The following is a 922,746-nucleotide window of genomic DNA, read 5'->3' as shown; positions in this document are numbered from 1 at the left end:
TCTCCAGCAATTGGAGCCCCTGCAACATACCGGAGCAAAAATCGCCGCGAGATATTTTTTTTAAGGTCTATAGCAACAAACTTACTAATTTACCTCCCCGTGTCCATTGCAGATGATCGCTCCAACAACAAAGCGCCGCCGTTGCTGCGCACAGCGAAGTACGTCCACGTACTCACCTTGCCTTGGAGCTCGTCATGGTCACCACTGCAACATCCTCCGCCCCGCTTATCGAAAAACACACGATTGGATACGTGCCCCCGGAAGATCGCCATGGAAAGGTAAGAGACCTGTTCACCCTGTGGTTCGGCGGCAACATCGCGCCGCTGCCGATCGTCACCGGCGCCCTGGGTGTGCAGCTGTTCCACCTCAACCTGGTGTGGGGCATCGTCGCCATCCTCGTCGGCCACTTGGTCGGCGGCGTGTTGATGGCGCTGCACTCGGCCCAGGGCCCGCAGATGGGCATTCCGCAAATGATCCAGAGTCGTGCCCAGTTCGGCTCCCTTGGCGCGCTGTTGGTGGTGGTGATCGCCGGCGTGATGTACATCGGCTTCTTCGCCTCCAATATTGTGCTGGCCGGTAAGTCCCTGCACGGCGTGGTCGATGCGGTACCGGTGCCGGTCGGCATTGTGATTGGCGCCATTGGCTCCGGGATCATTGGCATCATCGGCTATCGCTTCATTCATGTACTCAATCGGATTGGCACCTGGGTGCTGGGCGCCGGCATCGTGCTGGGCTTCGGCTACATCTTTACCCATGTGCAGACCAGCGACTTTTTGACCCGTGGCAGCTTCAACATTTCCGGTTGGCTGGCCACCGTGTCCCTGGCCGCGCTGTGGCAGATCGCTTTTGCGCCGTACGTCTCGGATTACTCGCGCTACCTGCCGGCCGATGTGCCCGTCGCCGCAACCTTCTGGACCACTTACCTGGGATCGGCCCTGGGTTCGAGCCTGGCGTTCATCTTCGGCGCCGTCGCCGTGCTTGCGACGCCTGTCGGCATGGACACCATGGAGGCGGTCAAGCTCGCCACCGGTTCCATCGGCCCCTTGATGCTGGTGCTGTTTCTGCTCAGCGTAATCAGCCACAACGCTCTCAATCTGTACGGCGCGGTGCTGTCGATCATCACCCTGGTGCAGACCTTCGCCTACCGCTGGATCCCCACGGCGAAAAGCCGCGCGGTGATCTCGATTGTGGTGCTGGTGGCCTGCGCAATTGCGGCGGTATTCGCCTCCAAGGACTTCATCGGCCACTTCGTCGACATGGTGCTGGTGCTGCTCGTGGTGCTGGTGCCGTGGACCGCGATCAACCTGATCGACTTCTACGCGATCCACAAAGGTCAATACGACATCGCCTCGATCTTCCGCGTGGATGGCGGCATCTACGGCAAGTACAACCCCCAGGCGCTGCTGGCGTATGCGGTGGGGATCGCGGTGCAGATTCCGTTCATGAACACGCCGCTGTACGTGGGACCGATTTCCGAACACATCAACGGCGCGGACCTGTCGTGGGTGGTGGGATTGGTGGTGACGTCGCCGTTGTACTTCTGGTTGGCGAGTCGGGACAGTGCGTATAAGCGTCGGATGGAGGGAGGGAAGTTGGTGAGTGGGGTTTGATACAGAGTCTCGGTTTTCTGTTTTTGAAAGAACTGCATCCGACCAACCTGGCATGCCCAACTCGGTCAAAACTGTGGGAGGGGGCTTGCCCCCGATAGCGGTGTATCAGTCACTGTAGGTATTGACTGAACCACTGCTATCGGGGGCAAGCCCCCTCCCACATTTGGATCTGAGTGGCACCATGGGCATCATTACCAACTCCCCGAAGCCCCGCCGCCACCGCTGGAACCACCACCACCGGACGAGCCGCTGCTGGAACTGGAACTGCTGGAGCTTGAACCAGAGCCACCGCTCGACCCAGACCCCGAGCCCTCGCCGACCTTGCCGAAAAGAATCAATGCCACAAACGACGCGATAGGAAACGCCAGCAGCCAGCCGTCGCGGCCATGATCGATCACCAGCCCGGCCACGCCATACACCACGACCGCCGCCACCAGTCGCACGACAAAACCTGTGCGGCTGGCCCTCCAGGTCTGCCGCATGATCATCAGCAGCACCAGGTACAACCCCAGCACCACCAACACACACACCGGCCACAGCAGCCAATGGATAAAACTGACGTCCACGTAGCGGTCGGCCACCACCAGAGCGGCGATATAGACCAACAACCCGATCACGCCGTAGAACAGCGCCCGCACCTGCCACAATGCGCCAAACAGGGCACCGCCGATCAACAAGGTGAACGGTATGATAAACAGAAACATCGGCCATTCCCGCCCGCCGCCCAGCAGCGTCAGCAACAGCGCGGCCGCCACCGCGGCGATCAAGGCCTTGCGCCAATGTAACTTGCCGGCGGCGAGCAGCACACCCAGCGGGCCACCCAGAACGAACGCCGCCAGCAGCGCGATGAATTGCGGGTTGATCCCGCGCTCGGCCACTTCGGGCAGGTCGCCGCCCTCCACCAGCACCGTCAGCGCGTCCACGCCCTGTTGAACACCGCCGGCAAAGTCACCTTGGCGAAAAGCGGGGGTGATGCGCTCTTCGATGATGCGATGGGCCAGCAGGTCGGTGACCGTGCCTTCCAGCCCGTAGCCCACTTCGATGCGCAGGGTGTGGTCGTTCTTGGCCACTACCAGCAGGATGCCGTCATCGACGTCCTTGCGCCCCAGCTTCCAGGCGCGGAACAGTTGGTTGGCATAGTCTTCGATGCCGGTATCACCGGTGCTGGGCACCAGCAATACGGCGACTTGCGCGCCTTTGCGCTGCTCCAGGTCGGCCAGTTGCCGCTTGAGGCGCTGGACGCTGTCCGTGTCGAGGGTGTTGGTCAGGTCAATGACCCGCTGGTCAAGCGCAACGCCGATAGGCGAGGTGTCGGCCCTGGCGGTGATCGACAGGCTGGCGAGTACCAGGACCAACATGCTCAAGACCGATTGCCGCAGAATCACCATCATGTGTTGTTACCTGAAGTTTCTTCCTGAAGGCGGCGACTTTACCTTATCTGCACGCAAACGCGTGACCCAGGGCCTGCGACTCTCTAAACTGCCGCTGCGCTGCATAGCACTAAGCCATCTACGAGAACACCATGGACCTACGTCACCGCAACAATGTCAGAGTGATGGGCCACGGCTCTTCGACTTTGGTGTTTTCCCATGGCTTCGGCTGCAACCAGGCGATGTGGAACGCCCTGGCGCCGCATTTTCGCGAACGCTTCCGCGTGGTCCTGTATGACTTGGTCGGTGCTGGCCTGTCGGCCCTCAGCGCGTTCGATAAAGACAAATACAGCACGTTGAACGGCTATGCCCGCGATCTCAACGAAATTATCGACGCCTGCGCCGAAGGCCCGGTAATTCTGGTGGGGCACTCGGTCAGTGCAATGATCGGCACCCTGGCTGACCGCCTTGCGCCGGGGCGAGTCGCGGCGCATGTGATGATTGGCCCGTCGCCGCGCTATATCGACACCGACGACTATGTCGGCGGCTTCAAGCGCGACGACATCGACGACCTGCTCGACACCCTCGACAGCAACTACCTCGGCTGGTCCAGCAGCATGGCACCGGTGATCATGGGCGCCCCGGAACAACCGGAACTGAGCGCCGAACTGACCGCGAGTTTCTGCCGCACCGAGCCCGACATCGCCAAGCAATTTGCCCGGGTAACCTTTCTGTCGGACAACCGCCACGATGTGATCGGCCTGACCACGCCCGTACTGATCCTGCAGTCGAGCGACGACTTGATCGCGCCCGTGGCCGTTGGCGAATACCTGCACAGCGTGTTGCCCAACAGCACTTATCACCTGGTGGACAATATCGGCCATTGCCCGCACATGAGTGCGCCCCAGGCGTGCGCGGCGGCCATGGATCGGTTCCTGGCGCCGTGGGCAGCCGCCAGTGCCGGCTGAGTCGCTGTTCGACAATGCCGCCTGTGCCCTGGCGGTAACCCGGCAAGACGGCACGATTGTGCAGGCCAATCAGCGCTTGAGCGACTGGCTCGGCCTCGGCGCGGCCGAACTGATCGGGCAACGCTTTCAAGACCTGCTGACCATGGGCGGGCGGATTTTCTACCAGACCCATCTGGCGCCGATGCTGCGCATGCATGGCGGCGTCAACGAGGTAAAGCTCGACATTCGCCATCGAGACGGCCACAAAGTGACCGTGCTGCTCAACGCCCATAAACGTGAACAGAACGACGAGGTGGTGTACGACCTGGCGCTGTTCGGCACCACCGACCGCGACAAGTACGAGCGCGAGCTGCTCAATGCACGCAAGCTGGCCGAAGCGCTGCTTCAGGAAAAAACCGCCACCGAACAGGCGCTGCACCAGGCCCAGGCCGAATTGCGCGAGGCCTATGCCATTGCCCAGCAACGCGCGTTGTTCGCCGAACAGATGGTGGCGATTGTCAGCCACGACTTGAAGAACCCCCTGACCGCGATCCGCATGGCGTCCGATTTTCTCCGACGCGGCGAGCGCACACCCAAGGAGCAGCAGTTGCTTGGGCATATCGGTCAGTCGTCCGAACGTGCCCAGCGCATGATCGCCGACCTGCTGGACTTCACCCAGGCCAGGGTTGGTCACGGCATCACCATCCGCGCCCAACCGCTGGATTTGCACAGTGTGATTCATCGCGCCGTGGACGAACTGCGGGTGGCCTTCCCCAGGGCCACGCTGGTGCACCAAGCCGAGGGCCGTGGCGATGCGTGCCTGGATGCCGACCGTGTGCAGCAGGTGATCGGCAACCTGGTCGCCAATAGCGTGGCCTACGGTGACCTGCAACAGCCGATCACTGTCACCTCGCGCCTGGGTGCCAGGGGCGCCGAGGTGTCGGTGCACAACTACGGCGCGGCGATTCCCGAGGCGTTGCTGGCCGTACTGTTCGAGCCCATGACCCGCGGCACCCACCAGGGCAGTGATGTACGCAGCGTGGGCCTGGGCCTGTATATCGTGCGCGAACTGGCCAGGGTGCACGGCGGCGATGTGGCGGTGAACTCTTGCGCGACGCGCGGCACCACCTTCAGCGTGACGTTCCAGGCAGGTACGCCGCACCTTGCATGATCGGCTCGACGCTGCCCGTGAGCACCACCCCGCCCTGCCCGTCCCATTGCACCGTCAGCGTGCCGCCGTCGCATTCCACTTCCACTTTGTCATCGAGCAACCCGCGCCTGACGCCATTGACCACCGCCGCGCAGCAACACGACCCGGAGCCCAACGGCACGCCACCGCCGCGCTCCCAGATGCGCAGACGGATGCGGTTGCGGTCGAGCACCTGGACAAAATGCACATTGGTTTTGGCCGGGAACAGCGGGTGACGTTCCAGGGCCGGTCCCACGGCTTCGACATCGACGACGGCGATGTCGTCCACGAAAAACGTACAATGCGGATTGCCCATGCCGCAAGCGGCCGGCTCCCCGTCGATAGGCAGCACGCGGGTGTCCATCGCCCTGGCCAGCGGCACGCCGGCCCATTCCAATGAAGGCGCGCCCATGTCGATCGAGACCCGCTGGCCACTGACGCGCACGCACGTCAGCAACCCTCGGTCGGTACGCAGCACGATGGCGTGGGCGCCTGTTTCATGCATCAGCCGGTCAGCCACGCCGCGTGTCGCGCTGCCGCAGGTTTGCAGGGGTGTGCCGTCGGTGTTCCAGAACTGCACGCGGGCGGCGGCATCGTCGCAGTCGAGGATCACGGCGAGCTGATTGAAACCGATACCGGTGTGCCGATCACCCAGGCGCCGGGCGATCTCCGGGGTAATGGGGTTATGCTGGCCACGGCGGTCGATGATGATGAAGTCGTCGCCGTGGGCGTGCATCTTCACAAAGGGTAAAGTCATGGGCGATCCTGTGGTCGAACTGAGCGGCCCTACTCTAACACCCCTGTAGGAGCGAGCTTGCTCGCGAGAAGCGCAAGAACAACAGGTTTTACCTGGCGCTACACGTTATCGTTGACGCTTTTCGCGAGCAAGCTCGCTCCTACAAAAAGGTTGGTGGACGATGCTTATCGTATTCAGCGGCCTGCCCGGCACCGGCAAGACCACGATTGCCAGGGAGCTGGCACGCCGGATGGGCGCGGTTTATCTGCGCATCGATGTAATCGAACAAGCGCTGCGCGGGTCTGGCGTACTGGCGGGCGATGTGGGTGCCAGCGGCTATGGGGTGGCGAATGCGCTGGCCTTGAGTAATTTGCGTGTGGGCCAGCGAGTGATCGCCGACTGTGTGAACCCGGTAAGGGAAAGCCGCGAGGCTTGGCGGGCCGTGGCCCTGGCGGCTGGCATCGAACTGGTCGATATTCAGGTGGTGTGTTCCGATCAGCAGGAGCATCGGCGCCGAGTGGAAAGCCGTGAGGGCGATATCCCAGGCCTGCTGCCGCCGACTTGGCCATCGGTGCTGGCGCATGAGTATGAAGCTTGGGACACGCCGCCATTCACGCTTGATACGGCAGCGTTAACGTCCGAACAGGCCAGCACCGCAGCCCATGTCTATCTGTCGAGTATGGGAGCCGTTGAGCGTTAGCGCAGCCCCCACCCCCCGATAGGTATCAGCCAGGAAAATTGGCACGCAAGGCCTTCAGGCCATCACCGTAAACGCCGGTAAACAGTTCCTCCACCGCTTCATCGGTAGTGCCCGCAGCCGGTGTGAACACCCCGGACCAGGTCACTTTCGCCGACGTGTCAGTCAAGGCTTCCACCTGCACGGTCGCCAGATAGGCGCTCACCGGAAACGGCGACTGTTCAATGGTGTAGCTGTAGGTGCGCGCCACATTGTCGAAGGTCTGCAACCGCTCGACGATCTGGCCGCCATCCGCGGTATGCAGGTGGCGCACGCGGCCGCCTTCGCCCGGCTCGCTCTTGGCGATAAAGGGCAGCCAGTCGGGCAGGCTGTTGAAGCCGCCGATCAGTGCCCACACCTGGTCCGCCGACGCAGGGATTTCAATCACAGAAGACGCTGTTGCCACGATAAATACTCCAGAACATTAAAAATCAGATCGCCATGCTGTCGACCACGCCACCGTCGACCCGCAACGCGGCACCGGTGGTGGCAGACGACAGCGGTGAAGCAATGTACGCCACCAGGTTGGCCACTTCATCCACATTCGCCGCACGCTGGATGATCGAGGTCGGCCGTGCACTGCGCACGAACACATCGGCTTCATCCCGCGCAGTGCGCCCGGATTTTTGCGTGGCGTCCTTGAGCATGTGTTCCAGGCCGTCGGTAAAGGTCGGCCCCGGCAGGATCGCATTTACCGTCACACCGGTACCCGCCAGGCGCTTGGCCAGGCCATGGGACACCGCCAGGTTGGCGCTTTTGGTCACGCCATAATTGATCATGTCCGCCGGGGTCGCTACGCCGGATTCGGATGACACGAAGATCACCCGCCCCCAGCCCTGCTCGACCATAGCCGGCACATAATGCCGCGCCAGGCGCACGCCAGAGATCACATTGACCTCATAGAAGCGCGTCCATTCACTGTCCGGCGCCTCGAAGAAATCCACATCATTGAAGATGCCCAGGTTGTTGACCAGAATGTCGGCACGCGGTTCGGCAGCGAACAGTTTTTCAGCGCCTTCGGCCGTACCCAGGTCGGCCACCAGCCCGCGCAGGTTGGCGCCCGGCACCGCCTGGCAAATGCTCGCCAATGCAGCGTCAACCTTGCCGGAATCACGACCGATCACCACCACGGTGGCGCCGGATTGCGCCAGGGCCTGGCTGATGCCCAGGCCGATGCCGGCGGTGCTGCCGCTGACGATCGCCACTTTGCCGCTTACATCGATTTTCATGGTTGAACTCCTGAAGTTAAAGCGGCAGAGGCGCGCGAAGCGAAATCAACTGCGCCTCGCGCAGCGCCTGCCAAAAGGCTGCTGGAATCTGCTCTGACAACGCCGCCACGTCTTCGGCAATACGCCCCGGACGACTGGCACCGGGAATCACCGCCGCCACGGCCGGGTGCGCCAGGGAAAACTGTAGCGCAGCGGCCTTGACGCTTACGCCAAACGCCTGGGCAATCGCCTTGATCTGCTCGACTTTGGCGGTGATCGCCGGGCTGGCCGGCTGGTATTCGAAGTGCGCGCCGCCAGCGAGGATGCCGGAGCTGTAGGGACCACCGACCACGATCTCGACGTTCTGCGCGAGGGCTGAATCCATCAGGCGCTGCAAGGCACGGTCGTGGTCCAGCAACGTGTAGCGGCCGGCGAGCAGAAAGCCGTCGGGCTGGGCTTCGGTCAGGTCCAGGGTCAGTTCGCACGGTTCGACGCGGTTCACCCCCAGGCCCCAGGCCTTGATCACGCCTTCTTCGCGCAGGCGGGTCAGCACCTTGAAGGCGCCGGTACGGGCCTGGTTGAAGTATTCCAGCCACTGGTCGCCGTAGAAGTCCTGGGCGATATCGTGAACCCACACGATGTCCAGACGGTCGGTCTGCAGGCGCTGCAGGCTGTCTTCAATCGAGCGCAGGGTGGCGTCGGCGCTGTAGTCATTGAGCATTTTGTTCGGCCGGCCATGTTCGAATACACCGCTTTTCTCGCCCAGGTCACGGGTGCTGTCTTCGACTTCGTCGAGAATCACCCGGCCGACTTTGGTGCTGAGCACATAGTCGTCGCGGTTGTAGCTTGAGAGGGCCTGGCCCAGGCGGATTTCCGACAACCCCGAACCGTAGAACGGCGCGGTATCGAAATAACGCACGCCGTGATTCCAGGCGGCCTCGACCGTGGCCCGGGCTTCGTCTTCGGCAATAGCGCGGAACATATTGCCCAGCGGGGCGCTGCCAAAGCCCAGTACGCCGGGCAGTGTGTGTTTCAAGCTCATGGTGGTTCCTCAATCGGTTCAAGGTCGCATTGACCGTTGAGCAGATCCTAGATTGCCTTGATCAGACCGTCCAAGACATACTGCGACCAACTTGAGTCCCAGCAGGTCTGAAATGATTGATCTACGCCAACTGCGCTACTTCGAAGTGGTCGCCGAAGAGGAACACGTCGGCCGCGCCGCCGAGCGCCTGCACATCTCCCAGTCGCCCTTGAGCCGGCAGATCGCCCAGCTCGAAGAACGCCTGGGCCTGACGTTGTTCGAGCGCAGCCAGCAACGTATCCGCCTGACCCGCGATGGCCACACCTTCCTGGCTGAAACCAGGGCGCTGCTGACCCATGCCAACCGCCTGGAGTCCCTGGGCAAGCGCTTGGGCCGGGGTGAAGAAGGCGGCTTGTGCATCGGCTATATCGAGAACGCCATGCACGCCGGTGTACTGCCCAACGCCTTGCGCGTGCTGCGCGATGACCGGCCTGCCGTGCATATCAAATTGTATAACCTGCCCTCCCTCGAACAGCTCGAAGGCCTGCGCCAGCGCAGTCTGGACATTGCTCTGGTCGGCGAGCCGCCCGCGGCCGACGATCCGGACCTGACCGCCCGGCAGGTGCTCGATGACCCGATGCTGCTGGCCTTGCCGGAACATCACCCGTTGACACGCCAGCGTGAGTTGCTGCCCGAGCACCTGGCCGACCAGCAATGGATCGGCGTGCAACGCAAACCCGGCGCCAACCCGGCGGATGATTTCGTGGCGGCGTGCATCCGCGCAGGTTTCACCCCGCAGATCCCCATGGAAGCCGGCGAGCCCTTCACCGCACTGGGCCTGGTAGCCTCCGGACTGGGCGTGGCGATGGTGCAAAAAGGCCTTAGCCGTAACGCACCGCCCGGCGTGGTGCTGCGCGAACTGCCGTGGCTGAGCTACACCACACCGCTGTGGGCGGCATGGCACCGGATCAACTTGCGGCCGTTGGTGGAGACGTTTCGCAAGGTGCTGACTGAGCCTGAGGCTATCTAACGGATGCTCCACAGCGCTAATGTGGCAGCTCAAATGTGGGAGGGGGCTTGCCCCCGATTGCGGTATATCAGCTATAGATGAGCTGACTGACACACCGCTATCGGGAGCAAGCCCCCTCCCGCATTCAGGTTTCCGTCAGGGCTGGGACTTCAGAAAGGCCGAGATCAACCGGTTAACCTGCTCCGCCGCTTCCAGTTGCACCATATGCCCCTGATTCGCAAGGACATGCACCTGGGCCTGCACCCCTTCGGCGTGGCCTGCCGGGATAATCGCATCTTCGCTGCCCCAGATCACCAGGCTCGGCTGGCGGCCCACCACGCTGCGCAAATCCAGCCGCTGCCGCCCACCGTCGAACAGCCTCTGATTGAGCTCGCGCAAAGCCTGTTCGACCCCTTCCAGACGCTTGAACTTGAGCATGTCCTCCAGCATCTGGCGCGTTACCAGCGCCGGGTCGCTGAATAATTGTGTCAGTTGCGGTTTGAGCGCATTACGGCTATTGGCCTCGACAAAGCCTTGCAGATAGTCGCCATTGATCGTCGCGCCCAACCCCGCGCTGGCGATCAGCGTAAGCGACGCGACGCGTGCCGGCGCCTGGCTCGCAACCGTAAGACACACCAGCCCTCCCATGGAGTGTCCGGCCAGATGCACGCGGTCGAGCGCCAGGTGATCAAGCAGCGCCAGTAAGGCCTCGCCCAGTTCTGTGGCATCGGCGTTCTGCAGGGACTTGCCCGACTCCCCGTGCCCCGGCAGGTCCAGGGCAATCACCCGGCGCTCGGCGGACAGGGCCGGTTGATTGAACAGCCAGTTGTTCAGATCACCACCGAAACCGTGCACTAACACCAGCGGCGTACCGCCCTCGCCCATATCCAGATAACGCAACAGATTCCCGCCCACCTCGACTTTCTGTGCGCTCGGGCCGGCCTCTTCGGCTTCGGCGGCGCTGGAGACGAACCCGGCGTTGAAGCTTTCGATCACGGTATCGATCTCAGCCTCTGTCGCCGCGCCCTCCACCACTATCCCCAGTAGAGCCCCCACCGGCAGGGTCTCATCACTCAGCGCCAGCACCCGACGCAACACGCCGCTGAAGGGTGCCTCCACACTGCTGGAAATCTTGTCGGTTTCCACGTCCAGCACTTCCTCGCCCTTCTCCACCCGGTCGCCGGGTTGTTTGAGCCAGACGTCGATGCGGCCTTCGGTCATCGACAGCCCCCACTTGGGCATGGTCAAGGTATGAATCATGCGGCGGTCCTCTTGTCGGCGATTTTCAACACGGCGGCTTCGATCTTCGCGGCGTTGGGGATGTACAGGTCTTCCAGCGCATCGGAAAACGGCACGGGTGTGTGCGGGGCGGTGACCATTTCGATGGGGGCGCGCAGAAAAGCGAATCCCTGCTGGGCCACCAAGGCACTGATGTCGGTAGCGACAGAACAGCGTGGGTTGGATTCGTCGATCACTACCAGGCGCCCGGTTTTCTCGACACTTTCTAGAATGCTGTCTTCATCCAGCGGGCTGGTGGTGCGCAAGTCCAGCACTTCGCAGTCGATACCCTGGCGCGCCAGGTTGGTCGCGGCCTCAAGAGCGATATGCAGCATGCGCCCGTAGGTGACCAGCGTTACATCTTTGCCCTCACGCACAAAACTGGCTTCGCCGAATGGCACCGTGTACAGCTCTTGCGGCACATCGCCCTGCAAGCCGTAGAGCATTTTGTGCTCAAGGAAAATCACCGGGTCATTGTCGCGGATCGCCTGGATCAACATGCCCTTGGCGTCATAGGGCGTGGCCGGGCATACCACTTTCAGGCCGGGGATATGCGTCCACATAGAGGTGAGCATTTGCGAATGCTGGGCAGCCGCGCGCAAGCCGGCGCCGTACATCGCACGGATCACCAGCGGTGTGGTGGTTTTACCACCGAACATATAGCGGAATTTGGCAGCCTGGTTGAGCAATTGGTCCAGGCAGCAGCCGATGAAGTCGACGAACATCAATTCACAGACCGGGCGCATGCCTCGGGTGGCGGCGCCTACGGCCATACCGACGTAGCCGACTTCGGACAACGGCGCGTCCAGCACGCGCCCGGGAAATTGCGGGTGCAAGCCCTTGGTCACGCCGAGCACGCCGCCCCATGCGTCTTGCTCACCGGGGGAGCCGGTGCCACCGGCCACATCCTGACCGATGATAAATACGCTCTGGTCACGGCCCATCTCCTGGGCCAAGGCTTCATTGATCGCCTGCTGATAGCTGATTTTACGAGCCATGAGATTCTCTCCACGTCTTGTTTTTATAGGGTTGATGATCAGCGGTAAGCCACATAGACGTCACTGAGCAGGTCGGCGGGCTGAGGCTTGGGATCGGTTTTGGCCAGGCGTACCGCGTCTTCGATCAGTTGTGCCACTTCACCATCGATGCGCTCGAACTGTGCTGCATCGAGCCAGCCTTCGGCGTTGCAGCGCTGACGGAACAAGGCCAGGCAATCAGCGTTTTCGCGCAGGTTTTTCACTTCGTCGGCGCCGCGATAGGTTTGCGCATCACCCTCGAAGTGGCCGTAGAAACGGCTCAACTTGACCTCGACCAGCGTCGGCCCGTCGCCTTGGCGCGCCCGCTCCACGGCGACGCCCAATGCTGCATGCACGGCGAAAAAATCATTGCCGTCAACGATCACGCCCGGCATGCCAAACCCCGCGGCGCGCTCGGCTATGTCTTGGCATGCTACCGACCAGCCGGCGCCGGTGGCTTCGGCGTAACCATTGTTTTCAGCGACAAACAGACACGGCAGTTTCATGATCGACGCAAGGTTCATCGCTTCGAATACCGCCCCTTCGTTGGAGCCACCATCGCCAAAAAAAGCCACGGCCACGCCTTGGCTACCCTTGAGCTTGGCGGCCAGCGCCGCGCCGGCAGCCAAGGGCGCGCCAGCACCGACAATGCCGTTGGCACCGAGCATGCCCTTCTCCTGATCGGCGATGTGCATGGAGCCGCCCTTGCCGCCGCATACGCCGGTTTTTTTGCCATAGATCTCCGCCATCATGCCGAACACATCGACACCCTTGGCGATGCAATGGCCGTGGCCACGGTGGTTGGACGCGATGCAATCATCGTCGTTGAGGTGCGCCATGACCCCGGCGGCACAGGCTTCCTGGCCTGCGTACAAGTGAACGAAACCGGGAATTTCGCCAGTGGCGAACTCCACGTGCAGACGCTCTTCGAAGTCGCGGATGGTGCGCATCACGGTATAGGCATGCAGCAATTGATCGGTGCACAGGTGGGTGGACATCTTGTTGTTCTCCAGGTTGTCTCGACACACAAAGACTGGCTGCGGCCAGTGACAGGCTGTTCAGCACAGCCTGTGCCAACCGTCGAAAAAACCTGGCAAAGCCTTGATCCAGAGCAGTGCCGCGCGCCCGTGACCAGGCAGCCTGCAGGCACAATGTGAGACGCAATCATGCAGCCAGCCCCCTGAATCTCAAGCGACATGAGACGTTGCGTCTCACCGGCAGGCGTCGGTCAGGGTGCCCTTGTTCCCTGGCGCACATGCGCGCTTAATGGCGCACATAACAACAAAGCTCGAGAACCGGAGGCCTTATGTTCGCCGCGAACTCCAGGGAACATGTCGACTGTGTCAGTCGTGTGGTCCGCAACGCCGAGCGCCTGCCCCAGGCGCCGGTGCCGTCGCTGATTTTCGATTCATGGCGCCGCTCCATGGAGCTGCATCACCTGGACCCCGGTTCGCTGCAGGGACCGCGCATCCTCAGCGAACCCTTGCTCAAGGAATGCCGCGAGCGCGCCGAACTGTTCATGCGCATCGCCAGTGAAGAAGTCGGGCAACTGCATCATCGAGTGCGTCACGCCGACTACTGCGTGATGCTGACCGACGCCCAGGGCCACACCATCGATCACCGCGTGGATGCAGCCATTCGCACCGGCTGCCGCAAGGCCGGCCTGTACCTGGGCACCTGTTGGTCGGAAGCCGAGGAAGGTACGTGCGGCGTGGCCACGGTGCTGACCAGCAAAATGGCGGTGACGGTACACAAGGGCGATCATTTCCGTGCAGCGTTTATCGGCCTTACCTGTTCCGCTGCGCCGATTTTCGATCCTCAGGGGCAACTGCTGGGGGTGATGGATGCCTCGGCGCTCAAATCTCCGGACGACCGCCGCAGCCAGCACCTGATACGCGAAATGGTGGCCCAGAGCGCTCTGGCCATCGAAAACGCATTCTTCATGCACTGCGCCCGCCGGCACTGGGTGTTGCAGGCGCACAGCACGCCAGGTTTTGTCGATAGCCAGCCAGACCTGCTGCTGGCCTGGGACCAGGATGGACGCCTGCAGGCCTTGAACAGCAAGGCGCGCCAGGCCCTGCGCCTGCGCTTCGGCGCGATGCCCGAGCATATCGGCGAGGTGTTCGAGCTCGATGCCTTGCGTGCGGCCACGGACCAATCAACCCGGCAATTGCGCTGGCAGGGCAAACCTGAGGTGTTGCACGTGCGAGTCAATGCGCCAAGGCGCACACCCGCGCACGTTTCATCCAACAGCCAGGTTGACGCTCGTATGCAAGAGCACCTGCGCCTGGCCGTGCGGGTCAAGGACCGCCATCTGCCCGTGCTGGTGCAAGGGGAAACCGGTGCAGGCAAGGAAGTGTTCGCCCGCCAGTTGCATGAGCGCAGCGTGCGTCGTGATGGGCCCTTCGTGGCGCTGAACTGCGCGGCGATTCCGGAAAGCCTGATTGAAAGCGAGTTGTTCGGCTATGTGCCCGGCGCCTTTACCGGGGCTTCCAGCAAAGGCATGAGCGGATTGTTGCTACAGGCCGATGGCGGCACGTTGTTTCTCGACGAGATCGGCGATATGCCGCTGGCGCTGCAAACGCGTTTGCTGCGCGTGCTGGCCGAAGGCGAAGTCGCTCCGCTGGGCGCGGCGAAAACCCGCACGGTGGACATTCAAGTGATTTGCGCCAGCCACCGCGACCTGGCGTCACTGGTCAGCGCCGGCCGCTTCCGTGAAGACCTGTACTTTCGCCTCGGTTGCGCGCGCTTCTGCTTGCCGCCATTGCGTGAACGTACCGATAAGCTGGCCCTGATCAATCGCCTGTTGGAACAAGAGGCACGCAGCAGTGGCGTGTCGTTGGGTATTGGCCAGGCCGCGCTGCAATTGCTGCTGGGCTATGCGTGGCCGGGCAATGTGCGGCAACTGCGGCATGTGCTGGCTTACGCCTGTGCGGTCTGCGAAGACGATACGCTGCAGGTGGCGGATTTGCCGTTGGAGATTCGGGGTGAGCAGCCTCAAGCGCTGGCCGAACAAAGCGCCAGTCCGGAACGCCAAATGGTTCTGGATGCATTGATTCGACATCGCTGGAAGCCCTCGCCTGCGGCACAGGCCCTGGGTATTTCAAGGGCAACGCTGTACCGCCGCGTGAACCGGCTGGGTATCGATATGCCCGGCAAAACCAGCTGATGCAAGGGGTCGACTCCCATCCGAGCAAGTCGACCCACGCTGTCAGCGGTAGACCAGGCCGCCGTCGATCAACGGCGCCTGCCCGGTCATATAGTCCGCGTCCGGCCCTGCCAAAAAGGCCACGAACCCGGCCACATCCTCCGGCGTTTGCGCACGGCCCAAGGCAATACCCTCCACATACTGCTTGTACGTCGCGCCCACCGGCGCCCCGGTAATCCGAGCCATGCGTTTGTCGATCTCGACCCACATATCGGTGCCCACCACGCCGGGGCAATAGGCGTTTACCGTGATCCCGGCGCTTGCCAGCTCCTTGGCCGCCGCCTGGGTCAGGGCACGCACGGCGAACTTGCTGGCCGAGTACACCCCCAACAGCGCAAAGCCTTCATGCCCGGCGATGGAACAGGCATTGATGATTTTGCCCTTCTGCTTGAGCGCCTTGAACTTTTTGGCGGCCGCCTGGATGCCCCACAATACGCCCTTGACGTTGATATCAAGGGTGCGCTCGACCTCTTCCTCGCTGACCTCAAGCAATGAGTCGATCTGCGCCACGCCGGCGTTATTGACGATGATGTCGAAACCGCCCAGCGTCTGGTGCGCATGCTCGACCGCCGCCACCATGTGTTCGCGCCTGGACACATCTGCGATGAACACAGAGGCCTTGCGGCCGGCCGCGGCGATTTCGGCGGCCACCGCGTTGAGCTTGGCGCCGTCGATATCCACCAGCGCCAGATCGGCGCCGTCCCGCGCCAGACGCAAGGCAATGGCCCGGCCTATGCCCTGCCCGGCGCCGGTGACCAACGCGACTTTACCTGCGATACCCATGACAATCTCCTGAAACGATGAGGGAAGGGTTGTCTATCGCAAGCCCGTGCCGAGCTGTCGAGTCGCGGTGGAATTGGTGGTGAGCCTGAGACGGGTTGTCTCAACGCGCAAGCCCTGCTCGAAGGCTTGTAAAAGCTCGCACTTATGCCTAGCTTAGGCGCCCCTCGCCCCGCGCTCTAAGGCACCTGCCCATGGTTTTGCGTTTTCGCCCCGTCGTCACTTCACGTTTCGCCCTCGGCCTTTTGCTCAGTGGTGGCATCGGCAACAGCCTGGCAGCGCAGATCGAACTGCCGGCGGTGAAGGTCCAGGGCCAGGATGAGTCCGGTTATCGCAGTGAAACCGCCTCGGTGGGTGGCTTCGATGACGCGCCCTTGCTCGATACACCGGCCTCCATCAGCGTGATCAACGCCGCACTGATCAAGGACCAGCAAGCCCGCCTGCTCAGCGAGGTGCTGCGCAACGACGCCTCGGTGGGCGACAGCTACGCGCCCATCGGCTACTACGAAAACTTCGTGGTGCGCGGGTTTTCGCTGAACGCGGCGAGCAGCTACAAGATCAATGGGCGCACCATTACCGGCGAGCAGAATGTCGCCCTGGAAAACAAGCAGCAGGTCGAAGTGCTCAAGGGCCTGGCCGGGTTGCAAAGCGGCATTTCCGAACCCAGCGGCGTGATCAACTACGTGACCAAGCGCCCCGAGGACGTGCGTTCGGTGACGGTATCCAGCGACGATCGCGGCAGCGGTTATATCGCCACCGATGTGGGCGGCTGGTTCGGCAGCGAGCAGCAATTCGGCCTGCGCGCCAACGTCGCCCATGAGGACCTCAACTCATACGTGGAACACGCCAACGGCCAGCGCGACTTTGTGTCCATGGCCTTTGACTGGAACATCAGCCCCGACGCCGTGCTGCAACTGGATGCCGAATACCAGAACAAACAGCAGCGCTCGGTGCCGGGTTATCAATTGCTGGGCGGCACTGAAGTGCCTCACGACGCTTCACCGAAAAAACTGCTGGGGCATCAGACCGGAGGCAAGCAGGTAGGCATTGATTCGCTGAACCTCAACGGCAAATTCGAATACCGTTTCAGCGATCTGTGGAAAGGCAACATCAGCGCGGCGCGCAGCAAGGTGGTGATTGACGATTACAGCTCGTTTGCCTGGGGCTGCTATGGCTCGACCAGCTGCAGTTCGGCAAGCGTGCCGAACTACTTCAGCCCCGAAGGCAATTACGACGTCTACGACTACCGCAGCCCCGACGATACGCGTCGCGACGATGAAATCCAGGCGGCCATGACCGGCCTGTTCGACACCGCCGGTATCGGCCATGAACTGACCTTCGGCACCAGCGCCTTTCGCCGGGTGATTGACAAGCGCACGTCGGTCAACGAGATGATTGGCACCGCCAATATCGACGAACAGGTGCCGAGTTTTACCCCAGCCGACAAGCCGTTGAACGACCGTCACCGCAACCTCGACAGCCGCCAGTACGGGCTGTTCGTCACCGACCGCATCCGCTTCAACGAGCAATGGCAGACCATCCTCGGTGGCCGCGAAGTGCGCCTGGATGAAAAAGCCTTCGACGGCGCCACCGGCAACCCGACACGCCACACCCAAGAGTACGTGTTCCTGCCCCAGGCCTCTTTGATCTACAAGCCAGTGCAAAACGTTTCGCTGTACACCACCTACAGCAAGGGTCTGTCCCTGGGCGGCACCGCACCCTGGTTCGCTGAAAACGCCGACGAAACACTGGCGCCGACGGTATCGCGCCAGCTCGAAGCCGGAGTGAAATACGACTGGCGCCGTATCAGCTTCGCCGCCGCGGTGTTCCAGACACGCCAGGCTTATCAGTACGCCAAGCCCGAAGCTGCCGGCTTCACCTACGTGCAGCAAGGCCAGCAGAAGAACACCGGCCTGGAGCTGTCCGCCAATGGCTGGGTCACCGACCGCCTGCAGATCGCCACCAGCGTGGCAGCCATTCGAGCACGGGTGAGCGGCAGCGGCACACCGGACTATGAAGACCACCAGGCGATCAACGTGCCCAAACTGCGCGCCAGTGTGTACGCCGACTATGCGCTGCCCTGGGTCAATGGCCTGGCGGTGCTTGGCGGTGTGCAATACAGCGCCAAAAAATACGCCAACCGCACCGGCAATGTAGAGGTGGGCGATTATGCAGTGGTCAATATCGGCAGCCGCTACACCACCAAAGTCGATGGCTATGAAACGGTGTTTCGCCTGAGCGTCGACAACCTGTTCGACAAGCGCTACTGGCGCGACGCGGGCGAGTACATGGGCGATGACTACCTGTTCCAGGGCGCACCGTTGACGGCGCGCGTGAGTGCATCAGTGAATTTCTGATTACTTGGGCATCTTGCGAAAACCCACCGCCAGGCGGTTCCAGCTGTTGATGGTGGCAATCGCCACACTCAAGTCGACCTGTTCCTGCGCGCTGAACTCGGCCGCCAGTGCGTTGAAGTCTTCATCGGGGGCGTGGGTCTGGCTGAGCAGGGTCAGGCTTTCGGCCCAGGCCAGGGCGGCGCGTTCACGTGGGGTAAAGAACGGCGTTTCACGCCAGGCCGACAGGGTGTACAGGCGACGCTCGGTCTCACCACCCTTGCGTGCGTCAGCGGTGTGCATGTCGAGGCAGAAGGCGCAGCCGTTGATTTGGGAGACGCGCAGGCGCACCAGTTCCAGCAGCGGCAGTTCGATGGACAGTTTGCCGATCGCAGCTTCCAGGGCCAGCATGGCCTTCATGGCGTCTGGGGAGGCGGTGTAGAAATCGGTACGGGTTTGCATGGCGCAGCTCCAGAACGTTGGGGTTGGTGCGCAGGTTAGTCACCTGGGCGCTCTGGAGAAATAGCCAATCCGGACGAAGAACAGGTGACCAATCTACAGGCCACGGCTCCTCAACCACTGCAGGAAACCTTTCTTCACCGGCACCACCGGCGCGTCTTCGGTCAGCGCCTGGGCGGCGTGCACACGGAAGTCCAGCAGCGCCTTCATGGCTTCGCCGATGTCATGGCGCACGTCCAGGCAAGGCTTGAGGTATTCGTTTTCGATGCGATACAGCGTGCAGTAGGTCTTGGCGGTGAAATCCGCCAGTGTGGCCTGATCGGTCAGGATGCCCGATTCGCCAATCACCTCACCCGGGCCCATGCGACCGGCCTCGAATTGGTGGCCGCCCTTGACCAGCATCACCGAGATTACGCCGGATTCGATGATGAACAGGTGATCGCTGACCTCTCCCGCCGGCAGGATCATGTCGCCGGCGCGGTAGGTGTGCAGGGTCATGTTCTGGCTGAAGGTGTCTTTTTCTTCCTGGCGCAACGTGGAGAAAATCGACGACCGCTCAAGCAGTGCCCGCGCGCCGGAGACCGTGGCCGGCGTGCTGCCTTCGGTGGCGGACAATAGCCCGACGCCCGCCGCCTGCAAATGCCGGAAGGCCAGGTCGTAAAGCTGGTTGCGCACTTCGCGCTTGAGGCCCATGGCCGGCACGAAGCCACTGATTTCATATTCCACGCCGCCACTGGCCGAGGCCTTGAACGCCACGCTGGGCGCCGGCTTTGCCAACAGCGCGCGGCAGCCCTGCATCGCCCGCTCCAGGGCCTCGATCACGGTTTGCGGGCGCGCATGGGGGCTGACTTGCAGGCTGACCGCCAGGCCGAACATGTCCGCCGGGCGCGAGAAATTGATGATCTTGGCCTTGGCCGCCAGGGAGTTGGGGATCACCGCCAGGCTGCCTTGGGAGGTCTGCAGGCGTGTGGCGCGCCAGTCGATGTCGGTGACGCGGCCTTCGGTGCCGTCGATGGAGATCCAGTCGTCGATCTGGTAAGGCTTGGTGGTGTTGAGCACGATCCCGGAAAACACGTCGCTCAGGGTGCTTTGCAGCGCCAGGCCGACGATGATCGCCACGGCGCCGGAGGTGGCGAGCACGCCTTTGACCGGCAGGTCGAGCACGTAGGCCATGGCGGCGATGATCGCGATGAGGAAAATCACCGCGCCCATCAGGTCCTGCAACAAGCGTCCGGTGTGGCCGACTCGTTGCATCATCACCGCGCCGAGCAGGACCGTGAGGGTGCGTGCGGCGAACAGCCACCAGCCGATCTGCAAGGCCGTGGCCGCCAGGTGCCGGGCGGTGTCGTCGACATAGGGCGCCGCCTGCATGGGGTTCATGCCATCGTTGAACAGCACTGCGCTGAACACCGCGAAGATCACCAGCCGCGCGGCGAGTTTCCAGTTGGCCAGCGTGGGGGTGATGAGGCGCCATACGGCGATGTCGATCAGGATCAGCGCCAGGGCGCACAGCATCGGGTGATCAGCGATAAATGAGGGCATCCAGGCGACTCCAGGGCGAATGCCGAGAAGATCGCATGAAATGGGATTGGCGGGTATAGCGCAGGGCAAAATGTGGGAGGGGGCTTGCTGCCAGCCGACAGCTATTTAACTGACACGCGTCGGTCCAATGTGGGAGGGGGCTTGCCCCCGATGGCGGCCTCAGGGCCGACCGGGATGTTGGATTGGAACGAGTACATATCCGTTTCTGCGGTCACGGCCACTTAGGGTTCCGCTTTTACAGCGGCTCACTTTTGAAAAGCGCAAAAGTAAGCAAAACGCTCTTGCCCCACCACTCGGCACCTCGCTTGGGCTCGGTGTGCCCTCTCTCCGGCTTGAATCCGTGGGCCGCCGCAATGGGCCATCCATGGCCCAGTGCGGCTAACCCGGCGTCCTGCCGGGTTACCCACGGATTCAAGCCTGCGTTCGGCCAGCGTGGTTTAACGGGGCGCCTGAGATCAAAAGCAGATCAAGATCAAGATCAAAAGCGACTCGCTGCGCATCGTGGTTACGGGTGGGCGCGGCTGCGTTGTGTAGGAGCGAGCTTGCTCGCGAAAAACTCACAGGCACAGCGTTCATTCAGAAAACACGCGTTATCGTTGACGTTTTTCGCGAGCAAGAGCTAGGCGCCCCCTCGCTCCTACAGAAGGCGGTGTACGCTTAACAGACTGGCATTCAGGGCAAGCCCCCTCCCGCAGGGCCTGCACCAGGCTTCAGGCCTTCAGGCTTGCATCCGCCCGAACTTACCCGATTGGAAATCGGCAAACGCCTGGTGGATCTCCTGCTCGGTGTTCATCACGAACGGGCCATGGCCGACGATGGGTTCGTCAATCGGCTCGCCGCTGAGCAGCAGCACCTTGGCGTCGTCGTTGGACTCCAGGGTGATACGGTCGCCGTCACGCTCGAACAACGCCAACTGCCCCTGGCGCGCGACTTCATCGCCATTGACTTGCACGGTTCCGCTCAGGATCACCAGCGCGGTGTTACGCCCGGCGTGCAGGTCCAGCGTAACCGCCCTGCCGGGATTGAGGCGCAGGTCCCACACGTCAATTGGCGTGAAGGTACGGGCAGGCCCCTGGGTACCGGCGAACTCACCGGCGATCAGGCGCAGGTGCCCCGCGTCGCCCGCCAGCGGCAACACCGGGATGTCGCCATCAACAATGGTCTGGTAGCCGGCGTCGGCCATTTTGTCCTTGGCCGGCAGGTTGACCCACAGTTGCACCATCTCCAGCGCCCCGCCTTCGCGGGCGAAAGCCTCAGAGTGAAATTCTTCATGGAGAATGCCCTTGGCCGCCGTCATCCATTGCACATCGCCCGGGCCGATTTTGCCGCCGGCGCCGGTGGAGTCGCGGTGCTCGACTTCGCCGTCATAGACGATGGTCACCGTTTCAAAGCCGCGATGCGGATGCTGTCCGACGCCACGACGCTGTTCAGTCGGGGTGAAATCGGCCGGGCCGGCGTGGTCCAGCAACAGGAATGGACTGATGTGTTTGCCCATGGTGTCGTAGGAAAACAGCGTGCGCACCGGAAAGCCGTCGCCGACCCAATGGGCGCGGGGGCTGGTGTAGAGACCGATCAGTTTTTTCATGGTGTACCTCCAAAGTGCAGACACCATAAGTCTCCAGGCCGCTGAGCACTAGCCGGCAAAAGCGGCCTTGATCGTCCTATGTGCAGGACAGTGCTTTTGGCGCGCGTTGACGCAACAGGTGGAAGGCGACAAAAGCCGTGACGGCAAAGGCGGCCTGGATGACGATCATCGGCGTGGCGCTGCCATCGCGTAGCTGGCTCAACAGCACGCCGCTGCAGGTGGCGCCGAACATCTGCGCGAACCCCATCAACCCGGCCGCCAGTCCCGCACGATGGGCGTTGGGCATCACCCCGCCCGTGACCGCGCCGGGCAATACCAGCCCGCCGCCGAGCGTGGCCAGGGCTATGGGAATGTCCAGGCCCACCACGGAGAGCCCGAACAGCGCATAAATCAGCAGTGCCAACACCCCGCCTGCGGCCACCAGCGTCACGCCCATGGTCACAATCCGCTGCGGCCCGAGGCGCAGGATATTTCGCCGGGTATAGGTCGAACCGACGATCAGCATCGACACGATCAGGCCGAAGTTGAGGCCGTACTCCAGGCTGCTCAGGCCCAGCAGGTTGATAAACACCGCCGACGAACCGGCAATCACCGCAAACATGGCGCCGTAGGTGCAGGCCAGAGCCACCGCGTAGGCGCGATAAGGGCGGCTCTTGAGCAAGTCCAGGTACTGCCCGCCAAGGGTGCGCCAGTGCGCGGCCTTGGGGTCGAGGTAAGGGTTGCTCTCGCGAAAGAACAGCATCGCCAGCAGCAGCACCACGCTGCCGATGACCAGGGCGAGCATGATCGGCGCGTGCCAGCCGAACAGTTTGATCAGCAAGCCGCCCGCCATCGGCGCCACCACAATGGCATAGAGCATGCCGATCATGGTCAGCGCCAGGGCCGGGCCCGCCTCGGCTTTCCATACATCACGCACCACCGTGCGCGCCAGCACCAGCGCGGCGCACGCGCCCAGGCCTTGCAGCACGCGGGCGGCGATAAATTGCTGAATGTCAGTGACCAGCAGCATCGACAGCGTCGCCAGCACGTACAGCGTCAGGCCGGCGAGCAATACCGGGCGGCGGCCGATACGGTCCGACAGCGGTCCGAACACGAGTTGACCCAGGCCAAACGCAGCAACAAATGCCGACAGCGCTATCAGTGCCGAACCTTGCGGCGCCGCCAGCGCCTGCTCAATGGCGCCCAGGCCCGGGATGATCAATTGCGTCGAGACTTCACCCAGCGCCGTCAGGGCAACCAGTAAAAACAACAAGCGACGCGAGGGCGCCGGGGCGTTTGCCATGGGGAATATCCGGGGGCTGGATTAATTTATATTTCGACCATAATATGAGCAAAAAATTATGTCCATAATTTTTTACCCCGCGATCATCCAGGAGTCCGTCATGCCCCTTCTCCACCTGCGCCTTTTCACGCCCCTGGCGGTGTTGATGTTCCTCAGTGGCTGCAACAGCCAGGCCGACAGCGCCGGCCAGGTCTCGCCGCCGCGTCCGGTGCTGGCCGCCAAGGTCGAGGCTGGCGGTACCCAGCAAAGCGCCTATACCGGTGTGGTGGCGGCGCGCACTGAAAGCAACCTGGGCTTTCGGGTCAGCGGCAAGGTGATCGAACGCAAGGTCGATCCCGGCCAGCATGTCTCACGTGGCGACACGCTGCTGGTGCTGGATATCGGCGATTTTGAACTGGCGTTGCGCTCGGCGAAAAACCGCGTCAACGCGGCACAGGCGCAGTTGCGCCAGCGCCGTGACGATGAAAACCGCTACCAGCGCCTGGCCAGCACCGGCGCGGTGTCGCGGCAGATCTTCGACCAGTCGGCGACCAACCTGCGCGTTGCCGAAGCGGAACTGGCGGCGGCGCAATCGGATGCCAGCCAGATCGAGAACCGTCGTACCTATTCGATACTCAAGGCCGACGGCGACGGCATCATCACCGACGTGCTGGCTGATCGCGGCCAGGTGGTCGCCGAAGGGCAGATCGTGGCGCGCCTGGCCCATGACGGCGCCCGCGAAGCCATCGTCAACCTGCCGGAACAGCAACGCGCACGGGCCGCGCAAAACGCCCTGGCCTTTCCCTTCGGCGCCCCGGACCAGGCCGTTACCGCCACGCTGCGCGAGCTGTCCGCCAGCGCCGACCCCACCACCCGCACCTACCGCGCGCGCTATGTGCTGCACGGCGCGGTCGAGCGTTTCGCCCTCGGCTCCACCATTACCGTGCGCTTGCAGGGTGACGGCCAGGCCCAGCAAACCCGTGTGCCCATCGGCGCATTGCAGGATGCGGGACAAGGCACCGGCGTGTGGCTGATCGCTGACGACAACACGATCAGCTTCGCCCCGGTGAACGTCGCCAGTCTCGGCCAGGAAGAAGCCCTGCTCGACAGCGGCGTCACGCCTGGCCAAACCATCGTCGCCCTCGGCGCGCACCTGCTGCACAGCGGTGACCGGGTACGCCTGCTGCCCGCCCAGGCGCTGGCCCTCAACCGCAAACAGGACCAATGAGCATGCGTGCAATCAACCTCTCGGAACTGGCGGTCAAGCACCGCGCCGTCACGCTGTTCCTGATCATCGCGATCATCGCCGCCGGGATCTTTGCGTTCGGCAAACTGGGGCGCGCCGAAGACCCGTCGTTTACGGTCAAGGTCATGACCATCACCGCCGCCTGGCCCGGCGCCACCGCCGAGGAAATGCAGGAACAGGTGGCCGACCGCCTGGAAAAGCGTCTGCAGGAGCTCGATTACTACGACCGCGTCGAGACCATCGCCCAGCCGGGTTTCGTCTCGATGCGCATGACCTTCCTCGAGTCCACGCGGCCGAGCGAGATACAGGACCTGTTCTACCAGACCCGTAAAAAACTCAGCGACGAAGCCGCGAACCTGCCCAAGGGCGTGATCGGGCCGTTTTTCAACGATGAATATTCGGATGTGTACTTTGCGCTGTACGCCCTGGAGGCCGAACACCTGCCCCATCGCCAGCAGGTGCAAATGGCTGAAGCGCTGCGCCAGGGCCTGCTCAACCTGCCCGGGGTGAAGAAGGTCAATATCCTCGGCGAACAGGCCCAGCGTGTGTTTGTCGAGTTTTCCTATGAGCGCCTGGCGACCTTGGGCATCAAGCCCGAACAGATCTTCGCCGCCCTCGCCGCGCAGAATGCCGTGGCGCCATCGGGCTTCGTCGAAACCGCCGGTGCCCGCGCCTATATCCGTATCGATGGCGCCTTCGACAGTTTGGCGCTGATCGAGAACGTGCCCCTGCAAGTCAATGGCCGCGTGCTGCGCATCGCCGATGTGGCAACGGTTCGGCGCGGCTATGAAGACCCGCCCAGCTACCGTATCCGTCACCAGGGTGACCCGGCGCTGATGCTTGGGGTGATCATGGAGAAGCATTGGAACGGCCTGGAGCTGGACAAGCGCCTGCAGGCCCAGGAAGCGCGGATCCAGGCCGACCTGCCCCTGGGCGTGAATTTCGCCAAGGTGTCCGACCAGGCAAAAAACATCAGCCTGGCGGTGAACGAGTTCATGCTCAAGTTCTTCGTCGCCCTGGCCGTGGTGATGCTGATCAGCCTGCTGGCCCTGGGCTTTCGTGTGGGGCTGGTGGTGGCGGCGGCGGTGCCGCTGACACTGTCGATCGTGTTCGTGATCATGCTGGTCACCGGGCGCGAATTCGACCGCGTCACCCTCGGCGCCCTGATCATTTCCCTGGGCCTGCTGGTGGACGACGCGATCATCGCCATCGAGATGATGGTGGTGAAACTCGAAGAAGGCTTCGACCGCATCCATGCGGCCACCTACGCCTGGAGTTCCACGGCGGCGCCCATGCTGACCGGCACGCTGGTGACGATCATCGGCTTTTTGCCGGTGGGTTTCGCGCGCTCCGGTGCCGGCGAGTACGCCGGGAATATCTTCTGGATCGTGGGCTTTGCCCTGATTTCGTCCTGGCTGGTGGCGGTGGTGTTCACGCCGTATCTGGGCGTGAAGCTGTTGCCGCAGATCAAGCCGGTGCCCGGCGGGCATGATGCGATTTACGCCGGGCGCTACTACCAGAAACTGCGCAGCCTGGTGGAAGCCTGTGTGCGCGGGCGCTGGCTGGTGACCGCGCTGGTGGTGGCGGCGTTTGTGCTGAGCGGCCTGGGCATGGCGGTGGTGAAGAAACAGTTCTTCCCTGACTCCGACCGTTCCGAGCTGATTCTGGAGGTGTATATGCCACCCGGCAGCGCCTTCAAAAGCACTGAAACGGTGGCGGCGCAAGTGGAGAAGGCCCTGCTGCAGGAGCCGCAGACGAGCATGGTCGACACTTATGTAGGCGGCGGCGCTCCGCGCTTTTTCCTGTCGTTGAACCCGGAGATGCCGGACCCGGCGTTCGCCAAGTTGATCGTGCAGACCCCCGACTCCCACGCACGCGATGCGTTGAAAGTGCGCATGCGCGAGCGCATTGCCGCCGGTGAGTTTCCAGCGGCGCGGGTGCGCGTCACGCAATTGGTGTTCGGCCCGCCGGTGCCGTTCCCGGTGGTCTTCCGCGTGTCCGGGCCGGACCTGGACGTGCTGCGCGGGCTCTCCGAGCAGGTGCGTCAAGTGGTGGCCGACAACAGGCTGACCCGCGACGCCTTTCTCGAGTGGGGCGAGCGCGCCAGCGGTTATCGCCTGGTGCTGGACCAGGACCGTCTGCGCCTGCTCGGCTTCACGCCCGACGAGGTCAAGTCCCAGCTCAACGCCCTGCTCAGCGGCAACCCGATCACCGAAGTGCGTGAAGGCAACCGCACAGTGTCGGTGGTGGCCCGCGCCCAGGGCAGCCAACGCGAAGACCTCGGCAACCTCAACAACATGACCCTGACCAACAGCGCCGGCACCTCGGTGCCGCTGGCCCAGGTCGGGCATTTCCAGGCGGTGATGGAAGAACCGATCCTCAAGCGCCGCAACCGCGCCACCACCGTGGAAGTGCGCGCCGACATCATCGACGGCGTACAACCGCCCGATGTGGAAATGGCCGTGTACAAGGACCTGCAGCCGCTGATCGCCAAGCTGCCCGCCGGTTACCACATCGATATCGGCGGCCCGGTGGAAGAAAGCGCCAAGGCCAACGTCGCCCTGGCGGCGCTGTTCCCGATCATGATCCTGCTGACCCTCACGGTGATCATGTTCCAGGTGCGCTCCTTCGGCGTGATGCTGATGGTCTTCGCCACCGCGCCGCTGGGCCTGATTGGCGCGGTGCCGACCTTGCTGCTGTTCAACCAGCCGTTCGGCTTCAACGCGATTCTCGGGCTGATCGGCATCGGCGGGATTCTGATGCGCAACACGCTGATCTTCACCGACCAGATTCGCCAGAACCAGGACCACGGCATGCCCATACGCGAAGCCATTATCGAAGCCACCGTGCGCCGTGCGCGGCCGGTGATACTCACCGCACTGGCGGCGGCGCTCGCGTTCATTCCACTGACGCTGTCGGTATTCTGGTCGTCCCTGGCCTATGTGCTGATCGGCGGGGTGCTGGTGGGCACGGTGCTGACGCTGCTGTTCCTGCCGGCGCTGTGCAGCCTGGTGCTGCGCGACAGGGATGTTGAAACTTCCCACGTAACTGCCGGATAAGCTCTACTCCGCTGCCCCGCAAACCGCTGCAAAGTCCCTCGCCTGATCATTCAGTGCGAGGGATTGCAGATGGTGTTTTTCGTTAGAACCCCGGTTATCGGGGCTGTGTTTTGATTCCGGCGTTGGCCAGCTTCGTCCTGGCGCCCATGGACCCCGAAGCGCCGGATGTTGAACGCGTCCTCCAGGATTTGCGCAACTGCCTGAACACGTTCGACGCGTGGACCGACAGCCTTTTCAGCGGCTCGGCACTGGAAGTCGAGCAGGTGTTCAAGGTCGGCGACGAGGTCGCACTGGTGGCGCCAATCTCTTCCGACACGCCCAGTCGCACCGTCGCTCAATGCAAGGCTCAGGGCGGGCTGACCCTGGTGCATCTGTTCGAAAGCACGCGCTTCGTGCCGATCGGCAACACGCCGGTGACACTGCAAGCCATTGCACCGGACGGCACGCCCATGGGTGCGCCGCTGCACCGCACCATCGGCCCCGGCGGCAGGCTTGAAGTGCCCGAATGTACTCGCGACCAGCGGTACCAGATCACCTTCTACGCCAATGTTTCCAAAGATCACGTCAAGGCGCTGTATGCGTCCTATCAGTCGGTGATCGCCGGGCTGGAAGCGGATCTGCGCAAGCAGTGGCGCGAGCGCTTCGAGCCTCAATGGGCAGACTTTGCCAACGCCCCGCCCTTCAAGCGCAGCGCGAAACAGGGCGCGGCCTTGGCCACCGGGATTGGCAAGGCCTTTTACAACTTGTGGGACAACATCACCGAGCTGTACGACCTGCTGGCGAACCTCCAGTCCAACAGCGAGAAGTTGCTGCAGTACCTGTCCCAAACCGAACTCGATGAACTGCTGAAACTGGGCAAGGACAGCATCGCCCAGGGCTTGCTGGTGCTCAGTGATGAGCCGCTGTTGTTTATCTATTTGTCGGCGATGGTCAGCTGGATACGCCTGCTGCCGCCGCCCGAGATGTACGAATTGCTGGGTGAGATCACCGGCGAAGTCTTGATCAACCTGCTGCTGATATGGGCCACGCGGGGGATGGGGGTACAGCTTCGGCTGGGGGCTCAGGTGTTGAGTTCTATCAAGTCCGGGCGAGCGCGGGCGCTGTTGGAGTGGCTGGCCAAACAGGTGGTGGGACCCGGGTTGGGACCGCATGTGGAGACGGCCAAGCCGTTGTTGCTGAGCAGTGCGGCGACGCCGATCAAGGCAGTGCCGGTGGCGCCGTTGAAGGCTGGTGACACGCTGGTTTCGAACGCGGTGCCGATGGTGCGCAACAAGACGCAACGTACGGCGTTGGTGCGCCAGGAGTCGGTGGATGATGTGCCGGCCGTGGCGTCGAACCCGAAGGGCGATGCGGCGGCTTCTGCGGACAAGACCGTTACCCACGGTTGCCCGGTGTCGATGGTCACCGGCGAGGAACTGCTGACCCTGACCGACGGCACGCTGGATGGCATCTTGCCGTTCAAGTGGACGCGCTTGTACCGCACCAGTGCGGTGGACGTGGATTGCGGGTTGGGGTTTGGCTGGAGTCATGCGCTGGCACAGCGGCTTGTGGTTTCAGGCGATTTGGTGGTGTGGACCGACCATGAGAATCGCTCGACCACCCTGCCCTTGCCGACGGCGGCTCGGCCGGCGATTACCAACAGCCTGGCGGAAGCTGCGATTTATTTGGGGTCTGCGCCTGATGAACTGGTGCTGGCCCAGTCTTCTCGGTTTTATCACTTTTGCGACGGTGTGCTGACGGCGATCAGCGATGCGTATGACAACCGGCTGCGCATTTTCCGGGATCGGTTGGGGCGCATTGAGCGACTGGATAACGGTGCGGGCCGTGCGCTTTTGTTGCGGTATGAATTCGACCGCATCGTGGCGGTGGACTACCAGGTTCATCGCGCCAAAGGCCATGAACCCTTCGTTTGGATGACCGAGCAGAACGTCGTTGCCTACGCCTACGACGACGCCGGACGACTGGTATCGGCGACCAATGCCGTCGGTGAACGCGAGGTTTATCGGTACGACGAACAGCACGTCATTCTTGAGCGGCAATTGGCCGGTGGGGCGAGTTTCTTTTGGGAATGGGAACGCGCCGGCAAAGCGGCACGCTGCGTCCGGCACTGGGCCAGTTTTTCGCAGATGGACACGCGCTATGCCTGGGGCGATGACGGCAGCGTCAACGTGCACAACGCCGATGGCAGCCAGGAAGTGTATGTCCACGATGACCGGGCGCGGTTGGTGCAACGCATCGATCCGGACGGCGCGCAGCATTTCAAATCCTACGACGACAAGGGCCGACTGACCGTCGAGCAGGACCCGCTGGGCGCGGTGACGGCGTATCAATATGACGACGCCGGACGCTTGATCGCGCTGTTTCCGGGAGAGGACGAGCCGACGTCCTACGAGCATGACAATGGTTTCGTACGGGTTGTGCGCCGCGGTGAGGCGGTCTGGAAATACGAGCGTAATGAGCAAGGCGATGTCATCCGCAGGATTGATCCGGACGGCAACGCGACGGACTACAGCTACGACAAACGGGGGCAACTGACCGGGGTCTGGTATCCCGACAACAGTTGTCATCGGCTGGTGTGGAATGAGCGTGGGCAGTTGCTTGAGGAGCAGCTGCCGAACGGCGGGATCAAGCGTTATCGCTATGACGATCTAGGCCGGCAGGTTGCGCGTGAGAATGAGCATGGCGCGCTGACCCAGTATCAATGGGACGCTGTAGGACGCCTGCTGAAACTGACACACTCCGACGGTACTTATCGGGAGTTCAGCTACAACCCCTACGGAAAAATCATCGCCGAGCGCGACGAACTCGGCCACGTCACCCGCTACGAATACGCCGACGGCCTGCACCTGATCAGCCGCCGCATCAATGCCGACGGCACCCAGGTCAAGTACCGCTACGACAACGCCCGCCTTTTGTTGACCGAAATCGAAAACGAAGTCGGCGAAACCTATCAACTGGACTACCACCCGAACGGCCTGATCCGACAGGAAACCGGCTTCGACGGCCAACGCACCGCCTACGCCTACGACCTCAACGGCAACCTGCTGGAAAAGACCGAATACGGCGACGACGGCAGTCAGCTTGTTACCCGCTACGAACGCGATCACGCCGGTCGCCTTGTAAGAAAAACCCTGCCCGATGGCAACACGGTCGACTACACCTACGACCGCCAAGGCAACCTCCTCAGTGTCGAAGACGGTCACTGGACGTTGGCCTACGAGTATGACCGCCAAAACCGCCTCACCGCCGAGCACCAAGGCTGGGGCACCTTGCGCTATGGCTACGACGCCTGCGGGCAACTTCAGCATTTACGCCTGCCCGACAACAACCGCCTGACCTTCAACCACGACAAAGGCGGCCACCTGGCCACCGTCGAGCTGAATGGCTCGCTGCTGACCTCCCACCTCTTCCACGCCGGTCGCGAACACCAACGCCAACAAGGCCAACTGCTCAGCCACTACCACTACGACGAGCAAAACCGCCTGCACGCCCATGCCGTCACCCAGCAAGGAAACCACCTCTACCAACGCCAATACGACTACGACAAAGGCGGCAACCTCACCCGCCTGCTCGACACCCGCAAAGGCGAACACCGTTACCGCTACGACCCGCTCCACCGCCTGACCCGCGCCGATCATTCGCAGGATGTGCAGGAGCGTTTCGGCCACAACCCCGCCGGCAATTTACTCATGCAAGACAGGCCGGGCCCGGACATCGTGGCGGGTAATCGCCTGATGATTCAGGGCGATCAGCATTACGACTATGACGCCTTTGGAAATCTAATAAGAGAACGGCGCGGCAAGGGTCATGCACTCGTTACCGAGTACCGCTACGACTGCCAGCACCGGCTGATTGGCGTCACCAAGCCCAACGGCCAGACCGCCAGCTACCGTTATGACCCGTTTGGCCGACGCATCAGCAAAACCATCGAAGAACAAACCATAGAGTTCTTCTGGCAAGGCGACAAGCTGATCGCCGAACACCATGCCGATCACCATCACAGCTACCTCTACGAACCCGACAGCTTCCGCCCATTGGCGCTGCTGGAAGGCTTCGGTCCAGAAAACGTAAAGTCCTACTACTACCAACTTGACCACCTCGGAACCCCGCAGGAACTTACAACGCCCGAAGGCGAAATCGTCTGGTCCGCCCACTACCGCGCCTACGGCGAAATCAGCCGTCTCGACGTAGGCAAAATCGACAATCCGCTGCGTTTCCAAGGCCAGTACTACGACCAGGAAAGCGGTGTGCACTACAACCGCCATCGCTACTACCATCCAGATATTGGCCGCTACCTGACGCCGGATCCGGTGAAGCTGGCAGGTGGGATCAATGCGTACCGGCACGCGCCCAACCCAACGGGGTGGGTGGATCCGCTGGGATTAAGTTCTTGTCCGGAATCCGCTGAATGCAGACCAGCCTATAAAGCGCAAAGTCCTTTTGATTCCGCTAGAGTTGACTCCGGTGAGCCACAAACTCCCGAGCCGCGGCTGACAGCTAGACAGGCTAGGATTGAGGAACTTACCGAGGCCAATGCGAAGCGTCGAATCCTGGAGTATGAAGAAAAGTACGACATGCATATGGTCGGCAAGCACGGCCCGGAGGTAGAGCATCACAAGGTGGAAAGGCGATCGTTTGATGGAACAGACCCAATAACGGGTAGAACGCCAATAAATAGAAGGGGCGTCCCGAGTTCGCAATTTAACAGTTGGAAGTTTCAGCTTCAGGCATGGACAAAAGCCACCTCGAGGACAGAGCGGGGACTACCGCGCTATACCGGCGTTGATGACAACAGAAACGATATTGTACGTTTAGAACTACCAGGAGCTGGACGAGGCTACAGGCCAAACAGAAGAGACCCAACCAACCCAACCTTTAACTCATCCATGAATGGTGTAGAAATGAAATTTCGAGAAGACGGCACACCTTTCACCTTATTCCCCATTAAGGAATGACAGCAAATGTTATATCACCCCGGCTCCGACACCGTCCCATTCGACGCCAGCCTTTACTACTTTGTGGGAATTTTTGATATTTATGACAGGGAAGAAACGAAGGGAAAAGAACTCGCTCTCTACAACCCCAATAACAGTAAAGACAGAGAAAACCTCATACTAAAATACTGCTTAGACCCATACAAAAAACTTTCCTATCGACACAAATACAAATTAATGGAAAGTTTATCCTTCGCCTTAAACACCGTAAATTTCAATTTCCAATCTTACTTTGAGGACGATCCAGACAAATACATTACTATGGCCTGGAATAAAACAGAAATAGTCGACCTTCGAGGTTTCTTCGCCGACATCTACCGACTCGCCAACGAGGTCTGGAAAGACGATCTCGAAAAGGCTAGCCTCGAAGATCAATCAACTTGGTAAAATCAAAAACACTCCTGCAAGACAATACCTTTCCTTGTAGTAAATGTTCGCCCTGGGCTGCAAAGCAGCCCAAATCCGGAAATAGATTTTAAGGTGAGTTAAAATAGTCGGTCTTTAGAGGTATACGACCATCCTCGAAGATATCATAAAAAATACATCAAGCAAGCGTGCCCGCTATCTGCTGCGGGCGGCGATAGAAGGGTTAAAAAATTAATCTGAAGTGCTTGCAACCAACACACTTAGTGTCTGTTTCCTAGGATTCCAGACAGTCAGACACCAAATGCCCCACCATTCCAACCCCCATTCGAAAAATTCACCCCAAGGTCGCTCCACCGGCATACTGCCATCTCGTCGTCGCCCCCATTTTTCCTCGTATGCATCCACCCAATTTATGACCACGACGTCATCCTGAGCCTCGATACCAAGCAACTGCAGCCACTCACAATAGACAGACTGAGCCTCACTTTCGCCTTTTTTAAATCGCGCGCTATAAGGTGGGTGGCAGAAAGCCTCGTAAAGCGCAGTCGGACCTGGCTCATTTTTTTGCATACTTGTCAGGTTTTTAACTTCAGCCAAGGTTAGTGGCGTAGCCACCGCGCTCTCCACATCCCAATTCCAATTTTTTATCGGAGCATATTGAGAAGGAAGATAGTCGCCTGTTTTGGCCAATTCCGGAGTTTTGAATGCAGCGCCCTGATAGTATTCCATACCTAATAAAGCTTGCCGATGCATAAATTCATCCATGGTAGTATTAAGCTTTGGAGAAAACACCACAAACTCAAACACGCAACCTGCAGTCCGCATGCGTTCGCGTAGTGAGGTAGTTCGCTCGTGCTCAACAACTGTTAAAAGAAATGGAGTTTTCATTTTTACCCTTACAATTATTACGATCGTCAGTCCCGCATCAAAGTACGTATAGTCAGATTAAATTCGCGGATTCTTGCATATAGACCTGTAACACACACTGCCAGTGTGCACTAATGTTTTACAAAAAATGCGTACACCTGCAAATATCTATATCTAGTCCACTACCCAACCCCATACCGCATTACGCCATCGATAACAAGATCAAGTCAATAAAATTGAAAAATCTTACAACGTGCTGCTCAAGGAAAAATACTGAACAATTATGAGCAACCCTTACGAGCCTAACATCTTACATTAGGAGCGCTATCAACATAAACTTTATGAAAGATACGGAAAAATTGGTTTGTAACGAAACCAAAACAACCAATCTTCGAAGTTTCTTATTCGACATCTACTGACTCGTCAACGACTCTGTGAAGACGACCTCCAAAAAGCCAGCCGCAAAGACAATCAACTTAATAACCCCATGACGAGCGGGCTTGCTTGCGTCCGTCCGCGAAGCGGCCCCAAGCAGGGGCAATGCGCTGGTTCAGACAGGTTGGAAGTATTGGTTCCAGGGCTGCTACGCAGCCCAGCGGGAGCAAGCTCCCTCACCACAGGTGCATGAACTCAACGCTTGGCCAACTCCATAATCATCCGACTCAACAAATAAACCCGAGGCACCACACTCTCCACCTCGGCATATTCCTCGGGCGTATGAATATTCCCGCCCACGATCCCAAACCCGTCCAGCGTCGGCGTGCCTACCCCGGCCGACAAGCTTGCATCCGCCGCGCCGCCGCTGCCTTCGATGGTCAGGGTTTTGCCCAACTCCCCGTAGATGCCCTGGGCAATCGCGACGAGTTTGTCCGACTCCGCCGTTTGCGGCATCGGCGGCAGCCCGCGTTGCAGGCTGGTCTTCACTTCCGTTTCGGGAATCAGTTTGTCGGCTGAAACCCGCGCCAGGTCTTTCTCGATGCGGTCGAACTCTTCCGGTAACGCCGCGCGCACGTCGGCCTTGGCGGTGGCCTGGTCGGGGATGACGTTGGTGCGGTCGCCGGCCTTGAGCACGGTGAAGTTGATGGTAGTTTTCTTTTCTTCGTCCCCCAGCTTGCCCAATTGCAGGATTTGGTGCGCAACTTCCATGGCGGCGTTGCGCCCCAATTCGGGCGCGACGCCAGCGTGGGCGGCTTTGCCTTTGACTTCGACCACGGCGGTGGCACTGCCTTTGCGCCAGACCACCAGGCCGTCGGCTGGGCGGCCGGGTTCCAGGTTGAGGGTCACGTCATGGCCCTTGGCGGTGGTACGGATCAGTTCGGAAGCGGCATCGGAGCCGGTTTCTTCGCTGGCATCGAGCAGGAAAGTGATCTGCGCATAGTCCTTGAAACCCTGGTTTTTCAGGACTTTCAGCGCGTAGATGCCGGCGACGATGCCACCTTTGTCGTCCATCACGCCGGGGCCATAGGCGCGGCCGTCCTTGATGTGGAACGGGCGTTCGGCGGCCGAACCTTCCTTGAACACGGTGTCCATGTGCGCCATCAACAGGATTTTGGCTTTGCCGGTGCCCTTGAGGGTGGCGACCACATGGCTGTTGTTGGCGGCCTTGTCCGGCACCAACTGGATACTGAAACCCAGCTGTTTCAATTCATCCACGGCAATCTCGCGCACCTGGGTCAAGCCCGGCTCGTAACCGGAGCCGGAGTCGATATTCACCAGGCGTTCCAGCAGTTTCAGGGCCTCGGCCTTGTACTGTTCGGCGTCCGCCTGGATCTGTTTGTGGGGTTCGGCGCTGTAGGCCGGCAGGGCGAAGGACAAGGCCAGGGTGGCGGCCAGAAGGGTACGGGGGAAGGTGAAGAGCATGAACCGATCCTTGTTTTTGTTGAAGGGGTGCCGCCACACCCTACCCCACTAAACGGACCGCAACCAAGTTCCCCGCGTCAATGGGAAAACCCGCGTGCCAGCATCACCGCCACGCCGAGCAACATCACCGCCGTGATTCGTTGCAACAGCACGCGCCGCCGGGGGTTTTCCAGCACGTGCTTGATGCGCTGGCCGAAATAGCAGTACAGGCAGCCGCTGGCAAATTGCAGCAGCAGGAAGGTCAGGCCGAGGATGGCGATATCCGCCGCCGAGCTGTGCTCACCCGCCCCGGCAAACTGCGGGAACACGGCGCTGAACATGATGATGGTCTTGGGGTTGGAAAAGCCGGTCAGCAGGCCCTTGCCGAACAGACTGCGCGAGCCCTCCACGGCACCGGCCTTGTCGATCGACACGCCGCTGCTGGTCCACTGCTTGTAGGCCAGGTAAAGGATATAGGCCACGCCGACAAACTGGATGGCCTGGGTAATCGCGAGGTTGCCCTTGATCAGCTCCGAAAAGCCCACGGCAAAGATCAGGATCGAAATCAGATACGACACACTGGCGCCGATCTGCGCCGGGATCGAACTGCGCAGGCCGTCCTTCAAGCCCAGGCTCAACAGCAGCAGGGTCATGGGACCGGGGCTGAAGGTCATGGTGGCGCAGAACAACAGGAAGTAGAGAAACGAAGACAGCGTTAACGCACTTGTCATGGTCCGGGACCTTGAATGGATGGAACGGCAACGACGGAGCGTACGCCACAGGCGCACGCCCCTGGATGACATCAGGCGACCGCGATTTCGGTCGTCAGGGATTCTCGGTACATCAAGGCCAGGTCGGCCAGGGCAGCCTTGGCGGTCTGGTTGCGGGTTTCAAACGCCACCAGGCCTTTCCAGTTGGTTTCGACAATGGCCTGCATGACGTCGGCGTAATCACAGTTGCCGTCGTGAATGCCGAAATGCTGGTCTTGCACACCGTTGTTATTGCTGAAGGAGATGCCCTTGATCAGGTGGTGATACTTGCGCACCACTGCCGCCGGCAGGCCGTTTTCGATGTTGGCGTGGCCGGCATCAAGGAAGAAATACACGTTGTCGTGGGCCTGCAGGCGCTCAAACACAAACGCGTATTCCGCCTCATGGGTAAAGATGTAGTGGAAAGGGCGATAGTTGACGTAGTTGGACAGGTTTTCCAGGTAGATATCCGTGCCCTTGGTCGCGGCGTAAGCGGCCAGTTCCTGGACTGACTTGAGGTAATGCTCCAGCGCGACTTTCTTGGCCTTGAGCACCATTTTCGGCTCGACGATGCAGCCCCCGTGAATGATCAGCGGCGCGCCCAGGCGACTGGCGATATCGACCTCTTGCTTGACATAGGCCACCGCCGCCACGCGGAACGCCTCGACGTCACTGCCCAGCGGCGCCTTGAAGTTGCCATGGAACACTGGCTTGACGCCGCTGGCAGCGATCTGCGCCTGCAGGCTTTCGATGCGCGCATCGGTCCAGTCGTCGGCCATTTCGCCGAACAGGCTGCCGTCCACATACCAATGGGTGCACTGCCCTTCGATGGCGGCTTGCAGGCCCTGTTCCGCGGCCAGGTATTTCTGGTGGGCCACACCGGTACAGAACGGTACGGCGGGGTTGATCAGTTTGCTTTCCATGGAGCGATTCCTTTCGTTGATGGAGGTCAGGCGGGTAAAGATTCAGCGAGTTCGATGGCCATGAAATCGGCCTTGGTCACGCCGCAATCCGGACATGTCCAGTCTTCAGGCACCTCTTCCCAAGGGGTGCCGGCGGGAATTCCGTCCTCCGGAATGCCCAATTCTTCTACGTACATAAAACCGCAGGGTGCACACATATAAGTCTTCATGAGAATGCAAAATCCATTGCTCGCGTGTATGAAATTTCGCCATTTCCTGGCGAGATGGCGCGCAGTCTAGGGGAATGGCATTGCGCCAGGCAGGTAAAGTGATGCCTAATCCGGCCTGACTTAACCGGTAAAAGCACCGGCAAACATAAGGACGTTTCATGTTGGTATCGGCCATCGCCTTTGTGGAAGGCACACCCAAGGTCCAGCAGATCGTGGAGGCGTTCAGCCGGGCCATCGAGGCCGGTGAATGGGCGCCCGGCAGCAAGTTGCCGTCGGTGCGTGAGCTGACCGAAATGCTCGGTGTCAGCAAGTTCACCCTCAATGAAGCCCTGGACCGCCTGCGCGGGCGCAACCTGCTCACCTCCAGCCAGGGCCGTGGCTATTTCGTGGCGATGGACAGCGCACGCCCGGCGTCGGTGGCCTGGGTCGACCTGCTGCCCCAGGACCTGCTCAGCGTATTACGCCGGCCACTGGCCACTGCCAGTGGTGAACTGCGCCCCGGTGGCGGCCACTTGCCGGAGGACTGGCTGAACGGCGAAGCGATCCGCCAGGCCATGCGCAGCGTGGTGCGCGCGCCGTCGCTGCGCATCGCCGGGCTCGGCACGCCGGCCGGGCTGCTGCCGTTACGCCAGGCGCTGCAACAGAAACTCCACGGCGAGGGCCTGTCGGTGCCGGTTGAACAGATCATCACCACACCCAACACCGTGCAAGGCCTGGACATGCTCATGCGTCTGCTGGCGCGTCCCGGCGACACGGTGCTGCTGGACGCGCCGTGCTACTTCAACTTCCACGCCAACCTGGCCCTGCATGGCGTCAAGGTGGTGACACTCGAACGCCGCCCCGACGGCTTCGACTTCACCGCCCTAGAACGCCTGCTGGCCGAACATCGGCCCAGCCTGTACCTGACCACCAGCGTGTTGCATAACCCGACGGGCCATTCCTTCAGCCCCAGCCAGGCGTTTCGCCTGCTGCAACTGACCCAGCAATACCACTGCCATATCGTCGAGGATGACCTCTACGGCGACCTGCATCCCAACCCGCCGCCCCGCCTGGCCGCCGTCGCCGGGCTGGATCAAGTCACCTACCTGTCGGGGTTCTCGAAAATCCTCAGCGCCAACACCCGTGTCAGCTACGTGGTGGCCGCGCCGCAACTGGCCGCCAACCTGACCAATATGAAGTTGATGAGCGGCGGCGTGACCTCGGAGCTGTTCGAGCAGATCGTATACCGCATGCTCAGCGAAGGCAGCTACGCCAAACACCGCAAGCGCATGGTCCAGCGCCTGATGGAAGCCGGTGGGCGCGTCGAGCAATGGCTCAGGCGCTGCGGCTGCGAACTGCCGATGGCCTTCGAAGGCGGCATGTTTATCTGGGCGCGCCTGCCGCCGGGCGTCAATGGTGAACTGCTGGCCCAGCAAGCGCTGAAGCGCAGCATGGTACTGGCGCCCGGCATGCTGTTTGGCTACGACCCGGCTCACCGCGACTTGATGCGCTTCAATGTGGCCCACACGGATGAGCCACGGGCGCAGCGGGTGTTCGAAGCGCTGCTGCGGCATCGGGTTGCGCAGGCATGAAAAGCCTCAGCCGACGATGTCACTGCGCTGCAGTTGACCCTCTACGACAAGCACGAAGTTCGGCTCATTCGGCGCAGCGCCAATTTCCAGGGTGCTCATTTTCAACACAGGATTGTAAGTCAACACGGCTTCACCGATGGCGCCGGAAAATGCTTCGACGAAGGTCAGTCGCTCAATGCCCAGCGAGGCTCTGACCCCTGATACATCAACCCTGTCTTCGCCGCTGACAAAGTCCATGATCCGGTCGGGCGCGGCCTGGGTCGAATCGCTCATCCGTCCGTAGACAAACAGGTCCTTACCCCCGCCGCCCCACAGCGTGTCCGCCCCCTGCGCCCCATATAACCAGTCATCGCCCTCTCCCCCCCTGAGTTGGTTGGCCACCTCGTTACCCACCATCAAATCGTTGCCGCTGCCGCCGATGGCGTTTTCGATGGTCACCCCGTAAGCAATCGACACATTGCCCTTGAGGCCGCCGACATCCGAGAAAGTACCGTCCCGCAAGCTGATCCGCTGCACCTGCGTGTAGCCGGAAAAATCCAGGGTGTCGTTGCCGCCACCGTCCCAGATGGCCGCCACCATTTTATCCTTTGCGCTGTTGACGCTCAGAAAGTCCCGGCCCGAATTGGCGTTGAATCCGTAAGTGGTGTCGTCTTTGCGGGTGTCGTGGTTGGCGCCGTACTTGCGTTGATAGGCACTGATATCGTCAAGCTGCGGCGCTGAAGAACGCATGCCCGCATGATGCATATAGCCGGTACGCTCGCCCCGATAACTCATGCCGCTGTGACTCTGCGAGTCCTCGTGATAGCCCACCTGCTCTTGTTTGAGCGTCCTGTCATAGTCGCCGGAGTGAGCGAGCCCCAAGGCATGCCCCAGTTCGTGGACGATGGTGTGGCGGCCCGCATTTCCCAACGCGGCGTCAACCACAGACCTGTCGCCCTTGTTCACGCAAAACCAGATGTCACCGCTGCTGGCAACGCCTGGCGCGGGCAGCACGGCATAGCTTGTATCGTTGTAGAGCTGACCTTTGCCATTGATTCTCTGGCCGAAGTTGGCGAGGGTGATGTGGCCTTCGCTGCCTGCGGCTCGCGGCCCTTCGGTAAACCTGAGGTTGGCAACATCGGCAATGCTCTGCAGGCTGGCCCGCGTCTGTTGGCGCTGGTTTTCAAGAACGTGGGTGAAACCGGTCTTGTTGAACCGCCTCGCGTCCTTATCGGCGGGCGGGGTACGAAATTCGTAGGTCACGTCATAGTGACCGTCACCGTTCTTGTCCGGCCACCCCGGGCTCTTTCGCCAGAGGTGCAAGGCCGCGTCCTCGGCAGATTTGGACGGCAAGCCGTTATGGCGGATTTCACCGCCGCGATCATCTCGGTGCCGGAAGGCTTCGATAAGCCGCATCGCATCACTGGGGCGAGAGGCAACAGTTGTCATATGCACACTCCTATCGGGCTGGGGCTCCATCTTGAGCGCCCTCACCCCGACAAGCTGTCCGTTGCTTCCCGCTCTCGGATAGCCGCTTACGCAAGCTGCCTTGGGCATCGACCACCGAAGCTGTAGGCACCATCTCTGCGCTGGCGACGAAATCGCGCGCAATGGTCGTTATGCGCTTTTAATCTGTTTTTTTAACGATTGGATCCCCACCCTTTCGTCAGCCTGTACTAGCATACGTCTGGGCGGGCAGCACTATCACTGCAGGTTATTCGCATTGGCTAGCCTCTTAATCCCCGTCGCTATAAGGCCGAATACCCGCACTCGAAACTCATGGACGAATTGATGAACTCACACCTGTTCCCACATATAGGCAAGGTCATCGCCAGCACCGGCAGTCGCCACTTCCCACGCATGCTGCATGACCTGATCCTCACCCAACTGGCAGTGGACGCCACCCACATCACGCAATTACGAGTGAATGCCGCCGGCCACACCCGCCGCAGGATCAGCCCGGTCTTTACCGACTCGGCGGTGGCACTGGGCGAAGAGCAACCGGCCGCGCAACTGCACCTCACCCGCCGCAAAGACGATATGCGGTATGTGCTGTCGGTGTACCGCTCGCACCAGTCCGAGAGCTTCTCGGCGCAGGAGCGCAGCATGCTGCAGGACTTCTCCACGCTGCTGTTGCCCATGGTGGAAAGCCACATCAGCGCGATCCAGCCATGCCCCCCCGGCAATACACCGCAGGAACCGCAAAACCAGGGCATCGAGACCTTGCGCCGGCGCATTCAGGAGCGGCTGGTGCAATCGGGGTTGACCCTGTCCAACCGTGAACTGGAAGTGTGCGTGGGCCTGCTGGCCGGGCGCACCGCGCCGGAGTTGGCCGAACAGTTGGCGCTGAAGGTCAACACCATCGAAAGCTACCTCAAACGTGCCGCGATCAAGCTGGGCATCAGCGGGCGACACTCGTTGTTGCGGTGGATGTACGCCACCGACAACAACACCAGTCTCTAAGCCGACACAGGTCAAAATGTGGGTTGGGCTTGCCCCCGATGGCGGTGTATCAGCTTGCCTATGCATTGACTGACACGCTGCCATCGGGGGCAAGCCCCCTCCCACATTTGATCTCCAGCGACCGAAAGAGATCAATCCCGAGCCAATGCCTCGATCGGGTCCAGCCGCGCCGCATTGCGCGTCGGCACGAAGCCGCGCAAGCTGGGCATCAGCGGGCGACACTCGTTGTTGCGGTGGATGTATGCCACCGACGACAACACCAGTCTCTAAGCCGACACAGGTCAAAATGTGGGAGGGGGCTTGCCCCCGATAGCGGAGTATCAGCTTGCCTATGCATTGACTGACACGCTGCCATCGAGGGCAAGCCCCCCTCCCACATTTGATCTCCAGCGACCGAAAGAGATCAATCCCGGGCCAATGCCTCGATCGGGTCCAGCCGCGCCGCATTGCGCGCCGGCACGAAGCCGCGATCAAGCTGGGCATCAGCGGGCGGCATTCGTTGTTGCGGTGGATGTACGCCACCGACAACAACACCAGTCTCTAAGCCGACACAGGTCAAAATGTGGGGGGGCTTGCCCCCGATGGCGGTGTATCAGCTTGCCTATGCATTGACTGACACACTGCCATCGGGGGCAAGCCCCCTCCCACATTTGATCTCCAGCGACCGAAAGAGATCAATCCCGAGCCAATGCCTCGATCGGGTCCAGCCGCGCCGCATTGCGCGTCGGCACGAAGCCGCGATCAAGCTGGGCATCAGCGGGCGACATTCGTTGTTGCGGTGGATGTGCGCCACCGACAACAACACCAGTCTCTAAGCCGACACAGGTCAAAATGTGGGAGGGGGCTTGCCCCCGATAGCGGAGTATCAGCTTGCCTATGCATTGACTGACACGCTGCCATCGGGGGCAAGCCCCCTCCCACATTTGAACTCGATGCATCAGCAAGAGTGTATTCAGACCTGCCGGGCCAACAGTTCCAGGCCTTCATGCAACGCCGGGAACAGGCTGTTGTTGAAGTTGTTCCAGCGCAGTTCGAGGATGGTGTCTTGCGGCGAGATTTCGGTCTTCAATACGTCGTGGAACACTTCGCCGGAATCAATGCCGTTATCCACATAGTGGAACGATGCGCCAGTGAGGTAGAGCGGCTCTGAAGGCGTGGTGGCCCTGGTCGCCCAGTCCACCACGGTCTGCCCACGTGCGCCATACAGCGCATTCCAGGTGGCATAGGCACCACGGCGTTCGTAAGGCGATTCGATACGGGTGATACCCGGATGGATGTTCATGATGCGCCGCGCAAACGGCGCACCTGGGCGCACCAGTTCATCAAGGATCACCAGCAAGCCATCGAGCACCACGATGTCGGCTTTCAACTCCACCAGCACGTCCTGCAGGCGCCGTTCGAAATCCTGTTTGCCGGCGATATGTTCGGCGCTGCCCCGTGGCAGGCGACGATAGGTCGAGGGTACGCTCAGCAACAAGTCGTTGACCAACCTGCCCTGTACGCGCAGGTCGGCCGGGTACAACCACTGGCCGCCAGGCTTATAAGCGAAACCATAATCGGCGACCAGCGCCTGATCACGTGGATTCTGCTCATCATCGTCATATACCACCCCGACCAGGTTGTAGGCGTCGCCCAGCGCGGTGTCGTTGAGCGAGCCCACCAGAAATTCCAGTACCGACTTCATGTAGCGCTCATGGTCCTTGTAGGCCACCGACTGCCCGGCCTTGTCGGCGGCGGCATTTCTCAGGGACCACACATACACCAGGTTCTTTTTCGTCATTGTTTCGCTCTCGCAGAAGGAATACGTACGGCGTCAATACCCGTGCGCCTACACAACAAGAACGAACCAGCCCTCGCGCAATTTATCCAGCGCCGCCACCGCCCGGCACGCCGAGCTAAATAGTCGCGCCGACACTTCGTTTGTCATGGGTAAGGGTCTGTGTGCCCAGCCCCTCTTTTCACTCTCCGGGATGTATTTATGACCGAACCCAAACGCGGCGCCTTCAAAGGCTTGCTCGCCCTGCTCCGGCCCTTTCGCACCATTGTGACGGTCTCCGTCGCCCTCGGCATGGTGGGCGGCCTGGCCATTACGTTGCTGCTGGCGACCATCAATAACGCGCTGCATTCGGCGGCCGGCATGACCCAGGGCGTGGTCCTGACCTTTGCGGCGCTGTGCGTGGTGGCGCTGCTCAGCTCGATCATTTCCGACATCGGCACCAACTACGTCGGCCAACGGATCATCGCCGCCCTGCGCAAGGACCTCGGCGAGAAGGTATTGTCGGCACCCATCGGCCAGATCGAGCGCTATCGCTCCCACCGCCTGATCCCGGTGCTGACCCACGACGTCGACACCATCAGCGACTTTTCCTTCGCGTTCACGCCGCTGGCCATTGCGGCCACGGTCACCCTCGGATGCCTGGGCTACCTGGCCTACCTGTCGGTGCCGATGTTCCTGATGATGGTGGTGGCGATCATTATCGGCAGCGCCGTGCAGTTCATCGCCGGCGGCAAAGGCATCCAGGGCTTCGACCTGGCGCGCAGCCATGAAGATGAGTTGCAGCGTTACTACAACGCCATCGCGTCCGGCGCCAAGGAACTGCGCATGCACCGGCCACGGCGGTTTCGCATGAACACCCACCGTATCCAGGAAACCGCCGACCGCATCAGCGACATCCAGGTGCGTTCGGTCAACATCTACATCCTCGCCAAGACGTTCGGCTCGATGCTGTTCTTCGTGGTCATCGGCCTGGCGCTGGCGATGCAGGCATACAACCCCAACCCGGACCCGACGGTGATCACCGGCTTCGTGCTGGTGCTGCTGTACATGAAAGGCCCGTTGGAACACCTGCTGGGTTACCTGCCCGTAGTCGGCAAGGCCAAGATCGCGTTCGGCCGCATCAGTGAACTGTCGGAGCGTTTTTCGTCCCCGGAACCGCACTTGCTGATGGACGACAGCGAAGCGCCGAAACCGGTGGTCAACAGCCTCGAACTGCGCGACGTGAGCTACAGCCCACCCGCGGTCGAGGGCAGCGAGCCGTTCCACCTGGGGCCGATCAACCTGAGCATCCAGCAAGGCGACATCGTGTTTATCGTCGGCGAAAACGGCAGCGGCAAGACCACCCTGATCAAGCTGCTGCTGGGCTTGTACCCGCCCCAGGCCGGCGAGATTCGCCTGAACGGCGAAGCGGTCACCGACCCTGAGCGCGACGACTATCGCCAGCTGTTCACCACGGTGTTTTCCGACTACTACCTGTTCGACGACCTGGTCCAGGGCAGCGCCACCCAGTCCCTGGACAGCGCCACCAAATACCTGGAACGCCTGGAAATCGCGCACAAGGTCAGCGTCAAGGACGGCGTGTTCAGCACCACCGACCTCTCCACCGGCCAGCGCAAGCGCCTGGCCCTGGTCAACGCCTGGCTGGAAGAACGCCCGGTGCTGGTGTTCGACGAATGGGCCGCCGACCAGGACCCGGCCTTCCGCCGGATCTTCTACACCGAGCTGTTGCCGGACCTCAAGCGCCTGGGCAAGACCATCATCGTAATCAGCCACGACGACCGCTATTTCGATATCGCCGACCAGCTGGTGCGCCTGCGCGCCGGCCAGGTGGTACATGAAATGGAACCGGCGTGAATTTATTTTCCGGTTTTTCCAGGTAGGAACGTCTCACTAGTGGTAATGAGAATTAACCTCAATAGATACGATAACTGCCCACTTAAAACCTAGAAGAGAAAGCATCCATGCCAGCACGACTCGGTCTCAGCCCCCTGAGTAAAGCGTTATCCATGCGCAGGGCCCTGAACATGAACCTTCTTCCGAGTGCCCTGGCCCTGGCGGTGTCGCTGCCGGTTGCAGGCTATGTACAGGCCCAGGAGATCGAGTTGAACATTCCCGCGCAGCCGCTGGGGAGCGCGCTGCAGGAATTGGGTCGCCAGACCAATATGCAAGTGTTGTACAGCCCTGGCGACGTGCAGGGTAAGAACAGCCGTGCGATCAAGGGCAAGATGCAGCCGCAGCAGGCCATCGATGCGTTGCTGGCAGGCAGCCAGACCACCTACAGCCTCAACGGCAATACTTTGACCGTGGCCGCCGCCAGCACCGCCGGCGGGCTGGAACTGAGCCCCACTGAGGTCACCGCCAACTACCTGGGCAACATCACCGAAGGCTCGGGTTCCTACACCCCGGGCACTATCGCCACCGCCACGCGCCTGACCCTGACACCCCGGCAAACCCCGCAGTCGATCACCGTGGTCACTCGCCAGCACATCGAGGACTTCGGCCTCAACAACATGGACGACGTGATGCGCCACACGCCGGGCATCACTGTGTCGGCCTATGACAGCGACCGCACCAACTACTATTCCCGGGGCTTTTCGGTCAACAGCTTCCAGTACGACGGTATTCCTTCCACCGTGCGCAACGTCGGTTATTCGGCGGGCAACACCTTGAGCGACATGGCGATCTATGACCGTGTCGAAGTACTCAAGGGCGCTACCGGCCTGCTCAATGGCGCCGGCTCCCTGGGGGCGACCATCAACCTGATCCGCAAGAAACCGACTTCGGATTTCAAGGGTCATGTGCAACTGGGCGCTGGCTCCTGGGACAACTACCGCAGTGAAGTGGATGTCAGCGGGCCCCTGACCGACAGCGGCAATATCCGTGGGCGCGCGGTCGCTGCGTACCAGGACAAGAAGTCCTTCATGGACCACTATTCGCGCAAGACCGAAACCTACTACGGCATTACCGAATTCGATCTGTCCCCCGACACCCTGCTGACCGTGGGCTTTGACTACCAGGACAACGTTCCGCAGGGTTCGAGCTGGTCCGGCTCCTTCCCGCTGGTCAACTCCAACGGCAGCATCAACAAGATGCCGCGCTCCTACAACAACGGCACCACCTGGAGTTCCTGGGAGCAGAACACCCGTACCGCGTTCGCCATGCTCGAGCATGACCTGGGTGACGGCTGGGTGACCAAGTTCCAGCTCGACCACAAAATCAACGGCTACCACGCCGACCTGGGTTCGATTCAGTTCGTCCAGCCGGCAGCCGATGGCACCGCCGAAATCAACGGGCAGAAGTACACCGGCGAAACCAAAAGCACCTCCGCCGACCTCTACGCCACCGGACCTTTCAGCTTGTTCGGCCGCGAACATGAGTTGGTAGTGGGCGGCTCGATCGGCACCTCGCGCTGGCAGGGCAAGGGTTACTGGGCGCCGGAATGGCCGGGCGGCAACAAAGTCGATTTCTATAACTGGAACGGCCACCTCGCCAAGCCTATCTACGGCCCGGCCCAGCAGTACATCGACGACACCATCCGCCAGACGGGTTACTACGTGACCACGCGCTTGAACGTGATGGATGACCTGAACGTGATCCTCGGCGGGCGCGTGGCCAACTATCACGTCACCGGTAACAACCCTTCCTACAAGGAAACCGGGCGGTTCATTCCTTATGCCGGGGTGATCTACGACCTCAACGACAACTTCTCGGCCTACGCCAGCTACACCGATATTTTCCAGCCTCAGGAAAGCACCTATAAGGACCGCAACGAAAAACTGCTGGAACCCGACGAAGGCCAGAACTACGAGATTGGCCTCAAGGGCGAGTTCTTCAATGGCCGTCTGAACACCAGCATCGCTTACTTCGAAGTGCATGAGACCAACCGGGCGATCTCCGACGATGCGTACAACAACCAGACGCCGACCCCGCAGAACTATGCGTTCAAAGGCTCCAAGGCCGTGACCAAGGGCTACGAAGCGGAAATCTCCGGTGAGTTGAGCCCGGGCTGGCAAGTGCAAGGTGGCTACACCCACAAAATCGTGCGCGATGACGACGACAAGAAGATCTCCACCTTCGAGCCCGAGCATCAGGTCAACCTGAACACCACCTACAAGCTCAAGGGTGACCTGGACAAGTTCACCATCGGCGGCGGCGTGCGCTGGCAGACCAAGGGCTGGAACGAGATCTGGAACGGGCCGCTGGAAACCAACCAGGACATCACCCAGGAATCCTACTGGCTGGTGGACCTGATGACCCGCTATCAGGTCACCAAAAACCTGTCGGCAACGGTCAACTTCAACAACATCTTCGACAAGTCCTACTACACCAACGTCGGCTTCTATAACTCTGCCGCCTACGGCGAGCCGCGTAACGTGATGGTCAGTACGCGCTGGGACTTCTGACCGCACGGCCAATCGGCGGAGTAATGGGATCAAAATGTGGGAGGGGGCTTGCCCCCGATGGCAGTGTGTCAGTTAATACATCTGTTGACTGTGACACCGCAATCGGGGGCAAGCCCCCTCCCACATTGGATAATGCCGTCCTGATCCGCCTCGTAATGTTCAGCATCGCCGGGAATTCTGACCGCACGGCGGCAAGCTCTCCAATCGGCGGAGCAATGGGGATCAAAAGGTGGGAGGGGGCTTGCCCCCGATGGCAGTGTGTCAGTCAATACATCTGTTGACTGTGACACCGCAATCGGGAGCAAGCCCCCTCCCACATTGGATAATGCCGTCCTGATCCGCCTCGTAATGTTCAGCATCGCTGGGAATTCTGACCGCACGGCGGCAAGCTCTCCAATCGGCGGAGCAATGGGGATCAAAAGGTGGGAGGGGGCTTGCCCCGATGGCAGTGTGTCAGTCAATACGTCTGTTGACTGTGACACCGCCATCGGGGGCAAGCCCCCTCCCACATTGGATACGGGTTACCCCATCGCCTCCGCCAAGCTGCGGATGAACGCGGCGCTGTCGACAATGCCGTCGTGGTCCGTCTCGATCATCACCGAACGCTCGATGCGTCCCTGGCTGATCACTGTCGCCATCTGCTGTTCGATCAATTCCCTGAAGCGCCCTGCCCGGCTCATGGACGCCCACCAGCAACTGACTGGCGCCTTGATCGGCTTGAAGTCGGCCGCGACCATCCGTTCGCTCAACGCGCGGTCGACGTCCCAGGCAATCTGCGCTTCATTGCCCTGCAGCAATTGCTCCTTGATGGCGGTAAAGGGTTCGCCCAATGCCTGCTCAGCCCAGCTCACGAACCCTTGCCATTGACCCGCCTCATCGTCGGCATCGCGCTGGCATTGCTCCCAGGCACGCTGTATCGCCTCGGCAAACTCAGGAAACATCACGCCCAGTAAAGCGGCGCGGCGCTCGTTGGCCGACACCTCACGATCTTCTCCAACTTCCACCGCATCCCAGTAGGGCTTGACCCACTGCGGCGGCGCGGCGTCGATCCACCCGACAAACTCCACTTCACGCCCCGCCTGTTCCAGGCCGTGCGCCACTTCCATCGCCAGGTTGCCGCCCAACGACCAGCCTGCCAGGCGGAACGCTCCCTGAGGCTGGGCCATCAGCAATTGCGCGATGTAATCCTCGACCATCACTTGCCAGTGCGGCACCGCCGCGCCCTCCTCGGCCAATGCACGGCACATCACTCCGAATACAGGGCGCTGCTCGCGCAGTGCCAGGGCAATCGCGGTGTAGCAATGCACCGAGCCAAAGCTTGGGTGGAACAGGAACAACGGCGTGCCTTCGGTCTGCTGGTTGAGCCTGACGATCAACGACGTTCGGTGATCGCCCTGCAAGCAGCCGACCTGCCCCGCCACGGTCGGATTGAGCATTAACTGGCTGACCGACAAATTCACGCCGCTGACCTTGCGGATGCGCTCCTTGAGCATCAGTACCCGCAACGAATGGCCACCCAGCTCGAAGAAATTGTCGTGCAGCCCCACGCGTTCCACCCCCAGCACCTCGCTCCAGATCGCCGCGACCTGCTGCTCTATTTCGCTGCAAGGTGCCTGGTACTGCCCGGTGCCGTGGGCCTCTGGCTTGGGTAATGCCTTGCGATCCAGCTTGCCGTTCGGGCTCAGCGGCATCTGCGCCAAAACCACCCATTGCGCCGGCACCATGTAGTCCGGCAACTGCGCGGCCAGATGGGCAACCAACGCGACTTTCCAATCGTCCTGCGGCTGTTGCAGCACCACGTAACCCACCAGGTGGGTGCCGTCGACCGCGAGCACTGCCGCTTCACGGATGCTGCTGTGTTCCAGCAGGCGCGCTTCGATCTCACCCAGCTCGATGCGCAGCCCGCGCAGTTTGACCTGGTGGTCGATGCGCCCGGCGTATTCAATCACGCCATCGTCGCGATAGCGTGCCAGGTCACCGGTGCGATACAGGCGCGCGCCGCTGCCGAACGGGTCGGTGACAAAGCGCTCGGCGGTCAGCGCGGGGCGACGGTGATAACCCCTCGCCAGTCCGATCCCGCCCAGGTACAACTCACCCAACACGCCGACCGGCGCCGGTTCCAGATTGGCGTCCAGCACATAGCACGCCAGGTTGGCGATCGGCCGGCCAATCGGCACGGCGTCGCGGCCTTCTTCGACGCAGGTCCAGTGGGTCACGTCGATAGCCGCTTCGGTCGGGCCATACAAGTTATACAACTCGGCGCCAGGCAGCTTGGCGAAGACCTGCTGCTGGGCATCGGCGGGCAGCGCTTCACCACTGCACACAATGCGTTGCAGGCTGCGGCACGAGGCCACCTCTGCGTCTTGCAGGAAGGCTTGCAGCATGGACGGCACGAAATGCAGCGTGGTGATTTGGTGCGCGTTGATCAGGCTGACCAGCCGCGCCGGGTCACGATGATCGCCCGGTGCTGCCACCACCAGGCGTGCGCCGGTCATCAATGGCCAGAAGAACTCCCACACCGACACGTCAAAGCTGAACGGCGTTTTCTGCAGTACGCTGTCGCGGGCCTCGAGGCCATACGCCTGCTGCATCCAGCACAGCCGGTTGATCAGCGCACAATGGCGGTTGCCGGCGCCCTTGGGCTGGCCAGTGGAGCCGGAGGTGTAGATCACATAGGCGAGGTTTTCGCCCTGCACGGCGACGTTCGGGTTGTGGGCGCTGAAAGCGTCCAGCGAGGCCTCGTTGCTTTCCAGTACAAGGCTTTGCACGCCGGCAGGCACCGGCAATTGCGCCTGCAGGTGGGCTTGGGTCAACAGCAGTTGCACAGCGCTGTCCTGCAGCATGTAGGCCAGTCGCTCACGCGGGTATTCCGGGTCCAGCGGCACATACGCACCGCCCGCCTTGAGCACCGCCAACAAACCCACGACCATTTCGATCGAGCGTTCCAGCGCCAGCCCCACCAGTACGTCCGGGCCGACGCCGGCAGCGATCAGGCGATGGGCCAGGCGGTTGGCCCGGGCGTTCAACTGCGCGTAGCTCAAGGTCTGCCCGGCAAATACCAGCGCCGGAGCATGCGGCGTGCGCTGCACCTGTGCCTCGATCAACTGATGCACCGCTTGATCCAGCGGATATTCCACAGCAGTGGCGTTCCATGTCTGCACCAGCGTCGCGCGCTCGGCGGCGGCCAGGGTTGGCAATGCGCCGAGGCGTTGGGAAGCATCGTCTGCCAATGCCATGAGTAATTGCTGGAAGTGTTCGGCCAGGCGCTGGATATGCGCTGCGCTGAAGGCCTTGCGGTCGTAGTTGAACTCCACGCCCAGGCTGTCGCCTATCGCCAGCAGGACCGTCAGTGGGTAGTGGGTCTGCTCCAGGCTATGCACTGCGCCAAAGCGCAGCCCCGACGGCGCGCCCTGCTCCAGGGCCTCGGACACCGGGTAGTTTTCGAAGACGAGGATACTGTCGAACAGCGCTTCGCCGCCCAGCCCGGCCCACCGCTGGATCTCGAACAATGGCGTGTGTTCCTGCTCACGCAAGCTCAGGTTCTGCTGCTGGATCTGCTGCAGCCACTGGCTGACCGGCATCTGTGCATCCGGGGTCGCCACCACCGGCAAGGTGTTGATGAACAGGCCGACCTGCTGTTCAATCCCGCGCAATTGCGCCGGACGCCCTGCCACCGTGGCACCGAACGCCACGGTGGCGTGGCCGGTGTGGTGCTGCAGCAGCAACAGCCAGGCGCTTTGCACCAAGGTGTTGAGGGTGACTTTGTTACGCTGTGCGAACGCTTTGAGGCGCTCGGTCTGCGGCGCATCAAGACTCAGGCGATGCTCACCGTTAATCGCCAGGGCCGTGTCATCCTGCACCTGTGCGCCACGCGCCAGGCGCGTAGGTTCCTGCAAGTCGATCAACTGGTCTTTCCAGAACGCCTGGCTGAGCGCCTTGTCCTGGGCGTGCAGCCAGGCAATGTAATCGCGATAACGCCCGGTCGGCGCCGGCAACGGCTCACCCGCATAGTGTTGCAGGACTTCGCCAAACAACTGCGAACCACTCCAGCCGTCCATCAGGATGTGGTGATTGGTGTAGATCAAGTGATGGCTCGACGCACCGGTGCGCACCACCGTCAGGCTCAACAGCGGCGCCTGTTCCAGCACAAAGCCCTGGGCCCGTGTCGATTCGGCCAGGCTGTCGAGGCTTTGGATGGCATCGCTGCGGGCCTGCCAGTCCAGTTCGACAAACGGAATGCGCACCTGTTTGTAGACCACCTGCAATGGCTGCGCCAACTCAGCCTGCCAGACAAAACCGCTGCGCAGGATCTCGTGGCGCTCGACCGCCGCCTGCCACGCCTGGTGGAAGCGCGGTACATCCAGGCCCTGCACGTCGATGCGCATCTGGTTGATGTAGTCACCTGTGCCTTCGCCGTACAGCGACTGGAACAGCATGCCCTGCTGCATGGGCGACAGCGGGTACAGGTCTTCGACCTCGGATACGTTCAGCGCCAGGTCATCCAACTGCTGCTGGGTCAGGTTCGCCAGGGGGAAGTCGGAAGGCGTCACGCCGCGGTTGGCTGGCTCACAGCAGTGGTCGATCAGCGCCCTGAGTTCCTCGGCATACTCATCGGCCAATTGCTGGACAGTCGCTGGCGCGAACATCGCCTGGCTGAAACTCCAGTTCAACTTCAACTCGCCGCCATACACCTGGCCGTTGATTTCCAGCCAGTTACCCAAGGGCGCCTGCGGGCTTTGCTCGGCACCGCTGGCGTCGCCGGAAGGCACAAACAGCCCTGGCTGCTCGGCGCTGTCGAAGCTGGCGTCGAACTGCCCCAGGTAGTTGAACGTGATGCGCGGGCGTGGCAACGCGGCCAATGCCTGTTGAGCCTCGGCGTCGCCCAGGTAACGCAAGGCGCCAAAGCCCAGGCCTTTGTCGGGGACGGCGCGCAGTTGTTCCTTGATCTGCTTGAGTGAGCCGGCCAGGGTGGCGGCCGGCAGCAATTGCAACGGGTAGAGGCTGGTGAACCATCCGACGGTGCGGGTCAGGTCGATCTCGTCGAACAGGTCTTCGCGGCCGTGGCCCTCGAGCCTGATCAACATCGACGCATCAGCGGTCCAGCGTGTGATCACACGGGCCAGGGCGGTCAGCAACAGATCGTTGATCTGGGTGCGATAGGCGCTCGACGCGTCCTGCAGCAAGCGGCGGGTATAGGTTGGGTCCAGCTGCGTCGTCACACTCAGCGCCAGGTGGTTGCTCAAACTGGCCTGCGGGTCGGCGCCCGGCAAGCCGGAAGGGCTGCCCTGCAGTTGCGCCTGCCACCAGGCCAGTTCATGTTGCAGGGCTTCGCTGCGCGCATACGTCTGCAGGCGCTCGGCCCAGGCGCGGGTGGCGCTGGTCTTGGCCGGCAGTTGCACGGTGGCGCCCTGGGCCAGTTGCTGGTAGGTACTTTGCAAATCTTCGAGCAGGATGCGCCAGGACACGCCGTCGACCACCAGGTGATGGATGACCAGCAACAAACGCTGGGAGCCGTCGGCCAACTGCGCCAGCACCGCACGCAACAACGGCCCCGCCTCCAGGTCAAGGCTGCGCTGGGCTTCTTCGCCCAGGGCTTCAAGCTCCTCGAGCGTATTCAAGGTGGTCTGCCACAGCACCTGGTCGGCCTGGTGCAGGTGCGGCCCACGGTAGGCCGCGCTCCAGCCTGCCGGCCCCTGCACAAACGTGCTGCGCAAGGCGTCGTGGTGCACGATCAGCGCCTCGAGCGCCGCCACCAGCAGCGACGCCTGTAACGGCTGGTGCGGTTGCAGCACCACGGATTGGTTCCAGTGGTGGCGCTGGGGTATGTCATCGGCAAAAAATGCCTGTTGCACCGGCAACAGCAGCAGTTCACCGCTCAGCGCCGACTGATCCAGCAACACCGCGCCCCCGCCTTCCCGGGCGACCGCCGCCAGGCTCTGCACGGTCTGGTGCTGGAACAGGTCCTTGGGCGAAAAGTGCACCCCGACCTGACGCGCCCGGCTGACCACCTGGATCGACATGATCGAGTCGCCGCCCAGCTCGAAGAAGTTGTCATGCAAGCCCACGTGCGGCAGGCGCAGCACGTCGGACCAGATCGCAGCGATCTTGCGCTCCAGCTCACTCTGCGGCGCCACATACACCTGCTGCATCAGGCTCACATCCGGCAACGGCAGGCCCTTGCGGTCGAGCTTGCCGTTGGGGGTCAGCGGCATGCGTTCGAGGAACATCAGGTGCGTGGGCACCATGTAGTCCGGCAACCGGGTTTTCAGGGCGCGGCGCAGGGCTTCGCGGCCGTTGGCCTGGGCGACGGCATCGTCCAGCAGCGCCGGGTCCAGCGGTACCACGTAGGCCACCAGTTGCTTGCCGGTCGGGCCTTCCTGGGCCACCACCACGGTTTCGCCGACGCTGTCCTGTTCGCGCAGGCGCGCTTCGATTTCGCCCAGTTCGATACGGAAACCACGGATTTTCACCTGATGGTCGACACGCCCCAGGTAATCCACCACGCCATCCGCACGCCCACGGGTCAGGTCACCGCTGCGATACACACGGCTGCCGGGCTTGCCGAACGGGTCCGGCACGAAACGTTCGGCGGTCAGCGCCGGACGCTCAAGGTAACCCCGGGCCACGCCCTCGCCGCCCAGGTACAACTCGCCGGCCACGCCGATGGGTTGCAGGTTGAGCTGCGCGTCCAATACGTAACCGCTGCGGTTGCCGAGCAAAGTGCCGATGGGCGCATACACCGCGCCACACGGGTCGCCTTTGCGCGCCTTCCACAGCAGCGGCGTGACCACGGTTTCAGTCGGGCCGTAGCCGTTGAACAGGTAGGTCGGTTTCAGCGCGCGCCAGGCCAGGTCGTAGCTGGCCTGGGCCACGGCATCACCGCCGAAGCAGTACACCCGCACCGCCGGGGGGTTGCCGTCGCGCTCGGCGTGTTCGGCCAGTTGCTGCAGGTAAACGGGTGGGAACACCGCCATGGTCACGTTGTGCCGGTGCATCTGCGCATAGGTGTATTCCGGCAGCCACAGGCTGTCGTCGCGGATCAGCACGCTGGCGCCATTGATCAACGGGTGCATCCAGCCTTCATGGGAACCGTCGAAGGCGAACGACATGAAGTGCAGTTCGCAATCGGCCGGGCGGGTTTCATAGCGTTCGCCGGTGGCGATGATGTGCGCCACCAGGGGCCCGTGGGACACCGCCACGCCCTTGGGCATGCCGGTGGAGCCGGAGGTGTAGATCACGTAGGCGAGGTTGTCGCCGTCGAGGGCGACGTTCGGCGCCGCGTAATTGTCATCGGACCAGTCCTGCAGCTGATCCACCGCCAGGGCTTGCAGGCCTTGCGGAATCGGCAGGCGCTGTTGCACCGTCGAGTGGGTCAACAGCAACCGCGCGCGGCTGTCCTGCATCATGTACAGCAGGCGATCACGCGGGTATTCGATATCCAGCGGCACGTACACGCCGCCGGCCTTCATCACGGCGAGGAACGCCACCATGATCTCGGCGCTGCGCGGCATGGCGATGGCGACGCGCACTTCCGGGCCGATACCACGGGCGATCAGCGCGTGGGCCAGGCGGTTGGCCTGGCGATCCAGCTCGTCGTACGTGAGCTGCTCGTCGGCGAACTTCACCGCCACCGCATCCGGGGTTTCCCGCGCGCGATCGGCGACCAACTCATGCACCAGGCGCCGGGCCGAGAAGCCGGAGGCGCTGCGATCCCACAGATGCAAGATCTGTTGCTGCTCGGCGGCGTCCAGCAGGTTCAACTGACCGAGCGGTTGCCGAGGGTTGGCGACCATGCCCTGCAGCAGGTTCTGCCAGTGACGCGCCATGCGTTGCACGGTGTCGGCTTCGAACAGGTCCTGGGCATAACCGAGGGTGGCCCAGATGCCTTCGGTGGATTCCTGGATATCCAGGTCCAGGTCGAAATGCGCGGTCTTGCTTTGCCATTCCAGCCCCTGGACCAGCAGGTGCGGCAGGTGCTGCTGGACCTGGGCCTGGCCGACATCGGTCTGGTGGTTGAACATCACTTGGAACAGCGGGTTGTGGCTCAGGCTGCGTTCCGGTTGCAGGGCTTCCACCAACTGTTCGAACGGCAGGTCCTGATGGGCTTGGGCCTCCAGCGCGCGTTGCCTCGTTTGTTGCAGCAACTGCTCGACGCTCATCTGGCCGTGCAGGTCCGCCTTGAGCACCTGGGTATTGACGAAGAAGCCGATCAGCCGCTCGGTTTCGCTGCGGTTGCGGTTGGCGATGGGCACGCCGACGCGGATTTCTTCCTGGCCGCTGTAGCGGTGCAGCAGGGTCTGGAACGACGCCAGCAGCAACATGAACAGGGTCACGCCCTGTTGCCGGGCCAAGGCCTTGAGCTGCTGGCTCAGTTCGGGGTCCAGCTCGAAGGCCAGGCGTGCGCCGCGATGGCTTTGCACGGCGGGACGCGGGTGGTCGAACGGCAACTCCAGCACACTTTGCTCGCCGCCGAGCCTTTCGCGCCAGTACGCCAGCTGACGGTCTTTCTCACCCGCCTCCATCCAATTGCGCTGCCACACGGCATAGTCGGCGTACTGGATCGGCAATGCCGGCAGCTGCACTTCCTCGCCCTGGCTGTAACCCGCATAGAGCTGCACCAGTTCTTCGACCATCACCTGCATCGACCAGCCATCGGAGACGATGTGGTGTTGCACCAGCACCAGCACATGCTCATCAGCAGCCAGGCGCAGCAGCGACACACGCAGCAACGGGCCGTGTTCCAGGTCGAACGGCTGCGCGATCTGCGCCTCGACCTGCGCCTGGAGTTCAGCCTCGTCGACATCGGCGTGAGCGATCTGCAGCGACGCCGATGGCGCGACCACTTGAACCGCACGGTCATGCTCCTGGCGCAGACAAGTGCGCAGGCTTTCATGCCGGGCCAGCAACGCATCGAAACTGCGCTGCAATGCGCCCAGGTCCAGTTGTCCTTCCAGGCGCAATGCACTGGGGATGTGGTAGGCGGCGCTGTGCGGTTCCAATTGCCAGAGAAACCACTGACGCTCCTGGGCATAGGACAGCGGCAAGGCCTGCTCGCGTCCCACCGGTATCAACGGCGGTGCGCTCGGCGCCAGGCTGTCCTGGGCCTGCAATGCCGCGACAAACGCGTCCAGCCGCGGGTGTTCGAACAAGGCCTTGAGCGGCACCTCGCGCTGCAGCGTCTGGCGAATGCGCGACACCACTTGCATCGCCAGCAGGGAATGCCCGCCCAGTTCAAAGAAGTGCTGGTTCAAACCGACGTTGTCGGCACCGAGAATATCGGCCCAGATCGCAGCGATCTGCTGTTGCAACGCGGTGACCGGCGCCTGCCAGTCCTGTTGTGCCGCGTTGGCGTCAGGCTTGGGCAGTGCCTGGCGGTCCAGCTTGCCGTTGGGGTTGAGCGGCATGCGCTCGAGGTAGATCAAGTGCGCCGGCACCATGTAGTCCGGCAGCTGTTCGCGCAGGGTACTCATCAACCGCTCGGCTTCACTCGACGGTTGCGCGGGCACCAGGTAGGCCAGCAATTGGTTGTCAACGGCCAGCACCAGCGCTTCACGCACGCCGTCCTGCGCCAACAGCACCGTTTCGATCTCACCCAGTTCGATGCGAAAACCACGGATCTTCACTTGATGGTCGACCCGCCCGACGTACTCCACCACGCCATCGGCGCGATAACGCGCCAGGTCGCCGCTGCGATAAAGCCGCTCGCCGCACGCGCTGAACGGGTTGGCGACAAAGCGCTCGGCGGTCAGGCTCGGGCGCCGCAGATAAGCGCTGGCCAGGCCGCTGGCGCTGGCGATGTAGAGCTCGCCCACGGCACCGGCGGGCAGCAGGTTCAGGTCGCGATCCAGCACATACAGGCCGCGCCCGGGTAGTGCGCGGCCAATGGGGCTGGCGGTGACGCCGCTGATCACGTCGGGGTCGGTGCAGTCCAGCACGCTGGAGACCACCGTCGCCTCGGTCGGACCATAGGTGTTGAGCAGCCGCACATGGCCCAGGCCCGCGCGTTGCCACAACAACGGGCCGTCGAGGGGCATGGCTTCGCCACCGATATGAACCTGGCGCAAAGCGCCGTAAGACCGCGCGCCCGCCGCCAGGCAATCCTGCAGGAACAGCTTCCAGTAGGCGGTCGGCAAGTCGGCCAGGGTGATGCCCTGCTCGATGATCTGCCGATACAGCTCGGCACCGTCCCACAATTGCGGGCCGCGCAGCACCACCGTGGCGCCAAGGGTCAGGGCCGGGTACAACTGCTCGACGAAGCCGTCGAAATTCAAGGTTGCGAACTGCAATACCCGGTCTTGTGCGACCAGCTGCGAATAATCGGCGGCGATGCCGGCGAACTCACTCAACGCGCCATGGCTGACGGCAACCCCCTTGGGTTTGCCGGTAGAACCCGAGGTGTAGATCACATAGGCCAGGCTCAGCGGTTCGAAAACAGCGGCTGGATTGTGTTCATCACACAGCGCCAACTGTGCCTGGGCCAGGTCGATTTCCACAGCAGCCACGTGCGCAGGCAATGGCAGGCGATCACGCAGGTGCGACTGGGTCAACACCAGGCGCACGTCGCTGTCCTCGAGCATGTGCACCAGACGTTCGCGGGGGTACCCAGGGTCCAGCGGCACATAGGCAGCGCCGGTCTTGAGCACCGCCAACAGGCTGACCACCATGGCAAACGAGCGCTCCACGGCGATCCCGACCAAGGCCTGCGGGCCGATGCCTTGAGCGATCAAGTAATGCGCCAGGCGGTTGGCCTGGCGGTTCAGTTCGCCGTAGCTGAGGACCTGGTCGTCCAGGGCCAGGGCTTGGCGTTCGGGCTGCGCGGCGGCCCGGGCTTCGAACAGCCGGTGCACGCCTTGCAATTCACCGGCGCAGGCCGGGGCGTTCCAGTCCTGGAGCATGCGCTGCTGCTCGGCGACATCCAGCAGCGAAAGCTCGGCCAGAAGGCTGTGCGGGGCGCTGACGACCGCCTGCAGCAACTGCTGCCAATGCTGCGCCAGGCGCTCGATGGTCGCCGCATCGAACAAATCGGTGGCGTAGTTCAGCGCCGCCCAAAGCCCTTCGACCGACTCGTGGGTGTCCAGGCTCAGGTCGAAATGCGTGGTGCAACTGTCCCAGTCCAGCTCCGTCACGCGCAGGCGCGGCAGTTGCTGGCCGTCGCGCCCGCCCTGGGCGTCGGTCTGATGGTTGAACATCACCTGGAACAAGGGGTTGTGGCTCAGGCTGCGCTCAGGCGAAAGCGCCACCACCAGTTGCTCGAACGGCAGGTCCTGGTGGGCCTGGGCTTCCAGGGAACGTCGCTTGGCCTGTTGCAGCAACTCGACAAAGCTCATCTGCCCGTCCAGGTCCGCCTTGAGCACCTGGGTGTTGACGAAAAAGCCGATCAGCCCCTCGGTTTCGACGCGGTTGCGGTTGGCAATCGGCACGCCGATGCGAATATCCGACTGCCCGCTGTAGCGGTAAAGCAAGGTCTGGAAGGAAGCGAGCAGCAGCATGAATGGGGTGACGCCCTCTTGCTGCGCCAGACGCTTGAGGCCGGCGACCAGTTCGGGCTGCAGATGCAGCTCCAGGCTCGCGCCGCGATGGCTTTGCTGCGCCGGGCGCGGACGGTCCAGCGGCAGTTCCAGCACCGGCTGTTCACCGCCCAGCAGCGCCTGCCAATAGGCCAGTTGTCGCACCCGCTCCCCCGCTTCCATCCAGCCGCGCTGCCACAGGGCATAGTCGGCGTACTGGATCGGCAGCTGCGGCAATTGCAGCGTCTGGCCCTGGCTGTACGCGGCATACAATTGCACCAGCTCCCGGACCATCACCTGCATCGACCAACCGTCGGAGACAATGTGGTGCTGCACCATCACCAGTACATGCTCATCTTCAGCCAGTTGCAGCAAGGTTACGCGCAGCAGCGGAGCCTGGTGCAAATCGAACGGCCGCGCCACCTCCGCTTCCACTCGTGCCATCAACTGTGCTTCATCAATCTGCCCTTGTTGAATCTCAACCCGTGCCTGGGGCAGCACGGCCTGCCACACCTGCTCACCCTCTTCGACCAGATGCGTGCGCAGGCTCTCGTGTCGGGCCAGCAGGCTGTCGAAGCTACGCTGCAATGCCGCCAGGTCCAGCCGACCGTGCAAACGCAAGGCGCCGGGGATGTGGTAAGTGGCGCTACCGGGATCCAACTCCCACAGAAACCACTGACGCTCCTGGGCGTATGACAGCGGCAAACGTTGGCCGTCTTCACGGATGCAAGCAATCGGCAGTTGAGCGAAGCTCATGCCTCGGCCTTGCAGGCGCTGATAAAACTGCTGGCGTTGTTCCAGAGGCAGGCGAAGAAAGCGCGACACCAGGTCGATGTTAGGGTTGGAAAGCATGGTTCAAATCGCCTCTAGTTCGCTCAAAAAGTCACGAAGATCATCAAAATCTTCCACGCTGCCGGCGCGGAAGGTGGCTGCGGCCTGTACGTAGGCATGCAGCGATTCGGTCTGGAACAGTTCCATCAGCGGTACGTCCAGGCCCAGCTCGCCCTGCACCCGCGAGGTGATCTGGATGGCCAGCAGGGAGTGCCCGCCGACTTCGAAGAAGTTGTCGTTCAGGCCCACTTGCGCCAGGTGCAGTACGTCGGACCAGATCGCGGCGATCTGTTGTTCCAGTTCGGTTTGCGGCGCCACGTACCGTTGTTGCATCTGGCTGGCGTCCGGCAGCGGCAGGCCCTTGCGGTCGAGTTTGCCGTTGGGGGTCAGCGGCATGTGCGCGAGGAACACGAAGTGCGCCGGAACCATGTAGTCCGGCAGGCCGGTTTTCAGGGCGCGACGCAGGGTGTCGCGGAATTCGGCCTGGTCGGCCAGCGTGGCATCGGCCGGCACCACATAGGCCACCAACTGCTTGCCGGTGGGGCCGTCCTGGGCCACCACCACGGTTTCACCGACGCTGTCCTGTTCGCGCAGGCGCGCTTCGATTTCGCCCAACTCGATACGAAAGCCACGGATCTTGACCTGATGGTCGACACGCCCCAGGTAGTCCACCACGCCATCCGCACGCCCACGGGTCAGGTCGCCGCTGCGATACACACGGCTGCCGGGCTTGCCGAACGGGTCCGGCACGAAACGTTCGGCGGTCAGCGCCGGACGCTCCAGGTAGCCCCGCGCCACGCCCTCGCCGCCCAGGTACAACTCGCCGGCCACGCCGATGGGTTGCAGGTTGAGCTGCGCATCCAGCACGTAGCCGCTGCGGTTGCCGAGCAAGGTGCCGATGGGCGCATACACCGCGCCACACGGGTCGCCTTTGCGCGCCTTCCACAGCAGCGGCGTGACCACGGTTTCAGTCGGGCCATAACCGTTGAACAGGTAGGTCGGTTTCAGCGCGCGCCAGGCCAGGTCGTAGCTGGCCTGGGCCACGGCATCACCGCCGAAGCAGTACACCCGCACCGCCGGTGGATTGCCGTCGCGCTCGGCATGTTCGGCCAGTTGTTGCAGGTACACCGGCGGGAACACTGCCATGGTCACGTTGTGCCGGTGCATTTGCTCATAGGTGTATTCCGGCAGCCACAAGCTGTCGTCGCGGATCAGCACGCTGGCGCCGTTGATCAACGGGTGCATCCAACCTTCATGGGCGCCGTCGAAGGCGAACGACATGAAGTGCAGTTCGCAATCGGCCGGGCGGGTTTCATAGCGCTCGCCGGTGGCAATGATGTGCGCCACCAGTGGCCCGTGGGACACCGCCACGCCCTTGGGCATGCCGGTGGAACCGGAGGTGTAGATCACGTAAGCGAGGTTGTCGCCGTCGAGGGCGACGTTCGGCGCGCTGTCACTGCCGTGCGCCCATTGCTCGCTGCAGTCAATCGCCAGGGTCTCAAGCCCATCGGGCACCGGCAACTGCGCCAGGGCGTGGGTATGGCTGAGCAGCAATTGCGCGCGGCTGTCCTGCATCATGTACAGCAGGCGATCACGCGGGTATTCGATATCCAGCGGCACGTACACGCCACCGGCCTTCAGCACGGCGAGGAAGGCCACCATGATCTCGGCGCTGCGCGGCATGGCGATGGCCACGCGCACTTCCGGGCCGACACCACGGGCAATCAGCGCGTGGGCCAGGCGGTTGGCCCGAGTGTCAAGTTCAGCGTAACTGAGGGTTTGCGCATCGAACTTAACCGCCACCGCATCCGGGGTTTCCCGCGCACGGTCGGCCACGAGCTCATGCACCAGCCGCTGGGACGGGTAGCCGGCATCGGTGCAGTTCCACAGTTGCAGGATGTGCTGCTGCTCATCCTGATCCAACACGCGCAACTGGCCGATGGCTTGAGTCCGATCGGCAACCATCGCCTGCAACAGGTTCTGCCAATGCGCGGCCATGCGCGCGATGGTGGCAGGCGCGAACAGGTCGGTGGCATAGCTCAGGGAGGCATGCAGCGCCGTCGGGCTTTCTTCCACATCCAGCGCCAGGTCGAACTGGGCCACGCCGTCATCCCAGTTCAGGACTTCGATGTGCAGGTCAGCAAGCTGCTGCAACTGACGCTCGGCGGACGTTACGCGATGATTGAACAGCACCTGGAACAAGGGGCTCAGGCTGAGGCTGCGCTCCGGTTGCAAAGCTTGCACCAGTTGCTCGAATGGCAGGTCCTGATGGGACTGGGCGTCCAGTGAACGCTGGCGCACCTGGCGCAGCAGCTGCTCGACGCTCATCTGCCCGTCAAGGTCGGCCCTGAGCACCTGGGTGTTGACGAAGAAACCAATCAAACCTTCGGTTTCCAGGCGGTTGCGGTTGGCAACCGGCACGCCGACGCGTACGTCTTCCTGGCCACTGTAGCGATGCAACAGCGCCTGGTAGGACGCCAACAGCACCATCGGCAAGGTGACGCCGGCGTTGCGGGCCAGGGTGCGCAGGCCTTCGAGCAGACTGGGCGCCAACTCGATGCCCAGACGCGCACCGCGATGGCTTGGCAGCGCCGGGCGCGGGAAGTCGAACGGCAGCTCCAGCACTGGCTGCTCACCGCCCAACTGCTCACGCCAGTAGGCCAGTTGACGCGTTTGCTCGCCGGCCTCCATCCAGTTGCGCTGCCATACGGCATAGTCGGCATACTGGATCGGCAATGCCGGCAGGTCGGGGGTTTGATCCTGGCTGAACGCGGCATACAGCTGCACCAGTTCTTCGACCATCAGTTGCATCGACCAGCCATCGGAGACGATGTGGTGTTGCACCAGCACCAGCACATGGTCGTCCTCGGCCAGGCGCAACAACGTGACCCGCAACAGCGGCCCGCGCAGTAGGTCGAAGGGACGTGCGACCTCGGCAGCGACGGTGGCCTTGAGGTCGGCGTAGTCGCAGGCGCCCCGGCCGATCTCGATCCGGCCCAACGCTTCGATGACCTGCACCGCGCCCGTGGCCTCCTGGCGCAGGTGAGTGCGCAGGCTTTCATGGCGCGCCAGCAAGGCGTCAAAGCTGCGTTGCAGTGCGGCCTGGTCCAACGGGCCGTGCAGACGCAAGGCGCTGGGGATGTGGTACGCCGTGCTGTGCGGGTCCAGTTGCCACAGGAACCATTGGCGCTCCTGGGCATAGGACAACGGCAAGGGTTGCGTACGGTCGGCCTTGAGCAGCGCAGGGGCAGTGCTGCCCTCCTCGCCCAGAGCGCGCACGAAATCGCCCAGCAGGGGCTGCTCGAACAGGGTCTTGAGCGCGACCTCCAGCGCCAATGCCTGACGTACCCGCGACACCACCCGCGTCGCCAGCAGGGAATGCCCGCCCAGCTCGAAGAAGTGATCGTCGAGACCGACCTGCGGCACCTCCAGCACCTCGGCCCAGATCGCCGCGACCTGTTGTTCGCGTGCGGTGGCGGGCGCCAGGTGGCCCTTGTGCAACTGACCGGCATCCACCTTGGGCAAGGCCTTGCGGTCGAGCTTGCCGTTGGGGGTCAGCGGCAGGCGTTCGAGTACAAGCAGGTGCGTCGGCACCATGTAGTCCGGCAGCCGCTCGCGCAGCGCGGCTTTGCAGGCCTGTGAATCCACCGCAGTGGTGGTCACCAGGTAGGCGATCAAGCGATCGTTGTCCGCCAGCACTACCGCTTCACGCACGCCTGGATACTCACGCAGGCTGGCTTCGATTTCACCCAGCTCGATACGGAAGCCGCGCACCTTGACCTGATGGTCGACGCGGCCGATGTACTCGACCACGCCATCCTCGCGGTAACGCGCCAGATCGCCGGTGCGGTACAGGCGTGCGCCCGGCGCACCAAACGGGTCCGGTACAAAGCGCTCGGCAGTGAGCGCCGGCCGCGCGTGATAACCGCGCGCCAGGCCGACGCCGCCGATCAGCAGCTCACCGGCCGCGCCTTGCGGGCATGGGGTGAGCCCGGCATTGAGGATGAACAGCGAAGTATTGGCGATGGGCCGTCCGACAAAAGGCTGCGCCTCGTGCAAACGATGGGCCGCCGACCAGATGGTGGTTTCCGTCGGCCCGTAGAGGTTCCACACCGGGCCTTGCAGATCGAGCAGGCGCCGGGCCAGGTCAGCCGGCAGCGCTTCGCCGCCGCACAGGCACTGGATACCGCGCAGCAGGTGCGCGCGCGGGCTGTCGAGCAGCATGCGCCAGGTCGATGGCGTGGCCTGCAGCACACTGGCCACCTGGTTGTGAGCCAGGTCGAGGATGGCTTCCGGGTCCAGAGCCATGGCCTGTTCGCTCAGCAGCACCGTCGCGCCGACACTCAGCGGTACGTACAACTCCAGGGCGAAGATGTCGAATGAGAACGTGGTCAACGACAACAGGCGCGCATCGCCGTCGATGGACAACGTATCGGCCATGCCACAGGTAAAGCTGCACAACGCCTGGTGCCGCACCATCACGCCTTTGGGCGTGCCGGTGGAGCCGGAGGTGTAGATGGCGTAGGCCAGGTGCTCCGGCGTAACGTCCACCTGCGGAGTGTGTGAGTCACCGTCGCAGTCGTCGGTCAGCAGCACTTGCAGATCCTGAGGCTGTGCTAGACGACCGCGCAAATGCGCCTGGGTCAGCAGCACCCGGGCATTGCTGTCTTCGAGCATGAACGCCAGGCGCTCGGCCGGGAACTGCGGGTCGAGCGGCACGTAGGCGCCGCCGGCCTTGAGGGTCGCCAACAGGGCGACCACCATGTCCAGCGAGCGCTCCACATGCACCGCCACCAGCACGTCGGGCGCGACGCCCGCTGCGATCAAGCGGTGCGCCAGGCGATTGGCCCGGCGGTTGAGTTCGGCGTAGCTCAGGCTGTCGCCATTGAAGCGCAGTGCAACGGCGTCCGGCCGGGCGAGCGCCTGCGCCTCGAACAACTGATGCACGCAGTGCTCGTGCGGGTAGTCGGCGGGCGTGTGGTTCCAGTCTTCAATCATTTGCTGCCATTGCGGCGCACTGAGCATCGCCAGTTCGTCGAGGGGTTGTGACGCATCGCGCACCACCGCACGCAGCAGGTTATGCCAATGCCCGGCCAGGCGTTCCAGGGTCGCCGGCTCGAACAGGTCGGTGGCGTACGTCAGCGACGCCCAAAGGCCATCGGCGGACTCTTCGGTTTCCAGGTTCAGGTCGAACTGGGTGGTGTGAGCGGCCCAGTCCAGCGCCTGCAATGCCAGGCCCGGCACACGCATGGGGCCTGCGCGCAGGTTGTCCTGATGGTTGAACATCACCTGGAACAGTGGGTTATGGCTGAGGCTGCGCTCGGGCTGCAAGGCTTCCACCAATTGCTCAAACGGCAGGTCCTGATGCGCCTGGGCTTCGAGGGCGCGCTGCTTGACCTGGGCCAGCAACTGCTCGAAAGGCATTTGCCCGTGCAATTGGGCCTGCATGACCTCGGTGTTGACGAAGAAACCCACCAGCCGTTCGGTTTCCAGGCGCGTGCGGTTGGCGATCGGCACGCCGACACGGATCTCTGACTGACCGCTGTAGCGATGCAGCAAGGTCTGGAACGAGGCCAGCAACAGCATGAACAAGGTCACGTCCTGACGCCGGGCCAACGCCTTGAGTTCGCCCACCAGCGCGCTGTCCAGATGGATCTGCCGACGCGCGCCCCGATGGCTTTGCACTGCCGGGCGCGGATGGTCCAGTGGCAGTTCCAGCACCGGGTGTTCACTGCCCAGGCGCGCGCACCAGTAAGCGAGCTGGCGCTGTTTTTCCCCGGCCGCCATCCAGTCACGCTGCCATTGGGCATAGTCGGCGTACTGAACCGGCAAGGCCGGCAATGCGCCGTCGCCCTGATAGAGCGCCACCAGCTCATCGACCATCACCTGCATCGACCAACCGTCGGAGATGATGTGATGCTGGGTGATCACCAGCACATGATGCTGCGCCGACACTTCCAGTAATTTGACCCGCATCAGCGGGCCACTGCGCAGGTCGAAGGGGCGCTGGATTTCCTCGGCCACCGCCTGTTCGATCGCCGCCACATCGACGCGCTGGCGCTCGATGGTCACTGCCAGGGCTGGATGGATGACCTGCAGGGTCTGCTCGCCCTGCTCCACGAAAGTGGTGCGCAGCGGCTCATGGCGTTGTACCAGGGCTTGAAACGCGTGCTCCAGCGCGGCGATGTCCAGCTGACCGCGCAGGTGCAAGGCGGTGGGCACGTGATAGGCGGCGCTGGCGGGGGCCAGTTGCCAGAGGAACCATTGGCGTTCCTGAGCGAAGGACAACGCCAGCGGCTGGTCGCGTTCCAGCGCCACCAACGGCTGCTCTGTGCTCACTTGCAACGCTGCACAGACGTCAGCAAACGCGTGCAGGGTCGGCTGTTCGAACAGTGCGCGCAATGGCACTTCCAGGTTGAGCGCATGCCGTGCCCGGGAGATCACCTGGGTGGCCAGCAACGAGTGGCCGCCGCGCTCGAAGAAATGGTCCTCCAGGCCGACCTTTTCAACTTGCAACACCGCCTGCCAGATCGCCGCCAACTGGATCTGCAGCGGGGTTCGGGGCGCCACGTAAGCCTGGGCGTGCAGGTTAAGGTCCGGCGCCGGCAATGCGCGGCGGTCGAGCTTGCCGCTGTTGTTCAGTGGCAAGGCATCGAGCACCACCCACTGCCCGGGCACCATGTAGTCCGGCAGCGACTGACGCAAACGGGCCGCCAGCGCCTGTGTCTCGAGGGCGATGCCCTCAGCGGGCACCACGTACGCCACCAACTGCATGCCCGTGGCACTCGGCAGTGCGAGTACTGCCGCTTCACGCACCTGCTGCAAGGCTTGCAGGCCGGCCTCGATTTCGCCCATTTCAATACGCAAACCGCGAATCTTCACCTGATGGTCGATACGCCCGACGTACTCCAGCGCACCCGCCTCGTTGTAACGGGCCAGGTCGCCACTGCGATACAACCGCGCGCCGGGGACTGCGGAAAACGGGTCGGGCAGGAACCGCTCGGCGGTCAGCGCCGGGCGGTCGAAATAGCCCTGGGCCAGACCGGCCTCGGCGCCGATGCACAACTCACCCACGCCATCGGTCGCCAGCAGTTCGAAACCGCTGTCGAGCACATAGAGCGAGCGCCCCTCAATTGCACGCCCGATCGGCACACCGAACGCGTCGCCGGCATCCTCCAGTTGGCACGCATGCACGCTGGACACCACGGTCGCCTCGGTCGGCCCATACGTGTTGACCAGCCGCACACCGCCCAACCCGGCGGCATGCCAGGCGCGCAGGCCTTCTACGGACATTGCTTCACCGCCCACATGCACCTGGCGCAGTTGGCCCAGGGAGCGGCGGTCCATGGCGCATTCCTTGGCCAGCAGGTACCAGTAGGCGGCAGGCAAGTCGGCCAGGGTCACGCCCTGTTCAACGATCTCCCGCGCCAGTTGCCCGGCGTCCCACAGTTCATCGCCACGCATGATCAGCGCCGCACCCACGCACAGCGGTGGGTAGCACTGCTCGACAAAGCCATCGAAGCTGAAGGTCGCGAACTGCAGCACACGGTCCTCTGCGCTCAACTGGCTGTACACCACGGCGCTGTCGCAGAACTGGCCGAGGGCGGCATGGTCGATGGCCACGCCTTTGGGCTGCCCGGTGGAGCCAGAGGTGTAGATCACGTAGGCCAGGTCCGCCGCCGCCGCGTGAGTGGGCGGATTGGTTGCCGGATAGCCGGCCAGTTCGTCACCCGTGGTGCTGAAGTCGACACGGGTCAGCCCGGCCGGCAACGGCACATCGGTCAGCAAGCCGGTTTCGCTGAGCAGCAGGTCCAGGCGACTGTCCGCGAGCATGTAGGCCAGGCGTTCGGCCGGGTATTTCGGGTCCAGCGGCACATACGCCGCGCCGCTCTTGAGCACCGCCAGCAGGCTGACGATCAGTTGCGGACCGCGTCGCGACGCCAGGCCCACGCGCTGGCCGGGGCCGACGCCCAGTGCCAGCAGGCGATGGGCCAGGCGGTTGGCCCGAGCGTTGAGTTGGGCGTAGCTCAAGCGTTGGCTGCCGGCCTGCACCGCCAGTGCGTCCGGCGTGGCCTGGGCCTGGGCAGCGATGCGCTCATGGGCGTTTTCATTACGTCGGGCGATGGCGGGCAACTGGCTGAGGGCAAGCATGTCGCGCTGCGCGATGGCGTCGAGCAGGCGCAGATTGCCCAGGGGGATGTGCGCGTCTGCCAGCAGTTGCGTCAGCAGATGGTGCAGGTTGTCGCCCAGCCGCGTGACCTGAGTCTGGCTGAATTGCGCGCGGTCGTAGCTGAACTCCAGGCGCAGGCCGGTGCCCAGTTCGATGCCAAGGGTCAATGGGTAATGGGTGCGCTCATGGTTATGCATCGGCCCGAAGGTCAGGCTGGCCGGCGCGCCTTGTTTCAGGGCTTCGGCCACCGGGAAATTTTCAAACACCAGCAGCGTATCGAACAGCGCGGCGCCTTGCTGGCCGGCCCAGCTCTGGATGTCGTAGAGCGGCACATGCTCGTGATCGCGCAGGCTGAGGTTCAGCGCCTGCAACTGGCTGAGCCAGCTGACGGCGGATTGCGCCGGCGAAGCGGCGCTGATGATCGGCAAGGTATTGATGAACAGGCCCAACTGCTGCTCGATGCCCGGCAGTGGCGCCGAACGCCCGGCCACGGTGGCGCCGAAGGCCACGCAAGCCTGCCCGGTGTAGCGTTGCAGCAGCAGGCTCCAGGCGCCCTGAAACAGGGTGTTGAGGGTCACTTTATGCTGGCGGGCGAACTCGCCGAGGGTGTGGGTGAAGTCATTGCCCAACACGAGCTGATGCTCTGCAGTCCCCGCACCGTCAACCGGCGCGCGCAGCGCTTGAGCCAGCAGGGTCGGCGCCTGCAACGGCGCCAGCTCGGCTTTCCAGAAGGCTTCGCCGTTGCCTTGCTGTTGCAGCCAGCCCAGGTAATCACGAAATTGCCCGAGCGGTGCGGGCACGGCTTGGCCGGCATAATGGGCAAGCACTTCGCCGAGCAATTGAGCATTGCTCCAGCCATCCATGAGGATGTGGTGGCTGGTGAAAACCAGGTGCCAGGTGGCCCCTGCGCCACGCACCAGCATCAGGCGAAACAGCGGTGCGCTGCTGAGTTCGAAACCGCATTCACGCTCGGCATCGGCCAGGGCATCGAGATCGGCACTCGGGTCTTCAACTACTTGCAGCTGCAGGTCGACCTGGCGCTGAATCACTTGATGCGCGCTGTTCAGGCCCTGCCAATGGAAGCTGCTGCGCAGGATGTCGTGACGGTCCAGCGCGGCCTGCCAGGCGCGCCCGAACGCGAGCAGATCGAGGCCGTCGATGTCCAGGCGCAACTGGTTGATATAGGCCTGGGCCTCGGGCTCCAACAACGTGTGGAACAGCATGCCCTGCTGCATCGGCGACAGCGGATAAAAGTCCGCGATGGCCGGCCCGGCCACCGGCAATGCATCAAGCTGCGCCTGGGTGACGCGTGCCAGAGGGAAATCCGAGGGCGTGACCTGCCCGGCCGGTGTGGCACAGCAATGCTCGATCAGGGCCTTGAGTTCAGCGGCGTATTCATCCGCCAAGCGCTGGATGGTCGAGGTGTCGAACATTTCGCGACTGAAGCCCCACTGCAATGCCAGCTCACCGCCATACACCTGCCCTTCCACCGTCAGCCAGTTGGCCAGCGGCGCCTCGGGGTCCTGAGCCTGGCCACTGCCCTCGCCGGCCGGTACGAACAGCGCCGATTCATCGAACTGACGGTCAAACTGCCCCAGATAGTTGAAGGTGATGCGTGGCGCGGCCAGCCCGGCCAGGGACTCGCGGGCTTGCGGCGTGCCAAGGTAGCGCAGCAGGCCATAACCCAGGCCCTTGTCGGGAACGGCGCGCAGTTGCTCCTTGACCGCCTTGATCGCACCGGACAGCTCGCCATCGGCCTGCAGGCGCAACGGGAACAGGCTGGTAAACCAGCCGACGGTGCGGGTCAGGTCGATGCCATCGAACAGGTCTTCGCGGCCATGACCCTCCAGTTGGATCAGCGCGGCAGGTTGAGCGCTCCAACGGCTGACCACCCGCGCCAGGGCGGTCAGCAACAGGTCATTGACCTGGGTGCGATAGGCTGCCGGCGCCTCTTGCAGCAATCGGCGTGTGTACTCGGCATCCAGGCGCGTTTCAAGCTTGGCGCCCACGCGATTTTGCAGGCCTCCCTCGGGGTGATCACACGGCAACTCGGCATCGATGGATTGCGCCTGCCAGTACGGCAGTTGGTGATCGAGGGCCTGCGCGCGGTCTTGCAGGCGCTGCGCCCAGTGCTGGTAGGCGCTGGTCTTCGCCGGCAATGTCTGTTCGCGATAAGCCTGTTGCAGGTCTTCCAGCAGGATGCGCCAGGACATGCCGTCCACCACCAGATGGTGCACCACCAACAGCAAGCGCTGGGTACCGTCGGCCATGTCGACCAGGGCGGCGCGCAGCAGCGGGCCCTGCTCCAGGTCCAGGCTGCGCTGGGCCTCATCGCACAGCGCGGCCAATTCGGCGTCGCTGCCGGCACGGGCCTGCCACAACACCGATGCGCCGACCTGCGCGGCGTGATGCTGTTGCCAACCCTCGGCCTGCGCCACGAAGCGCAGGCGCAGGGCATCGTGATGCTGGACCAATTGCATCACGGCCGCGTCGAGCCGAGCGAACTCCAGCGTTTCACGCGGCGTCAGCAGCAATGACTGGTTCCAATGGTGACGCGCCGGGATCGCCTGGGCGAAAAAGTCCTGCTGCACCGGCGTGAGAATGACCTCGCCACTGACCGGGCCTTGATCAATAGCATTCAGCTCGTCGACGCTCGCCACCAGCGCCAGGCTGCGCAGGCTCTGGTACTGGAACAGGTCGCGCGGACTCAGGCGAATGCCGGCCTGACGGGCCCGGCTGACCACCTGGATGGAGATGATCGAATCGCCGCCCAGCTCGAAAAAGTTATCGTCCAGGCCCACAGCCTCGATGCCTAACACGTCGCTCCAGATCGCGGCCAAGGCGTGTTGCAGGGCGTTTTGCGGAGCGGCAAAAGCCTGCTGCGGCGCAGCGTCCGGCACTGGCAGCGCCTTGCGATCGAGCTTGCCGTTGGCGGTCACCGGCAGCTTGGCCAGGGTGATGAAATGGGTCGGGACCATGTATTCCGGCAGGCTGCCGAGCAGCCATGCCTTGAGGTCGCCGGGGGCGTCGCGTTCAAGGACCAGATAAGCCACCAGTTGCTTGCCGCCGTGCACCACGACCACCGCTTCGCGCACCTGCGGGTGCTGCATCAGGCGCGTTTCGATCTCGCCCAGTTCGATGCGCAAGCCACGCAGCTTGACCTGGTGGTCGAGGCGACCGAGGTATTCGATCACCCCATCGGCGCGCTGACGCACACGATCGCCGGTTCGGTACAGGCGCTCGCCGGCCACGAACGGGTTCGGCACAAAGCGCTCGGCGGTCAGCGCCGGACGACGATGGTAGCTGCGCGCCAGACCAGTGCCGCCCAGGTACAGCTCACCCGCAACACCCGCCGGTACCGGGTTGAGTTGGGCATCGAGCACGTAGGTGCCGAGGTTGGCGATCGGCCGGCCGATGGGCACGCTGTCGGCGCCTTCGTCGATGCAGGTCCAATGGGTGACGTCGATGGCGGCTTCGGTCGGGCCGTAGAGGTTGTACAAGGCCGCATTCGCCAGCTTGGCGAACACCTGAAGCTGCGCATCCAACGGCAAGGCTTCGCCGCTGCAGACAATCCGCTTGAGGCTGGCGCAGGCGTCCACGCCCGGCTCATGGATGAACGCCTGCAACATGGACGGCACGAAATGCACGGTGGTAATGGCGTGCCGGTTGATCGTCTCGATCAGGCGTGCCGGCTCACGGTGCTCGCCCGGGGCGGCGACCACCAGGCGCGCGCCGGTCATCAGCGGCCAGAAAAACTCCCACACCGAAACGTCGAAGCTGAACGGCGTTTTCTGCAGCACTGCATCGCTGGCATCGAGTGCGTAGGCCTGCTGCATCCAGCACAGACGGTTGACCAGCGCGCGATGGCTGTTACCGGCGCCCTTGGGCTTGCCGGTGGAGCCGGAGGTGTAGATCACATAGGCCAGGTTCAGCCCGTGGAGGGTGACGTTCGGGGACTCGGTGCTGTAGGCGTCGAGCCAGTTGGCCGGCTGATCCAGGGCAATCACCTGGATGCCTGCGGTCGGCAGTCGCGCCAACAGGTTTTGCTGGCTGAGCAGCAGCTCGATGCCGCTGTCTTCGATCATGTAGGCCAGGCGCTCCCCAGGGTATTCCGGGTCCAGCGGGACGTAGGCACCGCCGGCCTTGAGAATGGCCAACAGGCCCACGACCATGTCGATGGAACGCTCGGCACAGATCCCCACCAATACGTCCGGGGCGACGCCTCGCTCGCGTAATACATAGGCTAATTGGTTGGCGCGCGCGTCAAGCCGGGCATAGGTCAGGCTGACCTCACCGAATACCAGCGCCGGCGCATCCGGCGTGCGTTGGGCCTGATCTTCAATCAGATGATGGATCGCGCGCTCGGTCGGGTACGCCGTGGCCGTCTGGTTCCAGGCCTTGACCAGCTCCTGCTGCTCGTCAGCGTCCAGCATCGGCAACTCGCCGATGCGCTGTTCACCGTCCGCCACCATTGCGTGCAACAGGCTGATCCAGTGTCGGGCCATGCGCTGGATGGAAGGCGCATCGAACAGGTCGTTGGCGTACGTCAACGCGGCATGCAAGGTGCCTGACTTTTCATAGGTGTCGAGGGTAAGGTCGAACTGCGTGGTACGGCCTTGCCATTCCACCAGCGCCAATTCCAGACCGGAGGCGGTGCTGACGGAGGCGATATCCGCCACCACCGGTTGATGGTTGTACATCACCTGGAACAGCGGCGTATGGCTCAGGCTACGCTCGACTTTCAAGGCCTCGACCAGGCGCTCGAAAGGCAATTCCTGATGAGCCTGGGCACCCAGGGCATGTTCCTTGATGCCTTGCAGCAATTCGGCGACGCGGGTTTGTCCGGTCAGTTCGGTGCGCAGCACCTGGGTGTTGACGAAGAAACCGATCAGCCCTTCGACTTCAGTGCGGTTGCGGTTGGCGATAGGCACACCGACACGGATATCGCCCTGCCCGGTGTAACGGTGCAACAGCACATTGAACGCGCCGAGCAGCAGCATGAACAAGGTGACATTATGCTTTTGCGCGCACGTGCGCAGTTGCGTGGCCAGCGCCGGGTCGACCTCGAAGGTGTGGCGTGTGCCCTGGTAGCTGGGCATGGCCGGGCGTGGGCGGTCGGTCGGCAGCTCCAGCACCGGATGCTCATCGCCCAGGCGCGCCTGCCAGTACTCCAGCTGGCGCGCCTGCTCGCCGGCTTCCAGCCAGCGGCGCTGCCAGAGGGCATAGTCGCTGTACTGGATCGGCAGCGCAGGCAGTTGCGGCGCCGCGTTGCGCTCATGGGCGTCATAGAAACGGATGAATTCGTCAATCAACACATTCATCGACCAACCGTCGGAGACGATGTGGTGCAAGGTCAGCAGCAACACGTGCTCGTGTGCATCGAGCTTGAGCAGTTGCACGCGCAGCAGCGGACCGTGCTCCAGGTCGAACGGCAACAGCGACTGACGCGTTGCCGCCGCGTCGACTGCCTGCTCACGGTCAGCGGATGCCAAGGTACTGAGGTCCAGGCGCTCGATAAACCCTGACGGTTCAATTGGAACCTGAACCAGACGCTCATCCGCTTGCCGCTGAAACACCGTGCGCAAGGTTTCGTGGCGCGCCACCAGGCTGGCGAACGCCTGGTCCAGGGCGTCCAGGCTCAGCGCACCCTTCAAGCGTACAGCGCCGGGCAGGTTATAGGCGCCACTGGCCGGATCCAATTGCCACAGAAACCACATGCGTTGCTGCGCGTAGGACAGCGCCTGGCGATCCTCGGCCTCCACTCCTGCCGGAATCGGAAACCTTGAAAAATCCACGCCTTCTTTCTGCAGGGCCTGCAGGAACACTTGGCGTTTTTCCAGGGGCAACCCGATAAACCGGCGAGCAAGTTTCAAGGAGTCTTCAGCATTCATTTGTTGGAGTCCGGAGCAATAGGCAGGAAGCACAAAGGCACGTCGTCCCTATAAAACGAACCGGAGAGGGAAAAATTAGCGCGGAATGGGGGGCTGCAGGCGAGATGTCATCAAGGGTTACATCAATCTCGGGAAAGCCACACCAGGCCGAGCTAGCATTGACGTACACCACTTTTTGCAACTACATTTAGTTACACGCAGGGAACGCCGTGTCCAAAAATGAAAAGCTGCTCGCCAAACTGCTCAATGAGCACATGGCATTCACCTGGTCCGAGCTCGTAACGTTGTTGCGCCGACTGGGCTACACACAGATTGAAGGGGCTGGAAGCCGGGTCAAATTCGATATCGGCGACCCCAGTGCACTGATTACCCTGCACAAGCCTCACCCCGGCAACGAACTGAAACACTACATTCGGCGCCAAATCATCGAACAATTGAAATCAGGAGAACTGATTCAGTGAACAACCAGCTCAAACACAAAGGCTACATCGGCTCCATCGAAGCCAGCCTCGAAGACAACTGCCTGTTCGGCAAAATCCTGTTCATCAAGGCGTTGGTGAGCTACGAAGGCAAAACCGTCGCCGAGTTGGACGCGGCTTTCAAGGAGGCGGTGGACGATTACCTGGCAACCTGCCAAGCCCTCGGGCAAACGCCGGAAAAGCCTTGCAAGGGCTCCTTCAACGTACGCGTGGGCCATGATCTGCATTTGGCGGCAGCGCTGGCGGCGACCCGTAAGAAGGTGACGTTGAACGACCTGACCCGCCAGGCGCTGAATGAGTTTTTACAACATCATTGCCCTGCGATTGGCTGACTGCCCAACCGCCGATACCCCAGCACGGCCGAACCCAACACCACCAACCCCGCCGCCAGCGCCACCCAGAACCCGCTGGCGGCGCCGGAGTGGTCGATCATCCAGCCAGAGCTTGCGGCGCCGATGGCCACACCGATGCTCAGACCGGTGATCAGCCAGGTCATGCCTTCGGTGAGGCGGCTCGGCGGGACCACCTGCTCCACCAGCGCCATGGACACGATCAGGGTTGGGGCGAAGAACAGGCCGGAGATAAAGATCGCCACGGCCAGGCCCGGAATATCGGTCACCCACAGCAACGGCAACGTGGTCAATGCCGTGGCCACGCCGCAGAACAGAAACTGTCGGGGCAACGAAGCCTTGAGCTTGAGCGTGCCGAAAGCCAGGCCGGCCAGGCAGGAACCGATGGCGTACACCGACAGCACGATACTCGCCGCTGCCGGTTGGCCCTGATGCTGGGCAAAGGCGACGCTGACCACATCCACCACCCCGACGATGACACCCATGGCCAGCAACAGGGTCATCAGGATCAGCACCGACGGCGAGGCGATCAGCCAGAGCCCATGGTGGTCGTGGTGTGGATGCACCGGCGGTTCGGTCTCGCGTTGCAGCACAAAAGTAGTCACGCCCACCGCCAGCAACAGTGCAGCCACCAAAGGCCCGGCCTCGGCAAACAGCACCACGCTCAGACCGACCGAAATGGGCGGGCCGATGATGAAGCACACCTCATCGAGCACCGACTCCAGCGCGAACGCGGTTTGCAGCCTGGGCTGGCCGCGGTACAACTCGGTCCAGCGCGCCCGCACCATGGCGGACATGTTGGGCATGCAGCCAGCCAGGGCGGCGAACAGGAACAACGTCCAGTTCGGCGCCTGCAAACGCGTGCACAGCAGCACCATCAATAACGCGCCGCCACCGATCAGGGCGGCGATGGGCAGCACCCTGCCCTGGCCATAGCGGTCCACCAGACGCGACACCTGCGGTGCGCAAAACGCCGTGGCCAACGCGAATACCGCCGCCACCGAACCCGCCAAGCCGTAGCCGCCATGCACCTGCGAGAGCATGATGATCAGGCCGATACCCGTCATGGAGATCGGCATGCGTGCCAGCATGCCCGCCAGGACAAAAGCGCGAGCGCCGGGAACCTGGAACAACGCGGCGTAGGGATTTGCCATTGATCAAGCGCCTTCTGTCCTTAGGTGGGGCAACCTTGTATCACACCAGCCGCTTGATCTGCTTATGCCGCCACACCAACCGGTAATAGGCCGTCTGCAACACCAGCATCGCCAGGTAAGTCACCGGAAACGCCATCCACACCCCTTCCAGGCCAAAGTGCGCATTGAACAGGTACGCCACCGGCAATTCCACGCACAGCACACAGAAAATCGAAATGGCGACCGGCATCAACACCACGCCGCTGGCGCGCATGATCCCGCCAATCACGGCCTGGAAGCCAAACACCAGGATGCTCCACAGCATGATGTGCAACAGGTGCTCGGCGTTGACGCGCGCGGTGGCGTCGGTGATGAACAGCCCCAGCAACCAGTGCGACAACCCGTAGCCGAGCACGATCAGGCCACCGGTGAGACCGGTGTTGATCAGCAATCCGGTGCGCAGGATCGGCCCGATGCGTTCCAGGCGCCCGGCGCCAATCGCCTGCGCCCCCAGGATCGAGGCGGTGATGGCAATCGACAGCGCCGGAAACTGCACGTAATTGACGATCTGCGTCACCGCACCGTACGCCGCCGTTGCCTGGGAACCATGGCCGTTGACCAGCGCCAGGATGACCAGCTCCGACAGTGACAACACCACCATCTGCAGACCGGTGGGCAGGCCGATGCGCAGGACCTTGCCGAGTATCACCCGGTCCAGGCGCAAGGCGGCGAGCATGGCGCGATCCGGCGCCATCACATGATTCTTGTGGCGCAGGCGCAGAATCAGGAACAGCATCGCCAACGCATTACCCGCCAGCCCCGCGTACGCCGCACTCTGGATACCCATGGGCGGCAGGCCGATCCAACCGCGGATCAGCGCCGGCGTCAGCACCAAGCCCACCAGCGTCGACACCATCAGCGCCAGCAACGGCGAAACCGTGTCGCTGACGCCTCGCAGCAGCTGGGTATAGAGAATAAATACCAGCAGCAGCGGCATGATCAGCATCATTACCTGGGCGTAGCCCACCGCATCATCCAGCACATCAACAGGGGTTCCCAAGGCCTGCAACGCGGGGCGGGCAAACAGCCCCCCCAGTAAGGCTGCGAGCAAGCCAATCAGTGCGCCAAGGGTCAACGTGGCGCCAGTGATCGCCTTGACCAGCCCCGTCTCCCGCGCGCCCCAGGCCTGGCCGATCAACACCGAGGCGCCAGCACCCAGGCCAATCACCAGAGCAATGAAAAAAAACACGATGGGAAACATGCCCGACACCGCTGCCAGCGCGTGGGTGCCGAGCATCTGCCCGACGTAGATACCGTTGAGGGTGCCGGAAAAGCTCTGCAGGAAATTGGACAGCACCATCGGTGCCAGAAATAACAGGTAGATCTGCCACAGCGGCCGTTGTTGAGTAACTTGCATGGGGACTCGAATTTCCGGGATAAGAATCAGGCGGTAAAAGCATGCAAGACAGCCAGGCCAGGTAAGTTTGCATGTCCTGCGAACGATGCGCCATCTCGCTCGATGATCAACCACCGCGACAGAAGCCCATTCATGCCTGGCGTACGCCGCCGATCGCCCGCATGATTGATACTATCACCAACATACGCACCGCAGCCCATGAAGCTCCAATCGCCGCAGCTTAAAAAAACCGGTGCGCATACACCGTGACAGGTGCTGTAAAGCGCCGAACGCGGCATCATGCGAGGGTGATCCGGCGGCATCCAGCGGCCGCCGACCACGGTCAAGTCAGTTGATACCGACTGCAATCAGGCGTTCATTTTGTCTGGTCGAGCATGTATTCAAGGTTGTCCATATCAAAACGCTCATCCCGTTTACCATTGAACAGTCCCCAACAGGACACCCCAACATCCGTCTTATCCGCCAGATCGACACGTTTTAGAAACTCTTTTGCATATTCACGCGCTTCATCAGCGAAGGTGCGTGTCGACGGAATTTCGCCCGCAGCCTCTCGCAATTCATTGAAATTAACATAGGCATCATCCTTCCCTGCCGTGTACTCATGAAAATATTTCTTTATACCCTTCAATACATCGTGATCAGTTGAGCCGCTATAATCTGTTGCAAACCCACCCAGATCCGAACGAGAGATCAGGCCATCAAGTTTGCCGCTGGAGCCTCGGTCCAGTTTTTTAAAGAAACCACCTCGACTCATAAAGTTTTCAGCAATCTCTTGCTCTTCCAAAGTAGCCCTACTTCCGTCCGGTCGGAAACCCGATGCGACTGAACGAAGCGAGTTATCGGATATATAACCCGGTGTGGCGGGATCTTCCAGCACGCCGAAGTAGGGCAATACTTTTGTGGAAAAGTCCTCATCGCTATCGTAGGCATAACGATTATTCTTGATCGTCGTAACTTCCTGAAGGGGACCATTATTATAATATGGCTGCTGAGCCATGGTTTCTTCATACGACGGTGGCTGCTGTGGAAAAACCTGCCCATACGACTGAGGCGGAAAATCATTAAGCCCTGAATACATGGACGGTTGGTAAGCCCCTCGTCCAACAGGAAATTGTTGCCCAGTCGAGAAGTCGGGCGCACCATTGAAATGCTCAGCCACCCCCTGCGCATCAGAGAAACTGATAAGGCCATCCTGTTGACCGTTTTGTGTCTTCGAGTCCAACATGAATCTCATTAGCGGACTGCTCATGATTGCCTGGGCTAGCCAGATCATCTTGTCGGTAAAAGGATCATTTGTCATAGGGCAATAGGCGATAGCCGCAATGTTGTCCATTGACACGAACCCATCGGCGTTCTGAAAATAACTGAAGTTGTCTTTAAAATCAGAGGCCATTTTAAAATAAGGCAGCCCTGCAGGCTCAGGCTGACCGCTGAACCCTTGAGGTGCTATCGAAAGATTCTGCACAGGATTCATCAGGCCGCGGTTCGCGTTCCCCACCGCGTTATTGACGCTACGGGGTGCGCCTGCAAAGCGATTATCCGTGGGAGGCTTCTTATTCGAGTTGGAGGCGATCTCATGGTCAATACCTTTAAGACTAATCTTCCCATCAGCGGGCCCTTTGTACTCACCGTCTACTTTATCCAAACGATAGTTGAGTGAGCCGCGACTGGTAATCTCACGCGCTAACATTGTCATCGCGTCATCGACTGGATTACCGGTCGGTACCGGACGATTCGCTATTTCGCGTAATTTTGCCTGGGACACCAAGCCATCTTTAGGTTCAAAGTAGTCGAAGTTACTGGCAAAGAGCGCTGCGATCTCTGCATCTGACTTTGCCTTGTACTCGTTTTCTGGTGAAACGCTCGGTGCCTGCGAGTAAACCCCAACCTGCGAATAGAGTTGCCTGTTACTTATATCTGTCATATCACGATCCCAAGTCCGGAAACTGAAATACCCACGTGTCGGTCCTGGAAAAGCCATCCGCGACCCACGTGCCATATGTGGCCCGCTGGAATCGGGCAGTTCCAACCCACAGAGGCCATCAGGCATCCTCAAGGACTGAACGCCTGGCCGCGCAGCGCTGGACACGCAGTTCAAACAGCTTTTGGCGCATCTCGCGGTGGCGCTCGGTATTGAGCAGAAGCATTCCGCACAGCGGGCATACGACACCCAGCGAATAGACCAAGGTATGGGGGTGGTACTCAATGGTCGGTACCACCAGCATCAGACACAGCGCAAAATAGCCTGCCAGGACAACACCCGCCCAATGCCGACCGCACACCATCATGACATTGGAAAACACGGCAACAGTCGCCAATGCGACAAGACTCCACCCGGACATCTGCGCTTTGAGCGACGGGTCGAACCGGCGCAGATAGGTCGCATCATCCAATACCGTCACCAGGATGCCTGACAAAATCGCCATGGCCGTCGTGCCGAGAAGCACTGGCAGGTTGCGGCGCAACACCCTGGCAACTGAATCACTCGCTCTCAATACGCTGGAAGCCATTCCCATGATCCTGAACTCATTGATAGCCCAGAGCGTAAAGAATCCTCATCCTTCAATAATGTAGGAAAAATTCCATTTCATGGCGAGACACTTCCTGATATGGCTTGCAGCCCGCGCTTACTGCGGGGCAATCGGCAGCGCGCGTTTGTGCGCTGTCTTGCCATACGCCTCCTCGACAATCACCCTCACCCGCTCGCTCACCGGCTCGCCCATCAAGTACGCGTCGATCTCGTCGTAGGAGCAACCGTAGGCATCTTCATCGAGTTTCCCCGGCGCCAGTTCTTCAAGATCCGCGGTGGGCGGTTTTTGCGCCAGGTTCGCCGGGGCGCCGAGTGCGGTGGCGAGCAGGCGCACCTGGGTTTTGGTCAGGCCGGACAACGGCGCCAGGTCGCAGGCGCCGTCGCCGAATTTAGTGAAGAACCCCATCAGCGCTTCGGCCGCCTGGTCGGTGCCGACCACCAGGCCGTTATGCAGGTTGGCGACCGCATATTGCGCAATCATGCGCGCACGGGCCTTGACGTTGCCCTTGATGAAGTCGAGCTGCGCGGCACTGGCTTCGGCGGCGGCCAGGCTGGCCATCAGCCCGTCGACACTGGCGGCAATGTCGAGGGTGTCGATATGGTCCGGCAGGATAAAATCCAGCGAAGCCTGGGCATCGTGTTCGTCGCCCTGGGTTTTATAAGGCAGACGCATGGCGATAAAACGCGCGGCATAGTCTTCGTCGCGCAGTTGCTGCACCGCCAGCTGGCACAGGCGGCCCGCAAGCAGTGAGTCGACACCGCCGCTGATACCCAGCACCAGCGCCTTGCAGCCGGAGGCGCGCAACGTCGTCTTGATGAAATCGATGCGCCGTTGAATTTCCCGGGGCTCGCCGCCTGCGACCAGCGAGCGATCGACGTTCAGCTCACGGGCGATGCGTTCTTGAGTGTGCATGTCATACCTCCACGTTACCAACGTTGAATACCTGTGCCGCGTACTGCAAAAACGACGGGTCTTCGCAGACGTTCTTCACCGGGTCATCGGAGAATTTCACCACGGGCTCGCCGTGTACCCGCACCAGCTTCATCACGATGCTCAGTGGCTCCACGCCGTCCACATCGCAGGCAAGGCTGGTGCCCATGCCGAAGCCGAACCGGGCCTTGCCGCGGATGTGCCGCAGGATCGGCAGGCATTTTTCGAAATTCAGACCGTCGGAGAACATAAGGTCTTTGGTCATGGGGTCGATACCGAGTTCCTTATATTTGGCCAGTACCTTGTCGGCCCACACGATGGGGTCGCCGGAGTCTTGGCGCAGACCGTCGTAAAGCTTGGCAAAGTACAGGTCGAAATCCTTGAGGAAGAAATCGGTGCTGATGCAGTCGGTCAGGGCCATACCGAGACGGCCACGGTATTCACGCACCCAGTTTTCCAGTGCGGCGTTCTGGCTTTCGCGCAAGCGCCCCAGTTGCTGGTGCACCATCAACCATTGGTGAGCCATGGTGCCGATCAGCGGCAAATCGAATTCATAGGCCAGGTGCGCGTTGCTGGTACCGAGGAACTGGCCGGGGAAGTCGCGGCGCATGATGTCGACCACTTCGCGCTGGGCCTTGAATGACAGGCGCCGACGCGTGGAAAAATCGGAGACGCGCAGGTCGGCCAACTCGTCGCGGCTGAGGTTCTTCTCCAGCCAGTCGAACTTCTGGTAGAGCTTGCGGGTGACGTCCTCGAGGGTCACGTCGGGGTACTTGTCGCGGTTGCGCAATTCACTGACCAGCGCCAGTACCGGTTGCTCGAACATGATGCAGTGCAGCATCGGGCCGATCACGCGGATGTTCAGTTGCCCGTCCACTTCATGCAGGTGGATATAGCGCAGGTTGAAGCGAAACAGCCCGAGGAAGCGCTCGTAATCCGGCGTGAGGTATTCGCGAAAGCGCGGGTTGAACAGGAAGCGCAGCTCGCCTTCACGCATTTGCAGGCCGGCAAGCTTTTCCAGTTCGGTTCGCAACTGCGGGATCAGATGGCCGAGTTTTTCCCTGGAACGGACGATGAAGTTGTATTCCACATCCACATTCGGATGCTGGTGCAGCACCGCCTGCATCATGGTGAAGGTGTAGTAATCGGTGTCGAGCAAGCCCTGGATGACCGGGGACTCGTCGTCATAGGCGCTTTCCATGGTGGGTCTCCTTAACGCGTGGCCATCGCGGCCAGTTCTTCGCGGGTGCGGCTAATCGCAGCACCGGCCTTGAGCAACTCATTGACGGCCTGCACGCTGCCTTCTTCAGTGATTCCTCGGCATGCCGGCAGGTGAAGTACCACTTGCAGGCCGGCCTTGAGCAATTGCAAGGCGGTGGTCTTGACGCAATAGTCCAGGGCCAGGCCACCGACAAGCACGCGGACGATGCCCTGAGCCTTGAGGTATTCAATGACGCCGGTCGACAGCTTGTCGTGCAGGTCGTGGTAGCAGGCGCCGTAGGGGTGCAGATCAGGTTCCACGCCCTTCCAGACGAAGTAGTCGTAGTCATAGGTGCTGGGCAATTCATCCAGCAAGGTAAAGCCCTCGGTACCCGGCACGCAGTGGCTGACCCAGGTGACATCGGCGTGAGCCAGACCGGTGGGTAGCAGCATCTGGCTGCGCTGCGCGACCACCCAGGGCGCGTGCGGGGTGTGGGCGTCCTTGCTGCCGATGCGTCGCCCGGCAAGACTGGCCATGTGGTTGAGTTCAGCGCCGATCAGGTCTCCCCCGGCGACGGGCAATTCGTCGGGGCACAACGGCGTGAAACTCTTCTGGGCATCCACATCGAATGAAGCAAGGGTGGTTTTCGCAAGGGTCATGGTGATTCTCCGGTGGCCTGGAAACAAAAGTACACGTCGTGTACTTTCATGGCAACAAGTATTTTTCCGCATGCCCGCGCTCGAGTACATGACATATCTATTCGAAGCGTTAGACTGTGTGTCTACGTCGCTGGAAGGACTTCACATGCCATTGAGCCCCTATCTGCACACCGTCGACTTGTGCGTGCTGTATTACTGCCGTGCCTTCGGGGAATTGAAGCTGCTGCTCAACAAGCGCGAGGCCGAGCCCTTTGCCGGGCACTGGGCGTTGCCGGGTGTGGTGGTCAACGGCGATGTGCAGGACCTGAGTCTGCAGGATGCGGTGGAGCGGCTTCGCGCCAGTGACAAGGTTGGCCTCGAGCTGGTCTGGAGCGAACAGGTGGGCACCGTGGGCGATGCGTTTCGCGACCCGCGCTGCTGGTCCTCGTCTACTTACTACCTGGGGATCGTGGCTGATGAAGTTGCGCTGGGCAGCCATCAGGCCTGGTTTTCCCTGAATGCGGTGGCCGATGGCAGTATCAAGTTGCCGTTCGATCACAACAGCCTCGTGGCGGCCGTGCAGGAGCGATTGTTTTCCAAATCGTTGTACAGCAGCCTGCCCTTGATGTTCCTGGGGCATGAGTTCAGCGCACCGCAGGCGACCACGATTTTTTCATTGGTGCTCGCCCGGCCGGTGCTCAAGACCAGTATCCGCCAGCGTTTGTTGAAGCTGGCCGAGGCAGGTTATTTGCGTGAAACCGGGCGCAAAAAGCCGGGTGAAGGTGGCCGGCCCCAGGCGACGGTGGAAATACTGAAGCCAGGGCAGATCTACTTCTTTGATCGCAGCTTTGCCGAGTGAGCCGAACGACGAACATCAACGGTGGGACTGCTTGTCCGTCCCCGCCGTTCTGATCGGTGCAGGCCGCTAGCTCATCCAATTGCCGCCATCGACGTTGTAGGTCTGTGCGACGACGTAGTCAGCCTCTTTCGATGCCAAAAAGATTGCCATGCCCGTCAGGTCTTGCGCCGTGCCCATGCGTCCGTAAGGCACCTCGTCCCCTACCCGCTTCTTCTTTTCGCCAGGCGCCAGGCCCTCGTGCCGGGCAAACAGCGCATCCACCCCGTCCCAATGCTCACCGTCCACTACGCCCGGGGCGATGGCGTTGACGTTGATGCCCTGCCTGATCAGGTCCAGCCCCGCCGATTGCGTGAGGCTGATCACCGCCGCCTTGGTCGCGCAATACACCGCCACCAGCGCCTCGCCGCGTCGACCTGCCTGGCTGGCCATGTTGATGATCTTGCCGCCGTGGCCCTGGCCGATCATCTGCCGCGCGGCGGCCTGCAGGGTAAACAGCGTCCCGGCGACGTTGATCGAAAACAGCCGTTCATAGCTGTCGCGGGTGATGTCGACGATGGGTGCCAGATCGAACAGTGCCGCGTTATTGATCAGGATATCCAGCTTGCCGGCGCGGGCGACCACCGTGGCAATGGCCGCGTCAATGGAGGCCTGGTCGGTGACGTCCATTGTCACCGCGTAAGCCTGGGGGCCCAGTTCGACAGCGGTCTGCTCGGCGCGCTGCAGGTTGATATCGGCAATGGCGACGGTGGCGCCTTCGTCAATATAAGCCTGGGCAAACGCGCGGCCAATGCCGCGCGCCGATCCGGTGATCAGCGCACTTTTACCTTCGAGTCGTTTCATGACGATATCCTCTGCAATCCACTTCGGCTACTTAACAGAGTCGATTACAGCAGCTAAGGCCAGCTTCCAACAAACGCACCGCACACGTTCGACCGGTACTTTTTTAACCGGCCTCAAGGAGGCAAAAAAGTATCAGTGCCAAGTGGCACTGTGGGTAGCGCCGCACCTGACGAGGCGCGTATTTTGGCGGATATCCAAGCTACAAGAGGCAGCACCATGCCCATCCGCGCCACGCTGTTGGAGCAGCGCCCCGCCGAACGCGAAGTCATCCTGCCCGAGCCGCAGCACTGCTTTCGCTGGTTCGAACATGACTATCCGATTGAGCTGGCGCGCTGGAACCACCACCCCGAATTCGAAATCCACCTGATCCGCCACGGCAGCGGCAAGCTGGTGGCGGGCGACTATATCGGTGCATTCGCTGCCGGGCATGTCGCGTTGATCGGTCCCGGCCTGCCCCACGACTGGATTGGCGACCTGGCGCCCGGCGAGTACCAGCGCGGTCGTGACGTGGTGTTGCAATTCGACGGCGCCGCCCTCCTTGCCCTGCGCGAGGCCCTGCCGGAACTCGGCGACTTGCAACCGCTGTTTGAACAGGCGCGGCGCGGCCTTGAGTTTGCCGGCGAAACAGCGGCGCAGGCGGCCCGACTGATGGAAGCCACCGGCAATGCCCAGGGCCTGCAACGCCTGATCCTGTTCCTGCAACTGCTCGACACCCTGAAGAACGCCCCGCCCCGACAGCTCAAGTTGCTGGCCAGCCCGCGCTATGCGCCGACCCTGGACCCGCGCAGCGCCGAACGCATCAACAAGGCGTTCGACTACCTCATGCGCGAACTGAGCGGCGACGTGCGTCTGTCGGACATCGCCCGGCAACTGGACATGAGCGAACGGGGCTTCTCGCGTTTTTTCAAACGCAATACCGGCCATGGCTTTATCGAGCTTATGCGCAAATTCCGCGTACAACGCGCCTGCCGGCTACTGCTGCAAAGCGACAGGTCGGTAGCGGATATCTGTTTTGAAGTGGGCTACGCAAATCTGTCCAATTTCAATCGGCATTTTCGGATCGAGATGAACCAGACGCCGAGTGAATATCGGCGCGGGATCGGCGCCATTGGGTCAGCCAGCTCGAATAAATGACACCCGGTCATTTCTGATCGATAAGACGGTTATTTCAGACTTTCTCAAGCCGATTCAAGCTATTGATTAAAGTTGGTACAGCCTGTGCAAACGTTTGCGCAACGAACTTGGCCGCCAGGTTCACCTCACCCGAGGAATCGGGTTCAAACCGCGTACGAACAGGGACTTTCAATGCACCCCACCTCAACGCCCCGAGCTTGCTTTGGTGTTTCCTTGCTACTGGCCGCCGTTACGGGAGTACTCAGTGCACCCATTTTGGCGCACGACCAACCTTCGGATGACTCGGCACAGGGCGAAACCCTCAGCCCCGAGGCAAGCCCGCCGGCGAAAAAAGGCGCTTACCTGTCCGAATGGTTCAATCAGGACCTGACGTTGATTGGCAGCAAGGACATCAGCTTCGGCCCCAAGCCGCAGGATGACGTTTACCTGGAATACGAGTATTTCGGCCGCAAGGGGCCGTTCGAGCTGTACGGCTACATCGACGTGCCAAAGATCCTCGGCATCGGTAACAGTAATGACAAAGGCGTGTGGGACCATGGCTCGCCCGTGTTCATGGAACACGAGCCGCGCATCTCCATCGACTACCTGGCCGGCCGCAGCCTGGCGATCGGGCCGTTCAAGGAGTGGTATGTAGCGTTCGACTGGATCTACGACCACGGCAGCAACAAAGAGAATCGCGCCAACACCCTGTACAGCGGCCTTGGCACCGACATCGACACCCACTCGCGGGTCAATCTGTCGGCCAACTTCTACGGGCGCTACCAGTGGGAAAACTACGGCGCCAGCAATGAATACTCATGGGACGGCTACCGCGCGCAGATGAAATACATTGTGCCGATCGGCAAGTTCGACAACGGTGCCTCGCTGACCTACATCGGCTTTACCAACTACGATTTCGGCTCGGACCTGCACAAGGACAATCCCGCACGTACCGCCAACTCACTGGTGGCCACCAACGTGTTGCTGTACTCGTTCACCCACCTGCGCTTCACGCTGGTTGGCCGTTACTTTCATAACGGCGGCAACTGGGAGGATGGCAGCGAGTTGAATTTCGGCGAAGGCAACTTCCGCGCCCGCTCCGACGGCTGGGGTTACTACGCCGGCGTGGGCTACCAATTCTGATCAAGGAGCTGCAGATGAAGACTTTTACCCGCCTCTCGATGGCCGCAGGCCTGGCCCTGCTGCCCCACGTGGCGCTGGCGGACAGCGCGGCACCGATCAAACCCAAGGTGATGCTGATCACCATGTTCGCGCCTGAGGCGCAAACCTGGATCGATCGCCTGGAGCTCAAGCAGCAGGTGCGCGTACCGGGCCTGTCCGCCGAGTATCCGACGATTCGCTGCAACACTCAGGAGGTGTGCCTGCTGGTGACCGGCATGGGCCAGACCAACGCCGCCGCCTCCACCCTCGCACTGGCCTTGTCGCCCAAGTTCGACCTGCGCCAGAGTTATTTCCTGATCGCCGGGATCGCCGGTATCAGCCCCAAGCATGGCACGATCGGCACCGCCGCCTGGGCGCATTACCTGGTGGAATTCGGCACACAGTGGGAGTTGGACTCACGAGATGCGCCCAAGGATTGGCCGACGGGTTACATCGGCATCAACACCAAGGGGCCCAATGAAAAACCGCCGCTGGACTACAAGACCGAAGTGTTCGAACTCAACCCAAAGCTGCAGGCCAAGGCATTCGCCTTGTCGCACAAGGTGGAGCTGACTGAAAGCAAGGAGTCCGCCGCCTGGCGCAAGCACTACCCCGCCGCCCCGGCCAATCAGCCACCACAGGTCACACGCTGCGACACCCTGGCGGGCAACACCTGGTTCTCCGGCACCCGCTTGAGCGAACGCGCCGAGGTGTGGACCAAACTGCTCACGGACAACAAGGGCGAATACTGCACCACCCAGCAGGAAGACAACTCCACCTACGAAGCGCTGCTACGTGCCAGCCGCGAAGGGCTGGTGGATATCCAGCGCCTGGCGGTGGTGCGTGCCGGTTCGGATTTTGACCGCCCGTATCCGGGCTACAGCGAAGTGGACAATCTGCTCAAGTACGCCGATCAGGGTGGGTTTGTACCGGCGCTGGAGAACCTGTACCGCACGGGCAATCCGCTGGTACAGGCGATCCTGAACAACTGGTCAGCCTGGGAAAAAGGCGTCCCAGAAGCCTGATGCAGATCAAAAATGTGGGAGGGGGCTTGCTCCCGATTGCGGTGTTTCAGGCACAGATTCAGTGACTGACACTCCGCTATCGGAGCAAGCCCCCTCCCACATTGGATGGTTTAGTTCGCGTTGGCAGCCGACTTGGCGCATTCGCAGTCGTTTGCCGCAGCGCAGGGCTCACCGTGCAGGTGATGCTCGGCGCAGCCCTGGCAGCAGTAGCCCTTACCGTCCTTCATTACCGCGTCGACGCCCAGTACGCATTTACAGTGTGGGCAGGCACAGGTTTGATCCGGCATGGTCAGACTCCTTCTTCATGGTCGTCACGGCGCGGCGAATGCCACGCCTTAAGCAGTGACTCCAGGTGCGGCGCCAAGGTTCAGCGCCGTCAGTCAGCCTGGCGCGTATTGCTGCGATACATGAACACCAGCGCCAGGGCCAGGCACAGCATCGCCACGATCCGGCTGCCGGACAGTTCGATTGCCGGGTTGCCCAGCCAGCCGAAGTTGTCGATCAGCATGCCCATGCCCAATTGCCCCACGATTACCGCCACCGTGGCAACCGCCGTACCGACCACCGGCACCGCGCCGACCATCACGATCATGTACACCACGCCGAACAAAGCGCCGGTCAGTTGCCACTTGGGCACCTCCAACAAACTGACAACCTGGGCGGGCTCGAAGAAAAATATCAGCAGCGCGGTAGTGAGCGCCCCCACCGCAAACGTCAGCAGGCTGCTGCGCAATACCCCGACGGTCTGGCCCAGGCGGCCGTTGATGGCAGCCTGCACGCTCAAGACCGCACCTGCGGCGACCACTAAAACCAACAACAGAATCAGATTCATCGCCTTACCCTCGTGCAATCAGAACAAGTGCCGCCACAATCAACGCCAGGGCTATCCAACGCTCCACATTGACCCGCTTGCGCGCCGTGCCGAACCAGCCGAAATGGTCGATCAGCACACTCTTGCCCACCTGCCCGGACAGGATCGCAATCATCGTCATGGCCACTCCGATATGGGGCGTGGCCAGGGTCAGCACCACCACGTACATCGGCCCCAGGAAACCGCCGATCAACTGCCAGCGCGGCAGTTGCGTGAACGCGGGGCCCTTTTGCGGGCCGCTGAACAGTAACAGCAGAAACAGGATCGCCGAGCCAACGCCAAAGATGCTCAAGGTCGCCCACAAATGCCCGACCTGCACCCCCAAAGGCCCGAGCAAACCGGCCTCGACCGACAGGCCCATGCCCGCCAGGATCACCAGCGGCAGCAACAACAACCGCAGAAAATTTCGGTCCGGCCTGGCCTGCGCCGCGCCTTCGATAGAACGTGCCTGCATACATCACCCGCGCTTCAAGAAGAAAACAGGGGCGCATTATCCGGTGGCCGAGCTGTGCGATAAATGGCAGCATGCGGACAACACCTTTGCGCATAACGCACAGCCTGGAGCCACGATGCAGGGTTTGAAAGAGTTGAGTTTCAAGGCGCTGCGCCTGTTCGTCGCGGTGCTGGACCATGGCAGTTTTTCTGAAGTGGCGCGCCGCGAAGGCTTGGCGCCCTCGTCCATTTCCCGGCAGATCCAACTGATGGAGCAAGCCCTCGGTCAACAGCTGCTGTACCGCCACACCCGGGCCGTCAGCCCCACCGAAGCCGGGCGCCTGCTCGGGCGCCACGCCCGGCTGATGCTCGAACACCTGGAGACGGCGAGCCAGGCCCTGCAGGAGCAGGACAGGGAGCCCAGCGGCCTGGTGCGCATCAATGCGCCCATGGTGTTCGGCCAGCGCCACCTTTCGCCGTGGCTGGGGGAACTGTGCCGGCGCTATCCGAAGCTGCAACTGGATATCCAGCAAACCGACACCTTCGTCGACCCGCTGCAGGACGGCACCGACCTGCTGTTTCGTATTGGCGTACTCAACGATTCCAGCATGCAGGCGCGGATCTTCGCGCCGCAACGCTTTCGCCTCGCCGCCAGCCCCGCCTATCTGGCGCGGCACGGCACGCCGCGCCATCCCGACGAACTGGTCAATCACCAATGCCTGGCCTACAAGGGCATCAAAGGCCAGGAGCGCTGGTTCTTACGCCGCGACCAGGGCGACTGGAGCGCCTACAGCGTCAAAGGCCCGATCACCGGCAACCACGCCGACACGCTGACCCATGCCGCCGAACAGGGCCTGGGGCTGGTGGTGTTCCCGTCCTGGCTGATCGGCGAAAGTCTGCGCGCCGGCACTTTGCAGGCGGTGCTGACCGAATACGAGGTGGCAACCACCCTTGAGCCCCAGCAGATCGCGGCGCTGTGGCCGGGCAGCCGCAGGCTCTCGCTGAAGGTGCGCACGGTGATCGATTATTTCGTGGAGTGTTTTGGGACGGTGCCGTATTGGGATCGGTGAGTCAGAACAGCCACTGCCCGATCAACCACGCATTCGCCCCACTGATCACCGTAAATAAAAACCACGCCAGCATTCGCGTCGGCAGCCGGTTGACGAACGGGCCCATCAGTTGTTTGTCACCGGTCATGCGGATCAGCGGGTATAGCGCGAAGGGTAATTGCAGGCTCAGGACCACCTGGCTGAGGATCAGCAGCTTGCCGATGGCGTCGTCGCCCATCAGCCACACCCCGAGAAAGGCCGGGATCAGCGCCAGCCCTCGGGTGATCAGACGGCGCTGCCAGCACGGAATGCGCAGGTTCAGGTAACCCTCCATGATCACCTGCCCGGCGATGGTGCCCGTGAAGGTCGAACTCTGGCCCGAGGCCAGCAAGGCGATGCCGAACAGAATGCTGGCAAACGCGCCGCCGACCAGCGGGTCGAGCAGATGATAGGCATCCTGGATCTCCACCACATCGGTATGCCCGGTCTTGTAGAACGCGGCGGCGGCCAGTACCAGGATGGCCGCGTTGACCATCAGAGCCAGGGCCAGGGAACCAATGGTGTCGATGCGCGCCAGCTTGACCGCGTCCTGTTTGCTCGCCAGGTCCTTGCCGATCATGCGGGTCTGCACGATGGAGGTGTGCAGGTAAAGATTATGCGGCATCACGGTCGCACCGAGGATGCCGATGGCCAGGTACAGCGGCGCGGCGTCGCTGATGGCCGACAGGGAGGGGGTGAAACCGCTGAGCACGTCCGGCCAGTAGGGTTTGATCAACACCAGTTCGATAAAAAAGCACACGCCGATGGTCGCGACCAGCGCCAGCATGATTGCTTCCAACCGACGGAAACCACGGTTCTGCAAGGCCAGGATCAACAGCGTATCGAAGGCGGTGATAACAATGCCCGTGGTCAGCGACACACCGAGCAGCAGGTGAAACGCCAGGGCGCAGCCGAGCACTTCGGCAAGGTCGGTGGCGATGATGGAGACTTCCGCCAGCGCCCACTGGGTGCGCGCCGAGCGCTTGCTGTAACGCTCGCGGCACAGTTGCGCCAGATCCTTACCGGTAGCGATACCCAGCCGCGAACACAGGCACTGCACCGCCATCCCCGCCAGGCTGGCCAGCAACACCACAAATAACAGGCTGTAGCCATAGCGCGACCCGGCTTCGATGGCGGTCGCCCAGTTGCCGGGGTCCATGTAGCCGATGGAGATCAACAGGCCGGGGCCGGCGAACATCAGCACGCGCTTGAAAAACGTCGCCTTGGGGTCAACGGCAACGGAGCCGGCCACTTCCGGCGGGCAGAAGGGGGCGGTAGCAATTTTCGGCAGGCTGAATTTCACGCGGTATCCCAGGCAAACACACAAGTCAGGACGCCAGCTTAGCAGTCCGACGCGACCGTGCGCATCACCGTCTCCCGGGGCAGGTCGAACGCTTCTACTACTTGCACCACCAGGTCCAGCTCCTGATTCAGCGCCTCACGCTCCAGGCGCTGGCGAATCACGCCGACCACCAGCACCGCCAGGGTCGTGATCGAATAAGCCGGCCCGGAAAACGCCCGCACGCCGCTGACCAGCAACATCGCGGCCGCCACCGCCTGGCCCACCACCGGAATCGCCGTGGCGGCGCCGCGCCGCACAATAAAGCCGGTAAGCCCGGCCAATGCCGTGCCGCTCAAGGCGGTGGTGGCCGAACGACCAACGTTGAAACGCGTGAACACACTTTGCTCTTTTTGCATCGCGGCCTTGAGTTCGGCGTCGAACGCCTGGCGGTCGGCAGCGCTGAGTTTGTCCTGGTACTGCTCGATCAGTTTTTCCGCCACCTGCGCTTCGATATCCGCCAGGGCAACGCTGGCAACGGCCTCGTCGAACTTGATGCCCAGGCGTTGCGCCACCGCTTCGGCGATCTGGCGATAGGCTACGCCGTGACCACGGGCCAGGTTCATGAAACTGTCGCCACCCATGCGCTGCAACTCGATGGCGAGCTTGCGCGGTTCGCGCACACTGGCGTCAATTGAGGCGCTGCGCTTTTGGGCCATCAACTCGGCGAGAAACTTCAACTCATCCGGTCGCGCCTGCGCCAGGATCGGAAACAAGTCCGCGTCCTCTTCGGCAAAGCGCACTTCACTGCTGCGCAGGTCGGCGCGGATCAGGCCACGGCGCTCCTGCAGCAAGTCGGTGTACTGCACCACTGTTTTCAGCTGCGGCCAGTAGGCGGCATGGTCGAAGCTGGCCAGGTGAACATTGGTGACCTTGGCCTTCAGGGCCGGCGTCACCGCGATGGCATAGCGGCCAATGCACCGCTCGGTGTCCGGCTTCATTGCCAGCGCCCAGTCCTTGCTGGAGTGGCAATTGATCACCCGCCCCTGAAGCGGTGCAGTCACCGCTTCCCAAGGGCTCGACGTACAGATTGCCCCGCCCATCAACAACAGATTGTTCAACGGCAGTTCATGGGCGGCTTCAGGGCTGGCCAGCACACTCTTGACCAGGATCCGCGCACCCAGGGAGTGCCCGATAAGATTGATTTGCCGTACCTGCAGCGATTCGGCGTGCAGGTACCTCGCCAGCTCAGGCAGCAAGGTCCTGGCCACTTCATCGACCCGCGCCTCGACACTTTTGTAATGGTCGAGAAAGTAGGCAATCGCTTTGCCCACCCCGACCGTCGCCGCACCAAGGCCACCGCCGCCGAGCATCGAGGCGATCACCTCTTTGAAGGGTGCGAACAGGTTCTCCAGAAAGTGCCCTGCCGGCCAGAACAACATCAGGTTGGTCGAGCCTTCGATGCCCGCCAGTTGTTCCTTGAAGCCCGCCAACTGCTGCTGGCTGAAAAACGCCGAATAACCGTGAACATAGAGATTGAGCACGTCCCCCTGAGGCTCGCCGCACAGGACGAACGTGGGCTTGCGGGTGCGGTGCATTTCATCCCACTGGTGCTGCATGGGCCGGTGACTCCTGGTGGCAAGGGGCGGCCATGGTAACAAAGAGCCAATCAAGTCGAGATGAAAACGCTGGGCGTCGTCATGCGGGGACCGCTCAGCACGCGATGTTGTCAGCGCCCTGTAAAATCGGGGTTTCACCCGGTATACGTTGATCTGCGCATCAAAAATACAAGTTTCAAAATGTGAAAACACGTTCTAATAGCGCCCTCGCCCTTGAAAGCGTCAGCAGTTGATCCAAGTAAACAATGGAGTTTGCAATGCCCCATGAAGGCAACCTGTTACAAGCAGCCGTGGTGTTCCTGTTCGCCGCCGTGCTGGCCGTGCCCTTGGCCAAGCGTCTGCAACTGGGCGCGGTGCTGGGCTATCTGTTCGCCGGTGTGATCATCGGCCCCTCGGTGCTGGGCCTGATCGGCAACCCGCAAAGCGTGGCGCAGTTCTCCGAATTGGGCGTGGTGCTGTTGCTGTTCATCATTGGCCTGGAGCTCTCGCCCAAACGCTTATGGGTGATGCGCAAGGCGGTATTCGGCGTCGGCCTGGCCCAGGTGCTGCTCACCGGGCTGGTCATGGGCGTGGTGGCGCTGTGGCTGTTTGGCCAGTCATGGAATAGCGCGATAGTGCTGGGCCTGGGCCTGGCGCTGTCCTCCACCGCGTTCGGCCTGCAAAGCCTGGCCGAGCGCAAGGAACTCAACCAACCCCACGGGCGCCTGGCCTTTGCGATCCTGCTGTTCCAGGACATCGCGGCCATCCCCTTGATCGCCATGGTGCCGCTGCTGGCCGGCAGCGATCATCCGACCAGCGAAGCCCAGGGCGTGCAGCACGTCTTGCAGATCCTGGGCAGCATCGCCGTGGTGATCATCGGTGGGCGCTACCTGTTGCGCCCGGTGTTTCGCATCGTCGCCAAGACCGGCCTTCGCGAAGTGTCCACCGCCACCGCGCTGCTGGTGGTGATCGGCACCGCCTGGCTGATGGAGCTGGTGGGTGTGTCCATGGCCCTGGGCGCCTTCCTCGCCGGGCTGCTGCTGGCGGACTCCGAATACCGTCACGAACTGGAATCCCAGATCGAACCCTTCAAGGGCCTGCTGCTCGGTCTGTTCTTTATCAGCGTGGGCATGGGCGCCAACCTCAGCCTGCTGCTCAGCACGCCGCTGGTGGTGATCGGGCTGACCTTACTGCTGATCGGATTGAAACTGCCACTGCTGTACGCCGTGGGTCGTATGGCGGGTGAGCTCAATCGTGAAAGCGCCCTGCGCCTGGGTGTGGTGCTGGCGGCCGGTGGTGAATTCGCCTTCGTGGTGTTCAAGATCGGTCGCGACCAGGGCCTGTTCGAACCGCACCTGTACGACGTGCTGGTGCTGACCATCACCCTGTCCATGGCCGTGACCCCGCTGTTGCTGCTGATATGCCCGAAGCTGTTCAAGCCCAAGGTCAAGCCGGTGGACGTGCCCGAGGAGTACCGCGCCATCGAAGGCGATGCGCCGCGTGTGGTGATTGCCGGCATGGGCCGGATGGGCCAGATCGTCGCGCGCATCCTGCGCGCGCAGAATGTCTCGTTCATCGCCCTCGACACCTCGGTGGAAACCATCGAATTGACCCGCAGCTTCGGCGGTATGCCGGTGTTCTACGGCGACCCGCAACGCCCGGAAATCCTGCATGCGGCCAAGGTCGACCAGGCGGAGTTCTTCGTGATCGCCATGGATGATCCCGAGATCAACATCAAGACCGCCGAACTGGTGCGTAACCTCTACCCGCACATGAAGATCATCGCCCGCGCGCGTAACCGCCAGCACGTACACCGCCTGGTGGACCTGGACGCCTCACCGGTGCGTGAAACCTTCTATTCCAGCCTGGAGATGAGCCGCCGCACCCTGGTCGGCCTCGGTTTAAGCCAGGCCCAGGCCGATGCGCGCATCGACCGCTTCAGGGCCCATGACCAGCAGGTCCTCGCTGCCCAGCATGCGGTGTACGACGATGCGGCCAAAGTCATGCAGACCGCACAGGAAGCCCGTGCGGAACTGGCGCGCCTGTTTGAGATGGATCGGCTGCAAGAAGAGTCCGACAAGGTGTGAGGCTGCAGGTGAACGATCTTGCGAATTTTCTGACAGAATAACCCGCAATTTCGTTCATCTCTGGAGCGCTTCATGGCCACGTTCACCAAGACTGCACTGCTGCTGGCCCTCGCGCTTACCGCCGGCAGCGCATGGGCTGCCTCCAAGGCGACCACGCAAACCATCTCCACCCTGGGCGGCAAGTTCACCTTCAACCTGCCCAAGGGCTACACCGCCGACACCCTGCCCTCCGGTAAAGCCGACGACGGCACCGCCGACACCCAGGGCACCCTGTACGCCAACGCCACCACCAAAAGCGTGGTGATTGTCGCTGAGACCGTACGTAACGATGGGGTAGCCATCAAGGACAACGACCCGCAGTTCCTCGATGGCGCCGTAGCCGACTTCGTCAAGAACCAGAGCGCCGCCCTGCCCGACTTCAAGAAGCAAAACGAGAAGAAACTCACCTACAAGGGCCTCGGTCTGCGCCAGGTCGACAGCACCGCCACCCAGGGCGGTGGCAAGACCTTGAATTCCACCTTTCTCGGCGGGTCCGGCAATCAGTTACTGGTGATCCAGGCGATTTCGCGAGCGGATGATGTAAAGGGGCATGCTGCGCTGGTCAAGCAGATTACCGGCGGCAAGTAAGCCAATCTCCCAAGCGACACACAACCAATGTGGGAGGGGGCTTGCCCCCGATAGCGGTGTGTCAGTCTCAACATCTTTGACTGAAGGATCGCTATCGGGGGCAAGCCCCCTCCCACATTTTTAACCGTGTTTATCGCAGGCTCTTCTCCAGCCAAGCCTTCAGGTCCTGCACTTCCGCTTCGCTGATCGTATGATTCATTCCCGCATACCCATGAAATTCCGGCTTCAACCCAATTCCCGCCAGCACCTCATTCGCCCGCGTTCCCAAGGCATAAGGCAGCGCCTGGTCCAACGTGCCATGGCCGATAAAGATCGCCAGCTTGCCCAACGCGTCATTCGGCTTGAGCTCAGCCTTGAGCACCGGCAACACACTGCCGCTGAGAGCCGCTATGCCACGCAGCAGCTCGGGCCTGCGCAAGCCCACCTCATAGGACATGATCGCGCCCTGGCTGAACCCCACCAGAAACACCCGATCACTTTGGGTGTGGTATTTGGCGGTAGCCTTGACCACAAAGTCCTTGATCAGCCGGGCGCTGCTGGATAGTTCATCGGTCTTGCCGTTGTACTCAGGCTCATCGGTCTTGGTAAACCAACGATAACCGCGCGGCTCCACCGGCAGCGGCGCACGCACCGACAGGTAGGTCCAGGTGGACGGCAAGGCGTCCTTGATGCCAAACAAATCTTCCTCGTTGCTACCAAAACCATGCAGGAAAATCACCAACGGCTGGTTGCGCGCATCGCCCTGGGTCTGTTCCAGGTAGGACAACGGCAAGTCGGTGTGCAAGCCGTTATCGGCATGAGCGGCGCCGGCCACCAGGGCCAACGCGAGGGCAAGCTGTTTGAGCATTGGGTTTACCTCAGGGTTTGCGCAACAAATAGGTGTCCATGATCCAGCCGTTCTCCAGGCGCGCCGCCTTGCGTACCCGTTCGATTTCTTCTGCCACATGCGCCACTTTACCGCTGATCAGGATTTCGTCCGGCGTGCCCAGGTAGGCGCCCCAATAGATATCCAGGTCCTGATCCGTCACGCTACGGTAGGAATCTTCGGCATCGAGCATCACCACCAGCGTGTCGGCATCACTCGCCTGCCCCGCCGCCAGGCGCCGCCCGGTGGTAATTTCAATGGACTTGCCGATCCGGTTCAACGGCACTTTATGCCGGGCCGCCAGCGCCTGCACGCTGGTGATGCCGGGGATCACCTCGAACTCGAACTCACAGCGGCCCTCGGCCAGGATCGCCTGCAGGATGCGAATGGTGCTGTCGTACAATGCCGGGTCACCCCAGGCCAGAAAAGCACCCACTTCGCCGTCGGCCATTTCCTCGTTGATCATGCGTTCGAAGGTCTGCTGCTTGTCGCGGTTAAGGTCCCGCACGGCGGTGGTGTAATCGATGTCACCGCGCACGCGCTCGGGGCATTCAGCCTCGACGAAACGATAGCCGGGCTCGGTGATGTAGGTCTCGCAGATTTCACGCCGCAGGTCGATCAGCTTGTCCTTGCTCTGGCCCTTGTCCATCAGGAAGAACACGTCGGTGCGGTTCAGCGCCTTCACGGCCTGCATCGTGATGTAGTCGGGGTTGCCGGCGCCGATGCCGATAATCAGGATGCGTTTCATGGGTTGCTCTCATTGCGGGGCGTGAATTTTGCCATGATCCGGGCGTCAGGCGTGAGTTTCCAGACGCAGGCGCCAGACCGCGTTGAAGCGCAGCTCGGTGTGGGACAGAGGTTCAACGTCGATCCGGTAGAACATCGAGGCCGGGCACTGCATGACGTACAGCAGCGCGGCGCGAATAACGAAGGGGTGGGTCACCGCAAGCACATGGCCGGGCTGACTTTCCTGGGACTTGATCCAGTCCCCGACCCGCGTGAACAACTGCCCCACCGTCTCGCCGCCATGGGGTGCGGCAGCGCTGTCGGTGAGCCAGGCGTTCATCTCATCACTGTCGAGATCGCACAGAGCCTGGCCTTTCCAGCGCCCCAGGTCCAGGTCGCGCAACGCCGGTTCGATGCTGGGCTGCGCACCGAACAAGCTCGCCGTCTGCCGGGTTCGCGCCTCCGGCCCGCACACCAGGCGCGCAGCCTTGGGATAACGACCGGCCAAGGATGACTCCGCGCCTTGCCAGTCCATGAGCAGCGACTCGTCATCGGCAAAGCGTGCCTGCTTCTGCGCCGTCGTGGCCGCATGGCAGATCAGGGTCAATCGGGTAGCCTGCACGCCATTCGCTCCGCCGGGATCAGGCTGCCAAGCCTGGCGCAGTTAACGCGTCGATGCAACGCCCGACTGGCGCGCCATCAGGCCAACGCCGCCCCCGCAGGCGCTGCCACGGGACGGGTGGTGGCCACGAAGTCCTCCTTGCGCAGCAGCACCAACGCGATCAGCGACACCACCCCGGTCGCCACATAGAAGTACCAGGGCGAGGTGATGTCCCCGGTCACCTTGATCAGCCAGGTGGAGATCAGCGGCGCGCTGCCGCCGAACACCGCGACCGGTACGTTGTAGGCCACGGCGATCCCGGTGGAGCGGATGCGTGTGGGCAGCAGCTCGCTCATCAGCGCATAAGTGGACGAAGCGTACAGGCCGAACAGAATCGCCACCGCCATCAGGGGCGCGAAGAACGTCGTCGGGGTGGCGGTCGGTGCCATCTTGAACAGCCAGAACATCGCCAGGGTCGCCAGCGTGCCGACCACCATCAGGAACGGCTTGCGCCCGTACCTATCGGTAAAGGCACCGCCGAACGGCATGACGAAGGCGGCCGAGAAGCTGGCGACGAACACGTAGAGCAAGGTGGTACCGCTGTCGAACTTGAGGATCTTGGCCATGTAGGTCGAAGCGAAAGTCAGCACCAGGTAAAAGATCGAGCTGTGCAAGGTGATGATGAAGAACACCAGGGCAATCGCGCGCTTCCACTGCCAGACTTCGCGCAGGGGCGCGCGCGAGGTTTGCCCGGCGCGTTGCAGGGCCAGGAACTCGGGACTGTCTTCGAGCTTGAGGCGGATGTACATGGAAATGAAGCCCAGGGGCGCGGCGATCAGGAACGGCACGCGCCAGGCCAACTCCTGCATCATGTCGGCGCCCAGCACCCAGGTCATGCCGTTGGCCACGGCGCCGCCCAGCAGCAGGCCAAGCACGGCGGTGACCATCAACCAGCAGGTGGCAAAGCCGCGTCGGCCGGGGCCGGCGTATTCGGAAATAAAGCTGGTGACCGTACCGATTTCACCGCCCGCCGAGAAACCCTGCACGCAGCGCACCAGGATCAACAGGATCGGGGCGGCGATGCCCAGGGTCGCGTACGTCGGCAGCAAGCCGAGCATCACCGTGGAGCCGGTCATCATCACCAGCGCCATGATCAGGGTTTTACGCCGGCCGATCTTGTCCGCCAGCGGGCCGAAGAACAGCCCGCCCAGGGGCCGGATGAAGAAGCTCAGGGCGAACGCGGCAAAACTGGCCAGCAGGCTGGTGGTAGGGTCGTCGGAGACGAAGAACGCCTGGCCGATATAGACGGCAAGAAAGCCGTAGACGCCATAGTCGTACCACTCGATCAAGTGGCCGGAGGTGGCACCGAGAAACGCGCGGCGGCGTTTGCGGACAGTATCTTGCGCGTGATTGCCCATCGAGGGACTCCTTGTCTGTATGTCGATCCATGCTAAAGCGCGGCGATACTCGCCGCTTTGAGCCATTGCCGCAAGTCGGTCTTGAGGATTTTGCCGTAGCTGTTCTTGGGCAATTCGCTGCGCCACACGTACTTCTTCGGTTTTTTGAATGACGCCATGCGCGTCATGAACCATGCACTGAGTTCGCCTTCGTCGAGGGGCCGGCCGCTGCGCGTCACCACGAACGCCACCACCGACTCGCCCCATTGCGGGTCCGGCTCGCCCACCACGCACACTTCAAACACCTCGGGATGCTGGGCCAGCACTTCCTCGACTTCGCGCGGGTACACGTTGCTGCCGCCGCTGATGATCACGTCCTTGGAGCGATCCGTGAGGGTCAGGTAGCCGGCGGGGTCGAGAAAGCCGATATCACCGGTCAGCAACCAGCCGTCGACCAAGGCCTGGCGCGTGGCCTCGGGGTTGCGCCAGTAACCCTGCATCACCGTGGCGCCACGGACGGCAATTTCGCCGCGCGTTCCCGTGGGGAGCGGTTGGTGCCCGGTATCGAGAATGCGGATTTCCACGCAGGCTTGCGCATAACCAACGGAGGCGGCCAGAGTCGCCCAGTCGGGGCGTTGGCGGTCGGCAATCAGCCCACGGGGCAGCACACTGATGGTCATCGGGCTCTCGCCCTGGCCGTAGATCTGCACCAGGCGGGCGCCGAAGGTGTCGACGGCGTCGCGCAAGTCGGCCAGGTACATCGGGCCACCGCCGTAGACAATGGTCTTGATACCTTCGCCGCCGTAGCCCTGGCGCCGCGCCTGCTCGACCATGCGCTTGACCATGGTCGGCGCGGCAAACAGTGAAGCATTGTCCAGTTTTTCCGCCAGGCCAAACAGCTCGGCGGCGTCAAACGCGCTCGACGTCGGCACCACATGACGCGCGCCGCAGCGTACGTGAATGAAGTTATAGAGCCCGGCACCATGGGACATCGGCGCGGCATACAGCGCCGCATCGTCGGCGCTCACCGGGTCGACATCGGTGGTGTAGCACAACGACATGGCGATCAGATTGCCATGGGACAGCATCACGCCCTTGGAACGCCCGGTGGTGCCGGAGGTGTAGAACAGCCAGGCGAGGTCGTGATCCTGGCGCGGCACCGGTTGCTCCAGTGTCGGCCCGCCACGGTCAGGCGGCAGCGCGTGGCCATCGATCTCTGTGCAGCACAGGGGCAGATCGCGCGACGAAAACACCCGGCCGCCATCGGTAAAGATCAGCCGGGCCTGGGCGTTATCGGCGATCCACGCCGCCTCGGTCGGATGCAGCTTGGCGTTGATCGGCACCGCCACCGCCCCTATCCACCAGATGGCGTAGAGCAACTCCAGGTAGTCGCAGCTGTTTTTCATCAGCACTGCCACCGCATCCCCCGGCTGCAGGTCGTGCTGCGCCACCAACTGCGCGGCGCGCTGGCGCACACGGACGGTGAAGGTGGCGTAGTCGGCCACTTGCCGGGAGCCGTCGAACAATGCGGGGCGTTGCGGGTCGCGACGTTGGGTATCGTACAACCAGTTGGCGATGTTCATCGCTCAGTACCGGCGCGCATGCAGGACCGAGGCGTAGTTGGCGACCGCCATGCCACCCATGTTGAACACCAGCCCGAACTCGGCGTTGGGCACCGCCAGGCCAATCGGCTCGCCGGTCAATTGCCGGAACGCCAGGGCATGCATCGAGACGCCGGTCGCACCGACGGGGTGGCCCTTGGCCTTGAGCCCGCCGGAGAGGTTCACCGGCAAGCGCCCACCGGCGCGCACCACGCCGCTGTCGAGCACACGGTGCCCCTCGCCTTTGGGCGCCAGGCCCATGGCCTCGTAGATCAGCAGTTCGGCGATGGTGAAGCAATCATGCACCTCGGCGAAGCTCAGATCGGCCAGGGTCACATTCGCCCCGCGCAACGCTCCATGAATCGCCCGCTGGGGGCCTTCAAACGCGAGGATGTCGCGCTGGGCGATGGGCAAGGTGTCGTTGACCTGGGTCATCGCACGAATCTGCACATCGCGGCGAAACGCCCGCGCCCGCTTGGGTGAGGCCAGGATGATCGCCGCAGCACCATCACTGATCAGCGAGCAATCGGTGAGGCGCAGCGACTCGGCCACGAACGGGTTGCTCTGGGACACGTTGTTGCAGTGCTCGAAATTCATCTCCCGGTGCATCTGCGCCAACGGGTTGGCCATGGCATTGGAATGGTTCTTGGTGGCAATCGCCGCCATCGAGCCCAGGGGGCAATGGTAGCGCTCGGCATATTGGTGCGCGGCACGGCCGAACAGCTGCGGGAAACTCAGGCCGGCCTCGGCGGCGTCGTTCTGGTAACCGGCGCCGGCCAGCGCCTGGGTGACGGCGGCCGTGGAGGTGTGGGTCATTTTTTCAGCGCCCACCACCAGCACCAACTCGGCGCTGCCGGACAGGATCGCATTGACCCCGGCCTGGATCGCCGCTGACCCGGACGCACAGGCGTTCTCACAGCGCGTGGCCGGCTTGAAGCGCAGCCCGGGGGCGGCCTGCAACAGCAACGAAGCGGCAAACCCATCCGGCACCAGCCCGGCATTGAAGTGCCCCAGGAACAGCGCGTCGATCTGCGACGCCTCGAGGTCGGCATCGCTGAGGGCCTCACGCGTGACCTGAACAATCAGATCCTCCAGCGTGGTGCCTTCCAGGCGACCAAAACGCGAATGACCAGCGGCAACGATAGACACGCAATCAACAGGCATAATCAATTTCTTCTGTTCTTGAACCGGACTTTCCCTACAATGACCCACCTCAAGGCGCGGGCCAATTCGTGTAACTACTTACATGGATAAGTAGTCCGCCAGTGAGTTGAACAACGAGGCAGGATGCCCATGACCGTGTTTACCCAGCCATTGAAAGATCTCGAACGCCTGGCGTTCAAACTGTCCCCCGCTCCGCAGCTGGTCACCAGCAACCGCGTGATCCTCGACTGCAACGACGCGTTCCTGAAGCTGTTCGGCTATACCCGCCAAGCGCTGGTCAATCAATTGACCTTGCTGATCTACCCGTCCCAGGCCGACTACCAGGCCATTGGCAAGCGCAGCCATGATTGGCTGCTTGACAGCGACAACGGTTTTTATTCCGACGAGCGCTTCATGCAGCATCGCAACGGCGAGGTGTTCTGGGCCAAATCCCATGGCTACACCCTCACCCCCAGGGACCCGTTCAAGCTGATGATCTGGCACTTCGAGCGCCTGGACCGCAGTCACCAGGGTACAGGGGACCTTACGCCACGGGAGCGGGAGATTGCCATGCACATTGTCAACGGGCTCAAATCCAAGGAAATCGCGCTGCGCCTGGGGATCTCCCATCGCACGGTGGAAGTGCACCGGGCGCGGTTGATGAGGAAGTTGCAGGCCAAGACGGTGGTGGAGTTGGTGTCGAAGATTATTATGGTGGCGTGAGGGGGCAAGCCCCAATACCAGCCAGGGTAGGAGCGAGCTTGCTCGCGAAAAACTCACAGGCGCCGCGTTCATTCCGGAAGCACGCGTTATCGTTGACGTTTTTCGCGAGCAAGCTCGCTCCTACAGAGTGCATGCCCCTCCCACATTTGGACCGGGATCGACATACGTACCGGTCGGATTCAAGGCCGCTGCGCTTTGGCTTTTGATCCTGGACGCACGGTCAAGCCACACTGGCCGCACGACTCTCCTGCTTCAAACTCTCCATATCAATCACAAACCGATACTTCACATCGCCCTTGAGCATCCGCTCATACGCCTCATTGATACCCTGGATATCGATCATCTCAATGTCTGAAACAATCCCGTGTTGGGCACAGAAGTCGAGCATCTCCTGGGTTTCCTGAATCCCCCCGATCAACGAACCCGCCAGGCTGCGACGCTTGAAGATCAGGTTGAACACCGCAGGCGAAGGATGCGGGCTGTCAGGCGCACCCACCAGGGTCATGGTGCCGTCGCGCTTGAGCAGGCTGATAAAGGCATCCAGGTCATGGGGCGCCGCGACGGTGTTGAGAATGAAGTCCAGGCTGTTGGCAACCTTGGCCATTTCATCCGCGTTCTTCGACACCACCACTTGATCAGCGCCCAGGCGCAGGCCGTCTTCGCGCTTGTTCGGTGACGTGGTGAACAGCGTCACATGGGCGCCCATGGCGTGGGCAATCTTCACCGCCATATGCCCAAGCCCGCCGAGGCCGACCACTCCGACTTTCTTGCCCGGGCCGACCTTCCAGTGGTGCAGCGGCGAATAGGTGGTAATCCCGGCACACAGCAACGGTGCCACCGCCGCCAGGTTCGAATCATCGTGGGAGATGCGCAGCACGAACTGCTGCTTGACCACGATGTTGTCCGAATAACCGCCGTAAGTATTTTCGCCACCGAACAGCGGCCCGTTATAAGTCCCGGTGAAGCCATTCTCGCAATACTGCTCCTCACCCTCGGCACAGGAGGCGCACTGTTGGCAGCTGTCAACCATGCAACCGACACCCGCCAGGTCACCCACTTTGAATGTCTTCACATTGGCGCCGACCGCGGTCACACGGCCGACGATTTCATGGCCGGGCACCGAAGGATAAAGGGTGTTGTTCCACTCATTGCGGGCGGTGTGCAGGTCGGAATGGCACACCCCGCAATACAGAATCTCGATTTGGATGTCATCCGCCCCGGGGGGGCGGCGCTCGAAGGTAAAGGGCTTGAGCGAATCCTTCGAGTCCCGGGCGGCATAGCTGTAAGTCTTGGCCATTTCGTTCACCTGCGTGATCTGACGGAAGAGTTCGGTGGACACGCCGGGGCGCTGAAACGTTCAACCGAGCACGTCCATACAATTCGCGCTGCCCTGCGCGCCCTAACCTCACGGCTTTCGAACCTGCACAAGCGCTGGAGAATGGGCATGCGTAACAAAGCAATCAAGGTATCCGTGGCATTGACGCTGTTGGCAAGCGTAATGACGAACAGCGCTTTGGCGGCCACCCCGAGCGTCGCCGTGGCGCCGCAATATGACACCAGCCACGTGTATGTCGCGCCGGCCGATGTCGACCGTTTCGCCCAGAGTTTCCTGGCTACCTTCGGCGGCAAAAGCACGCCCCAGGTGGTGGTGAATGTGCTGCCGGTGCCGAGCAGTACCACCTCGCAATTGCTGCAGACCCCGGCGGGTACGGTGTCGTTGTTCGGCTTTACCACGCCCGTGCCGCACCCGTTCGGCCAGGAGCGCAACGGTTATCTGGTCAAGGACATGGACGTGGCGCTCAAGGCGGCGCGGGACAATGGCGCCGATGTGATCGTCAGCGACTTTCCCGACCCCATCGGCCGCGACGCCGTGGTGCAGTGGCCGGGCGGCGTCAACATGCAGCTTTACTGGCACACCAAGACCCCGGATTACGCGGCGTTCGAGACCGTTCCGGAAAACCGCGTATATGTTTCCAACGACAGCGCCGAGCGCTTTATCAAGGCGTTCCTCGGTTTCTCCCATGGCAAGGTCGTGAGCGACGACAAGCACGCGCCCGCCGTGGATGTCGGCCAGGCGGGTGGCACTTACCGTCGCGTGGAGATTGAGTCGCCCTTCGGGCGCATGGCCGTGCTGGTCACCAATGGCCAACTGCCCTACCCGTTCGGCCATGACACCACCGGCTATCAGGTCAACGACCTGGCCGCCACCCTTGGCAAGGCCACCGGGTCCGGGGCCAAGGTGCTGGTGCCCGCGTTCGACAGCAAGGGTCGACGCAGCGCACTGGTTGAATTCCCCGGCGGTTATGTCGCGGAAATTCACCAACTCACCGCGGCAAAATGATTCGCCACACAGGCTGGAGCCTGGCCGTGCTGTGGCCGCTGCTGATCGGCAGCGTCCATGCCGAGGATCAACCGAGCCGACCGGCGATCAAGGCCAATCGCTGGCAGGAAGACTGGTCGGTGCTCAAGGACCCGGCGCTGCGCACGCAGCCGCTGGACAACCTCAAGTACATCCCGCTGTCCGGCACCGACCCGTTCACCTACCTGTCCCTGGGCGCGACCTTGCGCGAGCGTTTCGAGATGAATGACGCCAGCGGTTTCGGCGTAAAGGGCGTGGCCCGTGACCGCTATTTGATCCAGCGCTTTCAGGTGCATGCCGACCTGCACTTGAATGAGCACTGGCGCGTGTTCACCCAGCTTGAAGACGTGCGCGCCTATGACAAGACCACGATCGGCGGCGCCGATCAGAACCGCGTGGATCTGCGCCTGGCCTTTGCCGAATACGTGAACACCTTCAGCAGCGGCACGTTCAAGAGCCGGATCGGCCGCCAGGATTTCGCCTTCGACTTGCAGCGTTTCATTTCGTCACGGGACGGCCCGAATGTGCGGCAGTCGTTCGATGCGGTGTGGGCCGACTGGGAAACCCCGAACTGGCGCTTTATCGGGATTGCCAGCCAACCGGTGCAGTACCAGGATGGCCGGCATTTCGACGATAAATCCAACAGCGATGCGCGCTTTCACCTGCTGCGGGTCGAGCGCCTGGTGGGCGGCACGAACGAGCTGTCGGCCTACTACGGCGTTTACGAACGCAGCGCGGCGCACTACCTGGACGTCGATGGCGACGAGACGCGCCAGTTGTTCGATGCGCGCCTGGGCGGCGCGGCGCAGGGGTTCGACTGGGACATCGAAGCCATGCTGCAAGGCGGTTCGGTGGGCAGCAAGGACATCCGCGCCTGGGCCGGCGGCAGCCGCACCGGCTACACCTTTGACAGCCTGGCGTGGAAACCGCGCCTGGGCCTGCAACTGGACATCGCTTCCGGCGACCGCAAAAACGGGGACGGTACGGTCGGCACCTTCAACCCGCTGTTCCCCAACGGCTACTATTTTTCCCTGGCAGGCTATACCGGCTACAGCAACCTGATCCACGTCAAGCCGTCGATTACCGTCAAGCCCATCGCCAGGCTCAGCGTGCAAGCCGCCGTCGGCCTGCTGTGGCGGCAAACCACTGCAGATGCGGTCTACACCCAGCCCAGCGTACCGGTCGCCGGCACCGCAGGCCAGGGTGAACGCTGGACTGGCGCCTATGGTCAGCTGAGAACCGACTACGCCTTCACGTCGAACCTGACCGGCGCGGTCGAAGCCGTGCATTACGCGATCGGCCAGACCCTGCGCGATGCCGGCGGACACGACAGCAACTACCTGGGCATGGAACTCAAGTTCAGCTGGTAACGCCGGCAAGCACACCGATACAAGCCGCGCGTCGGCTTTGGCGCAATAGTGGCGTGGTTTTCACCCACTCTTTTCATGCAGACAAAGGAGCTTCAGATGAGCACATTCGTTGCCAAAGACGGTACCCGGATCTATTTCAAGGACTGGGGCAGCGGCAAGCCCGTGCTGTTCAGCCACGGCTGGCCGCTGGATGCCGACATGTGGGAATACCAGATGGAATACCTGAGCAGCCGTGGCTTTCGCACCCTCGCGTTCGACCGCCGAGGCTTTGGCCGCTCGGACCAGCCGTGGACCGGCAACGACTACGACACCTTCGCCGACGATATCGCCCAGTTGATCGAACACCTGGACCTCAAGGACGTAACGCTGGTGGGCTTCTCCATGGGCGGCGGCGATGTAGCCCGCTACATTGCGCGCCATGGCAGCGCACGGGTCGCCGGGCTGGTGCTGCTCGGCGCCGTGACGCCGATCTTCGGCCAGAAAGACGACTACCCCCAGGGCGTGCCCAACGACGTATTCGATGGCATCAAGGCCGGCCTGCTGAAGGACCGTGCGCAGTTCATCAGCGATTTCAACACGCCGTTCTTCGGGCTCAACAAGGGCCAGAAGGTTTCGGAAGGTGTACTCACCCAAACCCTGCAGATCGCCCTGCAGGCCTCGCTCAAATCCACCGTGGATTGCGTGACCGCGTTCTCGCAGACCGACTTCCGCTCGGACATGGCCAGCATCGACGTGCCCACCCTGGTCATCCACGGTGACGGTGACCAGATCGTGCCGTTCGAAACCACCGGCAAAGTCGCGGCCCAGATGATCGAAGGCGCGCAACTGAAGGTGTACAAGGACGCACCCCACGGATTCGCCGCCACCCACACTCAACAGCTCAATGAAGATCTGCTGGCCTTCCTGAACCGCTGAAAATCCCCTGTGGGAGGGGGCTTGCTCCCGATGGCGGGTATCAGTCGATACATTCAGTGACTGACACACCCTCATCGGGAGCAAACCCCCTCCCACAGTTGAATCACCTTGACTATCAGGCAAACCGCTGCCCCAGCGTCAGTTGCCCCGGCCCGGCGATCAGGATGCTGGTAAAGATGATCATCAACAGCCAGCCAAACTGCCCTTCGAACAGCGTCCACTGCGGATGCACCACCAGCAGCGCGATCACCAGCACCGCCAGGATCGGCAGGCACGCCAGGCGCACCAGCACGCCCGCAACGATCAACACCGGGCAGAGCACTTCGGCAAAAATCGCCAGCCACAAGGTGACAGACGCGCCCAAGTGAAACGGATCTTCGATCAGCTTCAGCTGTTCGCTGTAGTTGAGCAGTTTCGGCAACCCGTGCACCCACAGCAAAAACAGCGCCCCGCTGACCCGCAGAAACAACAGCCCGATAGCCTGATTTCTTGTTTCGTTCATACGCCACCTGTGTCCGTCGAAATGACCGACCGCCAGTGTGGCCCTGACCGCGACGCCGGGCTTGCAGGGGTGTGCTGACTTCGCAACCGGCGCCATCGGGGTTGCACTGCTGCTGGAAGCGGGCATCATCTGGCTGAACCGTCGACCGCTCGCCACGGTCCCACACCATACGCTCATCGTTACAGGAACCCGTCCATGACCCTGCCCCAAGAAATGACCCTGATCGAAATCACCGCCCCCGGCGGCCCCGAGGTGCTGCAGCCGCGTCGCGCAGACGTACCGGTGGCCGGCCCCGGCGAGATCCTGATTCGCGTGCATGCCGCCGGGGTCAACCGTCCCGACGCCCTGCAACGCGCCGGCAAATACCCGATGAAGCCCGGCATGAGCCCGATCCCCGGCCTGGAAGTGGCCGGTGAAGTGGTGGCGCTGGGCGAAGGCGTGCACCAATACACGCTGGGCGACAAGGTCTGCGCCCTGACCAACGGCGGCGGCTATGCGCAATTCTGCACGGTGCCGGCCAGCCAGGCGTTGCCGATTCCCGAAGGCATGGACTGGATTCAAGCGGCGGCCGTGCCGGAGACTTTCTTCACCGTCTGGGCCAACCTGTTCGGTCTCGGCGGTGCCTGCAACGGCCAGCGCGCGCTGATCCACGGCGGCACCAGTGGCATCGGCACTACCGCCCTGATGCTCTGCCGGGAGTTCGGTATCGAGGCATTCGCCACCGCCGGCAGCGCCGAAAAATGCGAGGCCATCGCCAAGCTCGGGGCGCAGCCGATCAATTATCGCGAAGCGGATTTTGCCCAGGTCATCGCCGAGAAAACCGCAGGCCAAGGCGTCGATGTGATCCTCGATATCATGGGTGCCTCGTACCTCAACAACAACCTCAAGGCCCTGGGCATGGACGGCCACCTGGTGATACTGGGCTTTCTCGGTGGCGCCAAGGCCAATGATGTGGACCTGCTGACCATCCTCGGCAAACGCGCGGTGATCACAGGTTCCCTGCTGCGCGCCCGCACCCGCGAAGAAAAGGCCGCCATCGCCGAGCAGTTGCGTGAACACATTTGGCCGGTGCTGAGCGAGGGCCGTTGCCTGCCGATCATCGACAAGGTGTACGAATACACCGACGCCGCCCAGGCCCACGCCCGCATGGAAGGTGGCGACCATATCGGCAAAATTGTGCTGCGCGTCGAATAAACCAGTCACCCCTGTGGCGAGGGAGCTTGCTCCCGCTGGAGCGCTGGAGCATAGGTATCCACACAACTTCAGCAGCGCCCAACCGTAACCACGATGCGAAGCGAGTCGCCCTTGATCTTGATCTTGCTTTTGATCTTGATCTTAGGCGCCCCGTTAAACCACGCTGGCCGAACGCAGGCTTGAATCCGTGGGTAACCCGGCAGGACGCCGGGTTAGCCGCACTGGGCCAGGGATGGCCCATTGCGGCGGCCCACGGATTCAAGCCGGAGTGAGCAACCGTGTCGAAATTCAAGCCATTTCTGCGAAATGTTTTTGATCGCGGACCATGGCATTCAGGATCGTCAGTAGCTTTCTCATACACGCAACCAGCGCCACTTTCTTCGTCTTCCCTGTAGCAAGCAGATGGTTGTAGAACCTCTCGATCACCGGGTTGTGGCGCTTCGAGGACAAGACAGCCATGTAAAGCACACTTCTCACCTCAGCTCGACCACCCCATATCCTTCTACGGCCTTTGTACTGGCCGCTATCGCAGTTAAAAGGAGCCACACCAACCAATGCAGCCACTTGTTTACGATTAACCTTGCCAAGCTCCGGAACCATCGCCAGCAGCGATAGTGCGAGCACGTTGCCAACACCTGCGACTTCGCGCAGCAAATCATAATTGGCCTTCCAGACCGGGGAAGCCTTGATGGCCTCGTGCAAGTCATCGTCTGTGCTTTTAAGGCGCTTTTGAAGCCAGATGATATGTGCCTTGATGTCTCTTCGAAGTGCCTTGAATACCGCCTGCTTTAGCCGAGACTCCTCCGCCACGATCATGTCGATGAGTTGGCGGCGTCGAGTGAGTAGGTCTGCCAGCTCACGAGCGTGTTCATCTGGTATCTCTCGAATCTCGGGTTTGACCGCCTGAGCAAACTCCGCAATCACCTGGGCATCCAAAGCATCGGTTTTAGCCAACCGACCGGTAGCTTTGGCGAAATCACGCACCTGACGAGGGTTGACGACAACGACTGGTAGTCCTGCAGCGCAAAGCTCCGCAGCCGCAAGCCGCTCATATCCCCCAGTCGCCTCCAACACCACCAAAACCGGGTCCTGAGCCTTGAGATGTTTAGCTAAACGATGGATATCTTCTTGAGTATTGAAAAACTGTTCGACTTGGCCAGTCGTGCTGACAAATGAGTCGAGCTTGTTTTTGGAAACATCAATTCCGACGAACGCAGAGTTATGATCCATGGCGTTTTCCTCACGTCCAACCTTGCAGAATCGGGCTTTGCGCCCAGGCAACCGTTCGGACTAGTTTAGAAAAGAACCTGCTTCGACCCATGCTCACTCACGATCTCGAAATCTGAGGGCACAACGGTCTGAAGCAGGTGAAAATAATCTTACAAGGGCACACCGAGCATTAGCGAGGTGCCGAGTGGTGGGGCAAGAGCGTTTTGCTTACTTTTGCGCTTTTCAAAAGTGAGCCGCTGTAAAAGCGGAACCATTAGCAGCCATGACCGCAGAAACGGATATGTACTCGGTCCAATCCAACATCCTGGTCGGCCCGGCCGCCATCGGGGGCAAGCCCCCTCCCACATTTGGATTGTGGAGCATCAGTAAGATAGTCATAGGCTGACGAGTAGCCAAGGGGGGGCAAGTCGAATCGTCGCACCGCCCCTCCCACATTTGGATCTCGGAGCGTCAGGTAGATACCCGTTAGCTCCCTCGCCACAGGGTAGCTGTCGAGCTCAGCCTGGTTGAACATATTCCGGATAATCCACATACCCCGCCTCAGTCCCGCCATACAACCCCTCAGCCTGCAACGCATTCAACGGCCAGCCATTGAAGATCCGCTGCGGCAGGTCAGGGTTGGCAATGAATGGCCGGCCGAATGCAATCAGGTCCGCCAGCCCGGCTTCCACCAGTTTTGCGCCACGTTCGGCGGTGTAGCGGCCGGCATAGATGATGCGCCCACTGAAAGTGCTGCGCACGGCCTGGCGGAAGCTGTCGGGCAGGTCGGGGGCATTGTCCCAGTCGGCTTCGGCGATGGAGACATAAGCGATACCCGACTGTTCCAGCACCTTGATCGCTTCGATGTAGGTGTGGTGCGGGTCTTCTTCCACCAGGCCGATGTAGACACGTTCCTGATCGGTGCCGCTGAACAACGGCGAAAAGCGCACGCCTACGCGCTCCGGGCCCACCACCCGGCACACGGCTTCGACGATTTCACGCAAAAAGCGCAGGCGATTGTCCAGCGTGCCACCGTATTCATCATCGCGCTGGTTGGAATGGGCCGAGATAAACTGGTTGACCAGATAACCGTTGGCCGAATGAATCTCCACCCCGTCGAAGCCGGCGTCCAGTGCATTGCGCGCCGCTTGTGCGTAGTGGCCGACCAGTTCCTCGATCTCCAGCACCGTCAGGGCGCGGGGCACCGGCGGTTGTTTCAGCTCGCCCAGACCCGGCGCGGTTTCGATAAAGGCCTTGGCCTGCAGGGCCTGGATCGCCGAGGGTGCGACCGGCGCGGCGCCGTCGGGTTGCAAGGCGTTATGGGATACGCGGCCCACATGCCACAGCTGGGCGAAGATCACGCCGCCCTCGGCATGCACCGCCTCGGTGACCTTGCGCCAGCCGTCGATCTGCGCGGGCGTGTAGATCCCCGGCGTCCACGCGTAACCCTGGCCACGGGGCTCGATCTGGGTGCCCTCGCTGACCATGAAACCGGCACTGGCGCGCTGACGGTAGTACGTGGCCATCAAGTCGGTGGCGATATCGCCCGGTTGAGCGCTGCGCTGACGTGTCAGAGGCGGCAACACGATGCGGTTGTTCAGGGTGTGATGCCCCAGTTTTACGGGAGTGTTCAACGGATGAGCCATGGAAATCTTCCAAATTCAGGACGAGCGAAAACACTGGCGACTCTTGCGAGCCGCCACATGCATCAATCGGTGGGTTTAAGTCGGTGGGGTTAAGTTAAGCGGTAAGGTTCAACAGGGCCTTGGCCACTTCGCTGGAGCTGCCGGGGTTCTGTCCGGTCACCAACAGGCCATCAACCAGCACGAACGACTGCCAGTCGGCGCCTTTTTCATACTTGCCGCCGAGCTTCTTGAATTCATCTTCAATCAGGAACGGCACGACGTCAGTCAGCCCCACTGCGGCTTCTTCCGAGTTGGAAAATCCGGTGACGCGACGGCCCTTGATCAAAGGCTCGCCGTTGACCGACTTGACGTGACGCAAGGCGCCCGGGGCATGGCAGACCAGGCCGACAGGCTTGCCGGCACGCTCGAACGACTCGATCAGCGCGATGGACACCGGCGACTCGGCCAGGTCCCACAGCGGGCCGTGTCCACCTGGGTAGAACACGGTGTCGAAGTCATCGGCGTTGACCGAGTCCAGTTTCACCGTAGTGGCAAGGGCCTGCTGCGCAGCCGGGTCGGCGTTGAAACGGTGGGTCTGTTCGGTCTGGGCGTCCGGCTGGTCACTGACCGGGTCCAGCGGCGGCTGACCACCGGCAGGCGATGCCAGCACCACCTCGGCGCCGGCGTCCTTGAACGCGTAATAGGGAGCGGCAAACTCTTCGAGCCAGAAGCCGGTCTTGCGGCCGGTATCGCCCAGCTGGTCGTGAGAGGTCAGTACCATTAATACTTTCATTTTCCAGTGCCTCGATCGTGGTGAATAACAGGGTTTTCGGGGTGGCCCAACAACTGCCGGGTCAGGCCCAGCGCCTCATCGAACGGCGCGGTGGTACGGGTGATCTTGCCCATGACGCTGGTCCCCAGCCACAACGCGTACAGGCGTCTGGCCAGGCTTTCAGGGGATTGCCCAATCTTCAGCGAACCGTCTTGCACGCCGTGCTGCAACGCCATGGCGAGCAACTCGATGGTGCGTGAAGTACCGCGCTGCAACGCCAGGCGCATCGGCTCTGAAAGGTCTGACACCTCGGCGCCGAGTTTGACGGCAAGGCATTTGCCGGCGTCGGTGCAGCCGGTGTGGTTGTCGATCCAGCCCTGCCAGTAGCGCATCAGCCTGGCGTAGTGGGACACACCCGGTTGGCTGAACACCTGCTGCATGCCTTCGATGTAGTGATCGAAGTAGGTGTCGAGCAGCACCACACCGAACGCATCCTTGGAGGTGAAGTAGTGATAGAACGAGCCCTTGGGAACTTCCGCGGCTTGCAGGATTTCGTTCAACCCCACCGCGGAAAATCCCTTGGCGCCCACAATCGCTTGTGCACTGTCAAGAATGGTCTGCCGTGCGCTTCTGGTTTCGCTGCTCATGCGTGGCCCCTTGCGATTAGACCAGTCGTCTAGTTCGTTGGGGCAATCTTAGGGACCGGGGTGCAGGCTCACAATGTCATATCCGCAAGGATTCCGGACATCCGCCACCGGCAGTTGCCGTTTACCCGGCACGCGCCGACAATCCCCCCTCCCACGCCCCTTGGAGATTGACGATGCACAGCGTTGCGCTGATGGTTTACCCGAACTTCCAGTCCTTGAGCCTCAGCCTGGGCTCGGTGTTCGAGTGCGCCAACCTGCTGCGGGGCGAACCGGCCTATGCCTTTCATCTGGTGTCCGAAAGCGGCGGCGCCGTGATGACGTCCCAGGGATTTTCGGTGAACACCACGGCGATCCGTCCCGAGGGCTATGACACGCTGATCGTCAGTGGCTACCTGGAGTTTCGCCTGCCGGAAGCCAATCTGATGGAGATGGTCAAGGCAGCCTCTGCACAATCGCGCCGCGTGGCCTCGCTGTGCATGGGCATTTTCGTGCTGGCCGAAGCCGGATTGCTGGAAGGCAAGCGCACCACTACCCACTGGATCCATGCGCCTGCGTTTCGCAAGCGTTACCCGGATATCCATCTGGAAGACGACAAGTTATTCGTCGTGGACGGCCAAGTGTGGACCGGCGCCGGCATGAGCGCCGGGGTCGACCTGGCGCTGGCGATGGTGGAGAACGACCTGGGCAGCGACCTGGCCCGGCGCATCGCCCGCAAGCTGGTGATCGCCCAACGGCGCGGCAGTGAACAATCGCAACTGTCGGCCTTGCTCGAACTGGACCCCAAGTCCGATCGCGTACAACTGGCCCTGGCCTACGCCCGCGAAAACCTCACCCACGACCTGTCGGTGGACGCCCTGGCCGATGTCGCCCGCCTCAGCCCGCGCCAGTTCAGCCGGGTGTTTCGCGAGGAAACCGGGCAGACGCCGGCCAAGGCCATCGAAGCCCTGCGCGTGGAAGCGGCACGGGCCATGATGGAAACCAGTCGGCATCCGGTTGAAGTCGTGGCCCGCGAAACCGGGTTCGGCGATCGCGAGCGCATGCGCCAGGCGTTTCTGAGGGCGTTCGGGCAACCGCCAAAGGCGATGCAGCAACTGCTCTGCGGGCGAGGTCAATAATCGATCAATGCAGTGACGCGCGGGTAACCAGATAGCTCACCAGTTGCGGCTCATCATCCAGCTCCAGGGTCTGTACCGGACGCGGCAAGTTATCCAGCACCGTGCGCCAGAACGCCTGGGACACTTCGTCCTGATCATAAAAACGCACCAGCCAGTTGTCCTCGCCGCTGCACAGCACCTGGGTGGCGATCGCGCGGCCGATGCCTTTGCGGCGGTAGCGCTTGAGGATGAACAGGTCGGCCAGTTCCAGGGCATCGATACCCGGCAGTTCGCTGCCTTCGATCAGCAGGAAGCCGGCGATATAACCGTCCACCAGCAACAGATTGGCGCTCCACTGCGGGTCTTGCCAATAGCGGGTCAGGTGCTCGTCGTGGATGTAGAAACGGCCATCGGCCTCGACGTCTTCCTGTTCCCAGTCCGAAGACTCATAGGCGTAGTACTGGTAAAGATTGCGGATCAGCTCGGCGTGTTCAGGGCCGGTCTGGATCAATTCAACGGTGGTTTCAGGCATGGGGCTCTCGGTGAAAAAACGCAGGGCGCCATTGTTCACAAAAGCGCAGGCCAGGCCAATACATGGCCCAACCTTTCTATTGGCTGAACCGATTGCAGATAGCGATCACCCTGGCCGAAATCCTGAAACATTTAGAATAAACTTCGCCGGTTATCCCTTTTTTCAAGGACACCTATTTTGACTAACGTCTGCTCCGCCGGCCTGGATGTGGGGTTCGCCTCCCTGGATTACCTGCAGATTTTCATCCTGGGCGTGATCCAGGGCATCACGGAGCTGCTGCCGGTGTCGTCCACCGCCCACATGCGTGTGGTGCCCGCGCTGCTCGGCTGGCAAGACCCGGGCTCGGCGTTTTCCGCAGCGATGCAGTTGGCGGCGCTGGCGGCGGTGGTGAGCTATTTCTGGCGCGACGTGCAGCAAGTCACCACCGGCAGCATCAGTGCCGTACGCCGGGGCGACTACAACGACCGCTGGTTCAAGCTGGCGGTGGCGATTGTGCTGGCGACGATCCCGATCTGCATCGCCGGCCTGGTGCTGTCCTCGACCTTGAATACCTGCAACTCGCCGCTGCGCGGGCTGATGGTGATCGGCATTGCCTGTGTGGTGATGGCGGTATTGCTGGCAGCGGCTGAACTGCGCGCCCGCCACACCCGCGACGTAAGCCAGATGCGTCTGCGCGATGCGCTGATCGTCGGGATCGCGCAGATTGGCGCGTTGATCCCCGGCGTATCGCGCTCGGGTTCGACCCTGACCGCGGCGCTGTTCCTCAACTTCAAACGCGAAGAAGCCGCACGGTTCTCGTTCCTGCTGGGCCTGCCCGCCATTGCCCTGGCCGGCTTGAAGGAACTCTGGGTGCTGCTGCACGCCGACATGCCCGCCCACGCCTGGCCGCACTTGATCTTCGGCCTGGTGGTGGCGAGCATTTCGGCGTTCTTCGCGATCTGGGGCCTGATGAAGTTTCTGGAACGCTTCTCCACCTGGCCGTTCGTGATCTACCGCGCGCTGCTGGGGGTATTTTTGATCGTGGCGGTCAGCACCGGGTTGCTGGCCTGATGCTACGTTGTCGCCAGTGAGTGGTCCCACACCTGGCGAATCAGCGCTTTGAGCTTCAGCGCCTCGGCCCAGCGGTCACTGAGCTCTCGGCCGTCCGCGCCGGTGATCGCGTAAGGCGGAGGGCCGAGTTCGCAGGTGAACGACAGGCTTCGCGGCGTTTCGGGGCGGGCCAGCCAGTCTTCGATCCCGTAGCGCCACCAGCCGGTAAATCGTTCTACCCACGGCTGATGCTGCGGGAAATCCAGCGCCACCTGCACCTGTTCACTGCTGGCCACGCGGCCATGAAAGCCCCAGCTACGGCGCAGGATGGTACGTATCTGCTCATCGTCATCGGCGCCGCCGGGCTCGGGCAATTCGCGCCCGACCACGTAGTGGGACAAGTCCGCGAGCAGTTTCAAGTCAGGCATTTGCGCCAGCAGGTCGAGGGTGAACAGCAGATCACTGGTCAGGCGATAACGGTGGGTTTCCAGCAGGATCGGGAAATCCACCTGCTCGGCCAGGCGTTGCCAGCCCTCGATCAAACGGCCCGCCTCGGCCTGGGTACGCGCACGCACGTCGGCTTGCAGGGTAAGGTGATGACAGCCGTAACAGCTGATCACCTCCAGCGCGCGTGCCAGGTCGTCCACCGTCTGCGGAAACAGTTGGCCTTCGATCTGCAAGCCGCGCGCGGCGGTGGCCGCGTGCAGGCGTGCGACGTCGGCGGCCTGCCAGTAGTGATCGGTGACGCCATCGAAACCGGCGGCGGCGATGCGGTCCAACTGCGCCTCGAGCGGGCCGGGTTCGGTTTGCATCGCCCATAAGGATTGAAATACCAGCAATTGGCGCATATCAGCCTCGCAGCCATTGTTTGAGAGAAACAGCCGGATCAGCCAGGGCAGCCGATGACAACGGCACACGGGCGGCGATCAGGCGTTCGCACAGCTTGATGTCCCTGGCCACGCGGTTGCCCGGTGCCCAACCGCAAGCGCCCTGCAACAGTCCGTGGTCATCAAGGTAGAACAGCAGCAAGCCGCCATCGGGCAAGGGCCGGCTGGCCATGCTCGGCGTCATCACACCGACGGTCTGCAAGCCCCAGTCGTACTGGTCGGACCAGAAACCCGGCAAGGCCTCGAAAGGCAATGCGCGGCCGAGCAGATTCAAGGCCGCATGCCGCCCCTGGGCCTCGGCGTTGCGCCAGGTTTCCTGACGCTGGTACAGGCCGCCCAGACGGAACTCGCAGACGTCCCCTGCCGCGTAGATATCCGCCGCGCTGGTGCGCAACTGCGCGTCGACACGAATGCCCTGCCCCACTTCCAGCCCGGCCGCCGCCGCCAGTTCGAGATTGGGTTGCATGCCGATGCCGACCACCACCAGGTCGCACGGCAGCGTTTGCCCGTCCGCCAGGTGTACGTTTTGAGCCGCGATGGACGCCACGGCGACATTCAAGCGCACGTCCACCCCTTGCTCGCGGTGCAACGCCAGCAGCGCGTCACTGATGATCGCCGGCAATACCCTGCCCGCCAGGCGTGGCCCGGCTTCGAGCAGCGTCACCGCACAGCCCAGGCCACGCGCCGTCGCCGCCACCTCCAGGCCGATAAAGCCGCCGCCGATAACCACCAGACGAGTGCCGGGTCGTAACTGCTCGCGCAGGGCCAGGGCTTCGTCATGGGTACGCAGGTAAAGCACATTGCACTGCGCCTGCGGTAGACGCCGCGCACGGCCGCCGGTGGCCAGCAGCAATCCGCTGTAGGGCAGCCACCGGCCATCGGCCAACTGCAGCCGATGCTGCGGCGGCGCCAGCCGACTGACCGCGTTGCCCGCGACATGCTCGATACCCAGCTCGGCCAGCCGCGCGTTGTCGCACAGGCTGCACCCGGCCAGGTCCTGGCTGCCTTGCAACAGGCCCTTGGACAGGGGCGGCCGTTCGTAGGGCACGTGAGGTTCGTCGCCGATCAGGATCAGCCGACCGCTGTAACCCTCTTCGCGCAGGGTCAACGCCGCACGGCCACCGGCATGGCCGGCGCCGACGATAATCAGGGGTGCGTTCATCATCACGCCGTGACGGCGAGCAGCACCCGCCCCGCTTCGACCCGTACCGGGTAGGTTTTCAGATTGACGCACACCGGCGCGCCCAGGGCCTTGCCGGAGCGGTAATCGAAGCGTCCATTGTGCTTGGGACATTCGATTACATGGTCCATGACCAGACCGTCCGCCAAGTGGATTTTTTCGTGGGTGCACAGGCCGTCGGTGGCGAAAAATTCATTCTCGACCGAGCGAAACACCGCATAGGTGTGGGCCCCATGGTCGAAGCGCAGCACGTCCTCTTCGTCTATGTCGCCCACGGCGCAGACATCGATCCATTGATCGTTCATGGTTTTTATCTCTTATAAGGGGAAATGAACTCAGCCGGCAGAAACTTCTGCGTGCACGGAGGCAGGCGCTGATTCAGGCTGCCGTCGGATCGGACGCTGGGCGAAATAGGTCGGGTCGCTGCGCTGCTTCCAGACCGTCGGGAGGATCTCCTTGTAGGCCTCCCACAGATTGGCGTAAGGCGGCGGGCAGTCGCGACGGATCTCTTCGTGCAATTGCGCCAGTGCGTGGTATGGCACCATCGGGTACATGTGGTGCTCGAGGTGGTAGTTCATGTTCATGTAGATAAAGCGCAGCACGCGGTTCATGTAGATGGTGCGGCAGTTGCTGCGATGGTCGAGCACATCTTCGGCCAGGCCCACGTGCTGGGTAAGGCCGAACAGGTAGCCGAGCCAGGCGCCATAGATGCTCGGCAAGCCCACCAGCATCAGCGGCAGCCAGCTGTGCAGGTACAAGGCGCTGCCGATGATCAGCGCATAGAGGCCCACCCAGATGCGCGCGGCGCGAAATACCTTGGGCCATTCGGATTCGGGGATGAAATCCCGTTCCTGGGCGCTCATCCGGCCGATGGCATGGCGCGCCACGCCACTGAAGGTCTTCCACGCCAGGGGCAGATTGAACAGGCTCAGGAACATCATCAAAAAGCTCGGCGGACGCGGCTCGACGATTTCCGGGTCACGGCCGACGACGATGGTGTCGGTGTGATGCCGGGCATGGCTCCAGCGCCACACATGGGGTTCGAACAGGCACATGAAGCAGGCCACCTGGTACAGCGCGTCATTCATCCAGCGGGTCTTGAACGCCGTGCCATGACCGGTTTCGTGCCAGCGCGGGTTGGAGGCGGTGCCGTAGAGCACGCCATAGGCCAGGAAGAACGGCACGCAGGCCCAGGAGCCCCAGAACCAGTAGCCGCCAAAACCGCTGACGAACAACGCCGCGAACCAGATGGCCGTGTCGACCAGGGCCGGGCCGTCGCGGCGCTGCATCAGTTCCTTCATGCGTTTGCGCGGGACCGGCGACTGGTACCAGCGGGCCGAGACCAGGCCTTTTTCCGCGGCGCGGGCCGCCTCGGGGCCGGTCAGGCTGTAGTCGCGCCGGGCGCGGTGAGCGGTGTGTTCAGGCATTGTTATTATTCTCCGCAGCGAGTGGTTTCGGAAACTTTGCGAAACCAACCATAGAGCGCGGCTAAATCACCCTCAATACCTTGAATCCATTCCCTATCAAGCTATCATCCAGGCCCAGCGGGGCTTGATAGTTTTCTATCAAGACGCTCAAGGGGCTCGCCATGACCAACCATAAACGCCCGACCATCGCCACCGTTGCCGCCCAGGCGGGCCTCAGTGTGGCCACCGTCGACCGCGTGTTGAATGCGCGTGCGCCGGTCAATCCGGACACCGCCGAACAGGTGTTCCAGGCTGCCGAAGCCGTGGGTTATTTTGCCGCGCGGCTGATCGGCCAGCGCATTCGCGAACGGCGCCCGACCTACCGTTTCGGCATTCTCCTGCTGGGTACCGCCCAGGCGTTCTATGCCAACCTGGCGCAGTCCATCGGCGACGCGGCGCAGCATCACGCCACGGCCAACCTGAGCTGCCAGTTCGATTACATCAACGACCGCACACCCAGTGCCATCGTTACGCAAATAGAACAGTTGGCCGTGCAGTGCGACGCCCTGGCGGTGGTCAGCTTCGCCCATCCGCTGATCAATGCCTGCCTTGCGCAAATCCGCGAAGCCGGGGTGCCGGTGGTGGCATTGCTTTCGGATATTCATGAGCAAGCCCTGGAACCCTATGTGGGCCAGGACAATCACGTCGTCGGACGCACCATGGGCTGGCTGTTGGCACGGACATGCGGTGCGCGCAAGGGCAGCGTGGGCATTCTGCTCGGCGGCCATCGTTTCCTCGGGCACCAGGCACGGGTCGAAGGCCTGCACAGCTACCTGGCCGAACACGCGCCGGGGCTCAAGCCGCTGGAGCCGCTGATCAATCTGGACAACTGCGACATCACCGAGGAAGCCACCCTCGACCTGCTCAGCCGCCACACCGACCTGCGCGGGTTGTGCGTGGTGGGCGGTGGCGGTGACGGCGTGATCAACGCCCTGGCGCAACTGCCCAAGCGCCCGGCGTTGTGCTGCATCCTGCAGGAGTCCACTGCGTTGTCGCGCCAGGCGCTGAGCCGAGGGCTGATCGATGTGGTGATGGATTCGCAGCCGCGCCAGACGGCGGTGGCCCTGGTGGAGTTGCTGGTGCAATTGCAGAGCGCCGAGGGGTTCGATGCACTGCGGCATCGAGTGCATATCCCGCCGCACATCGTCACCTCGGAAAACATGGACAGCTGAGACATGGACAGCAAATGTGGGAGGGGGCTTGCCCCCGATGAGGGAGCGTCAGTGAGCACATCAGTGACTGACACATCGCCATCGGGGGCAAGCCCCCTCCCACATTTTTACCTCGGAACGTCAGGTAAATACGCATTGGCTGTCCGGCCGTCACGGGAGCAAGCGTCTTCCCACATGAGTAACCATTCAAAGCCCGCGAAAATCCCCGGCATTCAACCCGAACCGATTCATCTTGTTGTACAACCCGCCCCGGGACACGTTCAGCTGCCGGGCGGCCAGGCGGATATTGCCACCGGTGCTTTTCAGCGCGGCGGCGATGGCGTGCATTTCGTGGCTGCTCAGGTCCTGGGTGGGTTGCGGCGCATAGACATGGGCCAGTGCACGAGGCTTGCTGTCCAGCGGGAGGTCCCCCGGCTGGATCAACTCGCCCATGGCCAGGTTGGTCGCCCGTTCGATGGCGTTTTCCAGCTCGCGCACGTTGCCCGGCCAGGCATGCGCGCAAAGCAGGGCCAGTGCGTCCGGCGCGAAGCCCTGCACCGTTTTACGCAATGAGCGCGCGCAGCGCTTGAGAAAGTGCCGCGCCAGCAGCGGGATGTCGTCGCGGCGCATCCGCAGCGGCGGCACCGTCAGGTTCAGCACATTCAGTCGGTAGTAAAGGTCTTCGCGAAATGCGCCGTCGGCCACTGCCTGGCTGAGGTTGCGGTGGGTGGCGGCGATGATGCGCACATCCACCTGGCGTGCGCTTTTTGCGCCGACCCGCGCGACTTCACCTTCCTGCAACACCCGCAACAGGCTGACCTGGGCGTCGAAAGACATATCACCAATTTCATCCAGAAAGATGGTGCCGCCGTCGGCCAGCTCGAACTTGCCCGCCGAGCCGCCACGGGCCGAACCGGTGAACGCGCCCTCGACATGCCCGAACAGTTCACTCTGCACCAGGTCCCGTGGAATCGCGCCGCAGTTAACCGCCACGAACGGGCCATTGCAGCGCTCGCTCGCGTTATGAATGGCCTGAGCGAACAATTCCTTGCCGGTGCCGCTCTCACCAAGTATCAGTGTGGTGGAATCACTGCGGCTGGCGATGTGGCCCAGGCGCAAAGCGTCCTGGATTGCCTGCGACGTGCCCTGGATGGTATCGAAGGTATAACGCGCCTGGGTGCCGACAAGGCGTCGGGTGATTTCGCGGATGCGCCGGTTTTCGCGCAGCGACACAATGACCCCGCCCTGCTCCAGTGGGCACACCGAGACCAGGCAAGCCAGTTGGCTGCGATCCTGCAGCTGGAATGTGCAATCCAGGTCGCGTACAGCCTCGCCCAGCGCCTCGCTCAATTCACTGCGGCCCAGGTGCTGGAAAGGACTGCCAATCAGCTCCAGTCCCACCCCGAACAACTGCCGGGCATAGCGGTTGAGCGCCTTGATGCAGCCGCGTTCATCCACCACCACGAGGCCTTCGTTGAGCACCTCGAGCACGGTTTGCTGTTCTTCCAGCAACGCCTGCAGCGCCATCTGCCGCGACACGGCTTCAGCGGCCGCCTGCACGGTGCCCAGGGTATGAAAGTGAAACCAGCCGGGTTCGGCGGTGAGCGTCAGCACGGCCACGGTCTGGCCCTGGGCATTCTTGATCGGCGCGGCGGCGCAGTGCATACGGCGTTGACGCAGGCCGACCGCGAAGTTTTCTTCGGCCAGCACATACACCAGATGATCTTCAGCCAGCGCCAGGCCGGTGCAGTTGGTGCCCTGCACCGATTCGAGCAGGCGACTGCCCACGGGGGTGATGTCCAGCCCGCAGAAATACAAGGTGGTGCCGTGGGCGTCAGTGAGGTTGATATGCCCGCGCGGGTTGTACGCCAGCAAGCCCTGCATGACCTGCGCGGCGGCGTCGATCAGCACGCGGTGGCGGGCCAGCGTGACCGTGAGGCGGTCGGCGACAACGAAGCGATACGCGTTGTCGGCTGGATCAATGCCGGCCTCGGCGCTGCGCCGCCACGAATCCCAGATCGTTTGACGCACCTCGGGCGGGCGCTGCACCTGGCCGCGCAGGCAGGCCTGCCACGCCTGCTGCAATGCCGCGACCGGGCCATCGTTCAGCGCGGCGGGGCCCAGCGCCGTCAGGTAATCGAGGTCTTGCGCACTGATCGCCACGCTCATAAGCAGTTTCCATGTTCATATTTTCGACATGTCAGCATAGACATGTCTTTTAAATGAACACTATTTTTTTAAAATCCATTAAAAATCAGTAACCTGGATTTTGGCACAGCCCTTGCTCCTGCCCCTTTGCCCGACAGGATTGTCCTGAGGCCAACAATAAAAAGGGGTCATACATGAATACCAAACACATTCGCCTGGGCTTGATCGGCGCCGGTCGCATGGGCAGCTTCCACGGCCTCACGGCCGCCCGCCACATCCCCGGCGCCTGCCTGACCGCCATCGCCGACCCTAACCCAGGGCAAGCCGCACGTCTGGCGGCGGAGCTGGATGTGGACAAGGTCTACACCGATCCACAGCAACTGCTCGACGACCCGGACATCGACGGCATCCTCATCGCCGCTCCCGCCCGCAGCCATGCCGAACTGGTGATCAGCGCCGCCCGCGCCGGCAAGGGGATTTTCTGCGAGAAACCCATGGCCATCACCCTCGAGGAAGCCGACCGCGCTATCGCCGCCGCCGCCGATGCCCGTGTGACCCTGCAGGTCGGCTTCAACCGGCGTTTCGCCAAGAGCTTTCGCAGCGCCCACCTTGATGTTGCGGCAGGACGCATCGGCACCCCGCAGTTGCTGCGCTCGCTGACCCGCGACCCGGCGCTGAACAACCCTGGCGCCTCACCGCAATGGGTGATTTTTCTGGAAACCCTGATCCATGACTTCGACACCCTGCGCTACCTCAACCCCGGTGCCGAAGCGGTGCAGGTGCAGGTGATGGCCGACGCCCTGATCGCACCGGAATACAAAAGCCGAGGTTTGCTCGACACCGCCGTGGTCACGATTCGCTTCGATAACGGTGCGATTGCCACCGCCGAAGCCAGCTTCCAGGCGGTGTATGGCTACGACGTACGCGGTGAAGTGTTCGGCAGCGCCGGCATGCTGACCATGGGCGGCGTGCAGGCATCGGACCTGGTGCGCTACCAGGCCCAAGGCATCCAGGCCGACACCCAGCGCCTGGACACCGACCTGTTGCGCGATGCCTACATCGCCGAGCTCAACCACTTTGTCGACTGCCTGCGCAGCGGCGCCACCCCCCTGGCCAGCGGCGAAGATGCCCGCGCCGCCCTGGCGATTGCGCGCGCGTGTATCGAGTCCTACGAGCAAGGCACGGCGGTGAGCCTGTGATCCCGTTCAAGCTGGCGGTCAGTGCCGAGATGGTGTTCCTTGACCTGCCGTTCGTGGAGCGGGTCAAACGCATTCATGCGTTGGGTTTCAGCGCCGAAATCTGGAGCTGGGCAGACAAGGACATCAACGCCCTGGCCGCGACTGGCGCGGACTTCACCTCGATGACCGGCTATATCAGCGGCACGCTGACCGACCCTGACGGTGTCCGCCACTTGCTCGACAGCGCCCGCGAATCCTTGCGCGTTGCCGAGCGCCTCAACTGCCCCAGCCTCAATCTGCACGGTACCGGCCTGGGTGAAGGCGGCCTGCCGGTGCAGCCCGTCAGCCGGACCACCGGGCGCATGTGGCTGAGCGCCTGCAAGACCCTGGAAAAGATCGCGCGCCTGGGCGAGGACGCCGGCCGCGTGTTCCTGCTGGAAAACCTCAACACCGAGGTCGACCACCCCGGCACCCCGTTCGCCCGCGCCGACGACACCCTGGCGTTGATCGAAGCCGTGGGCAGCGCGCATTTGAAGATGAACCTGGACCTGTACCACGCGCAGATCGGCGAAGGCAACCTGATCGAGCTGATCCAGCGCGCAGGCCCCGCCATCGGCGAAATCCAGGTGGCCGACGTGCCCGGACGCCGAGAGCCCGGCACCGGCGAAATCCACTACCCGGCGATTGCCCGGGCGCTGCATGCCATGGGCTACAGCGGCGTGGTCGGCCTGGAAGGCTGGGCCAGCGGCGACAGCAACATGGCCCTGGAGCGTTTCCGCCAGGCGTTCACCCTATAACAACAAGAGGAACACCTCATGCATCGCTATTCATTGATCGTGGCCACATTGTTACTGCTGTTGAGCCAATCGAGCTTCGCCGCGTATCGCATCGGCGTGAGCATCGCGCGGGTCGACGATAACTTCATGACCTACGTGCGCACCGGCGTTGAAGCGGCCGCCACGCAACAGGACGTGCAAATCCAGTTCGAGGACGCTCAGGGTGACGTGGTGCGTCAGCTCAATCAGGTCGAGGGCTTCCTCAACCAGAACGTCGACGCGGTGATCGTACTGCCGGTGGACACCGCCGCCACCGCCAACATCACCCGCGCCGCCGTCGCCAGTAAAACCCCGCTGGTGTACGTCAACCGTCACCCGGATGAGCGCACATTGCCCAAGGGCGTGGTCACCGTAGCGTCCAACGACATTGAAGCCGGGCAATTGCAGATGCGCTACCTCGCGCAAAAGCTCGGCGGCAAGGGCAACGTGGCGATCATCATGGGCGACCTGGCGCAAAACGCCACACGCGACCGCACCGAAGGCGCCCGGCAGGTGCTCAAGGACTTTCCCGGCATCAGAATCGTTGAGCAGCAAAGTGCCGAATGGCAACGCAGCAAGGCCATGGACCTGACCAGCAACTGGCTGCTGGCCGGCACCCAGTTCGATGCGATCGTGGCCAACAACGATGAAATGGCGATTGGCGCGGCCATGGCTTTACAGCAGGCGGGCAAGGCCAAGGGTGAGGTAGCGATTGTGGGTATCGACGGTTTGCCCGATGGGCTGGCGGCAATCCGGCGCGGCGTGCTCAGCGCATCGGTGTTCCAGGACCCCAAAGCCCAGGCGACCCAGGCCGTGCAGGCAGCCGTGCGGATGATCAAAGATGAGCCGATCGAATCGGAAGTGTGGGTACCGTTCGAACTTATAAAGCCCGAACAGGTGGCCGTCTTCGAGCAACGCTACAAATAAATCAAAGCCAAGAAAATCCACATGTGGGAGGGGCGGTGCGACGATTCGACTTGCCCCCTCCCACACAAACAGCGTACCCACGATGCGAAGCGAGCCGCTCTTGATCTTGATCTGCTTTTGATCTCAGGCGCCCCGTTAAACCACGCTGGCCGAACGCAGGCTTGAATCCGTGGGTAACCCGGCAGGACGCCGGGTTAGCCGCACTGGGCCAGGGATGGCCCATTGCGGCGGCCCACGGATTCAAGCCGGAGAGAGGGCACACCGAGCCCAAGCGAGGTGCCGAGTGGTGGGGCAAGAGCGTTTTGCTTACTTTTGCGCTTTTCAAAAGTGAGCCGCTGTAAAAGCGGAACCCTAAGTGGCCGTTACCTAAATAATGGATATGTACTCGGTCTGATCCAAGATACTGGCCAGCCCAGAGACCGCCATCGGGGGCAAGCCCCCTCCCACATTTGGATTTCACTCAGTCCAGATCACGTGCATCATGGCGCTCGGCCAACTGATCGTCACCCGACACCCGATTCACCCGCCGCCCGCGCTGCACCGCCGGCCGCGCATCGATGGCATCGGCCCAGCGCAACACATGCTTGTACTCATGCACCGACAAAAACTCCGCCGCCCCATACAACCGCCCTTTCACCAAGCCGCCATACCAAGGCCAGATGGCGATATCGGCGATCGTGTATTCATCCCCGGCAATGTACTCGCTCACCGCCAGGCGCTTGTCCAGCACATCCAGCTGACGCTTGGCCTCCATGGCAAAGCGATTGATCGGGTACTCCATCTTGCTCGGCGCATACGCATAGAAATGCCCGAAGCCGCCGCCCAGATACGGCGCGCTGCCCATCTGCCAGAACAGCCACGACAAGCACTCGGCGCGCGCCGTGGGTTCGGTGGGGAAGAATGCACCGAATTTCTCGGCCAGGTACTGCAGGATCGCGCCCGACTCGAACACGCGGATCGGCGCTGCGCCGCTGTGATCCATCAACGCCGGAATCTTCGAGTTCGGGTTGACGCCCACGAAGCCGCTGCCGAACTGGTCGCCGTCGCCGATCTTGATCAGCCAGGCGTCGTATTCGGCGCCGGTGTGCCCGAGAGCCAGCAACTCTTCGAGCAGGATGGTGACCTTCTGCCCGTTGGGCGTGGCCAGGGAATACAGCTGCAAGGGGTGCTTGCCCACCGGCAACGCTTTTTCATGGGTGGCGCCGGCGACAGGCCGGTTGATGCTGGCGAAGGTGCCGCCGCTTTCGGCGTCCCAGGTCCAGACCTTGGGGGGTACGTAGTCAGCCATGCTCAATGCTCCTAGGGCGTTTGCGATCAACGAAGGGTTTCAGACTAAACCAAAGACTGATGGCGCGTCACACCCAGGTCCCCTTCTTGCCCTGGAACCTGCACACGCAGTGCGATGAGTAAGGCTGCGAGCAGCATCAACACACCCGCACCGGCAAACACGCCACCAATGCCGCTGACGCTGAACATCAACCCGCCACCGGCAGCGCCCGCGGCGATGGCCGACTGCACCGACGCGACCACCATGCCTCCGGCACTTTCGGCCTGGTCCGGCACCGCACGCGCAACCCAGTTCGACCACGCCACCGGCACACCGCCAAACGCCATGCCCCATAGCGCCAGGAGCAATGCCTGGGTCGGCAGTGACGCAGGCAGCAACACCAGCGCCAGTGCCGCAATACCCACCAGCACCGGCATCAACACCAGCGTTGCGCGTGGGTGGCGCACCAGCAACCAACCGGCGACCAGCGTGCCGGCAAAATTCGCTACGCCGAACCCCAGCAGCATCAGCGCCAGCCCTTGCGTACCGACCCCGGTGGTGCTTTCCAGGAACGGCCTAATATAGGTGAACAGCGCGAAATGCGCGGTGTGCACCAACACGCAGCCGAACATGCCCATGGCGATGCCGGGGCGCAGCAGCACTTGCAGCACGGTGCGCAGGCGCGCGGTGCCGTTCGGTGCCAGGCGCGGCAGCGTGAACGACTGGAACGCCAGGGTTACCAGGCCAACGGCGGCGGCCGCGATAAACGCACTGCGCCAGCCGTACAGGCCACCCAGGTAGCTGCCCAGCGGCACGGCGACCACGGTGCCCAGCGCGATACCGCTGAAAATGATCGACAGCGCACGGGGCAACGACGCTGCGGGCACCAGGCGCATCGCCACCGCCGCCGCCATGCTCCAGAAACCGCCGAGGGCAATGCCCAGCAGGATGCGCATCAACAACAGCACCGTCAGGCTGGAGGACAACGCCACCAGCAGGTTGGAGGCGATCATCAGCGTGGAAAAGCCCAGCAGCACAATGCGCCGGTCAATACCACGGGTCAGCCCCGGCACCAGCAAACCGGCAAACAGCGCCACTACCGCCGTCACCGTGACGGCTTGCCCGGCCAGCGCCTCTGTGACGCCCAGGTCCAGGGCCATCGGCGTCAACAGGCTGGCCGGCAAGTACTCCGCCGTGAGCAAGCCGAACACCCCCATCGCCAGGGAAAATACCGCCAGCCAGGCTGGCTCCGCCACAACGCCCGCAGACGCATGGGCTGCACAATCGGTCATAAAAAGTCTTCCTGCAGTCATTAACGTGGCCTTCAGTCTAGGTAGGCCGGTCAGGATGATCTATGATGCAGAACCTTGAATCCTTGACTGAAACCCCGAAAATGACTTCAGTGGATGCTTTCACCGCTTCTTCCGACTTGATCAATGAGTTGCTGCGCGGCATGCGCCTGCGGGGTGTGCAGTACCGGCGCATCCAGGCCGGGCCTACGTTCGGAATCGGTTTTGACGCCAAGCCGGGCCACGCCTATTTCCACTTTCTCGCGGCCGGCCGCGCCACGCTGCGTGCCGAGGACGGCAGCCTTTTCGCACTGTCGGCCGGCAATGCGGTGTTCGTCTCCCATGGTGGCGCGCACGCGTTGCTGTCCGCAGAGGATGCCGCTGTGCAGGACATCAGCCAGTTCGACAGCGCACCGCTGGGGGATACCGTCTGCGCCGTGGATGCATCACCCGATACCGTTCCCGACAGGCTGCTGTTCAGTGCATGCATGGAGTTTGAGCTCGGCAGCCTTCAGGGGCTGGGCAACCTGATGCCGGCCCTGATGCTGATTGATACCGCAGGCCAGCGTTATCCAGGGCTGATGCCGATCCTGGCGGTCATGGAACGCGAAGTGTCCACGGCGCGCGTGGGCTATCCCGGTATTCTCGCGCGCCTCGCCGATGTGGTGGCGGCGATGATTGTACGGGGCTGGGTCGAGTGCGCTTGTGGCAACGCCTCGGGCCTGGCGGCGGCGTTGCGCGACCCGCGCCTGGCCCGCGCCCTGCTCGCTTTGCACCAGCAACCGGGCCACGACTGGAGCGTGGCGGAGCTTGCCGACCAGTGTCATACCTCGCGCTCGGTGTTCGCCGATCGCTTCCAGGCCGTGCTCGGCGTACCGCCGCTGCGCTACGCCACGCAACTGCGCATGCGCCTGGCCAGCCAATGGCTGACCCTGGAGCGCATGCCCATCGAAACCGTGGCGCAGCGCCTCGGCTACACCTCCCAGGCGGCGTTCAGCCGTGCCTTCAAGCGCATTACCGGACAGCCGCCCGGCGCAGCCAGGCGTTCGATATGAACGACTGGATCGCTTGACCGAAGGCTATTCAAATGTGGGAGGGGGCTTGCCCCCTCCCACATTTGGACAGTTGCGTGGGCCTACACCCAGCCACCATCGACGATAAAGTTCTGCGCCGAACACATCGCCGAGGCGTCGGAAGCCAAAAACAGCGCCATATTGGCAATATGCTCCGGCATCACGCTGCCCGGCAGGCACTGGCTGCGGGCGATCAGCTCACGGGCTGCGTCGTCTACCCACATGGCCAATTGTTTTTCCGTCATCACCCAGCCCGGCACCAGCGTGTTGACGCGAATGTGGTGCGGCCCCAGCTCCCGGGCCAGGCCGCGGGTCATGCCATGGGCGGCAGCCTTGCTGGCGGCGTACACCGGGTAGCCGGCGGAGGCCATCATCCAGCCGACGGAGCCCAGGTTGATGATCGAGCCGCCACCGGCATGCTTCATCATCGGTACCACGGCCTTGGCGGCAAAGAACGCGTGCTTGAGGTTGACCGCAATCAGGCGGTCGAACATCTCCGAGTCGATTTCCTCCAGGGTATGACGCACATCGTTCGCGGCGTTGTTGACCAGCACCGTGATCGGGCCCAGGGAATGCTCGAAGCGCCCAATCGCGGCGCGGTAGCCAATCTCGTCGGTGATATCGCAGCATTCGAACTCGACGGTATGCCCCTTGGAATTGAGCAGCGCAGCCAGGCGTTCGCCCTGGCTTTGTGCGCGGTCCACAAACGCCACCTTGGCGCCTTGGGCCGCGAAGGCCCGCACCATGAATTCGCCGATGCCGGAAGCCCCGCCGGAGATCATTACGGTCTTGCCCTTGAGGTCGGGATACAGGGCGTGCTCAGTACTCATAACGTGATGCCTCGATCAATTAGTCTTATTTTATTTTACGAAATCGGCGTTAAAGGCTATAAATTCGCTGTCCAAGTGACGAAATATCGCACATTAGTAGAACTATTCAATCCTAAAACAACAAAAGGAAGTTCGACCATGAAGCACCCTCGATACCTGCTGTCCGGCCTGGCACTGTCCATGCTGATCGCCAGCGGCGGCGCTCAGGCCGCCGGCCTGAGCAGCGAACACAAACCCTTTGGCAAAACCAATGACGGTACTCCTGTCGAACAATACGTGTTGCGTAACAGCCATGGCATGCAAGCCACGGTGATTACCTACGGCGGTGTGCTGCAGTCGCTCAAGGTGCCGGACAAACACGGCAAGGTCGACGACGTGGTACTCGGCTTCGATGACGTGCAGGGCTACCAGGCCGGCACCGCGTTTTTCGGCGCGACCATCGGCCGCTTCGGCAATCGCCTGGCCGGCGGCGCCTTCGAACTCGATGGCAAACGCTACCAGGTACCGCTCAACGATGGCCCCAACTCGCTGCATGGCGGCGCCCAGGGCTTCGACAAGCAGGTGTGGAAAGCCGAGTCGGTCAAGGACAAGGACTCAGTCGGCGTGAAGCTCAGTTACCTGTCCAAGGACGGCGAGATGGGTTTCCCCGGCAACCTGAAAACCGAAGTCACCTACCGCCTCAACGACAAGAACGAACTGCACATCGACTACAAGGCCACCACCGACAAACCGACCGTGCTCAACCTCACCAACCACAGCTATTTCAACCTGGCCGGCGCCGGAAATGGCGACATCCTCAAGCAGGTCGCCACCCTGCACGCCAGCCATTACACCCCGGTGAACGCCACCCTGATCCCCACCGGCGAACTGGCGCCGGTCAAGGGCACGCCGATGGATTTCCTCAAGCCTACCGCCATCGGCCAGCACATTAAGGACGACCATCCGCAGCTCAAGTTTGCCGAACCGAAACAGGGCGGGTTCGACTTCAACTGGGCCTTGGATACCAAGGGTGACGTCAAGCAGCTGGCGGCCGATGTGCATGACCCTGAGTCGGGCCGGCGCCTGCAGCTCTACACCAGCGAGCCAGGCGTGCAGTTCTATACCAGCAACTTCCTGGACGGTTCGATGAAGGGCAAGGGCGGCAAGGCGTACCAGCATTGGAGCGGGTTCACCCTGGAGACCCAGCATTTTCCGGACGCGCCTAACCAGCCCACGTTTGCCTCGACCCGCTTGAACCCGGGGCAGACCTACACCCAGAACACCGTCTTCAAGTTCAGCGCCGATTAAAACTGTGGGAGGGGGCTTGCCCCCGATTGCGGTGGGTCAGCTACAGATGCATCAACTGACCCACTGCTATCGGGGGCAAGCCCCCTCCCACATTTTGATCCTCATATGGCTTGGGATCAGCGTTGTTTCATGCGGTCGATGACCACGGCCAGCAGCAGGATCGAGCCGCGGATCACGTACTGGTAGAAGGTATCGATGTTCTTGAGGTTCATCGCGTTCTCGATGATCGCCAGGATCAACACCCCGGCAATCACATGGCGGATCATGCCGATACCGCCACTCAATGACACCCCGCCCAGCACACAGGCCGAAATCACCGTCAGCTCGAAGCCCTGGCCGATCATCGGCTGGCCGGAGGTCATGCGCGAGGCCAGGATCACCCCGGCCAACGCGCCGATCAAACCGTGCACGGCGAAGATCAGGATCTTGGTGCGATCAACGTTCACGCCGGCCAGCAATGCCGCTTCCGGGTTACCGCCGATGGCCATGGTGTTGCGCCCGTAGGTGGTGTAATTGAGCAACCAGCCGAAGAACAGAAAGCACACGATGGTGATCAGGATCGGCACCGGCACGCCGAACAGCTGGCCGTTGCCGAACACGAAGAACTGATCCTGGGACACGCCCACCGCTTTGCCGTCGGCAAAGATATAAGCCAGGCCACGCACGATCTGCATGGTCGCCAAGGTGGTGATCAACGCGTTGACCCGCAGCTTGGCAATCACGATGCCGTTGATCAAGCCCACCATCAGGCCCATCAACAGCGCCGCGCCGATGCCCAGCATCACGCTGTCGGTGTCGCGCATCACAATCGCCGCCACCACACCGGCGCAGGCAATCACCGAGCCCACCGACAAGTCGAAATGCCCCGACGCCAGGCAGAACAGCATGGTGCACGCGGCAATGCCCACTGTGGAAATCGCCAGGCCCAGCCCGCGCATGTTCAGCGGCGAGAGGAAGTTGTCGATCAGCAAGGCGCACAGCACAAAGATGCCCACCGCCGCCAGCAGCATGGCCCAGTTGTCGAGCAATGCGCGTAGATCGAGGGGTTTGCGTGCCGGGGGTAATGCGTTCTCTTGAATGGTCATGGTCGTCTCTCAGTTCGCCAGGCTACGCGGCAAGGCCAGCTGCAGCAGGTTGGATTCAGTCGCGTGTGCGCGCAGTTGTTCACCGCGCATGGAGCCTTCGCACAGCACCAGGATGCGGTCGGAAATGCCCATCACCTCCATCAGGTCGCTGGACACCACGATCACCGCAATGCCTTGCGCCGCGAGGTTGTGGATGATCTGGTAGATCTCGGCCTTGGCGCCGATGTCGATGCCGCGCGTGGGCTCGTCCAGCAGCAGCACCTTCATCGGCATCGACAGCCAGCGGCCGAGAATAGCCTTTTGCTGGTTGCCGCCTGAGAGGTACATGATCTTCTGGGCCGCGTTCGGGGTCTTGACCTTCATCGCCTTGATCTGATGCTCGGCGTTGCCCTTCTCCCAGCCATCGCGCAACAGCCAGCCGAACGCCGAATGCGCGCCACGGGCACTGATGTTGATGTTCTCGGCGACGCTGGACAGTGGAATGATGCCCTCCTTCTTGCGGTCTTCCGGGCACAGCAACACACCGGCCGCGATGGCATCGCGCGGTGAGCGCAACTGCAGCGGCTCACCGCACAGTTCCAGGTTGCCGGCACTGGCACGCTCCAGGCCACTGAGCAGCCGGAACAGCTCCGTGCGCCCTGCCCCCACCAGCCCGAACAGGCCGAGGATTTCGCCTTTGCGCACGTTGAAACTGATCGGCTCGCGCAGGCCGGGGCCGAGCAGGCCGTCGACCTTGAGCGCCACTTCGCCGTGCTCGCGCGGGCGATAATCGTAGATGTCCTGGATATCGCGGCCGACCATGCAGGTCACCAACTGGTCATGAGTCAGCGCGCTCATGTCTTCGAAGGTGCGCACGAAGCGGCCATCCTTGAACACCGTCACCGCATTGCAGATACGGAACACTTCTTCCATGCGATGGGACACGTAGAGCACCACTTTGCCCTCATCGCGCAGGCGCGTGATGATCGCCATCAAGCGGTCGATTTCCCGCGCCGAAAGGCTGCTGGTCGGTTCATCGAAGGCGATCACATGGGCGCCACGGGACAGCGCCTTGGCGATTTCCACCAATTGACGCTGGCCCAGGGACAGGCGGCCGAGTTTCTCCTCGGGATCGATTTCATCGGCCAGGCCTTTGAGACAGGCCAGCGCCTGCTGGCGCAGCAGGCCCCGGTTGACCACGCCGAAGCGTGACGGCATATGCCCGAGGAACAGGTTCTCGGCCACGGTCATTTCCGGCACCAGGTGCAGCTCCTGGTGGATCACCGCCACGCCGCTGGCGATGCTGTCGGCGGCGTTCTTGAAGGCCATGACCTGCTCGCCGATCTGCACCGTGCCGCTGCTGGGGATATAGGCGCCGCCGAGGATCTTCAGCAGCGTCGATTTACCCGCGCCGTTCTCGCCCATCAAGGCATGCACCTGCCCTGGGTGGGCGGTGAAGCTGATGCCATCGAGCGCCTTGACCCCAGGGAAGGTTTTGCCGATACCGTCAAAACGCAGGGCCGCAGCGGTCATTTCCACAGCCCGATCTTGGTCAGTTCTTCCTGGAAGTTGGCGCGAGTGATCAGGGTTACTTCGTCCATGGCGGTGTACTTCGGCGGTTCAGTGCCCTTGGTGATCCACTCGTACATCATCTCGGCGGTTTTGTAGCCTTCGATATGCGGGCTGGGCAGCATCGAGCCAAAGAAGCCGCTGTTGGGTTTCTTCAATTCGCCGATGGCGTCGGTGCCATTGATGCCGATGCCGATCACGTTGGCCGCCGCAAAACCAGCGCTTTCGGTAGCGCGTACGCCGCCCAGCACGGTGTTGTCGTTCATGCCTCCGATGATCAGGTTTTTCGCGCCGCGCGGCAGCTTGACCAGGGCCGAGTTGGTGGCATCCATACTGCCCGGAACGTCGAGGGTTTTCAGCGCAGCGGTGAGGATGTGGTCCTTGGGAATGCCGGCTTCTTCCAGGGATTTGATCGAGCCGTCGGTGCGTTTCTTGCCGGTGTCGAGTTCGTTGAAGGTGTTGACTACCGCGTAGGTGTCCTTCCAATCCCAGCCGCGTTTTTTCGCTTCGGCGGCCATGGCCGCGCCCTGCTTCTGGCCGACTTCAAAAGCCGCCATGCCCAGGTAAGGCACGTCTTCCATGAAATTGCCCTTGGCATCGACGAAGCGGTCATCCACGGCCATGACTTTCATATCGTTGAGCTTGGCCTTGGCGACGATGGCCGGGCCCAGGGACACGTCCGGCGGGCAGATCACAAAACCCTTGGCGCCGTTGGCGGCCAGGCTGTCGATGGCCGAGAGGGTTTTCTCGCCGTCGGGTACGGCGATCTTGATCAGTTTGAAGCCTTTGTCCTGGGCGGCTTTCTCGGCAAAGGCCCATTCAGTCTGGAACCACGGTTCCTCGGCCTGCTTGACCAGGAAACCGATTTTCACTTCTTCAGCGGCCAGCAACAGCCCGCTCAAGCTCATGGCCGAGACCGCCACAGCGGCGCAGCACAGGGAACGCAAACCACGACGACGATTCATACGGGTGACTCCTTGTTGTTGTTTTGTGTTTTTATGTAGGAGCGAGCTTGCTAGCGAAGAACGTCAACGCTGACGCGGTCATTCAGGGCGAACGCAGCGCTCTCAGGTTTTTCGCGAGCAAGCTCGCTCCTACAGGGTTTATCCGGCAAAGCGAGTGCAAGGTTTTCCAGGTACATCAACTTCAACGGCCAGCACCGCACCGTCCAAGGGGTGACCCAAAGGGCTGGCGGCGCTGGTGATATAAAGAGTGGTGAGGTTGGGACCACCGAACACGCAACTGGTGGGGCGGCTGACCGGCAGTTCGATGATGCGGTCCACCTGACCGTCAGGCGTCAGGCGCAACAGGCAACTGCCGTCCCAGCGCGCATTCCAGATATAGCCTTCAGCATCCATGGCCGAGCCGTCCGGCCCGCCGCGTTCGTGCGGGCCGAACCACACCTGTGACGGTGCAAGCTGACCATCGGCGTGGATCAAGTGCTGATAGAGCGTGCCATCCATGCTGTCGCCGAAGTGCACCTGGCTACCGTCCTCGTTCCACAGCAAGGTATTGGGAATGCCCAAGCCGCTGAGCAACGGCGTGACTGTCGCATCGGCATCAATGCGAAACAGCCCGCCGGAGCGTCGCGTGATGGGCAGGTCTTCACCCTGCTCGCCGATATTGTTCTGCATGGTGCCCAGCCACAGTCGGCCCTGGGCATCGCAGCGCGCTTCATTGCCACGGTTGCCCGCTTGCGGGTCGGCCACGCACAGCAGCGTCAAGGCTTCGGTGGCCAGGTCGAGGCGATACACACCGCTGCTCAAGGTCACCAGTGCATCGCCGCTTTCACAGGGAATGAACGCCGAGACATGCTCGGGCAACTGCCACACCTGCAGCTGCCCGTCCATCAGGCGCAGCGCCTGTTTGCCGGCAATATTGACCCAGTACAGCGCCTGGGTGGGCGCGTCCCAGAACGGGCCCTCCCCCAGTTGCGCGCGGTGCGCGGTGACAGCGTGAAACGACATGGTGCCTCCTTGAGCGTGGTTGTTCCCGGGTGCGCGTTACAGCGATTCGCGTGACGGCGCGCCATCCACCAGCCGCTGGATACGCAGCGGGTTGGCGTTCTTCAGCGCGTCGGGCAGCAGGCTGTCAGGGTAGTTCTGGAAGCACACCGGGCGCAGGAAACGATCGATGGCCAAGGTGCCGACCGAGGTGCCACGGGCATCGGAGGTGGCCGGATAAGGCCCGCCGTGCACCATCGAATCGCAGACTTCCACACCGGTGGGGTAACCGTTGAGCAGGATGCGCCCGACTTTCTGCTCCAGCAGCGGCGTCAGCTCGGCGAACTGTTGCAGGTCGGCCGGCTCACCAATGATCGTGGCCGTCAACTGCCCGTGCAGGCCGTGCAAGGCGGCGCTGAGCTGGGCCTGATCGGCGACTTCGACAAACACCGTGGTGGGGCCGAAGACTTCTTCCTGCAGCACTTCGTCGCCATCGATCAACAGGCGTACATCGGCCTTGAACAGTTGCGGCTGCGCCTGGTTGCCCGATTGCGCGCTGCCTGCCAGGTGCTCGATCCCGGAGTGGGACAGCAGCTTTTCCAGGCCCTTGCCGTAGCTGCCCAGGGTGCCGGCGTTGAGCATGGTTTGCGCCGGTTGCTCGCCGATCAGTTGCGCCACCTGCTGGGTAAATGCGCTGAATTCGGGCGAAGCGATACCGATCACCAGGCCAGGGTTGGTGCAGAACTGGCCGCAGCCTTGCACCACCGAAGCGGTCAGGTCGCGGGCCACGCTTTCAGCCCGTGCGGTGAGGGCCTGGGGCAATACAATCACCGGGTTGATGCTCGACATCTCGGCAAACACCGGGATCGGTTGCGGGCGCGCTGCCGCCATGTCACACAGGGCACGACCGCCCTTGAGCGAGCCGGTAAAGCCCACCGCCTGGATCGCCGGGTGCTTGACCAGCGCTTCGCCGACGCCGCCGCCAAAGATCATGTTGAATACACCGGCGGGCATCTCGGTGGCTTCTGCTGCGCGGATGATCGCGTTGGAGACCTGTTCGGCCGTGGCCATGTGACCGCTGTGCGCCTTGAACACCACCGGGCAACCGGCCGCCAGCGCAGCGGCGGTGTCGCCACCGGCTGTGGAGAACGCCAAGGGGAAGTTGCTGGCTCCGAACACGGCGACCGGGCCCAGGCCGATGCGATATTGGCGCAGGTCCGGACGTGGCAGCGGCTGGCGATCCGGCAGCGCCTTATCGATACGCGCACCGTAGAAATCACCGCGACGCAGCACGGTGGCGAACAAACGCATCTGGCCGCTGGTGCGCCCGCGCTCGCCTTTGATACGGGCGGCGGGCAGCGCGGTTTCGCGGCATACCAGCTCGACGAAGTTGTCACTCAGCGCATCCAGCTCATCAGCAATGGCGTCCAGGAACTGCGCGCGGCGCGCGGCACTCAGGGCACGGTAGGCCGGATAAGCCTGCGCGGCGGCCTGGGCGGCGGCGTCGACTTCCTCCGGGGTGGCCTGATAGAAATCCTGAGGCAAGGCCTCGCCTGTGGTGGCGTCGACGCTCTGCAGCTTGACGCTGCCGTTGGCGCTGCGCTGGCCGCCGATGAAATTGTGACCGAGGAACTGAGTCATGGGGCTCTCCTTTAAAGGGTGATGACGTTGCCGGGTTCGAATGCCGCATCGCTGCTGCCGACACGGTTGACCAGCGGTGCACCGAACTCAGCCTGGCTGATCTCGAACACATCGCCGGCCTGGGTACGTATACCGTCGGCAAATGACAGCGTGGCGGTGCCGAAGAAGTGAATATGCACATCGCCGGGCTTGAGGAACTGGCGGTATTTGAAGTGGTGGTATTCGAGGTTTTCCAGGCTGTGGCACATATTGGCCTCGCCGCTGAGGAATTCGTTCCGCCAGATTTCCTCGCCGTTGCGCAGGATACGGCTGGTGCCCGACAAATGCTGGGGCAACTCGCCCACGCGCACTTCCGGGCCATAGCTGCAACTGCGCAGTTTGGAATGGGCCAGGTACAGGTAGTTCTTGCGTTCCATGATGTGGTCGGAGAATTCGTTGCCCACCGCAAAGCCCACACGATAGGGCTTGCTGTCCGGGCCGATGACGTAAAGGCCGCCGATTTCCGGCTCTTCACCGGCATCTTCGGCAAACGGCGGCACCGGGAAGGCTGCGCCCGGGCGCACGACGGTGCTGCCGTCGCCCTTGTAGAACCACTCCGGTTGCACGCCCGCCTGGCCGGCGGCCGGCTTGCCGCCCTCCACGCCCCATTTGAAGATGCGCATGGTGTCGGTCAAGGCGGTCTCATCGCCGGCCTGGTGCATCTTGTCGCGTGCCGAGGCGCTGCCCAGGTGGGTCAGGCCGGTGCCGCTGATCAGCATGTGCGCCGGGTCCGGGTGATCCAGCGGCGGCAGGACCTTCAGGTCGGCCAGCAGGCGTGCGTAGTCGTGGCCGTCGCCCAGGCCGAGGCTGTTCACCTGCTGTTCCAGGCCCACGCCCGCTTCGATGGCGGCCAGGGCCAACTCGCGCACACTGCGCGCCGTGCGCACCTCACGCAGTTGGCTGCCCTCGACGACGCCGACACGGCGTTCGCCATTGCTTGACTCGAACTGAACTAAACGCATGAATGTTCTCCCAGATTAAGGTCGTGTAGCGCCACGGGCACTGGCGGCGAATTGGTCGACAGGCAGTACATGCTTGCGCTCCAGCACGCGGTAGACCACGCCGGTCAACACCAGCCCGAACACCATCACCGCAGACAGAAAGTACAAGCCCGACGCCAGGTTGCCGGTGTATTCCTTGAGCGCACCGATCACAAACGGGCCGATATAGCCGCCCAGGTTGCCCACCGAATTGATCAACGCGATACCGGCCGCCGCACTGGCGCCGGCGAAGAAGCGTCCCGGCAAAGTCCAGAACACCGCCGTGCAGGAAAACAGCGCGAATGCCGCCAGGCACAGCGCGGCCATCTGCAGCACCGGCGCACTCAGCCAGGCGCTTGAGAACAGGCCGATGGCGCCCAGCACATAGAGCACGGCGAGGTGGCCATAACGGTCGTTCAAGCGGTCGGAACTGCGCGGGATGATCAACAAACCGATGATGCCGAACATGTAGGGCACGGCGGAGATGAAGCCGGTGGTGAGGTCGCTGCCGCCGAACTGCTTGATCAGCGTCGGCAGCCACAGGCCCAGGCCATAGATGCTCAAGGTCACCGGCAGGTAGAACAGCGCCAGCAGCAACACGCGCTTGTCTTTCAACGCATGCAGCGGGTTGCCGTGGCGGGTCTGGCCGTAGGCTTGCAGGTCTTTGTTCAACTCACCCGTGAGCCAGGCCTTTTCTTCCTCGCTCATCCACTTGACCTGTTTGGGGCCGTCCGGCAGGTAGCGCAGCACCGGCCACGTGAGCAGGATCGCCGGGGTGCCGATCACGATAAACAGCCACTGCCAGCCGTGCAGGCCGAGGATGCCATCCATACCCAGCAGCCCGCCGGACACCGGGCCGGTGATCATCATCGCAATGGGTTGGGAGAGGATGAACAGCCCGAGGATCTTGCCGCGATGGCGCACCGGGAACCACTGGGTGATGTAGTACAGCACGCCCGGAAAGAACCCAGCCTCGGCCGCGCCGAGCAGAAAGCGCATCACATAGAAGCTGTGGGGCCCCTGCACAAAGGCCATGCCGATGGTAATGGTGCCCCAGGTGATCATGATGCGCGCAAACCAGCGCCGCGCGCCGAAGCGGTCGAGCATCAGGTTGCTGGGAATCTCGAACAGGAAGTAGCCAATGAAGAACAACCCGGCGCCCAGGCCATAGGCCGCATCGCCGATGCCGACGTCGGCGCCCATGTGCAGCTTGGCGAAGCCCACGGCGGAGCGGTCCACGTAGGCAATCAGGTACAGCAGGATCAGGAAGGGAATCAGTTTCAGCGTGATGCGCCGAATAAGCCGCAGTTCCTGGCTCATGGGGTCGATCTCCGATTGTTGTTTTTATAGAAGCTCGGGGGACGCCTCTCGCGAAAATCCGCCAGGGTCATACCTCAGTTGAGAAAGACTATATAGTAGGACTATTTACAAAACAACTCTTCCAAAGCTTGGTTTTTGCGCTTATGTTTAGCTACGGTTAGAACATATAGTCATACAATAAGAGAATCGATCATGTCTGATAAAAAGCCCGGCCTACGCTCCGCCCAGTGGTTCGGTACTGCCGACAAGAACGGCTTCATGTACCGCAGCTGGATGAAGAACCAGGGCATTGCCGACCATCAGTTCCATGGCAAGCCGATCATCGGCATCTGCAACACCTGGTCGGAGCTGACCCCGTGCAACGCGCATTTCCGCCAGATCGCCGAGCACGTCAAACGCGGCGTGATCGAAGCCGGTGGCTTCCCGGTGGAATTCCCGGTGTTCTCCAATGGCGAATCCAACCTGCGCCCTACCGCCATGCTCACCCGCAACCTGGCGAGCATGGACGTGGAAGAAGCGATTCGCGGCAACCCGATTGACGGCGTGGTGCTGCTGACCGGCTGCGACAAAACCACCCCGGCGCTGCTGATGGGCGCCGCCAGCTGCGACGTGCCGGCCATCGTCGTCACCGGCGGGCCGATGCTCAACGGCAAGCACAAGGGCCAGGACATCGGCTCGGGCACGGTGGTGTGGCAGCTCAGCGAACAGGTCAAGGCCGGCACCATTACCCTGGATGATTTCCTTGCGGCCGAAGGCGGCATGTCGCGCTCGGCGGGGACCTGCAACACCATGGGCACCGCGTCGACCATGGCCTGCATGGCCGAGGCACTGGGTACGTCCCTGCCCCACAACGCGGCGATCCCGGCGGTGGATGCGCGGCGTTATGTCCTGGCGCACATGTCGGGCATGCGCGCAGTGGAGATGGTGCGCGAAGACTTGAAGCTGTCGAAGATTCTCACCAAGGAAGCCTTCGAAAATGCGATCCGCGTGAACGCGGCCATTGGCGGTTCGACCAACGCAGTGATTCACCTGAAAGCCATCGCCGGGCGCATCGGCGTCGAGCTCGACCTGGACGACTGGACCCGCATCGGGCGCGGCATGCCGACCATCGTCGACTTGCAGCCGTCGGGGCGCTTCCTGATGGAGGAGTTCTACTACGCCGGTGGCCTGCCCGCCGTGCTGCGTCGTCTCGGTGAAGCCAACCTGATCCCGCACCCGAATGCATTGACCGTCAACGGCAAGTCGTTGGGCGAGAACACCAAGGACTCGCCGATCTACGGCCAGGACGAAGTGATCCGCACCCTCGATAACCCGATCCGCGCCGACGGCGGCATCTGCGTGCTGCGCGGCAACCTGGCGCCGCTGGGTGCGGTGCTCAAGCCATCGGCCGCCAGCGCCGAGTTGATGCAGCACCGTGGCCGCGCGGTGGTGTTCGAAAACTTCGACATGTACAAGGCACGCATCAACGACCCGGAACTGGACGTGGACGCCAACTCGATCCTGGTCATGAAAAACTGCGGGCCCAAGGGTTACCCAGGCATGGCCGAAGTCGGCAACATGGGCCTGCCGGCCAAGCTGCTGGCCCAGGGCGTGACGGACATGGTGCGCATTTCCGATGCGCGCATGAGCGGCACCGCTTACGGCACGGTGGTGCTGCATGTGGCACCGGAAGCCGCTGCCGGCGGGCCGCTGGCAGCGGTGAAGGAAGGTGACTGGATCGAACTCGACTGCGCCAACGGCCGCCTGCACCTGGACATCCCCGACGCAGAGCTGGCGGCGCGCATGGCGGACCTGGCGCCCACCGAAAAACTCATCGTCGGCGGCTATCGCCAGCTGTACATCGACCATGTGCTGCAAGCCGACCAGGGCTGCGACTTTGACTTCCTGGTGGGCTGCCGTGGCGCCGAAGTCCCACGGCATTCCCACTAATTGGGATGCTATGATGCGGCGAATCTAAGCCAGAGCCTGCCCGTCGTTATGGATCACCAGCCGCCCAAGCCGCGCAAGAGCATGCATGCCCAGATCGTTCAGGACTTGGGCATGCACATCGTTTCCGGTCGCTTCAAGCCGGAAGAAAGACTGCCCATGGAAGCCACGCTGTGCGAGGAATACAAGGTCAGCCGTTCGGTGCTGCGCGAGGCGACGCGGGTGCTCAGCGCCAAGGGACTGGTGTATTCCAAGCCCAGGGTGGGCGCCGTGGTGCGGCCACGCCTGAAATGGCACCTGCTCGACCCAGACGTGCTGTCCTGGTTGATGCAGTCCACGCCCCACAGTGAATTCTTCAATACCCTGGCCGGGGTGCGGCGCATTCTCGAACCGGAAATCGCCGCCATGGCCGCGACCACCGCCACCGATGAAGACATCGCCACCATCGAACACGCCTACCAGGGCATGGAAACCGCCAAGACCCACGACGAGCTGTTGCAGGCCGACCTGGACTTTCACCGCGCGATTGCCGACGCCACCCGCAACGACCTGCTCGCCTACATGTGCAACATGCTCTCGCTGCCGTTGCGCGAATCGATCAACATCACCAACCGCCGCCCGGACATCCAGGGCCTGAGCCTGCCGCGGCACAAGGCGATTCTCACTGCGATAAAAAACCGTGATGCACTGGGCGCGCGGCATGCTTCGCTGGTGCAACTGGATGACACGCGGGTGGCGCTGGATACGGTGATGAATGTGTTGACGCCGTTGTAGCGTCCCCAGGATGTAAATGGGGTCCAATGTGGGAGGGGGCTTGCCCCCGATGGCGGTGCATCAGTACCCGATAATCTGACTGACCCACCGCTATCGGGGGCAAGCCCCCTCCCACATTTGCATTGTGTACAGCGTCAGAGGGTGTAGGCGATTCCGACCTGCACCGTGCGCGGCTCGCCCGGGTAGGCATAGAAGTTCTGGAACGAGCCCTCCTCGTATTCACGGTTGAACAGGTTCTTCACATCCAGGTTGAGCCGCACGTTCTCGTTGACCTTGTAGTAACCGAGCAGGTCGACCACCGTGTAAGCGTCCATGGTGAAGGTGGAGTTGGTGGTCTGCCCGGCACGATCAGCCACGTATTTGCCACCGGCGCCAAGGCCCAGGCCCTTGAGTGCGCCATCCTGGAACTCATACACGTTGAGCAGGCTGAAGCTATTGCGCGGGATGTTGGCCAGACGCGTTCCGGTACGGACCGTCGTGTCCTTGGTAACGGCGGCGTCCACGTAGGCATAGCCGCCGATCATCCGCCATTCAGGCGTGAGGTTACCGGCCACGTTCAGGTCGAAACCACGGCTGCGCACCTGACCGGTCGCCACATTGAAGGCAGAGTCGAGCGGGTCGACACCCTGGACGTTCTTCTTTTCGATCTGGTAGATCGCCGCGTCGACGCTCAGCTGTTTATCCAGCGCTTCCCATTTCACACCCATCTCGTAGGACTTGCCCTTCTCCGGTTCGAACCCGCCACCTTGACGGCTGGCACCGGTGTTCGGCTTGAAGGAGCGCGCGGCATCGGCGTAGATCGCGACGGTGTCGATCAGGTCATACATCACGCCGACGCGCGGGGTGACCGCATTGTCGGCCGCGTTCCACGGTTTAACGCCCGCCACGTAGGATTCGTACTGGTGCTCGAAACGCTCAAGGCGTGCGCCGGCGAGGACTTTCAATCGTTCGGTCAGCGCGACCTGGTCCTGGACGAAGACCGCATAGGTTTTGAGGTTCTCTTTATCGTGGGTCGGCGTGCGGGTCAGCGCCGGACGTGGCTGGCCGTAGACCGGGTTGAAGATATCGATCGGGAAAGCAGCGCTGGAACGTTGGATGATCGACTTGTAGTCGTAATCCTCGTATTCGATGCCAGTCAACAAGGTGTGCTCGAAACCGCCAGTGGCGAAGTGCCCGGTCAGGTTGAGCTGATAGTCCTTGTCGGTCCACTCCAGCTTGCGGTAGTTGAAGTTGCGCTGCAGGGTGCGGCCGTCAGCCCCCAGGCTGCTTGCGTTATTGGCCTCCACGCCATTGCCCTTCATCGTGCCGTCCAGCCACTGGAAACCACCGCCCAGGGTCCAGTTGTCGTTGAGCAGATGCTCAAAGCGCAACTGCGCCGTGTTGTTATCGTTGTGCAGATCACCGGCGTATTTTTCACCCCAGAAGGTGTCGCGCGACGGCGTGCCGCGCTGGTTGGCAAAGCGGGTCAGGCCGCGATCCAGCGGGTGGTTGTTGCGTATGAAGTCGCCTTCGAAGATCACCTTGGTCTCATCGGTGGCTTGCCAGGTCAGCACCGGGGCCACGCCGTAGCGTTCGGTGGAGACATGGTCGCGGAACGTATCGCCGCCCTCGCCCACCACATTCAGGCGATAGGCCAGGCGGCCGTCTTCATCCAGCGGGCCGGAAGCATCCAGAGTGCCGCGCTTCATGCCTTGATCATCCAGTTGGCTGCCCAGTGTGACCGTACGCTCGGCCAACGGCTGCTTGGACACCACGTTGAAGGTGCCGCCGGGATCGCCCCGGCCGTAGAGCATGGTCGCCGGGCCACGCAACACTTCAAGACGTTCGATCGTGTTGGCGTCGGGCATGGCCGGGTAGCCGCGGTTCACGGGGAAGCCATTGCGATAGAACTCTGCAGTGGTAAAGCCGCGCACGGTGAAACTGGTGAGGCCCTGGCCGCCGAAGTTATTCGCCCGACCCACCCCGCCCGCGTAATCGAGCGCATCTTGCAGACGCGTCGCACCAATGTCCTCGACCACGTCTTTGGAGACCACGGTGATGGACTGCGGTGTTTCATGGATGGATGTATCGGTACGCGTCGCACTGGCTGAACGTGTGGCGTGGTAGCCCTTGACCGGTCCCTGAGCCGTCTCGAAATCCGCCGTGCCGGTCACAGTGGTCGCTTGCAACTCAAGACTGGTTTTTTCAGTGGGGGCACTATCTGCCCAACTGAACGGCGAAAACGCCTGCAGCACACAGATGGAAATCAGGGTACGACGCATGGATGTTGAACCTAGTGAATGAGCCAGATGGGGCGGCAAACCTGCCAAGAATTCGCCGCGCATCATATATCAAACAGTTCTCGTTTGATATCGTTTCTCATTTGTTGTTTTTCGTGTATCAGCTTTGTACGGCGTGGCGCGGATTGTCTGATGGATGAAAAACAAAATGTGGGAGGGGGCTTGCCCCCGATGGCGGTGTATCAGTCAAAAATATTGAGACTGACCCACTGCTATCGGGGCAAGCCCCCTCCCACATTTGGATATGCGCAAAAACGCTCTCTGCTTGCCTCAGCGATAGCGTTCCAACCAGTGCGCGTAAGGCGCCGGCAGGGTCCAGGACGACTTTTCCACGCCCAGTTCCTTGGCCGCAAAGTACGCCCAATGCGGATCCGCCAGATGCGCGCGACCCACCGACACCAGGTCAAGGTGCCCGGCCTGCAGCGCGCCTTCGGCCAGTTGCGGCGTACCAAAGCCCCACGCCGACGTCACCGGGATGCCCGCCTCGCGGCGTACACGCTCGGCAATCGGGCCCATGAACGCCGGGCCCCACGGGATGTTGGTGTCGGGAATGGTGAACCCGACGCTGACACTCAGCAGGTCCAGGCCACCGGCCTTGAAGCGGCGGGCCAGTTCGATGGACTCGGTGAGGGTCTGCTCATCCCGGCCGTCGTATTCGATTACGCCGAAGCGTGCGGTAAGCGGCAGGTTTTCCGGCCAGACTTCACGCACGGCGGCCAGGGTTTCCAGCAGGAAGCGGCTGCGGTTGTCGAAGCTGCCACCGTAGGCGTCGGTACGCTGGTTGGAGTGTTCGGAGAAAAAGCTCTGGCCCAGGTAGCCGTGGGCGAAGTGCAGCTCAATCCACTCAAACCCGGCATCACGGGCGCGACGGGCGGCGTCGACGAAATCCTGCTGCACGCGGGCGATATCGTCCAGGGTCATGGCACGCGGCACGTTGGGCAGATTCGCGCCGAACGCGATTGCCGACGGCGCGATGGTTTCCCAGCTACGGGCATCGGACGCAGGAATGTGGTCGTCACCTTCCCATGGGCGGTTGGCGCTGGCTTTGCGACCGGCGTGGGCAATCTGGATACCCGGTACGGAGCCCGCTGCCTTGATGGCCTTGACCATCGGCACGAACGCCTGGGCATGGGCATCGCTCCAGATACCGGCGCAGCCTGGGGTGATACGCCCCTCAGGCGCGACGGCGGTGGCCTCGACCACCAGCAGGCCGGCCCCGCCACGGGCCATGCCGGCCAGGTGCACGTGGTGCCAGTCATTGACCATGCCGTCCTCGGCCATGTATTGGCACATCGGCGGAATGGCAATGCGATTGCGCAGGGTAACGTCTTTTAGTTTGAACGGTTCGAATAACGCGGACATCAGAGACTCCATGGGAAGGGTGTGTGATTCGATAGTTCGATGGTAATCGAACTATGGTATTCAGCGATACCCCCCTGTTATGATTCGCCCCATGCGCGCCTTCAAACACCCTACCCTGCAAGAACTCACGCTGGAGCGTCTGCTCTACGCCCTCAGCGATCCCGTGCGCCTGGACATCGTGCGCTGCCTGGCCGGCGTGCCCGAAGCCAGCTGTGGCGAACTGGACGGTGGGCGGCCCAAATCCAGCATGTCCCACCACTTCAGGGTCTTGCGCGACGCGGGCCTTGTGAACACACGCAACGTGGGCACTACCCATATGAACTCATTGCGGCGCGACGAGCTCGAGGAGCGCTTCCCCGGCTTGCTGGCCAGTGTGCTGGCCCAGCGCTGAACAACACGGGCTGCGCTTCAGGCCGCGACGGGCCGCAGCGGCGCGCCGTCCAGGTGCACACAGTCCTTGCCATTGCGCTTGGCGCCATACAGGTTCTTGTCCGCGATCTTGAGCACCGCCGACAGCTCGTCACCTGAAGCAAAGCGCGCCATGCCGGCACTGCACGTATAGTTGTGCGGCGCCGCGACGCTGCAACGGATCGCCTGCAGCAAATCCAGCACAAACTCGCAGGCAAGCGCCGGGTCATCGCCCTGCAACAGCACGCCGAACTCTTCGCCGCCGATCCTTCCAAAGCTGTAGCTGCCTTTGGCGTTTTTCAGGCAGAGCGCCATCGCGCGCAGAATTTTGTCGCCCACATCGTGGCCATACCGGTCGTTCATGGCCTTGAAGCTGTCGATGTCGAGCATGATGAAGTAGCCCCCCTGGCCGCTGGCGAGCAACCGTTCGAAGCTTTGCATGAACGCGCGCCGGTTGAGAATGGAGGTCAGATAATCGGTTTCGGCCAAGGCGCGAAACTCGCTTTCCACCAGCAACACCGAACGCAGGTTCTTCAAGTACGAGTAACTGAGGATAAAACCGATCGACACCGACGAGGCACAAAATATCAACAGATAACTCTGGGTTGCTGCATACAGCCCGGCCTGCATGGGCGACCACAGAATGAGCCACACCGACAGCGCGCCGACCAGATAATCCTGGACACTGATAAACAGAATCGCGCTGCCGACCACCAGGATAACGGCCAAGGGCAAGCCATAGATGCGCAATTGCGGATTCAAGTGAATGACATAGGCAAAGCCTACGGACAGCAGCACGATATAAGCCACCCCGAGCAACCGCCACAGCAGAAAGTTTGTCGTCAACGAATGAACACGGCAAACAAGCAACAGGCCGAGGGTGATACTCAACATGGACATGTCGAACAGCGTGGCCTGCATCCAACCGATACCTGTCCAGGCAATGATGCCTATCCATTCGGCTTGCGTGACCGCAGGCGACAGCAACCTGCGCATCCTGGGTCTTAACTTCAAGTGAGCCGGCATCCTTACGCTCCCATTTCAATAGCATGCAGGCCCACCGCAAATGAAAAGGCCATGAACCGCTTTACCAGACTGACGAAGGGCGGCAGCACTTCCAGGCGGGTCTTGGAGTGCGCTTTGAAATAGCCCTTTTCCACGCCCTCCTGGACCATTCGGATAATGTGGGTCTTGGACACCGAAAGTTGCTTGGCCAATGCCAGATAGGACGACGACCTGAACGTTGCCCGATCATTTTCCGGGGCAAAGGCATCGTTATAAATGGCCAGCATCAACAGGTGCCCGGCGTCTCTTTTCACCAGCCAATAACATTCGGGCAGCAATACATCGACCGTCAGATCGGCATCGAGAATGATGGCAAAGCCCTTGAAGTAGAGGGCCAGGAAGCCGCGATCATCCAACTCGCGCATTTGCCGGAAGATCGCCCGGTCAGGGTACAGCCGCGCCAACGATTCGGTGAGCGAGGTCAACATCAGGCGTGCTTCACGGCAGGCTTCATCCGAAGGCGCATAGACCCGGAAACGACTGTCTTCCGGGTGCGGCGCCACCTCCATGAAGCCCAGCGCGCGTAATAACAGAAACATTGACTCCAGGCTGTTTTTTGAACAGTACCTGCGCGTTACGCACAGGGTTTTAACTTCGGACAACAACGGTAACGGAGTGGCGAAGTACTCACTCAATAATGCAAACGACACCATCAAACGGCTGTATTTAAGTGCACTCTTATAGAAAAACGGTCGTCTGGAATAAGGCACGAGCAGCACGTGGTAATGCGCCCTCAAGCACGCTTCAAAATCCTTGTGACGTTCGAGCGCTTGCGCGGTATTACACATAGCCGACTTCAACGAACTGACATGCATGAAAGAGCCCTGATCATCCAACTTGATTCCTGATCTCAGCTACGAAATCCCTGCAGCCCGGCCCCAAAACAAATCACGTGGTAAACCCTGCGGTTAATGGCTTTTTGCCTCGAACGCAATGTACAGCGATTGCCGCGCAAGACGTCATCAGTACCAAAGTTGTTCCAGTTTCTCGGCAGCCCCTGGCATCGGCAGTTCAGGGACACTTCCTGTTACATCAACATTGGCGTTGCGCCTTGCATTGACTAAAACAGCCAACCGGGTCTCGACAGGCGAACCTTCACCCGTCACCGGCGTCGTAAGCTGGCAATGTCGCCAACCGCACGCCGCGAGGTTCTCGTTTGAAAGCTGCCCTTCTCAAGAAATATCGCCTGATCATCAAGACCATGGGCTATGTGGGCTGGGCCCTGTTCTGGCTATTGTTGTGGGATATCGCCGTCACGGTGGATTTCATGCTGTTCCTCAACACCAAGATCAACCTGCCGCTGATGCCGCTGACCTTGCTGGGTTCGGCGCTGGTGGTGCTGATCAGCTTTCGTAACAGCAGCGCCTATAACCGCTGGTGGGAAGCGCGCACCTTATGGGGCTCGATGGTCAACAACTCGCGCAGCTTCGCGCGCCAGGTGCTGACCCTGCTGGACGACCCTGACAGCGAAGTGAACCCGATCAAATCCACCCTGCTGCGCCGGCATGTGGCCTACGTGAACTGCCTGGCCGCGCACCTGAAGGGCGAGCCGTGCCCGGAGGAAGTGCGCGCGTTCATCCCTGATGAGGAATTCGCGCGCAATGGCGCCACCAACAACTTTGCCAACGATATTCTCACCGGCTCGGCCGCATTGCTCGCCCGGGAATACAAGGCCGGTCATCTGGACAGCATCCGCCTGGCGCGGCTGGAGTCGACGCTGGTGGACCTGTCCAATGCCCAGGGCGGCATGGAGCGCATCGCCAACACACCGCTGCCCTACCCCTACGTGTATTTCCCACGGCTGTTCATTTCGCTGTTCTGCCTGATCGTCCCCGTGGGCCTGGTGGAATCCCTCGGCTGGTTCACCCCGCTGGCCTCAACGGTGGTGGGCTTCATGCTGCTGGCCATCGAACGTATCGGCACCGACCTGCAAAGCCCGTTTCGCTCCAGCGAGCATCAGATCCAAATGGAAGCGATCTGCGAAACCATCGAGAAAAACCTGCAGTCGATGCGCCGCGACGCCCTGGCCGGCGATCAAATCGGCTGAGTCCCCGCCCGTCACCTCAAGTGCCGGCGCCCTCGGTCGATAAACCGAGGGTACGCATGGCCTCGGCCCCATAACAATGCATGCGACGCTTAGCACGACCGTTTCCCCTTGCCAAAACTATAAATACCCGCGGGTGAAGTCATGAATATCAAGCAGAAGCTGACATGGGCGTTTGCGGCCATCGCGTGCGTGCCGGTCATCCTGGTCGCCGTTATCGTGGTGCTGAACGTGCGCGAAGGTGCCCTCGCCAACTTTCTCGACAGCAGCGGTCGCGAGATCCGCCAGATCGACAATGGCATGAAGCAGTTTTTCGACGGTATCAGCCAGAACGTCGAGTACGTGGCCAAGGACCCGCGTGTTATCGCGGCCAAGGACCTGAAAAGCTACGCCGGCGCGGACGCGGCGCAAATCCCGCTCACACCGACCAATACCGAACTGCTGGCGATTTTCGACCAGTTCGCCAAAAGCCATCCCAGCACCGCCTACCTGTCCCTGGGCCTGCGCGATGGCGGCTACGCCAGTTGGCCGGACGACACCAAACTGAACAACTACGACCCGCGTGTGCGCCCCTGGTACCAGGCCGCCGTCGCCGCGCCGGGCAAGACCGTGCGCACCGGGGCCTACTACTGGGCCCCGGACGACGTGGTGCTGATCGGCACCGTGCGCACCGTCGCCGATGCCACCGGCAACATTCTCGGCGTGGTCGGGCTGGACGTGTCACTCAAGCAACTGACTGAGCTGGTGCGCACCATCAAGCTTGGCGACAGCGGCTACCTGATGCTGGTGGAAGGCAACGGCAACGTGCTGGTGGACCCCAGCGATGCCAAGCACAACTTCAAGCCCCTGGCCGACCTGGGCCCGAACTACGCCGAACTGGCCAAGGGCGGCGACGGCGTGACCCAGGTCGACATCGACGGCGTGGCCTATATGGCCAACGTGGTCAGCTCCAAAGACCTGGGCTGGCGCTTTATCGGGCTGATCAAGCGCGATGAAGTGATGGCCGGCGCCACCCGTCTGACCTGGTTGATCGCGGCCATCGCCGCCGTATTGGCCGTGGTGTTCGCCATTGTCGGCGCCAGTTTCGCCCGCGTGATTGTGCGCCCGATTCGCGGCGTGGCCGATGGCCTGCAGGAAATCGCCGAAGGTGAAGGCGACCTCACGCGTCAGCTCAAGGTGCAGGGCAAGGACGAAACCGCCATCCTCGCCGGCTGGTTCAACCAGTTCCTGGGCATGATTGCGCAATTGGTGCAGCGCATCGGCAACGCGTCCTCGGACCTGCAAACCGCCGCCGCCGACACCAGCGAAGTGGCCAGTAACATGAACCAGGCCGCCGGTCGCCAGCGCGAAGCCGTGGAGCTGGTGAGCACCGCCTTCAACGAGATGGTGGCTACCGCCAATGAAGTGGCCCGCTCCTGCAGCGCCGCGGCGGTGAGTGCCGACGAGGGCTATCGCGACGTACACAACGGCCAGCAGCACATCGGTGAAGCCACCGGCAGCGTGCTCAAGCTCAGCGAAGACCTGCAGAAGTCGACCCAGACCATGCAGTTGCTGGAGCAGGACAGCCAGAACATCAACACCATCCTCGACACCATCCGTTCGATTGCCGAACAGACCAACTTGCTGGCACTCAACGCCGCGATCGAAGCCGCCCGCGCCGGCGACCAGGGCCGCGGTTTCGCCGTGGTGGCCGACGAGGTCCGCGCGCTGGCCCGACGCACCGCCGACTCCACCGGCGAGATCGACAGCCTGCTGGGCAATCTTGCCCGCCGCACCCAGGAGGTCACCCAGCAGATGCAAGGCAGTTTGCTGGTGTCGCACACCAGCGTGGAGCGCATCCAGCAGGCCCGCGACAGCTTCGAAAAGATCCGTGGCTCGGTGGACTCGATCCGCGACCAGAACACTCAGATCGCCACGGCCGCCGAAGAACAGCACCAGGTGGCCGAAGAGATCAACCGGCACATCGCGCAGATCCATGCCGATGCGCAACTGGTCGAAGAGTTTGCCCATACGGCGCAAACCGGCTCAGGTCGGTTGACGGATATTTCCGGCCAGCTCAAGGGCCTGGTGGGCCGCTTCAAGTACTGACTATCCCTCCCCAAGCAGGCGGTGAGTTCTTCACCGCCTGATCGCTGTACCCCTTCCCCTCTCAAGCACTGCCAGCGATCAACTGTAGGAGCGAGCTTGCTCGCGAAAAACTTCAACGATCACGCGTGCTTCCTGAATGAACGCGGTGCCTGTGAGTTTTTCGCGAGCAAGCTCGCTCCTACAGCTATTGCGCTTCTCGTATTATGGTATACCATCATACGCAGACCCTCACTTAGACGGAGCAGCCCATGAGTTTCGAAATCCGCAAGATCGTCAGTTATGTAGAAGAGACCTTCATCGAGGGCGGCAAAGCTTCCGACACGCCGGTGAAAATGGTCGGCCTGGCGGTGGTGCTGAAAAACCCCTGGCTGGGCCGTGGTTTCGTCGAAGACCTGAAGCCGGAGATCCGCGCCAACTGCTCCGACCTCGGCGCACTCATGGTCGAGCGTCTGGTAGCCATCATCGGTGGCGCCGAAAACATCGAGGCCTACGGCAAAGCCGCTGTGGTGGGCGCCGATGGCGAGATCGAACACGCGAGCGCGATCATCCATACCCTGCGCTTCGGCAACCACTACCGTGAAGCGGTCAAGGCCAAGAGCTACCTGAGCTTCACCAACAAGCGCGGCGGCCCGGGCACCTCGATCCAGATTCCGATGATGCACAAGGACGACGAAGGCCTGCGCTCGCACTACATCACCCTGGAAATGCAGATCGAAGACGCGCCGCGCGCTGACGAAATCGTCGTCGTGCTGGGCTGCGCCGATGGCGGTCGCCTGCACCCACGGATCGGCAACCGTTACATCGACCTGGAAGAGCTGGCGGCTGAACAAGCCCAGTAAGCAACACCGGCCATGACAAAAAGCATGCAGGAGCGCTCCATGATTCGGCTCACCGCTGAACGCACCCCGGCCGGCACCAGTTATCTGGCGACCGGCCAAGGCCAGCCTGTGGTTTTGATCCACGGCGTGGGCCTGAACAAAGAAATGTGGGGCGGGCAAGTCGTTGGCCTGGCCACGAACTACCACGTGATCAGCTATGACATGCTCGGCCATGGCGCCAGCCCGCGCCCGGCCGCCGGCACGCCGTTGCTCGGCTATGCGGACCAGTTGCTCGAGCTGCTCGACCACCTGCAACTGCCCCAGGCCACGGTGATCGGGTTTTCCATGGGCGGCCTGGTTGCACGGGCGTTCGCCCTGCATTACCCCGACCGTCTCAAAAGCCTGGTGGTGCTCAACAGTGTGTTCAACCGCAGCCCCGAGCAGCGTGCCGGCGTCATCGCACGCACGGCCCAGGCCGCCGAGCACGGGCCGGATGCGAATGCGCAAGCGGCGCTGTCGCGCTGGTTCAGCCCTGAATACCAGGCGGCCAACCCGGCGCAGATCGCCGCGCTGCGCCAGACCCTGGCAGGCAATGACCCCCAGGGCTACCTCACCACCTACGAGCTGTTCGCGACCCAGGACATGTACCGCGCCGATGACCTCAAGGGGCTGCGCGTGCCCACCCTGGTCGCCACCGGCGAACTGGACCCAGGCTCAACACCGGAAATGGCCCGGCAACTGGCCGACCGCATTCCCGGCGCCACGGTTGCGGTGCTGGCCGAGCAACGGCATATGATGCCGGTGGAATCACCGCGCCTGGTCAATAGCCTGCTGCGGGAATTCCTGGCCAATGTGTACGCCCAAAACACTCCAATAAAGGGGATCGTTGCATGACACTCGCACGCTTCCAGATGTGCATCGGCGGTGAATGGGTCGATGCCCTGTCCGGCAAGACCTTCGACAGCCTCAACCCGGCCCTGGCCGAACCCTGGGCGCAGTTGCCCGATGCCGATGAAGCCGACGTGGACCGCGCCGTGCAGGCCGCGCAAACCGCTTTCGAAAGCCCGGCCTGGCGCGGCCTCAGCGCCACGGCGCGAGGCAAATTGCTGCGCCGCCTGGGCGATTTGATCGCCGAGAACACCGAACAACTGGCGCAGCTGGAAAGCCGCGACAACGGCAAGCTGATCCGCGAGACCCGCGGCCAGGTCAGCTACCTGCCGGAGTTCTTCCACTACACCGCAGGCCTGGCCGACAAGCTCGAAGGCGGTACCCTGCCGCTGGACAAGCCGGACCTGTTCGCCTACACCGTGCACGAAGCCATGGGCGTGGTGGCCGCAATCATTCCGTGGAACAGCCCACTGTACCTGACCGCGATCAAGCTCGCGCCAGCCCTCGCGGCGGGCAATACCATCGTGATCAAACCCTCGGAACACGCCTCGGCAACCATTCTGGAACTGGCGCGCCTGGCCCTCGAAGCCGGGATTCCGCCGGGCGTGGTCAACGTGGTGACCGGCTACGGCCCGAGCACCGGCGCCGCCCTCACCCGCCACCCGCTGGTGCGCAAGATCGCCTTCACCGGCGGCGCGGCCACCGCACGGCATGTGGTGCGCAGCAGCGCGGAGAACTTCGCCAAGCTGTCGCTGGAGCTGGGCGGCAAGTCACCGAATATCATTTTTGCCGACGCCGACCTCGACAGCGCCATCAACGGTGCGATTGCCGGGATCTATGCGGCGTCCGGCCAGAGCTGCGTGTCCGGTTCGCGCCTGCTGGTGCAGGATGAAATCTACGACGAGTTCGTCGAGCGCCTGGTGGCACGTGCCCAGCGCATCCGCATCGGCAACCCCCTGGAGGATGCCAGCGAAATGGGCCCCATGGCCACCGCCCAGCAACTGGCCGTGGTCGAAGGCCTGGTGGCGGATGCCATCGCCGAAGGCGCGCGCCTGCGCACCGGTGGCAAGCGCCCGCAGCACCTCGGTGCAGGCTGGTTCTACGAGCCAACCTTGTTCGAGTGCGACGCCAACTCGATGAAAATCATGCAGGAAGAAGTGTTCGGCCCGGTGGCTTCGGTGATCCGTTTCAAGGACGAAGCCCAAGCGCTGGCAATCGCCAACGACTCTCAGTTCGGCCTCGCCGCCGGCATCTGGACCCGCGACCTGGGCCGCGCCCATCGACTGGCCCGGGACGTGCGCTCGGGGATTATCTGGGTCAACACCTACCGCGCCGTCTCGGCCATGGCGCCCATCGGCGGCTTCAAGAACAGCGGCTACGGACGCGAAAGCGGTATCGATTCGGTGCTGGCCTACACCGAGCTGAAGACGGTGTGGATCAACCTGTCCCAGGCGCCCATGCCTGATCCCTTTGTGATGCGTTAAGAGGCCTCCCCCATGATCGAACCCGGCATTTACAAAGACGTCATGAGCTCGTTTCCTTCGGGCGTCACGGTGGTCACCACCCTCGACCCGGACGGCGGCATCGTCGGCATTACCGCCAGCGCATTCAGTGCGCTGTCGATCGACCCGGCTCTGGTGCTGTTCTGCCCCAACTACGCGTCGGACACCTACCCGATCCTGCGCGACAGCAAGCGCTTCGCCATCCACCTGCTGTCCGCCGGCCAGACCGCCGAGGCCTATGCCTTCGCCGGCAAAGGCAAGGAAAAGGCCAAGGGCATCGCGTGGCACCTGAGCGACTTGGGCAACCCGCTGCTGGCCAACGCCACGGCCATCATCGAGTGCGAGTTGTGGCGCGAATACGACGGCGGCGACCACGCGATCATTGTCGGCGCAGTGAAAAACCTGATCCTGCCCGCGCAGCCGGTCACGCCGATGATCTATCACAAAGGCAAGCTCGGCCCGCTGCCGACCCTGGCCTGAGGAGCGCTGAAGCATGAGCAACGAAAAATATGAACAGGGCCTGAAAATTCGTACGCAAGTCCTGGGTGAAGCCTACGTACAGCGTTCAATCGACAACGCCGACGACTTCACCCGGCCGCTGCAGGAGATGGTCACCGAGTACTGCTGGGGCCATGTATGGGGTCGGGAGGGTTTGTCGCTTAAAGAACGCAGCATGATAAACTTGGCAATGATTTCGGCCCTCAATCGGCCTCACGAACTCAAGCTGCACGTGCGTGGCGCCTTGCGCAACGGGCTGAGTCGTGAACAAATACGCGAAATTCTGCTTCAGGTCGGCATTTATTGCGGGGTTCCCGCTGCCGTGGACAGCTTTCGGCTGGCCCGTGAAGCCTTCGCCGAGGCCGATGCCGAGGCCTCCAGTTAACCGCTACATTCAGAGCAGATCCCCATGAAACGCGCGCCCCTCGACGACAGCTTCAAGGTCAATCACAACCCGGTCACCCTGCGCGAAATCGTGCTGGAGAAACTGCGCAGCGCCATCATGAATTTCCAGCTGCTGCCCGGTGACCGCCTGGTGGAGCGCGACCTGTGCGACCGCCTTGGCGTCAGCCGCACGTCGGTGCGCGAAGCGTTGCGTCACCTGGAGTCCGAAGGTCTGGTGGAATTTGCCGATGCCAAGGGCCCGCAGGTGGCGATCATCACCCTGGCCGATGCCGTCGATATCTATGAACTGCGCTGCGTGCTCGAAGGCTTGATCGTGCAACTGTTCACCCTGCGCGCCAAGGCCAAGGACATCAAGGCCCTGGAAAAAGCCCTCGAGGAAAACCGCAAGGCCCTCAAGGAAGGCGAACTGCAGCAAGTGATCGACTCCGTGCAGGGCTTCTACGATGTGTTGCTCGAAGGCTGCGGCAACCACGTGGCCGCCACCCAGTTGCGCCAGTTGCAGGCGCGCATCAGCTACCTGCGCGCAACCTCGGTGTCCCAGCAGAACCGCCGTGGCGCCAGCAACCAGGAAATGGAACGCATGGTCCAGGCGATCAAGAGCGGCGACCCCCTCGCCGCCCACCAGGCCTGCGTCGACCACGTGCGTGCAGCGGCCGCCGTTGCCCTGGATTACCTCAAGCGCAAACAGGAAGAAACCGGCAAACTCCCCGAGATCACCCTGCCCATCGCGCTCAAAGAACCGCGCATAGGTCACTGACCGTGCCCAGCCCCAGCTTCTGCCCGACCTGCGGCGGCCGTGACCTCGGTCACCAACTGCCACCGGGCGACACCCACGAGCGCCTGATGTGCCGGGGCTGCGGCTATATCCACTACATCAACCCCAAGATCATCGCCGGCTGCATCATCGAGCAGGACGGCAAGTACCTGCTGTGCCAGCGCGCAATCCCACCGCGCCCCGGCACCTGGACGCTGCCGGCCGGCTTCATGGAAGGTGGCGAAACCACCGAAGAAGCGGCGTTGCGCGAAGTCTGGGAAGAGAGCGGCGTGCGCGCCGAGATTGTGTCGCCCTACTCGATCTTCAGCGTGCCGAAGATCAGCGAGGTGTACATCATCTTCCGCGCCATCGCGCTGGAGATCACCGGCCAGTTCGGCCCGGAAACCCTGGCCTACACCTTCTTCGCCCCCGAGGACATCCCCTGGGACAGCATCTACTACCCGGCGATCCGGCAGATTCTGGAGCGCTATATCGAAGAGCGCCAGGCGGGGGTGTACGGGATTTACATGGGGAATGATGACAGCGGCAAGATTCACTTCATGCGCTGATCTTGAGCCTGAACACGGTTCAACATGTGGGAGGGGGCTTGCCCCCGATGGCGGCCTCTGGGCCGACCAGGATGTTGGATCAGATCGAGTACATATCCGTTTCTGCGGTAACGGCCACTTAGGGTTCCGCCCTGACGGCGGCTCACTTTTGAAAAGCGCAAAAGTAAGCAAAACGCTCTTGCCCCACCACTCGGCACCTCGCTTAGGCTCGGTGTGCCCTTGTAAGATTATTTTCACCTGCTTCAGACCGTTGTGCCCTCAGATTTCGAGATCGTGAGTGAGCATGGGTCGAAGCAGGTTCTTTTCTAAACTAGTCCGAACGGTTGCCTGGGCGCAAAGCCCGATTCTGCAAGGTTGGACGTGAGGAAAACGCCATGGATCATAACTCTGCGTTCGTCGGAATTGATGTTTCCAAAAACAAGCTCGACTCATTTGTCAGCACGACTGGCCAAGTCGAACAGTTTTTCAATACTCAAGAAGATATCCATCGTTTAGCTAAACATCTCAAGGCTCAGGACCCGGTTTTGGTGGTGTTGGAGGCGACTGGGGGATATGAGCGGCTTGCGGCTGCGGAGCTTTGCGCTGCAGGACTACCAGTCGTTGTCGTCAACCCTCGTCAGGTGCGTGATTTCGCCAAAGCTACCGGTCGGTTGGCTAAAACCGATGCTTTGGATGCCCAGGTGATTGCGGAGTTTGCTCAGGCGGTCAAACCCGAGATTCGAGAGATACCAGATGAACACGCTCGTGAGCTGGCAGACCTACTCACTCGACGCCGCCAACTCATCGACATGATCGTGGCGGAGGAGTCTCGGCTAAAGCAGGCGGTATTCAAGGCACTTCGAAGAGACATCAAGGCACATATCATCTGGCTTCAAAAGCGCCTTAAAAGCACAGACGATGACTTGCACGAGGCCATCAAGGCTTCCCCGGTCTGGAAGGCCAATTATGATTTGCTGCGCGAAGTCGCAGGTGTTGGCAACGTGCTCGCACTATCGCTGCTGGCGATGGTTCCGGAGCTTGGCAAGGTTAATCGTAAACAAGTGGCTGCATTGGTTGGTGTGGCTCCTTTTAACTGCGATAGCGGCCAGTACAAAGGCCGTAGAAGGATATGGGGTGGTCGAGCTGAGGTGAGAAGTGTGCTTTACATGGCTGTCTTGTCCTCGAAGCGCCACAACCCGGTGATCGAGAGGTTCTACAACCATCTGCTTGCTACAGGGAAGACGAAGAAAGTGGCGCTGGTTGCGTGTATGAGAAAGCTACTGACGATCCTGAATGCCATGGTCCGCGATCAAAAACATTTCGCAGAAATGGCTTGAATTTCGACACGGTTGCTCTCTCCGGCTTGAATCCGTGGGCCGCCGCAATGGGCCATCCATGGCCCAGTGCGGCTAACCCGGCGTCCTGCCGGGTTACCCACGGATTCAAGCCTGCGTTCGGCCAGCGTGGTTTAACGGGGCGCCTAGGATCAAAAGCAGATCAAGATCAAGAGCGACTCGCTTCGCATCGTGGTTACGGTTGGGCGCTACAGAGTTGTGTAGATACCTATGCCCCGATAGCGGTCTTTCAGCCAGCTTGTTTATAGCTGACCCACCGCCATCGGGGGCAAGCCCCCTCCCACATTTGGACCATACTCGGCCAGGTATACCTAGGGCGCCAGCCCTTCCACGATAATGATCTGCGCCTCACCCGCCCCCGCTCTGTGTCCCTTGGCCTCTTGATATTCGGCAGACTCATAGCACGCCAGCGCCTGCTCATAGCTATCAAACTCGATCACCACATTGCGCTGCCGTGCCGGCCCGCCTTCCAGCACCTCAGTGCGCCCGCCCCTGGCCAGGAAGCGCCCGCCGAACTTCGCAAAGGCCGCCGGGGCGCGCTGGGTGTACTGGGTGTATTGCTCTGCATCGGACACATCCACATGGGCAATCCAATAGGCTTTCATCGGGACATCCTCTTGTTTGAATTTATGGTATACCATAATACATACAACCAATAACTTGAGCATCCCCCATGCCCTTCAACAGCATCGCAGACATCATCGAAGACTACCGCCAGGGCAAGATGGTGCTGCTGGTGGACGACGAAGACCGGGAAAACGAAGGCGACCTGCTGCTGCCTGCAGCGTGCTGCACCGCCGAGACTATCAGCTTCATGGCCCGCGAAGCCCGTGGCCTGATCTGCCTGACCCTTACCGATGAACACTGCCAACGCCTGGGCCTGGAACAGATGGTGCCCAGCAACGGCAGCGTGTTCAGCACCGCGTTTACCGTGTCCATCGAAGCCGCCACCGGCGTGACCACCGGCATCTCCGCGGCCGACCGCGCACGCACCGTGGCAGCGGCCGTCGACAGCAACGCCGGCCCCGCCGACATCGTGCAGCCCGGGCATATCTTCCCTCTGCGCGCCAGGGATGGCGGCGTGCTGACCCGCGCCGGCCACACCGAAGCCGGTTGCGACCTGGCACGCCTGGCCGGGCACACACCGGCCTCGGTGATCGTCGAAGTGATGAACGACGACGGCACCATGGCGCGCCGCCCCGAGCTGGAAGCTTTTGCCCATAAGCACGGGATCAAGATCGGCACCATCGCCGACCTGATCCATTATCGCCTCAGCACCGAACGCACCGTGGTGCGCATCGGCGAACGCGACCTGCCCACGGTGCACGGCACCTTTCGCCTGATCACCTTTGAAGACCGCATCGACGGCGGCGTGCACATGGCCATGGTCATGGGCCAACTGCGCCGCGATGAGCCGGCGCTGGTGCGTGTGCATGTGATCGACCCGCTGCGCGACCTGGTCGGCGCCGACTACAGCGGGCCGTCCAACTGGACCTTGTGGGCCGCCCTGCAACGCGTGGCGGCTGAAGGCAGCGGCGTGGTGGTGGTGCTGGCCAACCATGAATCGTCCCAGGCATTGCTCGAACGCGTACCGCAGTTGACCCAGGCGCCGCGTCAGTTCAGCCGGTCGCAGTCGCGGATTTACTCGGAAGTGGGTACCGGCGCGCAGATATTGCAGGACCTGGGCGTGGGCAAACTGCGTCACCTCGGCCCACCGCTGAAATACGCAGGCTTGACCGGTTACGATCTGGAAGTCGTGGAAAGCATCCCCTTCATCTGACGGTAAAACCCAGCGTCAGCGGATAGCCGGTATGGCAAAGTGCTTGCGCAAAGTTTGGAATACCATAATATGATATTCCATAGTCCGGACAGCTCAGAAAAGGGTTCGGACCGATTGCTCCCGATAGGCGGGCACTCCAAAGCCCCGCTCATAAACACAACAATGAGGGCGTAAACATGGTGTTGAACAAAGGTGCAACCGCGGCGCTGTTCGCGGGTCTGTTGAGCGTGGCCAGCCACGCGGCCATGGCAGCCGAAAGCGTCAACTTCGTCAGCTGGGGCGGCAGCACCCAGGATGCGCAGAAGCAGGCGTGGGCCGATCCTTTCAGCAAGGCCAGCGGCATCACCGTGGTCCAGGACGGCCCCACCGACTACGGCAAACTCAAGGCCATGGTCGAAAGCGGCAACGTGCAGTGGGACGTGGTGGATGTCGAAGCCGACTTCGCCCTGCGCGCCGCCGCCGAAGGCCTGCTCGAGCCCCTCGACTTCTCGGTGATCCAGCGCGACAAGATCGACCCGCGCTTCGTCTCCGACCACGGCGTCGGTTCGTTCTTCTTCTCCTTCGTGCTCGGCTACAACGAAGGCAAGCTCGGCGCCGGCAAACCGCAGGACTGGAGCGCCTTGTTCGACACCAAGACCTACCCCGGCAAACGCGCCCTCTACAAATGGCCAAGCCCTGGCGTGCTGGAACTGGCGCTGCTGGCCGACGGCGTAGCCGCCGACAAGCTCTACCCCCTGGACCTGGATCGCGCCTTCAAAAAACTCGACACCCTCAAGAAAGACATCGTCTGGTGGGGCGGCGGCGCGCAGTCGCAACAGTTGCTGGCCTCCGGTGAAGTCAGCATGGGCCAGTTCTGGAACGGCCGCGTCCACGCCTTGCAGGAAGACGGTGCACCGGTGGGCGTGAGCTGGAAGCAGAACCTGGTGATGGCCGACATTCTCGTGGTGCCTAAAGGCTCGAAGAACAAAGCCGCCGCGATGAAGTTCCTGGCCAATGCCAGCAGCGCCAAGGGCCAGGCGGACTTCTCCAACCTGACCGCCTATGCCCCGGTGAACATCGACAGCGTGCAGCGCCTGGATTCGGTGCTGGCGCCCAACCTGCCGACGGCGTATGCCAAGGACCAGATCACCCTCGATTTCGCCTACTGGGCCAAGAACGGTCCGGCCATTGCGACACGGTGGAATGAATGGCTAGTCAAATGAAAATGACGGCAACCACGCCGGCCGGAGGCGCCCTCGGCGGTACCGTTGGCGCCAGGGCCGCAGCGCCGTCCCTGGCGCAGCGTTGGCGCGGGTCGAGCAACCTGATCCCAGCCCTGCTGTTTCTCGGCCTGTTCTTCCTGGCGCCGCTGATCGGCCTGCTGCTGCGCGGCGTGCTGGAGCCGGTGCCGGGCCTGGGCAACTACGAGCAACTGTTCGCCAACTCGGCGTATGCGCGGGTGTTGCTCAATACCTTTTCGGTGGCCGGCCTGGTGACCCTGTTCAGCCTGCTGCTGGGCTTTCCGCTGGCCTGGGCGATTACCCTGGTGCCGCGCGGCTGGGGCCGCTGGATGCTGAGTATCGTGCTGCTGTCGATGTGGACCAGCCTGCTCGCCCGCACCTATTCCTGGCTGGTATTGCTGCAAGCCTCGGGGGTGATCAACAAGGCGCTGATGGCCATGGGCATCATCGATCAACCGCTGGAAATGGTGCATAACCTCACCGGCGTGGTCATCGGCATGAGCTACATCATGATCCCGTTCATCGTGCTGCCGTTGCAGGCGACCATGCAGGCCATCGACCCGATGATCCTGCAGGCCGGCTCGATCTGCGGGGCCAGCCCGTGGACCAACTTCTTCCGCGTCTTCCTGCCGCTGTGCCGGCCGGGGTTGTTCTCCGGCGGGTTGATGGTGTTCGTGATGTCCCTTGGTTATTACGTCACCCCGGCGCTGCTCGGCGGTGCGCAGAACATGATGCTGCCCGAGTTCATCATTCAGCAGGTGCAATCGTTCCTCAATTGGGGCCTGGCCAGTGCCGGTGCGGCGTTGCTGATTTTCATCACGCTGGTGCTGTTCTACTTCTACCTGAAGCTCCAGCCGGAATCCCCGGTTGGCGCCAGCAACGCGAGGTAAGCCGTCATGCTCCTGACCCCCAACGCCATGAGTCGCAGGCTGCGCCTGGGCCTCTACACCACCACCGGTTTGATCGGCCTGTTCCTGCTGTTGCCGATCGTGTTTATCGTGCTGCTGTCGTTCGGCTCGTCGCAATGGCTGGTCTTCCCGCCACCGGGCTGGACGTTGAAATGGTACGGCCAATTCTTCTCCAACCCCGACTGGATGAACGCGGCGATGGCCAGCCTCAAGGTGGCGGTGCTGACCACGATTTTCGCCGTCGCGCTGGGGTTGCCGACAGCCTTTGCCCTGGTGCGCGGGCGCTTTCCCGGCCGCGAGTTGCTTTATGGCCTGTTCACCCTGCCGATGATCGTGCCGCTGGTGATCATCGCCGTGGCGGTGTACGCGCTCTTCCTCAAGCTCGGCTACACCGGCACGATGTTCGCCTTTGTGGTCAGCCATGTGATTGTCGCGCTGCCGTTCACCATCATCTCGATCATCAACTCGCTGAAGCTGTTCGATCAGTCGATTGAAGACGCGGCGGTGATCTGCGGCGCCTCGCGTGTGCAGGCGGTGTTCAAGGTGACCTTCCCGGCGATTCGCCCAGGCATGGTGGCCGGTGCGCTGTTCGCGTTTCTTGTCTCGTGGGACGAAGTGGTGCTCAGTGTGATGATGGCCAGCCCGACCCTGCAAACCCTTCCCGTCAAAATGTGGACCACCCTGCGCCAGGACCTGACGCCTGTGATCGCCGTCGCCTCGACGTTGCTGATCGGCCTCTCGGTGCTGGTCATGGTGATTGCCGCCGCCCTTCGTCGGCGCACTGAAACCAGCGCCTAAGCGCCCAGGAGCAGAACATGAGTGCAGTGATCCAAGATGTGCGCAACCCTGGCCAACCCCTGGTCAGCCTGCGCAACCTGAACAAGTACTACGGCGACTTTGCCGCCGTGGACAACATCTCCCTGGACATCCAGGACGGCGAGTTCCTCACCTTCCTCGGCTCCAGCGGCTCGGGCAAGAGCACCACCCTGTCGATGCTCGCCGGCTTCGAAACGCCGAGCAGCGGTGAGATCCTGGTGAGCGGGCAATCGCTGGTCAACGTGCCACCGCACAAGCGCGACATCGGCATGGTGTTCCAACGCTACTCGCTGTTTCCGCACTTGTCGGTGCGCGACAACATCGCCTTCCCCCTGGCCATCCGCAAACTGGCCAGCGCCGAACGCGAGAAACGCGTCGACGCCATGCTCAAGCTGGTGCAGCTTGAGCAATTTGCGCATCGCCGCCCTTCGCAACTCTCCGGCGGCCAGCAACAACGCGTCGCCATCGCCCGCGCGCTGGTGTACGAGCCGCGCATCCTACTGATGGACGAACCCCTCGGCGCCCTCGACAAGAAGCTGCGTGAAGACCTGCAGGACGAACTGCGCCAGTTGCACCGGCGCCTGGGCATCACCATCGTCTACGTGACCCACGATCAGGAAGAAGCCATGCGCCTGTCCCAGCGCATCGCGATTTTCAGCCACGGCAAGATCGTCGGCCTGGGCAGCGGTTTCGACCTGTACCAGAACCCGCCGAACGCGTTTGTCGCCTCATTCCTCGGCAACTCCAACTTCCTCAAGCTCAAGGCCCTGGGCAATGCGGCGGCGTCGTTCGAAGGGCAGTCGCTGTCGATCCGCCTGACCAGCGGGCTGCGCACCGAGCAGGACGTATTGCTGATGGTGCGCCCGGAAAAGGCCCTGGCGCTGAGCGTCGAACAGGCCGCCGAGCAACCGTTGGCGGCGGGCTGGAATGAAGTCTCGGCGATTGTCGGGGAGGTGCTGTTTCTGGGCGAGAGCCAGACGTGCGCGGTGAAGACCCTGGGCGGTACGTCGATGACGGTCAAGGCGCTCTCGGCAGCGGGCATGCCGCTCAAGGCCGGTGACCCGGTGCGGGTGCGCTGGGCCACGGCGGATGCGTGTGTGTATACGCAGTGGGCGGAGAGTGATTTGAACAAGGCGGCTGGGGCACACTGACACCTGACGAATGCATCACCTTCGGGTCGCCACGACGTCGGGTCGTGGCGGCCTTTTTTTGTTTTATCGAGGATACAAAAATGCCCGGCACTGGCCGTAATGCCGTTCAGTTAAGGCCTTTTGTAGGAGCGAGCTTGCTCGCGAAAAACGCACAGGCGCCGCGTTCATTCAGGAAGCACGCGTTAATGTTGACGTTTTTCGCGAGCAAGCTCGCTCCTACAGAGGGCGATATACGCTTAACTGAACAGCATTACGGCACTGGCCGGGCACTTGAGCCAATTGGGTGTCTAGTCGGTGTAACCCAGCTCCACCGCCCTGACCTTCTGCGCTTGCCCACGCGTCGCCAGGCAGTAATACAACGGGCACGTCACCGCCAACCCCACCAGCCATGACAGATCCGCGCCTTCCACCAGGTTCGCCCACGGCCCTACATACAACGACGTATTGGCAAACGGCAGTTGCACAATAATGCCGATGAAATACGCCACGATCGCATGCAGGTTGAACCGCCCATACACCCCGCCATCCGCCTGGAAGATCGAGGCAATGTCATACACCCCGCGCTTGATGAGGTAGAAATCGATCAGGTTGATCGACGCCCAAGGCACCAGCACCAGCAACAGCGCGAGGATCAGTCCGATGAATTGCGCGATGAAGTCCGCCGACGCACCCAGCGCCACCAAGCAGCAACCGGCGAGGATCACGCCTGACAGCACCACGCGCACCTTGATGCTGGGGGTCCAGCGGCTGGCGAAGGTCTGGATCGAGGTGATGATCGAAAGTACCGCGCCGTACAGGTTCAGGGCGTTGTGGCTGATGATATTGAGCAGGAACAGCACCATCAGGATCGGCCCCAGCGCGCCCGTGGCCTGCTTGACCGCGACCATGGCTTCGGTGCCTTCCGGTGTGGCCAGCGCCGCCACCAGGCCGAAGGCGAACGACAGGATGGTGCCCAGGGTTGCGCCCAGGTAGGTGGCGATAAACGGTCGGGTGATGCCGATGTCCGCCGGCAGGTAGCGCGAATAGTCACTGGTGTAGGGCGAGAAGCTGATCTGCCAGATCACCCCGAGCGACACCGTGGCCAGCCAGCCGGCGGCGTTGAAGCCGCCACGGGTGAGGAAGTCCGCTGGCAGGTCATGGGCAAAGATGTAGACAAAACCGGCGAGCAACGCGCTGCCCATCACCCAGGTGCCGATGCGGTTCAAGGTGTGGATAAAGCGGTAGCCGATCACGCCGATGGCCGTGGCGCTGAGGGCGCCGATCAGGATGCTCGCCGGCACCGGCACCGAGGGCACGATGCCGACGATGGACTTGCCGGCCAGCACGATGTTGGAAATGAAAAAGCCGATGTAGATCAGCGCCGCGAAAAACACGATCAGCAGCGCGCCGTAGCGCCCGAACTGGCCACGGCTCTGCACCATCTGCGGGATGCCCATGCGCGGGCCCTGGGCGGATGCGAGGGCAATCACGATGCCGCCAAGCAGATGCCCGAGGGCAATCGCCAGCAGCCCCCACAGCAGGTTGAGGTGAAACACCTGGGCCACCATCGCGCCGGTGACGATGGGCAACGGCGCGATATTGGTACTGAACCATAACGTGAACAGATCGCGGGCCTTCCCGTGGCGCTCTGCGAGGGGGACGTAATCGACCGTGTGATGCTCGATCAGGGGGTCTTGCCGGGACATCTGAGGCATAGGAATAACTCGCGTTTGTCTGATCTTATAGTTGTTTGACGCCATCCGAAGGAAGCTTCATGGCCGCCTATCAGACGAACACCATATTATGGTATTCCAACATTTTAACAAGGCTGATCCGCTGTTTTTACCCGCCTCTGATCCGGCAATCGCGCCCCGAGAAAAACCGCCATCACGGGATAAATCCCCGTAATAAAGGCCTTTGGCGGGTTTCTGACACGTTCATCGCCTGTCCAAAAAAGCCCTTGCAACTCCTGTATTACGGTATACCATCAGACCTATAAATTTAAAAAAACGCTTCATAGCAGAGGACCATCCCATGATTGATGCCACCATCTACAAACAAGTGATGGGCTCGTTTCCGTCCGGGGTCACCGTGATCACCACGCTCGATGACGACGGCCAAATTGTCGGCCTCACGGCGAGTGCGTTCAGCTCGCTGTCCATGGACCCGGCCCTGGTGCTCTTCTGCCCCAACTACAGCTCTGACTCCTACCCCGTACTGATCAAGAACAAGCGCTTCGCCATCCATGTGCTGTCCGGCGGGCAGCAAAGCGAAGCCTACGCCTTTGCGCGCAAAGGCAAGGACAAGGCCCAGGGCATCGAGTGGACCCTGAGTGCCTTGGGCAATCCGATCCTGGCCAATGCCACGGCCGTCATTGAATGCGAGTTGTGGCGCGAATACGAAGGCGGCGACCACGCCATCATGGTGGGCTCGGTCAAGAACCTGATCGTGCCGGCGCAGCCGAACGGGCCCCTGGTGTATTGCCACGGCAAGATGGGTACCCTGCCGGTGCCTGCCTGATACCCCGCTGAACCCGTTTTTTCGCGGAAAATAACAATAGATCCGAGGTATGCGTCATGAAATTTTCGCTGTTCGTACACATGGAACGCTGGGATGAAAGCGTCAGCCACCGTCAGTTGTTCGAAGACTTGACCGAACTGACCCTGATGGCCGAAGCCGGCGGTTTCAGCACCGTGTGGATTGGCGAACACCACGCGATGGAATACACCATATCGCCAAGCCCGATGCCGCTGCTGGCTTACCTCGCGGCCAAGACCACCACTATCCACCTGGGCGCCGGCACCATTATCGCGCCGTTCTGGCACCCGCTGCGGGTGGCGGGCGAATGCGCGTTGCTCGACGTGATCAGCAACGGGCGCATGGAAGTGGGCCTGGCCCGTGGCGCTTACCAGGTCGAATTCGACCGCATGGCCGGCGGCATGCCCGCCTCCAGCGGCGGCCAGGCCTTGCGTGAAATGGTGCCGGTGGTGCGCGCCCTGTGGAAAGGCGACTACGCCCACGACGGCGATATCTGGAAATTCCCCACCTCCACCAGCGTGCCCAAGCCAATCCAGCAGCCCAGCCCACCGATGTGGATCGCCGCCCGCGACCCCGACTCCCACAATTTCGCCGTGGCCAACGGCTGCAACGTGATGGTCACGCCGCTGATGAAGGGCGACGAAGAAGTCCTGGACCTCAAGAACAAGTTCCAGGCCGCGCTGGACAATAACCCTGGCGTGCCGCGCCCGCAATTGATGGTGCTGCGTCACACCCATGTGCACGCCGCCGATGATCCGCAAGGCTGGGAAGTCGGGGCCAGGGCGATCTCGAAGTTCTATCGCACCTTCGATGCCTGGTTCGGCAACAAGAACGTGCCGGTCAACGGCTTCCTTGAGCCAAGCCCGGAAGAGAAGTTCGCCGCACGCCCGGAGTTCGAACTGGAAAGCCTGCACAAAACCGCGATGATCGGCACCGCAGAAGAAATCATCCCGCGCATCCGCTACTACCAGGAACTGGGCGTGGATGAGTTCAGCTTCTGGTGCGACAACAGCCTGCCCCATGCCGAGAAGAAGAAGTCCCTGGCACTGTTTATCGAACAGGTGGTGCCGGCGTTTCGTTGATCGCCCGCAGGCGTCGCATCAAGCCGATGCGACGCCTGCACGACCGGTGATCAGTTGAACAGCTCGACGCCCAACTGGAACGCGACCCACAGCGCCAGCCCCGTGGCGAAGAGCAGCGCAATGTTTTCGAACAGGTTGTTGCGGTATTCCTTGCCGAGCAGCGACTTCTGGTTGGACATGATCAGCAAGCCGAGGGAAATCACCGGCAGGCCAATGATGTTCAACGCGCTGACACCGATGGTCAGCGTGACAAAGTCCGGCATGCCCGGCAGCGACCAGATCAGGGGTGTCACCAGGATGAACAGCATGAACCACTTGTGCATCGGGTCATGGTGGAACTCTTTGCCGTAGCGTTCCCGGCGTCCGGGGCGCACATGCTGGAACGCATCGGTGATCAGCATCGGAAAGGCCGTGGTCTTGCCCGAAATGCTGGCGAACAGCGTGGCGAACACACCGATAAAGAAGATGTACCAGCCGATCGGGCCGAAGAAGAGTTCCAGCGCCTTGCCCAGGTCGCCCAGGGTCTTCACTTCGATGCCGTTGGGGCGCAGGATCTCGGCGCCGACAATCCAGATCGCCAGATTGATCACGATACCGACGAACACCGCGAACAGCAGGTCGTTACGCTGGATACGCTTGTGCTGCGGGCCGATCCAGCCCTTCTGGCGCATCACGTAGGGGTGCACGAAGTTGGCGATCGAACCCGCCACCGCACCGATCACCGACACCGCCACCAGCAAGGCGCCATGTACACCCTCATCCGGCGGAATGCTGAAACCGATCGTGCCTTGGACAATGCCCGCCATATCCGGCCCGGACATCACCGCCAGGGCAATGAACGCCAGGGTCATGATTGCCAGCAGGCCCTTCATCACGCCTTCGATCATCGAATAGATATTGCGCCCCACCAGCAGCCACACCGCCAGCACCACGGCCACCGAACACAGCAGCGCGTAGTCGGTCTTGAACAGCATGGCCAGCGCTTCACCCGCGCCCTTGATCATGTAGGCATTCATCAAATGCCCCATCAGCAGCGCATACACCAGCAGGAACCAGGCGAAAAACGGGTTCAACTGGGCATAGCCCTGAAGGATGGTCATGCCCTGGTTATTGCACAGCTGGAAGCGCGCAATGATGTTGACGATCAGGTACCTGAGCAACAGCGATACCGCGAGCACCCACATCATCGCATAGCCATAGTTGGCGCCGGCAACGGAGGAGGTAATCAGATCGCCCGCGCCCAGCCAGGACAGTACCGCGATAACGCCGGGGCCGAGCAGCTTTAGAAGTCGTACGACATGGCCGGGCGCGGGCGCCGCAGCCTTGCCTTCGACGGAAGGAAAACCGGTCATAGGGGGGGAGTCTCCGTTATTTTTTTTGTGAGAGCGCTGATAGTCGAACACAGTTGATACGACGTCGTACAACTACAATAACCAGTTAATTATTAATAAATGTTTCGCGAAGCCCCGGGTGTCCGCGATGCGCTGGAATCATCGCCCTGCGACAAAATGTACTAACCAGTTACTTATATTGCTAAAATCGCGGCCTTGCCCTAATGCCAGTCAGTTAGCGCCGATCCCTGTGGGAGGGGCGGTGCGACGATTCGACTTGCCCCCGATAGCGGTGGGTCAACCAACATCAGTGTTTGCTGGGCCGACGTCATCGGGGGCAAGTCGAATCGTCGCACCGCCCCTCCCACAGGGGATCTTCGCTGCTTTAAGCATTTCGTTCGCTTAACCGACTGGCATTAGGCCTTGCCCTCTCTCACTCGAGTCCTTTCGACATGAAACGAGCATCGCGCGCCGCTGGCGTCTCTAAAATCCTACTCCTGGGCCTGGGCGTGATCATCGCCCTGCTCGGCCTTGCGCTCGCCGTCGGCGGCGCCAAACTGGTCAGCCTGGGAGGTTCCTGGTACTTCCTGATCGGTGGCGTGGCCATGGCCGTTGCCGGGCTGCTGATTGCCCGGCGCAACCCGGCGGGGGCCTGGCTGTTCGCCGCGTTCCTGGTCGGCACGGCCGTATGGGCCGTCGCGGACGTGGGCCTGGTGTACTGGCCGCTGTTCTCGCGCCTGTTCATGTTCGCGGTGATCGGTATCGTGGTCGCGCTGGTGTATCCGCTGCTGGTTGGCAAACCGGCGCGTGCTGCGTACGGCGTCGCCGCCGTGCTGGCGCTGGGCGTGGCGGTGGCGGCGGGCAATATGTTCGTCGCCCACCCTAGCGTCGCGCCGACCGGAGCCGGCCCCGGCATCACCCCGGTGGCCGCCGCCGATGCACAGAAAGACTGGGCGCACTACGGCAACACCGAAGGCGGCAGCCGCTTCGCCGCGCTGGACCAGATCAATCGCGACAACATCGACAAGCTCAAGGTCGCCTGGACCTACCGCACCGGTGACGTGGCGATCAGCGACGGCAACGGTGCCGAGGACCAACTGACGCCCCTGCAGATCGGCAACAAGGTCTTCATCTGCACCCCGCACAACAACCTCATCGCGCTCGACGCCGACACCGGCAAGGAACTGTGGAAGAACCAGGTCAACGCCCAATCGGCGGTCTGGCAGCGTTGCCGTGGCATGGCGTATTTCGACGCCACTGCGCCGATTGCCCAGCCGACCCAACAAGGCAGCTCGCCGATCCTTGCCGCCAGCGTGGCCGCCGGTGCGCAATGCCAGCGTCGCCTGCTGACCAATACCATCGATGCGCGTCTGATCGCCGTGGATGCCGACACCGGCCAATTCTGCGAAGACTTCGGCACCCACGGCCAGGTGGATTTGAAGGCCGGCCTGGGGAATGTCCCGGACAGCTACTACCAACTGTCCTCGGCGCCGCTGATTGCCGGTACCACCGTGGTGGTCGGCGGTCGCGTTGCGGACAACGTGCAAACCGATATGCCCGGCGGCGTGATCCGTGGTTTCGATGTGATCAGCGGCCAGATGCGCTGGGCCTTCGACCCCGGCAACCCTGAAGACAGACAAGCGCCGGCCGATGGCGGCACCTACGTGCGCAGCACCCCGAACAGCTGGGCGCCGATGTCCTACGACCCGCTGATGAACACGGTCTTCCTGCCGATGGGCAGCTCGTCCACCGACATCTATGGCGTGGAGCGCACCCAGCTCAATCATAAATACGGTGCTTCGATACTCGCGCTGGACGCCTCCACCGGTGCGGAGAAATGGGTGTACCAGACGGTCCACAATGACCTGTGGGACTTCGACCTGCCGATGCAGCCCAGCCTGATCGATTTCACCCCGCCGGGCAGCGACAAGGCGGTGCCCGCCGTGGTGATCGGCACCAAGGCCGGGCAGCTCTATGTGCTCGATCGCGCCACCGGCAAGCCGTTGACCGACGTGCAGGAAGTGCCGGTCAAAGCCGCGAACATTCCCAACGAGCCGTACTCCCCTACCCAGCCCAAATCCCTGGGCATGCCGCAGATCGGCGCGCAAACCCTGACCGAATCGGACATGTGGGGCGCCACGCCGTATGACCAGTTGCTGTGCCGCATCGACTTCAAGGGCATGCGCTACGACGGCCTGTACACCGCGCCGGGCACCGATAAATCCCTGAGCTTCCCGGGCTCCCTGGGCGGCATGAACTGGGGCAGCATTTCCACCGACCCGGTGCACGGTTTTATCTTCGTCAACGACATGCGCCTGGGCCTGTGGATCCAGATGGTGCCGTCGCAGAACAAGGCCCTGGCCGCCTCCGGTGGCGAAGCGCTGAACACCGGCATGGGCGCCGTGCCGCTCAAGGGCACGCCGTACGCGGTGAACAAGAACCGCTTCCTGTCGGTGGCCGGCATTCCGTGCCAGGCGCCGCCGTTCGGCACCTTGACCGCCATCGACATGAAGACGCAGAAAATCGCCTGGCAAGTACCGGTGGGCACCGTCGAAGACACCGGTCCCCTGGGCATCCGCATGCACCTGCCGATCAAGGTAGGCCTGCCGACCCTCGGCGGTACGCTGTCGACCCAGGGTGGCCTGATCTTTATCGCCGGCACCCAGGACTTCTACCTGCGCGCCCTCAACAGCGGCAACGGTGATGAAATCTGGAAAGCCCGCCTGCCAGTGGGCAGCCAGGGCGGCCCGATGACCTACGTATCACCGAAAACCGGCAAGCAGTACATCGTCGTCACCGCCGGCGGTGCACGCCAGTCCACCGACCGTGGCGATTACGTGATCGCCTACGCGCTGCCGTAACAATCCCTTGTCAGCGCGGTGCGCCCGCACCGCGCTTTTGTGCCTGGAAAATCCCGCACGAACCCTGCTGCTCATACGTCCCTTGGGCGCCTGCTCTAGGCCGCGCCCTGCTGGTACTGCCTGGGCGTACACCCGAACTCGCGGCGAAACACCGTGTGCAGGTATTGCGCCGAGGTGAACCCGCAGGTCTGCGCGATATCGGCAATCGCCAGGGCCTGGTTTTCCAGGCCCTTGGCGGCGGCGGCAAGTTTGAAGCGCAGGATCTCGTCATGCACGCTGCACCCGCGCACCTTGCGAAAGTGCGACTCCAACGATGAACGCGACACCCCGACATACGCCGCCACCTGGGCGGTCTTGATGCCCTGGCAGGCGTACTGGCGGATAAACAGCAGCGCCTGCATCACATAAGGGTTGCCCAACGGTTGGTGCAGACTGGAGGCCTGCACGTTGATCGCGTCCGGCGGCACCAGCACCTGCGTGCCCGCACAGGGTTTGCCATGCAGCATCTGGTGCAGCAGCGCGGCGGCGGTGCGGCCCATGGTTTCGGTGCCCTGGATCACCGAACTCAGCGGCACCCGCGTCAGCGTGCGGGTCAGCGGGTCGTTGTCGATACCGATCAGCGCCACTTCCTCGGGCACCGCAATCCCCGCCGTCAGGCAGGCCTGCAACAGCTGCCGGGCACGGGCGTCGGTCACCGCGATAATGCCGATGGGCTTGGGCAAACTGTGCAGCCAGGCAATCTGCTGCTCCACCGCGCTGTCCCACAACGGCGCGCTGGTCCCCAGCCCGCGATAGATCTCCACCTGCAAGCCATCGCGCTGCATCAATCCGCGAAAGGCTTTCTCACGCTCCTGAGCCCAGCGATTGGCCTGGGCTTCGGGCAGGCTGAAACAGGCAAACCGCGTCAACCCCGCCTCGATCAGGTGCTCGTAGGCCAGCTTCATCAGGGCATGGTTATCGGTCGCCACATAGGGAATGCCCTTGGGATACAGGCTGACATCCGCATACGACCCGCCCACCGCCACCACCGGTATTCGACTCCCCGCCAACGCCTCGCCGATCAACGGGTCGTCGAAGTCGGCAATGATCCCGTCACCCTGCCAACGCTCGATGCCGCGCAGGCGACAGAGAAAATCCTCCTCCAGGAACAAATCCCAGGACGCGCGGGTGCTGCTCAGGTAATTGCCGATACCGGCGATGATGCCACGGTCGTAGATTTTGCTGCCGTTGAAGAGCAAGGCGATGCGGTGCACGGGCGGTAGGGTTTTCATTGTTTTTGTCCTGGGGCCGGTCAGTGCAAACAGGTACGCAGAGGTCTGGCCAAGGATAGCGGACCTGGGGATGAGGCCCGCTTAACTTACCTAAATTCCACTAGCATGGCTGCAACTACTGACCAAAAGACGGAACCGATCAACATCATCATATTGATGGCCAACAGGCGTTTTAGGTGAGGAGGAAAATTTTTGAGATCGACAGGGTCCAGTTCTCCAATGCGAAGAGACGCCTTTGGCAACGTCACCATTCCGGCAATTTTTGATATTTCCCAAAGCGACCAGATTACCCCCCTCTTTCCCAGGCTTGTCCCCCATATATAAATAAAGTGACTGTTCCTCAGTGCCTCTTTCATAGACTCCAGGTGCCGACGACTCAGGTAAAAACTAAAGGTAACGCCAGCAACTGCGAGAAGAATTGGCCCACCTGTAACAATGATTGCAATCCAAGGAGGCCACGTATCAATACTGGTCATGGTTGTCCGGTCTCGTAAATTTTTTCACCTAAGTACTCACCCGTTTTACCACCGTAAGTCGTACCCACCCATGCGCCGGTACCTACAACAGCAGCAACGCAAATAACACCACCTACCCCTGTTGTGACGCCAAGCGCAATGCAGACCGCAGTACTGGCATAGCTGGCTGCCAATCCGGTTGCAGCACCTACAGCGGTTGACCCGACGAATTTTCCTCCTTCGGTAAACTTAACCTTCTCACATGCTGCACCGGAATCCCCATTACACACCTGCTGAACCGCCAACAACGAAGATACCCCGCCAAGACCAATGCCGATGTAACCACCCGCCTTCATGTACTCCGTAGCACGACTGACCGCCTCCACATGAGCGGCATACCCCGGAATCTGACCCGGCCCGCCCGCCTTGTCCCAGTGATGCACCAAGCTGCGGCTGGAAATACCCAGGGCCGTTTTCAGCTTCGGGTGATCGCCCAAAGTTGTCTGGCCGCGCAAGCGCGTCGAGTTGAGCAAATGGGCATCCAGCTGATGCATAAGTCGCTGACGATCAGCAAAGAACTGCGGGAATTTAAGGTGGCCGTGCTGCCGATAGCTTTCCTGATGCAGGCGCTCCATCGCCTGGAGAGTGTCGCGCAGATTGCTCAGATGCTTCTCCAACACCACCGCACTAACGCCGAGCCAGGTAGAGGTATGGCCGATGAACCCAGCGATTTCAGCGCCATGGCGATACAGAAAGTCGGCCTCGTCCGGCGTCAGCTCATCCAGTGATGCGCTGACGTGTTGTGCAGCCTGCATCAGTTGAGCTTCTTCATACGTGCAGGAGATGTTGTTCGGATCGCTGAGTACGATCATCGAGCCGGCTTTGACGTGGCTTGTATTGGGATTCAGTGATTGAAACTTGCGCATCACAGCCGGATCATGAATTGGAAACAGCGTGGCTTCCAACGCTTGGCGAGTCACGCTTTTGGGAACGATGTAAAAACCTGGCTCCTGGCCCGAGAGGCTGTTAAATACGGGCGGTGCCGAATGATTTGCCGGGGTATAAGCGTTTTGAAAAGCAGTTGGCCGGACCGGCCCGGCGGCTTGCCTGTTGGCACTCACAACCGAGCCACCTGTGCTGTGGTACTTGGCTGACGACACCGACGGCACCAACTCGGCTTTACAGGGACAGTCGCTGTAACTATCCAAAGTGCCGGCCATCAGCCGACCATGGCTGTTTATGTGGGACGTCCCGGCATGTTTTCAACAGGGCCATTGAGCCCCTGCTATATCTTCCTAAGGGGGATGTTGGCTGACGCTCCAAACTTTGAAGAGGCAGACCCTCACCGTAAAGTCAGACGTTTCCCTAACTCCTGTACTCCCTGAGCCGTTCCGAATCCGTCACTCAAAATCGCACCACCCCTTGGTGATTTTCATAATCAGCGGCCCCAGTGCCGTTGCTAGTATCCAGACACCGCCAAGAACAATAAGGAAAACGCCATGCCGTACTTCCCAGGTGTCGAGCAGGTTCGCTTCGAAGGCCCTGCCAGCGACGCTCCCCTCGCCTTTCGTCACTACGACGCCAACAAGCTGATCCTCGGCAAGCCCATGCGTGAGCACCTGCGCATGGCTGCCTGTTACTGGCACACCTTTGTGTGGCCGGGGGCGGATATGTTTGGGGTGGGCACTTTCAAGCGGCCGTGGCAGCGCAGCGGCGATCCGATGGAGTTGGCCATCGGCAAGGCGGAGGCGGCCTTTGAGTTTTTCTCCAAGCTGGGTATCGACTACTACAGTTTTCACGACACTGACGTGGCGCCCGAAGGCCGTTCGCTCAAGGAGTACCGCAACCACTTTGCGCAGATGGTCGATCACCTGGAGCGTCATCAGGAACAGACCGGCATCAAGCTGCTGTGGGGCACCGCCAATTGCTTCAGCAACCCGCGTTTTGCCGCCGGCGCCGCGAGCAACCCAGACCCTGAGGTGTTCGCCTACGCCGCTGCCCAGGTATTCAGCGCGATGAATGCCACGCTGCAGCTCAAGGGTTCCAACTATGTGCTGTGGGGTGGCCGCGAAGGCTATGAAACCCTGCTCAACACCGACCTCAAGCGCGAGCGCGAACAGCTCGGCCGGTTCATGCGCATGGTGGTGGAGCACAAGCACAAGATCGGCTTCACCGGCGACCTGCTGATCGAGCCCAAGCCCCAGGAGCCGACCAAGCACCAGTACGATTACGACAGCGCCACGGTATTCGGCTTCTTGCATGAATACGGCCTGGAGCACGAGATCAAGGTGAATATCGAGGCCAACCATGCGACGTTGGCCGGGCACAGCTTTCACCATGAAATTGCCACCGCCGTGTCCCTGGGGATTTTCGGCAGCATCGACGCCAACCGTGGCGACCCGCAGAACGGCTGGGATACCGACCAGTTCCCCAACAGCGTCGAGGAAATGACCCTGGCCACCTATGAAATCCTAAAGGCCGGTGGGTTCAGGAACGGCGGCTACAATTTCGATTCCAAGGTGCGCCGCCAGAGCCTGGACGATATCGACCTGTTCCACGGCCACGTAGCAGCGATGGATGTACTGGCCCTGGCCCTGGAACGCGCGGCCGCCATGGTGCAGAACGACCGGCTGCAACAGTTCAAGGACCAGCGCTACGCCGGCTGGCAGCAGCCGCTGGGCAAAGCCGTCCTGGCGGGCGAGTTCAGCCTGCAATCCCTGGCTGAGCATGCGTTTACCAACGAACTGAACCCGCACGCCGTGAGCGGTCGGCAGGAGATGCTGGAAGGAATCGTGAATCGGTTCATCTACACCTGACCCCCCTCTGTAGGCGCGAGCTTGCTCGCGAAGAACGCAAGAACGACACGGTTAACCCAGTGTCTCGCGTTATCGTTGACGTTCTTCGCGAGCAAGCTCGCTCCTACAAGGGCGGTGACATTTGCGCGACAAATCTTTGCACCGAGCGTCGAATGACGCTCTACAGTTGAACCCGCACCACGCTGTGTCTTTTCCAACAACAATAAAAGGACGCACCACCATGAAGTCATTCAAACGTACGCTGCTCGCCACTGCCCTGGCCCTGCTCGCCCTGCCGGTGATGGCCGATTCGGCTCACCCGAAAATCGGTTTCTCCATCGATGACCTGCGCCTGGAGCGCTGGTCCCGCGACCGTGACTACTTCGTTGCGGCGGCGGAAAAACTCGATGCCAAGGTGTTCGTGCAGTCCGCCGATGCCAACGAGCAGAAGCAAATCTCGCAGATCGAAAACCTGATCTCCCGGGGCGTCGATGTGATCGTGATCGTGCCGTTCAACGCCACGGTGCTCACCAACGCGGTGGCCGAAGCCAAGAAGGCCGGGATCAAGGTGGTGTCCTATGACCGCCTGATCCTCAATGCCGACATCGACGCCTACATCTCCTTCGATAACGAAAAAGTCGGCGAAATGCAGGCCGGCGGCGTGCTGCAAGCCGCGCCCAAGGGCAATTACTTCCTGCTCGGCGGCGCGCCCACCGACAACAACGCCAAGGTGCTGCGCGAAGGCCAGATGAAGGTGCTGCAACCGGCCATGGACAAGGGCGATATCAAGATTGTCGGCCAGCAATGGGTGAAAGAGTGGAACCCCACCGAAGCCCTGAGCATCGTCGAGAACGCCCTGACCCGTAACAACAACAAGATCGACGCCATCGTCGCCTCCAACGACGCCACCGCCGGCGGTGCGATCCAGGCCCTGGCCGCGCAGAAACTGGCGGGCAAGGTGCCGATTTCCGGCCAGGACGCGGACCTGGCGGCGATCAAGCGCGTGATCGACGGCACCCAGACCATGACCGTCTACAAGCCGCTCAAGTTGATCGCCACCGAGGCGGCCAAACTGTCGGTGCAGTTGGCGCGCAATGAAAAACCCACCTACAGCTCGCAGTACGACAACGGCAGCAAGCAGGTCGACACCATCCTGCTCACCCCGACACCGCTGACCAAGGCCAATATCGACGTGCTGGAGAAGGACGGGTTCTACACCAAAGAGCAGATCGCCGGGCAATGATGATTGCCTCGATAAAACCTCGCCGCCCGTAGGAGCGAGCTTGCTCGCGAAAAACCCGAGAGCGTCGCGTTTATCCAGGAAGCGCGCATTATCGTTGACGTTTTTCGCGAGCAAGCTCGCTCCTACAGGGGTGGGGGTCAGCCTTTTCGTGCGAGCCTTTCCCATGTCCGACTACCTGCTGCAAATGAACGGCATCGTCAAAAGCTTTGGCGGTGTCAACGCCCTCAACGGCATCGACATCAAGGTACGGCCCGGCGAGTGCGTCGGGTTGTGCGGCGAAAACGGCGCCGGCAAATCCACCTTGATGAAGGTGCTGTCGGCGGTCTATCCGTACGGCACCTGGGAGGGCGAAATCCTCTGGGACGGGCAGCCGCTCAAAGCCCAGTCCATCAGCGAAACCGAAGCCGCCGGCATTGTCATCATCCACCAGGAACTGACCCTGGTGCCCGACCTGTCGGTGGCCGAGAACATCTTCATGGGCCACGAGCTGACCCTGCCCGGTGGGCGCATGAACTACCCGGCGATGCTGCACCGCGCCGAGGCGTTGATGCGTGAACTCAAGGTGCCGGACATGAATGTGGCGCTGCCGGTGTCGCAGTACGGCGGCGGCTACCAGCAACTGGTGGAGATCGCCAAGGCCCTGAACAAACAGGCACGGCTGCTGATCCTGGACGAGCCCTCCTCGGCCCTGACCCGCTCGGAAATCGAGGTACTGCTCGACATCATCCGCGACCTCAAGGCCAAGGGCGTGGCCTGCGTGTACATCTCGCACAAGCTCGATGAAGTGGCGGCCGTGTGCGACACCATCGCCGTGATTCGTGACGGCAAGCACATCGCAACCACCGCCATGGCCGACATGGACATCGCGCAGATCATCACCCAGATGGTGGGCCGCGAGATGAGCAACCTCTACCCCACCGAACCCCATGAGGTGGGCGAGGTGATGTTCGAGGCGCGCAACGTCACCTGCTACGACGTCGACAACCCCAGGCGCAAACGCGTCGACGATGTTTCCTTCGTGCTCAGGCGTGGCGAAATCCTCGGCATTGCCGGGCTGGTCGGCGCCGGGCGCACGGAGTTGGTGTCGGCGCTGTTCGGCGCCTACCCCGGGCGCTACAGCGGCGAGGTGTGGCTGGAAGGCCAGGTGATCGACACGCGCACGCCGCTCAAGTCGATCCGCGCCGGGCTGTGCATGGTGCCCGAGGACCGCAAGCGCCAGGGCATCATCCCCGACCTGGGCGTGGGCCAGAACATCACCCTGGCGGTGCTCGACCGCTATGCCCGCCTGACCCGCATCGACGCCGAGGCCGAACTGGGCAGCATCGACCAGCAGATCGCGCGCATGCACCTGAAAACCGCCAGCCCGTTTCTGCCGATCACCAGCCTCTCAGGTGGCAACCAGCAAAAGGCCGTGCTGGCGAAAATGCTGATGGCCAAGCCCAAGGTGCTGATCCTGGATGAGCCCACGCGCGGGGTGGATGTGGGCGCCAAGTACGAGATCTACAAACTGATGGGCGCGCTGGCGGCCGAAGGCGTGGCGATCATCATGGTGTCGTCGGAACTCGCCGAAGTGCTCGGCGTGTCGAACCGCGTGCTGGTGATCGGCGACGGCCAGTTGCGTGGCGACTTCATCAACGAGGGCCTCACCCAGGAACAGGTGCTCGCCGCTGCGCTCAGCCAAAATAATAACGATCGGAAGACCGCGTAGATGAATCAGGTCAAACAGCTTTTCACCCGCTACAAAATGCTCGCGCTGGTGATCGCCGTCGCGTTCATCTGGCTGTTTTTCAGCTGGCAGACCGAGGGCGGCTTCCTCACGCCGCGCAACCTGTCCAACCTGCTGCGGCAGATGTCCATCACAGGGATACTCGCGTGCGGCATGGTGCTGGTGATCATCAGCGGTGAAATCGATCTGTCGGTGGGTTCATTGCTGGGCTTGCTGGGCGGGCTGGCGGCGATCCTGGACGTGGTGTATCACATCCCGTTGCTGGCCAACCTGAGCCTGGTCGCGTTGTGCGGCTTGATGATCGGCCTGGCCAACGGCTATATGACGGCGTACCTGCGCATCCCTTCGTTCATCGTCGGCCTGGGCGGGATGCTGGCGTTTCGCGGGATCCTGCTGGGCATCACCGGCGGCACCACCATCGCGCCGGTGTCGCCGTCGCTGGTGTACGTGGGCCAGGGGTATTTGCCGCATTCGGTGGGCATTGGCCTGGGCGTGTTGCTGTTTGCCCTGACCTTGTTCCTGACCTGGAGGCAACGGCGTAACCGGGCACTGCATGGTTTGACGGCGCATGCCCTGACGCGCGACTTACTGCGCGTAGTGCTGATCGGTGCAGTGCTGGCCGGGTTCGTCACTACCCTCAACAGCTACGACGGCATCCCGGTGCCGGTGTTACTGCTGCTGGTGCTGCTCGGCGTGTTCAGCTACGTCACCAGCCAGACCGTGTTCGGCCGCCGTGTGTACGCGGTGGGCAGCAACATGGAAGCCACGCGGCTGTCGGGTATCAACGTGCAGGCGGTGAAACTGTGGATCTTCGGCATCATGGGCGTGATGTGCGCGCTGGCCGGCCTGGTCAACACCGCACGCCTGGCGGCCGGTTCACCGTCGGCGGGGAACATGGGCGAACTGGACGCGATTGCCGCGTGCTTTATCGGCGGCACCTCGATGCGCGGCGGCTCGGGCACCGTGTATGGCGCGCTGCTTGGGGCACTGGTGATTACCAGCCTGGATAACGGCATGTCGATGCTGGACGTGGACAGTTACTGGCAGATGATCGTCAAGGGCAGCATCCTGGTGCTGGCGGTGTGGGTGGATGTGAGTACACGGGCGGGAAGGCGCTGAACTCAATTGCTACCAACACTGAATAACCCTGTGGGAGGGGGCTTGCCCCCGATGACGGAGTGTCAGTCACTATGTCTCTAGCTGACCCACCGCTATCGGGGGCAAGCTGATCTGGTCCAGTAATTTTGGACATTCTTATCGGTTTTCACGCCGCTAGCTTTTCCGCCGCTATCGGTGAGTGGTAACCGTTGTAACTGTGGCGCCTTACACTGTTGTAGCGCGCCACATATCGGTTGATATCTGCCCGAGCTTCGTACTCCGAGCTGTAGCCTTTCTCGGGCACCCACTCGGACTTCAAGCTGCCAAAGAAACGCTCCATCGGGGCATTATCCCAGCACTGCCCTTTTCGACTCATGCTCTGCTTGAGCTCATGGGCCTGCAATTCAGCCCTGAATTTATGACTGGTGTACTGGCAGCCTTGGTCGGAATGAAACAGCACACCTTTAGGCCTCCCTCTCAATTCAACAGCCATGCGCAGTGACTCAGTAGCCAACGTCGCATCAGCGACCAGTGAATACGACCACCCCACCACTCGGCGGGCAAACAGGTCCAAAACTACCGAGAAGTAGAGCCAGCGCTTACCGAGCTGGATATAGGTGATGTCCGCGCACCAGACCTTGTTGATGTCCGCTACGTAGAACTCGCGCTCCAGTTCATGCTCAGCCACCAGAGACTCCACGCCTGACGATTTGTATTTGTGGGGCCTGCGTTGGCGGCTGGCAATCCCGGCTTCCTTCATCAAGCTGCGAGCCATGTAACGCCCCACCTGATGGCCTGCACCTCGCAGGTCTTCAGAAAGGGTTCGCGCTCCAGCCGATCCTCTTGAGGCCTTGTGGTACTTAACGAGAACAACCTTGAGCGCTTCGCGCTCCAGGTTGATTTTTCCCTGGCGCTGGCGCCAGGCGTAGTAGCTGCTGCGGTTGACTTCAAAAACACGACAGCAATCTGTAATGCCGTACTGTTCGCCTAGCTCGCTGATCAGAGGGAATGATCTTTGGAGTCCAAAAGCAGGAGAACACTGGCCTTTTTTAGGATTTCGATATCTCGATCTTTCTGCCTGAGCAGGGCTTGGAGTTCCTGAATTTTCTTCTGATCGGTAGTAATTGCTTTTGTGCCCGTCATCGTGGATCCGGCGCGCTCTTTACGCACCTGCTCGACCCAGCGACGCAAAGCCGTAGGGCCAATATCCAAACTGGCGCAAACTTCGGGAACAGGCATGTTTTGATCAAGCACCATGCTTGCAGCGTTGAGTTTGACCTCACTGGAATAGGACTTTCGCATCATCTGTACACCTCAGGTTTGGGCGCCATCATAGCGCCCTATTGATGTGTCCAATTTCATTAGGCCAGATCAAGCCCCCTCCCACATTTGTCTGCATTTCAACAGTGGGAGGGGTGGCATTTGCTGAATTTCCAAGTCCATGGCTATCGAATGCATGAAGTCTTCGGCCTGAACGCAATCAAACTGTGGGAGGGGGCTTGCCCCCGATGACGTTGGGTCAGTCAACATTCATTTATCTGACCCACCGCTATCGGGAGCAAGCCCCCTCCCACATTTGCAGCATTTTATCTGCTGATAAATTGCCGTCAGACAGTCACTGGTTCAACACGACATCACGCATTGCGGGGATGTACCCATAGTCATAAGCCTCCTGCACAAACGAGCGGTCACCCTTCAATACAATCCTGACGGTGGGCGCTTCGGTGCCGCCGATGCGGTAGTCATCGCCGTTGGTGGGCACGCTGTCGATAAACGACGTTACCAGGCCGTTGGGCATCACGCAGTGCGAATACGTCTGGAACGGCTGCGAAGGCGGGTTGCCGAGCACCAGCCCGGAGGCATTCATGGGTGTGTAAGGGCCGAACAGATGATCGCTGACGAACCCATAGACGCCATCCGGCCCCGTCACGCCATCGGCGTAGGTGAATTTGTGACTGATGGTGAACAGGTAATACTTGCCGTCCTGGAACACATAGTGCGGCCGCTCGGTTTGATCGTTCACGCCGACGGCGGTCACCAGCGGCGGCAGGATCTCCCATTCGTCACCGTTAAGGTCCTTGGCGACGGCAATGCCGATGCAGCCGACCTGATAGCGCGCCCCGCCCACGTCCTCATGCCCCGGTGGCACCAACCCCAGCTCATTGGGGCCCACTTCATGTGTCCCGCGCTCGCCGGCGACGTTACCTTCAAACACCATGTACAACTTGCCATCCACAGGGTCGATAAACGGGCTGGGATCGCGGAAGTTCCAGGTCGCGTTCTGCGCTTCGGTTTGGTAATAGGTGCCGTCGGCGTCGAACAGCGACTTGACCTGGCTAAAGCCTTCCAGCTCCACACCGCTGTCGGAGGTGACAACCCGGCCGCGCACTTTGGCAATCGTCGCTCCGGGGGTGACGCAGGTGTAATACAGGTCGATATCACCGGCGTTATTGAGCAGGATCGGTGTACCGGCCCATTCACGGGTGGTCGGCGAGACCCCTTCGGCCATGACACGACCGCCGAAGATCCAGTCCTTGCCGGTGCGCGAGTACCAGTAGCAGATACGCGCATGGCCATGGCGATCTTCCCAGTCGCGCTTGATGTCGTAGCGGCCGTCGGCATTGATGAATTGCGGATCGTGGGGACGGCGGTCGGCGGTGAGTGTGAAGATCACCGACCAGCCATTGACGGATACCACGGTGCCATCAAGTTCACGCAATGGCATGGTGTCCCAGATAAATACCGTGTCACTCATGACAGGAAAGTCAGGACGCACTAACGGCTGCGTGGTCGTCGGGTCATTCTCATTAACTTTCAGCGCATCGGCCCGAGTCCAGCGAGTGGGTGTGTGATTCGCGTGTTTCATGATGATGTCCTTTTACTGACGCTTAAGTGACAAGCGAAGATTGAATAACACATGACAGCCAGCAACTTGCTGCTGACTGAAAAGAGCGAGCCAGAGTTGGCCTTAACGTGCGGAGCAAGGTTTAACATGGAAGCCTGGCTGTCGCAACGTGAAGAATTATTTAGATTACAAAGGCCATCACTGTATTTATATCCTTGATATAAAGACAGTGGCACTTACAATCAACGACCAGCAACTAGAAAGCTAGCTACTCAACTACCAGGCAACAGGGTTGCGGGCCGGAGCCGTTATTTTTCTGTGCTTAACGGTATTGCACGCCAAGTTAAATCAAGCGCTTAGTTGTCAGCTCAGTTGCTGTCGACATAAAAGTACTCGCAGCGCATCCCCTCTACGACCCACACTTACGAAGTATCAAAACGACTAGTGAAGACGCGGCGAACTGTCGAACACTTTATTGTTTAATATGGAGGGAGATTGTCAGCCTTTGAAAGTTGTGTAGATACCCAAGGCTATCGCAGGCAAGCCAGCTCCCACCTTGCCCGCATTCCACTGTTGGATCGGCGGGGTTAGTGGCATTTGGTCATGGTTTGTAAAGGGCCAGCAAGGCACATCCCTTTTAATTGCAGGACGTTTCCTAGACAATCCCTGCCGCCTTGTGCCTGCTGGAATCGCTGGCTAGTCTGCGCTCCGTCACTGCTCATCAGTGATCGGGTTTAGTCGCCCGGATTTGAACAGGCGCATGTCTCATGAAGCTTCATGGTGGCTGTGCGCAGGGCGCCCTCGGGCGCGCCGGGTTCCTGTTCTGACCGGTCGACTAACCTGCGTACAGCCGCCACCTTCGTTTAGTCGCGAAACGTGTCAGCTCCTTGATATTCAGACAGGAAAGACACCATGAACAAAGTCCTACCCGACCCACCCCACGATCCCGCAAAAGACCGCGCCGCGTTCAACCGCGCCATCGACCACTACCTGCCCACCCAGGGCTTCCACTCGGTCAACGATGACCTCAGCTTCGAAGACGCCCTGCTCTACACCGCCAGCTTGCTCGACAGCGCCTCCGCCACCGCCCTGGACTGCGGCGAACTGCTGCAAAGCCCCGAGCGGGCGAAAATCCTGGCGGTGTGGCACCTGTTGGAAATTGCCAAGACCACGGTAGATCGCTCCATCGAGTGCCTGACCTGTACAAAACCCACTGCCTGAACGCAGTAAAAACTGTGGAAGGGGGCGTGCTCCCTCCCACATTGAATAGCCATTAATGAACAAATAAGTTTAGTTCGAGGCCTTCATGTCCGATCCCGCCCTCATCATCAACCAGCCCCAGGCCCGCACCGCAGACTTCATCATCATCGGCGGTGGCATCGCGGGGGCTTGCACCGGGTTCTGGTTGTCGCAGCACGCCAACGTGCTGGTGCTGGAGCGCGAAAACCATCCGGCCTACCACTCCACCGGGCGTTCGGCGGCGCTCTATTCGGCCGCGTACGGCACCGCGCAAGTACGCGCGTTGACCCTGGCCAGCCGGGCATTCTTCGACCAGCCGCCCGCAGGCTTCTGTGAACATCCACTGCTCACCCCACGGGGCGAAATGACCGTCGACTTCACCGGCGACCCCGCTGAACTCGACCGCCAATACTTGAATGCCAAGGCCACTGTGGCGCAGGTGCAACGCCTGAGCGCCGACCAGGCCTGCGCACGTTTGCCGATCCTGCGCCGCGAAAAGGTCCACGGCGCTATTTATGACCCCACCGCCTGCGACATCGACACCGATGCGCTGCACCAGGGCTACCTGCGCGGTATCCGCCGCAACAATGGCGAAGTGCGCACCGACAGCCATGTGCTGAGCTTGAGCCGCGAGTCCGACGGCCTCTGGCATGTGCATACCCCGGATGCGAACTTCACCGCCCCGATCATCATCAACGCCGCCGGCGCCTGGGCCGAGCATATCGGCGGGTTGGCGGGCGCGGCGTCCATCGGCCTGCAACCCAAGCGCCGCTCGGCGTTCATCTTCGCCGGCCCCGACGGCCTGGACAGTCACGGCTGGCCGATGCTGGTCGCCCTCGACAATGCCTTCTACATGAAACCCGACGCCGGCATGTTCCTCGGCTCGCCGGCCAATGCCGACCCGGTAGAACCCCAGGATGTGCAGCCCGAAGAACTGGACATTGCCATGGGCATCTACCAGATCGAAGAAGCCACCACCCTGACCATCCGCCGCCCGACGCGCACCTGGGCCGGGCTGCGCAGTTTCGTGCACGACGGTGACTTGCTCTCAGGCTTTGATCCTCGGGTACCCGGGCTGTTCTGGGTGGCTGCCCAGGGTGGCTACGGCATCCAGACTTCACCGGCCATGGGCCAGGCCAGTGCCGCCCTGGTGCGCGGCGAGCCGCTGCCCGAGCACCTCACGCAGTTCGGCCTGGACGCAGGGATGCTCTCCCCCGCCCGCCTGGAGTGCCAGTGATGAACACCGCCGAACAAGACAAGGCCATGCAGAACTTTCGCGCGATCGCCAGCTTGGGGAACACAGACAAAAATGTGGGAGGGGGCTTGCCCCCGATAGCAGTGCTTCAGGCACATCGAGGGTGACTGACACTCCGCCATCGGGGGCAAGCCCCCTCCCACATTTGGATCTACAGGGCCTGTGAGACCTTACTTGGACACTGGCATCGCAAACTCCGCGCCCTGCTCGATGCTCTCCGACCAGCGTTGCATAATCGATTTCTGCTTGGTATAGAAGCGCACCCCCTCGGTGCCATAGGCATGCATGTCGCCGAACAGGCTCTTCTTCCAGCCACCAAACCCATGCCACGCCATCGGCACCGGGATCGGTACGTTGATGCCGACCATGCCCACTTCGATGCGCCGCGCAAATTCGCGGGCGATGTGGCCGTCGCGGGTGAAGCAGCTGACGCCGTTGCCGAACTCGTGGTCGTTGACCAACTTCACAGCTTCGGCAAAGTCGTTGACGCGCACACAGGCCAGTACCGGGCCGAAGATCTCTTCGCGGTAGATGCTCATGTCCCGAGTCACATGGTCGAACAGCGTGGCGCCGAGCCAGAAGCCGTTTTCCAGGCCGGGTTCGGTGGGTACGTAGTCACGGCCATCGAGCAGCAAGTGCGCACCGGCTTGTAAGCCCTGTTCGATATAGCCACGAATGCGTTCCAGCGCCACCTTCGACACAATCGGCCCCATTTCGGCTTTCAAATCGCGGCCATCGGTGATGCGCAGCGTCTTGGCGCGCTCGGTCAAGGCCGCAATCACTTTGTCACCCACATCCCCCACCAGCACCGCCACCGAGATCGCCATGCAGCGCTCGCCGGCACTGCCGTAGGCCGCTCCCATCAGTGCGTCGACGGTTTTTTCGATATCGGCGTCGGGCATCACCACCATGTGGTTTTTCGCGCCGCCCAGGCCTTGCACACGCTTGCCATTGCGCGCGCCGGTTTCGTAGATGTACTGGGCAATCGGCGTGGAGCCGACGAAGCTCACCGCCTTGACGTCCGGGTGTTCGATCAGCGCGTCCACCGCTTCCTTGTCACCCTGCACCACGTTGAACACACCTTTGGGCAGGCCGGCTTCACGCAGCAGCTCGGCCATGAACAACGAGGCGCTCGGGTCGGTCGGGCTTGGCTTGAGGATGAAAGTGTTGCCCGCCGCAATGGCGATCGGGTACATCCACATCGGTACCATCACCGGGAAGTTGAACGGCGTCACGCCGGCCACCACGCCCAGGGGCTGGCGCAGGGTCCAGTTGTCCATGCCACGGGAAACCTGGTCGGAATGTTCGCCCTTGAGCAGGTTGGGAATGCCGCAGGCAAATTCAAGGATGTCGATGCCACGGTCGACTTCGCCCTGGGCGTCGGTAAAGACCTTGCCGTGTTCAGCGACAATGATGCGCGCCAGGTCGTCCTTGCGTTCGCGCAGCAGGTGCAGGTATTGGAACAGCACACGGGCGCGGCGGATTGGCGGGGTGTCGGCCCAGCCGGCGAAGGCGGCCTGGGCGGCGGCGACGGCTTCGGCCACGGTCTGGCGGCTGGCCACGGCCACGCGCGCGGTGACTTCACCGGTGGCCGGGTTGTAGACGTCCTGATAGCGATCATCGCGGCTCACGCGCTGGTCGTTGATGTAGTGCTCAAGGGTAATGGACATGGCAGGCGCTCCAGGTAGTTGGCGTTGGCACCCACCTTAGGCTTTCGCTTTGTTCCGAACCAGAGCAGAATCCTGAACTTATTGTGCAACCTGGCGAACAATACACCCATGGAAAAAGCCGAGATCGAAGGGCTGTGGACCCACATCCACTGGCTGTCGGTGCTGGAAGAACAAGGCACCTACACCGCCGCCGCTACGCGCCTGGGCGTGAGCAAGTCGGCGGTGAGCCAGCGCATTTCCGACCTCGAAAAGGCCACCGGTACGCGGCTGGTCACGCGCACCACGCGCAGCGTTCGGCTGACCGACGCGGGGCTGTCGTTGACCCGCGAGGTGCGCAGCGCCTATGAACACATCGCCCGCAGCTTTTCTTCGGTGCGCGACCAGGCCGGGGAAGTCCGTGGCCTGGTGCGGCTGACCGCCCCGGTGGCGTTCGCCCGGCAACAACTGGTGCCGCACCTGCCGCAATTCTTGCAGCAATACCCGCAGGTGCGCATCCAGCTGGACGTGTCCGACGCCTTGAGTTCACTGGCCGCCGAAGGCTACGACCTGGCCGTGCGCCATGGCTTCCAGATCCCCGAGACCCACGTGGCCTGGAAACTCTGCGACACCGCCTCGGTGCTGGTCGCCACCCGCGAGTACCTGCAGCGCCATGGCGAACCCGATGAGCCGAGCGAGCTGTCGGCGCACAACTGTCTGTTTTACCCACGCGGCACCGACCAGCCGGCCTGGACCTTCGAACGCGGCAGCCAGCACATCGAACGCCTGACCATCCCCATCGCCGGCAGCTTCGCCACCAACAACAGCGAAGCCCTGCGCGACGCGGCACTCAACCACCTGGGCATCGCCCTGCTGCCGGACTTCAGCGCTCACGCGGCGCTGGCCGAGGGCAAGCTGGTGCAGGTATTGAAAGGTTGGACGCTCAAGGGCGCGTTTGCCGATGAGATCTACCTGATCCGGCCGTACTCGCCCCATGTGCCGAAGTCGGTGAGTGCGCTGGTGGGCTTTTTGAAGGCGCAGTTGGCCGGCGGTTTTCGATTCGTCGGCTGAGGCAAAAAAAGCCCGGCGACACACGCGGATGCGTCACCGGGCAAAGCAAGCGACCTGCTTCAGAAACGCGGCTTGAGCGTTTTCCAGTCCGGTTGATAGCGCTGCATCTGTTTCACGTCATCACGCTGACGGATACCGCAACTGAGGTATTGATCATGCAGCTTGCCCAACTGATCGTGGTCAAGCTCAAGGCCCAGCCCCGGCGCACGGGTGATGCTCACGCAGCCGTCGACGATGGGCAGCTTGCCGCCCTTGATCACTTCCTCGTCCGGCTCCTGCCACGGGTAGTGCGTGTCGCAGGCATAGTCGAGGTTGGGCACCGCGGCCGCTACATGGGCCATGGCCATCAGGCTGATGCCCAGGTGCGAGTTGGAGTGCATCGACACGCCCAGGCCAAAGGTGTGGCACATCTTCGCCAGCACCTGGGTATCACGCAGGCCGCCCCAGTAATGGTGGTCGGCGAGCACGATCTGCACGCTGTTCAACGCCACGCTGCGGCGAAACTCGTCAAAGTCGGTCACTACCATATTGGTCGCCAGGGGCAAGCCGGTGCGTGCGTGCAACTGGGCCATGCCGTCCAGGCCGGGTGTCGGGTCTTCGTAATATTGCAGGTCGTCGCCCAGCCGTTCGGCCATGTGAATCGAGGTCTGCAACGACCAGTTGCCGTTCGGGTCGATGCGCAGCGGCACCCCCGGAAACGCCTTTTTCAGCGCCTTGATGCAGCGCACTTCGTGCTCAGGCTCCAGCGCACCGGCCTTGAGCTTGATGCTTTTAAAGCCGTAGGTTTCAAGCATGCGCCGGGCCTGGGCGACGATCTGCACTTCAGTCAGGGCCTCGCCCCAACTGTCGGGCTTATAGGGCGAATCGATATGTTCGGCGTATTTGAAAAACAGGTAGGCGCTGAACGGGATCCGGTCGCGAATCGCCCCCCCGAGCAGGTCCACCAGCGGCACGTTCAGTGCGTGCGCCTGCAGGTCGAGGAACGCCACTTCGAACGCCGAATAGGCATTGCTCACGGCTTTGCTGGCATGGGAGCCCGGCGCCAGCTCCGCACCGGCAATGCTCTGCGGTCTGTACGCCGCCACAGTGGCCTGGACCACAGCACGCAGGCCATTGAGGTTGAACGGGTCGAGCCCGATCAGCTGTGGCTGGACCAGTTGCTGGATCGCCAGTGCCGGCGCATCGCCATAGCTTTCGCCCAGGCCGATGTAACCGGTGTCGCTTTCAATCTCGATGATCGAGCGCAGTGCGAAAGGTTCGTGGATGCCACTGGCGTTGAGCAGCGGCGGGTCACGAAAGGCAATCGGGGTGACGGTGACGCGGACAATTTTCAAGAGACGGCTCCTTGTGGACCTGGACGCAACGTGGGATGTGCCGTGGATGAAGTGGGCGGTGTACCGCCGCGCGGCGCGGTGCGGGCAAAAAACACCAGCACCGCCGCCACCAGAGAAGTGGCCGCCAGGCCGTAGAGGCCGCCCTCGATCGACCCCGTGGTCTGCTCCAGCAAACCGAACGTAGTGGGCGCCACGAAACCGCCCAGGTTGCCGACCGAATTGATCAAGGCAATCACCGCCGCCGCGACCCGCGCATCCAGGTACCCCTGGGGAATCGGCCAGAACAGCGCCGACGCGGCCTTGAAGCCGATGGCGGCAAAACAGATGGCGACGAACGCAAACACCGGCCCGCCGGTGGTGGACATGAACATGCCGAACGCGGCGATCGCCAGCATCAGTGACACCCACGCCTGCTGGTGCTTCCACTTGCTGGCCAGCGAGGCGAAGCCGTACATGGCGACGATGGAAATCAACCAGGGAATGGAATTGAACAGGCCCACCTGGAAGTCACCCAGGTCACCCATTTTCTTGATCATGCTCGGCAGCCAGAACGTGGCACCGTAAATGGTCAGGGCGATGGAAAAGTAGATAAAGCAGAACAGGGCGATCTGGGTGTCGGCGAGCAGTTTGAACATCGACGGCCGCACGCCCCGGCTCGCCTCGCGTGCCTGTTGCTCGAGCGCAATGGCACTGACCAGCGCGTCTTTTTCCGCGGCACTGAGCCACTTGGCCTGGTGCGGATGGGATTGCAGCCAGAACCACACGAAGCCGCACAGCACGATGGAGGCGAAGCCTTCGATCAGGAACATCCATTGCCAGCCATGCAGGCTCAACCCGCTGACATTAAGCAACGCGCCCGACACCGGCCCGGAAATCACCGAGGCAATCGCCGAACCACTGAGGAAAACCGCCATGGCCTTGCCGCGCTCGCTGGCCGGCAGCCACTGGGTAAAGTAATAGATGATGCCGGGAAAGAACCCGGCTTCGGCGGCGCCGAGAATGAAGCGCAACACGTAGAAGCTGGTTTCGCCCTGCACAAACGCCATGCCCATCGCGGCCGCGCCCCAGGTGAACATGATGCGCGTCAACCAGGCCCGCGCGCCGTAGCGTTGCAGCAGCAGGTTGGAGGGCACTTCGAAGATCGCATAACCGATGAAAAACAGCCCGGCGCCCAAGCCATAGGCCGCCGCGCCAATGCCCAAGTCGGCTTCCATGTGGCTGCGCACGAAGCCGATATTGACCCGGTCAATGTAGTTGACGATGAACATCACCACGAACAACGGCAGCACATGGCGCTTGACCTTGGCAGCGGCGCATGCAAGCACGCTCGGGTCTGGCGCATTCTGATGGGTATCCACGGGCAACTCCCACTGATTGTTTTTTTTGGGAAGGCCCGATGATGGACGCCGGCAATTGTTCCCGTCTAATCTAACCTGGCATTGGATTGATACCGGAATTAGATCAATGTTCGAACTGACGCAACTGCGCTGCTTCACCACCGTGGCCACCGAGCTGAACTTTCGCCGCGCCGCCGAACGCCTGAACATGACCCAGCCGCCGCTGAGCCGGCAGATCCAGTTGCTTGAGCATCATCTGGGCGTGGACCTGTTTGTGCGCACCACCCGCAGCGTCGCGCTGACCGCCGCCGGCCGGGCCTTTTTCATCGAGGCGCAGTACCTGCTGGAGCGCGCCCAGCAGGCGGCGGTCACCGCGCGGCGCTTTGCCGAGGGCGATATCGGTACGGTCAACATCAGTTTCGTCGGCAGCGCGGTGTATGAGTTTCTGCCCAAGGTGATCGCCGAGGCGCGGCTCAAGCAGCCCCACGTCAAGATCGACCTGTCCGAGATGAACACCTACCAGCAATACGAAGCCTTGCGCGCCCGGCGCATCGACCTGGGCATCGTGCGCGCGCCGCTGCTGGAGCCCGGCTACGCCACCGAATGCCTGGTGCGCGAGCCGTTTGTGCTGGCGGTGCCGAGCAGTCATCGGCTGGCCCAGGCAGAGACGGTCAGCGTGCACGATCTGGATGCGCAACCGTTCCTGATGTATGCCCATTCCGCCTACCCGCCGTTCAATGAGTTGCTCACCGGCCTGCTGCGCTCGGCCCGCGTCGCGCCGCAGTATGTGCAGTGGCTGGGCTCGTCGCTGACCATCCTCGCGCTGGTCAACGCCGGCATGGGCCTGGCCCTGGTGCCGCGTTGCGCCAGCAGTGTGGTGTTCAAGAACGTGATGTTCCGCGATATCGACCTGGGCGAAGGCGCACAGAGCGAACTGCACCTGATCTGGCGCGAGCACAACGACAACCCGGCGTTCACCATGCTGCTCGAGGGTATCCGCCAGGCGGTGGGCGAGAACCTCCCCGAGCATTGACCCAATCCTGTCGATTACTTGCCTGATCCTCTGAACTTGCAGGCGATTGCATAGATAGCCCTTGCGCGGTGGTCTAGAGTTCGACGATGGGCGACCTGCGGTCGCACAGCTCCTATAAGAACTTAAGCACCACCAACCGATGATCAGCAGGTGAGCCGCCATGCAATTACGTATCAACCAAAAGGCCTATGAGGTCGATGCCGACGCCGACACGCCGTTGCTGTGGGTGATCCGCGACGACCTGGGCCTGACCGGCACCAAGTACGGCTGCGGCCTGGCCCAGTGCGGCGCGTGTTCGGTGCTGGTGGACGGCAACGTGGTGCGTTCGTGCGTCACGCCGGTGGCGGCGCTGGTCGGGCGCGAGATCACTACCATCGAAGCCATCGAGGCCGATGACGTGGGCAAGCGCGTGGTCTCGGCCTGGGTCGAGCGCCAGGTGGCCCAATGTGGTTATTGCCAGTCCGGGCAAGTGATGGCGGCCACCGCGCTGCTCAAGCACACCCCGGCGCCCTCGAAGGCGCAAATCGAGGCGGCCATGGTCAATCTGTGCCGCTGCGGCACCTACAACGCCATCCATGCCGCCATGGCTGACCTGGCCGCCGGGAAGGAGACCGCCTGATGAGCACTGTCCTGCCTGACGTAACCCTCGACGCGCCGATCAACCTGTCGCGTCGGCGCTTCCTGGCGAGCACCGCCGTCGGCGCACTGGTGATCGGCTTTGGCCTGCCCCTGGGCGCGTCCCGGGTACAGGCCGCCACCGGCGCAATCGGCGAACGCGGCACTCAGGTGCCGGCGTTCCTGGAGATTCGCCCGGACGGCAGCGTGCGCCTGCTCAGTCCCTTCATGGAAGGCGGCCAAGGCACGCACACTGCCATGGCGCAGATCATCGGCGAAGAGCTGGATGCCGACCCGGCTACGTTCAGCGTTGAAGCCGCGCCGCCCGGCGAGGCCTATGTGGTGATGGAAAACGGTATGCGCATCACCGGCGGCAGCATGTCGGTGCGCATGAGCTACCCGACCATGCGGCGCCTCGGCGCCCTCGCCCGTGCCATGTTGCTGCAGGCCGCCGCCGAACAGCTCGGTGTACCGGTCGCCCAATTGACCACCCAGCCCGGCCGCGTAGTGCACGCCGCGTCGGGCCGCTCGCTGGGTTACGGCGAGTTGGCCGGGCGCGCCCTGGACATGCCGGTGCCCGACCCTGCCGGGATCACCCTGCGCGACCCGAGCCAGTTCCGCTGGATCGGCAAGCCGGTCAAACGCCTGGACGCCTATGACAAATCCACCGGCAAGGCGCAGTACTGCATCGACCTGAAGGTCGACGGCATGCTCCACGCCGCCGTGCAGCACGCACCGCGCCTGGGCATGACCGTGGGCAGCCTACGCAACCAGGCCCAGGTCGAGGCCATGAAGGGCGTGCATTCGGTGCACACCTTGCCCGGCGCCGTGGCAGTGGTGGCCGAACGCTGGTGGCACGCCAAGCGCGCCGTTGAAGCGATCCAGGTGGACTGGCTCGAAGCCGCCGCCGACTCCAGCGTGCGCGCAATGCCGGCGGACTTTTCCAGCGACAAATACCGTGACTTTCTCGCCACTCAAGAAGGCCCGGCCCGCGACGAAGAAAACGCAGGCGACGTAGCCGCCACGCTGGCCAGCGCCAAGACCCGCATCGACGCCACCTACCACAACCAATACCTCAACCACGCCCAGCTGGAACCGCCCTCGGCGCTGGCGCGCTACAACCCCGACGGCACGCTGGAGGTGTGGCTGCCCAACCAGGCGCCGGATATGTTCCGCGCCGACATCGCCAAGCGCACCGGCCTGGCCATCGAGCAAATCACCCTGCACTCCCCGCTGCTGGGCGGTTTCTTCGGTCGGCATTTCCTGTACGACTCGGCCAATCCGTATCCGCAGGCCATCGCACTGACCAAGGCCGTCGGCCGCCCGATCAAGCTGATCTGGAGCCGCGAGGAAGAGTTCGTGCGTGATGTGCTGCGCCCGGTCGCGGTGGTCAAGTTCCGCGCCGCGCTGGATGACAAAGGCCTGCCGCTGGCCATCGAAGCGGTCAGCGCCACCGAAGGCCCCACCGAAGCGATTGCCGGCAAACAGGGCGACAAGCTCGACCCCACGGCCCTTGAAGGCCTGTCGGGCAAGAGTTATGCGATCCCTAACAAGCGCATCGCGCAGATCTATGTCAAGGGCCCGGCGATGCTTGGCTACTGGCGTTCGGTGGGCAACTCTCTGAATGACTTCTTCTACGAAGCGTTCCTCGATGAACTGGCGGACAAAGGCGGCCATGACCCCTACGAACTGCGTCTGCACCTGCTGCGCGACAACGCGCGGCTGACGACGCTGCTGCAAGCGGTGGGCGAACTGTCCGGCGGTTGGAAGCGCGGGCCGTTCACCGCCGAAGACGGCAGCCGCCGCGCCCGTGGCGTGGCCATGGCTTCGCCCTTTGGCTCCCACGCGGCGGTGATTGCCGAGGTGTCGATCGAGAAGGGCCAGGTCAAGGTGCATGACATCTGGCAGGCCATCGACCCCGGCAGCATCGTCAACCCGGCGATCATTGAAGCCCAGGTCAACGGCGCCGTGGCCCTGGGCCTGTCGCAAACCTTGCTGGAGGAAGCGGTGTACGTGGACGGCATGCCACGTGCGCGCAACTACGACCTTTATCCGATCCTGCCGCCGTCGCGGATGGCGCGGGTACACGTGAAGATCGTCGAGAGCGGCGAAAAGATGGGGGGCATCGGCGAACCGCCGTTACCGGCCGTGGCACCGGCGGTCGCCAATGCAGTGGCCCAATTGACTGGCCAGCGCATCCGCAGCCTGCCGTTGAGCCGCTACACCTTCAGTTAACCCACAGGGAACGCCCATGAACAACCGCCGATTCGCAAGAACCGCAGGCTGGCTGGCGCTGCCCTGCCTGGTCGTCGCAGGCCTGCTGGCCTGGTACGTCACCCGCGAGCCCGCCTCGCCGTTTGAACGGGAACACGCCACAGGCTTGGACCCGGCACTGGTCAGTCGCGGCGAGTATGTCGCCCGCCTGAGCGACTGCGTGGCCTGCCACAGCCTGGCGGGCAAAGCGCCGTTTGCCGGTGGCCTGGAGATGGCCACGCCGCTGGGGGCCATCCATGCCACTAACATCACTCCCGACCGCGACCATGGCATCGGCCGCTACAGCCTCGCCGACTTCGACCGCGCCGTGCGTCACGGCGTGGCACCGGGCGGGCGCCGCCTGTACCCGGCGATGCCCTACCCGTCCTACGTGAAGCTCAGCGACGACGACGTGAAAGCGCTGTATGCGTTCTTCATGAAAGGCGTGCAACCGGCCAACCAGGCGAACATCCAAAGTGATATTCCCTGGCCGCTGAACATGCGCTGGCCCATCGCGCTGTGGAATGGCGTCTTTGCACCCACCGCGCCCTATGCGGCCAACCCCGGCCAGGACGCGCTGTGGAACCGTGGCGCTTATATCGTCCAGGGTCCCGGCCACTGCGGCAGTTGCCACACGCCGCGTGGCCTGGCCTTCAACGAAAAAGCCCTGGACCAGTCCGGCGCGCCTTTCCTTGCCGGCGCGCTGCTCGACGGCTGGTACGCGCCCAGCCTGCGCCAGGACCCCAACACCGGGCTTGGACGCTGGAGCGAGGCGCAGATCGTGCAGTTCCTCAAGACCGGGCGCAACCAGCATGCGGTGGTGTACGGATCGATGACCGAAGCGTTCAACAACTCCACGCAGTTCATGGCCGATGACGACCTGGCCGCCATCGCCCGCTACCTCAAGTCCCTGCCCGGCGACCCGCAGCGCGATGGCACGCCCTGGCAGTATCAGGTGGCCGATAGGCGCCAGGACCTCCCCGGGGCCCACACCTACGCGACCCGCTGCGCCTCCTGTCACGGCCTGGACGGCAAGGGCCAGCCAGAGTGGATGCCGCCGCTGGCCGGCGCCACCTCGGCGCTGGCCAGGGAAAGCGCCTCGGCGATCAATATCACCCTCAACGGCTCGCAACGGGTGGTGGCCGCCGGGTTGCCGGACGCCTACCGCATGCCGGCGTTCCGTGAGCAATTGTCCGATCAGGAGATCGCCGAGGTGCTCACTTATATGCGCAGCACCTGGGGCAATCACGGCGACGCGGTCGACGCCCAGGCGGTCAGTAAATTGCGCGGGCATACCGACCCGGCCAGCGCCAGCCCGATCATTCTGCATATGCGTTGAGACAAGGTTTCTTACAAGCAAACCCTCTGCTTGATGTATGAAAATCAAATGTGGGTGGGCTTGCTCCCGATAGCGGTGTGACAGTCGACCAAAATATTGACTGACATCCTGCCATCGGGGGCAAGCCCCCTCCCACAGGTTTCTCATGTATCAGTTAGAGCTGGCAGTCTGCATGATCCGCCAGGCATCAGCGTTCAAGGACAAGTAACCCAGACTTTCATCACACAACAGATCCAAATGTGGGAGGGGGCTTGCCCCCGATAGCGGTGGGTCAGTCACCTCTTCATTGACTGACACCCTGCCCTCGGGGGCAAGCCCCCTCCTACATTTTGCTCCAGGCACCTACTTGCTATCGTCGGCCTTGCCTTCCTGCATCTGCACCGACGACTTACTGCCGCTGGTGTTGTCCTTGGTGGCGTTATCGGAATTATCGAAACAGCCGTGCAGCAGAAACACGCTGCAGAGGCTCAATCCCATATAAAACTTTTTCATAAGATCACCTGTTGCATGAAGGAATATTCGTCAACCCTTGGTGCATCTGGCCAATGCTGCGGCGCAAACGTTCCACACAGGGTAATGAGACAGACGAACGGTTTGCCATTAACCTGCCAGCATTTACGCATGAAATATTTGAGCTACCCTTCATCCGCCAAGACCTGTTATCCGGTGATCCCATGGACACGTTGACCAAAGCGCAAATCCAGCGCGCGCTGTCACAGCGGCTGCGCAATTGCCGTGTCACTTGCACGATCAATCCAGACAGCAGCCTGTCCATCACGGTGCTCGCGCCCGACGCCAATCAATTCACCATCGCCAATATCAACCGCGCCCGCTACCACGGCGAGTCTGGCATCAACCGGCTGGTGCGGGAGATCCTGGAAGACATGGTGGTGTCCCGAAAAACATCCCGCCTCTCATCCGTGGGCTGAATGCGGCGACGAGAACAGAACGAGGCCTCCCATGCCGGATTCCACTGCTGCCCCCTCGCAACACTGCACCATTGATTTCCTTGAAGACACCCTGTTTGGCGTCAACCCGCTCTCCCATGACTGCACGGCGCAGATCACACAGGCAGGCGACAGCGTATCGCTACGGCTGCTATGGCCGTGGCCGAAAGCATTGACCGAAGCCCATAGCGTTTCGATCAAGACCGACGACCACACCTATCATGGCGTGCTGGTGGATGCCCAGGCGTTTGGCACCGACGAGTTGCTGTTAAAAGTGGACCTCAAACCTGAAGCGGCCGGGGCTCACTGAGCGCTAACCCCGCTCCCCCGCCAACGCACGTTGATGAAAAGGCGCCAACCACTTCAACGCGTGCAACGCCGCATCAAGCTGCACCTGCTCGCGCGACCCCATGAAGCGTTCCTTGCGACTGAAGATACTCAGCCGGTTGCCGATTCGATAAGCCCACGCAAAACAGATGGTCCCGGCCGGAATGCCGTCCATGTCATCCGGGCCAAGCAGCCCGGTGGTGGCGACGGCGACCGCTGCCGAGCTGTCACGCAACGCGCCTTCGGCCATCTCGCGGGCGACTTCGCAACTGGTGAGGTTGAAGGTGTCAATCGTATAGGCGCGCACGCCCAGCAAGCGCTGTTTGGCCTGCGGCGAGTAGACGACGTAACCACTTTCAATGCACGAGCCGCCGCCCGCCACCTCTGACAGCAGCGTGATGATTTTGCCCGCCGTGCACGACTCGGCGCTGGTGAGGGTCATCTGGTGTTGTTTCAGGTAGTCGATAGTAGAAGCCGCGATGTCCATGGTGATTCTCCTGCATTCAAAACGTGGCCAGGTAGTCGGCCAATGTCAGCGCACAGGCCTCGATCGCGCCATCCACAATCAGCTCATAGCCGTGGGTATTCTCGGTTGGAATCGCCAGGCAACCGCCGCGTGCCGAGGTGCCGTTACTCATGACGGCGCTGGCATCCGAGGCAAAATCCACCAACAATGCATATTGCGGCGTATAGCCGCTGCGTTGTGCGGCAGCCGCCAGGCCGGTGACCACCGAGCGGGTGTAATAGCCTTTGAGGTCACCGGTATTGATGATCGGATCGACGCTCAGGCGCGTGCCGTACTCGCTCATCACCGGGCCCACCTCCACCGCGAGGGTGGTATCGCCCGGCAGTGTCTGCGCCGCATACATGGCGCCCGCATTGCACTCTTCCTCCAGGGTGGTGAAGACAAAATACACATCGCATGCCAGTTCCTGCCGACGCTGATCCAGGCACTGCACGCTGTGGAGTACGGCGGCGATGGGCGCGCGGTCGTCGAGAAAATGCGCGGCTGTCGCATCCCCCACCCGAAACGGCGCACGCCAATGGCGGCTCAGCGTGACGCGGCTGCCGGGACGCACACCGTACTCACGCAAGGTATCCACTGAGCAGCGGGTGATCACATGCACGTCGTTCCAGTGCACATCCCCCGACTGCACATCGGCGCCCTGGGGCGCGTTGCCGGTCGCATGCATCGAACCAAAGGACAGCACCCCCGGAATGAATTGGTGATCGCCGAGTATGTCCACCGGGCACATGCCGAAGTTCACCGGATTGGCGCCGCCCAACGCGGTCACCCGCAAGGTGCCATCGGTGTCGACATGCTTGACCACCATGGCGATCTCATCCATGTGCGCCATGACTCTCACCGCACGCCGGGGCGCGCCATCGTCCTGCGCGCCCTTGACCAGGCCGATGACATTGCCGGCAGGGTCCACCCAGGTTTCGTCGCAGAGCGGCCGCAGGCGCTCCAGGCAGATGGCGCGCACCTCATCCTCCTGGCCACCGGGGCCACGGGCGAGCAACAACTGCTCAAGCAAGTGGGGAATGGCGTGGGCTTCGGTCAAGGCGGTGTGGTCAGGTCGGGCATCGTTTGGCATCCGGGATGGTCTCCATTCGTGCGATTGAGCAGTTATAAAAATGACCCGGCACGTCGAGCGGTTGTTCCACAAATTTTTCGTCGGGCACGCAAGCGCCTCAATCGGTTTGAACACCCACTTCGGCAGGCTTTCTAGATAGGTTCAACAACCGCTCATGGAGGGAGTCCCAATGAAACTCACCCGCCTGCAACCTACGCTGCATTCGCTGTGCCTGACGATGTCCATTGCCGCGCTGACCGCCTGCGCCGGCAACGACTCAGCCTCCAACGTCGTCGCGCCCGGCGCGGCCAAATCACCCACTACGCGCAGCCTCGACGCCGGCGCCGCCCTGCTGCAATCGCGCCCGCCCATCGACTCGCTGAATGCCTACCTGGACGGTTTTCACTTCTACAACGGCCATCCCGACGTGCAGATGGAAGCCCATCACTACTGCGCCATCCTTAACGAAGAGGTGATCCAGTGCGTGATTTACGACGGCAACCGCAAGGACGCCAAGTTGATGGGCGTGGAATACATCATCAGCGAACAGTTATTCAGCACGCTGCCCACAGCGGAAAAGGCGCTGTGGCACAGCCATGTGCATGAGGTGAAATCGGGCCAATTGGTCGCCCCCGGCATCCCTGAAGTGGCCGAACACGCACTGATGGAAAAACTGGTGCACACCTACGGCAAGACCTGGCACACCTGGCATACCGACCTGCACAAGCGCCTGCCGCTGGGTGTGCCGCAATTGATGATGGGGTTCACCGCCGACGGCCAGGCCGATGCGAAGATGGTCGCCGAGCGGGATCAGCGGCTGGGCATCGACAGTGCCGAGAAAAAGACGGATCGCGCCGACATTCCCGCCCCGCCGATTGCACCCGGTGCGGACGCCTGGCGCCAGGGCAACATTATCCAGATCGTCGACCCCACCCAGACCGACCACCAGCACTGACGGCCGCAGCCGGTCATTTTGATTGAACGATCATTTGCCGGCGCTTGCCTCACAAGAATCGGGGCGCATGTGTGCCCTTCGCACGAGGAGTCCGTATATGTCTTATGACCATCAAGGCACCGTCAGCCTCATCACTGCTTCGCGCCATCTGGGCACCGAAGATGATGAAGTGCTGAATGAGAACGTCGATATAAAAATGACCAGCAGCGGCAAGCCGACCATTGTTCGCGTGGATTTTCCCACCCCGTTGCAATGGCCCGGTCATCCCAATTTCGTCACGGTCAATTTGCCCGACGGCACGTCCGTTGGCGGTGTAATCGTGGCGCTGGAACGTCCGGCCGATGGACCAGGCTGGGTCACCTTCACGGTGGACGATTGAGGCTGTGCGCACGTCATCGCATTGTCCGACAAGTTCTTTGAATTTTTTTTGACGTCAAATATCTGTACTTCATGAGCATAGGGAGTCCTCATGAACAAGAGCGAATTATTCACGATCAACTATCAGCTTCACGGCAAGCCCAGGTCCTTTATCGTGCGCGCGGCGCGCATGAATAATGCTGAAGCATGGCACTGGGCCAGTTGCGATGCCGGCGTGGCGGTCATCCCCAGGTTCGGGCAAAACAACCTGAAGCGCGTCTCCAAGCCAATGGCGGAAAAATACGGCATTACGGACGTGCGCTGGTGCGGTGCGGCAGCCATTCAGTGGGCGGAGGGCGTTACATCATGAACAGTCAGGTGCTGGGCTTTACCAAGCGGCAGGCGGTGGACGACGAGGTGGCGCAAAACACGCAGATGTTTTTCGAAGCGGATCGACTTGATGCCCTGGCGTATAACATCATCGAATCCTACAGCGGCGATGCGGCCACCTGGGCACGCTTCACCGAGGCAAAGAAGATGGCAGACGCACAGCGTACCGCCGCTTATCGAGAGTGGATGCGCATTCACCGCGCGAGGAAAAAATAAACCAATAATCCGAAAGCACTGAGTACCCAATGTGGGAGGGGGCTTGCCCCCAATAGCGATCTGTCAGTTATAAAGCGTTGACTGATACACCGCTATCGGGGGCAAGCCCCCTCCCACATTGGATTTGCACAGTTCCCGACATCGTCAGCAGCCCCCGCCTGAGTCAAACGTACCGCCGATTATCGAGAGCGGACGCGCATTCGCCGTGCGAGGAAAAAATAAACCAATAATCCGAAAACACTGAGCACCCAATGTGGGAGGGGGCTTGCCCCCGATAGCGATATGTCAGTTATAAAGCGTTGACTGATACACCGCTATCGGGGGCAAGCTGATCTGGCCTAATGAAATTGGACACATCAATAGGGCGCTATGATGGCGCCCAAACCTGAGGTGTACAGATGATGCGAAAGTCCTATTCCAGTGAGGTCAAACTCAACGCTGCAAGCATGGTGCTTGATCAAAACATGCCTGTTCCCGAAGTTTGCGCCAGTTTGGATATTGGCCCTACGGCTTTGCGTCGCTGGGTCGAGCAGGTGCGTAAAGAGCGCGCCGGATCCACGATGACGGGCACAAAAGCAATTACTACCGATCAGAAGAAAATTCAGGAACTCCAAGCCCTGCTCAGGCAGAAAGATCGAGATATCGAAATCCTAAAAAAGGCCAGTGTTCTCCTGCTTTTGGACTCCAAAGATCATTCCCTCTGATCAGCGAGCTAGGCGAACAGTACGGCATTACAGATTGCTGTCGTGTTTTTGAAGTCAACCGCAGCAGCTACTACGCCTGGCGCCAGCGCCAGGGAAAAATCAACCTGGAGCGCGAAGCGCTCAAGGTTGTTCTCGTTAAGTACCACAAGGCCTCAAGAGGATCGGCTGGAGCGCGAACCCTTTCTGAAGACCTGCGAGGTGCAGGCCATCAGGTGGGGCGTTACATGGCTCGCAGCTTGATGAAGGAAGCCGGGATTGCCAGCCGCCAACGCAGGCCCCACAAATACAAATCGTCAGGCGTGGAGTCTCTGGTGGCTGAGCATGAACTGGAGCGCGAGTTCTACGTAGCGGACATCAACAAGGTCTGGTGCGCGGACATCACCTATATCCAGCTCGGTAAGCGCTGGCTCTACTTCTCGGTAGTTTTGGACCTGTTTGCCCGCCGAGTGGTGGGGTGGTCGTATTCACTGGTCGCCGATGCGACGTTGGCTACTGAGTCACTGCGCATGGCTGTTGAATTGAGAGGGAGGCCTAAAGGTGTGCTGTTTCATTCCGACCAAGGCTGCCAGTACACCAGTCATAAATTCAGGGCTGAATTGCAGGCCCATGAGCTCAAGCAGAGCATGAGTCGAAAAGGGCAGTGCTGGGATAATGCCCCGATGGAGCGTTTCTTTGGCAGCTTGAAGTCCGAGTGGGTGCCCGAGAAAGGTTACAGCTCGGAGTACGAAGCTCGGGCAGATATCAACCGATATGTGGCGCGCTACAACAGTGTAAGGCGCCACAGTTACAACGGTTACCACTCACCGATAGCGGCGGAAAAGCTAGCGGCGTGAAAACCGATAAGAATGTCCAAAATTACTGGACCAGATCAAGCCCCCTCCCACATTTTGGATTTGCACAGTTCCCGACATCTTCAGCAGCCTCCGCCTGAGTCAAACGTACCGCCGCTTATCGAAGTGGACGCGCATTCACCGCGCGAGGAAGAAGTAAACCAATAAGCCGAAAGCACTGAGTACCCTATGTGGGAGGGGGCTTGCCCCCGATAGCGATCTGTCAGTTATAAAGCGTTGACTGATACACCGCTATCGGGGGCAAGCCCCCTCCCACATTGGATTTGCACAGTTCCCGACATCGTCAGCAGCCCCCGCCTGAATCAGCGGGGGCGCACGTTCAGAGAATCGGCTTGCCCCCCGTCACGCCGTAGCGCTCGCCGGAGATATAGCTGCCCTCATCCGACGCCAGCAGCACATAGATCGGCGCCACTTCCACCGGTTGACCGGGACGACCCAGCGGCGTGTTGCCACCGAACTCCTTGACCATGTCGTCAGTCATGGTTGAAACAATCAACGGTGTCCAGATCGGCCCCGGTGCCACGCTGTTCACGCGGATCCCGCGCTCACCCAGCATCTGCGCCAGGCCTGCGGTGAAGTTGGCAATCGCGCCCTTGGTCGCCGCATAAGGCAGCAGCGACGGGTTGGGCATATCGGAATTGACCGAGGTGGTGTTGATGATCGAACTGCCCTCGGCCATGTGCGGCAGCGCCGCCTTGCAGATCCGAAACATCGCGGTAATGTTGACGTTGAAGGTTTTCACCCAGTCTTCGTCAGGAATGTCTTCCAGCGATTTATAGGTCATCTGGAACGCCGCGTTGTTGACCAGCACGTCGATGCGCCCGAACTGCTTGACCGTGTCATTGACGATGGCGCTGCACTGCGCCGCTTCGCCCAGGTCGCCGGGCAACAGCAGGCACTGACGCCCCGCCGCTTCGACCCAGCGCGCGGTCTCTTTTGCATCTTCATGCTCATCCAGGTACGACACCGCAACGTCGGCACCTTCGCGGGCAAAGGCAATCGCCACCGCACGCCCGATACCGCTGTCGGCACCGGTGATCAAGGCAATCTTGTTGGCCATACGGCCCGAACCTTTGTAGCTTTGCTCGCCGCAATCGGGCATCGGCTCCATCTTGCGCTGATCGCCGGGTACAGGCTGCTGCTGTGGCTTGAAGGGTGGTTTCGGGTAATGGGTCATCGGGTTTCCCTCCTGTGTGTGGATAGTGTTGCGAGGGCTCGAAGGGCGCGATAGTTCAGAGCGATTTTCAGAAAATCGGATGACCGTTCCCGTGCAGTGCGCCACTCGTCAGATTGAATAAACCTTTGCGACGAGCTCTCCCTCAACCGAAGGGTGAACGCCCGTTGAGGGTCTCGAATGAAGGGATAGCGTTCTGTTGCAGAGCGTTTTTCGGCTATATTCCGCTATTCGTTTATCTCTCACCCCCGTTTTGAATTCGTGCCCTTGATCACGTTGTTCTCGTGCGCAGTTAACCAAGGTTGGTATTTATGAAGTCTGCCCCCCCGCGGTCGCCCAACGTTCCGCAACGCAAGGATCTGATCCCCAGCATTTTGAACTTTCCAGTCGTGGGTATCGGCGCATCAGCGGGCGGGTTGCAGGCGGTGAAGGCGTTTTTCGAACACATGCCCCAGGACTGCGGCATGGCCTTTGTGGTGATCCTGCATCTGTCCCCCGATCATCAGAGCGTGGCGGACAAGATCATTCAGGAGTCGACCCGCATGCCGGTGCAGCAGGTCAACGAGGCGACACCCATCGAGAAGAACCGGGTGTATGTGATTTCGCCCGCGCAGCACTTGCTGATGAATGATGGCTATCTGGCCGTCGCGCCGTCGGCGCGCGAAGGCGGCTCGCATATCGCCATCGACCTGTTTTTTCGCGACCTGGCGGACACCCATAAGGAACATGCGTTTTGCCTGATCCTGTCGGGCACCGGCTCGGACGGTGCGGTGGGGCTTTCGCGTATCAAGGAACAAGGCGGCGTCACCCTGGTGCAATCGCCGGAAGACGCGGAATTCGACGGCATGCCACTGGCCGCCATCGAAACCCAGATGGCCGACCTGGTGCTGCCCGTGGTGGAGATGCCGCAAAAACTGCTGGAGCTGTGGCGCAACGCCCAGTCCATTATCCTGCCCACCGCCAATGATCCCGAAATCAAGACCACGCCCCCCGCCACTGAACGTGACGCAGCGGTCGCGGAACAGTTGCTGCTCGACATCCTGATTCAGCTGCGGCTCAGCACCGGTCACGATTTCAAGCACTACAAGCGGGCCACGGTATTGCGCCGCATCGAGCGTCGCCTGCAGGTCACCGCCCAGCCGGACCTGGCCAGCTATTACGAATATCTCCAGACGCACCCGGAAGAGACCAAGGCGCTGCTCGGCGACATGCTGATCGGCGTGACCAATTTTTTCCGCGACCGTGAGGCCTTCGAAGCGCTCGAACGCGATGTGATTCCCAACCTGGTGAAGTCACTGGAAGACAGCGTGCCCAAACGCGAAGAGGTGCGTATCTGGTCGGCCGGTTGCTCCACCGGCGAAGAAGCCTACAGCCTGGCGATGCTGGTTGCCGAACAGTTGGCGCTGGATGCCAGCGACGCAAAAATGCAGGTATTTGCCACCGATATCGACGAGCGGGCGATCAACCATGGACGTAACGGCGCTTACCCCGAAGCGATCATCACCGACGTACCGCCGTCACGCCTGCGCCAGTATTTCGCCAAGGAAAAAAATCAGCACTATCGGGTGCGCAAAGAAATTCGGGAAAAGGTGCTGTTCGCCAAGCACAGCCTGCTGAGTGACCCACCCTTTTCGCAGATCGACCTGATCGTGTGCCGCAACCTGCTGATCTACCTGGACCGCGAGGTGCAGCGCGACATCCTGCAGATGTTCCACTTCGCGCTGCGCCCCGGCGGTTACCTGTTCCTGGGTTCCTCGGAGTCCGCCGACGGTTGCCTGGACCTGTTCGTGCCGGTGGACAAGCGCAACCGCATCTTTCGCGTGCGTGCCGGTTCAGCGGCCATGCGCCGCGCGCCCACCATGCCGCGCGGTGGCTACCTGCGCTCGAATGCACCGGCCGCTGCCGCGCAGGTCAAGGTGGCGAACAAGATTTCGTTCGCCGACATTCACTTGCGCGCGCTGGAAAAGGCCGCGCCGCCCAGCGTCATCGTGGATATGCAGGCCGACATCCTGCACATGAGCGAAGGCGCGGGCCGCTTCCTGCGTCATGTGGCCGGTGAAATGACCCGCAACCTCCTGGCCCTGGTGCATCCTGATTTGCGCCTGGATATCCGCACCACGCTGTTCCAGGTCCAGCAATCGGCCCTGGCGGTGACGTCGCGCAAAGTGCGCATCGAGCGCGATCACGCGCAATATCTGGTGGATATCACTGCGCTGCCCTACCGGGACGAAGCCACCGAAAGTGATTATGTACTGGTGATTTTCCAGGAGACCGAAGTCGACCCGCAGCACGCCGAAGAAACCGCCATCGGCCACGCCGAAAACCAGATGATGAGCAACCTGGAGCGCGAGCTGCAACGGACCAAGCTGCATCTGCAGGACACCATCGAGCAGGCCGAAGTCTCAAGCGAAGAACTCAAGGCGTCCAACGAGGAAATGCAGGCGGTCAACGAAGAGCTGCGCTCGGCCACCGAAGAGCTGGAAACCAGCAAGGAAGAGTTGCAGTCGATCAACGAAGAACTGCTGACGGTCAATTTCGAACTCAAGACCAAGGTGGAAGAGACCGACAAGGTCAATGACTACCTGACCAACCTGATCGCCTCCACCGATATCGCTACCGTGTTCGTCGACCGCAACATGCGCATCCGCTGGTTCACGCCACGGGCCACGGACCTGTTCAACATGCTGCCGGTGGACACCGGGCGCTCGCTGATGGACATCACCCACCGCCTCACCTACCCGGAAATGACCGACGACGCCTCGACGGTATTCGAGTCGCTGAGCATCATCGAACGAGAAATCAGCAGCAAGGATGACCGCTGGTACATCGCGCGCCTGCTGCCCTACCGCTCCAGCGAAGACCATATCGACGGCACGGTGTTGACCTTTATCGACATCACCAAGCGACGCCAGGCCGAAGAAGAACTGCGCCTGGGTGAAGAGCGCATGCGCCTGGTCGCCGACAGCACCCATGACTTTGCCATCATCATTCTGGATGACCACGGCACCATTACCGATTGGAACACCGGGGCTGAATTGATCTTCGGCTACACTAAGCAGGAAGTGCTCGGCGCCTATTACGATCTGATCTTCTCGCCCGAGGACCGCACCGCCGGCATCCCCGAAAATGAGCTGCGTGCCGCTCGCGAACATGGACGTGGCGAAGACGAGCGCTGGCATGTGCGCAAGGACGGCAGCCGGTTCTATTGCAGCGGCGAAGTCACCCTGCTGACCGGCAACAGCCTGCAGGGCTACGTCAAGATCGCCCGCGATCTCACCGGCCACAAGCGCACTCAGGATGAGCAGAGTCAGCGGTTGATGGAAACCCAGACCAACAGCCATCTCAAGGACGAGTTCTTCGCGGTGATGTCCCACGAACTCAAGCACCCGCTGAACCTGATCCAGCTCAATGCCGAGCTGCTGCGGCGCCTGCCGGCCACCAAGGCTACAGGCCCGGCGATCAAGGCGGTGAACACCATCTGCGAGGCGGTCTCCAGCCAGGCGCGCATCATCGATGACCTGCTCGATGTGGCCAGGGTGCGCACCGGCAAGCTCAAGCTGAAAAAACAGCGCATCGACCTGATCCGCACACTGGAGGATATCCACGCTGTGGTGCTCGCTGATGGTCATCACTGCCAGGTCACCTTGCAAAAACCAACGGCGCCTGCGGCCTTGTTCGTCGACGCTGACCCGACGCGCCTCGAACAAGTGGTGTGGAACCTGGTCAATAACGCGCTCAAATTCACCCCGGAACACGGCCGCGTGCAACTGGTGGTCAGCCGGACCGAGGGCTTCGCGCGGCTGGACGTGATCGACAGTGGCGCCGGGCTCGCCGAGGACAGCCTGGAGAAGATCTTCGATCTGTTCGGGCAGGCGGAAAATCAACATCAGACCCATCAACGCGAAGGGCTTGGGATCGGCCTGTCCCTGGTGCGGCAACTGGTGGAGGCCCACGGTGGCACGGTCAGTGTGTACTCCAAGGGACTGGGTTTTGGCTGCACTTTCTCGGTATCGCTGCCGCTGTCCGCGCAGCAGGACCTGCCGTCATCCTCAGATGCCGCGCAGTCATCGGATGAGCGCCTGAGCGGCGTGAAGGTGTTGCTGGTCGACGATTCCGAAGACGTGCTGGAAGTGCTGAACATGCTGCTGGAAATGGAAGGCGCCGAAGTGAATGCGTTCGATGATCCGCTGAACGCGCTGGAAGTGGCTGCCGATACAACTTACGACCTGATTATTTCGGACATTGGCATGCCGAAAATGAACGGCCATGAGCTGATGCGCAAGCTGAGGAAGATGAGCCACCTCCAGCAAGTCCCCGCCGTTGCCCTGACGGGCTACGGGGCCAGCAGTGACCAGAAGAAAACCGCTGACTCAGGCTTCAGCGCCCATGTCAGCAAACCGGTCACCCATGATGCGTTGATCAGCCTGATCGAAACCTTGTGCCGTTCGCGGCGCTAGGTGGGGTCATTCGTAAGGAATCACCGAGATCTTGCCGTTGCGCTCAAGGATCGCAAAGCGGATCTGCCTGATCTCGAGAATGCCCTGGGCCGAGCGCGCCGCCTCGAGGATATCGTCCTCATCCAGGCGTGCGCGCTTGAGGCGTTCATGGAGCACTCGGCCCTGTTCGACCACGACGGTCGGCCCGCCGTCGAGCAGGCGTGAGAACCACAGCGAACGCTGCTTGACCAATGAAAAGCCGATGTCGATGGCGATCAGCGTGACGATGACGAGCACGGCATTGGTCAGGGAAAAATCATCGCCCAACAGCGCCTGCTGGGTGGCCTCACCGATCACCATCAACAACACCAGGTCGAAGGTAGTGAGTTCCGCGAGGGAGCGCCTGCCGGCGATTTTGAACAGGACCAGCAACACCAGGTAAATCGCCGCTGCGCGCAAGACGGAGTCCATGATTGCCCCCTAGGGATAAATGAACTGAGACAAGGCCACGGTTGCAGCGTTGCCCAGCGAGACCTGGGTGCCGAAGCGGCCGACGCCGTCACTGCGCAAGGTCAGGTACAGCGTCGCCCGCCCTTGATCGTCGCTCAGCGTCCAAAGCTTCACGCCCTCGCCCGCCGTGCTGGCCTTGAGGGGCTGGGGCTGGAGCATTTCCACGTTGAAGCCCTGCAACAGCTCGCCGTTGATCGCGACTTCCAGTGGGGTGCGTGCGGGGCCTTGCAGATGGATCACCAATGCGTCTGAGGAACCATTGCGCAGGAAGCGCTGGTATTCGACACGTACGTGGCCGTCGGCGCTGCGCACTTCGCTGGTGCTCAATGGCCCTTTGGAGAACAGCCCCGCCAGCGTCAACCCGATCAGTACGACCAGCCCATACCAGCCCAGCCGCTCGAAGCGCCAGACCTTGCGCTGCAACGCCATATCCTCGCGTACCGGATAGTCGCGGCTGTGCAGGTCGTCAGGCCCTGACTCGCTCATGTCCCGCCCTCTTTCAGCCCTTGCTGTGCTCCGGCGAAGACGGTCCCTTGGTCACGCCGCGCGGGCCGGACACGGCCCATATCACTGCTCCCAGGAACGGCAGCAGGACCACCACGGCGCTCCAGCCTGCCTTGCTCCCCGAAGAGTTTTCGCTACGCCATACGCTGTTGAGGACCCACAGGTCGAGCAACAGCAGGATGATCATCAGGCCAATCCAGAAATACATGGTTTCCATGGTGCACCTCCCGGTTATGAAACATTAGGTTTACCGGACGTCCCCAGGGTTCAGAATTTTTCGACAGGCAGGCGCTGAATCTAAAAAAACGATAGTTGCGACGGAACTGAATCGTTGAATTGATCAATATTTCAGAGGCAACCAAATTGATACCGTCGCTTTTCAGGCCGGTCACAGCCTTATCGGAACCTGTTGAAGAAGGATTTACGCCATGCACCACACCGACACCTACGCAAAACGGATGGCCTGCCGCCAACTGGCGATGGAGCAGAACCAGAAGCTGTTCGATGAGGCCAACGCCCTCAGCCGCAGCGCATTCGACCTGCTGGAGCGCGCCGATTTCGACAGCGAAAAGTTCGATCAATACCTGCGCCTGCGCGCCAAGGCCGAAGCGCTGTTTCGTGAAGCGATCGAGCATCTGGGTGTGCTCAACACGCATTTCCCGACGCCCGCATCCAGCGTGGCCAATAATGAGGGTGTGAAGGTTGTCATCCGTGAACGGGAGGTGGCGTGATGAACACCTCAAAGCAGGCCTGGGAGCTGGCGATGGTGCTGGTCGCCAACGGCAAGATCCCGTTCGACCCTGCCAACCCGAGCGGCTCGGTAAAGATCCTTTCGCGGCACCTGGAAGCGCTTGAGACCGCCCTGCATGAAGAAGCGATGGCAAACACACCGGTTGAGCACTTGCGCAAGCTCGGCAACCGCCGGTCTGCCCTGGCATGTGCCGATTGAGCTGGAGCAGAGCAAGGTCAATGTGGGGCTCGCCCTAATCCAGTCAGTCAATGCTTTTTGTAGGAGCGAGCTTGCTCGCGAAAAACTCACAGGCACCGCGTTCATTCAGGAAGCACGCGTTATCGTTGACGTTTTTCGCGAGCAAGCTCGCTCCTACAGAGGGCATGCCCATGGGTATCGACACAACGCTGCAGCGCCCAACGCTAACCACGATGCGCAGCGAGTCGCCCTTGATCTTGATCTTGCTTTTGATCTTAGGCGCCCCGTTAAACCACGCTGGCCGAACGCAGGCTTGAATCCGTGGGCAACCCGGCAGGACGCCGGGTTAGCCGCACTGGGCCATGGATGGCCCAGTGCGGCGGCCCACGGATTCAAGCCGGAGAGAGCAACCGTGTCGAAATTCAAGCCATTTCTGCGAAATGTTTTTGATCGCGGACCATGGCATTCAGGATCGTCAGTAGCTTTCTCATACACGCAACCAGCGCCACTTTCTTCGTCTTCCCTGTAGCAAGCAGATGGTTGTAGAACCTCTCGATCACCGGGTTGTGGCGCTTCGAGGACAAGACAGCCATGTAAAGCACACTTCTCACCTCAGCTCGACCACCCCATATCCTTCTACGGCCTTTGTACTGGCCGCTATCGCAGTTAAAAGGAGCCACACCAACCAATGCAGCCACTTGTTTACGATTAACCTTGCCAAGCTCCGGAACCATCGCCAGCAGCGATAGTGCGAGCACGTTGCCAACACCTGCGACTTCGCGCAGCAAATCATAATTGGCCTTCCAGACCGGGGAAGCCTTGATGGCCTCGTGCAAGTCATCGTCTGTGCTTTTAAGGCGCTTTTGAAGCCAGATGATATGTGCCTTGATGTCTCTTCGAAGTGCCTTGAATACCGCCTGCTTTAGCCGAGACTCCTCCGCCACGATCATGTCGATGAGTTGGCGGCGTCGAGTGAGTAGGTCTGCCAGCTCACGAGCGTGTTCATCTGGTATCTCTCGAATCTCGGGTTTGACCGCCTGAGCAAACTCCGCAATCACCTGGGCATCCAAAGCATCGGTTTTAGCCAACCGACCGGTAGCTTTGGCGAAATCACGCACCTGACGAGGGTTGACGACAACGACTGGTAGTCCTGCAGCGCAAAGCTCCGCAGCCGCAAGCCGCTCATATCCCCCAGTCGCCTCCAACACCACCAAAACCGGGTCCTGAGCCTTGAGATGTTTAGCTAAACGATGGATATCTTCTTGAGTATTGAAAAACTGTTCGACTTGGCCAGTCGTGCTGACAAATGAGTCGAGCTTGTTTTTGGAAACATCAATTCCGACGAACGCAGAGTTATGATCCATGGCGTTTTCCTCACGTCCAACCTTGCAGAATCGGGCTTTGCGCCCAGGCAACCGTTCGGACTAGTTTAGAAAAGAACCTGCTTCGACCCATGCTCACTCACGATCTCGAAATCTGAGGGCACAACGGTCTGAAGCAGGTGAAAATAATCTTACAAGGGCACACCGAGCATTAGCGAGGTGCCGAGTGGTGGGGCAAGAGCGTTTTGCTTACTTTTGCGCTTTTCAAAAGTGAGCCGCTGTAAAAGCGGAACCCTAAGTAGCCGTTACCGCAGAAAACGGATATGTACTCGATATGATCCAACATCCTGGTCGGCCCTGAGGCCGCCATCGGGGGCAAGCCCCTCCCACATTTGAACTTCGCTACCTTGAGCATTTCGTTCGCTTACTGACTGGCATTGGGGATTGCCCCCTCCCACCGTTGGATCGCGATCAACTCAGCGCAAATCCATTGCGCCCGGCCGACTTCGCCCCATAAAGCGCCCTGTCCGCCGCTTCGACCAAGCCAAGCACAGGTTCCAGTTGAATACCCGCCGCCGCCGCAACGCCGATACTCACACTCACACGCCCGAACGGGCTGCCCGGATGTTCGATGTTTTCCCGCAGCAACCGATCAATGATCAATTGCGCCACCACCGCCGCGCCTTCGCTGTCGGTCGCGGGCATGATGATGGCTATTTCCTCTCCGCCGTAACGCGCCACCAGGTCCGAAGGCCGGCGCACACAGGTTTCCAGCGATTGGCTGACCCTCTGCAGGCAGGCATCGCCAGCAACATGCCCCAGTGCATCGTTGTAGCGCTTGAAATAGTCGATATCGATCATCAACAACGCCAATGAAGTGCCATCGCGCTGAGCCCGGCGCGCTTCCAGGGCCAGGGTGTCATCGAAGCAGCGACGGTTGGCCAGGCCGGTCAGTGCGTCCTTCAGCGCCAGCAATTCAAGCTGCCGGTTGGAATCAAGCAACTGTTGCTGGGCGATACGCAGCGCCTCTTCAACCAGGGTCCGCCGGCGGATATCGAGGATCAGGAACCAGCCGATCAAGCCGGTCAGCCCCAGCAGCCCCGCCACCACCACCGCCGATAACGCCGCTTCCATGCGCCAGGCCGCCAGCGACTCTTGTTTGCCCAGGGCAACGGTAGTGATCAGCGGCAGGCTTTCGCTTTTGCGGAAGGCATACAGGCGCTCTACTCCATCCAGACTCGAGGTGTACGAAGCGGTGCCGACGGAGCGGTCGACCAGATACTGAGAATAGATGGGTGATTTGGAAAAGTTGCGCCCCATGTCCTGCTCGCGGAAGGGGTAGCGCACCAGCAAGGTGCCGTCGGTGTAAGACAAACCGATCGCACCGTCCTGGCCGACATCGAGTTTGCCGAACACCCGCAGAAAGTTTTCCACCCCCAGCGTCACGGCCACCACCCCGGCAAAGTTGCCGGCCGCGTCATCGAAACGACGGCTGATGGTCACCACCCACTCGCGGTTGGTATGGCTCTGAATCGGCGGGCCGATGAAGGGCTCACGGCTCGGATCGTCGCGATGATGGATGAAATAGGCGCGTGCGCTGCTGTTGGCACCCGCCGGAATCAAGCGGTTGGAGGACATCAGCCAACCGCCCTGGCGGTCGTAGATAGTGATACCGCTCAGTTGCGGCATCAACGGCTGTTGTCGACGGATCAACGTGCTGATGCGCTCGATCTGCGCCGGACCACTGCCATCGGTTTCCAGGCGCTCGACCAGCCCCAGCAAGATCAGCGCGCTTTGCCGCACGATGCCTTCGGTGTAGGTAGTGAGCCCCTGGGTCAGGTTCAAGCCGTGCACGTCCACTTCCGCCAGCGCCCGCTCGCGGGAAGACAGGACCTTCCAGATCGTCAATGACGTCAGGGAACAGCCGATCACCAACAGCAAAAGCATCACAAGACGGGTATCACGCTTCACGTCAGCACCTTAAGGAAGTCCGGTTTCCGCTCCAGCCATCATTCGAACGTCGGTACTCACAGGGGCCACCGGTTCCGGGGCGCAAGCATACAAGCAGTCCGGCGGGGCCGCAGCAACAGAGTGGGTATCGGCAGGCGCCGTTTCGAGAAGGCGCCAGGCCCAGATAACGCTGTTATCCCGTTTCGCACCGCATACGTGTAACTAAGCCCGTTGGCAGGCAACGCCATTATTTCAATATCAACTCAAGTTAAAAAGTTATACGAAGCGGCGCACAAACAGCCACCTTGTACAAGTTTCTCGCTGCGCACTACCGTTCATCGCCATTTTGAAAAAATTTCAAAACATCTGGCCGCTTGCTCTTATCGGAGTAGATGTCCGTTGCATTAATGGGCAACTAGCGAAACGACAACTGAACTTGGAGTATTGTTATGACCACTAGCAATAAAAACCCTGGCAACTTCGCTAACGATCGTGAGAAAGCGTCGGAGGCGGGTAAGAAAGGCGGCCAGGCATCGGGTGGCAATTTTGCCAATGACCGCGAAAAAGCGTCGGAAGCGGGCCGTAAAGGTGGCCAGAACAGCCACGGCGGTGGACGCAAGTCATAACGAAGGGCATTAATCATGCGAGCGTCAATTGATTATCAGCGTGGCGAGTTGCATCACAGATCAATGGTGGAAGTGCGCACCGAGGCAAAAGCCGGCGCAGGTTCTAATACAACGCCGTGTTACGAACGCCAACAAGCTGCTGAACTAGCTGAAGCAACTGTCGGCGCGCCAAAAACGCCACCATTGTGCGAGAGAAACTTATAGCCCGTGCGCCCGCACGATTGAGTGTAAGTTACGTGAAAGATCGGAATGAACGTTGTATAACCGACATAACGACGAGGTAACTGAACATGAGTACTCAAGACAAACAAGGCCAAATGAGCGTCAATGAAGCCGGTAAAAAAGGTGGCGAAGCCACGTCGGCCTCTCATGACAAAGAGTTCTATCAAGAGATCGGCAGCAAGGGCGGCCAAAACAGTGGAGGGAACTTCAAGAATGACCCTGAGCGCGCTGCCGAAGCCGGTAGCAAAGGCGGCCAGAACAGCGGCGGGAACTTCAAGAATGATCCCGAACGCGCCTCCGAGGCCGGCCGCAAAGGCGGCCAGAACAGTGGCGGCAACTTCGCCAACGACCGGGAGAAAGCCTCCGAAGCCGGACGTAAAGGCGGCGAACACAGCCATGGCGGCGGCCGCAACAGCTGATGTGCTTGATGCAGGGGAGCCTGGCTCCCCTGCTTTCATTGATGAGGGACACCATGCCTTTACACATTATTAATTTCACCGGCCCTGTCACTGCGTCAACCTGCAGCCAATTGATCGAAAAAGCCTCGCTTGCCGTGCAGCAGGATGCCTCGGGCCTGGTCTTGAACATCGCGACCATGGGCGGTGAATGCAGTTACGGGTTCACGATGTACAACTTCCTGCTGTCCCTGCCGATCCCTGTGCATACCCATAACCTGGGCACGGTGGAGTCGATGGGCAACATCATCTTTCTCGCTGGCGAGCGCCGGACTGCCTGCATTCACAGCAAGTTCCTGTTCCATCCGTTCCATTGGCATGTGCAAGGCGCAGTCGATCATTCACGCATGTCCGAATACGCGATGAGCCTTGATTATGATTTGCAGCTGTATGCCCGCATCGTGGCCGAACGTACTGCCGGTGCCAGCGAAACACTGGAAACGGAAAAGTACCTGATCGCCGCACCGCGCATTCTCGACCCCCACCAGGCAATGGCCGCCGGCCTGATCCACGCCATTGAGCTGCCCGTCATCAAGGCAGAGTTTGTGAGCAGCTTCATTCACTCCTGACGCACCCGAACCATGGAAAGCCCAGAATTGACGAACAACTGCTGGGCGCCCCCTGCTCGATTGCGATACTGGCACAGAAACATCAACTAAGCGCTTGTTTGAAATTCGCACGTTTATTGGTTGAAAACATCCGCCTGATCATGAATGGTGGCATTCCACTCAGGGAGGAACCGATGTGCCAGACTCAGAAGCGAACCGCCGTTGCGTTCAATGCAAACAGCCCTATGAACCGACCAGCGCAGAACCTGCATACCTGGTGTCGACCGCGTCGGAAATGCTCTGCCCGACGTGCAGGCACACATATTCAGCCGAGCTGATGAAAGAGGCACTTCAGCGCAGCGTCCTGAAGTTATACACACTTCAGGAGCGGCGTGGTAAACAGTAGAAATTTAAACCAATCTTTAACTGCTCGAATGCATGCATACAACTAAATAGGCATTCATTCGGGTGGCGGCGGCACATAAGGTTGTGCAACAAACGGAACACTGCCGGATGGACGCCATCTTACGTTTTCAAGCCCGTAGCGCTCAGCGAGAGGCTTGCTTATTCGCTTGATTCTTTCATTACGCGACCTTGGTATCACCCCGATTCCCGCATCGCAACATGCCCAATGCCAGGCTTCCGCATTATTCATGACTTCCGCCCTTATAATGAAAGACTTCGGCTCTTTGTGATAGTCGTATTCAATGATATATAAAGAATTTTTCATAACTGCTCCTTCTGATTTTTTGGTATTTGAGCAGAATGAAGGTTCAGAATTTTTCCAATCCAAATGACAGATTTTGCATTTTCAGCAGCAAACGACCACTCGTCGGCAGTCCCCTAAAAGAAAATAAACCGTCCGCGATTTTTTGATTCTCAATAGTGAGTCTGTTCACTCCAGGCTCTTGGTAAAAACTCCTGTCTTGCCCGTACTTAGTGCGGGCTTTTTTTCATGGCAACTTATATGGCTAGACGGTCTGTTCGGACTGGCCAACGCTATCGGCCAGATACCTGCGCTCATCCTTATATACGCAAGGGTTACTATTTGGGTTTGGACCCGACTGTCTATGTGTGCATGCGCTGCGGTGAACAACGTGAGCCCGAGCGGTGGGACGATTTCGCACGTCGGCGCATGCCGCCGCGGGGGCTTCTGAATGAATCCCCAACCACTGACAGCGATGATCGATATCCGCCCTGATACCTTTCATCTCCCCATCGTGAAATGCACTGGAACCTCAAACGGCGCAGGATTTTCTACCGAAAACACACCCGTAGGAGGACTGGAAAATGCCCGAGCAACCCCTGATAGCCAACCACACCCCTCAAGACACCCACCGACGCGGCACGCTGACCAAGGCTGAACGCGCGCTTTCGTTGACGGCCGGCGCTGCCCTGCTGCTGCAAGGCTGGCGCAAAGGCGGACTGGGCGGCGCATTGCACAGTGCGGCGGGCGCCTACGCCGTATTTCGCGGTTACGCCGGCCATTGCTCGCTCAAGCAAGCGCTGACGCCAACGCCGTTCGAACAACAGTTCAGTCGCGAACATCACTGGCCGATCAGCGAGGCGATCACACGCAGTATCACGATTGCACGCCCGCTTGAGGAAGTGTCTGCCTTCCTCGCCCGGCCCGAGCAGATCGGCCCGCTGCTGCGCTGGGTCGACAGTGTCGAACAGCTTGCACCGGACACCACGCTCTGGACGCTCCGCGCCCCGGCCGGAAAGCGCGTGCAGTGCACCTTGATCCAGACCCAATCGCAGGAACCCTCGGTGTTGCATTGGAAAACCCCGGGCGATGCGCGCTGGGCGCACGACATTACCGTCTCGCTCACCCCTGCCCCCGCTGGCCGTGGCACTCAAGTCAAAGCGGTGGTGGTGTGCAAGCCGGCCATGGGCAAATTGGGCTATGGCCTGGCGCGGGCAATCAGCCTGTTCAGCGACAAAGCCTTGCTCAATGCACTGCAGGCTGTGAAACAGCAGCTGGAAACCGGCGAGGTCAGCAACAACCGCCTCAGACCGGAACAGGATGACGACTTTTTTTACGTACACGCCGCCGCCGAAGAGGTGGCGACCGACCACCCGACCGTCAAAACCGGCGTCGCTCTTGAAGGAGGACCTCACTGATGCGCGCACTCACTTGGCAAGCACCAAACCTGCTGCAGGTCGATAACGTACCCGACCCGGCGATCCTTAACCCGCGCGATGCGATCATTCGCGTGACCCTGTCTTCTGTGTGCGGTTCAGACCTGCATCTGCTCGGCGGCTACGTACCGGCCATGAAACCGGGCGATATCATCGGTCACGAATTCATGGGCGAGGTGGTCGAGGTCGGCAAGGGCATCACCGACCTGCACCAGGGTGACAAGGTGGTGACCATTTCGATCATCGGCTGCGGCAACTGCGAACCGTGCCAGCGCAGCGATTTTTCCTGCTGCGATAACTCCAACCCCAATCCGTCGGCGACAGACCTGATGTACGGCCAACCGTGCTGCGGCATCCTCGGCTACAGCCATGCCTTCGGTGGCTACCCTGGCAGCCACGCGACCTACGTGCGGGTACCGTTTGCCGACGTCAACCTGTTCAAGGTGCCCGAAGGCGTCAGCGACGAGCAGGCGCTGTTTGTTTCGGATGCAGCCCCCACCGGTTACTTCGCCGCAGACAATGCCGGTATCCAGCCCGGCGATACCGTGGCGGTGTGGGGTTGCGGCGGCGTGGGCCAGATGGCCATTTGCAGCGCGTACCTTCTGGGCGCGGAACGGGTGATCGCCATCGACCGCTACCCTGACCGGCTGCGCCTGGCCGAGGAGCGCGGCAAGGCGATCCCTATCAACTACGAGAAAACCAATGTGCATGAGGCCTTGCTGGAACTGACCGGCGGGCGTGGGCCGGACCGTTGCATCGATTGCGTGGGGATGGAGGCCCATGGCACCGAAATCGATTATGCCTATGACAAGGCCAAGCAACTGCTCAGGTTGCACACCGAACGCGGCACAGTGCTCAGGCAGGCGATACGCGCGTGTCGCAAAGGCGGGACGGTATCGGTGGTGGGTGTCTATGGTGGGGTGCTCGACAAGTTTCCCATGGGGGCGATCGTCAACAAGGCCCTGACGTTGAAATCTGGGCAGCAGCCGGGTCAGCGTTATGCAGCGACCCTGTTTGAGCATATTCAGAAAGGTGAGTTGGACCCGGCTTATCTGCTGACCCATCCGATGAGCCTGGAGGACGGGGCGCAGGGGTATAAGTTGTTTAAGGAGAAATCGGATGAGTGTTTGCGGGCGGTGTTCAGGCCCTGATGTAGGGTACATATCCGTTATTTAGGTGGTGGCTGCTGGCGGTTCCGCTCTTACAGCGGGTCACTTTTGAAAAGCCCAAAAGTAGCCAAAAAGCTCTTGCCCCACCACTCGGCACCTCGCTAATGCTCGGTGTGCCCGTAATCCGACATTGATGTGGGGGGCCGCCGCCCCGCGCCATCCATGGCGCGGGGCGGCTAAACCGGCGTCCTGCCGGTTTACCCCCCACATCAATATCGGATTACGGCCAGCGTGGTTTAACGGGGCGCCCAAGATCAAAAGCAAGAGCGGCTCGCTCCGCATCGTGGATACATTGGGGGCTTGCCCCAATGAGGAGAGTCGGAGCGTGCATCAGTGGCTGACACACCGCGATCGGGGGCAAGAAGCCCTAATGCCAGTCAGTTAAGGCTTTTTGTAGGAGCGAGCTTGCTCGCGAAAAACTCACAGACGCCGCGTTCATTCAGGAAGCACGCGTTATCGTTGACGTTTTTCGCGAGCAAGCTCGCTCCTACAGACGGCGGTGTACGCTTAACTGACTGACATTAGGGCAAGCCCCCTTCCACATTGGACCCGTATCGACACAAGGTACGGTCGGCTCTAAGGCCGCCGCGCTTTTGCTTTTGATCTTGGGCGCCCCGTTAAACCACGCTGGCCGAACGCAGGCTTGAATTCGTGGGTAACACGGCAGGACGCCGGGTTAGCCGCACTGGGCCATGGATGGCCCATTGCGGCGGCCCACGGATTCAAGCCTGCGTTCGGGCACACCGAGCACTAGCGAGGTGCCGAGTGGTGGGGCAAGAGCCTTTTGGTTACTTTTGGGCTTTTCAAAAGTGACCCGCTGTAAGAGCGGAACCGCCAGCAGCCACAACCTAAATAACGGATATGTACTCGATCAACCTCACCCCGCCTGCACCGCCGGCGCCACCAACCGATTGCACCCATACAACACCATGCCCAGCACAATCAGCGCCCCACCCCGCAACCAGGTATCCAGGCTCTGCTGGCTGAGCAGAATCAGACACGAAACAATCGCCAGCACCGGCACCCAGCTCGGCACACGAAAATGCTCCTCCTCGATCCTGTCACGACGCAATACCAGTACCGCCAGGTTGGTACTGAGAAACACAAACAGCAGCAACAAAACCACCGTCTCGGCCAAGGCCGCCAGCGTGCCGGTCAAGGTCAAGGCAATGGCCACGGCGGTGCTGGCGATGATCGCCACCCAGGGCGTACGGCGTTTGGGCAGCACGCGTGACAACGGCTCCGGCAGCAGGCCCATGCGCGCCATGCCGTAGGTCAGGCGGCTGGCCATGACCATCGTCAGCAACGCACCATTGGCGACCGCCACCAAGGCAATGAAGGCAAACAGTTGCGGAGGTATATTCAGGCCCGAGGCGCGCACCACTTCAAGCAACGGTGCCGAAGTAGCGGTCAGTTTGTCCATCGGCAGCACCACGGAAGCGGCAACCCCTACCGCCATATACACAATGCCCGCCACGATCAACGCGGCGAACAGCGCGCGCGGATAGACCTTGCGCACCCCACGGATTTCTTCCGCCAGATTGGCCGACGTTTCAAAGCCGACGAACGAATAGAACGCCAGCAATGCGGCGCCGAGCACGGCGAGCATCGGGTTGATGCCGGGCTTGAATTCGAACGCCCGCCCCAGGTTGGCTTCGCCGGACTGGAAACACCAGGCCGCGGCGACCACCACCAACAGCAGCCCGGACAGCTCCACGCACGTCATCACCATATTGGCGCCCAGCGACTCCTTGATCCCGCGCGCATTCAACAGTGCAATCACCAGCAGAAAAACCAGCGCCGCCACATGGGGCGATACATCGATGAACGCGGCCAGGTAGTCGCCGGCAAACGCCAGGGATAACCCGGCGGCGCTGGTGACGGCGGCGGCAAGCATGCAAAAGCCCACCAGGAATGAGATCAGCGGTGACTTGAATGCCTTCTCGGCGAACACCGAAGCGGCGCCCGCATGCGGGTATTTGGTCACCAGCTCGGCGTACGAGCCGGCGGTGAGCATGGCGAAGAACAACGCCACCAGCAGCGGCACCCAGATCGCCCCGCCCACCTGACCGGCGATGGTTCCGGCCAGCGCATACACGCCCGCGCCGAGCACATCGCCGAGGATGAACAGGAACAACATCGGGCCGGTTACGGCGCGGCGCAAGGACGGCTTGGAGGGTGCGGCTTGGCTCAAACTGGATTCGGACATGGGCGGCTCTGACGGCGGGTTGTTATCAGCGATCAGTCGGCGCAGGCCGGCTGTGCGGGGCTATTTACAATGGAAAATACCCGCACCCCCAAAGTTCCGTTTTCCGCACACCCGGCGCAGGCGCACCGTCAATCGTCGTCATGCAGGTGCGCGTCAGCGCAGGGCAGTCGACCGGATTCGCCACCGGCAACTCGTTCCGCCTGGTCGATTCCGCGCTTGAGCGCATCGTGCACGGTCCATTCGGCGCCCGGTAATTGCCTGGTGCGCTCAACGACGCATTGACCGGTTGCGGTGTAGACGCAAAGCAGCACCTCGATATCGGCGTCCTCCCGCTCCCGCGCCCTGACTTCGATATGACAGCCGTTTTCCACTTCCTGGGTAAAGCACTCTTCTTCCAGTGCCTTCTCGGCCCAGGCCTTATAGGTATTGCCGCGAATGAACATAGCTGTTCTCCAAGACCGACTCTTGAACTAAGACATGAACTCTTTAGCAGGATTTTCGTAGTTTTTCCAAGATGATTTGCATCCTGCGCCAATAAAACCCTGACAGCGTTTCGCTTGTTAAACCGTTCGTCAGGCGGAGTAACATTTTGTTAAACCAACCTCTGAGGGCTCATTCAAATTGTTCGGGAGCGAGGTGAACCACGCTTCATAGAGCGGCCGCAAAGCCAAAGAAACCGGGCAGTCGATGCGTTTTATCGACTGACGCGGACGTATGGCCGGGCGTTAAACAATTAAGTGTGCCGAACATTAACAAGCGCAATGCCAGCGTTTCGCTTAATTAACTTGCGCGTACAAGCGCAGCGGTTTCGGCGCTGTAACAACGGAAGTTTTCAATACAGGAGCAAGGCATGAAACGAACGATTGCTTACTGCCTGGCATCTCTGGCCAGCCTCTTCTTGTTAACCGGCTGCAACCTGGTGGTGTTCAATCCCAAGGGGCAGGTGGCAACCGATGAACGCGACCTGATTATCCTCGCCACCGGGCTGATGTTGTTGATTGTAGTGCCGGTGATCGTGCTGATGTTCGTATTTGCCTACCGCTATCGTGCGACCAACAAGAACGCGCGTTATTCGCCGCGCTGGGCCAGCTCCCACAAAATCGAAGCGGTGGTGTGGGGCGTTCCGCTGCTGATCATCATCGCCCTGGGCTGGGTGACGTGGGAAACCACCCACGCCCTTGACCCCTATCGCCCGCTCGACTCGGACACGCCGCCGATCAACGTGCAGGTGGTGGCCACCGACTGGAAGTGGCTGTTCATCTACCCCGACCTGGGTATTGCCAGCGTCAACGAACTGGCCCTGCCGGTGCACACGCCGGTGAGTTTCACCATCACCTCCGATGCGGCCATGACGTCATTTTTCATCCCGGCACTGGGCGGACAGATCTACGCCATGGCCGGCATGCAGACCAAGCTGCACCTGATCGCCAACGAGACCGGCGAGTTCCGGGGAATTGCCGCCAACTACAACGGCCCCGGTTTTTCCGACATGCATTTCGCCGCGCTGTCATTGAGCCCCGCCGACTTTCAAACCTGGGTGACCAAGGTCAAAGGCGCCTCCAAGCCCCTTGACCACACGAGCTACGCGCAATTGGCCAAACCCACCATCAAGCACCCGGTGACCTATTACTCGGCGGTGCAGGAGCGGCTGTTCCTGGACATCGTCGATAAATACGAAGGCATGAACAAGGCCAATAAAACCAGGCGCGCGCCATCGAGCAGCGCTGAACAACGCGCCGATTCACACCCCAGTCTGCTGGCCGAGGAGCAATAACGATGTTCGGAAAACTGTCATGGGACGCGATTCCAACCACTGAACCCATTGTGATGTACACACTGGCCTTCATCGGCCTGATCGGCGTAGCGATGGTGGGCACGATCACCTGGAAGCGCAAATGGGGCTACCTGTGGCGCGAGTGGTTCACCTCGGTGGACCACAAGAAAATCGGCTGCATGTACATCATCGTCGCGCTGGTGATGCTGCTGCGCGGGTTTTCCGATGCCATCATGATGCGCACCCAGCAAGCCATGGCCGCCAGCGGCGGGCCGGGCTACCTGCCGCCCGAACACTACGACCAGATCTTCACCGCCCACGGCGTGATCATGATTTTTTTCGTGGCCATGCCCTTCGTGGTCGGCTTGATGAACGTCGTGGTGCCATTGCAGATCGGCGCACGCGACGTGGCCTACCCGTTTCTCAACGCGCTGAGCTTCTGGCTGTTCGTGGTCGGTGCCGCGCTGGTCAACGTCTCGCTGGGGATCGGTGAGTTTGCGCGCACCGGATGGGTCGCCTATCCGCCGTTATCCGGGTTGGCATATAGCCCCGGGGTCGGCGTGGACTACTACATCTGGTCATTGCAGATATCCGGCATCGGCACGCTGCTGACGGGGGTGAATTTCTTCGTCACGATTCTGAAGATGCGCACCGAAGGCATGACCCTGTTCAAGATGCCGGTATTCACCTGGAACGCGCTGTGCACCTCGGTGCTGATCCTCGCATCGTTTCCCATCCTCACCGCCACCCTGCTGATGCTGAGCCTGGACCGTTACCTGGGCATGCATTTTTTCACCAACGAAGCCGGCGGCAACCCGATGATGTACGTCAACCTCATCTGGGCCTGGGGGCATCCGGAGGTGTACATCCTGATCCTGCCGGCGTTCGGAGTGTTTTCCGAAATCGCCGCCACGTTCAGCAGCAAGCGGCTGTTCGGCTACGTGTCGCTGGTGTGGGCGACGATTGCGATCACCGTGTTGTCATTCATCGTGTGGCTGCACCATTTCTTCACCATGGGCGCAGGGGGCAACGTCAATGCATTCTTCGGCATCATGACGATGATTATCGCGGTGCCGACCGGGGTGAAGATCTTTACCTGGCTGTTCACCATGTACCGTGGCCGGGTGCGCTTCGAAACCCCGATGCTGTGGACCCTGGGCTTTATCGTGACCTTCAGCATCGGCGGCATGACCGGCGTACTGCTGGCCGTGCCGGGCGCTGACTTCCTGCTGCACAACAGCCTGTTTCTGATCGCGCACTTTCACAACGTGATCATCGGCGGCGCAGTGTTCGGCTATATGGCCGGTCTCACCTACTGGTTCCCCAAGGCCTTTGGTTTCCGCTTGAACGACAAGCTGGGGCGCATTGCCTTCTGGTGCTGGCTGGTCGGCTTCTACCTCGCGTTCATGCCGTCCTACGTGCTGGGCTTCATGGGCATGACCCGGCGCCTCAACCATTTCGACAATCCGGAATGGCGGCCCTGGCTGTTGGTGGAGCTGGTCGGCGTAGGCGTCATCCTCTGCGGCGTTGCGGCCCAGGCCCTGCAACTGTTCGTCAGCATCCGCAACCGTCATCAGTATCGCGACCTCACGGGCGATCCGTGGGACGGGCGCACCCTGGAGTGGGCCACCTCCTCGCCACCGCCACTGTACAACTTCGCCGAGCAACCCAAGGTCAACGACCTGGACGCCTACTGGGGCATGAAGGAGCGCGGCGTGAGCACCCTGAGCCACACCGACTACCGCAGCATCCACATGCCACGCAATACCGCTTCGGGGCTGGTGATCAGTCTGTTCGCGCTGATCTGCAGCTTTGCCCTGGTCTGGCATATCTGGTGGCTGGCGGCGTTCGGGCTGGTGGCCTCGGTGGTGGCGTTCGTGGTGCGCAGCTACGACGAAGACACCGATTACTTCGTGCCCGCGCAGGAAGTCGCGCGCATTGAAACGGCACGTCTCAAAGACCTGGAAGAGGCTTGATCCATGTCCAATATCGTTATCGACAAAGACATTGCCCACAACCACGAGCAAGGGCATGAAGACGCCGGTTCCCTGAGCCTGTTCGGGTTCTGGATCTACCTGATGACCGACTGCATCCTGTTCGCGACCTTGTTCGCCGGCTATGCGGTGTTGCGCGACAGCGTGGCGGGCGGTCCTTCGAGCGTGGACATTTTTGAACTGCCCTATGTGCTGGGTGAAACCATGCTGCTGCTGTTGAGCAGCATCACCTACGGCTACGCAATGCTGGCGATGAACCGTGGCCAGCAAAGCCAGGTCCTGCGCTGGCTGGGGCTTACGTTCGTGCTCGGCGCGGGCTTTATCGCCATGGAAATCAATGAGTTCCACCATTTGATCACAGAAGGTTACGGGCCGGACCGCAGCGCGTTCCTCACCGCTTTTTTCACCCTGGTGGGCACCCATGGCGCGCACGTACTGACGGGGTTGATCTGGATGGCGGTGCTGATGGTGCAGGTTCGGCAGAAAGGCCTGACCAACACCAACGCCACCCGGCTCAGTTGCCTGAGCCTGTTCTGGCACTTCCTGGACGTGGTGTGGATCTGCGTCTTTACCGTGGTCTATCTGTTGGGGGTGGTGTGACATGTACAAGCAAAGTTCGATTCACAGCAGCGCCGGTACCAGCCATGGCAGCAGCCGCTCCTACCTGGTCGGGTTCCTGGTGTCGGTGCTGCTGACCCTGATTCCGTTCGGCCTGGTGATGTTTCCGTCACTGCCGCGTGTCACCACCGCCTGGCTGGTGGTGGCACTGGGGGCGATACAAATCGTGGTCCATCTCAAGTTCTTCCTGCATCTGGACACCGCCGAGGAACAACGCTGGAACCTGATTGCGCTGATTTTCTCGGCGGTCATCATCCTTCTGCTGGTAGGACTCTCGCTATGGATCATGGACAGTATTCATCACAACATGCTGGCGCACTGAGACACTGGCTGGGGCTGTTCAATGCCGGGATCCAACTGACCAAGCCGGGGATTATTTTCGGCAACCTCGCGTCGGTGCTGGGGGGCTACTTCCTCGCGGGTCGCGGCCATCTGGCAGAGCCTGCGCACTTGCTGGCGACGCTGCTGGGCACCGCCCTGGTGATCGGGTGCGGCTGTGTCATCAATAACTGCGTCGACCGCGATATTGATCGGCGCATGGTGCGCACCTGTCACCGCGCGCTGGCACTGCGAACCGTCACAGTGCCCGCCGCCGCAACCTATGCCATCGCCCTGGGCGTGGCCGGTTTCGGGTTGCTGTGGGCAGGCAGCAATACGCTGGCCTGCTTCCTGGCCATGGCGGGTCTGGTGATCTATGCAGGTGTGTATACCTACTGGCTCAAGCGCCGCTCCCATTGGGCAACCCTGATCGGCAGCCTTTCCGGAGCGATGCCGCCGGTGATCGGCTACTGCGCGGTCACGGGCAGGTTCGACGCCACGGCGATGTTGCTGGTCGTGGTGTTCTGCTGTTGGCAAATGCCTCATTCCCACGCCATCAGTGTGATGCGTCGTGAGGATTTTCGCGCGGCGCGCCTGCCGCTTCTGAGCCTGCCCGAGGCGTACCGGCAGATACAGGCGTACATCCTGGCATTCCTCGCCAGCAGCCTGGTGCTGGGCGTGGTTGCGCAGATGCATGCCGTGTATTTTGCGCTGATGCTCGGACTCTGCGGTTACTGGATGACGCTCGCGGCCAGTGCCTCCCGCCTGACCGACCCGCCCGGCTGGGCGCGCAAGGTATTTGGTTTCTCGATTCTGCTGGTACTGGCACTCAACCTGTCGCTGGCAGTAATGGGCCAGGCCTGATGACCTGTGGGAGGGGGCTTGCCCTAATGCCTGTCACTCTGTAGCGCTCAACCGTAATCACGATGCGAAGCGAGCCGCTCTTGATCTTGATCTTGATCTTGATCCGCTTTTGATCTTAGGCGCCCCGTTAAACCACGCTGGCCGAACGCAGGCTTGAATCCGTGGGTAACCCGGCAGGACGCCGGGTTAGCCGCACTGGGCCAGGGATGGCCCATTGCGGCGGCCCACGGATTCAAGCCGGAGAGAGGGCACACCGAGCCCAAGCGAGGTGCCGAGTGGTGGGGCAAGAGCGTTTTGCTTACTTTTGCGCTTTTCAAAAGTGAGCCGCTGTAAAAGCGGAACCCTAAGTAGCCGTTACCGCAGAAACGGATATGTACTCGGCCCAATCCAACATCCTGGTCGGCCCAGAGGCCGCCATCGGGGGCAAGCCCCCTCCCACATTTGAGCCAGGATCGACACAAAATCCTGGTCGGTCCTTAGGCCGCCATCGAGGGCAAGTCGAATCGTCGCACCGCCGCTCCCACATTTTTGCAGATCAGGCATCGAGCACCGCGCGGATTTTTCGGGCCAGGTCGGCGGACTGGTATGGTTTTTGAATCAGCTCGAACTCATCCACCGATATGTCCGTACGCTCCAATGCATCTTTCGCGTAGCCGGTCGTGAGCAAGACCCTGGTACGCGGATACAAGCGCGATACTTCTCGAGCGAGCGCCGCCCCATCCATCTCGCCCGGCATGATCAAGTCGCTGAACACCAGATCGTATGCCGAACTCTCCAGCATGCCTAACGCCTCGCTGGCGTGATACGCGATGCCTGTCTGATAGCCGTAGTCAGCCAGTATCACTTGCGCCAATTCGGCCAATTCAGGCCGGTCCTCAACAATCAGAATTCTTTCCTGGCCTTGCAATGAGCTCGCGGCGGGGGTTCGCTCGACCCAAAGCTGGCTGTCATCGGCCGGGAAGTACAGGCGCACCGTGGTACCGATGCCTGGGTATGAATGGATGCGCGCCGTACCGCCCGATTGCTTGACGAAGCCATACACCATCGACAGGCCCAGACCCGAGCCCTGGCCTTCCTCTTTGGTGGTGAAAAACGGCTGCATGACTTTTTCCTGAATACCCTCGGCAATGCCGTTGCCATTGTCAGAGATCGAGATACACACATAACCGCCCTCGACCAGACCATCACGTTCGGCATCGGCGTCGCCCGGCACTCGAACGTTGCTGGTTTTAACCGTCACCATCGGGTCGCTACGCCCGTGCAACGCGTCCTGTGCATTCGACAGCAGGTGCCGCACCGCCAACTCCGCCTGGGCAGGGTCGATGCAGCAGTTCCACAGGTCGTCGGCAAGTTCTTTCTGCAGATTGACGTCTTGCAGCATGTCCATGAGTTCAGGGCGACTCAACAACGTGTTGACGCTGATCACTCTGCTTTCGAGCCGCTGCTTACGTGAAAATGCCAGCAATTGCTGAGTCAGGGTTTGCGCTTTCTCAGCGGCCGCCCGGGCCCGACTGGCACTGTTGAAGATGCGTTGCGGGTCGCAACCGGGGCGCTTGGCGCTCTGCTGAATCAGCTCCAGATAGCCGACCATCACTTGCAACAGGTTGTTGAAGTCATGGGCGATGCCACCCGTGAGTTGGCCCAATGCCTCCAGGTCTTGGGCCCGGCGCACGCGCGACTCTGCGTCGTGACGTCGGCTCACATCCAATTGAGAGGCAAACAAGTACACCAATTGACCGCGTTCGTTGAACAACGGAGAGATGAACAGTTCGTTCCAGAAGGTCGAGCCGTCCTTGCGGTAATTGAGGACCTCGACACAGACCTCGTGGCGCTGCTCAACCGCACGCTGCACCTGGCGTAGAGCGCTCTTGTCAGTCTGCGGCCCTTGCAGGAACCTGCAATTGCGTCCTATCACCTCGTCGTGCTCAAACCCGGTCAGGCTCAGGAACGCCGGGTTGGCGAAGATAATTGGATTGTCCGGCTGAACGGGATCCGTCACGATCATCGCGCTACGGCTGGTTTGCATGGCAGCGAAAAACAGATCTTTGCGGTCGGAAGAAAGCCCCGCCATCTCGACGTTGTCGACCACCGGCTTATTCTTGGTTGCCAAGGTTCACCTCCAGATAAGTGGCGCGCATTCCATGGACCATGAAAACGCGGCGGAGTGCGACCTTGCGCCAAATCAAGCGCGGCGCCGGTGCGGCGCCGCGCGCAGCGTCAGCGCTTGGCTTCTGTGTCAGGTGCGGCAGAGCGCTCCAGGAACGCTTGTGTGAGCTCTGGCAAATGCTCGAGCAGCCATTGCGCCATGGCAATTTCCTGGGGCAGGATCTTCTCGCACGCCGCTTGTGTCTCGGCGTCTCCCGCCGCCTGCGCGGCCGCTATGAGCACCGTGTAGCTGGCCACCTCCATATTTTCGAAGACGTAGCCGGCCATCGCGCCCTTGATCACTTCGTCACTCATCAGTGAGCCGCCAACCGCTTGCCCGAAGGCCATCAACTTGCCGCCGATGTCTTTGAGGGTCGAGGAGCTGCCGCCCAGGCGCGACAGGCACTCGTCAATAAGGGCCTGCTGGCCAAGGGTTTCCTGAATATGCTCGTCGATCCGCGCCTTCAGCTTGGGATAATGCTCCAGCCGCTCGGATTGCGCCTTGAGCATTTTCTCGGCTTGCTGCTCCATCGCATGGGCATCTCGCAGCCAGTCGAGCAGGTTTTCCTGTGGGGTCGCCATGTCGTTACTCCTGTTCAAGCCAGTGGAAAAAGCCGCACGCCCGTAAGCGTGCGGTTGCCGCGAATCAGAGATCAGGCTTGGGCTGCATGCCCGAGCCCAGATCGGCACCGGTGACGGGGTCGCTGGTAGGGTCGGAGAGCGTGCGGATTTTCATTGCGCTCAACAGTGCTTCATCGTCAGCATCCAGTTGCACACTGGCCGTGCCATCGCCGCCGTCGACCGCAGGTTGCGGGCTCTCGACAAATTCCCATTCGTCGCCCTGGTTCCAGGGACCGCGCATGTTTCCTTCGCCCTGGGACATGTTGTAGTACACCTGAGCGAACTCCGGCTTGCCCGGCAGCTTGCCTTGGGGGAAGTTCGGTTGAATCGAATGCAGAGCCTTTTCAAAGGAAATCTGGTGCGCGATTTCACGGGTCATCAGAAAACCCAAGGCGTCCCTCACGCCTGGATCATCGGTGACGTTCATCAGGCGCTCATAGACGATTTTGGCGCGTGCTTCGGCGGCGATATTGGAACGCATATCCGCCGTGGGCTCACCAATGGTGTCGATGTAAGCCGCTGTCCATGGAACACCTGCAGAGTTCACCAGAGGCGCGCCCGCACCGTACAACAGGCTGGTGATATGCGAGTCATTGCCGGCGCCATTGAGGGACCGATACAACTCGCCCTCCTCCTCCACGCCTTCGGCCATCCGCCCCTTGGCGCCCTTGTTGAGCATCACGATGATGGAACCGACAATCTCCAGATGGCTGAGCTCCTCGGTGGCGATGTCCATCAACAGGTCTTTTCGACCTGGGTCGTCTTCAGCCAGGGCCTGGGTGAAATAACGGGATGCGGCCGCCAACTCGCCTTGAGCGCCGCCAAATTGTTCAAGCAAAAGATTCGCCAGGCCCGGATTGGGTTCGGCAACACGTACGGTGTATTGAAGTCGCTTGTTATGTAGAAACATGAACAAATCTCCTCAGGCTTTTCTGAAAGTGGCGGCAACTTTGGAATGCGCGCCTACCTTTTATGTGAAGCGACCAGCGTTGGAAAAATTTCAAAAAAAACCGCGCATCACGACCAGCGGTAAACCGTTGCACAACAAGCGAAACGGCAATTAAAGTTGGCCGCTCAGTCGGCGTCAGCATCCTCCGCCTGCGCAACGACGTCGATCCCGGGCGTGCCGTTGGGCGGCGTCGCGGTGGCGTCGGCAGGCACCGCCTGGCGCTCGGGGTGATCCCAGTCAGTGGTCGCGTTGGGGTCTTCATCACGGCCGGCGGTACCGATCACGCAGCCGTCTTCGTTGGGCTTATCAAGCGATTCAAGGGGCCGGTTCTGTGGGTGGGATGGGTCATGTTTCATGGCAGGATCTCCCGTTGAGAAGCATAGGAACCTGGTTGGAGCAGCTATCGAACTTCAAGTGCAACGGAAAAGACGAATGGCATTAACGTAGTTGCTTTGCATAACTCATACAGCGCACGCGAGTTGCTATCAACTCAATATCATACCAGCAAAAACTTAGACGAAGCGGCGTCCCCCAGGGCATGCTTGTACAACTTTCCAAGGCAACTTACCGTTCGTCGCCAGATAGAAAATCCAATAAAACATTCCCTCCGACTTCGTTATCGGAATACATGTCCGGTGCCATAACGGGCAACTAACGAAGCGCTAACTTAGCGACTGGAGAATTGTCATGACTACAGGTAACAAAAACCCAGGCAACTTTGCCAACGATCGTGAAAAAGCATCCGAAGCCGGGAAAAAAGGTGGCCAGGCGTCAGGCGGAAACTTCGCCAATGACCGCGAAAAAGCTTCCGAGGCAGGCCGCAAAGGCGGTCAGCACAGCCATGGCGGTGGCCGGAAGTCGGGCTCTTGAGTGAGAGCGGAAGGGGCAGCCTCGCTGCCCCTTCAAACCAGTCGCTTGATTAACACGAAAACACACCGCGATCCGATTTAAGCCCCCTGCCCGCACCTACGTTGAACCTCCTGTCAAAACAGACAGCGTTATTCTTGCCAGCACCGCACGGGTTATTTCAACGGTGCCGTCGCCTCCTCGGTATCGATGCACAGGTCGATGGAAACAGTATCCACACGGTCGCGTTGCTGCGCCGCAAGGTGATGCAGTGTTTGCGCATGAACCCTGTCCGCCGCATCCTTGAGCCGCTGCCATTCCTCCAGACTGATAACTTCGCGCAGCACCAGTTCATCGGCACGGTTAATCAGCGTGCGATAGAAGTCGTCGGGCCAGTCCAGGCGGTAGGTGTCGTCCTCGAGCAATAAGTGCCAGGCCTGAATTTCCATCTCTTTCTCGCTTTTTTTCATCGTAGCCTCCTGCAAAAGTTAACCAGTCTGACCGGCTCAACGGTTGTCGAGAGACGGTGGGCCACCCCGGGTCGATACAGCCAAGGCTGCTCCGCTATTGAACGTTGGAAGCATGCCCGTCGTGGGGCGTTCACAAGAAAATTCTGCAAAGCCGATGAACTGCACAGGCTGGTGGGAAGGCGACATCGGGTGTGCCCTGATGCCAACATCGAGAAACGTTGCAGGCTGAAACGTATCAGCGCGGATAAAAACCCGCAATTATGCATAAATGCATTTTATCCTTGACCCCGAGAGCCAAGTCTTCTAAAGTCAAATCACTGTATATGAATACAGTGCTTATTTGACATTCAAGGACGAGGTTTCCCCATGAAAAGCAATACTGAAAAATTTGGCAAAGCACCCCACGTACCCAGCCTGTGGACCCGCGCCGATGCGCTGAAAGTCCATGCGGACGACCCCACCACCACTCAGCCGTTGGTCAGTGCCGACTTCCCGGTGCTGAGCGACAAGGTGTTCATCTGGGACACCATGCCGCTGCGTGACATTGATGGAAATATCACCTCCGTCGATGGCTGGTCGGTGATCTTCACCCTGACCGCAGACCGTCACCCCACCGACCCGCAATACCTCGATCAGAACGGTAACTACGACATCACGCGTGACTGGAACGATCGTCATGGTCGGGCAAAGATGTATTACTGGTACTCCCGCACCGGCAAGGACTGGAAACTCGGCGGCCGGGTCATGGCTGAAGGCGTTTCGCCAACCGTGCGCGAATGGGCTGGCACGCCGATCCTGTTGAACGAGCAAGGCGAGGTGGACCTCTACTACACCGCGGTCACACCCGGCGCGACCATCGTCAAGGTGCGTGGCCGCGTGGTGACCACCGAACATGGCGTCAGCCTGGTGGGCTTCGAGAAGGTCAAGCCGCTGTTCGAGGCCGATGGCAAGATGTACCAGACCGAAGCGCAGAACGCCTTCTGGGGTTTCCGCGACCCATGGCCGTTCCGCGACCCGAACGACGGCAAGCTGTACATGCTGTTTGAAGGCAACGTGGCCGGCGTGCGCGGCTCGCACACGGTGGGCAAGGCAGAAATCGGCGATGTGCCGCCAGGTTATGAAGACGTCGGCAACTCGCGTTTCCAGACCGCGTGCGTCGGTATCGCCGTGGCCCGTGACGAAGACGGAGACGACTGGGAAATGCTGCCGCCGCTGCTGACCGCAGTCGGCGTCAACGACCAGACCGAACGTCCGCACTTCGTGTTCCAGGATGGCAAGTATTACCTGTTCACCATCAGCCACACCTTCACCTACGGCGACGGTGTAACCGGGCCGGACGGGGTGTACGGTTTTGTCGCAGATTCGCTGTTCGGCCCTTACGTGCCCTTGAACGGTTCCGGCCTGGTCCTGGGAAATCCGTCTTCCCAGCCCTTCCAGACCTACTCGCACTGCGTGATGCCCAACGGCCTGGTGACCTCCTTCATCGACAGCGTACCCACCGGTGAAGGCGGAACACAGATGCGCATCGGCGGCACCGAGGCACCGACCGTGGGCATCAAGATCAAAGGCCAGCAGACGTTCGTGGTCGCCGAGTATGACTACGGTTACATCCCGCCCATGATTGACGTCACGCTCAAGTAAACGGCGCAAGCAAAACAGACACCTTGGCTTGATCGTTCCCACGCTCTGCATGGGAATGCCGCCCTGGACGCTCCGCGTCCTGCCTTCAGCGCAACATCCGGCGCCTGCAAGGGTGACGCGGAGCGTCACGGGATGCATTCCCACTCGGAGCGTGGGAACGATCGAAATTCACAGGAAAAAAAGCCACTCGATCGAGTGGCTTTTTTTATCCAAGTACGCACCGGCTACCCGTATAACTCACGCAAAGAATTGTCCTGGATACATCAACCAGGCCGCTATTGGCCCGCCAGAAGCGAGCTGGCGACAGGCCTGTTCGGCTCAAGCGATAGTCCGGCGTTGCGCGGCGCCTTGTGGCTGGCCAGCCGCGGCCAACCGAGCTGCGCGCGGACAACGACTACGGCATCCAGCACTTTCTGCGTCCAGCGGACGTCCTGCGGATCGACCACGACAACGCGGAATCCATGATCGGCGCCTTCACTCTGCACGCCCTCGGAATCATCGACGTGCAAGTCGATGTCGAATGCCGGCGGATACTTGGAAGGCGCATTCGACAGCCCATGCCCGGTCAGGGCGCGGTTGTGCAGCACACTGTTGACGACCCCGTCCACGCGGATGCCATAGAGCAACAGCCAGCGGCGGATGTAGGACGGTGTGCGGCCGGACGAGGTATAGACCCAGACACTGCAGCCCTGGCGGCGCAGATCGCGGATCAGCGAACGTGTGCCGATGCGCAGTGGCTCACCCAGCCAACGGTGCACACAGGCCGGCAGCCAGCTGGTTTCGACCGCGCAGTGGTGGAGCTGGCAGGCGAGCGTGTCATCGATATCAAAGGAAATACGCAGGCGCTGACGCTTGAATCCGCGCATCAATGACCTCCCTGTCGCAGGGGCCGCGGTGTGCCGCCCAGGAAAAATTTGCCTGGCAAAGGCGCCTGGTGTTCGAGGAAGGCTGCATACTTTTTCTTGATCTTGGGCAGTTCATACAAGGCCTTGACGCCATGTTTGGCAGAGTTGCGTATCACCGAAGACGGGTTGAAATAGCCCTCGGCATTTTCAAGCGTCAGCACGAACGGCGGCAAACCTGCACGCATGAGCAGATAACTGACGATAAGCGACCCGCTGCGGTTGTTGCCTTCGATGAACAACTGCGGCTTGCTGAGGATGCGCACGTAGACGCCGGCCGCCCGTTTCCAGACCGATTCGCTGCGATACGCGCAATACCAGTTGTACAAATCCTTGATACCGCCTTCGACGTTGTTGAAGAAATGCTCTTCGGTGGCAGCCAGGTGCTGCGCGTATTCCAGCCGCCGCGCCGGGTCTCGACCGCACAGCACGGTGGCGTTGATTTCCAGCATCAGGTTCAACTGATGAAGATCAAACAGGTCCACGCCGCGTGCGACATAGTCGTCAATCAATGCATAGCCTTCAAGCACATTGTCGAGCACTTCGTCGGTCAAGGGATCGCGCGGCTCGGTGAAGTGCCGGCTAAGCTCGGCGAAGCGGTGCTGCACTTCACGCAATGCGCGTTCAATGGCAGGTAAATCAAGGCGATGCGTTGCAGGCATTGAAACTCCTTGGAAACACGAGGTAAAAAATCTACCGGTTCACGCCACATCCATTTGGCGTTTGCACGTAGGCGGCCGAGGCCGGCGGTGTTGCTCAGCTGAACTTGCCGCTGATGTAGTCTTCGGTCATCTGTTCGCGTGGTTTGCTGAAGATCTGCGTGGTCGGGCCCATTTCGACCAGATACCCGGTGCGCGTGCCCTGGGAAATATCCACCGAGAAAAACGCTGTGGTATCGGCCACACGGATCGCCTGCTGCATGTTATGGGTCACCAGCGCGATGGTGTAATCCTTCTTCAGCTCGACCATCAGCTCCTCGACGCGACGGGTGGCAATCGGGTCGAGCGCCGAGCACGGTTCATCCAGCAGCAACACCTCCGGCTCGGTGGCGATAGCGCGCGCGATACACAGACGTTGCTGCTGGCCGCCGGAGAGCGACAAACCGCTGACCTTCAACTTGTCCTTGACCTCGTCCCACAGGGCGGCGCCTTGCAGTGCGTGTTTGACGCGGTCGCCGAGGTCGCCCTTGTAGCGGTTGAGGCGCAGACCAAAGGCGACGTTGTCGAAGATGCTCATCGAGAACGGGTTAGGCTGCTGGAACACCATGCCGATGTAACGACGCACCACCACCGGATCGACGCCCTTGCCGTACACGTCCTGGCCAAGAAAATGCACATGCCCTTCGAAACGAAAGCCTTTGACCAGGTCATTCATGCGATTGAGGCTGCGCAGCACGGTGCTTTTGCCGCAGCCGGAAGGCCCGATGAAACCGGTGATCTTGTTTTTCTCGATCGGCACGTGGCTGTCACGCACAGCCATGAAGTTGCCGTAGAAAATCTTGTCCAGCTTGCAGTCCATGACCACAGGCGACTCGGTCACAAACGGAGCGGCTATTTGCGCAGTGGATATGTTCAAAATTCAGGTGCTCCCGCTTTTAGTACTTGGGTTTGCCGAAAATACGGCTCACGACGTTCACGACCAGCACAATCATCACCAGCACCAGCGAGGCCGCCCACGCGAGTTCAAGCTGATTGTCGAAAGGCATGCCGGAGAAGTTGTAGATCAGTACGGCCAACGAGGCTGTCGGGTTCATGACAGCCAGGTTGCCGTCGTGGTAGATCCAGTAGTTGCTGAACAGCGCGGTGAACAGCAATGGCGCGGTTTCGCCAGCAGCGCGCGCCACGGCCAGCATGACGCCGGTCAGAATCGCCGGCAGGCCGGTGGGCAGGACGATTTTCCAGATCACCTGCGAACGGGTGCAGCCCATGCCGTAGGCAGCGTCCTTCATGACCTTGGGCACCATGCGCATCGACTCTTCGGCCGTCAGCACCACGATCGGCAGCATCAGCACGGCCAGCGCCACGCCACCTGCCGGCGCCGAGTAGGTCCCGGTGGTCATCACCACCAACGCGTAGGCAAACACCCCGGCCAGAATGGATGGCAAGCCAGTGAGCATTTTGGCGGCAAAGCGCGCAGCGTTCGCCAGTTTGCTGTCCGGGCCCAGTTCAGCCAGGAACACAGCAGCCAGGATGCCGACCGGTACCGCGATGGCAGCCGCGATACCAACCATGACAAACGTACCCGCCATGGCGTTGCCGAAGCCACCGCCGGTCTCGAACCCGGTCGGTGGCAACTCGGTGAACAGCTCCAGGCTCAGGCGAGCGCCGCCCCGAGTGATAAGCATGTAGAGCACCGAAATCAGCGGCACGGCGGCCAGCAGTGCGCCGAACCACACCAGGCTGGTCAGCACCAGGCTGCGCAGGGCACGGCCTTCGAACCGGCGCTGCAGGCTCGGCATCGCGGTGATTGGGGAAGAGAGGTCAGTCATTGTTTAGTCCCCCGTTGGGCGTAGACCATGATCATCGAACCGATGATATTCACCAGAAGCGTGATGAACATCAGGACCAGTGCGGCGTACATCAGCACCTCGATCTCGTTCGGACCGGCTTCGGGGAAGTTCAGCGCCAGCAAGGCCGCCAGGGTATTGGCCGGTGCAAACAGCGACAGGGAGATATTGTTCGCGTTGCCCACCAGCATGGCCAGGGCCATGGTTTCACCCAGGGCGCGGCCCAGGCCCAGCACCAGGGAACCGAAGATGCCGGTGGCGGCGGATGGCACCATCACCTTGAGAATCGCTTCCCAATGGGTGGTGCCCATGCCGTAGGCGGCTTGCTTGGTTTTCATCGGCACGCCGGTGAGGGCGTCCTGGGAAACCGCGGCGATGGTCGGCAGAATCATGATCGCCAATACCAACGCGGCCGGCAGCAGGCCCGGCCCACTCAGGGAGGTGCCAAAAAACGGGATCCAGCCAAGCTCGCTGTTGAGCCACGCCGTGAGCGGGCGAATCGCCGGAATCACCACATAGATCCCCCACAGGCCGTAAACGACGCTGGGGATGGCGGCGAGCAACTCGACGATGGTGCGAAACACTGCAGCCAGCTTGGCCGGCAAAAAATCCTGAGTCAGGAAAATCGCCATGCTGACGCCGAAAAAGCCTGCGATCAGCAACGCGATGAAAGCACTGTACAGCGTGCCCCAAATCGCCGGCAGAATGCCGTATTTGCCTTGGTTCACATCCCAGACACTGCCGAGCAGCACGTCAAAACCGTGCTTTTCCATGCCGGGAAGTGCCTTGCGTCCGACTTCGAACACCAGCGCGAAAACCAGCGCCAGTATCAGCACCACACCGATGCGTGCAAGGGCACGGAAGGTGCGGTCAACCACAAAGTCCTTCGTGGACGGTGGCCGGCACGCAGAGTCCGGGTTAACCGGTACGACAAAAGGTGAGTTCATTGGCTGATTCCGGAACAAGGGGGGAACGCGTCCGGCATGGCGGGCAAGCCTATGCCGGGCGCGGCCTGGCAAGCCTTACTGAATGTTGGCGGAAGCTTTGCGAACCTGCTCGACTACCGAAGGCGGCAGCGGGATGTAGCCCATGGAGTCAGCGATTTTCTGGCCTTCGGTCAGGCTGTATTCGACCATTTCACGCATGGCCTTGGCCTTGGCCGGGTTGCCGTTGTCCTTGCGGAAAATCATCCAGGTGTAGGAAGTGATCGGGTAGGACTTGGCACCGTCCGGGTCCGGCAGCCAGGCCACCAGGCTTTCCGGCATTTTCACTGCGGCCAGTGCTTCTGCACCGCTTTCGGCATTGGGTACGACGTACTGGCCGGCCTTGTTCTGCAACTGGGCGAAGTCGACCTTGGCCAGCTTGGCGAAACCGTATTCGATGTAGCCAATCGCACCTGGAGTCTGGCGTACAGTGGCGGTCACACCATCGTTCTTGGGTGACTTGATGAACTTGTCGGTGGCAGGCCAGTTGACGGTATTGCCTTCACCCAACGCCTCTTTGAAGCCAGGGTTGATCGCCGCCAGGTGTTTGGTGAATACCGCGGTGGTGCCGCTGGAGTCGGCACGCACCACGACGGTGATAGGCGTGGCCGGCAGTTTCAGATCCGGGTTGGCGGCGACGATCTTGGGATCGTTCCACTGGGTAATTTTGCCCAGGAAAATATCGGAGTACACATCGCGCGGCAGCTTCAGGCCCTTCGGGTTGCCCGGCAGGTTGTAGGCCAGCACGATTTCACCGGCGGTCATCGGCAGCAGTTGCACACCCTCGGCCACCTTGGCGATGTCTTCGTCTTTCATTGCGGAGTCACTGGCGGCGAAGTCAACGGTCTTGTTCAGGAAGTCCTGTACCCCCGCCCCGCTCCCCTTGGACTGGTAGTCAACCGTGACGCCCGCGCTTTTCTTGCTGAAATCCTTGAACCAGGTGAGGTAGATCGGGGCCGGGAAACTGGCGCCGGAACCGGTCAGGCGGATGCTTTCGGCAGCAAACACCGAAGTGGCGCTCAGAGAAACCGCGACGGCGAGTGCAGCAGACTTCATCAAGCTTTTCATTCAGGAACTCCGTGGTGTAATTTCGGGCTCCCGGGACTGTGCAGCAGGTTTGTTACGATTTTATGAAAAATCCATGGCAGGCGTGTTTTTGCCCCCTTTTTCCCGCGCAAACTGGCATTTTGCCGTGATTGCTTCGTAACAAATTGCTACTGACAGGCTTCATGACCTTCGGGCATGAAACGAGACGAACGCGCCCGCCGGCTCATTTGCCTCCCGTCACGTCAAGGAATGTGCCGGTCACGAACGATGCTTCGGCGCCGGCCAGCCAGAGAATGGCCCGTGCCACTTCCTCTGGTTGGCCGCCGCGCCCCATGGGAATCGAGTCCTTGACGCGATCCACCCGGCCCGGCTCGCCGCCGCTGGCATGCATATCGGTGTAGATGTGCCCGGGTCGAACACAGTTGACGCGTATCCCCTCGCGCGCCACTTCCTTGGCAAACCCGATGGTAAACGTCTCCAGGGCGCCTTTTGACGCGGCATAGTCGATGTATTCGTTGGGACTGCCCAGGCGTGCCGCGCCGGAAGAGACATTGATCACCGCCCCGCCCGGCCCGTTGTGCCGGTAGGCCATGCGCTTGACCGCTTGCTGGGCACAGAGCATCGGGCCGATGGCATTGACCGCAAAGATGCGCTGCATGCGTTCAAAGCCAAGGTCCTCCAGGCGCGACTGGGTCGCCAGCACCCCGGCGTTATTGACCAGTACATCGATGCGCCCGAACGTGCGGTCGATGGCCGCGAACAACTGCGCGACCTGTTCGGGGTCTGCGCTGTCGGCCTGCACGGCCAGGGCTCTGCGCCCCGCTGCCTGCACATCCGCCACCACCGCCAATGCCGCAGGTTCGTTGGCAACGTAACTGATAGCGACGTCATAGCCCTTGGCGGCGGCCAGCCGAGCGGTGGCTGCGCCCACGCCGCGACTGCCTCCGGTGATCAGGATCAGGGGTGCCTGTATGACCTTATCCATTTAGATGATCTCCTGCGTTAGTGGCTGTATCAACCGATGATGAGGGTGCCGGCGACGATCACCCCACACGCCAGAATCCGGCGTAGGGTGAGCGTCTCGCCAAGAAACAGGTAGCCGATCAACAGTGCAAACAGCACGCTGGTTTCGCGCAAGGCCGATACCGCGCCCAAGGGTGCTTCGTTCATGGCGTAGATAACGATTGCATAGGCCAGCAAGGAGACCAGCCCGCCGAGCGCAGCGGTCAACGTGCCGGGCCGCACGCAGAACAGGCTGCGGGCATCGCGCAGGCCGATGTACACCAGCGGCATCAGCACGCCCCACAAGGCACACATCCATGCGGTGTAAGCCAGCGGCGCGCCGGAGAGCCGGGCACCGATGCCGTCGACGACGCTGTAGGCCGCGATGAAGCAGCCGGTGCCCAGCGCATAGGGCAGGCTGGGAACCGACAGACTGCGGCCCTTGAACGCCAGCGAAATGATCCCGCCAGAGACCAGCGCGATACCCAGCAACTCGCCAGGGGCAATGCGCTCGCCGGCAAAGACGGCAGCACCGAGAGTGATAAGGGCCGGTGACGAACCACGGGAAATGGGATAGATCTGCCCCAGGTCACCGACTCGATAGCTGCGCACCAGGAACAGGTTGTAGCCGACATGCAGTAATGCCGAGAGCAGCGCATACGCCCAGCTCTCCGACGCGGGTACCGGCATGAACGCTGCGGCGACGCAACAGGTGATGGCAATGGCGATGCACATCACGGTCATCGACCACAGCCGGTCGGCACCGCCACGCAGCAGCGCGTTCCAACTGGCGTGCAGGAGCGCGGCGAAAAGAACCAGGCAAACAAGATGGATAGGCATGCGCCATCTTAGGCAGCCCCGCCTTGGAACGACAGCGAAGTCTGCTCATTGCAGCATGAACGGATACTCATACCCTACTGAGCTGCCTGTTGCACTCTCAGCGCCTCGCCCATCAACCAGTGCCGGAAATCGAGGATGTGCGGCTGCGCCTCGATGCCCTTGGGGCACACGAAGTAGTAAGCCAGCGGCGAAGGGAAATGCACATCGAACAGCCGCACCAGACGGCCATCGCTGATTTCGTTTTCCACGTGGCCGCTGCGCACCAACGCAACGCCCTGGCCGAGCAAGGCGGCCTCGACCGTCATGTTGCTGTCACCGAACCTGACGCTTTCCCTGAGCGGCGAAAACACCAGTCCGACGGCTTGAAACCAGGCCTCCCACTTCGGCACCAGTTCGGCACCGTCGCGGGTCAGCAGCGGCAAGCGCAACAAGTCAGCCGGATCGCGTGGTGTGCCGAGGCGTTGCAGCAGGTCGGGGCTGGCCACCGGAAATACCTGCTCGCCGAACAGAAACTCTGAATACAGCCCGGGATAACTGCCCTTGCCCAGCCGAATCGCGACATCCGCCTGGCCCCCAGAGAAGTGGATGATCTTGTCGGTGGTGTCCAGCGAGACCAGCAGCTCCGGGTGCTGGCGGGCCAGATTCGGCAAGCGCGGCAGCAGCCATTTCAGTGCGAACGAATAGGTGGTGCTGACACTGAGTCGCACCCGGCCTTTTTGCTCGCGCAGATCGCCCAGGGTCGCCGCCAGGCTGATGAAAAATTCGCGCACGATCGGCGCCAGCTTAGCCCCCGCTGCGGTGAGGCGCAGCGGCTGACCCCGTTCAAACAGTTCCAGCCCCCACAATGTTTCCAGGTGCTTGAGCTGGTGGCTGACCGCGCTCTGGCTCACATGCAGTTCCTGGGCGGCGGCCGTAAAGGTTGGATGCCGCGTGGCGGATTCAAATGCGCGCAAGGTGGCGGTCGGCGGCAGGTCTCTCATAGGCAGGGTCTCGGCGAGTGGGCAAGAGCAAGCAGGGCATGAACTCAGGCTCATGTTACGCCGAGTCTGCCCTACACCGGAAACTGCGCCCTGATCAGCGCGCCACCCTCGGCCAGGTTACTGGCCGTCATGGCGCCGCCGTGGGCCTGGCAGATCGCCCGGGCGATGGACAAGCCCAGCCCGCTGCCGCCCGAATAACGCGCCCTGGAGCGTTCCGCCCGCCAGAAGCGATCAAATACGCTGTCCAGGTGCTGGGCGTCGATACCCGGGCCGCGGTCACCGATTTCAATCACCACCAGGCCCTGGACCTGGCGCGCCATGATATTCAATTCACCGCCGCCAGCCGCATAACGCAGCAGGTTATCCACCAGGATGTTGATGATCTGGCCCAGGCGATCGCGATCGGCATGTACACGCAGTCCATCGTCCATACTGACCTGCGTGCGCACGCCGGCCTGATCCAATTGCGGTTCAAACCAGGCCAACCGTTCGGCCACCAGGGCCTTCAGGGAGAAATCGCTGCGCTCCAGCACCAACCGGCCGGCCCGGGCCATCGACAACAGGTGCAGGTCATCCACCAGTTTGCTCAGTTGATCGAGCTGGCGCTTGACCATGCCCAACTGCGCGGCATCGCTGGGGAACACCTCGTCAAGCATACCCTGCACGCGCCCCATGGCGGCATTCAACGGCGTGCGCAGTTCGTGGGCAATGACCGCGCTGGACTCACGCACGTCACGCTCATAGCGCTCCAGTTGCGTGCCCATGCTGTTGAAGTCGCTGACCAGCCGCTGCAGCTCGTCGGGTGCATTGCGGTGCACCGGCAGACGCGTCAGGAAGTCCCCGCCGGCGACCCGCCTGGCGCCCTGGGCAACCGCTGAAAACTGACTGGACAACGGCCGCGAAAACCACAGGCCGCAGGCAATGATGATGGGGATGGCGACCAGCACCAGGCCAGCCAGTACCAGCCAGTCGTGATTGGCGATGGCCGGCTGGAAATAGTCCAGCGGGTAGTACTGGGCCACCAATTGACGCAAGCGCGCCTCGTTGAGTCCTGGATCGGCACGCAGTTGATGCAGCTCTTCGCGCAGCCCCGGCGGCAGGTGCTGCACAAAATCCCGATCCGACAGCGTGATGTTGAGCCACATGCACACCGAGATCACCACCACGGCGCCGATCGCCAGCAGGCTCATGCGCATGCCGATCCAGCGCCACAGCGGTTTGTCGTTGATCTGCGATTTATCCGGCATGGGTTTACCTGAACCGATAGCCAATGGAACGCACCGTCACCAGTACCCCGGCGATGCCATGGGTTTCCAGTTTGCGGCGCAGGTTGTGCACATGGGTGTCGACGACCCGGGCCAGGGCTTCGCTTTCCGGCAGGCAGATTTCCAGCAACTCGTCACGGGTGAAGGCCTTAGTCGGGGTCTGGAGCAACGTCACCAGCAGCTTGAATTCGGTGGGCGTCAGGTCCAGCCATTGCGCTGGCGCATCGCCTTGCTCGATGGCTGCGGTAAAGGCAACCAGATCCACCCGCAGGTTTTCATGGCGCAACAGCTGCGCCACCGGCTGGTTGCCGGTGGTGCGGCGCAGCACCGCCTGCACCCTCGCCACCACTTCGCGCGGGCTGTAGGGCTTGACCACATAGTCGTCCGCGCCGTAGCGCAAGGCGCCGAGCTTTTCCGGTTCGTCGCCCATGGCCGTGACCATGATCACCGGCGTGTCACTGCTGCGGCGCACCGCCGACAACACCTCGGTGCCACTCAGGCGCGGCAGCATCACGTCGAGCAATATCAGGTCGGGCTGCCAGCTCTTGTGCAGGTCGAGACCGCGTTGGCCGTCTTCGGCCAGGGCCACCTCATAGCCATCGCGGCGCAGATAGGCTTCGAGAATGCTGGCGCTGTCGGCGTCGTCTTCGACAATGAGGATACGTTTTCCTGACACAAAGAAGCCTCTTGATGAAACCTTGATAATTTACGAACGGTTTATTGAAAGTCCGCTGCCAGTATTGCCCTGTGCCCGACTTTCGCGAGCCGATCCTATGCCCACCAGCACATCGCTGTCCAAGCCTATCAACTCGCCTGACAGGCTCCATTCAAGCGCCAGCTGTTTCATCCCGGGGGCCAAACCTGGCCCTGTCCGTATGGCTGTCTACGCCACATAAGGTTGGACACATCAGGTCGAACACACGATGATTTCTTTCAAACACCTCACCAGAATAGCCGTGCTGCTCGGCGCGCTGGCGATGAGTATCGACGGTCAAGCTTCCTCCGCCCTGCCTGCCGATGCATTCGTCCACCCTGGCCTGCTCCAGACCGAGACGGACTTCACGCGAATACGCGAAAAACTGGCCAACCAGAACCCGCCGTGGCTGGCCGGCTGGCAAAAGCTGATCGCCAATCCGCATGCATCATTGGCCTGGCAGCCTAATCCAGTGCCCGTGGTGTACCGCACTTCAGCAGGCATAAATAACGACAGCACGCTGTTCAACGACGCCGCCGCAGCCTACGCACTGGCCCTGCGCTGGCAGATCTCGCAAGACCCCGCCTATGCCGACAAGGCCGTGGGCATTTTGAACCAGTGGTCTTCCACGCTTACCGCCATCAGGGACGAACCCGACAAGTTCCTGAAGGCAGGCTTGTTTGGTTATCAACTGGCCAACGCCGCCGAGTTATTGCGCAGCTACCCGAAATGGCAGACGGCGGACTTTCATCGATTTCAAAGCATGCTGCTCAACGTGTTCTATCCCATCAGTCATGATTTCCTGCTGCACCACGATGGAAGCCCGGCTGATCGTCACGGCGCCCGCTGGGACCTGGCCAACATGAACGCTATCCTGGCCATCGGCGTACTGACGGATCGCCGCGACCTCTACAACGAGGCCGTCGACTACTTCAAGCACGGCAGCGGTAACGGCGCCATCGAACACGCGGTCTGGAAGCTTTACGGCAATGGCCTGGGCCAAGTCCAGGAAAGCGGGCGTGACCAGGCTCACGCCCTGCTCGACATCGCCCTGCTCGGCAGTTTCTGCCAGATGGCCTGGAACCAGGGCGACGACCTGTTCGGCTACCAGAACAACCGCGTACTGCAAGGCGCCGAGTATGTGGCCCAGTACAACCTGGGCCACGATGTTCCGTTTACCCCTGTGCTCAACGGCGCGCTCAAACAGAGGATCATCTCGGCCAACCATCGCGGCGAAATCCGTCCGATATGGGAGCTGCTATACAACCACTACGTCGTACGCAAAAGCCTTAGCGCGCCGAATATGAAAGCCATGGTGAATAAGGTCCAGGTTGAAGGAGGCGGCGGCGATTATGGCCCTGGCAGCGGCGGTTACGAGCAACTGGGGTACGGAACATTGCTGTATTCGTTGGACGAATACGGTGTGTCAGACGCTGAATTGGTGCCGTAAAAGACGCCGATGCCGAACGGCCCCAATTGCCGCTACGGTGCTATGGGCACAGGTATCGACAAAACCCTGTAGCGCCCAAACGTAACCACGATGCGAAGCGAGCCGCTCTTGATCTTGATCTGCTTTTGATCTCAGGCGCCCCGTTAAACCACGCTGGCCGAACGCAGGCTTGAATCCGTGGGCAACCCGGCAGGACGCCGGGTTAGCCGCACTGGGCCAGGGATGGCCCATTGCGGCGGCCCACGGATTCAAGCCTGCGTTCGGGCACACCGAGCCTAGGCGAGGTGCCGAGTGGTGGGGCAAGAGCGTTTTGCTTACTTTTGCGCTTTTCAAAAGTGAGCCGCCGTAAGGGCGGAACCCATAGCAGCCGTGACCGCAGAAACGGATATGTACTCGATCTGATCCAACATCCTAGTCGGCCCTGAGGCCGCCATCGGGGGCAAGCCCCCTCCCACATTGGACCAGGATCGGCACAAAATTCTGGTCGGCCCTGAGGCCGCCATCGGGGGCAAGGCCCCTCCCACATGTGGACCAGGATCGACACAAAATCCCGGTCGGCTCTGAGGCCGCCATCGGGGGCAAGCCCCCTCCCACATTGGACCAGGATCGGCACAAAATTCTGGTCGGCCCTGAGGCCCCCATCGGGGGCAAGCCCCCTCCCACATTTGGACCAGGATCGACACAAAATCCTGGTCGGCTCTGAGGCCGCCATCGGGGGCAAGCCCCCTCCCACATTGGACCAGGATCGGCATAAAATCCTGGTCGGCCCTGAGGCCGCCATCGGGGGCAAGGCCCCTCCCACATGTGGACCAGGATCGACACAAAATCCCGGTCGGCTCTGAGGCCGCCATCGGGGGCAAGCCCCTTCCCACTTTTGGGCCAGGATCGACACAAAATCCCGGTCGGCTCCAAGTCCGCCATCGGGAGCAAGCTCCCTCACCACAGATCCGGCATCGCACCAAAGTTGTGTAGATACCTAGAGTGCCATGGGCGACCAATGCAGCCTGGAACTCACATTCACTTATGCAAAATCGCCCGATGAATATCCCCCAGCGCCATGATGCGCTGGGCGGCGTTGAGCTTGATCGCCTCCTTGGGCATGCCGAACACCACACAACTGGCCTCGTCCTGCGCCACCGTGGCGGCACCGGCGTCAAGCATCTCCTTGAGCCCGCGCGCGCCATCGTCGCCCATGCCGGTCATGATGATGCCCGTGGCGTTCCTGCCGGCAAACTTGGCCACCGAGCGAAACAGCACATCCACTGAAGGCCGGTGCCGGTTGACCAGCGGCCCGTCAATGACCTGAGCGTGGTAATAGGCGCCGCTGCGGGTGACCATCAGGTGCTTGCCGCCGGGAGCGATCAGGGCCAGGCCGGGCAGAATGCGGTCATTGTTACGCGCTTCGCGCACCTCGATCTCGCAGACGCTGTTGAGACGCTCGGCAAACGAGGCGGTGAATTTTTCCGGCATGTGCTGCACGATCACCATGCCCGGGCATACCCGCGGCAGCGCCGTCAGCACCGCCTCCAGCGCTTGGGTGCCACCGGTGGAGGTGCCGATGGCGACAATGCGTTCGGTGGTGTGCGCCATGGCCTGGCCATTGGCGGCGGGCAAAATGGCATCCGCACTGAGCTTGCCGGCCGGTGCCGGTGAAGGTGACTGGGCCGGGCTGACGCTGCGCTTTCCCAGGTTCCTGACGTTGGAATTAGCCGCGGCACGGATCGCCGCCACCAACTCGGCCGCCGATTCGATCAGGAAATTCTTCAAGCCGGTCGTGGGCTTGGTAATGATCTCCACAGCGCCTGCTGCCAGCGCCTGCAGGGAGGTTTCCGCGCCTTTCTGGGTCAGCGACGAGCAGATCACCACCGGCGTCGGCCGCTCGCTCATGATTTTCCTGAGAAAGGTGATGCCGTCCATGCGCGGCATTTCCACATCCAGCACGATCACATCCGGCCATTCCCGGGCGAGTTTGTCCATGGCGAAAATCGGGTCGGAGGCGGCCCCCATCACATGGATATCCGGCGTGTCAGCGAGAATCGCCAGCAGTACCTGGCGCACGACGGCCGAGTCATCGACCAGCAGCACACTGATTTTTTTGGTAGGCATCTTGTTGAAGTGTTCCCATAGGTTGGTGCCGGACCCAGACGTTGCCGTTCCACAGGTCGAACATGATCGTGCGGTAACCGGTACTGCCCATATCCTGGGCCGTCAGGTGCAATTGATAGCGTTCGGCCAGGGCCAGCGCCGCGCGAATATTCAGGCTGGCGACGTCGTGAATCGGCAGGCGCCGCTGGTGATCGGGAAACATTTCACCGCCGCCGAACAACTTGACCTGGTAATCCTGCGCACGCGTGCCATTGGCCTGCGCGTGGCGCAGCAGCAGTTCCAGGGCTTCGTCGCCATAGCGGCCATCCAGCGGCTGATGAATGCGCAGGCGCCCCGGTAGCATGAAGTGGCACATGCCGCCGATCTGTCGTTGCGGGTGCCAGAAGGTGATCGCCACGCAGGAACCGAGCAAGGTGCGCAGGCGCGTCGGCCGCGTCGCAAAGCTGACCTGCCCAGGCGCCAACACCACTTCGCCTACACCGACTGGTTTTTTCATGGTTTGCGGTAAATCGACGGCGCCACCAGCTTCAAGGTGTCGTTGACACCGTTGAGGCTTTCGGAGTGGCTGATGATGAAATAACCGCCGGGTTTAAGCAGCGGCAACAGGCGCGCGACCACCTGGCTCTTGGTCTGCTGGTCAAAATAGATCATCACGTTGCGCAGGAAGATCACCTCGAACTCGCCAAGGGCCGGCAGCGCTTCGTTAAGATTGACCTGCACAAAATTGACGCGGTTACGCAAAGCCTTGTCGATCAGGAAGGTGCCCTCCTGGCGGCCAATACCCTTGAGGCAGTACTTGGTCAGCAGCGGCTGGGGCAGCGTCCCGGCGCGCTCCATGGCGTAGTGGCCGTTGCGCGCCTTGGCCAGCACTTGAGTGCTGATATCCGAGCCAACCGCCTCCCAAGGCGTGGTGCCCAGGCCCTCGGCCAGCGTCATTGCCAGGCTGTAGGGTTCTTCGCCCGAGGAACTGGCCGCGCTCCACACGCGAAATACCTTGCCCGGTGCGGCCCTGGGCAGCACCTGCTGGCGCAGGAAGTCGAAGTGCTTGGGCTCGCGAAAAAAATAGGTTTCGTTGGTGGTCAGCAAATCCAGCGCAACCTGCAGCTCGCCCTTGCGTTGGTCATTCATGATCAGCTTGAAGTACTCGCCGTAGCTGTGCAGCTCGTAGTGCTTGAGGCGCTTGTACAGGCGCCCAGCCACCAGGGCTTTCTTGGCCGGCGACAGGTTGATGCCGGCCGCGCGGTACAGCCAGCTCTGGAACTGGCCGAATTCACGATCGTCGATGGAGGCGGTATCTGGCATGGTCGGGACTCAACGCGGATCGAGGTCGAGGGCCGCCGCCTGGCCGCCCTCGGCGAGGCTCGACATCTCATCGATGGACAGCACCTTGTCCACCTCCAGCACAATCACGAACTTGCCGTCGACCTTGGCCATGCCGCCGATGAAATCCGCGCGAATCCGCGCGCCGAAACTGGGTGGCGGCTCGATCTGCGCGGCCGGAATCTCTTGCACGGCAGACACGGTGTCGACCAGCAACCCGATGTCCTGAGGCCGTCCATCGTCGGTATTTGCCTCAATGATGATCACGCAGGAGCGCCGGGTGATCGTCGAGTTGGCCCGCCCAAAACGCGCCGACAAATCCACCACCGGCACCACCGCGCCGCGCAGGTTGATGACCCCGCGCACGAACGCCGGCATCATCGGTACCACGGTCAGGCTGCCGTATTCGATAATTTCCTTGATGCCCAGAATGCCGATGGCGAACATTTCGCCGCCGAGCATGAAGGTCAGGTATTGCGCGTCCTCATCCACCGCAACCGCGGTATGCCGAGTCGTCATCACTGCGCCCATGTCACTCTCCTTGTAGGCCCGTATCGATCGAGGGATCAGAAACGGGTGAAGTCCGATTCGTCAGGTGCGCTGGCCATGTTGTAGGCGAAGGCCTTGCGCGGTGCCGGTGATTTCGGGCGCGGTGGCTGACGGCCGGGCTTGCTGCCGGGGCTGTCGACGCTGCTGTTTTGAATCGCGGCTTTTGGGGTTGAATCCAGTACGAAGAAGCTCATGGCTTGTTGCAATTGCTCGGCCTGGCTGCTCATTTCTTCGGCCGTGGCCGCCAGTTCTTCGCTGCTCGAAGCATTTTGCTGGGTCACTTGGTTGAGCTGGGTCATCGCCGTATTGATCTGCCCGACACCGGCGGCCTGCTCTTCGGAGGCGGCGCTGATCTCCTGCACAAGGTCGGAGGTTTTGTTGATGGACGGCACCATTTCGTCAAGCAGCTTGCCGGCCTTCTCGGCCATGTCCACGCTGCTGGACGACAGCTCGCCGATTTCCTGGGCCGCGACCTGGCTGCGCTCGGCCAGCTTGCGCACTTCAGCGGCCACCACGGCGAAGCCTTTACCGTGCTCACCGGCCCGAGCGGCCTCGATGGCGGCATTGAGGGCGAGCAGATTGGTCTGGTAGGCGATGTCATCGATGATGCTGATGCGTTGGGCGATTTTCTTCATCGCCACCACGGTCTGCTGTACCGATTCGCCGCCTTCGGTGGCTTCCTTGGCGGCCTTGCTCGCCATGCCATCGGTGACCTTGGCATTCTCGGTGTTCTGGTTGATGCTGGCGCTCATCTGTTCCACCGAGGCGCTGGTTTCCTCGACACTGGCGGCCTGCTCGCTAGTGGCCTGGCTCATCGACTGCGCGGTGGCGCTGACCTGTTCGGAGGCGCTGGCAAGGTTATCGGCGGCGTTGCGCACTTCGCCGATGATATGCGCGAGCTTACCGACCATGTTGCGCATGGCGTTGAGCACCATGCCGGTTTCATCCTTGGCACCCGGTTCGATGTGGGCGCTGAGGTTGCCTTCGGCCAATTGTTCGGCGGCGGTTGCGGCCTGCCTCAGTGGCCGGGAAATAATCCGGGCGATGAACACCGCCAGGCCCAGGCCGATCAACAAGGCCGCGACCAGTACCGCGATGATGGACAGGCGTGCGTTTTCGTACAGCGCCGCACCCTTGTCACCCGCCATCGTCGCGCCGGCGTCATTGAGCTCGACCATTTTTTGCAGGCGGCTGGTCACTTCATCGAAATGCCCCTTGGACTCGCCCCTGAGCAAGCCGCGCGCCTGGACTTCCTGGTTCTGCCGGGAAAACTCGAGCACTTGCTTGCTGCTCGCCAGGTACGCGTCCCACGCGCTTTTCACGCTGGCCAGCAGTTGGCGATCTTCATCGTTCGACAGCAACTGCTCATAGGTGCCCATGCGGGTTTCGAACTGTTGGCGCGCGTCGGCGGCTTCACGTTCGGCCTGGGCCTTTTCCTCGGCGATCTCGGTCGCGAGGTGGCGGTTTTCTTTCAAGCGATAGTTGGCGGCAAAAAAACGCATGCCTGCCGCTGCGCGCATGGAAGGCATCCAGTTGCCCTTGATGTCCTGGGCTGCATGGTTGACCGCACCGAGCTGGAGGATGGCAAAGCCGCCCATGGCCGCAGTGAGCGCCAGGACCACCAGGAACGAGCTGATCAACTTGGTGGAAATTTTAAGATCGTAGAACCATTTCATCGGGGAACCTCCATGGAATTGCTTATGCGTCAGCGAACAACGACCGGCGGCGATTGAGGCGCCTGGGGCGTGCGGGCTTCCAGTTGTACGAGTTGGTTGAGCAGTGCCGGTACATCCAGGATCAGGGCCACGGCGCCGCTGCCCAATATGGTCGAGCCGCTGATGCCGCGCAGCGCGCCGAACAGCTTGCCCAACGGTTTGATCACGGTCTGGAACTCACCGAGCAGGTCATCCACCACCAGCCCGGCCTTGTGCTCGGCGTAGCGCACCACCACCACGTTCTGGCGCCGTGCAGCTGCGCCTTCGTGGCTGAAGTGGTCGCGCAGGTCCACCAGCGGCAAGACCTCGCCACGCAGGTCCAGATAGCCGTTGTCGTGGCTGGACTGGCGCCGGGTTTCGTCCAGTTCGATACATTCCTGGACCATGTCCAGGGGAATCACGTAGGTGGACTGGTCGATGCCGACCAGAAACCCATTGATGATTGCCAGGGTCAGCGGCAAGCGGATGCGCACCACCGTGCCCTCGCCGGGGCGGCTGTCCAGGTCGACGGTGCCACGCAACAAGGTGATGTTGCGCTTGACCACGTCCATGCCGACGCCGCGCCCGGACAGGTTGGTCACCGCCTCGGCGGTGGAGAAACCCGCTTCGAAGATCAAGTTGTAGATCTCCTGGTCGGTCAGTACTGCGCCGCTGGCCACTAACCCGCGCTCCTGGGCCTTTTGCAGGATGCGTTCGCGGTTGAGCCCGGCGCCGTCGTCGGCGATTTCAATGACGATGCTCCCCGAGTCATGGTAGGCATTGAGGCTCAGGTGGCCCTTGGTCGGCTTGCCGGCCGCACGCCGTGCCTCGGCGCTTTCGATACCGTGGTCCATGGCGTTGCGCAGCAGGTGCATCAGCGGGTCGCCGATTTTCTCGACCACGGTTTTGTCCAGTTCGGTGTCCGCACCGCTGATGATCAGCTCGATGTCCTTGCCCAGCTCCTGGCTGATATCGCGCACCACACGGCGAAAACGGTTGAACGTGTCACCAATGGGGATCATGCGCAGGTGCAGAGCGCCATCGAGAATCTCTTCGACCAGCGCCGATACCGTCGAGGTCGCCTCTTGCAAGGGGTCGTTGTTACAGGAGCGGGCCAGCAGGCTTGAGCCGGCACTGGCGATCACCAGTTCGCCGACCAGATTGATCAGCTCGTCGAGCTTGTCGGCGTTGACCCGCACGTAATTGCCGTCGCGCGGTTTCGCCTCGCTGGCGGCGACAGAACGCTGCGGTGTCGTCGCCACAAGGCCCTGCTCTGCCTGGGTGACCCGTTCGCCAGCAACGACCGCAGTGCTCCCAGGCGCTTCGTCCACCGCACTGATGTGCACCTCGCAGTCGTCACGCACAAAGTCGAACACTTCGTTGAGGGTGGCGTGACTGGCTGTCGAGCGTAAGTCGATCTCGAAACCCAGATAGCAGCTTTCCGGGTCCCAGGTGTCCATTGGCGGGATGCTGTCGGTCAGGGTGGTGACCTGCACCATCTGCCCCATGGTTTCGAGGTAGCGCAAAAATGACAGCGGGTCCATGCCATTACGGAACACGTCCACGCCGAAGCGCAGGCAGATGTGCCAGAGCACTTCGGCCGCCGCGTCGTCGGCCACCTCAGCGGTTGCAACGCTGGCAGCAGCGGTTCGCACCGGCTGATAGGCACTCAGCGCCTCGCGCAATGCCTCACCGCGCTCCAGAGCGGCAGGCGTCGGCGCCTCACCGCGGTTGGCGACCACTTCGACCAGTTCGAGCATGTGATCGCCGCACTTGAGCAGCAACGCGATCAATGCGGCGTCCACCACCACATTGCCTTCGCGCAGGCGGTCAAGCACGTCTTCGACGTTATGCGTGAACCCCACGATCGACGCCAGCCCGAAAAGGCCCGCCGACCCCTTGATGGTGTGCGCGGCGCGGAAAATCGCGCCAATGGCGTCCTGGTCGTCGGGCTCGCTTTCCAATTGCAGCAGGGATTGCTCCATGGCCTGCAACAGCTCGCGTGCCTCAACGATGAATGTCTGCTGTGCCTGATCGAGATTGATGCTCACCGGGACCTTCCTTGTCGATCAAAAAACGTGGGAAGCGCTGACTATGAGGCCGCGCTGCGACACAGTTGGAGCGCCTGCATGACCACCTGGCTCTGGCCGGTCACGCTCAAGGCTGTACCGGCGATGCCGGCTTCACGCTGGATGACCGCGAGCAACTGCAAGCCGGCGCCATCCATTTCCGTGACCTCCGACAGGTCCAGCTCCAGGCGCGGTGCCGCGCCCATCTGCGGCAGCAGCGCACCCGCCAGTTCCGCTACGGTGTAGATCGTCAGCTCGCCGTCAATGCGCACGCGGGCAGTGTCGTCGACTGTTTCGGTGGTTATCGGCATGGGAACCTCCCTGGCGCCGGGAATCAGGGCAGGATGAGTTTAGACACGGCTGCCAACATCTGCGCAGGCTGGAACGGCTTGACCACCCACGCCTTGGCGCCGGCGGCCTGGCCCTCGGCCTTCTTCGACTCCTGGGACTCGGTGGTCAGCATGATGATCGGGGTGAACTTGTAATTGGCCAGCTTCTTGACCTCCTTGACGAAGGTGATGCCGTCCATGTTGGGCATGTTCACGTCGCTGATGATCAAGTGCACTTTCTGCCCGGTCAGCTTGCTCAGGGCATCCTTGCCGTCGCTGGCCTCGATGACGTCATAGCCGGCGCTTTTCAAGGCAATGCCGACCACTTGCCGCACGCTGCTAGAGTCGTCGACCACTAATACATTCTTTGCCATGGTGTGCTCCTAAAAGAAGGTGATGTCTTGAGAGTTCTGCTGCGCGGCCGCCGCTCCGTGATGGAGGCGCCGTTGCTCGTCGGTGGCGTAGGTGGCTTCCATCCGCGCGAGCCACTGCCGGGCATCGACGCCCACGGCCTGGTCCGGCGCCTGGCTGGCTTGCTGGAGGTGGTCATGCAAGGCGTGCATGTTGTCTCGCACGTGGCTGAGGATCTGGCTGACCCGGTCCTGGAATTGCAGGCTGACCAGCACTTCGGTCATCTCATCACGGATGCCGTAGCTCTCCTGTTTGAGCAGGTCGGCAGAGTCGGCCAGGCGCCCGGTGATGTTCTGGAAGCGCTCAAGCACGCGTTGAATGCTGTTTTCGGACTCGGCCACCGAGTGGCTGTCCTGGTCGGCACTGCTGGACGCGGCCTGCACCAACTGCGTGATGGCGTTATTGATGATGTCGACCTTGGCCGACATCTGCTGGCCGGTTTCACTGGATTTGTTCGACAGGCTGCGCACCGCATCGGCCACCACCGCAAAGCCGCGCCCTGCCTCGCCGGCACGGGCCGCCTCGATGGCGGCGTTGAGGGCCAGCAGGTTGGTCTGGGCGGCAATCGCCGCCACGTCGGCGGCCATGGCGCGCAGTTCCTTGGTATAGGCGGTGAGGCTGCGGACCTGGGCCAGGGTCTGGTCACGGCTGGTCTGAGTGGCCTTGAGCGAGTTGATCACCTGGCTCAGCTCGCTGTCACTGCGCGCCAGCACCTCAAGCGCGCCGTCGGCGGACTGCCCGTCCAGTTCGCCGGCAGCCTGCTGCGACGCCTGTACCGTTTCCTGCAATCGCGCGGCGATCCCGGTGAAACGGTTGGCCAGGCTTACAATCGCTTCTTCAGTCTGATGCCGCGAGCTTTCCACCTGCTTGGCCCAGATCGGCATGGCGCCCAGCAACACTTCATCAAGCTGTGCGCGAGAAGCCACGCCGTTGCGCGCTGCGTCCACCGTTGACTGATCCGCCTGCGCCCGCGACATCGCGCGCAACACAGCCTTGCCCTGCGAACCTGTGCTCCAGGCACAGGCACCCAAACCAATCAATACCAGTACCGCACACGCCACCAGATTGGCTGTGGAGGCTGACTGCACCAGCAACCACACGACGGCAGGCACTACCGGGATCAGAGCAAACCAGCAAAAACGCGGAGAACCAGGAAGGGAAATGCGGACGGATTGACGCTGGGTCATGGGTTCGATCCTTGAACAGTGTTGCGGATATAGACGACATAGGGGTTATCTGCCCAGTGCCTCGCAACTTTAGAATGCTGATATGCCTTCCGTCTGGTTTATGACCATTGGATGACCGGCCGGGTGTCCGAGCCCCACAAAAACGGAATATGGCGTGCGCGAAGAATCAGGGCGAATCGCTGGTCAGGCCAACAGGTCTCTCTTTTCGACGCCCCAGCTGTGCAACCAGGTAAGCGACGGAGTCGGCGTTGCTCAGTACCGTAAGGATGCGTTTAAGCGGATCGGTACGGAAAATCTGCCGGGCATCGGCAAGGGTTTGGGTGCCGGTGACAGTGAGCAGCCGGTCGAGCACAGACTGTGTCGACGAGCCCTTGGCGGGATCGGTTTTGAGGCCAGTTGCAATATCGACCACCTGAAACAGCTGCTGCGTCGGAGTGCTGAGCGACAAACTTGAAAGCTGGCGGTTTTCCAGGGCCGCTTTGGTTTTACTGCCCGCGGGGGTTTGAGGGTCAATCAGGTCATGGAAGGGATGGGTGGACTGCACGTAAGCCAAGTTCAACGTCGCACAGACATGATGCGTGATTTCGTGAATGAGGGTGGTCGCACGGGCGTGGACGTTGACATGGAAGGGTTTTATCAACAAATGATCGTATTGCAGACCCGGGTTGAAGAACGCTTCGGTCAAGTACACCAGTTGCAGGGGGTCGGGGACGATCGTAAAAGCCATCACCTTGTAGGCCCCCTGAAGTGCCGGTATCCGCGAGTGGCCAATGACAAATCGCGCTGAGTCCGCGCCGATCAACGAGGGCTCCATCAACGCGCTGCAGACCGTGTCGACGATCGCCTGAATTTTTTGAAGGTGTTCAGCCTCGATGGTCTGCAAGTCGAAAAACGTTTTGATTCGTTTGGCGACATCAGGTGCCGCCAGGGGTGTTTGTGCGAGCAGGCGCAGGTTTTCCTGGGCGTTCCTTGCATAAAACGTGGCCAGTGCCAGTGCCTCGGTAATCATCAACGACTCCTGAGCGTAAAGCGCGCGAATCTGGCGCATGCCGCTGGCCAATATATTCATGCTGGGACGCGCAAATGGCTCGGAATAGAAGCGATTGGTCAGTCGTGCAATGGCTCGTCGCCCCGTCAGCAATGGGTCAGTGCTGCTGAGCATCCACTGTTGTCGGGTGTTGCTGTGCACCTGTGGGCCGACCTCTCCATCACCCGTGATCCGCCAGCCCAGGTCGTGCTTGATGACTTGGAACACTTTGCCTGCCACTGCTGCGTAATAGTGGGTAGAGGCCGATTGGTAGAGGTTGAGTGAGGTATCGTTAATCAGGCTGGCCAAGCTCGGCTCAAGGACTTCGAAACGCTGGAGCCGAGTACGCGGCGCAGCGGTAATGTCCAGCGCGGGCCAGGACACCACAGAGCTCGCAGATGTGGAAGGCGGCGGGATCGGCTCGTGTGCCGGGGACATGCCGCCCTCTGATACGGGAGGCATGGAAGTGCGCAAACCGGCCAGCAAGGCGACACCGCCGATAAAATGACCAAGCGCCTCATGCCATTGATGGCTTTGCAGCTCTTCGGCAGACGCTTTGAATAGCTTGAAGCTCTGCCAGACCACCAAGGGGTAAGCCAGTTTCCCGGCAAAAAACACGATGGCCTGCTGCACACCCTCAGAGAACACGGCCTTGGCCGTATCCCAGGCAGTGCCTGCATTGGCCGTTTTCTGACAGCCCAGCAGCGTCGTCAGCAGCTCGACATTGTCGGTATACAACTGTTTGAACAAAGGCCTGTTGATAGGGTTGCGTGCCAACTGGAGGGCGGCGCTGGCTTGGGGTTGCTCCAGTGCGCTGGTGAGTGCAGTGAGGTCAGCAGCCGGGACCAGCAGCCGAACCCAGCGCTGTAAGGCGCCGCTGGCTGTCAGCTCAGCACGCAGTGCGGTCTCAACGGTATATTCCTTGAGGGTGTAGCCTGGGCTATAGGGGGCGTAAAGGACAAGAGGTCCCGTGTCACCTGAGGCGGGACCGATCAAATAAGCCCCGGGAATCCTGATGGTCTTCTTCCCGTCATCCACCAGCAGCCCCAAAGGGCGGATCATGGCGTTGGCGTTCACCACTGTCGCCCGGGCGATAGCATCGGGCATGTCCATGACCTGTTGAATGAGCCCGAAGGCCGCCGGTGAAAGCCGGCCTTGCAACATCATGCCATGAGCGTATTGCATCAGTTGCCACGGCAGTTGCTTGGCGAATCGCGTCGCGCGTTGCTCAAAATCCGGGCTGACAGGGCCCAGTAACCCTTTGATGTAAGTCTGATAAGCCCCATTGATGTTCAGCGCCTGTATCCGCGCTTTCAGCGTCTGTGCATCGAGGGCAGAGGGCAATGGCGTTTTACCGGTGCTGGCGAACAGCGGCACCTCATCGTTCCAAAACGATTGATGGCTCAAGGCGTAGTCCAGCAGTGACTGGTTGCGGGCAGGCGTACTGCCCGCAACCGGCAGCCCGACTTCGACGTCATCCGGTGTAATGCCGGCCTGATCGTCGATGTCCTTGAGCACACCGCTGAGTTTGTCGTGCGTGAACCGAGCCAGCGAGTCGATCCCGTGCAGGTAATCCTGATTGTCGATGACATTGTTTCGGTACTGCTCCAGCAACTCGGCATAGAGCTGTTGATCGACAGCGCTGGCGTTGCCCAACCATTGCAAACCATGTTGTACGATCATGGCCTGGACCATGTCCATGGCACGCTGCAGGTTGGTGGGCGCCAGGTCTTGTGTGGCTTGAACCTGCCAAAGCTTACGTAACTGTTCCAGCGAGAGTTCCATGGACAGGATTCGCGCCAGCTCACGGTCTTTGTGTTGCGCATAGGATCGTTGCAAGTATTCGACGAGGTTGTCTTCGACCAGCTCAAGGGAGCTGAGCGCGTAGGACGGATGAGCGTGCCAGTCCGGTTGCGCCAGGTTCTCCAGGAAAGCCTGTCGCTCGTCCGGGCTTGCCAGGCGTCGCTCCACCTCTGCTTTGAAGTGGCTCAGTGAACGGAAATTCTCCAGTCCCAACGCGGGCGTCCAGAGCAGCGCACGACCGCTATATTGAGGGTCAAGCCCGCCGCGCTCGGTCAGCATGAAACAGTGAGTGAGTACCTGCCGGGTAGTTTGCCCAGTGGGTGTGATCGCCAATGCAAACGCATCAGGGCGAAACCCGTTGACACTCGGGCGCAAGTCTCTGGCGTAAATACCCAGTAGGGTTGAGAGTACTTCATAGTCGAGGGGCAATAACGCGTTGCTCCACAGCCTGACTTGCATTTCCCCGGTCAAGCCCATCTCCATTGCTTTTCTCAGCAAGGGCTCCATGTTGGGGTACGCACTGTGGGTTCTGCGCAGATACGGCTTGAAACCATCGACTGCACTGTCGATCAGCGTATTGAAGTCGGTGATGTCCAAGCCTGAAATCCTGGTGGCGGTTTCGTCAGAAGTGATTGAATAAACGTGAGTGTTCAACGGGTCGTTCAGTGAACCGACATCGCCACATAACCGCGCCAGAAAATAGTCGACCATGCTGCTCGATGACAGCAGTCGAGGTGTGTCGGTGTTATTGGAGGGCGTGCTGTATCGACGCACGGAGAGGCATGCAGCCTGCATGTGTTGATGTTTAGCGTGCAGCCTGGTGTTGAGATAGGTGGTAGCGGAATTCTCCAGCGAGGGGCGCCACGCCAGGTGTCGTTCGATTTCAACGTTGACGTTTTCGAGCAATTGCACAGCGGTGCGCAGTGCAGAGAGCGTTGGCGGAACTCTGGGTTCTGTCGCCGCCGCTGTCCAGGTACTTGCCAACTGGGTACTCCAGCGGCCCATGGGGTCGAAGGTGAGTAATTTCGGATCGGTCATGCCACGCACATCCAGCACATGATCGACCAGCGCATCGAGGTCCATCGTGCCCTGGCTCAGGCGATATTGATCAAGAGCGTACTCAAGGTTGCTGCCTTGTTTTTCAATAATGCCCGCCATGATGCTGTCGAAAATAACCCCCGTGATCGGAGCTTTGGTGAGATCGCAGGCCGACAGATCGGCTTCGTTAAGGCGTTGCGACCTGGACAGATGATTTCTCCAGGCATCGGCGTGCTGCCGCGGGTTGAGGCTATCGAGAAGGTGGGTTTTCAGCGCATCCAGCGCAGTAAACGATTGCAAGCCCTGGTGGGGGGTGTAGAGCAGCCAGGGCGAGCCATCGTCACTTTCGTTATGGCTGATGATGAGTGTTGATGCCAGCTCGACAGGGGACTGTCCAGGCGCCTGCAACTGCGCCTTTTCAACAGCAACGGCGGGCGCCGGCGTGGTCGCGGCAAGCGCAGCCTTGAGCGGCAAGGCCTGTAGCTGCAAACGCTGGTCAACCGTAATCGCAGTTTGCTGCTGTTGATCCAGCACCACCGTGAAAAAGGCACTGGCCATGGCTTGAGTAAACAGTTGCAGCCGTGAGACCCCGGTGGAAGCAGGCTGCGCCCAAAATGTCCTGGGCTGTTGCTTCATATGGGCTTTCAAGCCCCGCGCCAATCCTTGCACGGAGACTTCCCAACGCAACTGATCGTCAGCCTCCTGGGCAGGCTGCTGATTGCCAGGCGCGCGTTGAGGATCAACGTAGCGCCGGGTTTCACCCTCAGGCCAGCCATTGTTGACGAAATACCGGAGGATGGTTTCGCTCAACGTGCGGGTGGTCGTGTGCCGCAACGTTGGCCTATCGGCATCGCCTGATTCGCTGGATGTGTCGATCACATAAGTTTGCACCTGGATTCGGTGCTGATCGACCCCCGCAAAGGACTGCGCCAGCTGCGTGGAAATGTAGTCATCCAGCAAAGAAGTGAAACTGGGCAGCTTGAGCAGTTCCTCGCGCATCAGACGGGCGTTATCCAGCAGGTTGCTGGCGAGAGTCGTTTGTTGTGCTTCGAAGACAGCGCCGCCCAGGGTATGCGCGGTAATCGTCGGGTTCGCAGTGGGCGTCAGGACGTGTTGCTGGGAGATGGAAAGGTAATCGAGCAACCCTTGGCGCTGCGACGAATCTTTGAGGCTCGCACCCAGTTGCGTCGTGAGTGCTTCATGGCTGGGCAATTTTTCCAGACCGCGAACTGGCGTATAGAGCACCACCCCGCCTTCCGGAGCGGGGCTCATGACGAAGGCGCCCGCCAGTTCAATAGCCTGTTGACCGGGTACATTCAGTCGCAGGGTTTGGACGTGCATCGGCACTGTTTGTGCCCGCCGCAACGCATCGGTGGCCAGATAGACCGCGTCGAACCAGTCAAGGTCCTTGAGGGTAAAGTTGCGTGCGCGTTGGCGCTTGCTGAGCTGCGTGCGATCGGTTTGAGTTTCGCTGAAAAAGTATGGCGGGTTATCCGTGACCATTGAATGCTCTCCATGCCGGATTGGCTGCTGAACTGAGCAGCGGTGAGTGATCGGAAAAGATCACTCTGGCGCTTCACGTTTCAGCCGAGGAGCTACATATGCCTATGCACCCGTGCTTCATGCCCGTTGGAAGGTTCGGCGCATCGCTTGCCTTCCCCTCGAAACAGCGCAAGTGAATTGAGCAGCGTCCGGGTATCCCCTTCAGTAATAAAAGCGTCCCGAAAGGCCTTCCCGGTCTCGGAGTTGAACAGGCCATCACGCTCGAACCGCTCAAAAGCCTGGCGGGCCAGTACACCGGACCACCTGTAGGAGTACATTTTGGCCCCATAGCGACCCATCGGTTGTTCGAAGCTGTTGATCGGGCGGGCGCCGTCAGGCCATTGCAAATGCCCGATTTCAACGTTGGCCTGGGTGAAAACTTGATGAGGTGTGCGCCCGTCGCCATAGGTACGGTGCAACTCGAAGTCGACGAGGCCCGTGAGCAAGATACTGGCGGTTTCCTGACTGGTCTGGGTGTGAACAAATCGGCTCATCTGAGTAGCCATTTTGTCAGGCAAGGGGTCTCCCGTCTGCGGATGGCCGGATAAACAGATCAAGAACGACGGACTAAAGCAGAACTGCTCCAGCACTTGGCCGAAAAATTCCGTGGTGTCATGGCTTAATTGGCCCATACCCGAAATCGCCCGGTACGGAGCGGCGGTCAACAAATGCTGCAGACAGTGGCCGAACTCATGCAATAAGACCCTCAATTGCAGATGATCCAGCAAGCAAGGCTGGGCCCCCGTAGGTTGCGGCAACTGGCTGCGAAGCACGGCTATCGGCCGTTGTGGACGCCCTTCGGCAGTCATTCGGTGATTGCGCAAACCCATGGCGGCGCCAATCTCGCCACCCGCCACACGGCGATAAGGGTCAATAAACAAATGTCCGATCGGCTCCGCGTACTCCCTGAGTTCAAATACCCGCACATCCGGGTGCCAGGTATCGACAGTGGTTTGTTCATTCAGCTCAACGCCGAACAGCGTTTTGGTGAACGTGCACAAGCGTTGCAGCACCGTTTCCAATGGGAAGTAGTTGCGCATTGCGTCCTGGGAGACCCCCGCCACGTCCTGGCGAATTTTTTCTGCGAAAAAGTCGTAATCCCACGGTTCCAGAGCATCGACTCCCCGTTGCGCCGCATAGCGTTGCAGTTGTTGTTTCTCATGGGCAAATGTCGTACGTGCCTGATCAATCTGTTGATGCAGAAATGCAGTGACCTCATCGGTCGTCTCCGCCATTTGCTCCACCAGCGCCAGCTCGGCGAAGTTGGCATAGCCCAGCAATTGTGCTTTCTGGTGACGGCTGTCGAGCAACACCGTCAGGACCCGTTCATTGTCGTTGGCAAGGGCGTCAGGACCGATATCCACGGCACGGCTGTAGTAGGCCACCATCATTTCCCGGCGCAAGGCTCGATGGTCGGCGTAACTCATCACGTCTAGAAAGGACTGCTCGCAAAGGGTTAATAACCAGCCATCCAGGCCTGCGTCCCGAGCCGTGACCGCCATGCGTGCCAACGCTGCGTCAGGCATTCCGCTCAGCAGCGCCTTGTCTTGAATGTGCTTGCGCCATGCATCGCGGGAGTCTCTTACACGGCGCAGGAACTCCTGACTGAACTCATCGATTTGCAGGTTCAACGCTTTGAGCCGTAGCTGCTTCTCAGGAGAAAGATCAAGACCGGCCAAGTGGTACTTGCGCAATATTTTACGCAGCGCGCTTTGGCGTTGTTCATTGAAAAGGGCCGCGATCGGGCTATTGGCAAGTTGTCGGTGGAGCTGATACAGATCGTTGTTCTCAGCCAACTCAACCCTGTACTGCATTGCCAGCTCATAACTGCGGTGTGATGCCAGCGCCCATGTCGCCCCTTGGGGGTGGGAGTCAAGCAGCTCAATGATGTTGACAATGCCATCCAGGCGAGCCTCCAACGCCTCCACTGCTTGCACCAGGTCGTCCCAGGTGGGAAATGGCGCCTGACTGGCAATGATCGTGGCGGTGGCGTTGCGGCTTTCAGTGATGATCTGCTCAACAGCGGGCACCAGGTGTTCTGCCCGGATGGCTGAGAACGGTGGCAAGTCGTAGGGCTGTAGCAGTGGGTTGTTTTCAGACATGAAGTCACTCTTCAAAGGTAGCTGTCGAAGCAGCCAGCCTAGGGAGTGAATCATCGCTGGAGGAATAGATAGATACGAGTAAAGCCGCAATAGCGTGGAGTATCGGATATATCGCGTGGTGTTCAAGCGTGAACGTCAGATGAACGCCCTCACCTCCTAACGTGGTGCCGTCATGGTTCAGCGAACAAGGAGATACCTGCGGGTTTGGCGCGCTCATTGAGTATAAACAGGGCGTCGATCAGGTCCAATCCTAGACTGCAAAGCCCAACCCCCCACGCGACGGCCCCCTGCTGTAGCCGATTTCCTTCAGCTCCAGAACACTCTGCCGTGGGTTCGGTCTCGATTTCATCCGGGTAATTGTGGGAGCAATTATGCGCCCCTAGACTCCGCAGCCGTAGGGTAAATCCCTGTCCCCTTTAAGACTCCAAAGTCGGCACGTAGCTCAAATCCCCGCTCCCTGTCGCCACCACTTGCAAGGAAACACCCAGTGATCAAAACCTCAACCGCGATTCTATTGCTTGCAGCGGCCGCCCTGCTGACAGGCTGCGCCACGAACCCCAACGTTCTGCAGATACACAAAGTCACCGCCGAAACGATCGGCCTGGCCTCCACGGATGAGCTGACCATGGGCCCGGTCACCAAAGGCAAGGAAGACTTCCTGGGCGGCGCTGAACTGACATTCAAAGCCACGACCGCGAAGGGACGTGTGTTCAACTGCTCAACGTTCATGACCCCGGGCATCCTGCTTGAGCCACCGACGTACTCGCGATTGACCTGCACGAAGTAAATCCACCATCCGGTGCGGGCAGCGCGCGCACCGGCTATTTAGGCATGAAGCGTTTCAATCGCAATCCGCATCCGGCTGATTGAGAAACACCAGCACACCCAAAATGGCTGCATAGAATTTGAATGCTGCGTTCTGGCCATTCCATTCCTGGGATTGCCACATCAAGAACCACTCCCCGCCAATCACCATAAAGCCGAAGAACCACACCAACAGACCTGCGATGAGGCCCGCGACAGCGCAGGCCTTGGCGCGGTTGAACTGCTGACCACTGCGGTGCCGGCCGCGCACAGCACACGACCAGTTGCTTTTCCCGCAAGAGAGGACAAGGCTCATGCCATCGACCAAAAATGTTTCACAACTGATTTTTGTGTTCTGGCCGAGGCGCCGGCTGCGCGTCCTCACAGATGAAGAAGCACGTTTGATTGAACACTTCCGCACGCTATCGGAAACCGACCGGGTGGCGATGCGCTATTTGACCTGCGCCTTCAAGGAGGTGTCCCGTTTTTGACAGACTCGTACCTCCCAACCGCCAATCTGACCAGGGATCCCAGTTTGACGGGCTCTTCGCTCAATCGCACCTTCATTCAACCGGGTTTGAAAGATCGCTCCTACATCGTTGCCAAGCCCTTCCGACAGCCCCTTCTGAAAAACTCAGCAGTCACGGAAAATGACGAGCTCTTTCTTACAATAAACGTTATGTATTCAGTTGTTCCGGGCAAGAAGCCCATGTCTCCATTCATCTCATAAAGAAATAGGGTCATGCTAAATACTTCGTTTTTTCCCTCATTACGCACCGCCCCCGGCACATCCCTGCGGCCCCGCCAAATCAATCGAGAAGAAGAGCGCTTGATCCACTACTACCGCTCATTGTCGGATGAGGATCGTGAAGCGGTACGCTGCCTGTTGTATGCGGTCAAGGAAACCAGCGGGGCCGAACGCCCTCACCCGTAACAAGTGACACCGTCATGGGTCAGCGAACGATGAAGTACCTGCGGGGCTGAACACGTTGCCAAGAGCCGGCCCCATGGAACTTTCCTACCCAGCCAAAGCACGCCTGCCGACCCCACAAGCAACGCCATCAGGTGCGTGATTGTGACCGCGACCTCGCCGTCGAAACGGTCTACCTTGCTAGAGTACGAAGCCCCATCGCCGTGGAGGAACTGCGCATCCCCATGTCCGCCTTCTTCACCCTTCAGCCACGATTTCCCTTCGGTGGCCTGACCATCTCTCGCTGTGTCGACACCTGATCCGACAGGATCTGCTCGACCCACTGCCCTACGTGCGCCGGCACATCTGCGGCGGCTGGGGCGATGCGCGCGCAGAGCATCGGCGCTACAACGACGCGGCTCTGGAACTTGGCGGTTACCTGCTGTCGTCCTATGTCATCAGTGACGGGTCGGACCTCTGTGTCTTCACGGAAGCGGACCGGAACCTTACGGCGGTTTTCCTGCTGGACGAGTACTGACTACCGGCCATAAAGCCGGCATGTGCCTGATGCGATTTGACAGACACCCGCCGCCAAGTCCTAGTCAAAGACCGCAGTGCGTCAACGGCGCATTGGCCACGTCATACCTTCATCACTTTCGTCATCCCAAGGGACGCCCACCCTGCGGTTGGGGAATCCTGCTGTTGCAGACCTTGAGCCCCCGCCTGTCGGGGGCTCTCTGCTATGTGCTCCCGCAGGGCTTCGCTACTCGCTTGTCGCCGGGAATTTTTCCCCAGCCCCTGTTTCCAGCCACTGTGCATTAACGCTCAACAGTCCTGCGATCCCATCGAGCTGCGAGTGTGGGATGCCGCGTGAAAACCAATTGGTCAGCCGCTGGGGGTTGATCTTAAGAAATAGCGCGAAATCCATTGGCGCGATCTTGCACTCCGACAACAATACCCACAGACGCACGCCGGAACATTCCGCGCTGGCAGCGCGAAGCGTCGTTGATCGTCGCCCTGTCCGCACTTCCTTCCCTTGGGCGTAGACCATTCCTTGCTCCTTGTGTAGCTCCATGTGTTTTTTGCCCTTTCACAATACAGGTTCACTGAGTATAAACATCGCGTTCACGGGGTCCAATTCCCATGTCGCATAGCTTCTTCGGGTGAGCATTGGGGGCGCATCACGCAGAGAGGCCTTTTCAAGCAGTTGCCAGGACAGGAAGGTTGTCGGGTTTGAGGCCGATGAAGGCGAACTGCTGCTGTCGCATGATGGGGCAAGTCCACTGCCTGGAAACCACCGTGACTCAGGATTATCGGTGCCAGAAGTGATGCATGACCAAAAGGTCGATGCACACCGGGAAGACGAACAAACAGTAGCTGGCTTGGCGACAGGTGAACTGCGCGAATCCAGTAACAATGCGAATTTGAGTCTTACCGGATCACCCTGAGCCCCCTGGTTTTGCACACAAAAAAAGACGCCCAGGCGTCTATTCCATAAATCACAGGCAAAAAAAAGCCACTCGTTAGAGTGGCTTTTTCTTCAATGCTTGGAGCGGGAAACGAGACTCGAACTCGCGACCCCGACCTTGGCAAGGTCGTGCTCTACCAACTGAGCTATTCCCGCTTGGTGATGCGCATTCTATAGAATCCTCGGCACCCGTCAACCCCTTGATTCAAAAAAGTTTTATTTCTTTTCAACGGTGGTGCGCAGGTGAGGCCAGGCGGCGCGCAGGTATTGCAGCATGGACCAGAGCGTCAGGCCCGCCGCGACCAGTAGCAAGGCGTAGCCGGTCAGCACCCAGAATGAGAAGTCCGACGGGTTGGCCAGCAGGATGACCAGCGCGAGCATTTGCGCGGCAGTTTTCCATTTGCCCATGTTGGAGACGGCGACATGGGCGCGGGCGCCGATTTCGGCCATCCATTCGCGCAGGGCCGAAACGACGATCTCGCGGCCAATGATGACGGCGGCCGGCAGGGTCAACCACAGGTTGCCGTGCTCCTGCACCAATAGCACCAGGGCCACGGCGACCATGAGTTTGTCGGCCACGGGGTCCAGGAACGCACCGAAGGGCGTGCTCTGTTCCAGGCGGCGGGCCAGGTAGCCGTCGAGCCAGTCGGTGGCGGCGGCAAAGGCGAATACCGAACTGGACGCGACGTAGCTCCATTCATAGGGCAAATAGAACAACAAAATGAAGATCGGGATAAGCAGAACGCGTAGAACGGTGATCAGATTAGGGATATTCATCGGCACAACTGGCTACGAGGTGAGAAGGCATTCTATTCGCTGTGCAGATTGGCATAAATCAATTCAGCGAGCTTTTTACTGATACCGGGTGCTTTGGCTATTTCGTCAATGCTGGCACGGGAGAGCTCCTGCAAGCCACCAAAATGTTTAAGCAAGTCGCGACGCCGCGTCGGCCCGACCCCTGCGACGCCTTCCAGGGTTGAGGTTCGTCGGGTTTTGCCGCGACGCGCACGGTGACCGGTAATGGCGAAGCGGTGGGCTTCATCACGGATCTGTTGAATCAGGTGCAGCGCTGGGGAGTCGCCCTTCAAGGTGAACTCATGGGCGGCATCATTCAAGTACAGCGTCTCGAAACCGGCCTTGCGCGTGGCGCCCTTGGCCACGCCAAGCAGGATCAGGTCGGGCACGGCCAGTTCGTTGAGGACGTCGCGGGCCATGGATAACTGGCCCTTGCCGCCGTCGACCAGGAGGATATCGGGCAACTTGCCCTCCCCGTCCTTCAACTTGCTGAAGCGCCGCATGAGCGCCTGGTGCATGGCGGCGTAGTCATCGCCGGCGGTGACGCCTTCGATGTTGTAGCGCCGATAATCGGCCTTGATCGGGCCTTCGGGGCCGAACACCACGCAGGAAGCGACGGTGGCCTCGCCGCTGGAGTGGCTGATGTCATAGCACTCCAGGCGCTGCGGTGGCTCGTCCAGGTTGAGCACCTCGGCCAGCGATTCAAAGCGTGCGGCAACGTGCTGTCGATTGGCCAGGCGTGCGCCCAGGGCCTGCTCGGCGTTGGTCACGGCCAATTGTTGCCAGCGGGCACGGGTGCCGCGAACGCGATGGCTGATGTCCAGCTCGCGACCGCGCAGTTCGTGGATCGCCTCGATCAGGGTCGGGAAATCTTCGTGGACCACGTTGACGATAAGCTCCGAAGGCAGGTCGCGCTCGGGGCTGCTCACATAGTACTGGCCGAGGAACGCCGCCATGACCTCGGAGACGTCTTCGTCGATCCCGGTCTGCGGGAAGAAGTTCTTGCTGCCCAGTACCCGCCCGCCTCGTACGCTGATCAGGTGCACACAGGCGCCGCCCGGGTTGACGAATGCGGCGATCACGTCGACGTCACCGGTGCCGCCTTCCATGCTTTGCTGGTCCTGAACACGGCGCAGCAGGGAGATCTGGTCACGAAGCTCGGCAGCCTTTTCGAAATCCAGGGTGCTGGCGGCCAGCTCCATGGCTCCAGAGAGCTCATCGGTGAGCGCGTTGCTGCGCCCTTCGAGGAACATCACCGAGTGGCGCACATCCTCGGCGTACTCCGCAGGTTCCACCAGGCCCACGCAGGGCGCCTTGCAGCGCTTGATCTGGTATTGCAGGCACGGCCGTGTGCGGTTCTTGTAGAAGCTGTCTTCGCACTGGCGCACAAAAAAGGTTTTTTGCAGCAGGCTCAGGCTTTCACGAATCGCCCCGGCGCTGGGGTAAGGACCGAAGTACTTGCCCTTCTGCTTTTTTGCCCCGCGGTGAATGCTCAGGCGCGGGAAGTTGCCGTCCGATAAAAATACGTAAGGGTAGGATTTATCGTCACGTAGCAGGATGTTGTAAGGCGGCCGCCATTCCTTGATCAGCGTCTGCTCAAGCAGCAACGCTTCGGTTTCATTGGCGGTGATGGTGGTTTCGACCTGGGCGATACGTGCAACCAGGGCGGCGGTTTTCGGCGCAAGACCGGTCTTGCGAAAGTAACTCGCCAGACGGTTTTTCAGGTTCTTGGCTTTGCCTACATACAGCAGGCGCGCCTCGCTGTCGAACATGCGATAAACGCCGGGGCGGCCGCTGCACGTCGAGAGAAAGGCACTTGAATCAAACGGTGTGGTCATGTCAGGCGCTGGCGTCCACCATGCCGTGGCGTACCGCGAGCAGGGTCAACTCAACATCACTGCTGATGGCGAGTTTCTCGAAGATACGGTAGCGGTAGGTGTTCACGGTCTTGGGCGACAGGCACAGCTTATCGGAAATCGACTGCACCTTCTGGCAACCGACGATCATCAAGGCGATCTGGATTTCCCGCTCCGATAGCGCGTCGAACGGAGAGTCGCTGGTAGGCTGGAAAGATTTGATGGCCAACTGCTGGGCAATCTGCGGGCTGATGTAGCGCTGACCCGCAAAAACCAGGCGAATCGCTTGCACCATCTCCGAAAGGCCGGCGCCTTTGGTGAGGTAACCAGCGGCCCCCGCCTGCAAGAGACGTGTAGGGAATGGGTCCTCCTCGCACACGGTCACCACCACAACCTTGATATCCGGATGGCTGCGCAATAATTTGGTCGTGGCGCCCAGACCGCCGATCCCCGGCATCTTGACGTCCATCAGCACCACATCGGGCTTCAACTCCCGGGCCTTGATCAGAGACTCCTCCCCCGACTCGGCCTGGCCGACTACTTGCAGGCCATCGATGTCAGCCAGCATTCGTGTAATGCCTGTACGAACGAGATCATGGTCATCGACTACTAGCACCCTAATCAAGCAGACACCTCGCGATATGGTCTTTATAGGTTGCTGAACACCTTAGCAAAAAACCTGGGTTTAGACCTAGCCGCTGACGTCATATATATGGAGTTTGACCGCTCGGCACGCGTCCCCCAGTCGGTGGACGGCCGAATTTGCTGGGCAAAAGGTCAGGAATCCTGCGGATGCGGCTTGGTTTTTCCATTGCGAGAAAGGGAATGCTCGGCCAGGGTCGACGTCAGGCGGCGAATTGCATCCTGGTCTTCCTTGAACATTGCCCGGTAATCCACCAGTACTTTTTCTTCAAGCTCGCTCAGATTTTCCAGTTGAATCGGCGTGGCAGTCCCGGTCAACACGTACAGGATATCCACGCCTCTTTCGGCCACACGAGACAAATAGTCGGCCTTGGGCGCACGCCCACCGCTTTCGTATTTGCCTTGCGCGTTAGCTTCAACGCCTCCAATTTCACCAAAAACTTTTTGCGACAGGCCAAGTCGCTCTCTTTCTTGCCTTAAACGCGAACCGATTCCACTCATTTGGATGTATGATCCTAGTTGGCACACCCCAAGAGGTGACACTCTCATCTCTTCGTTAAACGAACTTGAACGGTTTTGAACTATGCCCGGAATCCGTACTGCTGCACAAGCCAAGGCCTGGCTGGAACATCAAGGAAAGTCAGTTCAGGCGTTCGCCCGTGAACACGGCGTCGATCCGGCCACCACCTATCAAGTGCTCGCTGGGCGCAAAAAGGGACGGCGTGGGGAGGCCCATAAGGTAGCGGTCCTTTTGGGCATGAAAGAGGGGATTATCCTTGCTGAGGCTGAAGGCCGGAACAACGATCAGGAAATCGGCTCCTGATCCAGTATGCGCTTATCAGGATCCGGCGCATGCCTTTAGCTTAAGCGACAGACGCGCTCCATTCGCCAGAAGCTGTCTTCCTCACCGATAACGCTGAATCCCATGCGCTCATAAAGCTGTTTGGCCGGATTGGTCTTGAATACGGTCAGACGCAACAGCCCCAGCGTGCGGGCTTTCAACGCCATTTGTTGCAGCACCCAGCTGCCTGCGCCGAGCCCACGGTACTGCTCAAGCATATGCAATTCGCGGATATAGAGCGCGTTGCTGTCACAGCTCAGGCTGATGAACCCCAGCACACTGTCGTCCTGGCAGATCATCCAGTTTTCCCGACCGGCCCAGGCCGTATCGAAGCCATCGTTGGACCACAGCAACTGGTTTTGCAGGTAATAGGGGTTCATTGCCTGGTGGGTCAGGTTCCGTGCAAAGGGCAGGTCCTGGTCCGTTGCAGCGCGCAGGTGGAAGGTCATTTACAAGACCACCACTTGTCCAACCCAGCGCTCGTCATCGCGACAGGCGATCGCCAGCGCTTCGCCGCCGCCGGGCACCGCTGCAAGCAACCGGCCATCGGTGGCCCAGATCGCACTGCGTCCGGCACAGGTCCAGCCACCAGAGGGGCCGCCATGGTTAGCCATCAACACCAAGAGGCGGTGTTCCACTGCATAGCCTTGGAGAAGCGCGCTGTCCGTCGCGTAGCCGCTCTCGCTGATCAACACGCCTGCGGCGTATATATTGGCGCCCGCCAGCACCGCCTGGTGCGGATGACTAGCGTGGGAAAAGTCAGCGCAAACGGCCAGTGCGATACGATCATCCCCCCATTCCAGCGCAGCGCCGCCCTGCCCCGCAACAAACGCGATTTCCTCGCCCGTATGCAGATGCTGCTTGGTGTAGACCGCCAGGGAGCCATCAGCTCCCAGCACCAAAGCGCCAATCAGCACACCCGCCTCAGGCGCCAGGCGGATCGGCATTCCCACCACGGCCGTCAACCGCAGCTCCCGCGCCATCTCGCGCAATGGCGCGAGCAGTGGCGCTTCAGGCGCGATCGCCAAGTCGCCTGCAAGCGCAGGCTCATAGCCGGTCAATGACAGCTCTGGAAACACCAGCAGTTGCACACCCCGTGCGGCTGCAGCCTGCATGAACACCAGGTGTCGCGCGATATTGGCGTCTACATCGCCGGCGATTGAAACGGTTTGCGCGGCAGCGAGGGTCAAGGCAGTCATGGTCGGATTCCGGTAATCAGTGTGGGACGTCGTCATCATATCGACACTCACGCCATAGCCGTAAGTCCCGCTGCGCGATAGAAATTACTGATTGAATCCACCCGCGAAGCTCTAGTAAGCTGCCCAACATCATTTGGAGACTTACCATGTTGCCACTCACCCACACTCAGGTTTGCCCTGCCGCCAGCGCCTTGCGCTCGGTGTCGGCTACCCGTGTGAACGGTTCGAGCGCACTGGTCAGCTTTTATTTTGGGTATTGGTTTAGCCACTGGCGCGCCTGATACCTGAAATCGGCGCCCACTACTCAAGGGGTCGCCTGCCAGAGAAATCTAACCCCCGGTCGGCTTCCCGACCGGGGGTTTTGTTTTTTCAGGCCCTGCTAATTTGCTCAATCAAACACACTTGAAGGAATCACCACATGAACTACGCCACCTATTACCGCTACGACACTTGTGCTGCATGGCGATTTAGCCAGCTCCGTTCGGGACAGCCTGCCGCCTCCGACCGGTCACCTCTTGGTGGCAAGCCAACACACGTAGCCGATACGGCCAATTGTCGAACACCCCAGTAGGCCAAGCGTGCGGGAATTGCCCGCCGCTTGCCCAGGAAACCTTGAATATGAACGCCTCAGTCGCCGCTTTACCCGTCTCTACGCTGACCAGCGCCAATGAAGCCCTGACCCAGCGCCTGCCCAGTGCCCATGAGCTCAAGCATCAACTGCCCCTCAGCCCGTTCCTCAATGAACAGGTGCATGCCCACCGCCACGCCGTACGCGCCATCCTCGATGGCCAGGACTCGCGCTTGCTGGTGATTGTCGGCCCGTGCTCGATACACGACCCGCAGTCGGCCATGGAATACGCGCGCAACCTGAAGAAGCTGGCGCTTGAAGTCAGCGACCAGATGCTGCTGGTCATCCGCGCCTACGTCGAAAAACCCCGCACCACCATTGGCTGGAAAGGCCTGGCTTACGATCCGCACCTCGATGGCAGCGATGACATGGCCGCAGGCCTGGCCCTGTCCCGGGAATTGATGCGTGAGATGCTGCGCCTGGGCTTGCCGGTCGCCACCGAGCTGTTGCAACCCATGGCCGCCGGCTACTTCGACGACCTGCTCAGTTGGGTCGCGATTGGCGCGCGCACTACCGAATCGCAGATCCACCGCGAAATGGCCAGCGGCCTGGGCATGCCCGTGGGTTTCAAAAACGGTACCGACGGCGGCGTTGCGATTGCCTGCGACGCTATGCGTTCGGCCTCGCACCCGCACCGTCACTTTGGCGTCGACAGCCAGGGGCACCCGGCGATCATCCAGACTCCGGGCAACCCCGACACCCACCTGGTGCTGCGCGGCGGCCACCGCGGGCCAAACTACGATACGCAGAGCGTGTCCCAGGTAAAACACGACTTGGCCAAGTCCAAGGTCGCTGCACGCATCATGGTCGATTGCAGCCACGCCAACAGCGGTAAAGACCCATTGCGCCAGCCAGCGGTGTTCAACGACGTGCTGGAGCAACGTCTGCGGGGCGACACGTCGTTGATCGGCATGATGCTCGAAAGCCACCTGTTCGAAGGTTGCCAGCCCCTGAGCCCGTCCATGACCTATGGCGTGTCAGTGACCGATGGCTGCCTGGGTTGGGCGGGCACAGAGCAGTTGCTGCGCAGTGCCGCCGAGCGCCTTCGTGAACACAAAGATACAAAGTGACTGGCTAAGGCTACCGATTGATCAGCCCCACACACGTCAGCCCGGACTACGCTCCGACGGCCGGCGAGCGGGATAATGTCCTTAACCACGGCAAAACCCGCAAGCGGGTCATGGCGTGGGGCGGGTCGATGATTTCCATGAAATGTTCGAGGTTGACATTATCCGGCACGCCCGGCAGGCGCACCGACACGGTCGGCATGGCGTCGGCGGGTGCATTCAGGTCCAGGTGGTCGTATACCAGCACATGGCGTGCCTGCGGGTGAGGCCCACTCGCATGCGCGGCCAGCCCCGCATTGATGATCAGCACATCGAACGGTTCGGCCGGGATAGCGGTGAGGATCTGGACTTCTTCAAAAGTCTGCACCGGCACAATCCGGTGGTACCCCAACTGGTTCAGCATCTTTTCAATGTACAGCCGTTGCAAGTGCAGATCATCGGCGATCAGGATGGTCAGTGCTTTATTCGGCATGGCAAACCTCTGGGCAGGCAGCGCTCGTCAGTGAGCGTCGCCCATTGTCCGGACAAATTCTGAAGACAAAATCAGGCATATTCCCCCTTCACGTAGGACTTCTCCCAAAACCTCCGAATGGCCACTCATGGGATCAAAGCTGATTGCACTCAACGCTCAGCCCCACATGTAACGCGGTGATCGCCTCTTCCACACCGTCGATCACCGCCCCCAGCGCGTTGCGGTCTTGTCTTTCACAGGCGGCCTCCAACGCCTCACAGCGCAAGATCAACTCGCGTGCCTTGACCATTCGTGCACCGCCTTTGGCGCGATGAGCCAGGTCATGCAGCCTGGCGAAGTCAACCTTGCGCTGCAACGCCGGCAATAGCGCACGGTCCGCCGCCAGGCTGTCGAGCAAAGGTATCAACAGCTCGCTGAGCGCCTGGCGGTCCTCCCCTGTCAGCGTGATCAGGGTACTCAGATCGAAAGCCGCTGCTTCAGGGCTGGGGACATAGGTGGAGCGTGATGCCAGTGCCACGCGCAAGTCGTCGATACCGGTGGGTTTGAACAAGCAACCATCCATGCCGGCTTGTCGGCAGCGCTCGGCCTCTTCGGGCTGGGCATTGGCTGTGAAGCCCAAAAGTAGGCACGGCAACAGGCCTCGTTCACGCTCCTGGACACGGATATCCCGCGCCAATTGGTAGCCATTCTTAAATGGCATATTGCAATCGGTAATGACACCGTCGAACTGCCCCGCCCGCCAGCACTCTAGCCCTTGAATACCGTCCTCGGCCGTGGTGATGCGGTGTCCCAGGAAACTCAGTTGCCGAGCCAGCAGCAAACGGTTGGCCGGATAGTCGTCCACTACAAGAATACTCAAGCTATGAGGCGGCGATACCGGAGCGCTCGCCGCCTCTTCCTGCGGCACTGCAGCGGTCATGAGCAACGCCAACGTCACATCCAGTCGCGTGCCCTGCCCCAGCACACTGCTCAAATGCAACCGCCCTCCCATCATTTCGCACAAGTTACGACTGATCACCAGCCCCAGCCCGGAACCGCTACGTGCCGACTGTTCGCTATTGCTGCCCTGGATAAACGGGCTGAACAGGCGCAACTGGTCCTGGGCACTGATGCCGATCCCGCTGTCCGCCACCCACAGCTGCAATTTCAGGTGCTCGCCTTCGAACGTGGCATGAGCCCCCAGCTTGACTTGGCCATTGTGAGTAAACTTGATGGCATTGCTCAGCAGATTCGACACCACCTGCTTGAAGCGCAGCGGGTCAACCAGCACCACGCGGTCGATCAACGGATCAAGTTCAACCTGCAGCGCCAACCCCTTGGCCCGCGCCAAGCCTTCAAACACGCGCGCCACCGACGTCAGTAATTCGTGCAGATTGGCCGGTTCCAGGACCAACGACAGATGACCGGATTCGATCCGCGCGATATCGAGAATATCGCCGATCAACTCCAGCATGCCGCGCGAAGCCTCCGACGCCACCTCCAGGGCATCCCGGTCCGCCAAGCCCTGTTCGGCGCTCTTGAGGGCCAGTTCGATCATGCCGATCACCGCATTCATTGGGGTGCGGATCTCGTGGCTCATGGTCGCCAGAAAAGTCGTCTTCGCCCGGTTGGCGGCGTCGGCATCGTCCTTGGCTTCCTGCAGTTGCCCCAACAATTGCTGGCGCTCGCTGACGTCCACCCAACCGGCAATCATGCCCACCACTTTTTCGTCACCGTCGCGGTACGGCAACATCCATTGGTAGATGGTCAGGGCCTCGCCGCTGGGCAACTTGAGTATTCGGTCATGAATCTGCGGCTCGCCTTCGGCCATCAAACGCAGGTAATCCTGATGGAACGACTGAGCCTGGGGCAGGTTGCCGGCGTCGGTTTCGACCACGGTCTTACCAATCACATCTTCGAGCTTATAGCCAAATACGTCGAGGTAAGCGTTATTGCAGGCCATCAATCGGCCCTGCCGGTCACGCACATAAATCGGGTGTGGGGTGCCGTCGATCAGGACGCTCATAAAGCGCATCTGGTCGCTCAAGGCCCGTTCGGCCTGGACGCGCTTGCGAATCAGACCGCGCAGATAAATGGCCCAGCTCAGCGTGATGATCAATAACAGCGCGGCCAGCCCGAATCCCTGGATGATCACGTTGCGATGACGCAGCCAATAACTGTCTTCGATAATCACCTCGCTGCGCCATTGGGCGATCATCTCATCCATTTCCTGCGGGGTGATGCTCAGCAGCGCCTTGTCGAGGATCGAAAACAGCTCCAGCTGACTCCGGTTCACCCCGAACGTAATGCGCGCAGGCTCGGAGCCGACCGTGCTGGTAATGCGCAACCGATCGCGGTAATAGCGAGCGATCATGTAGCGTGCGCCGATCAGCGAATTGACCGCCGCATCCGCTTCGCCTTTCGCCACCATCGCCATCGCTTGTTCCGCGCTGTCTACATCGATAAACATGACACCGGGAAAGTCCCGCGTAATGATCTCGCGCAGCCCGTTGCCGCTGATCATCGCCAGGCGCTTGCCCACCATATCCTCCAACGTAATCGGACTGTGTTCATCTACCCGAGTGACCAGCACCAACGCGTTGGTCAGGTAGGGCCGGGTAAACCGCACCTTTTCGGCGCGTTCGACGCTGGGGGTCACCACCGCCAGCATATCCGCCGCGCCCGCGCTGACCTGGTCGATCTGGCCCGGTATCGAATTGCCCGGTACCACGTCAAACTTCAAGCCGGTGCGCAGGCTGATACGTGACAGCACCTCAGCGCTCAGGCCCTCGAACCGCCCCTCGTCATCGATGACTGACAGCGGCAGGAGTTTGTCGAGCACCGCGACCTTGACCCGCGGATGCTTGAGGAGCCAGCGTTGTTCACTGGCGCTCAGGTGCAGTCGGCCGGTGCCGACGATACCGAGGTTGCCACCGCTCCAGCGGCGCAATATTTCCATCTGCTCGCCTGCGGGGATTGCCTCCAGCGCCGCGTCGATGATCGGCGGCAGCCGCGTATTCTCCCGGGTGAACGCAAAGGCGAAAGGGTTGACTTCGAGGGTGGAAAAATCCGCCATGCGCACAATGTTGAGCTGGTTACGGTTGATCAGGTAATTGGTACTGATGGCATCGCCCAGATACACATCGGCACGCCCAAACGCCACTGCGCCGATCGCCTCGAAGGCCGACGAAAACAACTCCACCCTGGCACGCGGGTAAAATGCCCGTACCACCTCGGGCTGCAGATAGTGATAAAGCATCGCCACCCGCTTGCCTGCCAAGTCGTCAGTCAGCGCCTGGCTGTCGTTGGTGCGGGTCACCAGGGTGGGCTGGTCGTTGGCGTAGGAGCGAGACAGGGTCAGTTGCGGGTCGCCCGCCTCATAGCCATTGGCCGAACCGAGGAAGTCCACATCGCCTCGCTTGAGGGCTTCGATCACTTCATCGCGGGTTTCGTAACACCGGACCTCAATCGGAATATTCAGGGCCTGGCTGATCAACGCCGCAAAATCGGCGGTAATCCCTTCGAGCTCCTCACGGTTATTGGTCAGGTCGAAAGGCGCGTAATCGGGAGCGGACACCCCCATCAGCAATCTGCGCCGTTCGCGCAACCAGCGCCAGTCCGGCTCTGGCAGCGTGACGATGGGAGGGTCGATACGAGAGTGGCCCAACAGCCGCAGAACATTGGGCTCATCAAGAGCCATCGCGACCATGGGCAACAGGCTCAACCAGAGTAACGTGGCGAACCGCTTGAACGCGATGGCGATCATTTCAAATCAGATCAGATGATTGCGCTGGGCAAATTTGGACAGGTGCACGACTGAGGACATCCGCAGTTTCTCCTTGAGACGTGTCTTGTAAGTACTGATTGTCTTGTGGCTCAACAGCATGTCTTCGGCAATTTCCTTGTTGCCCAGCCCCAGGGCCAACTTCTGCAAGACGGTCAATTCGCGGTCCGACAGGCACTCGATCATCTGCCGCTCGGTTTCCTGCAGGTCGTCACGGCGAACCGAGCTGGTGGGCAGGCTCGGGAAACAGCTATAGCCTGACTGGATCGCTCGGATGGCCTTTTGCAGCTCATCCAGCTCGCCGGTCTTGGCCACGAACCCCATGGCCCCGGCGCGCATGCAGCGGGTGGAAAAAAATACGGCCAGGTAGGAGGTCAGCACCAGGATCCTGCACGGCAGGCCCAGGGCCTTGATCCGGCTGATCACCTCCAGCCCACCCAGCTTGGGCATCGCCAGGTCAAGGATGATCAGCTCGGGACGTTGCTCCCGCGCCAACTGCATTGCATCCGCACCGTCACCCGCCTGATAAATCTCATCGAATCCTTCCAGCTTCAGCAGATGCTTGACCGTCGCACGTATAAACGGATGGTCATCCACGATTAATGCTTTGCTCATACACACCCCTAGGCGATCAACATACCCTTACATATCAAATGGGACCTAGGTACCTGTGAGAAATGACAGTTCCGACAAACGGTACTGCACCCTCCTCAGGACGATAACCACTCGCAGCCTGGTCCCTTCCATTGAAACATCACGAGCAATCACGCCTGGACCAGAACGAGCGACCAGCCGCAAGTGCCCAACCTTAACAATGCAATGACGTTTTGATTGAAGGGATAGTCCTGACTACTTGTAGGATTTTTCTTCACGAAAAGCCTAGTCGATATTGGCACACAGGGCTGTGCATACAGGCGGATCAGTCGGTGGTACTGGGACTCCAGAACGCCTGCACCACCAGGCTGGAGGTGGAAATACGCGCCACCAAGGCGTCCAGCTCGTCGCCGTCGACCGATGTCGCGGCGAGGGTGGCCTCTATTTCGACCTCTTCGCTGCCAAAGGGTCGTACATCGACATCGCTGGCCGGGTAGTTGCACCGCGCCAGCTCGGCTTCCAACAGCACCATGACTGCCTGTTGCTGGCTGCGCCGCGCGATGACATAGAGAATGTTGGTCACCTCGGCCGAGACCACGTCCAGCGGTTGACGGTTGATGTTATTGACGATCGGCCGCAGCAAGGTATTGGCCGCCAGTACGAACAACGTGCCCAGTAAAGCTTCGAGGATCAGGTCAGCTCCTGCACAGGCGCCGACCGCGGCCGAAGCCCACAGGGTGGCGGCCGTATTGAGCCCGCGCACATTGCCCTCCTCGCGCATGATCACACCGGCCCCCAGAAAACCGATACCCGACACCACATACGCGACCACACGCACCGCGCCTTCAGCACCGCCCAGGCGATTGGCCATGTCGACAAAAATCGCCGCGCCGACCGCCACCAGCACATTCGTACGCAAACCGGCGGTGCGTTGGCGGTATTGGCGTTCGAAGCCGATCAGACCGCCGAGAACAAACGCGGCGGTGAGGCTGACGACGGTGTCGACCAGGGAGTCGAGGTTGATGTTGTTGATGGCCTGCATAAAAAAATCTCCATGACTGCTGTGGCAACTGGCCCCTGTTATTGCCAGCCAAACTTGCGGATGTAGTAGCCCTTCACTGCCTGGGTCAGTGCCATGTAGGCCAGCAGAATCACCGGCAGGAACACAAAGTACAGCGACGGCAGTGCCTGCAATTTGAAGTAGTGCGCCAACGGCCCCATCGGCAGAAAGATCCCGACGGCCATGATCACGCCCGTCATCACCATCAGCGGCATTGCCGCACGGCTTTGCAGGAACGGGATTTTCGGGGTGCGGATCATGTGCACGATCAACGTCTGAGTGAGCAGCCCTACCACGAACCAGCCCGACTGGAACAGGGTCTGGTGGTCCGGGGTATTGGCATCGAACACATACCACATGAGTGCGAAGGTGGTGATGTCAAAGATCGAACTGATCGGCCCGAAGAACAGCATGAAGCGCCCTACATCCGCCGGCTGCCAGCGTTGCGGCTTGGCGAGCATGTCTTCGTCGACGTTGTCGAACGGGATCGCGATCTGCGAGATGTCATACAGCAGGTTCTGCACCAGCAGGTGCATCGGCAGCATCGGCAGGAATGGAATAAACGCACTCGCCACCAGCACCGAGAACACATTGCCGAAGTTGGAACTGGCGGTCATCTTGATGTACTTGAGCATGTTGGCGAAGGTGCGCCGGCCTTCCAGCACGCCCTCTTCCAGGACCATCAGGCTCTTTTCCAGCAGGATGATGTCGGCGGCTTCCTTGGCGATGTCCACCGCGCTGTCCACCGAAATGCCGATATCGGCTGTGCGCAGCGCCGGCGCATCGTTGATGCCGTCACCCATGAACCCGACCACATGCCCGTTGGCCTTGAGCAGGCGCACGATGCGTTCCTTGTGGCTGGGCGTGAGCCTGGCGAATACGTTGGTGGTTTCCACCGCCTGCGCCAGTTCTGCGTCGGTCATGTCTTCGATAGCGTTGCCCATCAGCAGCCCTTGTTGCTCCAGGCCCACTTCACGGCAGATCTTCGCCGTGACCAGCTCGTTGTCGCCGGTCAGTACTTTTACCGCTATGCCATGGGCCTTCAGGGCCTTGAGGGCGGGCGCGGTGCTTTCCTTGGGCGGGTCGAGAAACGCCACATAGCCGATCAGGGTCAGGTTGTTTTCATCTGCCAGGGTGTAGGTATCACGCCCGGCCGCCATCGGCTGCGCCGCGACTGCCACTACGCGCAGGCCTTCTTCGTTGAAAGCCGCGGTGACCTGGCGAATGCGCGCCAGCAGTTCGTCTGTCAGCGCTTCATTGACGTCGCCATGGCGCACGCTGGTGCACACCGACAAAATCTCTTCCACCGCACCCTTGCAGATCAACAGGTGCGGCTGGTCCTGCTCAGCCACCACCACCGACATGCGACGACGATTGAAGTCGAATGGAATCTCGTCGACCTTCTGAAAGGCGGTACCGACTTTCAAGTCACGATGGATCTCGACGTGCTCAAGCACGGCCACATCCAGCAGGTTCTTCAAACCGGTCTGGTAATAGCTGTTGAGGTAGGCCATTTCCAGCACATCCTCAGACTCCTGGCCCCACACATCCACGTGGCGCGCCAGGAAAATCCTGTCCTGGGTGAGCGTACCGGTCTTGTCGGTGCACAACACATCCATGGCGCCGAAGTTCTGGATCGCGTCCAGGCGCTTGACGATGACCTTCTTGCGCGACAGGAACACCGCGCCCTTGGCCAATGTCGAGGTGACAATCATCGGCAGCATTTCGGGAGTCAGGCCCACGGCAATCGACAGCGCAAACAGCAGCGCTTCGGTCCAGTCACCCTTGGTGAACCCGTTGATGAACAGCACCAGCGGTGCCATCACGAACATGAAGCGGATCAGCAGCCAACTGACCTTGTTGACACCCTGCTGGAACGAGGTGGTGGCGCGGTCGGTCGCCGTGACGCGTTGCGCCAACGCACCGAAATAGGTGCTGTTGCCGGTGGCCAGAATCACCGCCGTGGCCGCACCGGACACCACGTTGGTGCCCATGAACAGGATGTTTTCCAACTCTAACGGGTTGCGCGTGTGGGGATCCTGGTGATGGGCGAACTTCTCCACCGGCATCGACTCACCGGTCATCGCTGCCTGGCTGACGAAGAGGTCCTTGGCACTGAGCACACGGCAATCGGCGGGAATCATGTCACCGGCCGATAACACAATCAGATCGCCCGGAACCAGTTGCCTGATCGGCAGTTCAAGGCGCTTGGCCGCGTCCCGGCGCAACACGGTCGCCGTGTTGCTGACCATCGCCTTCAAGGCGTCGGCGGCCTTGTTCGACTTGGCTTCCTGCCAGAAGCGCAACAGGGTCGACAGCACCACCATGGAAAAAATCACCGTGGCAGCCTTCATGTCCTCAGTCAGCCAGGAGATCACCGCCAGCAAGGTCAGCAGCAGGTTGAACGGGTTTTTATAGCAGTGCCACAGGTGCACCCCCCACGGCAGCGGCTGCTCGTGCTCGACCTCATTGAGCCCGTATTGTCCGCGCAGCGCGTCGGCCTCCTGGGTGTTCAGGCCCTCGGCGTGGCTGCCCAGCCTGCCCAGCTGTTGCACGGCACTGCCGTTGGCTGCGGCCACCAGGGTTTGCGCCAGGCTGGGCGGCACTTCGCGGCTGACACTGGCGTCGGTCACGGTCTCCAGCATCGCCAGACGGCGAAAATGCCGAGCGATATGCCGGGTCCGCAGGAAGCCGGCGAAGAACTCTTTAAGCAAAGTGAGGTTCATGGTGTAACTCCTGCGCGAGGAAAAACCGCCGTGCAGGTACTGCCCGTCCATGCCGGGCCCGTCAAAGACAGGCACAGCCGAACCTGGCCCGCCCGCCGTAAAAGGCAGGCGCGTCCGTAGCATCCCGAGGTTACCCAGGTGCTGGTCAGCGTCGATGAGAGGGATTCAGACAGGTGCCAGGACTGGCCACTGCCGGGATACCGCTTCTCGCTTTGTAAGGCGAGACAACGGCATCTGGAAAATGCGCGTTACCTTGCCAAGTATGTGCCGGTTACCGAAACCGGCCGACGACTGTCACTCGAACAAGTACCCACTGAGGGTCTCCGCTATTGATGAAAACGCGCGAAGCTTACGCCGCGATGTTGGCGGAGTAAACCGTAGGAAGGTGCCTGCATCGTGAATCAGAAATTTCTTCAGGATGGGTTCAGGAACGCCCTCCTCCACCACACCGCTGAGCAAATGTGGGAGGGGGCTTGCCCCCGAGGACGGTGCATCAGTTACGAATGCACTGCCTGACACACCGCATTCCCACGCAAGCTCTACCTATGAGCCAGGTGTCGTGCTTTCATTCATGAGCCTGCTGGCTATCTTGATCTCCCCACCAAGGCAGAACTGCGGGACACGGCCATTGAGGGAAGGCAAATAACGCCACCGATAAACACGAGCAGACGAGGCTGGCTGCCGCTGCAGAAATGCCGAAACCACCTCTGAGGCAATAGCCAATGCTAATTGCTGGCCTGGACATTGATGCCTTCCCGAGCCGAAGCTGAAGGTTCGTCGTTGCGTTCGCTTGAGCAAGAAGCTGTCGGGGTCCGGATTGGCGCAGGGATCTCGGTTGGCAGCAGCGAGCAACAATAAAATAGTATCGCCCGCCTCTAAAACACTGTCGCCAATCGTGCAGCGCCGTGCAACAAACCGCCGAGTGTTTTGTACCGGCGAATCATAGCGCGCTACCTCCGCCACCCAATCAGCGACGAGTTGGGGGGTGGCTGGTATACCTTCAAACAGGTCGGGGTGACGTTGGAACGCAATGAGGGAATTGCCGATCAGCCCCGCAGTGGCTTCACAGGTCTGTGACAACAGCCCGATCAGATTTGCTATCAACGCGTCATCATCTTTCCAGGCTGAGGCTTGGTATTCGCTATAAAGACGCTCCAGCAAGTCGCTACCCTTATCATCTTTACCCAGCAGCACCTGGAACATCTGCCTCAGTCGAGCCGCCCCGCAATGAGCGTCGCTGAGTTGAGATTCGTCGCTCAATGGCGATAGACAGGCGACAAAATCCCGTGTTAGTTGCGCGACTTCGTGCAGCTGGATGGGTATCAAACCTATCAAGGTCGCAATGACCGACACCGGTAACGTGAACATCCACTCATTCGGGTATCGCCCGATACATCAAGTGTTTCAACAACCTGCGCCACGATGCCTGCGATATTTTCCGTGCCCATCGAGGTCAAGGTGGGTTCGATGACTCTCCGGGGGCACTGGTGTTGCGTCCCCTCGTTCATGCGCATCAAACGACCGAAAATATCGCCTGCGACGCCTTGTACAATGGCCACTGGAATCGGCTCGTGCAGTGGGCGTACAAGGCAGTCAGGATGCTCCAGAATGGCCTCGACAACGCAGGCGCCACTGGCAATCCATAAACCAAGATCTGCATCGAAAACCAGTTCACTTTGTCGCCTGAGGCGTGCGTAATAATCGTAGGGGTCGGGATGGGTGGCGGCTTCAAACGGCGTCATGGTGGCAGTCCTTTTCGCAAAGAACGGCTACTATCGAACAACCGTCACACCGACAATTCGCCCAGGAACGAAATATGGATTCCCAACGCAATGAAACCGCCATTTCTCGTGTCGCAGGCGCCATTGCGGAACCCGCGAGGACAAAAATGCTGTGCTCGCTGATGGACGGTCACGCCCGTACCAGCACCGAAATGGCCGTCATCGCCGACGTCAGTGCCTCCACGGCAAGCGCGCACTTGGCAAGGCTTAAAGAGGATGGTTTGATCAAACTGCACACCCAAGGCAGGCATCGCTACTTCAGCCTGGCGGAGGCGCACGTGGCCCAAGCTATTGAAGCCCTGATGGTGATCAGCCGGAACGCGCAGACCGCATTTGTTTCGACGACCCCCACTCGATTGCAGCTGGCACGGACCTGTTATGACCACATGACAGGATCCCTGGCCGTACAACTGCACGACTGTTTCATCGACTTGGGCTGGTTGACCCTGGCGGATGCGGGTGACGGTATGTATCAGCTCACCGTGAAGGGCGAAAAAGGGATGACAGGGCTCGGTGTCGAGATAGAAACCGTAAGGGCACAGCGACGTCGTTTTGCTTGCTCATGCCTGGATTGGAGCATGCGCCGCCCCCACCTCGCCGGCGCACTGGGGGCCGCTGTTCTACAGGCCGTTAGAAGCCGCAAATGGGTTATCCAGGACCTCGATAGTCGGGCGTTGGCTTTGACGCCCAAGGGGCGAAAGGAGCTGTACGGCAGATTTGGGATCAAGGTTGAAGACAAGGTGCTGGATAAATCAGGCACCGCGCCCTTGTGAGACCTGTACATGCATCTCTTCAATCATCCCGAGTCAGCACTTCCAGCAATTCAATCTCGAAACGCAGGTTGCTGTTGGGCTTGATATGCGCGCCCATCGAGCGCTCGCCATAGGCCAGATGCGCCGGGACATACAATGTGCGTACACCGCCAACCTGCATGCCCATCAAGCCCTGGTCCCAGCCCTTGATCACGCGGCCGGTGCCGATCACGCATTGGAACGGCTTGCCCCGCTCCCAGGACGAATCGAACACCGTGCCATCTTCCAGGGTGCCGGTGTATTGGGTGGCGATCAGCGCGCCCTTGACCACGGTTTTGCCGGTGCCCAAGCGGATGTCGGTGATCTGCAGTTCGTCGTTGCTCATGGGGGTCTCGTTAAAAGGTGAAGGGCTGGGGGTTTTCCCAGAACCGGCGGAGATTGGCAAGTGTAGGAACAGCCGGAACAATGACATTTCCCTTTAACTTGAAGGACGTTTCCGAGAGAATCCCAACCGCTTGCGCCGTCCACATTGCGTGGCTAGTCTTCGTCGGTCACTGCCAATTCAGTGACTCGGGGTTTGGTAGACCGCGAATGATTAGGCGCTAAGCGCCCCCTTCTGCAAGGCGCTTTTTTTCGGCCCTGCGTTATGGCGGCCGTGCGCAGGGCACCTTCGGGTGCACCGGGTCCTAATCACCGGTCTACCAATCTGCGTACGGCCACCACCCTATAAGTCGTTTGGTAGCGATGGTGGTGGCCTTCTAACTTAGATTAGGAGTCAAACCATGGAAAAGCTCGTCCCCGCACCACCCGCCCCAGAACTGCAATTCTTTGCCACCACACCCGACCTCAGCTTCGAAGACGCCCTGGCCCATGCCAGCAGCGTGTTGCGTTGTGCAGCCGTTGCCGCGCAGACGGCGGGTGAGCAGTTGGATGGCACTTCGCGCACCTTGGTGATTTCGGTCATGCACCTGGTGGAAATGGCCAGCGTGATGGTGGATCGTTCGCTGGAATGCATACTGCCGCGATAACTCGATCTAATGTGTGAGGGGGCTTGCCCCCGATAGCGGTGCATCAGTCACACCATCATGGCTGACACTCCGCCATCGGGGGCAAGCCCCCTCCCACATTTGGATCGCAGGGCATCAGTCAGATAGCAGTCGGCTGTGAGGCTGTCAGTTGCCTCGCCCACAGGTCCAGCGCCGTACCGCAATTTACTGTGGGAGGAGGCTTGCCCCGATAACGGTCCATCAGTCACTCCATCATTGACTGACACCCTGCTATCGGGGGCAAGCCCCCTCCCACATTTGGACCGCAGGGCATCAGTCGGATAGCAGTTGGCTGTGAGGTTGTCAGTTGCCTCGCCCACAGGTCCAGCGCCGTACCGCAATTTACTGTGGGAGGGGGCTTGCTCCCGATGGCGGTGCATCAGTCACACCATCATGGCTGACACTCCGCCATCGGGGGCAAGCCCCCTCCCACATTTGGATCGCAGCGCATCAGTCAGATAGCAGTCGGCTGTGAGGCTGTCAGTTGCCTCGCCCACAGGTCCAGCGCCGTACCGCAATTTACGGTGGGAGGGGGCTTGCCCCCGATAACGGTCCATCAGTCACTCCATCATTGACTGACACCCTGCTATCGGGAGCAAGCCCCCTCCCACATTCTGATCTGCATGCATCCAGCGCCGGGCTTTACAACCAATGCCAGAACCGGCTCCAGAACCCACGGCCCAACTCATCCTTGCACCCGGCATACTGCCTCGCGTACAGCTGCGAACGCGCCTGCACCTTGCTTGCCACCGGTAGCAACCAGGCTTTGCTGGCGTAGGTGCGCTGGCGGTAGCCGCCCCAGCCTTCGTGGTAGTTCAGGTATTGGCCGTAGGCGTCGTATTTGTAGACGCCGTTGATGGTGGAGGTCTTGTCCATGTACCAACCGATAAAGTCGATGGCGTCATCGAAGTCCTCGCGATCGGCGCCGCTGCGGCCGGTGCTTTTGCGGTAGTCATCCCACACCTCATCCTTGGCCTGGGCATAGCCGGCAGCCGTGGACACGCGGCCCCAGGGGATGATCCACAGCAGGTATTTACGCGGAGTCTTGGCGTCGTAGCGAAAGCCCGACTCCTGATACATGATCGCAAAGGGTACCTGGATCGGCACGCCCCAGCGCTTTTGCGTGACCTTGGCGGCCTCGTACCAGTCGTCCTTTTCGCGGAAGATGCCGCAGAGGTCGTTGGGCGTGCGTGGCGGCGAGGTGCCGCACGCCGCCAGCAGAGAGGTGAGTAATAACAGTCCGACGGCTTTGCCTGCGCTCAAGGGGCACCTTTGCGTGATACGCGTAAAATATCGGGTATTTTACGCGTTCACCGAGGCGGCGTCCCTGCCGCAGACAGTTTTAAGCCAATGGCACGCGACGGCATTGAGCTGGCCCTGCAGGCTGTTCCAGCCCAGCTGGATGCCCTGCTCGTTCCACTCACCAGTGCAATTGCACTGCCCCACCTGGTGCATTCGCACTTCCATGAGGACAATTTCCCTGCACTATCCAGAACCTGGGATGTCGTAATTCAATGCGTCCAGCCCTCGGAGAATCTATGACACAGGATGTTCTTGCCAAAGAAACCAATCGCCGCCAACTGCAACAGATCATCTCCGGGTTATCCGACGGTGTGATCCTGGCGGAGATCGATCAGACCATCCTCTGGGCCAACGAAGCTGCACTGGCCATGCACGGTGTAGGCGATGTCATGGGGCTGGGCGCCAACACCAGGCAATACGCCGAGCGCTTCAATTTGCGCTATCGCAACAACCACCCCCTGCAACTCGATAGCTACCCGCTGGCCCGCGCGGCGGCGGGAGATGAGTTCAGCGACGTGATTGTGGAGGTTATTCCCACCGCCGACCCGGAAAAAACCTGGGTACATCGCCTGCGCAGCCTGGTCATCACCGATTCAAAAGGTGAACCGGAGCTGCTGGTGCTGATCCTCAGCGATGCCACCGAATGGGCCAGCGCCGAGCAGCGCTTTGAAAAAACCTTCAACGCCAACCCTGCCCCCGCTGTGATCTGCCGCCTGAGCGACCTGCGCTACATCAAGGTCAATCAGGGCTTCCTGGAAATGACCGGCTACAACCGCGATCAGGTCATCGGCAAATCCGTGTACGAACTGGACGTGCTTGAACACGCCGAGCGCAAGGACCTGGCTATCGAGCGCCTGGGGCAAGGCGCAACCATTCCGCAGATGCAGGCCGAATTGAGGTTGCCCGAAGGCGGCAGCAAGCTGGTTGTCGTGGCCGGCCAGCCCCTGGACATGAATGAAGAAGATTGCATGCTGTTCTCGTTCATGGACCTGGAGCCGCGTCGCAAGGCGGAAATCGCCCTGCGCCAGAGTGAAGAGCGATTCGCCAAATCGTTCCGCCTCACCCCAGTGCCGACGCTGGTGTGCAACGCCGCCAATCGCCAGGTTGTGGACGTCAACGAAGCATTCATGAGCATTACCGGTTACATCAGTGAAGAACTGATCGGCAAGTCCATCGAAGAAATCAACTTCATCGACAGCCTGCCCGCCAGCGCGCAATTGTTCGCCACGCTGGAAAAAGCCGGGAACCTCGACGGCCATGACCTGAAGGTACGCAAGAAAGGCAATGAAGTGATCGATTGCGTAGTGTCCGCCGACACGGTAGTAATCCAGGATGTGCCGTGCTACCTGCTGGTGTTCATGAACATTACCGAACGCAAGCGCTCGGAGCTGGAACTGGTGGCGGCCATCGAGGAAGTAATGCAGGACGCCTCCTGGTTCAGCCAGACCCTGATCGAGAAACTGGCCAACGCCAAAAGCGTCAACAGCCCTAACCTGCCGAACGTTTCCTTCACCGACCTCACGGCCCGTGAACGGGACGTGCTGGGCCTGATCTGCGAGGGCCTGGCCGACAAGGAGATCGCCTCGCGCTTGAAGCTGGCACCCAATACCGTGCGCAATCACGTGGCCACGGTGTACTCCAAACTGGGCGTTCACAGCCGCAGCGCGGCCATCGTCTGGGCCCGTGAACGCGGGCTTTTTGCGGGTGAACTGCGGGTGAAAAGCAGGCGCTGAGAGTGCAAATGCACTAGTAGCGCTAGTGCGAATTCGCCTTATGAGATGGCGTCTCGATCAATACCCTTAAAGGCATCGTATCTGTGTCTTGAAGGAACCTGCATGTTTACCCTCTCTCAACTGCGAAACTGCATCGAAGAAGGCCTGTCGCCGCTGACCTGCGAATTCACCCTGTGCCGGGATGCATCCTTGACCCTCAAGGTATTCGACGCAGAAACCGGCCGGGTCGACCTGGTGGTCACCGGGATCAGCACCAACCGGCTGCAGACCCCCGAGGAAGTAGCGAAGATGGTCGATGAATTGCGCTACGAACTGCAGAGCAATACGGTCGGCAAACTCACGCTGGATGATTTGCCTTCAGCTTCGCCCCAATAAAATAGAACATCCCCGCCGCCGACAATAAACGCATAAAGACCCGGCTCAAACCGAGCAGCAGGCCGCTTGAAGGTAACGCGACCATTGCGGCCGGTTACCTTAACGCAGGAAAGATGACACAAGCAGGTGGTCCGCCAGGATTATTTCTTGACCGGCGTGATCTCTAGGATGGTGCCATTGGTAGTTTTGAGCAGGACGTACTTGTCACCTACACGGGCCCATTGACTCTCGTCTTCGGGCTGCTTGAGGCCGTGTTTTTTCCAGTCTTTAACTGCTGATTCCTCGCGCATCAACATGTCCGGGGCGCGATCACCTTCTTTCAAGTCACGCGCATTGATGTTCGAAGGCTGCACAGTTTCCTGAGGCGTGTCGCCGGCCTGCACCACGAAACTGGCGGTAGACAGGCTTGCGGCAACGAGAACACAGGCAATTAGGGAGTTGGACTTCATGGGTGCTCCTTCAATTCAGGGGGACGTACCCAGAATCCGACCGCGGCGGTGCGCAATCATTCAGCTCAAAACACCAACCGGCGCTGTGGCGAGGGAGCTTGCTCCCGCTGGGCTGCGCAGCAGACCCAAAACGCCCAACCGAGATACCTCTGAACGAACACGGCGGATGAGGTGGGGCAGCTTCGCTGCCCGGCGGGCGCAAGCTCCCTCGCCACAAAAACCCACACCCATTGCCGCAATGAAATTTATCCTGTAATTTTTCATGAAATTATTCGAACTAAATTTCATGACACTCCAAGACGAACTCGCCACCCTCGCCGCCCTGATCCACGACCTGCGCAAGCACAAGAAACTCACCCTGGCCCAGCTCGCGCAAAAGATCGAGCGGTCGGTAGGTTTTCTGTCCCAGGTCGAGCGTGGCCTGTCGCGCCCGACCGTGGCTGACCTCACCGCCATCAGCCACGCCCTCGACGTCCCCACCACTTACTTCTACAGCCTGCCCAAACCCAAGGCGGTGGACTGGGTTACCCGCCCCAATGAGCGGCGCACGCTGTACTACGCCAATGGCATCACCGACATCCTCGTCTCGCCCAGCATGAACGGCGCGTTTTCGATGCTCGACAGCCTGCTGGCACCCGGCGCCAACAGTGGTGAACAGACCATGAGCGACCGTGCCGAACAGGCCGGTTTCGTGCTGGAGGGTGAGTTGACCCTGTGGGTTGAAGGTGAAGCCGATGCAGTCACCCTCGGCCCTGGCGACAGCTTCCATCTCGCCAGCTTCGCCCACTGCCGCTACGCCAACCTGACCGACCTGCCCGCCCGCGTGCTGTGGGTTTACAACTAGGAGCTGCACCCGTGAAAAGCCCATCTGCGACCCTGCTGGCCGAAGTCCGGACCTTCCGCCAGAACCACCCCGACGTGCGCTATGTCGACCTGATCGCCCTGGACATTGCGGGGCATTTCTACGGCAAGCGCTACCCGGTGGAGATGCTCGAGAAAGTCGCCGCCGGCGGCCCCTTGAAGCTGCCGCAGAACGCCGTATTGCTGGGGGCCCAGGGCGGGTTGTTCAAGATTGGCGACTACTGCTTCAACGACGGTGACCCGGACGCCAATCGGCGCCTGGTGCCGGGTACGCTCAAGCCGGTGAGCTGGGAGTCGCAGCCGCTGGGGCAGATGCTGATCACCTCCGACGGCACCGAAGCGCCGATCGAATTCGAACCCCGCGAAGTCCTGGCCAACGTGCTGGAGCGCCTGCATCTCAAAGGTATTCACCCGGTCGTGGCGTTTGAGCTGGAGTTCTATCTGTTCGACAAAAAGCTCGACAACGGCCTGCCGCAATTCCCCCGCGACCCGCTGAGCGATGATGCCGACGACCAGCCCACCCTGCATATCGAACGGCTGTCGCGCTTTGGCGACGTGCTGGACGACATGGCGCAAACCGCCAGGGCCCAGGGCATCGATATCACGGTGATCACCGCCGAAATCGGCCCGGGCCAGTTCGAAATCAACTTCGGCCATTGCGACGACGGCCTGCGCGCCGCCGACTGGGCCGCCCTGTTCTGCCGCAGCACGCGCGGGGTTGCACTCAAGCACGGCTACCGCGCCAGCTTCATGGCCAAGCCCTACCTGCAGTTTCCCGGCAGCGGCATGCATGTGCACGTGAGCCTGTATGACGGCGCGGGCAACAATCTGCTGGCAGCGCATCAGCAGCAGCCGTTGCGCCACGCCGTCGCCGGTTGCCTGGCGTTGCTGCCCCACTGCATGCCGATCTTCGCGCCGAACCACAACGCCTTGCGCCGCCTGGGCGGTACGGTCAACGCCGCCACCCGCGCCAGCTGGGGCTTCGAAGACCGCGATGCGTGCGTGCGCATTCCCGAGTCAGACCCGCGCAACCTGCGTATCGAGCATCGCCTGGCCAGCGCCGACGCCAATCCCTACCTGGTGTTGGCGGCGATCCTCGCCGGTTTGGAGCATGGCCTCGAAGCCAAGCAAGAACCTATCGCACCGCTGAATGAAGACCGCAGCAGTGGTACCGATTTCCCCGTGGAAATGCTCGACGCCGTGCGCGCCATGCGCCATCAGCCGGTGGTGCGCGACAAGCTGGGTGCGGAATTTGTCGAGGTGTATTGTGAGAACAAACGCCAGGACCACCTGGCGTTCCAGCAGGAGATTCATGCGCGGGAATATCGCTGGTTCCTCTGAACGATGCACCACCACCTACCACTACAATCAGGTAGTGAAGTTCCAAGCGCTGCCTGACACAACAGGGTTCAAATGTGGGAGGGGCTTGCCCCCGATAGCGGTGGTTCAGCCACAGTTGCATTGACTGATACAAAGCTATCGGGAGCAAGCCCCCTCCCACATTTTTGGCTCGGTTTCGTCAGTCAATGGTCGCCGAGTAACAAACCCTGCTCCCGCGCGCACAACTCCACCACATAGTCCCACAACACCCGCAACCGCACTGACTTGTGCAACTCCCGCCGCGAGCTGATCCAATAACTGCGCTGGATACTCTCCGCCGGCAACAATGGCACCAAATCCGCATCGCCCGCCGCCATGAAACAGGGCAATACCGCGATTCCCAAGCCGGACCGTGCGGCCTGGTGCTGGGCGATCACGCTGGTGCTGTGGAAGACCACCTTGGGAGTGCGACAAAAGCTGCTGAGGAATTTCAGTTCCTGGCTGAACAGCAGGTCGTCGACGTAATCGATCCACGAATGGGCCGCGAGGTCTTCGCGCTTTTCAATCGGCGCATGACGCGCAAGATATGCGCGGCTGGCGTACAGCGCCAGGCGGTAATCGGTGAGTTTGCGGGTGACCAGCTGATCGACGCTGGGGCGTTCCAGGTGAATGCTGATTTCCGCTTCGCGGTTGAGGATGCTGACAAAGCGCGGCACCGCGACCAATTCCACTTCCAGGCCGGGGTAACGTTCAAACAGCCCGCCCATGCGTCCGGCGAGGAACATCACCCCCAGGCCCTCCGCCACACCGAGACGAATCTTGCCCAGGGGCGCCGCCGAGTGGGTGAGTTCGTCCTCGGCCAGCAGCGCCACGTTTTCCATGGCTTCGGCATGTTTGAGCAGGGCTTCGCCGGACGGCGTCAGTTCGTAACCCTGGGCGTGCTGCACGAACAGCGCGGTACCGAGGCTTTTTTCGATGGCCTCGATATGTCGCGCCACCGTGGCATGCGTGGTTTTCAAACGTTGCGCGGCGGTGAGCAAGCGGCCGCTGCGCTGCAACTCGAGAAAAAACCGCAGGTCATTCCAGTCGAACATATCGCCTCCGTTGCGCAAGCGTGGGCAGCGCTGTTTAAAAACGCACAGCAGCTGGGCAAAAACTAACATTTTTAAGACGAAAACTAACAACTAGGATGGAGCCAATAAGAAAAACAAGCGAGACCCCAGATGCCCATTGCAACTGCTGAATACGATTACGTGATCGTCGGTGCCGGCCCCGCCGGCTGCTTGCTGGCCAATCGTCTGTCCGCCAACCCGGCCCACCGCGTCCTGCTGCTGGAAGCCGGTGGTCGCGATAACTACGCCTGGATTCATATTCCGGTCGGCTACCTGTTCTGCATCGGCAACCCACGCACCGACTGGTGCTTCAAGACCCAGGCCCAGGCCGGCCTGCAAGGTCGCGCCCTGAGCTACCCGCGCGGCAAGGTATTGGGCGGTTGCTCGTCCATCAACGGCATGATCTATATGCGCGGCCAGGCCCGGGACTATGACGGCTGGGCGGCGCAAGGCAACCCGGGCTGGGCCTGGAATGATGTATTGCCGCTGTTCAAGCACAGCGAAAACCATTTTGCCGGCGATTCGCCGTTCCACAGCGACGGCGGCGAATGGCGCGTCGAACAGCAGCGCCTGCACTGGCCCATTCTGGACGCGTTTCGCGACGCAGCCGAGCAAAGCGGCATCGCCAACATCAGCGATTTCAATCAGGGCGATAACGAAGGTTGCGGTTACTTCCAGGTCAACCAGAAGGCCGGAGTGCGCTGGAACGCGGCCAAGGCGTTTCTCAAACCGGTCCGTCAACGCCCGAACCTGACCGTATTGACCGACGTGGAGGTCGAGCGCGTGGTGCTGGAAAACGGCCGCGCGTCTCAGGTGATCGGGCGCCGGCACGGCCAGCAATTGAGCTGGAAAGCCTGCAGGGAAATCGTGCTGTGCGCCGGTGCGGTCGGCTCGCCAGGCATCCTGCAACGTTCGGGCATTGGTCCGGCCCATGTGCTCAAACCGCTGGGCATCGATGTGGTGCGTGAACTGCCGGGCGTCGGGGGCAACCTGCAGGACCACTTGCAACTGCGCCTGATCTACAAACTGGAAAACGCGCGCACCCTGAACCAGATCGCCGGCACCGTATGGGGCAAGATGGGCATGGGCCTGCGCTACCTGTATGACCGCAGCGGGCCGCTGTCGATGGCGCCCAGCCAGCTTGGCGCATTTGCCCGTTCCGGGCCGGAGCAGACCTCGGCCAACCTTCAATACCATGTGCAGCCGCTGTCGCTGGAGCGCTTTGGCGAACCGCTGCACGCGTTCCCTGCCTTCACCGCCTCGGTCTGTGACCTGCGCCCCCAGAGTCGCGGGCGAATCGATATCCGCTCGGCCAACCCGGCGGATGCACCGCTGATCCAGCCCAACTACCTCAGCCACCCGGAAGACCTGCGCGTGGCCGCCGACGCCATTCGCCTGACGCGGCGGATCGTGGCCGCGCCAGCCCTGAGCCAATTCAAGCCGGTTGAATACTTGCCCGGTGACGCGCTGCAAACCGAAGAACAGTTGCACGAAGCCGCAGCGCGTATCGGCACGACCATCTTCCATCCGGTGGGCACCTGCCGCATGGGCGATGACAAGGACGCGGTGGTCGACGCACAGCTGCGCGTGCATGGCGTGCCGGGCCTGCGCATCGCCGATGCCTCAATCATGCCGCGCATTACCTCGGGCAATACCTGCTCACCGACGCTGATGATCGCCGAGAAGGCCGCGCAGCTGATCCTTTCACCGCACACAAGGAGCCTCGCCCCGGAGAGAGAACTGGTTCACGCAATCTGAATAGCGGCGCCGCACACGGCGCCGACAGTGGAACAACAATAAATAATCACTGTGAGGGCTACCCGATGTCAGAACATGCTCAACCCCTGGGCTCGGCGATGGACGCGAGCACCGGCAACGACTCGAAGAAAGTCATTTTTGCTTCGTCCCTCGGGACGGTTTTCGAATGGTATGACTTCTTCCTCTACGGCGCCCTCGCGGCGGTGATCAGCAAGCAGTTCTTTGCCGGGGTCAACGACACCACGGCGTTTATCTTTGCGCTGATGGCATTCGCCGCAGGCTTCGTGGTGCGGCCGTTCGGCGCGCTGGTATTCGGCCGCCTGGGCGACATGATCGGGCGTAAATACACCTTCCTCGTCACCATCATTCTGATGGGCGTGGCCACCTTTTGCGTGGGCCTGCTGCCGACCTATGCCAGCATCGGCATCGCCGCACCGATCATTCTGATCGTGCTGCGCATGCTGCAAGGCCTGGCGCTGGGCGGTGAATACGGGGGCGCCGCCACGTATGTGGCCGAGCATGCGCCTGCCGGCAAACGTGGCTTGCACACCAGCTGGATTCAATCCACCGCCACCCTCGGCCTGTTGCTGTCATTGCTGGTAGTGCTGGCCTGCCGTTACTTCACCGGCGACCAGTTCGAGGTGTGGGGCTGGCGTATCCCGTTCCTGTTTTCCATTGTGTTGCTGGGCATCTCCACCTGGATCCGCATGAGCCTGCACGAATCGCCGGCATTCCTGAAAATGAAAGAGGAAGGCAAGGCCAGCAAGGCGCCGATCCGCGACTCGTTCGGTAAGTGGGAAAACCTCAAGGTCGTACTGATCGCACTGTTCAGCATCAACGGCGGGCAGGCGGTGACCTTTTATGCGGCGCAGTTTTATGTGCTGTTTTTCCTCACCCAGTTCCTGAAGATGGACCCGGCCCTGGCCAATATGTTGCTGATCATCAGCGTGGTGATTGGGGCGCCGTTCTTCATCCTGTTTGGCTGGCTGTCGGACAAGGTCGGGCGCAAGCCGGTGCTGATGCTTGGTCTGTTGCTGGCGACCGTGCTGTATTTTCCGATCTTCAAGGGCCTGGCGCACTACACCAACCCGGCGATGGACCAGGCCAGCCGCCAGGCACCGATTACCGTGCTGGCCGACCCGGCCACCTGCACTTTCCAATTCGACCCGGTGGGCAAGGCGCGCTTTGACAGCCCGTGCGACAAGGTCAAGACCTTCCTGGTCAAGCAAGGCCTGCCCTACAGCAGCGTCGCCGCCCCTGCCGGCGCGCCGGTGCAGGTCAGCGTGGGCGACGTGCGTATCGACGGCTTTGACGAAGCGGCACTGCGCGGCGCGGTGACCCTGGCCGGCTACCCGAGTTCGGCGGACATGGCCCAAGTCAACAAGGTGATGGTGGTGGTGCTGATCGTGGCACTGATCCTGATCGCAGCCATGTGCTACGGCCCCTTGGCGGCGCTGATGGTGGAGCTGTTTCCGACACGCATCCGCTACACCTCGATGTCGCTGCCCTACCATATCGGTAACGGCTGGTTCGGCGGGTTCCTGCCGACCGTGTCGTTCGCGCTGGTGGTGTATACCGGAGATATCTTCTATGGCTTGTGGTACCCGGTGGTGGTGACCGGGGTCAGTCTGATCGTCGGGCTGTTCTGCCTGAGGGAAACCCGAAATGTGGATATCGACAATAACTGAGTTGCCTTAAGCACCGCACATCCCCTGTGGGAGGGGGCTTGCCCCCGATAGCGGTGGTCCAGTCGATGTCATCAAGACTGATACACCGCTATCGGGGGCAAGCCCCCTCCCACATTCGTCTGTGGTGCCTGCATAATTAGCTGTACATCCATACAGATAATGGTTGCTCAAATCGCTTTGACTCAGCATCCTGCAAGGCATCAACCCGATCCGATGTGATGACCATGCAGCTGTACCTCTGTGAAAAACCCTCCCAGGCCAAGGACATCGCGGCCGTGCTCGGCGCCAGTCGCCGGGGCGATGGCTGCTGGCTGGGCAATGGAATCACAGTCACCTGGTGCATCGGCCACCTGCTGGAAACCGCCCCGCCTGACGCGTATGACGCCAAATACAAGCGCTGGGTGCTGGCCGACCTGCCGATCGTCCCGGAAAAATGGAAGATGCAGGTCAAGCCCAAAACCGCCAGCCAGTTCAAGGTGGTCAAGCGCCTGCTGGGGGAAGCCACGGAACTGGTGATCGCGACCGATGCCGACCGCGAGGGTGAAATGATCGCCCGTGAGCTGGTGGAACATTGCAGCTATCGCGGGCCGATCCAGCGGCTGTGGTTGTCGGCGCTCGATGATGCCTCCATCCGCAAGGCCCTGGCCGCACTCAAGCCCGGCGCACACACCTTCAACCTGTACCACTCGGCCCTGGGCCGTTCCCGCGCCGACTGGCTGATCGGCATGAACATGAGCCGCCTGTTTACATTGCTCGGGCGGCAATCCGGCTATCAGGGCGTATTGCCGGTAGGCCGCGTGCAAACGCCCACCCTGCGCCTGGTGGTCGACCGTGACCGCAGCATCGCCGATTTCATCCCCGTGGCGTATTGGGCCATCGATGTGGACCTGCGCCACGAAAGCATGACCTTCACCGCCCAATGGCGCGCCGCCGACGATGCCTGCGATGACCAGGGCCGTTGCCTCAACCCGCAACTGGCCCAGGCCGCTGCCGACGCCATGAGCCACGCGGCCGGCGCGCGACTGGTGAAGCTGCGCACCGAACGCATGCGCGAGGTCGCGCCCCTGCCCTTCGACCTCGGCACCCTGCAGGAAATATGCTCCAAAAAGCTCGGCCTCGGCGCCCAGGAAACCCTGGATATTGCCCAATCGCTCTACGAAACCCACAAGGTCATCACCTACCCGCGTAGCGATTGTGGCTACTTGCCGTTGAGTCAGCACAGCGAAGCGCCAAAGATTCTCGCCGCGCTGGGCCGAGCGGATGCAGCGGTGGGTGAGCTGATGCAGCATATCGATCCCCAGCGCCGCTCACGCGCCTGGAACGACGCCAAGGTCAGCGCCCACCACGGCATCATCCCCACCGGGGCCGGCAAGGACGTCGGGCAACTCACCGGAAAACACCGCGCGGTCTATACGCTGATACGCGCGCGTTACCTCGCGCAGTTCCTGCCCAACCATGAATACGACCGCACCCAGGCGGACTTCGACTGTGCAGGACAGGCGTTGCGTGCGGTAGGCAAAGTCGTCATCGAACCGGGCTGGAAACGCGCGCTGCCCGAAGCCCTTGCCCCCGCCAAGGGTCGGGAGGCCCCTGCTCCCCAAGCTTTGCCGATGCTGGTGCAAGGCCAGGACTGTGCGGTGGCCAAGGTCAACCTCAAGGACCTGTGGACCCAACCGCCCAAGCCATTTACCGAAGGCGACCTGATCAAGGCGATGAAAAACGTCGCCAAGCTGGTGCAAGACCCGCTGCTCAAGCAAAAGCTCAAGGACACCACCGGTATCGGCACCGAGGCCACCCGCGCCGGCATCATCCAGGGGTTGCTGGACCGTGGTTACCTGGTAAAAAACGGCAAGGCGCTGTCGGCCACCCCGGCCGCGTTCAGCCTGATCGATGCAGTACCCCGCGCCATCGCCGACCCCGGCACCACCGCCATCTGGGAGCAGGCGCTGGATATGGTGCAAAGCGGCGAAATGAGTCTGGAGGAGTTTGTCGCCAAACAAGCGGCGTGGATGAGCAAGCAGGTGGCTCGCTGCAATGGCATGCGCATGACCATTACCGCTTCCGCCAGCCCGGCAAGCAAAGGTGCGGCGGCGTGGAAAAACAAACGCAAGAGCGCGCCACGCAAGACGGCGGCCAGCCCCAAGCGGGCAAAAAAGCCGGCAAATGCCGGGTAAAACGCAAAAAAATCCGGCGAATGACGCTTTTCGACGGGTTTAACGCCGCTTTGGACCTTGCTGCAACCTGGTCCGTCTAGGATTCTGTAGGGGATAGCTGACTACCTAACAACAACATCGGAGTGCCCGCCATGAAAACCGTCGCAGAATTGCTCAAAGCCAAGGACCAGAAGAACCAGGACGTCCACACCATCCAGTGGGACCACACCGTGTTCGAGGCGCTGGTGCGCATGTCCGAGAAAAACGTCGGGGCTTTGCCAGTGGTCAGGGACGGCGCAGTGGTGGGGATCATCAGCGAGCGCGATTACGCACGTAAACTCATCCTCAAAGGGCTGTCGTCGGTGACCACCCGCGTTGATGACGTAATGAGCTCGCCGGTCATCACCGTGGATACCCATAAAACGGTCGAGGCGTGCATGAACATCATGACCGACAGTCACCTGCGCCACCTTCCTGTGGTCGAAGACGGCAAACTGCTCGGCCTGTTGTCCATCGGCGACCTGGTCAAGGAAGCCATTGCTGAACAAGCCGCCCTGATCAAACAGCTGGAGCAGTACATCCGCGGCGAATAGGAGATCCCATGCTCGACACCCTGGAACATCAAGCAGACCACCTTGACACGCTGCACCGGGCGATGGCCGAAAAGCGCTTCCTGGTGCTGACCGGTGCGGGCATCAGCACCTCCTCGGGCATCCCCGACTACCGTGACAGCGACGGAGTGCGCCGGGGCAGAGCGCCGATGATGTACCAAGAGTTCCTCGCCACGGCGCAAGCACGCCGTCGTTATTGGGCAAGGGCGATGCTGGGGTGGCCGCGGGTGCGCCTTGCCCGGCCCAACAAGGCACATCAAGCCCTGGCGACTTTGCAGCAACGCCAGCTCATCAGCGGCCTGATCACACAAAACGTCGACACACTGCACGACCAGGCCGGCAGCCATGATGTGATTGAGTTGCATGGCAGTTTGCACCGGGTGCTGTGCCTGGATTGCCAGCAGCGCAGCGAGCGCGACCTGATCCAGCGGCGGATGGAAATCGACAACCCGCACTTTGCGCACGTCCATGCGGTGCAGGCGCCTGACGGTGATACCTTGCTCGACCCTGTTTTCGAGGAGCACTTTCAAGTCCCATGCTGCCCCCATTGCGAGGGGCAACGGCTGAAACCGGACGTGGTGTTCTTTGGTGAAAACGTGGCGCCTGCTACCGCAGCCAAGGCCATGGCGGCCGTGCACGATGCCGATGGGCTACTGGTAGTGGGCTCATCGCTGATGGCCTATTCGGCGTTTCGCCTGTGCAAGGCAATGGTGGAACAAGGCAAGCCGGTGATTGCCATCAACCTGGGCAAGACCCGCGGGGATGAACTGCTGCAGGTAAAGATCGAAGCGCAGTGTGAGCAATTATTACCTCTGCTGGTCGAGCGGCTGTAGGAGCGAGCCTGCTCGCGAAAAACCCACAGGCGCCGCGTGCAACTTATCCCCTTTACTACATGCTATTACGCGACCCACCGCACGAAAAATGACGCCCAAGTCACGTTTTCCCCGCATCTTCCCGCCCCCGCAGCATTTTATGTAGTGCCTAAAAATAATCACTACATAACCGTTGACGTAAGCTTTCTGTCCTTGCATTATCGAGACGTCTCCCGGATCGGGAGCGTTGGTAACACGCGTTTTGAACAGGCTCGTCTGACCGCCGAGCTGTTTTTCCGGATGTGCACTGCCCACAAGGCAGATTGATGAAGCTGACTGGCCCCGAAGGGGACCGGTACAAGGAGCTAAAGCGCTGCTTGTCTTCGTTATGAAAGCGTTGCGTAGCGGTTCATCAGCAAAACTACATGCATCGGTTCACGACCCTGCCCGTATTCGGCAGACCGTCACTGACGCCCGGTTTTCTGAGCCGGAGACAACTTTGAAGTTTCAACGAATCAATTGATAGATCGCCAACTGGTCAAGGGGCTTACACATGAATCTGAACAACCAACCCACTATCGATGAATTGGCTGAGATGTTTGCGGCGCAGAAAGACACACTCGACGACCATATCCTGTGGATTGGCAAATCGGGCGAAGTTCAACTTGACTGCGTAGCGCCTCACACCGAAGAAGCCGAGTTCGACCGCAATCACCGTGAACTGGCGGCGCGCCTGAAGATGTACCGTCGCGGCCAGGGTTACGTCGGCAAGAAAGCGGCGGCCGATCGCAATTTTATCGAGCAAGTGTTCGACACACTTAACAATGCCTGGGCCTCTTTCAAAGACAGCTCGCAAGTTAAAGTGATTGATCGTTACTACTAAGTTGTTGTTCTAGTGCGGGGGCTGGCTTGCCAGCCCCCGCATGTGTTCGTGGTGAATTCAGAAAGTTGGAAACCGCCCCTTCCCCGCTTCGTCCTTAAATATATCGAACAGCACCTGCGCCGCTGCCGACAGTTCGTGCCCAGGCTTGGTCAGCACGCCAATGGGCCGCTCGATCACAGGGCCGGTCAAGGTGATGCACTGGGCGCCCGCCTCCTTCATCTGCCGCGCGCACAATGCAGGTACAGCACTGACCCCCAAGCCGCTGGCAACCATCTTGCCCACCGTAGCCAATTGATGGCTTTCCAACGCCACTGGCAGGCTCATCTGCAGCGCGCCCAAATGCTCTTCGAGCATCACCCGCACCGTCGATGGGCGTTGAAGGGTAATGAAGGGTTGCTCCAGCAGGCTTTTCCAGTCGATTTCAGCCCATTGCGCCAAAGGCGAATCGCCCGGTACCACGGCGATAAACCGGTCCAGGTACAACGGCGTGAACGCCAGTGACGAACCGTCGGATGGTTCGAACGCCACGCCCAGTTCCACCTGGCGGTCGCGCACCATCTCCAGCACTTGCTCATTGATCAGGTCATGCACCGTCACATTCACTTGAGGGTAACGTGCGCGGAATATCTTCAGGATCGGTGGCAGCAGGTTGCCAGCAAATGACGGCATCGCCGCCACCGTCACACGCCCGCGTTGCAGGGTGAAGCGTTGGCGCAGTTCGTCCTCGGTGTTGTCCCAATCGGCAATCAATCGGCGCGCCAGCGGCAGCAGGGATTCGCCTTCAGGCGTCAGCGCAACATTGCGGGTATTACGGCTGAACAGGCGCCCGCCCAACCCTTCTTCCAGGCCTTTGATCGTCAGGCTCAAGGCCGATTGGGACAGGTGCAGGCGCTCACACGCAGCGGCAAAACTCAGGCTCTGGGCCACGGCCAGGAAGGCACGCATCTGTTTAACGGTCATGAGGCTACTTCGCAGGGTGATCGACTATGCTGTTTTCTAAATCAATCAACCTAAAAAAACAACTTAACAAATCAATCTGTCAGCGCAACACTCGTTCCATTGGCAGGCCCACAAACAATAAGAGGTGCATATGGCAGGTTTCGATAAGCGCGTGGCGTCCTACGAAGAAGCGCTGGCAGGTCTGGAAGACGGCATGACCGTACTCTCCGGCGGTTTTGGCCTGTGTGGCATTCCGGAAAACCTCATCAATGAGATCAAGCGCAAAGGCACCCGTGACCTGACCGTGGTGTCCAACAACTGCGGCGTCGACGGTTTCGGCCTGGGTGTGCTGTTGGAAGAAAAGCAGATTCGCAAGGTGATCGCTTCCTACGTGGGCGAAAACGCCCTGTTCGAAAAGCAGTTGCTCAGCGGCGAAATCGAAGTGGTACTGACCCCCCAGGGCACCCTCGCGGAAAAAATGCGTGCAGGCGGCGCCGGCATCCCGGCCTTCTTCACCGCCACCGGGGTCGGTACTCCTGTCGCTGAAGGCAAGGAAACCCGCGAATTCAACGGCCGCCCCTACCTGATGGAAGAGTCCATCACCGGTGACTTCGCCATCGTCAAAGGCTGGAAAGCCGACCACTTCGGCAACGTCATCTATCGTCACACCGCCCAGAACTTCAACCCGCTGGCCGCCACCGCCGGCAAGATTACCGTGGTCGAAGTCGAGGAAATCGTCGAACCGGGCGAGCTGGACCCGGCGCAGATCCACACCCCTGGCATCTACGTCGACCGGATCATCTGCGGCACCTTCGAGAAGCGCATCGAACAGCGCACGGTCCGCAAATAATCCACGTCCAGAACAATAAGAGGAATCAACCATGGCGCTTACCCGCGAACAAATGGCTCAACGCGTCGCCCGCGAAATGCAGGACGGTTTCTACGTCAACCTCGGCATCGGTATTCCAACCCTGGTGGCCAACTACATTCCCGAAGGCATGGAAGTGATGCTGCAATCGGAAAATGGCCTGCTCGGCATGGGGCCGTTTCCGACTGAAGACACCATCGATGCCGACATGATCAACGCCGGCAAACAAACCGTCACCGCGCGCATCGGCGCCTCGATTTTCTCCTCCGCCGAGTCTTTCGCGATGATTCGCGGCGGCCATGTCGACCTCACCGTCCTCGGCGCCTTCGAAGTCGACGTACAGGGCAACATCGCCTCGTGGATGATCCCCGGCAAGCTGGTCAAGGGCATGGGCGGCGCCATGGACCTGGTGGCCGGCGCGGAAAACATCATCGTGATCATGACCCACGCATCCAAAGACGGTGAATCGAAATTGCTCAACCAGTGCAGCCTGCCCCTGACCGGCGCCCACTGCATCAAGCGCGTGCTGACGGACCTGGCCTACCTGGAAATCGAAAATGGCGCTTTTATCCTCAAGGAACGCGCACCTGGCGTCAGCGTTGAAGAGATTGTCAGCAAGACCGCCGGTAAACTGATCGTCCCGGACCATGTTCCAGAAATGCATTTCCAGTGAGGACAGATTCCATGCAAGACGTCGTGATTGTTGCTGCCACCCGCACCGCCGTGGGCAGTTTTCAAGGTTCGCTGGCCAGCATCCCGGCCCCTGAACTGGGCGCTGCGGTGATTCGTCGCCTGCTGGAGCAGACCGGCCTCGACCCGGCCGAAGTCGATGAAGTGATTCTCGGCCAGGTACTCACTGCAGGCAGCGGCCAGAACCCGGCGCGCCAGGCCTCTATTCTCGCCGGCCTGCCCCACGCCGTGCCGAGCCTGACCCTGAACAAGGTGTGCGGCTCGGGCCTCAAGGCCCTGCACCTGGGTGCACAGGCGATCCGTTGCGGCGACGCCGACGTGATCATCGCCGGCGGCATGGAAAACATGAGCCTGGCGCCTTACGTACTGCCCGCTGCGCGCACCGGTTTGCGCATGGGTCACGCCAAGGTGATCGACAGCATGATCACTGACGGCCTGTGGGATGCGTTCAACGATTACCACATGGGCATCACCGCGGAAAACCTGGTGGAAAAGTACGGTATCAGCCGCGAGGCGCAGGACGCCTTTGCCGCCGCCTCCCAGCAGAAAGCCGTCGCCGCCATCGAAGCCGGACGGTTTGCCGATGAGATCACACCCATCCTGATTCCCCAGCGCAAGGGCGACCCGGTGGCCTTTGCGATAGACGAACAACCGCGCGCCGGTACCACCGTCGAGTCTCTGGCCAAGCTCAAGCCCGCCTTCAAAAAGGACGGCAGCGTCACCGCCGGCAACGCCTCCAGCCTTAACGACGGCGCCGCAGCGGTGCTGTTGATGAGCGCCGCCAAAGCCAAGGCCCTCGGCCTGCCCGTGCTGGCACGAATCGCCAGGTATGCCAACGCCGGGGTCGACCCGGCAATCATGGGCATCGGCCCGGTGTCGGCCACCCGCCGCTGCCTGGACAAGGCCGGCTGGCAGTTGGCCGACCTGGACCTGATCGAGGCCAACGAAGCCTTCGCCGCGCAGTCCCTGGCGGTGGGCAAAGAGCTGGAATGGGACGCCGAAAAGGTCAACGTCAACGGCGGCGCCATCGCCATCGGCCACCCGATCGGTGCTTCAGGCTGCCGCGTGCTGGTGACTTTGCTGCATGAAATGATCAAGCGCGACGCCAAGAAAGGTTTGGCGACGCTGTGCATCGGTGGTGGTCAAGGCGTGGCCCTGGCCCTCGAACGCGGCTGATGGTCCAAGAGCAACACGGAAAAGGCCCGGTTCCACGAAAACCGGGCCTTTTCTTTATTGATCGTTCCCTCGCGTGGGAACGATCATTAAACCTGTGATCAGCGCTTCATACAGCGCTGATACCGCTCATCTACCCGCTTGGCAAACCACGCCGTGGTCAGATTGCGGGTGATCTTCGGGCTCTTGAGCACGATGCCCGGCAGGATCGCCCGTGGCAGCGGTTTGCCGGCGGACTTGTCGGCCAGGGCGAACACGCGCTTGTAGAGGGTGGTGTCCTCAAAGTCCAACGTATCACCTTGCTCCAGTTGGCTGCGAATACTGGGGTTGCGCATATCCAGTTTCGCCCCCAGCGAACGCACCGCCAGCTCAGTGGTACCGGGCAGCAACGAACCATAGCGAATCAAATCCCCATCCAGTGCCAGTTCGGTGCCTGAGGCACGGCTGACAGCAGCCTGGAACGCGGCATTGCGGCTGGCGTACCAACCCGCATTGAAATCGGCGAAGCGGTACAGCGGCTGGTCATAGCTGACCGGGTAGCCCAGCAGATGGGCGATACCAAAGTACATGCCGCCACGGCGAGTGAACACTTCGCGGCGAATCGTACCGTCCACCGTGTAGGGATAACCCCGCGCCTGTTTCTGCGCAAAGTCGATGCTGACCTGCATCGGGCCGGCGGTGTGCACCGGGTTGAAGCCGCCAAACAGCGTGTTGCCCAACGGCACGACGCTGATGAAATCGTCGAAGATCCCGCTCAGGTCCTTCTCGGTGCGCGCGGCATTCAAACGCTCGGCGTAGGTTTTGCCGGTGGGCGAGCGCAATTGAAGAGCGCTGCGCACGACAAACGCCGGCACATGAACCTTCCCGGCACGCCGCAGAATTTCGTCCTGGGCGATCTTGCCCATGCCCGGCACCGGAGGGTCGACCTGATAGGTGGACTCCTGCTCGGTCATCGCCAGTACGGCGCAGATGTTTTCAGTGCTGGGGTAGATCTTCTGGGTGTCGAACGCGGTGTAGATATCCTGGGCCCAACCCTCTCGGTCCGCGACCTTGGCCGGGAGCAGACGCACGATCTGCGTCTTCACCTCGGCCTCACTGCGCTCGGGTTGCTGCGGACCGCGTGAGGTGGAGCAACCGGCCAGCACCAGTAAGGTTGCGAGGCAGAAGATCAGGCGGCTTGAATACATAAGGCTTCCTTGGTTGACGGCGGTCCAGGCGATGGGGATATCGACACGCAAGTCTAACCGGGGTTCGTAGGTATGCCGAACTCGCTGCGACTCTGGCTGAAACTTCCCACGTAACTGCCGGATAAGCTCTACTCACCTGCCCCGCAAACCGCTGCAAAGTCCCTCGCCTGACCAAACAGTGCGAGGGATTGCAGATGGTTTTTCCGGTTAAAGCCCTGATCAACAGGGCTCACCCATGATCGACGCAACCAGCCAAGCCATTGGCTTCCTGGTGTTGGCCGCGATGGATGCAAAGACGCGGGACGTCGAATCCATCCTCAGCGATTTCCGGGGGTGCCTGCACCCATACGACACCTGGGCTCAAAGCTTTTTCAGCTTTTCGGCACTGAATGTCGAGCAAGTGTTCAAGGTGGGAGAAGAAGTAGCGCTCGTAGCGCCGATCAATCGGTCCCTCTTTCCCAGCAGCACGGTCGCCACGTGCACAGCCAACGGCACGTTGACCCTGGTGCATATGTTCCAGAGTTCGCGGTTCGTGCCGATCGGCAACACGCCGGTCGTGGTGCAGCGCATCGGTCCAGACGGCGGTCCGCTGGGGGGCCCCCGCCATAAAACCATCGGTCACAGCGGCATTCTGGAAATCACCGAGTGTGATCGCAACCAGAAGTACCGAGTCAGTTTCTACCCCGACGTTTCTTTGGAGCATTTCAAGGCGCTGTACGCCTCTTATCAGTCGGTCATTGCGTCACTGGAAGGCTGGTTGCGCAGTGAGTGGGGGCCACTTTCGAACCCCTGTGGAAGGGGTACTCCGAGGCAAACTTCCTTGAGCGCTATCTTTCGCTGTACGGCGCCTATGCCCGAGGTTTCAGCGACACCCTTTACTCACTCTGGGACGACATAGAACAGCTATTTCAGTGGCTTTCAGCTCCTCAGGTCAATGCTGAAAAACTGCTGCATTATTTTTCCCGGGACGAGTTTGAAAAATTACTGACGTTAAGTGCCGAGACGCTCGCCAAGGGCCTGCTGGTGCTGAGCGACGAGCCTTTGCTGTTCATTTACCTGGCGGCGTTGGTCAGCTGGATGCGCATGCTGCCGCCTCCCTACATGAACGAAATGCTGGGCGGGATTGGCGCCGAGGTCGTCATCAATCTGTTATTGGGCCTGGCGACGGGCGGCATGGGTATCGTGCTGCGCATGAGCACGAAAGTGCTGGCTGGCATCAAGTCGCGCCGGGTGCGCAGGTGGCTGGAGCAAATAGCCGAGCAGTTCGGGAAAGTTCGCTTGGCGGGTCACACTGAAGCGCTCAAGCCGGTGCTGCTGAGCAATGCGGCGACACCGATCAAGGCAGTGCCGGTGGTGCCGTTGAAGACTGGTGACACGCTGGTTTCGAACGCGGTGCCGATGGTGCGCAACAAGACGCAGCGTACGGCGTTGGTGCGCCAGGAGTCGGTGGATGATGTGCCGGCCGTGGCGTCGAACCCGAAGGGCGATGCGGCGGCTTCTGCGGATAAAACCGTTACGAACGGTTGCCCGGTGTCGATGGTCACTGGCGAGGAACTGCTGACCCTGACCGACGGCACGCTGGATGGCATCTTGCCGTTCGAGTGGAAGCGCTTGTACCGCACCAGTGCGGTGGACGTGGATTGCGGGTTGGGGTTTGGCTGGAGTCATGCGCTGGCGCACAGGCTTTCTGTGTCGGGCGATTCGGTGGTGTGGACCGACCATGAGAATCGCTCAACCACCCTGCCCTTGCCGACGGCGGCTCGGCCGGCGATTACCAACAGCCTGGCGGAAGCGGCGATCTACTTGGGGTCTGCGCCTGATGAACTGGTGCTGGCCCAGTCTTCTCGGTTTTATCACTTTTGCGACGGTGTGCTGACGGCGATCAGCGATGCGTATGACAACCGGCTGCGCATTTTCCGGGATCGGTTGGGGCGCATTGAGCGACTGGATAACGGCGCGGGCCGTGCGCTTTTGTTGCGGTATGAATTCGACCGCATCGTGGCGGTGGACTATCAGGTTCATCGCGCCAAAGGCCATGAACCCTTCGTTTGGATGACCGAGCAGAACGTCGTTGCCTACGCCTACGACGACGCCGGACGACTGGTTTCGGCGACCAATGCCGTCGGTGAACGCGAGGTTTATCGGTACGACGAACAGCACGTCATTCTTGAGCGGCAATTGGCCGGTGGGGCGAGTTTCTTTTGGGAATGGGAACGCGCCGGCAAAGCGGCACGCTGCGTCCGGCACTGGGCCAGTTTTTCGCAGATGGACACGCGCTATGCCTGGGGCGATGACGGCAGCGTCAACGTGCACAATGCCGATGGCAGCCAGGAAGTGTATGTCCATGACGACCGGGCGCGACTGGTACAGCGCATCGATCCCGACGGCGCCCGGCATTTCAAATCCTACGACGATAAGGGCCGACTGACCGTCGAGCAGGACCCGCTGGGCGCGGTGACGGCGTATCAATATGACGACGCCGGACGCTTGATCACGCTGTTTCCGGGGGAGGACGAGCCGACGTCCTACGAGCATGACAACGGCTTCGTACGGGTGGTGCGCCGCGGTGAGGCGGTCTGGAAATACGAGCGTAATGAGCAAGGCGATGTCATCCGCAAGCTTGATCCGGACGGCAACGCGACGGATTACAGCTACGACAAGCGGGGACAACTGACCGGGGTCTGGTATCCCGACAACAGTTGTCATCGGCTGGTGTGGAATGAGCGTGGGCAGCTTGTTGAAGAACAGCTGCCCAATGGCGGCATTAAGCGCTATCGCTATGACGACTTGGGCCGGCAGGTTGCGCGTGAGGATGAGCATGGCGCGCTGACTCAGTATCAATGGGACGCTGTAGGACGCCTGACTCGCTGGGTACTGCCGGACGGCGCTACGCGGGAATTCAGCTACAACCCCTACGGAAAAATCATCGCCGAGCGCGACGAACTCGGCCACGTCACCCGCTACGAATACGCCGACGGCCTGCACCTGATCAGCCGTCGCATCAATGCCGATGGCACCCAGGTCAAATACCGCTACGACAACGCCCGGCTTTTGCTGACCGAAATCGAAAACGAAGTCGGCGAAACCTATCAACTGGACTACCACCCCAACAGCCTGATCCGACAGGAAACCGGCTTCGACGGCCAACGCACCGCCTACGCCTACGACCTCAACGGCAACCTGCTGGAAAAGACCGAATACGGCGACGACGGCAGTCAGCTTGTTACCCGCTACGAACGCGATCACGCCGGTCGCCTTGTAAGAAAAACCCTACTCGATGGCAACACGGTCGACTACACCTACGACCGCCAAGGCAACCTCCTCAGTGTCGAAGACGGCCACTGGACGTTGGCCTACGAGTATGACCGCCAAAACCGCCTCACCGCCGAGCACCAAGGCTGGGGCACCTTGCGCTACGGCTACGACGCCTGCGGGCAATTTCAGCATTTACGCCTGCCGGATAATAACCGTCTGACCTTCAACCACGACAAAGGCGGACACCTGGCCACCGTCGAGCTGAATGGCTCGCTGCTGACCTCCCACCTGTTCAGTGCCGGTCGCGAACACCAACGCCAACAAGGCCAACTGCTCAGCCACTACCACTACGACGACCAAAACCGCCTGCACGCCCATGCCGTCACCCAGCAAGGAAACCACCTCTACCAACGCCAATACGACTACGACAAAGGCGGCAACCTCACCCGCCTGCTCGACACCCGCAAAGGCGAACACCGTTACCGCTACGACCCGCTCCACCGCCTGACCCGCGCCGATCATTCGCAGGATGTGCAGGAGCGTTTCGGCCACAACCCCGCCGGCAATTTACTCATGCAAGACAGGCCGGGCCCGGACATCGTGGCGGGTAATCGCCTGATGATTCAGGGCGATCATCATTACGACTACGACGCCTTCGGCAACCTGATCCGCGAGCGGCGCGGCAAAGGTCATTCACTCGTCACCGAGTACCGCTACGACTGCCAGCACCGGCTGATCGGCGTCACCCAACCTAACGGCCAGACCGCCAGCTATCGCTATGACCCGTTTGGCCGACGCATCAGCAAAACCATCGAAGAAAAAACCACAGAGTTCTTCTGGCAAGGCGACAAGCTGATCGCCGAACACCATGCCGATCACCATCACAGCTACCTCTACGAACCCGACAGCTTCCGCCCGCTGGCACTGCTGGAAGGCTTCGGTCCAGAAAACGTAAAGTCTTACTACTACCAACTCGACCACCTCGGCACACCGCAGGAACTCACCACCTCCGAAGGCGAAATCGTCTGGTCCGCTCACTACCGCGCCTACGGAGAAATCAGCCGCCTCGACGTAGGCAAAATCGACAACCCTCTACGTTTCCAAGGTCAATACTTCGACCAGGAAAGCGGCCTGCACTACAACCGCCATCGCTACTACCATCCGGATATTGGTCGTTACCTGACGCCGGATCCGGTGAAGCTGGCGGGTGGGATCAATGCGTACCAATATGTAACCAACCCTACGGGATGGTTAGATCCACTGGGACTTAGTCCATGTCCTGGTGAATGCGCGTCTATTAAAGGAGCCGAAGACCCGCCACACAATGCAAAATCCGAAGAAAACGAACCCACGCTGCCTTCACCTGAGAATGTCGAGTGGACAGCTCATGGCTATAAACACAGCCCTTCAAGAAAAATGCCTTGGAAAGAAATTTTGGCAGCAACAAAATCCGGCCCGGCCAAGTACAAGCCAGGGATAGACATTGAAAATTTGGAACGAGAAGCCTATAAAAATGGCAGAACGACCACCAACGGAAAACCGTGGAAGGTGATGGAGTATCCTGACAGCACCGGCGCCAGCGAGGGCCTACCCAGCCGCTGGGTACGCATTGAATTGAGTGCGAGAACGATTCATGGCCATCCTATCTCAGAGCAAGAGTTCCGGAGACTAACCAAATGATCTCGTTAGACTTCCTGCAAGGCAAAATTACTTACGATGAGTTATCTATGTTGCAGGACTACGGGATTGAGCATCAAGCTCACCATCTGAAGGAGGACATGTTGCAAGTGGAATATCCAGACGGTTTCCTCATAGATGTGGGCTGGTATCCTTCATTCGACGCAAATGGCCACTTTCAAATCAGGGTTGTCAGGGACTATGAGTGGGACCTTCCAGCGTTGACGCTGACTGCGCAATCAATTGACTCATTAAAAGAAGTACTGGCTCTTGCACAAGGTTCGATTAATACAGGACGTCAAAAAGAAGCCACTTCATTGATCGCCTGATAACACATTCATTTGATTGCCTTTCTGCATGCCTCTACCTGTGACGAGAAAGCTCGCTCGCCACAGGTAGGTTAAATGCAGCCCCCTTAAATCCCCGCCAACGCCAAATCCATCGCAAAATACGTAAAAATCAAATCCGCCCCCGCCCGCTTGATCGAGCCCAGGGTCTCGCGCACCACGCGATCCTCGTCAATCGCCCCGGCCTGTGCGCCAAACTTGATCATCGCGTACTCACCGCTGACCTGGTACGCCGCCACCGGCAGGCGTGAGGCTTCGCGGATGTCGCGGATGATGTCGAGGTAGGCGCCGGCCGGTTTGACCATCAGCGCATCGGCGCCTTCCTGCTCGTCGAGCAGCGATTCGCGCACGGCCTCGCGGCGGTTCATCGGGTTCATCTGGTAGCTTTTGCGGTCGCCCTTGAGGGCGCTGCCGCCGGCTTCGCGGAACGGGCCGTAGAGGGCCGAGGCGAATTTGGTGGAATAGGCCATGATCGGGATATGGGTAAAGCCGGCATCGTCCAGGGCGCGGCGGATGGCCTGGACCTGGCCGTCCATCGCCGCCGAGGGCGCGATGACGTCGGCACCGGCGCGGGCGGCGGCCACGGCCTGTTTGCCGAGGTTGACCAGGGTCGCGTCATTGTCGACGTGGGCGCCATGCATCACGCCGCAGTGGCCATGGTCGGTGTATTCGCAGAAGCAGGTGTCGGACATCACGATCATTTCCGGCACGGCGTCCTTGATGATCGACGACATGCGCGAGACCAGGCCGCGCTCCTTCCAGGTATCGCTGCCGCTGGCGTCCAGATGGTGGGAAACGCCAAAGGTCATCACCGACTTGATGCCGGCGCGGGCATAGCGCTCGATCTCGCCGGCCAGCTTTTTCTCAGGGATGCGCAACACACCCGGCATGCTGGTGATCGGCACGAAGTCGTCGATTTCTTCTTCGACGAAAATCGGCAACACCAGGTCGTTGAGCGTGAATTCGCTCTCCTGGAACAGGCCACGCAGCTCCGGAGAGCGGCGCAGGCGACGGGGGCGGGCTTGGGGGAACTGGCTGGTCATGGCTTTCCTGAAAAAGTGACTGGAATCTTTGGGGCCAAAGCTTATGCCCCTGGGCCCGACGGTACAAATGCCGAGGGGCCAACAGTGTATTGCGTGGCGCGTAACAATTGCATTGATCTAGAGCTGTAAACGCCCTTCGATGCAGACGGCAACGGCGCCGCCCACCCAGATTTCATCGCCCTGGCGCTCGATGCGAATACGCCCCGCTCGCCCCATGGCCGTACCTTGGCTGACCACGTAGCGCTCCGGCGCCAGACCCTCGCTGAACAACCACTGCGCAAGACCGGCGTTCAGGCTGCCGGTGGCCGGGTCTTCCGGAGCACCGTCGCCGGCAATGAAGGCGCGCACCTCAAACTGTGCGTCCTCCACATCGCTCGGCGCGATGACGCCGACCGCCAAGCCGAGCAACTGCGAGTAGTCAGGCTTCAACGCCAGCACCGCCTGGTGATCCGCCAGCATCACCGCCAGCCAACCGGCGCCGTTATCCACCCACTGGCTACGCAATATAGCGTCGGGCGCCAGGCCCAGCCCGAGGCGCACACGCTCCAGCAGCGACGCCTCGACAACGCCGGAACGCAACAGGGGTGGCGCTATAAACGCCAGTTCGTCGCCTTCGCGCCGGATGCGTACCAAACCGATTTCGCACTCCTGAATGATCTCTTGCCCACGCGCAACACCGCCTGCGTGCAACCACGCGTGGCAACTGCCCAAGGTCGGATGCCCGGCAAATGGCAGCTCCTGCGTGGTTGTGAAAATTCTCACCCGGTAGTCGGCGCGTGGGTCACGGGGCGTCAGCAAAAACGTGGTTTCGCTGAGGTTGGTCCACTTGGCGAAATCGGCCATCTGCTGGTCCGTCAGGCTGTCGGCCCCGAGCACCACAGCAAGCGGGTTGCCTTTGAGCGGCACACGGCTGAAGACATCCAGTTGTTTGAAATCGAAAGTCGGCATGCTCAGCTCGGAATATTCAGGCCACGAATCACCGCTGGACGTGCGACAAAGCCGTCCAACGCGCGCAGTACGTTGGGAAAATCGGCGATGCCCACCAGGTCGCCCGATTCGTAGAAGCCGATCAGGTTGCGAATCCAGGGGAAGGTGGCGATGTCAGCGATGCTGTAATCGTCACCCATGATCCAGGTGCGGCCCAACAGGCGTTTTTCCAGCACCTGGAGCAAGCGCCGCGATTCGGCGGCGTAACGATCGCGCGGGCGCTTGTCTTCATAGGCCTTGCCGGCGAACTTGTTGAAGAACCCCAACTGCCCGAACATCGGGCCGATCCCGCCCATCTGGAACATCAGCCACTGGAGGGTTTCGTAGCGAGTGGCCGGATCTTCGGCGAGCAGTTCGCTGGTCTTTTCCGCCAGGTAAATCAGGATCGCGCCGGACTCGAACAGCGCCAGCGGCTGGCCGCTGGGGCCATTGGGGTCGATGATTGCGGGGATCTTATTGTTCGGATTCAGGGACATGAACTCGGGGGACAACTGATCCTGGGTGTCGAAGCTGACCTTGTGTGCCTCATAAGGCAAGCCGAGTTCTTCGAGCATGATCGAGACTTTTACACCGTTGGGCGTAGGCAGCGAGTACAGTTGCAGGCGCTCCGGGTGCTGGGCGGGCCATTTGCTGTTGATCGGGAAAGCGGCGAGTGCGTTCATCGAGGAAATCCCTGAGCGGAAAATCCCATGATAGTCATCTACTCGGCGTCGTGCATGCGTCATCATCAAGCAACATTGCCCATTCAGAATCCCTCCTGAGCGAACCAAAACAGTCGAATGCACTCTTAACAGCGCCCGAACGGTGAATGGAGGCACCTTGCTACATCGACATGGATTACCGCAGGACGCTTGACGCGTCACTGGGGCCGGGCCTGTCCGCCTTAACCCGACGCAAGAAGACTCGAACCTAATGAAGATCAAGCCTCTGCGCCTAGTGCAACGATTCAAACGCTATTCATACATCATGTTACCGCTGCTGCTGGTCACGGCCGGTATTGTCACGGCACTGGATGCCCGTGAAAGCCGCGCGCAACCGGTGGACGGCGTGCAAACCCTGGTATTTCTGCGCCACGGCGAAAAACCTGCGGGAGGCCTGGGCCAACTCAATTGCCAGGGCCTGAACCGTGCAATGAACCTGGCCAGTGTATTGCCGGAAAAATTCGGCAAGGCCGATTTCGTGTTCGCCGCCAACCCGACGCGCAATGTCGAGGAAGGTGAACTGGACAATTCCTACAGCTACATTCGCCCGCTGATGACCATCAGTCCCAGCGCGATCAAGCTGGGCCTGCCGGTCAATATCAAATTCTCGGCCAATGACACCAGTGCCCTGGCCGACGAACTGGTCGAGGACAAATACCACAATGCGACGATCTACACCGCCTGGTCCCACGGTTATCTGCCGGAGTTGATCAACAAAGTCGCCAGTGAAGCGGTCGGCGAAAAGCACACCATTACCGACGATTGGTCCGGTAACGACTATGACTCGCTGTACGTGCTGACACTCACCTGGCACAACGGCAAGGCCTCGCTGCTCAGTCGCAACTATAAGCAGGGGCTCAATAACGGCGACGAAACCTGCCCGAATCCGACCCAGGTCAGCGCAGAGACCTGAAGGTTGGGCGTCAGGCGCGTATGATGCTGCGCTATTGACTCATCGGCGGATCCTCTCCATGTCCAACCTAGCTTCTACCCAGCCCAACCGGGGCTGGTCGTTCTGGTGCAAACCTGCGCTGTTTCTGCTGGTGGCCTGTATCGGCCTCTACTATGTGAAATGGTCGCCCTACTACCTCAAGGCGTTTGCAGCGGCGGACAACCACAGCATCGGCGCCTCGATTCTCAATGACCAGCAAAGCTCGCCTCTCGCGGCAGCACTGGCCTATGCCCAGGTGTATTTCCTGGCAATCTGGAAAGCCGCCGTGCTGGCGGTCATCCTCGGTTCGCTGCTGCAGGTGCTGATCCCTCGCGACTGGCTGCTGCGCCTGTTCGGCCGCGCCGGCCTGGGCTCGACCCTGCGCGGCGGGCTGTTCGCCTTGCCGGGGATGATGTGCAGTTGCTGCGCGGCACCCGTGGCGGCAGGCATGCGTCGTCAGCAGGTGTCGGTGGGCGCGGCGTTGGCGTTCTGGATCGCCAACCCGGTACTGAACCCGGCCACGCTGGTGTTCATGGGGTTTGTGCTGGGCTGGGGCTTTACCGCGCTGCGGCTGGTGGCGGGAATTGTTCTGGTAGTGGGTGTGTCAATGATCGCGCAGCGTATTGCACGTCCGGACCAGGTGCCCGAAGCGGCGCTGGAGGCGGTGGCTGATGTCAGCACGGTCGAGTCCGAACCCTTCCTGTCACGCTGGTTACGCACCTTGTGGCAGCTGTTCTGGAGCACCATCCCGGTGTATATCCTGGCGGTGCTGATCCTCGGCGCGGCAAGGGTCTGGCTGTTCCCCCATGTGGACGGGGCGATGGCCGACAGCCTGGTGTGGCTGGTTCCGCTGGCGATTGTCGGCACGCTGTTCGTGATTCCGACGGCGGCCGAGATTCCCATCGTACAAACCATGATAACCCTGGGCATGGGCACCGGCCCGGCCGTCGCCTTGCTGATGACCTTGCCGAGCGTGAGCCTGCCGTCACTGCTGATGCTGCGCAAGGATTTCGATGCGCGCGTGCTGGTGACGGTGGCCGGATTGACCATGCTGATGGGGGTGGTGTGCGGGTTGATCGGGGCGGTGATTCTTTAGATTTCAAATGGGCTGACGGCCTTTCGCGGGCTTGCCCATACACCGCCGTCTGTAGGAGCGAGCTTGCTCGCGAAAAACGTCAACGATAACGCGTGCTTTCTGAATGAACGCGGTGCCTGCGAGTTTTTCGCGAGCAAGCTCGCTCCTACAAAAAAGCCTCCGCGAAGGGGTCTTTCAAACCTGCCAATCAACTGCGCCGAACACCACGCTCACGCAAGTATTCCACCACCGCCCCCTGCTCCCCGGCGAACTCGATCCGCGCGCCTTTCTTTTCACGCTGAAACGCATACATCGGGTCGTAGTATTCGCGCAACAAGCCTTCGATCCAAACGCGGTGCAGGTCCACTGCTCCGCTGCGGGCCTGTTCCGCCAGGGCGTCCTGCAAAATCGCCTGCAGCCGCTGGAAGCGCTCGCCACCCAGGCGCTTATGGATATTGCCCAGGCTTTGGGTAAGACGTTCGGCAAACAAGGCCTGGCCATTCTCACCAAATACCGCAATGAACTCGGCGCACAGGTCGACCACGTAGTCCTTCAGGATGCGCTCGACACGCCCCTCGACGCTGTCCTCCAGCCACACCATCGGGAACGCCTGCATACCTTTGTGCAGCGGCAGCGGCAGCGCGCAGCTGCCGATCATGCGGCTCTCGTCCTCGATCACAAACTGTTCGATGCCCGCCGCGCGCTTCTTTAGCAGGTCGACCGCGAGACGGTTCTCGAAGTCGATCGTGGACGGCTGCGCCGTGGCGCGCTTGCCGAAGCTGGAGCCGCGATGATTGGCGTGCCCCTCAAGGTCCAGGGCGTTACGCAACTGCCCCAGCACTTCGGTCTTGCCGGTGCCGGTCATGCCGCCGAGCAAGACGAAATCACAGTCGGCAGTGGCCTGCTCAAGCGTGTCCAGCAGGAAGGTGCGCATGGCCTTGTAGCCACCACCGACACGCGAATAGTCGATACCCGCTTCGGTTTTCAACCATTGCTGCACAATCTGCGAGCGCAGCCCGCCGCGAAAGCAGTACAGGTAACCCTCCGGATTAGCCTGGGCAAACTGCGCCCACTGCTCGATACGTTCAGCCTTGATCGCGCCGGACACCAGCTGATGGCCCAGCACGATTGCAGCTTGCTGGCCCTGCTGCTTGTAGCACGTGCCCACCCGCTGGCGCTCGTCGTCAGTCATCAACGGCAGGTTGACCACGCCGGGAAACGCGCCCTTGGTGAATTCGACGGGCGCGCGGGTATCCATCATCGGCCGGTCGTTGAGGAAAATGTCGCGGTAATCGGTGATGTCGGTCGTCATCAAATCACCTCTACCGCGTTGGTCTGTCGCTCCAGCAGTTCGCCGATCGGCTCGAGGGCCAGGCCCAGTTCAGAGGCCACTGCGTGGAACTCGGCGTCGCCTTCGGGCGTGACGGCGATCAGCAGGCCACCGCTGGTTTGCGGGTCGCACAGCACGCGCTTGTGCAGCTCCTGTACACGCCCAAGCTTGCTGGCGTAGCTGTCAAAGTTGCGCAAGGTGCCACCGGGTACACAGCCCAGGTCCAGGTAGTACTCGACGCCAGGCAAGCGTGGGACTTTTGCATATTCGATGCGGGCCGTGAGGCCACTGCCGTCGGCCATTTCCACCAGGTGCCCGAGCAGGCCGAAACCGGTGACATCGGTCATCGCCGCGACACCGGCCAATTTGCCGAAGCGGCTGCCCGGCTTGTTCAGCGTGCACATCCAGTCGCGGGCCAGGCCGATATCCGCTTCGCGCAACTTGCCCTTCTTTTCCGCAGTGGTGAGGATGCCGATGCCCAAGGGCTTGGTCAGGTACAGCTTGCAGCCGGCGGTGGCGGTGTCGTTACGTTTCATATGGCGCTTTTGCACGATGCCGGTCACCGCCAGGCCGAAGATCGGCTCCGGCGCGTCGATGGAGTGCCCGCCCGCCAGCGGGATGCCGGCGGCGTCGCACACCGAACGGCCGCCACGAATGACTTCCCGGGCAACTTCCGGCGCCAGCACATTCACCGGCCAGCCAAGAATGGCGATGGCCATCAACGGGTCGCCACCCATGGCGTAGATGTCGCTGATGGCATTGGTGGCGGCAATGCGGCCGAAGTCGAAGGGGTCGTCGACGATCGGCATGAAAAAGTCCGTGGTGGAGACCACGCCGCGCTCCTCGTCGATGGCGTACACCGCCGCATCATCGCGCGAGGCGTTGCCCACCCACAGGTTGGGGTCGAGGTTCTGTGCGCCGCTGCCGGCAAGGATCACTTCCAGGACCTGGGGCGAAATCTTGCAGCCGCAACCCGCACCGTGGCTGTACTGGGTAAGGCGAATCGGCTCGTTCATGGGGGACCTCAAGCTATCAAGTGGGCCGATTCTAGCAGACAGCAAAAGGCCGGCTGGGCTCATATGAGCGCAGCCGGCCTGTTTGTGCCAGCGGTTACTCGCGGGCAGCGAGCAAACGCTTGTGGCGATTACGCCGTGCAATGTTCAGGCACTCGATAGCCGCCGAGAAAGCCATGGCCGCATACACGTAGCCTTTTGGCACATGGGCGCCGAAGCCTTCGGCGATCAGCGTCATGCCGATCATGATCAAGAAACCCAGGGCCAGCATCACCACAGTCGGGTTGTCGTTGATGAACTTGGCCAGGGGTTCGGCCGCCACCAGCATCACAATGACCGAGCTCACCACGGCGATGATCATGATCGGCAAGTGTTCGGTCATGCCCACGGCCGTGATGATGCTGTCGATGGAGAACACCAGGTCGAGCAGCAGGATCTGCCCGATGGCGGCAGCAAAGCCGATGGCAACCGTATTGCCGACGCTGGCTTTCTCTTCGGGCTCCGGGTCCATGCTGTGATGGATCTCGGTGGTTGCCTTCCACACCAGGAACAGGCCACCGGCGATCAGGATCATGTCCTTCCACGAAAAAGCCTGGCCGAGCACTTCGAACACCGGTGCCGTCAACTGCACGATAAAGGCGATGGTGCTCAGCAGGCCCAGGCGCAATATCAGCGCCATGCTGATGCCGATGCGGCGCGCCTTGGCCCGATGCTGCTCAGGCAGTTTGTTGGTGAGGATCGAGATGAAGATCAGGTTATCGATGCCCAGCACGATTTCCATGACGATCAAGGTGGCCAGTGCGACCCAGGCGGTGGGGCTGGCGGCCAGTTGTAAAAGGTAATCCATAGGTCAGTCCTGACGTTGTGCTGGGAAATTAGGTTTCTTGGGTGGATTCTGCATCTTTTTCTGGCTGATCATCCTTTTTCTGCGGACTGATCAAGCCTTGGGTCGCTTCACTCAATGCCTGTTCGGCGGCCTTCTGGGTGTCGTCGATGGCTTGCTTGGCCGATTCGCTGGCCTTGCCCAGCACCTGCTGCGCGCTTTTCTCGACCTGGTCACAACCGCTGATCACCACCAATGAAAGCGCAAGCAGCGACGCTGCGCCCAGGGAATTGAGTTTCATGATGTATTCCTCATTAGAACCATTGGGACCAAATAGTGGCCCCGCGATAGCGAGGCATTCTATGCAGCTGGACAGTTCAGTAAAATTCGTATTTTTCTCGCGTATACTTCGGTTTTTACGAAGTGTAGACGGCGATGCTCAATTATCGACAGTTGCATTACTTCTGGGTGGTGGCGAAGACGGGCAGCATTGTGCGCGCCTGCGAACAACTGAACCTCACACCCCAGACCATCAGCGGGCAAATCAGCTTGTTGGAGCACACCTACGGCATTGCGCTGTTTCAGCGTGTGGGGCGCCAGCTTGAGCTGACAGAAACCGGGCGCCAGGCGCTGCCCTACGCCGAGCAGATGTTCCAGACCGGCAATGAACTTGAGGCGCTGCTACGCGCGCAACCCAATGAACAGCAGATTGTTTTTCGCGTCGGTGTGGCGGACGTGGTGCCCAAGTCCATCGTGTACCGCCTGATCGCGCCCACCATGGAACTGAGCGAACCGATCCGCATCACTTGCCGTGAAGACAAACTCGAACGGTTATTGGCCGACCTGGCGATCCAGCGCCTGGACTTGGTGATCTCCGACAGTCCGATGCCGACTCACCTGGACATCAAGGGCTACAGCCAGAAGCTGGGGGAATGCGGCATCAGTTTTTTTGCCACCCACGCGCTGGCCGAGCAACATGGCGGCGCGTTCCCAGGGTGTTTGCACGGCGCACCGTTGTTGATCCCCGGCGCGGAAACAGTGGTGCGCAGCCGTTTGCAGCGCTGGTTTGTCGATCAGCAGATTCAACCCAGGATCATCGGCGAGTTCGACGACAGCGCCTTGATGCAGGCGTTCGGCCAGTCCGGCAGCGGCATCTTTATCGCCCCCAGCGTGATCGCCGACGAGGTGGTGCGCCAGTACGGCGTGGCGCTGATCGGCCAGACCGACGCGGTGACCGAATCGTTTTACGCCATCTCGGTGGAGCGCAAGGTCAAGCACCCCGGCATCGTGGCGATTACCGAAGGTGCCCGACGCGAACTGTTTACCGCCCTGCCCTGAACACACTGCGGGAGCTATTTGGTCAAATCCGACGGTACCGGTGACGGAGTGACGCAGCAAACGGGACTCGTCCTACAGCGTGCTAGACTTCGCGCCTGCTTCCCACAGTACTTATCCCTGCAATGCTGCGCCCTACTAAAAAAACTAGAGACAACTGTTTATGACTGCTGCCCCCTCCTTGTTGCAACGGCTAATGCGCGTCAGCCTCGTTACGCAAATTGTCATCGGCCTGATCGCCGGTATCCTGCTCGCCCTGTTGCTGCCTGAAGCCGCCAAGGCCGCCGGTTTTATTGGCAAAGTGTTCGTTACGGCGCTCAAGGCCGTCGCGCCGATTCTGGTGTTCGTGCTGGTAATGGCGTCCATCGCCAATCATAAACACGGCCAGGAAACCCATATCCGGCCAATCCTGTTCCTGTATCTGCTGGGTACCTTCGCCGCGGCCGTGGTCGCGGTGGTTGCCAGCATGATGTTCCCGTCGTCCCTGGTCCTGGCGACCCATGACGCCACCGTCAGCGCCCCCGGCGGTATCGGCGAGGTGCTGCAAAGCCTGCTGCTCAGCGTGGTGGATAACCCGGTCAGCGCGCTGATGAACGCTAACTTCATCGGTATCCTGGCCTGGGCCATCGGCATGGGTATTGCCATTCGCCATGCCGGCGAAACCACCCGCACAGTGCTTGATGACCTGTCCAACGGCGTAACGCTGATCGTACGTGTGGTGATCCGCTTCGCGCCGCTGGGGATCTTCGGCCTGGTCGCCTCGACCCTGGCCACCTCCGGCTTCGGCGCCCTGCTCGGCTATGCCCATCTGCTGATGGTATTGATCGGCTGCATGCTGTTCGTGGCGCTGGTGATCAACCCGGCCATCGTGTTCTGGAAACTGCGTCGCAACCCCTACCCATTGGTGCTGCTGTGCCTGCGCGAAAGCGGTATCACCGCGTTCTTCACCCGCAGCTCGGCGGCGAACATTCCGGTGAACCTGGCGTTGAGCAAACGCCTGGGCCTGCATGAAGACACGTATTCGGTGTCGATCCCGCTCGGGGCCACGATCAACATGGCCGGTGCGGCAATCACGATCACTGTACTGACCCTGGCGGCCGTGCATACGCTGGGAATCGCCGTAGACCTGCCCACCGCCGTGCTGCTCAGCGTGGTCGCGGCTATTTGCGCCTGCGGGGCTTCGGGCGTGGCCGGTGGCTCGCTGCTGCTGATTCCGCTGGCGTGCAGCCTGTTCGGCATTCCGAGCGAGATTGCCATGCAGGTGGTGGCTGTGGGCTTCATTATCGGCGTGTTGCAGGATTCGGCGGAAACCGCGCTCAACTCGTCCACCGATGTGTTGTTTACCGCAGCGGCGTGTCTGGACAAGGATGCACAGTCGGCTTGAACGTAAGCCACAAAAAAGCCCGGGACCGTTCATTGAAGAACGCTCCCGGGCTTTTTTGTGGGGGTTTAGAAAGCGCCCATGTAATCACGCTTGCCCACTTCCACGCCATTGTGACGCAGCAAGGCGTAAGCAGTGGTGACGTGGAAGAAGAACTGCGGCAGGCCGTAGGTCAGCAGGTAGGACTGGCCGCTGAAGCGCTTCTCTTTCGGAGTGCCCGGGCGGGTGACGATCTCGATGCCTTCCTTGCCGTCGATCTGCTCGGGCTTGATGGTGTCGACAAAGGCCAGCACCTTGGCGATCAAGGCTTGCAGGTCGGCGAAGGTGACTTCGCTGTCTTCGTACTTGGGCACTTCAATCTCGGCCAGGCGTGCGCTGACACCTTTGGCAAAGTCGACGGCGATCTGTACCTGACGCACCAGCTGGAACATGTCCGGGAACAGGCGCGCTTGCAGCAAGGCGTTCGGCTCGATGTTCTTGGCGCTGGCGTGGGCTTCGGCTTTGTTCAGCACATCGCTCAGGGCGTTGAGCATTTGCTTGAAGACTGGGATGGAAGCGGCATACAGGGAAATAGTCATGTCAGTCTCACGGTAATGGCAGGGTTGGAACCAGCGGCGATTATAGCCATGCCTGCCGCTTGTCTTTTATTTTTTCCGGCTTAGGCTAGTGGATTCACTGCATAGGGAACGCGCGATGACCGCCGAGCACGACACCGACACTCTTGAGCCGCGCCTGAACAGCACGGAAATCCGCGTCCTGGGCTGCCTGATCGAAAAACAGGCGACCAACCCGGAGACCTACCCCCTGACCCTTAACGCCCTGGTGCTGGCCTGTAACCAGAAGACCAGCCGCGAACCGGTGACCAACCTCAGCCAGGGCCAGGTTGGCCAGAGCTTGCGCGCACTGGAAGGCCAGGGTTATACCCGGCTGGTCATGGGCAGCCGCGCCGACCGCTGGGAACATCGTGTCGACAAGGCGCTGGAACTGGTACCGGCGCAGGTGATCCTGATCGGGCTGCTGTTCCTGCGAGGACCACAGACAGTCAACGAGTTGCTGACCCGCAGCGGGCGCATGCATGACTTTGAGGACGCCGAGCAAGTGGTGCATCAGCTGGAACGTCTGATTGCCCGGGGCCTGGCGGTGCTGGTGCCGCGTCAGGCAGGGCAGCGCGAGGATCGGTATACCCATGCGTTGGGCGACCCGGCGGATATCGAAGCGATTATTGCGGCGCGCGGGAACCCGGTGGAGCGTGGCGGCGCGACCGTCGGCGCCGAGCGCATCGAAGAGCTGGAAGCGCGGATCGCCGCCCTGGAAGAACGCCTGGCCCAGTTGGAACAGGCCTGACGAGATTCAACCTTGCGCTAATGCCAGTCAGGTAAGCGCACACCACCGTCTGTAGGAGCGAGGGGGGCGCCTAGCTCTTGCTCGCGAAAAACTCACTGGCACCGCGTTCATTCAGAAAATACGCATTATCGTTGACGTTTTTCGCGAGCAAGCTCGCTCCTACAGGGCGTCAGCTCCGGGCGAAGGCCACCGCCGCCTGGAACTGCTCCTGCGTAGGCCGCACCCCGGTATAAAGTACAAACTGCTCCAGCGCCTGGATCGCAATCACTTCAAGCCCGGTAATTACCCGCTTGCCGTTGGCACGTGCGCGCACGATCAACGGCGTTTCGGCGGGAATGGCGACTACATCGAACACCGTCTCGGCGTTATCCACAGCATCGGCCACAAACGCCAGCTGATCCGCCTCCGCCCCGCCGCTCATGCCAATCGGTGTCACATTCACCAGCATCTGCGGGCGTAACTCGCCCAGTTCAGCCTGCCATGCATATCCCAGGTTCTGCGCCAGAGCCCTTCCCGCCGCCTCGTTGCGCGCCACGATCACACCCTTGGCGTACCCGCCATCGCGCAAGGCACTGGCCACGGCCTTGGCCATGCCGCCGCTGCCGTGCAGGGCGAAGCTTGCGTCTTTCGGCACCTGATGCTTTTTCAGCAGTTGCTCGACGGCAATGTAATCGGTGTTGTAGGCCTTCAAACGGCCGTCGGTGTTGACGATGGTGTTCAGCGAATCAATGGCGTGAACCGAATCGTCAAGTTCGTCCACTAAGGCGATGGCAGCTTCCTTGAACGGCATGGATACGCCACAGCCGCGAATGCCCAGCGCCCGGATGCCACCGATCGCGCCGGGCAAGTCCTGGCTGCTGAAGGCCTTATAGTAGAAATTGAGGCCCAACTGCTCATACAGATGGTTATGGAAACGCAGGCCGAAATTTCCAGGACGCGCCGACAGTGACATGCACAGCTGGGTGTCCTTGTTGGGGTGCATCTGCATGGGTAGCTCCTTGAAGTAAGCGAATCGGTACAGACCTTACACAACCTTTACCTAGCGGCTGTGCTGTTTTTCAGAAATACGTTGTCTTAAAAGTATCCCCGCGACAATCCTTGAGTCTATTGATTGCAGACCACAAGCGCAGGGGCTAACCGAGGAATGACCATGATGCGTAAACTCCCCAGGATTGCCTTGCTTATTGGCGCACTCGCTATGGCAGGCCAAGCTTCCGCTCACGGTGGTGGGTGGGGCGGCCCGGCCGTGTTGGGTGCGCTTGTCGGTGCGGCCGTCGTCGGCTCCGTGGTTGCCAGCCAGCCTCGTGAGGTCTATGTACAGCAGCCGGTGTACGTGCAGCCGCAGCCGGTGTATGCCGCTCCGCCACCGGTGTACTACGCACCGCCACCACCGGTGTATGTGCAGCAACAGGTTTACTACCGTCCGGCGCCGGTCTATTACGGCCCGCCACGCGGCTATGGCTACTATGGCCCGCCCCATGGCTACTACCGCCACGGCTGGTAACCGTCTATCGGTGCGCAAACAGGCCTCGCCCACACGCGGGGCCTTTTTTTGCCCGCAAAGTCTGGATTTATCTCGCCAAGGTCGTTGTGAGGACAATGCCTGGGCGCCGATCCCACATCATCAGGTTGGGATAGCCTCTTGATCGACCAACAGGAACGCTGTCATGTTTGTGTCACCAAGCCATCTCACTATCGATTCTGTCCACTCAATAACAATTAAGGACGATGGACCATGCCCACGCAAAACCCGCACCGCACCGCTGGCCTCTGTACATCCAGCAAGGTCTACAGCGCCCTGACCGAACTCAAGCACCTGGAAGGCCACCGCAGCGCAAAGTTCCTGGCATTGCTGGCAGAAAACCTGGTGCGCAAAGGCCTGCTCAGCGAACAGGAAGTGGTGCACATGCTCGATCAGGTGGTGGATTGACGCCTGGCATTGATGTCGACTATCGAGCCAGGTGATTTTTCCTCGGCGCCGCCGCACCGTAAGGTGACCTCCATAACGTTTGGAGGTCCTTATGCCCACTGTTCAGATCATGTCCGTCATCGGCAGCGCCGTTCCCGCCCCTCTTCGCAAGCGGGGCCTGCTCGCCTGCTGGTACGTGGTAAGCGATGGCGAGCCCATCAGCGGCCCGCTCACCTCGTTATCCGACGCCCAGATGCAACGCCAACTGGCAGCCCGCTACAGGCTTGAAGCCTAGGGCAACGGCAGCTTGACGCGCGGCTTGGTTTCGACAAACAACGCCCAGCAGGACATGAACAGCGCCGCAACCAGCGGCCCGATCACGAAGCCATTGAGGCCAAACACCGACAGCCCGCCCAGGGTCGAGATCAGGATCAGGTAATCCGGCATCTTGGTGTCCTTGCCCACCAGGATCGGGCGCAGCACATTGTCCACCAGGCCGATCACGAACACGCCGAACAGCGCCAGTACCACGCCCTGCCAGATCGAACCGCTCAACAGGAAGTAAGCGGCCACCGGCCCCCATACAATCCCGGCGCCCACCGCAGGCAGCAGCGACAGAAACGCCATCAATACCGCCCAGAGCAGCGCGCTGGGAATATCCAGGAACCAGAAGATCAAGCCCCCCAGCGCACCCTGGGTGACAGCCACCAGCACATTGCCCTTGACCGTGGCCCGCACCACCCGGTTGAACTTGAGTTGCAGGCGACGCTTTTGCGGCTCGGCCAATGGCACCGCCGTGCGCACCTTGCGTACCAGGTCCGGGCCGTCGCGCAGCAGGAAAAACAGCAGGTACAGCATGATGAAGAAGCTCACCAGGAAATCAAACGTGCCCTGGCCGAAGCTGAACGCCTGGGAGGCGAAGAACTGGCTGCCCTGCATTGCGCCTTTGACCACCTTTTCCCGCAAGCCTTCCAGATTGCCCATGCCGAAGCGGTCGAGCAGGTGCTGGAAATATGGCGGCAGAAAATGCTTGAACTGCTCGATGTATCCGGCCACGTCCAACTTGCCGCTTTCGATGTTTTTATAAAGCGTGGCGCCCTCTTGCACCAGTAAGGCGCTGGTAATGATCACCGGCAAAATCGCGATCACCAGGCATACCATCAAGGTGGTCAGGGAGGTCAGGTTGCGGTTCCAGCCAAAGCGCTGCTGAAGGCGGCGCTGCATGGGCGCGAAGATGATGCCCAGGATCACCGCCCAGAACACCGCGCCGTAGAACGGCAGCAATATCCAGATAAAGGCGACGGTGACCAGGGCGAGCAGTAACAGCAGGGTCTTGAATTGCAGGTTGGTTTGATTCATGTCCGATCCATGTCAAAAAAGCACAGGGCCGGTGTCGGCCCTGATGCTTAGTCCGCGGCGAAACCTGGGAGTGCCCTGGTTTATCGAACAAGCATAGATCGGCTTATCTAGACGTGGATCAATGAACCACGCCCTGCCCTGCACTACCCTCGCGGCTTTTTGCGGCTCACACACCATGCCCCCGATGATCGCCCCCGAACTGCTCGCTCCCGCCGGCACCTTGAAGAACATGCGTTACGCCTTCGCCTATGGCGCCGATGCGGTGTACGCCGGCCAGCCGCGCTACAGCCTGCGCGTGCGCAACAATGAATTCGATCACGCCAACCTGGCCCTCGGGATCCAGGAAGCCCATGTACAGGGCAAGCGTTTCTATGTGGTGGTGAACATCGCGCCGCACAACGCCAAGTTGAAGACCTTCCTCAAGGACCTCGCGCCAGTGGTCGCCATGGGCCCGGATGCGCTGATCATGTCTGACCCAGGGCTGATCATGCTGGTGCGCCGGCATTTTCCGCAGATGCCGATTCACTTGTCGGTGCAGGCCAACACCGTCAACTGGGCCAGTGTGGAATTCTGGCAGCAGCAAGGCATCCGCCGGGTGATCCTGTCCCGGGAATTGTCTCTGGAAGAAATCGGCGAAATTGGCCAGCAGGTGCCGGCCATGGAGCTTGAGGTGTTTGTGCATGGCGCCCTGTGCATGGCCTATTCCGGGCGTTGCCTGCTGTCAGGCTATATGAACAGGCGCGACGCCAACCAGGGCAGTTGCACCAATGCATGCCGCTGGAAGTACCAGGCCAGCGCGGCGGTGGAAAATGCCACGGGCGAGATCGTCCAGGCCTATGAGCCGACGCTGGGCATCGGCACGCCCACCGACCAGGTATTCCTGCTGCAGGAAGCCAATCGCCCCGATGAGCAGATGCCCGCGTTCGAAGACGAGCACGGCACCTACATCATGAACGCCAAGGACCTGCGCGCCGTGCAGCATGTGGAGCGCCTGGCCCACATGGGCGTGCACTCGCTGAAGATTGAGGGCCGCACCAAGTCGCACTTCTATTGCGCGCGCACCACTCAGGTGTATCGCCGGGCAATCGATGATGCTGTCGCCGGTCGCGCTTTTGACCGCCGCTTGATGAGCGACCTCGAATCCCTGGCTCAACGCGGCTACACCGAAGGCTTCCTGCGCCGCCATGTGCACGATGAATACCAGAACTACCAGCACGGCAGCTCCGTCTCCGAGCGCCAGCAGTTTGTCGGTGAACTCACCGGCGAACGCCGGGGCGAGTTGGCCGAGGTCAAGGTGAAGAATCGCTTCGCCGTGGGTAATCACCTGGAATTGATGACGCCGGCCGGCAATTTCCACTTTGACCTGACCTCGTTGCATAACGTCAAGGGCGAAGCCATCGAGGTAGCGCCGGGGGATGGGCACACGGTGTATGTGCCCTTGCCGGCCGAGATGGGGCTGGATTTTGGCTTGCTGATGCGCGATCTATGAACGATCAAATCCTGAACTGACCCACCAATTGCCCCAGGCGCTGACCCAGATCCGCCAGGCTGCGGGACGTCTGGGCGCCACGCTGGGTTTCATCGGCCACGCTGTCCACCGCCACGGCTATCTGGTGGACGCTGCGGTTGATCTCTTCAGCCACGGCGGTTTGCTCTTCGGCGGCGCTGGCGATTTGCGCGTTCATCGAGTTGATGGTGCCGATCAACTGGGCCATGGTGTCCAGCGATGCCCCGGCCTGGTTGGCCTGGGCCGACGTACCGTCACCGGCATCGCTGGAGCGGCGCATGGCGTCCACCGCAGCTTCGGTGCCTTTTTGCAGGCGGTCGATCATGCCCTGGATTTCCTGGGTGCTGGTCTGGGTGCGGCTGGCCAACGCCCGCACCTCATCGGCAACCACCGCAAAGCCCCGCCCGGCCTCCCCGGCTCGGGCAGCTTCAATCGCCGCGTTGAGCGCCAGCAGGTTGGTCTGCTCGGCAATCGAGCGGATCACGCCGAGCACGCTGACAATCGATGACACGTCCTGTTGCAGGCTGTCGAGGGACACCCCGCTGCTGCGGATATCGTTCACCAGCGCATGGATCTGCGCGATGCTGCCATCCACCACCCGCTTGGCGGCCTGGCCCTCGGCATCGGTCTGCTGCGCGGCAACGGCAGCGCCCTGGGCACTGCGCGCCACTTCATGGGCGGCGGATGACATCTGATTGATCGCGGTGGCGACCTGGTCGGTTTCGTGACGCTGGCGTTCCATGGCGGTTTCCGACCGCTGGGCTTGCTCGGACACCTGGCTCACCAGGCCGGTGAGTTGCGCGGTCATTTCGGTGATCTGGCGCACCAGCCCGTGAATCTTGTCGACAAAGCGGTTGAACGCGCCGGCCAGGTCGCCGAGTTCATCCTGGCTGGTAATGGCCAGCCGGCGTGTCAGGTCACCCTCGCCCGCAGCGATATCGTCCAGGTTGGCCTTCATCAGGCTCAGTGGGCGCAGGATGGTGTTGGCCACCAGCACGCCGACGGCCGCAATCACCAGCAATACCACGGCGGCCAGGCCAAGAATGCTCAACAGCACGCCCTCCATGCGCTCGTGGACCTTGGCCTCGACCACCGCGACCTGGGCTTCGATGCCATCCAGGTTGACCGAGGTACCGATGACCATGTCCCACTTGGGCAGGTATTCGGTGTAGCCGAGCTTGGGCACCAGCTCGGTCTGGCCGGGCTGGGTCGAGCTGTATTGCAGGTAGTGGCTGCCGTCCTTGCCGACCTTGACCAGGTCGCGGTTGACGTAGACGCCGTTGGGATCGCGGTTGTCCTTGAAGCTCTTGCCCACGCCGTCCGGGCTGTTGCCCTTGAACAGGCGGATGGTCTCGGAGTCGTAGCCGAAGAAGTAGCCGTCCTTGCCGTAGCTGGTGTTGGACAGCAACTTGACCACCTGCGAGCGCGGCGCCGTATCGCCGGGGGCAGCGGCGTCGTAGAGCGGCTTGATGGTGGTCATGGCCACCTCGACATAACCTCGCAGGGTGGCCTTGGCGTCGTTGAGCAGGCGCTGGCGGGTTTCATCCACTTCGTTGCGCGCCTGGCCCTGCAGCATCCACACGGTGGTCAGGCTGATGACCAGAGCGAACAGCAACACCGGCACGACGGCAAGGGTCAGGACTTTGGCCTTGAGGCTCAGACGCATGGCTTTTCTCTCTTATTAGGGGCGACTTGAGAGGTTAGCGGCCAAATGCGTCATTTCTGTAGGAGCGAGCTTGCTCGCGAAGGTCGCCAACGAAAACGCGTGCATTCTGGATGAACGCGTTAACTGGGCGTTTTTCGCGAGCAAGCTCGCTCCTACAGTGAGGTGAGGGAGCTGATGTCAGAGCGTCATCGCCGCCAGCCAGCCAAACGCCAGCAACGGCAGGTTGTAGTGCAGGAAGGTCGGCACCACGGTGTCCCAGATATGATGATGCTGGCCGTCGATATTCAGGCCGGAGGTCGGGCCGAGGGTGGAATCGGAGGCCGGTGAACCGGCGTCGCCCAACGCCCCGGCGGTGCCGACGATGCATACGATCGCCACCGGGCTGAAACCCAGTTGCACACACAACGGCACAAAAATCGCGGCCAGGATCGGCACCGTGGAAAACGACGAACCGATGCCCATGGTCACCAACAGCCCTACCAGCAGCATCAACAGCGCCCCTACTCCACGGCTATGGCCGATGAACGCCGCCGAGGTTTCCACCAGTGAGCGCACATCACCGGTGGCTTTGAGCACTTCGGCAAAGCCCGACGAGGCGATCATGATGAAGCCGATCATCGCCATCATCTTCATGCCTTCGGTGAACAGATCATCGGTGTCGCGCCAGCGCACGATGCCCGACACCGAGAAAATCAGGAACCCGGCCAGCGCACCGATGATCATCGAGTCCAGCCACAGTTGAATAATGAACGCCGAGGCAATCGCCAGGCCGGCCACCAGCAGGGTCAACGGGTTGTACTGCACCGCCACCTGCTCGACCCGTTCGATTTTCTCCAGGTCATACACGCGTTTTTTGCGATAGCTGATAAACACCGCCACCAGCAGCCCGACCACCATGCCCAGCGCGGGCAGGCTCATGGCGTGGGTCACGTTGACCTGGCTGATGTCCACGCCGCTCTTGGCCACGTTGGCCAGCAGGATCTGGTTGAGGAAGATATTGCCAAAGCCCACCGGCAGGAACATGTAAGGCGTGATCAAGCCGAACGTCATGACGCAAGCGATCAGGCGGCGATCCAATTGCAGCTTGGTCAGCACATACAACAGAGGCGGCACCAGCAGCGGGATAAACGCGATGTGGATGGGCAGGATGTTCTGCGAAGCGATCGCCACCGCCCACAGCAGGCCGATCAACAGCCATTTGACATGGTTGCGGCCGCTGGCTTCCTGGCGATCGACCAGCAACAGCGCTTTGTCCGCCAGGGCATGGGCCAGGCCGGACTTGGCAATCGCCACAGCGAAAGCGCCGAGCAACGCGTAGGACAACGCCACGGTCGCACCGCCACCCAAACCGCTGTTAAACGCTTTGAGCGTGGCGTCGATCCCCAGCCCCCCGGTCAAGCCGCCCACCAGGGCGCCAACGATGATGGCGATGACCACATGCACACGGGACAGGCTGAGCACCAGCATGGTACCGACCGCGGCGATAACAGCGTTAATCATGGTTACCTCAAGACAGAAACATAAAAGACAGGCATGCCCGCGCCTCAGCGGCCATTGAAGGTGCTGCCGGCGTACGGGCTCAAAGAGGTCTTATTAGAGGGCGCGCACTGTGCAGCAGCCAGCCGGCCATGTCAAAAAACTGTGACCCCGGACAGGTTTAAATTGACTGTTTGAATAAAGAAAAAGCGCGCGCAGCCGATAACGGTTTTTCTATGTGTATTCAGGTAAGGATGTCCCGATGTCGCTCAGACAGCTCTCCATTCAATGGAAAATCACCCTGCTCGCGGGCCTGTGCCTGCTGGGAATCGTGACCCTGCTGGTGGGTCTGTCGCTGTATCGCATGGCGCAGAGTTCCGAACAGGTCAAAGCGTCGAGCATGCAGATGCTTGATGAAGCCGCTCAGGCGCGCATCGAGGCTCAAGGTGAAGTGCAGGCGCTGGGCATCCGTCGGCAGTTCATGGATGCCTACCAGTACGGACACGGGTTTTCGCGCCAGGTGCTGTTTTTGCGCGAGCAGGCGGAAAAACGCTTTCTGGATGCCTTCGACACCCGCGAAGACCTGACCCGCCAAGTGCGCGCCGCGCTCCAGGCCAACCCCGACCTGCTGGGTTTGTCCCTGGTGTTCGAAGCCAATGCGCTGGATGGCAAGGATGAGCTGTTCGCCAACCAGGCGGAGCTGGGCAGTAACGACAAAGGCCGCTTCGCCCTGTACTGGTCGCAGCCGACACCCGGCAACATCACGTCCATGGCGCTGCCCGAAAGCGACATGACCGACGCGTCCGTCGGCCCCAGCGGCGAACAAGCCAACGCCTGGTTCACCTGTCCGCGCACCACGCTCAAGCCCTGCGTGATCGAGCCTTACTTTTATGTGATCGACGGGCAGAACGTGCTGATGACCAGTATCGTCTTCCCGCTGATGGCCAACGGCAAGGTCATTGCCTCGTTATCCGTGGACATCAACCTCAACAGCTTGCAGGCCGTGAGCCAACAGGCCAGCCAGAAGCTCTACGACGGCCAGACCCAAGTCAGCATCCTCAGCCCCACCGGCTTGCTCGCCGGCTACAGCCCGGACGCCAGCAAGCTCAGCCAGCGCCTGGACCAGGTCGACCCCGCCAGCGGTGCACAGCTGATCACTGCCCTGGCGAGCGGTACCGAGATCCGCAGCCTGCGTACCGATCACCAACTCAAAGTGCTGGCGCCCTTTGCGCCGATTCCGGGCGGCAAGCCATGGGGCGTGCTGCTGGACGTGCCGAAAAAAGTCCTGGTGGCGCCGGCCGAGGCACTCAAGGCCCAGTTGGATGCCGACAATACCCAGGGCACCCTGCTCGAACTCGGCTTGGGCCTGCTGGCCGCGGTGGTCGGTTTGATCCTGGTGTGGCTGATGGCGCGCAGCGTGACCCGGCCGATCCTGGGCGTGGCGCATATGCTCCAGGACATTGCCAGCGGTGAAGGCGACCTGACCCGGCGCCTGGCCTACGACAAACAGGACGAACTCGGCCAACTGGCCGGTTGGTTCAACCGTTTCCTCGACAAGTTGCAGCCGATCATCGCCGAGGTCAAACGCTCGGTGCAGGACGCCCGTGGCACCGCTGACCAATCCGCCGCGATCGCCAGCGAAACCAGCGCCGGCATGGAGCAGCAGTATCGCCAGGTTGACCAGGTGGCCACGGCCTCCCACGAAATGAGCGCCACCGCCCAGGATGTCGCCCGCAGCGCAGCCCAGGCTGCGCAAGCGGCCCGCGATGCCGACCAGTCCACCCGCGATGGCCTGACCGTGATTGATCAGACCACCAGCAATATCGGCCTGCTGGCCGCTGACATGAGCACTGCCATGGCCCAGGTTGAAGGCCTGGCCGGCAACAGCGAAAAAATCGGCTCGGTGCTGGAAGTGATTCGTGGCATCGCCGAGCAGACCAACCTGCTGGCGCTCAATGCCGCCATCGAGGCCGCCCGCGCCGGTGAGGCCGGTCGGGGTTTTGCCGTGGTGGCCGACGAAGTGCGCAACCTGGCACGGCGCACGCAGGAGTCGGTGGAAGAAACCCGCGTGGTGATCGAGCAATTGCAAAGCGGCACCCAGGAAGTCGTCGGAGCCATGGGCAACAGCTATCGCCAGGCCCAAGGCAGCGTCGAGCAGGTCGGCCAGGCGGTCACCGCACTGCGCCAGATCGGTGATGCCGTCACCGTGATCAGCGACATGAACCTGCAAATCGCCAGCGCCGCCGAAGAGCAAAGCGCCGTGGCCGAGGAGATCAACAACAACGTGGCGACGATTCGCGACGTCACCGAGTCGCTGTCGGAACAGGCCAATGAATCGGCGCGCGTGAGCCGGGCGTTGAACAACCTGGCGAATCAGCAGCAGGGGTTGATGGATCAGTTCCGGGTGTAACGACGCGGGTCCAATGTGGGAGGGGCCATCGCCGCCTGTAGGAGCGAGCTTGCTCGCGAAAAACGTCAACGATAACGCGTGCTTTCTGAATGAACGCGGTGCCTGTAAGTTTTTCGCGAGCAAGCTCGCTCCTACACAAAGCAGCCGCGCCCACCCGTAACCACGATGCGAAGCGAGCCGCTCTTGATCTTGACCTGCTTTTGATCTCAGGCGCCCCGTTAAACCACGCTGGCCGGAGTGAGCAACCGTGTCGAAATTCAAGCCATTTCTGCGAAATGTTTTTGATCGCGGACCATGGCATTCAGGATCGTCAGTAGCTTTCTCATACACGCAACCAGCGCCACTTTCTTCGTCTTCCCTGTAGCAAGCAGATGGTTGTAGAACCTCTCGATCACCGGGTTGTGGCGCTTCGAGGACAAGACAGCCATGTAAAGCACACTTCTCACCTCAGCTCGACCACCCCATATCCTTCTACGGCCTTTGTACTGGCCGCTATCGCAGTTAAAAGGAGCCACACCAACCAATGCAGCCACTTGTTTACGATTAACCTTGCCAAGCTCCGGAACCATCGCCAGCAGCGATAGTGCGAGCACGTTGCCAACACCTGCGACTTCGCGCAGCAAATCATAATTGGCCTTCCAGACCGGGGAAGCCTTGATGGCCTCGTGCAAGTCATCGTCTGTGCTTTTAAGGCGCTTTTGAAGCCAGATGATATGTGCCTTGATGTCTCTTCGAAGTGCCTTGAATACCGCCTGCTTTAGCCGAGACTCCTCCGCCACGATCATGTCGATGAGTTGGCGGCGTCGAGTGAGTAGGTCTGCCAGCTCACGAGCGTGTTCATCTGGTATCTCTCGAATCTCGGGTTTGACCGCCTGAGCAAACTCCGCAATCACCTGGGCATCCAAAGCATCGGTTTTAGCCAACCGACCGGTAGCTTTGGCGAAATCACGCACCTGACGAGGGTTGACGACAACGACTGGTAGTCCTGCAGCGCAAAGCTCCGCAGCCGCAAGCCGCTCATATCCCCCAGTCGCCTCCAACACCACCAAAACCGGGTCCTGAGCCTTGAGATGTTTAGCTAAACGATGGATATCTTCTTGAGTATTGAAAAACTGTTCGACTTGGCCAGTCGTGCTGACAAATGAGTCGAGCTTGTTTTTGGAAACATCAATTCCGACGAACGCAGAGTTATGATCCATGGCGTTTTCCTCACGTCCAACCTTGCAGAATCGGGCTTTGCGCCCAGGCAACCGTTCGGACTAGTTTAGAAAAGAACCTGCTTCGACCCATGCTCACTCACGATCTCGAAATCTGAGGGCACAACGGTCTGAAGCAGGTGAAAATAATCTTACAAGGGCACACCGAGCCTAGGCGAGGTGCCGAGTGGTGGGGCAAGAGCGTTTTGCTTACTTTTGCGCTTTTCAAAAGTGAGCCGCTGTAAAAGCGGAACCCTAAGTAGCCGTTACCGCAGAAACGGATATGTACTCGGTCTGATCCAAGATACTGGCCAGCCCAGAGGCCGCCATCGGGGGCAAGCCCCCTCCCACATTGGATTGTGGAGCATCAGTAAGATAGTCATAGGCTGACGAATGGGGGCAAGTCGAACCGTCGCACCGCCCCGCCCACATGTTTAAATCTGCGCTACCGCCTGGGCAATTCGACCAGCGCCTCGAGCCCGCCCAGCTCACTTTCCTGCAACCGCAGCGCCCCGCCCCACACCTCGACGATATCGCGCACGATGCCCAGCCCCAGGCCGTGGCCGTCGATCTGTTCATCCAGGCGTGCGCCACGACTGAACACCTGGTCACGCTGAGTCTCCGGAATGCCCGGGCCGTCGTCTTCGACCGCCAGCCGGTAGCCCTGCGAAGTCTCAACCACGCTCAGTCGAACCTCGGCATCCGCCCATTTGCAGGCGTTGTCCAGCAGGTTGCCGAGCAGCTCCAGCAAATCTTCACGGTCCCAGGGCAGTTGCAGGCCGGGAGCGACGTGATAGCTGAGGTCCAGATGTTCACCATGGATCATGCGCAGGGTGGCCAGCAGCTCCGGCAGTTCCTTTTCACAGTCGAACAATGCCCCCGGAAGGGTCTCACCGGCCAGGCGCGCGCGATTAAGCTCGCGGTTGAGGCGCTGCTGCACCTGTTCAAGCTGATCGCGCAATAACTTGCTCAACTGCGGCTGATCCTTGAGCGCTTCGCTTGATGCGGCACTCAGCATCACCGCCAAGGGGGTTTTCAGCGCGTGTCCCAGGTTGCCCAGGGCATTGCGCGAGCGTTTGAGGCTGTCTTCGGTGTGCGCCAGCAAATGGTTGATCTGCGCCACCAGCGGCTCCAGCTCCACCGGCACCTGGGTGTCCAGTTGCGAGCGCTGGCCCTGTTGCAACTGAGCAATCTGATTGCGCGCGATTTCCAGCGGGCGCAAGGCGCGGCGTACGGTGATGCGCTGCAATACCAACACCACCAGCAAGGCCGCCAGCCCCAGTACCAGGCCGATCTGGCGCATCAGGCGAAAGCTTTCCCGCACCGGCGTGTAGTCCTGCGCCACACTGATGGAGATCGACTGGCCGAAGCGTTTGTAGTCCGAGCGCAATACCAATAGCTTCTGGCCTTCCGGCCCTAGCTGCAGATTGCCCTTGAGCCCGGCTTCGGGGAGCGTCGGCAGTTCCTGGTCCCACAATGAGCGCGAGCGCCAGTGCGTGTCGGCGAAATCAATGCGAAAGTAGTGCCCCGAGAAGGGCCGTTGATAGGCCGGAGACAGGCGCTGCTCGTCCAACTGCACGCCGTTCGGCCCACGCACCAGGGCCACCAGCAGGTTTTCGCTGTCGTTGCGCAGCCCGGCCTCCAGATAGCGCTGCAATCCGGCCTCGAACAGCCACAGGCTGGTTTGCGCCAGCACCACGCCGACGATCACCATCACGCTGATCAAGCCCAGGCTCAGGCGCCGCTGGATCGACTTCATGCAGGGCTGGCGCCGAACCGGTAACCCTGGCCGCGCCGGGTTTCGATCACACTGCGCCCCAGTTTGCGGCGCAGATGGTTGACGTGGACTTCCAGCACGTTGGAATCGCGCTCGGTCTCGCCATCATAGAGATGCTCGGCCAGATGACTTTTGGACAGGATCTGTTCCGGGTGCAGCATGAAATAGCGCAACAGGCGGAACTCGGCGGCCGTGAGCTGGATTTCCTCACCGTCGCGCAGCACGCACTGGCGGCCTTCATCCAGGTGCAGGCCGGCAGCTTGCAGGGTCGGTTGGTTGGCATGCCCGTGGGCCCGGCGTAACAGCGCCTGGATGCGCAGGTGCAATTCCTCGGGATGAAAAGGCTTGCTCAGGTAATCATCGGCACCGGCCTTGAGCCCTTCGATACGCTCTGCCCAGGAATCACGCGCCGTCAGCACCAGCACCGGCGTGGCCAGGGCTGCCGCGCGCCATTGCGCCAGCACCTCAAGCCCGGGCAAGCCCGGCAGGCCAAGGTCGAGGATGATCAGGTCATAGGGTTCGCTGCGGCCCTGGTAAGCCGCGTCGCGCCCATCGGCCAGCCAATCGACCGCATAGCCTTGACGCTGCAGGCCGGTCAGCAGCTCATCGGCCAGCGGGACGTTGTCTTCCACCAGAAGCAGGCGCATCAGTCTTCCTTATCCTTGATCAATGTACCGTTGGTGGCGTCGAGCTTGATTTCGCGCACGACGCCTTCGGTGGTTACCAGTTCCACTTCATAGGCGTATTGGCCATGCTTGAGCTCCAGCTCCGCCTCCAGCAGCCGCCCCCCCGGGTAGCGTGACATCGCCTTGTGCAACAGGAGCTCCAGCGGCAGGATCACGCCCTGCTGACGCAGCGCCAAGGCTTCATCCTGATTGAGATCGCGAGCGGCCAGGCTTGAGCAAAAGGCCAGGAGCGCCAGCAGCACCAGACTACCGGCGCGTCGATATAGCGTCATTACGTGTCCTGATGATTCTTGAGAACGTGCCCGGTGAGCGCGTCCAATTCAATGTCCCATTCAAGGCCATGGGCATCTTCGAGTTCGACCTGGTAGATGTACTTGCCGTACTCCTCGTCCAGGTCGGTGCCCAGCAAGGTCGATCCCGGATGCAAGGCCAGGGCGGCGGCTTCAAGCTGATCGAAGGCGACAATTGTAACAGTGCCAGGCAATTTCAGTGGTTTGTCGGGGTCCATTGCCCAGGCCGGCGTGACCGAGGACGCAATGATACCGGCGGCGACCAGCGCTGTGAGGCGCTTCATGATAAGTCTCCGTTTCAGGATGTTTTTCCTACGCATGATCACGGTACGCGCGGCAACTTAATTGAAACTGAATTGCCACCATGGCAATTTTTCCAGGAGCGAGGTTGTTCCTGCAATCGCTCTGACAGAGAACGGTATGACAGCTATTCACATCAAGTTCCCCGCCCTGACGCTCAGGGCCGGCAAACGCGCCTTCGCACGCATTCGAGGGCAAGGCCTGGCGCCCGCCGATGTTGGCATCCTCCCGGGCGCAGCCGGCGGTCCCAAGGCGTTGGGCATCCAGGGCCTGGACCTGGCGCTGTTCGGCGACTGGCTGACGCGCAAACCTCGGGAGCGTGCGCTGATCGGTGCGTCTATCGGGTCCTGGCGGTTTGCCAGCGCTTGCCTGCCCGACCCGGTGCAAGGCTTGCTCGACCTGGGCCGCCTGTACAACGAACAGCGTTTCGCCAAAGGCGTGACCATGGCCGAAGTCAGCCAGAGCTGCCGGCGCATGCTCGACGACCTGCTGGCAGGCCGCGATGCACAGGTGCTGAACCACCCCGACTACCGCCTGAACATCATGGTAGTGAAAAGCCATGGCCTGCTCGCCGATGACCATCGAGGCCGGCTGGGCCTGGGCCTGTCGTCGGTGATTGCCGACAACCTGCGCGGCCGCGCAAGACTGTCTCGGCATTTCGAACGCCTGATCATCCACGACCCCCGCCAGGCGCCTCCGGTGCACGCGCTGGAGGATTTCCCGTCACGCTTCCTTGAGCTGCAAATGGCCAACCTGCGCCAGGCACTCCTGGCCTCCGGCTCGATTCCCATGGTGATGCAAGGCGTGCGCGACCTCCCCGGCGCAGGCGTCGGCACCTACCGCGACGGCGGCCTGCTGGACTACCACCTCGACCTGCCCTACTGCGGCGACGATATCGTGCTGTACCCGCATTTCACCGACCGGGTCATTCCGGGCTGGTTCGACAAAGGCCTGCCGTGGCGGCGCAGCAACCCACAGGGGTTGCAGGATGTCCTGCTGCTGGCGCCGTCAAGGGACTACCTGGCCCGCCTGCCCCACGGCAAATTGCCGGACCGCAGCGACTTCAAGCGCTTCATGGGCGACGACGCGAGTCGCAACAAATACTGGCAGACGGCAATGAGCGAGAGTCGGCGGTTGGGGGACGAATTCCTGCAGTTGGCGGACAACGGTGGCCTGGGCGAGCGTTTGCAAGCACTTTGACCCAGCGGTATGCGCGGCGACCGGTCAAGCTGTTAAACTCGCCGCCTGCCAGATACCTGACCGAGCTGAAAATACCGTGGAAATCTTCAAAGAGTTTACGTTCGAATCCGCCCACCGCCTGCCCCACGTCCCGGATGGCCACAAATGCGGACGCCTGCACGGGCATTCGTTCAAGGTGGCGATTCACTTGAGCGGCGACCTGGATCCCCATACCGGCTGGATTCGCGACTTCTCGGAAATCAAGGCGATCTTCAAGCCGCTCTACGAGCGTCTGGACCACAATTACCTCAATGACATCCCCGGTCTGGAAAACCCCACCAGCGAAGTGCTGGCCAAGTGGATCTGGTCTGAATTGAAACCCTTGTTGCCCGAACTCAGCGCGATTCGCATCCATGAGACGTGCACCAGCGGGTGCATCTATCGCGGCGAGTAAGCGATCCAGCGTTGAAGAACCACCTGCGGGTGGTTTTTTTACGCCTGGACTCAGCTGATCCAATTTGTCACACGGCTGCACCGCTTTTGCGCTTGACGGGCTACCCACTCCCCCCCAGACGACGCCTCTCCCTGCGTTTACCTGCAATACACCACTGCCTCCGGCTTGGCACGCACGGTGCAACAGGCCTGCGTCACCATTCAGGGAGCAAGGCACATGACCCAGCAAGAATCCGGCAACGATTACCCGCTCAGCGAAGTGCCTTTGCATGCGCGCAAGGGCCTGGCATCCACGGCCATGGTGCTGCTGGGGTTCACGTTTTTTACGGCGACGATGTTTGCCGGCGGCAAGCTGGGGGTGGCCTTCAGCTTTACCGGCATGCTCGGCGTTGTGGCCCTGGGTAACCTGCTGTTGGGTATCTACGCCGCCGGCCTGGGTTACATCGCCTTCAAGAGCGGCTTGAACTCGGTGTTGATGGGGCGGTTCTGCTTTGGTGAAATCGGCAGCAAGCTCAGTGACCTGATCCTCGGCTTCACCCAGATCGGCTGGTATGCCTGGGGCACCGCCACGGCTGCGGTGGTGCTGGGCAAGTATTTCGAATTGAGCCAGGGCAGCGTGCTGGCCTTGATGGTGGTGTTTGGTCTGGTGTTCTGCGCGACCGCTTACATTGGGTATCGCGGACTGGAAATCCTGTCTTATATCGCGGTGCCCGCCATGGGCCTTTTGCTGTTGCTGTCGATGTGGGTCGCTACCGTGAAGGTGGGTGGGCTGGATGGCCTGCTGGCGGTGGTGCCGACCGCCGAACTGGACCTGTCCACGGCGATCACCCTGGTATTCGGCACCTTTGTCAGCGGCGCGACCCAGGCCACCAACTGGACGCGGTTTTCCCGCTCGGCCAAGGTTGCGGTGCTGGCCAGCCTGATCGGTTTTTTTATCGGCAACGGCCTGATGGTGCTGATCGGCGCCTATGGCGCCATCGTCTACCAGCAACCGGATGTGGTGGAAGTCCTGCTGTTGCAGGGTTTCGCCATGGCAGCGATGGCCATGCTGCTGCTCAATATCTGGAGCACCCAGGACAACACCATCTACAACTTCGCCGTCGCCGGTTGCAACCTGCTGCGCACCCGGCGGCGTAAAACCGTGACCCTGGCCGGCGCAGTGATCGGAACCCTGCTCGCCTTGCTGGGCATGTACGACATGCTCGTGCCCTACCTGATTCTGTTGGGCACGGTGATCCCGCCGATTGGCGGAGTGATCATGGCGGACTTCTTCTATCGATATCGCGGCCAGTACCCACGCCTGGCAGAGGCCCGCCTGCCCGCGTTCAACTGGCCTGGGCTCACGGCGTACGCGGTGGGTACGCTGCTGGCGTTCAACTCGCCCTGGGTTGCACCGCTGGTGGGAATCGCGGCCGCGTCGCTCACCTACATGCTCCTCAGCGCGCTGCTGCGTGTGCGCGCACCTTTGGCCGACGTCCAGGCATGAGTCTGAACACGACCAATGCTAACCTGACGGTCGCCTGACTGAATTTAGCCAAGAGGAACTTGCCCATGCACATCATCAACGCCCGCCTGCGCAACCGTGAAGGCCTGCATGATCTGCACCTGGAACATGGCCGGATCGCCAGCATCACTGCGCAAACAGGCGTACCGATGTTAATGACCGGCGACCTGGATGCAGCCGGCAACCTGGTGATCCCGCCCTTCGTCGAACCGCACATTCACCTGGATGCCACCCTCACCGCCGGCGAACCGCGCTGGAACATGAGCGGCACCCTGTTCGAAGGCATCGAATGCTGGGGCGAACGCAAAGCCACCATCACCCAGGAAGACACCAGAACCCGCGCCAAAAAAACCATCCAGGCCCTCGCCGCCCATGGCATCCAGCATGTGCGGACCCACGTCGACGTGACCGACCCGGACCTCACCGCGCTCAAGGCCATGCTGCAGGTGCGTGAAGAAAGCGCGCACCTGATCGACCTGCAAATCGTGGCCTTTCCCCAGGAAGGCATCGAGTCGTTCCGCAATGGCCGTGAATTGATGGAAGAGGCCATTCGCCTGGGCGCCGACGTCATCGGCGGCATACCCCACTTCGAATACACCCGCGATCAAGGCGTGAGTTCGGTGAAGTTTCTCATGGACCTGGCCGAACGCACCGGCTGCCTGGTGGACGTGCATTGCGACGAAACCGATGATCCGCACTCACGCTTTCTCGAAGTGCTGGCCGAAGAAGCGCGCAGCCGCGACATGGGCGCCCGCGTCACCGCCAGCCACACCACCGCCATGGGCTCCTACGACAACGCTTACTGCGCCAAACTGTTTCGTCTGCTGGGGCATTCCGGCATCAGCTTCGTCTCCTGCCCCACCGAAAGTATCCATTTGCAGGGCCGCTTTGACAGCTTCCCGAAACGCCGCGGGGTCACCCGCGTCAACGAACTGCTCGAAGCCGGCATGAACGTGTGTTTCGGCCAGGACTCCATCGTCGACCCCTGGTACCCCTTGGGCAACGGCAACATCCTGCGGGTATTGGAAGCCGGTTTGCATATCTGCCATATGCTCGGCTATCGCAACCTGCAGAGCGCCCTGGACCTGGTCACCGATAACAGCGCCCGGGCCATGGCGCTCGGCGATCGGTACGGCCTGGCCCCCGGCCGACCGGCCAACCTGTTGGTGCTTTCGGCAGACAGTGACTATGAGGTGATTCGCAGCCAGGGCCTGCCGTTGTATTCGATCCGCAACGGCAAGGTGCTGATGAAGCGTCAGCCGGCGCAAGTCGAGTTTATGTAACGTTCGGCGTTAGACAATCGAGTCGATGTCCAGCATTTGCGCTTTTCCGACGTCGCTGTGGAGCGGCGACGGGATGCTGGCAAGCTGGGACGGCACCCGGTTCTCACGGTGAGTGAACCAGCGGTTGAGGCCCTGTTGCAAATGGGCACCGTGAGCATGGCTACCGTACACATCACGCGCATCGAGGCGGCGCCAGCGCAGGCTGGCCAGGCGCTCGCGACTGGTATGCAGACGGTCGATCTCTGCGTTCAAGGCGTCGTTATGCTCGTGACTACGGTCGTTGGCCGGGCGTAAGCGCGCCATTTCACGGCGTTTAGCCCTCAGTTGCTCGCGCATGTCTTCCAGCGCGCGATCAAGCAACTCGAATTCCCTCGCGGTGATCAAGGGGCCCTGGCTATCCAGGGTTTGCTGCCAGCGGCGCAAAGTCGCCCAGGCTGCAGGAATATAGCTGGCGGTCATGAAGTGTTGGCTGGCCTGGAAAAGCTGCCTCAGCAGGTTGTCGCGGTCGGGCATGTCGCCGTGCAACTGCAACGCTCGATTACAGGCCAGTTCCTGGATCGACTCACAGCCGGGTTTCCACAGCACTGAAGAGTGCGTGCCATCCGGCAGCGTGATCGGCATGAAGTGCTGTTGCTCGCCATGGTGCTGATAGGCATGGCCACCAACGCGTACCAGGCCGGCGGCGAACAGCAAACCGCCGGCGGTGGGCGCACTGAACAAGGTGACAGCGCCCGGAACCCACAGTTTGGCCCTTGTGTTCATCCACGGCGCCGGGACACTGGGGACGGGGTCGTTATGGTTGACGATTCGGTGGTGGACCAGGGCGCAGGCGCCGGAGGTGAATTCGGAATCGGCGGCACGGGGGGCGCCGTAGGTATAGAGGAGCGGGTTGTAATGGGCGTCGGGGATTCGCCGCAGGGCTTCAGCCAGCAGCAGGGCAATCGCACCGCCCAGGCTGTGGCCGCAGATAACAACACGCTGTCCAGCGTGGTACCGCGAAAGGTAATCCAGAACAAAATGGTACGTGGCTCGAAATGCCTGGTAAAAACCTCGGTGAGCTTTACCTGCACCTTCGACGAAAGGGACCTGATGAGCATCTGCGTCGCGTAAAGTGTCCGCGCCGCTGGCAGTGCCACGGACAGCTATGAGTACAACCTCATCGTGATGGCAGATAAAAGCTTGCGTGTCAGTTCCGGATTCAACGTCGTTAAAAAAATGTATACGCTCTGGATGCTCACCAGGCGGACGATTGCGCTCATATAACTCAGGATCGAAAGGCAGAATCTCAAAGCGACGAGAGTAGGCTACGTCTTCATACAATGGATAAAACCGCTGTACTTGTTTTGAATCGAACTTCCAGGCCTCCCGGTAACATGACAACTGTTCTACAAACACGTTTCCTATACTCGGGTTCAGCGGGAAAGTGACCGTGTCCGCAGCTCCGGTTGTAGGCTCCTGACCAAATTCGCAATAACTCAATGTGGCCATGAGCGCCAACTGGTAAAGGTTCAGTGCGCAAAAACGATCATTCGTGGAGATGATTGGCCGTAGCGCTCTTAGAGGACGCACCTCCAAAATCGTAAATTGATTTGGGAACAGCACCACCCCTTTGGATAAGGACTCAGGAGGACCAAACCCCAGGTCCGCCATCATCTTGAGCGCATTGCGCGTGGGCCGGTGGGCCCCAGACGACGTTGGAGGTAAGTGGGCTTTGTACCGAACCAAATCACTTACCTCCACCTGATAAAAACAGTCTGCTTTTTGCCGTACCGGGTTACCGTCGACACATTGACCATCGCTGCTTAGAAAAAAAGTTTGCTCCGCGCGTACTTGAAGCTCCGTAATGGGCAAAGGGTAGTCAAGCCGTTTCATAAGCGTGATATAGGGTATTTCTGTTCCCGAATAAGGCTCATCCATCATGAGCACTACCGGGCCACAATAGATACCCTCCAGCCTGGTAAAACCATCCCCATCCAGCCGCCCCCTGTATTGTTGCCCAACACTGTCCTGGAGAGTATAAAGCAGACCACCGTAGGCCTTGCCGCTCCCGGTTTCATCAACGAGCCCCAAAGACAACCAATCTCCGCGTAATGGGCAAGCGGGCATCCTCTCGTTAAAAAATTGCTGCTTCCATGCATTCTGTTTCATCAAACTTTTCCCTATCAATCACACGTTGGATAAACGCTGCATAAGCGCCCATCTGGCATTTTGAAAGTCTTGAAATCGGAAACATTGCCGCGACAAAACCCGAACAAATCCTCCTCACTTTCGCCCCTGCAGCGTTTCCAGCCACGGGCAACTTTTACCCAGTTATCACCAAAAGCGGGTTGCTCCTCTTCCGTGAACGCCAACACCATCCTCAACGTTTTCCCGGACAGTCCGTCACGGTGCACATGCCCCCCAGGCCGCGCCCTCGTAAGCTTTCCGGCAGCATCCAGTGATTTGCACCAAAGGCTTTTAATTAGGGCATGCCTGGGGCCAGCGGTACGAAACAGCCATTGGCATTGCCCAGGAAGCTCTTGAACTCCCGTCTCAGGCATCAAAGGCATTCCAGGCTCCCAGCTATCGTGAAAATAGATAAGGGCATAGTCCCTACCGATATCCGACCAACGCTGCCCCCAACTGGCATTAATTACGAAAACGAGGCTGCGCAATACGAGAGGGCAGCCATTTACCTGTTCCGTTAATGGCACCTCAAAACTGACCCTATTGGCGACGGGTTTCCTGACAGCCTTGAATATTTTGAGCTCAGGTCGCCTACCCTTTCTTGCAGGCAGTTTGCAGCGTTCACCTGATGCAGGTGCGTACGAAGCGTCTCCTAACACATCAAACTCCGCCGGCAGATCCACCTCCAACGTAAAGCTGTCCGCCGCCCTCCCTGCACACCCCGTTAGACACACCATCCCAATGCCAAGCAAAACTTCCCCTCCCCATCTACGCATTCTCGAGCCCTTCGGTACGCCACTGTTCCCGCACACGCTCAAAATGCTGTCCAGGTGCCTCTCCCTCCAGCGGCTGCCAGCGAATGAGACTGCTGCGGGTCGCCTCCACCAGCCGGCGCACCACCAGAAATTCAAGTTGCTCAGACGAATGCCATTGCCAGAGACGCGCCTGCTCAAGCACATGGGCCAACCAGATCCTGGGGTCGTGAAACTCCACCAGGGCCGCCAGGTCTTCACTGTGTTCAGCCAGCAGGTAGCGCAGGATATTGGCCTGGAGAATGGCCGACGCCTGGGGGTTGGGGACTTGCAACCAGGGCACGGGGTCGGGTACCGGGTAATCACCCGGCGCGGGGTTGTCTTGGCTGCACCAACGTCCCTCATGCCAGTAGCACACGCTGATCAGCGGGCCCAGATAGACCGGCCATTGCTCTGGCGGTAGATACGCCAGGGCACGAGCCAGGGTGCGGTTGTCGTGGAAACGGTACAGGGCCTTTTCGCCTTGCGGCCCGACCAGCAGGCGCTCACGCCAATGCCGGGTCACAACGGCCAAGTCTTCGCTGGGCAGGCTGCCTAGCCACCCTCGATTTACCTCTGGGTTTTGCAGAAAACTGACCAGCGCAGGCTCCCCTGGCTGTTCCAACAGCAGGATCACCGGGCCCTTGCTCGCCAGTTGCGCTGCCGCGGTTTCACCATAGAGCGGGCAGTATTGCGAGAGGTCGCGAGCCGCCATGAGCGACTGGCAGCGCTCGTTGCTGGCTTCGAGTATCAGGCACGGACGACGCCCCGCTTGTTGTTGCTGCGCCATCCATTGATAAGACATGTCCTGCATCACGCGGCCCTCCCGGTGCTGGCGCATTGACCTTCGCGACAACGCTCGCAGATGGGGCAAAAATCCGCGTCCAATTGGCCGGCCATGTCCGTGATGAGGTGCTGTACAACCGAAACCTCGGGAGGACCCGCAACAGACGATGGGCTGGCCGACCTTGCGGTACATGGCGAACCGCCAACAGTGATTGGCCGGCTGCTGAAAATGCCGCCGGCCTGGATCTGCAAATGCTCGCCGCCCGCCTTGAAACTCAGCTGCGCGCCCGCATCAATGACAAGGCTGGCTCCCGCCTTCAGGTGAATCTGTTGACCGGCTTCGATCACCATCACCTGGGCCACCTGTATGTGGCTATCGCCTTGCACGGCGAGGTGATCGCTGGCCTTCAGCACAACGCTGCGGTCGCCCTCGATGTGGCGCTGCTCACCGCTCTCAAGACGAACCGTGCTCAAGCCCCGGATGATCTCACTGCGCTCACCGAGCACCTGCAGACGGCTGTCATGGCCCACGTGCTGTTCCAGGTCACGCTGGGCGCGCAGGTAGATCAGTTCTTCGCCACGACGGTCTTCCAGGTGCAGCTCGTTACTGCCCGCGCCACCCGGAACGCTGCGACTGCGCAACACGCTGCGGGTCTTGTGCTGCGGCAGGGAAAAGGCCGGCATGTGCAATGCATTGGGCAGGCAACCATTGATTACCGGCTGGTCCGGGTCGCCCTCCAGGAACGTCACCAGCACCTCCATGCCCACCCGTGGAATCGTCATGGCGCCAAACCCGGCACCGGCCCAACCGGTTGCGACCCTCACCCAGCAGCTGCTTTTATCATCCGACCTGTCCAGCCGGTCCCAATGAAAACGCACCTTCACGCGACCATATTCATCGCAGTGCACCTCCTCGCCCGCAGGCCCCGTAACAGTCGCCGTCTGGCTGCCATGAATGGACGCCCTGGGATGTTTGAGGGGTGGCCGATGCACGGCACGCCAAGGAGTTGCAATGAACCGATTGCGATACCCCACGAAAGTGTCCGTATCGCCTGTCGCTTCCTCCAGGACCTGTGGCTGACAGCCTTCGTGGCGCACCGAGGTGAGCAACCACAGGTCATTGCAGGTCGGATCCGGATGGTCTTGCAATTCAAGAAAGTGACCACTGCGCAACCGGGGCTGGTCACTGCTGCCCGATGCGCGATGGCGGTCGGATTGATGTCGCTCCAGGCTGCGACGCGTCAATTGCGAACCCCGTGCACGACGGGTGAAACCGGCCGGGTAACGATAATCCTCAAGGGCTGCGCCCGGTGCACAGCCAGACGCGTCCTGCAACCGCAGCGACGGGTGCTCGAAGTCGTGATCACGGCGCACCGTTCGCCGACTGCGGGTTTCCAGGCGTATATCGAAGCGCTTTACCCCATGGGTTGCGGCCATCGGATCAATCGTCGAGCAGTATCGCTGCATCGGCAGGCGCTGAAACACCGTTTGATCATCACCAAACACCAGTAGATGACTGTCGGCACTATGACGGAAGTGGTAATGGATACCCTCTTCCTCGCACAGTCGCTGAATGAAGTGCAGATCAGTCTCGCCATACTGCACGCAAAAGAGCCGCGGCGGATAAATCACCGGGCCCAGCTCGAAGGCATAGGCATCCGCCAGGATGCCGTGTTGCTCAAGCACGCTGGCGATGATCTGCGGCACGCTGCGCTGCTGGAAAATCCGCTGGTCAATGCGATGGGCGAGACAGGCCAGGCGGGGCGCGAGCGTAAGATGGTAACGGGTGAGCCGGGCTCCCTGGGCATCGCGACCGATGGCGTAGACCAACCCGTGCAGGCCTTGATCCGTTTCGCCCAGATCCAGATAGACCGGCTGATGAAGCAATACCTCCAGATCCAGCTCAGGGTTTTCGCTGACAACTTGCACCTGAATGAAATACGGTTGATCAAGACACTCACTGCCTTCGAAAGCAAGTACCTGCAAGTTGGCAGTGACGCCTGGAATCATTAATTTGAAACGTGACGAAACAAACGCGTCAACCATCCGTTGTTACCCGCCGTCAATAACCAAGTGATTAAAAGCTCTCCCTCGTTAATTGGCGCAAATGCTGGTCGAGAAAAAGCGTCTGAACGCTCTGAAGCTTAGCGATTTCAGGAAAAAAACGGCCCTTTGAAAATAAAACAGAAGATTCGTACGGCGATAATGGAAGTGTCTTTTACCAAGTTACGCTCACCAATCCCGACGGAACCCGACTCGCTCAAAGAGGCCTGATATGCAAGGATGTCGCGCCGGACATCGTTTGTTGAACGCAATACCAAGGATTATTCATGACTGCCATTCCCACTTCCGCCCCCGTGGTTCCCGGGCGGCTGGAGCAAATGTCGACCCGCATCGCTTTTTTCATCGCCGGCTTTGGCATCGCGGCCTGGGCGCCGCTGGTGCCTTACGCCAAAGCACGCGCGCAACTCAACGAAGGCACGCTTGGCCTGTTGTTGTTGTGCCTGGGGGTAGGCTCGATCCTCGCGATGCCCGTGGCAGGGGTACTGGCGTCGCGCTTTGGCTGCCGACGCGTGTTGACCGCCGGCACGGTCATGATCTGCCTGGCATTGCCGCTGCTGGCCACCGTGAGTTCGATTCCGCTGTTGATGGCGGGGTTGTTTCTGTTTGGCGCCGGGCTGGGTACCGTGGACTCGACCGTCAACCTGCAAGCGGTGATTGTTGAACGCGCCAGCGGCAAAACCATGATGTCGGGCTTCCACGGCTTGTTCAGCCTGGGCGGCATCGTGGGTGCGGCGGGGGTCTCCGGCCTGCTGGGGCTGGGCTTGTCGCCGCTGCAGGCAACCCTGGTAGTGATCGTCATCATGGTAGTGGCGCTGCTCAAGGCTGCGCCGCATTTACTGCCCTACGGCAGTGAAAGCTCGGGGCCGGCGTTTGCCATTCCCCACGGCGTAGTGCTGTTTATCGGCTGCTTGTGTTTCATCGTGTTCCTGGCCGAAGGCGCGGTACTGGACTGGAGCGCGGTGTTCCTGAGTGACGAGCGCGGGCTGGACCCAGCGTATGCGGGCCTGGGCTACGCGGCATTCGCCCTGACCATGACCGCCGGGCGCCTGACCGGTGACGTGATCGTGCGGCGCCTGGGTGCTACCCGGGTGATTGTGGCCGGTGGCACGCTGGCAGCGGCCGGTGTGTTCCTGGCGACGCTCTCCCCAGCCTGGGAAATGGCGCTGCTTGGGTACGCGCTGGTGGGCGCCGGCTGCTCCAATATCGTCCCGGTGCTCTACACCGCCGTCGGCAAGCAGAACGTGATGCCGGAACACATTGCCGTGCCGGCCATTACCACGTTGGGCTATGCAGGCATATTGGCCGGGCCGGCAATGATCGGGTTCATTGCCCATGGCAGCAGCGTGGCAACCGCCTTCCTGCTGATTGGTGGATTGCTGGCGGTGGTGGCAATCAGCGGAAGGGTATTGCGGGTATAAATTCATCTGTATGAGCGGCTTGATTCATACAACCCGCTCATGCTCCGTTTAATCGCCCTTTTCCGCTCTATCGTTTTCCAGCCATCGCTCGAGGCTATAGTTCTTATACCAGTTGTCATGGTTGAGGCTGCCCGTGGCGGCGTATCCATTCGCCTTGTAACCATCCAATGACTGCGACAGCCCGGGTCGATCAAAAAGATTTTTAAATAGGTATATCTCTCGGAGGCTGAACTTATTGCTGGCTGACCCGTCAACGGGAGCTTTGCGGATCTCATCAAGCGTTTTTACATCTATATATCGGTGCTTTTCTTCGAACCAATTGCGGTCTTTCGAAGGATCGCGAAACCGATCAAAAATACCCAAGAACTCCTTGACTAAATCTCGGTTGGTATACGAAATGAACGGGTCGGCGCTGTTCGTGTTGGGGTTGGTGTTGCCGATCAATGTGCCGCCGGCCTTTTCCAGGCTGCCGCGTGTGATCTCGCCCCCCTTTCCACGGATCGCTTCGCCGACCCTGGGTCGATTGAGTATCTCTTTGGCCAGCTTTATATCGCGCTCGGTGAGAACCGCTTCACTGGAGGTTTCCTTGGATATTTTCTGCGACTCCAAACGAGGCGGCGCAGGTTGCTGAGAGATCACCTTCAAATGTTCATGAGTCAAATGATCTGTACCCAGGAACTTGGTAAAGGTGTTAAAGCTGAGTTTGAGATCTTCAACCAGCTTATTATCGTCCGAGCTGACATAGGGGTTTCCGGCGTCGCTCATACCGCCATAATGATTCTGGTAGTCGATCTGTCGATTGGCATTGTTTACGTCAGCACCGTAGAAACTCGGCGTCGGCAGAGGTGGGCGGTACTGCGAGTTAACGGTCTCATTCATTTTTAAACCTCCAAGCATTTGGTCTTTCCAGCCTGTCCTCCAATGACTGATCCCCCAATGCATGTGGATCAATAGTACGAGGTAGGCATTCGATATGTGGCGTCTTGGAAAATAATGGTTCCAATCCATACGGTGTAAAGCAATGCCCATCGCGGTAAACGTTGGTAACGAGTTACCCCAACGATCATTAACGCGTTGAAGGCAGCTCGGCAGTCACTGGCGCCAGGAAAGTTTTTTCCACAGATTTGCAAACAATGATGGCGTTGCACCGGGACCCGGCTCGTCGACCGATGTTCGCGTACCTTTATCGAAGTCTTCGGTCGTAGGCGCCTTGAAACTGAACTTCGGCGAAGAAGTGAGGTTGAGCCCCTTTGCCTGAGATTTGCCTGGGCTTGGTTCTGTGGTTGCCGGAGCAGGCAGGCTTGCAACAGCGTACTGGGAGTGAGACTGGCGAGGTTCAAATGATGTCGAATTCATAGGCCATTACCTGTTCCAGTAGACGAAGGCATCCACGGGAGAGGCCGGTGGATGCTCTGTTCGTGGTAAATGCTTGCAAATGGTTCCCGCGTCGCCGAGAGGGCGATTTTCAGGCTGGATTCTGATCCGCATTCAGGTACCGATACAGATCCCCCCGGGTGATCTTGCCATCGCGCCAGAAGCCGTTGACATTATCCATCGAGCCTAACAGTTGCGAACGTTTCACGAGCTCATCCGCTAGCTGGGTAATGCGATTGGTTGACTCATCACCAGTAGGCGGGCGCAGCGCGAGCCCTTTCAACCTATTGACGTCGATGGCGTTTCTGTCGGCGCTCCACCACGGTCCTTTCAACGCGTTGAAGTTATCCATGACACGTTCAGCAAGTTCCTTGTCTACCTCAATCTTGAGCGGGTTGTTCGAGAGAATGAATTTACCGATGTCTTCTCTCGACAAGGAGTTATCCAAAGCACCTGTTCCTTTATCCCTATCAAGGGCCTTCATCAGGTCCGGCCGCCTGAGCAAATCCCTGGCCAGTTCGATGTTCTTGTTCACCTCCCAGTTCGGATTCCCGATCTTGGGGCGATCTGCCATGCGCTGTATATCTCCCGGCGTGACGGTCGGTTTGTACCAGGGTTTGAATGCGTTGTATCGACTTAACAGCCCTCTGGCCAACAGGTCGTTCTTTTGACTCTCATTATCTGGCAGCGTTGGATTGGGACGTGGAGGCGGGCCTGGATTCAATCCCCATGTGGGAGACTGCGCCGAACTACCGAAAACCGGGCCGGACTGACTCGCCGATTGCTCGAAACTCGGGCCCGCCGCGCCCGCAGCCTTGGCCACAGGGCTGGCCTGCGCGCCCGCAGAGGGCTGCGCGAAGTTGTCCGTTGATGGGGTGTACGCTTGATTGGATGCGGATACCGACATGTGGTGCTCCAGTTCTGATTTAGGGCGGTGCCTTGCTGCTGCAGCCGTACCAGCGATGAATGAACCGTGGCGCAGGTCTGCACCAGCAGGCATTTGCTATGTGGCAGTGCGATGGCATTGGGTTCCTCGACGTGTTGAAAACTTCTGAATGCGGGTAGGAAGGAGGTCATGGCAGATGAACAGCGAGCCGCGAAATTTTCCCCACCACGACACAATGCCAATCGCAGGTTCAGAACCCGACGCTGGCCCGTACGCACAAAGGCGTCGTGGGCCAGGTCTTCGGCCAGCTGACGATTCCTCAGGCGGCGCGTACGGGTGCCGAACAACTCGTCGTAGTGCTCGAAGCTGAACTTGTGCGCCGCCCTGCCAGTCAGCTAACTGAACTCACACACTTAAAGGTGGGCATTCCATGCAGCTCTCGTTGGATCAACAAGTGGCCCTCGTCACCGGCGCCAGCTCCGGCATCGGCGCAGGCGCCGCCAAGGCGCTGGCCGAAGCCGGCGCGGCCGTGGTGCTTAACTACAATTCCCAGGCGGCACCGGCCGAGGCGCTCGCCGCGCAGATCAATGCCAACGGTGGCCGAGCGATTGCTCTTGCCGGGGATGTGTCGAAAGAAGCCGACGTCGAACGCCTGTTCGCCCAGACCCTCGACGCCTTCGGTCATCTGGATATTCTCGTCGCCAACTCCGGCCTGCAGAAAGACGCCAACCTGGTCGACATGAGCCTCGAGGACTGGAACACGGTGATCGGCGTCAACCTCACCGGCCAATTTCTCTGCGCGCGCGCCGCCGTGCGGATTTTCAACCGCCAGGGTGTGCGTGAGGGCGTGTCTCGCGCCGCCGGCAAGATCATCCATATGAGTTCGGTGCACCAGTTGATTCCCTGGGCCGGGCACGTGAATTACGCAGCCTCCAAGGGCGGTGTGGAGATGCTGATGCGCACCCTCGCCCAGGAAGTCAGCGAACAGCGCATTCGGATCAACGGGATTGCGCCGGGGGCGATTCGCACGGCGATCAACCGTGCTGCCACCGAAGGCGCCGCCGAACAGGAGCTGCTCAAGTTGATTCCCTACGGCCGCGTCGGCGATGTGGAAGATGTGGCGAATGCGGTGGTGTGGCTGGCCAGCGACGCGTCCGATTACGTGGTCGGCAGCACACTGTTCATTGATGGTGGCATGAGCCTTTATCCGGAGTTTCGTGGCAATGGTTGATTTGAAGAACGAGCCACAAAGCCCCATCGATGCCCACGGCATCATCGGCGACATGCGCAGCGCTGCGTTGGTGAATGACCAAGGCAGTATCGACTTTTTCTGCTGGCCGGAATTCGACAGCCCGTCGATCTTCTGCGCATTGCTCGACAGCCCCGAGGCCGGCACCTTCCAGCTCACCCCGGACCTGCCCAATGCACGCCGCGAGCAGATCTACCTGCCCGACACCAATGTGCTGCAAACCCGCTGGCTCAGCGATACGGCGGTGGTGGAGATCACCGATTTGCTGGCCGTCAGCGAAGAAGTCGATGATCTGCCTCTATTGATCCGCCGCGTGCGGGTGGTCAGCGGCACGGCGACGTTCCATCTGCGCTGCGCCGTGCGCCATGACTATGCCCGCGCCAACACCCACGCCGAGGCCGTTGAAGGGGGCGTGCTGTTCAGCGCGGACGGTCAGCCCGGCCTGCGGCTGGCAGGCAGCCATCCGCTGACGCTGGACGAGGATGCGGCAACGGCCAGCTTCACCCTGGCCCAGGACGAAGGCGCCGAGTTCGTCCTCGGCGGCCAGGATGATCCACGCGTGACGAACGCCTGCACCGAGCTTTACCTGGAACGCACCTTGAAGTTCTGGCGCAGTTGGATCGGTCAATCGAACTACCGGGGACGCTGGCGTGAAATGGTCAACCGTTCGGCCCTCGCGCTGAAGTTGCTGACCTCACGCAAACACGGCGCCATCATCGCTGCCGCCACCTTCGGCCTGCCCGAGACGCCCGGCGGCGAACGCAACTGGGACTACCGCTACACCTGGATCCGCGACGCTTCCTTTACCGTCTACGCGTTCATGCGCCTGGGTTTTGTCGAGGAAGCCAACGCCTACATGCGCTGGCTCAAGGGACGGGTCAGCGACTGTTGCGGCCAACTGACAAAAATCAACATCCTGTACGGCATCGATGGCCGCCAGGAACTGCCGGAGACCACGCTGGATCATCTCAGCGGCCACGGCGGCGCCCAGCCGGTGCGCGTCGGCAATGAAGCGTTCGACCAGGTTCAGCTGGATATCTACGGCGAACTGATGGACGCGGTTTACCTGGTCAACAAATACGGCGAAGCCATCTCCCACGAAGGCTGGAAGCACACCGTGGAAGTGGTTGACCAGGTCTGCGAAATCTGGAACCGGCAAGACGTCGGCATCTGGGAAATGCGCGGCGAGCAGCACCACTTCCTGCACTCGCGCCTGATGTGCTGGGTGGCCCTGGACCGCGCCATCCGCCTGGCCTCCAAGCGCTCGTTACCGGCACCGTTCGCCCGTTGGGACCAGACGCGCCAAGCGATCTATGCCGATATCTGGAGCAACTTCTGGAACGAAGAACGCGGGCATTTTGTGCAGCACATCGGCAGCACCGCCCTGGACGGCTCGATGCTGTTGATGCCGCTGGTGCGCTTCGTTGCTGCCACCGATCCGCGCTGGCTGTCGACCTTGGAGGCGATCCAGAAAAGCCTGGTCCGCGATGGCATGGTCTACCGTTACCGCAACGACGACAGCCAGATCGATGGGTTGCAAGGCACTGAAGGCGCGTTTGCCGCGTGTTCGTTCTGGTACGTCGAATGCCTGGCCCGCGCCGGTCAAGTGGAAAAGGCGCACCTGGAATTCGAACAACTGCTGCGCTACGCCAACCCGCTGGGGCTGTATGCCGAAGAGTTCGACAGCCAGGCCCGGCACCTGGGCAACACACCCCAGGCGTTGAGCCATTTGGCGCTGATCAGTGCGGCGACGTTTCTGGACCGTAAACTCAGTGGGGCGAAAACGGTATGGCAACCATGACTTTCCCCCTGTTCAGGAGCCGATCATGACCACCCTCGCCCCGCTGCTCTACGTGCGCACGTCCATGCTCGATATCGCCTATGAAACCCATGGCCCGCTCGAGGGTGAGCCGGTGATCCTGCTGCACGGTTTCCCCTACGACCCTCGCGGCTACGATGACATCGCGCCGCACCTGGCCGAACAGGGTTACCGCGTGCTGGTGCCCTACCTGCGTGGTTATGGCCCGACGCGGTTTATCAACGAGCAGGTCATGCGTTCCGGTCAACAGGCGGCGCTGGGCAAGGACTTGCTGGACTTCATGGATGCGCTGTCCATCCCCTGCGCCACCCTGGCAGGCTACGACTGGGGCGGGCGCGCCGCGTGTATCGTCGCGGCGCTGTGGCCGCAGCGGGTGCGCGGGCTGGTGACCGGCGATGGCTACAACATCCAGAACATCGCCCAGTCACTCAAGCCGCGAGCACCTGAGACAGAACACCGCTTGTGGTACCAGTATTACTTTCACACCCAGCGCGGCGTGGATGGCCTGACGGCCAACCGGCGGGAGTTGTGCGAGCTGTTGTGGTCGTTGTGGTCACCGTCCTGGGCGCACGGGCCGAGCCTGTATGGGCAAACCGCGCCCTCGTTCGACAACCCGGATTTTGTCGAGGTGGTGATCCATTCCTATCGCCATCGCTTCATGTACGCGCCAGGCGACCCGGCGCTGGCGGTCATCGAGGAGGCATTGGCGCTGCAACCGCCGATTTCGGTGCCGAGCATTTCGCTGTGCGGTGCCGATGACGGCGTGGGGCCGCCACCAGCAGAAGACGACGATATCGAACATTTCAGCGGCTTTTATCGACGGCAAGTGCTGCCCGGCGTGGGCCACAATATTCCCCAGGAAGCGCCGCAGGCCACCCTGGCGGCGCTGCTGGAATTGCTACAGCGGTGAAAAGCGCTCGCGGTAAGCCTGGGGCGTCACCGACAGGGCCCGCAGGAAACTGCGCCGCAGGGTCTCTTCACAGCCAAACCCGCACTGCATGGCGATGCGTTTGATTGAGGTGCTGCTGTCGGCCAATTGCCGGCGCGCGCTTTCCACACGGAGCAGCTCCACGGCACGCGCCGGCGTCTGGCCGGTTTCGGCACGGTAGTGGCGCACAAAGCTGCGCTCACTCATACCGGCTTGAGCGGCCAGGGTGGCGATACTCAGGTCCAGCTTGAGGTTTTCGGCGATCCAGGCATGCAACTCGGCAAAGCGGCTGTCGCTCTTTTGCAGGGACAGGGTCACGCTGAATTGCGACTGCCCGCCGGGACGTTTGAGAAATACCACCAGGTGCCGCGCCACCTCCAGGGCGACGGCGCGCCCCAGGTCCTCCTCCACCAGGGCCAGGCACAGATCGATACCGGCGGTCACGCCGGCCGAGGTCCACAGTGCGCCTTGCCGGATAAAAATCGGATTGGACTCCACCGTCAGTGCGGGAAACTTGCGCGCCAGTTCTTCACAACGCGTCCAGTGCGTGGCCACGCGGCAACCGTCGAGCAGGCCACTGGCGGCCAACAGGAAAGCGCCGGTGCAGACCGAGGCCATGCGCCGGGTGTGCCGCGATTTTTCCCGCACCCAATGCACCAGCGCCGGGTCTTCGGCGGCGCCATATACGCCCCACCCGCCGGCGATTACCAGCGTGTCGCACGGCTGGTCGACGCCGGGCAGCGGATCGGCCAACAGCGCCAGACCCGCCGACGTCGTCACCGGGTTGGCCTGGTCAGCGATCACATTCACTGCGTAGGGCAAGGGCAAACTGCGCTGGCGCGCCAGGTCATTGGCCGAAGCGAACACCTGCAGAGGCCCGGTGACGTCGAGCACCTGGGCATTATCGAAAGCGAGGACATGAATGACTCTGGGCATGATTGGCGTGATCTGTGGGCTCAATGGCGTATGCGCCAAAGCCTAGGCCTCTACAGTGAAGCCGTCCACCCCTTTTCCTGGAGCGTCATTCATGACCTTGCACATCGGTTTTCTGCTGTTCCCCGGCATCCAGCAGCTGGACCTGACCGGCCCCTATGACGTGCTCGGTTCGCTGCCGGACGTGAAGCTGCACTTGGTGTGGCAAGAGCTGGCGCCTGTCACCTCCAGCACCGGCCTGGTGTTTACGCCGACCATGACCTACGCCGACTGCCCGAACCTGGACGTACTGTGCGTACCCGGCGGCTCGGGCGTTGGCGCCTTGATGGAAGACCCCACCACACTGGACTTCCTCAAGGCCCAGGCGCAAACCGTGCGCTACCTGACCTCGGTGTGCACCGGCTCGCTGGTGCTGGGCGCGGCGGGTTTGCTGCGCGGTCGCAAGGCCACCACCCACTGGGCCTACCACGACCTGCTCGCGCCACTGGGCGCGATCCCGGTGCACGCGCGCGTAGTGCGTGACGGCAACCTGTTTACCGGCGGTGGGATCACGGCGGGTATCGACTTTGCGCTGACCCTGGCGGCGGAGTTGTACAGCGAAGCCGCGGCGCAATTGGTGCAGCTGCAAATCGAATACGCGCCGGCCCCACCGTTCGACTCGGGCCGCCCGGATACGGCGCCCAGGCATGTGCTGGAAGAAGCCAACAAACGCACGGCCGAATCACGCAGGGTGCGTGGAGAGATTGTTGCGCGGGCGGCGGCACGCTTGGGTTGAGCTGGCGCCTGAATTCCCACTGATGCATGCAGATCTAAATGTGGGAGGGGGCTTGCTCCCGATTGCAGTGTGCCAGCCACAAAAGCATTGGCTGACACGCCCTCATCGGGAGCAAGCCCCCTCCCACCCTTTGAACCGTGCTCGACATCCGATTGCCCATTCCCACGCTCAACGACTAGAATGCGAAACATTATCAATTAAGACGGCTGCGCCGGGATGCCCATGTCGAGCGATCACCCACTGGACCATGCCGCCATCGGCCAGCTGTACCAAACCCATCATGCCTGGCTGCGCGGCTGGTTGAGCCGGCGTACCGGCTGCCGCGAGCACGCCGCCGACCTGGCCCAGGAAACCTTCGTGCGCCTGCTCAACGCGCGCCGGCAACAAACGTTGCAGCAACCGCGTGCTTACTTGAGCAGCATTGCGCGCAGCTTGATGATCGACCAATACCGGCGCCGCGAACTGGAACGCGCCTATCTGGAGAGCCTGGCGCATTTCCCGCAAGTCGAGGTACCGAGCGAAGAAACCCGCTTGCTGATCCTCGACAGCCTGGAGCGCATCGACCGTTTGCTCGATCAACTCAAACCGCGGGTGCGTGAGGCCTTCCTGCTGGCGCAACTGGACGGCTTGACCTGCCCGCAAATCGCCGTGCGCCTGGGCGTGTCCAGGGCCACGGTGGAGCGCGACCTGGCCAAGGCGCTGCATGCCTGCTATCGGTTGCGCTATGCGGACTGTTGACTCGCGCCTGGTGGATCAGGCGATCCAGTGGATGATCAAACTGCGTTTCAACAGCGCTGACGACGCCGCCACCGCCGCCTTTGAACAGTGGCTGCACACCAGCGCCGCGCATCAACTGGCGTGGCAGCGAGTGGCGACGATGAATGACGACTTCAGCCAATTGCCCGCGCATATCGGTCGCCACGCCCTGGATGGCGCGCGCCGGCACATCAGCCGTCGTGAAGGCTTGAAGGTGCTCGGGCTGTTGGCCGGTGCCGCCGGCTTGACCTGGCTGGGCCGCGACTACACGCCCCTGCCCGCGCTGATCGCCGACTACCGCACCGCCACCGGCGAACGACGCTGGGTGGCGTTGAACGAGGGCAGCAAGCTCCAGCTCAACAGCGCCAGCGCTATCGACGTCACGTTGACTGCCCAGCGGCGGCTGCTGAGCCTGCGTCAGGGTGAGGTGTTGATCCATACCGGCGCCGACAATCGCCCGTTCTGGGTCCACGCCCGCGACGGTGACCTGCGCGCCCTCGGCACGCGCTTTCTGGTGCGCGAAGAATCCCACGGCACGCTGCTGCGGGTGCAACAGGGTGCGGTGGCGGTGTTTGCCGACCGCCACGCCGCCCAAGCAAGCCAAGTGATCAAGCCCGGCGAACAGGTGCTGTTCGACCGCAACGGTATCCGCCCTGCCCCGACCAACGGCCTCGATCCCTGGGCCTGGAGCGAGGGAGTAATCAGCGCCCACGACATGCGTCTGGATGATTTCCTCGCCGAACTGGGCCGCTACCGCAACGGCCTGGTGCGTTGCAGTGAAGCCGTGGCCGCACTGCGGGTGTCGGGGACATATCAACTGGACGACACCGATCAGGTGCTGCAATTGCTCGCCCAATCGCTTCCGGTCACCCTGACCTACCGCAGCCGCTATTGGGTGACCCTGTCCTCGCGGGCTTGACCGGAAAAATAAATGAGGTGAATTCTCATCGCCGCTCGACCTGTAAGGAAAGGCCGATCAACAGGCCGGAGTTATCCACTTCTTTCAGGAGCATCCGCGGTCATGCAAGCGTTCCCCTCCCAACGTTTATCTCTCAAACATGCGGTACGGGCCGCTATGCTCGGCATCTGCCTGGGCGGTGCCAGCCTGCCCCTGGCGGCGCCGGCCGAGAGTGCCGCCGACACCCAGGCCCGCGATTGGCGGATCGCACCCGGACCGCTCGCTTCGGCACTGGACCAGTTCGCTCGCCAGGCCGGGATCAGCCTGTCCTACGACGCCAGCAGCGTCGCCGGCAAAACCAGCAGCGGGCTCAACGGCAGCTTTGACCCTGAACAAGCCTTGGCCCGGTTACTGCGTGATCAGGGCCTGCAAGCCCAACGCCAGGGCAACAGCACCTGGCTGCTGCTACCGCAAACGGCCGATACCGGCGCGCTGAACCTGGGCGCGACGATGATCACGGGCGATCGCCTGGGAGCAATGACCGACGGCACCGGCGCCTACACCACCGGTGCGGTCACCATTGGCAAAGGCGAGCACAGCCTGCGCGAAACGCCGCAGTCGGTGAGCGTGATGACCCGTCAATTGATGGACGACCAGAACGTCACCACCATCGACGACGTGATGGAGCGCACGCCGGGAATCACCACCTATGAATCGCCCATGGGCGGCAAATATTTCTATTCCCGTGGCTTCAAGATGCTTGGCCAGTACCAGTACGACGGTGTGCCGCTGGACATGGGCAAGGACTACGTACAGGCCGACAGTTTCAGCGCCAACATGGCGATTTATGACCGTGTGGAAGTGCTCAAAGGCGCGGCCGGCATGCTCAAGGGCGCCGGCACCGCCAGCGGCGCAGTGAACTTCGTACGCAAGCGCCCGCAGGCCAAGCCGACCTCCAGCCTGTCGCTGTCCGCCGGCACTTGGGACAACTACCGCGCCGATGTCGACGCCGGTGGGCCACTCAATGACAGTGGCACCGTGCGTGGCCGCGTGGCGTTCAGTCAACAGGATCGCGGTTCCTACATGGACATTTCCAAGCGCAAGGACCGGGCGTTCTATGGCGCGCTGGATGTCGACCTCAACCCCGACACCTCCCTGGGCCTGGGCGCCAGTTATGAGGACATCGATGCCAGCCCGTGCTGGGGCGGCTTGCCACGCTACAGCGACGGCAAGAGCGCCAAACTCAGCCGCTCCACGTGCCTGGGGCAATCCTGGAACGACTGGCAAAGCCGACGCGCCACATTCTTCGCCGACCTCACCCATCACTTCAGCGACGACTGGACACTCAAAGTCGCCGCCGTGCACAGCCGCAACCTGCAAGACACCAAATACGCCGCCAGCGAAGGTACCATCGCTTACGGTAACCCGCTGCCTACCGCCAATTCCTACGCGGCCTTGATGGACTATGACCACAAGGACTTCGGCCTCGATGCCTACCTGGATGGCACGTTCGAAGCCTTTGGCCTGGAACATGAATTGATCCTGGGCGCCAACGGCAGCCGTGGCACCCAGGACGACATTTACGCGATCCAGAACTTGCCCAAACGGCAAAGCATTTACCAACCCGACCACCACTTCCCGGAACCGGCCAATGACACCTTCTGGCCGAACATGTACCGCGGCGGCACGGTCAAGGAAACCGCCACGCAATACGGCACCTATGCCACGCTGCGCCTGCGCCTGGCCGAGCCGTTGATGTTTATCGTGGGCAGTCGCGTGAGCTGGTACGACAACCGCCGCGAGTCGAACAACCTGGGCTGGGGCGAATGGAGCGTGCAGGACGCACACACCAAAGAAACCGGCGAAGTCACCCCGTTCGCCGCGCTGATCTACGACCTCAACGAACACCTGTCGGTATACGCCAGCTACGCCGATATCTTCCAGCCACAGAGTTCCTACGCAACGGCCGATGGCGCGGCGCTCAAACCGAAAATCGGTAACAACTACGAGCTGGGCATCAAGGGCGAATGGTTCGACGGGCGCCTCAACAGCTCGCTGGCGCTGTTCCGCGCGCTCGAAAAAAACGGCGCCGAGACCGACTTCCTGAGTTTTTGCCCGACCTCCGCCGATGGCTATTGCTACACCGACACCGGCAAAGTGCGCGCCCAGGGCGTCGAAGCCGAGGTCAGCGGCCAATTGCTCGAGCGCCTGCAGCTGTCTGGCGGCTACACCTACACCCAGACCAAGTCGCTGAAGAACATCGACAGCAGCCTTGAAGGTGGCGCGTCCAATACCTACGTGCCCCGGCACATGCTGCGCATGTGGGGCGATTACCAGCTTGATGGCGCGCTGTCCAAGTGGAGCGTGGGAGCCGGCGTCAATGCACAGAGCAGCAATTACCGGATGCAGGGCATCAAGCTGGAGCAAGCCGGTTATGCCCTGTGGGATGCGCGCCTGGCCTACCGTGTGGATGACACCTGGACCGTCGCGTTGAACGGCAAAAACCTCTTCGACAAAAATTACTATCAAACCGTAGGCACGGCATCCTGGGGTAATTTTTATGGCGAACCGCGCAATTTCGCCGTCAGTTTGAAAGGCACGTTCTAACCCCCTCCGCAGGGGCGATGGCTTCACGCAATCGCCCCTGCGCGTCCCCTTTTCCTGCCACGTGAAAAAACCTTTTCACAGTCAGCAGGAAAATTCTCACATTTGTTCCTACACTCAAAATCACCTCCCAATGCCAAGTGCCAGTACAAGGAACGTCAAGCATATGACATGCAAAATTCTGATCTACCTCACAGCAATGCCGCATCCAGCAGCAAGCAGTCAATCTGTTGGCTAATTCGCATAAGGAATCTCTTTTTACCTTTTTCCCGCAAAACCACCTTCATTTGGATGGTTCCACTTGGATGATGGTCGCGTTTTAACCAGATGTAGCGCTCCGCCTGCTCAGTTGAACAGCCGCAAAGCGAACCTGGTATGCAATGAGGGATGTTTGTATGCGAGAGAAGTCATCAGTTGTCAGTTTGTTTTTGACTCGTGCAGGTTTCGTTGAATTTTTTGTCATTTTTGTCAAGTTGATCCATGGCCTGACTGCCATTTTGCCGCCGCTGGTGCTGGCGTTTTTCATCGACCCGATGGAACTCGAGATGCGCTCGCGCTTTCTGGGCCTGTTGCTGTTTTTCGCGTTCCTGACGATTATTTTGTTCCAGGCCCTGGGCATCTATTCCGAAGAACTGTTCAGCAACCGCCTGCGCTTGCGCGCCAAAATCGTGGCCTGGTCGTCGGCGTTCTGCATCCTGCTGTTCATGTACCAGATCCTGCAGGTGTTCCCGCAACTGAACCCGCGCAATCTTGTGGCTTGGTACTTCGCAAGCCTCGGGCTGTTCTGCCTGGAACGCATGATGATGCTGCGCCTGTACCGCAGTCTGATGCGCCGCGGCAAATACCTGCAACGCACGGTGCTTCTGGGCTTCACCGACACCGCCGTGCATATCGCCGACCACCTGCAACGCAATGGCGATATCCGCTCCGGCCTGATCGGTTTTATCGACGACCGCACTGAACGCATCCCCAAGGAGCTGAGCAACCTGCCGCTGCTGGGCAATACCCGTGACCTGGAAAAACTGATCCGCGCCGAGCAGGTCAACCAAGTGATGATCTGCCTGCCGTGGTCTGCCGAGCAGCGTATCCTCGGGCTGGTCAATCGCCTGCGGCAGATGTCGGTGAACGTCATGCTGGTGCCGGACATGGCCGCCCTGCGCTACGGCCACAGCCGCATTACCGACGTGGGCGGTATCCTGATGTTCAACACCTCGCAGCTGCCGCTGCGCGGCTGGGCGCCCTTTATCAAGCGCTGCGAAGACTTGTTGCTGGCCAGCATTGCCCTGGTGGTGCTGTCGCCGGTGATGCTGTTGACAGCCATCGCGATCAAGCTCGACTCCAAGGGCCCGGTGCTGTTTCGCCAGAACCGCTATGGCTACAACGACAATGAAATCCGCGTGTTCAAGTTCCGTTCGATGTTCACTGACCAAAGCGACTTAACCGCCGAACGCCAGACCACTCGCCAAGACCCGCGTATCACACGCGTCGGCCGCATCATCCGCAAAACCAGCATCGACGAGCTGCCGCAGTTGTTCAACGTACTGCTGGGCAACATGTCCATGGTCGGCCCACGCCCCCACGCCACTGCAACCAAGGCGGCGGGCATTCCTTTTGAACTGGCGGTGAGCGAATACAGCTCACGGCACCGGGTCAAGCCAGGCATCACCGGTTGGGCGCAAATCAACGGCTACCGGGGCGAAACCGATACCCTGTTCAAAATCCAGAAACGCGTCGAGTACGACCTGGAGTACATCTCCAAATGGTCGGTGTGGTTTGACTTGTACATCGTTTTCATGACGGTCCCGGCCGTCCTTTCCACCAAGGAAGTCTATTGATGAATACCCTCAACGGATTGATTCCCTGCATTATTTCCGGTGGTTCGGGCACACGCTTGTGGCCGGTGTCCCGGCAGAACATGCCCAAGCCGTTCATGCGCATGCGCGACGGCCAGAGCCTGCTGCAGAAAACCTTCCAGCGCGCCGCACGCCTGCCCGGTGTGGAAAGCGTGCTGACGGTGACCAACCGCGACCTGCTGTTTCGCACCCTGGACGACTACCGCAGCGTCAACAAGGCCCACCTGCCGCTAGACCTGCTGCTCGAACCGTTCGGGCGCAACACCGCAGCGGCCATCGCCGTGGCGGCGCTGCACGTGCAGGAACATTTCGGCGGCGACGCGCAACTGCTGGTGATGCCCGCCGACCATCTGGTGCTCGATGAAAGCGCCTTCGCCGAAGCAGTGGCCCAGGCCCGTGACCTGGCCGAAGCCGGCTACCTGGTGACCTTCGGCATTCAGCCCGACCACCCGGAAACCGGTTTCGGCTATATCGAAAAAGGCGAAGCGCTGAGCCAGGGCAACCGGGTCAAACGCTTTGTCGAAAAGCCCGACCTGGCCACCGCCCAAGCCTACCTCGACGGCGGCAAACACCTGTGGAATGCCGGCATGTTCTGCTTCAAGGCCAGCACCCTGGTGGATGAACTGAACACCCATGCCCCCGACGTTCTGATTGCTGCGCGTGCCGCCCTCGAACACAGCCAGCACCTGCAGAACAAAACCTCGCGCCAGCGCGAACTGGACAGTGACGCCTTCGCCAGCGCGCCGGACATCTCCATTGACGTGGCGCTGATGGAGAAGTCCGGGCAAGTGGCCGTGGTGCCATGCAACATCGGCTGGAGCGATATCGGTTCCTGGGAAGCCCTGCGCCAACTCACGCCAAGCGATGCCCAGGGCAACCAGGTCAATGGCGAAGCGATCCTGCATGACGTGCACAACTGCTACATCGACTCGCCCAAGCGCGTACTCGGTGCTGTCGGCGTGCATGATCTGATCATCGTCGACACCCCCGACGCCCTGCTGATCGCCGACGCCAATCGCAGCCAGGACGTGCGCTACATCGTGGCCGAACTCAAGCGCCAGAACCATCCGGCCTTCAGCCTGCACCGCACCGTTACCCGGCCGTGGGGCACCTACACCGTGCTGGAGGAAAGCAGCCGCTTCAAGATCAAGCGCATCGTGGTCAAACCCCAGGCGTCGCTGTCGCTGCAAATGCACCACCACCGCAGCGAGCACTGGGTGGTGGTCAGCGGCGCGGCGCAGATCACCAATGGCGAACGTGAATTCCTGATCAACGCCAACGAGTCCACTTATATACCGGCGGGGCACAAACACCGCCTGACCAACCCGGGCATCATCGACCTGGTGATGATCGAGGTGCAGAGCGGCGAATACCTGGGCGAAGACGACATCGTGCGCTTTGATGACATCTACGGGCGTGCGCCTGCCGAAGTGAAGAAGTGACATGCGCACCTCTTTGATCATCCCGACGCGTAACGCATCCAGCCACCTGGCGCGGCTGCTGCCCGCGCTGAAGATGCAGACCCTGCAGCCGGACGAGATGCTGGTGGTCGACAGCGCCTCCAGCGATGACACCGTAGCGCGCTTTCGCGACTACGGCGCGCGGGTCGAGGTGATCGACGCCCGCGACTTCAACCACGGCGGCACCCGACGCTGGGCCAGTGAACAGGTGAGCGGCGACGCCCTGATCGTGATGACCCAGGACGCCATTCCCGCCGCCCCCGAGACCTTCGCCAACCTGCTCGCGGAATTGCAGCAGGACCCGCTCAACGGCGTGGCCTACGGGCGCCAGTTGCCACACCCGGATGCCGGAGTGCTGGGGGCGCAGTCGCGACACTTCAATTACCCGGCCCAAAGCCGCAGCAAGCGCCTGGCCGATGCGCCGGAACTGGGGATCAAGACCTGTTTCAGCTCCGATTCGTTTTCCGTCTACCGGCGCAGCGCCCTGCACGCCGTAGGCGGCTTCCCCGCCGATGTCATCGGCAGCGAGGACGCCTACGTCGCGGCACGCATGCTGATCGAAGGCTACACCGTGCGCTACGCCGCCTCCGCGCAGGTGTACCACTCCCACGATTACCGGCTCATGGACGAGTTTCACCGCTACTTCGACATCGGCGTGTTCTACGGTCGCGAACCGTGGATACGCCAGGCCTTTGGCGATGCCGGCGGTGAAGGTAAACGCTATGTACTGGCTGAACTCGCGGCATTGCGCGCAGCCGGTGCCTGGCACCGCGTACCTGAAGTACTGGTGCGCAGCGCGTTCAAGTTGCTCGGCTATCGGCTGGGTCATCAGGAACGCCGGCTACCTCTGGCCCTCAAGCGGCGCATCAGCATGTTCCCCGGTTATTGGAGGTGAGCATCATGACCTACAGGAAATCCTATTTGATGAAACGAACCGTGCTCGTCCTGGCCATGATGGCCTTGGCCGCCTGCAATACACCCGCGCGCATCGTCGCGCCTGATGACAAGACCGTCGAGGAAGGCAAGCGCGCCCTCGACCAACTGGCCCAGCTGCCGCCGGCGGTGGAACGCATCCGCGTCGGCGATCAGTTGCGCATCGTGCGCGACGCCGGGGAAATGCCGACGCTGTCGGCGTTCAACGTCAGCACGATCTACGAGCTGACGCTGTACACGGTGCAAAGCGACGGCAAGATCAACTACCCGTTCCTGGGCCCGATCCAGGTCGCCCGGCGCACGCCGACGGAAGTGGCGGACGAGCTGAGCAACAAGCTCGCACCGGTGTATCGCGAGCCGCGGGTGACGGTGAACATCAACCAGGCGCCGGCCAATTCGATCATTGTTGGCGGCGCGGTGAACAACCCGACCACGGTGGCAATCGCCTCGGCCAACACCCTGGAGCAAGCCATTGTCGGCGCCGGCGGGGTGAACCCGGCGGGCAATGCGAGCATGGTCGCGCTGCTGCGCGAAGATACCCAGGGCGTCTATCGCGCCTACTTCCTGGACTTCAGCCAATACCTCAAGACCGGTCCCAACGGGCGCAAACAAGTGCCCCTGCAACGCGGTGACGTGGTGTTCGTGCCCAAATCCAACGTGGGCGAGCGCATCCAGGGCGTGGATACCTACCTGAACCAGTTGATCCCATTCACCAAGTCGATCGGGGTTGGCTACAACTACACCCGAACCAGCGGCGGCAGTAACTAAAGGAGCGACATCCCATGATCGAGATCCGTTCTTTTCGCGATCTTCTGCGCCTGTTCTTCATCTTTCGCAAAGAGTTCAGGCTGGCGGCCATCGCGGCGCTGGTGATCATTTTGCTGGGGGCTTTCCTGCTGCCGGCCAAGTACGAATCCACTGCGCGCCTGCTGGTCAAGCCGGGGCGTGACTCGACGCTGCCGATCGAAATCAGCAACCGCCAGGCGCTGGTCATGCCCAGCACCCAGCGCGACCCGATTGTCGATGAAGAACGCCTGCTCACCGGGCGCCCGATCGTCCGCGCGGTGGCCGAGCATTACCTGGAAGTCATCGACAAAATGCCGCCGCCGGAAGGCGTCTGGAAGCGCACCAAGTTCTATGTCAAAAACGGTATCGGCGCAGTGTTCGACGGCGTACGGGTGGTGCTGGAAACCGTGGGCGTCGTCGAAAAGACCACACCGGTGGAGCGCCTCGCCGCGAGCCTGGAAAAGAACTTCGAAGTCAGCCACGCGGCAGGCTCCACGGTGATGGACATCAGCTTCAAATGGGGCGACCCGCAAATCGCCCAGGCGGTGGTCAAGAGTTGGGTCGAGACCTACATCAACGAACGCACCGAGGCCCTGGGACGCAAGAGCCTGTATGCCTTCTATGAAGGTCAGGCAGCCAACAGCGCGACCGAAATCAAGAGCTACAAGCAGCAGATCCTCACCCACCTGAACCGGATCGGCGCGGCGAGCATCACCGATCGCCTGGAAGATTTATCCGAACGCATCAACGTACTGCGGGGCGAGACGTTCAACACCAGTCGCTTGATCGCCTCGTCCGACAGCGCCATTGCAAGCACGCGCACCCAGCTCAAGACCCAGCCCAAGGAAGTCACCACGGTCCGCCAGATTGCGCTGAACCCGCAGCAGCAGGACTTGCGCCGTCTGCTCAACCAGAAGCTGCTGGAAAAAGCCGACATGATGCGCACCTACACCGATAACGCGCCACCGGTCAAAGCCCTGGACGCGTCGATTCGAGCGATGCAGGTCCAGGTCTCGAATGAAAGCAACACCGTGCAAAGCTCGGAAAACCGCGCGCCGAACACACTCGAAATCCACCTGCAGCGCGTGCTGCTCGATGAGTCCAGCAACAACCTGGCGTTGCGCACCCAACTGGTGCAACAGCAGCAGCAACTGGTCAACCTCGAAGCGCAACGCAAGGAGGCCCTGGAGATTGAACCGGAGCTGGCGCGCCTGTCCCGTGAGCTGAATACCACCGAGCGCAACTACGCGTTGTACGTGGACAACCTGGAAAAATCGCGCATCGACCGTGAGCTGGATAACAGCCAGATCAGCAACATTGCAGTGATCGAGGAAGCCACCCTGAACCCAGGCCGCATTTTCCCGAAAACCCTGCTGATGCTGTTTTTGGCAATCCCGTTCGCCATCGTCGTCGGCCTGCTGGTGGTCTACCTGTGCTACCTGCTCGATCAACGCATCCACGATGGCGGCCTGGTGGAACGCAAGTTCGGCCTGCCGCTGTGGACCACGCTGCCGGAGCTGGACACCAGCACCGCGCAAGGCACCAACGCGTTCAATGCGAGCATCTACCGGTTGTACGGCCTGCTGCAGTTGGACCGCGTGGCCGAACGCGGCCTGACCCTCGGGCTGACCTCGGCGCGCCACGGTGAAGGGGTGACCTTCGTGGTGGAGCAACTGCGCCAATTGCTCCAGGAAAACGGTATCACCGTGCGCGTCGGCGGGGCTGATCCGGCGGCACCAGGCGAAGTGGTGCTGCTGGACGCCTCGGCGCTGCTGGACAACCGCGATGCCTTCGTCAACCTGCGCCGCGCCGACCTGATCGCGCTGGTAGTGGAAGCCCAGAAAAGCACGGTGCCGGTGGTCGAGCACGCGCTGTCGATCCTCAACACGGCGTTCGGCAAAGTCGACGGCATCATCATCAACCGGCGCAAATTCGAAGTGCCGGCCAAAGTGCTGCGCACCATCGCCAAATACCGGGGGGCGTTCTGATGCGCATCGCCCTGCTCGCGCCTTTGCCGCCGGAAAAGAACGGGATCGCCGACTACGCGAACCATTTCAAGACGGCACTGGAGCAGTTGGGCGTGACGGTGCTGACACCGTTGAGCGGCGTGGAAGGCTCGAGCGCGGCGATCAGGCAGGCTGTTGCCGCGTTCGACTGGCGCAGCGTGGACCTGGTCCACGCCGAGCTGGGCGGCGGGCGCCTGGGGGAGTTCCTGGCTCTGCGCGAGTTGCACAAGGGCTACCCGGACCTGCCGCTGACGGCCACCGTGCATGACCCCGAACGTATTGTGTGGCGACGCGAGCACTTGCCCTTCCCGCTCAACCTGCTGGAGCGCCTGCCCAGCCCGTTGCCGCAGGCGGCAGTGGTGTTGGCAGACCCGCTGACCCTGCGTGAAGAACGTCAGGTCGCGCGGGGCCTGACGCGGTTGATTACCCTGACCCGCCTGGGCGCCGATTGCCTCAGCCAGAGGATGCAACTGCCGGCCGGTAAGGTGGCGGTCATCCATCACGCCAACCTGGCGATTCCAGCCGTGGCCTTGCCGCCGCTGGATACGCTGCACCTGCTGTATTTCGGTTTTATCTACCGTGGCAAAGGCATTGAAGACCTGTTGCAGGCCCTGGCCGCCGTCTTCGAGCAAGCCCCCCAATTGCGTGACCGTGTGCGCCTGACCCTGGCCGGTGGCACTGCCGCCGAAATGGCGTTTGGCGCGGGCGGCAATTACCTGGAGCAGTTGAACCGCCAGATCGCCGACCTCGGCCTGGCAGGCGCCATCGATTGGCGGCTGAACCTGCCGGCTGACGAGATAGCTCAAACGATCCAGGCCCACCATGTGATGGTGCTGCCGTACCGCGAATCGAAAAAACTCGGCCTGCTCGGTCGTCAGCGCGGCACCAGTGGCGCGCTGTCCTGGGCCGCCGCGTGCGGGCGCGGAGCAATTACCTCCGATGCGCGGGCGTTTGCCGAGGAAGTTGCCAGCGGTAACGGCGCGATCTATCCCGAAGGCGATGTGGCTGCGCTGGGCGAACAGTTGTTGCGCCTGGCGCGTACGCCGAGCCTGGCCCAAGAATGGGCCGAACGCGCCGGGGCAATCGGCCGCGAGCGTCTGTGGCCGCTGACGGCGCAGCACTTCAAGCAGCTCTTCGAACAAGCAATTGCAGGAGCCCCGTATGGCGCGTAAACGTACCTACTTCGCCACCCTGGCGCTGGTCGCCGTCCTGGGCCTGACCGCCTTTATCTGGGGGCGCCAGGCCGACGCCGAGAACCATGTGCTCAAAGGCAACAAGGTAGTGGTGTGGAAGGACTTCCTCGGCGTCAACGCGCAGTTTCTGTGGTTCAGCCCCGAGCGTTACCAGTTGCAGATCGACCGCCTCAAGGACCTGGGCCTGGAATGGGTGCGTCTGGACCTGCATTGGGACCAGCTGGAGCCCGTCGCCGACCAATACCAGGTGGCGACCCTGGACCAGTTGGTGACCAAGCTTAAAGACAACCAGCTCAAGTCGGTGTTTTACCTGGTCGGCTCGGCGCCGTTTATCACCACCGCGCCGGTGGGTGCGCCGTATCAGGACCAGTATCCGCCGCGAGACCCGAATGTGTTTGCGCTGCGCATGGCGCTGTTGGCCCAGCGCTACCCCAGCGTCGACGCCTGGCAGGTGTGGAACGAGCCGAATTTGCTGGGTTTCTGGCGCCCCGAGGCGGACCCGGCCGGTTATGCCAGGCTGCTGAGCACCACCGCCGCCGCATTGCGCGCCGTCGCCCCGAACAAACCGGTGGTGGCCGCCGGCATGGCGTTTTTCAGCGAAATGCCCAACGGTCAGACCATGCTCGATGCGCTCGATGCCCTCGGCGTGCCGAGCCTGGGCGCGGTCATGTCCTACCACCCTTACACGCAACTGCCCGAAGGCAACGACCCGGCCAACCTCGACTTCGTGGCCAAGACCACCGCCCTCAACCAGAAGCTGCGCAACAGCGGCGTGAAAACCCTGTGGAGCACCGAGTGGGGCTGGTCGAACTACCTCGGGCCCAAGGAAGCCCAGGACATCATCACCCAACAGGGCCAGGCCGATTACGTGATACGCCGCCTGGCGCTGATGAGCGCGCTGGATTTCGACAAGATTTTCCTGTTTACCCTGAGCGACCTGGACCAGCGCGCCAGCGTACGCGACCGTGCCTACGGCTTGCTGGATATCGACGCCAAGCCCAAGCCGGTCTACACCGCGCTGAAAAACTTCCTCGACGTCAGTGGCCCGCAACTGACCCCCGGCGACCCGCCCACCGCCGACCAATTGCCCGACGGCCTGTTCAGCATCGGCTGGAGCCGCGCCGACGGGCGCAAGCTGTGGTTTTTCTGGTCGGCCAGTGGCGGTAACGCGCACCTGCCGGGCCTCGCCAGCGCGACCCTGTACGACCCGTTGCGCGGCACGCAGACACCGGTGAGCGGCCCCAACGGGCTGACTGTCCCGGTCAAGTCGAACCTGCAAATTCTGTTATGGGATTGAAGCCCGCCATGCGCATTTTATGGATCCTGCCCTACTCGCCCTGGCCCGCCACCAGCGGCGGCAAGACGCGCCAGTTCCACCTGTTGCGCAGCCTGGCAGCGCGTGGGCACCGGATCACCTTGCTGCTGCACGACAAGCACCCGGTGTCGCTGACCGATCGCCAAGTGCTGGAGGCGTTTCTTGAGCAATTGATCATCCTGCCGCGCCGCCCGCTGCGCAGCGTGAAAACCCTGGTGGCCGGGCTGTTTGCGCCTTACCCGTTGCTGGCCAGCGTCAACGGCCTGTCGGGAGCGCTGCAGGACCGGTTCAACCAACTGCTCAACGAACATTGGGACGTGGTGCAGGTCGAGCACACCTACACCTTCCAACCTTACGAAGAGGCCCTGGTACGTAAATCCCAACCCTTTGTGCTGACCGAACACAACGTTGAGTCGGCGCTCGGCGCGGCCACGTACGACCGCTTGCCGCGTTGGGCGCTGCCATTCATTCGCTATGACCAATGGCGCTACACGCGCTGGGAGCGTCGCGTGATGCGCCAGGCCACCCAGGTGGTGGCGGTCACCGACAGCGATGCGCAGGTGCTGGAAACAATCGCCGGCAAACCGGTGCCGGTGGTGGTCAATGGCGTGGACTGCGATCACTTCGCCGCTGCCCGCCCTGACCCGTCGACCCGCCGCGTGCTGTTTCTGGGCAACTATGAATACGCGCCGAATGTGGATGCCATCGAATGGGCCCTGGATGAAATCCTGCCCAACGTCTGGGAGCGCTGCCCCGACGCGCGCATGAGCGTGTGCGGCTTCGGCATGCCCGCCAGTTGGCGCGAACGCTGGCAGGACCCGCGCATCGAATGGCAAGGCTTTGTGCCGGACCTGTTGAGCCTGCAATCGAGCTGTTCGGTGTTTCTTGCGCCGTTGCGCCATGGCGGTGGTTCAAAGCTCAAGGTGCTCGAAGCGCTGGCCGCCGGCCTGCCCCTGGCCAGCACCGAACAGGGCGTGTCGGGGCTGGACCTGGTGGACGGCCTGGATTACCTCGGCGGGCAAACCGCCGCCGGCCTGGCGGACGCTGTGGTACGCCTGCTGCAGTCGCCCGAAGCCGCCGCACCCATGGGTGAAGCCGGTCGCGCCTATGTGCGGCGGGCCCATGACTGGAGCGTGGCCGCCAGCCAACTGGAGCAGGTATACGCGACCCTTGCGCCGCTCAATCAAAAGGAGCCCGCATGCGTGTAGGCCTGGATTACCGCACCGTCGGCACCTCACCGCAATCGGGCATCAGCCGCCAGGTGTATGCGCTGGAAAACGCCCTGCGCAGCTTGCCGGGCCTGGAACTGGAGCGGTTTACCGTGGCGCCTTTGGGCGATGAAATGCGTATGCGGGCCCACTGCCCGGACTGGGGCTGCGCGAAAACGGCGATGCACCAGCCGCAGAATCGCCTGCGCTTCGAAGCCGGTTTTTTACCCCGCGCCCTGCGCGAACAGCACATCGACTTGTACATCAGCACGTTCAATATGGGCCTGCCGTTACCGCCCAAATCCAAGGGTTTGCGTACCGTGGTGCTGCTGCACGACCTGTTCCAGATCACTCTGGACAACTATCACGCCAGCCGCCTGAAGGCACTGGTGTACAAGACCACCGATCGCCTGTCGATAGCCTACGCGGTACGCAGCGCCGACCGGGTGTGGACGCCCTCCCAATACAGCGCCGACGAAACCGCGCGGCTGTTCCCCCAGGCGGCAGGCAAGATTCGCATGCTGCCCAATCAGGTGGACGGTTTCAACGAGCCGGCGGCGGACCTGTCGGCGCGTCAATTGCCCAAGGGGTTCTGGCTGCTGGTCGGCACCCGTGAATTGCGCAAGAACGTGCCGTTCCTGGTGGAGGCCTGGCAGCAGGCGCGGCGCTTGTCCGTCAACGTGCCGGAACTGGTGCTGGTGGGCAGCCTGGAGCATTTGCCCGAAGCCCAGCGCACGCTGGCGGGCATTCATGCGTTGAGTGGCGTGTCCGACGCCGAGTTGCACGGGCTGTACCGCCAGGCGTCACGCGTGTGGCAACCGTCCTACGCCGAGGGTTTCGGTTTGCCGGTGATTGAAGCGTTGAGCGTCGGCACCCCCGTGGCCGTGGCCAGCGGCACCTCGCTGGACGAAATCACCCCGCCGTCCGCGCCGCGCTTTTCACCCACCGATGGGCCCGCCCTGGTCCAGCTGATGCTGAGCCTGGGTGAACGCGGCGATGAAGGCACACCCGAAGACCATCGCCAATGGGCCGCACGTTTCAATCAACACGCCTATCGCCGGCGCCTGGCCGAACTGATCGAGGAACTGAAATGAGACTCCCTCTGGCAAGCCTCGTCGCGATCCTATTCGGCGTACTGTTTGGTGTGGCCGCCCTGGCGCTGTCGCCAGCCAAGGCGTTTCTCGCCGTGATAGGCCTGGCGGCGGCCGTGACCATCCTGCGCTTTCCCTTCTGGGGCTTATTGCTGTTCGCCCTGGTCGCGACCTTCATGCCCTACTCCACGCTCAACCTGGGCATCCGCAGTACGGTGTGCGAAGCCATTCTTGCGCTGACCTGGGGTGCAGTGCTGTGGCACAGTTTTCTGTCACGCCTGCCGGACGCGCCGCGCCTGGCAAGCCGCCCCACCGACCAGATGCTGTTGTGGCTGATGCTGTTCAGCGTGTTCCCGTTTATCGTCGGCCAAGTCAGCATCCACGCCGAAACCAGCGGCGTGGCCAACTGGCTGCGCTGGTTGTTGAACTTGTCCGGAGTGTTTCTTACGGCCAAGTTGCTGGTGGACTACAAGCGCCGCGAAAGCCTGGTGATTGCCTTGCTGCTGGGCACCCTGGCGATGCTGGTAATGTCGATCGCGGTGTTCGTGCGCACGCGTTCCGGGGCAGGGATTGCGCCGATCCTGGCACTGCTCAATTACGGCAACTTCGACATGCTGAAATTCGGCCTGGAAGCCATGTCCTCGCGCATGGGCTCGCCGTGGATGCACCCGAATGCCATCGGCGGAATCATGGCGCTGCTGCTGCCCCTGGCCTTCTGCTACGGCATGACCGAACAGGGTTGGAAACGCGCGCTGGGCCTGGGCGTGGCGTGCCTGGGGGCGGCGGCGTTGCTGTTGGCCAGCAGCCGGGGGGCGATGGTCAGCCTGGCGCTGGTGCTGATATGGCTGGCCACTCGGCGCGTGCCGTACACCGGACGTTTACTGATGATCGGCGCTGCGCTGACTGTGGCGCTGGTCATGGCTTATCCGCCGTTGCAGGAACGCCTGGCGACGATTTTCTCGTCGAGCAACGCCAGCACCGAGGTGCGGTTCGACGAATACAGCATGTTTGGGCAGGCCGTGGCGGCTTACCCGTTCGGCATCGGTTTCAAGGTTGACCCGCCGGTGCCGGGCACGCAGTTGCTGGGGATCTCCAACTTGTGGCTGAACTTCATCTACAAGACCGGCGTGGTCGGCATGCTGTTGTTCATCGCGGTCACCGTGCGCTGGTGGCGTGAGGCCCGGCCGGAAAAAGGCCCGATCCGGCTGACCAAGGACAACGCATTGTGGCTGGGCAGCATGGCCGGGATTCTGTCGGCGCTGGTCAGCGGTCTGTTTGACCACTATTTCAGTTTTGCCGTAGTGATGGTGGCGCTGTTCTGGCTGATGGTGGGGATTAACGTGCTGGAGGCGCGCCGCCTGTTTCCGGCGCGCCTGCCCCAGGTCAAGACGGTGGCGTTCAGCAAGCCAGTGCTTGACGGCGCGCGGTCCTGATGCTCGGCTCCGCCGCCTGGCTGACCGTGGCGACCCTGCTGGGCCTGTGCCTGGGATTTGCGCGCGAGTGGTTGCTGGTGGCGGCCTGGGGCGCGGGCGAGCGCAGTGATGCGTTTCTGATCGCGCTGTTCCTGCCCGAGGCGCTGCGCATGTCGCTGGCCGGTGGCGTATTGAGTGCCGCCGCATTGCCGTTGTATCTACAGCGCAAAGACGGCGAACGCCTGGACTGGCTGGCGGTGCTGTTCCCAGCGTTGATGCTGATCGCACTGATCACCAGCCTGTTGCTGATGCTGTTGGCGCCCTGGCTGGTGCAGGCGCTCGGCCCTGGACTGGCGGCCGGCGCCACGGCGCTGGCCGCGAGCAATCTGCAGATTGTGGCGTGGTGTGTACCGGGCTTGATGCTGCATGCGCTGTTCAGTGTTCCATTGCAGGCCAGCGAGCGCTTCGTGCTGGCGGGGTTGGGTTCGCTGCTGTTCAACCTGCCGCCGGTGACGTACCTCGCAGTGGCAGGCACCGCCAGCCAGCCGCACAGCCTGGCGCTGGCGTGCCTGGTCGGCAGCGCATTGATGCCACTGGCGCTGCTGCCGTCGCTTTGGCGCCAGGGCTGGCGACCCTGGCGCATGCAACTGTCGCTCGCCCCCTTGCGCGAACTGGGCCAGCGCATCGGCCCGCTGTTGCTGAGTAATGGTGCCAGTCAGGGCCTGGCGTTGATCGAGCGCCTGGTGGCGTCGCTGTTGGGGGAAGGCGCGGTGACCTGGGTCAACCTGGCACGCAAGCTGATGAACCTGCCGCTGATTGCGCTGATGAGCCTCAATCAAGTCCTGCTTGGGATGATGAGCCGACGCCAGGGCGATGAACGCCTGGCCCTGCTCAAGCGCGGCCTGGAAACCGCCAGCGTGCTGACCCTGCCGGCAGGCGTCGGCCTGGTGGCGGCGGCACCGAGCCTGGTGGCGCTGCTGCTGCCCAACCAGGCGGCGGGCTCGCCGCTGCCGCCGTTGCTGGCATGGTTTGCCGTGCCCCTGGTGTTCGGTGCATGGAACGCCCTGCTCGCGCGTTACGCCTACGCCGCCGGCGATACCCGTCAGCCGCTGCGCTGCGAACTGCTCGGCAGCCTGGTCAACGTGCTGCTGCTGGGCGTGCTGCCGTTTGTGTTTGGTTTGGCTGGTATTCCGCTGGCGGCGCTGGCGGGCGTGGTCTGTACCGCGCTGCTGCTGATGCAACGCCAGGCGTTGCTCAACGCCCTGCCCTGGGTGCGCCAATGGCTGCTCAGCGCCGTGCTGGTAGGGCTGGCGGCCCTGGTGTTATTTGGAATCGACGACGTGTGGCTGCAACTGGGTTTGAGCACCCTGGCGGGCGCCGTGGTGTTGCTGGGGATGGGGCTGTGGCTGAAGCCGTGGCGCAAGGCGTGAATGATCGTTCGGGACGACTGGAATGAAACATCGTTGGGTTCAAATGGATATCGCCAAAGGCGTCGGTATCCTGATTATCGTCTATGGCCACAGTTGGTTTGCCGCCAACTCGCCGGAGTTGCAGTACGCGATCCTGGCGTCGTTCGTGCTGCCGTTGTTCTTCTTTTTGTCCGGGGTATTTTTCAAGCCCGAGCAGCCGTTCGTGGAAATGGCGGTGCGCAAGGCCGATGGCCTGCTAAAGCCGTTCTTTTTCACCATGCTGGCGTATGTGATCGTACGCGATGTGCTGCGCGGGCAACCGTTGCTGCCGGATATCGGCGGCGTGCTGTATGCATCCGTGGACACCATCCCATGGCAGGCGTTGTGGTTTTTGCCGCACTTCTGGGTGGCCATCCTGCTCAGTTGGTTGATGCTGCGCCTGATCCAGCGCCTCAAACTGCCATTGCTGGCGGCTTGTCTGCTGGTCGGCGCGCAACTGTTGCTCGGCATCTGGATGCTGCCGTGGTTCTGGCAATTGCCGGTCAGCGTCAGCGAGCAGACCTGGACCCTGCCCGGCCTGCCCTTCAGCCTCGACGTGACGCTGATCAGCAGCACCTACTTCATCTGCGGCTACCTGCTGCGCGATTGGCTGCGCCGGCATGAAGGCTCGCTGCTAACGCTACTGATTTCGGTGGCGCTGTTCGCAGCGGTGTTCCTCTATAGCCACGACACCATGGACCTGGCGCAGCGTCGTTACGACCATTGGTTGTGGACCAGCCTGCTGGCGGTGATCGGCGTGTACCTGTGCTGGGCGCTGGCGCGGGTGTTAATGGTGTCGACCCTGCTGACCCGGGTGATGACCTATATCGGCCAATCCACCTTGATCCTGTTGATCTTCCACGGCGAGATCCAGCACAAGACTTTCGACCTCATGGCGCGCCTGGGCCTGCATCCGCTCATGGCGGCGTGTGTGGGCTTTGTGGTGGCGGTGGTGGTGCCATTGCTGATCGGCGAAGTGATCAAGCGGGTGGCATTTCTGCGGTTTTTCTACTTCCCGTTTCCGCTGCGTAAAGCGGCTAAACCTTGAGCAGGCTGCATCGCTGATGTGATGGGGGTATTAACGCATATCCCCCTCCCACATTTTGATCGGTATGCTCAGTCGTCGAGTTGTTGCGGCGCGGGCTTGCTACCCGGCTTGGCCGGTTTTGCGCCCTTCGCAGGAGCGGGTTCGACCGGTGCAGGTTCCGGTGCGGCAGCCGCTTCTTTTTCAGCCATCGGCATCTGGTCGATGGTGCTGAAGAACTCTTTCAGATCGAGCGTATCCGGCGGCACGTTCTTCTCGAGTTTCTTGTCACCGTCCTTGCCCACCAGGATCACCTTGGTGCCGCTGCCGACTCCGAGTTTGAGCGCGCGGATCAGCGCATTGGTTTCAGGCGGGGTGAGCTTTTTGCTGTCCTTGGGGTCCTTGGCGAACTTCTCGCCCTCGGCGCCGATGCTGCCGAACTTTACGGTGTAGAGCACCATGCTGCGCTCTTCGAAGGACTGCTTGGTGGCAGGCTCTTGCAGTTGTTTCTTGAGCGTGGCCAAGGTCGGGTTACCGGCATCGAGTTCCACCACGACCAGCGGGCGGGTTTTGCCCAGCTCCAGCTTGAGCGGATTATCATCGGCAGCCAACAGCGGCCCCGTAAAAGCCATCAAGGTAGCCAGGGTCAGCGACCGGATGAGCATGCGCACCTCCTTTGAATTCCATGCAGGGTTCTTGAGTTTCATGTCTGCGACAGTCAAATTCAAGGATGATTCCTACGCCACGTTGAGAAGCGTAAGTCAGGGCGCACGCTACGCAGGGGGTTGCGGGGCGGTGAGGTCATTGTTTCCTCTGATTACGAGACCTGCCAATCCGGCCAATGCCGGGCGAACACGGGTGCAACAACCGGGTCGGCATCCACCCGCTCCAGGGTGTGGGCAAAGCCTGGCGCCAGATTGTGCAACGCTTCCCGCGCCTCATCCCAGCGCGACACCGCCGCCGCCATGATGCCCAGTGCGTTTGGGACATTGCCGGGGGTAAACAACTGGTCGGCAAATTGATCGGCGAACACCACCCAGGCCTGATGCAGATAGCGCCGTGTGCCGGTGGTCAGTTGCGCTTGCAGGGCTTCATCCGCGTCGCCCAGCCAGCGTTGCGGGTAGTCGATGATGCCGATGGCCGAATAGCAATTGGCGGCGATATACAGCAGGCCGCGCAGAATCTGCGCGCGGTTGCCGGCCAGCAGCTCGGCCTGGGGATACTCAAGGCCCAGGTGGATCAGGATAGCGGCGCTTTCGGTCAGCACCTGGCCATCAGGAGTGACCAGGGTAGGAATCTGTTTCAAGGGATTGATGCGCGCAAGGGCTTCGCTGCCCTCGCCGTCCTGCCAGGAACTGGCCTCCACGCGACGCCACGGCGCAGCACAGCGTTGCAGGGCGATTTCGATCATGCAGGAACCGGACTCGTCGGTGCCATAGAGTATGTACATGGGCGTTTGCTCCTGAGTGACGGGGGTTATACGGCCGTTCGCCTAGAACAGGCCCATCTGACCGCCCACCAAAGTGCCAAAATCATCGTTCACGAACGGCAGAATCGCATCCGCTACAGGCTGCAATTGCCGGGTCACATAATGATCGTAGTCGATCGGCGCTTGCCGCACCTCCAGCGGCTCCGGGCCGTTGACGCTGATCACATAGCTGATCCAGCCGCCGCGCTGGTACTGGCGCGGGCGCCCGAGACGGTCGTTGTATTCATCGGCCAGGCGTGCCGCGCGCACATGGGGCGGGACGTTGCGTTCGTAGTCATGCAACGCGCGGCGCAGGCGCTTGCGGTAGATCAGCAGGTCGTCGAATTCGCCGCTCAAGGTGCGACGCACGTAATCGCGGACATAATCCTGATGAGGCTGGCGATGGAAGATGCGCCGGTAGAGCTCCTGCTGGAATTGCCGGGCCAGGGGCGACCAGTCACTGCGCACGGTTTCCAGCCCCTTGTAGACCATCTCTTCGCTGCCATCGCCACGCACCACCAGGCCGGCGTAGCGCTTCTTGCTGCCCTCCTCCGCGCCACGAATAGTCGGCATCAGGAAGCGGCTGAAATGGGTTTCGTATTGCAGTTCAAGGGCGCTTTGCAGGCCGTACTCGGTGCGCAGATGGCTGCGCCACCAGTCGTTGACCTGCTGCACCAGCGCCTGGCCGATACGGCTGGCGTCCTCATTGGAATGGGCGCTGCCGAGCCAGACGAACGTGGAGTCGGTGTCGCCGTAGATCACTTCATAACCCTGGGCTTCGACCAGTTCACGGGTCTGGCGCATGATCTGGTGCCCGCGCATCGTGATCGACGACGCCAGCCGCGTATCGAAGAACCGGCAGCCGCTGGAACCGAGCACCCCGTAGAAGGCGTTCATGATGATCTTCAGGGCCTGGGACAACGGCGCATTGTGTTCGCGCTTGGCCACTTCGCGCCCCTCGGAAACCCGCGTGACAATGGACGGCAGGCAATGTCGGGTGCGGGAGAACCGCGCGCCGCGAAAGCCTTCCACCGAGTCGCTGTCGTCGGGATGCTTGAGGCCTTCGATCAAGCCCACCGGGTCGATCAGAAAACTGCGAATGATGGACGGGTAGAGGCTTTTGTAGTCCAGCACCAGCACCGACTCATAGAGGCCCGGACGTGAATCCATGACAAAGCCGCCGGGGCTGGCCTGGGGCGGCTGGTCGCCCAGGTTCGGCGCGACGAAGCCCTGGCGGTGCATCAACGGCATGTAGAGATGGGTAAACGCCGCGACGGAGCCGCCATTGCGGTCGGCAGGCAGGCCGGTGACGCTGGCGCGTTCGAGCAGGAACTTGAGCAGGTCAGTCTTCTCGAAAATCCGCGTGACCAACTCGCAGTCCTTGAGGTTGTAGCGCGCCAGGGCAGGCTTGTCCTCGGCGAACATGCGGTTGATTTCATCCATGCGCTGGTAAGGCGTGGAGATGTCCTTGCCTTCGCCCAGCAGGGTTTGCGCGACGTTCTCCAGGCTGAACGACTCGAAGCTCCAGGTGGCCGAGCGCAGGGCTTCGATGCCGTCGATGATCAAGCGTCCCGCCGCCGCCGCGAAGTAGTGATTGCGGCTGCCATGTTCGCGCCAGGTCATGGCTTCGCCGCCGCGCCCGAGCAGGAGTGGCACGTTCAGGCGCTGAGCATGTTCGTGCAGTACGCGCAGGTCGAATTGCACCACGTTCCAGCCGATAATCGCATCCGGATCGTGGGTGGCCAGCCAGTGGTTGAGGCGCTCGAGCAACTGGGCGCGGGTGTCGCAATACTCAAGCTTGAAATCCACCGCGTCGCGCTTGTTGGGGGGGCCGAGCATGTACACCTGGCGCTCGCCGCAGCCTTCGAGGGCGATGGAATAGAGATCGCCCTGGGCGGTGGTTTCGATGTCCAGGGACACCAGCTTCAATGGCGGTCGGTAGTCGGGGGCGGGCTTCATCTGCGCGTCGAGCAGGGTGCCGCTCGCATCCGCAGTGCCGCCGAACCACACTGGCGCGGTGATAAAGCGCTCCATCATGTAGCGCTCGGGCGGCCGCACGTCGCCTTCATAGACATCGACCCCGGCGCTGCGCAGACGTTTTTCGATGTCCATCAGCTGCCGGTGCTGCCGGGCGTATAGGCCCAGGACCGGTCGGTGATGGAAATCGCACAACTGCAAGGCGCGCAACTCGATATCGCGCTCGTCCTTGAGCAGCCAGCCCAGCGGCTTGCGATGAAGCTCAGGGATAAACATCACTGAGGTTTGCACGGGTAGGCGAATGCACCGAGGCCCCTGGTCGGTCGCCAGCCAGAAACTGACCTGCGTCCCCGCCGGAGTGTCGCGCCAATGCCGGGTCAGGACAAAACCCTGCTGTAAATCCACCGTGCCGCACCTCAGCAATTGCATTCAGGACGTGATTCTACTCGGCATCCGGGTAAAGGCGGCGCGTTAACTGTCATCTTACAAATTTGTTGCAGGGCATGAATAACAATTACTATCATTCGCACTGGATTTTTATCCGCGCAGTGAGCAAGCGCACCTTATTGCCCCCCTCTTCATCATTGACGGTTCACCGTCCGGATTGACCATGCCCCTGTGTAGCCGCCTCGCTGTGCCCTTTCGCCCCACCCTGCTCGCCCTTTGCTGCGCCGTGAGCGTCGCTGCGCAGGCCGATACGAGCAACACGTTGCAACTGGATGCCACTCGCATCGATGCCCAGGCTCCAGCGCCCGACGCGTTGCCTGCGGTGTACGCCGGTGGGCAGGTTGCCCGTGGCGGTCAACTGGGTGTACTGGGCAATCAGGACCTCATGGACGTGCCGTTCAGCATGTCCTCCTACACCGAGCAATTGATTCGCGACCAGCAGGCGGAAACGATCGGCGATGTGCTGCTCAATGACGCGTCCGTGCGCCAGGCGTCAGGGTTTGCGAACCAGGCCCAGACCTTCATGATTCGTGGTTTGCCGCTCAATGGCGACGATATTTCCTATAACGGTCTGTACGGCATCCTGCCACGCCAGATCATGTCCACTGACGCGCTGGAACGTGTGGAAGTATTCAAGGGCCCTAACGCGTTCATCAATGGCGTCACGCCGGGCGGCTCGGGCAACGGCGGCGGTGTCAACCTGCAACCCAAGCGCGCCGGTGACCTGCCCCTGCGCCGTTTCAGCACGGACATCAGCAGCGACGGCCGGGTTGGCGAGCATTTGGATATCGGGCAGCGCTTTGGTGAAGACGATCGTTTTGGCGCACGGGTCAATCTGTCCCAGCGCGAAGGCGACACCGGCATTGACGACGAAAACCAGCGCTCGAAGCTGTTCGCGGTCGGCCTCGATTACCGTGGTGATGCGTTGCGCCTGTCAGGTGATTTTGTGTATCAGAAGCAGCGCATCAATGGCGGACGCAACTCGGTGTTCCTGGGTAACGCGACCCATGTCCCGGACGCGCCTTCGGCGGATACCAACTATGCGCCCCGCTGGAGCAGCACCAATCTGGAAGACACCCTGGGCATGCTGCGTGCCGAATATGACCTGAATGAAAACTGGACGGCCTACGCGGCAGGCGGTGCCAAGCACAGCCGGGAAATGGGCCGATATTCTTCGATTACTCTGATCGATAACCTCGGCAATGCCACCTCAAGCCGTTCGACCATTGCACACGAAGAAGACAACGCCAGCTTAATGGCCGGCTTGAACGGCAAGTTCCAGACCGGCCCCGTCAGCCATCGACTCAACTTCGGCCTGGCCGGCATCTGGACCCAGGCGCGCAACGCCTATGTGTTCAACGGTTCACCCGGTGCGACCAACCTCTACAACCCTGTGACCGGCGCCCCACCCACGCTCAACACGCCGCGCAACACTCCTGGCACCGACTTCAGCGACCCGACCATTACCGCCAAGACGTTCGTGCGCAGCGCTGCGGTATCCGACACGCTCGGCTTCTTCGATGACCGTCTGTTGGTGACATTGGGCGCACGTCGCCAGCAAATGGTGGTGCAGGGCTACAACTACATGACGGGTACGCGCACGGCCAACTACGACGAATCGATCACCACGCCGGTCTACGGCATTGTGTTCAAGCCGTGGGAGCACGTGTCGCTGTACGCCAACCGTATCGAAGGCCTGGCCCAGGGCCCCACCTCGCCGCTCAAATCCGGCGACCGGACGATCATCGGTGGCGGGCAAGCCTATGCACCGGCTCGCTCCAAGCAGATCGAAGCGGGCGTCAAGCTCGACATGGGCACCTATGGCGCCACCCTTGGGGTGTACCGTATCGAGCAGCCAGGAGCGGGTTATGCCCAAGTCATCGATACAACCACGGCCCGCTATGTGCGCGAAGGTCAGCAGATCAACAAGGGCGTCGAACTGAACGTCTTCGGCGAACCGGTAAGTGGCCTGCGTCTGCTTGGGGGTGTGACACTGATGAAGACCGAACTCAAGGGTACCCTCAATAGCGCCAACGACGGCAACCGCGCCATCGGTGTCCCTTCGTTTCAGCTCAACGCCGGGGTGGATTGGGACGTGCCCGGCCTGCAGGGCGTAACCCTCAATGGGCGCATGCTGCGCACGGGAGGCCAGTATGCCGACGCAGCGAACAACCTGAGCCTGCCGGCCTGGAACCGTTTCGATGTGGGGGCGCGCTACACCTTCGCGCTGGCCCAGCGTGAAGTGACGCTCGGCGCTACGGTGGAAAACGTTGCCAACGAAAAGTACTGGGAATCGGCCCAGGGCGGTTTCCTGAGCCAGGGCGACCCGCGGGTGGCCAAGTTGTCGGCGACGATTGATTTCTAAAAATATGGCGGTTGACGAAGGGCATCAGTGTTGATGCCCGTTCGCAGCAGGCTCACCGGGCCTTGTTCAGATAGTTTTCGATATTGCCCATTTGCTCATCCCAGCCTCGGGAATTCATTTTGAATGCCTTCTGGCGTCGAGCCTGGGGCACCTTGTCGAAACCGGATTCCACCACGCGCAGCAGAATGCCCGGCGCGCGGTCCTCGAGAGTGAATTCCACCAGCGTCGGTGTTTCCTTGTCGTAGTCGATATTTTTATCTACCGCAAAGGGATGCCACCAGAAAGAAAACAGGGTTTGCGGCAGAATGCGTTCGATCCTGGCCTTCCACACCACATGTTCGTAGCCTGGGTAGGTAATCTGCGCTTCGAGGGTTTCGCCGGCCACAAAGGTTTTGCCCTTGAGGGCGATACCGAACCAATCGCCAAATCGCTCAGCATTCGTGAGCGCTTCCCACACTTGTTTGCGTGATGCGTTGAGCACGACTTTCCGTTCGATGCGATCCAATACGTGCATAAGTCACCTCCTCCATTGAACACTAGGCGACATCGACCAATGCGCAACTTTTGGTTATGCGCGATGATGATGACCCTATCCTTGAGCTGGTCGTAGGTTATGACTGAACGCCTGGAGGGAAGTTGCCTTTGAAAAATGCGTGTGGGCTAGCGCATGGCTAGCCCATGGGAGTGGCAGTTAATCTAGACGTGCGGATCGCCAGGCGCTTTGGCCGGCGTCGCATATTGCGGCTTCAGATGACCTTCCTGGTCGAGCAGCCAGGCATCCATGATCTGCCGCACCACCGGCCCCGCCACACGGCCACCGGCCTCGCCGTTTTCGATCATCACTGAAATCACGATCTTCGGATGTTCGGCTGGCGCAAAGCCGACAAACAAGGCGTTATCACGATGACGCTCCAGCGTCTTGTTGCGGTTGTAGCGCTCACCCTGCTTGATCGCCACCACCTGCGCGGTACCGCTCTTGCCGGCGATGCGGTATTGGGCACCTTGCGCGGCGGCCCGGGCGATACCGCGCGGGTCGTGCATCACCAGTTGCATGCCGTGGTTGACCTGTTCCCAGTCACGCGGGTCCTTGAGGACCACGTTGGGCATCGGGTTCTCATCCACCGGTGGTACGCCGTTGATGGTCTTGGCCAGGTGCGGCCGGTTCCATACCCCCTTGTTGGCAATCAGCGCAGTAGCCTGGGCCAGCTGCAGCGGCGTGACCTGCATATAACCCTGGCCAATACCCAGGATCACGGTTTCGCCCGGGAACCACGGCTGCCGGCGTGTGGCGCGCTTCCAGGCCTGGGAAGGCATGAGGCCAGCGGACTCTTCGAACATGTCCAGCGACACCTTCTGACCCAGGCCGAATTCAGCCAGGTAATCATGCAGGCGATCAATACCGAGTTTGTGAGCCAGGTCATAGAAGTAGGTGTCATTGGAACGCATGATGGCAGCGTCCATGTCCACCCAGCCGTCGCCGCTGTGGTTCCAGTTGCGGTATTTGTGATCGAAGTCCGGCAATTGGTAATACCCCGGATCAAACACGCGGGTTTGCGGAGTGACCACACCGCTGTCGAGCCCTGCGATGGCCACTTCGGGCTTGATGGTCGAGCCTGGCGCATACAGCCCGCGCAGCACGCGGTTGAACAGCGGGCGATCAATGGAATCATGCAGCGCGGCATATTCCTTGAAGCTGATACCGGTGACGAACAGGTTCGGATCGAAACTCGGCTTGCTGACCATGGCCAGCACTTCACCGGTTTGCGGATCCAGGGCAACCACCGAACCGCGACGATCGCCCAAGGCTTCTTCGGCAGCTTCCTGGAGCTTGACGTCGAGGCTCAGGACTATGTTTTTGCCGGGGATAGGGTCAGTGTGCTTGAGCACACGCAACACCCGCCCCTGGGCGTTGGTTTCGACTTCTTCATAACCGACGTGACCATGCAGCTCCGATTCGTAGAAGCGTTCGATGCCGGTTTTGCCGATCGACTGGGTGCCGCGGTATTCCACTGAGTCGAGAGCCTTGGACTCTTTCTCGTTGATTCGTCCGACATAGCCGATGGAGTGCGCGAAGTGCGCGCCCAGCGGGTAGTGGCGGACGAACTGCGGCTCAACGTCCACACCCGGTAGACGGAACTCATTGACCGCCAGGACGGCGATCTGCTCTTCGGTCAACTCGTAAAACAGCGTGACGGGAACAAACGGATGGCGGGCCTGTTTGAGCGCTTTATCGAACACAGCGCGATCTTCGGCGGGCAGGTGTAACAGGCTGACGATAGCGTCCAACTCACCCTTGAGGTCGGTGGTGCGCTCGCGGGTGATGGTCAGGTTGTAGCTGGGCCGGTTGTCAGCCAGGACCACACCATTGCGGTCATAGATCAAGCCCCGCGTGGGTGTGATGGGCAGCACGTGGACGCGGTTGTTTTCGGAAATCGTGGAGTGATAGTCGTATTGCACTACCTGCAGGAAGTACATCCGGCCCACCAGAGCGCAGGTAATGCCGATCACCAGGAGTGCGCAGGCAAGCAAACGCTTGTTGACCAGACGGTGTTCTTTTTCGTGGTCCTTGATCGGTATCGGTTCAGGCATTTCTACAGCATCTCGTTGAAAAGGTCGACGCCGCTTCCTGCGGATAAAGATCAATCCCTGTGAAAATGTGCTGCACCATACCAAAAATGCAGAAACACTTTGCATCGATTTCCCTTAACGGTGAGTTATTTCATCCAGGGGATCGCTGAGGGTTGCTGCACGTGCGAGTAGCTAGCGTGCACGTGGCAAGCCGCCGCATTTTCGAGCGCCCAAAACAAAACCCCAACTGCTTTCGCAATTGGGGTTTCGGAATTTAATCTTGACGATGACCTACTCTCACATGGGGAAACCCCACACTACCATCGGCGATGCATCGTTTCACTGCTGAGTTCGGGATGGGATCAGGTGGTTCCAATGCTCTATGGTCGTCAAGAAATTCGGGTACTGAGTCGTGACCTGTTGGCCTCGCTTCAGCAAATTGGGTATGTGACAGCTGTCGGTGTTTTGTGAACGTCGAACTTTCGGTTCATCTCGTCTTCACACACCGCAATCTGATGCTCGTTAGAGTAATCAAATTGCTTGGGTGTTATATGGTCAAGCCTCACGGGCAATTAGTATTGGTTAGCTCAACGCCTCACAGCGCTTACACACCCAACCTATCAACGTCGTAGTCTTCGACGGCCCTTCAGGGAACTCAAGGTTCCAGTGAGATCTCATCTTGAGGCTAGTTTCCCGCTTAGATGCTTTCAGCGGTTATCTATTCCGAACATAGCTACCCGGCAATGCCACTGGCGTGACAACCGGAACACCAGAGGTTCGTCCACTCCGGTCCTCTCGTACTAGGAGCAGCCCCTCTCAAATCTCAAACGTCCACGGCAGATAGGGACCGAACTGTCTCACGACGTTCTAAACCCAGCTCGCGTACCACTTTAAATGGCGAACAGCCATACCCTTGGGACCGGCTTCAGCCCCAGGATGTGATGAGCCGACATCGAGGTGCCAAACACCGCCGTCGATATGAACTCTTGGGCGGTATCAGCCTGTTATCCCCGGAGTACCTTTTATCCGTTGAGCGATGGCCCTTCCATACAGAACCACCGGATCACTAAGACCTACTTTCGTACCTGCTCGACGTGTCTGTCTCGCAGTCAAGCGCGCTTTTGCCTTTATACTCTACGACCGATTTCCGACCGGTCTGAGCGCACCTTCGTACTCCTCCGTTACTCTTTAGGAGGAGACCGCCCCAGTCAAACTACCCACCATACACTGTCCTCGATCCGGATAACGGACCTGAGTTAGAACCTCAAAGTTGCCAGGGTGGTATTTCAAGGTTGGCTCCACGCAGACTGGCGTCCACGCTTCAAAGCCTCCCACCTATCCTACACAAGCAAATTCAAAGTCCAGTGCAAAGCTATAGTAAAGGTTCACGGGGTCTTTCCGTCTAGCCGCGGATACACTGCATCTTCACAGCGATTTCAATTTCACTGAGTCTCGGGTGGAGACAGCGCCGCCATCGTTACGCCATTCGTGCAGGTCGGAACTTACCCGACAAGGAATTTCGCTACCTTAGGACCGTTATAGTTACGGCCGCCGTTTACCGGGGCTTCGATCAAGAGCTTCGCGTTAGCTAACCCCATCAATTAACCTTCCGGCACCGGGCAGGCGTCACACCCTATACGTCCACTTTCGTGTTTGCAGAGTGCTGTGTTTTTAATAAACAGTCGCAGCGGCCTGGTATCTTCGACCGGCATGAGCTTACGGAGCAAGTCCTTCACCCTCACCGGCGCACCTTCTCCCGAAGTTACGGTGCCATTTTGCCTAGTTCCTTCACCCGAGTTCTCTCAAGCGCCTTGGTATTCTCTACCCAACCACCTGTGTCGGTTTGGGGTACGGTTCCTGGTTACCTGAAGCTTAGAAGCTTTTCTTGGAAGCATGGCATCAACCACTTCGTCGTCTAAAAGACGACTCGTCATCAGCTCTCGGCCTTAAGATCCCGGATTTACCTAAGATCTCAGCCTACCACCTTAAACTTGGACAACCAACGCCAAGCTGGCCTAGCCTTCTCCGTCCCTCCATCGCAATAACCAGAAGTACAGGAATATTAACCTGTTTTCCATCGACTACGCTTTTCAGCCTCGCCTTAGGGACCGACTAACCCTGCGTCGATTAACGTTGCGCAGGAAACCTTGGTCTTTCGGCGTGGGTGTTTTTCACACCCATTGTCGTTACTCATGTCAGCATTCGCACTTCTGATACCTCCAGCAAGCTTCTCAACTCACCTTCACAGGCTTACAGAACGCTCCTCTACCGCATCACTTACGTGATACCCGTAGCTTCGGTGTATGGTTTGAGCCCCGTTACATCTTCCGCGCAGGCCGACTCGACTAGTGAGCTATTACGCTTTCTTTAAAGGGTGGCTGCTTCTAAGCCAACCTCCTAGCTGTCTAAGCCTTCCCACATCGTTTCCCACTTAACCATAACTTTGGGACCTTAGCTGACGGTCTGGGTTGTTTCCCTTTTCACGACGGACGTTAGCACCCGCCGTGTGTCTCCCATGCTCGGCACTTGTAGGTATTCGGAGTTTGCATCGGTTTGGTAAGTCGGGATGACCCCCTAGCCGAAACAGTGCTCTACCCCCTACAGTGATACATGAGGCGCTACCTAAATAGCTTTCGAGGAGAACCAGCTATCTCCGAGCTTGATTAGCCTTTCACTCCGATCCACAGGTCATCCGCTAACTTTTCAACGGTAGTCGGTTCGGTCCTCCAGTTAGTGTTACCCAACCTTCAACCTGCCCATGGATAGATCGCCCGGTTTCGGGTCTATTCCCAGCGACTAGACGCCCTATTAAGACTCGCTTTCGCTACGCCTCCCCTATTCGGTTAAGCTCGCCACTGAAAATAAGTCGCTGACCCATTATACAAAAGGTACGCAGTCACCCAACAAAGTGGGCTCCCACTGCTTGTACGCATACGGTTTCAGGATCTATTTCACTCCCCTCTCCGGGGTTCTTTTCGCCTTTCCCTCACGGTACTAGTTCACTATCGGTCAGTCAGTAGTATTTAGCCTTGGAGGATGGTCCCCCCATATTCAGACAAAGTTTCTCGTGCTCCGTCCTACTCGATTTCATGACTAAGAGATTTTCGCGTACAGGGCTATCACCCACTATGGCCGCACTTTCCAGAGCGTTCCGCTAATCTCAAAGCCACTTAAGGGCTAGTCCCCGTTCGCTCGCCACTACTAAGGGAATCTCGGTTGATTTCTTTTCCTCAGGGTACTTAGATGTTTCAGTTCCCCTGGTTCGCTCCATACACCTATGTATTCAGTGTAAGGTAACCATCTTATGATGGCTGGGTTCCCCCATTCAGACATCTCCGGATCAAAGTCTGTTTGCCGACTCCCCGAAGCTTTTCGCAGGCTACCACGTCTTTCATCGCCTCTGACTGCCAAGGCATCCACCGTATGCGCTTCTTCACTTGACCATATAACCCCAAGCAATCTGGTTATACTGTGAAGACAACATTCGCCGAAAATTCGAATTTCTCGTTAAGAGAACTCACAAATTTTACCTTAGCCTGAGCCGTTACCAGTGAAAGTAACGTTCAGTCTATCTTTCTATCACATACCCAAATTTTTAAAGAACGATCTAATCAAAGACTAGAAATCAATATTCATTTGCGAATATTCATTTCTAAACTCTAACAGCAGAAGCAGTTAATGGTGGAGCCAAACGGGATCGAACCGTTGACCTCCTGCGTGCAAGGCAGGCGCTCTCCCAGCTGAGCTATGGCCCCATAACAAAATTGGTGGGTCTGGGCAGATTCGAACTGCCGACCTCACCCTTATCAGGGGTGCGCTCTAACCAACTGAGCTACAGACCCAATTTCGAGCGCAACTGATTAGCTTTGAGCTATCAGCTTGGAGCTTAAAGCTGCTTCTATCGTCTTCTTCAATGAATCAAGCAATTCGTGTGGGAACTTATGGAGCAGCTGATGTCGTCGATTAAGGAGGTGATCCAGCCGCAGGTTCCCCTACGGCTACCTTGTTACGACTTCACCCCAGTCATGAATCACACCGTGGTAACCGTCCTCCCGAAGGTTAGACTAGCTACTTCTGGTGCAACCCACTCCCATGGTGTGACGGGCGGTGTGTACAAGGCCCGGGAACGTATTCACCGCGACATTCTGATTCGCGATTACTAGCGATTCCGACTTCACGCAGTCGAGTTGCAGACTGCGATCCGGACTACGATCGGTTTTGTGGGATTAGCTCCACCTCGCGGCTTGGCAACCCTCTGTACCGACCATTGTAGCACGTGTGTAGCCCAGGCCGTAAGGGCCATGATGACTTGACGTCATCCCCACCTTCCTCCGGTTTGTCACCGGCAGTCTCCTTAGAGTGCCCACCATAACGTGCTGGTAACTAAGGACAAGGGTTGCGCTCGTTACGGGACTTAACCCAACATCTCACGACACGAGCTGACGACAGCCATGCAGCACCTGTCTCAATGTTCCCGAAGGCACCCATCCATCTCTGGAAAGTTCATTGGATGTCAAGGCCTGGTAAGGTTCTTCGCGTTGCTTCGAATTAAACCACATGCTCCACCGCTTGTGCGGGCCCCCGTCAATTCATTTGAGTTTTAACCTTGCGGCCGTACTCCCCAGGCGGTCAACTTAATGCGTTAGCTGCGCCACTAAGAGCTCAAGGCTCCCAACGGCTAGTTGACATCGTTTACGGCGTGGACTACCAGGGTATCTAATCCTGTTTGCTCCCCACGCTTTCGCACCTCAGTGTCAGTGTTGGTCCAGGTGGTCGCCTTCGCCACTGGTGTTCCTTCCTATATCTACGCATTTCACCGCTACACAGGAAATTCCACCACCCTCTACCACACTCTAGTCAGTCAGTTTTGAATGCAGTTCCCAGGTTGAGCCCGGGGATTTCACATCCAACTTAACAAACCACCTACGCGCGCTTTACGCCCAGTAATTCCGATTAACGCTTGCACCCTCTGTATTACCGCGGCTGCTGGCACAGAGTTAGCCGGTGCTTATTCTGTCGGTAACGTCAAAACAATCACGTATTAGGTAACTGCCCTTCCTCCCAACTTAAAGTGCTTTACAATCCGAAGACCTTCTTCACACACGCGGCATGGCTGGATCAGGCTTTCGCCCATTGTCCAATATTCCCCACTGCTGCCTCCCGTAGGAGTCTGGACCGTGTCTCAGTTCCAGTGTGACTGATCATCCTCTCAGACCAGTTACGGATCGTCGCCTTGGTGAGCCATTACCTCACCAACTAGCTAATCCGACCTAGGCTCATCTGATAGCGCAAGGCCCGAAGGTCCCCTGCTTTCTCCCGTAGGACGTATGCGGTATTAGCGTCCGTTTCCGAACGTTATCCCCCACTACCAGGCAGATTCCTAGGCTTTACTCACCCGTCCGCCGCTCTCAAGAGAAGCAAGCTTCTCTCTACCGCTCGACTTGCATGTGTTAGGCCTGCCGCCAGCGTTCAATCTGAGCCATGATCAAACTCTTCAGTTCAAACATCTTTGGGTTTTTAAGAAACCCTAAACTTGGCTCAGCAATCGTTGGTTACATCTTTGATTTCTCGCGGAGTAACTTGTGATGCTGATAATCTTGCTGACTATCAGTCTGACTCCACAAGCACCCACACGAATTGCTTGATTCAGTTGTTAAAGAGCGGTTGGTTAAGATGTTTCGTCTCAACCGAGGCGCGCATTCTACAGCAGCCTCATTTGCTGTCAAGTGGTTATTTTCAGAAGTTTTCGAAGAATTCTTCAACAACTTCAACCACTTGCGCTTGCGATCTCTCGTAAGCGGGAGGCGAATTCTACAGCGTTACACGCTGCTGTCAACACCTCTTTTTCAACTTCCTTCTGGCTTCGATAACTGAAGCGACTTGCTGTCAAAACTTGCTTAACTCATTGTTTACCAAGGAGTTTTCCGTTTCGACTGCGCCGGAAGTGGGGCGAATTATAGACAGATGAAATTATCCGTCAACCATTAATGTGAACTTTCTATGAATCCGTTATAACCCCGCTCAACTGCGCAATATATTGCTCAATTCACGGCACTTAAGCATCATAGCCGCCTCCGCCCTTCTACCATGACTTCGGATAACACCTTTAATGACCACCCCACCCCGCAGCCTGGCCTCTGTACTATTTCCCGTCGGCCTGCTGTTGATCGCAATGGCATCCATCCAGTCCGGCGCTTCGCTGGCCAAAAGCATGTTCCCTGTCATCGGTGCGCAAGGAACCACCACCCTGCGCTTGATCTTCGCCAGCGTGATCATGCTACTTCTATTACGCCCATGGCGCGCCAGGCTGACGGCCAAGTCCCTGCGTACGGTAGTGGTCTACGGCATGGCGCTGGGCGGCATGAACTTTCTCTTTTATATGTCGCTGCGCACCGTCCCCCTGGGTATTGCGGTCGCACTGGAGTTCACGGGCCCGCTCGCCGTCGCCATCTATGCATCGCGCCGGGCAGTGGACTTTTTGTGGGTCGCGCTCGCAGTCATCGGTCTGCTCCTGTTGATTCCGATGGGCGAAGCCAGCAGTGGCATTGACGTAGTGGGTGCCGCGTATGCGCTCGGCGCCGGCATTTGCTGGGCGCTTTATATTCTGTTCGGCCAGAAGGCGGGGAACGATAACGGCGTGCAGACCGCCGCGCTCGGCGTAATGATCGCGGCTCTGTTCGTCGCGCCCATCGGCATCGTGCATGCCGGTACCGCGTTGCTGACCCCTGCGCTGATTCCTGTCGCGATAGGCGTGGCTATCTTGTCCACGGCCCTGCCCTACACATTGGAAATGGTTGCGCTCACCCGCCTGCCTGCACGCACTTTCGGCACCTTGATGAGTATCGAGCCGGCGTTCGGCGCCCTCTCCGGCCTGTTCTTCCTGCATGAGCAACTGACGCTCGCGCAATGGCTGGCCATCATCTGCATTATTCTGGCCTCCGTCGGTGCCACGCTGACAATGCGCAACGAATCCAAACCGCTGGTACCCGCCGACTGATGCTCTTTGCAGGCAGCTCTGGTATTTAACGCTCATTTAGGCCATGTTTAGGGTGGTAAACGATGTCTTTCATGGAGAGGTTCGACACGGACAGCATGAACGCTACGCTCGAGAGCGAGTAAAGGCCGGCTTCGATCCTTTTGCGAAGCGGCTATTTAAGGATTGGAATGAATCGAATTTTGATACTGTTGCTGATCGTAGGCATTGCTGGGTGTGCCGCGACCACAAAAACAGAAGTGAAACGGGGCAAGAAAGGGCTGCACATCAACTGTTCGGGCCTGTCCTCCTCATGGGACCAGTGCTACACCAGCGCAGCCAATTCATGTGGTGCCAAGGGATATCGGGTCATCGCCAAATCGGGCGAGAATTCCGAGGAGCCGGGGGATTATCCCTTCGGTCTCAACCCTGCCGGCTATACCAGTCGCAGCATGATCGTCATTTGCAAATAGACACCTGAGCGACGCACAACAAGAGCGTCGCATTGCCAGTCAGTGCGGGCGATGCGAAGGTTCTCGGCCGGGACGGCCAGGACTTCGTGCTCGAAGCCCCGAGCCAGTCCTGAATCAGATAGCCGCTGTACGCGCCTGCAACCACTCCAGCGCATCGCCACTGAGCAACGGGCTCAGACGCTCGCGTACCTGGGCATGATAAGCATTGAACCACTCGCGCTCATCAGTACTGAGCAAGGACGGCTCCAGGCAACGGGTGTCGATCGGGCACAACGTCAGTGTTTCAAACTTGAGGAATTCACCAAACTCGGTCGTCCCCGCTTCACGGTTCAACACCAGATTCTCGATACGCACGCCCCAACGCCCAGGGCGGTAGGTACCCGGCTCGATCGACGTGATCATGCCCGGCTGCATCGCCGTCTGCGGTGCGGCCGCCGCCTGATAGGCGATCACTTGCGGGCCTTCGTGCACGTTGAGGAAATACCCTACACCGTGTCCCGTACCATGGCCGTAATCCACGCCCTCGGCCCAGATCGGCGCGCGCGCGATGGCATCGAGCAGCGGCGACAGGATGCCTTTGGGGAAGTGAGCGCGGGACAAGGCAATCACGCCCTTAAGCACCCGCGTGCAATCGCGCTTCTGCTCTTCACTCGGCGTTCCGATGGGCACCATCCGCGTGATATCCGTCGTACCGCCCAGGTACTGGCCGCCCGAGTCGATCAGCAACAAGCCATCGCCTTCGATCACCGCATGCTCTTGCGGCGTGGCGTGGTAATGCGGCATCGCGCCGTTGGCGTTGAAGGCCGCGATGGTGTTGAAACTCAGCGATACATAACCCGGACGGCGAGTACGCGCCGCAGTCAAATGCTCGTCGATGGTCAGCTCGGTAATGCGCTCGCGCCCCAGGGCCGTTTCCAGCCAGGCGAAAAATTCGCACAAGGCGGCGCCATCCTGCTCCATGGCCTGACGGATATGTTCGGCATCAGCCAGGCTTTTACGCGACTTGGCCAGAGTGGTCGGGTTCAAGCCTTCCACCAGCTTCACCCCGGCGTTCAGATGTTCCAGCAGACCGGCCGTGACACGCGCAGGGTCGACTTGCAGGCTTGCTCCTGCCGGTACGGTTCGCAGCGCGTCGGCCACGTCACTGTAGTCGCGTACGGTCACGCCATCGCGCTCAAGCGCCGCCTGCAGCTGGGCATCGACTTTGCTCAACGCCACGAACAAGGTGGCCTGCTGTTGATTGATCAAGGCAAAAGACACGAACACCGGATTGAACGATACATCGCCACCGCGCAGGTTGAACAACCAGGCGATGTCATCCAGGGTCGCGATGAAATGCCAGTCAGCGCCTTTGTCTTTGAGGCTCGCGCGCAGGGCCGCGAGCTTCTCGCCACGGCCGAGGGTCGCTTGCGGGGGCAAATGCTGATAAATCGGCTGGGTCGGCAGCGCCGGACGGTCATGCCAGACTTCATTGAGCAGATCGATATCGGTACGCAAGCGCGCACCACGCTCAGTCAGCTTGCTACCCAGGGTCCGTGCCGATGCCACAGCCATTACCGCGCCATCCACGGCTACCACGCCGCCTTCCGGGGTTTGTTCAGCCAGCCACTCCAGAGGGCCGGGTTGACCCGGTTGCAGTTTGACCAGTTCGATACCGCTGCCTTTGAGTTCCTTGGTCGCCTGTTCCCAGTAGCGGCTGTCGGCCCACACACCGGCAAAATCCGCAGTGACAATCAGCGTGCCTACAGAACCATGGAACCCCGACAACCATTGGCGGCCCTGCCAGTATCCCGGCAGGTACTCGGACAAATGCGGATCCGCAGACGGCACCAGCAGGGCGTGAATGCCCTCTCGGCGCATCAGCTCACGGGTCTGCGCCAGGCGCTGGGGAACCGTTCCATGGGTCAAAGGCTGCATACTCATTGTGTCTCCTGCTAACCACTAATAATTGTTATGAACTGCGGATGAAGTTTCAGACGGCCCAGAACGCCGGTGCGCTGGCCAGGGCCGATTTGATCAGTTGCACCGCTTCGTCGATATCCCGCTCGGTGGTAAACCGGCCCAGGCTCAAGCGAATGGTACGGCCGGCGCTGCGCGCGTCATGCCCCAGGGCCAGAAGCACATGGGACGGCGCGTTGCTGGCCGAATTGCATGCTGAAGTCGCTGAAAAGGCAATCCCGGCGCTCAACGCACCGGCGTTGAATTCGCCCTCGCTGAATGTAAGGCTCAGGGTATGGGGGATTCGCTGCGCAGGGCTGCCGTTGAGGCGCACACCCGCAATCGACCCCAGTTGATCCAGCAGACGCTGACGCAAGGCCACGATCTGTGCCTTCTCCTCGGCAAAAGACGCCGCCGCCAGGGCGAACGCCATGCCCATGCCCGCAATCTGATGAGTGGCCAGGGTACCCGAACGCAAGCCGCCCTCATGACCGCCGCCATGAATCTGCGCCAATACCTTCTGCTGCGCCCGAGGTCCTACATACAACGCACCGATACCCTTCGGACCGTACAGCTTGTGGGCCGAAAACGACATCAAGTCCACCGGCCACTGCGCCAGGTCGATGGCTACCTTGCCCGCGCCCTGCGCCGCGTCCACATGGAACAATGCCCCCTGCTCACGCACTCGCGCGCCGATGGCCGGGATATCGTTCAAGGTGCCCAGTTCATTATTGACCAGCATCAGCGACACCAGAAAGGTGTCCTCACGCAGGGCCTCACTGACGGCTTCGACACTGATCAAGCCATCGGCATCAGGCACCAGGTAGGTCACCGCCACCCCGGCTTCCTGCAATTGCCGCGCGGTGTCGAGGGTCGCCTTGTGCTCGATCTGACTGGTGATGATATGCCCGCCCGTCACGCCACGCGCCTGAGCCACGCCTTTGATCGCCAGGTTATTGGACTCGGTGGCGCCGGAAGTCCAGACAATCTGCTCTGGCTGGGCGCCGACCAGTTCGGCCACCTGCTGACGCGCCTGCTCAACCGTTTGCCGGGCCGCCTGGCCGAACGCGTGGGAGCTGGACGCCGGGTTACCGAAATTGGCATTGAAGCCCAGACACTCAACCATCACCTGGATGACCCGCTCATCCACCGGCGTGGTGGCGGCGTAATCGAAATACAACGGACGTTTATTCATGGTGTTAAAAACTCGCAGAGCGTATTCCCGAGAGCAGTGTCGCGGGGGCATCGAACAGAACAGAGGTTGTCAGGTTTAACTGATCGAATGCCGTTAAAGAAGGACCACTTTATGAAAATGTGCGTAGGAACGCTCCTGAAATTCAGCTTAACAGGCTGAAGTCACGCCATGGAAAACAAAAAACCCGAGATTCCTGATGGGAAACCCGGGTTCTTCACCGCAACCGCACCGCTCAACTGGGGCGATCCTTCAAGGCGACGCTGCGCTCGGCGTTCATTTCGCCCTGATGATCGAAACCGAACGCCTTCTGTGGCTGGCCGGTCAGCGCCGCACGCTGGCGCTGGTAATCATCAAATGACAAACCACGACGACTCAGCGCTTCCAACGCCAGTTGCTGAGTCTCCTGCGCCGTGTAAGGCCGCAGCTCAGGAGACGGATGGGTCGCACATCCGGCGAGGACAGAGATGGCAAGCAACAGCGAAACAGCGAGTGAACGGTTCATGGCGGTGGCCCTGCAAAGGAGGTGTCGAGTCAATGAACACAGGCTACTCCCGCCCCCGCACGCTGAAAAATCACCCTCCTCGATAGTTGCTATCAACCGATCCGGCAGGTTCGATAACCACAACCAGTTATTCTTTTAAGATCTATAAATATGTAAATCAATTAATTTACGGAATATAAGAATCCCTCTATAAACAACGCTGCTGCGACTTGCCAAAAGACGATTCCCACTATTCATTCCCAAGAGAGGTGACCATGCAGTTATTGACCCTCCCCCCCTCGCCCGCGCTCGCGACCTCCATTCGTGCCACGGCCCAGGTATTCGAAGATCCGAAATCCAAGGCCCTGCTCGACCACATCCAGCAAGTGGCGCCAAGCGAAGCCAGCGTGCTGATCATCGGCGAAACCGGCACCGGCAAGGAGTTGGTAGCGCGGCACATCCACACTCTCAGCGCACGGCGCAACCGGCCATTCGTGGCGGTCAACTGCGGGGCGTTTTCTGAATCCCTTGTCGAAGCCGAGCTGTTCGGCCACGAAAAAGGCGCCTTTACCGGCGCCCTCAGCGCCAAGGCGGGCTGGTTCGAAGAGGCCGATGGCGGCACATTGTTCCTCGATGAAATCGGCGATCTACCCCTGCCGATCCAGGTCAAGCTGCTTCGGGTGCTGCAGGAACGTGAAGTGGTGCGCCTGGGCTCGCGCAAGAGTATTCCTATCGATGTAAGGGTACTGGCGGCAACGAATGTACAACTGGAAAAAGCCATCAACGCCGGGCACTTTCGCGAAGACCTTTATTACCGTCTCGACGTGGTCAGCCTGGAGCTCAGCCCACTACGCGAGCGCCCCGGCGATATCCTGCCGCTGACCCGGCACTTTATCGACGTTTACAGCCGACGCCTGGGTCATGGCCCGATTACCCTAAGCCGCGAGGCCGAACATAAACTCAGGAGCTACAGTTGGCCGGGCAATATTCGCGAGCTGGAAAACGTGATTCATCACACGTTGCTGATCTGCCGCAACAGCGTGATCGAACGCGACGATCTGCGCCTGTCGAACCTGCGTATCGAACGCCAGGACGACAGCCAGCAGGGCTGCGACAACAGCACCGAAGCGTTGCTCGCGCGGGCCTTTCAACAACTGTTCGAGGAACAGGCCGGCGCCTTGCACGAAAAGGTCGAGGACGCGCTGTTACGTGCCGCTTATCGCTTCAGCCACTGCAACCAGGTGCACACCGCCAGCCTGCTGGGCTTGAGCCGCAACGTCACGCGCACGCGGCTGATCAGGATCGGCGAGTTGGCGGTGAACAAGCGCAGGCCTGGGGAAAACCTGCAAGGCGAGCGGATGCTGCATCTATCCATTTAGGCGACAGTGCAAGGCGTCGTCATGGCTGCGCTCAAAACTGCGCAGCACCTGAAACGAATCAAAGATCACCGCCTTGGCCTGGTGCGCCCGAATCAGCGTCCAGAAATCCTCGCCGCCCTGCTCGAAGCGCCGGAACGCCGCCTCGCCCTCCTCACGGGATTGCCATTGCAGGTAGTTGAGCACCCGCCGCCCGTCATCGCTGACCTGCACGCTCGCGCTCAAAAAGCCGTCGTGGCTCTGCGCCAGTCGCTCGCTTTGCAGGGTCAAGGCCGCCACTAGGGCAGGTTGCTGACGGGGCTCGATCTGAAATTCGATCAACTGTGTGAAGCTGCGATTCTTTTCTGACGCCTGCATGAACACTCCCCTTTCTTTGTAGGCAGAATCTTGCGATTCAGTGCCATGCAGGGTAAAACCTCTAGTTAGGTCAAGGTCAAGCGCTGAATCGGGGTTTTTATGCTCAACAAGGAACTGACTGTTGGCCAATTGGCAGCCCGCAGCGGCGTGGCCGTCACCGCCCTGCATTTCTACGAAACCAAGGGGCTGATCAAAAGCAATCGCAACGCCGGCAACCAACGGCGCTACCCACGGGATGTGTTGCGGCGGGTCGTGGTGATCAAGATCGCCCAGCGCCTGGGCATTCCGCTGGCGACCATCGGCGAGGCGTTGCAGGCATTGCCCGATGGCCGCACACCCACGGCCAAGGATTGGGCGCGCCTGTCGGCACGCTGGCGGGAAGACCTGGATGAGCGGATCAACAAATTGTCGCAGTTGCGCGACAAGCTCAATGGCTGCATAGGCTGCGGGTGCCTGTCGATGGAAGCCTGTCCGTTGCGCAACCAGGGCGACCAACTCGGTGAGCGCGGCCCGGGGGCGCAGTTGCTGGAGCCCACTGCACAGTCCTGAGTTGCCGATCCGATCCGTGTGGGAGCTGCGAGCACGCCAGCTCCCTTGCCACAGTGGCGATCAATGCGAGGGCGGTGACCCCGACGCGTCCGGCCTCCCCCGGTAAGCCGTGCACCCCAGCCACAAGGTCATCACCCCCAATGCTGTCAGCGGTAGCCCGTGGAACAGCACGATCACCTGGGCTGGCGTCCAGGTCACATAGAACGGCCCGACCACCAGCATCCCCACGCCAAAGCCCACCATCTGAATCAGGACCAACAAGCTGAACAGCGGCAGGCGCAAGCTGTCCGGTTCGTTTTGCGCGCGGGAGACCAGCGCCACTTCGGACAGCCCGTCCCCCAACCCCGCCCACACCACCAACAGCAGCGCAAGCCACAACTCGGTTTGCTGGAACGTCAGGATAAAGCCGCTGGACATCAGCCCCACGCCGAACATGAACAACCGCTCCATGCTTGGCGTGCCACGTCCCTTCAATAGCGCACTGGCGATACGCGCCCCGATAAACTTGCCACAGGCCCAGACCGCCAGCAGATACCCCATTACCGTTTTGGCCGTGTCCGGGGAAATGTACTGGGACAGCACCGGCCAGCCGACGTTATGCGCCGCGCTGCCAAGGGTGTCGAGCATGCTGATCAACAACATGGCAGCCAGCACCGGCGCGCTGCGCAGCCCCTTGGTCAATGCGTGCCACTCAGCCGAGAGACCGCGATGTATGGCGACGGCAGCGCTGTACAACGCACGCAGTGGCAGCACCAGGCACGCGGCTATCACATAGGTGGCGATATTCACCGCGAATACCGCCTCGAATCCCCCCGTGGCAATCAGCAGCCCGGACAGCAAGCTGCCGAACACCGCGCCGGTAGCGGCCGCCGAGGTGATCCAGGCGTTGGTATTGACCCGCTGCTCAAGGGCAACCCAGGTGGGCAACTGGCTGTTGAGGCCGATGGCGAACAGCGAATTGCACAGGCCGATACCAAAGGCAATGAACGGCAGCAGGCTGAGTTGATGCGCAGGGATCAGCAGCAGCAACGGCGTCAGCAACAGCGCTCGCGCCAGGTCCAGCCCGGCCAGGGTGCCGCGCCCGGCGAAACGCCGGAAAAACGGGATGCCGAACAGGCTGGCGACAATGCCTCCGGTCACGCGGCAGGCCAGGAAGATGCTGACGAACACCACGCTTTGACTGAGCCAGTAGACATAGGTGGACAAGGCCACCATGTTGAGGAAGGCGCCAAAGTCCGATACGCCGCGAGCAAAGATAATCAGCCGCGCGTTGCGGATCGACAGGTACAACTGTTGATCGTGGCTCATGCAGGCGACGCCGCTTGATCATCCGGCACACTGCGCAGGCTGACCAGCAGTATGTCGCGCCAGGCCGGTGTCGACGCGACTTTCGGCCGCACAACCCCGGCGCGGTGGTAGAGCCCGCGATCATTGATCACGATGGTTTCCAGGAAACGCGTCATTGGCAGATTCAATACGCGACTGTGTTCGGCGTCACTGGTAAACACTTCTGAAACCACCGGCAACGTGTTGTGCTCGCCGATGAAATGCATGAACACCCAGTCCAGGCCATCCTGGTGAATCCCCGACGTGGTAGGGCTGCACGCTTGGGCGTCCGCCCGCACACGGAATTGGTGGATGTCGATGGTATGAGTCTGCTCGCCCAGGTGCGGTGCAATCACCGCCAGGTCGGCGGCCAACAGCTTTTGCATCAGCGGATGCTCGATAAAACCTTCCTCGCTGTAGCTCAAATGGTTCACCCCCTGGCGGTAGTTGACGGCATAGGTGACCGGCGACTTGAACGCGGTGCTCCTGTCGATCTTCAACTGCCGTGAGGGTGATAAACGATAGCGCAGGATACGCCGCTCGCGATGGGTGTACGTCTTGAACGCCTCGTCGCGCACCAAGTTGTCCCAGTACGCACGCAAACTCTGCTCTTCGCCTGCCTCAATACCGAGCAAATCGCCAAAGTCAGGGCGATGGCAGTAATGGTGCTCGCGCAGCTGCGCGGAAATGGTTCGGATATCCATATCACTGGCCCGCCAGGGGGTTGTCGATGATGACGCGCAAGTGCTGGCCGACCGCATCATGCAGCGCGCGCGCATCGGCAGCATCGGCGACCTTGGCCCAGCATTTGAGCAGATAATGCTCCTCGATATCCGCATCGATCAGGTGCCCCGGCTCCTGCCCGGCATACTCAAGCACCGCGACGTGCTGCTCCAGGAACTCCACGCCTTCAATGCCCTGAAACCGGCCGCTGTGCTGCGGGTAGATCGCCAGCATCGCGTAATGTTGCCCGGCCTCGGCCACCTTGCGTGCGCCCGCTTCCAACTGCGCGGCGATCCCCTGCTCGCCGGTCAGCAACGAGAGATACAGTTGATAGGGGTCGATACCGGCCAGATCGCGAAACGCCGCGTTCACATAGAGCCCGCCCACGCGCGGGTTGATCTCGATCACCACCGGGCCCTGCGGGGTCATGCGGAACTCGAAATGCACCACGGCATTGGTCAGGCCGACCGCTTGCAGGCACGCCACGGCATACTCGCGAATCTGCTCGCACTGGCTGTCGGTAAAGGACGTCGGCGGCGAGATCAGCAGGTTCTCGAGAACGGTGCCACTGCGCTCGGTCAACAGCAGCTTTTCGTTGATCAGCAGTGGGTGCACACGCTCGCCGGCCACCACACATTCAACACTGCCTTCGATACCGGGAATGTAACCTTCCAGCAGGAGACTGCGCCCGGGAATGTAGTCATGCCGCTGGCCGTCGTCCTTGAGCAACGTGTGCGCACAGCCATAGAAATCCGCATAGGCGGCCGTGGCATGGTCTTTGACAAACAGCGCGTAGTGGCTGCGCAGCTCCGCCCAATTGGCGCATTTCCTGATAAACGCCGAAGCGCCACCAAAGGGCGGTTTGGCGATCAGTGGGTAACCGACCCGTTCGGCCTGTTGCTGAAGTTGCTCTTCGTTATTGCACAGCGCAAACGGCACGGAGCGAATGGCGTGCTGTTTCAGCACCCGGCGCATCAGGAACTTGTTGTTGCACGCCGCGACCGCCTCGGGATGGCTATACACCAGACCCAGGCGTCGGCAAGCCCGCGCAACGATACAGCCAACTTCGCCCAGCGCAGACGGATGGCCGGCCTGACAGAAAATCCCGCGAATCTGATACCGACCATCGAGCTGGCCGACCAAATCAAGAATGGCTTGCTCGTTGAGTGCGTTGAGCAGGAACACCGCATCGCTGTCATCCTCAAGCCGCTGCATATGCCTGCGCCCTGCCACGCCCGCCGTCAAGCACACCAGGCCCTGGGCGCGGGCAGCCACGAAGTGCGGCTCCCGGTAGTTATAACGAACAGACGTACTGTCATCGACATCGATAAAAAGAATGGCGTCCTGTTTCATGCGTAATACCGCCTCAGTCCATAAGTTGATTCAGGCATCCTGCCAACTGCACCACTGCCCTTCCCAGTTAAGGAAACGGTAATGGCGCTGCCCGTCGCGAACTTCGAAGTACGGCAAGTTTTCAGGTTTTTCAAAGTCCAACAGCGGCACCGTAAACTTGCCTTGTGCGTGCGGTAGAACATATTCCGGCAGGGCGATATTGGACACTCGCCGCTTGAGACGATCCATGATAGCGATGGCCTGGCTGATCGACGCCTTATATTCAGAGGCGCCGGGTGAAAACGGCATGAAGTGATATAAGTAATAAGGCTTCACACCCAGGCGATACAGATCGATGAATAACTTATGCAGTGTCGCTTCATCGTCATTGACGCCACGCAACAGCGGCATATTGGAAAACACGATCGGCACCACGCCCTGAATGCGTTTGACCGCCACCGCAAAGTCAGCGCTGAGTTCGAGCGGATGACAGACGTGCACGCCGAACGCATTGACCTTGTACTTTTCCAGCATCGCGATCAATTCATCGGTCACGCGAAACGGGTTGAAACTCAAGGCCCGCGAGTGAATGCGGATGAGCAGGTCGTCACTGATTCCGCGCAGCGCGGCCAGGTACTCTTCGAGCTTGCGGTCGGCCAGCATCAGCGGGTCGCCGCCGCTGAGAATCACTTCTTCGATGGCCGGATTGGCGCGGATGTACTCGACCGACTCCATGAAGGAATCCCGGCTGGCGTTGGCCTTGTCAGTGCCCACCTGCAAGGTGCGCAGCGCTTCAAAGCAGAACTGGCAGTAGGCATTGCAGGTGTTGGTGGTGCGCAGGATGACGCGATTGTCATACTTGTGCTGGCAGATGGGCGTCTTCATTTCATGGCCCAGCTCCCAGTTCTCGGAAGTGCCGTCGTAATCGCCCTCGACCTGCTCATTCCAATACGGCACCACTTGCCGCCACAGCGGGTGGTCCATGACCGTGCCGGAAGTGAGGGAGCGCTTGATCAGATCGATGTAGTAAGGCGTGATCTGCATTTTGCGACCGAGCAGGTTATGTTCGATGTGCGCAGTCGTTTCCTCGTCCCAACCACCGCAGGCGGCGCGCAGCGTCGGTTCATCACGCAGGGCGTTCTTCTGCTGCCAGCGCCAGTCCTGCCACTGTACCGAGCGGTGAATTTCTTGATCAAAAATCGACATGAGTAGGTACTCTCTGTTCAGGCATATGAATGCGCGCCCTTCCCTCTAGGGAACAGCGATATCGCAACAATGACAATCGACTCAGGTGACAGGCGGCGATCAAATGGCTGGTGCAATCAGCCATGCTGGAAAGTTATAAAAACTTATCTGAGGGTTCGGATAAACGACGAATACGGTCATGTAACAAAATTCCTTTTTTAAAATTATCTGGACTTCCAAGCCGCCCCCTACTTAAGCCGAAGCTTCCGATACCGTCAATACAATATCCTTTGTTTTTTTCAGGATTTAAGCCATGCCTTTGCCTGTCCCCCGCAGGCACGGGTATTCAGCCGTTCAAATGGGTTAATTTAAAAAGTAAATAGCATGGCAAATAACCCGCCAGATTATTTTTATACTTATATAACTACGTACTTCTGCGCTGGTCACTCAGCCTTGTCGTGCGCTTCGCTTGCACCCAATCCCTCGCAGCAATCAGGCACGGCCATTGCCCATGCGCAGGGTGCCCCTGCGAGCCTGAAACATTTTCTTTCATTTCCTGCTTAGGGATTTCTCATTCTCATTCGTCTTAATTTAGATACAGCCCGTCGCGTCAGCAAAAGCTACGACCGGCCTTTTCCGGGCCTTCATCGCCCCTTCCATCAAGACCCTCATTCACATGTCGAAGAAGTCACGCTCAAAACTCTGGTTTCTCGTACACAGCTGGCTGGCGTTGCCCATCTGGTTCTTTGTCCTGATCGTCTGCGTCACTGGCACCCTGGCGGTGGTCAGCCAGGAAATCGTCTGGCTGGCCAATCCGGATATCCGCGCGAGCAAGCCGTCCGATGATGCCCAACCGCTGAGCTTCGACCAGGTGATCGCCGCCATCAAGCGCGACGAGCCCCAGGTCATCGTGCGCTCGATCATCCGTCCCGACGAATCGCACTTCGCGTTGATGGTCGGCCTCAGCTATCCGGACGGGCGTTCGGTCGATGCCTATGCCAACCCCTATACGGGCGCCCTCCAGGGGATCAGCCCGGCATTCGACTTCCAGCAGTTCACCCGTGCCCTGCATGGCTGGTGGCTGGTGCCGTTCACCAATGGCTACAGCTGGGGATGGTACCTGGTGTCGCTGCTCGGCCTGCCGTTGCTGGCCTCGTTGGTCACGGGCCTTGTGGTGTACAAGCGTTTCTGGAAAGGTTTTTTGCGCCCCACCCTGCGCGTCCGCCACGGCGCACGGATTTTCTGGGGTGACTTCCACCGCCTGAGCGGTATCTGGTCGATCTGGTTCATCGCCGTCATCTCCATTACCGGCACCTGGTTCCTGATCCAGGCGATCCTGGGTGACAACCAGATCTCCATTTCCAGCGAGCCCATCGTGCCGGTGATTGCCCGGGAAAAGGTGCCGCTGTCCGCACCCGGCGTGCCGGCCCCGATGATTGCCCTGGACGACGCGATCAAGATCGCCACCCAGCGCATCCCCGGGCTGGAGGCCACCTTTGCTTTCCTGCCGCTCAACGCCTACAGCCACCTGCAGATCGGCGGGCGCGGCTGGTACCCGCTGATGTTCCAGACCGCGCAACTGAACCCCTACAGCGGTGAAATCGCCGTGTCGCACCTGCTGTCCGACCGCACCGCGCTGGAGTTCGTCACCGAGTCCATGCGCCCGCTGCACACCGGTGACTTTGGCGGACTGTGGATCAAGCTGATCTGGGCTTTCTTCGGCCTGGTGCTGAGCATGATGGTACTGAGTGGCTTGCTGATCTGGACCAAGCGCACCGCACTGGCCACCCTCAACGCCTTCAAACGCGAGGCCAAGACCCAGCGTCAGGCTGTGCCCGCCCCAGCCTTACAGGCTGAAACTTCGGAGACTCACTGATGAGCACAGTCGCGACCAAACCCTCTTCACCCCTGCGGACCAGGTGGCTGAAGTGGCGTTTTCATATAAACATCCTGCTGTTGCTGGTGCCGCTGGGGTTCATGCCCAAGTATTTCGCCGATGCCGCCCTGTTTCGCGGGGATGCCGGTATTGGCGAGCGGGTCGCCGGGGACATTCAAGTCGGCCCCTGGAGCCTGACCCTCGCCGAGTTTCGCAACGAAGGCCCGCGCCCCGACCCGGCCGGCCCGATGAAAGCCTTTAACGCCGCCCTGTGCGCCGCGTGCGCCGAGCAGGTCAAGGCCACTTACCTGCGCATCGGCAAGCCCCGCAGCCTGCGGGCCGCCGGAGTGATCTTCTTTGGTACGCCCTACCGCATGGGCGCCATCGTGCCGGTGCCGGAACGCACCCCGATCGACGCCGAACTGTGGGTCACCATGGAAGGCTGGGACGGCACCATGCACCAGGGTTCCATCCCGCTGAGCCAGGCCTCGCCTGCCACCATTGCCTGGCTGAACAAGCAAGGAGTCAAACCATGATGTTCAAGCGCCTGATTCAGGCCGGTTGCGTGCTGTTGCTCGGTGCCGGTTTCAGTAACGTTGCCCTCGCTCACAACCCGATGTGTGAATGCAAGGAAATCCCCGGTGAGCAGATCCAGTGCAAGGGCGGGTTCTCCGACGGCAGCGGCGCTCCGGGCGTGACCCTGGATGTGATCGGCTACGACGAGACCATTCTGGTGCCGGGCAAGCTCGGTGAGGATTCGACCCTGACCTTCAAGAAACCCACGGCCGAATTCTATGTGCTGTTCGATGCCGGCCCCGGTCATGTGGTGGAAATCGACCAAGCGGATATCCAGGCGCAATGAGTACCGTACAGGTAGTGCGCCCGGCCGGCGCGGGGCATGAAACCCTCTACGTGCTGTTGCTGTGCCTCATCATCCTTGCGGTGGCGGGGACGGTGGTGGCCTTGCACGGTGAAACCCGAGAGGTCGCGGCGCTGCCAAGCCACCAGCTGGATGCCCGGCGCGACCTGAGCGCCGCCGAACAAGGCATCTACGCCGACCTGCGGGTGACTCTGGATGAAATCCACCTGCTGCAGCAAGAGCAGAACGCCCTGCCCACGCCGGACCAATTGGCGCAAGAAGGCTTTGCACCGTTCGCCCAGGACGCCAGTTCAGTCAGCCGTGGCGATCATCGCTGGCAACTGCTTGCGCCCTCGACCTACCTGGGCTTGAGCCAGGCCACCGACACCAGTGGCTCGCTGTTGATGCGCGTGCAAGGCGCCGAGCCGGATATCTGGCTCAACCGTGGCAAACACCTGGCCGTCCCCTCCGACCTCACTGACCAGGCGCTGATCGCTGCCGGCTGGCAGCAGGTGGTCGCGCAATTCGATGCCGGCGTGACCCGCCAGCACCGCCACTGAACGAGAAGACCGAGTACCCATGTCCATTTCATCTCCCCTGTTGCGCCTGTTGCTGGTTGGCCTGTTCAGCCTGATGCTCGCTCCCCTGGCGAATGCCGAGGCGAGCAAACGCCTGCGCATCGGCATCACCTTGCATCCTTACTACAGCTACGTGGCCAACATCGTCGGCGACAAGGCCGAGGTGGTGCCGCTGATTCCGGCGGGCTTCAACCCCCATGCCTACGAACCGCGCGCCGAAGACATCAAGCGCATCGGCACCCTGGACGTGATCGTGCTCAATGGCGTGGGGCATGACGACTTCGCCGACCGCATGATCGCCACCAGCGAGCGCCCGGATATCCCGGTGATCGAAGCCAACGCCAATGTGCCGCTGCTGGCCGCCACCGGCAACGCCGCACGCGGTGCGGGCAAGGTGGTCAACCCGCACACGTTCCTGTCGATCAGCGCGTCGATTGCCCAGGTCAATAACATCGCCCGCGAGTTGGGCAAGCTCGACCCGGACAACGCCAAGGCCTACACCCAGAACGCCCGCGCCTACGGCAAGCGTCTGCGCCAGATGCGCGCCGATGCCCTGGCCAAGCTGACCAGTGCACCCAATCCGGACCTGCGCGTGGCCACGGTGCATGCGGCCTACGACTACCTGCTGCGCGAGTTCGGTCTGGAAGTCACCGCCGTGGTCGAACCGGCCCACGGCATCGAACCGAGCCCCAGCCAGTTGAAGAAGACCATTGATGAACTGCGCGCCCTGGACGTGAAAGTAATTTTTTCGGAAATGGATTTCCCGTCCACCTACGTCGATACGATCCAGCGTGAATCCGGGGTCAAGCTGTATCCGCTGTCACATATTTCCTACGGCGAATACAGCGCGCAGAAGTACGAAGAGGAAATGACCGGCAACCTCAATACCGTGGTCCGGGCAATCCAGGAGTCCGGGGCATGACGGCGGCCGAGCACCTGAACAGTGTGAGCATCGGCCCGACGCTGCACTTCGACAACGTCTCGCTGACCCTGGGTCGCACCGTTATTCTCGATAGCGTGAGTTTCCAGGTACAACCCGGCAGCATCCACGCGCTGGTCGGTCCGAATGGCGGCGGCAAGAGTTCACTGATCAAGACCCTGCTGGGACAAACGCCGCATCAGGGCCAATTGAGCCTGCGATGGCCGGCCACGCCCGGCACCATTGGCTACGTGCCCCAGGCCCTGGAGTTCGACCGGGGTTTGCCGATGACCGTGGATGATTTCATGGCTGCCATGTGCCAGCGGCGGCCGGCGTTTCTCGGCCTGTCCCGCCACTACGCCGGTGCGATTGGCGAGGCGCTGGAGCGGGTCGGCATGCAGGACAAGCGCAAGCGGCGCATGGGCGCGCTGTCCGGCGGCGAGCGTCAGCGCGTATTGCTGGCCCAGGGCCTGATTCCGCCGCCGCAACTGCTGGTGCTGGATGAACCGATGTCGGCGCTCGACGAAGCCGGTATCCAGGTATTCGAACGCTTGCTCAGGGACTGGCGACTGGCCGGGATCACCGTGCTGTGGATCGAGCATGACCTGGAAGCCGTTGGCCGTCTGGCCGACCGCGTCACCGGCCTGAACCGCCGCGTACTGTTCGACGCCACGCCCAAGCAAGCGCTGACCCCGGATCGTCTTCTAACCCTGTTTTCCACCCACCCTCGGAGCCCGGCGCAATGAGTTATGAGGCGTTTCGCTTGATGGTCCAGGGCTGGGCCTCTTCCGGCTATCTGCCGGAGGCGCTGGCCTATGGTTTTGTGGTCAACGCGCTGCTCGCCGGTTTGCTGATCGGCCCGGTACTGGGTGGACTGGGCACGCTGGTGGTGGTCAAGCGCTTTGCGTTTTTCTCCGAAGCGGTCGGCCATGCCGCACTGACCGGCGTGGCCGTAGGCATTCTGCTCGGGGAGCCGTACACCGGGCCCTACGGCAGTCTGTTCGGCTACTGCCTGCTGTTCGGCATCCTGCTCAACTACCTGCGCAACCGCACCGGCCTGGCGCCGGATACGCTGATCGGCGTGTTCCTGTCGGTGTCCCTGGCACTGGGCGCCAGCCTGCTGCTGATTCTGGCCGGCAAGATCAACGTGCATATCCTCGAGAACGTACTGTTTGGCTCGGTGCTGACGGTCAACGGTAACGACTTGCTGGTGCTGGCAGTGGTCGGTGCGCTGGTGATGGCCCTGGCGTTGCCGCTGTACAACCGCATCATGCTCGCCAGCTTCAACCCGCAACTGGCGGCGGTGCGCGGCGTGGCGGTGAAGACCCTGGACTATCTGTTCGTGATTCTGGTGACGCTGATCACCGTCGCTGCGGTCAAGGTGATCGGGGCCATTCTGGTCGGCGCCCTGCTGGTGATACCGGCGGCGGCGGCGCGACTGCTGAGCCAGTCGCTCAAGGGGTTCTTCTGGGTTTCGGTGGCAATCGCTACCGTCAGCACCCTGTGCGGCATCCTGCTGCCGATCATCTTCGACCTGCCTGTGCCGTCCGGCGCCGCAATCATTCTGGTTGCCGGCATCGCCTTCGCCTTCGCCGCCATCGCGCGCGGCACCGTGCCCAGCCTCAAAGGGAATTTTGGATAATGCACCGTCACTTTCGCCCACTGGCCCTGGCCATTGCCTGCCTGCTCAGCACCTCGGCGCTCGCCGTCGTGGATGGTTTTCAAACCAGGGACTTCGTTGCCAACCATGGTCTTGGCCATGCCGCGCTGACCAAGGTCAACACGGTAAAACCGGTCAAGGTGCTGGCTTCGTTGCCGATCACCTACGGCCTGGCCGAAGTGCTGCTCAAGGGCTCCGACGTGCAGCTCGAACGCGCGGCTCCCGCCAATTTGCCCGGCTCGCGGCAAGTGTCCTACTTCACCGGACGCGGTGCGCCGGCGCTGAGCCAACTGGCCCAGGATGCCGATGCCGCCATCGGCCTGCGCTCGCTGTGGGCCGATGACCCGCTCTACCCCGTGGCGCGGCGCAGCAACATCCGTATCGTCGAAGTCGACGCTGCGCGCCCGGTGGACGGCGGTTTGCCGGGCATCGCCGTGCAGCCGGGCGTCAGCGATGGCTTGAACAGCCAACCCTGGCAGTCGAGCAACAACATGGGGCGCATGGCCGATGTACTGGCGGCCGACCTGAGCCGCCTGGCGCCGGGCGCCAAAGCGCAGATCGACGCCAACCTGGCCGCGCTCAAGCAACGCCTGCTCAAGCTCACCGCCGACAGCGAGGCGCGCCTGGCCAGGGCCGATAATTTAAGTGTGGTCAGCTTGAGCGATCACTTTGCCTATTTGATCAGCAGCTTGAATCTGGAACTGCTCAGCACCGATGCGCGGCCGGATGCGGACTGGACGCCTGAAGCGCTGCAAAAATTCAGTGCGCAGTTGAAGGACAATGACGTGGCGCTGGTGCTGCACCACCGCCAGCCGAGTGAGGCGGTGAAAGCAGCTGTCACTGCTGGCGGCTCCAGACTGCTGGTGCTGAATGTGGACGGTGCCGATCCTGTAACCGAGCTGGAAACCAATGTGGATCAGGTGATCAAGACGCTGACGCCATAACGTCCACCCCCACATGAATCGCATCATGGCGCCAGAACTCCAGGTCGCAATCGATCAAACGCTGGTGCTGATCATAGTTGACCCGGGCGATCCGCAAGCCCGGGCTGCCCACCGATACGCGCAACGCAGCGGCGGCTTCAACCGGCAGTGAGGTCGGCACGATCTCGAAACGCACTCGCCCGTAGTGCAAGTCGTACTCGCGCGCATAGAGCTCGGTCATAGACTGGGTCAAATCGCACGCCAGGATTTCCGGGAAATAGTGGGGGTTCAGGTAGTGCTCCACGTACAGCACCAGACGTCCGTCGATCCTGCGCGCCCGGCAAATCTGGATCACACTGGACAACGCCGGCAATTGCAGCCACGCACACACCGCTGCCGACGCCGGTTGCAGTCGCGCGCAAATCACCTCAGTGGAGGCCACACGCCCCTGGTCGCTGACCATCGCGTGAAAGTGACTGCGCTGCATCAGGTTATAGGCCAGCCGTGGCGGCGAGACGAACCAGCCCCTGCGCTCCTCGCGATAAATCTGGCCCTGGGCCTCAAGCTGTAACAAGGCTTCCCGCACGGTAATCCGAGTGGTACCGAACAACTCGCTGAGCTTGCGTTCGGCGGGCAGTTTGCTGGCTGGCGGCAGCAGGCCATGGTCGATCTGCTCTTGCAGCGCCAGCCCGATGGAGGTTACCGCCTTGATTGCCTCGTCACGCATCAACGTTACCTATCTGGACTAGACCAGCACCGTTCAGGTGCATGAAACGCGCTGTCTATGGGCTTGTGCTGCTGCATGCCAGCCTAGGCATTGCAGATGACCGACAGATGACAACGGTTGCCGCTGCCTCCACCACACCCTGCAATACATCGGCCAAGTCCATGGCCTGCGGGCACTTGGGCATGGTCTACGCTAACTCTGAACCGAGCGACACCCATGCTTCAAAAACGACATCGACATGAAACTGTCATCCACCCGGCCTAGATTGGCTCAGGTATTGCTGACCTAGACCACACCCTCGCCAACGTTCATATAAAACGCCGCGTGTAAAACGCCCAAAGGAGCTTCGGATGAAACAGCTTTTCCTGGCATCACTGTTAGGCTCGACCATTGCCATGTGCACCGCCGCCATGGCCGCTGATACCGATCTAAAAACCTTGGAAGCCGCCGCCAAGAGCGAGGGCGCCGTGAACAGCGTCGGCATGCCCGATGACTGGGCCAACTGGAAAGGCACCTGGGAAGACCTGGCCAAAACCTACGGCCTCAAGCACATCGACACCGACATGAGCTCGGCCCAGGAAATCGCCAAGTTCAAAGCCGAAAAAGACAATGCCAGCGCCGATATCGGCGATGTAGGCGCAGCCTTCGGTCCCATCGCGGTGAAGCAGGAAGTGACCCAGCCGTACAAACCCTCCACCTGGGCCTCCGTACCGGATTGGGCAAAGGACAAAGACGGCCACTGGGCGCTGGCATACACCGGCACTATCGCGTTTATCGTCAACAAGAAATTGCTGCACGGCTCCGAAGTCCCGACCAGTTGGGCCGACCTGCAAACCGGCAAATACAAGGTATCGGTGGGTGACGTAAGTACCGCCGCCCAAGCCTCCAACGCAGTACTCGCCGCTGCCATCGCCAATAAGGGCGACGAGAAAAACATCGCGCCGGGCCTGCAGTTTTTCACCAAGATTGCCCAGCAAGGCCGCCTCGGTCTGTCCAACCCGACCATCGCCACCTTGGAAAAAGGCGAAGTCGAAGTAGGTATCGTCTGGGACTTCAACGGCCTGAGCTACAAGGCCAAGATGGCCAACCCGGATGACTTCGTGGTGCTGATCCCATCGGATGGCTCGGTGAAGTCCGGCTACACCACCATCATCAACAAGTACGCCAAGCACCCGAACGCCGCCAAGCTGACGCGCGAATACATCTTCAGCGATGCCGGCCAACTCAACCTGGCCAAGGGCAATGCCCGTCCGATCCGCGCCGAGACCGACCTGAAACTGCCGGCTGACATCGCCAAGAACCTGATCCCGGGTGAGCAATACACCAAGGCCAACCCGCAGCCGATCAAGGATGCCGATGCCTGGGAAGCGACGTCCAAGAAACTGCCGCAGCTGTGGAACGAGCAGGTCATTGTAGAAATGAAGTGAGCCTGTACCCCACATTGGAGATCCACTGGAGATCCAATGTGGGAGGGGGCTTGCCCCCGATGGCGGTGTGTCATTAAACAGATGTGTTAGCTGATCCACCGTCATCGGGGGCAAGCCCCCTCCCACACTTTGACCTCGTTCCTCCAGATGAATTGAGTCAAGTCTATTGCTGCGGAGCACTCTCCCCCATGAAGCACCCTGTCATCCTTGTCGTGCTCGACGGCCTGAACGCCGGAGTCGCCCGGCACGCCATGGGGCACTTGCAGGCCTATGTCGGCGCAGGACGCGCAGCCTTCTACACACTGGAATGTGAACTGCCCGCCCTGTCCCGCCCGCTGTATGAATGCATCCTGACCGGCGTGCCACCAATCCAGAGCGGCATCGTCCACAACAACGTCGCGCGCCTGTCCAGCCAGCGCAGCATTTTCCACTATGCCACCCGTGCCGGCTTGACCACCGCGGCGGCGGCTTACCATTGGGTCAGCGAATTGTATAACCGCACTCCCTTTCTCGCCGCCCGGGATCGCCACACCGACGATACGGCGCTGGCGATCCAGCATGGGCATTTCTACTGGAATGACCACTACCCGGATTCCCACCTGTTTGCCGACGCCGAAAACCTGCGCCTCAAGCACGCGCCGGACTTTCTGCTGGTGCACCCGATGAACATCGATGACGCCGGTCACAAGCACGGTCTAGACAGCGCGCAGTACCGCAACAGCGCACGCTCGGCCGACATTATTCTCGCCGACTACCTGCAAGGCTGGCTCGACGCCGGCTGCCAGGTGCTGGTCACCGCCGACCACGGCATGAACAACGACCGCTCCCACAACGGCCTGCTGCCGGAGGAACGCGAAGTGCCGCTGTTCGTGCTGGGCGACGCCTTCAGCCTGGATGCCGACGCCGCGCCGAAGCAGACCGACCTGTGCGGCACCGTCTGCGAACTGCTCGGCGTGCCTCATGACAAGCCGGTCTGCCGGGGGCTGCTCAAATGAGTGGCAGGGTTCGCGGCAAATGGCTGGCTTTACTGTGCCTGGTGCCCTTCGCGCTGTTCTTTATCGTGTTCGAAATCGCGCCGTTGGCCTGGGTGCTGATCAACAGCCTGCAAACCGAAGACAGTGGCTGGAGCCTGGAGAACTTCACACGCATCTTCAGTTCGAAGTTCTACCTGCAGGCGATCCAGTTCAGCCTCGAGATCAGCTTCTACTCCAGCGTCTTCGGCATCATCATTGCCACGCTGGGCAGTTACTCCCTGCGCCGGGTCGATTCGCCGCTGCGCAATTTCGTTACGGCGTTTGCCAATATGACCAGCAATTTCGCCGGCGTGCCCCTGGCCTTCGCGTTCATCATCCTGTTGGGGTTCAACGGCAGCATCACCATCATGCTCAAGCAGGCGGGGATCATCCAGGACTTCAACCTGTACTCGAAAACCGGCCTGATCATCCTCTATACCTACTTCCAGATTCCCCTCGGTGTCCTGCTGCTGTACCCGGCCTTTGACGCACTGCGCGAAGACTGGCGCGAATCGGCCGCCCTGCTCGGCGCCAATGGCTGGCAGTTCTGGCGACACATCGGTTTGCCAGTGCTGACCCCCGCACTGCTCGGCACCTTCGTGATTCTGCTGGCCAATGCCCTCGGCGCCTATGCCACTGTGTACGCCCTCACCACCGGCAACTTCAATGTGCTGCCGATCCGCATCGCGGGGCTGGTCTCCGGTGACGTGTCGCTGGACCCGAACATGGCCAGCGCCCTGGCCGTGGTGCTGGTGGCGCTGATGACCGTGGTCACGGTGGTCCATCAACTGCTGCTCAAGAGGAGCTACCATGTCTCGCGCTGAAGCCGGCCCGGCGTCCCTCTACCATCGGGTGGTGGTGTACGTGCTGTTCCTGATCCTGGTGCTGCCGCTGGCAGGCACCTTTGTCTATTCGATCTCCAGCAGTTGGTCGGCCACCATCCTGCCCGCCGGCTTCAGCCTGAAATGGTATGTGCAGCTATGGAGCGACCCGCGCTTTCTGATGGCTTTCGGGCAATCGCTGCTGGTGTGCGTAGGCGCGCTGGTCCTGTCGGTGGTGTTGATTCTGCCGCTGCTGTTCGTGGTGCATTACCACTTCCCCAGGCTGGATGCGCTGATGAACATCCTGATCCTGCTGCCGTTCGCGGTGCCACCGGTGGTGTCGTCGGTGGGCCTGCTGCAACTCTACGGCTCCGGGCCGCTGGCGATGGTGGGTACGCCGTGGATTCTGATCGGCTGCTACTTCACCGTGGCGCTGCCCTTCATGTACCGCGCGATCACCAACAACCTGCAGGCTATCAATCTGCGCGACCTCATGGACGCCTCACAACTGCTCGGCGCCAGCACCTGGCAAGCCGCGATCCTGGTCGTGCTGCCCAATCTGCGCAAAGGCCTGATGGTGGCGCTGCTGCTGTCGTTCTCCTTCCTGTTCGGTGAGTTCGTGTTCGCCAACATCCTGGTCGGTACCCGGTATGAAACCCTGCAGGTGTACCTGAACAACATGCGCAACAGCAGCGGCCACTTCACCAGCGCCGTCGTGATCTCCTATTTCTTTTTTGTGCTGGTGCTGACCTGGGCCGCCAATATCTTGAACAAGGACAAAAGCCAATGAGCTTCGTCAGCGTCCAACATCTGCAAAAGAGCTATACCGGCACCCCGGTATTCAGTGATATCAACTGCGAAATCGCCAAGGGCGAGTTTGTCACCCTGCTCGGCCCGTCCGGTTGCGGCAAGTCGACTCTGCTGCGCTGCATCGCCGGGCTGACCGCGGTGGACAGCGGGGAAATTCTGCTGGATGGCCAGGACATCGTCCCGCTGAGCCCGCAGAAACGGCATATCGGCATGGTGTTCCAGAGCTACGCGCTGTTCCCCAACATGACCGTGGAGCAGAACGTCGCCTTCGGCCTGCGGATGCAGAAGGTCAACGCCGACGACAGTCACAAGCGGGTACAGGAGGTGCTGCAATTGGTCGAGCTCAAGGACCTGGCCGGGCGTTATCCGCACCAGATGTCCGGCGGCCAGTGCCAGCGCGTCGCCCTCGCCCGCTCACTGGTGACCCGCCCGCGCCTGTTGCTGCTGGATGAACCGCTGTCGGCGCTGGACGCACGGATTCGCAAGCACCTGCGCGAGCAGATCCGCCAGATCCAGCGCGAACTCGGGCTGACCACGATTTTCGTCACCCATGACCAGGAAGAAGCCCTGACCATGTCGGACCGCATCTTCCTGATGAATCAGGGCAGGATCGTACAGAGCGGCGATGCCGAGACCCTCTACACTGCGCCGGTGGATGTGTTCGCCGCCGGGTTTATCGGCAACTACAACCTGCTGGATGCCGACAAGGCCAGCCAACTGCTGCAACGTCCGATCAGCGGTCGCATCGCGATCCGCCCCGAAGCTATCGAACTGAGCCGCGACGGCGATCTCGATGCGCAGGTGCGCAGCCACAGTCTGCTGGGTAACGTGATTCGCTACCGTATCGAAGCCCGCGGCGTTGAGTTGGTGGTGGATGTGCTTAACCGCTCTGCCGACGATCTGCATCCTGACGGCCAGCGCCTGGCACTTTTCATCGACCCCAGCGCGCTGTGTGAAGTAGCCTGAGGGGCAACGAATGAATGAGAGAGCATGACGGATGGCCTTGGTAATTTTTGATCTGGACGACACCCTGATCCATGGCGACTGCGCCACCTTGTGGAGCGCGCAGATGGGCCGCCTGGGCTGGGTCGACCCTGAATCGTTCATGGGCAGGAACGACGAGCTGATGGCGGCCTACGGCCGAGGCGAGTTGCGCATGGAAGACTTCATGGATTTCAGCCTGGAGCCAATGATCGGCCGCACCCCGCAAGAGATCGAGCACCTGGTGGAGCCATGGGTCGAGGACGTGATCGAGCCGCTGATCTACAGCGACGCGACCAGAACCATCGCCCAGCATCGCGCGAAAGGCGACCGCGTCCTGGTGATCTCCGCTTCGGGCACGCACCTGGTCACGCCGATTGCGGCGCGCATCGGCATCGACGAAGTGCTGGGCATCGAGCTGGAGGTCAGCCACGGCGTGTACAGTGGCAAGACCGAGGGCGTACTGACTTACCGCGAGGGCAAGATCACGCGCTTGCTGCAATGGCTGGAACAGGAAGGCGAAACCCTGGAGGGGGCGTATTTCTATTCGGATTCGCGCAACGACCTGCCTTTATTGCTGAAGGTGGATCATCCGCAGGTGGTCAACCCCGACCCGGTATTGCGGGCCCACGCCGAACAGGCCCGCTGGCCGATCCATCACTGGACCTGAGCCCGCCAAGAGCTCCCTGCAGAAGATACCCATGTGGGAGGGGGCTTGCCCCCGATGGCGGTGGATCAGATGAAACATTCTTCACTGACATACCGCTATCGGGGGCAAGCCCCCTCCCACATGGGTCCTATGACAACTCTGGAATATTCAGCACGATGAGCGCCCGCTTCCACCACGCAAACGCGAACTTGGCCTACATTGCAGGTAGGACCGAGCGATTACACCACTCGACATGACCCCCGACGCCTTGCAATGCTCTCACAGTGCCTCCATAGTGAGTCCGGACTGAGCCCGTTGCAGTAGCGTCGGGCTTTTTGCATTATGCGACCGGACCATATGGAACCGGCTCCCTCAAAGACGGCCTAATATGCGTTATCAATTGCCCCCGCGTCGAATCAGCATGAAGCATCTGTTCCCCAGCACCGCCCTCGCTTTTTTTATTGGTCTCGGCTTCGCGTCGATGTCGACCAATACGTTCGCAGCCAATAGCTGGGACAACCTTCAGCCTGATCGCGATGAGGTGATTGCCAGCCTTAACGTCGTCGAGTTGCTCAAGCGCCATCACTACAGCAAGCCGCCGCTGGACGACGCGCGCTCGGTGATCATCTACGACAGCTACCTCAAGCTGCTGGATCCGTCGCGCAGCTACTTCCTGGCCAGTGATATCACTGAGTTCGACAAATGGAAGACCCAGTTCGACGACTTGCTCAAGAGCGGCGACCTGCAGCCCGGCTTCACCATCTACAAGCGCTACCTGGACCGCGTCAAAGCGCGTCTGGACTTCGCCCTGGGTGAGTTGAACAAAGGCATCGACAAGCTCGATTTCACCGAGAAGGAAACCCTTCTGGTGGACCGCAAGGACGCCCCTTGGCTGACCAGCACCGCTGCGCTCGACGACCTGTGGCGCAAACGCGTCAAGGATGAAGTGCTGCGGTTGAAGATCGCCGGCAAAGAGCCCAAGGCCATCCAGGAACTGTTGACCAAGCGCTACAAGAATCAACTGGCGCGACTGGACCAGACCCGTGCCGAAGACATCTTCCAGGCTTACATCAACACTTTTGCGATGTCCTACGACCCGCACACCAATTATCTGTCGCCAGATAACGCGGAAAATTTTGATATCAATATGAGTCTGTCCCTGGAAGGCATCGGTGCCGTCCTGCAAAGCGACAATGACCAGGTCAAGATCGTGCGCCTGGTGCCGGCAGGTCCGGCGGACAAGACCAAGCAGGTCGCCCCGGCCGACAAGATCATCGGCGTGGCCCAGGCCGACAAAGAGATGGTCGATGTGGTCGGCTGGCGCCTGGACGAAGTGGTCAAGCTGATCCGTGGGCCCAAGGGCAGCGTGGTGCGCCTGGAAGTGATTCCGCACACCAATGCGCCGAACGACCAGACCAGCAAGATCGTGTCCATCACCCGTGAAGCGGTGAAGCTCGAAGACCAGGCCGTGCAGAAGAAAGTCCTCAACCTCAAGCAGGATGGCAAGGACTACAAGCTGGGCGTGATTGAAATCCCGGCCTTCTACCTGGACTTCAAGGCGTTCCGCGCCGGTGATCCGGACTACAAGTCCACCACCCGCGACGTGAAGAAAATCCTCACTGAGCTGCAGAAGGAAAAAGTCGACGGCGTGGTCATCGACCTGCGCAACAACGGCGGCGGTTCCCTGCAGGAAGCCACCGAGCTGACCAGCCTGTTCATCGACAAGGGCCCGACCGTGTTGGTGCGCAATGCCGACGGCCGTGTCGACGTGCTCGAAGACGAGAACCCGGGCGCCTTCTACAAAGGCCCGATGGCGCTGCTGGTCAACCGTCTGTCAGCCTCGGCTTCGGAAATTTTCGCCGGCGCCATGCAGGACTACCACCGCGCGCTGATCATCGGCGGCCAGACCTTCGGCAAAGGCACCGTGCAGACCATCCAGCCGCTGAACCATGGCGAACTCAAACTGACGCTGGCCAAGTTCTACCGGGTTTCCGGACAGAGCACCCAGCATCAGGGCGTACTGCCGGACATCGACTTCCCGTCGATCATCGACACCAAGGAAATCGGCGAGAGCGCCCTGCCCGAAGCCATGCCGTGGGACACTATCCGCCCTGCGATCAAGCCGGCATCGGATCCGTTCAAGCCGTTCCTGGCACAGCTGAAAGCTGACCACGACACGCGCTCCGCCAAGGATGCCGAGTTCGTCTTCATCCGCGACAAGCTGGCGCTGGCCAAGAAGTTGATGGAAGAGAAAACCGTCAGCCTCAACGAAGCGGACCGTCGCAAGCAGCACGCGGACATTGAAAACCAACAGCTCGTGCTGGAAAACGTGCGCCGCAAGGCCAAGGGCGAAGACCCGCTCAAAGAGCTGAAAAAAGAAGATGAAGATGCGCTGCCGACCGAGGCGGAAAAAACCAAGCCGGAAGACGACGCCTACCTGGCCGAAACCGGCCGCATCCTGCTGGACTACCTGAAAATCACCAAACAGGTGGCCAAGCAGTAAATGATGGCAATTTAATGTGAGCGCTCTCTGGAGTGTCATCATATAGACATCATTCTGTCGTGAAATACAGGATCGCAGGCTTCAAGCCTGCGGTCCTTTTTTTTCGATCGAGAGTGCCATGACCATGACCGAACAGCTGGATGCATTGGGCTCTATCCTGGCTCAAGGCAGTTTGCACAGCCTGTTCCAACCAATCATTTGCCTGTCTGAACGACGCGTCCTGGGCTACGAGGCCCTCAGTCGCGGCCCGTCCAACAGCCCGTTGCACTCCCCCGTCGCCTTGTTCGCCGTCGCCGGCAATGCCGGGCGCCTGAGCGAATTGGAAATGGCTTGCCGCGAGAGCGCATGCCGGCGTTTCAGCGAGCAGAAGCTACCGGGCAAGCTGTTTCTCAACATCTCCCCGGAATCCCTGGTCGAAACGGCGCATCAGCCGGGGCGCACACTGCAACTGCTGCGCGACTACGGTATTCCCCCCAGCCAGGTGGTGATCGAACTCACCGAGCAAACGCCCACCGATGATTTTCAGCTGCTGCAGATCGCGTTGCATCATTACCGCGACATGGGCTTTGCCATCGCCCTGGATGACCTGGGCGCCGGTTACTCCAGCCTGCGGTTATGGTCGGAGCTGCGCCCGGATTACGTAAAGATCGACCGGCATTTTATCGACGGCATTCACCAGGACGCCCTCAAACGCGAATTTGTCGGCTCGATCATGCAGATCGCCAAGGCATCCCGCGCCCAAGTGATCGCCGAAGGTATTGAACTTCCCGAAGAGCTGGCGGTTTTGACCGACATGGGCGTGGACCTGGTCCAGGGCTACCTGCTCTGTCGCCCGCAGGAGCAGCCGCCGCACGAGGCACGCTTGATGCTGCCCAAGCCGGATAACGCCAATGTCGCCCTGAATGAAGAAAGCAGCGACCTCAGCGCCCTGCTCATTGAACAGCCTGCAGTGGATCAAAACACTGCAACCGCCCAGGTGCTCGAATCATTCCGCCGCCAGGCCAACCTGAACTCATTGGCGGTGCTCGATAGTCGCGGCCGTCCGGTGGGCATCGTGCATCGACACTCGCTGTCGGACGCGCTGCTCAAACCCTTCGCGACCGACCTGTTCGCACGCAAACCCATCAGCCGGCTGATGAGCGATGACTTTCTGGCCGTGGAACTGAGCCAATCCCTGCAGCAGGTCAGCCGCTTGCTCACCAGCCGCGCACGGCAACGCATCGAAGAAGATTTCATCATTACGTTGAACGGCGATTATCTGGGCCTGGGCCGGGTCATCGATGTGCTCAAGTTGATCACCGAACTGAAAATCCAGCAGGCGCGCTACGCCAACCCGCTCACCCTGTTACCGGGCAACGTGCCGATCCAGCAGTGCCTGACGCGGCTGCTCCAGCAACAGCGTGAATCGGTGATCTGCTACGTGGACATCGACAGCTTCAAGCCCTTCAACGATATCTACGGTTATGGGCGCGGGGATGAGGTGCTGTTGTGCCTGGCACAGTGCCTGAACGACCGGGTCGATCCCAGCCGCGACTTTGTCGGGCATATCGGTGGCGACGACTTTCTGCTGGTGCTGGGCCCACAGGACTGGCGCAAACGGCTCAATCAACTGTTGGACGACTTTCACACCCAATGCCGACGCTTCTACCGCGCCGAACACCTTGACGCCGGCTGCTTCACCGCACTCAACCGCCAGGGCGTGCACCAGGAGTTCGCTTTGCTTTCACTGTCGATTGGCGTGGTGCATTTGTATCCACAAGTCTGTGCGCAACTCGATGCCAGCCAGTTGGCAGAACTGGCGTCGCAGGCCAAGCACCATGCCAAGGAAATAATCGGCTACAGCATCCATGTGATCGACAGCCTGGACCTGCTGCCGGCTTAAGCCTCGGCGGATTCGGGATACTCGTACTCGAACACCCGCACCACCTCCGAAGCGTGCCAGGAGGCGGCGGCCACGCCGTCGGAAGGCCCGCTGAAACGCCCGAGGCGCTCCACGCATTCAAAGAATCCCGTGCGCGGCAGGCGGCTGGCGCCCTGGCTGATCACCAGAGAACTGCGCAGCGGCTGCTCGGCCTTGGCGTCCAGCGCCGCCAGGTGCTCCAGGGCGGCGGCCAGGGTCTGCATCGCCGGCGTCGGGAATTGCAGGCGCTCGAGCAGTGCACGGTAGGTCAGCAGATGGCGCTGGCGGCGCGCCTGGTCCAGTTCGTTGAGTAACCCATCCCAATGCTGACGGCTGATACGTAAGCTCACGATTCTTCCCTCCAACCTGCAACGCCCAATTCCCAGGCCAGGCTGCGGCGAATGGCGGCATCCGGCTGGCGTTCACCACGTTCAATCAAACCAAGATACGAGGGGCTGATACCCACTGTGCGCGCCAGGGTCTCGATCGCCAGGCCCTTGCCTTCACGCAGGCCGCGCAGGGCTGCAAGCGGGTGCAACGCCTGGTCGGGGGCAATCGGTGCGGCGGGGGAAGAAGCCTGTGCGGGGTGTTGCTGACCGGCCGCTTTCAGCAGCGCCTGGTACTGGTCCCATGGCAACACCGCATATTCGGGTTCGCCATTACGTGAAATGATCTGGATATCCATGACTGCCCCGTAGGATAAAAACACTTACTAAGTAAGTTATTTCCTTACTTCTTCCTTGGAAGTGTAATCCTAACAGCCACGGAGGTCGCAGGGGATAGCCAACAACACTAGTTTTTTTGCGGGTTTTCCTGGGCGAGCAGCTCGGGCGTGGCCGGCAGGCGCTCAACCACCGCCAGCTTTTCCGGGCGTTGCGCATCGCGCCAAGTGCGAAATGCGCTGAGCTCACCGCTCAGGGTCTTCATGACCCAGGCCAGCACAGCGATGTCGTCAAACATGCCGAACATGGGAATAAAATCCGGAATCGCGTCAATCGGACTGAGGAAGTACATCAGCCCCGCCACCACCGAAATCAACGCCTTGGGACTGATTGCCCGATACTCGCCGCGCCAGTAGGCCAGGCACAGCGCCTGGAGCAGCTTGAGGTCATCCTTGAGCTGGCCCAACCGATTGCCCTGGTTCGAGCTTTTGGCCGCGACGGCAAACAACAGAGTTGGCAGACGGCCACGCCCAAGCAAGCGCGCCGCCATAGGCAGGAAACGGGTGAAATTGAAAGGTGGTTTCATGTGTCACTCCAGTTCCATACGACAGAAAGGTTATCCACACAAATTGTGGATAACCTTGTGAACAGAGCCTTTTTTCATGGCTGAAAGCCGCGGACTACAAGGCTTGCAGTCAGATCGGGCGTTTTTTGCGCACATCAGAAAATCCCAATAATTCATTGACTTGGCAGGTCTGTGCGGCTACCCGTGCTCGAGTCTTATATCAGACTGTGTCAGGTTGGGGACGTTCGTTTGGATTTGCGCAGGCTTCAACGTGACAGCTGGCGTACCTGCGATAGCCTACCTACGCAGTGCCCAACCGTAACCACGATGCGCAGCGAGCCGCTCTTGATCTTGATCTGCTTTTGATCTTAGGCGCCCCGTTAAACCACGCTGGCCGAACGCAGGCTTGAATTCGTGGGTAACCCGGCAGGACGCCGGGTTAGCCGCCCCGCGCCATGGATGGCGCGTGGCGGCGGCCCACGGATTCAAGCCTGCGTTCGGGCACACCGAGCCTGGGCGAGGTGCCGAGTGGTGGGGCAAGAGCGTTTTGCTTACTTTTGCGCTTTTCAAAAGTGAGCCGCTGTAAAAGCGGAACCATTAGCAGCCATGACCGCAGAAACGGATATGTACTCGGTCCAATCCAGCATCCTGGTCGGCCCAGAGGCCGCCATCGGGGGCAAGCCCCCTCCCACATTTTGATCTCGGGGAGTCAGATAGATAGTCGCATCGTTTGAGCAGCCCCGAAAACAACAACGCCCCGTCGAAACGGGGCGTGTCGTTATTCGCAGCGCCGATTACTTCTTGGCGGCAGGTGCAGCCGGTGCCTCAGCGGCTTCAGCCTTGGCTGGGTCCTTGATCGCCAGCAGCTCCAAATCGAATACCAGCACGGAGTTGGCTGGAATCGTCGGGCTCGGGCTCTGGGCGCCGTAGGCCAGGTCGGACGGAATGTACAACTCGACCTTCTCGCCAACATGCATCAGTTGCAGGCCTTCGACCCAACCCGGGATCACACCGCTGACCGGCAGGTCAATCGGGCTGCCACGGTCCACGGAGCTGTCAAAGGTAGTGCCGTTGGTGAGCTTGCCGGTGTAGTGAACAGTCACTACGTCGGTAGGCTTGGGCTGTGCGCCGTCGGCCTTCTTCACGATCTTGTACTGCAGACCGGAAGCGGTGGTGACCACGCCGTCTTTCTTGGCGTTGTCTTCGAGGAATTTCTTGCCGGCCGCCGCCGACTCTTCGCTCATTTTGGTCATGCGTTCTTCAGCGCGCTTTTGCAGTGCGGCGAAGGCTTCAACCAGTTCGTCGTCTTTGAGCTTCTGTTCTTTCTTGCCGACAGCATCTTCAATGCCTTGGGCTACCGCTTTGGAGTCCAGGTCATCCATGCCTTCTTGGGCAAGGCTTTTGCCCATGTTCAGGCCGATGCCGTAGGAAGCTTTCTGCGCCGGGGTTTTCAGCTCTACGCTGGTCTGCGAATCACAACCCGCAAGTACCAGGCTAACCAGGGCCACCGCCGCCGCCAACCGATGCTGTTTCATGCTATTTCCTTGTTCATGCGCCAAAAGGGCATTCGAATAAAGTCGCGAGCTTATCAGGCGGCCACGACCAATGGCTACCGGCATGTGAGCAGGAAACGTCTGATAAGTTCACGTGTTTAAAAGCAATTTCATTCATGATGCAGGCCCGCGACGGAACGCGGGACCTGTCATTCCAGGCTCATGGCCACTTGCCGCCACCCTGGCGTAGTGGCATAACAACGCGACCCCTCGACAAGGATAGTTAACTTGCGCATTTTTACCCGTGTCTTACTCCTGATCCCCCTGGTGCTGGGCCTGACGCTGGCCGTGGTGCTCTATTACACGGTCAACCCCAGGCTGCCGGACTATGTGCCCGTGGAGCAGGTGCACTATCAGGACCAATGGAGTGCCGCCGACCGCCAGACCTATTACTTCACGCCCCAGGGCACCCAGGTCAAAGGCCTGCACTACGACTGGTTCACCGCACTGGAGTTGCCCTTTTCCGAGCGCCGTTTCGCCACGCCGGAGTACCTGGCGCGTTTCGGCTTCCTGGTGGACCCCAGGCAGGCGCCCAGCGCGCAGAACCCCGGCAACCTGCCCGTGGGTTTCGCCCGGCATAAGAACGCCGGCAGCAGCGTTGAATACCTGGATATCACCTGCGCCGCCTGCCACACCGGCGAGCTGCACTTCAAAGGCCAGGCCCTGCGCATCGACGGCGGCTCAGCCCAGCATGTGCTGCCGTCCAGCGTGCCGACCTTGCGCGGCGGCAGCTTCGGCCAGGCCCTGGTCGCCAGCCTTGCGGCGACTTATTACAACCCGTGGAAATTCGAGCGCTTCGCCCGCCAGGTCCTGGGGGACCGTTACGATGCCGAGCACAGCCGACTGCGCCAGGACTTCAAACAGTCGCTGAACCGCTTCCTCAAGGTCGCCTGGAACGATACTCACCGTGGCCTCTACCCCACCGAAGAAGGCCCGGGGCGCACCGATGCGTTCGGCCGCATCGCCAATGCCAGCTTTGGCGACGCCATTTCCCCGCAAAACTATCGCATCGCCAACGCACCGGTAGACTACCCGCAGCTGTGGGATATCTGGACCTTCGACTGGGTGCAATGGAACGGTTCGGCCCAGCAACCGATGGCGCGCAATATCGGTGAAGCCCTCGGCGTCGGCGCGACCCTGGACTTCTTCGACAGTGCCGGCCAGCCCCTGCAGGGCGATGCGCGCTACCCTTCCAGCGTACGGGTACGCGACCTGAACCTGATCGAAGAAACCCTGCAGCGTCTCAAGCCACCCACCTGGCCCGAAGACCTGTTCGGCGCCGTCGACAAGCCCCTTGCCGGCCAGGGTCGTGCACTGTTCGCCGAGAACTGCGCCGGCTGTCACGTGCCCACCGTCACGCAAGAAGGCGGCCGGCCGGTGCAGCAATTGAAAATGCTGCCGGTGGACTACATCGGCACCGACCCCGGCACCGCCAACAACATCGCCGACCAGCGCTACGACCTCAGCGCGCTGCAATGGGACCCGGCGGAGCTGGCCAGTCTCAACGTCCAACTGCATCCCACGCCGACCGAGCCACTGGACCTGAAAAAGATGTCCGTGGCCAAGGGCCTGGCCTACGTCACCGCGTTCGTCGAGGACCACGCCTACCGCGCCGCCGGCGTGACCCCGGCTGAGCGCCCGCGCCTGGACGGTTACGGGCTGCCCATCGGTGTGCGCGAGTTGCGCGCCTACAAAGCGCGGCCACTGGCCGGCGTCTGGGCTACGCCGCCGTTCCTGCACAACGGTTCGGTGCCGACGATCTACCAGTTGCTCTCGCCCCAGGACGAGCGCAGCACCACCTTTTATAAAGGCACCTTCAACTATGATCCGCGCCATCTCGGCTTTGAGACCGACGCGTTCAAGAATGCCTTTGTGTTCGATACTAAAATCACCGGCAACCACAACAGCGGCCACGAATTCCGTGCCGGCCAGCGTGGCAACGGCGTCATCGGCCGTGGCTTGCAGCCGCAGGAACGCTGGGCGCTGCTGGAATACCTCAAAGTGCTGGGCGGCCCGCTGGAGCAACAACTGCCATGATGATTCGATCCCCCTACGACCGACCTTCCCTGCTCGCTCGCCTCTGGCTGCGCATCGGCCGGTTTCTCGGCAAAACCCTGTTGTGGCTGGTGGGTCTCGGCCTGCTCGGCTGGCTCGGCACCAGCGCCTGGTACGCCTGGCAACACAGCGGCCCGGTGTCGCCGGATGAGCAGATCCCGCCCGGTGAAGCCGCCATGACCCAGGGCATCATCCAGACCGCCGTGCGCATTGTCGACCAGCACCGCGAGGGCACGCGCTACCTGCGCGATGCCCACGCCAAGGCCCATGGTTGTGTGAGGGCCGAAGTCAGCGTGCCGTCCGATCTCGACCCGGCCCTGCGCCAGGGCGTGTTCACAACGCCAGGTAAAACCTGGCAGGCGATGATGCGACTGTCCAACGGCAACGCCTACCCGCAATTCGACAGCATCCGCGATGCCCGCGGCATGGCCATCAAGCTGCTGGACGTACCGGGCAAACAGCTGATGGCCGATCAGCAAACGCGCACCGAGCAGGACTTCGTGATGTTCAGCCACCCGAACTTCTTTGTCAGCGACGTGGCCGAATATGCGCAGAACATCGGCGCCCAGGCGGATGGCAAGAAAGTGCTGGCGTTCTTCCCCAAGGCCGACCCGCGCACCTGGCAGCTGCGCCACCTGTTCATCGCCCTGGCCACCCTCGCGCCCGCCCCGGCCAGTCCGACGCAGACCACCTACTTCTCGGTTTCGCCCTACAAGTTCGGCGCGGCCAACGCCAAGTTCCGCGTCGCCCCCGACCCGCAAAGCTGCCCCGAATACGTGCTGCCCAAACAGAACCAGGACCTGCCGAACTTCCTGCGCAGCGCCCTGAACCAGCAGCTCTCCACCGACCGCGTGCCGGCGTGCTTCGTGTTGCAGATCCAGCGACAGAACCCGCAGGCATTCATGCCCATCGAAGACACCAGCATCGAATGGAAGGAAAGCGACGCGCCTTTTGAAACCGTGGCCAAGGTGCGGATCCCGGCGCAGGATTTCGACACCCCTGCGCTGAACCTCGCCTGCGACAACCAGTCATTCAACCCCTGGTTCGGCGTGGAGGCACACCGCCCTATCGGTGGTATCAACCGCCTGCGCAAGGCGGTGTACGAAGCGGTCAGCGATTACCGCCACAGCCGCAACACGCCGTAGGCTGGGTGCCTGCATGCCAGCAGAGAAAACCGATGTGAGTCCCGCTTACCTGTACCGGCCGGCAACCGCCGCCGACATGCCCGCCGCCCATGCACTCTCCGTACGCCTCAAATGGCCGCATCGCGAGGAAGACTGGGCGATGGTGCAGCGCACATCCCAAGGCTTCGTCGCCGAACAGGACGGTGTCTTGGCAGGCGTCGCATTCGCCTGTCATCAGGGGGCTTATTCGTCCATCGGCCTGGTGATCGTCAGTCATCAGCACCAGCGCAAAGGCATCGGGCGTCGCCTGATGAATCTGTGCCTGGACGCCGTGGGCCCGTGCACGCCGATCCTCAATGCCACCGAGTCAGGCGCGCCGCTGTACGCCAGCATGGGATTCGTTGAATTTGCACGCATTGAGCAGCATCAGGGGGTGCCGCAGACGCCGGCACTCCTGCCCGCTAACCACCACGCGCAATGTCGCGTACTGAGCCGGGTCGACTACCCGAAGGTGATCGAACTGGCCAACGCCGGTAGCGGCCTGGACCGCACCGATGTACTCAACGACCTGCTGCCGACGGCCGAACACGTGGTGGGCATCGAGGTAGAGGGGCACCTGCAGGGGTGCGCCCTGCTCCGCCAATTTGGTCGCGGCCACCTCATTGGCCCCGTCGTCGCGCAACACCCGGAGCAGTCACGACACTTGATCATTTACCTTCTTCGGTTGATCCCGGGTGCGTTCGTGCGTCTCGATATCCCCACCGCGTGCGGGTTGGCCGACTGGCTGGAGAACCTGGGGCTGCCCTGCGTGGATAACGCGCCACGGATGGTGCGCGGTGTGCCGCCCCGATCAAGCGCCGGGGTCACCGAGTTTGCGCTGGTGACCCAGGCGATCGGCTGAGGCAAAAAGCCTGCCGGGCGGGTTTAGTGGACTATCCCTTCCAGGATTGAATAACGAGGTCAGGCCCCAGGATTCCTGACGTAGCGCATGACTACAAAACCTGCGACCAGAATCAGCGGTGCGATGGAGAGCATGCCCATATAGGTAGAGCCGGACAGGTCGTTGATTTTGCCCACCATCACCGGGGCAACCATACCGCTCAATTGACCGATGGAGTTGATCGCCGCAGTCCCCGTGGCGATCGCCAATCCCGAAAAGGTCGATTGCGGAATGGTCCAGAAAATCGGAATCGCAATAAAGGTACCCGCAGTCGCGAGTACGAGCGCTGCCATCATGGCCCAGGATGAATCCGAGAACAGGCAAGCCAACAGATAGCCAACTGCCGACGCCGCCAGGCACAGAACAAGGTAAGTCTTGCGCTCACCCGTGCGATCGGAACGCCGGGTCAGCCATATCATGCCGATACAGGCCACGATGTAAGGCAGCGCCGAAAGCATCCCTATCCAGAACAGACTCTGCACACCGGACGACTTGATCAGATGTGGCATCCAGAAATTGAGGCCATAAGAAGCGGTCTTGATCACAAAGTAGATGAACGCCATGATCGCGACTTCCCGGGTCAGCAACACACGCCACAAGGAGCCCAATACCGGCTTGTCGTTGACTTTGTCATGCGCCAGGTTCGCCGCCAGCAGATTCTTCTCGCTACGGCTTAACCATTTGGCCGATTCGATGTCTCGGTCCAGCTTCCACAGCACAAGCAGGCCGAGTACCACACAAGGCAGCCCGGACATCAGGAACAGCCAGTGCCAGCCAGCCAGACCGAACACGCCGTCCATTGTGCCCAACAGAATGCCCGCCGCCGGGCCCCCGACGGCGCCTGCCAGAGGTACAGCGAGGAACCAGAGGCCATTCATCTTCGCCAGGTGCTTCTTGGGAAACCAGCACGCCAGATAGAACAGGATCGCCGGGCCAAAACCGGCTTCCATGACGCCGATCAGAAAACGCAGGAAGTACAGGGTGTATTGCGTGTAGGCGAACATCAGCGCCGCCGTTGCCAGCCCCCAGGAGATCATGATCCGGCAGATCCAGGCAGGCGCACCATAGCGCTTGAGGCCCAGGCTGCTGGGGACTTCAAAGAGTACGTAGCCGAAAAAGAACATGCTTGCGGCCAGGCCGTACGCTGCGTCGGACAAACCCAATTCTTGCTGCATCTGGGTCTTGGCGAAGCTGATGTTGATGCGGTCAAAATAGGAAAAGAGAAAGCAGATAATGGCCAGCGGCATGATTCGCCAAGCCACACGCCGATAGAGCAGCAGCTCGTTGATTGTTTCTGCATTGCGCGCAAGCGCGATTTCGCCAGTCATGGCAACCATGATGTTTCTCCATTGTTGTAATTATTGGAGAGAGGCAAGGCTCTTCGGGAACCCTGCTCGATGGGTTCAGCCGATCAGAATAAGTTTGGCCTTGTAAGTCTGGCCTTTGACGACATAGTCGGCGGCGTTTCGGTGCATGCCGGCAATGGCTTCAGGTGTCAGTTCGCGCACGACCTTGGCAGGTGCGCCGAGAATCAGCGAGTTATCCGGGAACACCTTGCCTTCGGTGACAACCGCCCCGGCACCGACCAGGCAGTTCCTGCCGATGACCGCGCCATTGAGCACAACAGCCTGAATCCCGATCAGCGCTCCGTCGCCGATGGTGCAACCGTGCAACATGGCCTGGTGGCCGATGGTGACGCCCTCGCCCACCGTCAGTGCAAATCCCGGGTCGGCATGCAGCACCGCCCCCTCCTGCACATTGCTGTGCTGACCGATGCGAATCGGCTCGTTGTCACCGCGCAGAACAGCCTGGGGCCAGACACTGACGCCCTGCGCCAGCGTGACATTGCCGATGACGGTAGCGTCTTGCGCGACAAAAGTTTCGGCGTGGATGGCAGGAATAAGGGTGTCGTATTGATAAATAGCCATGTCAGTTCCTCCTTCAAGCCTGAGCGTCGGTTTTCAGAACACCGGCGGCACACAGCTCGGCAATGTGATCCTCGCTGTAGCCCAGTTCACGCATGACTTTGTGGGTGTGCTCGCCGACGCGTGGAATAGATCGACGGGGTTGCAGTCGCTCGCCATCCAGGGACAACGGCAGCAATGGCATGGCGGTGAACGATCCGTCTTCGAGCTCAAGATTTGCCAGGCCACCGCTGTGCAGCAGATGAGGATCCTCGAACAGTTCCTCGGGCCGTCGAATCGGAGCAAACGGGATACTGTTTGCCTCAAGTTCCAGGGCCAGCGCTTGAGCGTCCATGCTGGCGAAGACTTCAGCCAAGTGAGCCAGCAGACGTGGCCGCTGCAGCACGCGATCATTGTTGGTAGCGAGGGTCTGGTCGTCCAGCAACGCGGTCTGACCGAGCAATTGACACAGTGCGGTCCACTGACCTTCACCCGTGGCGGCGACGAACATCTGCTCCCCATTGGCAAACTCGAATACATCGTAAATGGCCCATGCACTGATACGGTTTGGCATCGGTGCAGCCGCCTGGCCGGTCACGGCGTATTGCTGCATATGCTGGGCAGCGAGCAGTACGCAGTTTTCGTAAAGCGCGCTTTGCACCTCGCGACCAACGTTGGTGACATTACGATCGTTGAGCGCAGCAAGCACACCGATAGCACCGAACATGCCGCCCATGATGTCGTTCACCGAACTGCCGGCACGCAGAGGCCTGCCCACCGGGCCGGTCATATAGGCCAGGCCTGCCATCATTTGCACCACTTCATCCAGGGCCAGGCGATTGTCGTAGGGGCCGTTGAGAAAGCCTTTGTGCGAGGCGTAGATGATGCGCGGATTACGTGCTCGAATCGCCGCGTAACCGAAGCCGAGCTCGCTCATGCGCCCGGGCTTGAAATTCTCGATGAATACGTCAGCGGTATCGATCAGCTCCAGTACCGCATCTCGCCCTTGCTGAGTATTGACGTCGATGGCGATGCACTGTTTGTTGCGGTTGAACGTGCGAAAAAAACCGGCACCGGCGCCCAGCAGACGGCGTGTACCGTCTCCGCGGATCGGTTCAATCTTGATCACCTCGGCACCGAGATCACCCAGGATCATTCCGCAGGTCGGGCCCATTACCATGTGAGAAATTTCAACGACACGAATGCCGTCCAGTGGAAGCCTGGACATTAGGGTTCTCCTTGATCGGGCAGGTTCAGACGCGACCGACGATTGATGCGTAATTGAGGGGCAGGCCAGCTCGGGCAATGCAGCCGTAGAGCGTCTCGTGCGGCAGTGCTTCGCTGAGCACATGTCGAGAGTCGATCAGGGCTGCCAGGTCGATGCCCGTCTCGCAGCCCATGCTCTGCAACATGAACACCAAGTCTTCTGTGACCGTATTGCCGGATGCACCCGGTGCAAACGGACAACCGCCCAGCCCGGCCAGTGATGAGTCGAGTTCGGTGATACCTTGCTGAACGGCGACCAGGCTATTGGCAAGCGCCAGGCCTCGAGTGTCGTGGAAGTGCGCGGCCCTGAGCTTGTCACCCGCGATGGCGCGAACCGCCTGCAAGGTGGTCGCCACCTGGCCGGGATTGGCGTAGCCCGTGGTGTCTCCCAGGGACACCAGATCGCAGCCGGCTTGCAGCACGTGCCCGGTCAACGCGCAGAGATCGCTCAATGGCACATCACCTTGGCGGGTACAGCCGAAGGCCACGGACATTCCGGCGATCACTTGAACGGTGTGCAAGCCGGATTCAGTACGCAGCTGGCACATTCGCGCCAGCTCTTGGACCATCTCCAACGGAGTACGCCGCACATTGGCCAGACTATGGGCTGCGCTGACGGACACGGGCGCAATGATACGGTGCGCGCCGGATTCCAGCGCATCGCGACAGCCGCGCAAGTTAGGCGCCAGGACCGTGACCACCAGATCAGGAAAACTCAAGGCATGGGCGACGACCTCCTTGGCATCGGCCATCTGCGGCAACAGTTTGGCGGGAACAAAGGACGCGACTTCCATGTACCGCACACCTGCGGCATAGGCGGCATCAATCCATTGTCGTTTGGCAGATGTCGGCATAGTGGCCTGAAGGCTTTGCAAACCGTCACGCAGGCCGACTTCGTTGATTGTTATTGTTGTCATGAAAAAAACTCTCACAGGCTGAAGCGCACCTTCAGATTAGAGAGCCAGGGAGTCAGCAAAAAGACGTGATTTACGCGGTGAGCCATCGCCAACCGCGACGGATACCGTCAGGTGCGGGTCGCAAGCGATGCCGCTCGCAAAAGCAGATGATCCAGCAATCGCCGGGCCGACGGGGAAAGTGCATCCCGATCACGGACACAGATAACGAACTCACCCAATGCCCAATCGTCGGTCAGAGGGATGATCCGCAAGTCAAACAACCGCGCATACCGCTCCACTGCTTCCAGTGGGAACACGGCAAGTCCCAAGCCGAATTGCACCAGGCGAAAGGCTGCGTCAAATGACGACACATGGGAGCGAAACCGCAACTCATGGCCCTCCTTCGTCGCTTCACTGCGCATAAAGCTATTCAATGTGGCGAAAGCGGATAGCCCCAAGTGATCAAAGGCCAGGGTCTCTGCGAACGCAATATGGGTACGATTTGCCAGGGCATGGTTCGCCCCTACCACGACCGCCAGATGATCCCGTCGATAGGGCAGAAACTCCAGGTCGCCCACGGCCATTGATCGTCGACAAATACCCAGATCGGCATTGCCTTCGGCTACTCCGCGCACCACGTCCGGGCTGAAACGCTCTTCGATGTCTGCCTGGATTCTTGGGTGTTCGAGCATGAAGTCCGACAGTTCTTCGGGCAGGAACTCCATGATGGACGAGATGTTTGCCAACACCCGAACATGCCCTCGGGCGCCTTCGGCGTATTCGCTAAGCTCGCTGTCGAGCCGCTCCATGGCGCGCGTCAGGGACCGAGCGTGCCGAAGTAGCGCCAACCCCGCCGGGGTCGGTTCAACCCCGCGCTTGCTACGGTTCAGCAGCGGCGTACCAAACCGCGCCTCAATATCGGAAATACGTTTACTGACCGCCGACGGCGCGATGAATGCCCGCTCGCTGGCGCGTGCAATCGTGCCCTCTTCACAGACCAGAATGAACAAGTGCAAGGATAAGTGATCCAGGTGCTGCATGACGCCTCTCCCGTTGCAATGTGACGCAAACCGAACGCCGCTCCTGCCTTCAATCTATACCCGACATGTCTTATCGCACTCAATGCTCGAGCGCACGAACGCACTGCATGCGCCGTTGTTCTAACGGCGCGGCTTAATTGTTTGATTAAAAACCGTGGTTGCAGATGGAATTGCAGCGAAATTGTGCAGACGAAAAAAAGCCCGCTCAATGAGCGGGCTTCTTGTGGCGACCTGGCGTTCAGTGTTCCAGGTTACCGAATATGGCGCAGCGGACGGGACTCGAACCCGCGACCCCCGGCGTGACAGGCCGGTATTCTAACCGACTGAACTACCGCTGCGCGTAACACATGAAGCGAATGGTGGGTGATGACGGGATCGAACCGCCGACCCTCTGCTTGTAAGGCAGATGCTCTCCCAGCTGAGCTAATCACCCTTCGTTTCGGTGTGGGCGCATCATACACCAAAAAATCGTAATGTCTTGATTTAAATGCACTTTATTTAAAAAAAGTTCACCGCACGACTTTTTGCCATATCTCGGACAATAAAAAGCCCGCTCGATGAGCGGGCTTCCTGTGGTGACCTGGCGTTCAGCGTTCCAGGTGACCGAATATGGCGCAGCGGACGGGACTCGAACCCGCGACCCCCGGCGTGACAGGCCGGTATTCTAACCGACTGAACTACCGCTGCGCGTAACACATGAAGCGAATGGTGGGTGATGACGGGATCGAACCGCCGACCCTCTGCTTGTAAGGCAGATGCTCTCCCAGCTGAGCTAATCACCCTTCGTTTCGGTGTGGCGCGCATTCTACGGAGCGCTCCCAGGTCTGGCAAGCACTTTCTTAAATCTTTTTTTTCAGCCCTTCCAATGGCTTACGCAGGGTTGGCCTGCGGCGTGATCAAGAGAATAATGCCCCCCTTTGTATAGAGGAGAGACTCACCCCATGTGGTTCAAGAACCTGCTTATCTATCGCCTGACCCAAGATCTGCCTGTTGATGCCGAGGCGTTGGAAGCGGCCATGGCCACCAAACTGGCGCGCCCGTGTGCAAGCCAGGAACTGACTACATATGGTTTCGTTGCACCCTTTGGTAAAGGTGAAGACGCGCCCCTGGTCCACGTCAGCGGGGATTTCTTGCTGATCGCCGCGCGCAAGGAGGAACGCATCCTGCCGGGCAGCGTCGTGCGTGATGCGGTTAAAGAGAAGGTCGAGGAAATCGAGGCCGAGCAAATGCGCAAGGTCTATAAAAAGGAACGCGACCAGATCAAGGATGAGATCATCCAGGCCTTCCTGCCACGCGCCTTTATCCGTCGTTCGTCGACCTTCGCCGCCATCGCGCCGAAACAGGGCCTGATCCTGGTGAACTCGGCCAGCCCGAAACGCGCGGAAGACTTGCTTTCCACCCTGCGCGAAGTGATCGGCACCCTGCCCGTACGCCCTCTGACCGTGAAAACCGCACCGACGGCGATCATGACCGACTGGGTCACCACCCAGAAACCGGCCGATGACTTCTTCGTACTCGACGAATGCGAACTGCGCGACACCCATGAAGACGGCGGGATCGTGCGCTGCAAGCGCCAGGACCTGACCGGTGAAGAAATCCAGCTGCACCTGACCACCGGCAAAGTCGTGACCCAATTGTCCCTGGCCTGGCAGGACAAGCTGTCCTTCATGCTCGACGACAAGATGACCGTCAAGCGTCTGAAGTTCGAAGACCTGCTGCAGGACCAGGCTGAACAGGACGGCGGTGACGAAGCCCTGGGCCAACTGGATGCCAGCTTCACCCTGATGATGCTGACCTTCGGCGAATTCCTGCCGGCGTTGGTCGAAGCACTCGGCGGTGAAGAGACGCCACAAGGCATCTAAGCCATGTGAAAGTCAACATGTGGGAGGGGGCTTGCCCCCGATAGCGGTGTATCAGTCAAAAATCCATTAGCTGATACACCGCCATCGGGGGCAAGCCCCCTCCCACCTTTGATCGCATTGCCAATTAAAAATCGAACAAGAAAGGACGCTCCCATGCGCGCACTCGCTGCCCTGAGCCGCTTCGTCGGCAATACCTTCGCCTACTGGGTGTTGATATTTGCCGTACTGGCCTTCCTCGAACCCAGTTGGTTCCTTGGCCTGAAAAGCGCCATCGTCCCCCTGCTGGGCCTGGTGATGTTCGGCATGGGCCTGACCTTGAAACTCGAAGACTTCGCCGAGGTCGCCCGCCATCCGTGGCGCGTTGCCCTGGGCGTGGTCGCGCATTTTGTGATCATGCCCGGCGTGGCGTGGTTGTTGTGCCAGGTCTTTCACCTGCCGCCGGAAATTGCCGTTGGCGTGATTCTGGTGGGCTGCTGCCCAAGCGGTACGTCATCCAACGTGATGACCTGGCTGGCCCGTGGCGACCTGGCACTGTCGGTGGCCATCGCCGCCGTCACCACCCTCCTCGCCCCGCTGCTCACCCCGGCGTTGATCTGGCTGCTGGCCTCGGCCTGGCTGCCGGTGTCGTTCATGGAGCTGTTCTGGTCGATCCTGCAAGTAGTGTTGCTGCCGATCGTGCTCGGCGTACTCGCGCAACGCTTGCTGGGTGATCGGGTTCGTCATGCGGTCGAGGTGCTGCCGCTGGTCTCGGTGGTCAGCATCGTGATCATCGTCGCCGCCGTGGTCGCCGCCAGCCAGGCGAAGATCGCCGAATCGGGTCTGCTGATCATGGCCGTGGTGATGCTGCACAACAGCTTCGGCTACCTGCTCGGCTACTTCACCGGACGCCTGTTCAAGTTGCCATTGGCGCAACGCAAGTCCTTGGCGCTGGAAGTGGGCATGCAGAACTCCGGGCTTGGCGCCGCGTTGGCCAGTGCGCACTTCTCGCCACTGGCGGCGGTGCCCAGTGCGCTGTTCAGCGTCTGGCACAATATTTCCGGGGCATTGCTGTCGACTTACTTTCGTCGCATGAGCGAGAAGGAAGACCGCCGCGCGTTGGCCAATACTCCGCAAACTTGATCGAGCGGCCCATCTTCGGCACTCTTGGCACCTCGCGGGGACGACCCCGCGACGCCAACGCGCGTTGAATCCGGGGACGACCCCGCCTGAAGAAGCGAGGTCACATGTCCTGGATCATTCTGTTTTTCGCCGGGTTGTTTGAAGTCGGCTGGGCCGTCGGCCTGAAGTACACCGACGGCTTCAGCAAGCCCCTGCCCACCGTACTGACTATCGCCGCCATGGCCATCAGCCTTGGCCTGCTGGGGCTGGCGGTAAAGGAACTGCCGTTGGGCACCGCCTACGCCGTATGGACGGGCGTGGGCGCCGTGGGTACGGTGATCGCAGGGATCATTCTGTTTGGGGAATCCATGGCGCTGTTTCGGTTGGCGAGTGTGGCGTTGATCATTTGCGGGCTTGTTGGTCTCAAGATCAGCGCTTAGGCCGCTACCGCCATCGGGGGCAAGCCCCCTCCCACTTTTTGCTTTGTGAACGCATTCAAAATGTGGGAGGGGGCTTGCCCCCGAAGAGGCCAGTACCTCCACCACAGAACTACCTGACACTCCCCCGCAGAACACCGACCACAGCCTGCAACTGCGCAGGTGTCGCCTCCTCTACCCGCACAGGCTCCCCCGCCACCAGCACCACCCGCGACCAGATCCGATGAAAGAATCCCTTGTTCGGGTCGCGACTGAAAAAACTGCCCCACAGCCCCTGCAACGCCAGCGGAATCACCGGCACCGGCGTCTCTTCGAGAATCCGCGTCACGCCACCACGAAACTCATTCATCTGGCCATCGCCGGTCAACTTGCCTTCCGGGAAAATGCACACCAGCTCGCCATCCTTCAGGTACTCGGCAATCCGTGCGAAGGCCTTTTCGTAGATCTGGATGTCCTCGTGACGCCCGGCAATCGGAATCGCCCCGGCGGTGCGGAAGATAAAGTTGAGCACCGGCAAGCGATAGATCTTGTAGTACATGACAAAACGAATCGGCCGACGCACTGCGCCACCAATCAGCAGCGCATCGACAAACGACACATGGTTGCAAACGAGCAAGGCCGCGCCTTCGTCCGGAATCCGCTCCAGGTTGCGGTGCTCCACGCGGTACATGGAATGGCTGAGCAGCCAGATCATGAAGCGCATGGTGAACTCGGGCACGATTTTGAAGATGTAGGTATTGACCGCGATGTTGAGCAGCGACACCACCAGGAACAACTCGGGGATCGACAGCCTGGCCACGCTGAGCAGCAGAATCGAGACGATGGCCGACACCACCATGAACAACGCATTGAGAATGTTGTTGGCCGCGATCACGCGCGCGCGCTCGTTTTCGGCGGTGCGTGACTGGATCAGTGCGTACAGCGGCACGATGTAAAAGCCGCCGAACACGCCCAGGCCGAGGATATCGAACAACACCCACCAGGCTTGCCCGTAGCCGAGCACCGCCAGCCAGTCGTTGGCCTGGATATTCTGGGGGAAGCCGCCGGAATGCCACCACAGCAGCAGGCCGAACACCGTCAGGCCGAACGAGCCGAACGGCACCAGGCCGATTTCCACCTTACGGCCGGAGAGTTTTTCACAGAGCATCGAGCCAAGGGCAATACCCACCGAGAAAACAGTGAGGATCAGAGTCACGACGGTTTCGTCGCCGTACAACCATTCCTTGGCGTAGGCCGGAATCTGCGTCAGGTAAATCGCGCCGACGAACCAGAACCATGAATTACCGACGATGGAGCGCGACACCGCAGGGGTCTGTCCCAGGCCCATGCGCAACGTGGCCCAGGACTGGGTGAAGATATTCCAGTCCAGACGCAGTTGCGGCGTGGAAGCCGCCGCCCTTGGAATGCTGCGGCTGGCCAGATATCCCAGCACCGCAACGCCCACAATCGCCATGGCCACCACGGGTGCGTAATTGGCGGACGACATCATGATGCCCGCGCCGATGGTGCCGGCAAGGATCGCCAGAAACGTGCCCATCTCCACCAGGCCATTGCCGCCGACCAACTCGTCGTCATGTAGAGCCTGGGGCATGATCGAGTACTTCACCGGGCCGAACAGCGCCGAGTGGGTGCCCATGGCGAACAGTGCCAACAGCATCAATTCCAGGTGATTGAACAGAAAGCCGGTGGCCCCCACCGCCATGATCAGGATTTCACCGACCTTGATCGCGCGGATCAGCGCGTCCTTGTTGAATTTCTCGCCGAACTGTCCGGCCAGCGCCGAGAACAGGAAGAACGGCAGGATGAACAGCAAGGCACACAGGTTGACCCAGATGGAACGGTCGCCCTCAATGCTGAGCTTGTAGAGAATCGCCAGAATCAGCGATTGCTTGAAGATGTTGTCGTTGAAAGCGCCCAGGAGCTGGGTGATGAAAAACGGCAGGAAACGCCGTGTGCGCAGCAAGGTGAATTGTGAGGGGTGGCTCATCGTCCGTGTTCCTGCGTGGCCTGTTATTGATCAGGCCACGACTTTACCTAATCCTGCTTACTTATTCGCTAACCCCGCAATGCACGGCGAAACAAAAAGCTCGCCTTTGTAGGCACCTTGCACCGTGCGCTTGGCCACGATCAGCCACATCAGCGCCAACGCCGCCACCAGCACACTGCCGAATACGTTGAAGAACCCCAACTGCAGCAGGCTCGCAAGCTTGAGCGTAGCCAGCGCGTAAACGCCCAGCGGAAAGGTAAAGCCCCACCAGCCCAGGTTGAACGGAATACCGGCGCGCAGGTAACGCAACGTGATCAACACCGCCATCAACATCCACCACAAGCCGAAGCCCCACAGGGTGATACCTGCCACCAGGCCGAGCCCGTTGGCTATTTCGCCGACACCCGGCAGGCCATTGGCGGCGAAAATCGCGGGCGCCTCGCCGCCCAGCAGCAACATGCCCAGGGCACCGGTGCCGATGGGCCCCAGCGCCAGCCAGCTCGACGCCGCCATATTGGCGTGGGGCAGTTTATGCAGGGCCATGCGCAGCATCAGGATGGTCAGGATGCTGAAGGCGACCGGCAGGGAGAACGCCCAGAGTACGTAGCTGGTCACGAGCATCACCAGTTGCCCATGGGCATCGGCCAGGTGCGGCGCCAGCAGGCCACCGCTGGCGGCGGCGACTTCGGCGGCCACCACCGGCAGCAGCCACACTGCGGTCATCTGGTCGATGCTGTGCTCCTGGCGGGTGAACATCATGAACGGAATCAACACGCCGCAAGCCAACGCCATGGCTACGTCCAGCCACCACAGGGCTTCGGCCAGGGGAATCACAGCGTCGCCCCAGCGCGGCAGTCCGAACAGCAGCAAGCCATTGAGAATCGTGGCCAGGCCCATGGGGATGGTGCCGAAAAACATCGAGACCGTGGAATGCCCGAAAATCCGGCGGGCCTCGTGGAAAAACAACACCCAGCGTGCGCCATACAGAGCGCTGAACAAGATAAACAGGCCGATGGTAAACATCCACAGGCCCTCGGCGACGGCATGCAAGCCGGGCAGATTAACCGGCAGTTGCGCCAGTGCCAGCGCCAGCACGCCGGTGCCCATGGTCGCTGCAAACCAGTTCGGGGTGAACTGGCGAATCACTTCCCGGGGACGGGTCAGGTGGCTGAAGGGTCTATAGCTGATGGTCGTCGAGCAGGTCATGATAGAAATCCTCTTCCTCGCATGAGGTTGGAACCATCATAGAAGCCTATCGAATATCTATATAACGGGTAATATCTCTAACTGTTATCTGTTTTACAGATATAGGAAGACGGCGTGCGCTGCAACAGCTGTCCGGCCAAGGCACTGATGGCGAGCAGGATAAGCAGCGCACCGTAGGCATCAGTGGTCGCAATCAGACCGAACTCCCGACTCAGGTTCCCCGCCAGCAGCGCCGGCAGGCAGAACGCCAGGTAACTCAATACGTAAAACGCCGACATCAACCCCGCTCGCTCATGGGCCAACGCCAATCCCACGATACTGCGCACACTGCCCATGAACCCGCCGCCGAACCCCAGGCCTGCAATCACGCTGGCGACGAAGAACAGCCACAAGCTGGCACTTTGCACAGCCACCAGCAACAGCGCTACGCCTGCCGCCAGCAATGCCGCCGACAGCCGCATGACCTTGTCTGCCGGGTGCTCGCGCAAGCTATAGATCATCACCGCCCCGCTGAGGGTGATCACCGCCACCAGGCCACCGCCGATCAGGTGCGACGTCGACCCCGTCGCGGCCCGTACCAGGGAGGGCGCGAGGGACGAAAAGAACCCTCCCAGCGCCCATACGGCCACATTCAGCGGCATTGCCAGCCCCAGGGCGCGCCGTGCCCGCTTCGGCACATGCAGGGTCGGCGCCAGGGACTTCATGGCGCCCGGTATGCGGCTGACGGTTTCCGGCAAGCGCCAGACATACAGCGCCTGGAGCACCATCAGTGCGAGCAGGGCGAAGTAAATCAGTTGGGTCGGCCATGGCGCGTACTCCACCAGCAAACCGCTGCCCAAGCCGCCACTGGCCATGCCCAGCATCGGCGCGAGGCTGTTGAGCATCGGTCCGCGCAGGCGGTCGGTGTCGAGCAACGTTGCACTCAATACCGCCGTCGCCGTCCCGGTGGCGAAACCTTGCAGCGCCCGCGCGGCGATCAGGTACGCGGTGCTGTCGGCGTTGATAAACAGCAGCATCGCCACGATATTCAGGATCAACGCGACGAAAATCACCGGCTTGCGCCCGACGTAATCCGACAGCGAGCCCACCGTCAGCAGCGCCGCCAGCAGGCTCACGGCATACACACCAAAGATCAGCGTCAGCATCGCCGCAGAGAAATGCAGGTTGTCCTGATACACCTGATACAAGGGCGTCGGCGCGCTGGAGGCGGCGAGAAAGGTCAGTACCGTGACCACCAGGAAAGTCAGGCTGGACCGTTGAGACAGGTTGCTGGGCATAGGCTTGCTGGGCATAGGCACGCTCCGCTAAAGCTAATATTTTGCTTTTGTGGAGTGTGCTACTCGTCGACGCTTAAAGCAAATTCTTTGTGTTAAGGTTTTACCCATGGCGATCAAAGAAGGCCTTCGCCCGGGGGGCCGTAGTGCCCGGGTACAAGAATCCGTGCATTCGGCCGTCCGCGAATTGCTGCACACCCATGAACGCGCAAACATCACCGTGCCGATGATTGCGGCACGCGCGGGCGTCACCCCCTCGACCATTTACCGCCGCTGGGGCGACCTTTCCGCGCTGCTGGCCGATGTTGCCCTGGCACGCATGCGCCCGGACACCGAACCGGCCACAACCGGCAGCCTGCGCGGCGACCTGAGGGCCTGGGCCGAGCAATACCTGGACGAGATGAGTTCGGAGCCCGGGCGCAACATGATGCGCGACGTGCAGTGCAGCCTGACGCCGGGGTATTGCGTGAGTATCTTGAGTGGGCAGTTGCAGATCATTGTTGATCGTTACCCGGAGCAGGTGGCACCCCGCGTGGATAGGCTGATCAACCTGCTCGCAGCGCCCACGGTGTTTCGAATTCTGTTCTCAACGCAGCCCCTGAGCGTCGAAGAGCTGCACGCCCTGATCGATCTGGCACTGCAAATCTGAAGGCCTTACACAAAACCACATGTGGGAGGGGGCTTGCCCCCGATGGCAGTGTGTCAACTGCAGATGAGCTGGCTGACACACCGCTATCGGGGGCAAGCCCCCTCCCACATTTTCAACCGCGTTTAACCAGTATTACGTACGCATCCCACGCCCGCTCACCAGCAACCGCGCACAACCGACGTACAGGACAATGGTGGCAACGATCATGAAGGTGATCGCCACGCTGATCTTGATGTCCGACACGCCCAGGATGCCGTAGCGAAAGGCGTTGACCATGTGCAGCACCGGGTTGGCCAGGGACACGGTCTGCCAGAACGGCGGCAGCAACGTGATGGAGTAGAACACCCCGCCAAGGTAGGTCAGCGGCGTCAGTACGAACGTCGGGATAATCGAAATATCATCGAAGTTGCGCGCAAACACGGCATTGATGAAGCCCAGCAGCGAGAAGATCGTCGCCGTCAGTACCACCACCAGAATGGTGACCCCCAGGTGATGCACTTGCAGGTGGGTAAAGAACAACGACAGCAAGGTCACGATCACGCCCACCATCAAGCCGCGCAGTACGCCGCCCAAGGTATAGCCGATCAGGATCGTGTGCGGCGACACCGGTGAAACCATCAGTTCTTCGATGGAGCGCTGGAACTTGCTGCCAAAGAAACTCGACACCACGTTGCCGTAGGAGTTGGTGATCACCGACATCATGATCAGGCCCGGTACGATGTACTCCATGTAGGTGAAGCCACCCATGTCGCCGATCTGCCGGCCGATCAGGTTACCGAAGATCACAAAGTACAGGACCATGGTGATCGCCGGTGGCAGCAGGGTCTGCGGCCAGATACGGGTAAAACGCTTCACTTCGCGGTAGACGATAGTCTGCAGCGCGACGAGGTTGGGTTGCAGTTCGGAACTCATACCGCCACCTTCGCCAGATTTTTCTCCACCAGGGACACGAACAACTCCTCAAGGCGATTGGTTTTGTTACGCAAGCTCAACACTTCGATGTTCTGGGTCGCCAATTGGCTGAACAGCGCGGTGATGCCCATGGCTTTGTCCACCTGCACTTCCAGCGTGTGACTGTCCACCAGACGGCTCGGGTAGCCCAACAGTTGCGGCGGCGCCGACAGATTGTTCTTCAGGTCGAGCAGGAAGGTTTCCACATGCAACTGGCCCAGCAGGTTACGCATGCTGGTGTTCTCGACAATGGTGCCGTGGTCGATGATGCCGATATTGCGGCACAGCTGTTCGGCTTCCTCGAGGTAGTGCGTGGTGAGGATGATAGTGATGCCCTTCTCGTTCAGCTCGGTAAGAAAGGTCCACATCGAACGACGCAACTCGATGTCCACACCCGCAGTGGGTTCGTCGAGGATCAGCAGGCGCGGTTCATGCACCAGCGCGCGGGCGATCATCAGGCGACGCTTCATGCCACCGGACAACGAGCGCGAAGGCACGTCACGCTTGTCCCACAGGCCCAGTTGGGTCAGGTACTGTTCGGCGCGTTCCTTGGCGACTTTCATCGGGATGCCGTAGTAGCCGGCCTGCGTCACGACGATGTCGAAGGTCTTTTCAAACTGGTTGAAATTGAATTCCTGGGGCACCACGCCGATCGAGCGCTTGAGCGCCGCCGGGGATTTATCCAGGTCATGACCGAAGATATTCACCGTGCCGCTGGTCTTGTTGACCAGCGTCGAGAGGATACCGATGGTGGTGGATTTGCCGGCACCGTTGGGGCCGAGCAAGGCGAAGAAGTCACCTTCGGCCACGTCCAGATCGATACCACTCAGGGCCTGGAAACCGTTGCCGTAGGTTTTGGTTAGCTGCCGGATGGACAGAGCGGAACTCATATCGGATTACGCACCAGAGAAAAGAATAGAAACAATAGATGAGGGCGCACCACAGGTAGTTCAACCTGCGATGAGGTGCGAGCATGGTGCGTGCCCGCGCCCCACAAGTACAGTCACCTGTATTAATAGTGTTTATCAGGTCAACGCGGTCATCACGGCCTTGCGGTAGGCCGGGCGTTGTTGCAGGCGCTGATACCAGGCCTCCAGGTTGGGCATCGCCGGACGTTCGATAGGCATCTCGAACCAGGCGTAGATAAAGCAGCCCAGGGGGATATCGCCCATGCCGAATGCACTCCCGGAGAGGTACGGTTGTTCGGCAAGGGCCTGCTCGACGGTGTTGAGCGCATCGATGCAGGCCTGGCGCCCGGCATTGATACTGTCCCAGTTGCGCTGTTCGGGCGCTGTACGCAGGATGCCCCAGAACACCGCCTTGAACGGATCGGCGAGCGTGGAAGTGGTCCAGTCCATCCACTTCTCGGCGCTGGCCCGGATTTGCAGGTCACTGGAGTAAAATTCCGACGCTTGCCTGGCGCACAGATAGCGCACGATGGTGTTGGATTCCCACAGCACAAAATCGCCATCTTCGATCATCGGCACCCGGCCATTGGGGTTCAAGGCTCGGTATTGCGGGGTGTCGACCACACCAAAGGCCCCGCCCGCATCAATTGCCTCATAGTCCAGGCCGAGTTCCTCGGCGCACCACAGTGCTTTCCTGACGTTTGACGAATTTTTACGACCCCAGATCTTCAGCATGACCGCGCCTTATCGTTGTTGAACATGGCTTGATGAAGGCCGCAGCATACGCCGGATCACGCGCCGCTTAAATCACTCTGCATGACGCCCGGCAGGCCTGGCATCGGGTCAGTGCAATGCACGGCCTCACACCGCGCGGTGACGACTGACTGCCTGGTCACATAAATCCCCACGGGTTCCGCGTCGTTTCCCGGCGAACTCCACCACCACAGGGCGGTCACTATCGATGAAGCGGCTGGGACTCAGGTACATACCGCAGTGATGCTATCCCCAGTACAACTTGTAACACCCTGATCACCCCGCTTGGCCGGACGCCGACTAAGCTTCCTGGTGGTTTCGCCCCTGGTTTCACGGAGGATTGAATATGCTGTTGTTGTGGATACTGGTTCTGGTGATCGGCATTGCCTATCTGGCGCACCGCCGCATCGCGCCCCTGCCCGCCCTGGGTGTGGTCGCCGTTTATCTGCTGGCGATGGGCGCCTGGAGCCATGCACCGGGTTGGCTGCTGCTGATTTTCTGGGTGCTGATCGCCGTCGTGGCTGTGCCTCTGCTGCTGCCCGACCTGCGCCGCCAATACTTCACCAAGCCGCTGTTCAGCTGGTTTCAGAAAGTCCTGCCGCCGATGTCCGAAACCGAGCGCGACGCCATCGACGCTGGCACCGTGTGGTGGGACGGCGAACTGTTCAGCGGGCGCCCTGACTGGGACAAATTGCTGGCCTACCCCAAGGTGCAACTGACCGAAGAGGAACAGGCGTTTATCGACGGCCCCACCGAAGAGCTCTGCGCCATGGTCAGCGACTGGGAAATCGGCCAGGCCATGGACCTGCCGCCCGCTGCCTGGGAGCACATCAAGACCCATGGCTTCTTCGCCCTGATCATCCCCAAGGAATACGGCGGCAAGGGCTTCTCCGCCTATGCCCACTCCCAGGTCGCGATGAAACTGGCCACCCGCAGCGGCGACCTGGCGTCCACCGTGATGGTGCCCAATTCCCTCGGCCCCGCCGAGTTGCTGTTGCACTACGGCACCGACGAACAACGCAACCACTACCTGCCGCGCCTGGCGCGTGGCGATGACATTCCATGTTTCGCCCTGACTGGCCCGCTGGCCGGCTCCGATGCCGGCGCCATGCCCGACACCGGCGTCATCTGCAAAGGTGAGTGGGAAGGCAAGGAAACCCTTGGCCTGCGCCTGAACTGGGAAAAGCGCTACATCACCCTGGGCCCGGTCGCGACCTTGCTCGGCCTGGCGTTCAAGGCCCACGATCCTGACCATCTGCTGGGCGACGAAGAAGATTTGGGCATCAGCCTCGCGCTGATCCCTACCGACACCCCCGGCGTCGAAATCGGCCGCCGTCACCTGCCCCTGGGCGCCGCGTTCATGAACGGCCCCAACTCGGGCAAGGACGTCTTCATTCCTCTGGAATTCCTCATCGGCGGCCAGGAAATGCTCGGCAAGGGCTGGATGATGCTGATGAACTGCCTGTCCGTGGGCCGTTCAATCTCCCTGCCTGCGGTGGGCACCGGCGCCGCCAAGTTCACCAGCTTGGTGACCGGCCAATACGCGCAGGTGCGTGAACAGTTCAACGTGCCGCTGTCGGCCTTCGAAGGCATCCAGGAAGCCCTGGCGCGTATCGGCGGCAACGCCTGGCTGATGGACAGCGCACGCATGCTCACCGCCAATGCCGTGGATCTGGGCGAGAAGCCTTCGGTGCTGTCGGCGATCCTCAAGTACCACCTCACCGAACGCGGCCGCGAATGCATCAGCCACGCCATGGACGTGCATGGCGGCAAGGGCATCATCATGGGCCCGAACAACTACCTGGGCCGCAGTTGGCAAGGCGCGCCGATCTTCATCACCGTGGAAGGCGCGAATATCCTTTCGCGCAACCTGATGATCTTCGGCCAGGGTGCGATTCGCTGCCATCCGTTCGTGCTCAAGGAAATGGCCCTGGCCGGTCGTGCAGACCATGACCAGGCACTCAAGGAGTTCGATGGCCTGTTGATGCAGCACATCGGTTTCGCCGTGAGCAATGCCGCCAGTACCTTGGTATTGAACCTGGGTGTTGGTCACTTCGAAAAGGCTCCGGGCAATCGCTTGAGCCAGGGTTATTTCCGCGCACTGAACCGCCAGGCCGCCGCGTTCGCCCTGCTTGCGGACCTGAGCATGATGCTGCTGGGCGGCGAGTTGAAGCGCCGCGAACGCCTGTCGGCACGCTTGGGTGATGTGCTGAGCCACATGTACCTGGCATCGGCAGCGCTCAAGCGCTACCACGACCTGGATTCGCCGGATCACCTGGAGCCGCTGTTCGCCTGGGCCATGGAGGAAAGCCTTGGCCAATCCGAGCGTGCGCTGGATGAACTGCTGAGCAACTTCCCGAACAAGGTGCTGGGCTGTCTGCTGCGGGTGATCGTGTTCCCGTTCGGGCGTCGCCATACCGGGCCATCCGATGCGTTGGATGCCGAGGTGGCCGCAGTGATCGGCCGCGCCAAGGGCGACCCGACCCTGGAAGAGCTGCTGGCGGGCTGCTACCGCCCACAGTCGGCGGAAGATCCGGTGGGCGCGCTGCAACACGCCTATGACCTGCTCGGCGCCAGCCATGCCCTGCAGAAAAAACTGCATACCGCGCTCAAGAGCGGACAGATCAAACCGACTGCCGGTGAGTCGGCCATCGACGCCGCGCTGCACGCCGGCGTGCTCCAACCGGCCGAGGCGCAGACCCTGCGCGACGCCGAAGCGGCGCGGCGCAAGGTGATCGACGTCGATGATTTCAGCAAAGACGAGCTGATACAGGCGGAGGGCAAAGTCCGCTGATACCGGCGGTCATATAAAAACGGGCGCGAGAGGCATATACTCTCGCGCCCGTTTTTGCTTTAGAGGACTTATCTCGTGTCCAACGTCGTTGCCGATCATCTCGTCTTGCTCGACCACCTGCGTAGCATCCTGGTTGCCGTCGGCGAAGCCGAACAGGTACCCGAGGAAAGCCACACGCTGTTTCTGGAACGTTTCGACGAACTGCGCGCCCTGTTGCCGATCGATCCTATCGAAAGCCAATACCTGGGCCAGGATCTGATGAGCCAGGTCATCCTGCGCTACCCGCAGATCGCCCATCTGGTGCCGCGCGACCTGCTGTGGTTCTTTGGCGGCGATTGCCTGCACTTCATGCCCGACGAAGAGCTGGACCTGTACCAGGCCCTCGAAGAACGTCGCTATGAAGCCGAGCTGAACGACGAACCGTTCGACTGGAACCAGGAAAAGCAACTGCTGGCCATGCCGGACGACCAGAGCAAGCACTGAGATTCAAATGTGGGAGGGGCTTGCCCCCGATGAGGGAGTGTCAGCAGGCGCTTTTTTGACTGAACCACCGCCATCGGGGGCAAGCCCCCACCCACATGTTTAACCCCTGTTCTACCGACTGCGCAGTGTCGGCTCCTGCACCATGCACTCCACCAGATAATCAATAAACACGCGCAACTTCGGAGGCAAGTACCGCGTAGGCGAATGCAGCAACCACGCCTCGCCGTGGTACGACGCAATAAAATCCCACGCCGGCAATACCTGCACCAGCCGCCCCTCTTCCAAGGCGTGCCGCGCCGTGAAATACGGCAAGCTGCCAATCCCCACATGCTGCAACACCGCATCCAGCCGCACGCCCGTGTGGTTCGCCGCATACCGCCCGCGCACGCCGACCGTCACCGCCTTGGCGCCCTGACGAAACTTCCAGCGTGAGTCACCTGGGGTTTCACCCAGGTAGATGCAACTGTGTTCCAGCAGATCATGGGGATGTGCCGGCGTGCCGTGCTCGGCCAGGTACTGCGGTGTCGCACACAGCAAATGTTCGATCGGCAATAATTGCCGCCCGACCAGACCGGGCGGCGGGCTGTCGGTGATACGGATGCTCAGGTCGACATTGTCATCGATCAGATCCACATGCCGATCCTCAAGGATCAGTTGCACATCCACCTTGGGATAGCGCCGCAGGAACGCCGGCATATGCGGATGCACCACAAACCGCCCGACCGCCTTCGGCACGCTGACCCGCACCAGGCCCTCGGCTTCGTGGGTAAATTGCCCGCTGATCTCCATCACCGAACGCGCCGCGCTGACCATCTCCCTGCACCGCTTGAACACCTCTTCGCCGCCCTCGCTAAGGCGCAGCTTGCGCGTGGTGCGTTGCAACAGGCGGGTCGCCAGCGCCTGTTCCAGGCGCGAAATGCTGCGGCTGACCGCCGAGGGCGAAACGCTCAGTTGCCGCGCCGCCTCGGAGAAACTGCCGGTTTCCACCACTTTGACGAAAATCGCCATTTCACCCAGCAGCGGCAAAGGAAGATTGATGCTCATGACGCACAGGTCCATTGATATTTGAATGGATTATCACCTATCAGCGCACTATTTATACTGCCTGCATCACCTTGATGCGGATGTGGACGATGACCGAGCGCCTGTTTTTCACCCATGATCACCTGACTGCCGAGCTGGAAGTGCTGAGCTGCACGCCCCACGAAGAGCAATTTGCGGTGATCCTGCAGTCGACGATTTTCCACCCCCAAGGCGGCGGCCAACCCTGTGACACCGGGTGGCTGGGCGACAGCCAGGTGCTGCGCGTCACTCAGCAAGCCGAGCATGTGGTGCATTACGTCAATCAGCCTCTGGAGCCGGGCCTGATCGTTGCACGGGTCGATGCACAACGCCGCGCGCTGCACACGCGTCTTCACTCGGCGGGACATCTGATTGGCAATGCAGGCGAACGCCTGGGCTGGATGCCGATCAAGGCCCACCACTGGCCCGGTGAAGGCAAAGTCACATTTATCCGTGGCGAAGCCGCTCAAGACATGGATGCGCAGGTCCTTCAACAATTGCTCAACCGATGGATCGCCGCGGACTATCCACGCTACATGACGCTGGAAGAAGGCACCCGGCAAGTCGGCTTCGGTGAATTGCCGGCATACGCCTGTGGCGGCACTCATGTTCAAGCTCTGGGCGAACTGGGCCAGGTGACGATCCTGGCCTTCTCGGAAAAAAAGGGCGCACTGTCGGTACGCTACGAAATCAACTGACACACCGAGCCTCAAAATGTGGGAGGGGGCTTGCCCCCGATGAGCATAGGTATCTACACAATTTTGGTGCGACACCGCACCTGTGGCGAGGGAGCTAACGCGTATCTACCTGACGCTCCGAGGTCCAAATGTGGGAGGGGGCTTGCCCCCGATGGCGGCCTCTGGGCTGGCCGGGATGCTGGATTGGAACGAGTACATATCCGTTTCTGTGGTAACGGCTGCTATGGGTTCCGCCCTTACGGCGGCTCACTTTTGAAAAGCCGGAATGCCGGCCCAGTCAAAAGTAAGCAAAACGCTCTTGCCCCACCACTCGGCACCTCGCCTAGGCTCGGTGTGCCCGAACGCAGGCTTGAATCCGTGGGCCGCCGCAATGGGCCATCCATGGCCCAGTGCGGCTAACCCGGCGTCCTGCCGGGTTACCCACGGATTCAAGCCTGCGTTCGGCCAGTGTGGTTTAACGGGGCGCCTAGGATCAAAAGCAGATCAAGATCAAGAGCGGCTCGCTTCGCATCGTGGTTACGGTTGGGCGCTGCTGAGTTGCGTAGATACCTATGCCCCCGATGAGGCCGTGTCAGTCACTGAATGTATCGACTGATACACCGCCATCGGGGCAAGCCCCTCCCACATTTGAATCCAGGCTACACAGCCATCGCCCCCGCCCTGCCCGGCTCCACCACAAACGACTGCAACGTCGAGACCGTGGCCGCCGGATAGCGTGGGTCGCTGATCACGCGAAAGTGCGTGAGCATCTTCTGCGCGTCCAGTTCCACCGACACATACCCACGCTGGCGACTGTCAAAAAACTTCACATGGGGATTGAGCGGCAGGATGTTCGTGAAGGCTTCATAGGGCGGGCCATCGGAGGTCACTGACGAGCCGACGAATTCGGTCGCCAGAACCGGTGAGTCCGGGTCATTGGCATCGGCGTGCAGGTCCGTGGCCCAGAACGAGTGGATATCCCCGCCCCAGAACACCGGGTTGCTCACGCGATTGCGCTGGATAGACGCCAGCATTCGCTTGCGGTTGGCCATATAGCCATCCCAGCCATCAGTCCAGCGGCCAAGCTTATGGCTGGTCAGGTCACGCTGCAGCAGCGGCGCTACCAGCAAGTCCTGGGCGATCACATTCCACTGCGCCCTGGACTGCGCAAAGCTCTGGTCCAGCCAGGCTTCCTGTTGCCAGCCGAGCATGGTACGGGCCGGATCACGCAAGTCGCTGCAGGGGGTGGTGACAATATGCCCTTGATGGCTGCCATGGGCCGCAATGCAAGGCTGCTCGGAGCGGTACTGGCGGCCGTCGAGTACATGGAAACGTACCAGTTGGCCATAGTCGAGGCGTCGATAGATGCGCATGTCCGGCCCCTGCGGCCTGCTGCTCGCACGCAATGGCATATGTTCGTAGAACGCCTGGTAAGCCGCCGCCCGTTGCTGGAGAAACTGCGTTACGGGAATTTTCGGGTCCTGGGACCAGCGGTTGGCATAGTCGTTCTGCACTTCGTGATCGTCCCAGGTCGCCACGCTGGGCGCAGCGGCGTGCAGGGCCTGCAAATCGGGATCGGTCTTGTACAGTGCGTAGCGGTTACGGTAATCGCTCAAAGTCACCGCATTGCCGCTGCCATGGGCGCGAAAGACTTTGCCGGAGTCCGCCGCGTAGGAGCTTTCGTAGATATAGTCGCCGAGGAAAAACACCAGGTCGGGATGCTCGGCAGCCAGGTGCCGATAGGCACTGAAATAGCCGCGCTCCCAGTGCGAGCAGGAGACGAACCCGAGCAGGGCGGACGCCATCTCATGCCGCGCAGGCGTCGTGCGTGCCTGGCCAATCGGGCTCTGCGCCCCAAGGCCCTCGAACTGATACCAGTACGGCCGGCCCGCCGCCAGCCCCGCCACCTCGACATGCACCGAATGGGCAAAGCGCCCGGTCGCGATCACCTCGCCCTGCTGCACGATGCGCGTCATCGCCGCATCGCTGGCCACCCGCCAACGCACCGGCACCGCACGCTGCAAGCCACCGCGTCCGTCCTCGGCATTGAACAAGGGTGCCAGGCGCGTCCATATCACAAAGCCATCCGGCAATGGGTCACCGGAGGCCACACCGAGGGTGAACGGATAATCAACGCCGGCACTGCGCGCAAACGGACTGAGGATGGAGAACGCGGTCGCGACTGCCAGCCCGCTGAGTACCCGGCGCCGGGTGTGGTCTACGCCACCGCTCACAGGCAGCGCTCCCGGTCATCACACCCGTTTGCAAGATTAAAAAATCTCTCGGATTGTTCCGCGCCCAGCTTATGCAAGAGCGGATGCGGAGTTAACAAATGCAGCAATGAACGACTCATGGGTAGGTGGCTCCCGATATAAATTTTTCGAGCATGTACCGCCGTCGTGTCAGTTTCATTACTGCAGAAAATCGTCAACGAAGCGTCTGTAAGATGCGTCCTAGAGCCTCCAAACCGTCAATTAAAGTTAACCATTCGGTCATTTTTGCTTGATAGCGTGTTGCCCCTAATTCAATAACGGGGCAACGGAATGAGAACCTGGGATGAACCCAAGAAGCGCAAGGCGCACATCGAACTGATCCCGATGATCGACGTGATGATGTTCCTGCTGGTGTTTTTCGTGCTGGTGAGCCTGAACGTGATTCCGGCCCTGGGCATGAAGACGCAGTTACCCAGTGCCAGCAGTTCACAACAACTCAAACCGCAGAACAAATTCATCCTGACCCTGGGCCTGGAAGGCCAGTTGCAACTGGACGGCAAGGACCTCACGGTCGACGCGCTGGTACCGGCGCTGAAGGCGGCGCAACAGCCCGAGACCAAGTCGACGATCATCGTCAACAGCGACAAAGGCGTGGAAGTTTCGCGCCTGGTGGAAGTGATGGACACCCTGCGCCTGGGTGGCTTCACCTCCGTGTCCATTGCCACGCGTAAGTCTTGATCATGTACGCGCTGTTTCGTGTACGGCAGTTGCTGGGCAGTGTCCCGGCCCTGATCGCGCTGGTGCTGATTGCGCTGGGTATCCAGTCCCAGACGTTGAAAGTCGAGCCGGTGTATGACGAGTCGGCGGTCGAGCTGGCGTTGGTCGAGCCGGAGCCGGAAGTGGTTCCGCAACCTGTAATGGAACAGGAGCCGCCACCGCCGGTGATCGAGGATGAGGAAGCCGAGCCGGCCCCACCGCCACCACCGCCAAAACCGGTGCCGAAACCTGAACCCAAGCCCAAGCCGAAACCGGTGCCCAAGCCTGCGCCCGTGGTCGCCAAGCCAACGCCAACGTCGACGCCGCCACCGGTGGCCGCCAAACCTGCGCCCGCAGCGGTTGCGCAGGCTGCCCCGACACCCGCCCCGCCCGCGCCGCCAAAGGTCGACAGCCAGGCCCTGGAAGGCGGTTACCTCAAGGGCTTGCGCAACGAGCTGGACACCTACAAGCAATACCCCACCGGACGCCAGGCATCCCTCGAACGCCCAAGTGGCGAAGTGGTGGTGTGGCTGCTGGTCGACCGTCAGGGCCGCGTGCTGGACTCCGGCCTGCAGACCCAGGCGCCAAGCATGTTGCTCAACCGGGCCGCCACCAACAGTTTGCGTCGCATCAAGCAAGTCAAACCCTTCCCCGAGCAAGCCTTCGGGGGCCGCAATGAGCAGCGCTTCACCGCCACCTTCAACTACAGCGTGCAATAAGCACCCGCCACCAGGACGACAGTGATGAAGTTCACCCGCATTCATCTGGCACTCGTTGCCGCGACCAGCATGACCCAGGCAATGGTCATGGCCGACCCCGGCGACAGTGACGTCGGCACCATTGGGGTCCAAGGCAAGGCCAGCGCCGGGGGCGGTTACATGGTGCCCGAGGAAAGCATCAAGGGCCGTTCCACCGTGACCAAGGAAGCACTCGACAAACAGACGGCCACGGGCAACGCCATCGACAAGCTCAAGTACACGCCGGGCCTGAACATTTCCAGCGAGGACAACACCGGCCTGTCGGGCTTTCGCTTCACCATGCGCGGCATGAACTCCGACCAGGTGGGCATGTCGGTGGACGGCATGCCGATCAACGATTCGGGCAACTATGCGCTGTATTCCAACCTGCTGGGCGATCCGGAAAACATCGACCAGATCTTCGTCACCCAGGGCGCGTCGGAATCAGACGGCCCGCACATCGGTTCCAGCGGCGGCAACATCGGCATCGTGACGATTCGCCCGACCAAAGAGACCGGCGCTTTCGTCAAACAGATCGTCGGCAGCAACGCCACGCGCAAGACCTTTGCGCGACTCAATACCGGCGAAATCAACGGCCTGAGCAACTGGCTGTCGGCATCCCATACCGAGGGCGATATGTGGCGTGGCTCGGGTGCCGTGCGCGCGGACAAGGTGGAGTGGAACAGCTTTTTCGACGCCGGCGATGGCAACACCGCCAACCTGATCCTCAAGTACCACGAGCAGGACAACAACAGCTACAGCCAGCTGACCAAGGCACAGTTCCAGCAAAACGGCCGCAAGTACGACCCCTATCCGGCCACACCAACGGTGGGCGGCAACGGCAAGTACAACAGCTACTACGCCCTGGCGCAGAACCCGTTCCAGACCTTCACCGCCGTGCTCAACACCCAGTTCAAACTGGCCGACAACCTGGCCCTGTCGGTGATCCCGTATTACTTCTGGGGCAACGGCAGTGGCGTCGGCTCATCAAGTTATGCGCTCAACCGTGGTTCGAACCAGGGCGGCGTATTCGACCTTGGCAATCTGCCAACCGCCGCCCAATACAACGCCGACGGCACCCCGAACAGCGGTGTGTACTACCGACCTTCGCGCACGCAGACCTGGCGCCCGGGCATCACCACCAAACTGACCTGGGACCTGGGCGACCACAGCCTGCAATTGGGTTACTGGTACGAGCGCGCACGCCAGAGCCAGACCCAGCCGTTCATCCCGCTAAAGAGCAATGGCAAGCCGGTCGACACCTGGCCGGATTCAAACAGCGCCATCGTCGACGCCAACGGCAACCAGGTCCAGGGCCGCGACCGCTTCACCGTGACCCCGGCGCAAAAAGTCTGGGCCCAGGACACCTGGTACATCAACCCGGACTGGACCTTCATCGCCGGCCTGGCCTACATGAACGTCGAGCGTGATGGCACCAACCACGGCAGTCTCAACGAACAACCGGAAAAACGTAACCAGACCTACAACAAACTGCTGCCCAACGCCGGCCTGAAATACCAGTTGGACGAGCGCGACCAGTTGTTCTACAGCCTGTCACGCAACATGCGCGTACCGCAGAACTACGCGCTCTATGACAAAGGCGCCGGCTCCATCGACCTTGAGCCGGAAACCAGCTGGAACCACGAACTGGGCTGGCGCTACAGCGGCGACGACATGACCCTGGCCGCAACCCTGTTCTACATGGACTTCAAGAATCGCCAGGTCTCCTCCAAGGATATCAATGGCGACTCCGCCGATATCAACGTCGGCGCCGTCACCAACAAAGGCCTGGAACTGGAGTGGAGCGGCCTGCTGCCCCACCATTTCAACTACTACACCTCCTACACCTACACCAAGGCCGAGCAGCAGGACGACATGACCGTCTACAACGCGGGCCAGGCCATCGCGTTGCCCACCAGCGGCAAACAGTTCGCCAACGTGCCGAAGAACATGCTGGCGGCCAACATCGGTTATGACGACGGGCGCTTCTACGGCACCTTCGGCGGGAAGTACACCAGCAAGCTCTACGGCGACCTGACCAACGACGAAGCCATTTCCGCGCGCACCGTGTTCAACCTCGGCGCGGGCATCTACCTGCCGGTGGACAAAAAGGTCGTGAAGGACGCCACCCTGCGCCTGAACGTCGACAACCTGTTCGACAAGAGATACCTGGACGGCGTCTACACCACCAAGACCAACGCCGCCAGCTACAGCGGTTTTCGCGATGGCGACCCGGCGTACATCGTCGGCCTGGACCGCACCGTCACAGTTTCGCTGGAAGCGAATTTCTAAGACTGACCCAAGAGGACCACCATCATGGATATGAACCTGCTCCACGACGTCACCTTCTATGTGATGTATGCCGCGATGGCCATCGCCATCTTCATCGCCATCGAACGCGGCATCTACTTCACTTATGTGCGCCGCCAGGCCCGTGCCTTGATCGACGCGCTGGGCGCCACCGTGCACAGCGAACGCGACCTGCCGGAACACCTGACCCGTCGCGACAGCCTGCCGCTGAACATGATCGTGCCGGTATTGGCGCAAAAGGCTTCCCACGGGTCGCGCAAGGACCTCGACGACGAAATCGACACCCAGTACCTCAAGACCCGCGCCCCGCTGGCCCGCAGCCTGTGGATCATCGAGACCATCACCACGGCGGCCCCGCTGCTCGGCCTGCTGGGGACCATCCTGGGTATCATCGATACGTTCAAGGCATTGGCCACAGCGGGTGTGTCGGACCCAGGGCAGATTTCCGGTGGTATCGGCACGGCCTTGTTCGCCACCGGGCTGGGGATCGCCATCGCGCTGTTCTGCGTGGTGTTCCATAACTTCTTCCAGGACAGCCTGGAGCGCATCAACGATCAGTTGAAGATCCTGCTGATCCGCGCCTCCAGCGGCGCCCGCGCCCACGATGAAGTGCCGCAGCGCGTGCCCACTCCACTGCACAGCCGCACGGCCTGACCTGCACGGCGGGCGCGTCATGGCCCGCCTGTTTTTTTGCGTGATGAGACGCTTATGTCCCTTTCGATGAAGTTGCGTGTCGCAGGCCTCGCCGGTTTGCTCCTCAGTCCGCTGGCCATGGCGGACTTTTCAATTGCAGGGTTTGAACTGGTGCACACCGTGCCGGTGGACACCACATTGGGCACAGCCGATCTGCGCCAGCCGGGTCCGGTGTGGATCGAGCTGTTCGACGGTGCAAAAAACCGCATCGATATCGGCCAGTTCTACGCGGCCGACCATCCCGGCTCGGTGATGGACAGGGTTATCGAACACCTGGAAGCCGCTGGTAAACGCGGGGTGAAGATCCGTTTCCTGCTCGAAGAAAAAGGCATCAAATTATCGGATGCGGCCACCCTGGAACGCTTGCGCGCCATTCCCAACCTGACCTTCCGAGTGCTGCCCTTCGGGCAATTGAGCGGCGGGATCATCCACGCCAAATACATGGTGGTTGACGGCAGCCAGGCGTTTATCGGCAGCCAGAATTTCGACTGGCGCTCCCTGGAACATATCCACGAAACCGGGCTGCGCATCAGCGATGCAGGCGTGGTCGGGCAGGTCCAGGCGATCTTTGATCAGGACTGGAAAGCCCAACAGGCACTCAGCGACAACCAACCGGTGCCACTGCCGACCGCCGGCAAGGAGCCCGCGCGTACCGGCAACTATCTGGTGGCCAGCCCGCAACGCTACAACCCGCCCGGCGTAGGCGACTCACAGGGCGAACTGCCGCGCCTGCTGGGCGAAGCCAAGCAAGAGGTGCGCGTGCAATTGCTGGACTATGCGCCGCTGTCCTACGGCCCGGATCGGACCCGCCCCTACTATGCGGTGATCGACAACGCCGTGCGCGCTGCGGCTGCGCGTGGGGTGTCGATCAAGCTGATGGTGTCCAACTGGAACACCGACCCGCTGGAACTGCCCTACCTCAAGAGCCTGGCGGTGCTGCCCAACATACAGATCAAGATCGTCACCCTGCCCGAGGCCAGGCAAGGCTTCATCCCCTATGCACGGGTGATCCACAGCAAGACGATGGAGATCGACGGGCAGGTGGCGTGGGTCGGTACCAGTAACTGGTTGGGCGGTTATCTGGACAATTCGCGCAATCTGGAAGTGGTGATGCGCAGCGAAGCGATGGCCAGGCGCGTAGGGCAATTGCATCAGCAGTTGTGGGACGGGCCCTATGCCAGAGCCTTGAACGCGGCGGATGAATACCCCGCGCCTCATCCTGGCCAGCATTGACCTGCAGGACCTGAGTAATGCTAGTGTGTGGAAATGTTTCTGACTTATCCGTCAGAAACACCCTACTCACTGCCTGCAAGGGAATGCCTCCAACCATGCACTTTCCACTGAAAAAACTCGTGGCTGCCACGCTGTTCGCCGCCAGCCTTACCGCGGTTACCACGCCTGCGCTCGCCAACATCACTGCCGAACAAAACACCGCGATTGTGAAGAGTTTCGACGACGCATCCATCAGCGATTTCCGCAGTTTCCTCGGCACCCTGGCCAAGGGCGACCTGGGCAAGACCCGTGACGTCGCCCCGGCCATCAGCGCCTTTCTCGATGACAAAACCCTGAGCGCCGAGCAGCAGAACGAGATCAACCGCCTGCTTGGTATTTATACGCGGGTGAAGTACGGCAAGGCGGCCCTGGACACCTTGCGCGAACTGGTGGAAATTCCGACGTTCAACGTAGACGGCCTGCCGCAGTACAAAAACCCGGAATTTCTCAAGATCGCCGACAGGATCCAGGCCCTGGCCAAGTCCTTCAACCTGAACTTCCGTAACGTCGATAACCGCGTGTATGAAATTTCACTGGAAGGCAGCGGTGACGAAGTGGTGGGCGTGCATGCCCACGCCGATGTGGTCCCGGTGACGCCGGAAAATTGGGTGCTGCAGGATGGCACCAGGCTGGACCCGTTCAAGGTCACGCTGATTGGCGATCGCATGTATGGTCGCGGCACCGAGGATGACAAGAACGCCATCGTCGTGGCGATGTACGCCATGAAGGTGATCAAGGAAGAAAAGCTGCCGCTGGCGCGCACGTTCAAGCTGCTGGTGGACACCACCGAAGAAACCTCCGGTGACGCCATTCCCTACTATTTCGAACGCAATCCCGTACCGAACTACAACCTGGCGCTCGATGGCGGTTACCCGGTAGTGATCGCCGAAAAAGGCTCAGGCACCGTCATGGCCACTTTCCCGGTGCGCAAGGGTGAAGGCACCGGCGCGGAAATTATCGCAATGACCGGGGGCAAGGCCACCAACCAGATTCCATCGGTCTCGGTCGCCACGCTGGTCAGCGATAACCCGGCTGAACTGGCGGCCGGCCTGCAGCAGGCCGGTAATGACTATGCCAGGCGCAATGGCGGCAATTTCCAGGTGACCGCCCAGGTTGACGGCAAGAACGTCAAACTGACCGTCACCGGCGTGTCGGCCCACTCTTCGGAACCCGAAACTGGCGTCAACCCGGTGGCACGCATGCTGGAATTGATCCACAGCGTCGATGGCAAGATCGCCCTCAAGCACAACCACATCACTGATGCTGCGCAGTATGCGGCGGACAACTGGGGCCTGGATTACCTGGGCGGTAAATTGGGCGTGGGCTATGCCGATGACTTCATGGGGCCGCTGACCACGTCGCCGACCTTTGTCGGCCTGGATGACAAAGCCTTCAAGCTGGCCGTCAACCTGCGCGCGCCGAAGGGTAAGACCCCGGAGGCACTCAAGGCACAGATCGAGCAGAAACTGAACGCCTGGAACACGCAAGCCAAGGTCAACGTGAACTTCACTTATTCGCTGGACAAGCCGATGTATCGCAACCCCGAGGGCGAATGGGTAAAAGCCCTGCTGGCGGTGGCCACGGAAAACCTGGGCATGCAGCACAAGTTCGGCACATCCGCCGGCGCCACGTCCGTGCACGACCTGCCCAACGGCGTGCAATTCGGCCTGGCCCGCCCCGAAGAGAAGTACACCGGCCACACCGACGGTGAGTTCAAGACAGTCGAGCAGTTCCTGCTGGACCTGCAGATTGTGACTGAAATGATGGGACGTGTCGGCCAGTTGCCCAAGCTCTGATCCATTCTCGAGCCCGCCGCACCGGCGGGCTCTTCACGCCTGCAACATCAGCATATCCTCAAAGAACCCACCGACCGGTTCAGTGGGATGGCACAGCTGGATCTCCAGCACCCAGGCCATTTCACTCGGTAGGATGTCCAGCTCCGCCAACTGTTTGCTCTCGAACAACGCATGGGGAAAATCCGCCAGGCGATGCCCCGCCAGATTGCGGGCCAGCCGCCAGCCCTTGGCCACGGCGCTCTGTTCGGCGAAGTCGTAGAGTTCGCGTCCGGTCAGACCGCGCAGCCAGGCCTGGCGGGTTTCATCGAACACCTGGTGCAGTGCGGTGGTACAGGCCAGGTGCAGGGGCGAGTCGCCGAAGACAAAGGTGTCGCCGTAGTCGCCCTCGTAGCCGTCCCACACCGGGCCAAGGTCGACCACCACGATATCGCTGGCGCGCAGCCTGCGCTGGCGATCGATGCCTTCGCGGGGTGGGCGCACCGTGTCGGCGCCAAACCGGATGTAGGTGGGATGCCAGGTGTGCGACGCGCCCATGGCCTGCAACTGCGCGGCGGCCATTTCCAGCGCCTGGCCGGTGGTCATGCCGACTTTCAAGCGGCTGGCGATGGCTGCCAGGGCGCGTATGGATTTCTCACGCGCCGCCAGCATGCCATCCAGGGAGTAACGCGGGCCGACTTTTTCCCAGATCGGATCGAACGCCGGCGGTGCCGTTTCAACGCTTGACCGACCACTGGCGACAAACGCCTCCGCGACAAACCGATGGCTCGGCAGACCCGCCTCCAGGCACTGGATTCGCACCTGACTGAGCATGGCGCCGTTCCCGCAGGCATAGACCTGGGCCGCCTCCCAGTGATGACCATGACTCAATGCAACCTCCTGCACCCTGCCCTCCGATGAGCGCACGGGATGCCAGCGAAACCGTGGATGTTCGAGCGCTGCTTGATCCAGGAAGGCGCTGTCGTAGAAGTCCGCCGAGTGCGCGCCACCCCAATACAACGTCACCTCGAGATCACGTTTGAGCGCGGTCAGCAGGATCGGCTTGATGCCGGCGTAACCGGTGCCCGTGGCGAAGAGCACCACGGCGTCGGCGGCATCGTCCTGCCAGGTACAGGCACCGAACGGACCTTCCAGTTGCAGACGGTTTCCCACGGCCAGGCCATCCAGGATGCCCTCGGAAAAGTACCCGCCGCTGACCCGACGAATCTGCAAAACCAAACGCCCGCCGTCCTCGGCAGGCAGGTTGGCAATCGAGAAACTGCGCGTATCGCCGTGTTCCAGGCGGAACTTGAGGTACTGCCCTGCCCGTACCGCCACCGGTGCGTCCGGCAACAGCACCAACTCGATAACGTCGGCGGCGACTGCCTGCTTGCTGAGTACGCGTGCGTCAAACACCAGCGCAGGTGTATCCAGCGACCAGCCGGGAATTTCCAGACGCATGTCGGTGCAGGCGTGGCTCTGGCACAGCAGCATTTCATTGGCGGCCAGGGGGTAGCAAGGCGCGGGCGCGTTCGGGGCCAGGCTCCTGGCCTGGTACTCGCCTTGGGTGACCACCACTTTGCACGAGCCGCACGCGCCACGCCGGCAGGAGAACGGCACGGCCAGGCCGCTGGCGAGCATGGCGTCAAGCAACAGCTCGTCGCCAGCCTCAAAGGTTTTGCCCGAGGGGAACAGTTCGATGACATGCCGCATGTGCTGAGGACCTGAGAATGATTGAAGCCTGATTGTTACGCTAGACTAGGCCCATTAGAACCTCCAGTTGTGGATACTTCAGATGGTCCAGATGCGTAAATGGCGCCCTTTGCTCAAGCTCGACGCAGACCCGCCACAAGCCTCCTACCGCAAGATAGCCGAGGGACTGGTGACAGCGATTATCGAAGGGCGCCTGCCGCCTGGCACTTTGCTGCCAGGTACGCGGGAAATGGCGCAGTTGCTCGATGTGAATCGCAAGACGGTCGTCCTGGCCTATGAAGAAGCCTCCACCAAAGGCTGGCTGATCAGCGAGCCGCGTCGCGGAACGTTCGTCAATGCGCAGCTGACGCCCCAGCAACTGCCCGGTCGTGCACCGCAGTCCTTCGCACTGTCCATACTGGCGCAACCGGTGGTGCCATATTTCACCCACAACGCCCAGGTCACCGCGCTGCAGCATCGGCATGACGCGCTGTTTTTCGACAACGGCACCAGCGACCACCGCCTGCTGCCGCAAGCGGTGTTGCATCGTTACTACCGCAACGCCCTGCGCAACAGCTTTGCCTCCAACACCCTACGCTACGGCAGTGAAGGCACCGGCTATCACCTGCGCTGCGCCCTCGCCGAGATGCTGCGCAGCAATCGCGGGCTGGCCGCCAACGCCGAAAACATTTGCCTGACCCAGGGCACTCAAATGTCGCTGTACCTGAGTGCCAGTTTGCTGATCAAACCGGGCGATGTGGTACTGGTGGAGCGCTTGAGTTACCCGCCGGCGTGGGAAATTTTTCGTCAGTTGGGCGCGCACCTGGTCACGGTGGACATGGACGAAGAAGGTTGCCGTACCGACCAGATCGACCGTTTATGCCGGGAGCACACAGTGCGCATGATCTACGTCACGCCGCACCATCAGTTCCCTACCACCGTCAGCCTGCACGCCGCGCGGCGCCAACAACTGTTGACGCTCGCTGCGTTGCACGACTTTTGCATCATTGAGGAAGACTACGACCACGAATTCCACTTTAACGGTCGCCCCTATCTGCCGCTTGCCAGTGACCGTTCCCAGCGCCACGTGATCTATATCGGCTCGCTATCCAAAGCCTTGGGCTCGACGTTTCGCTGCAGCTATATAGTGGCCCCCGCTGAGGTGGTTGAAGCCCTGCACCGCAATGCGGCCCTGATGCTGGGGGATGCCGACGCCGTCGCTCAGAAAATGCTGACCGATCTGATCAATGAGGGTGAGCTGAAAAAGCACCTGCGCCGCGTGTCGAAAGAATATCGAGGGCGTCGGGAGACGTTGCAAACCTGTCTGCAGGCGTCGCTGGGTGATCGTATCCAGGTGCGCGAACCCGAGGGCGGCCTGGCGTTGTGGGTGCGGTTCGAGGCTGAAATCGACGTGGATCGAATGGTAAAAACGGCCCTGGGTCACGGACTGGTGGTGCGCAGCGGCCGACAGTTCTCACCAACGAGCCAGCCGGAGAATGCGCTGCGGTTGGGCTTTGCGTCGCTCAATCAGGAAGAGATCCGTCAGGCTACGTTGCGGCTGGCTCAAGCGGTGAATGCTGTTTAGCACGATCAGCGCTGTTATATAAATCGCAGACAAAAAAAAGCCACTCGCTTGAGTGGCTTTTTCTTTGAATTGGAGCGGGAAACGAGACTCGAACTCGCGACCCCGACCTTGGCAAGGTCGTGCTCTACCAACTGAGCTATTCCCGCAAATGGCGTCCCCTAGGGGACTCGAACCCCTGTTACCGCCGTGAAAGGGCGGTGTCCTAGGCCACTAGACGAAGGGGACACGCTACTGAAACACATGGTGTGTATTCCAGTGCCCAGAGGCCTTATCCGAAGATTCGGTCCTGGTTTCACTCAATGCCGCCCGAAGGCCACACTGCTTGTAAATTGGAGCGGGAAACGAGACTCGAACTCGCGACCCCGACCTTGGCAAGGTCGTGCTCTACCAACTGAGCTATTCCCGCATATGGCGTCCCCTAGGGGACTCGAACCCCTGTTACCGCCGTGAAAGGGCGGTGTCCTAGGCCACTAGACGAAGGGGACACACGTACAACATTCACTCCCTACCGCGTTTCGCTGTGTGCTTTACGCTGTAAGTGGCGCGCATTCTATGGACGGATTCAAAGGTCGTCAACCCCCAAGGATAAATTTATTTAAATCAATGACTTCGCCACCGTTTACCAGCCTGGGCGGGCATTCTGCCCGCCCAGGCCCTGGCGCCTATATTCTGACGCTCGACAAGGCGCTATAGTTGTCCCAGGCAATGATGGCAATATGCAGTCACGCCGGAAACACTTACCTATATAGAAGAAACTACCTGGGCAACTGGTCGAACAGTCCTATCCGCCGGTCAGCTCAGTCACTACACTCCACAGCAAACCCCTTAAAGAGGTCACACCGGTGACACCACTCATGATCACCCTGCTGGTTATAGTCGGGATCGTAATACTGATCGCCATTGGCTACATGAACCATGTGGTGGAAAACAATAAGCTGGAAAAAAAGCGTACCGAGATCGAGCTCAATGACCGGCTGCGTCGCTGTGGTGAAATCACCGAGACGTTTCCTGGCCAATTGATGACCCCGGCACTCAAGCTGTTGCTGACCCGCCTGGAGCTCAACGTCAACCAACGCCTGTTGAACCTCAACAAATCCAGCGCCCCGCTCAAGGCACGAATCGCCGAGCTCAATGCATTGATCGCTCAGGGCGAATCGATTCCGGTGGCCAACCCACCCGCGCCGATCCAGACCGAAGCCAAGGCCAAGGATGTGCGCTTTTTGCTCGAAGCGCTGCATGGTCAAGTCACCCGCGCGGCCCAGGACGGCTTCCTGCCGGCCAACGAAGCGAAGCACTGGATCAAGGAAATCCGCCACATCCTCGTACTGCTGCACATCGAGTTCTTCAACAACCTTGGCCAGCATGCCCTGCAGCAAGGTCAACCGGGCCAGGCGCGCCTGGCGTTCGAGCGCGGCGTGCAGTACCTGCGCAAACAACCGGAGCCAGTGTTCTACAGCGCACAGCTGCAACTACTGGAGTCGCAACTGGCCCGCGCCAACTCGACGGTGCTGACCAACAGCCAGCCGGCCGAAGACGAAGTCAACGAACTGACCGAAGGCCTGAAAGTCGCCGACACCGATGCCGAGTGGAAAAAGAAAGCCATCTACGATTGATAGTTTTTTCGTTATGTGGCGACGCCCTGTCGCCACGTGCCATCAAAATGAGCCTATCCCCCCGCCGCCGACTAGGGTAAAAAAGTGCCCCTCACTCCGTGAAGTTAGAGGCCTGCTATGCCTGTCGCCATGATTGATGGACAACCGTTGCACTATATCGACCAGGGTAGCGGCCCGGTCGTCTTGTTGGGTTCGAGCTACCTATGGGACCGCGACATGTGGGCACCGCAGATCGAAGCGCTGTCGCAGCAATACCGTGTCATCGTCCCGGAACTGTGGGGCCATGGCGAGTCGGGCACACTGCCAGCGAACACCCGCTCCCTTGACGATCTGGCACGTCAGCACCTGGCGCTGCTGGACCAGTTGGACACCCCGCAGATCAATCTGGTAGGTCTGTCGGTCGGCGGTATGTGGGGCGCCCGCCTCGCCTTGCTGGCGCCTGAGCGCATCAACAGCCTGGTGCTGATGGACACCTACCTCGGTGCCGAACCGGAGGCCACGCGCCAATACTACTTTTCGCTGTTCAAGATGATTGAAGACGCCGGTGCCATTCCTGAACCGTTGCTGGATGTCATCGCGCCGATCTTCTTCCGGCCGGAGATCAATCGCGAATCAGCGCTGTACCAGGACTTTCGCCAGTCGCTGCAGGACTTTTCCCGGGAACGCCTGCTGGACAGCGTGGTGCCCCTGGGCCGCCTGATCTTCAGTCGCACCGATATCCTGGCGCAGCTTTCCCGCCTGGATTGCGATACCACGCTGGTCATGTGCGGCGAACAGGACAAGCCGCGTCCACCCGCCGAGTCCGAGAAAATGGCCGATCTGATTGGTTGTGCCCTGACCTTGATTCCCGACGCAGGGCACATCTCCAGCCGAGAGAATCCGGACTTCGTCAATGAAGCGCTGCTGACCTTCCTCGCCAACCACGCCTGACCCCCTTGCCCACTGATCGCGGCGCCCCCGCTGCGATCAGAGGCGGAAGTGTCCCACCATGCCCTTGAGTTCCGCGCCCAACTGAGCCAGTTGGATACTCGAGGCGGCATTGCCCTGCATGCTCAACGCCGATTGGTCGGCACTCGCCCGGATGCTGGTGACGCTGCGGTTGATCTCCTCGGCCACCGAGCTCTGCTCCTCGGCCGCTGCGGCAATCTGCTGGTTCATCTGCTGGATCAATGACACCGCCGCGGCAATACTGCCCAGGGCGCTTTCGGTTTCCAACGCGTCACTGACCGCCAGTTTCACCAATTCGCCACTGTGCTGAATCTGCTCCACCGACGACTGTGCCGCGCCGCGCAAGGTGCTGACCAGGCGTTCGATTTCCTCGGTCGACTGCTGGGTGCGCTTGGCCAGGGCCCGCACTTCGTCGGCAACCACCGCAAAACCACGCCCTTGCTCGCCGGCGCGTGCCGCTTCAATCGCGGCGTTCAACGCGAGCAGGTTGGTTTGCTCGGCGACGCTCTTGATCACACTCAATACCGTACCGATGTTCTGAATCTCGGCGCTGAGGCTTTCGATACTGGCGCTGGCACTGTTGCTGGAGGTAGCCAGCAATTCGATGCGCTGCAAACTCATGCGCACCACCTGTTGGCCGCTATCAACCTTGTCATCCGCCGTTTGCGCCGCCAGGGCGGCCTCCTCGGCGTTACGCGCCACGTCGTGCACCGTTGCGGTCATCTGGTTCATCGCCGTGGCCACCTGTTCGGTTTCCTCCTTCTGGCTGCTGACCTCGAGGTTGGTCTGCTCGGTCACGCTGGACAACGAGTGCGCCGAGCTGGCCAATTGTTCGATACCGGCCTGCAATCCGCTGACCATATGACTCAGGCCGTTGCCCATCTGCTGCATCGCCTGCATCAGTTGGCCAATCTCATCGCGGCGGCTGACCTCCATGCGCCCACTCAGGTCACCGGAGGCAATCTGCTGCGCCACTGCGATCACACTGCGCAGCGGCGCCACGATCAAGCGGGTAATCCACCATGCCGCAATCAGCCCCACCAGTAACGCCAAGGCGGATGAACCAATGATGAGCAGCGTGCTTTTGACCAGTTGCGCCTGCATCGACTGATCTTCGGCGTCATAGGCCTGGTTGACCCGGCTGACCACCTGATCGGCGCGATCATGCAGTTGTTTGTAAACCACTTTTTCCTGCGCCAGCAGGCTCGTGTATTCACCCAGCTTTTCGCTGAACGAAGCGATATGCCCGGACACTTCATTAAGCACGGTCTGGTAACCGGGATCCTTGACCGAGGTCTTCAGTTGCTCGGCCTGAGCCAGCGCCTGCTCAGCCTGTTCGATCCTGCCCTGCTCGGCGTCGTCCGCATCGGCCTTGCGGCTCTGATCCAGGCGCAGTCGCGCTTCGTTCATCGCCTGCAACATCAACCGCGACACCTGGCTCACCTGCCCCGCCTGCTCGATAAATTCGGCGCCTTCCTTGCCCTGGCTTTCCTTAAGGCCATACGCGCCGTCGTCCGCCAGGCCGGCCTGCAACACATCGAGATTATTGGCCACACTGGAGACCGACCAACTGGCCATTTCCAGGGCCAGGTCCTTGGCCTGGGTCAGCTCGACAAACTCGTCGAACGCTTTGCGGTAGGCGGCCAATGCTTGCTCCACCTCGGTCATTGCGGGCACGTTGGCTGCGGACTCGGCCTCGAGGCTGACCGCCAGTGCAGTCAGCGCATCGGCACTTTCATGCAGGGCGTCGACAGCCTTGGGGTCGGCGTGCAACGCATAATCCTGTTCGATCAGGCGTACCTTTAGCAGGCCACTGTTGAGCGCAGACATACGCTTGAGGCCTTCGAAGCGCTGTCCGACGGTTTGCAGGGACCACACGCCGATAACCGCGACCACTGCCGTGAGCAGCAGCACCAGGATGAAACCCAAGCCCAGTTTTTTCGCCATACCGAGGTTGGCGAAACGTCGTTGCGCGCCCGAAATCATTGCACGTAAGCCCTCTTGCAATGGCAGATGACATAAACCCGCTTTACCAGCAGCGAGATTCGCAACCACCGGGCACTGAACACAAGTCATTGGCCCCACAATAATGGCAAAAAGCTACACGTCCGTCGTTTTCAGAACGGTCGAGGTCGATCTGGCGGGACCCAAGGCACGGAACAGCGCCAATGCCCGCTGATCCGCCGCATAGGCCACGTTGATGCGCAGCCACTCGCTGCATTCACCCTTGGGGTTGAACAGCGTTCCCGGCGCCAGCAAGACACCCAACCTGCGGGCACACGCCTGCACACCCGAAGGGCTTTGCGCGCCAGGTCGCGCCCACAGGAACATGCCGCCGGCGGGTACCGCAAACACTTGCCATTCCTCGTCCTCCAGAACCTGCAGAGTGGCGGCCATTTGCGTATTCAGACGCTTGCGCAGGCGCTGCACCCACTTGCGGTACGTGCCGTTGACCAGCAAGGTCGCCACCACCGCTTCGGCAAAACGCGAAGTGCCAATGCCCGTCAGGGTCTTCAGATGTGCCAGTTGCGCGATGATCGCCGCACCGGCGCTCAGGTAGCCTACGCGCAAGGCGCTGCTCAGCGTCTTGGAAAAGCTGGAGACATAGATGACGCGGTCTTCATGGGGCAACGCGGACAGCCGCGTGCAACTGGCATGTTGCAGGTCGCCGTAGACGTCTTCCTCAATGATCAGAAAGTCCCGGCTGCAGGCCAGCGCCAGCAAACGCTCGGCCACCGCGCGGCACAGGCTGGTGCCGGTCGGGTTGTGATAGAGGCTGTTGATGAACAGGCACTTGGGGCGATGGCATTGCAGGTGTGCCTCCAGCACCTCGATATCCGGGCCGCTACGCGTGCGCGGCACTTCGAGCATTGTGACGCCGTGAAACGCCAATTGCCGATAGAGGTTGCCATACCCGGGCGTTTCGACCACCACCGTATCACCCGCCTTGAGCAGCGTACGGATGAGCAGGTCCAGGGCATGACTGGCGCCGTGGGTGGTCAGGATGCACTCCAGACTGCTGGGCACGTGGATCTGGGTCAGGCGTTTGAGCAATTGTTCACGCAGGGCCGGCAACCCCAGCGGCGTGCTGTAGTTGAACAGGCCGGCGGTATCGGTGCGGCCGATTTCGCGGATCGCGTAGTTGATGCCGTCGCTTTCGCGCCAGGCGTCCGGTAGCCAGCCGCAGCCGAGCTTGAGTTCACCCGACGGGCCATCGATAAAACTGCCCCAGCCCTGTTCGGCGCCTTCGTACCACTGGTTTTCCTGAACCGCTGCAGGTTGCGCCACCACAAACCCGGTCCCGTTTTTCGACGCTAACAGTCCTTGGGCCGCCATCCGGTCGAATGCCTCGCTTACGCAAGACTGGCTCAGCAGATTGTCGAGGGCCACTTGGCGAATGGACGGCAAGCGTGTGCCGGGACTCACTTCATTTTTGCGAATCCATCCCGCCACTGCGCTGATGATTTGCTGCACCACCGGTACTGGGGCTTTTCGATCAATCCCTAAATCCATGCGCCACTCACTTCAACTGTTTGTTATTCAACCCAAACAGTTAAGCACAGAAGCGCGATAAAACCCGTCCTCCACTTTTATTAAAGTATTGATTTTATTAGTTTTTTTACCTACTGAAACACATTCAATAACGGCTTTTTGCCAGCTGTGGAAACACCCCACAAGTACCTATTCCTTTTCGAACAAGTTGCAGTGCGAAGTCTTAAATCGCCGTCGCACCGCCGTCCACCGCCAAGGCCTGACCGGTGGTGAAGGCCGCACCATCACTGCACAGATACAGCACAGCGCTGGCGATTTCCTCGACCTTGCCAATGCGCCCGACCGGGTGCATCGCCGCCGCAAACTCGGCTTTGCGCGGGTCCGCTTCATAGGCGCGCCGGAACATATCGGTATCGATAACCGCCGGGCAAACGGCGTTGACGCGGATTTTCCTTTTCGCGTACTCAATCGCCGCCGACTTCGTCAGGCCGATCACCGCATGCTTGGACGCCGCATAAATGCTCATTTTCGGCGCCGCGCCCAAACCCGCGACCGACGCCGTGTTGACGATGGCTCCCCCGCCCTGGGCCAGCAACAGTGGCAGTTGGTGCTTCATGCACAACCACACGCCCTTGACGTTGACCCCCATGATGGCATCGAACTCATCCAGAGTACCGTCGGCCAGCTTGCCCTTCTCGATCTCGATCCCTGCATTGTTGAAGGCATAGTCCAGGCGGCCATAGGCGGCAACAGTCTGCGCCATTAAGTGCTGCACATCCGACTCCAGCGTGACGTTGCAGCGCACAAACAACGCTTGGCCACCGGCTTGCTGAATCAGCGCCACAGTGCCCTCGCCTCCGGCAACATCAAGATCGGCCACCACCACTTTCAAGCCTTCGTTGGCAAACGCCAACGCGCTCGCGCGGCCAATGCCGGCGGCGGCGCCGGTCACCAGGGCGACCTGGCCGGAAAACGTCATGCTCATGGGGTATGTCCTATTGGAATAATTGCCGTGGGTCGAGTCTAGCCAACGCCGGGATCGATGCGTCAGCACTATTAGAAGCCCGGTTGGGCCTGCATGAGTCCCGGTGATAAGGCGACAGGTCCGAGTATCAACCCTGCCTATTGGCAAGCATTCGCGTGGCTCGAACAACCTTGCCCGCGGGCCGTTACTTGTCTATGACTGATCCTTCATTTCTAAAGAGTTGCCGCCATGACTGCCCAGACCAACCGCCAGTTCCTGCTTGCCAAACGCCCGGTCGGAGCGGCCACGCGGGACACCTTCACCTATCAGGAAGTCCCGGTCGGTACACCGCAGGACGGCCAGGTGCTGGTACGCAACGAGTACCTGTCCCTCGACCCGGCCATGCGCGGCTGGATGAATGAGGGCAAGTCCTACATTGCGCCTGTGGGCCTTGGCGAGGTGATGCGGGCATTGGGCGTGGGCAAGGTGATTGTCTCCAACCACCCGGAGTTTGCGATCGGCGACTACGTCAACGGCGCCTTGGGCGTGCAGGATTACTTCCTCGGCGAGCCGCGCGGTTTCTACAAGGTCGACCCGAAACTCGCGCCGCTGCCCCGCTACCTGTCCGCGCTGGGCATGACCGGCATGACCGCCTACTTCGCACTGCTGGACACCGGCGCGCCCAAGCCAGGGGAGACCGTGGTGATTTCCGGCGCCGCCGGTGCGGTCGGCAGCATTGCCGGACAGATCGCCAAACTCAAGGACTGCCGCGTGGTGGGCATCGCCGGAGGCGCCGACAAGTGCAAGTTCCTGGTGGACGAACTGGGCTTTGATGCGGCCATCGACTACAAACACGAAGACGTGCCCACCGCCCTCAAGCGCGAGTGCCCCAAAGGCGTGGATGTGTACTTCGATAACGTGGGCGGCGATATTCTCGACGCGGTACTCAGCCGCCTGGCGTTAAGGGCGCGAGTGGTGATTTGCGGGGCCATCAGCCAATACAACAACAAGGAAGCCGTGAAAGGCCCGGCCAACTACCTGTCATTGCTGGTCAACCGCGCACGGATGGAAGGTTTCGTGGTGATGGATCACGCGGCGAACTTTGCCGCTGCCGGGCAGGAAATGGCCGGCTGGATGGCCCAGGGCAAGCTCAAGAGCAAGGAGGATATCGTCGAGGGGTTGGAAACGTTCCCGGAAACGCTGATGAAGCTGTTCAATGGCGAGAACTTTGGCAAGTTGGTCCTGAAGGTCAGCTGACAGGCGCCATTTACAACTGTGGGAGGGGGCTGGCCCCAATGCCAGTCAAGGCTTTTTGTAGGAGCGAGCTTGCTCGCGAAAAACGTCAACGATAACGCGTGCTTTCTGGATGAACGCGGTGCCTGTGAGTTTTTCGCGAGCAAGCTCGCTCCTACAGAGGGCAGTGTACATTTAACTGACTGGCATTAGAGCTTGCCCCACACCACTCCACGATGCGAAGCGAGCCGCTCTTGACCTTGATCTTGATCTGCTTTTGATCTTAGGCGCCCCGTTAAACCACGCTGGCCGAACGCACACCGAGCCTAGGCGAGGTGCAGAGTGGTGGGGCAAGAGCGTTTTGCTTACTTTTGCGCTTTTCAAAAGTGAGCCGCTGTAAAAGCGGAACCCATAGCAGCCATGACCGCAGAAACGGATATGTACTCGGTCTGATCCAAAATACTGGCCAATCCTGAGGCCGCCATCGGGGGCAAGCCCCCTCCCACATTGGATCGTGGAGCACCGGTAAGATAGCTACAGGCTGCCGGACCAAGACAGGAGGCAAGCCCCCTCCCAGATTTTTCAGTGCCCGCCTGGGTATCAGGCGATTTCGGCAACAACCGCCGCCAACGCTTGCGCCGGATCGGCCGCCTGGCTGATCGGACGGCCAATCACCAGATAATCCGAACCGGCATCCAGCGCCTGACGCGGCGTCAGAATACGGCGCTGGTCATCCTGAGCGCTGCCCGCCGGACGAATGCCTGGCGTGACCAGTTGCAACGACGGATGAGCCGCCTTGAGCGCCTGGGCTTCCAGCGCCGAACACACCAAGCCGTCCAGACCCGCTTTCTGCGCCAGGGCGGCCAGGCGCAGCACCTGCTCCTGCGGCTCGATATCCAGGCCGATGCCGGCGAGGTCTTCACGTTCCATGCTGGTCAGCACAGTCACCCCGATCAACAGCGGTTTCGGCCCGCTGCGCTGTTCCAGCACTTCACGGCAGGCGCTCATCATGCGCAGGCCACCGGAGCAATGCACATTGACCATCCACACGCCCATCTCAGCCGCAGCCTTGACGGCCATGGCGGTGGTGTTGGGAATATCGTGGAATTTCAGGTCGAGAAACACTTCAAAGCCTTTGTCACGCAGCGTGCCGACGATTTCCGCCGCGCAACTGGTGAACAGTTCCTTGCCGACCTTGACCCGGCAAAGCGCAGGGTCCAACTGGTCAGCCAGCTTCAGTGCGGCGTCACGGGTGGGGTAATCCAGGGCGACGATGATAGGAGTCTGGCAGACGGACATTGGCATGGGCTCTCAGGCAAGTCGAAATCGGCGCGGATTGTAGCGCAAGCGGCGCCGTTGCGGGATCCGATGATCGGTAAATACTGATTCAACGTGGATTGGCGCCGGTGTGCGACCATTGTTTCAAAGCCGATACATTCACGACATGCGCCCAACACGCCCCACCGCTAGCCTCGCCGCATGACCGACCGTCCAGCACTTCCAGCCATGGGGCTGGGCGCCTATGCTGACCGTAACCATCAGGCAGATAATCGCACCATGCATACTCCTTCCGTCCCGGTAAACGATGAGCACACAGGCGCGGTGATCGCCGATGACAAGCGCTGGAACACCCGTGCGCTGATCGTCGACGACGACGCGCCAATTCGTGAATTGCTGATCGATTACCTGGCGCGCTTCAATATTCTCGCCACGGGCGTGACCGACGGCGCGGCGATGCGCCAGGCCATGCAGGCCGAAACCTTCGATGTGGTGGTGCTCGACCTGATGCTCCCCGGCGAAGACGGCCTCACCCTGTGCCGCTGGCTGCGGGCTGAATCGGACATTCCGATCCTGATGCTCACCGCCCGCTGCGAGCCCACCGACCGTATCATCGGCCTGGAGCTGGGCGCCGACGACTACATGTCCAAGCCGTTTGAGCCGCGCGAATTGGTGGCCCGCATCCAGACTATCCTGCGCCGGGTACGCGATGACCGCACCGAGCAGCGCGCCAACATCCGCTTCGACAATTGGCGTCTGAACAGCGTGTTGCGTCAACTGGTGGCCGACAACGGCCTGGTGGTGCCACTGTCCAACGCCGAGTTCCGCCTGCTGTGGGTGTTTATCGAACGCCCGCGCCGCGTATTGAGCCGCGAGCAACTGCTGGACGCAGCGCGCGGCCGCTCCATCGAAGCCTTTGATCGCAGCATCGACCTGCTGGTCTCGCGCCTGCGCCAGAAACTGGGGGACGACCCCAAGGCCCCACAGCTGATCAAGACGGTACGCGGCGAAGGTTATCTGTTCGACGCAAGGGATATCGGTTGATGCGCGCCCCCTTCAATACGTTGTTCGGGCGGCTGTTCGGCGTGTTGCTGGTGGCGATTGTGCTGGCGCATCTGCTGGCGTTCTTCTGGTTCCATCATTACGGTCCACCGCCGCCACCGCCTCAGGAAACCTTCGTCGAACAGCCGGATGGCTCGATGAAACCGCTGGTCAAGCATCATCGCCCCTGGTTCGGTGGCCCGGTGGTACCCCTGACATTTCAATTCATCTCGCTGATCATCGCCGCGTGGTACGGCGCCAAGTTGTTGAGCCGGCCGATCCAGCGCCTGAGCGCGGCCGCCGAGCGTTTGAGCCTAGACCTCGACAGCCCGCCCCTCGAAGAGTCCGGGCCTCGCGAAGCACGCCAGGCCGCATCGACCTTCAACCTGATGCAAAGACGCATCCGCGAACAGGTCAGCCAGCGCGCGCGCATGCTCGGGGCAGTTTCCCATGACCTGCGCACCCCGCTTTCGCGGCTCAAGCTGCGCCTGGAACAGATCGAAGACACCCGGTTGCAAGGCCAGATGCGCCAGGATCTGGACGACATGATCGGCATGCTCGACGCGACCTTGAGCTACCTGCACGAACAGCGTACCAGCGAGACCCGCCACTGGCTCGACGTGCAGGCGCTGGTGGAATCGCTCAGCGAAAACGCCCAGGACCAAGGCAGCGATGTGCAATTTGACGGCACCTGTGCGCCCTTGCAGGTGCAACCCATGGCGTTGCGTTCGTGCCTCAACAACCTGATCGACAATGCCCTGCGCTATGCAGGTGCGGCCCGTGTGGAACTGGCGGACAGCCGCGGAGCGCTGGTGATCCGGGTGATCGACCATGGCCCCGGTATCGCCGCCGATAAGCGCGAAGCGGTGTTCGAACCGTTCTTTCGTCTGGAGGGCTCGCGCAACCGTAATTCCGGCGGCGTCGGACTGGGCATGACGATCGCCAGGGAAGCAGTCGAGCGCCTCGGCGGCCACCTGAGCCTGGAAGAGACGCCAGGCGGCGGTTTGACCGCGGTGATGTGGCTGCCGAGGGCTTAAAGCGGCTTGTCTTCGCGCCGCGCCTGGGCCTGAGTCGCACTCCAGTCCGTCAACAAGCTGTAGGCCACCGCGAGTAAGGTCGGACCGATAAACAGGCCGATAAAGCCGAACGCGATCAAGCCGCCGAACACGCCCAGCAGCACGATCACCAGCGGCAGGTTGCCGCCACGGCTGATCAGGTAAGGCTTGAGCACGTTGTCCACGCCGCTGATGATGAAAGTGCCCCACACGCCGAGGAATACCGCGTAGGTGTAGTCGCCTTTCCACGCCAACCAGGCCGTGGCCGGGATCCACACCAGCGGTGGGCCCATGGGAATCAGGCTGAGCAGGAACGTCACGCCGCCCAGCAGCAACGCGCCGGGCACGCCGGCGATCAGGAAGCCGATCAGCGCCAGCACGGCCTGGGCCGCAGCCGTGCCGATCACGCCGTTGACCACCCGTTGCACCGTACCCGCTACCAGCTCGATGTAGTAACCGGCGCGGTCGCCGATCAGACGCTCCAGCAGTCGATGCACAAACATCGCCAGGCGCGGCCCGTCGCGGTAGAAAAAGAACACGAAGACCAGGCTCAAGGTCAGTTCGAGGATACCGCCGCCAATCTGCGCACTGCGCGCCAGCAACCAGTTGCCGACCTGGCCGAGGTAAGGCTTGATGCTGAGCATCAGCGCCGCGCCCTGTTGGTCGATGCTGTCCCATGTCGCCACCAGCCGCTCGCCGATAACCGGGATCGAGCCGAGCCAACCGGGCGCATCGGGCAGGCCGTCGACCTGGATATCCTTGATCAGCACGACGGCATCGCGCACATGGTCCGCCAGGTTGAAGCCCAGCCACACCAGCGGCAGCGCGACCAGCAACATCCATCCCAGCGTCAGGATACCGGCCGCCAGCGACTCGCGGCCGCCCAGCCCCCGTGTCAGCAGTACCATCAGCGGCCAACTGGCGAACGCCAGCACCGCGCCCCAGAACAGCGCCGACCAGAACGGCGCCATGACCCAGAAGCTGGCACCGAACAGCACCAACAGCAGGATTTGCACCAGCAGGCGATCATTATTGAGCATCGGGCATCTCGAAAAGAGTCGGTAGAAGACAGCTTAGGCGAACGACGCAGGTCCGTTCGCCAGTGCCGGTCAGCGTATCAGACGCACATGCAGGCCCTCGGCGTCACCCGTGCCGTTTTCCAGGCGCGCGGCGCGCACACCATTGTCGAGCAGGCCCTGACGCCAGGCTTCGGCGTTGGTGCCCGCCAGGCTGACGCGCAACGTGGTATCGAGGTTCAATGCCCTGGAGATCAACGTAAGCCATGTGTCATCAGGCTCGGCGCCCAGCGCAGGAAAATCCAGCTCGCCAGTGCTTTTCAGCTCCCGCAACAGCGTTGCCGAAGTGGGCAGCAGATTACCCAGCGGCGTGCTGGCGTCCATCTGCTCTACATGCAGATAGGCGCGTCGATTGCCACGGGTGATGCCGTACAGCGCCACCAGCGAATGGTCCTGCGGCGCCGCCAGGCGCAAAAGCAAATACTCCTGCTGGCCATCCGCCCCTACCAGCTTGGCGTTGCCGAAGACTTCGTTGGCCCACAGGCTGCTTTCGCCACAGTCGCGGGCCTGGCACCAGAACAGCAACTGCGCGCCCTTGGCCTGCAGGGCTTCGCGGGTGGCGGTAAAGGCGGCGCTGGAGCTATGTTCGGCAGGCAGTTCGTAGGTGACGGCAGTGGTTTGACCGCGCGCGGTGGCCTGGCCTTCGGAGCGCAATTGGCCGCTGATCTTGCGGATGGCGCCCATGGGGTAGATGCGTTCCCGCTCTTCAGCGGGGCGGTAGTCGACGATCTGTGCGTCGACCTGGCGGGCCACAGCCGGCAAGTCCTGACTGCCCGGCACATCGGCGGCGAACACGAGCGGGCTGAAACAGCACAGCCCGAGGGCACGTAAACATCCTTTACCCAGGCTCATCGGATCGTTGAGCCGTGGCCATGGAGGGTCGCAGCGGTTTGAAGATGGTGCATGGTTGACTCCCTTTCAATCCGCCCAGCCTCGGCAGTTGACCGCGCCAAGTCAAGGCGCGGAGAAGAACCGATTGAAACAGTCTGCAACAAGAACCGCACCGGGCTCGTCATTCAGGTGTAGATGATGACCGCCCGGCAGCGTCGTCACGGTGAAGGGTAGCTGTGAAAGCAATTCAGGATGTTTCGCCACCATACCCTCAGCCGCCACCACCAACTGCGTAGGGCAGCCCACTCGTCGTACGAAAGCCATGGCTTGTTCGTCGGTCAGACGCACCGGTGAGGCCAGGGTCAGGCGACTGTCGCTGCGCCAGGTATAGCCACCCGGAACCGGCATCAAGCCGCGCTGGGCCAGCAGTTCGGCGGCTTCGCGGCTGACCGCGACGAGGCCATGCATGCGCGCCTCGACCGCCCGGTCCAGGCTGGCATAGACCGGCTTGCGCTTGTTTTGCAGGCTCAATTGCGCCTGCAACGCCATGCCCAACCGCTCGGCTGCATTTTCGCCGCTGGCGGTCGGCGGAATTACCCCGTCGATCAAACCCAGGTGCGTCACGCGTTCCGGTAACGCTCCGGCCAGCACCAAGGAGACGATGGCGCCCATGGAATGGCCAAGTAATGCAAAACGTTGCCAGCCCAGTTGTTCGGCCACCTGCACGACATCATGCACGTAATCCCACAAGGCATAACCGGCCCCCGCCGGACGATGGGCCGAGTGCCCATGCCCGGCCATATCCAGTGCGACGACGCGCAACCCCTGCAGCTTCGGTGCCAGCCGCGCAAAGCTGTTGGCGTTGTCCAGCCAACCATGCAGGGCGATGACCGGCAGACCGTCCTCAGGCCCGAACAGATGCGCGGCCAGCTCGATATGCGGCAGGCTCAGGCGTACTTCTTCCACGGGCGTGCTCATGCGCAACTGCGCTCACGGGCCTGCCAGCGGGAAAACAGGTTCTTGATCAAAGTGGCGGTGTCCTGGGGGCGCTCAAGGGGGAACATATGGCCGCCGGGCATGGTGAGCATCTCACCCATGGGCAGTCGACCTACGCCGCTGACATGATGACGCATCACCACCCGGCTCTGACGGCCACGCACCACCGCCAATGGCACTTTCAACTGGCGCACCTGGCCCGGGCTGGTGTGAGGCACGCCGCGATAGATGCTGATTTCGGTGGCCGGATCGAAACGCAGGCGCAGGCGGTCGCCCACTTGCAGCAGGCCGTGTTGCAGATACGCCTCGAAGCACTCGGGGTCGAACCCGCGAAACAGGGTCTTGCCGGCGAAGTAGGCGCGCGCGGCGTCCAGGTCGCTGAATTCCTCACGGCGGCCCAGGGTGCGTCCCGCCGGTGTCAGGCGGTCGATGAAGCCAAAGCGTTTGGCGGCGCGAATCACCCAGCGATCCGCGCGGGTCAGCACCGGAGAATCCAGCATCACCACGCCACGGTACAGCTGCGGGCAGCGCATCGCGGCATGCAAATGCAACACTCCGCCCAGGGAATGGCCGACGCCCCATACCGGCTCCGGTTGCTGCTGCAGATGATGGATCAGTTCATCCACCAGGTTCTGCCAGTTGTCGTCCACCGGAAACCTGGGGTCATGGCCGTGCTGCGGCAGATGCGCCACGGCATACTCGGGGGCCAGGGCGTCGAATAACTTGCCGTAGGTGGCCGATGGAAATCCATTGGCGTGGGCGAAAAATACGTGCTGCGACATACCGGCGCGCTCTACAGGAACAGACCTCGATTGTCACCATGCCTGGCCCTTACGGCAATGACCGTAACCGCCAGGAATGATGACACTCACGCCACGCCTATCGCGCCGGCGGCTGCTCGCCCAGCGGCACCACGGCCACGGTCAGGCGCGATATGCAACTGGCCTTGCCCTCGTCGTTGGTCAGGCGGATGTCCCACACCTGGGTCGTGCGGCCGATATGTACGGCCTTAGCCACCGCCGTTACTCGCCCGCTGCGCACACCGCGCAGGTGATTGGCATTGACCTCCAGGCCCACGCAATAGAATTTGCTGGCATCGACGCACAGGTAGGCCGCCATGGAGCCGACGCTTTCGGCCAGCACCACGGACGCGCCGCCATGCAGCAGGCCGTAGGGCTGATGGGTGCGGTGGTCGACCGCCATACTGGCGGTGAGGGACTGGTCGTCGAAGCTTTCGAAGCGAATGTCCAGCAATTCACCGATGGTGTTTTTCTGACTCGCATTGAGTTGTTCGATATTCGGTTGCGTGCGCCACAGGCTCATAGAGGGTGTCCTTATTGGTTTTATTACGACCCTAATCCTGCCACAAAACCGATATCTCCTACGGATTTTTCACGCTGACCAGGCTCATCAACCCCGCCAGCGGGAAATCCCCTTCCAGCTCGGCGAGGCTGGCGGTGTGCATCGGCACAGGCTGACGCGGATGGCCATGCTGCGCAAAGCTGATCAAGCTGCCCACCAACGGTTGGTGGCTGACCAGCAGCACGTTGTCATCGCTGTCGAGCTTTGCCAGCACCTGCAACGGATTGCCCTCCGGCGTCAGCCACGGCACCGTGCGAATCTCCGGTTCAAAGCCCAGCGCCTCGCGCACCAACTGCGCCGTCTGCTGCGCCCGCACATAGGGGCTGGCGATGATGGCGCTGAGCGGCTGGCCGATAAGGTGCGCAGCGCTAAGCAACACTTCGGCCCGGCCGTGCTCGGTCAGGTTGCGCTCGGCGTCGGTGCGAGCATGCGCCTGGGCTTCACCGTGGCGCAGGATCCACAGCTTCATAACTTGGGCTCTTCATCACGCACCGGGTGCGGTGCTGGCGGCACGCTATGCGCGGCTTCGCCTTCCGGCGCACGCGGGGTTGGCCAATCGGCAAACGGCCAGGGTTTTTGCTCGGTGTGGAAGCTGCCGAAGCGACCGATCTGCGCCAGGAACTGGCTGAGGCTGTCACCGAAGTTCATCAGGCCCAGGTTCGGCGCGCCGTAGATCAGTCGGTAAATCAGTTGCACAACCACCAGCGCGCCCAGCAGAAACTGCGCCACTTGCCACACCAGGGCAAACACCAGCATCCACAGGATACGCAGCACAATGGACTCATACTTGGGGGCTGCTTTCGAATCGTTCATGGCGCGTTCCTCAATTGAAACCGCTGGTGGAAATAAAGTCGACATCGGTCTTCGGCTCGGCGCGCATCAGCAGCTCGATGACCTGGCTCAAGGTGCGTCCTTCAAACAGGATCGCGTGCAGCCCGGCAACCAGCGGCATATACACACCGACTTCCTGCGCCTTGGTCTTCAGCACTTTGAGGGTGTTGACCCCTTCGGCCACTTCGCCCAGGCGGGTCACCGCCTCTTCCAGGCTCAAACCCTGGCCCAGCGCGAAACCAACCTGATAGTTACGGCTTTTCGGCGACGAACAGGTCACGATCAGATCACCGACGCCCGCCAGGCCCAGGAACGTCATCGGGTTGGCACCCTGATTCACGGCAAAACGGGTCATTTCGGCCAGGGCGCGGGTAATCAGCATGCTCTTGGTGTTTTCGCCCATCCCCAAGGCCACAGCCATGCCGGCGATGATGGCATAGACATTCTTCAACGCACCGCCCAGCTCGACGCCGAAGCGATCGCCACTGGCATAGACGCGGAAGGTGCGGCCATGCAGCACCGCCTGGACGCGCTCGCACAGTTGCTCGTCTGCGCTGGCGATCACCGTGGCAGTCAGCGCATGCTCGGCCACTTCCCGCGCCAGGTTCGGCCCGGACAGCACGCCGATGCGCGCCTGGGGTGCGATCTCCTCAAGGATTTCGCTCATCAGCTTGAACGTCTGCGCCTCGATGCCCTTGGTCAGGCTGACCAGCAGCTTGCCCGCCAGGCGTTCGGCCTGGGGCGCCAGCACCGAGCGCAAGGCGCTGGAGGGCAGCGCGACAAAGCACAGGTCACAGTCGGCAAGCGTTGCCAGCAGATCGGTAACGGGCTCGACCGCAGGATGAATCTTGATGCCTTTAAGGTAACGCGGGTTTTCGCGGTGCACGCGAATGGCCTCGGCCTGCTCGGGATCGCGCATCCACTGGCGCACCGCGTGGCCATTTTCAGCCAACAGGTTAGCCACGGCGGTACCAAAACTTCCGCCTCCCAGGACCGCGATAGAGCGCTGTTCAGTCATATGCAATCCGTTAATCCATACCAGTGGCGATGGCGGCATTATACGGGGCGACCCGCTTGCGGCCAGCCCCCGCGTGAATTCGTGCGCTTGTCGGAAAATGCCACACTTGAGCGAAGTAATTGCAAGTCCCACGACTGGCAAAAGGCCTGACCTCAGTTAACATGGGCGGCTATCCGTAATTATCAAGGCCGTGCCGTGTATCTGGGCCCTCCTCCCCGCTCATCCCTGTTATTGACGCTGCCCTTGATGCTCGCGTGCAGCGCCAGCGCGTCGGCTGACGACTTGTTCCTCGACAGCCAGCCGCTGCCGCAGGTCTTGACCGCCACCCGCCTCAAGCAATCGGCCGCTGCCGTGCCCGGCAGCATGACCGTGATCGACAGCGAGTTGATCAAGGCCAGCGGCGCGCGTGACATTGCCGAGCTGCTGCGACTGGTACCCGGCATGATGGTCGGCTATACCACCGGCAACCAGGCGGCGGTGAACTACCACGGCACCAGCGCCAGCGATGCACGGCGCATGCAAGTTCTGATCGACGGGCGCTCGGTGTATCGCGCCGGCCTGGCCACGGTGGACTGGAGCGATATTCCGGTGGCCATGGAAGACATCGAGCGTATCGAGGTATTTCGAGGCCCTAACACGGTCAGCTATGGCGCCAATGCGCTGATGGCGGTGGTCAATATCCTCACTCGTTCACCGGCCAACAGCCAGGGCACGCGGTTGAAGGTCATCCAGGGTGAACGCGGGATCAACGATGTGTATGCCAGCCAGGGCGTGGGTTGGGACACCGGCGATCTGCGCCTGTCGCTGTCCGGGCAGCAAGACGATGGTTTTGACAGCGATGCCGTCGGCGACGACCGCCGCGACAGCCGCCGCCTCAGTCGTTTCAGCCTGGCCGTCAGTCAGACGCTGAATGCGCAACAGAGCATCGACTGGCAACTGGATGCAAAGGAAGGGACCAACCAGCGCCCCTACACCTACGCTCCGGTATTCGCCGGGATTACCGAGGGCGGTACCAATTCCGACGCCACCGCCAAGGACTATGCAGGTTCAATGCGCTGGAACTTCGACTTGAACCCCGACCACAGCCTGTATATCCAGGGGTCGGCCCAGCAATGGAACCGTCGCCAGATCTGGAAAGCCTGTGACGCCAAGGTATCGTTCAGCCCCGAACTGACCCAGCTGTGGCAACTGAACCCCAACTACGCCGAACAACTGGCGCGGCACATGGATAAATTCAGCCAAGGCAGCGCCCCACCCGGCAGCGCCGCCGAACAGGCGCTGGGCAACCAGGTGCTGGACCAATGGCGCAACGGCGCCAACCAGAGCGTGTGCGGCGATATCGACCAAAGCGCCAAGGAAAGCCGCTACGACCTGGAGCTGCAAGATACCCTCAGCCTCTCCGACAGCCTGCGCCTGGTCAGCGGGATGAATTACCGCTACGACCGCGCCGACTCCGACACCTACTTCAACGGCACGCTGGACGACACCACCTGGCGCCTCTTCGGCCACCTGGAATGGCGGGCCAGCGAACACTGGCTGCTGCAAGGCGGCGCGATGTACGAAGACACTCACTTGAGCGGCAACTCACTGACACCTCGCGTGGCGGTGAACTACCTCATAAACCCGCGCCATGGCCTGCGGGCGGTGTACTCCGAGGCGATCCGTTCGCCGGACATGTTCGAGAACAACGTCAACTGGAGCTACCGCGTCACCAACCTCAGCTCGCCGGTCTACGGGCAGAATTCCGGGCAATATTTTGTGGTGACACGCGGCCCCGGCAATCTCGATAAAGAGTTGATGCGCTCGCGCGAACTGGGCTACAACGGCTTCTTTGCCGACCTCGGGTTGAATGTCGACGTGAAGCTCTTCTACGACGAAATCACCGACATGATCAGCTCGCCGCTGCGCAACAACCAATATATCGCCAGCAACGCCAACAGCTCGCGCTTTACCGGTGCCGAATCACAGTTCGACTGGCGCGTGAGCAACTCGGACCGTTTGCGCCTGACCTACGCTTACGTCGACGCGAGCGCCAGCAACCCGCTGGACAAGGCGCAGACCGCCCGTAACAGCGGCTCGGCCGGCTGGTTGCGCGAATGGGGCCACGGCTGGTCCAGCGCCCTGTTCTACTACGGTGACGATGCCCTCAACGAGTATCGCTTCGAACGGGTCGACCTGCGTGTGGCCAAGCGCATTGCCCTGGGCAAGACCAACGTGGAGCTGGCCGGCATGCTGCAACAACGCCTAGATAACCAGCCGACCACCTGGTCCGATAACAATTACGACCATCGCCATGTGCTCTACTTCAGCGCGCAGCTAGAGTTCTGACATGGGCGATCAGTCACGGATGACCCTCCCTCTTGTTTCGCGGCTGTGGCGGCGCGGTCTGCTGCTGGCGTGCCTGCTGATCACCACGCCCGCATGGAGTGCCGACATCCTGCTGACAGCCGCCGAGGACAGTGCCGGTGTTCAAGCCTTTACCCAGGCCCTCGTGCAGCAGCGCCCTGAAGACCATGTCGCCTTTACCCTGCTTGCAGATTTGCCGGCGCCGAGCCAGTTGCCGGCCACTACGCGCCTGATCCTGCTGGACCTGCCCGGCCTCGACTGGCGCTTGCAGGATTCCCAGGGCCCGCCGACCCTGGTGCTGCGCATCAGTCGCCTGCAAGCGCACCAACGCCTGGGTAGCGCGCGCCCGGCCAACATCAGCCTGCTGTGGAGCGATCCGCCGCCGATGCGCCAATTGCGCCTGATCGCCAGCATTTTGCCCCAAGCCCGGCGAATCGGCGTGCTTTACGGTGCCGACAGCCAATTCCTGCTGCCCGAACTTCACCGGTACGCCGCGCCACTGGGGCTGGTCATCGTGCCCCAGCGCTGGGACGACACCAATGACAGCCGCCCCCTGCAAGCCCTGTTCAAGAACAGCGACGTGCTGCTGGGCCTGGACGACCCGCAGTTATACAACCCCAAAACCGCCAAGAACCTGTTGTTGAGCAGTTACGCCCAGCAATTGCCGCTGATAGGGCCCAATGCCGGGTTTGTCCGGGCCGGCAGCCTGGCCAGCACCTATAGCGACCAGCCCGACTGGCTCGCCGTACTCGATCGCTTGCTGGACCAGCCGCCGGCCAACTGGCCGCGCGCGCGCTATCCGCAACACTTCAAAGTCGTGGGCAACTCGCAAGTCGCGCGCTCACTGGGTATCGAACAGGTCGACGAAGCTGCGGTCGCCGCCCGCCTGGCCGAAGGAGATAAACGCCCATGACCTTGCGCCGTCGCTGGGACATTAATACCCGCACCCAGCTCATCACCCTGGGGCCCGCACTGTTGCTGACCTTGTTGTTGATCAGCTTCTTTACCTTCGTGCGTATCCAGGACTTGCGTCAGGAGCTGGACCACACAGGCCAACTGATCGCCAACCAACTGGCACCGGCTACCGAATACGGCGTTATTTCCGGCAACAACGATGTGCTCGACGCCCTCCTGCGCGCGACGTTGGCCACCCCGCACGTGCGGTTTCTGGAAATCCAGGACAGCGCCGAGAACATTCTGGTGTACGTCGAGCAGCCGTCGGAGAAACACGACCGCTCACTGTCGGTGAAGGTGTTCCAGGCACCGATTCGCTTGCAACACATCCAGTTGGGCAACGACTTTTTCCAGGACAACCTCAACGAATCCAAAGCACCGCGTGCGGACTACCTGGGTCGGGTGATCGTCGGTATGTCCAACGACGCGTTCAGCCAGCGTCAACAGGAAATCCTGTTCAAGGCCGGCATTCTGGCGCTGTTCGCACTGCTGTTTACCTTTCTGCTGGCGCGGCGCCTGGCCGCCAGCCTGTCGCAGCCGATCAGCGCCATGGGGCACGCGGTGAAGGCCATCCAGCAGGGCGATTACAAGACCCCGCTGCCGATTGTCGATGACTCCGAACTGGGCGACCTGTCGCGGCACATCAACAACCTGGCGGCCGGCCTCAATCAGGCCAGCCGCGAGCAGCAGCAGGCCATGGCCCAGTTGATCCAGACCCGCGAAGAAGCCGAACGCGCGAACAACGCCAAGTCGGAATTCCTGGCGATGATGAGCCACGAACTGCGCACCCCCATGAATGGTGTGCTGGGCATGCTGCAATTGCTGGAAACCACCGAGATGACCGAAGAGCAGGCCGAGTACGCAGCGCTGGCCTCCGAGTCCACCGAGCACCTGCTGAAAGTAATCAATGACATCCTCGACTTTTCGCGTATCGAACGGGCCGCACTGGAGCTGGAACATATTTCCTTCAACCTGGCTGACCTGATCAACAGTTGCGCTCATGCGTTCCAGCACAGTGCGCAGCAGCGCGGGCTGACCCTGGAGCTGCCGATTCCACCGGGTATGCAAGCCTTGTGGGTGCGCGGTGATCCGACGCGCATCCGACAGATCCTGGTGAACCTGATCGGCAACGCCTTGAAATTCACCGAGCACGGCACCGTGCACGTGGAGCCGCACTGGCAAACCCTGGACCATGAACTGGTGTGGTTCACCTGCACCGTGCGCGACAGTGGTATTGGCATTTCGCCCGAGCGCCTGGAACTGATGTTCGATGCGTTCCAGCAAGCCGACAGTTCTATTTCAAGACGCTACGGAGGCACCGGCCTTGGCCTGCCGATCGCTCGCACCCTGGCCGAACGCATGGGCGGCACCTTGCGCGCCCAAAGCGAGGAAGGCCGCGGCTCGGTGTTCACTCTGGAAATCCCGTTGGCCATCGATCAACAAAGCCTGCCGGCCATCGCCCCGGACACCCTGGGTATACCCGGCGCCGGCGACGGGCGGCACATACTGCTGGTGGAAGACAACCCGGTTAACCGTACCGTGGTCGAAGCCATGTTGCGCAGCCTCGGCTTTGAAGTGAGCCTGGCCACCGATGGCGCCGAGGCGATCCGCAGCGCCGAAAGCCTGATCTTCACCGCGATTCTGATGGATTGCCGCCTGCCATTGATCGACGGTTACGAAGCCACCCGGCAAATCCGTCAACTGCCCGGCTGCGCCGATTTGCCGATTATCGCCCTGACCGCCAATGCCTTGCAGGGTGACCGCGAAGCTTGCCTGGATGCCGGAATGAACGATTACCTGGCCAAGCCGTTCAAACGCACGGATTTGCAGCAAATCCTTCAACGCTGGGTGCAGTAGGTGTCGCGGCTAAGCCAAGTCCGACTGGCGTGGAAGACGAAAGTGCGGCAGTCTTAGGCACCCGAACGGGCCGATAAACAGGTCCGGTTTAATATTTCAGTGAACAAGTGTACATTGAGTACCTTGACGCTGTGACTTTCACTACAACGCAATAGTCTATGTGTAGGCTGCCGCTATGAGGCATGAACGCTTCATTCGGTCCGGGAAGATTTGCCCTGCCCTGCCGCATGGGATTATTGAGGAGCTCGCATGACCAAACAAAACGCCTTTACTCGGGAAGACCTGCTGCGCTGCAGTCGCGGTGAGCTGTTCGGCCCAGGTAACGCGCAACTGCCCGCCCCGAACATGCTGATGGTGGATCGCATCACCCATATCAGCGAAGAAGGTGGCAAGTACGGCAAAGGTGAATTGGTCGCCGAGCTGGATATCACCCCTGACCTGTGGTTCTTCGCCTGCCACTTCGAAGGCGACCCGGTGATGCCGGGCTGCCTGGGCCTCGACGCCATGTGGCAACTGGTCGGCTTCTACCTGGGCTGGCAAGGCCTGCCGGGTCGCGGTCGCGCCCTGGGTTCGGGCGAAGTGAAGTTCTTTGGCCAGGTCTTGCCGACCGCCAAGAAAGTCACCTACAACATTCAAATCAAGCGCGTCCTCAAGGGCAAGCTGAACCTGGCCATCGCCGACGGTTCGGTGACTGTCGACGGTCGCGAGATCTATACTGCCGAAGGCCTTCGGGTCGGCGTATTCACTTCCACTGACAACTTTTAAGGGTTATCCGCATGCGCCGCGTCGTTATCACTGGTCTGGGCATCGTTTCTTGCCTGGGCAATGACAAAGAGACCGTCACCGCTAACCTGCGTGCAAGTCGCCCTGGCATCCGCTTCAACCCGGAATATGCCGAAATGGGTCTGCGTAGCCAGGTTTCCGGCTCCATTGACCTGCCCCTCGAAGAACTGATCGATCGCAAGATCTATCGCTTCGTCGGTCACGCTGCCGCCTACGCCTACCTGGCCATGAAAGACGCGATCGCCGACTCCGGCCTGAGCGACGACCAGGTGTCGAACGTACGTACCGGCCTGATCGCCGGCTCCGGCGGAGCATCCACCCTGAACCAGATGGAAGCGCTGGATATCCTGCGCGAAAAAGGCGTGAAACGCGTTGGCCCGTACCGTGTAACGCGGACCATGGGCAGCACCGTTTCGGCCTGCCTGGCCACCCCGTTTGCGATCAAGGGCGTGAACTACTCGATCTCGTCGGCGTGCGCCACCAGCGCCCATTGCATCGGGACTGCCGTTGAGCAGATCCAGCTGGGCAAGCAGGACATCGTATTCGCCGGCGGCGGCGAAGAAGAACATTGGAGCCAATCGTTCCTGTTCGACGCCATGGGCGCGCTGTCCACCCAGTACAACGAAACCCCGGAAAAGGCCTCCCGCGCCTATGACGCCAAGCGTGACGGTTTCGTCATCGCCGGTGGTGGCGGCATGGTGGTGGTCGAGGAACTGGAACACGCCCTGGCCCGTGGCGCCAAGATCTACGCGGAAATCGTCGGCTACGGCGCCACTTCCGACGGTTACGACATGGTTGCGCCAAGCGGTGAAGGCGCCATTCGCTGCATGCAGATGGCGATGTCCACCGTGGATACCCCGATCGACTACCTGAACACCCACGGCACTTCGACTCCGGTCGGCGACGCCAAGGAAATGGAAGGTGTGCGTGCGGTATTCGGTGACAACGCGCCGAAAATCAGCTCGACCAAGAGCCTGTCGGGTCACTCCCTGGGCGCCGCCGGCGTTCACGAAGCGATCTACTGCCTGCTGATGATGGAAGGCAACTTCATGGCCGGCTCGGCCAACATCGACGAGATCGACCCGGTCGTCGCCGATATGCCGATCCTGACCAAGACCGTTGAAGATGTGAAAATCGACACCGTGATGAGCAACAGCTTCGGCTTCGGTGGCACCAACGCCACCCTGGTGCTGAAACGCTGGCAGGGCAAGTAAGGCCTGACGCTTGACCGATGAAAAGCCCCGACTGGTTCGGGGCTTTTTTATGGGCGATTGAATGAGACCGAGTCACCTGCATCGGGGGCAAGTCGAGTCGCGCCTCTCACATTTGACCGAGTTGGCCCAAAGAACTCGGTCGAATGTGGGAGGGGGCTTGCCCCCGATGGCGGCCTCTGGGCCGACCAGGATGCCGGATCAGACCGAGTACATATCCGTTTCTGCGGTAACGGCTGCTTAGGGTTCCGCCCTTACGGCGGCTCACTTTTGAAAAGCGCAAAAGTAAGCAAAACGCTCTTGCCCCACCACTCGGCACCTCGCTTAGGCTCGGTGTGCCCGAACGAAGGCTTGAATCCGTGGGCCGCCGCAATGGGCCATCCCTGGCCCAGTGCGGCTAACCCGGCGTCCTGCCGGGTTACCCACGGATTCAAGCCTGCGTTCGGCCAGCGTGGTTTAACGGGGCACCTAAGATCAAAAGCAGATCAAGATCAAGAGCGACTCGCTTCGCATCGTGGTTTGCGTTGGGCGCTACACAGTTGTGGAGATACCTATGCGCGATAGGATCACCTCAATTGCGCAACACCAAAACCCGACCTCAATGCGCACCCTCATTGCGGGTCGACTTGGGCAGGATGGCCAGAAAGTTATCCCGCGCGACCTTGTGGGCAACGTCTTCAGGTAATGCATCGAGGAAAGGGTCAAAACCGCGCATTTCCTTACCCAGCTTGTTGAAGCGTCCTACCACGTCAGAGCCGAGCATGAAGCGATCAGGGAAGCGCTCCACCAGCTTGACCCACTCCGGCCTGGGCGTGCCCGCATCATCCAGCAGATAGGGCGTGAGCACGCTCCAGGAAAGGTCGATATACAGGTTGGGGTAAGCCTCGAGCAGGCGGCTCAGGGTAGGCAGCAGGAAATCCATTTGCACTTGATGGCGGTGGATTTCCTTGCTGGTACCGGCATGGGCCCAGATAAAGCGCGTATGCGGATGATTGCGCAACGGCTGCTCGACTTCGGCCAGGTACAACGGGTTGCGCTCGCGCTTGGAGGTGATGTTGGAGTGCAACATCACCGGCAGGTCGTTCTCCGCCGCCAAGTGATAGATACGCGTCATGGCCTCGTTGTTGGCGCGGGGCGTATCACCGGAGGTCAGCGCGGTCAGATCGTCGTGGCGGGTAAACACCTCGCCAATGCCTTGCCACAGCCCGGGGTTGAGATCGAGCATGCGCTGGATGTGGGCCGCCGAGTTCTTGTCGTTAGGATTGAAACCGGCCAGGAACGGATGAAAGTGCCGGCGCTGTTCAGGGGCGAGCTTATTGACCGCGGCGGCGACGATGACATCGGTGGCGCTGTACCAGTAGGCATCGGCATCGTCGCCTGCGTAGTAGCGCGGGCGCTTGGGCTCGTCTTCGTGCCATTTCTTGGCCACGGGAATGCCGGAAATCATCACATGCTCGATGTGATTGTCCGCCATGGCCTTGAGCAGCTTGTCCATGCCCGCGGTTTCCTGGAAAAAGTCCACGTAATGCAGGTGGGCGTCGCTGTAGGCATAATCGCGGGCCTGCACGGCAACACTGCAGACGGCGAGCATCAGGGCCAAACTCACACGGGTCCAAAGCACGGTGATACCTCAATAGGGCTGATACGGGTAGACCCTGCGCCGCGCATCAGGGTTCAGCAGGGATAAAAACCTGGAACACTCAAGTGCCAGCATGTTCTATTACTGCATGACCGTCATCCACAGCCTTGTGAGGTTTGCCATGCCTGTTACCGTCAATACGCTGAACGCTGAAAACTTCCGTCACAGCGTCAATATCAACAACCACGAGCTGTTTACCGACCTGCCCAAGAGCCTGGGCGGTGACGACTCCGCCCCCTCTCCTCACGACTATTTCGATGCCGCGCTGGCGTCGTGCAAAGCCTTGACCGTCAGGCTCTACGCGCAGAAGAAGGACATTCCACTCACCGGTGTAACGGTGGAAGTTACCCACGACGCCGCCCAGGAGCAAAAAGGTCAATACACGCTCAACGTCAAGCTGACCCTGAAGGGCGTGCTCACCGACGCACAGCGCGATGAACTGCACCGCGTCGCCGACAAGTGCCCCGTGCACAAATTGATGACCACTGCCGAGGTCACGATCGAGACAACACTATCGGAAGGTGCCTTCAGCCAGTAACGCCAATTTCCGGTCGAGCGGGTTATGCTCAGCGCCATCAAACCCGCTCAGACAGGGATGCATCACCATGACCACGCTCACCGTCATCCGCCCGCGCCCCGAAGATGTGGAAGGCCAGCCTATCCTGCGCCCCCTGCCCTCCCGTGAATGCCGCAGCGTCGGGCCTTTCGTGTTTTTCGACCATATGCTGCCCACTCGTTATGCACCGGGCAGCGGGATGAATATCCGCCAGCATCCCCATATCGGGCTCTCTACCCTCACCTATCTGTTCGAAGGCACGTTGCAGCACAAGGACAGCCTGGGTTCGGACCAGATGGTAAAGGCCGGCGAAGTCAGCTGGATGACCGCCGGCAGTGCGATTGCTCATGTCGAGCGCACACCCGAGGCGGTCAAGGCCAGCGGTTTTAACCTGCATGGGTTGCAGGTGTGGCTGGCATCGCCCAAGCACCACGAAACCGGGCCTGGACACTACAGCCATCACCCGGCGGCCAGTTTGCCGGTCAGCGATAACCTTGGCGTGCAGGTGCGCCTGATCGCCGGCAGCGGGTTTTGCCTCAAGTCGCCCGTGCCGGTGCTGTCGCCCACGCTGTATGCCGAGGTGCGCATGCAGACGGCCACTACCCTGCTGATCCCCGATGAGCATGAGGAACGCGCAGTGTACGTGCTGCAGGGTGACGCACAGCTCGACGGCGAGCCGCTGGCGGTGCGTAGCCTGGTGGTTCTGCCTGCCGGGCAGGAGATGACGCTGTTTGCCGAAACAGAATGCCATGCAATGGTGTTCGGTGGCGCGCCACTGGATGGGCCGCGGCGGATCAACTGGAATTTTGTAGCGAGTGATCCGGCGGTGATCGAGCAGGCGCGGCAGCGGTGGGCGGCTGGAGATTGGCCCACTGTGCCGGGGGAGTCAGAAAGGATTGAACTGCCAGTGAAATAGTCATCGGGGGCAAGCCCCCTCCCACATTTGAAGGTGTACACAATCAAGTGTGGGAGGGGGCTTGCCCCCGATGGCGCCAGAGCAGGCGCTAGAGATTTAGCCCTTGAACACTTCATCCAGCAAGTTATGCATCGACTGGAACGCCCGCGCAGCGGTCTTGGCGTCATACATCATCTTGCCCGGCACATTGGCATGGGGGTCAGTGAAGGAATGCACCGCGCCACCGTAGCTGAGCAACTGCCAATCCACACCCGCTGCGTTCATTTCATCTTCGAACGCCGGCAGTTGTTCTTTCGGTACCAACGGGTCGGAGGCGCCATGCAGCACCAGCACTGAACCCTTGATGTTCTGCGCATCCGCCGGGTTCGGCGTGTCGAGGGTGCCGTGGAACGAGATAGCGGCCTTCACGGGCGCGCCGGTGCGGGCCAATTCCAGGGAGCAGCAGCCACCGAAGCAAAAACCGAAGGTCGCCAGTTTCGACGTATCCACCGCTGCCTCGGTCTGGCCTTGCAGTTGTTCAAAGGCCGCTTGCATACGCTTGTTCAACAACACACGATCATTTTTCAACGGCATCATCGCCGCGCCGGCTTCATCGCCATTGCTCGGCCGCACGGTTTGCCCGTACAAGTCGGCAATCAGCACCACGTAGCCTTTGCCGGCAACGCTCTTGGCGATCTCTTCGGCTCCCGCGCTCACGCCCATCCAGTTCGGTGCCATCAGCAGCCCCGGCAACGGGCCCTTGTGGCTGGCATCGAACGCCAGGCGGCTTTCATAAGTCTGGCCATCAAGCTGATAGACCACGGAACGTACAGTGACTTGGCTCATCGTTTTCTCCAGTTGAGAGGGATTGAACGAAAAAACCCGCCGAAGCGGGTTTTTTCTACAACGGTGTTAAACCGACAGTTCAACCAACAGCTTGTTCAGTCGGCGCACATAAGCGGCCGGGTCTTTCAGGCTGTCGCCAGCGGCGAGGGCCGCCTGGTCAAAGAGGATGTGCGACAGGTCGCCAAAGCGCTCCTCGCTCTGCTCACCGTCGAGTTTCTCGATCAGCGGGTGAGCCGGGTTGAATTCGAAGATCGGCTTGGAATCAGGCACTTTCTGCCCGCTGGCTTCGAGGATCTGGCGCATCTGCATGCCCAGGTCCTGCTCGCCAATGGCCAGGATCGCCGGGGAGTCGGTCAGACGGTGGGAAACCCGCACCTCACTCACCGCTTCGCCCAGGGAAGCCTTGATCCGCTCAACCAGGCCTTCTTTGGACTTGGCGACTTCTTCAGCGGCTTTCTTGTCTTCCTCGGAGTCCAGGTTGCCCAGGTCCAGGTCGCCACGGGCAACGTCGACGAACGACTTGCCGTCGAACTCGGTGAGGTAGCTCATCAGCCACTCATCGATACGGTCGGTCAGCAGCAGGACCTCGATGCCTTTCTTGCGGAAGACTTCCAGGTGCGGGCTGTTCTTGACCTGAGCGTAGGTTTCGCCAGTGAGGTAGTAGATCTTGTCCTGACCTTCCTTGGCGCGCGCCAGGTAGTCGGCCAGCGACACAACCTGTTCGCCGTCGTCACCTTGAGTCGAGGCAAAACGCAGCAAGCCGGCGATTTTTTCCTTGTTGGCGAAGTCTTCCGCCGGGCCTTCCTTCATGACCTGGCCGAAGTTTTTCCAGAAGCCCTGGTATTTCTCAGGCTCGTTCTTCGCCAGTTTTTCCAGCATGTCGAGCACGCGCTTGGTCAGCGCCGACTTCATGGAATCGATGATCGGGTCTTTCTGCAGGATCTCCCGCGACACGTTCAGCGACAGGTCGTTGGAATCGACCACACCCTTGATAAAGCGCAGGTACAACGGCAGGAAGGATTCCGCCTGGTCCATCACGAACACACGTTGCACGTAGAGCTTCAGGCCCTTCGGCGCTTCGCGCTGGTACAGGTCGAACGGCGCACGGGCCGGCACGTAGAGCAGCGAGCTGTATTCCAGCTTGCCTTCGACCTTGTTGTGGCTCCAGCTCAGGGGGTTTTCGTAGTCATGACCGATGTGCTTGTAGAACTCCTGGTATTCCTCGTCCTTGATCTCGGTACGCGGACGGGTCCACAGGGCACTGGCGCGGTTGACGGTTTCCCATTCCTCGGCCGGCTTCTCTTCGCCTTCGGCAGCCGTCTGTTCTTTAGGCAGTTCAATCGGCAAGGCGATGTGGTCGGAGTATTTCTTGATGATGTTGCGCAGGCGCCAGCCGTCGGCGAATTCGTCTTCGCCGTCCTTGAGGTGCAGCACGATACGGGTGCCACGGTCAGGCTTGTCGAGGGTGGCGATTTCAAACTCACCCTCACCTTTGGAAGCCCAGTGCACGCCTTCGCTGGCGTCGAGGCCGGCACGGCGGCTGAATACTTCAACCTTGTCGGCAACGATGAAAGCCGAATAAAAGCCCACACCGAATTGGCCGATCAGGTGAGAGTCTTTTTTCTGGTCGCCCGACAGGTTCTTCATGAAATCTGCGGTGCCGGATTTGGCGATGGTGCCCAGATGGGTGATCGCGTCCTCACGGCTCATGCCGATACCGTTGTCTTCGAGGGTGACGGTCTTGGCGTCCTTGTCGTAGCTCACACGGATTTTCAGTTCGGCGCCACCTTCCAGCAACTCAGGCTTGGACAGGGCTTCGAAACGTAATTTGTCGACAGCGTCAGAGGCGTTCGAGATCAATTCGCGAAGGAAAATTTCCTTGTTGGAATACAGCGAATGGATCATGAGGTGCAGCAGTTGCTTCACCTCGGTCTGGAAGCCCAGGGTTTCCTTTTGAGTTTCCACACTCATGGTCATCAAACTCCAATTGGATGGCAGTGGCCGCGCCCGACAGGGTTGGCGGCGGGTTGTCATCAAAGTTGGGGGCTAAGACCGGGATTTCAAGAGCGCCAATTCCTCGATCTTGAAATGGGCGCGAGCGGTCGCAATTGGCTCGGTGGGAGTGGTTTGCCAGGCGGTGATCGCCACATTGGCCACACGCCGCCCCTGACGGCACACCTGGCAGGTGGCGTAGGTGTCGCGAAACAGCCCGGCGCGCAGGTAATCCAGGGAGAAATCGATGATTTTGGGGAGGCCCAGGGCTTTGGTGAAGACGAGCAAATGCAACGCCGCCGACAGCTCCATGAAGCCGGCGATGACTCCGCCATGCAGTGCCGGCAATATAGGGTTACCAATATTGTCCTTGTTGGCCGGCAAGCGAAACAGCAACTCATCCCCCGAGCGTGTGCATTCGGCGCCAATCAGCTTTGCGTAGGGCACCAGATTGAGCAGTGCCGCGTAATCGCCGCGCTCAAGCGCTTGCTCCAGGTGCGTCTTGAATCGATGGGTCATGCCTGCTCTCCCTTGATCGCGCTGCCCAGCCCCTGGGTGCCCTCGAGACGCTTGCCCATGCGCATGAATGTGCCCACCACATGGGCAATGGGCTGTTGCGGGTCGTCCTGATAGGCAAAGCCGCGGGTGAAGATCACATCGGTGGTAACCCGGTAGCATTGGGCGAAGCCATATACCGGCTTATGCGGTTCGGCGGGATGCATGTAGTCGATGCGCAAGTCCAGGGTGGGACAGACCTCGAATTCGGGTAGTACGCAAAGAGTCGCCATGCCGCACGCAGTGTCCATCAACGACGTCAGCGCGCCACCGTGGAGGGCGCGGGTACGGGGATCACCCACGATGTGCGCGCCATAGGGCAACACCAGGGTCATGCCCTCCTGCGTCGCGGCATGGACCGTAATCCCCAGTACCTGGCAGTGGCGAAGCGCCGAAACAAAGCGGGTAGCTCGGTCTAACAAGGGGGGTTCGCTCATGATTTTTAAATTCTTATTAGTCTGGATGGGCCGGATGGGTAATAATTTGGAAAGTTCCTGGCGAAATTCTTTATATATCTGTGGAACAAAAGGAACTAATGCTGGCCCCTTGAGTTCGAAAGGCCAGTAGATATCTTCAATAAGGAGAAACACCCATGCGCAAGACATTAGCTATTTCCATGATGCTGGCCGCTGCTCTCGGTCTGGCTGCCTGCGACAAGAAATCCGAAGACAAAGCCCAAGACGCCGCTGCACATTCTGAGCAAGCTCAGCAAGATATGGCGAAAGCACAGGATAAAGTGAACGACGCTGCGAAAGAAAACGCCGATGCTGCCAAAGCTCAGGCTGAATCGAACGCTGCCGCCGCTAAAGAAGCTGCACCTGCCGCACCTGCTGAGCCTGCCAAGCAGTAATTGCAAGGTGACGCTGTAGCGCTGTAAAAGATAGCCCGCTTATAGAGCGGGCTTTTCTTTGTCTGCTGTTTTTATCCCGGTTTTAAGCCACGCTATCTTTTGCAGGATCCGTGGCTTGCATATCCGTCGGGGTATACACCATCACCTGTAATACGTCGGAGTGAAACTCACGGCGATAAAGCACTAACACCACTGCGCTGCTCATCAACATGAACAACCAGGGGCTGACGAACCAGGCCAGCATGGTCATGCCGAAGTAATACGCCCTCAAGCCAAAGTTGAACTGGTTGGCCGCCATCGAAATCACCCGCGCCGCGCGCAAGGCAAATGCATTGCGCTCCTGCTCCGAGACATGCCGCTCACCGATCATCGGTGCCGAGCCCACCAGCACTGCGGCGAAGTTGTACTGGCGCATGCACCAGCTGAAGGTGAAGAATGCGTAGACGAACACCAGCGCCAGGCACAGCAACTTGATCTCCGACATGCCCTGGGAGGCCTGCTGTACCAGCGGGATATCCGCCAGCAATGAAACCGCCCGCTCCGAAGCACCCAGCACGGTCAGGATACCGGCGAGGATGATCAACGTGCTGGAGGCGAAGAACGAGGCGTTACGCTCCAGGTTACCGATCACGCTGGCGTCGGCGATGCGGTTATCACGCAGCAGCATGCGGCGCATCCAGTCTTCGCGATATAGATGCAACACGCTCGCCAGGCAGGCGGTGTCGCGGGCTTTCCAGGTGGCGTAACGGGTATAGCCGCCCCAACACAGGATGAACCATAGGGCAGCGAGCAGGTGGATTTGATTGGTTTCGACGAACGACATGCGGGTCCTTTTACAGGGTGTTGGATAACTGAATGCTTTCAAAATGTGGGAGGGGGGCTTGCCCCAGATTGCTTGCTGCTCGCCGTCTGTAGGAGCGAGCTTGCTCGCGAAAAACGTCAACGATAAAGCGTGCTTTCTGAATGAACGCGGTGGCTGTGAGTTTTTCGCGAGCAAGCTCGCTCCTACCTGACTGGCATTAGGGCCAGCCCCTTCCACATTTTTTAAGTATTTCAACTTTAGAAGGTTGTGGCCTCTCAAGCATAAAAAATGCCCCGTATCGATTGATACGGGGCATTTCGGTAATGCGTTGAACCGGTATTACGCGATGGCTTCGCTGCGCTTGCCCAGCATGCGATCAACCACCACCGCCACCACCAGCACCATCACCGACGGCACCAGCCATGCCAGGCCTTGCTCGCTCAACGGCAGGTTGGCCAGCTGCGCAGGCATCCAACCCGCCAGTCCCGCGCCCTTGAGCGCATCGATGCAACCGAAGATGAACGACACCAGCATCACAGGGCCGACAATGCGGCCCTGTTCCTGCCAGAAACCTTTGCAGAAGCTCAAGGCCACCAGCACGATGCACGGTGGGTAGATGGCGGTGAGTACCGGGATCGAAAAGGCGATCAGCTTCGTCAGGCCCAGATTGGACACGAACAGCGAGAACAGCGCCAGAATCACCACCAGGGTCTTGTAGGACAGCGGCAGCACTTTGCTGAAGTACTCGGCACAGGCACAGGTCAGGCCCACGGCGGTAACCAGGCACGCCAGGGAAATCAGCACGGCGAGGAAGCCGCTGCCCAAGGAGCCGAAAGTATGTTGCACATAGGCGTGCAATACAGCGGCACCATTGGCCGCCCCGGCGGCGACTTCATGGCTGCCCGAGCCCAGACGGAACAGGCTGACATACACCAGCGCCAGGCCCACACCGGCAATCAGCCCGGCAATGATCGCGTAGCGCGTGATCAGCTTCGGCGATTCGACGCCACGGGAGCGAATCGCGTTAACGATGACGATGCCGAATACCAGCGCGCCGAGGGTATCCATGGTCAGGTAGCCATTGATAAAACCTTGGGAGAACGGTGCCGCGACATATTCAGGCGTAGCGACACCGACCTCACCGGCCGGCAACGCAAACGCGGCAACGCCGAGGATGGCCAACGCGATAATTTTCAACGGCGCGAGAAAGCGACCTACGGTGTCCAATAGTCGCCCCGGATACAGGGAGACAAAGAACACCACCAGGAAATACACCGAGCTGTAGAGAAACAGCGCCAGCGGGCTCTCGCCGGTCAGCGGCGCCAGGCCCACTTCGAACGATACGGTCGCGGTACGCGGCGTGGCAAACAGCGGCCCTACCGCCAGATAAGCCGCTGCCGCAAGCAGGCCGCCGGCGATCTTGCCGATCGGGCTGCTCAACGCATCCATACCGCCGCCGACTTTGGCCAACGCGATCACGGTGACCACTGGCAGGCCGACTGCAGTAATCAGGAACCCTATGGCCGCCATCCAGACGTGAGGCCCGGACTGCAAGCCAACGATAGGCGGGAAGATGATATTGCCGGCGCCCACGAACAAGGCAAACGTCATAAAACCCAACGCCAGGATGTCCTGGCTTTTCAACACTTTCATTTGAGGAAATACCACACTACTGAATCGGAATTTAGAGGGGGATTCCCTGTGGATGAGGGAAATACTGCCGGCCCTTATGGGGACCGACCGGTCTGGCGAGCCGCTTCCTTTTGGGATACGGGCGCATAAAGAGGCGGCCAGAGTACAGAATTAGGCTGACAAACGCACTGTTGCGGGGCGGACTGTCCGATAAGCGACATTCATATGTCGCGTTTTCATACTTAATTTGGCCGATATACACAAAAATGTGGGAGGGGGCTTGCCCCCGATAGCGGGGGTTCAGTCACATCATCATGACTGACACCCCGCAATCGGGGGCAAGCCCCCTCCCACATTTGGATCTCCACCAACCTCAGATACGTTGCTGAGCCCAGAATGCACAAAGGCCACCCGAAGGTGGCCTTTGTGTGGATGAAGCGTCAGCTAAGCGCGAGGCTTACTTGACAGCCCAGCCGGTCAGCTCGGACAAAGCCTTGCCGATGTCTGCCAGCGAACGCACGGTTTTAACGCCTGCGTCTTCCAGAGCAGCAAACTTCTCGTCTGCAGTACCCTTGCCACCGGAGATGATTGCGCCAGCATGGCCCATGCGCTTGCCCGCAGGGGCAGTCACACCAGCGATGTAGGAAACAACCGGCTTGGTCACGTGTGCCTTGATGTAGGCAGCCGCTTCTTCTTCAGCCGAACCGCCGATCTCGCCGATCATCACGATCGCTTCGGTCTTCGGGTCTTCCTGGAACAGCTTCAGGATGTCGATGAAGTTGGAGCCCGGGATCGGGTCACCACCGATGCCGACGCAAGTCGACTGACCGAAACCGGCGTCAGTGGTCTGCTTCACAGCTTCGTAGGTCAGGGTGCCGGAACGGGAAACGATACCGACTTTGCCTGGCAAGTGAATGTGACCGGGCATGATGCCGATCTTGCATTCGCCTGGAGTGATCACGCCTGGGCAGTTAGGGCCGATCAGGACTACACCCAGCTCGTCGCACTTCACTTTAGCGTCCAGCATGTCCAGGGTAGGAATGCCTTCGGTGATGCACACGATCAGCTTGATGCCGCCAAAGGCAGCTTCCAGGATCGAGTCCTTGCAGAAAGGAGCCGGAACGTAGATCACGCTGGCAGTGGCGCCAGTGGCTTCTACCGCTTCTTTCACGGTGTTGAACACTGGCAGGCCCAGGTGCTCGGTGCCGCCTTTGCCCGGCGTTACGCCGCCAACCATCTGGGTGCCATACTCGATGGCTTGCTGGGTGTGGAAACTACCTTGCGAACCGGTAATACCCTGGCAGATAACTTTGGTGTCTTTATTGATCAGGACGCTCATTATTTGCCCTCCGCAGCTTTGACAACTTGTTGAGCAGCGTCGGTCAGGCTGGTAGCCGCGATGATGTTCAAACCGCTTTCTGCCAGTACTTTAGCGCCCAGTTCAGCGTTGTTACCTTCAAGGCGAACAACAACCGGGATTTTAACGCCGACTTCTTTCACTGCACCGATGATGCCTTCGGCAATCATGTCGCAACGAACGATGCCGCCGAAGATGTTGACCAGTACTGCGGCGACGTTTGAGTCGGACAGGATGATCTTGAACGCTTCGGTAACGCGTTCCTTGGTAGCGCCACCACCTACGTCGAGGAAGTTGGCTGGTTTGCCGCCATGCAGGTTGACGATGTCCATGGTACCCATGGCCAGGCCGGCACCGTTGACCATGCAGCCGATGTTACCTTCCAGGGCTACGTAGTTCAGTTCGAACTTGGCAGCGTGCGCTTCGCGCGGATCGTCTTGCGACGGATCGTGGAAAGTCTTCAGCTTGGGCTGACGGTACATGGCGTTGGCGTCGATGTTGATCTTGGCATCGAGGCAATGCAGATCGCCATCAGCCTTGATCACCAGCGGGTTCACTTCCAGCAGGGCCAGATCGTGATCCTGGAACAGTTTGGCCAGACCGACGAAGATCTTGGCGAACTGGGCAACTTGCTTGCCTTCCAGACCCAGTTGGAAAGCCAGCTCGCGACCCTGGAATGGCTGAGCGCCGACCAGTGGATCGATAGTGGCCTTCAGAATTTTTTCCGGGGTTTCGTGAGCGATTTTCTCGATGTCCACGCCACCTTCGGTGGACGCCATGAACACGATGCGACGGCTCGAACGGTCAACGACAGCGCCCAGGTACAGCTCTTTAGCGATATCAGTGCACGATTCAACCAGGATCTTGGTGACTGGCTGGCCATTGGCATCAGTCTGGTAAGTCACCAGACGCTTGCCCAGCCACTGCTGTGCGAAGGCCTTGGCGTCTTCTTTGCTGCGAACCAGCTTAACGCCGCCCGCTTTACCGCGACCACCGGCGTGGACCTGGGCTTTGACAACCCACTCGCTGCCGCCGATTTTGTCGCAAGCTTCTGCTGCTGCTTCCGGGGTGTCTACTGCGTAGCCCTTGGAAACTGGCAGGCCGTATTCAGCGAACAGCTGCTTACCCTGATACTCGTGAAGATTCATGCTTTTTACCGTCTTCGTTAGGTACTGCGCATTCGGCGCTGCGCTCATTATGAGTGCCGCGCCACCTGTGACTGCTGCTTGCGCAACCTGCGGGGCTTATGGCCCGTAAAGCTGCGCAAGGCTGCGTCCAGCGGATATTCCGCGGTGAGTCTTGCGCGCAAGGCTCACGACGGGCAACTCCGCCGTGGTTTCTTATTATCTCGCTTAGCGCTTCTTGCGGTTGGCGATGTGGATGGCGCCGCCATTCACCGCCAACGCTGCTTCGTGCAACGCTTCGGACAGGGTCGGATGGGAGAAGACCATCATGCCCAGGTCCTCGGCACTGGTGCCGAATTCCATACCGATAGCGCCTTGCTGAACCAGTTCTGCAGCGCTTGGGCCAATCACGTGGACGCCCAATACGCGGTCAGTCTTGGCATCAGCGATGACTTTGACAAAACCACCGGTGTCGTTGGCTGCCATGGCACGGCCAGAAGCGGCGAACGGGAAGGTGCCGACGTTAACTTCAACGCCTTCAGCTTTCAACTGCTGTTCGTTCTTGCCGACCCATGCGATTTCCGGGTGGGTGTAGATTACCGATGGAATCAGGTCGTAGTTCATCTGGGTCTTGTGACCCTTGATGCGCTCGACAACCATGATGCCTTCTTCGGAAGCCTTGTGGGCCAGCATCATGCCACGAACCACGTCGCCGATTGCGTAAACGCCCGGTACGGTGGTTGCGCAGTGATCGTCAACGTGGATGAAACCACGCTCATCGATGCTCACACCGCTGTCGGAGGCCAGCAGGTCGGTGGTCACGGGGCGGCGACCAACGGCTACGATCAGCTTGTCGAAAGTGATGGTCTGCTCGCCTTCCTTGTCGGTGTAGGTCACGACAACTTCTTCGCCGTTGACCTTGGAACCGGTCACACGGGCGCCCAGCTTGATGTCCAGACCTTGTTTGGTCAGGGTCTTGTAGGCTTCCTTGGACACGGCGGTGTCGGCGGCCAGCAGGAACGTGTCCAGGGCTTCGAGCACGGTCACTTGCGAACCCAGGCGGGACCATACCGAACCCAGCTCCAGGCCGATGACGCCGGCGCCGATCACGCCCAGGCGCTTGGGTACGGCCTGGAATTCCAGGGCGCCGGTCGAATCGACGATCACGTTCTGATCAACAGGAGCAGGTGGAATGTCGATTGGACGCGAACCGGGTGCCAGGATCACGTTTTCGGCTTCGATGACTTCAACCGAGCCGTCGGGCTTGGTGATTTCAACTTTCTTGCCGGCCAGCAGCTTGCCGTGACCCTGCAGGGAAGTGACGCCGTTGGCCTTGAACAAGGTGGCAACGCCGGAGGTCAGGCCTTTGACGATGTTGGCTTTACGGCCGACCATCGCTGGCACGTCCATGGTCACGCCGGCATGGTTGATGCCGTGAATCGCGAAACCATCCTGGGCTTCGTGGAATTTCCAGGAACTGTCCAGCAGTGCCTTGGAAGGAATGCAACCGACGTTGAGGCAGGTACCGCCCAGCGCCAGTTTGCCTTCCTTGTCGGTGTACTTTTCGATGCAAGCAGTGGAGAGGCCCAGTTGCGCGGCCTTGATGGCGGCAACATAGCCGCCAGGGCCTGCACCAATCACTACAACGTCAAATTTCTGTGTCATGAAAATAGATCCTCTATTCAGCGACAAGCTTCAAGCGTCAAGCTGCAAGCCAAGCTGATTTTCCTTACAGCTTGCAGCTCGCAGCTTGAAGCCGCTTTATCAGATATCCAGCAGCAGACGAGCCGGGTCTTCCAGCAGGTTCTTGATGGTGACCAGGAACGTCACGGCTTCTTTACCATCGATCAGGCGGTGATCGTAAGACAGTGCCAGGTACATCATTGGGCGGATCACGACCTGGCCGTTGATGGCCATCGGACGCTGGATGATGTTGTGCATGCCCAGGATCGCGGCTTGCGGTGGGTTGACGATCGGCGTCGACATCATCGAACCGAAGGTACCACCGTTAGTGATGGTGAACGTACCGCCGGTCATCTCGTCGATGGTCAGCTTGCCGTCACGGGCTTTCTTGCCGAAGCCGGCGATGCCGCCTTCGATTTCAGCCAGGCTCATCAGCTCGGCGTTACGCAGGACCGGAACCACCAGGCCACGGTCGCTCGACACGGCAACGCCGATGTCTGCATAGCCATGGTAGACGATGTCGGCGCCGTCGATGGAAGCGTTGACTGCCGGGAAGCGTTTCAGCGCTTCGGTGGCCGCTTTCACGAAGAACGACATGAAGCCCAAACGCACGCCGTTATGGCTCTTCTCAAAGAGGTCCTTGTACTTCGAACGCAACGCCATGACTTCAGTCATGTCGACTTCGTTGAAGGTGGTCAGCATCGCCATGTTTGACTGTGCTTCGACCAGGCGCTTGGCCACGGTGGCACGCACACGAGTCATCGGTACGCGCTTCTCGGTGCGGTCGCCAGCGGCAAACACAGGCGCAGCGGCAGCAGGAGCGGCTGGTTTGGCAGGCGCGGCCGCCGGAGCGTTTTTCTTGGCTTCAACTGCAGCCACCACGTCTTCCTTGGTGACACGGCCGTCTTTACCGGTGCCCTTGATGGACGCCAGGTTGATACCGTTCTCATCAGCCAGCTGACGCGCAGCCGGTGCGGCGATCGGATCTTCGCCACCCGCAGCCGGAGCGGCGGCAGGCGCGGAAGCAGCAGCCGGTGCGGCGGCAGCAGGAGCAGGAGCAGCAGCGCTGCCCTCTTCGATCGAGCCCAGTACCTGGTTCGACAGAACGGTAGCGCCCTCTTCCGCCACGATGGCGCCCAGCACGCCGTCGGCTTCGGCCAGCACTTCCAGCACGACTTTGTCAGTTTCGATGTCGACGATCAGGTCGTCACGCTTGACGGCCTCGCCTGGTTTCTTGTGCCAGGTGGCAACGGTGCCATCGGCAACCGATTCCGGGAATGACGGGGCTTTGATTTCGATAGCCATTATCTGTAGGTCCTTAAAATTCGGTTTCAGTCAGCGCGAAGGCGTTAAACAGTGAAAGCAGCTTGCAGCAGTTTTTCCTGCTGCTCGGCGTGCATCGATGCATAACCACAGGCAGGTGCAGCAGACGCATCACGACCGGCGTACTCCAGGCCCAGGGACCTGTTGTGGTTGCCGATGCTGCGACGCAGGTGATGCTGGCTGCTGTACCACGCGCCCTGGTTCATCGGTTCTTCCTGACACCACACTGCATTCGTGAGGTTGGTGTAAGGCGCGATGATCTCCATGAGGTCATCTTCCGGGAACGGATAAAGCTGCTCGATACGCACGATGGCGATGTCTTCGCGGCCTTCGGCACGGCGTTTTTCCAGCAGATCGTAATAGACCTTGCCGCTGCACAGGATCAGGCGAGTGACCTTGGCGGCGTCCAGCGTATCGATTTCCGGAATAACGGTCTGGAACGAACCTTCGGCCAGATCTTCCAGGGTCGAAACGGCCAGTTTGTGACGCAACAGCGATTTCGGAGTCAGCACGACCAGCGGCTTGCGCAGCGGACGAATCACCTGGCGACGCAGCAAGTGGTAAATCTGCGCCGGGGTCGTCGGCACGCATACCTGAATGTTGTGCTCGGCGCACAGCTGCAGGTAACGCTCCAGACGGGCCGAGGAGTGCTCAGGGCCCTGACCTTCATAACCGTGTGGCAGCAACATGGTCAGACCGCACAGACGGCCCCACTTGTGCTCGCCGCTGGTGATGAACTGGTCGATAACCACCTGGGCACCGTTGGCGAAGTCGCCGAACTGGGCTTCCCAGATCACCAGCGCGTTAGGCGTGGTGGTGGAATAGCCGTATTCGAACGCCAGTACGGCTTCCTCGGACAGGAACGAGTCGTACAGGTCGAAACGTGGCTGGCCTGCGTACAGGTTCTGCAACGGGATGTAGGTGCCCGCGTCTTTCTGGTTGTGCAATACCGCATGACGGTGCGAGAACGTACCACGGCCGATGTCCTGGCCGGTCATGCGGATCGGGTGACCTTCGAACGCCAGGGTCGCATACGCCATGGTTTCGGCGTAACCCCAGTTGATCGGCAGGCCGCCGGCTTGCATCTTCTGACGGTCTTCGTAGATCTTCGCCACCTGGCGCTGAACCACGAACCCTTCAGGGATTTCCAGCAACTTGGCAGACAACTCCTGCAAGGTCTTCAAGTCAAAGCTGGTGTCATGGCGCGCGGTCCAGGTGTGACCCAGGTACGGACGCCAGTCAACGAACAGCTCTTTGTTCGGCTCCTTGACCAGGCTTTTCACCACATGCAGGCCGTTATCCAGCGCATTGCGGTATTCGTCGATCTTTGCCTGCACACGCGCATCATCCAACACACCGGCCTTGGTCAGGCTTTCGGCGTACAGCTCACGGGTGGTGCGCTGCTTGGTGATCTGCTGGTACATCAACGGCTGGGTGCCGCTAGGCTCGTCCGCTTCGTTGTGACCGCGACGGCGGTAGCACACCAGGTCGATCACCACGTCACGCTTGAACTGCATGCGGTAGTCGACAGCCAGTTGGGTCACGAACAGTACGGCTTCCGGATCATCGCCATTCACATGCAGGATCGGCGCCTGGATCATCTTGGCAACGTCGGTGGCGTACTCGGTGGAGCGCGCATCCAGCGGGTTGCTGATGGTGAAGCCGACCTGGTTGTTGATAACGATGTGAACGGTGCCGCCGGTCTTGAAGCCGCGAGTCTGCGACATCTGGAATGTTTCCAGGACCACGCCCTGACCGGCGAACGCCGCGTCACCGTGGATGGAAATCGGCAGAACCTTTTCACCGGTGGTGTCGTTGCGACGATCCTGGCGAGCACGAACCGAACCCTCGACCACTGGAGAAACGATTTCCAGGTGGGATGGGTTGAAGGCCATGGCCAGGTGAACTTCACCGCCGGTGGTCATCACGTTGGACGAGAAGCCCTGGTGATACTTGACGTCGCCGGAACCCAGCTCGACCTTCTTCTTGCCTTCGAACTCGTCGAACAGCTCGCGCGGGTTCTTGCCGAAGGTGTTGACCAACACGTTCAGGCGACCACGGTGGGCCATGCCGATCACGACTTCCTTGGTGCCGTAGGAACCGGAACGCTGGATCAGTTCGTCGAGCATCGGAATCAGGCTTTCGCCGCCTTCCAGGCCAAAACGCTTGGTGCCCGGGTATTTGGTACCCAGGTATTTTTCGAGACCTTCAGCGGCGGTCACGCGCTCAAGCAGGTGGCTGCGCACCTCGGCGGACAATACCGGACGGCCACGCACGCCTTCCAGGCGATGCTGGAACCACTGACGCTGCTCGGAATCGGTGATGTGCGTGAACTCAGCGCCGATGGTGCGGCAATATGTCTGCTGCAACGCTTCGTGAATTTCGCGTAGGCTCGCTTCCTCTTTGCCGATGAACAGGTCGCCGGCACGGAAGGTCGTATCAAGATCGGCATTGGTCAAGCCGTAATGATTGATCGACAGGTCAGCAGGTGCAGGACGCTGCCAGAGCCCCAGCGGGTCAAGCTGGGCCGCCTGGTGGCCGCGCATCCGGTAAGCCTGGATCAGTCGCAGTACTTCAACTTGCTTCTTCTCGTGCTCACTGCTCACGCTACCGGCGGAAACCGGCTGGGCGCGGCGCTGGTTCTTTGCCAGCAGCACGAAATGATCGCGAATCGCAGCATGCGATACATCGGTGGCAGCGTTGCCGTCTGAAGACAACGTCTGAAATTTGGTGCGCCATTCTTCTGGCACAGCGTTAGGGTCGTGCAGGTAGAGCTCATAAAGCTCTTCCACATAGGCAGCGTTACCACCTGAAAGATAGCCGCTGTTCCACATGCGCTGCATCACGCTTTCTTGCATGCTTGGTCACCCTCGATTTGGGGACACCACCGGCGAAAACACCGAGTCTGCTTGCAAAAGGCCAAGTGCAGCGACCAGAACAAGCCACTAGGATCACGCTGATAGTTCGGGTACCAACCCGAATGCCCCTGCTTGTCTCATTTCTTCAAAATAAGAGCCGCGGCTTTGTAAGTCGCTGCTCAAGTTAAAACTACGGCGCCGGTTGAAGCCTGCGCCGCAGCATTTACGGGCACAACGGTCCTGCTTTTACTGCAACGTCAGTTACACGCCGCTCTGCAGCAGCATGTTACGGATGTGACCAATGGCCTTAGTCGGGTTCAGGCCTTTAGGACATACGTTGACGCAGTTCATGATCCCGCGGCAGCGGAATACGCTGAATGGGTCATCCAGTGAAGCCAGACGCTCGGACGTCTTGGTGTCACGGCTGTCTGCCAGGAAGCGATAGGCTTGCAGCAGCGCAGCAGGGCCCAGGAACTTGTCCGGGTTCCACCAGAAGGACGGGCACGACGTCGAGCAGCAAGCGCACAGGATGCACTCGTACAGGCCGTCGAGTTTTTCGCGCTCTTCCGGGGACTGCAGACGCTCGATGGCCGGAGCCGGCGTGTCGTTCTGCAGGAACGGCTTAACTTTCTCGTATTGCTTGTAGAAGATGCTCATATCGACGACCAGGTCACGGATAACCGGCAAACCTGGCAGTGGACGAACGATCAGCTTGTTGCCCTTGACCACGGCCGACAGCGGCGTGATGCACGCCAGGCCGTTCTTGCCGTTGATGTTCATGCCGTCGGAACCGCACACACCTTCGCGGCAAGAGCGACGATAGGAAAAACCTTCGTCCTGCTCTTTGATCAGTGCCAGTACATCCAGCACCATCAGGTCTTTACCGCCGGTATCGACCTGGAATTCCTGCATGAACGGCGCGGCGTCCTGATCAGGGTTGTAGCGATAAACACTGACTTTCAACATGGCAGCCACCCTTAGTAAGTCCGAATCTTCGGTTCAAACGTCGGCACCGTCTTCGGCGAGAAGTTCACGGCACGCTTGGTCACGCGCTTGTCACCCGGGAAGTACAGGGTATGGCACAACCAGTTCTCGTCGTCGCGGTCTTCAAAGTCTTCACGGGCGTGGGCACCACGGGACTCCTTGCGAACCTCGGCGGCGATCGCCGTCGCTTCAGCCACTTCCAGCAGGTTTTGCAGCTCAAGGGCTTCGATACGAGCGGTGTTGAACGCCTGGCTCTTGTCGTTGATCTTGACGTTGCCGATGCGCGTGCGCAGGTCGGCCAGCTGGGCGATACCCTTTTGCATGTATTCGCCGGTACGGAACACACCGAAGTAGTTCTGCATGCAGCTTTGCAGCTCGCGACGCAGGGTTGCCACGTCTTCGCCATCAGTGCGCTCGTTCAGAGCGTTCAGACGCGCCAGCGCAGCTTCGATGTTGGCGTCGGTGGCGTCATCGTATTCGATGCCGTCGGTCAGGGCTTTTTCCAGGTGCAGGCCGGCAGCGCGGCCGAATACCACCAGATCGAGCAGCGAGTTGCCGCCCAGACGGTTGGCACCGTGAACCGATACGCAAGCCACTTCGCCTACCGCAAACAAGCCGTGAATGATTTCGTCCACGCCTTCGGCATTCTGAGTGATCGCCTGGCCGTGAATGTTGGTCGGCACGCCGCCCATCATATAGTGGCAGGTCGGAACCACCGGAACCGGAGCAACCACCGGGTCAACGTGAGCAAAGGTCTTGGACAGCTCGCAGATACCTGGAAGACGGCTGTGCAGCACTTCTTCGCCCAGGTGATCGAGTTTGAGCAGTACGTGGTCGCCGTTCGGCCCACAGCCGTTGCCGGCGATGATTTCTTTAACCATCGAGCGAGCCACAACGTCACGACCGGCAAGGTCTTTCGCGTTCGGCGCATAACGCTCCATGAAACGCTCGCCGTGCTTGTTGATCAGGTAACCACCTTCACCACGGCAACCTTCTGTAACCAGTACACCGGCACCGGCGATGCCGGTGGGGTGGAACTGCCACATTTCGATGTCCTGTACCGGCACGCCTGCACGCAGGGCCATGCCGACGCCGTCACCGGTGTTGATCAGGGCGTTGGTGGTGGACGCGTAGATACGGCCTGCACCGCCGGTCGCCAGCACGGTAGCCTTGGCACGAATGTAGGTAGTTTCACCGGTTTCGATGCAGATGGCGATCACACCGACGAACTCGCCCTTGCCGTTCTTCACCAGATCGACAGCGTAGTACTCGTTCAGGAACGTGGTACCGGCTTTCAGGTTGCCCTGATAAAGGGTGTGCAGCAGCGCGTGACCGGTACGGTCGGATGCAGCGCAGGTACGGGCAGCCTGCCCGCCTTTGCCGTAATCCTTCGACTGGCCGCCGAATGGACGCTGATAGATACGGCCTTGCTCGGTGCGGGAGAACGGCAGACCCATGTGGTCCAGCTCGAACACCGCTGCCGGGCCTTCCTGACACATGTATTCGATAGCGTCCTGGTCACCGATGTAGTCGGAACCCTTGACGGTATCGTACATGTGCCAGCGCCAGTCATCGTTCGGATCGGCGGAGGCGATGGCGCAGGTGATGCCACCCTGGGCCGATACGGTGTGCGAACGCGTCGGGAACACCTTGGTGATCACGGCAGTCTTGTGACCGCCCTGGGCCAGCTGCAGCGCAGCGCGCATGCCGGCACCGCCGCCACCAATAATGATGGCGTCGAAGGAAATAGTTGGAATGTTAGCCATGAATCAGATACCCCAAAGAATCTGCACACCCCAGACGAAGTAAGCGAACATCGCGATGCCGCATACTGCCTGGAAGAGGAAACGGACTGCGGTCGCGGACTTGCCCAGCGCCATTGGCGTCAGGTAGTCGGTCGCGATGGTCCACATGCCGACCCAGGCGTGAGCGCCCAGGGCTACAAGGGCCAGCAGGCTGAAGATTCGCATCGCATTGTGGGCGAACAGGCCATGCCATTGCTCATAGCCGATACCCGGGTTTGCGACGAGGTATCCGATCAGGAAAATGAAATAAGCCGCGAGAACGACCGCAGACACACGCTGTGCCATCCAGTCATAGAGGCCCGAACGCGACAGATTCGTTACGCTGGTTACCATATCCAAACTCCTGCCAGAACGATCAGCACCACGGAAATGGCGATGATGATTTTCGAGCCCAGGCGGCCGCCTTCCAGCGTCTCACCGATGCCCATGTCCATGATCAAGTGGCGCACGCCGGCTACCAGGTGATACAGCAGAGCGGACAGGAGGCCCCATGCTACGAACTTGGCCAGCGGGCTGGTCAAGGTTGCCTTCACCTCGGCAAAACCTTCCTCGGAACCCAGGGATTTGCTCAATGCATAAAGCATGATGCCCAGGCCCAGGAACAGAATGATGCCGGAAACACGGTGCAGGAACGACGTAACGCCGGTGATGGGGAGTTTGATGGTCCTTAGGTCTAGGTTTACAGGTCGTTGGCTATTCACGGCTTTTTTTCACACTGAAGAGCCCCTAACAATCAGGGCAAAGTTGTTGGGGAGTGCGACTGGTCAGGTAAGCACCACCCAGGGAGTGCGACCCCCAATGAAAGCAAGCCCAAAAGCCCTTGGCGGTCGGTGGCCGAGTATAGACAGTTAGGTTACTAATGACAACGCGCACACCTCACCCTAATAGCTGATTGCGCTGACGGGATAAAAGGCGTAAATGGCAGGCAATTTCGACGAAAAAGTACGGTTAAAGCCTTCTGGAGCAAGACTTTAGGCAAATTGACATCTGGATTTATCTCACTATAGTGGTGCGGGCCCTGCGTGGGGGGTCTGTCTGATGATTTGAAGCATAAATAGGAGGCCACATGGCTGACAAAAAAGCGCAGTTGATCATCGAGGGCGCAGCCCCCGTCGAGCTGCCCATTTTAACCGGCACCGTTGGTCCCGATGTTATCGACGTACGGGGCCTGACGGCCACGGGCCGTTTCACTTTCGACCCAGGCTTCATGTCGACCGCCTCTTGCGAGTCGAAGATCACCTATATCGATGGCGACAATGGCATTCTGCTTCACCGCGGCTACCCGATCGAGCAACTCGCTGAACAGTCGGACTACCTGGAAACCTGCTACCTGCTGCTAAATGGCGAATTGCCGACAGCCGAGCAGAAAGCCCAGTTCGTCAGCACCGTGAAGAACCACACCATGGTTCACGAGCAGTTGAAGACCTTTTTCAACGGCTTCCGTCGCGACGCCCATCCGATGGCCGTCATGTGCGGCGTGGTCGGCGCCCTGTCGGCCTTCTATCACGACTCCCTGGACATCAATAACCCGCAGCATCGCGAAATTTCCGCGATCCGCCTGGTTGCCAAGATGCCGACCCTGGCCGCAATGGTTTACAAGTACTCCATGGGTCAGCCCATGATGTACCCGCGCAACGACCTTACGTACGCGGAAAACTTCCTGCACATGATGTTCAACACGCCGTGCGAGATCAAACCGATCAGCCCGGTGCTCGCCAAGGCCATGGACCGGATTTTTATCCTCCACGCCGACCACGAACAGAACGCCTCCACCTCTACCGTACGTCTGGCCGGCTCTTCGGGTGCCAACCCGTTCGCCTGTATCGCCGCCGGTATCGCCGCACTGTGGGGCCCTGCCCACGGCGGTGCGAACGAAGCCGTATTGACCATGCTCGATGAAATCGGCGATGTCTCGAACATCGACACATTCATCGCCAAGGCCAAGGACAAGAACGACCCGTTCAAGTTGATGGGCTTCGGTCACCGGGTGTACAAGAACCGCGACCCGCGCGCCACCGTCATGAAGCAGACCTGCGACGAAGTATTGAAGGAACTGGGCATCAAGAACGATCCGCAACTCGAACTGGCCATGCGCCTGGAAGAGATCGCCCTGACCGACCCGTACTTCATCGAACGCTCGCTGTACCCGAACGTCGACTTCTACTCGGGGATCATCCTCAAGGCGATCGGCATTCCAACCAGCATGTTCACCGTAATCTTCGCCCTGGCGCGGACCGTGGGCTGGATCTCCCACTGGAAGGAAATGCTCTCGAGCCCGTACAAGATTGGCCGTCCGCGCCAGTTGTACACCGGCTACGAGTCGCGTGACATCACCAAGTTGGAAGATCGCAAGTAGGCATTTGGCTGCAAGCTGTACTGAGAACGGCCTCCCTTAGCGGAGGCCGTTTTTATTTGTGTCGCCTGAGCTGGCCTCATCGGGGGCAAGCCCCCTCCCACACTGGATTGGGTTCACACATCTGAACGTGTGAATACAGTCAAATGTGGGAGGGGGCTTGCCCCCGATGAGGCCAGACCAGGCACCACAAATCTCCAGGCAAAAAAAATACCCCAGCCTTTCGACCGGGGCATTTCTCTATGCAGTGAAAAGCTTAGTGGTTAACCGCCCCACTCGCCCCCAGGCCAGTCTGCGAACGCACAAACTGCGGGAAGTACAGCGCACGCTCTTTCTCCGCCGCCGCCGATTTGTCGGTGATGGAGAAAAACCAGATACCCACGAATGCGATGATCATCGAGAACAGCGCAGGGTACTCGTACGGGAAGATGGCTTTTTCATGGTGCAGGATCGAAACCCAGATGGTCGGACCCAGGATCATCAGGCCAACGGCACTGATCAGGCCCAGCCAGCCGCCAATCATGGCGCCACGGGTGGTGAGGTTTTTCCAGTACATGGAAAGCAGCAATACCGGGAAGTTACAGCTGGCGGCAATCGAGAACGCCAGGCCGACCATGAACGCGATGTTCTGGCTTTCGAACAGGATCCCCAGGCCGATAGCCAACACCGCCAGGGCGATGGTGGTGATCTTCGACACGCGAATCTCGTCCTTCTCGTTGGCCTTGCCTTTCTTGATCACACTGGCATACAGGTCGTGGGACACCGCCGAAGCACCTGCGAGCGTCAAGCCGGCAACCACTGCAAGGATGGTGGCAAAGGCCACGGCCGAGATGAAGCCCAGGAAGATACTGCCGCCCACCGCGTTGGCCAGGTGCACCGCCGCCATGTTGTTGCCGCCGAGCAAGGCGCCTGCTGCGTCCTTGAACGCCGGGTTGGTGCTGACCAGCAGGATCGCGCCAAAGCCGATGATGAACGTCAGGATATAGAAGTAGCCGATGAAGCCGGTGGCATACAGCACGCTCTTACGCGCTTCCTTGGCGTCGCTCACGGTGAAAAAGCGCATCAGGATGTGCGGCAGGCCCGCAGTACCGAACATTAATGCAAGGCCCAGGGAGAACGCCGAGATCGGATCTTTCACCAGGCCGCCGGGGCTCATGATCGCTTCACCTTTGGGGTGAACCTTGATCGCCTCGGAGAACAGCATGTTGAAATCGAAGTTGACGTGCTTCATCACCATCAGCGCCATGAACGAGGCACCGGACAGCAGCAACACTGCCTTGATGATTTGCACCCAGGTGGTCGCCAGCATGCCGCCGAACAACACATAGAGGCACATCAGGATGCCCACCAGGATCACCGCAACATGGTAATCGAGGCCGAACAGCAGCTGGATCAACTTGCCCGCGCCGACCATCTGCGCGATCAGGTAGAACGCTACCACCACCAGCGAGCCACAGGCCGACAGGCTGCGGATCTGGGTTTGCCCAAGGCGATAGGACGCCACGTCGGCAAAGGTGTACTTGCCCAGGTTACGCAGGCGCTCGGCGATCAGGAACAGAATGATCGGCCAGCCCACCAGGAAGCCGATCGAGTAGATCAGGCCGTCATAGCCGGAGGTGAACACCAGTGCGGAAATCCCCAGGAAGGACGCCGCCGACATATAGTCGCCGGCAATCGCCAGGCCGTTCTGGAAACCGGTGATCTTGCCGCCGGCCGCATAGTAGTCGGCCGCCGAGTTGTTGCGCTTGGAGGCCCAGTAGGTGATGCACAACGTCGCGCCGACAAAGGCCACGAACATCAGGATCGCTGCAATATTCAGCGGTTGCTTGTGCACTTCACCGGTCAATGCATCGGCCGCCCAGACGGCGGGCGCAAAGACTGAAGCGCCGAATACAGCCAATAGACGACGGATCATTGCGCAGCCTCCTTGAGAATCGCATTGTTCAGGTCGTCGAATTCGCCATTGGCGCGCCGTACATAGATGCCGGTGAGGATGAAGGCCGAGACAATCAGCCCGACCCCGATGGGGATGCCCCAGGTGATGGATGAACCGGGGCTCAGCTTGGCACCCAGCACTTGCGGCCCGTAGGCGATCAACAGGATGAAGCCGGAGTAAAGCCCTAGCATGATCGCCGAGAGAATCCAGGCGAACCTTTCTCTTTTTTTCACCAGCTCCTTGAAACGCGGGCTGTTTTGAATCGAGAGGTAAATGCTGTCGTTCATTGTTTTTATCCTCGCAGCACAGCTTTTTTATTATTGGAACGTATCCACTGTATGCGGCTGTGGAAAGGGTTCCAGACGACCTTAGTAGTAGATCGAGTGTAGCGAGGGTTTGTGAGAGCGCAGAAACATTTGCGGGTGACGAAATAATGTGGGAGGGGGCTTGCCCCCGATAGCGATAGACCTGTCAGATCATCAACGACTGACACACCGCAATCGGGGGCAAGCCCCCTCCCACAGGGGTTTTATCAGGGTTTGTTATTTAGCGGTCCACTCGGCCACGCGTTCCGGGTGCTTGGCTACCCAATCCTTGGCTGCGGCATCCGGCTTGGCGCCTTCCTGGATGGCCAGCATGACCTCGCCGATTTCATCCTTGGAGGCCCACTGGAATTTCTTCAGGAAGGCTGCGACTTCCGGCGCTTTCTTCTCCAGGCCCTTGCTGCCGATGCTGTTGACGGTTTCAGCAGCGCCATAGATCCCTTTTGGATCGTCCAGGAAACGCAGTTTCCACTTGGCGAACATCCAGTGCGGCACCCAACCGGTGACCGCGATGGAGTCCTGCTTGTCTTCGGCACGGGTCAACTCGGCGATCATTGCGGCGCCCGAGCTGGCTTGCAGTTTGTAGTCGAGCCCGTATTGCTTGATGGCCTCGTCGGTCTTGAGCATCACGCCTGAGCCGGCGTCGATACCGACGATCTTGTTCTTGAAGGTGGTGTCGGTCTTGAGGTCTTCGATGGACTTGGCCTTGACGTACTCCGGCACGATCAAGCCAATTTTTGCATCCTTGAAGTTGGGGCCGTAGTCGACCACCTTGTCCTTGTTCTTGGTCCAGTATTCGCCATGGGTCACCGGCAGCCAGGCGGACAGCATGGCGTCGAGCTTGCCGGTGGCCACGCCCTGCCACATGATCCCGGTGGCGACCGCCTGCAGTTTCACGTCATAGCCGAGCTTTTGCTTGATCACTTCAGCAGCCACATGGGTGGTGGCCACGCTGTCGGACCAGCCATCCACATAGCCGATGCTCAGGGTTTTGCTGTCGGCACTGGCCAGTGTGGAGCCCATCGCAACTACCAGCGTGGCAGCTGCGCCCAAGAGTCGTCGCATCTTCATATTACTTCCCCGAAAGTGCTGCGCCCGACGAATGCCGAGCGACGTCAACCTGTTGTTATACGGTGCACCGCGCCCCCTTCACGCGCATCGATCCGGTTGCTGAGGCATCAGTGGAGTACTGACAGTTTTATCATCAACCTGCGTAGGCCTTTGCCCTGCTCTGTCAGCGACCTTGGTTGAGCAAGAAACGACATCACATCGCCAGCAGGGTGTTTTGCAAGCGTTATCGTCAGAATCCCGCCCGAAGTTTGCATGTCAAAATTATGCAGCCGCACTGGCAAACGCCAAATCCGGGTAAGATGCGCGCCTTTGCTCTCCCAGATAAGCCGACCATGCCCGCGACTGCCCGCTTTCCTGCCCAGCCCTATTTTCTTGCCTTGATCCTGGGTGTGCTCGCCCTTGTCGGCTACTGGTACGGCCTCGGCCGGCCGGTGGTGCTGCCGGATGTGGCGAGCGCCAGCCACAAGCTGCAATGTGCGTCCTATACGCCCTTTGACAAGGACCAATCGCCGTTCGACCAGCCTTTCCAGCTGCGTCCCGAACGCATGGACGCCGACCTGGCCCTGCTGGCCACCCGCTTTGAATGCATTCGCACGTATTCCATGACCGGCCTGGAAGCTTTGCCGCAGATGGCGCGCAAGCATGGGCTGAAGGTGATGGCCGGGGCCTGGGTGAGCAGCGACCCGGTGGCGACTCAAAAGGAAATCGACGAGTTGATCGCCGCTGCCAATGCCAACCCGGACGTGGTGACCTCGGTCATCGTCGGCAACGAAGCGCTGCTGCGCAAGGAAGTCACCGCCAGGCAGCTGGTGACGCTGATCCAGACGGTCAAACGCCAGATCAAGCAGCCGGTCACCTACGCCGATGTGTGGGAGTTCTGGCTGCAGCACCCGAAAATCGCTCCGGCGGTGGACTTCCTGACCATCCACCTGCTGCCGTACTGGGAAGATGAGCCGTCCGGCATCGACCAGGCGCTCAAGCACGTAGGCGATGTCCGCCAGACTTTCGGCCACAAGTTCGCGCCCAAGGACATTCTGATCGGCGAAACCGGCTGGCCCAGTGAGGGACGCCAGCGCGAAACCGCCGTGCCGAGCCGGGTCAACGAAGCCAGGTTCATGCGCGGTTTTGTCGCCATGGCCGAAGCCAACGGCTGGCGCTACAACCTGATTGAAGCCTTTGACCAGCCGTGGAAGCGCGCCAGTGAAGGTGCGGTGGGCGGCTATTGGGGGCTGTTCGATGCAGACCGACAGGATAAGGGCGTCCTCGCAGGCCCCGTGACCAATGTGCCGTACTGGCTGCTGTGGCTGGGCGTCGGCGGGATGATTCTGTTGGGGACATTGGTGTTCGGTGGACGGGTTCGGACAGTTCGTACGGCCATTGCCCTGCCTTTACTGGGCGCGGTTGCCGCATGTTCCATCGGCACCTGGGCTGAACTGACCCGCGTTACCGCACGCTTTGCTGATGAATGGGTATGGGCCGGCTTGCTGCTGGTGTTGAACCTGCTGGTACTCGCTCACTCCGCCCTGGCGCTCAGCGTGCGTGATGGGTGGCGTGAGCGAGCCTTCAACTGGCTGGAGCAACGCGCCGGGTGGCTGGTGGCAATCGCCGGGTTTGCTGGCGCTGTGATGATGCTGGCGCTGGTGTTCGATCCGCGTTATCGCAGCTTTCCAAGCGCGGCGCTGGTGCTGCCGGCCCTGGTGTACCTGGTGCGCCCGGTGAGCGGGCCGCGTCGGGAGATGGCGCTGCTGACCTTTATCATCGGTGCCGGCATTGCACCGCAATTGTACCGTGAAGGTGTGCTGAATCAGCAGGCCTGGGGTTGGGCGGTGGTGAGCCTGCTTATGGTTGCAGCCTTGTGGCGTTGCTTGCGGGTGCGCAAGGCTTAACACCGCCATCGGGGGCAAGCCCCCTCCCACATTTGACCGTATTCACAAATAGAAATGTGTGAATCCAATCAAGTGTGGGAGGGGCGGTGCGACGGTTCGACTTGCCCCCGATAGCGATCTATCAGGCGACGCGCGGCTTCCTCACCAACCGCAACCCCGCAATCACCACCGCAAACACCGCAAACGTGGTGTTGTACAACGCCAGCGCCGGCACCCCGAACACCAACCCCAACACCGCCAGGCCCCAGCCCGCACGGCCCGGCACGCAAAACCCCAGCACCGACGTGATCAACGCCGCCCAACCCAGCACCTTGAAATGAATCATCAACCCCAGGTTCGAACGCACCTGGCATTCCCAGCGGCTGGCTTCATCAGCACAAATGCCGACCCACTGCCCGTCCTCCATGAAGCCGTACCGCGCGGCATAACTGGCCGCCAACCACAACGGCAGGGCAATAAGCAGCAGGATCAATGGCAAGCGACGGGACATAAGGCACTCCGATAGGCAAAAACGGCGCTCAGCTTAATCCCACAGCGGCCGTTAGCAAGGTGTCTACGCAGATATCTGTTCATCAATGCGTGGCAAAGTGTATCGTCTGCCAGCTATTACTCCGATTTCGACGCTTTTTTCCGAATTTTCGTGCCGAGGGCTGGCACTTCGGTGGCAACGCGGTGGTCATAGCCTGCGAATTTCATTCAGCACCTTTCCTCTTAGGGATCAAGTCATGCTCCGTTCCTTGCGCTGTGCTGCCTTGCTGGGCAGCCTTTTTTTGAGTGCGTCAGCACTGGCCGTCGATATCGACCAGGCCAGCTATGGCTACCCTTTGACGAACCCGTTCGAAGCGACCATCGCCACCACTCCGCCCGATCTTCGGCCCACCTTGCCGACTGACGAGGAGATCAATCAATCCGATTACACCTTGAACATGCGCCCCGAGCGCGAGTTCAGCCTGCCGGACAACTTCTGGGCGGTGAAGAAGCTCACCTACCGCATCGCCAAGCAGGACCGCGCCGCGCCGCTGATCTTTCTGATCGCCGGCACCGGTGCGCGCTTCGACAGCAGCATCAACGAATACCTGAAAAAGCTGTATTACCAGGCCGGTTACCACGTGGTGCAGTTGTCATCGCCGACCAGCTTCGACTTCATCAGCGCCGCTTCACGCTTCGCCACCCCGGGTATCACCCAGGAAGACGCCGAAGACATGTACCGGGTGATGCAGGCCGTGCGTGCGCAGAACGCTTCGTTGCCGGTGACTGACTTCTACCTCACCGGCTACAGCCTGGGCGCCCTGGATGCAGCCTTTGTCAGCAAGCTCGACGAAACCCGTCGCAGCTTCAACTTCAAGAAAGTGCTGCTGCTCAACCCGCCGGTCAACCTCTACACCTCGATCACCAACCTCGACAAGCTGGTCCAGACCGAGGTCAAGGGCATCAACAACACCACCACCTTTTATGAACTGGTGTTGAGCAAGCTGACCCGCTACTTCCAGCAAAAGGGCTACATTGACCTCAATGACGCCCTGCTCTATGACTTCCAGCAGTCCAAGCAGCACCTGACCAACGAACAGATGGCCATGCTGATCGGCACCTCGTTCCGCTTCTCGGCCGCCGACATCGCCTTTACCTCGGACCTGATCAACCGCCGCGGCCTGATCATTCCGCCGAAGTACCCGATCACCGAAGGTACCAGCCTCACGCCGTTCCTCAAGCGTGCCCTGCAGTGCGATTTCGACTGCTACCTCACCGAACAGGTGATCCCGATGTGGCGCGCCCGTTCCGATGGCGGCAGTCTGCTGCAACTGGTGGACCAGGTGAGCCTGTATGCGCTCAAGGATTACCTGCACGCCAGCCCGAAGATCGCCGTGATGCACAATGCCGACGACGTAATCCTCGGCCCGGGCGACCTGGGTTTCCTGCGTAAAACCTTCGGCGATCGCTTGACCGTCTACCCGCTGGGCGGCCACTGCGGCAACCTCAATTACCGCGTCAACGCCGACGCCATGCTGGAGTTCTTCCGTGGCTAAATATCTTCTGCTGCTTGCCGCACTGATGTGCGCAGGCGTGGCCAATGCCGACAACAGCAAGGCCCACGAACCGGTCAAGGTCGACGCCGACGGTTTCAAGGAACCGTTGACCAAACTCAAGTTCAACGCAGGCCTGGACCAGCGTGAATTCGAGCGCTCGTCGTTGACCGCGCTCAACGTCTATGACCCGCTGGAGTCGTGGAACCGCCGCGTGTATCACTTCAACTATCGCTTCGACCAGTGGGTGTTCCTGCCGGTGGTGGACGGTTACCGCTACGTCACCCCAAGCTTCCTGCGCACCGGCGTGAGCAATTTCTTCAACAACCTGGGCGACGTGCCCAACCTGTTGAACAGCCTGCTGCAACTCAAGGGCCATCGCTCCCTGGAGACCACCGGGCGCCTGCTGGTCAACACCACCATCGGCATCGCCGGCCTGTGGGACCCGGCCACCGCCATGGGCCTGCCGCGCCAGAGCGAAGACTTCGGTCAGACCCTGGGTTTCTACGGCGTACCCGGCGGTGCCTACGTGGTGCTGCCGATCTTCGGCCCGTCGAACCTGCGCGACACCGGTGGCCTGCTGGTGGACTACACCGCCGAGTCGCAGATCAACTTCCTCAACGTCTCCGAAGTCAGCTCCAACCACCCGGAAATCTGGGCCCTGCGCGCCGTGGACAGGCGCTACCAGACCAGCTTCCGCTATGGGCAGATGAACTCGCCGTTCGAGTATGAGAAGGTGCGCTACATCTACACCGAATCGCGCAAGTTGCAGATTGCCGAGTAAACGACACACACAAAAAAGGCCATTCAATCGAATGGCCTTTTTTATGCCTGTTACTTCATGCCCTGAACGCTTTCCAAACCTTGCCGACCACGCTGACCACGGCCAACACGACAGCCCCTGCAATAATCCCCGCCACCGCATTCAACAACGTCGGCATCAACCACGCCAGTGCCCCGCTGTTCTGGCTCACGGTTTCGATCCAGTGATGCACCACCGGCACGCCATGGGTGAGAATACCGCCGCCGACCATGAACATCGCCGCCGTACCGATCACCGACAGGCTCTTCATCATGTAAGGCGCCGCAGTGAGGATGGCGCCGCCGATACGGCGCGCCACTTGCCCCGGTTTCTGTGTCAGCCACAAACCCAGGTCATCCAGCTTGACAATGCCCGCCACCAGCCCGTAAACGCCTGCGGTCATGACGATGGCGATGCCCGACAGCACGATCACCTGTTGCGTCAACGCCGCATCGGCCACGATACCGAGGGTGATGGCAATGATTTCGGCCGACAGAATAAAGTCGGTGCGGATCGCGCCTTTGATCTTGTCCTTCTCGAACGCCACCAGGTCAGTCGCCGGGTCGGCCACCGCTTCGGTCAACTGCGCGTGTCCGGCCTGGTCTTCGGCCTTGCTGTGCAGAAATTTGTGCGCGAGTTTTTCGAAGCCTTCGAAACACAGGTAGGCGCCGCCCAGCATCAACAGCGGTGTCACCGCCCACGGGGCAAAGGCGCTGATCAACAATGCGGTCGGCACCAGGATCAACTTGTTGACAAACGAGCCCTTGGCCACCGCCCACACCACGGGAATCTCACGCTCGGCGCGCACACCGGAGACTTGCTGGGCATTGAGCGCCAGGTCATCGCCGAGCACACCCGAAGTCTTCTTCGCCGCCATTTTTGTCATCAGTGCAACGTCATCGAGTACCGCGGCGATATCGTCGAGCAAAACCAACAAGCTGCTTCCTGCCATGAATCGAGTATCCGTCAAGTAAGAGATCAGGCGAGCATAGCGCGGCGCACGGCTGAGCGGGCACATTGTTGAGGCGCGCAGATGGCCGGTGCTACCATGCGCAACCGCCTGTCATGGCAAGGAAATCTCTGGTTTATGAGCAGCATTCGCGAGCGCAACAAAGAAAAGATCCTGCGGGCGGCAAGCGAGGAGTTTGCCGACAAGGGCTTCGCCGCGACCAAAACCAGCGACATCGCCGCCAAGGCCGGGCTGCCCAAGCCCAACGTCTACTACTACTTCAAGTCCAAGGACAACCTCTATCGCGAGGTGCTCGAGAGCATCATCGAGCCGATCCTGGCCGCTTCCACGCCCTTCAACCCCGAGGGCGACCCCAAGGAAGTGTTGAGCAACTATATCCGCTCGAAAATCCGCATCTCCCGCGACCTGCCGTTTGCCTCCAAGGTGTTCGCCAGCGAAATCATGCACGGCGCGCCGCACCTCAGTGCCGAGCAGGTCGAACAGCTCAATGCCCAGGCCAGGCACAATATCGACTGCATTCAGAGCTGGGTGGAGCGCGGCCTCATCGCGAAGATCGAGCCTAATCACCTGATGTTCAGTATCTGGGCGGCGACCCAGACTTATGCGGATTTCGACTGGCAGATCTCGGCGGTGACCGGCAAGGCCAAGCTGGATGAAGCCGATTATGAGGCGGCGGCGCAGACGATTATTCGGTTGGTGCTCAAGGGGTGTGAGCCGGACTGATAGACCGCAGTGCCTGTGCCAATCGGGGGCAAGCCCCCTCCCACATTTGACCGCATTATCAAAGTGAACATCGGTGAAGTGTGGGAGGGGGCTTGCCCCCGATGAGGCCCTGACAGTCACTCAATACTTAAGCGGACACCCCGGCATCCGCCATCAACCCCACCCCTTCAATCGCCGTGATCGCGCACTGCTCGTCAATATCCGACGTATCCCCGCTGATCCCGATTGCCCCCAGCACCACGCCGTCCTGATTTCGAATCAACACCCCACCCGGCGCCGGCACCACACTGCCCTGCCCCAGGCTGTTCAGCGCTGCGATAAACGCCGGACGTTGCTGCGCGTCCAGCGCCAGCAAACGTGAACCCTTGCCCAGGGCAATCGCGCCCCAGGCTTTGCCGATGGCGATCTGCGGGCGCAGCAGGCTGGCGCCGTCTTCGCGTTGCAGGGCGATCAGGTGCCCGCCGCTGTCGAGCACGGCGATGGTCAGCGGCGCGGCGGCAATGGTGCGGCCCGCAGCAAGAGCCTGGCTGGCCAGTTGGGTGGCAATCTTCAAGGTTAAAGCGCTCATGGTGCCGTCCTTCTTTTGTTATTGGGAATACGGTGGAGCCTCTGTTTGATCAGATGCCTGATCAAACAAATAGAACACAATGATGTATATTTTTGTATACAATATTTTCACACAAACCTCCCATACGTCGAAAAAAGTGATTCAGACGAACGCGAAGGCCAGTTTATGAAATGCATTGACCTGCGCATCTCGCCGTGAATACACTTTGCGCAGACACCACTTGTATACAATTACAAAACGCAAGAGGCACAAAATTATGAGCAAAATGAGAGCAATCGAAGCCGCCGTCCTTGTGATGCGCCGTGAAGGGGTGGACACCGCCTTCGGTATCCCAGGCGCCGCGATCAATCCGTTGTATTCGGCCTTGCAGAAGGTGGGCGGCATCGATCACGTCCTTGCTCGCCACGTTGAAGGCGCCTCACACATGGCCGAGGGTTACACCCGCACCAAGGCCGGCAACATCGGCGTGTGCATCGGCACCTCGGGACCGGCGGGCACCGACATGGTCACCGGCCTGTACAGCGCCTCGGCCGATTCGATCCCGATCCTGTGCATTACCGGCCAGGCACCTCGCGCACGGATGCACAAGGAAGATTTCCAGGCCGTGGACATCACCAGCATCGTCAAGCCAGTGACCAAGTGGGCGACCACCGTTCTGGAACCGGGCCAGGTGCCCTACGCGTTCCAGAAGGCTTTCTATGAGATGCGTTCCGGTCGCCCGGGCCCGGTGCTGATCGACTTGCCGTTCGACGTACAGATGGCCGAGATCGAATTCGACATCGACGCCTACCAGCCACTGCCCCTGGCCAAGCCTTTGGCCACCCGCATCCAGGTGGAGAAGGCCCTGGCAATGCTCGACCAGGCTGAACGCCCCTTGCTGGTGAGCGGTGGTGGTGTGATCAACGCCGACGCCAGCGAGTTGCTGGTGGAATTCGCCGAGCTGACCGGTATCCCGGTGATCCCGACCCTGATGGGCTGGGGCACCATCCCCGACGACCACCCGCTGATGGTGGGCATGGTCGGCCTGCAGACGTCCCACCGGTATGGCAACGCGACGATGCTCAAGTCCGACGTGGTACTGGGGATCGGCAACCGCTGGGCCAACCGTCACACCGGCTCGGTGGAGGTGTACACCGAAGGGCGCAAATTCATTCACGTCGACATTGAACCTACACAGATCGGCCGCGTGTTTACGCCGGACCTGGGCATCGTGTCCGACGCCGGTTCCGCGCTGACGATGTTCATCGAAGTGGCCCGCGAGTGGAAAGCCGCCGGCAAGCTCAAGGACCGTAGCGCCTGGCTGCACGACTGCCAGCAGCGCAAGGCCACCCTGCACCGCAAGACCCACTTCGACAACGTGCCGGTCAAGCCGCAACGGGTGTACGAAGAGATGAACCAGGTGTTCGGCAAAGACACCTGCTACGTCAGCACCATCGGCCTGTCGCAGATTGCCGGCGCGCAGTTCCTGCATGTGTACAAGCCACGTCACTGGATCAACTGCGGGCAGGCCGGCCCCCTGGGCTGGACGATTCCGGCGGCGCTCGGGGTGGTCAAGGCCGACCCGAGCCGCAAGGTGGTGGCGTTGTCCGGCGACTATGACTTCCAGTTCATGATCGAAGAGCTGGCCGTCGGCGCGCAGTTCAAGCTGCCGTATATCCACGTGGTGGTGAACAACTCCTACCTGGGTCTGATCCGCCAGGCGCAACGCGGCTTTGAAATGGACTACTGCGTGCAGCTGTCTTTCGACAACCTCAACGCCCCGGAACTTAACGGCTATGGCGTCGACCATGTGGCCGTCGCCGAGGGCCTGGGTTGCAAGGCGCTGCGTGTGTTCGAACCGGGCCAGATCCAGCCGGCGCTGCGCCGCGCCCAGGAAATGCTCGAAGAATTCAAGGTGCCGGTGATCGTTGAGATTATTCTGGAACGGGTGACCAATATTTCCATGGGCACCGAGATCAACGCCGTCAACGAATTCGAAGACCTGGCCCTGGTCGGCAACGACGCACCGACCGCCATTTCCCTGCTCGATTAAGGAGAACCCTATGCCGCGCTTTGCCGCCAACCTGTCCATGCTGTTTACCGAACAGGATTTCCTTGCCCGCTTCAAAGCGGCCGCCGATGCCGGCTTCGAAGGTGTGGAATACCTGTTCCCGTATGAATTCAGCTCTGCCGACATCAAGGCGCAGCTCGACGCCAACGGGCTGACCCAGGTGCTGTTCAACCTGCCGGCCGGGGACTGGGCCAAAGGCGAGCGCGGCCTGGCCTGCCACCCCGATCGGGTCGAGGAGTTCCGCGCCGGGGTCAAGCTGGCCATCGCCTACGCCCAGGTCCTGGGCAATACCCAGGTCAACTGCCTGGCGGGCATTGCGCCGCAAGGCGTGGATGACGAAACCGTGGAAAAGACCTTCGTCGCCAACCTCAAGTACGCCGCCAACGCGTTGCAAGCCGCGGGCATCAAGCTGGTGATGGAGATGATCAACACCCGCGACATTCCCGGGTTCTACCTGAACAACACCGCCCAGGCCCTGTCGATTCGCGAGCAGGTGGGCAGTGACAATCTGTTCCTGCAGTACGACATCTATCACATGCAAATCATGGAAGGCGATTTGGCCCGGACCATGGCGACGCACCTGGGGGTGATCAATCACATCCAGCTGGCGGATAACCCGGGGCGTAATGAGCCGGGGACGGGGGAGATCAATTACCGGTTCCTGTTCGAGCATTTGGATCGGATTGGGTACGCGGGTTGGGTTGGCTGTGAATACAAGCCGTTGACCACTACCGAAGCGGGCCTTGGCTGGCTCAAAACCCACAACGCCATCTAACAGACACCGGCAGCTTATGTGGAGGGGGCTTGCCCCCGATAGCAGTGGTTCAGTCACATCATCTACACCTGACACACCGCAATCGGGGGCAAGCCCCCTCCCACATTGGACCGGCAGTGTCTGGCAGGCCTCAGCAAGTCTGCTATCGAATAAAAAAGAGGATTTGATCATGGCTAAAATCGGATTTATCGGCACCGGCATCATGGGCCAACCCATGGCCGCGAACCTGCAGAAAGCAGGGCATCAACTGTTTCTCTCCGAGCATCACGGCAAAGCGCCCGCCGAGCTGATTGCTGCTGGCGCGGTGGCGCTGGCCAACCCGCAGCAAGTCGCCCAGGAAGCCGAATTCATCATCGTGATGGTGCCGGATACCCCGCAGGTCGAAGACGTACTGTTCCGTGCCGACGGTGTGGCCGCCGGCCTGTCGGCCAATAAAGTGGTGATCGACATGAGTTCGATCTCCCCGACCGCCACCAAGGCGTTCGCGGCCAAGGTCAACGAGACCGGCGCGCAGTACCTGGATGCGCCGGTGTCCGGCGGTGAAGTCGGCGCCAAGGCCGGCACCTTGAGCATCATGATTGGTGGCGAACCGCAGACGTTCGAGCGCGCATTGCCGCTGTTCCAGGCCATGGGCCAGAACATCACACTGGTCGGCGGCAACGGCGATGGCCAGACCGCCAAGGTCGCCAACCAGATCATCGTTGCGCTGAATATCCAGGCGGTGGCCGAAGCACTGCTGTTCGCCTCGAAAAACGGCGCCGACCCGGCCAAGGTGCGTGAAGCGCTGATGGGCGGTTTTGCCTCCTCGAAGATCCTGGAGGTGCATGGCGAACGCATGATCAAGGGCACCTTCGATCCGGGCTTTCGCATCAATCTGCACCAGAAGGATCTGAACCTGGCCCTGGCCGGTGCCAAGGAACTGGGGATCAACCTGCCGAACACCGCCGGCACTCAGCAAGTGTTCAGCACCTGTGCCGCGCTTGGCGGCGGCAACTGGGACCATTCGGCGCTGATCAAGGGCCTGGAGCATATGGCCAATTTCTCGATTCGCGACAAGTAACCCACCTTGGAATGCAATCCAGTGTGGGAGGGGGCTTGCCCCCGATTGCGGTGTGTCAGGTATGGATGATGTGACTGAAACACTGCTATCGGGGGCAAGCCCCCTCCCACATTTAGCCCTCATTTCATAGCTGGATTGTTGCGTCTCTAATAACAAGAATCTCCCGGAGCCCGCTTATGTCGGTCGATCCGCAACACCTGCTTCGCGAGCTGTTTGCCACAGCCATCGACGCCGCCCACCCCCGGCAAGTTCTTGAACCTTACCTGCCCGTCGACCGCAGCGGCCGTGTGATCGTGATCGGCGCCGGCAAGGCCGCCGCCGCCATGGCGCTGGTCGTGGAGCACTGCTGGCAGGGCGAAGTCAGCGGCCTGGTCGTCACCCGCTACGGCCATGGCGCACCGTGCAAGAAAATCGAAGTGGTCGAGGCCGCGCATCCCGTGCCCGACGCTGCCGGCCTGGCCGTGGCCAAACGCGTGCTGGCACTGATCAGCGATCTGAACGAAGACGACCGCGTGATCTTCCTGCTCTCCGGTGGCGGTTCCGCCTTGCTCGCCCTGCCCGCCGACGGCATTACCCTGGCCGACAAGCAAGGCATCAACAAAGCCCTGCTCAAGTCCGGCGCCACCATTGGCGAGATGAATTGCGTGCGCAAGCACCTCTCGGCGATCAAGGGCGGACGCTTGGCCAAGGCCGCGTGGCCCGCCACGGTGTACACCTACGCGATTTCCGATGTGCCGGGCGACCTGGCCACGGTAATCGCCTCCGGCCCCACCGTCGGTGACCCCAGCACCTCGCAACAGGCCCTGGCAATTCTCAAGCGCTACGGTATCGACGTCCCGGCCTCGGTGCGCAGTTGGCTGCAAGACCCTGCCTCGGAAACCGTCAAGCCCGGCGACCCGCTGCTCGCCCGCAGCCATTTCCAATTGATCGCCCGACCGCAGCAATCCCTGGAAGCGGTGGCGGTGAAGGTGCGCCAGGCCGGTTTCAGCCCGCTGATCCTCGGCGACCTCGAAGGTGAAGCGCGTGAGGTAGCCAAGGTGCATGCCGGCATCGCCCGGCAAATCGTGCAGCGCGGCCAGCCGTTGGCGGCGCCGTGCGTGATCCTCTCCGGCGGTGAAACCACCGTCACCGTGCGCGGCAATGGCCGTGGCGGGCGCAACGCGGAGTTTTTGCTCAGCCTGACCGACAGCCTCAAGGGCCTGCCAGGCGTGTACGCCCTGGCCGGCGACACCGATGGCATCGATGGCTCGGAAGACAACGCCGGCGCGCTCATGACCCCGTGCAGCTACCGCCGCGCCGAAGCCCTGGGCCTGAGCGCCAGCGACGAGCTGGATAACAATAACGGCTACGGCTATTTCGCCGCCCTGGGCGACCTGATCATCACCGAGCCGACCCGCACCAACGTCAACGACTTCCGCGCCATCCTGATCCTTGAGACCGCCAAACATGACGCCTGACAAGAAGGTCAAAATCCTCGCCACCCTGGGCCCGGCCACCGATGGGATCGACGACATCCTCAAGCTGGTGCAGGCCGGGGTGAATATCTTTCGCCTCAATTTCAGCCACGGCGATCACGCCGATCACGCGCAGCGCTACCAGTGGATTCGCCAGGTTGAGCGCCAACTGAATTACCCACTGGGCATCCTCATGGACCTGCAGGGGCCCAAGTTGCGCGTCGGGCGCTTTGCCGAGGGCAAGGTGCAACTGGTGCGCGGTCAGGCGCTGCGCCTGGACCTGGATGAGACACCGGGCGATCAACGTCGGATCAACCTGCCCCACCCGGAAATCATCGCGGCACTGCAACCCGGCATGGACCTGTTGCTGGACGACGGCAAGCTGCGCCTGCGCGTCATCGCCGCACATGCCGACGCCATCGACACCACCGTGCTCAATGGCGGCGAGCTGTCCGACCGCAAAGGCGTGAACGTGCCACAGGCACTGTTGCAACTCAGCCCGCTCACCGCCAAGGACCGTCGCGACCTGAGCTTCGGCCTGGATCTGGGCGTGGACTGGGTGGCGCTGTCGTTCGTGCAGCGCCCGGAAGATATCCGCGAAGCCCGCGCGCTGATCGGCGACAGGGCATTCCTGATGGCCAAGATCGAGAAGCCCTCGGCGGTTCAACAATTGCGCGAAATCGCCGAATTGAGCGATGCGATCATGGTGGCCCGCGGCGACCTGGGCGTTGAAGTGCCGGCCGAAAGCGTGCCGCACATCCAGAGGGACATCATCAAGACCTGCCGCCAACTGGGTAAACCGGTGGTGGTGGCGACGCAGATGCTCGAATCCATGCGTTTCTCTCCGGCACCGACCCGGGCCGAAGTCACCGACGTAGCCAATGCGGTGGCTGAAGGCGCAGACGCGGTGATGCTGTCGGCCGAAACCGCCTCGGGCGAGTACCCGCTGGAAGCCGTGCAGATGATGAGCAAGATTATTCGCCAAGTGGAAAATGGCCCGGATTACCAGGCCCAGCTGGATGTCAGCCGCCCAGGGGCAGATGCCACGATGTCGGACGCCATCAGCTGCGCGATCCGCCGCATCAGCAGCATCCTGCCGGTGGCGGTGCTGGTGAACTACAGCGAGTCGGGCGCCTCCAGCCTGCGCGCGGCCAGGGAGCGGCCGGTGGCGCCGATCCTCACCCTCACGCCGAACCTGTCCACGGCGCGGCGCTTGAGCGTGGCGTGGGGAGTGCACTCGGTGGTCAATGACCGGCTCCGGCAGGTCGATGAGGTGTGTTCCACCGCGCTGGAGATCGCCCAGGCCCAGGGCATGGCGCAGCGTGGGGATACGCTGGTGATTACTGCGGGGGTGCCATTTGGGCAGTTGGGGTCGACCAACTCCTTGCGTATCGAAACCCTGATTTAACGTCTGTTCGGGCCTCATCGGGGGCAAGCCCCCTCCCACACTTGATTGGGTTCACATAGTTGCGATTGTGAATGCAGGCCAATGTGGGAGGGGGCTTGCCCCCGATAGGCACAACTCGGTCTCATTGACGCCCCCCCAATGCACAATCCAACCTGCCCCGACTGGGCTGAAGCCTTGCTCAACGGCTTCAGCCAAATCTTTCTCCAGCGCCATCCGCTGTGCGGCCTGTTGTGCCTGCTGGCGATCCTGATCGGCGCGCCGGCGTTGCTCGGCGGCGCATTGCTGGGCGGCGTCGCGGGCCTGCTCACGGCCCAGCGCCGCGGCTACCCCAAGGTTGAACGCCAGGCCGGGCTGTACAGCTATAACGGCGTATTGCTGGGCGTGTTGATCAGCCAGCACTTCGCCTGGTCGGCCCTGGTCCCGCCACTGATCCTGGCCTGTGGCGGCGTGAGCGCGATGCTGCTGCGGCAGTGGTTGAAATACGCCGCCCAACCTCAGGATCTGCCCGCCTACACCGCACCCTTTGTCGGCCTGGGCTGGTTATTGCTGGGCGCCCTGGCGCCCGCCACCTTGGCCCTGAGCGAGCCCGAGCCCCTGACGCTACTCGCTGCACCGTTCACCGGCCTGGCGCAAGTCATGCTGCTGGACCAGCCCCTGGCCGGCGCCTTGATCGCCCTTGGTCTGCTGCTGGCTGACCGGCGCGCCGCCATGTGGGCACTGACCGGTGCCATCGCCGGCGTGCTGATCGCCTTGCTGCTGGGCGAAACCCGCGGCGCCCTGCTCGGCCTGCACAGCTACAACCCGGCGCTGGCCGCCCTGGCGCTGAGCCAGGCACGTCGCCAACCCTGGTTGCCGCTGATCGGCATCGTGCTGGCTATCGTGCTGACACCCGGCTTCGCCTCGCTGCACCTGCCGACGCTGACCGCGCCATTCATTCTGACCTGCTGGCTGGTGCGCGCCAGCCAGCGCGTGCTGCGCAAACCGCGCATGGACAGGCCCTTCGAATCCCCCTAGGCTTTGCCGATATTCAATTCGAGCGGGATTTATGGACAGCAACAACGACTGGCGCCAGCGGCTCTACGTGATGGTTTTCCAAAGCGACACCGTCGCCGGGCGGCGCTTTGACGGCATCCTGTTGTTGATCATCCTCGCCAGCCTGGTGATCGTGATGCTCGACAGCATCGACGAAATCCACCAGAACTATGCCGACGTGCTCGCCTATATCGAGTGGGGCTTTACCCTCATTTTCCTGATTGAGTACGGCCTGCGCCTGTACTGCTCGCCCAAGCCATTGCGCTACGCCTTCAGCTTTTATGGCCTGGTGGATCTGCTCGCGATCGTGCCCGGCATCCTGGCGCTGTATTACAGCGACGCGCAGTACCTGCTCATTATCCGCATCATCCGCATGCTGCGGATTTTCCGCGTGCTCAAGCTCAGCCCGTACCTCAAGCAGGCCAACTACCTGATGGCGGCCCTGCGCGGCAGCAAGCAGAAGATCGTGGTGTTCCTGGTCAGCGTGTGCACCCTGGTGACGGTGTTCGGTACCTTGATGTACGTGATCGAGGGCCCGGAACACGGGTTTACCAGCATTCCCAAGGGCATCTACTGGGCGATCGTGACACTCACCACCGTGGGCTTTGGCGATATCGTGCCCAAGACGCCCCTGGGCCAGGTGATTTCCTCGCTGGTGATGATCACCGGCTACTCGATTATCGCCGTACCCACCGGGATATTCACCGCCGAGCTGGCCAGTGCCATGCGCGGTGAACAGCTGCAGACCGACTGCCCGGCGTGCAAGAAGAACAGCCACGAGCCGAATGCAGCGTTTTGCTCACGCTGTGGCAGCAACCTGTTTAAGAAAGTGGAATAAGCAAAGTCTTTTTTAATCTTTAAGCGACTCTGCGGCCCCGGCTATAGTCGCTGGCATTGTGCCTCACCCCTACTCTCGAACAACAAGGAATGAGCAGTGAAAAACATCCTCAGCGCCTCTTTACTGGCCGCCGGCCTGGCCCTGGCCGGCGCCGTCCAGGCGGCTCCGGTTACCCTGCTCAACGTCTCCTACGACGTGATGCGTGATTTCTACAAGGACTACAACGCCGCCTTTCAGAAGCACTGGGACGCCGAGCACCCGAATGACAAGCTCACCCTGCAGATGTCCTTCGGCGGTTCCAGCAAACAAGCACGCTCGGTGATCGACGGCCTGCCGGCGGACGTGATCACCATGAACATGGCCACCGACATCAACGCCCTGGCCGACAACGGCAAGCTCGTACCGGACAACTGGGTGACCCGCCTGCCGAACAACAGTGCGCCGTTCACCTCGGCCACCGTGTTTATCGTGCGCAAGGGCAACCCCAAAGCCCTGAAAGATTGGCCGGATCTGCTCAAGGACGGCGTGCAAGTGATCGTGCCCAACCCGAAGACCTCGGGTAACGGCCGCTACACCTACCTGTCGGCCTGGGGCTATGTGCTGAAGAACGGCGGCGATGAAGAAAAGGCCAAGGCTTTTGTCGGCAAGCTGTTTAAACAAGCGCCGGTACTCGACACCGGTGGGCGTGCCGCCACCACCACTTTCATGACCAACCAGATCGGCGACGTGCTGGTGACCTTTGAAAACGAAGCGGAAATGATCGCCCGTGAATTCGGCCGCGATCAGTTCGAAGTGATCTATCCAAGCGTGTCCGCCGAAGCCGAGCCGCCGGTATCGGTGGTGGACAAAGTGGTCGAGAAAAAAGGCACCCGCGTGGCCGCCGAAGACTATCTGAAGTACCTGTGGTCGCCGCAAGGTCAGGAAATCGCCGCCAACAACTACCTGCGCCCGCGCGACCCGACCGTGCTGGCCAAGTACACCGATCGTTTCCCGAAAGTCGACTTCCTGTCGGTGGAGAAGACCTTTGGCGACTGGCGCACCGTGCAGAAAACCCACTTCAACGATGGCGGGGTGTTTGACCAGATTTATACCGGCCAATAAACGTTCCGGCTGAATAAACACAGTCAGAACTGTGGGAGGGGGCAAGCCCTAATGCCAGTCAGTTAAGTGAACGAAATGCTTAAAGCAGCGAAGATCAAATGTGGGAGGGGGCTTGCCCCCGATAGCTGTGGGTCAACCAACATCAGTGTTTGCTGGGCCGACGTCATCGGGGGCAAGCCCCCTCCCACATTGGTTTGGCATTGAATCATTGTTTTGCGGCATGACAATTATCACCACAAGCGGCCTACTCACTACCGGCCGATGTCTCTACTCTCTCCTCCATCGTCCTTCGCCCGTATGAGAACCCCATGAATGCTACCCCTCACGCTACCGGCACCATGACCCGAGGCATGGTCATGCTGTTTGCGTTTTGCTGCGGCGCCATCGTCGCCAACATCTACTATGCGCAGCCGATCATCGAACTGATCGCGCCGGACATCGGCCTCACCCCGGCCATGGCCAGCCTCATTGTGTCGCTGACGCAGATCGGCTACGCCTTGGGGCTGTTTTTTCTGGTGCCGCTGGGCGACCTGCTGGAAAACCGCAGGCTAATGATCATCACCACCGTGCTGGCCATCGCCAGCTTGCTTGGCGCCGCGTTCACGGAGCAGCCCAACCTGTTCTTGCTGGTGTCGCTGCTGATCGGCTTCAGCTCGGTGTCGGTGCAGATCCTGATCCCGTTGGCCGCACACCTGGCGCCTGCCGAGTCCCGTGGCCGGGTGGTCGGCAGCATCATGGGCGGCCTGCTGCTGGGCATTCTGCTGGCGCGGCCGGTGTCCAGCGTGGTGGCGGACCACTTCGGCTGGCGGGCGATGTTCATGGCGGCAGCGGCGCTGATGGCGTTTATCAGTGTGGTGTTGATGCTGACCATTCCCAAGCGCCAACCGACGCACAGCGCCAGTTACGGCCAGTTGCTGGGTTCGCTGGGTACCTTGCTGCGTGAGCAGCCGGTATTGCGCCAGCGTGCGTTTTATCAAGGTTGCATGTTTGCCGCGTTCAGCCTGTTCTGGACCGCAGCCCCACTGGAACTGGCGCGTAACCATGGCCTGAGCCAGAGCGAAATCGCGCTGTTCGCCCTGGTCGGCGCTCTGGGAGCCATTGCGGCGCCCATCGCCGGGCGGCTGGCCGATGCCGGCCACACCCACCGCGCCTCGTTGCTGGCGATGCTGCTGGGGGCGCTGAGTTTCCTGCCGGCCTTCGTGCACCCGCTGTACAGCGTGATCGGCCTGGCGGTGACCGGCGTCGTGCTGGACTTCTGCGTACAGATGAACATGGTCCTCGGCCAGCGTGCCGTCTACGCCCTCGACGCTCACAGCCGCAGCCGCCTGAACGCGCTGTACATGACCAGCATTTTCATCGGCGGCGCCTTCGGCTCGGCGATTGCCAGCAGCGTGTACGAACACGGCGGTTGGCTGGGCGTGATGCTGGTAGGCAGTGCGTTCCCGCTGGTGGCATTGTTGCGCTTCCTCAGCGCGTCGCGGCAGGCAGCGGTCGCAACCGCTTAAGAACGCACCAACTTCTCCAAAGCCGCATCCGCCAGAAATGACGAGCGGCTTTTGACGTTGTGTTCACGCACGTAACGGTCAATGCGCTGGATCACATAACCAGGCAAGGTCACATTGACCTTCTCGGTCTTGCCCAGATAAGGCGAGACATCCAGCTCCAACATGCCCCAGCCCATACCGGCGTAGTCTTCATGGGCGTGATGAGTGGCAACCGAGGTTGGCATCGGAATCACTCCGCCCTCTGCGGCAATCTCCTGCAGCAGGATGTGCGCAACCTCAACGGCGGCGTTGTAGGCCTCTTCGAAGCTGTCCCCGGCGGTGACGGCACCCGGAATGTCGGGGATCTGAATACCGGTGGCGGTAAAGTCATCGCCCCATTCGATACAGATTGGGTATTGCATGCATGCTCTCCTTAAAACTGAAACAGCCCGGCGCGTTTCCTGATGCTTCTGACGGTGCCCACAGGCAGATCCTTCTTCGGATGAGGCACCGGTATCGTGTACGGGTTATAGCGGTGGGTGAAAAGGTGATGGCTGCCGGTGACCCGATCCAGCACCCTGCCCGCTTCCAGCGATTCCTTGATCAATAGCCTGCTTTGCACCGCTGCCTCCTTGGCTCGGACCCAATAAAAATAACCCTAGAGTTATATTTACTCAAGCACAGAATGCCCAGGTCTGACTGACGGTTGTTTTACCGGATATTGGTGAGAGCGGCCCAGCATCGGGCTCAAGCCGAGGGCGCGTGGTCCAGGCAACACAGCAAACGCGCGACGGTGTGTTGCAGCGGGCCGGAGTTATCCAGCACAAACAACCGCTCGCCATTGGCAGCGATCAGCGCTTCGGTGAACCGCGCGTTGCGCGCCAGGCGTTCATCGATATCCGTCAGGGATTCACGCCCGCGCGCAACCAGGCGCTGGCGCAGTACGGCTGGATCGACTGTCAGCAGCAGCACCGTCAACGTCGGGTAACGCTCACGGGTTTGCGCCAGATGCGCGCGGGAGCCATTGACCAGCACGTCCTCCCCGGCCGCCAGCCACTCGTCAATGTCCTTGGGAATGCCGTAGGACAACCCATTGGCCTGCCAACTGAGGGCAAACGCGCCCTGCGCCTGCATCGCCGCAAACTGCACCGGGCTCACGCCTTGCGCCGCTTCACCCACCGCCTCCGCCGAGCGCGTGATCACGCGGCGCACAATGCGACAACCGCGCTCGGCCAACCGGGGGCGTGCGGCATCCAGCAGGCTGTCCTTGCCCGAACCCGATGGCCCGATGAGATAGATCAACCTGCCTGCCATCACACCACTCTCTTTGCTTGTTTTCGCACGGGTTGGCCCATGTGCCGGTTTGTCCGGTATCACAGAGTATATCCAGCGATTGCCAGGCAACCAGGCCGGCGGTGGTCACCTTACCGGGAAAGCGTGAGCCATGACAGACGTGGAGGGCTGCGCTGCTTTCCTCGTCTCATTTCAGACGGCGCAGCTTGAGCCAAACAAGATCGTTCCCATGCTCTGCGTGGGAATGCCGCTCTGGACGCTCTGCGTCCTGCTTTTTGCGCACTGGTGACGCGGTGTGTCACGGGATGCATTCCCACGCGCGTGGGAACGATCAATTTCAAGGCCAATAAAAAAGGCGACCCGAAGGTCGCCTTGCGTCATTGCGTGTACTGCTTGCTCAACCCTGGCGGCACGCCCTGCACGTTGGTCTCTTCCCATGGCCCGTTGGGGCTGATGGAGCGGCTCCAGCCGTTGCTCCAACGGTAGTAGGTGCGCTGGCGGTAGAAGGTATCGGGCTGGTCGTCGAGGACGTACACCTGCATCTTGCCGTCCCAGTGGCTGGCCGCGCCTGGGGGTGGGGCGAAGGTCGGCGATTTGCTCGGCAGCGGTTTTGGCGGCGGGGTCACCGGGCCGGAGGGTTTGCTGCCGGGCTGGGTCGACGGGCCCGACGGCGGGATGGTCGGGCCGGTGGGACCGGGAGGTGGCCGGTGGACCGCACAGGCGCTCAGGCCCAATACGAGGCTGAGCAGGGTCATACGTGCAAATGCGGTCATGGGCGTTTCCTTAAATTACTGGTCCGGACTGTCAATGGTCAGCTGCTGCAGCGCAGTGGCGGTGCTGGCCAAGGGTTGGCTGCGGCCGATCCACTCGCCAGCGGTTGGAACACCTGCCCGGGATATGCGCGCAACCAGTTGGACTTCAGGGAAGTTGGACAGTTTCAACTGCGGCATCATCGCGTCGGCATCGCCCAGTTCCACGCTGACCGGCAGTTCGGCAACGGTGACCCGCTTGGCCGCGAGCGGTGCAGGCGGACCGCCGACGGCGCGGGCGAAGATGAACACGCTGTCGCCTGGCAGGGCCTTGGCTTTCACCTCGGCGGACAAGTCCACGCGGACTTTCAGCACCGCCTTTTGCGCGACAGTACCACCGCTCTCCCGGAGTTTTTCCGCAGCGCGATCAATACCGCCTTGCAGTGCAACGCGGGAATTGTCTTCGGGTGGCAGTTGCGCCAGCAGACGGTTCCAGTAGTCGATAGCCTCCTGGTAGCGCTGGCCTTCAAAGGCAGCGATACCGAGCAGGCCGAGGCTGGTGACTTCCTTTGGATCGAGCTTCAAGGCTTCGTCGGTCAGCGCCTGAACCTTGGGCGACCACTGTTTGTTGTCGGCAAAATACTGCGCCTGGGCCCACTGCCCGAGCAGTTCGGGCTGACGACCGGCCAAGGCAACGCTGCGTTCAAACACCCTGGCGGCGTCGGCGGAGCGATCCTGGGCCATATAGGCGCGCCCTAGAAAGTACAGGCCTTCAGCCGAATCCGGCTGGGCCGCCGCGGCGCGTTCCAGGCGTTGCGTCATGTCGGCCATCGACACCGGCGGCTGGGAGAATTCACGCGTCAGCTCGACCTTGTCACTCGCCCCGTAATGCAGGTACAGCGCAACGCCCAGCACCGGGACAAGAAACGCCGCCAACAATGGCAGAGGCTTGCCCAGGCGTGATTCGCGCGGCCTGTCCACGCCTTCGGTATCGGCCAGCAACTCACGCGCAGCTTCGGCGCGGCCGGTATCGAGTTGCGCAGCATTCAATACGCCTTCGTCCCGCTGCACTTGCAGTTCGGCGACGCGCTCTTGATACAGCGCCACGTTCAGCGCGGTGCGGTCCTCTTCACGTTGGGCACGACGGCCACGCAACACAGGGATCAACAGGAAACTCAGGGCAATCAACAGCAGCAGCCCGGCTGCAAGCCAGAAATCAATCATCAGTCTTGGTGTCCAGCAATTGGTCGAGACGTTTACGCTCTTCGGGGGACAGCGCGTCGCTGCCCTCGGCAGGCGCGGCGCGGCGGCGGCTCACGATGACGGCCATGACCACTATGCCGGTCAGCAGCAGCCCGGCGGGGCCGAACCAGAGCAGCGCAGTCTTGCCGGTAAGGGCCGGTTTGTAGCGCACGAAATCACCGTAGCGGTCGACCATGAAGTCGATGATCTGCTGGTTGTCCTTGCCCTCCCCCAGCATGCGGAAGATTTCCTTGCGCAGGTCGGCGGCGATGGGCGCGTTGGAGTCGGCGATGTCCTGGTTCTGGCATTTGGGGCAGCGCAGTTCCTTGGTCAGTTCGCGAAAACGCTCGCGGTCACCGTCGTTGGCGAATTCATAGGTGTCGATGGCGGCGTGAGCAATTCCAGCCAATCCCAGTACCAATACAGCAGCGGCTAACAGGCGCTTCATGGTTTGGCCTCGTCGACCAGCGCCTGGTACTTGGCGGCGAGTTGTTCACGCCAGACCACTTCGTCGATCACGCCGACGTACTTGTCGCGGATCACGCCTTCAGCGTCGATAAAGAAGGTTTCCGGAGCGCCATAGACGCCGAGATTCAGGCCGAGGTTGCCGTCTGCATCACGGATATCCAACTGGTACGGGTTGTGAAACTCAGCCAGCCACTTCAAGGCCGCTGCATTGTCGTCCTTGTAGTTGATGCCGTAGATCACCACGCCCTTCTCGGCAAGTTTGTTCAACACCGGGTGTTCGACGCGGCAGGAGATGCACCAGGTGCCCCACACGTTGACCAGCGCCGGCTTGCCCAGCAGGTCGGCGCGGGTCAACTGCCTGTCGCCCTGTACGTTGGGCAACGAGAATGCCGGGAACGGCTTGCCGATCATGGCCGACGGCAACTCGGCCGGGTCCAGGTACAGGCCGCGATAGAGGAACACCGCCACCACCAGGAACGCCGCCAACGGCAACACCATCAACCAGCGCTTCATACCGCCGCTCCCATGCCGAGGGCTTCACGCACCCGGCTCTTGACCTTGACCCGATACCGCCGGTCCAGCGCTGCGAGCAAACCACCCATCCCGGTCAGCAAACCGCCGAACCAGATCCAGCGCACGAACGGTTTCACATGCACGCGCACCGCCCAGGCGCCGTCGCCCAGGGGTTCACCTAGCGCCACATACAGGTCGCGGGTGAATCCGGCATCGATACCCGCCTCGGTCATCATCGAACTCTGCACGGTGTACAAGCGCTTTTCCGGGTGCAGCACAGCGATTTCCTTACCATTGCGCACCACGCGTACGGTGCCTTTGTCTGACGTGAAATTCGGCCCTTCAAAGTGTCTGGCGCCGTCAAAAATGAACTGATAACCGCCCAGGTCCATGGACTCCCCGGGCGCCAGGCGCAGGTCGCGCTCGGCGCTGTTCTGGCTCGACAGCACCACGCCCAGGGCGCAGACGGCGATGCCGAGGTGGGCGATCTGCATACCCCAGTAGCTGCGGGTCAAGGTCGGCAGGCCTTTGATCAGGCCCTTGTGGCGGGTCTTGTCGGCGATATCGCGCACGCCGGCCAGCAACACCCAGGCTGCGAGCAGGAACGTGGCGAGCACCGCCCAGTTGAAGTCGCCGTAGGCAACCCCGGCGATCACGGCCAGGGCCACACTGCCCAGCAGTACCGGCATCAGCATGCCGGCCAGCCATTTCACCGGAGTGTCTTTCCAGCGCACCAGCACGCCGACCGCCATCACCACCATCAGCAAACCCATCAACGGAATGAACAAGGCGTTGAAGTACGGCGGGCCGACGGACAGCTTGGCGCCGCTCAAGGCATCCAGCACCAGGGGGTACAGGGTGCCAAGCAGGATCATTGACGCGGCCACCACCAGCACCAGATTGTTACCCAGCAGCAAGGTTTCCCGCGACCACAGGTTAAAGCCGACCTGGCTCTTGACCACCGGAGCGCGCAGGGCGAACAGGGTCAGCGAACCGCCGACCACAAACAGCAGGAAGATCAGGATGAATACGCCGCGCGCAGGGTCGGAAGCAAATGCGTGCACCGACGTCAGCACGCCCGAACGCACGAGGAAGGTGCCGAGCAGGCTGAGGGAAAATGCTGCGATGGCCAGCAACACGGTCCAGCTCTTGAACACACCGCGTTTTTCGGTGACGGCCAGCGAATGAATCAAGGCGGTGCCGACCAGCCAGGGCATGAAAGAAGCGTTTTCCACCGGGTCCCAGAACCACCAGCCGCCCCAGCCGAGTTCGTAGTAGGCCCACCACGAGCCAAGCGTGATGCCAATGCCGAGGAAGGCCCAGGCAACGATGGTCCATGGCCGCGACCAGCGCGCCCAGGCCGCATCGAGACGACCGCCGAGCAAGGCGGCGATGGCGAAGGCAAAGGCCACGGAGAAGCCGACGTAGCCCATGTAGAGCATCGGCGGGTGCACGATCAGGCCGATGTCTTGCAGCAGTGGGTTGAGGTCATGCCCGTCCATGGGAATCTGCGGCAGGATGCGGCTGAACGGGTTGGAGGTCATGATCAGGAACAGCAAAAAACCGATGCTGATCATGCCCATCACCGCCAGCACCCGCGCCAGCATGACCTGCGGCAACTGCCGGGAGAACACCGACACAGCGAACGTCCAGCCGCCGAGGATCAGCGCCCACAGCAGCAGCGAACCTTCGTGGGCGCCCCACACGGCGCTGAATTTGTAGTACCAGGGCAGCGCGCTGTTGGAGTTATTGGCGACATAGGCGACGGAAAAGTCGTCGGTCATGAACGCGTAGGTCAGGCAAGCGAAGGCGAACAGCAGGAACGCGAACTGCCCCCAGGCAGCCGGCCGGGCCAGACTCATCCACAGGCGGTCGCCGCGCCAGGCGCCGAGCAACGGCACCACGGCCTGGACGACGGCAAAGCACAGGGCGAGGATCATCGCCAACTGGCCGAGTTCCGGAATAAACAAAGCGGCGCTCATGACTCAGCCCTCCTTGGCAGGGGTTGGGGCGGATTGGCCGCTGTCCTTGAGGGCTTTGGTCACCTCCGGCGGCATGTATTTTTCATCGTGCTTGGCCAGCACTTCATCGGCCACCACCACGCCACTGGCGTTGAGCTTGCCCAGGGCGACGATGCCCTGGCCTTCGCGGAACAGGTCCGGGAGGATGCCACGGTAGGTGATGGTCACGGCTTTGTTGAAGTCGGTGACGACGAAGCTCACGTCCAGGGAATCTGCCGAACGCTTCAAGGAGCCCTTCTCCACCATGCCGCCGGCGCGTATGCGCGTATCGACCGGCGCTTCGCCATTGGCGATCTGGGTCGGGGTGTAGAACAGGTTGATGTTCTGCTGCAGGGCACTCAAGGCCAGACCCACGGCAATGCCGACGCCGGCCAGGATGGCGAGGATGATCAACAGACGCTTTCTGCGCAACGGATTCACTTTTCGGTCTCCCGGCGCAGACGGCGCGCCTCTTGTTGCAGGTAACGCTTGCGCGCCAGGAGCGGCGCGGCGACGTTGAGGGCCAGCACCGCCAGGCAGATGCCATAGGCCGTCCAGACATACAGGCCGTGGTGGCCCATGGCGAGAAAATCGCTTAATGAAGCAAAACTCATGCGCGCGCTCCCAGGCTGGCTTGAACTTCGGCCTTGACCCAGCTGGTGCGAGCCTCACGCTTGAGCACTTCAAGGCGCATGCGCATCAGCAGCACGGCGCCGAAGAAGCAGTAGAAGCCCAGCACCATCAGCAGCAGCGGCGCCCACATCTCCACCGGCATTGCCGGTTTTTCGGTGAGGGTGAAGGTGGCGCCCTGATGCAGGGTGTTCCACCACTGCACCGAATATTTGATGATCGGGATGTTGATCACGCCGACAATCGCCAGCACCGCGCAGGCCTTGGCGGCGCTGTCGCGGTTGCTGATCGCATTGCCCAGGGCGATCAGACCAAAGTACAGGAACAGCAGGATCAACATCGAAGTGAGCCGCGCATCCCACACCCACCACGAACCCCAGGTGGGCTTGCCCCAGATCGCGCCGGTGACCAGTGCCACGGCGGTCATCCATGCACCGATGGGCGCCGCGCATTGCAGGGCGACGTCGGCAAGTTTCATCTTCCACACCAGACCGACAATGCCGCACACCGCCAGCATCACGTAGCACGATTGCGCCAGCATGGCGGCGGGCACATGGATATAGATGATGCGAAAGCTGTTGCCTTGCTGGTAGTCCGGCGGCGCGAAGGCCAGGCCCCAGACCAGGCCGATGCCGATCAGCAATACGGCGGCGACGCTCAACCACGGCAGCAGCTTGCCGCTGATGCCATAGAACCATTTGGGCGAGCCGAGCTTGTGAAACCAGGTCCAGTTCATTGCTGTTTCTCACGGTTGCCTCTTGTCGTGGCAAGAAGCGTAGGGTCTTTACTGGCCAAGCGTGTCACGCCTGGCCAGACCTCATTATTCGCCGACGCTGATCTTCAGGCCGGCCGCTATGGCAAAGGGTGTCAGGGTTACCGCCAGGGCGGCCAGGCTGCCAAGCCACAGGAGGTAACCGGTCGCCGGCATCCCCATCAGCGCGGCCTGCAACGCGCCGCTGCCGAGGATCAGAACCGGGATGTACAAAGGCAGAATCAGCAGGGCCAGTAACAGGCCGCCGCGCTTCAAACCGACGGTCAACGCTGCGCCCACCGCCCCCAACAGGCTGAGCACCGGCGTACCGAGCAACAAGGACAGGAGCAACACCGGCAAGCACTCGACGGGCAGGCCCAGCATCAGCGCCAGCAGCGGCGAAAGCAAGACCAGCGCGAGGCCGGAAAAAGCCCAGTGTGCCAGCACCTTGGCCAGTACCAGAAGTGGCAAAGGGTGCGACGAAAGGACCCACTGTTCCAGGGAGCCGTCTTCGAAATCACTGCGAAACAGCCCGTCCAGCGAGAGCAGCACGGATAAAAGCGCCGCGACCCACACCAGTCCCGGGGACAAGGTTTGCAACAGTTTAGTCTCGGGACCGACCGCCAGGGGGAACAAGGCGATCACGATGGCAAAGAACACCAGCGGGTTGGCCAGTTCTGCCGGGCGACGACACAACAGGCGTGCTTCGCGGGCGAGCAACAGGGCGAATACGCTCATGCCGACCACCGTCCCAGATCCAGCTCATGGTAACCGGCGGGCAAGCGCGTCAGGCTGTGGTGGGTGGTGAGCAGCACCGCGCCGCCCTGCTCGCAATGCCGCGCCAAGTGCTCTTCAAGTTGGGCGACGCCTTGTTTATCCAGCGCGGTGAAGGGTTCGTCGAGAATCCACAGCGGCGGGCCCGGCAGGTACAAACGCGCAAGGGCCACACGGCGCTGCTGGCCGGCGGACAGGGTGTGACAGGGAACGTCTTCGAACCCCTTGAGGCCCACGGCGGCCAGGGCCTGCCAGATGGCGTCGCGGCTGGCGCGGTGATGCAGGGCGCTGAGCCAACTGAGGTTTTCTTCGGCGGTGAGCACGTCCTTGATACCGGCGGCATGGCCGATCCATATGAGATTGCGCGCCAGTTCCGTGCGTTGCTCGCCGAGGGGCTTGCCGTTGAGGCGCACCGCTCCGGCCGTTGGCTGCATCAACCCGGCCAGCAGGCGCAACAAACTGGTCTTGCCGCTTCCGTTGGGGCCGCTGACCTGCACCATGTCGCCGCCCGTCAGGCGCAGGTCGAGGTGCTCGAAGAGCAGGCGCAGGTCGCGTTCACAGGAGAGCGCTACGGCTTCAAGAAGAGGGCTGGTCAAAAGATCGCGGGCCTTTACGGTTCAAGTCGGCGGTGCAGCGGCCGTTATAAAAGAAATGCACAATAACGGCTTCGGCGACCGGTTTTAGAGAGCTGGATCAAATAGTTGTGAGGTTTTACCGCTCTCTTGCAGACGGGCGGCATTATACATGCGATGCCCTACGCTAACATGCGATGCCCTACGCTAGAGAGAGCAATTTCCCCAGAGACGATGCGCACCATGACCGGCGAGATCAACCTTCCTACGCTTCCTCCCACCCCGGCAGCCGGGCAAAGTCCTGCGCCTGCGCCCGGGGCACTGCTCAAACTGCTGGAGCCGCAGATCGGGCTGATCGACCCTGGGAAAACCGCCAATGCCGAAGTCATCGCCCTTAAACAAGGCGGTGAAGCCTTTCAGTTGCTGCTCAAGCTGACCCTGGACGGCGGCCGCCAGACGCTGGTGCAGGCCAGCAGCGCCCAGCCCTTGCCCTTAGGCAGCAATGTGGCGGTGAGCCAGACGCCGGCGGGCAACCTGACCCTCAGCCTGCAACAGGCCTTCAGTGCCAACATCGCCGCCCTCACCCGCATCGATACCACCCAGGTCCCGGAAGGTACGCTGTTGCAGGCCAAGGTCCTGACCACGCAGATGCTGCCCCAGGGCACGGCGCAACCGGCGATCTATCGTTCGTTGGTGACGGTGCTCAATAACGCCCTGGCTGGCGCGACACTGACGGTGGAAAGCCCACAACCGCTGCGCGTGGGCAGTTTGCTCAGCGCTGTGGTGCAGAACGCGCAGACCTTGAATTTTGTGCCGCTGAGCGGGCTCAAGGATCAATTGGCGGTTACCCAGCAACTGTCGACCCAGCAAAGTCGCCAGGGCTCCCTGGATGCGGTCTTCACCGCCCTGCAAAACCTGCCCCGCGGCGACAGCACCTCCGCCGACCTGCGCGCGGCGGCCGAGCGTCTACTGGCGGCTCTCCCTGATGTGGCGCAGGTCAGCAACCCCAAAGTATTGGCGCAACTGGTGCAGAACAGCGGGGCCTTTCTGGAGGCCAAATTACTCGCAGGGCAGAATCCCCAGATACCACCACTGGACATGAAGGGGGCACTGCTGCGCCTTGTCGCGGACTTATTACCCGCCCTTCCCGCCAGTACCAACCTGAACGCCATTCTTGCGGCCAATACGCTTGCCCAGGTACTGCCCAATTTTGTGCGCAGCCCGCTGAACACGCTGGGACAGGTCAGCGCGCGGCAGGCCCCGGTCAGCTTTCCACTGCCCGAGCGGCTGATGGCCAAACTGGAAGGCGAAGGCGACCTGGAAAACCTGCTGCGCCTGGCCGCCGGGGCGATTGCCCGATTGCAGAGCCACCAGCTGTCGAGCCTGGAACAGACCGGCACCACCGCCGATGGTCGCCTGCAAACCACCTGGCAACTGGAAATCCCGATGCGCAGTCTGCAGGACATCGTACCGCTGCAGGTGAAGTTCCAGCGCGAGGAGCCGACGCCCGACAAGGAACCATCCGACCGCAAAGACCGCAAAGAGCCCAAACACATGCTTTGGCGTGTGGAACTGGCGTTCGACATGGAGCCGTTGGGGCCGTTGCAGGTACAGGCACAGCTGACCCAGGGCAGATTATCGAGTCAGTTGTGGGCGACCCGCGCCTTCACCGCCAGCCTGATCGAAAACCACTTGGGCAGCCTGCGTGAGCGCCTGGTGGCATCCGGGCTCGACGTCGGCGACCTGGATTGCCACCTCGGCACGCCGCCGCGCGGGCCGAAAACCGGACTTGAACAACGCTGGGTGGATGAAACCGCATGAAGAACGCAGCCCCTCCCCGCCAGGCGATAGCGCTCAAGTACGACGGCCAGCAAGCGCCCACCCTGACCGCCAAGGGCGACGAGGCCCTGGCTGAAGCGATTCTCAAGCTGGCGCGGGAAAACGAAGTGCCCATCTATGAAAATGCCGAGTTGGTAAAGCTGCTGGCGCGCATGGAATTGGGGGACAGTATTCCAGAGGAGCTGTACCGCACCGTGGCGGAGATCATCGCCTTTGCGTGGACGCTCAAGGGCAAGTTTCCGGTGGGGTACGACCCGGATGCGGGGCCGGTGGAGCGCGATGTCACCGAGCGTGGCGATGATTACTGAATAGCCACAGTCCTACACACATCCAAATGTGGGAGGGGGCTTGCCCCCGATGCGGTGTGTCAGCCAGCGCCGTAGTCGCTGACCCACCGCAATCGGGGGCAAGCCCCCTCCCACATTTGGATCGCGGATCGGCAAAAGATACCGGTCGGCTCTAAGGCCGCCGCGCTTTTGCTTTTGATCTGCTTTTGATCTTAGACGCCCCGTTAAACCACGCTGGCCGAACGCAGGCTTGAATCCGTGGGTAACCCGGCAGGACGCCGGGTTAGCCGCACTGGGCCAGGGATGGCCCATTGCGGCGGCCCACGGATTCAAGCCTGCGTTCGGGCACACCGAGCCTAAGCGAGGTGCCGAGTGGTGGGGCAAGAGCGTTTTGCTTACTTTTGCGCTTTTCAAAAGTGAGCCGCTGTAAAAGCGGAACCCTAAGTAGCCGTTACCGCAGAAACGGATATGTACTCGGTCCAACCAGCATCCTGGTCGGCTCGGAGGCCGCCATCGGGGGCAAGCCCCCTCCCACATTTAAATCCAGGTCAGTTCAGGACTTCGTTCAGGGGAATGAAATTGACTGGGTCGCCGGCGGCTAATGTGGTCCCTTCCATCACCTCCACAAATCCTTCAGCCCACGCCGCGCTGCGCAGCACGCCGGAGCTCTGGTTGTGGTAAATGACCGCCTTGCCCTGCTCGATGCGCCCGCGCAGGTACTCGCGACGGTTGCCGGGCTTGGGCCAGACGAACCCGGCCGGCACTTCGAAACGCAGTGGTTGCACATCCTCCACACCCTGACGACGCAGCAGGTACGGCCGAGCCAATAACGCAAACGTCACCAGGGTCGACGCGGGGTTACCGGGCAGGCCGATCACCGGTACGCCACGAAAATGCCCGAAGGTCAGCGGCTTGCCCGGCTTGATCGCCAGTTTCCACAGCGCCAGCTCGCCTTCTTCACGCAGGGCAACGCCCAGGAAATCCGCCTCGCCCACCGACACACCGCCCGTGGACAGGATCAAGTCGACACTGCCCAGCTCGGCCAACCGCGTGCGGGTCTGTTCCAGGTCGTCTGGCAGGATGCCGGCATCGATTACTTCACAGCCCATTCGCGTCAGCCAACTGCACAGCACGCGGCGGTTGCTGTTGTAGATCTGGCCCGGCACCAGGGGCAAGCCAGGCTCGATCAGCTCATCGCCGGTCGACAGCACGGCGACCCGCACACGACGCACCACCTCCAGACGATCAAACCCAAGCGAAGCGGCCAGACCCAATTCGATCGGGCCCAGGCGCGTACCGGCCGGCAGCACCAACTCGCCGACCGTGGTTTCCTGGCCTTGCGGGCGGATGTTCTGACCCGCTTGCAACGGCTCGCTGAAACTCACCCGCTCATCGCCGTGAATGATCGCGTTTTCCTGCATTTCGACGCAGTCCGCACCCTCGGGCACCGGCGCCCCCGTAAAGATGCGCGCACAGGTGCCGGGCGCCAACGGCTCAGGCGCATTGCCAGCGAAAATACGCTGGCTGACCGGCAAAGGCTCGCCGGTCCAATCCACGACGCGCAGGGCGTAGCCGTCCATGGCGCTGTTGGGCCAGGGCGGCAGGTCGAGGGTGGAGATCAAGTCTTGCGCCAATACGCGGCCATCGCACTCGGCCAGGCGCACGGTTTCGCGCCCGTGGATCGGCGCGGCGTCGGCCATGTCCAGCAAACGTTGCAGGGCCGCTTCCACCGGCATCAAGGCGCCGGTCTTGCCGGGCTTATCCACGGGTTTCACAGGGCTCGGCCTGCTTGAGGTGGGGTACGAAATTGCACGGCCGATGACGGTTGTCCAGTTGTTCGGCCAGGATCCCGTCCCAACCGGTGCGCACGGCATTGGTGGAGCCCGGCAGGCAGCACACCAGGGTACCGTTGGCCAGGCCGGCCAGGGCGCGCGATTGCACGGTGGAGGTGCCGATATCGGCCACGGAGATCTGGCGGAACAGTTCGCCAAACCCATCGACCTGCTTGTCCAACAGGCAACTGACCGCTTCGGGCGTACTGTCGCGACCAGTAAAGCCGGTGCCGCCGGTGATCAGCACCACCTGCACCACGTCTTCGGCGATCCAGTGGGCCACCTGGGCGCGGATCTTGTAGAGGTCGTCCTTGAGCAGCACGCGCTCGGCCAGGTTGTGGCCGGCGGCGGTGAGGCGGTCGACGAAGACCTGGCCCGAGGTGTCGGTGTCCAGGGTACGGGTGTCGCTGACGGTCAATACAGCGATATTCAGAGGTACGAAAGGCGCATCAGCCTTGGCTTTCATGGCACGGTCCGGTTGTCGAAGGAACAGCCCGATGTTATATCACAAGCCTCTGTTTACCTGCCGCAGCGGAACCCTCATGCCCCTTGAATCCTTACCCCTGCCCTGCTCGATTCTGTTGCTGGCCGGTGGTCGCGGCCAGCGCATGGGCGGCCAGGATAAAGGCCTGCTGGAGTGGCGCGGCCAGCCATTAATCGCGCACTTGCAAAGCCTGGCACGGCCACTCACGGACGACCTGATCATCTCGTGCAACCGCAACCATGGGCGCTATGCAGCCTACGGCGATCAGCTGGTGAGCGACGACAGCGCGGACTTTCCCGGCCCCCTTGCCGGTATCCGTGCGGGACTCTTCGCCGCACGCCATGGGCATCTGCTGGTCCTGCCCTGTGATGTGCCGCACATCGATACGCGATTGTTGGCCGATTTACGTGCGACAACACACCGCAATCCGCAGCTCCCGGTGATGGTACGCCATGGCGAGTTCTGGGAACCGTTGCTCTGCATCATCCCTGTCGCCCTGAAAGATCAGGTGGAGCGGGCCTGGAAAGCCGGTGAACGCAGCCCACGTAAAATCCTCCTGCAGCTGGGCGCCGTGGGCCTGGAATGCCCGGCCGATGACCCGCGCCTGGCCAATCTCAATACACCGGACCTGTTGCACGCAAGGCCTGGCGTGTCAGAATGAGCCTTGCATCAGGAACTTTGCCGGCGTTGCACACGTCACAAGGTCAGCATTTTAAAAGTATTCTCTCGGAGACAAACTCATGACTCAACGGACCATCGCCGCTCTCATGCTTGCACTGGGCCTCGCCACCCTCGCCGGTTGCGCCTCGCCGACAGTGATCACCCTGAATGACGGTCGCGAAATCCAGGCCGTCGACACCCCGAAATTCGACGAAGATTCGGGCTTCTACGAATTCCAGCAACTTGACGGCAAGCGCACCCGCATCAACAAGGATCAGGTGCGCACCGTTAAAGACCTGTAAGCCTTACCGCTTGCCCACAAGGCCCGCCTCGCGCGGGCCTTGTCGTTTCCGGCGCTTACCAGTCCAGGGTGATTTCACTGCGAAAGCTGCGTTGCTGGCCGCTGACCGGGTCGATAAAACGCACGCCCTGAGCCAGCAACTTGAGCGGGTTGGCGTAATCGTCCACGGCGTCCTTGATCACATCGGGATAGAACGGGTCATTGCAGATACTTGCCCCGAGTGCAGTCATGTGCACACGCAACTGGTGCTTCTTGCCGGTGACCGGGAACAGGCCGTAGCGCCATAGATCGCCATGTTTCTCGCGCACTTGCACCGCCGTTTCGGTGTTGCTGGCACCGGGGCCTTCCTGCATGCGGAAGAAAGGCTCGCCGTCCACCAACCGGCTCTTGTGCACACGGGGGAACGTCAGGTCAGGCAAGGCCGGCGCAATGGCTTCGTAGAATTTATCGATACGCCGTGTGGGAAACAGTTGCTGATAAGCCGCGCGGCTGACGGGATTGGCCGAGAACAGCACCAGCCCTGCGGTATGCCGGTCAATGCGGTGCAAGGGAACAAGGGCGGGATTGTCCAGACGCCGGATCAAACGGCGCAACAGCGTTTGTTCGACGTACTCGCCGGCGGGGGTCACCGGCAGAAAATGCGGTTTGTCGGCCACCACCAGGTGTTCATCGGCGTACAGGATGGTTTCTTGTACCGGTATCACTTTCTCGTTGGGCACTTCACGAAAGTAATAAATGCACAGGCCTTCCTTGTAAGCCAGGCCCAGGCTGATGGGGTGCCCATTGCTGTCCAGCACCCGACCACGGGCAATGCGGTCCAGCCATTGTTCACGGGCGATCGCCGGGAAATGCTCGCACAGACACTCGAGTACCGTCGTCCACGAGCCAGGCGGCAGGTACAAGGTGCTGGCTTGGTGCTGTGAAGGGGAAAAACCGGTAGTGGACATGCAGATGCTCAAAGCCTGGAATAAACAGGCGGGCATTATCGCGCATGGCGCGCGATTGAGCCTAGGGCAGATCTCAGGCCTTGGCCAACTGCACCCGTAGAACCGGCGAAGCGCTCGCCGCCTCGGTAAACTCCTTGAGCCAGCGCAGTACGTCCACGGCCTCCCAACGGCCCGGGTCATAGAGCGCGTAGAGCAGGCCCTGATAGCCCACCACATCCAGCTGCTTGTGATAACCGGCACGCTGGAACAGCGCTTCGATTTCCGCAAAACAGGTGTTGAAATGCACCTTGTTGAAGGGCGTCTTGCCTTCCGTGACCAGGCCATCGAGGCGCAGCTCGTTCACCGCATCGCGCACGATGTCGGCGGACATGCGATTGACGCTGCTTTTCAATTGTTCAACATTCACCACGGGCGTTCCCTCTATTCAATCGCTGTACAAACATACAGTAACGTAATATTCGGAAACCCGCCATCGCATAAACGTCAGCGCAGGAAAGCCACAACCTGCTCAGTGTCGAACGGCCAGTCCAGCTCTGCGCCCGTGTCGACCCGCCTGAGCACCGGAATCCGCAGGCCGTAGACCTCGGTCACGTCGACGGGGTCGGTGATGTCCACCAGCTCCACGAGTAACCCGTGTTCGACGAGCGGCATGATTTCGGCTTCGGCAATTTCACACAGATGGCAACCCAGGGTGCCGAACAGCTGGCATTCAGGAAGCATGGCAAATGCACTCGGATGGAAAACACGCCACCATTCTAAGCCCAACACTGCTCGGCAGGCGCGCGTCGATCAATCCTGACTGACCGCGCCGATCTTGTGGATCGACAGGTCCGCTCCGTAATACTCTTCTTCCTGGCTTAAACGCAGCCCGCAAACGCGCTTGATCACGCCGTACACCAGCAGGCCGCCGACCAGCGCGACGGCAACGCCAAGGACGGTACCGATCAACTGGCTGATCAGGCTCACACCGCCAAGCCCACCGAGCGCCGCCTGCCCGAAGATACCGCAGGCAATGCCGCCCCATACGCCACACAGACCATGCAGCGGCCACACACCCAGTACGTCGTCGATTTTCCAACGATCCTGGGCGGCCATGAAGCACCACACGAACAAGCCCCCCGCGACCACACCGGTTACCAGCGCTCCCACCGGATGCATCAGATCGGAACCGGCACAGATCGCCACCAGTCCGGCCAACGGGCCGTTGTGCAGAAAACCCGGGTCATTGCGGCCGATCACCAACGCAGCGACGGTGCCGCCGACCATCGCCATCAACGAGTTGACCGCCACCAGGCCGCTGACGCCATTGAGGGTCTGCGCGCTCATCACGTTAAAACCGAACCAGCCCACGATCAGAATCCACGAACCCAGCGCCAGGAACGGAATGCTCGAGGGAGCAAACGCCACCAGCCGCCCTTCGCGGTAGCGTCCGTTGCGCGGCCCGAGCAGCAACACCGCCGCCAGCGCCAGCCAACCGCCCATGGCGTGGACCACCACCGATCCGGCGAAGTCATGGAAGCTGGCGCCAAAGGTTGCGAGCAGCCAGGCTTGCAGACCGAAATTGCCATTCCACACCATACCTTCGAAGAACGGGTAGATGAACGCCACGATCAAGGCCGTTGCACACAACTGAGGCGCAAATTTCGCACGCTCGGCAATCCCTCCGGAAATGATCGCCGGGATTGCTGCGGCAAAGGTCAGCAGGAAGAAAAATTTCACCAGGCCATAGCCATGATCGGCGCTGATCACTGCCGCTGGCTGCATGAAGCTGACCCCGTAGGAGATCCAATAGCCTATAAAGAAATAAGCCAGGGTGGAGATCGCGAAGTCACTGAGGATTTTCGACAATGCGTTGACCTGGTTCTTCTGGCGCACCGTACCGACTTCCAGAAAGGCAAACCCGGCGTGCATGGCCAGGACCATGACCGCGCCAATCAGGATGAACAGGGTGTTGGAGCTATGGACAAGCGTGTCCACCGCACTTTGCAAATTTTCCATGGAGGTTGGCAGGCCTGCAATAAGGCAAAAAGCACCAAAGCGGTTCAAGCCAGCATTGTTCGCACTAAATTGGCACCAAGGCGCCCGACCTTCTTCAGAGGGCGTGAACCGCTTTGGCGCAGCGATCAACACAATTGGCGATCCCCGACAGGGTATTTGCGCGAGTGTCAGTTAATTAGGGTAAGGTTTTTCAAGGCTTGCACCTCGACCGCCCGGATCCGGCGCAGTCCCCAGGACGTGCGCACCAAGGCAAAGCAAAAGCTGTACCACACAATTGCAGTGAACCTTCGGCAAAGCCGGCGACTCGAAACCACACGTACAGATCAGCCACACACGGAGATAACCATGGCCGGTACATCAGCAAAGACTGCTCAAGAAATACTGATGGCGGATTTTCAGACCCTCGTCGCCGACACCGAAAGGTTGCTGGACGACACCGCCGTCCTGGCCGGTGACCAGGCCGATGAGCTGCGCACTAAAATCCATGAAAGCCTGCTCAAGGCCCGTGAAACCCTGCAGTTGACCGAAGACTCGCTGCGCGAGCGCGGCCAGGCGGCTATTACTGCGACAGAAGATTACGTACAGGCCAACCCCTGGCAGTCCGTCGGCATCGCTGCCGGCGTGGGCTTTTTGATCGGTCTGCTGGCTACCAGGCGCTAATATCATGGCTATCGACGAATCCAGCTCGTCCAAGGGCGCAGGTACCACGTCTCGCCGTCTGGGCGCCGCCGTACTCGGCTTGCTGCACAGCCATGTCGAACTGTTCGGCATCGAGTTGCAGGAACAGAAAGCACGTACCGTCAGCCTCTTGCTGTTTGCCGGTCTGGCGTTGGTGTTTGCCCTGCTGCTGCTGGTGGGGTTATCGACATTGGTGATGATCCTGGTATGGGACACCGGCTACCGCCTGACCGGGATCATCTGTCTGTGCGTGTTTTATACCCTGGCCGCAGCCTTCTGCGGGGTCCGCTTGAAAGCGGCGGTGTTCGATGAGTCCACCCCGTTCCATGCCACCCTCGAAGAATTGGCCAATGATCGGGAGCGCCTGTTGCCATGAGCCTGCCTGAAATCCCGCAAAACACGTCCCGTCGGGAAATGCGCAAGGCGTTGATTCGCCTGCGCATGGAAATGCATCGTCAGGAAATCCGTCATGAATCCCAGCAACTGATGGCGCCCCTGCACAAAGTGCGCGACATGCGCCACAACTGGCAGGACAGCCTGGGCATCAAGCACGCGCCGCTGTGGGGCGTGGCGGCGGTGACCCTGATGGGGTTCTTTACCGGCAAGGGCGCCAAGGGCGGCAGTATCAGCAGCGTAACGCGCCTGGTACGGCTGGGCGCCGGATTGATCCCGCTGATCAAACTGGCCATGCAAGGCGCTTCGCGCAAGCGATAAGCCCCGCTCGCTCAACACGCCCACCTGACCGCCGGGAAATTATGCAACGGCGGTCAGTGCGTGCTGTTCATCACTTTCGAAACAATCGACTTCAACATTTGCGCTTGCCCCGCCAGCATGGAAACGGGAAGCTGCACCTGTCATTCACCGTACGGAGCGTACCCGCCTTGGATTGGCCCACCCTGTTGACCCGCGAACGCCTTGGCAAGCCGCTGCACAGCCCTGAAGAACTGGGCCGCAGCCCTTTTCACAAAGACCATGACCGCATTATTTTCTCCGGTGCTTTCCGCCGCCTGGGGCGCAAGACCCAAGTGCACCCGGTTTCGAGCAACGACCATATCCACACGCGCCTGACCCACTCGCTGGAAGTCAGCTGCGTTGGCCGCTCCCTTGGCATGCGCGTTGGCGAAACGTTGCGCGATGCCCTCCCCGACTGGTGCGATCCAAGCGACTTGGGCATGGTGGTGCAATCGGCCTGCCTGGCCCATGACATCGGCAATCCGCCCTTCGGGCATTCCGGCGAAGACGCTATCCGCCACTGGTTCCAGCAAGCGGCCGGGCGCGGCTGGCTGGATGACATGAGCAGCGCCGAACGCAATGACTTCCTCAACTTTGAAGGCAATGCCCAGGGTTTCCGTGTATTGACCCAGCTTGAATACCATCAATTCGACGGCGGCACGCGGCTGACCTATGCCACCTTGGGCACCTACCTCAAGTACCCCTGGACTGCCCGCCACGCGGACTCGCTGGGCTACAAGAAACACAAGTTCGGCTGCTACCAGAGCGAGCTGCCGATTCTGGAACAGATCGCGCAAAAACTCGGCCTGCCTCAACTGGAGGAACAACGCTGGGCGCGCCACCCGCTGGTGTACTTGATGGAGGCCGCCGATGACATCTGCTATGCGTTGATTGACCTGGAAGATGGCCTGGAAATGGAGTTGCTGGAGTACGCCGAAGTCGAATCACTGCTGCTCGACCTGGTAGGTGACGACCTGCCGCAGACGTATCGACAACTGGGCGCGTCGGACTCGCGCCGTCGCAAGCTGGCAATCCTGCGCGGCAAGGCCATCGAGCACCTGACCAATGCGGCGGCGCGCGCCTTCGTCGAGCAGCAGGACGCTCTGCTTGCCGGCACCCTGCCTGGCGACCTGGTTGAGCACATGCACGGCCCGGCAAAGCGTTGCGTACTGGATGCCAAGGACATGGCGCGCAAGAAAATCTTCCAGGACAAACGCAAGACCCTGCATGAAATCGGCGCCTACACCACCCTGGAGATCCTGCTGAACGCGTTTTGCGGAGCGGCGCTGGAGCAACATGGCGGGCGTACGCCGTCGTTCAAGAACCGGCGCATTCTCGATTTGTTGGGCAATAGCGCGCCGGACCCCGCCTGGTCGTTGCACGCCTCCTTCCTGCGCATGATCGATTTTATCGCTGGCATGACCGACAGCTATGCCACCGAGATGGCACGGGAAATGACAGGGCGCTCCAGTCCTCAATAACTGCTCGAGCGTGGCGCTCTGCTCCCTGAAAAGAATTGCCCTACGACGGGAACAGAGCGGCCTGATCGAATTCGTACAGGTTCCAGAGGAATAATCGCGCATTCCCCCGTGGACTAGACGAGCAATTCCTACGCTCCCATCGATATTTGACTCACTGTGTGCACTTTATGCCCAGACACCCCCTTCGTATTCTTTTGGTGGAGGATCACCCTTTTCAACTGCTGGCCACCCAGTGCCTGCTAAGAAGCTTTGGTTTCGACCAACTCACCCCCGTCGAAAATGCCGAACACGCCATCCGCACTATGGCCCAGTCAGAATTTTCTTATGACTTGATGTTATGCGACCAATGCCTGCCTGATCTGCCCGGCCTTGAATTGGTAGAAATCGCCAGCCGCGGTCGGTTTATTACCAGCGCGATTCTATTGAGCGGGCTACCGGCGGCAGACTTGCTCAAGCTGACTACACAAGCTGAGCAGCGTAACCTCCCACTATTGGGCTGTTTGTCAAAACCGTTAAATCGAGATGAACTTGAAAGTTTAATCCCCTCCCAACTTAAAACTTCTGGAGGTAGGACTTATAACCCTATGAACCGCGAAAAATAACGGGAGAGTCTTCGTAAAACGCTTTTTCCCGTCAACCACGTGACGCGCCCTGAAAACCCACACATCAAGTGTCACAATTACCGATCGACTTGTAGGCCCCTACCTTTTTTGATGTAGGAAACTTCCTGTTTTATGCTTGTCTGGTCCCCGTTCCATGCTGCTGCCTCTTCTTCTGAGCTAATGTGACCGCTTTATTTGCACCTGCATGGAATTTGATTATGAACACCGTTTTTATTATCGACGACCACCCGGTTATACGGCTTGCCATCAGAATGTTACTGGAACACGAAGGCTACAAAGTCGTTGGGGAAACGGATAACGGATGCGATGCCATACAAATGGTCCGCGAATGCCTGCCCGACCTGGTCATTCTCGATATCAGCATCCCGAAACTCGACGGCCTTGAAGTACTCTGCCGATTCAACGCCATGAATACGTCAATGAAGACCCTGGTACTCACGGCTCAATGCCCAACCCTGTTTGCCACGCGCTGCATGCGATCGGGCGCAGACGGTTATGTCTGCAAAGAGGGAGACCTGAGCGAACTACTCAGTGCTATTCGCGCAGTACTGTCCGGTTACAACTACTTCCCCAGCCAGGCATTGAATGCAAATGGAACGGAGGGCGCGGACACTCAGGAGTTGGAACTGTTCAAAACCGTCAACGACCGGGAACTCATGGTCTTGCAACTTTTTGCACAGGGTCGCACCAACAAGGAAATAGCCAAAGGCATGTTCTTGAGCAACAAAACAGTCAGCACTTATAAAAAGCGGTTAATGCAAAAATTAAAAGCCCAGTCTTTAGTCGAGCTCATCGAGATGGCAAAACGAAACGCGCTAGTGTGAGAAAGCGGATGCCCAGCCGTATCAAGGATTATTTGATCATATTGAGTGCCAGCTTGTACTTCAGCACTACCGTGCTCGCGGACTCCCCCATCACCCCGCAACAATTCACCTTATTGAGTCGCGCGGGAACCGTTCAACTGGACACTCGACTGGACAGGACCCAGCGCCAGTGGCTGCAATACAAGCGCGAACTGGTACTGGGTACTGCCGCGCCTGACTACCCGCCGTTCGACCTTACCTCCAGTGGCCGCGACTACGAGGGGCTCACGGCAGATTATGCAGGTCTGTTGGCCAAGGCGCTTGGCATACCGGTCAAGGTTCTTCGCTACCCTTCACGGTTGTCCGCCATCCAGGCCCTGGAAGCCGGCGACATTGACTTGCTGGGCTCCTCCAATGGCTTTGAAGCCGCAAACCCCAATCTGACACTGTCTGCACCTTATGCGGTGGACCAGCCGGTACTGGTCACGCGCGAGGGAGAAACCCGTAGTCTCGGCAATGGCCTGGAAGGGCTGCGCTTAAGCCTGGTTTATCATTATTTGCCCCTGGAAGAGGTGGAGAAGCTGTACCCCAAGGCGGATATCCGCCCCTATCCTTCTTATCAGAACGCGCTGAATGCCGTGGCATTCGACCAGGCGGATGTGTTTCTCGGCGACACCATTTCCACCCACTTCATGATTAACAAGGGCTATCTCAAAAACATTCGCATGGCCAATTTCGGCAAGCATGAAGCTTATGGTTTCAGCTTTGCCCTGCGCCACGACAACCTCATTCTCTTGAGCATTGTCGACACGGTGCTGGCGGCTGTGCCCATCAACGAACGCGATAGCATCGCCAAGCGTTGGAGCGCCGGCAGCGATATCCTGCTGTCCGATAAAAAACTGCAACTGAGCCCACGCGAAGAACGCTGGCTCAAGGCGCACCCGGTCGTAAAGGTCATCGTCAACGAAACCTTTGCGCCCCTCACGTTCTTCGATGCGGACGGCAACTTTCGCGGTATCACCGCCGACCTTCTTGAACTCATTCGCTTGCGTACCGGCTTGCGTTTCGCGGTTCAGCGTGGGCGTGAAGTCGACGATATGATCGAGCAGGTCGCCACACAGAAAGTCGACATGATCGGGGCCATCGTACCCAGTAACCAACGGGAGGCGCAGTTGAGTTTCAGCCGTCCCTACCTGGAAAACTCGTATGTGCTGCTGACCCGCAAAGAGCCTGGAGCGCCCTTGAATCTGGAGCAGATGACGGGCAAGCGCCTGGCGGTGACCCTGGGGACCCCACTGGCCGATACCTTGCGCAGGGATTATCCCCGGATTCAACTGGTGGAAACCGGCGATACCTTCAGGGCATCCGAGTTGCTTGCACAAGGACAAGTGGACGGCGCGGTGAACACGCTGTTGATTGCCAACTACTTCCTGTCCTCGAAAGTTTTCCGGGACAAATTGCAGATCATGACCAGCATTGGTACCAGCCCGGCCACGTTCGCCCTGGCCACATCACGCCATGCCACCGAATTGAGCTCGATTCTCGACAAAGCGCTGCTCAGTATCGCCCCGGATGAAATGGGCGTGATCAACAGTCGCTGGCGTGGCTACACCGTCGAGTCCGACAGCTATTGGCGCAATTACAACCAACTGATTGCCAGGATCGTCATCGGAACCGGGTTGTTGCTTCTGGTTTCGCTGACCTGGAATGCCTACATGCGTCGCCAGATCAAGCACCGAAAAATGGCAGAGCGCGCCCTCAACGATCAGTTCGAATTCATGCGCGCGCTGGTCAACGAAACGCCACATCCCATTTATGTCCGTGATCGTAACGGCTTGCTGCAAACCTGCAACGACAGCTATTTGCAGACATTCGACGTGAAGCGAGAGGACGTGATCGGCAAAAGCGTGACCCAGATGAGCATGGCCCTGGCCCCCGAAGCTGCGCAATACCATGCCGACTACCTGCGGGTGGTGGCGGAAGGGAATCCATTGATCCTGGATCGTACTCTGCATATCCATGAGAGAAAGCTGACGATCTACCACTGGATTCTGCCCTACCGCGACTCCACCGGCGAAGTCCAGGGCATCATTGGCGGCTGGATCGACATCAGTGAACGACGCCAGTTGTTTGATGAGCTGCGTGCCGCCAAAGAACGCGCCGATGAGGCCAACCGCGCCAAAAGCACGTTCCTTGCCACCATGAGCCACGAGATACGCACCCCCATGAACGCCGTGATCGGCATGCTCGAACTGACGCTCAAGCGGGCCGACCAGGGGCATCTCGACCGTCCGGCGATAGAAGTAGCGTACAACTCGGCCAAGGATCTGCTGGAGCTGATAGGCGACATTCTCGACATTGCGCGCATTGAGTCAGGCCGTCTGAGTTTGGCGCCCGAACGCGTCAACCTGCGGGAGGTGATTGAGTCCGTGGTGCGTGTCTTCGATGGGCTTGCACGTCAGAAAACCCTCAGTCTGCTGTTGGAGTTCAAGCCCGACCGAAGCGACATCGATGTCTTGATCGACCCGCTTCGCTTCAAGCAGGTGCTGTCCAATCTGGTGAGCAATGCCATCAAGTTCACCGAACATGGACAGGTGAAAATCAAGGTGGATGTGCAACCGAGCGAGGCACCGGAACAGGTCGAACTGAAGCTGGTGGTGGAAGACACCGGCATAGGCATCAACCGCGACGACCAACTGCGCCTGTTCGAGCCATTCGCCCAGGCCGACAACTCCGGGCATCTGGCCAGAAGCGGTGCCGGCCTGGGCCTGGTGATCTGCCGCAGCCTTTGCGCAATGATGGGTGGCCACTTAAGCCTGAGCAGTGTGCCAATGGTCGGCACCCAGGTACACGTCAACCTGAAAATGCCACGCCTGCATCCGGTCACGACCGTGGACGAGCATGCGCCAGCCAAGCCGGCCTCTACGCCGGTGTTCAATGTGCTGGTGGTCGATGACCATCCGGCGAACCGTCTGCTGATGTGCCAGCAACTGGGCTACCTGGGCCATCAATTCACCGCCGCCGAGCATGGTGCCGCCGGGTTCCAGGCGTGGCGACAGGAACAGTTCGACCTGGTGATCGCCGACTGCAACATGCCCATCATGAATGGCTACGAGTTGAGCCGCTCCATTCGTGAATACGAACAACGTGAACAGTTGCCACCCTGCGTGGTACTGGGGTTTACCGCCAATGCCCAACCGGAGGAAAGACAACGCTGCCTGGAAGCGGGCATGGATGACTGCCTGTTCAAACCTATCAGTCTCACTGTACTTGAGCGGCAACTGGCACAAATTACTGCGCAACCCACCGAGCAGCGGCTGGACCTGGGGTGCCTGGACGCGCTGACGGGAGGAGACCCGCAATTGAGTCGACGCTTGCTCGAAGAACTGCTGAACAGCAGCGTTCATGATCGTCAGGCACTCATCGCGCTGCTCGATCGCAAGGCTTCCTCCATGGATATCATCGAGCAAGCCCACAAGATCAAGGGGGCCGCGCGCATCGTTCAAGCCAGTGCACTGGCCGCACAGTGCGAAGCACTGGAGCAAGCCTGTTCCCGCGACGATGATCGTCGAGTGGTCGAGGCGGGTATCAAATCCCTGGAGAAATTCATGCTGGAGCTGGAACGGGCACTGCAAGTTCAACTGCATGACCTGGACAGCCAATAAGTCAGTGTAGGAGCGAGCTTGCTCGCGAAAAACTCACAGGCACCGCGTTCATCCAGGAAGCACGCGTTATCGTTGACATTTTTCGCGAGCAAGCTCGCTCCTACAAAGGCATTCCCCGCTCGCTCAGCAATCGGTCAAGCGCAGGAAAATAGCCGCCAGTTGTTCGATACCCACCTGGTCCTGAGGGGTAAAACGAGCCAGCGATGGGCTGTCGAGATCAAGCACGCCGATCAATTGGCCGTTCTTGACCAGCGGCACCACCAATTCGCTGTTCGAGGCGCTGTCACAGGCAATGTGCCCGGCAAACGCATGCACGTCTTCCACTCGCTGGGTCTGCCGGGTTGCGGCGGCGACGCCACACACGCCACGACCGAAAGGGATCCGCACACAGGCAATCTGGCCCTGGAATGGACCAAGCACCAGTTCCTCATTGCGATTAAGGTAGAAACCTGCCCAGTTCAGGTCGTCCAACTGATTGAACAGAAAGGCGGAGAATTGCGCGCTGTTGGCGATGAAATCCCGCTCATCGGCCAGCAGTGACTCCAGTTGCGCGCACAGCAAGGCATAGCCATCCAGGCCGGTGCCGGCCTGTTGCAAATCAATCATGGTTGACGCTCCAGCAATTTGAGACCCACCCAGTAACGGGCGAACTGATAGGCGCAGCGGCCATTGCGGTTTCCGCGTCCGGTCGCCCAGCGCACGGCGAGAATGTCGAGCTGTTCATCGCGTTGCCACTGTAGGCCTGCCTTGCCTGCAAGCTCACCGATCCAGTGCTCGACCACATTCAGGAAATGTTCCTGAGTAAATGGATAAAACGACAGCCACAAGCCGAAACGGTCGGACAAGGCGATCTTGTCTTCCACCGCCTCGCTCGGGTGCAGTTCGCCATCCACGCGCTTCCAATTGTCGTTGTCACTCTGGTTCTCCGGCACCAGGTGACGGCGGTTGGAGGTGGCGTACAGCAACACGTTTTCCGGCGCCTGCTCCAGGGAGCCATCCAGTACACTCTTGAGCACGCGATAGTCGCCTTCGCCGGCCTCGAACGACAGGTCGTCGCAGAACAGAATGAAACGCTGCGCCAGCTTGTTCAGTTGCTCGACCACGCGCGGCAGGTCGGCCAGATGGTCACGCTCGATTTCGATCAAGCGCAGGCCGGCCTTGGCATGCTGGGCGAGCAAGGCGCGGACCATGGAAGATTTGCCAGTGCCACGCGAACCCCATAGCAACGCATGGTTGGCGGGCAAGCCGTCAAGAAACTGCTGGGTGTTACGCGCCAGCGTTTCCCGTTGCTTGTCGACGCCGATCAGGTCCGACAGACGCATGTCCAGGCTGACGTCCAGCGGTAATAGAAAGCCTGTGCGGCCTTCGCGCTGCCAGCGCGCGGCCAGGCAGTGCTGCCAGTCAATGGCTTGGCGCGGGGCGGGTAACAGCGGTTCCAGGCGCGCGAGCACTGCGTCAGCCCGCTCAAGAAAGGCATTCAATCGAGAATCCACATCTATTCCTCTGGCAAGTTCTTGTAAAAGATGGCGTATTGGCAACCCTGTGGCAGACCGTACAAGGCTGCATCAAGAAAAATTGATTCATGCCGGGCAAGTCAGCATTGGTGGATGTTCAGCTATGCTTGCCGGGCGAAGGGAAACGTGAAGTGGTTCAACACTCGATGGATATCAAGTTCGCCCACCGCTTGTCTTATAAACAAGCCAGATTGACTGTGCTGGTCGGTTTCGTCTTGGGAACCTTGCTCAGTCTTATCCAAATCGGCATTGATTATGCCAGCGAAGACGCATCCATCAACCGTGAAATACGCTCGCTGATCGAAATCAGCCACAACCCCGCCTCGCGCATCGCCTATAACATCGATGCCGAACTTGCCCAGGAATTGACCCTGGGCCTGCTGCACTCCCCTGCCATTGTTCACGCCCAGTTGATCGACAACAACGGTGTGGTGCTGGCCGATGTCGACCGGCCGCGCCAGGAAAGCCATTATCGCCCGCTCAGCGATTTTCTGTTTGGCGCCAACCGTCAATTCGAAGACCGTCTGTACCTCGGCCATATGCCCAACGAATCCCTCGGCGTACTGCGCCTTGACGTAGACACCTACGCGTTTGGCGGCCGCTTCCTGCGCCGCGCCGAGGTCACGTTGCTCAACGGCTTTGTTCGCAGCCTGCTGCTGACCGGGATCCTGCTGGGCTTGTTCTACGTGATGCTCACCCAACCGCTGGTGCGCATTATTCGAGCGTTGAGCACGCGCAGACAGGCGCGCCTGGACTGCCCGCCAGGGCATGAGCATGACGAAATCGGCGTGCTGGTCAACGTCGCCAACCAGCAGTTCGAAAACCTGGAAACCGAGATTCAGCAGCGACGCCATGCCGAAGATCGACTTACCGAATACCTGGGCCAGCTCGAAGACATCGTTTCTGCGCGCACCCTTGAGCTCAAGACCAGCAACCAGCGCTTGAGCCAGTTCAATGATGAGCTGGAGGCTGCCAGATTGAATGCGCTGAGCATGGCCCAGGCGCGGGCGGCGTTTCTGGCCAATATGAGCCATGAAATCCGCACCCCGCTCAATGGCCTGCTGGGCATGATTGCCCTGTCGCTGGACAGCCCGCTCAACCCCGAGCAGCGCCAGCAACTGTCCATCGCCCATGACTCCGGCAAGGTACTGGTGGAGTTGCTCAACGATATCCTCGACCTGTCCAAGTTTGACGCGGGTCAACTGGAGCTTGAGCGCATCCCGTTCGACCTTGGCTCACTGGTGGAAGACACCGCCAACCTGTTGTCGCAAAACGCCGCGCCCAGTGTTGAACTGACCTGCCTGATCGACCCGTTATTTCCTGCCCAGGTCATTGGAGACTCGACGCGGGTACGGCAAATTGTCAGTAACCTGCTGTCCAATGCCTTGAAGTTCACCCGCTTCGGCCGCGTAGATGTGCGCCTGAGCCAACACGGCGAAGGGGTGCGCATTGAAGTCTGCGATACCGGCATCGGCATTGCCCAGGACGCCCAGGTCAAGATCTTCCAGCCGTTTACCCAGGCCGGTGCCGGTATCACGCGCCAATATGGCGGCACGGGCTTGGGTCTTGCATTGACCCATAACCTGTGCGAAGCCATGCAGGGCCGCTTGAGCATCAGTTCGGAGGTCGGCTTCGGCAGTCAGTTCTGCGTCGACCTGCCGCTGCCTGCCCACCTGCCGGCGGTTGCTCAAGCGCCATTGACGGGGGATGTGATCGTCATTACCAACCAGAGCAGCGGTTTGGGAGAGTTGCTCAGCACGTTGCTGCCCCACTGGGGACTGGCGCCGCGTTGCTATTGCATGGAAGACGACCTGAGCGGGCAGCATCCCGACCTGTTGATCACCGATTGCCCGGAGTGCCTGTTCCGCCTGAGGCCGGGCATTACCGCGCCGATCCTGGTGGTGACGGCCTATGGCAATTTCATGCCCGGCGAAGAAGTCGCGGCCCTGGCACCGCTGCAGCAACAAGCCCGACCACTGAGCCGTAATGCGCTGTATCAGATCCTGCAGCGTTATTTGCACAGCGACACGCAGCCGCTTCCAGACCCGGTCCAAATCGACGCCACCTCCCTCAGCCACCGCGCGCGCATCCTGCTGGTGGAGGACAACCCGGTCAATCAACTGGTGGCCAAAGGTATGCTCGGCAAGCTTGGCTGCGAGGTCATTGTGGCCGGCCATGGTGGCGAAGCCCTCAAGTGTCTTGAGGACCAGCGTTTCGATATGGTGTTGATGGACTGCAACATGCCCGTGATGAACGGCTACGAAGCAAGCCGGCAGATTCGCCAGAGCGGCCGCTGGCCGGACCTGCCGATCGTTGCCTTGACCGCCAACGCCCTCTCCGAAGAGCGTGAGCGTTGCCGTGCGGCAGGGATGAACGATTACCTGGCCAAGCCGTTTCGCCGAGAAGAACTCAAGGCCCTGCTGGACCTGTGGGTGCCTGAGACGACAAGCCTCTGAGCTGCGTCAGCATCTGTCATTTGAGCAGCGCTTCGATCTCCTGGCTCAGATCCTGAGGCTTGGTGGTCGGTGCAAAACGCTTGACCTGCCTGCCATCACGCCCGATGAGGAACTTGGTGAAGTTCCACTTGATGTTCTTCGAGCCCAGCAGTCCCGGCGCCTGTTTTTTCAACTGCACGAACAGCGGGTGGGCATCACTGCCGTTGACGTCGATCTTTTTGAACAAAGGGAAACTGACGCCGAAGTTCAGCTCGCAGAACTCCGCTATCGCGCCTTCATTGCCCGGCTCCTGCTTGCCGAACTGATTGCATGGAAAGCCCAGCACCACCAGGCCCTGGTCCTTGTATTGCTGCCAGAGCTGTTCCAGGCCCTTGTACTGCGGGGTGAAACCACACTTGCTGGCGGTGTTGACCACGAGGATGGCCTTGCCGGCGAAATCGGCCAAGGTCTTTTGCTCACCCTTGATCGTGGTGCAAGGGATGCTCAGCAGGTTGTCGCTCATGGCAGTGACTCTGGCAAAGGGGATGCAGAAAGATAGTCCGCAATTGAATGGTGTACAAACTAATAAGCGGGAATGATGACGCCCCATCAACCCAGAACCCAAGGCATTTTGTAGGAGCGAGCTTGCTCGCGAAAAACTCACAGGCACCGCGTTCATTCAGAAAGCACGCGTTATCGTTAACGTTTTTCGCGAGCAAGCTCGCTCCTACAAAGGGCGGTGTACGCTTAGTGGCCAAACAGGCGCTTTCTCAGCGCGGCACCAGGTCCAGGCACACCGAGTTGATGCAGTAACGCAGGCCGGTCGGCGGCGGACCGTCCGGGAACACATGCCCCAGGTGTGCATCACACTTGGCACAGGTGACTTCGGTGCGAATCATGCCGTGGCTGACATCGCGAATCTCGACCATGGCACGATCGTCAATCGGCTCGTAGAAGCTGGGCCAGCCGCAACCTGAATCGAACTTGGCGGTGGAATCGAACAGCGGCTCATTGCAGCAAATGCAGTGGTACACGCCGTCGGTCCTGGTCTCGTTGTACTTGCCGCTGAAAGGTCGCTCGGTGCCCTTGAGACGGCACACGTTGTACTGCTCCGGATCGAGCATGGCTTTCCATTCTTCAACGGTTTTCTGCAGCTTTTCCATCGATACACCTCGGCAACTGAAAAACCCTGATCTGTGGCTTTTCCGTGGATCAGGCGGCACGTATGATTGCGCCTCTTCAAAACGCCAGTCTGGCACCCGCACCACCGGCATTCAAACGTATTTAAAGGTGCGGGCCGCGCAGGATTCACAGTACGGTAGTGTCCACGCCGTCTGGATCGTTCATTTTCAGGATCACATCGCCATGCAGGTCAGCAAATCGAACAAGCTCGCCAACGTCTGCTACGACATTCGCGGCCCGGTGCTCAAGCACGCCAAACGCCTAGAGGAGGAAGGACATCGCATCCTCAAGCTGAACATCGGCAACCCGGCGCCCTTTGGTTTCGAAGCGCCCGACGAAATCCTCCAGGACGTGATCCGCAACCTCCCCACGGCCCAGGGCTACAGCGACTCCAAGGGCCTGTTCAGCGCACGCAAGGCGGTGATGCAGTATTACCAGCAGAAGCAGGTGGAAGGTGTCGGTATCGAAGACATCTACCTGGGCAATGGCGTGTCCGAGCTGATCGTGATGTCGCTGCAGGCCTTGCTCAACAACGGCGACGAAGTACTGGTACCCGCGCCGGATTACCCGCTATGGACCGCTGCCGTGACCCTGGCCGGTGGCCACCCGGTGCATTACCTCTGCGACGAAGGTGCCGACTGGTTCCCTGACCTGGCCGATATCAAGGCCAAGATCACCCCGAACACAAAGGCCCTGGTGATCATCAACCCGAACAACCCCACCGGCGCCGTGTACTCCAGAGAAGTGCTGCTGGGCATGCTCGAACTGGCGCGCCAACACAACCTGGTGGTGTTCTCCGATGAGATCTACGACAAGATCCTCTACGATGACGCCGTCCATGTGTGCACCGCCTCCCTGGCACCCGACCTGCTGTGCCTGACCTTCAATGGCCTGTCCAAGTCCTACCGCGTGGCAGGATTCCGCTCCGGCTGGATCGCCATTTCCGGCCCCAAGCACAACGCCCAAAGCTATATCGAAGGCATCGACATGCTGGCCAATATGCGTCTGTGCGCCAACGTGCCGAGCCAGCACGCGATCCAGACCGCACTCGGCGGCTACCAGAGCATCAACGACCTGGTCCTGCCCCAAGGCCGCCTTTTGGAGCAACGTAACCGCACCTGGGAGCTGCTCAACGCAATCCCGGGCGTCAGCTGCGTGAAGCCCATGGGAGCGCTGTACGCCTTCCCGCGGATTGACCCGAAAGTCTGCCCGATCCTCAACGACGAAAAATTCGTGCTCGACCTGCTGCTGTCGGAAAAGCTGCTGGTAGTGCAGGGCACCGCATTCAACTGGCCGTGGCCGGATCACTTTCGCGTAGTGACCTTGCCGCGCGTGGATGAACTGGATATGGCCATCGGTCGCATCGGCAACTTCCTGAAGTCCTATCGCCAGTAAGGGAAAGGCTGCCGTCCGACTCTCATTTGGTCTTACAGCGATTATCTGGCAACACTTCTCTGGCAATGAGGGTCTCGGACCGGAAGATGGCATCGCGCCAGCCGCCCTGCCCTAGTGTTAACGGGACGTGCGACACGCCAGGCGGCTAATCGGCAAAGGATTTTTTGTGGGAAATTCCCTTCAAGGCGCTACATTTTCGCTGTAGGACACAGTTTGAAATAGTCGCTCGGTTGAATCACCCCAGGCCGCACCTTATATACCCCGCAGTAAGCGACATATTAAGCATGAGGAGAACTCTACAACCATGATGCGCATCCTGCTGTTCTTGGCCACTAACCTGGCAGTCGTACTGATTGCCAGCGTCACCCTGAGCCTTTTTGGCTTCAATGGGTTCATGGCGGCCAACGGGGTTGATCTGAACCTCAATCAGCTGCTGATTTTCTGTGCGGTCTTTGGTTTTGCCGGTTCGCTGTTCTCGCTGTTCATCTCCAAGTGGATGGCGAAAATGAGCACCAGCACCCAGATCATCACTCAACCACGCACTCGCCATGAACAATGGCTGATGCAAACTGTGGAGCAGTTGTCTCAAGAAGCAGGCATCAAAATGCCCGAGGTAGGGATTTTCCCTGCTTATGAGGCCAACGCGTTCGCCACCGGCTGGAACAAGAACGACGCACTGGTCGCCGTCAGCCAGGGCCTGCTGGAGCGTTTCTCGCCGGACGAAGTCAAAGCGGTGCTGGCACACGAGATCGGCCACGTGGCCAATGGCGACATGGTCACCCTCGCGCTGGTGCAGGGCGTGGTGAATACCTTCGTGATGTTCTTTGCACGGATCATCGGTAACTTCGTCGACAAGGTGATCTTCAAGAACGAAGAAGGCCGCGGTATTGCCTACTTCGTGGCGACGATCTTCGCCGAACTGGTCCTGGGCTTCCTGGCCAGCGCCATCGTTATGTGGTTCTCGCGTAAACGTGAGTTCCGCGCAGACGAAGCCGGCGCACGCCTGGCGGGCACCAGCGCGATGATCGGCGCACTGCAGCGCCTGCGCTCCGAACAAGGCCTGCCGGTGCATATGCCGGACAGCCTGACCGCCTTCGGCATCAACGGTGGCATCAAGCAAGGCCTGGCGCGTATGTTCATGAGTCACCCGCCGCTGGAAGAGCGGATCGACGCGCTGCGTCGTCGCGGCTGATAAGGCTGAGGCCGGGTAAGCCGAAAAGGGGCGATTGGATCGCCCCTTTTTTGTGGGCGCGATTCAGACCTTGGTCAACCGGTAAACCCGCTCGAACTTCCAGCTCTCGCCCTGAATGTCCTGTTCTTCGAGCCTGTCCAACGCCCAGTGTCCGCCGAGCAACACGTGCACTTCGTCATCGCTGACCGCAAAGGGCGGCCCGGCCTTTCGCATCTGGTCGTAATCGAGCGTAATCAACAAGCCTTTGGCGCCACTGCCCAGCAACGCATTGAGGCGTTCGGTGTATTGCGCCCGCATCAACGGCGGCAATGCGATCAACGCTGCGCGGTCATACAGCGCACTGCAATCAGCGACTGACTGTGCGTCGAGGGCGAAGAAATCCCCACACCACACTTCGATCAGGCTCGTCTGGTACACCTTGAAGCCGCCCCGTTGGCTGATCTGCGGCGCCAGCCCCTGCTCGCTGAAGAACGCCTCAACCGCCTGCTCGGACAGTTCCACACCCATCACGTGGTAGCCCTGACTGGCCAGCCATACCAGATCCAGGCTTTTGCCACACAACGGCACCAGCACCTTGGCCCCGCCCGCCACTCCCAACTGCGACCAATATCGCTGCAGATAAGGGTTAACCTCAGGCAAATGAAAGCCAATCTGGTTGCGTGCCCAACGGTCCCGCCAAAACTCAGGTTCCATGAATCACCTCGGAAATTCGATCAAAAGGCGCTAAAACTTATATTAGATTCTGATTGATGATCTGTCTGAAAATGGGCCTATGTTAATGCCCAGGACCCATCCTATGCTTCCCAGCCTGTTTATCTCCCACGGTTCGCCCATGCTCGCCCTGCAACCCGGCGCCAGCGGCCCGGCACTGCAACGTCTGGCGGCCGAACTGCCCCGCCCAAAGGCGATTGTGGTGGTATCGGCGCATTGGGAGAGCCGCGAATTACTGGTCAGCGGCAGCGCCGCCCCAGAAACCTGGCACGACTTCGGCGGCTTCCCCCGCGAGCTGTTTGCCGTGCAGTATCCAGCGCCGGGCGACCCACAGCTGGCCACTGACATCGTCGAGCTGCTGCATGCCGATGGCTTAGGCGCGCACATCGATGAGCGCCGCCCCTTCGACCACGGCACCTGGGTGCCACTGTCGCTGATGTATCCGGCGGCGGATATCCCGGTGGTGCAAGTGTCGCTGCCCAGCCGCATGGGCCCGGCGCTCCAGACCCGGGTTGGGCATGCGCTCGCCGGCCTGCGCGAGCAAGGCGTGTTGTTGATCGGCTCCGGCAGCATCACCCATAACCTGGGCGAACTGGACTGGCGTGCAGGGCCTGAGACCATCACGCCATGGGCACTGGAGTTCCGCGACTGGGTTGTCGACAAGCTGGCGGCCAATGATGAAACCGCGTTGCACGATTATCGTCGACAGGCCCCTCACGCCATACGCAGCCATCCCAGCGATGAACATTTGTTGCCGTTGTACTTCGCGCGCGGTGCAGGCGCAGATTTCAGCGTAGCGCACCAAGGCTTCACACTGGGCGCCCTTGGCATGGACATCTATCGTTTTGGCTGACGCCCGTCCCACACCGATCAATTACTGGTCATAAGTTCCAGGCATAAAAAAATCCCCGAACCAGTCGGGGATTTTTTATGTGCGATCAATCAGCCCAGGGGCGGATCAATCTTCGCGGTAGCGACGCAGCTTCAACTGCTTGCCGGCAACGCGAGTGTCTTTCAGCTTGGCCAGCAGTTTTTCCAGACCATCTTCCGGCAGCTCCACCAGGGAGAAGCTGTCACGGACCTGGATGCGACCAATGGCTTCACGTGCCAGGCCACCCTCGTTGAGGATAGCGCCCAGCAGGTTCTTGGCGGCGATACCGTCACGCGCGCCCAGCGCGGTACGGCAACGCGCACGACCTTCGGCCAATGGAACCGGAGCACGACGCTCGCGATCACCACGGTCCGGACGGTCGCCGGTACGCTCTGGACGATCACCGCGTGGCGCGTTGTTCGGTACCAGTGGGCGTTCTTTCTCGATGGCTGCCAGGGTCAGGGCCTGACCGTTGGTGGCTTTGCGCAGCAACGCTGCAGCCAGGGCACGCGGGGTGCAACCGATATCGGCGGTCAGGCGGTCCAGCAGGTCGCCGTGGGTCGATTCAGCGTCAGCCACCAGTGGCGCCAGGCTGTTGGTCAATTTCTTGATGCGCGCATCGAGAACGGCCTGGGCGTCCGGCAGACGCACTTCGGCAACTTTCTGACCGGTTACACGCTCGATCACTTGCAGCATGCGGCGCTCACGCGGAGTCACCAGCAGCAGTGCACGGCCCTCGCGACCGGCACGGCCGGTACGGCCGATACGGTGAACGTAGGATTCAGGATCGTAAGGCATGTCAACGTTGAACACGTGGGTGATACGTGGAACGTCAAGGCCACGAGCGGCAACGTCGGTCGCCACAACGATGTCCAGACGGCCATCCTTGAGGGAGTCGATCACGCGCTCACGCTGGTTCTGGGCGATGTCACCGTTCAGCGCAGCGGCCTTGTAGCCTTTGGCTTCCAGGGCGCTGGCCAGGTCCAGGGTGGCTTGCTTGGTGCGCACGAACATGATCAGCGCATCGAAATCTTCGACTTCCAGCAGGCTCAGTACAGCCGAGGTCTTCTGGTCAGCGTGAACCAACAGGTGAGCCTGTTCGATCGCGGTAACGGTCTGGGTCTTGGTCTGGATCTTCACATGTTGCGGATCGCGCAGGTGGCGTTCGGCAATGGCGCGGATCGACTGCGGCAGGGTGGCCGAGAACAGCACGGTCTGACGGGTCGGTGGCAGTGCCTTGAAGATGACTTCCAGGTCATCCATGAAGCCCAGCTTCAACATTTCGTCGGCTTCGTCGAGAACCAGGTGGTTCACGGTCGACAGGACTTTCTCGTCACGACGCAGGTGGTCGCACAGACGGCCCGGGGTGGCGACAACGATCTGTGCGCCGTTACGGATGGCTTTCAGTTGTGGGCCCATGGGCGCGCCGCCGTAAACGGCCACAACGGTTACACCTGGCATTTGCTTGGCGTAGGTTTCGAAAGCGGTTGCTACTTGCAGCGCCAACTCACGGGTTGGCGCCAGGATCAGGGCTTGCGGCTCGCGCTTGGCAGGATCGATGCAATGCAGAATAGGCAGGGCGAACGCGGCGGTTTTACCGGTACCGGTTTGCGCCTGGCCAATCATGTCCTGGCCGGCCATGATGATCGGGATCGATTGCTGCTGAATAGCCGAAGGTTCTTCGTAGCCAGTCGCGATGACAGCGGCGAGAATGTTCGGGTTGAGATTAAAAGCGGCGAAGCCGCCGGTTTCCTGGGTCATGGGTCTGCCTCTAAGTGCATCCGCAAAGACCCATGCTCCAAAGCTGCGCATGCCGTGTTGAGACTCAAGAGTCGCCCTGGCTGCTTTGTCGGCGGGGATTTGCGAAAACGAATGAATGAAAAAGATTCGTCAAGGGAGAGTCCGCTGTGCGGACGTGCAGCCGAAGCTGACTTCGGGGAATTGCGCTACCTAAACGCGGCCCGGTTAAAGGCCGGCGCGCACTATACCGGAAATAGCTGAAAAAGGGAGCTTTTTTTATCGCAAAACACTGAGAAACCGTGCGGTGTCACAGCCTTTGCAGATAAGTGCGCCAGGGTCTATTTTTCACAAGCCCGGCCCTGTTGGTTATCACGCTTAAACGATTCACCTGTCCAGGCCAGCCCTTTGGTCTGAAACCCCATCCGCGCCCGAGGGCACACCCGATGAATCAAGCCAGTACCAGCCGCGTCAGCCGTGAACTCCAGGGTCATGTCCTGCTGTTGGGACTGGATCGAGTGGCCAAGCGAAATGCTTTCGACCTGGACCTGCTCAACGAACTGAGCATGGCCTATGGCGATTTTGATCGAAACGATGATGCGCGAGTTGCCGTGGTGTTTGCCCATGGCGACCACTTCACCGCCGGACTCGACCTGGCCAATGTCAGCGGCGTAATGGCCGGCGGCTGGCAACCGCCCCTGGGCGGCTGCGACCCCTGGGGCGTGTTCGCAGGCCCCAGGGTCAATAAGCCGGTGATCGTTGCCGTCCATGGCTATTGCCTGACCATCGGCATCGAACTGATGCTGGCGGCGGATATCAACCTTTGCGCCAGCAACACCCGCTTCGCACAGATGGAAGTGCAGCGTGGGATCTTTCCGTTCGGCGGCGCGACATTACGCTTTCATCAGATCGCCGGCTGGGGCAATGCGATGCGCTGGTTGCTGACCGGCGACGAGTTCGACGCCCATGAAGCCCTGCGTCTGGGCCTGGTGCAGGAAGTGATGGCCAGCGAAGACCTGCTGCCCCGCGCCATTGAATTGGCCAATCGCATCGCACGCCAGGCGCCGCTTGGCGTGCAGGCGACACTGATGTCGGCGCGGTTGGCACACACGGAAGGCGAGACCGTGGCGGCGGCCGCATTGCCGCCGATGGTGGATAAATTGCTCAACAGCGAGGATGCCAAGGAAGGCGTGCGAGCGATGATCGAGAAGCGGCCGGGGGTGTTCAAGGGTATTTGACTTGGCAGTACTGGCCTCATCGGGGGCAAGTCGAATCGTCGCACCGCCCCTCCCACATTTGAAATGCATTCCAAGTGTGGGAGGGGGCTTGCCCCCGATGGCGTCGGTACAGGCAACTAAGTCGCCGGTCGAATCGCCTTGATCAACGCCTGCAACGAATACCCCAGACGCGGCGCCAAAGCTTCTGCACGAAACACCAGCGCCTCCAGGTCCAACTCCTGATCCAGCTCCGAAGGCACCAGCAGAATCACGTTGCCCTCCTTCACCGGCAGTTCCCAGTAATGCCGGTGGTACAACCCACGCAACAACGCCGCGCCCAGCGGCTTGCCATCGTCGGTGGCCCACTGGTTGATCACCAGCCAACCGCCGGGGTTGAGCTTCTTCTGGCAGTTCTCAAGGAAGGTCCAGGCCAGGTGGCCGACGCCCGGCCCTACATCGGTGTACAGGTCGACGAAGATCAGGTCGGCAGGTTCGGCGCTTTCGAGCAATTGCAGGGCATCGCCGATGCGGATATACAGGCGCGGATCATCGTCCAGCCCCAGATATTCCATCGCCAGGCGCGGTACGTCGGGGCGCAGCTCGATGGCTTCAACATCGTCAAGCGTCAGGAACTTGAGACAGGCCTGGGTCAGCGTGCCGGCACCCAGGCCGAGGAACAGCGCACTTTCCGGCTGCTCATGGCATAGCGCCCCGATCAACATCGCGCGGGTGTAGTCGTATTCCAGCCAGCTCGGATCGGCGGTAAACACACAACTTTGCTCGATGGCGTCGCCAAATTCGAGAAAACGGTAATCGGCCACTTCCAGCACACGGATCATGCCGAAATCATCATGGACTTCGGCCAGCAGGCGCTCCACACGCTCCTCGCTCATCACTACTCCTAACGGGTTTGCTGCAGGGCAAAGTGCGCGATTGTCAGCCAAGCGACGTCGGCAGGTCACGCACTAATTGCTGCTAACATTGACGTCCGAACTTCAACCTACCCAACGAGTGCATGATGAGCCAACCCTGGAGCCCCGACAGCTGGCGTGCCCTGCCGATCCAGCAACAACCCCGGTACCCGGATGCCGCGCACCTGCTGCACGTGGAGCAGAGCCTGGCCAGTTACCCGCCGCTGGTGTTTGCCGGAGAAGCCCGCGAATTGCGTCGCCAGTTTGCCGAAGTGACCCAGGGTCGCGCCTTCCTGCTGCAGGGCGGTGACTGCGCCGAGAGCTTTGCCGAGTTCTCCGCCGCGAAAATCCGTGACACCTTCAAAGTGCTGCTGCAGATGGCGATTGTGATGACCTTCGCCGCCGGCTGCCCGGTGGTCAAGGTCGGACGCATGGCCGGTCAGTTCGCCAAGCCGCGCTCGTCCAACGACGAAACCATCGATGGCGTCACCCTGCCCGCCTACCGCGGCGATATCGTCAATGGCATCGGCTTCGACGAAAAGAGCCGCGTGCCGGACCCGGACCGCCTGTTGCAGAGCTACCACCAGTCCACCGCCACCCTTAACCTGCTGCGCGCCTTTGCCCAGGGCGGCTTCGCCGACCTGCACCAGGTGCACAAGTGGAACCTGGACTTTATCGCCAACTCCGCGCTGGCCGAAAAGTACAGCCAACTGGCCGACCGCATCGACGAAACCCTGGCCTTCATGCGCGCCTGCGGCATGGACGATTCGCCGCAACTGCGCGAGACCAGCTTCTTCACCGCTCACGAAGCGTTGCTGCTCAACTATGAAGAAGCCTTTGTGCGTCGCGACAGCCTGACCAACGACTACTACGACTGCTCGGCCCATATGCTCTGGATTGGCGACCGTACCCGTCAGTTGGATGGCGCTCATGTCGAATTCCTGCGCGGGGTGAACAACCCGATCGGGGTCAAGGTCGGCCCGAGCATGAACCCGGACGACCTGATCCGCCTGATCGACATTCTCAATCCGGACAACGACCCTGGCCGCTTGAACCTGATCGCACGCATGGGCGCCAATAAGGTTGGCGACCACCTGCCGGAGCTGATTCGCGCCGTGCAGCGCGAAGGCAAGCAAGTGCTGTGGAGCTCCGATCCGATGCATGGCAATACCATCAAGGCCAGCAGCGGTTACAAGACCCGCGACTTTGCGCAGATCCTTGGCGAAGTGAAGGAGTTTTTCCAGGTCCACCAGGCTGAAGGCAGCTATGCCGGCGGCATTCATATCGAGATGACCGGGCAGAACGTCACCGAATGCATCGGCGGCGCACGGCCGATCACCGAGGACGGTTTGTCGGACCGCTATCACACTCACTGCGACCCGCGAATGAACGCCGATCAGTCGCTGGAACTGGCGTTCCTGATTGCCGAAACCCTGAAACAGGTCAAGCGTTAGATGGGTGTCGCCTGGACCGGCGCCAATCGGGGGCAAGCCCCCTCCCACATGTGGAGCGCATTCCCCTGTGGGAGGGGGCTTGCCCCCGATGGCGCCCTAAAGTCCAGCATCCATCTTGAGCATTGCCACGCGTAACCGCGCGGCACTCGGCCGCTGGCAATTGAGCTTGACCTGTTTCAGCCCCAGCCAATCGGCCATCTGGCGCAGGTTCAGCGCCAACGCCAACATGCCCGGCTCATCCAGCCCCCCCTCCTCCTCGTGCACCGCATGCACCGCCAGGCAGCCGTTGGCCCGTTCGGCGCGCACATCAACGCGCGCAGCGATCCGCTCGTTGTGCAAAAACGGCAGCACGTAATAGCCGTACACCCGCTTGTGTTGTGGGGTGTAGATTTCAAGGCGGTAACGGAAATCGAACAGACGCTCGGTACGGGCACGCTCCCAGATCAACGAATCAAAGGGCGACAGCAATGCGCTGGCCGGCACGCTACGTGGCACTTTCGGCTCCGCAAGGCAATACGCGGACTGCTTCCAGCCCTGCACCTGGCAACTCAGCAATTGCCCCTCCTCGACCAACTCGGCCAAGCGCTGGCGACTGTCGACGGGATCGAGGCGGAAGTAATCGCGCAGGTCTTTTTCCGTGGCCACGCCCAATGCGCCGGCGCTGTGCAACAACAAGCCGCGCAGGGCCTCGGCTTCGCCCACGAAGGTTTGCAGAATTTCGTTGGGGATCACCCGCTCCGGCAAATCGTACAGGCGTTCAAACCCTCGCCGCCCCGCCACGGTGACCAGACCGGCTGCAAACAGCCATTCCAGCGCATGCTTCTCGTCACTCCAATCCCACCAGGGCCCGGCGCGCTCCTCGCGGGTTGACAAGCTGCCCGCGCCCAATGCGCCCCGCTGTTCGACGGCCTGCAGAACGCGCTGGACAGTGTCCTGTCGCTCACGTCCGAACCGCGCCATTTGCGCATAAATCCCCCGCCCCTGTTTGGCCCGCTCCATGCGCCAGCGCATCAATGGAAACATTGCCATGGGCAACAGCGAGGCCTCGTGTCCCCAGTATTCGAAGAGCGAGCGCCGCCGCCCCTGGCTCCAGGCGGCCTGTTCGAGCATCAAGGGGGAATAACCGCCCAGGCGAGAAAACAGCGGCAGGTAATGGGAACGCACCACCGCATTGACCGAGTCGATCTGCAGCACGCCAAGGCGTTCGATCAGGCGGTTAAGGTGTGCGGCTTTTTTCTGCGCCGGCGGCTGGCGCCCGGAAAAGCCCTGGGCCGCCAGCGCCATGCGGCGTGCCTGCTTGAGGGAAAAGGAGAGGACGGCGGGCATGGATGGCTCCTTGAATGCTCGCGCCTACCCTACTGCATCCCGGGTCACTTGCGCAGCGGGTCGTCCCAGAAATGCCGATGGATCTCCTGCTCCACGTCGACACGGTTGAGCCCGATATCCTTGAGCGCATCATCACTCATGCCCGCCAGCATCCGGCGTTCGCGATGCAAAGCCGGCCAACGCGAAATGCTGTGAAGCAGCCCCGACAACGGCGACCTTGCCCTCATCCCATGATTTTTTTGACCTTTCATCTTCTCGCCCTCCAATGGGGATGACGCGAGTGTGAGCCTGGGCCTATGATCAATCCAACGAATGTTTCTTATGTAATACATCTCGGAGATTGATCAATTGTCGACTTACCCGAGCATCGACACAGAAGTGCTGCGCACCTTCGTCGCCATCGCTGACCAAGGCGGTTTTACTCGGGCCGGGGAACTGGTCAACCGCACTCAATCGGCGGTGAGCATGCAAATGAAACGCCTGGAAGAGGATGTGCTGCAGCGCAAGCTGTTCGAACGCGACGGTCGCCAGGTGCGCCTCACGCCAGAGGGCCAGGTGTTGTTGGGTTACGCACGGCGCATTCTGAAATTGCACAGCGAGGTATTCAACACCCTGCGCGAGCCGCATATGGTGGGGTTGGTGCGCATCGGTACGCCGGACGATTACGTGATGCGCTTCCTGCCGGGCATTCTCAAACAGTTTTCCAAGGCCTACCCGCTGATCCAGATTGAGCTGCACTGCGAGTCGTCATCGGTGCTGATGCAGCGACGCGACCTGGCATTGACCGTTATCAGCCGCGAGCCCGGCAACGATCTGGGGGAATTCCTGCGTACGGAACGCATGGTGTGGGCCGCCGCGCCGTGTTTTTGCGTGGACGACCACGAGGCCCTGCCGCTGGCGGTTTCCGGCGGCGACTGCCTCTATACGCAGTGGGCCCAGACAGCGCTGGACATGGCCGGGCGGGGTTATCGCCTGGCCTATCACAGCTCCAATGGCGCGGCGATCCTGGCGGTGGTCAGTGCCGGCCTGGCGGCGATGGTCAGCATGGAAAGCCTGGTGTCCCAGGACCTGCGCGTGCTCGGCAGCGACGAAGGCTTTCCGCCCTTGCCGGCGATGAACCTGCGCTTGCTGCGCAACCCGCAAATGACGTCGCCCATTACCGAATGCCTGGCTGAATATATTGTTGAAGGGTTCAGACTTTAAACGTCAGCATCACCGCGCACACCGCCAGAAAGCCACAGAACAAGCCCCGCAATACACGCTCGGGCAGCGCATGAGCGACTTTCACGCCCCAACTGATGCTGAGCAGGCCGCCCACCGCCAACGGCACGCCAATCAGCCAGTCCACTTCGTGATGCCAGGCGTAAGTGACCAGGGTTACGCCGGTACTGGGCAGCGCCAGCGCCAGGGACAAGCCTTGGGCGATCACCTGGCTGGTGCCGAAGACGCTGGTCAGCACCGGTGTGGCCACCACCGCGCCACCGACACCGAACAATCCGCCCATGGCGCCTGACGCTGCGCCGAGTACGCCCAGCCACGGCCAGGAATAACGCATTTGCGCGGTCGGCGGTGCATTACGGGTAAACATGCGCACCAGATTGTAGGCCGCCAGCACCACCAAAAAGACGATAAACCCGATCCGCATCGCCCCGGCATCCAGGCCGACCGCCCAGATCGAACCCAGCCAGGCGAAGCTGAATCCCATCGCGCCTAATGGCAAGGCGTGGCGCAGCTCTATGCGGTTGCGCTGGTGATACCGCCACAGGGCCAGCATTACGTTCGGGACCACCATCACCAGCGCCGTGCCTTGGGCGATCTGCTGATCGAGACCGAACAGCACACCCAGCACGGGGATAGCGATCAGCCCGCCGCCGATGCCAAACAATCCGCCTACCGTGCCGAGAGCCGCGCCCAACACCAGATACATCATTAAATCCAACACCGCTCGTTACTCCGCCAATCCCGAAGCCTGCATGCTACGCACTCGGCTCTAGCGCGGAAACGCACAGCAACGCACAATGGCTATGCCAACCTCGCACAAGCATGAACTAATGAACCCCAATGCGCTGACCGACCAACTGAGCCTGTTTCTCGATGTACTGGAAACCGGCAGCTTTTCCGCCGCCGCGCGCCGCCATCCATTGACCCCCTCGGCAGTGGCGCGGCGTATCGACAGTTTGGAAAACTCTGTCGGCAGCCGCTTGTTTCAGCGCAGCACCCATGCCGTAGTTCCCACTCCGGCCGGCCTGGCCTTTGCCGAGCGAGCGCGTCGGATTGTCGGCGAGTTGCAACTGGCACGCGCCGAAGCCGTGTCCCTGAGCCATGCGCCGGAAGGCCTGATCCGCGTGGATGCACCGGCGGCGTTCGGGCGGCGGCACCTGGCGCCGGTGATTGCGGATTTCCTGCAGGTGTACCCGGGGCTGGATGTGCACCTGCATCTGATCGACAGCTTTGTCGATATGCAGGGCACGCACTTGGGCAAGGTCGACCTGGTGCTGCGCGCAGGGCATATTGCCGACACCCGGCTGATCGCCACGCCGCTTGCCAGTATCGTGCGCATTGCCTGCGCCAGCCCGGCTTATCTGAAAAGCCGGGGTACGCCAACGCACCCGCGGCAATTGAGCGAACACGACGGCCTGGACTGGGACGGGCTCGCGCCGATGTTTGCCTGGCGCTTCGAACTGGATGGGCGCCGCGCCATTTATCGTCCTCGTCGTATCCGCATGAGTGCCAACAACGCCGAGGCCCTGCTCTGCGGAGCCTTGGCGGGGTTGGGTATTGCACACCTGCCCACGTGGCTGGCCAGTGAATACCTGGTGCGTGGCGAGCTGTTGCCGTTGTTTTGTGAAACCGGTCTGCCCAGCCCGGAAACCACCGGAATCTACGCACTACGCCTGGAACAGCAACCCAATGCACGCAGTCGGTTACTGCTGGAATACCTGAAATCCCGTTTCAGCCCTGTGCCACCTTGGGATCTGGCACTGCAAAGCGGCCTGGTCTGACCATCGGGGCAGAATTATCTGGCGCATCAAAGATTTGCCCGCTAGATTCCCGCTCATACCGGCTTTTCGAGGCACCGCCATGAGCAAAAATCCCAATCCTTGCGAATCCTTGATGCTGGATAACCAGCTGTGTTTCGCGTTGCACTCCACCTCGCTATTGATGACCAAGGTATACAAGCCCCTCCTTCAGGCTCTCGGCCTCACCTACCCGCAGTACCTGGCCATGATGGTGCTGTGGGAAGAAGACGGTTTGACCGTCGGTGAAATCAGCAATCGCCTGCTCACCGATCCCGGCTCCCTGACGCCGCTGCTCAAGCGCCTGGAAGCCGAAGGCCTGTTGAGCCGCACCCGCAGCCGTGAAGATGAACGCGTGGTGGTGGTGGAGTTGACCGCTGCCGGGCGGGCGCTGCAGGACAAGGCCATGGGCGTTCCACAATGCATCTTGGGCGCCAGCGGGCTGGAACTGGAGCAGTTACGCAAGCTGCAGGCGGATCTGATTGCCCTGCGCAGCAACCTGCAGAGCGCAATCTAAAGAAGCAAAATACTGAACCTGTGGGAGGGGACAAATCCTGTAGGAGCGAGCTTGCTCGCGAAAAACGTCAACGATAACGCGTGCTTCCTGAATGAATGCGGTGTCTGTGAGTTTTTCGCGAGCAAGCTCGCTCCTACAGACGGAGGTGTACCCTTAACTGACTGGCATTAGGTTTTGCCCCCTTCGCATTGTTTTCCCGTCGCCTGAAAAATACTTGTGAATTTATCTTGCGCGCAAAACATTAGCGCTATACATTCATCCCACCAATTACTTAGCGCACAAATATTTAGCGCAAACTACCAGAGGACGACACCATGCAAACGCTCTATACCGCAGTAGCCACCGCCACCGGCGGCCGTGATGGTCGCGCTGTCTCCAGTGACAACATCCTCGACGTCAAACTCTCCACGCCCAAGGAATTGGGCGGCGCCGGCGGCCAGGCCACCAACCCTGAACAGCTGTTCGCGGCCGGCTACTCGGCCTGCTTTATCGGCGCCCTGAAATTCGTTGCCGGCCAGGCCAAACGCAAAATCCCGGACGACGCTTCGATCACCGCCCACGTTGGCATCGGCCAGATCCCCGGCGGCTTCGGCCTGGACATCGACCTGCACATCAGCCTGCCGGGCCTGGCTCAAGACGATGCGCAGACGCTGGTCGACGCCGCCCACCAGGTGTGCCCGTACTCCAACGCCACACGCGGCAACGTCGACGTGCGTCTGCACGTAGCCGTTTAACCATCACAGCCCTGATCGGAGAAGAACATGAACACGTTTGCCAAAGCGCTCACCGGCGGCCTGCTCGCCCTGTCCATCAGCACCGCGTTCGCCGCCAGCGGTGATGTGGAGCAAAGCACCCAGAAGTTCCTGGATGCGCTGAACGCCGGCACCGGCAAGCCGATGGAGCAATTGACGCCCCAGCAGGCCCGCGCGGTGCTGACCGGAGCCCAGGCCGGCGTGAAGTTAAGCCTGCCCAAGGCGGACGTGAGCCAGAAGACCATTCAGGTCGACGGCCAGCCGCTGGAGCTGACCATTGTGCGTCCGGCCGGGGTCAAGGGTACGTTGCCGGTGTTCATGTTCTTCCACGGCGGCGGCTGGGTGCTGGGCGATTACCCGACCCATGAACGCCTGGTGCGCGACCTGGTGGTGGGTTCGGGGGCCGTGGCGGTCTTCGTCAACTACACGCCATCGCCGCAAGCGCATTACCCGGTGGCGATCAACCAGGCGTACGGCGCGACAAAGTGGGTGGCGGAGCACGGCAAGGAAATCAATGTCGATGGCAAGCGCCTGGCAGTCGCAGGCAACAGTGTCGGCGGCAATATGGCAGCAGTGGTCAGCCTGATGGCCAAGGACAAGGGCACGCCGGCGATCAAGTTCCAACTGCTGCTGTGGCCGGTGACCGACGCCAACTTCGACACCGGTTCCTACAACCAGTACGCCGAAGGGCACTTCCTCACCAGGAACATGATGAAATGGTTCTGGGACAATTACACTACCGACGCCAACCAGCGCGCCGAGATCTACGCCTCGCCACTGCGGGCCACCACCGATCAACTCAAGGGGTTGCCCCCTGCGATGGTGCAAACCGCCGGTGCCGACGTGTTGCGTGACGAGGGTGAAGCCTACGCCCGCAAACTGGATCAGGCCGGTGTGCCGGTCACTGCCGTACGCTACAACGGCATGATCCACGACTACGGTTTGCTCAACGTGATCAGCCAGGTGCCCGCTGTACGGTCTGCCTTGCTGCAAGCGTCGGATGAGCTGAAGCGGCACCTGAAGTAAACACCGCACGCACAAAAAAGCCCGACGCATGGTCGGGCTTTTCAGTTTGTATCGGGGCGCAGGAATTACTTCTTGGCGCGACCTTTGTACGAACCACCTTCGCGGGTGTCGATCTCGATCAGGTCGTCGATTTCGATGAAATCGGCCACTTGCAGTTCGGTACCGTTGCTCAGCTTGGCAGGCTTCATCACCTTGCCGGAAGTGTCACCGCGAGCGGAACCTTCGGTGTAGGCAACTTTACGCACGATAGTGGTCGGCAGTTCTACGGAAACCAGGCGCTCTTCGAAGAAAATAGCTTCGCAGACGTCTTCCATGCCTTCTTCGATGAACGGCAGAACGGCTTCGATATCTTCAGCGTTCAGCTCGTACATGGTGTAGTCGGTGGTGTCCATGAACGTGTAGGTGTCGCCGCTGATGAAGGACAGGGTCGCTTCCTTGCGGTCGAGGATCACGTCGTCCAGTTTGTCATCGGCGCTGTAGACGATCTCGGTCTTGTAACCGGTCAGCAGGTTCTTCAGCTTGGTCTTCATGATGGCGCTGTTACGACCGGACTTGGTGAACTCAGCTTTCTGAACCAGCCAAGGGTCGTTTTCGAGACGGATCACTGTACCGGGTTTCAGTTCTTTACCAGTTTTCATTGCATATATCCGAAATTTGGATGGGATTTACAAAAATCAAGGTGGCGTATCATATCCAACTTTCATAAAACTGTACCAGCGCCGTCGCAAGATCAGCCTGCAAGGCCTGTTCCAGACACCAGTTCTGCGCATGCCCGTTGAGTTCCGCCCTGTGCTCCTGCAGCATTTTCCACGATCGGGCCATATCGCCCTCGCTGTTCCAGGCTTGCCAGAACGCAACCAGCGCCGCCTTGGCCGCCGGCGACAAGGCGGCGGTATACAGCTCAAGAAACGCATCGAGCTTGTCCAGGTGGATGTCTTCATCCTGTCGATAGATGTGCCACAGCAACGGGCGCCCGGCCCACTGGGCGCGCACGAACGAGTCCTCGCCCCGCACGGCATTCAGGTCGCAGCACCACAGCAACTGGTCGTACTGCTCCTGGCGAACGAACGGCAGCACTTGCACGGTCAAGGCGCCGCGTTGATGAACAGCCCCCGCCGTCAGCCCCTCCTCGCCCAGCCAGCGTTGCACATCGCCCAGGATGCGCCCTTCCGGCACCAGCAGATGAGTGGCACGCCCGTCTGTCGACAACACGTCCAGCCAGCCGTCCAGCCCGGCGTTTTCATAAGCGAACAGCGAGATCAGCCGCGCACCGGCTACAGGATAGACGCCCAGGGTTTGCAGGAGTTCTCGCTGCGCATGGGCATCCTCTTGAAAAGCCTGACGCTGCTGCAGCAAGCCTGCCTCACGCAACAGCCCGCCCGTGCCCGGGCGAAATCCAGGAAAGAAGAAGTACTTCTGCACGCCCTTGAACTTCACCGACGGCAGGCGGTGACAGCCCACCACCCAGTCCTCGGCACTGAGGTAATCCAGGTTCATCCACAACGGCGTGCGCTCACGCGCGGCCATGGCTTCCATGTAGTCAGCCGGCAGTTGGCAAGCGAACGCTGCAACCACCACATCGGCCGCCGGGGTTGCCGACCATTCGCACGGCCAGTGGCGTACATCGACACCTTCTTGCCACTGCTGCTCCAGGCTGACATTGATCTGCGGGCACATGCGTTCGAAGGCGCGCAGGTCATCCACCCACAAGCGCACGTCGCACGCATGCTCGGCAACCAACTGCCGGGCCAGTCGCCAGGTCACGCCAATGTCGCCGTAGTTATCGACGACGCTGCAAAAAATATCCCAGCGGGCTTTCATTCCGGGCTCCAGTGCTCAAAGGCTCGATTGTCCGCATAAATGCGCCGATGCAGAAGGCTTGATCGCGATTATTCTGTGCCGCGGCTGTGCGACAATCGCCAACTTGCCATCAATGCCTGCCAGGAGGCCATCATGTCTGACCGTCCGATGTCGCTGTTCAAGCTTTGCATCGCCATTGCCACAGGCCTGTGGCTGGGGTTTATCGCCATCGCGCTGACCACCTGGCTGGCATCGCGCTACCTGTTCCCCCAGAGCCTGGCGCCGGTGGCCCAGGCGGTTCAACAATTGGGCACACCGCCCAGCGTTGCACCGGAGCCGCCCAACCGGATGTTCGAGCAGTACCAGCAGAACCTGCAAAAACAGGAGCAGCAACAAGCCCTGGACCAGGCGCGAAACAATGCACGCAACCTGTCCAATCCCAAATGCCAGTTCTGGCTGCAGCAGGACCAGAACGCGCCGAACGAAAAAAGCCGGGCAAATGTCCTGCAATTCTGCGATTGATCAAGCACAGCCATGAATAAACACGCCGTCCTTCAATTGATTCTGGAAAAGCTGACAGTCGACCTCGCCGTCCTCCAACGCGCCGCGCAGACCGCTTACGAGACGGCGACCCACGAAGAAAACATCGCCGAGAACAAATACGACACCCTCGGCCTGGAAGCCTCGTACCTGGCGACCGGACAAGCCAGGCGAGTCGAGGAAATCAGGCAATCGCTGGTGCTGTGCCAGAACTTGCAGCTGCGTGCCTACGATGATCAGCGCGGGATAGAACTCGGCACTCTGGTCGGCCTGGAAGACGAGGACGGTCGCCAGCAATGGCTGTTCCTGGCGCCGGACGCGGCGGGTTTGAAGGTGGAAGTGGTCGGGCAACCGGTGACCGTCATCACCCCGCGCTCGCCGTTGGGCAAGCGTTTGCTGGGCAAGTGCATCGATGATGAGGTGGAGATTCTGGTGGCGGGCACCCGGCAACATTTCACCGTGACCGAGGCCCGCTGAGCCACGTTAGTGAACCGGCAGTTCAACGCCGTCAAACAACGCTTCCAGTTCCTGCTTGTTGTGGCACTGGATCGCCTTGGCCATCACTTCGCGGGTCAGGTGCGGTGCGAATTTCTCGATGAAATCGCACATGAAACCGCGCAGGAACGTGCCACGCCGGAAACCGATCTTGGTCACGCTGGATTCGAACAGCTCGCTGGCATCGAGTACTACCAGGTCTTTATCGAGCTGGGTGTCGACTGCCATCTTGGCGACGATGCCCACGCCCAGGCCCAGGCGCACGTAAGTCTTGATCACGTCGGCGTCAGCTGCGGTAAACACCACTTTCGGCGTAAGACCACGGTGACTGAAGGCTTCATCGAGCTTGGAACGGCCGGTGAAACCAAACACATAGGTCACGATCGGGTATTCGGCCAGGGCTTCCAGGGTCAGCTTCGGCAACTTGGCCAACGGATGCCCCTGCGGCACCACCACGCAACGGTTCCAGCGGTAGCACGGCATCATGACCAGATCACCGAACAGCTCCAGGGCTTCGGTGGCGATAGCGAAATCGACAGTGCCATCAGCGGCCATCTCGGCGATCTGCATCGGCGAGCCCTGGTGCATGTGCAACGCCACGTCGGGGTACTGCTTGATGAAGTCGCGGATCACCGGCGGCAAGGCGTAGCGTGCCTGGGTGTGGGTGGTGGCGATCGACAGGGTGCCCTTCTTCTCGTTGGAGAATTCCTGGGCGATCTGCTTGATGCTCTCGACCTTGCGCAGGATCTCGCCGGCCGTGGTGATGATGCGCTCGCCCGCCGGCGTGACGCGGGTCAGGTGCTTGCCGCTGCGCGCGAAGACTTCAACGCCCAGCTCGTCTTCGAGCAGGCGGATCTGCTTGCTGATACCAGGTTGCGACGTGTAGAGGCTTTGAGCGGTAGCGGAAACGTTGAGGTCGTGGTGCGCCACTTCCCAGATGTAGCGCAGTTGTTGAAGCTTCATATGAATCCCTCAAAGCAGATAGACGCCACGGGTATCAGCGACGGTATATAACTATATTAAAGGTAAGATATATAAATCTAGAACTTTTTATCGTTTTCTACCGATCACTCTCATCACTGCGCCGACGTTGCAGCGACGGCACCAGGTAAACCGGCACACTCGCCACCTGCACCAGGCGCGCAGCGGTACGCCCAAGCGGTGTGGCCGCTGCGCTTGCATGGCTATGACTGCCTACGATCAACAAGTCGACGCAAAGTTTATGCAACTGGTCGAGAATCACCTCGCAGGGGTCGCCCTGGATCACCCGTACCGACCGAATCAACTTCAGGTCCTGCTCCCCCTCCCCCAGCTCCTCGCGAAAGCTGTCGAGCACCCGTTGCTCAATCGTCGCCATGACCGTAGTCAGCCCCTGGCGCTGCCATTCGTTGAGTGCCTTTTCATCAAGGTAACTCTGCAACACTGATTCAGCGAACAGCCCGATGGGCTCCACCACATGAATCACATATAAATCCGCCTTGAACGTCCGCGCCAACGCCAGCGCATGTTGCATGACATACGGTGCATACAGGCCAAGATCCGTGGCGTACAGCATCGAACGAATCATAGAACCCCCTGGGTTGCCAGGCTGGCGGAGATTAGATGAGCTTAGCAGCGCCTCGGGCAGTTCGGCTCAGCTCTCGCTCCGGACTTTCAACTCATTACTGATGCCATGGGGCACATGCCCGGTGGCCACCACCTCCCTGGCTCTTTCACAATGGCCGGCCTGGTCATCGAAGAACACATCGGCGGCGAAGGCTTCCAGGAACGCGGACTTATCCAGACCGCCCAGGAACAGCGACTCATCCAGGCGGATGTCCCATTCGCGCAAGGTTCGAATGACCCGCTCGTGGGACGGCGCCGAGCGCGCAGTGACCAGTGCCGTTCGAATCGGGCACGCTTCATCGGCGAACTCACGCTGCAACAGGTTGAGCGCCGCCAGGAAACCCTTGAACGGGCCACCGTGCAAGGGCTGGCGCGCCGACTCTCGTTCGCTGGCCTGGAACGCTTCCAGGCCGCCCGCCTGGTAGACGCGCTCGGACTCGTCGGAGAACAGCACCGCATCGCCATCGAAGGCGATCCGCAACTCCTCGCTCGATGCCCGGTGCGGGCCGCCCGACAGGATCGTCGCCGCGGCAAACCCGGCGTCGAGCGCACTGCGCACATCTTCTGCATGGGTCGACAGAAACAGATGGCAGCCAAAGGCGGCCAGATACGGATAGGGACTACGCCCGCCCACGAAAGCGGCGCGGGAAATATCCAGGCCGTAATGCTGGATCGAGTTGAACACCCGCAGGCCGGTATCGGCACTGTTACGCGAGACCAGTACCACCTCGACACGGGCCCGACCGAGGCTGGCGTTGAGGCTCAGGAGTTTCTTGACCAGCGGGAAGGCATCGCCGGGTTCAAGAATTTCCTCCTCGTGCTCTATCTGGTATTGGCGATACGGCTCCACCCCTTCGGCGAGGTAGACCTTGTGGCTCTCGCTCAAATCGAACAAGGCCCGCGATGAAATCGCCAGCACCAGTTTGTCGCTCAATCCCTTCACCATGTCAGTGCCCCCGAATCAGCGATTGTGCCGATCAATAAAACTCAAGGCCTGGTAAAGCGCCTGCATGCGCGGCAATTCGCAGCCGGCCGCTTTGGCGGCGGCCAACGGTCGCGCATAGATGGCCGCCAGTTCCAACGGGCGCTTGTGCAGGTGGTCGTGATACATGCTGGGCAGGTAATCGTCCATGGTTTCGGTCATGGCGAACATCTGCCCGGCGTAGCTTGCGGCGATTTCATGGCCGCAGGCGTGAGCGCCCTGCACCACTTCGGCCATCAGCGCCTGAATCAGCGCGCGGCTGGATTCGTCCGCCATCAGCGCGCGGGTGCCGGTGCCGAGCAAAACCGAGAGGCCGTTGAACGGCACGTTCCACACCAGTTTATGCCAGCGGGCCTGATGCACGCTGGCCATGGCCTGAGACTCGAGGCCCGCTTGATGAAACAGCCCGGCCCCTTCTTCGACAATCGCCTGCTGCCGCGCCTCATCATTGGCTGCGGTACCACTGTGATAGCCCAGGTTGACCCGCCCCAGTGCCTGATGCTCGACGACGCCCGGCGCGGCGCGATGCACACCGATGTAGCAAAGGCCGCCCAGCAAGTGCAGCGAAGGCGGCAGGTGCTCACGCAAGCTGTCCTCGACATCCAATCCGTTTTGCAGCAGCACTACTTTGGCACCCGGCGCCGCGACCTGGGCGATGGTCGGCGCCAGATCGACATTGCCGGTGGACTTGGTGCCCACCAGCAGCCAATCGCACGGCGGCATATCGGCAGCGTTGGCATACGCCTGCACCGGATGCAGGTGCAGGTTGCCGTGCACGCTGCTGTTGACGCGCAACCCCTGCTTGCTGACTACCGCGTATTCGCTGCGCAACAGAAAATGCACATCGAACCCGGCACGCGCCAGCATCAGGCCGTAGAAGCCGCCTATGGCGCCGGTGCCAATGATGCCGATACGTGGCGAAGGCTGTGCACTTGCGGTCATGGCAAATCCTCTGGGGTACGGGCCAATGCGTGGTTTATCGCGTCGGTCAGGTCTGGTTGCGTAAGACGTGTCTGTAATTGCCCGTGGAACTGACCCTCGCACACTAGGAACAACGCGGGCAAATGAAAGATCTGGTAACGTTCGACCGCGCCGCCGTTGTGCCCGGCATCCACCCAGCACAGTCGGTCCACCGGCAAGCGCCAGCTCGGCAACTGCTGGCGCGCCCAGCGGCAACTGGAACAACCGACGCTGGTAAACACTACCAGCGAACACCCTGGCAATCCCAGCAATTGCTGGTCGATATCCAGGTCGGTCAATTCCAGTTGCTTCACTATACTGCTGCCACTGCCGTCCATGGGACGGTGTTCGGAGTCCGTGTACATGGGTCGTTTTTTACCTCACCCTGATGATGTCGCTGTCGAGTTGATCCAACGTCCGTCTCCTCCCTTGCCCCGCCAACGCCTGCGCACCATCGGGCGCGGCGGCATCGCCTGCAACTGGCCGCGTGCCTGGCGCCCCGGCACGGCGGTCGACCTGTCTATCCCCTCCCTGGGCGCCGCCGCCCGCTATCCGGGCTATGTTGCGTGGTGCCGCAAACTGCAAGCCGGCTATCGCATCGGCATCAGTTTTACCGATGAACATGCCCTGTTCGGCGCGCGCATGGGCGAGCAAGTGTGCCAGATCGAACGCTACTGCCGCCTGCACGAAGCCGCCGAGCCCACGCCTCAGCAACTCGAAGCCCTGGCCCGCGACTGGGTGTCGCGCCATGCCCGCGAGTTCTCCCACGAGGCGGTTGTGCAGCCGGCGCTGGATTAAAGCAGGCTTTGCCCATTGTCGCGGCCCCGTATTACGCGCTAAGGTTCCTCCCCCCTGCATTCAAATCATGCTGTGCTCCGCCGCACGGGGATGGCTGGCGGCCGGCACCCGTGACCCTGACGAGTAACACGATGGCTGATTTACCGATCAATGACCTTAACGTTGAATCCAACGAGACCCTGATCACGCCCGATCAGCTCAAGCGCGAAATCCCCCTGAGCGACGCTGCCTTGCAGACCGTCACCAAGGGCCGCGAAGTCATCCGTGACATTCTCGACGGCACCGACCACCGCCTCTTCGTCGTGATCGGGCCTTGCTCGATCCACGACCTCAAGGCCGCTCACGAATACGCCGAACGCCTCAAGGTGCTGGCGGCGGAAGTATCCGACACCTTGTACCTGGTGATGCGCGTGTATTTCGAGAAACCGCGTACAACCGTCGGCTGGAAAGGCTTGATCAACGACCCGTACCTGGACGACTCGTTCAAGATCCAGGACGGCTTGCATATCGGTCGTAAACTGCTGCTGGACCTGGCGGAAATGGGCCTGCCCACCGCGACCGAAGCGCTGGACCCGATCTCCCCGCAGTACCTGCAGGACCTGATCAGCTGGTCGGCCATCGGCGCCCGCACCACCGAATCCCAGACGCACCGCGAAATGGCCTCCGGCCTGTCCTCGGCCGTGGGCTTCAAGAACGGCACCGACGGCGGCTTGACCGTGGCGATCAACGCGCTGCAATCGGTCTCCAGCCCTCACCGCTTCCTGGGCATCAACCAGGAAGGCGGCGTGTCCATCGTCACCACCAAGGGCAACGCCTACGGTCACGTGGTGCTGCGCGGCGGCAATGGCAAGCCCAACTATGATTCGGTCAGTGTCGCACTCTGCGAACAGGCGCTGAACAAGGCCGGGATCAAGCCAAACATCATGGTCGACTGCAGCCACGCCAACTCCAACAAGGACCCGGCCCTGCAGCCGCTGGTGATGGAAAACGTCGCCAACCAGATCCTCGAAGGCAATCAGTCGATCATCGGCCTGATGGTCGAGAGCCACCTGAACTGGGGTTGCCAGGCCATTCCAAAAGACCTGGCCGACTTGCAGTACGGCGTGTCGATCACCGACGCGTGCATCGACTGGGCCGCTACCGAGAACACCCTGCGCAGCATGCACGCCAAGCTCAAGGACGTATTGCCCAAACGCAAACGCACCTGAAGCCGCACATGCCTGTGAATCAGGCACACACAAAAACGCCGGGCTGAACCCGGCGTTTTTTTATGGCTGTTCGTTCACAGCTTCGCGGCATGGCGCTGGTGGCGCTCCATGTAGCGTTCCACATAGGAGCAGGACGGAATGACCGTGTAGCCTGACTCTTCGGCGAACTTCAACGCCTCTTCGGTCAACGCGGCCGCAATGCCACGCCCACGCAACGCGTTGGGCACGAACGTGCGATAGATATCCAGGGTCTGTTTTCCGAGGTCCATGTAGGTCAGATAGGCACGATGACCGTCCACATTGGTCTCGAACTGATGACCAGCCTGGTCATGGTGGATGGACAACGCCTCGCTCATCACTACTCCTCGCGGGTCTTGAATATTGACCCTACCTTACCGATGTTTTTCCGGCGAAGGAACATCTACGCCACCCCGTGCCGGTTTCGACAACGAGAAAACCCTGAGCGCTCACACCTGCACGTAGGGAATAGTAGGCACCAATTGAGCGATTGCTCAAGGCACACTTGTCATCCCCTGCACAGGTGGATTATTAGAAAGGGCCTCGATCAACCGGTGACCGAACGCCTGTACATTGCCGGCAGTTGCAGCTTGAGACGAACCGGCGCTGTTAAAGTCACCTGTAGAGAAACGAAAGATGCCCGGTGCGGCACGCGCAAGCGCAACGCAAGTGCCTGCCTGAATATATAAAATTTCATCTGCTTACAAAGCCCGAGGCATGCGGGCCGGCGCTCTCAGCGTGGATCCAATCTTCAGCAAGACGAAAAAATTTCGTCCGGCTTTTATACAAACCTCCTAAAGATTAGCCAAAACAGATTCGGTACAAGAATTTTTTTTGCTTCTTGCGCAACGTCAGTTTACTTACTACAAGTAATGGGTAGTATGTACGCCGGCTATTTGCTCACTCTGAGACAGTAGCCATCTAATAGAAAGTCCTTGAAGGGGAACACGATGAACAACGTTCTGAAATTCTCTGCTCTGGCTCTGGCCGCAGTTCTGGCTACCGGTTGCAGCAGCGTCTCCAAAGAAACCGAAGCTCGTCTGACTGCAACGGAAGATGCAGCAGCTCGCTCCCAGGCTCGTGCAGACGAAGCCTACCGTAAAGCTGATGAAGCGCTGGCTGCTGCTCAAAAAGCACAACAGACTGCTGACGAAGCTAACGAGCGCGCTCTGCGCATGCTTGAAAAAGCAAGCCGCAAGTAATAATCCTTCGGGGTTGTTATCAAGCCGATCCATTTATGGGTCGGCTTTTTTTTGCCTGAAATCTGCTGCGCCGGCCGGAGCCGTCCGCAGAAGCTTTATTGAAATTCAACCGGCGCGCTGGACACCACCGGAGCATCGCCTGGCACACCGATTTCAGTTGGCAAGCCATCCTCCGCTGCCACCACGTCACGCACCTGATCCCAGTTCACCCGCAGGCTGTTGGCCAGGTCTTCACGCTTGAGCAGGGCATTGATTACCGCCGTGTGCTTGTCGACCACCGACGGCGTGCCATCGTCGTTCAAGGGTGTATGGGCTTCGAGGTAAACCTTGCCGCCGGCGCTGCCGAACTTATAGGCATCGTTGATGATACGCACCGACGTACCGACCGGCACCATGCTGGCCATTTCCAACACGTTGTTGTTGAACATCCGGAAGCATCCGTGGCTGGTGCGCGTGCCGATCCCGAACTTCATGTTGGAGCCATGGATCAGGTAACCCGGCGTGCCCAGGGTGAACTTGAACGGGCCCAACGGGTTGTCCGGGCCGGCAGGCACCACATTGGGCAGCGGGTCACCGTTGGCGGCGTGTTCGGCCTTGATCGAGGCCGGCGGCGTCCAGGTGGGGTTCGGTGTCTTCGCGATGATGCTGGTATGGGCAATGGGTGACCCCCAGCCTTCACGACCGATCCCCAACGGGAAGGTGTACACCACGTCCTGTCCCTTGGGGTAGTAGTAGAGCCGATATTCGGCCAGGTTGATCACAATGCCTTCGCGCGGGCCCGGCGGCAGGATGAACCGGGTCGGCAACACGATATCCGTGCCCGCCCCTGGTAACCAGGCATCGACACCCGGGTTGGCGGCGACCATTTCCGAATAGCCCAGGTCATAGGTGGTGCCCAGGTCGGCAAACGTGTCTTCGTATTTGGCCTTGATCACCTGGACCTGACCGACGATGTCCTCACCGGGCGGCGGCAAGGGCAACTGCAAGGCTAACGCCGGACCGGCCGCACAGAGCGCAGCGAGAGACAGGCAGCAGGTAACCACGGAAAGGCGCGACAACATCCGGAAAATCCTTCGCAGAACGACGGTAGGAAAAAACTGATTGTATACGTGAAGCGAGCGCCTGGCATCAAGCCGGCCGCGCTAGAGCTCGAAGCGCAGCTCCGGCCAGATCGGCGGTGTACCGCGCTTTTGCGACTCCAGAATCGCCCTGCATAACGGGCACAGCCGCTGATCCTGGAAGATCGAACGGTCCACCGACGACCAGAGCGGTTGCGCCGGCAATAACGTGCCGCAGAGCGTGCGATCAATCGAGCCGCCCAACTCCAGTTGACGCGCCACCAGATGCACCCGGACTTCCTGGCAGGCGAACAAATCCAGCTGCTCGTCCGGCTCGATCAGTTGGTAGTTAAACAGGGACCAGGCAGGACGCGACATCAGGGGCTCCAAATCGGGGGGGCGCCACCTTAGCCGAAAGCCTGCCGGTAGAAAAGCGTCATAACAGCGGTTTGAGCGTCGGCCAGACATTTTCCAGCAACTTGCCCTGGGCGGCGACTGCCGGGTGCAGGCCGTCCGCTTGCATCAAGTCAGGATGGCCGCCCACTCCCTCCAGGAAAAACGGTACCAGCGGCACCTTTTTTTCCTCTGCCACCTCGCCGAAGACCTTGGCGAACGCATCGACGTAACGCTTGCCATAGTTGGGAGGAATCTGCATGCCCAGCAGCAGCACCTTGGCACCGCCAGCCTTGGACTGGTCAATCATCGACGCAAGATTTTGTTTCAATTGCGCAGGCGGCTGCCCGCGCAAGCCATCATTGCCCCCCAACTCGATGACCACGACGTCCGGCTTATGCTCTGCAAGCGCCGCAGGCAACCGCGCAAGGCCTCCGGCACTGGTGTCGCCACTGATCGACGCATTGACCACTTTATCGTCAAAACCCTCCTGCTTGAGCCGTTGCTCCAGCAGGGCAACCCACCCTTTGCGGGTATCCAGGCCGAAAGCGGCACTGATACTATCGCCAACGATCAGGACTGTACCCGCCGCTGCGTTCTGGGCCATGCACATCAAGGCCAGGCCAGCACTCAAAAACCACATTCGCATCGGATTCTCCATGGGCGCAAGCATTCTCACCGCGCGAAACCTCAGCAAAGTGGTTCCAAGCGCGGAAGGTGAACTGACTATCCTGCACGAACTGAGCCTGGAACTGAACAAGGGCGATAGCCTGGCTATCGTCGGCAGCTCCGGTTCCGGCAAATCCACCCTCCTCGGCCTGCTGGCCGGCCTGGACCTGCCCAGCAGCGGTGAAGTCACCCTGGCCGGCCAAGCCTTGAGCAGCCTCGACGAAGACCAACGCGCGCGCATCCGTGCCGAACACGTGGGTTTCGTATTCCAGTCCTTCCAGTTGCTCGACAGCCTCAATGCGTTGGAAAACGTCATGCTGCCGCTGGAGCTCGATGGCCGCAAGGATGCCCGCGAGCGCGCCACCCACCTGCTCGAGCGCGTCGGCCTTGGCAAGCGCCTGACCCATTCGCCACGCCAGCTTTCCGGCGGCGAGCAGCAACGTGTGGCGATTGCCCGCGCGTTTGCCGCCGAGCCGGACGTGCTGTTTGCCGACGAGCCCACCGGCAACCTCGACAGCCACACCGGCGAGCGCATCAGCGACCTGCTGTTCGAACTCAATAAAGAGAGCGGCACGACCCTGGTACTGGTCACCCACGACGAGCGCCTGGCCCATCGGTGCCGACGCCTGATCCGCCTTGAAGCCGGCCTGATGGTCGCGCCCCTGGAGCCTTGATGGCACGCCTGCCGCTGTTACGCCTGTTCAGTCTTGCCATGCGCCAATTACTGCGCGATGCCCGCGCCGGCGAACTGCGCGTGTTGTTCTTCGCCCTGCTGGTGGCCGTGGCCGCCAGCACCGCCATCGGGTATTTCGGCGCACGCCTCAACGGCGCCATGCTGTTGCGCGCCACCGAGTTCCTGGGCGCGGACCTGGTACTCGAAGGCAGCTCGCCGGCCCGTCCCGAGCAAATCCGATCCGGCACCGAACTGGGCCTGGATCATGCGCGCATCGTGGAATTCTCCAGCGTTATCGCCGCCGACAATGGCATCCAGCTCTCCAGTATCAAGGCGGTCAACGAGCAGTACCCGCTGCGGGGCGAGCTTAAAAGTACGGGGGAGCCCTTTGGTGCCGAAACCCCGGGCGGCGGCCCCAAACCCGGCGAAGCCTGGGTGGAGGCGCGGCTGCTGACAGCGCTGGACCTGAAGGTCGGCGACAGCATCGACGTAGGCATGAAGACCCTGCGCCTGGCACGCATACTGACCTATGAGCCCGACCGCGCCGGCAACTTCTACAGCCTCACGCCCAGGGTGATGATCAACCTGGCGGACCTGGACGCCACCGGCGTGGTCCAGCCTGGCAGCCGCGTGAGCTACCGCGAACTGTGGCGTGCGCCACCCGGCAGCACGGCGCTGCAAACCTATCGAGACCTGATCAAGCCTGGCCTGGCGGCCAACCAGCGCCTGCAGGACTCGCGCGATGGCAACCAACAGATCGGCGGCGCCCTGGGCAAGGCCGAGCGTTACCTGAATATGGCCAGCCTGGTAGCGGTGTTGCTGGCCGGTGTGGCCGTGGCGCTGTCGGCCAACCGCTTTGCCAGCCGTCGTTTCGATGCCAGCGCCCTGCTGCGCTGCCTGGGGTTGTCACGCCGCGAAGCCATGTTGCTGTTCAGCCTGCAACTGAGTGTACTCGGGCTATTGGCGAGCCTGACCGGCGCGATCCTCGGTTGGCTCGCGCAATTCGGGCTGTTCTACTTCCTGCACGATCTGCTGCCGGCGGACGTGCCACCCGGTGGGCTGCTGCCGGCGGTCGCCGGTATCGGTACCGGGCTCGTCGCCCTCGCCGGCTTCGCGCTCCCGCCCCTGGCCGCGCTGGGTCGGGTGCCGCCGTTGAGGGTATTGCGTCGCGACCTGCTGCCGATCCCCTCAAGCACCTGGATGGTGTATGGCGCGGCGCTGTTTGCCCTGGGCCTGATCATGTGGCGCCTGAGCCTTGATCTGGTGTTGACCTTCGCATTACTGGGCGGTGGCGTGGTGGCGGCATTGATCCTCGGCGGCTTGCTGCTGTTGTTATTGCAAAGCCTGCGCCGGTTACTGGCACGCGCCTCCTTGCCCTGGCGCCTGGGCCTGGGCCAATTGCTGCGCCATCCATTGGCGGCAGCTGGCCAGTCCCTGGCGTTTGGCCTGATTCTGCTATCCATGGGCTTGATCGCCCTGCTGCGCGGCGAGCTGCTTGACACCTGGCAGAACCAGTTGCCCAAGGATGCGCCCAACTATTTTGCGCTGAATATCCTGCCGGCCGACAAGGAGGCATTTGGCGCCCGCCTTCTGGACGTTCAGGCGCAATCGGCCCCGCTTTACCCCGTAGTCCCCGGTCGGCTGATCAGCATCAACGGCGAGCCCGTACAGGAGATTGTCAGCAAGGACTCCAGCGGTGATCGCGCGGTGCAACGGGACCTGAGCCTGACCTGGGCGGCCGATCTACCCCAGGGTAACGTACTGACGGCAGGCAGTTGGTGGACGGCGCAGCCGGGTGATGACATTCCCGGGGTGTCGGTGGAAGCCAAGGTGGCCGAAAGCCTGAAACTCAAGCTCAACGACCATCTGGTATTCACCATTGGCGGGGAGAATCGCGAGGCACGGGTCACCAGCCTGCGGACCATCAACTGGGACAATTTCCAGCCCAATTTCTTCATGATCTTCCAACCGGGCACCTTGAAGGATTTGCCGACTACTTACCTGACCAGCTTCTACCTGGCGCCTGGGCATGACCAACAGATCGTCGACCTGTCCCGAGCCTTCCCGGCCGTCACCATCCTGCAGGTCGAGGCGCTGCTGGAACAGCTGCGCAGCATCCTTGCCCAGGTGACGCTGGCGGTGGAATACGTGCTGCTGTTCGTGCTCGCCGCAGGCATGGCCGTGCTGTTTTCCGGCTTGCAGGCCACCCTGGATGAGCGAATCCGCCAAGGTGCGCTGCTGCGTGCGCTGGGGGCCGAGCGCCGGCTGCTGGTCAAGGCCAGGCGCATCGAGTTCGGCCTGCTGGGAGCGGTCAGTGGTTTGCTGGCGGCACTGGGCACGGAACTGGTGACCTGGGTGCTGTATCGCTACGCCTTTGACCTGGCCTGGCACCCTCACCCCTGGCTGTTGCTGCTGCCGATGATCGGTGCGGCGCTGATCGGTGCCGCCGGGGTGTTCGGCACCCGCCGCGCGCTGAACGCCAGCCCGCTGACGGTACTGCGCGAGGGCTGAAACACAGATGGCCCTTGCTCCAGCCAGAGCAAGGGCCATCTGTTGCTATTTCACGTATTCAATCCGGGTGATCCACCAACATACCTCTCCGCCGGGGGTTTGTACGATGGCTTCATCGTCCACCTCTTTGCGCAACAGCGCACGTGCCATGGGGGAGTCGATAGAGATGTAATCCATCCGGTCATAGATCTCGTCATAACCCACAATGCGAAAACGCTTGGTCTCGCCCTGCTCGTTTTCGACATCGACCCACGCACCGAAAAACACCTTGCCCTCCTGCTCGGGCATGTATTCCACAACGCGCATGTCTTCGAGGCGCTTGCGCAAGTAGCGCACCCGCCGATCGATTTCACGCAACAGCTTCTTGTTGTACTGGTAATCGGCGTTTTCGCTGCGATCTCCCAGGGAAGCTGCCCACGTCACCTTGCGCGTGGTGTCCGGGCGCTTCTCCCGCCAAAGGTAGTCCAACTCCTTTTTCAGCGCTTCATGGCCTTCTTTGGTAATCAGCTTGGTACTCAAACGCGTGCATCCCCAGGCAATGTCCGATGGTGCCGACAGACCACGGCGTCACACCCTGGCGTCGGCTTGCGGGGATCGATGATAAATCAACGGCGTAAAGTATCCAGCTCAACGATCAGCGACTCAGCCCTGCCCATCGAGGACCTGGTCCAGTTCAACAAGGGTGCCTTGCAGGCGCTGCCGCATCAGCGATAATTGCGACATCATCAACACCATCTTTTCGGTCTTTTGGCTCACCTCCAACTCTTGCTCCTGCAGCCGCGAATGATGCTGGTCCAATGCTCGGCTTCTTTCATCTTGCTGAGTCTGCTGTTGTTGCAGCCGAGCCTGCCACTGCTCGAGCATCGCTTCGCGCTCAATGACCGCCTGTTTTTTTTGTGTCAGTTCCTGGGCCACCCTGGCCAGATTGCTCAGGGTGCTGTCTATCTCGAGAATGGAGGTACTCTCCTTGGGATAGGCGGGTTGCGCCGGCATTTCGATCGGCTCTGACTGTGCGATCGGCACGTTGGATTCAACCGGCACTTGCGACTCTACCCGGGCCGTGACCTGCGCAGGCGGCTCTTCGACAAAATCTTCATCCACGGGCGGCGGGACGGGCTCCGCCTGACTCTTGCCGCGCGGCGGTGCAATCATTTGCGAGGAAAAGCGAATGGACGGCACGATGACCGCGCTGCTTTCGATGGCAGGCGCAGCGGGTGCGGACATCCCCAGCGTTATCACCTTCATTACCAGCGCTTTCTTGACGATCACTGAGTGATGGTCCTCGGGCCTGGCAGGCGGCAATCTGCAGCCTTTCAGATCAATGAAGTGAAACGGAACCTGAGACTCGGTGCCAGCACTTTCCTTATTACCCGATGCCGCCGCCATCATCAGAATTTGCTTAAACACTTGCATCGCTACTTGCAAGTCCTCCTTGGACTCAACCCCGCCAAGAAAATACCGTTCGAGCTTTTTGCGTAAGGCGGCGATATACACCCTGGAATGACCGGGTTCAGCTTCTTCATCAAGGCTATACACCAGGAAGTTGGAGGACGTCTGTGCGACCGCAAAGCCACACAACAGTGCACCGTTAACGGGAGCATCCTCGCCGCTGCGCTCAAGAACAAGGGTACGTAGAAGCATCATGGCAGTCAGGCCTCATTACAAAAAGAAAACCTTATATAAATATCAGACAAATATCCGACCATTATTAAGCACTCAGAACAAAACAATTGTTTCAGCGCATTATCAATTCAAACGTAGGACTTTGCTTATTAAGTGCACCCAGCGTTCCCAAGCGCAGGTATTGAACGTAATCTTTTTAACGCACTGACACCACAACCGAAACCTTCTTCAGACACCGCCCAATTGATTCGGTAAACCTATGATCGAAGTCAGCAACCTGACAAAATACCTGGGCAAAAAAAGCGTGATAAGCGACGTTTCGTTCTGTGCCCAACGCCAGGAATGCGTGGGATTGTTTGGAGAGCATGGCGCCGGTAAAACAACGTTGCTGAATTTGATTTCCGGCATGACCAGGCCCACCAATGGGCACATCAGCATTCAGGGTTTGAGTACGCAAACCCATTCAGCTCTCGCCAGACAAGCTGTCGGTTACCAGCTCCAAGCGGGCATCACCCACCCTACGCTGTCAATCAAAGGCCTTCTCAACTTTGTGGCAGCCGCTCGAGGCTTCAGCGGCGCCGAAAAACGCCGGCACGTGGATCGGGTCGCCACGCGGCTGGAGCTGCTTCCCGTGCTCAACTGCCCTATCGATGTGCTCAACCTGGGTTTGAAGCGCAGAGTCGCCATTGCACAAGCCATTTTGCATTCCCCCAGCGTGCTCCTGCTGGACGAGCCCACGGAAGGGCTGAGCGCCGAGCAACAGCTCAAATTCAGGGGGCTTGTTCAATCCCTGACCGAAGAAATGAGCGTCATTATTGCCTCCCGTCATTACGACGCGCTGTCCGACATCTGTACCCGCGCCCTGGTAATCGCAGGCGGGCGACTGCTTGTCGACTCTTCACTGACCCAGTTACAGCGCAGCTCCCGGCACTTCCAAGCGGTGACACTTGCAGCGGATCCGCCCGTGGATCTACTCGCACTTGCCGTATTACCCGGCGTTGCGGGCATCGAAGAAGACCGTCACAACCCGGGCAAAGTAACGGTTCTGGCCATGCCCGGACACACCATCTTCCCCGCCATCAACTCCCTTATCACCCATCGCCGCTGGAACATAACGTCACTGCATCTGGAGCCAGGTCGCCTGAACGATGTCGTTCACCATCTGAGCCATGAGGTATCCTCTTGAAGCTGCTACCCCTCATTTTCAAACGCCAACTCGCCAACTATGCCTGCGTCCCGCACACCTACCTGAGCGTGGCGTTGTTCCTGGCGCTGTGTACGGCCCTGGGGTTGCACGCCCACCATTGGTTGGAGCGCGACAGCAGTGACTTGCAGGCTTTTTTCGAATTGCATCCATGGCTCTATCTGTTGCTGATACCCAGTTTGTCGATGCAATTGTGGTCTGATGAACGCAGTGCCAGCTTTTCCGGCATGATGAAAACCTTGCCCGTCACTTCAGCAGAATGCGTGATCGGAAAATTTCTCGCCGCATGGGCAGTGTGCAGTGTCGCTCTGTTGTTGAATTTTCCTATCGTGATTGCCGCTAACTATCTCGGAACGCCCGATAATGGGGTGATCGCTTCACAATTTCTGGCAAGTTGGTTACTGGCAGGAAGTTATCTATCTGTCGGTTGTTTCATATGCGCACTCACGCACCAGCGCATCATAATTTTCCTGTTCACCATGGGTTTGCTGCTGACCATCAGCGGGCTGTCTTTGGTCCTGGATGCACTTGAACATCAGGCACCGATCTGGATAGTTGACAGCATCATCAAACTTGACCCGATTTCCCGGTTCAGCTCAATGGACAACGGCAAAATAACACTGCATGACGGTTTATATTTTGTCAGCATGATCCTTGCCTTTCTTTCTGCAACCATTGTGACACTCAACTATAAAAACAGCTAAGGAAAGTCGCTGATGCGATCCGCTCTCCGTATGGGTATGACGTTGATCGTCATATCATTACTGTTCCTGGCATTCAATCTGGTCTGGATAAACAAACTACCCGATATCCGCTGGGACTTTTCACAACAGAACATCCATACCTTATCGCCTGCGACGCAGCACCTGCTCGCGACGCTTGATAGCCCACTGGACCTGTACTATTTCAATTCGCTCACCACACCGAAGAAAAGCCGAACCGTGAAACGCTTCGGCCAGCGCGTAGAGGATTTGCTTCAGGAATTTGAGTCAGCAGCCGACGGCATGATCAATCTGCATATTATTGATCCTGCGCCTTTTTCAGAAGATGCCTACAAAGCCAGCTTGTTCGGTTTGGATGACACACAAGGATTCCTTGGCCTTATAGGCACACGCGCCGGCCAGGGTACGCAGCGCATCGAAGCATTCAACCCCGTTGACGAACCGCTGCTGGAGTATCAAATCAGCCAACTGATCGATAAATTGATGCACCCTCAACGCCGCAACGTCGGCCTGCTGTCCGGGTTGCCGTTGGATGATTCAGCCAGCCAACTGATGGAGCAGATGCGCAGGCAATTCAATCTGGTGGAACTGGCGTCGAACATCTCCCAGGTGCCTGCATCCATAGGCAGCTTGATGGTCGTTCAACCAAGGGCTCTGACCGAACAAACGCTCTATGGCATCGAGCAGTTTGTCTTAAGCGGCGGCAAGCTGATGATCTTCATCGACCCGGTGAGCGAGATGGGGACTGAAACCGTATCGGCAGACTTCAGGCTTGATGGCCTGTTGACCACATGGGGCATACAGATGCCGCCGAACAAGCTACTGGTGGACAGCCTTTACGCCTCCTCGGCCTCGCTCGGCCCAGGCATGCCCACCGTATTGCACCCCGCCAGGTTGAAACTGCCACGACAGGCGATGACCGCGTATGACATCAGCACCTGGAAACTAAACAGCCTGAGCGTATCAAGCAGTGGCGCGCTGTTACGCTCGCGAAAAAGCCGAACGACATTCACCCCGTTGCTACAAAGCTCTCGACAGTCTGCGCTGCTGGACGCCGCGCGTTTCGCTTCAGCGACGCAGTTCGACACGTTGATTGATGAAGCCGCCACTTCAGGTCAACGCCATGTGATCTCCGCACGTATCGTGGGGCCAGCCTATTCGGCATTTCCCGACGGCCTCAGGGGCCAGCCACCAGGCTTGCAAAAGGCTGTCCGAATAGAGGTGGTGGTCGTTGCCGATACCGATTTGCTCGCGGATGCTGTCAGCCAGACAACGGCCAACGACAACGTGCAGTTCGTACTCAATACACTGGACAACCTGGCGGCGCCCGCGAAACTGGCGGATATTCGCCCGCATATTACGTCACGTTCACTCAGCACCCTGGAGCCCATGCGCGAAGCGGCCGCGCAGGCGTACCGGGAAAAGGCAGCTGAGCTGGAACGTCGCCTTGAGCGTACTGAACAAGCGTGGCAGCGCTTGAATCCACAGACCAAAAGCTTGGGCACCCAGGCCGTGGACACCAATACCCAATTGCAGGCACTCAACAAGGAACGTCTGCGCCTGCCGATGGAACTGCATGCCCTCAAGGCTCAGGCGTATGCGCCGCTGCGCCGCTTTGAACGGATCGTAAAGCTGCTGATGATCGTGACGGTACCGCTGGTGTTGTGCCTGATAGCCTGGGCGCGTTATCGCTGCCTGTGTCGACGCCGGTGGGCGCCTGTGGCCTTCGGCTGAACACGTTGCGTTGGCGATCAGCGGCGAGCAATCAGCCCTTGCCGGGCAATACGCGTCAATTGACGGATAACTTCTTCGGCATTGTCTGAGTCCGGCGCCTGGATCACAGCGAGGTCAAAGCTGTTGTTGGCGAAACGCGCGAGTGAGTCGCCGTCTTCGACAAACTGGATCAGGAACGCCGAAGGCCGACCGGTGCGACGTGGCCAGCCGTCCAGGTAACGTAACAGCGTGGGCTGGTGCTTACCGCCCAAGAGGATTTTCGGGTTGCGCTGAGTCAGGTCCGCAGTGATCGGGGCCAGGCGTATCAGGGGGCGTAGTGCATTCATCGTGTCGTGTCTCTGCCTCAAAAGTCTGCGGGCAGGTGAGAGGCAACACCGAACCAGCGCTTTAGCGGTATTTCGACCCGTGCCTGCTGATGAGTGCATGGTTCTGTCGGACTGCATCGAGTCCAGTGGCGCCCCGCAATTAGCTGTTTAAATCGGCGCATGAGCAGCATCCTAGAGAAGCTGGCGGGCCGGTGTCAAGAATCCCGAGCAACGAAAAGGCCCGCACATGGCGGGCCTCTCGTGCTTGCGAAACGGTCAGTTGGCGATGGCGCGATCGGCCGACAGTCTGCCGGCGCCTTCGAACAGTACCGCCAGCGAGCCTCCCAGCAGGGCCAGTGCAAACTCATAGCCATTGTTGGCCATGAACAGCCCGTTATGAATGTGCACCGAAAAGATCGCCACCAGCGTCAGGAAGGTCAGGCCCAGTGCCGCAGGGCGCACGAGCAGGCCGATGATCAGCGCCAGGCCGGCAAAGAACTCGGTGCCACCGGACAACACTGCCATCAGGGTGCCCGGCGCCAGGCCGATGCTTTCCATCCATTGTGCAGTGCCGGCCAGACCACCACCGCCGAACCAGCCGAAGAGTTTCTGCGAGCCGTGGGCAGCGAAGATGATGCCGACGAAGATGCGCAGAATCGTCAGGCCATAACCTGCGCGAGTGGACAGGACACGGGTGATCAATGGGCTCATGAAGGTAAATCCTTTTTCAGGTAGGGGTTGGTTGGCCGCTATATTAATCAGTTTAAAGAATGATAAAAGCCGAAAAAATGCGTTATCGACATCGATAAAATCGATTATTTGCGCGACGCAACTTTCGGCGCTGACGGTTCCAGGGACTCCCGCTCCCGGTCAAACGCCAGATAGTACTTGTTGACACTGTTAACATAGCTGACGCCGCCCATCCCTACCTGCTCCATGGCAATGCGTTCAACCTGGAAGAACCACTGATTGGGGTTGAGTCCTCGACGCCTGGCTTCGGTGCGCATGCCCTGCACCCGCTCCGGGCCCATGTTATAAGCCGCCAACACGAAGGCCATACGTTCGCGCTCATTGAGCTTGGGGCTGGCAAAAAACTTGCGCCGGATCATGGCCAGGTAGCGCGCGCCGGCCTGCACATTACTGTCCAGATTCTCGATATTGTTCACGCCCACCCGCTGCGCCGCCGAGGGCGTAATCTGCATCAGACCGGTAGGACCACCGCTGTTGCGTGCCCCAGGGTCCAGCGCAGACTCCTTGAATGCCAGGGCGGCCAGGTTCAACCAGTCCATGCCTTGCTCACGCGCATGCTTTTGCAGCACCGGGCGCAGTTTCTCCAGGCGTTGACGGTCGGCGCGGGCCAACGGGTTGCGCACCTGATAAAGACGTCGATAGATACGCTGGAACGCCACATCCTGATCGGAAGGGGTGTGGTAGGTCTTGAGGAAACGATCAATGCTCGCCCGCAGCATCGAAGCATCCTGGCGCACGAACCAGTACTCGTCGCCCGGCTCGCTGATGACCACCTGCTTGTCAAAACGCAACCTGGGCAGGATTTTCGACCAGCGCTCGGCAATCGGCTTTTCAACGATGGTCAGGTGAAAGATCCCGGCCTGCACCATCTCCAGCACGTCTTCGACCGCCAGGCTCGGGTCGACCCACTCAACCTTGATCGGCGGGCGCTTGTGCAGGGCCAGTTTCTGGTTGACCTGGCTGATCGCATCCGCCGCGGCACTGCCGGTGGTCAACGCCAGGGTGCGGCCCGACAACTGCTCCAATCGGGTAAAGCGTCGTTCACCCTTGACGCCCACCAGCCACAGCGGCACGTCGCTGGCGATAGGGTCACTGGTGCTGATCTTGTGCGCGGCCCTCATGTCCAGCAATTCGCCGGGAGCCACCAGATCGCCTTCGCCACGGGCCAGCGCGCCAAGCAACTGGTCCTTGGCCCTGGGGATGATCTTGAGGTTGATTGCCTGCCCATCGCGGGCATGGCCATTGAGGTACTGCTCGAAAGCCCGCAAGCGATGGTATTCGACACCGATAGCCTGGCCCTGCACTTCACCGGAACTGTTACGGCTCTGGTTGACCAGCACACGCAGGGTACGACTGGAGCGAATCTCCGCCAGGTCACGCACCTTGCCGGGTTTGGTCACTTCCAGCGGCCCATCCAGACGCGCGACCGCTGCCAGGGGCAGCAGTAACGTCAGGCACATCAGAAGCAACGCCGAGGGTCGGATCATCCGCTCTCCGGAAAGAATACTGGCCAACGTCTTCGTGAAAAAGAGCTGTTGGGCGTCAGAAACAGAGCGCTTTATGCGCTGGCAAAGCGTGCAACGGCGACACGGTGAGAGGCAACGGGCCCGGCACAATGTCGCTGGCGACGTTCAAAGACAGCTATAACGCGTTGTAGTTCTTCGTTTTTCTTATAAATCTACAGCTCTGATATGCTTTCCGGCCGCAGGCGGAGGTAGCACCATGCAACTCATTGATATCGGCGTCAACCTGACCAACCCCAGTTTCGACGAGAGGCACTCGGCCGTTCTCGAGCGAGCCTACGCCGCCGGCGTGCAACAACTGGTGCTCACCGGCACCAGTGTCGAAGGCAGCGAGCAGGCCCTGGAGTTGTGCGTGAACCTTGATGAAAGCGCGCAACGCCTGTTCAGCACCGCTGGCATCCACCCCCACTCCGCCAGCGCCTGGGACAGCGACAGCGCTCGACGTTTACGCGGCCTGCTCAACGAAACGCGCGTACGCGCCGTCGGCGAGTGCGGCCTGGATTTCAACCGGGATTTTTCACCGCGTCCACAACAGGAAAAAGTCTTGGAGGAACACCTGGCCCTGGCCGTCGAACTGCAATTGCCGGTGTTCCTTCACGAGCGCGACGCCAACCAGCGCCTGCTGGAGATCCTCAAGGATTACCGTGACCACTTGCCCGCCGCCGTAGTGCATTGCTTCACCGGCGAACAACAGGCGCTGTTCAGCTACATCGATCTTGACCTGCACATTGGCATCACCGGCTGGATCTGCGACGAACGCCGTGGGACGCATCTGCATCCATTGGTCAGGGAGATTCCCCGCGGTCGTCTGATGCTGGAAAGTGATGCGCCCTACCTGCTGCCACGCACACTGCGCCCCAAACCGAAGAACGGCCGCAATGAGCCCGCCTTCCTGACCGAAGTGCTGCGCGAAGTTGCCCTGCATCGCAATGAAACCCTGGAAGATCTCGCGCTGCACAGTACTGCCTGCGCCCGCGCTTTTTTTGGTCTGCCTGCCGTTGAGTGATGCGGCGCATTGACCCATGTCAAAAACCCTTTCCTGAGTAGCGGCACAATAATGGCACCTTGCCAATGCTGTTTCCGCTATCAGAGAAAACCTCCATGGGTGCCTGGCTTAGCAATATCTCGCTGAAGTACAAATTCTGGGCCGTCAATGCGGTGGCTTTCATCACCACCCTGCTGCTGGTGCTGTATGCCGTCCAGCTCGAACAACAGGCGCGCAGCCAGGGGGCCCAGGATTCGGCCAGGGCCCAGGCGCAGTTGTTCAGCGCCTGGCCGGCCGACAAGGCACTGCCCACCGGCGAAAACTGGCTGACCCTCACCCGCGACCAGGCACCACAACGGGCCGGCCAGGACCTGTCCGTCTTGCAAGGCGCCAGCGGCTGGGTCGAGCTCGGTCACCTGCCTTTGTTCGGCATAAACCCGCTGCTGGGCGCAGAGGTCGTCCGCCGCGCCGACGGACAACAGGTCGCCGTACTCGCCTACGCGCCAAGCCTGCGCCAGGTGTTCGGCGAACGCTTCGTCAACTATGCGGTAGCGGTGGCGATCCTGATGCTTGCGATGCTCGGCGCCTCCCAATTGCTGATCCGCTTCCTGCTCAGCCAGCTCAACACCCTCAAGGACGTGATGCTCCATGTAGAGAAGACCGGCGACCTGTCCGCCCGCGTGCCCCTGGCCTGCAAGGATGAAGTCGGGCAGATGGCCAATGCCTTCAACGCCATGCAAGCCGGCTACCAACGGGTGGTCAACACCGTGGCCCGTACCGCCAGGCAATTGGACGAGGGCGCCGCACGCCTGGCCAGCAGCATGAACGAGGTGCAGCACGGCATGCTCGGCCAGCAAAGCGAGACCGACCAGGCCGCCACGGCGATCAACGAGATGACCGCTACCGTCCACCATATTGCGCAGCACGCCGGGGCCACCCGCGACCTTTCGCAAACCGCCGACACTCTGGCCGGCAGCGGCCAGGAAGTGGTCACACGCGTGCAACGTTCAATCGCCGGGCTGTCCACGGGTGTGCAACAGACTGCTGAAATGATCCAGAAACTCGCCGAAGACAGCCAGAAAATCAACGGCGTGGTCGGCGTGATCCACAGCATCGCCGAACAGACCAACTTGCTCGCCCTCAACGCCGCCATCGAAGCCGCCCGCGCCGGCGAAATGGGCCGTGGCTTCGCCGTGGTCGCCGACGAAGTGCGCAACCTGGCCAAGCGCGTGCAGAGCTCTACCGACGAAATCACCCGCATGGTCTCGGCGCTGCAAGCCGGTACCCGCGACGCGGTGGACTTCATGCAGGAAAGCTCATTCAAGGCCGATGACTGCGTGCAGCAGGCCCAGGAAGCCGGCGCCGCGCTCGCGGAAATCACCGGTGCCGTGGCGCAGATGCGCGAGAGCAACACCCAGATTGCGGTGGCCGCCGAACAGCAGAGCCATGTTGCCGAAGAGATGAACCGCGCCGTGGTGAGCATTCGTGATGTAACCGAGAACACCGTGCAGCAGACAGTGGATTCGGCAACCACCAGCAATGAGCTGGCGACGCTGGCGGGAGAGTTGAATAAGGCGATTGGGCAGTTGAAGCTGTAGGTGTCAAGTCCGGGGAGACGTCGCACCGGTTGCGCCGATCTCCTCGGGACCGTCTATGACAGCCATAGCCAGGTTTGATTCGCTGCCCCGCCAACCCCCACCTAAACTCTGTCCAAGTTGTTTCAACGGACAGAGGATTCACCATCATGGGCAAACGTCACCCCAATCTCCCCGCCTGGCAATGGCGTCATTACCCAAAAAACCATCAGCACCCGGCCAACCTGGCGTTGCACCTGATTGCCGTGCCGCTGTTCATCATCGGCTTCCTGTTGATCGTTTCCGGTGTGTTCAGCCTGAGTCTGGTCAGTGTCGTCATCGGAGTGATCGGTATCCTGGGGGGCCTGGCGTTGCAGCGTCACGGCCATAGCCTGGAAGCCCAGGCCAGTGAGCCGTTCAGCGACCGTAAAGATGCGGTGCAACGCCTGGTGGTCGAGCAGTTCGTGACGTTCCCGCGCTTTGTCCTCAGCGGTGGCTGGTGGCGTGCCTGGCGTCAGCGCCACCCGCGTTGAGCGTCAGGCGAAGACCACCACGGTCTGGCGGCTGAGGGCGATCAAGTCGCCGGTCGGACTCCAGAGCGCGGCGGCGGCATGGCCGTAGCCGTCGCGGGCGTGTTCGATGTTGACGTGATATTGGCACCAATCGAGTGTAGTCAGGCTCTGCAGCGGCTGGATGAACTCGATGGTCCAGGTCAGGGTGCTGCCCGGCGCCGGTTTGTTCAAATGCGGGAGCAACGCCGGGGGCCACGCATCGACCAGTGCGAGGATATGCGCCTCGGTCAGCGGTTCTTCCTTCACATCTCCACGCAAACGCACCCAACCGCCCATGTCGCGGGATTTAGTGCCGGTGAACGGCAGGCCGCCGACACTCCAGCGCATTGCCAGGTGCCGCATGAATTCGGGCGTGACGCCTTTGATATAAGGCAGTTCCTGGCACTCGTCCCACTGTTTGAACACCGGGGGCGGCTCGCTCGCCACGTCGATTTGCGACTCGCGGGATGCACCGAAACTGGCCTGGACCAGGGTCGCCACTTCACCGTTCTGCACCACACGGCCCAGCAATTGGCTGACGGCCTTGCCCTCGCGCAACACTTCAACTTCATAACTGGCCGGCACATCCGGCGCTACCGGGCCCACGAAAGTGATCGCCAGTGAGCGCAGCGGCCGGTCTGCCGGCACTTGCGCCCGCAAGGCCTCGTATTGCAAGGCGGCGACCAAGCCACCAAACGTGGCGCGGCCCTGGCCCCATTCGGCAGGAATGGTGACATCCAACGGGTGACTGCGAGCAGCGTCGAGCAAATCACTAAAGCGCATGGCGATCTCACATCAAGCAAACGATGAGGGGATCTTAACCATCCGCCCCGCCAGGTACAGCGCCTATTCCGGCCAAAAGCCGGACCGGTTCAGAAACAATCCGCGCCGAGCTTGTCCAGCACTCGATCCGCCCGTGCCTCGGCCTTGACCATGGCGGCACGCCAGGTCGCAATGCAGGGCTGCAGGTCAGCCTGGTGCTCGGCCTGGAGCAGCCATTGCCAGCAGTCATGCCAATCACCCAGAGCGCCCTGCGCTTTTTTCAAAGCGGCCATGGCGCGGACCGGCAGCTTGTCCAACTCGGGATAGGCTTCGGCTGCGTAGCGCACGCGTTTGATCAGCAAGCGCAAACGGTGGCGATCATGTTCTGGATCTTTGAGCGCGTGCTCAAGGGTTTTCCATTGCTTGGCCAGACGTCTCTGGATGCGCGAGCGCAGGCCCTTAAGCAATTTCTGATGTTGGGAGGCACGGATAAACCGTGGAAACGCATCGAGGATTTGCAGCAGGTGGGCCAGTTCCGGGCTTTGCGCAACCTGACGATAGGCCCCAGGTTGCAGGCGCAGACGTCGCTCAGCCGCCTCATGATGCCCGTGCTGGTGCAAGTACGCTGCCAGCACTTCGCGGTCACGCAGCGGTGTGGTCAATTGGCCGACCGTGCGGGCGGCGGATTCAAGCTGTTCGACACCCGGCAACCCGCGCAAGGGCCGCAACAGGCTGCGCAGGCGGCGTACGGTGGTGCGCAGATCGTGCAGGGCTTCACCGTCGGTGACGGCGGCAAGACGAGCCTGACAGCTCAGTAACCCTACTTCCAGGCCAATGACCTGAGCGACTAACTGATTGACCAGCACTGACATCCTGCCCTCCCTTTGCATTGAAAACCCTGCGCGTGGCTGAATCAACGCCCGGCGCGTGACTCACGAATATAGAAGCGCGCCTTCTCGGCCTTGTTGGAGCAACCTTCGAACGCTTCGAATTGCTGCTGGGTCTTGGCGCCCGTCAACAGCGACAGCGCCTTGGAATAGCTCACGGTGCCGGCGAAACCCTCGGCCTTGGCCAGGTCCAGTTCTTTCCAGGCGGCATCCAACTGGGACCCGCAGCTGTCGCGATACGCGGTTTTCCCGGCACAGCCGGCCAAGGCCAACAGGATCACAGGCACACACATCCAGGCTTTCATTGATGACACCTCAAAATATACAAAATCTGTCGTAGCCTGTAGACGATGCCTACAGGAAAAAGTGCCTTGTCCCTAGCCTGAAATCGGTACTGCCCATTGCCAGAGCATACCCGAGCCTTGTGGCGATTCTGGAAAAATATTATCAGGGCTCACCGAGGATTGAAGCCGCCCCCTGGATGGGTGCATTGTGGGCACCTGTTTTGCGAAGGATCGGGGTCATGAAGAAACGTGTTGCCTTGGTACTGGGCTCCGGCGGAGCCAGGGGCTACGCCCATATCGGCGTGATCGAAGAAATCGAACGACGCGGCTATGACATCGCTTGTATCGCAGGCTGCTCGATGGGCGCCGTGGTCGGCGGGATCTACGCCGCCGGCAAGTTGGACGAGTATCGAAACTGGATCGAAAGCCTGGATTACCTCGACGTATTGCGCCTGGTGGATGTGAGCTTTCGCCTGGGCGCGATTCGCGGCGAAAAGGTGTTCGGGCAGATCCGCAAGATCGTCGGCGAAATCACTATCGAAGACCTGCGCATCCCCTACACCGCCGTGGCCACCGACCTCACCAACCAACAGGAAATCTGGTTCCAGGAAGGTTGCCTGCACCAGGCCATGCGCGCCTCGGCAGCGATTCCCAGCCTATTCACGCCGGTGATGCAGGGCAATCGCATGCTGGTGGACGGTGGTTTGCTCAACCCGTTGCCCATCGTGCCGGTGGTGTCGAGTCATTGCGACTTGATCATTGCAGTCAACCTCAACGCCACCAACCAGAAGCACTATCATCTGCCGGTGATCCAGCGCCCGCCGGCCTTCAAAAGCCGCTTCAACAGCCTGGCGAAATCATTGGGCTCGCACCTGCCGTTCCGGCGCAAACAGGCCGAGCAGTTGATGAAGCTCGAGCAGGAAGCCTTGCAGGCCCAGGCCGCCGAGATCAACCCGTGGCTGGAGTCGGCCGAGCCGGAATCCCAGCAACCCGCCGCGGCGCCGGAAAAGCCCGGCGCTCCGAGGTCTGCCACAGGCTCGTTCATTATCGACAATGTCGGGCCGGCCTCACTGCTGGACCTGATCAACCAGAGTTTCGAAGTGATGCAGACGTCATTGGCACAGTACAAGATCGCCGGTTACCCGCCGGATGTGCTGATCAACGTGCCAAAGCGGGTCTGCCGGTTTTTCGAGTTCTACAAGGCGCCGGAGTTGATCGCGTTGGGGCGGGAGATTGCCAGTGATACGCTGGATCGCTATGAGAGTGAGCAGGCCTGAAATTGCGGGTGTCTGAGCGGGCCTTATCGGGGGCAAGCCCCCTCCCACATTTAGATTTGTGAATACATTCAAAGTGTGGGAGGGGGCTTGCCCCCGATAAGGCCGGTCCGGACAGCGGTAAACTCAAGCCCCCAGCAACCGATACCCCACACCCGCCTCAGTCACGATAAACCTCGGCTGCGCCGGGTCATCCGCCAGCTTCTGACGCAAATGGCCCACCACAATGCGCAGGTAGTGGCTGTCTTCGGTGTGAGTCGGCCCCCAGATATCCTTGAGCAATTGCTGCTGGGTAATCACCCGCCCCGGATGCCGCGCCAGTTGCGCCAGCACCGCGTATTCCTTGCGGGTCAGTGGCACTTCGGCGCCGTCGAGCAGTACGCGGCGGTAAGCCAGGTCCACGGTCAGCGGGCCGAAACTCAATGCGGCCTCCTGAGCCTCCCCCGCCGGTGCATGACGCAACAATGCGCGCACGCGGGCGAGAAACTCCTGAATGCCGAACGGTTTGGTCACGTAGTCATTGGCGCCACCGTCAAGGGCTTCGACCTTCTGCGCTTCGCTGGCCCGCACCGAGAGCACCAATACCGGCACCGTCGACCACTCGCGAAACTCGCGCAGCACCTGCTGGCCGTCCATATCAGGCAGGCCCAGGTCCAGCACGAGCAAATCCGGTTTGCTCAATGCCGCTTGAGCCAGGCCTTCGTTGCCGGTGCCGGCTTCGATCACCTTATAGCCTTGGGAGGCCAGGCTGATGCGCAGGAATTTGCGGATCTGCGGTTCGTCATCAATGACTAGAATTGTCGCGGTCTGGCTCATGGTGTCTCAGTTAAAATCAATTAAAAACCAACCCATGCAGGAGCGAGCTTGCTCGCGAAAAACGTCTGGCGCCGCGTACATTCAGGAAGCCATCTTTATCGTTAACGACCTTCGCGAGCAAGCTCGCTCCTACAGGTTTTGCTCCAGGGCAGGTTGTGCCGGCAATGGCAGAAACAAGGTAATACAGGTGCCCCGCCCTTCAATACCGTCGGCCACACTGATGTGCCCACCGTGGGCGCCGACCATCCCCTGGCAGATCGCCAGCCCCAGGCCGGTGCCCTGCCCGCCGCGATCACCGCGCGCAGCGGTGTAGAACATATCGAAGATCTTCGCGCGTTCGTCCTCTGGAATTCCCGGTCCCTCATCGGCGACGGCGAAAAACACTTGGCCGTCCGACACGCCGGCGCTCAACTGCAAGCGGCCCTGGGGCGGCGAAAAGCGCGCGGCGTTTTCCATGACATTGACCAGCGCCTGCTCGATCAACGCCGCATGCACATAGAGCAACGGCAGGTCCGGCGGCACATCGGTATTGACCTGCAAGGGCGCCAGTACGGCACGCAATCGGCCAAGGGCGCTGCCGACAATATCGCCGGGCGACACCCAGTCGCGCGCCAGCTTCAGCGCGCCGTGGCCCAGGCGAGTCATGTCCAGCAGGTTCTGGATATAGCGGTCGAGGCGCTCGGCTTCATCGCGGGTGCCTTCAAGCAATTCGCGACGGTCCTCCAAAGGGATCGCCTCGCCCAGCGCCAGCAGGCTGTCGATACTGCCGCGCATGGAGGTCAGCGGCGTGCGCAAATCATGGGAGACGGAGGCGAGCAAGGCGCTGCGCAGTTGTTCGGTTTCACCGTGCAAACGCGCGGACTCCAACTCCTGCGCCAACTGCGCACGCGCCAGCGCCTGGGCCAACGGCTGGCTCAGGGCGATGAGCAGGCGACGGCGTTGGCCACTCAACGCCGTGCCGGCTTTCGCGCTGACGCCCAACAAACCCAGCGGGCCCTCTTCACCCGACAACGGCCACCACCACCAGCGTCCAAACGGCAAGGTGCCGGTGCCCATGCCTGCCGGCTGGTCGTGTTGCCAGGCCCAGTCGGCGGCGGCACGCTCGGCTTCGTTGAGGGTCAGCGGGCCGCCGGTCTCGATCGTCCAACCGCCCTGGCCATCGCGATTGACCAGGCACAGATCCAGGTCATTCCAGCCTTGCAGGTGGTGAGCCGCCGCACTGACAACCGCCTGGCGATCCGTGGCGGCGGTGAGCTTGCGTGACAGGTCGAGCAGCTCGCTGGTTTCTTCCTGAGTATCGCGCAGCGCCTGTAACTGCCGACGCTGGCGTGCGGCCAGGTTGCCGGTGAGCGCCGCCATCAACAGGAAGAACAACAGCGTGAGGACATCCTCTTCACGCTGGATGGCGAAGGAGAAATTCGGCGGGATAAACAGAAAGTCGTAAGTCATGAACGACAACGCCGCGCACACCAACGAAGGTCCCAGGCTGCTGCGCACCGCCACCAGCAGCACCGCAGCGAGAAACACCAGCGAGATATTCGGCAACGGCAGGACGCTGGACACACCCCACGCCAGGCCCGCCGCGACAAGGGTGGCTACCAAGGCCAGGCCGTAGTCGAACCAGCGCAGCCCACGCACCTCCGACAAGCGCGGCGTCGCAGGGATATCGTCGCTGTCGAGCACGTTGATTTCCAGGCCCCGCGCATTGCGCAGCAAGCGTGCGGCGAGGCCGCCGCCGAACAGCCGTCGACGCCAGCGCATGCGCGACTGCCCCACCAGCACCAGACTGGCGCGGCGCTCGGCGGCATGCTGGATCAACGTTCTGGCCACCTCGCCGGCCCGCAGCAGCACCACCTCACCGCCCAAGCGTTCAGCCAGCTGCTGGGCATTTTGCAGGCGCAGCCGCGACTGTTCATCCCGCGCGCGGCCGTTGTCGACATGCACCAGGCTCCAGGGCAAATGTCGGCGCTGGGCGACCCGACTGGCATGGCGTACCAGGCGTTCGGCGTGTGCGTCACCATCGACCCCCACCAGCAGACGGCCACGTACCGCGGGCGCGGCTTGGCCGAGCTGACGGTAACCCTGGGCCAGATCGTCGTCGACATGGGCGGCAGCGGTCTGCATGGCCAGCTCGCGCAGGGCCATCAAGTTGGTCTGGGTGAAAAACGCATCGATGGCCGCACGCGCCTGTTCCGGCACATACACCTTGCCGTCGCGCAGGCGCTCGAGCAATTCGCGGGACGGCAAGTCGATCAGCAGCAGTTCGTCTGCCTCTTGCAGCACCCAGTCCGGCAGGGTTTCACGCACCTGCACGCCGGTGATGCCACGCACCTGATCATTGAGACTTTCCAGGTGCTGGACGTTGACGGTGGTGAACACGTCGATGCCGGCCGCCAGCAGTTCCTGAATGTCCTGCCAGCGCTTTTCATGACGGCTGCCGGGGGCATTGCTATGGGCCAGTTCGTCGACCAGCACCAGCTTGGGCCTGGCCGCGAGCAGGCCGTCCAGGTCCATTTCTTCAAGCATTACGCCACGGTATTCGCTGCGCAACAGCGGTTGCTGCGGCAAGCCGCTGAGCAAGGCTTCAGTCTCGGCGCGGCCATGGGTCTCGACCACGCCGGCGATCAGACTCACGCCCTGGCGCAGTTGAGTATGGGCAGCCTGGAGCATGGCGTAGGTCTTGCCTACGCCCGGCGCGGCGCCGAGGAAAACTTTGAGCCGGCCACGGCCGTTGCGGGGCAGATCGGCTAGCAGGGCATCGGCGCGGCCGGAGTCGCTCATGCACGGGGGTCCTCAGGTGTCTAGGTAATCAGGCTCAATGGATGTCAAATGTGGGAGGGGCAAGCCCCCTCCCACAGGGGTTCAGAGTTTTTCCAGGGCCATGTTCAGGGCCAGCACGTTTACTACGGGCGGGCCTACCAATGGGCTTTCGATGTGTTCATCCAACAGCCGCTGCAAGGTCGACACCGGTACATTTCGCGCTGCCGCCACTCGCGCCAGTTGATAGGCAATTGCCTCGGGTGGCAAGTGTGGATCGAGCCCGCTGCCGGAGGTCGTCAGCGAGGCCAGCGGTACCGGCCCCTGGCCTGGCACTGACTGTTTGCTGGCATCCTCGAATATGCGAGTCGCCAAGGCCGGATTGCTCGGGCCCAGGTTACTGGCACTGCTGGAGACGGTGGCAAAGGCACCGGCTGACGGGCGCGGGTGAAACCAGCTGTCGCCGGTAAAGTCCTGGGCGATCAGGCTGGAGCCGCGCACCTTGCCGCCGGCGTCGCGCACCAGACTGCCATTGGCCTGGTCGGGGAAGGCCACTTGCGCCACGCCGGTGACTACCAGCGGATAGGCCACGCCAGTGATCAGGGTCATGAGTACCAGCAGGCTCAGGGCTGGGCGGATGATGTTGGACATTTCAGACTCCTCAGTTCAGTGATGCGGGGACGCGGAGCGTCCGGGGCGGCATTCCCACGCGGAGCGTGGGAACGATCGACCGCAGGGTTACACCAGATGCAGCGCCGTCAGCAGCATGTCGATTGCCTTGATGCCCACAAAGGGCACCAAAAGCCCACCCAGGCCGTAGATCAGCAGGTTGCGTCGCAACAGTGCCGCCGCGCTCGCGGCCTGCACGCGCACGCCACGCAGCGCCAGGGGAATCAGCACCACGATGATCAGCGCATTGAACACGATGGCCGACAGGATCGCGCTCTGCGGGCTCTGCAAGTGCATCACGTTGAGCACGCCCAGTTGCGGGTAGATCGCGGCAAACAGCGCCGGCAGTATCGCGAAGTACTTGGCCACATCGTTGGCGATGGAAAACGTGGTCAGTGCGCCGCGTGTCACCAGCAATTCCTTGCCGATCTGTACCACGTCCAGCAGTTTGGTCGGATCGCTGTCGAGGTCGACCATGTTGGCGGCTTCACGCGCGGCCTGGGTACCATCGTTCATGGCCATGCCGACGTCGGCCTGGGCCAGCGCCGGGGCGTCGTTGGCGCCGTCACCGCACATGGCGACCAGGCGGCCGTCGTTCTGTTCATGGCGGATACGCGCCAGTTTTTTCTCCGGCGTGGCTTCAGCCAGTACGTCATCCACGCCGGCTTCAGCGGCAATCGCGGCGGCGGTCAACGGGTTGTCGCCGGTAACCATCACGGTACGAATACCCAGCGTGCGCAGCTCGGCGAAACGCTCGCGGATACCGGGCTTGACCACGTCTTTGAGATGGATCGCACCAAGCAATTTGCCATCGGCGCACACCAGCAACGGCGTGCCGCCACTCTGGGCGATCTTATCGATCTCCCGCGACAGCGCCGGTAACAGGTCGCTGCGTTGCTGGCCGATAAATGCCAGCAGCGAATCCACCGCGCCCTTGCGGAAGACGCGGCCCTGATAGTCGACGCCGGATAAGCGGGTTTCAGCGCTGAACGGTACGGCGATCAGTTGGTCCAGCGTCGGCTCGGCCTGGGGGTGCAAGGCGCGCAGGTACTCGACGATGGACTTGCCTTCCGCCGTGTCATCGGCCAGGGAGGCGTACAACGCGCCTTCAGCCACTTCCCGGCCACTGACCCCGGGCGCCGCAACCACGGCCGAGCAACGACGGTTGCCGAAGGTGATGGTGCCGGTCTTGTCCAGCAGCAACACATGCACGTCCCCCGCCGCTTCCACCGCGCGACCGGACTTGGCGATCACGTTCAGACGCACCAGTCGGTCCATGCCGGCGATGCCGATGGCCGAGAGCAAGCCGCCAATGGTCGTGGGAATCAGCGTCACCAGCAGTGCGACCAGAAACACCAGGGGCAGGCTGCCATTGGCGAAGTGAGCGAACGGCTGCAGGGTGACCACCACCAGCAGGAAGATCAGGGTGAGGCCGATCAGCAGGATATCCAGCGCAACTTCGTTGGGGGTTTTCTGGCGTTTGGCGCCTTCCACCAGCGCGATCATCCGGTCCAGGGTCGACTCGCCGGGGTTGGCGGTGATGCGGATCAGCAGCCAGTCCGACACCAGGCGGGTGTTGCCGGTGACGGCCGAGCGGTCGCCGCCGGACTCGCGGATCACCGGGGCGGATTCGCCGGTGATCGCCGCTTCGTTGACCGCGGCGATGCCTTCGATCACCTCGCCGTCGCCAGGAATCATTTCGCCTGCGGCGACGCGTACCACATCACCTTTGCGCAGGCTGGTGGCCGGTACCACCTTGAAGCTGCCGTCGGCCTCTTTGCGGCGTGCGCTCAACCCTTCACTGCCGGCCTTGAGGCTGTCGGCACGGGCCTTGCCACGGCCCTCGGCCAAGGCTTCAGCGAAGTTGGCGAACAGCACGGTGAACCACAGCCACACCGCGATTTGCACAGCCACGAAGGTCGGCACGGTGGTGTCGGGCACAAAGCACAGCACGGTGGTGAGAATGGCGGTCAGCTCGACCACCAACATGACCGGAGAGCGTTGCAGTTGACGCGGGTCCAGCTTGACGAACGCCTGGACCAGCGCCGGGCGCCACAACGCAGAGATCGCGGTTTTGGCGGGCTCCTGAGTGCGCGCTGGGGCAGCATTTTTTACAGACATGTTCATTCTCATATCCCCTTGACTTAGAAGCCCATGCTCAGGTGTTCAGCAATCGGACCCAGCGCCAGTGTCGGCAGAAACGTCAGGCCACCCACCAGCAAAATGGTCACGGTCAACAGCGTCACGAACAACGGGCCGTGGGTCGGGAAGCTGTTCTGGCCAATCGGCGCGGTCTTCTTCATCGCCAGGCTACCGGCCAGGGCCAGTACCGGGAGGATGTAACCGAAACGGCCGATCAACATGCCGAGCCCGAGCATCAGGTTGTGAAACGCGGTGTTGCCGCTGAAACCACCAAACGCCGAACCGTTGTTGGCACTGGCCGAGGTGTAGGCGTAGAGCAACTGGCTGAAACCGTGGGGGCCAGGGTTACTGATGGCTCCGGCCGGGCCCGGCAGACTGGCGGCGATGGCACCCAGCACGAGCACACCCACCGGCATGACCAGCAGGGTCACTACCAGCAACTGCACTTCCTTGGCCTGAAGCTTCTTGCCCAGGTATTCCGGGGTGCGGCCGATCATCAGGCCGGCGAGGAACACCGCGATCAACACATTGAGCAACATGCCGTACAGACCGGCACCGACGCCGCCGAAAATCACTTCGCCGACCATCATGTTGACCAGCGCCACCATGCCGCTCAGAGGGTTGAGGCTGTCCTGCATGCCGTTGACCGAACCGTTGGACGCCGCAGTGGTGGTCACCGACCACAGCACGGTGCCCGTAGTGCCGAAGCGCGTCTCCTTGCCTTCCAGCGGCGCGGTCTGCTCCACGGCCGGGTTGTTCAGGGTCGGGTTGGGCTGGTACTCGGACCACAGTGACGTCGCGCCGCCAATCAGGAACAAGGCCAGCATGCACGCAAGAATCGCGCGGCTCTGACGCAGGTCTTTAACGTAATGGCCGAAGGTGAACACCAGGGCGACCGGGATGAGAATGATCGACGCCACTTCGAAGAGGTTGGCCCACGCCGTCGGGTCTTCAAACGGATGCGCCGAGTTCACCCCAAAGAAGCCGCCACCATTGGTGCCCAGTTGCTTGATGGCAATCTGGCTGGCTGCCGGGCCCAGCGGGATGACTTGATCCACACCTTGCATCGTCACGGCTTCAACGTAATGGGCGAACGTCTGCGGCACACCCTGCCATACCAGGAACAGCGCCAGCACCAGGCATAGCGGCAGCAAGCCGTAGAGGGTGGCGCGGGTCATGTCGACCCAGAAATTACCCAAAGTCGTGGTGGATTTGCGACCGATCCCACGGCAAAGCGCGACCAGGACGGCCAGCCCGGTGGCGGCACTGACGAAGTTCTGCACGGTGAGGCCGACCATCTGGCTGAGGTAGCTCAGGGAGGCTTCGCCGCTGTAGTTCTGCCAGTTGGTATTGGTCATGAAACTGACCGCTGTGTTGAACGCCAGCGTCCATTCCTGGCCCGGCAATTTCTGCGGATTGAGTGGGAGATAGTCCTGAAACAACAGGATGGCGAACAGCAGCAAGAAGCCCGCGAGGTTGAACGCGAGCAACGCCAGCGTGTATTTCTGCCAGCTTTGCTCCTGTTGATGGTCCACGCCCGAAAGGCGGTAACAGGCTTTCTCCACAGGCCCCAGCACCGGCGTCAGCCATGTGCGCTGGCCTTCCATCACCTTGTAATAGAACCGCCCCAGAAACGGTGCCGGCACCAGTACCACGGCGAAGAAAGCGATGATCAGCCAATAGTCATAACTGTGCATAGCCCGCTCCTAGTTCCGATCCGCGCGTAACAGCGCAACCAGCAGATAAATGAACAGCGCCACGGCCAATAGCAGTGACACCCCGTCCAGAACGCTCATGGAAGTTTCTCCGTTTAACGGCGAGTGCCGCGTGTGAGGCCATTGTCCGCAGGAGCGGTGTAAAGGAACGAGAGCGACGCAGGGCGCGGGGCGTAAAGATGGCGTAAAGAGTGGCTTTATGCGGGGTTTACGGGGGAATTGGCGGTGACTGAGAGGGCCTCATCGCGGGCAAGCCCACTCCCACCTTTTGATCGCGTTTTTTCCAGGCCTGACGCGGTCCACTGTGGGAGCCGGGCTTGCCCGCGATGGCGGCGGTCCAGGCAATACCGCCCCTATCTGGTGCACGCCAGGCCGCATTCAAACGCTAAACCGTCTCGCAGGCGACATAGGCGCCGCTTTGCGACAGGTTTGCGTAGCCTGGCATAGCCACTGCAACACCCTGAATCATTCCAACCGTTCAGGGAACTCATCACAATGAACACACAACTCAACCCCACCTTGGGCACCCTCCATCTATGGGGTATCGCCGTCGGGCTGGTGATTTCCGGCGAATACTTCGGCTGGAGCTACGGCTGGGGCGTAGCCGGCACACTGGGCTTTCTGGTGACCTCATTGATGGTCGCCGCGATGTACACCTGCTTCATCTTCAGCTTCACCGAACTGACCACCGCGATTCCCCACGCTGGCGGCCCCTTTGCCTACAGCCGCCGCGCCTTCGGCGAAAAAGGCGGCTTGATTGCCGGCCTGGCAACCCTGATCGAATTCGTCTTCGCGCCGCCCGCCATCGCCCTGGCCATCGGCGCCTACCTCAATGTGCAGTTTCCGGCACTGGACCCGAAACACGCCGCCGTCGGCGCCTACATCGTGTTCATGGGCCTGAACATCCTCGGTGTGAAACTCGCCGCCACCTTCGAACTGGTGGTCTGCGTGCTCGCCGTCGCCGAACTGCTGGTATTCATGGGCGTCGTCGCCCCGGCGTTCAGCTTCAGCAACTTCGCCCTGAACGGCTGGGCCGGCTCCGACACCTTCGGCGCCCCGGCGATTGCCGGCATGTTCGCCGCGATCCCCTTCGCCATCTGGTTCTTCCTCGCCATCGAAGGCGCGGCCATGGCCGCCGAAGAAGCGAAAGATCCCAAGCGCACCATTCCGAAAGCCTACATAAGCGGCATCCTCACCCTGGTGATCCTGGCCATGGGCGTGATGTTCTTCGCGGGCGGCGTGGGCGACTGGCGCACCCTGTCAAACATCAACGACCCGCTGCCCCAGGCGATGAAAACCGTGGTGGGCGAAAGCTCCGGCTGGTTGCACATGCTGGTGTGGATTGGCCTGTTCGGCCTGGTGGCGAGCTTTCACGGCATCATTCTCGGTTACTCGCGACAGTTCTTCGCCCTGGCGCGTGCCGGTTACCTGCCACCTTTCCTGGCCAAGCTGTCGAGATTTCAGACACCCCACCGCGCCATCATCGCCGGTGGCGTGGTCGGCATTGCCGCGATCTACAGCGACGGCCTGATCAACCTGGGCGGCATGACCCTGACCGCCGCGATGATCACCATGGCCGTGTTCGGCGCCATCGTCATGTACATCATGAGCATGCTCAGCCTGTTCAAATTGCGCAAAACCGAACCGCTGCTGGAACGGACTTTCCGCGCACCGGGCTACCCCGTCGTGCCGGGCATCGCGCTAGTACTGGCCGTGGTATGCCTGGTGGCGATGGCCTGGTTCAACACACTGATCGGGCTGATTTTCCTTGGTTTCATGGCCGCAGGTTTCATCTACTTCCAACTCACCGCCCAAGACCGCGCCGATGCGCCGGCGGATGCGATGTTAACCGGGTTATAAGGTGGCGAGGCAGAACGGGCCTACACTGAACTACTCAGAACGCCCGTAACTCAAAGCAGTTATTACCGTGGGAAAATTCTCCCTCGGCAACCTGCCTCAAGGAGAGCCTTATGCCGTGGTATGCGTGGTTGATTATGGTAGTTGCGATCGGATCGATCGTCGGTGGGTTGATGATGCTGCGCGACAGCGCCAACAAAGTGGAACTCACCGACGACCAACGCAAGCGCGTGGCCGAACGCAATGCGCAGGCGGATGCCAAGGATGCGCAGGATCGCTGAACCTTGGGCTACTCCCAAGCCGCCTTGGTAATCTGCAACCCGTGCTGCCCTTTATAGGCAGCACGTTCGGGCTGACTCCAGCCTTCAAGCAGCCCCTCCTCCAAGGTGTAAATCTCGACGCCCAACGGACGACACACTGTCAATGGATCCTGCGCATCCGGCCCCCACATCGGCAGCGACAAATCCCCACCCGGACACGTCGACAGCGCGCACAGCAAATCAATCTCGGCGAAAAACTCCAGGTAATCGCCCTTCTGCGCCGGACAGGCTTTCATAAAGTACATGTCATCGTGATTAAGCCCGGTGCACTGGAAAATATTCAGCACGTCGTGCACATCGAATTCCGTCAGACCGTGGGGCAATACCGCACGGGTCAGGTTCGAATGGCAATGATGATGAAAGTCCTCACCGGTAAGCATGCGGTTCACATACGGATCGCAGCGCGTACCAAGCAAATCGTGCAGACGCCCGCCATGCTCATCTATGCCGTAGCCTGCCAGGCTGTCGTCAGTGATGGTGACCAGTGGCCTCAGGAAAGGAAGGTTCGACCACAAGCGGTCGTGAGTGCTGACATGGGCACCTTGAAGTTGCCGAGTGCGAGCCGCCCAGAGACGCTCGCGCGGATCATTGGCGTTCCACACGTTGAAATCCCCCACCTGCGGACCCACCGGAGTGGTCACGCGAAAGACATGCCCGGCAGGGACTTTCCATGCCCTGCCCGTGCGGATCGGTACCTCGAACTGTTCGATCAGAGTGCGCTGGTCCTGGCGATCCCGAATACGCTCGTAGAACGCCGTATCCACCTGTAATGCCGAACCTTTACTGACTTGGTAGGCGGCCGGATAGTCTTTATACACGGGGCAATCCTCCATCAAGAGTGACTGTTGAACAATCGATGATCTTGAGGTAACCACATTTCATGCCAGGGCGCGCTAAAAACGCACATGATAAAAGGCCGATCAATGATCGGCCTCCCGGGCTGTGCCCTTTAGTTGATCACCAGCCTGTCGCGATTCTTTTCCAGCAAGGCCTTGCCAATACCCTTTACTTCCAGCAATTCGTCCACCGCCGTGAAGGGGCCATTGCTTTCGCGAAAGGCAACGATCGCTTTTGCCTTGGAGGCGCCGATACCGAACAAATCGCGTCGCAGGGTTTCTGCATCGGCCGCGTTGAGGTTGACCTTGGCGGACTGCTCGGGTTTGGCCATTTGCGCGGAGATGGGGGTCGGGACTTCAGGTTTGGCGGATGGCGCTGCGGTGGTGGCGACAGAGACGCTGGCGAGCAAGGCGAAGATAAGGGAGGAAACGTAGGTGTTCAGCATTGTGAAGCTCCATGACATCGGTAAGAGAAAAGCAGCTTTTCCGAAGCTGCTTTTCTAACTTAGGCGATGGTTGGAGAGTGTCAAAAATGGTTGAGTAACAGCGTGTTAACTCAGGGCTCCAGGCGACGTTGCTGATAGATCCAATCGACGATTTCGCCGTCGGGTGCATAGCCGCTGACCGTATCGCGCAGCAGTTGACGGACACGGGTGTAGTCATCCTCGTCAACCGCAGCAAGCAGCTCAGAGAGCTTGCCTTTAAGTACTTCCCATGACAGATGATCTTCGTTGGCACTCATGATCATCGGGTGCCGGGTCGCAACGACGTTGTCACCAATCAGCAACTCTTCGTAAAGCTTTTCGCCAGGACGTAAGCCCGAGAACTCGATGGCAATATCACCATGGGGATTCTTTTCGGAACGAACGCTCAGGCCGGAGAGATGGATCATTTTTTCGGCCAGCTCGACAATCTTCACCGGCTCGCCCATGTCCAGCACAAACACATCACCGCCAAGGCCCATGGAGCCTGCCTGAATCACCAACTGCGCAGCTTCAGGGATCGTCATGAAGTAACGAGTGATCTTGGGGTGGGTGACCGTCAATGGGCCGCCAGACTTGATCTGCTTATGAAACAGCGGGATCACTGAGCCGGAGGAACCCAGTACATTGCCAAAACGAACCATCGTGAAGCGGGTTTTATTAACGCGTGAGATGTTTGATTTATCGCCGAACAATACGGGAGCCAGTTCATGACTGAGCGCCTGCAGGGTCATTTCGGCCAAACGCTTGGTACTGCCCATGACGTTCGTCGGGCGTACGGCTTTGTCCGTAGAGATGAGAACAAAGTTGGAAACGCCAACTTGAAGTGCAGCCTGGGCAGTATTCAAGGTGCCGATTACGTTGTTGAGCACACCTTCTGCGATGTTGTGTTCAACCATCGGTACATGCTTATACGCTGCGGCATGATAAACCGTATCCACGCGCCAGGTTTTCATCACATCCAGCAGTTTGGACTGGTTACGCACAGAGCCGAGGATGGGCAATAACTTGACCGGCAACGACTCACGAACGACGCGTTGTTCAAGTTCCGACAAGATGTTGTAGAGATTGAACTCACTGTGTTCGAACAGCAGCAGTGTCGTCGGACGCAGCGCCAGAATCTGCCGGCACAGCTCGGAACCGATCGAACCGCCTGCGCCCGTTACCAGAACAGTCTGGCCCTTGATGCAGTGCTCCAGGAGCTCGTCTTGAGCAGGTACGGTATCGCGGCCCAGCAAGTCGGCGATGTCGACTTCCTGAATGTCGTCTACCTTGACGCGACCACTGGCCAAGTCCATGAAACCCGGAACGCTTCGCACATGCAGCGGGAAGCCTTCGAGGAAACCGAGGATTTCACGGCGGCGCCCGCGATTGGAGGACGGGATGGCCAACAGTATTTCCTGGGCGCCGGTGGTATCGATCATGCGCTGGATGTGCTTGGCCTTGTACACCTGCAGACCAGAAATGACTCGATCAGTAATGCTCTCGTCATCGTCGATGAAAGCCACAGGGCGCATCACCCTGCCCATCCTCAACGCCGCGACCAATTGATTGCCCGCTGCGCCCGCGCCATAAATGGCAACCCGCGGCAGACCATCTTCCCGGCTGGTGAACGGAACATGCTGAGCTGCCGTGAACCAGTCCCCCAGGAAATATTGGCGCATCGCCAGGCGCAGCCCGCCCACCATAATCAGGCTGAGCCACCAATAGTTGAAAATGATCGAGCGCGGAACCACGTTCTGGTGATTGCTGTACCAATATACGACGACACCGAGGATCAGCGATGAAAGGCTGACCGCCTTGATGATCGCAATCAGCGCATCGTTACCGAAATACCGCATCACCGCTCGGTACATTCCAAAGCGAATGAACAGGGGTATCGCCACCACAGGCGCCGCGATAAACAGCCAAAGGTGGGCGATGATTGGATTAGCCATTTCATCGACGCCCAGCCGTACGACGAACGCAAGCCACAATGCGGCCCAGACCACCAATACATCGGTGCTGACCTGAATCAGCCGCTTTTTCCGTCGAGGCAAACCGACCAAGAACGCCCGTAACTTATCCATAACCCCTTTGAACACCTCTGTACGTTCCAATGCGTAATGCTGCAAAGCCATCCACGGGCTTCTCAGGACTTGCTGACCGCCTACGATAAACCTTTACTTTTCCACTGCCATAATCTCGAGTTCGCCGGCACGATATTTTATCGCCAGCGCGATCAATGGCAGGTAGGCAATAAGCAGCGCCCAGGTCCCATCCCATCCGTTCAAGACTACACCTGCCGCAATAGGTAAAAGCCAAAAAACGTTGATGACCGCAACTGCCAGGGTCACTGGCAAGTGCTTGCCATACTTGCGGGAGGCAAACTGATAAGCGTGACTGCGATGCGCTTCGTAGACCTTGTCACCACGCACCAACCGACGAACGAGCGTACAGGTCGCGTCGACCACGAATACGCCAAGCAAAATCAACCACGCCCAGAAAAAATCCGACTTGACCCAGGCAGCCTGCAACGAGAAGAACGCCAAGGTAATGCCAAGGAAACCACTACCCGCATCGCCCATGAAAATCCTGGCCGGTGGAAAATTCCAAACCAGGAACGCACCCACTGCCGCCGCCAGCAACAAGGGGAGCCAGATCATCTGCGGGTAACCACCCAGGGCATAAAGCAAGCAGGCACCCAGGCACGCGCAAATGGCTTCCACACTTGCGATACCGTCAATTCCGTCCATGAAATTGTAGAGGTTGAGCATCCAGACGATATAGAAAGCCGCCAACACATTACCGACAACCCCCAGATCCAGGGTCCATCCAAACAGGTTCAGCGGCGCAAGTCCGTTGATCCAGAACAAGGCCCATGCCGCAGCTGAAAAGTGCCCTGCCAAACGCCAGCGAGCCGCAATGTGTCCATGATCATCCATAAAACCCAGCACAGCGACCATAACGCCGGCGCCTCCCGCTGCGACGAGCGAAGGCCACGCGACCAGGTCAAGCCACCCGACGAGCGGGAGTACCGCCAGAAAGGCCAGGACAATGGCTACTCCTCCGCCCCTTGGCGTAGGAACAGAATGTGAACTCCGTGCGTTCGGTATATCAATGATGCTTCGAGACAACGCATATCGCCTAAGCACGGCGGTCATGACAAACGAAACAAACGCAACAACCGGAACGATCCACCAATAACTCATGTGTTTTGACTTTCCATATAAGCAGACGCAGTAACCTTGAGTGCGTCATCAACCGACAGCGGAGGCGTCCAGCCTAAAAGAGTACGCGTCTTCCCGATATCGACCTGCAAGGAACCGCACAACCGTTGGGACAGGCTGCGCTTGCCCAGCATGATTGCGGCTGTGCTCAGCAAAGAGGCCGGAACCGGAAGAAGGCGCGCGGGCTTGCCCAGCGCAGACGCCATTTTGCGTAACAACACAGTGGTGGAAAGATCCTCGCCATCACTGACCATGAATACCTGGTTGGCGGCGGCTGGATGACTGATACAGGTAATCGACAGATCAACCAGGTTATCCAGCGCGACCAGACTGCGCGCGTTGTGTATGGCCCCGAAAGGCAGTGGCACGCCTTTGTGCAGCCAACGCATCATGCTTAGAAAGTTGGCCTTCACGCCCGGGCCATAAACCAGCACCGGGCGGATGATCACCACTTCCATTCCCGTCGCTGCAGCCAGTTCCAGGAGACCTTGTTCGGCCTCCATTTTTGATATTCCGTAAGGGTCCGACGGCGCTGGCGGCTGGTCGGCGGTATAAGGCGCGCCCGAGGCAGTGCCTTCACCGTTGACCTTGATTGAACTCAGGAACACAAAGCGTCGCACGCCGGCCCTGGCCGCTTGATGGGCCAACGCCAGGGTGCCCTCGACATTGACCCGGCGAAAAGCTTCAAGCGGATCGGCCGCAGAATCGTTCATCACATGGACACGGGCCGCGCAATGAACAACCGCGTCCACCCCTGTCAGAACGGCTGAAAAATCAGCTGTTGCCAGGTCATCGAACCGGACCACTTGATCGGCGTCAGAGCACGAAAACTTCGGGTCTCTGACAGCAACAGTGACTTGAACATCAGGACGAGCGGATAACACTTGGACCAACCGGCTACCAACAAACCCAGATGCTCCAGTCACAAATATGCGCACACCAATCTCCTTGTTTAGGATTTAGACCAAACGGTGCGATTAATGTAATCGGTATAACTGTGCACAATGCGCACGACTTTTTTGGAGACAGCTCCCCCCAAATAATCACCTACTACCGACATCACTCGCTCACCCCGAACATGCTGGCTGGTCACGACCCTGACAGCGTTCAGCACGCGATCAGTCGTCAGGCCACACATGATAAGCGTGCCTTCATCCATGCCTTCAGGCCGCTCGTGAGCGTTGCGAATCGTCACCGCCGGCAAGTTCAACAACGACGCCTCTTCAGTGATGGTTCCGCTGTCGGACAGAATGCAGAAAGCTTCCATCTGCAACTTGATGTAGTCCAGCAAACCGAAAGGTTTGACGAAGCGAATCAGCGGATGGTCAAGCGACTCACCCAACGCTTCAAGGCGCTTACGCGTCCTTGGGTGGGTGGAAACAATAATAGGTAGCTTGTACTCGTCAGCCAGTGCTTTCAGCGAGCCGATCAGATCCCGAAGATTATCCGGAGTATCTACGTTCTCTTCACGATGCGTGCTGACAATAAAGAAGCCACCGGAGGTCAGCCCTTCACGAGACAGTACATCCGATGCTTGGATCTTGGGCATGTAGAAGTCCAGGACTTCTGCCATGTGCGACCCGGTCTTGATGATCGTTTCCGGGCGCACGCCCTCATCGAGCAGATAGCGACGGGCGTGCTCGGTCAGCACCATGTTTATATCGCTGAGGTGATCGAGAACCTTGCGATTCAACTCCTCGGGCACGCGCTGGTCAAAACAACGGTTACCCGCTTCCATATGGAAAACCGGTATCTTTCTGCGCTTGGCAGAAATGACAGCCAGGCAAGTATTCGTATCGCCGTAAAGCAGGAGTGCGTCCGGCTTTTCCGACTCGAACAGCTCATCCGATTTAGCGATAACCTGGGCGATCGTCTGGGCCGCGGTATCGCCTACGGCGCCCAGGAAATGATCGGGTTTGCGGATATCCAGATCGTCAAAAAAGACCTGATTAAGCTCATAATCGTAGTTCTGGCCGGAATGCACCAGAATATGATGGGTCTGTTTGTCCAGTTCGGCGATCACGCGGCTCATTTTGATGAGTTCCGGGCGAGTGCCTACCAGCGTCATGACTTTAAGCATTAAGTTGCTCCCGAACAAACTCCAACTTCATCAGCAGCGCTTTAACACCCTCGACATCCAGGCGCTCAGTGTTATGCGACGTATAATCGTCCAACTCGGAAATATGCGTTTCACCTTCTACGAAATATTTCTCGTAGTTCAGGTCGCGATTGTCTGCAGGGATACGGTAGTAACGCCCCATGTCTTCGGCCTTGGCCATTTCTTCCCGAGAAATCAACGACTCGTAAAGCTTCTCGCCATGACGCGTGCCGATCACTTTGATCGAATTCATGCAGTTGAACAGCTCTTTGAGCGCTTGAGCCAAATCTTCGACCGTCGATGCAGGCGCCTTTTGTACGAAAATATCGCCTTGCTCGGCATACTCAAAGGCATGCAAAACCAAATCAACCGAATCCTCAAGTGACATCAGGAAACGAGTCATATTGGGGTCCGTTACCGTCAGTTCACCGCCCTGCTTCAACTGATTGATGAACAAGGGGATCACCGAACCTCGGGAAGCCATAACATTGCCGTAACGCGTGGAACAAATGACAGGACCGTTTTGCGGGATCATGCGGGACTTGGCCACGACGAGCTTTTCCGCCATCGCTTTGGAGATACCCATGGCATTGATTGGATACACTGCTTTATCAGTACTGAGCACCACCACGCGTTCTACATTGTTGGCAATCGCCGCGTTAAGCACGTTTTCCGTGCCCATCACGTTGGTTTTGACAGCCTCCATCGGGTAAAACTCGCACGAAGGAACTTGCTTGAGCGCCGCGGCGTGAAAGATATAATTGACGCCAACCATCGCCTGGGAAATGCTCGCATAGTCACGTACATCGCCGATGTAAAACTTTACCTTGTCGTTACCCAGCGCAATACGCATGTCTTCTTGTTTTTTTTCGTCACGACTGAATACGCGGATCTCTTTAACATCGGTATCAAGAAATCGCTTCAGCACGGTATTACCGAAAGAACCAGTACCACCGGTGATCATTAAAACTTTGTTGTCGAACATCTATAAAATCTCCTAATTATCGCTGAGCGCGCATAAATTGAATAAGGTCTGGCCAGGCAGGCGGGACATAGCCTACCGCTTGGCGGAATCGCGTAGAGTCCAGAGATCGGTCAATCGCTAATTGATCATCTGGCACGATGTCGATTTTCTTTTCATAAATCTTCGCGATTTCATTCAGCAATGTGAATTTATCGATAGGCTCAGCGGAAACATGATAGAGACCGAACAGCTCAGGATGTGGTATCACGAAATCGCTGATGATGCGGGCGAGTTCTGACGTCGGCACACCGGAAAATATGGCTTTCGTAAAACCTTTTACGGCACCTTCCTGGGACAGGAACCAGTCTACCAGGGAGGCATTGCTTGCCAGCTCGTGGCCGATGATCGAGGTGCGCAGGGTGATGGCGTGGGGTTGGTCCTGGATTTCGCCAATAAACTTGGACTTTCCGTACAAGTCGACCGCGTCTGAAATATCAGATTCCAGATACATTCCCTTCTCGCCGGTAAAGACGCAGTCGGTACTGATGTGGACAAGTCGGGCACCGGTCAGCGCGCACAACTTCGAGAGACGATGTGGCAACATCGAATTGAGGGGCAACGTCGACAGCGGATCCTTGGCCAGCGCCAACTGCTTGATCAAGCCCACGCAGTTGATAACGATATCCGGACGTGCCTGCTCGAAAACACCGACCAATGCTTCATAATCCAGAACATCCACATCTGAATAGAAACTACCCGCGTACCGCTCGTCGAAGTACTTAGCCCCCCCTTTACCACGCATAGTGCCAAATACACTATGTGAGGTATGGCTGGCGATGTACTTGAAAACAGCACTTCCGAGCATCCCTGTCACACCCAGCACTAAAATCTTCATATTGGATCTCTACGTATTTTCAATTCGATCTTTAATGATTTCGACCAAGCGAAGGCATTGGCTCTTCATTTCGTAATTATCACAGAAAAACCGATACCCTGCGGCCCCGTAGGCGCTTCTTTTTTCGGGCTCGCTGCGATAAATTTCTTCGATATTACTCGCGAGCGCGGCAGCGTCACCCGCAGCAGAGCAAAGGCCGGCACCCGCGAGTTGCACGACCCTCGCACCCTCGCCGTCCAGGGCAGCCAGGATCGGCTTCCCTGCTGCCATATAGGCCTGCACCTTGCTGGGAATGGTCAGCGTGAAGATTTCGTCCTTTTTAAGCGTCACCAGCAAGGCTTCACTTTTGGCGAACAATTCCGGCATCGATTCAGGAGGTAAACGCCCTACCAATTCCAGGTTATCCAGTGCATGGAGACGCTTCTGCTCATGCATCCACTCAAGACGACTGCCACTGCCAACCACCACGATCTTGCAACTAAGATGGGTCAGGGCTTTCGCCGCGTCGACAATAGTTTCCAGTGATTGCGCAAACCCAAGGTTACCCGCAAAGACTATGCAAAAGTGCGACGTTAACAGTTGATTTATTTCATCAGGCAAAACACTGGCAGCCCCAACCGGCAGCGCGGGCGACAGCCGATAAGAGTTGGGGTAATAAACCAGCTTGCGTCTATCTACATACTGTTCGGCGGACGATATAAATGCTTCAGACTGTACCAATACCGTATCGGTTTTGGCATATATAAACCGAACCAGCAAACCCACGGCTTTGAGCGCCCAGTGATTTTTTATAAACCCGGTTGCCTTCAACGTTTCGGGCCACAGGTCCTGCACCCAGACCATCAGGTGCGCATTCGTAGAGCGCTTCAATACGATCGCGGGGATCGCCGCCGTGATAGGAGACACCGCGAACACAATGATAGCGTCAAATTTTTTGCCCGCATTTTGCTTGGGAAAATATTTGATGCCATTGAATACGAATGACATATAGTTAAGGATCAGGTTCTTTGCACCACCTGCATAACGCGGCCTTAAAGGTGCACGATGGACCTTTATTGAATCCTTATAAAGATGCTCGCTGCACGAAGCGCTGTCGTAGCCCTTGTAGGTATTACCATCCGGATAATTAGGCTGCCCCGTAAATACTTCTACTGTATGACCCAGCAACGCCAGCTCTTCGACAATATCATTGATGATAAAGCTCTCAGGATAAAAATACTGAGTCACAATTGCTATATTTAGAGACATGTCAGCTCACACTATCGAATCTGGACTTTAGCGCTTTAGGCCCTAAAAAAATCACAGACTTAACAAATGACAACAACGCGACCCAGCGGTTAATTTTGATATCAAACCGAGGGGTGCGATTAGATTTCTCTACAAACTGAGCAGACGTTTCCACAATGTCAAAAAGCTTGGCCTTCTTTCTGTGAAGCTCGGAAACTTGCATATACTCGGACGCGTTCATCGCGTGTAGCATCGCAATGGTATCAAAAATCCCCACGCGGTTGGTGGTGGCAGACTCCTCATTGTAGGAGTACCCCGCAACATCCGAGAAAAGACCACACGTAAGCGGGCGCTCAATCGACTCGATTCCGACGACAGAAGGAATGCCTGCTGCCGAGGCCTCGATAATCGTGGTGCCTGAACCTACAAAGCAAAAAGCCCCATCCAGAATAGACGGAAGCTGCGCGTAATCGACCTCACCACAAAAATGTACATGTGCACCGACACCGTGCGACTCTGCCAACGCCATCAGCGCGATGCGCTCTGGCCCATCACCATAGATGAAATACTCAAAATCGGCCAACTTGCGAAGCTCCGCCAGCTGCGAGATGACATGGCGATTATAGATTTTAAAGTCAACCAAGCGACCGACTGAGACTATGCGCAACGACGATTGGAGCGGCTGGCGAGCGCTGTAGCTTTCAAAAGAAATGCCAAGGGGAAGAATATCAAGGCTCGATAACTCGGCACCGCTGAACTCCGCGGCCATTTCAGCGGTTCGTTCGTTAGGAAACAAAGTGAGCTGAACATTGCGATCATACAACGCCAACATCTTTTTCCGGAAATAAATGTTACGGTCGCGCCACCAGGCTATTTCCTTCGAATGATAAATACCTACACTGACCGACGTAACATCCAGTTGATCTCGATTCAAATAAACATATGCCAACGTGAGCAGGTCCACGGCGTGAACAATGTCATATTTCTTTTCATCTTTCTTTGCCGGTAACAGTGCATTTACCCAACTGGACGCGGACAAGAACGGAACATGCTCGACGATATTGACTGTCGCGTGCTGGGAGAGTTCGGTGAACAGTCCCTGATCATATTTATTGGACAGCAACGTCACCGTAACGGAATGCCCGGACAGCTTGAGATATTTGGCCAACCTGACCACGTATGTCTCAACCCCCCCAATGGCGAGCCCTCCCATGACAAACAATATGTTTTTCATACACCCCTCAACCACAATCTATAGGAAATCAAAAAACACTTCAGAACCACCTGACCACCCGGAATTACTACTGAGGTTCAGGTACAGGGTTGCAAAGGTATACGCGGCCACTATCAAGAAGCCTAATTTTCTGCCACACACATGCACGGCGATCATGGGGATCAGCACGTATTCGAACATTGAAATACTGGCATAACCGCGACCTGCCAGGATCGCGAAATCGCCAAGAACGATGCGCAAAAAGGCGGCACAGTAAAAAATGCAGAAAATCAGATTAAAACTCTGATAGCGATTTTCCATCTTTTTCCAACAGGCAAGACCCGCGATGATGACCAATAAATTCTTGATATTCACCATATCAAAAAGCGGCAACGCGTAACTGTACATATCCGCATTAAGATAGAGTTCGATTTTATCGCCTACAAAACCGAAGAGCGCCATTTGACGCAACACAGATTTAAAGTCGATCGTTGCGGATATCAGTATCAGCAACGCACTCACAATCAGGTATAAACTGCGTTTTGGCCGAAAAAAATACAGCCCCACGGGCACAATAAAAAACACGGATGACACATGAACTAACGTCGCTGCCACGATCAGCGCCGCCATCATTTTATACTTTTGCCGATCCAGATAGGTCGCGGCGACAAACAATAAGCCGGACGCCAGGCCCAAACGGATTGCATTGAGCTCTTTCGCCAAGTAAAAGTGGGTGAAGTAGACCAGTACCGCCAACGCAAAGTAAGGCGAAAAATATCTTATGCTGCGGACATTTAATGTAACGGCAGCCAACGAGCTGAAGCCAAATAGCACTATTGAGTTTTTGCCCAGAGCCGCCAATATCGACAGAAACATGAAAAAACCAAACTCGACATTAAATGTCGCATAGCTATAATCGCAATATGCATTCTTGCAGTCCAATACCGAGGGTATTTGAAACAGCATTTCGAGATATGCGGCATCATCGCTGCCAACACCTACGGCCCTGAATGTCGCCAATAAAATAAGCGGAATAGCCATCAGTACCGAAACGACTGCCGTGGGTAATTTTCTATTACTTAAGGTATCGAATGCCGCCACTAAGACTAAGAAGCCATATGCCAAGTACAGCGGAAGGCTGAATTCCAATTCCATTATCTTCGCGCCCAGCAGGCGAAGCCGACCACGCAGATGACAAAAAATATGATGTAGGCCATCATATAAGAGTACATCACGCCGTAAATGCCACCGATGTTTTTCCCCAGTGAAAAAGTCAGGCCCACAAAAAGTAGCGCTTGAACAATTTCAGACAATATATATAGCTTGGTTGCGGCCTTGGCCACTGCCACGAAACCGATCACATAAGCCGACACCTTGAAAAAATCACCCACCAACTGAAAGATTATATAATTTTCAAGTTCATTAAACTCGGCAGATAGCAGCAATGGGATGAAGAAGTGGCGCCCGAAATAAAGCACACTGCCACCGACGAGGAAGCCTGCCATTACCAGCAGCATAAATTTGATGACTTGCCGTGTTATTGCGCTTTTCTCTCGTGTCGCAGAAATGAGTGGCATATAGTAGGAGGCTAGAAAAACGCTGAAAAACCCAATATAAGCGCTTGATAGCTTAATGCTCCCCTGCCATATGCCAGCTTCACTATACCCAACCTCGGTAATCAGCGACTCCCTGATGACGATCTCCACAACAGGAAACATGACCGCGCTGACCAGTAGCATCAGCCCAAATCTGGCAAAACCTTTGCCTATGCCTGGATCATATTTTCGCCACTTGATCATTCTGATCAGCGGCATGCCTTTGATAAAAAACAAAGAAACAATAATCGGCATGACAAAGATCGCAAGCATCGCAATCGCGGCACCTGGCATCTTATAGCTGGAAATCAAAAACCATATGAGGGGAAGTGCCAGGATATTTGAAACAACCTGCACAACCGCATTCACATTCAGTTTCCCGAGCCCATTGAAGAACCCGGAAAAAAGAATATTGAATGCAAACGCCAACTGAGCCACGGCAAGGCACAGGATCACCCAGTAAAAGCGAGACTCTCCGAATACCAGAGCCGATATTTTCTCGGAGAATAAAAACAGGGCCACCAAGACAAGCAAGGAGGCTCCCAAGGCATAGAAAACCGAGGTGGAAAACAGCCTGTGCAGCTTGAACTTGCTGTCTTTGAACTCGGCTACATATTTGATGACGCCGTGCCCTAAGCCCCCTCCGGCCAACAAAACCGCGATGGAGACCAAGCTCATAAAATGTCCCAGTTTCCCTAAGCCATCTGCCCCCAAATACAGAGCAATCAGCTTAAGAATGCAGAAACCTACCAGGATTTTTGATGCTTGAGCGGCGCTCGTAAAAAAAGCGCCAGCCAGCAGTCCCCCTCGCTTTTCTCTCAATTTACCGACCGGCGGCATTAACTGCACCTATAACAGAATCAATGACGTGCTTGATTTCAACTTCTGACATCCCGTACCAGACCGGCAGACGAATGAGACGCTCACTTTCCTTGGTGGTGAAGCGATCTTCGCCATTGAAACGTCCCAGCAAAACGCCTGCCGGAGCACTGTGCAGAGGCACATAGTGAAAGACCCCACCCACGCCGGATGCGTTCAGGTGTTTAAGCACTGCGGTGCGGGCAGCGATGTCTTTAACCTTGATATAAAACATGTGCGCGTTAGCTACACAGTCTTCGGGAATAGACGGTGTTTCGATTGTGCCGGCAGCGACCAGATCTTTAAAAGCAGTGTTGTAGCGATTCCAAATGTTGCATCGGAATTCATTAATCGCATCCGCGCGTTCCAATTGACCGAACAGGTACGCGGCCTGAAGCTCACCAGGCAGATAGCTGCTGCCAATATCCACCCATGTGTATTTATCAATCATCCCTCTGAAAAATTGACTACGGTTAGTGCCTTTTTCACGAATAATTTCAGCACGCCCGATAAAGCGCTCGTCATTAATCAGCAGCAAGCCACCCTCGCCGCCACTGGTATAGTTTTTTGTTTCATGAAAACTATACGCCGCCAAATGACCAATAGTGCCCAACTTGCGCCCTTTATAGGTGGACATCATGCCCTGTGCCGCGTCCTCGACAACAAACAACTTATGGCGCTGCGCAATGTCCATGATGACATCCATTTCGCACGCCACACCTGCATAATGAACAGGTACGATGACTTTGGTTTTCGCGGTGATGGCCGCCTCGATCAGGGTTTCATCGATATTCATCGTATCCGGACGAATATCCACAAATACAATTTTGGCCCCACGCAGAACAAAGGCATTCGCCGTACTTACGAATGTATAGCTGGGCATGATCACTTCATCGCCCGGCTGTATATCAACCAATATTGCCGCCATTTCAAGCGCTTGGGTGCAGGATGGCGTCAACAATGCTTTCCTGCACGAAAAAGTCTCCTCGAACCAACGCTGGCAACTTATCGTGAAGTCTCCATCGCCGGACATCTTCGCGCTGCGCATGGCCCGCGTGACGTATTGATCCTCATTACCGGTATAAGGCGGCTTATTAAAGGGAACTTTCATCGAACTCACCATAAAATTCTTTTTCTAATTGAAGTAAATCTTTCTTACGTTCTTTGACACGTTTTGCGGGTACGCCTGCATAGACACCCCACGCGTCAGTAGGTTTTGTAACAAGCGCCATAGCGCCTACGGCGCAGCCTTCAGCCAGTGTCACACCTGGAAAAATAACGGCGCCCGCGCCCACGATGACGTGCTTATGTACATGCACCGCAGAAAACAACTCATTCTTGAATTTTTTTGGAATTAAGGAGTTGGTTAACGTCTCACCGCTGTAATCATCCGACTGAGAAAATATCTTGACGCCATACGCCAACGTACAGAAGTCCTCAAATACAATACCCGGTGTTCCACCGGCGATAAGGCACATCGGCGTTATATGATTGAAGCGGCCGAATTTGATTTTTCCTGAAATGACACAAAAATCATCAATTCTCGAAAAATCGCCTATCTCAATTTGATCGGCATTATAAATGCTGGCTCGATCGCTGATTTTCACATCTTTACCAAGCTTCTTGAACCCGATCAGGGCCAGCTGCTCGTTGGTTAAATACGCCATAAATCTCTCCACACCTAGCCGATACTGCCAGCAACCTTACGCTTGATTCTGCAGCTGGACGCTGCTGACAGGCGCATCAAAATGTATAAGCGATTTTAAACTCGTTTTTCTCGTCGCAATAGCATAATCACCTGCAGCAACCCAACAAATCAGGCAAATTTCAGACTCGGCACAAATGCAAGGCGACTGGCCATCATTTGCCACGAATGAAACCCGCGTTTTTGCTGCCGTGGGCCAGCAAAGTTAGCGCCTGTCGAGGTAGACAGACGTATTTACGCATGCTTCCTGGAACGAAAAAAACTGGAAAAGAGTGCGAAGGCAATACCCAGAACCAAACCAGTGATCAGACCACCGGCGATAACGAGCGCCTTCTTGGGTTTTATTGCACTTAAAGGCTCCATAGCCGCTCGATCAATGGCAACCAGCTTTATACGGCTCATATCGATATTTAAATTACGCAAACGAGCCAATTCCGCACGCAGCGGCTCAACGCCAGCAAGGAATATGTCTTCATTTTCTCGGCGATTGAGCACTTCAACCTGACGATTGGATTGAAGCAATTGCAGCTCCCGGGCAATTTGAGCGATACGCGCTTCAGCGAAATCGTCGGACTTACGTTGGTTGAGCGCTCGCTTTTCCGCCTCAAGCGCTTCTACACCCATGAAGTAAAGAGGTATTTGCTGATTGTTCACCTCAGTACGCATCACACTGGTGGAGCTCACGCGCTCAGCATCTCCCAACGAAGAAGGTGTGCTGGGCTTGTTAATTCCAAGAGATCTGGCAATACCGATAGCCTCATCCAATTGAGCCATGCGATCGACACGCAATGTTTTCAATTGAGCCCGTAGAGCTTTCAATTCATCCAACAATTGGGCGCGCTTTAGATTATCGGCCTCAAGCAACGTAGCTATTTTCGCTTCTTTATCAGTTTCGTAACTCGCTCGCGCGGCGTTAAACTTACCGTCAATTTCGTTAATTCTGTTTTTGACAATGACATCCATATCGGCAGCTATTTGCTTACGCTCACTGGCAATCGCGTACTGTACAAAGTCGTTTAAGATCTTTACACCATCCACGCCTTGCGGATAATTCATTTCAAGTTTGATGTACGCACTCAGCGATTCAGCCTTCTTCAAGTCAGGCACTATTAAACTGATCGAATTACGATTGAACTCTTCAAAACTCTGCTCGAGCGTACGCCCTGGTCGCTCAAACTCGCTGAACAGCTGCTGATTGGCTCTAAAAAAATTCAAGCGCGTTTCGTAGGATTCAAGGGATTCGCCAACTTTTACAAGTGCCTCACTGGGTGGCAACTTATAAACTTCCGAACGGTTTAATGCATCCAATTCATTGATTGCGGCGGGCCTAAGGACACTGCTCACTTGATATTCAGGCGTCGCCAAAAATGCATAAGCGACCGCAAGCAGCGCGACGCCGGAGGTGATTATCAGGACTGTTTTTTTCTGTCGCCAGACGACTTGAAAAAGTGCGAGGAGGTCGACTTCACCAGTCGAGGGCACAGGGGGGGCGCGGAAGCTACTACTCACAACAAAAACCTGCCTTCAATGAGAAACTGCGGGCTCGTTATGCAGACTATCTTGCGTGATTTTTTCCATCAACCGCCCAATGAAACCCAGCTTCGCTGCCTGGCCTTGAGCGCACAAAATGACTGTTCTCGAGAATATGTTGCATTTTGCCATCTCCTCGCTACATTGCAAGACTTGACAAGTCAATGAGACGCGCCTGATATACACGTAGGATACTTCCGTGGAGCAAGCAAGGGCGCGAGCCTTCCCCCCTAAAACTCTCATTATCATTAATCAAAAACAGGATCGTCCCGTAGCTGTTGCCGGAAAAAGCTGCGACCTTAAATCCCGGTATCCATTTATTGGATGTACGTCTGCGCTTGCTACGTAAAAAATGACCAGACTGGTCCGACAAACGGCGCTCCGCGCCGCCGCCAACAATCTTGTCTATCGATACGGCCCGGAGCTAGATCACGCTGCCGGTGTCTTTTTTCCTGCCCCTGCCGGGCTTGAAAAGAAGGGAAACCACTGGGCCCAGTAACAATCCGAGTATCAATGCCAACGTGACGAATACTGAAACAGGCAGAGTTGCGGACGACCACCCCAGAAACGACAGCGAGGCTGGCTGTTGGTTTTCAAGCACAAAGCCTACGGTTACGAGAGCGACGACCGAAGCAATGATGACAGTAAAAATACGCTTGAACTGACGCATGACACACTCCTGGCAAACAATCAGACTGCCTCTTCCTCATCTTCATTCACCCGGTCACGCAACTCCTTGCCAGGTTTGAAATGAGGTACAAACTTACCATCGAGACTGACAGACTGGCCGGTCTTGGGGTTACGCCCTACGCGCGGCGCACGGTAATGCAGCGAAAAGCTGCCGAAGCCGCGGATTTCTATACGATCTCCCGTGGCCAGGCACTGGGACATTTGCTCAAGCATAGTCTTGATAGCCAACTCGACATCCTTGGATGAGAGTAGCCCTTGATGGGTGACAATTCGTTCGATCAACTCCGACTTCGTCATATTTTTCCCTTCTTTTTCAAGTAGCTAGGAAAATCGCTTCGAAGGTTTTAGCATGACCTGATGATTTTGAACAGCCCACCCACTCACTTATCTGCTTGTCTATTCCAAGACAGCCATAAACACCTAAATCGTCAATTACAAATCACCAGCATTGTCCGGGTAAGAGCGCCAGCCGGGTTCCAGCCGAACGGGTAGTCTTCAGCCTCATCCTTTGCCTCACTGGACCGCGCGATGACCTTGTAACCGCGAGCTTTACATTCATGCATCGCGCGCGCATCGCATTTTTCCCACTTGTTCCCCAGACCCGAGCAGTCGATCTCAACACCGCTGCCGGCACGCGTTGCGTGAGTCCTGGCACTGGTAGCAGAGCAGCCTGCAAGCGTCAGCACTGCCAGCATTACAATAAACCGTTTCATTCAACCTCTTATTGAATCCGCAATGTGGAATAGCTTAAGACTATAGCCACTTGTGACCCTGAAGCGGACGCGTTAGTTCTTAGTATTTGAGTCATTGAATTTCAGAGCCGGTAGTAATCAGGGGCTCGATCATCATGATTCACACAGCGCCTCCGGCTCGCCTACCAGGCAAGCACATCGGACGCATCTGCGAATGACTCTGGACAGTCGCGTGCCTGGAGGCACAGTGAATTGCCATTACCTATTGATTCTTCAACCTGGCGCCGACACCGAAGGATGATCTCAGCGAATCATGCCATCGACGCCAAAGCCCGGGATGTGGCGCCACCAAAAGGAGCATCCTCATCGCTCAGCGGGTATAATTAATCTCCAAGTTAAATAGCCGACTATCATTTTTAAAATGAAAACACTCAAGGAATGCAGTAACAATGACGTTATTTAAACCTGCTAAACCAACTGAAAATAATGGCAGGATGCATGATGGAAAGACTTTTGCGCTGCTCCACTCAAGGCACTTTGCACGTTGCGTGGCCTACCTGACGCTTTTAGTCATTTGCGTCGCTTTATTTGAGCCGCTTATCAGCACGCTATCTACAAACGCATTCGACTATGTGACTCACTTGAAGTGGGCAAGCGATATAGAAAACGGTAAAAAATTGATACTGCCTCATCCGCTGTATCACCTCCTTACCATACTCACCACAAAAGCACTTTTCGTCAGCTACCCTCAAGCATCAACAATTGTAATTGTGCTTTCAATATTTTTCCTTGCAGTCTTAAATTACAATATATTGAAAACGGACACGCTGGCGCCGGTCGCCTTACTGTTCTCGGTCTGCCTGCTCGTCATAACCCCTTTGCAGCTATTTTTCCCTATTGATCAGCATCTATACTTCGGTTACATCGGGATAAGCATTTATCACAGCCCTACCATGCTACTGCTGAAGCCGTTGTCCCTTCTGGCATTTTGCTATGCACTCAAGTCAACGGACAGCCCGCAGCATAACAATCTATCCAATGGCCTTGCACTTGCGTTCGCCTTGTTCCTCAGCGGGATTTCAAAGCCTAACTTCTTGATAATCGTCCTTCCTGCCTTTGTGCTCTTCCTGATGATAACCCACAGACTCAAGTCAGCCCTGCTGAGCAAGTATATCTACCTGGCATTTTTTCTGCCGATTATCACCTTGCTCAGCCTGCAGTTCTTTCAAACGTTTTTCTTCCAGGATCTCTCACAAGCCACCGGCACCACGGAAACGCATATCGTTTTTCTACCCTTCGAGACGATGGCCCACTACTCTAATTACTTACTCCCGAAACTTGTGTTATCAATTGCATTCCCGCTACTGACATTTGTGTTCTATCCGAGAGACTTCACACAAGACAAAGCCCTCGTTTTTTCCTGCTGCTGCCTTTTAATGGGTTTGGTACTGACCTATTTTTTTGCAGAAAGCGGTTCAAGAATGTATGACGGAAACTTCTGGTGGAGCGGGCAAATGGGCCTCTATCTGGTGTTCCTGTTCTGCGTCGCATTTCTATTAAAAAACAGAACACATCTGACGTTTCGTAAAATAGACAAATTAAAATATGCATTGTGTTTGATGCTGTTCTTTTTACATGCTTTTTTCGGAATATTCTTTTATCAGCAAGAGCTTTTTTTCAACGCAAAATTTTGGTAACGATTCGCTAACCTAACTCACCAACAAGACCAAAATATCATGTCAGCAAAACTCACATCACCTCACCTCTCAGTGGTCGTTCCAGTTTACAAAGCCGAAAACTCACTGGATGAGCTTTACTCACGCTTAAAATCCTCCCTCGAAGAAATCTCATCTGATTTCGAGATCGTGTTGATAGAAGACTGCGGAGGTGATCGCTCATGGCAGATTATAGAGCGCCTCGCCAACGCGGATCCTAGAGTTCGTGGCATCCAGTTAAGTCGCAACTTCGGTCAGCACTATGGAATCACAGCAGGTCTGGACGCCTGCCGCGGACAATGGGTCGTCGTGATGGATTGCGATCTCCAGGACCGCCCTGAAGAGATTCCCCGCCTCTATGCCAAAGCTCAAGAAGGCTACGATATCGTCCTGGCCCTGAGAGGAAAACGAAGCGATCCTCTTCTTAAGCGGGCGACCTCCTGGCTGTTCTATAAGACGTTCAGCTATCTGGCGGACTTTGAATACAATGGCGACAGCGGAAATTTTCGTATCATTTCGCGTAAAGTAGTCGATAACGTCTGCCGGATGCGTGAGCAACTTCGCTTTTTTGGTGCGCTGGTTCACTGGACAGGATTCGCCAGCACGGGAGTTGAAATCTCTCATGCAGAACGCTTGGACGGAAAAAGCACCTATACGTTTTCAAAGCTCTGGAACTTGGCGATGGAGACGATCATTGCCTATTCAGACAAACCACTGCGGCTTGCGGTAAAGCTGGGTTTTACCATGGCGGCATTGGCTTTTATCTATGGGGCCTACCTGATACTCACCACCCTACTCCACGGTGCGGTTGTACAAGGCTGGACAAGCCTTATGGTTTCGACATTCTTTATTGGCGGTATTGTGATATCGATCCAGGGTATCGTTGGAATATACGTTGGCAAAACATTTGACCAGACTAAAGATCGCCCCTTGTACATTATAGGACAAAAAACTTACGATTTACCTGAAGGTATATCAGGCGCCCATACAGATGACGCTCGGCTCACAACAAGCCTTCAAGAAAAATGAAGAACAAGATGAGTTTTTTTGTCACACCCGCATTTTTGCAGCTGATACGTTATGGCATTGTTGGTCTGGCTAACAATGCCCTGCTGTACGTAGGCTACTTAGCGCTCGTGCATTTCGGAAGCGGTGAAAAGTTGGCAATGTCTTTGATTTATATCATAGGCGTTGTTACCAGCTATGCAGCCAATTATAGATGGACATTCTCCCAAAGAAAGAATCGAGGCGCCTTAGTTCGTTATCTGCAGATGCATTTAACCGGATACCTTATAAACTTTATACTGCTGTACGTGTTCGTCGACAAGTTACTCTACCCACACCAACTTGTTCAAATATTCGCAATCATCATTGTCGCTTTTTTTGGATTTTTTACCTGTAAATACTTTGTCTTTCGCGAGCGTTCGGCGCGCGCATAGTCTACCTCTTGAGGAAGCGTGCTACTCACTGCCCCTCCAGACTAAATCAGCAGGCACAAAAAGGGCGACCGAAGTCGCCCTTTTTTACAGCTTTACAGAACTTAGTTCTGCTTAGCCATTGCTTCGCGCAGCAGGGAGGCCATGGTGGTCTCGCCAGTTGCAGCTGCCGGAGTTTCTTTCAGACTCTGGATAGCTTCTTTCTCTTCCACTTCATCTTTCGACTTGATGGAGAGCTGGATTACGCGGCTCTTGCGGTCAACGCTGATGATCTTGGCTTCTACTTCCTGGCCTTCTTTCAGCACGTTGCGCGCGTCTTCAACGCGGTCACGGCTGATTTCGGAGGCTTTCAGAGTCGCTTCGATATCGTCGGCCAGAGTGATGATGGCGCCTTTAGCGTCAACTTCTTTCACTGTACCTTTAACGATGGCGCCTTTGTCGTTCTCTTGTACGTACTCGGAGAACGGATCGCTTTCCAGTTGCTTGATGCCCAGGGAGATGCGCTCGCGCTCTGGGTCAACCGACAGGATAACGGTGTCCAGCTCGTCGCCCTTCTTGAAACGACGAACAGCTTCTTCGCCAACTTCGTTCCAGGAGATGTCGGACAGGTGAACCAGGCCGTCGATGCCACCGTCCAGACCAATGAAGATACCGAAATCGGTGATCGACTTGATGGTGCCGGAGATTTTATCGCCCTTGTTGAACTGGCCAGAGAAATCTTCCCATGGGTTAGATTTGCACTGCTTGATGCCCAGGGAGATACGACGACGCTCTTCGTCGATGTCCAGAACCATAACTTCCACTTCGTCGCCGACTTGCACGACTTTCGAAGGGTGGATGTTCTTGTTGGTCCAGTCCATTTCGGAAACGTGTACCAGGCCTTCCACGCCTTCTTCCAGCTCAGCGAAGCAGCCGTAGTCGGTCAGGTTGGTAACACGCGCGGTCACGCGGGTGCTTTCTGGGTAACGGGCTTTGATAGCGACCCATGGATCTTCACCCAGTTGCTTCAGGCCCAGGGAAACACGGTTGCGTTCGCGATCGTATTTCAGAACCTTGACATCGATCTCGTCGCCAACGTTGACGATTTCCGATGGATGCTTGATACGCTTCCAAGCCATGTCGGTAATGTGCAGCAGGCCATCGACGCCACCCAGATCGACGAATGCGCCGTAATCGGTGAGGTTCTTGACGATACCTTTGACTTGTTGGCCTTCCTGCAGGGATTCCAGCAGAGCTTCACGCTCGGCGGAGTTCTCTGCTTCCAGGACGCTGCGACGGGAAACGACAACGTTGTTGCGCTTCTGGTCGAGTTTGATGACCTTGAATTCGAGTTCCTTGCCTTCCAGGTGCGTGGTATCGCGCACAGGACGAACGTCGACCAAAGAACCTGGCAGGAACGCACGGATGCCGTTAACGTCGACAGTGAAGCCGCCTTTAACCTTACCGTTGATAACGCCCTTGACCACTTCTTCAGCTGCGAAGGCTGCTTCGAGAACAATCCAGCATTCAGCGCGCTTGGCTTTTTCACGGGACAGCTTGGTTTCACCGAAACCGTCTTCAACCGAGTCCAGAGCAACGTGAACTTCGTCACCGACATTGATTGTCAGATCACCAGCATCGTTGTAGAACTGTTCCAGCGGGATCAGAGCTTCAGACTTCAGACCAGCGTGAACGGTTACCCAGCGAGCTTGGTAATCGATATCAACGATAACACCGGTGATGATGGAGCCTGCCTGAAGGTTCAGGGTTTTTAGGCTTTCTTCAAAGAGTTCCGCAAAGCTTTCGCTCATTTTAATTCCTGTTGATAAGGGCGGAGAATACGCCCATCTCCACACCCCAGACGGTGTGGGTCAGTTTCAATTAAAAGAAGCACCACAGGACTATGACTGGTCCCCTGCGGCCTTCTTGGTCACCCGGCGATATCGCGAATGGCGATCTCGCTCATGATGCGTTCCAGCACCTGCTCGATGGACAACTCCGTTGAATCCAGCTGTATGGCGTCAGCCGCCGGCTTGAGCGGGGCTACCGCACGCTGGGTATCACGCTCATCGCGTGCACGGATCTCATCTAGCAGACTCGACAGACTAACACCATCGACTTTGCCCTTCAACTGCAAGTAACGGCGGCGCGCACGTTCCTCGGCGCTGGCGGTGAGGAAAATCTTCAGCGGCGCCTCGGGAAACACTACCGTGCCCATGTCACGACCGTCGGCCACCAGGCCCGGCGGCTCCTGAAAGGCGCGCTGACGCTGCAGCAATGCATCACGCACGGCGGGCAGCGCGGCAACCTGGGAGGCCCAGGAACCCACTTGTTCGTTACGCAGGTCGTCGGTCACATCGTCGCCTTCGAGAATGATGCGCTGGGGATGACCTTCCGTCGCGCCGACGAACTGGACGTCAAGGTGTGCCGCCAGCAGCTTCAGGGATTCTTCGTTGGTCAGGTCCACGCCATGGTTGCGCGCAGCGAACGCCAGCAGGCGATACAGCGCGCCGGAATCCAGCAGGCACCAGCCCAGGCGCTTGGCCAGGATCCCGGCGATGGTGCCTTTGCCCGAGCCGCTTGGCCCGTCTATGGTAATCACCGGTGCTTTGATATTCACAATTGAGCCTCTTGGGCTACACGCATGCCGACATCGGCACACAGTGTAAGAAAGTTCGGAAAAGATGTAGCGACGTTGGCGCAGTCACGGATACGAATGGGCGCCGCCGCTCGCAACGACGCCACGCTGAACGCCATGGCGATCCGGTGATCGCCATGGGCATGCACCTCGCCGCCGCCTATCGGCCCACCGTCAATGATAATCCCATCAGGTGTCGGTTCACACTTCACACCCAGCGCCAGCAGACCGTCGGCCATGACCTGAATACGATCGGACTCCTTCACCCTCAGCTCCTCGGCACCGCGCAACACGGTCCGCCCCTTGGCGCAGGCAGCGGCAACGAACAGCACTGGAAATTCATCGATCGCCAGCGGCACCAGCGCTTCAGGAATGTCGATGCCTTTGAGCGCAGCGGCGCGCACACGCAAGTCTGCAACCGGCTCGCCACCCACTTCACGCGGGTTTTCCAAGGCAATGTCTGCCCCCATCAGGCGCAGAATATCGATCACCCCGGTACGCGTCGGATTGATACCGACATGTTCAAGCAACAACTCGGAACCCTCGGCAATCGTGGCCGCCACCAGGAAAAATGCCGAGGAGGAAATATCTCCCGGCACTTCTATATGGGTAGCGGTCAACGTTTGCCCGGACTCGACCGATGCCGTCGCGCCCTCCACCACCACCGGGCAACCAAAACCGCGCAACATGCGCTCGGTGTGGTCGCGGGTCGGTGCAGGCTCGGTCACTGCGGTTTTACCCTCGGCATACAGCCCGGCCAGCAACACACAGGATTTCACCTGGGCACTGGCCATCGGCAGTACATAATTGATGCCTTTGAGCGCCTGACCACCGTGAATGGTCAGCGGCGGGCACCCTTGCGGCCCGGTCTCGATCACTGCGCCCATGTCCCGCAACGGCTTGGCCACCCGGCTCATCGGCCGCCTGGACAGCGACGCATCGCCGGTCAATACACTGTCGAAGCGCTGCGCCGCCAGCAGCCCGGACAACAGGCGCATGGACGTGCCGGAATTGCCCAGGTAGATCGGCCCAGGCGCCGGTTTCAAGCCATGCAAGCCCACGCCATGAATCGTCACCCGCCCATGGTGCGGCCCTTCGATCACCACGCCCATGTCGCGAAACGCCTGCAACGTCGCCAAGGCATCCTCACCTTCAAGAAAACCTTCAACTTCGGTCACGCCATCGGCCAATGAGCCCAGCATGATCGAGCGATGGGAGATCGACTTATCGCCCGGCACCCGAATGCGCCCGCTCAAGCGGCCACCTGGACTGGCGATGAAAATCAGTTCGTCAGCATTCACTGCGGATTCCATATAGGCGCGGCGCGCCAGGATCTTGCTGAAGTGCTCACGCGCTACCCGCGCACGGGTGAACACGCCCAACAATTGGTGACCATCGCCCGCATCTACCGCGTCGCGCAAGGCGTCGAGGTCGCTGCGGAACGTGTCCAGAGTGCGCAACACCGCTTCACGGTTGGCGAGGAAGATATCGTGCCACATCACCGGATCGCTGCCGGCAATCCGCGTGAAGTCGCGGAAGCCACCGGCGGCATAGCGGAAAATCTCCAGATTCTCGTTGCGCTTGGCCAACGAATCCACCAGGCCGAATGCCAGCAGATGCGGCAGATGACTGGTCGCCGCCAGCACTTCATCGTGACGCTCGACCTGCATGTGCTCCACATCCGCGCCCAGCTCGCGCCACAACCGGTCCACCACGGCCAAGGCCGCAGGATCGGTCTGCGCAAGTGGGGTCAGGATCACTTTGTGCCGACGAAACAGCTGAGCATTGGACGCCTCCACCCCGCTCTGCTCGGAGCCTGCAATCGGATGGCCAGGCACGAAGCGCGGCGGCATTTCGCCAAACGCCAGTTGCGCCGCGCGCACCACGTTGCCCTTGGCGCTGCCGACATCCGTGAGAATCGCATTGCCCAACTCCAGGCCGGACAAAATTGCCAACAGCTTTTCCATGGCCAGGATCGGCACGGCCAGCTGGATGACGTCGGCGCCCCGGCATGCAATGGCCAGGTCCGCCTCACAGCGATCCACCACCCCAAGCTCAACCGCCAGCTTGCGCGACTGCGGGTCCAGGTCCACGCCGACCACTTCGCCGCACAGGCCGCTCTCGCGCAGGCCTTTGGCGAAGGACCCACCGATCAACCCAAGACCGACCACCACCAGTCGACCGATCATAGGCACAGCAGGTTGCAATGCAGTGACATCAACCACGGGCCAGAACCTTGGCCAACGCCTCCAGGAAGCGGCTGTTCTCAGCCGGCAAGCCGATGGTGATGCGCAGGTGATTCGGCATGCCGTAATTGGCGACCGGGCGCACGATCACGCCTTCGCGCAGCAGCCCCTGGAAGACCGGCGCGGCTTCCTGACCGAGATCGACGCAGATGAAATTCCCCTTGGACGCAATCCAACCCAGGCCCAATTCACGAAAACCATCCTGCAACTGCTGCATGCCGCTTTCATTGAGACGACGGCCTTCTTGCAGGTAGTCGGCATCGTTCAATGCCGCGCAGGCCGCCGCCAGGGCCAGGCTGTTGACGTTAAACGGTTGACGCACACGGTTCAGCACATCGGCGACTACCGCTGTGGACAAGCCGTAGCCGACCCGCAGCGACGCCAGACCATAGGCCTTGGAGAACGTGCGCGACACCAGCAGGTTCGGGTAGGCCGCCAGGAAGTCCAGGCCATCGGGCAGGTCGCTGCCTTCTGCGTACTCGATATAAGCCTCGTCCAGCACCACCAGCACGTCTTCGGGCACGTCCTGCAGGAATTCGTTCAAGGCCTGTTCATCGAACCAGGTACCCGTCGGGTTGTTCGGGTTGGCAATAAACACCACGCGGGTTTGCGCATCGATGGCCGCCAGCATGGCCGGCAAGTCATGGCCCCAGTCTTTGGCAGGAATAACGCGAGCGTCAGCCCCTACGGCCTGGGTCACGATCGGGTAGACCGCAAACGCATGCTCACTGAACACCGCATTCAGGCCCGGCGCCAGGTAGGCTCGACCGACCAGTTCGAGAATGTCATTGGAGCCATTGCCCAAGGTCACTTGATTCAGCTCGACCCGGCATTTTTCCGCCAGCAGCGATTTGAGAGCAAAGCCATTGCCGTCCGGATAGCGGGTCAACTCAGCCAGTTCTTCACGAATCGCCGCCAGCACCTTGGGACTCGGCCCCAGCGGATTCTCGTTACTCGCCAGCTTGACGATTCTGGCCGGGTCCAGATTCAGCTCACGCGCCAACTCGTCCACAGGCTTGCCCGGAACGTAAGGCGACAGTTGTTGCACGCCCGGCTGCGCCAGGGCGAGGAAGTTGCCACTCATGTTAACGCCTCACAAAACCGCTTTCGGGTAAGAGCCCAGCACCTTGAGTGCCACGGCCTCCTGGCTGATTTTCTCCAGCACACCTTTGACCAGTGGGTCGCGGTGATGCCCGATGAAGTCGATAAAGAACACGTAGGTCCATTTACCGCTGCGCGAAGGACGCGTCTCGATGCGCGTCAGGTCAATCCCGTTGTCGTGGAACGGCACCAGCAGCTCATGCAGCGCGCCGGGCTTGTTGCTCATGGAGACGATGATCGAGGTCTTGTCGTCGCCGGTAGGCGGTACTTCCTGGCTGCCGATCATCAGGAAGCGCGTGGAGTTGTCCGGGCGGTCCTCGATTTTCTCGGCCAGGCGCGTCAGCCCGTACAGGCCCGCCGCCATATCGCCGGCGATGGCCGCCGAGTTCCACTCACCCTTGACCCGCTTGGCCGCCTCGGCATTGCTGGAGACCGCCACGCGCTCGACGTTCGGGTAGTGCGCGTCCAGCCACTTGCGGCACTGGGCCAGGGACTGAGCATGTGAATAGATACGGCTGATGCTGTCGGTCTTGGTGTTTTCACCCACCAACAGGTGATGGTGGATGCGCAACTCGACTTCACCACAGATCACCATGTCGTGTTCCAGGAAGCTGTCCAGCGTGTGATTGACCGCGCCTTCGGTGGAGTTTTCCACCGGCACCACGCCAAAGTTCACTGCACCGGCCGCCACTTCGCGGAACACTTCGTCGATCGCAGCCATAGGCTTGCTGATTACGGCATGGCCAAAATGCTTCATGGCCGCCGCCTGGGTGAAGGTGCCTTCCGGGCCGAGGTACGCCACTTTCAGCGGCTGTTCCAGCGCCAGGCACGAGGACATGATCTCACGGAACAACCGCGCCATCTCTTCGTTGCCCAGCGGGCCCTTGTTACGCTCCATCACGCGCTTGAGCACCTGGGCTTCCCGCTCGGGCCGGTAGAACACCGGCACTTCGCCTTCGGCCAGAGATGCCATCTTCACCCGGGCCACTTCCTGGGCGCAGCGTGCGCGCTCGCTGATCAGCTCGAGGACCTTCTCGTCCAGGCTGTCGATGCGTACCCGCAGGGCCTTGAGTTCTTGTTCAGACATTAGCCGTGTTCCTTTTCGAACTCCGCCATGTAGGCAACCAGCGCGTTGATCGCGTGGATGTCGACAGCGTTGTAGATGGAGGCGCGCATGCCACCGACCGAGCGGTGACCCTTGAGGTTCAGCAGTCCGCGCTCGTCGGCACCGGCCAGGAACGGCTTGTCCAGGCGGTCGTCAGCCAGGCGGAACGGCACGTTCATCCATGAGCGATTGGCGAGATTGATCGGGTTGCTGTACAGGCCGCTGGCATCGATGAAGTCGTACAGGGTGCGCTTCTTCACTTCGTTGAGCTTGCCCATGGCAGCCACGCCACCCTGCTCCTTGAGCCATTCGAACACCAGCCCGGACAGGTACCAGGCGAATGCCGGCGGGGTGTTGTACATCGAGCCGTTATCGGCCGCGACCTTGTAGTTGAGCATGGTCGGGCACAGCGAGCGCGCGCGACCGAGCAGGTCTTCGCGGATGATGTTGACCAGGATGCCGCTCGGGCCGATGTTTTTCTGCGCGCCGGCGTAGATCATGCCGTACCGGGACACATCGATCGGGCGCGAAAGGATATCCGAGGACATGTCGCACACCAGCGGGACGTCGCCCACGTGCGGCACCCAGTCGAATTGCAGGCCGCCGATGGTTTCGTTGGCGACGTAGTGCACGTAGGCCGCATCCCTGGACAACTTCCATTCGTTCTGACCGGGGATGGCGAAGTAATCATAAGCCTTGGCGGTGCCTGCCACGTTGACATGACCGTAGCGGGCGGCTTCTTCAATGGCCTTCTGACCCCAGATTCCGGTGTCGATATAGTCAGCCGTGCCGCCTTCGGGCAGCAGGTTCAACGGGATTTGGGCGAACTGCTGGCTCGCGCCGCCCTGCAGGAACAGCACTTTGTAGTTTGAGGGGATGTCCAGCAAGTCACGCAGGTCCTGCTCGGCCTTGGTGGCGATGGACACGAACTCATCGCTGCGATGGCTCATTTCCATCACGGAGAGGCCTTTTCCATGCCAGTCGAGGAGTTCAGCCTGCGCGCGCTGCAGGACTGCTTCAGGAAGCGCCGCGGGACCGGCACAGAAGTTATAGGCTCTCTTGCTCACATCCAATCTCTCTGATCTGGTGGGACTGAAATCAAACACTGCAGGGGCGAGCTTGCTCGCGAAAAACCCGAGAGCGCAAGGGCGTATCAGGCAGCCCGCGTTATCGTTGGCGATTTTCGCGAGCAAGCTCGCTCCTACAGGGGGCGGCGTTACATTTCAAAGGGGACAAACAACAAGGGGGCGAATCTTCATCCGCCCCCTGTGTGTCCGCTTATTCCTGCGGTTCTTCTTCGCCTGCGGCAGCATCGAGGGTTGGCTCGTCGACGTTGTCATCGCCGGCTGCGATCACCTCGCCGTCGAATTCCTCACCTTCAAGCTCTTCGCCCTCAACTTCCGAAGGCTCCTGCACACGCTCAAGACCAACCAGCTTCTCGTCCTTGGCCAGCTTGATCAGGGTCACGCCCTGGGTGTTACGGCCCAGGCTCGACACTTCTGCCACGCGGGTACGTACCAGGGTGCCCTGGTCGGAAATCAGCATGATTTCCTCGCCGTCGAGCACCTGCACCGCGCCGACCAGGCGGCCGTTGCGGTCGTTGCTGACCATGGCGATCACGCCCTGGCCGCCACGCTTGTACTCCGGGAACTCGCTGATGGCGGTGCGCTTGCCGTAGCCACGCTCGGAAGCGGTGAGGATCTGGCTGCCTTCTTCCGGGATCAGCATGGAGATCAGCTTCTGCCCTTCCGGCAGGCGCATGCCACGCACACCGCGAGCGGTACGGCCCATGGCGCGAACGTCGGATTCCTTGAAGCGCGTGACCTTGCCGCCGTCGGAGAACAGCATGACTTCACGCTCGCCATCGGTGATCGCGGCGGAGATCAGTACGTCGCCTTCATCCAGCTCAAGGGCGATCAGGCCCACGCTGCGTTGACGGCTGAAGGATTCCAGCGGGGTCTTCTTCACGGTGCCCATGGCGGTGGCCATGAAGATGAAATGACCTTCGGTGTACTCCTCGACCGGCAACATGGTGGTGATGTATTCATCACTGTCCAGCGGCAGCAGGTTGACCAACGGACGACCACGGGCGGCACGGGAGGCTTCCGGGATTTCGTAGGTTTTCAGCCAGTACACCTTGCCTTTGCTGGAGAACAGCAGCAGCGTGGTGTGGCTGTTGGCGACCAGCAGGTGAGCGATGTAGTCCTCATCCTTCACGCCTGTAGCCGATTTACCTTTACCGCCACGACGCTGAGCCTGGTACGCCGCCAGCGGCTGGGTCTTGGCATAGCCACCGTGGGAGATGGTCACCACGCGTTCTTCTTCCGGGATCATGTCACCCAGGGTCAGGTCGAGGCGTGCATCGAGGATTTCGGTGCGGCGTACGTCGCCGTATTCGGCGCGGATCACTTCAAGTTCTTCGCGGATCACTTCCATCAGGCGCACGGCGCTGCTGAGGATGCGGATCAGCTCGCCGATCTGGTTGAGGATCTCCTGGTACTCGGCCAGCAGCTTCTCGTGCTCCAGACCGGTCAAGCGGTGCAGGCGCAGTTCCAGGATGGCCTGGGCCTGTTCCGGCGACAGGAAATACTTGCCGTCGCGCAGACCGTATTGCGGGTCAAGGGTCTCGGGGCGGCAGGAATCGGCGCCGGCACGTTCAACCATCGCCACGACGGCGCTGGATTCCCACGGCATCTTGATCAGCGCTTCCTTGGCTTCCGACGGGGTCGGCGAAGCCTTGATCAGGGCGATCACCGGGTCGATGTTCGACAGCGCAACCGCCTGGCCTTCCAGGATATGGCCGCGCTCGCGGGCCTTGCGCAGTTCGAACACGGTACGGCGGGTGACCACTTCGCGGCGGTGACGCACGAAGGCTTCGAGCAGATCCTTGAGGTTCAGGATGCGTGGGCGACCATCGATCAGTGCAACCACGTTGATACCAAACACGCTTTGCAGCTGGGTCTGGGCGTAGAGGTTGTTGAGGATCACCTCGGGCACTTCGCCACGACGCAGCTCGATCACCACGCGCATGCCGTCTTTGTCGGACTCGTCGCGCAATTCGGTGATGCCTTCGAGCTTCTTCTCTTTAACCAGCTCGGCGATCTTTTCGATCAGGCGTGCCTTGTTAAGCTGGTACGGAAGTTCGGTGATGACGATCTGCTGACGGCCACCGACCTTGTCGATGTCTTCGATGATCGAGCGGGCGCGCATGTAAATACGGCCGCGACCGGTGCGGTAAGCTTCGATGATGCCGGCGCGACCGTTGATGATCGCAGCGGTCGGGAAGTCCGGGCCGGGGATGTATTGCATCAGCTCATCGACGGTCAGCTCGGGATTGTCGATGAGGGCCAGGCAACCGTCGATGACTTCACCGAGGTTGTGCGGCGGAATGTTGGTGGCCATGCCCACGGCGATACCGCTGGAACCGTTGACCAGCAGGTTGGGAATCTTGGTGGGCATGACGGCCGGGATCATTTCGGTGCCGTCGTAGTTCGGCACCCAGTCCACGGTTTCCTTATGCAGGTCGGCCAGCAGTTCGTGCGCCAGCTTGGTCATGCGCACTTCGGTGTATCGCATGGCCGCAGCGTTGTCGCCGTCGACCGAACCGAAGTTGCCCTGGCCGTCTACCAGCAGGTAGCGCAGGGAAAACGGCTGTGCCATCCGAACGATGGTGTCGTACACCGCAGTGTCGCCGTGAGGGTGATACTTACCGATCACGTCACCGACAACACGGGCAGATTTCTTGTACGGCTTGTTCCAGTCGTTACCCAGCTCGCTCATCGCGAACAGCACACGCCGGTGCACGGGCTTCAAGCCGTCGCGCGCATCAGGCAGTGCCCGACCGACAATGACGCTCATCGCGTAGTCGAGGTAGGACTGTTTCAGCTCGTCTTCGATATTGACCGGGAGGATTTCTTTGGCCAGTTCGCCCATGAGAAGCCTGATTCCTTTTTCGGGTGAAACTTCGTTACATCCATTCGGGACGAACAAAGCTCGCCGCTGTCGGCAGAGTGCCTGACAACGACTTACGACAAATCAACGAGTTATGACACGGATCTGCACGTTATGGGCAACCCCTCGGGGCGGCCCTGGAAACCGCCGGATGTTATCACAATCGCCGCCACGCACCTATCCCCCTGATGCGCATGGAGGCTAGTAATTTGACGGATGACAGGCTTGAGGAGGACGAGAGGGGCTCAGAGGTGGGGTGGTGCTGTTTTTTGAGGCTGGATCCGGTAGTTTTATTGACTTTGAGGGCCAATCGGGGGCAAGCCCCCTCCCACACTTGAATTGTGAACACAGTCAAAAATGTGGGAGGGGGCTTGCCCCCGATAGCCATCGCACAGACACAACTACCCTCAATGCAGCCGCTTACGGCACATCAACCTCGCCAGCTTGGCGGTATCCGGCCGTTCCACCACCCCTTTTTCAGTCACGATCACATCAATCAGATCGGCCGGCGTGACGTCGAATGCCGGGTTGAAGGCCTGCACCTCCAACCGCTGGCCGTTCACCTCCAGCAACTCACCGGCATCACGCTCTTCCAGGCTTACATCATCGCCGGTAGCCATCATCAGATCCAGGGTCGAGCTCGGCGCCACCACCATGAAGCGTACGCCGTGATGCATCGCGCAAACGGCCAGCTGATAGGTACCGATCGTGCTGATCACATCGCCATTGGCCGCGATGCAGTCCGCACCGACCACCACCCAGGTGACGCCTTTGGTCTTGAGGATATGCGCCCCGGCGGAGTCGGCATTTACCGTGACCGGAATACCGGCGCCGGCCAGCTCCCAGGCGGTCAGTCGCGAGCCTTGCAGCCACGGACGGGTTTCATTGGCATAGACCTGCTCGACCAGGCCTTCCAGGAACGCCGCGCGGATCACCCCAAGAGCCGTGCCGACACCGCCGGTGGCCAACGCGCCAGCGTTGCCATGGGTCAGGATCGCCTGGGCATTGCCCTGATGCTTGCGAATGCGCTCGAGGCCCAATTGGGCCATGACCACATTGGCTTCGCGGTCGCTTTCATGAATCGCGATGGCTTCGGCTTCCAGCACCGCCAACGGGTCGGCATGTTGCTTGAGGCGGTCGAGGCGGTCGCGCATGCACTTCAACGCCCAGAACAGGTTGGATGCGGTGGGCCGGGTATCGGCCAGTAATGCGTAGTCTTCTTCCCACGCCGCTTGCCAGTCGCCGCCCTCAGCAAGGCGCTCGCGCGCAGCCAGCACCAGGCCGTAGGCCGCACTGATCCCGATGGCCGACGCGCCGCGCACCACCCTCGCGCGAATGGCGGCGGCCACCTCGACGACGGTCGAGCATGCCAGCCAGCTTTCCCGGGCCGGCAGCGCACGCTGATCGAGCAGGTGCAGCACGCCATCACGCCACTCGATGGCCTTCACCTTCTCTGCCGCCAACAGTCGGTCGCGCATCCCCTACCCCGTACTCATGAACAAAAGCCGCCGATTATAGCGATCCGCCAGCCGGGGCGCTCGGGTATACTTCGCCCTTCTTTTATAGCTGCCCAGGAAGAAGCCTGCGATGACGCCCACTGCCGCCCCGCTCGACCTATTACTGCTGCCGACCTGGCTGGTACCCGTCGAACCCGCCGGCGTGGTGCTCAGGGAGCATGGCCTGGGTATCCGCGACGGTTGCATCGTGTTTATCGGGCCGCGGGCGGCGGCATTGAAGCTTGAGGCCAGCGAAGTGCGCGAGCTGCCGGGCATGCTGCTCAGCCCGGGACTGATCAACGCCCACGGGCATGCGGCGATGAGCCTGTTTCGCGGCCTGGCCGATGACCTGCCGTTGATGACCTGGCTGGAAAAACACATCTGGCCCGCCGAGGCCAAGTGGGTCGATGAAGCCTTCGTGCGCGACGGCACTCAACTGGCCATCGCCGAGCAGCTCAAGGGCGGCATCACCTGCTTCTCCGATATGTATTTCTACCCCAAGGTCGCCAGCGATTGCGTGCACAACAGCGGCATGCGCGCGCAGATCGCCATTCCGATCCTGGACTTTCCGGTCCCGGGCGCCAGCAACGCCGATGAGGCGATTCGCCAGGGCATCGAGCTGTTCGGCGACCTCAAGCATCATCCACGCATCAAAATCACGTTCGGCCCCCACGCGCCGTATACCGTCAACGATGAGAACCTGGAAAAGATCCGGATCATCGCTGAAGAGCTGGACGCTGCGATTCATATGCACGTGCACGAAACCGCCTTCGAAGTGCAGCAGGCCGTGGAACAGACGGGCGAGCGGCCACTGGCCCGCCTGAGTCGCCTCGGCTTGCTGGGCCCGCGCTTCCAGGCCGTTCATATGACCCAAATCAGCGAGGATGACCTGGCTTTGCTGGTAGAAAGCAACACCAGCGTCATCCATTGCCCGGAATCGAACCTGAAACTGGCCAGCGGCTTCTGCCCGGTTGAACGCCTGTGGCAGGCTGGCGTCAATGTGGCTATAGGCACCGACGGCGCCGCCAGCAACAACGACCTCGACCTGTTGGGCGAAACCCGCACCGCCGCCATGCTGGCCAAGGCCGTCGCCGGTTCGGCCACCGCGCTGGACGCCCATCGCGCGCTGCGCATGGCAACCCTCAATGGCGCGCGGGCCATGGGCCTGGACAGTCAGATCGGCTCGCTGGAAGTCGGCAAGGCTGCGGATATCGTCGCCTTCGACCTGTCGGGGTTGGCGCAACAACCGATCTACGATCCGGTCTCACAGCTTATCTACGCGACCGGTCGCGATTGCGTGAAACACCTTTGGGTCGCCGGCAAGCAGTTGCTCGACGACCGACGATTGACCCGCATGGATGAAGCACAGTTGACCGCCACGGCCATTGCCTGGGGCCAACGCATCAGCGGGCACAGCGAATAAACCGATTTATCAGATTCAGAGGATTCACCATGAGCAACGTCGACCACGCCGAAATCGCCAAATTCGAAGCCCTGGCCCACCGCTGGTGGGACCGTGAGAGCGAGTTCAAGCCGCTGCACGACATCAACCCGCTACGGGTCAACTGGATTGACGAACGCGTCAACCTGGCCGGCAAAAAGGTGCTGGATGTCGGTTGCGGCGGTGGCATCCTCAGTGAAGCCATGGCCCAGCGCGGCGCCACCGTGATGGGGATCGACATGGGCGAAGCACCGCTGGCCGTGGCCCAGTTGCATCAACTGGAGTCCGGGGTGAGCGTGGAGTACCGCCAGATCACCGCCGAAGCCCTGGCCGAGGAAATGCCCGAGCAGTTCGACGTGGTCACGTGCCTTGAAATGCTCGAACACGTGCCGGACCCGTCTTCGGTGATCCGCGCCTGCTTCCGCATGGTCAAGCCCGGCGGCCAGGTGTTCTTCTCCACCATCAACCGCAACCCCAAGGCTTATCTGTTCGCGATCATCGGCGCCGAATACATCATGAAGCTGCTGCCGCGCGGCACCCATGACTTCAAGAAATTCATCCGCCCCTCCGAACTGGGCGCGTGGAGCCGCCAGGCCGGGCTGACCGTCAAGGACATCATCGGCCTGACCTACAACCCGCTGACCAAGCACTACAAGCTGGCCAACGACGTTGACGTCAACTACATGATCCAGACCCTGCGCGAGGAGTAAGCCTGTGAAGTTGCGAGCGGTTCTCTTCGACATGGACGGTACCCTGCTGGACACCGCGCCGGACTTTATCGCCATCTGCCAGGCCATGCGCGCCGACCGTGGCCTGCCGCCGATCAACGACCAGCATATCCGCGATGAAATCTCCGGCGGCGCGAAGGCGATGGTCGCCGTGACCTTCTCGATGGACCCGGAGTCGCCAGGTTTCGAAGCGCTGCGCCAGGAATTCCTCGAGCGCTACCTCAAGGATTGCGCGGTACACAGCAAACTGTTCGACGGCATGGCCGAACTGTTGGAAGACATCGAGAAAGCCAGGCTGATCTGGGGCGTGGTCACCAACAAGCCGCTGCGCTTTGCCGAGCCGATCATGCAGCAATTGGGCCTGGCCGAACGCTCCGCCGTGCTGATCTGCCCGGATCACGTGAAGAACAGCAAGCCGGACCCGGAACCGATGATCCTGGCGTGCAAGATGCTCGACCTCGACCCGGCCAGCGTGTTGTTCGTGGGCGATGATTTGCGTGATATCGAATCCGGTCGCGATGCCGGTACGCGCACGGCGGCGGTCACCTACGGCTATATCCACCCGGACGACAACCCGCGTCACTGGGGTGCGGACGTGGTGGTGGATCACCCGCTGGAACTGCGCAAGGTTCTGGATAACGCGCTGTGCAGTTGCTGATTTAACTGATCGATGAAGATCCAATGTGGGAGGGAGGCTTGCCCCCGATTGCAGTGTGTCAGTCACTGCATTTGTTGAATGATCCACCGCTATCGGGGGCAAGCCCCCTCCCACAGGGGATCTTCGGTGTTTTCGAATTTGAGGTTATTTATGTTTGATTATTCTGCCCCTCCAGAACTGCTCAAAGGCCGGGTGATCCTGGTTACCGGCGCCGGTCGCGGAATCGGCGCGGCGGCGGCGAAAACCTACGCCGCCCACGGTGCCACCGTGCTGCTGCTGGGCAAGACCGAAGCCAACCTGGCCCAGGTGTATGACGAGATCGAAGCCGCCGGCCAGCCGCAGCCAGTGGTGATCCCGTTCAACCTGGAGACCGCCCTGCCCCATCAATACGATGAGCTGGCGGCGATGATCGAAAAGGAGTTCGGCCACCTCGACGGCCTGCTGCACAACGCCTCGATCATCGGCCCACGCACGCCCATCGAGCAATTGTCCGGCGAGAACTTCATGCGGGTGATGCACGTGAACGTCAATGCGATGTTCATGCTGACCAGCACCCTGCTGCCGCTGCTCAAGCTGTCCCAGGATGCGTCGGTGGTGTTCACCTCCAGCAGTGTCGGGCGCAAGGGTCGGGCGTATTGGGGCGCTTACGGTGTGTCGAAGTTTGCCACCGAAGGCTTGATGCAAACCCTGGCCGACGAGCTGGAAGACGTCGCCGCCGTGCGCGCCAACAGCATCAACCCGGGTGGTACGCGCACCAGCATGCGGGCCCAGGCGTACCCGGGAGAAAACCCGATGGAGCGGCCGGCGCCGGAAGACATCATGCCGGTGTACCTGTACCTGATGGGGCCGGACAGTGCAGGGATCAATGGGCAGGCGTTCGACGCCCAGTAACCCCTGACACAACCTAAAGCAAAATGTGGGAGGGGGCTTGCCCCCGATTGCGGTGGATCAGCCCATGAATCTGTTGGCTGACACTCCGCTATCGGGGGCAAGCCCCCTCCCACATTGGTATTTCAGCCCTCGTCAGTTTTTCACCACTTCCTCGAGCGTGAAGCGGCCCAACGGGTTCTGCAGGAAGTTGCTCACATTCTTGCGTGAGATGTTGATGTACGGGCTGTAGTACAGGTCGATCCAGTTCACATCCTGCTTCGCCAGTTTCTGCAGCTCCACATACATCTGCTCACGCTTGGCCGGGTCGGCCTCGATGCGCGCCTGCGCCACCAGGGCCTTGACCTTGTCGTTCTTGTAACGGGTCATGTAATTCTGGTTGGTGTCGTGGCCCAGCACGAAGGTGGTCTTCTGGTCCGGGTCGAGGATGTCGTTGGTCCAGTACATCACCGAAATGTCGTACTCACCGTCCACCAGCATCTGCCAGCTCTGGGTCGGGTCGACCTTTTGCAGGTTGGCGGTGACGCCGACTTTGGCCAGTTGGTCCTTGATGATCACGGCAATCTGCTCGTCGGCCTCGTTGCCGGCGTTGACCACATAATTGAGCTTGAGGTCCTTGGCGCCTGCATCGGCCAGCAGCTTTTTAGCCGCGGTGGGGTCATACGGGCGTTGCAGGTTATTGGCGTAGTGGTAAAGCGAGCCTTTCGGGATGTAGGAATACGCCACGGTGCCTTGGCCGTAAGTGGCGGTTTTCACCAGCGATTGTTTGTCGATGGCCATGTCCAGCGCTTCACGCACTTCCGGCTTGGCCAGCAGGCCATGGGCGTGGTTGATCAGCAGGTGGTCTTCGCGGGTGGAGGGGTCGGCATGGATCACCACGTTCGGGTCTTTCTTCAGCTCTTCAACGCGGGAGAAAGGTACGAAGATCGCCGTGTCCAGCTCGTTGTTCTGCACCATGCGCATGCGCGTGTTGTCGTCGGTGACCGACACCCACTCCACACCGTCCAGGCTGACGTTGCCGGCCTGCCAGAAGTTCGGGTTCTTCTTCAGGATCACGCGGTCGCCCCTGCGCCATTCGTTCACGGTGAAGGCACCGGAGGTCACCGGGTTTTCCGAATAGGCGTCTTCACCCATTGTCGTCATGGCTTTTTCCGACAGGATCGACACCGTTGGCGACGCCAGTTGCGAGAGAAACGCCACCGCCGGGGTTTTCAGGGTGACCACCAACGTTTTCGCATCGCTGGCCTTGGCGGTATCGATCAGGCTGAACGGGTCACTCCACAGAGACGCCTTGTTATCGCGAATGCGCAACAGGCTGAACGCCGCGTCGCTGGCGGTAATCGGCGAGCCGTCGGAGAACTTCGCGTCGCGCAGTGTGAAGGTGTAGGTCAGGCCGTCCTTGGAAATCTCCCAGCTTTGCGCCAGGCCCGGTTCCATTTTGGTGCCCAGGTTGTCCACGCGCACCAGAGTGTCATAGACGTTGGCAAATACCCAGGTATCGCGGTTCTGCGCGCTTTTGATCGGGTCAAAGGTGGTGCTGTCTTCACGGCAACCGATGGTCAGCACGCCGGCCGCCTGAGCCAGGCCGGCAGTGAGGGACCAGGCGGTCAGCGTGGCGGCGGCGAGCAATTTCAAATGGCGCGATTGCATGTCATAACTCCTTGTTCATGATGGGCAGGAAGGGTCAGAGGGTGTTCCAGCACGCAACTGTATCGATGCTCGTGCAGTGAATGGGTGGGCGGCAATACAACGGAACACATGGCCTGGGCATAGCGGCAACGCGGGTGAAACGCGCAACCTGTGGGCAAATTCAGCGGGCTTGGTGGCTCGCCGGGCAGCGGCTGCGCAGGTAACGGACGATGGGGGTCGATCTGCGGAATCGCCTCGATCAACGCCGCCGTATAGGGATGACGCGGCGCAGTGAACACCGCCTCCACCGGCCCCTCCTCGACGATCCTGCCCAGGTACATCACCGCCACCCGGTCGCACAGGCGCCGCACAATAGCCAGGTCGTGGGCGATAAACAGGATCGCCAGGTTCATGCGCTGTTGCAGCTCCAGCAGCAGATTGATGATCTGGCCCTGGATCGACACATCCAGCGCCGCCACGCATTCGTCGGCGATGATCAGGCGCGGCTCCACCGCCAGCGCCCGGGCGATCCCCACGCGCTGGCATTGCCCACCACTGAAAGAGCCTGGTTTGCGCGAGGCCAATTCAGGGCGCAGACCAACCAGCTCAAGCAGTTCGTCGACACGGGCGCGGATGTTTTCCGGCGCAACCTTGCGCTGCACCCGCAACACTTCGGCAAGTGTATCGCCGACGGTGTGACGCGGGTTCAGGGCGGCGTAGGGGTCCTGGAAGATCATCGCGGTTTCGTGGCGCAACCGCGCAATATCGATAGCGCTGCCCTGGGCCATGTCCACACCGTCGAATAACACTTGCCCGGCACTGATCGGGTTGAGGTGCAAAATCGCCCGGCCCAATGTGCTTTTACCGCTGCCGGACTCGCCCACCAGCCCGAGGGTTTCACCGGCGGCCAGATTCAGCGACACCCCGTTCACCGCCCTCACCCACTGCTTGTTCAACCCGAACAGGCCCCTGCCGGACGCGGCGAAGCGCACCTCCAGGTCCTTGATCTGCAACAGGCTCATGGGCGTTCTCCCAAGGGATAGTGACAGGCAACCCGCGCGCCTTCCGGCAACAGTTCGGTACACAAGGCGCCTATCTGCGGGCAGCGGGGGTTGAAGCGGCAACCGCCGGGCAATGCGTCGAGCAGCGGCGGCTGGCCGGGGATGGTGCGCAACAACGCATGGCCGCTGCTGTGGGCCGGCTGGCAATCGATCAACCCGGCGGTGTACGGATGCCGTGGCTGGGCCAGCAGTTCGTATTTGCTGCCGTGTTCGCACAGGCGTCCGGCGTACATCACCGCGATGGAGTCGCAGCTTTGGGCCACCACGCCGAGGTCGTGGGTGATCATGATGATCGACAGGCCACGCCTGTCGCGAAGGTCGAGCAACAGCCGCAGGATCTGCGCCTGCACTGTCACATCCAGGGCCGTGGTGGGTTCGTCGGCGATCAGCACCTTCGGGTTGCAGCCCAGGGCCACCGCAATCATCGCGCGCTGGCGCATGCCGCCGGAAAACTCATGGGGATAGTTGTCGACCCGCGCTTGCGGGTCGGGAATACCCACTTGGCGCAGCACCTCGATGGCCTGCAGGCGCGCGTCTTTTTTCGAGGCGCCTTGATGCAGGCGGATGCCTTCGGCGATCTGCTCGCCGATACGCATCAACGGGTCCAGGTGACTGCTGGGGTTCTGGAAGATCATGCCCATCTGCCCGCCACGGACGGCGCGCATGCCGGCTTCATCCAGGCGCAACAGGTCCTGGCCGGCCAGGTGTACCGAGCCGCCTTGCACGCGCAGGTTGGACGACGGCAGCAGGCGCATCAGGCCGCGACAGGCCAGGGTCTTGCCCGAGCCGCTTTCACCGACCACCCCCAGGATTTCGCCTTCGGCCAGGTCGAAGGACACGCGGTCGACCAGGGTCAGCGCGTGCCCGGCGTTATTGGCAATCACGCTGAGGTCGCGCACTTGCAGCAGGCTCATGAACGATCCCCCAGGACTTGCGCCACACCATCGGCCAGCAGGCTGAAGCCCATGGCCAACGTCACGATGGCCAGCCCCGGGAAAGTGCAAATCCACCAGGCGGTGGTGATAAAAGCCTGGCCCTCGGCGACCATCGTGCCCCATTCGGCGGTCGGTGGCTGCACGCCCAGGCCCAGGTAGCTCACCGCAGCACCGTTGAGCAGCACCAGCACCGCGTCGGACATGGAAAACACGATCGAACCAAACATTGCGTTGGGCAGCAAATGCCGGAACAGAATGCGCCCATGACCAAACCCCAGGCTCCTGGCGGCCAGGGCAAAGTCGCTCTCCTTGAGCACCAGGATCTGCGAGCGGATCAACCGCGCATACGAGACCCAGCCGACCAGCGCCATGGCGATGTAAAAGCTCTGCAGCCCAGGCCCGAGAATGGCCATGATCGCCAGCATCAACACCAGGAACGGGAACGCCAGCACCACGTCGATCACGCGCATGCATACACTGTCCAGGCGCCCGCCGATATAACCGGAAACCGCGCCGATGAAGGTGCCGATCAAGAAGGGGAAGATCACCCCGACAATCGCCAGTTGCAGGTCGATGCGCGCGCCCCAGATAACTCGTGAAAGCACGTCGCGGCCGTAGTTATCCGTGCCGAACGGGTGCGCAAGACCGGGCGCCAGCAGACTCATACCGGTGTTCTGCGCAATCGGGTCGTAAGGCGCGATCCACGGCGCGAACAGCGCCAGGGTCAACCACGCAAGCAGTATCAACAGGCCCCACGCGGCGGTCAGCCGACCGTTGCGAAAACCCAGGCGCAGGCGCAGACGCCAGGGCGCTATCAATGGGCGGCTGTTCATTGCATTTTCACCCGTGGGTCGAGGGCCACCGTCACCACGTCAGCAATGAAATTGACCAGCACCGTCGCACAGGCCAGCACCATCGCCACACCCTGTACCACCATGTAGTCGCGGGTGAAAATACCGCGCACCAGCAACTGGCCGATGCCGGGAATGGCAAACAGGCTTTCGATGACCACCGTGCCGCTGATCAGCCAGCCGATATTCACAGCCAGCAGGTTGACCGCGGGCACCAGGGAGTTGGGCACCACATGACGGCGGAACACGGCGGCTTCCGACAGCCCCCGCGCCCGTGCGGCGGTGACATGATCGGCCTGCAGTTCCACCAGCATGCTCGCGCGCAAATTACGCACCAGCACCGCCGACAGCGCCAGGGCAATGGTCAGGCACGGCAGGACCATATGGTGGGCCTTGTCCAGCCAGGTGCGACCGTAACCTGACACCGGAAACAGGCCCCACCGCACACTGAGCAACAGGATCAGCATCAGGCCCAGCCAGAACGCCGGCATGCCCAGGCCGACCGTGGTGAAGACGCGGATCAGGTTGTCCGGCCAACCGCCCTTATTGCGCGCCGCCAGTGTCGCCAGCGGTACCGCGATCAACAGCGCCAGCAGCACGCTGCCGAGCACCAGCACCAGCGTCGGTTCGATACGCGTGACGATCAGCTTGAGGGCGTCGACCTTGTACAGCAGCGATTGGCCCAGGTCGCCCTTGAGCAGGTTCTTCAGGAAATAGAAATATTGCAGCCACAGCGGCTCATCGAGGCCGTACTGGGCGCGGATTTTCAGCAACGCGTCCGGCGTACTGCGCGAACCCAGCAGCGCGCGCGCCGGATCGCCCGGGATCGAGCGCACCAGCACAAAGGTGATCAGGCTGATGCCCAACAGCACCGGCAACAATTGCAGGGGCCGGGACAGGACGAAGCGGTAGCGCGCCAGGTTCATGCGTCAGCCTCGGTGACGGGCGAGAAAGTCCAGCAGCACCGGGAAATACGCCTGGGGTTCTTCGTAGAACGGCATATGGCTGCTGTTGGGAAATACATGCAGTTCGGCGTGCCGGGCCGCCATCTTCATGCGCATGGCACAGGCCGGGGTTAGTTCGTCGTGCTGGCCGGTGGTAATCAATATCGGCATCTTGAACGCGGCCATTTCAGGGATGCGATTCCAGTCCTTGAGGTTGCCGACATAGAGGAATTCGTTGGGACCTTGCATGGTTTCGTAAGGCCCCATGTTCCAATCGCCGAGGGAGCGTTTGACCGGCTCCGGCCAGTCATCCAGGCGGCACACGTGGCGATAGTTGAGCAAGGTGATTGCGGCTTGATACTGCGGGTGGTCGAGCGAGCCCATGGCTTCGTGGCGCTGCATCATGGCCACGGTTTCGCTGCCAAGGGCGCCGCGCAGACGCTCAAGTTCCTGGGACAAGTGGGGAATATCGCCAACCGTGTTTTCGAGGATCAGGCTTTTCAGCGCATCGGGGTAGTGAATGGCGTACTCGATGCCCAGCCAGCCGCCCCAGGAATGCCCGAGCAGGTGCACAGGGCCAAGGCCCAGTGCCTGGCGCACGGTCTCGACTTCTTCGACATAACGGCGAATTTCCCACAGGGAAACGTCGTTCGGTCTGGCTGATGCGCCCGTGCCAAGCTGGTCGAATGCAACCACTCGCAGGTTATGCTCTTTGAGCCAGCCATGGGCGTCGCGCAAATAGTCACACGGCAGGCCCGGGCCGCCGTTGAGGCACAGCAGCACCTCATCGCCTTCGCCAAAGCTGTAGACCACGAGATTATGGCCGTCGACTTGCACGTTGTACTGCTGGTCGGGGGCAATTTCACGCCACATGCATACATTCCTTGTGTTGTATCGGCCTGGCAGGTAGTGGCCGTTTATCACGTCAACACTACCGAGGATGCCGCGCGTCCATAACCTAGCGTTTCTTATAGGTTTGGCCTGGCAGTCCTTCGCCGGGGCGTGGCATTCTACTTGCAGCAAGTCGAGATTCAAATGAATTCGGGAGCAGAACGGATGCTGGCCAAGCTAACTGCCTTCAATAATCGTCTGATGCCGGGCAGGAGCCTGGACGAGCAGATGGACAATACGTTTATCCTCGCCCAACAGTTGGGCTTCGATGCGCTGGTGTACGACTACACGCCGGTGCCCATCGACCTCAATGGCGCGTTGATCACGCCCTCGGTGCTGGAACTGCGCAACACGCCGGCCGACTGGCACGCCTTGTGGTGCAGCGAAGGGTTCTACCAGATCGACCCGGTGCAGCACTTGGCCTTGCGCAGCGTGTCGCCGTTTGTCTGGTCGTATGAGCCAAAGGCCGAGACTGCACTGCAAACGATCATCGACCCCTGCCATGCCCCCGTTTCGTCCTATCTGCATGAACAACAGTTGACCTGCGGCGTCAGCGTGCCGATCCACCTGCCCCGTGGCGGCTTCGCCTCTTTGACCGGGCTGCGCACCGGTAAGGCGAGCACGGTATTGAAAGAGGCGCAGCACACCTTGTCGGACTTCAGCGTGATCGGCCACGCGTTGCAGGAGGCGGCTTATCCTTTGTTCAACAAGGCGTTGCGCACCTACCCGCATATCCACCTGACCAAACGCGAGCGCGAGTGCCTGAAATGGGCAGCCGAGGGCTTGACGGCCGCCGAAATAGCCACGCAATTGACCCGTTCGCTGGCGGTGGTCACGCTGCATTTGGCATCGGCCATGCACAAACTGGGCGCCAAGAACCGCGTGCAGGCGGTGGTGCGCGCCACGCATTACCGCTTGCTCGACGATTGATCCTTACGCAAAACCTAGCTGTTTTGCTAGTTACCTAAACGTCGCGTGCAGATTATCGTAGCCCTGATCCTTTTTTCAGAGCAGGGTACGAAATGGAATTCATCGACAAAGTCCGCGAAGGCTACGCCCCCTTCGGCGCCTATCAGACGTGGTATCGCATCACCGGTGAGCTGGCCACAGGCCGCACCCCGTTGGTGATCCTCCATGGCGGCCCCGGCTGCACCCACGATTACGTCGACGCGTTCAAGGACGTGGCCGCCAGCGGCCATGCGGTGATTCACTACGACCAGTTGGGCAACGGTCGCTCAACGCACCTGCCGGAAAAACCGGCTTCGTTCTGGACCGTCGAGCTGTTCCTCAATGAGTTGAACAACCTGCTCGACCACCTGCAAATCAGCGACAACTACGCGATCCTCGGCCAATCCTGGGGCGGCATGCTCGGCAGCGAACATGCGATTTTACAGCCCAAGGGCCTGCGCGCCTTTATCCCGGCCAACTCACCGACGTGCATGCGCACCTGGGTCAGCGAGGCCAATCGGCTGCGCAAGCTGTTGCCCGAAGGTGTGCATGAAACCTTGCTCAAGCATGAAGCCGCCGGTACCTACCAGGACCCGGAATACCAGGCCGCCTCTCGGGTTTTCTACGACCAGCACGTGTGCCGGGTCAACCCGTGGCCGGAAGAAGTGGCGCGCACCTTCGCCCAGGTCGATGCCGACCCGACGGTGTACCACGCCATGAGCGGCCCCACGGAGTTCCATGTGATCGGCAGCTTGAAGGACTGGAACGTGATCGGTCGCCTGCCTGCGATCAACGTGCCGACCCTGGTGATCTCCGGTCGGCACGACGAGGCTACGCCGCTGGTGGTCAAGCCGTTCCTGGACGAAATCCCGGACGTGCGCTGGGCGCTGTTCGAAGACTCCAGCCACATGCCCCACGTGGAAGAACGCCAGGCGTGCATGGGCACCGTGGTGAAGTTTCTGGATGAGGTGTGCTCAATGCCGCGCAAAGCCCTCAAGGCCGGCTGAATTCCAATGTGGGAGGGGAAGGCTTTTTGTAGGAGCGAGCTTGCTCGCGAAAAACTCACAGGCACCGCGTTCATTCAGGAAGCACGCGTTATCGTTGACGTTTTTCGCGAGCAAGCTCGCTCCTACATACTGGCATCAGGCCTTGCCCCCTCCCACATTCAGACCTCAGTGGTTTCAGGTTTGGCGGTTTTCTTCAAGGTGTCCGCCACCAGTGGAATTTCCTTGCCCTCGGCATCGAACAGCTTCCCGCCCCGGTAGTAATCGCCATCGCGCAACGCCGCCACGTCGCGAAAGCACAAACTGCGCTCAGTCCCCGCCACGAATACCGACTGCTGGTCCGAGTTACCGGCGGTGAAGTGGTTGAACGTCAGGTTGAGCAGAATCGCCATGATCGCCGAAGAGCTGATGCCCGAATGGAAAATCGTCGCGAACCAGCCGGGGAATTGGTCATAGAAGCTGGGCGCGGCGATGGGAATCATGCCGAAACCAATACTCGTGGCGACGATGATCAGGTTCATGTTGTTGCGGTAATCCACCTTGGACAAGGTGCGAATACCGCTGGCCGCCACCGTGCCGAACAACACAATGCCGGCACCGCCAAGCACCGAGGTGGGCACGGCGGCAATCACCCGGCCCATGAACGGCAGCAGGCCAAGCACCACCAGGAACACCCCGCCGGTTGCCACCACAAACCGGCTCTTCACCCCGGTGACCGCTACCAGGCCGACGTTCTGGGCGAACGCACTCTGCGTGAACGAACCGAAGATCGGCGCGAACATGCTCGACAGCATGTCGGCGCGCAGGCCGTTGCCGAGGCGTTTGGAGTCGACTTTGGTGTCGATGATCTCGCCTACCGCCAGAATGTCCGCCGAGGTTTCCACCAGCGTAACCATCACTACGATGCACATGGAAATGATCGCCGCCACATGAAAGGTCGGCATGCCGAAATGGAACGGCGTGGGAAAGCCGAACATAGGCCCCTGGGTCACGCCGGAGAAGTCGGCCATGCCCAGGAACACCGCAATCACCGTGCCGATCACCATCGCCAGCAGAATCGACAGGCGCGAGATGGTTGCGCTGCCGATTTTGCTCAGCAGCAACACCAGCACCAACGTCAGCGCCGCCAGGCCGACATTCGACATGCTGCCGAAATCCGCTGCGCGGCTGTTGCCGCCCATGGCCCAGCGGGCCGCCACGGGCATCAGGGTCAGGCCGATGGTGGTAATCACGATCCCGGTCACCAGCGGCGGGAAAAACTGAGTGATGCGTGAGAACACCGGGGTGATCAACAAGCCAATGAACGACGCGGCCATCACCGCGCCGAGTATCGCCGGCACGCCCCCTGCTCCGTCGCTGCCGACAATCGCCACCATGGTTGCCACGCCTGCGAATGACACGCCCTGCACCAGCGGCAACTGACACCCGAAGAATGGCAGGCCAAGGGTCTGCAGCAGCGTGGCCAGGCCACCGGCAAACAACGACGCGGCGATCAACAGGCCGATATCCGCGGGCGACAACCCGGCCGCCTGGCCGACGATCAAGGGTACGGCAACGATGCCGCCATACATGGTGAGCACATGCTGCAGGCCGTAAGCCATGTTGGCGGCGACGCCCAGATTCTCATCTTCGGGCCGCTGCGGTGACGCCTTCGGGATAGTCATGGTGGGGGATCTCTGTTTTTGTTGTGCGCTCACTGTATGCAATATCAAGACTGTATGTCCATAGAGTTGTATACAATCATTCAGACAAGATACCCTGCTACTGCGTTACAAAAACAATCCGGCCGTCATGAGCCAGAACGCCAAAGGACCTGACAGAATGAAAAAGGCATTGCAGGGCGCAACCGTCGCATTGACCCTCTTCGGCGGCGGGGAGGCTGTCGCGGTGGAATGGATGAACAACAGCCTGGGGTTTCGCTACGGCCAACACTTCACCAACCCGAACAACCCCGACGATTTCAACAAGCGCATCTACAGCTTCACCCACGCCAGCGGCTACCGGTACGGCAGCAATTTTCTGAATCTCGATGTGTTCCTGTCCGACAGCAAAGACCCACGCAAGGGCACCGACCACGGTGGCAGCGAGGTGTACGCGGTATACCGCCATCAGCTCTACGCCTCACGGGTATTCGATGTGCCGCAGGGTTCCGGATTGATCAAGGATTACGCACTGACGCTGGGCTTCGATGCCAACCGCAATAACAACTTCGCTTCCGCCAAGAAGCGCGCATTGGTGATCGGCCCGACCTTGAAGTTCAACACCGTCGGTGTGCTGGACCTGAGCCTGATGTACTACAAGGAAAAGAACCACACCGGCATTCCGGGCGCGAAGAAATCGAACCACACCTTCGACGACACTTATATGCTCAACCTGACCTGGATGCGCCCGTTCGAGATTGCCAACCACGCGGCTAAATTTCAGGGATTCATCAATTACGTGGGGGAGAAAGGCGAGGACTATCATGGCCGTGATACCGCGCCGGAAGCCCTGATGCGCACCGCGTTGATGGTGGCGGTGCGGCCGGGAAAAAGCGTCAAGCCGAACCTGTACCTCGGCGTAGGCTACGAATACTGGCATAACAAGTTTGGCGTGGACGGCGGTCGGGGTAGCCGCACGTCGACGCCGACGTTGAACATGGAAGTATCGTTCTAACTGAATAAACTCAATACACATGTGGGAGGGGGCTTGCCCCCGATTGCGGTGGATCAGTCAATATCTCCTGTGACTGACACACTGCTATCGGGGGCAAGCCCCCTCCCACATTTTGATCGCATTGCCAGCTCAGGCGCTGGACAGTTCGCAAGCATTACCCTTCGGCCGCGCCAGCCAGTAACCCAACACCGCCAGGGGCGCGGTCGCCAGCATCACAATCACTGTGATCAACAGCGGCCGCTCGATCATCGACGACACCAACAGACTGGCAAGAAAGCACAAGCCCAATTGCAGGGTATTTTGCAGTGCCGCCGCCTTGCCGGAATTTTCCGAAAACGGCATCAGTGCATTCGCCACCACGATCGGGTAGCTGGCGCCGTTGCACAGCGCCATCAGGCAGAACGGAATCAGCAAGGTGGTGAGGGTCGGCACTGTCAGGATTGCAACCAGGTACAACGCCACCATGCTCAGGCAATAGAAGGCGAGCAACCACGGTAGCAAGGTTTTGCCCGGCAAGCGCTGCAAGGCGCTGCGGCAACTGTAACCGCCGACGAGAAAGGCCAGGGTCGGCAGCACGTAGCTGAGGCCGATATCATTGGGGCTGTAGCCCATGCCGCCGAGGATGAATGGCGAAGCGGTCAGCCAGGCAAAGAAGCTGGCGGAGCAGGCGGCAAATATCATGACGTTGCCGGTAAATACCCGTGACGTGAGCAGCTGTGCATAGCCCAGGCGCACGGGTTGGTGCGTCTGACGCTTCGGCGCGCTGCGCAGAAACACCGTCGGCAGCAACAGGAGCAGCGACACCCCCAGCAATACACCGAAAATCGCCTGCCAGCCAAAGTGATTCAATACCATCGCACCCAACAAGGGCGCCAGTGCCGGCGACAGCGACATCAGCGGCATGATGCTGGCGAATACGCGGTGAGCCTTGTCCGCCGGGTAGCGGTCAATCACCAGTGCCTGCCAACTCACGGCCGCAGAGCACACGCCGATCGCCTGCATAAAACGCAATGCCCAGAGCTGCGGCGCGGTGTGCACCCAGAACATGCCAAGGCACCCCAGTACAAACAGGCTCAACCCCATGAGCAGGACCGGCTTGCGCCCAAGCCGGTCGGACAACGGCCCCCACAGCAACTGCCCTAGCGCAAAACCGGCAAGGAAGATGCTCAAGCTGGCGCCCACAGCCCCGGCGCCAATCTGCAACTGTTCGCCCATGGCGCCAAACGCCGGCAAGTACATGTCCATGGCGAGATAACCGAGCATGCTCAGCCCCGCCAGATACCAAGTGAAACCAAAAGAATTTTTCATTGAAGCCTTGTCGATCCTGCCATCAAACTATTTGCTGACTGGCGCCCATTATGAAGCTGGCAGTTCTCCTGTGAAGCGATAATAATTGGACAGTCTTATCAATAATTTTGAGGGCAACCGACATGTGGTCCGAATACTCCCTGGATGTGGTCGATGCCGTCGCACGCCACGGCAGTTTCAGCGCCGCCGCTCAGGAATTGCATCGCGTACCGTCGGCCATCAGCTATACGGTGCGCCAGCTGGAAGAGTGGCTGGCGGTGCCGCTGTTCATACGGCGCCACCGTGACGTGGAACTGACGCCCGCCGGCCGGCTGTTTATCGACGAAACCCGTGGCGTGATGAAAAAAATGCTCGGCACCCGCCGCTTGTGCCAGCAGGTGGCCAATGGCTGGAGCGGTCAGTTGAAGGTGGCGGTGGACTCCATCGTCAAGCCGCAGCGCTGTCGGCAACTGGTGCTGGATTTCTATCGGCAGTTTCCGGAAGTGGAACTGCTGCTGGAGTACGAGGTGTACAACGGCGTGTGGGATGCCCTGGCGGACGAGCGTACCGACATCGTGATCGGCGCCACCAGCGCGGTGCCGGTGGCCAGCCATTTCAGCTTTCGCGATATGGGCTTGTTGAACTGGTTGTGCGTGGTCAGCGCCAGGCACCCGCTGGCAACGGTGAGCGGGCTGCTCGGCGATGATCAATTGCGCCCGTTTGCCTCCCTGTGCATGACCGACACCTCACGCAACCTGCCCAAGCGGGACACCTGGACCCTGGATAACCAGCGTCGCCTGGTGGTGCCCAACTGGTCGTCGGCGCTCGATTGCCTGCGCGATGGCTTGTGCGTCGGCATGGCCCCGGCGCATCAGGTGCTGCCGTGGATCGAGCGCGGCGAGCTGGTGGCGTTGCAACTGCACCGCCCCTTCCCGGCCAGCCCGTCCTGCGTGGCCTGGGCGCAGAACAAACTGTCGCCAGCCATGGCCTGGTTGCTGGAGTACCTGGGAGATACCGACACCCTGAACCAGGAGTGGTTGAATGGAATCTGAAAGCAGCACAGAACTCTGTGGGAGGGGGCTTGCCCCCGATAGCGGTGTGTCAGTACCCAATGTGCCGGCTGAACCACTGCTATCGGGGGCAAGCCCCCTCCCACATTTTGATTGCCTTTCAATTCAGCAATCGGGTGATGGCCCGAACGATCATCTCGACTTCCCTGGCATCAAGGGTCAGCGGCGGCAACAGGCGAACGATTTTGCCCCGCGTGACGTTGATCAACAACCCGTGCTCCTGGGCGGCACGTTGGGCAAGGTCGCGATAAGGGCTGGCCAGTTCTATCCCGATCATCAAGCCTTTGCCGCGAATCGCCCGCACTTGCGGGTGCCCATCCAGCTCCACGCGCAAGCGTTCCAGCAAGTGTTCGCCCTGGCGTGCGGCGTTCTGCAACAAGCCTTGCTCATGAATAATATCCAGCACGGTGCAACCGACACGGCACGCCAGCGGGTTGCCGCCGAACGTGCTGCCATGGCTGCCTGGCGTGAACAGTTGCGCGACGCCGCCGCGGGCCAGGCAGGCGCCGATCGGCACGCCGTTGCCAAGCCCTTTGGCCAGGGTCATCACGTCGGGAACAATGCCCTCGTGCTGAAAGGCGAACCAGGCACCGGTGCGGCCAATGCCGGTTTGTATTTCGTCGAGCATCATCAGCCAGCCGTGGCGCGTACAGTGATCGCGCAGGGCTTTCAGATAGCCGGGCGGTGCCGGTAACACACCGCTTTCGCCCTGGATCGGCTCCAGCAGCACGGCGGCGATGCGCGTACCAAACTGTTGGGTGATGCGTTCCAATGCGCCCGGATCGCCAAACCCCACCTTCAGGAAATCCCCCGGCAAGCGTTGAAAACCAAGGCGCACCGATGGCCCGTCACTGGCCGCCATGGTGCCCAGCGTACGCCCGTGGAAAGCGTTCTCCATCACCACTACCAAGGGTTGTTCAATGCCCTTTTTCCAGCCATGCAGCCGTGCCAGTTTCAGCGCCGTCTCATTGGCTTCAGCGCCGGAATTGTTGAAGAACGCGCGGTCCAGCCCGGACAGCTGGGTCAGGCGCCGGGCCAGACGCTGTTGCCAATCGATGCTGTAGAGATTGGAGGTGTGCAGCAGCAGGCCGGCCTGCTCGCTGATGGCCGTCACCAGCCGGGGGTGGGAATGGCCGACATTGGTCACAGCTACGCCGGCCACCGCGTCCAGGTATTCGCGGCCGTGCTGGTCCCACAGGCGCGTGCCCAGACCGCGCGTAAAACTTAAGGCCAAGGGTTGATAAGTGTTCATCAGGCAGGCGGCGGTCATGGTGGCGGGCTCCAATGCATCGTTGTGGTATTGAAGTATCGTTAGCCACCACAGCTGGATAAACTGCGAATTACTGCAATTACTTTTAACCAGGACTTGATAATGGATCTGTTCCAGGCCATGTCGGTGTACGTGAAGGTCGTCGAGACCGGCAGCATGACCGCCGCCGCGCAGGAATGCGGAATGTCGACCACCATGGTCGGTAACCATCTGCGTGCGCTGGAGCAGCGACTGGGCGTCAGCTTGCTCAAACGCACCACGCGCAAACAGAACCTTACGGAGTTTGGCGGGCAGTATTATCAGCGCTGCCTGGAAGTACTGGGACTGGTGGCCGACTCCCAGCTGCTGGCGGAACAGATTCACAGCGAAGCGCCCAAAGGCAGCCTGCGTATCACCGCGCCGCCCGTGTTCGGCACCGAACGCCTTGTGCCGGCCTTGAGTGAGTTTTCCCAGCGCTATCCACTGATCAACCTGTACGTGGTGCTGAGCAATGAGCGAGTGGACCTGGTCGACAGCGGTTTCGACGTGGCGATCCGTCTCGGCGAACTCGAAACCTCCAGCCTGATCGCCAGACCCCTGCAGGCCTATACCCTCACCCTTTGCGCGTCACCTGAGTACCTGGCGCGACGCGGCACGCCGCAGACGCCAGATGAGCTGCAGCAGCACGATTGCCTGGCCTTCGCCTACCCTGCGACCGACAACTGGCGCGACACCGACAAACTGTGGCGCATGACCGGGGATGTAGGCGAGGTGGAGGTTCCGGTGGCCGGCTCATTGACCATCAACAGCTCGCAAGGCTTGCGCCAGGCGGCGGTAAACGGCATGGGCATCGTCATGCTGGCGGATGCCCTGGTGCAGCCGGACCTGGAGAGCGGCAAACTGGTGGCCTTGCTGACCGGCTATAAGCTACCCAGCCGCCCCATGCACCTGCTGTATCGCCAGGACCGTTATCGCCTGCCCAAGCTGCGGGCCTTCGTCGATTTTGTCATGGAGAAGTGGGCGCGCTAGAACGCCACGCCCAGCTCGCGCAAACGCGCGGCGGTACGTTCGGCCGACACATGGTGAATACCCTGCCAGCCAAGGGCGACGGCCGCGTCGACATTGCCAGCGACATCATCGATGAACACCACTTCACCCGCTTGGATATCCGGCAGATGGGCACGGATTTGAGCGAAACTGGCCTGGTAGATCGCCGGGTCCGGCTTGATCAGTTTCAATTGGCCCGAGACGACGATATCGCAGAAAAGCTGCAGAAACGGATAGTGCTTGCGGGCATAGGGAAAGGTTTGCGCCGACCAGTTGGTCAGCCCGAACAACGGCATATTCGCTTGATGCAACGCGGTGAGAATCGCGACCCCTTCCGGCAACGCGCCACGCAACATCTCGTGCCAGCGCGCGTAATAAGCCTCGATCAAGGTCTGGTGGTCGGGGTGTTGGGCAATCAGGCTGCGGGTAGCCTCAGCCAGGGTTCGGCCCGCATCCTGCTCGGTGTTCCAGGCCTGGGTACAGATGTTATCGAGAAACCATTGCCGCTCCTGCTCGTCGGCAATGAGCTTGCGATACAGATGCTGCGGGCTCTAGTCAAATAACACGCCACCGAAATCAAACACTACCGCACGGATCGTCATGGTTTGCTCCCGTCTGCAAGATGCAGTCAGGCAGTCTGGCATGTTCATGAACCGCAGCAGAAGGTAAGCAAGAGTAGGATCGGTCTGAAAAATCGCCACGCCTCCCCGCCAAGGGCCAATCTCTCTTAATGTCAGCCCTATCAAGGAGAACTGTGACTGAACGGAATCACCCAACACTGCCGCAAGACGTGACATAGAGGTATTCCAATGAAAACCACGATTCTCAGTGTTACATCACCTTCTTCATCCAGCCTGGAAGCCTTGCAACGCAACCAGTCCCGTTTCGACAACCGCGTTGCCGGGGATGCCGGCAACCTACCGCCCGACCTGCTCGAGCGGGTAAAAGAGCAAACAGGAATAGTGTCGAGCCACCTTGAACCCTTGCAACGGATCGCGGTAACCACCAACTCCATCATTGGCATACGCCCGGTAGAGTCCGTGGCTACCGGGCTGATAGAAGCCGGTCATCCCACCAAGGACTTCCACATCAAGGGCAAAAGTGCCAACTGGGGGCCGCAGGCCGGTCTGATCTGTACCGACCAGGCCCTCAGCAAGCTGGAGAGCGCGCCGGAAGAAAAAGTCGCCAAGGCCAACGCGCAGATCCTGGATTGCGTCGAGCAACGCCATGCAGTCCCGATCCCGCTGAAACTCTCGCGCCATCGCCTCGATGAGCTGGTGAACCTGGGTCATATCACTGATCTGTCCGCTAAAGGTGCGGACGGCACGGTGCAATTGAGCGCCCGAGGGCCGAGCGGGCAACGCTACACATTTCAAGCCCGCCCTGGATCGCCTGCCGACGACACCTATCTCATCACCCATCAGGGCAAGCCAGTGGAAGTATTGGCCAAGCAGGCAGAGGGCAAGCCTTTGACCGCCGATTACGATCTGCACATGGTCGCGCCGCACCTGAGCGACTTCGGGCCCCAGGATAAGCTCCCCGTACCGGATGTCGCTCACAGCGTGTTCAAGGAACGAGTCAATCGATACAGGCAGGTTCCGCAAGAACTGCGCGCAGACTTTGCAAGCGCGGCCAGTTTCTACCAGAAAGAGCATCCCCATCTCGGCAATGCCACGTCACGACTGGAACAGATGATAGGCATCATCAACCAGAAACTGGTCGGTGACGCAGAAAGGGTGGTTCACCACAATGCGGATTCAGGCAGCCCAGCCACGGAGGTAACCGCGAACTACCCGGCAACATTTTTCCTGCCAGCGAAACTGGGCAGATTCGACGAAATCTGCATCATCCATGACAGCAAGGAAATGGCCGAGCTGATAAAGACCGCCAAAGACAGCGGTTATCATGTGCCGCTCAATCCTCTTTGGGAGAAGGAGCTGGTGAATATCCGGCGATCAGACTTCACCGAGGCAAAACATAACTTGTCTAAATCCAGATATGCCTGATATCCGTAGCAACAAGCGGCGGCCTGATAAGCGAGTTATCGAGGCCGCCACCGTTACATCATTTACGCCTGCACCAGACCGTTGATCTTGACGGTCGGGTTCACGTCCGCGTCGTAGTCCACGCCATCGATCTCGAAACCGAACAAGCGCAGGAACTCAGCCTTGTAGCCGGCAAAATCACTGATCTCGTTGACGTTGTCGTCGGTGACCTGGTTCCACAGCGCCGCCACGGCGTCCTGAACCTTTGGCTCCAGCTCGGCCAGATCGGCACGCAGGCGACCGTCGGCATCCAGCTTTGGCTCGCTGCCGTAGAGGCTGTCCTTGAACAGGCCATAAACCTGCTCGATGCAGCCTTCGTGAGTGCCCTGCTCTTTCATCACCTTGAACAGCAGCGACAGGTACAGCGGCATGATCGGGATTGCCGAGCTGGCCTGGGTCACCACCGCCTTGAGTACCGACACACGGGCGTCGCCCTTGAGCGCAGCCAGGTTGGCGCGCAGGGTCAGGACTTTTTTGTCCAGGTCTTTCTTGGCTTCGCCGATGGAGCCATTCCAGTAGATGTCCTGGGTCAGCTTCTCACCGAGATAAGTGAACGCGGTGGTCTTGGCGCCTTCGGCCAGTACATCGGCGTCACGCAGGGCGTCGATCCACAGTTGCCAGTCTTCGCCGCCCATCACTTTGACGGTGCCGTCGATTTCTTCCTGGGTCGCGGGCTCCAAAGTAGTGTCGACTACCACGCCCTTGTCGGTGTTGATACCGCGCAGGGTCACGGCCTTGCCGATCGGCTTGAGGGTGGAGGTGTGCACCACGCCTTGCGGGTCGGTACGGCGTGGCGCGGCCAGGCTGTAGACCACCAGGTCGATCTTGCCCAGGTCTTTCTTGATGGTTTCAATGGTCAGGCGCTTGATCTCGTCGGAGAACGCGTCGCCATTAATGCTCTTGGCGTACAGGCCCTTTTCCACGGCAAACTTCTCGAACGCCGCGCTGTTGTACCAGCCGGCGGAGCTCAGTTTGCCATCTTCGCCTTCTTTCTCAAAAAACACGCCCAGGGTGTCGGCGCCGCAGCCAAACGCAGCACTGATGCGCGCGGCCAGGCCGTAGCCGGTGGAAGCACCGAGGACCAGCACCTTCTTGGGGCCGCCTTCGATGGTGCCTTTTTTTGATACGTAGCTGGTTACGTAGTCGATCTGTTCTCGGACGTTCGCTTCACAGCCAACAGGGTGAGCGGTCACACAGATAAAGCCACGAACCCGCGGTTTGATGATCATAAAAATTCTGCCTCTTCCAAGGTGCCGAAGGCCAATGGTGGCCATTCAACTTCAATCGTACCGGTCTATGACGCCCGAAAATCCGAAGCGTCACGATAGTCGCAAATCTTCCGTTCTCAAAATTCAATCCACGCGACACCGGGCTTCTCCGGCAACGGTTACAAAATTTGAGACGGTTTAACAATTTCGCTTCATTTAAAAACGCTCGTGGGCGCGATAAAGCCTTATCATGACGATATTGTTTCATTATGTTTCAGGTTTGGAGCCAGGTTCCATGAGCAAAAATGCGGTTGGCAAAAAGCTGATATCCCTCGTCTGGGTGATCGGCGTTCTGCTGTTTATGGACGTTTTTCCACACATCAGCCTGGTGTTCCTGCTGCTGGTGCTGTTTTGCGGCATTTATGACTTCTTGCGCAATGGCCTGTACGACCGCGACACCATCAAGAAATATTTTGTCGGCAACGGTCGCAACACCTGGATCCTGGCGCCGTTCAACACTCTGTTCGACCTGCTGAGCAGGCGCAACCGACATGTCTACACGATGCAAGACCTGCCTCCCGCCTGGCGCGAGGACTTGCAACAGGTGATCGACGACGCCATGGCCCGCAAGGAAGAAATCATCGATTACCTGGACGCGCGCATGGCCGAGAAGAAACGCGGCATGTTGTTTTTCCAGTGGTACGGCCGCCCCATCGAAACCGCCCTGGACATCCCGCAGCTGCGCAAGAAGCTGCCATTTGTGAAGACCATTGGCGTGTCGGTGTTCAACGAGAACCGCTCGACGTCGTTCCACTTCGGCCCCCTGCGCATGATGTTCCGCGTGCTCTACAACATGGCGCCGGCGCCGCACCATGAAGGCGTGTATATCCAGGTGGGCAAGCACAAGCACTACTGGCACGACGACCCGCTGTTTATCTTCGATGACACGCTGATGCATGCGTCTTTCAACAAGAACGATGCGAAACGTTACTGCCTGTTCATTGATATCGTGCGGCCAACCCTGCTGCCCTCGGTGCTTAACGCCGTAATCGCGGGCTTTGCCGGCCTGGTGTTTACCCTGCGTCGGGTTTTCTACAAAAACTGGAAGCTGATCCAGTAAGTTCTGCGGCATGATGGTGCTGGACGGTATTTGCGCTCGGCCTTGCGCCTGAGGTAAATAACCGTCTCGTGCGACCGTATACGGCGCCCATCATTCTCAAGCCACCGCGCCTGTCGTGGATGCGGTGGCTGTGCTTTCAAGGAATCAGAATGCCCCAACGTCAAGTCATCAATGCCTCCGTCAGCCCCAAGGGCAGCCTCGAAACCCTGTCCCAACGTGAAGTCCAGCAACTGAGTGAAGCCGGCAGCGGCAGCGTCTACGCCCTGTTTCGCCAGTGCGCCCTGGCGATCCTCAACACTGGCGCGCATATCGACAACGCCAAGACCATCCTCGACGCCTACAAGGATTTCGAAGTACGCATCCACCAGCAGGACCGCGGCGTGCGCCTGGAGCTGCTCAACGCCCCGGCCGATGCCTTCGTCGATGGCGAGATGATCGCCAGCACCCGCGAAATGCTGTTCAGCGCCTTGCGCGACATCGTCTACACCGAAAACGAGCTGGACAGCCAGCGCATCGACCTGAGCAACTCCCAGGGCATCACTGACTACGTATTCCACCTGTTGCGCAACGCCCGTACGCTGCGCGCGGGTGTCGAGCCGAAGATCGTGGTGTGCTGGGGTGGCCACTCCATCAACACCGAAGAATACAAATACACCAAGAAAGTCGGGCACGAACTCGGCCTGCGCAGTCTCGATGTCTGCACCGGCTGCGGCCCCGGCGTCATGAAAGGGCCGATGAAAGGCGCGACCATTTCCCACGCCAAACAACGCATCACCGGCGGCCGCTACCTGGGCCTGACCGAGCCGGGCATCATTGCCGCCGAAGCGCCCAACCCGATCGTCAACGAGCTGGTGATCCTGCCGGACATCGAGAAACGCCTGGAAGCCTTCGTGCGTGTCGGCCACGGCATCATCATCTTCCCCGGCGGCGCCGGCACCGCCGAAGAGTTCCTCTACCTGCTGGGCATCCTGATGCACCCGGACAACCGCGACCTGCCGTTCCCGGTGGTGCTCACCGGGCCCAGACATGCGGCCCCTTACCTGGAACAACTGCATGCGTTCGTCGGCGCTACCCTCGGCGAAGCGGCGCAGAAGCACTACCAGATCATCATCGACGACCCGGCCGAAGTCGCGCGCCAGATGACTCTGGGCCTCAAGGCTGTGAAGCAGTTCCGTCGCGAACGCAACGACGCGTTCCACTTCAACTGGCTATTGAAGATCGACGAAGGTTTCCAGCGCCCCTTCGATCCAACCCACGAAAACATGGCCAGCCTGCAACTGAGTCATGCGCTGCCGCCCCATGAACTGGCGGCGAACCTGCGTCGCGCGTTCTCCGGAATTGTGGCAGGTAACGTCAAGGAAAACGGTATTCGCCTGATTGAAGAAAACGGCCCGTACGAGATTCACGGCGACCCGGCGATCATGAAACCGTTGGACGAGCTGCTCAAAGCGTTTGTCGCCCAGCATCGCATGAAGCTGCCGGGCGGCGCGGCGTATGTGCCGTGCTATCGCGTGGTGCAGTGAGCCGGCGCGATCGGTCATAGTTTGTATCGGTTTGGCGCGGGGCCAAAGGTGTGGAGACCGCGAGTCCGGACTAGGGTTTGAGTACCGACTCACCCCACCTGCGAGCAACCTATGGACCAACGGATATTGTCCTCCATCATTCCTTACCCTAAGGTAAGGAATATCACGATGGAGATCTTCACTATGGCAACCGCAACACTGACTTCAAAAGGACAAATCACTATCCCTGTCCAGGTCAGGACAGCCCTCGGCCTGGAAACAGGCGACCGGGTGGAATTCGTTGAAATGGAAGACGGCAAGTTTTCCATGATCGCCGCGAGTAAAACCGTCACCGACCTCAAGGGACTGATCAGCAAGCCGGCCAATGCGGTGTCCATCGAGGACATGAACCAGGCCATCGCGACCCAGGGAGCAAAAGCCGGATGATCGGCCTGGATACCAACGTGCTGGTGCGCTACGTCACCCAGGACGAGCCCGTGCAATCAGCCAAGGCGTCCAGACTGATCGAATCACTCACCGCCGCGTCACCGGGCTTTGTCAGCCTGGTGACCGTTGTGGAATTGGTGTGGGTATTGCAGTCCTGCTACCAGTCGGCCAAAAGCGATGTGGTGATGGTGCTGGAAACCCTGTTGCACACTCGCGAGCTCACGGTTGAGCACGCCGATATCATCTGGCAGGCACTGCGCAAGTTCATTGCGAACAAGGCAGACTTTGCCGATTGCCTGATCGAACGCTGCGCCCACGCGGCGGGTTGCGAATACACCGCCACCTTCGACCTGAATGCGGTCAAGGCGACGGGTATGAAACGGATCGGCTAGGCCGTCTTTTGCAGGAGCGAGCTTGCTCGCGAAAAACGCCAACGATTACGCGAACATTCAGGTAGCACGCGGCGCCTGTGGTTTTTTCGCGAGCAAGCTCGCTCCTACAAACGGGAGAGGCCACTCGGTCAGCGAACCCAGCCACCGACCTGCCAGTGAAACCCGTCATTGCGCTGTACCCAATGCGGGTGCACATAGCGATAACCCTCGCGCACCGGCTCCCAATGGCCGTGTACCGCCACATAGCGTCCGCCTTGCCAGCGCCAGTAACCGCGTGACCAGATATAACCGTCGCGCGCCGCCGGCTCGACTTCGATCACTTGCACCGGCGGCGGTTGGGGTGCCACGACTTCCACATACTCACGCTGCACCGGTCGACGTTCATGTACGACACGCTCTTGCACACATCCGGAAGCCGCGACGACTACCGCCGCCATTGCTGCATAACGTAGCAACATACAAACCCCTCGGGCGTCATCGCCCTGCACCTGTATCAGAAAGAAATCCCCCGTGTTCCAGCCAGGCTTCCTGCTTGGGCATGGTTTATTTTTAACAGGAGATGTCTGTCAGATGGCTGAACCCACAGGCCTCAGGATGTACACGCGACGGTCGGTCGCTTCAGGCGCAATAAAGCCAGCCCGGCAATGACCACGGCAATGCCGGCATAGGTCGAGGCATGGATCCTGTCGCCGAACATCAGCGCTGCCCAAACCAGGGTGACCGGGGGCTCCAGGTAGACCAACGCTGCAACCTGGGTAGCCGTCATGACACGCAACAGCCGCCACAGGCTCAAGTAAGCGGCAAAGGTGGAAAACACCGTCAACCACACAATCGAAACCAGTACGTCGGTGTCATGGGGAATGCTCAAGGTGTCGGTGTAAAGCACAGCGGCGGTGAAGCCGATCAGGCTCAGCAGCGATTGGATAAACAGCGGTATGAGCAAGCCGACGCTCTGGTTCTGCACCGAACGGCGTTCGTACAGAGTCGCCAACGTCAGCCCCAGCGCCGACACCAGGGGCAGCCCATACATGACCAGGCTTACCTCGGTTGCGCTATTGCTGTACTGCCCGGCGATCACAACCGCCACGCCGGCAAAGCTGACCACGAGCCCCACCCATTGCCAACCGCCGCTGCGCTCGGTGGCGCTGCCCGTCGACAATGCCGCAGTCATCAACGGCTGCAACGCCGCAATGATCGCCGCAATGCCAGGCGGCAGACCGTTCTGAATCGCCACATAGAGGCAACTCAGGTACAGAAACTGCGACAGGCAACCGACCACGGCGTAATGGCGGATCTGCGCCCATGAAACCTTCAACAACCTGACGTTCAGGAACAGCCCCAGGCACAGCGATACCAACAGGAAACGCCAGAACAGCAGGTTGAACGCACCGCCGTCTTGGGTGCCAAGCTTGGCGCCGATATAGCCCGAACTCCATGACAGGACGAACGCCACTTGCAACAGCAGCAATCCCAGGGTTGATCGCTTCATGCAGCCTCCAGCCTGTGTAGTTGACGCCAAGGCTAGGGACAGGAGACTCTTCTGTATATTTGAATAACCTGCATCACCAATCCGAAAAAACCAAACCATGGCCAAACAACTGAATATCGATCTACTGCGCACCTTTCACGCCGTCGCGCGCTTTGGCCGCTTCAACGAAGCGGCCGAGCATGTGCACCGCAGCGCTTCCACCGTGACCACGCAGATTCAGAAACTGGAAGACCAGGTCGGCCAGCGCCTGTTCAGCCGCAGCAACCAGGGCGTGGACCTGACGCTGTACGGCCGAAAACTGCTGGGCGAAACCACCGAATTTCTCAAAAGCCATGACCGCCTGCTGATCTCGCTGATGCCCCAGCGCATGCAGGGCAAGATCCGCCTGGGCGTGCCCGACACCTACGCGCCCGCCTTCATCCAGGCATTTGTGCCACGCCTGATTGCTGACAACCCGCTGCTGGAGCTGGAAATCGAAGCGCGCACCAGTGGCGAACTGTTGAATCTGTTCACGGCCAACCAACTGGACCTGGCCATTACCGTCAGCGCTCAGCCGCTGGCACAGGGTGAGCGCTTGGGCACCGTGCAACCGCTGTGGGTGGCCGCCGAGCCGTTCAGTTACCCGCCAAACGCGCCGCTGCCCATCACAGTACCCATCGCCGGTTGCCCGTATCGGGCCGCAGCGTTACAGACGCTGAAGGATCACGGGATTTACCATCGAGTGCTGCTGGAAAGTCCCAACTCGTCGGCGGTAGAGGCGTGCGTGCGCAGCGGCGTGGCCGTGGGCCTGATGGAGGAGAGCCGCATGGGCCAAGGGCTGAGACACATGACCGAGCTGCCGGCCCTCCCCGCCCAGCATCTGTATCTGCTGTGCGATACCGCTAATGCACTGGCCCTGCATTTGTACGAGCAAGTCAGGCACTTCAGGGTCTGAACGCCGCGCACAAAAAAGCCCGCTGACCGTCACCGGTTCAGCGGGCTTTTTCTATACGTTGCTTACAGCGCCAGGTCAGACGCCGGCTTGCTCGGCTCAGCCGCAGGCTTGGCAGCCTCGGTGGCCTGTGGAGCCGCCAGTTGCGGGATCGCTGGCGGCGGGGTCAGTTGCAGCACACCGGCCGTGTAGGCCCATTCCTTGGCAACCGCTTCAGGGCTGTCGTTCAACTTGGTGCCGTAGCTTGGCACGATCTGGTGCAGTTTTTCCTGCCAGGCCGGGCTTGCTACCTTGTCCTTGAAGACTTTCTGCAGCACGGTCAGCATGATCGGAGCCGCGGTCGACGCGCCTGGCGATGCACCCAGCAGGCCGGCAATGGAGTTGTCGGCGGAGCTGACCACTTCGGTACCCAGCTTCAGGACGCCGCCCTGCTCTTCGTCACGCTTGATGATCTGCACGCGCTGACCGGCTTGCCACAGGCGCCAGTCGGACTGCTTGGCGTTCGGGAAGTACTCCTGCAGCGCCTTGAAGCGGTCGTCATCGGACAGCATCAGTTGGCCGGCGAGGTACTCGACCAGTGGGTATTCACGAATACCGACTTTGGTCATGGGCCAGATGTTGTGGGTGGTGGTGCTGGTCAGCAGGTCCAGATACGAGCCTTCCTTGAGGAACTTGGTCGAGAAGGTGGCGAATGGGCCAAACAGAATCACGCGCTTGCCATCCAGCACGCGAGTGTCCAGGTGCGGAACCGACATCGGTGGCGAACCCACCGAAGCCTTGCCGTAGGCCTTGGCCAGGTGCTGCTCGGCGACCGTTGGGTTGTCGGTCACCAGGAACGAACCGCCCACCGGGAAGCCGGCGTATTCCTTGGCTTCAGGAATGCCCGACTTTTGCAGCAGGTGCAGGGCACCGCCGCCGGCGCCGATGAACACGAACTTGGCGTCGGTTTCAGTCTTGGTGCCGTCCTTGAGGTTTTTGTAGCTCACACGCCACGAACCGTCGTCGTTGCGGGTGATGTCCTGCACTTCGCTCGACAGTTTCAGGTCGAACTTCGGCGTGGTTTGCAGGTGAGCCACGAACTGGCGGGTGATCTCGCCAAAGTTCACGTCGGTGCCGATCGGGCTCCAGGTGGCCGCGATTTTCTGGTTGGGATCACGCCCTTCCATCATCAGCGGCACCCACTTGGCGATCTGCGCCGGGTCTTCGGAGTACTGCATGCCGGCGAACAGCGGGCTCGCCTTCAGCGCTTCATAACGTTTTTTCAGGAACTTGATGTTGTCATCGCCCCACACAAAGCTCATGTGCGGAGTGGAGTTGATGAACGAACGCGGGTTCTTCAACACGCCCTGCTGGACCTGCCAGGACCAGAACTGGCGGGAGATCTGGAACGCTTCGTTGATCTCGACCGCTTTAGGGATCTCAACGTTGCCGTTCTTGTCTTCCGGGGTGTAGTTCAGCTCGGCCAGAGCCGAGTGACCGGTACCGGCGTTGTTCCAGCCGTTGGAGCTTTCTTCGGCCACGCCATCGAGGCGTTCGACCATCTCCATCGACCAGTCCGGTTCCAGCTCATTGAGCCAGACACCCAGGGTCGCACTCATGATGCCGCCGCCGATCAGCAGCACATCGACTTTCTTTGCCTCTTCCGCGTGAACGGACGTGATCCCCATCGACAAAGCCAGCCCCAGCAGGGCAGTGTTTACTTTTTTAAACATCAGTAGCACCTATGATAAAACGCCATCCGCCCTGCCGCCCCTGATTGTTCAAGGCTGCAGGGTGGGCACACAAGGCCGATGGATCGACCTCACTGTTATGTCCCTTCTGCGCTGACTTCTTATCATTATTGGCTTCAGCTACCTGGGCGACAGCCAACCGCTGGGACGTATACGGGTGTACGCACCAAGGAAAGCCTAGCTCAAGACGGCGCGCAGAATATCACGCCAAACAGCGTTTATGCGCCGTTTAGCCAATTGACACCGCTAAATCACGGCTTTTATCGCGCCAGTGTCAAGACTGCCAGCCGCGACCTGGGGTCACAGGCCCGGAACTCTCGTGCCCGAGGCTGTTCTAGACACCTTCACAGTCGCCTGCGTAGCATCGGCGACTGTCTTTCGTGCACCTCATCCAAACAGAGCGATCCATGTCTATCCAGCAAACACCCGGGCACCTGCTGCCCGCGCGCAGTGCCGCCAAAATGGAAGCGGCGATGGCCGTGGGCGCATTCGCCATCGGCACCGGCGAATTCGCCATTATGGGCCTGATGCCCGACATCGCGCAGAACCTGGGCTTGAGCGAACCCCAAGTCGGCCACGCCATCAGCGCCTACGCCCTGGGCGTAATGGTCGGCGCCCCGCTGCTGGCCATCCTCGGCGCCAAGCTGCTGCGCAAACACATGCTGCTGTTGCTCATGGGCCTCTACGCCTTGGGCAACTTCGCCACCGCCTTCACCCCCACCTTCGGCTCGCTGGTGGCCTTCCGCTTTATCAGCGGCCTGCCCCACGGCGCCTACTTCGGCATCGCCGCCGTGGTCGCCTCCAGCATGGTGCCCACCGACAAACGCGCCGGCGCCGTGGCCCGCGTCATGATGGGCCTGACCCTGGCCATGCTGCTCGGCAACCCCATCGCCACCTTCCTCGGCCAACACCTGGGCTGGCGCTCAGCCTTCGCATTGGTCAGCGTGATCGCCCTGCTCACCATCGCCCTGGTCTGGCAATTCGTGCCCCATCGCCATGACGAACAACGCAGCGACCCGCGCAAGGAACTGCGCGCCTTCACCAAACCCCAGGTGTGGATGGCCCTGTCCATCGGCGCGATTGGTTTTGCCGGCATGTTCTGCGTGTTCAGCTACCTGGCGCCGACCATGCTGGAAGTGACCAAAGTGTCGCCGCAGTGGATTCCGTTTGGCCTCGCCGCATTTGGCGCGGGCGGCATCATCGGCAACATCGCCGGAGGCAAGCTGTTTGATCGCCTGCAGTTTCGGGCGGTGGGTTGGATCATGGTGTGGTCGATGGCCGTACTGATTTTCTTCACCTTCGCTGCCAGCTCACTGTGGAGCGTACTGCTGGGCATCGGCCTGGTCGGCACCATGATCGCCATGGCCGCGCCGCTGCAAATCCGCCTGATGGACATCGCCCACGAAGCCCCAAGCCTCGCGGCGGCTTCCAACCACGCAGCGTTCAACCTGGCGAACGCGCTGGGCCCTTGGCTTGGCGGCATGGCGATTACGGCCGGGCTCGGCTGGACCAGCACCGGCTACATCGGCGCCGTAACGGCGCTCATCGGCCTGGGCCTCTACCTCATCGCACGCCGCATGAAAGGCGGCAACTAACACCACAAGTCTTGCGCCGATCATAGATCCAATGTGGGAGGGGGCTTGCCCCCGATAGCAACAGGTCAGTCACCACCCCAATGACTGACCCACCCCCCATCAATCATCATGCAACACCCCGCCCCATACTCCCCGCCCGCTGCCACCAGAATTCATCTTGGCAGCTTTGCCGGGGCTATGGTCACCAAACGCCTGACCACTGAGAATCAAACTGTGGGAGGGGGCTTGCTCCCGATAGCAATGGGTCAGTCAACACACCACTGCCTGCCCTCACCACCCCATCAGTCATCATGCAACAACCCCGAACCATACTCCCCATAACTACTCCCCAACCCACTGCCTCCAAAATTCATCTTGGCGGCTTTGCTGGGGCTGTGGTCCCCAAACGCCTGGCATCCGCCTGAAAAACACGGGTCACTGCTCACGGCTGATGAAGATGAACAAGCGCTCAACAGCAACGTGCCGGTAATCATTGCGACTTTGACGAGGTTTGAGATCATGGTTTCAGTTCCCTATGGGCTGGAGGCGCTGGGGTCCTCTCTTGCAGGGGATCGTAGACCTCAACGGCGCAGAGAATTATGAAACTTTGCGGGGGGACAGCATGAGTTCAGGTTGCCGCCTTGAGGTAAGGCGGCAGGGTGGGTTGTCAGGCTTTAACTGAGGCAGCTACAGGCGCAACCTGCTCCTGGGCTCGGCCAACAAGCAGCGAGCTCAGCTCGATCAACTGCTGAATGCCCAGGGCGACGGCGCGCTGGGAGTCGTCGAGGTCGAACGCCAGGGTGGCGGCCATTTCGTTGGCGGATGCGAGGTTCTCGGCGGCGTTGGCCAGGAGGGTTTCGGGGTCGATGGTTGGGTTGACGAGGAAGAGGTTGTTGCTTGAGTGTTCGACGGGCGCAACGTCGTCGGATGGCGGCAAGTGATGGTTGATTGCGCGCTGTGCTGCGGCTTGAGGCTTGGCATCGACGGACGATGCAGTTTGATCAAGTGAAGAACTGCGTGTGTTGTTGTGCATGGGCGAAGCTCCAAATATTCATGGGAGTTAAAACGCCTTAGCAGTTCGGACTTCCACCTCCGGCCGCTGGGTTTGCAACGGCTTGAAGAGGTTAGCTACAAATAGTCTGACGAGCAAGCCTATAATGGTGTGGGAGAGTTCCTAGAAATGTCGGGAACTCACCCGACACTATCTTAATTAAAAATAGGTCCAAGAAGCTTTTGCAACTCTCCATTATTGGAATATTTAAAGCTCACATACTCAGAAAATATCGTTCGCTTCACATGAAGCTCGTCCAACCCTGTTTTAGACGTAACTACACGTACAATATGCGCCAAACGGTCCTTAGCACGATCCCGGACATTAACTTTAACCAAAAGCTTATATCCCGCAGAGGAACATATTGACTTAATATTTAGCTTATGACCACTAAACAAATTATTCACACGACTCAACAAAGCCAAATCACGAGGGGCATAAACCTCCAACATTTCAACAACACCAACTTCAGGAGTGCACGGCAGATAATCCAAATTATCCTTAGCGCTCTCAAAAAGATCCAGAGCTTTTCTATTGTTACTAGCTTTATAATCTCTCAAACTTTCCGTTTTGACATCTTCATCCAACAAAGCAAACCGTTTAACATGCTCCGGAAAAATAGTTGCTGCCGATTTAAGCATTTCTAGCACCTGTATAAAACCTCCGACAGGTACGACTTTATACAAAGGGCGCCCAGGCCTCCTCGCTTGAACGATACCTAGGTACATATCACACATGAGATCCAATAAAATCTGAGCATGTTTATCTTCTACATAAAAGATAAAGTCAGTACCATACTCCTCATCAAATGCAATTTCACCGAGAACTTGCGCTGGGTATGCATAATTCTGGACATCTACAACCCCGAAAGAGTCGGGCTTTAAAAATATCAAATTCTTCCTATTGATATTCTTTATCAGCGTCGCAGAATGCGTAGAAAACAATACAGTTAACTTCCGCTCCTTGGCTATTAAAATAACCTGCTGTAGCAACTTAACTTGTGCTAAAGGATGCAACGCCATTTCAACTTCATCTATCAATAGCAAACTACCAATCGCCGCCGTAGTGATTTTTTTTGCTAGCTTAAATACACACAGCTCACCTAAGCTGAAATTTTTTTCGGAGCAGTACATACGTTTCCCACGTACAGTGAAGGGCACTAAATAAGCATCACTTCCTGCACCTCTCCTAGTATTCACATAACACAAGCGCTGCCACTTTTCATCGCCTAAAACTTCTGAAAGAAAGTCTCTAATAGGTTTTTTTGCGGCGTGATGCTTAACATCCTTGATTTCGTCGGGAAACGGCTCAATTCTAGCCCCATTAGCCTCTACATAATCGACAGCACTAAAAGGAAACTTCTTCAACAAGCCAGCATTACTTCTAGGCGTAGCTCGCCATCGTTGACCACCGTACTTGTACGTAACCTTTTGACCATTGATAGCATACTCAATTCTTGCATCAGAAAAAGAGTCAACCTGATCTAATGACGAATTATTCCTATAGTATTTTTGGAACGCGTTTTGAGCCCCTAAACGATACAGAGCCCCAAACAGACTAGTTTTTCCAGACCCATTTAAACCAGTAACAACCCAAACACCAGGGTCGGGAATTACAAACTCTAAGCTTGTGATACTTTTCACATTATTGAGAGTGACTTTCATGTTTTACAAATCCCTGTGTAATAAAGAGCAAATGATATTCAAATGCCATCACCACGTCCAGCGATTAAGTCACTTGGAGAACAGTCAGGCATATCAATATCAGATCACGCTACCCAATTTTGAGTTTCCAGAAGAAAAGCAGACAACTCACTTCCTTAAATTCCTAACGACGAGCTGTTGATTCAACCCAGAGCTTCACGGTGTAAGATGCCCCGCAACCTTCCACCATCGAGGCCGCCATGACTGGAATATCCCTAAACCTGCCGGAAGACCTGTCCAACTCTCTCGCCGACCTGGCCAAAACCAATGGCCAAACAGCGAGCTACCTGGCGATGGACGTTCTTCGAGACCACATCGAGCACGAAAAAACGCTGACCGCTCAGATCGAACTGGCGGTAAAAGACGCCGACGAGGGCAAATTCGCCACTGATGAACAAGTGGCGGCTATGCGCGCTAGGCGCTGGAGCAGGAATGCGGGTTGAGTGGCTTGAAAAAGCACTCAAGAATCTGGAAGACGAAGCGAACTATATTGCTCTCGAAAATTCAAAAGCCGCTGACGACTTCTCGGATGCCATTTTCGCCAGCGTCGACAGACTGGCTCAGTTTCCTTCCATGGGGCGCGATGGTCGGGTGAAACATACCCGCGAATGGGCAGTTCCCAACTGGTCCTATCTGATCCCGTATAGAGTGCGAGGTGATCGACTGCAGACCCTTGGCGTATTCCATACACGGCAACGTCCTCGCTCGAAGTGGTAATGCGCGCAAAACTCGCCTCTCCGGCACCTAACATCCGTTCCTGATAAACTGCGCCCCATTCGCCTCGCTGACTCAGATTCCCCCATGCCCCTACAATCCGCACTCTCCCGCCGCTTCTCCGTCGCCCCCATGATGGATTGGACCGACCGCCACTGCCGCTACTTCCTGCGCCTGCTCTCCAAACACGCCCTGCTCTACACCGAGATGGTCACCACCGGTGCGATCCTCCATGGCGATCACGAGCGCTTCCTGCGCCACAACGAAGCCGAGCACCCGCTGGCTCTCCAACTGGGCGGCAGCGTCCCCGCCGATCTGGCCGCCTGCGCCCGTATGGCCGAAGCCGCCGGCTATGACGAGGTGAACCTGAACGTCGGCTGCCCCAGTGACCGCGTCCAAAACAACATGATCGGCGCGATTCTGATGGCGCACCCTGCCCTGGTGGCTGACTGCGTGAAGGCGATGCGTGACGCGGTGTCGATTCCGGTGACGGTGAAGCACCGTATCGGCATCAATGGGCGGGACAGTTATGCCGAGTTGTGTGATTTCGTCGGGACGGTGAAGGATGCCGGTTGTACCAGTTTTACCGTGCATGCGCGCATTGCGATTCTGGAGGGGTTGTCGCCCAAGGAGAACCGGGACATTCCGCCGTTGCGTTATGACGTTGCGGCGCAGTTGAAGCGGGATTTTCCGGCGTTGGAGATCAATCTTAACGGTGGGATCAAGACGTTGGAGCAGTGCGAGGAGCATTTGCAGACGTTTGATGGGGTGATGCTGGGGCGGGAGGCTTATCACAATCCTTATCTGCTGGCGGAGGTGGACCAGCGGTTGTTTGGCAGTGAAGCGCCGGTGATCAGCCGGGCGGAGGCGTTGGTGCAATTGCGGCCTTATATCGCTGAGCATTTGGCCAGTGGTGGGACGATGCATCATATTACCCGGCATGTGTTGGGGTTGGGCACCGGGTTTCCGGGGGCGCGCAGGTTCAGGCAGTTGTTGTCGGTGGATATTCATAAGGCGGCGGATCCGCTGGCGTTGCTGGATCGGGCTGGGGAATTGTTGGAGGGGCGGTAAGTGGGTAGCTGATGGGCTTTTGTAGGAGCGAGCTTGCTCGCGAAAAATCCATAGCCGCCGCGCTTATTCAGAACGCACGCGTTATCGTTGACGTTTTTCGCGAGCAAGCTCGCTCCTACAGTATTGGGGCAAGCCCAGTGGCGATGAAGGCGCTATCGGGCAGTTGGGTTGAACCTGCCATCGATTCTGGCCTCCTATTGAGCAGTACGGCCGGTATTTAACGGCTGTTTTCAGGTTGTTGCCCCGCGCAAACGACCGAACGTATTTGCGCCCTTGAGCGCCTGCCAGCGCTCGGGTAATGTCATCAGACCCACAGGACAGAGCACGCCCATGACTTCCAAGCTGGAACAACTCAAGCAATTCACCACCGTCGTAGCCGATACCGGCGATTTTTCCACCCTCGCCAAGCTCAAGCCGCAAGACGCGACCACCAACCCTTCCCTGCTGCTCAAGGCTTCATCGATTCCAGGCTATGCCAAGCTGCTGGACGAGTGTGTGCAGGACTGCAACGGCGATGTTGGCCTGGCCAGTGACCGCTTTGCGGTGGCGGTGGGTCAAGAGATTCTCAAAGTAGTACCGGGCCGGATTTCCACCGAGGTGGATGCCCGCCTGTCGTTCGACGAAGACGCGATTCTCAAGCGTGCGCACCGTCTGATCGACCTGTACGACAAAGCCGGCGTCAGCCGTGACCGTGTGCTGATCAAGATCGCTTCGACCTGGGAAGGCATCCGCGCGGCGGAGAAGCTGGAAAAAGAAGGCATCCAGACCAACCTGACGCTGCTGTTCTCCTTCGCCCAGGCCGTGGCCTGTGCCGAAGCGGGTGTGTTCCTGATTTCGCCGTTCGTGGGCCGTATCTACGATTGGTACAAGAAGGCCAACGGCAACGACTACACCGGTTCCGATGACCCGGGTGTGCAGTCGGTGACGCGCATCTACAACTACTACAAGGCCAATGGCTACAAGACGGTGGTGATGGGTGCGAGCTTCCGTAACCTCAGCCAGATCGAAGAGCTGGCCGGGTGTGATCGCCTGACTATCAGCCCGGACCTGCTGGAGAAGCTGGCGGCGGATGAAGGCAAGCTGGAGCGCAAGTTGTCGCCAGGGCACGCCGGTGAAGCGCGGGTGCATATGACTGAAGCGCAGTTCCGTTGGGAGTCCAACGAGGATGCGATGGCGACCGAGAAGCTGGCGGAGGGGATTCGTCAGTTTGCGCGGGATCAGGAGAAGCTGGAGGCGTTGTTGTCGGCCAAGCTGTAAAAGCGGATAGCGGCAAAAAGGGCGGCACCTTGGTGGGTGTCGCCCTTTTTTGTGAAAGCCAGTCTCAACCCAGTCGCAGATTAAATGTGGGAGGGGGCTTGCCCCCTCCCACATTGGTATGTGTTTCGATAGGGAAGCCGTCAGTGGCGTTCCAGGGCGTTGACCAGGTCGTGGAAGGCTTCGCGGTTGGACTCGTTCAGGTCCATCAGGATCTTGTGCGCTTCAAGCACCTTGATCCGTACGATTTCCTCGGACTGGTCCTGGGACGGCAGGTCGGTCAGGCATTCCGGGCAGGGGATCGGGCGGTCAACGATGTTGAACACCTGGTCAAACCCCATGGACTGCAGCAGCCGGGTGATGTCTTCGTGGGTGGTGACCACGGTCGGCAACAGGCCGACCTTCTGCCGCGACAGAATGGACAATTTGGCCAACAGGCCCAGGGTGGTGCTGTCGATGCTGCGGGTTTCGGTCAGATCGATCACGATCGCCGAGAAGTTCAGCGCTGTGAAGATCCGCTCGATCGTCGCATCCAGCGCCGAACACAGGGTCAGGCGCACTTCACCGACAAATTTGAGGACGAAGGTCCCGTCTTGCTCGGCGAATTGGATTCTTCCGGTACTCATCAAAGATTCCTGCTCAACACCAATAGGGCGATATCATCCGGCATCTCCCCTAGCGTGGCCAATCCAAAAACCTGCCGCAGACCATCCAGGCTGCCGCCCGCCGACTTGACCTTTTGGGGCAAGGCGGCTTCTTTCTCTTTGAGTGTAGGCTCTGGAAGAAGGTCCAGGATGCCGTCGGACATCAGCGTCAGGCTGAAGGTCGGCGGCAGTTCCAGAATGTGGTCTTCGTAGGTGGCTTCATTGAACAAGCCCACCGGCAGGCCACGCCCTTCCAGGTAGCGCACACTGTCAGGAGTGTACAAAACAGGCATCGGCAGGTGACCGCCAATGCTGTAGGTCAAAAGACCGGTTTCTTCATCGATCACGCCGCCGACCATCGTTACGTGCTTGCCCAGCTTGCAGCTGATCAGGCCCCGGTTGATGTGGCCCAGCACCTCGGAGGGGGTGAACTCCGGCAAGGTGCCATTGCGCTTGGATTCGAACAACAACCGCGTGGTCATGAACTTCAACAACACGGTGACAAATGCAGAGGATGCGCCGTGGCCGGACACGTCGGCCAGGTAGAACGCCACACGCCGCTCATCCACACGGAAATAGTCGACAAAATCCCCCGACAGGTACAACGACGGGATGATCTGGTGCGCGAACTGGAAATCGTCGATGGTCCAGGGGCTGACCGGCAGCATGTTCATCTGCACCTGGCGACCGGCGTTCTGGTCTTCCTGAAGCAGGTTCAGGCTGGCTTCGAGCTCGCGATTGGCGGTCTCGAGCTTATCGCGGTAGCGCTGGTTTTCCTGCAGCAGGCGTGCACGGTCCAGGGCGCGACGCACCGAGTGCTCCAGCACTGCCAGGTCTTCCAGGGGTTTGATCAGGTAATCGGCGGCGCCCAGGCGCAGGGCTTCAACGGCGTCATTCATGACCCCGGCACCGGACACGACAATCACCGGCGTTTGTGGAGCACGCTCGGTCACCTGGCGAATCAGCTCGAGGCCGCCCATCTGGGGCATGCGCAGGTCGCAGATCACGAGGTCGGGCTGGTCGCGCTCGAATACCTGAAGACCCTGTTGGCCGTTGCCGGCCTGCAGGACGCTGAAGCCACTGTCTTCCAAATAGGCCGCGAGGCTCGCGCGCACTACTTCGTCGTCATCGATTATCAGCAGCGTGGCACTGGTTTTTTGCATGTGGGCAAACGGCGCCAGAATTAGGTTGGCGTAGGTGGCTCGACAATGGCCGGGCTCACGTACTGGATTCGCTTTCTAGCCTCTCTGTCCTACAAAGCATTGGGATTTATCCCATGCACAACCGTAAAGCAGAGGTGCCCTTCTAAGGCGCAGACGGTACTCCCATCCGTGAGGGGTTTCAAGCTCATGCCGATGGTCGCCGAACGTCTTTACACCGCAAATCACCGGGAGTTATAAGAACGTTCATCACCACAACCCAAAGTAAGGACGGATGCTGTGAGCGAACATGAGCGCGACTACGCCGAAAAACGCGACTTCATCCGCATGCGGGTGGATGCCGATGTGTCCTTGATCCACGCCGGGCAAGAGATTGCAGGGGTCTGCCTGGACCTGTCCAGCTCCGGCATGCAGGTGCAGGCACCTCGCCAGTTCAATGTGGGCGACCGGCTCACCGTGCGCATCGATTCAGAGCACGCCGCGCTCAAGGGCCTTGAGGCCGATACCGAGGTGGTGTGGGCCAAGACCGTAGGCGATGAGCAGCAACTGGGCCTGAAGATTTTGAACATGCGCTGATCAGCGCGCATAAAAAAGGCGACCGCTCAAAGGTCGCCTTTTTTTATTTCAAAACGTCACAGCTTAAAAGTCGTCGACAACCTTGCCGTCCTTGACCTTGAACTCACGGTTCTGCAGGTAAGCGTTACGGATAAAGGTGTACTTGTCGCCGCTGATCAGCTTCTCGCTGTCGAGCAGGCTGGCACGGGTGTCGACAAGGTTGAGGCCCATGACGCTGTTACGCACGGACACATCATCCATGTAACGGTACGGCTGGGTGTAGCTGTCCACATACTTGGACGGCGCATCACGCAGAGTGCTTGGGCCCAGCAACGGCAGCATCACGTACGGGCCGCTGCCAACGCCCCAGTAGCCGAGGGTCTGGCCGAAGTCTTCATCGCTGCGCTGCAGCCCCATTTTGGTGCCGACATCGATAAAGCCCAGCACGCCGAACGTGGTGTTGACCAGCAGACGAGCGGTGTCGACGCCAGCATTGTGCGGCTTGAGTTGCAGCACGTTGTTGGCCAGGTTGCCGACATCGCCGATGTTGCGGAAGAAGTTGTGAACGCCGTCCTGCACAAATTGCGGGGTGACGAACTGATAGCCTTGGGCGATGGGCTTGAGGGCGTAGGTATCAACGGTATCGTTGAAGGTGAAGATGGGGCGGTTGACGCCTTCCCACGGATCATCTTCCGTCGCAGCCTGGGCGGCGAACGGTGCCAACAGGACGGTGGCACACACCGACAACTGAGCGAAGTACTGGCTCCAGCGCATAGCTTTTGCTCCTTGAATGGTCTGTCATGGGCGCTATGCCCTGAATAAGGCCGTCAGTATATGACGTAAGTGTCGATTTAGGCAGTCGCAACGAAACGACTTTCATGATTTGAACAAAATTCCTACAAATGCACCCGAATGTCATCCACCTGTCATGCCGCCCCGATAGCGTTGCAGCTATTTCAGGGACGTTCAGATGCCACATGCCGAGATAGCCGTCGCCACTGCCCCCGCGTTGACCGCCGTGTTGTTTGGCCTGAGTGGCTGCCTGGTGGATTTCGGTTCCCAGGCCCGCAGCGACTCACCCTCCCCCGATTCCCAGGCCACCCCCGGAGCGCTGAAAATTCTGCGCAGCCTGAAGGAGCAAGGCGTGCCCTGCGCCTGGCTGGATGAATTACCCCCTTCGGTCACCACCCCACTGGCCACCGCCCTGCCCGCCTGGCTCAAGGCTACCTCGCCTTCCACCATTCGCTGGCCGGCGCCCCACGCCTGCTGGCAAGCCTTGATGGAGCTGAACATCACACAACTGGCGGGCTGCGTGCTGGTCAGCGGCGAACCGCGCCTGCTGCAATCGGGCCTGAACGCCGGGCTGTGGACCATCGGCCTGGCCTCCTGCGGCTCGCTGTGCGGCGTGGCGCCGGAACAATGGCAGGCGCTGAGCGAAAAGGAGCGCGAGCACAAGCGCGGCAAGGCCACCGTGGCGCTCTATGGATTAGGCGTGCACTCGGTGATCGATCACCTCGGCGAACTCGGCACCTGCCTGGCCGACATCCGCCTGCGCCGGCTCAAAGGCGAGAAGCCCTGACAAGGATCATGCACAGTTGGCGCCGGTGGCTTAATCTACAGGTCAGTTCGTAGACCTTTCCCGGCGTGCCGCGGTCTATGCCAGTGCCTATCGATAAAAGGAAAGAATGTCATGCCTGATCGCGAGAAGTTACAACAGCAGGCCGATATCGTGCGCCAGCAACTGATCGACCATCCAGAGTTGCCCGCGGAAAAACGTGAAGCACTTGAAGAGCTGGTTGCCAAATTCGACGTGCAGTTGCAACTGGAGCCGGCCACCCAGACACCCAGCATCGCTGACGATGTAAATCGGGCAGTGGAAGGTTTTGAACTGGACCATCCAGGTATTGCCGGGACACTGCGCAACATCGTGATAACGCTGGGCAACATCGGCATCTAACCTGCCCGCGAGCCAAGCGCAGATCCAAAATGTGGGAGGGGGCTTGCCCCCGATAGCGGAGTGTCAGTCACAGCATCTGTGTCTGACCCCCTGCAATCGGGGGCAAACCCCCTCCCACATTTGGTTTTGTGTGCAGGCTTACTGGCGCGCCAGGCGTACGTTCTGGAACGCCACATCCTCGGTACTGCGATACGGGTTGATATCCAGCCCACCCCGACGCACATACCGCGCATACACAGTCAATTTCGCCGGCTTGAGCAAGCGCTGCAGGTCCAGAAAGATGCGCTCCACGCACTGTTCATGGAAGTCCGAGTGCTGACGGAAGCTCACCAGGTACTCCAGCAGGCTGGCGTGATCCAGCGCCGCGCCACGGTACTCCACCACCACACTGCCCCAATCGGGCTGGCTGGTGACCGGGCAGTTGGATTTGAGCAGGTGGCTGTGCACGCTCTCCTCCATTACACGCGAGTCATCACAGCGCAACAGCTCCGGACGCGGGTGCTCGTAGTTGCTGACGCTGATATCCAGATCATCAATGCACACGCCCGGCAATGCCATCACGCCTTGCGCTTCGATTTCGGCCAGGCTGCGGATGCGCACGCTGACCGGCTTGCCGGCGGCGGCGCTGAGGTCGTTGCGCAGGGTTTCTTCCAGCTGATGTGTATCGGCAAACGCGGTCTGGTTCAACGAGTTGAGGTACAGCTTGAAGGACTTGGACTCGATGATGTTCGGCGAGTCGGCCGGGATGCTGAACTCACCGATGGCCACCACCGGCTTACCGGACGGCAGCAACCAGGACAGTTCGAAGCAGTTCCAGAAATCCACGCCCTTGTAAGGCAGGGTCTCGGCGCTCAGGCCCAGCTCGGCCCACTTGGCGGCGCGAGGGATCGGGAACAGCAACGAAGGGGTGTAGGTGCAAATGTATTCACTGGACTTGCCCAGCGGCGAATGTTCGGCTGCGGGATGCATGGCGGAAACCTGGCTAAATAAACCGCGCCAGTCTACCAGCCTTTGCTCCCGCCCTTAAGGAACGCCTTACTCAACGGTCAGCGTGCCCACCATGCCCGCCTGGTAATGCCCGGGCAGATTGCAGGCGAACTCCAGGCCGGTGGCCTTGCTAAAGGTCCACGTCATCTCGGCGGTTTTGCCGGGTTCGACCAACACGCTGTTCGGATCATCGTGCTTCATCGCGCCGTGCCCCATTTTACTGTGGTCCATGGCTCCCATGCCGGTGGCCGTCAACATGCCGCTGGCCTGCATCTGCAACATCTCCTTCTGGTGTTCGGCGTGCATGGCCGCGTCGCCCAGGTTGAATTCGTGGAGCAACTGGCCTTTGTTGACCAGTACAAAACGAACGGTCTCACCGGCCTTTACGTCCAGGGACTTAGGCGAGAAGGAAATATCCTGCAGCGTCACCTCCACCGTACGTGTGGCTTTGTCAGCCGGTGCCGGTTGGCCAAACGCGTAGGTGCGAGACGCATCAGCCAGTGCATTGAAGCTCAACGCCAACAGGCAGCCCGCCAGCAACAGGGGTGTACGCAACGCCATCTCTCTTCTCCAAAAATACATAACCCGCTCGGGCAGCACTCTAAGATAAGCCCGCTGCCAGCGAGCTGACTGCTAGATTACAACTTTGTCAGGTTACCCCGTTGGCGCGCTCAGCCGCTTATTGTAGTAGGAGCGAGCTTGCTCGCGAAGAACATCAGCACGCCGCGTCAAGCCAGAGAGTACGCGTTATCGTTGACGTTTTTCGCGAGCGAGCTCGCTCCTACAGGGAAGCGTCCATCCTTTGCCAAGAGCCTTACATGAAACTGCTGATTGTCGAAGACCAACCGAAAACCGGCCACTATCTGCGCCAGGGCCTGGCCGAGGCCGGGTTTACCACCGAGTTGGTGGCCGACGGCACCAGTGGGCAGCACCTGGCGCTGACCGGCGACTATGACTTGCTGATCCTCGATGTGATGCTGCCCGGTCGTGATGGCTGGCAAATCCTGCAAGCGGTGCGCAGTGCCGGCCTGGACATTCCCGTGCTGTTTCTTACCGCACGCGACGCGGTGGAGGATCGCGTCCACGGCCTGGAGCTGGGCGCCGACGATTACCTGGTCAAGCCCTTCGCCTTCTCCGAGCTGCTCGCCCGCGTGCGCAGCCTGTTACGGCGTGGCGGCAGCGCGCCGCAGGACACCCACCTGCAACTGGCCGACCTGCGCCTGGACCTGATCCGCCGCCGCGTCGAACGCAGCGGCCAGCGTATCGACCTCACCGCCAAGGAGTTTTCCCTGCTGGAACTGCTGCTGCGCCGCCAGGGCGAAGTGCTGCCCAAGTCGCTGATCGCCTCGCAGGTGTGGGACATGAATTTCGACAGCGACACCAACATCATCGAAGTGGCGATCCGCCGCCTGCGCCTGAAAGTCGACGACGCCTTTCCCAACAAGCTGATCCACACCGTGCGCGGCATGGGCTATGTACTGGAGGAGCGCTTCTCTTGATCCAGCGTCTGTCCCTCGCCAGCCGCCTGGCACTGCTGTTTGCCGCGTGCACCGCCGTGGTTTCGCTGTTCGCCGGCGTGTTGTTCAACCACGCCAGCGAAGCGCACTTTATCGAGCTGGACCAGCAACAATTGGACAGCCGGCTGGTGGCGCTGCGCAGCACGTTGCAGGGTGTCGACTCGCCGCACGCCTTCACCCAACGCGAACCCCAACTGCGCGCCGACCTCAGCCATCAGCCCGACCTCACCTTGCGCATCACGGCGAGCGACCAGCGCTGGCTTGACCAGGCACCGGGCGTTACGTTGCCCGCGGGGCCCGGCCTGCACAGCCTGCAACAGGCAGACACCGCCTATCGCGTGTACAACGCGCCCTTGAACCCCGGCCAACCTGACTCAGCGCAGTTGACCCTGATACTCGACATCACCCACCACCAGCATTTCCTGCAACGCATGCAGCGCTTGATCTGGCTGACCGTCGGCCTCTCGGCCCTGGCCACCGCACTGCTCGGCGCCTGGGCGGCGCGCAGCGGGCTGCGGCCCTTGCGGCGCATGGGCGAGGTCGCCGCTGGCGTGTCCGCCCATTCCCTGACGCAACGCTTGCCGCAGCAGCAGATGCCGGTCGAGTTGGCCGAGCTGGCGCAGACCTTCAATGCCATGCTGGGGCGGCTGGACGATGCATTCCAGCGTCTGTCGGCCTTCTCCGCCGATATCGCCCATGAACTGCGCACACCGCTGTCGAACCTGCTGACCCAGACCCAGGTCATCCTCACCCAGCCGCGCCCACTGGAGGATTACCGCGAAGCACTGCACAGCAACCTGGAGGAATTGCAGTGGATGGCGCAATTGGTCAACGACATGCTGTACCTGGCCAAAGCCGATCACGGTTTGCTGACCCCCAGGCGCGAGCCGTTGGCACTGGCCGATGAAGTGGAGGCGTTGCTGGAGTTTTTTGCGCTGCTGGCCGAAGACGCGCAGGTTTCGTTGATATGTGAAGGCCATGCCCACGCGGCCGGTGATCGCGGCATGTTGCGCCGGGCCTTGTCCAATCTGCTGGAGAACGCACTCAGGTTTACCCCGGCGGGCGGTGAGGTGCGGGTACGCCTGGCAGACGATGAACGCTGCGTGAGGCTGACGGTGGAAAATACCGGAGAGGGCATTTCGAAAGATGTGTTACCCAAGCTGTTCGATCGCTTCTACCGGGCCGATCCGGCGCGGCGCGAAGGCAGCAGCGAGCATGCGGGGCTTGGGCTGGCGATCACCCAGTCGATTGTGCGGGCGCATGGGGGGAGGATTTATTGTGAGTCTGAGGCGGGGTGGGCGCGGTTTGTGATTGAGTTGCCCAGGGAAGATTGATGCAAGCCGGGCCGGCCCCATCGGGGGCAAGCCCCCTCCCACAGTGGACCGCGTTTATTCAGGAGAAAAGAGGTCAAAATGTGGGAGGGGGCTTGCCCCCGATAGCGGTCTCATCCGCTACGAATACCTGAGCGCATGCGCCGGCTCAATCTTCGCCGCCCGATACGCCGGGTAAATTGTCGCCAGGAAGCTCAGCACAAACCCCGCCGAGCAAATCAGCAACACATCACCCCCTTGCAGCTCGGACGGCAGGTTACTGACGAAGTACACATCCGAACTGAAGATGTGCTGCCCGCTCACCCGCTCCAGCCAGCCCACCAGTTCGCTCACGTTCAGCGCCGCAAGCACCCCCAGCACGCCGCCGATGAGGGTGCCGACCACGCCGATCACCGTGCCCTGCACCATGAAGATCGCCATGATCTGCCGAGGCGTGGCGCCGATGGTGCGCAGGATCGCAATGTCGGCGCCCTTGTCGTTCACCACCATGATCAAGGTGGCGATGATGTTGAAGGCGGCCACCGCAACGATCATCAGCAGCAGCAGGCCGATCATGGTTTTTTCCATCTTCATCGCACTGAACAGGCTGCCCTGGGTGTGGGTCCAGTCGTCCGCCTTATACCCCGCGCCGAGGCTGGCGGCGATGTCCGCCGAGACCTTGGGCGCCGCGTACAGGTCGGTCACCGCCAGGCGCACGCTCTGCACCTGGTTGGGTTGCCAATGCTGTATTTCGGCCGCGTCGGCCATATTGATCAAGGCCATGGAGCCGTCCAGCTCGGCGCCCACCTTGAAGATACCCACCACGTTCAAGCGCTGCATGCGCGGGGTGATGCCGCCCGGCGCGGTGCTGATTTCCGGCACGATCAAGGTCAGTTTGTCGCCCACGTTGAGGCGGAAGCGGCGTGCGGTGATGTCGCCGATCACCACACCGAACTCACCGGGCTTCAGGTCGTCCAGTTTGCCGCGCACGATGTGCTTGGCCACGATCGACACCTTGCCTTCCTGGGCCGGATCGACGCCGCTGATCTCAATCGGCTGCATCGCGCCCTTGTAGGAGAACATGCCGTCCATCTGTGTGAACGGTACCGCCGCCGTCACTTGCGGGTTCTTCATCGCGGCAGCGGCTACCGGTTGCCAGTCATCGATCGGCTTGACGCCGACGATCGTAGCGTGGGGCACCATGCCGAGGATGCGCGAGCTCATTTCGCGCTGGAAGCCGTTCATCACCGAGAGCACCACGATCATCGCCAATACGCCCAGGGCGAGGCCGATCATTGAGGTCATCGAGATAAACGAGACAAAACGGTTGCGGCGTTTGGCGCGGGTATAGCGCGTGCCGATGAAAATCGATAACGGTCTGAACATTCGCTTGCACCGCCTGAAAAAATAAAAAAGCCCGGCCTCGAAAAACCGGGCTTGCAGCCACTCAGATAGCGACCAGATGACCTTCCTGCAGATGCAGTACGCGGTCCATCTGACGGGCCATGCTCATGTCATGGGTCACCACCAGGAACGCGGTGCGCATCTGGGTGCTCAGCTCCAGCATCAAGTCCTTGATGCCCTGAGCGGTGTGGGAGTCGAGGTTGCCGGTCGGCTCGTCGAGCATCACCAGCCCCGGGTTGTTCACCAGGGCACGGGCGATGGCCACACGCTGACGCTCACCACCGGACAGCTCGGCCGGCTTGTGCTCCAGGCGATGGCCGAGGCCGACGCGCTCCAGCAAGGCGGTGGCACGCTGGCGCGCCTCGGGGATCGCGGTCTTGCCGATCAGCAGCGGCATGCACACGTTTTCCAGGGCGGTGAATTCCGGCAGCAGGTGGTGGAACTGGTACACAAAACCCAGCGAACGGTTGCGCAACTGGCCACGGGCCTTTTCATTCAGGGCCGACAGCTCTTCACCGGCCAGCCATACGCTGCCCTGGGACGGCGTATCGAGGCCGCCCAACAGGTTGAGCAAGGTACTTTTGCCGGAACCGGAACTGCCGACGATCGCCACGCGTTCGCCCGGATGCAGTTCAAGTTGCAGGTTGGCCAGCACCACCACGGATTCCGGGCCTTCCTCGTAGGATTTGCCCAGGTTGCGGCAGCTCAGGATTGCTTTTTCACTCATGCCCGATTCACTCATAACGTAATGCCTGTGCTGGCTGGGTACGTGCCGCGCGCCAGGCTGGATACAGGGTGGCAAGGAAACTCAGGACCAACGCGGCACCGCCCACCATCAGCACATCCTGGGCCTGAACCTGGGACGGCAGGTAGTCGATGAAGTAGACGTCGGCGTTGAGGAATTTGTGGCCGAGTACTTTTTCAAGCAGGGCGATGGCGGCGCTGACATTCAACGCGGCGAGAATCCCGACGGCGGTACCGATCAGGGTGCCGACCACGCCGATCACGGTGCCCTGCACCATGAAGATCGCCATGATCTGCCCCGGCGTGGCGCCCAGGGTACGCAGGATGGCGATGTCGCCCTTCTTGTCGTTCACCACCATCACCAGCGTGGAGATGATGTTGAAGGCAGCCACTGCGACGATCAACAACAGCAGCAGGCCGATCATGGCTTTTTCCATGCGGATGGCCTGGTACAGGTTGCCGTGGGTGCGGGTCCAGTCGCGGGCGTAGTACTGGGATTCACCCAGGTGCTGGGCGATTTCCCAGGCGCCGCGCGGCGCGTCGAACAGGTCGTTGAACTTCAGGCGCAGGCCCTGCACCTGGTCCGGCTGCCAGCGATGCAGGCGTGCCAGATCGGTGAGGTTGGTCAACCCAAGGTAGCCGTCGATCTCGCCGGCGCCGACGTGGAAGGTACCGACCACGGTAAAGCGCTTCATGCGCGGGAACATGCCGGCCGGTGTCACGGTGACCTCCGGCGCGACGAAGGTCAGCTTGTCACCCACGCCCACACCGAGCTTGGCCGCAGCCTTGTCGCCGATGATGATGCCGAAGCTGCCGGGCGCCAGGTCATCGAGCCTGCCCTGCAGCATGAACTTGTCGATGATCGAGACGTTGCGCTCCTGAGCCGGGTCGACGGCGTTGAGCAGGATCTTCTGCACCTTGCCGTCATTGGTCAGCAGCCCCTGCATCTGGGTAAACGGCGCAACGGCCAGCACCTTGGGGTTCTGCTTGACCTTGGCAGCCAGGCTTTGCCAGTCGCTGATGGGCGCATCGCCCTCGATGGTCGCGTGGGGCACCATGCCCAGCACGCGGGTGCGCATCTCATGATCGAAGCCGTTCATCACCGACAGCACCACGATCATCACGACCACGCCCAGGGCGAGACCGATCATCGAGGTCAGGGAAATGAACGACACAAAATGATTGCGACGCTTTGCACGGGTATAACGCGTGCCGATAAATACGAAGAGAGGTCTGAACATGTCGGGGCTTGTTCGGAGGAAAAGAAGACGTCCCGGTGGCGGGGTCTGGTCAGCAGCTTTACACTCAGACCATTACCGTTACCTGGGGTTCGCCATGTCGACATTAGATGAAGAAGAGCGCCGCGAATACTACCGTATCGACGACATGATCGCACTCCAAATCAAAAGCCTGTCGGCTCCCGACGCGGCGAGCAAGGAAGTGTTGCTGGATGATTCGCCGCTTTTCAATCTGCTCAGTGAATTGCACCTCAGCGAATTCGAAGCCCAGCACCTGCTGCGCCAGATCAACGAAAAAGACCGCAGCCTGGCGGCGTTCCTCAAAGTGCAGAACAAGCGCCTGGACCTGCTCAGCCAGGTCATGGCCCGCGGGCTGCTCAATGAGGTAGGCGCGCCGCAGCCGGTGATCCTGTCCGAAGGCGGCATCGACTTCCAGCACCCTGCCCCGCTGGCGCCCGACACCCACCTGGCGGTCAAGCTGGTGCTGATGCCCCAGGCGCTCGGCCTGCTGTTGCGCGCGCGGGTGACCCACTGCGCCCCCAAAGGCGACGGCTTTGAGGTGGGCACCGAATTCGAATCCATGACCGACGCCCAACGCCAGCTGCTGGCGCGCTATATCCTGCAGAAACAGGCCCAGGAACGCCGCCTGGCGCGAGAACAAAGCGACGATCTCTGAATGCGTATTCACGACGCCAGCCATTCTGGCGCAAAGGAGCAACTGTGACCCTGATTTACGGCCATCGCGGTGCCAAAGGCGAAGCACCGGAAAATACCCTGACCAGCTTTCAGGAATGCCTCAAGCACGGCGTACGCCGCTGCGAACTGGACCTGCACCTGTCCATGGACGGCGAGCTGATGGTCATTCATGACCCCACCCTCAAGCGCACAGCCGACCGGCGCGGCAAGGTCGTCGAGTACTCGGCGGCGGACCTGATGAAGATGGACGCGCGCAAAGGCGGCCCGGGCTGGATCAGCCCCTGCCCGATCCCGCGCCTGGAAGAACTGTTCGAAAAATGCGACTTCGATCACTGGCAGCTGGAAGTCAAAAGCGCTTCGCGCACCCGCGCCGCCACCACTGTGCTGGCAATCCGCGAGATGGCCGTGCGCTTTGGCCTGATGGACAAAGTCACCGTCACCTCAAGCTCGCGGGAAGTGCTCAAAGCGGCGATTGAACTCACCCCCGACCTGTCACGCGGGCTGGTTGCCGAATACGCCTGGCTCGACCCACTGAAGGTCGCGCAAAACTATGGCTGCGAATATCTGGCATTGAACTGGACGTTATGCACCCCCGAGCGCCTGCAAAAAGCCCAGCGCCAGGGTTTGCACGTATCCGTGTGGACAGTCAACGAACCTGCGCTGATGCGCAGGCTCGCCGACTTCGGCGTAGATAGCCTGATTACAGACTTTCCCGGTTTGGCCACTGCCACCCTCGGGAATTACTGAAATCGGTCTCCCCGGCCGGCTCAGGCCACCGGCCGGAGCCGCTCAAAAAAGCCGGTTGAGGCCGTCGTAGGCCGCTACCCGATAGGCTTCCGCCATGGTCGGGTAGTTGAACGTGGTGTTGACGAAATACTTGAGCGTATTCAGATCACCCGGCTGGTTCATGATGGCCTGGCCAATGTGCACGATCTCCGACGCCTGGTAGCCGAAGCAATGTACGCCGAGCACTTCCAGGGTTTCGCGGTGAAACAGGATCTTCAGCATGCCCTGCGGCTCACCGGCAATCTGCGCACGCGCCATGCTCTTGAAGAACGCCTTGCCCACTTCGTAAGGCACCTTGGCCTTGGTCAGTTCGTGCTCGTTCTTGCCGATCGAGCTGATCTCGGGAATCGTGTAGATCCCGGTCGGCACGTCGTTCACGTAACGCCAGCTGCCGTTGTCGACAATGCTGCCGGCCGCCGAACGGCCCTGGTCATGGGCGGCGCTGGCCAGGCTTGGCCAGCCGATCACGTCACCGGCGCCGTAGATGTTGGTCACGCAGGTGCGGTAGTTCTCGTCCACCTCGATCTGGCCACGGCTGTTGACCTTGACCCCGATGTTTTCCATGCCCAGCTTGTCGGTGTTGCCGGTACGCCCGTTGCACCACAGCAAAGCGTCGGCCTTGATCTTCTTGCCGGACTTGAGGTGCAGGATCACCCCGTTGTCCAGGCCTTCGACGCGCTCGTACTCTTCGTTGTGGCGCACGGTGATGTTGTTGTTGCTGAAGTGATAGCTCAACGCCTGGGAGATTTCCGAGTCGAGGAAGCTCAGCAACTGGTCACGGTTATCCACCAGTTCCACCAGTACACCCAGGCCGCTGAAGATCGAGGCGTATTCACAGCCGATCACGCCGGCGCCATAGATGATCAGTTTGCGCGGGGTGTGGCCCAGGCTCAGGATGGTGTCGCTATCGTAGATACGCGGGTGGTGGAAATCGATGTCCGCCGGACGGTACGGGCGCGAGCCGGTGGCAATGATGATGTGCTTGGCCACCAGTTTCTCGACCACGCCGTTGGCGCAGACCACTTCGACGGTTTGCTCATCGGCGAAGCTGCCGGTGCCGAAGAACAGGTCGACGCGGTTACGGGCGTAGTAGCCGGTACGCGAAGCGACTTGCTTGGAGATGACTTTCTCGGCGCTTTTGAGCACGTCCGGGAACGAGAACCAGCGCGGCTCGCCAATCGCCCGGAACATCGGATTGGTGTTGAATTGCATGATCTGGCGCACGGAGTGACGCAACGCCTTGGACGGGATGGTACCCAGGTGGGTGCAGTTACCGCCGACCTGGCGACGGCTGTCGACCATCGCCACCTTGCGCCCTGCCTTGGCAGCGTTCATCGCCGCGCCTTCTCCAGCCGGGCCGGAACCCAGTACCACCACGTCGTAGTTGTAGACAGCCATGCGTACTCCTCAGAACAGGCCAGGCGTACGGTTGGACGCCTGGCTAAATCATGCCGCGGCCAGCGGGCATGAAGGACAATTTGGCTCAAGTGTGTGAACCGGGGCACAGTCTATATAAGGCTCAACGCCGCGCACATTAACCCTTGGTCGCGTCGTAGGCCAGTATTGCCATACTAACAGGGCGCAAATCAGCGTCGATTCAAGGATCAGCCATTATGCGACAACTCTTTATCGGTTTGATGCTGATGATGTCAATCACGGCCCAGGCCAGTGATGTGGACCGACTCAAGCAGGCTGGCTTCCCCACGCAGGTCGAGGGGCTGGCGCTGAAAAACCAGGCGGTACTCAACTATCTCTGGGCGGATGTGTATGCGGCGGCGCTGTATGGCCCACAGGATCTGACCGCAAAACAGGCCTGGGAGCAGCAAAAATCGCTGCGCCTGGCGCTGTATTACTTTCGCGATATCGACCGTGGTGATGTGATCAAGGCGGCCACGACTACGCTGGAACGCCAGCAAACCAACCCCCGCCTGAAGCCTGATATCGACAAACTGCACGCCCGCTTTCGTGATATTCGCAGCGGCGATCGTTACGCCCTGGATTTTCGCCCGGGCCGAGGCTTGAACCTGGAGATCAATGGCCAGGTGGTGTTCAGCAGTAGCGATGATGCGCTGGCGAGGGCTTACCTGGGTATCTGGCTGGCACCTGAAGGGCTGTCTGATGAGTTGCGCGACAAGTTGCTGGATTGATGTGTCGGCTGTAGCACCGCCATCGGGGGCAAGCCCCCTCCCACAGTTTGATTTGTGAATACATTCAAATGTGGGAGGGGCTTGCCCCCGATGAGGCCCTCCCAAGCACAAAAAAGCCCCGAACCAGTCGGGGCTCTTTCATTCAACACTCAGGCTTAGCGCGGAAACGCCGGCGGGTTGACCCCAGCCATATCTTCCATCACGCGAACCACCTGGCAGCTGTAGCCGAACTCGTTGTCGTACCACACGTACAGCACAACGCGGTTGTCCTGGCTGATGGTCGCTTCGGCGTCCACCACACCGGCGTGGCGCGAGCCGACGAAGTCGGTGGACACCACTTCCTGGGAATTGACGAAGTCGATCTGCTTGTGCAGATCGGAGTGCAGCGCCATGTAGCGCAGGTACTCGTTCATCTCTTCACGGCTGGCGGCTTTCTCAAGGTTCAGGTTGAGAATGGCCATCGACACGTTCGGCGTCGGCACGCGGATCGCGTTACCGGTCAGCTTGCCGGCCAGCTCAGGCAGAGCCTTGGCGGCAGCGGTGGCGGCACCGGTCTCGGTGATCACCATGTTCAGCGCGGCGCTGCGGCCACGGCGGTCGCCCTTGTGGAAGTTATCGATCAGGTTCTGGTCGTTGGTGTACGAGTGGACGGTCTCGACGTGGCCGTTGACGATGCCGAACTTGTCATTCACGGCTTTGAGCACCGGCACGATGGCGTTGGTGGTGCAGGAAGCGGCGGACACGATCTTGTCGTCAGCGGTGATTTCGGCGTGGTTGATACCGTGCACGATGTTCTTGAGCTTGCCCTTGCCAGGCGCGGTCAGGACAACGCGGTCGACACCCGGACAGGCCAGGTGCTGGCCCAGGCCCTCGGCATCACGCCATACGCCGGTGTTGTCCACCAGCAGGGCGTCCTTGATGCCGTACTGGGTGTAATCCACCTCGGACGGGTTCTTCGCGTAGATCACCTGGATCAGGTTACCGTTGGCGGTGATGGTGTTGTTTTCCTCGTCGATGACGATGGTGCCGTTGAACGGACCGTGTACCGAGTCGCGGCGCAAGAGGCTGGCGCGCTTGGTCAGGTCGTTCTCGGCGCCTTTGCGCACCACGATGGCACGCAGGCGCAGGCCGTCGCCGCCGCCGGTTTTTTCGATCAGGATGCGCGCCAGCAGGCGGCCGATACGACCGAAGCCGTACAGCACAACGTCGGTGCCTTTACGGGCTGCGGCGTTTTGCTGGCCGACCACCTCGGCCATTTCTTCACGCACGAACTGCTCGGCACTGCGACCGGCGCCTTCCTTGCGGAATTTGTACGCCAGCTTGCCCAGGTCGACCGAAGCCGCGCCGAGCTTGAGCTCGCTCATGGCTTTGAGCAGTGGGAATGTTTCGTGGACGGAGAGTTCGCTGTCGTCGGCAGAGCGGTGGCGCGCAAAGCGGTGCGCCTTGAGAATCGCGATGACAGACTGGTTGATCAGGCTGCGGCCATAGATCGAGCTCACCACATTGTTATTGCGGTACAACTGGCCGATAAGCGGAATCATCGCTTCTGCGAGTGCTTCACGGTCGATCCATTCACCAAGACACTGGTCGGGCTTCTGAGTCACGGGAACCTTCCACATGTAGGGGCTGAAAAAAGGGGCTACATTATGTCGTCCGACTGACCGTTGAGCAATGCGCGACAGGCAATAAAAAGCCCTTGCAAAAAAATACCACCCCGCTACAGCCCAGGAAACACGCGGGTTCCAGAAGGCCACTCGTTTGGCGAGCAGCTCGACTTGTCCGTAACCCTCCAAAACATTCGCGCATTTTGGCACTACATATTGAGTCAAAACCGGCGATTGTTTGTCTTAGCCACTACATTTTCAACAAACCGTAATAGGCACAGTCAGCAACTGACAGGCGGCACCTGGGGCCGTTACAATTACCGACTTTGTCGCAACGCTTGGAGCTCAACCTTCCGTGCCCGTTCTGCGTCTACCGCTACTCCCTGCCGCGGCAGGTAAACAGCACTGGGGCAACCTGCCCGGTGCCGCCCTGAGCCTGGCCATTGCCGAGGCTGCCAGCGCAGCCAAGCGCTTTACCCTGCTGCTTACCGCCGACAGCCAAAGCGCCGAACGGTTGGAGCAGGAGTTGAGCTTCTTCGCCCCCGATTTGCCGGTGCTGCATTTCCCCGACTGGGAAACCCTGCCCTACGACCTGTTCTCGCCGCACCAGGACATCATCTCCCAGCGCATCGCCAGCCTGTACCGCCTGCCGGAACTGGCCCACGGCGTGCTGGTGGTGCCGATCACCACCGCCCTGCATCGCCTGGCGCCGACCAAGTTCCTGCTGGGCAGCAGCCTGGTGCTGGACATCGGTCAGAAGCTCGACGTGGAACAGATGCGCACGCGTCTGGAAGCCAGCGGCTACCGTTGCGTCGACACGGTGTACGAGCACGGTGAATTCGCGGTGCGCGGTGCGCTGATCGACCTGTTCCCGATGGGCAGCAAGGTGCCGTATCGCATCGACCTGTTCGATGATGAAATCGAGACGCTGCGCACCTTCGACCCGGAAAACCAGCGCTCCATCGACAAGGTGGAGTCGGTCAAGCTGCTGCCGGCCCGTGAATTCCCGCTGCAAAAGGACGCGGTCACGCGCTTCAAGGCGCGCTTTCGTGAGCGCTTCGACGTGGACTTCCGTCGCTGTCCGATTTTCCAGGACCTGAGCAGCGGGATTACGCCGGCGGGTATTGAGTACTACCTGCCGCTGTTCTTCGACGAAACTTCTACCCTCTTCGATTACCTGCCTCAGGACACCCAGGTGTTCTCGCTGCCGGGCATCGAACAGGCGGCGGAAAACTTCTGGAACGACGTGCGCAACCGCTACGAAGAGCGCCGCGTTGACCCGTCCCGGCCTTTATTGCCGCCTGCCGAATTGTTCCTGCCGGTGGAAGACTGCTTCGCCCGCCTGAAAAACTGGCCGCGCGTTGTGGCCAGCCAGCAGGATGTGGACGCCGGCAGTGGCCGCGAGCGCTTCCCGGCGAGCGTGCTGCCCGATTTGGCGATCCAGGCCAAGGCCACGCAACCGCTGGAAGCGTTGTCCAACTTCCTTGGCGACTTCCCCGGCCGCGTGCTGTTTACCGCCGAATCCGCCGGGCGTCGCGAAGTGCTGCTGGAGCTGTTGGAACGCCTTAAGCTGCGGCCGAAAACCGTCGACAGTTGGCCGGATTTTGTCGCCAGCAAAGAGCGCCTGGCGATCACCATCGCACCGCTGGACGAAGGGCTGCTGCTGGACGACCCGGCCCTGGCCCTGATTGCCGAGAGCCCGCTGTTCGGCCAGCGCGTGATGCAGCGTCGCCGTCGCGAAAAACGCGCCGACGCCAACAACGACGCGGTGATCAAGAACCTCACCGAGCTGCGCGAAGGCGCCCCGGTGGTGCACATCGACCACGGCGTGGGCCGCTACCTGGGCCTGCAGACCCTGGAGATCGACAACCAGGCGGCCGAATTCCTCACCATGGAATACGCCGAGGGCGCCAAGCTCTACGTGCCGGTGGCCAGCCTGCACCTGATCGCCCGCTACACCGGCAGCGATGACGCCCTGGCGCCGTTGCACCGCCTGGGCTCCGAGACCTGGCAGAAAGCCAAGCGCAAGGCCGCCGAGCAGGTGCGCGACGTGGCTGCCGAACTGCTCGACATCTATGCCCGCCGTGCCGCGCGGGAGGGCTATGCGTTCGCTGACCCTAAAGCCGACTACGCCACCTTCAGCGCCGGCTTCGCATTCGAAGAAACCCCGGATCAGCAAACCACCATCGAAGCCGTGCGCGCCGACATGCTCGCGCCCAAGCCGATGGACCGCCTGGTCTGCGGCGACGTGGGCTTCGGCAAGACCGAAGTGGCGATGCGCGCCGCCTTCATCGCGGTACATGGCGGCAAGCAAGTGGCGATCCTGGTGCCGACCACCCTGCTCGCGCAGCAGCACTACAACAGCTTTCGCGACCGCTTTGCCGATTGGCCGGTGAGCGTCGAAGTGATGAGCCGCTTCAAGTCCGCCAAGGAAGTGAACGCCGCCATCGCCGACCTGGCGGAAGGCAAGATCGACATCGTCATCGGCACCCACAAGCTGTTGTCGGACGATGTGAAGATCAAGAACCTGGGCCTGGTGATCATCGACGAAGAACACCGCTTCGGCGTGCGTCAAAAAGAACAGCTGAAAAACCTGCGCAGCGAAGTCGACATTCTTACGCTGACCGCGACGCCGATCCCACGCACGCTCAACATGGCAGTGTCGGGCATGCGCGACCTGTCAATCATCGCCACGCCGCCGGCGCGCCGCCTGTCGGTGCGCACCTTTGTGATGGAGCAGAACAAAAGCACGGTCAAGGAAGCGCTGCTGCGTGAACTGCTGCGCGGCGGCCAGGTTTACTACCTGCACAACGACGTCAAGACCATCGAGAAATGCGCCGCCGACCTCGCCGAACTGGTGCCGGAAGCGCGCATCGCCATCGGCCACGGGCAGATGCGCGAGCGCGAACTCGAACAGGTAATGAGCGACTTCTACCACAAGCGCTTCAACGTGCTGATCGCCTCGACCATCATCGAGACCGGCATCGACGTGCCGAGCGCCAACACCATCATCATCGAGCGCGCCGACAAGTTCGGCCTGGCGCAGCTGCATCAACTGCGCGGCCGGGTCGGGCGCAGTCACCACCAAGCGTATGCCTACCTGTTGACGCCGCCGCGCCAGCAAATTACCAGCGACGCGGAAAAGCGCCTGGAAGCCATCGCCAACACCCAGGATCTGGGCGCCGGTTTTGTACTGGCCACCAACGACCTGGAAATCCGTGGTGCCGGCGAACTGCTCGGCGACGGCCAGAGCGGCCAGATCCAGGCCGTGGGTTTCACCCTGTACATGGAAATGCTCGAGCGCGCGGTGAAAGCCATTCGCAAGGGCGAGCAACCGAACCTCGATCAACCGCTGGGGGGCGGCCCGGAGATCAACCTGCGCTTGCCGGCGCTGATTCCCGAAGACTACCTGCCGGATGTGCATGCGCGGCTGATCCTGTACAAGCGCATCGCCTCGGCCACCGACGAAGAAGGTCTCAAGGACCTGCAGGTGGAAATGATCGACCGCTTCGGCCTGTTGCCGGAACCGACCAAGAACCTGGTGCGCCTGACCCTGCTCAAATTGCAGGCCGAGCAGCTGGGCATCAAGAAGGTCGACGCCGGGCCGCAAGGCGGGCGTATCGAGTTCGAAGCGCAGACACCGGTGGACCCGCTGGTACTGATCAAGCTGATCCAGGGCCAGCCCAACCGCTACAAGTTCGAAGGGGCTACGCTGTTCAAGTTCATGGTGCCGATGGAACGTGCCGAAGAACGCTTCAATACCCTGGAGGCGCTGTTTGAGCGCCTCATCCCGAAATCTGCTTGAAGGACGCCTCCATGCGCGTGTTCCGCATTCTGAGCCTGTTGTTGGTGGTACTCGCGCCTTCGGCCTTTGCCGACAGCCCCTACCAGGTGGAAATGATCCTGGTGCGCCAGAATGCAGAGCCGGTGATCAACAGCCGCGCCGCCCCGGAAAACTGGGATGGCGGTGCGCCGCGTCTGGGCGAGCGAATGAGCCCGCCGCGCCTGGGCAGCATCGTCGACAAGCTGCGCGCCGATTCCAGTTACACCGTGCTCGCGCACAAGGCATGGAAACAGAACCTGGGCGAGCAGCCGGTGAAAATCGCGATCACCGACGGCCAGGAGCAATTCGGCCAGTTCCCTATCGAAGGCGTACTGAACCTGCAACTGGGGCGTTTCACCGACATCGATGCCGACTTCTGGATCAACCAGTTCGACAGCAACGGCAGCGTGATCGCCAGCGAACACTTGAGCCAGAAGGATGTACGCACCAAGAACAACCAGCTCAATTACCTGGATGGCGGCCACTTGGCGCTGCTGATCAAGATCACCTCGCTGACCGCCAAGCCCCCCAGCGCACCACCGCCCGACCTGCAGGACTGATCCAGCGCCATGCCCCTGACGTCATCGCTGACCAAACCCCTGGCCCCTTCGTGGGCCAATCGCTTCAAGGAGCAAAGCCTGGAGCGCGGGCGGCGTTACGCGCTGGAGAATCGGGTGCGCATCGTCGAGTCCGGCGACAGCACCATCACGGCCAGTTGCGAAGGTTCGGGCGGCAACGTGTACCGGCAAACCATCTCGTTGCGCGAATCGGCCAAGGGCATGCTGATCCTGGTGGACAGCCGCTGTACCTGCCCGGTGCACACCAACTGCAAACACATCGCTGCGGTGCTGCTCAAGGTTCAGGAAACCCTGGCCTACCCGGCGGCGGCCCAGGATGCCGAACTGCTGGGAAAACTCCAGGCGGTGCTGGATAACCGCGTGGTGCTGCCGCAGGTGGTCATGGAAGATGTGCGCCCCGTGCCGCGCCTCTGGCTGGCCAGCGTGGAGTTCAGCGCGTTCGAGCCGCGCAATGGCAAGATGCAGCGTTACATCCAGCATCGCGCGGCACTGTCGTTCAACTATCTGGGCAATTACGTCAGCGGACAGAAGAACGCCGATATTATCGTGCGCCAGGAAACCCAGAGCCTGCGCATCAAGCGCCATCCGGAACTGGAACAACCTTATCGCGAGCAAATGCGCCTGCTCGGCTTCAAGATCGCCACGCGCCAGAGCAAGGCCCTGCCGGAGAGTGCCGGCGACCTGTTCGAGATGGTCAATGACAGCGCCTGGCTGAACTTCACCCTCAACGCATCTCCCGCGTTGCTGGCCGAGGGCTGGGAGCTGCAGATTGATGAAGACTTCGGTTTCGACCTGAGCCCTGTGGACGACTGGTACGCCAGCGTCGATGAAGCCCCCGAGCGTGACTGGTTCGACCTGGAGCTTGGGATTATCGTCAACGGAGAACGCCTGAGCCTGCTGCCGATCCTGCTCAACTTGATGCGTTCCCACACCGAGATCCTCAATCCGGAAAAACTCGCCCGGCGTCGCGATGATGAATTGATCCTGGTGAATATCCCCGGCCTGCCCAACGGCCACGGTCCGCTGCAGGTGGCGCTGCCTTATGGACGCTTGAAACCGGTGCTGGCAACCCTCGGCGAGTTCTACCTGCAGGAACCCGGCACCACGACGTTGCGCCTGGCCAAGGCCGATGCAATTCGCCTTAACCCGCTGGAAGACCTGCCGCTGCAATGGGAAGGCGGCGAGAAGATCCGCAACTTTGCCCAGCGCCTGCGCGACATCAAGGATTTCACCTGCGTGGCGCCTGAAGGCTTGAACGCAACCTTGCGTCCTTACCAACTCGAAGGCTTGAGCTGGATGCAGTCGCTGCGCCAATTGGAGGTGGGTGGGATTCTTGCGGATGACATGGGCCTGGGTAAAACCTTGCAGACCTTGGCGCATATTCTTACGGAGAAAGCCGCCGGGCGCCTGGACAGGCCGTGCATGGTAGTCATGCCTACCAGCCTGATCCCCAATTGGCTCGATGAGGCGGCGCATTTCACCCCGCAATTGAGGGTGCAGGCGCTGTACGGTGCCGGGCGCAAGAAGCATTTCGCCAACCTGCAGGACTATGATCTGCTGCTGACCACCTACGCCCTGCTGCCCAAGGACATCGACGTCCTCGCCGCCCTGCCCTTGCATGTATTGATCCTCGATGAAGCCCAGTACATCAAAAACCCTACCAGCAAGGCGGCCCAAGCGGCCCGCGAGCTAAACGCTCGGCAGCGCCTGTGCCTGAGCGGAACACCACTGGAAAACCACTTGGGCGAATTGTGGTCGCTGTTCCACTTTCTGCTGCCGGGGTGGCTGGGCGATGTGAAAAGCTTCAACCGCGATTACCGCGTGCCCATAGAAAAACGCGCCAGTGACGTGCGACTGCAGCACCTCAACGGTCGGATCAAACCGTTCCTGCTGCGCCGCACCAAGGAACAGGTGGCCACGGAACTGCCGCCCAAGACCGAGATCATCCATTGGGTCGACCTTAACGAAGCACAGCGTGACGTGTACGAAACCATGCGCCTGGCCATGGATAAAAAAGTCCGCGACGAGATTACCCGCAAGGGCGTGGCGCGCAGCCAGATCATCATTCTTGAAGCCCTGCTCAAGCTGCGCCAGGTGTGCTGCGATCTGCGCCTGGTCAACGACGCCAGCCTGCCCGCCCGTGGCAGCAGCTCTGGCAAGCTCGACAGCTTGATGCAGATGCTCGAGGAATTGTTTGCCGAGGGACGGCGGATACTCTTGTTCTCGCAGTTCACCTCGATGCTGAGCTTGATTGAGGCTGAGCTGAAGAAACGCGAAATCGCCTACGCCTTGCTGACCGGCCAGACCCGTGATCGGCGCACGCCGGTGAAGGACTTTCAGAGCGGCAAGCTGCAGATTTTTCTGATCAGCCTGAAAGCCGGCGGCGTCGGCCTGAACCTGACGGAAGCGGATACTGTGATCCACTACGACCCGTGGTGGAACCCCGCCACCGAAAACCAGGCCACCGACCGTGCCTATCGCATCGGGCAGGAAAAGCCGGTGTTCGTGTACAAGATGATTGCCCGGGGCACGGTGGAGGAGAAAATCCAGCACTTGCAGAAGGAGAAATCCGACCTGGCGGCGGGTGTACTGGATGGACGTACGACTGGGGACTGGCAGTTGGGTAATGAGGATATCGAGGCGCTGTTTGCGCCGTTGCCCAATAAGCAGGAAAAGCGCTGACTGTTGGATCGCCATCGGGGGCAAGCCCCCTCCCACATTTGACCGCGTTTCTTCAGGGTGAACGCGGTCCAGTGTGGGAGGGGGCTTGCCCCCCGAAGGGCGCGCCGCGGTCGTCAGCCAGGCAAAGGCGCAAACAGCGCTTCAATATCCCGCTGCTCCAGCTTCCAACCCGCACTGGCGCCACCTTCCAGCACCCCATCGGCCAATGCAGCCTTTTCCAACTGCAACGCCTGAATTTTTTCCTCCACCGTGCCCCGGGCAATCATCTTGTAGACGAACACCGGCTTGTCCTGCCCGATGCGATAGGCACGGTCGGTGGCCTGGCTTTCCACCGCCGGATTCCACCACGGATCGTAATGGATCACGGTATCCGCAGCGGTCAAGTTCAAGCCCGTCCCGCCCGCCTTCAGGCTGATCAGGAATAATGGTGTCTTGCCGTCCTGGAAGTTTTTCACGGGCGTACGCCGATCAAGGGTGTCACCCGTCAGGAGCGAGTACTCAACCCCGCGTTGTTTGAGCTCTTGTTCAATCAACGCAAGCATCGAGGTGAACTGCGAAAACAGCAGAACTCGCCGTCCTTCGCCGAGCAGCTCTTCAAGCATTTCCATCAAGCTAGCCAGCTTGCCAGTATCAGCCTTTGCAGCCTTGGTCGTCGGTGCCGATTTGACCAACCGCAGGTCACAGCACACCTGGCGTAGTTTGAGCAGGGCTTCAAGAATGATGATCTGGCTGCGGGCCACCCCGTGGCGACTGATTTCATCGCGAACCTTTTTATCCATGGCCACACGCACGGTTTCGTAGACATCCCGCTGTGCGTCGCTCAGCTCGACCCAATGCACGATTTCAGACTTGGGCGGTAACTCCGTGGCAACCTGCTCCTTTTTACGCCGTAATAGAAACGGCTTGATACGCGCAGTGAGGTGCTGCATACGCTGAGCGTTGCCGTGCTTCTCGATGGGCGTGCGGTAATCGCGATTGAAGGTCTTGCTATCCCCCAACCAACCCGGCAACAAGAAGTGAAACAATGACCACAACTCGCCCAGGTGGTTTTCCAACGGTGTACCGCTCAAGCACAAGCGCTGGCCAGCCTCCAACTGACGAGCAGCCTGGGCCGCCTTGCTGTTGGGGTTCTTGATATTTTGCGCTTCGTCAAGAATCAACACGCTCCAGCGCTGAGCCTGCAGGACTTCAAGGTCTCGCGGCAACAGTGCGTAGGTGGTGAGTACCAGGTCGTAATCGGTCAAGCTCGTGAAGTCAGCCTGACGGCGCGCGCCGTGCAGCGCCAGGGCTTTGAGCTGTGGCGTGAACCGTGCGGCTTCGTCCATCCAGTTCGGGATCAGGCTGGTTGGCATCACCGCAAGAGCGGGGGCCTGCAAGCGCCCGGCCTGTTTTTCACAGAGCAGGTGTGCAAGGGCTTGCAGGGTTTTGCCCAGGCCCATGTCATCTCCAAGAATCCCGCCCACCTGCAGCTCGCGCAGGGTTTGCATCCAGTTCAGACCCTCGAGCTGATAGCCGCGCAGTTCCGCGTTCAGGCCCTGAGGAGCCGGTACATGAACGTGTATGGATTCTTTAAGACGCTTGGCAAAATCACGCAGTCGCTCGCCGCCCTGCCAGACCAGAGGCAGTGCATCCAGGTTACTGAGCCTTGCCGCATCCGGCGCACTCAGCCGCAGTGCGTCGCCTTCAGGTGCGCGCAGGTAGAGTTCGCCGAGGGTCGCCATCAGAGGCTTGATACGACCGTAGGGCAGCGCAACTTTGGTATGAGTGCGCGGCCCTAAACTGACCAACACGCGCTCATCATCATCACGTTCGGCCATGTAGGTGGCGTCAAGCAGCTTGGGTTGACGCCGCATCAAGTCGAGCATGATGGGCAACAGGCTGTGCCGCTCGCCATTGACCTCAATGCCCAGCTCAAGGTCGAACCACTCGTGAGCGGATGACTCTTCAATGTCCGCGTACCAGCCGTCAACAGCCTCCACATTGTAATAAAATCCCGGATGAATGACGACGTCCCACCCTGCTTCACGCAGAACCGGCAGCTGGCTTTCAATAAAAGCCAGCCAGGCTTCATCGTTGGGTAGGTCGAACATCTCTCCTGCACCGACAGGCAGTGCACCGCTTTTGCGATTGACCGTTTTAAAGCCGATTTTCGTGAGCGTCTTGCGCAAGGCTTTTTCAGCCGCGGGCTTGCGTTGGATGCGTTGGGTTTCGGTGCCGTTGAGAACCAGGATGTCCTCAGTGCCCTTGCCGCTGACCTGGCTTGTGTCGTAACGAAAAGCCAGGGCGGCGCGGTGTTCCAGGGTGGGCATCCGCCGATAGTCGGCCTGGCTGTACACGTAGGATTCGTCGCTTCCCAATGTGAGACACCCTTGAGGCTCCAACGTATCCACGACGCGCTCGGTCAGCTCGTGCGGCGGAGGAATCGCCTTGGACGCCGCGCTGATGCGATGACTGAATAAGGCGACTTGATCAGCTGGAATCACCGGCAAGGCGCAAAGATGCATGGCCAGATTTTCATCCAACCCGTGCTCGACCACCCCGATCGTCATGTTATCGAGGTCAAGATAATGAAGCGGCTTGAGGGGTAGCACTTCGTCCAACTCGCGCTTGTCGCTGACCCAGCGGGGCAAATAATTGCCATCGGGCATCACGGCCCAATCAAAACGAGCGGCGCAGGCCGGGCCAGGGTTAAGCGCCAGTCCTGGGCTCAGCTCAAGAAACAAGCGCTGGGTTTTCAGCGCCAATTGGAGAATTTCGGCCCCCATCCCGCCGGCCAACTGAAAGCTGCTGCCATAGCTCCCATAAGACCGGCCCAGCATCAGCAGTCGACCAATCCGCGTATCCAGCTCATGCATATAGCCAGGGGCACGCCGCAATGTTTCGTCCATCGAATACAGCGGCTTGATATCGCTGTAGTCACCTTTTTTCGTCACGCGCGCCCGGTACACTTCCAATGACCAGCCATTGGAATACACATCGGGAGTGATTTGGTACAGCAAGCAGGTACCGGTATTCTTGGGCTGAGTCTCACCCTCCTGGCCGGGCTTGGGGATAGTCTCAAGCCAGCTTTCGAGCTGCGGGCTCAGGCGGTCAGCCACCTGCTTTTTCGGTTCGTTCAGCTCTTCATACAGCGCGGTCAACGTAAACAGGGCCGCAGCGGCGTGCTTGCAATTGATCGCCACAGGGCAAGAGCACACGCATCTGATGCCCGTCCAACGGGATGTGGCCCCCTCCAGAGTAATCGCCAGACTATAGACATTGCGGCCAGACCCCCTGCAATGTGCAATCAGTCTGTTATGTCCGAACTCTTTGATCTCAAGACGATTTTCGCCAGCATACTCAAACCCGCGCTCCAGCGAACGAGAGTCAAAGAACTCCTGCCAATCCAACTCAACGATACGTGCAATCAGGTCATTCATGGGACAGAACTCTACAGCGGTCAGCAACGGGTTTTAAAGCAGGGCAACTCTTACACTGCGGTAAGAGACAGCTACAGCCACATCCAGACGCTTCCTACACCAAGCCTCGTCAACAGCACAGGCGACGTTTATTCAATCAACTGAGCGTCTCGCAACGCTGTGAGGGCCGTCAGCCAGCGTGGATCCTGTTTGTAATCAGTCGATGCAACCGCCTGCCCACGCATACGCGCAATGCGCGCCGACGGTGTGACCCTCATTCGCTGCGCCGCGCTCAGCGCCAATTCGGCAGCCGCACGGTCGTTGCATACCAGCCCCATGTCACAACCCGCCGTCAGTGCCGCCTCGATACGACTGGCCGCATCGCCCACCACATGGGCACCGGCCATGGATAGGTCATCACTGAAGATCACCCCGTCGAACTGCAGCTCGTCGCGCAGGATCTCCTGCAACCAGCGGCGTGAGAAGCCGGCGGGCTGGCTGTCCACCTGCGGGTAGATCACATGCGCCGGCATCACGGCGGCCAACTGCTTGCTCAGGCGTGCGAACGGTACCAGGTCATTGGCGCGAATCTGTTCCAGGCTGCGCTCGTCATTGGGAATTGCAACATGGGAATCTGCCTCGGCCCAGCCATGACCGGGGAAGTGCTTGCCGGTGGCGGCCATGCCGGCGCTGTTCATTCCACGGATAAAAGCGCCGGCGAGCACGGCAGCGCGCTCGGGATCGCTTTCGAACGAACGGGTGCCGACCACGGCGCTGCGCTGGTAATCGAGGTCCAGCACCGGCGCGAAACTCAGGTCGAGGCCTACGGCCAGTACTTCGGTGGCCATGACCCAGCCACACTGTTCGGCCAGGTACTCGGCGTTGGGGTTGTCCGCCAGCGCGCGCATGGCCGGCAAGCGTACGAAGCCCTGGCGCAGGCGCTGCACGCGTCCGCCTTCCTGGTCGACCGCCAGCAGCAGGTCCGGGCGCACCGCACGAATTGCTGCGCTCAGCTCGCGGACCTGTCGTGGGTGCTCGATATTGCGCGCAAAAATGATCAGGCCGCCCACTTCAGGTTGGCGCAACAGATGGCGATCCTCGGCCGTCAGCCAGGTACCGGCCACGTCGACCATCAGAGAACCTTGCAGGGCAGCAGTCATAAACCTTCCTTAAATAACGCGCACAACCCGTCATTCCTACCAGGTACGGTAAGCAAAACGGGTTGCGCGTAAATAGCTGAAATCGGCATGGCGGCTAGCTTAGCGGATGCAAGCGGCCACGCACACCCGCAGCGGTCAAACCTTGGCGAGGGTGGGAGTGGATTTGCTGCGCGGGCGCAATTGGGCCACGGCCATGGCCTGATCGGTCACACCGGTTTCGGCGCGCATGCCTGCGGCCAGAAACGGCACCATCAGGCGCATCACCTGCTCAATGGACGTATTGACGCCGAAATCGGTCTCGGCAATCGCGCGCAACGCCTTGATCCCGGACATGCTGAAGGCGGCGGCGCCGAGCATGAAGTGCACGCGCCAGAACAGTTCGATCGGAGGAATACGCGGGGCGGCTTCATTGACCAGCAACATATAGCGGCGGAACACCTTGCCGTACATGTCTTCCAGGTAACGTCGCAAGTGGCCCTGGCTCTGGCTGAACGCCAGACCCAGCAGACGCATGAAGATAGACAGGTCGTTGCCGCTGCGCGGTTGGACCACCAGGGCTTGCTCAACCAGGATTTCCAGCAGCTCTTCCAGGCCCGGCTTGTTGTCGGCTTTGGCCTGGCGCCGTTCAAGTTCACGGTCAAGACTGGCGCAGAACGGCCCCAGAAAGCGCGAGAACACTGCCTGGATCAGGGCCTTTTTTGAGCCGAAATGATAGTTCACGGCGGCGAGGTTGACCCCAGCCTTGCTGGTGATCAGCCGCAATGAAGTTTCAGCAAATCCTTTTTCCGCGAACAACTGCTCGGCAGCATCGAGAATGCGTTCAACGGTTTCCGACTGGGCCATGGCTACTCCGCCTGACAAACACTTGTTTGAAACATACGTTTCAGGGTATGTCTTGTCAAGCCTGCGGAGCCGTTTTCCGGCCGGGCAGTCACCTGTTTCGTCGCTATTTAATCACATCCTCCACGGTCTGTAGGCAGCGCTGTCTTCGCCTCGCAGTGCAGGTGATGAATGACCGTCCAGCGGAGGCGCAGAAAAGGATGATTGCCAAGCGCGATTCACTGTATATAATCCCAGTCACTGTATAAAAAGACAGAGCGATCAACATGCTAAAACTGACGCCACGCCAAGCTGAGATTCTGGCTTTTATCAAGCGCTGCCTTGATGACAACGGTTACCCGCCGACACGCGCCGAAATTGCGCTGGAACTGGGTTTCAAGTCTCCCAACGCCGCTGAAGAACACCTCAAGGCCCTCGCCCGCAAAGGCGCGATCGAGATGACCCCAGGGGCTTCACGCGGCATTCGCATCCCTGGCTTCGAAGCCAAGGCCGACGAATCGACCCTGCCGATCATTGGTCGGGTAGCCGCCGGCGCGCCGATCCTGGCGCAACAGCACGTCGAGGAGTCCTGCAACATCAACCCGACCTTCTTCCATCCTCGCGCCGACTACCTGCTACGTGTGCACGGCATGAGTATGAAGGACGTAGGCATTTTCGACGGCGACCTGCTGGCCGTTCACACCACCCGCGAAGCCCGCAATGGCCAGATCGTCGTGGCCAGGATCGGCGATGAAGTCACCGTCAAACGCTTCAAGCGTGAAGGCAGCAAGGTCTGGCTTATGGCCGAGAACCCGGAGTTCGCGCCGATTGAAGTGAACCTCAAAGACCAGGACCTGGTGATCGAAGGCCTGAGTGTCGGCGTCATTCGCCGCTAAAGGAGACATCATGCAGCTCGTGCACACCCCACAACACACACAACTGTCGCTGTTCGAGGCCTTTATGGCGCAGCCCCTCGCGCCCATCCTCAAGGAAACGGTCGAAGCGCCCTGGAGCTGCGAACCCGAGGTATTCAGTGAATTGTCGTTGCGTGGTGCTGCCGGGAGCTGCTTGAGCCTGCTGGCGCCGATTCTGCGCGAACTCAGTGAGGAGCAGGATGCGCGCTGGTTGACGCTGATCGCCCCGCCCGCCAGCCTGACCCAGGCCTGGCTACGGGATGCCGGCCTCAACCGTGAACGGATTCTGTTGCTGCAACCGCGGGGCGCGCAAAGTGCTCAACAGTTGACCTGTGAAGCCTTGCGCCTTGGCCGTAGCCATACGGTGGTGAGCTGGCTGAACCCGTTGAACGCAACGGCCAAGCAGCAGTTGATCAGTGCCGCACACACAGGTGATGCGCAGAGTTTGAATATTCGACTGGGATAAGGAATGAGCGGGTGACACCGGGCTCAGTGAAGGACCTTTGGGCCATCTTCCTTTTCCGGCTCGCCTTCAGCCAAGCGACCGGCCATTTGCACCCCAACGCTCAACATGGCTTTAGCCACTTCCACATGCTGGCCTTGCAGGAACGCTTTTGCGTCTTCGGAGAAGTCCAGGGTGACCAGAGAACCTTCATCCTCAGCCCGGCGCAGCTCGATTCGGCCGTCAGGCAGTTCAACAATTTCCAGAAAGGACGTTGGCATAAAAGTCTGTTCTCCACGAAAGCGCGGGATTATATCAGTGTTGTCGTGTGCAGGCTTGCCCGCTCAGCACTCGTTCAGGCCTTCGCGAAAGCGCAATGCCAGCTTTTTCAGCTCCTGACGCCAGCTTTCCAGCTCTTCGCGGCTCAAAGGCTTGGGTTCATCCGCTTCCACTGCAACCGCCACGATCAATGGCTGCGTCACATCCCCCTTGGGTACATGGGGAACGCGGGGCGGCTGGAACATGTCGGCATGAGCCTTGAGCAGGCGTGCTACCCAACTGTCCGGGCTCTGGGCCATTTCCACCAGCTCGGCCAATTCCGGGATAGCCATGGTTTCCAGCACTTCCCGGGTCATGATCATTTCCGCCCGAGGCGAACCTGCCTGGGGCAGGCGGTAGAACCCGGCAATTTCATGGCATAGCCCCAGCAACGCGCCATACAGGTGAAACAGAGCGGCTTCACGCCCCGCCTGGACCAGCGCGATGGCATTCATCTCCTTCCCCACCTCGGCGCGGCCTAGGGCTTCCAGGGACAAACCCGCAAAATAAATTTTCTGATTGGTACGGGTATAGAGTTCGTTGGCCATGACGGCAATCTCCACAACGAATTAGGCGTGATGCTGGCTTGTAGGAGCGAGCTTGCTCGCGAAAAACTTTAGAGCACCACTGTGTATCAGATTTCTCGCGTCATCGTTAACGACCTTCGCGAGCAAGCTCGCTCCTACACCAAGAAAAGGCCGCCTATGAAGGCGGCCTTTGTATTTCCCGGATTACTCAATCAAGCGCCCTGGCGCTTGTCCTCGACCTTCCACTTGCCGCCTTCGTAGAACGCTTTCCAGCCAGTAGGCTTGCCGTCGACTTCGGTCTGCACGTACTGCTCCTTGGTCTTGCGGCTGTAGCGGATCACGGCTGGGCGACCATCCGGGTCCTTCTTCGGCGCTTCACACAGAAAGTGGTACTTGGGATCGATCTCGTCCTTGTGCGGCACGATCTCCAGCACCAGCGGCGCACGGGTCTCGCGGTTTTTCGGGAACTGGCTGGCGGCCAGGAACAAGCCCGAAGCGCCGTCGCGCAGGATATAGGTGTCGTTGACCTTCTCGCACTTGAGCTCGGGCATCTTCACCGGGTCCATCTTCGGCGGCGCCGCGTCACCGCTTTTCAGCAGTTTGCGGGTGTTCTTGCAGGTCGGGTTGGTGCAACCGAAGAACTTGCCGAAACGGCCGGTCTTGAGCTGCATTTCGCTGCCGCACTTGTCGCATTCCAGGCTCGGACCTTCGTAGCCCTTGATGCGGTAAGTGCCCTCTTCGATCTCGTAACCGTTGCAATCCGGGTTATTACCGCAGATGTGCAGCTTGTGCTTCTCGTCCAGCAGGTAGGCGTCCATCGCCGTGCTGCAGATCGGGCAACGGTGCTTGCCGCGCAGTACCAACGACTCCGATTCACCCTCGTCATCGGCGGCGATTTCATCACCCGGTACCAGGTTGACGGTGGCCTTGCAGCGCTCTTTGGGCGGCAGGCTATAGCCCGAGCAGCCCAGGAACACGCCGGTGGAGGCGGTACGGATTTGCATCGGCCGACCACACGTGGTGCACGGAATGTCAGTCATCACCGGCTGGTTGGCGCGCATGCCGCTCTCAGGGCTCTCGGCCACTTCGAGTTTCTTCTTGAAGTCGCCGTAGAACTCGTCCAGCACGTTTTTCCAGTCGCGTTCGCCCTGGGCGACGTCATCGAGGTTCTCTTCCATGCCGGCGGTGAAGCCGTAGTCCATCAGGTTGGAGAAGCTCTCGGACAGACGCTCGGTGACGATGTCGCCCATCTTTTCCGAATAGAAGCGACGGTTGTGCAGCGCCACGTAGCCACGGTCCTGAATCGTGGAGATGATCGCCGCATAGGTCGAAGGACGACCGATACCGCGTTTTTCCATCTCCTTGACCAGGCTGGCTTCCGAATAGCGCGCCGGCGGCTTGGTGAAGTGCTGGGACGGATCAAGCTTGATCAGCTTCAACGTATCGCCCTGCGCCATATCCGGCAGCACGTCGTCGTCGCCCGGCTTGGCGATTTGCGGCATCACGCGGGTGTAGCCGTCAAACTTGAGGATCCGGCCCTTGGCGCGCAGCTCAAAGTCGGAGGCTGCCACAGTGACGGTGGTGGACAGGTATTGCGCCGGCAGCATCTGGCAGGCCAGGAACTGGCGCCAGATCAGCTCGTAGAGGCGCTCGGCGTCACGCTCCATGCCGCTGAGCTTGCTGGGCTCGGTGTTGGCGTCGGAAGGACGAATCGCTTCGTGAGCCTCCTGTGCGCCTTCCTTGCTGCTGTAGACGTTGGGCTTTTCCGGCAGGTACTTCTTGCCGAATTCGCTTTCAATATAAGTGCGCGCCATCGCCACTGCGTCTTGCGACAGGTTGGTGGAGTCGGTACGCATGTAAGTGATGTAGCCGGCTTCGTACAGACGCTGAGCCATCATCATGGTTTTCTTCACACCAAAGCCCAGGCGGTTGCTTGCTGCCTGCTGCAGGGTGGAGGTGATGAACGGTGCCGACGGCTTGCTGCTGGTCGGCTTGTCTTCACGCTTGACGATGCTGTAGCTGGAGGCCTTGAGCTTTTCCAGCGCGGCCATGGCCTGGGCTTCATTCAGCGGCTTGAACGCCTCGCCGTTCTCGCGGGCCACTTCAAAGCGTACGTTGTTGCCCTTGGCAGTGCCGAGGTCAGCGTGGACTTCCCAATATTCTTCGGGGTTGAACGCACGAATCTCACGCTCACGCTCCACCACCAGCTTGACCGCAACCGATTGCACACGGCCGGCGGACAGGCCACGGGCGATTTTCGCCCACAGCAGTGGCGAGACCATGTAACCCACCACGCGATCGAGGAAACGCCGGGCCTGCTGGGCGTTGACACGGTCGATGTCCAGCTCGCCCGGTTTGGAGAAGGCTTCCTGGATGGCTTTCTTGGTGATTTCGTTGAACACCACGCGCTTGTAGCGGCTGTCGTCACCGCCGATGGCTTCGCGCAGGTGCCAGGCAATGGCTTCCCCCTCGCGGTCCAAGTCGGTTGCGAGATAGATGGTGTCAGCATCCTTGGCGAGCCGGCGCAGCTCCTCGATGACCTTTTCCTTGCCCGGAAGGATTTCATACTTGGCCTTCCAGCCATGATCCGGGTCCACACCCATGCGCGAGACCAACTGCTTGCGCGCTTTCTCTTTAGGCGTGAGTACCGGACCTTCGCCCGCAGCCGCCTTGCCGCGCTTGGCGGCTGGCTCCTTGCTGGCGCTAGCCGAACCGCTGGTGGGCAGGTCTCGGATATGGCCGATACTCGACTTCACCACGTACTCGTTGCCCAAGTACTTGTTGATGGTCTTGGCCTTAGCCGGGGATTCCACAATGACCAGCGATTTGCCCATGGATCGGAAAATTCCTGAATTCGAGAAGTGAAAGGCAGTTGGCGCCTGACGCGGCAACGCTATATATAGTGGCAACAAGGTGAGGTCAAGCGCAGCATTCTGCGCGACCGGCCGTTATTGCCCTGAAAAAAGACTGGGTTCGAGCTGCACCAAAGCAAAGCGCGGGACTTGCTCGCCGTCAACTTCGACGGTCTCCAGGAACATGCTCAAGGGGCGCACCCAAAAGCCGTATTCGCCATACAGGGCTTGGTAGAACACCACTTCTTCTTCGGTCTCGGAATGCCGCGCCACACTGAAAACGCGGTACTGCGGACCTTTATAATGCTGGTAGAGCCCTGGTTCGACTTTCATGCTCTGACCCTCTTACAAAATGTGTTGAAAAAAAATTAAAAAAATCCAAAAAACAAAAACCGGGGCACTGGGCCCCGGCTTCCATCAAGCGAACGGTTAAACGCGTTCGAAGACGGTGGAAATGCCTTGGCCGAGACCAATGCACATGGTTGCAACCCCAAGGTTGCCGCCATTTTGCTTCATCACGTTGAGCAATGTGCCGGAGATGCGTGCACCGGAGCAACCAAATGGGTGGCCCAGGGCAATCGCGCCGCCGTGCAGGTTAACCTTCTCATTCATCTTGTCGAGTACTTTCAGATCTTTCAGCACGGGCAGGGCCTGTGCGGCGAAAGCTTCGTTGAGCTCGAAGAAGTCGATATCGGAGATGGTCAAGCCCGCGCGCTTCAAGGCTTTTTGTGTGGCCGGTACCGGACCATAGCCCATGATCGCCGGGTCCACACCCGCCACCGCCATCGAACGAATCACCGCCAGCGGCTGGATACCCAGGTCCTGGGCACGCTGCGCCGACATCACGATCATGCACGAGGCACCGTCGGTGATTTGCGACGAAGTACCGGCTGTCACGGTGCCGCCCTTTGGATTGAACGCCGGCTTCAGAGCCGCCAGGCTTTCCAGGGTGGTGTCCGGACGAATGGTTTCGTCGTAGTCGAACAGTTTCAGGAAGCCGTTCTCGTCGTAGCCGTTCATCGGGATGATTTCATCCTTGAACTTGCCTTCCACGGTCGCCTTGTGGGCGAGTTGGTGGGAACGCAGGCCGAACGCGTCCTGGGCTTCACGGGTGATGCCGTGCATCTTGCCGAGCATTTCCGCAGTGAGCCCCATCATGCCCGAGGCTTTTGCCGCGTACAGCGACATGTGCGGGTTAGGGTCGACGCCGTGCATCATGCTGACGTGGCCCATGTGCTCCACGCCGCCGACCACGAACACATCGCCGTTACCGGTCATGATCGCTTGCGCAGCGGTGTGCAGCGCGCTCATCGACGAACCGCAGAGGCGGCTCACGGTCTGGCCGGCCGCGGTGTGCGGGATCTGGGTCATCAACGACGCCATGCGCGCGATATTCCAGCCCTGCTCCAGGGTCTGGTTCACACAGCCCCAGATCACGTCTTCGACTTCGTTCGGGTCGACCTTGACGTTGCGTTCCAGCAGTTTGCTGATCAGGTGCGCCGACATGTCTTCGGCGCGGGTGTTGCGGTGCATGCCGCCCTTGGAGCGGCCCATCGGCGTGCGACCGAAGTCGACAATCACGACGTCTCTTGGATTCAAGCTCATAAATATTCTCGCTCTAGTCGTCTGGGCACTTAACCGAAGAAGCTCTGGCCGTTCCTGGCCATTTCACGCAGCTTCGCGGTCGGGTGGTACAGCGGGCCCAAATCAGCGTATTTGTCAGCCAGGGCAACGAACTCGGCCACACCGATCGAATCGATGTAACGCAGCGCACCACCACGGAATGGAGGGAAACCGATACCGTACACCAGGCCCATGTCGGCTTCGGCGGCGGTCTCGACGATGCCGTCTTCCAGGCAACGCACGGTTTCCAGGCACAGGGCGATCATCATCCAGTTGATGATGTCTTCGTCTGACACCTCACGCTGTTCGTAGATGACCGGAGCCAGCACTTCGTGCACCGACGGGTCGGCCACTTTTTTCTGCTTGCCCTTCTTGTCGGCCTCGTAGGCGTAGAAACCCTTGCCGTTCTTCTGGCCCAGGCGCTTGGCGTCGTACAGCGCGTCGATCGCCGAGCGGCGGTCGTCCTTCATGCGGTCCGGGAAGCCTTCAGCCATCACGTCGCGACCGTGGTGGCCGGTGTCGATACCGACTACGTCCATCAGGTACGCAGGGCCCATTGGCCAGCCGAATTTCTCCATGACTTTGTCGATGCGCACGAAGTCCACACCGGCGCTGACCAGCTTGGCGAAACCGCCGAAATACGGGAACAGCACGCGGTTGACCAGAAAACCCGGGCAGTCGTTAACGACGATCGGGTTCTTGCCCATTTTCTTGGCGTAGGCAACGGTGGTGGCAATCGCCTCCTCGCTGGACTTCTCGCCACGAATCACTTCCACCAGCGGCATCATGTGCACCGGGTTGAAGAAGTGCATGCCGACGAAGTTTTCCGGACGCTTGAGGGCCTTGGCCAGCAGCGAGATGGAAATGGTCGAGGTGTTGGACGCCAGGATGGTGTCGTCCTTGACCTGGGCTTCAACTTCCGCGAGTACCGCCTGCTTGACCTTCGGGTTCTCGACAACCGCTTCGACCACCAGGTCGACGTGGCCGAAATCGCCGTAGGACAGCGTAGGACGAATGCCGTTGAGCACTTCAGCCATTTTCGCCGGGGTCATGCGACCTTTATCAACGCGGCCCACCAGCAGCTTGGCGGCTTCCGCCAAGCCCTGCTCGATACCGTGCTCGTTGATATCCTTCATCAGGATCGGCGTGCCTTTGGACGCCGACTGGTAAGCGATGCCGCCGCCCATGATACCGGCGCCGAGTACGGCAGCCTGTTTCACGTCGCGGGCGATTTCGTCGTAGGCCTTGGCCTTTTTCTTCAGCTCCTGATCGTTCAGGAACAGGCCGATCAGGCTTTGGGCAGCCGAGGTTTTCGCCAGTTTGACGAAGCCTGCCGCTTCCACTTCCAGGGCTTTGTCGCGACCGAAGTTCGCGGCTTTCTGGATGGTCTTGATCGCTTCAACCGGCGCCGGATAGTTCGGGCCGGCCTGGCCTGCCACGAAACCTTTGGCGGTTTCGAACGACATCATTTGTTCGATGGCGTTGAGCTTGAGTTTTTCCAGCTTCGGCTGACGCTTGGCCTTGTAGTCAAATTCGCCGCTGATGGCGCCCTTGATCAGGTTCAGCGCGGCTTCGGCCAGTTTGTCCGGAGCCACCACGGCATCGACGGCGCCGACTTTCAGCGCGTCTTCAGCACGGTTTTCCTTGCCGGCGGCGATCCATTCGATAGCGTTGTCGGCCCCGATCAGGCGCGGCAGGCGCACGGTGCCGCCGAAGCCCGGGTAGATGCCCAGTTTGACTTCAGGCAGGCCGATCTTGGCGGTTGCGGACATGACGCGGAAATCGGCCGCCAGGCACATTTCCAGGCCGCCGCCCAACGCGATGCCATTGATCGCGGCAACGGTCGGTACGTTGAGGTCTTCGAAATCGCTGAAAATCTTGTTGGCTTCGAGGTTGCCAGCCACCAGCTCGGCATCGGGCAGCTTGAAGTTGTCGACGAATTCGGTGATGTCCGCGCCGACGATAAATACGTCCTTGCCGCTGGAAACGATCACGCCTTTAATCGATGCATCTGCTTTGATGGTGTCTACGGCCTGACGCAATTCATTCAGGGTTAGACGGTTGAACTTATTGACGGACTCACCCTTGAGGTCGAACTTGAGCTCGACGATGCCACTTTCAAGAGCCTTAACCGTGATGGCTTTACCTTCGTAAATCATCAACTGATCTCCACGATATGGAAGCTGAACAGTACACACCGGACGCTGGCCTCTGGTTGGACATTGACAGCTGCATCAATGCTCACGCCAATCCGCCAGGCACACCCGCCAGTGCGATAGTCGGGGTTATGTCCGAGCTGTCTGTAGGACAAACGCTCAATTCATACGCCCGTTTGATTTGGGTACGCCACCTTCATCCAATTCCGGGCAATTGTCAATCGCTCCAAAGGCTAGGAAAAACGCGACTTTCCAGTCAGTTCAGAACCCGAAGCGCAGGATGGCAACCCGTCAATATTTGAATATTCACAGGATCAATAATAGGAAAGATATGGAAAACCGCTGTACAGAAAGGGATCGGTGGCTAGGCTCACCGCAACTTAAAGATTTACCGGCCTGCCTGGCCAGCTCCAGCCCGATGATGAATCGGGCTTTTTATTGCCCGGCCTTCTGGTTTTTCTGTAGGAGCGAGCTTGCTCGCGAAAATCGCCAACCGTAACGCAGGTGACTCAGGTTTAACGCGTCGCTCTCAGGCTTTTCGCGAGCAAGCTCGCTCCTACAATGAGTGGGTTAAATCAGGCCAACGCCTTGAGCAGCGCATCAATATTTTCCAACACACTTGCGTCGCCCTTCTCGCCCCAATACAAGGCGATCATTTGCTTGTCGGCCTCGACCTTGTAGACGTTGGCCGGCAGCGTCGAAAAATGCGGCAACAACTTCTCATCCACACACACCTCGCGCCATTGGTTGACCCATACCCCCGGCTCCAACTGCCAGTAACTCCAGAGGGCCGGCGCACTGCCGCGTCGTGGCCGGCAGTACTGCGCGCAGGGGCTCGGCGGCTCTTGCTTGAGCCAGTGCGGCCATTGCTGGGGCGCCAGTTGCATGGCCAGCCCGATGCGGCGCGCCTCCATGCGCAGGGCCATGCGCCCGCTCTGATGGCGCGAGGGACGCAGCCATGCCAGAGGGCTCAGCACCACGACAAGGATTGACACCACTATCCAGACCGTCATATGTGTACTCCCCAATTTCTAGATGAGCGGATTTGACCTGACGCAACCGCTTGCGCTTGAAAGCAGCCATACTGAACTTTATTGCAGTCCCCCTGGAGGAACGCCCCATGCCCTACACACATATTCTGGTCGCTGTCGACCTGACCGAAGAGTGCGATCCAGTGATCAAGCGCGCGCAGGAATCATCAATCGCCAATGGCGCCAAACTGTCGTTGGTGCATATCGTTGAGCCGATGGCCATGGCCTTCGGCGGCGACGTGCCCATGGACCTTTCCCAGTTGCAGCAACAGCAATTTGACCAGGCCAAGGAGCGCCTTGAGCGCCTGATCCTCAAATACCCTAAATTGAACAAAGAGGCGTGCCACCTCACCTACGGCCAACCGCGTCAGGAAATCCATCATCTGGCCAAGGAACACGACTGCGACCTGATTGTGGTTGGTAGCCATGGTCGCCATGGTTTGGCGTTGCTGCTGGGCTCTACTGCCAATGATGTATTGCATGGTGCGCCGTGTGATGTGTTGGCCGTCAAGCTGGTTAAAGACACCAGCAAGTAAGGCCGCTGAAAATCAAGTGTGGGAGGGGGCTTGCCCCCGATAGCAGTCTGTCAGTTGATGCATCGGGTGACTGATACACCGTTATCGGGGGCAAGCCCCCTCCCACATTTGGATCGCATTTCATATGAAAAAGCCCGGCGCTCATGGAAGAGCGCCGGGCTTTTTCATTGCGGGCCGATCATTCAGGCATCCAACTCAGCCCAACGCTCAACCAACGCTTCCAGCTCCTGGTTCAACGTCTCCAGGGTGGCGATGACCTTGGCGGTTTCCGCCGCCGGGCGCTGATAGAAACCGGCGTCAGCCATCTCTGCCTCTACTGCGGCGATCTGCTGTTCCTTGGCGTCGATATCGCCCGGCAGGGCTTCCAGCTCGCGCTGCAGCTTGTAGCTGAGCTTTTTCTTGGTGGCAGGTGCAGCTTCCTGTGCCGGAGCAGCGGCGGCCACAGGCGCGACGACCGCAGAGGTCAGGTCGGCCTTGCCGGACTTGCTCTCGGTCACGCCCAAAAGGCGCGGCGAGCCTCCTTGGCGCAGCCAGTCCTGATAACCGCCGACGTACTCGCGCACCTTGCCCTCGCCTTCGAAGACCAGGGTGCTGGTGACCACGTTATCGAGGAATGCCCGGTCGTGGCTGACCATCAGTACGGTACCGTTGAAGGTCAGCAAGACCTCTTCAAGCAGCTCGAGGGTTTCCACGTCGAGGTCGTTGGTCGGTTCGTCGAGCACCAGCAAGTTGGCCGGCTTGCTGAACAGCTTGGCCAGCAGCAGGCGCGCGCGCTCACCACCGGACAGGGCTTTCACCGGTGTACGCGCACGCTGCGGGCTGAACAGGAAGTCGCCCAGGTAGCTGAGCACGTGGCGGCTCTGACCGTCGATGTCGATAAAGTCGCGACCTTCGGCGACGTTGTCGATCACGGTTTTTTCCAGGTCCAACTGGTGACGCAACTGGTCGAAATAGGCCACATCGATGCGCGTGCCCTCTTCCACCGTGCCGCTGGTCGGCTGCAGACCGCCGAGCATCAGCTTGAGCAAGGTGGTCTTGCCGGTGCCGTTGGCGCCCAGCAGGCCGATACGGTCGCCGCGCGCCAGGACCATGGAGAAGTCCTTGATCAGGAACGGACCTTGCGGATGATGGAAGCTGACGTTTTCCAGCACCATCACTTGCTTGCCCGACTTGTCGGCGGTGTCGAGCTGGATATTGGCCTTGCCGGTGCGCTCGCGGCGTTCGCTGCGCTCAACCCGCAGCGCTTTCAATGCGCGCACGCGGCCTTCGTTACGGGTGCGGCGCGCCTTGATGCCCTGGCGGATCCAGACTTCTTCCTGGGCCAGCTTCTTGTCGAACAGGGCGTTGGCGGTTTCTTCAGCCGAGAGTGCGGCTTCCTTGTGCACCAGGAAGCTGGCGTAGTCGCCGTTCCAGTCGATCAGGCCGCCACGGTCCAGTTCGAGGATGCGGGTGGCCAGGTTTTGCAGGAAGGAACGGTCGTGCGTGATGAACAGCACGGCGCCCTGGAAATCCTTGAGGGCTTCTTCCAGCCAGGCAATGGCGCCGATATCCAGGTGGTTGGTCGGTTCGTCGAGCAGCAGCAGATCCGGCTCGGACACCAGCGCCTGGGCCAGCAGCACGCGACGACGCCAGCCGCCGGACAACTGGGCGAGGGTCTTGTCGGCCGGCAGTTGCAGGCGGCTCAGGGTGCTGTCGACCAATTGCTGCAAGCGCCAGCCGTCACGGGCTTCGAGGTCTTGCTGGACGTGCATCAGTTTGTCCAGGTCGGCTTCGGTGACGCAGTTCTGCGCCAGGTGATGGTATTGCGCAAGCAATTCGCCAACTCCGTCCAGGCCTTCGGCAACCACGTCGAACACTGTCCGCTCGTCGGCTACCGGCAATTCCTGCGGCAATTCGCCAATCTTGAGGCCCGGAGCGCGCCAGACAGAGCCCTCATCGGGCTTCTGGTCGCCTTTTACCAGCTTCATCATGCTGGATTTACCGGTACCGTTGCGGCCGATGATGCACACCCGCTCACCACGGGCGATCTGCCAGGACACCTTGTCCAACAACGGCATAGCGCCGAAAGCAAGGGACACATCGCTGAATTTGAGCAGGGTCATACGCTTCTCCAAAAACTGGGCGCGCATTCTACCTGAGTTGAGGGTGGGATGCGGCCTGCATTTTCGCTGCCGACACGTTCTGCAGGACATTTGCCGCGAACTTGAACCAACCGGCCGGCAAAGCTTTCGCCGGCCGCTGGCAAAAGGCTAAGCTAGGGGCAATCAGTGTCGGCGATGCCGGTGCTAGTCGTGATTTCTCTGCACGGACGTCTCATGCGCAGTCGCCTTTTCAACTTTTTATCCTGCCTGCTTCTTTCCGCCACCGCCGTTCAATCTGCCCAGGCCGTGGACCTCACTACCCAACGTCAATATTACGATGAAGCCAAGCGCGCCCTGGCCAAGGGTGACAGTGGCCCGTATATGCAATACAGCCAGGCCCTGGCCGACTACCCGCTGACGCCGTACCTGGCGTATGACGAACTGACCGCACGCCTTAAAACCGCGAGCAACCAGGAAATCGAACAGTTTCTCGCCAAAAACGGCGACCTGCCCCAGGCCAACTGGATGAAACTGCGCTGGTTGCGCTGGCTGGCCGAACGGGGCGACTGGCAGACCTTTGAAAAGTACTACGATACCAAGCTCAATTTCGTCGAGCTGGATTGCCTGCACGGCCAGTACCAACTGACCCACAACCTCAAGGCCGAAGGCTACAAGACCGCCGAAAAACTCTGGATGACCGGCAAATCCCAACCGGCCGCCTGTGATGTGACCTTTGGCCAGTGGGCATCTGACGGCCAGTTGACCGAACAGAAAATCTGGGACCGCACCAAGCTTGCTGCCGAAGCGCGCAACTACGCACTGGCCAACAGCCTGGTGAAAACCCTGCCGACGCTCGGCGCCCAGGGCCGCCTGATGATCGACGTGGCGCAAAAACCCGACATGCTGGGCGACCCGTCCCGTTTCCTGCCGGCCACCGAGGCCATGTCCGACGCCGTAGGCCTGGGCCTGCGCCGACTGGCCCGCCAGGACCCGGACAAGGCCATGGCCCTGCTGGACGGTTACGCCAGCACCATGCACTTCTCCCGTGACGAAAAAGTCTCGATCGCTCGGGAAATCGGCCTGACCCTCGCCCGTCGCTACGATCCCCGCGCCCTGGACGTGATGACGAAGTACGACCCGGAGCTACGTGACAATACCGTCTCCGAATGGCGCCTGCGCCTGCTGCTGCGCCTGGCGCGCTGGGAAGATGCCTACCAACTGACCCGCAAGCTGCCCCAGGACCTGGCCACCACCAACCGCTGGCGCTACTGGCAGGCGCGCAGCCTGGAGCTGGCCGAACCGAAAAACCCGCAGGCGCTGGTGCTGTATAAAAACGTGGCCAAGGAGCGCGACTTCTACGGCTTCCTCGCCGCCGACCGCTCCAAGACCCCTTACCAGTTGAACAACAAGCCGCTGGTGATGAGCCAGGCGCTGATCAATAAAGTGCGCAATACCCCAGGTGTACGCCGTGCTCTGGAATTCTACGCCCGTGGCCAGATCGTCGATGGCCGCCGCGAGTGGTACCACGTCAGCCGTCACTTCAACCGCGATGAAATGGTCGCGCAGGCGAAGCTGGCCTATGACATGAAGTGGTACTTCCCGGCGATCCGCACAATCAGCCAGGCGCAATATTGGGACGACCTGGACATCCGCTTCCCGATGGCCCACCGCGATACCCTGGTGCGCGAAGCCAAGGTGCGCGGCCTGCATTCGAGCTGGGTATTCGCAATTACCCGTCAGGAAAGCGCCTTCATGGACGATGCCCGCTCCGGCGTCGGCGCCAGCGGCCTGATGCAACTGATGCCGGGTACCGCCAAGGAAACCGCGCGCAAGTTCAGCATTCCCCTGGCCTCCCCGGCCCAGGTACTGGACCCGGACAAAAACATCCAGCTCGGCGCCGCCTACCTGAGCCAGGTGCACAGCCAGTTCAACGGCAACCGTGTGCTCGCCTCCGCCGCCTACAACGCCGGCCCCGGCCGTGTGCGTCAATGGCTGCGCGGTGCCGATCACCTGAGCTTCGACGTGTGGGTGGAAAGCATCCCGTTTGACGAAACCCGCCAGTATGTGCAGAACGTGCTGTCTTATTCGGTGATCTACGGGCAGAAGCTTAATTCGCCGCAGCCGCTGGTGGATTGGCATGAGCGGTATTTTGATGATCAGTAAGAGGGGCAGCTTCAAGCGGCAAGTTTGAAGCTTTAAGAGGAATGCCCGCATTGTGAGATGCGGGCATTTTTTATGAAGTCAGTTTTACACCGCCTCGGCCAACGCCAGGCTCAAGGCTTGCAACATGAACTCAACGAAGGGCGTCGCTTCTGCCTGCTGATCCGCCGCCGAAAGCGCGGCATAGTAGTCGTCCTGCTGATCCCGAATGACCGCCTCCACTGGCAGATAAGCCAGCGCCGGGCGCCATTGGCTGAGTATCAACGTCTGCCAGAGCCGCCCCATTCGTCCGTTACCGTCTGCAAAGGGATGGATGAATTCGAACTCGTAATGGAATACGCAACTGGCAATCAAGGGATGCCAATCTGAAGCTGACTGCCATTGCAGCAAATCATCGATCAGCTGCGCCACGCGGCTCGCAGGCGGCGCCATATGGACCAGTTGTTCGCCACGATAAATACCAACCCCCGACTGACGAAACCGTCCGGCATCGTCTATCAATCCGAACATCAGCAATTCGTGGGCCTTCAGCAGGTCGGCACGATCACCCGGCGTCCAGTGCGGCATCGCCTCATAGGCTGCAAACGCATTGCGCACTTCCTGGATTTCCCGTGGCAGGCCCAGGACTCGCTTACCCTCCAGCACAGCGGTGACTTGCTCGACACTGAGGGTATTGTTCTCGATCGCGAGCGAAGCCTGAATGGTGCGGATCCGATTACCGCGCCTTAGCTGAGGCGTCTGGCGGCTATCGTCGCCGGCTGAGAGCTGGCCGATCTGCTCACTGATGTCGGCTACCAGCGCCAGCATCTTTGTCGTCAGCGTCAACGGAGGTTGATAACGGCTCATATCCTCATCCAGATCATTTATAGAAAGGCCCTATGATGCCCTAAGGCGCAGGCACACCGCAGCTTCATTCCAACTGCTTGCCATCGCTGAACTGCAACGCCGCCAACCGCGCATACAGCGGATTGCTCGCAATCAACTGCTGATGCGTGCCCACCGCCACCAGCTTGCCCTGGTCCATTACCGCTATCCGATCGGCGTTTTTCACCGTGGCCAGGCGATGCGCGATCACCAGGGTCGTACGGCCCTGCATCAATTGCGGCAGGGCTTGCTGGATCAGGTGTTCGCTCTGGGCATCGAGGGCGCTGGTGGCCTCGTCGAGCAGCAGGATGGGCGCATCCACGAGCAACGCGCGGGCGATAGCCAGGCGTTGACGCTGGCCGCCGGAGAGGCCCATGCCGCCTTCGCCCAGGTGGGTCTGGTAGCCGTCGGGCATTTGCAGGATGAAATCATGGGCATGGGCGATACGCGCAGCGGCTTCGACCTGTTCGCGGGTGGCGGTGGGGTTACCGTAGCGGATGTTGTCTTCGACGCTGCCGAAAAACAGCGCCGGGCTCTGGGAGACCAGGGCGAAGTGGTGGCGCAGGTCCAGCGGGTCGAGTTCGGTCAGCGGCTGGCTCTCAAGCAGGATGCGGCCTTGCTGGGGGTCGTAGAAGCGCAGCAGCAGGTCGAAGATCGTTGATTTGCCCGCCCCGGAAGGCCCCACCAACGCGAGGGTTTCGCCGGGGTTGATGGTCAGGCTCAGGCCGTCGATGGCGTAGCTGTCTGGACGCGACGGGTAGGAAAAGCGCAGGTCCTGCAGTTCCATGCGCCCGCTGACACGCGCCGGCAAGCGCACGCCGCCGCTGGTCGGTGCCTGGATGTCGTTGTTCGACTGCAACAGTTCGCCGATCCGCTCTGCCGCACCGGCGGCCCGCTGCAATTCGCCAAGCACTTCACTCAACGTGCCGACAGCGCTTCCGACGATCAGGCTGTAGAACACGAATGCCGCCAGCTCACCGCCAGAGATGCGCCCGCTGATCACGTCCATGCCGCCGACCCACAACATCACGCCCACGGCGCCGAGCACCAACATGATCACCAGGGTAATAAGCCAGGACCGCTGCAGGATGCGTTTGCGCGCGGTGATGAACGCCTCTTCCACGGTCAGGGCGAAACGCTGTTCGTCCTGCACCTGATGGTTATAGGCCTGCACGGTCTTGATCTGGCCAAGGGTCTCGGACACATAACTGCCGACATCGGCGATGCGGTCCTGGCTCAGCCGCGACAGGCTGCGCACACGTCGGCCGAAAATGAGGATCGGCGCCAGCACCAGCGGCAATGCCACCACGACAATACTGGTGAGCTTGGGGTTGGTGATGAACAGCAGCACGATGCCGCCAATGACCATCAAGGCATTGCGCAGAAACAGCGACAGCGATGAACCGATCACCGATTGCAGCAAGGTGGTGTCGGTGGTCAGCCGCGACTGGATTTCCGAGCTGCGGTTGTTCTCGTAGAAACCGGGATGCAGGTAAATCAGGTGATTGAAGACTTGCCGGCGAATGTCCGCCACTACCCGCTCGCCAATCCACGAAACCAGGTAGAAGCGCGTGAACGTGCCCACCGCCAGGCCCAGCACCAGCAGCATGAACAGGCCGATGGACTGGTTGAGCAGGTGCGGTGACTGGGTCATGAAACCCTGGTCGACCAGCAGGCGTATGCCTTGTCCCATGGATAAGGTGATGCCGGCGGTGACGATCAGCGCCAGCAAGGCGCCCAGCGCCTGCCAGCGATAGGGCGCGATAAAGCGGCTGGCCAGGCGAATCGCGCGGCGTTGACGGGTTGAGAACATACGGGCTTCACCACTGACGGAGTCTAACCCTCAACATTGGGGGAACTTGCGCAAATAACAATGAGTCAGGTTAATTATGCCCGCCGATGGATGCCGCTAGAGGCTATCGGTCTAAGACTGATCTGGAAATATGTGCCGGTTTCTGGTGGACTGGGTGTTCGAACCGGCGAACGTGTATGGAGTTGTAACAGCGCGGTCACGCGGGGGAATTAGAGTAGGTACACAACCTGATGAGGAGACAGGCCATGACCTTGCAGAACAGCAGTAATGCCAAGATTGAAGTGATCCGCCAACCGCAGGAGCTGCCTTTTTGCTCGTATATCGATGCCAAGGGCCGCGAAGTGCAGATTACCGAAGACATGATCCAGCAAGCGTGCAGCGAACTGGAACAGCGCTTGGTCAAGCCTGCACAGCGAGGCTGAAGCGCCGACGCTCTTGCGAACCCGGCCCAGGTGGCCGGGTTTTTTATGGGGGTCTAAACGGACAGAGCGCCCAGCGCAGACACCATGTTCGATAACACGACCGACTCGCCGTTGATGCGCACCTTCAAGCCATCGATCTCGCGGCGCTCAGGGTAATGCTTGCGCAGCAGGTCAAAGGCGGTGCGCTGTTCTTCCACTGTTCCTGCAAGGCTGCGACGCAAATCCGCATCATCGCGGCGCGGGTCGTACACGCTGCGGCACAAGGTCGCCAACGCCCAGGCCGGGTCGGCTGACGCGTTCAACTGCACCTCGGCCAGCCAGGGTTGCGGCAGCAGGTCGCTCAAATGAATGCCCGGCTCCTGGCCGAGGTGGGCACAGAACGCCTGATAGATCTGCGCAGTGCCGCGCTGCTTGCCGTCCAGGCTGTAGCCGGCGATATGCGGGGTGGCCAGTACGCACAGGTCAGCCAGGTCGGCATCCACCTGCGGCTCACCTTCCCACACGTCCAGGACGGCTTGCAGGTCTTCACGTTCCAGCAAGACTTCGCGCAGGGCGGCGTTGTCCACCACCGCGCCTCGGCTGGTGTTGATCAGCCAGGCGCCGGGCTTGAGTTGCGATAGCCGCTGACGATCGAACAGATGCCAGGTGGCGCCATTCCCGGACTTGATCAGCGGCGTGTGCAGGCTGATCACGTCGCACTGCTCGATGATCTGTTGCAGGCTCACGTAATCGCCGTCTTCGGCGATCTGCCGTGGCGGGTCACAAACCAGTACGTTCCAACCCAGGCCCTTGAGCACCTGGACCAGCCGCCCGCCGACCTCACCGGCACCCACGATGCCATAGGTGCGCCGGGTGAGGTCGGCCCCTTCGATTTCGGCCAGGGTCTGCAGGCTGCCCAGCACATAATCCACCACGCCCCGGGCATTGCAGCCGGGCGCGCTGGACCACTGGATACCGGCCTGCCGGAAATAGTCGAGGTCCAGATGATCGGTGCCGATGGTGCAGGTGCCGACAAAACCCACCTTCGTGCCCTCGAGCAAGGCCCGGTTGACGTTGGTCACCGAGCGCACCAGCAGCACGTCGGCCTGCTCTACCGTGGCGCGGTCAATCGAACGGCCGGGTACGCGGCGTATCTCGCCAAATCCCTGGAAGAATGCATCGAGCAGCGGAATATTTTCGTCGGCAACAATCAGCATGGCAGGCTCCTTTGGCGGATCAGCAGTGTACAGCCATGGGATTGAAGTAACACCCGGGATCCTTGTGGGAGGGGGCAAGCCCCCTCCCATATGGGTTCTGGGGGGCCTGGGTAGTCGCATTACAAATCAGCAACACAGGTTTTTTCCTGACCGTTGCGTCAAGGCGTAGAATCCGCCGTCCTTGCGACTGCCTTTTTGATTGGACACCCGTACGTGAACACTGCCACCGCCCCCCTCACCCGCCCCGCCCGCATCCGCCGGGAAGTGCGCGGCCTGCTGACGCTGGCCGTGCCGATCATCATCGGCCAACTGGCAACCACCGCGATGAGCTTTGTCGATGCGGTGATGGCCGGGCGCGTCAGCCCCAAGGACCTGGCGGCGGTCGGCCTGGGTAACTCGATCTGGATCCCCGTGTACCTGCTGATGACTGGCACCCTGCTGGCCACCACGCCGAAAGTCGCGCAGCGCTACGGCGCGGGCCAGTACAACGAAATCGGGCCTTTGGTGCGTCAGTCATTGTGGCTGGCCGTGGTAGTCGGCCTCTGCGGCGCGCTGTTGTTGCTGTGCGCCGAACCGATACTGCACGCAATGAAGGTCGACCCCGACCTGATCGAACCGTCCATGGGCTATCTGTATGGCATCGCGGCCGGGATGCCGGCCATTGCGCTGTATTACGTGTTTCGCTGCTTCAGTGACGGCCTGGGCCGTACGCGGCCAAGCATGGTCATGGGCCTGATTGGCCTGGCGCTGAATATTCCACTGAACTACATCTTCATCTATGGCCATCTGGGCCTGCCGGCCATGGGCGGCGTGGGTTGCGGCTGGGCCACGGCGATTGCGATGTGGGTGATGATGCTCGGCCTGGCCGTCTGGACGCGCTGGGGCCCGGCGTATCAGAGCAGCGAATTGTTCAAGCGCTTCGACTGGCCGCAATGGGCGGTGATCAAACGCGTACTGGGCATCGGCCTGCCGATTGGCGTGGCGATCTTTGCCGAATCGAGCATTTTTGCGGTGATTGCCCTGCTGCTGGGCAGCCTGGGAGCCACGGTGGTGTCCGGCCATCAGATTGCGCTGAATGTCAGCTCACTGGTGTTCATGATTCCCTACTCCCTGAGCATGGCCGTCACCGTGCGCGTCGGCCAGGCCCTGGGCCGTGGTGAACCGCGCGAAGCACGCTTTGCCGCAGGCGTCGGCATGGGCACCGCGCTGGCCTATGCCTGCCTGTCCTGCAGCCTGATGCTGGTGTTTCGCGAGCAGATTGCGGCGATCTACACCCCCGACCCGGTGGTGATCCACCTGGCGTCGATGCTGATCGTGTTCTCGGCGCTGTTCCAGTTCTCCGACTCGATCCAGGTCACCGCCGCCGGCGCGCTGCGCGGCTACCAGGACACCCGGGTGACCATGCTGCTGACCTTGCTCGCCTACTGGGGCGTGGGGTTGCCGGTGGGTTACGCCCTGGGGCTGACCGACTGGCTGGGCGAGCCCAGCGGCCCGAGCGGCTTGTGGCAGGGCCTGATCGTAGGCCTGAGCTGCGCGGCCGGCATGCTGCTGGTGCGCCTGGCGCGCAGTGCACGCCGGCGCATCCATGCCGACAAGGCACTTACGCGCGCCGTGTAGGAGCGAGCTTGCTCGCGAAAAGCCTGAGAGCGCCGGGTTAAACCAGAAGCGCTGCGTGATCGTTGGCGTTTTTCGCGAGCAAGCTCGCTCCTACAAGGGTTCGGCGGCTTTTTTGCGGATCCAGTAAAGGTACGTGCCGGCCTCTTCTTGTTGACTGACCAGTTCATGGTCAAGGAACACACAGAACTTGGGAATATCGCGGCGGGTCGACGGGTCGGTCGCGATCACCTTGAGCAGGCCGCCCGCCGGCAGGTCACGGATGTGCTGGTGCAACATCATCACCGGCTCCGGGCAATTGAGGCCGGTGGCGTCGAGGGTGGCGTCCACGGGCAATTCAAGACTCATACTTCACTCCTAAACGAACCCGACTTCCTGTGGGAGGGGGCTTGCCCCCGATGATGGGGGCACATTCAACATAAATTTCGACAGTTATACCGCTATCGCAGGCAAGCCAGCTGCCACATTGGGTATCAGTGTCTCTTGGGTTTCTTTACGTCCACAAGTCGGCGCAGGTGGCACGTCACTTCCTCGCGGTCGTGGTACAGCTGCTTGCAGCCGATTTCCACCCGAATGCCGCGCGCCTTGAAGCCGTCTTCAATGCGCTCGAGCAAGCGCTTCACCTCGGCATAACGCTGCTTCATCGGCAGCTTGAGGTTGACCACCGCCTCGCGGCAATGCCCCTCGCCGATCCAGGTTTCCAGCAACGCCGCGTTGCGCGCGGGCTTCTCGACGATGTCGCACACCATCCAGTCCACCGGCTGCTTGGGTACGAAAGTAAAGCCGTCGGCCATCAAGTGCTGCACCAGGCCAGTGTCCATCAGGCTTTCGGCCATGGGGCCGTTGTCGATGGCGGTCACCAGCATGCCCCGATTGACCAGTTGCCAGGTCCAGCCACCGGGGGCTGCGCCGAGATCGACACCGGTCATGTCGCCATGCAGGCGCTCGTCCCACTGTTCGCGGGGAATGAAGTGGTGCCAGGCCTCTTCCAGCTTCAAGGTCGAGCGGCTGGGCGCGTCACGCGGGAACTTCAAACGCGGAATACCCATTGGCCACATTGCCGAGTTGTTCGACTCGGCCAGACCCATGAACACTTCGCGGCCGCTCTTGAACGTCAGCAGCAGACGCGGCTTGCTCGGGTCGTCCACCAGCTTGCCGGCGTTAAGCAAGGCTTTGCGCAGGTGCACTTCGAATTTCTTGCAGAAGTTCGACAGTTCCTTGCCATCGTTGGTATCGACCATCTCCAGCCACAGGCTGCCGCACACCGGGAACTCGCGCAGGTGGGCGAGGATCACGCTGATGCGGTCGGTTTCCGGCAGGTCGATAAACACCCCGCGCGCCCATTGCCTCGGGAAGATCAGCTCGGCGAAACGCTGGCCGTGCATCAGGCGCTGCGCGCCGTCTTCTTCAGTGCAGACAAATTCGGCGCAAGCGCTGCCGGTCTTGGCCTTCGCGTAGCCGGACACGTTCAGGCGCGCGGCATGTTCCGCGATCTCGGAACAGACTTCGCCTTCAAAACCCGGGCGGCAGTGCATAAAAAGGGTGTTCAATTGAATCTCCTGGCAACTGGATTGCTCTATCGCAATACCTGTCATGAAAACGCGCGCATGATAGCCGAGATCGGAACCTTGGACTTAACCATAGAGTCCAGTTATTAGCCTGCTAATGAAAACAGCGCTACCTTGATAGTTCTGTTCGTCCCGTCAGGTCCGTAGCCGTGCGGACCATAAGGAGCCATGTCATGTCATCGCTTGATAGCCTGAGAACCCTTAAGACACTGCAAATAGACAACAATACCTACCACTACTTCAGCCTGCCCGAAGCCGCCAAGAGCCTGGGTGACCTGGACAAGCTGCCGATGTCGCTCAAAGTGCTGCTGGAAAACCTGCTGCGCTGGGAGGACAACAAAACCGTCACCGGCACCGATCTGAAGGCCATCGCCGCCTGGCTCAAGGAACGCCAGTCCGACCGCGAGATCCAATACCGCCCGGCCCGCGTGCTGATGCAGGACTTCACCGGCGTACCCGCCGTGGTCGACCTGGCCGCGATGCGCGCCGCCGTGGCCAAGGCCGGCGGCGATCCGCAGCGCATCAACCCGCTGTCGCCGGTGGACCTGGTGATCGACCACTCGGTGATGGTCGACAAGTTCGGCAACGCCGATGCCTTCGAGCAAAACGTCGACATCGAAATGCAGCGCAACGGCGAACGCTACGCCTTCCTGCGCTGGGGCCAGAGCGCCTTTGACAACTTCAGCGTGGTGCCGCCGGGCACCGGCATCTGCCATCAGGTCAACCTTGAGTACCTGGGCCGCACCGTGTGGACCAAGGAGGAAGACGGCCGTACCTACGCGTTCCCCGACACCCTGGTGGGCACCGATTCCCACACCACCATGATCAACGGCCTCGGCGTACTTGGCTGGGGCGTGGGTGGGATCGAAGCGGAAGCGGCAATGCTCGGCCAGCCGGTGTCGATGCTGATCCCGGAAGTGATCGGCTTCAAGCTCACCGGCAAATTGAAGGAAGGCATCACCGCCACCGATCTGGTGCTGACCGTGACGCAAATGCTGCGCAAAAAAGGCGTGGTGGGTAAATTCGTCGAATTTTATGGCGACGGTCTGGCCGACCTGCCCCTGGCCGACCGTGCCACCATTGCCAATATGGCGCCGGAATATGGCGCCACCTGCGGCTTTTTCCCGGTCGACGAGGTGACGCTGGACTACCTGCGCCTGTCCGGTCGCCCGGCGGAAACCGTCAAGCTGGTCGAAGCCTATACCAAGGCCCAGGGCCTGTGGCGCAACGCCGGCCAGGAGCCGATCTTCACCGACACCCTGGCCCTGGACATGGGCAGCGTCGAAGCCAGCCTTGCCGGGCCGAAACGCCCGCAGGACCGCGTCGCCCTGCCCAACGTAGGCCAAGCGTTCAGTGATTTCCTCGACCTGCAATTCAAACCCACCAACAAGGAAGAAGGTCGCCTTGAAAGCGAAGGCGGTGGCGGTGTCGCCGTGGGCAATGCCGACCTGGTGGGCGAAGCCGATTACGAATACGAAGGCAACACCTATCGCCTGAAAAACGGAGCCGTGGTGATCGCCGCCATTACCTCCTGCACCAACACCTCCAACCCTAGCGTGATGATGGCGGCCGGGCTGTTGGCGAAGAAGGCCGTGGAAAAAGGCCTTACGCGCAAGCCATGGGTCAAGAGCTCCCTGGCGCCAGGTTCGAAAGTGGTTACCGACTACTACAACGCGGCCGGCCTTACTCAGTATCTGGACGCACTCGGCTTCGACCTGGTGGGCTACGGCTGCACCACCTGCATCGGCAACTCCGGGCCTTTACCGGAGCCGATTGAGAAAGCCATCCAGAAAGCCGACCTTACCGTCGCTTCAGTGCTGTCCGGCAACCGCAACTTCGAAGGCCGTGTGCACCCGCTGGTGAAAACCAACTGGCTGGCCTCGCCGCCGCTCGTTGTCGCCTACGCCCTGGCCGGTACGGTACGCATCGATATCAGCAGCGAGCCGCTGGGGAATGACAAGGATGGCAAGCCGGTTTACCTGAAAGACATATGGCCCAGCAGCAAAGAAATTGCCGACGCCGTGGCGCAAGTCAGCACAGGCATGTTCCACAAGGAATACGCCGAAGTGTTTGCCGGCGACGAACAGTGGCAAGCAATCGAAGTGCCGCAGGCGGCGACCTATGTCTGGCAGCAGGATTCCACCTATATCCAGCATCCGCCGTTCTTCGACGACATTGCCGGCCCGCTGCCAGTGATCAAGGACGTCAAGGGCGCCAACGTGCTGGCCCTGCTCGGCGACTCGGTGACCACCGACCACATCTCCCCCGCCGGCAACATCAAGACCGACAGCCCCGCCGGCCGTTACCTGCGCGAACAAGGCGTGGAACCACGGGACTTCAACTCCTACGGCTCACGCCGGGGCAACCATGAAGTGATGATGCGCGGCACCTTTGCCAATATCCGTATCCGCAATGAAATGCTCGGCGGCGAAGAAGGCGGCAACACGTTGTATATCCCCACCGGCGAGAAAATGGCGATCTACGATGCCGCCATGAAGTACCAGGCATCGGGCACGCCGCTGGTGGTGATCGCCGGCCAGGAGTACGGCACCGGTTCGAGCCGCGACTGGGCGGCCAAGGGCACTAACCTGCTGGGGGTCAAGGCGGTGATCGCCGAGAGCTTCGAACGTATCCACCGCTCCAACCTGGTGGGCATGGGCGTGCTGCCGCTGCAGTTCAAACTGGACCAGAACCGCAAGGCGCTCAAGCTTACCGGCAAGGAGAAGATCGATATCCTCGGGCTGACGGATGCCGAAATCGAGCCACGAATGAACCTGACGTTGGTGATTACTCGGGAGGATGGCAGCAGCGAGAAGGTTGAGGTGCTGTGCCGGATCGATACGCTTAATGAAGTGGAATACTTCAAGGCGGGTGGGATCTTGCACTATGTGCTGCGCCAGTTGATCGCCAGCTAAAGATCGCTGGAGATCAAATGTGGGAGGGGGCTTGCCCCCGATGGCGGTGTGTCAGGTTAAACATCTTTGCCTGATCCACCGCTATCGGGGGCAAGCCCCCTCCCACATTGATGGCATTCCAGATTTCAGATCAGCCGAACAACCACTTCCACAGCAGCACCAGCACAAGCACCGCCAACACCGGCCGCGCAATCCGGTAGGCCTTGGGATGCTTGCGCTTCCACTGCTTGACCTGGCCGCTGAACCTGTCGCTGAAAGTCTTGCTCCAGGCATAGGCCTGGTTGATCCCGCCCACGCGCTCGTCGTCCAGGTTCTGCGGTGCGGTCGCACGCCCCAATTGCTTGCTGACCCAACGGTTGATGCGGGTCATCAAGCGATTGCTCAGCGGCCGTTCAATGTCACAGAACAGGATCACACGGGTCTTTTCAGTCTCGTTCTTCACCCAGTGCACGTAGGTTTCGTCGAACATCACGTCCTCGCCGTCGCGCCAGGCATAGACCTGACCGTCGACAAAGATACGGCAGTCGTCGGAGTTCGGCGTGGACAGCCCCAGGTGATAGCGCAGGGACCCGGCGAACGGATCGCGATGCGGGTTCAGGTGGCTGCCGCCCGGCAACAGCGCGAACATCGCGCCCTTGACGTTGGGGATGCTGCTGACCAGCGCCACGGTTTTCGGGCACAGGGCCTCGGCCGATGGCAGCGGTTTGTCGTACCACTTGAGGTAGAAACGCTTCCAGCCCTTCTTGAAGAACGAACCGAAACCGGCATCGTTGTTCTTTTCGGCGGCGCGGATGTAGCCCTCGTCGAACAGGTGCATGGCCTCTTCGCGGATCACCTCCCAGTTGTCCTTGAGCACGTCCAGTTCCGGAAACTTGCTCCGGTCCAAATAGGGCTTGGACGGCACTGCGGAAAACAGGTACATCAAGGCGTTATACGGGGCGAACAGCGCCGAATGGTTGACGAACTGACGCAACATCGGCAAACGGGCCTTGCCGCGCAGGTGCACATACAGCGTACTGCCGATAAACAGCAGCAGCACCGACAGTTTGGCGGCCAAAGAAAAGGTCATGCAGCAACTCCTGGAAATAAGCGCCTGGTCAACAGCTTCCCGTCGCGGGGAAACCAGACGTAGCAGCCAGCCATGATAAACACTTGGCGCATTATGCAGAAGGCCCATGCCGATCGGCTGACCTGGATCAACACGCCTCCCCCTGTAGGAGCGAGCTTGCTCGCGAAAAACCTGAGAGCGCCACGTTGAATCAGTAAACCCGCGTTATCGTTGACGTTCTTCGCGAGCAAGCTCGCTCCTACAGCCGATTCAAGCCTGGTTTTCCTGCTCGGTGAACAAATCGCTGAACAGCATGCTCGACAGGTAGCGCTCACCCGAGTCCGGCAGGATCACCACGATGGTCTTGCCCTGCATTTCCGGTTTTTCGGCCAGGCGCACGGCCACGGCCATGGCGGCGCCGCAGGAGATACCGCACAGAATGCCCTCTTCCTGCATCAAGCGTCGGGCCATGGCCTTGGATTCGTCGTCGGTGACCAGCTCCACGCGATCGACCATCGACAGGTCGAGGTTCTTCGGCACGAAACCGGCGCCGATGCCCTGGATCTTGTGCGGGCTTGGCTTGATCTCTTCGCCGGCCAGGGCCTGGGTGATCACCGGCGATGCGGCCGGTTCAACCGCCACCGACAGGATCGGTTTGCCTGCGGTGTGCTTGATATAGCGCGACACACCGGTGATCGTGCCGCCGGTGCCCACGCCCGCCACCAGCACGTCCACGGCGCCATCGGTGTCGTTCCAGATTTCCGGGCCGGTGGTTTTCTCATGGATGGCAGGGTTGGCCGGGTTTTCGAACTGGGCCGGCATAAAGTAGGTGCTCGGGTCGCCGGCGACGATTTCGCCCGCTTTGTCGATGGCGCCCTTCATGCCCTTGGCCGGTTCAGTCAGCACCAGCTCGGCGCCGAGGGCCTTGAGCACCTTACGGCGTTCGATGCTCATGGACGCGGGCATGGTCAGCAGCAGCTTGTAGCCGCGAGCCGCCGCCACGAACGCCAGGCCGATCCCGGTGTTGCCGGAGGTGGGTTCGACAATGGTCATGCCCGGCTTGAGTTTGCCGCTGCTTTCCGCGTCCCAGATCATGTTGGCGCCAATGCGGCACTTCACCGAGTAGCCGGGGTTGCGCCCCTCGATCTTGGCCAGGATAGTGACCCCGCGCGGTGCGATGCGGTTGATCTGCACCAGGGGCGTATTACCGATGGAGTGCGCGTTGTCTGCAAAGATGCGGCTCATGACGGGTCCTGTTTGGCAATGTCGGAAAGGCCCCAAGGGTATGCCTCGTGCCACGGGGCGTCCAGTCGGAGGAACGTTGCGCCGCTTGCAACAGTCAATCTCCTACGAGCAAGGAGAACTGCCCCATGAAACGTCGCTACAGTTGGCCGCTCTGGACCGTCGCCGGGCTGGTGCTGGTCCTGGTTGCCGTACACATCGCGCTGCCTTACCTGGTGCGCAACTACCTGAACGAAAAGCTCGCCGACATGGGCGATTACCGTGGCGAAATTGCCGATGTGGACCTGGCCTTATGGCGCGGCGCCTACCGGATCAACGGCCTGCAAATCGTCAAGGTGGACGGTAAGGTCCCGGTGCCGTTCGTCAAGGCGCCGCTGATCGAGTTCGCAGTGAGCTGGCATTCACTGTGGTACGACCATGCGGTCGTGGCCGAAGGGCATTTCGTACGCCCCGAAATCAACTTCGTCGACGGCGGCGCCAACAAGCAGGCGTCCCAGACCGGTAAAGGCACCGACTGGCAGGAACAACTGAGCAAGCTGCTGCCGATCACCCTCAACGAAGTGCGCATCGAGGATGGCAAGATCGCCTTCCATAACTTCAGCTCCAAGCCTGAGGTGAATATCAACGCCACCGGGGTCAACGCCAGTGTCTACAACCTGACCAACGTGGTGGACGTCCAGGGCAAGCGTGACGCGCGCTTCGAGGGCAAGGCGCTGCTGCAAGGCCAGGCACCGCTGGAAGCCAGTGCCACCTTTGACCCGCTGAGTGATTTCGAAGAGTTCGAGTTCCGCTTCCGCGCCCGGGACCTGCAACTCAAACGCATGAATGACTTCGCCTCGGCCTACGGCAAGTTCGACTTCAAGGCCGGCACCGGCGATGTGGTGGTCGAAGCCCAGGCGGAAAAAGGCCAGTTGAGCGGCTATATCAAGCCGCTGTTGCGCGATGTCGAGGTATTTGACTGGCAGCAGGACGTGGAAAACAAAGACAAGAACATCTTCCGCTCGATTTGGGAGGCCGTGGTCGGCGCCAGCGAGACGGTGTTGAAGAACCAGCGCAAGAATCAGTTCGCGACCCGCGTGGAGCTGAGCGGCAGCGTGCATCAGCAGAACGTCAGTGCGTTTTCAGCGGTTATCGCGATTCTGCGCAATGGGTTTATCCAGGCGTTCAATGCCCGCTACGAACAACCCAAGCCCAGCGCCGATTAAAACTGTGGGAGGGGGCTTGCTCCCGATGGCGGTGTGTCAGGTTAAATATCTATACCTGATCCACCGCTATCGGGGGCAAGCCCCCTCCCACAGTTCCCCCATTGGCCAAGAGATTGAAGTGACCGGCCATTCAGAGACTGAATGCCCCGTCTGCGTTCACAGTCGCCGGGGCTGCGCGGTATAGTCGGGCATTGATGAATTCGAGGAATGACCGATGAAGTTCGAAGGCACCCAGGCCTATGTGGCTACCGATGACCTGAAACTGGCCGTCAACGCCGCCATCACCCTGGAGCGGCCGCTGCTGGTCAAGGGCGAACCGGGCACCGGCAAGACCATGCTCGCCGAACAACTGGCCGAGTCCTTCGGCGCCAAATTGATCACCTGGCATATCAAGTCCACCACGAAGGCTCATCAGGGCCTCTACGAGTACGACGCGGTCAGCCGCCTGCGCGACTCCCAACTGGGTGTGGACAAGGTCCACGACGTGCGCAACTACCTGAAAAAGGGCAAGCTCTGGGAGGCGTTCGAATCCGAAGAGCGGGTGATCCTGCTGATCGATGAAATCGACAAGGCCGACATCGAGTTCCCCAACGACCTGTTGCAGGAACTCGACAAGATGGAGTTCTACGTCTACGAAATCGACGAGACCATCAAGGCGAAAAAACGCCCGATCATCATCATTACCTCCAACAACGAGAAAGAGCTGCCGGACGCCTTCCTGCGCCGCTGCTTCTTCCACTACATCGCCTTCCCCGACCGCACGACCTTGCAGAAAATCGTCGATGTGCATTACCCCGACATCAAGAAAGACCTGGTCAGCGAAGCGCTGGATGTGTTCTTCGACGTGCGCAAGGTCCCGGGCCTGAAGAAAAAACCTTCCACGTCCGAACTGGTCGATTGGCTCAAGCTGCTGATGGCCGACAATATCGGCGAAGCCGTGCTGCGCGAGCGTGACCCCACCAAGGCTATCCCGCCGCTGGCCGGCGCCTTGGTGAAGAACGAGCAGGACGTGCAGTTGCTGGAGCGTCTGGCGTTCATGAGCCGCCGCGGTAACCGCTGATGCTGCTCAACCTGTTCAATGAAATGCGTGCCGCCAAGGTGCCGGTGTCGGTGCGTGAGCTACTGGACCTGATCAACGCCCTGAAACAGCGCGTGACCTTCGCCGACATGGACGAGTTCTACTACCTGGCGCGGGCGATCCTGGTCAAGGATGAACGGCACTTCGACAAGTTCGACCGGGCCTTCGGTGCCTACTTCAACGGCCTGGAAAAACTCGATGACCACTTGCAGGCGCTGATCCCCGAAGACTGGCTGCGCAAGGAGTTCGAACGCTCGCTGAGCGACGAGGAACGCGCGCAGATCCAGTCCCTCGGCGGCCTCGACAAGCTGATCGAAGAATTCAAGAAACGCCTGGAAGAACAGAAGGAACGCCACGCCGGCGGCAACAAGTGGATCGGCACCGGCGGCACCAGTCCTTTTGGTTCGGGCGGCTACAACCCCGAAGGCATCCGCGTCGGCGATGCCGGCAAGCGCCAGGGCAAGGCGGCGAAAGTCTGGGACCAGCGCGAGTACAAGAACCTCGATGATCAGGTTGAACTGGGCACGCGCAATATCAAGATCGCCCTGCGCCGCCTGCGCAAGTTTGCCCGCCAGGGCGCGGCGGAAGAGCTGGACATCGACGGCACCATCGACCACACCGCCCGCGATGCCGGGCTGTTGAATATCCAGATGCGCCCGGAACGGCGCAACACCATCAAGCTGTTACTGCTGTTCGACATCGGTGGCTCGATGGACGCTCACGTGAAGATCTGTGAGGAGCTGTTCTCGGCGTGCAAGACCGAGTTCAAGCACCTGGAGTACTTCTACTTCCATAACTTCGTCTACGAGTCGGTGTGGAAGAACAACCAGCGCCGCACCTCGGAACGCACCTCCACTCAGGATCTGTTGCACAAATACGGTGCGGACTACAAAGTGATCTTTATCGGCGATGCATCCATGGCGCCCTATGAAATCACCCAGGCCGGCGGCAGCGTCGAACACTGGAACGAAGAGCCGGGGTATGTGTGGATGCAGCGGTTCATGGCCAAGTACAAGAAACTGATCTGGATAAACCCGTATCCCAAGGACACCTGGGGCTATACGGCGTCGACCGGGATTGTGCGCGAGTTGGTGGAGGATCAGATGTACCCGCTGACGTTGCGCGGGCTTGAGGAAGGCATGCGCTTTCTGTCCAAATAGCCCACATGCCTCATCCAACACCTATCCAATGTGGGAGGGGGCTTGCCCCCGATAGCAGTGGTTCAGTCACAGATGTGTTGACTGACACACCGCTATCGGGGGCAAGCCCCCTCCCACATTTGGACCTCTGTGTTTATCAGCCAGTGCTCAGCCGCTGCAAATAGTTGACATGCTGCCGATGTGCCGTCTCCTGCACCATGGGCGCCAACCTTACTTTCTCCCCGGGCAAACACTGCGCCAACCGCGCCAGCGATAACGGCGTCAACGCGCCCAACCGGGGATAACCGCCAATAGTCTGCCGATCATTGAGCAACACAATCGGCTGCCCATCCGGCGGCACCTGGATTGCGCCCAACGGAATGCCTTCGGAAATCAACGACGGCCCCTGGTACTGCAGCGGCGTGCCCAGCAAGCGCATGCCCATGCGGTCGGCGCGGCTGTCGAGGGCCCATTCGGTATTGAACGCATCGAACAGGCTCTGGCCGCTGAACTGGCCGATCTGTGCGCCGACAATCACATCCAGTGAGGCAACGGCTTGCACATCCGGGTCGGCCAGCACTTTCATCGCCCCGCCGGTACCGGAATAAACCAGGCGCCCGCCTTGGGCCAGTGCCTTGCCCAAACCGTCCACGCCGCCCAGTTCCTCACGTACCACCGTCGCACAACTGCCCAGCACCTGCGGCGCATCGAACCCGCCCGGCGCCGCCAGGTAAGCCCGCGCGCCCTTGAACGGCTGGGTAAAGCGCAAACGCTGGCCTTTTTGCAGGATGAAACTGCGCCCTGGGCTGATCGCACGTTCATCAATGAAAGCGCCCAGATCAGCACCGGCCAGGGCCAGCAGGCAATAGTCCTCCGCCTGCACAGTAAAACCGCCAAGAGTGATTTCCACCACCGGCGCATCGGGGGCGTTGTCCAGCAACCAGTTGGCCCAGGACATCGACACCCAGTCCAGTGCCCCGCCCTGGGTTACGCCCAGATGGCGTACGCCAAAACGCCCAGCATCCTGCAACAGGCACAGCGATGTGCTGGCCTCGATGATCAAGCGGCTCATGCGTGCGCCTCCAGTGGCGTGTCGTCGCCACCCAGATTGACGAACTCAGCGTGGCCGACCGCTTCGAAGCGCACCGTGTCGCCGGGCTGCATCAGGCTGTAGCCGTCGCGTTCGCGGTCGAACAGTTTGGCCGGGGTGCGCCCGATCAGATTCCACCCGCCTGGGGACACCACCGGGTAAGCGGCGGTTTGCCGCTCGGCGATACCTACGCTGCCGGCCGCCACGCGTTTGCGCGGAGTGTTGAGACGCGGCGTGGCGAGGATTTCGTCCACCAGCCCCATAAAGGCAAACCCGGGAGCAAAACCCAGAGCGAACACTTGATACAGGTGGGCGCTGTGACGACGAATCACCTCAGCGACCGCCAGCCCGCTGCGCTGCGCCAGCACGCTCAGCTCCGGCCCGACGCTCGTGTCGTACCACACCGGCAGCACATGACAGCGGCCGCCGCCCTGGGCCTGGGGCTGCAGGTCGGTCAGGGCCTGGTCGATCAACGTCCGCGCCTGGGCCGGGGTCAGGGTGATGAGATCGTAATGCACCATCAAAGTGGTGTAGGACGGTACCAAGTCCATCAGCGCGCTGCCGAACCCGCTGCGCAGACGCTGGCTGGCGGCGAGCATCCAGGGCATGTTGGCCTCGGCAATCGTATCGAACAGCCGCACCATCAGGCAGTCGATGGCCACCACTTCAATCCGTGGCTTCATGCTGGCTTCAACGCCTCACGGATACGCTGCACGGCGGCCATGGAGCTGGCGTTATCACCGTGTACGCACAGCGTATTGGCCTGCAGGACCAGAGGGCTGCCGTCGCTGGCAGTCAAGGCCTCGCCACGGGAAAGGGTCAGGGCCTGTTGGACGATGGTGTCGGCGTCATGATGCACCGCGCCCGGTAATTGACGCGAAACCAGATGGCCCTGGCTGTCATAGGCACGGTCGGCAAAGGCTTCGAACCACAGGGTCACGTCGTACTCATCGCCCAGGGCCTGGGCCGCGCTGTTATCGCGCGTGGCCAGCAACATCAGCGGCAGGTCGCCGTAAGCGGCCACGGCCTGGATCACCGCACGCAGCTGTGCGGGGTTGGCCATCATGTCGTTGTACATCGCGCCATGGGGTTTCACGTAACTGACGCGACCGCCTTGTGCGCGGCAGATGCCCTCCAGCGCACCGATCTGGTAGTGCAACAGGTCCTGGATCTCCTGGGGCGTGTACTGCATGGAGCGACGGCCGAAGCCTTGCAGGTCCTGATAGGCCGGGTGTGCGCCCACTTGCACGCCGTGCTTGAGCGCCAGGCTTACGGTCTTGCGCATGATGCTCGGGTCGCCGGCATGGAAGCCGCACGCCACGTTGGCGCAGTCGATGAACGGCATGACTTCGGCGTCCAGACCCAGGGTCCAGTTGCCGAAGCTTTCGCCGATGTCGCAATTCAATAGCAGGCGGCTCACGGGGTCGCTCCTGTAGGCTTTGTTTTTTGTAGTGTGGGATCTTTTACCAACATCTCGCAACGATGTTGTCCTCGAACCCAACGACGCTTATCGTGGAACAGCTCGATTTTTGGCGCCGGCACGCTGCGGCGTCCAACTAATAAAAACCGATCCATGCATAAGAAAAAGTTGATCCCATGAATTTGAAGTTCCTCGAAACCTTCGTCTGGGTGGCCAAGCTCAAGAGCTTCCGCCTGACCGCCGAAAAGCTGTTCACCACCCAGGCGTCGATTTCCAGCCGCATTGCTGTGCTGGAGAGCGAGTTGGGGGTGAAGCTGTTCCTGCGCGATTCGCGAGGCGTGAGCCTGACCCCGGAAGGCTTGAAGGTGCTCGATTATGCCGAGCAGATGATGGTGACCCTGCAGGGCTTGAAGCAGTCCCTGGAAACCACCAGCAGCAAGGTCGGACGGATTCGGATCGGCGCGATGGACACTGTGATCCACACCTGGCTCAGCCCGTTGGTCGCTGAATTGATGAACCTGTTTCCGCGGGTGGAAATCGAACTGGTCGCCGATACCGCGCTGAACCTCAGCGATCAGTTGCAAAAAGGCTTTCTGGACCTGATCCTGCAGACCGACCTGCTGCGCCTTGAAAGCGTGCGCAGCCTGGAGCTGGGCAGCCACCCCATGGCCTGGATTGTCGCCAGCCACTCCATTTACAACCGCGACTACGCCTCCCTCGCCGAACTGGCCCAGGAACGCATCATCACCTACTCGAAAAACTCCTGCCCCCATCAGGATGTGTTGAGCCTGATGCAGGCCAATGGCGTGGCGGCCCCGCGCATGAACTGCGTCAACTCGGTATCAGCCATCACCCGGCTACTGCGCGATGGCTTCGGCATTGGCGCGCTGCCGCCGGTGCTGGTCAGCGAAGAACTGGCACGGGGCGAGCTGGTGATGCTGCCGATGGCGCAGCAACTGCCGAACCTGCAGGTGGTGGTGTCGTGGCGCGTGGGGGTGGAGTTGGTGGAGGAGATTGTGGGGTTGTGTCAGAAGGTCGTCGCCCGCTATGCCGAGGAGGTCGGTAAAGAGCGGATGGTACTGAGCAACTGACTGAACCGGATCCAAATGTGGGAGGGGGCTTGCCCCCGATAGCGGTGGGTCAGCTAAACATATGTTGGCTGACACACTGCCATCGGGGGCAAGCCCTAATGCCAGTCAGTTAAGGCTTTTTGTAGGAGCGAGCTTGCTCGCGAAAAACGTCAACGATAACGCGTGCTTCCTGAATGAACGCGGTGCCTGTGAGTTTTTCGCGAGCAAGCTCGCTCCTACAGAGGGCCACGTACGCTTAACTGACTGGCATTAGGGCAAGCCCCCTCCCACATTGGATGTGTGCCAGGACTTAGAGCCCCTTCAGGTCCCGCTCTTCAATCGGCCGGCTCTGGCGCAGGCGCCGGCCGCCCAGCACCACCCAATCGATCAGGCGATACAGGCATTCGATACCGAACGACAGCAGCATCGCCCCGCCAAGCCCCCAACCCATGGCCTCGGGCGTCAGCAGGATCTGGTAGCTGTAGCCATTCCAGGTTTCCAGGCGAATATCCGGATCGGCGGCCACCGCCACTTGCAGGGCGCGGATGTACCAGGGGCCTTGCATGGCCTGGAATTGCTTGTCCAACTCCAGCTGACGGTCGAGCATCGCGCCCAGGCTGCTGGCGTCGCTCTGGAACACCGGGTCATCGCTGGCACGGTAATGCGCCACCAGGGCTTGCATGTCGCCGTTGAAGAACTGCCGCGCGGTGGACTCGAACCCGCTCAGGCCCGTCTGGGCCTCGATGAGGTGGGCTTCGACGCGCTTGGCGTAATCGCTGATAAACCCCGGCACTTGCACGCCGACCAACAAACCTATGGCAAACAGCACCAACCGCAGATAGCTGAGCAACATGGTCGATTCCTTATTCGGTAACGCCCTGGCTGACGCATTCACCGCGTCGCCACAGGCTCCATTGGCCCGGTTCGTAGCGGGTCCAGTTTTCATTGTCGGTCAGCGGTTCGGTGGCGATCACCGTTACCACGTCATTGGGGGTGGTTTCGGCCTGAAAATCCACGATCACGTCGACATCTTTCAAGCGGGCCGGGCCAAACGGCGCGCGTCGGGTAATCTGCGCCAACTTGGTCGAACAGTAGCAAAACAGCCAGTCGCCATCGCTGAGCAGGCAGTTGAACACGCCTTTACTGCGATATTCGGCGCAGGCGGCGATCAGGTCCGGCAGCATCTGCTCGATGTCCACCGGTTCCGGGAAGGCTTCACGCACACGGTTGAGCAAGTCGCAGAACGCCGCTTCACTGTCGGTGTCGCCCACCGGTCGGTAGAAGGTGGCGCGGGGGGCGAAGTCCGCCAACTGGCCGTTGTGCGCAAAACACCAGTTGCGCCCCCACAGTTCGCGCACGAACGGGTGGGTATTGGCCAGGCTCACCTTGCCCACGTTGGCCTGGCGGATATGGCCGATCACCACTTCGCTCTTGATGGGATAGCGCTGCACCAGCAGCGCGACTTCCGACTCGCTGCTCGCGGCCGGGTCCTGGAACAGCCGCAGGCCACGGCCTTCGTAGAAGGCGATGCCCCAACCGTCGCGGTGCGGGCCGGTTCGCCCGCCCCGCTGCATCAGCCCGGTGAAGCTGAACACGATATCGGTGGGGACGTTGGCACTCATGCCCAATAATTCACACATGCCGGGGCTCTCGCTGCAGGGCGGACAACGTTAAAGGCGCGGTTCGACCCGCATGCCGGGGGCGGGAGCCGGGCGACGGAACGGTTCGTCTTCTTCCGGCTCGGCGGCCAGCGCGGCATCGGTGGCGGCCTTGCGTTCGCGACGGACGTTGGCGGCGCGCTCGATGGGCCAGCGGATCAGTACGAACACGATGTACAGCGCAAACACGATCATGGTGTACATGAACAGGTCGGAGATGGCGCGCCAAGCGTTATTGCCGACCTTGAGCAGCAGGTCCAGGGCGGTGATCGCCACGGCCGGCGCGAACTGGGTCTTGATCGGGTCGACGATGGTGGGGCTGAGCAACAGCACCGCCATCAGTAACTGCAACGGCTCGCGCAGCCAGCGCCAGATCCAGCGGGTCATGCGCCACCACACCAACAGGCAGCCCAAAGCGGCGAAGGCGTAAAGGCCCCAAGCGGTCAGATAGTCGTTCTCGGTCATGGTGTCCATGGCAAGGCTGGCAAAGAGGCGGCTATGATAACGGCTTTTGCGTGTCGCGGCTGCAATGCCGGCCACCGTCTGCCAGATAGAGAATTATCCATGCCTATTTCATCCGCACCGATTGCCCGCAAGGCCCCAGGCCCAGACCCGTACGCCTGGCTGCAGGAACGTGACACCCCTGAAGTCCTCGATTACCTCAAGGCGGAAAACGCCTGGCAGGAAACCCAGCTCGCCGACCAGCAGGCGCTGCGCGAGACACTGTTCGAGGAGATCAAGGGCCGTATCCTGGAAACCGACCTGTCGCTGCCCTCCCCCTGGGGTCCTTACCTGTATTACACGCGCACCACCGCCGGTGACGAATACGCGCGTCACTACCGCTGCCGGCGCCCGGCCGATGACAGCAACCAGGTGGATGACAGCAGCGAACAATTGCTGCTGGACCCGAACGTGCTGGCCAATGGCGGTTTTTTCTCCCTCGGCGCGTTCAGCATCAGCCCCGATCATCAGCGCCTGGCCTACAGCCTCGACACCACGGGTGAAGAGATCTACACCCTGTACGTGAAGGAATTGGCGACCGACAAGGTCAGTGAACTGGCGTTCGACAACTGCGACGGCAGCATGACCTGGGCCAACGACAGCATCACGCTGTTCTTCGGCGAACTGGACGACACTCATCGTCCGCACAAGCTTTACCGCTACCGCCTGGACGGCACGGCGGCGCAGGAAGTGTTCCACGAACCCGACGGACGCTTCTTCCTGCATTGCTACCGCTCCAGCTCCGAGCGCCAATTGCTGCTGGCCCTGGGCAGCAAGACCACCAGCGAGATCTGGGCTCTGGACGCCGACCAGCCGCACCTGGACTTCACCTGCCTGGCGCCGCGGGTGGAAGACCACGAATACGATGTCGATCACGGCCAGTTGAACGGCCAGTGGACCTGGTTTATCCGCAGCAACCGCGACGGTATCAACTACGCGCTGTTCGTCGCGCCTGACACCGGCACGCCCCCGATCGAAGCCGACTGGCAGAACCTGATCCCCCACAGCGACGAGGTGATGCTCGACGGCGTCAGCCTCAACGCCAGCGCCATGACCCTGAGCCTGCGCATCGGTGGCCTGCCGGTGATCGAAGTGCATCCTGAGGGCGTAGCGGCCTATCGCGTGGAACTGCCTGACGCGGCTTACAGCCTCTACGTACAGAACAGCCTGGAATTTGCCAGCGACAGGATTCGCCTGCGCTATGAAGCACTGAACCGTCCGGCCCAGGTGCGTCAGCTGGAACTGGCCAGCGGTGCACAGCAGGTGCTCAAGGAAACCCCGGTACTGGGTGTGTTCAACGCCGACGATTATGTCAGCCAGCGCTTGTGGGCCACCTCCGCCGACGGCACTCAGGTGCCGATCAGCCTGGTGGTCAAGCGTGACCGGCTCGGCAAGCCGACGCCGCTGTACCTGTATGGCTACGGCGCGTATGGATCAAGCCTGGACCCATGGTTCTCCCATGCACGCCTGAGCCTGCTGGACCGAGGCGTGGCGTTTGCCATCGCGCATGTGCGCGGCGGTGGCGAGCTGGGTGAAGCCTGGTACCGCAACGGCAAGCAGGAACACAAACAGAACACCTTCAGCGATTTCATCGCCTGCGCCGAACACCTCATCGCCCAGGGCCTGACCACCTCCAGGCAATTGGCGATCAGCGGCGGCAGCGCCGGCGGCCTGTTGATCGGTGCGGTGCTCAACCAACGCCCGGAGCTGTTCCAGGCGGCGATCGCCGAAGTGCCGTTTGTCGATGTGCTCAACACCATGCTCGACCCGGAGCTGCCGCTGACCGTCACCGAGTACGACGAATGGGGCAACCCGCAGGAGCCCGAGGTGTATGCGCGCATCAAGGCCTATGCGCCGTACGAAAACGTGCGTGCCCAGGCCTACCCGCACCTGCTGGTGATTGCCGGTTACAACGACAGCCGCGTGCAGTACTGGGAAGCGGCCAAGTGGGTGGCCAAACTGCGCGACACGAAGACGGACGATAACCTGCTGCTGCTCAAGACCGAGCTGGGCGCCGGGCATGGCGGCATGAGCGGTCGCTATCAGGGATTACGAGACGTAGCCCTCGAATATGCCTTCGTGTTCAAGGCACTCGAGCTGATTTAGGAACAGGTGAGTCAGGAACTTAGCCGGGCGGTCCTGTCTGAACACAGGACGCCCACAGAATTGATGGACCAAGATTGCAGCCATGTCACAACCCACTCTGCTTAACGACGAAATCCGCGACATGCTCATGGACTGCGGGTTGTTCGACCCGCTGCTGCCGGAAGATTTTCATATCGCCGCAGGCTATTTCAATATCAGCAGCATTGCCCGGGAAGAAGTGATTTTCCTCGAGGGCGATGCCGGCACCTTCATGTGCATCCTCCACAGCGGCCAGGTGGCGGTGCAGAAAACCAACCCCGCCGGTCAACGCCTGACCATCGCCACGTTGCGCAGCGGCCGGGCCTTTGGCGAAATGGCGGTGCTCGACGGCGAACGGCGCTCGGCCAGTTGCATAGCGGCCACCGATTGCGTGCTGCTGAACCTGGGCAAGGATGCCCTGGAAAAAATGCTCAACGAAGCGCCCCGGGTCGCGGCCAAGATCATCCGCGCGATTGCCATCGCCCTGTCCAGACGCCTGCGCATGGCGGATGGGCAACTGCTGGCGCAACAGTTTTAACCGCCGGGCGTCTTCGGCTTGTTGTCGTTCTGCTGCAGGCCCGGGACAGTCTGGTCCTTGGGCGGTGCCGGCAGCACGATCGGCGCCAGCGGCGGCGTGCCGTTGGTCTTGGGCACGACGGGCGGGGTGACCTGCGGGTACAACGTGGGCGTTGGGGTGCCCGGTGCGCCGGGGGTTGGCGCGGGGGCGACCGGCACGGTTTGCAACTCCTGCGCCTGCGCCGCACCCAATGTGAGCGCGCCAAGCACAATGACCGTTAGAATGCTGCACTTCATCGATGGCTCCATGGCCTGACCGGAATGTCACAAGGCTACTCCCAACCGCGCAAGAATGCCCTTCCCAATGAGATTTCCATGAAACGTTTCGTTCTGCTGGACACCACTCCAATCCCCGACAACGGCGGCGCCTTGTGCCTGTTCGAATACGGCGAGGATTTCGTCATCAAGATCCAGGGCGGTGACGGTGGCCAGTTGATGAACACGCGCATGCACGGTTCCGAAGATGCCCTGGCGGAAATTCCGTGCCGCAAAGTCGCCGGTCGCCCGGGCTCACGGGTACTCATCGGCGGCCTGGGCATGGGCTTTACCCTGGCCTCGGCGCTCAAGCATTTGGGCAAGAGTGCCGAAGTGGTGGTGGCGGAGTTGGTGCCGGGCGTGGTGGAGTGGAATCGTGGGCCGCTCGGCGAAAAGTCCGGCCGCCCTTTGCTCGACCCGCGCACCGTGGTGCGCATGGAAGACGTGGCCAAGGTGCTGCAGGCCGAGCCCCAGGGGTTTGACGCGATCATGCTCGACGTCGATAACGGCCCTGAAGGCCTCACGCAAAAAGCCAACAGCTGGCTCTACTCCGCCGGTGGCCTGGCCGCCTGCGCCAAGGCCTTGCGCCCCAAGGGCGTGCTCGCCGTATGGTCGGCCAGCGCCGACAGGCTGTTCAGCGACAAACTGCGCAAGGCCGGTTTCAAGTCCGAAGAAGTGCAGGTGTTTGCCCATGGCAATAAAGGCACGCGGCACACCATCTGGATTGCGGAAAAGCTCAAGGGCTAATTGCGCTGGGATTAGCTAGAATCAACCTGTCCGTGACCACCCAATAGCCAGGAGCCATGATGAGCTCGACCAACCCGCCCTCCCACACCGCCAAGCTGGACCGCATCCTCGCCGATGCCCAGCGCGACCGGGAAATGGGCTACCGCGATAAAGCCCTGAAAATGTACCCCCATGTGTGCGGCCGCTGCGCCCGTGAATTCGCCGGCAAGCGCCTGAGCGAACTGACCGTGCACCACCGCAACCACAATCATGACGACAATCCCCAGGACGGTTCCAATTGGGAACTGCTGTGCCTGTACTGCCATGACAACGAGCATTCGCGCTACACCGATCAGCAGTACTTCGGCGAAGGCTCCACCAGCAGCCCGATGATTGCCAAGGCGACGCACAACCCGTTTGCGGCGTTGGCGGGGTTGATGAAGAAAGACGACTGAGATCATCGTTGGCTGTACTGGCCTCATCGGGGGCAAGCCCCCTCCCACATGTGCAATGTATTACCCTGTGGGAGGGGCGGTGCAACGATTCGACTTGCCCCCGATAGCGATCGCTCAAGCACCACACTGCCCGAGACCGTATAATCGCGGTTTTTCCTGCAAGGCACCCTTCCCCGTGGGCAATAAACGCTACAGCTGCATCGGTCTGTATAACCCCAAATCCCCCGAAAATGTCGGCTCGGTCATGCGCGCCGCCGGCTGCTACGGCGTGGCTTCGGTGTTCTATACCGGCGTGCGTTACGAGCGCGCGCGGGATTTCATCACCGACACCAAGAAGGTGCATCACGACATTCCGCTGATCGGCATCGATGACCTGAAAAAGATCCTGCCCCTGGGCTGCATTCCCGTGGCCGTGGAACTGGTGGAGGGCGCCCGCCCGCTGCCCGAATACACCCACCCGGACCGCGCACTGTATATCTTCGGCCCAGAAGACGGCTCGCTGGACAAAGAGATCCGCGACTGGTGCGAGGACGTGGTCTACATCCCGACCACCGGCTGCATGAACCTCGCCGCCACCGTCAACGTGGTGCTCTACGACCGCCTGGCCAAGGGCAATAACACCCGCTCGGGCCCCAAGTACTGAAACAGCGGGAACAAGCGGCCCTCGCCGACAGTCAGCTAATGACACTTGCCTTTGTTGGAGATGGATCATGAGCGACAGCAAAACCCTGCGACCTGTGATTGAACACCTGCAGCCCGACGCCCAGCGCACGCAGAACGTACACGGCTGGGAACGCATCGGCTCGGTGGCCGGTGGCGTGATGATGGTAGGCAAAGGCCTGCGCCGTGGCGGTCTGTTCGGGCTGATCCAGGTGGCGATTGGTGGCGTGGCACTGGCACGCGGTTTCACCGGGCACAGTTCGCTCAAGGACAAGCTGGAGCAAGGCCGCCAGGAAATGAACAGCGTACGTACGAAGATCGAGCGAGCAGGCGCGGAACTGAAGAACTTGAAGACCAAGGCTGAAGTGGCGGCTGAAAAAGCGGTGAAAACCACAGGCTAAGCCGAGTAATCGGGCCGCTGGAGATTCAAATGTGGGAGGGGGCTTGCCCTAATGCCAGTCAGTTTAGGCTTTTGTAGGAGCGAGCTTGCTCGCGAAGAACTCACAGGCACCGCGTTCATTCAGAAGACACGCGTTATCGTTGACGTTTTTCGCGAGCAAGCTCGCTCCTACAGACGGCCGGGGGCAAGCCCCCTCCCACATTTGCTTTGCGCAAGGTCTGAAGATCAGTGCAGCAGTTTGCTATCGAGCACCACCGACGACTCGCCAATGATATTTTCGGCCAGTTGCACAAACTCTTTCGTGGTCACGCTGCCCGCGCGCATCACCGCTTGCGCCAGGTCGTCCAGCGAACGCTTGTTATGGGTTTTCACGCGGATCTCCCGGTCCAGTTCCTGTAACACCACCACCGCCCGTGACACCGTCGCGCCGCTGACGTGTTCGCCACGCAGACTGGTCACGTCCTTGCCCTCCTTCGTCAAACGCGCCTGTATCGTCTGATATCGCTCGTCGGTGATCCCCCCGGCGCGGCGTACCAGTTCAATGGCGTAGTACTCGGCCAGGCCTTCGCTGATCCAGTCACTGGTCTCGTGGTCATTGAAACGGGCGATGGCCTGCACCACCTCGCGGATCAACGGGCTGCTGCCGTCTTCACTGACCAGCGGCGTGCGGCTGTTGAGGTAGATCGAGTCACGCGCCGAGAAGGCGCCACGGCGCATCGGATCGCTGGCGCCCACCACCAAAAGCTTGGCCGGGTGGCGCGGGAATGCGGCTTCCACTTGCGGCCACACGAAGGTCAGCAGCGTCAGCACATCCATGCGCCGCATGCCCTGGCCCTTGGGCGAGGTCACGGTGACGTCGGTCTGTCCCAGGCGCATGCGCCGGCTGCCCAGGCTACCTGCGAGCATCCAGCCGGTGGGGCGGTCGAACAGGCGGGACACGTTGTCGATGCGAAACTTGTGCTTGCCGACGCGCGGCCAGGCGGTCTCGACGCTTTTCCAGCCCGGCGGCAGCTCGAACGTCAGGCGCGAGACCAGCTCGACCCCGTCCTGCTGGTCCAGCCGTGCTGTGGGCACCAGGTCGTCGCCGCGAAACAGCGCCCAGGCCGGCGTCATCCGCGCTTCGTAGGTGCCGGGTTTGTGCGCGTGGCTCAGGCGTACGCGGTAGTTCAGGCTGGCTTTGTCGACGCCGGGTTGCCAGTGCCCACGACGACCATCGACCGTCCATTGCCCATCGGCCTTGAAATCGCTGTAGTCGCCGTCGGGGCCAAGGTCGAAATCCAGGCTGCGCACCGCAGAGCCCTGGGACAGGCTCACGCGCACCTCGGCCTGATCGCTCTGGGGCAAAAGTTTGACGTGGTAATCCAGGTCGACTTTTTTGGCGCACCACGCCGGCATGCTCAGCGCCAGTAACAGCGCCGCTGTCGCCAGCTTGAATTCCACCCTCATACACATTCCTGGTTCACCCCGCACGGAAGATCAGGTAATCCTCCCAGTCGTCCTCTGGCACGCTGCCTTCGCTGAGCATGCGCCCGGACTGGGAAATGCGTTCGTGGTGCACGGCATCGCGGTCGCCGCAGACCAGGTGGTGCCACAAGGGCAAATCCTTGCGCTCGCTCACCAGGCGATAGCCGCAGGTGGGCGGCAGCCACTTGAACTGGTCGGCCTGCCCTGGGGTGAGCTGGATACAGTCCGGCACCGAGGCCCGACGATTGGGATAGTCGGTGCACTGGCAGGTTTTCAGGTCCAGCAGCTTGCAGGCGATGCGCGTGTAATAGACGCTGTTGTCGTCTTCATCCTCAAGCTTTTGCAGGCAGCACAGGCCACAGCCGTCGCACAACGACTCCCATTCCTCCTGGTCGAGGTGTTCGAGAGTTTTGCGTATCCAGAAAGGTTCGACTTTGGCGGCCATGGCTCTGCATCAGTATCGGTAGGTTCAAAGGCCGCCAGTCTAGTGTCCAAGCCCTCCGGGGCCAAGTGCTTACGACTGGCGGTGTAACAACACTTGTCAGTCTGGTGGCCGCACAGTAGTTTTGAGCGCCGAATTGACCATCAGGAACTGCTCATGACTCGTGTTGCCGATTATCCGATCCACACCCAGTTTACCGAGCGCTGGTCGCCTCGCGCCTTCACTGGCGAGAACATCTCCCGGGAGACCCTGCTGAGTTTTTTCGAGGCGGCGCGCTGGGCACCTTCGGCCTACAACTCGCAGCCCTGGCGCTTTCTCTATGCCCGCCGCGACACGCCGGACTGGGAGCGCTTCCTGGGTTTGCTCAATGAATTCAACCGGGGCTGGGCGCAGCATGCGTCGGCGCTGGTGATCATCGCCTCGAAAACCGATTTCATCGCCCCCGGCGCCACGGAAGAAACCCCGGCCCTGTGGCACACCTTCGACACTGGTGCCGCCTGGGCTCACCTGGCCTTGCAAGCCAGCCTCGCCGGCTGGCACACCCATGGCATGGCCGGCTTCGATCAGGAACTGACCCGCAAAGAGCTGAAGATTCCCGCAGGCTATGCGCTGCATGCCGCCGTGGCGGTGGGCAAGCTGGGCGACAAGTCGAGCCTGCCCGAGTACCTGCAAGGCCGCGAAGCGCCGAGTACGCGCAAGCCGCTGAGCGAGCTGGTCTCGGAAGGTGACTTCAGTCTTTGATTCCTGCGCAAAAACCAATGTGGGAGGGGGCAAGCCCTAATGCCAGCTTGTAGGAGCGAGCTTGCTCGCGAAAAACGTCAACGATAACGCGTGCTTTCTGCATGAACGCGGTGCCTATGAGTTTTTCGCGAGCCAGCTCGCTCCTACAGACCGGCATTGGGGCAAGCCCCCTCCCACATTTTGTCCACGCCCGCGTTCGTGTCAGTAGCCGCGTTCGAAATCCACTTCCCCGCGTAGTGCCTGTTTTGCCTGATACGCCCGCACATTCTGCACAAACAACTGCACCATCATCGACGGCGAAGTCGGTGCCGAGCTGTGCCCGGTCAGCAGCAAGCCCCACGCCGTCCAGAACGGGTGGCGTTGCGGCAGCGGTTCCTGGCGGCAGACGTCGATCACGGCTCCGGCCAGGTGTCCTTCCTTGAGGGCTTCGACCAGGTCGGCATCCACCACCGCCACGCCGCGCCCGACGTTGATGAACAAGGCGGTCGGCTTGAATTGCTTGAACAGTGCGGCGTCGTACAGATCATGGGTTTCAGGGGTGTTGGGCAGCAGGTTGATCACATAATCCACCTCTCCCACCAGCCGGCCCAATTGATCGAGCCCGACAACTTCGATAAACGGCGCCTGCTCGCGGGGCCGGCTGGCAATGCCATACAGCTCGACGCCAAACGGCAGCAGGAACTGCGCCACGCTCTGGCCGATATCGCCGGTGCCCACCACCAGCACTTTGCGCCCCGCCAGGCTCTGGCCCTGGCGGCTGTCCCACTTGCGTTCGACCTGGCTGACCAGCCGCGCCAGCACTTCACGTTCGTGTCCGAGCATGTAGGTCAGGACGAATTCGGCCATGACCTGGCCAAAGATGCCGACCGCACGGGTCAGGCGATAATCACGCGGCAGGCCTTCGGCCAGCAGTGGCGTGATACCGGCCCAGGTCGACTGCAACCACTGCGGATGATGGCCCTGGCGCAACAGCGTCGCCAGCAGGTCCGGCTGGCCCAGCCACACTGGACAATCGGCGGCCAGGCGCGAGAGTTCGGCCGAGTCGCCGCTGGTCAGTACCTCAAGGTCCGGCGCGGCTTCGCGCAGCAATTGAGCGTAGAGCGGGTGATCCTGTTCAGCAATCAGAACACGCATGGTTCAAACCTTTCAAAAACAGTGCAGACGGCCGCCCGCATCCTTACGGCCACCGTCCTCTAATACAATTCCATTCAGCCTGCGCCCTGATACGGGCGCTGATCGATCACATCGGGTCGTTGCGGCGCAGCAACTCTTCAGGCAGGTGCTCGATGTATTCGTCCTCGGCGGGCGGCATTTGCAGGTGATAGCCCTGCTTGTCGAGGTTTTCCAGCACCACGGCGATGTCCTCGCGTGACAGTTTGCGCTCGGGGGTCAGCACCATGTCGAAGGCGTGATGGGGTTTGCCGAAGGCAGCCATCAACGGCTCCGGCACCCGTTCCAGGGCGTCGCTCTTGAGGACATAGAGGTACATGCCGTCTTTTTTCAAGCTGCGATAAATCGAGCAAATACGTTTCAAGGCTGTTCTCCGGCACTGGCCAGGCTGTCGAGCAGCGCCTGGCCCATCAATTCGCGGCGCCAGCCACGCAGCGAATCGGGTAATTGGTAGGGCCCATCGGGGTAGCCACTTTTAACCAGGGCTTCGAGGGTTTTCTTGCGCAGCATCAGTTCTGGCGCCATGTCCAGGCGCTCGGCGAACGTCTGGCCCAGGGCGCGCAGTTGCTTGATCAGCGCGGCGGCATCGACCGGCAGCGGTTCAGGCACGGCAGGCGGCCATTGGTCCATCGGTACGCTGCCCGCACGCTTGATCAGGTCGAGCAGGAACTGGCCGTCCTGACGCACGGTGCGCGGGTGCATGTCTTCGATCTTGCCCAGGGCGGCGAGGTTATCCGGCTGGGATTTGGCCAGGGGCCATAACGAGTGCTCACGCACGATGCGGTTGCGCGGCAGGTCACGGGCGCGGGCCTGCTGCTCGCGCCAGGCGCACAGTTCACGCAATACGGCGAGCTGGGCGCGGGACAGTTTCCAGGCCAGCTTGGCGTCGCGGTACACCTCGTACGGGTCGACTTCGCGGCGCAGGTTGGCCACCAGTTCGGCACCGTCTTCCAGGACCCAGGCGTATTTGTCATCGCTCAATTGCGGGCGCAGGCGGATGTAGACTTCGGCCAGGTGTACGGCGTCTTCGGCGGCATAGCTCACCTGGGTGTCGGACAGGGGCCGCTGCAGCCAGTCCGAGCGCGTCTCGCCCTTGGGCAGATCGATGTCCAGCACCGCTTGCACCAGCCGCGAGTACCCCATGGAGAACCCGAGGTTCAGGTAGGCCGCAGCCAACTGGGTGTCGAACAACGGCACCGGCAGGCTGCCGGTCAGGCGTAACAGCACTTCCAGGTCTTCGCTGCAGGCATGCACCACCTTGATCACGCCCGGATTTTCCAGCAAATCGGCCAGGGGTTGCCAGTTGTCGATGGTCAGGGGATCGATCAGGTACGCGCGCACGCCATCACCGATCTGGATCAGCCCGGCGATGGGGTAGAAGGTGTCGACCCGCATGAATTCGGTGTCGAGGGCGACGAATGGCAACTGCTGCCATTGGGCGCAATGCTGGCCGAGGCTATCGTTGTCGCAGATCCAGTGAATATCGATGGCCACACGGCTCTCCCTTGAAGAATGGCGCGCAGTATATATCGCGAAAGGGACTTGCGAGCATCCGCAGTGCACAGGCAACCATGAAAACTCAGACAGACTATGAAGAATAATCCGACAGGCGGGAGTTATCCCTTCTTACGCAGGACGTAGACACACCAGAGTTTGGAGCCGGGCAGGAACTCCCGGTGATTCAAGACCTTGAAACCGGCCTGGCGAAACTCATCCTCAACCGGTGTACGCGCGTCCACGGACACAATCACGGTGTCGCGGCTGACTCGGTGGAATTCGCGCAGCAAGGCCAGGCGCACCTCGGTATCGGGCGCATGGCGAAACAACTCAAGGCAGAAGATGCAATCCACCGCATTCGCTGACAGGCCAATGGAAAACGCCGAGCCGGGGAATGTCTTGATGCGTTTGAGCAACGCCGCCGGGTGATGGGTGCGGGCATGGTCGAGCATCTGTGGGGAATGGTCCGACGCCAGGATCACCCGATTGACGTGCTCTGCAAGCACCGGCCAGAACCGCCCGGAGCCGCAGGCCAGGTCGAGGATCAATCCGGGCTCTCCGGCGACCTTCAATGCATGGCGCACCAACCGAGCATCGCGCCACGCAGCCAGACGCTGCAACAGCCCAGGCGGACAGGTGTCACCACAGACCCTGGCATGCTCACGGTCATAGCGCTCGGTGAATTCGGTCTCGATCGAGGATGGAGGTTGTGACGACATCGCGTGCTCATGTGGATATAGCTGAAGTGAACGACCTTGATCGGCAGCTTAACCACCGCAACGTGAAAAAAAGGTCGAAAGCCGCAGCACCGTAATCCGGCACCTTGCCACCCTGCCCCGCGCTGGAAATAATGATCGCCCGACCTGCCCCCCAAGGACTCGACCGCATGAAAGCTCTTCTGGCCCTGTGTGTACTGGCGAGCGTGGCAACCACCGCCCTGGCCGATCCCGATTCGTCGCGTCTGGACGAGGTTATTCAGCGCGGCACGCTGACGGTGTGCACCACCGGTGACTACATGCCTTACACCTCGCTGCGTGCCGATGGCCGCTACCAGGGCATAGATATCGCCATGGCCGAGTCCCTGGCCAAGAGCCTCAACGCGACGATCACCTGGGTGCCCACCACCTGGAAAACCCTGATGCCGGACTTTCTGGCCCAACGCTGCGACATCGCCGTAGGCGGCATCTCGGTGTCACTGGAGCGCCAGAAAACAGCCTTCTTCAGCCAGCCGCTGGGTGTCGACGGCAAGATCCCGCTGGTGCGCTGCGCCGACGTGCAGCGCTACCAGAGCGTCGAGCAGATCAACCAGCCCCAGGTGCGGGTGATCGAACCGGCGGGCGGCACCAATGAAGTGTTTGCGCGCACCCATCTGGGCCAGGCGCAGATACGCCTGCATGACAACGTGAGCATTTTTGACGAACTGCTGGCGGGCAAGGCCGACGTGATGATCACCGATGCCAGCGAAGCGCGTTACCAGCAAAAGCAAAAACCGGGACTGTGTGCGGTCAACCCCGAGCGGCAGATGCAGTACAGCCAGAAAGCCTTCCTGCTGCCGCGCGATGATGTGGCCTGGAAAAGCTATGTCGACCAGTGGTTGCACTTGAGCGTGGCGACCGGCGTGTATGACGGCATAGTCAGTCAGTGGCTGGCGACGCCTTGATCAGTGCGACAAAGGCCGCGCACGCAGCGCTGCGATAGGCGCCCCTGCGGCTGAGCAGCCCCACGGTGCGGTGCGGCAGCGGCGGCTCGATGGCCACGGCATGCAACCCGGCCTGCGCCTGGGCCAGTGCCTGGGGCAGGATGGTCGCCAGTGAGGTGTTACGCACGATTTCAATGATCGCGCCGATGGAATTGGCCTCCATGACAACGCGCGGGTTCACGCCTTGCCGGCGGCAGTACTCATCGATATAGCGGCGCGTGGCAAAGCCAGGATCGAGCAACACCAGCGGCTGCTCGAACCACGCCGACCGACTCCCCTGGGCATGATCGGCCCGTACCACCACGCTCAACGCTTCGGCAAACAGCGCCTCACACTCGATATCCGCGCCATGCTCGCCGGTAAAGCCGATGCCGATATCCAGCAAGTCCTCGCCCAGCGCAGCTTCGATGCGGTCCTGGGTCAGCTCTTCGACGCTCAAAGTGATGCCTGGGTACAGCTCATGGAACCGCGCCAGCAACGGGCCGATCAGGTAGGCGGTAAACGTCGGGGTCATCGCCAGGCGCAGATGCCCGCGGCTGAGGTCCTGCACGTCATGCATCGCACGAGTGCCGGCCTCCAGGTCCTGCAACGCCAGCCGCGCAAAGCGCACATAAGCCTGACCCGCATCCGTCAGGCTGACGCTGCGCCCGGAACGATCGAGCAGCGGCGCGCCCAGGGTGTCTTCAAGTTGCTTGATCTGTTGCGACAACGTCGGCTGCGACACATGCAGCGCCTGAGCGGCGCGGGTGAAATTGCGGTGCTCGGCAACGGCCAACAGGTAACGGATATGGCGCAGCAGCATCAATGACGCTCCAACTATAGGCAGGACTTATATAAACCATAATAAGCCGGTCTTGGACGCTATAGTCGAAAACTTCCATCCTTGCCCCATCAGCCACGCAAGGACAAACCTCATGCAGCACCTCATCGACGGCTTTCGCAAATTCCAGCGCGACGCCTTTGCCCAGCGCAGCGACCTGTTCAAACACCTGGCCACTACGCAAAACCCCGGCACGCTGTTCGTGTCGTGCTCCGATAGCCGTGTCGTCCCGGAGTTGCTGACCCAGCAGGAACCCGGCGACCTGTTCGTGATCCGCAATGCCGGCAATATCGTGCCCTCCTACGGGCCGGAACCGGGCGGCGTATCGGCCACGGTCGAATATGCGGTGGCGGTACTCGGCGTGAGCGACATCGTGATCTGCGGCCACTCCGACTGCGGCGCAATGACCGCCATCTCCACCTGCACCTGCTTGGACCACCTGCCGGCAGTAGCCAACTGGTTGCGCCATGCCGAGTCGGCCAAGGTCATCAACGCCGCCCGCCAGCATGCCTCGGACGCGGCGCGCCTGGATGCCCTGGTGCGTGAAAACGTAGTCGCCCAGTTGGCTAATCTCAAGACTCACCCATCCGTCGCCCTGGCGCTGCAACAAGGCCGGCTGAACCTGCACGGCTGGGTATACGACATCGAAACCGGTGGCATCGACGCACTGGACGGGCCCAGCGCACGCTTCGTGTCCCTGCTCGAGCACCCGACCACCCGCGCTCATGCCGCCTGAACCCTATTCAACCCAAGAGGACTTCATCATGCTGCAATCGAACTTTGCCCAAACCCCTCGCCTGGCCCTGGCCGATACCGTTATCGACCTCAAGGCGCGCAAGGACCTGTCCTGGCAGGACCTCGCCGACGGCACCGGCCTGAGCCTGGCCTTCGTCACCGCCGCCCTGCTCGGCCAGCATCCGCTGCCCAAGGACGCCGCCGACGTGGTGTGCGCCAAACTCGGCCTGGACGAGGACGCCAGCCGCCTGCTGCAAAGCGTGCCCCTGCGCGGCAGCTTCCCCGGCGGCGTGCCGACCGATCCGACGATGTACCGGTTCTACGAAATGCTGCAGGTCTACGGCTCCACCCTCAAGGCCCTGGTGCATGAGCAGTTTGGCGACGGCATCATCAGCGCGATCAATTTCAAGCTGGACATCAAGAAAGTCGAAGACCCGGAGGGGGGTTCGCGCGCGGTGATCACCCTGGACGGCAAATATCTGCCGACCAAACCCTTCTGATCGTTCGCCGAACCGTCTACGCTCTTGTCATTCCAACAAGACCGAGGGACGGGTAGATGAACACACTGCTACGACTCGCCTGGCTGCTGCTGTTGTGCGGCAGCCAGGTGCACGCCGACACGGCCAATGACGCAGACGCTCAAGCGGCCAAGGCGTTGCTGGAAAAGGCCCTGGTTTACTACCAGAACAATGGCGACAAGGCATTCGCCGCTTTCAGTCGCCAGGGCGAATTCATCGACCAGGACCGCTACGTCTTCGTGGTCGACACCAAAGGCGTACTGCTGGCCAGTGGCGGCCCCTCCTCGGCCTTGATCGGTCGCGACGTGTCCACCGTACTCGGTCCGGATCTGCAAGCCTCGTTCAAACACGCCATCAACGCGCCCGAAGGCCAGGGTATTCAACAGGCCGACTATCGCTGGCAGAACTGGAATGACGGCAAGGTCGAACACAAGCATGTGTTTTACCAGCGCGTGGGCGAGCGCATCCTGGCGGTCGGTTACTACCTGCCACGTGCCACACCGGAACAGGCGCGGGCGCTGCGCAACAAGGCGGTGAACGCGTTGGTGAAGGATGAAGCGGGAACGCTCAAGGCGATCAACTCATTGGACGGTGGTTTCCTGCAGGATGATCTCTATGTGTTCGTGGTTGATCTGGAGACGCGGCGCTATGTGGCGCATGGCACCGATCTGCGTTTGATCAACACGGATTTCGCCAAGGTCAAGGACCCGGATGGCAGGCCTGTCGGGGAACCGATCCTCGCGTTGATGGACGAGCAGGATCAGGGCGAATACAAATACCGCTGGAAAAACCCGGTGACCGGGAAGGTTGAGAATAAGCATGCTTATGTGCGCAAGGCGGGGCATTGGATGGTGGCTGTGGGGTATTACAGCCCCTGATTCGTCTGGCGAGTACCTATCTAACGGATATGTACGCTGTCGGCTTTGTGTGGGAGGGGGCTTGCCCCCGATTGCGGTGTGCCAGTCCCTGATGCACTCACTGACCCTCCCTCATCGGGGGCCCCCTCCCACCTTTGGACCAGGATCGGCAAAAGATACCGGTCGGCTTTAAAGCCGTCGCGCTAACGCCCCCGCAACACCCGATCAGGCATCGCAATGGCCGCCGCCAACCCCAACACCGACACCCCCGCACTGACCATCAGCAAATGCCGAAACGTCACCGCCAACTCCCCCCGCAACGCATCCCGTGCGCCCCCCGGCGCGGCATTGAGCCCATCAAGCAGCACGTTACCGGAACGACCCTCGCTCACCAGCGCACCACTGGCCAAGTGGACAAAACTTGCATCCTGTAACAACGCCAACAGCAACGCCGACATACACGCCACCCCGACCGCCCCGCCCAGGGAACGGAACAGGTTGGTGGTGCTTGTCGCCACCCCAATATCGCGCTGCTCCACCGAGTTCTGTGTGCCCACCAACGAGGTCGGGAACTGCATGCCCGCGGCGATCCCGCACAGCAGCATGAACAGCGAGGTCAGCCCGACGGCCTGGGGCGCGCTGAAGGCCATGCCGAGAATCGCCAGGGGACTCAACACGGCGCCACTGAGGATCATCGGTTTATAACGGCCGGTCACTGACGTCATGCGCCCGGCGAAATAAGCGCCCATCGGCAAGCCCATCGCCAGGGGCAGCAGGTGCAGGGCCGCGCTGTCGGCGCCGGCACCGGTCACGGTCTGGTAACGCAAAGGCATCAGCACCGTCAGGGAAATCGCCTGGAAGCTGGTGATGAAAATCGTACACCAGCACAACACCGCACTGCGATTGACGAACAGGTGCATAGGCAACAGCGGCTCGCGCGCGCGGCGTTCATGCCAGACGAACAGGCTCAACGCCAACAGCGCACAGGCCAGCAGCCCGAGCACCTGGTCGTCACGCCATGCATGGCCCTGGCCGATTTGGGTGATGCCGAGCAACAAGGCGGTCAGGCCGATGATCATCAGCACGGTGCCCAGATAATCGATGACCGGCTTGCGCTGCGGCACCGGCAACCCCACCAGGGTGCGATGGGCCACATACCAGGCGACCGCGCCCAACGGCAGGTTGATCAAAAACACCCAGCGCCAGGACAGGTACTCGGTCATATAACCGCCCAGCACCGGCCCGGCAACGCTGGCCACCGCGTACATGCTGCTGAAGTAGCCCTGGTAACGCCCGCGCTCACGGGGCGCGATGATGTCGCCGATGATCGCCTGGCTCACCGAAATCATGCCGCCGGCACCGATGCCCTGGATAATCCGCGCCAGCACCAGTTGCTCCATGCTGTGCGCCAGGCCGCAGAACAGCGAGGCGACGGTGAACACGCCCATGCCGATCAGCATCATCGGCCGCCGCCCATACAGGTCACCGAGCTTGCCGTAGATCGGCACTGCCACCGTCATCGCCACCATGTAGCCGGAGATCACCCAGGCCAGCAGGTTGACGTCATGGAACTGCGCGGAAATGGCCGGCATCGACACGGCGACAATGGTCTGGTCCAGGGCGCCAAGAAAGATCGCCAGCATCAGCGCAGCGAGAATGCTGCGCACGGCAGGAACGGTGGGAGTGGGCTGATTGAGAGGGGTCACGGCAGAACCTTCGAGCAGGGCCCGCAGGCAACGGCAGCCTGCGCAAATGCTGAATACGATAGCAGGCTATTCGATAGCCTCGTAAGGAAGCCCGACGTAATTTTCCGCGATGGTTGTGCGCCCGGCCTCGGAACCCATGAAGTAATCCAGCTCGCTCTCGGCAATGCGCTGAGTGAAGCCGTCCGCCTGGGGAAACTGATGCAGCATCGAGGTCATCCACCAGGAAAACCGTTCGGCCTTCCACACCCGCCGCAGGCAGATGGCAGAGTAGCGCTCAAGCAAGTCCACGCGCCCCTCGCCGTACACCTTGAGCAAGATTCGAAACAATGTGCTCACATCGCTGGCCGCCAGGTTCAAGCCCTTGGCCCCGGTGGGCGGCACGATATGCGCGGCATCGCCGAGCAGAAACAGGCGCCCGTACTGCATGGGCTCCACCACGAAGCTGCGCAGCGGTGCGATGCTTTTTTCAATCGCCGGGCCGGTGACCAGTTGTTCAGCCAGGTCGGCCGGCAGACGAGTCTTGAGCTCAGCCCAGAAGCGCTCGTCCGACCAGTCGGCCAACGGCTCCTGCGCGGAGACCTGCAAGTAGTAACGGCTGCGGGTCAGCGAACGCATGCTGCACAGCGCAAACCCGCGCGGGTGCGTGGCGTACACCAGCTCCGGGTGCACCGGCGGCGTATCGGCAAGCACGCCCAGCCAGCCGAAGGGGTAGACGCGCTCGAACACCTGCAGCGCCTCGGGTGGAATCGACCGACGGGCCACGCCATGAAAGCCGTCACAACCCGCGACGTAGTCGCACTCCAGGCGAAAGGCCTGGCCCTGATGCTCGAAGGTCAGCCAGGGTTGATCACGTTTGAGGTCATGGGGCTGCACGTTCGAGGCTTCATAGAAGGTCGTGGCGCCGGCAGCCGCACGGGCTGCCATCAGATCGCGGGTGACTTCGGTCTGGCCGTAGATCATCACTGACCGGCCACCGCTCAGCGCCTTGAGGTCGATGTGCGTGAGTCGGCCATCGCGCGCCAGGGCGAAGCCGTCATGCACCAGGCCCTCGGCGTCCATACGTCGGCTGACGCCGGCCTCGCGCAGCAGATCGACCATGCCTTGCTCGAGCACGCCTGCACGGATGCGGCCCTGCACGTGATCGGCGCTCTGGCGCTCCAGGACGAGGGTCTGAATGCCCGCATTGTGCAGCAGTTGACCGAGCAGCAGTCCGGACGGACCGGCGCCAATAATGGCGACTTGGGTTTTCAGCGTTTTCATTATTGTTATGGCCTGCTGGCATCACCCGAACCGAACGAGTGAAAGAGTTGTCATTGGACGTGTGGCTGACATTTTTCACGTGAGCGAGCAGCATAAGAAGGTGAAAACTGCTTCAAAGCCTGCACTTTTTGCCAATCGGGGCGATTACCGAACCACTATCCTGAGTATCGGATTGAAAACATGACCAACACCGCGATTCCGGTCTTCAAGCTTTACGGGGAAAGCCAACAGTGGCCGACTCCCGATTTGTTGCACTGCGAAACCATTTCCCGGCGCAGCCGGGAATACCAGTGGGAGATCCAGCCCCACCGGCACGCGGACCTGTGCCAGTTGCTTTATGTGCATAAAGGCCAGGCACACCTGGAAATCGAAGGCCAGCGCACCACGCTCAACGAAGCGAGCCTGCAAGTGCTGCCGCCACTGTGTGTGCACGGTTTTCGCTTTTCCGAAGATGTCGAAGGTTATGTGGTAACCCTCTCCGCGCCCCTGGTCGGCCATTTACAAGCGCAATTGGGCAGCACCGTCGACGGCCTGCACTCCCTCGGCAACTACCCGGCGGGCAAGGACAGCGACTACCTCAACAACCTGTTCGCCCGATTGCAGGACGAATACGCCGATGAACAACCGGCACGGGACATGATGATGCACGCCCTGGTCAGCGTGCTGCTGGTATGGGTCAGCCGCCAGGCGATCCAGCGCCGCCACCCCAGGACACCCCGCAACCGGGAGTATTTCCGGCGGTTTACCCAACTGGTCGAACAGCATTACCGCGAGCACCCCAAGATTGAAGACCTGGCCCACAAACTGGGCATCTCGGTCTCACATCTGAATGGGACGTGTCGGGAGTTGGGCGGGCAGCCGGCCCTGCAGATCATGCACGACCGCCAGTTGCTGGAGGCCAAGCGTTTGCTGACCTACACCAGCATGACCATCAATGAAATGTCCGAAGTGCTGGGGTTTTCAGACCCGACCAACTTCTCGCGGCTGTTTCGCCGCCGGGTGGGATTTTCGCCAAAGGCGTTTCGCGAGCAGCTGAAGCAGAACTGAATGTGGGAGGGGGCAAGCCCTGATACTGTAGGAGCGAGCTTGCTCGCGAAAAACTCACAGGCACCGCGTTCATTCAGGAAGCACGCGTTATCGTTGACGTTTTTCGCGAGCAAGCTCGCTCCTACAGACTGGCATTGGGGCACGCCCACTCCCATAGTGATTTGCGGCGCTTTGAGAATCAACGCAGGGCGCTGAAACTGCCGGTGTGCGGGACGCAATGGTTTTGGTGGCAACTGATGGCGAACGCCGCCGGCTGCATTCGCGTCTGCTCGACGCGATAGGCGGCTGTGCCATACAGCGCAGTAGCCAAGGCGCACAAGCTGAAAATCGTCAGGTATTTTCTGGTTTTGATGCTCATGGCACAGACCTCTGAACGCATCTACAGGGTGCTGTTTAAAGCATAGGTCAGTTAGGGCAAGTTGCCATGATTACAGGCCATTCAACGCGCTTATATCGCTCAGAGATCCGCATCCCAAACAGGCTGCTCGGGAAACCGCACCACCAGGAAATCCAGCAGGCTGCGCAACGCCGAGGGCATGTGCTTGCGCGAGGCGTATACCGCGTAGATATTCATCTGCCGTGGCTCGGCCTCAGGCAGCAGGCGCACCAGTTCGCCGCTGCGGATCAGGTCACCGGCCTGGTAACTGGGCAACATCGCCACCCCTGCCCCGGCCAGCGTTATCCGCAATAGCGTACTGGCCTCATTGGCGGTGATATTGCCGTGGACCGGCACCGACACATGCTCGCCGTGTTCTTCAAAATGCCACAGGCTCTTGCCGAAGTAGGAATGGGTCAGGCAGTTGTGCCGCGCCAGGTCTTCGACTTTCTGCGGTGCCGGGTGCTCCAGCAGATAAGCCGGCGAGGCGCACACCACCGAGCGGCACACGGTCAGGCGTCGGGCGATCAGGTTCGGATCCAGGTCATTGCTGGTGCGAATCGCCAGGTCGATGCGCTCATCCACCAGGTTCACCGTGCGGTCGAGCATCTGCAGGTCGACTGTCACCAGCGGGTAGCGTTTGACGTACTCGGCAATGGCGGCGCCCAACTGCGCCTGGCCGAACGAAGTGCTGACACTCAGGCGCAACAGGCCACGCGGGGTTTCATCGGGCTCGCTGACGGCGGCCTGCATATCACCGCACAGTTCCAGCAACTGCCGGCAACGCGGCAGGACTTCACCGCCGGCGGCAGTGAGGCTGAGCTTGCGCGTGGTGCGGTGCAGCAGGCGTGCGCCGACCCAATCCTCCAGCTCGGCCAGGTAACGCGAGACAACCGGGCGCGACAGGTCCAGATGATCGGCGGCGGCGGATTGGCTGCCCAGGTCCACCACGGTGACAAACACGCGCATTGCTTGAAGACGATCCATGATTTGCCCACTTTCAGAAACAAACTATGTTCCAGCATCGCATTTTTTGTAGCGTTTTATGCAACTAAGCTCTGTCCACCCTTAGCGATGGCAGGAGCTGCCCGATGTTCTCGACCTTCAAACGCTTGACCCTGGCGACTGCCGCCCTGGCCTTTACCGCTCATGCCATGGCGGCAGATTTGAAACTTGACGTATACAACCCAGGCGAGGCCGCGATCTTCCCGGTCAGCTCGGTGCTGGTCAGCGGCGCCAGGGATGCGATCCTGGTGGACGCGCAATTCGGCAAGGGCCAGGCCGAGCAACTGGTGCAGAAAATCCGCGCCAGCGGCAAGCACCTGACCACCATCTACATCAGCCACGGCGACCCGGACTACTACTTCGGCCTCGACACCCTGACCGCCGCCTTCCCCGACGCGAAAGTGCTGGCGCCACAGCCGGTGGTCGACCATATCAACGCCACCGTCGCCGGCAAACTGGCGTTCTGGGGCCCGAAAATGGGCGCCGACAAACCGGCAAGAACCCTCGTGCCGCAAGTGCTTGAGGGCCACAGCCTGACGTTGGAAGGACAGCAACTGGAAGTCATCGGCCTGGACGGCCCGCAGCCGGATCGCAGTTTTGTATGGATTCCATCGATCAAGGCCGTGGTCGGTGGCGTAGTGGTCGCGCAAAACATCCACGTGTGGATGGCCGATACCCAGACCGCACAGTCCCACAAGGATTGGCTTGCCACCCTGCAACGTATTGAAGACCTGAAGCCGACCACCGTGATCCCGGGCCACTACCTGGGCACTCCATCGCCTGCTTCGGTCGCGTTTACCGCCGACTACATCAAGGCCTTCGACATCGAAACCGCCAAGGCCAAGGATTCCGCTGCCCTGATCGCGGCCATGAAAAAGCGTTACCCGAACCTCGCCGACGAGAGCTCGCTGGAGTTGAGCGCCAAAGTCGCCAAGGGCGAAATGAAGTGGTGACTGGTTTTAAACCCTGACCTTTACTGGAGAACGTCATGAGCAAGATCGCAATCATTGGTGCCACCGGCCGTGCCGGTAGCCAACTGCTGGAAGAAGCGCTGCGCCGCGGGCATACCGTCACCGCCATCGCGCGCAATACCGAAAAACTGGCCGTACGCTCGGACGTCACGGTCAAACAACTGGATGCGCTGGATGCCGAGGCCCTGCAACAGGCCATCAGCGGCAGCGATGTGGTAATCAGTGCCGCGCACTTTGCCACCTTGCCCGCCAGCGCCGTGATCGGCCCGGTCAAGAAGGCCGGAGTAAAACGCCTGTTGGTGGTGGGTGGCGCCGGTTCGTTGCTGTTGCCGGACGGCAGCCGCGTGATCGACAGCCCGGACTTCCCGGCAGAATACAAAACTGAAGCCAGCGCAGGAGCGGCGTTTCTCGACGTGCTGCGTCAAGAGCAGGAACTGGATTGGACCTTTCTGTCGCCGTCGGCCCTGTTCGATGGCACCGAGCGCACCGGTCAATTCCGCCTGGGCCAGGATCATTTGCTGGTGAGCAATGACGGTAACAGCTCGATCAGTTTTGCCGACTTCGCCATCGCCATGATCGACGAAGTGGAAACGCCGAAGCACTCGCGTCAGCGCTTTACCGTGGGCTACTGATACATCGGGAGCAAGCCCTGATGCCAGTCTGTAGGAGCGAGCTTGCTCGCGAAAAACTCACAGGCACCGCGTCCATTCAGAAGGCACGCGTTATCGTTGACGTTTTTCGCGAGCAAGCTCGCTCCTACAAAAGCCTTAAGGCTTGTCCCCTCCCACATTTGAATTTTGCCGTATCCGGCGCCTGCAATTTTTCAATAGCGCCAATGACTTTCTCATTTGCCCACCCTCTCCCACCCATGGCCTGATTCGCCCTTGTTCACCCAAGGCAGGCCCATGGAAAACGTTCAGGAAAAACCCGCCACCGCCGCGTGGCTGATGATCAGTGTGGTGCTGGTCGCCCTTAACCTGCGCCCGTCGATGGCGGCCGTGGGGCCCTTGCTGTCGTCGATCCGCGCCGATGTGCCGCTCAATTTCAGCAGAGCGGCGTTGCTGACCATGCTGCCCGTCATGAGCATGGGCCTGGCGATGTTCTTTGGCATGGGCGTGGCCAAGCGCTTTGGCGAGTACCGCAGTGTCGTGATCTCCCTGCTGGTGATTGGCGCGGCGACGCTGTCGCGGTTGTGGCTGGATTCGGCGCTCGAGCTGATTGTCAGCGCCATGGCGGCAGGCGTCGGGATTGCGCTGATCCAGGCGTTGCTGCCAACGCTGATCAAGTCGCGCTCGGGCGATAACGTTTCCGTGTTCATGGGCCTGTATGTCACTGCAATCATGGGCGGCGCCGCACTGGCTGCGTCGTTTGCGCCGTTTGTGCAAGAGCACACCGGCAGCTGGCGCATCGGCCTGGCGATGTGGGCAGGGCTGGCACCGCTGGCACTGCTGTTCTGGTACGCCCAGCGCTCGGCGTCACCCACCTTGCCGCAGGTCGACAGCGGCCCGCGGGCATCCTTTTTCGGCAATCCCCGGGCCTGGTTGCTCGCACTGTTTTTCGGCCTCGGCACGGCGTGCTACACCTGCGTGCTGGCGTGGCTGGCGCCGTATTACGTCGAGCAGGGCTTGCGTGAGCAGCATGCCGGCTTGCTGCTGGGTTTGCTCACCGCCATGGAAGTGGTCTCCGGCCTGGCAACGCCCGCCATCGCCAATCGCCGCCGGGACAAGCGCGGCGTGGTTGCGGTATTGCTCGTGCTGATCATCATCGGCTTCGGCGGCCTGATTCTCAGCCCCGGGCACCTGAGCCTGCTGTGGCCATGCCTGCTCGGTCTGGGTATCGGTGGCCTGTTTCCAATGAGCCTGATCCTGTCCCTCGACCACCTCGACAACCCGCGCCGCGCCGGAGACCTGACCGCGTTCGTGCAAGGCATCGGCTACCTGATCGCGGGCCTGTCGCCACTGATCGCCGGGATGATCCGCGACCGGTTGGGCAGCTTCGAAGGAGCCTGGTGGGCATTGGCGGCTGTGGTGGTGGTGATGCTGCTGATGGTTACACGCTTCAATCCGGCGCACTACGCACGACATATCCGCTGAGGTCGTGTTGTAAACACTATTTGTCCCACTCAAAACATAGAAGAGTCCTACAGAGCTTTCTATTGGTACGAGCGTTCCGTTAACATTTTGCTCAGTCTTGTACTGAGTTCGGTACAAAGGGTTTACGGACGAAACCGATGCTAAACAGTAACTTGCTCAGAAAGCTCGATATGCAGGACTTGATGGTGTTTGTCGCTGTCTACGACCAGAGCAGCGTTACCGACGTATCAGAAACGCTGTTCGTCAGTCAGTCCACCGTCAGCTACAGCCTGAAGAAACTGCGCACCAGTTTTGAAGACGAGTTGTTTATCAACACGCGAGCCGGCATGCGTCCGACGTATAAAGCCACGACGATGTACGGTCATGTGCAGAAAATCCTCGAAAGCATCAACCTGTGCCACGCCGGTGGCCAGGCCTTCGATCCGACCCGCGATACCGTGACCTTCAATGTGTGTGCCCCGGAATACTTCGAACACCTGATCCTGCCGCGCCTGCTGAAAAACTTCGACCGCGCCGACCTGCCGGTGATCGTCAATGTGCAAAAACTGGAAGCCGACATTCCCGCCGACGACTTGCGCGAAGGCCGCCTGGACCTGGTGATCTGCTTCGGCCCGAACTTTCACCGCGCCCATAAAGACTTCAAGACCCAAATGCTGCTCGAAGACGACCTGGTGTGCGTCTTCGACAAACGCTCGGCCCCGCGCGAAGCGGCGTTCAGCCTGCAAGCCTTCGTCGAGCGGCGCCACGTGTTTCCCACGCCCTGGACGTCCACCACCAACATGATCGACGGCTGGCTGGCGCGCCAGGCGCACAAACGCCAGGTGGTGGCGCGGGCCAACAGCTACAGCGCAGCGTTGAAGATGATCAGCGGCACCGACTTCATCGTGACCCTGCCACGCCGCGTACAAAAGCTGCTGGCGTCGACCCCGGCGTATGGGTGTTGCGAAGCCCCGCAGGGTTTGCCGGGCTTTACCCTGGACATGCAATGGAATCAGGCCAGCGAACAGGACAGCGCCAGTACCTGGTTTCGCGAGCAAGTCGTCAAGGTGTGTGCAGATCAGGGGCTTCTGTAGGCGGTGTCAGCCAATCGCGACTTTGCTGTAGGCATCGCGATCCATGTCGCGCAATTCAACGCTCAGTTGCACCTGCACACCCTCGGGCCACGGGCCCAGGTCCTGCAGCACCGCCAGCAGGCTTTGCGACAGCTGCTGCTTGGTCTGCGGCGAGCGCCCGCTGAGCAATGCCAGGCGTGCCGCGACAAAACCCCGCTCATTCAAGCCGGTGCCTACACGAAAGTTCTCCACTTTCAGCGCCCGGCTCTTGATGTCGAACTCGGCCCCAAACTGACCGGAAGCCACCAGCGCATGGTTGAGGCGCAACAGAGCCTTGTCGGTGTCCAGTTGCGTCAGGTTGGCGGTGTATTCGAGGTGCAGATGCGGCATGGGTTTCTCCGAGTTTTTTGTGGAAGAGTCTTGAATATACACCACGGGCTTTACACCGGGAGCGCGAGCCCTCGATCACTCATGAACGCCTCCAACCGTGAGCGCATCCAGCGTTCCGCCGGGTCGGTGTCGACGTGGCTGAGCCAGACCATCGACAAGTCCAGGGTCGGGGTCTCAAATGGAAACGCCTCGCAGAACAGGTTACCGCCGGCGGCCATGGCTTGCGCCGCATAGTCCGGCAGGCTGGCGATCATGTCAGTACCAGCGAGCAACGCCGGCAGCGAGCTGTATTGCGGTACCGACAGCACTACGTGGCGCTTGCGGCCGATCTCCGCCAGCCATTCATCGGCAAACCCGGCCACGTTGGCGGTGTGGGACACCAGCACATGGGGCCGCGCGCAATATTCGTCGAGGGTCAGCGGTGTGTCGCAGGCATCGGCGCGCAACAGGCAAGGCCGGATATGCCGCAGCAGCTTGCGCTTGGCATTGGCCGGCAGGCCACGGGTCTGGGTGATGCCGACGGTGATATCGCCGGAGGCCAGCAGGTCGGGAATGCGCCAGTAATCCACATGCTGCACCACGAACACCACCTGCGGCGCTTCCTGGCGCAGCGCCCGCAGCAATGGTGGCAGCAGGCCGAACTCAACGTCATCGGACAGGCCGATACGAAAGGTCATGGTGCTGATGGACGGGTCGAAATCATGGGTCAGGCTCAAGGCCGACGAGAGTGAATCCAGGGCCGGTGACAGGTGCTGGATGATTTGCTCGGCGCGCGCGGTGGGCTCCATGCGGTGGCCCACGCGAATGAACAACGGGTCATTGAAGAGCGTGCGCAGACGATTGAGCGCCGAACTGATGGTCGGCTGGCCGAGAAACAGCTTTTCCGCCACCCGCGTCACATTGCGCTCAAGCATCAGCGCTTCGAAGACCACCATCAGATTGATATCGGCTTTGCGTAGTTCATTGCGATTCATCAGCGCCTGCCCCTTCCCCAAGACAAGCCGCAGTTTAGGAAGGCAATGGGGCGGCGTCTATGTCGGTTGATGCATCGGCTTCTATGGATCGCGTCGTGGAAAAGAGGCAATCCTATGGACGATCCTTTCAATTGATAAACAGAACGCATCAATCTATCCAAATTTGTCACTTATCATTTCTAAATGTGTCAGCCACTATCCTAAGTCTTAAGCGAAACAAGCACTTTAAAAAGAACGCTGGAGACACAAAACCATGACTAGCCCTTCCCGGCCTGCGGCTGCCCCCTCGAAAGCAGGCGCCGTACTGCGCGTTACTTCGGGCAACTTCCTCGAACAGTTCGATTTTTTCCTGTTCGGGTTCTATGCCACCTACATCGCTGCCGCCTTCTTTCCCGCCGCCAATGAATTTGCCTCGTTAATGATGACCTTCGCCGTGTTCGGTGCAGGCTTCCTGATGCGGCCATTGGGCGCGATCATCCTGGGTGCCTACATCGACGACGTGGGTCGTCGCAAAGGCTTGATCGTCACGCTGTCGATCATGGCCAGCGGCACACTGTTGATCGTGCTGGTGCCCGGTTATCACACCATTGGCCTGTGGGCACCGCTGCTGGTGCTGTTGGGTCGCCTGTTGCAAGGCTTCTCGGCCGGTGCCGAGCTGGGGGGTGTGTCGGTGTACCTGTCCGAGATGGCCACCCCGGGCCGCAAGGGCTTCTACACCAGCTGGCAGTCGGGCAGCCAGCAGATCTCTATCGTGGTTGCCGCTGCGCTGGGCTATGGCTTGAACGTGTGGATGGAGCCGGCGGTCGTTGCAGACTGGGGCTGGCGCATTCCGTTCGCCGTGGGTTGCGTGATCATCCCGTTTATCTTCGTGCTGCGCCGTAACCTGCAGGAAACCGAAGAGTTCGCCAAGCGCAAGCACCGCCCGACCATGCGTGAAGTGATGGCCACCCTGGTGAAAAACTGGACCGTGGTCATCGGCGGCATGCTGATGGTGGCCATGACCACCACCGCGTTCTACCTGATTACCGTGTACGCACCGACCTTCGGCAAAACCGTGCTGCAATTGAGCACCTCCGACGCGCTGCTGGTGACGTTGCTGGTGGCCGTGTCGAACTTTGTCTGGCTCCCGATCGGCGGCATTCTGAGCGACCGCTTCGGCCGCAAGCCGGTACTGATCGCCATGACTGTGCTGACCGTTCTCACGGCTTATCCAGCACTGTCCTACGTGGTCAACGCGCCAAGCTTTGCACACATGCTGGAAACCCTGCTGTGGTTCTCATTTCTCTACGGTATGTACAACGGTGCAATGATCCCGGCGCTGACTGAAATCATGCCGGTGGAAGTGCGCGTGGCGGGTTTCTCCCTGGCCTACAGCCTGGCGACCGCCGTCTTCGGCGGCTTCACCCCCGCGATCTCGACCTGGTTCATTCACATCACCGAAGACAAGGCTTCGCCCGCCTACTGGATGATGTTCGCTGCGCTGTGCGCCCTGTGTTCCACCCTGGCGCTGTATCGTCGCGCCAACACCCGGGGCCAGGTCATGCAGGGGGCTGTGCAATGAAGCCGCTGTTCAAAACCCTCACCGCCCTGGTCCTTGGCGCCCTGGCGCTGTCAGCCCAGGCTGAGGAACTCACAGTGATGACCTCCGGCGGCTTCACCGCCGCCTATAAACTGCTCGGCCCGCAATACGCCAAGCAAAGCGGTGACACCCTCGACACTGTCCTCGGCCCGTCCATGGGCAAGGCCCCGGAAGCGATTCCCAACCGCCTGGCCCGTGGCGAACATGCCGATGTAGTGATCATGGTCGGCTACGCCCTGGATGAGCTGATCAAACAAGGCAAGGTCGACCCCGCCTCCCGCGTCGAACTGGCGGATTCGCGGATTGGCCTGGTGGTGAAGGAAGGCGCGGCAAAACCTTCAATCAATACTGACGCCGAGCTCAAGGCGGTGCTGAGCAAGGCAAAATCCGTGGCGTATTCGGACAGCGCCAGCGGCGTGTATGTCGAGAAGGAGCTGTTCAAGAAGCTCGGCATGCCGGCCAAGGGCACCATGATCGAACGCGTCCCGGTGGGCGAACAGGTGGCCAGGGGTGACTACGAAGTCGGCCTGCAGCAGGTGGCGGAATTGCTGCCGGTCAAGGGCGTGACGTTTGTCGGCAAGATCCCGGAGGACGTGCAGTCCGTCACGCGGTTCGCGGCGGGCATTCCGGTCAACGCCGAACACCCGCAAGAGGCCAAGGCACTGCTGCAGTTCATGGCGTCGCCCCAGGCTCAACCGGTGGTGCAATCGACCGGCCTGGACTCGGTGTCACGCTGACCGAAACGGCATCTCCCGCACCAATCGCTCCAACTCCAGCGCCGCTGGCGGCAATGTCCGCCCGCGGCGCTTGATCAACCCCACATTGCGCATCACCTGCGGCTCCACCAGCGGCACACTCACCAGAATCGGGTGCTCGCAGGCCGGCATCGCAATCGACGGCACCATCGCCACGCCCAGCCCCGCCTCCACCAGCCCGATCATCGTGGTCACATGGTGGGTCTCGCAGATACTCGGCTTTTTCACCCGCACACCGCGCAAGGCCTGGTCCAGCAGGAAGCGGTTGCCCGAGGTTTTGTCCACGCTGATGTAGTCATGCTCGTAGGCTTCGGTCCACGTCACGCTCTCGCGTGCGGCCAACGGGTGGTCACGACGACAGGCCAGCACATAGCGCTCCTGCAGCAACAACTCGAACTCCACTTCATCGGCCAGGCTGCCGCTGAAACTCACGCCAAAATCCGCCTCGCCACTTTCCACCGCGCTGCACACCTCACCGGCACTGGCATCCAGCACCCGCAAGCGAATTTTCGGATACAGCTTGTGGAACTCTGAGATGACGTGAGGCATGAAGTAATACGCAGTAGACGGCACACAGGCAATGGTGACATTGCCCATGCGCGTGGACGCGACGTTGCTGATGCCCATCAAGGCGATGTCCAGGTCGTCGAGCATGCGTTCGACCTGAGGCAGGAATGCACGGCCGACCATGGTCAGGCTGACCCGCCGTGTGGTGCGCTCGAACAGCTTTACATCCAGGGCCGACTCGAGCTTTTCGATGCGTCGGCTGAGCGCGGGTTGCGAGATTCGGATGGCCTCGGCGGCCCCACGAAAACTGCCCTTGTCTACCACGGCGCGGAAGGCCTGGAGGTCGTTGAGGTCGAAATTGATGATCATGGAAGGCAGGCCAAGGTGATCGAGGTGGCAGGCATTATCGTATGGGAACGGGTGGGACGCGAAGTGATTCCCAGGCGCTGCTGATTACAGCCGAAACCGCGCCACCGCCTCGTTCAGCGAAGCCGCCAACTGCGCCAGCTCGCGACTCGATCCGTTGATCTGCCCGGCGCCGGATGAGGATTGGGCAGACAAGTCGCGAATGTTGACGATGTTGCGGTCGACTTCCTTGGCGACTTGCGCCTGCTCTTCGGCGGCGCTGGCAATCACCAGGTTACGTTGGTGGATCTGATCGATGGAGTCGGTGATCTGGCTCAACGCGCCACCCGCCCCTTCGGCCAGGGCCAGTGTATCGGTGGCGCGCTGGGTGCTCGACTGCATTGAGGTCAGAGCGTGATCCGACCCTGTGCGCATCGCGGTGACCATCTGGTCGATTTCCAGGGTCGATTGCTGGGTCCGATGCGCCAGCGCGCGCACTTCGTCGGCAACCACCGCAAAGCCGCGCCCGGACTCACCGGCCCGCGCGGCTTCGATGGCGGCATTGAGCGCCAGCAGGTTGGTCTGTTCGGCAATCGAGCGAATCACATCGAGCACCTTGCCGATGTCACGCGATTGTTCGGCGAGGTTCTGCACCAACGTCGAGGTTTCACCTATGTTGGTGCTCAGGGCCTGGATGGCGCTGACGGTTTCGCCAACACGGTGCTGGCCTTCACGCGCCGTTTCATTGGAAACACGCGTGGATTCGGAGGTGGACACTGCGTTGCGCGCCACTTCATCCGCTGCGGATGTCATCTCGTTGACGGCAGTAGCGGCCTGTTCGATTTCGGCAGTCTGCTTTTGCAGGCTGCGGCTGCTCTGGTCGGTGATGCCATTCAAGTCGGTGGCGGATGCGGCCATCTGCCCCGCCGACTGACGGATAAGCTGCAAGGTCCCGCGCAGATTGGCCTGCATGGTCTTGAGCGCAACCAGCAGACGCGTCACTTCGTCGTCACCGGTCACGTCCACCGTCTGGGTCAGGTCGCCTTGAGCCACGTTTTCGGCAGCCCGCACCGCATGGCTCAGCGGCCCGACAATGCTGCGCGTCAGCAACCAGGCCAGCGCCACGGTGCTCAACGCGGCCAGAAGTACGAAGCCGAACACCATGGTGCGCGAGCGGCTGTACTGCGACTCGGCCAGTTGGCCCTGTTGGTTGATCTGCGCGTTGTAGTAGTCCGCGAGGGCATTGAGCTGCGTGCCGGAGCCATCGATTACAGTTTTCATGTCCACCAGCAGCAACTTGTTCAGCTCGGCACCCTGCTGCTTGTCGGCAAGCACGAAGGATTGGGCCAGCCCCTGTTGGTACTGACGCAGCGAACCCTGGAACTGATCGTAGAGCGCGCGTACTTCTGGGGTATCGATCACCGCATCGAGTTCGGCCAGCCGTTTAGTCAGGTCCTGGCTGCGAGTGTCCATCTGGCTGCGGTATTGCGGAATGCTTGCCGGATTCGGGTCCAGTGCCATGCGCAAAGAGATCGTCCGAATGCGCAGCATGATTTCGCGAACGTCCGCCACCAGCCGCATCTTGGGCACCAGCCCGCTTTCAACCTGTACCGCACTGGCGCGGATGGTTGCCATGTTCGACAGGGCAAAGAAACCCAGCAGTGCCACGAGCAAAGCGATCAGGGCGAAACCCAGACCTGCACGGCGAGCGATGGACAGGTTGCGAAGGGACATTTCGGGGGGATCTCTTATTGGGATATGACGTCGTATGAGAGGGTTTCGGCCTGCGCAGGCGGGACTTTAGAGCGTAAGTGGAAGGGAAATTAATTGTCATGAATATCAGGGAGTTATTTGACCTGTTGACGAGCAAAAAGCTACTTGAGGGCAATACTGGGTTCGGAACGTATTCCTTCACCGTTACAACGGGGATTCCTTATGCGGCAAAACCTTTTCTGACCTAAGGCGGCTATCCAAAAACAACCGTTACCAATAATACGAACTTGCATAAGTCCCATCATGGGACTAGGATTTCCGCATGAGAATCATCGCGATCAGCCAACTCAAAACTTTTTGGCGCAAGTACCCGGACGCCGAGCAATCGCTACTGGCTTGGATAGATGAGGCAAAAAACGCCGACTGGTCCACCCCGGCTGACATCAAGGAACAGTTTCGTCATGCAAGCGTCCTCAAGAGCCGCAGAGTCGTCTTCAATATAAAAGGCAACGACTACCGGCTCGTGGTCGCAGTGGCCTATCGCTACGGCGCTCTCTACATCAAGTTCGTCGGTACGCATAAGCAGTACGACGCGATTGACGCCGACACCGTTGAAACGGAGTAACCCATGAATATCCGCCCCATCCATACCGAGCAAGACTATAAAGACGCACTGAAGTCAGTCTCCCCGCTGTTCGATGACGAACCGGAACCCGGTACGCCAGAAGGTGATTACTTCGACGTGATGATCACCCTGATTGAAGCCTATGAGGCCAAGCACTTCCCGATTGACCTGCCCACCCCAATCGACGCCATTCGTTTCAGAATGGAACAGTCTGGTCTTTCGGCAGCAGATCTGGTGCCCGCCATTGGCCGCCAAAACCGGGTCTATGAAGTGCTTAATGGAAAACGCGCACTCACTTTGCCAATGATTTGGAAACTGCATGAAATGTTTGGAATTCCGGCCGAGAGCCTGATTCGGCCGGTAAAAAATGCGTGAAATCTATAGTCGTAACGACTGAATCCAGACGCATCGATTGCACTGATGATTACTATCGAACCGAGCGCCTGCTCAATTACCACCACTGGTTTCTATAATCGCTCCAAATTCCCTCCCCCTCGCCTGGTTTCAGGCGACGCTCACCCCGGAACTGAACTCCATGCCAAATGCCAGCCAGGCCCCTCGCGGCCTTCCCGAACATAATCAACAAAGTGTCAAACAGCAGTGGCTGGCGATTCTTTCGGTCGCTGTGGGCGCCTTTGCCCTGGTGACCAGCGAGTTTCTGCCGGTGGGCGTGCTCAACGACGTTGCCAGCGACCTCGGCATCAGCGCCGGCCACGCGGGCCTGATGGTGACCCTGCCGGGCATCATGGCCGCCCTCGCCGCGCCGCTGCTGTCCGTGATCATTGGAAAGATGGATCGCCGCTATCTGCTGATCGGCCTGACATTGGTCATGATCATCGCCAACCTGGTCGTGTCCCTGGCCAGCGACTTCAGCCTGCTGCTGTTCGGCCGCGTGTTGTTGGGCATCAGCATCGGTGGTTTCTGGGCGACGGCCATCGCCCTCAGCGGTCGCCTGGCGCCCAGGGGAGTGGACGTCGCCAAAGCCACCTCGATCATCATGATGGGCGTCACCCTCGCCACCGTACTGGGCGTGCCCGTCGGCACCTGGCTGAGTGGCCTGATGGGCTGGCGCATGACCTTTCTGGTTACCGCGCTGCTGGGCGTGCCGGTACTGCTGGCACAGGTCTTCCTGTTGCCCCGCCTCTACCCGGAGAAGGCCATTCTGGTCAGTGACCTGCCGGCGCTGTTTATCAACCCACGCGCTCGGGTCGGACTGATCGCCGTTTTGCTGATCGGCCTCGCGCACTTTGCCGCCTACACCTACGTCGCGCCGTTCTTCAAGAACAGCGCCGGCTTCGACGGGCCGACAATCGGTTCGCTGCTGCTGATGTTTGGCGTGGCCGGTGTCGCAGGCAATATTTTTGCCGGTTTCGCCGCCAATCGCAGCGTGCGTCACACCCTGCTGCTGGTCGCGCTGATGATCGGCACCAGCACCGCTCTGTTCCCCTACTTCGCCACCGGCATGATCGGCGCCACGATGCTGATCGCGTTGTGGGGCTTCGCCTTTGGCGCCTTCCCGGCGTGCGCCAGTATCTGGATGTTCGTGGTTGCGCCCAAGGATGTGGAACGGGGCATGCCGCTGTTCGTTGCGCTGTTCCAAGTGATCATTGCGCTGGGCTCGTTCTTTGGTGGACAGATCGTCGACCACCTGGGCACCTCGGTGTTATTGAGCCTGGCTACGGCGCTGGTGGGCGTGGGTTTTGTCACGGTGTTGGTGCTGGGGCGTAACATCAGCAATCGCCTGGTGGTGCAGCCGGCCTGACAGGTGCCCACTGGCATAGGTATCCACACAACTTTCAGAGTCTGAAAATGCTCCCTGTAGTGAGCGGGCTTGCCCCGCGCTGGGTGGCGAAGCCGCCCCAAACCAGGCGACTCGATTCTATCTGGGGCTCGGCGGTGTCTTTATTGGGGCCGCTGCGCAGCCCAGCGCGGGGCAAGCCCGCTCACTACAAAGCCTGCTGAGCGTTGAGTTCAGCAGGCTTTTTTGTTTCAGGAGCTGGTGGTTATTTGGACGCCGGGAAATCACGTTCAAGGACTGCCCTCACCAACGTCTGGCCATTGTCGATGCCCCGGCCAACGCAACCCTGCTCGGAAACTGCCTATCCTGCATATCGTCAGTAATTATTTTGGAAAAGCCCAGTAACGAGAATGACCATCGTGAAGCTTGTGTGCGTAAGCCTCTGAGCTAGCCTCAAAAGGGTCACCGACGTGGCGACTATTGCCAGGGAGCTTATATGCCAACGAGATATCGAGATGCGGTCACAGGGGAATACGTGACAGAGGGTGAGGCAAAGAAAAGGCCAAGAGAGACGGTTAAGGAAACGGATAAAAAGCCGTCAGCAAAACCGAAGGGAAAAAAGTAGGGTCAACGAATGAAAGCGATTGCCGTATGTCCAGACAGACTTGCCAAAGGGACGCATCTGACTCAATGTAATGACCAACGTCATTACACGAGGACCTTTCCCATGGCATCTATCAACGTTCGTATTGATGACGACCTGAAAGCTCGCGCCTACCTCGAATTGGAGAAGCTCGGCGTCACGCCCTCTGAGCTGATGCGTCAGGCGCTGCAGTACGTAGCCGAGCGTGGTCAGCTGCCATTTAAGCCTGTGCTGATGACGGAGGAAGATGAAGCCTTGATGGCCACCGTACGTGAACGCTTGGCATCTCCCCAGCGAGTGAAGGTTTCGTTAGATGACCTATAGCCTTGATTTTGATGCGCGCGCATTGAAGGAATGGCAAAAACTCGGCGACACCCTTCGTCAGCAGTTCAAGAAGAAGCTGGCGAAGATTCTGAACAATCCCCGCAATGAAGCCAATCGCCTGCATGGACTCCCTGACTGCTACAAGATCAAATTACGCAGTAGCGGTTACAGGCTGGTCTATCAAGTGATCGATCAGGAAATTACCGTCGTCGTGGTGGCCGTGGATAAGCGGGAGCATGATCAAGCGTATCGGAAGGCGACTGACCGCTTGAGCTAACCGTGGGGTGATAGCCCAAAAGACGCCCCAAACGGAAAAGCCCCGTAGCTTATTCAGCTACGGGGCTTTTTCATGTAATGGCGGAGAGATAGGGATTCGAACCCTAGGTACCGGTGAAGGTACAACGGATTTCGAATCCGTCCCATTCGGCCACTCTGGCATCTCTCCAACGGCGCGCATCATAACAGCATGATTCGAGGATGCAAAGCGCCGAAGCGATTTTTTTCCGTGCTATCAGATGCTTGCGTTGATTAAAGCGGTACGCCGAGGCGCTGGGCGACTTCTTCGTAGGCTTCGATCACGTCACCGAGGCCCTGGCGGAAGCGGTCTTTGTCCATCTTCTTCTTGGTGTCCTTGTCCCACAGGCGGCAGCCGTCCGGGCTGAATTCGTCGCCCAGAACGATGGAGCCGTCGTGGAACACGCCAAACTCCAGCTTGAAGTCCACCAGCAAGAGGCCTGCGTCGTCGAACAGTTTGCTCAGCACGTCGTTGACCTTGAGGGACAACTCTTTCATGCGCGCCAATTGTTCAGCGGTACCCCAGCCGAACGCCACGACGTGGGATTCGTTGATGAACGGGTCGCCCTTGGCGTCGTCCTTCAGGAACAGTTCGAAGGTGTACGGGTTGAGCTTGAGGCCCTCTTCCACACCCAGGCGCTTGACCAGGCTGCCGGCGGCGTAGTTGCGCACGACGCATTCGACCGGGATCATGTCGAGCTTCTTGACCAGGCATTCGTTATCGCCCAGCAGTTTGTCGAATTGGGTCGGAACGCCGGCTTCTTCGAGCTTCTGCATGATGAAGGCGTTGAACTTGTTGTTCACCATGCCTTTGCGATCAAGCTGTTCGATGCGCTTGCCGTCGAACGCCGAGGTGTCGTTGCGAAACAGCAGGATCAGGCGGTTGGCGTCATCGGTCTTGTACACCGACTTGGCTTTGCCGCGGTAGAGTTCTTCACGTTTTTCCATGATGGGCTCCGCTTTGAGTGAGGTGGGCTAGGCGATGTGGCGCCAGTCGAGCCCTGAATCTTGATCGGCCAGTTGCAGCCAGTCCGGGTCGCACCCGAGGGTGTCGACAAAACATTGCCGGGCAAGCGTCGGCAGGTTGTTCTTGCTGCTGAGGTGAGCCAGGACCAGATGTTGCAGGTCTTGCCAGCCCAACTCATACACCAGGTACGCCGCCTGGTGGTTGTTCAAATGGCCCAGTTCGCCGCCCACCCGCTGCTTGAGAAAGTAGGGGTAATGACCACGAGCCAGCAAGTCTCGGCAGTGGTTGGACTCGATCATCAAGGCATCGAGGTCGCGGTAACCGTCCAGCACCTTCGCGCAGTAGGAACCCAGGTCGGTGAGCACGCCCAGGCGTCGCTCGCCGTCGCTGAATACATATTGCGTCGGCTCCTGGGCGTCGTGAGCGACTGTGACGACACTGATGCTCAGCGCACCGATCTGCAGTTGCTCGCCACCGGCCAGGAAACCTGCGGGTTCAATGGGTTTGCGCATCCCGCGCAACGTGCCGCGACTCAAGTACACCGGAAGATTGTAGCGCCGAGACAGCAAACCCACGCCATGCACGTGGTCGGCATGTTCGTGGGTCACCAGGATCGCGCTCAGCTGCGCGGGGTGAACCCTCAGGCGCAGCAGGCGCCGCTCGGTTTCCCTTAACGAGAAACCACAATCTACCAATATGTAAGTGTCGTCATGGGCGACCAGCGTGCCGTTCCCTTGGCTACCGCTACCGAGAACAGCAAAACGCATCGGATCAGCCCAGGTTGTCCTGAATCACGCCCAACACTTTGCGCGCTGTTTCAGCCGGCGCGACGGTGTTGATGTTCTTCTCGACGGTGACTTGCACGCTCTCGCCAACCTTGCTCAAACGAACCTGGTAACGCTCGGCGCGGGTCTCGACTTCTTCCTTGGTCGGCTGGCTGCCGAACAATTTGCCGAAGAAACCTGGCTCGTCATCTTTTTTCTCGGCCTTTTCAGCCACGTTGATGTAGTACAGGCCCAGGCTGCGGTTGATGTCCTCAACGCGCCAAGGGCCCTGCTCCAACGCGCGACCTACGCTCGCCCAGGCACGGTCGAGGTCTTCACCCAGGTTCAGTACCACGTTGCCGCTGCCATCTTCGGTGAGGCTGACGCGGCTAGGGGTGTCGTAATCACGTGCGGCGAGCAGGGAAACCGAGCCGCCCTTCTCGGAGATACGGCTCATGCTGGCCAGCATCTCATCGACCAGCGCGGCGTCGACACCGGTATTGACCGAGCGCGGCGTGAAATCGACGTTGGCCGTGCTGCCGGCAGGGCGCTCGGCGCTGACCACATACACTTCACTGGTATTGCGCTGTACGCCTGGCTCGATGCGCACACGCACACGGGCTTCACTGTCGGCGGCTACACCGCCGGCCAGCAGGCGCTGGGCCATGTTGGCGGACAACTCACGGCCCTGCTGCCACGCCGTGGTGAACTCACCGGTTTGCGGGCGCTGCTCGTCGATGCGAAAACCGTTGTCCTGGAAGAACTGCACCGCCACCGGCCAGACTTCGGCAGGTGGGCGCTGCGCCACGATCCAGCGGTTGTCGCCGCTTTTTTGCAGACTGTAGTCGCTGGCATCGGCCACTGCCGTGATCGGCTGCGGGCGTGGCACTACGTACTCGCCCTTGACGGTGTCGTCGGCCACATTGCGCGGAATCGGCAGCAGCGGGTCGAGACGCTTGGCCACGTTCACGTCAGGCGGCAGTTGCATCGGTTTGGTGGCTTGCGCTTCAAGATAATCGCTGCCGCGGTCACGGAAGTAGCCTTCCGGGCCCCATACCCAACCGCAGCCACTGGTGCTGGAGATAATCAAGGCAAGTGCGGAAAGTCCGGCCAATCGCTTCATGCGTAGTGCTTCCTCAATTAAACCAGGACGCCGGACTGGCGCAGGGCCTGTCGCAGCGGTTCGTGAAAGGTTTCGCTGAGACGGGTGAGCGGCAGACGGATACCGTCCGGCATCATGCCCATTTCAGTCAGCGCCCACTTCACGGGAATAGGGTTGGATTCGATAAACAGTGTCTTGTTGAGCGGCATCAGCTTCTCGTGGATCGCGCGTGCGGTCACGGCATCACCGGCAATGGCGGCGGCGCACAGGTCGCTCATGGCACGCGGGGCGACGTTGGCGGTCACGCTGATATTGCCTTTGCCGCCCAGCAGGATCAGTTCCACGGCAGTGGCGTCGTCACCGGAGTACAACAGGAAGTCGCTGCTGACACCGGCCAGGATGTCCTTGGCGCGTTGCAGGTCGCCAGTGGCTTCCTTGATGCCGATGATGTTCGGCACGGTGGACAGGCGAATCACGGTCTCGGCCTTCATATCGCACGCGGTACGACCCGGTACGTTATAGAGGATCTGCGGGATCTGGACGGCTTCGGCGATGGCTTTGAAGTGCTGGTACAGGCCTTCCTGGGTCGGCTTGTTGTAGTAAGGCGTCACCAGCAGGCAGGCGTCGGCGCCGGCCCTTTTGGCATTCCTGGTCAATTCGATCGCTTCACGCGTCGAGTTGGCGCCCGTACCGGCGATCACGGCGATGCGGCCCGCAACGCGCTTGACCACGAACTCGATCACCTGGATGTGTTCTTCCACGTCGAGGGTGGCCGACTCACCGGTGGTGCCGACGGCCACGATGGCGTTGGTGCCTTCTTGCAGGTGGAAGTCCACCAGTTTGCCCAGGCTGTCCCAGTCGAGATGACCTTGTGCATCCATGGGTGTGACCAGTGCCACCATACTGCCCGCAATCATGCAACCGCTCCTGCCGGAAAAAGAGAGCCGTAATGGTACTGGCGCCAAGATGCTTGTACAAGCGAAGTACCGTGCGAGGATGCGTTCTGACGCAACTAAACGATGGGCAATGCCATCATTGTGTCAAAGCAACGCCTGAAGCAGGTCGTTCACGCAATGAAAACGCCACCTCCTAGCCCTTGGCGATGGTTTTCGCTACCCTTGATCCTTTGATCGATACAGCTCTGCCGGTATCGACCGCTCATCGCTTTAGGAAGGCTGCATGTCCACCCCCACAGTTCGCGAACAATTCCTTGTTATCAGTGCCCTCGGCGCCAACCCCATGGAGCTGACCAACGTCCTGTGCCGCGCCAGCCATGAGAACCGCTGCGCCGTGGTGACCTCGCGCCTGACCCGCCATGGCGAGTGCAGCGCGCTGGTGCTGCAGATTTCCGGCAGTTGGGACGCCCTCGCGCGTCTTGAGACCAGCCTGCCGGGCCTGGCCAAGAAACACGATTTCACCGTCAACGTCGTGCGCAGCGCCGCCCTGGAAAATCGCCCGCAGGCCCTGCCTTATGTGGCGTATGTCAGCTCGGCCTACCGCTCGGACATCGTCAACGAGTTGTGCCAGTTCTTTATCGACCATAACGTCGACCTGGAAAACCTGACCTGCGACACCTATCAGGCGCCCCAGACAGGCGGCACCATGCTCAACGCGACCTTCACCGTGACGTTGCCTGCCGGCGTGCAAATCAGTTGGCTGCGCGATCAGTTCCTGGACTTCGCCGACGCCCTGAACCTTGACGCGCTGATCGAACCTTGGCGCCCACAGAACCCCATGTAAGGACGTACCCATGCCGGTAGCCATCGACACACCAGTAGCCGATTTCGAAGCCCAGGCCACCAGCGGCCAGACTTTCAGCCTTGCGGCCCTTAAGGGCAAACAGGTGGTGATCTACTTCTACCCCAAGGACAGCACGCCGGGCTGCACCACTCAGGGCCAAGGTTTTCGAGATCAACATGAAGCGTTCAGGGCCGCCAACACTGAGGTGTTTGGCGTATCGCGTGACAGCGTGAAGTCTCATGAGAATTTCAGGGCCAAGCAGGCATTCCCCTTCGAGCTGATCAGCGACAAGGACGAGGCGGTGTGCCAGCTGTTTGATGTGATCAAGCTCAAGAAGCTCTACGGCAAGGAATACCTGGGCGTGGATCGCAGCACCTTTCTGATCGACAGCGAAGGTGTACTGCGTCAGGAGTGGCGCGGCGTGAAAGTACCGGGGCACGTGGACGCGGTTCTGGCGGCGGCGCAGGCGCTGAACAAGGCCTGACCTGGGCTTACAAGACCATCAGGCCTTGCGCAACCAGTAGCGATACACACCGGCAGCCTCTTCTTCCTGGACCAGTGTGTGGCCAGCCAGCCTGGCGAAGGTGCGGAAATCTCGCTGGGAACCAGCGTCGGTGGCGATGACCTTGAGCACGGCACCGCTGGCCAGTTGGTTGAGTTCCAGCTTGGCCTTGAGCAAGGGCAGCGGGCAATTGAGACCGCTGGCATCGAGTTCGGCGTCAAAGGCAACAGCGTCGGTCATGGTGTTACTCCAAGCAAACATTTGAGCGGCTTAGAATATCTGGTCCCAAGCTCAGTGTCCGGCTACAGTAAGCTCTTTGTCGAAAGGCTTTGTGCATGACTTTTCTGCGCCCTACCCTGCTGACGCTGGCCTGCCTGCTGGCCTCTCCGGCCTTCGCTGATGAGCTGCCGTCACTCGGCGACGCCAGCTCTGCCATTGTCTCGCCTCAGCAGGAATATCAACTGGGTCGCGCATGGCTGGCCTACCTGCGCGGCCAGGTCTCGCAGCTCAATGATCCACAGCTCAAGGATTACGTCGAAACCAGCGTGTACAAGCTGGTGGAGACCAGCCAGGTCAACGACCGACGCCTGGAATTCATCCTGATCAACAGCCCGCAACTCAACGCCTTCGCCGCACCCGGCGGGATCGTCGGAGTCAATGGCGGCCTGTTTCTCAATGCCCAGACCGAAGGTGAATACGCATCGGTGCTGGCCCACGAATTGGCGCACTTGTCCCAACGCCACTTTGCCCGGGGCGTGGAAGCGCAGTCGCGCATGCAGATCCCGATGATGGCTGCCCTGCTCGGCGGCATCATTGCTGCCGCTGCGGGCGCCGGCGATGCGGGCATTGCCGCGATTGCCGGCTCCCAGGCCGCCGCCATCCAGGAGCAGCGCCGGTTCTCCAGGCAGAACGAACAGGAAGCCGACCGTATCGGTATCGTCAACCTGGAGAAAGCCGGCTACGACCCGCGCTCCATGCCCACCATGTTCGAGCGCCTGATGCGCCAGTACCGTTTCGACGCCAAGCCACCGGAATTCCTGCTGACGCACCCGGTGACCGAATCGCGGATCGCCGACACCCGCAACCGCGCTGAACAGGCCAAGCCTGGCGGCAAGGAAGACAGCCTGCGCTATCAGCTGATCCGCGCGCGGGTGCAATTGAAGTACGAAGACACGCCAGGCCTCGCGGCCAAGCGCTTCCAGGCACAGCTGGACGAGAACCCGAAAAACGATGTGGCGCGCTATGGCCTGGCCATCGCCCAGATCAAGGGCACCCAGCTCAAGGAAGCACGGGAAAGCCTGGCGCCATTGCTGGCCAAGGCGCCCAACGACATTACCTACAACCTGGCGCAGATCGAACTGGACATCACCAGCAACCGCATGCCGGACGCACAACAACGCACCGACCGTATGCTCACCCAGTACCCCAGCAACTATCCACTGAACCAGGTACGCGTCGACTTGCTGCTCAAACAAAACCGTACCGCCGATGCGGAAAAAGCCCTGGATGGCTTGCTCAAGTCGCGCCCGGATGATCCGGACGTGTGGTATCAGGTCGCCGAAACGCGCGGTTTGTCGGGCAATATCATTGGCCTGCATCAGGCACGCGCTGAATACTTCGCCTTGGTAGGCGATTTCCAGCAAGCCATCCAACAATTGGATTTTGCCAAACGCCGCGCCGGCAACAACTTCCCGTTGTCCTCGCGAATCGATGCACGCCAGCGTGAGCTGATCGAACAGGAACGCCTGGTGAAAGGGATGATGAGCTAAACCCATCACCCACAAAAAAGCCCCGCCATCATTCAATGGCGGGGCTTTTTATTGGCTGGAAGGTTACTCGGCCAGCTTGAAGGTGATGAAGCTGGCACGCCCCTGACGCAACACGCGCATCGACACCGAGCGATTCTTCGGCAACGCCTTGGCGATATCGGTAAATTCCTTGGTGTTATCGATCGCCTGGTTGTTCAGGTGAGTGATCACATCGCCCGGCTGTAGACCGATCAAGGCGGCTGGGCCGTCCTGGACTTCCTTGATCACGACACCGCTCTTGAGGTCGAAGGTCTTCTTCTGCTCTGGCGTCAGCTCAACCACGGCAATACCCAAGCGGTTACTGCTGCGCTCGGCACCTGGCTTGGCGTTACCCAGGGCATCCAGGGTTGCACCCTCTTCCGGAATTGCGCCGACGGTGAGTTCGACATTCTGGCGCTTGCCATCGCGAATCACTTCCAGCTTGGCTTTGCTGCCTGCCTTGAGTGCACCGACCAGATGCGGCAAGTCGGCCGACATGATGATCGGTTGGCCGTTCATGCTCAGGATCACGTCACCGACCTGCAGGCCACCCTTGGCTGCCGGGCCGTCGTCCTGGATCTGCGCGACCAGCGCACCCGCCGGCTTGTCGAGACCGAACGACTCTGCAAGGTCCTTGTTCACTTCCTGGATCACCACGCCCAGCCAACCGCGACTCACTTTGCCGCCGGCTTTCAACTGATTGGACACATCCATGGCCACATCGATCGGAATCGCGAAAGACACCCCCATAAAGCCACCGGAACGGGTGTAGATCTGCGAGTTGATCCCTACCACTTCGCCCGCCAGATTGAACAGCGGACCACCGGAGTTACCCGGGTTGATCGGCACGTCGGTCTGGATAAACGGAACATAGTTTTCGTTTGGCAGGCTACGGCCAATAGCGCTGACGATGCCTTGGGTGACGGTGTGGTCAAAACCGAACGGCGAACCGATCGCCACCACCCACTGACCCGCTTTCAGGTCCTGGGATTTGCCCAGTTTAAGCACCGGCAAGTCCTTGCCTTCGATTTTCAGCAAGGCCACGTCGGAACGCGGATCGGTGCCGACCAGCTTGGCTTTCAACTCACTGCGATCGGCCAGGCGCACGAGGATCTCGTCGGCATCGGCGATCACGTGGTTGTTGGTCAGGATGTAGCCGTCAGGCGAAATGATAAAACCCGAACCCAGGGACTGCGCTTCACGCTGGCCACCGCCACCACCGCGCGGGGCGCGAGGTTGCGGCATGCCACGCTCGAAGAACTCGCGCAGCATGGGCGGCAGGCCTTCCAGGTCCGGCATCTGCTGGTTCGACACTTTGCGATCCGGCAATTTCTGCGTGGTACTGATGTTCACCACCGCAGGCGAGGCCTGCTCTACCAGTTGGGTGAAGTCAGGCAGCTCGACCGCTTGCGCGGGCACGGCCTGACCCAGCACCAGCAGCGTGGCGACTATGGATAGGTAAGACTTCAAACGTGGTATCGACATACAGCTCCCGTTACGACGAGCAGGGTTGAGCGACAGGGTTCAAAAGACGCCGAAAACCGCGACCGACATTTTTTGTACCGCGAACAAACAAGGCCAGGGCCGAGAAGCCCTGACCTATAAAAAACATGAGGATTTTTTGCAAGTGAAAATGCTGATCCAGACATTTCATGCTCTCGGCAGGCACCCTGACAGGGACGCAGAGTGAAAGATCAGGATGAACACTGGATTAACACCTCAGGGTTTGACTGCGGTCTTTTCACCGCGAACCGACAATGCAATGCGTTCGGCAGTACCGATCGGAATTTCTCCTACAACGGTCACCATTACCTCGCCGTCCACCGTATTCAGATGGCGAGACACTGCAACCGTTGGCCCAAGCTGAGTACGCGTCTGCGACACGCTCGCACCGTCGGTGGACTCGAGAAACACCGAAAAACGTGCAAGCCCATCGTCATACATTAAGCTGTCGATGATGGACTTCGTTTGAGGGTCTTTGCGAGATGTATTCCCAATCAGCTCAAACCCCGGAGGCAGCCAATCCAGATGCCACGCATTGGAGGCCGGCGCTTGCGCCGCCTGGGTACGGCCAATCGCAACAGGTGTGCATTCCCCGCTGGGCTGCAAGTCATGATCCGTGGGCGCTGTGGACGTATTCAATCGCACAAACTGAAAGCGCTCCAGCAGTTGCCCTTGTTCACTGAGCAACAATGACTTGAGGGGCAATGCAGTTTCACGATCCAGATGCAGCTCGAACCCATACCGATAATGGTCACGCGGCGTGATCGACACGATAACCGCATTACGACCGGCCACCCGCGATTTGCCAATGACAGCTATTTCATAGAATTGATTGAGTTTCTGCGGATTCAACGAACGTGACGAACCGTCACGAGAATTGCCAAGACCGGCTACAAGTGTGCCGCTGACGCACTGGGCATGACCGTCTACCCGCACGACTTCCTGGGCAGAACCATCGAGCTGCAATAGCCGCTCCCGGACCCGGCCGTTCTGGACGAGATGCCAGATGTCATGGGTAGAAAAACTGCCATTACGCTCATAGATGAACGTACCTTGAAAGCTTTTCTGCTGCTCTGCACGCCCAAGTCGAGTCAGCCAGTCTTGGGCATCATCGGCATGGGCGGGTAGTGCAAACCAACTACTGAGCAAAAGTGTAAGGAGCGGTATGGCGCGCATAGGGCTCCTTAACGGTTCAGCGGTTTTCCAGGCTTGCTGCGCGAGCGTATGGCAGGGCACTTTCAGCATTCTTGCCAGCCGCTTCCTGCGCATGTTGGCGCAGGTAGCCTGGAAGACGCTGATCCTGCCAGCCGGATTGCCCCTGAAGCACACCGTTAGCCATAGGGCCGGCGGTGTCAGAGCTTTCCTTGTAGCCAGCCAGTACAGCCGGGCCTTTGACTTGCGGACCGGCCATGACCGGTTGCTGAGTCTGCTGGGCCAGTTCGGCACCGGCGATTTCGTCCTGGTTGTACAGACGAACACCGGCCAGTACGGCGACGGTCACCGAAGCAGCGACTGCCAGACGGCCCAGGCTACGCCATGGACCACGAGCAGCTTTTGCCGGAACGGCTTCATCAGCCAGCGCGGCAGAAACGGCCGCAGCAATATCCAGACGAGGGATTAGAAGATCCTTGTGCATCACCGCCCGAGCGACTTGGTAACGAGACCAGGTATCACGGGTTTGGGCATCATCAAATGCATTGAGCACTCGACGAAGTTCCAGTTCATCCGCTTCGTTATCCATCACTGCGGACAGCGATTCCTGCAGGGCATCACGACTCATGGCGGTTCCTCTCTTGGCTGTCGCCGCTGTCTTTAGTTTTCCTGCAACAACGGTTGCAAGGCTTTGTCGATGGCTTCCCGGGCCCGGAAAATCCGTGACCTTACAGTCCCCACCGGACATTGCATGACGCTCGCAATGTCTTCGTAACTCAGACCATCGAATTCACGTAAAGTTAACGCCGTACGCAAATCTTCTGGCAGTTGCTGAATCGTTCGATGAACGGTTCCCTCGATCTCGTCGCGCAGCAAGGCACGCTCCGGCGACTCGAGATCTTTGAGGCCGTGATCACCATCATAGAATTCAGCATCTTCTGAACTGACATCACTGTCTGGTGGGCGGCGGCCGCGAGACACCAGATAGTTCTTCGCCGTGTTAATGGCGATGCGGTACAGCCACGTATAAAACGCACTGTCACCGCGGAAATTGCCCAGTGCACGATACGCCTTGATAAAGGCTTCCTGTGCAACGTCCTGCGCTTCATGGGTGTCGTGCACAAACCGCACGATCAACCCGAGAATTTTGTGCTGATATTTCAGCACCAGCAGATCAAATGCGCGCTTGTCGCCGCGTTGTACGCGCTCGACCAGCTGCTGATCCTCTTCCTGGGTTAGCATGAACACTCCTCGTTGTACTTGGAGGAGGCTTGCATAACTAAACGATCAGGCTTGTAAACATAGACTCGGGCTTTTCGCAAAAGTTCTCCCCCTTCAAGCAAGTTTCCGGCACGCACTGATTTGGCACACACGAAAAACGCAGCTCAGGCAACACCGGCTGCGCGAATAATCTTGTCGTCGGTCTTCTGACGCGTCCAATGCTCCCGACGGGCCAATAAACTCAACGTTTTCCCAGCTTTCGGGCAACCTGCTATTGAGTCGGGGCCTATGCAAAAAGTTCCCGCTCGCTGACTGGATGTGAACCGGAGCTGTGCACCGTAATCTCACAATGCCACGAATGCCTGGCTATTGTGCCGCTCCACCCCTCTATATACTAGTGTCCCGTGTGCCCCTTTGATTCGCCGATCCAGGCGTCCTGCTTGCGCCTCCTCTTCGGATCGCTTTTTGCGGAATCCATTCAATGAGCCAACAGTTTCAACACGATGTGCTGGTGATCGGCAGCGGAGCCGCCGGCTTGAGCCTGGCGCTGACCCTCCCCGGCCACCTGCGCATTGCCGTACTGAGCAAAGGCGACCTGGCCAACGGCTCGACATTCTGGGCCCAAGGCGGCGTCGCAGCCGTGCTGGACGACACCGATACCGTCCAATCCCATGTCGAAGACACCCTCAACGCCGGGGGCGGTCTGTGCAACGAGGACGCAGTGCGCTTCACGGTCGAGCATAGTCGCGAGGCAATCCAGTGGTTGATCGACCAAGGGGTGCCCTTCACGCGTGATGAGCATGCAGGCAACGACGACGGCGGATTCGAGTTCCATCTGACCCGTGAAGGCGGCCACAGCCACCGTCGCATCATCCACGCCGCCGATGCCACCGGTGCCGCCATCTTCAAGACCCTGCTCGACCAGGCTCGCCAGCGTCCCAATATCGAATTGCTGGAACAGCGCGTAGCCGTTGACCTGATCACCGAAAAACGCCTGGGCCTTGCCGGCGAGCGCTGCCTCGGCGCGTACGTGCTGAACCGCGCCAGCGGCGAAGTCGACACCTACGGCGCACGCTTCACCCTCCTCGCCTCAGGTGGCGCAGCCAAGGTCTACCTCTATACCAGCAACCCCGACGGGGCCTGTGGCGACGGCATCGCCATGGCCTGGCGCTCGGGCTGCCGGGTAGCGAACCTGGAATTCAACCAGTTCCACCCCACGTGCCTGTATCACCCCCAGGCCAAGAGTTTCCTGATCACCGAAGCCTTGCGCGGCGAAGGTGCGCACTTGAAGCTGCCCAACGGCGAACGCTTCATGCAGCGGTTCGACCCACGCGCCGAGCTGGCGCCGCGCGACATCGTCGCCCGCGCCATTGACCACGAGATGAAGCGCCTGGGTATCGACTGCGTCTATCTGGATATCAGCCACAAACCGGAAGCCTTCATCAAGGCGCACTTCCCCACCGTCTACGAACGCTGCTTGACCTTCAATATCGACATCACCAAGGGCCCGATTCCGGTAGTACCTGCCGCGCATTACACCTGCGGCGGCGTGATGGTCGACCAGCATGGCCGCACCGACGTGCCCGGCCTGTACGCTATCGGCGAAACCAGCTTCACCGGCCTGCACGGCGCCAACCGCATGGCCAGCAACTCGCTGCTCGAATGCTTTGTGTATGCGCGCTCAGCGGCGGCGGACATCCTTGAACAACTGCCGCGCATCCCGGTGCCGGCCGCCCTGCCCCGTTGGGACGCCAGCCAGGTGACGGATTCGGACGAAGACGTGATCATCGCGCACAACTGGGACGAGTTGCGGCGCTTCATGTGGGACTACGTGGGGATCGTGCGCACCAACAAGCGCCTGCAACGGGCACAGCACCGGGTGCGTTTGCTGCTGGATGAGATCGACGAGTTCTATAGCAACTATAAAGTCAGTCGCGACCTGATCGAATTGCGCAACCTGGCTCAAGTCGCCGAGTTGATGATTCGCTCAGCCATGGAACGCAAGGAAAGCCGGGGCCTGCATTACACCTTGGATTACCCGCAGATGCTGCCCGAGGCCCGTGACACTATCCTGGTGCCAGCCACCTACGGCGACTGAACTTCAAGCGCACGCGCAGGCGCCGGTGCATATCGGCGACCAGCGAGTCGCGAGGCACGCAAATGGAGCGCACCCAGCGCTCACCTTGCACCCGGTAGCGCAGCACCACGACCAACGGCAGCGCCAGGCTGTCGGGCCTTAGCTGTACGCTGTGCCAGCCACGCTCGGCACTGAACAATTGCCAGCCATCGTCATCGCGGCGCAAGCCACGAACCGACGAACGATGGGTCAGCAGGACCTGCCGCGGCAACACCCACGCGGCATGGGCCAGGCACACCAGCAGGCCAAGGGATGCAAAAGGCAGGTCGACAATCAGGCAGGCACCCAGCGCGAACAGCTGGGCGGCCAGATAGGCCGCCAGCAACAGCCGTGAGGCCTGCCAGCGGCACTCGAAACGGTTATTTGGGCTGGACACGATCCAGGATCATCCGAACCATGCGCTGCAGCTCCGGGTCTTGCGATTCGGCGCGCTCCATGAACCAGCCGAACATGTCCTGGTCTTCGCATTCCAGCAGTCGCACGTAAAGGTCGCGGTCTACCTGGTTGAGCGTTGCGTAGACTTCTTTGGTGAATGGCACCAGCAACACATCCAATTCCAGCATGCCGCGACGGCTGTGCCAGTAGAGGCGATTGATTTCTACATCTTCGACCATGGAGCGCTCCTCAAATAGAGTGCAAGTATACAGGCCCGACGCCGCCGGACCAGTCGGCTTTGGTCGCGCCCCATGGAAACTATGCATTTGCCGGGCGCCCCTCTATGATGCACCCATGACTCTTTTTGACCTGCGATGACCCATGGCCGACTCTGCTTTCTTCTGTCCCCTGACCCACGAAGGCGTTCTTGCCGTCCGCGGTGCTGACGCTGCCAAGTTCCTGCAGGGTCAACTGACCTGCAACCTCAACTACCTGAGTGACACCCAGGCCAGCCTGGGCGCGCGCTGCACGCAAAAAGGCCGGATGCAGTCCAGTTTTCGCATCCTGTTACAAGGTGACGGCGTGCTCCTGGCGATGGCCAGCGAACTGCTCGAGCCGCAGCTGGCGGACCTGAAGAAATACGCGGTGTTCTCCAAATCCAAACTTACCGATGAAAGCGCCGCCTGGGTGCGTTTCGGCCTGGCGAACGCCGATCAGGCCTTATCCGCCCTTGGCTTGGCCTTATCGGTCGAGACGGACAGCGTGGTGCGTACCGAGGCACTCATCGCCATCCGCGTATCGCCGGGCCGCGCTGAACTCTGGGCACCCGCCGAACACAGCGAGAGCCTGCTCAGCCAATTGGCGGCCATTCTGCCGCAAGCCGAGCTGAACGAATGGCTGCTGGGCCAGATTCGCGCCGGTATCGGCCAGGTGATGCCGCAGACCCGCGAACTGTTCATCCCGCAGATGCTCAACCTGCAAGCCGTGGGCGGGGTCAGCTTCAAGAAGGGCTGTTACACCGGCCAGGAAATCGTCGCGCGCATGCAGTACCTGGGCAAACTCAAGCGCCGCCTGTACCGCCTGAGCCTGGTTGCGGCCCAATTGCCCGAGCCAGGCACCTTACTGTTTGCCCCCAGCCATAACAGTTCGATCGGCGAAGTGGTGGTCGCGGCAAACGCTGGCCAGTCAATTGAACTTCTCGCCGTGCTGCAAGCCGAAGCTGCCGACAATGGCGACATCCGCCTGGGCAGCCTGGAAGGCCCGGGCCTGCAGTTGCTTGACCTGCCCTACGCGCTGGATCGCGATCGCGAGATCCAGCGTTGATTGCCGCACTTTTTTTGCAACACCCTAGAGAGCATGAATGAACGAGCTGGCGGAAAAAGTCCAACAGGCTTTGGTGAAGGCCATCGACAACGACGACCTGGTTCTGCCGACATTACCGGAGGTGGCCCTGAAGATTCGCCAGGCCGCCGAAGACCCGGAGATCAGCATCAGCCACTTGAGCAAGGTGATCGGTCGCGATACGGCGCTGTCGGCGCGCCTGATCAAAGTGGTCAACAGCCCGTTGCTCAGAGCGACTCAGGAAGTCACCGACCTGCACACCGCCATCACGCGCCTTGGCACCAATTACAGCAGCAACCTGGCCATCGGCCTGGTCATGGAGCAGATCTTTCACGCCCGCTCCGAAGTGGTGGAACAGAAAATGCGCGATGTGTGGCGTCGCAGCCTGGAAGTAGCAGGCGTCAGCTATGCCTTGTGTCGCCGGCACAGCCACCTCAAGCCGGACCAGGCAGCCCTGGGTGGCCTGGTGCACCAGATTGGCGTGCTGCCGATCCTCACCTACGCCGAAGACCATTACGAGTTGCTGTCCGATCCGGTCAGCCTTAACCACGTGATCGACAGTATCCACCCGGTACTGGGCGACAAGTTGCTCAGTGGCTGGGACTTTCCGGAAATGCTGGCAAAACTGCCGGGCCAGTACCTGAACCTGGAGCGCGACTGCGGCCCGCTCGATTACATCGACCTGGTGCAGATCGCCGTGCTGTTCTGTCACCACAATACCGAACATCCCTTGGGGCAAATCGACGTGACGGGCGTGCCGGCGATGAAAAAACTGCGCGTCGACCCCTACAGCGAGAAATTGCAGGTTGAGCTGGATGAAGCACGTTCCATGTTTTATTGATCGCCGGCGATAAAGCTCACCCGCACTTTCAACCCCGCCGATTCGCCATCATGCAGGCTGATCTGCGCCAGATGCGCACGGCAGATCTCCCCGACAATCGCAAGCCCCAGGCCCGACCCCATACCCTGCTGGCTGCGCCGATAAAACCGCTCGAACACCCGGTCCCGCTCATCCAGCGGGATGCCCGGGCCATCGTCTTCAACCTCCAGCACCGCCGGCGCCGTCACCCGTAAAATCACGTTGCCACCCGGCGGCGTGTGAGCCAGCGCGTTATCCACCAGGTTGCTCAGCAGCTCGTTGAGCAGCGTCGGTTCGCCGCGCAGCCACACCGGCTCGTCCGCCTCCAGCGCCAAGGCCACGCCGCGCGCATGGGCCAGCGGCGCCATGGCCATGCCCAGCTCCCGGGCCAGTTGACTGAGGTCGAGCAACTGCGCGCCGCCTTCGGCGATAGCCCTGGCACCGTTTTCGATGCGCGCCAGGGACAACAACTGATTGGCCAGGTGAGTGAGACGGTCAGTGCCCTGGGCGGCGGTTTCCAGGGTGCTGCGCCACGTGGCCGGGTCTTCGGCGCGCAGGCCCAGTTCCAGGCGGGCCTTGAGCGCGGCCAGCGGCGTGCGCAACTCGTGGGCGGCGTCGGCAATGAACTGCGCCTGGCGTTCGAACTGGCCGCGCAGGCGTTCGGTGAAATGATTGAGGGAACGCACCAGCGGGCCGAACTCATCCTGCACCTCCACCAGCGGCAAGGGCCGCAGGTCGTCGGGCTGGCGCTCTTCCACCGCCGTGCGCAGGCGCTCCAACGGGCGCAGCGCCGCGCTCACGGCAAACCACACCAGCAACAGCGCACCAATGGCAAGCATGCCCAGGCGCAACAAGGTGTCGGCCATCAGGCTGCGGGCCATGGATACACGGGCTTCGTCGGTTTCCGCCACACGCACCTCTGCCATGCCGTTCATGTTCGGCTCGGAAACAGCCTTGAGCAGGCTCACCACACGCACGGGCTGACCCTGATATACGGCGTCGTAGAACCGAGCCAAGGCCGGATAATCGTCAGTGCGCGGGGTGCCGGGCGGTGGACCGGGCAGGTTTTCGTAACCCGATATGAGCTTCTGGTGGATGTCGTTGACCTGGTAATAAATACGCCCGGCACTGTCGTAGGCAAAGGTGTCCAGGGCCACGTAGGGCACGTTGGCGCTGAGGGTGCCGTCCACCTGGGTCAAGCCGGCGGCAATGGTGCGCGCCGAGGCCAAGAGCGTGCGGTCGTAGGCGGTGTCGGCGGCTTCGCGACCGTTCCAGTAGGCGCTCATGCCGCTGGCGAGCATCAGCAGCACCAGCAGCAGCGCCAGGTTCCACAGCAGGCGCCAGCGCAGGCTGCTGGGCTTATGCATCGCGGGCTTCCAGCAGGTAGCCGAGGCCACGGAAGGTGACAATGGCGATGGGCTGGCCGTCGAGTTTCTTGCGCAGGCGGTGCACGTAGATTTCGATGGCATCCGGGCTGGCTTCTTCGTCAAGACCGAACACCTGGGAGGCCAGTTGCTCCTTGCTCATCACCCGACCAGGCCGGGCAATGAGCGCCTCGAGCACGGCTTGCTCACGGGAGGTCAGCGTCATCAATTCGCCACCGACCGTAAAACGTCGCGTGTCGAGGTCGTAAACCAGCACGCCGCACGCCTGCTGGCGCTCGCCGCCCAACACGCTGCGCCGTAGCAGCGCCTTGACCCGCGCTTCGAGCTCGGTGAGTTCAAACGGTTTGGCCAGGTAATCGTCGGCGCCCAGGTTCAAGCCATGCACGCGGTCCTTTACATCGCTGCGGGCCGTCAGCATCAACACCGGCACGTTTTTTCCACGGGCGCGCAGGCGTGCCAGCACGTCGAAACCATCCATGCGCGGCAGCCCCACATCGAGGATCACGGCCGCGTATTCCTCGCTGCTCAAGGCCAGGTCCGCAGCCACGCCATCGTGCAGCACGTCGACGGTCAACCCCGTGCTCTTGAGCGCTTGGGCGACACTTTCGGCGAGTTGCAAATGGTCTTCAACCAGGAGGACGCGCATGGATTTCTACCTCATTCGGGGTGGTCGGCGCCACGCTTTGCGAGGCAGTTTACAGGCGCCGACTGCCCTGTGAAGCCCGAAAACAGTGAACGGTAGTTGAAAGGTTACTGAAAGCTTCGCCGTTTAGCATCGGGCGACGGCAGGTTACGCCTGCCAGGCTATTGAGCGATAGCACCCGAAAAACGCCTCGAAGCGTTTTCGCCAAATAAGAACAATAAATGGAGACACACATGACGTTCCCCCTACGTAAGCTCGCCCTCGCCGCTGGCTGCATGCTGTTTGCCGGCCACCTGCTGGCCGCCGACGAACCCAAGCGCCCCGAATGCATCGCCCCGGCCTCACCGGGCGGTGGTTTTGACCTGACCTGCAAACTGGCGCAAAGCGCGCTGGTCAACCAGAAGCTCTTGAGCAAGCCAATGCGCGTGACCTACATGCCCGGCGGCGTGGGCGCCGTGGCCTATAACGCAGTGGTCGCCCAGCGCCCTGCGGATGCGGGCACCCTGGTGGCCTGGTCCAGCGGTTCGTTGCTGAACCTGGCCCAGGGCAAGTTCGGTCGCTTCGATGAAAGCGCCGTGCGCTGGCTCGCCGCAGTAGGCACCAGCTACGGTGCTATCGCAGTGAAAAGTGATTCGCCCTACAAGACCCTCGACGATCTGGTAAAAGCCTTGAAGAAAGATCCAGGCAGCGTGGTGATCGGTTCCGGCGGTACGGTCGGCAGCCAGGACTGGATGCAAACCGCCCTGATCGCCAAAGCGGCCGGGATCAACCCGCGTGAGCTGCGTTACGTCGCGCTCGAAGGCGGCGGCGAAATCGCTACCGCGTTGCTCGGCGGTCACATTCAGGTAGGCAGCACCGACATCTCCGACTCCATGCCACACATCCTCAGCGGCGACATGCGCCTGCTGGCGGTGTTCTCCGAAAAGCGCCTGGACGAGCCGGAAATGAAAGACATCCCGACCGCCAAGGAGCAAGGCTACGACATCGTCTGGCCAGTGGTGCGCGGTTTCTACCTCGGGCCAAAAGTCAGCGATGCCGACTACGCCTGGTGGAAAGACGCCTTCGACAAGCTGCTGGCCTCCGACGAGTTCGCCAAGCTGCGTGACCAGCGCGAGCTGTTCCCGTTCGCCATGACCGGCCCGGAGCTGGACACCTACGTGAAGAAACAGGTGGCGGACTACAAGGTGCTGGCCAAAGAGTTCGGCCTGATCCAGTAAACGCCCCCTCTTTTGTGTAATGCCCCTGTAGGAGCGAGCTTGCTCGCGAAGAACCCAAGGACATCCACGTGCGTCCAGACAGCACGCGTTATCGTTGACGTTTTTCGCGGGCAAGCTCGCTCCTACAAGAGGGGCCTTGGAGTTTTCTATGCTCTTACAACGCATTTTTGCCGCCGTGCTGCTGCTGGTCTGTGCCAGCCTGGCGCTGATGGCCTGGCCGTATCAGGCAGCCTTTTCCTACGAGCCGGTCGGGCCACGCGCCTTCCCGCTGCTGATGCTCGGACTGATGAGCCTGGCGCTGGTCTATATGCTGATTCGCCCGCAAGCGACCAAACACACCGAAGAAGAACCGGCGCTGGACCGCGACACCCTGGTCAAGATCGGCGTGTGCGTCGCGTTGTTGATCGTGTTCGCCGCCACCTTCGAACCCCTGGGTTTCATCCTCAGCAGCCTGCTGATCGGCATCCCTATGGCACGCCTGTATGGCGGCCGCTGGTTGCCCAGCGTTGTGATCGTCGGCCTGATGGCCATCGGTCTATATCTGCTGTTCGATAAAGTCATGGATGTGCCGCTGCCCCTTGGCCTGCTCGACGTTCTGGAGAACTGACATGGATACTTTCGGCTATTTGGGCCAGGGCTTCGGCGTTGCACTGTCCCCTTACAACCTGATCACCGCGTTGTGCGGCACCTTGATCGGCACCGTGGTCGGCCTGTTGCCGGGCCTGGGGCCGATCAACGGCGTGGCGCTGTTGATCCCCATCGCCTTCGCCCTCGGCCTGCCACCGGAGTCGGCGTTGATCCTGCTGGCCGCCGTGTACCTGGGCTGCGAGTACGGCGGCCGTATCAGCTCGATCCTGCTGAACATTCCGGGCGAAGCCTCCACCGTGATGACTACCCTGGACGGCTACCCGATGGCACGCAAAGGCCTGGCCGGCGTGGCACTGTCGTTGTCGGCCTGGAGTTCGTTCATCGGTGCCTTTATCGCCACCTGCGGCATGGTGCTGTTCGCCCCGCTGCTGGCCAAATGGGCGATTGCCTTCGGCCCGGCGGAATATTTCGTGCTGATGGTGTTTGCGATTGTGTGCCTGGGCGGCATGGCCGGCGACAAGCCGCTGAAAACCTTTGTGGCGGCCCTGATCGGCCTGTTCCTCTCGGCCGTGGGCATCGATGCCAACAGCGGCGTGTACCGCTTTACCGGCGACAACATTCACCTCACCGATGGCATCCAGTTCGTGGTGTTGGTGCTGGGCCTGTTCTCCATCAGCGAGATCCTGTTGCTGCTGGAAAAAACCCACCGCGGCCAGGAAGCGGTCAAGGCCACCGGGCGCATGATGTTCAACCTCAAGGAAGCGGGTGCGGTGTTCGTGGTTAACATCCGCTGCGGCTTGCTCGGTTTCATCATGGGCGTGTTGCCGGGTGCCGGTGCGACCCTGGCATCCGCCGTCGCCTACATGACCGAAAAACGCCTGGCCGGTGCCAGCGGCAAATTCGGCCAGGGCGACATGCGTGGCCTGGCCGCCCCGGAAACCGCGATCGGCGCCTCTGCCTGCGGCGCCCTGGTGCCGATGCTGACCCTGGGCGTGCCCGGCTCGGGCACCACGGCGGTGATGATCGGCGCCCTGTCGCTGTACAACATCACGCCCGGCCCGCTGCTGTTCCAACAGCAACCGGACATTGTCTGGGGCCTGATCGCCTCATTGTTCATTGCCAACATCATGCTGGTGATCCTCAACATCCCGATGATCCGCATCTTCACGCGCATCCTCGCCGTGCCGAACTGGGCGCTGGTGCCGGTGATCGCCATCATCACCGCAATCGGTGTATACGCGGTGCATGCCACCACTTTCGACCTGTTCCTGATGGTCGGCATCGGCATCTTCGGCTACATCCTGCGCAAGCTCGACTTCCCGCTGTCGCCGGTATTGCTGGGCTTTATCCTCGGTGGCCTGATGGAGCAAAACCTGCGCCGGGCGTTGTCGATTTCCAACGGTGCGCTGGAAATCCTCTGGTCGAGCCCGATCACCTTTGGGGTTTGGGTACTGACCGCGCTGATGCTGCTGTTCCCGCTGGTGCGCATCTACCGTAAACGTGCCCTGCAGCGTCGTGCCCTGGCCGATGTCTGAGGTCACCCTCAAACATTGGTGGGGAACACCGCTGGTCGGCCTGGCCGGCGGTTACCTGGCCAGCCTCGTCGGCTGGCCTTTGCCCTACATGGTCGGCTCGTTGCTGGCGATCATCCTGGTGCGCTGCCTGACGCCCTGGCAGTTGGCGGAAATCCCCGGTGGGCGCAAATGCGGCCAATGGGTGGTGGGCATCGGCATCGGCCTGCACTTCACACCGGTGGTGATCGAGCAAGTGATGAGCCACTTTGGGCTGATCTTCTTCGGCGCGCTGGTCACCAGCCTGTCGAGTGTGATCGGCGTGTGGCTGATGCGCCGCAGTGGCGAAGATCGCGCCACCGCGTTTTTTTCGAGCATGCCGGGCGGGTCCGGCGAGATGGTCAACCTCGGTGCGCGCAACGGTGCGGTGCTCAGCCGCGTTGCAGCCGGCCAGAGTTTGCGCGTGTTGCTGGTGGTGTTGTGTGTACCGGCGATTTTCAAGTACGTGTTGGGCGGCGGCGCGCCGCAGTTTCATCCGGCACCGGTGAGCTGGCCTTGGTTGTTGATGCTGTTTCCGATCGGCGCGCTGGTAGCCTGGGGCTGGCAGCGCTTGCGTCAGCCGAACCCCTGGTTGTTCGGGCCATTGCTGGTGAGTGGAACAGCCAGTGTGGTGTTTGACCTGCATATCGGGCTGCCCGATGGAGGTAGCCAGATCGGCCAATGGCTGATCGGCAGCGGTCTGGGCTGTCACTTCAACCGTCAGTTTTTTCGCCGGGCGCCGTCGTTCATGGCCCGTACTTTGATCGGCACGGTCTTGACCATGGCACTGGCGACATTGGCGGCCGTGGGCCTGAGTGCACTGACGCACCTGGATCTGCGCTCGCTGACCCTGGGCATGATGCCCGGCGGCATTGCCGAGATGAGCCTTACCGCCGAGACGCTGCAATTATCCGTTCCCCTGGTAACGGCCATGCAGGTGATGCGGCTGCTGTTCGTGCTGTTCCTGGCCGAGCCGCTCTTCCGGCACTGGAACCGCCAACCCTGACAATCCGCTGTGAGAATGGCCCGTACCTGGGCCGTTACCGTTGGTCGGTACTGTCAACTCTCACAGCTGGTTGCGCCTCTCATCGCGAGTTACACCTCTTCGCAGTTACGGCCACTCCGAAATGGCCGTAGACATCGCGTGTCTCACTGACTGAAGAGGGTATCACCATGGCTAACAATGAAGAGTCTTCACCATCCGGCCAACACCTGACCGAGCATTCAGAGCAGCAATCACTGTCCGCCCCGCCCTCTTCCACGCAGGAGGAAAGAAAAAAGACACCGTCTGCACGGCGGTCCCACATCGACACGCGTTACCTGGTCCCCCCGCCCTCCGATGCCACCTTGAATTCGATAAAGGCCGGAGAAAGCGTGCCGCTCTCAGACCTGACACTGTACATACCGGCACGCACCCCAGGGGTGCAGGGCGTTGACGCAGGTATCAACCGCATCGCGGTCATGTCGCAGGAGGAAGGGTTGTTGATCGCCCTATTGCCCTTTCTGGGGGCGGCCGAGTTGGACGATGCGGAATGTTATTGGGGAACCCTTGAGAAACCCGTTGCGCATACGATCATCCAGAAGCAACACCTTGACGGCCACCAATTGATAGTTTTGTTCGTACCGCAGTCGGTGATCTCCGATGGTTTGGTTTCCGCATACATTAAAGTGACGCGTCTCGGCCAAGCCGTTGGAGAAACAAGAAAAACCTTACTTAAGGTCGATACACGCCAGCCCGGCGGGGAAAACCCGGCCAGCCCTCACCCTGTAAACCCGAACCTGCGCAAGCCGGTCATTGACCCGAAGTATCTGCAAGACGGCATCACCGGGACGGACATCAGCAATGGCAAGTGCATAGCCATCGGAATTCCTTCCTACCCCGCCGACACTTCGTTGCCCCCGCCCACTCATCGGGCAGTACGTGATGTTATTCACCTGAAAATCGGTGACTTCACCATCAAGCGCACTGTACTGCCGGAAGAGGTTGGAACCTACGAGGACATCGTCATTGAAGTGTGTGAAAGCGATTGGCGAAGCATCGGCTACGGTTCTCACGCTTGCTTGTTCAGCGTGGAAGATGAAGTTGGCAACCCTTCCGACGGTTGGTCGGAGGCCGAATACCTCCAAGTCTACCTGGACGATGAGTCAAAATACTTGTTGCCGGCTTGCCACTTCCTGGAGGCTGACGAAGACGGCAAACTCGACCTGAGCAAGGTGACCGGCCCGACAGTGACGATCCTCGTTTCGATCGAACCTCGCAACTATGCCATTAACGATGTGATCAGGGTACGCCTCAACGGCACGGCGGCTGGGTTACCGGTGAGGAAAATCTACAGTTCAGACCCGCTGCAATCCACTACATCGCGACTGCTTAGAATTCCATGCCCTGTAATCGACCTGGAGCCTCTGACTGGCGGTCGTAGTTTCCTTCAATATGAACGAATCCGTTACAACGAGCCGAATCTAGGCTCCTTTATCACGGAAGTCTACGTGACCGGCGCCGCCTCCGGAGGCCTTCGCGCGCCCAAAGTGCGGGAGGCCGTCAACGGACGAATTCCTGATGATCTAACCCAAGTGCATGTCGACATTGAAGTTCACGGTTTCAGTTACTACGACAAAATCGAACTCCATGTGCTGGGCAAGTCCCCTGGGCACAATTACTACGATAAGAGGCTCGACAAAGTCGGCTCCGGTCAAGTGTCCTTTGAGCTTATCCGGGAACTGGGCGTGCCTATTGCCCTGCTCACGGGTGGCACCCTGAAAATCTGGTACACGATAACTGCCGAGGGTCAACATCTATCTCCGATAACAACGGTTTATATTGATGCGCGATATGCCGCCCTGCCCGCGCCGGAAATCGACGAGGCTCCGCCGCCCGATTACGAGTTTGACGTAGGGACGTCCGAACGGGCCAACATTTGGGTCCGCGCCAACCCCGATATCAAAGACGGAGATACCGTCATCTTGTATGCAAGAGGTGACGCGCCTGGAGGAGACGCACCCTCACAACCCTTCCCAATCGACTCCTTCTGGGAGGGTCGGGACCTGCCATTCAAGGTCGAACTTGGCTACATCAAACCCAATAAACAGATGGATATTTCCTACGAGCGTGTACGGTCATACGTAGCGCGCCGTTCGCAAATCGTCCCCATGAAAATCATCGCCGCGCATGATCTCCCCGCGCCGTTGGTTTATAACAGCACGCCTCTGGACGACGAAAACGCTACGATTGATCCGAAAATTGCCGACAGCACGCCAAATGTGACCGTTCGGGTGCAGTTTGCAATGTCTGACAGGGACTTTATTAAACTCGAGTTGACAGGCAGGCCCGGTATCGCCCTGCCGACCATTGAGCCTCAATACGGCGACCCGCGCGTAGGCTATGTGCTATTTGTGTTTCCCAACTGGGTACTGGCCTACCACCTCGCCAGCGTTCTGCGTATTCAGTACCACGTGACAAACGGCGCCACCAGGGACTCAAGGGTGCTGAACCTGCGCGTCCTGGGCTTCGATGAGATACCGGGCGGCAATCCGCTGCCGCAGCCGATACTCAACAGCTTGAAACCTGGCTCGGTCCTGGACCTCAATACAGTCAGCACCAACTATTGCTGGGTGGATCTGGCAAGATGGCTGCTCAGCAGGAAGGACCAACTGATCTGGCTCAAATGCCACAGCACTGATGCATCAAAACCGTTAACGCTGCTTGACGGCGATCTCATCACTCAGGAACAGGCCGAACACGGTATAGTTCGCGAGCCGGCGGAGCTCGGTTGGTTCACTGCGCTTCCCGATGGCAGCACGGTTAAAGTGACGGCCGCAGTGGGGTACACCGACAGTCCTGTTGAAGCGAACGCGACGCTCTTTCCGTCGAGTACTTACTTCATCAAAGCGCTGCGCCTCTCTGATTTCACGGATTTTGAAGTGTTCTTCTGGAATGGTTGGGCCAATTTGATCAACGGGCTTGGCGAGATCAGGAACTTCAATAACAATAATTACTGGCATGCAAGGCTCAATGGCGGTAGCCCTATCATGCCGGGCGTGATTAAAACCTTTTTTATAAAAAGTGCTAGAACCTACCGTATCAGTTTCAAAATGAAAGTTGACTTGTCTCCTTATCAACCCCAGGCGTTCGTTGAGTTTGGTAGTCAGTCAAAAAGCTTCGTCTATGTTCACGAGGGTAACTGGTACACCTACCAGCTGGACTTTGCGTTGCCGGCCGGGGCTCCGTCTCAATACTTGCCGCTGCGTATTTCCTTCAAAAGCACGCTGTCACCGGCGAATTTTTCACTGGATGATATTCTGGTGGCAGAACTTCCATAGCTCCATTTTTTTGAAACGGTGCCGAGTGGCGTTGTGCACGGAACGTTCCCGGACGTTATTCGATACGCGCTTCAGCGCCACCCGGGGCACTTATCCTGCAAAAAAAAGCCTCTCGACCGTACGGAAGAGAGGCTTATTGATGCGGCATTTATGTTATTCGCATTTCCTTGTGGCGGGATTAAATTCCTGGCCTGGGGGGCATTGGTTCGGATATTTTATCCAACGATTGATGCTGTTGCTGTATACGCACCTGTAATACCAGCCAGGCGTTACGCTTTTGAAATAGCCTGCACTTGTGCAGGGTGGATCCACGTTCGGATAACCATCCACTCCTATATCTTCAGGGTTGCTGGAACACGCGGCGAGCAGCACTGCCATCCCTGCTGCCACTAACACCCCAGGTACAGCCCGCATCATTTTCTTCTTCAACGAATAACCCATGGGAATCTCCTTATATAAAAGAATGCCCATCCAGTTAGCGTCAAAAAAAAATAACCGCCTACTGTCAAACCTGACAGGTTTTAAACTTGACCGACGAACGGAAGCACCTCCTTTCCTATGAAGGAGGCGCCCGCCCAAGTTACCCGCGCGACTTAGAATGCGTAGCGCAACCCGACATTGATCCCCAACGGTTGCTTGATATTCTTGCCCACGCTGCGTTCCACGTCCGCATGCACGCTCAACTCCTGGGAGACCGACATCGCTACACCCGCGCCGAGTTTCAGCCGTGAGCCCGACAAATCGTTGTTGAACGCGTTGTCGTTGACGAACACTTTGTTGCTCTGGTCGAACTCATGACTGACGGCGGCCTTCAAGTAAGGCTGCAGGATGCCACCGCTGTCGAGTTGGATGTTGTTGCCAGCAGTGACCCCCACTTCACCAATGACCGAACTTGAACGGTCACCCTTGGCTTTCAGACCGTTGTCCAGCGTGTAACTCTGGGCCTGAGTGATTACCGCCGACAATTGGCCATAGGGCTCCACGAAGTAACCGTCATCCAGCGTGATATGCCGACCGAATTCCGCCGAAGCGCCGGTGGCATTTTGCGTGTAGTTGCCTTTGCTTTTCTTGCCGTCGCTCATGGCGACATTGGATTCATTGTGCAAGCGGTTGAACTTGAGCACGCCGTCGAAGTAAAAGCCGCTCTCGCTGTCCAGCCAGGTGGCATAGCCACCCATGTAGTAACTGTTGATGGTCGCTTTGCTGCCCAGGTTAAGGTCCAGGTCCGACTGACTGTGCCCGGCCATCACGCCGATCAACCACTGCCCGTCGCCGGCCTCCAGCGGCGCATCCGCGCCCAGGGTGAAACCACGCTGGCTCTGGTTATAACCCAGGCCTGTCTTGTCGTTGGACACTTCATATTTGTTGCCATAGGCGCGCGTCCACAAGCCGGCGCTCTGACCACCATTGAAACGCAGTTCACCCATGCGCGTGCGCAAGGTGGTCATTTCACCCAACAACACACTCGGCGCCGCGTTGAACAGCGCCAGCACAGAGTTGGTGCTTGGGCTGATGATTTTGTTATCCGGGTCAAGGTACCAGTCATGGTTCTGGTTGTCGGACACGAGGTCGTATGAATAGGTACCGAGGTCGACCCGCCCACCCACCAGGCTGAAGTTCGCCACGCCGTCGGCGGTGTGAACCATCTGCAGGCGCTCGGACAGCGGATCGGCTCCCGTACTGGCGATCAGCAGCTGATGATCACCGGAAGAGGTGCCCGTCACATTCAGGAAGTCACCGGTCATCTGGCCAAAATCCGCCTTCATGATGAACGTACCGCCCGTGCCGGACAGGTTGCCTACATCCAACTTATAGAAGGCCCCCGAATCGCCGAACTTGACGTTACCGCCATTCATCGACAACGCGTTGAGCGCCTGCTGCCCGTCGACCATCACCCAGGTGGCATCGCTGTTGACCGACAGTTTATCGACATTGTCCAGGCGTCCAGTCAACACCGAGCCGTTGTTCAGGCCAACGTTAGCAATGCCACCGTTGTTGACGATATCGCCATTCATGAAAGCGGCATCCATCTTCAAGTCCAGGGCGCTGTCTTTGCCAACCTGAACGTTACCGCTCAGGGCACTGTTGAACACATTCACATCGGCCGCACCACCATGGTCGATTTCGAGCATGTTGCCGTTGCCGCCGTTCAGGGTGGTGCCATCGTTGATATTGATCCGGGTGCCGCCGGGGTAGTCCACCAGGATGGCGGCGCCTGTGCCGCCCACCACCTCGGTCTGGTTGAGGTTCAGCACCGAGGGGTTATCCACCGTAGGCAAGCGATACGCCACGATCCCGTTGGTGCCGCCGTATATGCGGCCGCCCTGGGCGGTGAGTTGTCCGTCGTACGCTCTCAAGCCGGCTTTTTCACCACTGACCTGGGTGTTGTTCAAGGCCAGCGTGCTCGAGCCACTGAGCACGATGCCATCTGTGCCGCCGGATATCGTGCTGTCGAACACCTCCACCGTCGAGCCACGATTCGATTGGGTGCCGACAATCATGCCTTCGGCCCCACCGCTGGATACGGAAGCATCGCGCAGCGTGCCCTTGCTGCCGTAAAGCGCCACGCCGACTTCCTTGCCTGCGGTATTTTTGACCGTGCCGCCATTCATGGTGAACGTGGAATCATGCGCCTGGACGCCCACAATCCTCGCCCCGTTGGACGTCAGGGTCGCCTCTTTGACAACGTACCGATCGTCCTGCGAGGCCCCGTCTATCACCACGTTCTGGCCTGGGTAGATGTTCAGTGCGTTGGCCTGTGTGGCCACGAATGTCATGGGCATCACAGCCAATACTTTGATAGCCAGCGATAAGCGAGAAAGACAAAATGTTGTTTCAGTAGTCATGGTAAGTACCTCTAGTCGGTGACTGAACAAGCCAAGCGATTTAAGGACCATCGACTCAGGCTTTCAGAAGCGGCAAGGGTACGTACAAGAAGGATAGGTTCATGTAGGCATAGTCCCAGTGATCGTAGGACTAATCCTAAATATGCGTAGGTAGCAAGTTTATTGCGGATAGGTATTTACAACGAGCGAAGGATACGAACCGTCATTACTGCCACTGCCAATGACGGTTCGTACCTTGATGCACTTAAGGCGTAGCGGGCGGGGCGCCGCAAACGGTGTTATCGGCATTGCGCCGGCTTACATAAAGCACTGTCGTGGGCGACTTGCCCTGTGTCACGCCGTCGGCCTTGAGTACTGTGTAAAAGAATTCAACACGGCCCAAAATCGCAGGCTGCACATAGGTGGCGAAGTCCACGAGGAAACTCTCCCCACCGCCGGGCAGGCTATGATCATTTGCCACCACAATCGGGGGCAGTATTTCCGCTTCGACGAGCTTGTTGGTGGACGTTAACCCCTCTCCGTACAGGGTCCAGAAGCGCCTGATCGTGTCATCCTGTTTCAAGTTGACCCGGTCCACGATGCTCGTATCGATACCCAGTTCAACAGACTGCTTGCAACTGATCGAGCGAAGCCCGCCGCCTGCGTCTACAGACTTGGGGAACTGTGGCGGCGTCAAATTCTGCAGCTCGCTGGCAAATACATCGACCAGCGTAGACTGGGAGGTGTCCACGTTGGCGTTTACTCCATTCGTCAGGCTGTACCAAACCTTCTTGTCCAGTTCGTTTCCGCCTGCTGCGATGACGGCCGCCGTAATAATGACGGCGAATGTCCCCGAGTCCAGGTCAGCCTGAGTCACGGTACGTGGGGAGGGGTAAATCGGTGTCCCTCCCCAGTAGCACTGAAGCTCGTGGTCCACGGCCGCGCCCGGATACACATCAAACTCAGCCGTCGCATTGCCGGTATCACCCGGGCCGATTTCATTGACAAGCCCCTCGCTGGACGTCACGGTGACCAACGGCAGGTAATCCCTGACCGGGCCCGGATCGTCTGGGTCCCCAGCGGCAGAGCTGAAGTCCGCGGCCACCGTGATCGTGTTGGACCAGGCTGAAGGGTTGCCCTCCTCTACCACACGGTAACGAAGACTGGCGGTGCCCGGCCCGCTGATTCCATAGATCGCGAAGAGAATGAGCCAGGGAATTTCGATTTTCGCTGGGTCAGTGGGGGTAGGCTCGGTAAGCAATGTGTGAGGAAATATCTGAGTACCGAGCGCACTCACCAGCTCGATTTGCACGATCTGGCCGGATCTGAAATTGTCATAGCCGAAAAGATGCACTTCTGCCAATTTCAATTGTGCGTCCCGAAGATCCAACGGCGCCGCCGGTACCGCTGGATCGCTCAAGTTCTCCGGTTGCGGCGTCAATATATATTCAACTTCTCTGAGTTTTGGCGGATAAATGGTTGAGTTTTTTGAATAGTCAAAGTAACGATACGCCATACGATCCACGCGTGTACCGCCATCGACAACTTCGTCCTTGGTCAGAGAAAACTCGATCGGCGATGTATCAAGCGGCAAGTTTGTTATTATTTTTATCGGATCAGCATCCGTATAGGTCTTGTAGATGTGAAGTGTATCGAGCGGACGCGCAATCAAGCGTCCAGGCACACTGCAGGTCAGCTCATCGCCATTGGCTGCCAGGGAACTCAGCGTGACCTTCCCGTCCTCCGCACCCGCCACCAAGGTAATAGCGTCCAACAAAATACCGCCGGCAGGGCCCACCGTATCGACGTTCACCAGAGTAGGGCCGGAAGGCTCACTACCACCAATCCCCAAAAAAATCTCATAGGTTAAGCGATACTCCCCGTGGTTGGTTATATCATCGCCTTTGATGTTAATTTCATAGGGCCACGTCAGGCTTGACAATGGTTTGGGAAAATCATGACGGTTTCCGTAAGGCACGCCATTAAGATAGAGCTGTAACATATCCGGGTTAGAAAGGGGATTAGGAAATGTATCCTCCCACATATTAATTTCGAGATTGGCCCCTTCCGTTTGCGCGACGATAGTTTCCATCAGGTTAGGCGGAAGACCCGACTCGGGGGGCAGGGCATTGGTGACTACAATGTCGGACACAGCTCGCGGCGCGTGAGGCGCAAGCCCTTGAGGCACAGGCTGTGCCAATGGACCGTTACTTGGATTACAGTTAGCCCCCGTAGCACTCGACCTGCTTTTTTTATCGATTGAAGCGGGTTGTGTATTGTTCGACTTAGCCATTGCTACATACTCCTTTGAGTAAGAGACGCTTTGCATTTATCGCCAGCCGCACGAGACGATTGACCGTTTGATTAAACCCCCTTTTTCCCCACTGCACAGCCTGTCAAACTTGACAGCTGCGTACTCGCACAAAATGTGTTTCTAACTAAAAGCATGGCGTGGGTGTTTTTTAATAGCCTACTTACGCAAAAACCAGCGCCGTTGATGCTATTTAATCTAAATCCGTCGCAGTCGATCTTTATCAGACAAAAAAAGGGGCTTTCGCCCCTCTTAACAAACACCAACATTTATTCACTGCCGTTATGCGGCCCCAGGCAAGTTCCACCGCCACTTATTTTCAAATCGATATAGATGAGTTTTCTGGAAGACAAGCCGGTGTCGCCCGTTCTCTTGAACAACCGGTACTGTACGACCGCCGAGCCAAAGCCCGGTACCAATCCCGGCGCGGTGATCAAGTCGAAGGGCAGAATGCGAATTTGCGCATGGCCCCTGTCGTAATCATCGCTGGTCAGTTCATGCTCAAAAAATACCTCAGTGCCAGGGAACGGTTTACCACTGCCGTCATTGGTCGGGTAACTTGCCCAATATAAATGCACGGTGTCGCCAGGCTCGAAATGGATCGCATGCCAGGGTATGCCAATGTATACGCCCTCATATGGCGCCGGCCTGGTTCCACACGCGATAAAGCCCAGTTCGCTGTCATTGAGTAATAACGGGCTTTTCAAACCGGTCAGCGTATCAAGACGCACCCGCACCGAAGCAGAGGGACTGCGCTGCCTGTTTATCCCGTTATCTGTCCAGTAATAGACCTCGGCCAAGGCAATGGAGGATGCCACTGCCCACGAAACCCATAAGGTGATCAATTTCCCGGCATGATCGCCCGGCTGCACATCATAGATAGCAACGATACGCTCATCGCTGTTCCAGCACAGTTCCAAGTGTTCGCCCACTGTGGGGTCTACAAACAAGAGCACCTCCACAGGCACGGGCCCCGGGCTGTCAGCGGAGGTCAGAACATTGTCGCCCGTCTTGCCTTTCACAATCGGAAGGGCCAACTTGCGATTGATCGGATCGGGCCCGGTCGGGTCAGGGCCGGCCACCCTCAAATCGACTTCATAGAAGCTGTCCGGCGAATCCTTGGAGGCAGTGCCTCGCCTATACACGTAGCGCACACGTAACGGGTAGCGCGTGGAGAAGCCGCCCGCCGCAACAATGGACCACGGCACGCTCACGGGAATCGGCCATGTCTGCACTTCGCCAATCGGCTTGATTTCAAGGGCATGGGTGTTCCAGAAGGGATGAATCTCGTCGCCCGCCTCGGCCTCGCCTATACGCGTGATCGTGACCGCCAACCACTGCCTGACGTCGTCCAGAGTGACTAACCCATCCAGTTCAGCCGACTCAATAAAGGGGCGTGGCAAATCCGGCAACACAACCGGGGAGGCGTTGAGCGTGATCTCGTTGGAAAACTGCCCGACGTTCCCGGCCCGGTCTTCAAGCCGGCAGGAAGCGAACCTTTCACCCCGGCCACTGGCGCGCACGTGCGCCTCAGGAATGACGTATAGGATGGGCGCGCCGAGGACGTGTTCTCTGGTAATAAAAAGCGTGCCTGCGAAGCCCAAATTTGGCAGATCTGCGTAGAAAAAGTGGCACATATCCCCAATGCGCATATCGAACCAACGCGCCAGCTCGACAGGCAAGCCGCCATGCCTGACCAGATAATCATCGGTAAGCTCATCGCGAGCCTCTTCATCAATCTGCAACTGCGGGCCAGGATTGCCGCCATTTGGCGGCGTTTTATCGACATTGACCAGGGTCGGAAATGAGTCGGTCGTGCCGATTAAAGGCGCGCTCACCCTGAATGTCAGTCGGCTGATACCGCCGCTCGACAGAATCGACCTGGGTAAATACTGCACCAATGGGAATATAACGTCAGGGTCGTATGGGCCCTGAATACAGAAGGTGTGCTCTGTCACATCATTCCAACGATATTCCACCGTCGTTTCCATGTCCTCCTCATGGAGATTGAATGGCCAGACCTGTGCAATCGTTACCTCCAGGTCCTGCTCATGGAGGCTGAGCGGCAAAGTCCTGGCCGCCTCGTCCCACTCCAAAGGCAATGCCCGGGAAGGGTTCGGAGCGTCCAGTTCCAGTATCGTCGGGTCATCTGCGCCTGGAGTTCGCGGCCGCAGAGCGCGCCTGCGTCGTGCGGGCGAGTTCGAATCAGACATATCTCCACCTCCTTGAACATTCAATTGGCAATCGACCGAGACGGTCGGCACGCTCAGGTCTGGCTACTTATTGAATGCGCAAAAAAGTGCGGCGGATACTGTCAGATATAACAGGTGCCCGGCGTGACCGATGGACGTACCCACCAGGGAGAGGGTCAAGCAAAGGGCGATGCGTCACCGCCCGATCATATCAAACGGGCGGCAACATCCAATTGATCGGCGTCTCACCGTTCTGCTCAAGGAATTTGTTGGTACGACTGAAATGCCCGCACCCGAGGAACCCGCGATACGCCGACAACGGCGACGGGTGCACCGAGGTCAGCACCAGGTGCTTGGTGGCATCGATCAGCTTCTGCTTGCTCTGGGCATGGGCGCCCCACAACAGGAACACCAGATGCGGTTGATGCTCGCTGACCACCTCGATAACCCGATCGGTAAAAAACTGCCAGCCCTTGCCGGCATGGGCGTTGGCGTTGGCGCGTTCCACGGTCAGGGTGGTGTTGAGCATCAGCACGCCCTGGTCGGCCCAGCTTTGCAGGTAGCCGTGGTTGGGGATATCGATGTTCAGGTCACGCTTGAGTTCTTTATAGATATTGACCAGCGAGGGCGGCGCCGGCACGCCCGGTTGCACCGAAAAGCACAAACCGTGGGCCTGGCCGGGGCCGTGATAGGGGTCCTGCCCGAGAATCACCACCTTGACCTTGTCCAGCGGCGTGGAATTGAGTGCATTGAAGATCAGCGGGCCCGGCGGATAGATCTCTTTGCCAGTGGCGTGTTCCTGACGCAGAAACTCGCGCAGTTCGCCCATATAGGGCTTGTCGAACTCCTCGCGCAGAGCGTGTTTCCAGGTGGGTTCGAGTTTGATGCGGTCGCCGTCGGTCATGATGAGGTCATCGATTAAAAACAATGGGGCGAACCCTAGGAAAGCCGACCCCGCTTGTCAATTGATCTGACACACCAACGGCAGTTTCCCACGGAGCGATCATACTGATCCTCCACCTTCTGGATTGAGGTCACGATGAACCTGCACTTCGAAGAACTCACTGGCACCCATGGCGCGCGCATCGGCATCGCCAGCCTGGATGCGCAACAATCCCTTAACGCGCTCTCCTTGCCGATGATCCTGGCCTTGAGCGAACGTCTGGATGCCTGGGCCAAGGACCCGAATATCGTCTGCGTATTGCTGCGCGGCAACGGCTCCAAGGCCTTTTGCGCAGGAGGCGAGGTGCGCAGCCTGGCGATGGCCTGCCGTGAACAACCTGGCGTTGTGCCCGACTTGGCCGCGCAATTTTTTGCCGCCGAATATCGCCTGGATTATCGCCTGCATACCTACCCGAAACCGCTGATCTGCTGGGGCCACGGCTATGTGCTGGGCGGCGGTATGGGCCTGTTGCAGAGCGCGTCGGTGCGGATTGTAACGCCGAGCAGTCGCTTGGCCATGCCGGAAATCAGTATCGGCTTGTACCCGGACGTAGGTGCCAGCTGGTTCCTGTCGCGCCTGCCCGGCAAGCTCGGCTTGTTCCTGGGCCTGACCGGTGCCCATATCAATGGCCGTGATGCCCTCGACCTGGGCCTGGCCGACCGTTTCCTGCGCGATGACCAGCAAGATGCATTACTCGATGGTCTGCTGCAATTGAACTGGCAAGAGCAGACCGCGCTGCAGCTCAACAGTTTGCTCAAGGCCCTTGCCCAGGAGGGCATCGACCAGCTACCCGAGGCACAGTGGTTGCCGCGCCGGGGGCAAATCGACCAGTGGCTGGATGTGGGTAATGCGGCAAGTGCCTGGCGCGCGTTGAGCCTGCTCAAGGATCACGCCGACCCACTCGTGGCCCGCGCCGGCAAGACCCTCAATGAAGGCTGCCCGTTGACGGCGCGTCTGGTGTGGGAGCAGATCCGGCGCGCTCGCCATTTGTCATTGGCCCAAGTGTTCCAGATGGAATACACGCTGAGCCTCAATTGTTGCCGTCATCCGGAATTTGCCGAAGGGGTACGGGCGAGGCTGATCGATAAGGATCAGGCGCCGCGCTGGCACTGGCGGGACATCAATACGATTCCCGAGGCGGTGGTGCAGGCGCACTTCAATAAGGCATGGGAAGGTAGGAATCCTCTGGCAGATTTATCCGACTATTGACAGCCTATCGTCGCGGGTCATTTATCTCGAACGCGCAATTATGAGGTTGATTGTCTTCGCATACATATACCGGTTGTTCGAATGAAGCTTTGTCTTGAGCCCAGCGCAGGCTGTCGGTCAGTGACATGTTATTTGCACTGCCCGAAATGCGTGGCCGCAAGACAACCTGCTGTTCACGGTAGTTTTTATAAACGCACTTTTCAACATAGCCAATTTTCTGGTCGCCATCCCTTTCAGGTGCGAATACAGCGCCAAGAAAACGATTTATAAATTCGTTTGGCTCAACCTTGGGACCTTGCCAGAGCACGCCATCCTGCCGGTATTGAAAGTAGCCTTTGACGTTTCGGATCATCGATTTATCCGGACAAGACTGCCTCGACCACGCTTGATCAATGACGCAGCCGGTCAACAAAAGCACGCAGATCAGTTGTTTGAACATAGAAGGCTCCCTTCGACAAGCACACCGCGTTTGCCGAAGTGAAATACATCTTTAGCCTCAAGGATAGCTGTTAATTCTGACAGTACCGACAAACGGCAGGCAAAAAAAGCGGCGCATGATGCGCCGCTTCGTCCAGAACCTGTTTGTCAGCGGTGACCTCCGCGCCCACCGCCATGATCGCCACCCCGCCCATGCCCGCCGTTGCCCCACCGATTGTCTCCCCATCCCTGGTTTGGATAAGGCCGGTAGGCAGACCTTGGGTAGTAACGTGGAGCGGGTTGGTAATAACGCGGCGCCGAGTAATAACGGGGCGCCGAATAGTAGCGAGGCGCCGGCGTGTAATAACTGCGCCCGTAGTAACGAGGACCGCCGTAATAATAGGCGGGAGCCGGTGCGGTATAGACCTCGGAGCGATAGTAAGTGGTACCTCCATCGTAATAGGGCACACAAGCTGACAGGGTCAGGCCGAGTAATGCAGTGAGCAGCAGTCGTCGATACATGGCGGCCTCCTGGACCGCGGAAGAGCTCCTCCAGCGACGCTGGAGAGCGTCATTCGGGTTTAGCCAAATGACACAAGATAAGACATCAAAAGCCGAATCTGGTGCGTTTCAGTAACAACTTGATACATCACAGCGGGCCAGGAGAAGCGAGCTGTATCGATTCAGTATTTGTTTGAGAACCGAAACTTTGTCGCTTACGATGATGTCATTGTGACATCGCACAGCGCCGCTGAGGCTCTGGAGTGCGTTCTCCCGCTACCTAACGCCGGATTCAAGCCATGAAAATCGCTACCAAGCTGCTGCTTTCATTTTTACTCTGTGCCGTGATCACCCTGGGGGTCGGCCTGCTGGGCATCAAAGGGGTCGTGCGGCTCGCTGCGGCTTTGGAATCAACGTTTTCCAACAACCTGGTCTCGGTCAGCAACACAGCCGCCACCCTCAACGGGCTGGTAGCGCACAATCGGGGCCTGTACCGTTTACTCGACGCCGGTAACGGTGACGTGGCCCAGCAAGACCGCGACCGCGTGCGTCAGGATATCGCCAACGAACTCAAACGCAGCCAGGCGGCGTACGCCACCTACCGCGCAACGCCTCTGGAAGATGACGAGCGAGCGGCGGGTGACACCTTCGACCAAGTCTGGCCGACGTACCTCAGTAGCTCGGAACGCATCCTGAGCCTGCTCGACAAGGGCCAGATCGAGCAGGCACGCACCGAGCTCAATACCACCAACAATGAACTGTTCCGCCAAGGCCGAGAGCTGATCCGCGTGATGGTCGAGTCCAACAACCGCCAGATCAAGGAAGGCACCATCGCCGCCGAGGCGCTGCGCAACAGTGCGCTCACCTGGATGATCAGTGGTATCGTCCTGGCGTTTATCATCGCCATCATCGTCGGCGTGCTGATCACGCGCCTGATCACCCGCCCCATCGCGCAAGCCGTGGTGAGCGCGCAACGCATCGCCGACGGCGACCTGACCCACGCCATCACCACCGAGCGCACCGACGAAGCCGGACAACTGCTGGTGGCACTGTCGGACATGCAGGGCGGCTTGAAACACACCCTGCTGGAAATCGCCAACGCCTCCGACCAACTGGCCTCGGCCGCCGAAGAACTGAGTGCGGTCACCGAGGAAAGCACCCGAGGCCTGACCCGCCAGAATGACGAAATTCAACAAGCTGCCACCGCCGTGAACCAGATGACCGCAGCCGTTGATGAGGTGGCCGGCAACGCCGTATCGACTTCCCAGGCATCGAGCCAGGCGACCGCCGAAGCCGAGGAAGGCCGCGAGCAGGTGGCACAGGCCGTCTCCGGCATGAATTCGATGGTGGTGGAGATCAACGATTCGACGCAATCGGTGGAGGGGCTCGCCAGTCAGGTCCGCGAGATCGGCAAGGTGATCGATGTGATTCGTGGGATTGCCGACCAGACCAACCTGCTGGCCCTGAACGCAGCGATCGAGGCGGCCCGTGCGGGCGAGCAAGGCCGTGGTTTTGCGGTGGTGGCGGATGAGGTGCGGGCGCTGGCCCATCGCACCCAGGTGTCCACGGTGGACATTGAAAAAATGATCGGTGAAGTGCAAATCGGTGCCGACGACGCGGTGGCGGCGATGAACAAAAGCCTGACGTGGGCCAACAACACCCAGGTGCTGGCGCAGAATGCCGGTGAAGCGTTGCAACGTATCACCGCCAGTGTGGCGAAGATCAACGAACGCAACCTGGTGATCGCGTCCGCCTCGGAGGAACAGGCCCAAGTGGCGCGTGAAGTTGATCGCAACCTGCTCAACATTCAGGATCTGTCGACCCAGACCGCCGCCGGCGCGCATCAGACCAACGCGTCCAGCCAGGACCTGTCGCGCCTGGCCACCTCCTTCAGTGTGCTGGTCGGCAAATTCAAGCTGTAAGTAGCCTGGCGCCCATCGGCGCTGTATCGTGCAAGCCCAGGCACACCTTGTCCGATACAGCCCGACCCGCCCATGACCACCCCAACCCTTTGTCCCGCCTGCGGTGCCCGTAACGACTGCAGCCTGGCCGACCCGCGCACCGCCGACCAGGCCTGCTGGTGCTTCAGCGTCACCATCGACCCGGCAGTGCTCCAGGCGCTGCCCGACGAACAGCGCAACAAGGCTTGTCTGTGCCCTCGTTGCGCCGAGGTGGATCAACAATTGCCTCGTCACGATGCGTCTTGATCGCTTCCTCAGTAACCTGCCGCGCTTTAATCGTAAGCAAGTGCGGCTGCTGTTGGCCGAACGCCGGGTGAAGGTAGATGGCGCGACGGTAAGCGACCCTCTTCATGAGGTGCTGGCGTTCAGTTGCGTGCACGTTGATGGTGAGACACTGCAGGCTGGCAAACCTGCGCGCTATTTCATGCTGCACAAGCCGCAAGGGTACGTCAGTGCCACCTGCGATCCGCAACACCGCACGGTGCTCGACCTGCTCGATGAACCGCACAAGGACGCACTGCATATCGCCGGGCGCCTGGACTACAACACCACCGGGCTGATGTTGATCACCAATGACGGCCAGTGGTCGCGACGCCTGACGCAACCGGCGACCAAATTGCCCAAGGTGTACCGGGTGGAAACCGAGCAGGACATCGGCCCAGACTACGCGGCGACCTTCAAGGCGGGCCTGTACTTCGCCTTCGAAGACCTCATCACCCAACCCGCCGAGCTGGAATTACTGGGACCGAGGACGGCGCGCTTGAGCATCATCGAAGGCCGCTATCACCAGGTCAAACGCATGTTCGGGCATTTTGATAACAAGGTGATTGCCCTGCACCGCGAGCGCATGGGCCCGCTGCACCTGGATGCGGCACTCGCACCGGGGGAGTATCGGGCGCTGACTGACGAGGAAATCCGCCTCGTCTGACGGCCGCTCAGCCCTGACAACCGCTGCGGGCCGCCGCAATCGGACCGCCCTGGGCGCTCATCTTCCAGGCGTATGCCTACCTGTCATAAAGCTCGTGCAAAGTCGTGTGCGCGCCCTACCCGCTTGCCAGGAGTCTTACGACATGAGGCCAGAAATCGCTGTGTTGGATATACAGGGTCAATATCGGGTTTACACGGAGTTCCATCGCGCGGATGCCGCTGAAAAGACCATCATCCTGATCAACGGCTCAATGGCCACCACCGCCTCCTTTTCCCAGACAGTGAAAAGCCTGTACCCGCAATTCAATGTGGTGCTGTACGACCAGCCCTATGCCGGGCGTTCCAAAATCCACAACCGTCACGAGCGGATGCTGACCAAGGAAGTCGAGGGTCAGCTCCTGCTGGAGCTCATCAACCGCTTTGCCGCCGAACACGTGCTCTCCTTCTCCTGGGGCGGCGCCGCCACGCTGTTCGCCCTCGCCCAGCGCCCGCAGCGCGTTGAAAAGGCCGTGATCAGCTCGTTCTCCCCGGTAATCAATGCACCGATGCGTGATTATCTGGAGCGCGGCGTCGACTACCTTGGCAATCTGGACCGCGACCGCGTCGGCCATCTGGTCAACAGCACCCTCGGCAAGCACCTGCCGTCGCTGTTCAAGCGCTTTAACTATAAGCACGTGAGCAGCCTGGCCGAGCATGAGTACGGGCAAATGCACTTCCACATCAGCCAAGTGCTCAACAGCGACCGGTTGTGTTACCTCAAGGCCGCCCGGCAGATAGATATTCCGGTGCTGTTTCTGAACGGCGAATGGGACGAGTACACCAGCGCAGGCGATGCCAGGCTGTTTGGCCAGCATGTGACGAACAGCAGTTTCAGCACGGTTCAGGCGACGGGGCATTTCCTGGATATGGAGCATAAAGCGGCATGCCGGGACAGCCGGGAGGCGGTGGTGGGCTTCTTGAAAGGGCAGCGGCCGGCGAGTCGGTTACGCTATCAGCCGGGTCAGGCGCACCAGGCCTTTGCGCTCTGAAGTGAGACCTGCTGCGGGAGCGCACTCCTGCAGTGGTGCCACTGAGCGACGGACGGTGCGAATGCAACCTGTGATTTTTTCAAAGAAAAACTTCAAATCCGGGCGAACATCTGGTACAAAGTCAGCCGCTTTGAGCGGGTATAGTTTAGTGGCAAAACGAAAGCTTCCCAAGCTTTAGTTGAGGGTTCGATTCCCTCTACCCGCTCCAATCAATCAGCTTTCCTGTCATGCCATGGCTGACACGGAGTGCATAAAAAACCGGTCCTCGTGACCGGTTTTTTTATGCCTGGCGTTCAAGGCCAGATAACGCCTGTGTTCGCGCCGCCCCATAAAACTGTACAAATATAAAATTCTGTACAAGTATTGTGCACTGGGTACCAAAACACATTGACCAACCGTTCGAGCACGCCCAAGTCGGCGTCCAATGAGGTCCAATTCATGAATGTGCAAATGCTGACCGAGCTGGCGGCGAATGGCGAGATCCGCGAGCTGCAATTACTGTCGCTGGAAGGTGGCTTGTATCTGGCACGGGTCCGGCTGGATCGCGATGAAAAAACGCTACAGGGCGATGACGGGCAGCCGCTGCGCATCCGCTCCACCACCCACTTGCGCGACCTGTTGCAGGGCTTGCCCGCGTTTCCCTGCGTGCTGGTGCAACACAGCGTGCATGATGAGATGTGCGGGGTGCGCGAAGGGCCGATTGGAGGGTTGCGCATCCCGTTTTCGCTGAACGCGGCGCTCTAGGCTACATTTATTGTCGGACCCGTTTCCGACTATCAGCGATGTTGATTTAAGCAGCGGCCTACAGGGAAGTGCCGTCCAGACCAAGAGAATGCAGCAACCTCAGTTAGCAGCAGGACCTACAGGATGTCTTCCCCTGAGCAGGAAAATTCAAGGCAAGCGGTGAGAAAAGTCGTGGGGCTGGTGCTGATCATCCCCTTGCTGCTGCCATTGACCCCGATCCCGTTCGGACTGCGCCCCATGGCAGTGATAGCGACCCTCGCGGGCTCCGTCTACGGCGCCTGGTACTCAATGCGACACACCAGCCGGAGGGTAGCCTTCGGCGCTATCATGCTGGCCCTGCTCAATCTCGGCGCGTGGGGGGCAATGTCGGTCCCCTCGATCCTCTGGTTGATCTTCAATATCGCGGTGGCCTATGGGTCTGGCAATTGGATTCACTGGCGTTTTTAGCGCTGGCGAATTCGACCGCAAGAAACCGGTTTCTCCTATGATTCACCGAGGGGATAGTTGCACTGTACAGCCTCAAGGACTAAGCCCATGTCATACGCCTACACACTCATGCCCTCCCCCGTCGGCCAGCTCACCCTGGTAGCACGCAATGGCAAGCTCGGCGCGGTGCTATGGGAAACGGAACGCGCAAATCGGGTGCGCCTGGGCCAGTTGCACGAAGCCAACGACAGCCCGGTACTTCTGGAAACACAGCGCCAGCTCGCGGAGTACTTCGCTGGCACGCGCAGCCGTTTCGAGTTGGAACTGGACTTCTACGGCACTGATTTCCAGAAGCAAGTCTGGCAGGCTTTGCTGACCATCCCATTTGGTGAAACCCGCAGCTACAGCCAGATAGCGCGGCAGATCGGCAACCCGAGCGCCGTGCGCGCCGTAGGGGCGGCAAATGGGCGTAACCCCATTTCAATCATTGCTCCCTGTCACCGCGTCGTCGGGGCTTCGGGGGCGCTGACGGGGTTTGCCGGTGGGCTTGAGGCCAAGCAATACCTGTTGACGCTGGAAGATCGAGGCCAGGCAAAACTGGCCTTTTGATCATGGGTTTGGAACAGGCCCGCGAACAAAAGACGCGCAGTCGAATAACCGTTGGAAACCCAACTTTCGATACAGCGGGACAGCCATCATCGACCCCTCGAGAAAACACCTGCGTGCCCCAAGGTCCGAGGCATGAAGCAGGGCCGCCTGAATCAAGCGCGTGGCGTAGCCTCTTCCACGAAAGCCGGCAAGCGCGCCGACATCACTGAGCCGGGCCTCACCCTCGCATAACGACAAGGTCAACGAACAGCTCACCTGCCCCTCGACGGACAAGGTGAAGTGATAAAGGGCTTCATCGGCGTCCAGCGCCCGCTGGTGCCGGGCCTGATAATTGGCGACCGTCTCGGGCGATATCGAAAACGCACTGCCAAGCGCAATCGCCCATTCGTTCAGGTTACGCGTCAGGCTGATCTGCACAGCGTCCTCACTTATTGATGACGCAAAGCGCGGCAATGGGAGGACCATTGTGGTGCTCTGTTCAGCAGGCTCAAAGCCAAGCCCAGTGAGCGTGTCGCGTAAACCATCGACCTGTACTTCAGGAATCACGATGCGTACAGGGGTCACGGTACGGCGAATCAACTCCAGAATCACCTGCGTCGCTTCGCCCAGCGCAGCGCTGCCCACCCGAATAAACAACATATTCCACGGCGTGGAGTCGTCCTCAGCGAAATAGGTATTGATACCGCCGCTATGCCGACGATACCTCGCGCAGGTCGCCGCAAAAAAATGATCTTCAGTCAGGTAATAACGGGCGGTCAGGTCATAAGCGGCGTTGACGTGCATAAGCAAGATCCAGGTAAAAAACCCAGTTTTGCGCTCGAAATTGCGCAGCGCCGTAGGCCCGTTCCTAAAGCCCGGACGGAAAAACGCATACGATTGTCCGACTGCAAAGTTGTAAAAAGAAATTTCAGCGAATGCCTGCGGTCAGAATTTTCATCACCCTTTACGAGGAAAACGGTCATGAAATTCTCTGCAGTCTCCCAAACCCTATCGCGCTGGGCCGGCAGCCCCCGAACCTTCTACGCGGCGGTGGCGTTGATCCTGGCGTGGAGCCTGAGCGGGCCGTACTTTCATTACAACGACACCTGGCAATTGATCATCAACACCTCGACCACCATCATCACCTTCCTGATGGTGTTTCTGATCCAGAACACACAGAACCGCGACAACGACATCCTGCACATCAAGATCGACGAATTGTTGCGTGTGTCCAAGGACGCGCAGAACGCCGTGTTGAGTCTGGACGGCCTGGACCGTAAAGAGCTTGAAAAGCTTCGCCAGGAATACCGCGAGATCGGCAAAGCCGGCAGCTTGAGCCTCAACAGCAGTTGCGGGCCCGCCGCCGACGATGCGGCGCCGCCGAAAACCGATTTGAACCAGGCATAAAAAACGGCGGTTGGAGAGCATCCAACCGCCGCTTTCATTTCAAGGGGCCGCTTCAACCGTCACCCTGGTGCCCCTTGCCGTAGGTCGATGCAAGGGCCCGGGCTTTTTGCAGACGCTCTTGCAACTTGGGCAGCGTCTCGTCCACCAACGCTTTTATCTCAGGCACATTCGATGCCGCGCCTTCCTGCTTGAACAGGGCGATGGCGTCTTCGTTTTCCTTGACCTGCTGCGCGGTATAGGCGGCGTCGAAGGAGTCGCCGTCCTTGAGTTCGGGCATCAGGGTTTCGGCTTTGTCGACGATCTTCTCGCGCGGCGCCACCGGCAAGTCGAGTTTTTTGGCGATGGCCGCCAGATGCTGGTTGGCCAGGGTGCGCTCGTTGATCACCTCGATGGTGTAATCCTTGATTTCCTGGGACGAGGTTCTGGCGTGGGCCATGCGACTGGTTTCGATATCGGCCATGCCTTTGGCCGAGGCCTGCTCGATGAATTCGGCAGGCGACTGGGCGAAAGCATTGCTGGCGCCGAGGCCCAGCAGCATCGCGAAACTGGCGGTGCGTAACCGGATAGCCATGCGGCTCATGATGGGTTCCTCCAGTGCAAAAATAGGGGCGAGGGAACTGCACCTCGCCCTGGATTCGAATTTTGCACGCGGCAAAGGTTTAGAAAAAACTTTCCAGTGCGACGAACGGTCGTTTCCGATTCAGGCGGATCTGCTTGCAAACAGGCCCGGCAATGCGTGCGCTAGAGCGTTGATGGCGAACCCGATAAACATCACGCCGCACAGCTTCGTGATGAGGATTTCGTGACGCTGATACACCATACGCACACCTCGGGCACCGACTACGCCAATCAGGATCGCGTAGGCCAGCAGGCCGCCGATAAAACTCAGAAAAATCAGCGACGGCAGCATCGACCACGTCAGCAACTCGGCACGACTGGAGAGCAATGCCGTGAAGGTCGCCACCGCCACCGGGTACGCCTTGGGGTTGGTCAGGCCGAACAGAATGCCGTGCCAGAACGGATGCCGCGCTGCGCCCTGAGGGGCGTCGCCGCTACGGCGCTGAGTGCGGATGGCGCGCCAGCCGAGCCAGAACAGATAAAGCCCGCTGAGCACGCCGAGTACATCAAACGCACTGCTGCCGACTTCCCGCGCCCCCACAATCGCCACCAGAGCGGTGCTGCACCACACCACGTCGCCGAGCAAATGCCCACCCAGGAAACCGGCACCGGCTCGACGGCCACGGGCGGCGCCGATGCCGAACACGGCCAACACGCCAGGGCCGGGCGTAATACCGTAGATAAACCCGGAAGCAAGGACCGCTAACAGCAGGGATGGGGTCATTGGCGTGGCTCTGGCAATTGTTGAAAGAGGCAGCGATTCTGCAGGTTCCGGGGCTACGGGTAAAACTTCATTTGTTGCGCCATTCCCTACGCCGGCAATCGTCCGCAATGCCCTGACGAACGGGACAAACGCTCCATCGGATGACGCTGTAGTATGGCGCACTACATATCACTACATCGAGGTTTGTATGTCTGTTATGTCTCTGCGGATACCGGAAGACGTCGCCGATACACTTGCCAGTCTCGCCAAAGCGACCGGTCGCAGCAAATCGTTCCTTGCTGTTGATGCGTTGCGCGAATACCTGGCACGTGAAGCATGGCAAATCGAAGAGATTCAAAAAGCACTGGAAGAAGCCGATGCGGGAGATTTCGCGACGCCTGCTGAGGTAAAAGCCGTCGCTGATAAATGGCGCAACAATGCAGGTTGAGTGGCTGAGGGCAGCCCTCAGAAACCTTGATGACGAAGCGGCCTTTATCGCTGAAGAAAACCCCAAAGCCGCATCCGAGTTCGTCCAGGCGATGTTGACCGGGCTCGAACACATTGCGCAATTTCCCGCGCTGGGAAAAAAGGGCCGGGTCCCGGGGACGCGTGAATGGGTGGTGCCGCGATGGCCCTACATCGTTCCTTACCGTATTCGTGACGGGCGACTGCAAGTTATGCGAATTTTTCACACCCGCCGTCAGCCACCCACCTCGTGGTAGCGACTGCTCAGCCCTTCAGCACACCTTGCATCCGCCCCCTCAACCACTGCAACCCGGTATCCCCACCCCGCCGCGCATGCCAGGCCAGTTCAAACGCAAACGATGGAATTTGAAACGGCGGCGGTACGCTTATCAGGTGTGCTTGATCGATGTTGAGCAGGCCCCGGGATGAGACGGTCAGGATCAGGTCTGTGCCCTGAATCAACTGCGGTGCCACCCCCCAGTGCGGCAGGCTGATTGCCACATGCCGCCGCTCACGAATGGCGGCCAGCGCACGCTCGATTTCCGGCGTGCCGCTGCCGCGCATTTCCAGCAGGACATGGGGCCGTGACAAGTAGGCAGGCAGGTCCAGCACGCCGGTTTTCGGCAGGCTGTCGCGGTCGATCAGGCAGGTGTAATGCTCCTCGAATAATGGCGTCGTGCGCAGTTCGGCCGGCATGTCAGGGAAGACCCCAGCGGCCAGATCGAGATCACCATTGAGTACGCCGTCGACCATGCCTTCGCGACTGGCCTGGATGATTTGCAAGTCGATGCCCGGCGCTTCGCGGCGCAACAGACGCACCAGCCCCGGCAGGAAAATCGCCGCGCTGTAGTCCGACATCGCCACCCGAAACCGGCGCTTGGCCGACGCCGGGTCAAAACGGTTCGGCGCCAGCAACGCCTGCACCTGGCCCAGGGCCTCTGCCAACGGCGTAGCCAACTCCAACGCACGCGCCGTGGCTATCAATGCGCCGCCCTGACGCACCAGCAACGGGTCGCCCAGCAGGTCACGCAAACGCGCCAGCGCATGGCTGACCGCCGGTTGGCTCAGGTGCAGGCGCTCGGCGGCGCGGGTGACGTGTTGCTCGCTGAGCAGGGCGTCGAGAATCACCAGCAGGTTGAGATCGAAACGGCGCAGATCATTCATCAGCTGCATGCTCGGCATAAGAATTTGGAATTTAAATTTGCGCGAGGAATAACCTAGAGTCCAGCAAAACCTTTTGGGAGATTCACATGACAACATTGCATTGGCTGGGTTTGTTGCTGCTGGCGGTGATCGCCGGCGCCGTGGTGCCGTTTCAGAGTGCGATCAACGCCAACCTGGGTCGCGGACTTGGCCATCCGCTGTGGGCAACGCTGGCGTCCCTGCTGGTGAGCATCATTGTATTGCTGCCGGTGATCATCGCACTACGGCTGCCCTTGCCGAGCCTGACATTTATCACCCAGGCACCGCTGTGGATATGGGCCGGCGGCGCATTTGGCGTGTGCTTCATCTCGCTGGCCTTGATGCTGTTGCCCAAGCTGGGCGCATCAGGGTTTATCGCCCTGGCCATGGCCGGGCAGATTCTGGCGTCATTGCTGCTCGACCATTTCGGGCTGTTCGGCCTTGCGCAGCGTGAATTGACCACGCCGCGGGTGCTCGGAGCTTTGTTGCTGATTGGCGCGGTGGTGTTGATTCAGTTCAGCGCCGCGCCGGTGCGGGCAGCGACGGCGGGTTGATCAGCCGCGCTCAACGGCCAGGTGATGGATATCGCGCTGCTCGACCACCGGTTGCGGCGCGCCATGGCCCACCGCCTGCAGCATCGCACGGCCGACGGTCTCGGTGCTGATCACCCAGCTCGGCTTCATCCGACGCAAAAACGAGAGCAGCGGCCCGAGCACGCGATAGAACGCTTGGTACAACGGCGTCTTCGAACGCACGCCGTGCAACGGTTGGATGATCCCCGGCCGGAACAGATAGACCGCCTTGAACGGCAAGCGCAGCAGGGCGTTCTCGGTCTTGCCCTTGACCCGTGCCCACATTGACTTGCCCGCCTCGGAACTGTCAGTGCCAGCGCCGGACACATAGATAAACGTCATCTGCGGATTGAGCCGCGCCAGGGTGCTGGCGGCGACTAACGTCAGGTCGTAAGTGAGGTGGGTGTACTTGACTTCATTCATACCCGCCGAGGAAACGCCCAGGCAGAAGAAGCACGCATCAAAGCCTTGCAGCAGGTTTTCCAGGGGCTGGAAATCCAGCATGTCGCTGTGCAACACCTGATGCAGCTTGCCGTGCTCCTGGGTCAAGGGCGTGCGCCCGACAGCGACCACTTCCTGCACGTCGGGCGCCAGCAGGCACTCGCGCAGCACGCCCTGACCGACCATGCCGGTGGCGCCGAATAACAGAACTCTCATGGGGGGACCTCAGCCGCAAGCTTCACGCTCAAGTTGAACGCATTCAGCTTGTAGCTTACCGCTTGCAGCTCGAAGCTGTCCCTGTCAAAACGCGCTGCGAAAGATCTCCTCGATCTGGCGCTGGTCCGCCCGCCGTGGGTTGGTCAGGCCACACGCATCCTTCAGCGCATTGCTCGCCAGCAGCGGAATATCCTGCAACCTGGCGCCGAGTTCACGCAGGCCGGCGGGAATTTCCACGTCCTGGGACAAGGCGCGAATCGCGACGATAGCGGCCTGCGCGCCCTCTTCCGGGGTGACCCCCTTGATATCGGCACCCAACGCGCGAGCCACGTCACTCAAGCGCTTGGCGCTGACACTGGCATTGAAACTCTGCACGTGGGGCAACAACACCGCATTGCACACGCCGTGGGGAAGGTCGTATAGGCCACCAAGTTGGTGCGCCATGGCATGCACGAACCCCAGCGATGCGTTGTTGAACGCCATGCCTGCGAGGAACTGCGCATACGCCATGTTCTCCCGCGCGGCCATGTCGCTGCCGTCGCGTACCGCCAGGCGCAGGTTGGCGCTGATCAGTTCGATGGCCTTGATTGCGCACGCGTCGGTGATCGGTGTAGCGGCGGTGGACACGTAGGCTTCAATGGCGTGCGTCAAGGCATCCATGCCGGTGGCGGCGGTGAGGCCCTTGGGCATGGCGACCATCAATGCCGGGTCGTTGACCGACAGCAGCGGCGTGACATTGCGATCGACGATGGCCATTTTCACGTGGCGGGTTTCGTCGGTGATGATGCAGAAACGCGTCATCTCACTGGCCGTGCCCGCAGTGGTGTTGATCGCCACCAACGGCAATTGCGGCTTGCTCGACCGGTCGACCCCCTCATAGTCGCCGATACGCCCGCCATTGGTCGCACACAGCGCTATGCCCTTGGCGCAGTCATGGGGCGAGCCGCCGCCCAGGGATATCACAAAATCACAGGCGCTCTGTTGCAGCAACGCCAGGCCCTTCTCGACGTTTTCCACATTGGGGTTGGGCTTGGCGCCGTCATACACCACCGAATCGATGTCCTGCATCGCCAGCTTCTCGGCGATCATGCCTGCCACGCCGGCTTTGCACAGGCCCTGGTCAGTGACGATCAACGCCTTGCGAAAGCCGTAATTGGCGATGGCGAGCATGGCTTCTTCGAGGCAGTCGATGCCCATGATATTGACGGCGGGGATAAAAAACGTGCTGCTCATGGTCGATCCTCAGGGGCTTTATAGCCACAGAATCCACCGGTACCGCTTGCCGCATGTTGATCAGGATCAATGCCGGCTCGTGATAAAGTCACCGTCCAGCCGATTTCGAGTAGACCCGCCGCAATGAAGGATTTCCAGGATATTGACGCCCACCTTGACGACTGGAGCGCACTGCGCGACGCCATCGACTTCAATGGGATTCTGATCGGCAACGGCGCAAGCCGCACGATTTGGGAAGACTTCGCCTACGACTCGCTGTTTGAAAACGCTCGCACGGTGGAAGAAAAGCCCCTGAGCCAGTCCGAACTCAGCGTGTTCGATGCCCTGCAAACCCGCAGTTTCGAGCAGGCCCTGGGCGCGCTGAAAACCACCAGCCGCGTCAACAAGGCTCTGGCGGTCAGCTCGGCGGCGCCACGCAATCGCTACTACGCGATCAAGGAAGCACTGATCAATACGATCCACACCGTGCATATTCCCTGGCGCCTGGTACAGCCTTCGACCCTGGCGACCATCAACGCGGAGCTGGCCCGCTACACCACGGTGTTTACCAGCAATTATGACCTGCTCAACTACTGGGCAATCCTGCACACGCCGGGTATCGACGACCTGTTCCGCAGCGCCGATTCAAGCTTCGACCTGTGCGACACCCGCACCGACGCCACACGTATTTTGTACCTGCACGGCGGCCTGCACCTGGTGCGCAACCTCGACGGTACCGCGCGCAAACTGCCGTCCACCGACAGTACGTTGCTCAGCAGTTTCGCGATCAACAACACGATCAAGACATTGGACGATGTGCCGCTGTTCGTCAGTGAAGGCAAGGTGGAGGAAAAGCTCAAGACCATCCGCAGTTCGGATTATCTGTCGTTCTGTTATGAGCAGTTGCTCACTCACGAAGGCGCGCTGTGCATGTTCGGCCATGACCTGGGGCCGCAGGACAAGCACTTGGTGGATGCGATCCGCCAGGCCAACATCACCACCCTGGCCATTTCGGTATCGGGGCGCAGCGACGGGTTCATTCGCCAGCAGAAGCAGCGGTATTCGCAGTTATTCCAGGGCACCGGCATGGCACTGAAATTCTTTGCAGCGCGCACCCATCCGCTGGGTAACCCAACGCTGTCAGTGCCTGTCGAACACTGATCCAGTGAACAAAGAAGATCACATGTGGGAGGGGGCTTGCCCCCGATTGCGGTGTGTCAGCCTACAAATTCATTGGCTGGTCCACCGTTATCGGGGGCAAGCCCCCTCCCACATGTGTATGGGTACAGGCTTTAAATAGAGACAAATGACAATAATTCTCGATATCATTCACGACCTTTTCCAAGCCGTGCTGCGTCAAGAAGGATATCCATGTCTCGTCCCAAGCCCGACCCGTTGTCGGCCGATGCCTGCCGCGGGTTCTACGCAGATATCCTGCATTTCCTGCGCAAACGCACGGACAACGCCAGTGACGCGGCGGACATGACCCAGGATGTGTTTACCCAATGGCTGGACTACCGCGACCGGGCCAAGGTCGAACAGCCACGGGCGTTTCTGTTTCAGATGGCGCGCAACCTGTTGCGCGATCACTGGCGTAAACAGCAGGTACGCCGCAATGTCCATGCCGATTCGGCCGACGCCCCCGCCGAAGCCGTCACCGACGAGCAAAACGAGCCCATGGCCGCGGCGCTGCGCCTCCAGCGCCTGGAGCACTTGAAAGAGGTCCTCGCCGAACTCTCGCCCCGTCGGCGCGAAGCCCTCATGCTGCATCGCTTCGAAGGCCTGAGCCAGGCACAGATCGCCGCACGCATGGGCATTTCAACGAGCATGGTGGAAAAGCACATCGCCTTTGCCCTGCTGCACTGCAAGCGACGTCTTCAACCTGGACCCGGCACGGAGCAGCCCCAATGAACCGCTTGAGCGACCTCGACGTGCCGGACAATGAAGCGAGCGACGCCATCGATGCCCAGGCCGCCAGCTGGTTCGCGCGCAATCGCAACCACGCGGACCGTGTCGACCGCAAGGCCTTCGCCGCCTGGCGGGCCAACCCGGCCCATGCGCGGGCCTATGCCGAGTTCGAGCAATTGTGGACGGACCTCGCCCAGTTGCAGCCATTGAACAAACCCTTGGCGCTGCCCCGGCGCAAACCGATATGGCGCCCCGCGCTGGCAATCGCGGCCGCCTTGCTCTGCGCCGTTCTTGCCCCTCATCTCGGTGCGCCACGCGAGCTGTATCACGCCCAGGTTGCCGGCCATGCCAAGGGCATGCGCACCCTGCACCTGCCCGATGGCAGCACCCTGTATGTGAACGCCAACACCCGCATTCACGTGGATTTCACCGCGCACCAGCGCATCCTTCACCTGGACAAGGGCCAGCTGTACATCGAAGTGGCCGCCGACCAGGAGCGCCCGCTGTACGTACAAGCCGGTGAGGCGAATGTGCGGGTGGTGGGCACCGGTTTCGATGTGCGCCGCAGCGAACGGCAACTGGTGGTCAGCGTGGCCCATGGTCAAGTGGCCTTCGAACCGGATGCAAAGCGCCCGGTCATATTGCTCCAAGCCAGGCAACGCGCTATTTACCAGTACGCCAAAGGCACATTGCAACAGCAAACCCTCAACGGCGAAGACGTCGCCGACTGGCGCAGCGGGCACTTGGCGTTTCGTAATCGCGAGCTGGCCAGCCTGATCGACGAATTGAGTCTGTACCGTCCCCAGGCGCCTGTGCAGGTCAACAAGGCCGTGGCGCAACTGAAGGTGTCGGGCAACCTGGATGTGAATGACCCGGACGCATTGCTCAACGCCCTGCCCGCCCTGCTACCGGTGAAAACCGTGACGTCCGCCGACGGCATTGTGCGAATCGAATCGAGCCGGTAAGCCACACATGAGAATATTTTGCATTCGCATGTGTGGATTTTTTTGCCTGCACCGTCTTCCTCCCGTCTGCGTTTGATACGCACACCTTTTTGGCTATTTAGCCGCACCGGGGGATTTCATGTTTCGCGCGCCTTGCCCTGCTTCGCACCTGTTTCTTCGACCGACCCTGCTTGCCGCCTGCCTGGCGTTCAACGTCAGCGCCCAGGCCGAGTCATTCACGCTGCAACTGCCGGCCCAGCCGTTGGCGACCTCCCTGAGCCAGGTCGCCCGGCAGGCGAAAATCCAGCTGCTGTTCGATGAAGCGCTGCTCAAGCATGTGCAGGCCCCGGCCCTCAAGGGGCAATACAGCGCGGAAGTGGCGATTCGCACCTTGCTCAAAGGCGGGGAATTCACCCTGATCAGGGTTGGCACGACCTATGTGGTACGCGCCGATGCGGGCAAGACCACACAAGGCAGCACGATCCAGCTCGATACCTTGAGCGTGATCGGCACCGGCAACGATGTGGACTCCAGTACCGTCAATCGCTCCACCCTGACCCAGGCCGACATTGACCGCTACCAGTCCAATAACATCCCCAGCCTGTTGCAGACCCTGCCCGGCGTGAGCCAGGGCGGCTCGCTCAAGCCCGGCGGCCAAACCATCAACATCCGTGGCTTCGGCGATGCCGAAGACGTACCGATGACCGTGGATGGCGCGACCAAGAGCGGTTTCGAGCGCTACCAGCAGGGCACGGTCTTTATCGAGCCCGAGCTGATCAAGAGCATCGAGGTAGAGAAAGGCCCGAACTCGCCTTTCACCGGCAACGGCGGCTTTGGCGGCACGGTCAACATGACCACCAAGGATGCCCCGGACCTGCTCAAGGATGGCCGCAACAGCGGCGCAATGCTCAAATACGGTTACTCGAGCAACGACCATGAACAGGTCTACAGCAGTGCCGTGTATGGCCGCACCGACGACGGTCGTTTCGACGCGCTGGCCTACCTGACCCAGCGCGACGGCGGTGACATGAAGGTCGCCGCCAAGCTGCCCAACGAGAACAACCAGTACCCGATCAATCCTCAGCGCCTGCCCAACAGCGCCCAGGATGTGGACGGCAAGCTGTTCAAGGTCAACGCGTACTTCACCGAGGAGCACAGTGTCGGCCTGTCCTACTCGCGCTCCCACAGCAATCGATGGACGCCCTTCTCCGCCGCCAGCTACCCGACACCGCCGACCCAGGCCAACATCGACCGCTACGGTTATGAAGGCGCACTCAAGCGCTTTCTGGCGCACCGCGATACCGTCGACACCACCTGGTCAGGCAAGTACCACTACCAGCCGCTGGACAATCCGCTGGTGGACGTGACCGTCAAGTACTCCCAGTCCAACACCGAACAGAGCGACGAGCGCGACGCCACCGCGTTTTTCCAGTTGGCCACCGGCGGGCGCAAGATGGACACCGCCTACACCGACAAGCATCTGGATATCCGCAACGTCAGCCTGTTCGACACCGGCCCCCTGCAGCATGCGCTGACAGTCGGCGGGCAGGTGCGCAAGCACGTGCGTGAAACAGAAATGTGGATGCCCGGCGCCACCTACAATACGCCGCGCTACAACTATGGCCGTTTTCAGCCGGGCTTCATGCCCCACGGCAAGGTCGACACCAACAGCTTCTTCATTCAGGACGCGGTGACCCTTGGCGACCTGACCATTACCCCGTCGCTGCGCTACGACCATGTGCGCAACCGAGGCGAAGGCAATGATGCGCCGTACTACAACAACCCTGACCCTGCGATCGGCCACGACTACAGCGACCGCACCTACACCGGCTGGTCGCCGCGCCTGGCGCTGTTCTGGACGGTCACGCCCAACGTCGGCCTGTTCGCCAACTGGAGCCAGACCTGGCGTGCGCCGGTGATCGACGAGCAATACGAAGTGCAGGGCCTGGGCAGCCGCACCGCCACCAGCGTGGACCTGGACCCGGAGCGCATCACCTCGATCACCCTGGGCAACATCACCCGCTTCGACAATCTCCTCGTCCAGGATGACAACCTGCTACTGCGCACCACCTTGTTCCACAACAAGGTCGAAGACGAAATCTTCAAGGCCACCGGCGTGGGCTGCCAGAACCAGGCCGTCAACGGCGGCACGATTGGCTCCGCCTGCCCACCGGGGGCGATGTCCAACTACCGCAATATCGGCGGCCTGACCATCAAGGGCATTGAAATCGAGTCGATCTATAACTCTACCTATTTGTTCGGCTCAGTGTCGTTCGCCTACGCCAAAGGCCAGCACGAAGGCGCCTACACCAACCCCTGGGGCCCGGATGTGGGGGCGCGGGATATTCCGCCAACCAAATGGGTGCTGGTGCTGGGCACCCACATCCCGGCCTGGGATGCCCAGGTGGGCTGGATGGGCCAGTTCATCGGCGCCACCGACCGCCTGCCCAGCGACAAATATTCCGGCGGCCCGGGCTCCGGTGTGGGCGATCTGTTCTACGACCAGTACGGCAACAAGCGCTACAACACCCAGGGCCTGTTCGCCAAATGGACACCGCAGCAGGCGTATCTGAAAGGCACCGAGGTGAACTTCACCGTGGACAACCTGTTCAACGAAAACTTCCGCCCGGCGTTGAGCGGCGACCGCGCCTATACCAAGGGGCGCGATGCGAAGATCAGCGTGACGCGGTTCTTCTGATTGCGACACCGGTAGGAGCGAGCTTGCTCGCGAAAAACTCACAGGCGCCGCGTTCATTCAGGAAGCACGCGTTATCGTTGACGTTTTTCGCGAGCAAGCTCGCTCCTACAGAGGGCGGTATACGCTTAACTGACTGGCATTAGGGCAAGCCCCCTCCCACATGGGCCCCGCGCCTAGTTCAAGAAACCATCGGCGCGCAGCAGGGTTTCCAGGCAATGTTCGGTGATGTGGTAGAACGCCTTGAGTTCCTGGATTTTCGCCAGCAACTGCGTATTGTCCAAAGGCTCGGCACGCTTGATCGCCAGGATCATCTTGTTCTTGTTGGTGTGCTCCAACGAGATGAACTCGAACACCTTGGTCTCATACCCGCAGGCTTCGAGAAACAACGCACGCAAGCTGTCGGTGACCATTTCCGCCTGTTGGCCCAGGTGCAGGCCGTATTGCAGCATCGGCTTGAGCAGCGCCGGGCTCTGGATCTGCAGGCGAATCTGTTTGTGGCAGCACGGCGAACACATGATGATCGACGCGCCGGAACGGATGCCGGTGTGAATCGCATAATCGGTGGCGATATCGCAGGCATGCAGGGCGATCATCACGTCCAGCTGGCTCGGCGCAACGCTGCGTACATCGCCGCACTTGAACACCAACCCCGGGTGTTCCAGGCGCGCGGCCGCTTCGTTGCACAGGGTCACCATGTCCTGGCGCAACTCGACACCGGTCACTTCGCCTTCGGCCTTGAGCGTGTTGCGCAGGTAGTCGTGAATCGCGAACGTCAAGTAGCCCTTGCCCGAGCCGAAATCGGCGACGCGCACCGGTTGGTCGAGCTGCAACGGCGACGACGTCAGCGCGTGGCTGAACACTTCGATGAACTTGTTGATCTGCTTCCACTTGCGTGACATCGACGGAATTAATGCCTGCCTGGCGTCGGTCACGCCCAGGTCGGCAAGGAACGGCCGGCTCAGGTCGAGGAAGCGATTTTTCTCGCGGTTGTGCTCGGCCGATGGCGCCTCGCGCAATTGCTGCGGCTTGCTTTTGAACAACGAGCTTTTGTTCTTCTTGCTGTATTCCAACTGGGCTTCGTCAGTCAGCGACAACAAGTGCGCGTTCTTGAACGAGGCCGGCAGCAGCTCGGCTACTGCCGCCACGCCGTCGGCCAGCGCCAGGTTCTTGGTGATGTCGCGGGTCTTGTAGCGGTAGACGAAGGACAGGCATGGCTGCTCCTTGACCGTCACAGGCTTGATGATCAGCCGCTGCAGCTCGGCTTCATCACCGACGTACTTGGCCAGCACCAGCTTGATAAAGGCGTTCTGCGCCAGGCTTGCGTTCAGCAGGTCGATGAACTGGGCATGATGATCCGGCGCAGGGCTGGCGGAATGAGCGGTGACGGACATGAACAAAAACGCCTCGGGCAAAGAATGCCGGGCATTTTAGGGGGGATAACCGACCAGGGCACGGAGTTATTTGACCAATGGTCAGTTCCAGCAGCCAAAGCAGATCCAAATGTGGGAGGGGGCTTGCCCCCGATGGCAGTCTGTCAGCTACAAATGTATTGGCTGATCCACTGCTATCGGGGGCAAGCCCCCTCCCACATTTGGAACTGTGTTGATCTGGTTATTCAAGTACGACCAGGCGATTGGGCAGCTCATTGCGTGTCTGCGTCACCGGCACATGCACCTTGAGCAATTCACCACACGCCTCGATGCAGGCAATGAACCCTGCCAGCGTTTGCCCCTGTTTCACCTGCTGGGTAAACGCCTGGACGATGGCGTCCCAACTGCTGTCATCCAGGCGATTGGAAATACCGTCATCGACGAGAATTTCCACATAACGCTCCGCCTCGCTGACAAAAATCAGCACCCCGGTGCTGCCCAGCGTGTGGTGCAGGTTCTGCTCGAGGAACTGGCGACGCGCCAGGTTCGAGGCGCGCCAATGGCGCACCGAGCGGGGGATCAAACGGGTGGTGACCTTGGGCAAGCGAAACACCAGGCACAGCACAATGAAAGTCGCCCACTGCGCCAGCAACAAGGTGTACATGGTCAGGTAGCCCGACAAGTAATGCACCACACCGGGCACCACCAACGCGATCAGGCTGGCCCACAGCAACGGGATGTAGGCGTAGTCATCGGCACGCGCCGCCAGCACCGTGACCAGTTCGGCGTCGGTCTGTTGCTCGACCCGGGCGATTGCCTCGGCCACTTGGCGCTGCTCGTGTTCAGTCAGTAATGCCATGGTTGTAGATGCTCTATTTTCGTTATTGTCATTACCAGCCGCCCGACGCCCCGCCACCACCAAAGCCCCCGCCGCCGCCGCGGAAACCACCGCCACCGCCGCCCCCACCGCCGCCGCGTCCACTGCTGCTGAGGATCGCCAGCAAGATGGCGCCCACCGGCAGGCCCATGCGGTTGCACAGCCACAACACGCCGATCAGCAGGACGAACAAACCGATGGAAAACCCGGGATTGTCCTTGGCGAAATTCGCCTCCGCCACATGGGCCGGCACCGCCAGCGGTTCACCGCCGACCACCTGGATCATCGCCGCGACACCGTCGCTGATCCCCTGGCTGAAATTGCCGGCCTTGAACTTGGGCGCGATCACCTGATTGATGATCACCCAGGACTGCGCATCCGTCAGCACGCCTTCCAGGCCGTAGCCGACTTCGATGCGCAACTTTCGCTCGTCGCGGGCAACCAGCAACAGCGCGCCGTTGTCCTTGCCCTTCTGGCCGATGCCCCACGCGCGGCCCAACTGATAACCGTAGTCCTCAATCGGCACGCCCTGCAGGTCGGGCACGGTGACCACCACAATCTGGTCACCGGAGGTCTGCTCCAGCGCCTGCAATTGCTGGGTCAGCTGCTCGCGCACCGCAGGGTCGATCATCTGGGCGTTGTCCACCACCCGCCCGGTCAAGGCCGGGAAGGTCAGGGCCGCCTGGGCCATGCCCACGCAACCCAGCAGCCACAGCGCCAGGCCTATCCGTAATAAACGCATCGACACCTCAAGGCAGCGTTATTTGAACTTCACCTGCGGTGCCTTATCGGCATCGGCACTGGTGGCTTCAAATGTGGCGCGGATCGGCAAGTCGCTGTACATCACGCTGTGCCACAGGCGGCCCGGGAACGTGCGGATCTCGGTGTTGTAGTTCTGCACGGCCTGGATAAAGTCGCGACGGGCCACGGCGATACGGTTTTCCGTGCCCTCAAGTTGCGATTGCAGGGCCAGGAAGTTCTGGTTGGCCTTCAGGTCCGGATAGCGCTCGGACACCACCATCAAACGGCTGAGTGCACCGCTCAGGCCGTCCTGGGCCTGCTGGAACTGCTTGAGCTTTTCCGGGTTGTCGAGGGTGCTCGCATCCACCTGGATCGAGGTGGCCTTGGCCCGCGCTTCAATCACCGCAGTGAGGGTGTCCTGCTCGTGAGCGGCGTAACCCTTGACCACCTCCACCAGGTTGGGAATCAGGTCGGCACGGCGTTGGTACTGGTTCTGCACCTGGCCCCAGGCCGCCTTGGCCTGTTCGTCCAGGGTCGGGATGTTGTTGATGCCGCAACCGCTCAGCACGCTGCTGATCAATAACAGCGCCGCGGCTTTCAAGCCCCAGCGGTAACCTTGTGCTGCTTGCATGGTGTTTCTCCTGCCCAATCTGGATGGAATGTGATGACTAACCCTATAAACCACGCGCTTGGGGCATAATCCGCCACCACTGGAATGCTTCGAGCCAATCAGCTACAAAGATGCCCAGCGCGAAAAAGAGTTCAGAGTGTGCTGCATTTATCTGAACAACACCCGAACAACAATAGATGCTCCCCACATTTTGGCCGATCAGCCTGACCGCTGTGCAGTGAGCCGAAAAAGGATATTCATGAAGAAGCTGTGTTTGCTCGGCCTTGTTGCCACTCTGGCCAGCCACCCCGTATGGGCAGAAACAAAGCCTGCTGCGCTTAAAGACAAGGACGCCTTCGTCAGCGACCTGCTCAAGCAGATGACCCTCGATGAAAAGATCGGCCAGTTGCGCCTGATCAGCATCGGCCCGGAAATGCCCCGCGAGCTGATCCGCAAGGAAATCGCCGCCGGCCGCATCGGCGGCACCTTCAACTCCATCACCCGTCCGGAAAACCGCCCGATGCAGGACGCGGCCATGCGCAGCCGCTTGAAGATCCCGATGTTCTTCGCCTACGACGTGATCCACGGCCATCGCACGATTTTCCCGATCAGCCTGGCCCTGGCCTCGAGCTGGGACATGGACGCCATCGGCCGCTCCGGGCGCATCGCCGCCCAGGAAGCCGCCGCCGACAGCCTCGACATCACTTTCGCGCCGATGGTCGACATCTCCCGCGACCCGCGCTGGGGCCGCACCTCTGAAGGCTTCGGCGAAGACACCTACCTGGTGTCGCGCATTGCCGAAGTGATGGTCAAGGCCTTCCAGGGCGCCAGCGCCGCGAATGCCGACAGCATCATGGCCAGCGTCAAGCACTTCGCTCTGTACGGCGCGGTGGAAGGCGGCCGCGACTACAACGTGGTCGACATGAGCCCAGTCAAGATGTACCAGGATTACCTGCCGCCCTACCATGCGGCGATCAAGGCCGGTTCCGGCGGCGTGATGGTGGCGCTCAACTCGATCAATGGCGTGCCCGCCACCGCCAACACCTGGCTGATGAACGACCTGCTGCGCAAGGACTGGGGCTTCAAGGGCCTGGCCGTGAGCGACCACGGCGCGATCTTCGAACTGATCAAGCACGGCGTGGCCAAGGACGGGCGTGAAGCCGCCAAGCTGGCGATCAAGGCCGGCATCGACATGAGCATGAACGACACGTTGTACGGCAAGGAACTGCCGGGGCTGCTCAAGTCCGGCGAGATCGAGCAGAGCGACATCGACAACGCCGTGCGCGAAGTGCTCGGCGCCAAGTACGACATGGGCCTGTTCAAGGACCCGTACCTGCGCATCGGCAAGGCCGAGGACGACCCGGCCGACACCTATGCCGACAGCCGCCTGCACCGCGCCGATGCCCGCGACATCGCGCGCCGCAGCCTGGTGTTGCTGAAGAACCACAACGACACCCTGCCGCTGAAAAAATCCGCGACCATCGCGCTGGTCGGCCCGCTGGCCAAGGCCCCGATCGACATGATGGGCAGTTGGGCCGCAGCCGGTAAGCCGGAACAGTCGGTGACCCTGCTTGACGGCATGAACGCCGTGATCGGCGAAAAGGGCAAAGTGATCTATGCTCGCGGCGCCAACATCACCGGCGACAAGGCGGTGCTCGACTACCTCAACTTCCTCAACTTTGATGCCCCGGAAGTGGTGGATGACCCGCGCCCCGCCCAAGTGTTGATTGATGAAGCGGTAAAGGCTGCAAAGAATGCTGACGTGATTGTCGCGGCCGTGGGCGAGTCCCGTGGCATGTCCCACGAGTCGTCGAGCCGCACCGACCTGAACATCCCGCAAAGCCAGCGCGACCTGATCAAGGCGCTCAAGGCGACCGGCAAGCCGTTGGTGCTGGTGCTGATGAACGGCCGGCCGCTGTCGATTCTCGAAGAGAACCAACAGGCTGACGCGATCCTGGAAACCTGGTTCTCCGGGACCGAAGGCGGCAACGCCATCGCCGACGTGCTGTTCGGTGACTACAACCCGTCGGGCAAGTTGCCAATCACCTTCCCACGCTCCGTGGGACAGATTCCCACCTACTATAACCACCTGAGCATCGGCCGGCCGTTCACGCCGGGCAAGCCGGGCAACTACACCTCGCAGTACTTCGATGACACCACAGGTCCCCTGTTTCCGTTTGGCTATGGCCTGAGCTACACCACGTTCGGCCTGTCGGACATGGCGCTGTCGTCCACTACCTTGAACAAGACCGGCAAGCTCGACGCCAGCGTCACCGTGAAGAACACCGGCAAGGTCGATGGCGAAACCGTGGTGCAGTTGTATATCCAGGACGTGGCCGGCTCGATGATCCGCCCGGTGAAAGAGCTGAAGAACTTCCAGAAAGTCATGCTCAAGGCCGGTGAAGAACGCACCTTGCACTTCACCATCACTGAGGAAGACTTGAAGTTCTATAACGCCCAGCTCAAGTTCGCCGCAGAGCCGGGTGAGTTCAATGTGCAGATCGGGCTGGACTCCCAGGATGTGCAGCAGCAGAGCTTCGAGCTACTTTGATCTAAAGCTGTATGTAGGAGCGAGCTTGCTCGCGAAAAACTCACAAACGCCGCGTTCATTCAGAAAGCCCGCGTTATCGTTGACGTTTTTCGCGAGCAAGCTCGCTCCTACATTTGATTGAGGTGATTCGACTAGCCGCGCCGGTCGAGAAGGTTCACCACCAACCGATCAATCCACCCCCACACCCGCTGCTTCACCCGCCGCCACAACGGCCGCGCCTTCCACGCCTCCAGGCTGACCGCCTGGCTTTGCGCAAAATCGCGCTCGAAACTGCCCGCCACCGCCTGCGTCAACTCAGGGTCCAGCGCTTCCAGGTTGGCTTCCAGATTGAAGCGCAGATTCCAGTGGTCGAAATTGCACGAACCAATACTGACCCAGTCATCCACCAGCACCATCTTCAGGTGCAAAAAGCACGGCTGGTATTCAAAGATCTGCACGCCTGAACGCAGCAGACGCGGGTAATAACGGTGCCCGGCATAGCGCACCGACGGGTGATCGGTACGCGGGCCGGTGAGCAGCAAACGCACATCCACACCGCGTCCGGCCGCACGGCGCAAGGCGCGGCGCACGCTCCAGGTCGGAAGAAAGTACGGCGTCGCCAGCCAGATACGCCCTTTGCTGCTGTTCAAGGCGCGAATCAACGACTGCAGGATATCGCGATGCTGACGGGCATCGGCATACGCCACACGACCAAGCCCCGGCCCGGTGGCAGGCACCTTGGGCAAGCGCGGCAAACCGAAATGGGTCGCCGGTTTCCATTCACGGCGCGCCGCATTGGCGTGCCACTGGCGGTCGAACAAGGCCTGCCAGTCCAGCACCAGCGGGCCGCTGATCTGCACCATCACTTCATGCCAGTCAGCCGTGTCGTGTCCAGGCGTCCAGAATTCATCGGTAACGCCGGTCCCGCCGATCACCGCGATATCCTGGTCGATCAGCAGCAGCTTGCGGTGGTCGCGGTACAGGTTGCGCATCCAGCGCCGCCAGCTCAGGCGATTGTAGAAGCGCAGCTCCACGCCCGCATCCGTCAAACGCTTGCGCAGCCCAAGGGTGAATGCCAGGCTGCCGTAATCATCGAACAGGCAGCGCACCTGCACCCCGCGCTCAGCCGCGAGCACCAGCGCCTGCACCATCGCTTCGGCACAGGCCCCGGCTTCCACCAGGTACAGTTCCAGATCCACTTGCCGCTCGGCGCGGGCGATGCCCACGAGCATCTGCGGGAAAAAATTCGGTCCGTCGATCAACAGCTCGAAACGGTTGGCGCTGCGCCAGGGAAACACCGCGCCGCCCATGTCAGCGCGCCGTGAAGATCAGCACCGCACCCACCGGCACCGACAAACTGATCGACTTCAACCCCGCCGCCTTGCGCAACGCGGCCACACCGGGCTGCAGCTCGAAATCTTCGGCGCGCACCACCACCGGCTCCAGGGTCACGACCTGAAAGCGCCGGTCATCCAGACGCGTGGCCAGCAGCTCGGCGTTGTAGGTGTGGGTCTTGCCATGCAACGTGATGCTCAGCGGCAGGCGCAACTCCAATTGCGCGCCGGACGCCAAGTCATTGATCGGCTGCAGGTTGATCTGGGTGCTGATCAACGCTTCGGGAAACTGCTTGATCTCGAACAGCTGCTTACGCATACGCTCGTCACGCAGCGGGATACCACTGTTGATCGACTCCAGCTCCACCTGCACCTGGGCCGCACCCTGGCCGTCGACCTTGCCGTGCAGCACCAGGAAGCGGTGCACTTCTGCAATCTCGGTGTTTTTGGTGGTAACAAAGGACAGGCGTGAGGATTCGTTATCCAGGTACCAGTCGGCGTGGGCAGGCACGGTGGCACAGGTCAGCAACGCGAAGGCCAGCGGTTTGACATTGAACATAAAGACTCATGGGGCAAAAAACCTGGGCGAACCTTAAGCGCAATCTCATAAACGGCGCAAATCCAATGTGGGAGGGGGCTTGCCCCCGATGACGGAGTGTCAGCCAAACATTCGTAGCTGACCCACCGTTACCCGAGCATCCCCCTCGCCACAACAGCCATCTGCCACCGGTTGCGAGGCCGCGTGCATAGCGTTAATCTCCCCACCGTCGCTGCTCATCAGCGACCGGGCGTGGAATCCCGAGAAAGAAGCTCTTTTTGGTTGTACCAAAGGAGCAAGCTTATGCCGTACGAAATACCCTCAGCCGAAACCATCGGCGCCGCCACCTTCGCAGACTGCGGAGAAAACAAAAGCCACATCAAACTGTTCCGCGTCAACGCCGGGGTTCCGCTCGTGGAAGCCCTCGAACACGCCTCCCACGTGCTCTACTACGCCAAAATGCTCTCCCTTGAAGCCGCCATGGACCCAAGGGCCGAGAGGTTTGCATTCGCCTCGCATTACCTGGGCGAAATGGGCAAAGCCATCATTGATGACCTGCTGCTCGCGATGCAGCCCGGTAGTCAAACTCCGCAGTAGGTAGTACACGCCCGGTGCACTGCATCGGGCGCCGCTGATGCATCAGATTTTTACGACGAAAACCTCGGAACCGTCTGACTTTACCCTAAGTAAATCCCTCTCCAAAGTTTGGCTTGCCACTGACTTTCTCCTGCTCGTTTACCTCGATTGAAATGCGTCATGCGTCAGTTTTCTTATCGAGACGAGAAGGAAAGTACGGGTCAAAACTTCATGGACAAAGGGAAAAACAATGAGCGTAGGTTATTTCATTGGCCTGGGTGACAAGACCACCTGCGGCGGGCAAGTGCTGGACGGGGATGGAAGAGTCAACATAAATGGCCTTCTCCATGCGTGCGAAGGTGACCGAGTCACCTGTGGCAAGGACGGACAGACTTATAAGATCGTCGGTGGCGTTTCCCACATAAACAGCCATGGTCGGCTGATGGCCGGTACGTTGGATAGTTACAGCGACTGTCCCTGTAAAGCCGAGCTGGTGCCGTCGGTGTTTTCAGCCAAGTACCACAACACAGGTGGCTCGGTTGTGAGGGCCAACAGGCAAGCCGCCGAGCCGGTCCGGCCAACGGCTTTTCAAAACGCTTACGCCCCGGCAAACCAGTCGGCGCCGCCCGTATTTAACAGCCTCTCGAGCCAGGAGCCAGGTTTTTACATCGTACCCAAAAGCGTGACTCGCGAAGCGTTGGAAGCCACGCTGTTTCCAATTCGTGATCCGGCTGTGATGCGCAGGTTTCAATCATTGAATCCCAATACAAGCCATGTCAAAGCCGGATCGATGATCGTGCTCAGCGATCCGAACAACACCTCCTGCACCTATCAGGAAGCGCAACTGATGCAGGCGGCACAACAAGTCAGCGCATCGCTGGATTCGCTGACGCCGGACGAGGCGGATTTTCTGTATCGCCACGGTGCCGAAATCGCCGGTTTCATCGGCCACACCTCAACCTGGCTTGGCGTCAGTGCGGTGGTGATGGAAAAACACCTGACCAGTCTGCGCGACACCCTTCAAGCCATCGAGCGTCTGCATCAACAAAATTATCGCCAGCACGGTCATCTTCAATCGCCGCAGTTCTTCACGGACCGCCAACGTCTAATGAACCAATTGGATGCCCATCTGCTGAACTCAACGCGCTTACGTGGCCAAACCACCCTGGGCGATCATCCCAAGTTGAAAACGGCCTTGGGTATATCCAGTCGCAGTTTGGTGCATCACTGGGACAAAGCGGGTGGGCCTGGGCAGATTCCGGGTTACTCGGCGCATGTGGAAGCGACCAGCCGCGCTACCCGATACATGAAGGGGGGCGGTTACATCGGGATTGGCCTTGGCGGTGTATCTTCCTCGTTGGCGATACAGCAGGTTTGCAATAACGATTCCGGGGCGGCTTGCGAAAAAATCAAGTTCACAGAGAGTGGAAAGTTCGCCGGCTCGGTTGGCGGCGGTGCATTTGGCGGATGGGCAGGTGGTGTTGCTGGTAGTACGGTTTGCCTAGGGCTGGGTGTTACGACAGGTATAGGGGGCGTTATCTGTGTGGCGGCTTTGGTTGGGACGGGCGCTTGGGTGGGTACGACTATCGGTGGTAAAGGTGGCGAAATGGGCGGAGAGATTCTCTATGAGAAAAGTTTGCCATGACGACAGAAGAGTTTTGGAAATCCTGGCTGGCGTTCTGGATTGTGGCTGGCGGCCCGCTCTTGCTTGGATTTACTGGCCTCGCATTCAGCCTGTACCTCACCCACCGTCACTTGGACACCATAAAGGAGGCTTTGAAAAACAGCCGTTATATCTACCTTTGGGGAGACAGCCTCGGGAAACGAGGTTTGATTTGGTCTCTTTTGGAAATGTCAAAAATCGCTGGAATGATCTTGTTGCCAAAATCCCACATTCGCTTAGGCGACTTGGACCCCGTCGACTTTAAAAACTTTCCACCCTATCTGAAACGGTATCTCACCATCGTTACGACGATGATCTTTACAGCCCTGATTTGGATGGCAGCTGTAGCCATTGCTTTGGAGTTCAGGTAGTTCAACCGGGCCTCACCCGAGGCCCGACATCAGCAAAGAATCAGGCGCAATGCCAGCCAATACGTAAGTTGACTGGCCCACGGCCTTCGCGAGCAAGCCCGCTCCCGCAGGGGTAACGTGGGGTGTCAAGGAATCAGGCGACACCCCTGCCTCTCCCCCATCCACCTCGCCGTGTGCGTACGCCCCAACCCACTCGCCGTCACTTCACTGCGTTCCGGCGTGTCGGTGAACGCACTGGTCGGCACGTACTGTTTCACATACCCCAGGCAATACTGCGCCGGATTGTTCTGCACATACCGGCACGAGCAATACTCCTTGGCCGTGTACGCCGCGATGATGTCAGGGAAGGCTTGCAGGTTGACGCGCTCGTGCCAGATCCACCCCAACAAGGCGAGCAACAGCAGCACAAACAAGCTGGTAAACGGGCGACGGCGAATCATGACCGCACCGCCGCCAGCACGCGCTTGAGCAGTTCGTTATGCCGATAGCTGCCGTCGCGGTCATCGCCGTAGCGCACGATCACCAGGTGTTCGTCGGGCAGCACAAACAGTGCCTGGCCCCAGTGCCCCAGTGCGGCGAAGGTGTCGGCGGGTGCGTCGGGCCAGGGTTGTGGCACGCCCTTGTTGAGCCACCATTGGCCGCCAGGCACAGCTTCATCCTGGCCCGCTTTGTAGTTGTCGAATGGCTGCCGATTGAAGGCCACCCACTCTTTGGGCAACAACTGTTGTTCACCCCAGCGCCCATCCCGCGCCATCAGCAAGCCGACCCGCGCCAGATCGCGCGCGGTGAGGTAGGTGTAGGAGGAAGCGACGAAGGTTTCGTCGGCATCGGTTTCCCATGTCGCGTTGCGAATGCCCAACGGCTTGAACAGCGCATCCCACGGGTAGCTCATATAGGCCTTGTGGCCGAGCATGCCTTTGAGCGCAGCGGACAAAATGTTGCTGTCGCCGCTGGAATAACGGAACGCCTGGCCGGGTTCGGCGGCGGCTTCGGTATCAGCGGCAAATTGCGCCATATCGCCACGCCCACGGGTGTAGAGCATCGCCACGACAGAAGACTTCAACGGCGCGTATTCATAGTCCTCCTGCCAATCCAGACCCGAGGCCCAGTGCAGCAAGTCGGCCATGCTCACCTTGGGGTGCTGTTTCATCGGCGGATAGAAGCGCCCGACGGCGTCGGTGAGTTTGAAACGGCCTTCACCGTAGGCCACACCGAGCACCGTGGCCATCAGGCTTTTGCTCACCGACCAAGTCAGGTGCGGCGTGCTGGCGGTCGTCGGCGCAGCGTAGTGTTCATAGATGATTTCGCCATCGCGAATCACCAGCAGCGCGTCGGTACGGATGCCTTGGCGGGTGGCGTCGTCACGGGCTGGGAAAGCATAGGCGTTCAGGGCATCGACAGCGGGGCCCTGGAGTGGCTTGCCGGTGGTCCATTCTTTTTCGGGCCAGGTTTCAGCGCGAGCGGTAACGCTGACTAACAGCACAACAACACACAACAGGCCTCGGACCATGGGCACACACTCAAGGGGGCATTCAAGCCCGCGAGCCTAGCGCAGGCCCATGACAGATTTGCGACATGAGGCTTGTCACCCAACCGTCACCGTAACTTCATGGAGATGACACCGAGGCTACATAGCCTGACTTTGGACAACAAAGTCGACCGGCCGCAACCTGGCCGGCACTCGGAGACTCGCTATGACTCAGATCGCCCGCATCAGCGACAAAGGCAATGAACGCCGCCTGCAAGCCGAACGCCTGATCGGCGCACAGGCCTTGCAGGAAGCTCAGGCCCTGCGGTTCAACGTGTTCAGCGGCGAGTTCAACGCCAAGCTGAAAGGCGCGGAACTGGGCCTGGACATGGATGACTATGATGTTCACTGCAGCCACATCGGCGTGCGGGATTTGAACAGCGGTCGACTCGTCGCCACCACCCGTTTGCTCGACCACCAGGCCGCCAGCACCCTGGGCCGGTTCTACAGCGAAGAAGAATTCAGCCTGCATGGCTTGCTGCACTTGCAGGGCCCGATCCTGGAAATCGGCCGCACCTGCGTCGACCCGGCCTACCGCAACGGCGGCACCATCGCGGTGTTGTGGGGTGAGTTGGCCGAGGTGCTCAACCAGGGCGGCTACAGCTACCTGATGGGCTGCGCGAGCATCCCGATGCACGACGGCGGCATCCAGGCCCACGCGATCATGCAGCGCTTGCGCGAACGCTACCTGTGCAACGAGCACCTGCGCGCCGAACCGAAAAAACCGCTGCCGGCCCTGGACCTGCCCTCCAACGTCATCGCCGAAATGCCGCCGCTGCTCAAGGCCTATATGCGCCTGGGGGCGAAAATCTGCGGCGAACCGTGCTGGGACGAAGACTTCCAGGTGGCCGACGTGTTCATCCTGCTCAAGCGCGATCAGCTGTGCCCGCGCTATGCGCGCCACTTCAAGGCGGCGATGTAATGGACCGCCTGCGCGTGTACGGGCGCATCGCCCGGGTGCTGGTGGTGGTGGCGCTGGGCTTGAGCATGGCCAGTGTGTTTGGCCTGTTCGAGCGCCTGGGGGTGGCCAACTCGATGGTGCGGCGCCAGCGTTGGTCGCGATTCTTCATGGCACGGCTGACCAATGCCCTGCCCTTTCGCGTGACGGTGCACGGCGAGGTGCCGCAAACGCCGATGTTGTGGGTGAGCAATCATGTGTCCTGGACGGATATTCCGTTGCTGGGCGCAGTGGCACCGATGTCGTTTTTGTCCAAGGCCGAAGTGCGCACCTGGCCGGTGGCCGGCTGGTTGGCGGCCAAGGCCGGCAGCCTGTTCATTCGTCGCGGCGCGGGTGACAGCCAGCTGATCCGCAAGCAGATGACCCGTCATCTGGAACAACAGCACCCGCTGCTGATGTTCCCCGAAGGCACCACCACCGACGGGCGCAGCCTGCGCACCTTTCACGGACGCTTGCTGGCCAGTGCGATCGATGCGGATGTGTCGCTGCAACCGGTGGCGATCCGTTATTTGCGCGACGGCCAGGTGGACTCACTGGCGCCGTTCATTGGCGATGACGATTTGCTGTCGCACTTGATGCGGCTGTTTGGCAATGACCAGGGCGATGTGCAGATTCATCTGCTCAAGCCGATAGCCTGCGCCGGGCAGGAACGCGCGGCGCTGGCCTACCAGGCGCAGCAGGCGGTGCAGAAGGCGTTGTTCGGGCCTTTGCCGGAAGCTGAGCCAGTGGCTGCTCGACCAGCGTTCGCCGCCTGAACTCTGTGAACACACTCCAAATGTGGGAGGGGGCTTGCCCCCTCCCACATTTAGATCTCAGTGGTCAGTTGGATATGTGCAAAGCTCTGTAATTGGGGGTAGAAAACCCGGAAATCCTCACTCAAAGGCTCGTAAAGCTCGCGCAACTCACGCATCGCAAATCCCAGCGCTTCAGAGTCCGTCAACCGCCGCGAAATCCCGCGCAACACCGGCTCCATCACCGCAAACTCGCGGTACGAGCCTAGCCAATCATCCGCCGCCATATACGGCGCAATCTGCGCCAGCCGGCCCGGCAACGCGGGCTCTGCGGCGAGCACGCGGTACACCTGCGCGGTGAAGCGCTCCAGCGGCTGGTCGGCATACAGCGCCCAATCCCGCGCCAGGCAATGATCGAAAAACACGTCGAGCACAATCCCGGCATAGCGCCTGCGGGTCAGGCTGAAGCGCGACAACGCTGCCCCTACCAAGGGGTGGCTGTCGGTGAACCGGTCAATGGAGCGATGCAACTGGATCGCCGCTTCGATTTGCGGGCTGAACTGGCCCTGCAGGCGGCCTTTGACGAAGTCGCCATAAAGGCTGCCCAGCAATTGCGCAGGAAGTTGGCCGCCCAGGTGCAGATGTGCGAGATAATTCATGGCGCGCAGTCTACCACCGCCGCCCACATATCGTTATAACCCGATATACCGATTCACACTGATATCAGATCAAAATCATATTGGTATATCGGGATGCGACGATTTAAAGTTCGCCTCATCGCGATATAACGTTTTACGACACCGAGCATCCTGCCATGTCCATCGACCTCGACGAACTAATAAAAGCCCTGGCGCACCCGGTACGACGAGACATCCTCACCTGGCTGAAAGACCCGAAAGTGCAGTTCCCCGAGCAACTGCACAACCACGAATACGGCATTTGCGCCGGGCAGATCGACCAGCGCTGCGGCTTGTCCCAGTCGACCGTGTCGGCCCACTTGGCCACGTTGCAACGGGCGGGCCTGATCACCAGCCAGAAAGCCGGACAGTGGCACTTTTTCAGACGCAACGAAGAAACGATCCAAGCCTTCCTCGCAGCGCTCATCACCGAACTCAGCGCTACTGAGCTGCAATAAGGAGCCGCAAATCCCGCTCTCATTGCTCATGATGCTTGCACTGCTGGTGACCCTGATTACTTTCCGCCAGAACGGCAATGCCGACCTGGCCCCCGCGACCAACTGATCAACTTGAAGAGGAAGGTGCTTTCCATGACGACTATTTTCGATCCGATAAAACTGGGCGACCTCGAACTGTCGAACCGCATCATCATGGCGCCGCTGACCCGCTGCCGTGCCGATGAAGGCCGCGTGCCCAACGCACTGATGGCCGAGTATTACGTGCAGCGCGCATCCGCCGGGCTGATCCTCAGCGAAGCCACTTCCGTAACGCCGATGGGTGTGGGTTACCCGGACACGCCGGGCATCTGGTCCAACGACCAGGTGCGCGGCTGGGCCAACATCACCAAGGCTGTGCACGGCGCAGGCGGCAAGATCTTCCTGCAACTGTGGCACGTCGGCCGCATCTCCCATGAGTCGTACCTCAATGGCGAAACCCCGGTGGCGCCGAGCGCGATCCAGGCCAAAGGCCACGTCAGCCTGGTGCGCCCGCTGGCCGACTACCCTACCCCGCGCGCCCTGGAAACCGCTGAAATCGCCGACATCGTCGACGCTTACCGCACCGGCGCCGAAAACGCCAAGGCCGCCGGTTTCGACGGCGTGGAAATCCACGGCGCCAACGGCTACCTGCTCGACCAGTTCCTGCAAAGCAGCACCAACCAGCGCACCGACCAGTACGGCGGCTCCCTGGAGAACCGTGCGCGCCTGTTGCTGGAAGTGACCGACGCCGCTATCGAAGTCTGGGGCGCCGGCCGCGTGGGCGTACACCTGGCACCGCGTGCCGACGCCCACGACATGGGCGACGACAACCTGGCGGAAACCTTCACCTACGTCGCCAGCGAACTGGGCAAACGTGGTATCGCCTTCATCTGCTCCCGGGAAAAAGAAGGCGCGGACAGCCTCGGCCCACAGCTGAAAAAAGCCTTCGGCGGCGTGTACATCGCCAACGAACGCTTCACCAAGGACAGCGCCAACGCCTGGCTGGCCGCCGGCAAGGCCGACGCCGTGGCCTTCGGCATACCGTTCATTGCCAACCCGGACCTGCCGGCGCGCCTGAAGGCCGATGCGCCGTTGAACGAGCCGCACCCGGAAACCTTCTATGGCAAAGGCCCGGTCGGCTATATCGACTACCCAACCCTGCCGATCTAATTAACTGAAACACAAACCAATGTGGGAGGGGGCTTGCCCCCGATAGCAGTGGTTCAGTCAACCCATCAGTGACTGACACACCGCCATCGGGAGCAAGCCCCCTCCCACATTTTTGACCGCATGTTTCGTCTTGGAAACATCACTTCACAGAACCGCAACAATATCGCTACAAAATACTTAGGCGGCTACCTATCAACCGCCCGCCAGCCCGTATATAAAGTCACCCCACAAATCAGGCAGAAGGACGATTGACCGTCCTTGGGCTTTACTGTTGACACAACTGGTCGCAATTACGCATTTTGTCTCAATTGCGCAGGCTGGGGCTCAGGCGCAGCATGTCCAGCCCTGCGTCCACCCAGCGCTCGGCGTCCTGATGCAATTGAAAGCTGTCAGGCACCAGCAGCCACTGGCCGATGAGGCCGTGGATATAGGCATGAATGCACACCGCAGCACGGTTGGTATCAAGACTTTCGGGTAATTGACCGCGATGCACCGCGTTACGCAACGTCAGGCCGATGCGCAGGTTGCACTCCAGGCTATGGGCCTGGCGCTGGCGGCGCATGTCACACATTTCATCGGTGAACTCGCACTTATGAAACAGGATTTCGTTGATGCGCCGGGTTTTCGGGTCCAGGGCCACTTGATGATAGAGATGAATCAGCAGCTTGCGCATGCACCCCAACGGGTCGACTTCATCCTCGCTTTCACTCGCCCGGGCCAACTCGTCCAGGGGTTCGTGCAGCGTGTCGAGCAGGGCCTGCAGCAAATCGGACTTGTTACTGAAGTGCCAGTAGATGGCACCGCGCGTCACGCCGGCCAGGGCGGCGATGTCCGCCAGCGTGGTCCGTGCAACGCCACGTTCATAAAAGGCTTGCTCGGCGGCTTGGAGGATCTGGCTGCGGGTTTCCTGAGCTTCCTCTTTGGTGCGACGAACCATGGCAGTAAAACCTCAATCAGAACACTGGGGACTATCGTTAACGCAACGTTAATAGACGTGAACGATCATCTGAATAATTGTGGGACGACACCGTCATGGGCGCCGAACGTACTAAAATCGAGGCTTTGGGCATTGCTTTGTCAACATTGCGCCGAGCCTGTCAAGAGTTTACAAACAACCATGAACGTAAGTATATTGCGTAGCAAGCTACTTATCCACTCACGGCTTGTTTTTTACCCTTCCACACTTCTTGTGCGCACTCTGCGCGCCTGACCCGAGGATCTTCATGCAACTTAAGCCAGCTGTTACCGCTCTGGTCACTGCCGTCGCCCTGGCATCGCTGCTCAGCGGATGTAAAAAGGAAGAAGCGGCTCCGCCCGCTCAAACCCCTCAGGTCGGCGTGGTCACTATTCAACCGCAAGCCTTCACCCTGACCACCGAGCTGCCGGGCCGCACCACGGCCTACCGCATTGCCGAAGTGCGTCCTCAGGTGAACGGCATCATTCTCAAGCGCCTGTTCAAGGAAGGCGCGGACGTGAAGGAAGGGCAGCAGCTCTACCAGATCGATCCGTCGGTGTATGAAGCCACGCTCAAGAGCGCCCAGGCCAAGCTGACGCAGACCAAGTCGATCACCGATCGCTACAAGCAACTGGTCGATGAGCAAGCTGTCAGCCGCCAGGAATACGACACCGCCGTCGCCGACCGCATGACCGCCGAAGCCGACCTGCAGAGCGCGCAGATCAATGTGCGCTACACCAAGGTGTTCGCCCCGATCTCCGGGCGTATCGGCCGTTCCGCGGTCACCGAAGGCGCGCTGGTCAACAACGGCCAGACCGATGCCATGGCCGTGATCCAGCAACTGGACCCGATCTACGTCGACGTCACCCAGTCCTCGGCCGAAATGCTGAAACTGCGTCGCGACCTGGAAAGCGGCCAGTTGCAGAAAGCCGGTGACAACGCCGCCATGGTCAAGCTGACCCTGGAAGACGGCAGCGACTACGGCCAGCAAGGCAAACTGGAATTCTCCGAAGTGTCGGTCGACCAGACCACCGGTTCCGTGACCCTGCGCGCTGTGTTCCCCAACCCTGACCATGTGCTGCTGCCGGGGATGTTCGTACACGCCCAGTTGCAAGCCGGTGTGAACAGCAAGGCCATTCTCGCGCCGCAACAGGGCGTGACCCGTGACCTCAAGGGCACCCCGACGGCCCTGATCGTCAATGCCGACAACAAGGTCGAGCAGCGTGAACTGGTGGCCAACCGTACCGCCGGCGCCTACTGGCTGGTGGAGAAAGGCCTCAACGCGGGTGATCGCGTCATCACCGAAGGTTTGCAGTACGTCAAGCCGGGCGCCGAGGTGAAGGTCACTGAAGCGGGCAACGCCAAGCCCGCCGGTTCCGCCGCTCCTGCTGCCGCTGCCGGCAAAGGGGAGTAATCCATGTCGAAATTTTTTATCGACCGTCCCATTTTTGCCTGGGTAATTGCCCTGGTGATCATGCTGGTCGGGGCACTGTCGATCCTGAAGCTGCCCATCAACCAATACCCGGCCATTGCGCCAACCGCCATTGATATCCAAGTGACCTACCCGGGCGCGTCCGCACAAACCGTGCAAGACACCGTGGTGCAGGTCATCGAGCAGCAGCTCAACGGTATCGACAACCTGCGCTATGTGGCCTCGGACAGTAACTCCGACGGCAGCATGACCATCACCGCGACGTTCAACCAGGGTACCAACCCGGACATCGCCCAGGTTCAGGTGCAGAACAAGCTGAACCTGGCGACCCCACTGCTGCCGCAAGAAGTGCAGCAGCAGGGTATCCGCGTGACCAAGTCGGTGAAGAACTTCCTGATGGTGATCGGTCTGGTGTCGGAAGACGGCAGCATGACCAAGGACGACCTCTCCAACTACATCGTGTCCAATATCCAGGACCCGATTTCCCGTACCTCGGGTGTGGGTGACTTCCAGGTCTTCGGTTCGCAGTACGCCATGCGTATCTGGCTCGACCCGGCCAAGCTGAACAACTTCCAGCTCACGCCGGTGGATGTCAGCAACGCCATCAAGGCCCAGAACGTGCAGGTGGCCACCGGTCAACTGGGCGGCCTGCCCGCCCTGCCCGGCACTCAACTGAACGCCACGATTATCGGCAAGACCCGCCTGCAAAGCGCCGAAGAGTTCGCCAAGATCCTGATGAAGGTGAACGCCGACGGCTCGCAGGTGCGCCTGGGCGACGTTGCGCGTATTGAACTGGGCGGCCAGAACTACAGCATCAGCGCGCAGTTCAACGGCAAGCCGGCGTCCGGTATGGCGATCAAGCTGGCCGCCGGGGCGAACGCCCTGGACACCGGCAAAGCGATCCGCGCCACCGTGGCGTCCCTGGAACCGTTCTTCCCGCCTGGCATGAAAGCCGTGGTGCCGTACGACACCACCCCGGTGGTGACCGAATCGATCTCCGGTGTGGTGCACACCCTGGTCGAAGCGATCGTGCTGGTGTTCCTGGTGATGTTCCTGTTCCTGCAGAACTTCCGCGCCACCATCATCACCACCATGACCGTTCCGGTGGTATTGCTGGGGACCTTCGGGATCCTGGCGGCGTTCGGTTTCACCATCAACACCCTGACCATGTTCGGCATGATCCTGGCCATCGGCCTGCTGGTGGACGATGCCATCGTGGTGGTGGAAAACGTCGAACGGGTCATGGCCGAGGAGCACCTGTCGCCCAAGGAAGCGACCATCAAATCCATGGGCCAGATCCAGGGCGCCCTGGTGGGTATTGCCCTGGTACTCTCGGCGGTATTGCTGCCGATGGCCTTCTTCGGCGGCTCCACCGGGGTGATCTACCGCCAGTTCTCCATCACCATCGTGTCGGCGATGGCGTTGTCGGTACTGGTTGCCCTGATCTTCACCCCGGCCCTGTGCGCCACCATGCTCAAGGCGATCGATCCGGAAAAGCACGGCCAACCCAAGCGCGGCTTCTTCGGCTGGTTCAACCGCACCTTCGACAGCGGCGTACTCAAGTACGAGCGCGGCGTGGGCGGCATGATCAAGCACAAGATCCCGGCTTTCATCGTGTATGCGCTGATCCTGGCCGGCATGATCTGGATGTTCACCCGTATTCCGAGCGCGTTCCTGCCTGAGGAAGACCAGGGCGTGATCTTTGCCCAGGTACAGACACCGGTGGGCGCCTCAGCCGAGCGTACGCAAAAAGTCATCGACGACATGCGCGCCTTCCTGCTGCATGACAAGGAAGGCGAGCCGGGCGAAGGCAAGGCCGTGAAATCGGTATTTACCGTAAACGGTTTCAACTTCGCCGGTCGCGGCCAGAGCTCGGGGCTGGCATTCGTGATGCTCAAGCCGTGGGACGAGCGCGATTCATCCCAGTCGGTGTTCGAAGTGGCCAAGCGCGCCCAGGGTTACTTCTTCGGGGCCTTCAAGGACGCCATGGTATTTGCCATCGTGCCGCCTTCGGTCCTGGAACTGGGTAACGCCACAGGCTTCGACGTGTTCCTGCAGGACCAGGGTGGCGTCGGCCATGACAAGCTGATGGCAGCGCGTAACCAGTTCCTCGGTGCGGCGGCCCAGAGCAAGATCCTGGCGGGCGTGCGGCCCAACGGCGTGAACGATGAGCCGCAGTACGAACTGACCGTCGATGACGAGAAAGCCAGCGCCCAGGGCATCAGCCTGTCGGACATCCAGCAGACCCTGGCCATCGCGTTGGGCGGCAGCTACATCAACGACTTCATCGACCGTGGTCGGGTGAAGAAGGTGTATGTGCAAGGTGATGCCGCCAGCCGTATGTCGCCGGAAGACCTGGACAAATGGTACGTGCGCGCCGACTCCGGGAAGATGGTGCCGCTGTCGGCCATCTCGTCGGGCAAGTGGATCTACGGCTCGCCCAAGCTCTCGCGTTACAACGGTGTAGCGGCCATGGAAATCCTCGGCACGCCGGCGCCTGGCTACAGTACCGGTGACGCAATGGCGGAAGTCGAGCGCATTGCCAAGGAACTGCCGGCCGGCATCGGCTATGCCTGGACGGGCCTGTCGTACGAAGAACGTCTGTCCGGCTCCCAGGCGCCTGCGCTGTATGCCCTGTCGTTGCTGGTGGTGTTCCTGTGCCTGGCGGCCTTGTATGAAAGCTGGTCGATCCCGATTGCGGTGATTCTGGTCGTGCCGCTGGGTGTGATCGGTGCGCTGATTGCCACCAGCATGCGCGGCTTGTCCAATGACGTGTTCTTCCAGGTAGGCTTGCTGGTCACGGTGGGCCTGGCGGCGAAGAACGCCATCCTGATCGTGGAGTTCGCCAAGGAGCTTCACGAGCAAGGCAAGGGCATTGTCGAGGCGGCCATCGAGGCGTCCCGCATGCGTCTGCGCCCGATCATCATGACGTCCATGGCGTTCGTGCTCGGCGTATTGCCGCTGGCGATTTCCACCGGAGCAGGCTCGGGCAGCCAGCATGCAATCGGTACCGGCGTGATCGGCGGTATGATCACGGCAACGGTGCTGGCGATCTTCTGGGTGCCGTTGTTCTACGCAACCGTGTCCTCCGCCGGCGAACGTAAAAAGAAAGACACCACTGAAACTCCTAAAGAGGCTGGCCAATGAGCAAGTCGCTACTTTCCTTAGCCGTCACCGCCTTCGTGCTCAGTGGCTGCTCGCTGATCCCTGACTACCAGCGCCCCGAAGCGCCGGTAGCGGCGCAGTTCCCGCAGGGGCCGGCGTATTCGTCGGCCCAGGCGCCGGGCCAGGCTGCCGCCGAGCAAGGCTGGAAGCAGTTTTTCCATGACCCTGCCCTGCAACAGCTGATCCAGACCGCGCTGGTGAACAACCGTGACCTGCGCGTCGCGGCCCTGAACATCGACGCCTATGCGGCGCAGTACCAGATCCAGCGTGCCGACCTGTTCCCGGCCGTCTCGGCCACCGGCAACGGCACCCGCTCGCGTACCCCGGCGCGGCTGTCGCAGACCGGTGAATCGAACATTTCCAGCCAATACTCGGCGGGCCTGGGGATCAGCTCTTATGAGCTGGACCTGTTCGGCCGCGTGCGCAGCCTCAGTGAAGAAGCACTGCAGAAGTACTTCGCCACCGAAGAAGCGCGGCGCAGCACCCAGATCAGCCTGGTGGCCAGTGTGGCCAATGCCTACCTGACCTGGCAGGCCGACAAGGAACTGCTCAAGCTGACCCAGGACACCCTCGGCGCGTTCGAGCAGAGCTTCAAGCTGACCTCGCGCAGCAACGAAGTCGGCGTGGCCTCGGCCCTGGACCTCAGCCAGGCGCGCACCTCGGTGGAAAACGCCCGGGTGCAGCTTGCCCGCTATACGCGCCAGGTGGCCCAGGACGAAAACAGCCTGACCCTGCTGCTGGGCACCGGCCTGCCGGCGAATATCGCCAGCAAGCCACTGTCCGATGACCTGCTCAGCGAAGTACCGGCCGGCCTGCCGTCGGACCTGCTGCAACGGCGTCCCGATATCGTGCAGGCCGAGTACAACCTCAAGGCTGCCAACGCCAACATCGGTGCGGCCCGCGCGGCGTTCTTCCCGAGCATCAGCCTGACCGCCAGCGCCGGTACCGCCAGCCCGAACCTGGGCGGCCTGTTCAAGGGCGGCTCGGGCACCTGGTCGTTCGCACCGCAGATCAACATCCCGATCTTCAACGCCGGTAGCCTGCGCGCAAGCCTGGACTACTCGAAGATCCAGAAAGAGATCAACGTGGCCAACTACGAGAAGGCCATTCAGACCGGCTTCCAGGAAGTTTCCGACGGCCTCGCCGCGCGGGCGACCTACAAGCAGCAACTGGACGCCCAACGTGGTTTCGTCGCCGCCAACCAGGATTACTACCGCCTGGCCGAGCGTCGCTACCGTATCGGTGTGGACAGCAACCTGACCTTCCTCGACGCCCAGCGCCAACTGTTCAGTGCCCAGCAGTCGCTGATCACCGACCGCCTGGCGCAGCTGACCAGCGAGGTCAACTTGTACAAGGCTCTCGGCGGTGGCTGGAACGAGCAGACCGCGAAAAATGAGCCGGTGAAAGAAGAAGCACCGCCGCTTAAGTTGTTCTGATAGCCCCGTTGTAAAAAAACCGCTTCCCCGGAAGCGGTTTTTTATGCCTGGTTTTTAATTGCCAACTTACGTTCGATCACCGCCCACAACCCGCTCTGCCCCACTTTCATCGCCCCCGCGGCACCCAGCACCATGGCGGCCACCTGCATAACCCCAATAACAACAGGTCCGACACCATGAGCACTTTCCATCCGCGCCAGCTCCTGCTGGCCAGCGTTGTCAGCAGTCTTGCCCTCCCCGCTTTGGCCGAAGAACACGGCTTTCTCGAAGACGCCAGCGCCAACCTCAACCTGCGTAATTTTTTCTTCAACCGCAACTACACCAACCCGACCAAAACCCAGGGCGGCGCGCAGGAGTGGACGCAAAGCTTCATCCTCGATGCCAAGTCCGGGTTCACTCAAGGCACCGTCGGCTTCGGGGTGGACGTGCTGGGCTTGTACTCGCTCAAGCTCGATGGCGGGCGCGGCACCGGCGGCACGCAGTTATTGCCGCTGGATCACGACGGGCGCCCAGCCGATGCGTTCGGTCGCCTGGGCGTGGCGTTCAAGGCGCGTTTTTCCAGGACCGAAGTGAAAGTTGGCGAATGGATGCCGGTGCTGCCGATCCTGCGTTCGGACGATGGCCGCTCGTTGCCGCAAACCTTGCGTGGCGGCCAGATCACGTCCAAGGAAATCGACGGCCTGACCCTGTATGGCGGTCAGTTTCGAGCGAACAGCCCACGGGACGACAGCAGCATGCGCGACCTGTCGATGACCGGCAAAACCGCCTTCACCTCCGACCGCTTCAACTTCCAGGGCGCCGAATACGCCTTCAACGACAAACGCACCCAAGTCGGGGTGTGGAATGCCCAGCTCAAGGACATCTACCGCCAGCAGTTCGTCAACCTGATCCACAGCCAGCCCGTGGGCGACTGGACCCTGGGCGCCAACCTGGGCTTCTTCTACGGCAAGGACGACGGCAGCGCCCGCGCCGGCAGCCTGGACAACAAGACCTGGTCCGGCCTGTTTTCTGCCAGGTACGGCGGCAACACCTTCTACGTCGGCCTGCAAAAGCTCACCGGCGACAGCGCCTGGATGCGTGTCAACGGCACCAGCGGCGGCACCCTGTCCAACGACAGCTATAACTCGAGCTATGACAACGCCGAGGAAAAATCCTGGCAGGTTCGCCACGACTACAACTTCGCGGCCCTTGGTGTACCCGGCCTTACCCTGATGAACCGCTATATCAGCGGCAGCAACGTGCACACCGGCACGGTGACCGACGGCAAGGAGTGGGGCCGCGAAAGCGAATTGGGCTACACCGTGCAAAGCGGCAGCCTGAAAAACCTGACCTTGCGCTGGCGCAATTCGAGCATGCGGCGCGACTACAGCAACAATGAGTTCGATGAAAACCGGTTGATCGTCAGCTACCCGATAAGTCTGCTGTAAACCGGCGCCGCAGTTACTGTATGGTGCGCGCCTGCCGCTGCCGATCGCCCCAGCAGCGGCCTCTCATTCGGGCCCGCGCACAGCATGAAAACCTTCGCCTCAGCAATCGCAGTGTTCGCCCTGGCCCTGACTCTGGGCGGCTGTATCGGTTCGCCCATCGCCCTGACGCCGCAGACCGAGCAACGTCTGCAAGCCCGGGCGCCGATCCGCTTCCTGCTGACCTTCGATGACGGCCCGAGTGCCTCGGGCTACAACAACCCGAGCCGTTCGGTGGTGGCCGATCTGGCTCATAACCCGGTATTGCCGGGGATCAAGGCGGTGTTCTTTGTGCAGACCGAAGCCGCCCGTTCAGGGGGCAGCGCGCGGGGCCGCAAGACCCTGGTGCGTGAGCATGCCGCCGGCCATGTGCTGGCCTTCCACACGGCGACGGCGTTTCATACCAACCATCGCTGGCTCAATGACGCCGAACTGGAACGCACCCTGAGCCAAGGCGCCGCGGACATTGCCGCCATCACCGGCACGCCGCCCCTGCTGGTACGGCCACCGTTCTGGAACTACGATCGTCGCACGTTCGCCGCCTACCAGCGCCACGGCATGCAGGTTCTGTTGACCGACCTGAGTGCCAATGACGGCAAGATCTGGGGCTTCAATGGCAGCCCACGCCGTCGCGCCAATCTCTACCGCCAGCTGTCAGTGGTGCGTGAGCGCATCGCATTGGGTGAGTTGCCGACGGTGGACGGCGTGATACCGGTGGTGGTGACCTTCCATGACATCAACCGCTACACCGCACGGCATATGCAGGAGTACCTGCAGATCCTGATGGACAGCGCCCGCATCAACGGCCTCAAGACCGCCACCGAGCCCTTCTACACCGATACCGCCACCCTGCAACGCGCAGCGCTGGCACGCACGGTCAAGGAGGTGAACGAGCCGGTGCATCTGCCAGGGGTGTGGAATTGGCTGTGGGATGCCGATTCCAACTGAGGTCTACAGTCAATGAAGATCCCCTGTAGGAGCGAGCTTGCTCGCGAAAAACGTCAACGATAACGCGTACTTTCTGAATGAACGCGGTGCCTGTGAGTTTTTCGCGAGCAAGCTCGCTCCTACAGACGGCATCAGGGCAAGCCCCCTCCCACACTTTGAGCGCATTTCAATTCAGGGTTGGTGCGATTCGATACCCAACTCATCCCACACCGACTCGGCCAGATGGAACGTCGCATTCGCCGCCGGTATCCCGCAGTAAATCGCACTCTGCATCAGCACTTCCTTGATCTCGGCACGGGTCACGCCGTTGCTGGCGGCGGCCCGTAAATGCAGCTTCAGCTCTTCGCTGCGGTTCATGCCGATCAGCATGGCGATGGTGATCAGGCTGCGGGTGTGCCGTGGCAAACCTGGGCGGGTCCAGATATCGCCCCAGGCATGACGGGTGATCATGTCCTGGAACTCGCTGTTGAATTCGGTCAGGGCATTGAGGCTGCGCTCGACATGGGCGTCGCCCAGCACTTCGCGGCGCACTTGCAGGCCCTCGGCATACCGTTGTTTCTCGTCCACGAAAAGCTCCTCAGCGGCCCAGCAGAAATTCAATCACGCGGTCGCTGAAGGCAGCGCCGGCTTGCACATTGGACAGATGCGCCGCATAGAACTCGGCGTATTCGGCACCCTTTACATGGTTCTGGATAAAGTGTCCGCCGGCTGGCGGTGTCACCGCGTCTTCGGTGCCGGCAATCACCAGCGTTGGCACTTTGATCGACGCCAATTGCTGACGGAAATCCGCATCGCGCACCGCCGCACAGTTGGCGGCATATCCTTGGGGCGAGGTGGCCGCGAGCATGTCGGTGATCTGCTCGGCCTGGTGCGGGTTGGCCGCGGCAAAATCGGCGGTGAACCAGCGCGCAATCGAGGCATCGCGCAACGCGGCCATCGCGGCGGCGCCATCGCGCAATACCGTTTCGATACGCGGGTTCCACACCTCAGGCGTGCCGATGTTGGCGGCGGTGTTGCAGAGCACCAGGCGGTTCAGCCGCGTGCCGGCGTGGATGCCCAACCATTGGCCGATGAGCCCGCCCATGGACAGCCCGCAAAAATGCGCGCGCTGAATATTCAGCGCATCCATCAGCGCGATCACATCCTCGCCCAATTGTTCGATGCGGTAGGGCCCCTCGGTGACCAGAGATTTGCCATGGCCGCGGGTATCCAAGCGCAGCACGCGAAAATGCCGGGTGAATGCCGGGATCTGGATGTCCCACATATGCAGGTCGGTGCCCAGGGAGTTGGACAGCACCAGAACCGGTGCATCGGCAGGCCCATCGAACTGGTAATGCAGTTCGCCCTCGGCGAGTTGTACGAAAGCCATAGCGTTCTCCTTACGCGGTCAATGCAAAGTGTTCGGTCACGGCGCGGCTGACCCAGGTATGGGCCTGGCCCAAATAGTTGGCCGGGTCGAGCAGACGGTCCAGTTCGGCCGACGACAACTGGGCAGTGACCTGCGGCTGGTCCGCCAGCACGGCACGCAAATGCCGCTGCTCGGCGACCGCGCGTTTGCAGCACTGCTCGAGCAGGTGGTGCGCGGTTTCACGACCCAGGCGTTGGGCCAGCACGCTGCTGACGGCTTCGGCCAGTACCAGGCCCTGGGTCAGGTCGAGATTACGGGCCATGCGCTCGGCATCCACCTCCAACCCTTCGCTGACCAGCAGCGCCTGTTCCAGTGCCCCCGAGACCAATCGGCAGATCTGCGGCAAGGTTTCCCATTCGGCATGCCACAGTCCCAGGCTGCGTTCGTGCTCCTGGGGCATGGCACTGAACATCGTCGCCACCAGACCGGGCACACGGGTCGCAGCGCTGATCAGCACGGCGGCGCCGACCGGATTGCGCTTGTGCGGCATGGTCGAAGAGCCGCCCTTGCCCGGCGCCGAGGGCTCGAACACTTCCGCCGCCTCGGTTTGCATCAACAGGCTGATGTCGCGGCCCAGCTTGCCAAGGCTGCCGGCGATCAGGCCGAGCACGCTGGCGAACTCCACCAGACGATCACGCTGCGTATGCCACGGCTGCTCGGGCAAAGCCAGCTGCAGCTCGGCGGCCAAGGCCTGCGCCACCGCCATGGCCTGCTCGCCGAGCGCGGCCAGGGTGCCCGACGCACCGCCGAATTGCAGCACCAGCAAACGCGGTTTCAATTCCACCAGGCGCTGGCGACTGCGCGTCACCGCGCCCAGCCAGCCGGCGATCTTCATGCCCAGAGTGACGGGCGTGGCGTGTTGCAGCCAGGTGCGCCCCGCCAGAGGTGTCATCGCATGCCGCTGCGCCTGGGACGCCAGTACGTCGCCCAGGCGAGCCAGGTCCGCTTCGATTAGCTCCAGCGCCCGGCGTAGTTGCAACACCAGGCCGGTGTCCATCACATCCTGGCTGGTTGCCCCCAGGTGCACATAGCGCTCGGCCCCGGCATCCTCGGCAGCAATCAGCTTGCCCAGCGCCTTGACCACTGGAATCGCCGAGTTGCCCGCCGTGGCAATGGCCACGCTGAGCGCATCGACGTCATACAACGATGCCAGGCAGGCCTGGGCAATCGGCGCCACGGCGGCCTGCGGGATCAACCCGACCTGGGCCTCGGCCCGGGCCAGCGCGGCCTCGAAATCCAGCATGCCCTGCAAGCGGCCCTGGTCACAGAACACCTCGGCCATGCTGTCAGCGGTGAAGTAGGCGTCGAACAGTTGGTTGCTCGTGCGCAGTGTCATAACTCATCCCTTACAGATCGTGATGCAGGTACGCCGCCTGTTTCGGCAGGCGTAAGCTGAACAGGAAAGCCACCGCCATCATCGCAGTGACGTACCAGTAGAAGGTGTTTTCCATACCGATGGACTTCAGGCTCAACGCGACCACTTCCGCCGAACCGCCGAACACCGCGTTGGCTACCGCATACGCCAGGCCAACGCCCAATGCACGCACCTGGGGCGGGAACATTTCGGCTTTGACCAGGCCGCTGATGGAGGTATAGAAGCTGACGATCGCCAGGGCCAGCGTGATCAGGACAAAGGCCAGGAACGGACTGGTCACGGTTTTCAGGGTGAGCAGGATCGGCACCGTGAACAGCGTGCCGAGGCCGGCGAACCAGAGCATGGAATTACGACGGCCGATCTTGTCGGCGAGCATGCCGAACAGCGGCTGCATGCACATGTACAAAAACAGCGCGCCGGTCATGATGTAGCTGGCGGTCTTGGCGTGCATACCGACAGTGTTCACCAGGTACTTCTGCATGTAGGTGGTGAACGTATAGAAAATCAGCGAGCCGCCGGCGGTGTAGCCCAGCACGGTGATGAAGGCTTTGCCGTGGTCACGGAACAGCGCGACGATACTGCCGGCGTCCTTGTCTTCGCGCATTTCCTTGCTGGTGGTTTCCTTGAGGGTGCGGCGCAGCAACAGGGAAATCACCGCCGCAATGGCGCCGATCACGAACGGAATGCGCCAGCCCCAGGCACGCAATTCTTCCTCCGTGAGGATCTGCTGCAGGATCACCACCACCAGCACCGCCAGCAGTTGCCCGCCGATCAGGGTCACGTACTGGAACGAGGCGAAGAAACCGCGCTGGCCCTTGAGCGCCACTTCGCTCATGTAAGTGGCCGTGGTGCCGTATTCGCCCCCCACCGACAACCCCTGGAACAGCCGCGCCACCAGCAGCAGCGCCGGGGCCCAGGCGCCGATATCCTTGTAGGTCGGCAGGAAGGCGATGACCAGGGAACCGGCGCACATCATCAGCACCGAGATCATCATGGAATTCTTGCGGCCATGTTTGTCGGCCACCCGGCCAAACAGCCAGCCGCCGATCGGGCGCATCAGGAACCCGGCGGCGAACACGCCGGCGGTGTTGAGCAACTGCACCGTGGGGTCGTCCGAGGGAAAAAACGCCGGGGCAAAGTAAATGGCACAGAAGGCATAGACATAGAAGTCGAACCATTCGACCAGGTTGCCGGAGGACGCACCGACAATCGCAAAAATCCGTTTGCTGCGTTCTTCTCCGGTGTAGTGACTGGTTTTTGTTGTCATGGTTTTTACTCAGTGGGAACGGTTATAGCCTAGACATACTTTGCAACAACCGTGTCATGCAAGCAGACTTTTGGCTATGGAGTGCTTGTAAGGGCCCCATCGGGGGCAAGCCCCCTCCCACATTTTGATTTGTGAATACATTCAAGTGTGGGAGGGGGCTTGCCCCCGATAGGGCCCTACAGCCAACTCAATAATCGAAAAACACCGTTTCCCTGTCTGTCCCCTGCAAAACCACATCCCACTGATAAACCCCAGCCGCATCCGCCTTGGCAATCAGCGTGCTACGACGCTGCGCCGGCACACACGCCAGCAATGGGTCATCCCCATTCAATGCCTCACCGTCAAAATAGATCCGCGTCAGCAAGTGCTTCACCAACCCACGCGCAAACACCAGCACCACCAGGTGCGGCGCCTGGGTGGTGCCTTGAAGCCCGGGCACACTGCCCGGCTTGATGGTGGTAAAGCGAAACCGCCCCTCGGCATCCACCGGCACGCGGCCAAAGCCTTCGAAGTTGGGATCCAGCGCTTTGTCCTGCTCGTCTTCCGGATGGTCGTACTTGCCGGCGGCATTGGCCTGCCAGACTTCAAGCATGGCGTCGTTGACCACATCACCGTTGCCATCCACCACCTGCCCGCTGATTGCCACCCGCTCGCCCAGGGTGGCGGCGACGGTCAGGTCTTCGCGGTTCAGCCAGGTCAGGCCAATGTGGTAGTACGGCCCGACGGTGTGGGACGTGGTTGCATAAAGGCTCATCTCATTTCTCCATCGGCGTGGCGTCGCGGCCGCGCAGGACGATGTCCCAGCGGTAGCCGAGGGCATAGGAAGGAATGGTTTTTTCCAGATCGAAGCTGGCGATCAGGCGTTGCTTGGCGCGGGTGTCCGGCACGCAGTTGTAGATCGGGTCGTATTCGAGCAGCGGGTCGCCGGGGAAGTACATTTGCGTCACCAGCCGCGTCAGTACGCTGGGCCCGAACAGCGAAAAATGGATATGCGCCGGACGCCACGCGTTGTGGTGGTTGCCCCACGGGTAGGCGCCGGGCTTGATGGTCTGGAACTGGTACCAGCCCTCGGCGTCGGTGACGGTGCGCCCGGTGCCGGTGAAGTTCGGGTCCAGCGGCGCATCGTGCAGGTCGCGCTTGTGGTTGTAGCGACCGGCGGCGTTGGCCTGCCAGATCTCCACGAGAATGCCCGGCACCGGCAGGCCGTTTTCATCCAGCACACGCCCGTGAATGATGATGCGTTCGCCCTGGGGCTCGCCTTCATGCTGGGCGGTGAGGTCGTTGTCTTTCTCGCTGATCCGTTCGGCGCCGATAGTCGGGCCGGTAATTTCCGACAACGAATGGGGCAGGAACACCAACGGCTGGGACGGCGAGCGCAAGTTCGTCGACTGGTAGGCCGGGTGCAGGTAATCAGGTTGCGTGCCCGCTTGCGGGCGCCGGTAACCGGGCTTGTCATTCATGCAGCAATCCTCTTTTATCAGACGCGTTCAATCGCCAGGGCCAGGCCTTGGCCAACGCCCACGCACATGGTCGCCAGGCCTTTGCGGCCACCGGTTTTTTCCAGCTGGTGCAGGGCTGTCAGTACCAACCGCGCACCGCTCATGCCCAGGGGATGGCCCAGGGCGATAGCGCCGCCGTTGGGGTTGACCTGCGGCGCATCGTCGGCGATACCCAGTTCGCGCAGCACGGCCAGGCCCTGGCTGGCGAAGGCTTCGTTGAGTTCGATGACGTCGAAGTCGGTGACCGCCAGACCGAGGCGTTCCACCAGCTTGCGCACCGCCGGCACCGGGCCGATCCCCATCACGCGCGGGGCCACACCGGCACTGGCCATGCCCAATACGCGGGCGCGGGCGGTGAGTCCGTGTTTTTTCACCGCGTCGGCCGAGGCCAGAATCAGCGCGGCGGCGCCATCATTCACACCCGACGCATTGCCGGCGGTGACGGTCTTGTCCGGCCCGTTGACCGGCTTGAGTTTGGCCAGGGCGTCCAGGGTCGTGTCCCGTGGATGCTCATCATGCTCCACTAGGGTTTCGCCTTTCTTATGGGCGACCCGCACCGGCACAATCTCTTCGGCAAAGAATCCGGCGGCCTGTGCGGCAGCCGTACGTTGCTGGCTGCGCAGGGCGAACGCGTCCTGGTCGGCGCGGGACACCTTGTAGTCGTCGGCAACGTTATCGGCGGTCTGCGGCATCGCATCCACGCCGTATTGGGCTTTCATCAACGGGTTGATGAAGCGCCAGCCAATGGTGGTGTCTTCCAGCTTCATGTTGCGCGAAAACGCGGCGTCGGCCTTGCCCATCACGAACGGCGCACGGGACATCGACTCGACGCCGCCGGCAATTGCCAGCTCCATTTCACCGCTGGCAATCGCACGAAAGGCAGTGCCGATGGCGTCCATGCCCGAAGCGCACAAACGGTTGAGGGTCACGCCGGGAATACTCTCCGGCAGGCCGGCCAGCAGCAGCGCCATGCGTGCCACGTTGCGGTTATCTTCGCCGGCCTGGTTGGCACAGCCGAGGAACACTTCATCCACCGCGGTCCAGTCTACCCTTGGGTTGCGCTCGATCAGCGCCTTGATCGGCAAGGCCGCCAGGTCATCGGCGCGCACCGTGGACAAGCCACCACCGAAGCGGCCGATGGGGGTGCGGATGGCGTCACAGATAAAGACCTCGCGCATCAGGCTTCTCCCGGTGCTTGGCCGTGGGCAGCTGCGGTACGTGCTTCGAGGTCACGCAGGGCGTTCAACTCAACCTCAGTCGGTTCGGCGGTCACCTCGACCTGGTCGGCAAAACGAATGGCCCAGCCGGTCGCCGCTATCACTTGCTCGCGGCTCACCCCAGGGTGCAATGCGGTGACCACGAACTCATGGGTGCCCTCTTCCGGCTCCATGATGCACAGGTCGGTAATGATGCCGACCGGGCCGGCGCCCGGCAGCCCCAGGCGTTTGCGCGAATCCCCGCCTTCGCCGTGGCCGACCGAGGTGATGAAGTCCAGTTTGTCGACAAACGAGCGGGATGACTGCTTGAGGATGATCAACACGCTTTTGGCGGAACCTGCGATCTCCGGCGCGCCGCCGGCACCCGGCAAACGCACCTTGGGCTGGTGATAATCACCAACTACCGTGGTGTTGATATTGCCGAAACGGTCAACCTGGGCCGCGCCGAGAAAACCCACGTCGATACGCCCGCCCTGCAGCCAATAGCGAAAGATCTCACCGGTGGGCACCACGGTATCGGCGGTTTCCGCCAGCTCACCGTCACCGATGGACAGCGGCAGCACCGATGGCTTGGCGCCAATCGGGCCGGACTCGTAGATCAGCACCACGTCGGGCGAGGAGGTCAGGCGCGCCAGGTTGGCCGCCTTGGACGGCAGGCCGATGCCGACGAAGCACACCGAGCCGTTCTTGAGGCGGCGCGCGGCCGCGACGGTCATCATTTCATTAGTCGAGTAGGTCATTACCTGGCCTCCTGCGCGGCGGCCAGCTTGGCCTGGAACTCGCTGAAATCAGCAGTGCCGTGGATGAATTCGTCGATCCAGGCGGTAAAGGTCCCACGGTCGCGGGCAATCGGGTCCCACGCCTGGTAGAAACGGTTGTCCCGCTCGTTGTAGCCGTGGGCGTAGGACGGGTGCGCGCCGCCGGGCACATGGCACACGGCGGTCAGGGCCCAGGTCGGTAGCACGCAGCTGTTCATCGGTGCGTTCAGGTCATCGACGATTTCCTCCACGGTCACGATGCAGCGCTTGGCCGCCAGGGCCGCCTCCTTCTGCACCCCGAGAATGCCCCACAGCAGCACGTTGCCCTTGCGGTCGGCCTTCTGCGCATGGATCACTGTCACATCCGGGCGTACCGACGGCACGGCCGCCAGCACCTCGTTCGTGAAGGGGCACGTGACGGTCTTAATCAGCGGGTTGACCTTGGGCAAGTCGGAACCGGCGTAGGCCCGCAGCACCGCAAACGGCAGACCGGAGGCGCCGGCGACGTAGGCGTTGGCCAGGTCGGCATGGCTGTGTTCTTCGATCTCCAGCGGCTGCGGCCACTGCTTTTCCACCGCGTCGCGCAGACGATGCAGGGAACCCACGCCCGGGTTGCCGCCCCAGGAAAAAATCAGCTTGCGTGCACAGCCGGCACCGATCAACTGGTCGTAGATCAGGTCAGGCGTCATACGCACCAGCGTCAAGTCTTTCTTGCCCTGACGAATGATTTCATGACCTGCGGCCGTGGGGATCAGGTGAGTGAAGCCTTCGAGAGCGACGGTATCGCCGTCGCTCACGAAGCGCTTGACCGCATCACGCAGGGTGAGAATTTCAGCCATGGGGTTGGGCTCCCGGTGTTGATCGAAAAAGGCGCTGAGGTGGCGCCGAAGTGCATGAAGGTTAAGCCGGGGAAATGGGCCGAACAATCCGATAATCGACTCAGTGTTCGGTTATCGAACGCATTGTTGCCTGGCTGATTTTTCTTGAAACGACGCTATCAACTGTGGGAGGGGGCTTGCCCCCGATGGCGGTGTATCAGTCAGCAATCATCAAGCTGACCCACCGCCATCGGGGGCAAGCCCCCTCCCACATTTTTCAACTGCGCCAGAGGTCAGGTCGCGTCGGCGTGGCTGACCATGCCTTTGATGACCACCGCTGCCGTAGCCAACGCCGCCGGAATCACCAGCGCCGTCAGCACCTGCTCGAAGTTCCAGCCCAGGCCCAGCAAGGTCGCGCCCATCCACGCACCGAGAATTGCACCGAAACGGCCAATGCCGAGCATCCACGACACACCGGTGGCGCGGCCCTGGGTGGGGTAGAAGCGTGCAGCCAGCGAGGGCATGGCCGACTGCGCACCGTTGACGCACATCCCGGCAATCAGCACCAGGGTCGCCAACAGCGTGATATTGCCCAGGCTTTGCCCGACCGCGTAGGCAAATACCCCCGCCAGCAGGTAGAAGGTGCCAATCACCTTGTGCGGATTGAACCGGTCCATCGCCCAGCCCACACCGACTGCGCTCAGAACGCCGCCAAACTGGAACAAGGCACCGATAAAGGCGGCCTGCTCCATGCTGGCGCCGCTGTCGCGCATCAGGGTGGGCAGCCAACTGGTGAGCAGGTAAACGATCACCAGGCCCATGAAATAGGTGAGCCACAGCAACAGGGTGCCGGCGCTGTAAGTGCCGGAAAAAATCACCGCGAACACGTTGCGCGCCTTGACGGTCTGTTGCTCCGGCACGCTGAAGCCACTGGCCTGGGCGACAATGCCTGGCTCAATCGGTGACAGGGTCTTGCGTACCTTGTCGGTGCCACGGTTGCGCACCACCAGATAACGCGCCGATTCCGGCAACCACACCAGCAGCACCGCGGCCAGGATCAACGGCAGGACGCCACCGATCAGCAACAGGCTGTGCCAGCCGAACGCCGGGATCAACTTGGCCGAGATAAACCCGCCACCGGCCATGCCCAGGTTGAAGCCGCAGAACATGCTGGTCACCAGCAGCGACTTGTGCCGCTCGGGGGTGTATTCCGACAGCAGCGTGGTGGCATTGGGCATGCCGGCGCCCAGGCCCAGGCCCGTCAGGAAGCGCAGCACCAGCAGTTGGTCGACATTGGTGCTGTAGGCCGAAGCCAGGCTGAAGGCGCCGAACACCAGCACCGCGCCCACCAGCACCCCTTTGCGCCCGAAGCGGTCGGCCAGCGGGCCGGAGCCCAGCGCGCCGAACACCATGCCGATCAGCGCGGCGCTCATCACCGGGCCGAGGCTGGCGCGGTCGATGCCCCAGTCCTGGGACAGTGCAGGCGCGATAAAACCCATGGCGGCGGTATCGAGGCCGTCAAGGAAGACAATCAGGAAACACAGGATCACCACACGCCATTGATAGCGTGACAAGGGCTGGGCATTGATGAAGGACTGCACGTCCAGGGTAGTACCGACAGAGGGCTGATTCATTATTTTTATTCCACACCGAGGGCGGGCCAGCGACCTGGGGTCGCCATTATTATTGGAGCGCGCCCTGAGGCGCTGCCGCACATTAATAAGCCAGGCGAAACAGCGTCAATCGGTCAAGTCGGGATCTGTGCGGTCACCGAACACTCAGGCAAACAGTTGCGTACTCAACTCGCGACTGGCGCTGAGCATGCTCGGCAGGAAGCGCTGCTCCAACTCGCTGCGGCTGACCCGCCCGGCATGGGTGCTGACATTGAGTGCGGCCAATACCTGGCCGGACGCGTCATATACCGGCACGGCGATTGAACGCAGGCCCTGCTCCAGTTCCTGATCGACGATGCACCAGCCCTGCTGACGCACTTGCTGCAGGCACTCGAACAAGGCTTGGGGCGTGGTCAAGGTGCGACTGGTCTTGGTTTGCAGGTCCGCGTGGTCGAGGTAATCCTGCAACGAGGCGTCATCCAGGGCAGCCAGCAGGATGCGGCCCATGGAGGTGCAGTAAGCCGGTAACCGTCCGCCCACGGAAAGGTCGACGGAAATCAGGCGCTGAGTGGTGGCCGAACGGGCAATGTAAAGAATGTCGTCGCCTTCGAGGGTCGCCATGTTGCAGGCTTCGTGAAGCTGTTCGCTCATGCGGTCCAGATAAGGCTGGGCCGATACGGCCAAGGGGGTCGACGATAAATAAGCATGCCCGAGGGTGAGTACCTTGGGCAGCAACGAGTAGGTACGCCCATCGGTGGTGGCGTAACCGAGCTTGATCAAGGTGTGCAGGCATCGGCGCACGGCGGCGCGCGGGATTTCGGTGCGATGGCTGATCTGGGCGATGGTCAGGTGGCGCTTGCGCTCCTGGAACGCTTGCACCACCGCCAGGCCACGGGCCAGGGAGGTCATGAAGTCCGGATCGCCCGTGAAGGCCTGGATGCGCTTGGCGGGTGATGCCACGATCGGCGGCGCCACTGACGCGAAGGAATTGCGCAATTGATCGTTCATGCAGGGATCCTTTTCTTGTTTTCAACCACAAAAGGGCTGGTTGCTATTACTAGCGGCACGGTTAGCGATGTACAAGGCAAGGGCGGCAAGATTGGGCGATTATCGGACGATCATTCGATTATCGCAATTCTCGGCGACCAGGCCTGCCGCAGTGCCCGGCACGGTAAAAACAGTTGTTCAGGGCAGCTATGTGCAACCAGGACTTACGGGGTGATGTAACAAAACTCGTACATGCAGTTGAGGCTTTTAACTTTATGCCGATAGCGTTATTCAAATGCGTCGCTATAATGCAGCCTGTGCAGAGGTCAGCCCATTCACCTATTGGGATCAGAGCTCGCCCAGCGCCACATGCCGCGCGCTATGATCAATTAAAGTATCGGATTGAAAAAGCGCTTCCGAGTCCTTACCTGTAACTTGAGCATCTGTTCAAGTGGGTATACTCCGAGGCTGTCTTTTGGCATGACGTCGTACCCTTATCAAACTCAACTCAATTAGGTAACACTGTGACGAAAGATGAACTGCGCGCGGAACTTGAGCGCCAGGAGCAACGTTACAAGGACGTTTACGGCGGGGAAATCACTACCTACGCCGCCCAGCCTGAGCCGGAACGTAAGCCATGGCGCAAGCGTGCCAGCCTGCTGGACCAGGCATTTGCCCAGGAAATCCAGAAGATCGAACAAGAACTCAAAGCTGAAGAGCCTTAGGGCGTTGGGTGAGTCTCCAGGCGCCTGCTGTTTGCGCCGGTCAACACCGGCGGAGGGCGATACCTTTCAAAGCCACTGGTCGGTGCCTTACTGCTACCGACGAAATTTCATACAAATGTTTCACACATGACATTTTCGTGTCGAAACCGTGTCTTTTTGCACCCTGGCTTTATAAATCAACCACTTGCCAAAGCCCCGAAAACCCTGGGATGTACCCGCGCGGCCCGATTTTTTTCAAGGTAGATTGTTACCGATGAGCAGCTAATGCATCGATTACTGAGGTTTTCTGGCATAATCGCGCCCCCTTACGACCGGGTCAGAAAACCTTCATGATCGATTTATTCAGCGGACTGGATGCTTGGGTTCTAGTGAGCCTGTTGCTCGCCCTGGCCTTTGTCCTCGCCTTCGAGTTCATCAATGGCTTTCATGACACCGCTAACGCGGTGGCCACAGTCATCTATACCAAAGCCATGCCGCCGCACCTGGCTGTGTTCTTCTCCGGGGTTTTCAACTTCCTCGGCGTGTTGCTCGGTGGTGTGGGTGTCGCCTACGCCATCGTGCATCTGCTGCCGGTGGAGTTGCTGATCAATGTGAACACCGGCCATGGTCTGGCGATGGTCTTCTCATTGTTGGCGGCGGCGATCACCTGGAACCTGGGCACCTGGTACTTCGGTATCCCCGCCTCCAGTTCCCACACGCTGATCGGCTCGATCCTCGGTGTGGGCCTGGCCAACGCCCTGATCAACGATATTCCCTTGGCTGACGGTGTGAACTGGCAGAAAGCGATTGATATCGGTGCGTCCCTGGTGTTCTCGCCGATGGCCGGTTTCCTGGTCGCAGCCCTGGTGCTGATCGGCCTGAAGTGGTGGCGCCCGCTGTCGAAGATGCACAAGACCCCGGACCAGCGCCGCAAGCTTGACGACAAGAAGCACCCGCCATTCTGGAACCGCCTGGTGCTGGTGATTTCAGCGATGGCCGTAAGCTTCGTGCACGGTTCCAACGATGGGCAAAAAGGTATCGGCCTGATCATGCTCGTACTGATCGGTATCGTGCCGGCGCAGTTCGTACTCGACCTGGGCAGTACCACCTACCAGATCGAACGGACCCGCGACGCCACCGTGCATTTGAGCCAGTTCTACCAGCGCAACAATGCCACCCTCGGTGAGTTCCTGGCCCTGGGCAAAAGCGTGAAAGACGATCTGCCGGGCAAGTTCCAATGCAACCCGCAGCAGACCGAGCCGACGATCAACGCGCTGGTTGACACGCTCAAAGGCGTTTCCGATTACCACGCCTTGAGTGCCGACCAGCGTATTGAAGTCCGTCGTTACCTGCTCTGCCTGGACGATACCGCCAAGAAAGTCGGCAAGCTGCCCGGCCTGGATGCGCGTGAAAAGTCCGACCTCGACAAGCTGCGCAAGGACCTGACCGCCACGACCGAGTACGCGCCGTTCTGGGTGATTCTCGCGGTCGCACTGGCCCTGGGCCTGGGCACCATGGTTGGCTGGAAACGTGTGGTGCTGACCATCGGTGAGAAGATCGGCAAGCAAGGCATGACCTATGCCCAAGGCATGTCGGCACAGATCACCACCGCCACCATGATCGGCTTTGCCAATATCTTCGCCCTGCCGGTGTCCACCACCCACGTGTTGTCTTCCGGCGTGGCCGGCACCATGGTCGCTAACAAAAGCGGCCTGCAAGGCGGTACGGTCAAGACCATCCTGATGGCTTGGGTGTTGACCTTGCCGGCGACCGTGGGCCTCTCGGCCGGGTTGTTCTGGCTGGCGTCCTGGGCGCTGGGCAGCTGATTAGCCGCCTGCAATGAAAAAGGTGCGATTCGCGGGAATCGCACCTTTTTTATTGCCTGATGATCATTCCCACGCTATGAACGATCGACCAACAATCAGCCAAAAAAAAGGGCGACCGAAGTCGCCCAAAATGCCTTGCGTGCTCTGTAATCCGGAAAAACCTAGGGTTTTTTACGCTTGTTTGCGTCTTTCCAGATGAAAAATCCAAACCCTGCAAAAAACAGCACCATGAGGCTCACGGTCAGCACTCCGGCAAATACCACATTATCGATAAACATGACCGGCCTCCTGCACTTGCCCTGTTGCGATAGGGCTAAGTTAATCGAGAAGGCGAAGTGGAAAATTGACGGGGATCAATGTCGCCCGCGACGGGGCGTAAAGAAGGGCAATAACTGACCTGGATCAATCAAGGCAAGTTGATTCAACGTTTTTTCGGCTTGTCTTCGACTTCTTCTTGGCTTTACCCAAAGGCATCGCCTGTTCAAACGCCTGGCGCACTTCGTTCAGGCGTTTGTCATTGAGGTCATGCACGCGCTTGGCGCGTTCGGCATTCAGGTCGATCAGCTTGTCGTCGTCACTCATGGCTTGGCTTACGTTATGGCGGGAGTGCCCAATAATGCGGTCTCCCGCGCCCGACGGCAAATCAGCGGGCGACAAAATGCAGGGTATCGACCAGAATCGGCCCTTTCCTTCCTCCCAGGAGACGCAACCCGGTGGCACTGCACAAGGACCTTCCTCCGTTGCTGGCCCTGCGCGCCTTTGAGGCTGTGGCACGGCACTTGAGCTTTATCAAGGCGGCAAATGAGTTGTCGGTAACCCAGAGCGCCCTGAGCCACCACGTGCAAAAACTTGAGCAACACTTGGGCAAACCGCTGTTTATCCGGCGCACACGTGCGATAGATCTGACGGTGGACGGCCAGCATTACTACAACGAAATCCGCCCGGCCCTGGATGCCATTGCAAGCGCCACCCGCCACCAAAAAAAAGTACCCGGCCCCAGCCTGTTGCGCGTCGGCTTGCTGGCGTCTTTCGCCACGCTGTGGCTGGCGCCGCGTCTGGCCGGGTTTCTCAATCGCTACCCGCATATCCAGGTTGAATTGCTGCCCGCCATTCAATTGGCCAACGTCGCCGGTGCCGAGGTGGACCTGGCCATCCGTTACGGCAAGGGCGACTGGCCCGACGTGCACGCCACGCGACTGATGACCGAAACCCTGTCACCGGTATGCAGCCCGGCCTTCAAGGCCGGCCAATCGCAGGATAGCCCGTTGTTGATGGCCACCTCACACCGCCCGTTCGAGTGGACGGACTGGTCGCAGCATTATCAGGTCGACCTCGAGCGCCACCCTCGCGTGATGCTGCATGACTACAACATCGTGGTCGAAGCCACCGTGGCCGGCCAGGGAATCGCCATGGGCCGCCATCGCCTGATTCAGCGCAAGCTTCGCGACGGCAGCCTGGTGGAGGCGTTCGACTGGCCGCCGTACCACAGTGAGATCGGCTACTGGCTGATCACACCCCACAGTCCGCCGAGCGAAGCGGCGGCATGTTTCATTCAGTGGCTGCAGGAAACCTGCGCCGACGCATGATTTTTTTCGATGCGTCGGTTGAGATCTATCCGTTTGTCGGCGACCGGTGCAGTCAACATGCTGGAACCTCACCCCTCAAGAGGTTGCATCATGAGCGACTCCATCCGTCAACGCGTTCACGCCCTTGGCCTGACACTGCCAACTGCCAGCCAGCCGGCGGCCAACTACATCAACCATGTCGCCAGCGGCAACCAACTCTTCATTTCCGGGCAAATTCCCCTGCTCGATGGCACGCCCGCCTACGTCGGTCGCGTCGGCGACACGCTGGATGATCAACAAGGCGCGCAGGCGGCGGAACTCGCGGCGCTGGGCCTGCTCGGGCAACTGAGCGATGCCCTGGGCGATGACCTGTCGCGCGTGGTGCGCATCGTGAGGCTGGGAGTGTTCATCGCCTGCACTGCCGATTTCCAGCGCCAGAGCGTGGTCGCCAATGGCGCATCGAACCTGTTGGTCAACGCCCTTGGTGACAAAGGCCAGCATGTGCGCACCGCCGTCGGCGTGAGCAGTTTGCCGGCGGGCGTGGCCGTGGAAGTCGACGCCATTGTCGAGTTGCAACCCTGACCCCGCTGGCCATCCGACAACTGCGAGCGGTCACGCCCGGCTGCCGGACCGGCATCGTGCATTTCAATCATGCCGGCGCTTCTCTGCCCAGCCAGGCCACCCTCGACGCCATCGTCGCCCAACTGCAACGCGAAGCCCAGGACGGTCCGATGGAAGCTGGCGAGCATGGCGCCGTGCTGGTGGAGCAGGCCCGTCACGCCGCCGCGCAATTGCTCAATGCGCCCGCGTCCTCGATTGCCTTCGCCAGCAGTGGCTCGACGGCCTGGAACCTGGCGTTCCAGGCGCTGGGCCCGTGGCAGCCAGGTGACCGCATCCTGGTGGGCCGGCATGAATGGGGCGGTAACCTGGCGAGCATGGCAATGGCCGTGCAAGCTGGTGCTCGAATCGACGTCATCCCCTGTGACGCGGCCGGCGCGGTGTGCCCGGTGGCGCTGGAGGCGATGATCGACGCCGACGTGAAGTTGATCAACCTCACCTGGCTACCGGCCAACGGTGGCCTGATCAACCCTGCCCAGGCCATCGGCGAAGTGGCGCGGCGTCACGCCATTCCCTACTTTATCGACGCTGGCCAGGCGCTCGGCCAGGTGCCTGTGGATGTCCAGGCGCTGCACTGCGATGTGCTCAAGTGCGCCGGCCGCAAGCACCTGCGCGGGCCACGGGGCACGGCACTGTTGTATGTAAGACCGGCGTTTTTGCAGCGCCTGAATCCTGCCCAGCGCGATGTATTTTCAGCGCCCTGGACCGCCGCAGGTTTCGATTTGCGCAACGACGCGCGGCGCTTCGAAACCAGCGAAGCGTCCTTTGCCTTGCTGGCCGGACTCGGCAATGCCTTGCAGGAGATCAACCAACTGGGGGTCGAGCAGGTATGGGAAGGCGTCTCGCGCACCAGCGCGCAAATCCGCGAAGGGCTGCGCCAGATCCCGGGGATTTGCTTGCATGACTTGGGCACGCTGCAGTCCGGACTGATCGCCTTCAACCTGACCGGTTGGGACGCCTTCGAACTCAAGCAGCGCCTCGGCTTGCAGCGCATCAACATCGGCGCCAACGGTGTGGCCTACACCCCATTGGACATGCAGGCGCGCGGGCTGGACAGCATTGCGCGAATCTCCGTCAGTCCACTCAACGACGACCGGGACTGCGAGTTACTGCTGGGGGCCTTGCGAGCACTGCGCGACTAAACCTCGATGTCTACCCACAAGCCCTGGCGTGGCGCGTCTTCAATCAACGGTGCGACGGGAACGGTGTTGTCGGCGTTGAGCAGATCCCCGGGGATCGGCAGGTGCTGCTCAGGGTCGTCATCGGCTTCACGCTGACGTTTTTGCTGCTCTTGCTGGCGGCGTTGTTCTTCGCGCAGCAGAAAGGTCGACTGCTCCGCATCGCCCTTTTTCAGGTCGATGGTGCTCTCGTTGGAGCCCGCTTGAACCGGCACGACGGGCGGGATATCCGGCTTCTGGCGCACCGGATCGAGTTGCGACGTGACCGGCACGACACTGACGGGCAGCATGGGTGGCAACATAATCTTGATTCTCCTGGTCATCAGGCTGTCGGCGCGCCACAGGGCGACTTGAGCGCTGGCTTGCCAAGCTGTGACCCAGTCGACAGTTGTGAGTGCCCGCCACCCGTCGATTTAGCCGGCGGGCGCGTGCACCGACCCAGTAGTTTTCGTCAGAGTCCTTGGGCGTGGGGCCGTGTTCCGTTAAGATAGTCGGCTTTTTCACGGCGGGAGTCAGGCAGCATGGCGCAGCAGTATCAACCGGGGCAACGCTGGATTAGTGACAGCGAAGCAGAGCTGGGGTTAGGCACCGTTCTGGCACAGGACGGCCGCTTGTTGACCGTGCTCTATCCGGCCACTGGCGACACTCGCCAGTATGCGCTACGGAATGCGCCCCTCACCCGCGTGAGGTTTTCGCCGGGCGACAGCATCACCCATTTCGAAGGCTGGAAAATGACCGTACAGGAAGTCGATGACGTCGACGGCCTGCTGGTCTACCACGGCCTCAATGGGCAGAACGAGCAGGTCACCCTGCCGGAAACCCAACTGTCCAACTTCATCCAGTTCCGCCTGGCCAGCGACCGCCTGTTCGCCGGGCAGATCGACCCGCTGGCCTGGTTCTCGCTGCGCTACCACACCCTGGAACACACCAGCCGCCAATTGCAGTCCTCGCTGTGGGGCCTGGGCGGCGTGCGTGCGCAACCGATTGCCCACCAACTGCACATCGCCCGTGAAGTCGCCGACCGTATCGCGCCGCGGGTATTGCTGGCCGACGAAGTGGGCCTGGGCAAGACCATCGAAGCGGGCCTGGTGATCCATCGCCAGTTGCTCTCGGGCCGCGCCAGCCGCGTGCTGATCCTGGTGCCGGAAAACCTGCAGCACCAGTGGCTGGTGGAAATGCGCCGCCGCTTCAACCTGCAGGTCGCATTGTTCGACGAAGAACGCTTTATCGAAAGCGATGCCACCAACCCGTTCGAAGACACACAGTTGGCGCTGGTCGCCCTGGAATGGCTGGTGGACGACGAGAAGGCCCAGGACGCGCTGTTCGCCGCCGGTTGGGACCTGCTGGTGGTCGACGAAGCTCACCACCTGGTGTGGCATGAAGACAAGGCCAGCGCCGAGTACTCGCTGGTCGAGCAACTGGCCGAAGTGATTCCAGGCGTGCTGCTGCTCACCGCCACCCCGGAACAACTCGGCCAGGACAGCCACTTCGCGCGCCTGCGCCTGCTCGACCCGAACCGCTTCCACGACCTGCACGCCTTCCGCGCCGAGAGCGAGAACTATCGCCCGGTGGCCGAAGCCGTGCAGGAGCTGCTGGACAAGGGTCGCTTGTCGCCTGCCGCGCACAAGACCATCCAGGGTTTCCTCGGCAACGAAGGTGAAGCCCTGCTCACCGCCGTCAACGATGGCGATACCGAAGCCAGCGCACGCCTGGTGCGTGAACTGCTCGACCGCCACGGCACCGGCCGCGTGCTGTTTCGCAACACCCGCGCCGCCGTGCAGGGTTTCCCCGAGCGCAAGCTGCACGCCTACCCGCTGCCGAACCCGGACGAATATATGGAGCTGCCGCTGGGCGAACACGCCGAGCTGTACCCGGAAGTCAGCTTCCAGGCGCAACCGGACATCGAGGAAGAGCACCGCTGGTGGCGCTTCGACCCGCGTGTCGAGTGGCTGATCGACCAGCTGAAAATGCTCAAGCGCACCAAGGTCCTGGTGATCTGCGCCCACGCCGAAACCGCCATGGACCTGGAAGACGCGCTGCGCGTACGTTCCGGCATTCCGGCCACGGTGTTCCACGAGGGCATGAACATCCTCGAACGCGACCGCGCCGCAGCGTACTTCGCCGATGAAGAATTTGGCGCCCAGGTGCTGATCTGCTCGGAAATCGGCAGTGAAGGCCGCAACTTCCAATTCTCCCACCACCTGGTGCTGTTCGACCTGCCGTCCCACCCGGACCTGCTGGAACAGCGCATCGGCCGTCTGGACCGGATCGGCCAGAAACACGTGATCGAACTGCACGTGCCGTACCTGGAAACCAGCCCGCAAGAGCGCCTGTTCCAGTGGTACCACGAAGCGCTCAACGCCTTCCTCAACACCTGCCCGACCGGCAACGCCTTGCAGCATCAGTTCGGCCCGCGCCTGCTGCCGCTGCTGGAGAACGCCGACGACGGCGAGTGGCAGGCCCTGATCGACGAGGCCCGTGCCGAGCGCGAGCGCCTGGAGCAGGAACTGCACACCGGTCGCGACCGTCTCCTGGAACTCAACTCCGGCGGTGCCGGTGAAGGCGATGCGCTGGTCGAGGACATCCTCGAGCAGGACGATCAGTTCGCCCTGCCGATCTACATGGAAACCCTGTTCGACGCCTTCGGCATCGACAGCGAGGACCATTCGGAAAACGCGCTGATCCTCAAGCCCAGCGAGAAGATGCTCGACGCCAGCTTTCCCCTGGGCGACGACGAAGGCGTGACCATCACCTACGACCGCAACCAGGCGCTGTCGCGTGAAGACATGCAATTCATCACCTGGGAGCATCCGATGGTGCAAGGCGGCATGGACCTGGTGCTGTCCGGTTCCATGGGCAACACCGCCGTGGCGCTGATCAAGAACAAGGCGCTCAAGCCGGGTACCGTCCTGCTGGAACTGCTGTATGTCAGCGAAGTGGTTGCCCCGCGCTCGCTGCAACTGGGTCGCTACCTGCCGCCGGCGGCCTTGCGCTGCCTGCTGGATGCCAACGGCAATGACCTGTCCGGCCGCGTGTCGTTCGTGACCTTGAACGACCAGTTGGAAAGCGTGCCGCGCGCCAGCGCCAACAAATTCGTACAGGCCCAGCGCGACCAGTTGACGCCGCGCATCAACGCCGGCGAAGAAAAGATCGCCCCGCGTCACGCCGAACGCGTGGCCGAGGCCAAGCGTCGCCTGGCGGCAGACACCGACGAAGAGCTGGCACGTTTGACCGCGCTGCAAGCGGTCAACCCGACCGTACGCGACAGCGAGTTGGTCGCCCTGCGCAACCAGCGTGAGCAAGGCCTGGCCATGCTCGACAAGGCCGCGTTGCGCCTCGAAGCGATTCGAGTGCTGGTGGCGGGCTGATCACTGCCTGCTGAAAAAGAAAGGCCCGCACACAATGCGGGCCTTTTTTATGTGCCTTCAGGGCCTCATCGGGGCATAGGTATCTACACAACTTTGTAGCGCCCACCGTTAAAAAACCGCTAACCACGATGCGAAGCGAGTCGCTCTTGATCTTGATCTTGATCTGCTTTTGATTTTAGGCGCCCCGTTAAACCACGCTGGCCGAACGCAGGCTTGAATCCGTGGGCAACCCGGCAGGACGCCGGGTTAGCCGCACTGGGCCATGGATGGCCCATTGCGGCGGCCCACGGATTCAAGCCTGCGTTCGGGCACACCGAGCCTGGGCGAGGTGCCGAGTGGTGGGGCAAAAGCGTTTTGCTTACTTTTGCGCTTTTCAAAAGTGAGCCGCTGTAAAAGCGGAACCCATAGCAGCCGTGACCGCAGAAACGGATATGTACTCGATCTGATCCAACATCCTGGTCATTCCTGAGGCCGCCATCGGGGGCAAGCCCCCTCCCACAGTGTTCACAAATCAAAATGTGGAGGGTGCCCCGATAGACTCACCTCGGTCTCAAGCTGTCGCCGCAGCAGCCGGCACCTCCACCGCAATCAACCCCTCCTTCATCCGCTTGGCATCACGCACAAAACTGCGGGACGCCTGAAACAGAAACAGCATAGTGAGAAACAACGCCACCGGGATCAGATACATGGCGTCATGCAACCCCACCGCCTTATAAGCCTCGGTCATCTGCTGCGCCCCCGCCGCGTACATCGCCGCATGCGCAAAGTGATCAGACAGTCCGCCCACCACGATTGGCCCCATCCCCCCACCCAGCAGATACAGGCCGGCGAAGAACAACGCCATCGCCGTGGCCCGCAGGCGCGGTTCAACCACGTCCTGGATCGCCGTGTACACGCAAGTATAGAAGTTGTACGCAAACAACCAGCCCACGCTGAACAGCAAGACGAACACGCCGATCTCGATACGCCCGGCATGCAAGGCCCAGGCGGTGGTGACCGTGGAGATGATCAGGCTGCACGCGGCGAACAGCAGCCGGCCATTGGCGACCCGTTGATGGATCTTGTCGGCAATCCAGCCACCCAGGGTCAGGCCCACCAGACCGGTCAGGCCGACGATCACACCGGTGGCCACGGCCGCCTCCTGCAAAGGCATCAGGAAGTAACGTTGCAGCATCGGCACCAGGAATGAGTTGCACGCGTAGGTGGCGAAGTTGAAGCACAGCCCGGCCAGCACCAGCCACAGGAAGGTCGGCACCGCCAGGACCCGGCGGATCGGGCGGTCGACGCGCTCCTGGGACACTTGCACCGATTCCGCCGCGCCGCGTTTGGGCTCCTTGATGTAGAACATGAACACCGCGAGGATCAGCCCCGGCACCGCGGCAATAAAGAACGGCGCACGCCAGCTGTCGAATGCCTTGACCATCGCGCCAATGGTGAAGAATGCCAGCAACAAGCCCAACGGCAGGCCGAGCATGAAGATGCCCATGGCGCGTGCACGGCGGTGGGCGGGGAACAGATCGCCGATCAATGAATTGGCGGCGGGGGCATAGCTGGCTTCCCCGATGCCGATGCCCATGCGCACCAGCAGAAAGCTCCAGAAACTGCCAACCAGGCCATTGATCGCCGTCAGCCCGCTCCAGGCAAACAGGCCCCAGCCCATCAATTTGCTGCGCGAACCCGTGTCGGCCAGGCGCCCCAACGGCAGCCCGGCGATGGCATAGACGATGGTGAAGGAAGTACCGATGATGCCGAGCTGGAAGTCGCTCAGATGCCACTCCATGCGGATCGGCTCGATGATGATCGCGGGAATGGTGCGGTCGAAGAAATTGAACAGGTTGGCGAGGAACAGCAGGAACAGAATGCGCCAGGCATTCGCCGCTTGGGTCGAGTTCTGCATGGGTCCGTCTCTTTATTGTTATGAGAGCCGCGATGCCCACTGCATCCTGCTCAGTAGCTGCAACATAGTCAGGCTGGCGGCGCTTGTCTGTAATGATTCGTAAAGCTGATAGGGCGTGATATCCCCGAAACTACGGGACTTTCCCTACGAAAAATATATCCATGCGCCCCCCTTCCCAACGGCCATGGCCCAGATAGAATGGCGAGCCTTCCCGCTGTCCCCCCTTACCCACTCCTATCGATGACGCCCATGTCCGAAGCCAGTCCGTGTCTGAATTGCGGTGCCTGCTGTTCACACTTTCGCGTGTCTTTCTTCTGGGGCGAATGCGCTTCGTCGGGCGGTACGGTGCCCGATGACCTGGTGGTGCAGATCAACCCCACCCGCGTGGCAATGATCGGAACCGACCAGAAGCCTGCACGCTGCTGCAGCCTCGAGGGAGAGGTAGGTAAAGGCACGCGCTGTTCGATTTATGAACAGCGCTCAAGCCCCTGCCGCGAGTTCGACGCCTCGTGGAGCCAGGGCGTGCAAAACGTCGACTGCGATGCCGCCCGCGCTGCCTTCGGCCTGGCCCCTCTTCAGGAGCGACCTTTCGAGCTGCGCCTGCCCATCAGCGCTTAGCATCAAACGCTATGGGCGAAATGCAAAAAGAGTTGAATCAAAGTGCCATTATTCATGGCAAATCCCGCGAGGCTTCTATACTCGATGTCATAGGTCATCGCCTCAGGCTGTGACGCGACGCTATGACGGGACATGCTATGGAATGGCTGGGGCTGCATTTTTTCACCGACCTTCCAGACAACGGGCACTTATTACTCAATTGCAGTCATAACCCCTTTCTGGTGCTACTGGCGTACCTGGTCGCCTGCGCGGCGGGCTTCGGCACGCTGGACATGGCCGAACGCGTGGGCCACGCGGAAGATCCCAAAGCCCGCCGCAACTGGCGTTGGTTGGGCGCAGGCTGCCTGGCGGGTGGCATCTGGTCGACCCACTTCATCAGCATGCTGGCCTTCCAGGCGCCCATTGCCATTCATTACGAATTGATCATGACCTTCGTCTCGCTGGTCATCGCGTTGATCGCTTCGCTGTTCGCCATGCAAACCCTCAGTCATGCGCGCCTGCGGTTTCACCAGTACTTGCTGGCATCGGTGTGGATGGGTGTGGGTATCGCCCTGATGCACTACGTCGGCATGTCGGCCATGCGCTCCCAGGCCCAGGTGTACTTCGACTCCGCGCTGTTCATGGCGTCGGTGGCGATTGCCATCGGCGCGAGCCTGGCGGCGTTATTGCTGTCGAGCTATCTGCGTAACGGTACCGGCGTATTTCATCAATTGCTCAAGTATGCCGCCAGCCTGGTGCTCGGCGCCGGCATCCTGATCATGCACTTCACCGGCATGGCCGCCATGCAAATGCTGGTACCCAACGGCGTGAACCTGGCATTGCCGGTGGATAACAACCCTATGCAACTGGGCCTGTCGGTGGCAGTGATTACCTTGCTGGTTATCGGCAGCAGCATCAGCGCTGCCCTGGCGGACAAAAAACTGCAGCACAAGGAACGTGACCTGCGCCGGGTCAACGCGCTGCTCAGCGAACTGGACCAGGCCCGCGCCTCGTTGCAGCAGGTGGCCCACTACGATGCGCTGACCAGCTTGCTCAATCGGCGCGGCTTCAACCAGATCTTCGCGGAAAAAGTCGTGGAAAAAACCGCGACAAACGGAATGATGGCGGTGATCTTCCTCGATATCGACCATTTCAAGCGTATCAACGACAGCCTTGGGCACGATGCAGGTGATCAATTGCTCACCGTGCTGGCCAGCCATATCAAGAGCTCGGTGCGCAGCCATGCCGACGTGGTCGCGCGTTTTGGCGGCGATGAGTTCTGCATTTTGATCAATATCCATCATCGCGACGAAGCCCGGCACATGGCCCAGCGCATCATGCAAAAAATGAAAGAACCCATCGAGTTGGCAGGCCGGCGCATGGTCATGACCACCAGCATCGGAATCAGCCTGTTTCCCGACGATGGCCAGACTTGTGAAGAACTGCTCAAAACCGCCGACCTGGCGCTTTACCAGTCCAAGGACGCCGGGCGCAACAGCCTGCACTTCTTCAGTTCCAACCTCAAAACCCGCGCCTTCCTGGAGCTGCAACTGGAGGAAGAACTGCGCGCCGCCCTGCGCACGCGTAACGAGCTGGTGCTGTTCTATCAGCCGATCTTCGACATGAAGCTAGGCAAGGTCACACGCCTGGAAGCGCTGGTGCGCTGGCAGCATCCGCAACACGGGCTGCTGGCACCGGACCGGTTTATCGGGATTGCGGAAAGTAACGGGCTGATTGCCGAACTGGATCACTGGGTATTGCGCCAGGCCTGTCACGACCTGAGCCTGCTGTCTGATCGTGGCTACACCGGGTTGACCATGGCTGTGAACTGCTCGGCCCTGAACCTGGCCCGCGATGAGCTGGCCGATGAAATCGAGGCCGCGCTGGGCTTTGCCGGCATTGCCGCCAATCGTCTCGAGTTGGAAGTCACCGAAAACGCATTAATGGGCAATATCAGCAGCACCCTGGCCTTGTTGCGGCAAATCCGCGCCTTGGGTGTGTCCCTGGCGATCGATGATTTCGGCACCGGCTATTCATCGCTGGCCTACCTCAAGCGGCTGCCGCTTAACACGTTGAAGATCGACCGCTCGTTTATCCAGGACGTTCCCAAATCCACGGCGGACAGCGAAATTGTCCAGGCCGTCATCGGCATGGCGCACACGCTGCACTTGCAGGTGGTCACCGAGGGTGTAGAAACCCAAGCGCAATTCGAGCTTTTGCACACCTATGGATGCGACTACATTCAAGGCTACCTGCTCAGCGCGGCAGTACCTTTCAACGACATCATCGGCGTGATGCAGGGCCTTGCGATGCGCAATCCGCTCCACGCACTCAGCGCGGATGGTAATAAAGATGCTCCACCTACCAAGGAATCGGCCCCGGTGCGCGCTAACTCACCTTCTACCGTCAGGCCCATCCGCTGACGCCCTGCCCGGCCATTTTGGGCTCACGGCTTGATCATGAAAACAAGCCATGCCCATGGGTTACAAATAAAACTGAGCACTAGACAGCCAACCTGATAATGAACAGTTGAGGCCGCTGGACGCTACGCCTGTTGTGCTGGAGTCCGCCAATCAGATTAATGACCTTCTGGTGATGCAGCGCCGTACCGAAGTCCGTATTTCTGAAGCTGGTGTACTGCAGCTCGAATTGCCCACTACTCACCGCCCGATGGTCCCGGGGTCGCTGTAAAAATCTTCGGAACCCCCGGTCAGCGATAAACGCCTCCGACGTATCGACCAGGTGCAAACAATAAAACCTATCGTCCCCTGCTCGCCTGAAGAGCAGTTTGGTGCCTGACACCTCAAGAAGCTCTCCATGGGCAACCTTGGCCATTACTTCGGTCATCAATGACCGCAGCGTCACCGGGCCCGGACGCGTGACGGCGTGATTGAAGTGCGGTTCAAAGCGATCCGAAGCAAAATCCACCCGCCGCCAGAGTGCTGGCTGCGTACCTTCGTGTGCACGCCCCAGAGGAATCCTCGGGTTCGATCCTATCGTGTGCCGCGTCGGTTCGAGCAGTGACAAAGGGGTATCCAAGGCTGTCTGCCCAGTGCGCCACACCCGCAGCATGTCCACATACTTGTAGTCCTGGCGATACTTATTGAATACAGCCCGAGCGATCTGCGTGTGGCTCACGGAAGTCATGTCTGGAAACGCATCTTGAACATAGGCGGTAATCGTCTTTTCAAATGGTTTTCGCTCCACCACCTGCCAGGTTTGCGCGCCCGAATCATAGGTCGCGATCATCGGTTGTTCGCCAGGGCTGTTGCGCAACATCAGTTCAAAACTTTCAAAGTCACCATAGGCAGTGCCGGGCTTACGGATGGCTACAACGTGCCTGTACCAGCTCACGTTTTCAGTAATGGGATAGTAAAGATCATCGACTTTGATAAAGTTGCCTTCGGTTTGTGACCAACCCGATTGCTGGCTGTAAACCGGTTTGTATTCCCAGATTTGGGAGGTGTCACGCTTGTACTGCAGCAATGCCGGATCGATCTTCGTGCCCCAGGACTTCCATTGCTGGGTCACGATCACACTCGCGCGCGCCGCCGGCAGGGCAACAGGCATGGTACGCCCCGGGTCTATGCCCTGTAGCCGCAGCCTGGCCTGATCGAGCGTCGTGGTCGCATTAAGGTATTGACGAAATTCGACAGGAATATCGCGCAGTCCAATGGCTTGCAATTCCAGCGGGCCATCCCCCAGACGCCGCACCAGACGAAGCTCCATGGCCCGTTCCCGCCCGGCAGGAAACTCGAACGAATCCAGGACCCGTGCCGCTTGCACATCACCAAGGTCCGGGTAGAGCCGCATCAGGTCATCACGTGCCATACGCGAGTGATAACCGCCCCTCAGGCCAATTTCGGGCGAGCGTATGATCCACTCGTTGGAGGCATTGCGAGCAATGGGTGGCAGGTGATATTGATGCCTGCCGTCGCGACGAGGGTTTTGCAAACGCCAGGTTCCGGCTGTCGTCGTCTCGTCATAGGTGACCTTGAACCACTGGTCCTTTTCCTTAAGGAAATGCTGACCCGGCGTCGAGCCCTTACCCGCACGGGTATAGATCCCTTGGCTTTCCCAGCCAGCCAAAGGCGTGACATTTTGGGGGGCCTTGCTGAGGGCCATCTGGTTCGGCAAGCCTGGCCGTGCGGGCGCCAAGCGCATAGGCGTGAACCCCACGGCGCCGTCGATCAGTGCCCCGACCAGATACGCGAAGGCCCTGACAAATTCATGGGTCGCGCCCACCTTGTCCTGGTTTTGCAAGGCATCCAGAGCAGCACTCAATGCCATTGCACTGCGCACCAGGCCGATCACAAACGTCACCTTGACCGGAAAAACCGCCAGCGCTACTTCAACCAGCCCTTCGATCACCGTCCAGGTGCTACGCACATTTGACTCATGGGTACTGGTGGTCTTGCGATCTGCCTGAGCGATGGCAGCGCGCGCCTCGAAGTCGTACGCCCGCTTCAGAAAATTGTGCTTGATGACCCCCACGGAAAACTCGCTCGCCAAGATGCCTCTTCTGAGCGTGGCCCGCAGGCGTGGGAACGTCGTGCTGTCCATCCGCTCAAACAGATAATCCTGCCACGCAGGGTTGTTGACGAACTGCTCTCGCAGTTGCGTCGTGTCGGTGTATTCGCGAAATGCCCGGCCATCCTTAGCCCGTGGGGTATACAGAACTATGGCGTAGTCTTTGGGGACTTTGCTGGTGAAGGCCAGCACTCCGCGCACGTGGGCCCCTGTTATGTAAAGTGCCGACACGGTCACTTCATAGCCATCCACCTTGGCCCGTTCATCAGTGTCGGTGGGCTGGTCAAGGGCGCTGTTGACCAGAGCATAACCTCGATGGGATGAGTCGGTCAGAATGTCCTGGGCAATCTTGGCCTCGATTATGTCGACCCTGAGCTGCTTGAGCATGATGTTCGCGAAGCTCTGCTTGAGCTGCTTGGCTTCAGGCGACGTGAGGAGGCGTTTACTGAGAAATTCAGTATAGGAGGCGCCAATATCCACTTCACGCACCAGGTCCTTGACCTGTTGCGTAGTCAACGCCGTGTAGGGCTCGCCGTACAGGCTTAATCGGGACTTGGCGACAAAGACCTTATCTAGATAGTCGACATTCTCCAGGGCCAGCTCCGCCAGGCTTTTGGTGACGATGGAATAATGCGACTGACCGGTTTGCGGGTTGGGCCTGGCGCCCGGAAAATAAAGGCCCGGTGCGGGGTTCGGTCGACGAACAGTGACCTTGATATCGGACGGGTCCGTGTCGATGCCGTATTGGTCTTCCAGCGCCTGCGCCAATTGCTTATTGCTGTAGGCCAATAACGCCTGCTGGTCACCATATTGTAAAACCGAGGGCAGCCCTTCCCCGGTATAAGCACGTTCAAGTTCGCCCAGGTAGTCACGCGCGGCTATTGCCCAGGTCTGTTTATCGGCCTCTGAGGCCGCGCTTAAAAACTGCTCGAGTTCGACCTTGGAGCGTTTGGTTTCACGAGCGCGCAACACCTCGCTTACGCCGAAGCACTTTTGCATGTCCGTGGTTCGGTCCAGACTGACTGGCAGTTGGCTGAAGTCTTCATCTGTGCCACGGCGCTGGTACCGACTCACCATGAACGCAAAATCATCGACCAGCTTTTCATACTGCGCCGCCACGCTGGCGCTGAAGACTGATTCAAGGATTTCTTTATAGTCAAAGCAACCGGTGGTCTGTGCCTTGTCACGCAGGGTCGCCGCCGGCTCGTAGTGTTTGTCCGCAAGCAGAGAGAAGAGGCCATCGAACTCGTAGTCGGTGTTTAATCGCCGATGCAGTTCCTTATCGAGAAGCGCCAAGGACGGGAACGCCTCCAGGCCTCGATTAGGTGTAAACAAAACAACGATCCCCACATTGACACTGGTTGTTACCGGCCGAGCCACGAGCGATGCGAGGGGCTTACCTCTATCGGAGGAAGAATCGAAAGGATCCTGGGCGGTCAGCATCACCGCACCATGCAAAGGCATATCAGCGCCAGTGCCTGCGCCCTTCAACACCACGGCGTAGGCCGCTGGCCTATTGGGCCTTGCTTGCCGCGCGAGCGCATCGGGATATGCCACGAACGTCTCGACCAGGCGCAAGCCGTTGGTGTTCAGCGTTCCATCGGCCCTGAGCAACGAAGCCTCCACGCTTATCTGTTTGCTACGTGCCGAGATCACAGAGTCCTGGGGCAAGCGCGGGTCGGTCGTACTGACTGCCTGTTTCCAGAAAGCGTCCAGGCAAGCCCGGTAGGCCGTCTGCAGCGAAGCCGACAGTTCATCGAGAAACGTGTCAAATGCAGCCGGTGTCAGTGACGAGGGCAAGTGCTCGTCGGCTTCCTCGTCGCGGTCAAAGGTAAACGTAGTACTGCAACTGGCAAAAGACGCGGGTTGCTTGTCAACGATTCGTCTGATTACAGCATCCATCACGCTGGGAAGCAGCCGAGTCGCCTGAACGGCGTCCTGCGCAACCACAACGTCGCTCGGATCGCTTTTGATAAACACCCGAGACGCGTCCACGTTTGCGGTCGACGTGAACGTCGCATTTACCCGTTCGTTGATGAAGGACGAGAAGGTGGGTCGAGACCGCAGGAACTGCAGTGTGGTGTCGATGCCCTGGAGTTGTTCACGGTAGTGGGTCTTGTAGTCGTTATCCTGCGTCGCCGTAAGGCTTGCGGCAGGCGTTGAGGACAATCGGTAAGTCGGTTGCATGGTCGAGCCCTGAGTCAATGATTTCAGGGCTGAGAATTACGGATGTATCGCTGGAAACAGCGTTACATACTTACGGGAAGGATCATGACATACGCTATAACAATTAAAACGGCGTGGCAGAAGTCATACAACTGTGCCCGTGACGTTAACGTCACCCTTGCGTGTGACGTTTCTCTACGGCAAAGAGCCATCACGCTACTCGATTACCCACTTTAACGCTTCGCCAGTTCGCGCCAAATGAGTGCAGGCCATCAGAGTCACGCCCTTTCCTGGATCAGGATCCATGGCGAGACCACCACCGCCCACAAGCGCGGGTCCCGTTCGACCACGTCCAATGCCCGCGTCGCAGACACTTCGCCAAGGCTCCCCGCAGCCAACCAAGCGGCGACTTTGCCACGGTTGTCTTCGGCCATTCCCTCGGCGGCTTCGATCAAATCCAGGCTGGCATCGACCCACAATAGGGCACCCTTGGCAAAGAACGGTTCAAGCTCCTTCCAGGAAATTTCGGCGGTTTCACCGAGCAGCTTGGCATAGAGGGTGCTTGGTTCTTGCGTCATGGGAATTCACCTGAGTAGAAAATCGGCGCAATCATAGCGTCGTGGCTCAGCCAGAAAAACCCAGTAGCAAATGAAGTAGCGATTGAAAGTGTCGGAATAGCCAGGGAATGCTTGAAAAGCTAGCATCATCCCGCCGCAATTCTGTCTTTTTCTTTCAGTTAAGCGACACCACCGGGTTTTGCCCCCAGCAGCCAGCTTTCCAAGCGATCAACCGGCGCTCTACACTGTACCGGTACAGTTGCCAGGGCAATGCCGGGGGGATATCCGCGATATCTGATCCGGTTCTGCAGCTCACAAGGCCGCTGGAACTATAAAAAATACAACAGTAAGAGTGGAGCACTATGAATAAGGCTACTAAGCAGATTTCCAAACTGTTTGCCGCTATGGTCCTGGCTGGGGTTGCCGGCCATTCGTTCGCAGCCGACACCATCAAGATCGGCATCGCCGGTCCCAAGACCGGTCCGGTGACGCAATACGGCGACATGCAATTCATGGGTGCCAAGCAAGCCATCGCCGACATCAACGCCAAGGGCGGCGTGGACGGCAAAATGCTTGAAGCCAAGGAATACGACGACGCTTGCGATCCGAAACAAGCCGTTGCCGTCGCCAACAAAGTGGTTAACGACGGCGTCAAGTTCGTGGTCGGCCACCTCTGCTCCAGCTCCACTCAGCCAGCGTCGGATATTTATGAAGACGAAGGCGTCATCATGATTACCCCGGCTGCCACCAGCCCTGAAATCACTTCCCGTGGCTACAAGCTGATCTTCCGCACCATCGGTCTGGACAGCGCGCAAGGCCCAGCGGCCGGCAACTACATCGCCGACCACGTGAAGCCGAAAATCGTCGCCGTACTGCACGACAAGCAGCAGTACGGTGAAGGCATTGCCAGCGCCGTGAAGAAGACCCTTGAAGAAAAAGGCACCAAGGTTGCCGTCTTCGAAGGCCTGAACGCCGGTGACAAGGACTTCTCCTCGATCATCCAGAAACTCAAGCAAGCCAACGTCGACTTCGTCTACTACGGCGGCTACCACCCTGAGCTGGGCCTGATCCTGCGCCAGGCCAAGGAAAAAGGCCTGAACGCCAAGTTCATGGGCCCTGAAGGCGTCGGCAACGACTCCATCTCGCAAATCGCCCAGGGCGCTTCCGAAGGCCTGCTGGTGACCCTGCCGAAATCCTTCGACACCGACCCTGCCAACAAAGCCATCGTTGAAGAGTTTGCCAAGAACAAGCAGGACCCGACCGGTCCGTTCGTGTTCCCGGCCTACTCGGCCATCGAAGTGATCGCCGGCGGTATCAAGGCCGCGAAAAGCGAAGACACTGCCAAGGTGGCCGAAGCCATCCACGCCGGTACCTTCAAGACCCCTACTGGTGACCTGAGCTTCGATGCCAAGGGCGACCTGAAGGACTTCAAGTTCGTGGTCTACGAATGGCATTTCGGTAAACCAAAAACCGAAGTTTCCCCTCAGTAAGCCAGGCGTTACTGGTCAACAAGCCCACTGTGAGAGCAGTGGGCTTTGTTTTACGAGGTTTATGGGCCATGTCACCCGCGATCCGGGCGCTGGCTCACCTGAAAATCTTAAAACCGTCACCAGCGGTTCGCTGGCAAACGCTTTGTGCAACCTGGTCAAAGAACAGGGCACAGGCCGGAAATGACTCCACCAGTGAAATGCGTATCGGGTTTTTAGGAGCGCTGTAATGCCTGAGCTCTATCATTTTTTCCAACAGCTGGTTAATGGGCTGACCATTGGCAGCACTTATGCCTTGATAGCCATTGGCTACACCATGGTTTACGGCATCATTGGAATGATCAACTTCGCCCATGGCGAGGTGTACATGATTGGTTCCTACGTGGCCTTTATCGCCCTTGCCGGGTTGGCCATGATGGGGATCCACTCCCTGCCGCTGTTGATGACCGCTGCGTTCCTGGCATCGATCGTCGTGACCAGTGCCTATGGCTACAGTATCGAGCGCGTCGCCTACCGGCCCCTGCGCGGCAGCAACCGGTTGATCCCGCTGATTTCCGCCATCGGCATGTCGATTTTCCTGCAGAACACCGTATTGCTGTCCCAGGACTCCAAGGACAAGTCCATTCCCAACCTGATTCCGGGGAGCATCTCCTTCGGCCCGGGTGGTGCACAAGAAGTGCTGATTTCGTACATGCAGATTCTGGTCTTCGTGGTCACTCTGGTGGCCATGCTGGGCCTGACGCTGTTCATCTCCCGCTCCCGTCTGGGGCGCGCCTGCCGGGCCTGCGCCGAAGACATCAAGATGGCCAACCTGTTGGGCATCAACACCAACAACATCATCGCCCTGACCTTCGTCATTGGTGCTGCGCTGGCGGCCGTGGCGGCCGTGTTGCTGAGCATGCAATACGGCGTGATCAACCCCAACGCCGGTTTCCTGGTGGGCCTCAAGGCCTTTACCGCGGCGGTATTGGGCGGCATCGGCAGCATTCCGGGCGCCATGCTCGGCGGGCTGGTGCTGGGTGTGGCCGAAGCCTTTGGCGCCGATATCTTCGGTGACCAGTACAAGGACGTCGTCGCGTTCGGCCTGTTGGTTCTGGTGCTGTTGTTCCGTCCGACCGGCATCCTGGGCCGTCCGGAGGTTGAGAAAGTATGAGCAGATATCTTAAATCGGCGTTTTTCAGCGCCTTGCTGGTCTGGGCCGTGGCCTTTCCGGTACTCGGTCTCAAGCTGAGCATTGTCGGCATCAACCTGGAAGTGCATGGTACCGGGCCGCTGACGTTGAGCATCATCGCGGTGTGTTCGGTTCTGATGTTTTTGCGGGTACTGTTTACCCACCAGCTTGGTGGGTTATTCAAACGCAATCGTGGTCCGTTGGTTTCACCCAAAGTCAGCCAATTCCTGACCCTCCCGCGTACACAGCGTTACATCATCATCGCCCTGATCGCCGCCGCCCTTGTATGGCCGTTTTTTGGCTCCCGAGGTGCGGTGGATATCGGTATCTTGATCCTGATTTACGTGATGCTTGGGCTGGGGTTGAACATTGTGGTGGGCCTGGCGGGGTTGCTCGACCTGGGTTACGTAGGCTTTTACGCTGTTGGCGCTTATACCTACGCACTGCTGTCGCACTACCTCGGCTGGGGCTTCTGGATCTGCCTGCCAATTGCCGGAATGATGGCTGCCACCTTCGGTTTCCTTCTGGGTTTCCCAGTGTTGCGACTGCGCGGCGACTACCTGGCAATCGTGACGCTCGGCTTCGGGGAAATAATTCGTCTGTTCCTTCGCAACCTGACCGACCTCACCGGTGGGCCGAACGGCATAAGCAACATTCCCAAGCCAACGTTTTTCGGTCTTCCGCTCGATAAAACTGCGCCTGATGGCGGACAAACGTTTCATGAGTACTTCGGTTTGGTTTACAGCGGATCTGACAAGATAGTGTTTCTCTATCTGATTGCGCTGTTGCTGGTGCTTGCGACCTTGTTCGTGATCAATCGCTTACTGCGCATGCCGATCGGCCGAGCCTGGGAAGCATTACGTGAAGACGAAATAGCCTGCCGGGCGCTGGGTATGAACCCGACAGTAATCAAACTCTCGGCATTCACCCTCGGGGCGACATTCGCCGGTTTTGCCGGCAGCTTCTTTGCTGCACGTCAGGGGCTGGTTACACCTGAGTCGTTTACCTTCCTCGAGTCAGCAATCATTTTGGCGATTGTCGTATTGGGTGGTATGGGCTCGCAACTGGGCGTGATCCTGGCTGCCGTGGTAATGACGCTGCTCCCGGAACTGATGCGCGACTTCAGTGAATACCGCATGTTGATGTTCGGCGCCCTCATGGTGCTGATGATGATCTGGCGCCCTCAAGGCCTGCTGCCCATGCAACGTCCACACATGGAGCTGCGCAAATGAGCCGCGAGATCCTGAAAGTCGAAAATCTGAGCATGCGCTTCGGCGGCTTGCTGGCGGTCAACGGCGTGGCCCTGACCGTCAAAGAGAAACAAGTGGTAGCGCTGATCGGCCCCAATGGCGCCGGCAAGACCACGGTGTTCAACTGCCTCACCGGTTTCTACAAGCCGAGCGGCGGCAGCATCCTGCTGGACGGCCAACCCATACAGGGCCTGGCCGGCCACGAAATCGCGCGCAAAGGCGTGGTGCGGACCTTCCAGAACGTGCGGTTGTTCAAGGACATGACGGCAGTCGAGAACCTATTGATCGCCCAGCACCGTCACTTGAACACCAACTTCTTCGCGGGCCTGTTCAAGACCCCGGCGTTCCGCAAGAGCGAGCGCGAGGCCATGGAGTACGCGGCGTACTGGCTGGACAAGGTCAACCTCACCGAGTTCGCCAACCGCCCGGCCGGTACCCTCGCCTACGGCCAGCAACGTCGCCTGGAAATCGCCCGCTGCATGATGACCCGCCCGCGCATCCTGATGCTCGACGAACCTGCCGCGGGCCTTAACCCCAAGGAAACCGAGGACCTCAAGGCGCTGATCGGCGTGCTGCGTGAGGAAAACGACGCCACCGTGCTGTTGATCGAACACGACATGAAACTGGTCATGAGCATCTCCGACCATATCGTGGTGATCAACCAGGGCACGCCGCTGGCCAACGGGACGCCGGAGCAGATCCGCGACAATCCTGAAGTGATCAAAGCCTATCTGGGGGAAGCGTAAAATGCTGCAATTTGAAAACGTTTCCACTTTCTACGGCAAGATCCAGGCCCTGCACAGCGTCAATGTGGAAGTGCGCCAGGGTGAGATCGTGACCCTGATCGGCGCCAATGGGGCCGGCAAGTCGACGTTGCTGATGACTCTGTGCGGGTCGCCCCAGGCCCACAGCGGCAGCATTCGTTATATGGGTGAAGAACTGGTGGGCAAGCACTCTGCCGAAATCATGCGCAAGAGCATTGCAGTGGTGCCGGAAGGCCGTCGGGTGTTCTCGCGCCTGACCGTCGAAGAGAACCTGGCCATGGGCGGGTTCTTTACCGACAAGGGTGAGTACCAGGAGCAGATGGACAAGGTGCTGCACCTGTTCCCCCGTCTCAAGGAACGCTTCAGCCAGCGCGGCGGCACCATGTCCGGCGGCGAGCAGCAAATGCTCGCCATCGGCCGCGCATTGATGAGCAAGCCCAAGCTGCTGCTCCTGGACGAGCCGTCGCTGGGCCTGGCACCGATCATCATCCAGCAGATCTTCGACATCATCGAACAACTGCGCAAGGACGGTGTGACGGTGTTTTTGGTGGAGCAGAACGCCAACCAGGCGCTGAAAATCGCTGACCGTGCCTATGTGCTGGAGAATGGCCGGGTGGTGATGCAGGGCACGGGCGAGCAATTGCTGACGGATCCGAAGGTGCGTGAAGCCTATCTGGGCGGTTGATTACCTCGCTGTGTAACGACCATGAAAGGAGCCGGGAAACCGACTCCTTTTTTTATTGATGATTTAAAAAGTTTTCTCCTACACCGTTGTAACGAATTTCTCCGTACCGTCTCTAGTGGTGTGAGCAAGCAATCAAGCCTGCCACCTCAAACCACTGCTGGAGATACACCATGACCACCAAACTGTCCGCCGCCACCCTCGTCCTTGCCCTTGGTTCGGCCCTGAGCCTGTCCGCCCTGACCACCACCGCCCATGCCGCTGACGACATGCAGAAATGCTTCGGTGTCGCCGAAGCCGGCAAGAACGACTGCGCCGCAGGCGCTGGCACTTCATGCGCCGGTACCTCGAAAACCAAAGATCAGGCCAACGCCTGGAAACTGGTCCCAGCCGGTACCTGCCTCAAGACCCCAAGCACCACCTCGCCGACCGGTTTCGGCCAGGAAGCGGCCTTCTCCGCAAAGTCCTGAAACCCTGCGTAACCTGAGTACTGATGATGACCCTTTCATCCCTGCAAGCCGTCTCCCAGGCTCAGGCACCCGGTCTGCCGCATCGGGCCGGACTGGGACTGAAGAACGAGCACTTCACCGAGGTGCTCGGGACTTCACCCGACATCGGTTTCTTTGAAGTGCATGCCGAAAACTACATGGTTGCCGGCGGCCCTTTTCACCACTACCTGGGGTTGATCCGCGAACGCTACCCACTGTCGTTGCACGGCGTGGGTCTCTCCATCGGTGGCGAAAGCCCACTGAACCCTGAGCACCTGGCGCGGTTGGCCAGGCTGATTGAACGCTATCAACCCCACTCGTTTTCCGAACACCTGGCCTGGTCCAGCCATGGCCCGGTATTTCTCAATGACCTGCTGCCCCTGGCCTACGATGCGCCGACCCTGGCTCGGGTATGCGAGCACATAGACCAGCTGCAAAGCACGCTCAAGCGGCCGATGCTGCTGGAGAACCCGTCAACTTACGTGCAGTTCCAGCGCTCCACCCTGGACGAAACCGACTTCATCAGCGAGATCGTCCGGCGCACCGGCTGCGGTTTGCTGCTGGACGTGAATAACGTCTACGTGTCTTGCATCAATCACCAGCGTGACCCGCTGACCTACATTGATGCCCTGCCGTTGCATACCGTCGGCGAAATACATCTGGCTGGCTTTGCCGAAGATTCCGACAGCCTGGGCGATCGACTGCTCATCGATGATCACGGTGCGCCGATCGACGATGCGGTGTGGCGGCTCTACGAACAAGTGCTCAAACGCACGGGGCCGGTGGCCACACTGATCGAGCGTGATAACCAGGTGCCGGCCTTCAGTGTGCTGCACGCCGAGGCCCGGCAAGCCGAACGTTGCCTGGCGCAGGTGAGGCCATGAGTGTTCAGAGCGCGTTTGCCGATGCGCTGCTCGCGGCACACGGTGGCTGCCCGGATGGCCTGTTCAGCAGCAACGGCGCCGACCCCGCCAGCCGCTTTGCGGTGTACCGCAACAATGTCCATGGCTCGTTGATCAATGCGCTGACGGCCAGTTACCCGGTGACGTTGCAGCTGGTGGGCGATGAATTCTTCCGCGCCATGGCTGGCCTTTTCATCCAGGCCAACCCACCCGCCAGCCCGCTGATCAACGAGTACGGCAGCCGATTGGCCGACTTTATCCAGGCATTCGAACCGGCCGACAGCGTCCCTTACCTGGCGGATGTCGCACGGCTGGAGCGCCTGCGGATACGTGCCTATCACGCAGCCGACACGCCGACGCTTTGCCAGCAGCACATTCTTCAACATCTGCAGGGTCAAGAGAATCTGGGGCAGTTGAGCCTGCAATTGCATCCATCGCTCGCCACGCTGAGTTCCGCCTTTGCGGTGGTGACGGTCTGGGCTGCGCACCAGACTGACGGCGACCTCGCAGGCTTGAGCCCCTGGCCTGCTCAAAGCGCCCTGGTCTTGCGCCAGGACTTGGCGGTCAAGGTCTTTGCTATCGACAGCGGCTCGGTGGCCTTTATCAACTGCCTGAACCAGGGCACGGGGCTGGAAATGGCGGTGGAGCATGCCTTGCAGGCCTCGTCCGAATTCGACCTGCATCGCTGCCTGACGCTGTTGATCAGCCACGACGCCATCACTCATTTACACCTGGAACAAAAGGTATCGCCATGAACAGTTCCGCTGCCGGCCTGCTGAAACAGGCCATAGCCCTTCTCGAAAAAATCCCCTGCAGCCTGATCGCTTTTATCGCACGCTTCTCCATCGCGGCGGTGTTCTGGAAGTCGGGGCAAACCAAGGTCGAAGGCTTCGCCATCGACCTGATCAACGGCACCTTCGAACTCGGCGAACCCAGACTTGCCGCTTCGACCTTGCCGTTGTTTCGCAGCGAATACCACGTCCCACTGTTGTCCCCGGAAGTCGCCGCGCACCTGGCAGCATTTGCCGAGCACTTCTTCCCGGTACTGATCCTGCTGGGACTGGCCACGCGATTCTCGGCCCTTGCATTGATCGGCATGACCCTGACCATTCAGCTGTTTGTCTACCCGGACGCCTATCCCACTCACGGCACCTGGCTTGCGCTGTTATTGCTGTTGCTTGCCAAAGGCCCAGGCTGCCTGTCCATCGACCACCTGATTGCCCGTCGCTATCGCTGAAGTCGATCCAGCGCCTCGCCGCTGCGCTTGAACCAGTCCACCAGATAGTCGGCCAACACCTGCGTGCGCCGTGGCAGGCCGCCCTGATAGGGATGCACCAGGTACATCGGCATGCTGCGTGTCTGATAGTCGCGCAGCAGCCAGCGCAATCGGCCGTCAGCCAGTTCCGCGGGCAGAACGTAGGACGGCAGGCGGGCAATACCGGCGCCGACCAACGCGGCTTTTTTCAGCAGGTTGTAGTGGTTGGAGGCGAAGGTGCCGCTCACCTTTACCCGCAGCAATTCGTGTTGTTGGTGGTACAGCCATTCCTCGCGGCCGCTGTAATGGCTGTTGAGCAGGCAGCTATGCGCCGCCAGGTCTGCCGGGGTCTGCGGCTCGCCATGCTGTTCCAGATAGGCCGGGCTGGCGCAGGTCATCTCATGCCAGGCCAGCAGAGGCTTGACCACAAGGCGCTCATTCTCGATGGCCCCCGAGCGAACGCCCAAGTCAAAGCCATCGCGCGCCAGGTCCCGGTAGCTGTTGTTAAGCTCCAGCTCGATCTGCACCTGCGGGTATTGCTTGGAAAATTCCAGCAACAAACCATCGAAGAATGTTTCTCCCAATGAAACCGGAACCGTCATACGCACCGGCCCGGCCAGGTCATCCTTAAGCCGCGCCAGTGCCTGACGCGCACGTTCCACCTGCACCACCAGCGCTTGTGCCTGGGGCAGTAACGCCGTACCCGCGGCGGTAAGGCTCAGCTTGCGCGTGGTGCGATGCAACAGCACCACGCCGAACCGCGCTTCCAACTGACTGATGCGCTTGGACAATTGCCCCTTGCTGCACCCCAGCTGCTCGGCCGCCAAGGTGAAACTGCCGGCTTCGATCAAGACGGCGAAGGCCGCCAGGTCGTCCATTTCGCTCATCGATTGTTTCCAAATGAAAACCAAATGTTGCCTATTAGCACGTTTATCCAAAGAAAAAGCCACTCTAGACTTAACCTCCATCTAACCTCTGGAGGAACAGCGCGATGAAAATCCTTTTGATTGGTGCCAACGGCACGATCGGTTCAGCGATCAAGGCGGAGCTGACGCAGCGTCACGACGTGATTGCCATCGGTCGTAACAGCGGCGACTTCCAGGTCGATATCAGCGACAGCGCCTCGATACGCACGCTGTTCGAGCAGACCGGCACGTTCGACGCGCTGATCTGCGCGGCAGGCAGCGTGAGCTTCGTGGCGCTGGGCGAGATGAGTGAAGCCGACTTCGAACTGGGCTTGCGTGACAAGCTGATGGGCCAGGTCAACCTGCTGCTGATCGGCCGCGAGTTCGCCAATGACGGCGCGTCGTTTACCTTCACCAGCGGCATCCTGAACCGTGATCCGATCCGCACCGGCGCCTCGGCGGCGCTGGTCAACGGCGCGCTGGACGCCTTCGTCAAAGCGGCGGCAATCGAACTGCCCCGTGGGTTGCGCGTCAATTGCGTGAGCCCGACGGTCCTGGTGGAAGCCATGGGCAGCTACGCCCCGTATTTCCGTGGATTCAAACCGGTAGCCGGCGCCGAAGTGGCTTTGGCCTACGCGAAAAGTGTCGAGGGCTTGCAGACCGGCCAGACCTTTATCGTGGGCTGAGTTTCAGGTTTGTAAGAAACGCCTGAAGCTGCGCCGCAGGCTTGTGATGCGACGCGAGCCTGCGTAACGTGACGGCACTTGTCTGGAGACCGAAAATGCGTGCCGCCTCGACCTTTACCCTGCTAGCCCTGTTCCCCTTGTTCGCCGCTTGCCAGATGTTCGACAGCGAGCCTGCCAAGCTGTCTACCGTCGGGCTGACCCGCATGCAGGGAGAATTGACGGCGGTTGAGAACAAGCTGTTGTTCCAGCCCTGCGGCGACCAGCGCAACTATGTGGTCAACGATACCGCCGGCACCAGCATCCTGCAGGAAGCCGCCTCCCTCGCGGGCCAGCAAGGCACGTTGTTTGCCGATTTGCGCGGCAAGTTTTCCGGCGTCGCCAGCGGCACTCAGGGCTCGGTGGACCTGCAACAGGTGTATCGCGTGGAGCGCTCGACTTCGGCCTGCAACGACCCGGACTTCAAACGCATGATTCTGCGGGCAAACGGCCATAAGCCGGCCTGGGCGATGAGCGTCACAGCCAAGGGCATGGTGCTGGAACGCGAAGGTCAGCCACCTCTGGCGGTGCCTTATGTCGAAGAGCAACTGGGCGATGGGCGCTTCAACCTGATGACCGACGCCAATAACCAGCACATCGAATTGTGGGTCGCCCCGCAGCGCTGTGTCGACAGCATGAGCGGCAGCCTGCAGCACATGAGCGCCGAATTGCGCGTCAACGGCCAGGTACAGCGTGGTTGCGCGGCATTTGGCGGCTCGCGGGACGACTGATTGCTGCGCGCGTCGTTTTAACCTGACGGAAAAACCCTATTGGGGCTTATAATCGCCGGTTTGCAAAACAGCCGGCCTTCTTGCCCGCCGCCTACCGGATCCTGTCATGTTACGAATCACCGAACTCAAGCTGCCCATCGACCATCCCGAAGAAGACCTGCGGCCTGCCATCGTGCAGCGCCTGGGCATCGCCAGTGATGACCTGCTCGATTTCACCCTGTTCAAGCGCAGCTATGATGCCCGCAAGAAGTCCTCGGAGCTGTGCTTCATCTACACCGTCGACCTGAACGTGAAGGGCGAAGCCGCCCTGCTGCTCAAGTTTGCAGACGACCGCAACGTCAATCCGGCGCCGGATGTCAGCTACAAGGTGGTGGGCCAGGCGCCGGAAGGCCTGGTTGAGCGGCCAATCGTAGTGGGCTTTGGCCCCTGCGGGATTTTCGCCGGGCTGCTGCTGGCACAGATGGGCTTCAAGCCGATCATCCTCGAACGCGGCAAGGAAGTGCGCCAACGCACCAAGGACACCTGGGGCCTGTGGCGCAAAAGCGTGCTCAACCCCGAGTCCAACGTGCAGTTCGGTGAGGGCGGCGCCGGGACCTTCTCCGACGGCAAGCTGTACAGCCAGATCAAGGACCCGAAATTCCACGGGCGCAAGGTGCTGCACGAGTTCGTCAAGGCCGGCGCGCCGGAAGAGATTCTGTATGTCAGCAAACCGCATATCGGCACCTTCCGCCTGACCGGCGTGGTGGAAAACATGCGCCAGCAGATCATCGCCCTGGGCGGTGAAGTGCGCTTCGAGCAGCGGGTCACCGACGTGTTGATCGAAGACGGCCAGTTGAACGGCGTGGTCATCGACGGCGGCGAGCAGATCCTCTCCAGGCACGTGATTCTTGCCTTGGGCCACAGCGCCCGTGACACCTTCCGCATGCTCCACGACCGCGGCGTGTACATGGAAGCCAAGCCGTTCTCGGTGGGTTTCCGTATCGAGCACCCGCAGTCGCTGATCGACGCCGCACGCCTGGGCAAATACGCCGGCCACCCGAAGCTGGGCGCAGCGGACTACAAGCTGGTGCACCACGCCAAGAATGGCCGTTCGGTCTACAGCTTCTGCATGTGCCCGGGCGGCACCGTCGTGGCTGCGACCTCAGAACCCCATCGTGTCGTGACCAACGGCATGAGCCAATACTCGCGTAACGAGCGCAATGCCAACTCTGGCATCGTGGTCGGCATTACCCCCGAGGTGGATTACCCAGGTGGCCCGCTGGCCGGTATCGAGTTGCAGGAGCGCCTGGAGTCCCACGCCTATATCCTCGGCGGCAGTAACTACGAGGCCCCGGCGCAACTGGTGGGTGACTTCATCGCCGGCAAACCCTCCACCGCACTGGGCAGTGTGGAACCGTCCTACAAACCTGGCGTGTCGTTGGGCGACCTGGCGCTGGCCTTGCCGGACTTCGCCATCGAAGCCATCCGCGAAGCCTTGCCGGCGTTCGAGAAGCAGATCAAAGGCTACTCGCTGCACGATGCGGTGCTGACCGGTATCGAGACCCGCACCTCTTCACCACTGCGCATTACCCGCAACGAGTCGATGCAGAGCCTGAACGTCAAAGGCCTGTTCCCGGCCGGTGAAGGCGCGGGTTATGCCGGGGGCATCCTCTCGGCAGGCGTCGATGGCATTCGGATTGCCGAAGCCTTGGCGCGGGATATGCTGGGCATCGAGGCCTGAGAACATGTGGAAGGGGGCTTGCCCCGATAGCAGTGATTCAGTCGGAGCCTCTTGGACTGACACACAGCAATCGGGGGCAAGCCCCCTCCCACATTTGGTTTGTGGTGCGTCAGATATTGGCGCGCAGGACAGTGTCGGGTAGCGCATCACCGCGCTCGACACTCGCTGCAACTGCGGCGATCAGGCCTTCCAATGCATACCCCTGCCCCGCCAGCCACGCCTGATCATAGTAAGTGGTGGCATAGCGCTCTCCCCCATCGCATAGAATCGCCACGATTGACCCCGACTCCCCCGCCGCTTTCATCTGTTGCGCAGCCACCAGCGCACCGATTAGGTTCGTCCCGCTGGAGCCTCCCACACGCCGGCCCAACCGCTCGGCCAGGTAATGCATGGCCGCCAGGGACAGCGCGTCCGGCACCTTGACCATCGCATCGATCACCGCCGGCAAAAACGAGGCTTCGACCCGTGGCCGGCCGATCCCTTCGATCCGTGAACCACAATCCAGGCGCAGGCTGGCGTCGCCGCTCAGGTAATAATCGAAAAACACCGAACGTTCGGCATCGGCACACAGCACACGGGTGCAATGCTGGCGATAGCGCACATAGCGTCCCAGGGTCGCGGTAGTGCCGCCGGTGCCTGGGCTGGAAATCAGCCAACTCGGCTCCGGATGCTGTTCGAAACGCAACTGCTGGAAGATCGACTCGGCAATGTTGTTGTTCGCGCGCCAGTCGGTGGCGCGCTCGGCGTAGGTGAACTGGTCCATGAAGTGGCCGCCGCCCTCCTGCGCCAGGCGTTCGGACTCGGCATAAATCTGCGTAGGGTCCTGCACCAGGTGGCTCTTGCCGCCATAAAAGGCAATCTGGGCGATCTTTTCCTGGGAGGTGGTGGCGGGCATCACGGCAATGAACGGCAGGCCAAGCAGGCGCGCGAAATACGCTTCGGAGATGGCCGTCGAACCGCTGGAAGCCTCGATCACGGGTGCACCGGGCTTCAGCCAGCCGTTGCACAACGCATACAGGAACAGGGAACGCGCCAGCCGGTGCTTCAGGCTGCCGGTCGGGTGGCTGGACTCGTCCTTGAAATACAGCTCGATACCCGGCAAGCCCGGCAACGGCAAAGGGATCAGGTGGGTGTCGGCGCTGCGCTGGAAATCCGATTCAATGATACGTATGGCTTCGCGGGCCCAGGGACGGTGGTCGCTCATGATGAGACTTCTCTAAGGATTTCGGCCCGATATTAGGGGGTTTCCTACACTGCACACAGATACAGTAACGACTCAATTGGACACACAATTGCTAGGCTTAGACGCAACGCCGGCTCTACCTGACGCTTATAACAAATAAGAATATAACTTTTGTTTTAACAACTAACGGTACGGGTTAGGGTACCCACCTATTGAACCTGGATTGGAGAGCATCCCTTGCCTCTGCGTAGCACTTTTACCCGTTTTTTCCAGCTGGAAGCCGCCAGTGGCCTGTTGTTGATCGCCGCAGCCGCCTTGGCGCTGATCATCAACAACTCACCGTTGTCACACCTGTACGGCGCCTTTCTCGACACGCCCGTGGTGGCCCAGGTTGGCGCGCTGCAGATCGCCAAGCCCGCCCTGCTGTGGATCAATGACGGCCTGATGGCATTGTTTTTCCTGCTGATCGGCCTCGAGGTCAAGCGCGAGCTGCTCGATGGGCACCTGTCCAAACCGTCGCAGGTGGTGCTTCCGGGCGCAGCGGCTATCGGCGGCATGGTCGTGCCCGCGCTCATCTACTGGGCGTTGAACAAGGACAACCCTGCGGCCCTCGCCGGTTGGGCGATCCCGATGGCCACGGATATCGCCTTTGCGCTGGGCGTGCTGGCGCTGCTGGGCAAGCGTGTACCCGTGTCGTTGAAACTGTTCCTGATGACCCTGGCAATCATTGACGACCTGGGCGCCATCATCGTCATTGCGCTGTTCTATTCCGCCGACCTGTCCGGGGCATCCCTGGCGGGCGCAGCGGCCTGCTTGATCGCCTTGATTGCGATGAATCGCCTGGGTGTGGTCAAACTCGGGCCGTACATGATCATCGGCCTGATCCTGTGGGTGTGCGTGCTCAAGAGCGGCGTGCATGCCACCCTGGCCGGCGTGACCCTGGCGTTCTGCATTCCATTGCGCACCCGCAATGCCGAGACCTCGCCCTTGCTGACCCTGGAACACGCCCTGCACCCGTGGGTGGCCTACGCCATCCTGCCGCTGTTCGCGTTTGCCAACGCCGGGGTGTCCCTCACCGGCGTCAGCCTCGAAAGCTTTACCCATCACGTACCCATGGGCATCGCCGCCGGCCTGTTGATCGGCAAGACCATCGGTGTGTTCGGCCTGACCTGGCTGGCCATCAAGACCGGCATCGCCTCACTGCCCAGCGGCGCGAACTGGGGCCAGGTGCTGGGGGTAGCGATTCTGTGTGGTATCGGCTTTACCATGAGCCTGTTTGTCGGCTCACTGGCCTTCGTACCGGGTGTCAGCGAGTTTGCCGGCGAGGATCGCATGGGGATTCTGACCGGGTCGATATTGGCGGCGTTTATTGGTTATGCGGTAACGGCGATGGCGAGTCGCAAGAAAGCCGTCATTTCCTAGTTTAGGTGATAGCCAAACACCAAAAAAGATCATTACATCCATGAGAACCACTGATCCTCAAGCCTTGCTCTGCGCGCTGAAAAAGCAGTAGTATCGTGAACACGTCAGTGCTCCCGTGAGACCGCAAGCCCTTGCCAAAGTGGGTTTGCAATAAAAAACCGCCCTACTAAGGCGGTTTTTTATTATGTGCGATTAAGTTCTTTCTAAACGACAAGCTCATGGCCTATCAAACAAAAAACCCCAACCAGTCACCCGGTTGGGGTTTTTCTTTGCGTTTCGCTGACCGCTTAGCGGGTAACGCGGCTGGTACCGTCAACCGTCATGATGCGTACGCGGTCGCCAATGCGGAAGATCTCATTTTCCTGCACGGCTTGTACGTAGGCGCGCATGCTGCCGTCGTCTTCGCGAACGGTGATTTCCACGCCCTGGGTGCGGGTCAGGCCCTCTTCGGTGGCCGAGCCCAGCAGGCCACCGGCTACCGCGCCGATCACAGCGGTGACGATGCTGCCACGGCCGCCGCCGATGGCGCTGCCGCCAACGCCGCCGATGACTGCACCGGCCGCACCGCCGATTGGGGTTTTGGTGCCTTCGATTTTCACCGGACGCAGGGATTCAATGGTGCCCATGCGAACGGTCTGCACGCGACGCGCCTCGTCACGGGAGTACGAGTCGCCGGTCAGACTCGAGGCGCAGCCACCCAGCAGCAAAGACAGGGTAGTAAAGCAGGCAACTAGTAAAACGGACTTACGCATAGCATCAACTCCAAAGGACAGGTATTCATTAAACGCTGCGGCTTGGCGCCTGTCACGGCAAGCCAGGCAGAAAAGTGCTTTCATTCAGCCTGAGTACAGACTGTAGGCACCACAGGACTCGACGAGCGGTAGCTAAGCCGCACCATGCCATAGCCTGGTTGATCAGTGTAGTCATACAGCCGAAAACGCCGAAATCTCGTACATAAAGACTTCGGCGCCCAGGGCATGATTCAGATGAGATGACGAAAGGAGGCGCTCAGGGCGCAAGACGCTCGCGCGTCCATTGGCCCGCTTGCAGCCGATAGTTGAGGCGATCATGCAGGCGGCTGGCGCGGCCTTGCCAGAACTCGATGCGCTCCGGCAACAAACGGTAGCCTCCCCAATGCTCGGGGCAATCGGGCTGGGTGTCGCTGAAACGTTGTTCAGTGGCCTTGAGCAACTGCTGCAGTTCTTCGCGATCGCGAATGACCTTGCTCTGCGGCGATGCCCACGCCCCCAGGCGGCTGCCCAGGGGACGCACCTGATAATAGGCGTCCGACTCTTCAGGCGTGACCTTGACCACGCGCCCCTCAATACGCACCTGGCGCTCGAGGGTCGGCCAGAAAAAGGTCATGGCCGCGAACGGCCGCGCCGCCAGTTGTTCACCCTTGGCGCTCTGATAGTTGGTAAAGAAGGTAAAGCCCTGCGCATCCAGGCCCTTGAGCAACAGGATGCGACAGTGCGGCCGACCATCCTGGTCGACGGTGGCCAGCGTCATGGCATTGGCCTCCACCGGTGCCTGCTCGGTTTTCACCGCATCGGCGAACCACTGGTGAAACAAGGCAAACGGTTCGTCCGGGGCCTGGGCCTCGCTCAAACCGTCCCGTGTGTAGTCACGGCGCATATCGGCCAGTGCCTGGGTCATGCGGCTTTATCCTTGTGGTTCAACGGATCAGTTTTTCGCCTGGTCGTTGCTCGCCGGTGCAGCAGCCTTGGCTTTGGCCGGAGCCGGTTTCTTCGCAGCCGGTTTGGCCGGGGCCTTTTTAGCGGCTGACTTGGCGGCCGGCTTGGCGGCGGCTTTCTTGGCTGGCGCTTTCTTCGCCGGGGCTTTTGCCGCCGGGGCCGGTGCGGGAACATCCTGCACGGCGACCATTTCAGCCACAGGCGGGGTCTTGCCCGAGTTGTACTGGCTCAGCAGCGCCAACATAGTTGTACGCTGAGTGAACATGATTTCCATGCGGCGATTCAGCGCACGGCCCTGGGAACTGTCATTGGCGGCACGCGGCATCAGATCGCCCATGCCACGCAGCATCAGGCGGTCCTGCTTCAAACCGCTGAGGCTGAAAATCGAAGCGATCGACTGCGCGCGCTCCTTGCTCAGAGCCTGGCTGGCCGGAGCGCTGCCGGTGGCATCAACATGGCCCAGCACCAGTACGGCGGTCTTGGGGTCCGCTTCAACGGCCTTGGCGACGCGAGTGAACGGGCCGAGGGTCACCGGCAGCAGCATCGCCGGGCGTTTCGGGTTGTAGGAACCATCTACCGGGGCAATCACCACCAGTACGTTGTCGCGGCGTTCCAATTGCAGGTTGCTGTCCTTGATGGCGGCACGCAGGCGCGGCTCATAATCGTCCAACCAGGCCTGGGTGACTTTCGGATCAGGCATCTGCACGTTGGTCACGTCGACCTTGGCCAGCGGCTTGGGTTTGGTATCGAACGGCCACCACCAGTGGGCTTCGGTGTCGGTCTTGGTCACGGGAGCCGGGGTGGCGGCCTGGAGGTCGGCTTTCAGGTCGGCCTTGGCCTCGGCGGCCTTTTCGTCGGCGCTCTTGGCGGAGAATGGCCACCAATTGAAGCCGGTATCGGCCTTGGCTATCGGAGCAGAAGCAGGAGCAGCGGCGACCGGCGCCACAGGCTTGGCATCGGCAGCGGGCTTGGTATCCGGCTTGGCGTCGGTCTGGGTCACTGCGTCCTTGGTAGCAGCCTTATCTGATCCAAATGACCACCAGTGCCCGCCTTCGGCATCATTTTGTGGAGTTTGTGCACAGCCGGTAATAGTGAGGCACAGCGCCAGTGCCAAGGACTTGTTCGATAACATGAGATATCCACAAAATGAGAAAAAACCAGGGGGCCAGATGCCCCGTTAACCAGACGCTTAAAGAACATTGAAGTTACATCATTGCGTTCAGCGTCTTCTTATACGTGCCTTTGTAACAAAAAATTGTGAAACAGCAAGGGGTTTATAGACAACCGGCCAATATTCCGACCAACTTCTGAGCTCGTGGGTCCATAAGTACATAGGGCCCCAGGGTATTAGTCACAAAACCGAAGGCTACATCATGCTCAGGGTCGGCAAACCCTACCGAGCCCCCTGCCCCCGGATGCCCGAATGCGCGCGGACCAAGGCCGAACGTAGCATTGGGCAGCTCCGGTTGATCCAACATGCAACCCAGGCCGAAACGGGTCTGGGTCAATAAGGTTTTATCCGGTCCGATACTGTGTTCACGAGTCAATTGTTCGAGCATATCGCTTTCCAGCAAACTTCCGTCCAATAAACCACTATAAAACCCGGCCAGGCTCCGTGCATTACCGTGACCATTTGCCGCGGGTTGCTGCATACGCCGCCATTCGGGTTTATTAGTGCTGGTCAGAATAGACGGCGGGTTGGCAAATGCACGTGTCGTCATCGCCGTGGGTTCACGCATCATTACTTGAAGTAAGCGTTGTGCCGCAGCATCGCCCATATTGCCTTTGCTGCGGGCAATATGGGCGACGCGGTAAAACTCTTCGTCGGCCAGGCCCACGTGGAAGTCCAGCCCCAACGGCCGCGCCACCCGCGCCACGATAGACTCGCCAGGCCCGCGCCCATCGGCACGGCGCAACAGTTCACCGACCAGCCAGCCATAGGTGATCGCCTCGTAGCCATGGCCCTCGCCGGGTGTCCACCACGGTGCTTCGGCCGCCAGGGTATCGACCATCAGTTGCCAGTCGTACAAGGCTTCGGTGGGCAGCATCTCGCGGATCGCCGGCAGCCCGGCCTGATGGCAGAGCAACTGGCGCAAAGTGATGGACGCTTTGCCCGCAGCCGCAAATTCCGGCCAGTAATCGGCCACGGGCGCATCCAGTTTCAGTTTGCCCTCGGCCACCAGTTGCAGGGCGGTGACCGCCGTGAAGGTCTTGGTGCAGGAGAACAGATTGACGATCGTGTCGCTGTGCCAGGCTTCGGCGCCATCCTTATCGGCGGTGCCGCCCCACAGATCGACGACCGTCTCGCCGCCGACCTGGATGCAAAGCCCGGCGCCGCGCTCCTGAGGGTCATCGAACAATGCGGCAAACGCTTCACGTACCGCTTCGAACTGGAGCTCATAATGACCCTGAATCTGCACCGGAACGACCTCAAGAAAACAGCGTGAACAGTGGCCGACATTGTTCCAGCCATTGTAGGATTTGTGAACCCGTCAACGACGAATCAATGACCATTTCCAGAGTGCCCCCCGGCATGCCCGGAGCCCTGGCCCGCACCTTTGCCCGCCTGGCCCGAGCGGCCACCCTCGCTTTCGCGGGCCGCACCGGCCGCCCTGGCTTTTTCGGCCTCCTTACCCAACTGGTCGACCGCCGCGAGGTTGCTCTTACGCACGCTGTCGACAAAGCCCTGAAAGGGTACATCAGTCATGCCAACCAGGCCGAAGTGACCGTTTTCACCGTCCAGCAGACGTCCGGTCACGGGCTGGTCCAGGTACTGGAACCAGTGCACGCCGACAATCGACGGCTCCGCCATGGCTTGCTTGAGGAAGGCGGCATAGGCTGCGCCCCGCTCTTCTTCACGGGCCAGTTGCGTCACCCCGCCCCAGAATGGGCCACGGTCGGTCGAGCCAAAGTTGAATTCGGTGATCAATACCGGCTTGTCGAGTGCGCGCAGGGCGGCGAAGTCATAACCGTCCTGAGGCTTGAGGGTATACATATTGAAGCTCAGCACATCGCAATACTGTGCACAGGACGCCACGGCTTCGGGGGTGCTCACGGCATAGCGTCCGCCCAGCAGCAGCTGGTTGGGCGCGTGCCATTTCAGCGAGTCGGAGATGGTCTTGAAGTAGGCATCGGCGAAGGTCTGCTGGAAATACTTGAAGTCGGCCTCGATTTCCGGGTGTTCCGGGCTGGGCATCGGCGGCTCGAAGCCGGGGTCTTCCATCAGCTCCCAACCGGCCAGGTGGATGCCCCAGGCTTTCGACAGACCTTCTTCATTGCGGTACTTGTCGCGCAATTGTTTGAGGAAGGCACGCTTGGCCGGTACGTCGGTGGTCATGCGCAGGGTGCCGTAGGCCAGGGCATAGCGCGATTTTGCATCGTTGCCAGGGCCGGCCCAGGCCAGTTCGTTGTCGGCGAAGAAGCCGATCAGCCACGGGTCGTCGCGATGATCGCGAGCGGCAATGGCCACGGCGCGCTCAGTGGCCATGGCGAAGCGCGGGTCGAACGGGTCGGGCATGCCGCCCCACCAGTCGGTGCCGGTGCTGATGCTGGCGTAGTCCCCCACAATCGACAGCGGCAGGGTGTAAGGCACACGGTCGGCCGTGGCCAGATCCGGATCGCTCCAGTTACCCACGGTGTTGAAGCCCCAGGCTTGCAGGCGGTCGAGGGTGTGGGTCACCCAGCGTTTCTGGTCGAAGCCCTCACCGCCATAGGTGCGCTGCAGGTTGGCGCCATAAAAATCGTACCAACGCCCAGCGCCAAAACCGCGCCCTTCGCCCGCGCCGTTACCGGTACGGTTGTCGCCGCTGCCGTAATACTTGTCGAAGGGTTCACCGGCCTTGGGCAGCGCCGCAAACATCCACTCACGCCCCGCCACGTAGGTCTGGCTGTTGTCGGGAGCCACGGTGTTGACACCCAGCGAGTAGAACGGATGGCCTTGGGGCGTGACCAGGTACCAGCGACCGTCGCGCTTTTCAGTGCGAAAGAAGCCGCTGGCGTCGAACGCCGGACCTTTGTTCCAGCCGCCGTACTGATCCAGGGCGGATTTGTCGCGCTCGGCAAGCCACCCCTTCAGTTGTTGCTGCTCCTTGGCGGCCGCGACCTTGAGCTGCTCGTCGCTGCTGACCTTTTCCGGCCAGCGCGTGCGGGTGGACTGACCGTAAGCGTCCACCAGTTCGCTGTAGGCGGCCTTCATCACCGGCTCGCTGTCTTGCACGCCAAAGCGCTCCAGCAGAATGCTTTGGGCGGCATCGGGTTTGATCATCGACAGCGTCACCGACACCACTTGGCTGCGGTCGACTTCCCCGGCGCTGGCGGCCAGCAACACACGCTGGCCGTCCACGGTCATCGGCATCGGCGGGCCTGCCTTCATGCCCTGGCTCAGCGGCGAGCTGGCTTGCAGTGGCACCAGCAAGGTCTGGGCCGGGCCGGCCGGCAGGTCGATGCGACTGACCAGGGTCTTGCCGTCGGCACTTTGTACTTTTACGTAGAGGGTCAACGCCCAGTTCATGGCGCTTTGGATACGCAGGCTCATGGCGCCCGACTGCGACCAGTCCCACACGCCGGTTTGCGGACTGAGCACCAGGCTTGGTTCGGCCGCCGGGTTGAAGGTGATGCGGCGCAGCACCTCGCCTTCCGGGGTTTGCTCGGCGTTGTATTGCGGCAGGCTGGCGTCCTGGGTCGCCACCTTGACCACATCAGCGGGCCGGACGAAGTTGAACAGCGTTTGTTGCCCGGCCGGCGCGGCCATCAACGGCGCGGCGAACAGCAGGGCAAAAAGAGCAGGCAGCGTGCGAATCATACGAACAAGGTTCTCCCAGACGGCCGATGAATGGCCTGATGACATACATGAGATAGACCACGAAGTGGGCGAGTTCGCCCACGGTGGCTTAAGAAATTTCGCGCCTGAACGGCGGCAAGGCATTCAGGATTGCCTTGCCATAGCGCTGGGTGACCAGGCGGCGATCAAGCAATGTGATGGTGCCCCGGTCTTCCTCGGTGCGCAGCAAGCGCCCGCAGGCTTGCACGAGCTTGAGCGAAGCATCGGGCACCGAGATTTCCATGAACGGGTTGCCGCCGCGGGCTTCGATCCATTCGGCCAGTGCGGCCTCGACCGGATCATCCGGTACCGAGAACGGGATCTTGGCGATGACCACGTGTTCGCAGTAGGCGCCGGGCAAGTCCACGCCCTCGGCAAAGCTCGCCAGGCCGAACAACACGCTGGAGTCACCGCCATCGACCCGCGCCTTGTGCTTGTTCAGGGTTTCCTGCTTGGACAGGTTGCCCTGAATGAACACCTGTTTACGCCAGTCGCGGTCAAGGCCGTCAAACACGTCCTGCATCTGTTTGCGCGACGAAAACAGCACCAGGGTGCCTCGCGAGCCTTCCACCAGCTCGGGCAGGTCACGGATGATCGCTGCGGTGTGCGCCGCCGCGTCCCGTGGGTCGGCCTTGAGGTCGGGCACCCGCAGTACGCCAGCATCGGCGTGATGGAAGGGGCTCGGCACTACCGCAGTGACGGCCTTTTTCGGCAGGCCGGCGCGCATGCGGAAGCGGTCGAAGGTGCCCAGGGCGGTCAGCGTCGCCGAGGTCACCAGGCAGCCGTAGGCCACGTTCCACAGGTTGCGGCGCAGCATCTCGGCGGCAAGGATCGGGCTGGCATTGACCTCGATATCGAACAGCGCACCGCTTTCGGCCAGGGTCAGCCAACGCGCCATGGGCGGGTTGTCTTCCGGGTCTTCAACGGTGAAGGCGGTCCACAACTCCCAGTTGCCCTGGGACCGGGACAGCAGGCTGCCGAACAACGGGTACCATTCCTCGGCCTGGTTACTGGCGATGCCGATATTGACCTCGCCATCCATGCCTTCCTTGAGCAAGTCAGTAAGACGGGTGAACAGGTCGGTCAGGCGGGAAAAGCCCTTCTTCAGTTCAATGCCCATTTCACGCATATGCTCGGGAATCATCCCACCGACAAAACGGTGGCGCGGCCGCTCACGGCCTTCCACGTCTTCGCCGGGCTTGAAGTCGGCCACCTGCTCGCAGGCGCTGAACATGAACTGCTGCTGGGTCTTGATCTCGCGCGCCAGCTCAGGCACCTGTTCGATCAGCTTGCCCAGGTCACCGGGCAGCGGATGCTGGGCCAGCAGCTTGGTGAGGTTCTTGGCGGTGGTTTCCAGCCAGTCGGCGGTAGAGCGCAGGCGCGTGTAATGGGCAAAGTGGCCGATGGCCTTGTCCGGCAGGTGATGGCCTTCGTCGAACACGTACAAGGTATCGCGCGGGTCCGGCAGTACGGCGCCGCCGCCCAGGGCCAGATCGGCCAGCACCATGTCGTGGTTGGTGACGATCACGTCGACCTTGCCCATGCCTTCGCGGGCCTTGTAGAAGGCGCACTGGCCGAAGTTGGGGCAATGGCGGTTGGTGCATTGACTGTGGTCGGTGGTCAGGCGCGCCCAGTCGGCATCTTCCAGGGCGGTGGGCCAGCTGTCGCGGTCGCCGTCCCATTTGTTGCCGGCGAGTTTCTCGATCATGCTGGTAAACAGCTTCTGGCTGACTTCGTCGACTTCGATCTTGAAGCCTTCTTCTTCGAACAGCGAGGCCGTGGCGGTCTGCGCGTGGCCCTCCTGCAGCAGCACGTCAAGCTTGGACAGGCACATGTAGCGGCCACGACCCTTGGCCAGCGCGAACGTGAAGTTCAGCCCGCTGTTGCGCATCAGGTCGGGCAGGTCCTTGTAGACAATCTGCTCCTGCAGGGCGACGGTAGCGGTGGCAATCACCAGGCGCTTGCCGGCGGCCTTGGCGGTGGGGATCGCCGCCAGGCTGTAGGCCACGGTCTTGCCGGTACCGGTGCCGGCTTCGACGGCCACGACCGCTGGGTCACCGCTGCGCCGCCCTTCGTCGTCGGTGTCGATATCCCCGAGGACCTTGGCCACTTCGGCGATCATCAGGCGTTGGCCGTAGCGCGGTTTCAAGCTCTTGGCTTCGAGAAAACGCGAGTAGGCGCCCTGGATCGTGGTTTTGAGTTCAGTGCTGATCATGGATAGTCGGGCGCAAAAAACGCTGGATAAATTTTCAGTGGTTCGGTTCGGCCGCTATCATACCCCGCTAATTAATCCCGCGCAGAACGGAGTACCACAATGACCGCGTTTAGCCTCGCTTACACCCTGCATGCAGTGGCCGCCCTGATCTGGGTCGGCGGTATGTTTTTCGCCTGGATGATCCTGCGTCCCGCCGCCATGGCGGCCCTTGAGGGACCTGCCCGGCTCAAGCTGTGGGCTAATGTGTTTCAACGTTTTTTTGTGTGGGTGTGGGTGGCGGTGCTGATTTTGCCGATAAGCGGCGTCGGCCTGCTGCACCTGCGCTTCAACGGTTTTGAAACGGCGCCGCGCTATGTACAGGTGATGATGGGCTTGTATCTGGTGATGACGGCGCTGTTTATCCGCATCCAGGCGTTGAAGTTTCCGGCGTTGAAGGCGGCGGTGGCGGCTGAGGACTGGCCCGCGGGCGCGGCTGCATTGGGGCAGATTCGCAGGCTGGTGGGGATTAACTTGATGGTGGGGTTGGTGGTGGTGGCGATTGCTTCGGCTCGGCCGATGTTCTGAGGAGACCTGTAGTCTGCCATCGGGGGCAAGTCGAATCGTCGCACCGCCCCTCCCACATTTTGAAATGCATTCAATTGTGGGAGGGGCGGTGCGACGATTCGACTTGCCCCCGATGGCGTCAGAACAGGCGACTCAGAGCCGCTGGATAGTCACTGTTCCAGCAGGCCCCGCCGGCCCCGGCTGCCCTTCCAACCCCGAGCGACCTTTTTCACCGCCATCGGCGCGGTACACCAGGCAGCCCTTGGACTGACCGCCCTTGCCGGGCTTACCCGCAACACCGGCCAAGCCCCCAGGCCCGCCGTCCACCAAGACCTTGATCTGATCAGCCGGGAAACTCTGCGGCAACTCCACGCGCACTTGCGCACCCGACGCACCCGGCAACCCATCGCCGCCGTTATCGCCATTGAACCCACGCCCGGCCGAACCCCAGGTGCAACCTGGGTCTTCGCCGTTGGCGCCATCCAGGCCGGCATAACCCTGGGCACCGGCGCCGCCACGGGCATCCACCGACAGCTCTTCTGCCGTCAGCGACTCAATGCGCAAGGTCAGGTCGCGCCCGGCCTTGGCTGGTTTTTCATGGGTGCCGGGCGCGCCGCGGGAGGTGATCTGGCTGCCGTGGTCCAGTTGAGCCTGGCGCACCTGCAACTGCAGCGTGGTACTGCCGGGCACGATGGCGATGCGAGCTTCACGCCCCAAGTGCAGTTCCTCTACCG

General features: G+C 60.5%; 817 protein-coding genes, 13 tRNA genes, 3 rRNA genes and 12 pseudogenes (1 of these 845 running past the window's edge). 388 read left to right on the top strand and 457 right to left on the bottom strand.

The features are described 5' to 3' along the window. Positions 1-194 precede the first annotated feature (194 nt). Positions 195-1,610, top strand: a complete 1,416-nt coding sequence (locus tag MRY17_RS10575) for a purine-cytosine permease family protein (protein WP_243353720.1) — start codon at positions 195-197, stop codon at positions 1,608-1,610. Between the two features lie 191 nt (positions 1,611-1,801). Here MRY17_RS10575 and MRY17_RS10570 read toward each other — a convergent pair whose 3' ends face one another. Further along, entirely contained in the window at positions 1,802-3,001 is a 1,200-nt protein-coding gene (locus tag MRY17_RS10570; protein WP_243353719.1) for a TPM domain-containing protein, read from the bottom strand. A gap of 131 nt (positions 3,002-3,132) precedes the next feature. Between MRY17_RS10570 and MRY17_RS10565 the strand changes: the two genes are divergently transcribed. Together MRY17_RS10565 and MRY17_RS10560 are read left to right on the top strand one after the other, a co-directional pair. Then, the gene (locus MRY17_RS10565) at positions 3,133-3,948 is read left to right on the top strand and encodes an alpha/beta fold hydrolase (protein WP_181282280.1); all 816 of its coding nucleotides are present in this window, start codon (positions 3,133-3,135) and stop codon (positions 3,946-3,948) included. Beyond that, on the top strand, positions 3,938-5,098 hold the full coding sequence (locus MRY17_RS10560; RefSeq protein WP_243353718.1) for a PAS domain-containing sensor histidine kinase: 1,161 nt from the start codon (positions 3,938-3,940) through the stop codon (positions 5,096-5,098). The genes MRY17_RS10565 and MRY17_RS10560 overlap by 11 nt, the downstream gene beginning before the upstream one ends. Here the strand turns inward: MRY17_RS10560 and dapF are convergent. Further along, positions 5,058-5,873, bottom strand: a complete 816-nt coding sequence (dapF, locus tag MRY17_RS10555) for a diaminopimelate epimerase (protein ID WP_181282282.1) — start codon at positions 5,871-5,873, stop codon at positions 5,058-5,060. The two genes, MRY17_RS10560 and dapF, sit on opposite strands and share 41 nt — an antisense overlap. A gap of 160 nt (positions 5,874-6,033) precedes the next feature. Here dapF and MRY17_RS10550 point away from each other — a divergent pair, with 160 nt between their 5' ends. Further along, the gene (locus MRY17_RS10550; protein WP_191951816.1) at positions 6,034-6,552 is read left to right on the top strand and encodes an AAA family ATPase; all 519 of its coding nucleotides are present in this window, start codon (positions 6,034-6,036) and stop codon (positions 6,550-6,552) included. A 25-nt stretch (positions 6,553-6,577) separates the two neighbouring features. On the opposite strand, the gene MRY17_RS10545 is transcribed toward MRY17_RS10550, so the two are convergent. From MRY17_RS10545 to MRY17_RS10535, 3 genes are read right to left on the bottom strand one after another with little or no spacing between them, the layout of a single operon-like run. Beyond that, positions 6,578-6,994: an SRPBCC family protein gene (locus MRY17_RS10545; protein ID WP_181282284.1), complete on the bottom strand. Its 417-nt coding sequence runs from the start codon at positions 6,992-6,994 to the stop codon at positions 6,578-6,580. A 25-nt stretch (positions 6,995-7,019) separates the two neighbouring features. After that, positions 7,020-7,817 carry an SDR family NAD(P)-dependent oxidoreductase gene (locus tag MRY17_RS10540; RefSeq protein WP_243353717.1) on the bottom strand — a complete coding sequence of 266 codons (798 nt, stop codon included), beginning with the start codon at positions 7,815-7,817 and terminating at the stop codon, positions 7,020-7,022. A gap of 16 nt (positions 7,818-7,833) precedes the next feature. Next, positions 7,834-8,838, bottom strand: a complete 1,005-nt coding sequence (locus MRY17_RS10535; protein ID WP_243353716.1) for an aldo/keto reductase — start codon at positions 8,836-8,838, stop codon at positions 7,834-7,836. 112 nt (positions 8,839-8,950) lie between these two features. On the opposite strand from MRY17_RS10535, the gene MRY17_RS10530 reads away from it, so the two are divergent. Next, positions 8,951-9,847, top strand: a complete 897-nt coding sequence (locus tag MRY17_RS10530; RefSeq protein WP_181282287.1) for a LysR substrate-binding domain-containing protein — start codon at positions 8,951-8,953, stop codon at positions 9,845-9,847. Positions 9,848-9,982: 135 nt separating this feature from the next. Here the strand turns inward: MRY17_RS10530 and MRY17_RS10525 are convergent, their stop codons facing one another. From MRY17_RS10525 to MRY17_RS10515, 3 genes are read right to left on the bottom strand one after another with little or no spacing between them, the layout of a single operon-like run. Next, the gene (locus tag MRY17_RS10525; RefSeq protein ID WP_181282288.1) at positions 9,983-11,086 is read right to left on the bottom strand and encodes an acetoin dehydrogenase dihydrolipoyllysine-residue acetyltransferase subunit; all 1,104 of its coding nucleotides are present in this window, start codon (positions 11,084-11,086) and stop codon (positions 9,983-9,985) included. After that, positions 11,083-12,102, bottom strand: a complete 1,020-nt coding sequence (locus MRY17_RS10520; protein WP_243353715.1) for an alpha-ketoacid dehydrogenase subunit beta — start codon at positions 12,100-12,102, stop codon at positions 11,083-11,085. Before MRY17_RS10520 ends, MRY17_RS10525 begins: the two co-directional genes overlap by 4 nt. A 38-nt stretch (positions 12,103-12,140) precedes the next feature. Next, the gene (locus tag MRY17_RS10515) at positions 12,141-13,118 is read right to left on the bottom strand and encodes a thiamine pyrophosphate-dependent dehydrogenase E1 component subunit alpha (RefSeq protein ID WP_181282290.1); all 978 of its coding nucleotides are present in this window, start codon (positions 13,116-13,118) and stop codon (positions 12,141-12,143) included. 308 nt (positions 13,119-13,426) lie between these two features. Between MRY17_RS10515 and MRY17_RS10510 the strand changes: the two genes are divergently transcribed. Then, positions 13,427-15,289 carry a sigma-54-dependent Fis family transcriptional regulator gene (locus MRY17_RS10510; protein ID WP_243353714.1) on the top strand — a complete coding sequence of 621 codons (1,863 nt, stop codon included), beginning with the start codon at positions 13,427-13,429 and terminating at the stop codon, positions 15,287-15,289. 42 nt (positions 15,290-15,331) lie between these two features. Here MRY17_RS10510 and MRY17_RS10505 read toward each other — a convergent pair whose 3' ends face one another. Beyond that, positions 15,332-16,111, bottom strand: coding sequence for an acetoin reductase (locus MRY17_RS10505; protein ID WP_191951820.1), 780 nt, complete (start codon positions 16,109-16,111; stop codon positions 15,332-15,334). A gap of 191 nt (positions 16,112-16,302) precedes the next feature. Here MRY17_RS10505 and MRY17_RS10500 point away from each other — a divergent pair, with 191 nt between their 5' ends. Continuing rightward, entirely contained in the window at positions 16,303-18,465 is a 2,163-nt protein-coding gene (locus tag MRY17_RS10500; protein ID WP_181282293.1) for a TonB-dependent siderophore receptor, read from the top strand. On the opposite strand, the gene MRY17_RS10495 is transcribed toward MRY17_RS10500, so the two are convergent. The 4 genes from MRY17_RS10495 to MRY17_RS10480 all read right to left on the bottom strand — a co-directional run bounded on the left by MRY17_RS10495 (position 18,466) and on the right by MRY17_RS10480 (position 23,309). After that, positions 18,466-18,903: a carboxymuconolactone decarboxylase family protein gene (locus MRY17_RS10495; RefSeq protein ID WP_181282294.1), complete on the bottom strand. Its 438-nt coding sequence runs from the start codon at positions 18,901-18,903 to the stop codon at positions 18,466-18,468. It abuts the gene before it with no gap. 93 nt (positions 18,904-18,996) lie between these two features. Next, positions 18,997-20,442, bottom strand: a complete 1,446-nt coding sequence (locus tag MRY17_RS10490) for a mechanosensitive ion channel family protein (RefSeq protein ID WP_243353713.1) — start codon at positions 20,440-20,442, stop codon at positions 18,997-18,999. 718 nt (positions 20,443-21,160) lie between these two features. Further along, on the bottom strand, positions 21,161-22,027 hold the full coding sequence (locus MRY17_RS10485; protein ID WP_243353712.1) for a pirin family protein: 867 nt from the start codon (positions 22,025-22,027) through the stop codon (positions 21,161-21,163). A 76-nt stretch (positions 22,028-22,103) separates the two neighbouring features. Next, positions 22,104-23,309, bottom strand: coding sequence for a multidrug effflux MFS transporter (locus tag MRY17_RS10480; protein WP_243353711.1), 1,206 nt, complete (start codon positions 23,307-23,309; stop codon positions 22,104-22,106). Between the two features lie 100 nt (positions 23,310-23,409). Between MRY17_RS10480 and MRY17_RS10475 the strand changes: the two genes are divergently transcribed. The 4 genes from MRY17_RS10475 to MRY17_RS10460 all read left to right on the top strand — a co-directional run bounded on the left by MRY17_RS10475 (position 23,410) and on the right by MRY17_RS10460 (position 32,974). Further along, the gene (locus MRY17_RS10475) at positions 23,410-24,516 is read left to right on the top strand and encodes an efflux RND transporter periplasmic adaptor subunit (RefSeq protein ID WP_243353710.1); all 1,107 of its coding nucleotides are present in this window, start codon (positions 23,410-23,412) and stop codon (positions 24,514-24,516) included. A gap of 2 nt (positions 24,517-24,518) precedes the next feature. Next, positions 24,519-27,593: an efflux RND transporter permease subunit gene (locus MRY17_RS10470; protein WP_243353709.1), complete on the top strand. Its 3,075-nt coding sequence runs from the start codon at positions 24,519-24,521 to the stop codon at positions 27,591-27,593. Positions 27,594-27,703: 110 nt separating this feature from the next. Further along, the gene (locus MRY17_RS10465; protein ID WP_431768379.1) at positions 27,704-32,548 is read left to right on the top strand and encodes an RHS repeat-associated core domain-containing protein; all 4,845 of its coding nucleotides are present in this window, start codon (positions 27,704-27,706) and stop codon (positions 32,546-32,548) included. Positions 32,549-32,554: 6 nt separating this feature from the next. Then, positions 32,555-32,974: a hypothetical protein gene (locus MRY17_RS10460; RefSeq protein WP_243353708.1), complete on the top strand. Its 420-nt coding sequence runs from the start codon at positions 32,555-32,557 to the stop codon at positions 32,972-32,974. Positions 32,975-33,184: 210 nt separating this feature from the next. Here the strand turns inward: MRY17_RS10460 and MRY17_RS10455 are convergent, their stop codons facing one another. The 5 genes from MRY17_RS10455 to MRY17_RS10435 all read right to left on the bottom strand — a co-directional run bounded on the left by MRY17_RS10455 (position 33,185) and on the right by MRY17_RS10435 (position 37,540). Beyond that, positions 33,185-33,841: a hypothetical protein gene (locus MRY17_RS10455; protein WP_243353707.1), complete on the bottom strand. Its 657-nt coding sequence runs from the start codon at positions 33,839-33,841 to the stop codon at positions 33,185-33,187. 609 nt (positions 33,842-34,450) lie between these two features. Then, positions 34,451-35,680: a M20/M25/M40 family metallo-hydrolase gene (locus tag MRY17_RS10450; protein ID WP_243353706.1), complete on the bottom strand. Its 1,230-nt coding sequence runs from the start codon at positions 35,678-35,680 to the stop codon at positions 34,451-34,453. Between the two features lie 77 nt (positions 35,681-35,757). Next, a complete protein-coding gene (locus tag MRY17_RS10445; protein ID WP_057721872.1) occupies positions 35,758-36,390 on the bottom strand; it encodes a LysE family translocator in 633 nt (210 codons plus the stop codon). Between the two features lie 71 nt (positions 36,391-36,461). After that, complete coding sequence (locus tag MRY17_RS10440) at positions 36,462-37,331, bottom strand: sugar phosphate isomerase/epimerase family protein (RefSeq protein ID WP_191955618.1); 870 nt, start codon at positions 37,329-37,331, stop codon at positions 36,462-36,464. Between the two features lie 26 nt (positions 37,332-37,357). Then, positions 37,358-37,540 (bottom strand): rubredoxin, encoded by a 183-nt coding sequence (locus MRY17_RS10435; RefSeq protein WP_181285613.1) that lies wholly within the window; start codon positions 37,538-37,540, stop codon positions 37,358-37,360. 158 nt (positions 37,541-37,698) lie between these two features. Between MRY17_RS10435 and MRY17_RS10430 the strand changes: the two genes are divergently transcribed. Continuing rightward, entirely contained in the window at positions 37,699-39,111 is a 1,413-nt protein-coding gene (locus MRY17_RS10430; RefSeq protein WP_191955617.1) for a PLP-dependent aminotransferase family protein, read from the top strand. 6 nt (positions 39,112-39,117) lie between these two features. Here the strand turns inward: MRY17_RS10430 and MRY17_RS26395 are convergent, their stop codons facing one another. Continuing rightward, on the bottom strand, positions 39,118-40,539 hold the full coding sequence (locus tag MRY17_RS26395) for a M10 family metallopeptidase C-terminal domain-containing protein (protein WP_279308384.1): 1,422 nt from the start codon (positions 40,537-40,539) through the stop codon (positions 39,118-39,120). Between the two features lie 342 nt (positions 40,540-40,881). On the opposite strand from MRY17_RS26395, the gene MRY17_RS10420 reads away from it, so the two are divergent. Further along, on the top strand, positions 40,882-41,553 hold the full coding sequence (locus tag MRY17_RS10420) for a response regulator transcription factor (protein ID WP_243353705.1): 672 nt from the start codon (positions 40,882-40,884) through the stop codon (positions 41,551-41,553). Positions 41,554-42,016: 463 nt separating this feature from the next. After that, positions 42,017-42,097, top strand: a pseudogene (locus MRY17_RS10415) (LuxR family transcriptional regulator); the annotation flags it as partial. Between the two features lie 408 nt (positions 42,098-42,505). Here MRY17_RS10415 and MRY17_RS10410 read toward each other — a convergent pair. Continuing rightward, positions 42,506-43,333, bottom strand: coding sequence for a formyltransferase family protein (locus MRY17_RS10410; protein WP_243353704.1), 828 nt, complete (start codon positions 43,331-43,333; stop codon positions 42,506-42,508). Positions 43,334-43,531: 198 nt separating this feature from the next. Here MRY17_RS10410 and MRY17_RS10405 point away from each other — a divergent pair, with 198 nt between their 5' ends. Together MRY17_RS10405 and MRY17_RS10400 are read left to right on the top strand one after the other, a co-directional pair. Then, a complete protein-coding gene (locus MRY17_RS10405; RefSeq protein WP_243353703.1) occupies positions 43,532-45,184 on the top strand; it encodes a cyclic peptide export ABC transporter in 1,653 nt (550 codons plus the stop codon). Between the two features lie 107 nt (positions 45,185-45,291). Beyond that, positions 45,292-47,733 (top strand): TonB-dependent siderophore receptor, encoded by a 2,442-nt coding sequence (locus tag MRY17_RS10400; RefSeq protein WP_243353702.1) that lies wholly within the window; start codon positions 45,292-45,294, stop codon positions 47,731-47,733. Between the two features lie 521 nt (positions 47,734-48,254). On the opposite strand, the gene MRY17_RS10395 is transcribed toward MRY17_RS10400, so the two are convergent. Together MRY17_RS10395 and MRY17_RS10390 are read right to left on the bottom strand one after the other, a co-directional pair. Continuing rightward, positions 48,255-60,092 carry a non-ribosomal peptide synthase/polyketide synthase gene (locus MRY17_RS10395; protein ID WP_243353701.1) on the bottom strand — a complete coding sequence of 3,946 codons (11,838 nt, stop codon included), beginning with the start codon at positions 60,090-60,092 and terminating at the stop codon, positions 48,255-48,257. A gap of 3 nt (positions 60,093-60,095) precedes the next feature. Next, positions 60,096-74,132, bottom strand: a complete 14,037-nt coding sequence (locus MRY17_RS10390; protein ID WP_243353700.1) for a non-ribosomal peptide synthase/polyketide synthase — start codon at positions 74,130-74,132, stop codon at positions 60,096-60,098. A gap of 209 nt (positions 74,133-74,341) precedes the next feature. Here MRY17_RS10390 and MRY17_RS10385 point away from each other — a divergent pair, with 209 nt between their 5' ends. Further along, positions 74,342-74,593: a type II toxin-antitoxin system HicA family toxin gene (locus MRY17_RS10385; protein ID WP_057722035.1), complete on the top strand. Its 252-nt coding sequence runs from the start codon at positions 74,342-74,344 to the stop codon at positions 74,591-74,593. Next, entirely contained in the window at positions 74,590-74,943 is a 354-nt protein-coding gene (locus MRY17_RS10380; protein ID WP_065884693.1) for a type II toxin-antitoxin system HicB family antitoxin, read from the top strand. The genes MRY17_RS10385 and MRY17_RS10380 overlap by 4 nt, the downstream gene beginning before the upstream one ends. Here the strand turns inward: MRY17_RS10380 and MRY17_RS10375 are convergent. The 7 genes from MRY17_RS10375 to MRY17_RS10345 form a co-directional block, all read right to left on the bottom strand. Beyond that, on the bottom strand, positions 74,922-76,115 hold the full coding sequence (locus MRY17_RS10375) for an MFS transporter (protein WP_243353699.1): 1,194 nt from the start codon (positions 76,113-76,115) through the stop codon (positions 74,922-74,924). The two genes, MRY17_RS10380 and MRY17_RS10375, sit on opposite strands and share 22 nt — an antisense overlap. Positions 76,116-76,155: 40 nt before the next feature. Beyond that, positions 76,156-77,511 (bottom strand): MATE family efflux transporter, encoded by a 1,356-nt coding sequence (locus tag MRY17_RS10370; protein ID WP_191953472.1) that lies wholly within the window; start codon positions 77,509-77,511, stop codon positions 76,156-76,158. A gap of 355 nt (positions 77,512-77,866) precedes the next feature. After that, a complete protein-coding gene (locus MRY17_RS10365) occupies positions 77,867-79,435 on the bottom strand; it encodes a hypothetical protein (RefSeq protein WP_243353698.1) in 1,569 nt (522 codons plus the stop codon). Between the two features lie 118 nt (positions 79,436-79,553). Continuing rightward, positions 79,554-80,021 carry a hypothetical protein gene (locus MRY17_RS10360; protein ID WP_191953474.1) on the bottom strand — a complete coding sequence of 156 codons (468 nt, stop codon included), beginning with the start codon at positions 80,019-80,021 and terminating at the stop codon, positions 79,554-79,556. A gap of 117 nt (positions 80,022-80,138) precedes the next feature. Continuing rightward, entirely contained in the window at positions 80,139-80,954 is an 816-nt protein-coding gene (nadE, locus tag MRY17_RS10355) for an ammonia-dependent NAD(+) synthetase (RefSeq protein WP_191953475.1), read from the bottom strand. Between the two features lies 1 nt (position 80,955). After that, a complete protein-coding gene (pncB, locus tag MRY17_RS10350; protein WP_243353697.1) occupies positions 80,956-82,173 on the bottom strand; it encodes a nicotinate phosphoribosyltransferase in 1,218 nt (405 codons plus the stop codon). A gap of 11 nt (positions 82,174-82,184) precedes the next feature. Then, positions 82,185-82,832, bottom strand: coding sequence for a nicotinamidase (locus tag MRY17_RS10345; RefSeq protein ID WP_191953477.1), 648 nt, complete (start codon positions 82,830-82,832; stop codon positions 82,185-82,187). 145 nt (positions 82,833-82,977) lie between these two features. On the opposite strand from MRY17_RS10345, the gene MRY17_RS10340 reads away from it, so the two are divergent. Beyond that, positions 82,978-83,670 carry an NUDIX hydrolase gene (locus MRY17_RS10340; RefSeq protein WP_191953478.1) on the top strand — a complete coding sequence of 231 codons (693 nt, stop codon included), beginning with the start codon at positions 82,978-82,980 and terminating at the stop codon, positions 83,668-83,670. A gap of 66 nt (positions 83,671-83,736) precedes the next feature. On the opposite strand, the gene MRY17_RS10335 is transcribed toward MRY17_RS10340, so the two are convergent. Then, positions 83,737-84,510 carry an L-iditol 2-dehydrogenase gene (locus tag MRY17_RS10335; protein ID WP_181285939.1) on the bottom strand — a complete coding sequence of 258 codons (774 nt, stop codon included), beginning with the start codon at positions 84,508-84,510 and terminating at the stop codon, positions 83,737-83,739. 216 nt (positions 84,511-84,726) lie between these two features. On the opposite strand from MRY17_RS10335, the gene MRY17_RS10330 reads away from it, so the two are divergent. The 3 genes from MRY17_RS10330 (at position 84,727) to MRY17_RS10320 (ending at position 87,809) form a co-directional block, all read left to right on the top strand. Then, positions 84,727-85,644: a helix-turn-helix domain-containing protein gene (locus MRY17_RS10330; RefSeq protein ID WP_243353696.1), complete on the top strand. Its 918-nt coding sequence runs from the start codon at positions 84,727-84,729 to the stop codon at positions 85,642-85,644. A gap of 171 nt (positions 85,645-85,815) precedes the next feature. Further along, entirely contained in the window at positions 85,816-86,766 is a 951-nt protein-coding gene (locus tag MRY17_RS10325) for a nucleoside-specific channel-forming protein Tsx (RefSeq protein ID WP_191953480.1), read from the top strand. A 14-nt stretch (positions 86,767-86,780) separates the two neighbouring features. Beyond that, the gene (locus MRY17_RS10320; RefSeq protein ID WP_181285936.1) at positions 86,781-87,809 is read left to right on the top strand and encodes a purine-nucleoside phosphorylase; all 1,029 of its coding nucleotides are present in this window, start codon (positions 86,781-86,783) and stop codon (positions 87,807-87,809) included. A gap of 110 nt (positions 87,810-87,919) precedes the next feature. Here MRY17_RS10320 and MRY17_RS10315 read toward each other — a convergent pair whose 3' ends face one another. From MRY17_RS10315 to MRY17_RS10305, 3 genes are all read right to left on the bottom strand, one after another. Then, a complete protein-coding gene (locus tag MRY17_RS10315; RefSeq protein ID WP_124358135.1) occupies positions 87,920-88,096 on the bottom strand; it encodes a metallothionein in 177 nt (58 codons plus the stop codon). An 89-nt stretch (positions 88,097-88,185) separates the two neighbouring features. Then, on the bottom strand, positions 88,186-88,641 hold the full coding sequence (locus MRY17_RS10310) for a DMT family transporter (RefSeq protein WP_191953481.1): 456 nt from the start codon (positions 88,639-88,641) through the stop codon (positions 88,186-88,188). Between the two features lie 4 nt (positions 88,642-88,645). After that, the gene (locus MRY17_RS10305; protein ID WP_181285933.1) at positions 88,646-89,134 is read right to left on the bottom strand and encodes a DMT family transporter; all 489 of its coding nucleotides are present in this window, start codon (positions 89,132-89,134) and stop codon (positions 88,646-88,648) included. A gap of 115 nt (positions 89,135-89,249) precedes the next feature. Here MRY17_RS10305 and MRY17_RS10300 point away from each other — a divergent pair, with 115 nt between their 5' ends. After that, the gene (locus tag MRY17_RS10300) at positions 89,250-90,182 is read left to right on the top strand and encodes a LysR family transcriptional regulator (RefSeq protein WP_191953482.1); all 933 of its coding nucleotides are present in this window, start codon (positions 89,250-89,252) and stop codon (positions 90,180-90,182) included. 1 nt (position 90,183) lies between these two features. On the opposite strand, the gene MRY17_RS10295 is transcribed toward MRY17_RS10300, so the two are convergent. Continuing rightward, positions 90,184-91,503, bottom strand: coding sequence for an Nramp family divalent metal transporter (locus MRY17_RS10295; protein WP_191953483.1), 1,320 nt, complete (start codon positions 91,501-91,503; stop codon positions 90,184-90,186). 38 nt (positions 91,504-91,541) lie between these two features. Continuing rightward, positions 91,542-93,098 (bottom strand): DUF726 domain-containing protein, encoded by a 1,557-nt coding sequence (locus tag MRY17_RS10290; protein WP_191953484.1) that lies wholly within the window; start codon positions 93,096-93,098, stop codon positions 91,542-91,544. Between the two features lie 257 nt (positions 93,099-93,355). Between MRY17_RS10290 and MRY17_RS10285 the strand changes: the two genes are divergently transcribed. After that, positions 93,356-95,164 carry a monovalent cation:proton antiporter-2 (CPA2) family protein gene (locus tag MRY17_RS10285; protein WP_191953485.1) on the top strand — a complete coding sequence of 603 codons (1,809 nt, stop codon included), beginning with the start codon at positions 93,356-93,358 and terminating at the stop codon, positions 95,162-95,164. Positions 95,165-95,236: 72 nt separating this feature from the next. Continuing rightward, positions 95,237-95,791, top strand: coding sequence for a hypothetical protein (locus MRY17_RS10280; protein ID WP_181285928.1), 555 nt, complete (start codon positions 95,237-95,239; stop codon positions 95,789-95,791). A 130-nt stretch (positions 95,792-95,921) separates the two neighbouring features. Here the strand turns inward: MRY17_RS10280 and MRY17_RS10275 are convergent, their stop codons facing one another. From MRY17_RS10275 to MRY17_RS10250, 6 genes are all read right to left on the bottom strand, one after another. After that, complete coding sequence (locus MRY17_RS10275) at positions 95,922-96,638, bottom strand: alpha/beta hydrolase (protein ID WP_243353695.1); 717 nt, start codon at positions 96,636-96,638, stop codon at positions 95,922-95,924. 10 nt (positions 96,639-96,648) lie between these two features. Further along, entirely contained in the window at positions 96,649-97,404 is a 756-nt protein-coding gene (gene cobF / locus MRY17_RS10270; RefSeq protein ID WP_243353694.1) for a precorrin-6A synthase (deacetylating), read from the bottom strand. Between the two features lie 45 nt (positions 97,405-97,449). Continuing rightward, positions 97,450-98,004 (bottom strand): histidine phosphatase family protein, encoded by a 555-nt coding sequence (locus tag MRY17_RS10265; protein ID WP_191953489.1) that lies wholly within the window; start codon positions 98,002-98,004, stop codon positions 97,450-97,452. 77 nt (positions 98,005-98,081) lie between these two features. Beyond that, on the bottom strand, positions 98,082-99,401 hold the full coding sequence (locus tag MRY17_RS10260; protein WP_243353693.1) for an MFS transporter: 1,320 nt from the start codon (positions 99,399-99,401) through the stop codon (positions 98,082-98,084). A gap of 32 nt (positions 99,402-99,433) precedes the next feature. Then, positions 99,434-100,963, bottom strand: coding sequence for a class I adenylate-forming enzyme family protein (locus MRY17_RS10255; RefSeq protein WP_243353692.1), 1,530 nt, complete (start codon positions 100,961-100,963; stop codon positions 99,434-99,436). Between the two features lie 3 nt (positions 100,964-100,966). Further along, entirely contained in the window at positions 100,967-102,145 is a 1,179-nt protein-coding gene (locus tag MRY17_RS10250; RefSeq protein ID WP_243353691.1) for an acetyl-CoA acetyltransferase, read from the bottom strand. A gap of 129 nt (positions 102,146-102,274) precedes the next feature. On the opposite strand from MRY17_RS10250, the gene MRY17_RS10245 reads away from it, so the two are divergent. After that, complete coding sequence (locus tag MRY17_RS10245) at positions 102,275-102,847, top strand: LuxR C-terminal-related transcriptional regulator (protein WP_181285921.1); 573 nt, start codon at positions 102,275-102,277, stop codon at positions 102,845-102,847. A gap of 220 nt (positions 102,848-103,067) precedes the next feature. Here the strand turns inward: MRY17_RS10245 and MRY17_RS10240 are convergent, their stop codons facing one another. Beyond that, positions 103,068-104,144 carry an NAD(P)-dependent alcohol dehydrogenase gene (locus tag MRY17_RS10240; RefSeq protein ID WP_243353690.1) on the bottom strand — a complete coding sequence of 359 codons (1,077 nt, stop codon included), beginning with the start codon at positions 104,142-104,144 and terminating at the stop codon, positions 103,068-103,070. A 147-nt stretch (positions 104,145-104,291) separates the two neighbouring features. Between MRY17_RS10240 and MRY17_RS10235 the strand changes: the two genes are divergently transcribed. From MRY17_RS10235 to MRY17_RS10225, 3 genes are all read left to right on the top strand, one after another. Next, positions 104,292-105,188: a VOC family protein gene (locus MRY17_RS10235; RefSeq protein WP_181285919.1), complete on the top strand. Its 897-nt coding sequence runs from the start codon at positions 104,292-104,294 to the stop codon at positions 105,186-105,188. Next, positions 105,185-106,576, top strand: coding sequence for an alginate export family protein (locus tag MRY17_RS10230; protein ID WP_243353689.1), 1,392 nt, complete (start codon positions 105,185-105,187; stop codon positions 106,574-106,576). The genes MRY17_RS10235 and MRY17_RS10230 overlap by 4 nt, the downstream gene beginning before the upstream one ends. A gap of 96 nt (positions 106,577-106,672) precedes the next feature. After that, positions 106,673-107,491: an alpha/beta fold hydrolase gene (locus MRY17_RS10225; protein ID WP_243353688.1), complete on the top strand. Its 819-nt coding sequence runs from the start codon at positions 106,673-106,675 to the stop codon at positions 107,489-107,491. Positions 107,492-107,606: 115 nt separating this feature from the next. On the opposite strand, the gene MRY17_RS10220 is transcribed toward MRY17_RS10225, so the two are convergent. Then, positions 107,607-107,993, bottom strand: coding sequence for a DoxX family protein (locus tag MRY17_RS10220; protein ID WP_243353687.1), 387 nt, complete (start codon positions 107,991-107,993; stop codon positions 107,607-107,609). A gap of 195 nt (positions 107,994-108,188) precedes the next feature. Here MRY17_RS10220 and MRY17_RS10215 point away from each other — a divergent pair, with 195 nt between their 5' ends. Then, complete coding sequence (locus tag MRY17_RS10215; protein ID WP_243353686.1) at positions 108,189-109,187, top strand: NAD(P)H-quinone oxidoreductase; 999 nt, start codon at positions 108,189-108,191, stop codon at positions 109,185-109,187. Between the two features lie 288 nt (positions 109,188-109,475). Here the strand turns inward: MRY17_RS10215 and MRY17_RS10210 are convergent, their stop codons facing one another. The 4 genes from MRY17_RS10210 to MRY17_RS10195 form a co-directional block, all read right to left on the bottom strand. Continuing rightward, positions 109,476-110,417 (bottom strand): IS110 family transposase, encoded by a 942-nt coding sequence (locus MRY17_RS10210; protein WP_191951590.1) that lies wholly within the window; start codon positions 110,415-110,417, stop codon positions 109,476-109,478. A gap of 497 nt (positions 110,418-110,914) precedes the next feature. Beyond that, positions 110,915-112,042 (bottom strand): alkene reductase, encoded by a 1,128-nt coding sequence (locus tag MRY17_RS10205; RefSeq protein ID WP_181282457.1) that lies wholly within the window; start codon positions 112,040-112,042, stop codon positions 110,915-110,917. A gap of 94 nt (positions 112,043-112,136) precedes the next feature. Beyond that, positions 112,137-112,814, bottom strand: a complete 678-nt coding sequence (locus MRY17_RS10200; protein WP_181282458.1) for a type 1 glutamine amidotransferase domain-containing protein — start codon at positions 112,812-112,814, stop codon at positions 112,137-112,139. After that, positions 112,811-113,440: a TetR/AcrR family transcriptional regulator gene (locus tag MRY17_RS10195; RefSeq protein WP_243353685.1), complete on the bottom strand. Its 630-nt coding sequence runs from the start codon at positions 113,438-113,440 to the stop codon at positions 112,811-112,813. Before MRY17_RS10195 ends, MRY17_RS10200 begins: the two co-directional genes overlap by 4 nt. 173 nt (positions 113,441-113,613) lie before the next feature. Between MRY17_RS10195 and MRY17_RS10190 the strand changes: the two genes are divergently transcribed. Continuing rightward, the gene (locus tag MRY17_RS10190; protein WP_181282460.1) at positions 113,614-114,555 is read left to right on the top strand and encodes a GlxA family transcriptional regulator; all 942 of its coding nucleotides are present in this window, start codon (positions 113,614-113,616) and stop codon (positions 114,553-114,555) included. Between the two features lie 4 nt (positions 114,556-114,559). On the opposite strand, the gene MRY17_RS10185 is transcribed toward MRY17_RS10190, so the two are convergent. Next, complete coding sequence (locus tag MRY17_RS10185) at positions 114,560-115,066, bottom strand: GNAT family N-acetyltransferase (protein ID WP_191953499.1); 507 nt, start codon at positions 115,064-115,066, stop codon at positions 114,560-114,562. A 177-nt stretch (positions 115,067-115,243) separates the two neighbouring features. Between MRY17_RS10185 and MRY17_RS10180 the strand changes: the two genes are divergently transcribed. Further along, the gene (locus MRY17_RS10180) at positions 115,244-116,116 is read left to right on the top strand and encodes an undecaprenyl-diphosphate phosphatase (RefSeq protein ID WP_124358108.1); all 873 of its coding nucleotides are present in this window, start codon (positions 115,244-115,246) and stop codon (positions 116,114-116,116) included. A gap of 2 nt (positions 116,117-116,118) precedes the next feature. Here the strand turns inward: MRY17_RS10180 and MRY17_RS10175 are convergent, their stop codons facing one another. Genes MRY17_RS10175 through MRY17_RS10160 form a run of 4 tightly spaced genes read right to left on the bottom strand, consistent with a single transcriptional unit; the run spans position 116,119 to position 119,589 of the window. Then, on the bottom strand, positions 116,119-116,943 hold the full coding sequence (locus MRY17_RS10175; RefSeq protein ID WP_243353684.1) for a sugar phosphate isomerase/epimerase family protein: 825 nt from the start codon (positions 116,941-116,943) through the stop codon (positions 116,119-116,121). Position 116,944: 1 nt separating this feature from the next. Beyond that, on the bottom strand, positions 116,945-118,144 hold the full coding sequence (locus MRY17_RS10170; protein ID WP_243353683.1) for an NAD(P)/FAD-dependent oxidoreductase: 1,200 nt from the start codon (positions 118,142-118,144) through the stop codon (positions 116,945-116,947). Positions 118,145-118,146: 2 nt separating this feature from the next. Beyond that, the gene (locus tag MRY17_RS10165; RefSeq protein WP_181282464.1) at positions 118,147-118,467 is read right to left on the bottom strand and encodes a MocE family 2Fe-2S type ferredoxin; all 321 of its coding nucleotides are present in this window, start codon (positions 118,465-118,467) and stop codon (positions 118,147-118,149) included. Positions 118,468-118,497: 30 nt separating this feature from the next. Further along, positions 118,498-119,589 carry a fatty acid desaturase family protein gene (locus MRY17_RS10160; RefSeq protein ID WP_243353682.1) on the bottom strand — a complete coding sequence of 364 codons (1,092 nt, stop codon included), beginning with the start codon at positions 119,587-119,589 and terminating at the stop codon, positions 118,498-118,500. 161 nt (positions 119,590-119,750) lie between these two features. On the opposite strand from MRY17_RS10160, the gene MRY17_RS10155 reads away from it, so the two are divergent. Next, positions 119,751-120,800 (top strand): LacI family DNA-binding transcriptional regulator, encoded by a 1,050-nt coding sequence (locus MRY17_RS10155; protein WP_243353681.1) that lies wholly within the window; start codon positions 119,751-119,753, stop codon positions 120,798-120,800. A gap of 186 nt (positions 120,801-120,986) precedes the next feature. On the opposite strand, the gene MRY17_RS10150 is transcribed toward MRY17_RS10155, so the two are convergent. Further along, on the bottom strand, positions 120,987-122,948 hold the full coding sequence (locus tag MRY17_RS10150) for a sigma-54 interaction domain-containing protein (RefSeq protein ID WP_191955596.1): 1,962 nt from the start codon (positions 122,946-122,948) through the stop codon (positions 120,987-120,989). A gap of 173 nt (positions 122,949-123,121) precedes the next feature. On the opposite strand from MRY17_RS10150, the gene MRY17_RS10145 reads away from it, so the two are divergent. From MRY17_RS10145 to MRY17_RS10135, 3 genes are read left to right on the top strand one after another with little or no spacing between them, the layout of a single operon-like run. Next, a complete protein-coding gene (locus tag MRY17_RS10145; RefSeq protein ID WP_243353680.1) occupies positions 123,122-124,126 on the top strand; it encodes a Gfo/Idh/MocA family oxidoreductase in 1,005 nt (334 codons plus the stop codon). Beyond that, the gene (locus MRY17_RS10140; RefSeq protein WP_181282469.1) at positions 124,123-124,902 is read left to right on the top strand and encodes a TIM barrel protein; all 780 of its coding nucleotides are present in this window, start codon (positions 124,123-124,125) and stop codon (positions 124,900-124,902) included. Before MRY17_RS10145 ends, MRY17_RS10140 begins: the two co-directional genes overlap by 4 nt. 18 nt (positions 124,903-124,920) lie before the next feature. Continuing rightward, entirely contained in the window at positions 124,921-125,847 is a 927-nt protein-coding gene (locus MRY17_RS10135) for a sugar ABC transporter substrate-binding protein (protein WP_191953505.1), read from the top strand. Positions 125,848-126,307: 460 nt separating this feature from the next. Here MRY17_RS10135 and yghU read toward each other — a convergent pair whose 3' ends face one another. Both yghU and MRY17_RS10125 read right to left on the bottom strand, forming a co-directional pair. Then, positions 126,308-127,135, bottom strand: coding sequence for a glutathione-dependent disulfide-bond oxidoreductase (gene yghU / locus MRY17_RS10130; protein ID WP_243353679.1), 828 nt, complete (start codon positions 127,133-127,135; stop codon positions 126,308-126,310). 44 nt (positions 127,136-127,179) lie between these two features. Beyond that, positions 127,180-128,406: an MFS transporter gene (locus MRY17_RS10125; RefSeq protein WP_181285370.1), complete on the bottom strand. Its 1,227-nt coding sequence runs from the start codon at positions 128,404-128,406 to the stop codon at positions 127,180-127,182. 65 nt (positions 128,407-128,471) lie between these two features. Here MRY17_RS10125 and MRY17_RS10120 point away from each other — a divergent pair, with 65 nt between their 5' ends. Then, a complete protein-coding gene (locus tag MRY17_RS10120; RefSeq protein WP_243353928.1) occupies positions 128,472-129,458 on the top strand; it encodes an AraC family transcriptional regulator in 987 nt (328 codons plus the stop codon). Positions 129,459-129,538: 80 nt separating this feature from the next. Here the strand turns inward: MRY17_RS10120 and MRY17_RS10115 are convergent, their stop codons facing one another. After that, positions 129,539-130,306 (bottom strand): SDR family NAD(P)-dependent oxidoreductase, encoded by a 768-nt coding sequence (locus tag MRY17_RS10115; protein ID WP_191953507.1) that lies wholly within the window; start codon positions 130,304-130,306, stop codon positions 129,539-129,541. Between the two features lie 138 nt (positions 130,307-130,444). On the opposite strand from MRY17_RS10115, the gene MRY17_RS10110 reads away from it, so the two are divergent. Then, complete coding sequence (locus MRY17_RS10110; RefSeq protein ID WP_243353678.1) at positions 130,445-131,593, top strand: aldose epimerase family protein; 1,149 nt, start codon at positions 130,445-130,447, stop codon at positions 131,591-131,593. A 116-nt stretch (positions 131,594-131,709) separates the two neighbouring features. Here MRY17_RS10110 and araH read toward each other — a convergent pair whose 3' ends face one another. From araH to MRY17_RS10075, 7 genes are all read right to left on the bottom strand, one after another. Continuing rightward, on the bottom strand, positions 131,710-132,678 hold the full coding sequence (araH, locus tag MRY17_RS10105) for an L-arabinose ABC transporter permease AraH (protein ID WP_124423269.1): 969 nt from the start codon (positions 132,676-132,678) through the stop codon (positions 131,710-131,712). A gap of 9 nt (positions 132,679-132,687) precedes the next feature. Then, positions 132,688-134,190, bottom strand: coding sequence for an L-arabinose ABC transporter ATP-binding protein AraG (gene araG / locus MRY17_RS10100; protein ID WP_243353677.1), 1,503 nt, complete (start codon positions 134,188-134,190; stop codon positions 132,688-132,690). After that, the gene (locus MRY17_RS10095) at positions 134,187-135,191 is read right to left on the bottom strand and encodes a substrate-binding domain-containing protein (RefSeq protein WP_181285315.1); all 1,005 of its coding nucleotides are present in this window, start codon (positions 135,189-135,191) and stop codon (positions 134,187-134,189) included. The genes araG and MRY17_RS10095 overlap by 4 nt, the downstream gene beginning before the upstream one ends. A 138-nt stretch (positions 135,192-135,329) precedes the next feature. After that, positions 135,330-136,193 carry an SMP-30/gluconolactonase/LRE family protein gene (locus MRY17_RS10090; protein WP_181285314.1) on the bottom strand — a complete coding sequence of 288 codons (864 nt, stop codon included), beginning with the start codon at positions 136,191-136,193 and terminating at the stop codon, positions 135,330-135,332. 36 nt (positions 136,194-136,229) lie between these two features. Beyond that, the gene (locus MRY17_RS10085; protein ID WP_243353676.1) at positions 136,230-137,810 is read right to left on the bottom strand and encodes an aldehyde dehydrogenase (NADP(+)); all 1,581 of its coding nucleotides are present in this window, start codon (positions 137,808-137,810) and stop codon (positions 136,230-136,232) included. Positions 137,811-137,821: 11 nt separating this feature from the next. Continuing rightward, positions 137,822-138,811 (bottom strand): AraD1 family protein, encoded by a 990-nt coding sequence (araD1, locus tag MRY17_RS10080; protein ID WP_243353675.1) that lies wholly within the window; start codon positions 138,809-138,811, stop codon positions 137,822-137,824. Positions 138,812-138,826: 15 nt separating this feature from the next. Next, positions 138,827-140,149 carry an MFS transporter gene (locus MRY17_RS10075; protein ID WP_191956070.1) on the bottom strand — a complete coding sequence of 441 codons (1,323 nt, stop codon included), beginning with the start codon at positions 140,147-140,149 and terminating at the stop codon, positions 138,827-138,829. A gap of 192 nt (positions 140,150-140,341) precedes the next feature. Between MRY17_RS10075 and MRY17_RS10070 the strand changes: the two genes are divergently transcribed. Beyond that, positions 140,342-142,078 (top strand): IlvD/Edd family dehydratase, encoded by a 1,737-nt coding sequence (locus MRY17_RS10070; protein ID WP_057721978.1) that lies wholly within the window; start codon positions 140,342-140,344, stop codon positions 142,076-142,078. A gap of 48 nt (positions 142,079-142,126) precedes the next feature. Continuing rightward, the gene (locus MRY17_RS10065; RefSeq protein WP_057721977.1) at positions 142,127-142,849 is read left to right on the top strand and encodes a FadR/GntR family transcriptional regulator; all 723 of its coding nucleotides are present in this window, start codon (positions 142,127-142,129) and stop codon (positions 142,847-142,849) included. A gap of 134 nt (positions 142,850-142,983) precedes the next feature. Here MRY17_RS10065 and MRY17_RS10060 read toward each other — a convergent pair whose 3' ends face one another. Both MRY17_RS10060 and MRY17_RS10055 read right to left on the bottom strand, forming a co-directional pair. Beyond that, a complete protein-coding gene (locus tag MRY17_RS10060) occupies positions 142,984-145,110 on the bottom strand; it encodes a TonB-dependent siderophore receptor (protein WP_243353674.1) in 2,127 nt (708 codons plus the stop codon). Positions 145,111-145,398: 288 nt separating this feature from the next. After that, a complete protein-coding gene (locus MRY17_RS10055) occupies positions 145,399-146,490 on the bottom strand; it encodes an NADH:flavin oxidoreductase/NADH oxidase (RefSeq protein ID WP_191956073.1) in 1,092 nt (363 codons plus the stop codon). Between the two features lie 91 nt (positions 146,491-146,581). On the opposite strand from MRY17_RS10055, the gene MRY17_RS10050 reads away from it, so the two are divergent. Next, positions 146,582-146,881, top strand: coding sequence for an ArsR/SmtB family transcription factor (locus tag MRY17_RS10050; protein ID WP_124423259.1), 300 nt, complete (start codon positions 146,582-146,584; stop codon positions 146,879-146,881). 17 nt (positions 146,882-146,898) lie between these two features. On the opposite strand, the gene MRY17_RS10045 is transcribed toward MRY17_RS10050, so the two are convergent. Beyond that, the gene (locus MRY17_RS10045; RefSeq protein ID WP_243353673.1) at positions 146,899-147,924 is read right to left on the bottom strand and encodes a GGDEF domain-containing protein; all 1,026 of its coding nucleotides are present in this window, start codon (positions 147,922-147,924) and stop codon (positions 146,899-146,901) included. 2 nt (positions 147,925-147,926) lie between these two features. Beyond that, the gene (locus tag MRY17_RS10040; RefSeq protein WP_181285652.1) at positions 147,927-148,778 is read right to left on the bottom strand and encodes a hypothetical protein; all 852 of its coding nucleotides are present in this window, start codon (positions 148,776-148,778) and stop codon (positions 147,927-147,929) included. 341 nt (positions 148,779-149,119) lie between these two features. Here MRY17_RS10040 and MRY17_RS10035 point away from each other — a divergent pair, with 341 nt between their 5' ends. The 11 genes and pseudogenes from MRY17_RS10035 (at position 149,120) to MRY17_RS09990 (ending at position 158,845) form a co-directional block, all read left to right on the top strand. Continuing rightward, a complete protein-coding gene (locus MRY17_RS10035) occupies positions 149,120-150,010 on the top strand; it encodes a bestrophin family protein (RefSeq protein ID WP_124426501.1) in 891 nt (296 codons plus the stop codon). Between the two features lie 141 nt (positions 150,011-150,151). Beyond that, positions 150,152-151,234, top strand: a pseudogene (locus MRY17_RS26600) (HAMP domain-containing protein); the annotation flags it as partial. Between the two features lie 345 nt (positions 151,235-151,579). After that, a pseudogene (locus MRY17_RS26595) lies at positions 151,580-152,095 on the top strand (methyl-accepting chemotaxis protein); the annotation flags it as partial. Positions 152,096-152,343: 248 nt separating this feature from the next. Continuing rightward, positions 152,344-152,934: an amino acid synthesis family protein gene (locus MRY17_RS10025; protein ID WP_065883587.1), complete on the top strand. Its 591-nt coding sequence runs from the start codon at positions 152,344-152,346 to the stop codon at positions 152,932-152,934. A gap of 39 nt (positions 152,935-152,973) precedes the next feature. After that, entirely contained in the window at positions 152,974-153,807 is an 834-nt protein-coding gene (locus tag MRY17_RS10020) for an alpha/beta fold hydrolase (RefSeq protein WP_243353671.1), read from the top strand. Further along, entirely contained in the window at positions 153,804-155,285 is a 1,482-nt protein-coding gene (locus MRY17_RS10015) for an aldehyde dehydrogenase (protein ID WP_243353670.1), read from the top strand. The genes MRY17_RS10020 and MRY17_RS10015 overlap by 4 nt, the downstream gene beginning before the upstream one ends. 12 nt (positions 155,286-155,297) lie before the next feature. Further along, entirely contained in the window at positions 155,298-155,783 is a 486-nt protein-coding gene (locus MRY17_RS10010; protein WP_181285646.1) for a flavin reductase family protein, read from the top strand. Between the two features lie 13 nt (positions 155,784-155,796). Then, complete coding sequence (locus MRY17_RS10005; RefSeq protein ID WP_065935311.1) at positions 155,797-156,186, top strand: carboxymuconolactone decarboxylase family protein; 390 nt, start codon at positions 155,797-155,799, stop codon at positions 156,184-156,186. A 24-nt stretch (positions 156,187-156,210) separates the two neighbouring features. Further along, entirely contained in the window at positions 156,211-156,963 is a 753-nt protein-coding gene (locus MRY17_RS10000; RefSeq protein ID WP_057721964.1) for a GntR family transcriptional regulator, read from the top strand. Positions 156,964-156,965: 2 nt separating this feature from the next. Next, complete coding sequence (locus tag MRY17_RS09995) at positions 156,966-157,529, top strand: NUDIX hydrolase (RefSeq protein WP_191953516.1); 564 nt, start codon at positions 156,966-156,968, stop codon at positions 157,527-157,529. 374 nt (positions 157,530-157,903) lie between these two features. After that, on the top strand, positions 157,904-158,845 hold the full coding sequence (locus tag MRY17_RS09990; protein ID WP_191951590.1) for an IS110 family transposase: 942 nt from the start codon (positions 157,904-157,906) through the stop codon (positions 158,843-158,845). A gap of 329 nt (positions 158,846-159,174) precedes the next feature. Here MRY17_RS09990 and MRY17_RS09985 read toward each other — a convergent pair whose 3' ends face one another. Further along, positions 159,175-159,468 carry a DUF1330 domain-containing protein gene (locus tag MRY17_RS09985; RefSeq protein ID WP_191953421.1) on the bottom strand — a complete coding sequence of 98 codons (294 nt, stop codon included), beginning with the start codon at positions 159,466-159,468 and terminating at the stop codon, positions 159,175-159,177. 68 nt (positions 159,469-159,536) lie between these two features. On the opposite strand from MRY17_RS09985, the gene ribBA reads away from it, so the two are divergent. The 5 genes from ribBA to MRY17_RS09960 all read left to right on the top strand — a co-directional run bounded on the left by ribBA (position 159,537) and on the right by MRY17_RS09960 (position 164,738). Then, positions 159,537-160,643, top strand: a complete 1,107-nt coding sequence (gene ribBA / locus MRY17_RS09980) for a bifunctional 3,4-dihydroxy-2-butanone-4-phosphate synthase/GTP cyclohydrolase II (protein ID WP_181284822.1) — start codon at positions 159,537-159,539, stop codon at positions 160,641-160,643. A gap of 176 nt (positions 160,644-160,819) precedes the next feature. Next, on the top strand, positions 160,820-161,845 hold the full coding sequence (locus MRY17_RS09975; protein ID WP_243353669.1) for an ABC transporter substrate-binding protein: 1,026 nt from the start codon (positions 160,820-160,822) through the stop codon (positions 161,843-161,845). Next, complete coding sequence (locus MRY17_RS09970; protein ID WP_411566591.1) at positions 161,842-162,753, top strand: ABC transporter permease; 912 nt, start codon at positions 161,842-161,844, stop codon at positions 162,751-162,753. The genes MRY17_RS09975 and MRY17_RS09970 overlap by 4 nt, the downstream gene beginning before the upstream one ends. 6 nt (positions 162,754-162,759) lie before the next feature. Beyond that, on the top strand, positions 162,760-163,569 hold the full coding sequence (locus MRY17_RS09965) for an ABC transporter permease (protein ID WP_243353668.1): 810 nt from the start codon (positions 162,760-162,762) through the stop codon (positions 163,567-163,569). Between the two features lie 17 nt (positions 163,570-163,586). Continuing rightward, the gene (locus MRY17_RS09960) at positions 163,587-164,738 is read left to right on the top strand and encodes an ABC transporter ATP-binding protein (RefSeq protein ID WP_243353667.1); all 1,152 of its coding nucleotides are present in this window, start codon (positions 163,587-163,589) and stop codon (positions 164,736-164,738) included. A 287-nt stretch (positions 164,739-165,025) separates the two neighbouring features. Here MRY17_RS09960 and MRY17_RS09955 read toward each other — a convergent pair whose 3' ends face one another. Continuing rightward, positions 165,026-166,432, bottom strand: a complete 1,407-nt coding sequence (locus tag MRY17_RS09955) for a purine-cytosine permease family protein (protein ID WP_191953426.1) — start codon at positions 166,430-166,432, stop codon at positions 165,026-165,028. Positions 166,433-166,751: 319 nt separating this feature from the next. Here MRY17_RS09955 and MRY17_RS09950 point away from each other — a divergent pair, with 319 nt between their 5' ends. Together MRY17_RS09950 and MRY17_RS09945 are read left to right on the top strand one after the other, a co-directional pair. After that, positions 166,752-167,237, top strand: a complete 486-nt coding sequence (locus MRY17_RS09950) for a flavin reductase family protein (RefSeq protein ID WP_243353666.1) — start codon at positions 166,752-166,754, stop codon at positions 167,235-167,237. A 56-nt stretch (positions 167,238-167,293) separates the two neighbouring features. After that, positions 167,294-168,337, top strand: coding sequence for an LLM class flavin-dependent oxidoreductase (locus MRY17_RS09945; protein ID WP_243353665.1), 1,044 nt, complete (start codon positions 167,294-167,296; stop codon positions 168,335-168,337). Between the two features lie 50 nt (positions 168,338-168,387). On the opposite strand, the gene MRY17_RS09940 is transcribed toward MRY17_RS09945, so the two are convergent. Then, positions 168,388-169,689 carry an Nramp family divalent metal transporter gene (locus tag MRY17_RS09940; RefSeq protein ID WP_243353664.1) on the bottom strand — a complete coding sequence of 434 codons (1,302 nt, stop codon included), beginning with the start codon at positions 169,687-169,689 and terminating at the stop codon, positions 168,388-168,390. Positions 169,690-170,120: 431 nt separating this feature from the next. Here MRY17_RS09940 and MRY17_RS09935 point away from each other — a divergent pair, with 431 nt between their 5' ends. Beyond that, positions 170,121-172,529 carry a glucose/quinate/shikimate family membrane-bound PQQ-dependent dehydrogenase gene (locus MRY17_RS09935; protein WP_243353663.1) on the top strand — a complete coding sequence of 803 codons (2,409 nt, stop codon included), beginning with the start codon at positions 170,121-170,123 and terminating at the stop codon, positions 172,527-172,529. A gap of 95 nt (positions 172,530-172,624) precedes the next feature. On the opposite strand, the gene MRY17_RS09930 is transcribed toward MRY17_RS09935, so the two are convergent. The 3 genes from MRY17_RS09930 to MRY17_RS09920 all read right to left on the bottom strand — a co-directional run bounded on the left by MRY17_RS09930 (position 172,625) and on the right by MRY17_RS09920 (position 175,475). Then, positions 172,625-173,800, bottom strand: a complete 1,176-nt coding sequence (locus MRY17_RS09930; protein ID WP_057721951.1) for a XylR family transcriptional regulator — start codon at positions 173,798-173,800, stop codon at positions 172,625-172,627. 86 nt (positions 173,801-173,886) lie between these two features. After that, a complete protein-coding gene (locus MRY17_RS09925; RefSeq protein ID WP_243353662.1) occupies positions 173,887-174,276 on the bottom strand; it encodes a hypothetical protein in 390 nt (129 codons plus the stop codon). Then, on the bottom strand, positions 174,273-175,475 hold the full coding sequence (locus tag MRY17_RS09920) for a PAAR domain-containing protein (RefSeq protein WP_243353661.1): 1,203 nt from the start codon (positions 175,473-175,475) through the stop codon (positions 174,273-174,275). The genes MRY17_RS09925 and MRY17_RS09920 overlap by 4 nt, the downstream gene beginning before the upstream one ends. Before the next feature lie 279 nt (positions 175,476-175,754). Between MRY17_RS09920 and xylA the strand changes: the two genes are divergently transcribed. From xylA to MRY17_RS09900, 4 genes are all read left to right on the top strand, one after another. Then, positions 175,755-177,071 carry a xylose isomerase gene (xylA, locus tag MRY17_RS09915; RefSeq protein WP_243353660.1) on the top strand — a complete coding sequence of 439 codons (1,317 nt, stop codon included), beginning with the start codon at positions 175,755-175,757 and terminating at the stop codon, positions 177,069-177,071. 220 nt (positions 177,072-177,291) lie between these two features. After that, a complete protein-coding gene (xylF, locus tag MRY17_RS09910; protein WP_243353659.1) occupies positions 177,292-178,293 on the top strand; it encodes a D-xylose ABC transporter substrate-binding protein in 1,002 nt (333 codons plus the stop codon). A 163-nt stretch (positions 178,294-178,456) separates the two neighbouring features. Next, positions 178,457-180,001 carry a D-xylose ABC transporter ATP-binding protein gene (gene xylG, locus MRY17_RS09905; RefSeq protein WP_243353658.1) on the top strand — a complete coding sequence of 515 codons (1,545 nt, stop codon included), beginning with the start codon at positions 178,457-178,459 and terminating at the stop codon, positions 179,999-180,001. Continuing rightward, positions 180,002-181,138 (top strand): sugar ABC transporter permease, encoded by a 1,137-nt coding sequence (locus tag MRY17_RS09900; RefSeq protein WP_243353657.1) that lies wholly within the window; start codon positions 180,002-180,004, stop codon positions 181,136-181,138. A 145-nt stretch (positions 181,139-181,283) separates the two neighbouring features. On the opposite strand, the gene MRY17_RS09895 is transcribed toward MRY17_RS09900, so the two are convergent. From MRY17_RS09895 to MRY17_RS09885, 3 genes are all read right to left on the bottom strand, one after another. After that, a complete protein-coding gene (locus MRY17_RS09895) occupies positions 181,284-182,090 on the bottom strand; it encodes an IS3 family transposase (protein WP_243353916.1) in 807 nt (268 codons plus the stop codon). A 26-nt stretch (positions 182,091-182,116) separates the two neighbouring features. Next, the gene (locus MRY17_RS09890) at positions 182,117-182,422 is read right to left on the bottom strand and encodes a transposase (protein WP_241188859.1); all 306 of its coding nucleotides are present in this window, start codon (positions 182,420-182,422) and stop codon (positions 182,117-182,119) included. Between the two features lie 310 nt (positions 182,423-182,732). Then, positions 182,733-183,983, bottom strand: coding sequence for a glycoside hydrolase family 68 protein (locus MRY17_RS09885; protein ID WP_243353656.1), 1,251 nt, complete (start codon positions 183,981-183,983; stop codon positions 182,733-182,735). An 891-nt stretch (positions 183,984-184,874) separates the two neighbouring features. Between MRY17_RS09885 and MRY17_RS09880 the strand changes: the two genes are divergently transcribed. Both MRY17_RS09880 and MRY17_RS09875 read left to right on the top strand, forming a co-directional pair. Next, positions 184,875-185,183: a DUF6124 family protein gene (locus MRY17_RS09880; RefSeq protein ID WP_181284809.1), complete on the top strand. Its 309-nt coding sequence runs from the start codon at positions 184,875-184,877 to the stop codon at positions 185,181-185,183. An 85-nt stretch (positions 185,184-185,268) separates the two neighbouring features. Then, positions 185,269-186,438, top strand: coding sequence for an NAD(P)/FAD-dependent oxidoreductase (locus MRY17_RS09875; protein ID WP_243353655.1), 1,170 nt, complete (start codon positions 185,269-185,271; stop codon positions 186,436-186,438). 188 nt (positions 186,439-186,626) lie between these two features. Here MRY17_RS09875 and MRY17_RS09870 read toward each other — a convergent pair whose 3' ends face one another. Beyond that, the gene (locus MRY17_RS09870) at positions 186,627-188,126 is read right to left on the bottom strand and encodes a CoA-acylating methylmalonate-semialdehyde dehydrogenase (RefSeq protein ID WP_243353654.1); all 1,500 of its coding nucleotides are present in this window, start codon (positions 188,124-188,126) and stop codon (positions 186,627-186,629) included. Positions 188,127-188,234: 108 nt separating this feature from the next. Here MRY17_RS09870 and MRY17_RS09865 point away from each other — a divergent pair, with 108 nt between their 5' ends. After that, the gene (locus tag MRY17_RS09865) at positions 188,235-189,173 is read left to right on the top strand and encodes a LysR family transcriptional regulator (protein WP_191953436.1); all 939 of its coding nucleotides are present in this window, start codon (positions 188,235-188,237) and stop codon (positions 189,171-189,173) included. Positions 189,174-189,232: 59 nt separating this feature from the next. On the opposite strand, the gene MRY17_RS09860 is transcribed toward MRY17_RS09865, so the two are convergent. Together MRY17_RS09860 and MRY17_RS09855 are read right to left on the bottom strand one after the other, a co-directional pair. Next, the gene (locus MRY17_RS09860; RefSeq protein WP_124423217.1) at positions 189,233-190,507 is read right to left on the bottom strand and encodes a glucarate dehydratase family protein; all 1,275 of its coding nucleotides are present in this window, start codon (positions 190,505-190,507) and stop codon (positions 189,233-189,235) included. Continuing rightward, positions 190,504-191,865, bottom strand: coding sequence for an MFS transporter (locus MRY17_RS09855; RefSeq protein WP_243353653.1), 1,362 nt, complete (start codon positions 191,863-191,865; stop codon positions 190,504-190,506). The genes MRY17_RS09860 and MRY17_RS09855 overlap by 4 nt, the downstream gene beginning before the upstream one ends. Positions 191,866-191,971: 106 nt before the next feature. Here MRY17_RS09855 and MRY17_RS09850 point away from each other — a divergent pair, with 106 nt between their 5' ends. The 4 genes from MRY17_RS09850 (at position 191,972) to MRY17_RS09835 (ending at position 197,084) form a co-directional block, all read left to right on the top strand. Further along, positions 191,972-192,877: a LysR family transcriptional regulator gene (locus tag MRY17_RS09850; protein ID WP_243353652.1), complete on the top strand. Its 906-nt coding sequence runs from the start codon at positions 191,972-191,974 to the stop codon at positions 192,875-192,877. Between the two features lie 160 nt (positions 192,878-193,037). Then, complete coding sequence (locus MRY17_RS09845) at positions 193,038-193,496, top strand: (2Fe-2S)-binding protein (RefSeq protein WP_243353651.1); 459 nt, start codon at positions 193,038-193,040, stop codon at positions 193,494-193,496. After that, complete coding sequence (locus MRY17_RS09840; RefSeq protein ID WP_243353650.1) at positions 193,496-195,727, top strand: xanthine dehydrogenase family protein molybdopterin-binding subunit; 2,232 nt, start codon at positions 193,496-193,498, stop codon at positions 195,725-195,727. The genes MRY17_RS09845 and MRY17_RS09840 overlap by 1 nt, the downstream gene beginning before the upstream one ends. Before the next feature lie 16 nt (positions 195,728-195,743). Then, positions 195,744-197,084, top strand: coding sequence for a c-type cytochrome (locus MRY17_RS09835; RefSeq protein ID WP_243353649.1), 1,341 nt, complete (start codon positions 195,744-195,746; stop codon positions 197,082-197,084). Positions 197,085-197,426: 342 nt separating this feature from the next. Here the strand turns inward: MRY17_RS09835 and MRY17_RS09830 are convergent, their stop codons facing one another. Continuing rightward, positions 197,427-197,576 (bottom strand): hypothetical protein, encoded by a 150-nt coding sequence (locus tag MRY17_RS09830; protein WP_181284800.1) that lies wholly within the window; start codon positions 197,574-197,576, stop codon positions 197,427-197,429. 182 nt (positions 197,577-197,758) lie between these two features. Here MRY17_RS09830 and MRY17_RS09825 point away from each other — a divergent pair, with 182 nt between their 5' ends. Both MRY17_RS09825 and MRY17_RS09820 read left to right on the top strand, forming a co-directional pair. Then, the gene (locus MRY17_RS09825; protein ID WP_181284799.1) at positions 197,759-198,013 is read left to right on the top strand and encodes a hypothetical protein; all 255 of its coding nucleotides are present in this window, start codon (positions 197,759-197,761) and stop codon (positions 198,011-198,013) included. 31 nt (positions 198,014-198,044) lie between these two features. Then, entirely contained in the window at positions 198,045-198,341 is a 297-nt protein-coding gene (locus tag MRY17_RS09820; RefSeq protein ID WP_181284798.1) for a hypothetical protein, read from the top strand. A 3-nt stretch (positions 198,342-198,344) separates the two neighbouring features. Here MRY17_RS09820 and MRY17_RS09815 read toward each other — a convergent pair whose 3' ends face one another. Both MRY17_RS09815 and MRY17_RS09810 read right to left on the bottom strand, forming a co-directional pair. Then, on the bottom strand, positions 198,345-198,845 hold the full coding sequence (locus tag MRY17_RS09815; protein WP_181284797.1) for a CinA family protein: 501 nt from the start codon (positions 198,843-198,845) through the stop codon (positions 198,345-198,347). Positions 198,846-198,861: 16 nt separating this feature from the next. Further along, positions 198,862-199,956 carry a M42 family peptidase gene (locus MRY17_RS09810; protein ID WP_243353648.1) on the bottom strand — a complete coding sequence of 365 codons (1,095 nt, stop codon included), beginning with the start codon at positions 199,954-199,956 and terminating at the stop codon, positions 198,862-198,864. Positions 199,957-200,173: 217 nt separating this feature from the next. Between MRY17_RS09810 and MRY17_RS09805 the strand changes: the two genes are divergently transcribed. From MRY17_RS09805 to MRY17_RS09780, 6 genes are all read left to right on the top strand, one after another. Then, positions 200,174-200,890: an OBAP family protein gene (locus MRY17_RS09805; RefSeq protein ID WP_431768388.1), complete on the top strand. Its 717-nt coding sequence runs from the start codon at positions 200,174-200,176 to the stop codon at positions 200,888-200,890. A gap of 97 nt (positions 200,891-200,987) precedes the next feature. Continuing rightward, positions 200,988-201,269 carry a hypothetical protein gene (locus MRY17_RS09800; RefSeq protein WP_181284794.1) on the top strand — a complete coding sequence of 94 codons (282 nt, stop codon included), beginning with the start codon at positions 200,988-200,990 and terminating at the stop codon, positions 201,267-201,269. Between the two features lie 90 nt (positions 201,270-201,359). Beyond that, the gene (locus tag MRY17_RS09795) at positions 201,360-201,617 is read left to right on the top strand and encodes a DUF6555 family protein (protein ID WP_124358046.1); all 258 of its coding nucleotides are present in this window, start codon (positions 201,360-201,362) and stop codon (positions 201,615-201,617) included. Then, a complete protein-coding gene (locus MRY17_RS09790) occupies positions 201,614-201,853 on the top strand; it encodes a hypothetical protein (protein WP_181284793.1) in 240 nt (79 codons plus the stop codon). The genes MRY17_RS09795 and MRY17_RS09790 overlap by 4 nt, the downstream gene beginning before the upstream one ends. A gap of 398 nt (positions 201,854-202,251) precedes the next feature. Beyond that, on the top strand, positions 202,252-202,557 hold the full coding sequence (locus tag MRY17_RS09785) for a transposase (RefSeq protein ID WP_241188859.1): 306 nt from the start codon (positions 202,252-202,254) through the stop codon (positions 202,555-202,557). After that, positions 202,554-203,390, top strand: coding sequence for an IS3 family transposase (locus MRY17_RS09780; RefSeq protein WP_258232403.1), 837 nt, complete (start codon positions 202,554-202,556; stop codon positions 203,388-203,390). Before MRY17_RS09785 ends, MRY17_RS09780 begins: the two co-directional genes overlap by 4 nt. Before the next feature lie 337 nt (positions 203,391-203,727). On the opposite strand, the gene MRY17_RS09775 is transcribed toward MRY17_RS09780, so the two are convergent. Further along, positions 203,728-204,585, bottom strand: coding sequence for an SDR family oxidoreductase (locus MRY17_RS09775; protein WP_181284792.1), 858 nt, complete (start codon positions 204,583-204,585; stop codon positions 203,728-203,730). A gap of 308 nt (positions 204,586-204,893) precedes the next feature. Between MRY17_RS09775 and MRY17_RS09770 the strand changes: the two genes are divergently transcribed. Further along, complete coding sequence (locus MRY17_RS09770) at positions 204,894-209,039, top strand: CheR family methyltransferase (RefSeq protein WP_243353646.1); 4,146 nt, start codon at positions 204,894-204,896, stop codon at positions 209,037-209,039. A gap of 6 nt (positions 209,040-209,045) precedes the next feature. Here MRY17_RS09770 and MRY17_RS09765 read toward each other — a convergent pair whose 3' ends face one another. From MRY17_RS09765 to MRY17_RS09755, 3 genes are read right to left on the bottom strand one after another with little or no spacing between them, the layout of a single operon-like run. Next, positions 209,046-209,489, bottom strand: coding sequence for a DUF421 domain-containing protein (locus MRY17_RS09765; RefSeq protein WP_065888331.1), 444 nt, complete (start codon positions 209,487-209,489; stop codon positions 209,046-209,048). A 9-nt stretch (positions 209,490-209,498) separates the two neighbouring features. After that, positions 209,499-210,014 (bottom strand): hypothetical protein, encoded by a 516-nt coding sequence (locus MRY17_RS09760; RefSeq protein WP_181284790.1) that lies wholly within the window; start codon positions 210,012-210,014, stop codon positions 209,499-209,501. Positions 210,015-210,027: 13 nt separating this feature from the next. Next, on the bottom strand, positions 210,028-210,249 hold the full coding sequence (locus MRY17_RS09755) for a PLD nuclease N-terminal domain-containing protein (protein WP_181284789.1): 222 nt from the start codon (positions 210,247-210,249) through the stop codon (positions 210,028-210,030). A 211-nt stretch (positions 210,250-210,460) separates the two neighbouring features. Here MRY17_RS09755 and MRY17_RS09750 point away from each other — a divergent pair, with 211 nt between their 5' ends. Then, the gene (locus tag MRY17_RS09750; RefSeq protein WP_181284788.1) at positions 210,461-210,763 is read left to right on the top strand and encodes a hypothetical protein; all 303 of its coding nucleotides are present in this window, start codon (positions 210,461-210,463) and stop codon (positions 210,761-210,763) included. After that, complete coding sequence (locus MRY17_RS09745; protein ID WP_057721920.1) at positions 210,763-210,981, top strand: hypothetical protein; 219 nt, start codon at positions 210,763-210,765, stop codon at positions 210,979-210,981. Before MRY17_RS09750 ends, MRY17_RS09745 begins: the two co-directional genes overlap by 1 nt. Positions 210,982-211,382: 401 nt before the next feature. On the opposite strand, the gene MRY17_RS09740 is transcribed toward MRY17_RS09745, so the two are convergent. After that, entirely contained in the window at positions 211,383-212,324 is a 942-nt protein-coding gene (locus MRY17_RS09740) for an IS110 family transposase (RefSeq protein WP_191951590.1), read from the bottom strand. 429 nt (positions 212,325-212,753) lie between these two features. Continuing rightward, entirely contained in the window at positions 212,754-214,253 is a 1,500-nt protein-coding gene (locus MRY17_RS09735; protein WP_243353645.1) for a sensor domain-containing diguanylate cyclase, read from the bottom strand. A gap of 428 nt (positions 214,254-214,681) precedes the next feature. Here MRY17_RS09735 and MRY17_RS09730 point away from each other — a divergent pair, with 428 nt between their 5' ends. From MRY17_RS09730 to MRY17_RS09720, 3 genes are all read left to right on the top strand, one after another. Next, positions 214,682-214,858 (top strand): general stress protein, encoded by a 177-nt coding sequence (locus tag MRY17_RS09730; protein WP_019821495.1) that lies wholly within the window; start codon positions 214,682-214,684, stop codon positions 214,856-214,858. A gap of 290 nt (positions 214,859-215,148) precedes the next feature. Further along, positions 215,149-215,499 (top strand): general stress protein, encoded by a 351-nt coding sequence (locus MRY17_RS09725; protein ID WP_181285366.1) that lies wholly within the window; start codon positions 215,149-215,151, stop codon positions 215,497-215,499. 53 nt (positions 215,500-215,552) lie between these two features. Then, a complete protein-coding gene (locus MRY17_RS09720) occupies positions 215,553-216,104 on the top strand; it encodes an ATP-dependent Clp protease proteolytic subunit (RefSeq protein ID WP_124358035.1) in 552 nt (183 codons plus the stop codon). A 439-nt stretch (positions 216,105-216,543) separates the two neighbouring features. Here MRY17_RS09720 and MRY17_RS09715 read toward each other — a convergent pair whose 3' ends face one another. Then, positions 216,544-216,813: a DUF6555 family protein gene (locus MRY17_RS09715; protein WP_124426466.1), complete on the bottom strand. Its 270-nt coding sequence runs from the start codon at positions 216,811-216,813 to the stop codon at positions 216,544-216,546. A gap of 560 nt (positions 216,814-217,373) precedes the next feature. On the opposite strand from MRY17_RS09715, the gene MRY17_RS09710 reads away from it, so the two are divergent. Together MRY17_RS09710 and MRY17_RS09705 are read left to right on the top strand one after the other, a co-directional pair. Then, positions 217,374-218,207, top strand: coding sequence for an SRPBCC family protein (locus tag MRY17_RS09710; protein ID WP_243353644.1), 834 nt, complete (start codon positions 217,374-217,376; stop codon positions 218,205-218,207). Next, on the top strand, positions 218,207-219,376 hold the full coding sequence (locus MRY17_RS09705) for a zinc-dependent alcohol dehydrogenase (RefSeq protein ID WP_243353643.1): 1,170 nt from the start codon (positions 218,207-218,209) through the stop codon (positions 219,374-219,376). The genes MRY17_RS09710 and MRY17_RS09705 overlap by 1 nt, the downstream gene beginning before the upstream one ends. An 895-nt stretch (positions 219,377-220,271) precedes the next feature. On the opposite strand, the gene MRY17_RS09700 is transcribed toward MRY17_RS09705, so the two are convergent. Both MRY17_RS09700 and MRY17_RS09695 read right to left on the bottom strand, forming a co-directional pair. Further along, entirely contained in the window at positions 220,272-221,603 is a 1,332-nt protein-coding gene (locus MRY17_RS09700) for an APC family permease (protein WP_243353642.1), read from the bottom strand. Between the two features lie 128 nt (positions 221,604-221,731). Beyond that, positions 221,732-222,046 (bottom strand): hypothetical protein, encoded by a 315-nt coding sequence (locus MRY17_RS09695; RefSeq protein WP_181283635.1) that lies wholly within the window; start codon positions 222,044-222,046, stop codon positions 221,732-221,734. Between the two features lie 407 nt (positions 222,047-222,453). On the opposite strand from MRY17_RS09695, the gene cyoA reads away from it, so the two are divergent. The 5 genes from cyoA to cyoE are packed head-to-tail and all read left to right on the top strand — an operon-like array spanning position 222,454 to position 227,171. Continuing rightward, complete coding sequence (gene cyoA / locus MRY17_RS09690; RefSeq protein WP_243353641.1) at positions 222,454-223,377, top strand: ubiquinol oxidase subunit II; 924 nt, start codon at positions 222,454-222,456, stop codon at positions 223,375-223,377. Positions 223,378-223,379: 2 nt separating this feature from the next. Further along, positions 223,380-225,353, top strand: a complete 1,974-nt coding sequence (gene cyoB, locus MRY17_RS09685) for a cytochrome o ubiquinol oxidase subunit I (protein WP_181283637.1) — start codon at positions 223,380-223,382, stop codon at positions 225,351-225,353. A gap of 3 nt (positions 225,354-225,356) precedes the next feature. Further along, the gene (locus MRY17_RS09680; protein ID WP_181283638.1) at positions 225,357-225,971 is read left to right on the top strand and encodes a cytochrome o ubiquinol oxidase subunit III; all 615 of its coding nucleotides are present in this window, start codon (positions 225,357-225,359) and stop codon (positions 225,969-225,971) included. A 1-nt stretch (position 225,972) separates the two neighbouring features. After that, positions 225,973-226,311, top strand: a complete 339-nt coding sequence (gene cyoD, locus MRY17_RS09675; RefSeq protein ID WP_104502475.1) for a cytochrome o ubiquinol oxidase subunit IV — start codon at positions 225,973-225,975, stop codon at positions 226,309-226,311. Then, entirely contained in the window at positions 226,269-227,171 is a 903-nt protein-coding gene (gene cyoE / locus MRY17_RS09670; protein WP_243353640.1) for a heme o synthase, read from the top strand. Before cyoD ends, cyoE begins: the two co-directional genes overlap by 43 nt. A gap of 535 nt (positions 227,172-227,706) precedes the next feature. Here cyoE and MRY17_RS09665 read toward each other — a convergent pair. The 4 genes from MRY17_RS09665 to MRY17_RS09650 all read right to left on the bottom strand — a co-directional run bounded on the left by MRY17_RS09665 (position 227,707) and on the right by MRY17_RS09650 (position 231,242). Next, positions 227,707-229,281: a histidine kinase famiy protein gene (locus tag MRY17_RS09665; RefSeq protein WP_279308383.1), complete on the bottom strand. Its 1,575-nt coding sequence runs from the start codon at positions 229,279-229,281 to the stop codon at positions 227,707-227,709. Between the two features lie 107 nt (positions 229,282-229,388). Continuing rightward, positions 229,389-229,898: a ferritin-like domain-containing protein gene (locus MRY17_RS09660; protein ID WP_124426433.1), complete on the bottom strand. Its 510-nt coding sequence runs from the start codon at positions 229,896-229,898 to the stop codon at positions 229,389-229,391. Positions 229,899-229,962: 64 nt separating this feature from the next. Then, positions 229,963-230,847, bottom strand: coding sequence for a manganese catalase family protein (locus MRY17_RS09655; RefSeq protein ID WP_191953452.1), 885 nt, complete (start codon positions 230,845-230,847; stop codon positions 229,963-229,965). Between the two features lie 164 nt (positions 230,848-231,011). Then, positions 231,012-231,242 carry a hypothetical protein gene (locus MRY17_RS09650; RefSeq protein ID WP_243353639.1) on the bottom strand — a complete coding sequence of 77 codons (231 nt, stop codon included), beginning with the start codon at positions 231,240-231,242 and terminating at the stop codon, positions 231,012-231,014. A 331-nt stretch (positions 231,243-231,573) separates the two neighbouring features. On the opposite strand from MRY17_RS09650, the gene MRY17_RS09645 reads away from it, so the two are divergent. Beyond that, positions 231,574-231,756 (top strand): general stress protein, encoded by a 183-nt coding sequence (locus MRY17_RS09645; RefSeq protein WP_003190457.1) that lies wholly within the window; start codon positions 231,574-231,576, stop codon positions 231,754-231,756. Positions 231,757-231,908: 152 nt separating this feature from the next. Here the strand turns inward: MRY17_RS09645 and MRY17_RS09640 are convergent, their stop codons facing one another. Next, positions 231,909-232,202: a hypothetical protein gene (locus MRY17_RS09640; RefSeq protein WP_181283574.1), complete on the bottom strand. Its 294-nt coding sequence runs from the start codon at positions 232,200-232,202 to the stop codon at positions 231,909-231,911. Positions 232,203-232,568: 366 nt separating this feature from the next. On the opposite strand from MRY17_RS09640, the gene MRY17_RS09635 reads away from it, so the two are divergent. Then, positions 232,569-233,843, top strand: coding sequence for a glycoside hydrolase family 68 protein (locus MRY17_RS09635; protein WP_181283575.1), 1,275 nt, complete (start codon positions 232,569-232,571; stop codon positions 233,841-233,843). 275 nt (positions 233,844-234,118) lie between these two features. On the opposite strand, the gene MRY17_RS09630 is transcribed toward MRY17_RS09635, so the two are convergent. The 11 genes from MRY17_RS09630 to MRY17_RS09580 form a co-directional block, all read right to left on the bottom strand. Then, positions 234,119-234,709 (bottom strand): hypothetical protein, encoded by a 591-nt coding sequence (locus MRY17_RS09630; protein ID WP_243353638.1) that lies wholly within the window; start codon positions 234,707-234,709, stop codon positions 234,119-234,121. Then, positions 234,709-235,407: a hypothetical protein gene (locus tag MRY17_RS09625; protein ID WP_243353637.1), complete on the bottom strand. Its 699-nt coding sequence runs from the start codon at positions 235,405-235,407 to the stop codon at positions 234,709-234,711. The genes MRY17_RS09630 and MRY17_RS09625 overlap by 1 nt, the downstream gene beginning before the upstream one ends. A 94-nt stretch (positions 235,408-235,501) precedes the next feature. After that, positions 235,502-236,263, bottom strand: a complete 762-nt coding sequence (gene pstB / locus MRY17_RS09620; RefSeq protein ID WP_219915468.1) for a phosphate ABC transporter ATP-binding protein PstB — start codon at positions 236,261-236,263, stop codon at positions 235,502-235,504. A gap of 76 nt (positions 236,264-236,339) precedes the next feature. Further along, the gene (gene pstA, locus MRY17_RS09615) at positions 236,340-237,233 is read right to left on the bottom strand and encodes a phosphate ABC transporter permease PstA (protein ID WP_181283578.1); all 894 of its coding nucleotides are present in this window, start codon (positions 237,231-237,233) and stop codon (positions 236,340-236,342) included. Beyond that, a complete protein-coding gene (pstC, locus tag MRY17_RS09610; RefSeq protein ID WP_057725518.1) occupies positions 237,230-238,198 on the bottom strand; it encodes a phosphate ABC transporter permease subunit PstC in 969 nt (322 codons plus the stop codon). The genes pstA and pstC overlap by 4 nt, the downstream gene beginning before the upstream one ends. 75 nt (positions 238,199-238,273) lie before the next feature. After that, the gene (gene pstS / locus MRY17_RS09605; RefSeq protein ID WP_057725519.1) at positions 238,274-239,302 is read right to left on the bottom strand and encodes a phosphate ABC transporter substrate-binding protein PstS; all 1,029 of its coding nucleotides are present in this window, start codon (positions 239,300-239,302) and stop codon (positions 238,274-238,276) included. A 202-nt stretch (positions 239,303-239,504) separates the two neighbouring features. Further along, positions 239,505-240,266, bottom strand: a complete 762-nt coding sequence (locus MRY17_RS09600) for an SDR family oxidoreductase (RefSeq protein WP_243353636.1) — start codon at positions 240,264-240,266, stop codon at positions 239,505-239,507. Between the two features lie 29 nt (positions 240,267-240,295). After that, complete coding sequence (locus MRY17_RS09595; RefSeq protein WP_243353635.1) at positions 240,296-241,123, bottom strand: DMT family transporter; 828 nt, start codon at positions 241,121-241,123, stop codon at positions 240,296-240,298. Positions 241,124-241,197: 74 nt separating this feature from the next. After that, positions 241,198-242,103 carry a transcriptional regulator GcvA gene (gene gcvA, locus MRY17_RS09590; RefSeq protein WP_124423181.1) on the bottom strand — a complete coding sequence of 302 codons (906 nt, stop codon included), beginning with the start codon at positions 242,101-242,103 and terminating at the stop codon, positions 241,198-241,200. A 71-nt stretch (positions 242,104-242,174) separates the two neighbouring features. After that, complete coding sequence (locus tag MRY17_RS09585; protein ID WP_243353634.1) at positions 242,175-243,350, bottom strand: sensor histidine kinase; 1,176 nt, start codon at positions 243,348-243,350, stop codon at positions 242,175-242,177. 4 nt (positions 243,351-243,354) lie between these two features. Then, the gene (locus MRY17_RS09580) at positions 243,355-244,044 is read right to left on the bottom strand and encodes a response regulator (protein WP_124423179.1); all 690 of its coding nucleotides are present in this window, start codon (positions 244,042-244,044) and stop codon (positions 243,355-243,357) included. 247 nt (positions 244,045-244,291) lie between these two features. Here MRY17_RS09580 and MRY17_RS09575 point away from each other — a divergent pair, with 247 nt between their 5' ends. Further along, positions 244,292-245,512, top strand: a complete 1,221-nt coding sequence (locus tag MRY17_RS09575) for an alginate lyase family protein (RefSeq protein ID WP_181283583.1) — start codon at positions 244,292-244,294, stop codon at positions 245,510-245,512. Between the two features lie 1,017 nt (positions 245,513-246,529). Here the strand turns inward: MRY17_RS09575 and MRY17_RS09570 are convergent. The 11 genes from MRY17_RS09570 to MRY17_RS09520 all read right to left on the bottom strand — a co-directional run bounded on the left by MRY17_RS09570 (position 246,530) and on the right by MRY17_RS09520 (position 262,689). Beyond that, the gene (locus tag MRY17_RS09570; protein WP_243353633.1) at positions 246,530-247,618 is read right to left on the bottom strand and encodes a protein-glutamate methylesterase/protein-glutamine glutaminase; all 1,089 of its coding nucleotides are present in this window, start codon (positions 247,616-247,618) and stop codon (positions 246,530-246,532) included. After that, on the bottom strand, positions 247,581-248,114 hold the full coding sequence (gene cheD / locus MRY17_RS09565; protein ID WP_181283190.1) for a chemoreceptor glutamine deamidase CheD: 534 nt from the start codon (positions 248,112-248,114) through the stop codon (positions 247,581-247,583). Before cheD ends, MRY17_RS09570 begins: the two co-directional genes overlap by 38 nt. Further along, positions 248,111-248,920, bottom strand: coding sequence for a CheR family methyltransferase (locus tag MRY17_RS09560; protein ID WP_243353632.1), 810 nt, complete (start codon positions 248,918-248,920; stop codon positions 248,111-248,113). Before MRY17_RS09560 ends, cheD begins: the two co-directional genes overlap by 4 nt. Positions 248,921-248,929: 9 nt before the next feature. Further along, positions 248,930-249,469, bottom strand: coding sequence for a chemotaxis protein CheW (locus tag MRY17_RS09555; protein WP_065952851.1), 540 nt, complete (start codon positions 249,467-249,469; stop codon positions 248,930-248,932). A 35-nt stretch (positions 249,470-249,504) separates the two neighbouring features. After that, positions 249,505-251,163: a methyl-accepting chemotaxis protein gene (locus MRY17_RS09550; RefSeq protein ID WP_243353631.1), complete on the bottom strand. Its 1,659-nt coding sequence runs from the start codon at positions 251,161-251,163 to the stop codon at positions 249,505-249,507. A 29-nt stretch (positions 251,164-251,192) separates the two neighbouring features. Further along, positions 251,193-253,232, bottom strand: a complete 2,040-nt coding sequence (locus MRY17_RS09545) for a chemotaxis protein CheA (protein ID WP_191953464.1) — start codon at positions 253,230-253,232, stop codon at positions 251,193-251,195. A 41-nt stretch (positions 253,233-253,273) separates the two neighbouring features. Continuing rightward, positions 253,274-253,561, bottom strand: coding sequence for an STAS domain-containing protein (locus tag MRY17_RS09540; protein WP_104502457.1), 288 nt, complete (start codon positions 253,559-253,561; stop codon positions 253,274-253,276). Positions 253,562-253,584: 23 nt separating this feature from the next. Continuing rightward, positions 253,585-253,953 (bottom strand): response regulator, encoded by a 369-nt coding sequence (locus MRY17_RS09535; protein WP_010446480.1) that lies wholly within the window; start codon positions 253,951-253,953, stop codon positions 253,585-253,587. 9 nt (positions 253,954-253,962) lie between these two features. Then, positions 253,963-254,874 (bottom strand): methyl-accepting chemotaxis protein, encoded by a 912-nt coding sequence (locus MRY17_RS09530; protein ID WP_375154658.1) that lies wholly within the window; start codon positions 254,872-254,874, stop codon positions 253,963-253,965. A gap of 469 nt (positions 254,875-255,343) precedes the next feature. After that, positions 255,344-260,548 carry a dermonecrotic toxin domain-containing protein gene (locus MRY17_RS09525; protein WP_243353630.1) on the bottom strand — a complete coding sequence of 1,735 codons (5,205 nt, stop codon included), beginning with the start codon at positions 260,546-260,548 and terminating at the stop codon, positions 255,344-255,346. 92 nt (positions 260,549-260,640) lie between these two features. Next, positions 260,641-262,689, bottom strand: coding sequence for a M3 family metallopeptidase (locus tag MRY17_RS09520; RefSeq protein WP_243353629.1), 2,049 nt, complete (start codon positions 262,687-262,689; stop codon positions 260,641-260,643). 487 nt (positions 262,690-263,176) lie between these two features. On the opposite strand from MRY17_RS09520, the gene MRY17_RS09515 reads away from it, so the two are divergent. Continuing rightward, positions 263,177-263,476, top strand: coding sequence for a hypothetical protein (locus MRY17_RS09515; protein WP_181283183.1), 300 nt, complete (start codon positions 263,177-263,179; stop codon positions 263,474-263,476). Positions 263,477-263,530: 54 nt separating this feature from the next. On the opposite strand, the pseudogene MRY17_RS09510 reads toward MRY17_RS09515, so the two are convergent. Further along, positions 263,531-263,797: pseudogene (locus MRY17_RS09510) on the bottom strand (DUF2165 family protein); the annotation flags it as partial. A gap of 10 nt (positions 263,798-263,807) precedes the next feature. On the opposite strand from MRY17_RS09510, the gene MRY17_RS09505 reads away from it, so the two are divergent. Both MRY17_RS09505 and MRY17_RS09500 read left to right on the top strand, forming a co-directional pair. Beyond that, positions 263,808-263,984: a hypothetical protein gene (locus tag MRY17_RS09505; protein ID WP_181283182.1), complete on the top strand. Its 177-nt coding sequence runs from the start codon at positions 263,808-263,810 to the stop codon at positions 263,982-263,984. A gap of 771 nt (positions 263,985-264,755) precedes the next feature. Further along, positions 264,756-264,941, top strand: a complete 186-nt coding sequence (locus MRY17_RS09500; protein ID WP_243353628.1) for a hypothetical protein — start codon at positions 264,756-264,758, stop codon at positions 264,939-264,941. 225 nt (positions 264,942-265,166) lie between these two features. Here the strand turns inward: MRY17_RS09500 and MRY17_RS09495 are convergent, their stop codons facing one another. The 6 genes from MRY17_RS09495 to MRY17_RS09470 all read right to left on the bottom strand — a co-directional run bounded on the left by MRY17_RS09495 (position 265,167) and on the right by MRY17_RS09470 (position 269,665). Beyond that, on the bottom strand, positions 265,167-265,454 hold the full coding sequence (locus tag MRY17_RS09495) for a hypothetical protein (RefSeq protein WP_243353627.1): 288 nt from the start codon (positions 265,452-265,454) through the stop codon (positions 265,167-265,169). 497 nt (positions 265,455-265,951) lie between these two features. Continuing rightward, positions 265,952-266,027: transfer RNA gene (locus MRY17_RS09490), tRNA-Gly, on the bottom strand. A gap of 60 nt (positions 266,028-266,087) precedes the next feature. Further along, positions 266,088-266,648: a CDP-diacylglycerol--glycerol-3-phosphate 3-phosphatidyltransferase gene (gene pgsA, locus MRY17_RS09485; RefSeq protein WP_003190391.1), complete on the bottom strand. Its 561-nt coding sequence runs from the start codon at positions 266,646-266,648 to the stop codon at positions 266,088-266,090. A gap of 32 nt (positions 266,649-266,680) precedes the next feature. Then, a complete protein-coding gene (gene uvrC, locus MRY17_RS09480) occupies positions 266,681-268,504 on the bottom strand; it encodes an excinuclease ABC subunit UvrC (protein WP_181285169.1) in 1,824 nt (607 codons plus the stop codon). Between the two features lies 1 nt (position 268,505). Next, positions 268,506-269,147 (bottom strand): response regulator transcription factor GacA, encoded by a 642-nt coding sequence (gacA, locus tag MRY17_RS09475; RefSeq protein ID WP_104502451.1) that lies wholly within the window; start codon positions 269,145-269,147, stop codon positions 268,506-268,508. Positions 269,148-269,299: 152 nt separating this feature from the next. Then, positions 269,300-269,665 carry a helix-turn-helix domain-containing protein gene (locus MRY17_RS09470; protein WP_181285170.1) on the bottom strand — a complete coding sequence of 122 codons (366 nt, stop codon included), beginning with the start codon at positions 269,663-269,665 and terminating at the stop codon, positions 269,300-269,302. Positions 269,666-269,747: 82 nt separating this feature from the next. On the opposite strand from MRY17_RS09470, the gene MRY17_RS09465 reads away from it, so the two are divergent. After that, positions 269,748-269,987 carry a DNA-binding protein gene (locus MRY17_RS09465; RefSeq protein ID WP_181285171.1) on the top strand — a complete coding sequence of 80 codons (240 nt, stop codon included), beginning with the start codon at positions 269,748-269,750 and terminating at the stop codon, positions 269,985-269,987. Positions 269,988-270,022: 35 nt separating this feature from the next. Here MRY17_RS09465 and MRY17_RS09460 read toward each other — a convergent pair whose 3' ends face one another. Continuing rightward, on the bottom strand, positions 270,023-270,454 hold the full coding sequence (locus tag MRY17_RS09460) for a GNAT family N-acetyltransferase (RefSeq protein WP_181285172.1): 432 nt from the start codon (positions 270,452-270,454) through the stop codon (positions 270,023-270,025). Beyond that, a complete protein-coding gene (locus MRY17_RS09455; protein ID WP_191953650.1) occupies positions 270,455-271,204 on the bottom strand; it encodes a carbon-nitrogen hydrolase family protein in 750 nt (249 codons plus the stop codon). A 618-nt stretch (positions 271,205-271,822) separates the two neighbouring features. On the opposite strand from MRY17_RS09455, the gene MRY17_RS09450 reads away from it, so the two are divergent. Then, on the top strand, positions 271,823-272,902 hold the full coding sequence (locus tag MRY17_RS09450) for a 3-deoxy-7-phosphoheptulonate synthase (protein WP_181285174.1): 1,080 nt from the start codon (positions 271,823-271,825) through the stop codon (positions 272,900-272,902). Between the two features lie 46 nt (positions 272,903-272,948). Here MRY17_RS09450 and MRY17_RS09445 read toward each other — a convergent pair whose 3' ends face one another. The 6 genes and pseudogenes from MRY17_RS09445 to MRY17_RS09420 form a co-directional block, all read right to left on the bottom strand. After that, on the bottom strand, positions 272,949-273,371 hold the full coding sequence (locus tag MRY17_RS09445; RefSeq protein WP_191953649.1) for a chemotaxis protein CheY: 423 nt from the start codon (positions 273,369-273,371) through the stop codon (positions 272,949-272,951). A 133-nt stretch (positions 273,372-273,504) separates the two neighbouring features. Beyond that, entirely contained in the window at positions 273,505-277,116 is a 3,612-nt protein-coding gene (locus MRY17_RS09440) for a transporter substrate-binding domain-containing protein (RefSeq protein ID WP_181285176.1), read from the bottom strand. Positions 277,117-277,122: 6 nt separating this feature from the next. Next, on the bottom strand, positions 277,123-277,749 hold the full coding sequence (locus tag MRY17_RS09435) for a response regulator transcription factor (protein WP_104502444.1): 627 nt from the start codon (positions 277,747-277,749) through the stop codon (positions 277,123-277,125). Between the two features lie 304 nt (positions 277,750-278,053). Then, positions 278,054-278,770, bottom strand: a complete 717-nt coding sequence (locus MRY17_RS09430) for an MgtC/SapB family protein (protein ID WP_122686736.1) — start codon at positions 278,768-278,770, stop codon at positions 278,054-278,056. Positions 278,771-278,808: 38 nt separating this feature from the next. Beyond that, positions 278,809-281,514, bottom strand: coding sequence for a magnesium-translocating P-type ATPase (gene mgtA, locus MRY17_RS09425; RefSeq protein ID WP_243353626.1), 2,706 nt, complete (start codon positions 281,512-281,514; stop codon positions 278,809-278,811). A gap of 543 nt (positions 281,515-282,057) precedes the next feature. After that, a pseudogene (locus MRY17_RS09420) lies at positions 282,058-283,256 on the bottom strand (cytochrome P450). A 74-nt stretch (positions 283,257-283,330) separates the two neighbouring features. Here MRY17_RS09420 and MRY17_RS09415 point away from each other — a divergent pair. Beyond that, positions 283,331-284,068 carry an ArsR/SmtB family transcription factor gene (locus tag MRY17_RS09415; protein ID WP_243353625.1) on the top strand — a complete coding sequence of 246 codons (738 nt, stop codon included), beginning with the start codon at positions 283,331-283,333 and terminating at the stop codon, positions 284,066-284,068. A gap of 19 nt (positions 284,069-284,087) precedes the next feature. On the opposite strand, the gene MRY17_RS09410 is transcribed toward MRY17_RS09415, so the two are convergent. Beyond that, positions 284,088-284,432: an FKBP-type peptidyl-prolyl cis-trans isomerase gene (locus MRY17_RS09410; RefSeq protein WP_181285180.1), complete on the bottom strand. Its 345-nt coding sequence runs from the start codon at positions 284,430-284,432 to the stop codon at positions 284,088-284,090. Positions 284,433-284,829: 397 nt separating this feature from the next. Here MRY17_RS09410 and MRY17_RS09405 point away from each other — a divergent pair, with 397 nt between their 5' ends. Then, complete coding sequence (locus tag MRY17_RS09405; RefSeq protein WP_057024179.1) at positions 284,830-285,075, top strand: DUF6124 family protein; 246 nt, start codon at positions 284,830-284,832, stop codon at positions 285,073-285,075. Between the two features lie 660 nt (positions 285,076-285,735). Here MRY17_RS09405 and MRY17_RS09400 read toward each other — a convergent pair. Together MRY17_RS09400 and MRY17_RS09395 are read right to left on the bottom strand one after the other, a co-directional pair. Further along, positions 285,736-286,356, bottom strand: a complete 621-nt coding sequence (locus tag MRY17_RS09400; protein WP_181285182.1) for a hypothetical protein — start codon at positions 286,354-286,356, stop codon at positions 285,736-285,738. A gap of 39 nt (positions 286,357-286,395) precedes the next feature. Further along, positions 286,396-286,560, bottom strand: a complete 165-nt coding sequence (locus tag MRY17_RS09395; protein WP_191956144.1) for a hypothetical protein — start codon at positions 286,558-286,560, stop codon at positions 286,396-286,398. A 71-nt stretch (positions 286,561-286,631) separates the two neighbouring features. Between MRY17_RS09395 and MRY17_RS09390 the strand changes: the two genes are divergently transcribed. Further along, on the top strand, positions 286,632-288,128 hold the full coding sequence (locus MRY17_RS09390) for a PAS domain S-box protein (RefSeq protein ID WP_243353624.1): 1,497 nt from the start codon (positions 286,632-286,634) through the stop codon (positions 288,126-288,128). Positions 288,129-288,230: 102 nt separating this feature from the next. Then, positions 288,231-288,503 carry a DUF1652 domain-containing protein gene (locus MRY17_RS09385; RefSeq protein ID WP_181285185.1) on the top strand — a complete coding sequence of 91 codons (273 nt, stop codon included), beginning with the start codon at positions 288,231-288,233 and terminating at the stop codon, positions 288,501-288,503. Positions 288,504-288,643: 140 nt separating this feature from the next. Here the strand turns inward: MRY17_RS09385 and MRY17_RS09380 are convergent, their stop codons facing one another. Then, positions 288,644-288,952 (bottom strand): RcnB family protein, encoded by a 309-nt coding sequence (locus MRY17_RS09380; protein ID WP_057725633.1) that lies wholly within the window; start codon positions 288,950-288,952, stop codon positions 288,644-288,646. 286 nt (positions 288,953-289,238) lie between these two features. Between MRY17_RS09380 and MRY17_RS09375 the strand changes: the two genes are divergently transcribed. Further along, complete coding sequence (locus tag MRY17_RS09375) at positions 289,239-289,796, top strand: helix-turn-helix domain-containing protein (RefSeq protein ID WP_181285186.1); 558 nt, start codon at positions 289,239-289,241, stop codon at positions 289,794-289,796. Between the two features lie 11 nt (positions 289,797-289,807). Next, positions 289,808-291,154, top strand: coding sequence for a glutamine synthetase family protein (locus MRY17_RS09370; RefSeq protein ID WP_181285187.1), 1,347 nt, complete (start codon positions 289,808-289,810; stop codon positions 291,152-291,154). Positions 291,155-291,336: 182 nt separating this feature from the next. Here MRY17_RS09370 and MRY17_RS09365 read toward each other — a convergent pair whose 3' ends face one another. After that, positions 291,337-292,227 carry a LysR family transcriptional regulator gene (locus MRY17_RS09365; RefSeq protein WP_181285188.1) on the bottom strand — a complete coding sequence of 297 codons (891 nt, stop codon included), beginning with the start codon at positions 292,225-292,227 and terminating at the stop codon, positions 291,337-291,339. Between the two features lie 129 nt (positions 292,228-292,356). Here MRY17_RS09365 and MRY17_RS09360 point away from each other — a divergent pair, with 129 nt between their 5' ends. The 6 genes from MRY17_RS09360 (at position 292,357) to MRY17_RS09335 (ending at position 300,150) form a co-directional block, all read left to right on the top strand. Beyond that, a complete protein-coding gene (locus tag MRY17_RS09360; RefSeq protein ID WP_181285189.1) occupies positions 292,357-294,003 on the top strand; it encodes a GMC family oxidoreductase in 1,647 nt (548 codons plus the stop codon). 65 nt (positions 294,004-294,068) lie between these two features. Then, a complete protein-coding gene (locus MRY17_RS09355) occupies positions 294,069-295,691 on the top strand; it encodes an MFS transporter (RefSeq protein WP_243353623.1) in 1,623 nt (540 codons plus the stop codon). 224 nt (positions 295,692-295,915) lie between these two features. Further along, positions 295,916-297,865, top strand: coding sequence for a DNA topoisomerase III (locus MRY17_RS09350; RefSeq protein ID WP_243353925.1), 1,950 nt, complete (start codon positions 295,916-295,918; stop codon positions 297,863-297,865). Positions 297,866-297,996: 131 nt separating this feature from the next. Further along, complete coding sequence (locus MRY17_RS09345) at positions 297,997-298,437, top strand: CBS domain-containing protein (RefSeq protein WP_181285192.1); 441 nt, start codon at positions 297,997-297,999, stop codon at positions 298,435-298,437. Between the two features lie 8 nt (positions 298,438-298,445). Continuing rightward, entirely contained in the window at positions 298,446-299,288 is an 843-nt protein-coding gene (locus tag MRY17_RS09340; RefSeq protein ID WP_181285193.1) for an NAD-dependent protein deacetylase, read from the top strand. A gap of 532 nt (positions 299,289-299,820) precedes the next feature. Further along, the gene (locus tag MRY17_RS09335) at positions 299,821-300,150 is read left to right on the top strand and encodes a hypothetical protein (RefSeq protein WP_065884399.1); all 330 of its coding nucleotides are present in this window, start codon (positions 299,821-299,823) and stop codon (positions 300,148-300,150) included. A 57-nt stretch (positions 300,151-300,207) separates the two neighbouring features. Here MRY17_RS09335 and MRY17_RS09330 read toward each other — a convergent pair whose 3' ends face one another. Then, positions 300,208-301,110 (bottom strand): LysR family transcriptional regulator, encoded by a 903-nt coding sequence (locus MRY17_RS09330; RefSeq protein WP_181285194.1) that lies wholly within the window; start codon positions 301,108-301,110, stop codon positions 300,208-300,210. Between the two features lie 130 nt (positions 301,111-301,240). Here MRY17_RS09330 and MRY17_RS09325 point away from each other — a divergent pair, with 130 nt between their 5' ends. Genes MRY17_RS09325 through MRY17_RS09315 form a run of 3 tightly spaced genes read left to right on the top strand, consistent with a single transcriptional unit; the run spans position 301,241 to position 303,823 of the window. Beyond that, positions 301,241-301,939: a CoA transferase subunit A gene (locus MRY17_RS09325; RefSeq protein WP_057725645.1), complete on the top strand. Its 699-nt coding sequence runs from the start codon at positions 301,241-301,243 to the stop codon at positions 301,937-301,939. A 31-nt stretch (positions 301,940-301,970) separates the two neighbouring features. Then, entirely contained in the window at positions 301,971-302,630 is a 660-nt protein-coding gene (locus MRY17_RS09320) for a CoA transferase subunit B (protein ID WP_243353622.1), read from the top strand. Positions 302,631-302,641: 11 nt separating this feature from the next. Next, on the top strand, positions 302,642-303,823 hold the full coding sequence (locus MRY17_RS09315; RefSeq protein WP_243353621.1) for an acetyl-CoA C-acetyltransferase: 1,182 nt from the start codon (positions 302,642-302,644) through the stop codon (positions 303,821-303,823). 98 nt (positions 303,824-303,921) lie between these two features. On the opposite strand, the gene MRY17_RS09310 is transcribed toward MRY17_RS09315, so the two are convergent. Then, on the bottom strand, positions 303,922-305,007 hold the full coding sequence (locus tag MRY17_RS09310) for a DUF1615 domain-containing protein (protein ID WP_243353620.1): 1,086 nt from the start codon (positions 305,005-305,007) through the stop codon (positions 303,922-303,924). Between the two features lie 235 nt (positions 305,008-305,242). Here MRY17_RS09310 and MRY17_RS26590 point away from each other — a divergent pair, with 235 nt between their 5' ends. Genes MRY17_RS26590 through MRY17_RS09300 form a run of 3 tightly spaced genes read left to right on the top strand, consistent with a single transcriptional unit; the run spans position 305,243 to position 310,268 of the window. Beyond that, complete coding sequence (locus MRY17_RS26590; protein ID WP_431768378.1) at positions 305,243-305,905, top strand: hypothetical protein; 663 nt, start codon at positions 305,243-305,245, stop codon at positions 305,903-305,905. Next, entirely contained in the window at positions 305,797-309,942 is a 4,146-nt protein-coding gene (locus MRY17_RS09305) for an RHS repeat-associated core domain-containing protein (protein WP_431768387.1), read from the top strand. Before MRY17_RS26590 ends, MRY17_RS09305 begins: the two co-directional genes overlap by 109 nt. Beyond that, positions 309,939-310,268, top strand: a complete 330-nt coding sequence (locus MRY17_RS09300; RefSeq protein ID WP_243353619.1) for a hypothetical protein — start codon at positions 309,939-309,941, stop codon at positions 310,266-310,268. Before MRY17_RS09305 ends, MRY17_RS09300 begins: the two co-directional genes overlap by 4 nt. 86 nt (positions 310,269-310,354) lie before the next feature. On the opposite strand, the gene hemB is transcribed toward MRY17_RS09300, so the two are convergent. The 3 genes from hemB to MRY17_RS09285 all read right to left on the bottom strand — a co-directional run bounded on the left by hemB (position 310,355) and on the right by MRY17_RS09285 (position 312,978). After that, a complete protein-coding gene (gene hemB, locus MRY17_RS09295) occupies positions 310,355-311,329 on the bottom strand; it encodes a porphobilinogen synthase (protein ID WP_016977356.1) in 975 nt (324 codons plus the stop codon). Between the two features lie 117 nt (positions 311,330-311,446). Beyond that, the gene (locus tag MRY17_RS09290; protein WP_181285134.1) at positions 311,447-312,277 is read right to left on the bottom strand and encodes a PhzF family phenazine biosynthesis protein; all 831 of its coding nucleotides are present in this window, start codon (positions 312,275-312,277) and stop codon (positions 311,447-311,449) included. 2 nt (positions 312,278-312,279) lie between these two features. Beyond that, positions 312,280-312,978, bottom strand: a complete 699-nt coding sequence (locus MRY17_RS09285) for a glutathione S-transferase N-terminal domain-containing protein (protein WP_243353618.1) — start codon at positions 312,976-312,978, stop codon at positions 312,280-312,282. A 250-nt stretch (positions 312,979-313,228) separates the two neighbouring features. On the opposite strand from MRY17_RS09285, the gene MRY17_RS09280 reads away from it, so the two are divergent. Beyond that, on the top strand, positions 313,229-313,930 hold the full coding sequence (locus tag MRY17_RS09280) for a histidine phosphatase family protein (protein ID WP_181285136.1): 702 nt from the start codon (positions 313,229-313,231) through the stop codon (positions 313,928-313,930). 58 nt (positions 313,931-313,988) lie between these two features. Further along, the gene (locus MRY17_RS09275; RefSeq protein WP_243353617.1) at positions 313,989-315,044 is read left to right on the top strand and encodes a permease; all 1,056 of its coding nucleotides are present in this window, start codon (positions 313,989-313,991) and stop codon (positions 315,042-315,044) included. Positions 315,045-315,231: 187 nt separating this feature from the next. Here the strand turns inward: MRY17_RS09275 and mnmH are convergent, their stop codons facing one another. From mnmH to MRY17_RS09255, 4 genes are all read right to left on the bottom strand, one after another. Next, on the bottom strand, positions 315,232-316,335 hold the full coding sequence (mnmH, locus tag MRY17_RS09270; protein ID WP_191953589.1) for a tRNA 2-selenouridine(34) synthase MnmH: 1,104 nt from the start codon (positions 316,333-316,335) through the stop codon (positions 315,232-315,234). Then, on the bottom strand, positions 316,335-317,369 hold the full coding sequence (gene selD, locus MRY17_RS09265; RefSeq protein ID WP_191953590.1) for a selenide, water dikinase SelD: 1,035 nt from the start codon (positions 317,367-317,369) through the stop codon (positions 316,335-316,337). Before selD ends, mnmH begins: the two co-directional genes overlap by 1 nt. 94 nt (positions 317,370-317,463) lie before the next feature. Next, positions 317,464-318,213: a TerC family protein gene (locus tag MRY17_RS09260; protein ID WP_243353616.1), complete on the bottom strand. Its 750-nt coding sequence runs from the start codon at positions 318,211-318,213 to the stop codon at positions 317,464-317,466. A 28-nt stretch (positions 318,214-318,241) separates the two neighbouring features. Next, complete coding sequence (locus MRY17_RS09255) at positions 318,242-318,490, bottom strand: hypothetical protein (RefSeq protein ID WP_181282818.1); 249 nt, start codon at positions 318,488-318,490, stop codon at positions 318,242-318,244. 134 nt (positions 318,491-318,624) lie between these two features. Here MRY17_RS09255 and nhaR point away from each other — a divergent pair, with 134 nt between their 5' ends. Then, positions 318,625-319,527, top strand: a complete 903-nt coding sequence (gene nhaR, locus MRY17_RS09250) for a transcriptional activator NhaR (RefSeq protein ID WP_181282817.1) — start codon at positions 318,625-318,627, stop codon at positions 319,525-319,527. A gap of 160 nt (positions 319,528-319,687) precedes the next feature. Beyond that, positions 319,688-320,908 carry a serine/threonine transporter SstT gene (sstT, locus tag MRY17_RS09245; RefSeq protein WP_181282816.1) on the top strand — a complete coding sequence of 407 codons (1,221 nt, stop codon included), beginning with the start codon at positions 319,688-319,690 and terminating at the stop codon, positions 320,906-320,908. A 65-nt stretch (positions 320,909-320,973) separates the two neighbouring features. Here the strand turns inward: sstT and MRY17_RS09240 are convergent, their stop codons facing one another. Continuing rightward, positions 320,974-321,483, bottom strand: coding sequence for a DUF1993 domain-containing protein (locus MRY17_RS09240; protein WP_057726249.1), 510 nt, complete (start codon positions 321,481-321,483; stop codon positions 320,974-320,976). Positions 321,484-321,598: 115 nt separating this feature from the next. Between MRY17_RS09240 and MRY17_RS09235 the strand changes: the two genes are divergently transcribed. Continuing rightward, entirely contained in the window at positions 321,599-322,249 is a 651-nt protein-coding gene (locus tag MRY17_RS09235; RefSeq protein ID WP_181282815.1) for a YceH family protein, read from the top strand. Positions 322,250-322,418: 169 nt separating this feature from the next. Here MRY17_RS09235 and MRY17_RS09230 read toward each other — a convergent pair whose 3' ends face one another. Next, entirely contained in the window at positions 322,419-323,237 is an 819-nt protein-coding gene (locus MRY17_RS09230; protein ID WP_243353615.1) for a shikimate 5-dehydrogenase, read from the bottom strand. A 156-nt stretch (positions 323,238-323,393) separates the two neighbouring features. On the opposite strand from MRY17_RS09230, the gene MRY17_RS09225 reads away from it, so the two are divergent. From MRY17_RS09225 to MRY17_RS09215, 3 genes are all read left to right on the top strand, one after another. After that, positions 323,394-323,753: a hypothetical protein gene (locus MRY17_RS09225; protein ID WP_181282813.1), complete on the top strand. Its 360-nt coding sequence runs from the start codon at positions 323,394-323,396 to the stop codon at positions 323,751-323,753. A 231-nt stretch (positions 323,754-323,984) separates the two neighbouring features. After that, on the top strand, positions 323,985-324,179 hold the full coding sequence (locus tag MRY17_RS09220) for a hypothetical protein (protein ID WP_033899765.1): 195 nt from the start codon (positions 323,985-323,987) through the stop codon (positions 324,177-324,179). Positions 324,180-324,270: 91 nt separating this feature from the next. Then, positions 324,271-324,453, top strand: coding sequence for a hypothetical protein (locus MRY17_RS09215; RefSeq protein ID WP_181282812.1), 183 nt, complete (start codon positions 324,271-324,273; stop codon positions 324,451-324,453). On the opposite strand, the gene MRY17_RS09210 is transcribed toward MRY17_RS09215, so the two are convergent. Next, positions 324,450-325,517, bottom strand: coding sequence for an AI-2E family transporter (locus MRY17_RS09210; protein WP_057726258.1), 1,068 nt, complete (start codon positions 325,515-325,517; stop codon positions 324,450-324,452). The genes MRY17_RS09215 and MRY17_RS09210 overlap by 4 nt on opposite strands. Positions 325,518-325,692: 175 nt before the next feature. Here MRY17_RS09210 and yegQ point away from each other — a divergent pair, with 175 nt between their 5' ends. Then, the gene (gene yegQ / locus MRY17_RS09205; protein WP_243353614.1) at positions 325,693-327,006 is read left to right on the top strand and encodes a tRNA 5-hydroxyuridine modification protein YegQ; all 1,314 of its coding nucleotides are present in this window, start codon (positions 325,693-325,695) and stop codon (positions 327,004-327,006) included. 4 nt (positions 327,007-327,010) lie between these two features. On the opposite strand, the gene MRY17_RS26585 is transcribed toward yegQ, so the two are convergent. From MRY17_RS26585 to MRY17_RS09195, 3 genes and pseudogenes are all read right to left on the bottom strand, one after another. Beyond that, positions 327,011-327,766 carry a methyl-accepting chemotaxis protein gene (locus MRY17_RS26585; RefSeq protein ID WP_375154651.1) on the bottom strand — a complete coding sequence of 252 codons (756 nt, stop codon included), beginning with the start codon at positions 327,764-327,766 and terminating at the stop codon, positions 327,011-327,013. A gap of 102 nt (positions 327,767-327,868) precedes the next feature. After that, positions 327,869-328,600: pseudogene (locus MRY17_RS26580) on the bottom strand (cache domain-containing protein); the annotation flags it as partial. A 267-nt stretch (positions 328,601-328,867) separates the two neighbouring features. Beyond that, on the bottom strand, positions 328,868-330,187 hold the full coding sequence (locus MRY17_RS09195) for a Na+/H+ antiporter family protein (RefSeq protein WP_181282822.1): 1,320 nt from the start codon (positions 330,185-330,187) through the stop codon (positions 328,868-328,870). A gap of 241 nt (positions 330,188-330,428) precedes the next feature. On the opposite strand from MRY17_RS09195, the pseudogene MRY17_RS26575 reads away from it, so the two are divergent. Continuing rightward, positions 330,429-331,718, top strand: a pseudogene (locus MRY17_RS26575) (HAMP domain-containing protein); the annotation flags it as partial. A 348-nt stretch (positions 331,719-332,066) separates the two neighbouring features. Next, a pseudogene (locus tag MRY17_RS26570) lies at positions 332,067-332,576 on the top strand (methyl-accepting chemotaxis protein); the annotation flags it as partial. A 257-nt stretch (positions 332,577-332,833) separates the two neighbouring features. On the opposite strand, the gene MRY17_RS09185 reads toward MRY17_RS26570, so the two are convergent. From MRY17_RS09185 to MRY17_RS09165, 5 genes are all read right to left on the bottom strand, one after another. Beyond that, positions 332,834-333,775, bottom strand: coding sequence for an IS110 family transposase (locus tag MRY17_RS09185; protein ID WP_191951590.1), 942 nt, complete (start codon positions 333,773-333,775; stop codon positions 332,834-332,836). Between the two features lie 442 nt (positions 333,776-334,217). Then, positions 334,218-335,531: a sensor histidine kinase gene (locus MRY17_RS09180; RefSeq protein WP_243353612.1), complete on the bottom strand. Its 1,314-nt coding sequence runs from the start codon at positions 335,529-335,531 to the stop codon at positions 334,218-334,220. Continuing rightward, positions 335,528-336,196: a response regulator transcription factor gene (locus tag MRY17_RS09175; protein WP_181282617.1), complete on the bottom strand. Its 669-nt coding sequence runs from the start codon at positions 336,194-336,196 to the stop codon at positions 335,528-335,530. The genes MRY17_RS09180 and MRY17_RS09175 overlap by 4 nt, the downstream gene beginning before the upstream one ends. Further along, on the bottom strand, positions 336,196-336,507 hold the full coding sequence (locus MRY17_RS09170; RefSeq protein WP_057726271.1) for a PepSY domain-containing protein: 312 nt from the start codon (positions 336,505-336,507) through the stop codon (positions 336,196-336,198). Before MRY17_RS09170 ends, MRY17_RS09175 begins: the two co-directional genes overlap by 1 nt. Continuing rightward, the gene (locus MRY17_RS09165) at positions 336,507-336,809 is read right to left on the bottom strand and encodes a PepSY domain-containing protein (protein ID WP_181282616.1); all 303 of its coding nucleotides are present in this window, start codon (positions 336,807-336,809) and stop codon (positions 336,507-336,509) included. Before MRY17_RS09165 ends, MRY17_RS09170 begins: the two co-directional genes overlap by 1 nt. Before the next feature lie 136 nt (positions 336,810-336,945). Here MRY17_RS09165 and MRY17_RS09160 point away from each other — a divergent pair, with 136 nt between their 5' ends. From MRY17_RS09160 to codA, 4 genes are all read left to right on the top strand, one after another. Then, positions 336,946-338,025: a patatin-like phospholipase family protein gene (locus MRY17_RS09160; RefSeq protein ID WP_181282615.1), complete on the top strand. Its 1,080-nt coding sequence runs from the start codon at positions 336,946-336,948 to the stop codon at positions 338,023-338,025. Positions 338,026-338,101: 76 nt separating this feature from the next. Further along, a complete protein-coding gene (gene queD / locus MRY17_RS09155) occupies positions 338,102-338,458 on the top strand; it encodes a 6-carboxytetrahydropterin synthase QueD (RefSeq protein WP_181282614.1) in 357 nt (118 codons plus the stop codon). A 216-nt stretch (positions 338,459-338,674) separates the two neighbouring features. Beyond that, on the top strand, positions 338,675-339,943 hold the full coding sequence (codB, locus tag MRY17_RS09150; RefSeq protein WP_191956151.1) for a cytosine permease: 1,269 nt from the start codon (positions 338,675-338,677) through the stop codon (positions 339,941-339,943). A 65-nt stretch (positions 339,944-340,008) separates the two neighbouring features. Next, positions 340,009-341,244: a cytosine deaminase gene (codA, locus tag MRY17_RS09145; RefSeq protein ID WP_191953599.1), complete on the top strand. Its 1,236-nt coding sequence runs from the start codon at positions 340,009-340,011 to the stop codon at positions 341,242-341,244. 9 nt (positions 341,245-341,253) lie between these two features. Here codA and MRY17_RS09140 read toward each other — a convergent pair whose 3' ends face one another. From MRY17_RS09140 to MRY17_RS09125, 4 genes are read right to left on the bottom strand one after another with little or no spacing between them, the layout of a single operon-like run. Next, on the bottom strand, positions 341,254-343,392 hold the full coding sequence (locus MRY17_RS09140) for a lipase family protein (protein ID WP_243353611.1): 2,139 nt from the start codon (positions 343,390-343,392) through the stop codon (positions 341,254-341,256). A gap of 14 nt (positions 343,393-343,406) precedes the next feature. Further along, positions 343,407-344,186: a hypothetical protein gene (locus MRY17_RS09135; RefSeq protein WP_243353610.1), complete on the bottom strand. Its 780-nt coding sequence runs from the start codon at positions 344,184-344,186 to the stop codon at positions 343,407-343,409. Further along, the gene (locus MRY17_RS09130) at positions 344,179-345,015 is read right to left on the bottom strand and encodes a DUF4123 domain-containing protein (RefSeq protein WP_243353609.1); all 837 of its coding nucleotides are present in this window, start codon (positions 345,013-345,015) and stop codon (positions 344,179-344,181) included. Before MRY17_RS09130 ends, MRY17_RS09135 begins: the two co-directional genes overlap by 8 nt. Continuing rightward, positions 345,015-347,033: a type VI secretion system tip protein VgrG gene (locus tag MRY17_RS09125; RefSeq protein ID WP_243353608.1), complete on the bottom strand. Its 2,019-nt coding sequence runs from the start codon at positions 347,031-347,033 to the stop codon at positions 345,015-345,017. Before MRY17_RS09125 ends, MRY17_RS09130 begins: the two co-directional genes overlap by 1 nt. 284 nt (positions 347,034-347,317) lie before the next feature. Here MRY17_RS09125 and MRY17_RS09120 point away from each other — a divergent pair, with 284 nt between their 5' ends. After that, positions 347,318-348,469: an MFS transporter gene (locus tag MRY17_RS09120; RefSeq protein ID WP_181282607.1), complete on the top strand. Its 1,152-nt coding sequence runs from the start codon at positions 347,318-347,320 to the stop codon at positions 348,467-348,469. A 48-nt stretch (positions 348,470-348,517) separates the two neighbouring features. Here the strand turns inward: MRY17_RS09120 and MRY17_RS09115 are convergent, their stop codons facing one another. Next, a complete protein-coding gene (locus MRY17_RS09115) occupies positions 348,518-349,348 on the bottom strand; it encodes a hypothetical protein (RefSeq protein ID WP_243353607.1) in 831 nt (276 codons plus the stop codon). 586 nt (positions 349,349-349,934) lie between these two features. Further along, a complete protein-coding gene (locus tag MRY17_RS09110) occupies positions 349,935-350,750 on the bottom strand; it encodes a hypothetical protein (RefSeq protein WP_181282606.1) in 816 nt (271 codons plus the stop codon). 409 nt (positions 350,751-351,159) lie between these two features. Here MRY17_RS09110 and MRY17_RS09105 point away from each other — a divergent pair, with 409 nt between their 5' ends. The 3 genes from MRY17_RS09105 to MRY17_RS09095 are packed head-to-tail and all read left to right on the top strand — an operon-like array spanning position 351,160 to position 354,707. Further along, positions 351,160-351,960: a glucose 1-dehydrogenase gene (locus MRY17_RS09105; protein WP_181282605.1), complete on the top strand. Its 801-nt coding sequence runs from the start codon at positions 351,160-351,162 to the stop codon at positions 351,958-351,960. Then, entirely contained in the window at positions 351,953-353,779 is a 1,827-nt protein-coding gene (locus MRY17_RS09100; protein WP_191953605.1) for a glycoside hydrolase family 15 protein, read from the top strand. Before MRY17_RS09105 ends, MRY17_RS09100 begins: the two co-directional genes overlap by 8 nt. Positions 353,780-353,804: 25 nt before the next feature. Next, on the top strand, positions 353,805-354,707 hold the full coding sequence (locus MRY17_RS09095) for an alpha/beta fold hydrolase (RefSeq protein WP_181282603.1): 903 nt from the start codon (positions 353,805-353,807) through the stop codon (positions 354,705-354,707). Here MRY17_RS09095 and MRY17_RS09090 read toward each other — a convergent pair. Beyond that, the gene (locus MRY17_RS09090; protein ID WP_181282602.1) at positions 354,696-355,661 is read right to left on the bottom strand and encodes a GlxA family transcriptional regulator; all 966 of its coding nucleotides are present in this window, start codon (positions 355,659-355,661) and stop codon (positions 354,696-354,698) included. The two genes, MRY17_RS09095 and MRY17_RS09090, sit on opposite strands and share 12 nt — an antisense overlap. 91 nt (positions 355,662-355,752) lie before the next feature. Between MRY17_RS09090 and MRY17_RS09085 the strand changes: the two genes are divergently transcribed. From MRY17_RS09085 to MRY17_RS09010, 16 genes are all read left to right on the top strand, one after another. Then, positions 355,753-356,433: a DJ-1/PfpI family protein gene (locus tag MRY17_RS09085; protein WP_191956154.1), complete on the top strand. Its 681-nt coding sequence runs from the start codon at positions 355,753-355,755 to the stop codon at positions 356,431-356,433. Positions 356,434-356,655: 222 nt separating this feature from the next. Then, entirely contained in the window at positions 356,656-357,171 is a 516-nt protein-coding gene (locus MRY17_RS09080) for a sigma-70 family RNA polymerase sigma factor (RefSeq protein WP_191953609.1), read from the top strand. Next, a complete protein-coding gene (locus MRY17_RS09075) occupies positions 357,158-358,108 on the top strand; it encodes a FecR domain-containing protein (protein ID WP_243353606.1) in 951 nt (316 codons plus the stop codon). Before MRY17_RS09080 ends, MRY17_RS09075 begins: the two co-directional genes overlap by 14 nt. Positions 358,109-358,210: 102 nt before the next feature. After that, a complete protein-coding gene (locus tag MRY17_RS09070) occupies positions 358,211-360,694 on the top strand; it encodes a TonB-dependent siderophore receptor (RefSeq protein WP_243353605.1) in 2,484 nt (827 codons plus the stop codon). Positions 360,695-361,086: 392 nt separating this feature from the next. After that, positions 361,087-362,526, top strand: a complete 1,440-nt coding sequence (locus tag MRY17_RS09065) for an undecaprenyl-phosphate glucose phosphotransferase (protein WP_124423067.1) — start codon at positions 361,087-361,089, stop codon at positions 362,524-362,526. Further along, complete coding sequence (locus tag MRY17_RS09060) at positions 362,526-363,986, top strand: mannose-1-phosphate guanylyltransferase/mannose-6-phosphate isomerase (protein WP_181282597.1); 1,461 nt, start codon at positions 362,526-362,528, stop codon at positions 363,984-363,986. Before MRY17_RS09065 ends, MRY17_RS09060 begins: the two co-directional genes overlap by 1 nt. 1 nt (position 363,987) lies before the next feature. Then, positions 363,988-364,899: a glycosyltransferase family 2 protein gene (locus MRY17_RS09055; RefSeq protein WP_181282596.1), complete on the top strand. Its 912-nt coding sequence runs from the start codon at positions 363,988-363,990 to the stop codon at positions 364,897-364,899. Positions 364,900-364,928: 29 nt separating this feature from the next. Further along, positions 364,929-365,705, top strand: a complete 777-nt coding sequence (locus MRY17_RS09050; protein ID WP_065952310.1) for a polysaccharide biosynthesis/export family protein — start codon at positions 364,929-364,931, stop codon at positions 365,703-365,705. A 14-nt stretch (positions 365,706-365,719) separates the two neighbouring features. After that, positions 365,720-367,711, top strand: coding sequence for a GumC family protein (locus tag MRY17_RS09045; protein ID WP_181282595.1), 1,992 nt, complete (start codon positions 365,720-365,722; stop codon positions 367,709-367,711). Continuing rightward, the gene (locus MRY17_RS09040; RefSeq protein WP_191953611.1) at positions 367,711-368,901 is read left to right on the top strand and encodes a glycosyltransferase; all 1,191 of its coding nucleotides are present in this window, start codon (positions 367,711-367,713) and stop codon (positions 368,899-368,901) included. Before MRY17_RS09045 ends, MRY17_RS09040 begins: the two co-directional genes overlap by 1 nt. Then, positions 368,891-370,219 (top strand): cellulase family glycosylhydrolase, encoded by a 1,329-nt coding sequence (locus tag MRY17_RS09035; RefSeq protein WP_191953612.1) that lies wholly within the window; start codon positions 368,891-368,893, stop codon positions 370,217-370,219. The genes MRY17_RS09040 and MRY17_RS09035 overlap by 11 nt, the downstream gene beginning before the upstream one ends. A gap of 8 nt (positions 370,220-370,227) precedes the next feature. Continuing rightward, positions 370,228-371,445: a glycosyltransferase family 4 protein gene (locus MRY17_RS09030; protein ID WP_243353604.1), complete on the top strand. Its 1,218-nt coding sequence runs from the start codon at positions 370,228-370,230 to the stop codon at positions 371,443-371,445. Further along, positions 371,436-372,539, top strand: a complete 1,104-nt coding sequence (locus MRY17_RS09025; protein ID WP_191953614.1) for a glycosyltransferase family 4 protein — start codon at positions 371,436-371,438, stop codon at positions 372,537-372,539. Before MRY17_RS09030 ends, MRY17_RS09025 begins: the two co-directional genes overlap by 10 nt. Next, positions 372,536-373,969, top strand: coding sequence for an O-antigen ligase family protein (locus MRY17_RS09020; RefSeq protein WP_243353603.1), 1,434 nt, complete (start codon positions 372,536-372,538; stop codon positions 373,967-373,969). Before MRY17_RS09025 ends, MRY17_RS09020 begins: the two co-directional genes overlap by 4 nt. Then, positions 373,969-375,378, top strand: coding sequence for a lipid II flippase MurJ (locus MRY17_RS09015; protein ID WP_181282589.1), 1,410 nt, complete (start codon positions 373,969-373,971; stop codon positions 375,376-375,378). The genes MRY17_RS09020 and MRY17_RS09015 overlap by 1 nt, the downstream gene beginning before the upstream one ends. A gap of 22 nt (positions 375,379-375,400) precedes the next feature. Beyond that, entirely contained in the window at positions 375,401-376,444 is a 1,044-nt protein-coding gene (locus tag MRY17_RS09010) for an acyltransferase family protein (protein WP_191953616.1), read from the top strand. Positions 376,445-376,512: 68 nt separating this feature from the next. On the opposite strand, the gene MRY17_RS09005 is transcribed toward MRY17_RS09010, so the two are convergent. The 3 genes from MRY17_RS09005 to MRY17_RS08995 form a co-directional block, all read right to left on the bottom strand. Further along, complete coding sequence (locus MRY17_RS09005) at positions 376,513-377,085, bottom strand: DUF4174 domain-containing protein (RefSeq protein WP_181282587.1); 573 nt, start codon at positions 377,083-377,085, stop codon at positions 376,513-376,515. Positions 377,086-377,237: 152 nt separating this feature from the next. Beyond that, positions 377,238-377,870: a glutathione S-transferase family protein gene (locus MRY17_RS09000; protein ID WP_243353602.1), complete on the bottom strand. Its 633-nt coding sequence runs from the start codon at positions 377,868-377,870 to the stop codon at positions 377,238-377,240. A gap of 42 nt (positions 377,871-377,912) precedes the next feature. After that, positions 377,913-380,270, bottom strand: a complete 2,358-nt coding sequence (locus MRY17_RS08995) for a DNA polymerase II (RefSeq protein ID WP_181282585.1) — start codon at positions 380,268-380,270, stop codon at positions 377,913-377,915. Between the two features lie 205 nt (positions 380,271-380,475). Here MRY17_RS08995 and MRY17_RS08990 point away from each other — a divergent pair, with 205 nt between their 5' ends. After that, positions 380,476-382,677, top strand: coding sequence for a TonB-dependent receptor (locus tag MRY17_RS08990; protein WP_243353601.1), 2,202 nt, complete (start codon positions 380,476-380,478; stop codon positions 382,675-382,677). Positions 382,678-382,729: 52 nt separating this feature from the next. On the opposite strand, the gene MRY17_RS08985 is transcribed toward MRY17_RS08990, so the two are convergent. The 7 genes from MRY17_RS08985 to MRY17_RS08955 form a co-directional block, all read right to left on the bottom strand. Continuing rightward, positions 382,730-383,191, bottom strand: coding sequence for an SRPBCC family protein (locus MRY17_RS08985; RefSeq protein WP_181282583.1), 462 nt, complete (start codon positions 383,189-383,191; stop codon positions 382,730-382,732). Between the two features lie 182 nt (positions 383,192-383,373). Beyond that, positions 383,374-385,266, bottom strand: coding sequence for a penicillin-binding protein 2 (mrdA, locus tag MRY17_RS08980; protein WP_181282582.1), 1,893 nt, complete (start codon positions 385,264-385,266; stop codon positions 383,374-383,376). 257 nt (positions 385,267-385,523) lie between these two features. Beyond that, positions 385,524-385,639, bottom strand: a 5S ribosomal RNA gene (rrf, locus tag MRY17_RS08975). 157 nt (positions 385,640-385,796) lie between these two features. Beyond that, positions 385,797-388,688, bottom strand: a 23S ribosomal RNA gene (locus MRY17_RS08970). A 236-nt stretch (positions 388,689-388,924) separates the two neighbouring features. Continuing rightward, a tRNA-Ala gene (locus MRY17_RS08965) sits at positions 388,925-389,000 on the bottom strand. 10 nt (positions 389,001-389,010) lie between these two features. Continuing rightward, positions 389,011-389,087 (bottom strand) — tRNA-Ile (locus MRY17_RS08960). Between the two features lie 122 nt (positions 389,088-389,209). Next, positions 389,210-390,746: ribosomal RNA gene (locus tag MRY17_RS08955) — 16S ribosomal RNA — on the bottom strand. Together the 16S, 23S and 5S rRNA genes with 2 tRNA genes alongside form the textbook arrangement of a ribosomal RNA operon. Before the next feature lie 608 nt (positions 390,747-391,354). Between MRY17_RS08955 and rhtA the strand changes: the two genes are divergently transcribed. After that, positions 391,355-392,242 (top strand): threonine/homoserine exporter RhtA, encoded by an 888-nt coding sequence (rhtA, locus tag MRY17_RS08950; RefSeq protein WP_191952888.1) that lies wholly within the window; start codon positions 391,355-391,357, stop codon positions 392,240-392,242. A gap of 167 nt (positions 392,243-392,409) precedes the next feature. Next, entirely contained in the window at positions 392,410-392,691 is a 282-nt protein-coding gene (locus MRY17_RS08945) for a hypothetical protein (RefSeq protein WP_181283487.1), read from the top strand. Between the two features lie 114 nt (positions 392,692-392,805). Here the strand turns inward: MRY17_RS08945 and MRY17_RS08940 are convergent, their stop codons facing one another. The 3 genes from MRY17_RS08940 to MRY17_RS08930 all read right to left on the bottom strand — a co-directional run bounded on the left by MRY17_RS08940 (position 392,806) and on the right by MRY17_RS08930 (position 396,326). Next, positions 392,806-394,614, bottom strand: a complete 1,809-nt coding sequence (locus MRY17_RS08940; RefSeq protein WP_191956803.1) for an aminopeptidase P family protein — start codon at positions 394,612-394,614, stop codon at positions 392,806-392,808. Positions 394,615-394,663: 49 nt separating this feature from the next. After that, positions 394,664-395,824 carry a cysteine desulfurase family protein gene (locus tag MRY17_RS08935; protein WP_124423048.1) on the bottom strand — a complete coding sequence of 387 codons (1,161 nt, stop codon included), beginning with the start codon at positions 395,822-395,824 and terminating at the stop codon, positions 394,664-394,666. A 232-nt stretch (positions 395,825-396,056) separates the two neighbouring features. Continuing rightward, positions 396,057-396,326, bottom strand: a complete 270-nt coding sequence (locus tag MRY17_RS08930; protein ID WP_124432150.1) for a hypothetical protein — start codon at positions 396,324-396,326, stop codon at positions 396,057-396,059. A gap of 254 nt (positions 396,327-396,580) precedes the next feature. Here MRY17_RS08930 and MRY17_RS08925 point away from each other — a divergent pair, with 254 nt between their 5' ends. After that, positions 396,581-397,684, top strand: a complete 1,104-nt coding sequence (locus MRY17_RS08925; protein ID WP_243353600.1) for a sigma-54 interaction domain-containing protein — start codon at positions 396,581-396,583, stop codon at positions 397,682-397,684. On the opposite strand, the gene MRY17_RS08920 is transcribed toward MRY17_RS08925, so the two are convergent. Continuing rightward, entirely contained in the window at positions 397,673-398,038 is a 366-nt protein-coding gene (locus tag MRY17_RS08920; protein WP_243353599.1) for an antibiotic biosynthesis monooxygenase family protein, read from the bottom strand. The genes MRY17_RS08925 and MRY17_RS08920 overlap by 12 nt on opposite strands. A gap of 99 nt (positions 398,039-398,137) precedes the next feature. On the opposite strand from MRY17_RS08920, the gene soxR reads away from it, so the two are divergent. Next, on the top strand, positions 398,138-398,587 hold the full coding sequence (soxR, locus tag MRY17_RS08915; protein ID WP_181285774.1) for a redox-sensitive transcriptional activator SoxR: 450 nt from the start codon (positions 398,138-398,140) through the stop codon (positions 398,585-398,587). Between the two features lie 60 nt (positions 398,588-398,647). Here the strand turns inward: soxR and MRY17_RS08910 are convergent, their stop codons facing one another. The 4 genes from MRY17_RS08910 to MRY17_RS08895 are packed head-to-tail and all read right to left on the bottom strand — an operon-like array spanning position 398,648 to position 403,174. Further along, positions 398,648-399,895 (bottom strand): MFS transporter, encoded by a 1,248-nt coding sequence (locus MRY17_RS08910; protein ID WP_243353598.1) that lies wholly within the window; start codon positions 399,893-399,895, stop codon positions 398,648-398,650. After that, entirely contained in the window at positions 399,892-400,617 is a 726-nt protein-coding gene (locus MRY17_RS08905; protein ID WP_243353597.1) for a 2OG-Fe dioxygenase family protein, read from the bottom strand. The genes MRY17_RS08910 and MRY17_RS08905 overlap by 4 nt, the downstream gene beginning before the upstream one ends. Position 400,618: 1 nt before the next feature. Beyond that, positions 400,619-401,989 carry an ATP-grasp domain-containing protein gene (locus MRY17_RS08900; RefSeq protein WP_243353596.1) on the bottom strand — a complete coding sequence of 457 codons (1,371 nt, stop codon included), beginning with the start codon at positions 401,987-401,989 and terminating at the stop codon, positions 400,619-400,621. A gap of 30 nt (positions 401,990-402,019) precedes the next feature. Beyond that, positions 402,020-403,174 carry a KamA family radical SAM protein gene (locus MRY17_RS08895; protein WP_243353595.1) on the bottom strand — a complete coding sequence of 385 codons (1,155 nt, stop codon included), beginning with the start codon at positions 403,172-403,174 and terminating at the stop codon, positions 402,020-402,022. Between the two features lie 655 nt (positions 403,175-403,829). Between MRY17_RS08895 and MRY17_RS08890 the strand changes: the two genes are divergently transcribed. Genes MRY17_RS08890 through MRY17_RS08855 form a run of 8 tightly spaced genes read left to right on the top strand, consistent with a single transcriptional unit; the run spans position 403,830 to position 409,989 of the window. After that, a complete protein-coding gene (locus MRY17_RS08890) occupies positions 403,830-405,029 on the top strand; it encodes a PepSY-associated TM helix domain-containing protein (protein WP_181285779.1) in 1,200 nt (399 codons plus the stop codon). Then, positions 405,029-405,565 (top strand): thiamine pyrophosphate-binding protein, encoded by a 537-nt coding sequence (locus MRY17_RS08885; protein WP_191952891.1) that lies wholly within the window; start codon positions 405,029-405,031, stop codon positions 405,563-405,565. The genes MRY17_RS08890 and MRY17_RS08885 overlap by 1 nt, the downstream gene beginning before the upstream one ends. Beyond that, complete coding sequence (locus tag MRY17_RS08880; protein WP_181285781.1) at positions 405,562-405,891, top strand: hypothetical protein; 330 nt, start codon at positions 405,562-405,564, stop codon at positions 405,889-405,891. Before MRY17_RS08885 ends, MRY17_RS08880 begins: the two co-directional genes overlap by 4 nt. After that, on the top strand, positions 405,888-406,448 hold the full coding sequence (locus MRY17_RS08875) for a DUF6162 family protein (RefSeq protein WP_243353594.1): 561 nt from the start codon (positions 405,888-405,890) through the stop codon (positions 406,446-406,448). The genes MRY17_RS08880 and MRY17_RS08875 overlap by 4 nt, the downstream gene beginning before the upstream one ends. Positions 406,449-406,467: 19 nt before the next feature. After that, complete coding sequence (locus MRY17_RS08870) at positions 406,468-407,388, top strand: metal ABC transporter substrate-binding protein (protein WP_191952893.1); 921 nt, start codon at positions 406,468-406,470, stop codon at positions 407,386-407,388. Continuing rightward, the gene (locus tag MRY17_RS08865) at positions 407,385-408,131 is read left to right on the top strand and encodes a metal ABC transporter ATP-binding protein (protein ID WP_191952894.1); all 747 of its coding nucleotides are present in this window, start codon (positions 407,385-407,387) and stop codon (positions 408,129-408,131) included. The genes MRY17_RS08870 and MRY17_RS08865 overlap by 4 nt, the downstream gene beginning before the upstream one ends. Beyond that, entirely contained in the window at positions 408,128-409,027 is a 900-nt protein-coding gene (locus MRY17_RS08860) for a metal ABC transporter permease (protein ID WP_124423033.1), read from the top strand. Before MRY17_RS08865 ends, MRY17_RS08860 begins: the two co-directional genes overlap by 4 nt. Further along, on the top strand, positions 409,027-409,989 hold the full coding sequence (locus tag MRY17_RS08855; protein ID WP_181285785.1) for a metal ABC transporter solute-binding protein, Zn/Mn family: 963 nt from the start codon (positions 409,027-409,029) through the stop codon (positions 409,987-409,989). Before MRY17_RS08860 ends, MRY17_RS08855 begins: the two co-directional genes overlap by 1 nt. Here MRY17_RS08855 and MRY17_RS08850 read toward each other — a convergent pair. Next, positions 409,970-410,695: a UTRA domain-containing protein gene (locus tag MRY17_RS08850; protein ID WP_181285786.1), complete on the bottom strand. Its 726-nt coding sequence runs from the start codon at positions 410,693-410,695 to the stop codon at positions 409,970-409,972. The two genes, MRY17_RS08855 and MRY17_RS08850, sit on opposite strands and share 20 nt — an antisense overlap. 350 nt (positions 410,696-411,045) lie before the next feature. Here MRY17_RS08850 and MRY17_RS08845 point away from each other — a divergent pair, with 350 nt between their 5' ends. The 8 genes from MRY17_RS08845 to MRY17_RS08810 all read left to right on the top strand — a co-directional run bounded on the left by MRY17_RS08845 (position 411,046) and on the right by MRY17_RS08810 (position 420,781). Continuing rightward, complete coding sequence (locus MRY17_RS08845) at positions 411,046-412,122, top strand: ABC transporter substrate-binding protein (RefSeq protein WP_181285787.1); 1,077 nt, start codon at positions 411,046-411,048, stop codon at positions 412,120-412,122. Between the two features lie 188 nt (positions 412,123-412,310). Then, complete coding sequence (locus tag MRY17_RS08840; protein WP_191952895.1) at positions 412,311-413,117, top strand: alkaline phosphatase family protein; 807 nt, start codon at positions 412,311-412,313, stop codon at positions 413,115-413,117. Beyond that, a complete protein-coding gene (locus MRY17_RS08835) occupies positions 413,114-413,959 on the top strand; it encodes an ABC transporter permease (protein WP_181285766.1) in 846 nt (281 codons plus the stop codon). The genes MRY17_RS08840 and MRY17_RS08835 overlap by 4 nt, the downstream gene beginning before the upstream one ends. Continuing rightward, the gene (locus MRY17_RS08830; protein WP_191952896.1) at positions 413,946-414,746 is read left to right on the top strand and encodes an ABC transporter permease; all 801 of its coding nucleotides are present in this window, start codon (positions 413,946-413,948) and stop codon (positions 414,744-414,746) included. The genes MRY17_RS08835 and MRY17_RS08830 overlap by 14 nt, the downstream gene beginning before the upstream one ends. Beyond that, positions 414,743-415,732, top strand: coding sequence for an ABC transporter ATP-binding protein (locus tag MRY17_RS08825; protein WP_181285768.1), 990 nt, complete (start codon positions 414,743-414,745; stop codon positions 415,730-415,732). Before MRY17_RS08830 ends, MRY17_RS08825 begins: the two co-directional genes overlap by 4 nt. A gap of 31 nt (positions 415,733-415,763) precedes the next feature. Continuing rightward, positions 415,764-416,417 (top strand): HAD family hydrolase, encoded by a 654-nt coding sequence (locus MRY17_RS08820; protein WP_181285769.1) that lies wholly within the window; start codon positions 415,764-415,766, stop codon positions 416,415-416,417. A gap of 400 nt (positions 416,418-416,817) precedes the next feature. Further along, a complete protein-coding gene (locus tag MRY17_RS08815; protein WP_240995381.1) occupies positions 416,818-418,899 on the top strand; it encodes a carboxy terminal-processing peptidase in 2,082 nt (693 codons plus the stop codon). 118 nt (positions 418,900-419,017) lie between these two features. Beyond that, the gene (locus MRY17_RS08810) at positions 419,018-420,781 is read left to right on the top strand and encodes a bifunctional diguanylate cyclase/phosphodiesterase (protein ID WP_243353593.1); all 1,764 of its coding nucleotides are present in this window, start codon (positions 419,018-419,020) and stop codon (positions 420,779-420,781) included. Here the strand turns inward: MRY17_RS08810 and MRY17_RS08805 are convergent. From MRY17_RS08805 to MRY17_RS08790, 4 genes are all read right to left on the bottom strand, one after another. Beyond that, positions 420,778-421,149 (bottom strand): hypothetical protein, encoded by a 372-nt coding sequence (locus MRY17_RS08805; protein WP_005786715.1) that lies wholly within the window; start codon positions 421,147-421,149, stop codon positions 420,778-420,780. The genes MRY17_RS08810 and MRY17_RS08805 overlap by 4 nt on opposite strands. Then, the gene (locus MRY17_RS08800) at positions 421,146-421,484 is read right to left on the bottom strand and encodes a helix-turn-helix domain-containing protein (RefSeq protein WP_181285771.1); all 339 of its coding nucleotides are present in this window, start codon (positions 421,482-421,484) and stop codon (positions 421,146-421,148) included. The genes MRY17_RS08805 and MRY17_RS08800 overlap by 4 nt, the downstream gene beginning before the upstream one ends. A 107-nt stretch (positions 421,485-421,591) precedes the next feature. Then, positions 421,592-422,047 (bottom strand): YkvA family protein, encoded by a 456-nt coding sequence (locus MRY17_RS08795; RefSeq protein WP_181285772.1) that lies wholly within the window; start codon positions 422,045-422,047, stop codon positions 421,592-421,594. Positions 422,048-422,820: 773 nt separating this feature from the next. Continuing rightward, positions 422,821-423,561 carry an FKBP-type peptidyl-prolyl cis-trans isomerase gene (locus MRY17_RS08790; RefSeq protein ID WP_057725993.1) on the bottom strand — a complete coding sequence of 247 codons (741 nt, stop codon included), beginning with the start codon at positions 423,559-423,561 and terminating at the stop codon, positions 422,821-422,823. Positions 423,562-423,807: 246 nt separating this feature from the next. Here MRY17_RS08790 and MRY17_RS08785 point away from each other — a divergent pair, with 246 nt between their 5' ends. Genes MRY17_RS08785 through MRY17_RS08775 form a run of 3 tightly spaced genes read left to right on the top strand, consistent with a single transcriptional unit; the run spans position 423,808 to position 427,659 of the window. Then, the gene (locus MRY17_RS08785) at positions 423,808-425,616 is read left to right on the top strand and encodes a di-heme-cytochrome C peroxidase (RefSeq protein WP_243353592.1); all 1,809 of its coding nucleotides are present in this window, start codon (positions 423,808-423,810) and stop codon (positions 425,614-425,616) included. Then, positions 425,613-426,779 carry a catalase family protein gene (locus tag MRY17_RS08780; protein ID WP_243353591.1) on the top strand — a complete coding sequence of 389 codons (1,167 nt, stop codon included), beginning with the start codon at positions 425,613-425,615 and terminating at the stop codon, positions 426,777-426,779. The genes MRY17_RS08785 and MRY17_RS08780 overlap by 4 nt, the downstream gene beginning before the upstream one ends. 13 nt (positions 426,780-426,792) lie before the next feature. After that, positions 426,793-427,659 (top strand): GNAT family N-acetyltransferase, encoded by an 867-nt coding sequence (locus MRY17_RS08775; RefSeq protein ID WP_243353590.1) that lies wholly within the window; start codon positions 426,793-426,795, stop codon positions 427,657-427,659. Between the two features lie 59 nt (positions 427,660-427,718). Here MRY17_RS08775 and MRY17_RS08770 read toward each other — a convergent pair whose 3' ends face one another. From MRY17_RS08770 to MRY17_RS08730, 9 genes are all read right to left on the bottom strand, one after another. Beyond that, on the bottom strand, positions 427,719-429,035 hold the full coding sequence (locus MRY17_RS08770; protein ID WP_243353589.1) for an MFS transporter: 1,317 nt from the start codon (positions 429,033-429,035) through the stop codon (positions 427,719-427,721). A 66-nt stretch (positions 429,036-429,101) separates the two neighbouring features. Continuing rightward, entirely contained in the window at positions 429,102-429,626 is a 525-nt protein-coding gene (locus tag MRY17_RS08765; RefSeq protein ID WP_181283530.1) for a gamma carbonic anhydrase family protein, read from the bottom strand. 13 nt (positions 429,627-429,639) lie between these two features. Beyond that, positions 429,640-430,830, bottom strand: a complete 1,191-nt coding sequence (locus MRY17_RS08760; RefSeq protein WP_191956790.1) for a CaiB/BaiF CoA transferase family protein — start codon at positions 430,828-430,830, stop codon at positions 429,640-429,642. Between the two features lie 25 nt (positions 430,831-430,855). After that, positions 430,856-431,785 carry a hydroxymethylglutaryl-CoA lyase gene (locus tag MRY17_RS08755; protein ID WP_191956789.1) on the bottom strand — a complete coding sequence of 310 codons (930 nt, stop codon included), beginning with the start codon at positions 431,783-431,785 and terminating at the stop codon, positions 430,856-430,858. Positions 431,786-431,892: 107 nt separating this feature from the next. After that, positions 431,893-432,804, bottom strand: coding sequence for a LysR family transcriptional regulator (locus MRY17_RS08750; RefSeq protein WP_181283533.1), 912 nt, complete (start codon positions 432,802-432,804; stop codon positions 431,893-431,895). Positions 432,805-433,065: 261 nt separating this feature from the next. Then, a tRNA-Asp gene (locus tag MRY17_RS08745) sits at positions 433,066-433,142 on the bottom strand. Between the two features lie 19 nt (positions 433,143-433,161). After that, a tRNA-Val gene (locus MRY17_RS08740) sits at positions 433,162-433,237 on the bottom strand. Positions 433,238-433,414: 177 nt separating this feature from the next. Continuing rightward, positions 433,415-433,491 (bottom strand) — tRNA-Asp (locus MRY17_RS08735). A 19-nt stretch (positions 433,492-433,510) separates the two neighbouring features. Further along, positions 433,511-433,586, bottom strand: a tRNA-Val gene (locus tag MRY17_RS08730). Between the two features lie 159 nt (positions 433,587-433,745). Here MRY17_RS08730 and rdgC point away from each other — a divergent pair. The 3 genes from rdgC (at position 433,746) to sugE (ending at position 436,204) form a co-directional block, all read left to right on the top strand. Beyond that, complete coding sequence (gene rdgC / locus MRY17_RS08725; protein WP_119735561.1) at positions 433,746-434,666, top strand: recombination-associated protein RdgC; 921 nt, start codon at positions 433,746-433,748, stop codon at positions 434,664-434,666. 153 nt (positions 434,667-434,819) lie between these two features. Beyond that, positions 434,820-435,785, top strand: a complete 966-nt coding sequence (locus MRY17_RS08720; protein ID WP_181285593.1) for a bile acid:sodium symporter family protein — start codon at positions 434,820-434,822, stop codon at positions 435,783-435,785. 104 nt (positions 435,786-435,889) lie between these two features. Then, complete coding sequence (sugE, locus tag MRY17_RS08715; protein WP_124357760.1) at positions 435,890-436,204, top strand: quaternary ammonium compound efflux SMR transporter SugE; 315 nt, start codon at positions 435,890-435,892, stop codon at positions 436,202-436,204. 109 nt (positions 436,205-436,313) lie between these two features. On the opposite strand, the gene MRY17_RS08710 is transcribed toward sugE, so the two are convergent. From MRY17_RS08710 to MRY17_RS08700, 3 genes are all read right to left on the bottom strand, one after another. Beyond that, positions 436,314-438,188, bottom strand: coding sequence for an MFS transporter (locus MRY17_RS08710; protein WP_181285592.1), 1,875 nt, complete (start codon positions 438,186-438,188; stop codon positions 436,314-436,316). 57 nt (positions 438,189-438,245) lie between these two features. Then, positions 438,246-439,394, bottom strand: a complete 1,149-nt coding sequence (locus tag MRY17_RS08705) for a TDT family transporter (RefSeq protein WP_243353588.1) — start codon at positions 439,392-439,394, stop codon at positions 438,246-438,248. 77 nt (positions 439,395-439,471) lie between these two features. Beyond that, positions 439,472-440,671, bottom strand: coding sequence for an MFS transporter (locus MRY17_RS08700; RefSeq protein ID WP_124425588.1), 1,200 nt, complete (start codon positions 440,669-440,671; stop codon positions 439,472-439,474). A gap of 106 nt (positions 440,672-440,777) precedes the next feature. Between MRY17_RS08700 and MRY17_RS08695 the strand changes: the two genes are divergently transcribed. Further along, the gene (locus MRY17_RS08695) at positions 440,778-441,317 is read left to right on the top strand and encodes a TetR/AcrR family transcriptional regulator (RefSeq protein WP_243353587.1); all 540 of its coding nucleotides are present in this window, start codon (positions 440,778-440,780) and stop codon (positions 441,315-441,317) included. A gap of 132 nt (positions 441,318-441,449) precedes the next feature. Here the strand turns inward: MRY17_RS08695 and MRY17_RS08690 are convergent, their stop codons facing one another. The 4 genes and pseudogenes from MRY17_RS08690 to MRY17_RS08675 all read right to left on the bottom strand — a co-directional run. Further along, positions 441,450-442,229, bottom strand: coding sequence for an ABC transporter permease (locus MRY17_RS08690; protein WP_065888200.1), 780 nt, complete (start codon positions 442,227-442,229; stop codon positions 441,450-441,452). Continuing rightward, a complete protein-coding gene (locus MRY17_RS08685; protein ID WP_124422999.1) occupies positions 442,226-443,158 on the bottom strand; it encodes an ABC transporter ATP-binding protein in 933 nt (310 codons plus the stop codon). Before MRY17_RS08685 ends, MRY17_RS08690 begins: the two co-directional genes overlap by 4 nt. Before the next feature lie 135 nt (positions 443,159-443,293). Further along, the gene (locus tag MRY17_RS08680) at positions 443,294-443,911 is read right to left on the bottom strand and encodes a glutathione S-transferase (protein ID WP_124422998.1); all 618 of its coding nucleotides are present in this window, start codon (positions 443,909-443,911) and stop codon (positions 443,294-443,296) included. Positions 443,912-444,040: 129 nt separating this feature from the next. After that, positions 444,041-444,163: pseudogene (locus tag MRY17_RS08675) on the bottom strand (cysteine protease); the annotation flags it as partial. A gap of 112 nt (positions 444,164-444,275) precedes the next feature. Here MRY17_RS08675 and MRY17_RS08670 point away from each other — a divergent pair. Further along, positions 444,276-446,723 carry an acyl-CoA dehydrogenase gene (locus MRY17_RS08670; RefSeq protein WP_181285590.1) on the top strand — a complete coding sequence of 816 codons (2,448 nt, stop codon included), beginning with the start codon at positions 444,276-444,278 and terminating at the stop codon, positions 446,721-446,723. Between the two features lie 75 nt (positions 446,724-446,798). Continuing rightward, a complete protein-coding gene (locus MRY17_RS08665; RefSeq protein ID WP_124357752.1) occupies positions 446,799-447,206 on the top strand; it encodes a PA2817 family protein in 408 nt (135 codons plus the stop codon). A gap of 111 nt (positions 447,207-447,317) precedes the next feature. Here MRY17_RS08665 and MRY17_RS08660 read toward each other — a convergent pair whose 3' ends face one another. Continuing rightward, on the bottom strand, positions 447,318-448,250 hold the full coding sequence (locus MRY17_RS08660) for a LysR family transcriptional regulator (protein ID WP_181285589.1): 933 nt from the start codon (positions 448,248-448,250) through the stop codon (positions 447,318-447,320). Positions 448,251-448,339: 89 nt separating this feature from the next. On the opposite strand from MRY17_RS08660, the gene MRY17_RS08655 reads away from it, so the two are divergent. Continuing rightward, positions 448,340-448,966, top strand: coding sequence for an alanyl-tRNA editing protein (locus MRY17_RS08655; RefSeq protein WP_243353586.1), 627 nt, complete (start codon positions 448,340-448,342; stop codon positions 448,964-448,966). A gap of 638 nt (positions 448,967-449,604) precedes the next feature. On the opposite strand, the gene MRY17_RS08650 is transcribed toward MRY17_RS08655, so the two are convergent. Continuing rightward, the gene (locus MRY17_RS08650) at positions 449,605-451,179 is read right to left on the bottom strand and encodes an alkaline phosphatase D family protein (protein ID WP_243353585.1); all 1,575 of its coding nucleotides are present in this window, start codon (positions 451,177-451,179) and stop codon (positions 449,605-449,607) included. A 309-nt stretch (positions 451,180-451,488) separates the two neighbouring features. On the opposite strand from MRY17_RS08650, the gene MRY17_RS08645 reads away from it, so the two are divergent. The 6 genes from MRY17_RS08645 (at position 451,489) to MRY17_RS08620 (ending at position 458,722) form a co-directional block, all read left to right on the top strand. After that, positions 451,489-451,896: an ExbD/TolR family protein gene (locus tag MRY17_RS08645; RefSeq protein WP_057725959.1), complete on the top strand. Its 408-nt coding sequence runs from the start codon at positions 451,489-451,491 to the stop codon at positions 451,894-451,896. 2 nt (positions 451,897-451,898) lie between these two features. Then, positions 451,899-452,633: an energy transducer TonB family protein gene (locus tag MRY17_RS08640; protein ID WP_243353584.1), complete on the top strand. Its 735-nt coding sequence runs from the start codon at positions 451,899-451,901 to the stop codon at positions 452,631-452,633. A 24-nt stretch (positions 452,634-452,657) separates the two neighbouring features. After that, positions 452,658-454,943, top strand: a complete 2,286-nt coding sequence (locus tag MRY17_RS08635; protein WP_243353583.1) for a TonB-dependent receptor — start codon at positions 452,658-452,660, stop codon at positions 454,941-454,943. Between the two features lie 24 nt (positions 454,944-454,967). Next, entirely contained in the window at positions 454,968-455,615 is a 648-nt protein-coding gene (locus MRY17_RS08630) for a MotA/TolQ/ExbB proton channel family protein (protein ID WP_243353582.1), read from the top strand. Between the two features lie 54 nt (positions 455,616-455,669). Next, on the top strand, positions 455,670-456,887 hold the full coding sequence (locus tag MRY17_RS08625; protein ID WP_243353581.1) for a phospholipase D-like domain-containing protein: 1,218 nt from the start codon (positions 455,670-455,672) through the stop codon (positions 456,885-456,887). A 95-nt stretch (positions 456,888-456,982) separates the two neighbouring features. Continuing rightward, positions 456,983-458,722 carry a dipeptidase gene (locus MRY17_RS08620; RefSeq protein WP_243353580.1) on the top strand — a complete coding sequence of 580 codons (1,740 nt, stop codon included), beginning with the start codon at positions 456,983-456,985 and terminating at the stop codon, positions 458,720-458,722. Between the two features lie 33 nt (positions 458,723-458,755). Here the strand turns inward: MRY17_RS08620 and MRY17_RS08615 are convergent, their stop codons facing one another. Beyond that, positions 458,756-460,411 carry a M24 family metallopeptidase gene (locus MRY17_RS08615; protein WP_243353579.1) on the bottom strand — a complete coding sequence of 552 codons (1,656 nt, stop codon included), beginning with the start codon at positions 460,409-460,411 and terminating at the stop codon, positions 458,756-458,758. 82 nt (positions 460,412-460,493) lie between these two features. Here MRY17_RS08615 and MRY17_RS08610 point away from each other — a divergent pair, with 82 nt between their 5' ends. Further along, positions 460,494-461,975 carry a PLP-dependent aminotransferase family protein gene (locus tag MRY17_RS08610; protein ID WP_243353578.1) on the top strand — a complete coding sequence of 494 codons (1,482 nt, stop codon included), beginning with the start codon at positions 460,494-460,496 and terminating at the stop codon, positions 461,973-461,975. Positions 461,976-462,045: 70 nt separating this feature from the next. On the opposite strand, the gene MRY17_RS08605 is transcribed toward MRY17_RS08610, so the two are convergent. From MRY17_RS08605 to MRY17_RS08590, 4 genes are all read right to left on the bottom strand, one after another. Then, positions 462,046-462,121, bottom strand: a tRNA-Gly gene (locus MRY17_RS08605). Positions 462,122-462,124: 3 nt separating this feature from the next. After that, positions 462,125-462,200: transfer RNA gene (locus MRY17_RS08600), tRNA-Glu, on the bottom strand. Between the two features lie 105 nt (positions 462,201-462,305). After that, positions 462,306-462,381: transfer RNA gene (locus tag MRY17_RS08595), tRNA-Gly, on the bottom strand. 3 nt (positions 462,382-462,384) lie between these two features. Beyond that, positions 462,385-462,460, bottom strand: a tRNA-Glu gene (locus tag MRY17_RS08590). Positions 462,461-462,829: 369 nt separating this feature from the next. Here MRY17_RS08590 and MRY17_RS08585 point away from each other — a divergent pair. Continuing rightward, the gene (locus MRY17_RS08585) at positions 462,830-463,588 is read left to right on the top strand and encodes a hypothetical protein (RefSeq protein ID WP_181285827.1); all 759 of its coding nucleotides are present in this window, start codon (positions 462,830-462,832) and stop codon (positions 463,586-463,588) included. Positions 463,589-463,705: 117 nt separating this feature from the next. After that, positions 463,706-464,518 (top strand): alpha/beta fold hydrolase, encoded by an 813-nt coding sequence (locus MRY17_RS08580; protein ID WP_181285826.1) that lies wholly within the window; start codon positions 463,706-463,708, stop codon positions 464,516-464,518. Positions 464,519-464,554: 36 nt separating this feature from the next. Here the strand turns inward: MRY17_RS08580 and MRY17_RS26565 are convergent, their stop codons facing one another. From MRY17_RS26565 to MRY17_RS08565, 4 genes and pseudogenes are all read right to left on the bottom strand, one after another. Beyond that, complete coding sequence (locus MRY17_RS26565) at positions 464,555-465,397, bottom strand: methyl-accepting chemotaxis protein (protein WP_375154690.1); 843 nt, start codon at positions 465,395-465,397, stop codon at positions 464,555-464,557. An 18-nt stretch (positions 465,398-465,415) separates the two neighbouring features. Continuing rightward, positions 465,416-465,640 (bottom strand): annotated as a pseudogene (locus MRY17_RS26560) (HAMP domain-containing protein); the annotation flags it as partial. A gap of 996 nt (positions 465,641-466,636) precedes the next feature. Beyond that, the gene (locus MRY17_RS08570; RefSeq protein ID WP_243353577.1) at positions 466,637-468,049 is read right to left on the bottom strand and encodes a PLP-dependent aminotransferase family protein; all 1,413 of its coding nucleotides are present in this window, start codon (positions 468,047-468,049) and stop codon (positions 466,637-466,639) included. Between the two features lie 202 nt (positions 468,050-468,251). After that, the gene (locus tag MRY17_RS08565; RefSeq protein ID WP_243353576.1) at positions 468,252-469,013 is read right to left on the bottom strand and encodes an SDR family oxidoreductase; all 762 of its coding nucleotides are present in this window, start codon (positions 469,011-469,013) and stop codon (positions 468,252-468,254) included. Positions 469,014-469,241: 228 nt separating this feature from the next. On the opposite strand from MRY17_RS08565, the gene MRY17_RS08560 reads away from it, so the two are divergent. After that, positions 469,242-470,249, top strand: a complete 1,008-nt coding sequence (locus MRY17_RS08560; protein ID WP_243353575.1) for an NADP-dependent oxidoreductase — start codon at positions 469,242-469,244, stop codon at positions 470,247-470,249. A gap of 576 nt (positions 470,250-470,825) precedes the next feature. Here MRY17_RS08560 and pyrF read toward each other — a convergent pair. Next, on the bottom strand, positions 470,826-471,524 hold the full coding sequence (gene pyrF, locus MRY17_RS08555) for an orotidine-5'-phosphate decarboxylase (protein WP_181284522.1): 699 nt from the start codon (positions 471,522-471,524) through the stop codon (positions 470,826-470,828). A gap of 258 nt (positions 471,525-471,782) precedes the next feature. On the opposite strand from pyrF, the gene MRY17_RS08550 reads away from it, so the two are divergent. Next, positions 471,783-472,547: a response regulator gene (locus MRY17_RS08550; RefSeq protein WP_191955358.1), complete on the top strand. Its 765-nt coding sequence runs from the start codon at positions 471,783-471,785 to the stop codon at positions 472,545-472,547. Then, a complete protein-coding gene (locus tag MRY17_RS08545; RefSeq protein ID WP_191952918.1) occupies positions 472,547-473,581 on the top strand; it encodes a sensor histidine kinase in 1,035 nt (344 codons plus the stop codon). Before MRY17_RS08550 ends, MRY17_RS08545 begins: the two co-directional genes overlap by 1 nt. Here the strand turns inward: MRY17_RS08545 and MRY17_RS08540 are convergent. The 8 genes from MRY17_RS08540 to MRY17_RS08505 form a co-directional block, all read right to left on the bottom strand. Next, positions 473,578-474,639, bottom strand: a complete 1,062-nt coding sequence (locus tag MRY17_RS08540) for an AI-2E family transporter (protein WP_181284518.1) — start codon at positions 474,637-474,639, stop codon at positions 473,578-473,580. The two genes, MRY17_RS08545 and MRY17_RS08540, sit on opposite strands and share 4 nt — an antisense overlap. A 69-nt stretch (positions 474,640-474,708) precedes the next feature. Then, the gene (locus MRY17_RS08535) at positions 474,709-475,527 is read right to left on the bottom strand and encodes a DUF4892 domain-containing protein (RefSeq protein WP_243353574.1); all 819 of its coding nucleotides are present in this window, start codon (positions 475,525-475,527) and stop codon (positions 474,709-474,711) included. 102 nt (positions 475,528-475,629) lie between these two features. Next, entirely contained in the window at positions 475,630-476,484 is an 855-nt protein-coding gene (locus MRY17_RS08530; protein WP_181284516.1) for an alpha/beta hydrolase, read from the bottom strand. Then, positions 476,481-477,284: an alpha/beta fold hydrolase gene (locus MRY17_RS08525; protein WP_191955144.1), complete on the bottom strand. Its 804-nt coding sequence runs from the start codon at positions 477,282-477,284 to the stop codon at positions 476,481-476,483. Before MRY17_RS08525 ends, MRY17_RS08530 begins: the two co-directional genes overlap by 4 nt. Before the next feature lie 97 nt (positions 477,285-477,381). After that, positions 477,382-477,825: a hotdog fold thioesterase gene (locus MRY17_RS08520; protein WP_181284514.1), complete on the bottom strand. Its 444-nt coding sequence runs from the start codon at positions 477,823-477,825 to the stop codon at positions 477,382-477,384. Positions 477,826-477,883: 58 nt separating this feature from the next. Beyond that, a complete protein-coding gene (gene sixA / locus MRY17_RS08515; RefSeq protein WP_181284513.1) occupies positions 477,884-478,333 on the bottom strand; it encodes a phosphohistidine phosphatase SixA in 450 nt (149 codons plus the stop codon). Next, the gene (locus tag MRY17_RS08510) at positions 478,330-478,677 is read right to left on the bottom strand and encodes a DUF4389 domain-containing protein (protein ID WP_124385849.1); all 348 of its coding nucleotides are present in this window, start codon (positions 478,675-478,677) and stop codon (positions 478,330-478,332) included. Before MRY17_RS08510 ends, sixA begins: the two co-directional genes overlap by 4 nt. A gap of 10 nt (positions 478,678-478,687) precedes the next feature. Continuing rightward, on the bottom strand, positions 478,688-479,713 hold the full coding sequence (locus MRY17_RS08505; RefSeq protein WP_243353573.1) for an NAD(P)H-dependent glycerol-3-phosphate dehydrogenase: 1,026 nt from the start codon (positions 479,711-479,713) through the stop codon (positions 478,688-478,690). Positions 479,714-479,908: 195 nt separating this feature from the next. Here MRY17_RS08505 and MRY17_RS08500 point away from each other — a divergent pair, with 195 nt between their 5' ends. The 5 genes from MRY17_RS08500 to fabB all read left to right on the top strand — a co-directional run bounded on the left by MRY17_RS08500 (position 479,909) and on the right by fabB (position 486,867). Next, positions 479,909-482,041, top strand: coding sequence for a TonB-dependent receptor plug domain-containing protein (locus tag MRY17_RS08500; protein ID WP_347710229.1), 2,133 nt, complete (start codon positions 479,909-479,911; stop codon positions 482,039-482,041). 1 nt (position 482,042) lies between these two features. Continuing rightward, the gene (locus tag MRY17_RS08495) at positions 482,043-482,972 is read left to right on the top strand and encodes an ABC transporter substrate-binding protein (protein ID WP_243353572.1); all 930 of its coding nucleotides are present in this window, start codon (positions 482,043-482,045) and stop codon (positions 482,970-482,972) included. Further along, the gene (locus MRY17_RS08490; RefSeq protein ID WP_191952922.1) at positions 482,969-484,870 is read left to right on the top strand and encodes an ATP-binding protein; all 1,902 of its coding nucleotides are present in this window, start codon (positions 482,969-482,971) and stop codon (positions 484,868-484,870) included. The genes MRY17_RS08495 and MRY17_RS08490 overlap by 4 nt, the downstream gene beginning before the upstream one ends. A gap of 249 nt (positions 484,871-485,119) precedes the next feature. Beyond that, entirely contained in the window at positions 485,120-485,635 is a 516-nt protein-coding gene (fabA, locus tag MRY17_RS08485; RefSeq protein ID WP_003210552.1) for a 3-hydroxyacyl-[acyl-carrier-protein] dehydratase FabA, read from the top strand. Positions 485,636-485,646: 11 nt separating this feature from the next. Next, positions 485,647-486,867 carry a beta-ketoacyl-ACP synthase I gene (gene fabB / locus MRY17_RS08480; RefSeq protein WP_057725933.1) on the top strand — a complete coding sequence of 407 codons (1,221 nt, stop codon included), beginning with the start codon at positions 485,647-485,649 and terminating at the stop codon, positions 486,865-486,867. A 595-nt stretch (positions 486,868-487,462) separates the two neighbouring features. Here the strand turns inward: fabB and MRY17_RS08475 are convergent. Continuing rightward, the gene (locus tag MRY17_RS08475; RefSeq protein WP_431768386.1) at positions 487,463-488,455 is read right to left on the bottom strand and encodes an amidohydrolase family protein; all 993 of its coding nucleotides are present in this window, start codon (positions 488,453-488,455) and stop codon (positions 487,463-487,465) included. 169 nt (positions 488,456-488,624) lie between these two features. Between MRY17_RS08475 and MRY17_RS08470 the strand changes: the two genes are divergently transcribed. Together MRY17_RS08470 and MRY17_RS08465 are read left to right on the top strand one after the other, a co-directional pair. Next, the gene (locus MRY17_RS08470) at positions 488,625-489,041 is read left to right on the top strand and encodes an OsmC family protein (RefSeq protein WP_181284662.1); all 417 of its coding nucleotides are present in this window, start codon (positions 488,625-488,627) and stop codon (positions 489,039-489,041) included. Positions 489,042-489,108: 67 nt separating this feature from the next. Then, positions 489,109-489,975 (top strand): pirin family protein, encoded by an 867-nt coding sequence (locus MRY17_RS08465; protein WP_181284661.1) that lies wholly within the window; start codon positions 489,109-489,111, stop codon positions 489,973-489,975. Positions 489,976-490,071: 96 nt separating this feature from the next. On the opposite strand, the gene MRY17_RS08460 is transcribed toward MRY17_RS08465, so the two are convergent. From MRY17_RS08460 to MRY17_RS08445, 4 genes are all read right to left on the bottom strand, one after another. Then, a complete protein-coding gene (locus MRY17_RS08460; RefSeq protein WP_181284660.1) occupies positions 490,072-490,800 on the bottom strand; it encodes a dienelactone hydrolase family protein in 729 nt (242 codons plus the stop codon). 66 nt (positions 490,801-490,866) lie between these two features. After that, complete coding sequence (htpG, locus tag MRY17_RS08455) at positions 490,867-492,771, bottom strand: molecular chaperone HtpG (protein WP_191952926.1); 1,905 nt, start codon at positions 492,769-492,771, stop codon at positions 490,867-490,869. A 75-nt stretch (positions 492,772-492,846) separates the two neighbouring features. After that, positions 492,847-493,311: a PaaI family thioesterase gene (locus MRY17_RS08450; protein WP_243353570.1), complete on the bottom strand. Its 465-nt coding sequence runs from the start codon at positions 493,309-493,311 to the stop codon at positions 492,847-492,849. After that, positions 493,308-493,784 carry a PaaI family thioesterase gene (locus MRY17_RS08445; RefSeq protein WP_243353569.1) on the bottom strand — a complete coding sequence of 159 codons (477 nt, stop codon included), beginning with the start codon at positions 493,782-493,784 and terminating at the stop codon, positions 493,308-493,310. Before MRY17_RS08445 ends, MRY17_RS08450 begins: the two co-directional genes overlap by 4 nt. Before the next feature lie 155 nt (positions 493,785-493,939). Between MRY17_RS08445 and MRY17_RS08440 the strand changes: the two genes are divergently transcribed. Next, the gene (locus tag MRY17_RS08440) at positions 493,940-494,197 is read left to right on the top strand and encodes a hypothetical protein (protein WP_057722672.1); all 258 of its coding nucleotides are present in this window, start codon (positions 493,940-493,942) and stop codon (positions 494,195-494,197) included. Positions 494,198-494,279: 82 nt separating this feature from the next. Here the strand turns inward: MRY17_RS08440 and MRY17_RS08435 are convergent, their stop codons facing one another. The 11 genes from MRY17_RS08435 to sdhC form a co-directional block, all read right to left on the bottom strand. Continuing rightward, complete coding sequence (locus MRY17_RS08435) at positions 494,280-495,020, bottom strand: DUF599 domain-containing protein (protein ID WP_181284656.1); 741 nt, start codon at positions 495,018-495,020, stop codon at positions 494,280-494,282. 318 nt (positions 495,021-495,338) lie between these two features. Beyond that, positions 495,339-496,652, bottom strand: coding sequence for a branched-chain amino acid transport system II carrier protein (gene brnQ / locus MRY17_RS08430; RefSeq protein ID WP_191952929.1), 1,314 nt, complete (start codon positions 496,650-496,652; stop codon positions 495,339-495,341). 436 nt (positions 496,653-497,088) lie between these two features. Further along, positions 497,089-497,970, bottom strand: a complete 882-nt coding sequence (sucD, locus tag MRY17_RS08425; protein WP_124357712.1) for a succinate--CoA ligase subunit alpha — start codon at positions 497,968-497,970, stop codon at positions 497,089-497,091. Then, positions 497,970-499,136 carry an ADP-forming succinate--CoA ligase subunit beta gene (gene sucC, locus MRY17_RS08420; protein WP_003190011.1) on the bottom strand — a complete coding sequence of 389 codons (1,167 nt, stop codon included), beginning with the start codon at positions 499,134-499,136 and terminating at the stop codon, positions 497,970-497,972. The genes sucD and sucC overlap by 1 nt, the downstream gene beginning before the upstream one ends. Before the next feature lie 204 nt (positions 499,137-499,340). Next, positions 499,341-500,777, bottom strand: a complete 1,437-nt coding sequence (gene lpdA, locus MRY17_RS08415; protein WP_057722679.1) for a dihydrolipoyl dehydrogenase — start codon at positions 500,775-500,777, stop codon at positions 499,341-499,343. A 99-nt stretch (positions 500,778-500,876) separates the two neighbouring features. After that, on the bottom strand, positions 500,877-502,100 hold the full coding sequence (gene odhB / locus MRY17_RS08410) for a 2-oxoglutarate dehydrogenase complex dihydrolipoyllysine-residue succinyltransferase (RefSeq protein WP_181284654.1): 1,224 nt from the start codon (positions 502,098-502,100) through the stop codon (positions 500,877-500,879). Between the two features lie 44 nt (positions 502,101-502,144). Continuing rightward, the gene (locus tag MRY17_RS08405; protein ID WP_181284653.1) at positions 502,145-504,976 is read right to left on the bottom strand and encodes a 2-oxoglutarate dehydrogenase E1 component; all 2,832 of its coding nucleotides are present in this window, start codon (positions 504,974-504,976) and stop codon (positions 502,145-502,147) included. A gap of 261 nt (positions 504,977-505,237) precedes the next feature. Beyond that, positions 505,238-505,942 (bottom strand): succinate dehydrogenase iron-sulfur subunit, encoded by a 705-nt coding sequence (locus MRY17_RS08400; RefSeq protein WP_003172807.1) that lies wholly within the window; start codon positions 505,940-505,942, stop codon positions 505,238-505,240. 11 nt (positions 505,943-505,953) lie between these two features. After that, a complete protein-coding gene (gene sdhA, locus MRY17_RS08395) occupies positions 505,954-507,726 on the bottom strand; it encodes a succinate dehydrogenase flavoprotein subunit (protein WP_124432078.1) in 1,773 nt (590 codons plus the stop codon). 3 nt (positions 507,727-507,729) lie between these two features. Next, a complete protein-coding gene (gene sdhD, locus MRY17_RS08390) occupies positions 507,730-508,098 on the bottom strand; it encodes a succinate dehydrogenase, hydrophobic membrane anchor protein (RefSeq protein ID WP_003233245.1) in 369 nt (122 codons plus the stop codon). Continuing rightward, a complete protein-coding gene (gene sdhC, locus MRY17_RS08385) occupies positions 508,092-508,466 on the bottom strand; it encodes a succinate dehydrogenase, cytochrome b556 subunit (RefSeq protein ID WP_181284652.1) in 375 nt (124 codons plus the stop codon). Before sdhC ends, sdhD begins: the two co-directional genes overlap by 7 nt. A gap of 365 nt (positions 508,467-508,831) precedes the next feature. On the opposite strand from sdhC, the gene gltA reads away from it, so the two are divergent. Beyond that, entirely contained in the window at positions 508,832-510,121 is a 1,290-nt protein-coding gene (gene gltA / locus MRY17_RS08380; protein ID WP_003233249.1) for a citrate synthase, read from the top strand. Positions 510,122-510,374: 253 nt separating this feature from the next. Here gltA and MRY17_RS08375 read toward each other — a convergent pair whose 3' ends face one another. The 3 genes from MRY17_RS08375 to MRY17_RS08365 all read right to left on the bottom strand — a co-directional run bounded on the left by MRY17_RS08375 (position 510,375) and on the right by MRY17_RS08365 (position 513,448). Next, positions 510,375-512,033, bottom strand: a complete 1,659-nt coding sequence (locus MRY17_RS08375) for a cation acetate symporter (RefSeq protein ID WP_065949131.1) — start codon at positions 512,031-512,033, stop codon at positions 510,375-510,377. Beyond that, positions 512,030-512,341, bottom strand: a complete 312-nt coding sequence (locus tag MRY17_RS08370) for a DUF485 domain-containing protein (RefSeq protein ID WP_181284651.1) — start codon at positions 512,339-512,341, stop codon at positions 512,030-512,032. Before MRY17_RS08370 ends, MRY17_RS08375 begins: the two co-directional genes overlap by 4 nt. Positions 512,342-512,596: 255 nt before the next feature. Continuing rightward, positions 512,597-513,448, bottom strand: coding sequence for a glycine betaine ABC transporter substrate-binding protein (locus MRY17_RS08365; protein ID WP_057722692.1), 852 nt, complete (start codon positions 513,446-513,448; stop codon positions 512,597-512,599). Positions 513,449-513,780: 332 nt separating this feature from the next. On the opposite strand from MRY17_RS08365, the gene MRY17_RS08360 reads away from it, so the two are divergent. After that, positions 513,781-515,334: a glycosyl hydrolase family 17 protein gene (locus MRY17_RS08360; RefSeq protein ID WP_243353568.1), complete on the top strand. Its 1,554-nt coding sequence runs from the start codon at positions 513,781-513,783 to the stop codon at positions 515,332-515,334. 121 nt (positions 515,335-515,455) lie between these two features. On the opposite strand, the gene MRY17_RS08355 is transcribed toward MRY17_RS08360, so the two are convergent. Next, entirely contained in the window at positions 515,456-515,824 is a 369-nt protein-coding gene (locus MRY17_RS08355; RefSeq protein WP_181284649.1) for a hypothetical protein, read from the bottom strand. A gap of 235 nt (positions 515,825-516,059) precedes the next feature. Here MRY17_RS08355 and MRY17_RS08350 point away from each other — a divergent pair, with 235 nt between their 5' ends. Both MRY17_RS08350 and MRY17_RS08345 read left to right on the top strand, forming a co-directional pair. After that, the gene (locus MRY17_RS08350; protein ID WP_065949135.1) at positions 516,060-517,358 is read left to right on the top strand and encodes a serine/threonine protein kinase; all 1,299 of its coding nucleotides are present in this window, start codon (positions 516,060-516,062) and stop codon (positions 517,356-517,358) included. Further along, on the top strand, positions 517,351-518,139 hold the full coding sequence (locus MRY17_RS08345) for an MlaA family lipoprotein (RefSeq protein ID WP_065884221.1): 789 nt from the start codon (positions 517,351-517,353) through the stop codon (positions 518,137-518,139). Before MRY17_RS08350 ends, MRY17_RS08345 begins: the two co-directional genes overlap by 8 nt. 55 nt (positions 518,140-518,194) lie before the next feature. On the opposite strand, the gene MRY17_RS08340 is transcribed toward MRY17_RS08345, so the two are convergent. After that, positions 518,195-519,109 carry a DUF808 domain-containing protein gene (locus MRY17_RS08340; protein WP_181284648.1) on the bottom strand — a complete coding sequence of 305 codons (915 nt, stop codon included), beginning with the start codon at positions 519,107-519,109 and terminating at the stop codon, positions 518,195-518,197. A gap of 135 nt (positions 519,110-519,244) precedes the next feature. On the opposite strand from MRY17_RS08340, the gene MRY17_RS08335 reads away from it, so the two are divergent. Then, a complete protein-coding gene (locus MRY17_RS08335) occupies positions 519,245-519,850 on the top strand; it encodes a TetR/AcrR family transcriptional regulator (protein ID WP_065894780.1) in 606 nt (201 codons plus the stop codon). A gap of 127 nt (positions 519,851-519,977) precedes the next feature. Here MRY17_RS08335 and MRY17_RS08330 read toward each other — a convergent pair whose 3' ends face one another. Further along, positions 519,978-520,418 carry a GlcG/HbpS family heme-binding protein gene (locus MRY17_RS08330; protein WP_181284647.1) on the bottom strand — a complete coding sequence of 147 codons (441 nt, stop codon included), beginning with the start codon at positions 520,416-520,418 and terminating at the stop codon, positions 519,978-519,980. A 256-nt stretch (positions 520,419-520,674) separates the two neighbouring features. Here MRY17_RS08330 and gcl point away from each other — a divergent pair, with 256 nt between their 5' ends. The 9 genes from gcl to MRY17_RS08285 all read left to right on the top strand — a co-directional run bounded on the left by gcl (position 520,675) and on the right by MRY17_RS08285 (position 531,641). After that, a complete protein-coding gene (gcl, locus tag MRY17_RS08325; RefSeq protein WP_181284646.1) occupies positions 520,675-522,450 on the top strand; it encodes a glyoxylate carboligase in 1,776 nt (591 codons plus the stop codon). Between the two features lie 10 nt (positions 522,451-522,460). Beyond that, positions 522,461-523,243: a hydroxypyruvate isomerase gene (gene hyi, locus MRY17_RS08320; protein WP_243353567.1), complete on the top strand. Its 783-nt coding sequence runs from the start codon at positions 522,461-522,463 to the stop codon at positions 523,241-523,243. Positions 523,244-523,259: 16 nt separating this feature from the next. Then, entirely contained in the window at positions 523,260-524,303 is a 1,044-nt protein-coding gene (locus MRY17_RS08315) for a 2-hydroxy-3-oxopropionate reductase (RefSeq protein ID WP_431768377.1), read from the top strand. A gap of 176 nt (positions 524,304-524,479) precedes the next feature. Continuing rightward, positions 524,480-525,760: a glycerate kinase type-2 family protein gene (locus MRY17_RS08310; RefSeq protein ID WP_243353566.1), complete on the top strand. Its 1,281-nt coding sequence runs from the start codon at positions 524,480-524,482 to the stop codon at positions 525,758-525,760. Then, a complete protein-coding gene (gene pyk / locus MRY17_RS08305; RefSeq protein WP_243353565.1) occupies positions 525,750-527,165 on the top strand; it encodes a pyruvate kinase in 1,416 nt (471 codons plus the stop codon). The genes MRY17_RS08310 and pyk overlap by 11 nt, the downstream gene beginning before the upstream one ends. A 138-nt stretch (positions 527,166-527,303) precedes the next feature. Then, positions 527,304-528,179 carry an urea transporter gene (locus MRY17_RS08300; RefSeq protein WP_181284641.1) on the top strand — a complete coding sequence of 292 codons (876 nt, stop codon included), beginning with the start codon at positions 527,304-527,306 and terminating at the stop codon, positions 528,177-528,179. Between the two features lie 31 nt (positions 528,180-528,210). Beyond that, positions 528,211-529,035 carry an ion transporter gene (locus tag MRY17_RS08295; RefSeq protein WP_124357697.1) on the top strand — a complete coding sequence of 275 codons (825 nt, stop codon included), beginning with the start codon at positions 528,211-528,213 and terminating at the stop codon, positions 529,033-529,035. Between the two features lie 96 nt (positions 529,036-529,131). Then, positions 529,132-530,136, top strand: a complete 1,005-nt coding sequence (locus tag MRY17_RS08290; RefSeq protein WP_181284640.1) for a sulfate ABC transporter substrate-binding protein — start codon at positions 529,132-529,134, stop codon at positions 530,134-530,136. Positions 530,137-530,444: 308 nt separating this feature from the next. Next, complete coding sequence (locus MRY17_RS08285) at positions 530,445-531,641, top strand: MFS transporter (protein WP_243353564.1); 1,197 nt, start codon at positions 530,445-530,447, stop codon at positions 531,639-531,641. Here the strand turns inward: MRY17_RS08285 and MRY17_RS08280 are convergent. The 13 genes from MRY17_RS08280 to ccmA form a co-directional block, all read right to left on the bottom strand. Beyond that, positions 531,638-532,042 (bottom strand): type II toxin-antitoxin system HicB family antitoxin, encoded by a 405-nt coding sequence (locus tag MRY17_RS08280; protein ID WP_181284638.1) that lies wholly within the window; start codon positions 532,040-532,042, stop codon positions 531,638-531,640. The two genes, MRY17_RS08285 and MRY17_RS08280, sit on opposite strands and share 4 nt — an antisense overlap. Positions 532,043-532,053: 11 nt before the next feature. Further along, positions 532,054-532,242 carry a type II toxin-antitoxin system HicA family toxin gene (locus tag MRY17_RS08275; protein WP_181284637.1) on the bottom strand — a complete coding sequence of 63 codons (189 nt, stop codon included), beginning with the start codon at positions 532,240-532,242 and terminating at the stop codon, positions 532,054-532,056. A gap of 125 nt (positions 532,243-532,367) precedes the next feature. Next, the gene (gene phnN / locus MRY17_RS08270; protein ID WP_191955156.1) at positions 532,368-532,934 is read right to left on the bottom strand and encodes a phosphonate metabolism protein/1,5-bisphosphokinase (PRPP-forming) PhnN; all 567 of its coding nucleotides are present in this window, start codon (positions 532,932-532,934) and stop codon (positions 532,368-532,370) included. Positions 532,935-533,290: 356 nt separating this feature from the next. After that, positions 533,291-533,686 (bottom strand): hypothetical protein, encoded by a 396-nt coding sequence (locus MRY17_RS08265; protein ID WP_181284635.1) that lies wholly within the window; start codon positions 533,684-533,686, stop codon positions 533,291-533,293. 15 nt (positions 533,687-533,701) lie between these two features. Next, complete coding sequence (gene ccmI / locus MRY17_RS08260) at positions 533,702-534,886, bottom strand: c-type cytochrome biogenesis protein CcmI (RefSeq protein WP_181284634.1); 1,185 nt, start codon at positions 534,884-534,886, stop codon at positions 533,702-533,704. Further along, entirely contained in the window at positions 534,879-535,352 is a 474-nt protein-coding gene (locus MRY17_RS08255) for a cytochrome c-type biogenesis protein (protein ID WP_243353563.1), read from the bottom strand. The genes ccmI and MRY17_RS08255 overlap by 8 nt, the downstream gene beginning before the upstream one ends. Then, complete coding sequence (locus MRY17_RS08250) at positions 535,349-535,885, bottom strand: DsbE family thiol:disulfide interchange protein (RefSeq protein WP_124422940.1); 537 nt, start codon at positions 535,883-535,885, stop codon at positions 535,349-535,351. Before MRY17_RS08250 ends, MRY17_RS08255 begins: the two co-directional genes overlap by 4 nt. Continuing rightward, the gene (locus MRY17_RS08245) at positions 535,882-537,867 is read right to left on the bottom strand and encodes a heme lyase CcmF/NrfE family subunit (RefSeq protein ID WP_181284632.1); all 1,986 of its coding nucleotides are present in this window, start codon (positions 537,865-537,867) and stop codon (positions 535,882-535,884) included. The genes MRY17_RS08250 and MRY17_RS08245 overlap by 4 nt, the downstream gene beginning before the upstream one ends. A 3-nt stretch (positions 537,868-537,870) precedes the next feature. After that, entirely contained in the window at positions 537,871-538,326 is a 456-nt protein-coding gene (gene ccmE / locus MRY17_RS08240) for a cytochrome c maturation protein CcmE (RefSeq protein ID WP_181284631.1), read from the bottom strand. Then, the gene (gene ccmD, locus MRY17_RS08235; RefSeq protein WP_181284630.1) at positions 538,323-538,499 is read right to left on the bottom strand and encodes a heme exporter protein CcmD; all 177 of its coding nucleotides are present in this window, start codon (positions 538,497-538,499) and stop codon (positions 538,323-538,325) included. The genes ccmE and ccmD overlap by 4 nt, the downstream gene beginning before the upstream one ends. Continuing rightward, positions 538,496-539,251 (bottom strand): heme ABC transporter permease, encoded by a 756-nt coding sequence (locus MRY17_RS08230; protein ID WP_181284629.1) that lies wholly within the window; start codon positions 539,249-539,251, stop codon positions 538,496-538,498. Before MRY17_RS08230 ends, ccmD begins: the two co-directional genes overlap by 4 nt. An 84-nt stretch (positions 539,252-539,335) precedes the next feature. Then, positions 539,336-540,004: a heme exporter protein CcmB gene (gene ccmB, locus MRY17_RS08225; RefSeq protein ID WP_181284628.1), complete on the bottom strand. Its 669-nt coding sequence runs from the start codon at positions 540,002-540,004 to the stop codon at positions 539,336-539,338. Next, positions 540,001-540,636, bottom strand: coding sequence for a cytochrome c biogenesis heme-transporting ATPase CcmA (ccmA, locus tag MRY17_RS08220; protein ID WP_243353562.1), 636 nt, complete (start codon positions 540,634-540,636; stop codon positions 540,001-540,003). Before ccmA ends, ccmB begins: the two co-directional genes overlap by 4 nt. A 219-nt stretch (positions 540,637-540,855) precedes the next feature. Here ccmA and MRY17_RS08215 point away from each other — a divergent pair, with 219 nt between their 5' ends. Together MRY17_RS08215 and MRY17_RS08210 are read left to right on the top strand one after the other, a co-directional pair. Beyond that, positions 540,856-542,433 carry a flagellar hook-length control protein FliK gene (locus MRY17_RS08215; RefSeq protein WP_191952939.1) on the top strand — a complete coding sequence of 526 codons (1,578 nt, stop codon included), beginning with the start codon at positions 540,856-540,858 and terminating at the stop codon, positions 542,431-542,433. Next, positions 542,430-542,759 carry an EscU/YscU/HrcU family type III secretion system export apparatus switch protein gene (locus MRY17_RS08210; protein ID WP_065885171.1) on the top strand — a complete coding sequence of 110 codons (330 nt, stop codon included), beginning with the start codon at positions 542,430-542,432 and terminating at the stop codon, positions 542,757-542,759. The genes MRY17_RS08215 and MRY17_RS08210 overlap by 4 nt, the downstream gene beginning before the upstream one ends. Before the next feature lie 527 nt (positions 542,760-543,286). On the opposite strand, the gene MRY17_RS08205 is transcribed toward MRY17_RS08210, so the two are convergent. Together MRY17_RS08205 and moaB are read right to left on the bottom strand one after the other, a co-directional pair. Continuing rightward, positions 543,287-544,513, bottom strand: coding sequence for a molybdopterin molybdotransferase MoeA (locus MRY17_RS08205; protein WP_243353561.1), 1,227 nt, complete (start codon positions 544,511-544,513; stop codon positions 543,287-543,289). Continuing rightward, a complete protein-coding gene (moaB, locus tag MRY17_RS08200; protein ID WP_243353560.1) occupies positions 544,497-545,036 on the bottom strand; it encodes a molybdenum cofactor biosynthesis protein B in 540 nt (179 codons plus the stop codon). Before moaB ends, MRY17_RS08205 begins: the two co-directional genes overlap by 17 nt. Positions 545,037-545,112: 76 nt before the next feature. Here moaB and mobA point away from each other — a divergent pair, with 76 nt between their 5' ends. Together mobA and MRY17_RS08190 are read left to right on the top strand one after the other, a co-directional pair. Beyond that, the gene (gene mobA, locus MRY17_RS08195) at positions 545,113-545,715 is read left to right on the top strand and encodes a molybdenum cofactor guanylyltransferase MobA (RefSeq protein ID WP_243353559.1); all 603 of its coding nucleotides are present in this window, start codon (positions 545,113-545,115) and stop codon (positions 545,713-545,715) included. Between the two features lie 79 nt (positions 545,716-545,794). After that, positions 545,795-546,016 carry a YgdI/YgdR family lipoprotein gene (locus MRY17_RS08190; protein ID WP_005786486.1) on the top strand — a complete coding sequence of 74 codons (222 nt, stop codon included), beginning with the start codon at positions 545,795-545,797 and terminating at the stop codon, positions 546,014-546,016. 55 nt (positions 546,017-546,071) lie between these two features. On the opposite strand, the gene MRY17_RS08185 is transcribed toward MRY17_RS08190, so the two are convergent. The 4 genes from MRY17_RS08185 to MRY17_RS08170 all read right to left on the bottom strand — a co-directional run bounded on the left by MRY17_RS08185 (position 546,072) and on the right by MRY17_RS08170 (position 548,960). Next, positions 546,072-546,962, bottom strand: a complete 891-nt coding sequence (locus tag MRY17_RS08185) for a pseudouridine synthase (protein WP_181284560.1) — start codon at positions 546,960-546,962, stop codon at positions 546,072-546,074. A gap of 73 nt (positions 546,963-547,035) precedes the next feature. Beyond that, on the bottom strand, positions 547,036-547,371 hold the full coding sequence (locus tag MRY17_RS08180) for a transcriptional regulator (RefSeq protein WP_065898050.1): 336 nt from the start codon (positions 547,369-547,371) through the stop codon (positions 547,036-547,038). 74 nt (positions 547,372-547,445) lie between these two features. After that, the gene (locus tag MRY17_RS08175) at positions 547,446-547,682 is read right to left on the bottom strand and encodes a glutaredoxin family protein (RefSeq protein ID WP_191952942.1); all 237 of its coding nucleotides are present in this window, start codon (positions 547,680-547,682) and stop codon (positions 547,446-547,448) included. A 69-nt stretch (positions 547,683-547,751) separates the two neighbouring features. Beyond that, positions 547,752-548,960 carry an ammonium transporter gene (locus tag MRY17_RS08170; protein ID WP_181284557.1) on the bottom strand — a complete coding sequence of 403 codons (1,209 nt, stop codon included), beginning with the start codon at positions 548,958-548,960 and terminating at the stop codon, positions 547,752-547,754. Positions 548,961-549,305: 345 nt separating this feature from the next. On the opposite strand from MRY17_RS08170, the gene MRY17_RS08165 reads away from it, so the two are divergent. From MRY17_RS08165 to MRY17_RS08135, 7 genes are all read left to right on the top strand, one after another. Next, positions 549,306-549,620 carry a DUF883 family protein gene (locus MRY17_RS08165; protein ID WP_124432044.1) on the top strand — a complete coding sequence of 105 codons (315 nt, stop codon included), beginning with the start codon at positions 549,306-549,308 and terminating at the stop codon, positions 549,618-549,620. Positions 549,621-549,624: 4 nt separating this feature from the next. After that, a complete protein-coding gene (locus MRY17_RS08160) occupies positions 549,625-550,014 on the top strand; it encodes a phage holin family protein (protein WP_057722765.1) in 390 nt (129 codons plus the stop codon). Next, positions 550,011-550,352, top strand: a complete 342-nt coding sequence (locus MRY17_RS08155; RefSeq protein WP_124357677.1) for a hypothetical protein — start codon at positions 550,011-550,013, stop codon at positions 550,350-550,352. Before MRY17_RS08160 ends, MRY17_RS08155 begins: the two co-directional genes overlap by 4 nt. A 167-nt stretch (positions 550,353-550,519) precedes the next feature. Next, a complete protein-coding gene (locus MRY17_RS08150; protein WP_181284556.1) occupies positions 550,520-551,851 on the top strand; it encodes a deoxyguanosinetriphosphate triphosphohydrolase in 1,332 nt (443 codons plus the stop codon). A gap of 167 nt (positions 551,852-552,018) precedes the next feature. Further along, on the top strand, positions 552,019-552,453 hold the full coding sequence (locus MRY17_RS08145; RefSeq protein WP_181284555.1) for a response regulator: 435 nt from the start codon (positions 552,019-552,021) through the stop codon (positions 552,451-552,453). 218 nt (positions 552,454-552,671) lie between these two features. Further along, the gene (locus MRY17_RS08140; RefSeq protein ID WP_181284554.1) at positions 552,672-553,298 is read left to right on the top strand and encodes a response regulator transcription factor; all 627 of its coding nucleotides are present in this window, start codon (positions 552,672-552,674) and stop codon (positions 553,296-553,298) included. A gap of 8 nt (positions 553,299-553,306) precedes the next feature. Then, positions 553,307-556,942 (top strand): transporter substrate-binding domain-containing protein, encoded by a 3,636-nt coding sequence (locus MRY17_RS08135; protein ID WP_243353558.1) that lies wholly within the window; start codon positions 553,307-553,309, stop codon positions 556,940-556,942. Between the two features lie 123 nt (positions 556,943-557,065). Here the strand turns inward: MRY17_RS08135 and MRY17_RS08130 are convergent, their stop codons facing one another. Beyond that, positions 557,066-557,548 (bottom strand): GAF domain-containing protein, encoded by a 483-nt coding sequence (locus MRY17_RS08130; RefSeq protein WP_181284552.1) that lies wholly within the window; start codon positions 557,546-557,548, stop codon positions 557,066-557,068. Continuing rightward, positions 557,545-558,435 carry an ATP-binding protein gene (locus MRY17_RS08125; protein WP_181284551.1) on the bottom strand — a complete coding sequence of 297 codons (891 nt, stop codon included), beginning with the start codon at positions 558,433-558,435 and terminating at the stop codon, positions 557,545-557,547. The genes MRY17_RS08130 and MRY17_RS08125 overlap by 4 nt, the downstream gene beginning before the upstream one ends. A gap of 167 nt (positions 558,436-558,602) precedes the next feature. Between MRY17_RS08125 and MRY17_RS08120 the strand changes: the two genes are divergently transcribed. Beyond that, the gene (locus MRY17_RS08120) at positions 558,603-560,912 is read left to right on the top strand and encodes an ATP-binding protein (protein ID WP_181284564.1); all 2,310 of its coding nucleotides are present in this window, start codon (positions 558,603-558,605) and stop codon (positions 560,910-560,912) included. A 16-nt stretch (positions 560,913-560,928) separates the two neighbouring features. Here MRY17_RS08120 and MRY17_RS08115 read toward each other — a convergent pair whose 3' ends face one another. Next, positions 560,929-561,414 carry a glutathione peroxidase gene (locus tag MRY17_RS08115; RefSeq protein ID WP_065885155.1) on the bottom strand — a complete coding sequence of 162 codons (486 nt, stop codon included), beginning with the start codon at positions 561,412-561,414 and terminating at the stop codon, positions 560,929-560,931. A 247-nt stretch (positions 561,415-561,661) separates the two neighbouring features. Next, entirely contained in the window at positions 561,662-562,054 is a 393-nt protein-coding gene (msrB, locus tag MRY17_RS08110) for a peptide-methionine (R)-S-oxide reductase MsrB (RefSeq protein WP_181285485.1), read from the bottom strand. A 202-nt stretch (positions 562,055-562,256) separates the two neighbouring features. Between msrB and MRY17_RS08105 the strand changes: the two genes are divergently transcribed. Together MRY17_RS08105 and htpX are read left to right on the top strand one after the other, a co-directional pair. Further along, on the top strand, positions 562,257-563,468 hold the full coding sequence (locus MRY17_RS08105) for a pyridoxal phosphate-dependent aminotransferase (RefSeq protein WP_065885153.1): 1,212 nt from the start codon (positions 562,257-562,259) through the stop codon (positions 563,466-563,468). Between the two features lie 304 nt (positions 563,469-563,772). Then, positions 563,773-564,660: a protease HtpX gene (gene htpX, locus MRY17_RS08100; protein ID WP_065885152.1), complete on the top strand. Its 888-nt coding sequence runs from the start codon at positions 563,773-563,775 to the stop codon at positions 564,658-564,660. Between the two features lie 63 nt (positions 564,661-564,723). On the opposite strand, the gene MRY17_RS08095 is transcribed toward htpX, so the two are convergent. After that, entirely contained in the window at positions 564,724-565,353 is a 630-nt protein-coding gene (locus MRY17_RS08095; protein ID WP_243353557.1) for a thiopurine S-methyltransferase, read from the bottom strand. A gap of 103 nt (positions 565,354-565,456) precedes the next feature. On the opposite strand from MRY17_RS08095, the gene MRY17_RS08090 reads away from it, so the two are divergent. Further along, positions 565,457-566,224 carry a DODA-type extradiol aromatic ring-opening family dioxygenase gene (locus MRY17_RS08090; RefSeq protein WP_243353556.1) on the top strand — a complete coding sequence of 256 codons (768 nt, stop codon included), beginning with the start codon at positions 565,457-565,459 and terminating at the stop codon, positions 566,222-566,224. Positions 566,225-566,329: 105 nt separating this feature from the next. Here MRY17_RS08090 and MRY17_RS08085 read toward each other — a convergent pair whose 3' ends face one another. After that, positions 566,330-568,003 (bottom strand): DEAD/DEAH box helicase, encoded by a 1,674-nt coding sequence (locus tag MRY17_RS08085; RefSeq protein ID WP_065885148.1) that lies wholly within the window; start codon positions 568,001-568,003, stop codon positions 566,330-566,332. A 422-nt stretch (positions 568,004-568,425) separates the two neighbouring features. Here MRY17_RS08085 and MRY17_RS08080 point away from each other — a divergent pair, with 422 nt between their 5' ends. Continuing rightward, positions 568,426-569,217: a crotonase/enoyl-CoA hydratase family protein gene (locus MRY17_RS08080; protein WP_181285482.1), complete on the top strand. Its 792-nt coding sequence runs from the start codon at positions 568,426-568,428 to the stop codon at positions 569,215-569,217. A gap of 116 nt (positions 569,218-569,333) precedes the next feature. Here MRY17_RS08080 and MRY17_RS08075 read toward each other — a convergent pair whose 3' ends face one another. Next, complete coding sequence (locus MRY17_RS08075) at positions 569,334-570,089, bottom strand: spermidine synthase (RefSeq protein WP_191952950.1); 756 nt, start codon at positions 570,087-570,089, stop codon at positions 569,334-569,336. Positions 570,090-570,214: 125 nt separating this feature from the next. On the opposite strand from MRY17_RS08075, the gene MRY17_RS08070 reads away from it, so the two are divergent. After that, positions 570,215-571,561 (top strand): class II 3-deoxy-7-phosphoheptulonate synthase, encoded by a 1,347-nt coding sequence (locus tag MRY17_RS08070; RefSeq protein ID WP_243353555.1) that lies wholly within the window; start codon positions 570,215-570,217, stop codon positions 571,559-571,561. Positions 571,562-571,657: 96 nt separating this feature from the next. Here MRY17_RS08070 and MRY17_RS08065 read toward each other — a convergent pair whose 3' ends face one another. Together MRY17_RS08065 and MRY17_RS26390 are read right to left on the bottom strand one after the other, a co-directional pair. Next, the gene (locus tag MRY17_RS08065; protein WP_243353554.1) at positions 571,658-572,887 is read right to left on the bottom strand and encodes a winged helix-turn-helix domain-containing protein; all 1,230 of its coding nucleotides are present in this window, start codon (positions 572,885-572,887) and stop codon (positions 571,658-571,660) included. A gap of 44 nt (positions 572,888-572,931) precedes the next feature. Next, positions 572,932-573,138 (bottom strand): DUF1127 domain-containing protein, encoded by a 207-nt coding sequence (locus tag MRY17_RS26390; RefSeq protein ID WP_347710228.1) that lies wholly within the window; start codon positions 573,136-573,138, stop codon positions 572,932-572,934. 97 nt (positions 573,139-573,235) lie between these two features. Here MRY17_RS26390 and MRY17_RS08055 point away from each other — a divergent pair, with 97 nt between their 5' ends. Then, a complete protein-coding gene (locus MRY17_RS08055; protein WP_124432029.1) occupies positions 573,236-574,090 on the top strand; it encodes a LysR family transcriptional regulator in 855 nt (284 codons plus the stop codon). Here MRY17_RS08055 and MRY17_RS08050 read toward each other — a convergent pair. Beyond that, positions 574,080-574,829, bottom strand: coding sequence for a sulfite exporter TauE/SafE family protein (locus tag MRY17_RS08050; protein WP_243353553.1), 750 nt, complete (start codon positions 574,827-574,829; stop codon positions 574,080-574,082). The two genes, MRY17_RS08055 and MRY17_RS08050, sit on opposite strands and share 11 nt — an antisense overlap. Before the next feature lie 109 nt (positions 574,830-574,938). Between MRY17_RS08050 and MRY17_RS08045 the strand changes: the two genes are divergently transcribed. The 4 genes from MRY17_RS08045 (at position 574,939) to MRY17_RS08030 (ending at position 578,199) form a co-directional block, all read left to right on the top strand. Beyond that, positions 574,939-575,889, top strand: coding sequence for a LysR family transcriptional regulator (locus MRY17_RS08045; protein WP_181285552.1), 951 nt, complete (start codon positions 574,939-574,941; stop codon positions 575,887-575,889). Positions 575,890-575,968: 79 nt separating this feature from the next. Continuing rightward, positions 575,969-576,421 (top strand): MarR family winged helix-turn-helix transcriptional regulator, encoded by a 453-nt coding sequence (locus MRY17_RS08040; RefSeq protein WP_181285475.1) that lies wholly within the window; start codon positions 575,969-575,971, stop codon positions 576,419-576,421. Positions 576,422-576,735: 314 nt separating this feature from the next. After that, positions 576,736-577,155 carry an organic hydroperoxide resistance protein gene (locus tag MRY17_RS08035; protein WP_181285550.1) on the top strand — a complete coding sequence of 140 codons (420 nt, stop codon included), beginning with the start codon at positions 576,736-576,738 and terminating at the stop codon, positions 577,153-577,155. 27 nt (positions 577,156-577,182) lie between these two features. Beyond that, entirely contained in the window at positions 577,183-578,199 is a 1,017-nt protein-coding gene (locus MRY17_RS08030) for an alpha/beta hydrolase (protein WP_243353552.1), read from the top strand. A gap of 65 nt (positions 578,200-578,264) precedes the next feature. Here MRY17_RS08030 and MRY17_RS08025 read toward each other — a convergent pair whose 3' ends face one another. Next, entirely contained in the window at positions 578,265-578,837 is a 573-nt protein-coding gene (locus MRY17_RS08025) for an elongation factor P (RefSeq protein ID WP_003172723.1), read from the bottom strand. 49 nt (positions 578,838-578,886) lie between these two features. Next, the gene (gene earP, locus MRY17_RS08020) at positions 578,887-580,020 is read right to left on the bottom strand and encodes an elongation factor P maturation arginine rhamnosyltransferase EarP (RefSeq protein WP_243353551.1); all 1,134 of its coding nucleotides are present in this window, start codon (positions 580,018-580,020) and stop codon (positions 578,887-578,889) included. A 132-nt stretch (positions 580,021-580,152) separates the two neighbouring features. Between earP and MRY17_RS08015 the strand changes: the two genes are divergently transcribed. Both MRY17_RS08015 and MRY17_RS08010 read left to right on the top strand, forming a co-directional pair. Further along, positions 580,153-580,521, top strand: a complete 369-nt coding sequence (locus tag MRY17_RS08015) for a hypothetical protein (RefSeq protein WP_181285545.1) — start codon at positions 580,153-580,155, stop codon at positions 580,519-580,521. A gap of 12 nt (positions 580,522-580,533) precedes the next feature. After that, entirely contained in the window at positions 580,534-581,016 is a 483-nt protein-coding gene (locus MRY17_RS08010; RefSeq protein WP_191952956.1) for a GreA/GreB family elongation factor, read from the top strand. A gap of 6 nt (positions 581,017-581,022) precedes the next feature. Here the strand turns inward: MRY17_RS08010 and cysB are convergent, their stop codons facing one another. The 5 genes from cysB to MRY17_RS07985 form a co-directional block, all read right to left on the bottom strand. After that, complete coding sequence (gene cysB, locus MRY17_RS08005; RefSeq protein ID WP_057008395.1) at positions 581,023-581,997, bottom strand: HTH-type transcriptional regulator CysB; 975 nt, start codon at positions 581,995-581,997, stop codon at positions 581,023-581,025. Positions 581,998-582,094: 97 nt separating this feature from the next. Further along, complete coding sequence (locus tag MRY17_RS08000) at positions 582,095-582,601, bottom strand: universal stress protein (RefSeq protein ID WP_243353550.1); 507 nt, start codon at positions 582,599-582,601, stop codon at positions 582,095-582,097. Positions 582,602-582,667: 66 nt separating this feature from the next. After that, on the bottom strand, positions 582,668-583,585 hold the full coding sequence (locus tag MRY17_RS07995; RefSeq protein ID WP_181285542.1) for a 5'-nucleotidase: 918 nt from the start codon (positions 583,583-583,585) through the stop codon (positions 582,668-582,670). A 15-nt stretch (positions 583,586-583,600) separates the two neighbouring features. Beyond that, positions 583,601-584,563 carry a putative 2-dehydropantoate 2-reductase gene (locus tag MRY17_RS07990; RefSeq protein ID WP_243353549.1) on the bottom strand — a complete coding sequence of 321 codons (963 nt, stop codon included), beginning with the start codon at positions 584,561-584,563 and terminating at the stop codon, positions 583,601-583,603. Next, complete coding sequence (locus MRY17_RS07985; RefSeq protein ID WP_181285540.1) at positions 584,560-584,946, bottom strand: thioredoxin; 387 nt, start codon at positions 584,944-584,946, stop codon at positions 584,560-584,562. Before MRY17_RS07985 ends, MRY17_RS07990 begins: the two co-directional genes overlap by 4 nt. Here MRY17_RS07985 and MRY17_RS07980 point away from each other — a divergent pair. Further along, positions 584,945-585,379 carry a PilZ domain-containing protein gene (locus tag MRY17_RS07980; RefSeq protein WP_181285539.1) on the top strand — a complete coding sequence of 145 codons (435 nt, stop codon included), beginning with the start codon at positions 584,945-584,947 and terminating at the stop codon, positions 585,377-585,379. The two genes, MRY17_RS07985 and MRY17_RS07980, sit on opposite strands and share 2 nt — an antisense overlap. Positions 585,380-585,510: 131 nt before the next feature. Further along, a complete protein-coding gene (locus MRY17_RS07975) occupies positions 585,511-586,587 on the top strand; it encodes a 3-deoxy-7-phosphoheptulonate synthase (RefSeq protein WP_122682950.1) in 1,077 nt (358 codons plus the stop codon). 74 nt (positions 586,588-586,661) lie between these two features. Here MRY17_RS07975 and MRY17_RS07970 read toward each other — a convergent pair whose 3' ends face one another. Next, complete coding sequence (locus MRY17_RS07970; RefSeq protein ID WP_003233387.1) at positions 586,662-586,943, bottom strand: GNAT family N-acetyltransferase; 282 nt, start codon at positions 586,941-586,943, stop codon at positions 586,662-586,664. Positions 586,944-587,555: 612 nt separating this feature from the next. Here MRY17_RS07970 and oprI point away from each other — a divergent pair. Next, entirely contained in the window at positions 587,556-587,807 is a 252-nt protein-coding gene (gene oprI / locus MRY17_RS07965) for an outer membrane lipoprotei OprI (protein WP_003172710.1), read from the top strand. Positions 587,808-587,902: 95 nt separating this feature from the next. Here oprI and MRY17_RS07960 read toward each other — a convergent pair whose 3' ends face one another. The 3 genes from MRY17_RS07960 to MRY17_RS07950 form a co-directional block, all read right to left on the bottom strand. Continuing rightward, positions 587,903-588,868, bottom strand: coding sequence for a L,D-transpeptidase family protein (locus MRY17_RS07960; RefSeq protein ID WP_181285538.1), 966 nt, complete (start codon positions 588,866-588,868; stop codon positions 587,903-587,905). A gap of 81 nt (positions 588,869-588,949) precedes the next feature. Then, complete coding sequence (locus MRY17_RS07955; protein ID WP_057722836.1) at positions 588,950-589,243, bottom strand: hypothetical protein; 294 nt, start codon at positions 589,241-589,243, stop codon at positions 588,950-588,952. A gap of 58 nt (positions 589,244-589,301) precedes the next feature. Next, positions 589,302-589,907, bottom strand: a complete 606-nt coding sequence (locus tag MRY17_RS07950; RefSeq protein WP_181285537.1) for an arylesterase — start codon at positions 589,905-589,907, stop codon at positions 589,302-589,304. 10 nt (positions 589,908-589,917) lie between these two features. Between MRY17_RS07950 and MRY17_RS07945 the strand changes: the two genes are divergently transcribed. Both MRY17_RS07945 and MRY17_RS07940 read left to right on the top strand, forming a co-directional pair. After that, entirely contained in the window at positions 589,918-590,601 is a 684-nt protein-coding gene (locus MRY17_RS07945) for an ABC transporter ATP-binding protein (RefSeq protein ID WP_065885127.1), read from the top strand. Next, positions 590,601-593,111 carry an ABC transporter permease gene (locus tag MRY17_RS07940; protein WP_181285536.1) on the top strand — a complete coding sequence of 837 codons (2,511 nt, stop codon included), beginning with the start codon at positions 590,601-590,603 and terminating at the stop codon, positions 593,109-593,111. Before MRY17_RS07945 ends, MRY17_RS07940 begins: the two co-directional genes overlap by 1 nt. A 45-nt stretch (positions 593,112-593,156) precedes the next feature. On the opposite strand, the gene greB is transcribed toward MRY17_RS07940, so the two are convergent. Further along, entirely contained in the window at positions 593,157-593,630 is a 474-nt protein-coding gene (greB, locus tag MRY17_RS07935) for a transcription elongation factor GreB (protein ID WP_065892558.1), read from the bottom strand. Positions 593,631-593,753: 123 nt separating this feature from the next. Continuing rightward, on the bottom strand, positions 593,754-594,755 hold the full coding sequence (locus MRY17_RS07930; protein ID WP_243353548.1) for a hypothetical protein: 1,002 nt from the start codon (positions 594,753-594,755) through the stop codon (positions 593,754-593,756). Positions 594,756-594,993: 238 nt separating this feature from the next. Between MRY17_RS07930 and MRY17_RS07925 the strand changes: the two genes are divergently transcribed. Genes MRY17_RS07925 through MRY17_RS07915 form a run of 3 tightly spaced genes read left to right on the top strand, consistent with a single transcriptional unit; the run spans position 594,994 to position 598,394 of the window. Beyond that, positions 594,994-595,920 carry an ABC transporter ATP-binding protein gene (locus MRY17_RS07925; RefSeq protein WP_243353547.1) on the top strand — a complete coding sequence of 309 codons (927 nt, stop codon included), beginning with the start codon at positions 594,994-594,996 and terminating at the stop codon, positions 595,918-595,920. Continuing rightward, positions 595,917-596,642: an ABC transporter permease gene (locus tag MRY17_RS07920; protein WP_181285533.1), complete on the top strand. Its 726-nt coding sequence runs from the start codon at positions 595,917-595,919 to the stop codon at positions 596,640-596,642. Before MRY17_RS07925 ends, MRY17_RS07920 begins: the two co-directional genes overlap by 4 nt. A gap of 12 nt (positions 596,643-596,654) precedes the next feature. Further along, entirely contained in the window at positions 596,655-598,394 is a 1,740-nt protein-coding gene (locus tag MRY17_RS07915; RefSeq protein ID WP_243353546.1) for a Gldg family protein, read from the top strand. A gap of 17 nt (positions 598,395-598,411) precedes the next feature. Here MRY17_RS07915 and MRY17_RS07910 read toward each other — a convergent pair whose 3' ends face one another. The 3 genes from MRY17_RS07910 to MRY17_RS07900 form a co-directional block, all read right to left on the bottom strand. Further along, the gene (locus tag MRY17_RS07910) at positions 598,412-598,720 is read right to left on the bottom strand and encodes a class I SAM-dependent methyltransferase (RefSeq protein WP_191952962.1); all 309 of its coding nucleotides are present in this window, start codon (positions 598,718-598,720) and stop codon (positions 598,412-598,414) included. A gap of 255 nt (positions 598,721-598,975) precedes the next feature. Further along, entirely contained in the window at positions 598,976-599,410 is a 435-nt protein-coding gene (locus MRY17_RS07905; RefSeq protein WP_181285530.1) for a DoxX family protein, read from the bottom strand. 104 nt (positions 599,411-599,514) lie between these two features. Next, positions 599,515-600,936 (bottom strand): transglycosylase SLT domain-containing protein, encoded by a 1,422-nt coding sequence (locus tag MRY17_RS07900; RefSeq protein ID WP_191952963.1) that lies wholly within the window; start codon positions 600,934-600,936, stop codon positions 599,515-599,517. Positions 600,937-601,171: 235 nt separating this feature from the next. Between MRY17_RS07900 and MRY17_RS07895 the strand changes: the two genes are divergently transcribed. The 3 genes from MRY17_RS07895 to MRY17_RS07885 all read left to right on the top strand — a co-directional run bounded on the left by MRY17_RS07895 (position 601,172) and on the right by MRY17_RS07885 (position 604,064). After that, positions 601,172-601,978, top strand: a complete 807-nt coding sequence (locus MRY17_RS07895) for a TatD family hydrolase (RefSeq protein WP_191952964.1) — start codon at positions 601,172-601,174, stop codon at positions 601,976-601,978. A gap of 95 nt (positions 601,979-602,073) precedes the next feature. Then, positions 602,074-603,555 (top strand): methyl-accepting chemotaxis protein, encoded by a 1,482-nt coding sequence (locus MRY17_RS07890; protein ID WP_243353545.1) that lies wholly within the window; start codon positions 602,074-602,076, stop codon positions 603,553-603,555. 146 nt (positions 603,556-603,701) lie between these two features. Continuing rightward, positions 603,702-604,064 (top strand): Mpo1-like protein, encoded by a 363-nt coding sequence (locus MRY17_RS07885; RefSeq protein WP_243353544.1) that lies wholly within the window; start codon positions 603,702-603,704, stop codon positions 604,062-604,064. 3 nt (positions 604,065-604,067) lie between these two features. On the opposite strand, the gene MRY17_RS07880 is transcribed toward MRY17_RS07885, so the two are convergent. From MRY17_RS07880 to MRY17_RS07870, 3 genes are all read right to left on the bottom strand, one after another. After that, entirely contained in the window at positions 604,068-604,865 is a 798-nt protein-coding gene (locus MRY17_RS07880; RefSeq protein ID WP_191952967.1) for an acyl-CoA thioesterase, read from the bottom strand. 89 nt (positions 604,866-604,954) lie between these two features. Then, positions 604,955-605,716, bottom strand: coding sequence for a CHAD domain-containing protein (locus tag MRY17_RS07875; protein ID WP_243353543.1), 762 nt, complete (start codon positions 605,714-605,716; stop codon positions 604,955-604,957). A 41-nt stretch (positions 605,717-605,757) separates the two neighbouring features. After that, positions 605,758-606,036, bottom strand: a complete 279-nt coding sequence (locus MRY17_RS07870; RefSeq protein WP_003238638.1) for a hypothetical protein — start codon at positions 606,034-606,036, stop codon at positions 605,758-605,760. Positions 606,037-606,254: 218 nt separating this feature from the next. On the opposite strand from MRY17_RS07870, the gene MRY17_RS07865 reads away from it, so the two are divergent. Continuing rightward, positions 606,255-607,292 carry a patatin-like phospholipase family protein gene (locus MRY17_RS07865; protein WP_181285524.1) on the top strand — a complete coding sequence of 346 codons (1,038 nt, stop codon included), beginning with the start codon at positions 606,255-606,257 and terminating at the stop codon, positions 607,290-607,292. A 123-nt stretch (positions 607,293-607,415) separates the two neighbouring features. Here the strand turns inward: MRY17_RS07865 and MRY17_RS07860 are convergent, their stop codons facing one another. The 6 genes from MRY17_RS07860 to kdpF all read right to left on the bottom strand — a co-directional run bounded on the left by MRY17_RS07860 (position 607,416) and on the right by kdpF (position 615,469). Further along, entirely contained in the window at positions 607,416-608,105 is a 690-nt protein-coding gene (locus MRY17_RS07860) for a response regulator (RefSeq protein ID WP_181285523.1), read from the bottom strand. A 129-nt stretch (positions 608,106-608,234) separates the two neighbouring features. Then, complete coding sequence (locus MRY17_RS07855; protein WP_243353542.1) at positions 608,235-610,886, bottom strand: sensor histidine kinase; 2,652 nt, start codon at positions 610,884-610,886, stop codon at positions 608,235-608,237. An 81-nt stretch (positions 610,887-610,967) separates the two neighbouring features. Then, the gene (gene kdpC / locus MRY17_RS07850) at positions 610,968-611,513 is read right to left on the bottom strand and encodes a potassium-transporting ATPase subunit KdpC (RefSeq protein WP_181285521.1); all 546 of its coding nucleotides are present in this window, start codon (positions 611,511-611,513) and stop codon (positions 610,968-610,970) included. Positions 611,514-611,600: 87 nt separating this feature from the next. Continuing rightward, positions 611,601-613,664, bottom strand: coding sequence for a potassium-transporting ATPase subunit KdpB (gene kdpB, locus MRY17_RS07845; RefSeq protein WP_243353541.1), 2,064 nt, complete (start codon positions 613,662-613,664; stop codon positions 611,601-611,603). A gap of 11 nt (positions 613,665-613,675) precedes the next feature. Next, complete coding sequence (kdpA, locus tag MRY17_RS07840; RefSeq protein ID WP_181285519.1) at positions 613,676-615,370, bottom strand: potassium-transporting ATPase subunit KdpA; 1,695 nt, start codon at positions 615,368-615,370, stop codon at positions 613,676-613,678. 9 nt (positions 615,371-615,379) lie between these two features. After that, positions 615,380-615,469 (bottom strand): K(+)-transporting ATPase subunit F, encoded by a 90-nt coding sequence (gene kdpF, locus MRY17_RS07835; protein WP_003218754.1) that lies wholly within the window; start codon positions 615,467-615,469, stop codon positions 615,380-615,382. A 414-nt stretch (positions 615,470-615,883) separates the two neighbouring features. Here kdpF and eat point away from each other — a divergent pair, with 414 nt between their 5' ends. Together eat and MRY17_RS07825 are read left to right on the top strand one after the other, a co-directional pair. Continuing rightward, positions 615,884-617,248: an ethanolamine permease gene (eat, locus tag MRY17_RS07830; RefSeq protein ID WP_243353540.1), complete on the top strand. Its 1,365-nt coding sequence runs from the start codon at positions 615,884-615,886 to the stop codon at positions 617,246-617,248. Between the two features lie 110 nt (positions 617,249-617,358). Then, positions 617,359-617,526 carry a DUF2897 family protein gene (locus tag MRY17_RS07825; protein ID WP_110623306.1) on the top strand — a complete coding sequence of 56 codons (168 nt, stop codon included), beginning with the start codon at positions 617,359-617,361 and terminating at the stop codon, positions 617,524-617,526. 8 nt (positions 617,527-617,534) lie between these two features. On the opposite strand, the gene MRY17_RS07820 is transcribed toward MRY17_RS07825, so the two are convergent. From MRY17_RS07820 to MRY17_RS07735, 18 genes are all read right to left on the bottom strand, one after another. Then, entirely contained in the window at positions 617,535-618,383 is an 849-nt protein-coding gene (locus tag MRY17_RS07820) for an urea carboxylase-associated family protein (protein ID WP_243353539.1), read from the bottom strand. Positions 618,384-618,514: 131 nt separating this feature from the next. Next, a complete protein-coding gene (locus MRY17_RS07815) occupies positions 618,515-618,847 on the bottom strand; it encodes a ComEA family DNA-binding protein (RefSeq protein ID WP_181285516.1) in 333 nt (110 codons plus the stop codon). A 110-nt stretch (positions 618,848-618,957) separates the two neighbouring features. Further along, a complete protein-coding gene (locus tag MRY17_RS07810) occupies positions 618,958-620,952 on the bottom strand; it encodes a polysaccharide biosynthesis protein (RefSeq protein WP_243353923.1) in 1,995 nt (664 codons plus the stop codon). A gap of 93 nt (positions 620,953-621,045) precedes the next feature. Beyond that, a complete protein-coding gene (locus tag MRY17_RS07805) occupies positions 621,046-622,074 on the bottom strand; it encodes an MraY family glycosyltransferase (RefSeq protein WP_243353538.1) in 1,029 nt (342 codons plus the stop codon). Next, positions 622,071-623,030 carry a UDP-glucose 4-epimerase family protein gene (locus MRY17_RS07800; protein ID WP_375154684.1) on the bottom strand — a complete coding sequence of 320 codons (960 nt, stop codon included), beginning with the start codon at positions 623,028-623,030 and terminating at the stop codon, positions 622,071-622,073. The genes MRY17_RS07805 and MRY17_RS07800 overlap by 4 nt, the downstream gene beginning before the upstream one ends. A gap of 14 nt (positions 623,031-623,044) precedes the next feature. Beyond that, a complete protein-coding gene (gene wecB / locus MRY17_RS07795) occupies positions 623,045-624,172 on the bottom strand; it encodes a non-hydrolyzing UDP-N-acetylglucosamine 2-epimerase (RefSeq protein WP_124431994.1) in 1,128 nt (375 codons plus the stop codon). Further along, the gene (locus MRY17_RS07790) at positions 624,165-625,175 is read right to left on the bottom strand and encodes a nucleoside-diphosphate sugar epimerase/dehydratase (protein WP_181285514.1); all 1,011 of its coding nucleotides are present in this window, start codon (positions 625,173-625,175) and stop codon (positions 624,165-624,167) included. Before MRY17_RS07790 ends, wecB begins: the two co-directional genes overlap by 8 nt. 16 nt (positions 625,176-625,191) lie before the next feature. After that, positions 625,192-626,049, bottom strand: a complete 858-nt coding sequence (locus tag MRY17_RS07785; protein ID WP_243353537.1) for a dTDP-4-dehydrorhamnose reductase family protein — start codon at positions 626,047-626,049, stop codon at positions 625,192-625,194. Between the two features lie 9 nt (positions 626,050-626,058). Further along, on the bottom strand, positions 626,059-627,297 hold the full coding sequence (locus tag MRY17_RS07780; protein WP_243353536.1) for a glycosyltransferase family 4 protein: 1,239 nt from the start codon (positions 627,295-627,297) through the stop codon (positions 626,059-626,061). A 1-nt stretch (position 627,298) separates the two neighbouring features. After that, the gene (locus tag MRY17_RS07775; RefSeq protein ID WP_181285511.1) at positions 627,299-628,510 is read right to left on the bottom strand and encodes a glycosyltransferase family 4 protein; all 1,212 of its coding nucleotides are present in this window, start codon (positions 628,508-628,510) and stop codon (positions 627,299-627,301) included. An 18-nt stretch (positions 628,511-628,528) separates the two neighbouring features. After that, positions 628,529-629,644 (bottom strand): EpsG family protein, encoded by a 1,116-nt coding sequence (locus tag MRY17_RS07770; RefSeq protein ID WP_181285510.1) that lies wholly within the window; start codon positions 629,642-629,644, stop codon positions 628,529-628,531. Further along, positions 629,644-630,924 carry an O-antigen translocase gene (locus MRY17_RS07765; RefSeq protein WP_243353535.1) on the bottom strand — a complete coding sequence of 427 codons (1,281 nt, stop codon included), beginning with the start codon at positions 630,922-630,924 and terminating at the stop codon, positions 629,644-629,646. The genes MRY17_RS07770 and MRY17_RS07765 overlap by 1 nt, the downstream gene beginning before the upstream one ends. After that, positions 630,908-632,053 carry a dTDP-4-amino-4,6-dideoxygalactose transaminase gene (gene rffA, locus MRY17_RS07760; RefSeq protein ID WP_191952975.1) on the bottom strand — a complete coding sequence of 382 codons (1,146 nt, stop codon included), beginning with the start codon at positions 632,051-632,053 and terminating at the stop codon, positions 630,908-630,910. The genes MRY17_RS07765 and rffA overlap by 17 nt, the downstream gene beginning before the upstream one ends. Then, entirely contained in the window at positions 632,037-632,609 is a 573-nt protein-coding gene (locus tag MRY17_RS07755; RefSeq protein ID WP_181285507.1) for an acyltransferase, read from the bottom strand. Before MRY17_RS07755 ends, rffA begins: the two co-directional genes overlap by 17 nt. Before the next feature lie 272 nt (positions 632,610-632,881). Beyond that, a complete protein-coding gene (locus MRY17_RS07750; protein ID WP_191952976.1) occupies positions 632,882-634,156 on the bottom strand; it encodes a Wzz/FepE/Etk N-terminal domain-containing protein in 1,275 nt (424 codons plus the stop codon). A 445-nt stretch (positions 634,157-634,601) separates the two neighbouring features. Continuing rightward, complete coding sequence (locus MRY17_RS07745; protein WP_191952977.1) at positions 634,602-634,847, bottom strand: lipopolysaccharide assembly protein LapA domain-containing protein; 246 nt, start codon at positions 634,845-634,847, stop codon at positions 634,602-634,604. 20 nt (positions 634,848-634,867) lie between these two features. Next, on the bottom strand, positions 634,868-635,164 hold the full coding sequence (gene ihfB / locus MRY17_RS07740) for an integration host factor subunit beta (RefSeq protein WP_181285504.1): 297 nt from the start codon (positions 635,162-635,164) through the stop codon (positions 634,868-634,870). A gap of 131 nt (positions 635,165-635,295) precedes the next feature. Beyond that, a complete protein-coding gene (locus MRY17_RS07735) occupies positions 635,296-635,580 on the bottom strand; it encodes a hypothetical protein (protein WP_181285503.1) in 285 nt (94 codons plus the stop codon). Positions 635,581-636,008: 428 nt separating this feature from the next. On the opposite strand from MRY17_RS07735, the gene MRY17_RS07730 reads away from it, so the two are divergent. Genes MRY17_RS07730 through MRY17_RS07720 form a run of 3 tightly spaced genes read left to right on the top strand, consistent with a single transcriptional unit; the run spans position 636,009 to position 638,713 of the window. Then, the gene (locus MRY17_RS07730; protein WP_243353534.1) at positions 636,009-637,256 is read left to right on the top strand and encodes a hypothetical protein; all 1,248 of its coding nucleotides are present in this window, start codon (positions 636,009-636,011) and stop codon (positions 637,254-637,256) included. 39 nt (positions 637,257-637,295) lie between these two features. Beyond that, positions 637,296-638,303, top strand: a complete 1,008-nt coding sequence (locus MRY17_RS07725; protein ID WP_243353533.1) for a glycosyltransferase family 2 protein — start codon at positions 637,296-637,298, stop codon at positions 638,301-638,303. 8 nt (positions 638,304-638,311) lie between these two features. Continuing rightward, on the top strand, positions 638,312-638,713 hold the full coding sequence (locus MRY17_RS07720) for a GtrA family protein (protein ID WP_181285500.1): 402 nt from the start codon (positions 638,312-638,314) through the stop codon (positions 638,711-638,713). A 101-nt stretch (positions 638,714-638,814) separates the two neighbouring features. Here MRY17_RS07720 and rpsA read toward each other — a convergent pair whose 3' ends face one another. The 8 genes from rpsA to mtnA form a co-directional block, all read right to left on the bottom strand. Further along, positions 638,815-640,500 carry a 30S ribosomal protein S1 gene (rpsA, locus tag MRY17_RS07715; RefSeq protein ID WP_065886412.1) on the bottom strand — a complete coding sequence of 562 codons (1,686 nt, stop codon included), beginning with the start codon at positions 640,498-640,500 and terminating at the stop codon, positions 638,815-638,817. A gap of 119 nt (positions 640,501-640,619) precedes the next feature. After that, a complete protein-coding gene (cmk, locus tag MRY17_RS07710; RefSeq protein WP_012722932.1) occupies positions 640,620-641,309 on the bottom strand; it encodes a (d)CMP kinase in 690 nt (229 codons plus the stop codon). Further along, on the bottom strand, positions 641,306-643,516 hold the full coding sequence (locus MRY17_RS07705; RefSeq protein ID WP_243353922.1) for a bifunctional prephenate dehydrogenase/3-phosphoshikimate 1-carboxyvinyltransferase: 2,211 nt from the start codon (positions 643,514-643,516) through the stop codon (positions 641,306-641,308). The genes cmk and MRY17_RS07705 overlap by 4 nt, the downstream gene beginning before the upstream one ends. Positions 643,517-643,544: 28 nt before the next feature. Further along, complete coding sequence (gene hisC / locus MRY17_RS07700) at positions 643,545-644,657, bottom strand: histidinol-phosphate transaminase (protein WP_181285498.1); 1,113 nt, start codon at positions 644,655-644,657, stop codon at positions 643,545-643,547. 9 nt (positions 644,658-644,666) lie between these two features. Then, positions 644,667-645,761 (bottom strand): prephenate dehydratase, encoded by a 1,095-nt coding sequence (pheA, locus tag MRY17_RS07695; RefSeq protein WP_003172650.1) that lies wholly within the window; start codon positions 645,759-645,761, stop codon positions 644,667-644,669. Next, positions 645,761-646,846, bottom strand: a complete 1,086-nt coding sequence (gene serC, locus MRY17_RS07690) for a 3-phosphoserine/phosphohydroxythreonine transaminase (protein ID WP_191955184.1) — start codon at positions 646,844-646,846, stop codon at positions 645,761-645,763. Before serC ends, pheA begins: the two co-directional genes overlap by 1 nt. Before the next feature lie 211 nt (positions 646,847-647,057). Beyond that, positions 647,058-649,712: a DNA gyrase subunit A gene (gene gyrA / locus MRY17_RS07685; RefSeq protein WP_181285496.1), complete on the bottom strand. Its 2,655-nt coding sequence runs from the start codon at positions 649,710-649,712 to the stop codon at positions 647,058-647,060. A 425-nt stretch (positions 649,713-650,137) separates the two neighbouring features. Beyond that, positions 650,138-651,208, bottom strand: coding sequence for an S-methyl-5-thioribose-1-phosphate isomerase (mtnA, locus tag MRY17_RS07680; protein WP_057722919.1), 1,071 nt, complete (start codon positions 651,206-651,208; stop codon positions 650,138-650,140). A 109-nt stretch (positions 651,209-651,317) separates the two neighbouring features. On the opposite strand from mtnA, the gene MRY17_RS07675 reads away from it, so the two are divergent. The 4 genes from MRY17_RS07675 (at position 651,318) to MRY17_RS07660 (ending at position 654,944) form a co-directional block, all read left to right on the top strand. Beyond that, entirely contained in the window at positions 651,318-652,649 is a 1,332-nt protein-coding gene (locus MRY17_RS07675; RefSeq protein WP_181285495.1) for a TRZ/ATZ family hydrolase, read from the top strand. Between the two features lie 29 nt (positions 652,650-652,678). Beyond that, on the top strand, positions 652,679-653,377 hold the full coding sequence (gene ubiG, locus MRY17_RS07670) for a bifunctional 2-polyprenyl-6-hydroxyphenol methylase/3-demethylubiquinol 3-O-methyltransferase UbiG (protein ID WP_003189760.1): 699 nt from the start codon (positions 652,679-652,681) through the stop codon (positions 653,375-653,377). 4 nt (positions 653,378-653,381) lie between these two features. Then, positions 653,382-654,053, top strand: coding sequence for an N-acetylmuramic acid 6-phosphate phosphatase MupP (gene mupP, locus MRY17_RS07665; protein WP_124422860.1), 672 nt, complete (start codon positions 653,382-653,384; stop codon positions 654,051-654,053). A 150-nt stretch (positions 654,054-654,203) separates the two neighbouring features. Continuing rightward, the gene (locus tag MRY17_RS07660; protein ID WP_243353532.1) at positions 654,204-654,944 is read left to right on the top strand and encodes a YciK family oxidoreductase; all 741 of its coding nucleotides are present in this window, start codon (positions 654,204-654,206) and stop codon (positions 654,942-654,944) included. Positions 654,945-655,076: 132 nt separating this feature from the next. On the opposite strand, the gene MRY17_RS07655 is transcribed toward MRY17_RS07660, so the two are convergent. Genes MRY17_RS07655 through MRY17_RS07630 form a run of 6 tightly spaced genes read right to left on the bottom strand, consistent with a single transcriptional unit; the run spans position 655,077 to position 661,234 of the window. Further along, complete coding sequence (locus tag MRY17_RS07655) at positions 655,077-656,591, bottom strand: ABC transporter substrate-binding protein (protein ID WP_243353531.1); 1,515 nt, start codon at positions 656,589-656,591, stop codon at positions 655,077-655,079. Further along, positions 656,573-657,592, bottom strand: a complete 1,020-nt coding sequence (locus MRY17_RS07650; protein WP_243353530.1) for an ABC transporter ATP-binding protein — start codon at positions 657,590-657,592, stop codon at positions 656,573-656,575. The genes MRY17_RS07655 and MRY17_RS07650 overlap by 19 nt, the downstream gene beginning before the upstream one ends. Then, positions 657,589-658,545 (bottom strand): ABC transporter ATP-binding protein, encoded by a 957-nt coding sequence (locus MRY17_RS07645; RefSeq protein ID WP_243353529.1) that lies wholly within the window; start codon positions 658,543-658,545, stop codon positions 657,589-657,591. Before MRY17_RS07645 ends, MRY17_RS07650 begins: the two co-directional genes overlap by 4 nt. Then, positions 658,542-659,399 (bottom strand): ABC transporter permease, encoded by an 858-nt coding sequence (locus MRY17_RS07640; RefSeq protein ID WP_181285490.1) that lies wholly within the window; start codon positions 659,397-659,399, stop codon positions 658,542-658,544. The genes MRY17_RS07645 and MRY17_RS07640 overlap by 4 nt, the downstream gene beginning before the upstream one ends. Next, positions 659,396-660,343, bottom strand: coding sequence for an ABC transporter permease (locus MRY17_RS07635; RefSeq protein ID WP_181285489.1), 948 nt, complete (start codon positions 660,341-660,343; stop codon positions 659,396-659,398). The genes MRY17_RS07640 and MRY17_RS07635 overlap by 4 nt, the downstream gene beginning before the upstream one ends. 3 nt (positions 660,344-660,346) lie before the next feature. Continuing rightward, positions 660,347-661,234, bottom strand: coding sequence for a proline iminopeptidase-family hydrolase (locus MRY17_RS07630; protein ID WP_181285488.1), 888 nt, complete (start codon positions 661,232-661,234; stop codon positions 660,347-660,349). Positions 661,235-661,417: 183 nt separating this feature from the next. On the opposite strand from MRY17_RS07630, the gene MRY17_RS07625 reads away from it, so the two are divergent. Then, on the top strand, positions 661,418-662,182 hold the full coding sequence (locus MRY17_RS07625; RefSeq protein WP_124357591.1) for a LuxR family transcriptional regulator: 765 nt from the start codon (positions 661,418-661,420) through the stop codon (positions 662,180-662,182). A gap of 92 nt (positions 662,183-662,274) precedes the next feature. Next, the gene (locus tag MRY17_RS07620) at positions 662,275-663,207 is read left to right on the top strand and encodes a proline iminopeptidase-family hydrolase (RefSeq protein WP_181285486.1); all 933 of its coding nucleotides are present in this window, start codon (positions 662,275-662,277) and stop codon (positions 663,205-663,207) included. Positions 663,208-663,365: 158 nt separating this feature from the next. On the opposite strand, the gene MRY17_RS07615 is transcribed toward MRY17_RS07620, so the two are convergent. Next, entirely contained in the window at positions 663,366-664,868 is a 1,503-nt protein-coding gene (locus tag MRY17_RS07615) for a nucleobase:cation symporter-2 family protein (protein ID WP_191955189.1), read from the bottom strand. Between the two features lie 157 nt (positions 664,869-665,025). Between MRY17_RS07615 and MRY17_RS07610 the strand changes: the two genes are divergently transcribed. After that, positions 665,026-665,859 (top strand): nucleoside-binding protein, encoded by an 834-nt coding sequence (locus MRY17_RS07610; protein WP_191952985.1) that lies wholly within the window; start codon positions 665,026-665,028, stop codon positions 665,857-665,859. 129 nt (positions 665,860-665,988) lie between these two features. On the opposite strand, the gene punC is transcribed toward MRY17_RS07610, so the two are convergent. Beyond that, entirely contained in the window at positions 665,989-667,167 is a 1,179-nt protein-coding gene (gene punC / locus MRY17_RS07605) for a purine nucleoside transporter PunC (protein WP_243353528.1), read from the bottom strand. 122 nt (positions 667,168-667,289) lie between these two features. Between punC and punR the strand changes: the two genes are divergently transcribed. Then, positions 667,290-668,198, top strand: coding sequence for a DNA-binding transcriptional activator PunR (gene punR / locus MRY17_RS07600; RefSeq protein ID WP_243353527.1), 909 nt, complete (start codon positions 667,290-667,292; stop codon positions 668,196-668,198). A gap of 118 nt (positions 668,199-668,316) precedes the next feature. Here punR and MRY17_RS07595 read toward each other — a convergent pair whose 3' ends face one another. After that, positions 668,317-669,486, bottom strand: a complete 1,170-nt coding sequence (locus MRY17_RS07595; RefSeq protein WP_243353526.1) for an aspartate aminotransferase family protein — start codon at positions 669,484-669,486, stop codon at positions 668,317-668,319. A 102-nt stretch (positions 669,487-669,588) separates the two neighbouring features. Between MRY17_RS07595 and MRY17_RS07590 the strand changes: the two genes are divergently transcribed. Next, on the top strand, positions 669,589-670,494 hold the full coding sequence (locus MRY17_RS07590) for a LysR family transcriptional regulator (protein ID WP_243353525.1): 906 nt from the start codon (positions 669,589-669,591) through the stop codon (positions 670,492-670,494). On the opposite strand, the pseudogene MRY17_RS07585 reads toward MRY17_RS07590, so the two are convergent. Beyond that, positions 670,491-671,114: pseudogene (locus MRY17_RS07585) on the bottom strand (HAD family hydrolase). The gene MRY17_RS07590 and the pseudogene MRY17_RS07585 sit on opposite strands and share 4 nt — an antisense overlap. Positions 671,115-671,321: 207 nt before the next feature. Between MRY17_RS07585 and MRY17_RS07580 the strand changes: the two are divergent. Next, on the top strand, positions 671,322-672,518 hold the full coding sequence (locus MRY17_RS07580; protein WP_243353524.1) for a CyaA/EF/ExoY family adenylyl cyclase toxin: 1,197 nt from the start codon (positions 671,322-671,324) through the stop codon (positions 672,516-672,518). Positions 672,519-672,580: 62 nt separating this feature from the next. Here the strand turns inward: MRY17_RS07580 and fabV are convergent, their stop codons facing one another. Next, complete coding sequence (gene fabV / locus MRY17_RS07575) at positions 672,581-673,786, bottom strand: enoyl-ACP reductase FabV (RefSeq protein ID WP_191951359.1); 1,206 nt, start codon at positions 673,784-673,786, stop codon at positions 672,581-672,583. Positions 673,787-674,060: 274 nt separating this feature from the next. On the opposite strand from fabV, the gene MRY17_RS07570 reads away from it, so the two are divergent. The 4 genes from MRY17_RS07570 to MRY17_RS07555 all read left to right on the top strand — a co-directional run bounded on the left by MRY17_RS07570 (position 674,061) and on the right by MRY17_RS07555 (position 677,226). Beyond that, positions 674,061-674,885: an aspartyl/asparaginyl beta-hydroxylase domain-containing protein gene (locus tag MRY17_RS07570; protein ID WP_191951360.1), complete on the top strand. Its 825-nt coding sequence runs from the start codon at positions 674,061-674,063 to the stop codon at positions 674,883-674,885. A 149-nt stretch (positions 674,886-675,034) separates the two neighbouring features. Continuing rightward, positions 675,035-676,408 carry a nucleotide 5'-monophosphate nucleosidase PpnN gene (gene ppnN / locus MRY17_RS07565; protein WP_181283326.1) on the top strand — a complete coding sequence of 458 codons (1,374 nt, stop codon included), beginning with the start codon at positions 675,035-675,037 and terminating at the stop codon, positions 676,406-676,408. Positions 676,409-676,576: 168 nt separating this feature from the next. Further along, the gene (locus MRY17_RS07560; protein ID WP_191951361.1) at positions 676,577-676,834 is read left to right on the top strand and encodes an AbrB/MazE/SpoVT family DNA-binding domain-containing protein; all 258 of its coding nucleotides are present in this window, start codon (positions 676,577-676,579) and stop codon (positions 676,832-676,834) included. Then, positions 676,831-677,226, top strand: coding sequence for a PIN domain-containing protein (locus MRY17_RS07555; RefSeq protein WP_191951362.1), 396 nt, complete (start codon positions 676,831-676,833; stop codon positions 677,224-677,226). Before MRY17_RS07560 ends, MRY17_RS07555 begins: the two co-directional genes overlap by 4 nt. A gap of 128 nt (positions 677,227-677,354) precedes the next feature. Here MRY17_RS07555 and MRY17_RS07550 read toward each other — a convergent pair whose 3' ends face one another. Together MRY17_RS07550 and MRY17_RS07545 are read right to left on the bottom strand one after the other, a co-directional pair. After that, on the bottom strand, positions 677,355-677,684 hold the full coding sequence (locus MRY17_RS07550) for a YXWGXW repeat-containing protein (protein WP_057722944.1): 330 nt from the start codon (positions 677,682-677,684) through the stop codon (positions 677,355-677,357). Between the two features lie 131 nt (positions 677,685-677,815). Beyond that, the gene (locus tag MRY17_RS07545) at positions 677,816-678,715 is read right to left on the bottom strand and encodes a DMT family transporter (protein WP_191951363.1); all 900 of its coding nucleotides are present in this window, start codon (positions 678,713-678,715) and stop codon (positions 677,816-677,818) included. Positions 678,716-678,812: 97 nt separating this feature from the next. Here MRY17_RS07545 and MRY17_RS07540 point away from each other — a divergent pair, with 97 nt between their 5' ends. Beyond that, positions 678,813-679,649, top strand: a complete 837-nt coding sequence (locus tag MRY17_RS07540; RefSeq protein WP_191951364.1) for a LysR family transcriptional regulator — start codon at positions 678,813-678,815, stop codon at positions 679,647-679,649. Positions 679,650-679,711: 62 nt separating this feature from the next. On the opposite strand, the gene mqo is transcribed toward MRY17_RS07540, so the two are convergent. Next, entirely contained in the window at positions 679,712-681,358 is a 1,647-nt protein-coding gene (mqo, locus tag MRY17_RS07535) for a malate dehydrogenase (quinone) (protein WP_122484449.1), read from the bottom strand. Positions 681,359-681,783: 425 nt separating this feature from the next. Between mqo and MRY17_RS07530 the strand changes: the two genes are divergently transcribed. Beyond that, entirely contained in the window at positions 681,784-682,971 is a 1,188-nt protein-coding gene (locus MRY17_RS07530; RefSeq protein ID WP_191951365.1) for an MFS transporter, read from the top strand. A 281-nt stretch (positions 682,972-683,252) separates the two neighbouring features. Here the strand turns inward: MRY17_RS07530 and MRY17_RS07525 are convergent, their stop codons facing one another. The 3 genes from MRY17_RS07525 to MRY17_RS07515 form a co-directional block, all read right to left on the bottom strand. Beyond that, the gene (locus MRY17_RS07525) at positions 683,253-683,471 is read right to left on the bottom strand and encodes a hypothetical protein (RefSeq protein ID WP_122462306.1); all 219 of its coding nucleotides are present in this window, start codon (positions 683,469-683,471) and stop codon (positions 683,253-683,255) included. Positions 683,472-683,617: 146 nt separating this feature from the next. Then, positions 683,618-683,983, bottom strand: a complete 366-nt coding sequence (locus MRY17_RS07520; protein WP_243353523.1) for a DUF6124 family protein — start codon at positions 683,981-683,983, stop codon at positions 683,618-683,620. Positions 683,984-684,156: 173 nt separating this feature from the next. Next, complete coding sequence (locus MRY17_RS07515; RefSeq protein WP_243353522.1) at positions 684,157-685,665, bottom strand: AAA family ATPase; 1,509 nt, start codon at positions 685,663-685,665, stop codon at positions 684,157-684,159. A gap of 239 nt (positions 685,666-685,904) precedes the next feature. On the opposite strand from MRY17_RS07515, the gene MRY17_RS07510 reads away from it, so the two are divergent. The 4 genes from MRY17_RS07510 (at position 685,905) to tal (ending at position 688,746) form a co-directional block, all read left to right on the top strand. After that, positions 685,905-686,147, top strand: a complete 243-nt coding sequence (locus MRY17_RS07510; RefSeq protein WP_243353521.1) for a CopG family transcriptional regulator — start codon at positions 685,905-685,907, stop codon at positions 686,145-686,147. Then, positions 686,137-686,421: a type II toxin-antitoxin system RelE/ParE family toxin gene (locus MRY17_RS07505; RefSeq protein WP_243353520.1), complete on the top strand. Its 285-nt coding sequence runs from the start codon at positions 686,137-686,139 to the stop codon at positions 686,419-686,421. The genes MRY17_RS07510 and MRY17_RS07505 overlap by 11 nt, the downstream gene beginning before the upstream one ends. 84 nt (positions 686,422-686,505) lie before the next feature. Beyond that, complete coding sequence (gene dusA / locus MRY17_RS07500; RefSeq protein WP_243353519.1) at positions 686,506-687,489, top strand: tRNA dihydrouridine(20/20a) synthase DusA; 984 nt, start codon at positions 686,506-686,508, stop codon at positions 687,487-687,489. A 330-nt stretch (positions 687,490-687,819) separates the two neighbouring features. Next, complete coding sequence (gene tal, locus MRY17_RS07495) at positions 687,820-688,746, top strand: transaldolase (RefSeq protein ID WP_243353518.1); 927 nt, start codon at positions 687,820-687,822, stop codon at positions 688,744-688,746. A gap of 140 nt (positions 688,747-688,886) precedes the next feature. Here tal and rssC read toward each other — a convergent pair whose 3' ends face one another. Together rssC and rssB are read right to left on the bottom strand one after the other, a co-directional pair. Beyond that, a complete protein-coding gene (gene rssC / locus MRY17_RS07490; protein ID WP_243353517.1) occupies positions 688,887-689,369 on the bottom strand; it encodes an anti-sigma factor antagonist RssC in 483 nt (160 codons plus the stop codon). Further along, positions 689,369-690,550 (bottom strand): two-component system response regulator RssB, encoded by a 1,182-nt coding sequence (gene rssB, locus MRY17_RS07485; protein ID WP_124422828.1) that lies wholly within the window; start codon positions 690,548-690,550, stop codon positions 689,369-689,371. The genes rssC and rssB overlap by 1 nt, the downstream gene beginning before the upstream one ends. A 276-nt stretch (positions 690,551-690,826) precedes the next feature. Between rssB and MRY17_RS07480 the strand changes: the two genes are divergently transcribed. After that, on the top strand, positions 690,827-691,123 hold the full coding sequence (locus tag MRY17_RS07480) for a PilZ domain-containing protein (protein ID WP_057722959.1): 297 nt from the start codon (positions 690,827-690,829) through the stop codon (positions 691,121-691,123). A gap of 63 nt (positions 691,124-691,186) precedes the next feature. On the opposite strand, the gene MRY17_RS07475 is transcribed toward MRY17_RS07480, so the two are convergent. Next, positions 691,187-691,876, bottom strand: a complete 690-nt coding sequence (locus tag MRY17_RS07475) for an MlaA family lipoprotein (protein ID WP_181282452.1) — start codon at positions 691,874-691,876, stop codon at positions 691,187-691,189. Positions 691,877-692,072: 196 nt separating this feature from the next. Between MRY17_RS07475 and MRY17_RS07470 the strand changes: the two genes are divergently transcribed. Together MRY17_RS07470 and MRY17_RS07465 are read left to right on the top strand one after the other, a co-directional pair. Further along, the gene (locus tag MRY17_RS07470) at positions 692,073-692,681 is read left to right on the top strand and encodes an HAD family phosphatase (protein ID WP_243353516.1); all 609 of its coding nucleotides are present in this window, start codon (positions 692,073-692,075) and stop codon (positions 692,679-692,681) included. Positions 692,682-692,792: 111 nt separating this feature from the next. Next, positions 692,793-693,059 carry a DUF4404 family protein gene (locus MRY17_RS07465; protein ID WP_065932315.1) on the top strand — a complete coding sequence of 89 codons (267 nt, stop codon included), beginning with the start codon at positions 692,793-692,795 and terminating at the stop codon, positions 693,057-693,059. Positions 693,060-693,197: 138 nt separating this feature from the next. Here MRY17_RS07465 and queF read toward each other — a convergent pair whose 3' ends face one another. Then, on the bottom strand, positions 693,198-694,028 hold the full coding sequence (queF, locus tag MRY17_RS07460) for an NADPH-dependent 7-cyano-7-deazaguanine reductase QueF (RefSeq protein WP_243353515.1): 831 nt from the start codon (positions 694,026-694,028) through the stop codon (positions 693,198-693,200). Positions 694,029-694,094: 66 nt separating this feature from the next. Beyond that, positions 694,095-694,607 (bottom strand): cupredoxin domain-containing protein, encoded by a 513-nt coding sequence (locus MRY17_RS07455; protein WP_243353514.1) that lies wholly within the window; start codon positions 694,605-694,607, stop codon positions 694,095-694,097. A 257-nt stretch (positions 694,608-694,864) separates the two neighbouring features. On the opposite strand from MRY17_RS07455, the gene MRY17_RS07450 reads away from it, so the two are divergent. Continuing rightward, positions 694,865-695,545, top strand: a complete 681-nt coding sequence (locus MRY17_RS07450; protein ID WP_191951377.1) for a heavy metal response regulator transcription factor — start codon at positions 694,865-694,867, stop codon at positions 695,543-695,545. After that, positions 695,542-696,897 (top strand): heavy metal sensor histidine kinase, encoded by a 1,356-nt coding sequence (locus MRY17_RS07445; RefSeq protein ID WP_243353513.1) that lies wholly within the window; start codon positions 695,542-695,544, stop codon positions 696,895-696,897. The genes MRY17_RS07450 and MRY17_RS07445 overlap by 4 nt, the downstream gene beginning before the upstream one ends. 117 nt (positions 696,898-697,014) lie before the next feature. Here the strand turns inward: MRY17_RS07445 and MRY17_RS07440 are convergent, their stop codons facing one another. From MRY17_RS07440 to MRY17_RS07430, 3 genes are all read right to left on the bottom strand, one after another. Then, the gene (locus MRY17_RS07440) at positions 697,015-698,259 is read right to left on the bottom strand and encodes a lipoprotein-releasing ABC transporter permease subunit (RefSeq protein WP_243353512.1); all 1,245 of its coding nucleotides are present in this window, start codon (positions 698,257-698,259) and stop codon (positions 697,015-697,017) included. A 61-nt stretch (positions 698,260-698,320) separates the two neighbouring features. Further along, positions 698,321-699,004 (bottom strand): lipoprotein-releasing ABC transporter ATP-binding protein LolD, encoded by a 684-nt coding sequence (gene lolD, locus MRY17_RS07435; RefSeq protein ID WP_164484517.1) that lies wholly within the window; start codon positions 699,002-699,004, stop codon positions 698,321-698,323. A 7-nt stretch (positions 699,005-699,011) separates the two neighbouring features. After that, positions 699,012-700,262, bottom strand: coding sequence for a lipoprotein-releasing ABC transporter permease subunit (locus MRY17_RS07430; protein WP_243353511.1), 1,251 nt, complete (start codon positions 700,260-700,262; stop codon positions 699,012-699,014). 94 nt (positions 700,263-700,356) lie between these two features. On the opposite strand from MRY17_RS07430, the gene MRY17_RS07425 reads away from it, so the two are divergent. After that, positions 700,357-700,935, top strand: a complete 579-nt coding sequence (locus tag MRY17_RS07425) for a PilZ domain-containing protein (protein ID WP_124357525.1) — start codon at positions 700,357-700,359, stop codon at positions 700,933-700,935. A 44-nt stretch (positions 700,936-700,979) separates the two neighbouring features. After that, positions 700,980-701,702: a glycerophosphodiester phosphodiesterase gene (locus MRY17_RS07420; RefSeq protein ID WP_181282444.1), complete on the top strand. Its 723-nt coding sequence runs from the start codon at positions 700,980-700,982 to the stop codon at positions 701,700-701,702. Between the two features lie 42 nt (positions 701,703-701,744). Here MRY17_RS07420 and sthA read toward each other — a convergent pair whose 3' ends face one another. Beyond that, entirely contained in the window at positions 701,745-703,139 is a 1,395-nt protein-coding gene (gene sthA, locus MRY17_RS07415) for a Si-specific NAD(P)(+) transhydrogenase (RefSeq protein WP_043047489.1), read from the bottom strand. Positions 703,140-703,354: 215 nt separating this feature from the next. On the opposite strand from sthA, the gene MRY17_RS07410 reads away from it, so the two are divergent. Continuing rightward, complete coding sequence (locus MRY17_RS07410; RefSeq protein WP_243353510.1) at positions 703,355-703,888, top strand: chalcone isomerase family protein; 534 nt, start codon at positions 703,355-703,357, stop codon at positions 703,886-703,888. Positions 703,889-704,043: 155 nt separating this feature from the next. Here MRY17_RS07410 and MRY17_RS07405 read toward each other — a convergent pair whose 3' ends face one another. Next, positions 704,044-705,507 (bottom strand): glyceraldehyde-3-phosphate dehydrogenase, encoded by a 1,464-nt coding sequence (locus tag MRY17_RS07405; protein ID WP_124357522.1) that lies wholly within the window; start codon positions 705,505-705,507, stop codon positions 704,044-704,046. Positions 705,508-705,847: 340 nt separating this feature from the next. Between MRY17_RS07405 and mfd the strand changes: the two genes are divergently transcribed. From mfd to MRY17_RS07390, 3 genes are read left to right on the top strand one after another with little or no spacing between them, the layout of a single operon-like run. Further along, entirely contained in the window at positions 705,848-709,297 is a 3,450-nt protein-coding gene (mfd, locus tag MRY17_RS07400) for a transcription-repair coupling factor (protein WP_191951380.1), read from the top strand. Positions 709,298-709,308: 11 nt separating this feature from the next. Continuing rightward, positions 709,309-709,875 carry a CsiV family protein gene (locus tag MRY17_RS07395; RefSeq protein ID WP_243353509.1) on the top strand — a complete coding sequence of 189 codons (567 nt, stop codon included), beginning with the start codon at positions 709,309-709,311 and terminating at the stop codon, positions 709,873-709,875. 9 nt (positions 709,876-709,884) lie between these two features. Next, complete coding sequence (locus tag MRY17_RS07390; RefSeq protein WP_191955246.1) at positions 709,885-712,575, top strand: DEAD/DEAH box helicase; 2,691 nt, start codon at positions 709,885-709,887, stop codon at positions 712,573-712,575. A gap of 113 nt (positions 712,576-712,688) precedes the next feature. On the opposite strand, the gene MRY17_RS07385 is transcribed toward MRY17_RS07390, so the two are convergent. Then, complete coding sequence (locus tag MRY17_RS07385; protein WP_243353508.1) at positions 712,689-715,757, bottom strand: DEAD/DEAH box helicase; 3,069 nt, start codon at positions 715,755-715,757, stop codon at positions 712,689-712,691. 114 nt (positions 715,758-715,871) lie between these two features. Between MRY17_RS07385 and MRY17_RS07380 the strand changes: the two genes are divergently transcribed. Continuing rightward, on the top strand, positions 715,872-716,138 hold the full coding sequence (locus MRY17_RS07380; protein ID WP_243353507.1) for a hypothetical protein: 267 nt from the start codon (positions 715,872-715,874) through the stop codon (positions 716,136-716,138). Here the strand turns inward: MRY17_RS07380 and nagZ are convergent. Both nagZ and MRY17_RS07370 read right to left on the bottom strand, forming a co-directional pair. After that, entirely contained in the window at positions 716,123-717,133 is a 1,011-nt protein-coding gene (gene nagZ / locus MRY17_RS07375) for a beta-N-acetylhexosaminidase (protein ID WP_243353506.1), read from the bottom strand. The two genes, MRY17_RS07380 and nagZ, sit on opposite strands and share 16 nt — an antisense overlap. 135 nt (positions 717,134-717,268) lie before the next feature. Next, complete coding sequence (locus tag MRY17_RS07370) at positions 717,269-717,976, bottom strand: TetR/AcrR family transcriptional regulator (protein ID WP_181282437.1); 708 nt, start codon at positions 717,974-717,976, stop codon at positions 717,269-717,271. 263 nt (positions 717,977-718,239) lie between these two features. Here MRY17_RS07370 and lexA point away from each other — a divergent pair, with 263 nt between their 5' ends. Beyond that, positions 718,240-718,848, top strand: a complete 609-nt coding sequence (lexA, locus tag MRY17_RS07365; RefSeq protein ID WP_017137423.1) for a transcriptional repressor LexA — start codon at positions 718,240-718,242, stop codon at positions 718,846-718,848. A gap of 10 nt (positions 718,849-718,858) precedes the next feature. Then, complete coding sequence (gene sulA / locus MRY17_RS07360; protein ID WP_065886339.1) at positions 718,859-719,332, top strand: SOS-induced cell division inhibitor SulA; 474 nt, start codon at positions 718,859-718,861, stop codon at positions 719,330-719,332. A gap of 23 nt (positions 719,333-719,355) precedes the next feature. On the opposite strand, the gene MRY17_RS07355 is transcribed toward sulA, so the two are convergent. From MRY17_RS07355 to MRY17_RS07320, 7 genes are all read right to left on the bottom strand, one after another. Continuing rightward, positions 719,356-719,589 (bottom strand): hypothetical protein, encoded by a 234-nt coding sequence (locus tag MRY17_RS07355; protein WP_124357516.1) that lies wholly within the window; start codon positions 719,587-719,589, stop codon positions 719,356-719,358. A 63-nt stretch (positions 719,590-719,652) separates the two neighbouring features. Beyond that, positions 719,653-720,174 (bottom strand): DUF6586 family protein, encoded by a 522-nt coding sequence (locus MRY17_RS07350; RefSeq protein WP_181282435.1) that lies wholly within the window; start codon positions 720,172-720,174, stop codon positions 719,653-719,655. Between the two features lie 191 nt (positions 720,175-720,365). After that, the gene (gene topA, locus MRY17_RS07340) at positions 720,366-722,987 is read right to left on the bottom strand and encodes a type I DNA topoisomerase (protein ID WP_181282434.1); all 2,622 of its coding nucleotides are present in this window, start codon (positions 722,985-722,987) and stop codon (positions 720,366-720,368) included. A 114-nt stretch (positions 722,988-723,101) separates the two neighbouring features. Then, complete coding sequence (locus MRY17_RS07335) at positions 723,102-723,338, bottom strand: DUF1653 domain-containing protein (protein ID WP_181282433.1); 237 nt, start codon at positions 723,336-723,338, stop codon at positions 723,102-723,104. Positions 723,339-723,434: 96 nt separating this feature from the next. Further along, a complete protein-coding gene (fadA, locus tag MRY17_RS07330; protein ID WP_024074080.1) occupies positions 723,435-724,610 on the bottom strand; it encodes an acetyl-CoA C-acyltransferase FadA in 1,176 nt (391 codons plus the stop codon). 29 nt (positions 724,611-724,639) lie between these two features. Then, entirely contained in the window at positions 724,640-726,787 is a 2,148-nt protein-coding gene (fadB, locus tag MRY17_RS07325; RefSeq protein WP_191951386.1) for a fatty acid oxidation complex subunit alpha FadB, read from the bottom strand. A gap of 572 nt (positions 726,788-727,359) precedes the next feature. Beyond that, on the bottom strand, positions 727,360-727,797 hold the full coding sequence (locus tag MRY17_RS07320) for a hypothetical protein (protein WP_181282431.1): 438 nt from the start codon (positions 727,795-727,797) through the stop codon (positions 727,360-727,362). Between the two features lie 107 nt (positions 727,798-727,904). Between MRY17_RS07320 and MRY17_RS07315 the strand changes: the two genes are divergently transcribed. Beyond that, entirely contained in the window at positions 727,905-728,351 is a 447-nt protein-coding gene (locus tag MRY17_RS07315) for a universal stress protein (protein ID WP_181282430.1), read from the top strand. 182 nt (positions 728,352-728,533) lie between these two features. Here MRY17_RS07315 and MRY17_RS07310 read toward each other — a convergent pair whose 3' ends face one another. Then, positions 728,534-730,453, bottom strand: coding sequence for an ATP-binding cassette domain-containing protein (locus tag MRY17_RS07310; protein ID WP_243353505.1), 1,920 nt, complete (start codon positions 730,451-730,453; stop codon positions 728,534-728,536). 213 nt (positions 730,454-730,666) lie between these two features. Here MRY17_RS07310 and MRY17_RS07305 point away from each other — a divergent pair, with 213 nt between their 5' ends. Beyond that, on the top strand, positions 730,667-732,595 hold the full coding sequence (locus MRY17_RS07305; protein WP_191951387.1) for a transglycosylase SLT domain-containing protein: 1,929 nt from the start codon (positions 730,667-730,669) through the stop codon (positions 732,593-732,595). A gap of 87 nt (positions 732,596-732,682) precedes the next feature. Here the strand turns inward: MRY17_RS07305 and MRY17_RS07300 are convergent. Beyond that, positions 732,683-733,438, bottom strand: a pseudogene (locus tag MRY17_RS07300) (Fic family protein); the annotation flags it as partial. Between the two features lie 64 nt (positions 733,439-733,502). Next, positions 733,503-735,269, bottom strand: a complete 1,767-nt coding sequence (locus MRY17_RS07295; RefSeq protein ID WP_181282426.1) for an ABC transporter transmembrane domain-containing protein — start codon at positions 735,267-735,269, stop codon at positions 733,503-733,505. A 245-nt stretch (positions 735,270-735,514) separates the two neighbouring features. On the opposite strand from MRY17_RS07295, the gene MRY17_RS07290 reads away from it, so the two are divergent. After that, positions 735,515-735,691, top strand: a complete 177-nt coding sequence (locus MRY17_RS07290) for a PA1571 family protein (protein ID WP_181282425.1) — start codon at positions 735,515-735,517, stop codon at positions 735,689-735,691. A 53-nt stretch (positions 735,692-735,744) separates the two neighbouring features. Here the strand turns inward: MRY17_RS07290 and pdxB are convergent, their stop codons facing one another. Next, positions 735,745-736,887 (bottom strand): 4-phosphoerythronate dehydrogenase PdxB, encoded by a 1,143-nt coding sequence (gene pdxB / locus MRY17_RS07285; protein WP_243353504.1) that lies wholly within the window; start codon positions 736,885-736,887, stop codon positions 735,745-735,747. Positions 736,888-737,100: 213 nt separating this feature from the next. Between pdxB and MRY17_RS07280 the strand changes: the two genes are divergently transcribed. Next, positions 737,101-738,504 (top strand): MATE family efflux transporter, encoded by a 1,404-nt coding sequence (locus tag MRY17_RS07280; RefSeq protein ID WP_243353503.1) that lies wholly within the window; start codon positions 737,101-737,103, stop codon positions 738,502-738,504. A 90-nt stretch (positions 738,505-738,594) separates the two neighbouring features. On the opposite strand, the gene tusA is transcribed toward MRY17_RS07280, so the two are convergent. Together tusA and rlmM are read right to left on the bottom strand one after the other, a co-directional pair. After that, the gene (gene tusA / locus MRY17_RS07275) at positions 738,595-738,849 is read right to left on the bottom strand and encodes a sulfurtransferase TusA (RefSeq protein WP_181284005.1); all 255 of its coding nucleotides are present in this window, start codon (positions 738,847-738,849) and stop codon (positions 738,595-738,597) included. Positions 738,850-738,974: 125 nt separating this feature from the next. Continuing rightward, positions 738,975-740,051: a 23S rRNA (cytidine(2498)-2'-O)-methyltransferase RlmM gene (gene rlmM / locus MRY17_RS07270; protein WP_181284004.1), complete on the bottom strand. Its 1,077-nt coding sequence runs from the start codon at positions 740,049-740,051 to the stop codon at positions 738,975-738,977. Between the two features lie 191 nt (positions 740,052-740,242). On the opposite strand from rlmM, the gene acnA reads away from it, so the two are divergent. Then, positions 740,243-742,984 carry an aconitate hydratase AcnA gene (gene acnA, locus MRY17_RS07265; protein WP_243353502.1) on the top strand — a complete coding sequence of 914 codons (2,742 nt, stop codon included), beginning with the start codon at positions 740,243-740,245 and terminating at the stop codon, positions 742,982-742,984. 130 nt (positions 742,985-743,114) lie between these two features. Here acnA and MRY17_RS07260 read toward each other — a convergent pair whose 3' ends face one another. Together MRY17_RS07260 and cysK are read right to left on the bottom strand one after the other, a co-directional pair. Continuing rightward, entirely contained in the window at positions 743,115-744,053 is a 939-nt protein-coding gene (locus MRY17_RS07260) for an aspartyl/asparaginyl beta-hydroxylase domain-containing protein (protein WP_101219136.1), read from the bottom strand. 249 nt (positions 744,054-744,302) lie between these two features. Continuing rightward, positions 744,303-745,277 carry a cysteine synthase A gene (gene cysK, locus MRY17_RS07255; RefSeq protein ID WP_191955251.1) on the bottom strand — a complete coding sequence of 325 codons (975 nt, stop codon included), beginning with the start codon at positions 745,275-745,277 and terminating at the stop codon, positions 744,303-744,305. Between the two features lie 125 nt (positions 745,278-745,402). Here cysK and MRY17_RS07250 point away from each other — a divergent pair, with 125 nt between their 5' ends. The 3 genes from MRY17_RS07250 to MRY17_RS07240 all read left to right on the top strand — a co-directional run bounded on the left by MRY17_RS07250 (position 745,403) and on the right by MRY17_RS07240 (position 748,717). Continuing rightward, positions 745,403-746,479, top strand: coding sequence for a DUF748 domain-containing protein (locus tag MRY17_RS07250; protein WP_181284001.1), 1,077 nt, complete (start codon positions 745,403-745,405; stop codon positions 746,477-746,479). 214 nt (positions 746,480-746,693) lie between these two features. Next, positions 746,694-747,539, top strand: coding sequence for an AAA family ATPase (locus MRY17_RS07245; RefSeq protein WP_003210690.1), 846 nt, complete (start codon positions 746,694-746,696; stop codon positions 747,537-747,539). Next, positions 747,539-748,717, top strand: coding sequence for a vWA domain-containing protein (locus MRY17_RS07240; RefSeq protein ID WP_243353501.1), 1,179 nt, complete (start codon positions 747,539-747,541; stop codon positions 748,715-748,717). The genes MRY17_RS07245 and MRY17_RS07240 overlap by 1 nt, the downstream gene beginning before the upstream one ends. 136 nt (positions 748,718-748,853) lie before the next feature. Here the strand turns inward: MRY17_RS07240 and MRY17_RS07235 are convergent, their stop codons facing one another. The 3 genes from MRY17_RS07235 to MRY17_RS07225 are packed head-to-tail and all read right to left on the bottom strand — an operon-like array spanning position 748,854 to position 751,206. Beyond that, complete coding sequence (locus MRY17_RS07235; RefSeq protein ID WP_243353500.1) at positions 748,854-749,768, bottom strand: biotin-dependent carboxyltransferase family protein; 915 nt, start codon at positions 749,766-749,768, stop codon at positions 748,854-748,856. Then, complete coding sequence (gene pxpB / locus MRY17_RS07230; RefSeq protein WP_243353499.1) at positions 749,765-750,469, bottom strand: 5-oxoprolinase subunit PxpB; 705 nt, start codon at positions 750,467-750,469, stop codon at positions 749,765-749,767. Before pxpB ends, MRY17_RS07235 begins: the two co-directional genes overlap by 4 nt. Continuing rightward, positions 750,466-751,206, bottom strand: coding sequence for a 5-oxoprolinase subunit PxpA (locus tag MRY17_RS07225; RefSeq protein WP_243353498.1), 741 nt, complete (start codon positions 751,204-751,206; stop codon positions 750,466-750,468). Before MRY17_RS07225 ends, pxpB begins: the two co-directional genes overlap by 4 nt. 176 nt (positions 751,207-751,382) lie before the next feature. Here MRY17_RS07225 and MRY17_RS07220 point away from each other — a divergent pair, with 176 nt between their 5' ends. Further along, positions 751,383-752,297, top strand: coding sequence for a LysR family transcriptional regulator (locus MRY17_RS07220; protein WP_181283996.1), 915 nt, complete (start codon positions 751,383-751,385; stop codon positions 752,295-752,297). Between the two features lie 289 nt (positions 752,298-752,586). Here the strand turns inward: MRY17_RS07220 and MRY17_RS07215 are convergent, their stop codons facing one another. The 3 genes from MRY17_RS07215 to MRY17_RS07205 are packed head-to-tail and all read right to left on the bottom strand — an operon-like array spanning position 752,587 to position 754,474. Further along, positions 752,587-753,129 carry a DUF2937 family protein gene (locus MRY17_RS07215; RefSeq protein WP_243353497.1) on the bottom strand — a complete coding sequence of 181 codons (543 nt, stop codon included), beginning with the start codon at positions 753,127-753,129 and terminating at the stop codon, positions 752,587-752,589. 10 nt (positions 753,130-753,139) lie between these two features. Further along, positions 753,140-753,916 carry a class II glutamine amidotransferase gene (locus tag MRY17_RS07210; protein ID WP_243353496.1) on the bottom strand — a complete coding sequence of 259 codons (777 nt, stop codon included), beginning with the start codon at positions 753,914-753,916 and terminating at the stop codon, positions 753,140-753,142. 30 nt (positions 753,917-753,946) lie between these two features. Then, on the bottom strand, positions 753,947-754,474 hold the full coding sequence (locus MRY17_RS07205) for an MFS transporter (RefSeq protein WP_243353495.1): 528 nt from the start codon (positions 754,472-754,474) through the stop codon (positions 753,947-753,949). 24 nt (positions 754,475-754,498) lie between these two features. Here MRY17_RS07205 and MRY17_RS07200 point away from each other — a divergent pair, with 24 nt between their 5' ends. Continuing rightward, on the top strand, positions 754,499-756,541 hold the full coding sequence (locus MRY17_RS07200; protein WP_181283994.1) for a S9 family peptidase: 2,043 nt from the start codon (positions 754,499-754,501) through the stop codon (positions 756,539-756,541). Between the two features lie 82 nt (positions 756,542-756,623). Beyond that, positions 756,624-757,097 (top strand): cyclic nucleotide-binding domain-containing protein, encoded by a 474-nt coding sequence (locus MRY17_RS07195; RefSeq protein ID WP_057723011.1) that lies wholly within the window; start codon positions 756,624-756,626, stop codon positions 757,095-757,097. Here the strand turns inward: MRY17_RS07195 and MRY17_RS07190 are convergent. After that, the gene (locus MRY17_RS07190) at positions 757,094-757,372 is read right to left on the bottom strand and encodes a hypothetical protein (protein WP_181283993.1); all 279 of its coding nucleotides are present in this window, start codon (positions 757,370-757,372) and stop codon (positions 757,094-757,096) included. The two genes, MRY17_RS07195 and MRY17_RS07190, sit on opposite strands and share 4 nt — an antisense overlap. A gap of 78 nt (positions 757,373-757,450) precedes the next feature. Here MRY17_RS07190 and MRY17_RS07185 point away from each other — a divergent pair, with 78 nt between their 5' ends. The 4 genes from MRY17_RS07185 to MRY17_RS07170 all read left to right on the top strand — a co-directional run bounded on the left by MRY17_RS07185 (position 757,451) and on the right by MRY17_RS07170 (position 759,632). Further along, a complete protein-coding gene (locus MRY17_RS07185) occupies positions 757,451-758,137 on the top strand; it encodes a spermidine synthase (RefSeq protein ID WP_181283992.1) in 687 nt (228 codons plus the stop codon). A gap of 59 nt (positions 758,138-758,196) precedes the next feature. Then, positions 758,197-758,571, top strand: coding sequence for a YajD family HNH nuclease (locus MRY17_RS07180; protein WP_243353494.1), 375 nt, complete (start codon positions 758,197-758,199; stop codon positions 758,569-758,571). A gap of 175 nt (positions 758,572-758,746) precedes the next feature. Next, entirely contained in the window at positions 758,747-759,214 is a 468-nt protein-coding gene (locus tag MRY17_RS07175; RefSeq protein WP_003189607.1) for an RNA methyltransferase, read from the top strand. Between the two features lie 67 nt (positions 759,215-759,281). Further along, on the top strand, positions 759,282-759,632 hold the full coding sequence (locus MRY17_RS07170) for a YgaP family membrane protein (RefSeq protein ID WP_057723015.1): 351 nt from the start codon (positions 759,282-759,284) through the stop codon (positions 759,630-759,632). A gap of 224 nt (positions 759,633-759,856) precedes the next feature. Here MRY17_RS07170 and MRY17_RS07165 read toward each other — a convergent pair whose 3' ends face one another. Both MRY17_RS07165 and MRY17_RS07160 read right to left on the bottom strand, forming a co-directional pair. Beyond that, entirely contained in the window at positions 759,857-761,077 is a 1,221-nt protein-coding gene (locus MRY17_RS07165; RefSeq protein WP_243353493.1) for a hypothetical protein, read from the bottom strand. Positions 761,078-761,090: 13 nt separating this feature from the next. After that, a complete protein-coding gene (locus MRY17_RS07160) occupies positions 761,091-761,540 on the bottom strand; it encodes a YcgN family cysteine cluster protein (protein WP_003172524.1) in 450 nt (149 codons plus the stop codon). Between the two features lie 153 nt (positions 761,541-761,693). Between MRY17_RS07160 and MRY17_RS07155 the strand changes: the two genes are divergently transcribed. Next, positions 761,694-762,278, top strand: coding sequence for a nitroreductase family protein (locus MRY17_RS07155; RefSeq protein WP_181283989.1), 585 nt, complete (start codon positions 761,694-761,696; stop codon positions 762,276-762,278). A gap of 201 nt (positions 762,279-762,479) precedes the next feature. On the opposite strand, the gene MRY17_RS07150 is transcribed toward MRY17_RS07155, so the two are convergent. From MRY17_RS07150 to MRY17_RS07135, 4 genes are all read right to left on the bottom strand, one after another. Continuing rightward, entirely contained in the window at positions 762,480-763,412 is a 933-nt protein-coding gene (locus MRY17_RS07150; protein ID WP_243353492.1) for a D-2-hydroxyacid dehydrogenase, read from the bottom strand. Between the two features lie 106 nt (positions 763,413-763,518). Then, complete coding sequence (locus MRY17_RS07145; RefSeq protein ID WP_124357485.1) at positions 763,519-763,812, bottom strand: YcgL domain-containing protein; 294 nt, start codon at positions 763,810-763,812, stop codon at positions 763,519-763,521. Continuing rightward, a complete protein-coding gene (rnd, locus tag MRY17_RS07140; protein ID WP_181284015.1) occupies positions 763,809-764,942 on the bottom strand; it encodes a ribonuclease D in 1,134 nt (377 codons plus the stop codon). The genes MRY17_RS07145 and rnd overlap by 4 nt, the downstream gene beginning before the upstream one ends. Positions 764,943-765,064: 122 nt before the next feature. Then, complete coding sequence (locus MRY17_RS07135; RefSeq protein WP_243353491.1) at positions 765,065-765,664, bottom strand: class I SAM-dependent methyltransferase; 600 nt, start codon at positions 765,662-765,664, stop codon at positions 765,065-765,067. 167 nt (positions 765,665-765,831) lie between these two features. Here MRY17_RS07135 and MRY17_RS07130 point away from each other — a divergent pair, with 167 nt between their 5' ends. Next, positions 765,832-766,605 carry a transporter substrate-binding domain-containing protein gene (locus MRY17_RS07130; protein ID WP_243353490.1) on the top strand — a complete coding sequence of 258 codons (774 nt, stop codon included), beginning with the start codon at positions 765,832-765,834 and terminating at the stop codon, positions 766,603-766,605. Here the strand turns inward: MRY17_RS07130 and cynR are convergent. Further along, the gene (gene cynR / locus MRY17_RS07125) at positions 766,580-767,446 is read right to left on the bottom strand and encodes a transcriptional regulator CynR (RefSeq protein WP_243353489.1); all 867 of its coding nucleotides are present in this window, start codon (positions 767,444-767,446) and stop codon (positions 766,580-766,582) included. The genes MRY17_RS07130 and cynR overlap by 26 nt on opposite strands. Positions 767,447-767,558: 112 nt before the next feature. Here cynR and MRY17_RS07120 point away from each other — a divergent pair, with 112 nt between their 5' ends. Genes MRY17_RS07120 through MRY17_RS07110 form a run of 3 tightly spaced genes read left to right on the top strand, consistent with a single transcriptional unit; the run spans position 767,559 to position 769,595 of the window. Next, positions 767,559-768,200 (top strand): carbonic anhydrase, encoded by a 642-nt coding sequence (locus MRY17_RS07120; RefSeq protein ID WP_181284011.1) that lies wholly within the window; start codon positions 767,559-767,561, stop codon positions 768,198-768,200. A gap of 28 nt (positions 768,201-768,228) precedes the next feature. Continuing rightward, the gene (gene cynS, locus MRY17_RS07115) at positions 768,229-768,699 is read left to right on the top strand and encodes a cyanase (RefSeq protein WP_181284010.1); all 471 of its coding nucleotides are present in this window, start codon (positions 768,229-768,231) and stop codon (positions 768,697-768,699) included. Between the two features lie 56 nt (positions 768,700-768,755). Then, positions 768,756-769,595, top strand: coding sequence for a cache domain-containing protein (locus tag MRY17_RS07110; protein WP_243353488.1), 840 nt, complete (start codon positions 768,756-768,758; stop codon positions 769,593-769,595). 182 nt (positions 769,596-769,777) lie between these two features. Here MRY17_RS07110 and MRY17_RS07105 read toward each other — a convergent pair whose 3' ends face one another. Both MRY17_RS07105 and pobA read right to left on the bottom strand, forming a co-directional pair. Further along, on the bottom strand, positions 769,778-771,280 hold the full coding sequence (locus tag MRY17_RS07105; protein WP_243353487.1) for an MDR family MFS transporter: 1,503 nt from the start codon (positions 771,278-771,280) through the stop codon (positions 769,778-769,780). Positions 771,281-771,346: 66 nt separating this feature from the next. Then, positions 771,347-772,540 carry a 4-hydroxybenzoate 3-monooxygenase gene (gene pobA, locus MRY17_RS07100; RefSeq protein ID WP_243353486.1) on the bottom strand — a complete coding sequence of 398 codons (1,194 nt, stop codon included), beginning with the start codon at positions 772,538-772,540 and terminating at the stop codon, positions 771,347-771,349. Between the two features lie 180 nt (positions 772,541-772,720). Between pobA and MRY17_RS07095 the strand changes: the two genes are divergently transcribed. Further along, entirely contained in the window at positions 772,721-773,587 is an 867-nt protein-coding gene (locus tag MRY17_RS07095) for a helix-turn-helix domain-containing protein (protein WP_181284006.1), read from the top strand. Positions 773,588-773,765: 178 nt separating this feature from the next. Here the strand turns inward: MRY17_RS07095 and MRY17_RS07090 are convergent, their stop codons facing one another. Together MRY17_RS07090 and MRY17_RS07085 are read right to left on the bottom strand one after the other, a co-directional pair. Further along, positions 773,766-773,945 (bottom strand): hypothetical protein, encoded by a 180-nt coding sequence (locus MRY17_RS07090; protein ID WP_181283525.1) that lies wholly within the window; start codon positions 773,943-773,945, stop codon positions 773,766-773,768. Positions 773,946-774,044: 99 nt separating this feature from the next. After that, positions 774,045-774,950, bottom strand: coding sequence for a LysR family transcriptional regulator (locus MRY17_RS07085; RefSeq protein WP_191951404.1), 906 nt, complete (start codon positions 774,948-774,950; stop codon positions 774,045-774,047). A 104-nt stretch (positions 774,951-775,054) separates the two neighbouring features. Between MRY17_RS07085 and MRY17_RS07080 the strand changes: the two genes are divergently transcribed. The 4 genes from MRY17_RS07080 (at position 775,055) to MRY17_RS07065 (ending at position 779,105) form a co-directional block, all read left to right on the top strand. Further along, positions 775,055-775,921 (top strand): MBL fold metallo-hydrolase, encoded by an 867-nt coding sequence (locus tag MRY17_RS07080; protein WP_243353485.1) that lies wholly within the window; start codon positions 775,055-775,057, stop codon positions 775,919-775,921. A gap of 35 nt (positions 775,922-775,956) precedes the next feature. Continuing rightward, on the top strand, positions 775,957-776,571 hold the full coding sequence (locus tag MRY17_RS07075; protein WP_181283522.1) for an NAD(P)-dependent oxidoreductase: 615 nt from the start codon (positions 775,957-775,959) through the stop codon (positions 776,569-776,571). A gap of 273 nt (positions 776,572-776,844) precedes the next feature. After that, entirely contained in the window at positions 776,845-778,032 is a 1,188-nt protein-coding gene (locus tag MRY17_RS07070; RefSeq protein WP_243353484.1) for a cyanate transporter, read from the top strand. 137 nt (positions 778,033-778,169) lie between these two features. Further along, complete coding sequence (locus MRY17_RS07065) at positions 778,170-779,105, top strand: LysR family transcriptional regulator (protein ID WP_243353483.1); 936 nt, start codon at positions 778,170-778,172, stop codon at positions 779,103-779,105. Positions 779,106-779,111: 6 nt separating this feature from the next. Here the strand turns inward: MRY17_RS07065 and MRY17_RS07060 are convergent, their stop codons facing one another. Then, complete coding sequence (locus MRY17_RS07060; RefSeq protein WP_057723034.1) at positions 779,112-779,474, bottom strand: 5-carboxymethyl-2-hydroxymuconate Delta-isomerase; 363 nt, start codon at positions 779,472-779,474, stop codon at positions 779,112-779,114. Between the two features lie 50 nt (positions 779,475-779,524). Continuing rightward, the gene (locus MRY17_RS07055) at positions 779,525-780,448 is read right to left on the bottom strand and encodes a LysR substrate-binding domain-containing protein (RefSeq protein ID WP_124422777.1); all 924 of its coding nucleotides are present in this window, start codon (positions 780,446-780,448) and stop codon (positions 779,525-779,527) included. Positions 780,449-780,701: 253 nt separating this feature from the next. Here MRY17_RS07055 and MRY17_RS07050 point away from each other — a divergent pair, with 253 nt between their 5' ends. Next, a complete protein-coding gene (locus tag MRY17_RS07050) occupies positions 780,702-782,009 on the top strand; it encodes an MFS transporter (RefSeq protein ID WP_181283945.1) in 1,308 nt (435 codons plus the stop codon). Further along, positions 782,006-782,764, top strand: coding sequence for a substrate-binding domain-containing protein (locus MRY17_RS07045; protein WP_181283944.1), 759 nt, complete (start codon positions 782,006-782,008; stop codon positions 782,762-782,764). The genes MRY17_RS07050 and MRY17_RS07045 overlap by 4 nt, the downstream gene beginning before the upstream one ends. Here MRY17_RS07045 and MRY17_RS07040 read toward each other — a convergent pair. Together MRY17_RS07040 and MRY17_RS07035 are read right to left on the bottom strand one after the other, a co-directional pair. Next, a complete protein-coding gene (locus MRY17_RS07040) occupies positions 782,756-783,658 on the bottom strand; it encodes a LysR family transcriptional regulator (RefSeq protein ID WP_104505247.1) in 903 nt (300 codons plus the stop codon). The genes MRY17_RS07045 and MRY17_RS07040 overlap by 9 nt on opposite strands. 84 nt (positions 783,659-783,742) lie before the next feature. Then, positions 783,743-785,368 (bottom strand): methyl-accepting chemotaxis protein, encoded by a 1,626-nt coding sequence (locus MRY17_RS07035; protein WP_191951408.1) that lies wholly within the window; start codon positions 785,366-785,368, stop codon positions 783,743-783,745. A 301-nt stretch (positions 785,369-785,669) separates the two neighbouring features. Between MRY17_RS07035 and MRY17_RS07030 the strand changes: the two genes are divergently transcribed. From MRY17_RS07030 to MRY17_RS07010, 5 genes are all read left to right on the top strand, one after another. Beyond that, positions 785,670-785,972 carry a type II toxin-antitoxin system HigB family toxin gene (locus MRY17_RS07030; RefSeq protein ID WP_057723044.1) on the top strand — a complete coding sequence of 101 codons (303 nt, stop codon included), beginning with the start codon at positions 785,670-785,672 and terminating at the stop codon, positions 785,970-785,972. Between the two features lie 3 nt (positions 785,973-785,975). Further along, positions 785,976-786,347: a helix-turn-helix domain-containing protein gene (locus MRY17_RS07025; protein WP_124357461.1), complete on the top strand. Its 372-nt coding sequence runs from the start codon at positions 785,976-785,978 to the stop codon at positions 786,345-786,347. A 160-nt stretch (positions 786,348-786,507) separates the two neighbouring features. Continuing rightward, on the top strand, positions 786,508-787,734 hold the full coding sequence (locus MRY17_RS07020) for an MFS transporter (protein ID WP_181283941.1): 1,227 nt from the start codon (positions 786,508-786,510) through the stop codon (positions 787,732-787,734). Between the two features lie 703 nt (positions 787,735-788,437). Beyond that, positions 788,438-788,677: a type II toxin-antitoxin system RelB/DinJ family antitoxin gene (locus MRY17_RS07015; protein WP_057723048.1), complete on the top strand. Its 240-nt coding sequence runs from the start codon at positions 788,438-788,440 to the stop codon at positions 788,675-788,677. Then, positions 788,667-788,954, top strand: coding sequence for a type II toxin-antitoxin system RelE family toxin (locus MRY17_RS07010; RefSeq protein ID WP_181283940.1), 288 nt, complete (start codon positions 788,667-788,669; stop codon positions 788,952-788,954). The genes MRY17_RS07015 and MRY17_RS07010 overlap by 11 nt, the downstream gene beginning before the upstream one ends. A gap of 78 nt (positions 788,955-789,032) precedes the next feature. Here MRY17_RS07010 and MRY17_RS07005 read toward each other — a convergent pair. The 5 genes from MRY17_RS07005 to dapA form a co-directional block, all read right to left on the bottom strand. Next, a tRNA-Ser gene (locus MRY17_RS07005) sits at positions 789,033-789,122 on the bottom strand. Positions 789,123-789,205: 83 nt separating this feature from the next. Next, positions 789,206-789,919, bottom strand: coding sequence for a phosphoribosylaminoimidazolesuccinocarboxamide synthase (purC, locus tag MRY17_RS07000; protein ID WP_057723050.1), 714 nt, complete (start codon positions 789,917-789,919; stop codon positions 789,206-789,208). 27 nt (positions 789,920-789,946) lie between these two features. Next, positions 789,947-790,705: an MBL fold metallo-hydrolase gene (locus MRY17_RS06995; protein WP_243353482.1), complete on the bottom strand. Its 759-nt coding sequence runs from the start codon at positions 790,703-790,705 to the stop codon at positions 789,947-789,949. Between the two features lie 4 nt (positions 790,706-790,709). Continuing rightward, positions 790,710-791,825 (bottom strand): outer membrane protein assembly factor BamC, encoded by a 1,116-nt coding sequence (gene bamC, locus MRY17_RS06990; protein ID WP_181283938.1) that lies wholly within the window; start codon positions 791,823-791,825, stop codon positions 790,710-790,712. A 17-nt stretch (positions 791,826-791,842) separates the two neighbouring features. Then, positions 791,843-792,721 (bottom strand): 4-hydroxy-tetrahydrodipicolinate synthase, encoded by an 879-nt coding sequence (gene dapA / locus MRY17_RS06985; protein WP_181283937.1) that lies wholly within the window; start codon positions 792,719-792,721, stop codon positions 791,843-791,845. Between the two features lie 262 nt (positions 792,722-792,983). Here dapA and MRY17_RS06980 point away from each other — a divergent pair, with 262 nt between their 5' ends. Further along, a complete protein-coding gene (locus MRY17_RS06980) occupies positions 792,984-793,544 on the top strand; it encodes a glycine cleavage system protein R (protein ID WP_181283936.1) in 561 nt (186 codons plus the stop codon). A 10-nt stretch (positions 793,545-793,554) separates the two neighbouring features. Further along, a complete protein-coding gene (locus MRY17_RS06975) occupies positions 793,555-794,028 on the top strand; it encodes a peroxiredoxin (RefSeq protein WP_181283935.1) in 474 nt (157 codons plus the stop codon). A gap of 18 nt (positions 794,029-794,046) precedes the next feature. On the opposite strand, the gene MRY17_RS06970 is transcribed toward MRY17_RS06975, so the two are convergent. Next, positions 794,047-794,286, bottom strand: coding sequence for a sulfurtransferase TusA family protein (locus MRY17_RS06970; RefSeq protein WP_124426197.1), 240 nt, complete (start codon positions 794,284-794,286; stop codon positions 794,047-794,049). A 95-nt stretch (positions 794,287-794,381) separates the two neighbouring features. Here MRY17_RS06970 and MRY17_RS06965 point away from each other — a divergent pair, with 95 nt between their 5' ends. Then, entirely contained in the window at positions 794,382-795,815 is a 1,434-nt protein-coding gene (locus MRY17_RS06965) for a M48 family metalloprotease (protein WP_057723056.1), read from the top strand. Between the two features lie 63 nt (positions 795,816-795,878). Here the strand turns inward: MRY17_RS06965 and MRY17_RS06960 are convergent, their stop codons facing one another. The 4 genes from MRY17_RS06960 to rpoE form a co-directional block, all read right to left on the bottom strand. Then, positions 795,879-797,318 carry a DegQ family serine endoprotease gene (locus MRY17_RS06960; protein ID WP_065949256.1) on the bottom strand — a complete coding sequence of 480 codons (1,440 nt, stop codon included), beginning with the start codon at positions 797,316-797,318 and terminating at the stop codon, positions 795,879-795,881. Positions 797,319-797,552: 234 nt separating this feature from the next. After that, positions 797,553-798,512 carry a MucB/RseB C-terminal domain-containing protein gene (locus MRY17_RS06955; RefSeq protein WP_181283933.1) on the bottom strand — a complete coding sequence of 320 codons (960 nt, stop codon included), beginning with the start codon at positions 798,510-798,512 and terminating at the stop codon, positions 797,553-797,555. A 16-nt stretch (positions 798,513-798,528) separates the two neighbouring features. Then, positions 798,529-799,116: a sigma-E factor negative regulatory protein gene (locus tag MRY17_RS06950; protein ID WP_057723059.1), complete on the bottom strand. Its 588-nt coding sequence runs from the start codon at positions 799,114-799,116 to the stop codon at positions 798,529-798,531. Positions 799,117-799,148: 32 nt separating this feature from the next. Beyond that, entirely contained in the window at positions 799,149-799,730 is a 582-nt protein-coding gene (gene rpoE, locus MRY17_RS06945) for an RNA polymerase sigma factor RpoE (RefSeq protein ID WP_003172477.1), read from the bottom strand. Positions 799,731-800,190: 460 nt separating this feature from the next. Between rpoE and nadB the strand changes: the two genes are divergently transcribed. Next, complete coding sequence (gene nadB, locus MRY17_RS06940) at positions 800,191-801,807, top strand: L-aspartate oxidase (RefSeq protein ID WP_191951412.1); 1,617 nt, start codon at positions 800,191-800,193, stop codon at positions 801,805-801,807. Here the strand turns inward: nadB and MRY17_RS06935 are convergent. Further along, positions 801,776-802,222 carry a protein YgfX gene (locus MRY17_RS06935; RefSeq protein WP_191955258.1) on the bottom strand — a complete coding sequence of 149 codons (447 nt, stop codon included), beginning with the start codon at positions 802,220-802,222 and terminating at the stop codon, positions 801,776-801,778. The genes nadB and MRY17_RS06935 overlap by 32 nt on opposite strands. Further along, positions 802,206-802,460: a succinate dehydrogenase assembly factor 2 gene (locus tag MRY17_RS06930; protein ID WP_057723062.1), complete on the bottom strand. Its 255-nt coding sequence runs from the start codon at positions 802,458-802,460 to the stop codon at positions 802,206-802,208. Before MRY17_RS06930 ends, MRY17_RS06935 begins: the two co-directional genes overlap by 17 nt. 142 nt (positions 802,461-802,602) lie before the next feature. Between MRY17_RS06930 and MRY17_RS06925 the strand changes: the two genes are divergently transcribed. Both MRY17_RS06925 and MRY17_RS06920 read left to right on the top strand, forming a co-directional pair. Beyond that, positions 802,603-803,544, top strand: coding sequence for a YgfZ/GcvT domain-containing protein (locus MRY17_RS06925; RefSeq protein ID WP_181283930.1), 942 nt, complete (start codon positions 802,603-802,605; stop codon positions 803,542-803,544). A 37-nt stretch (positions 803,545-803,581) separates the two neighbouring features. Then, positions 803,582-804,403 (top strand): HDOD domain-containing protein, encoded by an 822-nt coding sequence (locus MRY17_RS06920; protein WP_181283929.1) that lies wholly within the window; start codon positions 803,582-803,584, stop codon positions 804,401-804,403. Here MRY17_RS06920 and MRY17_RS06915 read toward each other — a convergent pair. Beyond that, on the bottom strand, positions 804,397-805,788 hold the full coding sequence (locus MRY17_RS06915) for a sensor histidine kinase (protein ID WP_181283928.1): 1,392 nt from the start codon (positions 805,786-805,788) through the stop codon (positions 804,397-804,399). The two genes, MRY17_RS06920 and MRY17_RS06915, sit on opposite strands and share 7 nt — an antisense overlap. Further along, a complete protein-coding gene (locus MRY17_RS06910; RefSeq protein ID WP_124422754.1) occupies positions 805,781-806,452 on the bottom strand; it encodes a response regulator in 672 nt (223 codons plus the stop codon). The genes MRY17_RS06915 and MRY17_RS06910 overlap by 8 nt, the downstream gene beginning before the upstream one ends. A gap of 230 nt (positions 806,453-806,682) precedes the next feature. On the opposite strand from MRY17_RS06910, the gene MRY17_RS06905 reads away from it, so the two are divergent. From MRY17_RS06905 to MRY17_RS06885, 5 genes are all read left to right on the top strand, one after another. Beyond that, positions 806,683-807,666: a Bug family tripartite tricarboxylate transporter substrate binding protein gene (locus MRY17_RS06905; RefSeq protein WP_181283926.1), complete on the top strand. Its 984-nt coding sequence runs from the start codon at positions 806,683-806,685 to the stop codon at positions 807,664-807,666. Positions 807,667-807,814: 148 nt separating this feature from the next. Continuing rightward, positions 807,815-808,273 (top strand): tripartite tricarboxylate transporter TctB family protein, encoded by a 459-nt coding sequence (locus MRY17_RS06900; RefSeq protein ID WP_124422752.1) that lies wholly within the window; start codon positions 807,815-807,817, stop codon positions 808,271-808,273. A gap of 1 nt (position 808,274) precedes the next feature. Further along, positions 808,275-809,789, top strand: coding sequence for a tripartite tricarboxylate transporter permease (locus tag MRY17_RS06895; RefSeq protein WP_104502040.1), 1,515 nt, complete (start codon positions 808,275-808,277; stop codon positions 809,787-809,789). Continuing rightward, positions 809,782-810,810 (top strand): AbrB family transcriptional regulator, encoded by a 1,029-nt coding sequence (locus tag MRY17_RS06890; protein WP_181283924.1) that lies wholly within the window; start codon positions 809,782-809,784, stop codon positions 810,808-810,810. Before MRY17_RS06895 ends, MRY17_RS06890 begins: the two co-directional genes overlap by 8 nt. A gap of 167 nt (positions 810,811-810,977) precedes the next feature. Next, positions 810,978-814,124: a hypothetical protein gene (locus MRY17_RS06885; protein WP_181283923.1), complete on the top strand. Its 3,147-nt coding sequence runs from the start codon at positions 810,978-810,980 to the stop codon at positions 814,122-814,124. Between the two features lie 153 nt (positions 814,125-814,277). On the opposite strand, the gene MRY17_RS06880 is transcribed toward MRY17_RS06885, so the two are convergent. The 5 genes from MRY17_RS06880 to ung form a co-directional block, all read right to left on the bottom strand. After that, positions 814,278-814,565 carry a chitin-binding domain-containing protein gene (locus MRY17_RS06880; RefSeq protein ID WP_181283922.1) on the bottom strand — a complete coding sequence of 96 codons (288 nt, stop codon included), beginning with the start codon at positions 814,563-814,565 and terminating at the stop codon, positions 814,278-814,280. Between the two features lie 152 nt (positions 814,566-814,717). Next, positions 814,718-816,907, bottom strand: a complete 2,190-nt coding sequence (locus tag MRY17_RS06875) for an autotransporter outer membrane beta-barrel domain-containing protein (protein ID WP_375154663.1) — start codon at positions 816,905-816,907, stop codon at positions 814,718-814,720. A gap of 307 nt (positions 816,908-817,214) precedes the next feature. Beyond that, on the bottom strand, positions 817,215-819,242 hold the full coding sequence (locus tag MRY17_RS06870) for a hypothetical protein (RefSeq protein ID WP_191955261.1): 2,028 nt from the start codon (positions 819,240-819,242) through the stop codon (positions 817,215-817,217). Positions 819,243-819,529: 287 nt separating this feature from the next. After that, positions 819,530-821,473: a hypothetical protein gene (locus MRY17_RS06865; protein ID WP_243353481.1), complete on the bottom strand. Its 1,944-nt coding sequence runs from the start codon at positions 821,471-821,473 to the stop codon at positions 819,530-819,532. A 190-nt stretch (positions 821,474-821,663) separates the two neighbouring features. After that, positions 821,664-822,356 (bottom strand): uracil-DNA glycosylase, encoded by a 693-nt coding sequence (gene ung / locus MRY17_RS06860; protein WP_181283918.1) that lies wholly within the window; start codon positions 822,354-822,356, stop codon positions 821,664-821,666. A 135-nt stretch (positions 822,357-822,491) separates the two neighbouring features. On the opposite strand from ung, the gene MRY17_RS06855 reads away from it, so the two are divergent. Further along, positions 822,492-823,604, top strand: coding sequence for an enoyl-CoA hydratase/isomerase family protein (locus MRY17_RS06855; protein WP_243353480.1), 1,113 nt, complete (start codon positions 822,492-822,494; stop codon positions 823,602-823,604). A 4-nt stretch (positions 823,605-823,608) separates the two neighbouring features. Here MRY17_RS06855 and MRY17_RS06850 read toward each other — a convergent pair whose 3' ends face one another. Both MRY17_RS06850 and MRY17_RS06845 read right to left on the bottom strand, forming a co-directional pair. Beyond that, on the bottom strand, positions 823,609-824,043 hold the full coding sequence (locus tag MRY17_RS06850) for a DUF3757 domain-containing protein (RefSeq protein ID WP_243353479.1): 435 nt from the start codon (positions 824,041-824,043) through the stop codon (positions 823,609-823,611). Positions 824,044-824,189: 146 nt separating this feature from the next. Further along, positions 824,190-824,543, bottom strand: a complete 354-nt coding sequence (locus tag MRY17_RS06845; RefSeq protein ID WP_243353478.1) for a hypothetical protein — start codon at positions 824,541-824,543, stop codon at positions 824,190-824,192. Positions 824,544-824,821: 278 nt separating this feature from the next. Here MRY17_RS06845 and MRY17_RS06840 point away from each other — a divergent pair, with 278 nt between their 5' ends. From MRY17_RS06840 to MRY17_RS06805, 8 genes are all read left to right on the top strand, one after another. After that, the gene (locus tag MRY17_RS06840; protein WP_191955265.1) at positions 824,822-826,444 is read left to right on the top strand and encodes a methyl-accepting chemotaxis protein; all 1,623 of its coding nucleotides are present in this window, start codon (positions 824,822-824,824) and stop codon (positions 826,442-826,444) included. A 72-nt stretch (positions 826,445-826,516) separates the two neighbouring features. Continuing rightward, the gene (locus tag MRY17_RS06835; protein WP_181283914.1) at positions 826,517-826,729 is read left to right on the top strand and encodes a cysteine-rich CWC family protein; all 213 of its coding nucleotides are present in this window, start codon (positions 826,517-826,519) and stop codon (positions 826,727-826,729) included. Next, a complete protein-coding gene (locus tag MRY17_RS06830; RefSeq protein WP_181283913.1) occupies positions 826,719-827,411 on the top strand; it encodes a pseudouridine synthase in 693 nt (230 codons plus the stop codon). The genes MRY17_RS06835 and MRY17_RS06830 overlap by 11 nt, the downstream gene beginning before the upstream one ends. Before the next feature lie 142 nt (positions 827,412-827,553). Then, positions 827,554-828,438 carry an alpha/beta fold hydrolase gene (locus tag MRY17_RS06825; protein WP_191955267.1) on the top strand — a complete coding sequence of 295 codons (885 nt, stop codon included), beginning with the start codon at positions 827,554-827,556 and terminating at the stop codon, positions 828,436-828,438. Between the two features lie 134 nt (positions 828,439-828,572). Further along, positions 828,573-828,646: transfer RNA gene (locus MRY17_RS06820), tRNA-Gly, on the top strand. A 230-nt stretch (positions 828,647-828,876) separates the two neighbouring features. Continuing rightward, entirely contained in the window at positions 828,877-829,182 is a 306-nt protein-coding gene (locus MRY17_RS06815; RefSeq protein ID WP_181283911.1) for a DUF6482 family protein, read from the top strand. Positions 829,183-829,305: 123 nt separating this feature from the next. Further along, positions 829,306-829,629, top strand: a complete 324-nt coding sequence (locus MRY17_RS06810; protein ID WP_243353477.1) for a hypothetical protein — start codon at positions 829,306-829,308, stop codon at positions 829,627-829,629. A gap of 87 nt (positions 829,630-829,716) precedes the next feature. After that, complete coding sequence (locus MRY17_RS06805) at positions 829,717-830,217, top strand: methylated-DNA--[protein]-cysteine S-methyltransferase (RefSeq protein ID WP_181283909.1); 501 nt, start codon at positions 829,717-829,719, stop codon at positions 830,215-830,217. Here MRY17_RS06805 and MRY17_RS06800 read toward each other — a convergent pair whose 3' ends face one another. Further along, the gene (locus tag MRY17_RS06800; protein ID WP_243353476.1) at positions 830,218-831,000 is read right to left on the bottom strand and encodes a GNAT family N-acetyltransferase; all 783 of its coding nucleotides are present in this window, start codon (positions 830,998-831,000) and stop codon (positions 830,218-830,220) included. Between the two features lie 177 nt (positions 831,001-831,177). Here MRY17_RS06800 and MRY17_RS06795 point away from each other — a divergent pair, with 177 nt between their 5' ends. Then, positions 831,178-831,603, top strand: coding sequence for a low affinity iron permease family protein (locus MRY17_RS06795; RefSeq protein WP_181283908.1), 426 nt, complete (start codon positions 831,178-831,180; stop codon positions 831,601-831,603). Between the two features lie 52 nt (positions 831,604-831,655). Here the strand turns inward: MRY17_RS06795 and MRY17_RS06790 are convergent, their stop codons facing one another. After that, positions 831,656-832,183 (bottom strand): DUF4142 domain-containing protein, encoded by a 528-nt coding sequence (locus MRY17_RS06790; protein ID WP_181283907.1) that lies wholly within the window; start codon positions 832,181-832,183, stop codon positions 831,656-831,658. Positions 832,184-832,303: 120 nt separating this feature from the next. After that, positions 832,304-832,945 (bottom strand): LysE family translocator, encoded by a 642-nt coding sequence (locus MRY17_RS06785; protein WP_191955269.1) that lies wholly within the window; start codon positions 832,943-832,945, stop codon positions 832,304-832,306. Between the two features lie 187 nt (positions 832,946-833,132). On the opposite strand from MRY17_RS06785, the gene MRY17_RS06780 reads away from it, so the two are divergent. Together MRY17_RS06780 and MRY17_RS06775 are read left to right on the top strand one after the other, a co-directional pair. Beyond that, positions 833,133-833,372, top strand: coding sequence for a CopG family ribbon-helix-helix protein (locus MRY17_RS06780; RefSeq protein ID WP_065893451.1), 240 nt, complete (start codon positions 833,133-833,135; stop codon positions 833,370-833,372). Next, positions 833,362-833,646 (top strand): type II toxin-antitoxin system RelE/ParE family toxin, encoded by a 285-nt coding sequence (locus MRY17_RS06775; protein WP_181283905.1) that lies wholly within the window; start codon positions 833,362-833,364, stop codon positions 833,644-833,646. The genes MRY17_RS06780 and MRY17_RS06775 overlap by 11 nt, the downstream gene beginning before the upstream one ends. 7 nt (positions 833,647-833,653) lie before the next feature. Here MRY17_RS06775 and MRY17_RS06770 read toward each other — a convergent pair whose 3' ends face one another. After that, positions 833,654-834,562 (bottom strand): LysR family transcriptional regulator, encoded by a 909-nt coding sequence (locus MRY17_RS06770; RefSeq protein WP_431768376.1) that lies wholly within the window; start codon positions 834,560-834,562, stop codon positions 833,654-833,656. 77 nt (positions 834,563-834,639) lie between these two features. On the opposite strand from MRY17_RS06770, the gene MRY17_RS06765 reads away from it, so the two are divergent. Next, complete coding sequence (locus MRY17_RS06765) at positions 834,640-835,125, top strand: DMT family transporter (RefSeq protein ID WP_181283903.1); 486 nt, start codon at positions 834,640-834,642, stop codon at positions 835,123-835,125. Here the strand turns inward: MRY17_RS06765 and MRY17_RS06760 are convergent, their stop codons facing one another. Further along, positions 835,126-835,800, bottom strand: coding sequence for an NAD(P)H-binding protein (locus tag MRY17_RS06760; protein WP_243353474.1), 675 nt, complete (start codon positions 835,798-835,800; stop codon positions 835,126-835,128). Positions 835,801-835,884: 84 nt separating this feature from the next. Beyond that, complete coding sequence (gene yiaY, locus MRY17_RS06755; protein ID WP_181283901.1) at positions 835,885-837,033, bottom strand: L-threonine dehydrogenase; 1,149 nt, start codon at positions 837,031-837,033, stop codon at positions 835,885-835,887. A 123-nt stretch (positions 837,034-837,156) separates the two neighbouring features. Between yiaY and MRY17_RS06750 the strand changes: the two genes are divergently transcribed. The 4 genes from MRY17_RS06750 (at position 837,157) to MRY17_RS06735 (ending at position 842,562) form a co-directional block, all read left to right on the top strand. Further along, positions 837,157-838,173, top strand: a complete 1,017-nt coding sequence (locus MRY17_RS06750; protein WP_191951469.1) for a DUF4917 family protein — start codon at positions 837,157-837,159, stop codon at positions 838,171-838,173. A 210-nt stretch (positions 838,174-838,383) separates the two neighbouring features. Next, positions 838,384-838,923 carry an RNA polymerase sigma factor gene (locus tag MRY17_RS06745; protein ID WP_181283900.1) on the top strand — a complete coding sequence of 180 codons (540 nt, stop codon included), beginning with the start codon at positions 838,384-838,386 and terminating at the stop codon, positions 838,921-838,923. After that, on the top strand, positions 838,920-839,885 hold the full coding sequence (locus tag MRY17_RS06740; RefSeq protein WP_243353473.1) for a FecR family protein: 966 nt from the start codon (positions 838,920-838,922) through the stop codon (positions 839,883-839,885). The genes MRY17_RS06745 and MRY17_RS06740 overlap by 4 nt, the downstream gene beginning before the upstream one ends. 118 nt (positions 839,886-840,003) lie before the next feature. Beyond that, the gene (locus MRY17_RS06735) at positions 840,004-842,562 is read left to right on the top strand and encodes a TonB-dependent receptor (protein ID WP_243353472.1); all 2,559 of its coding nucleotides are present in this window, start codon (positions 840,004-840,006) and stop codon (positions 842,560-842,562) included. Positions 842,563-842,735: 173 nt separating this feature from the next. Here MRY17_RS06735 and MRY17_RS06730 read toward each other — a convergent pair whose 3' ends face one another. From MRY17_RS06730 to MRY17_RS06715, 4 genes are all read right to left on the bottom strand, one after another. Continuing rightward, positions 842,736-843,953 (bottom strand): class I SAM-dependent methyltransferase, encoded by a 1,218-nt coding sequence (locus tag MRY17_RS06730; protein WP_181285835.1) that lies wholly within the window; start codon positions 843,951-843,953, stop codon positions 842,736-842,738. A 220-nt stretch (positions 843,954-844,173) separates the two neighbouring features. After that, positions 844,174-844,791 carry a TPM domain-containing protein gene (locus tag MRY17_RS06725; RefSeq protein ID WP_181285836.1) on the bottom strand — a complete coding sequence of 206 codons (618 nt, stop codon included), beginning with the start codon at positions 844,789-844,791 and terminating at the stop codon, positions 844,174-844,176. A gap of 31 nt (positions 844,792-844,822) precedes the next feature. After that, positions 844,823-845,551, bottom strand: a complete 729-nt coding sequence (locus tag MRY17_RS06720; RefSeq protein WP_057723097.1) for a TPM domain-containing protein — start codon at positions 845,549-845,551, stop codon at positions 844,823-844,825. Positions 845,552-845,569: 18 nt separating this feature from the next. Beyond that, on the bottom strand, positions 845,570-846,181 hold the full coding sequence (locus MRY17_RS06715; protein WP_057723098.1) for a LemA family protein: 612 nt from the start codon (positions 846,179-846,181) through the stop codon (positions 845,570-845,572). A gap of 238 nt (positions 846,182-846,419) precedes the next feature. On the opposite strand from MRY17_RS06715, the gene bglX reads away from it, so the two are divergent. Next, a complete protein-coding gene (bglX, locus tag MRY17_RS06710; protein ID WP_191951473.1) occupies positions 846,420-848,711 on the top strand; it encodes a beta-glucosidase BglX in 2,292 nt (763 codons plus the stop codon). 131 nt (positions 848,712-848,842) lie between these two features. Here bglX and MRY17_RS06705 read toward each other — a convergent pair whose 3' ends face one another. Beyond that, positions 848,843-850,000, bottom strand: coding sequence for a phospholipase D-like domain-containing protein (locus MRY17_RS06705; RefSeq protein ID WP_243353471.1), 1,158 nt, complete (start codon positions 849,998-850,000; stop codon positions 848,843-848,845). Between the two features lies 1 nt (position 850,001). Then, positions 850,002-850,583, bottom strand: a complete 582-nt coding sequence (locus tag MRY17_RS06700) for a YceI family protein (protein ID WP_243353470.1) — start codon at positions 850,581-850,583, stop codon at positions 850,002-850,004. 282 nt (positions 850,584-850,865) lie between these two features. Here MRY17_RS06700 and MRY17_RS06695 point away from each other — a divergent pair, with 282 nt between their 5' ends. The 3 genes from MRY17_RS06695 (at position 850,866) to MRY17_RS06685 (ending at position 853,172) form a co-directional block, all read left to right on the top strand. After that, the gene (locus MRY17_RS06695) at positions 850,866-851,159 is read left to right on the top strand and encodes a DUF3077 domain-containing protein (RefSeq protein ID WP_243353469.1); all 294 of its coding nucleotides are present in this window, start codon (positions 850,866-850,868) and stop codon (positions 851,157-851,159) included. 229 nt (positions 851,160-851,388) lie between these two features. Beyond that, positions 851,389-852,783 (top strand): PAAR domain-containing protein, encoded by a 1,395-nt coding sequence (locus tag MRY17_RS06690; RefSeq protein WP_243353468.1) that lies wholly within the window; start codon positions 851,389-851,391, stop codon positions 852,781-852,783. Then, positions 852,780-853,172, top strand: coding sequence for a hypothetical protein (locus MRY17_RS06685; protein ID WP_243353467.1), 393 nt, complete (start codon positions 852,780-852,782; stop codon positions 853,170-853,172). The genes MRY17_RS06690 and MRY17_RS06685 overlap by 4 nt, the downstream gene beginning before the upstream one ends. Positions 853,173-853,297: 125 nt before the next feature. Here the strand turns inward: MRY17_RS06685 and MRY17_RS06680 are convergent, their stop codons facing one another. Together MRY17_RS06680 and MRY17_RS06675 are read right to left on the bottom strand one after the other, a co-directional pair. Beyond that, positions 853,298-853,612 carry an amidase gene (locus MRY17_RS06680; protein ID WP_243353466.1) on the bottom strand — a complete coding sequence of 105 codons (315 nt, stop codon included), beginning with the start codon at positions 853,610-853,612 and terminating at the stop codon, positions 853,298-853,300. After that, positions 853,609-854,682 carry a serine hydrolase domain-containing protein gene (locus MRY17_RS06675; RefSeq protein WP_124422723.1) on the bottom strand — a complete coding sequence of 358 codons (1,074 nt, stop codon included), beginning with the start codon at positions 854,680-854,682 and terminating at the stop codon, positions 853,609-853,611. The genes MRY17_RS06680 and MRY17_RS06675 overlap by 4 nt, the downstream gene beginning before the upstream one ends. Before the next feature lie 184 nt (positions 854,683-854,866). On the opposite strand from MRY17_RS06675, the gene olsB reads away from it, so the two are divergent. Both olsB and MRY17_RS06665 read left to right on the top strand, forming a co-directional pair. Beyond that, positions 854,867-855,622 carry an L-ornithine N(alpha)-acyltransferase gene (gene olsB, locus MRY17_RS06670; RefSeq protein ID WP_057723105.1) on the top strand — a complete coding sequence of 252 codons (756 nt, stop codon included), beginning with the start codon at positions 854,867-854,869 and terminating at the stop codon, positions 855,620-855,622. Further along, entirely contained in the window at positions 855,622-856,413 is a 792-nt protein-coding gene (locus MRY17_RS06665) for a lysophospholipid acyltransferase family protein (RefSeq protein WP_243353465.1), read from the top strand. Before olsB ends, MRY17_RS06665 begins: the two co-directional genes overlap by 1 nt. A 50-nt stretch (positions 856,414-856,463) precedes the next feature. Here the strand turns inward: MRY17_RS06665 and MRY17_RS06660 are convergent, their stop codons facing one another. Next, the gene (locus MRY17_RS06660; RefSeq protein ID WP_124422721.1) at positions 856,464-857,048 is read right to left on the bottom strand and encodes an ACP phosphodiesterase; all 585 of its coding nucleotides are present in this window, start codon (positions 857,046-857,048) and stop codon (positions 856,464-856,466) included. A 155-nt stretch (positions 857,049-857,203) separates the two neighbouring features. Between MRY17_RS06660 and MRY17_RS06655 the strand changes: the two genes are divergently transcribed. Then, positions 857,204-857,524: an ArsR/SmtB family transcription factor gene (locus MRY17_RS06655; RefSeq protein WP_181284857.1), complete on the top strand. Its 321-nt coding sequence runs from the start codon at positions 857,204-857,206 to the stop codon at positions 857,522-857,524. Positions 857,525-857,656: 132 nt separating this feature from the next. Beyond that, positions 857,657-858,712: an alkene reductase gene (locus MRY17_RS06650; protein ID WP_124357410.1), complete on the top strand. Its 1,056-nt coding sequence runs from the start codon at positions 857,657-857,659 to the stop codon at positions 858,710-858,712. 304 nt (positions 858,713-859,016) lie between these two features. On the opposite strand, the gene MRY17_RS06645 is transcribed toward MRY17_RS06650, so the two are convergent. Beyond that, the gene (locus tag MRY17_RS06645; RefSeq protein WP_057723118.1) at positions 859,017-859,649 is read right to left on the bottom strand and encodes a TetR family transcriptional regulator; all 633 of its coding nucleotides are present in this window, start codon (positions 859,647-859,649) and stop codon (positions 859,017-859,019) included. Positions 859,650-859,935: 286 nt separating this feature from the next. On the opposite strand from MRY17_RS06645, the gene MRY17_RS06640 reads away from it, so the two are divergent. The 3 genes from MRY17_RS06640 to adeC are packed head-to-tail and all read left to right on the top strand — an operon-like array spanning position 859,936 to position 865,700. Beyond that, a complete protein-coding gene (locus MRY17_RS06640) occupies positions 859,936-861,081 on the top strand; it encodes an efflux RND transporter periplasmic adaptor subunit (protein WP_057723119.1) in 1,146 nt (381 codons plus the stop codon). Between the two features lie 3 nt (positions 861,082-861,084). Then, on the top strand, positions 861,085-864,246 hold the full coding sequence (locus MRY17_RS06635) for an efflux RND transporter permease subunit (protein WP_057723120.1): 3,162 nt from the start codon (positions 861,085-861,087) through the stop codon (positions 864,244-864,246). Next, positions 864,243-865,700: an AdeC/AdeK/OprM family multidrug efflux complex outer membrane factor gene (gene adeC, locus MRY17_RS06630; protein ID WP_124357407.1), complete on the top strand. Its 1,458-nt coding sequence runs from the start codon at positions 864,243-864,245 to the stop codon at positions 865,698-865,700. Before MRY17_RS06635 ends, adeC begins: the two co-directional genes overlap by 4 nt. Positions 865,701-865,741: 41 nt before the next feature. Here adeC and MRY17_RS06625 read toward each other — a convergent pair whose 3' ends face one another. Further along, positions 865,742-865,891: a hypothetical protein gene (locus MRY17_RS06625; RefSeq protein WP_181284858.1), complete on the bottom strand. Its 150-nt coding sequence runs from the start codon at positions 865,889-865,891 to the stop codon at positions 865,742-865,744. Here MRY17_RS06625 and MRY17_RS06620 point away from each other — a divergent pair. Together MRY17_RS06620 and MRY17_RS06615 are read left to right on the top strand one after the other, a co-directional pair. Then, a complete protein-coding gene (locus MRY17_RS06620; RefSeq protein ID WP_243353464.1) occupies positions 865,877-867,127 on the top strand; it encodes an OprD family porin in 1,251 nt (416 codons plus the stop codon). The two genes, MRY17_RS06625 and MRY17_RS06620, sit on opposite strands and share 15 nt — an antisense overlap. Positions 867,128-867,211: 84 nt before the next feature. After that, entirely contained in the window at positions 867,212-868,111 is a 900-nt protein-coding gene (locus tag MRY17_RS06615; protein ID WP_243353463.1) for a polysaccharide deacetylase family protein, read from the top strand. Between the two features lie 171 nt (positions 868,112-868,282). On the opposite strand, the gene pcaC is transcribed toward MRY17_RS06615, so the two are convergent. The 11 genes from pcaC to pcaR all read right to left on the bottom strand — a co-directional run bounded on the left by pcaC (position 868,283) and on the right by pcaR (position 879,074). Next, on the bottom strand, positions 868,283-868,678 hold the full coding sequence (pcaC, locus tag MRY17_RS06610) for a 4-carboxymuconolactone decarboxylase (RefSeq protein WP_243353462.1): 396 nt from the start codon (positions 868,676-868,678) through the stop codon (positions 868,283-868,285). Between the two features lie 10 nt (positions 868,679-868,688). Then, complete coding sequence (pcaD, locus tag MRY17_RS06605) at positions 868,689-869,480, bottom strand: 3-oxoadipate enol-lactonase (RefSeq protein WP_243353461.1); 792 nt, start codon at positions 869,478-869,480, stop codon at positions 868,689-868,691. A 10-nt stretch (positions 869,481-869,490) separates the two neighbouring features. Beyond that, positions 869,491-870,855 (bottom strand): 3-carboxy-cis,cis-muconate cycloisomerase, encoded by a 1,365-nt coding sequence (locus tag MRY17_RS06600; RefSeq protein WP_243353460.1) that lies wholly within the window; start codon positions 870,853-870,855, stop codon positions 869,491-869,493. A gap of 10 nt (positions 870,856-870,865) precedes the next feature. Further along, positions 870,866-872,161 (bottom strand): MFS family transporter, encoded by a 1,296-nt coding sequence (locus MRY17_RS06595; RefSeq protein ID WP_065932817.1) that lies wholly within the window; start codon positions 872,159-872,161, stop codon positions 870,866-870,868. A gap of 187 nt (positions 872,162-872,348) precedes the next feature. After that, complete coding sequence (pcaG, locus tag MRY17_RS06590) at positions 872,349-872,915, bottom strand: protocatechuate 3,4-dioxygenase subunit alpha (protein ID WP_124422710.1); 567 nt, start codon at positions 872,913-872,915, stop codon at positions 872,349-872,351. 1 nt (position 872,916) lies between these two features. Next, a complete protein-coding gene (gene pcaH / locus MRY17_RS06585) occupies positions 872,917-873,621 on the bottom strand; it encodes a protocatechuate 3,4-dioxygenase subunit beta (RefSeq protein WP_181285163.1) in 705 nt (234 codons plus the stop codon). Between the two features lie 17 nt (positions 873,622-873,638). Then, positions 873,639-874,841 carry a 3-oxoadipyl-CoA thiolase gene (gene pcaF / locus MRY17_RS06580; protein WP_243353921.1) on the bottom strand — a complete coding sequence of 401 codons (1,203 nt, stop codon included), beginning with the start codon at positions 874,839-874,841 and terminating at the stop codon, positions 873,639-873,641. Then, positions 874,838-875,617: a CoA-transferase subunit beta gene (locus MRY17_RS06575; protein WP_181285162.1), complete on the bottom strand. Its 780-nt coding sequence runs from the start codon at positions 875,615-875,617 to the stop codon at positions 874,838-874,840. The genes pcaF and MRY17_RS06575 overlap by 4 nt, the downstream gene beginning before the upstream one ends. Beyond that, positions 875,617-876,474 (bottom strand): CoA transferase subunit A, encoded by an 858-nt coding sequence (locus tag MRY17_RS06570; protein ID WP_181285161.1) that lies wholly within the window; start codon positions 876,472-876,474, stop codon positions 875,617-875,619. The genes MRY17_RS06575 and MRY17_RS06570 overlap by 1 nt, the downstream gene beginning before the upstream one ends. Positions 876,475-876,746: 272 nt before the next feature. After that, a complete protein-coding gene (locus tag MRY17_RS06565) occupies positions 876,747-878,087 on the bottom strand; it encodes an MFS transporter (RefSeq protein WP_243353459.1) in 1,341 nt (446 codons plus the stop codon). Between the two features lie 144 nt (positions 878,088-878,231). Next, positions 878,232-879,074, bottom strand: coding sequence for a pca regulon transcriptional regulator PcaR (gene pcaR / locus MRY17_RS06560; protein WP_181285159.1), 843 nt, complete (start codon positions 879,072-879,074; stop codon positions 878,232-878,234). Between the two features lie 503 nt (positions 879,075-879,577). On the opposite strand from pcaR, the gene MRY17_RS06555 reads away from it, so the two are divergent. Next, positions 879,578-879,778, top strand: coding sequence for a hypothetical protein (locus tag MRY17_RS06555; RefSeq protein WP_181285158.1), 201 nt, complete (start codon positions 879,578-879,580; stop codon positions 879,776-879,778). Positions 879,779-880,107: 329 nt separating this feature from the next. Continuing rightward, complete coding sequence (locus tag MRY17_RS06550) at positions 880,108-881,583, top strand: inorganic phosphate transporter (protein WP_057723136.1); 1,476 nt, start codon at positions 880,108-880,110, stop codon at positions 881,581-881,583. 161 nt (positions 881,584-881,744) lie between these two features. Here MRY17_RS06550 and ccoM read toward each other — a convergent pair whose 3' ends face one another. Both ccoM and MRY17_RS06545 read right to left on the bottom strand, forming a co-directional pair. After that, complete coding sequence (ccoM, locus tag MRY17_RS26385; RefSeq protein ID WP_057723137.1) at positions 881,745-881,861, bottom strand: cytochrome c oxidase subunit CcoM; 117 nt, start codon at positions 881,859-881,861, stop codon at positions 881,745-881,747. A gap of 124 nt (positions 881,862-881,985) precedes the next feature. After that, entirely contained in the window at positions 881,986-882,165 is a 180-nt protein-coding gene (locus tag MRY17_RS06545; RefSeq protein WP_243353458.1) for a hypothetical protein, read from the bottom strand. Between the two features lie 131 nt (positions 882,166-882,296). On the opposite strand from MRY17_RS06545, the gene MRY17_RS06540 reads away from it, so the two are divergent. The 3 genes from MRY17_RS06540 to MRY17_RS06530 all read left to right on the top strand — a co-directional run bounded on the left by MRY17_RS06540 (position 882,297) and on the right by MRY17_RS06530 (position 884,908). Beyond that, positions 882,297-883,169: a LysR substrate-binding domain-containing protein gene (locus tag MRY17_RS06540; RefSeq protein WP_124431809.1), complete on the top strand. Its 873-nt coding sequence runs from the start codon at positions 882,297-882,299 to the stop codon at positions 883,167-883,169. 90 nt (positions 883,170-883,259) lie between these two features. After that, complete coding sequence (locus tag MRY17_RS06535) at positions 883,260-883,730, top strand: RidA family protein (RefSeq protein WP_191955285.1); 471 nt, start codon at positions 883,260-883,262, stop codon at positions 883,728-883,730. Beyond that, positions 883,727-884,908 carry an aminotransferase class V-fold PLP-dependent enzyme gene (locus MRY17_RS06530; protein WP_243353920.1) on the top strand — a complete coding sequence of 394 codons (1,182 nt, stop codon included), beginning with the start codon at positions 883,727-883,729 and terminating at the stop codon, positions 884,906-884,908. Before MRY17_RS06535 ends, MRY17_RS06530 begins: the two co-directional genes overlap by 4 nt. Here the strand turns inward: MRY17_RS06530 and MRY17_RS06525 are convergent. Further along, positions 884,905-885,246: an aspartate-semialdehyde dehydrogenase gene (locus MRY17_RS06525; protein WP_191951484.1), complete on the bottom strand. Its 342-nt coding sequence runs from the start codon at positions 885,244-885,246 to the stop codon at positions 884,905-884,907. The genes MRY17_RS06530 and MRY17_RS06525 overlap by 4 nt on opposite strands. A gap of 219 nt (positions 885,247-885,465) precedes the next feature. Here MRY17_RS06525 and rapA point away from each other — a divergent pair, with 219 nt between their 5' ends. Then, entirely contained in the window at positions 885,466-888,312 is a 2,847-nt protein-coding gene (gene rapA / locus MRY17_RS06520) for an RNA polymerase-associated protein RapA (protein WP_065886151.1), read from the top strand. Positions 888,313-888,862: 550 nt separating this feature from the next. Here rapA and MRY17_RS06515 read toward each other — a convergent pair. Beyond that, on the bottom strand, positions 888,863-890,209 hold the full coding sequence (locus MRY17_RS06515; protein ID WP_181283420.1) for a spinster family MFS transporter: 1,347 nt from the start codon (positions 890,207-890,209) through the stop codon (positions 888,863-888,865). Positions 890,210-890,458: 249 nt separating this feature from the next. Between MRY17_RS06515 and MRY17_RS06510 the strand changes: the two genes are divergently transcribed. Beyond that, complete coding sequence (locus tag MRY17_RS06510; RefSeq protein WP_181283419.1) at positions 890,459-890,827, top strand: YkgJ family cysteine cluster protein; 369 nt, start codon at positions 890,459-890,461, stop codon at positions 890,825-890,827. 137 nt (positions 890,828-890,964) lie between these two features. Further along, complete coding sequence (locus MRY17_RS06505) at positions 890,965-893,229, top strand: putative bifunctional diguanylate cyclase/phosphodiesterase (protein WP_181283418.1); 2,265 nt, start codon at positions 890,965-890,967, stop codon at positions 893,227-893,229. A 79-nt stretch (positions 893,230-893,308) separates the two neighbouring features. On the opposite strand, the gene MRY17_RS06500 is transcribed toward MRY17_RS06505, so the two are convergent. Beyond that, complete coding sequence (locus tag MRY17_RS06500; protein ID WP_243353457.1) at positions 893,309-897,523, bottom strand: dermonecrotic toxin domain-containing protein; 4,215 nt, start codon at positions 897,521-897,523, stop codon at positions 893,309-893,311. Between the two features lie 257 nt (positions 897,524-897,780). After that, positions 897,781-898,080, bottom strand: a complete 300-nt coding sequence (locus tag MRY17_RS06495; protein ID WP_181283416.1) for a DUF2288 domain-containing protein — start codon at positions 898,078-898,080, stop codon at positions 897,781-897,783. Positions 898,081-898,421: 341 nt separating this feature from the next. Here MRY17_RS06495 and MRY17_RS06490 point away from each other — a divergent pair, with 341 nt between their 5' ends. The 9 genes from MRY17_RS06490 (at position 898,422) to MRY17_RS06450 (ending at position 906,040) form a co-directional block, all read left to right on the top strand. Continuing rightward, entirely contained in the window at positions 898,422-899,549 is a 1,128-nt protein-coding gene (locus MRY17_RS06490) for a branched-chain amino acid ABC transporter substrate-binding protein (protein WP_046071338.1), read from the top strand. A gap of 226 nt (positions 899,550-899,775) precedes the next feature. Further along, positions 899,776-900,699, top strand: coding sequence for a high-affinity branched-chain amino acid ABC transporter permease LivH (gene livH / locus MRY17_RS06485; RefSeq protein ID WP_181283415.1), 924 nt, complete (start codon positions 899,776-899,778; stop codon positions 900,697-900,699). Further along, on the top strand, positions 900,696-901,949 hold the full coding sequence (locus MRY17_RS06480; protein WP_065886144.1) for a high-affinity branched-chain amino acid ABC transporter permease LivM: 1,254 nt from the start codon (positions 900,696-900,698) through the stop codon (positions 901,947-901,949). Before livH ends, MRY17_RS06480 begins: the two co-directional genes overlap by 4 nt. Beyond that, the gene (gene livG / locus MRY17_RS06475) at positions 901,946-902,713 is read left to right on the top strand and encodes a high-affinity branched-chain amino acid ABC transporter ATP-binding protein LivG (RefSeq protein ID WP_181283414.1); all 768 of its coding nucleotides are present in this window, start codon (positions 901,946-901,948) and stop codon (positions 902,711-902,713) included. Before MRY17_RS06480 ends, livG begins: the two co-directional genes overlap by 4 nt. 1 nt (position 902,714) lies before the next feature. After that, on the top strand, positions 902,715-903,416 hold the full coding sequence (locus MRY17_RS06470) for an ABC transporter ATP-binding protein (protein WP_181283413.1): 702 nt from the start codon (positions 902,715-902,717) through the stop codon (positions 903,414-903,416). Positions 903,417-903,586: 170 nt separating this feature from the next. Next, positions 903,587-903,883 (top strand): BufA1 family periplasmic bufferin-type metallophore, encoded by a 297-nt coding sequence (locus MRY17_RS06465; RefSeq protein ID WP_181283412.1) that lies wholly within the window; start codon positions 903,587-903,589, stop codon positions 903,881-903,883. Positions 903,884-903,906: 23 nt separating this feature from the next. Continuing rightward, positions 903,907-904,785, top strand: a complete 879-nt coding sequence (bufB, locus tag MRY17_RS06460) for an MNIO family bufferin maturase (protein ID WP_181283411.1) — start codon at positions 903,907-903,909, stop codon at positions 904,783-904,785. Further along, positions 904,782-905,558 (top strand): HvfC/BufC N-terminal domain-containing protein, encoded by a 777-nt coding sequence (locus tag MRY17_RS06455; RefSeq protein ID WP_181283410.1) that lies wholly within the window; start codon positions 904,782-904,784, stop codon positions 905,556-905,558. The genes bufB and MRY17_RS06455 overlap by 4 nt, the downstream gene beginning before the upstream one ends. Continuing rightward, on the top strand, positions 905,555-906,040 hold the full coding sequence (locus MRY17_RS06450) for a DoxX family protein (RefSeq protein WP_181283409.1): 486 nt from the start codon (positions 905,555-905,557) through the stop codon (positions 906,038-906,040). Before MRY17_RS06455 ends, MRY17_RS06450 begins: the two co-directional genes overlap by 4 nt. Here MRY17_RS06450 and MRY17_RS06445 read toward each other — a convergent pair. Next, entirely contained in the window at positions 906,031-906,945 is a 915-nt protein-coding gene (locus tag MRY17_RS06445; protein WP_181283408.1) for a LysR family transcriptional regulator, read from the bottom strand. The two genes, MRY17_RS06450 and MRY17_RS06445, sit on opposite strands and share 10 nt — an antisense overlap. A 104-nt stretch (positions 906,946-907,049) precedes the next feature. Here MRY17_RS06445 and MRY17_RS06440 point away from each other — a divergent pair, with 104 nt between their 5' ends. The 3 genes from MRY17_RS06440 to MRY17_RS06430 all read left to right on the top strand — a co-directional run bounded on the left by MRY17_RS06440 (position 907,050) and on the right by MRY17_RS06430 (position 910,136). Continuing rightward, entirely contained in the window at positions 907,050-907,649 is a 600-nt protein-coding gene (locus tag MRY17_RS06440) for a short chain dehydrogenase (RefSeq protein ID WP_243353456.1), read from the top strand. A gap of 95 nt (positions 907,650-907,744) precedes the next feature. Then, complete coding sequence (locus MRY17_RS06435; protein ID WP_243353455.1) at positions 907,745-908,416, top strand: COG3650 family protein; 672 nt, start codon at positions 907,745-907,747, stop codon at positions 908,414-908,416. Positions 908,417-908,522: 106 nt separating this feature from the next. Continuing rightward, positions 908,523-910,136: an NAD(P)/FAD-dependent oxidoreductase gene (locus MRY17_RS06430; RefSeq protein WP_191955294.1), complete on the top strand. Its 1,614-nt coding sequence runs from the start codon at positions 908,523-908,525 to the stop codon at positions 910,134-910,136. Between the two features lie 109 nt (positions 910,137-910,245). On the opposite strand, the gene MRY17_RS06425 is transcribed toward MRY17_RS06430, so the two are convergent. Continuing rightward, a complete protein-coding gene (locus tag MRY17_RS06425) occupies positions 910,246-911,343 on the bottom strand; it encodes a PLP-dependent cysteine synthase family protein (protein ID WP_243353919.1) in 1,098 nt (365 codons plus the stop codon). A gap of 213 nt (positions 911,344-911,556) precedes the next feature. Here MRY17_RS06425 and nhaA point away from each other — a divergent pair, with 213 nt between their 5' ends. Then, positions 911,557-912,741 (top strand): Na+/H+ antiporter NhaA, encoded by a 1,185-nt coding sequence (nhaA, locus tag MRY17_RS06420; RefSeq protein WP_181283404.1) that lies wholly within the window; start codon positions 911,557-911,559, stop codon positions 912,739-912,741. A 287-nt stretch (positions 912,742-913,028) separates the two neighbouring features. On the opposite strand, the gene MRY17_RS06415 is transcribed toward nhaA, so the two are convergent. The 6 genes from MRY17_RS06415 to dinG form a co-directional block, all read right to left on the bottom strand. Beyond that, entirely contained in the window at positions 913,029-913,493 is a 465-nt protein-coding gene (locus tag MRY17_RS06415; protein WP_003189251.1) for a glycine zipper 2TM domain-containing protein, read from the bottom strand. A gap of 256 nt (positions 913,494-913,749) precedes the next feature. Next, positions 913,750-914,397, bottom strand: a complete 648-nt coding sequence (pdxH, locus tag MRY17_RS06410) for a pyridoxamine 5'-phosphate oxidase (protein WP_057723157.1) — start codon at positions 914,395-914,397, stop codon at positions 913,750-913,752. A gap of 27 nt (positions 914,398-914,424) precedes the next feature. Continuing rightward, complete coding sequence (locus tag MRY17_RS06405; protein WP_243353454.1) at positions 914,425-915,567, bottom strand: OmpA family protein; 1,143 nt, start codon at positions 915,565-915,567, stop codon at positions 914,425-914,427. A 142-nt stretch (positions 915,568-915,709) separates the two neighbouring features. Then, positions 915,710-916,855 (bottom strand): serine hydrolase domain-containing protein, encoded by a 1,146-nt coding sequence (locus MRY17_RS06400; protein WP_191951490.1) that lies wholly within the window; start codon positions 916,853-916,855, stop codon positions 915,710-915,712. 83 nt (positions 916,856-916,938) lie between these two features. Then, the gene (locus tag MRY17_RS06395) at positions 916,939-919,236 is read right to left on the bottom strand and encodes a beta-galactosidase (RefSeq protein WP_181283401.1); all 2,298 of its coding nucleotides are present in this window, start codon (positions 919,234-919,236) and stop codon (positions 916,939-916,941) included. 88 nt (positions 919,237-919,324) lie between these two features. After that, entirely contained in the window at positions 919,325-921,469 is a 2,145-nt protein-coding gene (dinG, locus tag MRY17_RS06390) for an ATP-dependent DNA helicase DinG (RefSeq protein WP_181283400.1), read from the bottom strand. 99 nt (positions 921,470-921,568) lie between these two features. On the opposite strand from dinG, the gene MRY17_RS06385 reads away from it, so the two are divergent. Further along, on the top strand, positions 921,569-922,033 hold the full coding sequence (locus tag MRY17_RS06385) for a CopD family protein (protein ID WP_181283399.1): 465 nt from the start codon (positions 921,569-921,571) through the stop codon (positions 922,031-922,033). A 132-nt stretch (positions 922,034-922,165) separates the two neighbouring features. Here MRY17_RS06385 and MRY17_RS06380 read toward each other — a convergent pair whose 3' ends face one another. Further along, positions 922,166-922,746: the 3' portion of a collagen-like protein gene (locus MRY17_RS06380; protein ID WP_181283469.1), read on the bottom strand. It continues 178 nt past the right edge of the window; the window shows 581 of its 759 coding nt (coding positions 179-759); the start codon falls outside the window, past its right edge; the stop codon is at positions 922,166-922,168.

The organism is Pseudomonas orientalis (genome assembly GCF_022807995.1).
In the GTDB taxonomy this organism is placed as follows: Bacteria; Pseudomonadota; Gammaproteobacteria; order Pseudomonadales; family Pseudomonadaceae; genus Aquipseudomonas; species Aquipseudomonas orientalis_B.
The sequence above is the reverse complement of the archived record's forward strand: the minus strand, read 5'-3'. Positions and strand labels throughout refer to the sequence as shown.

Bases quoted from the DNA above. Each gene is read 5' to 3' on its own strand.
- MRY17_RS10575 (WP_243353720.1), top strand. From the start codon at position 195: ATGGTCACCACTGCAACATCCTCCGCCCCGCTTATCGAAAAACACACG.
- MRY17_RS10570 (WP_243353719.1), bottom strand. From the start codon at position 3,001: ATGATGGTGATTCTGCGGCAATCGGTCTTGAGCATGTTGGTCCTGGTA.
- MRY17_RS10565 (WP_181282280.1), top strand. From the start codon at position 3,133: ATGGACCTACGTCACCGCAACAATGTCAGAGTGATGGGCCACGGCTCT.
- dapF (WP_181282282.1), bottom strand. From the start codon at position 5,873: ATGACTTTACCCTTTGTGAAGATGCACGCCCACGGCGACGACTTCATC.
- MRY17_RS10550 (WP_191951816.1), top strand. From the start codon at position 6,034: ATGCTTATCGTATTCAGCGGCCTGCCCGGCACCGGCAAGACCACGATT.
- MRY17_RS10540 (WP_243353717.1), bottom strand. From the start codon at position 7,817: ATGAAAATCGATGTAAGCGGCAAAGTGGCGATCGTCAGCGGCAGCACC.
- MRY17_RS10535 (WP_243353716.1), bottom strand. From the start codon at position 8,838: ATGAGCTTGAAACACACACTGCCCGGCGTACTGGGCTTTGGCAGCGCC.
- MRY17_RS10530 (WP_181282287.1), top strand. From the start codon at position 8,951: ATGATTGATCTACGCCAACTGCGCTACTTCGAAGTGGTCGCCGAAGAG.
- MRY17_RS10525 (WP_181282288.1), bottom strand. From the start codon at position 11,086: ATGATTCATACCTTGACCATGCCCAAGTGGGGGCTGTCGATGACCGAA.
- MRY17_RS10520 (WP_243353715.1), bottom strand. From the start codon at position 12,102: ATGGCTCGTAAAATCAGCTATCAGCAGGCGATCAATGAAGCCTTGGCC.
- MRY17_RS10515 (WP_181282290.1), bottom strand. From the start codon at position 13,118: ATGTCCACCCACCTGTGCACCGATCAATTGCTGCATGCCTATACCGTG.
- MRY17_RS10510 (WP_243353714.1), top strand. From the start codon at position 13,427: ATGTTCGCCGCGAACTCCAGGGAACATGTCGACTGTGTCAGTCGTGTG.
- MRY17_RS10505 (WP_191951820.1), bottom strand. From the start codon at position 16,111: ATGGGTATCGCAGGTAAAGTCGCGTTGGTCACCGGCGCCGGGCAGGGC.
- MRY17_RS10500 (WP_181282293.1), top strand. From the start codon at position 16,303: ATGGTTTTGCGTTTTCGCCCCGTCGTCACTTCACGTTTCGCCCTCGGC.
- MRY17_RS10495 (WP_181282294.1), bottom strand. From the start codon at position 18,903: ATGCAAACCCGTACCGATTTCTACACCGCCTCCCCAGACGCCATGAAG.
- MRY17_RS10490 (WP_243353713.1), bottom strand. From the start codon at position 20,442: ATGCCCTCATTTATCGCTGATCACCCGATGCTGTGCGCCCTGGCGCTG.
- MRY17_RS10485 (WP_243353712.1), bottom strand. From the start codon at position 22,027: ATGAAAAAACTGATCGGTCTCTACACCAGCCCCCGCGCCCATTGGGTC.
- MRY17_RS10480 (WP_243353711.1), bottom strand. From the start codon at position 23,309: ATGGCAAACGCCCCGGCGCCCTCGCGTCGCTTGTTGTTTTTACTGGTT.
- MRY17_RS10475 (WP_243353710.1), top strand. From the start codon at position 23,410: ATGCCCCTTCTCCACCTGCGCCTTTTCACGCCCCTGGCGGTGTTGATG.
- MRY17_RS10470 (WP_243353709.1), top strand. From the start codon at position 24,519: ATGCGTGCAATCAACCTCTCGGAACTGGCGGTCAAGCACCGCGCCGTC.
- MRY17_RS10460 (WP_243353708.1), top strand. From the start codon at position 32,555: ATGTTATATCACCCCGGCTCCGACACCGTCCCATTCGACGCCAGCCTT.
- MRY17_RS10455 (WP_243353707.1), bottom strand. From the start codon at position 33,841: ATGAAAACTCCATTTCTTTTAACAGTTGTTGAGCACGAGCGAACTACC.
- MRY17_RS10450 (WP_243353706.1), bottom strand. From the start codon at position 35,680: ATGCTCTTCACCTTCCCCCGTACCCTTCTGGCCGCCACCCTGGCCTTG.
- MRY17_RS10445 (WP_057721872.1), bottom strand. From the start codon at position 36,390: ATGACAAGTGCGTTAACGCTGTCTTCGTTTCTCTACTTCCTGTTGTTC.
- MRY17_RS10440 (WP_191955618.1), bottom strand. From the start codon at position 37,331: ATGGAAAGCAAACTGATCAACCCCGCCGTACCGTTCTGTACCGGTGTG.
- MRY17_RS10435 (WP_181285613.1), bottom strand. From the start codon at position 37,540: ATGAAGACTTATATGTGTGCACCCTGCGGTTTTATGTACGTAGAAGAA.
- MRY17_RS10430 (WP_191955617.1), top strand. From the start codon at position 37,699: ATGTTGGTATCGGCCATCGCCTTTGTGGAAGGCACACCCAAGGTCCAG.
- MRY17_RS26395 (WP_279308384.1), bottom strand. From the start codon at position 40,539: ATGACAACTGTTGCCTCTCGCCCCAGTGATGCGATGCGGCTTATCGAA.
- MRY17_RS10420 (WP_243353705.1), top strand. From the start codon at position 40,882: ATGAACTCACACCTGTTCCCACATATAGGCAAGGTCATCGCCAGCACC.
- MRY17_RS10410 (WP_243353704.1), bottom strand. From the start codon at position 43,333: ATGACGAAAAAGAACCTGGTGTATGTGTGGTCCCTGAGAAATGCCGCC.
- MRY17_RS10405 (WP_243353703.1), top strand. From the start codon at position 43,532: ATGACCGAACCCAAACGCGGCGCCTTCAAAGGCTTGCTCGCCCTGCTC.
- MRY17_RS10400 (WP_243353702.1), top strand. From the start codon at position 45,292: ATGCCAGCACGACTCGGTCTCAGCCCCCTGAGTAAAGCGTTATCCATG.
- MRY17_RS10395 (WP_243353701.1), bottom strand. From the start codon at position 60,092: ATGCTTTCCAACCCTAACATCGACCTGGTGTCGCGCTTTCTTCGCCTG.
- MRY17_RS10390 (WP_243353700.1), bottom strand. From the start codon at position 74,132: ATGAATGCTGAAGACTCCTTGAAACTTGCTCGCCGGTTTATCGGGTTG.
- MRY17_RS10375 (WP_243353699.1), bottom strand. From the start codon at position 76,115: ATGGCAAATCCCTACGCCGCGTTGTTCCAGGTTCCCGGCGCTCGCGCT.
- MRY17_RS10370 (WP_191953472.1), bottom strand. From the start codon at position 77,511: ATGCAAGTTACTCAACAACGGCCGCTGTGGCAGATCTACCTGTTATTT.
- MRY17_RS10365 (WP_243353698.1), bottom strand. From the start codon at position 79,435: ATGACAGATATAAGTAACAGGCAACTCTATTCGCAGGTTGGGGTTTAC.
- MRY17_RS10360 (WP_191953474.1), bottom strand. From the start codon at position 80,021: ATGGCTTCCAGCGTATTGAGAGCGAGTGATTCAGTTGCCAGGGTGTTG.
- nadE (WP_191953475.1), bottom strand. From the start codon at position 80,954: ATGCACACTCAAGAACGCATCGCCCGTGAGCTGAACGTCGATCGCTCG.
- pncB (WP_243353697.1), bottom strand. From the start codon at position 82,173: ATGGAAAGCGCCTATGACGACGAGTCCCCGGTCATCCAGGGCTTGCTC.
- MRY17_RS10345 (WP_191953477.1), bottom strand. From the start codon at position 82,832: ATGACCCTTGCGAAAACCACCCTTGCTTCATTCGATGTGGATGCCCAG.
- MRY17_RS10340 (WP_191953478.1), top strand. From the start codon at position 82,978: ATGCCATTGAGCCCCTATCTGCACACCGTCGACTTGTGCGTGCTGTAT.
- MRY17_RS10335 (WP_181285939.1), bottom strand. From the start codon at position 84,510: ATGAAACGACTCGAAGGTAAAAGTGCGCTGATCACCGGATCGGCGCGC.
- MRY17_RS10330 (WP_243353696.1), top strand. From the start codon at position 84,727: ATGCCCATCCGCGCCACGCTGTTGGAGCAGCGCCCCGCCGAACGCGAA.
- MRY17_RS10325 (WP_191953480.1), top strand. From the start codon at position 85,816: ATGCACCCCACCTCAACGCCCCGAGCTTGCTTTGGTGTTTCCTTGCTA.
- MRY17_RS10320 (WP_181285936.1), top strand. From the start codon at position 86,781: ATGAAGACTTTTACCCGCCTCTCGATGGCCGCAGGCCTGGCCCTGCTG.
- MRY17_RS10315 (WP_124358135.1), bottom strand. From the start codon at position 88,096: ATGCCGGATCAAACCTGTGCCTGCCCACACTGTAAATGCGTACTGGGC.
- MRY17_RS10310 (WP_191953481.1), bottom strand. From the start codon at position 88,641: ATGAATCTGATTCTGTTGTTGGTTTTAGTGGTCGCCGCAGGTGCGGTC.
- MRY17_RS10305 (WP_181285933.1), bottom strand. From the start codon at position 89,134: ATGCAGGCACGTTCTATCGAAGGCGCGGCGCAGGCCAGGCCGGACCGA.
- MRY17_RS10300 (WP_191953482.1), top strand. From the start codon at position 89,250: ATGCAGGGTTTGAAAGAGTTGAGTTTCAAGGCGCTGCGCCTGTTCGTC.
- MRY17_RS10290 (WP_191953484.1), bottom strand. From the start codon at position 93,098: ATGCAGCACCAGTGGGATGAAATGCACCGCACCCGCAAGCCCACGTTC.
- MRY17_RS10285 (WP_191953485.1), top strand. From the start codon at position 93,356: ATGCCCCATGAAGGCAACCTGTTACAAGCAGCCGTGGTGTTCCTGTTC.
- MRY17_RS10280 (WP_181285928.1), top strand. From the start codon at position 95,237: ATGGCCACGTTCACCAAGACTGCACTGCTGCTGGCCCTCGCGCTTACC.
- MRY17_RS10275 (WP_243353695.1), bottom strand. From the start codon at position 96,638: ATGCTCAAACAGCTTGCCCTCGCGTTGGCCCTGGTGGCCGGCGCCGCT.
- cobF (WP_243353694.1), bottom strand. From the start codon at position 97,404: ATGAAACGCATCCTGATTATCGGCATCGGCGCCGGCAACCCCGACTAC.
- MRY17_RS10260 (WP_243353693.1), bottom strand. From the start codon at position 99,401: ATGGGCAATCACGCGCAAGATACTGTCCGCAAACGCCGCCGCGCGTTT.
- MRY17_RS10255 (WP_243353692.1), bottom strand. From the start codon at position 100,963: ATGAACATCGCCAACTGGTTGTACGATACCCAACGTCGCGACCCGCAA.
- MRY17_RS10250 (WP_243353691.1), bottom strand. From the start codon at position 102,145: ATGCCTGTTGATTGCGTGTCTATCGTTGCCGCTGGTCATTCGCGTTTT.
- MRY17_RS10245 (WP_181285921.1), top strand. From the start codon at position 102,275: ATGACCGTGTTTACCCAGCCATTGAAAGATCTCGAACGCCTGGCGTTC.
- MRY17_RS10240 (WP_243353690.1), bottom strand. From the start codon at position 104,144: ATGGCCAAGACTTACAGCTATGCCGCCCGGGACTCGAAGGATTCGCTC.
- MRY17_RS10235 (WP_181285919.1), top strand. From the start codon at position 104,292: ATGCGTAACAAAGCAATCAAGGTATCCGTGGCATTGACGCTGTTGGCA.
- MRY17_RS10230 (WP_243353689.1), top strand. From the start codon at position 105,185: ATGATTCGCCACACAGGCTGGAGCCTGGCCGTGCTGTGGCCGCTGCTG.
- MRY17_RS10225 (WP_243353688.1), top strand. From the start codon at position 106,673: ATGAGCACATTCGTTGCCAAAGACGGTACCCGGATCTATTTCAAGGAC.
- MRY17_RS10220 (WP_243353687.1), bottom strand. From the start codon at position 107,993: ATGAACGAAACAAGAAATCAGGCTATCGGGCTGTTGTTTCTGCGGGTC.
- MRY17_RS10215 (WP_243353686.1), top strand. From the start codon at position 108,189: ATGACCCTGCCCCAAGAAATGACCCTGATCGAAATCACCGCCCCCGGC.
- MRY17_RS10210 (WP_191951590.1), bottom strand. From the start codon at position 110,417: ATGGATCATAACTCTGCGTTCGTCGGAATTGATGTTTCCAAAAACAAG.
- MRY17_RS10205 (WP_181282457.1), bottom strand. From the start codon at position 112,042: ATGGCTCATCCGTTGAACACTCCCGTAAAACTGGGGCATCACACCCTG.
- MRY17_RS10200 (WP_181282458.1), bottom strand. From the start codon at position 112,814: ATGAAAGTATTAATGGTACTGACCTCTCACGACCAGCTGGGCGATACC.
- MRY17_RS10195 (WP_243353685.1), bottom strand. From the start codon at position 113,440: ATGAGCAGCGAAACCAGAAGCGCACGGCAGACCATTCTTGACAGTGCA.
- MRY17_RS10190 (WP_181282460.1), top strand. From the start codon at position 113,614: ATGCACAGCGTTGCGCTGATGGTTTACCCGAACTTCCAGTCCTTGAGC.
- MRY17_RS10185 (WP_191953499.1), bottom strand. From the start codon at position 115,066: ATGCCTGAAACCACCGTTGAATTGATCCAGACCGGCCCTGAACACGCC.
- MRY17_RS10175 (WP_243353684.1), bottom strand. From the start codon at position 116,943: ATGCGCCAATTGCTGGTATTTCAATCCTTATGGGCGATGCAAACCGAA.
- MRY17_RS10170 (WP_243353683.1), bottom strand. From the start codon at position 118,144: ATGAACGCACCCCTGATTATCGTCGGCGCCGGCCATGCCGGTGGCCGT.
- MRY17_RS10165 (WP_181282464.1), bottom strand. From the start codon at position 118,467: ATGAACGATCAATGGATCGATGTCTGCGCCGTGGGCGACATAGACGAA.
- MRY17_RS10160 (WP_243353682.1), bottom strand. From the start codon at position 119,589: ATGCCTGAACACACCGCTCACCGCGCCCGGCGCGACTACAGCCTGACC.
- MRY17_RS10155 (WP_243353681.1), top strand. From the start codon at position 119,751: ATGACCAACCATAAACGCCCGACCATCGCCACCGTTGCCGCCCAGGCG.
- MRY17_RS10150 (WP_191955596.1), bottom strand. From the start codon at position 122,948: ATGAGCGTGGCGATCAGTGCGCAAGACCTCGATTACCTGACGGCGCTG.
- MRY17_RS10145 (WP_243353680.1), top strand. From the start codon at position 123,122: ATGAATACCAAACACATTCGCCTGGGCTTGATCGGCGCCGGTCGCATG.
- MRY17_RS10135 (WP_191953505.1), top strand. From the start codon at position 124,921: ATGCATCGCTATTCATTGATCGTGGCCACATTGTTACTGCTGTTGAGC.
- yghU (WP_243353679.1), bottom strand. From the start codon at position 127,135: ATGGCTGACTACGTACCCCCCAAGGTCTGGACCTGGGACGCCGAAAGC.
- MRY17_RS10125 (WP_181285370.1), bottom strand. From the start codon at position 128,406: ATGACCGATTGTGCAGCCCATGCGTCTGCGGGCGTTGTGGCGGAGCCA.
- MRY17_RS10120 (WP_243353928.1), top strand. From the start codon at position 128,472: ATGCAGAACCTTGAATCCTTGACTGAAACCCCGAAAATGACTTCAGTG.
- MRY17_RS10115 (WP_191953507.1), bottom strand. From the start codon at position 130,306: ATGAGTACTGAGCACGCCCTGTATCCCGACCTCAAGGGCAAGACCGTA.
- MRY17_RS10110 (WP_243353678.1), top strand. From the start codon at position 130,445: ATGAAGCACCCTCGATACCTGCTGTCCGGCCTGGCACTGTCCATGCTG.
- araH (WP_124423269.1), bottom strand. From the start codon at position 132,678: ATGACCATTCAAGAGAACGCATTACCCCCGGCACGCAAACCCCTCGAT.
- araG (WP_243353677.1), bottom strand. From the start codon at position 134,190: ATGACCGCTGCGGCCCTGCGTTTTGACGGTATCGGCAAAACCTTCCCT.
- MRY17_RS10095 (WP_181285315.1), bottom strand. From the start codon at position 135,191: ATGAATCGTCGTCGTGGTTTGCGTTCCCTGTGCTGCGCCGCTGTGGCG.
- MRY17_RS10090 (WP_181285314.1), bottom strand. From the start codon at position 136,193: ATGTCGTTTCACGCTGTCACCGCGCACCGCGCGCAACTGGGGGAGGGC.
- MRY17_RS10085 (WP_243353676.1), bottom strand. From the start codon at position 137,810: ATGACTCAGTTCCTCGGTCACAATTTCATCGGCGGCCAGCGCAGCGCC.
- araD1 (WP_243353675.1), bottom strand. From the start codon at position 138,811: ATGCGTTTAGTTCAGTTCGAGTCAAGCAATGGCGAACGCCGTGTCGGC.
- MRY17_RS10075 (WP_191956070.1), bottom strand. From the start codon at position 140,149: ATGAGCCAGGAACTGCGGCTTATTCGGCGCATCACGCTGAAACTGATT.
- MRY17_RS10070 (WP_057721978.1), top strand. From the start codon at position 140,342: ATGTCTGATAAAAAGCCCGGCCTACGCTCCGCCCAGTGGTTCGGTACT.
- MRY17_RS10065 (WP_057721977.1), top strand. From the start codon at position 142,127: ATGGATCACCAGCCGCCCAAGCCGCGCAAGAGCATGCATGCCCAGATC.
- MRY17_RS10060 (WP_243353674.1), bottom strand. From the start codon at position 145,110: ATGCGTCGTACCCTGATTTCCATCTGTGTGCTGCAGGCGTTTTCGCCG.
- MRY17_RS10055 (WP_191956073.1), bottom strand. From the start codon at position 146,490: ATGTCCGCGTTATTCGAACCGTTCAAACTAAAAGACGTTACCCTGCGC.
- MRY17_RS10050 (WP_124423259.1), top strand. From the start codon at position 146,582: ATGCGCGCCTTCAAACACCCTACCCTGCAAGAACTCACGCTGGAGCGT.
- MRY17_RS10045 (WP_243353673.1), bottom strand. From the start codon at position 147,924: ATGCCGGCTCACTTGAAGTTAAGACCCAGGATGCGCAGGTTGCTGTCG.
- MRY17_RS10040 (WP_181285652.1), bottom strand. From the start codon at position 148,778: ATGCATGTCAGTTCGTTGAAGTCGGCTATGTGTAATACCGCGCAAGCG.
- MRY17_RS10025 (WP_065883587.1), top strand. From the start codon at position 152,344: ATGAGTTTCGAAATCCGCAAGATCGTCAGTTATGTAGAAGAGACCTTC.
- MRY17_RS10020 (WP_243353671.1), top strand. From the start codon at position 152,974: ATGATTCGGCTCACCGCTGAACGCACCCCGGCCGGCACCAGTTATCTG.
- MRY17_RS10015 (WP_243353670.1), top strand. From the start codon at position 153,804: ATGACACTCGCACGCTTCCAGATGTGCATCGGCGGTGAATGGGTCGAT.
- MRY17_RS10010 (WP_181285646.1), top strand. From the start codon at position 155,298: ATGATCGAACCCGGCATTTACAAAGACGTCATGAGCTCGTTTCCTTCG.
- MRY17_RS10005 (WP_065935311.1), top strand. From the start codon at position 155,797: ATGAGCAACGAAAAATATGAACAGGGCCTGAAAATTCGTACGCAAGTC.
- MRY17_RS10000 (WP_057721964.1), top strand. From the start codon at position 156,211: ATGAAACGCGCGCCCCTCGACGACAGCTTCAAGGTCAATCACAACCCG.
- MRY17_RS09990 (WP_191951590.1), top strand. From the start codon at position 157,904: ATGGATCATAACTCTGCGTTCGTCGGAATTGATGTTTCCAAAAACAAG.
- MRY17_RS09985 (WP_191953421.1), bottom strand. From the start codon at position 159,468: ATGAAAGCCTATTGGATTGCCCATGTGGATGTGTCCGATGCAGAGCAA.
- ribBA (WP_181284822.1), top strand. From the start codon at position 159,537: ATGCCCTTCAACAGCATCGCAGACATCATCGAAGACTACCGCCAGGGC.
- MRY17_RS09975 (WP_243353669.1), top strand. From the start codon at position 160,820: ATGGTGTTGAACAAAGGTGCAACCGCGGCGCTGTTCGCGGGTCTGTTG.
- MRY17_RS09970 (WP_411566591.1), top strand. From the start codon at position 161,842: ATGAAAATGACGGCAACCACGCCGGCCGGAGGCGCCCTCGGCGGTACC.
- MRY17_RS09965 (WP_243353668.1), top strand. From the start codon at position 162,760: ATGCTCCTGACCCCCAACGCCATGAGTCGCAGGCTGCGCCTGGGCCTC.
- MRY17_RS09960 (WP_243353667.1), top strand. From the start codon at position 163,587: ATGAGTGCAGTGATCCAAGATGTGCGCAACCCTGGCCAACCCCTGGTC.
- MRY17_RS09955 (WP_191953426.1), bottom strand. From the start codon at position 166,432: ATGCCTCAGATGTCCCGGCAAGACCCCCTGATCGAGCATCACACGGTC.
- MRY17_RS09950 (WP_243353666.1), top strand. From the start codon at position 166,752: ATGATTGATGCCACCATCTACAAACAAGTGATGGGCTCGTTTCCGTCC.
- MRY17_RS09945 (WP_243353665.1), top strand. From the start codon at position 167,294: ATGAAATTTTCGCTGTTCGTACACATGGAACGCTGGGATGAAAGCGTC.
- MRY17_RS09940 (WP_243353664.1), bottom strand. From the start codon at position 169,689: ATGACCGGTTTTCCTTCCGTCGAAGGCAAGGCTGCGGCGCCCGCGCCC.
- MRY17_RS09935 (WP_243353663.1), top strand. From the start codon at position 170,121: ATGAAACGAGCATCGCGCGCCGCTGGCGTCTCTAAAATCCTACTCCTG.
- MRY17_RS09930 (WP_057721951.1), bottom strand. From the start codon at position 173,800: ATGAAAACCCTACCGCCCGTGCACCGCATCGCCTTGCTCTTCAACGGC.
- MRY17_RS09925 (WP_243353662.1), bottom strand. From the start codon at position 174,276: ATGACCAGTATTGATACGTGGCCTCCTTGGATTGCAATCATTGTTACA.
- MRY17_RS09920 (WP_243353661.1), bottom strand. From the start codon at position 175,475: ATGGCCGGCACTTTGGATAGTTACAGCGACTGTCCCTGTAAAGCCGAG.
- xylA (WP_243353660.1), top strand. From the start codon at position 175,755: ATGCCGTACTTCCCAGGTGTCGAGCAGGTTCGCTTCGAAGGCCCTGCC.
- xylF (WP_243353659.1), top strand. From the start codon at position 177,292: ATGAAGTCATTCAAACGTACGCTGCTCGCCACTGCCCTGGCCCTGCTC.
- xylG (WP_243353658.1), top strand. From the start codon at position 178,457: ATGTCCGACTACCTGCTGCAAATGAACGGCATCGTCAAAAGCTTTGGC.
- MRY17_RS09900 (WP_243353657.1), top strand. From the start codon at position 180,002: ATGAATCAGGTCAAACAGCTTTTCACCCGCTACAAAATGCTCGCGCTG.
- MRY17_RS09890 (WP_241188859.1), bottom strand. From the start codon at position 182,422: ATGATGCGAAAGTCCTATTCCAGTGAGGTCAAACTCAACGCTGCAAGC.
- MRY17_RS09885 (WP_243353656.1), bottom strand. From the start codon at position 183,983: ATGAAACACGCGAATCACACACCCACTCGCTGGACTCGGGCCGATGCG.
- MRY17_RS09880 (WP_181284809.1), top strand. From the start codon at position 184,875: ATGAACAAAGTCCTACCCGACCCACCCCACGATCCCGCAAAAGACCGC.
- MRY17_RS09875 (WP_243353655.1), top strand. From the start codon at position 185,269: ATGTCCGATCCCGCCCTCATCATCAACCAGCCCCAGGCCCGCACCGCA.
- MRY17_RS09870 (WP_243353654.1), bottom strand. From the start codon at position 188,126: ATGTCCATTACCCTTGAGCACTACATCAACGACCAGCGCGTGAGCCGC.
- MRY17_RS09865 (WP_191953436.1), top strand. From the start codon at position 188,235: ATGGAAAAAGCCGAGATCGAAGGGCTGTGGACCCACATCCACTGGCTG.
- MRY17_RS09850 (WP_243353652.1), top strand. From the start codon at position 191,972: ATGTTCGAACTGACGCAACTGCGCTGCTTCACCACCGTGGCCACCGAG.
- MRY17_RS09845 (WP_243353651.1), top strand. From the start codon at position 193,038: ATGCAATTACGTATCAACCAAAAGGCCTATGAGGTCGATGCCGACGCC.
- MRY17_RS09840 (WP_243353650.1), top strand. From the start codon at position 193,496: ATGAGCACTGTCCTGCCTGACGTAACCCTCGACGCGCCGATCAACCTG.
- MRY17_RS09835 (WP_243353649.1), top strand. From the start codon at position 195,744: ATGAACAACCGCCGATTCGCAAGAACCGCAGGCTGGCTGGCGCTGCCC.
- MRY17_RS09830 (WP_181284800.1), bottom strand. From the start codon at position 197,576: ATGAAAAAGTTTTATATGGGATTGAGCCTCTGCAGCGTGTTTCTGCTG.
- MRY17_RS09825 (WP_181284799.1), top strand. From the start codon at position 197,759: ATGGACACGTTGACCAAAGCGCAAATCCAGCGCGCGCTGTCACAGCGG.
- MRY17_RS09820 (WP_181284798.1), top strand. From the start codon at position 198,045: ATGCCGGATTCCACTGCTGCCCCCTCGCAACACTGCACCATTGATTTC.
- MRY17_RS09815 (WP_181284797.1), bottom strand. From the start codon at position 198,845: ATGGACATCGCGGCTTCTACTATCGACTACCTGAAACAACACCAGATG.
- MRY17_RS09810 (WP_243353648.1), bottom strand. From the start codon at position 199,956: ATGCCAAACGATGCCCGACCTGACCACACCGCCTTGACCGAAGCCCAC.
- MRY17_RS09805 (WP_431768388.1), top strand. From the start codon at position 200,174: ATGTCCATTGCCGCGCTGACCGCCTGCGCCGGCAACGACTCAGCCTCC.
- MRY17_RS09800 (WP_181284794.1), top strand. From the start codon at position 200,988: ATGTCTTATGACCATCAAGGCACCGTCAGCCTCATCACTGCTTCGCGC.
- MRY17_RS09795 (WP_124358046.1), top strand. From the start codon at position 201,360: ATGAACAAGAGCGAATTATTCACGATCAACTATCAGCTTCACGGCAAG.
- MRY17_RS09790 (WP_181284793.1), top strand. From the start codon at position 201,614: ATGAACAGTCAGGTGCTGGGCTTTACCAAGCGGCAGGCGGTGGACGAC.
- MRY17_RS09785 (WP_241188859.1), top strand. From the start codon at position 202,252: ATGATGCGAAAGTCCTATTCCAGTGAGGTCAAACTCAACGCTGCAAGC.
- MRY17_RS09775 (WP_181284792.1), bottom strand. From the start codon at position 204,585: ATGACCCATTACCCGAAACCACCCTTCAAGCCACAGCAGCAGCCTGTA.
- MRY17_RS09770 (WP_243353646.1), top strand. From the start codon at position 204,894: ATGAAGTCTGCCCCCCCGCGGTCGCCCAACGTTCCGCAACGCAAGGAT.
- MRY17_RS09765 (WP_065888331.1), bottom strand. From the start codon at position 209,489: ATGGACTCCGTCTTGCGCGCAGCGGCGATTTACCTGGTGTTGCTGGTC.
- MRY17_RS09760 (WP_181284790.1), bottom strand. From the start codon at position 210,014: ATGAGCGAGTCAGGGCCTGACGACCTGCACAGCCGCGACTATCCGGTA.
- MRY17_RS09755 (WP_181284789.1), bottom strand. From the start codon at position 210,249: ATGGAAACCATGTATTTCTGGATTGGCCTGATGATCATCCTGCTGTTG.
- MRY17_RS09750 (WP_181284788.1), top strand. From the start codon at position 210,461: ATGCACCACACCGACACCTACGCAAAACGGATGGCCTGCCGCCAACTG.
- MRY17_RS09745 (WP_057721920.1), top strand. From the start codon at position 210,763: ATGAACACCTCAAAGCAGGCCTGGGAGCTGGCGATGGTGCTGGTCGCC.
- MRY17_RS09740 (WP_191951590.1), bottom strand. From the start codon at position 212,324: ATGGATCATAACTCTGCGTTCGTCGGAATTGATGTTTCCAAAAACAAG.
- MRY17_RS09730 (WP_019821495.1), top strand. From the start codon at position 214,682: ATGACCACTAGCAATAAAAACCCTGGCAACTTCGCTAACGATCGTGAG.
- MRY17_RS09725 (WP_181285366.1), top strand. From the start codon at position 215,149: ATGAGTACTCAAGACAAACAAGGCCAAATGAGCGTCAATGAAGCCGGT.
- MRY17_RS09720 (WP_124358035.1), top strand. From the start codon at position 215,553: ATGCCTTTACACATTATTAATTTCACCGGCCCTGTCACTGCGTCAACC.
- MRY17_RS09715 (WP_124426466.1), bottom strand. From the start codon at position 216,813: ATGAAAAATTCTTTATATATCATTGAATACGACTATCACAAAGAGCCG.
- MRY17_RS09710 (WP_243353644.1), top strand. From the start codon at position 217,374: ATGCCCGAGCAACCCCTGATAGCCAACCACACCCCTCAAGACACCCAC.
- MRY17_RS09705 (WP_243353643.1), top strand. From the start codon at position 218,207: ATGCGCGCACTCACTTGGCAAGCACCAAACCTGCTGCAGGTCGATAAC.
- MRY17_RS09700 (WP_243353642.1), bottom strand. From the start codon at position 221,603: ATGTCCGAATCCAGTTTGAGCCAAGCCGCACCCTCCAAGCCGTCCTTG.
- MRY17_RS09695 (WP_181283635.1), bottom strand. From the start codon at position 222,046: ATGTTCATTCGCGGCAATACCTATAAGGCCTGGGCCGAGAAGGCACTG.
- cyoA (WP_243353641.1), top strand. From the start codon at position 222,454: ATGAAACGAACGATTGCTTACTGCCTGGCATCTCTGGCCAGCCTCTTC.
- cyoB (WP_181283637.1), top strand. From the start codon at position 223,380: ATGTTCGGAAAACTGTCATGGGACGCGATTCCAACCACTGAACCCATT.
- MRY17_RS09680 (WP_181283638.1), top strand. From the start codon at position 225,357: ATGTCCAATATCGTTATCGACAAAGACATTGCCCACAACCACGAGCAA.
- cyoD (WP_104502475.1), top strand. From the start codon at position 225,973: ATGTACAAGCAAAGTTCGATTCACAGCAGCGCCGGTACCAGCCATGGC.
- cyoE (WP_243353640.1), top strand. From the start codon at position 226,269: ATGGATCATGGACAGTATTCATCACAACATGCTGGCGCACTGAGACAC.
- MRY17_RS09660 (WP_124426433.1), bottom strand. From the start codon at position 229,898: ATGGCGACCCCACAGGAAAACCTGCTCGACTGGCTGCGAGATGCCCAT.
- MRY17_RS09655 (WP_191953452.1), bottom strand. From the start codon at position 230,847: ATGTTTCTACATAACAAGCGACTTCAATACACCGTACGTGTTGCCGAA.
- MRY17_RS09650 (WP_243353639.1), bottom strand. From the start codon at position 231,242: ATGAAACATGACCCATCCCACCCACAGAACCGGCCCCTTGAATCGCTT.
- MRY17_RS09645 (WP_003190457.1), top strand. From the start codon at position 231,574: ATGACTACAGGTAACAAAAACCCAGGCAACTTTGCCAACGATCGTGAA.
- MRY17_RS09640 (WP_181283574.1), bottom strand. From the start codon at position 232,202: ATGAAAAAAAGCGAGAAAGAGATGGAAATTCAGGCCTGGCACTTATTG.
- MRY17_RS09635 (WP_181283575.1), top strand. From the start codon at position 232,569: ATGAAAAGCAATACTGAAAAATTTGGCAAAGCACCCCACGTACCCAGC.
- MRY17_RS09630 (WP_243353638.1), bottom strand. From the start codon at position 234,709: ATGCGCGGATTCAAGCGTCAGCGCCTGCGTATTTCCTTTGATATCGAT.
- MRY17_RS09625 (WP_243353637.1), bottom strand. From the start codon at position 235,407: ATGCCTGCAACGCATCGCCTTGATTTACCTGCCATTGAACGCGCATTG.
- pstB (WP_219915468.1), bottom strand. From the start codon at position 236,263: ATGGACTGCAAGCTGGACAAGATTTTCTACGGCAACTTCATGGCTGTG.
- pstA (WP_181283578.1), bottom strand. From the start codon at position 237,233: ATGACTGACCTCTCTTCCCCAATCACCGCGATGCCGAGCCTGCAGCGC.
- pstC (WP_057725518.1), bottom strand. From the start codon at position 238,198: ATGAACTCACCTTTTGTCGTACCGGTTAACCCGGACTCTGCGTGCCGG.
- pstS (WP_057725519.1), bottom strand. From the start codon at position 239,302: ATGAAAAGCTTGATGAAGTCTGCTGCACTCGCCGTCGCGGTTTCTCTG.
- MRY17_RS09600 (WP_243353636.1), bottom strand. From the start codon at position 240,266: ATGGATAAGGTCATACAGGCACCCCTGATCCTGATCACCGGAGGCAGT.
- MRY17_RS09595 (WP_243353635.1), bottom strand. From the start codon at position 241,123: ATGCCTATCCATCTTGTTTGCCTGGTTCTTTTCGCCGCGCTCCTGCAC.
- gcvA (WP_124423181.1), bottom strand. From the start codon at position 242,103: ATGAGAGACCTGCCGCCGACCGCCACCTTGCGCGCATTTGAATCCGCC.
- MRY17_RS09585 (WP_243353634.1), bottom strand. From the start codon at position 243,350: ATGCCGGATAAATCGCAGATCAACGACAAACCGCTGTGGCGCTGGATC.
- MRY17_RS09575 (WP_181283583.1), top strand. From the start codon at position 244,292: ATGATTTCTTTCAAACACCTCACCAGAATAGCCGTGCTGCTCGGCGCG.
- MRY17_RS09570 (WP_243353633.1), bottom strand. From the start codon at position 247,618: ATGCCTACCAAAAAAATCAGTGTGCTGCTGGTCGATGACTCGGCCGTC.
- cheD (WP_181283190.1), bottom strand. From the start codon at position 248,114: ATGAAAAAACCAGTCGGTGTAGGCGAAGTGGTGTTGGCGCCTGGGCAG.
- MRY17_RS09560 (WP_243353632.1), bottom strand. From the start codon at position 248,920: ATGCCAGATACCGCCTCCATCGACGATCGTGAATTCGGCCAGTTCCAG.
- MRY17_RS09555 (WP_065952851.1), bottom strand. From the start codon at position 249,469: ATGGGCGCAGTGATGACGACTCGGCATACCGCGGTTGCGGTGGATGAG.
- MRY17_RS09550 (WP_243353631.1), bottom strand. From the start codon at position 251,163: ATGAAATGGTTCTACGATCTTAAAATTTCCACCAAGTTGATCAGCTCG.
- MRY17_RS09540 (WP_104502457.1), bottom strand. From the start codon at position 253,561: ATGCCGATAACCACCGAAACAGTCGACGACACTGCCCGCGTGCGCATT.
- MRY17_RS09535 (WP_010446480.1), bottom strand. From the start codon at position 253,953: ATGGCAAAGAATGTATTAGTGGTCGACGACTCTAGCAGCGTGCGGCAA.
- MRY17_RS09530 (WP_375154658.1), bottom strand. From the start codon at position 254,874: ATGCCGATCTGGGCCAAGCAGGTGGAAAGCTCGCGGCATCAGACTGAA.
- MRY17_RS09525 (WP_243353630.1), bottom strand. From the start codon at position 260,548: ATGGTCACGGATAACCCGCCATACTTTTTCAGCGAAACTCAAACCGAT.
- MRY17_RS09520 (WP_243353629.1), bottom strand. From the start codon at position 262,689: ATGTCTGAAAACAACCCACTGCTACAGCCCTACGACTTGCCACCGTTC.
- MRY17_RS09505 (WP_181283182.1), top strand. From the start codon at position 263,808: ATGCCATCGACCAAAAATGTTTCACAACTGATTTTTGTGTTCTGGCCG.
- MRY17_RS09495 (WP_243353627.1), bottom strand. From the start codon at position 265,454: ATGGTCTACGCCCAAGGGAAGGAAGTGCGGACAGGGCGACGATCAACG.
- pgsA (WP_003190391.1), bottom strand. From the start codon at position 266,648: ATGAATATCCCTAATCTGATCACCGTTCTACGCGTTCTGCTTATCCCG.
- uvrC (WP_181285169.1), bottom strand. From the start codon at position 268,504: ATGACCACACCGTTTGATTCAAGTGCCTTTCTCTCGACGTGCAGCGGC.
- MRY17_RS09470 (WP_181285170.1), bottom strand. From the start codon at position 269,665: ATGAGTGGAATCGGTTCGCGTTTAAGGCAAGAAAGAGAGCGACTTGGC.
- MRY17_RS09465 (WP_181285171.1), top strand. From the start codon at position 269,748: ATGCCCGGAATCCGTACTGCTGCACAAGCCAAGGCCTGGCTGGAACAT.
- MRY17_RS09460 (WP_181285172.1), bottom strand. From the start codon at position 270,454: ATGACCTTCCACCTGCGCGCTGCAACGGACCAGGACCTGCCCTTTGCA.
- MRY17_RS09455 (WP_191953650.1), bottom strand. From the start codon at position 271,204: ATGACTGCCTTGACCCTCGCTGCCGCGCAAACCGTTTCAATCGCCGGC.
- MRY17_RS09450 (WP_181285174.1), top strand. From the start codon at position 271,823: ATGAACGCCTCAGTCGCCGCTTTACCCGTCTCTACGCTGACCAGCGCC.
- MRY17_RS09445 (WP_191953649.1), bottom strand. From the start codon at position 273,371: ATGCCGAATAAAGCACTGACCATCCTGATCGCCGATGATCTGCACTTG.
- MRY17_RS09440 (WP_181285176.1), bottom strand. From the start codon at position 277,116: ATGATCGCCATCGCGTTCAAGCGGTTCGCCACGTTACTCTGGTTGAGC.
- MRY17_RS09435 (WP_104502444.1), bottom strand. From the start codon at position 277,749: ATGAGCAAAGCATTAATCGTGGATGACCATCCGTTTATACGTGCGACG.
- MRY17_RS09430 (WP_122686736.1), bottom strand. From the start codon at position 278,770: ATGCAGGCCATCAACAACATCAACCTCGACTCCCTGGTCGACACCGTC.
- mgtA (WP_243353626.1), bottom strand. From the start codon at position 281,514: ATGAACCTCACTTTGCTTAAAGAGTTCTTCGCCGGCTTCCTGCGGACC.
- MRY17_RS09415 (WP_243353625.1), top strand. From the start codon at position 283,331: ATGGATTCCCAACGCAATGAAACCGCCATTTCTCGTGTCGCAGGCGCC.
- MRY17_RS09410 (WP_181285180.1), bottom strand. From the start codon at position 284,432: ATGAGCAACGACGAACTGCAGATCACCGACATCCGCTTGGGCACCGGC.
- MRY17_RS09405 (WP_057024179.1), top strand. From the start codon at position 284,830: ATGGAAAAGCTCGTCCCCGCACCACCCGCCCCAGAACTGCAATTCTTT.
- MRY17_RS09395 (WP_191956144.1), bottom strand. From the start codon at position 286,560: ATGGAAGTGCGAATGCACCAGGTGGGGCAGTGCAATTGCACTGGTGAG.
- MRY17_RS09390 (WP_243353624.1), top strand. From the start codon at position 286,632: ATGACACAGGATGTTCTTGCCAAAGAAACCAATCGCCGCCAACTGCAA.
- MRY17_RS09385 (WP_181285185.1), top strand. From the start codon at position 288,231: ATGTTTACCCTCTCTCAACTGCGAAACTGCATCGAAGAAGGCCTGTCG.
- MRY17_RS09380 (WP_057725633.1), bottom strand. From the start codon at position 288,952: ATGAAGTCCAACTCCCTAATTGCCTGTGTTCTCGTTGCCGCAAGCCTG.
- MRY17_RS09375 (WP_181285186.1), top strand. From the start codon at position 289,239: ATGACACTCCAAGACGAACTCGCCACCCTCGCCGCCCTGATCCACGAC.
- MRY17_RS09365 (WP_181285188.1), bottom strand. From the start codon at position 292,227: ATGTTCGACTGGAATGACCTGCGGTTTTTTCTCGAGTTGCAGCGCAGC.
- MRY17_RS09360 (WP_181285189.1), top strand. From the start codon at position 292,357: ATGCCCATTGCAACTGCTGAATACGATTACGTGATCGTCGGTGCCGGC.
- MRY17_RS09355 (WP_243353623.1), top strand. From the start codon at position 294,069: ATGTCAGAACATGCTCAACCCCTGGGCTCGGCGATGGACGCGAGCACC.
- MRY17_RS09350 (WP_243353925.1), top strand. From the start codon at position 295,916: ATGCAGCTGTACCTCTGTGAAAAACCCTCCCAGGCCAAGGACATCGCG.
- MRY17_RS09345 (WP_181285192.1), top strand. From the start codon at position 297,997: ATGAAAACCGTCGCAGAATTGCTCAAAGCCAAGGACCAGAAGAACCAG.
- MRY17_RS09340 (WP_181285193.1), top strand. From the start codon at position 298,446: ATGCTCGACACCCTGGAACATCAAGCAGACCACCTTGACACGCTGCAC.
- MRY17_RS09335 (WP_065884399.1), top strand. From the start codon at position 299,821: ATGAATCTGAACAACCAACCCACTATCGATGAATTGGCTGAGATGTTT.
- MRY17_RS09330 (WP_181285194.1), bottom strand. From the start codon at position 301,110: ATGACCGTTAAACAGATGCGTGCCTTCCTGGCCGTGGCCCAGAGCCTG.
- MRY17_RS09325 (WP_057725645.1), top strand. From the start codon at position 301,241: ATGGCAGGTTTCGATAAGCGCGTGGCGTCCTACGAAGAAGCGCTGGCA.
- MRY17_RS09320 (WP_243353622.1), top strand. From the start codon at position 301,971: ATGGCGCTTACCCGCGAACAAATGGCTCAACGCGTCGCCCGCGAAATG.
- MRY17_RS09315 (WP_243353621.1), top strand. From the start codon at position 302,642: ATGCAAGACGTCGTGATTGTTGCTGCCACCCGCACCGCCGTGGGCAGT.
- MRY17_RS09310 (WP_243353620.1), bottom strand. From the start codon at position 305,007: ATGTATTCAAGCCGCCTGATCTTCTGCCTCGCAACCTTACTGGTGCTG.
- MRY17_RS26590 (WP_431768378.1), top strand. From the start codon at position 305,243: ATGATCGACGCAACCAGCCAAGCCATTGGCTTCCTGGTGTTGGCCGCG.
- MRY17_RS09300 (WP_243353619.1), top strand. From the start codon at position 309,939: ATGATCTCGTTAGACTTCCTGCAAGGCAAAATTACTTACGATGAGTTA.
- hemB (WP_016977356.1), bottom strand. From the start codon at position 311,329: ATGACCAGCCAGTTCCCCCAAGCCCGCCCCCGTCGCCTGCGCCGCTCT.
- MRY17_RS09290 (WP_181285134.1), bottom strand. From the start codon at position 312,277: ATGCCGACTTTCGATTTCAAACAACTGGATGTCTTCAGCCGTGTGCCG.
- MRY17_RS09285 (WP_243353618.1), bottom strand. From the start codon at position 312,978: ATGAACGCACTCGCCGCTTTCCCGATCAACAGCAAATGGCCCGCCCAG.
- MRY17_RS09280 (WP_181285136.1), top strand. From the start codon at position 313,229: ATGAAGATCAAGCCTCTGCGCCTAGTGCAACGATTCAAACGCTATTCA.
- MRY17_RS09275 (WP_243353617.1), top strand. From the start codon at position 313,989: ATGTCCAACCTAGCTTCTACCCAGCCCAACCGGGGCTGGTCGTTCTGG.
- mnmH (WP_191953589.1), bottom strand. From the start codon at position 316,335: ATGACGACCGACATCACCGATTACCGCGACATTTTCCTCAACGACCGG.
- selD (WP_191953590.1), bottom strand. From the start codon at position 317,369: ATGAACGAGCCGATTCGCCTTACCCAGTACAGCCACGGTGCGGGTTGC.
- MRY17_RS09260 (WP_243353616.1), bottom strand. From the start codon at position 318,213: ATGGATTACCTTTTACAACTGGCCGCCAGCCCCACCGCCTGGGTCGCA.
- MRY17_RS09255 (WP_181282818.1), bottom strand. From the start codon at position 318,490: ATGAAACTCAATTCCCTGGGCGCAGCGTCGCTGCTTGCGCTTTCATTG.
- nhaR (WP_181282817.1), top strand. From the start codon at position 318,625: ATGCTCAATTATCGACAGTTGCATTACTTCTGGGTGGTGGCGAAGACG.
- sstT (WP_181282816.1), top strand. From the start codon at position 319,688: ATGACTGCTGCCCCCTCCTTGTTGCAACGGCTAATGCGCGTCAGCCTC.
- MRY17_RS09240 (WP_057726249.1), bottom strand. From the start codon at position 321,483: ATGACTATTTCCCTGTATGCCGCTTCCATCCCAGTCTTCAAGCAAATG.
- MRY17_RS09235 (WP_181282815.1), top strand. From the start codon at position 321,599: ATGACCGCCGAGCACGACACCGACACTCTTGAGCCGCGCCTGAACAGC.
- MRY17_RS09230 (WP_243353615.1), bottom strand. From the start codon at position 323,237: ATGCAGATGCACCCCAACAAGGACACCCAGCTGTGCATGTCACTGTCG.
- MRY17_RS09225 (WP_181282813.1), top strand. From the start codon at position 323,394: ATGACCATGATGCGTAAACTCCCCAGGATTGCCTTGCTTATTGGCGCA.
- MRY17_RS09220 (WP_033899765.1), top strand. From the start codon at position 323,985: ATGCCCACGCAAAACCCGCACCGCACCGCTGGCCTCTGTACATCCAGC.
- MRY17_RS09215 (WP_181282812.1), top strand. From the start codon at position 324,271: ATGCCCACTGTTCAGATCATGTCCGTCATCGGCAGCGCCGTTCCCGCC.
- MRY17_RS09210 (WP_057726258.1), bottom strand. From the start codon at position 325,517: ATGAATCAAACCAACCTGCAATTCAAGACCCTGCTGTTACTGCTCGCC.
- yegQ (WP_243353614.1), top strand. From the start codon at position 325,693: ATGCCCCCGATGATCGCCCCCGAACTGCTCGCTCCCGCCGGCACCTTG.
- MRY17_RS26585 (WP_375154651.1), bottom strand. From the start codon at position 327,766: ATGGAACGCCAGCGTCACGAAACCGACCAGGTCGCCACCGCGATCAAT.
- MRY17_RS09185 (WP_191951590.1), bottom strand. From the start codon at position 333,775: ATGGATCATAACTCTGCGTTCGTCGGAATTGATGTTTCCAAAAACAAG.
- MRY17_RS09180 (WP_243353612.1), bottom strand. From the start codon at position 335,531: ATGAAGTCGATCCAGCGGCGCCTGAGCCTGGGCTTGATCAGCGTGATG.
- MRY17_RS09175 (WP_181282617.1), bottom strand. From the start codon at position 336,196: ATGCGCCTGCTTCTGGTGGAAGACAACGTCCCGCTGGCCGATGAGCTG.
- MRY17_RS09170 (WP_057726271.1), bottom strand. From the start codon at position 336,507: ATGACGCTATATCGACGCGCCGGTAGTCTGGTGCTGCTGGCGCTCCTG.
- MRY17_RS09165 (WP_181282616.1), bottom strand. From the start codon at position 336,809: ATGAAGCGCCTCACAGCGCTGGTCGCCGCCGGTATCATTGCGTCCTCG.
- MRY17_RS09160 (WP_181282615.1), top strand. From the start codon at position 336,946: ATGACAGCTATTCACATCAAGTTCCCCGCCCTGACGCTCAGGGCCGGC.
- codB (WP_191956151.1), top strand. From the start codon at position 338,675: ATGACCCAGCAAGAATCCGGCAACGATTACCCGCTCAGCGAAGTGCCT.
- codA (WP_191953599.1), top strand. From the start codon at position 340,009: ATGCACATCATCAACGCCCGCCTGCGCAACCGTGAAGGCCTGCATGAT.
- MRY17_RS09140 (WP_243353611.1), bottom strand. From the start codon at position 343,392: ATGAAACAGAATGCATGGAAGCAGCAATTTTTTAACGAGAGGATGCCC.
- MRY17_RS09135 (WP_243353610.1), bottom strand. From the start codon at position 344,186: ATGCGTAGATGGGGAGGGGAAGTTTTGCTTGGCATTGGGATGGTGTGT.
- MRY17_RS09130 (WP_243353609.1), bottom strand. From the start codon at position 345,015: ATGCAGGACATGTCTTATCAATGGATGGCGCAGCAACAACAAGCGGGG.
- MRY17_RS09125 (WP_243353608.1), bottom strand. From the start codon at position 347,033: ATGGTTGACGCGTTTGTTTCGTCACGTTTCAAATTAATGATTCCAGGC.
- MRY17_RS09120 (WP_181282607.1), top strand. From the start codon at position 347,318: ATGACTGCCATTCCCACTTCCGCCCCCGTGGTTCCCGGGCGGCTGGAG.
- MRY17_RS09115 (WP_243353607.1), bottom strand. From the start codon at position 349,348: ATGAATGAGACCGTTAACTCGCAGTACCGCCCACCTCTGCCGACGCCG.
- MRY17_RS09110 (WP_181282606.1), bottom strand. From the start codon at position 350,750: ATGTCGGTATCCGCATCCAATCAAGCGTACACCCCATCAACGGACAAC.
- MRY17_RS09105 (WP_181282605.1), top strand. From the start codon at position 351,160: ATGCAGCTCTCGTTGGATCAACAAGTGGCCCTCGTCACCGGCGCCAGC.
- MRY17_RS09100 (WP_191953605.1), top strand. From the start codon at position 351,953: ATGGTTGATTTGAAGAACGAGCCACAAAGCCCCATCGATGCCCACGGC.
- MRY17_RS09095 (WP_181282603.1), top strand. From the start codon at position 353,805: ATGACCACCCTCGCCCCGCTGCTCTACGTGCGCACGTCCATGCTCGAT.
- MRY17_RS09090 (WP_181282602.1), bottom strand. From the start codon at position 355,661: ATGCCCAGAGTCATTCATGTCCTCGCTTTCGATAATGCCCAGGTGCTC.
- MRY17_RS09085 (WP_191956154.1), top strand. From the start codon at position 355,753: ATGACCTTGCACATCGGTTTTCTGCTGTTCCCCGGCATCCAGCAGCTG.
- MRY17_RS09080 (WP_191953609.1), top strand. From the start codon at position 356,656: ATGTCGAGCGATCACCCACTGGACCATGCCGCCATCGGCCAGCTGTAC.
- MRY17_RS09075 (WP_243353606.1), top strand. From the start codon at position 357,158: ATGCGGACTGTTGACTCGCGCCTGGTGGATCAGGCGATCCAGTGGATG.
- MRY17_RS09070 (WP_243353605.1), top strand. From the start codon at position 358,211: ATGCAAGCGTTCCCCTCCCAACGTTTATCTCTCAAACATGCGGTACGG.
- MRY17_RS09065 (WP_124423067.1), top strand. From the start codon at position 361,087: ATGCGAGAGAAGTCATCAGTTGTCAGTTTGTTTTTGACTCGTGCAGGT.
- MRY17_RS09060 (WP_181282597.1), top strand. From the start codon at position 362,526: ATGAATACCCTCAACGGATTGATTCCCTGCATTATTTCCGGTGGTTCG.
- MRY17_RS09055 (WP_181282596.1), top strand. From the start codon at position 363,988: ATGCGCACCTCTTTGATCATCCCGACGCGTAACGCATCCAGCCACCTG.
- MRY17_RS09050 (WP_065952310.1), top strand. From the start codon at position 364,929: ATGAAACGAACCGTGCTCGTCCTGGCCATGATGGCCTTGGCCGCCTGC.
- MRY17_RS09045 (WP_181282595.1), top strand. From the start codon at position 365,720: ATGATCGAGATCCGTTCTTTTCGCGATCTTCTGCGCCTGTTCTTCATC.
- MRY17_RS09040 (WP_191953611.1), top strand. From the start codon at position 367,711: ATGCGCATCGCCCTGCTCGCGCCTTTGCCGCCGGAAAAGAACGGGATC.
- MRY17_RS09035 (WP_191953612.1), top strand. From the start codon at position 368,891: ATGGCGCGTAAACGTACCTACTTCGCCACCCTGGCGCTGGTCGCCGTC.
- MRY17_RS09030 (WP_243353604.1), top strand. From the start codon at position 370,228: ATGCGCATTTTATGGATCCTGCCCTACTCGCCCTGGCCCGCCACCAGC.
- MRY17_RS09025 (WP_191953614.1), top strand. From the start codon at position 371,436: ATGCGTGTAGGCCTGGATTACCGCACCGTCGGCACCTCACCGCAATCG.
- MRY17_RS09020 (WP_243353603.1), top strand. From the start codon at position 372,536: ATGAGACTCCCTCTGGCAAGCCTCGTCGCGATCCTATTCGGCGTACTG.
- MRY17_RS09015 (WP_181282589.1), top strand. From the start codon at position 373,969: ATGCTCGGCTCCGCCGCCTGGCTGACCGTGGCGACCCTGCTGGGCCTG.
- MRY17_RS09010 (WP_191953616.1), top strand. From the start codon at position 375,401: ATGAAACATCGTTGGGTTCAAATGGATATCGCCAAAGGCGTCGGTATC.
- MRY17_RS09005 (WP_181282587.1), bottom strand. From the start codon at position 377,085: ATGCTCATCCGGTCGCTGACCCTGGCTACCTTGATGGCTTTTACGGGG.
- MRY17_RS09000 (WP_243353602.1), bottom strand. From the start codon at position 377,870: ATGTACATACTCTATGGCACCGACGAGTCCGGTTCCTGCATGATCGAA.
- MRY17_RS08990 (WP_243353601.1), top strand. From the start codon at position 380,476: ATGCCCCTGTGTAGCCGCCTCGCTGTGCCCTTTCGCCCCACCCTGCTC.
- MRY17_RS08985 (WP_181282583.1), bottom strand. From the start codon at position 383,191: ATGCACGTATTGGATCGCATCGAACGGAAAGTCGTGCTCAACGCATCA.
- mrdA (WP_181282582.1), bottom strand. From the start codon at position 385,266: ATGCCTGAACCGATACCGATCAAGGACCACGAAAAAGAACACCGTCTG.
- rhtA (WP_191952888.1), top strand. From the start codon at position 391,355: ATGACCACCCCACCCCGCAGCCTGGCCTCTGTACTATTTCCCGTCGGC.
- MRY17_RS08945 (WP_181283487.1), top strand. From the start codon at position 392,410: ATGAATCGAATTTTGATACTGTTGCTGATCGTAGGCATTGCTGGGTGT.
- MRY17_RS08940 (WP_191956803.1), bottom strand. From the start codon at position 394,614: ATGAGTATGCAGCCTTTGACCCATGGAACGGTTCCCCAGCGCCTGGCG.
- MRY17_RS08935 (WP_124423048.1), bottom strand. From the start codon at position 395,824: ATGAATAAACGTCCGTTGTATTTCGATTACGCCGCCACCACGCCGGTG.
- MRY17_RS08930 (WP_124432150.1), bottom strand. From the start codon at position 396,326: ATGAACCGTTCACTCGCTGTTTCGCTGTTGCTTGCCATCTCTGTCCTC.
- MRY17_RS08925 (WP_243353600.1), top strand. From the start codon at position 396,581: ATGCAGTTATTGACCCTCCCCCCCTCGCCCGCGCTCGCGACCTCCATT.
- MRY17_RS08920 (WP_243353599.1), bottom strand. From the start codon at position 398,038: ATGCAGGCGTCAGAAAAGAATCGCAGCTTCACACAGTTGATCGAATTT.
- soxR (WP_181285774.1), top strand. From the start codon at position 398,138: ATGCTCAACAAGGAACTGACTGTTGGCCAATTGGCAGCCCGCAGCGGC.
- MRY17_RS08910 (WP_243353598.1), bottom strand. From the start codon at position 399,895: ATGAGCCACGATCAACAGTTGTACCTGTCGATCCGCAACGCGCGGCTG.
- MRY17_RS08905 (WP_243353597.1), bottom strand. From the start codon at position 400,617: ATGGATATCCGAACCATTTCCGCGCAGCTGCGCGAGCACCATTACTGC.
- MRY17_RS08900 (WP_243353596.1), bottom strand. From the start codon at position 401,989: ATGAAACAGGACGCCATTCTTTTTATCGATGTCGATGACAGTACGTCT.
- MRY17_RS08895 (WP_243353595.1), bottom strand. From the start codon at position 403,174: ATGTCGATTTTTGATCAAGAAATTCACCGCTCGGTACAGTGGCAGGAC.
- MRY17_RS08890 (WP_181285779.1), top strand. From the start codon at position 403,830: ATGTCGAAGAAGTCACGCTCAAAACTCTGGTTTCTCGTACACAGCTGG.
- MRY17_RS08885 (WP_191952891.1), top strand. From the start codon at position 405,029: ATGAGCACAGTCGCGACCAAACCCTCTTCACCCCTGCGGACCAGGTGG.
- MRY17_RS08880 (WP_181285781.1), top strand. From the start codon at position 405,562: ATGATGTTCAAGCGCCTGATTCAGGCCGGTTGCGTGCTGTTGCTCGGT.
- MRY17_RS08875 (WP_243353594.1), top strand. From the start codon at position 405,888: ATGAGTACCGTACAGGTAGTGCGCCCGGCCGGCGCGGGGCATGAAACC.
- MRY17_RS08870 (WP_191952893.1), top strand. From the start codon at position 406,468: ATGTCCATTTCATCTCCCCTGTTGCGCCTGTTGCTGGTTGGCCTGTTC.
- MRY17_RS08865 (WP_191952894.1), top strand. From the start codon at position 407,385: ATGACGGCGGCCGAGCACCTGAACAGTGTGAGCATCGGCCCGACGCTG.
- MRY17_RS08860 (WP_124423033.1), top strand. From the start codon at position 408,128: ATGAGTTATGAGGCGTTTCGCTTGATGGTCCAGGGCTGGGCCTCTTCC.
- MRY17_RS08855 (WP_181285785.1), top strand. From the start codon at position 409,027: ATGCACCGTCACTTTCGCCCACTGGCCCTGGCCATTGCCTGCCTGCTC.
- MRY17_RS08850 (WP_181285786.1), bottom strand. From the start codon at position 410,695: ATGCGTGACGAGGCAATCAAGGCGGTAACCTCCATCGGGCTGGCGCTG.
- MRY17_RS08845 (WP_181285787.1), top strand. From the start codon at position 411,046: ATGAAACAGCTTTTCCTGGCATCACTGTTAGGCTCGACCATTGCCATG.
- MRY17_RS08840 (WP_191952895.1), top strand. From the start codon at position 412,311: ATGAAGCACCCTGTCATCCTTGTCGTGCTCGACGGCCTGAACGCCGGA.
- MRY17_RS08835 (WP_181285766.1), top strand. From the start codon at position 413,114: ATGAGTGGCAGGGTTCGCGGCAAATGGCTGGCTTTACTGTGCCTGGTG.
- MRY17_RS08830 (WP_191952896.1), top strand. From the start codon at position 413,946: ATGTCTCGCGCTGAAGCCGGCCCGGCGTCCCTCTACCATCGGGTGGTG.
- MRY17_RS08825 (WP_181285768.1), top strand. From the start codon at position 414,743: ATGAGCTTCGTCAGCGTCCAACATCTGCAAAAGAGCTATACCGGCACC.
- MRY17_RS08820 (WP_181285769.1), top strand. From the start codon at position 415,764: ATGGCCTTGGTAATTTTTGATCTGGACGACACCCTGATCCATGGCGAC.
- MRY17_RS08815 (WP_240995381.1), top strand. From the start codon at position 416,818: ATGAAGCATCTGTTCCCCAGCACCGCCCTCGCTTTTTTTATTGGTCTC.
- MRY17_RS08810 (WP_243353593.1), top strand. From the start codon at position 419,018: ATGACCATGACCGAACAGCTGGATGCATTGGGCTCTATCCTGGCTCAA.
- MRY17_RS08800 (WP_181285771.1), bottom strand. From the start codon at position 421,484: ATGGATATCCAGATCATTTCACGTAATGGCGAACCCGAATATGCGGTG.
- MRY17_RS08795 (WP_181285772.1), bottom strand. From the start codon at position 422,047: ATGAAACCACCTTTCAATTTCACCCGTTTCCTGCCTATGGCGGCGCGC.
- MRY17_RS08790 (WP_057725993.1), bottom strand. From the start codon at position 423,561: ATGAAACAGCATCGGTTGGCGGCGGCGGTGGCCCTGGTTAGCCTGGTA.
- MRY17_RS08780 (WP_243353591.1), top strand. From the start codon at position 425,613: ATGATGATTCGATCCCCCTACGACCGACCTTCCCTGCTCGCTCGCCTC.
- MRY17_RS08775 (WP_243353590.1), top strand. From the start codon at position 426,793: ATGCCAGCAGAGAAAACCGATGTGAGTCCCGCTTACCTGTACCGGCCG.
- MRY17_RS08770 (WP_243353589.1), bottom strand. From the start codon at position 429,035: ATGGTTGCCATGACTGGCGAAATCGCGCTTGCGCGCAATGCAGAAACA.
- MRY17_RS08765 (WP_181283530.1), bottom strand. From the start codon at position 429,626: ATGGCTATTTATCAATACGACACCCTTATTCCTGCCATCCACGCCGAA.
- MRY17_RS08760 (WP_191956790.1), bottom strand. From the start codon at position 430,830: ATGTCCAGGCTTCCACTGGACGGCATTCGTGTCGTTGAAATTTCTCAC.
- MRY17_RS08755 (WP_191956789.1), bottom strand. From the start codon at position 431,785: ATGACAACAATAACAATCAACGAAGTCGGCCTGCGTGACGGTTTGCAA.
- MRY17_RS08750 (WP_181283533.1), bottom strand. From the start codon at position 432,804: ATGCAGCACCTGGATCACTTATCCTTGCACTTGTTCATTCTGGTCTGT.
- rdgC (WP_119735561.1), top strand. From the start codon at position 433,746: ATGTGGTTCAAGAACCTGCTTATCTATCGCCTGACCCAAGATCTGCCT.
- MRY17_RS08720 (WP_181285593.1), top strand. From the start codon at position 434,820: ATGCGCGCACTCGCTGCCCTGAGCCGCTTCGTCGGCAATACCTTCGCC.
- sugE (WP_124357760.1), top strand. From the start codon at position 435,890: ATGTCCTGGATCATTCTGTTTTTCGCCGGGTTGTTTGAAGTCGGCTGG.
- MRY17_RS08710 (WP_181285592.1), bottom strand. From the start codon at position 438,188: ATGAGCCACCCCTCACAATTCACCTTGCTGCGCACACGGCGTTTCCTG.
- MRY17_RS08705 (WP_243353588.1), bottom strand. From the start codon at position 439,394: ATGACCTGCTCGACGACCATCAGCTATAGACCCTTCAGCCACCTGACC.
- MRY17_RS08700 (WP_124425588.1), bottom strand. From the start codon at position 440,671: ATGCCCAGCAACCTGTCTCAACGGTCCAGCCTGACTTTCCTGGTGGTC.
- MRY17_RS08695 (WP_243353587.1), top strand. From the start codon at position 440,778: ATGGCGATCAAAGAAGGCCTTCGCCCGGGGGGCCGTAGTGCCCGGGTA.
- MRY17_RS08690 (WP_065888200.1), bottom strand. From the start codon at position 442,229: ATGAGTTCCGAACTGCAACCCAACCTCGTCGCGCTGCAGACTATCGTC.
- MRY17_RS08685 (WP_124422999.1), bottom strand. From the start codon at position 443,158: ATGAGTTCCGCTCTGTCCATCCGGCAGCTAACCAAAACCTACGGCAAC.
- MRY17_RS08680 (WP_124422998.1), bottom strand. From the start codon at position 443,911: ATGCTGAAGATCTGGGGTCGTAAAAATTCGTCAAACGTCAGGAAAGCA.
- MRY17_RS08670 (WP_181285590.1), top strand. From the start codon at position 444,276: ATGCTGTTGTTGTGGATACTGGTTCTGGTGATCGGCATTGCCTATCTG.
- MRY17_RS08660 (WP_181285589.1), bottom strand. From the start codon at position 448,250: ATGAGCATCAATCTTCCTTTGCCGCTGCTGGGTGAAATGGCGATTTTC.
- MRY17_RS08655 (WP_243353586.1), top strand. From the start codon at position 448,340: ATGACCGAGCGCCTGTTTTTCACCCATGATCACCTGACTGCCGAGCTG.
- MRY17_RS08645 (WP_057725959.1), top strand. From the start codon at position 451,489: ATGAGAACCTGGGATGAACCCAAGAAGCGCAAGGCGCACATCGAACTG.
- MRY17_RS08640 (WP_243353584.1), top strand. From the start codon at position 451,899: ATGTACGCGCTGTTTCGTGTACGGCAGTTGCTGGGCAGTGTCCCGGCC.
- MRY17_RS08635 (WP_243353583.1), top strand. From the start codon at position 452,658: ATGAAGTTCACCCGCATTCATCTGGCACTCGTTGCCGCGACCAGCATG.
- MRY17_RS08630 (WP_243353582.1), top strand. From the start codon at position 454,968: ATGGATATGAACCTGCTCCACGACGTCACCTTCTATGTGATGTATGCC.
- MRY17_RS08625 (WP_243353581.1), top strand. From the start codon at position 455,670: ATGTCCCTTTCGATGAAGTTGCGTGTCGCAGGCCTCGCCGGTTTGCTC.
- MRY17_RS08620 (WP_243353580.1), top strand. From the start codon at position 456,983: ATGCACTTTCCACTGAAAAAACTCGTGGCTGCCACGCTGTTCGCCGCC.
- MRY17_RS08615 (WP_243353579.1), bottom strand. From the start codon at position 460,411: ATGCGGCATGTCATCGAACTGTTCCCCTCGGGCAAAACCTTTGAGGCT.
- MRY17_RS08610 (WP_243353578.1), top strand. From the start codon at position 460,494: ATGGTCCAGATGCGTAAATGGCGCCCTTTGCTCAAGCTCGACGCAGAC.
- MRY17_RS08585 (WP_181285827.1), top strand. From the start codon at position 462,830: ATGATCACCCTGCTGGTTATAGTCGGGATCGTAATACTGATCGCCATT.
- MRY17_RS08580 (WP_181285826.1), top strand. From the start codon at position 463,706: ATGCCTGTCGCCATGATTGATGGACAACCGTTGCACTATATCGACCAG.
- MRY17_RS26565 (WP_375154690.1), bottom strand. From the start codon at position 465,397: ATGGTCAGCGGATTGCAGGCCGGTATCGAACAATTGGCCAGCTCGGCG.
- MRY17_RS08570 (WP_243353577.1), bottom strand. From the start codon at position 468,049: ATGGATTTAGGGATTGATCGAAAAGCCCCAGTACCGGTGGTGCAGCAA.
- MRY17_RS08565 (WP_243353576.1), bottom strand. From the start codon at position 469,013: ATGAGCATGACGTTTTCCGGCCAGGTCGCCCTGGTGACCGGCGCCGCC.
- MRY17_RS08560 (WP_243353575.1), top strand. From the start codon at position 469,242: ATGACTGCCCAGACCAACCGCCAGTTCCTGCTTGCCAAACGCCCGGTC.
- pyrF (WP_181284522.1), bottom strand. From the start codon at position 471,524: ATGTCCGTCTGCCAGACTCCTATCATCGTCGCCCTGGATTACCCCACC.
- MRY17_RS08550 (WP_191955358.1), top strand. From the start codon at position 471,783: ATGCATACTCCTTCCGTCCCGGTAAACGATGAGCACACAGGCGCGGTG.
- MRY17_RS08545 (WP_191952918.1), top strand. From the start codon at position 472,547: ATGCGCGCCCCCTTCAATACGTTGTTCGGGCGGCTGTTCGGCGTGTTG.
- MRY17_RS08540 (WP_181284518.1), bottom strand. From the start codon at position 474,639: ATGCTCAATAATGATCGCCTGCTGGTGCAAATCCTGCTGTTGGTGCTG.
- MRY17_RS08535 (WP_243353574.1), bottom strand. From the start codon at position 475,527: ATGAGCCTGGGTAAAGGATGTTTACGTGCCCTCGGGCTGTGCTGTTTC.
- MRY17_RS08530 (WP_181284516.1), bottom strand. From the start codon at position 476,484: ATGAGCACGCCCGTGGAAGAAGTACGCCTGAGCCTGCCGCATATCGAG.
- MRY17_RS08525 (WP_191955144.1), bottom strand. From the start codon at position 477,284: ATGTCGCAGCACGTATTTTTCGCCCACGCCAATGGATTTCCATCGGCC.
- MRY17_RS08520 (WP_181284514.1), bottom strand. From the start codon at position 477,825: ATGAGCCTGTGGCGCACGCAACCGAATATCGAACAACTCAATGCGAGT.
- sixA (WP_181284513.1), bottom strand. From the start codon at position 478,333: ATGAAGCTGTGGATCCTGCGCCACGGTGAAGCCCAGGCGCATGCTCGC.
- MRY17_RS08510 (WP_124385849.1), bottom strand. From the start codon at position 478,677: ATGAACGATTCGAAAGCAGCCCCCAAGTATGAGTCCATTGTGCTGCGT.
- MRY17_RS08505 (WP_243353573.1), bottom strand. From the start codon at position 479,713: ATGACTGAACAGCGCTCTATCGCGGTCCTGGGAGGCGGAAGTTTTGGT.
- MRY17_RS08495 (WP_243353572.1), top strand. From the start codon at position 482,043: ATGGGCGATCAGTCACGGATGACCCTCCCTCTTGTTTCGCGGCTGTGG.
- MRY17_RS08490 (WP_191952922.1), top strand. From the start codon at position 482,969: ATGACCTTGCGCCGTCGCTGGGACATTAATACCCGCACCCAGCTCATC.
- fabA (WP_003210552.1), top strand. From the start codon at position 485,120: ATGACCAAACAAAACGCCTTTACTCGGGAAGACCTGCTGCGCTGCAGT.
- fabB (WP_057725933.1), top strand. From the start codon at position 485,647: ATGCGCCGCGTCGTTATCACTGGTCTGGGCATCGTTTCTTGCCTGGGC.
- MRY17_RS08475 (WP_431768386.1), bottom strand. From the start codon at position 488,455: ATGCTCGCCGTCTGCAGTGTTGCCGTGCAGGCCCGCGATTATGCCTAC.
- MRY17_RS08470 (WP_181284662.1), top strand. From the start codon at position 488,625: ATGCCTGTTACCGTCAATACGCTGAACGCTGAAAACTTCCGTCACAGC.
- MRY17_RS08465 (WP_181284661.1), top strand. From the start codon at position 489,109: ATGACCACGCTCACCGTCATCCGCCCGCGCCCCGAAGATGTGGAAGGC.
- MRY17_RS08460 (WP_181284660.1), bottom strand. From the start codon at position 490,800: ATGAGCCAAGTCACTGTACGTTCCGTGGTCTATCAGCTTGATGGCCAG.
- htpG (WP_191952926.1), bottom strand. From the start codon at position 492,771: ATGAGTGTGGAAACTCAAAAGGAAACCCTGGGCTTCCAGACCGAGGTG.
- MRY17_RS08450 (WP_243353570.1), bottom strand. From the start codon at position 493,311: ATGACCCATCGATTCAAGACGCACCTGGAGCAAGCGCTTGAGCGCGGC.
- MRY17_RS08445 (WP_243353569.1), bottom strand. From the start codon at position 493,784: ATGAGCGAACCCCCCTTGTTAGACCGAGCTACCCGCTTTGTTTCGGCG.
- MRY17_RS08440 (WP_057722672.1), top strand. From the start codon at position 493,940: ATGCGCAAGACATTAGCTATTTCCATGATGCTGGCCGCTGCTCTCGGT.
- MRY17_RS08435 (WP_181284656.1), bottom strand. From the start codon at position 495,020: ATGTCGTTCGTCGAAACCAATCAAATCCACCTGCTCGCTGCCCTATGG.
- brnQ (WP_191952929.1), bottom strand. From the start codon at position 496,652: ATGAAAGTGTTGAAAAGCCAGGACATCCTGGCGTTGGGTTTTATGACG.
- sucD (WP_124357712.1), bottom strand. From the start codon at position 497,970: ATGAGCGTCCTGATCAATAAAGACACCAAAGTTATCTGCCAGGGTATT.
- sucC (WP_003190011.1), bottom strand. From the start codon at position 499,136: ATGAATCTTCACGAGTATCAGGGTAAGCAGCTGTTCGCTGAATACGGC.
- lpdA (WP_057722679.1), bottom strand. From the start codon at position 500,777: ATGACACAGAAATTTGACGTTGTAGTGATTGGTGCAGGCCCTGGCGGC.
- odhB (WP_181284654.1), bottom strand. From the start codon at position 502,100: ATGGCTATCGAAATCAAAGCCCCGTCATTCCCGGAATCGGTTGCCGAT.
- MRY17_RS08405 (WP_181284653.1), bottom strand. From the start codon at position 504,976: ATGCAAGAAAGCGTGATGCAGCGCATGTGGAACAGCGGCTATCTTTCA.
- MRY17_RS08400 (WP_003172807.1), bottom strand. From the start codon at position 505,942: ATGTTGAAAGTCAGTGTTTATCGCTACAACCCTGATCAGGACGCCGCG.
- sdhA (WP_124432078.1), bottom strand. From the start codon at position 507,726: ATGGCTAACATTCCAACTATTTCCTTCGACGCCATCATTATTGGTGGC.
- sdhD (WP_003233245.1), bottom strand. From the start codon at position 508,098: ATGGTAACCAGCGTAACGAATCTGTCGCGTTCGGGCCTCTATGACTGG.
- gltA (WP_003233249.1), top strand. From the start codon at position 508,832: ATGGCTGACAAAAAAGCGCAGTTGATCATCGAGGGCGCAGCCCCCGTC.
- MRY17_RS08375 (WP_065949131.1), bottom strand. From the start codon at position 512,033: ATGATCCGTCGTCTATTGGCTGTATTCGGCGCTTCAGTCTTTGCGCCC.
- MRY17_RS08370 (WP_181284651.1), bottom strand. From the start codon at position 512,341: ATGAACGACAGCATTTACCTCTCGATTCAAAACAGCCCGCGTTTCAAG.
- MRY17_RS08365 (WP_057722692.1), bottom strand. From the start codon at position 513,448: ATGAAGATGCGACGACTCTTGGGCGCAGCTGCCACGCTGGTAGTTGCG.
- MRY17_RS08360 (WP_243353568.1), top strand. From the start codon at position 513,781: ATGCCCGCGACTGCCCGCTTTCCTGCCCAGCCCTATTTTCTTGCCTTG.
- MRY17_RS08355 (WP_181284649.1), bottom strand. From the start codon at position 515,824: ATGTCCCGTCGCTTGCCATTGATCCTGCTGCTTATTGCCCTGCCGTTG.
- MRY17_RS08350 (WP_065949135.1), top strand. From the start codon at position 516,060: ATGCTCCGTTCCTTGCGCTGTGCTGCCTTGCTGGGCAGCCTTTTTTTG.
- MRY17_RS08340 (WP_181284648.1), bottom strand. From the start codon at position 519,109: ATGGCAGGAAGCAGCTTGTTGGTTTTGCTCGACGATATCGCCGCGGTA.
- MRY17_RS08335 (WP_065894780.1), top strand. From the start codon at position 519,245: ATGAGCAGCATTCGCGAGCGCAACAAAGAAAAGATCCTGCGGGCGGCA.
- MRY17_RS08330 (WP_181284647.1), bottom strand. From the start codon at position 520,418: ATGAGCGCTTTAACCTTGAAGATTGCCACCCAACTGGCCAGCCAGGCT.
- gcl (WP_181284646.1), top strand. From the start codon at position 520,675: ATGAGCAAAATGAGAGCAATCGAAGCCGCCGTCCTTGTGATGCGCCGT.
- hyi (WP_243353567.1), top strand. From the start codon at position 522,461: ATGCCGCGCTTTGCCGCCAACCTGTCCATGCTGTTTACCGAACAGGAT.
- MRY17_RS08315 (WP_431768377.1), top strand. From the start codon at position 523,260: ATGTGGAGGGGGCTTGCCCCCGATAGCAGTGGTTCAGTCACATCATCT.
- MRY17_RS08310 (WP_243353566.1), top strand. From the start codon at position 524,480: ATGTCGGTCGATCCGCAACACCTGCTTCGCGAGCTGTTTGCCACAGCC.
- pyk (WP_243353565.1), top strand. From the start codon at position 525,750: ATGACGCCTGACAAGAAGGTCAAAATCCTCGCCACCCTGGGCCCGGCC.
- MRY17_RS08300 (WP_181284641.1), top strand. From the start codon at position 527,304: ATGCACAATCCAACCTGCCCCGACTGGGCTGAAGCCTTGCTCAACGGC.
- MRY17_RS08295 (WP_124357697.1), top strand. From the start codon at position 528,211: ATGGACAGCAACAACGACTGGCGCCAGCGGCTCTACGTGATGGTTTTC.
- MRY17_RS08285 (WP_243353564.1), top strand. From the start codon at position 530,445: ATGAATGCTACCCCTCACGCTACCGGCACCATGACCCGAGGCATGGTC.
- MRY17_RS08280 (WP_181284638.1), bottom strand. From the start codon at position 532,042: ATGCAATACCCAATCTGTATCGAATGGGGCGATGACTTTACCGCCACC.
- phnN (WP_191955156.1), bottom strand. From the start codon at position 532,934: ATGGCAGGCAGGTTGATCTATCTCATCGGGCCATCGGGTTCGGGCAAG.
- MRY17_RS08265 (WP_181284635.1), bottom strand. From the start codon at position 533,686: ATGACCGCATTTGCACGTATGACCCTGCTCAGCCTCGTATTGGGCCTG.
- ccmI (WP_181284634.1), bottom strand. From the start codon at position 534,886: ATGATTGATTTCTGGCTTGCAGCCGGGCTGCTGCTGTTGATTGCCCTG.
- MRY17_RS08255 (WP_243353563.1), bottom strand. From the start codon at position 535,352: ATGAAGCGCCTGTTAGCCGCTGCTGTATTGGTACTGGGATTGGCTGGA.
- MRY17_RS08250 (WP_124422940.1), bottom strand. From the start codon at position 535,885: ATGAAGCGCTGGTTGATGGTGTTGCCGTTGGCGGCGTTCCTGGTGGTG.
- MRY17_RS08245 (WP_181284632.1), bottom strand. From the start codon at position 537,867: ATGAGCGCCGCTTTGTTTATTCCGGAACTCGGCCAGTTGGCGATGATC.
- ccmD (WP_181284630.1), bottom strand. From the start codon at position 538,499: ATGAGTTTTGCTTCATTAAGCGATTTTCTCGCCATGGGCCACCACGGC.
- MRY17_RS08230 (WP_181284629.1), bottom strand. From the start codon at position 539,251: ATGAACTGGACCTGGTTTCACAAGCTCGGCTCGCCCAAATGGTTCTAT.
- ccmB (WP_181284628.1), bottom strand. From the start codon at position 540,004: ATGAGCGTATTCGCCCTGTTGCTCGCCCGCGAAGCACGCCTGTTGTGT.
- MRY17_RS08215 (WP_191952939.1), top strand. From the start codon at position 540,856: ATGACCGGCGAGATCAACCTTCCTACGCTTCCTCCCACCCCGGCAGCC.
- MRY17_RS08210 (WP_065885171.1), top strand. From the start codon at position 542,430: ATGAAGAACGCAGCCCCTCCCCGCCAGGCGATAGCGCTCAAGTACGAC.
- moaB (WP_243353560.1), bottom strand. From the start codon at position 545,036: ATGAAAGCCAAGGCTGATGCGCCTTTCGTACCTCTGAATATCGCTGTA.
- mobA (WP_243353559.1), top strand. From the start codon at position 545,113: ATGCCCCTTGAATCCTTACCCCTGCCCTGCTCGATTCTGTTGCTGGCC.
- MRY17_RS08190 (WP_005786486.1), top strand. From the start codon at position 545,795: ATGACTCAACGGACCATCGCCGCTCTCATGCTTGCACTGGGCCTCGCC.
- MRY17_RS08185 (WP_181284560.1), bottom strand. From the start codon at position 546,962: ATGTCCACTACCGGTTTTTCCCCTTCACAGCACCAAGCCAGCACCTTG.
- MRY17_RS08175 (WP_191952942.1), bottom strand. From the start codon at position 547,682: ATGCTTCCTGAATGCCAGCTGTTCGGCACCCTGGGTTGCCATCTGTGT.
- MRY17_RS08170 (WP_181284557.1), bottom strand. From the start codon at position 548,960: ATGGAAAATTTGCAAAGTGCGGTGGACACGCTTGTCCATAGCTCCAAC.
- MRY17_RS08165 (WP_124432044.1), top strand. From the start codon at position 549,306: ATGGCCGGTACATCAGCAAAGACTGCTCAAGAAATACTGATGGCGGAT.
- MRY17_RS08160 (WP_057722765.1), top strand. From the start codon at position 549,625: ATGGCTATCGACGAATCCAGCTCGTCCAAGGGCGCAGGTACCACGTCT.
- MRY17_RS08155 (WP_124357677.1), top strand. From the start codon at position 550,011: ATGAGCCTGCCTGAAATCCCGCAAAACACGTCCCGTCGGGAAATGCGC.
- MRY17_RS08145 (WP_181284555.1), top strand. From the start codon at position 552,019: ATGCCCAGACACCCCCTTCGTATTCTTTTGGTGGAGGATCACCCTTTT.
- MRY17_RS08140 (WP_181284554.1), top strand. From the start codon at position 552,672: ATGAACACCGTTTTTATTATCGACGACCACCCGGTTATACGGCTTGCC.
- MRY17_RS08135 (WP_243353558.1), top strand. From the start codon at position 553,307: ATGCCCAGCCGTATCAAGGATTATTTGATCATATTGAGTGCCAGCTTG.
- MRY17_RS08130 (WP_181284552.1), bottom strand. From the start codon at position 557,548: ATGATTGATTTGCAACAGGCCGGCACCGGCCTGGATGGCTATGCCTTG.
- MRY17_RS08120 (WP_181284564.1), top strand. From the start codon at position 558,603: ATGGATATCAAGTTCGCCCACCGCTTGTCTTATAAACAAGCCAGATTG.
- MRY17_RS08115 (WP_065885155.1), bottom strand. From the start codon at position 561,414: ATGAGCGACAACCTGCTGAGCATCCCTTGCACCACGATCAAGGGTGAG.
- msrB (WP_181285485.1), bottom strand. From the start codon at position 562,054: ATGGAAAAGCTGCAGAAAACCGTTGAAGAATGGAAAGCCATGCTCGAT.
- MRY17_RS08105 (WP_065885153.1), top strand. From the start codon at position 562,257: ATGCAGGTCAGCAAATCGAACAAGCTCGCCAACGTCTGCTACGACATT.
- htpX (WP_065885152.1), top strand. From the start codon at position 563,773: ATGATGCGCATCCTGCTGTTCTTGGCCACTAACCTGGCAGTCGTACTG.
- MRY17_RS08095 (WP_243353557.1), bottom strand. From the start codon at position 565,353: ATGGAACCTGAGTTTTGGCGGGACCGTTGGGCACGCAACCAGATTGGC.
- MRY17_RS08090 (WP_243353556.1), top strand. From the start codon at position 565,457: ATGCTTCCCAGCCTGTTTATCTCCCACGGTTCGCCCATGCTCGCCCTG.
- MRY17_RS08085 (WP_065885148.1), bottom strand. From the start codon at position 568,003: ATGACCCAGGAAACCGGCGGCTTCGCCGCTTTTAATCTCAACCCGAAC.
- MRY17_RS08080 (WP_181285482.1), top strand. From the start codon at position 568,426: ATGAATCAAGCCAGTACCAGCCGCGTCAGCCGTGAACTCCAGGGTCAT.
- MRY17_RS08075 (WP_191952950.1), bottom strand. From the start codon at position 570,089: ATGAGCGAGGAGCGTGTGGAGCGCCTGCTGGCCGAAGTCCATGATGAT.
- MRY17_RS08070 (WP_243353555.1), top strand. From the start codon at position 570,215: ATGAGCCAACCCTGGAGCCCCGACAGCTGGCGTGCCCTGCCGATCCAG.
- MRY17_RS08065 (WP_243353554.1), bottom strand. From the start codon at position 572,887: ATGCCCGCCGTCCTCTCCTTTTCCCTCAAGCAGGCACGCCGCATGGCG.
- MRY17_RS26390 (WP_347710228.1), bottom strand. From the start codon at position 573,138: ATGAAAGGTCAAAAAAATCATGGGATGAGGGCAAGGTCGCCGTTGTCG.
- MRY17_RS08045 (WP_181285552.1), top strand. From the start codon at position 574,939: ATGAACCCCAATGCGCTGACCGACCAACTGAGCCTGTTTCTCGATGTA.
- MRY17_RS08040 (WP_181285475.1), top strand. From the start codon at position 575,969: ATGAGCAAAAATCCCAATCCTTGCGAATCCTTGATGCTGGATAACCAG.
- MRY17_RS08035 (WP_181285550.1), top strand. From the start codon at position 576,736: ATGCAAACGCTCTATACCGCAGTAGCCACCGCCACCGGCGGCCGTGAT.
- MRY17_RS08030 (WP_243353552.1), top strand. From the start codon at position 577,183: ATGAACACGTTTGCCAAAGCGCTCACCGGCGGCCTGCTCGCCCTGTCC.
- MRY17_RS08025 (WP_003172723.1), bottom strand. From the start codon at position 578,837: ATGAAAACTGGTAAAGAACTGAAACCCGGTACAGTGATCCGTCTCGAA.
- earP (WP_243353551.1), bottom strand. From the start codon at position 580,020: ATGAAAGCCCGCTGGGATATTTTTTGCAGCGTCGTCGATAACTACGGC.
- MRY17_RS08015 (WP_181285545.1), top strand. From the start codon at position 580,153: ATGTCTGACCGTCCGATGTCGCTGTTCAAGCTTTGCATCGCCATTGCC.
- MRY17_RS08010 (WP_191952956.1), top strand. From the start codon at position 580,534: ATGAATAAACACGCCGTCCTTCAATTGATTCTGGAAAAGCTGACAGTC.
- cysB (WP_057008395.1), bottom strand. From the start codon at position 581,997: ATGAAGCTTCAACAACTGCGCTACATCTGGGAAGTGGCGCACCACGAC.
- MRY17_RS08000 (WP_243353550.1), bottom strand. From the start codon at position 582,601: ATGATTCGTTCGATGCTGTACGCCACGGATCTTGGCCTGTATGCACCG.
- MRY17_RS07995 (WP_181285542.1), bottom strand. From the start codon at position 583,585: ATGGTGAAGGGATTGAGCGACAAACTGGTGCTGGCGATTTCATCGCGG.
- MRY17_RS07990 (WP_243353549.1), bottom strand. From the start codon at position 584,563: ATGACCGCAAGTGCACAGCCTTCGCCACGTATCGGCATCATTGGCACC.
- MRY17_RS07980 (WP_181285539.1), top strand. From the start codon at position 584,945: ATGGGTCGTTTTTTACCTCACCCTGATGATGTCGCTGTCGAGTTGATC.
- MRY17_RS07985 (WP_181285540.1), bottom strand. From the start codon at position 584,946: ATGTACACGGACTCCGAACACCGTCCCATGGACGGCAGTGGCAGCAGT.
- MRY17_RS07975 (WP_122682950.1), top strand. From the start codon at position 585,511: ATGGCTGATTTACCGATCAATGACCTTAACGTTGAATCCAACGAGACC.
- MRY17_RS07970 (WP_003233387.1), bottom strand. From the start codon at position 586,943: ATGAGCGAGGCGTTGTCCATCCACCATGACCAGGCTGGTCATCAGTTC.
- oprI (WP_003172710.1), top strand. From the start codon at position 587,556: ATGAACAACGTTCTGAAATTCTCTGCTCTGGCTCTGGCCGCAGTTCTG.
- MRY17_RS07960 (WP_181285538.1), bottom strand. From the start codon at position 588,868: ATGTTGTCGCGCCTTTCCGTGGTTACCTGCTGCCTGTCTCTCGCTGCG.
- MRY17_RS07955 (WP_057722836.1), bottom strand. From the start codon at position 589,243: ATGTCGCGTCCTGCCTGGTCCCTGTTTAACTACCAACTGATCGAGCCG.
- MRY17_RS07950 (WP_181285537.1), bottom strand. From the start codon at position 589,907: ATGCGAATGTGGTTTTTGAGTGCTGGCCTGGCCTTGATGTGCATGGCC.
- MRY17_RS07945 (WP_065885127.1), top strand. From the start codon at position 589,918: ATGGGCGCAAGCATTCTCACCGCGCGAAACCTCAGCAAAGTGGTTCCA.
- MRY17_RS07940 (WP_181285536.1), top strand. From the start codon at position 590,601: ATGGCACGCCTGCCGCTGTTACGCCTGTTCAGTCTTGCCATGCGCCAA.
- MRY17_RS07930 (WP_243353548.1), bottom strand. From the start codon at position 594,755: ATGATGCTTCTACGTACCCTTGTTCTTGAGCGCAGCGGCGAGGATGCT.
- MRY17_RS07925 (WP_243353547.1), top strand. From the start codon at position 594,994: ATGATCGAAGTCAGCAACCTGACAAAATACCTGGGCAAAAAAAGCGTG.
- MRY17_RS07915 (WP_243353546.1), top strand. From the start codon at position 596,655: ATGCGATCCGCTCTCCGTATGGGTATGACGTTGATCGTCATATCATTA.
- MRY17_RS07910 (WP_191952962.1), bottom strand. From the start codon at position 598,720: ATGAATGCACTACGCCCCCTGATACGCCTGGCCCCGATCACTGCGGAC.
- MRY17_RS07905 (WP_181285530.1), bottom strand. From the start codon at position 599,410: ATGAGCCCATTGATCACCCGTGTCCTGTCCACTCGCGCAGGTTATGGC.
- MRY17_RS07900 (WP_191952963.1), bottom strand. From the start codon at position 600,936: ATGATCCGACCCTCGGCGTTGCTTCTGATGTGCCTGACGTTACTGCTG.
- MRY17_RS07895 (WP_191952964.1), top strand. From the start codon at position 601,172: ATGCAACTCATTGATATCGGCGTCAACCTGACCAACCCCAGTTTCGAC.
- MRY17_RS07890 (WP_243353545.1), top strand. From the start codon at position 602,074: ATGGGTGCCTGGCTTAGCAATATCTCGCTGAAGTACAAATTCTGGGCC.
- MRY17_RS07885 (WP_243353544.1), top strand. From the start codon at position 603,702: ATGGGCAAACGTCACCCCAATCTCCCCGCCTGGCAATGGCGTCATTAC.
- MRY17_RS07880 (WP_191952967.1), bottom strand. From the start codon at position 604,865: ATGCGCTTTAGTGATTTGCTCGACGCTGCTCGCAGTCACCCGTTGGAT.
- MRY17_RS07875 (WP_243353543.1), bottom strand. From the start codon at position 605,716: ATGTCAGTGCTGGTCAATCAGTTAGTCGCTCAGGTCATTGGCCTGGAA.
- MRY17_RS07870 (WP_003238638.1), bottom strand. From the start codon at position 606,036: ATGAAAGCCTGGATGTGTGTGCCTGTGATCCTGTTGGCCTTGGCCGGC.
- MRY17_RS07865 (WP_181285524.1), top strand. From the start codon at position 606,255: ATGAAGAAACGTGTTGCCTTGGTACTGGGCTCCGGCGGAGCCAGGGGC.
- MRY17_RS07860 (WP_181285523.1), bottom strand. From the start codon at position 608,105: ATGAGCCAGACCGCGACAATTCTAGTCATTGATGACGAACCGCAGATC.
- MRY17_RS07855 (WP_243353542.1), bottom strand. From the start codon at position 610,886: ATGAGCGACTCCGGCCGCGCCGATGCCCTGCTAGCCGATCTGCCCCGC.
- kdpC (WP_181285521.1), bottom strand. From the start codon at position 611,513: ATGTCCAACATCATCCGCCCAGCCCTGAGCCTGCTGGTACTCATGACC.
- kdpB (WP_243353541.1), bottom strand. From the start codon at position 613,664: ATGAGAATGAACATGTCTGTAAAAAATGCTGCCCCAGCGCGCACTCAG.
- kdpA (WP_181285519.1), bottom strand. From the start codon at position 615,370: ATGCACAGTTATGACTATTGGCTGATCATCGCTTTCTTCGCCGTGGTA.
- kdpF (WP_003218754.1), bottom strand. From the start codon at position 615,469: ATGAGCGTTCTGGACGGGGTGTCACTGCTATTGGCCGTGGCGCTGTTC.
- eat (WP_243353540.1), top strand. From the start codon at position 615,884: ATGAACACACAACTCAACCCCACCTTGGGCACCCTCCATCTATGGGGT.
- MRY17_RS07825 (WP_110623306.1), top strand. From the start codon at position 617,359: ATGCCGTGGTATGCGTGGTTGATTATGGTAGTTGCGATCGGATCGATC.
- MRY17_RS07815 (WP_181285516.1), bottom strand. From the start codon at position 618,847: ATGCTGAACACCTACGTTTCCTCCCTTATCTTCGCCTTGCTCGCCAGC.
- MRY17_RS07810 (WP_243353923.1), bottom strand. From the start codon at position 620,952: ATGGATAAGTTACGGGCGTTCTTGGTCGGTTTGCCTCGACGGAAAAAG.
- MRY17_RS07805 (WP_243353538.1), bottom strand. From the start codon at position 622,074: ATGAGTTATTGGTGGATCGTTCCGGTTGTTGCGTTTGTTTCGTTTGTC.
- wecB (WP_124431994.1), bottom strand. From the start codon at position 624,172: ATGCTTAAAGTCATGACGCTGGTAGGCACTCGCCCGGAACTCATCAAA.
- MRY17_RS07790 (WP_181285514.1), bottom strand. From the start codon at position 625,175: ATGTTCGACAACAAAGTTTTAATGATCACCGGTGGTACTGGTTCTTTC.
- MRY17_RS07785 (WP_243353537.1), bottom strand. From the start codon at position 626,049: ATGAAGATTTTAGTGCTGGGTGTGACAGGGATGCTCGGAAGTGCTGTT.
- MRY17_RS07780 (WP_243353536.1), bottom strand. From the start codon at position 627,297: ATGTCTCTAAATATAGCAATTGTGACTCAGTATTTTTATCCTGAGAGC.
- MRY17_RS07775 (WP_181285511.1), bottom strand. From the start codon at position 628,510: ATGAAAAACATATTGTTTGTCATGGGAGGGCTCGCCATTGGGGGGGTT.
- MRY17_RS07770 (WP_181285510.1), bottom strand. From the start codon at position 629,644: ATGGAATTGGAATTCAGCCTTCCGCTGTACTTGGCATATGGCTTCTTA.
- MRY17_RS07765 (WP_243353535.1), bottom strand. From the start codon at position 630,924: ATGCCGCCGGTCGGTAAATTGAGAGAAAAGCGAGGGGGACTGCTGGCT.
- rffA (WP_191952975.1), bottom strand. From the start codon at position 632,053: ATGAAAGTTCCCTTTAATAAGCCGCCTTATACCGGTAATGAGGATCAA.
- MRY17_RS07755 (WP_181285507.1), bottom strand. From the start codon at position 632,609: ATGGCGTATTTAACCAACGAGCAGCTGGCCCTGATCGGGTTCAAGAAG.
- MRY17_RS07745 (WP_191952977.1), bottom strand. From the start codon at position 634,847: ATGCGTCAGTTCAAGCGTATTTTTACTGTCATCATTGCTTCGGTCGTC.
- ihfB (WP_181285504.1), bottom strand. From the start codon at position 635,164: ATGACGAAGTCGGAGTTGATCGAACGAATTGTCACCCATCAAGGGCTA.
- MRY17_RS07735 (WP_181285503.1), bottom strand. From the start codon at position 635,580: ATGAAACGGTTTATTGTAATGCTGGCAGTGCTGACGCTTGCAGGCTGC.
- MRY17_RS07730 (WP_243353534.1), top strand. From the start codon at position 636,009: ATGACGTTATTTAAACCTGCTAAACCAACTGAAAATAATGGCAGGATG.
- MRY17_RS07725 (WP_243353533.1), top strand. From the start codon at position 637,296: ATGTCAGCAAAACTCACATCACCTCACCTCTCAGTGGTCGTTCCAGTT.
- MRY17_RS07720 (WP_181285500.1), top strand. From the start codon at position 638,312: ATGAGTTTTTTTGTCACACCCGCATTTTTGCAGCTGATACGTTATGGC.
- rpsA (WP_065886412.1), bottom strand. From the start codon at position 640,500: ATGAGCGAAAGCTTTGCGGAACTCTTTGAAGAAAGCCTAAAAACCCTG.
- MRY17_RS07705 (WP_243353922.1), bottom strand. From the start codon at position 643,516: ATGATCGGTCGACTGGTGGTGGTCGGTCTTGGGTTGATCGGTGGGTCC.
- hisC (WP_181285498.1), bottom strand. From the start codon at position 644,657: ATGAGTGGCAACTTCCTCGCCCTGGCGCAGCCGGGCGTGCAACAACTG.
- pheA (WP_003172650.1), bottom strand. From the start codon at position 645,761: ATGTCTGAACAAGAACTCAAGGCCCTGCGGGTACGCATCGACAGCCTG.
- gyrA (WP_181285496.1), bottom strand. From the start codon at position 649,712: ATGGGCGAACTGGCCAAAGAAATCCTCCCGGTCAATATCGAAGACGAG.
- mtnA (WP_057722919.1), bottom strand. From the start codon at position 651,208: ATGCGCGACCGACTGTTGGCGGCAGAGAAGGTGAAGGCCATCGAGTGG.
- MRY17_RS07675 (WP_181285495.1), top strand. From the start codon at position 651,318: ATGACGCCCACTGCCGCCCCGCTCGACCTATTACTGCTGCCGACCTGG.
- ubiG (WP_003189760.1), top strand. From the start codon at position 652,679: ATGAGCAACGTCGACCACGCCGAAATCGCCAAATTCGAAGCCCTGGCC.
- MRY17_RS07660 (WP_243353532.1), top strand. From the start codon at position 654,204: ATGTTTGATTATTCTGCCCCTCCAGAACTGCTCAAAGGCCGGGTGATC.
- MRY17_RS07655 (WP_243353531.1), bottom strand. From the start codon at position 656,591: ATGCAATCGCGCCATTTGAAATTGCTCGCCGCCGCCACGCTGACCGCC.
- MRY17_RS07650 (WP_243353530.1), bottom strand. From the start codon at position 657,592: ATGAGCCTGTTGCAGATCAAGGACCTGGAGGTGCGCTTCGCCGCGTCC.
- MRY17_RS07645 (WP_243353529.1), bottom strand. From the start codon at position 658,545: ATGAGCCTGCTGCAAGTGCGCGACCTCAGCGTGATTGCCAATAACGCC.
- MRY17_RS07640 (WP_181285490.1), bottom strand. From the start codon at position 659,399: ATGAACAGCCGCCCATTGATAGCGCCCTGGCGTCTGCGCCTGCGCCTG.
- MRY17_RS07635 (WP_181285489.1), bottom strand. From the start codon at position 660,343: ATGAACCTGGCGCGCTACCGCTTCGTCCTGTCCCGGCCCCTGCAATTG.
- MRY17_RS07630 (WP_181285488.1), bottom strand. From the start codon at position 661,234: ATGTGGCGTGAAATTGCCCCCGACCAGCAGTACAACGTGCAAGTCGAC.
- MRY17_RS07625 (WP_124357591.1), top strand. From the start codon at position 661,418: ATGCTGGCCAAGCTAACTGCCTTCAATAATCGTCTGATGCCGGGCAGG.
- MRY17_RS07620 (WP_181285486.1), top strand. From the start codon at position 662,275: ATGGAATTCATCGACAAAGTCCGCGAAGGCTACGCCCCCTTCGGCGCC.
- MRY17_RS07615 (WP_191955189.1), bottom strand. From the start codon at position 664,868: ATGACTATCCCGAAGGCGTCACCGCAGCGGCCCGAAGATGAGAATCTG.
- MRY17_RS07610 (WP_191952985.1), top strand. From the start codon at position 665,026: ATGAAAAAGGCATTGCAGGGCGCAACCGTCGCATTGACCCTCTTCGGC.
- punC (WP_243353528.1), bottom strand. From the start codon at position 667,167: ATGAAAAATTCTTTTGGTTTCACTTGGTATCTGGCGGGGCTGAGCATG.
- punR (WP_243353527.1), top strand. From the start codon at position 667,290: ATGTGGTCCGAATACTCCCTGGATGTGGTCGATGCCGTCGCACGCCAC.
- MRY17_RS07595 (WP_243353526.1), bottom strand. From the start codon at position 669,486: ATGACCGCCGCCTGCCTGATGAACACTTATCAACCCTTGGCCTTAAGT.
- MRY17_RS07590 (WP_243353525.1), top strand. From the start codon at position 669,589: ATGGATCTGTTCCAGGCCATGTCGGTGTACGTGAAGGTCGTCGAGACC.
- MRY17_RS07580 (WP_243353524.1), top strand. From the start codon at position 671,322: ATGAAAACCACGATTCTCAGTGTTACATCACCTTCTTCATCCAGCCTG.
- fabV (WP_191951359.1), bottom strand. From the start codon at position 673,786: ATGATCATCAAACCGCGGGTTCGTGGCTTTATCTGTGTGACCGCTCAC.
- MRY17_RS07570 (WP_191951360.1), top strand. From the start codon at position 674,061: ATGAGCAAAAATGCGGTTGGCAAAAAGCTGATATCCCTCGTCTGGGTG.
- ppnN (WP_181283326.1), top strand. From the start codon at position 675,035: ATGCCCCAACGTCAAGTCATCAATGCCTCCGTCAGCCCCAAGGGCAGC.
- MRY17_RS07560 (WP_191951361.1), top strand. From the start codon at position 676,577: ATGGAGATCTTCACTATGGCAACCGCAACACTGACTTCAAAAGGACAA.
- MRY17_RS07555 (WP_191951362.1), top strand. From the start codon at position 676,831: ATGATCGGCCTGGATACCAACGTGCTGGTGCGCTACGTCACCCAGGAC.
- MRY17_RS07550 (WP_057722944.1), bottom strand. From the start codon at position 677,684: ATGTTGCTACGTTATGCAGCAATGGCGGCGGTAGTCGTCGCGGCTTCC.
- MRY17_RS07545 (WP_191951363.1), bottom strand. From the start codon at position 678,715: ATGAAGCGATCAACCCTGGGATTGCTGCTGTTGCAAGTGGCGTTCGTC.
- MRY17_RS07540 (WP_191951364.1), top strand. From the start codon at position 678,813: ATGGCCAAACAACTGAATATCGATCTACTGCGCACCTTTCACGCCGTC.
- mqo (WP_122484449.1), bottom strand. From the start codon at position 681,358: ATGTTTAAAAAAGTAAACACTGCCCTGCTGGGGCTGGCTTTGTCGATG.
- MRY17_RS07530 (WP_191951365.1), top strand. From the start codon at position 681,784: ATGTCTATCCAGCAAACACCCGGGCACCTGCTGCCCGCGCGCAGTGCC.
- MRY17_RS07525 (WP_122462306.1), bottom strand. From the start codon at position 683,471: ATGATCTCAAACCTCGTCAAAGTCGCAATGATTACCGGCACGTTGCTG.
- MRY17_RS07520 (WP_243353523.1), bottom strand. From the start codon at position 683,983: ATGCACAACAACACACGCAGTTCTTCACTTGATCAAACTGCATCGTCC.
- MRY17_RS07515 (WP_243353522.1), bottom strand. From the start codon at position 685,665: ATGAAAGTCACTCTCAATAATGTGAAAAGTATCACAAGCTTAGAGTTT.
- MRY17_RS07510 (WP_243353521.1), top strand. From the start codon at position 685,905: ATGACTGGAATATCCCTAAACCTGCCGGAAGACCTGTCCAACTCTCTC.
- MRY17_RS07505 (WP_243353520.1), top strand. From the start codon at position 686,137: ATGCGGGTTGAGTGGCTTGAAAAAGCACTCAAGAATCTGGAAGACGAA.
- dusA (WP_243353519.1), top strand. From the start codon at position 686,506: ATGCCCCTACAATCCGCACTCTCCCGCCGCTTCTCCGTCGCCCCCATG.
- tal (WP_243353518.1), top strand. From the start codon at position 687,820: ATGACTTCCAAGCTGGAACAACTCAAGCAATTCACCACCGTCGTAGCC.
- rssC (WP_243353517.1), bottom strand. From the start codon at position 689,369: ATGAGTACCGGAAGAATCCAATTCGCCGAGCAAGACGGGACCTTCGTC.
- rssB (WP_124422828.1), bottom strand. From the start codon at position 690,550: ATGCAAAAAACCAGTGCCACGCTGCTGATAATCGATGACGACGAAGTA.
- MRY17_RS07475 (WP_181282452.1), bottom strand. From the start codon at position 691,876: ATGCGCTGGAGCCAGTACTTCGCTCAGTTGTCGGTGTGTGCCACCGTC.
- MRY17_RS07470 (WP_243353516.1), top strand. From the start codon at position 692,073: ATGCCACATGCCGAGATAGCCGTCGCCACTGCCCCCGCGTTGACCGCC.
- MRY17_RS07465 (WP_065932315.1), top strand. From the start codon at position 692,793: ATGCCTGATCGCGAGAAGTTACAACAGCAGGCCGATATCGTGCGCCAG.
- queF (WP_243353515.1), bottom strand. From the start codon at position 694,028: ATGCATCCCGCAGCCGAACATTCGCCGCTGGGCAAGTCCAGTGAATAC.
- MRY17_RS07455 (WP_243353514.1), bottom strand. From the start codon at position 694,607: ATGGCGTTGCGTACACCCCTGTTGCTGGCGGGCTGCCTGTTGGCGTTG.
- MRY17_RS07450 (WP_191951377.1), top strand. From the start codon at position 694,865: ATGAAACTGCTGATTGTCGAAGACCAACCGAAAACCGGCCACTATCTG.
- MRY17_RS07440 (WP_243353512.1), bottom strand. From the start codon at position 698,259: ATGTTCAGACCGTTATCGATTTTCATCGGCACGCGCTATACCCGCGCC.
- lolD (WP_164484517.1), bottom strand. From the start codon at position 699,004: ATGAGTGAAAAAGCAATCCTGAGCTGCCGCAACCTGGGCAAATCCTAC.
- MRY17_RS07430 (WP_243353511.1), bottom strand. From the start codon at position 700,262: ATGTTCAGACCTCTCTTCGTATTTATCGGCACGCGTTATACCCGTGCA.
- MRY17_RS07425 (WP_124357525.1), top strand. From the start codon at position 700,357: ATGTCGACATTAGATGAAGAAGAGCGCCGCGAATACTACCGTATCGAC.
- sthA (WP_043047489.1), bottom strand. From the start codon at position 703,139: ATGGCTGTCTACAACTACGACGTGGTGGTACTGGGTTCCGGCCCGGCT.
- MRY17_RS07410 (WP_243353510.1), top strand. From the start codon at position 703,355: ATGCGACAACTCTTTATCGGTTTGATGCTGATGATGTCAATCACGGCC.
- MRY17_RS07405 (WP_124357522.1), bottom strand. From the start codon at position 705,507: ATGTGGAAGGTTCCCGTGACTCAGAAGCCCGACCAGTGTCTTGGTGAA.
- MRY17_RS07395 (WP_243353509.1), top strand. From the start codon at position 709,309: ATGCGCGTGTTCCGCATTCTGAGCCTGTTGTTGGTGGTACTCGCGCCT.
- MRY17_RS07390 (WP_191955246.1), top strand. From the start codon at position 709,885: ATGCCCCTGACGTCATCGCTGACCAAACCCCTGGCCCCTTCGTGGGCC.
- MRY17_RS07380 (WP_243353507.1), top strand. From the start codon at position 715,872: ATGTCCGAACTCTTTGATCTCAAGACGATTTTCGCCAGCATACTCAAA.
- nagZ (WP_243353506.1), bottom strand. From the start codon at position 717,133: ATGACTGCTGCCCTGCAAGGTTCTCTGATGGTCGACGTGGCCGGTACC.
- MRY17_RS07370 (WP_181282437.1), bottom strand. From the start codon at position 717,976: ATGGCCCAGTCGGAAACCGTTGAACGCATTCTCGATGCTGCCGAGCAG.
- lexA (WP_017137423.1), top strand. From the start codon at position 718,240: ATGCTAAAACTGACGCCACGCCAAGCTGAGATTCTGGCTTTTATCAAG.
- sulA (WP_065886339.1), top strand. From the start codon at position 718,859: ATGCAGCTCGTGCACACCCCACAACACACACAACTGTCGCTGTTCGAG.
- MRY17_RS07355 (WP_124357516.1), bottom strand. From the start codon at position 719,589: ATGCCAACGTCCTTTCTGGAAATTGTTGAACTGCCTGACGGCCGAATC.
- MRY17_RS07350 (WP_181282435.1), bottom strand. From the start codon at position 720,174: ATGGCCAACGAACTCTATACCCGTACCAATCAGAAAATTTATTTTGCG.
- topA (WP_181282434.1), bottom strand. From the start codon at position 722,987: ATGGGCAAATCGCTGGTCATTGTGGAATCCCCGGCTAAGGCCAAGACC.
- MRY17_RS07335 (WP_181282433.1), bottom strand. From the start codon at position 723,338: ATGAAAGTCGAACCAGGGCTCTACCAGCATTATAAAGGTCCGCAGTAC.
- fadA (WP_024074080.1), bottom strand. From the start codon at position 724,610: ATGAGCTTGAATCCAAGAGACGTCGTGATTGTCGACTTCGGTCGCACG.
- fadB (WP_191951386.1), bottom strand. From the start codon at position 726,787: ATGATTTACGAAGGTAAAGCCATCACGGTTAAGGCTCTTGAAAGTGGC.
- MRY17_RS07320 (WP_181282431.1), bottom strand. From the start codon at position 727,797: ATGACGGTCTGGATAGTGGTGTCAATCCTTGTCGTGGTGCTGAGCCCT.
- MRY17_RS07315 (WP_181282430.1), top strand. From the start codon at position 727,905: ATGCCCTACACACATATTCTGGTCGCTGTCGACCTGACCGAAGAGTGC.
- MRY17_RS07310 (WP_243353505.1), bottom strand. From the start codon at position 730,453: ATGACCCTGCTCAAATTCAGCGATGTGTCCCTTGCTTTCGGCGCTATG.
- MRY17_RS07305 (WP_191951387.1), top strand. From the start codon at position 730,667: ATGCGCAGTCGCCTTTTCAACTTTTTATCCTGCCTGCTTCTTTCCGCC.
- MRY17_RS07295 (WP_181282426.1), bottom strand. From the start codon at position 735,269: ATGTTCTCAACCCGTCAACGCCGCGCGATTCGCCTGGCCAGCCGCTTT.
- MRY17_RS07290 (WP_181282425.1), top strand. From the start codon at position 735,515: ATGACCTTGCAGAACAGCAGTAATGCCAAGATTGAAGTGATCCGCCAA.
- pdxB (WP_243353504.1), bottom strand. From the start codon at position 736,887: ATGCTGATTGTTGCCGACGAAAATATTCCGCTGCTCGATGCATTCTTC.
- tusA (WP_181284005.1), bottom strand. From the start codon at position 738,849: ATGAGTCTTGAATTGCCCGTGGACGCCACCCTCGACGCCACCGGCCTC.
- acnA (WP_243353502.1), top strand. From the start codon at position 740,243: ATGTCATCGCTTGATAGCCTGAGAACCCTTAAGACACTGCAAATAGAC.
- MRY17_RS07260 (WP_101219136.1), bottom strand. From the start codon at position 744,053: ATGACCTTTTCTTTGGCCGCCAAACTGTCGGTGCTGCTGCTGTTTATC.
- cysK (WP_191955251.1), bottom strand. From the start codon at position 745,277: ATGAGCCGCATCTTTGCAGACAACGCGCACTCCATCGGTAATACGCCC.
- MRY17_RS07250 (WP_181284001.1), top strand. From the start codon at position 745,403: ATGAAACGTCGCTACAGTTGGCCGCTCTGGACCGTCGCCGGGCTGGTG.
- MRY17_RS07245 (WP_003210690.1), top strand. From the start codon at position 746,694: ATGAAGTTCGAAGGCACCCAGGCCTATGTGGCTACCGATGACCTGAAA.
- MRY17_RS07240 (WP_243353501.1), top strand. From the start codon at position 747,539: ATGCTGCTCAACCTGTTCAATGAAATGCGTGCCGCCAAGGTGCCGGTG.
- MRY17_RS07235 (WP_243353500.1), bottom strand. From the start codon at position 749,768: ATGAGCCGCTTGATCATCGAGGCCAGCACATCGCTGTGCCTGTTGCAG.
- pxpB (WP_243353499.1), bottom strand. From the start codon at position 750,469: ATGAAGCCACGGATTGAAGTGGTGGCCATCGACTGCCTGATGGTGCGG.
- MRY17_RS07220 (WP_181283996.1), top strand. From the start codon at position 751,383: ATGAATTTGAAGTTCCTCGAAACCTTCGTCTGGGTGGCCAAGCTCAAG.
- MRY17_RS07215 (WP_243353497.1), bottom strand. From the start codon at position 753,129: ATGTTGCTCAGCTATCTGCGGTTGGTGCTGTTTGCCATAGGTTTGTTG.
- MRY17_RS07210 (WP_243353496.1), bottom strand. From the start codon at position 753,916: ATGTGTGAATTATTGGGCATGAGTGCCAACGTCCCCACCGATATCGTG.
- MRY17_RS07200 (WP_181283994.1), top strand. From the start codon at position 754,499: ATGCCTATTTCATCCGCACCGATTGCCCGCAAGGCCCCAGGCCCAGAC.
- MRY17_RS07195 (WP_057723011.1), top strand. From the start codon at position 756,624: ATGTCACAACCCACTCTGCTTAACGACGAAATCCGCGACATGCTCATG.
- MRY17_RS07190 (WP_181283993.1), bottom strand. From the start codon at position 757,372: ATGAAGTGCAGCATTCTAACGGTCATTGTGCTTGGCGCGCTCACATTG.
- MRY17_RS07185 (WP_181283992.1), top strand. From the start codon at position 757,451: ATGAAACGTTTCGTTCTGCTGGACACCACTCCAATCCCCGACAACGGC.
- MRY17_RS07180 (WP_243353494.1), top strand. From the start codon at position 758,197: ATGAGCTCGACCAACCCGCCCTCCCACACCGCCAAGCTGGACCGCATC.
- MRY17_RS07170 (WP_057723015.1), top strand. From the start codon at position 759,282: ATGAGCGACAGCAAAACCCTGCGACCTGTGATTGAACACCTGCAGCCC.
- MRY17_RS07165 (WP_243353493.1), bottom strand. From the start codon at position 761,077: ATGAGGGTGGAATTCAAGCTGGCGACAGCGGCGCTGTTACTGGCGCTG.
- MRY17_RS07160 (WP_003172524.1), bottom strand. From the start codon at position 761,540: ATGGCCGCCAAAGTCGAACCTTTCTGGATACGCAAAACTCTCGAACAC.
- MRY17_RS07155 (WP_181283989.1), top strand. From the start codon at position 761,694: ATGACTCGTGTTGCCGATTATCCGATCCACACCCAGTTTACCGAGCGC.
- MRY17_RS07150 (WP_243353492.1), bottom strand. From the start codon at position 763,412: ATGCGTGTTCTGATTGCTGAACAGGATCACCCGCTCTACGCTCAATTG.
- MRY17_RS07135 (WP_243353491.1), bottom strand. From the start codon at position 765,664: ATGTCGTCACAACCTCCATCCTCGATCGAGACCGAATTCACCGAGCGC.
- MRY17_RS07130 (WP_243353490.1), top strand. From the start codon at position 765,832: ATGAAAGCTCTTCTGGCCCTGTGTGTACTGGCGAGCGTGGCAACCACC.
- cynR (WP_243353489.1), bottom strand. From the start codon at position 767,446: ATGCTGCTGCGCCATATCCGTTACCTGTTGGCCGTTGCCGAGCACCGC.
- MRY17_RS07120 (WP_181284011.1), top strand. From the start codon at position 767,559: ATGCAGCACCTCATCGACGGCTTTCGCAAATTCCAGCGCGACGCCTTT.
- cynS (WP_181284010.1), top strand. From the start codon at position 768,229: ATGCTGCAATCGAACTTTGCCCAAACCCCTCGCCTGGCCCTGGCCGAT.
- MRY17_RS07110 (WP_243353488.1), top strand. From the start codon at position 768,756: ATGAACACACTGCTACGACTCGCCTGGCTGCTGCTGTTGTGCGGCAGC.
- pobA (WP_243353486.1), bottom strand. From the start codon at position 772,540: ATGAAAACGCTGAAAACCCAAGTCGCCATTATTGGCGCCGGTCCGTCC.
- MRY17_RS07095 (WP_181284006.1), top strand. From the start codon at position 772,721: ATGACCAACACCGCGATTCCGGTCTTCAAGCTTTACGGGGAAAGCCAA.
- MRY17_RS07090 (WP_181283525.1), bottom strand. From the start codon at position 773,945: ATGAGCATCAAAACCAGAAAATACCTGACGATTTTCAGCTTGTGCGCC.
- MRY17_RS07085 (WP_191951404.1), bottom strand. From the start codon at position 774,950: ATGGATCGTCTTCAAGCAATGCGCGTGTTTGTCACCGTGGTGGACCTG.
- MRY17_RS07080 (WP_243353485.1), top strand. From the start codon at position 775,055: ATGTTCTCGACCTTCAAACGCTTGACCCTGGCGACTGCCGCCCTGGCC.
- MRY17_RS07075 (WP_181283522.1), top strand. From the start codon at position 775,957: ATGAGCAAGATCGCAATCATTGGTGCCACCGGCCGTGCCGGTAGCCAA.
- MRY17_RS07070 (WP_243353484.1), top strand. From the start codon at position 776,845: ATGGAAAACGTTCAGGAAAAACCCGCCACCGCCGCGTGGCTGATGATC.
- MRY17_RS07065 (WP_243353483.1), top strand. From the start codon at position 778,170: ATGCTAAACAGTAACTTGCTCAGAAAGCTCGATATGCAGGACTTGATG.
- MRY17_RS07060 (WP_057723034.1), bottom strand. From the start codon at position 779,474: ATGCCGCATCTGCACCTCGAATACACCGCCAACCTGACGCAACTGGAC.
- MRY17_RS07055 (WP_124422777.1), bottom strand. From the start codon at position 780,448: ATGAATCGCAATGAACTACGCAAAGCCGATATCAATCTGATGGTGGTC.
- MRY17_RS07050 (WP_181283945.1), top strand. From the start codon at position 780,702: ATGACTAGCCCTTCCCGGCCTGCGGCTGCCCCCTCGAAAGCAGGCGCC.
- MRY17_RS07045 (WP_181283944.1), top strand. From the start codon at position 782,006: ATGAAGCCGCTGTTCAAAACCCTCACCGCCCTGGTCCTTGGCGCCCTG.
- MRY17_RS07040 (WP_104505247.1), bottom strand. From the start codon at position 783,658: ATGATCATCAATTTCGACCTCAACGACCTCCAGGCCTTCCGCGCCGTG.
- MRY17_RS07035 (WP_191951408.1), bottom strand. From the start codon at position 785,368: ATGTCCCTTCGCAACCTGTCCATCGCTCGCCGTGCAGGTCTGGGTTTC.
- MRY17_RS07030 (WP_057723044.1), top strand. From the start codon at position 785,670: ATGAGAATCATCGCGATCAGCCAACTCAAAACTTTTTGGCGCAAGTAC.
- MRY17_RS07025 (WP_124357461.1), top strand. From the start codon at position 785,976: ATGAATATCCGCCCCATCCATACCGAGCAAGACTATAAAGACGCACTG.
- MRY17_RS07020 (WP_181283941.1), top strand. From the start codon at position 786,508: ATGCCAAATGCCAGCCAGGCCCCTCGCGGCCTTCCCGAACATAATCAA.
- MRY17_RS07015 (WP_057723048.1), top strand. From the start codon at position 788,438: ATGGCATCTATCAACGTTCGTATTGATGACGACCTGAAAGCTCGCGCC.
- MRY17_RS07010 (WP_181283940.1), top strand. From the start codon at position 788,667: ATGACCTATAGCCTTGATTTTGATGCGCGCGCATTGAAGGAATGGCAA.
- purC (WP_057723050.1), bottom strand. From the start codon at position 789,919: ATGGAAAAACGTGAAGAACTCTACCGCGGCAAAGCCAAGTCGGTGTAC.
- MRY17_RS06995 (WP_243353482.1), bottom strand. From the start codon at position 790,705: ATGCGTTTTGCTGTTCTCGGTAGCGGTAGCCAAGGGAACGGCACGCTG.
- bamC (WP_181283938.1), bottom strand. From the start codon at position 791,825: ATGAAGCGATTGGCCGGACTTTCCGCACTTGCCTTGATTATCTCCAGC.
- dapA (WP_181283937.1), bottom strand. From the start codon at position 792,721: ATGATTGCGGGCAGTATGGTGGCACTGGTCACACCCATGGATGCACAA.
- MRY17_RS06980 (WP_181283936.1), top strand. From the start codon at position 792,984: ATGTCCACCCCCACAGTTCGCGAACAATTCCTTGTTATCAGTGCCCTC.
- MRY17_RS06975 (WP_181283935.1), top strand. From the start codon at position 793,555: ATGCCGGTAGCCATCGACACACCAGTAGCCGATTTCGAAGCCCAGGCC.
- MRY17_RS06970 (WP_124426197.1), bottom strand. From the start codon at position 794,286: ATGACCGACGCTGTTGCCTTTGACGCCGAACTCGATGCCAGCGGTCTC.
- MRY17_RS06965 (WP_057723056.1), top strand. From the start codon at position 794,382: ATGACTTTTCTGCGCCCTACCCTGCTGACGCTGGCCTGCCTGCTGGCC.
- MRY17_RS06960 (WP_065949256.1), bottom strand. From the start codon at position 797,318: ATGTCGATACCACGTTTGAAGTCTTACCTATCCATAGTCGCCACGCTG.
- MRY17_RS06955 (WP_181283933.1), bottom strand. From the start codon at position 798,512: ATGCGCGCCATACCGCTCCTTACACTTTTGCTCAGTAGTTGGTTTGCA.
- MRY17_RS06950 (WP_057723059.1), bottom strand. From the start codon at position 799,116: ATGAGTCGTGATGCCCTGCAGGAATCGCTGTCCGCAGTGATGGATAAC.
- rpoE (WP_003172477.1), bottom strand. From the start codon at position 799,730: ATGCTAACCCAGGAAGAGGATCAGCAGCTGGTCGAGCGCGTACAACGC.
- nadB (WP_191951412.1), top strand. From the start codon at position 800,191: ATGAGCCAACAGTTTCAACACGATGTGCTGGTGATCGGCAGCGGAGCC.
- MRY17_RS06930 (WP_057723062.1), bottom strand. From the start codon at position 802,460: ATGGTCGAAGATGTAGAAATCAATCGCCTCTACTGGCACAGCCGTCGC.
- MRY17_RS06925 (WP_181283930.1), top strand. From the start codon at position 802,603: ATGGCCGACTCTGCTTTCTTCTGTCCCCTGACCCACGAAGGCGTTCTT.
- MRY17_RS06920 (WP_181283929.1), top strand. From the start codon at position 803,582: ATGAACGAGCTGGCGGAAAAAGTCCAACAGGCTTTGGTGAAGGCCATC.
- MRY17_RS06915 (WP_181283928.1), bottom strand. From the start codon at position 805,788: ATGCATAAGCCCAGCAGCCTGCGCTGGCGCCTGCTGTGGAACCTGGCG.
- MRY17_RS06910 (WP_124422754.1), bottom strand. From the start codon at position 806,452: ATGCGCGTCCTCCTGGTTGAAGACCATTTGCAACTCGCCGAAAGTGTC.
- MRY17_RS06905 (WP_181283926.1), top strand. From the start codon at position 806,683: ATGACGTTCCCCCTACGTAAGCTCGCCCTCGCCGCTGGCTGCATGCTG.
- MRY17_RS06900 (WP_124422752.1), top strand. From the start codon at position 807,815: ATGCTCTTACAACGCATTTTTGCCGCCGTGCTGCTGCTGGTCTGTGCC.
- MRY17_RS06895 (WP_104502040.1), top strand. From the start codon at position 808,275: ATGGATACTTTCGGCTATTTGGGCCAGGGCTTCGGCGTTGCACTGTCC.
- MRY17_RS06890 (WP_181283924.1), top strand. From the start codon at position 809,782: ATGTCTGAGGTCACCCTCAAACATTGGTGGGGAACACCGCTGGTCGGC.
- MRY17_RS06885 (WP_181283923.1), top strand. From the start codon at position 810,978: ATGGCTAACAATGAAGAGTCTTCACCATCCGGCCAACACCTGACCGAG.
- MRY17_RS06880 (WP_181283922.1), bottom strand. From the start codon at position 814,565: ATGGGTTATTCGTTGAAGAAGAAAATGATGCGGGCTGTACCTGGGGTG.
- MRY17_RS06875 (WP_375154663.1), bottom strand. From the start codon at position 816,907: ATGCCCATGACATTCGTGGCCACACAGGCCAACGCACTGAACATCTAC.
- MRY17_RS06870 (WP_191955261.1), bottom strand. From the start codon at position 819,242: ATGGCTAAGTCGAACAATACACAACCCGCTTCAATCGATAAAAAAAGC.
- MRY17_RS06865 (WP_243353481.1), bottom strand. From the start codon at position 821,473: ATGTCTGATTCGAACTCGCCCGCACGACGCAGGCGCGCTCTGCGGCCG.
- ung (WP_181283918.1), bottom strand. From the start codon at position 822,356: ATGACCGACGGCGACCGCATCAAACTCGAACCCACCTGGAAACACGCT.
- MRY17_RS06855 (WP_243353480.1), top strand. From the start codon at position 822,492: ATGAACCTGCACTTCGAAGAACTCACTGGCACCCATGGCGCGCGCATC.
- MRY17_RS06850 (WP_243353479.1), bottom strand. From the start codon at position 824,043: ATGTTCAAACAACTGATCTGCGTGCTTTTGTTGACCGGCTGCGTCATT.
- MRY17_RS06845 (WP_243353478.1), bottom strand. From the start codon at position 824,543: ATGTATCGACGACTGCTGCTCACTGCATTACTCGGCCTGACCCTGTCA.
- MRY17_RS06840 (WP_191955265.1), top strand. From the start codon at position 824,822: ATGAAAATCGCTACCAAGCTGCTGCTTTCATTTTTACTCTGTGCCGTG.
- MRY17_RS06835 (WP_181283914.1), top strand. From the start codon at position 826,517: ATGACCACCCCAACCCTTTGTCCCGCCTGCGGTGCCCGTAACGACTGC.
- MRY17_RS06830 (WP_181283913.1), top strand. From the start codon at position 826,719: ATGCGTCTTGATCGCTTCCTCAGTAACCTGCCGCGCTTTAATCGTAAG.
- MRY17_RS06825 (WP_191955267.1), top strand. From the start codon at position 827,554: ATGAGGCCAGAAATCGCTGTGTTGGATATACAGGGTCAATATCGGGTT.
- MRY17_RS06815 (WP_181283911.1), top strand. From the start codon at position 828,877: ATGAATGTGCAAATGCTGACCGAGCTGGCGGCGAATGGCGAGATCCGC.
- MRY17_RS06810 (WP_243353477.1), top strand. From the start codon at position 829,306: ATGTCTTCCCCTGAGCAGGAAAATTCAAGGCAAGCGGTGAGAAAAGTC.
- MRY17_RS06805 (WP_181283909.1), top strand. From the start codon at position 829,717: ATGTCATACGCCTACACACTCATGCCCTCCCCCGTCGGCCAGCTCACC.
- MRY17_RS06800 (WP_243353476.1), bottom strand. From the start codon at position 831,000: ATGCACGTCAACGCCGCTTATGACCTGACCGCCCGTTATTACCTGACT.
- MRY17_RS06795 (WP_181283908.1), top strand. From the start codon at position 831,178: ATGAAATTCTCTGCAGTCTCCCAAACCCTATCGCGCTGGGCCGGCAGC.
- MRY17_RS06790 (WP_181283907.1), bottom strand. From the start codon at position 832,183: ATGAGCCGCATGGCTATCCGGTTACGCACCGCCAGTTTCGCGATGCTG.
- MRY17_RS06785 (WP_191955269.1), bottom strand. From the start codon at position 832,945: ATGACCCCATCCCTGCTGTTAGCGGTCCTTGCTTCCGGGTTTATCTAC.
- MRY17_RS06780 (WP_065893451.1), top strand. From the start codon at position 833,133: ATGTCTGTTATGTCTCTGCGGATACCGGAAGACGTCGCCGATACACTT.
- MRY17_RS06775 (WP_181283905.1), top strand. From the start codon at position 833,362: ATGCAGGTTGAGTGGCTGAGGGCAGCCCTCAGAAACCTTGATGACGAA.
- MRY17_RS06770 (WP_431768376.1), bottom strand. From the start codon at position 834,562: ATGCAGCTGATGAATGATCTGCGCCGTTTCGATCTCAACCTGCTGGTG.
- MRY17_RS06765 (WP_181283903.1), top strand. From the start codon at position 834,640: ATGACAACATTGCATTGGCTGGGTTTGTTGCTGCTGGCGGTGATCGCC.
- MRY17_RS06760 (WP_243353474.1), bottom strand. From the start codon at position 835,800: ATGAGAGTTCTGTTATTCGGCGCCACCGGCATGGTCGGTCAGGGCGTG.
- yiaY (WP_181283901.1), bottom strand. From the start codon at position 837,033: ATGAGCAGCACGTTTTTTATCCCCGCCGTCAATATCATGGGCATCGAC.
- MRY17_RS06750 (WP_191951469.1), top strand. From the start codon at position 837,157: ATGAAGGATTTCCAGGATATTGACGCCCACCTTGACGACTGGAGCGCA.
- MRY17_RS06745 (WP_181283900.1), top strand. From the start codon at position 838,384: ATGTCTCGTCCCAAGCCCGACCCGTTGTCGGCCGATGCCTGCCGCGGG.
- MRY17_RS06740 (WP_243353473.1), top strand. From the start codon at position 838,920: ATGAACCGCTTGAGCGACCTCGACGTGCCGGACAATGAAGCGAGCGAC.
- MRY17_RS06735 (WP_243353472.1), top strand. From the start codon at position 840,004: ATGTTTCGCGCGCCTTGCCCTGCTTCGCACCTGTTTCTTCGACCGACC.
- MRY17_RS06730 (WP_181285835.1), bottom strand. From the start codon at position 843,953: ATGTCCGTCACCGCTCATTCCGCCAGCCCTGCGCCGGATCATCATGCC.
- MRY17_RS06725 (WP_181285836.1), bottom strand. From the start codon at position 844,791: ATGGCATTACTGACTGAACACGAGCAGCGCCAAGTGGCCGAGGCAATC.
- MRY17_RS06720 (WP_057723097.1), bottom strand. From the start codon at position 845,551: ATGCGTTTATTACGGATAGGCCTGGCGCTGTGGCTGCTGGGTTGCGTG.
- MRY17_RS06715 (WP_057723098.1), bottom strand. From the start codon at position 846,181: ATGCAAGCAGCACAAGGTTACCGCTGGGGCTTGAAAGCCGCGGCGCTG.
- bglX (WP_191951473.1), top strand. From the start codon at position 846,420: ATGAAGAAGCTGTGTTTGCTCGGCCTTGTTGCCACTCTGGCCAGCCAC.
- MRY17_RS06705 (WP_243353471.1), bottom strand. From the start codon at position 850,000: ATGGGCGGCGCGGTGTTTCCCTGGCGCAGCGCCAACCGTTTCGAGCTG.
- MRY17_RS06700 (WP_243353470.1), bottom strand. From the start codon at position 850,583: ATGTTCAATGTCAAACCGCTGGCCTTCGCGTTGCTGACCTGTGCCACC.
- MRY17_RS06695 (WP_243353469.1), top strand. From the start codon at position 850,866: ATGCCGTACGAAATACCCTCAGCCGAAACCATCGGCGCCGCCACCTTC.
- MRY17_RS06690 (WP_243353468.1), top strand. From the start codon at position 851,389: ATGAGCGTAGGTTATTTCATTGGCCTGGGTGACAAGACCACCTGCGGC.
- MRY17_RS06685 (WP_243353467.1), top strand. From the start codon at position 852,780: ATGACGACAGAAGAGTTTTGGAAATCCTGGCTGGCGTTCTGGATTGTG.
- MRY17_RS06680 (WP_243353466.1), bottom strand. From the start codon at position 853,612: ATGATTCGCCGTCGCCCGTTTACCAGCTTGTTTGTGCTGCTGTTGCTC.
- MRY17_RS06675 (WP_124422723.1), bottom strand. From the start codon at position 854,682: ATGGTCCGAGGCCTGTTGTGTGTTGTTGTGCTGTTAGTCAGCGTTACC.
- olsB (WP_057723105.1), top strand. From the start codon at position 854,867: ATGACTCAGATCGCCCGCATCAGCGACAAAGGCAATGAACGCCGCCTG.
- MRY17_RS06665 (WP_243353465.1), top strand. From the start codon at position 855,622: ATGGACCGCCTGCGCGTGTACGGGCGCATCGCCCGGGTGCTGGTGGTG.
- MRY17_RS06660 (WP_124422721.1), bottom strand. From the start codon at position 857,048: ATGAATTATCTCGCACATCTGCACCTGGGCGGCCAACTTCCTGCGCAA.
- MRY17_RS06655 (WP_181284857.1), top strand. From the start codon at position 857,204: ATGTCCATCGACCTCGACGAACTAATAAAAGCCCTGGCGCACCCGGTA.
- MRY17_RS06650 (WP_124357410.1), top strand. From the start codon at position 857,657: ATGACGACTATTTTCGATCCGATAAAACTGGGCGACCTCGAACTGTCG.
- MRY17_RS06645 (WP_057723118.1), bottom strand. From the start codon at position 859,649: ATGGTTCGTCGCACCAAAGAGGAAGCTCAGGAAACCCGCAGCCAGATC.
- MRY17_RS06640 (WP_057723119.1), top strand. From the start codon at position 859,936: ATGCAACTTAAGCCAGCTGTTACCGCTCTGGTCACTGCCGTCGCCCTG.
- MRY17_RS06635 (WP_057723120.1), top strand. From the start codon at position 861,085: ATGTCGAAATTTTTTATCGACCGTCCCATTTTTGCCTGGGTAATTGCC.
- adeC (WP_124357407.1), top strand. From the start codon at position 864,243: ATGAGCAAGTCGCTACTTTCCTTAGCCGTCACCGCCTTCGTGCTCAGT.
- MRY17_RS06620 (WP_243353464.1), top strand. From the start codon at position 865,877: ATGAGCACTTTCCATCCGCGCCAGCTCCTGCTGGCCAGCGTTGTCAGC.
- MRY17_RS06625 (WP_181284858.1), bottom strand. From the start codon at position 865,891: ATGGAAAGTGCTCATGGTGTCGGACCTGTTGTTATTGGGGTTATGCAG.
- MRY17_RS06615 (WP_243353463.1), top strand. From the start codon at position 867,212: ATGAAAACCTTCGCCTCAGCAATCGCAGTGTTCGCCCTGGCCCTGACT.
- pcaD (WP_243353461.1), bottom strand. From the start codon at position 869,480: ATGGCTTTCGTACAACTCGCCGAGGGCGAACTGCATTACCAGTTCGAT.
- MRY17_RS06600 (WP_243353460.1), bottom strand. From the start codon at position 870,855: ATGACACTGCGCACGAGCAACCAACTGTTCGACGCCTACTTCACCGCT.
- MRY17_RS06595 (WP_065932817.1), bottom strand. From the start codon at position 872,161: ATGACAACAAAAACCAGTCACTACACCGGAGAAGAACGCAGCAAACGG.
- pcaG (WP_124422710.1), bottom strand. From the start codon at position 872,915: ATGAGCCTTTATGCAACCACGTCCCACACCGTCGGGCCGTACTACCAC.
- pcaH (WP_181285163.1), bottom strand. From the start codon at position 873,621: ATGAATGACAAGCCCGGTTACCGGCGCCCGCAAGCGGGCACGCAACCT.
- MRY17_RS06575 (WP_181285162.1), bottom strand. From the start codon at position 875,617: ATGACCTACTCGACTAATGAAATGATGACCGTCGCGGCCGCGCGCCGC.
- MRY17_RS06570 (WP_181285161.1), bottom strand. From the start codon at position 876,474: ATGGCTGAAATTCTCACCCTGCGTGATGCGGTCAAGCGCTTCGTGAGC.
- MRY17_RS06565 (WP_243353459.1), bottom strand. From the start codon at position 878,087: ATGAATCAGCCCTCTGTCGGTACTACCCTGGACGTGCAGTCCTTCATC.
- pcaR (WP_181285159.1), bottom strand. From the start codon at position 879,074: ATGAACGATCAATTGCGCAATTCCTTCGCGTCAGTGGCGCCGCCGATC.
- MRY17_RS06550 (WP_057723136.1), top strand. From the start codon at position 880,108: ATGATCGATTTATTCAGCGGACTGGATGCTTGGGTTCTAGTGAGCCTG.
- ccoM (WP_057723137.1), bottom strand. From the start codon at position 881,861: ATGTTTATCGATAATGTGGTATTTGCCGGAGTGCTGACCGTGAGCCTC.
- MRY17_RS06545 (WP_243353458.1), bottom strand. From the start codon at position 882,165: ATGAGTGACGACGACAAGCTGATCGACCTGAATGCCGAACGCGCCAAG.
- MRY17_RS06535 (WP_191955285.1), top strand. From the start codon at position 883,260: ATGAGCGACTCCATCCGTCAACGCGTTCACGCCCTTGGCCTGACACTG.
- MRY17_RS06525 (WP_191951484.1), bottom strand. From the start codon at position 885,246: ATGTTGCCACCCATGCTGCCCGTCAGTGTCGTGCCGGTCACGTCGCAA.
- rapA (WP_065886151.1), top strand. From the start codon at position 885,466: ATGGCGCAGCAGTATCAACCGGGGCAACGCTGGATTAGTGACAGCGAA.
- MRY17_RS06515 (WP_181283420.1), bottom strand. From the start codon at position 890,209: ATGCAGAACTCGACCCAAGCGGCGAATGCCTGGCGCATTCTGTTCCTG.
- MRY17_RS06510 (WP_181283419.1), top strand. From the start codon at position 890,459: ATGTCCGAAGCCAGTCCGTGTCTGAATTGCGGTGCCTGCTGTTCACAC.
- MRY17_RS06505 (WP_181283418.1), top strand. From the start codon at position 890,965: ATGGAATGGCTGGGGCTGCATTTTTTCACCGACCTTCCAGACAACGGG.
- MRY17_RS06500 (WP_243353457.1), bottom strand. From the start codon at position 897,523: ATGCAACCGACTTACCGATTGTCCTCAACGCCTGCCGCAAGCCTTACG.
- MRY17_RS06495 (WP_181283416.1), bottom strand. From the start codon at position 898,080: ATGACGCAAGAACCAAGCACCCTCTATGCCAAGCTGCTCGGTGAAACC.
- MRY17_RS06490 (WP_046071338.1), top strand. From the start codon at position 898,422: ATGAATAAGGCTACTAAGCAGATTTCCAAACTGTTTGCCGCTATGGTC.
- livH (WP_181283415.1), top strand. From the start codon at position 899,776: ATGCCTGAGCTCTATCATTTTTTCCAACAGCTGGTTAATGGGCTGACC.
- MRY17_RS06480 (WP_065886144.1), top strand. From the start codon at position 900,696: ATGAGCAGATATCTTAAATCGGCGTTTTTCAGCGCCTTGCTGGTCTGG.
- livG (WP_181283414.1), top strand. From the start codon at position 901,946: ATGAGCCGCGAGATCCTGAAAGTCGAAAATCTGAGCATGCGCTTCGGC.
- MRY17_RS06470 (WP_181283413.1), top strand. From the start codon at position 902,715: ATGCTGCAATTTGAAAACGTTTCCACTTTCTACGGCAAGATCCAGGCC.
- MRY17_RS06465 (WP_181283412.1), top strand. From the start codon at position 903,587: ATGACCACCAAACTGTCCGCCGCCACCCTCGTCCTTGCCCTTGGTTCG.
- bufB (WP_181283411.1), top strand. From the start codon at position 903,907: ATGATGACCCTTTCATCCCTGCAAGCCGTCTCCCAGGCTCAGGCACCC.
- MRY17_RS06455 (WP_181283410.1), top strand. From the start codon at position 904,782: ATGAGTGTTCAGAGCGCGTTTGCCGATGCGCTGCTCGCGGCACACGGT.
- MRY17_RS06450 (WP_181283409.1), top strand. From the start codon at position 905,555: ATGAACAGTTCCGCTGCCGGCCTGCTGAAACAGGCCATAGCCCTTCTC.
- MRY17_RS06445 (WP_181283408.1), bottom strand. From the start codon at position 906,945: ATGAGCGAAATGGACGACCTGGCGGCCTTCGCCGTCTTGATCGAAGCC.
- MRY17_RS06440 (WP_243353456.1), top strand. From the start codon at position 907,050: ATGAAAATCCTTTTGATTGGTGCCAACGGCACGATCGGTTCAGCGATC.
- MRY17_RS06435 (WP_243353455.1), top strand. From the start codon at position 907,745: ATGCGTGCCGCCTCGACCTTTACCCTGCTAGCCCTGTTCCCCTTGTTC.
- MRY17_RS06430 (WP_191955294.1), top strand. From the start codon at position 908,523: ATGTTACGAATCACCGAACTCAAGCTGCCCATCGACCATCCCGAAGAA.
- MRY17_RS06415 (WP_003189251.1), bottom strand. From the start codon at position 913,493: ATGCGTAAGTCCGTTTTACTAGTTGCCTGCTTTACTACCCTGTCTTTG.
- pdxH (WP_057723157.1), bottom strand. From the start codon at position 914,397: ATGACCCAGGCACTGGCCGATATGCGCCGTGACTACACACGGGACGGT.
- MRY17_RS06405 (WP_243353454.1), bottom strand. From the start codon at position 915,567: ATGTTATCGAACAAGTCCTTGGCACTGGCGCTGTGCCTCACTATTACC.
- MRY17_RS06395 (WP_181283401.1), bottom strand. From the start codon at position 919,236: ATGATTCGCACGCTGCCTGCTCTTTTTGCCCTGCTGTTCGCCGCGCCG.
- dinG (WP_181283400.1), bottom strand. From the start codon at position 921,469: ATGATCAGCACTGAACTCAAAACCACGATCCAGGGCGCCTACTCGCGT.
- MRY17_RS06385 (WP_181283399.1), top strand. From the start codon at position 921,569: ATGACCGCGTTTAGCCTCGCTTACACCCTGCATGCAGTGGCCGCCCTG.